General features: G+C 66.1%; 817 protein-coding genes, 5 tRNA genes, 3 rRNA genes, 3 pseudogenes and 1 riboswitch (2 of these 829 only partly in view). Of the genes and pseudogenes, 407 read left to right on the top strand and 421 right to left on the bottom strand.

Going from position 1 to position 908,988, the window contains the following annotated elements; genetic code table 11:
* On the top strand, nucleotides 1-822 hold the 3' portion of the coding sequence (locus ACOABP_RS26835; protein ID WP_474228758.1) for an MFS transporter. Its footprint begins 366 nt before the window's first position; the window shows 822 of its 1,188 coding nt (coding positions 367-1,188); its start codon lies off the left edge, out of view; the stop codon is at nucleotides 820-822.
* 99 nt (nucleotides 823-921) lie between these two features.
* On the top strand, nucleotides 922-1,425 hold the full coding sequence (locus tag ACOABP_RS26830) for a winged helix-turn-helix transcriptional regulator (RefSeq protein WP_474228756.1): 504 nt from the start codon (nucleotides 922-924) through the stop codon (nucleotides 1,423-1,425).
* A gap of 90 nt (nucleotides 1,426-1,515) precedes the next feature.
* Here ACOABP_RS26830 and ACOABP_RS26825 read toward each other — a convergent pair whose 3' ends face one another.
* Both ACOABP_RS26825 and ACOABP_RS26820 read right to left on the bottom strand, forming a co-directional pair.
* On the bottom strand, nucleotides 1,516-1,923 hold the full coding sequence (locus tag ACOABP_RS26825; protein WP_474228755.1) for a hypothetical protein: 408 nt from the start codon (nucleotides 1,921-1,923) through the stop codon (nucleotides 1,516-1,518).
* 311 nt (nucleotides 1,924-2,234) lie between these two features.
* Complete coding sequence (locus tag ACOABP_RS26820) at nucleotides 2,235-3,101, bottom strand: LysR substrate-binding domain-containing protein (RefSeq protein WP_066741463.1); 867 nt, start codon at nucleotides 3,099-3,101, stop codon at nucleotides 2,235-2,237.
* Nucleotides 3,102-3,226: 125 nt separating this feature from the next.
* Between ACOABP_RS26820 and ACOABP_RS26815 the strand changes: the two genes are divergently transcribed.
* The 8 genes from ACOABP_RS26815 to ACOABP_RS26780 all read left to right on the top strand — a co-directional run bounded on the left by ACOABP_RS26815 (nucleotide 3,227) and on the right by ACOABP_RS26780 (nucleotide 13,073).
* On the top strand, nucleotides 3,227-3,814 hold the full coding sequence (locus ACOABP_RS26815) for a cysteine dioxygenase family protein (protein WP_474228753.1): 588 nt from the start codon (nucleotides 3,227-3,229) through the stop codon (nucleotides 3,812-3,814).
* Between the two features lie 102 nt (nucleotides 3,815-3,916).
* Nucleotides 3,917-5,530, top strand: a complete 1,614-nt coding sequence (locus ACOABP_RS26810; protein ID WP_474228752.1) for a rhodanese-like domain-containing protein — start codon at nucleotides 3,917-3,919, stop codon at nucleotides 5,528-5,530.
* A 54-nt stretch (nucleotides 5,531-5,584) separates the two neighbouring features.
* Nucleotides 5,585-6,601, top strand: coding sequence for a Bug family tripartite tricarboxylate transporter substrate binding protein (locus ACOABP_RS26805; RefSeq protein ID WP_474228751.1), 1,017 nt, complete (start codon nucleotides 5,585-5,587; stop codon nucleotides 6,599-6,601).
* A 58-nt stretch (nucleotides 6,602-6,659) separates the two neighbouring features.
* Nucleotides 6,660-7,874, top strand: coding sequence for a cystathionine beta-lyase (gene metC, locus ACOABP_RS26800; protein WP_474228749.1), 1,215 nt, complete (start codon nucleotides 6,660-6,662; stop codon nucleotides 7,872-7,874).
* Complete coding sequence (locus ACOABP_RS26795) at nucleotides 7,858-8,871, top strand: M14 family metallopeptidase (protein ID WP_474228748.1); 1,014 nt, start codon at nucleotides 7,858-7,860, stop codon at nucleotides 8,869-8,871. The genes metC and ACOABP_RS26795 overlap by 17 nt, the downstream gene beginning before the upstream one ends.
* 505 nt (nucleotides 8,872-9,376) lie before the next feature.
* Nucleotides 9,377-10,336, top strand: a complete 960-nt coding sequence (locus ACOABP_RS26790) for a Bug family tripartite tricarboxylate transporter substrate binding protein (protein ID WP_474228747.1) — start codon at nucleotides 9,377-9,379, stop codon at nucleotides 10,334-10,336.
* A gap of 4 nt (nucleotides 10,337-10,340) precedes the next feature.
* Nucleotides 10,341-12,587, top strand: a complete 2,247-nt coding sequence (locus tag ACOABP_RS26785) for a molybdopterin-dependent oxidoreductase (RefSeq protein WP_474228745.1) — start codon at nucleotides 10,341-10,343, stop codon at nucleotides 12,585-12,587.
* Nucleotides 12,588-12,740: 153 nt separating this feature from the next.
* The gene (locus tag ACOABP_RS26780; protein ID WP_474228743.1) at nucleotides 12,741-13,073 is read left to right on the top strand and encodes a 2TM domain-containing protein; all 333 of its coding nucleotides are present in this window, start codon (nucleotides 12,741-12,743) and stop codon (nucleotides 13,071-13,073) included.
* Nucleotides 13,074-13,096: 23 nt separating this feature from the next.
* Here ACOABP_RS26780 and ACOABP_RS26775 read toward each other — a convergent pair.
* The 6 genes and pseudogenes from ACOABP_RS26775 to ACOABP_RS26750 all read right to left on the bottom strand — a co-directional run bounded on the left by ACOABP_RS26775 (nucleotide 13,097) and on the right by ACOABP_RS26750 (nucleotide 19,213).
* Nucleotides 13,097-13,857 (bottom strand): annotated as a pseudogene (locus tag ACOABP_RS26775) (LytR/AlgR family response regulator transcription factor).
* Complete coding sequence (locus ACOABP_RS26770) at nucleotides 13,854-14,714, bottom strand: sensor histidine kinase (protein WP_474230567.1); 861 nt, start codon at nucleotides 14,712-14,714, stop codon at nucleotides 13,854-13,856. Before ACOABP_RS26770 ends, ACOABP_RS26775 begins: the two are co-directional and overlap by 4 nt.
* Before the next feature lie 219 nt (nucleotides 14,715-14,933).
* A complete protein-coding gene (rhmD, locus tag ACOABP_RS26765) occupies nucleotides 14,934-16,121 on the bottom strand; it encodes an L-rhamnonate dehydratase (protein WP_474228742.1) in 1,188 nt (395 codons plus the stop codon).
* 24 nt (nucleotides 16,122-16,145) lie between these two features.
* Nucleotides 16,146-17,483 (bottom strand): MFS transporter, encoded by a 1,338-nt coding sequence (locus ACOABP_RS26760; protein WP_474228741.1) that lies wholly within the window; start codon nucleotides 17,481-17,483, stop codon nucleotides 16,146-16,148.
* A gap of 117 nt (nucleotides 17,484-17,600) precedes the next feature.
* Nucleotides 17,601-18,353: an SDR family NAD(P)-dependent oxidoreductase gene (locus ACOABP_RS26755; protein WP_474228740.1), complete on the bottom strand. Its 753-nt coding sequence runs from the start codon at nucleotides 18,351-18,353 to the stop codon at nucleotides 17,601-17,603.
* Nucleotides 18,350-19,213, bottom strand: a complete 864-nt coding sequence (locus ACOABP_RS26750; RefSeq protein ID WP_474228739.1) for a fumarylacetoacetate hydrolase family protein — start codon at nucleotides 19,211-19,213, stop codon at nucleotides 18,350-18,352. The genes ACOABP_RS26755 and ACOABP_RS26750 overlap by 4 nt, the downstream gene beginning before the upstream one ends.
* A 127-nt stretch (nucleotides 19,214-19,340) precedes the next feature.
* On the opposite strand from ACOABP_RS26750, the gene ACOABP_RS26745 reads away from it, so the two are divergent.
* Nucleotides 19,341-20,309, top strand: coding sequence for a LysR family transcriptional regulator (locus ACOABP_RS26745; protein ID WP_474228737.1), 969 nt, complete (start codon nucleotides 19,341-19,343; stop codon nucleotides 20,307-20,309).
* Here the strand turns inward: ACOABP_RS26745 and ACOABP_RS26740 are convergent.
* Nucleotides 20,306-21,583 carry an NAD(P)/FAD-dependent oxidoreductase gene (locus ACOABP_RS26740; protein WP_474228735.1) on the bottom strand — a complete coding sequence of 426 codons (1,278 nt, stop codon included), beginning with the start codon at nucleotides 21,581-21,583 and terminating at the stop codon, nucleotides 20,306-20,308. The genes ACOABP_RS26745 and ACOABP_RS26740 overlap by 4 nt on opposite strands.
* Nucleotides 21,580-22,638 carry a LysR substrate-binding domain-containing protein gene (locus tag ACOABP_RS26735; RefSeq protein ID WP_474228734.1) on the bottom strand — a complete coding sequence of 353 codons (1,059 nt, stop codon included), beginning with the start codon at nucleotides 22,636-22,638 and terminating at the stop codon, nucleotides 21,580-21,582. Before ACOABP_RS26735 ends, ACOABP_RS26740 begins: the two co-directional genes overlap by 4 nt.
* A 144-nt stretch (nucleotides 22,639-22,782) precedes the next feature.
* Here ACOABP_RS26735 and ACOABP_RS26730 point away from each other — a divergent pair, with 144 nt between their 5' ends.
* The 5 genes from ACOABP_RS26730 to ACOABP_RS26710 all read left to right on the top strand — a co-directional run bounded on the left by ACOABP_RS26730 (nucleotide 22,783) and on the right by ACOABP_RS26710 (nucleotide 29,326).
* The gene (locus ACOABP_RS26730) at nucleotides 22,783-23,808 is read left to right on the top strand and encodes a tripartite tricarboxylate transporter substrate binding protein (protein ID WP_066741499.1); all 1,026 of its coding nucleotides are present in this window, start codon (nucleotides 22,783-22,785) and stop codon (nucleotides 23,806-23,808) included.
* 22 nt (nucleotides 23,809-23,830) lie between these two features.
* A complete protein-coding gene (locus ACOABP_RS26725) occupies nucleotides 23,831-25,354 on the top strand; it encodes a UxaA family hydrolase (RefSeq protein WP_474228733.1) in 1,524 nt (507 codons plus the stop codon).
* A gap of 172 nt (nucleotides 25,355-25,526) precedes the next feature.
* Nucleotides 25,527-26,996 carry an NAD-dependent succinate-semialdehyde dehydrogenase gene (locus tag ACOABP_RS26720; RefSeq protein WP_474228732.1) on the top strand — a complete coding sequence of 490 codons (1,470 nt, stop codon included), beginning with the start codon at nucleotides 25,527-25,529 and terminating at the stop codon, nucleotides 26,994-26,996.
* Between the two features lie 50 nt (nucleotides 26,997-27,046).
* On the top strand, nucleotides 27,047-27,850 hold the full coding sequence (gene hpaI, locus ACOABP_RS26715; RefSeq protein ID WP_474228730.1) for a 4-hydroxy-2-oxoheptanedioate aldolase: 804 nt from the start codon (nucleotides 27,047-27,049) through the stop codon (nucleotides 27,848-27,850).
* A gap of 63 nt (nucleotides 27,851-27,913) precedes the next feature.
* Nucleotides 27,914-29,326, top strand: a complete 1,413-nt coding sequence (locus tag ACOABP_RS26710; RefSeq protein WP_474230565.1) for an FAD-binding oxidoreductase — start codon at nucleotides 27,914-27,916, stop codon at nucleotides 29,324-29,326.
* Between the two features lie 133 nt (nucleotides 29,327-29,459).
* Here ACOABP_RS26710 and ACOABP_RS26705 read toward each other — a convergent pair whose 3' ends face one another.
* Nucleotides 29,460-29,639 carry a CsbD family protein gene (locus ACOABP_RS26705; protein WP_238263277.1) on the bottom strand — a complete coding sequence of 60 codons (180 nt, stop codon included), beginning with the start codon at nucleotides 29,637-29,639 and terminating at the stop codon, nucleotides 29,460-29,462.
* 322 nt (nucleotides 29,640-29,961) lie between these two features.
* Between ACOABP_RS26705 and ACOABP_RS26700 the strand changes: the two genes are divergently transcribed.
* The 5 genes from ACOABP_RS26700 (at nucleotide 29,962) to ACOABP_RS26680 (ending at nucleotide 35,071) form a co-directional block, all read left to right on the top strand.
* Nucleotides 29,962-30,588, top strand: a complete 627-nt coding sequence (locus ACOABP_RS26700) for an ABC transporter ATP-binding protein (RefSeq protein ID WP_474228729.1) — start codon at nucleotides 29,962-29,964, stop codon at nucleotides 30,586-30,588.
* Entirely contained in the window at nucleotides 30,585-31,382 is a 798-nt protein-coding gene (locus ACOABP_RS26695; protein ID WP_474228727.1) for an ABC transporter permease, read from the top strand. Before ACOABP_RS26700 ends, ACOABP_RS26695 begins: the two co-directional genes overlap by 4 nt.
* Before the next feature lie 315 nt (nucleotides 31,383-31,697).
* Nucleotides 31,698-32,753 (top strand): porin, encoded by a 1,056-nt coding sequence (locus tag ACOABP_RS26690; protein ID WP_474228725.1) that lies wholly within the window; start codon nucleotides 31,698-31,700, stop codon nucleotides 32,751-32,753.
* A gap of 153 nt (nucleotides 32,754-32,906) precedes the next feature.
* Nucleotides 32,907-33,779 carry a crotonase/enoyl-CoA hydratase family protein gene (locus ACOABP_RS26685; protein WP_474228724.1) on the top strand — a complete coding sequence of 291 codons (873 nt, stop codon included), beginning with the start codon at nucleotides 32,907-32,909 and terminating at the stop codon, nucleotides 33,777-33,779.
* Between the two features lie 68 nt (nucleotides 33,780-33,847).
* Nucleotides 33,848-35,071, top strand: coding sequence for a M20/M25/M40 family metallo-hydrolase (locus tag ACOABP_RS26680; protein WP_474228722.1), 1,224 nt, complete (start codon nucleotides 33,848-33,850; stop codon nucleotides 35,069-35,071).
* 16 nt (nucleotides 35,072-35,087) lie between these two features.
* Here the strand turns inward: ACOABP_RS26680 and ACOABP_RS26675 are convergent, their stop codons facing one another.
* From ACOABP_RS26675 to ACOABP_RS26665, 3 genes are read right to left on the bottom strand one after another with little or no spacing between them, the layout of a single operon-like run.
* Nucleotides 35,088-36,347: an MFS transporter gene (locus ACOABP_RS26675; RefSeq protein ID WP_474228720.1), complete on the bottom strand. Its 1,260-nt coding sequence runs from the start codon at nucleotides 36,345-36,347 to the stop codon at nucleotides 35,088-35,090.
* Between the two features lies 1 nt (nucleotide 36,348).
* Complete coding sequence (locus tag ACOABP_RS26670) at nucleotides 36,349-36,852, bottom strand: flavin reductase (RefSeq protein ID WP_066741540.1); 504 nt, start codon at nucleotides 36,850-36,852, stop codon at nucleotides 36,349-36,351.
* 13 nt (nucleotides 36,853-36,865) lie between these two features.
* Nucleotides 36,866-38,236, bottom strand: a complete 1,371-nt coding sequence (locus tag ACOABP_RS26665) for an LLM class flavin-dependent oxidoreductase (protein WP_474228718.1) — start codon at nucleotides 38,234-38,236, stop codon at nucleotides 36,866-36,868.
* Between the two features lie 191 nt (nucleotides 38,237-38,427).
* Here ACOABP_RS26665 and ACOABP_RS26660 point away from each other — a divergent pair, with 191 nt between their 5' ends.
* Nucleotides 38,428-38,994, top strand: coding sequence for a helix-turn-helix domain-containing protein (locus ACOABP_RS26660; protein ID WP_066741548.1), 567 nt, complete (start codon nucleotides 38,428-38,430; stop codon nucleotides 38,992-38,994).
* Here the strand turns inward: ACOABP_RS26660 and ACOABP_RS26655 are convergent, their stop codons facing one another.
* The 5 genes from ACOABP_RS26655 to ACOABP_RS26635 all read right to left on the bottom strand — a co-directional run bounded on the left by ACOABP_RS26655 (nucleotide 38,995) and on the right by ACOABP_RS26635 (nucleotide 43,516).
* Nucleotides 38,995-39,780 carry a GntR family transcriptional regulator gene (locus tag ACOABP_RS26655; RefSeq protein WP_474228716.1) on the bottom strand — a complete coding sequence of 262 codons (786 nt, stop codon included), beginning with the start codon at nucleotides 39,778-39,780 and terminating at the stop codon, nucleotides 38,995-38,997.
* A 99-nt stretch (nucleotides 39,781-39,879) separates the two neighbouring features.
* Nucleotides 39,880-40,746, bottom strand: coding sequence for an isocitrate lyase/PEP mutase family protein (locus tag ACOABP_RS26650; RefSeq protein WP_474228714.1), 867 nt, complete (start codon nucleotides 40,744-40,746; stop codon nucleotides 39,880-39,882).
* A complete protein-coding gene (locus ACOABP_RS26645) occupies nucleotides 40,743-41,261 on the bottom strand; it encodes a LeuD/DmdB family oxidoreductase small subunit (RefSeq protein ID WP_474228713.1) in 519 nt (172 codons plus the stop codon). Before ACOABP_RS26645 ends, ACOABP_RS26650 begins: the two co-directional genes overlap by 4 nt.
* Nucleotides 41,258-42,532 carry a 3-isopropylmalate dehydratase large subunit gene (locus ACOABP_RS26640; protein ID WP_474228711.1) on the bottom strand — a complete coding sequence of 425 codons (1,275 nt, stop codon included), beginning with the start codon at nucleotides 42,530-42,532 and terminating at the stop codon, nucleotides 41,258-41,260. The genes ACOABP_RS26645 and ACOABP_RS26640 overlap by 4 nt, the downstream gene beginning before the upstream one ends.
* 9 nt (nucleotides 42,533-42,541) lie before the next feature.
* Nucleotides 42,542-43,516 carry a Bug family tripartite tricarboxylate transporter substrate binding protein gene (locus tag ACOABP_RS26635; protein WP_474228710.1) on the bottom strand — a complete coding sequence of 325 codons (975 nt, stop codon included), beginning with the start codon at nucleotides 43,514-43,516 and terminating at the stop codon, nucleotides 42,542-42,544.
* A gap of 401 nt (nucleotides 43,517-43,917) precedes the next feature.
* Between ACOABP_RS26635 and ACOABP_RS26630 the strand changes: the two genes are divergently transcribed.
* The 5 genes from ACOABP_RS26630 to ACOABP_RS26610 are packed head-to-tail and all read left to right on the top strand — an operon-like array spanning nucleotide 43,918 to nucleotide 50,738.
* Entirely contained in the window at nucleotides 43,918-45,372 is a 1,455-nt protein-coding gene (locus ACOABP_RS26630; RefSeq protein ID WP_474228709.1) for an MFS transporter, read from the top strand.
* Nucleotides 45,373-45,375: 3 nt separating this feature from the next.
* Nucleotides 45,376-46,896 carry an FGGY family carbohydrate kinase gene (locus ACOABP_RS26625; RefSeq protein WP_474228708.1) on the top strand — a complete coding sequence of 507 codons (1,521 nt, stop codon included), beginning with the start codon at nucleotides 45,376-45,378 and terminating at the stop codon, nucleotides 46,894-46,896.
* A gap of 22 nt (nucleotides 46,897-46,918) precedes the next feature.
* Nucleotides 46,919-48,598, top strand: a complete 1,680-nt coding sequence (locus tag ACOABP_RS26620; RefSeq protein WP_474228707.1) for a glycerol-3-phosphate dehydrogenase/oxidase — start codon at nucleotides 46,919-46,921, stop codon at nucleotides 48,596-48,598.
* A complete protein-coding gene (locus tag ACOABP_RS26615) occupies nucleotides 48,595-50,148 on the top strand; it encodes an FAD-binding oxidoreductase (protein WP_474228706.1) in 1,554 nt (517 codons plus the stop codon). The genes ACOABP_RS26620 and ACOABP_RS26615 overlap by 4 nt, the downstream gene beginning before the upstream one ends.
* Nucleotides 50,149-50,153: 5 nt before the next feature.
* Nucleotides 50,154-50,738: a glycerol-3-phosphate responsive antiterminator gene (locus tag ACOABP_RS26610; protein WP_474228704.1), complete on the top strand. Its 585-nt coding sequence runs from the start codon at nucleotides 50,154-50,156 to the stop codon at nucleotides 50,736-50,738.
* On the opposite strand, the gene ACOABP_RS26605 is transcribed toward ACOABP_RS26610, so the two are convergent.
* The gene (locus tag ACOABP_RS26605; protein ID WP_474228702.1) at nucleotides 50,728-52,038 is read right to left on the bottom strand and encodes an MFS transporter; all 1,311 of its coding nucleotides are present in this window, start codon (nucleotides 52,036-52,038) and stop codon (nucleotides 50,728-50,730) included. The two genes, ACOABP_RS26610 and ACOABP_RS26605, sit on opposite strands and share 11 nt — an antisense overlap.
* Before the next feature lie 96 nt (nucleotides 52,039-52,134).
* Here ACOABP_RS26605 and ACOABP_RS26600 point away from each other — a divergent pair, with 96 nt between their 5' ends.
* Nucleotides 52,135-53,034 (top strand): LysR substrate-binding domain-containing protein, encoded by a 900-nt coding sequence (locus ACOABP_RS26600; protein ID WP_474228701.1) that lies wholly within the window; start codon nucleotides 52,135-52,137, stop codon nucleotides 53,032-53,034.
* Nucleotides 53,035-53,112: 78 nt separating this feature from the next.
* Nucleotides 53,113-53,883, top strand: a complete 771-nt coding sequence (locus tag ACOABP_RS26595) for an SDR family oxidoreductase (RefSeq protein WP_474228700.1) — start codon at nucleotides 53,113-53,115, stop codon at nucleotides 53,881-53,883.
* 42 nt (nucleotides 53,884-53,925) lie between these two features.
* On the opposite strand, the gene ACOABP_RS26590 is transcribed toward ACOABP_RS26595, so the two are convergent.
* Nucleotides 53,926-55,677 (bottom strand): hypothetical protein, encoded by a 1,752-nt coding sequence (locus ACOABP_RS26590; RefSeq protein WP_474228699.1) that lies wholly within the window; start codon nucleotides 55,675-55,677, stop codon nucleotides 53,926-53,928.
* 179 nt (nucleotides 55,678-55,856) lie between these two features.
* On the opposite strand from ACOABP_RS26590, the gene ACOABP_RS26585 reads away from it, so the two are divergent.
* On the top strand, nucleotides 55,857-57,611 hold the full coding sequence (locus ACOABP_RS26585) for a tetratricopeptide repeat protein (protein WP_474228698.1): 1,755 nt from the start codon (nucleotides 55,857-55,859) through the stop codon (nucleotides 57,609-57,611).
* Between the two features lie 13 nt (nucleotides 57,612-57,624).
* Here the strand turns inward: ACOABP_RS26585 and ACOABP_RS26580 are convergent, their stop codons facing one another.
* The 3 genes from ACOABP_RS26580 to ACOABP_RS26570 form a co-directional block, all read right to left on the bottom strand.
* The gene (locus ACOABP_RS26580; RefSeq protein WP_474228697.1) at nucleotides 57,625-58,605 is read right to left on the bottom strand and encodes a tripartite tricarboxylate transporter substrate binding protein; all 981 of its coding nucleotides are present in this window, start codon (nucleotides 58,603-58,605) and stop codon (nucleotides 57,625-57,627) included.
* A 243-nt stretch (nucleotides 58,606-58,848) separates the two neighbouring features.
* Nucleotides 58,849-60,708, bottom strand: coding sequence for a dihydroxy-acid dehydratase (gene ilvD, locus ACOABP_RS26575; protein ID WP_066741580.1), 1,860 nt, complete (start codon nucleotides 60,706-60,708; stop codon nucleotides 58,849-58,851).
* A gap of 151 nt (nucleotides 60,709-60,859) precedes the next feature.
* Nucleotides 60,860-61,297, bottom strand: coding sequence for an Lrp/AsnC family transcriptional regulator (locus ACOABP_RS26570; RefSeq protein ID WP_066741582.1), 438 nt, complete (start codon nucleotides 61,295-61,297; stop codon nucleotides 60,860-60,862).
* Nucleotides 61,298-61,438: 141 nt separating this feature from the next.
* Between ACOABP_RS26570 and ACOABP_RS26565 the strand changes: the two genes are divergently transcribed.
* The 4 genes from ACOABP_RS26565 to ACOABP_RS26550 all read left to right on the top strand — a co-directional run bounded on the left by ACOABP_RS26565 (nucleotide 61,439) and on the right by ACOABP_RS26550 (nucleotide 64,274).
* Entirely contained in the window at nucleotides 61,439-62,344 is a 906-nt protein-coding gene (locus tag ACOABP_RS26565; RefSeq protein WP_474228695.1) for a DMT family transporter, read from the top strand.
* A gap of 62 nt (nucleotides 62,345-62,406) precedes the next feature.
* Complete coding sequence (locus ACOABP_RS26560) at nucleotides 62,407-63,639, top strand: serine hydrolase domain-containing protein (RefSeq protein WP_474228694.1); 1,233 nt, start codon at nucleotides 62,407-62,409, stop codon at nucleotides 63,637-63,639.
* Nucleotides 63,640-63,720: 81 nt separating this feature from the next.
* A complete protein-coding gene (locus ACOABP_RS26555) occupies nucleotides 63,721-64,023 on the top strand; it encodes a hypothetical protein (protein ID WP_474228693.1) in 303 nt (100 codons plus the stop codon).
* A 71-nt stretch (nucleotides 64,024-64,094) separates the two neighbouring features.
* Complete coding sequence (locus tag ACOABP_RS26550) at nucleotides 64,095-64,274, top strand: hypothetical protein (protein WP_474228692.1); 180 nt, start codon at nucleotides 64,095-64,097, stop codon at nucleotides 64,272-64,274.
* 38 nt (nucleotides 64,275-64,312) lie between these two features.
* Here the strand turns inward: ACOABP_RS26550 and ACOABP_RS26545 are convergent, their stop codons facing one another.
* The 3 genes from ACOABP_RS26545 to ACOABP_RS26535 form a co-directional block, all read right to left on the bottom strand.
* Entirely contained in the window at nucleotides 64,313-65,284 is a 972-nt protein-coding gene (locus ACOABP_RS26545; RefSeq protein ID WP_474228691.1) for a DMT family transporter, read from the bottom strand.
* Nucleotides 65,221-65,976, bottom strand: coding sequence for an HAD family hydrolase (locus ACOABP_RS26540; protein ID WP_474228690.1), 756 nt, complete (start codon nucleotides 65,974-65,976; stop codon nucleotides 65,221-65,223). The genes ACOABP_RS26545 and ACOABP_RS26540 overlap by 64 nt, the downstream gene beginning before the upstream one ends.
* Before the next feature lie 127 nt (nucleotides 65,977-66,103).
* Nucleotides 66,104-66,784, bottom strand: coding sequence for a Crp/Fnr family transcriptional regulator (locus ACOABP_RS26535; protein WP_474228689.1), 681 nt, complete (start codon nucleotides 66,782-66,784; stop codon nucleotides 66,104-66,106).
* A 187-nt stretch (nucleotides 66,785-66,971) separates the two neighbouring features.
* Between ACOABP_RS26535 and ACOABP_RS26530 the strand changes: the two genes are divergently transcribed.
* A complete protein-coding gene (locus tag ACOABP_RS26530; RefSeq protein ID WP_474228688.1) occupies nucleotides 66,972-68,609 on the top strand; it encodes an acyl-CoA synthetase in 1,638 nt (545 codons plus the stop codon).
* Between the two features lie 30 nt (nucleotides 68,610-68,639).
* Here the strand turns inward: ACOABP_RS26530 and ACOABP_RS26525 are convergent, their stop codons facing one another.
* On the bottom strand, nucleotides 68,640-69,521 hold the full coding sequence (locus ACOABP_RS26525) for a c-type cytochrome (protein WP_474228687.1): 882 nt from the start codon (nucleotides 69,519-69,521) through the stop codon (nucleotides 68,640-68,642).
* Between the two features lie 210 nt (nucleotides 69,522-69,731).
* Nucleotides 69,732-70,196: a hypothetical protein gene (locus tag ACOABP_RS26520; RefSeq protein ID WP_474228686.1), complete on the bottom strand. Its 465-nt coding sequence runs from the start codon at nucleotides 70,194-70,196 to the stop codon at nucleotides 69,732-69,734.
* A 486-nt stretch (nucleotides 70,197-70,682) separates the two neighbouring features.
* Here ACOABP_RS26520 and ACOABP_RS26515 point away from each other — a divergent pair, with 486 nt between their 5' ends.
* The 3 genes from ACOABP_RS26515 to ACOABP_RS26505 all read left to right on the top strand — a co-directional run bounded on the left by ACOABP_RS26515 (nucleotide 70,683) and on the right by ACOABP_RS26505 (nucleotide 74,550).
* Complete coding sequence (locus tag ACOABP_RS26515; RefSeq protein ID WP_474228685.1) at nucleotides 70,683-71,390, top strand: gluconate 2-dehydrogenase subunit 3 family protein; 708 nt, start codon at nucleotides 70,683-70,685, stop codon at nucleotides 71,388-71,390.
* A gap of 116 nt (nucleotides 71,391-71,506) precedes the next feature.
* On the top strand, nucleotides 71,507-73,276 hold the full coding sequence (locus ACOABP_RS26510; protein ID WP_474228683.1) for a GMC family oxidoreductase: 1,770 nt from the start codon (nucleotides 71,507-71,509) through the stop codon (nucleotides 73,274-73,276).
* 11 nt (nucleotides 73,277-73,287) lie between these two features.
* Nucleotides 73,288-74,550 carry a c-type cytochrome gene (locus ACOABP_RS26505; protein WP_474228682.1) on the top strand — a complete coding sequence of 421 codons (1,263 nt, stop codon included), beginning with the start codon at nucleotides 73,288-73,290 and terminating at the stop codon, nucleotides 74,548-74,550.
* 54 nt (nucleotides 74,551-74,604) lie between these two features.
* Here the strand turns inward: ACOABP_RS26505 and ACOABP_RS26500 are convergent, their stop codons facing one another.
* Complete coding sequence (locus ACOABP_RS26500; RefSeq protein WP_474228681.1) at nucleotides 74,605-76,170, bottom strand: methyl-accepting chemotaxis protein; 1,566 nt, start codon at nucleotides 76,168-76,170, stop codon at nucleotides 74,605-74,607.
* Between the two features lie 350 nt (nucleotides 76,171-76,520).
* Here ACOABP_RS26500 and ACOABP_RS26495 point away from each other — a divergent pair.
* From ACOABP_RS26495 to ACOABP_RS26485, 3 genes are all read left to right on the top strand, one after another.
* Nucleotides 76,521-76,597 (top strand) — tRNA-Val (locus ACOABP_RS26495).
* 74 nt (nucleotides 76,598-76,671) lie between these two features.
* Nucleotides 76,672-77,004, top strand: coding sequence for a DUF2322 family protein (locus tag ACOABP_RS26490; RefSeq protein ID WP_474228680.1), 333 nt, complete (start codon nucleotides 76,672-76,674; stop codon nucleotides 77,002-77,004).
* Between the two features lie 95 nt (nucleotides 77,005-77,099).
* On the top strand, nucleotides 77,100-77,315 hold the full coding sequence (locus ACOABP_RS26485; RefSeq protein WP_474228678.1) for a CDGSH iron-sulfur domain-containing protein: 216 nt from the start codon (nucleotides 77,100-77,102) through the stop codon (nucleotides 77,313-77,315).
* Between the two features lie 98 nt (nucleotides 77,316-77,413).
* Here the strand turns inward: ACOABP_RS26485 and ACOABP_RS26480 are convergent, their stop codons facing one another.
* Together ACOABP_RS26480 and ACOABP_RS26475 are read right to left on the bottom strand one after the other, a co-directional pair.
* Entirely contained in the window at nucleotides 77,414-79,078 is a 1,665-nt protein-coding gene (locus tag ACOABP_RS26480; protein ID WP_474228677.1) for a cation acetate symporter, read from the bottom strand.
* A complete protein-coding gene (locus ACOABP_RS26475) occupies nucleotides 79,075-79,380 on the bottom strand; it encodes a DUF485 domain-containing protein (protein WP_474228676.1) in 306 nt (101 codons plus the stop codon). The genes ACOABP_RS26480 and ACOABP_RS26475 overlap by 4 nt, the downstream gene beginning before the upstream one ends.
* 270 nt (nucleotides 79,381-79,650) lie before the next feature.
* Between ACOABP_RS26475 and ACOABP_RS26470 the strand changes: the two genes are divergently transcribed.
* Nucleotides 79,651-80,208: an RrF2 family transcriptional regulator gene (locus tag ACOABP_RS26470; protein WP_474228675.1), complete on the top strand. Its 558-nt coding sequence runs from the start codon at nucleotides 79,651-79,653 to the stop codon at nucleotides 80,206-80,208.
* Between the two features lie 135 nt (nucleotides 80,209-80,343).
* Here the strand turns inward: ACOABP_RS26470 and ACOABP_RS26465 are convergent, their stop codons facing one another.
* Nucleotides 80,344-81,555 carry an NAD(P)/FAD-dependent oxidoreductase gene (locus ACOABP_RS26465; RefSeq protein WP_474228674.1) on the bottom strand — a complete coding sequence of 404 codons (1,212 nt, stop codon included), beginning with the start codon at nucleotides 81,553-81,555 and terminating at the stop codon, nucleotides 80,344-80,346.
* Nucleotides 81,556-81,806: 251 nt separating this feature from the next.
* Between ACOABP_RS26465 and ACOABP_RS26460 the strand changes: the two genes are divergently transcribed.
* On the top strand, nucleotides 81,807-82,049 hold the full coding sequence (locus ACOABP_RS26460) for a hypothetical protein (RefSeq protein ID WP_474228673.1): 243 nt from the start codon (nucleotides 81,807-81,809) through the stop codon (nucleotides 82,047-82,049).
* A gap of 25 nt (nucleotides 82,050-82,074) precedes the next feature.
* Here the strand turns inward: ACOABP_RS26460 and ACOABP_RS26455 are convergent, their stop codons facing one another.
* From ACOABP_RS26455 to ACOABP_RS26420, 8 genes are all read right to left on the bottom strand, one after another.
* Nucleotides 82,075-82,368, bottom strand: coding sequence for a GYD domain-containing protein (locus tag ACOABP_RS26455; RefSeq protein WP_066741640.1), 294 nt, complete (start codon nucleotides 82,366-82,368; stop codon nucleotides 82,075-82,077).
* A gap of 268 nt (nucleotides 82,369-82,636) precedes the next feature.
* Nucleotides 82,637-82,975: a hypothetical protein gene (locus ACOABP_RS26450; protein WP_474230563.1), complete on the bottom strand. Its 339-nt coding sequence runs from the start codon at nucleotides 82,973-82,975 to the stop codon at nucleotides 82,637-82,639.
* Between the two features lie 190 nt (nucleotides 82,976-83,165).
* Nucleotides 83,166-84,056 (bottom strand): LysR family transcriptional regulator, encoded by an 891-nt coding sequence (locus tag ACOABP_RS26445; protein WP_474228672.1) that lies wholly within the window; start codon nucleotides 84,054-84,056, stop codon nucleotides 83,166-83,168.
* A 53-nt stretch (nucleotides 84,057-84,109) separates the two neighbouring features.
* Complete coding sequence (locus ACOABP_RS26440; protein WP_474228671.1) at nucleotides 84,110-84,814, bottom strand: cysteine hydrolase family protein; 705 nt, start codon at nucleotides 84,812-84,814, stop codon at nucleotides 84,110-84,112.
* Nucleotides 84,815-84,954: 140 nt separating this feature from the next.
* On the bottom strand, nucleotides 84,955-85,371 hold the full coding sequence (locus ACOABP_RS26435) for a hypothetical protein (RefSeq protein WP_474228670.1): 417 nt from the start codon (nucleotides 85,369-85,371) through the stop codon (nucleotides 84,955-84,957).
* Nucleotides 85,372-85,537: 166 nt separating this feature from the next.
* Nucleotides 85,538-86,356 carry a class I SAM-dependent methyltransferase gene (locus tag ACOABP_RS26430; RefSeq protein WP_474228669.1) on the bottom strand — a complete coding sequence of 273 codons (819 nt, stop codon included), beginning with the start codon at nucleotides 86,354-86,356 and terminating at the stop codon, nucleotides 85,538-85,540.
* Nucleotides 86,357-86,518: 162 nt separating this feature from the next.
* Entirely contained in the window at nucleotides 86,519-87,520 is a 1,002-nt protein-coding gene (locus ACOABP_RS26425; protein WP_474228667.1) for an NAD(P)/FAD-dependent oxidoreductase, read from the bottom strand.
* 6 nt (nucleotides 87,521-87,526) lie between these two features.
* On the bottom strand, nucleotides 87,527-89,872 hold the full coding sequence (locus tag ACOABP_RS26420) for a hypothetical protein (protein WP_474228666.1): 2,346 nt from the start codon (nucleotides 89,870-89,872) through the stop codon (nucleotides 87,527-87,529).
* A gap of 254 nt (nucleotides 89,873-90,126) precedes the next feature.
* Between ACOABP_RS26420 and ACOABP_RS26415 the strand changes: the two genes are divergently transcribed.
* Nucleotides 90,127-92,484, top strand: a complete 2,358-nt coding sequence (locus ACOABP_RS26415) for a xanthine dehydrogenase family protein molybdopterin-binding subunit (protein ID WP_474228665.1) — start codon at nucleotides 90,127-90,129, stop codon at nucleotides 92,482-92,484.
* Nucleotides 92,451-92,915: a (2Fe-2S)-binding protein gene (locus ACOABP_RS26410; RefSeq protein WP_474228664.1), complete on the top strand. Its 465-nt coding sequence runs from the start codon at nucleotides 92,451-92,453 to the stop codon at nucleotides 92,913-92,915. Before ACOABP_RS26415 ends, ACOABP_RS26410 begins: the two co-directional genes overlap by 34 nt.
* A gap of 22 nt (nucleotides 92,916-92,937) precedes the next feature.
* Here ACOABP_RS26410 and ACOABP_RS26405 read toward each other — a convergent pair whose 3' ends face one another.
* The gene (locus ACOABP_RS26405) at nucleotides 92,938-93,621 is read right to left on the bottom strand and encodes a GntR family transcriptional regulator (protein ID WP_474228663.1); all 684 of its coding nucleotides are present in this window, start codon (nucleotides 93,619-93,621) and stop codon (nucleotides 92,938-92,940) included.
* Between the two features lie 245 nt (nucleotides 93,622-93,866).
* Between ACOABP_RS26405 and ACOABP_RS26400 the strand changes: the two genes are divergently transcribed.
* From ACOABP_RS26400 to ACOABP_RS26385, 4 genes are all read left to right on the top strand, one after another.
* Nucleotides 93,867-95,165 carry an MFS transporter gene (locus tag ACOABP_RS26400; protein ID WP_474228661.1) on the top strand — a complete coding sequence of 433 codons (1,299 nt, stop codon included), beginning with the start codon at nucleotides 93,867-93,869 and terminating at the stop codon, nucleotides 95,163-95,165.
* A gap of 111 nt (nucleotides 95,166-95,276) precedes the next feature.
* The gene (locus tag ACOABP_RS26395; protein WP_474228659.1) at nucleotides 95,277-96,005 is read left to right on the top strand and encodes a maleate cis-trans isomerase family protein; all 729 of its coding nucleotides are present in this window, start codon (nucleotides 95,277-95,279) and stop codon (nucleotides 96,003-96,005) included.
* A 25-nt stretch (nucleotides 96,006-96,030) separates the two neighbouring features.
* Complete coding sequence (gene hydA / locus ACOABP_RS26390; RefSeq protein ID WP_474230562.1) at nucleotides 96,031-97,449, top strand: dihydropyrimidinase; 1,419 nt, start codon at nucleotides 96,031-96,033, stop codon at nucleotides 97,447-97,449.
* Between the two features lie 5 nt (nucleotides 97,450-97,454).
* Nucleotides 97,455-98,192, top strand: coding sequence for an aspartate/glutamate racemase family protein (locus tag ACOABP_RS26385; RefSeq protein WP_474228658.1), 738 nt, complete (start codon nucleotides 97,455-97,457; stop codon nucleotides 98,190-98,192).
* Nucleotides 98,193-98,284: 92 nt separating this feature from the next.
* Here the strand turns inward: ACOABP_RS26385 and ACOABP_RS26380 are convergent, their stop codons facing one another.
* Entirely contained in the window at nucleotides 98,285-99,988 is a 1,704-nt protein-coding gene (locus ACOABP_RS26380; protein ID WP_474228657.1) for an AMP-binding protein, read from the bottom strand.
* Nucleotides 99,989-100,096: 108 nt separating this feature from the next.
* Here ACOABP_RS26380 and ACOABP_RS26375 point away from each other — a divergent pair, with 108 nt between their 5' ends.
* A complete protein-coding gene (locus tag ACOABP_RS26375; protein ID WP_474228656.1) occupies nucleotides 100,097-100,438 on the top strand; it encodes a DHCW motif cupin fold protein in 342 nt (113 codons plus the stop codon).
* A gap of 38 nt (nucleotides 100,439-100,476) precedes the next feature.
* Here the strand turns inward: ACOABP_RS26375 and ACOABP_RS26370 are convergent, their stop codons facing one another.
* The 4 genes from ACOABP_RS26370 to ACOABP_RS26355 all read right to left on the bottom strand — a co-directional run bounded on the left by ACOABP_RS26370 (nucleotide 100,477) and on the right by ACOABP_RS26355 (nucleotide 106,535).
* Nucleotides 100,477-101,784 (bottom strand): TolC family protein, encoded by a 1,308-nt coding sequence (locus ACOABP_RS26370; protein WP_474228655.1) that lies wholly within the window; start codon nucleotides 101,782-101,784, stop codon nucleotides 100,477-100,479.
* The gene (locus tag ACOABP_RS26365; protein ID WP_474230560.1) at nucleotides 101,781-104,912 is read right to left on the bottom strand and encodes an efflux RND transporter permease subunit; all 3,132 of its coding nucleotides are present in this window, start codon (nucleotides 104,910-104,912) and stop codon (nucleotides 101,781-101,783) included. Before ACOABP_RS26365 ends, ACOABP_RS26370 begins: the two co-directional genes overlap by 4 nt.
* A complete protein-coding gene (locus tag ACOABP_RS26360; protein WP_474228654.1) occupies nucleotides 104,912-105,982 on the bottom strand; it encodes an efflux RND transporter periplasmic adaptor subunit in 1,071 nt (356 codons plus the stop codon). The genes ACOABP_RS26365 and ACOABP_RS26360 overlap by 1 nt, the downstream gene beginning before the upstream one ends.
* A gap of 91 nt (nucleotides 105,983-106,073) precedes the next feature.
* Nucleotides 106,074-106,535, bottom strand: coding sequence for a hypothetical protein (locus ACOABP_RS26355; protein WP_474228653.1), 462 nt, complete (start codon nucleotides 106,533-106,535; stop codon nucleotides 106,074-106,076).
* Nucleotides 106,536-106,597: 62 nt separating this feature from the next.
* Nucleotides 106,598-106,749, bottom strand: a riboswitch (yybP-ykoY riboswitch).
* 298 nt (nucleotides 106,750-107,047) lie between these two features.
* On the opposite strand from ACOABP_RS26355, the gene ACOABP_RS26350 reads away from it, so the two are divergent.
* Nucleotides 107,048-107,701, top strand: a complete 654-nt coding sequence (locus tag ACOABP_RS26350) for an alternative oxidase (RefSeq protein WP_474228652.1) — start codon at nucleotides 107,048-107,050, stop codon at nucleotides 107,699-107,701.
* A gap of 40 nt (nucleotides 107,702-107,741) precedes the next feature.
* On the opposite strand, the gene ACOABP_RS26345 is transcribed toward ACOABP_RS26350, so the two are convergent.
* A complete protein-coding gene (locus tag ACOABP_RS26345) occupies nucleotides 107,742-108,950 on the bottom strand; it encodes an MFS transporter (RefSeq protein WP_474230558.1) in 1,209 nt (402 codons plus the stop codon).
* Between the two features lie 156 nt (nucleotides 108,951-109,106).
* On the opposite strand from ACOABP_RS26345, the gene ACOABP_RS26340 reads away from it, so the two are divergent.
* Both ACOABP_RS26340 and ACOABP_RS26335 read left to right on the top strand, forming a co-directional pair.
* Entirely contained in the window at nucleotides 109,107-109,604 is a 498-nt protein-coding gene (locus tag ACOABP_RS26340; protein WP_474228650.1) for a winged helix-turn-helix transcriptional regulator, read from the top strand.
* Nucleotides 109,605-109,639: 35 nt separating this feature from the next.
* On the top strand, nucleotides 109,640-110,428 hold the full coding sequence (locus ACOABP_RS26335) for a helix-turn-helix domain-containing protein (RefSeq protein WP_474228648.1): 789 nt from the start codon (nucleotides 109,640-109,642) through the stop codon (nucleotides 110,426-110,428).
* A gap of 10 nt (nucleotides 110,429-110,438) precedes the next feature.
* On the opposite strand, the gene ACOABP_RS26330 is transcribed toward ACOABP_RS26335, so the two are convergent.
* The 4 genes from ACOABP_RS26330 to ACOABP_RS26315 all read right to left on the bottom strand — a co-directional run bounded on the left by ACOABP_RS26330 (nucleotide 110,439) and on the right by ACOABP_RS26315 (nucleotide 114,015).
* Nucleotides 110,439-110,921: a RidA family protein gene (locus tag ACOABP_RS26330; RefSeq protein WP_474228646.1), complete on the bottom strand. Its 483-nt coding sequence runs from the start codon at nucleotides 110,919-110,921 to the stop codon at nucleotides 110,439-110,441.
* Nucleotides 110,922-110,947: 26 nt separating this feature from the next.
* Complete coding sequence (locus ACOABP_RS26325) at nucleotides 110,948-111,808, bottom strand: PhzF family phenazine biosynthesis protein (RefSeq protein WP_474228645.1); 861 nt, start codon at nucleotides 111,806-111,808, stop codon at nucleotides 110,948-110,950.
* Nucleotides 111,801-112,787: a Bug family tripartite tricarboxylate transporter substrate binding protein gene (locus tag ACOABP_RS26320; RefSeq protein WP_474228643.1), complete on the bottom strand. Its 987-nt coding sequence runs from the start codon at nucleotides 112,785-112,787 to the stop codon at nucleotides 111,801-111,803. Before ACOABP_RS26320 ends, ACOABP_RS26325 begins: the two co-directional genes overlap by 8 nt.
* A 175-nt stretch (nucleotides 112,788-112,962) precedes the next feature.
* Nucleotides 112,963-114,015 carry a porin gene (locus ACOABP_RS26315; protein ID WP_474228641.1) on the bottom strand — a complete coding sequence of 351 codons (1,053 nt, stop codon included), beginning with the start codon at nucleotides 114,013-114,015 and terminating at the stop codon, nucleotides 112,963-112,965.
* Between the two features lie 303 nt (nucleotides 114,016-114,318).
* Between ACOABP_RS26315 and ACOABP_RS26310 the strand changes: the two genes are divergently transcribed.
* Together ACOABP_RS26310 and ACOABP_RS26305 are read left to right on the top strand one after the other, a co-directional pair.
* Nucleotides 114,319-115,881: a phospholipase D family protein gene (locus tag ACOABP_RS26310; protein ID WP_474228640.1), complete on the top strand. Its 1,563-nt coding sequence runs from the start codon at nucleotides 114,319-114,321 to the stop codon at nucleotides 115,879-115,881.
* 295 nt (nucleotides 115,882-116,176) lie between these two features.
* Nucleotides 116,177-117,454, top strand: a complete 1,278-nt coding sequence (locus tag ACOABP_RS26305) for a right-handed parallel beta-helix repeat-containing protein (RefSeq protein ID WP_474228638.1) — start codon at nucleotides 116,177-116,179, stop codon at nucleotides 117,452-117,454.
* 64 nt (nucleotides 117,455-117,518) lie between these two features.
* On the opposite strand, the gene rfbA is transcribed toward ACOABP_RS26305, so the two are convergent.
* The 11 genes from rfbA to ACOABP_RS26250 are packed head-to-tail and all read right to left on the bottom strand — an operon-like array spanning nucleotide 117,519 to nucleotide 131,194.
* A complete protein-coding gene (rfbA, locus tag ACOABP_RS26300; RefSeq protein WP_066741720.1) occupies nucleotides 117,519-118,406 on the bottom strand; it encodes a glucose-1-phosphate thymidylyltransferase RfbA in 888 nt (295 codons plus the stop codon).
* Nucleotides 118,403-119,707: an oligosaccharide flippase family protein gene (locus tag ACOABP_RS26295; RefSeq protein WP_474228636.1), complete on the bottom strand. Its 1,305-nt coding sequence runs from the start codon at nucleotides 119,705-119,707 to the stop codon at nucleotides 118,403-118,405. The genes rfbA and ACOABP_RS26295 overlap by 4 nt, the downstream gene beginning before the upstream one ends.
* Before the next feature lie 18 nt (nucleotides 119,708-119,725).
* The gene (locus tag ACOABP_RS26290) at nucleotides 119,726-121,027 is read right to left on the bottom strand and encodes an oligosaccharide repeat unit polymerase (RefSeq protein ID WP_474228635.1); all 1,302 of its coding nucleotides are present in this window, start codon (nucleotides 121,025-121,027) and stop codon (nucleotides 119,726-119,728) included.
* An 8-nt stretch (nucleotides 121,028-121,035) separates the two neighbouring features.
* A complete protein-coding gene (locus ACOABP_RS26285; protein ID WP_474228633.1) occupies nucleotides 121,036-122,298 on the bottom strand; it encodes a glycosyltransferase family 4 protein in 1,263 nt (420 codons plus the stop codon).
* Nucleotides 122,280-123,389: a glycosyltransferase family 4 protein gene (locus tag ACOABP_RS26280; RefSeq protein ID WP_474228631.1), complete on the bottom strand. Its 1,110-nt coding sequence runs from the start codon at nucleotides 123,387-123,389 to the stop codon at nucleotides 122,280-122,282. The genes ACOABP_RS26285 and ACOABP_RS26280 overlap by 19 nt, the downstream gene beginning before the upstream one ends.
* An 11-nt stretch (nucleotides 123,390-123,400) precedes the next feature.
* On the bottom strand, nucleotides 123,401-124,432 hold the full coding sequence (locus tag ACOABP_RS26275; RefSeq protein ID WP_474228629.1) for a glycosyltransferase family 2 protein: 1,032 nt from the start codon (nucleotides 124,430-124,432) through the stop codon (nucleotides 123,401-123,403).
* Nucleotides 124,433-124,458: 26 nt separating this feature from the next.
* On the bottom strand, nucleotides 124,459-125,472 hold the full coding sequence (locus tag ACOABP_RS26270) for a glycosyltransferase family protein (protein ID WP_474228628.1): 1,014 nt from the start codon (nucleotides 125,470-125,472) through the stop codon (nucleotides 124,459-124,461).
* 14 nt (nucleotides 125,473-125,486) lie between these two features.
* Nucleotides 125,487-127,688, bottom strand: a complete 2,202-nt coding sequence (locus ACOABP_RS26265) for a polysaccharide biosynthesis tyrosine autokinase (RefSeq protein WP_474228627.1) — start codon at nucleotides 127,686-127,688, stop codon at nucleotides 125,487-125,489.
* A 28-nt stretch (nucleotides 127,689-127,716) separates the two neighbouring features.
* On the bottom strand, nucleotides 127,717-128,910 hold the full coding sequence (locus ACOABP_RS26260; protein ID WP_474228625.1) for a polysaccharide biosynthesis/export family protein: 1,194 nt from the start codon (nucleotides 128,908-128,910) through the stop codon (nucleotides 127,717-127,719).
* Complete coding sequence (locus tag ACOABP_RS26255) at nucleotides 128,897-129,643, bottom strand: sugar transferase (RefSeq protein ID WP_474228624.1); 747 nt, start codon at nucleotides 129,641-129,643, stop codon at nucleotides 128,897-128,899. Before ACOABP_RS26255 ends, ACOABP_RS26260 begins: the two co-directional genes overlap by 14 nt.
* A 42-nt stretch (nucleotides 129,644-129,685) precedes the next feature.
* Nucleotides 129,686-131,194, bottom strand: a complete 1,509-nt coding sequence (locus ACOABP_RS26250) for a mannose-1-phosphate guanylyltransferase/mannose-6-phosphate isomerase (protein ID WP_474228622.1) — start codon at nucleotides 131,192-131,194, stop codon at nucleotides 129,686-129,688.
* Between the two features lie 535 nt (nucleotides 131,195-131,729).
* Between ACOABP_RS26250 and ACOABP_RS26245 the strand changes: the two genes are divergently transcribed.
* Genes ACOABP_RS26245 through rfbC (ACOABP_RS26230) form a run of 4 tightly spaced genes read left to right on the top strand, consistent with a single transcriptional unit; the run spans nucleotide 131,730 to nucleotide 135,246 of the window.
* The gene (locus ACOABP_RS26245; protein WP_474228620.1) at nucleotides 131,730-132,761 is read left to right on the top strand and encodes a GlxA family transcriptional regulator; all 1,032 of its coding nucleotides are present in this window, start codon (nucleotides 131,730-131,732) and stop codon (nucleotides 132,759-132,761) included.
* A 12-nt stretch (nucleotides 132,762-132,773) separates the two neighbouring features.
* Nucleotides 132,774-133,577 (top strand): 2OG-Fe(II) oxygenase, encoded by an 804-nt coding sequence (locus tag ACOABP_RS26240; RefSeq protein WP_474228618.1) that lies wholly within the window; start codon nucleotides 132,774-132,776, stop codon nucleotides 133,575-133,577.
* Between the two features lie 19 nt (nucleotides 133,578-133,596).
* Nucleotides 133,597-134,676, top strand: coding sequence for a dTDP-glucose 4,6-dehydratase (gene rfbB, locus ACOABP_RS26235; protein WP_474228617.1), 1,080 nt, complete (start codon nucleotides 133,597-133,599; stop codon nucleotides 134,674-134,676).
* 18 nt (nucleotides 134,677-134,694) lie between these two features.
* A complete protein-coding gene (rfbC, locus tag ACOABP_RS26230; RefSeq protein WP_474228616.1) occupies nucleotides 134,695-135,246 on the top strand; it encodes a dTDP-4-dehydrorhamnose 3,5-epimerase in 552 nt (183 codons plus the stop codon).
* A 52-nt stretch (nucleotides 135,247-135,298) separates the two neighbouring features.
* Here rfbC (ACOABP_RS26230) and ACOABP_RS26225 read toward each other — a convergent pair whose 3' ends face one another.
* The gene (locus ACOABP_RS26225) at nucleotides 135,299-135,613 is read right to left on the bottom strand and encodes a hypothetical protein (protein WP_474228614.1); all 315 of its coding nucleotides are present in this window, start codon (nucleotides 135,611-135,613) and stop codon (nucleotides 135,299-135,301) included.
* A 314-nt stretch (nucleotides 135,614-135,927) separates the two neighbouring features.
* On the opposite strand from ACOABP_RS26225, the gene ACOABP_RS26220 reads away from it, so the two are divergent.
* Nucleotides 135,928-136,917, top strand: coding sequence for a tripartite tricarboxylate transporter substrate binding protein (locus ACOABP_RS26220; protein WP_474228613.1), 990 nt, complete (start codon nucleotides 135,928-135,930; stop codon nucleotides 136,915-136,917).
* A gap of 63 nt (nucleotides 136,918-136,980) precedes the next feature.
* Here the strand turns inward: ACOABP_RS26220 and ACOABP_RS26215 are convergent, their stop codons facing one another.
* Together ACOABP_RS26215 and ACOABP_RS26210 are read right to left on the bottom strand one after the other, a co-directional pair.
* Nucleotides 136,981-137,583, bottom strand: a complete 603-nt coding sequence (locus ACOABP_RS26215) for an HD domain-containing protein (RefSeq protein ID WP_474228611.1) — start codon at nucleotides 137,581-137,583, stop codon at nucleotides 136,981-136,983.
* Nucleotides 137,580-137,942 (bottom strand): hypothetical protein, encoded by a 363-nt coding sequence (locus ACOABP_RS26210; RefSeq protein WP_474228610.1) that lies wholly within the window; start codon nucleotides 137,940-137,942, stop codon nucleotides 137,580-137,582. The genes ACOABP_RS26215 and ACOABP_RS26210 overlap by 4 nt, the downstream gene beginning before the upstream one ends.
* 182 nt (nucleotides 137,943-138,124) lie before the next feature.
* On the opposite strand from ACOABP_RS26210, the gene ACOABP_RS26205 reads away from it, so the two are divergent.
* From ACOABP_RS26205 to ACOABP_RS26165, 9 genes are all read left to right on the top strand, one after another.
* The gene (locus tag ACOABP_RS26205) at nucleotides 138,125-140,110 is read left to right on the top strand and encodes a TonB-dependent receptor plug domain-containing protein (protein ID WP_474228608.1); all 1,986 of its coding nucleotides are present in this window, start codon (nucleotides 138,125-138,127) and stop codon (nucleotides 140,108-140,110) included.
* Nucleotides 140,111-140,138: 28 nt separating this feature from the next.
* Nucleotides 140,139-141,467, top strand: coding sequence for an HmuY family protein (locus ACOABP_RS26200; RefSeq protein ID WP_474228607.1), 1,329 nt, complete (start codon nucleotides 140,139-140,141; stop codon nucleotides 141,465-141,467).
* A 53-nt stretch (nucleotides 141,468-141,520) separates the two neighbouring features.
* A complete protein-coding gene (locus ACOABP_RS26195) occupies nucleotides 141,521-142,555 on the top strand; it encodes a hemin-degrading factor (RefSeq protein WP_474228606.1) in 1,035 nt (344 codons plus the stop codon).
* A 19-nt stretch (nucleotides 142,556-142,574) separates the two neighbouring features.
* Entirely contained in the window at nucleotides 142,575-143,414 is an 840-nt protein-coding gene (locus ACOABP_RS26190) for a heme/hemin ABC transporter substrate-binding protein (RefSeq protein ID WP_474228604.1), read from the top strand.
* A 41-nt stretch (nucleotides 143,415-143,455) separates the two neighbouring features.
* Nucleotides 143,456-144,403: a FecCD family ABC transporter permease gene (locus ACOABP_RS26185; protein ID WP_474230556.1), complete on the top strand. Its 948-nt coding sequence runs from the start codon at nucleotides 143,456-143,458 to the stop codon at nucleotides 144,401-144,403.
* 1 nt (nucleotide 144,404) lies between these two features.
* Nucleotides 144,405-145,190 (top strand): heme ABC transporter ATP-binding protein, encoded by a 786-nt coding sequence (locus tag ACOABP_RS26180; RefSeq protein ID WP_474228602.1) that lies wholly within the window; start codon nucleotides 144,405-144,407, stop codon nucleotides 145,188-145,190.
* 64 nt (nucleotides 145,191-145,254) lie between these two features.
* The gene (locus tag ACOABP_RS26175) at nucleotides 145,255-145,833 is read left to right on the top strand and encodes an A24 family peptidase (RefSeq protein ID WP_474228600.1); all 579 of its coding nucleotides are present in this window, start codon (nucleotides 145,255-145,257) and stop codon (nucleotides 145,831-145,833) included.
* Between the two features lie 5 nt (nucleotides 145,834-145,838).
* Entirely contained in the window at nucleotides 145,839-146,390 is a 552-nt protein-coding gene (locus ACOABP_RS26170) for a hypothetical protein (RefSeq protein ID WP_474228598.1), read from the top strand.
* 105 nt (nucleotides 146,391-146,495) lie between these two features.
* The gene (locus ACOABP_RS26165) at nucleotides 146,496-147,083 is read left to right on the top strand and encodes a biliverdin-producing heme oxygenase (RefSeq protein ID WP_474228596.1); all 588 of its coding nucleotides are present in this window, start codon (nucleotides 146,496-146,498) and stop codon (nucleotides 147,081-147,083) included.
* Between the two features lie 49 nt (nucleotides 147,084-147,132).
* On the opposite strand, the gene ACOABP_RS26160 is transcribed toward ACOABP_RS26165, so the two are convergent.
* From ACOABP_RS26160 to ACOABP_RS26135, 6 genes are all read right to left on the bottom strand, one after another.
* Nucleotides 147,133-148,575: a sensor histidine kinase gene (locus ACOABP_RS26160; RefSeq protein ID WP_474228594.1), complete on the bottom strand. Its 1,443-nt coding sequence runs from the start codon at nucleotides 148,573-148,575 to the stop codon at nucleotides 147,133-147,135.
* Complete coding sequence (locus ACOABP_RS26155; protein WP_474228593.1) at nucleotides 148,562-149,230, bottom strand: response regulator transcription factor; 669 nt, start codon at nucleotides 149,228-149,230, stop codon at nucleotides 148,562-148,564. Before ACOABP_RS26155 ends, ACOABP_RS26160 begins: the two co-directional genes overlap by 14 nt.
* Nucleotides 149,231-149,540: 310 nt before the next feature.
* Nucleotides 149,541-150,062, bottom strand: coding sequence for a hypothetical protein (locus ACOABP_RS26150; protein ID WP_474228591.1), 522 nt, complete (start codon nucleotides 150,060-150,062; stop codon nucleotides 149,541-149,543).
* Nucleotides 150,063-150,074: 12 nt separating this feature from the next.
* Nucleotides 150,075-150,917, bottom strand: coding sequence for a DUF2092 domain-containing protein (locus ACOABP_RS26145; protein WP_474228590.1), 843 nt, complete (start codon nucleotides 150,915-150,917; stop codon nucleotides 150,075-150,077).
* Between the two features lie 62 nt (nucleotides 150,918-150,979).
* The gene (locus ACOABP_RS26140; RefSeq protein ID WP_474228589.1) at nucleotides 150,980-151,258 is read right to left on the bottom strand and encodes a hypothetical protein; all 279 of its coding nucleotides are present in this window, start codon (nucleotides 151,256-151,258) and stop codon (nucleotides 150,980-150,982) included.
* Nucleotides 151,259-151,550: 292 nt separating this feature from the next.
* The gene (locus ACOABP_RS26135; RefSeq protein WP_474228588.1) at nucleotides 151,551-151,865 is read right to left on the bottom strand and encodes a DUF3303 domain-containing protein; all 315 of its coding nucleotides are present in this window, start codon (nucleotides 151,863-151,865) and stop codon (nucleotides 151,551-151,553) included.
* Between the two features lie 325 nt (nucleotides 151,866-152,190).
* On the opposite strand from ACOABP_RS26135, the gene ACOABP_RS26130 reads away from it, so the two are divergent.
* A complete protein-coding gene (locus tag ACOABP_RS26130) occupies nucleotides 152,191-153,036 on the top strand; it encodes an arylamine N-acetyltransferase family protein (RefSeq protein WP_474228586.1) in 846 nt (281 codons plus the stop codon).
* A 677-nt stretch (nucleotides 153,037-153,713) separates the two neighbouring features.
* Here the strand turns inward: ACOABP_RS26130 and argC are convergent.
* Nucleotides 153,714-154,637, bottom strand: coding sequence for an N-acetyl-gamma-glutamyl-phosphate reductase (gene argC / locus ACOABP_RS26125; protein WP_474228585.1), 924 nt, complete (start codon nucleotides 154,635-154,637; stop codon nucleotides 153,714-153,716).
* Nucleotides 154,638-154,766: 129 nt separating this feature from the next.
* On the opposite strand from argC, the gene ACOABP_RS26120 reads away from it, so the two are divergent.
* Nucleotides 154,767-155,651, top strand: coding sequence for a LysR family transcriptional regulator (locus ACOABP_RS26120; protein ID WP_474228584.1), 885 nt, complete (start codon nucleotides 154,767-154,769; stop codon nucleotides 155,649-155,651).
* 106 nt (nucleotides 155,652-155,757) lie between these two features.
* On the opposite strand, the gene ACOABP_RS26115 is transcribed toward ACOABP_RS26120, so the two are convergent.
* On the bottom strand, nucleotides 155,758-157,461 hold the full coding sequence (locus ACOABP_RS26115) for an arylsulfatase (protein WP_474228583.1): 1,704 nt from the start codon (nucleotides 157,459-157,461) through the stop codon (nucleotides 155,758-155,760).
* 465 nt (nucleotides 157,462-157,926) lie between these two features.
* Between ACOABP_RS26115 and istA the strand changes: the two genes are divergently transcribed.
* The 6 genes from istA (at nucleotide 157,927) to ACOABP_RS26085 (ending at nucleotide 164,643) form a co-directional block, all read left to right on the top strand.
* A complete protein-coding gene (gene istA, locus ACOABP_RS26110) occupies nucleotides 157,927-159,447 on the top strand; it encodes an IS21 family transposase (protein ID WP_474224628.1) in 1,521 nt (506 codons plus the stop codon).
* Nucleotides 159,437-160,225, top strand: coding sequence for an IS21-like element helper ATPase IstB (istB, locus tag ACOABP_RS26105; protein WP_066736875.1), 789 nt, complete (start codon nucleotides 159,437-159,439; stop codon nucleotides 160,223-160,225). The genes istA and istB overlap by 11 nt, the downstream gene beginning before the upstream one ends.
* Nucleotides 160,226-160,548: 323 nt before the next feature.
* Nucleotides 160,549-161,199, top strand: coding sequence for a GbsR/MarR family transcriptional regulator (locus ACOABP_RS26100; protein ID WP_474228582.1), 651 nt, complete (start codon nucleotides 160,549-160,551; stop codon nucleotides 161,197-161,199).
* A 3-nt stretch (nucleotides 161,200-161,202) separates the two neighbouring features.
* Nucleotides 161,203-162,576 (top strand): cytochrome ubiquinol oxidase subunit I, encoded by a 1,374-nt coding sequence (locus ACOABP_RS26095; RefSeq protein ID WP_474228580.1) that lies wholly within the window; start codon nucleotides 161,203-161,205, stop codon nucleotides 162,574-162,576.
* A complete protein-coding gene (locus ACOABP_RS26090; RefSeq protein WP_474228579.1) occupies nucleotides 162,573-163,610 on the top strand; it encodes a cytochrome d ubiquinol oxidase subunit II in 1,038 nt (345 codons plus the stop codon). The genes ACOABP_RS26095 and ACOABP_RS26090 overlap by 4 nt, the downstream gene beginning before the upstream one ends.
* 154 nt (nucleotides 163,611-163,764) lie before the next feature.
* Nucleotides 163,765-164,643: an oxygenase MpaB family protein gene (locus tag ACOABP_RS26085; protein WP_474230554.1), complete on the top strand. Its 879-nt coding sequence runs from the start codon at nucleotides 163,765-163,767 to the stop codon at nucleotides 164,641-164,643.
* 9 nt (nucleotides 164,644-164,652) lie between these two features.
* Here ACOABP_RS26085 and ACOABP_RS26080 read toward each other — a convergent pair whose 3' ends face one another.
* Together ACOABP_RS26080 and ACOABP_RS26075 are read right to left on the bottom strand one after the other, a co-directional pair.
* Nucleotides 164,653-166,203, bottom strand: a complete 1,551-nt coding sequence (locus tag ACOABP_RS26080) for an MDR family MFS transporter (protein ID WP_474228578.1) — start codon at nucleotides 166,201-166,203, stop codon at nucleotides 164,653-164,655.
* Between the two features lie 178 nt (nucleotides 166,204-166,381).
* Nucleotides 166,382-167,038 carry a LysR substrate-binding domain-containing protein gene (locus tag ACOABP_RS26075; RefSeq protein WP_474228577.1) on the bottom strand — a complete coding sequence of 219 codons (657 nt, stop codon included), beginning with the start codon at nucleotides 167,036-167,038 and terminating at the stop codon, nucleotides 166,382-166,384.
* A 90-nt stretch (nucleotides 167,039-167,128) separates the two neighbouring features.
* Between ACOABP_RS26075 and ACOABP_RS26070 the strand changes: the two are divergent.
* Both ACOABP_RS26070 and ACOABP_RS26065 read left to right on the top strand, forming a co-directional pair.
* A pseudogene (locus ACOABP_RS26070) lies at nucleotides 167,129-167,269 on the top strand (helix-turn-helix domain-containing protein); the annotation flags it as partial.
* A gap of 131 nt (nucleotides 167,270-167,400) precedes the next feature.
* The gene (locus tag ACOABP_RS26065; protein WP_474228575.1) at nucleotides 167,401-167,904 is read left to right on the top strand and encodes a DMT family transporter; all 504 of its coding nucleotides are present in this window, start codon (nucleotides 167,401-167,403) and stop codon (nucleotides 167,902-167,904) included.
* Here ACOABP_RS26065 and ACOABP_RS26060 read toward each other — a convergent pair.
* Nucleotides 167,901-169,886, bottom strand: a complete 1,986-nt coding sequence (locus ACOABP_RS26060; RefSeq protein ID WP_474228574.1) for a methyl-accepting chemotaxis protein — start codon at nucleotides 169,884-169,886, stop codon at nucleotides 167,901-167,903. The two genes, ACOABP_RS26065 and ACOABP_RS26060, sit on opposite strands and share 4 nt — an antisense overlap.
* A gap of 952 nt (nucleotides 169,887-170,838) precedes the next feature.
* On the opposite strand from ACOABP_RS26060, the gene ACOABP_RS26055 reads away from it, so the two are divergent.
* From ACOABP_RS26055 to ACOABP_RS25980, 16 genes are all read left to right on the top strand, one after another.
* A complete protein-coding gene (locus ACOABP_RS26055) occupies nucleotides 170,839-171,159 on the top strand; it encodes an RNA chaperone Hfq (protein ID WP_474228572.1) in 321 nt (106 codons plus the stop codon).
* 276 nt (nucleotides 171,160-171,435) lie between these two features.
* Nucleotides 171,436-172,626: a FliC/FljB family flagellin gene (locus tag ACOABP_RS26050; RefSeq protein ID WP_474228570.1), complete on the top strand. Its 1,191-nt coding sequence runs from the start codon at nucleotides 171,436-171,438 to the stop codon at nucleotides 172,624-172,626.
* A gap of 126 nt (nucleotides 172,627-172,752) precedes the next feature.
* Nucleotides 172,753-173,133, top strand: a complete 381-nt coding sequence (locus ACOABP_RS26045; protein WP_066741997.1) for a flagellar protein FlaG — start codon at nucleotides 172,753-172,755, stop codon at nucleotides 173,131-173,133.
* 48 nt (nucleotides 173,134-173,181) lie between these two features.
* Nucleotides 173,182-174,597 (top strand): flagellar filament capping protein FliD, encoded by a 1,416-nt coding sequence (fliD, locus tag ACOABP_RS26040; protein WP_474228568.1) that lies wholly within the window; start codon nucleotides 173,182-173,184, stop codon nucleotides 174,595-174,597.
* Nucleotides 174,598-174,613: 16 nt separating this feature from the next.
* Nucleotides 174,614-175,063, top strand: a complete 450-nt coding sequence (fliS, locus tag ACOABP_RS26035; protein ID WP_474228567.1) for a flagellar export chaperone FliS — start codon at nucleotides 174,614-174,616, stop codon at nucleotides 175,061-175,063.
* Between the two features lie 2 nt (nucleotides 175,064-175,065).
* Nucleotides 175,066-175,395: a flagellar protein FliT gene (locus tag ACOABP_RS26030; protein WP_474230553.1), complete on the top strand. Its 330-nt coding sequence runs from the start codon at nucleotides 175,066-175,068 to the stop codon at nucleotides 175,393-175,395.
* A gap of 73 nt (nucleotides 175,396-175,468) precedes the next feature.
* Complete coding sequence (gene fliK, locus ACOABP_RS26025; protein ID WP_474228565.1) at nucleotides 175,469-176,815, top strand: flagellar hook-length control protein FliK; 1,347 nt, start codon at nucleotides 175,469-175,471, stop codon at nucleotides 176,813-176,815.
* Complete coding sequence (locus ACOABP_RS26020) at nucleotides 176,812-177,126, top strand: EscU/YscU/HrcU family type III secretion system export apparatus switch protein (protein WP_474228563.1); 315 nt, start codon at nucleotides 176,812-176,814, stop codon at nucleotides 177,124-177,126. The genes fliK and ACOABP_RS26020 overlap by 4 nt, the downstream gene beginning before the upstream one ends.
* A 150-nt stretch (nucleotides 177,127-177,276) precedes the next feature.
* Nucleotides 177,277-179,541, top strand: a complete 2,265-nt coding sequence (locus ACOABP_RS26015) for an O-linked N-acetylglucosamine transferase, SPINDLY family protein (protein WP_474228562.1) — start codon at nucleotides 177,277-177,279, stop codon at nucleotides 179,539-179,541.
* Nucleotides 179,538-180,311 (top strand): glucose-1-phosphate cytidylyltransferase, encoded by a 774-nt coding sequence (gene rfbF, locus ACOABP_RS26010; protein ID WP_474228560.1) that lies wholly within the window; start codon nucleotides 179,538-179,540, stop codon nucleotides 180,309-180,311. The genes ACOABP_RS26015 and rfbF overlap by 4 nt, the downstream gene beginning before the upstream one ends.
* Entirely contained in the window at nucleotides 180,311-181,375 is a 1,065-nt protein-coding gene (rfbG, locus tag ACOABP_RS26005) for a CDP-glucose 4,6-dehydratase (protein ID WP_474228558.1), read from the top strand. The genes rfbF and rfbG overlap by 1 nt, the downstream gene beginning before the upstream one ends.
* A 62-nt stretch (nucleotides 181,376-181,437) precedes the next feature.
* The gene (locus ACOABP_RS26000) at nucleotides 181,438-182,619 is read left to right on the top strand and encodes a methyltransferase domain-containing protein (RefSeq protein WP_474228557.1); all 1,182 of its coding nucleotides are present in this window, start codon (nucleotides 181,438-181,440) and stop codon (nucleotides 182,617-182,619) included.
* Nucleotides 182,616-183,167: a dTDP-4-dehydrorhamnose 3,5-epimerase gene (rfbC, locus tag ACOABP_RS25995; protein WP_474228556.1), complete on the top strand. Its 552-nt coding sequence runs from the start codon at nucleotides 182,616-182,618 to the stop codon at nucleotides 183,165-183,167. The genes ACOABP_RS26000 and rfbC (ACOABP_RS25995) overlap by 4 nt, the downstream gene beginning before the upstream one ends.
* Complete coding sequence (locus ACOABP_RS25990) at nucleotides 183,167-184,294, top strand: DegT/DnrJ/EryC1/StrS family aminotransferase (RefSeq protein WP_474228554.1); 1,128 nt, start codon at nucleotides 183,167-183,169, stop codon at nucleotides 184,292-184,294. Before rfbC (ACOABP_RS25995) ends, ACOABP_RS25990 begins: the two co-directional genes overlap by 1 nt.
* Nucleotide 184,295: 1 nt before the next feature.
* Nucleotides 184,296-184,943, top strand: a complete 648-nt coding sequence (locus ACOABP_RS25985) for a GNAT family N-acetyltransferase (RefSeq protein ID WP_474228553.1) — start codon at nucleotides 184,296-184,298, stop codon at nucleotides 184,941-184,943.
* Nucleotides 184,940-185,587 (top strand): LbetaH domain-containing protein, encoded by a 648-nt coding sequence (locus tag ACOABP_RS25980; protein WP_474228552.1) that lies wholly within the window; start codon nucleotides 184,940-184,942, stop codon nucleotides 185,585-185,587. The genes ACOABP_RS25985 and ACOABP_RS25980 overlap by 4 nt, the downstream gene beginning before the upstream one ends.
* Nucleotides 185,588-185,701: 114 nt before the next feature.
* Here ACOABP_RS25980 and fliE read toward each other — a convergent pair whose 3' ends face one another.
* A complete protein-coding gene (gene fliE, locus ACOABP_RS25975) occupies nucleotides 185,702-186,025 on the bottom strand; it encodes a flagellar hook-basal body complex protein FliE (RefSeq protein ID WP_066741906.1) in 324 nt (107 codons plus the stop codon).
* 358 nt (nucleotides 186,026-186,383) lie between these two features.
* Between fliE and fliF the strand changes: the two genes are divergently transcribed.
* The 9 genes from fliF to ACOABP_RS25930 all read left to right on the top strand — a co-directional run bounded on the left by fliF (nucleotide 186,384) and on the right by ACOABP_RS25930 (nucleotide 196,870).
* On the top strand, nucleotides 186,384-188,069 hold the full coding sequence (gene fliF / locus ACOABP_RS25970) for a flagellar basal-body MS-ring/collar protein FliF (RefSeq protein WP_474228550.1): 1,686 nt from the start codon (nucleotides 186,384-186,386) through the stop codon (nucleotides 188,067-188,069).
* Nucleotides 188,056-189,075, top strand: coding sequence for a flagellar motor switch protein FliG (fliG, locus tag ACOABP_RS25965; RefSeq protein ID WP_474228548.1), 1,020 nt, complete (start codon nucleotides 188,056-188,058; stop codon nucleotides 189,073-189,075). Before fliF ends, fliG begins: the two co-directional genes overlap by 14 nt.
* Entirely contained in the window at nucleotides 189,062-189,937 is an 876-nt protein-coding gene (fliH, locus tag ACOABP_RS25960) for a flagellar assembly protein FliH (RefSeq protein ID WP_474228546.1), read from the top strand. The genes fliG and fliH overlap by 14 nt, the downstream gene beginning before the upstream one ends.
* Nucleotides 189,930-191,381, top strand: a complete 1,452-nt coding sequence (gene fliI, locus ACOABP_RS25955) for a flagellar protein export ATPase FliI (protein WP_474228544.1) — start codon at nucleotides 189,930-189,932, stop codon at nucleotides 191,379-191,381. The genes fliH and fliI overlap by 8 nt, the downstream gene beginning before the upstream one ends.
* Complete coding sequence (gene fliJ, locus ACOABP_RS25950) at nucleotides 191,374-191,826, top strand: flagellar export protein FliJ (protein ID WP_474228543.1); 453 nt, start codon at nucleotides 191,374-191,376, stop codon at nucleotides 191,824-191,826. The genes fliI and fliJ overlap by 8 nt, the downstream gene beginning before the upstream one ends.
* Before the next feature lie 16 nt (nucleotides 191,827-191,842).
* Nucleotides 191,843-193,324: a flagellar hook-length control protein FliK gene (locus ACOABP_RS25945; RefSeq protein ID WP_474228541.1), complete on the top strand. Its 1,482-nt coding sequence runs from the start codon at nucleotides 191,843-191,845 to the stop codon at nucleotides 193,322-193,324.
* A 200-nt stretch (nucleotides 193,325-193,524) separates the two neighbouring features.
* Complete coding sequence (locus tag ACOABP_RS25940; RefSeq protein WP_474228540.1) at nucleotides 193,525-194,574, top strand: alpha/beta fold hydrolase; 1,050 nt, start codon at nucleotides 193,525-193,527, stop codon at nucleotides 194,572-194,574.
* A gap of 35 nt (nucleotides 194,575-194,609) precedes the next feature.
* Nucleotides 194,610-195,272, top strand: coding sequence for a DNA oxidative demethylase AlkB (gene alkB / locus ACOABP_RS25935; protein ID WP_474228539.1), 663 nt, complete (start codon nucleotides 194,610-194,612; stop codon nucleotides 195,270-195,272).
* Nucleotides 195,273-195,391: 119 nt separating this feature from the next.
* On the top strand, nucleotides 195,392-196,870 hold the full coding sequence (locus ACOABP_RS25930; protein ID WP_474228538.1) for an SLC13 family permease: 1,479 nt from the start codon (nucleotides 195,392-195,394) through the stop codon (nucleotides 196,868-196,870).
* Nucleotides 196,871-196,905: 35 nt separating this feature from the next.
* Here the strand turns inward: ACOABP_RS25930 and ACOABP_RS25925 are convergent, their stop codons facing one another.
* Both ACOABP_RS25925 and ACOABP_RS25920 read right to left on the bottom strand, forming a co-directional pair.
* The gene (locus ACOABP_RS25925; RefSeq protein ID WP_474228537.1) at nucleotides 196,906-197,163 is read right to left on the bottom strand and encodes a helix-turn-helix domain-containing protein; all 258 of its coding nucleotides are present in this window, start codon (nucleotides 197,161-197,163) and stop codon (nucleotides 196,906-196,908) included.
* 178 nt (nucleotides 197,164-197,341) lie between these two features.
* On the bottom strand, nucleotides 197,342-198,043 hold the full coding sequence (locus ACOABP_RS25920) for a GntR family transcriptional regulator (protein ID WP_474228536.1): 702 nt from the start codon (nucleotides 198,041-198,043) through the stop codon (nucleotides 197,342-197,344).
* Nucleotides 198,044-198,195: 152 nt separating this feature from the next.
* On the opposite strand from ACOABP_RS25920, the gene araD reads away from it, so the two are divergent.
* From araD to ACOABP_RS25895, 5 genes are all read left to right on the top strand, one after another.
* Nucleotides 198,196-199,935 carry an L-arabinonate dehydratase gene (gene araD, locus ACOABP_RS25915; RefSeq protein WP_474228535.1) on the top strand — a complete coding sequence of 580 codons (1,740 nt, stop codon included), beginning with the start codon at nucleotides 198,196-198,198 and terminating at the stop codon, nucleotides 199,933-199,935.
* A gap of 9 nt (nucleotides 199,936-199,944) precedes the next feature.
* A complete protein-coding gene (locus tag ACOABP_RS25910; RefSeq protein ID WP_474228534.1) occupies nucleotides 199,945-200,664 on the top strand; it encodes a ribonuclease activity regulator RraA in 720 nt (239 codons plus the stop codon).
* Nucleotides 200,665-200,713: 49 nt separating this feature from the next.
* The gene (locus ACOABP_RS25905) at nucleotides 200,714-201,682 is read left to right on the top strand and encodes a Bug family tripartite tricarboxylate transporter substrate binding protein (protein WP_474228533.1); all 969 of its coding nucleotides are present in this window, start codon (nucleotides 200,714-200,716) and stop codon (nucleotides 201,680-201,682) included.
* Nucleotides 201,683-201,724: 42 nt separating this feature from the next.
* On the top strand, nucleotides 201,725-202,663 hold the full coding sequence (locus ACOABP_RS25900) for a 2-hydroxyacid dehydrogenase (RefSeq protein ID WP_474228532.1): 939 nt from the start codon (nucleotides 201,725-201,727) through the stop codon (nucleotides 202,661-202,663).
* Nucleotides 202,664-202,782: 119 nt separating this feature from the next.
* The gene (locus ACOABP_RS25895) at nucleotides 202,783-203,685 is read left to right on the top strand and encodes an intradiol ring-cleavage dioxygenase (protein ID WP_474228531.1); all 903 of its coding nucleotides are present in this window, start codon (nucleotides 202,783-202,785) and stop codon (nucleotides 203,683-203,685) included.
* 13 nt (nucleotides 203,686-203,698) lie between these two features.
* Here the strand turns inward: ACOABP_RS25895 and ACOABP_RS25890 are convergent, their stop codons facing one another.
* A complete protein-coding gene (locus tag ACOABP_RS25890; protein ID WP_474228529.1) occupies nucleotides 203,699-204,115 on the bottom strand; it encodes a VOC family protein in 417 nt (138 codons plus the stop codon).
* A gap of 370 nt (nucleotides 204,116-204,485) precedes the next feature.
* Between ACOABP_RS25890 and ACOABP_RS25885 the strand changes: the two genes are divergently transcribed.
* Nucleotides 204,486-206,075 (top strand): EAL domain-containing protein, encoded by a 1,590-nt coding sequence (locus ACOABP_RS25885; RefSeq protein ID WP_474228528.1) that lies wholly within the window; start codon nucleotides 204,486-204,488, stop codon nucleotides 206,073-206,075.
* 45 nt (nucleotides 206,076-206,120) lie between these two features.
* Nucleotides 206,121-206,738, top strand: coding sequence for a LysE family translocator (locus ACOABP_RS25880; protein WP_474228527.1), 618 nt, complete (start codon nucleotides 206,121-206,123; stop codon nucleotides 206,736-206,738).
* A 37-nt stretch (nucleotides 206,739-206,775) separates the two neighbouring features.
* On the opposite strand, the gene ACOABP_RS25875 is transcribed toward ACOABP_RS25880, so the two are convergent.
* Entirely contained in the window at nucleotides 206,776-207,777 is a 1,002-nt protein-coding gene (locus tag ACOABP_RS25875; protein WP_474228525.1) for a Bug family tripartite tricarboxylate transporter substrate binding protein, read from the bottom strand.
* A 94-nt stretch (nucleotides 207,778-207,871) separates the two neighbouring features.
* Entirely contained in the window at nucleotides 207,872-208,798 is a 927-nt protein-coding gene (locus ACOABP_RS25870) for a LysR family transcriptional regulator (protein ID WP_474228524.1), read from the bottom strand.
* Nucleotides 208,799-209,215: 417 nt separating this feature from the next.
* On the opposite strand from ACOABP_RS25870, the gene ACOABP_RS25865 reads away from it, so the two are divergent.
* Both ACOABP_RS25865 and ACOABP_RS25860 read left to right on the top strand, forming a co-directional pair.
* Nucleotides 209,216-209,692, top strand: coding sequence for a phasin family protein (locus ACOABP_RS25865; RefSeq protein WP_474228523.1), 477 nt, complete (start codon nucleotides 209,216-209,218; stop codon nucleotides 209,690-209,692).
* 171 nt (nucleotides 209,693-209,863) lie between these two features.
* Nucleotides 209,864-210,229, top strand: coding sequence for a hypothetical protein (locus ACOABP_RS25860; protein WP_474228522.1), 366 nt, complete (start codon nucleotides 209,864-209,866; stop codon nucleotides 210,227-210,229).
* Between the two features lie 86 nt (nucleotides 210,230-210,315).
* Here ACOABP_RS25860 and ACOABP_RS25855 read toward each other — a convergent pair whose 3' ends face one another.
* Genes ACOABP_RS25855 through ACOABP_RS25830 form a run of 6 tightly spaced genes read right to left on the bottom strand, consistent with a single transcriptional unit; the run spans nucleotide 210,316 to nucleotide 216,464 of the window.
* Nucleotides 210,316-210,939 carry a hypothetical protein gene (locus tag ACOABP_RS25855; protein ID WP_474228521.1) on the bottom strand — a complete coding sequence of 208 codons (624 nt, stop codon included), beginning with the start codon at nucleotides 210,937-210,939 and terminating at the stop codon, nucleotides 210,316-210,318.
* Between the two features lies 1 nt (nucleotide 210,940).
* The gene (locus tag ACOABP_RS25850; RefSeq protein WP_474228520.1) at nucleotides 210,941-211,567 is read right to left on the bottom strand and encodes a hypothetical protein; all 627 of its coding nucleotides are present in this window, start codon (nucleotides 211,565-211,567) and stop codon (nucleotides 210,941-210,943) included.
* Nucleotides 211,564-212,343 (bottom strand): ABC transporter ATP-binding protein, encoded by a 780-nt coding sequence (locus ACOABP_RS25845; protein ID WP_474228519.1) that lies wholly within the window; start codon nucleotides 212,341-212,343, stop codon nucleotides 211,564-211,566. The genes ACOABP_RS25850 and ACOABP_RS25845 overlap by 4 nt, the downstream gene beginning before the upstream one ends.
* Entirely contained in the window at nucleotides 212,336-213,361 is a 1,026-nt protein-coding gene (locus ACOABP_RS25840) for a FecCD family ABC transporter permease (RefSeq protein ID WP_474228518.1), read from the bottom strand. The genes ACOABP_RS25845 and ACOABP_RS25840 overlap by 8 nt, the downstream gene beginning before the upstream one ends.
* Entirely contained in the window at nucleotides 213,358-214,452 is a 1,095-nt protein-coding gene (locus tag ACOABP_RS25835; RefSeq protein ID WP_474228517.1) for an ABC transporter substrate-binding protein, read from the bottom strand. The genes ACOABP_RS25840 and ACOABP_RS25835 overlap by 4 nt, the downstream gene beginning before the upstream one ends.
* Nucleotides 214,452-216,464 (bottom strand): TonB-dependent receptor, encoded by a 2,013-nt coding sequence (locus ACOABP_RS25830; protein WP_474228516.1) that lies wholly within the window; start codon nucleotides 216,462-216,464, stop codon nucleotides 214,452-214,454. The genes ACOABP_RS25835 and ACOABP_RS25830 overlap by 1 nt, the downstream gene beginning before the upstream one ends.
* A 228-nt stretch (nucleotides 216,465-216,692) precedes the next feature.
* Between ACOABP_RS25830 and ACOABP_RS25825 the strand changes: the two genes are divergently transcribed.
* Entirely contained in the window at nucleotides 216,693-217,400 is a 708-nt protein-coding gene (locus ACOABP_RS25825) for a Crp/Fnr family transcriptional regulator (RefSeq protein ID WP_474228515.1), read from the top strand.
* 122 nt (nucleotides 217,401-217,522) lie between these two features.
* Here the strand turns inward: ACOABP_RS25825 and ACOABP_RS25820 are convergent, their stop codons facing one another.
* Nucleotides 217,523-220,114: a bifunctional aconitate hydratase 2/2-methylisocitrate dehydratase gene (locus tag ACOABP_RS25820; protein WP_474228514.1), complete on the bottom strand. Its 2,592-nt coding sequence runs from the start codon at nucleotides 220,112-220,114 to the stop codon at nucleotides 217,523-217,525.
* A 486-nt stretch (nucleotides 220,115-220,600) separates the two neighbouring features.
* On the opposite strand from ACOABP_RS25820, the gene fliL reads away from it, so the two are divergent.
* The 7 genes from fliL (at nucleotide 220,601) to fliR (ending at nucleotide 225,143) form a co-directional block, all read left to right on the top strand.
* Nucleotides 220,601-221,089, top strand: a complete 489-nt coding sequence (gene fliL / locus ACOABP_RS25815) for a flagellar basal body-associated protein FliL (RefSeq protein WP_474228513.1) — start codon at nucleotides 220,601-220,603, stop codon at nucleotides 221,087-221,089.
* A gap of 149 nt (nucleotides 221,090-221,238) precedes the next feature.
* Nucleotides 221,239-222,249 carry a flagellar motor switch protein FliM gene (gene fliM, locus ACOABP_RS25810; RefSeq protein ID WP_066742074.1) on the top strand — a complete coding sequence of 337 codons (1,011 nt, stop codon included), beginning with the start codon at nucleotides 221,239-221,241 and terminating at the stop codon, nucleotides 222,247-222,249.
* Nucleotides 222,242-222,709, top strand: coding sequence for a flagellar motor switch protein FliN (fliN, locus tag ACOABP_RS25805; protein WP_066742077.1), 468 nt, complete (start codon nucleotides 222,242-222,244; stop codon nucleotides 222,707-222,709). The genes fliM and fliN overlap by 8 nt, the downstream gene beginning before the upstream one ends.
* Nucleotides 222,706-223,239 (top strand): flagellar biosynthetic protein FliO, encoded by a 534-nt coding sequence (gene fliO / locus ACOABP_RS25800; RefSeq protein WP_474228512.1) that lies wholly within the window; start codon nucleotides 222,706-222,708, stop codon nucleotides 223,237-223,239. Before fliN ends, fliO begins: the two co-directional genes overlap by 4 nt.
* Nucleotides 223,236-224,045, top strand: a complete 810-nt coding sequence (gene fliP / locus ACOABP_RS25795) for a flagellar type III secretion system pore protein FliP (RefSeq protein ID WP_474228510.1) — start codon at nucleotides 223,236-223,238, stop codon at nucleotides 224,043-224,045. Before fliO ends, fliP begins: the two co-directional genes overlap by 4 nt.
* 12 nt (nucleotides 224,046-224,057) lie before the next feature.
* On the top strand, nucleotides 224,058-224,327 hold the full coding sequence (fliQ, locus tag ACOABP_RS25790; protein ID WP_061958832.1) for a flagellar biosynthesis protein FliQ: 270 nt from the start codon (nucleotides 224,058-224,060) through the stop codon (nucleotides 224,325-224,327).
* 30 nt (nucleotides 224,328-224,357) lie between these two features.
* On the top strand, nucleotides 224,358-225,143 hold the full coding sequence (fliR, locus tag ACOABP_RS25785) for a flagellar biosynthetic protein FliR (protein WP_474228509.1): 786 nt from the start codon (nucleotides 224,358-224,360) through the stop codon (nucleotides 225,141-225,143).
* Between the two features lie 21 nt (nucleotides 225,144-225,164).
* On the opposite strand, the gene blaOXA is transcribed toward fliR, so the two are convergent.
* Nucleotides 225,165-225,989 carry an OXA-1206 family carbapenem-hydrolyzing class D beta-lactamase gene (gene blaOXA, locus ACOABP_RS25780; RefSeq protein WP_474228508.1) on the bottom strand — a complete coding sequence of 275 codons (825 nt, stop codon included), beginning with the start codon at nucleotides 225,987-225,989 and terminating at the stop codon, nucleotides 225,165-225,167.
* 135 nt (nucleotides 225,990-226,124) lie between these two features.
* Here blaOXA and ACOABP_RS25775 point away from each other — a divergent pair, with 135 nt between their 5' ends.
* Complete coding sequence (locus ACOABP_RS25775; protein WP_474228507.1) at nucleotides 226,125-227,804, top strand: hypothetical protein; 1,680 nt, start codon at nucleotides 226,125-226,127, stop codon at nucleotides 227,802-227,804.
* A 150-nt stretch (nucleotides 227,805-227,954) separates the two neighbouring features.
* Here ACOABP_RS25775 and ACOABP_RS25770 read toward each other — a convergent pair whose 3' ends face one another.
* Nucleotides 227,955-228,332 carry a type VI secretion IcmF C-terminal domain-containing protein gene (locus ACOABP_RS25770; RefSeq protein ID WP_474228506.1) on the bottom strand — a complete coding sequence of 126 codons (378 nt, stop codon included), beginning with the start codon at nucleotides 228,330-228,332 and terminating at the stop codon, nucleotides 227,955-227,957.
* Between the two features lie 201 nt (nucleotides 228,333-228,533).
* Complete coding sequence (locus ACOABP_RS25765) at nucleotides 228,534-230,165, bottom strand: methyl-accepting chemotaxis protein (protein WP_474228505.1); 1,632 nt, start codon at nucleotides 230,163-230,165, stop codon at nucleotides 228,534-228,536.
* A gap of 358 nt (nucleotides 230,166-230,523) precedes the next feature.
* Between ACOABP_RS25765 and ACOABP_RS25760 the strand changes: the two genes are divergently transcribed.
* The 4 genes from ACOABP_RS25760 to ACOABP_RS25745 all read left to right on the top strand — a co-directional run bounded on the left by ACOABP_RS25760 (nucleotide 230,524) and on the right by ACOABP_RS25745 (nucleotide 234,871).
* Nucleotides 230,524-231,726 carry an NnrS family protein gene (locus ACOABP_RS25760; RefSeq protein ID WP_474228504.1) on the top strand — a complete coding sequence of 401 codons (1,203 nt, stop codon included), beginning with the start codon at nucleotides 230,524-230,526 and terminating at the stop codon, nucleotides 231,724-231,726.
* Between the two features lie 138 nt (nucleotides 231,727-231,864).
* Nucleotides 231,865-232,308 carry a nuclear transport factor 2 family protein gene (locus tag ACOABP_RS25755; protein ID WP_474228503.1) on the top strand — a complete coding sequence of 148 codons (444 nt, stop codon included), beginning with the start codon at nucleotides 231,865-231,867 and terminating at the stop codon, nucleotides 232,306-232,308.
* Between the two features lie 319 nt (nucleotides 232,309-232,627).
* Nucleotides 232,628-233,200: a biliverdin-producing heme oxygenase gene (locus tag ACOABP_RS25750; protein ID WP_474230552.1), complete on the top strand. Its 573-nt coding sequence runs from the start codon at nucleotides 232,628-232,630 to the stop codon at nucleotides 233,198-233,200.
* 15 nt (nucleotides 233,201-233,215) lie between these two features.
* Nucleotides 233,216-234,871 carry a sensor histidine kinase gene (locus ACOABP_RS25745; RefSeq protein WP_474228502.1) on the top strand — a complete coding sequence of 552 codons (1,656 nt, stop codon included), beginning with the start codon at nucleotides 233,216-233,218 and terminating at the stop codon, nucleotides 234,869-234,871.
* On the opposite strand, the gene ACOABP_RS25740 is transcribed toward ACOABP_RS25745, so the two are convergent.
* On the bottom strand, nucleotides 234,868-235,305 hold the full coding sequence (locus ACOABP_RS25740; RefSeq protein ID WP_474228501.1) for a response regulator: 438 nt from the start codon (nucleotides 235,303-235,305) through the stop codon (nucleotides 234,868-234,870). The genes ACOABP_RS25745 and ACOABP_RS25740 overlap by 4 nt on opposite strands.
* Complete coding sequence (locus ACOABP_RS25735; protein WP_474228500.1) at nucleotides 235,268-237,727, bottom strand: ATP-binding protein; 2,460 nt, start codon at nucleotides 237,725-237,727, stop codon at nucleotides 235,268-235,270. The genes ACOABP_RS25740 and ACOABP_RS25735 overlap by 38 nt, the downstream gene beginning before the upstream one ends.
* 344 nt (nucleotides 237,728-238,071) lie before the next feature.
* Here ACOABP_RS25735 and ACOABP_RS25730 point away from each other — a divergent pair, with 344 nt between their 5' ends.
* The 4 genes from ACOABP_RS25730 to ACOABP_RS25715 all read left to right on the top strand — a co-directional run bounded on the left by ACOABP_RS25730 (nucleotide 238,072) and on the right by ACOABP_RS25715 (nucleotide 241,417).
* Nucleotides 238,072-238,224: a hypothetical protein gene (locus ACOABP_RS25730; RefSeq protein WP_474228499.1), complete on the top strand. Its 153-nt coding sequence runs from the start codon at nucleotides 238,072-238,074 to the stop codon at nucleotides 238,222-238,224.
* A gap of 31 nt (nucleotides 238,225-238,255) precedes the next feature.
* Nucleotides 238,256-239,191, top strand: a complete 936-nt coding sequence (locus ACOABP_RS25725; protein ID WP_474228497.1) for a LysR family transcriptional regulator — start codon at nucleotides 238,256-238,258, stop codon at nucleotides 239,189-239,191.
* A gap of 132 nt (nucleotides 239,192-239,323) precedes the next feature.
* Nucleotides 239,324-240,520, top strand: coding sequence for an MFS transporter (locus ACOABP_RS25720; protein ID WP_474228496.1), 1,197 nt, complete (start codon nucleotides 239,324-239,326; stop codon nucleotides 240,518-240,520).
* 183 nt (nucleotides 240,521-240,703) lie between these two features.
* A complete protein-coding gene (locus tag ACOABP_RS25715; RefSeq protein ID WP_474228495.1) occupies nucleotides 240,704-241,417 on the top strand; it encodes a hypothetical protein in 714 nt (237 codons plus the stop codon).
* Here ACOABP_RS25715 and ACOABP_RS25710 read toward each other — a convergent pair.
* On the bottom strand, nucleotides 241,414-242,346 hold the full coding sequence (locus tag ACOABP_RS25710) for a LysR family transcriptional regulator (protein WP_474228494.1): 933 nt from the start codon (nucleotides 242,344-242,346) through the stop codon (nucleotides 241,414-241,416). The two genes, ACOABP_RS25715 and ACOABP_RS25710, sit on opposite strands and share 4 nt — an antisense overlap.
* 133 nt (nucleotides 242,347-242,479) lie before the next feature.
* Between ACOABP_RS25710 and ACOABP_RS25705 the strand changes: the two genes are divergently transcribed.
* From ACOABP_RS25705 to ACOABP_RS25665, 9 genes are all read left to right on the top strand, one after another.
* Nucleotides 242,480-243,568: a tartrate dehydrogenase gene (locus ACOABP_RS25705; protein ID WP_474228493.1), complete on the top strand. Its 1,089-nt coding sequence runs from the start codon at nucleotides 242,480-242,482 to the stop codon at nucleotides 243,566-243,568.
* Between the two features lie 218 nt (nucleotides 243,569-243,786).
* On the top strand, nucleotides 243,787-245,160 hold the full coding sequence (locus tag ACOABP_RS25700) for a dicarboxylate/amino acid:cation symporter (protein WP_474228492.1): 1,374 nt from the start codon (nucleotides 243,787-243,789) through the stop codon (nucleotides 245,158-245,160).
* A gap of 15 nt (nucleotides 245,161-245,175) precedes the next feature.
* Nucleotides 245,176-246,450, top strand: a complete 1,275-nt coding sequence (locus ACOABP_RS25695; protein ID WP_474228491.1) for a glycerate kinase type-2 family protein — start codon at nucleotides 245,176-245,178, stop codon at nucleotides 246,448-246,450.
* Nucleotides 246,451-246,462: 12 nt separating this feature from the next.
* Nucleotides 246,463-247,881 (top strand): pyruvate kinase, encoded by a 1,419-nt coding sequence (gene pyk / locus ACOABP_RS25690; RefSeq protein ID WP_474228490.1) that lies wholly within the window; start codon nucleotides 246,463-246,465, stop codon nucleotides 247,879-247,881.
* Nucleotides 247,882-247,916: 35 nt separating this feature from the next.
* Nucleotides 247,917-249,203, top strand: a complete 1,287-nt coding sequence (gene eno, locus ACOABP_RS25685) for a phosphopyruvate hydratase (protein ID WP_474228489.1) — start codon at nucleotides 247,917-247,919, stop codon at nucleotides 249,201-249,203.
* An 87-nt stretch (nucleotides 249,204-249,290) separates the two neighbouring features.
* On the top strand, nucleotides 249,291-250,283 hold the full coding sequence (locus ACOABP_RS25680) for a Bug family tripartite tricarboxylate transporter substrate binding protein (protein ID WP_474228488.1): 993 nt from the start codon (nucleotides 249,291-249,293) through the stop codon (nucleotides 250,281-250,283).
* A 206-nt stretch (nucleotides 250,284-250,489) separates the two neighbouring features.
* Complete coding sequence (locus ACOABP_RS25675; RefSeq protein ID WP_474228487.1) at nucleotides 250,490-251,812, top strand: MFS transporter; 1,323 nt, start codon at nucleotides 250,490-250,492, stop codon at nucleotides 251,810-251,812.
* Nucleotides 251,813-251,844: 32 nt separating this feature from the next.
* The gene (locus ACOABP_RS25670) at nucleotides 251,845-252,435 is read left to right on the top strand and encodes an RBBP9/YdeN family alpha/beta hydrolase (protein ID WP_474228485.1); all 591 of its coding nucleotides are present in this window, start codon (nucleotides 251,845-251,847) and stop codon (nucleotides 252,433-252,435) included.
* A gap of 106 nt (nucleotides 252,436-252,541) precedes the next feature.
* The gene (locus ACOABP_RS25665; RefSeq protein ID WP_474228484.1) at nucleotides 252,542-253,732 is read left to right on the top strand and encodes a porin; all 1,191 of its coding nucleotides are present in this window, start codon (nucleotides 252,542-252,544) and stop codon (nucleotides 253,730-253,732) included.
* Between the two features lie 122 nt (nucleotides 253,733-253,854).
* On the opposite strand, the gene ACOABP_RS25660 is transcribed toward ACOABP_RS25665, so the two are convergent.
* Nucleotides 253,855-254,877, bottom strand: coding sequence for an AraC family transcriptional regulator (locus tag ACOABP_RS25660; protein ID WP_474228482.1), 1,023 nt, complete (start codon nucleotides 254,875-254,877; stop codon nucleotides 253,855-253,857).
* A gap of 116 nt (nucleotides 254,878-254,993) precedes the next feature.
* On the opposite strand from ACOABP_RS25660, the gene ACOABP_RS25655 reads away from it, so the two are divergent.
* The 5 genes from ACOABP_RS25655 to ACOABP_RS25635 all read left to right on the top strand — a co-directional run bounded on the left by ACOABP_RS25655 (nucleotide 254,994) and on the right by ACOABP_RS25635 (nucleotide 258,303).
* Nucleotides 254,994-256,052 (top strand): beta-keto acid cleavage family enzyme, encoded by a 1,059-nt coding sequence (locus ACOABP_RS25655; protein WP_066742223.1) that lies wholly within the window; start codon nucleotides 254,994-254,996, stop codon nucleotides 256,050-256,052.
* A 27-nt stretch (nucleotides 256,053-256,079) separates the two neighbouring features.
* Nucleotides 256,080-256,280 carry a DUF1289 domain-containing protein gene (locus ACOABP_RS25650; protein ID WP_474228481.1) on the top strand — a complete coding sequence of 67 codons (201 nt, stop codon included), beginning with the start codon at nucleotides 256,080-256,082 and terminating at the stop codon, nucleotides 256,278-256,280.
* 160 nt (nucleotides 256,281-256,440) lie between these two features.
* Entirely contained in the window at nucleotides 256,441-257,418 is a 978-nt protein-coding gene (locus ACOABP_RS25645) for a Bug family tripartite tricarboxylate transporter substrate binding protein (protein WP_474228480.1), read from the top strand.
* A 68-nt stretch (nucleotides 257,419-257,486) separates the two neighbouring features.
* On the top strand, nucleotides 257,487-257,846 hold the full coding sequence (locus ACOABP_RS25640; protein WP_066742228.1) for an ArsR/SmtB family transcription factor: 360 nt from the start codon (nucleotides 257,487-257,489) through the stop codon (nucleotides 257,844-257,846).
* Nucleotides 257,827-258,303 carry an SRPBCC family protein gene (locus ACOABP_RS25635; RefSeq protein ID WP_474228478.1) on the top strand — a complete coding sequence of 159 codons (477 nt, stop codon included), beginning with the start codon at nucleotides 257,827-257,829 and terminating at the stop codon, nucleotides 258,301-258,303. Before ACOABP_RS25640 ends, ACOABP_RS25635 begins: the two co-directional genes overlap by 20 nt.
* A gap of 24 nt (nucleotides 258,304-258,327) precedes the next feature.
* Here the strand turns inward: ACOABP_RS25635 and ACOABP_RS25630 are convergent, their stop codons facing one another.
* Nucleotides 258,328-259,224, bottom strand: coding sequence for a LysR family transcriptional regulator ArgP (locus ACOABP_RS25630; protein ID WP_066742234.1), 897 nt, complete (start codon nucleotides 259,222-259,224; stop codon nucleotides 258,328-258,330).
* A 73-nt stretch (nucleotides 259,225-259,297) separates the two neighbouring features.
* Here ACOABP_RS25630 and ACOABP_RS25625 point away from each other — a divergent pair, with 73 nt between their 5' ends.
* The gene (locus ACOABP_RS25625) at nucleotides 259,298-259,966 is read left to right on the top strand and encodes a LysE/ArgO family amino acid transporter (protein ID WP_474228476.1); all 669 of its coding nucleotides are present in this window, start codon (nucleotides 259,298-259,300) and stop codon (nucleotides 259,964-259,966) included.
* Between the two features lie 96 nt (nucleotides 259,967-260,062).
* On the opposite strand, the gene ACOABP_RS25620 is transcribed toward ACOABP_RS25625, so the two are convergent.
* From ACOABP_RS25620 to ACOABP_RS25610, 3 genes are read right to left on the bottom strand one after another with little or no spacing between them, the layout of a single operon-like run.
* On the bottom strand, nucleotides 260,063-261,712 hold the full coding sequence (locus tag ACOABP_RS25620) for a long-chain-fatty-acid--CoA ligase (protein ID WP_474228475.1): 1,650 nt from the start codon (nucleotides 261,710-261,712) through the stop codon (nucleotides 260,063-260,065).
* 55 nt (nucleotides 261,713-261,767) lie between these two features.
* Nucleotides 261,768-262,616, bottom strand: a complete 849-nt coding sequence (locus ACOABP_RS25615) for a TauD/TfdA dioxygenase family protein (protein ID WP_474228474.1) — start codon at nucleotides 262,614-262,616, stop codon at nucleotides 261,768-261,770.
* 19 nt (nucleotides 262,617-262,635) lie between these two features.
* Nucleotides 262,636-263,616 carry a quinone oxidoreductase family protein gene (locus tag ACOABP_RS25610; protein WP_066742251.1) on the bottom strand — a complete coding sequence of 327 codons (981 nt, stop codon included), beginning with the start codon at nucleotides 263,614-263,616 and terminating at the stop codon, nucleotides 262,636-262,638.
* Nucleotides 263,617-263,810: 194 nt separating this feature from the next.
* Here ACOABP_RS25610 and ACOABP_RS25605 point away from each other — a divergent pair, with 194 nt between their 5' ends.
* Nucleotides 263,811-264,812: an AraC family transcriptional regulator gene (locus ACOABP_RS25605; protein WP_474228472.1), complete on the top strand. Its 1,002-nt coding sequence runs from the start codon at nucleotides 263,811-263,813 to the stop codon at nucleotides 264,810-264,812.
* A 124-nt stretch (nucleotides 264,813-264,936) separates the two neighbouring features.
* Entirely contained in the window at nucleotides 264,937-265,302 is a 366-nt protein-coding gene (locus ACOABP_RS25600) for a hypothetical protein (protein ID WP_474228471.1), read from the top strand.
* Nucleotides 265,303-265,330: 28 nt separating this feature from the next.
* On the opposite strand, the gene ACOABP_RS25595 is transcribed toward ACOABP_RS25600, so the two are convergent.
* Genes ACOABP_RS25595 through ACOABP_RS25570 form a run of 6 tightly spaced genes read right to left on the bottom strand, consistent with a single transcriptional unit; the run spans nucleotide 265,331 to nucleotide 270,985 of the window.
* Complete coding sequence (locus ACOABP_RS25595) at nucleotides 265,331-265,780, bottom strand: ion channel (RefSeq protein WP_066742258.1); 450 nt, start codon at nucleotides 265,778-265,780, stop codon at nucleotides 265,331-265,333.
* A gap of 17 nt (nucleotides 265,781-265,797) precedes the next feature.
* Complete coding sequence (locus ACOABP_RS25590; RefSeq protein ID WP_474228470.1) at nucleotides 265,798-266,829, bottom strand: DUF2955 domain-containing protein; 1,032 nt, start codon at nucleotides 266,827-266,829, stop codon at nucleotides 265,798-265,800.
* Nucleotides 266,819-267,988, bottom strand: coding sequence for an HlyD family secretion protein (locus ACOABP_RS25585; RefSeq protein ID WP_474228469.1), 1,170 nt, complete (start codon nucleotides 267,986-267,988; stop codon nucleotides 266,819-266,821). The genes ACOABP_RS25590 and ACOABP_RS25585 overlap by 11 nt, the downstream gene beginning before the upstream one ends.
* Nucleotides 267,985-269,526, bottom strand: a complete 1,542-nt coding sequence (locus ACOABP_RS25580; protein WP_474228468.1) for an efflux transporter outer membrane subunit — start codon at nucleotides 269,524-269,526, stop codon at nucleotides 267,985-267,987. The genes ACOABP_RS25585 and ACOABP_RS25580 overlap by 4 nt, the downstream gene beginning before the upstream one ends.
* A 3-nt stretch (nucleotides 269,527-269,529) precedes the next feature.
* A complete protein-coding gene (locus ACOABP_RS25575) occupies nucleotides 269,530-270,672 on the bottom strand; it encodes an AI-2E family transporter (RefSeq protein WP_474228467.1) in 1,143 nt (380 codons plus the stop codon).
* Nucleotides 270,673-270,712: 40 nt separating this feature from the next.
* The gene (locus tag ACOABP_RS25570) at nucleotides 270,713-270,985 is read right to left on the bottom strand and encodes a hypothetical protein (RefSeq protein WP_474228466.1); all 273 of its coding nucleotides are present in this window, start codon (nucleotides 270,983-270,985) and stop codon (nucleotides 270,713-270,715) included.
* 166 nt (nucleotides 270,986-271,151) lie between these two features.
* On the opposite strand from ACOABP_RS25570, the gene ppk2 reads away from it, so the two are divergent.
* Nucleotides 271,152-271,970: a polyphosphate kinase 2 gene (gene ppk2, locus ACOABP_RS25565; RefSeq protein WP_474228465.1), complete on the top strand. Its 819-nt coding sequence runs from the start codon at nucleotides 271,152-271,154 to the stop codon at nucleotides 271,968-271,970.
* Nucleotides 271,971-272,018: 48 nt separating this feature from the next.
* Here the strand turns inward: ppk2 and ACOABP_RS25560 are convergent, their stop codons facing one another.
* The 13 genes from ACOABP_RS25560 to ACOABP_RS25500 form a co-directional block, all read right to left on the bottom strand.
* Nucleotides 272,019-272,417, bottom strand: a complete 399-nt coding sequence (locus tag ACOABP_RS25560) for a hypothetical protein (RefSeq protein WP_474228464.1) — start codon at nucleotides 272,415-272,417, stop codon at nucleotides 272,019-272,021.
* Between the two features lie 44 nt (nucleotides 272,418-272,461).
* A complete protein-coding gene (locus tag ACOABP_RS25555; protein WP_474228463.1) occupies nucleotides 272,462-273,049 on the bottom strand; it encodes a hypothetical protein in 588 nt (195 codons plus the stop codon).
* Nucleotides 273,050-273,062: 13 nt separating this feature from the next.
* Complete coding sequence (locus ACOABP_RS25550) at nucleotides 273,063-273,545, bottom strand: glycine zipper family protein (protein WP_092599191.1); 483 nt, start codon at nucleotides 273,543-273,545, stop codon at nucleotides 273,063-273,065.
* A gap of 3 nt (nucleotides 273,546-273,548) precedes the next feature.
* The gene (locus ACOABP_RS25545; protein WP_474228462.1) at nucleotides 273,549-275,015 is read right to left on the bottom strand and encodes an efflux transporter outer membrane subunit; all 1,467 of its coding nucleotides are present in this window, start codon (nucleotides 275,013-275,015) and stop codon (nucleotides 273,549-273,551) included.
* Nucleotides 275,012-278,185: an efflux RND transporter permease subunit gene (locus ACOABP_RS25540; protein WP_474228461.1), complete on the bottom strand. Its 3,174-nt coding sequence runs from the start codon at nucleotides 278,183-278,185 to the stop codon at nucleotides 275,012-275,014. Before ACOABP_RS25540 ends, ACOABP_RS25545 begins: the two co-directional genes overlap by 4 nt.
* The gene (locus ACOABP_RS25535; protein ID WP_474228460.1) at nucleotides 278,182-279,432 is read right to left on the bottom strand and encodes an efflux RND transporter periplasmic adaptor subunit; all 1,251 of its coding nucleotides are present in this window, start codon (nucleotides 279,430-279,432) and stop codon (nucleotides 278,182-278,184) included. The genes ACOABP_RS25540 and ACOABP_RS25535 overlap by 4 nt, the downstream gene beginning before the upstream one ends.
* A gap of 50 nt (nucleotides 279,433-279,482) precedes the next feature.
* A complete protein-coding gene (locus ACOABP_RS25530) occupies nucleotides 279,483-279,737 on the bottom strand; it encodes an RNA recognition motif domain-containing protein (RefSeq protein WP_474228459.1) in 255 nt (84 codons plus the stop codon).
* A gap of 122 nt (nucleotides 279,738-279,859) precedes the next feature.
* Nucleotides 279,860-280,231: a response regulator transcription factor gene (locus tag ACOABP_RS25525; protein ID WP_474228458.1), complete on the bottom strand. Its 372-nt coding sequence runs from the start codon at nucleotides 280,229-280,231 to the stop codon at nucleotides 279,860-279,862.
* A 201-nt stretch (nucleotides 280,232-280,432) separates the two neighbouring features.
* Entirely contained in the window at nucleotides 280,433-281,056 is a 624-nt protein-coding gene (locus ACOABP_RS25520) for a response regulator transcription factor (protein WP_474228457.1), read from the bottom strand.
* Between the two features lie 6 nt (nucleotides 281,057-281,062).
* Nucleotides 281,063-281,959, bottom strand: a complete 897-nt coding sequence (locus ACOABP_RS25515; protein WP_474228456.1) for a sensor histidine kinase — start codon at nucleotides 281,957-281,959, stop codon at nucleotides 281,063-281,065.
* 12 nt (nucleotides 281,960-281,971) lie between these two features.
* Nucleotides 281,972-282,538: a BPSL1445 family SYLF domain-containing lipoprotein gene (locus ACOABP_RS25510; protein ID WP_474230551.1), complete on the bottom strand. Its 567-nt coding sequence runs from the start codon at nucleotides 282,536-282,538 to the stop codon at nucleotides 281,972-281,974.
* A 520-nt stretch (nucleotides 282,539-283,058) separates the two neighbouring features.
* Nucleotides 283,059-284,003 carry a DUF2950 domain-containing protein gene (locus tag ACOABP_RS25505; RefSeq protein WP_474228455.1) on the bottom strand — a complete coding sequence of 315 codons (945 nt, stop codon included), beginning with the start codon at nucleotides 284,001-284,003 and terminating at the stop codon, nucleotides 283,059-283,061.
* Nucleotides 284,004-284,039: 36 nt separating this feature from the next.
* Nucleotides 284,040-285,542: a DUF3300 domain-containing protein gene (locus ACOABP_RS25500; RefSeq protein WP_474230550.1), complete on the bottom strand. Its 1,503-nt coding sequence runs from the start codon at nucleotides 285,540-285,542 to the stop codon at nucleotides 284,040-284,042.
* A gap of 246 nt (nucleotides 285,543-285,788) precedes the next feature.
* On the opposite strand from ACOABP_RS25500, the gene ACOABP_RS25495 reads away from it, so the two are divergent.
* Nucleotides 285,789-286,790 carry a hypothetical protein gene (locus tag ACOABP_RS25495; protein ID WP_474230549.1) on the top strand — a complete coding sequence of 334 codons (1,002 nt, stop codon included), beginning with the start codon at nucleotides 285,789-285,791 and terminating at the stop codon, nucleotides 286,788-286,790.
* 4 nt (nucleotides 286,791-286,794) lie between these two features.
* On the opposite strand, the gene ACOABP_RS25490 is transcribed toward ACOABP_RS25495, so the two are convergent.
* From ACOABP_RS25490 to ACOABP_RS25480, 3 genes are read right to left on the bottom strand one after another with little or no spacing between them, the layout of a single operon-like run.
* On the bottom strand, nucleotides 286,795-288,222 hold the full coding sequence (locus ACOABP_RS25490) for an efflux transporter outer membrane subunit (RefSeq protein WP_474230548.1): 1,428 nt from the start codon (nucleotides 288,220-288,222) through the stop codon (nucleotides 286,795-286,797).
* Entirely contained in the window at nucleotides 288,222-291,377 is a 3,156-nt protein-coding gene (locus ACOABP_RS25485; RefSeq protein WP_474228453.1) for an efflux RND transporter permease subunit, read from the bottom strand. Before ACOABP_RS25485 ends, ACOABP_RS25490 begins: the two co-directional genes overlap by 1 nt.
* Nucleotides 291,378-291,379: 2 nt before the next feature.
* The gene (locus tag ACOABP_RS25480) at nucleotides 291,380-292,582 is read right to left on the bottom strand and encodes an efflux RND transporter periplasmic adaptor subunit (RefSeq protein WP_474228452.1); all 1,203 of its coding nucleotides are present in this window, start codon (nucleotides 292,580-292,582) and stop codon (nucleotides 291,380-291,382) included.
* 255 nt (nucleotides 292,583-292,837) lie between these two features.
* Between ACOABP_RS25480 and ACOABP_RS25475 the strand changes: the two genes are divergently transcribed.
* The 6 genes from ACOABP_RS25475 (at nucleotide 292,838) to ACOABP_RS25450 (ending at nucleotide 300,078) form a co-directional block, all read left to right on the top strand.
* Entirely contained in the window at nucleotides 292,838-293,488 is a 651-nt protein-coding gene (locus ACOABP_RS25475) for a response regulator transcription factor (RefSeq protein ID WP_474230547.1), read from the top strand.
* 3 nt (nucleotides 293,489-293,491) lie between these two features.
* On the top strand, nucleotides 293,492-294,898 hold the full coding sequence (locus tag ACOABP_RS25470) for a HAMP domain-containing sensor histidine kinase (RefSeq protein WP_474228451.1): 1,407 nt from the start codon (nucleotides 293,492-293,494) through the stop codon (nucleotides 294,896-294,898).
* A 353-nt stretch (nucleotides 294,899-295,251) separates the two neighbouring features.
* Nucleotides 295,252-297,489 (top strand): TonB-dependent receptor, encoded by a 2,238-nt coding sequence (locus ACOABP_RS25465; RefSeq protein ID WP_474228450.1) that lies wholly within the window; start codon nucleotides 295,252-295,254, stop codon nucleotides 297,487-297,489.
* A 61-nt stretch (nucleotides 297,490-297,550) separates the two neighbouring features.
* Nucleotides 297,551-298,237 (top strand): Fe2+-dependent dioxygenase, encoded by a 687-nt coding sequence (locus ACOABP_RS25460; protein WP_474228448.1) that lies wholly within the window; start codon nucleotides 297,551-297,553, stop codon nucleotides 298,235-298,237.
* A 2-nt stretch (nucleotides 298,238-298,239) separates the two neighbouring features.
* Nucleotides 298,240-299,316 carry an alpha-hydroxy acid oxidase gene (locus ACOABP_RS25455; RefSeq protein WP_474228446.1) on the top strand — a complete coding sequence of 359 codons (1,077 nt, stop codon included), beginning with the start codon at nucleotides 298,240-298,242 and terminating at the stop codon, nucleotides 299,314-299,316.
* Between the two features lie 294 nt (nucleotides 299,317-299,610).
* Nucleotides 299,611-300,078, top strand: coding sequence for a CBS domain-containing protein (locus ACOABP_RS25450; protein ID WP_474228445.1), 468 nt, complete (start codon nucleotides 299,611-299,613; stop codon nucleotides 300,076-300,078).
* A 26-nt stretch (nucleotides 300,079-300,104) separates the two neighbouring features.
* On the opposite strand, the gene ACOABP_RS25445 is transcribed toward ACOABP_RS25450, so the two are convergent.
* Together ACOABP_RS25445 and ACOABP_RS25440 are read right to left on the bottom strand one after the other, a co-directional pair.
* Nucleotides 300,105-300,986, bottom strand: a complete 882-nt coding sequence (locus tag ACOABP_RS25445) for a sensor histidine kinase (RefSeq protein ID WP_474228443.1) — start codon at nucleotides 300,984-300,986, stop codon at nucleotides 300,105-300,107.
* 230 nt (nucleotides 300,987-301,216) lie between these two features.
* Nucleotides 301,217-302,131 carry a helix-turn-helix domain-containing protein gene (locus ACOABP_RS25440; RefSeq protein WP_474228441.1) on the bottom strand — a complete coding sequence of 305 codons (915 nt, stop codon included), beginning with the start codon at nucleotides 302,129-302,131 and terminating at the stop codon, nucleotides 301,217-301,219.
* 222 nt (nucleotides 302,132-302,353) lie between these two features.
* On the opposite strand from ACOABP_RS25440, the gene mnmH reads away from it, so the two are divergent.
* Nucleotides 302,354-303,415 (top strand): tRNA 2-selenouridine(34) synthase MnmH, encoded by a 1,062-nt coding sequence (gene mnmH / locus ACOABP_RS25435; protein ID WP_474228440.1) that lies wholly within the window; start codon nucleotides 302,354-302,356, stop codon nucleotides 303,413-303,415.
* Nucleotides 303,416-303,615: 200 nt separating this feature from the next.
* Here the strand turns inward: mnmH and ACOABP_RS25430 are convergent, their stop codons facing one another.
* The gene (locus tag ACOABP_RS25430; RefSeq protein ID WP_474228439.1) at nucleotides 303,616-304,194 is read right to left on the bottom strand and encodes a recombinase family protein; all 579 of its coding nucleotides are present in this window, start codon (nucleotides 304,192-304,194) and stop codon (nucleotides 303,616-303,618) included.
* 164 nt (nucleotides 304,195-304,358) lie between these two features.
* Between ACOABP_RS25430 and ACOABP_RS25425 the strand changes: the two genes are divergently transcribed.
* Nucleotides 304,359-304,616: a hypothetical protein gene (locus tag ACOABP_RS25425; RefSeq protein WP_474228438.1), complete on the top strand. Its 258-nt coding sequence runs from the start codon at nucleotides 304,359-304,361 to the stop codon at nucleotides 304,614-304,616.
* 72 nt (nucleotides 304,617-304,688) lie between these two features.
* Here the strand turns inward: ACOABP_RS25425 and ACOABP_RS25420 are convergent, their stop codons facing one another.
* From ACOABP_RS25420 to ACOABP_RS25405, 4 genes are all read right to left on the bottom strand, one after another.
* The gene (locus ACOABP_RS25420; RefSeq protein WP_474230546.1) at nucleotides 304,689-305,030 is read right to left on the bottom strand and encodes a hypothetical protein; all 342 of its coding nucleotides are present in this window, start codon (nucleotides 305,028-305,030) and stop codon (nucleotides 304,689-304,691) included.
* Between the two features lie 218 nt (nucleotides 305,031-305,248).
* Nucleotides 305,249-305,791 (bottom strand): cytochrome P460 family protein, encoded by a 543-nt coding sequence (locus tag ACOABP_RS25415; protein ID WP_474228436.1) that lies wholly within the window; start codon nucleotides 305,789-305,791, stop codon nucleotides 305,249-305,251.
* Between the two features lie 148 nt (nucleotides 305,792-305,939).
* Nucleotides 305,940-307,235: an MFS transporter gene (locus ACOABP_RS25410; protein WP_474228435.1), complete on the bottom strand. Its 1,296-nt coding sequence runs from the start codon at nucleotides 307,233-307,235 to the stop codon at nucleotides 305,940-305,942.
* 218 nt (nucleotides 307,236-307,453) lie between these two features.
* On the bottom strand, nucleotides 307,454-308,524 hold the full coding sequence (locus ACOABP_RS25405) for a sensor histidine kinase (RefSeq protein ID WP_474228433.1): 1,071 nt from the start codon (nucleotides 308,522-308,524) through the stop codon (nucleotides 307,454-307,456).
* 345 nt (nucleotides 308,525-308,869) lie between these two features.
* On the opposite strand from ACOABP_RS25405, the gene ACOABP_RS25400 reads away from it, so the two are divergent.
* Nucleotides 308,870-309,040, top strand: coding sequence for a hypothetical protein (locus ACOABP_RS25400; protein WP_474228431.1), 171 nt, complete (start codon nucleotides 308,870-308,872; stop codon nucleotides 309,038-309,040).
* Between the two features lie 65 nt (nucleotides 309,041-309,105).
* Here ACOABP_RS25400 and ACOABP_RS25395 read toward each other — a convergent pair whose 3' ends face one another.
* Nucleotides 309,106-309,489 carry an EF-hand domain-containing protein gene (locus tag ACOABP_RS25395; RefSeq protein WP_474228429.1) on the bottom strand — a complete coding sequence of 128 codons (384 nt, stop codon included), beginning with the start codon at nucleotides 309,487-309,489 and terminating at the stop codon, nucleotides 309,106-309,108.
* 432 nt (nucleotides 309,490-309,921) lie between these two features.
* Between ACOABP_RS25395 and ACOABP_RS25390 the strand changes: the two genes are divergently transcribed.
* A complete protein-coding gene (locus tag ACOABP_RS25390; RefSeq protein WP_474228427.1) occupies nucleotides 309,922-311,175 on the top strand; it encodes a cupin domain-containing protein in 1,254 nt (417 codons plus the stop codon).
* Between the two features lie 33 nt (nucleotides 311,176-311,208).
* Here the strand turns inward: ACOABP_RS25390 and ACOABP_RS25385 are convergent, their stop codons facing one another.
* Nucleotides 311,209-312,234 (bottom strand): NADPH:quinone reductase, encoded by a 1,026-nt coding sequence (locus ACOABP_RS25385; RefSeq protein ID WP_474228426.1) that lies wholly within the window; start codon nucleotides 312,232-312,234, stop codon nucleotides 311,209-311,211.
* Nucleotides 312,235-312,341: 107 nt separating this feature from the next.
* On the opposite strand from ACOABP_RS25385, the gene ACOABP_RS25380 reads away from it, so the two are divergent.
* Both ACOABP_RS25380 and ACOABP_RS25375 read left to right on the top strand, forming a co-directional pair.
* Nucleotides 312,342-312,683: a winged helix-turn-helix transcriptional regulator gene (locus ACOABP_RS25380; protein WP_066742370.1), complete on the top strand. Its 342-nt coding sequence runs from the start codon at nucleotides 312,342-312,344 to the stop codon at nucleotides 312,681-312,683.
* A 16-nt stretch (nucleotides 312,684-312,699) separates the two neighbouring features.
* Nucleotides 312,700-313,101 (top strand): GFA family protein, encoded by a 402-nt coding sequence (locus ACOABP_RS25375; RefSeq protein ID WP_474228423.1) that lies wholly within the window; start codon nucleotides 312,700-312,702, stop codon nucleotides 313,099-313,101.
* Between the two features lie 836 nt (nucleotides 313,102-313,937).
* On the opposite strand, the gene ACOABP_RS25370 is transcribed toward ACOABP_RS25375, so the two are convergent.
* The 3 genes from ACOABP_RS25370 to ACOABP_RS25360 form a co-directional block, all read right to left on the bottom strand.
* Nucleotides 313,938-314,690 carry a molybdopterin-dependent oxidoreductase gene (locus tag ACOABP_RS25370; RefSeq protein ID WP_474230545.1) on the bottom strand — a complete coding sequence of 251 codons (753 nt, stop codon included), beginning with the start codon at nucleotides 314,688-314,690 and terminating at the stop codon, nucleotides 313,938-313,940.
* A 44-nt stretch (nucleotides 314,691-314,734) separates the two neighbouring features.
* A complete protein-coding gene (locus tag ACOABP_RS25365) occupies nucleotides 314,735-315,361 on the bottom strand; it encodes a cytochrome b/b6 domain-containing protein (protein WP_474228421.1) in 627 nt (208 codons plus the stop codon).
* An 81-nt stretch (nucleotides 315,362-315,442) separates the two neighbouring features.
* Entirely contained in the window at nucleotides 315,443-315,715 is a 273-nt protein-coding gene (locus ACOABP_RS25360; protein ID WP_474228420.1) for a pentapeptide MXKDX repeat protein, read from the bottom strand.
* A gap of 270 nt (nucleotides 315,716-315,985) precedes the next feature.
* Here ACOABP_RS25360 and ACOABP_RS25355 point away from each other — a divergent pair, with 270 nt between their 5' ends.
* On the top strand, nucleotides 315,986-316,558 hold the full coding sequence (locus ACOABP_RS25355) for a sigma-70 family RNA polymerase sigma factor (RefSeq protein ID WP_474228418.1): 573 nt from the start codon (nucleotides 315,986-315,988) through the stop codon (nucleotides 316,556-316,558).
* Nucleotides 316,555-317,196 (top strand): DUF1109 domain-containing protein, encoded by a 642-nt coding sequence (locus ACOABP_RS25350; protein ID WP_474228416.1) that lies wholly within the window; start codon nucleotides 316,555-316,557, stop codon nucleotides 317,194-317,196. Before ACOABP_RS25355 ends, ACOABP_RS25350 begins: the two co-directional genes overlap by 4 nt.
* Nucleotides 317,197-317,364: 168 nt before the next feature.
* Here the strand turns inward: ACOABP_RS25350 and ACOABP_RS25345 are convergent, their stop codons facing one another.
* From ACOABP_RS25345 to ACOABP_RS25335, 3 genes are all read right to left on the bottom strand, one after another.
* Complete coding sequence (locus tag ACOABP_RS25345; protein WP_474228415.1) at nucleotides 317,365-317,577, bottom strand: hypothetical protein; 213 nt, start codon at nucleotides 317,575-317,577, stop codon at nucleotides 317,365-317,367.
* Nucleotides 317,578-317,805: 228 nt separating this feature from the next.
* Nucleotides 317,806-319,218 (bottom strand): sensor histidine kinase, encoded by a 1,413-nt coding sequence (locus ACOABP_RS25340; protein WP_474228413.1) that lies wholly within the window; start codon nucleotides 319,216-319,218, stop codon nucleotides 317,806-317,808.
* A 1-nt stretch (nucleotide 319,219) separates the two neighbouring features.
* Nucleotides 319,220-319,897, bottom strand: a complete 678-nt coding sequence (locus ACOABP_RS25335) for a response regulator transcription factor (RefSeq protein WP_474228411.1) — start codon at nucleotides 319,895-319,897, stop codon at nucleotides 319,220-319,222.
* A 176-nt stretch (nucleotides 319,898-320,073) separates the two neighbouring features.
* Here ACOABP_RS25335 and ACOABP_RS25330 point away from each other — a divergent pair, with 176 nt between their 5' ends.
* Genes ACOABP_RS25330 through ACOABP_RS25320 form a run of 3 tightly spaced genes read left to right on the top strand, consistent with a single transcriptional unit; the run spans nucleotide 320,074 to nucleotide 325,845 of the window.
* Entirely contained in the window at nucleotides 320,074-321,231 is a 1,158-nt protein-coding gene (locus ACOABP_RS25330) for an efflux RND transporter periplasmic adaptor subunit (protein WP_474228410.1), read from the top strand.
* Entirely contained in the window at nucleotides 321,224-324,343 is a 3,120-nt protein-coding gene (locus tag ACOABP_RS25325; protein WP_474228409.1) for an efflux RND transporter permease subunit, read from the top strand. The genes ACOABP_RS25330 and ACOABP_RS25325 overlap by 8 nt, the downstream gene beginning before the upstream one ends.
* Complete coding sequence (locus tag ACOABP_RS25320) at nucleotides 324,343-325,845, top strand: efflux transporter outer membrane subunit (protein WP_474228408.1); 1,503 nt, start codon at nucleotides 324,343-324,345, stop codon at nucleotides 325,843-325,845. Before ACOABP_RS25325 ends, ACOABP_RS25320 begins: the two co-directional genes overlap by 1 nt.
* Before the next feature lie 161 nt (nucleotides 325,846-326,006).
* Here ACOABP_RS25320 and ACOABP_RS25315 read toward each other — a convergent pair whose 3' ends face one another.
* The 12 genes from ACOABP_RS25315 to flgB all read right to left on the bottom strand — a co-directional run bounded on the left by ACOABP_RS25315 (nucleotide 326,007) and on the right by flgB (nucleotide 340,271).
* The gene (locus ACOABP_RS25315) at nucleotides 326,007-328,397 is read right to left on the bottom strand and encodes an autotransporter family protein (protein WP_474228407.1); all 2,391 of its coding nucleotides are present in this window, start codon (nucleotides 328,395-328,397) and stop codon (nucleotides 326,007-326,009) included.
* Between the two features lie 1,015 nt (nucleotides 328,398-329,412).
* On the bottom strand, nucleotides 329,413-330,645 hold the full coding sequence (gene flgL, locus ACOABP_RS25310; protein WP_474228405.1) for a flagellar hook-associated protein FlgL: 1,233 nt from the start codon (nucleotides 330,643-330,645) through the stop codon (nucleotides 329,413-329,415).
* Nucleotides 330,646-330,688: 43 nt separating this feature from the next.
* Complete coding sequence (flgK, locus tag ACOABP_RS25305) at nucleotides 330,689-332,605, bottom strand: flagellar hook-associated protein FlgK (protein WP_474228403.1); 1,917 nt, start codon at nucleotides 332,603-332,605, stop codon at nucleotides 330,689-330,691.
* A gap of 244 nt (nucleotides 332,606-332,849) precedes the next feature.
* Complete coding sequence (gene flgJ / locus ACOABP_RS25300; RefSeq protein ID WP_474228402.1) at nucleotides 332,850-333,872, bottom strand: flagellar assembly peptidoglycan hydrolase FlgJ; 1,023 nt, start codon at nucleotides 333,870-333,872, stop codon at nucleotides 332,850-332,852.
* Nucleotides 333,872-335,059 carry a flagellar basal body P-ring protein FlgI gene (locus ACOABP_RS25295; RefSeq protein WP_474228401.1) on the bottom strand — a complete coding sequence of 396 codons (1,188 nt, stop codon included), beginning with the start codon at nucleotides 335,057-335,059 and terminating at the stop codon, nucleotides 333,872-333,874. The genes flgJ and ACOABP_RS25295 overlap by 1 nt, the downstream gene beginning before the upstream one ends.
* Before the next feature lie 7 nt (nucleotides 335,060-335,066).
* On the bottom strand, nucleotides 335,067-335,771 hold the full coding sequence (gene flgH, locus ACOABP_RS25290; RefSeq protein WP_474228400.1) for a flagellar basal body L-ring protein FlgH: 705 nt from the start codon (nucleotides 335,769-335,771) through the stop codon (nucleotides 335,067-335,069).
* Between the two features lie 8 nt (nucleotides 335,772-335,779).
* Entirely contained in the window at nucleotides 335,780-336,565 is a 786-nt protein-coding gene (gene flgG, locus ACOABP_RS25285; RefSeq protein WP_066742408.1) for a flagellar basal-body rod protein FlgG, read from the bottom strand.
* A gap of 55 nt (nucleotides 336,566-336,620) precedes the next feature.
* Nucleotides 336,621-337,364 carry a flagellar basal-body rod protein FlgF gene (flgF, locus tag ACOABP_RS25280; protein ID WP_474228398.1) on the bottom strand — a complete coding sequence of 248 codons (744 nt, stop codon included), beginning with the start codon at nucleotides 337,362-337,364 and terminating at the stop codon, nucleotides 336,621-336,623.
* A 26-nt stretch (nucleotides 337,365-337,390) separates the two neighbouring features.
* Nucleotides 337,391-338,647 (bottom strand): flagellar hook protein FlgE, encoded by a 1,257-nt coding sequence (flgE, locus tag ACOABP_RS25275; RefSeq protein WP_066742415.1) that lies wholly within the window; start codon nucleotides 338,645-338,647, stop codon nucleotides 337,391-337,393.
* Nucleotides 338,648-338,716: 69 nt separating this feature from the next.
* Nucleotides 338,717-339,385 carry a flagellar hook assembly protein FlgD gene (locus tag ACOABP_RS25270; protein ID WP_474228396.1) on the bottom strand — a complete coding sequence of 223 codons (669 nt, stop codon included), beginning with the start codon at nucleotides 339,383-339,385 and terminating at the stop codon, nucleotides 338,717-338,719.
* A 48-nt stretch (nucleotides 339,386-339,433) separates the two neighbouring features.
* Nucleotides 339,434-339,841 (bottom strand): flagellar basal body rod protein FlgC, encoded by a 408-nt coding sequence (gene flgC / locus ACOABP_RS25265; RefSeq protein WP_066742421.1) that lies wholly within the window; start codon nucleotides 339,839-339,841, stop codon nucleotides 339,434-339,436.
* Between the two features lie 13 nt (nucleotides 339,842-339,854).
* The gene (gene flgB, locus ACOABP_RS25260; protein ID WP_474230544.1) at nucleotides 339,855-340,271 is read right to left on the bottom strand and encodes a flagellar basal body rod protein FlgB; all 417 of its coding nucleotides are present in this window, start codon (nucleotides 340,269-340,271) and stop codon (nucleotides 339,855-339,857) included.
* Between the two features lie 425 nt (nucleotides 340,272-340,696).
* Between flgB and flgA the strand changes: the two genes are divergently transcribed.
* From flgA to ACOABP_RS25235, 5 genes are all read left to right on the top strand, one after another.
* On the top strand, nucleotides 340,697-341,452 hold the full coding sequence (gene flgA, locus ACOABP_RS25255) for a flagellar basal body P-ring formation chaperone FlgA (RefSeq protein WP_474228395.1): 756 nt from the start codon (nucleotides 340,697-340,699) through the stop codon (nucleotides 341,450-341,452).
* A gap of 249 nt (nucleotides 341,453-341,701) precedes the next feature.
* Entirely contained in the window at nucleotides 341,702-342,019 is a 318-nt protein-coding gene (gene flgM, locus ACOABP_RS25250) for a flagellar biosynthesis anti-sigma factor FlgM (RefSeq protein WP_474228394.1), read from the top strand.
* A 7-nt stretch (nucleotides 342,020-342,026) separates the two neighbouring features.
* Entirely contained in the window at nucleotides 342,027-342,491 is a 465-nt protein-coding gene (locus ACOABP_RS25245; RefSeq protein ID WP_474228393.1) for a flagellar protein FlgN, read from the top strand.
* Between the two features lie 169 nt (nucleotides 342,492-342,660).
* Entirely contained in the window at nucleotides 342,661-342,831 is a 171-nt protein-coding gene (locus ACOABP_RS25240) for a hypothetical protein (protein WP_197497592.1), read from the top strand.
* Between the two features lie 150 nt (nucleotides 342,832-342,981).
* Entirely contained in the window at nucleotides 342,982-344,010 is a 1,029-nt protein-coding gene (locus ACOABP_RS25235) for an FUSC family protein (protein WP_474228392.1), read from the top strand.
* 40 nt (nucleotides 344,011-344,050) lie between these two features.
* On the opposite strand, the gene ACOABP_RS25230 is transcribed toward ACOABP_RS25235, so the two are convergent.
* Nucleotides 344,051-344,683 carry a LysE family translocator gene (locus tag ACOABP_RS25230; protein WP_474228390.1) on the bottom strand — a complete coding sequence of 211 codons (633 nt, stop codon included), beginning with the start codon at nucleotides 344,681-344,683 and terminating at the stop codon, nucleotides 344,051-344,053.
* Nucleotides 344,684-344,834: 151 nt separating this feature from the next.
* On the opposite strand from ACOABP_RS25230, the gene ACOABP_RS25225 reads away from it, so the two are divergent.
* Both ACOABP_RS25225 and ACOABP_RS25220 read left to right on the top strand, forming a co-directional pair.
* Entirely contained in the window at nucleotides 344,835-345,734 is a 900-nt protein-coding gene (locus ACOABP_RS25225; protein WP_474228388.1) for a YihY/virulence factor BrkB family protein, read from the top strand.
* Nucleotides 345,735-346,053: 319 nt separating this feature from the next.
* The gene (locus ACOABP_RS25220) at nucleotides 346,054-348,297 is read left to right on the top strand and encodes an NADP-dependent isocitrate dehydrogenase (protein ID WP_474228386.1); all 2,244 of its coding nucleotides are present in this window, start codon (nucleotides 346,054-346,056) and stop codon (nucleotides 348,295-348,297) included.
* Between the two features lie 119 nt (nucleotides 348,298-348,416).
* On the opposite strand, the gene ACOABP_RS25215 is transcribed toward ACOABP_RS25220, so the two are convergent.
* Nucleotides 348,417-349,763 (bottom strand): hypothetical protein, encoded by a 1,347-nt coding sequence (locus ACOABP_RS25215; RefSeq protein WP_474228384.1) that lies wholly within the window; start codon nucleotides 349,761-349,763, stop codon nucleotides 348,417-348,419.
* Between the two features lie 236 nt (nucleotides 349,764-349,999).
* On the opposite strand from ACOABP_RS25215, the gene ACOABP_RS25210 reads away from it, so the two are divergent.
* Together ACOABP_RS25210 and ACOABP_RS25205 are read left to right on the top strand one after the other, a co-directional pair.
* On the top strand, nucleotides 350,000-350,719 hold the full coding sequence (locus ACOABP_RS25210; RefSeq protein ID WP_474228382.1) for a LuxR C-terminal-related transcriptional regulator: 720 nt from the start codon (nucleotides 350,000-350,002) through the stop codon (nucleotides 350,717-350,719).
* Complete coding sequence (locus tag ACOABP_RS25205) at nucleotides 350,709-352,613, top strand: sensor histidine kinase (protein WP_474228381.1); 1,905 nt, start codon at nucleotides 350,709-350,711, stop codon at nucleotides 352,611-352,613. Before ACOABP_RS25210 ends, ACOABP_RS25205 begins: the two co-directional genes overlap by 11 nt.
* Nucleotides 352,614-352,640: 27 nt before the next feature.
* Here ACOABP_RS25205 and ACOABP_RS25200 read toward each other — a convergent pair whose 3' ends face one another.
* From ACOABP_RS25200 to ACOABP_RS25190, 3 genes are all read right to left on the bottom strand, one after another.
* On the bottom strand, nucleotides 352,641-353,165 hold the full coding sequence (locus ACOABP_RS25200) for a carboxymuconolactone decarboxylase family protein (protein ID WP_474228379.1): 525 nt from the start codon (nucleotides 353,163-353,165) through the stop codon (nucleotides 352,641-352,643).
* 55 nt (nucleotides 353,166-353,220) lie between these two features.
* Nucleotides 353,221-354,207, bottom strand: a complete 987-nt coding sequence (locus ACOABP_RS25195; RefSeq protein ID WP_474228377.1) for a Bug family tripartite tricarboxylate transporter substrate binding protein — start codon at nucleotides 354,205-354,207, stop codon at nucleotides 353,221-353,223.
* An 87-nt stretch (nucleotides 354,208-354,294) separates the two neighbouring features.
* On the bottom strand, nucleotides 354,295-355,089 hold the full coding sequence (locus ACOABP_RS25190) for an SDR family NAD(P)-dependent oxidoreductase (RefSeq protein ID WP_474228376.1): 795 nt from the start codon (nucleotides 355,087-355,089) through the stop codon (nucleotides 354,295-354,297).
* 106 nt (nucleotides 355,090-355,195) lie between these two features.
* Between ACOABP_RS25190 and ACOABP_RS25185 the strand changes: the two genes are divergently transcribed.
* On the top strand, nucleotides 355,196-356,131 hold the full coding sequence (locus ACOABP_RS25185) for a LysR family transcriptional regulator (RefSeq protein WP_474228374.1): 936 nt from the start codon (nucleotides 355,196-355,198) through the stop codon (nucleotides 356,129-356,131).
* A gap of 24 nt (nucleotides 356,132-356,155) precedes the next feature.
* Here ACOABP_RS25185 and pstS read toward each other — a convergent pair whose 3' ends face one another.
* The 3 genes from pstS to ACOABP_RS25170 form a co-directional block, all read right to left on the bottom strand.
* Nucleotides 356,156-357,148, bottom strand: a complete 993-nt coding sequence (gene pstS / locus ACOABP_RS25180; protein WP_474230543.1) for a phosphate ABC transporter substrate-binding protein PstS — start codon at nucleotides 357,146-357,148, stop codon at nucleotides 356,156-356,158.
* Nucleotides 357,149-357,377: 229 nt separating this feature from the next.
* Nucleotides 357,378-357,956: a GNAT family N-acetyltransferase gene (locus ACOABP_RS25175; RefSeq protein WP_474228372.1), complete on the bottom strand. Its 579-nt coding sequence runs from the start codon at nucleotides 357,954-357,956 to the stop codon at nucleotides 357,378-357,380.
* Nucleotides 357,953-359,011, bottom strand: a complete 1,059-nt coding sequence (locus ACOABP_RS25170; RefSeq protein WP_474228371.1) for a sensor domain-containing diguanylate cyclase — start codon at nucleotides 359,009-359,011, stop codon at nucleotides 357,953-357,955. Before ACOABP_RS25170 ends, ACOABP_RS25175 begins: the two co-directional genes overlap by 4 nt.
* Nucleotides 359,012-359,086: 75 nt before the next feature.
* Between ACOABP_RS25170 and ACOABP_RS25165 the strand changes: the two genes are divergently transcribed.
* Nucleotides 359,087-359,395, top strand: coding sequence for a DUF1272 domain-containing protein (locus tag ACOABP_RS25165; RefSeq protein ID WP_474228370.1), 309 nt, complete (start codon nucleotides 359,087-359,089; stop codon nucleotides 359,393-359,395).
* A 2-nt stretch (nucleotides 359,396-359,397) separates the two neighbouring features.
* Here ACOABP_RS25165 and ACOABP_RS25160 read toward each other — a convergent pair whose 3' ends face one another.
* Nucleotides 359,398-360,342, bottom strand: a complete 945-nt coding sequence (locus ACOABP_RS25160) for a LysR family transcriptional regulator (RefSeq protein ID WP_474228369.1) — start codon at nucleotides 360,340-360,342, stop codon at nucleotides 359,398-359,400.
* A 137-nt stretch (nucleotides 360,343-360,479) separates the two neighbouring features.
* Here ACOABP_RS25160 and gtdA point away from each other — a divergent pair, with 137 nt between their 5' ends.
* The 5 genes from gtdA (at nucleotide 360,480) to ACOABP_RS25135 (ending at nucleotide 365,665) form a co-directional block, all read left to right on the top strand.
* Nucleotides 360,480-361,526: a gentisate 1,2-dioxygenase gene (gene gtdA / locus ACOABP_RS25155; protein WP_474228368.1), complete on the top strand. Its 1,047-nt coding sequence runs from the start codon at nucleotides 360,480-360,482 to the stop codon at nucleotides 361,524-361,526.
* An 88-nt stretch (nucleotides 361,527-361,614) separates the two neighbouring features.
* Entirely contained in the window at nucleotides 361,615-362,313 is a 699-nt protein-coding gene (locus ACOABP_RS25150) for a fumarylacetoacetate hydrolase family protein (protein ID WP_474228367.1), read from the top strand.
* Nucleotides 362,314-362,330: 17 nt separating this feature from the next.
* On the top strand, nucleotides 362,331-362,972 hold the full coding sequence (maiA, locus tag ACOABP_RS25145) for a maleylacetoacetate isomerase (protein WP_474228365.1): 642 nt from the start codon (nucleotides 362,331-362,333) through the stop codon (nucleotides 362,970-362,972).
* A gap of 32 nt (nucleotides 362,973-363,004) precedes the next feature.
* Nucleotides 363,005-364,231 carry a 3-hydroxybenzoate 6-monooxygenase gene (locus ACOABP_RS25140; protein ID WP_474228364.1) on the top strand — a complete coding sequence of 409 codons (1,227 nt, stop codon included), beginning with the start codon at nucleotides 363,005-363,007 and terminating at the stop codon, nucleotides 364,229-364,231.
* Between the two features lie 87 nt (nucleotides 364,232-364,318).
* Nucleotides 364,319-365,665, top strand: a complete 1,347-nt coding sequence (locus tag ACOABP_RS25135; protein ID WP_474228362.1) for an aromatic acid/H+ symport family MFS transporter — start codon at nucleotides 364,319-364,321, stop codon at nucleotides 365,663-365,665.
* Here the strand turns inward: ACOABP_RS25135 and ACOABP_RS25130 are convergent.
* Complete coding sequence (locus tag ACOABP_RS25130; RefSeq protein ID WP_474228361.1) at nucleotides 365,662-366,612, bottom strand: LysR substrate-binding domain-containing protein; 951 nt, start codon at nucleotides 366,610-366,612, stop codon at nucleotides 365,662-365,664. The genes ACOABP_RS25135 and ACOABP_RS25130 overlap by 4 nt on opposite strands.
* Before the next feature lie 397 nt (nucleotides 366,613-367,009).
* Between ACOABP_RS25130 and ACOABP_RS25125 the strand changes: the two genes are divergently transcribed.
* From ACOABP_RS25125 to ACOABP_RS25105, 5 genes are all read left to right on the top strand, one after another.
* The gene (locus ACOABP_RS25125) at nucleotides 367,010-368,401 is read left to right on the top strand and encodes an amidase (protein WP_474230541.1); all 1,392 of its coding nucleotides are present in this window, start codon (nucleotides 367,010-367,012) and stop codon (nucleotides 368,399-368,401) included.
* Between the two features lie 78 nt (nucleotides 368,402-368,479).
* Nucleotides 368,480-369,460 carry a Bug family tripartite tricarboxylate transporter substrate binding protein gene (locus ACOABP_RS25120; RefSeq protein ID WP_474228360.1) on the top strand — a complete coding sequence of 327 codons (981 nt, stop codon included), beginning with the start codon at nucleotides 368,480-368,482 and terminating at the stop codon, nucleotides 369,458-369,460.
* A gap of 158 nt (nucleotides 369,461-369,618) precedes the next feature.
* Nucleotides 369,619-370,599 carry a Bug family tripartite tricarboxylate transporter substrate binding protein gene (locus ACOABP_RS25115; protein ID WP_474228359.1) on the top strand — a complete coding sequence of 327 codons (981 nt, stop codon included), beginning with the start codon at nucleotides 369,619-369,621 and terminating at the stop codon, nucleotides 370,597-370,599.
* A 7-nt stretch (nucleotides 370,600-370,606) separates the two neighbouring features.
* Nucleotides 370,607-371,536 (top strand): SMP-30/gluconolactonase/LRE family protein, encoded by a 930-nt coding sequence (locus ACOABP_RS25110; RefSeq protein WP_474228358.1) that lies wholly within the window; start codon nucleotides 370,607-370,609, stop codon nucleotides 371,534-371,536.
* 120 nt (nucleotides 371,537-371,656) lie between these two features.
* Complete coding sequence (locus ACOABP_RS25105) at nucleotides 371,657-372,010, top strand: DUF1428 domain-containing protein (protein WP_474228356.1); 354 nt, start codon at nucleotides 371,657-371,659, stop codon at nucleotides 372,008-372,010.
* Between the two features lie 22 nt (nucleotides 372,011-372,032).
* Here the strand turns inward: ACOABP_RS25105 and ACOABP_RS25100 are convergent, their stop codons facing one another.
* From ACOABP_RS25100 to ACOABP_RS25085, 4 genes are all read right to left on the bottom strand, one after another.
* Entirely contained in the window at nucleotides 372,033-372,455 is a 423-nt protein-coding gene (locus tag ACOABP_RS25100) for a rubredoxin (protein WP_474228355.1), read from the bottom strand.
* A gap of 99 nt (nucleotides 372,456-372,554) precedes the next feature.
* Nucleotides 372,555-373,853 (bottom strand): gallate dioxygenase, encoded by a 1,299-nt coding sequence (locus ACOABP_RS25095; protein WP_474228354.1) that lies wholly within the window; start codon nucleotides 373,851-373,853, stop codon nucleotides 372,555-372,557.
* Between the two features lie 11 nt (nucleotides 373,854-373,864).
* Nucleotides 373,865-375,193 (bottom strand): MFS transporter, encoded by a 1,329-nt coding sequence (locus ACOABP_RS25090; RefSeq protein ID WP_474228353.1) that lies wholly within the window; start codon nucleotides 375,191-375,193, stop codon nucleotides 373,865-373,867.
* A gap of 169 nt (nucleotides 375,194-375,362) precedes the next feature.
* On the bottom strand, nucleotides 375,363-376,583 hold the full coding sequence (locus tag ACOABP_RS25085; protein WP_474228351.1) for a LysR family transcriptional regulator: 1,221 nt from the start codon (nucleotides 376,581-376,583) through the stop codon (nucleotides 375,363-375,365).
* 149 nt (nucleotides 376,584-376,732) lie between these two features.
* Here ACOABP_RS25085 and ACOABP_RS25080 point away from each other — a divergent pair, with 149 nt between their 5' ends.
* From ACOABP_RS25080 to ACOABP_RS25070, 3 genes are read left to right on the top strand one after another with little or no spacing between them, the layout of a single operon-like run.
* Nucleotides 376,733-377,866, top strand: a complete 1,134-nt coding sequence (locus ACOABP_RS25080; RefSeq protein ID WP_474228350.1) for a 4-oxalomesaconate tautomerase — start codon at nucleotides 376,733-376,735, stop codon at nucleotides 377,864-377,866.
* A 9-nt stretch (nucleotides 377,867-377,875) separates the two neighbouring features.
* Nucleotides 377,876-378,901 (top strand): amidohydrolase family protein, encoded by a 1,026-nt coding sequence (locus tag ACOABP_RS25075; protein ID WP_474228349.1) that lies wholly within the window; start codon nucleotides 377,876-377,878, stop codon nucleotides 378,899-378,901.
* Nucleotides 378,902-378,955: 54 nt separating this feature from the next.
* On the top strand, nucleotides 378,956-380,047 hold the full coding sequence (locus ACOABP_RS25070) for a porin (RefSeq protein WP_474228348.1): 1,092 nt from the start codon (nucleotides 378,956-378,958) through the stop codon (nucleotides 380,045-380,047).
* A 42-nt stretch (nucleotides 380,048-380,089) separates the two neighbouring features.
* Here ACOABP_RS25070 and ACOABP_RS25065 read toward each other — a convergent pair whose 3' ends face one another.
* The 4 genes from ACOABP_RS25065 to ACOABP_RS25050 all read right to left on the bottom strand — a co-directional run bounded on the left by ACOABP_RS25065 (nucleotide 380,090) and on the right by ACOABP_RS25050 (nucleotide 383,311).
* Nucleotides 380,090-380,551 carry a VOC family protein gene (locus ACOABP_RS25065; protein ID WP_474228347.1) on the bottom strand — a complete coding sequence of 154 codons (462 nt, stop codon included), beginning with the start codon at nucleotides 380,549-380,551 and terminating at the stop codon, nucleotides 380,090-380,092.
* Nucleotides 380,548-381,510, bottom strand: coding sequence for an isopenicillin N synthase family dioxygenase (locus tag ACOABP_RS25060; protein ID WP_474228345.1), 963 nt, complete (start codon nucleotides 381,508-381,510; stop codon nucleotides 380,548-380,550). The genes ACOABP_RS25065 and ACOABP_RS25060 overlap by 4 nt, the downstream gene beginning before the upstream one ends.
* A gap of 10 nt (nucleotides 381,511-381,520) precedes the next feature.
* Complete coding sequence (locus tag ACOABP_RS25055) at nucleotides 381,521-382,558, bottom strand: ABC transporter substrate-binding protein (RefSeq protein WP_474228344.1); 1,038 nt, start codon at nucleotides 382,556-382,558, stop codon at nucleotides 381,521-381,523.
* A 72-nt stretch (nucleotides 382,559-382,630) separates the two neighbouring features.
* Nucleotides 382,631-383,311 carry a hypothetical protein gene (locus tag ACOABP_RS25050; protein ID WP_474228342.1) on the bottom strand — a complete coding sequence of 227 codons (681 nt, stop codon included), beginning with the start codon at nucleotides 383,309-383,311 and terminating at the stop codon, nucleotides 382,631-382,633.
* A gap of 344 nt (nucleotides 383,312-383,655) precedes the next feature.
* Here ACOABP_RS25050 and ACOABP_RS25045 point away from each other — a divergent pair, with 344 nt between their 5' ends.
* The 5 genes from ACOABP_RS25045 to ACOABP_RS25025 all read left to right on the top strand — a co-directional run bounded on the left by ACOABP_RS25045 (nucleotide 383,656) and on the right by ACOABP_RS25025 (nucleotide 388,400).
* Entirely contained in the window at nucleotides 383,656-384,879 is a 1,224-nt protein-coding gene (locus ACOABP_RS25045) for an NAD(P)/FAD-dependent oxidoreductase (RefSeq protein ID WP_474228340.1), read from the top strand.
* Nucleotides 384,880-384,962: 83 nt separating this feature from the next.
* Nucleotides 384,963-386,222, top strand: coding sequence for a flavin-dependent oxidoreductase (locus tag ACOABP_RS25040; protein ID WP_474228338.1), 1,260 nt, complete (start codon nucleotides 384,963-384,965; stop codon nucleotides 386,220-386,222).
* Between the two features lie 35 nt (nucleotides 386,223-386,257).
* A complete protein-coding gene (locus tag ACOABP_RS25035; RefSeq protein WP_474228336.1) occupies nucleotides 386,258-387,409 on the top strand; it encodes an ABC transporter substrate-binding protein in 1,152 nt (383 codons plus the stop codon).
* Nucleotides 387,406-387,900: a DUF3237 domain-containing protein gene (locus ACOABP_RS25030; RefSeq protein WP_474228334.1), complete on the top strand. Its 495-nt coding sequence runs from the start codon at nucleotides 387,406-387,408 to the stop codon at nucleotides 387,898-387,900. Before ACOABP_RS25035 ends, ACOABP_RS25030 begins: the two co-directional genes overlap by 4 nt.
* Before the next feature lie 2 nt (nucleotides 387,901-387,902).
* Complete coding sequence (locus ACOABP_RS25025; RefSeq protein WP_474228332.1) at nucleotides 387,903-388,400, top strand: MarR family winged helix-turn-helix transcriptional regulator; 498 nt, start codon at nucleotides 387,903-387,905, stop codon at nucleotides 388,398-388,400.
* Nucleotides 388,401-388,417: 17 nt separating this feature from the next.
* Here the strand turns inward: ACOABP_RS25025 and paoC are convergent, their stop codons facing one another.
* From paoC to ACOABP_RS24965, 12 genes are all read right to left on the bottom strand, one after another.
* Entirely contained in the window at nucleotides 388,418-390,610 is a 2,193-nt protein-coding gene (paoC, locus tag ACOABP_RS25020) for an aldehyde oxidoreductase molybdenum-binding subunit PaoC (protein WP_474228330.1), read from the bottom strand.
* Entirely contained in the window at nucleotides 390,607-391,566 is a 960-nt protein-coding gene (locus tag ACOABP_RS25015; RefSeq protein ID WP_474228328.1) for an FAD binding domain-containing protein, read from the bottom strand. Before ACOABP_RS25015 ends, paoC begins: the two co-directional genes overlap by 4 nt.
* Entirely contained in the window at nucleotides 391,563-392,219 is a 657-nt protein-coding gene (gene paoA / locus ACOABP_RS25010; protein ID WP_474228327.1) for an aldehyde dehydrogenase iron-sulfur subunit PaoA, read from the bottom strand. Before paoA ends, ACOABP_RS25015 begins: the two co-directional genes overlap by 4 nt.
* Nucleotides 392,220-392,507: 288 nt before the next feature.
* The gene (locus ACOABP_RS25005) at nucleotides 392,508-392,966 is read right to left on the bottom strand and encodes a flagellar protein FlhE (RefSeq protein ID WP_474228325.1); all 459 of its coding nucleotides are present in this window, start codon (nucleotides 392,964-392,966) and stop codon (nucleotides 392,508-392,510) included.
* The gene (locus ACOABP_RS25000) at nucleotides 392,966-393,682 is read right to left on the bottom strand and encodes an RNA polymerase sigma factor FliA (RefSeq protein WP_066742547.1); all 717 of its coding nucleotides are present in this window, start codon (nucleotides 393,680-393,682) and stop codon (nucleotides 392,966-392,968) included. Before ACOABP_RS25000 ends, ACOABP_RS25005 begins: the two co-directional genes overlap by 1 nt.
* A gap of 109 nt (nucleotides 393,683-393,791) precedes the next feature.
* On the bottom strand, nucleotides 393,792-394,601 hold the full coding sequence (locus tag ACOABP_RS24995) for a MinD/ParA family ATP-binding protein (protein ID WP_474230540.1): 810 nt from the start codon (nucleotides 394,599-394,601) through the stop codon (nucleotides 393,792-393,794).
* A 12-nt stretch (nucleotides 394,602-394,613) separates the two neighbouring features.
* A complete protein-coding gene (gene flhF / locus ACOABP_RS24990) occupies nucleotides 394,614-397,211 on the bottom strand; it encodes a flagellar biosynthesis protein FlhF (protein WP_474228323.1) in 2,598 nt (865 codons plus the stop codon).
* A gap of 10 nt (nucleotides 397,212-397,221) precedes the next feature.
* Nucleotides 397,222-399,309, bottom strand: coding sequence for a flagellar biosynthesis protein FlhA (gene flhA / locus ACOABP_RS24985; RefSeq protein ID WP_066742603.1), 2,088 nt, complete (start codon nucleotides 399,307-399,309; stop codon nucleotides 397,222-397,224).
* Nucleotides 399,306-400,451 carry a flagellar biosynthesis protein FlhB gene (flhB, locus tag ACOABP_RS24980; RefSeq protein WP_474228321.1) on the bottom strand — a complete coding sequence of 382 codons (1,146 nt, stop codon included), beginning with the start codon at nucleotides 400,449-400,451 and terminating at the stop codon, nucleotides 399,306-399,308. The genes flhA and flhB overlap by 4 nt, the downstream gene beginning before the upstream one ends.
* Nucleotides 400,452-400,769: 318 nt before the next feature.
* Nucleotides 400,770-401,642, bottom strand: a complete 873-nt coding sequence (locus tag ACOABP_RS24975) for an oxidoreductase (protein WP_474228320.1) — start codon at nucleotides 401,640-401,642, stop codon at nucleotides 400,770-400,772.
* Between the two features lie 160 nt (nucleotides 401,643-401,802).
* Nucleotides 401,803-403,008 (bottom strand): hypothetical protein, encoded by a 1,206-nt coding sequence (locus ACOABP_RS24970; RefSeq protein ID WP_474228319.1) that lies wholly within the window; start codon nucleotides 403,006-403,008, stop codon nucleotides 401,803-401,805.
* Nucleotides 403,009-403,105: 97 nt separating this feature from the next.
* Entirely contained in the window at nucleotides 403,106-403,816 is a 711-nt protein-coding gene (locus ACOABP_RS24965; protein WP_474228318.1) for a YceH family protein, read from the bottom strand.
* Between the two features lie 235 nt (nucleotides 403,817-404,051).
* Between ACOABP_RS24965 and maiA (ACOABP_RS24960) the strand changes: the two genes are divergently transcribed.
* Nucleotides 404,052-404,690, top strand: coding sequence for a maleylacetoacetate isomerase (gene maiA / locus ACOABP_RS24960; RefSeq protein WP_474228316.1), 639 nt, complete (start codon nucleotides 404,052-404,054; stop codon nucleotides 404,688-404,690).
* Nucleotides 404,691-404,814: 124 nt separating this feature from the next.
* Nucleotides 404,815-405,765 (top strand): ABC transporter substrate-binding protein, encoded by a 951-nt coding sequence (locus ACOABP_RS24955; RefSeq protein ID WP_474228314.1) that lies wholly within the window; start codon nucleotides 404,815-404,817, stop codon nucleotides 405,763-405,765.
* On the opposite strand, the gene ACOABP_RS24950 is transcribed toward ACOABP_RS24955, so the two are convergent.
* The 19 genes from ACOABP_RS24950 to ACOABP_RS24860 form a co-directional block, all read right to left on the bottom strand.
* Nucleotides 405,755-407,113: a M20/M25/M40 family metallo-hydrolase gene (locus ACOABP_RS24950; RefSeq protein WP_474228312.1), complete on the bottom strand. Its 1,359-nt coding sequence runs from the start codon at nucleotides 407,111-407,113 to the stop codon at nucleotides 405,755-405,757. The genes ACOABP_RS24955 and ACOABP_RS24950 overlap by 11 nt on opposite strands.
* Nucleotides 407,114-407,264: 151 nt before the next feature.
* Complete coding sequence (gene cheZ / locus ACOABP_RS24945) at nucleotides 407,265-407,900, bottom strand: protein phosphatase CheZ (RefSeq protein WP_474228311.1); 636 nt, start codon at nucleotides 407,898-407,900, stop codon at nucleotides 407,265-407,267.
* A gap of 15 nt (nucleotides 407,901-407,915) precedes the next feature.
* Entirely contained in the window at nucleotides 407,916-408,302 is a 387-nt protein-coding gene (gene cheY / locus ACOABP_RS24940) for a chemotaxis response regulator CheY (protein WP_197497596.1), read from the bottom strand.
* A gap of 82 nt (nucleotides 408,303-408,384) precedes the next feature.
* On the bottom strand, nucleotides 408,385-409,458 hold the full coding sequence (locus tag ACOABP_RS24935) for a protein-glutamate methylesterase/protein-glutamine glutaminase (protein WP_474228309.1): 1,074 nt from the start codon (nucleotides 409,456-409,458) through the stop codon (nucleotides 408,385-408,387).
* A 23-nt stretch (nucleotides 409,459-409,481) separates the two neighbouring features.
* A complete protein-coding gene (gene cheD, locus ACOABP_RS24930) occupies nucleotides 409,482-410,144 on the bottom strand; it encodes a chemoreceptor glutamine deamidase CheD (protein ID WP_474228308.1) in 663 nt (220 codons plus the stop codon).
* Nucleotides 410,141-411,052 (bottom strand): CheR family methyltransferase, encoded by a 912-nt coding sequence (locus tag ACOABP_RS24925; RefSeq protein ID WP_474228306.1) that lies wholly within the window; start codon nucleotides 411,050-411,052, stop codon nucleotides 410,141-410,143. Before ACOABP_RS24925 ends, cheD begins: the two co-directional genes overlap by 4 nt.
* A 64-nt stretch (nucleotides 411,053-411,116) precedes the next feature.
* Nucleotides 411,117-411,611, bottom strand: a complete 495-nt coding sequence (locus ACOABP_RS24920) for a chemotaxis protein CheW (RefSeq protein WP_474228304.1) — start codon at nucleotides 411,609-411,611, stop codon at nucleotides 411,117-411,119.
* Nucleotides 411,612-411,632: 21 nt separating this feature from the next.
* On the bottom strand, nucleotides 411,633-413,657 hold the full coding sequence (gene cheA / locus ACOABP_RS24915; protein WP_474228303.1) for a chemotaxis protein CheA: 2,025 nt from the start codon (nucleotides 413,655-413,657) through the stop codon (nucleotides 411,633-411,635).
* Between the two features lie 65 nt (nucleotides 413,658-413,722).
* Nucleotides 413,723-414,706 (bottom strand): flagellar motor protein MotB, encoded by a 984-nt coding sequence (motB, locus tag ACOABP_RS24910; RefSeq protein ID WP_474228302.1) that lies wholly within the window; start codon nucleotides 414,704-414,706, stop codon nucleotides 413,723-413,725.
* Between the two features lie 13 nt (nucleotides 414,707-414,719).
* Nucleotides 414,720-415,583, bottom strand: coding sequence for a flagellar motor stator protein MotA (motA, locus tag ACOABP_RS24905; RefSeq protein WP_049815961.1), 864 nt, complete (start codon nucleotides 415,581-415,583; stop codon nucleotides 414,720-414,722).
* A 121-nt stretch (nucleotides 415,584-415,704) separates the two neighbouring features.
* Nucleotides 415,705-416,310: a flagellar transcriptional regulator FlhC gene (gene flhC / locus ACOABP_RS24900; RefSeq protein WP_066742639.1), complete on the bottom strand. Its 606-nt coding sequence runs from the start codon at nucleotides 416,308-416,310 to the stop codon at nucleotides 415,705-415,707.
* On the bottom strand, nucleotides 416,307-416,624 hold the full coding sequence (flhD, locus tag ACOABP_RS24895; protein WP_008647543.1) for a flagellar transcriptional regulator FlhD: 318 nt from the start codon (nucleotides 416,622-416,624) through the stop codon (nucleotides 416,307-416,309). The genes flhC and flhD overlap by 4 nt, the downstream gene beginning before the upstream one ends.
* 400 nt (nucleotides 416,625-417,024) lie before the next feature.
* Complete coding sequence (locus ACOABP_RS24890) at nucleotides 417,025-417,777, bottom strand: DUF4088 family protein (RefSeq protein WP_474228301.1); 753 nt, start codon at nucleotides 417,775-417,777, stop codon at nucleotides 417,025-417,027.
* 113 nt (nucleotides 417,778-417,890) lie between these two features.
* Nucleotides 417,891-419,741 (bottom strand): methyl-accepting chemotaxis protein, encoded by a 1,851-nt coding sequence (locus tag ACOABP_RS24885; RefSeq protein ID WP_474228300.1) that lies wholly within the window; start codon nucleotides 419,739-419,741, stop codon nucleotides 417,891-417,893.
* Between the two features lie 172 nt (nucleotides 419,742-419,913).
* Nucleotides 419,914-421,551: a methyl-accepting chemotaxis protein gene (locus ACOABP_RS24880; protein ID WP_474228298.1), complete on the bottom strand. Its 1,638-nt coding sequence runs from the start codon at nucleotides 421,549-421,551 to the stop codon at nucleotides 419,914-419,916.
* An 82-nt stretch (nucleotides 421,552-421,633) separates the two neighbouring features.
* Nucleotides 421,634-422,122, bottom strand: coding sequence for a chemotaxis protein CheW (locus tag ACOABP_RS24875; RefSeq protein WP_066742647.1), 489 nt, complete (start codon nucleotides 422,120-422,122; stop codon nucleotides 421,634-421,636).
* Nucleotides 422,123-422,294: 172 nt separating this feature from the next.
* Nucleotides 422,295-422,678 carry a response regulator gene (locus tag ACOABP_RS24870; protein WP_474228296.1) on the bottom strand — a complete coding sequence of 128 codons (384 nt, stop codon included), beginning with the start codon at nucleotides 422,676-422,678 and terminating at the stop codon, nucleotides 422,295-422,297.
* A 176-nt stretch (nucleotides 422,679-422,854) separates the two neighbouring features.
* The gene (locus tag ACOABP_RS24865) at nucleotides 422,855-424,834 is read right to left on the bottom strand and encodes a putative bifunctional diguanylate cyclase/phosphodiesterase (RefSeq protein ID WP_474228294.1); all 1,980 of its coding nucleotides are present in this window, start codon (nucleotides 424,832-424,834) and stop codon (nucleotides 422,855-422,857) included.
* 138 nt (nucleotides 424,835-424,972) lie between these two features.
* Nucleotides 424,973-426,772 carry a methyl-accepting chemotaxis protein gene (locus ACOABP_RS24860; RefSeq protein ID WP_474228293.1) on the bottom strand — a complete coding sequence of 600 codons (1,800 nt, stop codon included), beginning with the start codon at nucleotides 426,770-426,772 and terminating at the stop codon, nucleotides 424,973-424,975.
* Between the two features lie 554 nt (nucleotides 426,773-427,326).
* Here ACOABP_RS24860 and ACOABP_RS24855 point away from each other — a divergent pair.
* On the top strand, nucleotides 427,327-427,638 hold the full coding sequence (locus ACOABP_RS24855) for an H-NS histone family protein (protein ID WP_474230539.1): 312 nt from the start codon (nucleotides 427,327-427,329) through the stop codon (nucleotides 427,636-427,638).
* Between the two features lie 70 nt (nucleotides 427,639-427,708).
* Here the strand turns inward: ACOABP_RS24855 and galE are convergent, their stop codons facing one another.
* Nucleotides 427,709-428,728 (bottom strand): UDP-glucose 4-epimerase GalE, encoded by a 1,020-nt coding sequence (gene galE / locus ACOABP_RS24850; protein WP_474228291.1) that lies wholly within the window; start codon nucleotides 428,726-428,728, stop codon nucleotides 427,709-427,711.
* A gap of 120 nt (nucleotides 428,729-428,848) precedes the next feature.
* Nucleotides 428,849-429,919 (bottom strand): tyrosine-type recombinase/integrase, encoded by a 1,071-nt coding sequence (locus tag ACOABP_RS24845; protein ID WP_474228289.1) that lies wholly within the window; start codon nucleotides 429,917-429,919, stop codon nucleotides 428,849-428,851.
* Between the two features lie 207 nt (nucleotides 429,920-430,126).
* Between ACOABP_RS24845 and ACOABP_RS24840 the strand changes: the two genes are divergently transcribed.
* Nucleotides 430,127-431,116, top strand: a complete 990-nt coding sequence (locus ACOABP_RS24840; RefSeq protein ID WP_066742661.1) for an NAD(P)H-dependent flavin oxidoreductase — start codon at nucleotides 430,127-430,129, stop codon at nucleotides 431,114-431,116.
* Between the two features lie 101 nt (nucleotides 431,117-431,217).
* Here the strand turns inward: ACOABP_RS24840 and ACOABP_RS24835 are convergent, their stop codons facing one another.
* Nucleotides 431,218-431,817 (bottom strand): PadR family transcriptional regulator, encoded by a 600-nt coding sequence (locus ACOABP_RS24835; protein ID WP_474228287.1) that lies wholly within the window; start codon nucleotides 431,815-431,817, stop codon nucleotides 431,218-431,220.
* 341 nt (nucleotides 431,818-432,158) lie between these two features.
* Between ACOABP_RS24835 and ACOABP_RS24830 the strand changes: the two genes are divergently transcribed.
* The gene (locus ACOABP_RS24830) at nucleotides 432,159-432,374 is read left to right on the top strand and encodes a hypothetical protein (RefSeq protein ID WP_474228285.1); all 216 of its coding nucleotides are present in this window, start codon (nucleotides 432,159-432,161) and stop codon (nucleotides 432,372-432,374) included.
* A gap of 214 nt (nucleotides 432,375-432,588) precedes the next feature.
* Here ACOABP_RS24830 and ACOABP_RS24825 read toward each other — a convergent pair whose 3' ends face one another.
* The 20 genes from ACOABP_RS24825 to ACOABP_RS24730 all read right to left on the bottom strand — a co-directional run bounded on the left by ACOABP_RS24825 (nucleotide 432,589) and on the right by ACOABP_RS24730 (nucleotide 455,967).
* Nucleotides 432,589-433,593 (bottom strand): Bug family tripartite tricarboxylate transporter substrate binding protein, encoded by a 1,005-nt coding sequence (locus ACOABP_RS24825; protein ID WP_474228284.1) that lies wholly within the window; start codon nucleotides 433,591-433,593, stop codon nucleotides 432,589-432,591.
* A 108-nt stretch (nucleotides 433,594-433,701) separates the two neighbouring features.
* Nucleotides 433,702-434,433 carry an SDR family NAD(P)-dependent oxidoreductase gene (locus ACOABP_RS24820; protein WP_066742670.1) on the bottom strand — a complete coding sequence of 244 codons (732 nt, stop codon included), beginning with the start codon at nucleotides 434,431-434,433 and terminating at the stop codon, nucleotides 433,702-433,704.
* A gap of 262 nt (nucleotides 434,434-434,695) precedes the next feature.
* A complete protein-coding gene (gene pcaF / locus ACOABP_RS24815; protein ID WP_066742673.1) occupies nucleotides 434,696-435,898 on the bottom strand; it encodes a 3-oxoadipyl-CoA thiolase in 1,203 nt (400 codons plus the stop codon).
* A gap of 28 nt (nucleotides 435,899-435,926) precedes the next feature.
* Nucleotides 435,927-436,574, bottom strand: coding sequence for a CoA transferase subunit B (locus ACOABP_RS24810; RefSeq protein ID WP_066742676.1), 648 nt, complete (start codon nucleotides 436,572-436,574; stop codon nucleotides 435,927-435,929).
* A 20-nt stretch (nucleotides 436,575-436,594) separates the two neighbouring features.
* Nucleotides 436,595-437,278: a 3-oxoacid CoA-transferase subunit A gene (locus tag ACOABP_RS24805; protein ID WP_066742680.1), complete on the bottom strand. Its 684-nt coding sequence runs from the start codon at nucleotides 437,276-437,278 to the stop codon at nucleotides 436,595-436,597.
* A 355-nt stretch (nucleotides 437,279-437,633) separates the two neighbouring features.
* Nucleotides 437,634-440,687 carry an AAA family ATPase gene (locus ACOABP_RS24800; RefSeq protein WP_474228283.1) on the bottom strand — a complete coding sequence of 1,018 codons (3,054 nt, stop codon included), beginning with the start codon at nucleotides 440,685-440,687 and terminating at the stop codon, nucleotides 437,634-437,636.
* Entirely contained in the window at nucleotides 440,684-441,829 is a 1,146-nt protein-coding gene (locus ACOABP_RS24795) for an exonuclease SbcCD subunit D (RefSeq protein ID WP_474228281.1), read from the bottom strand. Before ACOABP_RS24795 ends, ACOABP_RS24800 begins: the two co-directional genes overlap by 4 nt.
* Before the next feature lie 86 nt (nucleotides 441,830-441,915).
* A complete protein-coding gene (locus ACOABP_RS24790) occupies nucleotides 441,916-443,280 on the bottom strand; it encodes a sigma 54-interacting transcriptional regulator (RefSeq protein WP_474228279.1) in 1,365 nt (454 codons plus the stop codon).
* Between the two features lie 14 nt (nucleotides 443,281-443,294).
* The gene (locus ACOABP_RS24785) at nucleotides 443,295-445,013 is read right to left on the bottom strand and encodes a TadG family pilus assembly protein (RefSeq protein WP_474228277.1); all 1,719 of its coding nucleotides are present in this window, start codon (nucleotides 445,011-445,013) and stop codon (nucleotides 443,295-443,297) included.
* A gap of 9 nt (nucleotides 445,014-445,022) precedes the next feature.
* Complete coding sequence (locus tag ACOABP_RS24780; RefSeq protein WP_474228275.1) at nucleotides 445,023-445,373, bottom strand: DUF3613 domain-containing protein; 351 nt, start codon at nucleotides 445,371-445,373, stop codon at nucleotides 445,023-445,025.
* Nucleotides 445,370-446,254, bottom strand: a complete 885-nt coding sequence (locus ACOABP_RS24775; RefSeq protein ID WP_474228273.1) for a tetratricopeptide repeat protein — start codon at nucleotides 446,252-446,254, stop codon at nucleotides 445,370-445,372. Before ACOABP_RS24775 ends, ACOABP_RS24780 begins: the two co-directional genes overlap by 4 nt.
* Nucleotides 446,254-447,384: a type II secretion system F family protein gene (locus tag ACOABP_RS24770; RefSeq protein WP_474228272.1), complete on the bottom strand. Its 1,131-nt coding sequence runs from the start codon at nucleotides 447,382-447,384 to the stop codon at nucleotides 446,254-446,256. The genes ACOABP_RS24775 and ACOABP_RS24770 overlap by 1 nt, the downstream gene beginning before the upstream one ends.
* A gap of 18 nt (nucleotides 447,385-447,402) precedes the next feature.
* Nucleotides 447,403-448,329, bottom strand: a complete 927-nt coding sequence (locus ACOABP_RS24765; protein ID WP_474230538.1) for a type II secretion system F family protein — start codon at nucleotides 448,327-448,329, stop codon at nucleotides 447,403-447,405.
* The gene (locus ACOABP_RS24760; RefSeq protein ID WP_474228270.1) at nucleotides 448,322-449,638 is read right to left on the bottom strand and encodes a CpaF family protein; all 1,317 of its coding nucleotides are present in this window, start codon (nucleotides 449,636-449,638) and stop codon (nucleotides 448,322-448,324) included. Before ACOABP_RS24760 ends, ACOABP_RS24765 begins: the two co-directional genes overlap by 8 nt.
* A gap of 1 nt (nucleotide 449,639) precedes the next feature.
* On the bottom strand, nucleotides 449,640-450,872 hold the full coding sequence (locus ACOABP_RS24755) for a pilus assembly protein (protein WP_474228268.1): 1,233 nt from the start codon (nucleotides 450,870-450,872) through the stop codon (nucleotides 449,640-449,642).
* A 24-nt stretch (nucleotides 450,873-450,896) separates the two neighbouring features.
* Nucleotides 450,897-452,324 (bottom strand): type II and III secretion system protein family protein, encoded by a 1,428-nt coding sequence (locus tag ACOABP_RS24750; RefSeq protein ID WP_474228267.1) that lies wholly within the window; start codon nucleotides 452,322-452,324, stop codon nucleotides 450,897-450,899.
* 13 nt (nucleotides 452,325-452,337) lie between these two features.
* On the bottom strand, nucleotides 452,338-453,324 hold the full coding sequence (gene cpaB / locus ACOABP_RS24745; protein ID WP_474228266.1) for a Flp pilus assembly protein CpaB: 987 nt from the start codon (nucleotides 453,322-453,324) through the stop codon (nucleotides 452,338-452,340).
* A 6-nt stretch (nucleotides 453,325-453,330) separates the two neighbouring features.
* Nucleotides 453,331-453,792, bottom strand: a complete 462-nt coding sequence (locus ACOABP_RS24740; RefSeq protein WP_474228264.1) for a TadE/TadG family type IV pilus assembly protein — start codon at nucleotides 453,790-453,792, stop codon at nucleotides 453,331-453,333.
* Between the two features lie 372 nt (nucleotides 453,793-454,164).
* Nucleotides 454,165-454,362, bottom strand: a complete 198-nt coding sequence (locus tag ACOABP_RS24735) for a Flp family type IVb pilin (RefSeq protein ID WP_474228262.1) — start codon at nucleotides 454,360-454,362, stop codon at nucleotides 454,165-454,167.
* A gap of 432 nt (nucleotides 454,363-454,794) precedes the next feature.
* On the bottom strand, nucleotides 454,795-455,967 hold the full coding sequence (locus ACOABP_RS24730; RefSeq protein ID WP_474228260.1) for a collagen-like triple helix repeat-containing protein: 1,173 nt from the start codon (nucleotides 455,965-455,967) through the stop codon (nucleotides 454,795-454,797).
* Between the two features lie 637 nt (nucleotides 455,968-456,604).
* Here ACOABP_RS24730 and ACOABP_RS24725 point away from each other — a divergent pair.
* Nucleotides 456,605-458,029: a collagen-like triple helix repeat-containing protein gene (locus ACOABP_RS24725; RefSeq protein WP_474228258.1), complete on the top strand. Its 1,425-nt coding sequence runs from the start codon at nucleotides 456,605-456,607 to the stop codon at nucleotides 458,027-458,029.
* Nucleotides 458,030-458,166: 137 nt separating this feature from the next.
* On the top strand, nucleotides 458,167-459,843 hold the full coding sequence (locus tag ACOABP_RS24720; protein ID WP_474228256.1) for a ShlB/FhaC/HecB family hemolysin secretion/activation protein: 1,677 nt from the start codon (nucleotides 458,167-458,169) through the stop codon (nucleotides 459,841-459,843).
* A 55-nt stretch (nucleotides 459,844-459,898) separates the two neighbouring features.
* On the opposite strand, the gene ACOABP_RS24715 is transcribed toward ACOABP_RS24720, so the two are convergent.
* On the bottom strand, nucleotides 459,899-460,105 hold the full coding sequence (locus tag ACOABP_RS24715) for a dodecin (protein ID WP_066742827.1): 207 nt from the start codon (nucleotides 460,103-460,105) through the stop codon (nucleotides 459,899-459,901).
* Between the two features lie 206 nt (nucleotides 460,106-460,311).
* Between ACOABP_RS24715 and ACOABP_RS24710 the strand changes: the two genes are divergently transcribed.
* The 3 genes from ACOABP_RS24710 (at nucleotide 460,312) to ACOABP_RS24700 (ending at nucleotide 462,624) form a co-directional block, all read left to right on the top strand.
* A complete protein-coding gene (locus ACOABP_RS24710) occupies nucleotides 460,312-460,920 on the top strand; it encodes a phospholipase D family nuclease (RefSeq protein WP_474228254.1) in 609 nt (202 codons plus the stop codon).
* A 328-nt stretch (nucleotides 460,921-461,248) separates the two neighbouring features.
* Nucleotides 461,249-461,668 carry a hypothetical protein gene (locus ACOABP_RS24705; RefSeq protein WP_474228252.1) on the top strand — a complete coding sequence of 140 codons (420 nt, stop codon included), beginning with the start codon at nucleotides 461,249-461,251 and terminating at the stop codon, nucleotides 461,666-461,668.
* 239 nt (nucleotides 461,669-461,907) lie between these two features.
* The gene (locus ACOABP_RS24700) at nucleotides 461,908-462,624 is read left to right on the top strand and encodes a dienelactone hydrolase family protein (protein ID WP_474228250.1); all 717 of its coding nucleotides are present in this window, start codon (nucleotides 461,908-461,910) and stop codon (nucleotides 462,622-462,624) included.
* A 97-nt stretch (nucleotides 462,625-462,721) separates the two neighbouring features.
* Here ACOABP_RS24700 and ACOABP_RS24695 read toward each other — a convergent pair whose 3' ends face one another.
* Both ACOABP_RS24695 and ACOABP_RS24690 read right to left on the bottom strand, forming a co-directional pair.
* Nucleotides 462,722-463,492 (bottom strand): glycine zipper 2TM domain-containing protein, encoded by a 771-nt coding sequence (locus ACOABP_RS24695; protein WP_474228248.1) that lies wholly within the window; start codon nucleotides 463,490-463,492, stop codon nucleotides 462,722-462,724.
* A 148-nt stretch (nucleotides 463,493-463,640) separates the two neighbouring features.
* Entirely contained in the window at nucleotides 463,641-464,108 is a 468-nt protein-coding gene (locus ACOABP_RS24690; protein ID WP_474228247.1) for a MarR family winged helix-turn-helix transcriptional regulator, read from the bottom strand.
* 189 nt (nucleotides 464,109-464,297) lie between these two features.
* Between ACOABP_RS24690 and ACOABP_RS24685 the strand changes: the two genes are divergently transcribed.
* Entirely contained in the window at nucleotides 464,298-464,849 is a 552-nt protein-coding gene (locus ACOABP_RS24685; protein ID WP_066742746.1) for a YggT family protein, read from the top strand.
* Nucleotides 464,850-465,050: 201 nt separating this feature from the next.
* Nucleotides 465,051-465,323, top strand: coding sequence for a hypothetical protein (locus ACOABP_RS24680; RefSeq protein WP_153949830.1), 273 nt, complete (start codon nucleotides 465,051-465,053; stop codon nucleotides 465,321-465,323).
* A 105-nt stretch (nucleotides 465,324-465,428) separates the two neighbouring features.
* On the opposite strand, the gene ACOABP_RS24675 is transcribed toward ACOABP_RS24680, so the two are convergent.
* The gene (locus tag ACOABP_RS24675) at nucleotides 465,429-466,340 is read right to left on the bottom strand and encodes a LysR family transcriptional regulator (RefSeq protein WP_066742835.1); all 912 of its coding nucleotides are present in this window, start codon (nucleotides 466,338-466,340) and stop codon (nucleotides 465,429-465,431) included.
* A gap of 239 nt (nucleotides 466,341-466,579) precedes the next feature.
* Between ACOABP_RS24675 and ACOABP_RS24670 the strand changes: the two genes are divergently transcribed.
* The 3 genes from ACOABP_RS24670 to sorB all read left to right on the top strand — a co-directional run bounded on the left by ACOABP_RS24670 (nucleotide 466,580) and on the right by sorB (nucleotide 469,294).
* Entirely contained in the window at nucleotides 466,580-467,401 is an 822-nt protein-coding gene (locus ACOABP_RS24670) for an IclR family transcriptional regulator (RefSeq protein WP_474228246.1), read from the top strand.
* A gap of 275 nt (nucleotides 467,402-467,676) precedes the next feature.
* Nucleotides 467,677-468,924, top strand: a complete 1,248-nt coding sequence (gene sorA, locus ACOABP_RS24665; RefSeq protein WP_474228244.1) for a SorA family sulfite dehydrogenase catalytic subunit — start codon at nucleotides 467,677-467,679, stop codon at nucleotides 468,922-468,924.
* A gap of 13 nt (nucleotides 468,925-468,937) precedes the next feature.
* The gene (sorB, locus tag ACOABP_RS24660) at nucleotides 468,938-469,294 is read left to right on the top strand and encodes a SorB family sulfite dehydrogenase c-type cytochrome subunit (protein ID WP_474228242.1); all 357 of its coding nucleotides are present in this window, start codon (nucleotides 468,938-468,940) and stop codon (nucleotides 469,292-469,294) included.
* A 43-nt stretch (nucleotides 469,295-469,337) separates the two neighbouring features.
* Here sorB and ACOABP_RS24655 read toward each other — a convergent pair whose 3' ends face one another.
* From ACOABP_RS24655 to ACOABP_RS24640, 4 genes are read right to left on the bottom strand one after another with little or no spacing between them, the layout of a single operon-like run.
* Nucleotides 469,338-469,718: a 2Fe-2S iron-sulfur cluster-binding protein gene (locus ACOABP_RS24655; RefSeq protein ID WP_231907088.1), complete on the bottom strand. Its 381-nt coding sequence runs from the start codon at nucleotides 469,716-469,718 to the stop codon at nucleotides 469,338-469,340.
* Nucleotides 469,715-470,029 carry a ferredoxin gene (locus tag ACOABP_RS24650; protein WP_066742760.1) on the bottom strand — a complete coding sequence of 105 codons (315 nt, stop codon included), beginning with the start codon at nucleotides 470,027-470,029 and terminating at the stop codon, nucleotides 469,715-469,717. Before ACOABP_RS24650 ends, ACOABP_RS24655 begins: the two co-directional genes overlap by 4 nt.
* Entirely contained in the window at nucleotides 470,020-470,334 is a 315-nt protein-coding gene (locus tag ACOABP_RS24645; RefSeq protein WP_066742763.1) for a 2Fe-2S iron-sulfur cluster-binding protein, read from the bottom strand. The genes ACOABP_RS24650 and ACOABP_RS24645 overlap by 10 nt, the downstream gene beginning before the upstream one ends.
* Nucleotides 470,335-470,373: 39 nt before the next feature.
* Nucleotides 470,374-471,912: a hypothetical protein gene (locus ACOABP_RS24640; RefSeq protein WP_474228241.1), complete on the bottom strand. Its 1,539-nt coding sequence runs from the start codon at nucleotides 471,910-471,912 to the stop codon at nucleotides 470,374-470,376.
* A 275-nt stretch (nucleotides 471,913-472,187) separates the two neighbouring features.
* Between ACOABP_RS24640 and ACOABP_RS24635 the strand changes: the two genes are divergently transcribed.
* The 7 genes from ACOABP_RS24635 (at nucleotide 472,188) to ACOABP_RS24605 (ending at nucleotide 478,340) form a co-directional block, all read left to right on the top strand.
* Nucleotides 472,188-473,126, top strand: coding sequence for an ornithine cyclodeaminase family protein (locus ACOABP_RS24635; RefSeq protein ID WP_474228240.1), 939 nt, complete (start codon nucleotides 472,188-472,190; stop codon nucleotides 473,124-473,126).
* 114 nt (nucleotides 473,127-473,240) lie between these two features.
* On the top strand, nucleotides 473,241-473,960 hold the full coding sequence (locus ACOABP_RS24630; RefSeq protein WP_066742770.1) for a TenA family transcriptional regulator: 720 nt from the start codon (nucleotides 473,241-473,243) through the stop codon (nucleotides 473,958-473,960).
* An 88-nt stretch (nucleotides 473,961-474,048) separates the two neighbouring features.
* Complete coding sequence (locus ACOABP_RS24625) at nucleotides 474,049-475,497, top strand: aldehyde dehydrogenase family protein (protein ID WP_474228239.1); 1,449 nt, start codon at nucleotides 474,049-474,051, stop codon at nucleotides 475,495-475,497.
* 35 nt (nucleotides 475,498-475,532) lie between these two features.
* Nucleotides 475,533-476,012, top strand: coding sequence for a GlcG/HbpS family heme-binding protein (locus ACOABP_RS24620; protein ID WP_160474315.1), 480 nt, complete (start codon nucleotides 475,533-475,535; stop codon nucleotides 476,010-476,012).
* A 16-nt stretch (nucleotides 476,013-476,028) separates the two neighbouring features.
* Entirely contained in the window at nucleotides 476,029-477,033 is a 1,005-nt protein-coding gene (locus tag ACOABP_RS24615) for a 2Fe-2S iron-sulfur cluster-binding protein (RefSeq protein ID WP_474228237.1), read from the top strand.
* Nucleotides 477,034-477,196: 163 nt separating this feature from the next.
* Nucleotides 477,197-477,916: a GntR family transcriptional regulator gene (locus ACOABP_RS24610; protein WP_474228235.1), complete on the top strand. Its 720-nt coding sequence runs from the start codon at nucleotides 477,197-477,199 to the stop codon at nucleotides 477,914-477,916.
* Between the two features lie 256 nt (nucleotides 477,917-478,172).
* Nucleotides 478,173-478,340, top strand: coding sequence for a hypothetical protein (locus ACOABP_RS24605; RefSeq protein WP_474228234.1), 168 nt, complete (start codon nucleotides 478,173-478,175; stop codon nucleotides 478,338-478,340).
* Nucleotides 478,341-478,412: 72 nt separating this feature from the next.
* On the opposite strand, the gene ACOABP_RS24600 is transcribed toward ACOABP_RS24605, so the two are convergent.
* Nucleotides 478,413-479,258 (bottom strand): phytanoyl-CoA dioxygenase family protein, encoded by an 846-nt coding sequence (locus ACOABP_RS24600; RefSeq protein WP_474228232.1) that lies wholly within the window; start codon nucleotides 479,256-479,258, stop codon nucleotides 478,413-478,415.
* Nucleotides 479,259-479,516: 258 nt separating this feature from the next.
* Between ACOABP_RS24600 and ACOABP_RS24595 the strand changes: the two genes are divergently transcribed.
* From ACOABP_RS24595 to ACOABP_RS24575, 5 genes are all read left to right on the top strand, one after another.
* The gene (locus ACOABP_RS24595; RefSeq protein ID WP_474228230.1) at nucleotides 479,517-480,428 is read left to right on the top strand and encodes an AAA family ATPase; all 912 of its coding nucleotides are present in this window, start codon (nucleotides 479,517-479,519) and stop codon (nucleotides 480,426-480,428) included.
* A 36-nt stretch (nucleotides 480,429-480,464) separates the two neighbouring features.
* Complete coding sequence (locus tag ACOABP_RS24590; RefSeq protein ID WP_474228229.1) at nucleotides 480,465-481,550, top strand: DUF58 domain-containing protein; 1,086 nt, start codon at nucleotides 480,465-480,467, stop codon at nucleotides 481,548-481,550.
* Nucleotides 481,547-483,568 carry a transglutaminase TgpA family protein gene (locus ACOABP_RS24585; RefSeq protein WP_474228227.1) on the top strand — a complete coding sequence of 674 codons (2,022 nt, stop codon included), beginning with the start codon at nucleotides 481,547-481,549 and terminating at the stop codon, nucleotides 483,566-483,568. The genes ACOABP_RS24590 and ACOABP_RS24585 overlap by 4 nt, the downstream gene beginning before the upstream one ends.
* A 115-nt stretch (nucleotides 483,569-483,683) precedes the next feature.
* The gene (locus ACOABP_RS24580; RefSeq protein ID WP_474228225.1) at nucleotides 483,684-484,181 is read left to right on the top strand and encodes a MarR family winged helix-turn-helix transcriptional regulator; all 498 of its coding nucleotides are present in this window, start codon (nucleotides 483,684-483,686) and stop codon (nucleotides 484,179-484,181) included.
* A gap of 38 nt (nucleotides 484,182-484,219) precedes the next feature.
* Nucleotides 484,220-485,755, top strand: coding sequence for an MFS transporter (locus ACOABP_RS24575; RefSeq protein WP_474230536.1), 1,536 nt, complete (start codon nucleotides 484,220-484,222; stop codon nucleotides 485,753-485,755).
* A gap of 154 nt (nucleotides 485,756-485,909) precedes the next feature.
* Here ACOABP_RS24575 and ACOABP_RS24570 read toward each other — a convergent pair whose 3' ends face one another.
* Both ACOABP_RS24570 and ACOABP_RS24565 read right to left on the bottom strand, forming a co-directional pair.
* Entirely contained in the window at nucleotides 485,910-486,233 is a 324-nt protein-coding gene (locus tag ACOABP_RS24570; RefSeq protein ID WP_474228224.1) for a hypothetical protein, read from the bottom strand.
* Between the two features lie 245 nt (nucleotides 486,234-486,478).
* Nucleotides 486,479-487,936, bottom strand: a complete 1,458-nt coding sequence (locus ACOABP_RS24565; RefSeq protein WP_474228223.1) for a DegQ family serine endoprotease — start codon at nucleotides 487,934-487,936, stop codon at nucleotides 486,479-486,481.
* Nucleotides 487,937-488,148: 212 nt separating this feature from the next.
* Between ACOABP_RS24565 and ACOABP_RS24560 the strand changes: the two genes are divergently transcribed.
* Nucleotides 488,149-488,622 carry a MarR family winged helix-turn-helix transcriptional regulator gene (locus ACOABP_RS24560; RefSeq protein WP_474228221.1) on the top strand — a complete coding sequence of 158 codons (474 nt, stop codon included), beginning with the start codon at nucleotides 488,149-488,151 and terminating at the stop codon, nucleotides 488,620-488,622.
* Between the two features lie 63 nt (nucleotides 488,623-488,685).
* Nucleotides 488,686-489,108: an organic hydroperoxide resistance protein gene (locus ACOABP_RS24555; RefSeq protein WP_066742803.1), complete on the top strand. Its 423-nt coding sequence runs from the start codon at nucleotides 488,686-488,688 to the stop codon at nucleotides 489,106-489,108.
* A gap of 76 nt (nucleotides 489,109-489,184) precedes the next feature.
* Here the strand turns inward: ACOABP_RS24555 and ACOABP_RS24550 are convergent, their stop codons facing one another.
* From ACOABP_RS24550 to ACOABP_RS24525, 6 genes are all read right to left on the bottom strand, one after another.
* Entirely contained in the window at nucleotides 489,185-489,460 is a 276-nt protein-coding gene (locus ACOABP_RS24550; RefSeq protein ID WP_474230535.1) for a GIY-YIG nuclease family protein, read from the bottom strand.
* 285 nt (nucleotides 489,461-489,745) lie between these two features.
* Nucleotides 489,746-489,859: ribosomal RNA gene (gene rrf / locus ACOABP_RS24545) — 5S ribosomal RNA — on the bottom strand.
* A 122-nt stretch (nucleotides 489,860-489,981) separates the two neighbouring features.
* Nucleotides 489,982-492,860: ribosomal RNA gene (locus ACOABP_RS24540) — 23S ribosomal RNA — on the bottom strand.
* Nucleotides 492,861-493,170: 310 nt separating this feature from the next.
* Nucleotides 493,171-493,246: transfer RNA gene (locus ACOABP_RS24535), tRNA-Ala, on the bottom strand.
* A gap of 11 nt (nucleotides 493,247-493,257) precedes the next feature.
* Nucleotides 493,258-493,334: transfer RNA gene (locus ACOABP_RS24530), tRNA-Ile, on the bottom strand.
* A 62-nt stretch (nucleotides 493,335-493,396) separates the two neighbouring features.
* Nucleotides 493,397-494,928: ribosomal RNA gene (locus ACOABP_RS24525) — 16S ribosomal RNA — on the bottom strand.
* The 16S, 23S and 5S rRNA genes sit together here with 2 tRNA genes alongside, the layout of an rRNA operon.
* A 602-nt stretch (nucleotides 494,929-495,530) precedes the next feature.
* Between ACOABP_RS24525 and ACOABP_RS24520 the strand changes: the two genes are divergently transcribed.
* The 7 genes from ACOABP_RS24520 (at nucleotide 495,531) to ACOABP_RS24490 (ending at nucleotide 503,513) form a co-directional block, all read left to right on the top strand.
* Nucleotides 495,531-495,920, top strand: coding sequence for an OsmC family protein (locus tag ACOABP_RS24520; protein ID WP_474228219.1), 390 nt, complete (start codon nucleotides 495,531-495,533; stop codon nucleotides 495,918-495,920).
* 414 nt (nucleotides 495,921-496,334) lie between these two features.
* Nucleotides 496,335-497,156 carry a hypothetical protein gene (locus ACOABP_RS24515; RefSeq protein WP_474228217.1) on the top strand — a complete coding sequence of 274 codons (822 nt, stop codon included), beginning with the start codon at nucleotides 496,335-496,337 and terminating at the stop codon, nucleotides 497,154-497,156.
* Nucleotides 497,157-497,487: 331 nt separating this feature from the next.
* Nucleotides 497,488-498,132, top strand: coding sequence for a response regulator (locus ACOABP_RS24510; RefSeq protein WP_474228216.1), 645 nt, complete (start codon nucleotides 497,488-497,490; stop codon nucleotides 498,130-498,132).
* Complete coding sequence (locus ACOABP_RS24505) at nucleotides 498,129-498,563, top strand: Hpt domain-containing protein (RefSeq protein WP_474228215.1); 435 nt, start codon at nucleotides 498,129-498,131, stop codon at nucleotides 498,561-498,563. Before ACOABP_RS24510 ends, ACOABP_RS24505 begins: the two co-directional genes overlap by 4 nt.
* A gap of 114 nt (nucleotides 498,564-498,677) precedes the next feature.
* On the top strand, nucleotides 498,678-499,655 hold the full coding sequence (locus ACOABP_RS24500; protein WP_474228214.1) for a DedA family protein/thiosulfate sulfurtransferase GlpE: 978 nt from the start codon (nucleotides 498,678-498,680) through the stop codon (nucleotides 499,653-499,655).
* Nucleotides 499,656-499,757: 102 nt separating this feature from the next.
* The gene (locus ACOABP_RS24495; RefSeq protein WP_474228213.1) at nucleotides 499,758-502,388 is read left to right on the top strand and encodes a hypothetical protein; all 2,631 of its coding nucleotides are present in this window, start codon (nucleotides 499,758-499,760) and stop codon (nucleotides 502,386-502,388) included.
* A 114-nt stretch (nucleotides 502,389-502,502) separates the two neighbouring features.
* A complete protein-coding gene (locus ACOABP_RS24490) occupies nucleotides 502,503-503,513 on the top strand; it encodes an LLM class flavin-dependent oxidoreductase (protein ID WP_474228211.1) in 1,011 nt (336 codons plus the stop codon).
* 94 nt (nucleotides 503,514-503,607) lie between these two features.
* Here ACOABP_RS24490 and ACOABP_RS24485 read toward each other — a convergent pair whose 3' ends face one another.
* Nucleotides 503,608-505,170, bottom strand: a complete 1,563-nt coding sequence (locus ACOABP_RS24485; RefSeq protein WP_474228210.1) for a methyl-accepting chemotaxis protein — start codon at nucleotides 505,168-505,170, stop codon at nucleotides 503,608-503,610.
* A gap of 187 nt (nucleotides 505,171-505,357) precedes the next feature.
* On the opposite strand from ACOABP_RS24485, the gene ACOABP_RS24480 reads away from it, so the two are divergent.
* Nucleotides 505,358-506,107 carry a lipoate--protein ligase family protein gene (locus ACOABP_RS24480; protein WP_474230533.1) on the top strand — a complete coding sequence of 250 codons (750 nt, stop codon included), beginning with the start codon at nucleotides 505,358-505,360 and terminating at the stop codon, nucleotides 506,105-506,107.
* Between the two features lie 10 nt (nucleotides 506,108-506,117).
* On the opposite strand, the gene ACOABP_RS24475 is transcribed toward ACOABP_RS24480, so the two are convergent.
* Complete coding sequence (locus ACOABP_RS24475; RefSeq protein WP_474228208.1) at nucleotides 506,118-506,837, bottom strand: DUF3047 domain-containing protein; 720 nt, start codon at nucleotides 506,835-506,837, stop codon at nucleotides 506,118-506,120.
* Between the two features lie 165 nt (nucleotides 506,838-507,002).
* Between ACOABP_RS24475 and ACOABP_RS24470 the strand changes: the two genes are divergently transcribed.
* The 4 genes from ACOABP_RS24470 (at nucleotide 507,003) to ACOABP_RS24455 (ending at nucleotide 510,701) form a co-directional block, all read left to right on the top strand.
* Nucleotides 507,003-507,221: a hypothetical protein gene (locus ACOABP_RS24470; protein ID WP_474228207.1), complete on the top strand. Its 219-nt coding sequence runs from the start codon at nucleotides 507,003-507,005 to the stop codon at nucleotides 507,219-507,221.
* Nucleotides 507,222-507,256: 35 nt separating this feature from the next.
* Nucleotides 507,257-508,114, top strand: a complete 858-nt coding sequence (locus ACOABP_RS24465; protein ID WP_474228205.1) for a polysaccharide deacetylase family protein — start codon at nucleotides 507,257-507,259, stop codon at nucleotides 508,112-508,114.
* Between the two features lie 95 nt (nucleotides 508,115-508,209).
* The gene (gene fusA, locus ACOABP_RS24460; RefSeq protein WP_474228203.1) at nucleotides 508,210-510,315 is read left to right on the top strand and encodes an elongation factor G; all 2,106 of its coding nucleotides are present in this window, start codon (nucleotides 508,210-508,212) and stop codon (nucleotides 510,313-510,315) included.
* Nucleotides 510,316-510,449: 134 nt separating this feature from the next.
* Nucleotides 510,450-510,701 (top strand): GlsB/YeaQ/YmgE family stress response membrane protein, encoded by a 252-nt coding sequence (locus tag ACOABP_RS24455; RefSeq protein ID WP_474228201.1) that lies wholly within the window; start codon nucleotides 510,450-510,452, stop codon nucleotides 510,699-510,701.
* On the opposite strand, the gene ACOABP_RS24450 is transcribed toward ACOABP_RS24455, so the two are convergent.
* From ACOABP_RS24450 to ACOABP_RS24440, 3 genes are all read right to left on the bottom strand, one after another.
* Entirely contained in the window at nucleotides 510,666-513,791 is a 3,126-nt protein-coding gene (locus ACOABP_RS24450) for a transglycosylase domain-containing protein (RefSeq protein WP_474228200.1), read from the bottom strand. The genes ACOABP_RS24455 and ACOABP_RS24450 overlap by 36 nt on opposite strands.
* 294 nt (nucleotides 513,792-514,085) lie before the next feature.
* The gene (locus ACOABP_RS24445) at nucleotides 514,086-515,111 is read right to left on the bottom strand and encodes an aldo/keto reductase (protein WP_066732550.1); all 1,026 of its coding nucleotides are present in this window, start codon (nucleotides 515,109-515,111) and stop codon (nucleotides 514,086-514,088) included.
* A 124-nt stretch (nucleotides 515,112-515,235) separates the two neighbouring features.
* On the bottom strand, nucleotides 515,236-516,150 hold the full coding sequence (locus tag ACOABP_RS24440; RefSeq protein WP_474228199.1) for a LysR family transcriptional regulator: 915 nt from the start codon (nucleotides 516,148-516,150) through the stop codon (nucleotides 515,236-515,238).
* Between the two features lie 103 nt (nucleotides 516,151-516,253).
* Here ACOABP_RS24440 and ACOABP_RS24435 point away from each other — a divergent pair, with 103 nt between their 5' ends.
* Nucleotides 516,254-517,546, top strand: coding sequence for an SGNH/GDSL hydrolase family protein (locus ACOABP_RS24435; protein WP_474228197.1), 1,293 nt, complete (start codon nucleotides 516,254-516,256; stop codon nucleotides 517,544-517,546).
* 73 nt (nucleotides 517,547-517,619) lie between these two features.
* On the opposite strand, the gene argG is transcribed toward ACOABP_RS24435, so the two are convergent.
* The gene (gene argG / locus ACOABP_RS24430; protein ID WP_029051041.1) at nucleotides 517,620-518,945 is read right to left on the bottom strand and encodes an argininosuccinate synthase; all 1,326 of its coding nucleotides are present in this window, start codon (nucleotides 518,943-518,945) and stop codon (nucleotides 517,620-517,622) included.
* 255 nt (nucleotides 518,946-519,200) lie between these two features.
* On the opposite strand from argG, the gene ACOABP_RS24425 reads away from it, so the two are divergent.
* The 3 genes from ACOABP_RS24425 (at nucleotide 519,201) to ACOABP_RS24415 (ending at nucleotide 520,617) form a co-directional block, all read left to right on the top strand.
* Nucleotides 519,201-519,629, top strand: coding sequence for a VOC family protein (locus ACOABP_RS24425; protein WP_474228196.1), 429 nt, complete (start codon nucleotides 519,201-519,203; stop codon nucleotides 519,627-519,629).
* Nucleotides 519,630-519,714: 85 nt separating this feature from the next.
* Nucleotides 519,715-519,918 carry a SlyX family protein gene (locus ACOABP_RS24420; protein ID WP_066732556.1) on the top strand — a complete coding sequence of 68 codons (204 nt, stop codon included), beginning with the start codon at nucleotides 519,715-519,717 and terminating at the stop codon, nucleotides 519,916-519,918.
* Nucleotides 519,919-520,029: 111 nt separating this feature from the next.
* Nucleotides 520,030-520,617: a DUF1439 domain-containing protein gene (locus tag ACOABP_RS24415; RefSeq protein ID WP_474228195.1), complete on the top strand. Its 588-nt coding sequence runs from the start codon at nucleotides 520,030-520,032 to the stop codon at nucleotides 520,615-520,617.
* A 6-nt stretch (nucleotides 520,618-520,623) separates the two neighbouring features.
* On the opposite strand, the gene ACOABP_RS24410 is transcribed toward ACOABP_RS24415, so the two are convergent.
* The 3 genes from ACOABP_RS24410 to ACOABP_RS24400 all read right to left on the bottom strand — a co-directional run bounded on the left by ACOABP_RS24410 (nucleotide 520,624) and on the right by ACOABP_RS24400 (nucleotide 522,932).
* On the bottom strand, nucleotides 520,624-521,520 hold the full coding sequence (locus ACOABP_RS24410) for a DMT family transporter (RefSeq protein ID WP_474228193.1): 897 nt from the start codon (nucleotides 521,518-521,520) through the stop codon (nucleotides 520,624-520,626).
* Nucleotides 521,521-521,865: 345 nt separating this feature from the next.
* Entirely contained in the window at nucleotides 521,866-522,738 is an 873-nt protein-coding gene (locus ACOABP_RS24405) for an NAD-dependent protein deacetylase (RefSeq protein WP_474228191.1), read from the bottom strand.
* Nucleotides 522,735-522,932, bottom strand: coding sequence for an oxidoreductase-like domain-containing protein (locus ACOABP_RS24400; protein ID WP_474228190.1), 198 nt, complete (start codon nucleotides 522,930-522,932; stop codon nucleotides 522,735-522,737). Before ACOABP_RS24400 ends, ACOABP_RS24405 begins: the two co-directional genes overlap by 4 nt.
* Before the next feature lie 200 nt (nucleotides 522,933-523,132).
* Here ACOABP_RS24400 and ACOABP_RS24395 point away from each other — a divergent pair, with 200 nt between their 5' ends.
* Together ACOABP_RS24395 and ACOABP_RS24390 are read left to right on the top strand one after the other, a co-directional pair.
* Nucleotides 523,133-525,466 (top strand): patatin-like phospholipase family protein, encoded by a 2,334-nt coding sequence (locus tag ACOABP_RS24395; protein WP_474228188.1) that lies wholly within the window; start codon nucleotides 523,133-523,135, stop codon nucleotides 525,464-525,466.
* Nucleotides 525,467-525,691: 225 nt separating this feature from the next.
* Nucleotides 525,692-526,540, top strand: a complete 849-nt coding sequence (locus tag ACOABP_RS24390) for an IclR family transcriptional regulator domain-containing protein (RefSeq protein WP_029051034.1) — start codon at nucleotides 525,692-525,694, stop codon at nucleotides 526,538-526,540.
* Nucleotides 526,541-526,564: 24 nt separating this feature from the next.
* Here ACOABP_RS24390 and ACOABP_RS24385 read toward each other — a convergent pair whose 3' ends face one another.
* Nucleotides 526,565-527,359 carry a flagellar brake protein gene (locus ACOABP_RS24385; protein WP_474228187.1) on the bottom strand — a complete coding sequence of 265 codons (795 nt, stop codon included), beginning with the start codon at nucleotides 527,357-527,359 and terminating at the stop codon, nucleotides 526,565-526,567.
* Between the two features lie 209 nt (nucleotides 527,360-527,568).
* The gene (locus ACOABP_RS24380; protein WP_474230531.1) at nucleotides 527,569-528,495 is read right to left on the bottom strand and encodes a LysR substrate-binding domain-containing protein; all 927 of its coding nucleotides are present in this window, start codon (nucleotides 528,493-528,495) and stop codon (nucleotides 527,569-527,571) included.
* A gap of 137 nt (nucleotides 528,496-528,632) precedes the next feature.
* Between ACOABP_RS24380 and ACOABP_RS24375 the strand changes: the two genes are divergently transcribed.
* The gene (locus ACOABP_RS24375; RefSeq protein ID WP_474228186.1) at nucleotides 528,633-529,256 is read left to right on the top strand and encodes a LysE family translocator; all 624 of its coding nucleotides are present in this window, start codon (nucleotides 528,633-528,635) and stop codon (nucleotides 529,254-529,256) included.
* Here ACOABP_RS24375 and thpR read toward each other — a convergent pair.
* From thpR to ACOABP_RS24360, 3 genes are read right to left on the bottom strand one after another with little or no spacing between them, the layout of a single operon-like run.
* The gene (gene thpR / locus ACOABP_RS24370) at nucleotides 529,240-529,788 is read right to left on the bottom strand and encodes an RNA 2',3'-cyclic phosphodiesterase (protein ID WP_474228185.1); all 549 of its coding nucleotides are present in this window, start codon (nucleotides 529,786-529,788) and stop codon (nucleotides 529,240-529,242) included. The genes ACOABP_RS24375 and thpR overlap by 17 nt on opposite strands.
* 3 nt (nucleotides 529,789-529,791) lie before the next feature.
* A complete protein-coding gene (locus ACOABP_RS24365) occupies nucleotides 529,792-530,343 on the bottom strand; it encodes a methylated-DNA--[protein]-cysteine S-methyltransferase (protein ID WP_474228184.1) in 552 nt (183 codons plus the stop codon).
* A complete protein-coding gene (locus ACOABP_RS24360) occupies nucleotides 530,340-531,902 on the bottom strand; it encodes a DNA-3-methyladenine glycosylase 2 family protein (RefSeq protein WP_474228183.1) in 1,563 nt (520 codons plus the stop codon). The genes ACOABP_RS24365 and ACOABP_RS24360 overlap by 4 nt, the downstream gene beginning before the upstream one ends.
* 189 nt (nucleotides 531,903-532,091) lie before the next feature.
* Between ACOABP_RS24360 and ACOABP_RS24355 the strand changes: the two genes are divergently transcribed.
* Together ACOABP_RS24355 and ACOABP_RS24350 are read left to right on the top strand one after the other, a co-directional pair.
* Complete coding sequence (locus ACOABP_RS24355) at nucleotides 532,092-534,956, top strand: M16 family metallopeptidase (RefSeq protein WP_474228182.1); 2,865 nt, start codon at nucleotides 532,092-532,094, stop codon at nucleotides 534,954-534,956.
* A gap of 80 nt (nucleotides 534,957-535,036) precedes the next feature.
* Entirely contained in the window at nucleotides 535,037-535,408 is a 372-nt protein-coding gene (locus tag ACOABP_RS24350; protein WP_474228181.1) for a PHA-granule associated protein 4, read from the top strand.
* A 37-nt stretch (nucleotides 535,409-535,445) separates the two neighbouring features.
* Here the strand turns inward: ACOABP_RS24350 and ACOABP_RS24345 are convergent, their stop codons facing one another.
* From ACOABP_RS24345 to ACOABP_RS24335, 3 genes are all read right to left on the bottom strand, one after another.
* A complete protein-coding gene (locus ACOABP_RS24345) occupies nucleotides 535,446-535,991 on the bottom strand; it encodes a hypothetical protein (RefSeq protein WP_474228180.1) in 546 nt (181 codons plus the stop codon).
* 44 nt (nucleotides 535,992-536,035) lie between these two features.
* Nucleotides 536,036-537,193, bottom strand: coding sequence for an acyl-CoA dehydrogenase family protein (locus ACOABP_RS24340; protein WP_474228179.1), 1,158 nt, complete (start codon nucleotides 537,191-537,193; stop codon nucleotides 536,036-536,038).
* 124 nt (nucleotides 537,194-537,317) lie between these two features.
* On the bottom strand, nucleotides 537,318-537,650 hold the full coding sequence (locus ACOABP_RS24335) for a hypothetical protein (protein ID WP_474228178.1): 333 nt from the start codon (nucleotides 537,648-537,650) through the stop codon (nucleotides 537,318-537,320).
* 383 nt (nucleotides 537,651-538,033) lie between these two features.
* On the opposite strand from ACOABP_RS24335, the gene ACOABP_RS24330 reads away from it, so the two are divergent.
* The 3 genes from ACOABP_RS24330 (at nucleotide 538,034) to ACOABP_RS24320 (ending at nucleotide 540,887) form a co-directional block, all read left to right on the top strand.
* Nucleotides 538,034-539,347 (top strand): MFS family transporter, encoded by a 1,314-nt coding sequence (locus ACOABP_RS24330; RefSeq protein ID WP_474228177.1) that lies wholly within the window; start codon nucleotides 538,034-538,036, stop codon nucleotides 539,345-539,347.
* 85 nt (nucleotides 539,348-539,432) lie between these two features.
* Entirely contained in the window at nucleotides 539,433-540,377 is a 945-nt protein-coding gene (locus ACOABP_RS24325; protein ID WP_474228176.1) for a LysR family transcriptional regulator, read from the top strand.
* A gap of 33 nt (nucleotides 540,378-540,410) precedes the next feature.
* Nucleotides 540,411-540,887 carry an aminoacyl-tRNA deacylase gene (locus ACOABP_RS24320; RefSeq protein WP_474228175.1) on the top strand — a complete coding sequence of 159 codons (477 nt, stop codon included), beginning with the start codon at nucleotides 540,411-540,413 and terminating at the stop codon, nucleotides 540,885-540,887.
* A gap of 15 nt (nucleotides 540,888-540,902) precedes the next feature.
* On the opposite strand, the gene eutC is transcribed toward ACOABP_RS24320, so the two are convergent.
* Together eutC and ACOABP_RS24310 are read right to left on the bottom strand one after the other, a co-directional pair.
* The gene (eutC, locus tag ACOABP_RS24315) at nucleotides 540,903-541,712 is read right to left on the bottom strand and encodes an ethanolamine ammonia-lyase subunit EutC (RefSeq protein WP_474228174.1); all 810 of its coding nucleotides are present in this window, start codon (nucleotides 541,710-541,712) and stop codon (nucleotides 540,903-540,905) included.
* Nucleotides 541,713-541,733: 21 nt separating this feature from the next.
* The gene (locus ACOABP_RS24310) at nucleotides 541,734-543,116 is read right to left on the bottom strand and encodes an ethanolamine ammonia-lyase subunit EutB (protein WP_474228173.1); all 1,383 of its coding nucleotides are present in this window, start codon (nucleotides 543,114-543,116) and stop codon (nucleotides 541,734-541,736) included.
* Between the two features lie 181 nt (nucleotides 543,117-543,297).
* On the opposite strand from ACOABP_RS24310, the gene ACOABP_RS24305 reads away from it, so the two are divergent.
* Nucleotides 543,298-544,395, top strand: coding sequence for an AI-2E family transporter (locus ACOABP_RS24305; RefSeq protein WP_474228172.1), 1,098 nt, complete (start codon nucleotides 543,298-543,300; stop codon nucleotides 544,393-544,395).
* Nucleotides 544,396-544,518: 123 nt separating this feature from the next.
* Here the strand turns inward: ACOABP_RS24305 and ACOABP_RS24300 are convergent, their stop codons facing one another.
* Nucleotides 544,519-545,226, bottom strand: a complete 708-nt coding sequence (locus tag ACOABP_RS24300; RefSeq protein ID WP_474228171.1) for a FadR/GntR family transcriptional regulator — start codon at nucleotides 545,224-545,226, stop codon at nucleotides 544,519-544,521.
* Nucleotides 545,227-545,369: 143 nt separating this feature from the next.
* On the opposite strand from ACOABP_RS24300, the gene ACOABP_RS24295 reads away from it, so the two are divergent.
* The 4 genes from ACOABP_RS24295 (at nucleotide 545,370) to ACOABP_RS24280 (ending at nucleotide 550,063) form a co-directional block, all read left to right on the top strand.
* Nucleotides 545,370-546,143 (top strand): (Fe-S)-binding protein, encoded by a 774-nt coding sequence (locus ACOABP_RS24295; RefSeq protein ID WP_474228170.1) that lies wholly within the window; start codon nucleotides 545,370-545,372, stop codon nucleotides 546,141-546,143.
* On the top strand, nucleotides 546,140-546,856 hold the full coding sequence (locus ACOABP_RS24290) for a LutC/YkgG family protein (protein ID WP_474228169.1): 717 nt from the start codon (nucleotides 546,140-546,142) through the stop codon (nucleotides 546,854-546,856). Before ACOABP_RS24295 ends, ACOABP_RS24290 begins: the two co-directional genes overlap by 4 nt.
* Nucleotides 546,853-548,298 carry a LutB/LldF family L-lactate oxidation iron-sulfur protein gene (locus ACOABP_RS24285; RefSeq protein ID WP_474228168.1) on the top strand — a complete coding sequence of 482 codons (1,446 nt, stop codon included), beginning with the start codon at nucleotides 546,853-546,855 and terminating at the stop codon, nucleotides 548,296-548,298. The genes ACOABP_RS24290 and ACOABP_RS24285 overlap by 4 nt, the downstream gene beginning before the upstream one ends.
* A 67-nt stretch (nucleotides 548,299-548,365) precedes the next feature.
* Nucleotides 548,366-550,063 (top strand): lactate permease LctP family transporter, encoded by a 1,698-nt coding sequence (locus tag ACOABP_RS24280; RefSeq protein WP_474228167.1) that lies wholly within the window; start codon nucleotides 548,366-548,368, stop codon nucleotides 550,061-550,063.
* Between the two features lie 73 nt (nucleotides 550,064-550,136).
* Here ACOABP_RS24280 and ACOABP_RS24275 read toward each other — a convergent pair whose 3' ends face one another.
* The 3 genes from ACOABP_RS24275 to ACOABP_RS24265 all read right to left on the bottom strand — a co-directional run bounded on the left by ACOABP_RS24275 (nucleotide 550,137) and on the right by ACOABP_RS24265 (nucleotide 554,211).
* The gene (locus ACOABP_RS24275; RefSeq protein ID WP_474228166.1) at nucleotides 550,137-551,285 is read right to left on the bottom strand and encodes a CaiB/BaiF CoA transferase family protein; all 1,149 of its coding nucleotides are present in this window, start codon (nucleotides 551,283-551,285) and stop codon (nucleotides 550,137-550,139) included.
* A 32-nt stretch (nucleotides 551,286-551,317) separates the two neighbouring features.
* The gene (locus tag ACOABP_RS24270; RefSeq protein WP_474228165.1) at nucleotides 551,318-552,316 is read right to left on the bottom strand and encodes a Bug family tripartite tricarboxylate transporter substrate binding protein; all 999 of its coding nucleotides are present in this window, start codon (nucleotides 552,314-552,316) and stop codon (nucleotides 551,318-551,320) included.
* A gap of 89 nt (nucleotides 552,317-552,405) precedes the next feature.
* Complete coding sequence (locus tag ACOABP_RS24265; RefSeq protein ID WP_474228164.1) at nucleotides 552,406-554,211, bottom strand: acyl-CoA dehydrogenase family protein; 1,806 nt, start codon at nucleotides 554,209-554,211, stop codon at nucleotides 552,406-552,408.
* A 125-nt stretch (nucleotides 554,212-554,336) separates the two neighbouring features.
* On the opposite strand from ACOABP_RS24265, the gene ACOABP_RS24260 reads away from it, so the two are divergent.
* A complete protein-coding gene (locus ACOABP_RS24260) occupies nucleotides 554,337-555,230 on the top strand; it encodes a LysR family transcriptional regulator (protein ID WP_066732612.1) in 894 nt (297 codons plus the stop codon).
* Nucleotides 555,231-555,504: 274 nt separating this feature from the next.
* On the opposite strand, the gene ACOABP_RS24255 is transcribed toward ACOABP_RS24260, so the two are convergent.
* Nucleotides 555,505-556,272, bottom strand: coding sequence for an anti-sigma factor family protein (locus ACOABP_RS24255; RefSeq protein ID WP_066732614.1), 768 nt, complete (start codon nucleotides 556,270-556,272; stop codon nucleotides 555,505-555,507).
* Nucleotides 556,269-556,787, bottom strand: coding sequence for a sigma-70 family RNA polymerase sigma factor (locus tag ACOABP_RS24250; protein WP_474228163.1), 519 nt, complete (start codon nucleotides 556,785-556,787; stop codon nucleotides 556,269-556,271). Before ACOABP_RS24250 ends, ACOABP_RS24255 begins: the two co-directional genes overlap by 4 nt.
* A gap of 211 nt (nucleotides 556,788-556,998) precedes the next feature.
* On the opposite strand from ACOABP_RS24250, the gene ACOABP_RS24245 reads away from it, so the two are divergent.
* The 3 genes from ACOABP_RS24245 to ACOABP_RS24235 are packed head-to-tail and all read left to right on the top strand — an operon-like array spanning nucleotide 556,999 to nucleotide 559,580.
* Complete coding sequence (locus ACOABP_RS24245; RefSeq protein WP_474228162.1) at nucleotides 556,999-557,316, top strand: FeoA family protein; 318 nt, start codon at nucleotides 556,999-557,001, stop codon at nucleotides 557,314-557,316.
* Nucleotides 557,317-557,350: 34 nt separating this feature from the next.
* Nucleotides 557,351-559,210: a ferrous iron transport protein B gene (gene feoB, locus ACOABP_RS24240; protein ID WP_474228161.1), complete on the top strand. Its 1,860-nt coding sequence runs from the start codon at nucleotides 557,351-557,353 to the stop codon at nucleotides 559,208-559,210.
* 40 nt (nucleotides 559,211-559,250) lie between these two features.
* Nucleotides 559,251-559,580 carry a DUF6587 family protein gene (locus ACOABP_RS24235; protein WP_474228160.1) on the top strand — a complete coding sequence of 110 codons (330 nt, stop codon included), beginning with the start codon at nucleotides 559,251-559,253 and terminating at the stop codon, nucleotides 559,578-559,580.
* Nucleotides 559,581-559,939: 359 nt separating this feature from the next.
* On the opposite strand, the gene ACOABP_RS24230 is transcribed toward ACOABP_RS24235, so the two are convergent.
* Nucleotides 559,940-561,316 carry a hypothetical protein gene (locus ACOABP_RS24230; RefSeq protein WP_474228159.1) on the bottom strand — a complete coding sequence of 459 codons (1,377 nt, stop codon included), beginning with the start codon at nucleotides 561,314-561,316 and terminating at the stop codon, nucleotides 559,940-559,942.
* A 569-nt stretch (nucleotides 561,317-561,885) separates the two neighbouring features.
* Here ACOABP_RS24230 and leuA point away from each other — a divergent pair.
* Entirely contained in the window at nucleotides 561,886-563,574 is a 1,689-nt protein-coding gene (leuA, locus tag ACOABP_RS24225) for a 2-isopropylmalate synthase (RefSeq protein ID WP_474230529.1), read from the top strand.
* A gap of 399 nt (nucleotides 563,575-563,973) precedes the next feature.
* Nucleotides 563,974-564,579: an OmpW/AlkL family protein gene (locus ACOABP_RS24220; RefSeq protein WP_066732628.1), complete on the top strand. Its 606-nt coding sequence runs from the start codon at nucleotides 563,974-563,976 to the stop codon at nucleotides 564,577-564,579.
* A 182-nt stretch (nucleotides 564,580-564,761) separates the two neighbouring features.
* Here the strand turns inward: ACOABP_RS24220 and ACOABP_RS24215 are convergent, their stop codons facing one another.
* Nucleotides 564,762-566,249, bottom strand: coding sequence for an AMP nucleosidase (locus ACOABP_RS24215; protein WP_474230527.1), 1,488 nt, complete (start codon nucleotides 566,247-566,249; stop codon nucleotides 564,762-564,764).
* Between the two features lie 251 nt (nucleotides 566,250-566,500).
* Here ACOABP_RS24215 and ACOABP_RS24210 point away from each other — a divergent pair, with 251 nt between their 5' ends.
* Complete coding sequence (locus ACOABP_RS24210; RefSeq protein ID WP_101684913.1) at nucleotides 566,501-566,890, top strand: GNAT family N-acetyltransferase; 390 nt, start codon at nucleotides 566,501-566,503, stop codon at nucleotides 566,888-566,890.
* A 29-nt stretch (nucleotides 566,891-566,919) separates the two neighbouring features.
* Here ACOABP_RS24210 and ACOABP_RS24205 read toward each other — a convergent pair whose 3' ends face one another.
* Nucleotides 566,920-567,660 carry an NADPH-dependent F420 reductase gene (locus tag ACOABP_RS24205; protein WP_474228158.1) on the bottom strand — a complete coding sequence of 247 codons (741 nt, stop codon included), beginning with the start codon at nucleotides 567,658-567,660 and terminating at the stop codon, nucleotides 566,920-566,922.
* A gap of 223 nt (nucleotides 567,661-567,883) precedes the next feature.
* Here ACOABP_RS24205 and ACOABP_RS24200 point away from each other — a divergent pair, with 223 nt between their 5' ends.
* Nucleotides 567,884-569,938: a ParB/Srx family N-terminal domain-containing protein gene (locus ACOABP_RS24200; protein WP_474228157.1), complete on the top strand. Its 2,055-nt coding sequence runs from the start codon at nucleotides 567,884-567,886 to the stop codon at nucleotides 569,936-569,938.
* Nucleotides 569,939-570,127: 189 nt separating this feature from the next.
* Here the strand turns inward: ACOABP_RS24200 and ACOABP_RS24195 are convergent, their stop codons facing one another.
* From ACOABP_RS24195 to ACOABP_RS24145, 11 genes are all read right to left on the bottom strand, one after another.
* Nucleotides 570,128-570,943, bottom strand: a complete 816-nt coding sequence (locus tag ACOABP_RS24195; RefSeq protein WP_474228156.1) for a hypothetical protein — start codon at nucleotides 570,941-570,943, stop codon at nucleotides 570,128-570,130.
* 334 nt (nucleotides 570,944-571,277) lie between these two features.
* Nucleotides 571,278-573,050, bottom strand: a complete 1,773-nt coding sequence (locus tag ACOABP_RS24190; RefSeq protein WP_474228155.1) for a ShlB/FhaC/HecB family hemolysin secretion/activation protein — start codon at nucleotides 573,048-573,050, stop codon at nucleotides 571,278-571,280.
* Nucleotides 573,051-573,170: 120 nt separating this feature from the next.
* Nucleotides 573,171-573,365 carry a hypothetical protein gene (locus ACOABP_RS24185; RefSeq protein WP_474228154.1) on the bottom strand — a complete coding sequence of 65 codons (195 nt, stop codon included), beginning with the start codon at nucleotides 573,363-573,365 and terminating at the stop codon, nucleotides 573,171-573,173.
* A 255-nt stretch (nucleotides 573,366-573,620) separates the two neighbouring features.
* Nucleotides 573,621-573,794 carry a hypothetical protein gene (locus tag ACOABP_RS24180; protein ID WP_474228153.1) on the bottom strand — a complete coding sequence of 58 codons (174 nt, stop codon included), beginning with the start codon at nucleotides 573,792-573,794 and terminating at the stop codon, nucleotides 573,621-573,623.
* A 372-nt stretch (nucleotides 573,795-574,166) separates the two neighbouring features.
* Nucleotides 574,167-575,795 carry a TNT domain-containing protein gene (locus tag ACOABP_RS24175; protein WP_474228152.1) on the bottom strand — a complete coding sequence of 543 codons (1,629 nt, stop codon included), beginning with the start codon at nucleotides 575,793-575,795 and terminating at the stop codon, nucleotides 574,167-574,169.
* Between the two features lie 255 nt (nucleotides 575,796-576,050).
* The gene (locus tag ACOABP_RS24170) at nucleotides 576,051-576,935 is read right to left on the bottom strand and encodes a polymorphic toxin type 50 domain-containing protein (protein WP_474228151.1); all 885 of its coding nucleotides are present in this window, start codon (nucleotides 576,933-576,935) and stop codon (nucleotides 576,051-576,053) included.
* Nucleotides 576,874-577,155 carry a hypothetical protein gene (locus tag ACOABP_RS24165; protein ID WP_474228150.1) on the bottom strand — a complete coding sequence of 94 codons (282 nt, stop codon included), beginning with the start codon at nucleotides 577,153-577,155 and terminating at the stop codon, nucleotides 576,874-576,876. The genes ACOABP_RS24170 and ACOABP_RS24165 overlap by 62 nt, the downstream gene beginning before the upstream one ends.
* A complete protein-coding gene (locus tag ACOABP_RS24160) occupies nucleotides 577,152-585,803 on the bottom strand; it encodes a hemagglutinin repeat-containing protein (protein ID WP_474228149.1) in 8,652 nt (2,883 codons plus the stop codon). Before ACOABP_RS24160 ends, ACOABP_RS24165 begins: the two co-directional genes overlap by 4 nt.
* 545 nt (nucleotides 585,804-586,348) lie before the next feature.
* Entirely contained in the window at nucleotides 586,349-587,329 is a 981-nt protein-coding gene (locus tag ACOABP_RS24155) for a Bug family tripartite tricarboxylate transporter substrate binding protein (protein WP_066737754.1), read from the bottom strand.
* A 44-nt stretch (nucleotides 587,330-587,373) separates the two neighbouring features.
* A complete protein-coding gene (locus ACOABP_RS24150; protein WP_066737752.1) occupies nucleotides 587,374-587,724 on the bottom strand; it encodes an AtuA-related protein in 351 nt (116 codons plus the stop codon).
* Nucleotides 587,725-587,736: 12 nt separating this feature from the next.
* A complete protein-coding gene (locus ACOABP_RS24145; RefSeq protein ID WP_474228148.1) occupies nucleotides 587,737-589,101 on the bottom strand; it encodes an acyclic terpene utilization AtuA family protein in 1,365 nt (454 codons plus the stop codon).
* A gap of 122 nt (nucleotides 589,102-589,223) precedes the next feature.
* Here ACOABP_RS24145 and ACOABP_RS24140 point away from each other — a divergent pair, with 122 nt between their 5' ends.
* The gene (locus ACOABP_RS24140; RefSeq protein ID WP_066737761.1) at nucleotides 589,224-590,126 is read left to right on the top strand and encodes a LysR family transcriptional regulator; all 903 of its coding nucleotides are present in this window, start codon (nucleotides 589,224-589,226) and stop codon (nucleotides 590,124-590,126) included.
* Nucleotides 590,127-590,162: 36 nt separating this feature from the next.
* Here the strand turns inward: ACOABP_RS24140 and ACOABP_RS24135 are convergent, their stop codons facing one another.
* The 8 genes from ACOABP_RS24135 to ACOABP_RS24100 all read right to left on the bottom strand — a co-directional run bounded on the left by ACOABP_RS24135 (nucleotide 590,163) and on the right by ACOABP_RS24100 (nucleotide 598,734).
* The gene (locus ACOABP_RS24135) at nucleotides 590,163-590,942 is read right to left on the bottom strand and encodes an SDR family oxidoreductase (RefSeq protein ID WP_474228147.1); all 780 of its coding nucleotides are present in this window, start codon (nucleotides 590,940-590,942) and stop codon (nucleotides 590,163-590,165) included.
* 72 nt (nucleotides 590,943-591,014) lie between these two features.
* The gene (locus ACOABP_RS24130; RefSeq protein ID WP_082926477.1) at nucleotides 591,015-592,157 is read right to left on the bottom strand and encodes an ABC transporter substrate-binding protein; all 1,143 of its coding nucleotides are present in this window, start codon (nucleotides 592,155-592,157) and stop codon (nucleotides 591,015-591,017) included.
* A gap of 321 nt (nucleotides 592,158-592,478) precedes the next feature.
* Entirely contained in the window at nucleotides 592,479-592,991 is a 513-nt protein-coding gene (locus ACOABP_RS24125) for a DUF1269 domain-containing protein (RefSeq protein ID WP_066737745.1), read from the bottom strand.
* Nucleotides 592,992-593,156: 165 nt separating this feature from the next.
* Nucleotides 593,157-594,593, bottom strand: a complete 1,437-nt coding sequence (locus tag ACOABP_RS24120) for an acetate kinase (protein WP_474228146.1) — start codon at nucleotides 594,591-594,593, stop codon at nucleotides 593,157-593,159.
* Between the two features lie 72 nt (nucleotides 594,594-594,665).
* On the bottom strand, nucleotides 594,666-595,826 hold the full coding sequence (locus ACOABP_RS24115) for a hypothetical protein (protein WP_474228145.1): 1,161 nt from the start codon (nucleotides 595,824-595,826) through the stop codon (nucleotides 594,666-594,668).
* 13 nt (nucleotides 595,827-595,839) lie between these two features.
* Nucleotides 595,840-596,538 (bottom strand): C39 family peptidase, encoded by a 699-nt coding sequence (locus ACOABP_RS24110; protein WP_474228144.1) that lies wholly within the window; start codon nucleotides 596,536-596,538, stop codon nucleotides 595,840-595,842.
* Nucleotides 596,535-596,996 (bottom strand): hypothetical protein, encoded by a 462-nt coding sequence (locus ACOABP_RS24105; RefSeq protein ID WP_474228143.1) that lies wholly within the window; start codon nucleotides 596,994-596,996, stop codon nucleotides 596,535-596,537. Before ACOABP_RS24105 ends, ACOABP_RS24110 begins: the two co-directional genes overlap by 4 nt.
* 175 nt (nucleotides 596,997-597,171) lie before the next feature.
* Nucleotides 597,172-598,734: a hypothetical protein gene (locus tag ACOABP_RS24100; RefSeq protein ID WP_474228142.1), complete on the bottom strand. Its 1,563-nt coding sequence runs from the start codon at nucleotides 598,732-598,734 to the stop codon at nucleotides 597,172-597,174.
* Nucleotides 598,735-599,408: 674 nt separating this feature from the next.
* Between ACOABP_RS24100 and ACOABP_RS24095 the strand changes: the two genes are divergently transcribed.
* The 4 genes from ACOABP_RS24095 to ACOABP_RS24080 all read left to right on the top strand — a co-directional run bounded on the left by ACOABP_RS24095 (nucleotide 599,409) and on the right by ACOABP_RS24080 (nucleotide 603,144).
* Nucleotides 599,409-600,191: a GntR family transcriptional regulator gene (locus ACOABP_RS24095; protein ID WP_474228141.1), complete on the top strand. Its 783-nt coding sequence runs from the start codon at nucleotides 599,409-599,411 to the stop codon at nucleotides 600,189-600,191.
* A 99-nt stretch (nucleotides 600,192-600,290) separates the two neighbouring features.
* A complete protein-coding gene (locus ACOABP_RS24090) occupies nucleotides 600,291-601,307 on the top strand; it encodes a tripartite tricarboxylate transporter substrate binding protein (protein WP_474228140.1) in 1,017 nt (338 codons plus the stop codon).
* Nucleotides 601,304-602,623, top strand: coding sequence for a 3-isopropylmalate dehydratase large subunit (locus tag ACOABP_RS24085; RefSeq protein ID WP_474228139.1), 1,320 nt, complete (start codon nucleotides 601,304-601,306; stop codon nucleotides 602,621-602,623). The genes ACOABP_RS24090 and ACOABP_RS24085 overlap by 4 nt, the downstream gene beginning before the upstream one ends.
* Nucleotides 602,620-603,144, top strand: a complete 525-nt coding sequence (locus tag ACOABP_RS24080; RefSeq protein WP_474228138.1) for a LeuD/DmdB family oxidoreductase small subunit — start codon at nucleotides 602,620-602,622, stop codon at nucleotides 603,142-603,144. The genes ACOABP_RS24085 and ACOABP_RS24080 overlap by 4 nt, the downstream gene beginning before the upstream one ends.
* On the opposite strand, the gene ACOABP_RS24075 is transcribed toward ACOABP_RS24080, so the two are convergent.
* Entirely contained in the window at nucleotides 603,119-603,874 is a 756-nt protein-coding gene (locus tag ACOABP_RS24075) for a phosphoribosyltransferase (RefSeq protein ID WP_474228137.1), read from the bottom strand. The two genes, ACOABP_RS24080 and ACOABP_RS24075, sit on opposite strands and share 26 nt — an antisense overlap.
* A 388-nt stretch (nucleotides 603,875-604,262) precedes the next feature.
* Between ACOABP_RS24075 and ACOABP_RS24070 the strand changes: the two genes are divergently transcribed.
* The gene (locus ACOABP_RS24070) at nucleotides 604,263-604,427 is read left to right on the top strand and encodes a hypothetical protein (RefSeq protein ID WP_197497521.1); all 165 of its coding nucleotides are present in this window, start codon (nucleotides 604,263-604,265) and stop codon (nucleotides 604,425-604,427) included.
* Between the two features lie 100 nt (nucleotides 604,428-604,527).
* Here ACOABP_RS24070 and cynS read toward each other — a convergent pair whose 3' ends face one another.
* Both cynS and ACOABP_RS24060 read right to left on the bottom strand, forming a co-directional pair.
* Nucleotides 604,528-604,971, bottom strand: coding sequence for a cyanase (gene cynS / locus ACOABP_RS24065; RefSeq protein WP_474228136.1), 444 nt, complete (start codon nucleotides 604,969-604,971; stop codon nucleotides 604,528-604,530).
* A gap of 63 nt (nucleotides 604,972-605,034) precedes the next feature.
* Nucleotides 605,035-605,175: a hypothetical protein gene (locus ACOABP_RS24060; protein WP_474228135.1), complete on the bottom strand. Its 141-nt coding sequence runs from the start codon at nucleotides 605,173-605,175 to the stop codon at nucleotides 605,035-605,037.
* 575 nt (nucleotides 605,176-605,750) lie between these two features.
* Here ACOABP_RS24060 and ACOABP_RS24055 point away from each other — a divergent pair.
* The 8 genes from ACOABP_RS24055 (at nucleotide 605,751) to ACOABP_RS24020 (ending at nucleotide 613,584) form a co-directional block, all read left to right on the top strand.
* Complete coding sequence (locus ACOABP_RS24055; RefSeq protein WP_474228134.1) at nucleotides 605,751-605,876, top strand: hypothetical protein; 126 nt, start codon at nucleotides 605,751-605,753, stop codon at nucleotides 605,874-605,876.
* Nucleotides 605,877-605,943: 67 nt separating this feature from the next.
* Nucleotides 605,944-606,249, top strand: coding sequence for a hypothetical protein (locus ACOABP_RS24050; protein WP_474228133.1), 306 nt, complete (start codon nucleotides 605,944-605,946; stop codon nucleotides 606,247-606,249).
* An 857-nt stretch (nucleotides 606,250-607,106) separates the two neighbouring features.
* Nucleotides 607,107-608,051 (top strand): response regulator transcription factor, encoded by a 945-nt coding sequence (locus ACOABP_RS24045; protein WP_474228132.1) that lies wholly within the window; start codon nucleotides 607,107-607,109, stop codon nucleotides 608,049-608,051.
* Between the two features lie 171 nt (nucleotides 608,052-608,222).
* Nucleotides 608,223-609,428, top strand: coding sequence for a GDP-mannose 4,6-dehydratase (gene gmd, locus ACOABP_RS24040; protein ID WP_474228131.1), 1,206 nt, complete (start codon nucleotides 608,223-608,225; stop codon nucleotides 609,426-609,428).
* Nucleotides 609,421-610,386, top strand: coding sequence for a GDP-L-fucose synthase family protein (locus tag ACOABP_RS24035; protein ID WP_474228130.1), 966 nt, complete (start codon nucleotides 609,421-609,423; stop codon nucleotides 610,384-610,386). Before gmd ends, ACOABP_RS24035 begins: the two co-directional genes overlap by 8 nt.
* Before the next feature lie 36 nt (nucleotides 610,387-610,422).
* On the top strand, nucleotides 610,423-611,358 hold the full coding sequence (locus ACOABP_RS24030; RefSeq protein WP_474228129.1) for a hypothetical protein: 936 nt from the start codon (nucleotides 610,423-610,425) through the stop codon (nucleotides 611,356-611,358).
* Nucleotides 611,359-611,497: 139 nt separating this feature from the next.
* Nucleotides 611,498-612,817, top strand: a complete 1,320-nt coding sequence (locus tag ACOABP_RS24025) for a hypothetical protein (RefSeq protein WP_474228128.1) — start codon at nucleotides 611,498-611,500, stop codon at nucleotides 612,815-612,817.
* Nucleotides 612,814-613,584: a glycosyltransferase family 2 protein gene (locus ACOABP_RS24020; protein ID WP_474228127.1), complete on the top strand. Its 771-nt coding sequence runs from the start codon at nucleotides 612,814-612,816 to the stop codon at nucleotides 613,582-613,584. Before ACOABP_RS24025 ends, ACOABP_RS24020 begins: the two co-directional genes overlap by 4 nt.
* A 140-nt stretch (nucleotides 613,585-613,724) precedes the next feature.
* On the opposite strand, the gene ACOABP_RS24015 is transcribed toward ACOABP_RS24020, so the two are convergent.
* Nucleotides 613,725-615,029 (bottom strand): lipopolysaccharide biosynthesis protein, encoded by a 1,305-nt coding sequence (locus ACOABP_RS24015; RefSeq protein WP_474228126.1) that lies wholly within the window; start codon nucleotides 615,027-615,029, stop codon nucleotides 613,725-613,727.
* Nucleotides 615,030-615,312: 283 nt separating this feature from the next.
* Between ACOABP_RS24015 and ACOABP_RS24010 the strand changes: the two genes are divergently transcribed.
* The gene (locus tag ACOABP_RS24010; RefSeq protein ID WP_474228125.1) at nucleotides 615,313-616,575 is read left to right on the top strand and encodes a WcaI family glycosyltransferase; all 1,263 of its coding nucleotides are present in this window, start codon (nucleotides 615,313-615,315) and stop codon (nucleotides 616,573-616,575) included.
* 26 nt (nucleotides 616,576-616,601) lie between these two features.
* On the opposite strand, the gene ACOABP_RS24005 is transcribed toward ACOABP_RS24010, so the two are convergent.
* Nucleotides 616,602-617,423, bottom strand: coding sequence for a class I SAM-dependent methyltransferase (locus ACOABP_RS24005; RefSeq protein ID WP_474228124.1), 822 nt, complete (start codon nucleotides 617,421-617,423; stop codon nucleotides 616,602-616,604).
* Nucleotides 617,424-617,644: 221 nt separating this feature from the next.
* On the opposite strand from ACOABP_RS24005, the gene ACOABP_RS24000 reads away from it, so the two are divergent.
* Nucleotides 617,645-618,199, top strand: coding sequence for an LbetaH domain-containing protein (locus tag ACOABP_RS24000; protein WP_474228123.1), 555 nt, complete (start codon nucleotides 617,645-617,647; stop codon nucleotides 618,197-618,199).
* 63 nt (nucleotides 618,200-618,262) lie between these two features.
* Here the strand turns inward: ACOABP_RS24000 and ACOABP_RS23995 are convergent, their stop codons facing one another.
* Together ACOABP_RS23995 and ACOABP_RS23990 are read right to left on the bottom strand one after the other, a co-directional pair.
* Nucleotides 618,263-619,162 carry a glycosyltransferase family 2 protein gene (locus ACOABP_RS23995; protein ID WP_474228122.1) on the bottom strand — a complete coding sequence of 300 codons (900 nt, stop codon included), beginning with the start codon at nucleotides 619,160-619,162 and terminating at the stop codon, nucleotides 618,263-618,265.
* 9 nt (nucleotides 619,163-619,171) lie between these two features.
* A complete protein-coding gene (locus tag ACOABP_RS23990; protein WP_474228121.1) occupies nucleotides 619,172-620,368 on the bottom strand; it encodes a glycosyltransferase in 1,197 nt (398 codons plus the stop codon).
* A 305-nt stretch (nucleotides 620,369-620,673) separates the two neighbouring features.
* On the opposite strand from ACOABP_RS23990, the gene ACOABP_RS23985 reads away from it, so the two are divergent.
* Genes ACOABP_RS23985 through ACOABP_RS23975 form a run of 3 tightly spaced genes read left to right on the top strand, consistent with a single transcriptional unit; the run spans nucleotide 620,674 to nucleotide 624,570 of the window.
* On the top strand, nucleotides 620,674-621,831 hold the full coding sequence (locus tag ACOABP_RS23985) for a polysaccharide biosynthesis/export family protein (RefSeq protein WP_474228120.1): 1,158 nt from the start codon (nucleotides 620,674-620,676) through the stop codon (nucleotides 621,829-621,831).
* A gap of 19 nt (nucleotides 621,832-621,850) precedes the next feature.
* On the top strand, nucleotides 621,851-622,327 hold the full coding sequence (locus tag ACOABP_RS23980; RefSeq protein ID WP_474228119.1) for a low molecular weight protein-tyrosine-phosphatase: 477 nt from the start codon (nucleotides 621,851-621,853) through the stop codon (nucleotides 622,325-622,327).
* On the top strand, nucleotides 622,324-624,570 hold the full coding sequence (locus ACOABP_RS23975; protein ID WP_474228118.1) for a polysaccharide biosynthesis tyrosine autokinase: 2,247 nt from the start codon (nucleotides 622,324-622,326) through the stop codon (nucleotides 624,568-624,570). Before ACOABP_RS23980 ends, ACOABP_RS23975 begins: the two co-directional genes overlap by 4 nt.
* 169 nt (nucleotides 624,571-624,739) lie before the next feature.
* Here ACOABP_RS23975 and ACOABP_RS23970 read toward each other — a convergent pair whose 3' ends face one another.
* From ACOABP_RS23970 to ACOABP_RS23960, 3 genes are all read right to left on the bottom strand, one after another.
* Entirely contained in the window at nucleotides 624,740-626,599 is a 1,860-nt protein-coding gene (locus tag ACOABP_RS23970; protein ID WP_474228117.1) for an alpha/beta hydrolase, read from the bottom strand.
* Between the two features lie 79 nt (nucleotides 626,600-626,678).
* Nucleotides 626,679-629,063 carry a polysaccharide biosynthesis tyrosine autokinase gene (locus ACOABP_RS23965; protein WP_474230526.1) on the bottom strand — a complete coding sequence of 795 codons (2,385 nt, stop codon included), beginning with the start codon at nucleotides 629,061-629,063 and terminating at the stop codon, nucleotides 626,679-626,681.
* A gap of 59 nt (nucleotides 629,064-629,122) precedes the next feature.
* Complete coding sequence (locus ACOABP_RS23960) at nucleotides 629,123-630,634, bottom strand: mannose-1-phosphate guanylyltransferase/mannose-6-phosphate isomerase (RefSeq protein ID WP_474228116.1); 1,512 nt, start codon at nucleotides 630,632-630,634, stop codon at nucleotides 629,123-629,125.
* Nucleotides 630,635-630,993: 359 nt separating this feature from the next.
* Here ACOABP_RS23960 and ACOABP_RS23955 point away from each other — a divergent pair, with 359 nt between their 5' ends.
* The gene (locus ACOABP_RS23955) at nucleotides 630,994-632,064 is read left to right on the top strand and encodes a DUF1839 family protein (RefSeq protein ID WP_474228115.1); all 1,071 of its coding nucleotides are present in this window, start codon (nucleotides 630,994-630,996) and stop codon (nucleotides 632,062-632,064) included.
* 89 nt (nucleotides 632,065-632,153) lie between these two features.
* Here ACOABP_RS23955 and ACOABP_RS23950 read toward each other — a convergent pair whose 3' ends face one another.
* The 11 genes from ACOABP_RS23950 to ACOABP_RS23900 all read right to left on the bottom strand — a co-directional run bounded on the left by ACOABP_RS23950 (nucleotide 632,154) and on the right by ACOABP_RS23900 (nucleotide 643,974).
* A complete protein-coding gene (locus ACOABP_RS23950; protein WP_474228114.1) occupies nucleotides 632,154-632,882 on the bottom strand; it encodes a Crp/Fnr family transcriptional regulator in 729 nt (242 codons plus the stop codon).
* Between the two features lie 394 nt (nucleotides 632,883-633,276).
* Nucleotides 633,277-635,841 (bottom strand): glycoside hydrolase family 2 protein, encoded by a 2,565-nt coding sequence (locus tag ACOABP_RS23945; protein ID WP_474228113.1) that lies wholly within the window; start codon nucleotides 635,839-635,841, stop codon nucleotides 633,277-633,279.
* Entirely contained in the window at nucleotides 635,838-636,824 is a 987-nt protein-coding gene (locus ACOABP_RS23940) for a DUF1839 family protein (protein ID WP_474228112.1), read from the bottom strand. Before ACOABP_RS23940 ends, ACOABP_RS23945 begins: the two co-directional genes overlap by 4 nt.
* A complete protein-coding gene (locus ACOABP_RS23935; protein WP_474228111.1) occupies nucleotides 636,825-637,802 on the bottom strand; it encodes an amino acid--[acyl-carrier-protein] ligase in 978 nt (325 codons plus the stop codon). It abuts the gene before it with no gap.
* A gap of 10 nt (nucleotides 637,803-637,812) precedes the next feature.
* Nucleotides 637,813-639,012 carry an acyl-CoA dehydrogenase family protein gene (locus ACOABP_RS23930; RefSeq protein WP_474228110.1) on the bottom strand — a complete coding sequence of 400 codons (1,200 nt, stop codon included), beginning with the start codon at nucleotides 639,010-639,012 and terminating at the stop codon, nucleotides 637,813-637,815.
* Nucleotides 639,009-639,260: an acyl carrier protein gene (locus tag ACOABP_RS23925; RefSeq protein WP_066737679.1), complete on the bottom strand. Its 252-nt coding sequence runs from the start codon at nucleotides 639,258-639,260 to the stop codon at nucleotides 639,009-639,011. The genes ACOABP_RS23930 and ACOABP_RS23925 overlap by 4 nt, the downstream gene beginning before the upstream one ends.
* A gap of 107 nt (nucleotides 639,261-639,367) precedes the next feature.
* Nucleotides 639,368-640,771 (bottom strand): undecaprenyl-phosphate glucose phosphotransferase, encoded by a 1,404-nt coding sequence (locus ACOABP_RS23920; protein ID WP_474228109.1) that lies wholly within the window; start codon nucleotides 640,769-640,771, stop codon nucleotides 639,368-639,370.
* 106 nt (nucleotides 640,772-640,877) lie between these two features.
* Complete coding sequence (locus ACOABP_RS23915; protein ID WP_474228108.1) at nucleotides 640,878-641,537, bottom strand: phosphatase PAP2 family protein; 660 nt, start codon at nucleotides 641,535-641,537, stop codon at nucleotides 640,878-640,880.
* A gap of 446 nt (nucleotides 641,538-641,983) precedes the next feature.
* The gene (locus ACOABP_RS23910; RefSeq protein ID WP_474228107.1) at nucleotides 641,984-642,244 is read right to left on the bottom strand and encodes a hypothetical protein; all 261 of its coding nucleotides are present in this window, start codon (nucleotides 642,242-642,244) and stop codon (nucleotides 641,984-641,986) included.
* A gap of 95 nt (nucleotides 642,245-642,339) precedes the next feature.
* Complete coding sequence (locus ACOABP_RS23905) at nucleotides 642,340-642,888, bottom strand: DNA-binding response regulator (protein ID WP_474228106.1); 549 nt, start codon at nucleotides 642,886-642,888, stop codon at nucleotides 642,340-642,342.
* 270 nt (nucleotides 642,889-643,158) lie between these two features.
* Entirely contained in the window at nucleotides 643,159-643,974 is an 816-nt protein-coding gene (locus ACOABP_RS23900) for a helix-turn-helix transcriptional regulator (protein WP_474228105.1), read from the bottom strand.
* A 508-nt stretch (nucleotides 643,975-644,482) separates the two neighbouring features.
* Between ACOABP_RS23900 and ACOABP_RS23895 the strand changes: the two genes are divergently transcribed.
* The 3 genes from ACOABP_RS23895 to ACOABP_RS23885 all read left to right on the top strand — a co-directional run bounded on the left by ACOABP_RS23895 (nucleotide 644,483) and on the right by ACOABP_RS23885 (nucleotide 650,154).
* On the top strand, nucleotides 644,483-646,282 hold the full coding sequence (locus tag ACOABP_RS23895; protein ID WP_474228104.1) for a methyl-accepting chemotaxis protein: 1,800 nt from the start codon (nucleotides 644,483-644,485) through the stop codon (nucleotides 646,280-646,282).
* 394 nt (nucleotides 646,283-646,676) lie between these two features.
* On the top strand, nucleotides 646,677-647,375 hold the full coding sequence (locus ACOABP_RS23890) for a hydrolase (RefSeq protein ID WP_474228103.1): 699 nt from the start codon (nucleotides 646,677-646,679) through the stop codon (nucleotides 647,373-647,375).
* Between the two features lie 1,150 nt (nucleotides 647,376-648,525).
* Nucleotides 648,526-650,154 carry a phage integrase family protein gene (locus ACOABP_RS23885; protein WP_474228102.1) on the top strand — a complete coding sequence of 543 codons (1,629 nt, stop codon included), beginning with the start codon at nucleotides 648,526-648,528 and terminating at the stop codon, nucleotides 650,152-650,154.
* A 2-nt stretch (nucleotides 650,155-650,156) separates the two neighbouring features.
* Here ACOABP_RS23885 and ACOABP_RS23880 read toward each other — a convergent pair whose 3' ends face one another.
* Complete coding sequence (locus tag ACOABP_RS23880; RefSeq protein WP_474228101.1) at nucleotides 650,157-651,173, bottom strand: ParB/RepB/Spo0J family partition protein; 1,017 nt, start codon at nucleotides 651,171-651,173, stop codon at nucleotides 650,157-650,159.
* Nucleotides 651,174-651,178: 5 nt separating this feature from the next.
* Nucleotides 651,179-651,835 carry an AAA family ATPase gene (locus ACOABP_RS23875; RefSeq protein WP_066737651.1) on the bottom strand — a complete coding sequence of 219 codons (657 nt, stop codon included), beginning with the start codon at nucleotides 651,833-651,835 and terminating at the stop codon, nucleotides 651,179-651,181.
* Nucleotides 651,836-652,252: 417 nt separating this feature from the next.
* On the opposite strand from ACOABP_RS23875, the gene ACOABP_RS23870 reads away from it, so the two are divergent.
* Entirely contained in the window at nucleotides 652,253-652,456 is a 204-nt protein-coding gene (locus ACOABP_RS23870; protein ID WP_006159056.1) for a cold-shock protein, read from the top strand.
* Nucleotides 652,457-652,583: 127 nt separating this feature from the next.
* Here ACOABP_RS23870 and ACOABP_RS23865 read toward each other — a convergent pair whose 3' ends face one another.
* Together ACOABP_RS23865 and ACOABP_RS23860 are read right to left on the bottom strand one after the other, a co-directional pair.
* Complete coding sequence (locus tag ACOABP_RS23865; protein ID WP_066737649.1) at nucleotides 652,584-653,678, bottom strand: replication protein RepA; 1,095 nt, start codon at nucleotides 653,676-653,678, stop codon at nucleotides 652,584-652,586.
* Nucleotides 653,679-655,298: 1,620 nt separating this feature from the next.
* Nucleotides 655,299-655,502, bottom strand: a complete 204-nt coding sequence (locus tag ACOABP_RS23860) for a cold-shock protein (protein WP_066737667.1) — start codon at nucleotides 655,500-655,502, stop codon at nucleotides 655,299-655,301.
* Between the two features lie 311 nt (nucleotides 655,503-655,813).
* On the opposite strand from ACOABP_RS23860, the gene ACOABP_RS23855 reads away from it, so the two are divergent.
* The 3 genes from ACOABP_RS23855 to ACOABP_RS23845 all read left to right on the top strand — a co-directional run bounded on the left by ACOABP_RS23855 (nucleotide 655,814) and on the right by ACOABP_RS23845 (nucleotide 659,764).
* Nucleotides 655,814-657,175, top strand: a complete 1,362-nt coding sequence (locus ACOABP_RS23855) for an NCS2 family permease (protein WP_474228100.1) — start codon at nucleotides 655,814-655,816, stop codon at nucleotides 657,173-657,175.
* A gap of 613 nt (nucleotides 657,176-657,788) precedes the next feature.
* On the top strand, nucleotides 657,789-658,262 hold the full coding sequence (locus tag ACOABP_RS23850; RefSeq protein ID WP_474228099.1) for a hypothetical protein: 474 nt from the start codon (nucleotides 657,789-657,791) through the stop codon (nucleotides 658,260-658,262).
* Nucleotides 658,263-658,390: 128 nt separating this feature from the next.
* A complete protein-coding gene (locus ACOABP_RS23845) occupies nucleotides 658,391-659,764 on the top strand; it encodes a sigma 54-interacting transcriptional regulator (protein WP_474228098.1) in 1,374 nt (457 codons plus the stop codon).
* A 163-nt stretch (nucleotides 659,765-659,927) separates the two neighbouring features.
* Here ACOABP_RS23845 and ACOABP_RS23840 read toward each other — a convergent pair whose 3' ends face one another.
* Nucleotides 659,928-660,263 (bottom strand): hypothetical protein, encoded by a 336-nt coding sequence (locus ACOABP_RS23840; protein WP_474228097.1) that lies wholly within the window; start codon nucleotides 660,261-660,263, stop codon nucleotides 659,928-659,930.
* A 1,411-nt stretch (nucleotides 660,264-661,674) separates the two neighbouring features.
* Here ACOABP_RS23840 and ACOABP_RS23835 point away from each other — a divergent pair.
* From ACOABP_RS23835 to ACOABP_RS23815, 5 genes are all read left to right on the top strand, one after another.
* A complete protein-coding gene (locus ACOABP_RS23835) occupies nucleotides 661,675-662,670 on the top strand; it encodes a YihY/virulence factor BrkB family protein (protein WP_474228096.1) in 996 nt (331 codons plus the stop codon).
* Between the two features lie 138 nt (nucleotides 662,671-662,808).
* Nucleotides 662,809-664,401 (top strand): peptide chain release factor 3, encoded by a 1,593-nt coding sequence (locus ACOABP_RS23830; protein WP_066737635.1) that lies wholly within the window; start codon nucleotides 662,809-662,811, stop codon nucleotides 664,399-664,401.
* 191 nt (nucleotides 664,402-664,592) lie between these two features.
* Nucleotides 664,593-665,888: an MFS transporter gene (locus ACOABP_RS23825; RefSeq protein WP_474228095.1), complete on the top strand. Its 1,296-nt coding sequence runs from the start codon at nucleotides 664,593-664,595 to the stop codon at nucleotides 665,886-665,888.
* A 134-nt stretch (nucleotides 665,889-666,022) separates the two neighbouring features.
* A complete protein-coding gene (locus tag ACOABP_RS23820; RefSeq protein ID WP_474228094.1) occupies nucleotides 666,023-666,937 on the top strand; it encodes a helix-turn-helix domain-containing protein in 915 nt (304 codons plus the stop codon).
* A gap of 183 nt (nucleotides 666,938-667,120) precedes the next feature.
* Nucleotides 667,121-668,044 carry a mechanosensitive ion channel family protein gene (locus ACOABP_RS23815; RefSeq protein ID WP_474228093.1) on the top strand — a complete coding sequence of 308 codons (924 nt, stop codon included), beginning with the start codon at nucleotides 667,121-667,123 and terminating at the stop codon, nucleotides 668,042-668,044.
* A gap of 642 nt (nucleotides 668,045-668,686) precedes the next feature.
* On the opposite strand, the gene ACOABP_RS23810 is transcribed toward ACOABP_RS23815, so the two are convergent.
* A protein-coding gene (locus ACOABP_RS23810; RefSeq protein ID WP_474228092.1) for an IS3 family transposase occupies nucleotides 668,687-669,855 on the bottom strand; the annotation gives its coding sequence in 2 pieces (ribosomal slippage) (nucleotides 668,687-669,588 and nucleotides 669,588-669,855; 1,170 coding nt in all).
* Between the two features lie 392 nt (nucleotides 669,856-670,247).
* Nucleotides 670,248-672,074: a phosphogluconate dehydratase gene (edd, locus tag ACOABP_RS23805; RefSeq protein WP_474228091.1), complete on the bottom strand. Its 1,827-nt coding sequence runs from the start codon at nucleotides 672,072-672,074 to the stop codon at nucleotides 670,248-670,250.
* A gap of 329 nt (nucleotides 672,075-672,403) precedes the next feature.
* On the opposite strand from edd, the gene zwf reads away from it, so the two are divergent.
* The 5 genes from zwf to ACOABP_RS23780 are packed head-to-tail and all read left to right on the top strand — an operon-like array spanning nucleotide 672,404 to nucleotide 677,703.
* Nucleotides 672,404-673,852 (top strand): glucose-6-phosphate dehydrogenase, encoded by a 1,449-nt coding sequence (zwf, locus tag ACOABP_RS23800; protein ID WP_474230524.1) that lies wholly within the window; start codon nucleotides 672,404-672,406, stop codon nucleotides 673,850-673,852.
* Between the two features lie 56 nt (nucleotides 673,853-673,908).
* Nucleotides 673,909-674,598, top strand: coding sequence for a 6-phosphogluconolactonase (gene pgl, locus ACOABP_RS23795; RefSeq protein WP_474228090.1), 690 nt, complete (start codon nucleotides 673,909-673,911; stop codon nucleotides 674,596-674,598).
* 28 nt (nucleotides 674,599-674,626) lie between these two features.
* Complete coding sequence (locus tag ACOABP_RS23790; RefSeq protein ID WP_474228089.1) at nucleotides 674,627-675,616, top strand: glucokinase; 990 nt, start codon at nucleotides 674,627-674,629, stop codon at nucleotides 675,614-675,616.
* Nucleotides 675,617-675,628: 12 nt separating this feature from the next.
* Nucleotides 675,629-676,369 carry a response regulator transcription factor gene (locus ACOABP_RS23785; RefSeq protein WP_474228088.1) on the top strand — a complete coding sequence of 247 codons (741 nt, stop codon included), beginning with the start codon at nucleotides 675,629-675,631 and terminating at the stop codon, nucleotides 676,367-676,369.
* Nucleotides 676,369-677,703 (top strand): sensor histidine kinase, encoded by a 1,335-nt coding sequence (locus ACOABP_RS23780; RefSeq protein ID WP_474228087.1) that lies wholly within the window; start codon nucleotides 676,369-676,371, stop codon nucleotides 677,701-677,703. The genes ACOABP_RS23785 and ACOABP_RS23780 overlap by 1 nt, the downstream gene beginning before the upstream one ends.
* On the opposite strand, the gene ACOABP_RS23775 is transcribed toward ACOABP_RS23780, so the two are convergent.
* Nucleotides 677,700-678,635: a 2-hydroxyacid dehydrogenase gene (locus ACOABP_RS23775; RefSeq protein WP_474228086.1), complete on the bottom strand. Its 936-nt coding sequence runs from the start codon at nucleotides 678,633-678,635 to the stop codon at nucleotides 677,700-677,702. The two genes, ACOABP_RS23780 and ACOABP_RS23775, sit on opposite strands and share 4 nt — an antisense overlap.
* A gap of 384 nt (nucleotides 678,636-679,019) precedes the next feature.
* On the opposite strand from ACOABP_RS23775, the gene ACOABP_RS23770 reads away from it, so the two are divergent.
* Nucleotides 679,020-680,792, top strand: a complete 1,773-nt coding sequence (locus ACOABP_RS23770) for an OPT/YSL family transporter (protein WP_474228085.1) — start codon at nucleotides 679,020-679,022, stop codon at nucleotides 680,790-680,792.
* Between the two features lie 10 nt (nucleotides 680,793-680,802).
* Here ACOABP_RS23770 and ACOABP_RS23765 read toward each other — a convergent pair whose 3' ends face one another.
* Nucleotides 680,803-682,224, bottom strand: a complete 1,422-nt coding sequence (locus ACOABP_RS23765; RefSeq protein ID WP_474228084.1) for an aminotransferase-like domain-containing protein — start codon at nucleotides 682,222-682,224, stop codon at nucleotides 680,803-680,805.
* Nucleotides 682,225-682,336: 112 nt separating this feature from the next.
* Between ACOABP_RS23765 and cyoA (ACOABP_RS23760) the strand changes: the two genes are divergently transcribed.
* Genes cyoA (ACOABP_RS23760) through cyoD (ACOABP_RS23745) form a run of 4 tightly spaced genes read left to right on the top strand, consistent with a single transcriptional unit; the run spans nucleotide 682,337 to nucleotide 686,419 of the window.
* Nucleotides 682,337-683,326 carry a ubiquinol oxidase subunit II gene (gene cyoA, locus ACOABP_RS23760; protein WP_474228083.1) on the top strand — a complete coding sequence of 330 codons (990 nt, stop codon included), beginning with the start codon at nucleotides 682,337-682,339 and terminating at the stop codon, nucleotides 683,324-683,326.
* Between the two features lie 5 nt (nucleotides 683,327-683,331).
* A complete protein-coding gene (cyoB, locus tag ACOABP_RS23755) occupies nucleotides 683,332-685,332 on the top strand; it encodes a cytochrome o ubiquinol oxidase subunit I (RefSeq protein ID WP_474228082.1) in 2,001 nt (666 codons plus the stop codon).
* A 2-nt stretch (nucleotides 685,333-685,334) separates the two neighbouring features.
* On the top strand, nucleotides 685,335-686,021 hold the full coding sequence (gene cyoC, locus ACOABP_RS23750) for a cytochrome o ubiquinol oxidase subunit III (RefSeq protein WP_474228081.1): 687 nt from the start codon (nucleotides 685,335-685,337) through the stop codon (nucleotides 686,019-686,021).
* Nucleotides 686,021-686,419: a cytochrome o ubiquinol oxidase subunit IV gene (cyoD, locus tag ACOABP_RS23745; protein WP_474228080.1), complete on the top strand. Its 399-nt coding sequence runs from the start codon at nucleotides 686,021-686,023 to the stop codon at nucleotides 686,417-686,419. The genes cyoC (ACOABP_RS23750) and cyoD (ACOABP_RS23745) overlap by 1 nt, the downstream gene beginning before the upstream one ends.
* Before the next feature lie 106 nt (nucleotides 686,420-686,525).
* Here cyoD (ACOABP_RS23745) and ACOABP_RS23740 read toward each other — a convergent pair whose 3' ends face one another.
* Nucleotides 686,526-686,720 carry a DUF1059 domain-containing protein gene (locus ACOABP_RS23740; protein WP_066737603.1) on the bottom strand — a complete coding sequence of 65 codons (195 nt, stop codon included), beginning with the start codon at nucleotides 686,718-686,720 and terminating at the stop codon, nucleotides 686,526-686,528.
* A gap of 150 nt (nucleotides 686,721-686,870) precedes the next feature.
* Here ACOABP_RS23740 and ACOABP_RS23735 point away from each other — a divergent pair, with 150 nt between their 5' ends.
* Nucleotides 686,871-687,539 carry a DsbA family oxidoreductase gene (locus ACOABP_RS23735; protein WP_066737601.1) on the top strand — a complete coding sequence of 223 codons (669 nt, stop codon included), beginning with the start codon at nucleotides 686,871-686,873 and terminating at the stop codon, nucleotides 687,537-687,539.
* Nucleotides 687,540-687,541: 2 nt separating this feature from the next.
* Here ACOABP_RS23735 and ACOABP_RS23730 read toward each other — a convergent pair whose 3' ends face one another.
* Entirely contained in the window at nucleotides 687,542-688,618 is a 1,077-nt protein-coding gene (locus ACOABP_RS23730; protein ID WP_474228079.1) for a porin, read from the bottom strand.
* Nucleotides 688,619-689,253: 635 nt separating this feature from the next.
* The gene (locus tag ACOABP_RS23725) at nucleotides 689,254-689,901 is read right to left on the bottom strand and encodes a response regulator transcription factor (RefSeq protein ID WP_066737597.1); all 648 of its coding nucleotides are present in this window, start codon (nucleotides 689,899-689,901) and stop codon (nucleotides 689,254-689,256) included.
* An 833-nt stretch (nucleotides 689,902-690,734) separates the two neighbouring features.
* Between ACOABP_RS23725 and ACOABP_RS23720 the strand changes: the two genes are divergently transcribed.
* From ACOABP_RS23720 to ACOABP_RS23700, 5 genes are all read left to right on the top strand, one after another.
* The gene (locus tag ACOABP_RS23720) at nucleotides 690,735-692,993 is read left to right on the top strand and encodes a two-partner secretion domain-containing protein (RefSeq protein WP_474228078.1); all 2,259 of its coding nucleotides are present in this window, start codon (nucleotides 690,735-690,737) and stop codon (nucleotides 692,991-692,993) included.
* 282 nt (nucleotides 692,994-693,275) lie between these two features.
* Nucleotides 693,276-693,896 (top strand): hypothetical protein, encoded by a 621-nt coding sequence (locus ACOABP_RS23715; protein ID WP_474228077.1) that lies wholly within the window; start codon nucleotides 693,276-693,278, stop codon nucleotides 693,894-693,896.
* Nucleotides 693,821-694,684: a hypothetical protein gene (locus ACOABP_RS23710; RefSeq protein WP_474228076.1), complete on the top strand. Its 864-nt coding sequence runs from the start codon at nucleotides 693,821-693,823 to the stop codon at nucleotides 694,682-694,684. Before ACOABP_RS23715 ends, ACOABP_RS23710 begins: the two co-directional genes overlap by 76 nt.
* Complete coding sequence (locus tag ACOABP_RS23705; protein WP_474228075.1) at nucleotides 694,681-696,486, top strand: methyltransferase domain-containing protein; 1,806 nt, start codon at nucleotides 694,681-694,683, stop codon at nucleotides 696,484-696,486. Before ACOABP_RS23710 ends, ACOABP_RS23705 begins: the two co-directional genes overlap by 4 nt.
* 3 nt (nucleotides 696,487-696,489) lie before the next feature.
* Nucleotides 696,490-696,798, top strand: a complete 309-nt coding sequence (locus ACOABP_RS23700; protein WP_474228074.1) for a hypothetical protein — start codon at nucleotides 696,490-696,492, stop codon at nucleotides 696,796-696,798.
* A gap of 105 nt (nucleotides 696,799-696,903) precedes the next feature.
* Here the strand turns inward: ACOABP_RS23700 and ACOABP_RS23695 are convergent, their stop codons facing one another.
* From ACOABP_RS23695 to ACOABP_RS23675, 5 genes are all read right to left on the bottom strand, one after another.
* Complete coding sequence (locus ACOABP_RS23695; RefSeq protein WP_474228073.1) at nucleotides 696,904-697,401, bottom strand: SgcJ/EcaC family oxidoreductase; 498 nt, start codon at nucleotides 697,399-697,401, stop codon at nucleotides 696,904-696,906.
* A 198-nt stretch (nucleotides 697,402-697,599) separates the two neighbouring features.
* On the bottom strand, nucleotides 697,600-698,280 hold the full coding sequence (locus ACOABP_RS23690; RefSeq protein ID WP_066740591.1) for a response regulator transcription factor: 681 nt from the start codon (nucleotides 698,278-698,280) through the stop codon (nucleotides 697,600-697,602).
* On the bottom strand, nucleotides 698,261-699,913 hold the full coding sequence (locus ACOABP_RS23685; protein WP_474228072.1) for a sensor histidine kinase: 1,653 nt from the start codon (nucleotides 699,911-699,913) through the stop codon (nucleotides 698,261-698,263). Before ACOABP_RS23685 ends, ACOABP_RS23690 begins: the two co-directional genes overlap by 20 nt.
* 102 nt (nucleotides 699,914-700,015) lie before the next feature.
* Complete coding sequence (gene fumC, locus ACOABP_RS23680; protein WP_066740595.1) at nucleotides 700,016-701,419, bottom strand: class II fumarate hydratase; 1,404 nt, start codon at nucleotides 701,417-701,419, stop codon at nucleotides 700,016-700,018.
* Between the two features lie 180 nt (nucleotides 701,420-701,599).
* Complete coding sequence (locus ACOABP_RS23675) at nucleotides 701,600-701,950, bottom strand: four-helix bundle copper-binding protein (RefSeq protein ID WP_066740597.1); 351 nt, start codon at nucleotides 701,948-701,950, stop codon at nucleotides 701,600-701,602.
* 241 nt (nucleotides 701,951-702,191) lie between these two features.
* On the opposite strand from ACOABP_RS23675, the gene ACOABP_RS23670 reads away from it, so the two are divergent.
* Nucleotides 702,192-702,563 (top strand): hypothetical protein, encoded by a 372-nt coding sequence (locus ACOABP_RS23670; protein ID WP_066740600.1) that lies wholly within the window; start codon nucleotides 702,192-702,194, stop codon nucleotides 702,561-702,563.
* Between the two features lie 72 nt (nucleotides 702,564-702,635).
* Here ACOABP_RS23670 and ACOABP_RS23665 read toward each other — a convergent pair whose 3' ends face one another.
* Nucleotides 702,636-704,624: a sensor domain-containing diguanylate cyclase gene (locus tag ACOABP_RS23665; protein WP_474228071.1), complete on the bottom strand. Its 1,989-nt coding sequence runs from the start codon at nucleotides 704,622-704,624 to the stop codon at nucleotides 702,636-702,638.
* A gap of 362 nt (nucleotides 704,625-704,986) precedes the next feature.
* On the opposite strand from ACOABP_RS23665, the gene ACOABP_RS23660 reads away from it, so the two are divergent.
* On the top strand, nucleotides 704,987-707,830 hold the full coding sequence (locus tag ACOABP_RS23660) for a bifunctional diguanylate cyclase/phosphodiesterase (RefSeq protein WP_474228070.1): 2,844 nt from the start codon (nucleotides 704,987-704,989) through the stop codon (nucleotides 707,828-707,830).
* A 190-nt stretch (nucleotides 707,831-708,020) separates the two neighbouring features.
* A complete protein-coding gene (locus ACOABP_RS23655) occupies nucleotides 708,021-708,185 on the top strand; it encodes a hypothetical protein (RefSeq protein ID WP_474228069.1) in 165 nt (54 codons plus the stop codon).
* Nucleotides 708,186-708,341: 156 nt separating this feature from the next.
* Here ACOABP_RS23655 and ACOABP_RS23650 read toward each other — a convergent pair whose 3' ends face one another.
* Nucleotides 708,342-708,671: a PadR family transcriptional regulator gene (locus ACOABP_RS23650; protein ID WP_066740604.1), complete on the bottom strand. Its 330-nt coding sequence runs from the start codon at nucleotides 708,669-708,671 to the stop codon at nucleotides 708,342-708,344.
* Between the two features lie 537 nt (nucleotides 708,672-709,208).
* On the opposite strand from ACOABP_RS23650, the gene ACOABP_RS23645 reads away from it, so the two are divergent.
* Nucleotides 709,209-710,120, top strand: coding sequence for a DMT family transporter (locus ACOABP_RS23645; protein WP_474228068.1), 912 nt, complete (start codon nucleotides 709,209-709,211; stop codon nucleotides 710,118-710,120).
* 25 nt (nucleotides 710,121-710,145) lie between these two features.
* Here ACOABP_RS23645 and ACOABP_RS23640 read toward each other — a convergent pair whose 3' ends face one another.
* Together ACOABP_RS23640 and fur are read right to left on the bottom strand one after the other, a co-directional pair.
* Nucleotides 710,146-710,565, bottom strand: coding sequence for a hypothetical protein (locus tag ACOABP_RS23640; protein ID WP_474228067.1), 420 nt, complete (start codon nucleotides 710,563-710,565; stop codon nucleotides 710,146-710,148).
* Nucleotides 710,566-710,673: 108 nt separating this feature from the next.
* Nucleotides 710,674-711,141: a ferric iron uptake transcriptional regulator gene (fur, locus tag ACOABP_RS23635; RefSeq protein ID WP_474228066.1), complete on the bottom strand. Its 468-nt coding sequence runs from the start codon at nucleotides 711,139-711,141 to the stop codon at nucleotides 710,674-710,676.
* 492 nt (nucleotides 711,142-711,633) lie between these two features.
* Between fur and ACOABP_RS23630 the strand changes: the two genes are divergently transcribed.
* Complete coding sequence (locus ACOABP_RS23630; RefSeq protein WP_474228065.1) at nucleotides 711,634-712,362, top strand: 2OG-Fe(II) oxygenase; 729 nt, start codon at nucleotides 711,634-711,636, stop codon at nucleotides 712,360-712,362.
* 14 nt (nucleotides 712,363-712,376) lie between these two features.
* On the opposite strand, the gene selD is transcribed toward ACOABP_RS23630, so the two are convergent.
* From selD to ACOABP_RS23580, 10 genes are all read right to left on the bottom strand, one after another.
* Entirely contained in the window at nucleotides 712,377-713,444 is a 1,068-nt protein-coding gene (gene selD / locus ACOABP_RS23625) for a selenide, water dikinase SelD (protein ID WP_474228064.1), read from the bottom strand.
* Nucleotides 713,444-714,574: a transglutaminase-like domain-containing protein gene (locus ACOABP_RS23620; protein ID WP_474228063.1), complete on the bottom strand. Its 1,131-nt coding sequence runs from the start codon at nucleotides 714,572-714,574 to the stop codon at nucleotides 713,444-713,446. Before ACOABP_RS23620 ends, selD begins: the two co-directional genes overlap by 1 nt.
* A 100-nt stretch (nucleotides 714,575-714,674) precedes the next feature.
* Nucleotides 714,675-714,770 (bottom strand) — tRNA-Sec (locus ACOABP_RS23615).
* Nucleotides 714,771-714,780: 10 nt separating this feature from the next.
* The gene (gene selB / locus ACOABP_RS23610) at nucleotides 714,781-716,706 is read right to left on the bottom strand and encodes a selenocysteine-specific translation elongation factor (protein WP_474228062.1); all 1,926 of its coding nucleotides are present in this window, start codon (nucleotides 716,704-716,706) and stop codon (nucleotides 714,781-714,783) included.
* Nucleotides 716,703-718,142: an L-seryl-tRNA(Sec) selenium transferase gene (gene selA / locus ACOABP_RS23605; protein WP_474228061.1), complete on the bottom strand. Its 1,440-nt coding sequence runs from the start codon at nucleotides 718,140-718,142 to the stop codon at nucleotides 716,703-716,705. Before selA ends, selB begins: the two co-directional genes overlap by 4 nt.
* Nucleotides 718,139-719,098 (bottom strand): formate dehydrogenase accessory protein FdhE, encoded by a 960-nt coding sequence (gene fdhE, locus ACOABP_RS23600; protein WP_474228060.1) that lies wholly within the window; start codon nucleotides 719,096-719,098, stop codon nucleotides 718,139-718,141. The genes selA and fdhE overlap by 4 nt, the downstream gene beginning before the upstream one ends.
* A 59-nt stretch (nucleotides 719,099-719,157) precedes the next feature.
* Complete coding sequence (locus tag ACOABP_RS23595) at nucleotides 719,158-719,802, bottom strand: formate dehydrogenase subunit gamma (RefSeq protein WP_474228059.1); 645 nt, start codon at nucleotides 719,800-719,802, stop codon at nucleotides 719,158-719,160.
* Nucleotides 719,789-720,763 (bottom strand): formate dehydrogenase subunit beta, encoded by a 975-nt coding sequence (gene fdxH / locus ACOABP_RS23590; RefSeq protein WP_474228058.1) that lies wholly within the window; start codon nucleotides 720,761-720,763, stop codon nucleotides 719,789-719,791. Before fdxH ends, ACOABP_RS23595 begins: the two co-directional genes overlap by 14 nt.
* A 9-nt stretch (nucleotides 720,764-720,772) precedes the next feature.
* Nucleotides 720,773-723,841 (bottom strand): formate dehydrogenase-N subunit alpha, encoded by a 3,069-nt coding sequence (gene fdnG, locus ACOABP_RS23585; RefSeq protein ID WP_474228057.1) that lies wholly within the window; start codon nucleotides 723,839-723,841, stop codon nucleotides 720,773-720,775.
* Between the two features lie 362 nt (nucleotides 723,842-724,203).
* On the bottom strand, nucleotides 724,204-724,815 hold the full coding sequence (locus ACOABP_RS23580) for an HD domain-containing protein (protein ID WP_474228056.1): 612 nt from the start codon (nucleotides 724,813-724,815) through the stop codon (nucleotides 724,204-724,206).
* 452 nt (nucleotides 724,816-725,267) lie between these two features.
* On the opposite strand from ACOABP_RS23580, the gene ACOABP_RS23575 reads away from it, so the two are divergent.
* Entirely contained in the window at nucleotides 725,268-726,890 is a 1,623-nt protein-coding gene (locus ACOABP_RS23575; RefSeq protein WP_474228055.1) for a hypothetical protein, read from the top strand.
* Nucleotides 726,891-726,986: 96 nt separating this feature from the next.
* On the opposite strand, the gene ACOABP_RS23570 is transcribed toward ACOABP_RS23575, so the two are convergent.
* Both ACOABP_RS23570 and ACOABP_RS23565 read right to left on the bottom strand, forming a co-directional pair.
* A complete protein-coding gene (locus ACOABP_RS23570; protein ID WP_474230523.1) occupies nucleotides 726,987-727,673 on the bottom strand; it encodes an ABC transporter substrate-binding protein in 687 nt (228 codons plus the stop codon).
* 152 nt (nucleotides 727,674-727,825) lie between these two features.
* Nucleotides 727,826-728,743 carry a metal-dependent hydrolase gene (locus ACOABP_RS23565; RefSeq protein ID WP_474228054.1) on the bottom strand — a complete coding sequence of 306 codons (918 nt, stop codon included), beginning with the start codon at nucleotides 728,741-728,743 and terminating at the stop codon, nucleotides 727,826-727,828.
* Nucleotides 728,744-729,079: 336 nt separating this feature from the next.
* Here ACOABP_RS23565 and ACOABP_RS23560 point away from each other — a divergent pair, with 336 nt between their 5' ends.
* The 4 genes from ACOABP_RS23560 (at nucleotide 729,080) to ACOABP_RS23545 (ending at nucleotide 733,175) form a co-directional block, all read left to right on the top strand.
* Nucleotides 729,080-729,430 carry a mechanosensitive ion channel protein MscS gene (locus ACOABP_RS23560; protein WP_474228053.1) on the top strand — a complete coding sequence of 117 codons (351 nt, stop codon included), beginning with the start codon at nucleotides 729,080-729,082 and terminating at the stop codon, nucleotides 729,428-729,430.
* A gap of 155 nt (nucleotides 729,431-729,585) precedes the next feature.
* The gene (locus tag ACOABP_RS23555) at nucleotides 729,586-730,491 is read left to right on the top strand and encodes a LysR substrate-binding domain-containing protein (protein ID WP_474228052.1); all 906 of its coding nucleotides are present in this window, start codon (nucleotides 729,586-729,588) and stop codon (nucleotides 730,489-730,491) included.
* A gap of 153 nt (nucleotides 730,492-730,644) precedes the next feature.
* A complete protein-coding gene (locus ACOABP_RS23550; RefSeq protein WP_474228051.1) occupies nucleotides 730,645-731,970 on the top strand; it encodes an MFS transporter in 1,326 nt (441 codons plus the stop codon).
* A gap of 8 nt (nucleotides 731,971-731,978) precedes the next feature.
* Nucleotides 731,979-733,175, top strand: coding sequence for a M20 aminoacylase family protein (locus ACOABP_RS23545; protein ID WP_474228050.1), 1,197 nt, complete (start codon nucleotides 731,979-731,981; stop codon nucleotides 733,173-733,175).
* Between the two features lie 44 nt (nucleotides 733,176-733,219).
* On the opposite strand, the gene ACOABP_RS23540 is transcribed toward ACOABP_RS23545, so the two are convergent.
* Both ACOABP_RS23540 and ACOABP_RS23535 read right to left on the bottom strand, forming a co-directional pair.
* Nucleotides 733,220-733,441 (bottom strand): DUF3079 domain-containing protein, encoded by a 222-nt coding sequence (locus tag ACOABP_RS23540; RefSeq protein WP_474228049.1) that lies wholly within the window; start codon nucleotides 733,439-733,441, stop codon nucleotides 733,220-733,222.
* 145 nt (nucleotides 733,442-733,586) lie between these two features.
* Nucleotides 733,587-734,474, bottom strand: a pseudogene (locus tag ACOABP_RS23535) (LysR family transcriptional regulator).
* 121 nt (nucleotides 734,475-734,595) lie between these two features.
* Between ACOABP_RS23535 and ACOABP_RS23530 the strand changes: the two are divergent.
* The gene (locus ACOABP_RS23530; RefSeq protein WP_474228048.1) at nucleotides 734,596-735,660 is read left to right on the top strand and encodes a zinc-dependent alcohol dehydrogenase family protein; all 1,065 of its coding nucleotides are present in this window, start codon (nucleotides 734,596-734,598) and stop codon (nucleotides 735,658-735,660) included.
* Nucleotides 735,661-735,692: 32 nt separating this feature from the next.
* Here ACOABP_RS23530 and ACOABP_RS23525 read toward each other — a convergent pair whose 3' ends face one another.
* Nucleotides 735,693-736,427, bottom strand: coding sequence for a GntR family transcriptional regulator (locus ACOABP_RS23525; protein WP_474228047.1), 735 nt, complete (start codon nucleotides 736,425-736,427; stop codon nucleotides 735,693-735,695).
* 144 nt (nucleotides 736,428-736,571) lie between these two features.
* Between ACOABP_RS23525 and pcaB the strand changes: the two genes are divergently transcribed.
* The 3 genes from pcaB to ACOABP_RS23510 are packed head-to-tail and all read left to right on the top strand — an operon-like array spanning nucleotide 736,572 to nucleotide 740,786.
* On the top strand, nucleotides 736,572-737,945 hold the full coding sequence (gene pcaB / locus ACOABP_RS23520; RefSeq protein ID WP_474228046.1) for a 3-carboxy-cis,cis-muconate cycloisomerase: 1,374 nt from the start codon (nucleotides 736,572-736,574) through the stop codon (nucleotides 737,943-737,945).
* A 30-nt stretch (nucleotides 737,946-737,975) separates the two neighbouring features.
* On the top strand, nucleotides 737,976-739,355 hold the full coding sequence (locus ACOABP_RS23515; protein ID WP_474228045.1) for a cation:dicarboxylate symporter family transporter: 1,380 nt from the start codon (nucleotides 737,976-737,978) through the stop codon (nucleotides 739,353-739,355).
* A 33-nt stretch (nucleotides 739,356-739,388) separates the two neighbouring features.
* Entirely contained in the window at nucleotides 739,389-740,786 is a 1,398-nt protein-coding gene (locus tag ACOABP_RS23510; protein WP_474228044.1) for a class II fumarate hydratase, read from the top strand.
* On the opposite strand, the gene ACOABP_RS23505 is transcribed toward ACOABP_RS23510, so the two are convergent.
* Nucleotides 740,787-741,689, bottom strand: a complete 903-nt coding sequence (locus ACOABP_RS23505; protein WP_474228043.1) for a DMT family transporter — start codon at nucleotides 741,687-741,689, stop codon at nucleotides 740,787-740,789.
* An 83-nt stretch (nucleotides 741,690-741,772) separates the two neighbouring features.
* Complete coding sequence (locus ACOABP_RS23500) at nucleotides 741,773-742,549, bottom strand: DUF899 domain-containing protein (protein ID WP_474228042.1); 777 nt, start codon at nucleotides 742,547-742,549, stop codon at nucleotides 741,773-741,775.
* Between the two features lie 87 nt (nucleotides 742,550-742,636).
* Between ACOABP_RS23500 and ACOABP_RS23495 the strand changes: the two genes are divergently transcribed.
* The 3 genes from ACOABP_RS23495 to ACOABP_RS23485 all read left to right on the top strand — a co-directional run bounded on the left by ACOABP_RS23495 (nucleotide 742,637) and on the right by ACOABP_RS23485 (nucleotide 745,168).
* Nucleotides 742,637-743,857 (top strand): helix-turn-helix domain-containing protein, encoded by a 1,221-nt coding sequence (locus tag ACOABP_RS23495; protein WP_474228041.1) that lies wholly within the window; start codon nucleotides 742,637-742,639, stop codon nucleotides 743,855-743,857.
* Between the two features lie 62 nt (nucleotides 743,858-743,919).
* Nucleotides 743,920-744,552 carry a Vgb family protein gene (locus ACOABP_RS23490; protein WP_474228040.1) on the top strand — a complete coding sequence of 211 codons (633 nt, stop codon included), beginning with the start codon at nucleotides 743,920-743,922 and terminating at the stop codon, nucleotides 744,550-744,552.
* Nucleotides 744,553-744,658: 106 nt separating this feature from the next.
* Nucleotides 744,659-745,168, top strand: coding sequence for a GAF domain-containing protein (locus tag ACOABP_RS23485; RefSeq protein WP_474228039.1), 510 nt, complete (start codon nucleotides 744,659-744,661; stop codon nucleotides 745,166-745,168).
* Between the two features lie 12 nt (nucleotides 745,169-745,180).
* Here the strand turns inward: ACOABP_RS23485 and ACOABP_RS23480 are convergent, their stop codons facing one another.
* Together ACOABP_RS23480 and ACOABP_RS23475 are read right to left on the bottom strand one after the other, a co-directional pair.
* Complete coding sequence (locus ACOABP_RS23480) at nucleotides 745,181-746,092, bottom strand: bestrophin family protein (RefSeq protein WP_474230521.1); 912 nt, start codon at nucleotides 746,090-746,092, stop codon at nucleotides 745,181-745,183.
* Between the two features lie 92 nt (nucleotides 746,093-746,184).
* Nucleotides 746,185-747,132 carry an MBL fold metallo-hydrolase gene (locus ACOABP_RS23475; protein ID WP_474230519.1) on the bottom strand — a complete coding sequence of 316 codons (948 nt, stop codon included), beginning with the start codon at nucleotides 747,130-747,132 and terminating at the stop codon, nucleotides 746,185-746,187.
* A gap of 450 nt (nucleotides 747,133-747,582) precedes the next feature.
* Between ACOABP_RS23475 and ACOABP_RS23470 the strand changes: the two genes are divergently transcribed.
* Nucleotides 747,583-748,143: a ferritin-like domain-containing protein gene (locus ACOABP_RS23470; RefSeq protein ID WP_474228038.1), complete on the top strand. Its 561-nt coding sequence runs from the start codon at nucleotides 747,583-747,585 to the stop codon at nucleotides 748,141-748,143.
* A gap of 89 nt (nucleotides 748,144-748,232) precedes the next feature.
* Here the strand turns inward: ACOABP_RS23470 and ACOABP_RS23465 are convergent, their stop codons facing one another.
* Nucleotides 748,233-749,285, bottom strand: a complete 1,053-nt coding sequence (locus ACOABP_RS23465) for a DUF1254 domain-containing protein (RefSeq protein ID WP_474228037.1) — start codon at nucleotides 749,283-749,285, stop codon at nucleotides 748,233-748,235.
* A gap of 150 nt (nucleotides 749,286-749,435) precedes the next feature.
* The gene (locus tag ACOABP_RS23460; RefSeq protein WP_474228036.1) at nucleotides 749,436-750,311 is read right to left on the bottom strand and encodes a LysR family transcriptional regulator; all 876 of its coding nucleotides are present in this window, start codon (nucleotides 750,309-750,311) and stop codon (nucleotides 749,436-749,438) included.
* A gap of 122 nt (nucleotides 750,312-750,433) precedes the next feature.
* On the opposite strand from ACOABP_RS23460, the gene ACOABP_RS23455 reads away from it, so the two are divergent.
* From ACOABP_RS23455 to ACOABP_RS23435, 5 genes are read left to right on the top strand one after another with little or no spacing between them, the layout of a single operon-like run.
* On the top strand, nucleotides 750,434-751,420 hold the full coding sequence (locus tag ACOABP_RS23455) for a tripartite tricarboxylate transporter substrate binding protein (RefSeq protein ID WP_474228035.1): 987 nt from the start codon (nucleotides 750,434-750,436) through the stop codon (nucleotides 751,418-751,420).
* Nucleotides 751,421-751,436: 16 nt separating this feature from the next.
* The gene (locus ACOABP_RS23450; RefSeq protein WP_474228034.1) at nucleotides 751,437-752,669 is read left to right on the top strand and encodes a CaiB/BaiF CoA transferase family protein; all 1,233 of its coding nucleotides are present in this window, start codon (nucleotides 751,437-751,439) and stop codon (nucleotides 752,667-752,669) included.
* A complete protein-coding gene (locus tag ACOABP_RS23445; protein ID WP_474230517.1) occupies nucleotides 752,669-753,685 on the top strand; it encodes a cyclase family protein in 1,017 nt (338 codons plus the stop codon). The genes ACOABP_RS23450 and ACOABP_RS23445 overlap by 1 nt, the downstream gene beginning before the upstream one ends.
* Nucleotides 753,686-753,721: 36 nt before the next feature.
* Complete coding sequence (locus ACOABP_RS23440) at nucleotides 753,722-754,681, top strand: tripartite tricarboxylate transporter substrate binding protein (protein ID WP_474228033.1); 960 nt, start codon at nucleotides 753,722-753,724, stop codon at nucleotides 754,679-754,681.
* A gap of 14 nt (nucleotides 754,682-754,695) precedes the next feature.
* Complete coding sequence (locus tag ACOABP_RS23435; protein ID WP_474228032.1) at nucleotides 754,696-755,562, top strand: HpcH/HpaI aldolase/citrate lyase family protein; 867 nt, start codon at nucleotides 754,696-754,698, stop codon at nucleotides 755,560-755,562.
* Nucleotides 755,563-755,594: 32 nt separating this feature from the next.
* Here ACOABP_RS23435 and ACOABP_RS23430 read toward each other — a convergent pair whose 3' ends face one another.
* A complete protein-coding gene (locus ACOABP_RS23430) occupies nucleotides 755,595-755,984 on the bottom strand; it encodes a hypothetical protein (protein ID WP_474228031.1) in 390 nt (129 codons plus the stop codon).
* A gap of 222 nt (nucleotides 755,985-756,206) precedes the next feature.
* Between ACOABP_RS23430 and ACOABP_RS23425 the strand changes: the two genes are divergently transcribed.
* The gene (locus tag ACOABP_RS23425) at nucleotides 756,207-756,812 is read left to right on the top strand and encodes a DUF2239 family protein (RefSeq protein WP_474228030.1); all 606 of its coding nucleotides are present in this window, start codon (nucleotides 756,207-756,209) and stop codon (nucleotides 756,810-756,812) included.
* On the opposite strand, the gene ACOABP_RS23420 is transcribed toward ACOABP_RS23425, so the two are convergent.
* Nucleotides 756,791-758,623, bottom strand: a complete 1,833-nt coding sequence (locus ACOABP_RS23420) for a cytochrome c biogenesis protein DipZ (protein WP_474228029.1) — start codon at nucleotides 758,621-758,623, stop codon at nucleotides 756,791-756,793. The genes ACOABP_RS23425 and ACOABP_RS23420 overlap by 22 nt on opposite strands.
* Before the next feature lie 229 nt (nucleotides 758,624-758,852).
* Between ACOABP_RS23420 and ACOABP_RS23415 the strand changes: the two genes are divergently transcribed.
* The 5 genes from ACOABP_RS23415 (at nucleotide 758,853) to ACOABP_RS23395 (ending at nucleotide 763,014) form a co-directional block, all read left to right on the top strand.
* A complete protein-coding gene (locus ACOABP_RS23415) occupies nucleotides 758,853-759,596 on the top strand; it encodes a response regulator (protein ID WP_066740778.1) in 744 nt (247 codons plus the stop codon).
* A 29-nt stretch (nucleotides 759,597-759,625) separates the two neighbouring features.
* Nucleotides 759,626-760,897, top strand: a complete 1,272-nt coding sequence (locus tag ACOABP_RS23410) for a sensor histidine kinase (protein WP_474230515.1) — start codon at nucleotides 759,626-759,628, stop codon at nucleotides 760,895-760,897.
* A gap of 421 nt (nucleotides 760,898-761,318) precedes the next feature.
* Entirely contained in the window at nucleotides 761,319-761,888 is a 570-nt protein-coding gene (locus ACOABP_RS23405; RefSeq protein ID WP_474228028.1) for a copper resistance protein CopQ, read from the top strand.
* A 63-nt stretch (nucleotides 761,889-761,951) separates the two neighbouring features.
* A complete protein-coding gene (locus ACOABP_RS23400) occupies nucleotides 761,952-762,371 on the top strand; it encodes an organic hydroperoxide resistance protein (RefSeq protein WP_474228027.1) in 420 nt (139 codons plus the stop codon).
* An 88-nt stretch (nucleotides 762,372-762,459) separates the two neighbouring features.
* Complete coding sequence (locus tag ACOABP_RS23395) at nucleotides 762,460-763,014, top strand: thioredoxin family protein (RefSeq protein WP_474228026.1); 555 nt, start codon at nucleotides 762,460-762,462, stop codon at nucleotides 763,012-763,014.
* Nucleotides 763,015-763,113: 99 nt separating this feature from the next.
* Here the strand turns inward: ACOABP_RS23395 and ACOABP_RS23390 are convergent, their stop codons facing one another.
* Together ACOABP_RS23390 and ACOABP_RS23385 are read right to left on the bottom strand one after the other, a co-directional pair.
* A complete protein-coding gene (locus tag ACOABP_RS23390; RefSeq protein ID WP_474228025.1) occupies nucleotides 763,114-763,449 on the bottom strand; it encodes a cupin domain-containing protein in 336 nt (111 codons plus the stop codon).
* Nucleotides 763,450-763,673: 224 nt separating this feature from the next.
* Nucleotides 763,674-764,072 carry a hypothetical protein gene (locus tag ACOABP_RS23385; RefSeq protein WP_474228024.1) on the bottom strand — a complete coding sequence of 133 codons (399 nt, stop codon included), beginning with the start codon at nucleotides 764,070-764,072 and terminating at the stop codon, nucleotides 763,674-763,676.
* Nucleotides 764,073-764,379: 307 nt separating this feature from the next.
* Between ACOABP_RS23385 and ACOABP_RS23380 the strand changes: the two genes are divergently transcribed.
* The gene (locus ACOABP_RS23380; RefSeq protein WP_474228023.1) at nucleotides 764,380-765,942 is read left to right on the top strand and encodes a diguanylate cyclase domain-containing protein; all 1,563 of its coding nucleotides are present in this window, start codon (nucleotides 764,380-764,382) and stop codon (nucleotides 765,940-765,942) included.
* A 25-nt stretch (nucleotides 765,943-765,967) separates the two neighbouring features.
* On the opposite strand, the gene ACOABP_RS23375 is transcribed toward ACOABP_RS23380, so the two are convergent.
* Nucleotides 765,968-766,471 carry an Lrp/AsnC family transcriptional regulator gene (locus ACOABP_RS23375; RefSeq protein ID WP_474228022.1) on the bottom strand — a complete coding sequence of 168 codons (504 nt, stop codon included), beginning with the start codon at nucleotides 766,469-766,471 and terminating at the stop codon, nucleotides 765,968-765,970.
* A 153-nt stretch (nucleotides 766,472-766,624) separates the two neighbouring features.
* Between ACOABP_RS23375 and glmS the strand changes: the two genes are divergently transcribed.
* Nucleotides 766,625-768,454, top strand: a complete 1,830-nt coding sequence (gene glmS / locus ACOABP_RS23370) for a glutamine--fructose-6-phosphate transaminase (isomerizing) (protein WP_474228021.1) — start codon at nucleotides 766,625-766,627, stop codon at nucleotides 768,452-768,454.
* A gap of 580 nt (nucleotides 768,455-769,034) precedes the next feature.
* Nucleotides 769,035-769,352 carry an NUDIX domain-containing protein gene (locus ACOABP_RS23365; protein WP_474228020.1) on the top strand — a complete coding sequence of 106 codons (318 nt, stop codon included), beginning with the start codon at nucleotides 769,035-769,037 and terminating at the stop codon, nucleotides 769,350-769,352.
* Between the two features lie 101 nt (nucleotides 769,353-769,453).
* On the opposite strand, the gene ACOABP_RS23360 is transcribed toward ACOABP_RS23365, so the two are convergent.
* Nucleotides 769,454-770,524, bottom strand: coding sequence for a tetratricopeptide repeat-containing glycosyltransferase (locus ACOABP_RS23360; RefSeq protein WP_474228019.1), 1,071 nt, complete (start codon nucleotides 770,522-770,524; stop codon nucleotides 769,454-769,456).
* 246 nt (nucleotides 770,525-770,770) lie between these two features.
* Between ACOABP_RS23360 and ACOABP_RS23355 the strand changes: the two genes are divergently transcribed.
* A complete protein-coding gene (locus tag ACOABP_RS23355; protein WP_474228018.1) occupies nucleotides 770,771-772,066 on the top strand; it encodes a tail fiber protein in 1,296 nt (431 codons plus the stop codon).
* Between the two features lie 9 nt (nucleotides 772,067-772,075).
* Here the strand turns inward: ACOABP_RS23355 and ACOABP_RS23350 are convergent, their stop codons facing one another.
* Nucleotides 772,076-772,363 (bottom strand): hypothetical protein, encoded by a 288-nt coding sequence (locus ACOABP_RS23350; protein WP_474228017.1) that lies wholly within the window; start codon nucleotides 772,361-772,363, stop codon nucleotides 772,076-772,078.
* Nucleotides 772,364-772,493: 130 nt separating this feature from the next.
* On the opposite strand from ACOABP_RS23350, the gene ACOABP_RS23345 reads away from it, so the two are divergent.
* From ACOABP_RS23345 to ACOABP_RS23335, 3 genes are all read left to right on the top strand, one after another.
* Entirely contained in the window at nucleotides 772,494-773,900 is a 1,407-nt protein-coding gene (locus ACOABP_RS23345; RefSeq protein ID WP_474228016.1) for a selenium-binding protein SBP56-related protein, read from the top strand.
* 74 nt (nucleotides 773,901-773,974) lie between these two features.
* Nucleotides 773,975-774,559 carry a hypothetical protein gene (locus ACOABP_RS23340; protein WP_474230513.1) on the top strand — a complete coding sequence of 195 codons (585 nt, stop codon included), beginning with the start codon at nucleotides 773,975-773,977 and terminating at the stop codon, nucleotides 774,557-774,559.
* Nucleotides 774,560-774,746: 187 nt separating this feature from the next.
* On the top strand, nucleotides 774,747-775,217 hold the full coding sequence (locus tag ACOABP_RS23335) for a hypothetical protein (RefSeq protein ID WP_474228015.1): 471 nt from the start codon (nucleotides 774,747-774,749) through the stop codon (nucleotides 775,215-775,217).
* 43 nt (nucleotides 775,218-775,260) lie between these two features.
* Here the strand turns inward: ACOABP_RS23335 and ACOABP_RS23330 are convergent, their stop codons facing one another.
* A complete protein-coding gene (locus ACOABP_RS23330) occupies nucleotides 775,261-775,725 on the bottom strand; it encodes a type II 3-dehydroquinate dehydratase (RefSeq protein ID WP_474228014.1) in 465 nt (154 codons plus the stop codon).
* Nucleotides 775,726-775,728: 3 nt separating this feature from the next.
* On the bottom strand, nucleotides 775,729-777,012 hold the full coding sequence (locus tag ACOABP_RS23325; protein ID WP_474230511.1) for an MFS transporter: 1,284 nt from the start codon (nucleotides 777,010-777,012) through the stop codon (nucleotides 775,729-775,731).
* Between the two features lie 181 nt (nucleotides 777,013-777,193).
* Here ACOABP_RS23325 and ACOABP_RS23320 point away from each other — a divergent pair, with 181 nt between their 5' ends.
* Nucleotides 777,194-777,979: an IclR family transcriptional regulator gene (locus ACOABP_RS23320; RefSeq protein ID WP_474228013.1), complete on the top strand. Its 786-nt coding sequence runs from the start codon at nucleotides 777,194-777,196 to the stop codon at nucleotides 777,977-777,979.
* A 15-nt stretch (nucleotides 777,980-777,994) separates the two neighbouring features.
* Here ACOABP_RS23320 and ACOABP_RS23315 read toward each other — a convergent pair whose 3' ends face one another.
* The 6 genes from ACOABP_RS23315 to ACOABP_RS23290 all read right to left on the bottom strand — a co-directional run bounded on the left by ACOABP_RS23315 (nucleotide 777,995) and on the right by ACOABP_RS23290 (nucleotide 782,248).
* Nucleotides 777,995-778,582, bottom strand: coding sequence for a cysteine hydrolase family protein (locus ACOABP_RS23315; RefSeq protein ID WP_474228012.1), 588 nt, complete (start codon nucleotides 778,580-778,582; stop codon nucleotides 777,995-777,997).
* A 15-nt stretch (nucleotides 778,583-778,597) separates the two neighbouring features.
* Complete coding sequence (locus tag ACOABP_RS23310; RefSeq protein WP_474228011.1) at nucleotides 778,598-779,482, bottom strand: isocitrate lyase/PEP mutase family protein; 885 nt, start codon at nucleotides 779,480-779,482, stop codon at nucleotides 778,598-778,600.
* A gap of 103 nt (nucleotides 779,483-779,585) precedes the next feature.
* Entirely contained in the window at nucleotides 779,586-779,903 is a 318-nt protein-coding gene (locus ACOABP_RS23305; RefSeq protein ID WP_474228010.1) for a putative quinol monooxygenase, read from the bottom strand.
* A gap of 22 nt (nucleotides 779,904-779,925) precedes the next feature.
* Nucleotides 779,926-780,579, bottom strand: a complete 654-nt coding sequence (locus ACOABP_RS23300; protein WP_474228009.1) for a flavodoxin family protein — start codon at nucleotides 780,577-780,579, stop codon at nucleotides 779,926-779,928.
* Nucleotides 780,580-780,745: 166 nt separating this feature from the next.
* Nucleotides 780,746-781,303 (bottom strand): hypothetical protein, encoded by a 558-nt coding sequence (locus ACOABP_RS23295; protein WP_474228008.1) that lies wholly within the window; start codon nucleotides 781,301-781,303, stop codon nucleotides 780,746-780,748.
* 30 nt (nucleotides 781,304-781,333) lie between these two features.
* Nucleotides 781,334-782,248, bottom strand: coding sequence for a LysR substrate-binding domain-containing protein (locus ACOABP_RS23290; protein ID WP_474228007.1), 915 nt, complete (start codon nucleotides 782,246-782,248; stop codon nucleotides 781,334-781,336).
* A gap of 89 nt (nucleotides 782,249-782,337) precedes the next feature.
* Here ACOABP_RS23290 and ACOABP_RS23285 point away from each other — a divergent pair, with 89 nt between their 5' ends.
* Entirely contained in the window at nucleotides 782,338-783,105 is a 768-nt protein-coding gene (locus ACOABP_RS23285; RefSeq protein WP_474228006.1) for a sulfite exporter TauE/SafE family protein, read from the top strand.
* Between the two features lie 38 nt (nucleotides 783,106-783,143).
* On the opposite strand, the gene ACOABP_RS23280 is transcribed toward ACOABP_RS23285, so the two are convergent.
* The 4 genes from ACOABP_RS23280 to ACOABP_RS23265 form a co-directional block, all read right to left on the bottom strand.
* Nucleotides 783,144-783,563, bottom strand: a complete 420-nt coding sequence (locus ACOABP_RS23280; protein ID WP_474228005.1) for a hypothetical protein — start codon at nucleotides 783,561-783,563, stop codon at nucleotides 783,144-783,146.
* A 9-nt stretch (nucleotides 783,564-783,572) separates the two neighbouring features.
* Complete coding sequence (locus ACOABP_RS23275; RefSeq protein ID WP_474228004.1) at nucleotides 783,573-783,989, bottom strand: cupin domain-containing protein; 417 nt, start codon at nucleotides 783,987-783,989, stop codon at nucleotides 783,573-783,575.
* Between the two features lie 66 nt (nucleotides 783,990-784,055).
* Nucleotides 784,056-784,907 carry a class I SAM-dependent methyltransferase gene (locus ACOABP_RS23270; protein WP_474228003.1) on the bottom strand — a complete coding sequence of 284 codons (852 nt, stop codon included), beginning with the start codon at nucleotides 784,905-784,907 and terminating at the stop codon, nucleotides 784,056-784,058.
* Nucleotides 784,908-785,020: 113 nt separating this feature from the next.
* Nucleotides 785,021-785,521, bottom strand: a complete 501-nt coding sequence (locus ACOABP_RS23265; protein ID WP_474228002.1) for a DUF3016 domain-containing protein — start codon at nucleotides 785,519-785,521, stop codon at nucleotides 785,021-785,023.
* A gap of 135 nt (nucleotides 785,522-785,656) precedes the next feature.
* Between ACOABP_RS23265 and ACOABP_RS23260 the strand changes: the two genes are divergently transcribed.
* Complete coding sequence (locus ACOABP_RS23260) at nucleotides 785,657-786,121, top strand: nucleoside deaminase (protein WP_474228001.1); 465 nt, start codon at nucleotides 785,657-785,659, stop codon at nucleotides 786,119-786,121.
* A gap of 87 nt (nucleotides 786,122-786,208) precedes the next feature.
* Here ACOABP_RS23260 and ACOABP_RS23255 read toward each other — a convergent pair whose 3' ends face one another.
* From ACOABP_RS23255 to ACOABP_RS23240, 4 genes are all read right to left on the bottom strand, one after another.
* Nucleotides 786,209-787,156 (bottom strand): Bug family tripartite tricarboxylate transporter substrate binding protein, encoded by a 948-nt coding sequence (locus tag ACOABP_RS23255; RefSeq protein ID WP_474230509.1) that lies wholly within the window; start codon nucleotides 787,154-787,156, stop codon nucleotides 786,209-786,211.
* A 237-nt stretch (nucleotides 787,157-787,393) separates the two neighbouring features.
* Nucleotides 787,394-787,933 carry a cysteine hydrolase family protein gene (locus ACOABP_RS23250; RefSeq protein ID WP_474228000.1) on the bottom strand — a complete coding sequence of 180 codons (540 nt, stop codon included), beginning with the start codon at nucleotides 787,931-787,933 and terminating at the stop codon, nucleotides 787,394-787,396.
* A 65-nt stretch (nucleotides 787,934-787,998) separates the two neighbouring features.
* Entirely contained in the window at nucleotides 787,999-788,967 is a 969-nt protein-coding gene (locus ACOABP_RS23245; RefSeq protein ID WP_474227999.1) for a Bug family tripartite tricarboxylate transporter substrate binding protein, read from the bottom strand.
* A gap of 145 nt (nucleotides 788,968-789,112) precedes the next feature.
* Nucleotides 789,113-790,024: a LysR family transcriptional regulator gene (locus ACOABP_RS23240; RefSeq protein ID WP_066740790.1), complete on the bottom strand. Its 912-nt coding sequence runs from the start codon at nucleotides 790,022-790,024 to the stop codon at nucleotides 789,113-789,115.
* Between the two features lie 177 nt (nucleotides 790,025-790,201).
* Between ACOABP_RS23240 and ACOABP_RS23235 the strand changes: the two genes are divergently transcribed.
* Genes ACOABP_RS23235 through ACOABP_RS23225 form a run of 3 tightly spaced genes read left to right on the top strand, consistent with a single transcriptional unit; the run spans nucleotide 790,202 to nucleotide 794,940 of the window.
* Nucleotides 790,202-791,557 (top strand): MmgE/PrpD family protein, encoded by a 1,356-nt coding sequence (locus tag ACOABP_RS23235; protein WP_474227998.1) that lies wholly within the window; start codon nucleotides 790,202-790,204, stop codon nucleotides 791,555-791,557.
* 33 nt (nucleotides 791,558-791,590) lie between these two features.
* Nucleotides 791,591-793,744, top strand: coding sequence for an acetate--CoA ligase family protein (locus tag ACOABP_RS23230; RefSeq protein WP_474227997.1), 2,154 nt, complete (start codon nucleotides 791,591-791,593; stop codon nucleotides 793,742-793,744).
* A 50-nt stretch (nucleotides 793,745-793,794) separates the two neighbouring features.
* On the top strand, nucleotides 793,795-794,940 hold the full coding sequence (locus ACOABP_RS23225; protein ID WP_474227996.1) for an acyl-CoA dehydrogenase family protein: 1,146 nt from the start codon (nucleotides 793,795-793,797) through the stop codon (nucleotides 794,938-794,940).
* Nucleotides 794,941-794,963: 23 nt separating this feature from the next.
* Here ACOABP_RS23225 and ACOABP_RS23220 read toward each other — a convergent pair whose 3' ends face one another.
* The 5 genes from ACOABP_RS23220 to ACOABP_RS23200 form a co-directional block, all read right to left on the bottom strand.
* Nucleotides 794,964-795,704: a helix-turn-helix transcriptional regulator gene (locus tag ACOABP_RS23220; protein WP_474227995.1), complete on the bottom strand. Its 741-nt coding sequence runs from the start codon at nucleotides 795,702-795,704 to the stop codon at nucleotides 794,964-794,966.
* Nucleotides 795,705-796,029: 325 nt separating this feature from the next.
* A complete protein-coding gene (locus ACOABP_RS23215) occupies nucleotides 796,030-796,350 on the bottom strand; it encodes a hypothetical protein (RefSeq protein WP_474227994.1) in 321 nt (106 codons plus the stop codon).
* Nucleotides 796,351-796,479: 129 nt separating this feature from the next.
* On the bottom strand, nucleotides 796,480-796,701 hold the full coding sequence (locus ACOABP_RS23210; RefSeq protein WP_474227993.1) for a hypothetical protein: 222 nt from the start codon (nucleotides 796,699-796,701) through the stop codon (nucleotides 796,480-796,482).
* 128 nt (nucleotides 796,702-796,829) lie between these two features.
* Nucleotides 796,830-798,230, bottom strand: a complete 1,401-nt coding sequence (locus ACOABP_RS23205) for an amidohydrolase family protein (protein ID WP_474227992.1) — start codon at nucleotides 798,228-798,230, stop codon at nucleotides 796,830-796,832.
* Nucleotides 798,231-798,233: 3 nt separating this feature from the next.
* A complete protein-coding gene (locus ACOABP_RS23200) occupies nucleotides 798,234-799,604 on the bottom strand; it encodes a nucleobase:cation symporter-2 family protein (RefSeq protein WP_474227991.1) in 1,371 nt (456 codons plus the stop codon).
* 249 nt (nucleotides 799,605-799,853) lie between these two features.
* Between ACOABP_RS23200 and ACOABP_RS23195 the strand changes: the two genes are divergently transcribed.
* Nucleotides 799,854-800,768 (top strand): AraC family transcriptional regulator, encoded by a 915-nt coding sequence (locus tag ACOABP_RS23195; RefSeq protein WP_474227990.1) that lies wholly within the window; start codon nucleotides 799,854-799,856, stop codon nucleotides 800,766-800,768.
* Between the two features lie 306 nt (nucleotides 800,769-801,074).
* On the opposite strand, the gene ACOABP_RS23190 is transcribed toward ACOABP_RS23195, so the two are convergent.
* The 5 genes from ACOABP_RS23190 to ACOABP_RS23170 are packed head-to-tail and all read right to left on the bottom strand — an operon-like array spanning nucleotide 801,075 to nucleotide 806,452.
* Nucleotides 801,075-802,181 carry a CobW family GTP-binding protein gene (locus ACOABP_RS23190; RefSeq protein ID WP_474227989.1) on the bottom strand — a complete coding sequence of 369 codons (1,107 nt, stop codon included), beginning with the start codon at nucleotides 802,179-802,181 and terminating at the stop codon, nucleotides 801,075-801,077.
* Complete coding sequence (locus tag ACOABP_RS23185; RefSeq protein WP_066740752.1) at nucleotides 802,178-802,804, bottom strand: UbiX family flavin prenyltransferase; 627 nt, start codon at nucleotides 802,802-802,804, stop codon at nucleotides 802,178-802,180. Before ACOABP_RS23185 ends, ACOABP_RS23190 begins: the two co-directional genes overlap by 4 nt.
* Entirely contained in the window at nucleotides 802,801-805,086 is a 2,286-nt protein-coding gene (locus ACOABP_RS23180) for a xanthine dehydrogenase family protein molybdopterin-binding subunit (RefSeq protein WP_474227988.1), read from the bottom strand. The genes ACOABP_RS23185 and ACOABP_RS23180 overlap by 4 nt, the downstream gene beginning before the upstream one ends.
* Nucleotides 805,083-805,592, bottom strand: a complete 510-nt coding sequence (locus ACOABP_RS23175; protein WP_474227987.1) for a (2Fe-2S)-binding protein — start codon at nucleotides 805,590-805,592, stop codon at nucleotides 805,083-805,085. The genes ACOABP_RS23180 and ACOABP_RS23175 overlap by 4 nt, the downstream gene beginning before the upstream one ends.
* Nucleotides 805,592-806,452 (bottom strand): FAD binding domain-containing protein, encoded by an 861-nt coding sequence (locus ACOABP_RS23170; RefSeq protein ID WP_474227986.1) that lies wholly within the window; start codon nucleotides 806,450-806,452, stop codon nucleotides 805,592-805,594. Before ACOABP_RS23170 ends, ACOABP_RS23175 begins: the two co-directional genes overlap by 1 nt.
* Before the next feature lie 182 nt (nucleotides 806,453-806,634).
* Here ACOABP_RS23170 and ACOABP_RS23165 point away from each other — a divergent pair, with 182 nt between their 5' ends.
* On the top strand, nucleotides 806,635-807,546 hold the full coding sequence (locus tag ACOABP_RS23165) for a LysR family transcriptional regulator (protein WP_474227985.1): 912 nt from the start codon (nucleotides 806,635-806,637) through the stop codon (nucleotides 807,544-807,546).
* A gap of 59 nt (nucleotides 807,547-807,605) precedes the next feature.
* On the opposite strand, the gene ACOABP_RS23160 is transcribed toward ACOABP_RS23165, so the two are convergent.
* From ACOABP_RS23160 to ACOABP_RS23145, 4 genes are all read right to left on the bottom strand, one after another.
* Complete coding sequence (locus ACOABP_RS23160; RefSeq protein WP_474227984.1) at nucleotides 807,606-808,997, bottom strand: nucleobase:cation symporter-2 family protein; 1,392 nt, start codon at nucleotides 808,995-808,997, stop codon at nucleotides 807,606-807,608.
* 237 nt (nucleotides 808,998-809,234) lie between these two features.
* Nucleotides 809,235-810,641 (bottom strand): UbiD family decarboxylase, encoded by a 1,407-nt coding sequence (locus ACOABP_RS23155; protein WP_474227983.1) that lies wholly within the window; start codon nucleotides 810,639-810,641, stop codon nucleotides 809,235-809,237.
* A 119-nt stretch (nucleotides 810,642-810,760) separates the two neighbouring features.
* Nucleotides 810,761-811,675 (bottom strand): amidohydrolase family protein, encoded by a 915-nt coding sequence (locus ACOABP_RS23150; protein WP_066740761.1) that lies wholly within the window; start codon nucleotides 811,673-811,675, stop codon nucleotides 810,761-810,763.
* 40 nt (nucleotides 811,676-811,715) lie between these two features.
* Nucleotides 811,716-812,618 (bottom strand): amidohydrolase family protein, encoded by a 903-nt coding sequence (locus ACOABP_RS23145; protein WP_066740763.1) that lies wholly within the window; start codon nucleotides 812,616-812,618, stop codon nucleotides 811,716-811,718.
* 317 nt (nucleotides 812,619-812,935) lie between these two features.
* On the opposite strand from ACOABP_RS23145, the gene ACOABP_RS23140 reads away from it, so the two are divergent.
* From ACOABP_RS23140 to fliD (ACOABP_RS23120), 5 genes are all read left to right on the top strand, one after another.
* Nucleotides 812,936-814,909, top strand: coding sequence for an arylsulfatase (locus ACOABP_RS23140; RefSeq protein WP_474227982.1), 1,974 nt, complete (start codon nucleotides 812,936-812,938; stop codon nucleotides 814,907-814,909).
* 7 nt (nucleotides 814,910-814,916) lie between these two features.
* Entirely contained in the window at nucleotides 814,917-815,942 is a 1,026-nt protein-coding gene (locus tag ACOABP_RS23135; protein WP_474227981.1) for a formylglycine-generating enzyme family protein, read from the top strand.
* A gap of 109 nt (nucleotides 815,943-816,051) precedes the next feature.
* The gene (locus ACOABP_RS23130; RefSeq protein WP_474227980.1) at nucleotides 816,052-816,732 is read left to right on the top strand and encodes a MetQ/NlpA family ABC transporter substrate-binding protein; all 681 of its coding nucleotides are present in this window, start codon (nucleotides 816,052-816,054) and stop codon (nucleotides 816,730-816,732) included.
* 74 nt (nucleotides 816,733-816,806) lie between these two features.
* A complete protein-coding gene (locus tag ACOABP_RS23125; RefSeq protein WP_474227979.1) occupies nucleotides 816,807-817,631 on the top strand; it encodes a YkgJ family cysteine cluster protein in 825 nt (274 codons plus the stop codon).
* A gap of 182 nt (nucleotides 817,632-817,813) precedes the next feature.
* Nucleotides 817,814-819,271 (top strand): flagellar filament capping protein FliD, encoded by a 1,458-nt coding sequence (gene fliD / locus ACOABP_RS23120; protein WP_474227978.1) that lies wholly within the window; start codon nucleotides 817,814-817,816, stop codon nucleotides 819,269-819,271.
* Nucleotides 819,272-819,522: 251 nt separating this feature from the next.
* On the opposite strand, the gene ACOABP_RS23115 is transcribed toward fliD (ACOABP_RS23120), so the two are convergent.
* Nucleotides 819,523-821,082, bottom strand: a complete 1,560-nt coding sequence (locus ACOABP_RS23115; RefSeq protein ID WP_474227977.1) for a methyl-accepting chemotaxis protein — start codon at nucleotides 821,080-821,082, stop codon at nucleotides 819,523-819,525.
* A gap of 343 nt (nucleotides 821,083-821,425) precedes the next feature.
* Between ACOABP_RS23115 and ACOABP_RS23110 the strand changes: the two genes are divergently transcribed.
* Together ACOABP_RS23110 and ACOABP_RS23105 are read left to right on the top strand one after the other, a co-directional pair.
* Nucleotides 821,426-822,022, top strand: a complete 597-nt coding sequence (locus ACOABP_RS23110; protein ID WP_474227976.1) for a PAS domain S-box protein — start codon at nucleotides 821,426-821,428, stop codon at nucleotides 822,020-822,022.
* Nucleotides 822,023-822,135: 113 nt separating this feature from the next.
* The gene (locus ACOABP_RS23105) at nucleotides 822,136-822,672 is read left to right on the top strand and encodes a dihydrofolate reductase family protein (RefSeq protein WP_474230507.1); all 537 of its coding nucleotides are present in this window, start codon (nucleotides 822,136-822,138) and stop codon (nucleotides 822,670-822,672) included.
* An 82-nt stretch (nucleotides 822,673-822,754) separates the two neighbouring features.
* Here ACOABP_RS23105 and pdxR read toward each other — a convergent pair whose 3' ends face one another.
* Nucleotides 822,755-824,170: a MocR-like pyridoxine biosynthesis transcription factor PdxR gene (pdxR, locus tag ACOABP_RS23100; protein WP_474227975.1), complete on the bottom strand. Its 1,416-nt coding sequence runs from the start codon at nucleotides 824,168-824,170 to the stop codon at nucleotides 822,755-822,757.
* A 91-nt stretch (nucleotides 824,171-824,261) separates the two neighbouring features.
* Between pdxR and ACOABP_RS23095 the strand changes: the two genes are divergently transcribed.
* The 8 genes from ACOABP_RS23095 to ACOABP_RS23060 all read left to right on the top strand — a co-directional run bounded on the left by ACOABP_RS23095 (nucleotide 824,262) and on the right by ACOABP_RS23060 (nucleotide 832,850).
* Nucleotides 824,262-824,693: a cupin domain-containing protein gene (locus tag ACOABP_RS23095; RefSeq protein ID WP_474227974.1), complete on the top strand. Its 432-nt coding sequence runs from the start codon at nucleotides 824,262-824,264 to the stop codon at nucleotides 824,691-824,693.
* Between the two features lie 15 nt (nucleotides 824,694-824,708).
* Nucleotides 824,709-825,170 carry a carboxymuconolactone decarboxylase family protein gene (locus tag ACOABP_RS23090; RefSeq protein ID WP_474230505.1) on the top strand — a complete coding sequence of 154 codons (462 nt, stop codon included), beginning with the start codon at nucleotides 824,709-824,711 and terminating at the stop codon, nucleotides 825,168-825,170.
* A gap of 423 nt (nucleotides 825,171-825,593) precedes the next feature.
* Entirely contained in the window at nucleotides 825,594-826,247 is a 654-nt protein-coding gene (locus ACOABP_RS23085; RefSeq protein ID WP_474227973.1) for a PepSY-associated TM helix domain-containing protein, read from the top strand.
* Between the two features lie 43 nt (nucleotides 826,248-826,290).
* Nucleotides 826,291-826,812: a DUF2271 domain-containing protein gene (locus tag ACOABP_RS23080; RefSeq protein WP_474227972.1), complete on the top strand. Its 522-nt coding sequence runs from the start codon at nucleotides 826,291-826,293 to the stop codon at nucleotides 826,810-826,812.
* Between the two features lie 23 nt (nucleotides 826,813-826,835).
* The gene (locus ACOABP_RS23075; protein ID WP_474227971.1) at nucleotides 826,836-827,672 is read left to right on the top strand and encodes a DUF4198 domain-containing protein; all 837 of its coding nucleotides are present in this window, start codon (nucleotides 826,836-826,838) and stop codon (nucleotides 827,670-827,672) included.
* Between the two features lie 39 nt (nucleotides 827,673-827,711).
* Complete coding sequence (locus ACOABP_RS23070; RefSeq protein WP_474227970.1) at nucleotides 827,712-828,725, top strand: FAD:protein FMN transferase; 1,014 nt, start codon at nucleotides 827,712-827,714, stop codon at nucleotides 828,723-828,725.
* Nucleotides 828,722-830,311 (top strand): sulfite reductase subunit alpha, encoded by a 1,590-nt coding sequence (locus ACOABP_RS23065; RefSeq protein WP_474227969.1) that lies wholly within the window; start codon nucleotides 828,722-828,724, stop codon nucleotides 830,309-830,311. Before ACOABP_RS23070 ends, ACOABP_RS23065 begins: the two co-directional genes overlap by 4 nt.
* Nucleotides 830,312-830,411: 100 nt before the next feature.
* Nucleotides 830,412-832,850, top strand: a complete 2,439-nt coding sequence (locus tag ACOABP_RS23060) for a penicillin acylase family protein (protein ID WP_474227968.1) — start codon at nucleotides 830,412-830,414, stop codon at nucleotides 832,848-832,850.
* A gap of 311 nt (nucleotides 832,851-833,161) precedes the next feature.
* Here ACOABP_RS23060 and ACOABP_RS23055 read toward each other — a convergent pair.
* The 3 genes from ACOABP_RS23055 to ACOABP_RS23045 form a co-directional block, all read right to left on the bottom strand.
* Nucleotides 833,162-834,330, bottom strand: a protein-coding gene (locus ACOABP_RS23055; RefSeq protein ID WP_474224667.1) for an IS3 family transposase whose coding sequence is annotated in 2 segments (ribosomal slippage) — nucleotides 833,162-834,063 and nucleotides 834,063-834,330 — 1,170 coding nt in all. Because the reading frame shifts where the segments join, the coding sequence is not laid out codon by codon here.
* Nucleotides 834,331-834,644: 314 nt separating this feature from the next.
* The gene (locus tag ACOABP_RS23050) at nucleotides 834,645-837,665 is read right to left on the bottom strand and encodes an FAD-binding and (Fe-S)-binding domain-containing protein (RefSeq protein ID WP_474227967.1); all 3,021 of its coding nucleotides are present in this window, start codon (nucleotides 837,663-837,665) and stop codon (nucleotides 834,645-834,647) included.
* A gap of 74 nt (nucleotides 837,666-837,739) precedes the next feature.
* The gene (locus ACOABP_RS23045; RefSeq protein ID WP_066740829.1) at nucleotides 837,740-838,432 is read right to left on the bottom strand and encodes a GntR family transcriptional regulator; all 693 of its coding nucleotides are present in this window, start codon (nucleotides 838,430-838,432) and stop codon (nucleotides 837,740-837,742) included.
* Nucleotides 838,433-838,682: 250 nt separating this feature from the next.
* Here ACOABP_RS23045 and ACOABP_RS23040 point away from each other — a divergent pair, with 250 nt between their 5' ends.
* From ACOABP_RS23040 to ACOABP_RS23015, 6 genes are all read left to right on the top strand, one after another.
* Nucleotides 838,683-839,891, top strand: coding sequence for a pyridoxal-phosphate-dependent aminotransferase family protein (locus tag ACOABP_RS23040; RefSeq protein ID WP_474227966.1), 1,209 nt, complete (start codon nucleotides 838,683-838,685; stop codon nucleotides 839,889-839,891).
* 116 nt (nucleotides 839,892-840,007) lie between these two features.
* Complete coding sequence (locus ACOABP_RS23035) at nucleotides 840,008-841,012, top strand: Bug family tripartite tricarboxylate transporter substrate binding protein (RefSeq protein WP_474227965.1); 1,005 nt, start codon at nucleotides 840,008-840,010, stop codon at nucleotides 841,010-841,012.
* Nucleotides 841,013-841,191: 179 nt separating this feature from the next.
* A complete protein-coding gene (locus tag ACOABP_RS23030; RefSeq protein WP_474227964.1) occupies nucleotides 841,192-841,698 on the top strand; it encodes a tripartite tricarboxylate transporter TctB family protein in 507 nt (168 codons plus the stop codon).
* A gap of 11 nt (nucleotides 841,699-841,709) precedes the next feature.
* Complete coding sequence (locus ACOABP_RS23025; protein WP_474227963.1) at nucleotides 841,710-843,236, top strand: tripartite tricarboxylate transporter permease; 1,527 nt, start codon at nucleotides 841,710-841,712, stop codon at nucleotides 843,234-843,236.
* A complete protein-coding gene (locus tag ACOABP_RS23020; RefSeq protein WP_474227962.1) occupies nucleotides 843,233-844,030 on the top strand; it encodes an enoyl-CoA hydratase/isomerase family protein in 798 nt (265 codons plus the stop codon). The genes ACOABP_RS23025 and ACOABP_RS23020 overlap by 4 nt, the downstream gene beginning before the upstream one ends.
* Before the next feature lie 15 nt (nucleotides 844,031-844,045).
* Nucleotides 844,046-845,293, top strand: coding sequence for a CaiB/BaiF CoA transferase family protein (locus ACOABP_RS23015; RefSeq protein ID WP_474227961.1), 1,248 nt, complete (start codon nucleotides 844,046-844,048; stop codon nucleotides 845,291-845,293).
* A gap of 24 nt (nucleotides 845,294-845,317) precedes the next feature.
* On the opposite strand, the gene trhA is transcribed toward ACOABP_RS23015, so the two are convergent.
* The gene (trhA, locus tag ACOABP_RS23010) at nucleotides 845,318-845,935 is read right to left on the bottom strand and encodes a PAQR family membrane homeostasis protein TrhA (protein ID WP_474227960.1); all 618 of its coding nucleotides are present in this window, start codon (nucleotides 845,933-845,935) and stop codon (nucleotides 845,318-845,320) included.
* 86 nt (nucleotides 845,936-846,021) lie between these two features.
* The gene (locus ACOABP_RS23005; protein ID WP_474227959.1) at nucleotides 846,022-846,723 is read right to left on the bottom strand and encodes a dienelactone hydrolase family protein; all 702 of its coding nucleotides are present in this window, start codon (nucleotides 846,721-846,723) and stop codon (nucleotides 846,022-846,024) included.
* Nucleotides 846,724-847,065: 342 nt separating this feature from the next.
* On the opposite strand from ACOABP_RS23005, the gene ACOABP_RS23000 reads away from it, so the two are divergent.
* The 6 genes from ACOABP_RS23000 to ACOABP_RS22975 all read left to right on the top strand — a co-directional run bounded on the left by ACOABP_RS23000 (nucleotide 847,066) and on the right by ACOABP_RS22975 (nucleotide 851,735).
* On the top strand, nucleotides 847,066-847,269 hold the full coding sequence (locus tag ACOABP_RS23000) for a hypothetical protein (protein ID WP_474227958.1): 204 nt from the start codon (nucleotides 847,066-847,068) through the stop codon (nucleotides 847,267-847,269).
* Between the two features lie 64 nt (nucleotides 847,270-847,333).
* Nucleotides 847,334-849,517 (top strand): phosphocholine-specific phospholipase C, encoded by a 2,184-nt coding sequence (locus tag ACOABP_RS22995; RefSeq protein WP_474227957.1) that lies wholly within the window; start codon nucleotides 847,334-847,336, stop codon nucleotides 849,515-849,517.
* 149 nt (nucleotides 849,518-849,666) lie between these two features.
* On the top strand, nucleotides 849,667-850,065 hold the full coding sequence (locus tag ACOABP_RS22990) for an FKBP-type peptidyl-prolyl cis-trans isomerase (protein ID WP_066740848.1): 399 nt from the start codon (nucleotides 849,667-849,669) through the stop codon (nucleotides 850,063-850,065).
* A gap of 150 nt (nucleotides 850,066-850,215) precedes the next feature.
* Nucleotides 850,216-850,962, top strand: a complete 747-nt coding sequence (locus ACOABP_RS22985; protein WP_066740850.1) for a sulfite exporter TauE/SafE family protein — start codon at nucleotides 850,216-850,218, stop codon at nucleotides 850,960-850,962.
* 138 nt (nucleotides 850,963-851,100) lie between these two features.
* A complete protein-coding gene (locus ACOABP_RS22980; protein WP_092597025.1) occupies nucleotides 851,101-851,238 on the top strand; it encodes a hypothetical protein in 138 nt (45 codons plus the stop codon).
* Nucleotides 851,239-851,417: 179 nt separating this feature from the next.
* Nucleotides 851,418-851,735: a hypothetical protein gene (locus tag ACOABP_RS22975; RefSeq protein WP_474227956.1), complete on the top strand. Its 318-nt coding sequence runs from the start codon at nucleotides 851,418-851,420 to the stop codon at nucleotides 851,733-851,735.
* A 196-nt stretch (nucleotides 851,736-851,931) separates the two neighbouring features.
* Here the strand turns inward: ACOABP_RS22975 and ACOABP_RS22970 are convergent, their stop codons facing one another.
* The 4 genes from ACOABP_RS22970 to ACOABP_RS22955 form a co-directional block, all read right to left on the bottom strand.
* Nucleotides 851,932-853,611 carry an amidohydrolase gene (locus tag ACOABP_RS22970; RefSeq protein ID WP_474227955.1) on the bottom strand — a complete coding sequence of 560 codons (1,680 nt, stop codon included), beginning with the start codon at nucleotides 853,609-853,611 and terminating at the stop codon, nucleotides 851,932-851,934.
* 62 nt (nucleotides 853,612-853,673) lie between these two features.
* A complete protein-coding gene (locus ACOABP_RS22965) occupies nucleotides 853,674-855,203 on the bottom strand; it encodes an amino acid permease (RefSeq protein ID WP_474227954.1) in 1,530 nt (509 codons plus the stop codon).
* 143 nt (nucleotides 855,204-855,346) lie between these two features.
* Nucleotides 855,347-856,396, bottom strand: coding sequence for a phytoene/squalene synthase family protein (locus ACOABP_RS22960; protein WP_474227953.1), 1,050 nt, complete (start codon nucleotides 856,394-856,396; stop codon nucleotides 855,347-855,349).
* 131 nt (nucleotides 856,397-856,527) lie between these two features.
* Nucleotides 856,528-857,229, bottom strand: a complete 702-nt coding sequence (locus ACOABP_RS22955) for a DUF899 family protein (protein ID WP_474227952.1) — start codon at nucleotides 857,227-857,229, stop codon at nucleotides 856,528-856,530.
* Between the two features lie 207 nt (nucleotides 857,230-857,436).
* Here ACOABP_RS22955 and ACOABP_RS22950 point away from each other — a divergent pair, with 207 nt between their 5' ends.
* The 4 genes from ACOABP_RS22950 (at nucleotide 857,437) to ACOABP_RS22935 (ending at nucleotide 861,638) form a co-directional block, all read left to right on the top strand.
* Entirely contained in the window at nucleotides 857,437-857,670 is a 234-nt protein-coding gene (locus ACOABP_RS22950) for a CDP-diacylglycerol pyrophosphatase (protein WP_082926616.1), read from the top strand.
* A 22-nt stretch (nucleotides 857,671-857,692) separates the two neighbouring features.
* Nucleotides 857,693-858,460 carry a CDP-diacylglycerol diphosphatase gene (locus ACOABP_RS22945; RefSeq protein ID WP_474227951.1) on the top strand — a complete coding sequence of 256 codons (768 nt, stop codon included), beginning with the start codon at nucleotides 857,693-857,695 and terminating at the stop codon, nucleotides 858,458-858,460.
* A gap of 154 nt (nucleotides 858,461-858,614) precedes the next feature.
* On the top strand, nucleotides 858,615-859,886 hold the full coding sequence (locus ACOABP_RS22940) for an MFS transporter (protein WP_474227950.1): 1,272 nt from the start codon (nucleotides 858,615-858,617) through the stop codon (nucleotides 859,884-859,886).
* A gap of 210 nt (nucleotides 859,887-860,096) precedes the next feature.
* Nucleotides 860,097-861,638 carry a methyl-accepting chemotaxis protein gene (locus ACOABP_RS22935; RefSeq protein ID WP_474227949.1) on the top strand — a complete coding sequence of 514 codons (1,542 nt, stop codon included), beginning with the start codon at nucleotides 860,097-860,099 and terminating at the stop codon, nucleotides 861,636-861,638.
* Between the two features lie 44 nt (nucleotides 861,639-861,682).
* Here the strand turns inward: ACOABP_RS22935 and cyoD (ACOABP_RS22930) are convergent, their stop codons facing one another.
* From cyoD (ACOABP_RS22930) to cyoA (ACOABP_RS22915), 4 genes are all read right to left on the bottom strand, one after another.
* A complete protein-coding gene (cyoD, locus tag ACOABP_RS22930; RefSeq protein ID WP_474227948.1) occupies nucleotides 861,683-862,120 on the bottom strand; it encodes a cytochrome o ubiquinol oxidase subunit IV in 438 nt (145 codons plus the stop codon).
* On the bottom strand, nucleotides 862,117-862,773 hold the full coding sequence (gene cyoC / locus ACOABP_RS22925; RefSeq protein ID WP_474227947.1) for a cytochrome o ubiquinol oxidase subunit III: 657 nt from the start codon (nucleotides 862,771-862,773) through the stop codon (nucleotides 862,117-862,119). Before cyoC (ACOABP_RS22925) ends, cyoD (ACOABP_RS22930) begins: the two co-directional genes overlap by 4 nt.
* Nucleotides 862,766-864,769, bottom strand: coding sequence for a cytochrome o ubiquinol oxidase subunit I (cyoB, locus tag ACOABP_RS22920; RefSeq protein WP_474227946.1), 2,004 nt, complete (start codon nucleotides 864,767-864,769; stop codon nucleotides 862,766-862,768). The genes cyoC (ACOABP_RS22925) and cyoB (ACOABP_RS22920) overlap by 8 nt, the downstream gene beginning before the upstream one ends.
* A gap of 87 nt (nucleotides 864,770-864,856) precedes the next feature.
* Nucleotides 864,857-865,915, bottom strand: coding sequence for a ubiquinol oxidase subunit II (cyoA, locus tag ACOABP_RS22915; RefSeq protein ID WP_474227945.1), 1,059 nt, complete (start codon nucleotides 865,913-865,915; stop codon nucleotides 864,857-864,859).
* Nucleotides 865,916-866,062: 147 nt separating this feature from the next.
* On the opposite strand from cyoA (ACOABP_RS22915), the gene ACOABP_RS22910 reads away from it, so the two are divergent.
* Nucleotides 866,063-867,385 (top strand): MFS transporter, encoded by a 1,323-nt coding sequence (locus ACOABP_RS22910; protein ID WP_474227944.1) that lies wholly within the window; start codon nucleotides 866,063-866,065, stop codon nucleotides 867,383-867,385.
* On the opposite strand, the gene cynR is transcribed toward ACOABP_RS22910, so the two are convergent.
* Nucleotides 867,351-868,256, bottom strand: coding sequence for a transcriptional regulator CynR (gene cynR, locus ACOABP_RS22905; protein WP_474227943.1), 906 nt, complete (start codon nucleotides 868,254-868,256; stop codon nucleotides 867,351-867,353). The two genes, ACOABP_RS22910 and cynR, sit on opposite strands and share 35 nt — an antisense overlap.
* Before the next feature lie 104 nt (nucleotides 868,257-868,360).
* Here cynR and ACOABP_RS22900 point away from each other — a divergent pair, with 104 nt between their 5' ends.
* From ACOABP_RS22900 to ACOABP_RS22890, 3 genes are all read left to right on the top strand, one after another.
* Nucleotides 868,361-869,008 carry a carbonic anhydrase gene (locus ACOABP_RS22900; protein ID WP_474227942.1) on the top strand — a complete coding sequence of 216 codons (648 nt, stop codon included), beginning with the start codon at nucleotides 868,361-868,363 and terminating at the stop codon, nucleotides 869,006-869,008.
* Nucleotides 869,005-869,355, top strand: coding sequence for a VOC family protein (locus ACOABP_RS22895; RefSeq protein WP_474227941.1), 351 nt, complete (start codon nucleotides 869,005-869,007; stop codon nucleotides 869,353-869,355). Before ACOABP_RS22900 ends, ACOABP_RS22895 begins: the two co-directional genes overlap by 4 nt.
* A 108-nt stretch (nucleotides 869,356-869,463) precedes the next feature.
* Complete coding sequence (locus tag ACOABP_RS22890) at nucleotides 869,464-870,435, top strand: sensor domain-containing diguanylate cyclase (RefSeq protein ID WP_474227940.1); 972 nt, start codon at nucleotides 869,464-869,466, stop codon at nucleotides 870,433-870,435.
* A 25-nt stretch (nucleotides 870,436-870,460) separates the two neighbouring features.
* Here ACOABP_RS22890 and ACOABP_RS22885 read toward each other — a convergent pair whose 3' ends face one another.
* Both ACOABP_RS22885 and ACOABP_RS22880 read right to left on the bottom strand, forming a co-directional pair.
* Entirely contained in the window at nucleotides 870,461-871,909 is a 1,449-nt protein-coding gene (locus ACOABP_RS22885; protein ID WP_474227939.1) for an HDOD domain-containing protein, read from the bottom strand.
* Nucleotides 871,909-873,666, bottom strand: coding sequence for a putative bifunctional diguanylate cyclase/phosphodiesterase (locus ACOABP_RS22880; RefSeq protein WP_474227938.1), 1,758 nt, complete (start codon nucleotides 873,664-873,666; stop codon nucleotides 871,909-871,911). Before ACOABP_RS22880 ends, ACOABP_RS22885 begins: the two co-directional genes overlap by 1 nt.
* Before the next feature lie 469 nt (nucleotides 873,667-874,135).
* On the opposite strand from ACOABP_RS22880, the gene ilvA reads away from it, so the two are divergent.
* Nucleotides 874,136-875,245, top strand: a complete 1,110-nt coding sequence (ilvA, locus tag ACOABP_RS22875; RefSeq protein WP_474227937.1) for a threonine ammonia-lyase, biosynthetic — start codon at nucleotides 874,136-874,138, stop codon at nucleotides 875,243-875,245.
* A 55-nt stretch (nucleotides 875,246-875,300) separates the two neighbouring features.
* Here ilvA and ACOABP_RS22870 read toward each other — a convergent pair whose 3' ends face one another.
* Nucleotides 875,301-876,770 carry an MFS transporter gene (locus ACOABP_RS22870; protein ID WP_474227936.1) on the bottom strand — a complete coding sequence of 490 codons (1,470 nt, stop codon included), beginning with the start codon at nucleotides 876,768-876,770 and terminating at the stop codon, nucleotides 875,301-875,303.
* 241 nt (nucleotides 876,771-877,011) lie between these two features.
* On the opposite strand from ACOABP_RS22870, the gene ACOABP_RS22865 reads away from it, so the two are divergent.
* Entirely contained in the window at nucleotides 877,012-877,770 is a 759-nt protein-coding gene (locus ACOABP_RS22865) for an SDR family oxidoreductase (RefSeq protein ID WP_474227935.1), read from the top strand.
* 15 nt (nucleotides 877,771-877,785) lie between these two features.
* On the opposite strand, the gene ACOABP_RS22860 is transcribed toward ACOABP_RS22865, so the two are convergent.
* Together ACOABP_RS22860 and ACOABP_RS22855 are read right to left on the bottom strand one after the other, a co-directional pair.
* Entirely contained in the window at nucleotides 877,786-878,277 is a 492-nt protein-coding gene (locus tag ACOABP_RS22860) for an ankyrin repeat domain-containing protein (RefSeq protein ID WP_474230503.1), read from the bottom strand.
* A gap of 121 nt (nucleotides 878,278-878,398) precedes the next feature.
* On the bottom strand, nucleotides 878,399-879,844 hold the full coding sequence (locus ACOABP_RS22855) for a catalase (protein WP_474227934.1): 1,446 nt from the start codon (nucleotides 879,842-879,844) through the stop codon (nucleotides 878,399-878,401).
* Nucleotides 879,845-880,178: 334 nt separating this feature from the next.
* On the opposite strand from ACOABP_RS22855, the gene ACOABP_RS22850 reads away from it, so the two are divergent.
* Nucleotides 880,179-880,364 carry a hypothetical protein gene (locus ACOABP_RS22850; protein ID WP_474227933.1) on the top strand — a complete coding sequence of 62 codons (186 nt, stop codon included), beginning with the start codon at nucleotides 880,179-880,181 and terminating at the stop codon, nucleotides 880,362-880,364.
* On the opposite strand, the gene ACOABP_RS22845 is transcribed toward ACOABP_RS22850, so the two are convergent.
* Together ACOABP_RS22845 and ACOABP_RS22840 are read right to left on the bottom strand one after the other, a co-directional pair.
* Complete coding sequence (locus ACOABP_RS22845) at nucleotides 880,334-881,506, bottom strand: diguanylate cyclase domain-containing protein (protein WP_474227932.1); 1,173 nt, start codon at nucleotides 881,504-881,506, stop codon at nucleotides 880,334-880,336. The two genes, ACOABP_RS22850 and ACOABP_RS22845, sit on opposite strands and share 31 nt — an antisense overlap.
* A gap of 180 nt (nucleotides 881,507-881,686) precedes the next feature.
* Entirely contained in the window at nucleotides 881,687-881,962 is a 276-nt protein-coding gene (locus ACOABP_RS22840) for a hypothetical protein (RefSeq protein ID WP_474227931.1), read from the bottom strand.
* 190 nt (nucleotides 881,963-882,152) lie between these two features.
* On the opposite strand from ACOABP_RS22840, the gene ACOABP_RS22835 reads away from it, so the two are divergent.
* On the top strand, nucleotides 882,153-882,464 hold the full coding sequence (locus ACOABP_RS22835; RefSeq protein ID WP_474230502.1) for a hypothetical protein: 312 nt from the start codon (nucleotides 882,153-882,155) through the stop codon (nucleotides 882,462-882,464).
* Nucleotides 882,465-882,605: 141 nt separating this feature from the next.
* Nucleotides 882,606-883,271: an alpha/beta hydrolase gene (locus ACOABP_RS22830; protein ID WP_474227930.1), complete on the top strand. Its 666-nt coding sequence runs from the start codon at nucleotides 882,606-882,608 to the stop codon at nucleotides 883,269-883,271.
* A gap of 33 nt (nucleotides 883,272-883,304) precedes the next feature.
* On the opposite strand, the gene ACOABP_RS22825 is transcribed toward ACOABP_RS22830, so the two are convergent.
* Complete coding sequence (locus ACOABP_RS22825; protein WP_474227929.1) at nucleotides 883,305-884,165, bottom strand: MipA/OmpV family protein; 861 nt, start codon at nucleotides 884,163-884,165, stop codon at nucleotides 883,305-883,307.
* Between the two features lie 262 nt (nucleotides 884,166-884,427).
* Nucleotides 884,428-884,889: an ion channel gene (locus tag ACOABP_RS22820; protein ID WP_474227928.1), complete on the bottom strand. Its 462-nt coding sequence runs from the start codon at nucleotides 884,887-884,889 to the stop codon at nucleotides 884,428-884,430.
* Between the two features lie 128 nt (nucleotides 884,890-885,017).
* Here ACOABP_RS22820 and ACOABP_RS22815 point away from each other — a divergent pair, with 128 nt between their 5' ends.
* Entirely contained in the window at nucleotides 885,018-885,311 is a 294-nt protein-coding gene (locus ACOABP_RS22815; protein ID WP_474230592.1) for a hypothetical protein, read from the top strand.
* 190 nt (nucleotides 885,312-885,501) lie between these two features.
* Here the strand turns inward: ACOABP_RS22815 and ACOABP_RS22810 are convergent, their stop codons facing one another.
* Together ACOABP_RS22810 and ACOABP_RS22805 are read right to left on the bottom strand one after the other, a co-directional pair.
* Nucleotides 885,502-885,921 (bottom strand): copper resistance protein CopQ, encoded by a 420-nt coding sequence (locus ACOABP_RS22810; RefSeq protein ID WP_474227927.1) that lies wholly within the window; start codon nucleotides 885,919-885,921, stop codon nucleotides 885,502-885,504.
* Between the two features lie 392 nt (nucleotides 885,922-886,313).
* Entirely contained in the window at nucleotides 886,314-887,030 is a 717-nt protein-coding gene (locus ACOABP_RS22805) for a CerR family C-terminal domain-containing protein (RefSeq protein ID WP_474227926.1), read from the bottom strand.
* A gap of 107 nt (nucleotides 887,031-887,137) precedes the next feature.
* On the opposite strand from ACOABP_RS22805, the gene ACOABP_RS22800 reads away from it, so the two are divergent.
* Genes ACOABP_RS22800 through ACOABP_RS22790 form a run of 3 tightly spaced genes read left to right on the top strand, consistent with a single transcriptional unit; the run spans nucleotide 887,138 to nucleotide 891,454 of the window.
* Nucleotides 887,138-888,322, top strand: coding sequence for an HlyD family secretion protein (locus ACOABP_RS22800; protein WP_474227925.1), 1,185 nt, complete (start codon nucleotides 887,138-887,140; stop codon nucleotides 888,320-888,322).
* On the top strand, nucleotides 888,315-889,913 hold the full coding sequence (locus ACOABP_RS22795) for an MDR family MFS transporter (RefSeq protein WP_474227924.1): 1,599 nt from the start codon (nucleotides 888,315-888,317) through the stop codon (nucleotides 889,911-889,913). Before ACOABP_RS22800 ends, ACOABP_RS22795 begins: the two co-directional genes overlap by 8 nt.
* A 2-nt stretch (nucleotides 889,914-889,915) precedes the next feature.
* Nucleotides 889,916-891,454, top strand: coding sequence for an efflux transporter outer membrane subunit (locus tag ACOABP_RS22790; protein WP_474227923.1), 1,539 nt, complete (start codon nucleotides 889,916-889,918; stop codon nucleotides 891,452-891,454).
* A 27-nt stretch (nucleotides 891,455-891,481) separates the two neighbouring features.
* Here ACOABP_RS22790 and ACOABP_RS22785 read toward each other — a convergent pair whose 3' ends face one another.
* Nucleotides 891,482-892,018 (bottom strand): DUF1254 domain-containing protein, encoded by a 537-nt coding sequence (locus tag ACOABP_RS22785; RefSeq protein WP_474227922.1) that lies wholly within the window; start codon nucleotides 892,016-892,018, stop codon nucleotides 891,482-891,484.
* A gap of 305 nt (nucleotides 892,019-892,323) precedes the next feature.
* Here ACOABP_RS22785 and ACOABP_RS22780 point away from each other — a divergent pair, with 305 nt between their 5' ends.
* Nucleotides 892,324-893,226 carry a mechanosensitive ion channel domain-containing protein gene (locus ACOABP_RS22780; protein WP_474227921.1) on the top strand — a complete coding sequence of 301 codons (903 nt, stop codon included), beginning with the start codon at nucleotides 892,324-892,326 and terminating at the stop codon, nucleotides 893,224-893,226.
* Nucleotides 893,227-893,299: 73 nt separating this feature from the next.
* A complete protein-coding gene (locus ACOABP_RS22775) occupies nucleotides 893,300-894,946 on the top strand; it encodes a phospholipase D family protein (protein ID WP_474227920.1) in 1,647 nt (548 codons plus the stop codon).
* A 33-nt stretch (nucleotides 894,947-894,979) separates the two neighbouring features.
* Here the strand turns inward: ACOABP_RS22775 and ACOABP_RS22770 are convergent, their stop codons facing one another.
* Nucleotides 894,980-895,375, bottom strand: coding sequence for a hypothetical protein (locus ACOABP_RS22770; protein ID WP_474227919.1), 396 nt, complete (start codon nucleotides 895,373-895,375; stop codon nucleotides 894,980-894,982).
* Between the two features lie 222 nt (nucleotides 895,376-895,597).
* Between ACOABP_RS22770 and ACOABP_RS22765 the strand changes: the two genes are divergently transcribed.
* On the top strand, nucleotides 895,598-895,864 hold the full coding sequence (locus tag ACOABP_RS22765; RefSeq protein ID WP_474227918.1) for a DUF2917 domain-containing protein: 267 nt from the start codon (nucleotides 895,598-895,600) through the stop codon (nucleotides 895,862-895,864).
* Here the strand turns inward: ACOABP_RS22765 and ACOABP_RS22760 are convergent.
* Nucleotides 895,821-896,762 carry a LysR substrate-binding domain-containing protein gene (locus ACOABP_RS22760; RefSeq protein WP_474227917.1) on the bottom strand — a complete coding sequence of 314 codons (942 nt, stop codon included), beginning with the start codon at nucleotides 896,760-896,762 and terminating at the stop codon, nucleotides 895,821-895,823. The two genes, ACOABP_RS22765 and ACOABP_RS22760, sit on opposite strands and share 44 nt — an antisense overlap.
* A gap of 31 nt (nucleotides 896,763-896,793) precedes the next feature.
* Nucleotides 896,794-896,925: a hypothetical protein gene (locus ACOABP_RS22755; protein WP_474227916.1), complete on the bottom strand. Its 132-nt coding sequence runs from the start codon at nucleotides 896,923-896,925 to the stop codon at nucleotides 896,794-896,796.
* Here ACOABP_RS22755 and ACOABP_RS22750 point away from each other — a divergent pair.
* The 3 genes from ACOABP_RS22750 (at nucleotide 896,924) to ACOABP_RS22740 (ending at nucleotide 901,276) form a co-directional block, all read left to right on the top strand.
* Nucleotides 896,924-898,189 (top strand): MFS transporter, encoded by a 1,266-nt coding sequence (locus ACOABP_RS22750; RefSeq protein ID WP_474227915.1) that lies wholly within the window; start codon nucleotides 896,924-896,926, stop codon nucleotides 898,187-898,189. The genes ACOABP_RS22755 and ACOABP_RS22750 overlap by 2 nt on opposite strands.
* Nucleotides 898,190-898,313: 124 nt before the next feature.
* Complete coding sequence (locus ACOABP_RS22745; RefSeq protein ID WP_066740933.1) at nucleotides 898,314-898,829, top strand: hypothetical protein; 516 nt, start codon at nucleotides 898,314-898,316, stop codon at nucleotides 898,827-898,829.
* Between the two features lie 245 nt (nucleotides 898,830-899,074).
* Nucleotides 899,075-901,276, top strand: a complete 2,202-nt coding sequence (locus ACOABP_RS22740) for a TonB-dependent siderophore receptor (RefSeq protein ID WP_474227914.1) — start codon at nucleotides 899,075-899,077, stop codon at nucleotides 901,274-901,276.
* 71 nt (nucleotides 901,277-901,347) lie between these two features.
* Here ACOABP_RS22740 and ACOABP_RS22735 read toward each other — a convergent pair whose 3' ends face one another.
* Nucleotides 901,348-901,698, bottom strand: a complete 351-nt coding sequence (locus tag ACOABP_RS22735; protein ID WP_474227913.1) for a hypothetical protein — start codon at nucleotides 901,696-901,698, stop codon at nucleotides 901,348-901,350.
* Between the two features lie 57 nt (nucleotides 901,699-901,755).
* The gene (locus ACOABP_RS22730) at nucleotides 901,756-902,721 is read right to left on the bottom strand and encodes a LysR family transcriptional regulator (RefSeq protein ID WP_474227912.1); all 966 of its coding nucleotides are present in this window, start codon (nucleotides 902,719-902,721) and stop codon (nucleotides 901,756-901,758) included.
* 156 nt (nucleotides 902,722-902,877) lie between these two features.
* On the opposite strand from ACOABP_RS22730, the gene ACOABP_RS22725 reads away from it, so the two are divergent.
* Together ACOABP_RS22725 and ACOABP_RS22720 are read left to right on the top strand one after the other, a co-directional pair.
* Nucleotides 902,878-904,197: an MFS transporter gene (locus ACOABP_RS22725; RefSeq protein ID WP_474227911.1), complete on the top strand. Its 1,320-nt coding sequence runs from the start codon at nucleotides 902,878-902,880 to the stop codon at nucleotides 904,195-904,197.
* A 25-nt stretch (nucleotides 904,198-904,222) separates the two neighbouring features.
* The gene (locus ACOABP_RS22720) at nucleotides 904,223-905,719 is read left to right on the top strand and encodes a M81 family metallopeptidase (RefSeq protein ID WP_474227910.1); all 1,497 of its coding nucleotides are present in this window, start codon (nucleotides 904,223-904,225) and stop codon (nucleotides 905,717-905,719) included.
* 46 nt (nucleotides 905,720-905,765) lie between these two features.
* Here the strand turns inward: ACOABP_RS22720 and ACOABP_RS22715 are convergent, their stop codons facing one another.
* Complete coding sequence (locus ACOABP_RS22715; RefSeq protein ID WP_474227909.1) at nucleotides 905,766-906,233, bottom strand: hypothetical protein; 468 nt, start codon at nucleotides 906,231-906,233, stop codon at nucleotides 905,766-905,768.
* A 151-nt stretch (nucleotides 906,234-906,384) separates the two neighbouring features.
* On the opposite strand from ACOABP_RS22715, the gene ACOABP_RS22710 reads away from it, so the two are divergent.
* Both ACOABP_RS22710 and ACOABP_RS22705 read left to right on the top strand, forming a co-directional pair.
* The gene (locus ACOABP_RS22710; RefSeq protein WP_474227908.1) at nucleotides 906,385-907,962 is read left to right on the top strand and encodes a diguanylate cyclase domain-containing protein; all 1,578 of its coding nucleotides are present in this window, start codon (nucleotides 906,385-906,387) and stop codon (nucleotides 907,960-907,962) included.
* 91 nt (nucleotides 907,963-908,053) lie between these two features.
* A tRNA-Leu gene (locus tag ACOABP_RS22705) sits at nucleotides 908,054-908,140 on the top strand.
* A 294-nt stretch (nucleotides 908,141-908,434) separates the two neighbouring features.
* Here the strand turns inward: ACOABP_RS22705 and ACOABP_RS22700 are convergent.
* Nucleotides 908,435-908,988, bottom strand: partial view of a D-amino acid dehydrogenase gene (locus ACOABP_RS22700; RefSeq protein WP_474227907.1) — the 3' end only. It continues 715 nt past the right edge of the window; 554 of the gene's 1,269 nt are visible here — the last part of the coding sequence; its start codon lies beyond the right edge, outside the window; it ends in the stop codon at nucleotides 908,435-908,437.

Below are 908,988 nucleotides of genomic sequence, written 5' to 3'. Positions count from 1 at the left end.
GAGCGGCGCGGCTTTGCGCTGTCGATCATCGTCGCGGGCCTGACCACCGCCACCGCGCTGGGCACCCCGATTGGCGCGGTCATTGGCGGCCTGGTGGATTGGCGCTGGACGCTGGCCTTTGTGGCGGCCCTTGGCGCGGTGGCCTTTGCCGGCGTCTGGGCATTGATGCCGGAGGTGCCGCTGCCGCCGGCCGTATCGTTGCGCAAGCGCTTTGCGCCGCTGGGCGACTCGCGCGTTGGCCTGATCCTGGCCACCACGCTGCTGGCGCAGATCGGCACCTTCATCGTCTATACGTACTTCTCGGTCGTATTCGATCGCGCCATTGGCGGCAGTGCGGCCGTGCTGGGTGGATTGCTCGTGCTCTGGGGATTGGCCGGCACGCTGTCCAATCTGTTCACCGGACGCATCCTCGACAAGATGGGCGCCAACCGGGTGGTGGTCGGCATGCTGACCGCCGTGACGCTGAGCCTTGTGCTGATGCCTTGGACCGGCGCGCATCTCTGGACCGCCGCCATCGCCGTCACCATCTGGGGCGCATGCTGCTGGGGCGTGCTGGTGCCGCAACAGTTCCGGCTTGTGACGCTGTCGCCGTCGATGGCGCCGCTGCTGGTCGGCCTGAATACCTCCGCCACCTATGTTGGCGTGTCAATTGCCGGCCTGCTCGGCGCGGCGGCCATCCCCAGCATCGGCGCACACAGCCTTGGCTACGTGGGCAGCGGCCTGCTGGTGCTGGCGCTGATCGTCTCGTATCTGGCCACGCACCGCGTTGCGGCCATTGCCCGGGCGCAGACGGCCGGCGCCGGCGTACGCGTTTCCGCATGACCCCTCGCATGCGTGGATCGCCCTCATTAGTTGCGTGACAAAACTAATGTATGGTACAAGGAGCCTTCCGAACAGATCGGATTGCCAGGAGTTTTCGCCATGTATCGCAAGCGTTTCACTGACATGAACTGCTCCATCGCGCGCTCGCTTGAAGAAGTGGGCGAATGGTGGTCGCTGCTCATCGTGCGGGAGTGCATGCAGGGCTCGACGCGCTTCGACGAATTCCAGAGCGGGCTGGGCATTGCACGCAATGTGCTGACCGCGCGCCTGGAACGGCTGACCGAGCTTGGCATCCTTGAACGCTTTCCGCTGGAAGGCCGCGCCAACACCGAGGGCTATCGCCTGACCACGAAGGGCGAAGACCTGTACCCGGTGCTGGTCGCGCTGATGCAGTGGGGCGACCGGTGGGCAACGGCCACGGGCAAGCCGCCCGTGTCGCTGGTGGAGGATGCCACGGGCAAACCCATCGAAACCCTGGTCGTGCGATCCGCCGATGGCAAGCCCTTGTCATTCCGCGACGTCCGCTACACGGCGGGGCCCGGCGCGACGGCGACCACCATGGAAGTGATCGACAACCGCAACGGGCGCGTGCTGGGCGGCTAGCAGGCAGCGGCCCGAAACATCGGCCAAAGAAAAAAGCCCGCATCATCGGATGCGGGCTTTGTCATTGCATGGATTTCCTGCCAGTTCGCCTCAATGCAGGCGATGCGCGTCGCTGTCGAGCGCCCGCTCCGCCGCGTCGCCGGTCACGCCGCGATAGTAGAGGTGGACGCCGATCGCCAGCGAATCGTGACGGATTTCATGCAGCGCGCGCCATGCCTGCACGGGATCCTTGAAAACCAGGTAATGCGCCTCGCGTTCTATCAGCGTGGCTACCTCGTGCAGACCGTGGTTGCGCAGTGCGCCGACCAGGTGATCGAGACTGCGATGCGTGCGTGCATCGGTACGCGGATAGAGCATATGCAGCACGGCGACCGGCGAAGCAGCGGGCTGGGCCGTGAAGGCGGCAACGATGTCCTGATGGTGGATGGCCGTGACGGCGTCGTCGCTGGCCTGCGTGCGGAAGGACTGAAGTCCTGCGTCGAGGGTCGTGTTGTTCATCTCAGCACCTCCTGGTCAAAATCTGAACGACAGTGGTGCAAAGATAGGGGATATTTGACGCGCCGCAATACGCGTTTCACGCAACAGTGAATTCCACCTGTTCCGCCGAACGGAACGCGAGGCAGGATGTCCATGGATCGCATTTCTTTCCGGCAGCTTTCCGATGGCTTTCATTTTCCTTTCGCGATGCGGCGCGCTGTGCGCCCGCATATCCATACGCGATCTTCTTCGTTTGCGCCGTGCCGCGCGCGCCCTACGATTTCGTCTTTGCCCGATCGGGAAGATTGGGATGTTCGCGGCAGCCGCCGGCGTCAGGCGCTGGCCAGCCCGCGCTGCAACGCCGTTTTGAGCATCGAGAAGACATGTCGTGCCACAGGATTGACCGCATTGGGACGCGCCCACAGGTAGTACGTGACATCGGGCAGCCGTGGCAGGCCATCGCTTTCGCCCAGGATGCGCATGTCGGCCTGCAACAAATCGATGCTGCGAGCCGTGATGCCCAGCCCACCGCGCAACGCTGCCTTGATACCAATCAGGCTCGGGGCCAGATAGGCGATGCGCCATGGCACGCCGGCCTGCGTCAGCGCCTCCAGCGACAGCTTGCGGAACAGGCTCGGCTCGTCGGCCAGGATCAGCGGCACCGGCGTCCCACGTTCGTAGACGAAGTCGGCCGCACAGACCCAGATGGTTGGCGTGGTGCGCAGCACGATGCCTTCGAGCGCGCTGTCCTCGCGCGTGGAAACCGTCAGGTCGATCTCGCCGCGCCGCAGCGACTCCATCAGGAACGGGCTGCGGCCGACATGGATTTCGAGCCGCAAGGCCGGCGACGACCGCGCGATATGCGACAGCAGCACCGGCAGGATGGTATCGGCCACGTCATGCGGTGCACCAATGCGCAGCGAGCCGGTCAGGTCGCCTTCGCGCAGCACCCGCAGCGCCTCGTCGTTGGTGCTGAGCAGTTGCCGGGCGTATTCGAGCAGCTTCTTGCCATGCCGCGTGAACTGCTTGCTGCGCCCCTGGCGCTCGAACAGCGGCAGGTCCAGTTGCTCTTCCAGCCGCTGCATCTGCTGGGTGACGGCCGATTGCGTGCGCTGCACGGCCTCGGCCGCCGCCCCGAACGTGTCGTGATCGGCAATGGCGACCAGCGTGCGCAACAGGTCGAGGTCAAGGTTTCGCATTCATTAGCAGCGCTAATGGATTTTCGTCGCGCATTAAGTGGTTTTCAGGACAGGTGTTCATTACAGTGAAACACGAAGCACCGTTCTACCCCCGAAAAACAGAGATTGCAAGGATTGATCGCACCATGTCCCTCGCAGCACAGCGCCAGTCCGCCGTTGGCGACACTATCGAATCCATTAGAAACATTGTAGACAAGGGCGGCGTTACCCGCGCCAGCCTGGCCGAAGTGCTACCCCTCGTGGAAGAACTGGCGGCCCGGTCCGAACTGTGGAATGAAGCCGACTATCCGCCGCCCGAGGCCAACGAGCGCCAGGCGCGCTACCTGATCGCCGAAGATCCGAACCAGACCTACGCGCTGTACCTGAACGTGATGCGGCCCGGCAAGCGCATTCCGCCGCATAACCACACCACCTGGGCCTGCGTGGCCGGCGTCAGCGGCGTGGAATTCAACGACGTCTACGTGCGCACCGACGACGGCAGCCAGCCCGACGTGGGCACGCTCGAACATTCGCACACGGTGGAAGTGGGCCCGCGCAACGGCATCGCCCTGCTGCCCGACGACATCCATTCCGTGGAAATCCGTGGCGACGCCGTCATCCGCCACCTGCACATGTACGGCCGCGCGCTGGAAACACTGACGGAACGGCTGACGTTCGACCTCGAGACCGGACGCTGCCAGATCATGAACGTGGGCGTACAGACCCGCCGCTAGACCACAGCCTGACCGGGGCCGCTGCGCGCCCCATCGACTCCCGAGATCCAGACCGATTCCTCGCTGCTGCAGCGAGGACGGCCCCCTTTTTGCCCAAATTTCATGACCCAGCCCACCTACACCGCCGTCGACGCCGTCACCCTGAAGGGCTGGCTGCACGATGCCGACGAAATCGCGCTGTTCGACGTCCGCGAGCACGGCCAGTATGGCGAGGGCCATCCGTTCTATGCCGTGCCGATGCCCTACAGCCGGCTGGAGCTCGATGTCGGCCGCCTGGCCCCGCGCACCGATGCGCGCATCGTGCTGGCCGATGACGGCGACGGCGTGGCGCAGGCCGCAGCCACGGCGCTGGCATCGCTTGGCTATACCAGCGTGTTCGTGCTCGACGGCGGCATGCCGGCCTGGCGCGAGGCCGGCTACACGCTGTTTGCAGGCGTGAACGTCCCGTCGAAGACCTTTGGCGAACTGGCCGAGCACCACTACCACACGCCGCGCGTCACCGCGCAGGAACTGGCCGCAATGCAGGCCGGCCCGCAGGCGCCCGTGGTACTCGACGGACGCCCCGCCAGCGAATTCCGCAAGATGAATATTCCGGGCGCGATCTGCTGCCCCAACGGCGAACTCGCCTATCGCCTGCGCGACCTGGTGCCCGACAGCGCCACCCCGATCGTCATCAACTGCGCGGGCCGCACGCGCAGCATCATCGGGGCCCAGTCGCTGATCAACTTCGGCGTCACCAACCCGGTCTACGCGCTCGAAAACGGCACGCAGGGCTGGTACCTGAACGATTTCACGCTCGAACACGGCGGCACCGCGCGCTATCCGGACAACGGCCTGCCGCAGCAAATCGACACCGCCCGCAATGCCGCCCAGGCGCTGACGCAGCGCTTCGACGTGCCGCACATCGACGCCGCACAGGCCAGGGCCTGGCTGACCGACACGGCACGCACCACGTTCCTGTGCGACGTGCGTACCGCCGAGGAATTCGCCGTCCAGACGCTGCCCGGCGCGCAGCACACGCCCGGCGGCCAGCTGATGCAGGCCACCGACCAGTATGTCGGCATCCGCCGCGCGCGACTGGTGCTGTTCGATGCCGAAGGCGTGCGCGCCACCGTGGTAGCCAGCTGGCTGCGCCAGATGGGCCACGACGCCGTGGTGCTGGACGGCGGCCTGCAGGCCGGTCTGGCTGCCGGCGTGCGCGCGGCCCGGGGGCCGGCGCATGAAGTGACCGCACTGCCGGCCGTATCCGACGCGCAACTGGTGGCCGGCCTGGAAGCGAAGTCGATGCTGGCGCTGGACCTGCGCGGCAGCATGGCCTACCGGGCCGGGCACGTCGCCGGCGCGCGCTGGTCCACCCGGGCACGCCTGGCGCAGGACCTGCGCGGCGTGCCGCACGACACCACGCTCGTGCTGATCGGCGATGCCGATGGCGACGACCCCGCCGAACTGGCCGTCGCGGATCTGCGCGCGCTGGGCTACCGCGCCCTGCGCCGGTTGCAGGGCGGCTTCCCGGCCTGGCGCGATGCCGGCCATGCCGTGCGCCAGGGCGCCGACACGCTGCCCGACGCGCACTGCATCGACTATCTGTTTTTCGTGCATGACCGCCACGACGGCAACAAGGCCGCCGCGCGCCAGTACCTGGCCTGGGAAACCGGCCTGATCGCCCAGCTCGACGCGCAGGAACTGGCCACGTTCCGCTTCCCGCCCGCCGGCTGATTACCCCCCAGCCATCCCACTATCCACCTGCCAAAGAAGAACGAGGTCGCCCCCATGTCCCGTCCGATGTCATCACGCCTGTCGTCACGTCTTGCGCAGTACCTGGTTGCCGCATCCACCGTCACGCTGTCCGCCGCCGCGCCGGCGCAACAGCCCGTGGCGCCCGTCAACGGATTTCCGTCGCAGCCGCTGCGCATCGTGTCGCCGTTCCCGGCCGGCGGCGGCAACGATGCCGTGACCCGCGTAGTGGCCACGCGCCTGTCGCAGGTGCTGGGCCAGAGCGCCGTGACCGACAATCGCGGCGGCGCGGGCGGCAACATCGGCACGCGCTACGTGGCCGAGGCCAAGCCGGATGGCTATACGGTGCTGACCTCGCAGGTATCGATCATGGCGGTCAACCCGACCCTGTATCGCGCGCCCGGCTTCGATCCGGTCAGGCAGTTCATCCCGGTCACGCAGATCAACGCGGCGCCGCTGGCGATCGTGGTATCGGCCAACGCCCCGTGGAAGACGTTCGAGGAACTCGCCACGCAGGCCAGGGCGCAGCCGAACAAGATCACGTTTGCCACACCCGGCAACGGCACGCTGTCACACCTGGTGGGCGTGGTGCTCGACAAGGACAGCCATGTGGCGCTTCAGCATGTGCCCTACAAGGGCGCGGGCCCGGCCATCAACGACCTGCTCGGCGGGCAGGTCGACGTGCTGATCACGTCCACGTCGTCGGTGTCCGGTTTCATCCAGACCGGCCGCATGCGTGCGCTGGCCGTCACCAGCCCGCGCCGTCTCGGGGTATTCACCAAGGTGCCCACGCTTGAAGAACTGGGCTATCGCAATGCACGCTTCGAGGACTGGTACGGCTTCTTCGTACCGGCCGGCACGTCGCCGGAACGCGTTGCGCTGCTGAACCGCGCCATGGTGCAGGTGCTGCAGATGCCTGATGTGGTGAAAACCATCAACGAAGGCGGCAGCGACGTGGTCGCCAACAGCTCCGAGGCATTTGCCGCCCAGATGAAGCAGGACATCGCCCGCTGGTCGCAGATCGTCAAGCTGTCCGGCGCGCACGTGGACTGAAGCAGGCACGCGCCTTGCGACACCCTCATACAACATGCGCCAACCCACAGGCCAGCCAATGACGAAAGCGCTCCCCACACGCCTTGCCCATGCCGGACGCACCGCGTCCGTGCCCGGCGGACAGCCGGTCAACCCGCCCGTGGTGCGTGCCAGCACCGTGCTGTTCGACTCCGTCGCGCAGCAGCGCGAGATGCGCGCCCGGCGCGACACCGAGCGGCTGTTCACCTACGGCGCGCGTGGCAATCCCACCAACTTCGCGCTCGAAGACATGGTGACCACGCTCGAAGGCGGCTATCGCACGCGGCTGTTTCCGTCGGGCCTGGCCGCGGCCGCGATGACGATCCTGGCCTACGTGCGCCCCGGCCAGCACGTGCTGCTGCCCGATTGCGTCTACGAGCCGGTACGCAACCTCGCCAATGGGTTCCTGCGCCAGCACGGCATCGCGGCCGACTTCTATGCTGCCGATGGTTCCGACCTGGACGCGAAGCTGCGCCCCGAGACGCGCCTGGTCTATGTGGAGGCGCCCGGCTCGCTGGCCTATGAAATGTGCGACCTGCCCGCACTGGCCGCCCGCGCCCATGCGCACGGCGCGCTCGTGGCGGCGGACAACACATGGGGCTCGGGCATGCTGTACCGCCCGCTGACGCTTGGCGCCGATATCTCGCTGATGGCCGCCACCAAGTACCTGGGCGGCCATTCCGACGTCATGATGGGCACGGTCTGCACCACCGAGGCCGCATGGCAGCCGCTGGCGACCATGGCCGATGCCTTCGGCATGACCGTCAGCCCCGACGATGCCTATCTGGTGCAGCGCGGCATCCGCTCGCTCGGTGCGCGCCTGGCGCAGCACCAGGCCAGCGCGCTGGCCGTGGCGCAGTGGCTGCTCGACCGCCCCGAGGTGGCCGATGTCTTCTGCCCCGCCCTGCCGCACGATCCCAATCACGCGTTGTGGCAGCGCGACTGCCATGGCACCAACGGCCTGCTGTCGTTCACGCTGCGCTCGCAGGCACCGGTTGCGCCCGAACGCCTTGTCGACAGCCTGCAGCTGTTCGGCATCGGCGCCTCGTGGGGCGGCTTCGAAAGCCTGGCCGTACTGGCCGACATGCGGCGCGCGCGCAGCATCACGGACTGGTCGCGGCACGGCACCGTGATCCGCCTGCATATCGGCCTGGAAGCCGTGCCCGACCTGCTGGCGGACCTGGACCAGGCGTTCGCCGCCATTGCCCATCTCGACTCGACAGAAAAGGACACTTCCCATGCCCATCATCGGTGACTGGCTGCGCCAGCAATCCGGCCCCGCCCGCACCAGCGGCCAGTTGCCCGTTGGCTCGATGGCCTCGGGCATGTCCGTCACGCTGCCCTACGTGGCCGTGCGTGGTGCGCAGCCAGGCCGCACGCTCTGGCTGCACGGCCAGGTGCATGGCGACGAGATCAACGGCATGGTGGCGGCCCTGCGCTTTGCGCGCAGCCTGGACCCCGCCACCATGCGCGGCAACGTGGTGGTGACGCCCACGGGCAATCCACAGGCGCTCGACGCAAGGCGCAAGCGCAATCCGTATGACGAACTGGACCTGGACCAGACCTATCCGGGCAATGCCGGCGGCCTGGTATCCGAACGGCTGGCCCATGCATTGATGAGCGAGGTGCGCGGCGTGGCCGACGTGCTCATCAACCTGCATACGATGAATCCGCTGTTCGATGCGCGCCCCTACACGGTCTACAAGGTCCACCCAGGCAGCAGCGTGACCGAAGCCGATGTGCTGGCCGCCATGGCACCGTTTCACCCGCACGTGGCCTGCCAGCAGGACGTGGGCGGCAAGGGCGAGCTGCCCGGCAATATCGCCGGCGCGCTCGACTATCAGTGCCTGGCCGCCGGGGTCTGCGCATTCATGCTCGAACTGGGCAGCGGCAGCCGCTTCGAGGCCGACAATATCGCCGTGGCCGAGACCGGCTTCCACACGCTGGCCGTGCAGATGGGCATTCTCGACGGCCCACCGGCCAGGCCCGCCGCAACCACACTGCGCCGCGTGACCCGGCGCGGCTGGATTACCGCCGATGACGGCGGCCTGTTCATTCCCGCCGCACGCGCTGGCGACAAGGTCGGCGAAGGCGCATCGATTGGCGACACGCTCAAGCTCGACGCCTCGCTCACGCCCGTCAGGCCGCTCACGCGCGACGGCGTGCTGATCGGCCTGCGCAGCGACCCCGTGGTCCATACCGGCGAACGCCTGGCGTTCGTGGCGTGGGAATGGGACACGGTATCGATCTGAACCTGTCGATCCGGCATGACAACGGCCTGCCCTCTCCCCCGCCCCTCTCCCGTGAACGGGAGAGGGGAGAAAACCAGGGGCGCGAATGCTCCAGTTCGCGCCCCTCTCCCGCCCGCGGAACAGGAGAGCAAACCCACGGCGACTCGACCGCTTCCGGTTCGCTCCCCTCTCCCGCCTGCGGAACAGGAGAGCAAACCCACGGCGACTCGACCGCTTCCGGTTCGCTCCCCTTTCCCGCCCGCGGAACAGGAGAGCAAACCCACGGCGACTCGACCGCTTCCGGTTCGCTCCCATCTCCCGCCTGCGGGAGAGGAGAGCAAAGCCACGGCGACTCGACTGCTTCCAGTTCGCTCCCCTCTCCGCCCGCGGAACAGGAGAGCAAACCCACGGCGACTCGACCGCTTCCGGTTCGCTCCCCTCTCCCGCCTGCGGGAGAGGGGCCGGGAGAGAGGGCGAGCGCCAGAACGCCTTACCAAGCCTCAAGCAAGACCATCGGAGTCTCACCATGTTCGCCCGCCGCGCCCTCGTTCTCAGCCTCGCCCTACTCACACCCCTGGCCCACGCGGCCTGGCCCGATTCATCGAAACCGATCCGCGTGGTAGTCGGCTTCCCGCCCGGGGGCGGTGCCGACGCGCTGGCGCGCGCCATTGCCCCGGCGCTGTCGGACCAGCTCAAGGCCAACGTCATCATCGACAACCGGCCCGGCGCGGGCGGCCTGATCGCCACGGACCTGGTCGCCAAGTCCGCGCCCGATGGCTACACGCTCTACATCGCCACCCCGGGATCGTTCACGATCTGGCCGAACCTGCGCAAGCTCGCCTATGACCCGCAGAAGGACTTCGCGCCGGTCAGCGTGCTGGTAACCATGCCCAACGTGCTGGTCACGGGTGCCGACACACCGTACAAGGACGTGCAGGGCCTGCTGGCGGCCGTGCGCAGCGCGAACGGCAAGTTCTCGTACGCGTCGGGCGGCAACGGCACGATCGGCCAGATCGCGGCCGAGCAGTTCAAGATGCTGGCCGGCGTGCAGATGCAGCATGTGCCGTACAAGGGCACCACCCCGGCGCTCACCGACGTGATGGGCGGCGTGGTGCCGATCACGTTCTCCGATCCGTCTGCCAAGCCGCTGATTGCCTCGGGCAAGCTCCGCGTGCTGGCGGTGACCACCGCCAAACGCTCACCGCAGTTTCCCGGCGTGCCGACCGTGGCCGAGGCCGGCGTGCCGGGCTATGACGTCACCAACTGGTACGGCCTCGTCGCGCCGGCCGGCACCCCGACCGACGTCGTCACGCAGCTGAACAAGGCGCTGGTCAAGGTCATGGCCGACCCGGACATCCGCCATCGCCTGGCCGTATCGGGCATGGATGCCACCTCCGACACGCCGCAGCAGTTCGCCAAACTGCTCGATAGCGAACGCGCCAAGTGGGGCGACCTGATCCGCAAGGCCGGCATCCAGGGCGACTGATACCGTGACCGTCCGCCGCTACCCGCAACTGGCGCACTGGGGCGCCTTCACGGCCGTCGTCGACGATGGCAGGCTGATCCGCTGCGAACCGTTCGCGGCCGATCCAAACCCGTCGCCGCTGCTCGATTCGATCGTGCCGATGGTCTACTCGCCCACGCGCATCCGCACGCCGATGGTGCGGCGCGGCTGGCTGGCGCAGCGCGAGGCCAGCGACGGCCATGCGCGCGGCCGCGACGATTTCGTCGCGGTTTCGTGGGACGTGGCACTCGACCTGGTGGCCGGCGAGATCCAGCGCGCGCGTGCCGAACACGGCCCGTCGGGTGTGTTCGGCGGCTCCTACGGCTGGTCATCGGCCGGGCGGCTGCATCACGCACGCTCGCTGATCCGCCGCTTTCATTTCACCGGCGGCGGCTGCGTCGACCAGGTTGGCAACTACAGCTGGGGCACCGCGCAGTTCCTGCTGCCGCACGTGATCGGCACCGACCGGCCCCTGACGGGCCGTGTCACCGTCTGGCCCAGCCTGATCGCCAACACCGAAGTCTTTGTCGCGTTCGGCGGACTGGCGCTGAAGAACGGCCAGGTGTCGTCGGGCGGCGCGGCCGAGCATACGCAGGAACAGTGGCTGCGCAAGCTGGCGGCCAGCGGCGCCACGGTCATCAATATCAGCCCCACGCGCGACGATTGCCCCGAATTCCTCGGTGCCGAATGGATTCCGATCCGGCCGAACACCGATGTGGCACTGATGCTGGCGCTGGCCTACGAATTGCGCCGCACCGGCTCGCATGACGCCGCGTTCCTGCAGTCGCACTGCAGCGGCTGGGCCGAACTGGAAGCCTACCTGCTGGGCAGCGCCGACGGCGAGCCGAAGACGCCCGCCTGGGCGGCTGCCATCACCGGCATTCCGGCCGCGCGCATCGTGCAACTGGCCGCCCAGCTGGCGGGCAAGCGCAGCTACATCACCTGCAGCTTCGCGGTGCAGCGCCAGCATCGTGGCGAACAGCCGTACTGGATGGCCATAGCACTGGCTGCCATGCTGGGGCAGATCGGCCTGCCGGGCGGCGGCTTCGGCTTCGGGCACGGATCGATGAACGGCGTGGGCAACCCGCGCGTTGCCACGCCGGGGCCGGAAATGCCGGTTGGCCGCAATCCCGCCAACCTCGACATCCCCTGCGCGCGGCTGTCGGACATGCTGCTGAATCCGGGCACCGCCTACCGGTTCAAGGGCGAAACGCGGCACTATCCGGATATCAGGCTGGTCCACTGGGCAGGCGGCAATCCGTTCCATCACCATCAGCAGCTTGCGCGGCTGCGCCAGGCATGGGCGCGGCCGCAGACGGTGATCGTGCAGGACATCTGCTGGACGGCCACCGCGCGCCATGCCGATATCGTGCTGCCGGTGACCACCGCGCTCGAACGCAACGATATCGGTGGCTCGTCACGCGACCGCTACGTGCTGGCGATGCACCAGGCCATCGCGCCATTGCATCAGGCCCGCAGCGATCTCGATATCTTCGGCGACCTGTCCGACCGTCTGGGCTATCGCGAGGCCTTCACCGAAGGCCTCGACGAACGTGGCTGGATCGCGTCGATCTACGCGCGCTGCCGCGACGCCCAGGCACGCGCGGGTATCGAACTGCCGCCGTTCGACCAGTTCTGGCGCAGCGGCCATGTGGCCCTGCCCGCGCCGACCGAGGATTTCGTGCTGTTCGACGATTTCCGGCACGATCCGCAGGCCCACCCGCTGCGCACGCCGAGCGGACGCATCGAGCTTGCCAGCCCCACCCTCGGCGCGCTGTCCGACGACTGCGGCACCCATCCGAACTGGCAGCCGCCCGTCGAATGGCTGGGCGCGGCCGAGGCACAGCGCCACCCGCTGCACCTGGTATCGGTGCAGCCGGCCGACCGGCTCCACAGCCAGCTTGACGCAGCCCCGCTGGCCCAGTCGGGCAAGGTGGCCGGCGCGGAACGGATCACGCTGCATCCGGCCGATGCGGCCGCGCGCGGCCTGCATCCGGGCATGCGGGTGCGCGTGCACAATGCGCGTGGCGCGATTGCCGCAGGGCTGGCGGTGAGCGACGGCGTGGCACCCGGCGTGGCGATGATCGCCACCGGCGCCTGGTACGACCCCGATGCCGGCGGCGTGGACCGCGCCGGTGCCGCCAACACGCTGACGCTGGACATCGGCACATCGGACCTGACCCAGGGGCCGAACGCGATGAGCTGCCTGGTGGAGGTGTCGCGGGAGGCATAGGCTGCCGCAAGCCCCCCGTCACTCGCGCCGCCTCGCCGTCGTTGGCGACAGGTTGCCGTCGGTTCGGCACCTGCCCCTGGCAAGTGCGTCCGCCGTGGCTTATACCTGTCACATCGCAACGACATTCGAGACGAGGACAGAGCCATGCGACACATGCATCCCCCCTTCCCCAACGCCAGCGCCGACGACGCCCAGGCCTGGGCCTACTGGCGTGCCCGCCGCATGGTGCGGGCGCTGCGTGGCTGGTATATCCACCTGCTGATCTACGTGGTGGTGAACAGCTGGCTCTGGCTGCGCTTCTTCTATTTCCCCTCCCCGTCGTGGTCGCACTACGCCACCACGGGCTGGCCGTGGCCGCTGACCACCACGCTGGCATGGGGGCTGGGACTGGGTGTGCATGGCATCCTGGTCTGGACGCGCCTGTCGCGCTGGGGTCGCGACTGGGAGACGCGCAAGATCCAGGAATTCATGAACCGGCAGCAGTGACCGGCGGGCCCCAGGCCCGGGGCCTACATCTGCCTGAACTTGTGCACGTAGGCGCGCGATACCGGCAGCTCGGTGTCGCTGCCGCGCATCCGCACGAACAGGCGCCCCGAATCGTCGCGCCGCGTGCCGGCCACGTGTTCCATGTTGACGATGGTCGAGCGGTGCACCTGCCAGAAGACGTCGGGGTCCAGCCCGTCGATCAGTTCCTGCAGCGGCGTGCGGATCAGGTGTTCGCCGTCCTGTGTGTGGACCACCACGTACTTGTCGTCGCTCTGGAAATACAGCACGTCCTGGATCGGCACATGGCTGGTAGTGTTGCCCCGGCTCGCGCGCACCCAGCGTAGCGGCCCGGCGCCTTCCGCGCGCGGCTGGCCCCGTGTCAGCTGGCCCAGCAGCTGCGCCAGTTCGGGCAGCGGGGTCGACTCCCGAAAGGCCTTGCGCAGCCTTTCGATCGTGCGGCCCAGCCGCTCGTCGGTAACCGGCTTGACCAGATAGTCGACGGCGGCACGCTCGAATGCGTCCAGCGCGAACTCGTCGTAGGCGGTGACAAACACCAGGCGCGTGTCGGTCTCGATGCCCTGCGCCACTTCCAGCCCCGACAGGCCCGGCATCTTGATATCGAGAAAGGCCACGGCGGGGCCAGCCGGGCGATGGCCTCGGCCGCTTCCAGGCCGTTGGCGGCCTCTGCCACGATGTCCAGTTCGGGCCACAGCCGGGCCAGCTTGCCGCGCAGGTGCGCACGCAGGTGTTCCTCGTCGTCGGCAATCAACGCGGTGGGCTTCATGCGGGGTCTCCGTTCCGGAAGGCGCGTGGCAGCGGGATGTCGATCAGCACGGCGGTGCCGGGCGAGCGGTCTTCGATACGGACGTGGGCGTCGCCGTCATACAGCACCGTCAGCCGCTCGCGCAGGTTGGACAGCCCCACCCCGGCGTTGCCGCCCGGCCGGAAGCCCATGCCGTCGTCCTCGATCGTCGCCAGCATGCGCGGCCCGCGCCGCTCCAGCCGCACCAGCAGGCGGCCGCCCTCCACCTTCGGCTCCAGCCCGTGCTTGACGGCGTTCTCCACCACGGGCTGCAGCAGCATCGGCGACAGCGGCACGGTGTCCAGCGATGCATCGACGTCCACCGTGTACTGCAGGCGCTCGCCCATGCGGATCTTGATCAGCGCCAGGTAGTCGCGCAGCAGCATGGCCTCCTGCGCCACGGTGCCCTGAGTGGCGCGGCTGGCCGCCAGCGATGCCCGCAAATACGCGATGAAGTGTTCGAGCATCAGCGTGGCTTTCTGCGGCGCGGGCTCGATCAGGCTCACCACGTTGGCGAGCGTGTTGAACAGGAAGTGCGGCTCGATCTGGGCCTGCAGCAGCCGCATCTGGGCTTCCACCAGCTGCTTTTCGGTGGATAGCGTGCGCACCTGGTCGCGCGCCATGAACTCGGCAATCTTGCGCTCTTCCCAGCCCCGGCCCAGCAGGCCGACCCGGCTCCAGGTCATGATGCCGTGCACGGCCAGGCCCATGCCCCAGCCCATCAGCGGCGCGCGCACCCACGGCCGCTCGGGCGACGTCACCAGGTTGATGACGATCAGCAGCGCGTTGACCCCCACGTAGAGCATTGCGTGCATGTAGAAGAAGCGCAGCGCCCGCACGCGGCGGCGCGCGTCCTGATAGGCGCGCTGGTCGGCGGGGGTACGCCAGAGGTCTGGATCGACGGAACGCAAGGTGGAATCCGGGCGGGCGTGGAGTTGCCGCGAGATTACCACCGGCCCGGCAAGGCCGACACGGGAAAAGCGCGGATCGACAGGAATCCGGCGCCGCGCGTCGGCACGCGGCGCCAGTTGCAGGCGACGCCAGCGATCCGCCCCGGGCTACCGCGGAAACGGCCGGTGCAGGGGCAGCTCCGGATTCAGCCGCACGCCAAAGCCCGGCGCATCCAGCGCCGATGCCTTCATCCGCCCGTTCACGGGCACCGGCTCGTCCAGCAGTTGGGGATCGAACATCGGCACGATCTGGTCGGCGCCCGGCGACATGTTCAGGAATTCGGCAAACGGGCTGTTATGGCGCGTGATGACGAAGTGGTAGCTGTAGACCGACGACCCGTGCGGCACCACGAGCTTGCCGTGGGCGTCGGCCAGCGCCGAGATGCGGATCAGCTCGGTGATGCCGCCGCACCAGCCCACGTCGGGCTGGATGATGTCGCAGCAGCCCATTTCCAGCAGCATCCTGAAGCCCCAGCGCGTGGCCTCGTGCTCGCCGGTGGTCACCAGCATGCCGCGCGGCACGTTGCGGCGCAGTTCGGCATAGCCCCAGTAGTCGTCGGGCGGCAGCGCTTCCTCGATCCATTTCAGGCCGAAGTCGTGATACGCCGTTTGCGCCAGGCGCGTGGCGTATTCCACGTCGAGGCTCATCCAGCAGTCATACATGAGCCAGAAGTCCGGGCCGCACGCCTCGCGCATCTGGCCCAGCAGTTTTAGGTTCCGGCGCAGGCCCGCCTCGCCTTCGGCCGGGCCGTGGTGCAACGGCAGCTTGCCGCCGATAAAGCCCTGCTTCTTCGCAAGATCGGGGCGCGCGCCGGTCATGTAGAACTGCAGCTCGTCGCGCACCGGGCCGCCCAGCAACGCATGCACGGGCTCGCGGCGCACCTTTGCCAGCAGGTCCCACAGCGCCAGGTCGACACCCGAGATCGTATTCAGCACGATGCCCTTGCGGCCGTAGTACAGCGTGGCGTTGAACATCTGGTCCCAGATCTTCTCGATATCGGTGACCTTCTGGCCCTCGATAAACCGCGCCAGGTGCTTCTCGACGATCCAGCAGCCCAGCTCGCCACCGGTGGTCACGGCAAACCCCACCGTGCCGTCACTGGCCTCGATCTCCACCACCAGCGTACCCAGCACGTTGATACCGAAGCTCTGCCGGCTGCGGCGGTATTCGGGGTACTTCGCCATCGGCGTGGCAATGTGGTCGTCGATCCAGTGGCCGGCGCCCTGGTCGTGATAGTCGGCGCCGGCGCCGCGCAGCGTGAAGGCACGGACGTGCCGGATGGTAGGCATGCTCATCTTGCGGTGCTCCAGGAATCGGGATCAGGAAAATTGGCGATGGGTGGACGCCTGCGCCCCTGCCTGCGCCTGCGCCGGCTGCGCGCCGCGCAGCCCCAGGAACAGCAGCCCACCCACCACGGTAATCGCGGCCAGCAGGTTCATGCCCGCCGTGTGCGACGCAAACGCCTGCTCGGCCCACGTCTTGATATTCGGTGCGACAAAGCCGCCCAGCGCGCCCAGCGAGTTGATCAGCGCAATGCCGCCGGCCGCCGCCGCCCCACCGAGGTAGCCAGTGGGAAACGTCCAGAACAGTGGCTGCACGGCGATAAAGCCGGCCGCCGCGAAGCACAGCGCCACCAGCGCCACCAGCGCCAGCAGCGACGACGACGTATGCACGGACAGCGCGATACCCGCCGCCGACACCACCAGCGTGCCCAGCGCCAGCCGCGCATGGTTGCCGTGCCGCTCGGCCAGGCGCGGCAGCACGTAGGCCGCCGCCAGCGCGCACACCCACGGGATGGCCGTGACCAGCCCCACCTCGAAGCCCACCTTCCTGCCCAGCAGCGCCGCCACCTGGGTCGGCAGGTAGAACACCACGCCGTACACGCTGGCCTGGATCAGGAAGTAGATCAGCGCCAGGAACAACACCCGTCCGTTGCCCAGCGCATGCAGCACCGTGCTGGGGCCGTGGGCGGCCTTGAACTGCTCCTCGCTTTCGATGGCCTGGGCCAGCGTCTCGCGCTCGTCGGCGGTGAGCCAGCGCGCATCGCGCGGATCGTTGTCGAGATACCAGTAGGCCCACACGCCCACCGCGCTCGCCAGCAGCCCTTCCACCAGGAACAGCCACTGCCAGCCTCTCAGGCCCAGCGCACCGTCGAATTCGAGCAGCAGGCCCGACAGCGGGCTGCCGAAGATAAAGGCCAGCGGCGCGCCGAAGTAGAACAGCCCCATGACCCGCGTGCGCGAGCTGGCCGGGAACCACTTGGTCAGGTAGTAGATCACGCCCGGGAAGAAGCCTGCTTCGGCCACGCCCAGCAGGAAACGCAGCACGTAGAAGCCGGTCTCGCTGTGCACGAGCATCAGCGCAGCCGACACCACACCCCACGTCACCATGATGCGGCACATCCAGATCCGCGCGCCCACGCGATGCATGATCAGGTTGCTGGGCACCTCCAGCAGTGCGTAACCGATAAAGAACACCCCGGCGCCGAGCGCGAACATCGCGTCGGAAATGCCGGTATCGAGCTGGAACGCCTTCTTGGCAAAGCCGATGTTGGCGCGGTCCAGGAATGCCAGCACGTACATCAGCAGCAGGAACGGCACCAGGCGCGCGATGGCCTTGGCCGTGACGGACGCCAGGTCCGGACGGGTGGAATTCATGACGAGTGTCTCCTCTGCGCCGGGGCCGGGCCATCAGCAAGACGCCGGGCCGTGCGCATGGGTTGAGGTAGCCGCCCCGGGATGCTTGCCCCGGGGTCTGTGCCGCAGGAACTTCGCTTAGTACGTGGCGCGTCCGCCCGACAGGTCGAACACCGCGCCCGCGCTGAAGGCACAGTCCTCGGTCGTCAGCCAGGCGATCATCGAGGCGGCCTCTTCCACTTCCAGGAAGCGGCCCATCGGGATCTTCGACAGCATGAAGGCGATATGCTGCTCGCTCATCGAATCGAAGATCGGTGTGCGGGCAGCGGCCGGCGTCACGGCGTTCACCAGCACGCCGCTCTGGGCCAGTTCCTTGCCCAGCGACTTGGTCAGGCCGATCACGCCCGCCTTCGACGCGCTGTAGTGCGACGCATTAGGGTTGCCCTCCTTGCCGGCCACCGACGCGATATTGACGATGCGCCCGAACTTGCGCGCCATCATGTGCGGCACCACGGACCGGCACGTCAGGTAGCTGCCAATCAGGTTCACCTCGATCACGCGCCGCCAGACGGCAGGGTCCAGCTCCCACGTGGTGGCGTTGCCGCCGGTAATGCCGGCGCTGTTGACCAGGGCATCGATATGGCCGAGCTTCTGGATCGTCGTTTGCGCGGCCTTGTCGACGGCGGTCTCGTCGGTCAGTTCCACGACCTCGCCGGTGACCTGCCCCAGCTTGGACAGCGCCTCGCAGGCCTTGACCAGCTGCGCCTCGTTGACGTCCCACAGCGACACCACGGCGCCCGAACGCAGCATCCGTTCGGCCACGGCATGGCCGATGCCCTGCGCGCCACCGGTAATCACGGCCACGCGGCCCTTCAGGTCGAGCTGGTTCATTGCTGGTCTCCCACGTTGGCTGCCACGGTTCGCTGCTGCTGTTCGCCCAGCCCGGTAATGCCCAGGCGCATGGTCTGCCCCACCGTCAGGTACACCGGATGCGGCTTCTGCCCCAGGCCCACGCCGGGGGGCGTGCCCGTCGAAATCACGTCGCCGGGCTGCAGGCTCATGAACTGGCTGATATAGGACACCACGGTCGGCACGTCGAAGATCATCGTGCGCGTGTTGCCGTGCTGATAGCGCCTGCCATCCACTTCCAGCCACATCTCCAGGGCCTGGGCGTCGGGTACCTCGTCGCGCGTGACCAGCCACGGGCCCATCGGGCCGAACGTGTCGCAGCCCTTGCCCTTGTCCCACTGGCCGCCGCGCTCAAGCTGGTAGGCACGTTCCGAGACGTCGTTGACGATGCAGTAGCCGGCCACATAGTCCAGCGCATCGGCCTTCGACACATAGCGCGCGGTCTTGCCGATCACCACGCCGAGTTCCACTTCCCAATCCACCTTCTCGGCGCGCGGCGGAATCTCCACGTCGTCGTCCGGCCCCACGATTGCGCTGGTGGCCTTCATGAACAGCACCGGCTCGGTGGGAATCGGCATGCCCGATTCGGCGGCGTGGTCGGAGTAGTTCAGGCCCACGCAGATCATCTTGCCCACGCCGCCCACGCAGGCGCCGATGCGTGGGGCGCCTTCCACCAGCGGCAGCAATGCCGGGTCCAGGGCGGCCAGCCGGGCCAGGGTATCGGGGGAAAGGGTGGCGCCGGTGATGTCGGGCACGTGGGCCGAGAGGTCGCGCAAGCGTCCCTGGGCATCGATCAGGCCGGGCCGTTCCTGGCCGGCGGCGCCGTAGCGAATCAGCTTCATCTTGTCTCCTGTCTTTATGGTGATGGGGTGAGAAGCGTCCGTTGCACTGTAAGCCGGCAGGCTATATCGTTCCAATCAATTTATAAGAGCGAGCAATTCCATTCTGGAATCGCCAAGGAGACACCGCATGTCACTGACACGCCGCCTGGTGAACCGGCTGAAACTCAAGCACTGGGCACTGCTGAGTGCGCTGGCCGACACTCCCACGCTGAACCAGGCCGCCGCGCTGATCAACGTCACCCAGCCCTCGGCCACCAAGATGCTGGCCGATATCGAACAGGCATTCGGATTTGCGATCTTCGAGCGTCACGCACGCGGCATGCGGCCCACCGCGCTGGGCCTTGAAGTGGTGACATATGCCCGGCACACGCAGGCCAGCCTTGACCGCTTTCTGGAGGATATGGAGATGCGCCGCCGGGGCGGCCACGGGCACCTGGTCTTCGGCGCGATCATGGGTGCCGCGCCCGACCTGGTGGCGGCGGCCGTGGCCGACATCAAGCGCGAGCGGCCGCGCCTGGGCGTACGCATCCTGGGCGAGACCAGCGACCAGATCGGCGTGCTGCTGGAACGGCACGAGATCGAACTGGCGGTGGGCCGCTTTGCCGGCCCGCTCGACCACAACAAGTTCGACTTCAGCGCGCTGTCCGACGAACCGCTGCGTATCGTGGTACGCAGCGGGCATCCGCTATCCGGACGCGATCCGGCGAAGTTGGGCTGGGACGAACTGGTGCGCTGGCCCTGGGTGCTGCAGACCCTGACCAGCCCGGCGCGGCTGATGCTGGAAGACCAGTTCGCGCAGGCCCAGGTGTCCACGCCGCAGGACGTGATCGAGTGCTCGTCGATCTTTGCCACGCTGCAATTGCTGCAATCGGGCGACGCCATTGCGATGCTGCCCGAATCGGTGGTGCGCGATCACGTCCGGGCGTCGCTGCTCGCGACGCTGCCCGTGGATGTCGGGCAGGACATGAAGGCATTCGGCATCCTGACCCGCAAGAACGAGGCGCTGTCAGACGTGGCGACGGCGTTCGTCGGCCACCTGCAGGTGCGGGCCCGGTCGAAGTCCAGGGCTGCCCAGGAAGCCCAGGCTGCCGGCTAGCGGGCAGCCTGGCGGCCGAAGCGGCGCGGATCGTACGGCGCGGGGTCCACGTACGGCGTTTCGCGGTCGAACAGTTCACCCAGCAGCCGCGCCGTGGCCGGCCCCAGGGTCAGGCCCTGGTGGCCATGGCCGAAGTGGAACCACAGGTTGGCATGGCGCGGCGCACGCCCCACCACCGGGCGCATGTCCGCGATGCAGGGGCGTGCGCCCATCCACGGCTGCGCTTCCACCGGCTGGCCCAGACGCACCAGATCGCCAGCCAGCATTTCGGCGCGCACCGACTGCACCGGCGTGGGCGGCGATTCATGATGCGCGAACTCGGCACCCGTGGTCAGCCGCAGGCCCTGGCGCATCGGCGCCAGCAGGATGCCGTTTTCGGCGTCCAGCAGCGGCCTGTCCGGCATGGCGTCCACCTGATAGTGGCGGTGGTAGCCACGCTTGACGAACAACGGCAACCGGTATTCCAGCCGGCGCGTCAGCCCCGCCGCCCAGGGTCCCAGCGCGATCACCGCATGCTCGGCCTCCACGGCGCCGTCGCGCGTGCGCACGGTCCAGCCGCTGCCCGACTGGCGCAGCGTATCGGCATCGCCTTGCAGGAACACCCCGCCCTCGCGTTCGAACAGGGCCGCGTAGCGCGCCACCAGTTCGCCGGGGTCGCTGACCGTCCACGGGTCCTGCCAATGCACCGCACCCGCCATCGGACGTTGCAGCACCGGCTCGGCGGCGGCCAGCGCCGCGCTGTCCAGAATCGCGTGCCGCAGGTCGTGCGCGGCCGCCACGGTGTTGGCCTCCTTTGCCGCCGCGTCGAACGCGGCCGGGGTCCGGTACGCTTCGAGCCAGCCCGACTTGCGGACCAGGTCCTGCGCACCGGCGCGCTCGATCAGTGGCGCGTGCTCGTCGATGCAGTGGCGAATCAGCGCCGCGTACGCGCTGACCGTCGCCATGTAGCGTTCCGGCGCCGATGCGTGCCAGTAGCGCGCCAGCGAAGGCACCAGCGACGGCAGCGCGCGCAGGTGGTAATGCACGTCGTTGCCGCGCCGGGCCGCCACGCGCAGGATGGCCTGCCAGGCGCGCGGAAACGCGTACGGCTGCACCGCCTCGCGCTGGATGATGCCGGCGTTGCCGTACGAGGTCTCGCGACCCGGCGCCTTGCGGTCGATCAGGCATACGGCATGGCCGCGCTGTTGCAGCGCCAGCGCCGTGGCAACGCCGACGATGCCGGCACCCAGCACAACGACTTCGGTCTGGCGGGACGTTCTGGAAGCTTCTGTCATGAGGTCTTGCTTGCGGATTTGGCGGTCTTGCGCGTGCGGGCGCCCTTGCCGGCGCTGCGGGAGCTGCCAGTGCCGCCATTGGTGTCGTTGGTGTCGTTGGTGTCGGTATTGCGGTGTGCCATGTCGATCTCGCGGGCCGTCTCGCGCAGGCACTCGGACAGTTCGGCCACGCTCGGCGGCAACCGGCGGTCGCGCAGCGTGATGATGCCCACCGGCGGCAGATCCACTGCCACGGCCATGCCCAGCACATGGAATCGCCCTTCGGCCTGCAACTGACGGCCCACCGAGCCGGCGACAAAGCCCACCGCCTGCCGCTGCGCCACGAACGTGGTGACGGCCAGGTACGACGACGACTCGATCACATCGGCCGGGGGCTGCTGCCCATGGCGAAAGAACGCCTGCTCGATCTTGACCCGCAGCGACGCCCATGGCGGCGGCAGCACCAGCGGATGCCGGGCCAGGTCGGCCCAGTCCGGGCCGGCCTGGCGCGACAGCGGATGGCCGGCGGCCACGATGGCCACCATCGGGTCCTCGTAGAGCGCATCGGTAATCAGGTCGGGCGCCGCATAGGCGGGCTCCAGGCGGCCGACGATCACGTCCAGTTCCGACAACCGCAGGCGCGGCAGCAGGTGCGTGAGATCGCCCTCCTCGACCAGCACGGTCGCGCGCGGCGAGCGGTCCTTGAGGCGCGTTACCGCCTGGGCCAGCAGCACGGGCAGCGTCGCGCTCATCGACCCCACGCGCACGCGGCCCGCCGCGCCGCTGGCCACGGCCTCGATCTCGTCGCGCGTCACGTCGTACTGGGCCAGCACGGCGCGCGCAAAGCGCACCAGCGATTCGCCAGCCGGCGTGGGCTCCGTGCCGCGCGTGGAACGCGTGAACAGGGTCAGGCCCAGCATCTTCTCCACTTCGGCCAGCACCTTGGAAACCGCCGGCTGGCTGACCGACAGGAACTCGGCCGTGCGCCCCAGATGGCGAAACTCGTCCAGCGCCACCAGCAGTTGCAGGTGGCGAAGCTTGATATTGGAGCGGAAGGCCCGGTCGATATGCGCCATGGCAGCGAGTCTACCTAACCGGAAGGTTATGAAGCAATGCCAATTTTCTATTGGATGGTTATGTTCGGCGCGCCCACAATCGCTGCCAGAGCGGGTTGGCATCGAAGCCGGTCCGCGACCTAAAACAAGATCGGAGACATCCCCATGACGCAAGGTCTTCCCGCCAGCCTTTCGCGCCGCCGGCTTCTGCTGGGCAGCGCCGCCACCGCCGCCGTTGCCGCCACCGGCACGGCCAGCCTGCTTGTGCCGCGCATTGCACGTGCCGCTGGCGAATATCCCGACCGTCCCATCACGTTCATCTGCCCCTGGCCGGTGGGCGGCACGGCCGACCAGTCGATGCGGGCCCTGTGCCAGGTGGCGTCGGGGATTCTCAAGCAGTCGATCGTGGTGGAAAACCGCGCCGGGGCATCGGGCATGATCGGCACCAAGGCGCTGGCCCGCGCCAACCCCGATGGCTATACCATCGGCCAGATCCCGATTTCGGTCACGCGGTTCTCGCAGCTGGGCATGCTGCAGCTGGACCCGCGCACCGAACTGACCTATCTGGCGCGCACTTCGGGCCAGACCTTCGGCATCGCCGTGCCGGCCGGCTCGCGCTTCAAGACGCTGGCCGACGTGGTGGCCGAGGCCAAGGCCCATCCGGGAAAGATCACCTATGCGCATGCCGGCATCGGCGGCGCCACGCACGTGGGCATGGAGCAGTTCGCGCTGGCCGCCGGCGTGAAGTTCAACGCCATTGCCTACAAGGGCGGCTCGCAGGCGCTGCAGGACGTGCTTGCCAACCAGGTGGACCTGCTGGCCGATTCCAGCTCGTGGGCCCCGCACGTGGAAGCCGGCAAGCTGCGCCTGCTGGCTACGTGGGGCGAGCAGCGCACGCCGCGCTTCAAGGACACGCCCACGCTCAAGGAACTGGGCTACAACGTCGTGGTCGAGGCGCCCAACGGCATCGGCGCGCCCAAGGGCCTGCCGCCGGAGATCGAGAAGAAGCTGCGCGACGCATTCCGCGCCGCCGTGTCCAGCGCCGAATTCAAGACCGTGGCCGCGCGCATCGACGCGCCGATCATGTATCTGGACGGCCCCGACTACAAGAAGTACGTCGCCGAGGTCTACAGCCAGGAAACGCAGCTGATCCAGCGCCTGAAGCTCAAGGAAATGCTCGCGCAGAGCTAACCCGCCCCCGTATCTGTCAATCGTGACCCTGAACCCCGTCATTCGCCTGCACGCCAACGACAACGTCCTGATCGCCCGCGGCGACCTGGCGCTGGGCCAGCACCTGGAAGAACTGGGCGTGCGCGTGCGCGCCCAGGTGCCCGCCGGACACAAGATCGCCGCCCGTGCGATTGCGCGCGGCGAGCAGGTCAAGAAGTACGACACCGTGATCGGCGTGGCCGAGCGCGACATCGCCGCCGGCGAGCACGTGCACAGCCACAACCTCCGGCTCGTGGATTTCTATCGCGATCCGGCATTCGGGGCCGATGTCCGCCCCGTGGACTACGTACCCGAGGGCGAGCGGGCAAGGTTCATGGGCTACGTGCGGCCCGACGGCCGCGTGGGCACGCGCAACTTCGTCGGCATCCTGTCGTCGGTGAACTGCTCGGCCACGGTGATCAAGCACATCGCCGCGCACTTCACGAAGGAACGGCTGGCCGCCTATCCCAATGTCGATGGCGTGGTGGCGTTCGCGCAGAGCAGCGGCTGCGGCATGTCGTCGCCAAGCGAGCACTTCGACCTCCTGCGCCGCACCATCGCCGGCTATGCCCGGCATCCGAACCTGGCCGGCGTGCTGATCGTCGGCCTGGGCTGCGAGCGCAACCAGGTGACGTCGCTGGTGGAATCGCAGGGGCTGGTCCCCGGCGAGAACCTGCATACCCTGGTGATGCAGGACACGGGCGGCACGCGCGCCACGATCGAGGCCGGCATCCGCGCCGTCGAGGCCATGCTGCCGGCCGCCAATGCGTTCCAGCGCCAGCCCGTGAGCGCCAGCCATATCAAGATCGGCCTCGAATGCGGTGGCTCGGACGGCTTTTCCGGCATCACGGCCAACCCCGCGCTGGGCGCGGCCATGGATATCCTGGTGCGCCACGGCGGCACCGCGATCCTGTCGGAAACCCCGGAAATCCACGGCGTGGAATACATGCTCACGCGCCGCGCGGTAACGCCCGAGGTGGGCCAGAAGCTGCTGGACCGCCTGGCCTGGTGGGAGCGCTACACCGCCGGGCACAACGCGCAGTTCAACGGCGTGGTGGGCCACGGCAACCAGCAGGGCGGCCTGGCAAATATCTTCGAAAAGTCGCTCGGCTCGGCCATGAAGGGCGGCACCACGCCGCTGCAGGCCGTGTACGAATACGCGGAACCGATCGACCGCGCCGGCTTTGTCTTCATGGACTCGCCCGGCTACGACCCGGTGGCCGCCACGGGCCAGATCGCCAGCGGTGCCAACCTGATCTGCTTCACCACGGGGCGCGGCTCGATGTTTGGTTCCAAGCCGGCCCCGACGATCAAGCTGGCTTCGAATTCACCGATGTTCCGCCGGCTCGAAGAAGACATGGACATCAACTGCGGCCTGGTGCTCGATGGCGAACTGAGCGTGGCCCAGATGGGCGAACGGATCTTCGAACACATCCTGCGTGCCGCCTCCGGCGAGCCCACCAAGAGCGAACTGCTCGGGCTGGGCGATCATGAATTCGTGCCCTGGCATGTGGGGATCGTGAGCTAGGTCCTTCGCATACCAGACGCTTGCCCTCTCCCCCGGCCCCTCTCCCGTAATGCGGGAGAGGGAAGCATGCCGGCGGACTTCGAGCCATCCCGGTGCTGTCTCCCCCTCTCCGGTCCTGCGCGAGAGGGGCGGGAAAGAGAGCCAGCCTTTCAACATCCGACCACTCAAGCGCATGCTGACCACCCTCACCGACCCTACCCTGCTGCGTTCGCAGAACTTTATCGACCAGCAGTGGTGCGACAGCCGTGCCCGCCTGGAAGTGACCGACCCCGCCACCGGCCTGGTGATCGCCGACGTGCCGGACAGCGATGCCGCCGATGCCCGGCGCGCCGCCGATGCCGCCGCCGCGGCCTTTCCGGCCTGGAGCCGCCGCACCGCGCGCGACCGTGCCCAGATCATCAAGCGCTGGCATGCGCTGATCCTGGCCAACGAGCAGGACCTGGCCCGCATCATCTCCGCCGAGCAGGGCAAGCCGATGCACGAGAGCGTGGGCGAAGTGCGCTACGGGGCGTCGTATGTGGAATGGTTCGCCGAGGAAGCCACGCGCATCTGCGGCGATGTGGTGGCCGAAGCCGTGCCGGGCCGCAAGATGATCGTGCTGAAGGAGCCGGTGGGCGTGGTGGCCGCCATCACACCCTGGAATTTCCCGCTGGCGATGATCGCCCGCAAGATCGCCCCGGCGCTGGCCGCCGGCTGCACCGTGGTTGCCAAGCCCGCCGAGGACACCCCGCTGACCGCGCTGGCGCTGGTCCGCCTGGCGGAACGCGCAGGCCTGCCGCAAGGCGTGCTGAACATCGTCACGGCATCGCGCGCCAACACCCCGGCCGTGGTCGATGCATGGCTGGCCGATGCGCGCGTGCGCAAGATCACGTTCACCGGCTCCACGCCGGTAGGCAAGCACCTGGCCCGGGAATCGGCCGGCACGCTCAAGAAGCTGTCGCTGGAACTGGGCGGCAATGCCCCGTTCATCGTGTTCGACGATGCCGACCTCGACGCCGCCGTCGAAGGCCTGATGGCCGCCAAGTTCCGCAATGGCGGCCAGACCTGCGTGTGCCCGAACCGCGTCTACGTGCAGGCCGGCGTCCACGACGCCTTTGTCGAGAAGCTGGCCGCCCGCGTGGGCGCGCTGCATGTGGGCCCGGCCACCGAAGCCGCCGCCCAGATCGGCCCGATGATCAACGCCCGCGCCGTCGACAAGATCGACCGCCATGTGTGCGATGCCGTGGACCAGGGCGCCCGCGTGGTGGTGGGCGGGGAACGCGTGCGCACCGGCGACGGCCCGCACTACTACGCCCCGACCGTGCTGGTCGGCGCCACGCCCGTGATGGCGCTGGCGCACGAGGAAACGTTCGGCCCGGTGGCGCCGGTGTTCCGCTTCACCCACGAGGACGAGGTGATCCGCGACGCCAACGACACGCCGTTCGGGCTGGCCGCCTATTTCTATTCCAACGACGTGCGCCGCATCTGGCGCGTGGCGCAGGCACTGGAAACCGGCATCGTAGGCATCAACGAAGGCGCCCTGGCGTCCGAGGCGGCGCCGTTCGGCGGCGTCAAGGAATCGGGCTACGGCCGCGAGGGATCGCGCCATGGGCTTGACGATTACATGCATACCAAGTATCTGTGCCAGGGCCAGTTGAACTGACAACGCCCATCGAACCCCGTTCGACACCCCGGACCGACAGGAGACACCCCATGCCCGCCCACAACCCGTTCAAGGCCGCCCTGGCCGCCCGCCAGGCCCAGATCGGACTCTGGATGTCCGCCGCCACGCCCTACCTGGCCGAAGTCAGCGCCACGGCCGGCTTCGACTGGCTACTGGTCGACGGCGAACACGCGCCCAACGACGTGCGCTCGATCCTGCAGACGCTGCAGGTGCTGGCCCCGTACCGCTCGCAGCCCGTGGTGCGCGCCGTATCGGGCGAGACCGCGCTGATCAAGCAGTTGCTGGACATCGGCGCCCGCACCCTGCTGATTCCGATGGTGGATACCGCCGAGCAGGCCGCCGCGCTGGTGCGCGCCACGCGCTATCCGCCGTTCGGCGTGCGCGGCGTGGGCAGCGCCGTGGGGCGCGTGTCGCAATGGAGCGCCCGCAAGGACTATCTGGCCGTGGCCGACGACGAGGTCTGCCTGCTGGTGCAGGCCGAGACCGTGACCGCCATGCAGAACCTGGAAGCGATCTGCGCCGTCGACGGCGTGGATGGCGTGTTCATCGGCCCGGCCGACCTGGCCGCGTCGATGGGCCATCGCGGCAATCCGGGACACCCCGAAGTGCAGGCGCAGATCGAGGCCGCCATGCGCACGATCATCGCCAGCGGCAAGGCCGCCGGCACGCTGACTTCAGACAACACGCTCGCGCGTCGATATCTGGAACTGGGCTGCACCTTCGTGGCCACCGGCGTCGACGTGCTGGTCTATGCCAACGCGGCACGCAAGCTCGCCGCCGAATTCCTGCCGGAACGCGCCCAACAGGTGTCCGCGCCCGGTGCCGCCTACTGAGTATCGAAGATGTCCTCGTTGCCTTCCCAAGCCCTGCCCTCCCAAGCCGACCTGCTGCAGGCCATGCTGGTCATCGTCGGTCCCAACGGCTGCCTGACCGACGACGCCGACACCGAGCCGTTCGTCACCGACTATCGCCGCATCTATCGCGGCAAGTCGCCGCTGGTGGTCATGCCCGCCACCACGGAACAGGTCAGCCAGGTGATGGCCTGGTGCCATGAACACAACGTGCCCGTGGTGCCGCAGGGCGGCAATACGTCGCTGATGGGCGGCGCGGTGCCCGACGACAGCGGCACGGCCGTGGTGATCAGCCTGAAGAAGATGAACCGCGTGCTGGCGATCGACACGGTCAACGACACGATGACCGTGGAAGCCGGCGTGACGCTGTCCGGCGCGCGCGCGGCGGCCGACGACGCCCGGCGCCTGTTCCCGCTGCGCATCGGCTCGGAGGGCTCGTGCCAGATCGGCGGCAACCTGTCGACCAACGCGGGCGGCACGGCGGTGCTGCGCTACGGCAACATGCGCGACCTGGTGCTGGGCATCGAGGTGGTGCTGCCCGACGGGCGCATTTTTTCGTCGCTCAAGGGCCTGCGCAAGGACAACACCGGCTACGACCTCAAGCACCTGTTCATCGGTGCCGAAGGCACGCTCGGCATCATCACCGGCGCAGTGCTGAAGCTGATGCCCCAGCCGCGCTCGACCGCCGTGGCGTTCGTGGCCGTGGATGGCCCCGAGGCCGCCGTCAAGCTGCTGGGCGAGGCCCGTGCCGTGTCCGGCGGCGCGGTCACCGCGTTCGAACTGATTTCGGCCCCCGCGCTGGACCTGGTGCTCGAATACCTGGGCGATGTGCCGTCGCCGCTGCAGGGCCGGCACGACTGGATGGTGCTGATCGAGCTGACGTCGGGCACCGACGAGGAAACGCTCAACGGCACGCTGATGGAGATCCTCGAATCGGGCCTGGGTAACGGCTGGGTGGTGGATGCCGCCGTGGCGTCGAGCCTGGCCGACGTACAGCAGTTCTGGCGCATCCGTGAGGAAATCTCGGACGCCCAGACCCGCACCGGCGGCAGCATCAAGTGCGATATCTCGGTGCCGGTGTCGCGCATCGCGCAGTTCATCGGCAAGGCGTCGGCCGAGGTGCTGGCGCTGGAGCCGGCCACGCGCATGGTGATCTACGGCCACATGGGCGACGGCAACGTCCACTTCAACCCGCTGCGCCCGAAGGACCGCGACGCCAGGGAATTCCTGGCCCAGTGGTACAAGCCCGTGTCGGATCTGGTCGATGGGCTGGCCCATGCCGAAAACGGCTCGATCTCGGCCGAGCACGGTATCGGCATCGCCAAGCGCGACGACCTGGGCCGCTACAAGTCGCCCGTGGAGCTGGAACTGATGTGGCAGGTCAAGCGCGCGCTCGATCCGAAGAACCTGCTGAATCCGGGCCGGGTGCTGCCACCGATCGCCGGGCCGGCTGACTGAGCCGGTATGGAACCGACCATTCCCTGCCTGTGATGAATGGGCCGGACATGAGAAAAGCGGAGCCGCAGCCCCGCTTTTCGTGTCATCTGGCGCCGCCCGCGAGAGGCGGCCCCGTCCTGCGCCGGGTGCAGGCCTAGCGCGGGTTCTTCTTCATGTCTTCCTTGGCGTCGCCGTAGGCGGCCTGGGTGCGGCCTGCCACCTGCTGGGCCTTGCCCTTCATTTCCGTGGAAGTCTTGCCTGTCACCTTGCCGGCCAGTTCCTTGGCCTTGCCCTTGGCCTCGTTCATGCGGCCCTTCACCTGGTCCTTGTTCATGATCGCACTCTCCTGATGGGTCGGTTCGTAGGGCGTCCGCGGCTGCGCCCGGGCCCGGCTGGCGGGCGCTGGCACGCAGGCAACGGCGCTACTGGACAGTGTAGAAAGCGCGTGGGGCCCGTCGTGTAGGACATGGCCGCAACCGGCTGTCGGACGGTGCCAATGCGCCCTGCGGCGGCGCCCTCTGCTGGCCCTTGCACTCGCCGCGCGGCCAGCCACAATGGATGCGGGCGACTGCATGCGCCACTTAATCCGCCATTCATCGATTCGCGATACGCTTGCAGCACTTCGCCTTCAATCCGTCTCGCCCCCGCCCCGCCATATGGACGGCCACCTGCATATCCAAGACCTGACCGGCCACGGCCGCGGCCCTTATACCTTCGACGTGACAGGCGGCAAATGCACGGTACTGTCGGGGGCCTCGGGCAGCGGCAAGAGCCTGCTGCTGCGCATGATTGCCGACCTCGACCCCAGCGCCGGCACCGTACGCATCGGCAGCACGCAGCGCGAGGCGCTGAGCGGGCCGGCCTGGCGCCGCGAAGTGACCTATGTGGCGGCCGAATCGGGATGGTGGGCCGACGACGTGCTCAGCCATTTCGAAGAACCCGACTCCCCCGACCACCCCGATACCCGGCTCGCGCGGCTGGCGCGGCAAGTCGGCCTGCGCGACGACATCCTCGCCGCGCGCGTCAGCCATCTTTCCACCGGAGAACGGCAGCGGCTGGCGCTGCTGCGGGCCATTGTCCGCCGTCCGCGCTTCCTGCTGCTCGACGAGCCCACCTCCGCGCTCGATCACGACACCACGCTGGCCGTGGAAGCCGTGCTGCGCGAAGTCATGGCCGAAGGCGTGGGGTTGCTGGTCGTCTCCCATAACACCGACCAGGCCGCGCGCCTGCAGCACGCGCACTGGCGCCTGTGCCCGGGCGGACTGGAGCCCGTGCATCCATGAATCCGATCCTGCTGACAACGGGTGACCTGACGCTGGCCAGCCTGCTGATCGTGGCGGGCGCGGCGCTGTCCGTGGCCATGTCGCTGGGCATCCATCGCGCCCTGCTCTGGGCCGCGGCCCGCATGGTGGTGCAACTGATGCTGGTGGGCCTGGTGCTGCGTGCCGTCTTCGCGCTGTCGTCGCCTTGGCTCACGCTGCTGGTGGTGACGGCCATGGTCTTCGCAGCCGCGCGCGAGGCCGGCAGCCGGCTGGAGCGCCGCTTTGCCCCGCGCTGGCAGATGGCGATCGGGCTGGCATCCGTCAGCGCGCCAACGCTGGTTATCACGGTGCTGGCCCTGGTCACTGCGTTGCGTCCTTCGCCGTGGTACGACGCCCGCCACGCCATTCCGCTGGCCGGCATTATCCTGGGCAACGCCATGAACGCAGCCAGCCTGACGCTGCATGCCACGCTGAACGCGGCGTGGCATCAGCGACAGGCCATCGAGGCCAGGCTGGCACTGGGCGACGACCGCCATGCCGCGTTGCGTCCGATCCTGAGGCAAGCGGTGCGCGGTGGACTGCTGCCTACGATCAATACGATGGCAGCGGCCGGCATCATCACGCTGCCGGGCATCATGACCGGCCAGATCCTGGCCGGGATGGACGCGATGGACGCCGCCCGCTATCAAATCCTGCTGATGTTCCTGCTGGCCGGCGGCAGCATGCTGGCCGTGGTGATGGCCGGCTGGCTGGCCGTCTGGTGCCTGACCGACGAACGGCACCGTCTGCGCCTGGACCGGCTGCACGCACGCTGACCCCCCTTCGGCACCATCACCCAGGCATCGACTGAACCACGAAACCGCTCGCGCCAGTGCGAGCGGCATTGCCGAATTTCTCGCGACATCGGCGCCGAACGTCGCCATCCTCCCTGCCCGCTCAACTGCAACAGCAATAACACGATCGGCATGGCAATTCGTCGAACTGCCATGCCACGACACGTTCCCTTTCACTCGCCTCATCTCAAGTGAGAAAAATCCCACTCGGAGTGACGAAGAAGCGAGCTAAATCAAAGCTGAAAAATCCATGCCTTCCGATCATGGCGGACTCTTTCCCAACCTGGAGAACAAGGCATGAAAATCAAACTGGCAGTGGCGGCTGCAACCACGGTGTTTGCCGTGGGCGCGCAGGCGCAATCGAGCGTGACGCTGTACGGCGTTGTCGATGCTGGCGTGGAATACCTGAACCGGACCGCCGGCGACCACAGCAACGTTCGCATGCAGTCCGGCAACGGCATCACCACCGGATCCTGGTGGGGCCTGCGCGGCTCGGAAGACCTGGGTGGCAGCCTCAAGGGCGTCTTTGTGCTGGAGAGTGGCTTCAACCTGGACACCGGCAAATCGGCCGATAGCCGTCTCTTCAATCGGCAGGCATTCGTGGGGCTGCAGAGCCGGTTCGGCGCCCTGCTGCTGGGCCGCCAGCAGACGCCGATCTACGACTTCACACTGGCGTTCGACCCCATGGCCGCCACCTCGCAGTATTCGATCGTCAATCTCGATCCCTTCATGGCGAGCCGGGCCGACAACGCCATCCAGTACAAGGGCACGTTCGGCGGGCTGACGGCGGCGGCGCTGTACAGCTTCGGCTACGACAACAGCAACGCCTTCGGCATCGGCAGCGGCGAAGTGCCCGGCAACTACAAGAAGGGCCGCGAGTATGCCGCCAGCCTGCGCTACGCGACGGGCCCGTTCGACATTGGCGCGGTCTATGACCTGCGCCAGCCCGACACCCGCGTGAAGGACCAGCGTGCATCGGTGGCGGCCAGCTATGCATTCGGTCCGGCCAAGGTCTTTGCCGGCTATCGCTGGGAAAACACAAGCGGCGCTGGCGCAGCCATCAAGCACAACAATGTCTACTGGCTCGGTCTTGGCTACCAGGCCACGCCGGCCCTGATGCTCAAGGGCGCGGTGTACTACAACGACTGGGCCGGCACCAGTGCCGACCCGATGGTTTTCGTCGCCACGGCCGACTATGCCTTTTCCAAGCGCACCAGCACCTACCTGGACCTGGGCTACGCATGGAACCGCAGCAGCAAAGGCGTTTCGTCGCGCGCCAGCCTGAGCAGCGACAACATCCGGGCAGGCGACAGCCAGTTCGGCGCGATGGTGGGGGTACGCCACCGCTTCTGATCCCTCCGCAGCAAGACACTTTCCAAATTTGCCCGGCCATGTGCCGGGCTTTTTTTTGTCGATGGCCCCGGCGTGTTCCGCGTAGCGGAAGCCCCGCACTGCATCGGCGCCACGGATGCTACGCTGCGGCGACCTCCCACTACGTCCGCGACCATGACCGCCCCGACGCCCCCGACCTTCGAAACGCTCCAGTACGCCGTCCAGCACGGCATCGCCACCATTACGCTGCACCGGCCCGAGAAGATGAACGCCTTCACGCATCAGATGTGCGAAGAGCTGATCGCCGCCTTCGACGCGACCGACAGCGACGACGCGGTACGCGCCGTCGTCGTGACCGGCAGCGGTCGCGCATTTTGCGCAGGCGCCGACCTGTCCGGCGGGGGCGCCACCTTCGACTACGAGAAACGCTACGGCACAACCGGCGTGAAACGCGACGGCGGCGGCCGCGTCGCACTGCGCATCTTCCGCAGCCTCAAGCCGGTCATCGGCGCCGTGAACGGCGCGGCGGTTGGCGTAGGGGTCACCATGCAGTTGCCGATGGACATCCGCATCGCCTCGACCGACGCAAAGTTCGGCCTCGTGTTCGCGCGGCGCGGCATCACGCCGGAGGCAGCGTCGTCATGGTTCCTGTCTCGCGTGGTGGGCATTTCGACCGCCCTCGAATGGTGTTTCTCGGGCCGCGTGTTCAGCGCGCAGGAAGCGCATGAACGCGGACTGGTGCGCTCGCTCCATGCCCCCGGGGACCTGCTTCCCGCTGCCTACGCCATCGCCCGGGAGATTGCCGACAACGCTGCGCCCGTCTCGGTCGCCATGGCGCGGCAAATGATCTGGCGCATGTCCGGTGCGGCGCATCCCATGGACGCCCACAAGCTGGACAGCCGTGCCATCCAGTCGCGCGGCCAGTCGGACGACGCGCGCGAAGGCATCGCGAGCTTCCTCGAAAAGCGCCCCGCCCACTTCCCGAACCGCGTCTCCGACCAGTTGCCGGACTTCTTCGACTGGCAGGGAGAGCCCAACTTCGAGTAAGGCCCGAGGGGCATCAGGGCCGATCTCGTGTATAACGGCCGATGCCCCACTCCACTACCAAGGTACCCATGAAACCATCCCGCCTCGCCCTTGCCGCGCTGCTGTTGTGCGGCGCCCCGCTGTCCTTCGCCGCCGACGCCAACCCCAAGGTCCTGTCCGCCGCCGAGCACTACCGTGGCGACGCGCTGCAACTGCTGGAACGGCTGGTCAACATCGACTCGGGCACCGGAAACGAGGCAGGGCTGGGCCAGGTCGGCACCATCGTCGCCGATGAACTGCGCAAGGCGGGTGCCAGCGTGGAGCCGGTTCCGGCGACGCCGGCGGTGGGCAACAACATCCTCGCCACGTGGAAGGGCACCGGCAAGACCCGCATCCTGCTGATGGCCCACATGGACACCGTCTTCAAGGATGGCACCGCCCGCGCCAAGCCGTTCTACATCAAGGACAAGCGCGCCTACGGCCCCGGCGTGATGGATGACAAGGGTGGCATCGTCGCGGGGTTGTACGCGATGAAGATCCTCCAGCAGCTCGATTTCAAACAGTACGGCCAGGTCACGCTGCTGCTCAACACCAACGAGGAAACGGGTTCCAAGGGCACGCGCGCGCTGATCGAGCGCGAGGCGAAACAGCATGACGTCACCCTCAATCTCGAACCGGGCCGGCCCGCCGACGGACTGGTGGTCTGGCGCAAGGGCAGCGGCACGGCGGAGATCGACGTGAAGGGCAAGGCTGCCCATGCGGGCGTTGCGCCCGAGTCGGGCCGCAATGCTGCTACCGAACTGGCGCACCAGGTGCTGCAGCTCGGCAAGCTCGGGGACAGCGCCAAGCAGACGACCTTCAACATCACAGTGCTCAAGGCTGGCGGCGCCACCAACGTCATCCCCGATCAGGCCACCGCCTACGCGGACCTGCGTGTGGCAGTGCCGGAGGAATTCGACCGGGTGGAGCGCGACATGGCGCGCGTGTCGGCCAACAAGCTGGTGCCCGATACAGAGGTGAAGACGTCGCTGGTACGCGGCTTTCCCCCGATGCCACGCAATGCGGCGTCGGACCAGCTGGCGGCCAGGGCGCAAGCCATCTATGGGGAAATCGGACGCAAGCTTACGCTGGAGGGCAGCGGCGGCGCCGCCGACTCAAGCCTGTCGGCTGGCGTCGGCACGCCCACGCTCGACGGCTTCGGCATCGTGGGAGGCGGCATCCATACGCCAGAAGAGTACGCCGAAGTCGAAAGCGTGGTGCCCCGGCTCTATCTGCTGTCGCGGATGATCATGGAATTGGCCGCCAGCAAGTAACGGCGCCGCCCGCAACTCAGCGCCGGCCGCCGGCCAGCTTGCGTGCATCGGGATGCCCGCGCAGCCGCCACATTGCAATACAGCCAAGCGCCGGGCCGATGGCAAGCATGCCGAAGCCAGCGCGCCAGCCTAGCCAGTCGACCACGTCGGGCACCAGGTGAATGCTCGCCAGCGTCAGCAGGAAGCCCGCGCAGGTTTGCGCGGTCAGCAGCGTGCCGATCGATGACGGCTCGGCCAGTTCGGTGACGCTGGCCGAGAACTGCGCGGAATCGGCAATGACCGACACGCCCCAGACCAGGGCCACCGTCACCAGCACCGCCATCGGGGCGGTATCGAGCCAGCCCATCAGCGCCGCGCAGCTTGCGCTGATGGCCATGGCGCCGATGGTAACGGCCGTGCGGCCCACGCGATCGGCCAGCCATCCGCCCAGCCAGGCGCCCAGCGCGCCGATGGCAATCGCGGCAAACGTCAGCAGTTCTGCCCGGCCCCGCGCATCGGCCATGCCGCGTGCGGCAAACGTCTGCTGCAGAAACAGCGCCAGCCACGCCCACATCGCATAAAGCTCCCACATATGGCCCAGGTAGCCCAGGTTGGCCAGGCGCACCGCCGGCTGGCGCCACGCCTGCGCGATCTTGGCGGGATCGATGCGGGCAGCCTTTCTGAGATTGGGGCCAATCGCCGCCATGCCGATCAGCAGCGCAGCGCCGGCCGCACACGCCGCGGCCACCGCATAGATCGTGCGCCAGTCGGGGCCACCTGCGGCGGGTGCCAGCCAGGCCGCCACCAGATGCGGACTCGCCGATCCCAGCGTCAGCGCGCCCACCAGCAACCCGATCAGCAGGCCCAGGTCAGCCCGCGCCCACGTTGCCGCCAGACGCATGCCCACCGGGTAGACGCCGGCCATGCACATGCCCGTGATAAAGCGCAACGCCACCACCGCCCCGCCCGTGGGTGCGATAAATGCAAGCGTGCCCGTCGCCAGCGCGGCCACCAGTGCCGAGCCGGCGAACAGGCGACGCAGGTCGTAGCGATCGGGCAGCGACAGCAGGGCCGACATCAGCGTGCCGGCCACGAAGCCGAACTGCACGGCACTGGTCAGCAGCGCCTCGTCGAATGCGGAGATCGTCCCGGTGCGCTTGATCAGGGCCACGGCGGTGCTGGCGGAAAACCAGACGCCCATCGCGGCGACCTCGGCCAGCAGCAGGATGGCGATCGAGAACAGCTTGCCGCGCTGGCGCTGCTGCACCGGCGCGGCCGTGGAGGTGGGTGCCGGCATCTCAGGCGGCCGTCGGGTGTGCGACGGTGCCCACCGGATGGAAATCGCGCCCGAAGTAGATCAGCCCCGCCCGTCCGCTGGCGCTGTGCGCGGCCTTCACGGCGCAGAAGAACACCGTATGCGTGCCCACTTCGGTCACCGACGTGATCTCGCAATCGAGCGCGCTGATGGCGCCATGCAGCACCGGCGCGCCCGTGACCAGCTGCATCCACTCGGCGCAGGCAAAGCGCTCGTCGAGCGACAGGTCCTTGTCGGCAAAGCGCATGGCAACGTCGCGCTGCTCGGCGGCGAGTACGTTCACGCAGAGCCGACCGTTCTGGCGGATGGCAGCGTTGTTGCGGCTGGACCGGTTGATGCAGACCAGCAAGGTGGGCGGATCGTCGGTCACCGGGCAGACGGCCGACGCCGTACAGCCGGCCAGCCCGGCCTCGCCGTCCGTGGTGATGACGTTGACGGCGGCACCCAGGCCTGCCATCGCGTCGCGAAAGGTTGTCTTGTCTACCATGATGCTTCTGTCGTTACCGGTTGGCGCCGGTTCCGCGATATTGCGCCGCCGTGTGGGTAGCTGGCAAGCGTGCCGTGCCAAACAGCCTGTCGCGATACGTGCCCGGCTGGTACGCCGTCTTGTAGGCACCGCGCTCCTGCAGCAGCGGCACCACCAGGTCGATCACGTCCTCGAAGCACTCCGGCACCACCGTGCGCGACAGGTTGAAGCCGTCCACGCCGGTTTCCTCGCTCCACCCCATCAGCAGGTCGGCCACATGCTCTGCCGAGCCCACCCACGGCGGCTGGCGGCTGCCCAGCACCATCTGTTCGAGCAGCTTGCGGCGCGTCCACTGCGGGCCGGCGCTGCGCGTCATGGCCTCCACGTTCGACACGATGGCCTGGCTCTTGCCGGTATCGATCGGCTCGTCCAGGTCGTAGCGCGCGAAGTCGATGCCCAGTGACGCCGCCGCATGCACCAGCGCGGCCTCGGAACTGACGTAGCGCCGATACTCCTCGAATTTCTCGCGTGCCTCGGCATCGGTGCGGCCCACCACCAGCGTCGCGCCCAGGAACACCTTTACGTCACCGGCCTGCCGGCCCAGTTGCACGGCCTGCCCGCGGATATCGTCGACGATCTCCTTCACGCCCTCCTTCTTCTGGCCGTTGACGAACACGCACTCGGCGTGCGTGGCGGCAAAGCGGCGGCCGCGCGTCGACGAGCCGGCCTGGTACAGCACCGGCGTACGCTGCGGCGACGGCGCGCACAGGTGCATGGCGTCAACCTTGTACTGCGGGCCATGATGATGGATCACGCGCACTTTTCCGGGGTCGGCATAGACGCCGGCCGTGCGGTCGGCCACCACGGCATCATCGTCCCAGCTGCCTTCCCAGAGCTTGTAGACCAGCGCCATGTACTCGTCGGCCAGGTCATAGCGGTCGTCGTGCGCCACCTGGCCGTCGATGCCGATGGCCCGCGCCGCGCTGTCCAGGTAGCCGGTGACGATGTTCCAGCCGATCCGTCCGCCGGTCAGGTGGTCCAGCGTGGACATGCGGCGCGCAAACAGGAACGGCTGCTCGTAGGTGAGATTGGCGGTAACGCCAAAGCCCAGGTGCCGCGTCACGGCCGCCATGGCCGGTATCACCAGCGTCGGGTCGTTGACCGGCACTTGCACCGCGCCGCGCAACGCTGCGTCGGGGCTGGCGCCATGGACGTCGTAGACGCCCACCACATCGGCAAAAAAGATGCCGTCGAACAGGCCGCGCTCCAGCGTTCTGGCGTAGTCCATCCAGTACTGAAGCTCGGCATAGCGGTGCGACTGGTCGCGCGGGTGGGTCCACATGCCCTGCTGGATGTGGCCGACACAATGCATGTCGAAGGCGTTCAGGCGAATTTCACGCGGCATGGGGGCGGCTCCGGGGTGACATGGCGAGTCTGGTTTTCATCCACTATAGTGGACAAAAGAGCATCATCGTGAGGATTTCGAGATACGCGTTAACCCTCGACCCGTGATACCGATCCTATAATCCGCCGTTGGGTTGCCCCCTCTCCTGCAAGTGGGAGAAGGGCGAAAACAATCTTCATTGCCTCGCCACCATGAGCCGCCTGCCTGACGATCCCACCACCGCCATTTCCGCCCGTGTGCGCATCGAGCGCGAATCGCGCGGCTGGTCGCTGGCGGAACTGGCGGATCGATCCGGGGTATCCAAGGCGATGATCAGCAAGATCGAACGTGGCGAGGCCAGCCCCACGGCTACCGTGCTGGGACGCCTGTCAGGGGCCTTCGGGCTGCAATTGTCGATGCTGCTGGCGCTGGCCGAACAGGCCGGCGAGCGCCTGAGCCGGGCCGCCGAGCAGCCGGTGTGGCAGGACCCCGAAACGGGCTACACCCGCCGCGCGGTGTCGCCGCGCAATGGCGGCATGCTGGAACTGGTGGAAGTCACGCTGCCCGGACACGCGCGGGTGTCCTACCCGTCGTCGGCCTTCACGTTCCAGCACCAGCAGATCTGGGTGCTTGACGGCACGCTGGTCTTCGAGGAAGGCGAACTCGCACACACGCTGGCCGCTGGCGACTGTCTGCAGCTTGGGCCGCCCGCGCCCTGCACCTTTATCAACCCCGGCCCGGACGCCTGCGTCTACGTGGTGGCGCTGGTGCGCCGCTGATCAGGGCTGGTCGGCGTCGATCCACACGCGCGTGGACGCCCCGGCGCGCGTCAGCCGCATCTGGTAGGTATAGCGCTCCGGATGGTAGAGACCCACCAGGAACTGCACCGGGCGGCCGTTTGCGTCGGATGCCACGCGCGACACGCGCAGCAATGGCACGCCCGGCGCGATGCGGAAGATGCGCGCCACGTCCAGGTCGGCCACGGCAGCGCCCAGCGTCTGTTCGGCCGATACCACCTCGATGCCGTGCTGCTCCAGCGCCACGAGCATCGGTGTGTCCTGCAGCGTATGGCGGTCCAGCGCGCCGGCCAGGTCGTCGGGCACGAACACTTCGGTATAGGAAATTGGCTGCGCCTTGAACTTGCGCACTCGCACCACCTTGAGCACGGGCGCGGCGGGCGGCAGGGCCAGCGCGGCGCTGACGGCGGGCGGCGCCGCCATGCGCTTCCATTCCAGCACCTGCACGCGCGTACGCATGCTGACGCTGACGATGTTGTCGAGCAGGCCGCCTCGCACGGTCTGTACGGCGGCCTCGGGCTGCGCCGCGTTGCGCGCAATCGGCACCGTGCCCTTGCCGCGCAGCCGCATTACCAGCCCTTCTTCCTGCAGCCGCGCCAGTGCCGACCGCACCGTGACGCGCGCCACGCCGAATTCCTCGGCCAGCTGGCGTTCGCCGGGCAGCGGCAGGCCCGTTGCGTAGTGGCCGCCGCGAATGCGCTCGCGCAGGATCAGGCGAACCTGCTGGAAGCGCGGCAGCGAGGTCAGCGGGGCATGGGCATCAAGCATCGGAGAGGCGGCAAACAGGCAGCGTGGGCCGGGAAATGAGGGACGATGCCGCCACGGTACGCGTGCCGCCCCGGTCAGGCAAGCACGCGGTGCGCTGCGTTACTCGTACTGCTTGCCCAGCGCCAGCATCTCCGGCGTGCCGATCACGCCGTTGAGCGCCTGGAAGGACAGCATCTTGTCCAGGTACGGCGTGGTGGTGCCGTTGGCATGCAGGCTTGCCAGGTAGTCGCGCAGCGCAAAGCTCAGCGCCCGCACGGTGCCCCCCGGGAAGATCACGATGCGGAAGCCGATTTCCTCCAGCTCGCCCGCCGGCAGCACGGGCGTCTTGCCGCCTTCCACCATATTGGCAAGCAGCGGTGCGCGCTTGCCCAGGCGGGCGATGGCCGCGGTCATGTCCTCGCGGCTGCGCAGCGCTTCCACGAACAGCACATCGGCGCCGGCCTCGGCATACAGCTCGGCGCGCGCCAGCGCCGCTTCCATGCCCTCCACGGCCACGGCGTCGGTGCGCGCGATGATCAACGTGTTTTCGTCGCGGCGGGCATCGCAGGCCGCGCGGATCTTGCCCGCCATCTCGGCGGCGCTGATCACGGTCTTGCCGTCCAGGTGGCCGCAGCGCTTTGGCATCGACTGGTCTTCGAGCTGGATGGCCGTGGCGCCGGCCCGCTCCAGCACGCGCACGGTCTGCATCACGTTCAGCGCGTTGCCAAAGCCGGTATCGGCATCAACGATCAGCGGCAGCGCCGGGCAACGCTCACGGATATTGCGCGTGACCGAGGCCACGTCTTCCAGCGACAGGAAGCCGATATCGGGCCGCCCCAGCCGCGTGTAGGCGATGCTGGCGCCGGACAGGTAGGCGGCCTGGAAGCCGGCCTGTTCGACCAACAGGGCCGAAAACGCGTCGTAGACGCCCGGTGCGGTCACGATGCCGGTGCCTTGCAGGCGTTGCTTCAGCGTCATTGCAGTCATTGCACTTCCTCGTTCACGGAAAGTTGGCCCGACGCGATCCGGCGCGCCAGGTGCGGGACCAGTCCGCCATCGCGGATCATGGCCACCAGATGCGGGGGCACCGGCTCGCATTGCAGCGCCGGTGCGTTCTCGATATAGACCTGGGCCGAGTCGATCTCGCACCCCGCGCGCACGCCGGGCGTTACCGGCGGCAGCGCCGGACAGGTCAGCAGCGGCAGGCCAAGATTGAAGCCATTGCGATAGAACAGCCCGGCGAACGACGGCGCGACGACCGCCACCACGCCCAGGTGGCGCAAGACTTCCACCGCCTGCTCGCGCGACGACCCCGCACCGAAGTTGCGCCCGCCAAAAACGATGTCGCCCGGGCGCACCTGCGCCGCGAACGACGGGTCCACGGCTTCCATGCAATGGCGCGCGATCTCGTCGATACCGAACTTCATGTAGGCGCCTGGCGCCAGCAGGTCGGTGTTGATATCGTCACCGAACACCCAGGCCCGGCCGGAGAATTGACTCATGCCAGCACCTCCCGCGGATCGGCAATGCGGCCGGCGATGGCCGAAGCGGCCACCGTGTACGGCGAGCCGAGATAGACCTGCGACGATGCCGCGCCCATGCGTCCCTTGAAATTGCGCGCCGTGGCGCTGATCACCACGGTGTCTTCGCCAAACCGGTGCTCGCCGTAGCCCGCGCATGCGCCGCAGGCATTGGGCAGCAGTTCGGCGCCGGCGTCGGTCAGCGCTGCCAGCGTGCCCTCCTGCGCGGCGCGCTGCTGGTCGGCGGCACTGGCCGGCGCCACCAGCAGACGCGTGCCGCTTGCCACGCGCTTGCCGCGCAGTACCTGCGCCGCCATGCGCAGGTCATCCAGCTTGGCGCCGGTACATGCGCCGATATAGGCGATGTCGATACCCACGCTGCCGAACGCATCCACATCGTCGGCATTGGCCGGCGTGTGCGGGCGCGACACCTGCGGCGCCAGCGTTGCCGCGTCGAAGTCATGCACGGCCAGGCACGCCGCGTCGGCATCGGACTGCCAGCTGTCGATATCGATGGCATCTGCCGGCGCACCGGCAGCCAGCAGCCAATCGCGCGTGATGGCGTCGGGCGCGACGAGCCCCACCTGCCCGCCCAGTTCGGCGGTCATGTTCGACAGCGTCATGCGCTCCTGCATCGACAGGGCTGCCACGGCGTCGCCGGTATATTCCACGGCCTGGTACTGTCCGCCATCCATGCCGAAGCGCGTGCACATGCGCAGCATCATGTCCTTGGCCGAAACGCCGGCACCCAGGCGGCCATGCCAGCGCATGCGGATGGTCTGCGGCACGCGCACCCAGATCTCGCCTGTGACCAGCACGCCAAGCATCTCGGTGGCCCCGATGCCGAACATGTACGCACCGAACGCGCCGCCGGTGGACGAATGGCTGTCGCCACCCACCGCGAACATGCCCGGGCGCAGATAGCCCTTCTGCGGCACCACCACGTGGCAGATGCCTTCCATGTCGTGGAAACGCACCACGCCTTCGTCGCGCGCCCAGTCGCGTGCGATCTGCACGATCCTGCGGCTGTCGGCGTCATGCGCGGGCACGTAGTGGTCGGTCACCAGCACCACCTTGCCCGGGTCCCACACCTTCGCGCCGAGCTTCTCCAGCATCGGCTTCACACGACGCGGACCGCCGGAGTCGTGCATCATCGCCAGATCCACGCGACACGTGACAATCTCGCCGGGCGCCACGTCGGCCCGGCCTGCGGCCCTGGCCAACAGCTTCTGCGCCAATGTCTGGCCCATCATTGCTATTCCTTACTCCACTTTGGTACCGGACGCCTGGATCACCTTCGCCCAGTGCTGGATATCGCTGCGCACGAACGCGCCGAACGCCTGCGGCGTCATGCTGACGGCCGTGGCCGCCTCGGTTTCCATGCGCTTCTTGTAGGCCGGGTCCTCGACGGCCACCTTCACCGCGCGATAGAGCTGGTCGGTCACCGACGAGGGCAGCCTGGCCGGACCGAACAGGCCGAACCACGCCGACGACTCGAAGCCCTTCACGGTCTGCCCGATCGGGGGCACGCCCGGGAACTGCGGCAGCGCTTCCTTGCTGCTGACGCCCAGGAACTTCAGCGTGCCCGACTTCAGGTGCGGCAGCACGTTCACGGTGCTGGCGAACATCAGGTCCACGGTGTTGTTGCCCAGCACGTCGGTCAGCGCCGGGTTGGTGCCCTTGTACGGGACGTTCACGATGTCGGTGCCCGTGGCCAGCTTGAACTGCTCGCTTGCCAGATGCAGCGACGAGCCCTGCGCGCCAATCGCGAACGTGAGCTTGCCGGGGTTCTTCTTCGCGTACTCGATCAGGCCCGCGGTGTTGTCGAACGGCACGCCCTTGCGGGCCACCAGCACGCTGGGCACGCGCGCCACCATCGTGATCGGCGTGAAGTCCTTGACCGGATCGAACGGCAGGTTCTTGTAGAGCGACGCGTTGATGGTATGGCCCGTGAAACTCATCAGCAGCGTGCTGCCGTCCGGGGTGGCGCGTGCCACGTACTGCGCGGCGATATTGCCGCCGGCACCGGGGCGGTTGTCCACCACCACCGTGCGGTGCAGCGTGTCGCCCAGCGAGCGGGCAATCAGACGCGCCAACGCGTCGGTGGTGCCGCCGGCCGGGCTGCCCACCACGATGGTGATGGGCTTGTCCTGGGCCGCAGCGTGCTGCACCGGCGCCAATCCTGCAAACATGGCCAGCGTCGCGCCGGCCAGGAGCTTTCTTCGACTGATCAACATCTGTGTCTCCGCCTCTGTGTACTTCCTGTGGGGTTCAGGCGGACTCTATGCCCCCCGGCCGGGTCACTCAATGGAACCAGCTGGTCCTATCCACGGGACCAGTCGGCGCGCCAGTTGTACAGACATTGTCGGCCCCGCCTGGCTGGCAGCCAGGCGCATGCCGCGCCGGCGGCATCCGAAAGCGCGCCATGGTACACAGACATGGCACAAGGCAATGCAACGGATCGTAAAGGCACAACGAGAAGGCGCTGTCGCGGCATGCCGGGTTTTCCCGGTTGACACTGCCGGCCCGAAGCCATACATTGGCCGGGCAGATTCAGATACGAGACCATCTGTAGGATGGTCTCATAGCGTGTGCAGTTTGCTGCGGCCTCTTACAGAACTACAAAAAGGAGACCGCCGTGCAACCCACTGCCATCAAGATCCGTGGCATCGACGATGTCATCGCCTTCATAGATTCCTGTCCTGGCATTCGCGGCCGCGCCGGCGTCATCTGGTGGCTGGCCCTCGGCGGACTGTTTCTCGACGCCTTCTCCAATTCCGCACTCAGCGCCGGCCTCGGGCCGATGACGCGCAACCTGCAGCTGGAACCGGCGCAGGTGGCACTGCTTACGTCGTTCGCCTCGTGGGTCGCCATCGCCTTCAATCCCATCGGCGGCTGGATGGCCGACCGCTGGGGCCGGGTCAGGCCGCTGATCCTGGCGAAGGTGTTCGCCGTCACGGGCGCCCTGATCGTGGTATTCGCCCCCGATTTCAACGCAATCCTGGTGGGCCGGTTCTTTGTCGGCGCCGCGTATGGCATCGACTTCGCCATTGCCATGGCGGTGCTGGCCGAATTCACGCCGGTCAAGTTGAAGAGCCGCCTCAACACCTGGCAGGGCATGTGGTACACGGCCGTCTGCCTGAACCTGGTGCTGGCGCTGCTGTTCTACTCGTGGAACGTGGGCGATGCGATCTGGCGCTACTCGGTAGCGGCCACCGCCGTGTTCGGCGTCGGCATCCTGCTGCTGCAGGTGCTGTTCCTGGTGGAAAGCCCCACGTGGCTGGCCCGCAAGGAGCGCCTGGAAGCCGCCGCGCAGGCCATGACGCGCATCTACGGCCGCCCGTTCGTGGCCGCGTCGCCGTCCGAGCGCATTCCCGTCACCAACCTGGCGCGCCGCGGCCTGGCTAACGTATTGCTGATCTTCCGTGGCATCTACCTGCCGCGCACCATTCTGGCGGCCACCGTGCAGATCGGCCAGTCGATCCAGTATTTCGGCATCGGCTGGTACCTGCCCCTGATCAGCGCCGCGCTGTTCGGCAAGGATTTTGTCTACGCCACGATTGGCGCGCTGGTGTTCAATGTCTGCGGCATCTTCGGCGGCTTCCTGTCGCCGGCCATCGCACGCAAGCTCGGCCTGCGCCGCGCGTCGGCGTTTGGTTTCGCTGCCGTGTTCGTGATGCTGCTGATCCTGGGGCTGTTCAACGGCAAGATGCCCACGTGGGTGGCGGTCGTGGTGCCGTCGCTGTTCATCCTGTTCCACTCCGGCGGCCCCGGCGCCAATGGCAAGAGCCTGTCATCGCTGTCGTTCCGCAGCGAGTTGCGTGCCGGCGCCAATGGCGTGATCGGCGCGCTGGGCGCCATCGGCGCCGCGCTGGGCCTGCTCGTCTTCCCGCTGTTCCGCGCCCGCTACGGGCTCGAAACCACTTTCCTGATCCTTTCCGTCGTGCCGCTGGTAGCCAGCATCATCTGCTTCATGATTCGCTGGGACCCGACGCGCACGGCCATTCATCCCGATAACGAGGCCAACGCGCCGCAGTTCCGTGGCGATACGCGCGACGGCGCCGGCTTCATGCATCCCGCCACCGAGAAGTAATTCATGCAAAACAGGAACGTCATCCTCGCCATCGACGAGGGCACGTCCGGCACGCGGGCCGCGGTCGTGGCCGCCGATGGTCATGTGTCCTGCCTGGCCTACACGCCACTGCAGGTCGATTCGCCCCGCCCCGGCGTGGTGGAGCAGGACGCCAACGTGCTGCTGGAAAAGACGCTCGACGTCTGCCGCGACACGCTCGCCCAGGCCAGCCGTGAAGGCCTGCGCGTGGTGGCGCTGGCCGTAGCCACGCAGCGCGCCACGGGCGTGCTGTGGGACACACGGACCGGCCGCGCCCTGGTGCCGGCCATGGTCTGGCAGGACACCCGCTATGCCGCCGACCTGGACCAGCTTGCCGGCGAATGGGACCCGCGCCTGCGCACCCGCGTGGGCCGGCCATCCGGCGTGCGTTCACCCTACCTGTGGGCCGCCCGGCACCTGCGCGACACGCCGGCCGTGGCCGCAGCCTGGCGCGCCCGCCGGCTGGCCTTCGGCACGGTCGACAGCTGGCTGCTGTGGCATCTGTCCACGCAGCGCGCCTGCGTGACCACGCCCACCAACGCCACATCGCGCAGCGCCTATGTACTGGGCGAGCACCGCTACCTGACCGAATGGGTCGAGGCGCTCGATTTTCCGCCCGAACTGCTGCCCGAACTACGCCAGGACGCCGACGACTTCGGCCGCACGCGTGCCGACCTGCTTGGCATCGACGTGCCGATCCTGGCCTGCGCCGGCGACCAGCTGGCCGGCGCGGTCGGGCTGGGCTGCCTCGATGCCGGCCAGTCGATGTGCCTGCACGGCACCGGCAGCTTCGTCGACCTGGTGCTGGGCCCAACCCTGCCCACCCGCAGCGGCCAGTCCGACAGCACGCTGACCATGACCGCGCGGCGTTGCCAGGACGTGTCGCATTTTTCGGTCGAGACATTCGTCGCCACCACCGGCTCGGCACTGAACTGGGTCTGCGACAAGCTGCACTGGTTCGACAACGCAAAACAGATCAGCGCGCTGGCCGCCACCGTGCCGTCGTCGCGTGGCGTCACCTTCATTCCGGCGCTGACCGGGCTGCGCGTGCCGCAGATGCAGCCCGAGGCGCGCGCCGCGCTCAACGGCGTGTCGATGGCGACCACGCAGGCCGAGATCGCCCACGCCATCCTGGAAGGCATCGCGCATTCGGTGGCCTCGTGCATCGACGCCAACCGCGAGATCGCCGGCATTCCGGTGACCGAACTGGTCGTGGGCGGCGGGCTGTCGGGCAGCGACACGCTGCTGCAGATGCAGGCCGACCTGACCGGCCTGCCGATCCATCGCATGCAGGAAACCGAGCGCGCCAGCCTGCGCGGCATTGCCTGGCTGGCCGGTGCGTCCGGCCTGCTGTGGGATTCGCTCGACCAGGCACGCACCACGAACGAGCCCGACGCGGTGTTCACCCCGCGTGTGGGCGCCGACGAGCGCGCCGGGCGGCGTGCGCTGTGGCATGCCCGCGTGGCATCCGAACTCAACCATGTGCAGGCATTTGCCACGCACTGACCTGCCAGGAGAAGCAAGCAACATGATGGTCCTGCCATCCCGCGGTGCCAACCGCGAACGTGCCGCCATGACGCGCACCGAGCCGCTGCGGCTGGTGCGCGCCGAACAACTCGACCGCCTGGCGTCCGACACCTTCGACATCCTGATCGTCGGCGGTGGCGTCACCGGGGCCTACGCTGCGCTGGACGCCGCCTTGCGCGGGTATCGCGTGGCGCTGGTCGAAAAGAGCGATTTCGCCTCGGGCACGTCGTCGAAGTCGTCGAAGATGGTTCATGGCGGCCTGCGCTATATCGAGCAGGGCAACCTGGGCCTGGTGCGCCACTCGCTGCTGGAACGCCAGCGGCTGCGGCGCAACGCGCGGCACCTGGTGCAGCGGCTGCCGTTCCTGTTCCCGGTCATGGAGCGCGACGGCGTATTCGACCAGCGGCTGGCAAAGGCCTTCGAAGGGCTGCTGTGGACGTACGACCTGGCCGGCGGCTGGCGCGAGGGCATTCTGCACCAGAAGCTCACGAAGGCCGAGGTGCTGTCGCACTGCCCCACCTTCAACGAGGAACACCTGAAGGGTGGCTTCCTGTATTTCGACGCCCGGGTGGACGACGCACGGCTGACGCTGAATATCGCCCGTACGGCGGCATTCCACGGCGCGGCCGTCGCCAATCACGCGCGCGTGGCCGATATCACGCGCGATGCGCACGGCAAGGTGGACGGGGCCATCGTGCAGGCCGACGGCCGCGAGATCCGCGTGCGCGCCGGCGTGGTCGTCATGGCTACCGGCGTGTGGCTGCGCGACTGGACCGGGGGCAGGAAGGGCGAGGACAAGACGCTCCATATCCGCCCGGCCAAGGGCGTGCACGTGGCGATCCCCTGGCTCAAGATCCGCAACGACTGCACCGTCACGATCCCCGTGCCGGGCCGCAGCCGCCGCGCCACCATCACCCGCTGGGGCAACGTGTCGTACCTGGGCACCACCGACGAGGACTATGACGGCGACCTCGACAACGTGATGTGCACGCGGCAGGAGCTGGACTTCCTGCTGGAAGGCGCGCGGTCGGCGCTCAGGACCGACCTGCAGCCCGAAGACGTGGTGGGCAGCATTGCCGGCTGCCGGCCACTGGTGGCGCCGCCCGGTGGCAAGACGCTGGAAATCAAGCGCAACCACGAGATCCACGTGGCGGGCGACGGCCTGGTCACGATTGTGGGCGGCAAGCTGACCACATCGCGCCACATGGCCGAGCAGACCATCGACGCCGCCCAGCAGGTGATCGGCAGGCGCGCCCGATGCCGGACGAAGTCGGCCTATCTGCTGGGCGCGGCCGGCTACGACCCGCAGGCCATCGTGGCATCGGGCGGGATGTCGGCGCACCTGGGCGAGCGCTACGGCACCGAATCGCGCTTTGTCAGCGACATCCTGCAGGCCGACCCGGCCCTGGCGCGGCCCATCGTCGACGGGCTGCCGCATACCGAAGCCGAAATCGTCTACGCCGTGCGCCACGAACTGGCCGGCACGGTTGACGACGTCCTTTCGCGCCGCATCCGCGCCCGCCTGATGGCGCGCGATGCGTCCGCGCAGGCCGCGCCACGCGTGGCCCAGATCCTCCAGGCCGAGCTCGGGTTGTCCGCGCAGGCCGTCGCGCAGCAGGTCAGCGATTACCTGGCCGCTGTCGCCCTCGAAAAATCCGTCCTTATGGGAGAAGCAGCATGATCAGCAAGGAAGCCATCAAGCGCGGTTACAACCGCGGCAACTACCTCGTGGGCCAGCACACGCCGCCCCACTTCGCGGCAAGCATCACCGCAACGCCCGACGCCCCGGGCCTGCAGCGCGATGCGGTCGCCATCGACGGTGCCACCGTCGACGCGCTGCGCCGTGCCGCAGACGAAGTGCTGACGTCCACCGGCGACGTCGTGAAATGGACCCGCGACTGGTGGGCCGGATCGATGATGACCGAGACCGGCGGCAAGCCTGCCACGCCGCGCGGTGTGATCGTGCGCGTATCCACCGTGGAGCAGATCCAGGCCGTGATGCGCATCGCCCATGCCGGCGCGATTCCCGTGACCGTGTCCGCCGGCCGCAGCAACGTGACCGGTGCCGCCCTGCCGGTGCGTGGCGGCATCGTGCTCGACGTCTGCGAGCTGAACCGCTTCCTGGCTTTCGACAAGCAAAGCCAGATCGTAGAGGTGGAAGCGGGCATGTTCGGCGACGTGTTCGAGCAGATCATCCAGCACGAACACGGCATGACGATGGGCCACTGGCCGTCGTCGTACGCCATCAGCACCGTGGGCGGCTGGGTGGCCTGCCGCGGCGCGGGCCAGCTGTCCACGCGCTACGGCAAGATCGAGGACATGGTGGTGGGCATGGACGTGGTGCTGGCCGATGGCAGCCTGGTCACCGTGGGCGGCTATCCGCGTGCGGCACTGGGGCCGGACCTGATGCAGATGTTCATCGGCTCCGAAGGCACGCTGGGCGTGATCGTGCGGGTGCGCCTGAAACTGCACCGCCTGCCCGACTACGGCCGCGCCATCGCCTATGGCTTCAAGACCTTCGCCATCGGGCTCGAAGCCTGCCGCCAGATCATGCAGCGTGGCGCCAACCCGGCCGCGCTGCGCCTGTACGACGAACTGGAAAGCGGCGTGCAGTTCGGCCTGCCCGATACCAACGTGCTGCTGGTGGCCGACGAAGGCGCGCAGGAGATGGTCGATGCCGTGATGGCCATCAGCGAGCGTACCTGCGCCGAGCTGGGCGACAAGCTCGATGGCGATGCCATCTTCGAACGCTGGCTCGACACGCGCTACCTGACCGGCAAGAGTGCCGAGGGCTTCAAGCGCAGCCCCGGCTTCGTGGCCGACACGCTGGAAATGGCCGGCCCGTGGAGCGACCTGGCCGCGATCTACACCGATGTGGTGGCAGCCATCAACGCCGTGCCGGGCACGCTGGCCGGATCGGCGCACCAGTCGCATGCCTATGTCGACGGGGCCTGCCTGTACTTCTCGCTGCGCGGCGACGTGGCCGTGGAAGACCGCCAGAAGTGGTATCGCGCCGCGTGGGATGCCGCCAACGCGGTGCTGATCCAATACAATGCCGCGTTGAGCCATCATCATGGCATCGGCCTGTTGCGCGCGCCGTACATGGCACCGTCGCTCGATACGGCGTTTCCGGTGCTGGTGACGGTCAAGCGGGCGCTCGATCCGCAAAACATCCTCAATCCGGGCAAGCTCGGCCTTTCGGACGCGCTGACCCACGAAGCCACGAAGTAAGCCCCATGGACAGGTCTCTCGGCGCCCGCCTGACGCGACACCCGGTAATCGCCACGCTCTACGGCGTGGAACAGGTCGAAGCCTTCATCGACAGCGAGGCGGAAGTCTCGATCGTGGCCAATGTGGAGCTGCGCCGCCTGCAGCCCGTGATTGCCATGCTGACGAAGGCCGGCAAGTATGTGATCGTCAACATCGACAGTTGCGAAGGCCTGTCGCAGGACAAGGGCGGCGTCGAGTACCTGGCCGACATCGGCGTGACCAGCCTGGTCTCGACCCGCGTGGCTACCATCCAGCGCGCCAATCGCGCCGGCATGGTGACCATGCAGAAGGTCTTCGTGACCGACCGCTCCACCTGGCCGCGCAGCGTCAAGGCGCTAGAACAGAGCGATCCGAACCTGGTGCAGCTGATGCCCGCGCCGATGCTGTCGCACCTGCCCGCGGCCGACCGCAAGGCGCTGCCGCCCATCGTCACGTCGGGCTTCGTGTGCAACCAGGACGATATCCGCAGCGCCATCGCGCATGGCGCGGTGGCGATCTCCACCAGTGACCGCAAGCTCTGGAACCTGGAAGCGAAGGCGCTCAGGGGTTAGCAGGTGGCTGGGGCCGCGCGGCGCCGGCCAGCGCCATCCCGGCCACGGCCAGCGCCGCGGTCAGGGCGACGATGGCAACCCACCCGCCATGCTGCCAGACCCAGCCGCCTACCGATCCGATGACGCTCGATCCCATGTAGTAGAACAGCAGGTAGAGCGACGCGGCATGGCCTTTCGCCGTGCCCGCCGCCGGCCCCACCGATGCGCTGGTCACCGAGTGGCCCACGAAAAAGCCCGTTGTCACCAGCGCGATGCCGGCAAAGATCGCGGCCAGCGGGCCCGCCAGCGTCAGCAGCACGCCCAGCAGCATCAGCACGAACCCGGCCACATGCATGCGGCGGCGACCAAAGCGCGCCGTCAGCTGGCCCGCCACCGACGACGACACGATGCCGAAGCCGAACGCCAGGAACAGCAGGCTGATCTGCGTCTGGCTCAGCCCGTATGGCGCGGCGGACAGGCGGAACGTGGCGTAGTTGAACAGCGTCACGAAGATGCTGGTCAGCACGAACCCAACCGCGTACAGGCGCAGCAGCGCGCGATTGCGCAAATGACCACCCCAGGCGCGCAGGTGAAAGCCGATATCCAGCCCCGGACGCGGCACGAAATTGCGCGAGCGCGGCAGCAGTCGGACAAAGCAGACGGCCGATACCAGGCACAGCACGCCCAGGAAGCCCATCGCCACGCGCCATGACGTGAACTCGGTGACCAGCCCCATGCCCACGCGGCCCATCATGCCGCCGAAGGCCGTGCCGCCGATATAGAGGCCCATGGCGCGCCCAAGCTGCGACGGCTCGATTTCCTCGGCCAGCCAGGCCATCGCCACGGCGGGCACGCCACCGAGCACCAACCCTTCCAGCGCCCGCGCCACCAGCAGGCCATGCCAGCCTGGCACCGAGGCGGCCACGAGATTGCAGATGGCCGCCAGCCCCAGCGAGGCAAACATCACGCCACGGCGCCCCAGCGCCTGGGAAAACGCGCCGGCCAGCACGATGGCAATTGCCAGCAGCGCCGTGGTCAGCGACAGCGCCAGCGAGCTTTGCGCCGGACTGATGCCGAAGCTGGCCGCAAACGCGGGCAGCAGCGGCTGCACGCAGTAGATCAGCGAGAAGCTGGCAAACCCCAGCAGAAACAGCGCCAGGCACGCGCGGCGATAGGCAGGCGTGCCACTGCGTACCCACTCCGACGGATGCGCAGGCGACGCAGCCGCCTGACCGGCCTTTGCGGGTGGCGCGGCGCTTCGGGCAGCAGCGGTGGGAACAGTGGAAGGAACAGAAGGCGCGGCGGGGATGGAAACGGTCATGATCGACATCGGGTAAGTACGTATGGAATCTACCGCCGGCGCCGAAATTCGTCCAATATATGGCGGAGACGATCCCGATACCTTTTACAAATACCCATGGAACTTCGCCATGTCCGTTACTTCCTGGCAGTGGCCGAGGAACGCAACTTCACGCGCGCGGCCGCGCGCCTGGGCATCGGTCAGCCGCCGCTGAGCCTGCAGATCCGCGACCTGGAAAAGGAAATCGGCGCCCCGCTGTTTCATCGCGTGCCGCATGGCGCCGAACTGACCGAGGCCGGACAGGCCTTCCTGGAAGCCGTGGCGCCGCTGGTGGAAAGCGCCGACCAGGCCATCCGGGCGGCGCGGCGCGCCGGGGGCGGCGAAACCGGCCGGCTCAGCGTGGGCTTTACGGGCACCGCAGCCATCAATCCCATCGTGGCGGCCAGCATCCGGGCATTCCGGAATCGGTACCCCGATGCCGAACTGGCGCTGCAAGAGGCCAATTCGATCGCCCTGGTCGACGCCATCCTGCAGAAGCGGCTCGATATGGCGATCATCCGGCCATCGGAGCCGAAGCCCGATGAACTGGAAGTCATCACACTGGAAAGCGAGGCGCTGGTGGCCGCCCTGCCCTCGTCCCATCCGGCGGCCCGTGGGCGCGGCGGACTCGACCTGCTCGCGCTGCGCGACGAACCGTTTGTCCTGACGCCGCGCACGCTGGGCATCGGCCTGCACGATGCCGTGCTGCGCGCGTGCCGGGCCGCCGGTTTCGAGCCCCGGCTGGGCCAGCCGGCACCGCAGATCGCGTCGATCCTGGCGCTGGTATCGGGCGAACTGGGCGTATCGCTGGTGCCGGCCTGCACGCAGCAGTTCACCGCCAGGGGCGTCACCTACCGCACGCTGCGCGCCCCGGCGCCGCGCATCGACCTGGCGCTGGCGTGGCGCCGCGACCGGCCGTCGCGGCTCGTCACCAATTTCGTGGCGCTGGCGCGCGACGCGGCACGCCGGGCGGAATAGCGGCTACAGGCGTACGATGCTGCATCGTCGGTATCACGCAGGCGGCGCGTCCGCCAGCCCTCCAGGGAGCACGCATTCATGGACCTGCATCTGCAAGGCAAGTCGGTATTCATCACGGGCGGCACGCGCGGCATTGGCCTGGCATGCGCCCGGACCTTCGCGGCCGAGGGGGCCAGCGTCACCATTGCCGGCACCACGGCCGAATCGGCTGCACGCGCGCAACGCACGCTGAAGGACCAGCATGGCATCGACGTCGAGACCTTCGTGGGCGACCTCTCGCGGCCCGAGGTCCGCGAGCAGTTGACGCCCGCGTTCGACCTGATCGACATCCTCGTCAACAATGCCGGCGCGATTCCTGGCGGCGGCCTCGCTGCCATGAGCGAAGCGCAGTGGCGCGAGGCGTGGGACCTGAAGGTGTTCGGCTATATCGACCTGTCCCGGCAGGCCCTGCCGCGCATGATGGCGCGCGGCACAGGCGTGATCGTCAATGTGATCGGCATCGCCGCCGAGATGCCCCGCTACGACTACCTGTGCGGCGCAGCGGGCAATGCCGCGCTATCGACATTCACGCGCGCCGTGGGCGCCCATGCCACATCGCGCGGCGTGCGCGTGGTGGGTGTCAATCCCGGCCCCACCGAGACCGACCGCCTGGTCACGCTCTACAAGGCCCGCGCCAGGCAAAAGTTCAACGACGAATCGCGCTGGCAGGAAATGCTGGAGCACCTGCCCTTTGGCCGCGCCGCCCAAGCCGACGAGATCGCCGACCTGGTGGTGTACCTGGCGTCGGCGCGCGCATCGTACCTGAGCGGCGTGGTGGTGGATGCCGATGGAGGCGCGCGGTACATGTGAGGCCTCCAGCGGCACCGGTCATCGCTGCGGCAGGTCAGCGCATCAGGTCGGGAAGTTCACCGCCGTGGTCAGCACGCCCGGCAGTCCATTGCGGAACTGGTACGCGCGTTGCGTGTAGCCGGCAGGGAACAGCAGGCCGCTGTGCAGTTGCCCGTCGCGCAGCGCGAACACGAGCTTGGCACCCTGCCCCACCGCCCATGCGCTCCACCCCAGCCTGGCCACCGTCTTCGCGGCGTCAGCCGGCATGTCGAACACCATCACGTTCTGGTTGCGTCCGTAGATCGTCCACGAGCCGTTGACCACCGTGTAGTCTGCCGAGCGCAGCGGCTCGCCCGGGCTGATCTGCGAACCGTAGACCGAGTTCATCAGCGTGAACACGGCCGAGCCATCGGCGTTGATCTGGATCTTCACCTGGCTCAGCACCGGCTCGCGCATCGTCAGGCCCACGAGCTGGCGGATCGAGGTGAACGGGCTGGGCAGCGCCGTATCGTTGACCACCGCTGCCGGATCGAACAACGAGCCGCTCTGCGCCGGACACGCGCTACCCTGAACGTACGGGGCCTCGCAGCCGTTGCCCATCCCCACCGGCAACACCACGCGGTCCGTGTCATAGGACTGGATGCCGAGATAGCCCTGCGTGCCGGCCGGCAGCCTGGCGTCCCGCAGCGCCGGAGCCAGCGACACATCCGGGCCGAACCGGCCGCCGGTGACTGCGTCGTAGGCCGGCAGGTTGCTCATGTCCACGTCGCGGGATTCGTACTGGAACGCAATGCCGGTGAGCGGATCGGTGCCTGCGAGCCGGCGGCCGATGGACGTCAGCGGCAGCGGCTTGTGCAGATCGGCCGGGGACAGCATCGACGTCCAGCTGCCATCCGCCTTCATGTCGTACTCGAACCTTGGTTCGCCAACGCCGAGGTAATCGCCTGTGGCGGTCTCCCAGGCGCCGCCCGCCGTCATGCGCACCTGCAGGTCGGTGCGCAGCGAGTTGTTCTGGATCTGCACCACTGCCTGCGTGGGCGTGCCCAGGTTGGTCATCAGCGAATCGATGAAGCTGTACACCGGTTCGGCCAGCACCTTCGAGGCGTCGGCCAGTGCGAACAGCGGCTTGGCGGCCTGGGCGTCCACGTCGGCCTGGGTCACGGCCACGTCGCCCTTGGCAACCATCGCGTTCAGCACGTTGCGCACCGTGGCGGCATCGGCCTTGCCGCCCTGCGCCAGCGACGTGATCGTGTCGATGATGGCGATGGCCTTGGCAGCCGTTGCCGCGTCGCCGCCGGCCACGAAGTCGGCGCCCGGATCGATGCCCTGGTTGCCCAGCAGCGTGCGCACGGCGCGCACGGCCTCGTCGCGGCTCATGCCGGCTTCCATCTGTGCGGTCACCAGCGTCGTCAGCGGCGACACGTGCTGGCCGGTGGTACCGCCTTCGAGCACGGCCGACATCGTGTAGCTGGCCGGGAACGTGAAGCCGGCCGGACGCGAAAGATCCTTCGTGGCCGGCGTGACCTGCACGAGCAGGCGCTTGCCGCTGGTGTCGCCGGTGTAAGGCAGCGTGAAATTGCCGCTGGCATCCGTCGTGGCCGACGGTTCGCCGCTATCGCACAGGTTGTTCGCGTTCAGGTCCAGGCACACCGTTGCGCCGACCAGATAACCGTCGATGGCCTTGCCGGTGATGGACTGCACGGCGGCCGGAGGGGTGGTCGGGGTCGTGCTGTCGCTGCTGCCGCCGCCACAGGCGGTCAGCATGGTCGCGCACAACGCGGCGATGACGGTGGGATTGCGTGGAATTGTTTGCACTGCTGAAATTCTCCTGCGAGTGGGGTTCGGAGTGAAGACCTGACTGGTCTGCGTATATAGACGGCAGGAGACGGCCACTCCTGCACCCCTCGCTGGCAGGTGGTGACCGTTCGCATGCCGCACTCCCCTACACAATCGCCCCGCCACACCGATATCTGAACGATGTACGCCGCCAATCCATGACAGCCTTGCAGCACGCCCTGAACGCCCACCGGCGCGGCGACTTCGCCACGGCGCAGCGCCTGTATCGCGCCGTGCTGGCATCGAACCCCGACCACGTCGATGCGCTTCACCATCTCGGCCTGTTGTTCCACCAGGCAGGCCACCCGGCCGATGCCATCGCGTTGCTGCAGCGCGCGGCTGCAATGGCTCCCGGGAATGCCGCCCTGATCGTCAACCTGGGCATTGCATGCAAGGCCGCCGGAGACATCCACGCGGCCGTGGCTTGCCTGCGGCGTGCCACACAGCTCGCGCCGGCCATGGCGGCAGCGCACTTCAACCTGGGACAGGCCTGGCTTGCCGCAGGCAAGGCGGCCGAGGCAGCCGCCTGCTTCGAGAACGTGGTGAAATTGCAGCCCGACGACGCCGCCGCGCTGGCGAACCTGGCATCCGCCCGCCTGGCGCTGTCCGAGCACGACGCTGCATTGCAAGCTTCCAGCCGCGCCGCACAGCTCTGCCCAGGCCGCGCGGCATTCCATACCCTTCACGGACAAGCGTTGCAGGGTGCCGGACAATGCGCCATGGCGGCCGATGCGTTCCTGCGCGCCCTGGCATTGGATGCGACAGCCATCGAAGCCCGGCTGGGCGCGGGCACGGCGCTGTGCGCGATCGAGCGGTATGCGCAGGCCATCGGGCAACTGGATGCGACGGTCAGGCAGGACCCTGAATGCCTGCCGGGATGGATCAACCTCGGTATCGCACACCTCGCGCTTGGACATTACACCGATGCCGAACACGCCTTCGGGCATGCGCTGATGCTGCGGCCCGGCTGGCCCGATGCGCATTTCCATCGTGCGTTGACGTGGCTATCGGCGGGCGATTTCGCGCGCGGGCTGCCTGAATACGAATGGCGCCTGCAGATGGATGCCTACACGGGCGCGCCGCCGTGGCCGCGCTGGGATGGCGCCGCATTGCACCGCGGGAGCCTGGTGGTGGATGCCGAGCAGGGGCTTGGCGACACGCTGCATTTCCTGCGCTTCATACCGCTCGCACGCGAGCGCGCGGGGCGGGTCGTGCTACGTGTGCAGCCAGCCTTGCTGCGCCTTCTCAAGCCGCTCGAAGCACCCTGGAGCATCGCCGTGGCCGCGCTGGGCGACCCGCCACCCGATGCGCAGGCCTGGTGCCCGCTGATGAGCCTGCCCGGTGTGCTCGGGACGACGCCGGAATCCGTGCCAGCCATGCCCACGGTCTTGCAGGCGCCAGCCGTGGTCTGCGAGACGTGGCGCGGCCGAATATCCGCACTGAAACGGCGACGCATCGGCATCGCATGGTCGGGACGCGTGCGGCCCCATGAAAATCGCGCGGTTCCGCTGCGGCAGCTTGCTTCGCTGTTCGCGCTCGACGATATCGACTGGGTTGTCCTGCAACGGGACATACCGGCTGCCGATGCGCCGTGGCTGACCACCTATACAGGCACCGCGCAACTGCACGATTTCACGCACGAGATCACAGACATGGCCGACACGGCGGCCATCATCGCATCGCTCGATGCCGTGGTGTCGATCGATACCGCCATCGCGCACCTGGCAGGGGCGATGGGCAAGCCGACGTGGCTGATGCTTGGCAAGGCATCCGACTGGCGCTGGCGGATCGACACCGCGCCGGGGATCGGCCACAGCCGTTGGTATCCTTCCGCGCGGCTGGTTTCGCAGACCGACGCCGGCGACTGGCAGCCCGTGATCGCAACCGTGGCAGCGGAATTGGGCGCGTCATGACGCGCCGCGCCGCCTAGTCGATCGTCGCGCCCGACGCCTTCACCACCTTGCCCCATTTGTCGATTTCGTGGACAACGAACCTGCCCGTGTCCGGCGGCGAGGTCCATGTGGCGGCAAACCCCTGCGTGGCAAAGCGCGTCCGCACATCGTCCTGCGTCAGCACGGCCTTCAACGCCTCGCTGAGCTTGTCGACCACGGCTGCGGGCGTGCCGGCCGGCACCAGCAGCGCGTTCCACGCGGTGGCCTCGTAGCCGGGCAGGCCGGCCTGCGCCACGGTGGGGATATCGGGTGCCGCCGGAGAGCGCGCGGCGCCGGTCACGGCCAGTGCGCGCAGCTTGCCATCCCGCACGAACGGCATGGCAGACAGCATCGTGTCGAACATCACCGTGGCCTGCCCTGCCATGACGTCGGTCAGCGCGGGCGCGCTGCCCTTGTAAGGCACGTGGGTCATGCGGATACCGGCCATGCTGTCGAACAGCTCGGCCGACAAATGGGTGGACTGCCCGTTGCCAGAGCTGGCGAACGTGACCTTGCCCGGATTCGCCTTCGCCATCGCGATCAGTTCGGCCACGTTGCTGGCCGGGGTGGACGGTGCGGTCACCAGCACCAGCGGGCCGCTGGTCAGCATCGACACCGGCGCGAAGTCGGTACGCGTGTTGTAGCCAGGCTTGGCAAACAGCGTCATGTTGATGGCGTGCGCGGTGGTCGCCACCAGCATCGTGTAGCCGTCTGGCGCCGACTTGGCAACGGCATCGGCGCCGATATTGCCGCCGGCGCCGGGGCGGTTGTCGACGACGATGGGCTGGCCCAGCCGCTCCGACAGCTTCTGCCCCACCACGCGCGCCACGATATCGGTGGGCCCGCCGGGCGGATATGGCACCACCATGCGGATCGGCTTGTTCGGCCACGCCTGCGCCTGGGCAGCGGGCGCAGCGGCCAGCATGGGGACGGACAGCACCGACAGGGACAGCAACAGCTTGCGGACGGGGGTCATGCGCGCTCCTGGATCGCCGAGGTTTTGCAGAATGAAACTTGCGAAACAGCCATGTCATCAGGCTTATAGGCGCCGGCCCGGTGCCGTGTCACTTTGCAGCGCATCAAAGTTTTACGGGCTGAAACCCGGTCCCGCCCCATCCCCCTGCCAGCAAGCACGACCGCCCAAAGCAAAAACGCCGCGCGCCCCGTCGGGCGGGGCGCGCGGCGTTGCATGCGCAACCGGGCCGGCAGGCCCGGAAGATCAGTCGTCGAGCAGCGACAGGTCGCGCACGGCGCCCTTGTCGGCCGACATCACCAGCTTGGCGTAGGCCTTGAGCGCAGCCGACACCTTGCGCGGACGCGCCTTGGCCGGCTTCCAGCCACGGGCATCCTGCTCGGCGCGGCGGGTAGCCAGTTCCTCGTCCGACACCAGCACATCGATCGTGCGGTTGGGGATGTCGATGCGGATCTTGTCGCCATCGCGCACAAGGCCGATGGCGCCACCGGCTGCCGCCTCAGGCGAGCAGTGACCAATCGACAGGCCCGACGTACCACCCGAGAAGCGGCCGTCCGTCAGCAGCGCGCACGCCTTGCCCAGGCCCTTGGACTTGATGTAGCTGGTCGGGTACAGCATTTCCTGCATGCCCGGGCCGCCCTTCGGGCCTTCGTAGCGCACGATCACCACGTCGCCGGCCTTGACCTTGTCGTTGAGGATGTTCTCGACCGCCTCGTCCTGCGACTCTGTCACGTGGGCCGTGCCCTCGAACACCAGGATGCTCTCGTCCACGCCCGCGGTCTTCACCACGCAGCCGTCCAGCGCGATATTGCCGGTCAGCACGGCCAGGCCGCCTTCCTTCGAGAATGCGTGCTCATACGAGCGGATGCAGCCCTCGGCGCGGTCCAGGTCCAGGCTCGGCCAGCGCGTGTTCTGGCTGAACGCCACCTGCGAGGGGATGCCCGCCGGACCAGCCATGTAGAACGTGCGCACGGCCTCGTCCTGCGTGCGGACGATGTCCCACTGGTCCAGCGCATCCTTCAGCGTGGGCGTATGCACGGTCGGCACGTCGGTGTGCAGCTTGCCGGCGCGGTCCAGTTCGCCCAGGATCGCCATGATGCCGCCGGCGCGGTGCACATCCTCGATGTGGTACTTGTTGGTGTTCGGGGCCACCTTGCACAGCTGCGGCACCACGCGCGACATGCGGTCGATGTCGGTCATCGTGAAGTCGATCTCGGCTTCACGGGCAATCGCCAGCAGGTGCAGGATGGTGTTGGTGGAACCGCCCATGGCGATGTCCAGCGTCATGGCGTTCTCGAACGCCTTGAAGCCCACCGAACGCGGCAGCACGCGCTCGTCGTTCTGCTCGTAGTACATGCGGGCCAGGTCGACGATGCGCTGGCCGGCGCGCCTGAACAGCTGCTCGCGGTCGGCGTGCGTGGCGACCACGGTGCCGTTGCCGGGCAGCGACAGACCCAGCGCCTCGGTCAGGCAGTTCATCGAATTGGCCGTGAACATGCCCGAGCACGAACCGCACGTGGGGCATGCCGAACGCTCGACCTGCGCCACTTCCTCATCCGAATACGACTGGTCGGCGGCCATCACCATGGCATCCACCAGGTCGAGCTTCTTCAGTTCGATGGTCTTGGTCACCGGGTTGGCCAGGCGCGTCTTGCCGGCTTCCATCGGGCCGCCCGAGACGAAGATCACGGGGATGTTCAGGCGCATCGCGGCCATCAGCATGCCCGGGGTGATCTTGTCGCAGTTCGAGATGCACACCATGGCATCGGCGCAGTGCGCATTGACCATGTATTCCACGGAATCCGCGATGATGTCGCGGCTCGGCAGCGAATACAGCATGCCGTCGTGGCCCATGGCGATACCGTCGTCGACGGCGATGGTGTTGAATTCCTTCGCCACGCCGCCGGCGGCTTCAATCTCGCGTGCGACGAGCTGGCCCAGGTCCTTCAGGTGCACGTGGCCCGGCACGAACTGGGTGAACGAGTTGACCACCGCGATGATCGGCTTCTGGAAGTCTTCGTCTTTCATGCCGGTGGCGCGCCACAGCGAGCGCGCGCCCGCCATGTTGCGGCCGGCGGTGGAGGTCTTGGAACGGTATGTGGGCATTGTGGGTGCTTGGAAATTACGCAAACGCAGCGGCCCACGGGGGGATCGACAGGGCCTGGACAAACCCGTGCGGGCGGCCTTGTGAGCCGGGCGCCGGGCAAAGCTGGGGATTATCCCACAGCCCTTACCCGGTCTGGGTACCTGACCGCGGCTATAGCGGCGGCAGGCGCCGCTTCACCGGCTGCGACTTGACGATGGCCGAACTGGTCTCGGCCATCTCCGTGATCTGCTCCAGGATATGATCCAGGTGCTCGATGGATCGCAAATACAGCCGCCCGATAAAGCAGTCGTCGCCGGTGACCTTGTCGCATTCCGCGAATTCGGGGATGGCCTCGATCAGCTTCTGCACCGCCTGGAGCTTGCCGGGCAACGGCTTGATGCGGACGATGGCCTGCATCGAAAACCCCAGCGTGCGCGGCTCCACATCGACCGTGAAGCCGCGGATCACGCCACGGTCCTCAAGACGGCGCAGCCGTTCCGACGCCCCGGGGGACGACAAACCCACCTGCTCGGCCAGCGCCTTGACCGGCATGCGGGCGTCCTGCTGCAGCAGGGTCAGGATGCGGCGGTCGGTATCGTCGAGTGACATAAGGTATTTCCGGAAAACTGCCTTATAAAAAACAAAAGAAAGCGCATATCGCCTGCATTTTCGACTGTGGATTGTAGGCCAGAGCCCTTAAACTGCAACCCTCATTTGCCAAGGCGCAATCACAGGGAACAGGGGACAGCCGTGGACGACAGAACGCGGGGCATGCTGGAAATGGTGGCGGCGATGGTGATCTCGGGCACCATCGGCTGGCTGGTGGTGGTATCGGGCCGACCGGTCACGCAGGTGGTGTTCTGGCGCTGCGCCTTCGGCGCCATGGTGCTGGTGCCGGTCTGCCTGGCGCGCGGCTACCTGCGGCCGGGCGGCATCACGCTGCGCCAAGGGCTGCTGGCCGTGGCCGGCGGGGTCGCCATCGTCGCCAACTGGCTGTTGCTGTTCTCGGCCTATGAAGGCGCCTCGATCTCGATCGCCACGGCGGTGTACAACACGCAGCCGTTCATGCTGGTGGCCCTTGGTGCGCTGTTCCTGGGCGAGCGTCTGACCGTAGCAAAAGTCGCCTGGCTGCTGCTGGCGTTCGCGGGCATGCTGCTGATCGTGCAGGGCAAGCCCGGCGCGGGCGCGGCGCACGGCAACTACCTGCTGGGGATCGCGCTGGCACTGGGCGCGGCGTTCTTCTACGCGCTGGCCGCGCTGATCGCCAAGCGGCTCAAGGGCGTGCCGCCGCACCTGATCGCACTGATCCACGTGCTGGTCGGGGCCGTCATGCTGCTGCCGATGGCGTTGCGCGCCGACCTGCCGGCCGGCGCCCTGCCCTGGGCCACGCTGGCGACCATGGGCTTCGTCCATACCGGGCTGATGTACATCCTGCTGTACGGCGCGATCCAGAAGCTGCCCACGCACCTGACAGGCGCCCTGTCGTTCATTTATCCTATCGTGGCCATTCTGGTTGACCGGCTGGCTTTCGGGCATCACCTGCACCTGTCGCAAATCGGCGGGGCGGCGCTGATCCTGCTGGCTGCCGCGGGCATGACGCTGGGATGGCCCTGGCGCGGAACGCTGCCGTGGGGGGAACGCAAACCCTCCGCCTGACGGCGGCCCGCGCCCCGACTTCAATCCAACACGGAGGCGCGGTGATGCAGGAGACGCAAGGGATGTCCCGGGATCGGCTGGACCGGATCGGACGCTTTATCGACGAAACCTACATCGCCACCGGCAAGCTGCCGGGCGCGCTGGTGCAGGTCTGGCGGCGCGGCGAACTGGCGCTGAACACGGTATTGGGCCAGGCCGACCGCGAGCGGCAGGTGCCGCTGGCCGAGGATTCCATCTTCCGCATCTATTCGATGACCAAGCCGATCACGTCGGTCGCCATCATGATGCTGGTGGAGGAATGCAGGATCGCCCTCGACGACCCCGTCAGCAAGTACATTCCGGCCTGGGAAAACCTGGGCGTATTCGCGGGCGGCTTCATGGAGGGCTTCCAGACCCGCCCGCCCGCACGGCCGATGCTGGTGGTGGACCTGCTGCGTCATACCTCGGGCCTGACATACGGCTTCCAGCAGAACAGCAACGTCGACGCGGCCTACCGCAAGCTGAAGATCGGCGAACTGGCTACCGAAGGCACGCTCGACGACATGATCGGCAAGCTTGCCACGCTGCCGCTGGAATTCTCGCCCGGCGAGGCCTGGAATTATTCGGTGGCGACCGATGTGCTTGGCTATCTGGTCGGCAAGATCAGCGGCATGCCGTTCGACACCTTTCTGAAGCAGCGAATATTCGATCCGCTAGGCATGGTCGATACCGGCTTCCACGTGCCGGCGCAAAAGGCCGCGCGGTTCTGCGCCTGCTACGCGGTGGGTGCGCTCGGATCCAAGGTCATCACGCCACGCGGCCCGATGCTGCAGGACGATCCGCAGACCAGCCCCTACCTGCAACCGCCCGGATTCCTGTCGGGCGGCGGCGGCCTGGTGTCGACGGCTGCCGACTACATGCGCTTTGCCCGCATGCTGCTGAACGGCGGCGAACTCGATGGCGTGCGCCTGCTGGGGCCCAAGACGCTGGCACTGATGACCGCCAACCATCTGCCTGGCGGGGTCGACCTGCCGCGCCTGTCGCGTTCGATGTTCAGCGAGGCCACTTATGAGGGCGTGGGCTTCGGCCTGGGCTTTGCCACCACCATCGCGCCGGCCAGCACGTTGATTCCGGGCAGCGCCGGCGACATGTTCTGGGGCGGCGCGGCCAGCACGTTCTTCTGGGTCGACCCCAAGGAAGACCTGATCGGCCTGTTCCTGACGCAACTGCTGCCGTCGTCGGCCTACCCGGTGCGCCGCCAGTTGCGTACGCTGGTCTACAGCGCGATCACGGAACCGGGGCCGGCGCCACGCTAGCCCCGCGGCCCGCGTCGGGGCGGCCTGGCGCGGGCGCGAGTAAAATACAGGCACGTGAAACCGCTACGGACCAGACCGAACATGAAGCTCCGCACGACGATCCTCACGATGTCGCTGGCCGCCATGGCGGCCGTAAGCCCCCTGACGCATGCCAGTGTGTCGTCAGATGCACACGCCTTCAAGGAAGGCGTCAAGGAAGCAGGCAAGAAGACGGGCCACGCCGTGGCCGATGTGGCCCGCACGATTGGCCACGGCGCCAAGGAAGCCGGCATTACCATCGGTCATGGCGCACGGGATGCCGGCCACGCGGTGGCGGATACCACCAAGCGCGGCTACCAGGCGACCAAGCAGGCCATCAAGGGCGACGACAAGAGCGAAGATTGAGGCGGCCTGGACTCCCGCCCCCCTGCCGCACATGCGTACAATGCGCGGCTTAACCAATTGGAAAGCTGTCCGTGAAGAAAACCGACCTGGAAAAGAACAAGGGCCTCAAGATCAACAACAATCTGAAGCAGGCCGGTGCCAACCGGGCAGGCCTGGCGCCCAAGTCGCAACGCCAGCAGGGCACCGGCAAGAACGGCCTGCTCGGCAAACTGCTCGGCAAGGCCGTGCCGCAGGAAAAGTCCGAGGACTGACAACGTCCGGCCAGATGGGTCCGGCCGGCCAACCGGCTTCAGGCGCGGGCTGCTTTCGTACTGCGATGCAGTTCCAGCGCCACGCCACCCAGCGTGACGGCCAACGCCGTCACCACGCGCGCACCCAGCGGTTCGCCCAGCATGAAGGCGGCGGACACCGTGCCAATCACCGGTACCAGTAGCAACCCGGCCGACGCGGAACCGGGCGGCACCCGCCTGAGCGCGCCAAACCACGCCAGATAGCACAGCGCCATCGGCCCCAGCGCCATGTAGACCAGTGCCCCGGCGCCCGCTGCGGTCAGCCGCGACGGGTCGGGATGTTCGGTCGCCAGGCCGATCGCAATCATCATCAGCGAGCCCAGCCCGATCAGCCATGCACTCAGGGCAATCGGGGGCATGGCGATTGGCCGGCGCGATGTCACCGCACCCAGCGCGAACAGCAACGCCGCCGATAGCGCCAGGGCAATGCCCGGCAGCTTGTGCACCAGGCTGGCGATATCACCACCCACCAGCAGCATCAGTCCGGCCATGCCGACGCAGAGCGCCACCACGCTTTGCGGCGCGGGACGCTCACCCAGCACCGGCCATGCCAGCATGGTGGTCCAGATCGGCAGCGTATAGGTCAGCAGCGCGGCCTCCGACACATGGAGCCAGCGCAGCGACAAGGCGGTGAATCCCATCCACGCAAAGACATTGATGGCTGCGGTCAGCAAAAGGCGCCGGGCCAGCCCGCGCGGCGGCACCAGACTTTCACCACGCATGGCAGCCAGCACCGCCAGACCCACCGCCGCCAGCATGCCGGCGGAACCCCGGGCAAACAACGCGGGCCAGTCATGGATCAGGATCTTCATCGCGGGCCAGCCGAAACCCCATCCCACCGCCGTCACTATCACCAGCAGCCAGCCAATGCCCGAATCCCCTGATGTCCTCTGCTGCTGCGCCGCGCTCACCAGGCGGCCCCGGCCGGCATCGCCCGCGCCACCGGGCAGGTCGGGTCGATGGCCCGGCACAGTGCATGGAGGTCACGCACGATCACATGCGGCGCCTGGCTGCTGCGGGCCCAGCGCGCGGCCTCGGCATCGTCCGAGCGCACCACCCACGCGGCCTGGACGCCGGCCGCGATTGCACCCACCACATCCAGGTCCGCATCGTCGCCGACGTGCAGCATCCGTTCGGGCCTGCATCCGGCCAGTTCGGCCGCCGCATGGAAGATCGCGGCATCGGGCTTGGCGCAACCCGCGCTTTCGGGATTCAGTGCTGCATGAAAGAAGTGATGACCGCCCGTCACGTGAAGGCTGGCATTGCCGTTGGACACGGCCACCAGCGGAAAGCGGGCACTGAGCCATTCCAGCGCCGGAAACGCGTCTTCGAAGAAATCCACGCGCTGGCGCGCGGCAAAGAACACGTCGTAGGCGGCCTCGGCCAGTTGCGGGTCCTCGTCCGACAGTTCCAGAAGCATGCGGATCGACCCGAGCCGCAGTTCGCGCAGGCTGTGCGACAGGTCGGGCCGCTCGGCCTGGAAACGCGTGCGCAGTTCGCCCAGCACCTGCGGCGACGTCAACAGCCCCGATGTGCGTGGCGCCTGCGCCAGCAGCCAGTCGTGCAGGGTCTGCTCGGCCCGGATGACGGCGGGGGTGAAGGGCCACAGGGTATCGTCGAGATCGAGGGAAATGGCCGCGAGGTTGGCCAGAGGCTGTTGCATGAGGACGGAAGGCACGGAATTGGGGAATCGGTACGAATTTTGCCAGTGTTCCGCCCGCTCCGTGCAACGCGCGGCTGGCTTGCAACGCGTAGCGGGGCGAATCGGCCATGCGGCGTGGCTGCCGCCCCTACAGTTCCGACATCCCGAAGCGTCGCAGCGCTTCCAGGTCCGTCACGCGGATGGTCTGGTACGACAGCCCGACCATGCCTTCGGCTTCGAGCCGCCGCAGCGCCTGGTTCACGCGCTGGCGCGACAGCCCCGTGAGCAGGCCGATTTCCTCCTGCGACAACTCCAGCACCGCCGTGGTCTTGGGATAGAGCGCCGGGTGGAACAGCTGGGCAATGGCTTGCGCCACGCGCGCATCGGCGCCCAGCAGGCGGTCGTTCTGCACCATGGCGATGAACTGGCCCATGCGCTCGTTGAGCTGGCGCACCACGTAGCCCGCGAACGGCAGGCTGTCGGCCAGCAGCGTATTGAAGACCTTTTCCTCCACCAGCAGCACGCGCGATTCGCGGATGGCGATCACGTCATAGCGCCGGTCCTCGCGCTTGATGACGCTACCCTCGCCACACCAGCCGCCGGCCGGCACGCCGCAGAACGTGCAGCCGCGCCCGTCCGGCGTGTAGACCGCCAGCTTGATCAGGCCCGCATCCACGCCGATCCAGTGGCGCGAGTATTCGCCGCGCCGCGCGATATAACTGTCGGGCGCGAACGTGCGCACCACCGTACCGGAGGCGGCCAGCGCCTGGTGCGCCGGCGCCAGCGCGCGATACCAGTCGTGTTGTTCAAGCGCTTCGTGGACGTTCATGAGCCTGCGGTAACGGTTACCCAATCGAATCTGACGCGAAACTTACGCCAAATGGGCGCAAGATGCTGCAATGTCGCGGTTGGGGCAGCTCTGTCGCCTGGACGACAGAGTCAGCCCGCGCGCAATGATAGCGTGGCCCCGACAACACAACGCGAATCCACCAGGATCCAGACAGGAGACACGCATCATGCCGACCGACTACGACACCGGGCTGGCCCGCAACGCCGCCAATTTCGTGCCATTGACCCCGCTCGACTTTATCGCCCGCGCGGCCGAGGTCTACGGCCAGCGCCTGGCCATCGTGCATGGGCCGGTACGCCAGAACTGGCGCGACACTTATGCGCGCTGCCGCCGGCTGGCCAGTGCGCTGGCGCGTGCCGGCGTCGGCAAGGGCGATACCGTCGCCGCGCTGCTGCCCAATACGCCGGCCATGATCGAGGCCCATTTCGGTGTGCCGATGTCCGGCGCGGTACTCAATGCGCTGAACATCCGCCTGGACGCCGCAAACCTGGTCTTCATGCTGCGCCATGGCGAGGCGCGCGTGCTGCTGGCCGACACCGAGTTTGCCGACGTGGCCCGCCAGCTTGCGCGCGAGGTGCAGGGGCTCAAGGTGATCGCGGTCCATGACGTGCTGGGCCCCGAGCCCGACGCACCGTTTGGCGACACCGACTATGAGACGTTCCTGGCCGGCGGCGACCCCGCCTACGACTGGCAGATGCCCGCCGACGAATGGGACGCCATCGCGCTGAACTACACCTCGGGCACGACGGGTGACCCCAAGGGCGTGGTCTATCACCACCGTGGCGCGGCCATGAACGCGGTGTCCAACATCCTCGAATGGGACATGGCCAAGCATCCGGTCTACCTGTGGACGCTGCCGCTGTTCCATTGCAACGGCTGGTGCTTTGCGTGGACCGTGGCGGCCCGCGCCGGCGTGAACGTCTGCCTGCGCAAGTTCGATCCCAAGCTGGTATTCGACCTGATGCGCGACGAAGGCGTGACCCACTACTGCGCCGCACCCATCGTCCACACCGCGCTGGTCAGCGCCCCGGCCACGTGGCGCGAAGGCCTGCGCGGGCCGGTGCGCGGCATGGTGGCGGGCGCGCCGCCACCGGCCGCGGTGCTGGCGCAGATGGAGCAGATGGGCTTCGAGCTGTCACATGTCTACGGCCTGACCGAGGTCTACGGCCCGGCCGCCGCCTGCGCCGAGCAGGACGAATGGCGCGACGTGTCGATGGAAGAACGTGCCGTGCTGAAGGCCCGCCAGGGGGTGCGCTACCACCTGCAGGCGGGCGTGGCCGTGCTGGACCCCGACACGATGCAGCCGGTGCCGCGCGACGGCGAGACCATCGGCGAGATCATGTTCCGCGGCAACATCTGCATGAAGGGCTACCTGAAGAACGACCGCGCCACGCGCGAGGCGTTCGCCGGCGGCTGGTTCCATACCGGCGACCTCGGGGTATGCATGCCCGACGGCTATATCAAGATCAAGGACCGCAGCAAGGACATCATCATCTCGGGCGGCGAGAATATCTCCAGCGTCGAGGTCGAGGACGCGATCTATCGCCATCCGGCCGTGATGGCCGCCGCCGTGGTGGCGCAGCCCGACGCCAAGTGGGGCGAGACGCCCTGTGCCTTCGTCGAACTCAAGGACGGCGCCAGCGCCACGGCCGAGGAAATCATCGCCCACTGCCGTACGCTGCTGGCCGGCTTCAAGGTGCCCAAGGCCGTGTATTTCGGGCCACTGCCCAAGACATCGACCGGCAAGATCCAGAAGTTCGAACTGCGGCGCCAGCTGCAGTCGGCCGCCGCCATCGACGTCTGACGCGGCTGGCGAAGCAATGCCCCGCCGCGCTCAGTGCCCCGGCGGCGGGGTCTCTACCTTGCGCCCCGCCATGTGGTGCAGATAGGCCAGCAGATCCTTGAGTTCGGCGTCGGACAGCGTTCTTTCGTCGATCGAAGACATCTTCGAGCCCGGCCACCAGCGCAGCGCCTGCGGGTTGCGAATCAGCTTCGACAGCTTGTCGTCGCCCAGGTACTCCACCGGGTTATAGGGCACGTTCAGGTCGGGCCCCAGGTTGGCGTCGCCGGCGCGGTTCATCGAATGGCACGAGAAGCAGACGCGCTGGAAGGCGGCAAAGCCGCGCATGACGGGGCCGTCGGCGGGCTCGCCCTCGGCCGGGCGGATTGCCGCGAAGCGCTCGGCAGCCGTGCCGCCCAGATCGATGCGTGCGATGGACCAGGTCCACAGGCTTTCGGTGATACGTACCGGCGCGTCGGGCTGTTTCGCGGACTTCGGCACGGTCCAGATCAGCCGGAACGGGCCGATATCCTGCCCTTTCAGCTTCGGCCATGGCTTTGCCGGGTTCTCGACCGCCAGCCAGGCACGCGGGCCGTCGGTACGGTCGGCCAGCAGCAGGCCCAGCGGCAGATGCGAGACGTAGCCGTCGGTGGCGGCCGTGGTGGCGCTGCCATCCGGCGACGCCGGCAGGCCGGCCAGCAGCGCCGCCATCGGGATGGCCTTGAACGTCATGCGGCGCTTGTAGTTGTCGTCGTCAACCGTAACGCTGGTCAGCCGCCGGTCCTTCAGCAGCGCATCGCGGGTCAGGGTCTTCTGCTGGGTGCCAGCGGTGATGGTCAGCGTGACGGGGGCATCCGCGGCCTGCGCCGGTGCGGCGCCGATCAGGGCCAGGGTAAAGCCGATGGCCGCGGCGGCCCTTGTGAGCCAGGGGGTCATGTTCTTGTTTCCTCGTGCGGGAGTCGGGATTGTTATCGGGGCGGACGCCACAACCGTAACCCTAATCGATGCCGGTGACCGCCCGCAAATCCCCCCAGACCGTCCTTGCCACGGGATTTGCGATCAGGATTCCCGGCAAGGCGCCCTACCCGCACGTTTGGCCGCCTTTGTGTCCATCGCGACGCCTGCCAAAGGTTCGCCCGCTTGATGTCAGGCCTGGTCGGTGAGCTTGTTCGCGGCGATTGCCGCGCCACCGGATACGCCTGCACCAGCAACTGCTCCGGCTGCCGTCACTACCGCGGTACCTCCCGCCATCCCCATGCCGCCTGCCGCGAGGCTTCCACCGCCCAGCGCAGCAAGGCCCGCCGAACTGGCAGCTGCGCCCGAGAGCGTTCCGCCAGCGACGCCGAGACCCGCCGCGCTGGCTGCAGCGCCGATGGCGGGTGCGAACGCCAGCGCCGCGCCGCCGGTGGCCACCGCACCAAGCACGACTGCGGCGGTGGTCCCAGGATTCTCCGAAACGACGTCAGCAACGGCCCCCACGCCATCCGCAACCAGATCGACCGCTCCGCTGGCCACATCGGACGCGACTTCCACAACCGAACTGGCCGTGTCCACAACCGTGTCCACAACCGAGGAAGCCGCATCGATGATGGTGTCAAAAAGACCAAACATGTCCTTCTCCTTTGCGCGGCGCAGCCGCCGCGTGTTGTCAGTTACCCATTCCCTTGAAGCGGGAGCACCTCCGTTCAAGTGATGCAAGAGGCAGCAAAAACCATTCTGCCTATGTATTTTTTTACACAAAGTGCTTTATGCAATGCCCCTTGGTTTTGCTCGGAAATTGCCGAAATACAGGTTGGGATTGTCGTTGTGGGGTAATTCGCCCGTTGATTCGTGCCAGACGCCGCAGATCGCGCAGCCAGCCCATGGTGCTATCGGAAAGCCCACGAAACACGACAAGGAAGGCGCTGCGGCGGCGCGCACACACACAGTCATCCGCGCACTATCCACGCCGCCGGACAATCAATTAGCAATCTAATCATTGCGCTCCATAACAAACTAGATGTACGATGTCCGACTTATTTCCAGTCGTCAGACGAATCCGGGGTACAGAACAAAGATTCGCGTGGGGACAGCGCCTGGCTTGCCATAGGACCCCACATGTCAACGCCCCCGTTTTCACGTCGCGCCTTTCTGAAAGCGACGGCCGTCGCCGTCCCCGTTGCCGCCATTCCGCTGCATGAGCTCCGTGCCAAGGGGCTGGAAGACGTTCATCTGCAGCACTACAAGCCCGTTTTCTTCACTGCCGCCGAGTGGGCCTTCGTGCTGGCCGCCTGCGACCGGCTGATCCCGGCCGAGGGCAAGGGCCCGGGCGCGCTGGAAACCAACGTGCCGGTCTTCATCGACCAGCAGCTGCACGATGGCCTGGGCGCCGACATCTACCTGCAGGGCCCGCACGACCCCAAGGCGCCGGCCACGCTGGGCTTCCAGCTGCCGTACGCACCGCAGGACATCTACCGCCATGGCATCCGGCTGGCCCAGCAGGCCGCCCATGCGCAGCACGGCAAGCCGTTCGAACGCCTTGCCGCCCCGCAGCAGGACGCGTTCCTGACCGCGCTGCAGAAGAACGGCGTGGACTTTGCCGCACTTGGCGAGGCTTCGCTCAAGGCATCGCAATTCTTCTCGCAGCTGTTGGGCGATACCAAGAACGGCTACCTGGCCGACCCCAAATACGGCGGCAACAAGGACATGAAGGCCTGGGTCGCCATCGGCTTCCCCGGCGCGCGCGGCCAGTACGTCGAATGGGTGGACCAGCACAACGTGAAATACCCGTTGGGCCCGGTCAGCCTCAGCGGCAAGCGCGCCTGACCGGCCCGCCCTGCCCGCTGACTACCCGATTTCCGCTTCACTGCATCCGATTTTTCACGCCTGACCCCGCACGCGCTGCGCGTGGCGGCGTCGTGCGACCAGAACCAGAACAATTCATGCCCCACATCACCAACGACGACGTTGACGTCGTCATCGTCGGCCTTGGCTGGGCCGGATCGCTGATGGCGATCGAACTGGCCCAGGCCGGCCTGAAGGTCCGTGCGCTCGAACGCGGCCCCGACCGTCCGCCCGAGGACTTCGCCTACCCCAAGCCCGCCGACCAGTACGCGTACGCCACGCGCAACAAGGTGTTCGCCACGCCGCGCGACGCCGCACTGACCGTGCGCTACAACCGCGACCAGGCCGCGCTGCCCACGCGCAAGTGGGGCGCCTTCGCGCCCGGCACCGGCGTGGGCGGCTCGGGCCTGCACTGGACCGGCGTGCTGATCCGCCCCACCCCGACCGACATCAAGCTCAAGACGTACGCGGACCAGGCCTACAAGCGCGGCACGCTCGACCCCGAGATGCGCGTCAAGGACTTTCCGTTCACCTGGGACGAGATCGAGCCGTACTACGACTTCTTCGAAAAGGTCTGCGGCCTGTCCGGCACCACGGGCAACCTGCGCGGCCACGTGCAGCCCGGTGGCGACCCGTTCGAAGGCCCGCGTTCGAATCCGTATCCGCTTCCCGCGCTGCAGGACACGCTGAACTGCTCGATGTTCTCCGGCGCGGCCCGCAAGCTGGGCTACCACCCGTTCCCGAACCCGTCGGCCAACGTGTCGCAGGCATGGACCAATCCGTACGGCGCCCAGCTCGCCCCGTGCAACTACTGCGGCTACTGCAGCAAGTACCCCTGCCTGAACTACTCGAAGGCGTCGCCGCAGACCACCATCCTCGATGTGGTCAAGCGCATGCCGAACTTCTCGTATCGCGTGAACGCCAACGTGATCCGTGTAGACCTGCACGCCGACCGCAAGACCGCGCGCGGCGTGACCTATATCGACGAGCACGGCAAGGAAGTCTTCCAGCCGGCGAAGATCGTCGTGCTGTCGAGCTTCCAGTTCGCCAACGTGCGCCTGATGCTGTTGTCCGGCATCGGCAAACCCTATGACCCGGTGTCCGAAACAGGCACGGTCGGCCGCAACTACGCATTCCTGAGCAACGGCGGCGCCACGCTGTTCTTCAAGGACAAGCACTTCAATCCGTTTGCCACGGCCGGCGCCACTGGCGAGATGTTCAACGACATCTCCCCGGGCAATTTCGATGGTCCGTCGCTGGGCTTCATCGGCGGCGCCAAGATCCACAGCTCGCAGGCCACCGGCGCGCCCATCGGCACGTCGCTGCCGCCCGGCACGCCCGCATGGGGCAAGGGCTGGAAGGAAGCCATGGTGGACTGGTACGGCCGCTCGATGAAGATCAGCATCACGACCACCTGCATGTCGTACCGCGGCCACTACCTTGACCTCGATCCGAACTACCGCGATCCGTGGGGCCAGCCGCTGCTGCGCATGACGTTCGACTGGCGCCAGAACGAGCTGAAGCTGCAGCGCTACCTGCGCGACATCGTGCTCAACATCTCGAAGGAGCTGAAGCCCGACGCGATGTCGGAGAGTTTCCTGGCGCTGGATTCGCACTGGGACATCACCAAGTACGTGTCCACCCACAACGTGGGCGGCGCGATCATGGGCGCGTCGCCGCGCGATTCGGCGCTGAACCGCTACCTGCAGTCGTGGGATGTGCACAACGTGTTCGTGCCCGGCGGCAACGCGTTCCCGCAGAACTTCCAGGCCAACCCGACGGCCACCATCGGCGCCATCACGCTGATGGCCGCCGATGCCATCAAGAAGCAGTACCTCAAGAACCCGGGGCCCCTGGTACAAGCCTGAGTACGACGACAATGAACATCCTCAAGTCATTCCTCATTGCCGCCACCTTCGGCACGGCCGCGGCGTCTGCCGCGCAGGCGGCCACGGACCCGGCGCTGATCCAGCGCGGCGCCTACCTGGCCCGCGTGGGCGACTGCATGGCCTGCCACAGCGCGCCGGGCAAGCCCGAGTACAGCGGCGGCCTGCCGATCGACAGCGGCCACGGCATCATCTACTCGACCAACATCACGCCGGACAGGCAGCGCGGCATCGGCGGCTATACCGAGAAGCAGTTCGCCGACGCGGTGCGCCGTGGCGTACGTGCCGATGGCACGCACCTGTACCCGGCCATGCCGTATCCGAACTACGCCAGGGTCGCGGATGCGGACATCCACGCGCTCTACGCGTTCTTCATGAATGGCGTGAAGCCCAGCAACGTGCAGCCGCCGCAGACCAGCATGGACTTTCCATTCAACCTGCGATGGGGCATGGCGGCCTGGAACCTGGTGTTTACCTCGGACAAGCCGTTCCAGCCGCAGCCGAAGTGGAACGACCAGGTCCGGCTGGGGGCCTATCTGGTGGAAGGCCTGGGCCACTGCAGCAGCTGCCATACGCCGCGCGGCGTCGCCATGAACGAAAAGGCGGATTCCAGTGCCGACGCACAGTACCTGGCCGGCGGCGACCTGAATGGCTGGCCAGTGCCGTCGCTGCGCGGCATGCCGCACTGGACCAACCAGGACATCGTCGACTACCTGCTGACCGGCCGTAACCGCACGGCCGCCGTGGCGGGCGAGATGACGCAGGTGGTGGCGCACAGCACATCGCATATGCGCACGATCGACCTGGACGCGATTGCCGCCTACCTGAAGAGCCTGCCGCCCGTGCCGGGCAAGTCGCCGACCGTGAAGCCGCAAGGCGGCATGACCACCATCCGCAAGCTGACGGCCGCCAAGGACCTGACGCTGGGCGAACGGCTCTACCTGGACAACTGCGCGGCCTGCCACTTCGTCACGGGCAAGGGTGCCACGCGCGTGTTCCCGCAGCTTGACGGCGCCACCGTGATCAACGCCGACAGCCCCGCCGCGCTGGTCAACGTGATCCTGGCCGGCGCCGCCACGCCGTCCACGGCCAAAGCACCATCGGTGCTGGTCATGCCAGGCTTTGCGCATCGCATGAACGATGCCGAGGTCGCCGAACTGGCCACGTTCCTGCGCCAGGGCTGGAACAACCGCGCCGCGCCCGTCACCGAGCGCAATGTGAAGGCGGTGCGCGCAACGCTGACCACCGCGCATTGAGCGGTCCCTGCTCCCCTCCCCCGCGCGCGGGAGGGGGGAGCAACCACACTCCCCCTACGCCGCCTGCAGCCGGAACACCGCCACCGACGCCGCCAGCCGCTGGGCCTGCTCTTCCAGTGCACCGGCGGCGGCGGCGGCCTGCTCCACCAGCGCGGCGTTCTGCTGCGTCACCTCGTCCATCTGCGTCACGGCCACGTTCACCTGGTCGATACCGCTACTCTGCTCGGCCGCCGCCGCGGCGATCTCGTTCATGATGTCGCTGACACGTGCGATGGCCGTCACGATCTCGCCCATCGTCGCACCCGAGCGCTCCACCAGCCCCGCGCCCGATTCCACGCGGTTGGCCGACAGTTCGATCAGTCCCTTGATTTCCTTGGCGGCGCCCGCGCTGCGCTGTGCCAGCGACCGGACCTCCGACGCCACCACGGCAAAGCCACGTCCCTGCTCGCCCGCGCGTGCCGCTTCCACGGCCGCGTTGAGGGCCAGGATGTTGGTCTGGAACGCAATGCTCTCGATAACACCGACGATATCGCCAATCTTCTGCGAATCGGAAACGATATGCTGCATGGTGTCCACCACCTGCTGCGTCAGTTCGCCGCCCTGAGCGGCCAGGCCCGATGCACCGTGCGCCAGCTGACTGGCCTGCCTGGCGTTCTCGGCGGTCTGCTTCACGGTGGACGTCAGTTGCTCCATGCTGGCCGCCGTCTGCTCCAGCGACGCGGCCTGTTCCTCGGTGCGCTGCGACAGGTCGGTGTTGCCACTCGAAATCTCGCCGACCCCGGTACCGATGGCGTCGGTGCCGGCACGTACGGTACCAACGGTTTCGATCAGCGACGCCTGCATCTGCTGCAGCGCGCCGGTGAGCCGGGCCATCTCGCGGCTCTTCGCCACCTCCACGCGCCCCGTCAGGTCTCCGCCGGCAATGCGCTGGAACTGCGCCACGGCGGCATCCACCGGCGCGACGATGGCGCGGATCATCAGCCAGCGCACGAACAGCCCCAGCACCAGCGCACCGGCCAGGCCCACGATCACGGCCCCCACTACCAGCCTGAAGCGCGATTGCGCGGCGTTGTAGCGCTGCTCGCCATAGGTGACCTGGAGTTTTTCCAGTGCCAGCATGGCCTTTTCATAGCCGCTGTAGAGCGGTGGCAGCTTGTGCGCCTGTTGCTGCAGGAAGGTCTGGCGGTCGCCGGCCTTCAGCGCCGCCAGGGCCGGCTCCACGCCTTCGCTTAGGAATTTTGCGCGCTTGTCCTGCATGTCCTTGACCAGGCGCTGCTGCTCGGCGTCGCCCTGGCCGGTCACTGCCAGGTAATGATCGATACGCTCGTTGGCATTCTTCAGGTACTGGTCGAAGCGCTTGAGCACCGCGTTGGCGCCTTCCTGGTCGTTAAGCTCGGCCAGCGAGGCATAGGTGGCCAGCGCCAGCCGCAGCCGCAGCAACTGGCCGGCACTGGCTTCGAGGTCGGCCACGGCGGGCGTATCGACCGTATAGGTCTGCTTCAGTGCCTCGTTGCCGGCGTGGATCGAATACAGGCCCACGGCGGCGCCAATCAGCAGCGCCACGCCAAAGAACGCGACCAGCAGGCTCAACGAGCCCCGGATCGACGGATGCTTCTTCATTTCATGTCTCCGTTCGGAACGGCGCGGATCATTGCCCACTGCTCTTTCTGACGGTCTGTCGCCTGCCTGCGCCGCGGGTTATCGGACTGACCTATTCCGGATGACGGACGCGGCAACCGAAACTTGAGCCCAATGGGTCACCCCGGCCCGCAGATCCCGGGAGAACACGACATGAAACCCCGTCAACGCATTGAAAGTTGCGCCCTTCTGCCGGGATGCTGGCTGGCTGTGAGCATGTCGGGCACCGCCGCAGCGGCCCTGCCGGCACCGACGCTGGCGCGCCGAGCAATCCTGCGCAAAAGAAATGCTTGCACTTTGCGAAAGTCGTCTATAGAATTCGCGCCTTCGCTAGGCTCGTAGCTCAGCTGGTTAGAGCACCACCTTGACATGGTGGGGGTCGTTGGTTCGAGTCCAATCGAGCCTACCAACGCACAAACAGGAACGGACGGTCGCCATTACGGCACCGTCCGTTTTTGCATTCCAGACCCAACGGAGCACTTCATGATCCAGCCGAGCCCGGTATTCAAGGACAACCTCGCCCAACTGCCCGCCATCGACGGTATCGCCCGCATCGACCTGGTCGACACCAAGGGCGCCGTGGTCGCCAGCATCGAGAACGTGCAGGGCAAGCAAGGCTCGCTGGCCGTGTACCACTACCTGCGGCAGGCATTCGGCAAGCTCGACGCCCAGGCCGCCGAGCATGGCCTGGCCGTCTTTGCGGAACACACCGCCGATGCGCGCAACCGCCCGGGCGCCCATCCGAATGTCGACCGCCTGCTGGCTATCGCCAACGGCGGCGACACGCTGCAGATCCAGGTCGTCGCCAACGCCTGAGCGGCCTGCCGTCCGTCACCGAACGGAGTAGAGTGACCGGGGGAATCGGGCCCGCCCACGTCGACTGGGCCCCGCCTTTTCACCTGGAGGGCGACATGGACGACACCACCCTTGTCACCGTCACCGTGCAGGACAACGGCCCCCTGCGCATCAAGGGGCCAGTCCGGATCGTGACCCCGGCCGGCGCAGCCTTCGTTTTCGAAGGCGATCAGGTGTGGCTGTGCCGATGCGGCCACTCCGGCACCAAGCCCTTCTGCGACGGATCGCACAAGCGCATGGGCTTTTCGAGTACGCCGCAGCCGCAGTCCTGACGGCGCCCTCACGACACCCCGCCTCACCCCCGCAATACGCCACACAAAAGAAAACGGCCCCCTGGTTCACAGGGGGCCGTTTTCTCTTTGCGCGAAACTCAGTGCGCGGTCGCTTCGCCTGCGCCGATGCCCGTCTCCGAGCGCAGCTCCTGCGCCTCGAACCCGGCCTTGTCCAGCAGGGAACGGCGCGACTTGTCGGTCACCGAGAACAGCCAGATGCCAAAGAAGCCGATCGTCATCGAGAACAGCGCCGGCGACGTATAGGGGAACGGCGCGCTCTTGAAGTGGAACACGTCGACCCAGACCGCCTGCGACAGCACGGTCAGCACCACCGCCGACACCAGCCCCAGGAAGCCGCCCACCATCGCACCACGCGTGGTGCAGCCCTTCCACAACACCGACAGGAACAGCACCGGGAAGTTGGCCGACGCCGCCACGGCAAACGCCAGCGACACCATGAACGCGATGTTCTGCTTCTCGAACACGATGCCCAGCACCACGGCGATGATGCCCAGCACAATCGTCGTGAACTTCGACACGCGCAGTTCCTCGGCGCTGGTGGCCTTGCCGTGCTTGAAGACCGTCTGGTAGAGGTCATGCGACACGGCCGATGCACCGGCCAGCGTCAGGCCCGCCACCACCGCCAGGATGGTCGCGAATGCCACCGCCGAGATAAAGCCCAGGAATACGTTGCCACCCACGGCGCTGGCCAGGTGAACGGCCGCCATGTTCACGCCACCCAGCAGCTTGCCGCTGCCATCCTGGAAGCTGGCGTTGGTGCTCACCAGCACGATGGCGCCAAAGCCGATGATGAACGTGAGGATGTAGAAGTAGCCGATCCAGGTGGTGGCCCAGAACACCGACTTGCGGGCTTCCTTGGCGTTCGGCACGGTGAAGAAGCGCATCAGGATGTGCGGCAGCCCGGCGGTACCGAACATCAGCGCGATGCCGAACGAGATGGCCGAGATGGGGTCCTTGATGAAGTTGCCCGGGGCCATGATCGAGTCTTTCTTCGCATGCACTTCCACGGCCTTGGCGAACAGCTGCTCGGGGCTGAAGTGATACTGGGCCAGCACCATGAAGGCCATGAACGACGCGCCGCCCAGCAGCAGGCAGGCCTTGATGATCTGCACCCACGTGGTGGCGGTCATGCCGCCGAACAGCACGTAGATCATCATCAGCGCGCCCACGATGACCACGGCCACCCAGTATTCCAGCCCGAACAGCAGCTTGATGAGCTGGCCCGCGCCAACCATCTGGGCGATCAGGTAGAAGGCCACCACCACCAGCGTGCCCGACGCCGCGAAGGCACGGATCGGCGCCTGCTTGAAGCGGTACGCGGCCACATCGGCAAAGGTGAAGCGGCCCAGGTTGCGCAGCCGTTCGGCCAGCAGGAACGTGATGATCGGCCACCCGACCAGGAAGCCGATCGAATAGATCAGGCCGTCATAGCCATTGGTGTAGACCGCCGCCGAAATACCCAGGAACGACGCCGCCGACATGAAGTCGCCGGCAATCGCCAGACCGTTCTGGAAGCCCGTGATGCCGCCGCCGGTATAGAACGTGGCCGCCGACTTGGTCTTCTTGGCTGCCCATTTGGTGATGAACAGCGTGCCGATGACGAACACCACGAACATGCCGATGGCGGTCCAGTTGGTGGGCTGCTTCACTGCCTGGCCCAGGTCGCCACCGGCCGCGAACGCGTTGGCGGACAGCAGCATGGCCGCGCCAAGGGCGGCGCCGAATGCGTGACGGGTTTTCATGCCACCTCCTGCTTGATGCGGTCGGTCAGGTCGTCATAGACGCGGTTGGCATGGCGCACGTACAGCCCGGTAATCACGACGGTAAAGAGAATCACGAACAGCCCGATCGGCATGCCCCAGGTCATCACGCCCTGGCTCATGCGGGTCGCCAGCAGTTCCTTGTCGAAGGCGATCAGCAGCACGTAGCCGTAGTAGACCACCAGCATCACGGCCGTCAGCAGCCAGCCCAGCCGGCCGCGCCGTCGCACCAGCTCCTGATACTGCCGGCTGGCCTTCAGTTTCTCGATCAGATCCTCTTGCATCCTTGTCTCCTGCGCATCTGCTGCACGTCTTTGCTGCATTTATTTGCGTGTGCCACACGGGTGTCTCCCACATGGCATGGTGACAAGGTAATGCGCGCCCCTTACCCGGTTCTTACACGGTGCCGTTGGCGATGCGGGGGTAAACGCCTAGCCAGTGCATCACATGGCATCCGCACGCCACCGGCGAGCCTTGCGGACGGGCCCGGATTTGTATAGGCTCTCAACTGCGATACAACCTATCTGAGTTAAGATTCGTCTGGCGAAACCATCATGTCGTTTATCAGCACCGGGGTCGAGTACGGCCTGCACTGCCTGCTCTACCTGACCCGCTCCCATGCCGCCGTGCAGGAAGCCAGCGTCCGTGACCTGGCCGAACTGCAGGGCATTCCCGTGGACTACGTTGCCAAGCTGTTCACCAAGCTGGCAAGGGCCGAGCTTGTGGTGGCCACCGAGGGTATCCGGGGCGGCTTTCGGCTGGCACGGCCGGCCGAGCGGATCTCGGTGCACGACGTGGTCGTCGCCATCGACGGCGACAAGCCGCTGTTCGACTGCCGCGAGATCCGCAGCCGCTGCGCGGTGTTCGAGGATGCGCCGCCGGCCTGGGCCACGCGCGGCGTGTGTTCGATCCACGCCGTGATGCAGACGGCCGAGCGGGCCATGCGAAACGAACTCAAGCAGCAGACCCTGGCCGACCTGGCGCAGCGTACGGTCGACAAGGCACCTGCCGGTTTCGGGCCGCAAGTGGTGCATTGGCTCACCGACCGTGCGGCCAACCGGCGCGGCGACAAGGAAGATGCCGCACCGGCCAGGGGGCGCAAGCGCGGCTGAACACCGGCGGCAGTCCGCGGCAACAAGCGGCAACAAGCGGCAACAAACGGCGACAAAAGGCAAAGGGCGATCATGTTGATCGCCCTTCCTTCTTCCATGGCGTGGCACTCGCGGCGCCACGCATTACCCGAAGACCTACGCCACGACAATGCGAAGCGGGTCGGCCGACGCCAGCGCTTCGGCGCGGTTCGCGCTGGGCGGATAGATCCACTCGGTGTTGATCTTCGTCTTCAGCGCCTTGGCTTCCGCGCCTGTCAGCTTGACCTGACGATCCCAGCCCTCGGTATAGACCGCGCCCCACGGGCCCAGGTCCAGACAGGTCACGTATTTCGGCTGGCTATACGGAATCTGCGCCTGGCCCAGCAGGTCGGCCGCCACGTTGTGCCCTGCCGAACGGCCCAGGTTCATCGCGTGCTGGCACGACATCATGGCGAAGTTGCCCGCGTCGTCCACGGCGGCATAGGCGACATCGCCGGTGGCGTAGACCGTATCGACGCCCTTGACGCGCAAATGGCTGTCCACGTGGAGCCGGCCAAAGCTGTCGCGCTCGGCGGGAATCTGCGCGGTCAGCGCGCTGGCGCGTGCGCCGGCCGTCCAGATGACGGTGGCAGCGTCAATGCGCTCGCCGCTTTCCAGCGTGACGCCTTCCGCGTCCACCGCCGCCACGCCCGAACCGAGCTTCCACGTCACACCGAGTTCACCCAGCGCCTGTGTGATGACGGGGCGTGGGCCGGCGCCCAGATCCGGGCCAATGTCGCTATTGCGCTCCACCACGATGACGCGCACATCGGCATCTTCACCAAAGACTTCGCGCAGCCGCGCGGGCATCTCTGTAGCGGTCTCGATGCCGGTGAAGCCACCGCCCGCCACCACCACCGTATTGCGCGCCGCGCTGGCCGGGCGCTGCGCCAGCGCCGCGATATGCGCCTCCAGCTTCGCCGCATCGGCAATCTGGTCGACGTTGAATGCGTGGGTATCCAGCCCCGGGATCTGCGGGCGGAACAGCCGGCTGCCGGCCGCCAGCACCAGACGGTCGTAGCCAAGGATCTGGTCGGACGTCCCTGCGCCCACACCCTGTACGTGCACCTGCCGGCCCTCCACATCGATGCGTTCCACCACACCCTGCACAAAACGCACGCCAACCGCCTTGAAGATCTCCTGCAGCGGCGCCTTCATGCCAGCAGGGTTCTGCTCGTAGAGACGCGGCCGCACGTGCAGTTCCGGCGCGGGAGCCACCAGCGCGATCTCCACGTCGGTACGGCCCACCTGGTCAAGCAGGCGGGCGGCCGCCAGTGCACTCCACATGCCGGCAAAGCCGGCGCCAATCACAAGAATACGTTTCGACATCTTCAGACTCCTGGGCAACGCCCTTATTCCGTTCCACGGTGTTCGACGGCCAGTCCGGCGGCTACCAATGTGCTGACACCCGGCGCCTGGCTAACTACGATTCTATGAGTCGTAGTTTGAAATCTGCAAGATGTTTTTCAATGACCCGACCAGATGTCAGGGCATTCGCGCGCCCGCTTGCATCAGCCGCGCCTGACGACTAGCATTACTACGACTCACTTAGTCGTAGTTTTTGAACCATGGAGCGCATCATGAAGCAAGTCAACTGGGCAGGGATCCTGGGTGTGGCAGCCGTGCTGGCGGCCGGCATTGCCGCGTGGGCGGCGCAGGACGAAACCGCAAGTGCAGTGCAATCCGTCACGCCGTCACTGGTGGCGGGACGTGACCTGACGGGGGTGTCTGCGCCGCCGGGGCGGACGCTTGGCACCGGCGACGAAGGCGATGCCAGCCAGGCGTCGGGGCCGCCGCGCAAGTCGATCCGTTCGCAGGCATGACGCGCGGCGGCGTGGAAAGCGCCGTTCAGCGCATCTTGCCGAGGATCGCCTTCATCTCGTCTTCGGTAAAGGCGCGCAGCGTCTGCGTGTGAACATTACCCTGCGAGCCGATCGACAGTCCGAAGGCGGTCACGGAGGCGTCGTCCTGCGCTTCCAGCGTCAGGATCACGTCATATTTTCCGAGCGTCCAGAACACGTCATTCACCTTTACGCCGAATTGCGGCGCCATTTCGCGCACAGCTGCCGCGCGTTTGGTGGTGTCCTTGACAGTACGTACGCCCTGGTCTGTAAAGCTTGCGAGCACGATATATCGGGTCATGGCAACTCTCCGACAGGATGGGACAGCGTCGTCAGCGCACTGACGGCGGCTCATGGCTTCGGAGCGTGACCCGGCAGGTGCGCGCGGGCACACCGGCCTGAGAGACGGGAACAGGGACGCGTACACCTTGCAGGCGACACGCCGGGAAGAGTGAGCAACCTCGCGTCCATGCAAGGAGCGAGCCACTGGCCGATCCACGCAGCCTGGCGGGGCGCGGGGGCCATCCGCACGCGCGATTCCCGCCCGGGGCGTTGCAGGCTTGAAACAGTCAGTGAGATGGCGTGCGTACCGGGCCGGGACACGCCTTGAGTCCAAGCCACATCACGCCGATGACGATATTCACCGGGACGCTGAGCGCGCCCGGCACATAGAAGCAGGCCGATAGCGCGGGCGCGCGCATCAGTACTTCGACGGCTCCACCCAGCCCGTACAACAGCACGCCGCACCACAGCCAGCGCCGCATATAGGTCAGCAGCCAGTGCGCGCGCGACTGGTTGAAACGCCAGGCTGCAGTACGCGCGATCAGGTCGCCCCGGCTGGCGTCCTTGAACATCCAGTCGAAAAAGAAGTACCGATACAGCAGGGTGCGAAAGGCAAGCTCTTGCATGATGGTGGTGGGCCAGCTCTGGCCGTATCGCGCAAAGACCGTGCCCACGCCGCTTCCGGCGCCGGGACTTTCACTACTGTAGGCGTTCGATGCGCACGAGGCAGGTTTTTCACGCGCGCCACGGCATCGACGACAGGCATGCACCGGACCGATGCATCGCGCGTCGAAGTGCGCTGGAGCGTCTCGCGCATCACTGTGGCGCGTAGTGCGCCGCCATGAAATCGATGAAGGCCCGTGCCCGGGGTGCCAGGTGCCGGGTCTGGGGATAGAGCGCGTAGTAGTGGCTGGCGCCCGCGTGATACTGAGGCAGCACACGCACCAGGCCGCCGCGTGCCAGTTCGCTGCGCGCCGTGCGCTCGGTGAACGCCGCGATGCCCGCGCCGGCCAGCGCCGCCGCGTACAGCGCGGTAATCGCATTGGCAGCCAGCGCGCCGCGCACGGTCACGCGTTCGGTGCGGCCCGCCGTATCGGTCAGTTGCCAGATATCGGGCGCTGCCGCGAATGCCAGCAACTGGTGGTGGGCCAGATCGCTGGCGTTGACCGGCAGGCCATGCGTTGCCAGATAGGCGGGGGATGCCACCAGGACAGTATCGGACCCGGCCAGCCGCTTCGCCATCAGGCTGCTGTCGGCCAGCGGCGCGCTGCTGATGCGCAGCGCCACATCGAATCGCTCGGCTACCAGGTCGACGAACTGGTCGCTGCACGACAGTTCGAGCCGGATCTCGGGATAGCGCGCGCGGAACGCGGGTAGCCAGTCCTGCAGTTCGAGCGTGCCAATCGCCAGCGGCATCGTCACGCGCAGCGGTCCTGACAGCTGCGCGCCCTCCCCCGTCATCGCCGCGTTCATGGCATCGATGCGTGCCAGGATGTCGGTGCAGTGGCGGTGGTAGCGTTCGCCCGCTTCCGTCAGCGCAAAGCGACGCGTGTTGCGATTCAGCAGCTGCACACCCATGCTGGCTTCAAGCTGCTTGAGCTGGCGCGACACCGTGGAGTGCGACAGATCGAGCCGCTCCGCCGCTGCCGAAAATCCCTGGGCCTCGACGATGGCGCGAAAGACGCGCATGGCAATCAGCTGGTCCATGGAAATGCCGTCCCCAAAAGCGGAAAACGCCCCGGCGGGGCGTTTCGACAGTATCAGCGCAGCGGCAGATGCGTGATGGCCGCGGTGGTCATCACATCGCCGAAGGTGTCTTCGATCTCCGCAAGCGCGGCTTCGTGCAGCGCGTCCTTGCCGATCGTACGGCCATCGGCGCGCGTGATATCGCGCGTGGCCGAGGCGTCGGATGCTACCACAACGTGATAGCCAAGCGGCACCGCGTCGCGGGCGGCGCCAGCCACGCACGCATGGGTCATCAGCCCCGCCACCACGACGGTCTTCACGCCCATCGCCTTGAGCCGGTGGTCCAGGTCCGTGCTGGCAAACACGCTCACGGTTTCCTTGCGCAGCACCACGTCCTGCTGGCGTGGCACCATGCCTGGCTGAAATCCCACCGTCTCGCCATCCACGGCAAACACGGCCGCGCCGGCCGGTGCCACATGCTGGATCTGGAAGACCGGGATGTGATGGCGATCGGCAAACGCAAGCAGGCGCTGCGCGTTGTCCATGGCACGCTGGCCATCGGGAATCGGCATCCGGCCGGAAAAATACTCCTTCTGGAAATCGATGATGACCAGTGCCGTCGTGCGGGGATCGAGATGCTCTACGGGCTTGGCACCCAGCATCGCACGGATGCCCGGATGCGGATTGTCTTGCGCCGCGTGGACGGCGCCGCTGGCGGATGCCGCGAGCGACAGGCTCACGGTGGCCACACGGAAGCAACGCAACAGGTTCAGGGTCATGACAGGTTCCTCGACGAAATGAGGTGCCAGTCTAGGTTTGCGCGGGTGACCTGTTCAACGCCATGCGCCGCACAGCATTTGTGCGGCGCATGCACGGGCGCGCCGGACGCCGACTGCTACGGAATCAGCTGTTCGCCGGATCAGGCGCCATCAAGGTAGATGTTGCGCCGGCCCAGGCGACTGCCGAGGGCGTCGGGCGGAAGGCTCATGCTGGCGGGGTCGACGGCGGCAGGCGCAGGCGCCATGGTCGCGGTGCCCGGCGCGGGCGGCACGCCCATCTGCACGGTTTCCATCGAACCCTGTGCGTAGGGATTGGCGGCCGGCTGCTGCTGCGCGACGTCAACCGGCGCGGCAGGGGCGGAAGTTGCGGAGGATGGGGCGTAGCCTGCGGAAGCCGCGGGGGCGTAGCCGGCGGACGCGGCAGGGGCGACAGGAGCGGCCTGGGTGGCGGGCATCGGCTGGGCCTGCTGGGCGGGGGCCACCTGCTGCGCGAGCAGCGGGTACGACGCGATCAGTGCGCCTGCCATCAACAGGGATTTCGCCAGATGTTGCTTCATTCGTGTACCTCCAGAAAAGCCTACAGACTTGGGAAAGGTCACTGTAGCGTCGAGGTACCTGACAAAGTGTTCCGTTTTGCAACTGTCATTTACGAGGCTTGCGGCCGACATTCATGCGCGGTATTTACGCGCGCGTGCATCGGCCGCCACCTGCCACGCGTTCCCATCACGGCGGCGTGATCACCGTCACGCGCAGGAACGTTGCCGGAATCTCGGTGATATCGGGCTTGCCGCTCTGGTTCTGCGCATCGAACAGCGCCTCCAGCTCGCGCTGCAGGCCGTCGCGCTTGCCGTTCGCCTCGGCGGCGGCAAACGCGTTCATGGTCGGGCCGTAGTAGTCGCGAAAGGTCGCCAGGAAGTCAGACGGCTTTCCCGCATACCGGAAGACGTAGGTGTCCCTGTCAAAGCCAATGTTCTCCGGCGGCACGCCCGCCGCGCCAAAGCGCTCGGTCACGATGATTTCGTGGCCCCACAGCATGGGACTGATAAAGCCTTCCGGCGGTGGCGGGGAATAGCTCATGCTGATCTTCAGCACCTGCGCGACCAGCGTCGGATCGTTCGGAATCCAGTTGCCCATCACGATGCGCCCGCCCGGGCGGGTCACGCGCACCATCTCGCTGGCCACATCCGCCGGTCTGGGCGCGAACATGGCGCCGAACATGCTGACGACCAGGTCGAAGGTATGGTCGGGCAGGTCGGTCAACGCGCAGGCATCGCCCTCCTGAAAGCGCAGGTTCCCGAGGCCCGCCTCCTGCGCGCGCCGGTTGCCGGCGGCCACCAGGTTGCTGGCGATGTCGACGCCCAGGACATCGGCCCCACGCTTTGCCTCCGGCAGTGCGGTGGTGCCGTCACCGCAACCGAGATCCAGCACCTTCATCCCCGGCGTGACGCCCAGGCGTTCCACCAGTTCGTCGCCGCTCTCGCGCATGGTCGCCGCCAGTCGCGTGAAGTCGCCCTTTTCCCATAGCGCCTTGTTCGGATTCATCTGCTTCCCCCTTGTTGCCATGTCGTTGACTTGTTGTGCATGCCGACGATGCCGACACACGGCACCCGCGTTGCGGGTTATGGTTTTGTAGTGCATGGGCCCAGGGTGGGCAATGGGACCGAAGCCCCACGCGGCGCACGCGCCACCCCGGCGCCGGCCTGCCTATCGCACGGGCAGATTCGCGCGTGCGTAGACATCGGACAGCGCGGCACGGCCGGCCTTGTAGGTCTGCAACGCCCAGTCCGCGTATAGCGCCGCCGCCAGGCTGCTTCGCTGCGGCCAGCGCACCACGCCGGCCGCCAGCGCGCCGGCGCGGGCGCCGGACTCCAGCGCAAAGCGCAGCCCATCGCCCGAAGCCGGATCGAGGTAGCCGGCCGCATCGCCACAGACGAAGAAGCCCGCGCCCGCTGCCTGACGCAGATGCCGCCAGCGGCGGCACTCGCGCCAGACCCTGCCTACGGGCCGCATGCCAGTGGGCCATGCCACCGGGGCTTCGCGTGTGCCGCAGAGCGCCGTCCAGATGCAGCCTTGCGGGGTCGCGTGCCGCCATAGCCATCCATTGGCGCCAATGACGAACTGCGAACCGGAATGCCCCGCCTGCCCCGAATCCAGTGCGCCAAAGCCGCGCTGCAACCACCATGGCCGCGAGTCGATCCCTTCGGCCAGGCCCAGGCTGCGACGCAGCCACCCGTTGACGCCGGTGGCGTCGATCACGAGGTGAGCGCCACTGGCGCCAGAATCGGGGCCATGGCCCGGCGTGCCCAGCGAGCCCTCCACACCCCCCAAACCCTCCACGCCCACCAGGCGACCGTCATCGATACGCGGCTGCAGCCTGGCCGCCGGCAACGCTCGGTAGTCGACCCCGGCGCGCACCGCCGCGTCGCGCAGCCCGCTATCGAGCCGGGCGCGATCCACGGCGCGGCCTCGTTGTGCATGAAAGGCGGGGGCGGGCCCAGCGTGGTCAAGCCAGATGTCGGCCTGGGTCACCAACCCGGGCGCGACAGACGCCAGCAGCCGTAACGCCGCCGGCGACGCGCATTCGGGCACCGCGCGGGTACGGCCGCTGCCCACCATCGTTACCGGGCACCCTGCCCTGGCTGCCGCGATGGCCGCCGCACAACCTGCGGGGCCATCGCCGACCACCAGTACGCCACGGGCGCTCATGATCGGTCAGTACAACGCCAGCGCTTCCGGCCCGGGCGCGCGGCGCCGCACCGCGCCAATCAGCCCTGCCGGGGTGGCATCGCACTGCAGCGCCTCGGCATAGGGCACCCGCAACCGCCCGGGCGCATGCTGGCGCGGCACGGCGCTGGCATCGGCGGGCAGCACGAACACGAAACGATAGGCGACGTCGTGGACACTCCCCGGGGCCGCATCAAGCCGGCGCGCCGAAACCAGCCACAAGCGCGTGTGCGACGGCACCTCGCCGTTGTCGCACGCCGCCACCGCGTGACGCAGCGCGCCAATCCGGCGGATCAGTTCGGCGGAATCGACATGCTCGAACGCGCCAAACAGCATCTGCCCGCGCAATGCGTTGGCAACGTAGTCCGAACGCTGGATGTCGGCATAGTCGACCTCGCCTGCGGGCGTCAGGTAAGGGCCGTACTCGCCGTCCCAGCCGGGCCGGGCCGCCGCGCCAGCGGCCAGCGGGTGTGCCGGGTGGTAGCCCAGTTCATCGTCGAGCATCGGCAGCGCGGTGGGCGCGTCGGCGCGATTGAAAGTGCGCGACGCGTCCGGGCTCAACGCGGGCCAGAAGCTGTTCGATGCCGCGCACAGCTTGATGTCCTCCGCAAACGGGCTGCCCAGGCCGAATGTGGCAAGGTAGATGCCGCCCCATCCGCCGGCATAGGTCACGTCCCAGCCCGGCGCGAACACGCTCGACGACGCGTCGGACAGGAACGACACCATGCGCGGCACGTGCGCGCCGTCGGCCTCGGGCGCCTGGCCGCGCGGCGCCAGGCTGAACGACACCGGCATGGTGGTCTCGCCGGGCGGAAACGCGCGCGCCGCGCTGAACGGGTCAAGGTGCATCGGGTTGGCCGCCAGCCGCTCGGCACTGAGCGACAGCGGCGACCCGCTGCGAAACTGCGACTTCGGATCGATCTTCTGCTCGCTGAACCAGCGCTGCAGCTCCGCCTGGTCGGCATAGGGATAGAAGTCCGGCGCGGCCACCACGGAATAGGCCGGAAACACGTGCCGGCCGGGCCATTGCGCCACGCGCACGCTGACCACCCCTTCCGCGCAGTGATCCAGGAACAGCTGCGCGTGATAGCCACCCTGCTTGACGTCGGCCAGGAACCGGTCGCGATCCGCCGGCTCCGCGCACATGTCGCGATAGGCAGCGTCGGCGTCGTGCCAGCGATGACGGATATTGATGTACTCGGGCGCGTTGCGAGGCTCCGGATAGCGCAGGAAGGCCGGCGCGAAATGCGGGACATAGCGCTCGCGCAACGCGTTGATGCCTTCCAGGAACAGCTTGAACAGGTCCGAGAAAATGCGCTGGGTTGTGAACCGGCGGTTGACCACCGGCACCACGCGCCATTGCGCCGGCACCCGGAACCCCCGCACCTTGAAATGCTCGGGCGTCAGCGGCTCGATCAGCGGCAACGCACCCGGCATCAGCCACACCGAATCGCCCTTGCGCACCAGCGCAATTGGCGGCGCCGTAGACCCGGGCAACTGCGAAGGGCCCGGCGCGGCATCCGGAAAGCACCACGATTGCGAATACGGCGGATCGGCCAGCACGGCCCTGGGTTCGGGCTTCACGCCCCAGCGCGCCTGCACGGCGCGCCGCAGCTTGTCACCCACATGATGGTGACCAAATTCCAGCGCCAGGTCCGCCCCGGGCACGCAGCCGCTGGCAAACAGCTTGCGTACGGGCACCAGGAATTCGCGCTCCGCGTCGCCCTCGCGCTCGCCTTCGATCAGGCTCAGAGCGCCGGCGCCGCGCGCCCTGCGCACCAGGAACGCCGCGTAGTGCGCGGGCTGCACGCGTACATGCTCGGGGTGCCCCGCCACTGTAGGCACATGGCTGCGCGTGCGCGGGTCGTAGCTCGGCTCGGTGTCGCCATTGCGCGCAATGCCGAGCCGAGAGAACACCAGGTCGGCATGCTGCTGGTGTCCGGTGCGACGTGCCGGCCGGTACTGGCAGGCCAGCACCGCGATATCGAGCGATGCCCAGTCGTCGGGCAGCGGGGCGCGGGAATAGATGTAGTTCTCAAGCAGGTCCAGGTCGGCCAGCTCCACACCCGCATCCAGCGCCGGGCACTCGGCCAGCGCCAGCATGTGATAGAGCAGGCTGCGCGCCGGGTCGCCGGGTTCCACGGCGCGCTGCGTGGCACGGCTCAGTTCGGCCACGCGCGGGTCCGACCAGTCGATCGGCAAGGGACGTTCGAGGATGGCGGCGGTCTCGTCCGCCGACTGCACCGTGGCAAGGTCCAGGCCGTGCCGCAGCAGTGCCTGTTTCCATGGGGTCGACAATCGCAGCACCCAGGCATGCATGGCTTCGACAGGCATCGCGCACCTCCCCCGGACAACTGGCGGCGCGCCCGCATCCGTCAGGGCACGCGCTTCCATCGGATTTCAATCCGAATTCCATCGCTTTTATTTCTGCCGGGCGCGCCTTGGCCTTTAGGCCTAGACATGCCAGCGCCGCCTCGCGATGGCGGGCGACATTGACTAATATAGGTGATCGCGGCAGCAATCGAATCGGGCTTGCGCGCGTGCGATTGCGATTGCCATTGCGACCAGGGGCGACCGGGGGCCATGTCATGCTGACTCGCAGAACCTTTCTACTCGGCGGTGCGGCGGCGGGCGCCCTGGTGGTGGGATGGACATTGCTTCGGCCCGAGGACCGTCTCGACACAGCGCTGCCGCCCCCCGCCACGACTGGCGATGCACGGCTGAACGGCTGGGTCGTGATCGATGCCGACAACCGCGTGACCATCGTCATGAGCAAGGCCGAGATGGGCCAGGGCGTGCATACCGGTGCCGCGATGCTGCTGGCCGAGGAACTCGACGCCGACTGGTCGCAGGTGCGCGTGGCGCAGTCCGCCGTCGATCCGCTCTACATCAACCACGAGAACCTGCCGCGCAGCCTGCCGTTCCGGCCCGACGACGATGGCGCGCTGGCGCATATCAGCGAATACCTGGCCCGGCGCGGCGCACGTCTGCTTGGGTCGATGGTGACCGGCGGTTCGACCAGCATCGCCGACCTGTGGCAGCCAATGCGCGAAGCGGGCGCGTCCGCGCGGGCCATGCTGTGCGGCGCCGCCGCACGCCGATGGGACGTACCGGCTGAGCAGTGCCAGGCCCGGTCCGGACGCGTATTCCACGCGGCATCGGGGCGCTCGGCCAGTTTCGGCGAACTGGCGGCCGATGCCCGCGAGTTGCCCCACCCCGCCCATCCCGCGCTCAAGGACCCGAAGACGTTCACGCTGATCGGCAAGCGCCTGGGCCGCATCGAAGCGAAGTCCAAGCTCGATGGCACCGCGCGCTTCGGCATCGACGCGCTGCCCGATCACCTGCTCTACGCGAGCGTACTGATGTGCCCGACCCTGGGCGGCACCATGCGCAAGTTCGATACCAGCAAGGTGATGCACAAGATCGGTGTGAAGGGGTTCTATCCGGTCGATGCCTACCATGGCGGCACGGGCGGCGTGGCCGTCATCGCCGAGAATCCATTCATTGCCATGCGCGCGCTGTGCGAGCTGCCGGTCGAATGGGACCACGGACCCGCCGCCGGCCTGAACACCGACGACGTGCATGCAGCACTGACCCGTGCGCTGGAAGGCAGCGATGGCGGCCATGCGTTCTACCACGTCGGCGATGCCCCGGCAGCGCTGAAGCGCGGCAAGATGCTGGAGATGCGCTACGAGGTGCCGTACCTGGCCCACGGCGCGCTGGAGCCGGTCAACTGCACGGTGCAGGTGGAGGGCCGCAAGGCCCAGGTATGGGTGTCCACGCAGGTGCCGATGGCCGCGCGCAAGGCGGTAGCCAACGTGCTGGGCCTGAGCGCCGACGACGTCGAGATCCACCAGTTGCTGCTGGGCGGCGCGTTCGGGCGGCGGCTGGAGATCGACTTCATCGTGCAAGCGGCCGACATCGCGCGGCACGCATCGCCCAACCCGGTGCAGACCATCTGGTCGCGCCCGCAGGACATGACGCACGACTTCTACCGGCCGGCCTGCATGGCCGACTGCCGTGGCGCGCTGGACCCGGACGGCAAGCTGATCGCATGGGAAAGCACCTCGGCCAGCCAGTCGATTGCGGAACAGGCGCTGCCGCGCGCGTTCGGCAAGCCGCGCTTCCTGACGCGGCTGCTGCCCGACGCCACCATGGCCGAGGGAGCGTTCGACCAGCCCTACGAGTGCCCGAACCTGCTGGTGCGCCACCATCGGGTGGAACTTCCCGTGCCCGTTGGCTACTGGCGGTCGGTGGGCCATTCGCACCAGGCGTTCTTTGTCGAGTGCTTTCTCGACGAAATGGCGGCGGCGGCGGGCAAGGACCCGCTCGCGTTCCGGCTCGAACTGCTCAGGCAGCCTGCGCACCAGCGCCACGTGCGCGTGCTGGAAACCCTGCGCGAGCGCGCGGCGTGGCGCGGGCCTGCGCAATGGAAAGACCGCGACGACGTGGTGTTCGCGCGCGGCATGGCGATGCACGAATCGTTCGGCAGCGTGGTGGCGCAGGTGGCCGAGGTGACCGGTGATGGCGCCCCCGGCGGCGATGGCTTTCGCGTGACGCGGGTGGTCTGCGTGGTGGATTGCGGCCGTGCCATCAACCCGAACCTGGTGGAGCAGCAGATGGAAAGCGGCATCGTGTTCGGATTGTCGGCCGCGTTGCAGCAGGCCATCACGTTGCGCAACGGGCAGGTGCAGCAGCACTACTTCAGCGACTATCCGCTGGTGGACATGCAGACCTGCCCGGCCATCGAGACGTATGTGCTGGACAGCGACGCACCGCCGGAAGGCGTGGGAGAAACCGCCACCCCGCCTGTCGCGCCAGCCGTGGCAAACGCCTTGTTCGCGCTGACCGGCAAGCGCCATCGCAGGCTGCCGCTACAGGCCGCACCTGCCGTACCGGAGGGCAATGATCCATGGTGTCAGTCCGTCTCAACGGCAAGACCGTAGACCTGAAGTCCGCAACCGACACGCCGCTGCTCTGGGCCCTGCGCTGCGAGCAGCGCCTGACCGGCACCAAGTTCGGATGCGGCATCGGCGTGTGCGGCGCCTGCACGGTAATGCTCGACAACCGTGCCACCCCGTCCTGCCAGCTACTGCTGAAAGACCTGCGCGGTACGCGCATCACCACGATCGAAGGCCTGCAGGGCCCGGTGGCGCAGGCGCTGCGCGCGGCGTGGATCGAATTCGATGTGGTGCAGTGCGGCTACTGCCAGAGTGCGCAACTGATTGCCGCCGCGGCGCTGCTGGCCCGCTGCCCGGTGCCGACAGACTTGCAGATCGATATGGCGATGCGCGACATCGCCTGCCGTTGTGGCACCTTCCCGCGTATCCGCAAGGCCATCCACAAGGCCGCCGCGGCCGTGTGCCGGCGCGGCTGAGACCGCTGGCGCCGTCGAATCCTCAGCGGCCGCGCCGCGCGTTTGCCACGCGGGCCGCCGGCTCGGCCGACTCCGCCAGCGTGAGTTCCACCACGCGCAACACTTCCCTGGCCGTGTTCTCGGAATGCTCGCGCAGGATGCCTGCCAGGCGCGGACGCCCCGGTTCGTGCAGCGCGGCCATGATGGCCTCGTGCTCCTCGTGCGATTCCTGCCAGCGCATCAGGTCGGCGTTGGCCGCGCCCCGCGCGCGATGCACCTTGCTCATCAGCGTGGCATAGATGCCCGACAGCACGGCGTTGTCGGCGCTGTCGACAATGAGCTGGTGGATTTCCTGGTTGATGCGGAAATAGTCGGTGCGACGGCCCGAATCGTGCGCGGCAATCATGGCCTGGTGCTTGCGTTCGATCTTTGCCAGCGCCGCGTCGTCGATCCGTTGCGCGGCCAGGTCGCCAGCGTGGGCTTCCAGCCCATGCAGCGTTTCGAACGTGGCGCGCAGTTCGCCGAGGTCGAGCGGCGCCACGCGATAGCCGATGTACTGGCGATGCAGCACCAGCCCTTCGGCCACCAGCACCTTGAGCGCCTCGCGCAACGGCGTCTTCGACACGTCGAAAGCGTCGCAAAACGCCTTCTCGTCGATACGCACGCCCGGCGGAAGCTCGCCCTCCTGAATCATCGTGCGCAGCCGTGCCGCAATTTCGGCGGACATGCCCAGTGTGCGCAGGCGGGCTGTTTTGGGGAGAACTTGTGTCACGAACGTCACCAGGATAGGGAATCTGCACCAGTCCGAAGATTATCACACCCAGATTGGTGCTTACCCTACATCTATATAAATCAACAACTTGCATGCGTTGTAATTACAGATTACGTATCCTATACTCCGTCACAGTTGCGCGACACCCAAACACAAACGCCTCGAAATCGCAGCACCCAAGGAGCAAGGAGACCCCCGTCATGTCAACCACTAGCCAGGCCGCCACGATGACGGCCACGCGCAGCAGCGTCCGCTGGAAGATCTTCCTGATGATGCTGTTCCTCATCGCCATCAACTACATCGACCGCGCGTCGCTGTCGGTGGCGATGCCGCTGATTGCCAAGGAATTCGATCTCAGCCCCACCATGCAAGGCATGATCCTGAGCGCATTCTTCTGGACCTACGCGCTGATGCAGGTGCCGGGTGGCATGCTGGCCGACAAGTACAAGCCGCGCATCGTGATTGCCTGCGCCACCGTGTTCTGGGGCGCGTTCCAGGCCCTGGCCGCCGTCTGCACCAGCACCACTGCCCTGCTGCTGACCCGCCTGGGCCTGGGCGCCGCGGAAGCCCCGATCTACCCGGCCGGCGGCAAGCTCAACGCGATCTGGATGACCCAGAACGAACGCGGCCGCGGCGCCACGCTGCTCGACGGCGGTGCTCCGCTGGGCGCGGCGCTCGGCGCCATCATCATCACGTGGCTGATCTCGTCGCTCGGTTCGTGGCGCCTGGCCTTCGTGGTGGCCGGCGTCGGCACCGTCATCGCCGGTGCCGTGGCCTGGTGGTACATCCGGAATTCGCCGCGCGAACACGACGGCGTCAATGAACTCGAAGCCCGCTATCTCGAGGAGGCCCACGCCAGCGAGCACCGCGCCGAGCCGGCCAACCTGTCGGGCCGCTCGCTCGACTTCTTCAAGTACCGCTCGGTCTGGTGCATGGCGATTGGCTGGATGTGCTTCAACACCGTCTTCTACGGCCTGTTGACCTGGATGCCGAACTACCTGAACAAGGTGCACGGCTTCGACATCAAGGCCATGGGCGGCGCCAGCTTCATCATCTTTTTCTGCGGCTTTATCGGCGAACTGATCGGCGGCTGGATTGCCGACAAGTGGAAGGAAGCCGGCGGCCGGCCCAACGTGGTGATGCGCACGCTGTTCGGCATTGCCGCCGTGGTGGCAACGGTCTCGATCTTCTCGGTGGCCTACGTGAGCAACCCGGTAGTGGTGGTGGCCCTGCTGTCGTCCACGCTGTTCTTCCTGCGCTGGTGCGGCCTGTTCTGGTGCATCCCGTCGATCCTGGGCACCCGCAACAAGATCGGTTTCCTGGGCGGCGTGATGAACCTGGGCGGCAACGTCGGCGGCATCAGCGTGCCGATCATCGTCGGCATGATCGTGCAGTACACCGGCTCGTACTTCCTGGCACTGATGTTCTTCGCGGCTGCCGGCGTGGGCCTGCTGCTGGCGTCCACGGCCATCGACTACGAAACGAAGATCCCGGTCTGACAATGACCGCTGGAGGTATCCCGCCTCCAGCGGCAACCCAGAACAATAAAACCAATATCAAACCCGAGGCATCGCGCCCAGACGGTGCCCGACAACTCTTGAGAACCAACCATGAGCAAGCAGATTCGCCTTGGCATGCTGACGCCTTCCTCCAACACCGCACTGGAACCCATTACCAGCGCGATGGTCAGCGGCCTGCCCAACGTCAGCGCGCATTTTTCGCGCTTTACCGTGACGGAGATTTCGCTGCGTGACCAGGCGCTGGGCCAGTTCGACCTGGAGAAGATCCTGGGCGCGGCCCGGCTGCTGGCCGATGCCCGCGTGGACGTCATCGCGTGGAACGGCACGTCGTCGGGCTGGCTTGGCTTCGATCGCGACCAGGCGCTGTGCAAGCAGATCACCGAGGCCACCGGCATCCCCGCCACCACCTCGGTGCTGGCGCTGAACGAGATCCTGGAAAAGACCGGTGCCCGCCGCTTCGGCCTGGCCACGCCCTACCTGCACGACGTGCAGCAGCGCATCATCGCCAACTACCAGCGCAGCGGCTTCGACTGCTCCGCCGAACGCCATCTGGAACTGCATGTGAACTACAGCTTTGCGGAAGTCGAGGAAGACACCATCCGCAAGATGGTGCGCGATCTGGCGGGTGAAAACGTGCAGGCCATCACCACGTTCTGCACCAACCTGCGCGCCGCGCACCTGGCCGAAGAGCTTGAGGCCGAGACCGGCATCCCGCTGTACGACACGATCTCCACTGTGGTGTGGAAGTCGCTGCGGCTGGCCGGCGTGGACACCAGCGCCCTGAAGGGCTGGGGCCGTCTGTTCCGCGAAGTCGAGTAACGGAAAGCATCGGAGAGGGATGACCATGCCTGCAGACAACAATCTTGACCTGGTGATTCGCAATGCCGACGTGGTCACCGCTTCCGATCGCTTCCGTTGCGACATCGGTGTACGTGGCGGCAAGATCGTGGCACTGGGCCACGGCCTGCCCGCCGCCCAGCAGGACGTCGACGCCACGGGCCTGCTGGCCCTGCCCGGCGGCGTCGACGGCCACTGCCATCTGGACCAGCCCATGCCCGACGGCATGCGCATGGCCGACGACTTTTTCACCGGCACCCGCGCAGCGGTATGCGGCGGCACCACCACGGTGATCCCGTTCGCCGCGCAGGAAAAAGGCGCCTCGCTCAAGGCCGCCGTGGCCGACTATCACCGCCGCGCCGACGGCCGCGCCGTGATCGACTACGCGTTTCATCTGATCGTGGCCGACCCCACCCCTGCCGTATTGCAGGACGAACTGCCGTCGCTGATCCGCCAGGGCTACAGCTCGTTCAAGGTCTACATGACCTATGACGACCTGAAGCTGTCGGACCGCGAGATGCTCGAAGTGCTGGATGTCGCGCGCCAGAACCAGGCCCTGGTGATGGTGCATGCCGAGAATGCCGACTGCATCTCGTGGCTGACCGACAAGCTGACCGGCGAAGGCCGCATCGCGCCGCGCTTCCACGGGCTGGCCCGCCCGGCCGTGGTCGAACGCGAGGCCACGCACCGCGCCATCTCGTTCGCCGAACTGGTCGACGTGCCGATCCTGATCGTGCATGTCTCCGGCAAGGAAGCCATCGAGCAGATTCGCTGGGCCCAGGGCCGCGGCCTGAAGATCCTGGCCGAGACCTGCCCGCAGTACCTGTACCTGACCGCCGAAGACATGGGCCTGCCCGGCGATGACGGCTACGAAGGCGCCAAGTGCATCTGCAGCCCGCCGCCGCGCGACCCGGAGAACCAGGCCGCCGTCTGGCGCGCGCTGGAAAACGGCGTGTTCAGCGTGTTCTCGTCGGACCATGCGCCGTTCAACTACGACGACCCGGAAGGCAAGAAGCTCGGCGGCGTGGCCCAGCCGTTCGACCATATCCCCAACGGCGTGCCGGGCATCGAGACGCGCCTGCCGCTGCTGTTCGACGGCGTAATGCGCGGCAAGCTGTCGCTGCACCAGTTCGTCGAGTTGACCTCCTACCGCCCCGCCAAGATCTACGGCCTCTACCCGCGCAAGGGCACCATTGCCGTGGGCGCCGATGCCGACATCGTGCTCTGGGACCCATCGCGCCGTGTGCGCATCGCCAACAGCAACCTGCACCATGCGGTCGACTACACGCCGTATGAAGGTATCGAAGTCACCGGCTGGCCGATGACCACGTTCTCGCGCGGCGAGATGATCGTGCGCAACGGCGAGTACCTGGAGCCGGCCGCCGGCCGCGGCAGGTTCCTGGAAGCGGGACAACCCGAACTGTGATTCCCATGAACCTCCTGATCGTCAATCCCAACATCAGCGCGTCGGTCACCGACCTGATCCATGCAGAAGCGCGGCGCACCGCATCGCCGGACACGCGCATCACCATGGCAACGGCCAGCTTCGGCGTGGCCTATATCGAAACCCGCTTCGAGGCGCTGGTGGGCGGCTACGCCACCGCGTGCGCGGCCGCCGAGCATGCCGGCACGTTCGACGGCCTGATCGTCGCCGCGTTTGGCGACCCGGGCCTGGCCGGCCTCAAGGAACTGTTCGACGTGCCGGTGGTGGGCATGACCGAGGCCGCACTGGCCAGCGCCTGCCTGCTGGGGCAGCGCTTCTCGATCATCGCGATCTCGCACCGCATCGAGGCGTGGTATCGCGAATGCGTGGCCGCGAACGGCCTGACGTCGCGGCTCGCCAGCGTCCGCTCGCTGCAATCGCCGCTGCGCGACATCGGCAGCGTGCAAGAGGACCATGCTGCCCGGCTCGAAGAGATGAGCCTGCAGGCCGTACGCGAGGATGGCGCCGATGTAATCATCGTCGCAGGCGCCCCGCTGGCCGGCCTGGCGCGCTCGCTGCAGGGCCGGATTCCGGTGCCGGTGGTCGACGGCGTCAGCAGCGCCGTGCGGCATTGCGAATCGCTGGTGGCGCTGCGCCCCGGCAGCGCACGCGAAGGCAGCTTTGCGCGGCCGCCGCAAAAGACCAATGCCGGCCTGCCGCCGGCGGTGGCGCGCCTGCTGGCCTGAACCCATCGCCAGCCTGGCTGACGAATCAACGCCTGACCGGCGCCGTGCCGGTCAGGCGTTTGTCTTTTTTCCGGCGGGGTACACGCCATTCGTCAACGCAGGTCGGGGAAGTCTTCCTCCCAGTATTCGCCGGGCATGCGCGAGGACTGATCCTCGCGCTCCATCTCCCGACGACGAAGTTCCACCCGCCGGATCTTGCCGGAGATCGTCTTGGGCAGTTCGCTGAACTGCAGCCGGCGAATCCGCTTGTAGGGCGCCAGCTTATCCCTGGAGAAACGAAAGACCGCCTGCGCCAGCTCAGGCCCGGCGGTGTAGCCCTGCCGAACCGTGACATAGGCCTTGGGCACGCACAGCCTGACCGGATCCGGGCTGGGCACCACGGCGGCCTCGCCAATGGCCTCGTGTTCGATCAGGACGCTTTCCAGCTCGAACGGACTCAGCCGGTAGTCGGATGACTTGAAGACATCGTCTGTACGACCGACATAGACAAGATAGCCATCGTCCCGCCGCAAGGCGATATCGGACGTGTGATACCAGCCGTTGCGCATCGCTTCCGCCGTGGCCTTCTCGTTGTTGGCGTAGCCGGTCATCAGGCCCACCGGGCGGCTGGACAGCGACAGCACAATCTCCCCCTCCTCAGCGGGCCGGTCATCCGCATCGGCCAGGCCGACACGGTAGCCGGGCAGTGGCCGCCCCATGGAGCCCGGCACAACCGGCTGCCCCGGGGGATTCCCGATCTGGCAGGTGGTCTCGGTCTGCCCGTATCCATCGCGAATGGTGATCCCCCATGCGTTCTGCACGCGCTCGATGACCTCAGGGTTCAGCGGCTCTCCCGCACCTACGATTTCGCGCAGCTTCACGCCGTAGGACGACAACGGCTCCTGCACGAGCATCCGCCATACGGTTGGCGGCGCGCAGAGCGTCGTCACGCCGCAGCGCACCAGCACGTCCAGGGTGTCGCGCGGAACAAAGCGGGGGAAGTTGTAGATGAAGACACAGGCCTGGGCATTCCACGGCGCGAAGATGCAACTCCAGGCATGCTTGGCCCAGCCCGGCGAACTGATATTCCAGTGGACGTCCCCGGGCTGCAATCCGATCCAGTACATCGTCGACAGGTGCCCCACCGGATAACTCTGATGGGAATGCTCCACGAGCTTCGGTCTGGAAGTCGTTCCCGAGGTGAAATACAGCAGCAATGGATCGGTGGCGAGCGTCACCCCGTCCGGAACGAATGCCGGCGACGCCTGGCTCGCGTCGCCAATGTCGTGCCACCCGGCCGCGCGGGCACCGACCGAGATGCGCGTGACACCCGCATCCACCCCGTCGAACTTGCCCAGTTCCGCGCCATCCACCAGCACGCACCCCACCCCGCCTGCCAGTATGCGCTCGCGAACATCATCGGCGGACAGCTGCGTCGTTGCGGGCAGTACGATGGCGCCAAGCTTCATGGCCGCCAGCATGACGTCCCACAACTCGACCCGATTCGGCAACATCAGAAGCAGCCGGTCACCACGTGACACACCCAGCGCGCGCAGGTAATTGGCCGTGCGGGACGATCTTTCTGACATCTCCCTGAAGGACCACGATGCGCCGGCATCGTCGGGCCTGTCCACGATCCTGAGCGCGGGGCTGTCGTTGTCCCGGGCGACGACGTCGAAATAGTCGAGCGCCCAGTTGAACTGACCCAGCGCCGGCCAGGCAAAGTCCCGGTACGCAAGGTCGTAGTCCGTGCGGTGCTGCAAAAGAAAATCCCGTGCTGCGATAAACGCTCCGGCTCCTGACGCGACATCCTTCATCCTTGTCTCCTTGTTATGGCACTCCAGGTGCATTCCAGTATAGTCACCGGATTGCCTCCGGGAGCCGGCGCGTCATGGCCGGAACGGGGCGCTACAGGAGACAGCAGCATGAAGATGGAAGCCTTTGCATTCGGCATCACCAACTGGGCGGAGGTCGAGCGGACCGAGCATCCCGGGGAAACCGGCACGGCCTGGTGGCGCACGCGATATTTCGGTGAAAAGCCCGATCAGATCCGCGTGCGGATGGTGGAATACTCGCCCGGCTATCTGGCGGACCACTGGTGCCAGAAGGGACACATCCTTTTCTGCCTGGACGGCGAGCTGGAAACGACGCTGGAAGATGGGCGCAAGTTTGTGCTGACGCCCGGCACGAGCTATCAGGTCGGGGACAATGCCGAGCCCCACCAGTCCTATACCCGGATCGGTGCCAGGCTGTTTATCGTCGACTGATGACGAGGAGCCCGGCCTGACGCCGGGCTCCCCCGCACTCAAGGCGCCTCGAAGCGCGACTGCTCGTGCAGTTCCAGCCGCAGCTTCTGCTGCGCCTCCAGCGCATTGACCTGCGCGGCACGCGCCGCCAGCGTGGTTTCGGCCAGGCCGCGGCGCACCACCAGCAACTGTCCGATGCCGATCTCGCCCGCCGAATAGGCGCGCGCCGCGCGATCCGCGGCGCTCTGGTCCAGCGTCAACGCCGTCTGCTGCGCGCGCGCGGCCTGTTCCAGCCCGGTCACCGTCCTGGCGAGCACATCGAACTCGGCGCCTGCCGCCTGTTCCACGGCGGCACGGCGTCGCGCGGCGGCTTCGGCGTCAGCCGCCGTTGCCAGCGCGACGGATCGCCGATGCGCGGACCCCAGCGGCATCGAGATCGACAAGCCCGCAATGCGCTCCGCCCCGCCCCGCTCGACCGTCACGAACGCGCCGACGGTGGGATCGGGCTTGCGCTCCAGATCCGACCGCCGGGCGGCACGGCTGGCTACCGCTTCATCGGCAATTGCCAGCCGCACGGCATGGCTGACATCGAGATACCGGGCCCGCGCGCCTTCTCCCAGCAGATTACCGGCGGCTGCCGGCGGCAGCATGACGATTGGTGCGTCTGGCGGCATCACAGCGGGCAGGCCCAGCGCCGGAAAGCGCGCGCGCAGTTCCGCCTCCGCCGCGCCCTGGGTAGCCCTGGCAGCCGCCAGCGCCGCTTCGGCGCGCGCCTGTTCGGCCTGTACGATTTCCAGGTCCATCGGCGCGGCATCGCTGGCACGCACACGCTTGCCGGTGGACGCCACCAGGTCGCCGGCAAGCGCCGCGCTGCGCGCCATGGCGGCAGATGACTGCCGCGCGCGCAGCACGTTGAACCACAGTATCAGCATCTGCTTTGATGTCTCGTGCTGCGCATCGTCCAGCGCGATATCGCCCTGGTCGATGGTGGCATCGGCCAGCGCCGCGTCCGCGTCGGACTTGCCCCACAGGCGCAACGGCCGCTCGATGGCGACCTGGCCCTCGGCAAAGTTGTCGGATGGGTCGCGTACATGGCGGCGCTGCCCCGTGGCGCGCACCACGAACTCGGCCGTGCCGGCGCGAATGCCGCCGGCACGCGCACTGGCGCTGTCGCGGCGCGCCCTGGCCGCGGCCACATCTGGCGCGGTATCCAGTGCGGCACGAACGGACGCCACCGTCGGCAGGTAGCTGTCTTCCGTCATGGCAGGGATGTTCGATGTCCGGGCTTCCGCCGCGCAGAGGCCGGACATCCACAGGCTGGCTGCCAGTCCGGCGCACAGCGTCAATTTCAGGTCTTTTGTGTTCATTGTTCCTGCCCTCCCGCTGCCACCATCTGCGCTTGAATATTGCTGGCGCGCTTCGGCATGCCGAAGCGCTCGAACAGCAGTGGCAACAGCAGCAGCGTCAGCGCGGTGGAAGTAACCAGCCCGCCCGACACCACGATAGCCAGCGGACGCTGGATCTCCGAACCAGGCCCACTGGCAAGCAACAGCGGAATCATGCCCAGCGCGGTGATGCAGGCCGTCATCAGCACGGGGCGCAGGCGGTCCCTGACACCACGCTGCACCGCCGCCGCGATATCGAGCCCCTCCTCCAGCAGCGCATTGAAGTGCGACACCAGCACCACGCCATTGAGCACCGCAATGCCCAGCAGCGCGATAAAGCCGACCGACGCCGGCACCGACAGGTACTCGCCCGAAATCCGCAGCGCGGCAATGCCGCCCACCAGCGCAAACGGGATATTGCCGATCACCAGCAGTGCCTGCCGCACCGAGCGGAACGTCAGCATCAGCAGCAGGAAGATGGCCCCCAGCGCCAGCGGCACCACCAGCCCCAGCCGTGCGGCGGCGCGCTGCTGGTTCTCGAACTGACCGCCCCAGACAATGCGCAGGTCCCTAGGCATGTCGGGCAACGCGGCCACGGCCGCACGGGCGTCCTCGACAAAACCGGTCAGGTCACGCCCATCGACGTTGACCTGCACGATGCCGAAGCGCGCGCCGTTCTCGTGGTTGATACGTACCGGCCCGTCCACGCGGCGTACCTCGGCCAGCGACGTCAGCGGCCAGGTCTTGCCGTCGGGCGCCGTCACCATCAGGCTGGTGAAGCTCTCCGGCGTCTGCCGCAGCGCATCGCTGCCGCGCAGCAGCAGCGGTGTGCGCACCACCCCTTCGGGCACGATGCCGATGCGCTCGCCTTCCACCTGCGCACGCAGCAGCGCCTGCAGCGCGTCGCTGGTCAGGCCGGCCCGGCCCAGCGCGGCCCGGTCCACGGCCAGCGTCAGGTACTGCACGCCGTCATTGCTGGCGGCAATGACTTCGGCGGCGCCGGGCACCTTGCGCATCTGCTCGGCAATCGCGGTAGACGCATGGTTGATGGCCGCCAAGTCGTTGCCGAACACCTTGATCGCGACGTCGCCGCGCGTGCCGGTCATCATCTCCGAGATCCGCATCTCGATCGGCTGGGTAAAGCTGTACATCACGCCGGGAAACCGCTCCATGACCTTGCGGATATCGGTGGCGATATCTTCCTTTGTGCCCCGCCATTCGGACTTCGGCTTCAGCACCAGGAACGCATCGGTCTCGTTCAGGCCCATCGGATCGAGACCCAGGTCATCGGACCCCATGCGTGCGACGATCGAGCGGATCTCGGGCACTTCCTTGAGCAGTGCCGCCTGCACGCGGCGGTCGATGTCGAGCGATGTCTCCAGCGACACCGACGGCGCACGCTGCATCTGCACGATCAGGTCGCCCTCGTCCATCGACGGCATGAACGTCTTGCCCACCGACGCATAGAGCGCCACCGCCAGCAGCAGTGCCGCCCCGGCCAGGCCGAACACCACGCGGGCGCGCCGCTGGCTCCAGGCCTGCAGCCGGTCGAAGCGCGCCGATACCCAGCGCATCAGGAACGGCGCATGCTCGTCATGCGCGCGCAGCAGCAGCGACGCCAGCGCCGGCACCACGGTCAGCGCAATCACCACGGAAGCGCCCAGTGCCAGCACGATCGTCAGCGCCACGGGTCCGAACAGCTTGCCCTCCAGCCCCTCGAGCGACAGCAGCGGCAGGAACACGATGGCGATGATCGACACGCCCGCCAGCATCGGCACTGCCACGCTGGACACTGCGTGCCGGATGATGGCCGGACGCAGCGCCGGATCGGTGTGCCGCGCGCTGGCCCGTGCCAGCCCCGATTCGATATTCTCGACCACCACCACGGCGGCATCGACCAGCATGCCCAGCGCAATGGCAAGGCCGCCCAGGCTCATGAGGTTGGCCGTCAGGCCCACGTAGCGCATCATCAGGAACGTGGCGAGCAGCGACAGCGGCAGCGTGGCCGCCACCACCAGTGCCGCCCGCAGGCCGCCCAGGAACAGGTACAGCGTGACGATCACCAGCAGGCTGGCCTCCACCAGCGCGCGCACCACCGTATTCGCCGCGCGGGACACCAGTTCGCCCCGGTCGTAGAACACCTTCGTGGTCATGCCCTTGGGCAGACTCGGCGCCAGTTCGTCGAGCTTGTCCTGCACGGCCTTGACGACCTTTGACGCATCGGCGCCACGCAAGGCCAGCACCAGGCCCTGCACCGCCTCGCCCTTGCCGTCCATCGACACCGCACCGTTGCGCGTGGTGGCGCCCAGGCCCACGGTCGCCACGTCGGCCACGGTCACCTGGGCCAGTTGCGTCCTGTCGTCGCCGGCCGGCACGACGATGCGCCGCAGGTCTTCCAGGCCCCGCACGCCGCCTTCCACGCGCACCACCCAGGTTTCGTCGCCCTGCTCCACGCGCCCCGCGCCGTCGTTGCGGTTGTTGCTCTCCAGCGCGTGGCGCAACTGCTCCAGCGTCACGCCGCGCGCGCGCAGCCGGGCCGGATCGGGGATTACCTCGTAGCTGCGGACTTCGCCGCCCAGCGCATTGACATCGGCCACGCCGCTGACCGTGCGCAGCGCCGGGCGAATCACCCAGTCCAGCACCTGCCGACGCTCGGCCAGCGTATGGGTGTCGCTTTCGAGCGTGAACATGAACATCTCGCCCAGCGGCGTGGTGATCGGCGCCAGGCCACCCACCGCGTTGTCGGGCAGGTCACGCATCAGGCCGGACAGCCGCTCGGTGACCTGCTGCCGGGCCCAATACGGGTCCACGCCCTCCTCGAAGTCGACCGTCACGTCGCTAAGCCCGTACTTCGACACCGAACGCACGATGGTCTTCTGCGGAATGCCCAGCAGTTCTTGCTCGATTGGCGTGGATACGCGCTGCTCCACCTCCTCGGGCGTCATGCCGGGGATCTTGAGAATGACCTTGACCTGCGTCGGGGCGATATCGGGAAAGGCATCGATGGGCAGGTTGGCATAGGCCCACGCGCCCACGAACGCGAGCACGGCGGCCGCGATCAGCACCAGCACGCGCTGGCGCAAGGCAATATCAACGATTCTGGCCAGCATCATTGGCCTCCGACCAGCATGCCCTTGAGCGCGCCGATGCCCGCCACGGCCACCCGGGCGTTGGCCGGCAGCGCGCCACGCACGGTGGCAAAGGCATCGTCCGTGGCATCGACCGTCACCGGGTGGTAGACCACGCCGTCCTTGACCGCCACGAATACCCCGGCCTTGCCCTGCGTGTAGGTCAGCGCAGCCACCGGCACGCGCAGGCGCACGCCGGACTGGCTTGCCGTGCCCGATCCCAGATGGACGACCACGCCAACGCTCTCGCCCGCCTGCAGGCTGCCGCGCGTATCCAGCGTGGCGCGGATACGCACCGCACCGGTGCCGTCGCTGGACGGCACCACGCCGGCCACCTTGCCGGCGGCGCCGCGCTGGCGCACTTCCACGCGCGCGCCGCCACGGATCGTCGGCACGTCGCGGCCGACCAGCAGGTCGAGTTCCAGGGCATCGGGATCGACGATGCGGAACAGCGGTGCCGACGCATCGACGCGTGTACCCGGTACCGCATGGATCTCGGCAACCAGCCCGTCGCGGCCGGCCACCATGCGCGCTTCGCCACGCGGGCCCACGCCGATGCCGGCCGCCGCCATCTCGGCCTCGCGTGCCCGCACCGCCGCGCCGGCTTCGCGCGCACGCGCCTGGGTGGTCTCCCAGCGGCTGCCGGCGATGATGCCGTCGTCATGTAGCTGGCGGTCGCGCTTGAGCGCCAGCTGGGCCAGTTCGGCCTGCGACCGGGCCTCGGCCAGCGCACGGCTGGCTTCGAACATCTGCGGGCTGGCAAACAGCGCCAGCGGCTGGCCTTTTTTCACGGACTGGCCGATAGCGACCAGCACCTGCGACACCATGCCCGGATACGGCGCGGCCACCACGAACTGCGCGTCGGGACGCAGCACCACGCGCGCGGTAGTGCCGATCTCGATATGCGCGGCGTTCTCGGCGGCCGCGAAGCGGATACCCAGTGCCTGGGCCTGGGCGGCGCTGAGCGGCAGCGTACGTGCCTGGACTGGGGCGATACAGGTCAGCGCCGAAACCGCAAACGCGGTCAGCGCAAGACGACGACGGAAAGACATTCCTGACTCCGAAACAATGCGAGTGAAAGCCGCACGCCGCTTTCAAGTTCTCAGGCGTGCAAGGACACCGGTCAGCCCGGCGGGATCGCGGTCAGGAATAGAGAGGGGGGGCGTGCGCGGGCGGCGGGTTGCTGCTGCCGCCACGCCAGCGCAGCCGGTGTGGGGTGGCGGCGCGTACCAGTGGCCAGGCCACCCATGCGGCCAGCACCAGCAGCACGGCGCACAGGGCCAGCAGGGCCTCGATCATCGACGGATCGACATCGAGCCCCGGCCCGGCGTGGCTCAGGCCTTTTTCGACATCGATCGAGAACGGCTCGTCATCGGCGTGGGGCACGGCCTGGGCGGTGGAAGCGGCCGGTGCAGCTGCGTCGGCACCAGCCTGGGCCTTGCGCTCTTCGAGCACGATCCGGAACAGGCCCGGCATTGGAATATCCAGATGGAAGCCGGTCTGGTGCGGCGTGCCCATGTGGGCATGCAGCAGCGGACCCAGGCACTGGATCACGATCAGGATCGTCAGGAAGCCAAATCTGGCGAGAGGTGAAAGGCGCCCCATGGCGGTTCGAATCACAAGGTTGGGGCTGGCGGAGTTCGCGACCAATGACTCTATCGTCCAGTGCCAGCCCCGGCTGGTGGACGTAAAGTCAAAGGTCTCGCGAAACGGGCTTCGATTGCCGAAACCGGTTGCCGGCGCCATGGCTTGTCTGGCCAAGTATGTTGACGACGGCGCCCCCGTGGGTGGAGGCAGGCTACTCCCCTAAGACGGAGCGAATGCTAGCACGGCTTGCGCGGCGCTGCCACCGCGCCACATGCCTGCCCATCCGCCCCATCCGGCTGCTGGCGCGCGCCCTTTGGAGCCAGCTCAAGCACGGCAAAAGCCCGCGACCGGGTGCCTGACCCGCATTTCCCGACCAACCGGTAATCGCACATCCGCTGTTGCGAGGCAGCAAATCGGCTTGTAGCCGTTTCTTTAAAGATGTATCTTGAATGCATGTTTAAGAGAGGCGGACCGGCCACCCGGCTCTCCTGGATCGCAGCAATCGCAACGCTCAACATATCGGAGCCATCATGCAAGCCCCCACCCACACGCCGGCAGACCTGGACGTTCATCACAATGTCTCGGGCTTCTCGGACCGCGTCGCCCTGGCCATCACCATGACGCTGCGCTTCTTTGCCGACACCTTCTTTGCCAAGCGCTATGGCAACCGTGCCATCGTGCTGGAAACCGTGGCCGCCGTGCCGGGCATGGTCGGCGGCATGCTGGTGCACCTGCGCTGCCTGCGCTGGATGGTGGCCGACGAAGGCTGGATCCGGACGCTGCTGGACGAAGCCGAGAACGAGCGCATGCATCTGATGACGTTCATCCAGATCGCCAGGCCCAGCTGGTTCGAGCGCGTGGTGATTCTGCTGGTGCAGGCGGTCTTCTTCGTGGCCTACTTTGTCCTGTACCTGGTGTCGGCACGCACGGCGCACCGTCTGGTGGGGTACTTCGAGGAACAGGCGGTCATCAGCTACACGCTCTACCTGGCCGAAATCGATGCGGGCCGCGTGGAAAACGTTCCCGCCCCGGCCCTGGCCATCGAATACTGGAACCTGCCTGCCGATGCCCAGCTGCGTGACGTGGTCCTGGCCGTACGCGCCGATGAAGTGGGCCACCGCGACGTGAACCACGGCTTTGCCAACGCCCTGACCAGCGGCGAAACCATCAGCCAGGCCGTGTAAGCGATATCAAGCGCTTCGCCGCAAGACCGGAAAGCCCGCCTCAGGCGGGCTTTTTGCTGGTCATCGCGCAGGAGTGGTCGGGCCTGGCGCCTGCCGGGGCCTGGCGCGTGGCAGCCCAGAACACCAGTGCCGCGACGCTCACCGCCGCGCCCAGCGCGCAAACGGCAAGCCATCCGCCGGCCGCATATGCGGCAGTGGTGCCGATGGCGCCCACCCCGCTGCCCACGGCATAGAACAGCATATACATGCCGATAAGCCGGCCCGGCGCATCGGGGCGTGTCCGCGCGATCATGCTCTGGCTGGTAACGTGCAACGCCTGCCCGGCGGCATCCAGCAGCACGATTCCCACGGCCAGTATCCACAGCGACGTGTGCAGCTGCGCGAGCGGCCACCACGAAAGGATCAGCAGTGCCAGCGCCACCACGGTCGTGCGCTGTCCATGTCCGCCATCCACCCACTTGCCGGCCCGCGCAGCAGCCAGCGCACCCACCACGCCCACCAGCCCGAACGCGCCGATGGCCGTGTGAGGCAGCGAGTATGGCGGCGCGCTCAGCGGCAGCACCAGCGCGCTCCAGAAGATATTCAGCGCAGCGAACATCAGCAGCGCCAGCATGCCCCTGACCCGCAGCGTGCGCTCATGGCGCAGCAGCGCGAACATCGACAGGATCAGTTGCGGGTAGCCCACGCGCACGCGCGGCGGCGCAAGCCGTGGCAGGCGTGTCCACAGCAATATGCCCATGACAAGCATCACCAGCGCCGCCGCAAGGTAGACCCAGCGCCACCCCGCAACATCGCTGACCGCCCCGGCAAACACCCGCGCTGTCAGCAGGCCCACGAACACACCGCTCTGGGCCGCCCCGACCACCCGCCCCTGCTCGTGGGCCGACGCCGCGCTGGCGGCATAGGCCAACAGGCCCTGCGTCATCGCCGTACCCAGCAGGCCCACCGCCAGCATGCCCCCGAACAGCGCCGGTAGCGTCCGCGCCGTGGCAACCGCCACCAGTGCAACCAGCAAAGCCACCAGCTGGGTGCGCATCAGCCGGCGCCTGTCGACGAGATCGCCCAATGGCACGACAAACAGCAGCGCCAGCGCACTGCCCACCTGGGTCATCGCCACCACGCTGCCCACCACTGCCTGGTCAATCCGGAAATCGGCCGCCAATGCGTCGAGCAACGGCTGGCCGTAGTAGACATTCGCCACGCTGAACCCGGCCGATGCCGCAAACAGGGTGACCAGGCCCCTGGCCATGCCAGGCCCGCGCGGCAGCGCCCCCGCCTCGATGCGTGATCCTTCCGGCTGTCTATCCGATGTCATGGTGTCCTCATCTGGTTTCAAAATAAAACCAGTTGAATGCTAGGGCAACCAGTTTTAAAATGCAACCGGACCATCCCGTACCCCTGCCTCATGCCAACGTCCGCGACACCCACGACACGCACCACCCCGCAGCAGCCCGAATCCTGCCCGGTTGCCAGGTCTCTCGATGTGGTGGGCGACCGCTGGTCGCTGCTGATCGTGCGCGACGCCTTCGACGGCGTGCGTCGCTTCAGCGATTTCCAGCGCGGCCTGGGCATGGCGCGGAACATCCTGGCCGACCGCCTGCACAAGCTGGTGGAAGCCGGCGTGCTGGAATTGCAGGCCGCGTCGGACGGTTCGGCCTACCAGGAGTACGTGCTGACGGCAGCGGGAGAAAGGCTGTTTCCGGTGGTGGTGGCCCTGCGCCAGTGGGGCGAGCGGCACCGGTTTGGGGCCGGCGAGCGCCACTCCACGCTGATCGACAGGCGCACCGGCAAACCTGTGCCGCCCATGCAGCCGCTGGCGAAGGACGGCACCGCCATCCGGCCTGCCGATACCGAAGTCCGCAAGCTCAAACAGGACATCGGCCCGGACCGGACCGGCGTATGATCGAGGACATCGCCCTGATTGGCGGAATGCCCCCAATGACCGACCGCCCTCACTTGTCCCCCAAACTGCATCTGACCGCCACGCATGGCTTTGCGCTGCATAACAGCCGGCAGCCCGCGTTCCGGCGCGAGTGGCACGAGCATGACTGCGGCATGCTGCTGTGGCCACGCCAGGGCCGGCTCAAGACGGTATGGGATGCCCCTGGGAAGGCTTCGGAGCCAGCGGCCGCGGTGGCGGGTTCACGCCAGGCCGCCACGCTGGTGCGCGGGGCTGCGGTGCTGCTGCCGGCGTCAACCTCGCACCTGACGGCGTCCGAGCATCAACAGCAGCAGCACGGCGAACTCTATCTGCCGCCTGACCGCATGCCCGCCCTGCGCTATGGCGCGATCCACCTCGACGGGCCCACGGTTGCCATGCTTGAAGCGTTGCTGGCGCCCAACCTGTCCACCGCGAGCGCGTCGTGGCTGGTACGCGCCATCGTCGAGCAGATCGTCACGAGCCGGCCAATGGCGCTGCCGGACGAGCCCGCGTCGATGGCCCACCGCATGGTGCGGCGCTTCACGCAGGCGCTGGAATGCGACCAGCCGCTGCCATCGATCGATGCCGTTGCCAGCGAACTTGGTGTCGCGATACGTCAGTTGCAGCGCGCATGCCAGATCGAGTACGGCACCACGCCCGTGGCGATCCGGCGGCGCGTGCTGGCGGCCCACGCCAAGGCGCTGATCGCAGCCGGCCATTCGCCGGCCAGCGTCAGCGTGCAGCTTGGCTTTGCCTCAAGCGGCCATTTGCACCGGCTGTTGCGCGAGGTTAAGGAGCAGGCGTAGGCGTCCCTGCTCACGCGTTGCCGACGATCGCTTCAACCTCGATCTCGGTCCAGGCGCAGTCCGGCAGGCTCGACACGCCCAGCGCGCTGCGGGCAGGCAGCGGCTGATCGGGAAACGCCACGCGCAGCACGGCCGATGCCGCATCGAGCACCGCCGGATGGCGCGCGAAGGTGTCCGTGGCGCGGATAAATCCACGCAGGCGCACCACCTGGACAACGCGCGACAGTTCGCCGCCGCATGCTTGCCGCAGCGCCGCCAACGCGTTCAGCATCGACACCTCCGCTGCTTGCCGGGCCGGTGCCAGGTCGTCATCGGTGCGGCACTGTCCGGCCATCGCCACGCCATCGCGCCGGCAGACCTGGCCGGAAATCGACACCCATTGCGCATTGCCAGCCGGTACTGCGCAGAACGGCGCGTAGTGGCCCCGAGGCGCCGACACCGGCGGCAGCGCCAGGCCCGCGGCGGCCAGCCGTTCTTCCGGCGTATCCGGCATGGACGGCCTGCCCTCTGCCGTCACCGTCATTGCCCACCCCAGGCCGTCTCGCCACTGAGCCAGCAACCGCCCGCCGCGCCCTGGTCGTCGAAGCGCGGCGCAACCAGGATTTCAGACGGGCTGCCCATGGCATCGCCCTGCCAGACTGCGATGGACGCCTGGGAGCCGCCGCCCAGGTATCCGGCACCAGCCAGGTAGCCCCACAGTGCGGCGGCGGCGATGCCCGTGGCGGCATCCTCCGGATAGCCCGACGACTTGGGAAACTGCCGCGCATGCACGATGCGCCGGCCATCCGCTTTCGTGGCGCCCAGCGCATACGGGTACAGCCCAGTGGAACCGATCGACTCGCACAATCCCTGCATGGTGGAAAAATCGGGCTGCAGGTCATCGAGCATCGCCACCGATGGCAGCGCCACCAGCGTCTTTACGCGGCTGGTGGCGGCGTTGGTCATCGTCCACGCGCCCGCCGGCAAGCGCAGTTGCGCCGCCACACGGGCACTGGCCTGCGCGTCGAGCCGCTGCGTGCGCACCGCGGGCTGCGAGATCCACGCGCGTTGCAGGGTATCGTCCCAACGGGCATGCACCACACCGCTCAGCGTTTCGATGCTTGCGGTCGGGGTCGTCCATTGCCCCCATTGCCGCAGCGCCCACAGCGTGCCGACAGTGGCGTGGCCGCACATCTCCATCTCGTGCTGCGGGACGAAGAAGCGGATACGCCAGTCGCAGCCGATGGTGCTGGGCAGCACGAAGGCGGACTCATGGCCGTGCTTCGCGGCCACCGCCTGCATGTCGGCGGCATCCATGCCCTGCGCATCGGCAACCAGCGGCACCGGGTTTCCGCCCCGGCCATCACGCACGAACACGTGGATCAGATTTACTTCACTCACCCGTGGCTCCTACCGATCGTGCAATCGCTCCCCAATAGGGGATGTCCTTCTGCACCGCGGCCTGCAGCGCGGCGGGCGTGCCTGGCCGGGCCGTGACGCCCTTGGCGGCAAGATCCTCCGCCACGGCCTTGTCACCCAGCACCTTGTTCAGTGCGGCATTGAAGCGCTCCACCACGGGCGCCGGCGTGCCCTTGGGGAATGCAATGCCGTACCACAGCTGCTGCTCGAAGCCCGGCACGCCCTGGCTGGCGAAGGTCGGCACATCGGCCAGCAGCGGCGTGGGGGCCGTGGTGGCAATGGCGGTGATCTTGTGCGCCTTGATGTACGGCGCCAGGCCCACCGGGTTGTCGAACATGATCTGCACCTGGCCGCCAATCAGGTCAGTGTACGCCGGGGACGCGCCGCGATACGGCACGTGCACCAGCGGCACGCCGGCCAGTTTCTGGAACTGCTCGCCCATCAGGTGCGACACGGTGCCAACGCCCACCGAGCCGAAGCTGAGCTGCGTCTTGTCGGCCTTGAGCCGGGCCAGCAACGCCTTGACATTGGTCGACTGCAACTGGTTGTTGACGGCCAGTACGTACGGCGAAGTGCCGATGAATCCGGCATAGCTGAAATCCTTGGCCGGGTGGTAAGCCAGCTTGGGATAGATCGCCACGCTGACCGCGTGCGTGCTGGTGGTGACCACGCCGGCGGTATAGCCGTCGGCCGGGGCGCGTGCCACGAAAGCCGAGCCCAGCGTGCCACCCGCCCCGCTGCGGTTGTCGATCACCACCGGCTGGCCCAGTTCGCGCTGCAGCAGGGGCTGGATCGACCGCACCACCAGGTCGGTGCCGCCGCCTGCCGGGAACGGGACGACGATCACAACGGGCCTGGCCGGCCAGGTCTCGGCATGCGCGGCCCCGAAACAGAGTCCGGCGGCAATGGCCAGCAGGACGCGGCGGCGCGTGGCGCGCGGCGGGTGGGACAGGATTGACACGGGATTCCTCTTTGTGGACGTGCAAGGAGTCTAGGCACGCGGCGCGCGGGATTCGAACCGGAATGCGACGGGCGCCGATCCGAATTGCGTCCGCCAGCCATGCCCCCCGCCGGGTCTGGACGCAAAAAAGGGCACCCTCCCGGATGCCCTTCCTTTCAGCACATGCAGCGCGCGATCAGAACTTGTGGCGAATGCCCATCAGCACGCCGGTCTGGTTCTTGCCCGCCACCGTGGTGCCGAAGCCGCCGGTGCCCAGGTCCGAACCGTCCTTGTTGCGGGTGTAGGCCAGGTTCAGGTACACATCGGTCCGCTTCGAGAACGAATAGTCGGCCGAGACGATGAACAGCCACGGATCGGCGCCCGAATTGCGGAAGTCCTGGTAGTACGCCGCGCCGGTGAGCGACCATGCCGCGGTGATATCCCACTGCGCGCCGGCCCAGTACAGGTTGGTGGTCTGCGACGTCGGCGGCGTCATGAAGCGGGCATAGCGATAGCCCAGGTACGACTTGACCGAACCAAACTGGTACGTGCCCGACACCGCTGCCTTGCGCGTCTTGTCCTGGTCGGTAGCGACGGTATTGCCGTTCACCTCGTCGTAGACCACGGCGATCGCCAGCGGGCCGCTTTCATAGGCCAGGCTGCCGCCAAACTCGCGGCCGACCTTGTAGTTGCCCGGCACTTCGCCATTGACGCCGGACGTGCCGTCCGCACCCGCGCTGTACATCAGCTTGGCACTGACCGGACCGAACTTGCCGGCGTACTTGATCGAGTTGTCGGCGCGCGACTGGAAAGCGGCGTCCTGCGCGCCAATCGAGTAGCGCGTCGAAATGCCCATCGGGTCGAACTGCACGCCGAAGTCATACATCGCCGTCGTATGGCGGCCGAGCGTCAGCGTGCCATAGGCGTTGCTCAGGCCGATCCATGCCTGCCGGCCGAACAGCCGGTTGTTCTGGGTGCTCTTGCCATCGTCGACCGCGAAGCCGCTTTCCAGCGCGAACACCGCACGCAGGCCGCCGCCAAGGTCCTCGGCGCCGCGCAGGCCCCAACGCGATCCCGACAGGTTGCCCGACTGCATGCGGACCACGGAATTGTTGCCGGCGCCCAGATGGTTTGCGTATTCCACGCCAACGTCCACCACACCGTACACCGTCACCGACGACTGCGCGAACGCACCCCCGGCGGTCAGGCCTGCAACGGCGGCCGCCATCCATACTGCTTTCTTCTTCATGACTCTGAGGTCTCCCCTCTCGTTGGAAAATCTTCGTCGGCCTGGCGATGCCGGCCTGTGTTCTTCTTGCGCTGCCGCCACCCCGTGCCCGCGGCAATGCCAACCTCGTATGCAACACCATGCATATCGAAGCAGCTTCATATGTATTAATTTCGAAACAATACCTCATATAGTGACGTATGTGTCACCAATTCAGGGTTATCCCCGATAAATCGGTAGCAAGACGTCGGCCGTCTGCCGCCGAGCGAGGCCGCCACGGCCTCTGGCAGAATTGACGTTCGCGCAACTTCAGGGGCGGCACCGATGCAGGCCAGGCAGACTCCAGGGCGCAGCAGCCTGCGCGTCGTCGTGACGCTGGCGCTCGTCGGCGCGTTGGCCGGCTGCAGCCTGCCCCCGCGCGGCGAGCCACCGCAAACGGCCACGTTGCCCCTGGAAGCTGCGGCGGCCACGGCGCTGGGCCAGTCCATCGCCCGCGAAACCGTCGAACACCCTGACCACACCGGCATCGATCCGCTGGCGGACCCGCTCGAATCGTTTGCGGCACGCGTCGATCTGATTCGCGCTGCGCAGCGCACACTGGACGTGCAGTACTACATCTGGCGCAACGACCTCACGGGCAACCTGCTGCTCGGGGAGATCCGCGATGCGGCCCGGCGCGGTGTCCGCGTGCGGCTGCTGGTCGATGACAACGGCATACCGGCGTCGCTCGACGGTACGTTCCGCGCGCTGACTGCGCAGCCGAACATCGAGGTCCGGCTGTTCAACCCGTTTGCGGTGCGATGGCCCAAGCAAGTGGGCTTCCTGACCGATTTCCAGCGCCTGAACCGCCGGATGCACAACAAGTCGCTGACCGCCGATGGCGTGGCATCGATCGTTGGCGGCCGGAATATCGGCGACGAGTATTTCGGCGCCACCGACGGCGTGGTCTTTGCCGACCTGGACGTGCTGGCCATCGGCCCGGCAGCGCGCGATATCGCGGTCGATTTCGACCGGTATTGGGCCAGCCAGTCGGCGTATCCCGTGGAACTGCTGGTCACCACCGCCGCTCCGGAAGCGCTCGACGCGTCAGTGCGGAACATCCTGCGCGACCCCGCCAGCCTGAAGTACCAGCAGGCGCTGGAGCAGGTCACCGATGTGGACCGGCTGTTGCGCGGCGAGCTGCCGCTGCTATGGGCGCGCACCACGCTGGTCAGCGACGACCCGGCCAAGATCCTGGGCCAGGCCAGGCCGGCGCAGCTGATCCTTGCCCAATTGCACGCGATCCTGGGCAACCCCGAGCACGAACTCGACCTGGTCTCGCCGTACTTCGTGCCCGGCGCGGAAGGCACCGGTTTCTTCGCGCAACTCGCCGCCAGCGGCGTGAAGGTGCGCATCCTGACGAACTCGCTCGAAGCCACCGATGTGCTGCCCGTGCACGCAGGCTACGCCAGGCGGCGTGCCGAACTGGTCCAGGCCGGCGTCACGCTGTACGAATTGCGGCGTGCCGCCGGCCAGACCGCCCAGAAGTATTACAGCGTGGGCATGTTCGGCAGTTCCGGGTCCAGCCTGCATGCCAAGACGTTTTCGATCGATACCCGGCGCGTGTTCGTCGGATCACTGAACTTCGACCCACGTTCGGCCAACCTGAACACCGAACTGGGCCTCGTCATCGACAGCCCGGAGCTGGCCGCGCGTATCGAATCGGCGCTTTGGGACCTGGCGCCGAAGCTCGCGTACGAGGTACGCCTGGACAGCGACAAACGGCTGTACTGGCTCAGGCAGACCAGTGGCGAGCCGGTGCGTTACGACACCGAGCCCAATTCCACCTGGTATCAGCGTGCAGCCGTCTATCTGTTCTCGATCCTGCCGATCGAATGGCTGCTGTAGCCGGGCCGTGCCGCACCGGCAAGCACGCATCATCGCCGCATGAGCGGGTGCGATTCCGCGTACCCCGTTCCATCAACCCGATTCCGCCAACCTATCGCGCTTTTCGGACAACATGCCATCGGGCGGCCTGCGCACCACCTACGCGCCGCGACCGGCCGCTATCCTGCAAATAACCCCCGGGCGCACGGCGCCCCGGACACGCAATAGGTAGCACCAGGTAGCAATGGGTAGCAGCGATGAAACACTCTTGCGAAGCGGTCACCGGTCCAGTTGCATCCGTTCCGGGTGGCCCCGAATGAAGCCCGGCAGACACCCCACGCACCCCATGCTGCGCCGGCTGGGCATTGCCACCGCAGTGCTTGTCGCAATGGCGGGCGTGACCGTCCTGCTGGCGGACTGGCCGCATGTGCCGGCGCCGGTATCGCCGGCGACTGGTGCGCCCGCCGATGTGGTCGTGCAGCCCGGCGCCAGCGGCGTCGACCAGACCGATTTCCTGCAGGCCGCACTCGATAATCTGCAACCGGGACAACGGCTCGTGCTCGCCCCCGGCAACTATCTGGTCGGCCGTGTGCTGGCGGTGCGCCGCGAGCAGGTCGCGGTATCGGGCTACGACGCCACGCTGGTCGCGTCCAATCCGGATCAGCAGGCCATCCAGATCACCGGGGCGAATTCAACGCTGGTGGGCGTGACGCTCAAGGGCACAGGCACACAGCGGCTCGAATCAGCCACGTCGGCCAAGGTAATCGTCGACGGTACGGGCATCCAGGTGCTGGATGTGACCATAGAAGGCGGCGCCAGCGCCGGCATCTTCGTGTCGCGCGGCATTGGCATCGCCCTGGTTGGCGACAGGATCAGCGGCACGCTGGCCGATGGCATCCACATCACGGGCGGCTCGCAGGACGTGCTGGTCCAGAATTCGTCCGTGACCGCCACTGGCGACGACATGGTGGGCATCGTCAGCTACCAGCGTGACAATGCGCAGACCCGGAACATCTATGTCACAAGCAACTACCTGGCAGGCAATGCCTGGGGACGCGGCGTGGCCGTCGTGGGGGGTGCCGATGTCACCGTCGCCGGCAACTGGATCCAGGGCGTGCAGAAGGCGGCTGCCGTGATGGTCGCGCAGGAAGACGGCTATCGCACCGCCGATGCCACCAATGTGCTGATCGCCAGCAACACGATAGCCGATGACCAGAACGCCACGGAGCCCGGCAACAACCGCATGGCAACGGGGCATGCGGCCATCGACATCAATACCGGCAGCGGCAGCGTGACGCGCGTGCAGGTAACCGGCAACCAGCTCATGCGCACGCGCTTCGACGGCTATCGCGCGCAGGGCAATATCTGCCAGGCCGACATCAGCAACAACCGCTTCGCGGCCATCGGTGGCGCGGCCATCTCGCTGCAGTATCGCAATTGCACGGCGGACCAGTTCACCTGCGGCACCAATACGCTCGATGGCGCGCCCCTGCCGCCACCGTCAGGATGCTCCGGCGCGGGATCGATCCAGGTCGCCGGCGCGGACGCGAGCCGCCTCCCTCAAGTGCGGACTTACCTGCGGCGTGCGCAGTAACACCTGCCAGGCCCCGGCGGGCCTGGCAACGCACGCCGTTGCGGCACAGGCTGCCCATGCCGGCTCACCTGACCCGCGGCGATTCCGCCAGCAGCCGCTGCAGGTACTTGCCGTAATGGCTCTTGCCCAGCGGCGCAGCCAGCCGCGCCACCTGCTCCTCGTCGATCCAGCGACGCCGGTAGGCAATCTCCTCGGGGCACGCCACCATCAGGCCCTGACGCTTCTGCAGCGTTGCCACCATCTGCGCAGCATCGATCAGCGAATCGTGCGTGCCGGTATCGAACCACGCAAAACCGCGCCCCATGATGTCGACGGCCAGCTTGCCGGCATCCAGGTAGCGGGCGTTGACCTCGGTGATCTCCAGTTCGCCACGTGCCGACGGCCGGATATCGGCGGCAATATCGCAAACACGGTTGTCATAGAAGTAAAGCCCCGTCACCGCATAGTTCGATCGCGGCTGCGCCGGCTTTTCCTCGATCGACAGCGCCCGAAAGTCTTCATCGAATTCCACCACGCCGTAGCGCTCGGGATCGTGCACGTGATACGCGAACACTGTGGCGCCGTCCTCGCGACGGCTGGAGCGGGCCAGCATGCGGGCCAGGTCATGCCCGTAGTAGATGTTGTCGCCCAGGATCAGCGCCGAGGGATCGCGCCCCACAAAGTCGCGGCCGATGATGAACGCCTGCGCCAGGCCATCCGGCGACGGCTGCTCCGCATACTGCAGGTTCAGCCCCCACTGCCGGCCGTCGCCAAGCAAGGCGGCAAAGCGCGGGGTGTCCTGCGGCGTGGAGATGACCAGCACGTCGCGGATGCCGGCCACCATCAGCGTGGAGAGCGGATAGTAGATCATCGGCTTGTCATAGACCGGCAGCAGCTGCTTGGAGACGCAGTGCGTGACCGGATAGAGCCGCGTGCCGGAACCTCCGGCGAGAATGATGCCTTTGCGCGTCATGCCTGCATCTCCTTGGCAGTGGGGGATTCCTGGGCAACCGGTGTAGGGGTGGGCGCCGGGGCCGGGGCGCCGGCCGCGGTCTCGCGCCGGTAGCAAAGATAGAAGGCGATGGCGCCGGCGGCCTCGGTGATCAGCACCGATATCACCGTGCCCCTGGCGCCCATATGCATCACGAATGGCACCGCGTAGATCAGGTGCATGACCGTCACGGCAGCATAGATATTCCGCACAGCACGGTGCCGACCCGACGCCATCAGGCCGAGATTGCCGAAGATGAAGGCCACGCTGGTCAGTGGCAGCAGCACGCCTTCCAGCCGCAGCAGCAGGATGGTGTCGTGGAACGGCTCGCCCAGCCACATGCGGATGCCGACGCCGGCAAACAGCTCCACCGCCACGAACATCGTGCCCGAACAGGCAAAGACAACCACCATCGCGCGCCGCATCAGCGCACGGGCCGCTGGCGGGTCGGTGACGTTGTATTGGCTGATGCGCGGATAGAACGCCGTGCCGATGACCGTAAAGATCGTCTGCCCGGCAATGCGGATCTTGTCGGCCATCGAGAACTGCCCCACCGCTACCGGACCGTGGAAATGGTTCAGCAGGATCGCATTGAAGTTCAAGTAGAAGCTGACCAGCACCAGCGACAGGAACATCGGGAAGCCCTCGCGCAGCGACGCCATGGCCGCTGCCGCCGGCACCCTGACCAGCGTGGCCAGTCGCCAGCGCCACACGCCCCAAAGCGCCGCGACGGCCAGGATCAGCGTGCCGACGCTGATGCCCAGGGCAGCCAGCGCGGCGTCGCCGGGCGATCTCACCCATGCCACCACGCAGGCCAGACTGATGGCCTTGGACGCGAAGTTCGGCAATACCAGCACCTTCATCCGTTCCAGGCCCTGGTAAAGCCAGATCGGCGTCACGGCGTTCGCCACCACGCCCACGAACGCCGCGATCAGGATGGCCCTGTGTTCGCGCAGGTCCGGCGCCCACCACAACGCGCCAGCCAGCAATACCGCCGCCCCCAGCGTGAGCAGCAGCTTGGCCGCCATCGTCGCCGAAAACACCGCCGCGACTGCGGCCGGATCATCGCGCCTGAGCGATACCAGCCGTGTGGCCGACAGATTGTGGCCGTAGTCGGTCAGCAGGATCAGGTACTGCGCCAGCGCCTGGCAGTAGGCCAGCACCCCGAACTCGCGCACGCCGAGCTTGTGACCGAGGAAAGGCAACAGCACCAGGGGAAACAGATAGTTGCCGCCCTGGATCAGCAACAGATAGGTGGCGGTGGAGCGTATGGATGGCGGCATCGGGCGTGGGCCTTGGGTTCAGCGTGGACCGGCGGCCGGCAGGTTCGGGCGGCCGTACAGCGAGCGCGCGCCCGCAGGCGCCGTGCTGGCGGCCGGCCGCCCCAGGCACCGGAACACCAGCCACAGCAGCGCCAGCGGCACGAAATTGCGGCCGCTGAACAGGTTCGGCACACGCAGGATCTCCATCAGCGACACCAGCAGCACGGCATGGGCACAGCACCAGAATCCGTTGCCGGCGCGCCATCCCGCGTAGCTGCGGCCCAGCAGCCACCCCATCAGCGCAGCCTCCAGCAGCGCGAACCCGCCCCACTCGTAGAAATGCACGAAGATGCCCGACGGGTTGTTGAACTCCGGATCGCCGAAGGTGTTGAGGAACATGCTGTATCCATCGTCCGCGCCGACCAGCGGGCGGAAGCTCTCGCCGATGATCGGAAACCGGATCAGCCAGTCGAATGTGAACGTCGGCGCCCCGGTGCCCCATCCCATGATCGTCAGCAGGCCCGCACCGTTGTTGATGGCCGTCGAGTAGTACAGGCCCAGCCGTTCCAGCGCGAAGTCGAAGATGTTGTCGTAGATGTTGACGTAGTACGTTTCCCACGACCGGTTGTATTCGTTCGCGATAAAGAAGCCGATCAGCGGCGGGATGGCGGCAAACGGCCCGAGTGCCAGCAGCGCCGCGCGCAGCGACCCGCGCGGCGGCCGCAGGCGAAAGCGCGCCATCATCAGGGCCCAGGGCAGCACCACTTCCACCAGCGCCAGCCGCTCGGCAAAAATGAAGCTGCGCAACAACGTCAGCACGAACAGCACGCCCAGGTAGGCGTGGTAACGGTTCAGGCCGCCCGGCGGGGTGCGGAAGATGACGAAGTACAGGGGCACGTAGGCTACCGACGCCTGGGTCAGCGTGCTGATGCCCACCACGCGCCCTTTCAGTTCGAGCACGTCGTAGGTACTGGCGGACCCGTTCAAATAGGAAAGCAGCACCGCCGGCCGGGCGATCACGCCGCCCATCATCACCACGTAGCCGATGCAGGCCAGCCAGAACAGCGCATCGAGCACCAGCGGAGACAGCGCCACCGGTGCGTCGGCGTCGCGTGGGGCCAGCACGCGCTCTCCCAGCGCACCGGCTGCAATGGCAAGCAGGAACAGCGCACCGGCCATCGCATAGGTGCCGTTGAAGTAGATATGGTCGATGGCCTTCTGATCGCCCAGCAGTTCCAGCGACACAAGCCCGTACAGCGGCAGGATGAAGCACAGGAGCAAACGCGCGGGATCGTCCCACCAGTAGCCGTCGTACGCGTTACGGGCGCCAGGTATCGTCATCGGTGCGCTCAGCTCGATGCCACCACCAGCGGTTCGGCCACCGGCAGGCCCGGTACCAAAGATGCCGAAGGTGCCGAATCTACCGCAGGTGGCGCGGCAACCGCATCCCGCGTCATGGCCGCATGCACCAGTGCCCGGAACTCCCGCCGGAACCGCTCCGGCGAGAACTGGAGCGCATTGCGGCGGCACGCCCCCGGCTGGAATGGCCCGCTTTCCTCGAACCGGCAAACCGCACGAACGATATCCTCGACGGTCTGGCGCGGAAAGAACACACCGGTGCGCAAATCGCGGTCACGGCTGTCGATGACCGTCTCGCGGGCCCCGCCCTGCCCCAGCGCAATCACCGGCGTACCGCAGGCCTGGGCCTCCACGGCGACGATCCCGAAATCCTCCTCCGCCGCAAACACAAAGGCCCTGGCGCGCTGCATGTGCGCCACCAGCACGTCGGCAGGCTGGTATCCCAGGATCCGCACGTTAGGCGTCGCCATCTCGCGGATGCGGTCCAGGTCCGGGCCGTCGCCGATCACCACCAGCTGCTTGTCCGGCATCGCAGCGAATGCTTCGACGATCAGGCTCACCCGCTTGTAGGGCACCAGCCGCGATGCCGTCAGGAAGAAGTCCTCGCGCTGCTCGCAGAGGCTGAACTGGTCGATATCGACGGGCGGATAGACCACGGTCGAGTCGCGCCCGTACACCTTGCGGATGCGCCGCGCCACATAGGCGGAATTGGCGACGAACACGTCCACGCCATGCGCGGTGCGATGGTCCCACATCCGCATGTAGTGCAGGATTGCCCGCGCCAGCCAGCTTTTCAGGCCGCGCGTCAGCTTCGACTCGCTCAGGTATTGGTGCTGCAGGTCCCATGCATAGCGGATCGGGGAATGGACATAGCTGACATGCAACTGCCCGGGCCCGGTGATCACCCCCTTGGCAACCGCGTGGCTCGACGAGATCACGAGGTCGTAGGCGGACAGGTCCAGTTGCTCCACGGCCAGTGGCATCAGCGGCAGATACGACCGGAACGACTTGCGCGCGCGGGGCAGCTTCTGGATGAAGGTCGTCGTCGCATGCTTGCCCTGCAGCGCCCCACGCTGTGCGTCGGGAAAGAAATCGACCACGCTGAACAGGTCGGCCTGGGGCCATACCTTCAGGATCTGTTCAAGTACCCGTTCGGAACCGGCATATGTGGCGAGCCATTCGTGGACGACGGCGACCTTGCCGAAGGCGGCGTCATCGGTGTCGTGCCGGGGGTTCATCGTTGTGGAAGGCATGGGGATATCTCGCCAAGTAGCCGCGCGGCGGTGTCGCGCCAGGAATACCGTTGCACATGGGCGTAGCCGCGCTGCCGCATTGCGTCGCGCAACGTGCCGTCCTGCATCACATGCGTAAGCAGCTCGCCGAACTCGGCCGGGCTGGTAGGTCGGAAATAGAGCGCAGCGGTACCACACGCCTCGCGCACCGAGGGCAGGTTCGACGCCAGCACGGGGCAGCCCAGCGTCATGGCCTCCACGGGCGGCAGGCCATAGCCTTCATACAGCGAAGGAAAGACAAAGCAGGCGGCATCGCGGAACAGTGCCTTCAGGTCGGCATCGTCGACATAGCCAAGCCGCGTGACCGGCGCCGCATCCTCGTTGTTCAGCGGCCGGAATACGCTTGCCGATCCGCCAACGATCACCACGTCGTAGTCGGCCCCATGCAGCATGCCCACGGCCTCCACCACCAACCGGAAGTTCTTGTGATAGCTGGCGCTGCTGACCGCCAGCACGTAGGGCCGGTCCGACAGCCCGAATTTTCTCCGGATGCCGGTCACCTCCGGCAGGCGCAGCATATGGTCGCCACTAAGCGGCAGCACGCCGATCTTCCGGCCCGGGATGCGATAGGCGTCCGCAATTTCCCGGCGCGAGAACTCCGATACGGTCAGCACCCTGCGTGCCACACGCCCGACCCACGGCGCCATGACCCGATACCACGAGCGGAACGCGCGCGAGTACGCCTGCGGCACGCGCACCGGCGCCGCATCGTGCATCACTGTCACCTGGTTCCGATACAGCAACGGCGCCGCATTGCACAGGTTCAGCAACAGCGCCCCACGCGCCGCCAGCGGCAGGCAGATCTGTTCCCAAAGCTGGCCGCTACGGCGCCCGATGGCATGCCCCACCGTGCGCACGTGCAGGTGGGGGAACTCGCCCGGATCGACTTCCACGCCTGGCGGCACGAGCAGTTCGAACGACAGGCCGGCCGTGGTGCGATCGTTATCGGCCACCAGCCGGTCGATGGCGCGCACTACCTCGTGCGCGAAGCGGTCGACCCCGGTGGCGCGCCGACCCAGGAAGCGCCCATTGATCGCAATGGTCTCTGGCATCGCGTGCGCTCCTAGTGGCCGGCCCGCGCGAGCGGGTTGGCGATGTACCGCACCACACGGTTGCTGAACGACGCCACCGGCAACAGGCAAAGCGTGGTCAGGCATCCCACCGCCACCTTCTTGCGCAGGCTCCAGAATGGATTGGCGACGATGGTGTGGAAATACCGTCCCGATTCATGCTGGAACCAGTGCCATCGGCGCGCCAGCGTTGCGCCGTACACGTGCTGCGCGAACCGGGCCTTCTCCACGGAGAAATCAAGCACGCCCGGCGGCAGGTGGATGCCGAGCCGATCCCTGGCAAGCTCGCGCAGGATCTGCCAGCGCCGTGCCGATTGCCGGGCGCCGGCCATTGCATCCTCGGCATTGGCGAGCGACAGGCCGCTGTCCTGTGCGTCGCCGCGCGTATGCCGGTGCACCCGGTAGCCGCCCAGCGCCACCTCGACCGCGCCGACGTCGCCCAGCAGCGCCACGCCGTAGATGGCGTAGAAATCCGCGCCATGCATGTTGTCGGCACCCACCGGCACCGGAAAGATGCGGCGCAGCGCATCCACGCGATACGCATTGCCCGAGCCGGGTGGCGACGGATACAGCCATCCGGCACGCAGCATCCGCCCGCAACCGTCGGCGCGAATCGACTGCGGCACCTGGACGCCGGTGGGCGCACCATCGGCCGTCATGACATCGAGCCGGTACTGCACCTTGACCGGGTCGCCCTTGGCGAAAGCCGCCAGAACCGTGGCGGCGGCTTCGGGATACAGCGTGTCGTCGGCATCCAGAAAGAGCACATACGGCGTGCGGACACGTTCGAGCGCATGGTTATATGCGGCTACCTGCCCGCCGTTTTGCTGGAACACGGCTTCCACGCGGGCGCCATAGCCCTCGATGATCGCGCGGGAGCCATCGGTGGAGCCGTCGTCGATCACCATGACATGCACGGGCGTGAACTGTCCCAGCGCCGAATCGATGGCGCCCGCCACGTACTGCGCATAGTTGTAGTTGGCAATCACGACGGTGAGCGCGGGCGATGCGATGGGGTCCGGCATGGTGGCCTCCGTGACGAGTGGGCGAGCTACAGCGAGTAGTCGGCGTGGAAGCCCAGCCGGCTGGCCTCGCCGTCGGCAATCGCGCGCTCCAGCAGCCGCAGCCGCGCGCCGGCGTTGCGGCGCTTGCCATACAGGCGTAGCAGCCGCAGGAACACGAAGCGGTTGAGCCGGTACATCAGTCCGGACGTGGACCAGTGGTTGCGATCGAACCAGGCCTGGTTGCGGCTGCTGTAGTAGGCGCGGAAATCGGACCCGCTCAGCAGCATGCATTCGAAGTGGTTCTTCCAGTTGCGCTTGACGTTCCAGGAGCCTTCCAGGTCTTCGAGCCGCGCGGCCGTTACCAGTGCGATACATCCGCCACGCGCCGTCAGCCGCCACGTGTACTCGGTATCGTCGGCGTACAGCACGAGTTCGGGCTCGGGCAACCCCAGGTCCACGTACATCTCGCGGTGTCCCAGCAGGCCGCCGTACGGCGCGAACGGCAGATGCACCACATCGGGAATCGCGTCGGGCCGCGGCCTTCCCCACGGGGTACGCCGCCAGATCTTGTAGGGGATGCGCCCCACGTGAAAGCCGAAGTAGCTCGACCTCGGCGGCATCGCCAGGCCCACCGGCACGCCCGCCGCGATGTCACCCTGGTGATCGGGGCGGAACCCGAGCACCGCCGCGCGGCGGCGACCCTGCTTGCGCGTGAGCAGGTCCAGTTGATGGCAGAGGACGTCGAGCGCGCCCTCGCATGGCGCGTTGTCGTCATCCATCAGCCAGATGTAGTCGGTGGTATCGCGTTCCAGCGCCCGGGCAATGCCCACCGCATAGCCGTTGGCCGACCCCGTGTTGGCGGCAAGCCGCACGACGGTGACGCGCTTTCCCCAGACGGCTTCCAGCGGTGACAGATCGGCACTGGCATTGTTGCTGACGACGATGGCGTGCGACACGCCTTCGCGCTCGAAACTGCGCCGCAGCAGCTCGGCACAGTAGTGCAGGCGGTCGCCGTAGGTGACGGTCACCAGCGTGATGCGCTTGTGGTGCAGGTGCGCCATGTCGGTTCTCCGTGTCAGGCTGGCGTGCCAGGATGGCCTTCGGTGGCGCCGTAGGCGTAGCTGTAGCGATGTAGCGCGCCGGTGAAGTCGTTGAAGATCACGCCGCGCACCGCGACACTGGCCTGGGCCAGCCGCCGCGTGCTTTCATCGATCTGCTCGACCGTGGTCACCCGGTGGCGCGCCACCATGAACACCGTACCGGCAAGGCGTCCAAGGACCAGCGCGTCGGCAACCGGCAGCAGCGGCGGGCCGTCGAGCACCACCATGTCGTATTGCGCGGCCACCCGCTGGACCAGCGCCGACAGCTCGGGCTGCAGCAGCAGTTCGCTGGGGCCGGCCGTAAGCGCGCCAGTCGACAGGAAGTCCAGACCGTGCGCCACACCACGCCGGATCGCGTCACCGGCTTCGCAGGTGCCGGCCAGCACCTCCGCCAGGCCGGGCCCGCGATCGACCCGGAAGCGCTTGTGCAGCACGCCATTACGCAGGTCGGCATCGATCAGCAGCACGCGCCGGCTCGACGCACCGGCCAGTGTCGCCAGGTTCGCCGCCACGAACGACTTGCCCACGCCCGCAGTGGGCCCCGTGATCAGCACCACGCGATTGGGCGCATCGCTGAGCGCAAAATGCAGCGTCGTCCGCACCGCGCGCAGGCTTTCGATGGCCGCGTCGGGCAGTTGCGCGTGGCCGCCGCGCAGGTGGGTCCGCGCCGTGCCAAGCGGCCCGGTCAGGCGGCTGCGCGGCACCGTCGCATAGACGGGAATGCCCGTGGCAATCTCGATCTCCTCGCGATCCTGCACTGTGCCCACGATACGACGACGCGCCATCGCCAGCACGATTCCCGCCAGCAACCCCGTCAGCAGTGAGCCCGCCACGGCCACGCCGCGCCGGGGCTTGATCGGTGTCTCGGGCGGAGTGGCCGGATCGATAAGCCGCACGTTCGCCACCTTGCCGGCCCGCACCAGCGTCAGCTGCTGGCGCGCGTTCAGCCGGTTCGTGTACAGCTCCGTATCCACCTGCATGTCGCGCTGCAGTTGCAGCACCTTCTGCTCGATCAGCGGCAACTGGCGCGTCCGCCCCTGCACGACGGACAACGCCGCCTGCGCCTCGCGCAACTGGCCGTCGATGGCCAGCAATGCCGGGTGCTTCTCGGTGTACTGCGTCAGCAGTTCCTCGCGCTTCTGGCGCAGGTCCACGAGCCGCGTCTCGGCCTCCACGCTCTGCTGCAGCAGCGCCCGGGCCTCCTGGCTGGTATCGACGGTACCCTGCTGGGCGCGAAAGGCGTTGTAGCGGCTTTCGGATTCCCCCAGCTGCTTCTTCAGTTGCGGCAACTGCTCGTCCAGGAAACGGATCGACTTGTCCGCTTCCTCTGACCGGCGGCGCACGTTCTGGTCGACATACTCCCTGCCGATCTCGTTGAGGATGCGCGACGCCTGGACCGGATCGACACTGTCCAGCGATACGCCGATGATGTTCGACTGCTTGCCGCGTTCACCAATCGCCAGCGTTTTCTGCAGCCATTCGGTGGTGGCGGTCTCGGAGTAGCGCTTCAGCGTGAAGCTGGCGCCGGGCTGCCCGTCCGCCGTGCGTACCAGCAGCGCCAGCGGCCCGCGCGGCGTATCGGCGCGCAGCAGCATGCCGACGCGGCCCTGCAGCGACACCACCGGGGCGCCGAACGTCGACGACAGCTCCAGGGTGAAGGCGCCGTGCTCGCCCAGCGTGAGCGTGAAGGGCTGGCCCTGATAGGTCGCGGGCACGTCGAAGGTGGTGACCTCGATACGTTCCTTGCCGTAGACGTGGCCGCCAATCGGGCGCGAATAGCCTTCGGCGCGCTCGGCCAGCCACCAGCCGATCACGGGCAGGTAGCGCGGCGTGACGTCGAGATGGAGCCGGAGCGCTTCCACCGCACGCGATACCACCATGCGCGAACTGAGGACCTGGATCTCGGACGTAGTGTCGGGCTTGATCTCGGGCGTGAGCTTCGGGTCTCCTGACATGGAACGGTTTTCGATGGTGCTCGGCTCCACCTGGATCAGCATGTCCGAGCGGTAGACCGGGCGCGTGAACACGGCATAGGCAATGCCGGCCAGCAGACAGGCCGAAGTCGTGCACACGATCAGCCAGCGGCTAGCCGCCAGCGTCGTCAGCGGGTTCATGGCACGCACCGCCGGGCGGGACGCAGGCTCATATGCCGGATTTGCCAGGTACGAGGTGTTCATGACCGAGTGTCTCCAGGAATTCCGGGGCCTAAGGCGCCAGCGCCCGGCTTGCCGTGGCGGTCTGCGCGGTCGGCAGGAGCAGGTTGACCACCCGGCTCCAGCGCACGAGCGACGATGTGTCGACAAACACCACGTCGTTCGCCTGCAGTGCAAACCCGTCGGCCAGTGCCATCGCCGAAGGGGTGCTGGCATCCAGATGGAAAACCCTGGGCTGCGTGCCGCCGTTGCCGCGCACCACATACACCTGCTGCGCATCGCCCGAGTACTGGCTCACGCCGCCCGCATCGCCCAGCGCCTGGTTCAGGCTCAGCTTGCCGTTGTTCATCGTCAGCGCGGCGTTGCGTGCCACCTCGCCAATCACGTAGACCTTGCTGTCGTTCGCGGCATAGACACGCACCAGATCGCCGTCGCGCAGCAGGATGTCAGACGGGTTCGCGCCTTTGGCGATCAGGTCTGGCAGGCTCACGCGCGCCGTTTGCTCGCCGCGCGTGACGGCAATCCAGGATCGATCCGCCGCCGAGCTGAACCCGCCGGCGCGATTAATGGCCTCTGGCAGCGTCATCGGCACGTCGTTGATGATCTGCAGGCCGGCCTGCTGCACGGCGCCGTCCATGTACACGCGCTTGCTGCGATACGCCTGGATGCGCAGCGTCACCTGTGGATTGCGTACGTACTCCGCCAGCCGCTGCGTGAGCCGGTCGCGCGCTTCGGCCTCGGTAAGACCCGCAACCGGCACCATGCCGACGAAGGCATACTGGACATTGCCGCGCGCGTCGACGGTGTACCCCGTGACCACGGCATTCGACCCCGATGTATCGACGCCGCTAGTCACCTGCAGCGCAGGCAGGTTCAGTTCGGGATGCCCCCAGACCACGATGCTGAGCACATCGCCGGGGCCCAGCACATAGGGCCGTGGCTTGTCGAACAGCGCGCGCACCTCGGGGGCGACCCCGTCGGGTTGCGCTGCGCGCTGCGACGCCAGCAGCGCGCTGTCGATCTCCACCAGGCTGTCGCGCGACACCGACTGCACGCCCTGCATCGGCGGCAGGCTGGTTACCGGCGCGGCGGACTGCGACGACTCCTGGCCCGGCTGGGGCGCCGGCGTGGTGGCCTTGTACGTCATACCAGGCGCCATGGCGCAACCGCCCAGGAAGTGCAGTACCACGCCCCAGAGCAGGACGGCAGCCAGGCGCTTGCGCCAGGGCAGGTCAGTATGCGCCACGACCATGGATCACCACGCCGATTGTCTTGAACAGGATCACGATGTCGCCGGCAAAGGTCCAGTTGCGAACGTAGGCCACATCGAGCGTCACACGCTTGTCGTAGTCGGCATCGTTGCGCCCGCTGACCTGCCAGAGCCCGGTGATGCCGGGCAGCACGCGCAGGTAGTACGACACCGAATCCCCGTAGCGTTCCAGCTCCTTTTCCACCACCGGGCGCGGCCCCACCAGGCTCATGTCGCCGCGCACCACGTTCCATAGCTGTGGCAGCTCGTCGATACTGGTCTTGCGGATAAAACGCCCCAGCGCCGTGACGCGCACGTCGTTGCGCAACTTGAAATCCTTCTCCCATTCGGCGCGTGCCGCCGGATCACTGGCGAGCAGCTCCTTGAGCACCGCGTCGGCATTGCGCACCATCGACCGAAACTTGAGGCAGCGGAATTTGCGGCCATCCATTCCGACCCGGGTATGACCGAACACGCACGGGCCGCCGTCGCGCATCACGAGCAGCGCCACAGTCAGCATCAGCGGCGACAGCAGGAGCAGCAGCACCAGTGCCGCGCCGACATCGAACGCGCGCTTGGCGGCATGGCCGTAGGCACCGGCGTAACGCTGGCCGGCTTGTTGTGCCGGTGCGAAGCCATCGGCCAGGCCCGGCGACAACGCCGGCGATGCGGCGGTAAAGCGCGTGGGCAGGATGCCCGATCTGGCAAGCAGTGACTTGATGAAGCGCATGGCGCCTTCTCCCGTGAGCCCAAGTTGACGATGGCGCGGTACTCAGGCGCAGCGCCCGTAGGTATCGGCGATGCGGACGATGTCGTCCTCGCCCAGATAGGCGCCCGATTGCACCTCGATGACTTCGAGCGGCAGCTTCCCGGGGTTCTCCAGGCGGTGCGTGACACCAATCGGGATATAGGTCGACTCGTTCTCGCTCAGCAGGAACTGCTCTTCGCCACGCGTGACGCGCGCCGTGCCCCGCACCACGGTCCAGTGTTCGGCGCGGTGGTGGTGTAGCTGCAGCGACAGCGATGCCCCGGGGTGCACGACGATGTGCTTGACCTGAAAGCGCTCGCCCTGATCGAGCGAGTCGTAGCACCCCCACGGCCGCTGCACCTTGCGATGGTTCTCGGCCTCGCTGCCCTGCTGCCTGGCAAGCCGTTCCACCAGCCCCTTGACGCCCTGCACCTGGGAGCGATCCACCACCAGCACGGCATCGGGCGTTTCCACGACGATCAGGTTGGTGGTGCCCACGCACGCCACCAGCCGGCCGTCGGCGTGGACATAGCACGAGGTAGCGCCTTCGTACATCACGCGGCCGCGCGCGGCATTGCCGTCGTCGTCCTTGTCGATGGCATCCCACACCGCGTCCCATGAGCCCAGGTCCGACCAGCCTGCCACCAACGGCACCACCACGCCCTGCACGCCGTCGGTGCGCGCCAGGTGCTCCATGACGGCGTAGTCGATCGAGTCGGACGGGATGGCCGCGAACGCCGTGGCATCGGGGTGGAAGTACGGGCCGTCCTGACGGCCCTGCCCGAAGGCACCGGCGCATGCCGCGTGCATGTCTGGCTGCAGGCGCTGCAGCGTGGCCAGCCAGGTGCTGGCGCGTACGACGAAGATGCCGCTGTTCCACCAGTACTCGCCAGACGCCACGTACTGCTGGGCAATCTCGGCGGCAGGCTTTTCGACAAAGCTGTCGATGGTGCGCGCCACGTCGCCCAGCGCCGCGCCGATGCGGATGTAGCCGTAGCCGGTATCCGCGCGGGTGGGCGGTACGCCAAGCGTCACGATGGCGCCCTGCTCCGCGAACCGGGCGGCATGCGCAACGGCGTAGCCAAACGCTTCTGTATCGGCGATGACATGGTCGGCAGGCATGACCACGAGGATGCCGTCTTCTCCCTGCGCGATCGCCAGCAGCGCAGCCAGTGTCAGGGCCGGCGCCGTGTTGCGGCCGGCGGGCTCGACCACGATCTGTGCCTCGGTGCCGGACGCCGCAAGCTGCTGCGCCGTCATGAACCGGTGCGGCTCGCCACACACGATGATCGCGGCGGGGTCAGCGTGGCGACCATCGCGCAGCACCGCCATGCGCCGCACCGTGGACTGCAGCAACGAATCGCGTCCGATCACATCGATCAGCTGCTTCGGATAGTGCTTGCGGGACAGCGGCCAAAGCCGAGTGCCCGCGCCCCCCGCCAGTACCACGGGGCGGATCCGCAGCGTGCTCTGTACGCCGCCACACGTGACGGCGGCATGGGAAGGGAGATCGGCGGGGGCAGTGATAGGCATCCTGGGCTCCTGTTCGGGCAGCGCGAACGGCATAAAACCGTTTTGCTGCACCGAAGCATAGATGCGCAAAAATGCATCAATTACCCGATGTCCGATAATGCAGAATATTTGACCGATGCAACTTGAAAACCGGTTTGAAAACGTATTTCCGGTGATACAAGGCCATTATGTCATCACGCCGTCTTGCATTTATGCGTGCACGATTCCCGTCCACGGTGCGCGAGTGCCCCGCAATGCAGCGAGGTGCCATCCGCCTTGCACAATGGCAGTGAAACCGCTGATTTGCCTGATATTTTTATCATATCCACATGCAGAAGCGGACAAACGCGGCGTAACAGTTACCAGAACTGATTCATTTCTGATAATCGCATTGCGCCGTATGCCGCATTTTTCAGTTGATTTTCAATGCTACCCGCGTCGATCGGCCAACATCACGTAAAAATCAGACACACGGCATTGTGCGTCGCCGCAAATTGGATATGATGCAATGCAATAGATTCGCCTTTCAATCGCCTTCGCAAGGGATGGACACGCCATGGATCACCTTGTCGAGATGCCTGCGCCGACCCGCCCCCCGGGGCCCTTTATCTTCGCCGGACATGCCCACACGCAACGCATTGGCCTGCTGTTGTTCGATGGGTGCTCGCTCCTGACCGCAGGCATCATCGCCGAGGCGTTCCGCGTGGCCAACGAGCTTGAACTGCAACGCAACGGCCGGCCGTTCTACCAGCTGTCATTACTGTCCTACCGCGGCGGCAACATCGCGTGCTCGTCGTCGGTGCGCATCTGGACACAGGGTCTCGACGCGGCGGGCCAGCGAGGTTTCGGGGCCGTGTTCATCGCCTGCAGCGAGCGCGAACCCGCAAGCGAGCGCGATGCCCGCGTGTCCAGCGCCATCATGGAAGTCAGTGCTTCGGCGCTGGAACGCAGCACGCGGGGCCGCGAGCTGCTGGCGCCACGGGTATCGCGTGCCGGGGCGGCTAGCGGCCAGGAAGGGGGCGCCGGCGCGTCCGCGTCGGTCTTCTGGTGCCGGGGCGGCACGGACCATGCGCCCGAAGTCATGCCGTCGGCCGTCGACATGGCGCTCGCCCAGATCGAGGCAGACCTGGGCCCCGAGGTGGCAGGCGAGGTGGCCCGGCAACTCGATCCGCGCCGCGAGACGATACCCGAGATCGAGCCCTACGACATCGACGACACGCCAGACCTGTCGGCCGCCACGGCCAACAAGATCCTGGCCTCGGCGCGCTGGATCGCCGAGCACTACATGGAACCCATCTCGGTTGCCGATGCCGCGCGCTTTGCCGCGATGAGCGAGCGCAACTACCTGCGCCGCTTCAAGTTCACGATCGGCGTGACGCCGTCGGAGTACCTGTTGCAGACGCGGCTCGACATGATTTGCCAGTTGCTGGTCAAGACAACCCTGCCGGTGGACAAGATTGCCCGGCGCTGCGGCATGGGCAACGGCGACCGGCTCGGCAAGATCTTCCGCAAGCGGTTTGCATTGTCGCCCACCGAGTATCGGAACCAGGTGCCGGCGGGCCCGGGGCCGGATCCCACCTCAACCTGAGGAGTGCTGAGCATGCGTAACGAACTGCTTGACCTGGCCAAACTCGACTGGATGGCACGCGAACTCGCCGAGCCTTACAAGTCCGCCCCGCCCTTCCCGCATGCCTGTATCGACGACTTCCTTGACCCGGACATCTACCGCGAAGCCAGCGACGCTTTCCCGAGCCGGAAGGAAGGCAGCTGGTTCAAGTATCAGTCCGCTGCCGAAAACCTCAAGCTCCAGATCCAGGACTTCTACGCCATTCCGCCCGCCCTGCGCGCCTTGATCGTCGAACTGAACGGTCCTGGCTTCATCCGTTTCCTGGAGACGCTGACCGGCGTGCGCGGGCTGGTGCCCGATCCTCACCTGCATGGTGGCGGGCTGCACCAGACGCTGCCCGGCGGGCATCTGGGCCTGCATATCGACTACAACTGCCACCTTGAATGGAAGCTCGACCGGCGGGTAAACGTACTGTTCTACCTGAACGACACCTGGGAGGACAGCTGGGCCGGCCATCTGCAACTGTGGGACGAGAGCGTGCAGCATTGCGTGCAAAAGATCGCGCCCATCGGCAACCGGCTGGTTGTCTTCAGCACGAACGAATGTTCCTGGCACGGGCACCCCGTGCCGCTGGCCTGCCCCCAGGGCGTCACGCGGCGTTCGATCGCGCTCTACTACTATTCGAACGGCCGCCCCGAGGACGAGGTGGCCGACGTTCACACGACCCGCTTCCAGGCGGCACCCGGCGCCCGTTTTCCACTGACTGCACGTGACATCCTGACCGGCATTACCCCGCCTTACGCCAAGGCGCTGGCGCGACGCATCGTAGGCCGCTGACCGGCGCGAGGGAGCTCACATGTCATCCATACTTGTCACCGGTGGCGCCGGCTTCATCGGTGCCAACTTCGTGCTCGACTGGTTGCGACGTCCGGCCACCGATCCCGCCAAGGCCGACCGCGTCATCAACGTCGACAAGCTCACCTACGCCGGAAACCGCCACAGCCTAAGCGAACTCGACGGCGACGCGCGCCACATCTTCGTCCAGGCCGATATCGGCGATCGGGCGGCGATGGACAGCCTGCTGGCCCGGTACCACCCGCGCGCGGTCATCCACTTTGCGGCGGAAAGCCATGTCGACCGGTCCATCCGGGGGCCGGCGGCCTTCATCGATACCAACATCGGCGGGACCTATACGCTGCTGGAAGCCGTGCGCGGCTACTGGAGCGCCTTGCCCGACGCCGAACAGGCGCGCTTCCGCTTCCTGCACGTGTCCACCGACGAGGTGTTCGGTTCCCTGGGGCCCACCGACGCGCCGTTCTCCGAGACCACCAGCTACGCGCCAAACAGCCCCTACTCGGCGTCGAAGGCGGCCTCCGACCATCTCGTACGCGCCTGGCACCACACCTATGGGCTGCCCGTCCTGACGACAAACTGCTCGAACAACTACGGCCCGTACCAGTTTCCGGAAAAACTGGTGCCGCTGATGATCGCCAGCGCGCTTGCGGGACAGCCGCTGCCGGTGTACGGCGACGGCGCAAACGTGCGCGACTGGCTCTACGTAGGCGACCACTGCGCGGCGATCCGCGAAGTGCTGACGCGCGGGCGAGTCGGCGACACCTACAACGTGGGCGGCTGGAACGAGAAAACGAACCTCGAAGTCGTCCACGCGCTGTGCGACCAGCTCGACGCGCTGCAACCGCGCACCGCCGGCTCCTATCGCGAACAGATCCGCTTCGTCAAGGACCGCCCCGGCCACGACCGCCGCTACGCAATCGATGCCCGCAAGCTCGAACGCGAACTGGGCTGGCGCCCCACCGAAACCTTCGAAACCGGCCTGGCCAGGACAGTCGCCTGGTACCTCAGCAACCAGCCATGGGTACGTGCCGTCATGTCGGGCGAATACCGCAAATGGGTGGAGACGCAATATGCCGCGTGACAACCCTGGAGGCGCGCCATGACCATGAACCTGATCCGCACCGCGATTCCCGATGTCCTGATTTTCGAGCCCAAGGTATTTGGTGACGAGCGTGGCTTCTTTTTCGAGAGCTTCAACGGCATCGAGTTTGAAGCCGCCACCGGGTTGAAGCGTCATTTCGTCCAGGACAATCACTCGCGGTCGGCCCGCAACGTCCTGCGCGGGCTGCACTATCAGATCCGGCATCCGCAAGGCAAGCTCGTGCGCGTGGTGTCGGGCGAGGTATTCGACGTGGCCGTGGATCTGCGCAGCAGTTCGCCTACGTTCGGACAGTGGGTGGGCGAGGTGTTGTCCGCCGAGAGCAAGCGTCAGCTATGGATTCCGGAAGGCTTCGCGCACGGGTTTCTCGTGCTGTCCGACCATGCGGAGTTCGTCTACAAGACCACTGACACCTGGTATCCGGAACACGAGCGCTCGCTGCTCTGGAACGACGGGCGGATCGGAATCGACTGGCCGATTGCCGGCACGCCCGTGCTGGCCGCGAAGGACGCGGCAGGCCGCACGCTCGACGAAGCCGAGGTGTTTGCCTAGCTCACGTTTGCCGCCCACGTGTTGCCCGGGGCGGCCTGTTCAACCATGCGTACTACCCGTGATGCTCTTCATGGTGATCGTCGTGATGGTCGTCGTGATGATGATCATGGTCATGCGGATGATGGTGACGATTCCATTCATCGCGGCCCCACCAGCGGCGGCCGTCCCAATAGCGGTCGCCGTGCCAGCCAATCACCACGGCCGGTCCGGCAACGACTACCGGCGCGCGCTCGTAGACGGGTGCCGGGGCTGGCTCGACGTAGACGGGCGCCCCGCGTTCATCCACATACTCCCGGGCCATGGTGACGGTAGACGCCGCAGCGGCCAGCAGGCCCAGGGTGAGGCAAGTTGCGTAGTGTCGTGACATGATGCACCTCATCGGACAAGGAACTCGATACCTTCAATCTACGGCGGCCGGCGTGCATATCCCCTGCGACCGAGGCTGAAACGGGTGTCCATCCGTGTCCTACATCCCATTGGGTCGGCGCGGTGGATAGCGGGCATAACAGGCCAGGTACGCCATGGCATACCTGGCCCGACGCATGGTTGTCGTCACCTGGCATCGGTTGACGCAGGGCCGCCGTACGGGGCCTTCCCCATACCCATATGCCGAATCGTTCGTTTGGCCGCAGGCGCGACGCGGTTAGACTGACGCCCCCTCTTTGCATTCGAAGCATCTTCATGGCGTTCCCGATTCCCTCTCGCGTTGCACTGGCCCTCACATTTGGCGTGGCGGCCGCTGCGTCTGCCGGCTCCGCTTTCGCCGATACCTATCCGAGCCGTCCAATTCGCCTGGTGGCACCGTTTCCGGCGGGAGGCGCCACTGACGTGCTGGCGCGGTTGCTGGGCAAGCAGATGGGCGAGCGCCTGGGGCAGCCCGTCGTCGTGGAAAACAAGGCCGGTGCCGGCACGATCGTCGGGGCCAGCTATGTGGCAAAGGCGGCGCCGGACGGCTATACGTTGCTGCTCACCGCGGGCACCACGACATTCACGATCAACCCGGCGCTGCAGAACAACCTGCCGTACGACCCGGTGAAGAGCTTCGAGCCGATCGGCTTTGCCACGCGCCTGCCCCTTGTGCTGATTGCCAATCCAAAGGCACAGATCGGTGACCTGAAGCAGCTGATCGCCAAGGCCAGGGCCGAACCCGGCAAGTACAGCTATGGATCGTTCGGCGAAGGCAGCACCGCGCATTTCGCGGGCGAACTGATGTGGTACAACGCCGGCATCAAGCTGGTGCATGTGCCATACAAGGGCAGCGCGCCGGCCATGAACGACCTGATCGGCGGCCAGATCCCGCTGGCCATCGATACCGTGACGGCCGCCGCGCCGCAGATCAAGGCGGGCAAGGTGAAGGCACTTGCAGTGACCACGGCGCGACGCTCGGCGCAGTTGCCCGACGTGCCGACGGCGGCAGAAGCAGGCATCGCCGGCGTAGACGTCGATGCCTGGTCGGTACTGGCGGCGCCGCGCGGATTGCCGGCCGACGTGAAGCAGAAGCTGACGAAGGCCCTGGCCGATACGCTTGCCGATCCCACCGTGCGCCGACAACTGATCGAAGCCGGCTTCGAACCGCGTTATGGCACCCCGGCCCAGGCAGAGGCCCAGATCGAGACCGAACTGCCGAAAATGCGCGCCATCGCGCGACGTGCAGGCATCAGCAGCCAGTAACGCTGCATATTTCCCGGGGCCGCGCCGGATGGCGGCGCTGACCCAGCCTGCCTGGCCTGCCTGTCAGGAATTGCCGTCTTCGCCCGGTGGATCGCGAAAGTGCTGCTGCACGAGCCTGGCGGCGGCCTCCCAGAGCCCCGGGGCACCAAGCTCGATGGCCGGCCCGTAGCGGGCAACCACCTGCGCTTCGTCCAGCCCCGGCGCTATCCATGTCCCGCCGCCCGTGGCGACGTTGTGAAGCAGCGGCTGGAAGCGGTCCAGCGCCTTGGCGAACTTCGCGTCGCCGCTTTCCGCCGCCTCAAACTCCGTCCACAACTGGTGAAATTCCTCTGCCTGCGATGCCGGCAGCAACCAGAAGATGCGCTGGGCGGCCCGCTGCTCGCGCTCGGCCTGGTCGGCATGCAGCGACGGATCATGGAGCGGCGTGTCGCCGGCATCGATCTCCACGATATCGTGGAGCAGCAGCATCTTCACGACGCGCACCACGTCAACGGGCGCTGCGGCATGCTCCGACAGCACCAGCGCGTACATCGCCAGATGCCAGGAGTGCTCGGCACTGTTTTCGCGACGCGACCGGTCAATCAGCGGCGACATCCGCACAACGCCCTTGAGCCGGTCGATTTCCCGAAGAAACGCCAGCTGACGTTCCAGGCTGGAAAGGTTCACGGCGATGTCCCGTCCGGTTCGTCTTCAAGCAGGTGTCCGTAGGCGTCGATCTCCTTCTGGGTTCGCGCCTCGCTCGCGGCGATCTTTTCGGCCGTGATTTCACCGTCCACGAACTCGACCGACACTCTCCGTACACGCGAATCCTTGTCGACAATGCCCTGCAGCACCTTGTCGAACAGTTTCTCCCCTGCCCTGAGACCCAGTGCCTGCGGCACCAGCACCTTGACCAGCAGGATTTCGTTGTCGCCCGAATCCTTTGCCACCTCGGCGATGGCGGTCCTCAGATAGCCCTTGAGCTTGAGAACACTGAGGTTGCCGGGGATCGCCACGTGCGATACCCGAATCCGTTTCTTGTCCATTCGTCACTGCCTGACTGTCATTTCAACGCGCCGAATATAACTTACGGCGGCAGATGCGCGGGGCTCCGCCGGCTGGCGGCATCTTCATTAAGCATTCTTAACGGAAGATGCGGACGAGAATCATTATCATTCGGATCTCATTTGTCATGACCGGATTGGCAGATCGCCGGTTCCGCCCCCGAATGCGTCTGAAAACCCTTGCCGTCGTTGCCGGCACCCTCCTTTACGCAGCGCCGCAGGTACGAGCCCAGCAGGCCGGATCCGGCGATCCGCTTCCGACCGTCGTCGTCACCGGCACCCGAAGCGAGAAGACGCTGGACGAAACTCCAATCCGCACGGAAGTGGTGGATCGCCAGGAAATCGAGCGCACCCATGCGCGCACGCTCAAGGATGCACTTGAGAACGTGCCCGGCCTGCAGCTGCGCGAGATCCACGGCAAGTCCGGTTACGAAGTGACGCTCCAGGGCATGACCAGCGACCAGGTGCTGATCCTGATCGATGGCCTGCCGATCTCGGCCAGCACGGGCTCCACCGTCGATGTCTCGCAATACCTGCTGACCGAGGTCGACCACGTGGAGGTGGTCAAGGGTGCCAGTTCCGCGCAGTACGGCAGTTCGGCGATGGGCGGCGTCATCAATGTGATCACGCGCCCGATTGCCAAGGGATTCTCGGGTGCCGTCACGGCCGACGCCGGCAGCTACGGCGCGCAGAATGCCGACGGCTCGCCCGGCGCCCTGCACGGCAATGTCCGGCTGGAAGGCGGCACCGAGCAGATCCGGGCCCGCATCAGCGCCGACGCGCTCGACAACAAGGGCTTTGCCGTCGACCCGGACGGCTGGACGCGTCACGGCGACAAGATCAGGCGTGAGCAGTACGCGGGACGGCTCGAATGGCTGCCCAGCCAGGCTGGCAACTTCTGGTTCGACGCCAGCGCCTATCGCGAGACCGACGAACAACGCTACCAGTACTACGCGCCGCCCAACTACGTGCCGCAGCGCAAGACCGAGGACATCGACCGCAACCGGTACACCTACGGCGGCCAATGGCGTTTCGACAACGGCGTGCGGGCCCGGCTGGCCGGCGTGCATGAAACCTACGACAGCACGTCCCGCGAATACTCGAACGGTTTCGAGACCTCGGTCCGCAATTCGGCACAGCAGACCGATCACGTTTCGGCCCAGTTCGACCTGCCAGCCTGGTATCGGCAGCTCTGGCAGTTTGGCGGCGACTTCCATCGCGAAACCCTCGACCAGTCGGTCAACGGCACGTCGGAACTGGCCGGCACCGGCAGCGCCGAGCGCCAGGCGGGCGAGCTCTACCTGCAGAACGACATCATCTTCAACGAAACCTGGGAGATGATCGTTGGCCTGCGCGGCCAGCACGATTCCGACTTTGGCAGCCACTTCGCGCCCAAGGTGGGCGTGCGCGCCAACCTGCTGTCGAACGACACCTGGAAAGGCGTGCTGCGCGCCAACTACGGCCAGGGCTATCGCGTACCGAACCTCAAGGAACGCCACTACCTGTTCGACCACAGCTCGCTGGGCTACATCGTGCTGGGCAACCCGAACTTGAAGCCCGAATCGTCGAACAGCTTCCAGCTGGGCGGCCAGCTGAGCTGGCGCGACCGTGTGACGCTCGACGCCAATCTCTTCTACAACCGCGTGACGGACCTGATCCAGACCGACATGACCAACTTCACCATGGTCAACGGCATCGCGGTCTACACCTACCGCAACGTGGCGCGGGCCAGGACGCAGGGCATCGAGACGTCGCTGCGCTGGCGCGCCACCAACCAGCTGAACCTGACCACGGCCTACACGTTCACCGACACCGAGGATCTCGACACGGGCCTCGAGCTGACCCGCCGGCCGCGCCACATGGGCCGCGTGGGCGCCGACTGGCGCGTCTTCCCCTCGACGGAGCTTTCGGCCCGTGCGCGCTTCCAGAGCAGCGAACTGACCGATTCGGCCACCGGCGCCCGCTCGCCGGGCTGGGGCACGCTGGACCTGGTGCTGAACCAGAAGATCGGCCGCAACGTGACCGCTTTCGCCGGCGTGAACAACCTGTTCAACCGGCAACGCGATTTTGCCAATGCCAGTGACTTCGGGCCCGTGGCGGGGCGCTTTATCTACCTGGGCGCGCGGTTCAACGTCGACGTCGCCCGCTAACGAGAAATCAAACGGGGAAGCACTCATCATGATCCACGAGACTCTTGCACTGCACCGCCGCCCGCTGGGCGCCCTCGGCGCGGCCGCGCTGGCACTGATGCTGGCTGCATGCGGCGGCGGCGATGGCGGTGGCACGACCACGACCGGCAGCACCAGCGGCGGCAGCACGGGCGGCGGCACTAGCACCACGCCTGCCTCCACTTCGGCATTCACGCAGACGGCCGAATGGACCTTCGCGCTGCCGGCGGCCGGCAACTCGCTGTGCTATGACTTCAACACCAAGGCCGAGGCCGCCTGCACGGGCACCGCCTGGGACCTGAAGGTCAAGACCGATACCGGCGGCCGCACGGCCAAGCTGTGGACCAACAGCGGCACCAGCGGCACCGGCAACGGCGGCGCCTTCGGCAGCCCGTTCGACCATACCTGGACCGCGCTGTCGGCCTGGAAGAACGCAACCATCGATCCGGTCAACGGCGCCCTGCCGGCCACGGTATTCCTGAAGGACTCGGCCAGCGGCGTGTTCGCCAGCACCAATGACATCGGCTCGGCCGTGTTCGAATACGGCGTGACAGGCGCGGCCACCGATCACCTGCTGTATCCCACGTTCCGTACCTTCGTGATCACCACCAACAGCGCGCTGGCTGACACCACGGGCACGTCCGCGGCACCGGTCTTTGCGCTGCAGGTCACTGGCTACTATGGCGGCACGGGCGGTACCACGTCCGGTTATCCAAGCTTCCGCTTCGTCGACCGCAGTGCGCCAGGCAACGTCTACACCGCCCAGGTCAATGCATCGGCAGACTGGGTCTACTACGACCTGATCAACCGCACCGAAACCACGGCCTCGGGCACCTGGCATATCGCGTTCAACCGCTACAACGTCAAGCTGAACGGCGGCGAATCGGGCACCGGCACGGTGGCAGGCTTCCTCGGCAAGACGCCGGCCGGCTTCTACGATGCGTCGAACAAGCCGGTGGCGTCGGCGTTCACCAGCGCCACCAACGTCAGCACCACGCTGGCCGACCTGACCGCAGCCGACATGAGCCTCCCCACGGCTGCCACACAGTGGTTGAAGGATTCGACGGCCTCGGTGCTGAACCCCACCTACACCGGCGCCTATCCGAACCCGCTCAACTACGGCTGGTATTCGTACTTCCCGACCGCTGCGGCTGCCGCCGCCAACGGCCTGCCGGCGGTGGCGCACCTGATCAGCGCCAATCCCGACGCGGGCGGCCTGATTCGCGGCGGAGAAGGCGCCACGTATGCGCGCTTCCACCTGACGAAGATCGTCTACGCCGATCCAAACTCGAACAGCAGCCAGCAGACCTGGACGATCAACTTCGACGTCCAGCCCTGATCCGGCCCGACTGAACGAGCCACTACCCGCGACAACCAGCCACACGCATGGACATGGAACAACAACGCTCCGAGACGCTGCGCCAACGCCACCAGGCATTGGTGGAAGCCCACCCGAAACTACGCATCCGCGACCGCGCCCAGCGCCTTGGCGCAAGCGAGGCCGAACTGGTCGCGGCAGGATGCGGCGTGGCCGTGCGACAGCTCGGCGGCACGGCGCAGCAGTTGTTCCGTGATCTCGGCACGCTAGGCACGGTGATGGCGTTGTCGCGCAACGACCATGCCGTCCACGAGCGGCACGGGCAGTACCAGGGCATCGAGGCTGACGGCCCCGTCGGCATCGTACTCGGGCCCGATATCGACCTGCGCATGTTCTTCGGCAACTGGCGGTACTTCTACGCCGTGACCGAGAGCGGCCGCGACAGCCTGCAGTTCTTCGACAAGGCGGGCGAAGCGGTGCACAAGGTCTACCGCACCGATGCAACCGATTCCACGGCATGGCAGGCTTATGTCGACCGCCATGCCGTGGCAACGGATACACCGGTCACCGTCGAACCGGTCGTGGCAGCCGCCGATGCGGAAGCCCCTGCGGACGCCGACGCCTTGCGTGCCCACTGGCTTGGGCTCAAGGACACGCATGACTTCTTTGCGATGCTGCGCCAGTACAAGGTGTCGCGCCTGGGCGCCCTGCGCGCGGCCGGCAATGACCTGGCCCAGCAGGTCGGCAATACGGCGGTCGAGACCGTGCTCGGCCGCGCCGCCGAATCCGCGCTGCCAATCATGTGCTTTGTCGCCAACCGGGGCATCGTGCAGATCCACACTGGCCCGGTGCACAAGCTGGTACGCACCGGGCCATGGTTCAACGTGCTCGATGCATCGTTCAACCTGCATCTGAACACCGAGGCCGTGGCGTCGAGCTGGGTCGTCAACAAACCCACGGTCGATGGCTGGGTGACTTCGCTGGAGCTCTACAGCGCCAGCGGCGATCTGATCGTGCAGTTCTTTGGCGAGCGCAAGCCGGGCAAACCGGAACTGGGCGCCTGGCGCGCACTGCTGCAATCGCTCTGCCCGGTGGCGCTGGCCGCCTGAACGTTTTCCGGAGTTGTCGATGAAACTGCTGCGCTCTGCGCTGTTGTCCCTGCTGTGCGCGGCAGGCCTGACCCACGCCGCACCACCCGCCCGTGTAGTCGGCCTGGGCGGCGCGGTCACCGAAATCATTTACGCGCTGGACGCGGAAACGACACTTGTCGGCTCCGATTCATCGAGCATCTACCCCGCTGCCGCGCTGAAACTGCCCAAGGTGGGTTACTACCGCGCGGTTTCGGTCGAAGGGCTCGCCAGCCTCCGGCCAGACCTGGTGCTGGCTGCCGACCAGGCTGGCCCGCCCCAGGCGATGGAACAGATCCGCAAACTGGGCAGCAAGGTTGTGATGCTGCCTTCGGCCCCCACACTCGCGGCGCTGGAGCAGCGCATTCTCGGCACCGCCACGGCGCTGGAAATTCCGGAACGCGGACGCGCACTGGTCGACCGCCTGCACACCGAACTGCGCGCAATCCGGCCGGCCAGCCAGCCGGTGCGCGTGCTGATCGTCAGCAGTCATACCGGCAAGATGCAGGGAATGGGCACCGACACCGCCGGCGACGCCATGCTGACGCTGGCGGGCGGTACCAACGTGCTGGCCGGCCAGACCGGATTCAAGCCGTTTTCGGCCGAGGCGGCGGCGGCCCTGAAGCCGGACGTGATCGTGACCACGACGATGTCGGTGAGCGCCAGCGGCAGCCCCGATGCGTTCCTGGCCCAGCCCGGCCTCAACGCCACCCCCGCCGCCCGCAACCGGCGCATCGTCGTCATGGATGATCTCCTGCTGCTGGGCTTCGGCCCCCGGCTGCCGGAAGCGCTTCGGCTATTGCAGACGGGGCTCGCCACGCCGCAAACGGCGTCCCGCTGATGCGCGGTCATCGACTGGGCATCTTCACCACGCTCTGCGTGATGCTGGTGCTGGCCGCCCTATGGACCGCCTCCAGTGGCGCGCTGCCAATTCCGCGCGGCCGGCTGCTGCCGTTGCTGTGGTCGCATGCTGCGGACGGCGACGACGCGATGTGGCGCAACGTGCTGATCGAAGTGCGGTTACCGCGCATCGTGCTGGCGATCACGGTAGGCGCCGCGCTGGCGCTCTCCGGTGCGGTCATGCAGGCACTATTCCGCAATCCGCTGGCCGAACCGGGCCTGATCGGCATATCGCTGGGCGGCGCGGCAGGCGCTGTGGCAGCCATCGTGCTGGGCGCGGAGGGCCTGGCGGGCATCGCACCCGCCGCGTTCATCGGCAGCCTTGCGGCAACGTCGTTTGCCTACCGGCTTGGCGCGCGGCGCGGAGGCATGGCCAACCTGCTGCTGGCGGGAATCGCGATCAATGCCATTTGCGCCGCCATCGTCGGCTTCTTCACCTACCAGGCCAGTGACGTGCAGCTTCGCAACCTCACGTTCTGGAACATGGGCAGCCTCGCCGGCGCCACGTGGCCGATGCTGGCGTGGCTCGTGCCACTGGTGGCCGTGCTGTGCGCGCTGCTGCTGCGTGACTGGCGTGCCATGAATGCCCTGCTGCTGGGCGAGCGCGAAGCCCAGCACCTTGGCTTTGACCTCAAACGGCTGCGCCGCCGATTGATCGTGCTGACCGCCCTGCTGGTCGGCCCCATCGTCGCGGTCACTGGCACGATCGCGTTCGTCGGCCTCGTCGTGCCACACCTTGTGCGCATGCCGCTGGGCGCCGACCACCGCTGGCTGTTGCCGAATACGCTGGCCGGCGGCGCAATCGCGATGACACTGGCGGACTGGCTTTCCCGCATGGTGGTGATCCCGGCCGAGCTGCCGATCGGCATCGTGACGAGCCTGGTGGGCGGGCCCTTCCTGCTCTGGATGCTGACGCGAAAAGGAGCCTGACGTGCTGGTCGCAAGCCATCTCAACTGCAGCCGTGGCCGCAGGCAGGTGCTGTCCGGCATCGATGTCAGCCTGCTTGCCGGCGAGGTGCTCGGTATCCTTGGGGCGAACGGCGCGGGCAAGAGCACGCTGCTGGGCGCACTGGCCGGCGAGATCGCGGTCCCGGCCGCAGCGATCTCGCTGAACGGGCATGACCTGGCCGACTGGCCCGTCAACGCCCTGGCCAGGACACGTGCCGTGCTGCCTCAATCGCCGGGGCTGCACTTCGATCTCGACGTGACCGAGGTGGTCGCCATGGGCGGCTACCCGTTCCCGGAGCTGGATCGGCCTGCCCTGGATGCGCTGATGCGCCGCGCGCTCGGTCTGGCCGATGTGACACACCTGGCCCACCGCGACTACCAGAGCCTGTCAGGCGGCGAGCAACAGCGCGTGCAGTTTGCCCGCACGCTGGTGCAGACGCTGGCCTGCCGAGCGCCGGACAGCTACCGGGCCCTGCTGCTTGACGAGCCGATTTCAAGCCTGGACCCGCGCCATCAGCTGCTGCTGCTCGACAGCGTCAGGACATTGAGTCGAACCGACGGACTGGCCGTGCTCGTGGTGCTGCATGACGTCAACCTGGCCGCGCGCTGGTGCGACCGGCTGCTTCTGCTAGAAAACGGCCGCGCCGTGGCATGCGGCACACCCGCCGAAGTGCTGACAGAGGCCAACCTGGCAAGCGTCTATGGCATACCGGCCAGGGTCATGCCATCGCCCGTCCACGCGGACGTGCCTTTTGTCGTCTTCGGATGACGTTGGCCGCCAGACGCCGCTTGCCGTCATTACCCAAGCCGCTACCCAGACCCGGAGTTTCCGCATGACATCGTTCCTGCAGCAGATCCTGCAAGACACGCTCGCGCCCGTGCCGGGTTCAATGCGCCTTGCGGCGTTGGTGCTGACGCCCGCGCTGCTCTGGGTTGCGGTGTCCGACCTGCTGTATCGCCGCATCGGCAATCGTCCGGTCCTGGCGCTGCTCGTCTTGTGGCTGATTCAGCTTGCGTGGATATGCGTGCCTGGCGGGCAGGCGCCCGCGTGGCCGGAGATCGTCCGCAGCGGCGCCGCGGCGGCAATCGTGCTGGTGGCGGGGTATGCCCTGTTTGCCATGCGATGGGTCGGTGCGGGCGACGTCAAGCTGATGGCGGTACTTTGCCTCTGGCTGGGGCGCGAGGTTGCGATGTTCCTGCTGGTAACCTCTCTGGCCGGCGGCGCGCTGGCCCTGTGCATGCCAATCCTGCGCAGGATCGAGCTGATAGCGGCACGGTGCATCGAACGGCTCGGCACATGGCTGCCCGTGGCGGTACCCACACCGATGGCGCTGCAGGGGCATTCATCGCCTGGCATTCCCTATGGATTCGCTATCGCCGCCGGCGCGGTGTTCGTGATGTTCCGGCACTGACGGTCATGGATCCGACCCGCTTTCTTTCGCGGCCGCACGCGCGCCCAAACTCGCGCCTGCCCTCCCGCACTGCCGCCCGCGGCGCGCTCGCCGTCGAGGCCGCATTTGCGCTGCCGGTGATCATCGCCGGCGCGATGATGTTCATCGAACTGGGCAACATCGGACTGACTATCGCCCTGGGCGGCACGGCACTGGAACGTGCCATCCACCCGCTGCACGCCGGAGCCGTCAATGTGGCCACGCCCGGACAGATGGAACAGCGGGTGCGGCTTGGCATGGCTGCAGCCTCGCATCGCCTGCTCGACGACGCCGATATCGCCGCCGTTGCCGTCGAACGCTTTACATCCCTCGATGCAATGGGTGCGGGCAGCACGCGCTGCGGCCGGAGCACCGCCAGCCGTACCGTGCCGGCGTGGCGCATTACGGTGGAAATCCGCAAGGACTTCATCACCCCGCTGCCGCGCCTGCTGGGCACAGGTGGCACGGCCTTCCGCTATCAGTATCAGCAGTGGCTTGACAACCTGCCAACGCCGACAACCAACATGAAGCAAGATTAACGTGTCATTGGCAACGCGATGACGTAAAAAGAAAGTCAGCACGCAGGCGTGCCCGTCATACGGCAACGCCGCTGATTCCACATTCGATTTCCGGAAGCATCCACGATGACCACCACCGAAGCGCACCCTTCGCTTTCTTCCCGGCTCAAGCATGAAACCGCCGCCCAGCACGAACGCATGCACGGGCTCATGGACGCGGCCAAACCGTTTGCCAGCCGCGAAGGCTATGCGCGCTTTGTCGCCGCGCAGTACCTGTTCCAGCGCGATATCGAGCATCTTTTTGCGGACCCGGCGGTGCGCGCCGCCGTGCCGGACATCGACGGCCGGGGTCGTGCCTCTGCATCGCAAGCCGATCTCGCGGACCTGTCATGGTCCGTACCGGAGGGCGATATCGCCAGTCGTGGCGTAGCCATGCCCGAGGCGCTGGGCTGGCTCTATGTCTCCGAAGGCTCGACGCTGGGAGCGGCGTTCCTGTTCAAGGCCGCCAAGGAAGAACTGGGGCTATCGGCCGAATTCGGTGCCCGCAACCTGGCGGCCTACCCTGAAGGACGTGCCATCGCATGGCGCAATTTCGTCGCGGCACTGGATAGCGACGCCGTGTCCGCACACTCGCACGACGCCGTGATCGCCGGCGCAAACGCTGCGTATGACCGTTTCGGGCGGTTGCTTGCCGACATGTTCGAAACCGCTTGAACCCGCCACGTGGCGCCGCCGGGCGCGCGCTACGGATAAGCGGGGATCGCTAGGTCTTGAGCGCGTCCTTGAGGCCGGTCCTGTCGCTCCAATGGCGGCGGTCCAGCAACAGCACGGCCAGCAGTCCATCGGGAACGTTCTCTTCCAGCGATAGCTGGGCGCCATGCAGCCTGGCGATGGCATTGACCAGCGCCAGGCCGAGCCCGCTGCCCGATGGCGAGTTGCCGCCCGACCTCCGGGCCGACGTTGCGCCCAGGCGCCGGAACCGCTCCACCGCCTGCCCGCGCAGCCCTGCCGGAATCCCCGGGCCGTGATCTGCCACGCCCAGCGCCATGCCGTCGCCACGGCGGCGCGCCAGCAACTGCAGTGTCTTACCCTCCGGCGCGTACTTGATGGCGTTTTCGAGCAGGTTCGACAACGCCTGGAACAGCAGCGCACGGTCGCCATATAGTTCGCGCCCAGGCTCCGCCTGGATCTGCAGCGCCATGCCGGACATCGACACCAGCGGTGCATAGTATTCGGCCAGGTCGTCCAGCAGCGCGCGCGCGTCGAACCATTCGAACGCATGCTCGCAGCGACCGGCCTCCACCTCACCGATGCGCAGCACCGCACGGACCATGCGCTGGATGCGCTCGCCTTCCTCAAGCGCGCCAAGCACGTCTTCGCGCATGGGATCGTCAACCTTCTCTGCCAGAGTTACCAGGCGGTTGTGCATGCGCGTCAGCGGCGTGCGCAGTTCGTGGGCCAGATGGCTGCTCACGCTCTTGACCTCTTCCATGAGCCGGTTCACCCGATCGAGCACGTGGTTGATGTCCTGCCCCAGCAGGTCGAATTCATCGCCATCGCGCCGGCATGGCACGGTGGCATCGCGCTCGCCGGTCACGTAGCGGCGCAGTGCGCTGCGGATGCGGTCCACCCGGCGCATGCTTTGCACGCTGGTATAGAGCCCGATCGCCAGGCTCGTCAGGAGGACCGCGAACAGTCCCGCTCCGGCCACCAGCGGAATCACGCGCAACCGCTCGCGCATGGGCAGGATGTCGTAGCCACTGAAGAACACGCCGCCGTCGGCAAGCGGCACCTGCACGCCGAACAGCTGCGCGAGCTTGGCGCTCGTTTCGCCCACCGTGACATTGCGCCACTGCAGATCGCACGGCGGCGCGCATTGCAGCGCGGACCTGACCTTCGCGTCGCCAAACAGCAGCCCGCCCGACGGCGACAGGACAAGCGACTTGCTGCCCTCGCGCTCGCGGCTGTCTTCCTGGGCCAGTGCCATGGCAAGCTGTCCTGCATCGGCAAAGTGGTGCCGGTGTTCCTGCGTGCGCACGTCGGCCAGCACCATGTCGCGCACGTGGCTGTGAAGCAGCACGTCGATCTGATGTGCGCTCAGCAGCACCGATCCAATGGCAACCAGCAAGAAAAGGAACGCAACCAGCGAGGCATGGCGGAAGGTCCGGGTCTCCAGCAGGTGGGCAACGCGCTCAGCCCAGGACATAGCCGACCGCACGCACCGTACGCAGCAGCGACCGCGGGTAATTGCGGTCGATCTTGCTACGCAGCTTCGAAACATGAACGTCGATCAGGTTCGTCTGCGGATCGAACTGATAGCCCCAGACCTTCTCCAGCAGCATGGCGCGTGTGACCGTGCGGCCCGCATTGGTGGCCAGCACCTGCAGCAACGCGAATTCCTTTTCGGTGAGATCGATCGCGTGGCCACCCCGCGACACGCTGCGCTCGCGCCAGTCGATGCAGAGGTCCTCAAGCCGCGTGATCCAGTCTGCGTCGTTCGGCGGGGCACGCCATTTGGCCAGTCCCTCCAGCCGCAGCAGCAGTTCGGTGAAGTCGAAAGGCTTGCCAAGGTAATCGCCAGCGCCGGCGCGCAAGCCCTCCACGCGGTCGCTGGGCTGGTCCACGGCGGACAGCACCATGACGGGCGGATGCGGATGATCGGCCAACGCCCGCAGCACGCCGATGCCATCGATGCCCGGCAGCATCCTGTCCAGCAGTACCGCGTCGAATGCTTCGTCCCGGATGAGTTCGAGCGCGTGCTCGCCCGTGTCTGTCAGGCGGCAGTCATGTCCCTTCTGCTGCAGCTTGGTGCTTAGCCAATGCCGCACCCGCGGATCGTCTTCCACGATCAGAACTCGCATGACAGTCTTCTCCCCTTACCCAAGATCACCCGCCCGTCGACCCTTCTTCCACCCGGACTATTTGATATTTGTACCGGTTTGTTATTATTCTACATGAGACGCATTCTCATTTTAGAAGAATTTTTCAGGCCACTACATACGACAGGGTCAGTCGGACCGGCCCCAGGTCAACAGCCCCCGGCCAGGTGACCAACCGGGGGCGGTTTGCGACGAAATAAGCATTATTGGCGAATTTTGGGGCGACAAAGATTAACTTTGCTTAACGGCTGCGGCCGTCCCATGTGCAGATCGTTGCCGTCGTCTCCAATCGTCAGTACGGCGGGTTGACCACGACGTACTGCCCGCTCTGCGGCAGATACCAGGTTGTGCCGCACTGCTGGTAGACCATGCCGCCGTAGTTGACCGGCACGCAGTTCGGCGGGATGGTCCGGGTCATCGAGCCGATAACCGCCGAGGTCATTGCCACCGTCGCCGTGACGGCGGCGGCCGTGGCCACCGGATGGTAGTCGTTGTCCCAACCGCCGCCGCAACAGCCGTTGTTGTTGACGGTCACGTTTGTATTGCGGTTGACGTTGACGTTGCTACTGCTGTTCACGTTGTTGACGCTGGTGCTGCGTACGTTGTTGGTCCGGGCATCTGCGCGTGTATTGTTCACCTGCGTCGTCTGCCGCGCCGCGGGGGCGTTGGCACCCCCGCCCGCGCGCGCGCCGGCTTGCGCGCCGCCCCCTGCGCCCGCCCCTGCCCGTGCATACGCCGATGGCGTCCAGGCGGGCATCGAGAGGAGCAGCGAGGCCAGGATCGCTGCGAGTTGCTTGCCGTGTACTTGTCTCATGGCAGTGCTCCCCTATTGCGGCTGACTTTGCGGGTTCTGCTGCGACGGCTGGGTCTTCAGCGGAACGAATTCGGCCTTCTTCGCGCCAGCCGGCGGCGAGAACGCGAAAGCGGATTCCTTGAACTTCGGATGCAGATTCCACTTGTAGTGGGTTACCGATTGCGGGCGGGCCTCGTCGGCACGATTGGTAATCACCAGCTTGCGTGGCAGCGGCTTGTCGCCAGTGGCAATCCAGATCTGCCAGTCGATCTGGCCCTGGCGGAAGGCATAGTGGTCGCACAGGTCGCCGCCGATGATGTCCTGCCCGGCATACAGGGCTGACTCGATATTGTCGGTGGGCGCAGCGGAAGTGCCCCACATGAAGAGATCGGCCGACGGCAGCTCGACACCGTACCGCGCCCGCAGCCTGTCAACCAGAGCGCCCAGATTCTCGCTGAAGTCCGCCTGCGAATAGTACTTCTGGTCGGGGTAGTACATCGTCACCGTTTTTCCGTCGTACATCAGGTCACGCTGTGACCGCGCAGATCGCATCTGGGCGCGCAGCTTGTTGGGCCGAAGCACGTCCAGGTCCGAAGTCGCGGTGTGCTGGAGTTTTTCGCCGTCGGCCAGTACGCGTTCGCCGGACAATTCGATGAAGACTTCGAACTGTTTCAATGTCTGCAGATAGGCTCCCATGTCCTTGAGCGCCTGGATCGAAGCGGGATCGACCGCCTTGGCGTCGGCAGATGGGGGAGGCGCCGCGGCGGGCGAGGCGGCCGCGGGGGGGCTCGCCGGTGGGCTCGACGCCGTGGGTGGCGCGCTGCTGCAGGCGGCCAGCGAGGCAACGAGCAAGGTCAGGACCGGTGTGCGTGCCATGGTGAACTCCGATAGGACGTTAGGGAGTGCCAGCAAGGAAATATGCGTTCGTCGCCCGGCACTCAGCCGCGGCGCATCGGCATGCTCCCTGATTGTTGACGCTGCAGGGCGGCCCCTGGCAAAAGCCAGAGGTGGGGAGCCCGTTGCACGTAGCGGCTGGTGAGCCACACCTGGAGCGGGTAGAGCGCAATGACGAGAATTGGCGACCAGACGAACAGGTCGAGGAACGGAGGGAATAACTTGAAGCAGGCAATCGCCGACACCGCGATCCAGGCCGCCTGAATCAGCACGTCGAGAAACTCTCGGGACAGGATTTTCCCAGTAGCGGCCGCAGGCAACATGGTTTGTCTCCGTTCTTCTTAGTTGCCGAATTCTGCGCAACAGCGCCACTTCATTCTAGTTCGTGTTATCCCGATCAGTGCCATTGCATGCGCCGATTCTCTTGCGTCCTGATACTCACACATTTGACGGGCGTACCACGCCTGTTATCTCGGCGGTTTATTGAATTGAAGGGGCATGCCGGCACGGCCAGCGATAGGGCCGTAGGCGAAAAAATGACGATTTCTGCATGACGCCGGCGATGCCCCCGATTCGGACTATCTCTTCAACCCCGAGGATCGTGACGCAGTGGCGTCATTTACCCTTCAATCCGTCGCGCCAGGCGATTGCCTCCAGTTCCACCCTGATCGCATCCTCCACGGCAATCACCGGATGGGCATGGAATTCAAATGCAGGGAATGTCGAGCAGGCTTTGTGTACTGCCAAAGGATCGTCGCAGTCCACCAGCATATGCCCGCCCCATTCACCCACACGAACGACAAATAGCTCGATCTTGAGATTGTCCGGCGCTTTCCACTGACCAAAGACGTCGAGGATTCGCTGTTGGGCATCCTCATACTCTGCAACCGAACCCTTTGGACGGTCGAACCAACTGATCATGTATTTCATTGTTGCCCCCCACCACAGTGACGAAATCATCAGAGCGACAGCCGTCAGGAAGCGACAACGAATACGCCAGTTGCTTCCGCTTCGGTCGCACTTCAGCTTAGGTCATCCGCGCACTCACCCAGCTAGTGAACCACCAGGGGAATTCGCACGTGACTGGCGGCACAGAAAGGGACAAGACGTGCAGAAATCGATCCCATTGGCTTGATTGCGAGTACATTTCGGGAATCTGCCGCGCACAACTCTCATGTTTGTTGTTTGGACGTTCATACATTTTTCGGAAGGGATCGAAAAGCCACAACATCGTCAATCGACAGGGGAGCGAAAGATGACGAACGTGCCTTCAAATGCAAGCGAAATGACATTGACGGCGGCCCAGTTGGACGCCTATCTCGCCAGGATCAAGATTGCCCGGCCCGTCTCTGTCGACCTTCACGGCCTGTCGAGGCTGCATCGCGCCCATCTCATGACATTCACTTTCGAGGCGCTCGATGCATTCATGGGATGGCCGTCCTCGATGGCCCCGGCGTCCGCCTTCACGAAGATGGTGGGCAGCAGACGCGGCGGATGGTGTTACGAGATGAACGGCCTGTTCGGCGCAGCGCTCGATGCGCTCGGTTTCCGCGTCACGCGTTTATGCGGCGGGGTTAATCGTGAAATTCTGGGCGACATTGCCATCGGCAATCACTTGACCTTGCGTGTCGATCTCGACCGCCCCTTTCTTGCCGAGGTCGGCGTGGCCGACGCCATCGTCGAGCCGGTGCCTCTGGATATCGGCCCGATCAGCCAACGCGGCTTTGATTTTTCGATCATGCCGACGGAGGACGGATGGCTGCGATTCAATAACCACGCGTTCGGCATCGCGCGCAGCTTTGACTTCCGTACCGACCACAGCGACGAAGCTGCCATGGCCACCACGCATGCCTGGTTAATGCGGGACCCGGGATCGCCGTTCACAAACGCGCTGGCAGTCCTGCGTCATACGGCGAACGGCTATGTCTCACTGCAGAACGATCGCTTGCGCAATGTAATGCCCGACGGCATCAAGGAACACCGCATCACTGGCGCTGACCATCTGGCGGACACGTTTGAAACCGTCTTCGACCTCGATATCCCCCAGCCCGAGCACGTTTGGGAAAAGATTCAGGCGATCAGTCGCGATAAGGCGCCCTGAACAAACTTCAGATTCCCTATCGCTGGCTCCAGTCGAGCCGGAATCTCCATGACATTACACATGTCTTATAAAGCACAAAAATAATCGCGGGCACCCGACCCATCACCGGCCGCAAGATCGGAAATTCCGTTGGCACCTCAAGTTTCGGGCCCGCCTGCCGTAAGCGTCCGTACTACCATTGGCCTATCGAAAGCGACCGTCCCGACCTTTATAGTGGGCTGCCGGCTTGATTGCGCCAGAGGCACGACATACGCAACAAGAATATGTGGAGTCGATATGCTGAGATTTGCAACGATTATCTTGCTCTCGACGTTGGGCTCGGCTGCAGCGAATGCCGCTCAGGATGCAGGCAGTCGGCCGCAGATCCTGAGTACCGAACGCGGAATCAGCGATGGCCAGCGCGATGCGACTGTATTGCACACCCCGCCGCCCAGCCGGGCCGGTGTCATCGCGACACCGCCAAACTCGCCCACCTATGACCAGCAGGTCAATGGATCTGCACCGTACCCGTATATCGTCGCGCCATATATCCAGGTACCTGGCTATACGCCGCAACCGAATCCTCCGCGTCCCGTACCCCACGGCCGATAGATCGCGACAAACCGGGGGCGGGACAACCTCCGGGCCACCTCCCTTCCCGGGCCGGGAAGGGGCATTCGACGGCCACGACTACGCGACTACGCGAGCATCAGGTTCAGGTTTTGAATCGCGGCGCCGGACGCGCCCTTTCCAAGATTATCGAAAACCGCCGACAGCAGGACCTGCCCGTGCTCCTTGCTGGGAAATACGCTCAGGCGCAGGTTGTTCGTCCCGTTCAGCGCCTGCGGATCCAGATGCTTCAGGGCGCCAGACTCCTGCAGCGGCAAGACATGGACGTGCTCCGCCCCGGCATAGTGGCGCGCGAGGCAGTCTTGTAGCGTGGCGCCATTCACCCCGGGTGCCAGCAGCCGCAACGCCAGCGGCACCGTCAGCACGATGCCCTGGCGGAACGCACCGTACGCCGGGACAAAAATGGGCGGCTGCGAGAGCCCGGCGTGCTGCTGGATCTCCGGCGTGTGCTTGTGAGCAAGCTCCAGGCCGTAGACCTGATATGAAGGCGCGTTGACAGCGCCGGGGCCCTCATATTCCTCCACGCCCGCGCGCCCGCGTCCCGAGTAGCCGGATACCGCATGGATGCTGATGGGGTAGTCGCCCGGTATGAGCCCGACCTGCACCAACGGCCGCAGCAGGCCAATCGCACCGGTCGGATAGCAGCCGGGGTTGGTCACGCGACGCGCGTTTGCAATGCGCTCCGCCTGGCCCGGCGTCATCTCCGGCAATCCGTAAGTCCAGTCCGGGTGTGTACGGTGCGCAGAGCTTGCGTCGATAACGCGAACCGCGGGATTGACAATGGTGGACACGGCCTCGCGCGCGGCGGCGTCCGGCAAACAGAGGATGGCGATGTCGCAGGCATTGATGGCTTCTGCGCGGTGCCGCAGGTCTTTGCGCTCCGCCGCCGCAAGCGTCATCAGCCTGATATCGGTCCGGTTACGCAGCCGTTCGTGGATTAGCAGCCCGGTGGTGCCCTGGTCGCCGTCGATGAAAACAACAGGAGAGCTCATACGTGAAATACCCCGCTGACTTTGCGTTGCATGAAAGAGATCGAGCCCCTATGTTCCATGTACCGCTACAATAGAGAAAGTTGAATTTCATAACACTGACGTTCAGTTTTCCTGAATCTGGATGCCGACATGCGAGAGATCAGCCTGGACCGCTTGCGCACGCTGGTTGCCATTGCAGACCGCGGCTCGTTTGCCGACGCGGCGCGCGCATTGCATCTGGCGCCGCCAACGGTCAGCCTCCATATCGCTGAGCTCGAAGACCGCATCGGGGCGCAACTCCTGTCGCGCAAGCGCGGACACGTCAGGCCGTCGGCGATCGGAGAAGCGCTGGTGGAGCGCGCGCGTCGGCTGCTGGCAGACGCCGAGCAGGCGCTAGACGATATTCAACGCCAGGTGCAGGGACTCGAAGGGCGCGTGCGGCTTGGTGCGTCGACTGGCGCGCTGGCGCACCTGTTGCCGCAGGCGCTTGAGGGGTTGCGCCAGCACCATCCCGCCATCGACATCCAGGTTGCAGTGCTGACCTCACAGGAAACGCTGTCCCGACTGGCGGACGGGACGCTGGACGTAGGGCTGGTCGCCCTGCCTCAGCCCCCGGTGGCCGGACTCGTGATCAAGCCCTGGCGGCGCGACCCCGTGATGGCGTTCGTGCCGGCGCATTGGCAGTGCCCAGCGCGCGTCACGCCTGAATGGCTGGCTGCCCAACCGCTCATTCTCAATGACGCGACCACGCGTCTTTCACGCCTGACTGCGGAGTGGTTCGCGACTGCGGGGCATCATCCTGCGCCTCGCATCGAACTCAACTACAACGACGCGATCAAGAGCCTGGTCGCGGCAGGTTACGGTGCAGCGCTGTTGCCCCACGAGGAGACCGCGCCCTCGCCCGACAACCGCATTGTCATGCGACCGCTGAGCCCGGCGTTGTGGCGCCGGCTCGGCATTGCGCATCGCGCAGGCTACGTCGAGCGGGCCACTCAACACGTACTGGATATGTTGCGGGATCTGCGACTGGCGTAGACGTCGCCCCGGCACTTGCGCGGCAACCGCATCTCTCATGCGTCCAGTCGTGGCGATGCGCCTGGCCGGCGGACGATCCGGCCAGGCGCTATCGCGGGAGCGGGAATTACTGCTTGGCTCCTCCCTTGTTAATGGACTGCATCACCGCTTCGGTCATCTGGTCGATCGTGAAGCTGGCCGGCCTCTGGCTGGGCGGATAGTCCTTGAACGTCTGGAGGAACGGTCCGACGCGCGACGATGCATAGCTGATCAGGTACGCGTTCTTTGCCGTCCAGTCGTAGTATTGATCGGAAACGATATCAGCCCGCTCATAGGGATCCATGCGCAGGTTGAACGCCTTCGGCACACGCAAGCATGTGAAGGGGTTGGCCCACACTTCAAAGCCGCCGGGATGCCTCTGCTCGCAGAAGACGAACTTCCAGTTGTTGTGCCGCATCGCCACCAATACTCCATCGTCGTTGAAGTAGAAGAAATCCTGGCGAGGGCCGGTGTTGGTCTGTCCGGTCAGGTATGGAAGGAAGTTATAGCCGTCAAGGTGCACCTTGAATGACTTTCCGCCGATGCTGGCGCCCTTTAGCAACCGTTCCTTGATATCGGTATCGCCGGCTGCGGCAAGCAAGGTCGGGAACCAGTCGAGCCCGGAGATCATCGTCGTCGACACGGTACCGGGCTTGATTCGGCCGGGCCACCGGATCAGTGCCGGAACGCGGAACGCACCTTCCCAGTTGGTATCCTTCTCGCTTCTAAATGGCGTGGTCGCAGCGTCCGGCCATGACCACTGATTGGGGCCGTTGTCCGTCGTGTAGATGACGATCGTGTTGTCGGTAACCTTCAGATCGTCGAGCGATTTGAGCAGCTTGCCGACATCTCCGTCGTGCTCGAGCATGCCGTCGGCGTATTCATTGCCCGGCATGCCGCTCTGGCCTTGCATGGACTCGCGCACATGCGTGAAGGCATGCATGCGCGTCGTATTCATCCACACAAAGAACGGCTTGTCAGCCTTGACCTGTTTTTCCATGAAGCCGATCGCGGCCGCGGTGGTTTCGTCGTCGATCGTCTCCATCCGCTTACGGTTCAGAGGGCCGGTGTCGTCAATCTTGCCGTCTGCGAAGGAATGGAGAACGCCGCGCGGGCCGTTCGCCTTGACCCAGGCCGTGTCGTTCTTCGGGTAATAGGGGCGCTCAGGTTCCTCTTCCGCATTCAGGTGGTAGAGGTTGCCGAAGAACTCGTCGAAGCCGTGTGCGGTCGGCAGGTATTCGTTGCGGTCTCCGAGGTGGTTCTTGCCGAATTGCCCCGTTGCATAGCCCAGCGGCTTGAGCGCCTGGGCGATGGTCACGTTCTGCGCCTGCAAGCCAATTGCCGAGCCGGGGATGCCAACCTTCAGCAAGCCCGTGCGCAAGCCAACTTCACCGGTGATAAAAGTGGAGCGCCCCGCTGTACAACTGTTCTCGCCGTAGTAGTCGGTAAGCATCATCCCTTCGGTGGCAATGCGGTCGATATTGGGTGTGCGGTAGCCGACCACGCCGTGGCTGTAGGCGCTGATGTTGGTTTGCCCGATGTCATCCCCGAAAATGACCAGGATGTTCGGCTTCTTGCCAGACGACGAGGTAGCCGCCAACGCTGGCGCAGAAGCGGCATCCACCGGCGTATTGGCCGCGACCGGCGGATTGGCCGGGGCCGGCACTGGCGTGGCCGCGCTGGAATCCGGGGCCGTGGCGGGCGCCTGTGCCGCTGGCTGCTGCGCCTTTGGTGGCTCCTCCTTCTTGCCGCAGCCCGTGATCGTGAGCACCGCTGCCATGGTGGCCAGCATCAACAGGCTGCTGCCTCCTCTTTTCACCATACCTTCCTTGCCTCGATGCATTTCCCGCCTCCGTTCATTGCCCACCGTCGGTTTGTCGCTGCTCTCATCACCTGCTGCACAACAGCAATGTGGTCATTGCGCCGCGCGAGCGCGGCGCTGGGTAAAGCACTGTGACAGTGCCCTCCCCCGCCGCGGCGGGGACGGAAAGCCTGCGCGCCGAGCGCGTGACTCTCCCTCCGCCATGCACGAATCGCGCGCGGAATGCACCTTGAGGCTATCGTTGCAGAAGAAAACGAGAAGCGGAATTGAGAATTTTCTGGCCGAGATGTTAGTGATCTTTGAATTGCGAGACGTGACTCTGGCCACTGGGTGTTGATTTGCACTGAGAACTGACCCACCTGACCCGGTAATTTGCATCGAATGTTGACCCACGTGTAGAACACTGTCCTGCTCGGCAACGGGCGGGAGTTCGGAGTGATCGACGTGGCCATTTTGAGCATCATTCGACGCTGGCACCTGCGCGACCAGATCCCGCTTCGCGAGATCGCCAGGCGCCTTGGTATTTCCCGCAACACCGTTAGGCGTTACCTGCGTGCAGACGTCACGGTGCCTGCCTATCCGACGCGACACAGCCCCAGCAAGCTCGACGGCTACGCCGCCAAGCTGTCGGCCTGGCTTAAGACCGAAGCCAACAAGCCGCGCAAGCAACGGCGTACTCTCAAGCAAATCCACGCTGACTTGTGTGCACTCGGATTCACCGGATCCTATGACCGCGTGGCGGCTTTCGCACGCCGCTGGCGCCAGGAGCTACAGCAGCAATCGAAGGCCGCGAGCAAAGGCACGTTCATTCCTTTGCGTTTTGCCGAGGGCGAAGCCTTTCAGTTCGACTGGAGCGAGGACTGGGCAGTCATTGCCGGCGAGCGTACAAAGCTGCAAGTCGCGCAATTCAAGCTCAGCCATAGCCGGGCATTTTTCCTACGCGCATATCTCCTGCAGACTCACGAGATGCTGTTCGATGCCCATCAGCACGCCTTTACTGCCTGGGGTGGCATCCCGCGGCGCGGCATCTACGACAACATGAAGACGGCGGTGGATCGGGTTCGGCGCGGCAAGCTGCGCGACGTGAACCTGCGCTTCAGCACCATGGTCAGCCATTACCTGTTCGATGCCGAGTTTTGCAATCCGGCCTCTGGCTGGGAGAAGGGGCAGATAGAGAAGAACGTCCAGGACAGCCGCCATCGCATCTGGCAGCGGATCCCGTCATTTGGCTCGCTCGACGCGCTCAACGACTGGTTGGCCGATCAGTGCGTGCTGCTTTGGCAACAGACCCGTCACCCCGAGCTCGACATGACGATATGGGAAGCGTGGTCTCAGGAACGCCCCCATCTCATGCCCGTAGGTCAGGCGTTTGATGGCTTCGTGGAGCACACCAAGCGCGTCTCGCCGACCTGCCTCGTACACTTTGATCGCAACCGTTACAGCGTGCCAGCCTCATATGCCAATCGGCCCATCAGCTTGCGTGTTTATGCCTCGCGCCTGGTGTTCGTTGCCGAAGGGCATGTCATTGCCGAGCACGTACGCTGCATCAGTCGAAGCCACGGCCATGGCAGCACGATCTATGACTGGCGTCACTATCTGGCCGTTCTGCAGCGCAAGCCCGGTGCACTACGCAACGGCGCGCCATTCGCCGAGCTTCCCGATGGATTCAAGCGTCTGCAGCGCATCTTGCTGAAGCGAACCGGTGGCGATCGCGAGATGGTGGAGGTGTTGGCGCTGGTCCTGTTGCACGATGAGCAGGCAGTGCTGATGGCCGTTGAGCTTGCGCTGGAGACCGGCGCGCCTTCCAAGCAGACAGTCCTCAATATTCTTAGCCGTCTGCTGCAGGGCGAGCCCATTTCGCCCATTACCGCCCCGCAGGCGCTGGCATTACGCGTCGAGCCCGAGGCCAATGTTGGCCGCTACGACACGCTGCGGGAGGTCAATCATGCAGCATGAGGTCATGGTGGAGATGCTCAAGGCGCTGAAGCTTCATGGCATGGCGCAGGCGCTTGGCGATCTGGCGGAACAGGACTCACCCGCTTACCAGGCTGCGGTGTCCATTCTGTCGCGGCTGCTCAAGGCCGAACTCTCGGAGCGCGAGGTCAGGTCCCTGGCCTACCAGATGAAGGTGGCCAAGTTTCCGGCGTATCGGGATCTGGTCGGCTTCGATTTCAGTTGCAGTGAAGTGAACGAGGCTCTTGTGCGGCAACTCCATCGATGCGAGTTCCTCGAGTCGGCCCACAACGTCGTCTTGGTAGGTGGACCGGGTACGGGCAAAACGCACATTGGGACCGCCATCGGCGTGCAAGCTGTGGAGCATCACCATCGCCGGGTCAGGTTCTTCTCGACGGTCGAACTGGTCAACCTGCTGGAGCTAGAGAAGTCGACCGGCAAACCAGGCCACATGGCCACGCGACTTATGTACACGGATCTGGTGATCCTGGACGAATTGGGCTATCTACCATTCAGCCAGGCTGGAGGCGCCATGCTGTTTCACCTTATCAGCAAGCTATACGAGCGCACCAGTGTGATCATCACGACAAACCTGAGCTTTGGCGAGTGGTCGGCCGTGTTCGGTGACGCCAAGATGACCACCGCCTTACTGGACCGCCTCACACATCACTGCCACATCGTGGAGACAGGCAACGACAGCTACCGCTTCAAGCACAGCACCACTCAACCCAAGAAGGAGAAACGGACCGCCAAGCAAACACCGCCTCAAGACGAAGCATGAACCCAGGGTGGGTCAATTTTCGATGCAAATGCTGGGTCCGTTTTCCGTGCAAATCAACAGACCGACTTGAGACTCCGAATGACGGCCCCGACCGCGGAGGCCCTCCCCTCCTAAGAGTCACACTCCGCACGCCATTGCATAAACCCTTTTACCCGCTAACTTTGAGAATCTAACCCACTAACTGTGAGACAAAACTCAATAACTTTGAGACGTGACACCCCCTCTGCCCCACACCTGCGACAGCCCGTCACACCCGTCACCCCGCGCACGTTTCTAAGTTTTGTTCTAAACTTTCACAAATTTCTGAAAATTCAAAACAGACAATGCAGCTCTCGCCCCTGGTCCAGCGCTTTGTCCTCCACTTCGGTGAGATGGGCAGCCGCTGGGGGATCAACCGTACGGTTGGTCAGATCTATGCCCTGCTCTTCACCGCTGCGCGCCCCCTGAACGCCGACGAGATCGCCGAATCACTCGGGTTCTCGCGCTCCAATGTCAGCATTGGGCTCAAGGAACTGGAGTCCTGGAACCTGGTGAAGCTGTCGCACCAGCCCGGCGACCGCCGCGAGTATTTCTCCGCGCCCGACGATGTCTGGGCGATCTTCCGCACGCTGGCCGAGGAACGCCGCCGGCGCGAGATCGATCCCACACTGTCGATGCTGCGCGAAGTCCAGCTGGAAACGCCGCTGTCTGACGAAGACCGGCATGCGCAGGCCCGCATGAAAGAGATGTACGGGCTGATCCTGCTGGTCACCACGTGGTTTGGCGACACGCAGAAGCTGGACGTCGCCACCCTCGAAAAACTGATGCGCCTGGGCTCGCGCGTCACCAAGCTGCTGGACGTCAAGGACCGTCTTACCTCTGCCATCGGCATGGGCGGCGCCGCGAAGGACAAGACCGGCAAGGCCGACAAGGCCCCGGCGAAATCCGCCGGCAGCAAAACCCCCGCAAAGTCTGCCCGCCCCCGCAAGGAGTAACCCGTGTTTGCAAGTGTCGATCCGGTGATACTGGCGCGCATCCAGTTCGCCGCGAATATCACGTTCCACATCCTGTTTCCCACCATCAGCATTTCGCTGGCCTGGGTGCTGCTGTTCTTCAAGCTGCGCTACAACAAGACCGGCGATGAAAGCTGGATGGACGCCTACCGCGTCTGGGTGAAGATCTTCGCGCTGACGTTCGCGCTGGGCGTGGTCAGCGGCATCACCATGAGCTTCCAGTTCGGCACCAACTGGCCCGGCTACATGGAGACCGTGGGCAATATCGCCGGCCCGCTGCTGGCCTATGAAGTGCTGACTGCGTTCTTCCTCGAAGCCACCTTCCTGGGCATCATGCTGTTCGGCATGCGGCGTGTGGGCAACCGCATGCATACCATTGCCACGCTGCTCGTGGCCGGCGGCACCACGCTGTCGGCGTTCTGGATCCTGGCGCTGAACTCGTGGATGCAAACCCCGGCCGGCTTCGAGATGATCGATGGCCGCGCGCATGTCACCAGTTGGTTCGAAGTCATCTTCAATCCGTCGTTCCCCTACCGGCTCGTGCACATGCTGCTGGCGTCGGGGCTGACCGTGGCCTTCCTGCTGGCGGGCATCTCGGCGTATCGCTGGCTGCGCCAGGACCGCGGCCGCGAGGTCATGCATTCGCTGCGCACCGGCGTGACGCTGGCGGCGTTGCTGATTCCGCTGCAGATCGTGGCCGGCGACCTGCACGGCCTGAACACGCTGCATCACCAGCCGGCCAAGATCGCGGCCATGGAAGGCATCTGGAAGACCGAGAAAGGCGCACCGGCCGTGCTGTTCGGCCTGCCCAACGCCGCCACGCAGTCGAACGATTTCGAGATCGCGATCCCGAAGCTTGCATCGATCTACCTGACCCACAAGGCCGATGGCGAGATCAAGGGCATCGACGCCTTTGCCGACCGCCATCCGCCCGTGGCGCCGCTGTTCTTCGCCTTCCGCATCATGGTGGGCGTGGGCCTGCTGATGCTGGCCGTGTCGTGGCTGGGCACCTGGCAGATCCGCAGGCAGGGCGCGCCGTCGCCATGGCTGGCGCGCGTGCTGGTGGCCATGACGTTCTCCGGCTGGATCGCGCTGGTGGCGGGCTGGTATGTCACCGAGATCGGCCGGCAGCCCTACCTGGTCTACGGCGTGCTGACCACCGCGCAGGCCGCGTCCAAGGTGCCGGCCGCGATGATCGGCAGCACGCTGGCGATGTACCTGTCGCTCTATCTGCTGCTGATCGTGGCCTATATCTCCGTGGTGTTCCACCTGGCCCGCAAGGCGGGCAAAACCGGCGCGGCCGGGCCGGTCGCCGGCACGCCGCAACCCGTTATCGGCCAAACCAGGAGCGCGCAATGAACCCGGCCACGATTCACGACCTGACCCAGCCGGCCGGCTGGCTGCCGCTGGTGTTCCTGGCGCTGATGGGCCTGTCGATGCTGATCTACGTGATCCTCGACGGATACGACCTGGGCGTGGGCGTACTGCTGCGCCGCGCCGATGACGCCGACAAGGACACCATGATCGCGTCGATCGGGCCGTTCTGGGACGCCAACGAAACCTGGCTGGTGCTCGGTGTGGGGCTGCTGCTGACGGCGTTTCCGCTGGCGCACGGCGTCATCCTGACCAACCTGTACCTGCCCGTGGCGTTGATGCTGGCGGGCCTGATCATCCGCGGCGTGGCGTTCGACTTCCGCGTCAAGGCGCGCGATCCGCACAAGCCGTGGTGGAACTTCGCGTTCTATGCGGGTTCGCTGCTCGCCAGTTTCTCGCAGGGGCTGATGCTGGGACTCTATATCACCGGCTTCCGCTACGACCTGCCCAACCTGCTGTTTGCCGTGGCCGTGGGGCTGTGCCTGGTGGCCGGCTACTGCCTGCTGGGCGCCACGTGGCTGATCATGAAGACCACGGGCAGCCTGCAGCTGCGCGCCATCTACTGGGCCCGGCGCAGCCTGTGGCTTACGGCGGCCGGCGTGGCGGCGATCTCGGTGGTCACGCCGATGGTCAGCACGCGTATTTTCGACAAGTGGTTTGCGCTGCCGAACATCATCATGCTGGCACCGATCCCGTTGCTGACGATGGGCCTGTTCGTGGTCATCGAACGGTTCCTGCGGCGCATGCGCAATCTGCACGCCAGCGGCAACGACCGCTGGTGCTGGCTGCCGTTCGCGGGCACGGCCGTGATCTTCCTGCTGGCATTCAACGGCCTGGCCTACAGCCTTTTCCCGTACCTGGTGGTGGATCGCATCGACATCTGGCAGGCGGCCAGCGCGCCGGAATCGCTGATGGTGATCCTGCTGGGCGCCGCGGTGGTCCTGCCTACCATCCTGGGCTATACGGCCTATGCGTACCGCGTGTTCTGGGGCAAGGCCACCGACCTGCGCTACGACTGACGGGGCATCCGTCGCGATCAGTCGCGACGGCAAGCCGCCCCGGCGGGTGTATGCTGGCGACAGCCAGACAACACCCGCTTTTTCGTTTCGTACCTTGTCCGCCTCGCCCGACCCCACCCACCGTGCGCCTGCGGGCGCCACCACCGGCCCGCTGATGCGCCGCCTGCGCAGTCACGCCGGCGATCAGGTTCGCGCGCTCACGCGCAGCAATTCGGGGCTGACCCTCGACTACGACAATCCGCCCGGCGACCCCGGCCTGTTCGGCCCGGACGCCGTCTGCTGGCGCGTGCACGCCGATTTTCCGGCGATGCTGGCCGGCGGTGTCAGCGCCCTGCTGCTGCAGGCGCTGCATCCGCGCGCACTGGCCGGCGTATGGGACCACTCCACGTTTCGCACCGACATGCAGGGCCGCCTGGGCCGTACCGCGCAGTTCATCGCCGGCACCACCTATGGCAGCCGGGCCGACGCGATGCGGCTGATCGAACGGGTGCGGCGCATCCATGCGTCGATCCAGGGCACCGCACCCGATGGACAGCCGTATGCCGCCGATGACCCCGACCTGCTGACGTGGGTGCACGTGGCAGAGGTATCGAGCTTCATGGCCGGATACCTGCGCTACGTGGGCCCGCTTTCCGTGGCGGAACAAGACCGCTATTTCGAGGAAGAAGCCACGGTGGCGGCGTTGCTGGGCGCACCCAACGTGCCGCGCTCGCGCGCGCAGGTGGACGCCTATCTGGAGGCGCAGCGGCCCGGCCTGGTGAACAGCGACCGCACGAAAGAGGTGGTCCGGCTGATCATGGCGATGCCGGTGGCGAATCCGTTGCTGGTGCCGGCCGTGCGGACCATGGCCGATGCGGGCGTAGCGCTGCTGCCGCCCTGGGCGCGCCGGATGCTCGACCTGCACCGGCCGTCGCTGCGCCGCTCGCTGGCACTGGGCGGCATGCGCGGACTGGCGCCGACGCTACGCTGGGCGCTGGGGCCGGGGCTGGCTGCCCGCGCCCGACGGCGCGTACAGGCACAGCCCGCCGGCTGAATACTCTGATTACTCTGCCGTGGCCGCCGCCTTGGCTGCGGCGGCAGGGCTGCCGCGCAGCGTCGTTTCCTTCAGGCGTGCCACAAAGAACGGCGCGATCAGCGACACTGCCGCGCTCATCAGGAACAGCACGCGGAAGGCGCGTTCGGCGGCCAAGCGTACCGCAGCGGCGTCACCTTGGTCGCCGCCCGACATCGCCCGGCGGAACATGCTCATCAGCACATCCTCGCCGCCGCTCATGTCCGACACGGCCACGCCGCTATGACGCAGCAGCGCGATCAGCACCGTGGTGAGAACGGCCACGCCCACGGCGCCGCCCAGCAGCCGCGAGAACGCGGTCAACGCCGTGGCGATGCCCACCTGCTGCGGCGGCACGGAGTTCTGCGTTGCCACCAGCCCGCTGGGCAGTTGCAGGCCAATCGACAGGCCCAGCACGATCATCACCAGCGCCGCCAGCGTCACCGATTGCGGCGGTGTAAAGGCCAGCGCCACGATCGCCACGGGCGCCACCAGGCAGCCAGTCATCTGCAGCGGCTTGTAGCGGCCGCTCCACGACATCAGCCGGCCGGAGATATAGGCACCGAACGGAATCGCCAGCGTCAGCGGCACCAGCCGCAGCGCGGCGGTGTCGGCATGCGCGCCGCCCACCACCTGGAAACGCAGCGGCAGCAGCACCGACATCGCGATCAGCTGGAAGAAGCACAGGAACAGCGTCAGGCAGCAGATAGCCACGGTGGGCACGCCCAGCATTGCAAGCGGAATCACCGGATCGGAGGCGCGGCGCTCCTGCCATACGAACACCACCAGCCCGATCAGGCCCGCCGCCAGCAGGCCGATGGTCTGCGGCTCCAGCGGAGAATGCCCCTGCCCCAGACGGGTCAGGAACACCAGCACGCCAGACAGGCCACCGCCGAACAGCAGCGCGCCAAAGTAGTCGATCTTGTGCTTGCGGCCGCTGACCGGCAGGTGGCGCAGCGCGCGCCGCACTACAACCAGCGCAATCAGCGACAGCGGAATGTTGATCCAGAAAATCCAGCGCCACGACAGGAAGTGCGCCAGGTAGCCGCCAATCACCGGCCCCGCCATGCTGGCCACGGCCCATACGCCGCTGACATAGCCCTGGTACTTGCCACGTTCGCGCAGCGGCACCACGTCGGCGATAGTGGCCTGCGACACCGAGATCAGTCCGCCGCCGCCCAGGCCCTGCAGGATGCGGGCGATGATCAGCATCGGCATGGTCGTAGCCAGCGCGCAGGCGATCGATGCCAGCAGGAACAGGATGATCGAGAACGTCAGCACCGAGCGGCGCCCGAGCACGTCGGACAGCTTGCCGTAGATCGGCGTCACCACCGTCGACGCCACCAGGTAGGCGGAAATCACCCAGGCCATGTCCTCGAAGCCATTGAGCTGCAGCGCGATGTCCGGCAGCACCACGGCCACGATCGACTGTTCGAGCGCGCCTAGCAGGATGGCGAGCATCAGGCCGAAGATAACCTGCATGACAGGAACGTCAGCCGGAGGGGCGTCGGGGGAAAGCCGGGATGAGGGCGCTGCGGACATGGTGTGGCCTGGCTGGCAGATGAAGGCCCGGACGGGCTTCGCTGCTCTTTTGTCGGGTAAAGGAGAGCGGCTATTTTAGGCGACTGCTGAAGACCGCGCTTGTCGATTCCCTTTCAACGCTGCCTTCCTGGCCCGGTTTCGACGCCAAAAAGCGACACCATCATCACTTGATCGGCAGTTATCCACAGCAGGCACGTACTGCCTGGCGCAACCATCGGTGGGCGGGATCGGTTTCGCGCCGCGCATGCCAGGCCTGCTGGAACGGCACGGACGGCAGTTGCACCGGGGGTTCGAAGGCCCGCAGCGCCGGCTGCGCGGGTGCGGCAGACAGCGTCCGCGCGGCCACGGTCAGGATCAGGTCGGTGCCGGCCACCACGTCGAGCGCCGCGCTCCAGTGCGGCAGCACAACCGCCACATGGCGGTCCAGGCCCGCTGCCGCCAGGGCCACATCGATATCGCTTGGCGCATCGAGCCGCATCGCCACCAGCACGTGGGGGCGCGCCAGCCACGCCTCGCGCGCCAGGCCACCGTCTGCGGGCAGCGTGGCGCGGTCTCCCACGCTGGTGTAGTGGTCCTCGAAAAGCAGGTCGGCGCCGATATCGCGCGGCAGATGCGGAAACACACCCAGCGCGAGATCGATCTCGCCATCGGCCAGCTTTGCCAGCATGGCTTCGCGGCTGGCCTGCACGGCGGCCAGATCGATGCCGGGCGCCTCCTGGCGCAGCCGGCGCACCAGCGACGGCAGGATGATGCGCGCGCCGTAGTCCGACAACGCCACGCGGAAGGTGCGCCGGGCCCAGGTAGATGCCAGCGGCGTGGCCAGGGGTGCCGTCATGTAAAGTCTCCGGTTCAAGAACGAAGCCCCATGGTGCCCGCGCTGCGGCCGCCAGGGAAATTCGCAATCCTTACCTGAGACATTCGCCGCATGGATGACCTGCGCCGCCTCGACATGAACCTGCTGCTGACGCTGCACGCGCTGCTGACGGAGCAGCACGTCACGCGCGCGGCCGTGCGGCTGCACAAGAGCCAGCCGGCGGTCAGCCACGCGCTGGCGCAGTTGCGCGATCGAAGGCCGAGACCCGCAGCAGGCCGTTGAGCTGGCTCAGTGCGTCTTCCAGCGGCGGCAGCAGTTCGCACGCCCGTGTTGTCAGCACCAGGCCGGCATCACGCCGCACCAGCAGGGGGTCGTCGAAAAGGATGCCGATGGGCATCGCGCTGATTGCGGGCGCCATGATCCCGTTCCAGGCCGGCACCAATGCCACGCTGGGCCGGTCGCTGGGCCATCCGCTGTGGGCCACGGTGCTGTCGCTGCTGCTGAGCTTGCTGGTGGTGCTGCCGGTGCTGTGGTGGATGCGCACGCCACCGCCGGCACTGGCCGGTGCCCTGCACGGGCCATGGTGGCAGTGGATTGGCGGCGTGTTCGGCGTGATCTACATCACCGCCGCACTGGTGCTGGCGCCCCGGGTGGGCGCCGCGAACTTCATCGTTGGCGTGGTGGCCGGCCAGATGCTGGCCTCGCTGCTGATCGATCAACTGGGGCTGGTGGGCCTGCCCAGCCGGCCCGCCACGTGGATGCGCGTGGCCGGCGTGGGACTGGTGCTGGCCGGGATGGCAGTCATGCAATGGCAACCATCCGGTACGGCAGCACAGGCGGGCGGCTCCGCTCCCGACGCCGCCTCGCTACGCAATCACCAGGGTTAGAACGTCTCCCAGTCGCCGGTATCGGCCGTCGCCGGCGCCGGTGCGGCGGCAGGACGACGACGAGCCGGCGTGCCCAGCACGGGTTCCTTGCGCTGATGCGTGACCGGCGAGCGCGCCGCGGCCGGCTTGGCCGCCTGGCGCGACAGCACGGGCTCGGCCTTGGGATTGCGCTGCACGGGCGGGCGGGCTGCGGCGGGCACGGCGGCGACACGAGACGTGGCCGGGGTCCGGGTCGGGACCGGGGCCGATGCGGCCGGCGCCGGCTTGGCGGGCTTCCTGGCGGGACTGGCGGAATGGGCGGGATTGCCGGTCCTGGCACGCCTTGCCGGCTCGGCTGCAGGCGCGGGCAGTGCCCGGGCTGGCTTTGCGGCAATGGCGCGTGCGGGACTGACAACTTCCACCATCGTCACGCGCGGCGTCGACAGGCGCCCGGCGGCGCGTTCAGCGGCGGCACTGCCGCCCTGCCCCAGGTCGAAACGCGCCACTTCGGTCACCAGGCCACCGGCCTGCTGCATCAGGCTTTCGGCGGCGGCGCTGGCCTCTTCCACCAGCGCGGCGTTCTGCTGCGTCACCGTTTCCATTTGCGTGATGGCAAGGCTGACCTGTTCGATGCCGGCGGTCTGCTCTTCGCTGGCCGACGAGATCTCGCCCATGATGTCCGTCACGCGGCGCACTGCGGTCACGATATCGTCCATCGTCTTGCCGGCCACTTCCACCTGCCTGGCGCCGTCCTGCACCTGGCGCACCGATCCATTGATCAGTTCGCCAATTTCCTTGGCCGCCGACGACGACCGCTGCGCCAGGCTGCGGACTTCGGCCGCCACCACGCTGAAGCCACGGCCCTGCTCACCGGCGCGAGCCGCTTCCACGGCAGCATTCAGCGCCAGGATATTGGTCTGGAATGCAATGCCCTCGATCACGCCGATGATTTCCGATACACGGGCTGACGACTTCGAAATGCCGTCCATCGTATCCACCACGCTACGCACCACGCGACCGCCTTCGGTAGCCACGTCCGACGCATTGACGGCAAGCTGGTTTGCCTGCCGCGCATTCTCGGCGTTCTGGCGCACCGTCGACGTCAGTTGCTCCATCGATGCCGCCGTCTGCTCCAGCGAGGCCGCCTGCTCTTCGGTACGCTGCGACAGATCGGTATTGCCGCTGGCGATTTCGCGGGCGGCGGTATCGATCGAACCGGCCGCCTGCTGGATGCCACGTACCAGCGTGCCCAGCTGACCGAAGGCACGCTCAAGCGCGCCGAGCATGCGGCCCATTTCATCCTGGCTGCGCACCTGGATCGCATGGCCGAGCTGACCCTGCGCCAGCGCTTCGGCCGCATCCAGCGCCTGGTGGGCCGGGCGCGTCACCGAGCGCGCCAGCCCCATGCCCAACAGCGCGGCAATGACAGCCGCCGCCGCCGACATGCCGATCAGCAGGTTGCGCGTGAATACATACTGCGCCGACGCCTCTTCGACCGCCGCCGTTGCCATCTTGCGGCCCAGTTCGGCAGCGCCGTCGAGCCTTTCGAAGTACGCTGCCTGGGCCGCGGGCAGCGTCACCACCAGCCCGGCACGGGCGCCGTCGAAGGCGCCGCCGCGCAGTTGCTGCATGACGAGGTCGAGCTGGCCGTTGTAGTTGGCGCGCACCTGCATCAATTCCTCGAACCTTGCCCTGGAATCGGCACTTGGTGATGTACGCATCACCTTACCCAGGTCTTCCAGCGTGGCGCTGACCTGTTCGCGGATCTTGCCGATCTTCCCGGCATTCTGTTCAGCCAGTGCCGGGTCTTCGGTCAGGGCGGCGTCGCGCACCAGGATGCCGATCGTCAGCACCTGCTCCTTCGCCAGTTTCAGATCCATCACACGCAGCAACCGTTGTTCCACGGCCTGATGCATCGCATCGTTCATGCCGCCCAGCGCCCTGACGCCCACTGTGGCCACCATGGCCAGCAACAGCACCACCACGGCAAATGCCAGCGACATCCGCGCGCCGATACCCAATTTCCGCAAGCCCATCTGTTCGTACCTTTCGTCTGTCCGGTTGTATTTGTACGAGCTGCATTCGCCCGAAGAGGGGCGTCGCACGGCCGGGTAACGGCAGGGCGCACAACGCACTTGAGCGAATAAATGAAATGGGGGGGAAAGTCGCTGCTCTTCCACAAATTGGGGGGGCAGCGCATGGCGTCTAATCTGCTCCACGCACTTCGATCCCGCCGCAAATGGGCGGGCGCGGCAGTCGCCGGCAAAACGGCGGATGGCAGCGAAGGACGCGGGCTCAAAAAAAAGAAGCCCACGCGCGGGGTGCTCGTAGGCTTTCAGGACTGCATAGCAGGGACCGGCTGTACCCGGGCCCCGAACCGCGAATATAAACCTGCTTACATGAGGTGTAAATCGCGCTTCTATCAGGGATTTCCCTGATAGCAGGTGTAACGCGTAGCGCACTCGTATGCCAAAAGTGACGGAGAGAGTCACTTTTATACTTATCGATGAATTACGGACGCTTCCCGGAAACCTTTAGCTGGCGCGGGTTGTGGCGGAGTCGCCGGTCTTTTCGTTCCGCGATGTAACGGTAAGTGCTACACGAATCACAAAAAAGCATCAACGGATTAAATAGAGCAAATCCTCTAGGCCCAGCCCCGCAGGGGGTTCGTCAACGCTTGTAAAACTTTGTTACTCTCCCGCCTGAAGTATTCCCCTTCTCTCCTGGCAGAGACGACCAAACCGGGCAGCCGGGCAGCGTTCTTCACTTTTCTGAAACGCCTGTCCGCTGCAATCATGTCGTCATGTCCCTGCACCGGCTCCGAGAGCGAATGTTTCAATTCTCGCCGCGATCAGGCTGCACCGGACGTCACTTTTAGTGCGACGCCGCTCAACATGCCTGGTCATCGGACCGTTGTCAGCCGCCAGAACCCTCGCGGGCTCTTCCGGAGAAGTTGTGAAGAAGGAAATCAAGGCTCCCAGACCCAGCAGAAAGCTGCAGCAGTTGCAGTTCGCCGCGCACAGCGCCAGCCGTGCCGCGGTGGTCGTGCATCTGTCGAATGGCACACGCCTCAGCGGCATCGTGCTGGCGTCGGACAATTACATGATCCTGCTCGGGCGTACGGCCGAGGATCCCACCCCGACGCTGATCTACAAGCGCGCCATCACCGTGGTGACGCCCGCCCACGCGTCGACCGACACCGTGGCGATGCTGGACGCCGAGGCGTCGCCGGATTTCGTGCGCATCTTCATTCCGCGCACCCGCAAGCGCCGCTGAGCCCCCGGGCCGGCGGGCCGGGCCACCAGTTGGCCGCCTGCCATGCCGCGTCCATATCTATATATATAGAGGGCCACAACGGGCGGGATTGCCCAGCGTGCATCCGCCATACACCAGATCGGGCTACGCCCGCAACTCGCGCAAAAGTCACTCTAAAGTCTTCCCACCCACGGTCGATAACCTTTGCAACGGAGGCACTCTACGCCCTGCACTGCAGGCAGCCAACGTTACGGCACCCGCCGGAATGCCTAAAACATTGCAAATAGGAGTCGTACCATGGCGCAAGTCATCAACACCAACATTCTGTCGCTGCAAACGCAGAGCAACCTGAACACGTCGCAATCGTCGCTGAACAGCGCGATCCAACGTCTGTCGTCGGGCCTGCGCATCAACAGCGCCAAGGACGATGCTGCTGGTCAAGCCATCGCCAACCGTTTCACCGCCAACATCAAGGGCCTGACGCAAGCTTCGCGTAACGCCAACGACGGTATCTCGATCGCTCAAACGACCGAAGGCGCGCTGAGCGAAGTCAACAACAACCTGCAACGTGTCCGTGAACTGTCGGTGCAAGCCGCCAACGGCACGAACTCGTCGTCGGACCTGAAGTCGATCCAGGACGAAATCAAGCAACGTCTGTCGGAAATCGACCGCGTGTCGGCTCAGACCCAGTTCAACGGCGTGAAGGTCCTGGCCAAGGATCAAAACATGTCGATCCAGGTTGGTGCCAACGACAGCGAAACGATTTCGATCGCCCTGAAGCAAATCACGTCGAAGACCCTGGGCGTTGCCGGCTTCAGCGTTGCTGGCCCGCAAGGCGCCACGACTGCCATCGACAGCACGGCGGCTCAGGCTGCCCTGGGTTCCGCCACCCCGGTGACGGCCGCTTCGGCTGCTGGTGTTGCCAACGCCGACATCCAGCGCGCTCTGGGCCTGGGCACCGGCGCTTCGGTGAACTCGCAATCCGTCGTGTCCGACTCGAAGGGCAACTGGTTCGTGCAAGTGAGCATGAACGGCCTGACCGCTTCCGACGACGCCGCTCTGAGCTCGAAGGGCTTCGCTGGCAACGGCACGGCTACCTCGATGACGATGTACATCGCCGTCAAGCCGAGCGACGCTTCGGTCACCGGTTCGACCGCCGGCTTCACGCTGACCGGTTCGTCGCTGCAAGCTTCGGACTTCCAGCAAGCTGCCACGACCAACCCGCTGGCCACGCTGGACAAGGCCCTGGCAACGGTTGACAACCTGCGCTCGAGCCTGGGTGCTGTGCAAAACCGCTTCGAGTCGACGATCAACAACCTGAGCACGACGGTGAACAACCTGTCGGCCTCGCGTTCGCGCATCGAAGACGCTGACTACGCAACGGAAGTGTCGAACATGACCCGCGCGCAGATCCTGCAACAAGCTGGTACGTCGGTTCTGTCGCAAGCGAACCAGACCACGCAAAACGTGCTGTCGCTGCTGCGTTAATCGCCGCGCCGCAAGAAACCGGGCCGCAAGGCCCGGTTTTTTTGCCGGAGTGTTTTGCAGGCAGACCACTGCCTGCAAAGCATTTCAACCGTAGTGTTCTTCCTGCCCTACTGGACGGAGCTGACCATGGCATCCACTCAACCCGTTTCCATGCCGGCGGCACGCATTTCCGCCGAACCCGCGGCCGTTGGCCCGGCACCCTCCGTGCCGGCCCTGGCCGCTGCCGCCGTTCGTCCGGCGGCTGCCGCCCAGAACATGGATGCCCATGCCGGCTCGGGCGATACGCCGCCCAGCATGACGGCGGCGGTCGAGGAGCTGGTCGACGTGCTCAAGACCACGTCGATCGGCCTGCGGTTCGAGATCGACGACACCACCCACCGCGTGATTACCAAGGTTGTGGACAAGGAAACCGGCGAGCTGATCCGCCAGTTGCCGAGCGAGGAGGTGCTGCGCTTTGCGCGCGCCATCGACAAGCTCCAGGGGCTGTTCGTCAGCCACGCCGTCTGATTCACCGCAAGCCCAATCAGTTGAAGCGATAACAACAGGTAGAAAAACATGTCCGGAATCTCCTCCATCGGCATCGGCTCCAATCTCCAGCTGCAGGACCTGCTCGACAAGATCCAAACGAACGAGAACACCGCGCTCGACCAGATCAACACCGAGGCCACCAGCTACCAGTCGCAGCTGAGCGGCTACGGCACCATCAAGAGCGTGCTGGACGCCTACTCGGCCGCCGCCAAGACACTGGCCACCGCGTCGACGTTCGGCGCCGTGAAGGCAGCGGTGGGCAACAGCAGCGTGCTCTCCGCCGCCACCAGCACCACCGCCGTGGCGGGCAGCTACAGTATCAACGTGACCTCGCTGGCCCAGGCCCAGAGCCTGGTGTCGAAGCAGGTGGCAGACCAGACCGCCGCAGTCGGCGCGGGCACCATCACGATCGACTTCGGCGCCGACCTGGCCACCGGTGGCACGCCGACCAGCACCAAGACCGTGACGATCGGCTCGGACACGTCGCTGCAAGGCATCCGCGACTCGATCAACAAGGCCGGCATCGGCGTGACGGCCAGCATCATCAATGACGGCAGCGGCACGCCCTACCGCCTGGTGCTGACGTCGGACAAGACGGGCACGCAGTCGCAGATGCGCGTTTCGGCCGACAACAGCGCCGTGAACGACATCGTAGGCTACGATCCGGCCCTGGCCACGCAGCCGAGCGGCATGCAGGAGAAGGTCAAGGCCGCCGACGCCGCGCTGACCATCAACGGCATCGACATCACCAGCCAGAGCAACACGGTGTCCGAAGCCGCCCAGGGCGTGACCCTGACACTGACGGGCACCGGCACCACCAGCATGAGCGTGACGCGTGACGACGCGTCGATCAAGAACGCCGTGCAGGGCTTTGTCACCGCCTACAACAACGTGCTGACGGCCGCCAAGACGCTGACGGCCTTCGACACCACCTCCGGCACCAAGGGCGCCCTGAACGGCGACAGCACGCTGCGCAACATCCAGACGCAGATGCGCGCGATGCTGACCACCCCGATGTCCGACGGCAAGGGCGGCATGGTCACGCTGTCCGACATGGGCGTCGAATTCAGCCTCGACAGCTCGAACTCGGGTTCGCTGAAGGTCAACGACGACAAGCTGACGAAGGCCATCGCCAACAACCTGACCGGCATGACCGCCTTCTTCTCGGGCACCAACGGCGCGTCGGGCATGGGCAAGACCGTCACCGACTACATCGACGGCCTGAACGCCACCGGCGGCGCGCTCAGCGCGGCCACCGACAGCCTGACGACGACGCTGAAGGACCTGGAAACCAAGTACAGCGCAACGCAGGACCGCATCACCGCCACCATGGACCGCTACCGCGCCCAGTTCACGCAGCTGGACCTGGCAGTTTCGCAAATGAACCAGACCAGCAGCTACCTGACGCAGCAGTTCTCGGCCCTGACGTCCAGCAGCAAGTAAGAATCGGAGTATCGCCATGTTCGCGCGCCAAGGTATCAACGCCTATGCCCAGGTCGGTGTCCAGACCGGAGTGATGAGTGCCAGTCCGCACAAGCTGATCGTGATGCTGTACGACGGCGCGCGGTCGGCCATCGCCCGGGCGAAGTTCCATCTGGAAAACGGCGAGCTGGAAGCGCGCGGCAATGCGATCTCCAAGGCCATCAACATCATCGACAACGGCCTGCGCGCGGTGCTGGACCACGAGGCCGGCGGGGAAGTCTCCGCCAACCTCGAATCGCTGTATGAATACATGACGCGTCGCCTGATGCTGGCCAACCTGCGCAGCGACGCCGACATGCTGTCCGAAGTGGACGCCCTGCTCGAGAACCTTTCCTCGGCATGGGCTGCCATCGATCCGGCCGCACCCGCAGACGCCACGCCGGCAGACCCGGCGGCGGCATCGACACCCGTTTTGCAGGACAACTGATGATGTTCGCCATGTCCCCCATCGTTCGCAGCTACGAAGAGCTCCTGGTGCTCTCCGAGCAGATGCTCGACGCCGCACGCGCGTCGAACTGGGATGCGCTGACCGATCTGCAGAAGGTCTATATGGCCGAAGTGGATCGCCTCCGCCAGCTCGACCACAGCGCGCCGTTCACCGATAACGAGCGCCTGCGCCGCTTCCAGCTGCTGGAACGCATCCTGGCCTACGACGCCCGCATCCGCGACCTGACCATGCCGCGCCTGGCCGAACTGGGCGCCCTGCTCAACAATTCGCGCCGCAAGCTCGAACTCTCCGCAACCTACGGCGCCATCTGATCGCGCGCCCTCCGGCTGACGGAGAGAGCGGCGCGACGCGTATCGCATCCGCTCCTATCGCTGACACGCGTCCATGACCGGCATCCAGATTCCTTCCAGCCTGATTCCGCATCAGGCCCCGGACCCGCAGCTATCGCGTCCCGCGCTGGCCATCGACAAGCTCGCGGCGCTGATGCCGGTGCAGGACGTGTCGCAAGGCGACGTGCAGTCGTCCACCGGCGAAACCGTCCAGGCCCGCCAGCCCAACGCGCTGACGCCGGGCGGTGCCGATCCGCCCCTGGCCGGCCAGACCACTTCCACGCGCGAAACGCTGAGCTTTGCCGCCAAGGCGATCCTGGACCTGTTCGAGGCCGGCGACGCCGCGCCCGCGCGGCCGAACTCGCCGCTGCTGGCCGCATCGCCATCGGGCCAGCCTGGCGCGGCGCAGGATCTTGCCAGTGCGCTGGCACGCTTTGTCGACCAGAGCGGGCTGTTCTATGAATCGCATCTGACGCAATGGGTGATGGGCCAGCGCCCGTTGTCCACGCTGCTGCAGGAACCGCAGGCCGCGCTGCGCAATCCGGCCCAGACCCAGGCTTCGCCGCCGCAGGGCCAGCCGGGTTCGGCCTCGCCGGCCGCGCCGGCGCCTGCCGCCCTCCTGCCGTACGGCGGCCCCGCGGCACCCAGCGCACTGCCGCCGCCCAGCGCAACGATCCTGGCCGAACTGACGCGGCCGGTCATCTACCCGCTGTCCACCGGCGTGCCGGCCCAGGGTGCGCACCCCCAGCCGCATGCCGGCAACACCGCGCAGAGCCCCGCCAATGCCGCCACGGCACCGCAGACCCCGCAGAGCCCCGCCGCCGAGCAGCGCCTGGCCGCGCATGCGTCCGCCGCCGCGCATGCCTATCAGGTGACCGCCGAGATTTCGCACCAGGGCCATCACATCGCCCAGGCCCAGCATGCGGCTATCGTCGCCAGCTGGAACGCGCCGGACGGCACCGGACCGGCCCAGGCGCAGCCCGACGCGGGCCCGCCGATCCATCCGTCCAGCGAGGGTGTCGTGCGCCAGCAGCTCGAACTGCTGGCCTCGCAGCAATTCCGCGCCACGATCGACGCCTGGCCGGGCATGCCCGTGGATTGGGAAATCACGCGCGAGCATGGCCGCGAGGCCGGCGGCGGTTCGGCCGAACCGGCCACCTGGAGCACCCGCCTGCGCCTGAACCTGCCGGCGCTAGGCAGCGTGGATGCCGTGCTGACACTTGGCGCGCAGGGGCTCGAGGCCCGCTTCGTCGCGACCGATTCCGATGCCGCCGCGCGCCTGATCCAGGGCCGCGCGGATTTCCGCACCCAGCTGGAGGCGCGCGGCATCTCGCTGCTGAACATGAACGTGTCGACGCAGGACACCCCGTCGACGCCTACTGTCATCGCCCTGCCAGCATGAGCGACCACCCGTCCGATCGCGGCGCCGCCGTCGCCCTCTCCTACCAGACCAACGACAACGCGCCGCGCGTGGTCGCCAAGGGCTACGGCATGTCCGCCGAGGCCATCATCACGCGCGCCCGCGATGCCGGCGTCTACGTGCATGGGTCGCCGGCGCTGGTCAACCTGCTGATGCAGGTGGACCTGGACAGCCAGATCCCGCCGCAGCTGTACGTCGCCGTGGCCGAACTGCTGGCGTGGCTGCACCGGATGGACGACGGCGCCTCCCCTCTCGCGCTCCCCACCATAGGCCCTGCCGCCAGCCCCGCCTGACGCGCCTCCAGCGCCACCCGACGCCGGTCCTCGTTGAAATAGCGCCAAATCCGCCCGGTTTTCCGGCCGCTAGCGCTGGACGCCTCTTGTTAATGTGCTCGCATCCGTCAGCCCGTGGCTGGCACAGCCTCAATACCAGAGCACGACGTCATGAACAAGAAGGTAACGATGGACCCGACGAGCCGCGCGCTACAGGCGGCGTGGGGCTCGTACTATGAGGGCAAGTATGCGGACGCGCTCAAGCGCGCACGGGTAGCGAAGCGCGGTGCCGCTGGCACGCTTCCCGAACCCTACTATCTGGAAGCCCTCACGCTTTCCGCAATGAAACAGTACGCCGAGGCTCGCGAGCTTGCCAACGCCGGCCGGCGGCGCTTTCCCCAGCATCCCGGCTTCGGCGGACTGCTGGGCACCGTGGAAGTCAACCTGGGCAACTACCGGGCAGGCATCGAGATATTGCGTGAAGTACTGAAAGTGCAGCCCAACGCCGGGCACCTGTGGCAGGTCCTTGGCAATGCGCACTTCACCATCGCCGAGTACGAAGAATCGCGCATCGCATGCGAGCGCGCGGTCGAACTCCTGCCTAACGACGCCGCGGTCGTCGGCAACTATGCCGCCGCGGTACGGGAATCGGGCTCCACGCTCGAAGCCATCCCCATCAACCGTCGTGCCATTGCGCTGGATCCGCTGCAACGGGTCAACCGGGCTAATCTGCTGTTCTCCCTCCTTTATGACGATCGAATCGGCGCGGACGAACTGCGCCGCGAAGCCACCGACTGGGCGGAAACACTGGCGCGGACGCCGGTGAACGCACCGCCGCTGCAACCCAGCGAGGGCAACCGCATTCGCATTGGCGTGCTGTCCAACGACTTGCGCCGTCACGCCTGCGCGTACTACCTGATTCCGCTGATCGCCAACCTGGATCGCACGCGCTTCGAGGTGCATCTGTTCTCGCTTTCTGGCGTGACCGACAACGTCACCCTGAAGATCCGCCAGTACGCCGACAAGTTCCACGACGTCCACAACATGAGCGAGGGAGCGGTGGTCCGTGCCGCGCGTGCACAGCGTTGCGACGTGATGATCGACCTTGGCGGCTATACCGGCGCCTCGCCGCTGCAGTACATGGTGCACCGCCTGGCGCCGGTCCAGCTGGCCTGGCTGGGCTATCCGAGCACCACCGGCATGAAGGAAGTGCAGTACCGCGTCACCGACCTGATTGGCGACCCGCTCGGCTTCGAGCCCAACTACACCGAGACACTGCTGCGCGCGCCGCTGTTCTGCGCCTACCATCCCCACATCGGGGACCCGCTTGCCATCTACGAGCCCAAGTACCGTGTTCAGCCAACGCCGGCGCTGGAAAACGGCTACATCACGTTCGGTTCGTGCAACCACATCGCCAAGCTGGGACCCAAGACCATGCGCCTGTGGAGCGCCGTACTTGCGAAGTGCCCGACCAGCAAGCTGCTGGTTGAAGCCTCGGGCCTGGATCGCGAGACCGTGGCCACCATGCTGAAGAAGCGCATGACCGAGTACGGCATCGATACGGATCGCGTCATCCTGGTACCACGCGACAGCGCGAACCAGTATGTCATGTACAACCGCATCGACATCGCGCTGGACACCGCACCGGTGACCGGCGGCACCACCACCTGCGACACGCTGTGGATGGGCGTGCCACTCGTGACCCTGGCCGGCGACACGTTCCATCAGCGCGTTTCGGCGCCGTTCCTGCACGTCACCGGCCTGCAGGACCTGATCTGCGAGACCGAGGAACAGTACGTGGACATAGCCTGCGCGCTCGCGTCGGACATCGAAGGACTCAACGCCATCCGCATGTCGTTGCGCGACCGCGTTGAGAAGGGCGTCATGTGCGACGCCGCCGCGTTCGCCGCCTGGTTCGGCGAGCAGATTACCGAGATCACGAAGGACTTTAAGCCCACGCCGGCCGGCGCTGCAGAGCGCGAAGATGGTGTCTTCTTCGGCGGGACCTGGTTCCGCAGCGAGGACCTGATCCTGTCCGCGGCGGCGCACCTGCATGAAGGCGACTACATAAAGGCCCGCAACCTGCTGGAGAACTTGACGTCGACGTGGTATCGCCACTGGATGGTGGCGTTTGGGCTCGCGATGATCAAGTACCAGGAAGGCAAGTGCGACGACGCCATCGAACTGCTGATTGAGGCCATCGGCATGCGCCCCTACGGCCTGCCGCTGTACCGCCTGCTGGCCCAATGGCTGGATGAGACCGGCCTGGAAAAGTCCGGCCTGGCCGGGCTGTTGCGGGATCAGTTCGGCCTGACGCTCGACGTGCTCGAAGCATCGCCCCCGCCGTCGGTATTCGAAGTCCTGGGGATCGACCTGGGAGCCGTGATCGAGAAAAGCCGTAACGCGGCACAGCAAGAAAGCGAGGCAGTCGCATGAAAGCCGTCATCCTGGCCGGTGGCTTCGGCACCCGCATCTCCGAGGAATCGCACCTGCGCCCCAAGCCGATGATCGAGATCGGCGGCAAGCCGATTCTCTGGCACATCATGAAGATGTACTCGGCGCATGGCGTCAACGACTTCGTGATCTGCCTGGGCTACAAGGGCTACATCATCAAGGAGTACTTCGCCAACTACTTCCTGCATATGTCGGACGTGACGTTCGACATGTCCGAGAACCGCATGGAAGTTCTCTGCCGCAAGGCAGAGCCGTGGCGTGTCACGCTGGTTGACACCGGCGAAGACGCCCAGACCGGGGGGCGCCTGCGCCGGGTGCGCAACTACCTGGCCCCTGGCGAGACATTCTGCTTCACCTACGGCGATGGCGTGTCGGACATCGACATCACCGCGGAAATCGAATTCCACCGCCGCCATGGCCGCTGGGCCACCGTGGCCGCCGTACAGCCGCCCGGCCGCTATGGCGCGCTGGAGCGCACCGACGAAGGCATGGTGCACGGCTTCTCGGAGAAGCCTCGCGGCGACGGCGGCTGGATCAACGGCGGCTTCTTCGTGCTGCAACCCGAAGTGATCGATCTCATCGAGACCGATGTCACGCCGTGGGAGCAGGAGCCGATGAAGGAACTGGCGCGCCTGGGCCATCTGCTGGCCTACGAGCATGGCGGCTTCTGGCAGCCGATGGACACGCTGCGCGAAAAGACCCAGCTCGAGGAACTCTGGCAAAGCGGCAAGGCGCCCTGGAAGTGCTGGTAATGGATCAATCGTCGTCCTGCTTCGCGGGTCGCCGCGTGCTGGTCACCGGCCACACCGGCTTCAAGGGGTCCTGGCTGTCGTTGTGGCTCGCCCGCCTTGGCGCAAAGGTCACCGGCTACGCGCTGGCGCCCGATGGCAAGGCAAACCTGTTCACGCTGGCCGACGTCGCCGCCGTTCTGGATACGCATGTCGTGGCCGACGTGCGCGATGCACGAGCCATGCGGCAGACGGTTGCCGACGCGCAGCCCGAGATCGTGTTCCATCTGGCCGCACAGCCGCTGGTGCGCGCAAGCTATCACGACCCGGTGGACACTTGGTCCACCAACGTCATGGGCACCGTGCATCTGCTCGATGCCGTACGGCAGTGCCCGTCGGTGCGGGCAGTCGTCGTGATCACCACCGACAAGTGCTACGAAAACCGGGAATGGCTCTGGGGCTATCGCGAGACCGACGCGCTGGGCGGCCACGATCCGTATAGCGCCAGCAAGGCCGGCACCGAGATTGTGGCCGCCAGCTATCGCAGCGCGCTTCTGGCCGAGCGCAATGTGCTGCTGGCAACCGCCCGCGCCGGCAATGTGATCGGCGGCGGTGACTGGTCCGTGGACCGGCTGATTCCCGACGCGGCACGCGCCGTTGCCGCACGCGCCCCGCTGCACATCCGCAACCCGAACGCCACGCGCCCTTGGCAGCACGTGCTGGAAGCCCTGCACGGCTATTTGCTGCTGGGCTCTCGCCTGCTGGCCGGTGACGACACTTGCGCCACGGCGTTCAACTTCGGGCCCGCGCCGTCCGACAACCTGCCTGTGGAGCAGGTACTGCGCCGTCTGCAACCGCACTGGCCCGGCTTGCGCTGGGAAGTGGAAGCCCCGATCGGCCACGTGCCCCATGAGGCCAACCTGCTTTACCTGGACGCCGCCAAGGCCCGCCAGGTCCTGGGGTGGGAGCCGCGCTGGACGCTCGACGAGGCGTTGGCGCACACCGCTCAATGGTACGCAGGCGTACAGCTTGATCCGAGCAGGGCACGCGCCCTGGCCGAAGCCCAACTTGATTCTTTCTGCTCATGACGAACGCCTGCACTTCGCACGGTTCCTGCCGCAGCTGCGGCGCCCCGCTCAGCCATACTTTCGTGGATCTGGGCCTGTCGCCGATCTCGAACCACTTCATTCGTCCGGAAAACGCGGCGCGGGGTGAGTTCTTCTATCCGCTGCATGCTCTCGTATGCGACCAGTGCTGGCTCGTGCAATTGCGCGACGTGGCCAGCGCCGACACCCACTTCCACGACGACTACGCGTACTTCTCGTCGTACTCGTCGTCGTGGCTCGAGCATGCGCGCCGCTATGTCCAGGACATGACGGGCCGCTTCGAAATTGCGGGCAAAAGCAAGGTCATCGAGATCGCCAGCAACGACGGCTACCTCCTGCAGTACTTCGTGCAGGCCGGCGTCACATGCCTGGGCGTCGAGCCGACGGCGAACACGGCCGCCGCGGCCCGCGAGAAAGGCGTGCAGACCCGCGAGGTTTTTTTCGGCCGCGAGACCGCCACCGCCTTGCGCGAGGAAGGCTGGAAGGCCGACCTGCTGTTAGGCAACAACGTGCTGGCACACGTGCCCGACCTGAACGACTTCGTCGGCGGCATGCCGATCGTGCTGGCGCCCGAGGGCGTGGTGACGATGGAGTTTCCGCATCTGCTGCGCCTGATCGAGCAGACCCAGTTCGACACCCTGTATCACGAACACTTCTCGTACCTGTCGCTGCTGGCGCTGCTGCCCGTTTTCGCACGGGCCGGGCTGCGCGTGTTCGACATCGCGCACCTGGGCACCCACGGCGGCAGCCTGCGTGTGTTCCTGTGCCATGAAAAGGCCAGCCACGCCACGACGCCGGCTGTGGCCGCCTGCCTGGACGCCGAGCGCGCCGCGGGGCTCGACACGCTGGAACCGTATCAGGCCTTTGCTTCGGCCGTCGCGGCGACCAAGCGCGACTTGCTGGCGTTCCTGATCGAAGCCCGCCGCGCCGGCAAGCGCGTCGCCGCCTACGGTGCCCCGGCCAAGGGCAATACGCTGCTCAACTACTGTGGCGTGGGTACCGACCTGATCGACTTCACCGTGGATCGCAACCCGCACAAGCAGAACACCCTGCTGCCGGGCACGCGCATTCCCGTGCTCGCACCCGAGGCTATCGACACGCAGCGCCCCGACTACGTCGTGATCCTGCCCTGGAACCTGCGCGACGAGATCGTCGGGCAACTGGCGCATATCCGCGAATGGGGTGGTAAGTTCGTAGTGCCCATTCCACGCGTGGAGTGCGTGTGAAATTCATCGCCACCGAAATCGCTGGCGTCTGCCTGGTGCAGCCCGAGCCGCTGCGCGACGAGCGCGGCTATTTCGCGCGGATGTGGTGTGCCGACGAATTTGCAGCGCAGGGGCTCAACCCCGCACTGGTGCAGTGCAACGTATCGTTCACCGCGCAGCGCGGCACCCTGCGCGGCATGCATTACCAGACAGCTCCGCATGCCGAGGCCAAGCTGATCCGCGTGCTGCGCGGGCGCGTCTATGACGTCCTGCTCGACCTGCGCGAAGGCACGCCCGGCTTTGGCCGATGGCAGGCATTCGAGCTGGACAGCGACGACGCAACGATGCTCTACGCGCCGGAAGGCGTGGCGCACGGCTTTGTCACGCTGTCCGACAACACCGAGATGTTTTACCAGATGAGCGCCGGATACAGCGCCGGGCACGCCGCCGGCGTGCGGTGGAACGATCCGGCATTCCAGATCAAATGGCCGTGCGACGCTCCCATGCTGTCGCCGCGCGACCTGCAGCACCCCCTGTGGAACCACCCAACTGATTGTGGAGACCTGTAATGATTCCGATGTTCAAACCGCTGATCGAGGCCGAAGAAATTCAGGCCAGCCGCGAAGCCCTGGAACTGGGCTGGCTCGGCATGGGCAGCTATGTATCCGCCTTCGAGGAAGAAGTCAAGAAGATCATCGGCAACGAGAACAAGTACGTGGCCGCCCTGAGCACCGGTACCGCCGGCCTGCACGTCGGCCTGCTGGTGGCTGGCGTGGGCCCGGGCGACGAGGTGATCGTATCGTCATTCAACTGCTCGGCGGACTTCCAGGTCATCACGCAAGTAGGCGCTGACATCGTGTTCTGCGACTGCGAGGACGATACGCTGTGCATTGACTTGAAGGCTGCCGAAAAGCTGGTGACGCCGCGCACGAAAGCCATCATCGTGATGGACTACGACTGCCTGCTGTGCGACCACGACGAAGTGGCCGCATTTGCCAAGCGCCACAACCTGCGCGTGATCCACGACGCCGCGCACTCCTTCGGCTCGTACTACAAGGGCAAGCCGGTGGGAAGCTTCTCGGACATCACCGTGTTCAGCCACGACCCGGTCAAGACCGTGACGTGCCTGGACGGCGGCACGATTGTCGTGAGCTCGCCCGAAGACCTGAAGCTCGTGCATGAACTGCGCCTACTGGGCATGCAGCAGCCGGCCGCGGTCATGTACAAGAACCAGCGCGCCTGGACCTTCGATGTGGAGCGCGTGGGCTACCGCTACCACATGATCAACATGCACGGTGCGGTCGGCCTGGCCCAGATCCGCAAGCTGCCGGTCATCGCCGAATCGCGCCGCAACGCGTGCAAGGAATACAGCCGCCTGCTGGCAGGCGTGCCGAGGGTGCGCACGCCGAAGTCGAGCTTCGAGGAAGTGAACCCGTTCCTGTACTACATCCGCGTCCCCGAAGTCCACCGCGACAACCTGCGCGCATGGCTCAAGGAAAACGGCGTGGACACCGGCATCCACTGGCAACCGGGCCACTGGTTCACGCTGTGGAAGGACTGCAAGGCCGGCGATCTGTCCGTGACCGACCGCGTGGGCAAGGAGATCCTGTCTCTGCCGCTGTACTCGAAGATGGATCTGGCCATCGTGGCCGAGGTGGCCGCCAAGGTTCGCCAGTACTTCGAAACACAGGTGTGACATGACCCACCAGCCCGCCGGACAGGCGCTGATCGCCAGTATCAAGGCCAGCGCCGCGATGAATCGGATCTCGGTGTCGATTCCCGTGGGCCGCCCCGTGCGGGCGGTCCTGCGCCCCATTCCCACCCGCGAGGGTTGCATTTCGCAGACAGACCTGGAACTGCTCAGCGAATGGCGCAACCGCTACGTCAAGTCGTTCCTGACGGAGTTCGTCTCGCACGCCGCGCGTACCGAGCGATGGCTCGTCGATTTCGTCCACGCCAATCCGTCGAAGCTGCTGTTCATGGTCGAAGACCTGAATGGCAAGCCGCTGGGGCATATCGGCATCGACTTCATCGACTGGGAAACCGGCTACGGTGAAGCCGACGCCATCGTCAGCGGCGGCGAGTCGCCGCGCGGCCTGATGAAGGAAGCACTGCAGACCATGCTGCGCTGGGCCGACGACCAGCTTGGCCTGTCGCACCTGGCCGTTCGGGTCCGTTCGGACAACACGGCGCTGGAGTTCTACCGGAAGGTGGGATTCGTGGAACAGAAGCGCGTGCCGTTGAACGTCGAACGCACAGAACACATGGTGCGCTGGTACGAGGACCCTGTCATGAACAATGCCGCGGCCTCGCTGGTGTACATGGACTATCACGCCCCCGCATGAACCTCACTGGGACCCATCGTTCCGGACTGGTCAGCTACGTCAACGCGCAGCTGGCCAATTTCTTTCCGGATGGCGCCGATCATCGCGCCACGATCGACCGCTACCTCGACGATGCACTGGCTCGTACTGCGCGATGCGTGGATGCGGTTCGGATGTGGCGACCGGGCGAATTCAACTACCTGCATTCGAGTCAGTACTCCACATTCCTGTACTACCTGTCGAACTGCATCTGGCGCGACAACGGTGACCTGACTGTGGCGACCAAGCTGTTCGGCCTCAACAAGGCCCTCAACGCCATCGACCTCTTCTACGAGATCGAGATGCCCGAGGTGTTCCTTATCGGGCACTCGGTGGGCATCGTGCTGGCCAAGGCCACCTACGGCAACTACCTGGTGCTGTACCAGAACTCCACGGTCGGCAAGAACCATGGTGTCGCGCCGGTCATTGGCGACGGCGTGGTGATGTACCCGAATACGGCCATCATCGGCCGCAGCCACGTGCGCGACAACTCGGTGGTGGCGCAGGGCGTCAGCGTGCTCAATCGCGAAACGCCGGGCAACTGCCTGGTCTATGCCGGCCAGGCCGGCGACCTGGTCTGCAAGCCCGCCAGGGAACGCGCGGCGGAGGAGTACTTCCGCGTCTGAGCCCGGTCGTCGCAGCCGGAAACAGATAGCAGATAGCAAAAAGGCCATGCCGCTTGACGCGGGCATGGCCTTTTTGCCGTGGCGCGCCGCAGCGCGCCAGACGCGTACCGGGTGTCAGACCGGCATGTTCATCATTTCCTGATAGGCAGCCGCCAGGCGGTTGCGCACCTGCACGGTGGTCTGGAAGGAAATATTGGCCTTCTGCATGTCGATCATCACGTCGTTGAGCGACACGCCGGGCTTGCCCACTTCGAAAGCCTCGGCTTGCCCGTAGGCGCGTTCCTGGGTGGCGTTCAGGCGTTGCAGCGAGCGTTGCAGTTCGCCGGCAAAGCCAGCCGTGGCGGCCGAAGCCGCCTGGGACGAGGTGGTTCCGCCGCCAGCTACCTGCGCCAGGCCGCGCAGTTGCTGGAGCATGCCCTCGATGGAAGAAATGGTCATGGCACGTACAGGTTGGTCAGTCGGGACAGGATTAATGTGACGAAAACAATACACGCCATCCTGTTTCAGCCCTCGCACTGTACTGGCGGCCCGTCTTTGTCCAAAGGCTGAAATCGGCTGGAAAACATCGCCTATTCAGCCGATTGTTCAGCGCCCGTCTGCCCGATCATCGCTACCGTGCCGGATCTGGCGGATCGACGGGTTCTTGTCTCGCCGCCTGAGTCCATGGAATTCAACTATCGCGGGGAGTGCGCGTGTTTTTTCAGCAGCGTAAAGTGAGCCGTGCCGAGATGATTAACGGCAGCGAAGGCCAGAGTGGTAAGGGCAGGGAATGCCCGGCCAAGCCGGAGACGTGCGCATGAACGCGGCCGCCACCCTGCCGAACGGCGCGGCCCTGGTCGAGAAGCTCAAGGGCAATCCGCGCCTGCCCATGATGCTGGGCGGCGCGGCACTGGTTGCCGCCATTGCCGTGGGCGTCATGTGGTCGCGCCAGCCGGACTACAAGGTGCTGTACACCAACCTGTCCGAGCGCGACGGCGGTGCAGTGATCCAGTCACTGCAGCAGATGAACGTGCCGTACAAGTTCGCCGAAGGCGGCGGCGCCGTCATGGTGCCGTCCGACAAGGTTGCCGAGACGCGTCTGCGCCTGGCCAGCCAGGGCCTGCCCAAGAGCGGTACCACGGGCATGGAACTGATGGACAACCAGAAGTTCGGCATCAGCCAGTTTGCCGAACAGGTGAACTACCAGCGTGGCCTGGAAGGCGAGCTGGCACGGTCGATCGAGTCGATCGGCGCGGTGCAGTCGGCCCGTGTCCACCTGGCCATCCCCAAGCCCACGCTGTTCGTGCGCGAGCGCCAGAAGCCCACCGCTTCGGTGGTGCTGCAGCTCTACCCGGGCCGCGCGGTCGATGAAGGCCAGGTGGCCGCCATCACGCACCTGGTGTCGTCGAGCGTGCCCGAACTGACGCCGAAATCGATCTCCATCGTCGACCAGCAGGGCAACCTGCTGTCTGGCAGCAACGATCGCTCGATGGACGCCACCCAGCTCAAGTTCGTGCAGCAGGTGGAACAGAGCTACGTCAAGCGCGTGGAATCGATCCTGGCCCCGATCCTGGGCAAGGAAAACGTCCATGCCCAGGTGACGGCCGATGTCGACTTCTCGTCGGTGGAACATACCGACGAAAGCTTCAAGCCGAACCAGGACCCGACCAAGGCCGCGATCCGCAGCCAGCAGACCAGCGAATCGAACCAGCAGGGTGGTTCGGCCGTGGGTGGCGTGCCCGGCGCGCTGTCCAACCAGCCGCCCGCCGCCGCCGTGGCCCCGGTGACCACGCCGCAGCCGCCGCGCCAGCCCGGCCAGCCGAACCCGCCGGCCCAGGCCCAGCCCAACCAGGCCACGCAGACCGCCGAGAAGACCGGCCCGAGCAGCAACCGCCGCGACGCCACCACCAACTACGAGCTTGACCGCAGCGTGCGCCACGTGCAGCAGGCGCCGGGCGGCGTGAAGCGCCTGTCGGTGGCCGTGGTGGTGAACTACCGCAGCAAGGTCGACGCCAAGGGCAAGCCGGTCACCGAGGCGCTGTCCGCCAAGGAACTGGCCCAGATCGAGAACCTGACCAAGGAAGCGATGGGCTTCTCGGCCGAACGCGGCGATTCGCTCAACGTGGTCAACAGCCCGTTCACGTCCGACAGCAAGACGGAACCGGAACTGCCGCTGTGGAAGCAACCGCAGATGATCGACCTGGCGAAGACCGGCGTTGGCTACCTGCTGCTTGCCCTGCTGGCCGTGTTCCTGTGGTTCAAGGTGGCCCGTCCGGTGCTGCGCAAGTACACCGCACCGGCTCTGCCCGCCACCACCGACGCCATGGAAGCCAACGCAGCCGAAGCCGTGCTGCCGCCGCCGGAAGAGGAAACCAATCCGGAAGTGCTGCGCCTGGCCGCGAAATATGAAAGCGATCTCGCCCTGGTGCGTGACGCCGCGCAACGCGACCCGCGCCTGGTCGCCAGCGTAATCAAGACCTGGATGGCAAATGACGAAGGCTAACGCTAGCAAGGGAGCGCCCGAGAAGGGCCTGCAGAAGAGCGCCATCCTGATGATGGCGGTGGGCGAGGATTCGGCCGCCGAGGTGTTCAAGCACCTGTCGCCGCGCGAAGTGCAGCAGCTGGGCTCCGCCATGGCAAACCTGTCGGCCGTGACCCGCGAGGAAATGGCCGAGGTGCTGGCCGAGTTCCGCGGCGAGACCGAGCAGTACCTGGCGCTGAACGTCGATTCGAGCTCGTTCATCAAGAGCGTGCTGAACAAGGCGCTGGGCGAAGAGCGCGCGCTGTCGGTGATCGAGGACATCCTGGAATCGCGCGACCCGGGCGGTGGCATCGATTCGCTGAACTGGATGGAAGCCAATACGGTGGCCGAGCTGATCAAGGACGAGCATCCGCAGATCATCGCCACGATCCTGATCCACCTGGACCGCCAGAAGTCGTCCGAAGTGCTGGGCTTCTTCACCGAACGCCTGCGCAACGACGTGGTGCTGCGTATCGCCACGTTCGGCGGCGTACAGCCGGGCGCGCTGCAGGAACTGACCGACGTGCTGACCAAGCTGCTGGCAGGCCAGAGCCTGAAGCGCAGCCGCATGGGCGGTGTCCGCACGGCGGCCGAGATCATCAACCTGATGAGCACGGCCCACGAGGAAGCGGTCATCGACGGCGTGCGCACGCACGACGCCGACCTGGCACAGAAGATCATCGACGAGATGTTCCTGTTCGAGAACCTGCTGGAAGTGGACGATCGCGGCATCCAGCGCGTGCTCAAGGAAGTGGCTACCGAATCGCTCATCGTCGCGCTCAAGGGCGCGCAGCAGGAACTGCGCGACAAGTTCATCCGCAACATGTCGACGCGTGCCGGCGAAATGCTGCGCGAGGACCTGGAAGCCCTGGGTCCGGTGCGTGTGTCGCAGGTCGAGGCCGAACAGAAGGCCATCCTGCAGGTGGTGAGGCGCCTGGCCGAGGCCGGCGAAATCCAGATTGGCGGAGGCGACGATGCCTACGTTTGAACGCGGCTTTGCCGCAGGCCGCGGCCCGGGCCGCGGCGATCCCGGATTCTTCGGCGCGCCTGGCGCGGCGCAGGGCTCGGACAAGCTTTCCGGCGGCCTGTCGGGCGGCCTCTCCGGCGGGCTCACCAATGTCCACCGCAGCGACGAAGGCTTCCAGGGTTTCGAGCCGCCCGTGCGCTCCAGCATGGGCGGCGACGCCTGGAAGCGCTGGCAACCCGAATCGCTCGATCCTCGCGACGCCCTGAAGAAGGTGCTGGCCGCGCAGTTGCCGGTCGAACCTCCGCCCCCGCCCCCGATCGACTTTGCCGCGCTGGACGCGATGCGCGACGGCGCCCGCAAGGAAGGCTACGCTCAGGGCTACACCCAGGGCCAGACCCAGGGCTACGGCGACGGCCACCGCGAAGGCTATGCCCGCGGCCTGGAATCGGCCCGCAGCGAAGCCGCACGCCTGCAGGAACTGGCCGGCAACTTCCGCGACGCGCTGGGCCGTGTCGATACGGACATCTCCGATGCGCTGATTTCCCTGGCGCTCGACGTGGCACGCCAGCTGGTGCGCAAGACGATGGAAATCGATCCGGCCGCGCTGGTTCCGGCCGCACGCGAACTGATCAACGCCGAGCCGCCGCTGTCCGGCGCGCCCTGCCTGCTGCTCAACCCCGAAGACGTGACGCTGGTGGAAACCCACCTGAAGGGCGAACTCGAAGCCGCCGGGTGGACGCTGCGCGCCGATGCCGCCGTGGCACGCGGCGGCTGCATCGCCAGCGCCGCCAGCGGCGAACTGGACGGCTCGCTGGCAACGCGCTGGGAGCGCGTGATCAAGGCCCTGGGCCGCAACGATCCGTGGGAGCCCCCGCATGCATGAGCCCCAGGCCACGGCGCCCGACACCGCTTCAGCCGCAGCCCATACCGGCCGCTGGCGCGATGCGCTGGCTACCGCATCGTCGAACATCGCAGAGATCGACAGCAAGCGCGCGTGCGGCCGTCTGACGCGCGCCGCCGGCCTGGTGCTCGAAGCCGTGGGCCTGCGCATGCCCGTGGGCAGCGATTGCCTGATCGAACTGCCGGGCGGCCAGCATTCGCATGGCGGCCCGCGCACCGCCGAAGCCGAAGTGGTGGGCTTTGGCGCCGACCGCCTCTACCTGATGCCGCAATCGGACGTGGCCGGCCTGGTGCCGGGCGCCCGCGTCTATCCGCTGGAACCGTCGCCGCTGCCCAAGGGCGTGAGCGCACCGCGCGAGCCGGGTTCGAAGCGCCTGCCCGTGGGCGATGGCCTGCTCGGACGCGTGCTTGACGCGGCCGGACGCCCGCTTGACGGACTTGGTCCGATCACCGCCGCCAGCGAAGTGCCGCTCTCGGGCGCGCAGATCAACCCGCTGATGCGTGCCCCGATCGAAACGGTGCTCGATACTGGCGTGCGCGCCATCAACGGCATGCTGACCGTTGGCCGTGGGCAACGCATGGGCCTGTTCGCAGGCTCCGGCGTGGGCAAGTCCGTGCTGCTGGGCATGATGGCCCGCTACACCAACGCCGACGTGATCGTGGTGGGCCTGATCGGCGAACGCGGCCGCGAAGTAAAGGAATTCATCGAGAACATTCTCGGCGAGGAAGGCCGCAAGCGGTCGGTGGTGGTGGCCGCGCCGGCCGACTGCTCGCCGCTGCTGCGCATGCAGGGCGCCGCCTACGCGACGCGCCTGGCAGAGTATTTCCGCGACAAGGGCCAGCACGTGCTGCTGATCATGGACTCGCTGACCCGTTATGCGATGGCCCAGCGCGAGATTGCGCTGGCAATCGGCGAACCGCCCGCCACCAAGGGTTATCCGCCTTCGGTCTTCGCCAAGCTGCCCACGCTGGTGGAGCGCACCGGCAACGGCCCGGAGGGCGGTGGCTCGATTACCGCCTTCTACACCGTGCTGACCGAGGGCGACGACCAGCAGGACCCGATTGCCGATTCGGCGCGCGCCATTCTCGACGGCCACATCGTGCTGTCGCGCAGTCTTGCCGAAGCCGGCCACTATCCGGCCATCGACGTGGAAGCGTCGATCAGCCGTGCCATGACCGCCTTGATCGAACCGCCGCAGTTCGCCTCCGTACGGCGATTCAAGCAGTTGATGTCGCGCTACCAGCGCAATCGCGACCTGATCAGCGTGGGTGCCTACGTGCCCGGCAACGATCCGGAGCTGGACCTCGCGATCCGCCTGCATCCGCGCATGGAGGCATTCCTGCAGCAGGACATCCACGAGCGCGCCGACTACGAGGCGTCGATTGCCCAGCTGCATGCGACCATCGGAGCAAACTACCATGGCTAAGACTTCGCCGCTGAACACGCTGGCCGACATCGCCCAGGACAACACCGACAAGGCCGCCCGCGAACTGGGCCGCCTGCAGGGCCTGCGGACACAGGCCGAGCAGCAGCTCCATGCGCTGACCGAGTACCGCCACGAGTACCGGGCGCGCATGCAGGCCATTGCCGCCGAAGGCATGACGTCCAGCCGCTGGCAGGATTTCTCGCGCTTTCTCGACTCGCTGGACCATGCCATCCGCCAGCAGACCGCCGCGCTGGACAAGGCCGAGGCCGACCTGCTGGCCGGCCGTGCCAACTGGCAACAGCAGAAGCGCCGGCAGAACTCTTTCGACACGCTGATCACGCGCGCCGAAGTGCGCGAACAACAGATCGCCACGCGTCGCGAACAGCGCGCCAACGACGAATACGCGGCCCGCATTGCCCGCCAGCCGGCGAGCGGCCACAACTGACCTGCCAAAGACCACAATGATCGATATCAGCCAGATCGTCGGCAACGCCGCCGCAGCCCTCGGCAATCTCAAGACGCCGGACACGGGCAAGGGCGGCGACGCCAATCCGTTCCAGGACGCACTGTCGCGCGCACGCCAGGATGGCCAGCAATCCGCACCGGCTGCCGCGCAGGTAAAGGTACCGGCCAAGGACAGCAAGCAGGCCGACGCGGCGAAGGACAGCGCTGCGCAAAAGCCGCAGCAGCCCGCCGCCAACAACGCGCTGCCCCAGAAGGACACCAGCAAGGTTGCCGCCAAATCGGGCACGAAGTCCGATGACGCACAGGACGGCAAGACCGACGACACCGCATCGGACGATGCCGCCGCTGCTGCCGCCGCACTGGCCGCCGCTGCGCTGCTGACGCAGCCCCCGCCCCCGCAGGCGCCCGCCGCCGGCAGCACGGCCGGCATCGATGCCGGCGCGCTCAATGGCCTGCCGGCACTGCCGTCGGGCCAGGGCACGGCCGCCGCTGCCGCCGCTGCAACCGCTGCCGCCACGACCACCACGGCAGCCGATCCGGCCGCCGATGCCGCAGCCTTGCAGGCGCAGGCCGACGCGAAGCTGCCAGCCGCCACCGTCGACATCGCCGCAAAGGGCACCACCGCGAGCCCGACCGATACGCTGGCGCTGATCGCCCAGCAACGCGCCGCGCTGCAGAACAACGCCCCGACCACGGCGGACAAGATCGCCGCCACGGTCACGGCGCCGGCCCAGACCGCCGCGCAGGACGCACGCGGCCAGGGTGCCGGCCAGCAGCATGCCAACCTGGGCCATCAGAACCAGCCGGCCCTGGCGCCGGCCGACAACACTCAAGGCAACCAGCCGGCGCAGGCGCCGGTCACGCCGTTCGCCGCCGCACAGGCCAGCGCACGCACCGGTGAAGGCGTGGACACGGGCGCCACCAACGCCAGCAGCGCGGCCACCATGGCATCGGCACTCGCCGCGCAAACGCCGGCGCAGGCTGCACAGGCCAATGCCGCCGCAGCCGCCGCACGCCCGGTCATCGCCCCGAATGTCGGCGACAGCCAGTGGTCGCAGGCGCTGGGCCAGCAAATGGTGCGCCTGTCGACCCAGGGCAACCAGACCGCCGAACTCGACCTGAACCCGCCCAACCTGGGCCCGCTGAAGGTGGTGCTGAACGTGGTCAACGATCAGGCCCAGGCACAGTTCGTATCGCCGCACCAGGCCGTGCGCGCCGCCGTGGAAGCCGCGCTGCCGCACCTGCGCACGTCGATGGCCGAAGCAGGCATCCAGCTGGGCCAGACCTCGGTGGGCGCCGACAGCTTTGCGCAGGCCAACTCGGGCGGCCAGCAACAGCAGCAGCAACGCCAGGCCGGCAACGGCGGCAGCTTCGGCCAGTCCACCGGCTTCGGCAACGATACGGCGGCACCGGCCGCCCCTGCCACGCCGCGCGCACCGCGCACGCTGGCACGTGGCGAGGTGGATACGTTCGCCTGACATCACAGGCCTTTCCGCCTCCCGGAAAGCCCGCCTTCTCTCCCGCCTTGCGGGATGGACGGCGGGCTTTTTTCATGCTGGCGACCTGGAACTTAAGCGCGCACGGCGCGGTCATTTGAGCGACGATATGGTTACCTCGCGTCAACCTGACCCGTCCACTCCGCTGCCCACTCCACCGTTCACACCTCCGGCCAATGACCATGCCCAGCTCTCGCCCGTCCCGCGTTCGCCCCTTCCTGCTCGCTGCCCTCGCGCTGACCGCCACCCTGGCCCCGCTGGCCCACGCGGCCGAACCGACCGATATCGGGCCCGCCTACGGCCCGGAGCTGGAAGGGTTCGACTACCCCTATCCGGTCCAGCGCTACAAGTTCTCGTCCCAGGGACAGCCCATCGAGATGGCGTTCATGGACGTCAAACCCGAGAAGCCGAACGGCCGCGCCGTGGTGCTGCTGCATGGCAAGAACTTCTGCGGCGCCACCTGGCAGGAAACCATCCGCCAGCTCAGCAGCGCAGGGTACCGCGTGGTGGCGCCGGACCAGGTGGGCTTCTGCAAGTCGACCAAGCCCGCGCACTACCAGTACACGTTCCAGCAACTGGCACGCAACACGCATGACCTGCTGTCGTCGATCGGCATTCGCGACGTCACCGTGATGGGCCATTCCACGGGCGGCATGCTCGCCATGCGCTACGCGCTGATGTATCCGCAGGAGACCAGGCAGCTGGTGCTGGTGAACCCGATCGGGCTCGAGGACTGGAAGGCCAAGGGTGTGCCATCACTCTCGGTGGACCAGTGGTACGCGCGCGAGCTGAACACCACGGCCGACCGCATTCGCAACTACGAGAAGTCCACCTACTACGTGAACCAGTGGAAGCCGGAGTACGAGCCATGGGTGCAGATGCTGGCCGGCATGTACCGCGGCCCGGGCAAGCAGATCGTGGCATGGAATTCCGCCCTGCTCTACGACATGATCTACACCCAGCCCGTGGTCTACGAGATGGGCGCCATCCAGGCCCCTACGCTGCTGATGATCGGAGACAAGGACACCACGGCCATCGGCAAGGACGCCGCCCCGGCAGACGTACAGCCGAAGCTGGGCCGCTATCCGGAACTGGCAAAGGCCACGGCAAAGGCCATCCCGAACACGACACTGGTGGAATTCCCCGAAATGGGCCACGCGCCGCAGATGCAGGACCCGGCGGCATTTCACAAGGCGTTGCTGGAGGGAATGGGGAAGGTGCAAATACGCTAAATTGAGGGCGTTCTCCGCCCTGATGTGCGGCCGCCATGACTTTCGACCTCTTCGACGCCCTTCCTGCCGATCCCGATACGCCGCCTGCCGTCGAGCCGCTGGGGCCGGGTGCTGTCGTCCTGCGCGGTTTTGCGCGCGATATCGGGCCTGCGCTGCTGCAGGCGGTGGCCGAAGTCAGCGCCGGCTCACCGTTCCGGCACCTGATCACGCCGGGAGGGCTGCGGATGTCGGTGGCAATGACCAATTGCGGTGAGCGGGGGTGGGTGTCCGATCGCACCGGCTATCGCTATGACCCGCTCGATCCCGATACAGGGCGGCCCTGGCCGGGCATGCCCGGCGACTTCAGCACGCTGGCGCTGGACGCCGCCGACGCTGCCGGCTACCCCGGTTTCGCGCCCGACGCGTGCCTGATCAACCAGTACCAGCCCGGTACAAGGCTTTCCCTGCATCAGGATCGCGATGAACTGGATCTGCGCGCGCCGATCGTGTCGGTGTCGCTGGGCCTGCCTGCCATCTTTCTCTGGGGTGGCCTGCGCAGGGCGGATCGTCCGGCCAGGGTGCGGCTGGCGCATGGCGACGTGGTGGTCTGGGGCGGCCCGTCGCGGCTGGTATTCCACGGCATTGCGCCGCTGGCCGCAGGTGATCACGCACTTACCGGCGGCGAGCGCATCAACCTGACCTTCCGCAAGACGCGCTGACCAGCGCGCGGCAGTTGCCTGCTTCAGCAGACAACCATACGATAGCGGCTCAGCACATTTGCTCATAAAACAGGATCGGCGCCCCATGCGACCGGCCCCGCTCGCGAGACAGACCCAAGATGTCAGCCACACCCGGCCGCGCCGAAGCACGTCCCGAAACCACACCCCCGACGCCCCCGTCACCCCCTTCGCCCCCCAAACCCGCGCCACTGGCTGGCCGCCCTGCCGATTCGATCCGTGCCGCGCTGCTGATCGGCGCCTGCGTCAGCGCGGTCTGGATCGCGGGCAGCGCCCTGCATGCCCCGCCCGCGCTGATCTGGGCCGGCGCGCTGGTACTGTCCACGGTTTCCTGCTGGGCCGTCGGCGTGCTGCCGGAGCCCACGGCCACGCTGCTGTTCTTCCTGTCCGCCGTGGTCTTCCATATCGCGCCGCCAACGGTGGTGTTCTCCGGATTCACGTCGACGGCATGGTGGCTGATGTTCGGCGGCGCCGTCACTGGCGTGGCGCTGCGCAGCACCGGCCTGGCGCTGCGGCTGGCGGACATCATCTTCCACAAGCGGGTGGGCACTTACCCGCAGGTGATCACCACGGTGGCGCTGAGCGCGGTAGGTCTGGCGTTCCTGATGCCCTCTACCACTGGCCGCGTGCTGCTGCTGATGCCGATCGTGCTGGCGCTGGCCGACCGGCTGGGCTTTGCCGCCGGATCGAACGGCCGCATCGGCATGGTGATGACCGTCGCGGCGGCCAGCTACATGCCGCCCACCGCCATCCTGCCGGCCAATATCCCGAATAGCGTGCTGCTGGGTGCGGCCAGCTCGCTCTATCACATCAACCTCAGCTACGGCAGCTACCTGCTGCTGCATTTCCCGGTGCTGGGCGCGCTGAAGACCGTGGTGCTGATCTGGGTGATCTGCAAGCTGTTTCCGGAAAACGGCCCGATGCCGGCCCAGCCGCCCGCCACGCAGACCACGATGGGTGCGCAGGAGCGCGTGCTGGCCGTCATCCTGGCGCTGGCGGTGGCCGGATTCGCCACCGATGCGTGGCATGGCATCTCGCCGGCCTGGATTTCGCTGGCCGCGTGCATTGTCTGCCTGCTGCCCGGTATCGGCCTGGTGTCGCCCAAGGCGCTGACCGAGCAGGTGCACCTGGTGCCGCTGATCTACGTGGCCGGCTTCCTGGGGCTCGGGGCGGTGGTGGAATCCACCGGGCTGGGCAGTGCCATCAGTGCGGGGCTGCTGCATGTGCTGCCGCTGACGCCGGGCCATACGGCGGCCAACGTGGGCACCATCGGGGCCATGGGCGCGGTGCTGGGCATGATGTCGACGCTGCCCGCGCTGCCGGCCGTGCTCACGCCGCTGGCACGCGACCTGGCCAGTGCCACGGGGCTGCCGCTGGAATCGGTGCTGATGCTGCAGGTGCCGGTGTTCTCGACGGTGTTCTTCCCGTACCAGTCACCGCCGATCGTGATCGCGATGCAGCTTGGTGGCGTGGGCTTGCGCCACGGCACACGGCTTTGCCTGACCATGGCGGCCATCACGCTCGTGGTGCTGCTGCCGCTGGATTACTTCTGGTGGAAGCTGCTGGGCTACCTGCCCTGACCGGCCGGACGCGGCACAGGCTGCCGCGCGCCGGGCTACCAATCGAGCTTCTCCAGCAGCGCATCGCGCACGGCACGCGGCTCGACGAGCAGATCCATGTCGTAGGCCCCCAGCAGCGCCAGCAACTGCGCCACGCTGATGGTCTCCGGATTCAGCTCCATATGGGAAATGCGGCTCTGGCTGATGGCCAACCGCGCGGCGGCGTCGGCCTGGGTCAGGCCGGCGATCTTGCGCGCGCCCTGGAGCACCTGCCCCAGTTGATCGCTGCTGGTAATGGTGACTCTGGCGGACATCTCGGGTTACCCGGCAGTAAATACATCTGGAATCTATCAATTTCCACCAGCAATTGACAAATTCTTCGTCATTGGCGAATGCACGAACGGTGTCATTACCCATGGAGTGGGTAGATGGCGTGCCGGCCGTTGCCAAAAACAAACGCCTGGGCCAAATCCGGCCTGGCGGGCGGGGGCGTCAGCGCAGGTAATCGCGGAAGCGCGAGCGGATTTCCTCGACATTGGCGAGCGTGCCGGTCAAGTGGTCGCGCAGCGCGGTCTCGGCCGCGGCCACGTTGCCGCCGGCAATCGCGTCGACAATCGCCGTATGGTCGCGCAGCACCGCATTGGCCTTGCCCGGAATCGGCAGGTGCAGCCGGCGCAGGCGGTCCAGATGGCCGCTCTGGCGGCGCACCAGCCCGAACAGGTCGGGCACCGCGGCTGCCTCGTAGAGCTGGCGATGGAAATACTGGTCGTTGGCGGTGAACTCGGCCAGATCGTCGAGTTCGAGCATCCGCTGCTGGCGCGCAATCGTGGCGCGCAGGCGTTCCACCAGCGCCGGATCGGGCGCGGCCGCCAGGGTGCGGACGATTTCCACCTCCACCGACCGCCGCAGGAAATGCGCCTGCCGCGCCAACGCCACATCGATACGGCTGACGCGCGTGGCGTGCTGCGGAAACACGTCGACCAACCCCTCTTCAGCCAGCCTCATCAGCGCGTCGCGCACGGGTGTCTGGCTGATGCCGTACTGCAACGCCAGTTCGGGGCGCGACAGCACTGTGCCCGGCGGCAGCGCCATCGAGATGATCTGGTCGCGCATATGCTCGAACACCTGCGGCGCCGCCTGGCGGGTGCGGTCGAACTGGAACTGCGCGGAAGGGTTGGGTAGCGTGGCGGCCATGCGTAAATGACTGGAATGTTCGGCGCGATTCTAGCCGAAGCGTCGCGGAAATCTCCGCGTTGACGTACTAATACATTAGTGCTTTAATTCCAGAAACCCCAGTCATCGTACAACTAGGCGACTGGCAGGATTCATAGGTGGAAGAGACAACGATGACGGCACATAAAAAGACGCCGGACCAGCTGCGCAGCGCGCGCTGGTTCGCGCCCGACGACCTGCGCTCGTCCGGGCATCGCTCGCGGATCATGCAGATGGGCTACGCGCCCGATGAATGGATGGGCAAGCCGCTCATCGCCATCATCAACACGTGGTCAGACATCAACCCCTGCCACTCGCACTTCAAGCAGCGCGTGGAAGACGTGAAGCGCGGCATCCTGCAGGCCGGTGGTTTCCCCGTGGAGCTACCGGCCATTTCCTTGTCCGAGAGCTCGGTCAAGCCGACCACCATGCTCTATCGGAACCTGCTCGCCATCGAGACCGAGGAGCTGATCCGTTCGCACCCGATCGACGGCGCCGTGCTGATGGGCGGCTGCGACAAGACAACGCCTGGCCTGCTGATGGGCGCCACCAGCGCTGGCGTGCCGGCCATCTACGTGCCCGCCGGCCCGATGCTGCGCGGCAACTACAAGGGCCAGGTTCTTGGCTCCGGCTCCGACGCCTGGAAATTCTGGGACGAGCGCCGCGCCGGCAATATCAGCAAGACCGAATGGATCGGCATCGAGGGCGGCATCGCGCGCAGCCACGGCACCTGCATGACGATGGGCACGGCCAGCACCATGACCGCGATTGCCGAGACCATCGGCATGACGCTGCCCGGTGCGTCGTCGATTCCGGCGGCCGACGCCAACCACATCCGCATGTGCTCCGAAGCGGGCCGGCGCATCGTCGGCATGGTCTGGGAAGACCTGACGCCAAAGCGCATCCAGACGCGCGAGTCGTTCGAAAACGCGATTGCGGTAGCCATGGCGACGGGCTGCTCCACCAACGCCATCATCCATGTGGTTGCGATGGCGCGTCGCGCCGGCCATGACATCGGCCTGGACGACTTCGACCGCATGAGCCGCCATGTACCCGTGATCGCCAACATCCGGCCCAGCGGCGACAAATACCTGATGGAGGACTTCTTCTACGCCGGCGGCCTGCCGGCGCTGATGAACCGCATTGGCGACAAGCTCCATCTCGACGCGCCCACCGTCACGGGCCGCACGCTGGGCGAGAACATTGCCGGCGCCGAGGTCCACAACGACGACGTGATCCGCACCTGCGAGAACGCGCTGTACCAGGAAGGCGCGCTGGCCGTGCTGCGCGGCAATATCGCGCCAGACGGCTGCGTGATCAAGCCCAGCGCCTGCGAGAAACGCTTCTTCAAACATACCGGCCCGGCGCTGGTATTCGACGACTATCCGTCGATGAAGGCCGCCGTCGAGAACGAGAACCTCGATGTCACGGCCGATCACATCCTGATCCTGCGCAACGCCGGCCCGCAGGGCGGCCCCGGCATGCCCGAGTGGGGCATGCTGCCGATTCCGAAAAAGCTCGTGAAACAGGGCGTGCGCGACATGCTGCGCATGTCCGACGCGCGCATGAGCGGCACCAGCTATGGCGCCTGCATCCTGCACGTGGCGCCCGAGGCCTACATCGGCGGCCCGTTCGCGCTGGTGAAGACCGGCGACCTGATCTCGGTGGACATCGACCAGCGCAGCATCCACCTGGAGGTGTCCGACGAAGAACTGGCCGCGCGGCGCGCCGCATGGACACCGCTGCCCCCGCGCTATGCGCGCGGCTACGGCTACATGTTCTCGCGCCACGTTCGCCAGGCCAACGACGGCTGCGACTTCGACTTCCTGCAAACCGATTTCGGCGAGCCCGTGGGCGAACCGAGCATCTACTGAGGTACCCCCATGACCCCGCTCAGTTCCAGCCTGCGCGACGCGCTGAAGACCGTCAGCACCGCCACGCTCTGTACCGCGCTGTTCAAGCGCGGCCTGCGCAACCAGTTCATCCAGGACGTGCGCCCGCTTAACCCTGACGCCGGCACGATGGTCGGCGAGGCGTTCACGCTGCGCTATATCCCGGCCCGCGAAGACCTGAACCCCATCACCGTGTTCCAGGACCCGAACCATCCGCAGCGCCAGGCCATCGAGCAGTGCCCGCCCGGCGCCGTGCTGGTGATCGACAGCCGCAAGGACGCCCGTGCCGCATCGGCCGGATCGATCCTGGTCACGCGGCTGATGCAGCGCGGCGGCGCGGGCATCGTCACCGATGGCGGCTTCCGCGATTCGCCCGAGATCGCGCAGATGGCAATGCCTGCGTACCACCATCGTCCGTCGGCCCCCACCAACCTGACGCTGCATCAGGCGCTGGAGTTCAACGTGCCGATCGGCTGCGGCGACGTGGCGGTGTTTCCGGGCGATGTGATGGTGGGCGACGCCGAAGGCGTGGTCGTCATTCCGTGGCACATCGCCGAGGAGATTGCCGCCGAGGCCGTGGAAATGACCGCGTTCGAAGACTTCGTGACCGAGGAAGTGCGCAACGGCCGCTCGATCATCGGGCTCTATCCGCCAACCACCGAACAGGCGCGCGCGGATTTCGCCGCGTGGCGCAAGACCAAGGGACGCTGACGCGATCGGCCCAGACACACCTACCTATAACAATTCCGGAGACAAACCCATGTTGAAGATTGCCCGCATCGCCGCCGCGGCCCTGGCCATGACCGCTGCCTTTGGCGCCCACGCCCAGGGCGAATGGCCGACCAGGCCCGTTACCATCATCGTGCCGTTCACGCCCGGCGGCGGCACCGACATCGGCACGCGGCTGGTGGCGCAGCGGCTGTCGCAGATCTGGAGCCAGCCGGTGGTGGTGGACAACCGCCCCGGCGCCGCCGGCAATGTCGGCCTGGAACTGACCGCGCGCGCCAAGCCCGATGGCTACACGCTGGTGGCCGGCAATGTCGGCACGCAGTCGATCAACCCGTTCCTGTACAAGAAGCTCAACTACAAGCCGGACAGCTTCGTGCCCGTGACGATGATGGCCGAGCTGCCGTTCGCGCTGGTGGTCACGCCAGGCCTGCCCGCCAAAACACCGAAGGAACTGGTGGCGCTGGCCAAGGCCAAGCCCGGCAAGCTGACGTTCGCCAGCTCGGGCACGGGCGGCTCGCCGCACCTGTCGGGCGAGATCTTCAAGGCCGCCACCGGCACCGACATGCTGCACGTGCCTTACAAGGGCGGCGGCGCGGCCATGACCGACCTGATGGCCGGCAACGTCGACATGCTGTTCGCGTCGATCCTGGAAACCACCGGCCACGTGAAGGCCGGCAAGTTGCGTGCGCTGGCCGTGACCGGCAGTGTCCGCTCGCCGTCGATGCCGGACGTGCCCACGCTGGCCGAGGCCGGCATCCAGAATGCCGAGTCCGGCTCGTGGGTGGGCCTGCTGGCGCCCGCCGGCACGCCGAAAGACATCGTCGACAAGATCGCGGCCGATGTGAAGAAGGTGGTCGCCATGCCCGAGGTCAAGAAGCAGCTGATCGAACAGGGTGCGATTCCGGTAGGCAGCACGCCACAGCAGTTTGCCGAGACCATCGCCAACGACCGCAAGCGTTACGCAAGGATCATCGCCGATAATCACCTGAGCGCCGACTGATCGCGCGCCCGGACATTTCCATAACAAAAGGACTCTTCTCGCATGAAACCCCGCCTCCTGCAGCATGGCCGGCTCCCGGAACAGACCGAAGCCCGTCTGGCCGAGCATTTCGACGTGCATCCGCTCTGGGCCGAAGGCGATCCCGCCGCGTATCTGGCGCAGCACGGTGGCGAGTTCGTGGCGATGACCACGCGCGCCGCCACCGGCGTTGACGCCGCAATGCTTGCCACGCTGCCGAACCTGCGCGTGATCTCGAGCTTCGGCGTCGGCCTGGACAAGCTGGACCTGGACACTGCCCGCGCGCGCGGCATTGCCGTGGGCTACACGCCCGACGTGCTCAACGACTGCGTGGCCGATACCGCGTTTGCGCTGCTGATGGACGCGGCGCGCCAGGTCAGCGCCGCCGACCGCTACGTGCGCCGTGGCAACTGGCTCAAGGGCCCGTACCCGCTGACCACGCGTGTCAGCGGCAAGCGTCTGGGCATCGTCGGCATGGGCCGCATCGGCCGGGTCATCGCCAAACGATCCACCGGCTTCGACATGGAAGTGCGCTACTTTGGCCGCAAGGCGCAGGATGGCGTGCCCTACGGCTTCGAGCCGTCGCTGCAGGCACTGGCCGAATGGGCCGACTTCCTGGTGATCGCGGCATCGGGCGGCCCCGAGACGCGCCATCTGGTGTCTGCCGATGTGCTGACGGCGCTGGGTCCGCAGGGCTACCTGATCAATATCGCGCGCGGCACCGTGGTCGACGAAGCGGCGCTGGTCGATGCCCTGACGCACAAGCGTATTGCCGGTGCCGGCCTGGACGTGTTCGAGCATGAGCCCAAGGTGCCCGAAGCGCTGTTCGGCCTGGATAACGTCGTGCTGCTGCCGCACGTTGCCAGCGGCACGCACGAGACCCGCGCGGCAATGGCCGGACTGGTGTTTGACAACCTGCAGAGCTTCTTCGCTACCGGCACGGTCCTGAAGTCGGCCATCTGAACCTGCGCAGCCCAGCGGCTGCCGTCGAAAAAAGCGTAGCCGGGTCGACACAGAGCGGAAATACTGCCGCCAACGGCCCGGCGCTACACTGGACATCTCATTTCCTGATGGAAGATGCGATGTCCGCAAATTCTTCGCAGCCGCCATCCACCTCGCGCCGCCGGCATCTGCTGGCGGCCGCCCTCGGCGGCGCCGGCCTGGTCACGCTGTCGCGCCCGGCATCTGCCGGCGCGCAGGCCTTGCCCAGCGCCACCACGCTCCCGTTGACGGCGCAGACCACCGAGGGGCCGTTCTACTTCGATGCAGGCAAGGTCCGCCAGGACATTACCGAGGGGCAGTCGGGCGTGCCGCTCGATATCCGCTTCACGGTGGTCGATGTCCACGGCCGGCCCCTGGCCGGCAAGCGCGTGGATCTCTGGCACTGCAACGCCGCGGGCGTGTACTCGGGCTATGCCGGTCAGTTCGACGATCACGACCAGCGGGTGTCCACCAAAGGCCAGACCTTCCTGCGCGGCAGCCAGCCTGTGGGCGCCGATGGCGTGGCCGCGTTCCGCACGATCTATCCGGGGTGGTATGAAGGCCGCGCCACGCACCTGCACATGAAGGTGATCGACGGGCGCCGCACGCTGCTGACCACGCAGTGCTTTCTGCCCGATGCGCTCAACGAGTACCTGTACACGCAGCTGCCGGCCTACCGCCGCAAGCGACTGCGCGAGACGCTGAACAGCAACGACGGCATCGCGCTGCGGGCCGGCGACACGGTATTTGGCGCCGTGCGCGAGGCAAAGAACCGCTATATCGCCACGCTGATGCTGGTGGTGGACCCGACGGTGACGGCGCCACCCGAATCGTTCCCGCCCGGCCCGCCGGGATCGCCAGGATCACCCGAGGGCCCGCCGATGGGATCTCCCCCCGGATCTCCTCCAGGGCCGCCACCTGGCCCCCCGCCGGGCCACGGCCCGCACGCGGCGCTGGACGGCGACGCGCGCGTGGCCGCCTTGGTGCCAGGCATCAAGTCTTAGGGCCGTCGCCGCATCAGCGGCCTGCCTGCACCGTGCCGTCGTCGGGCATGTCCAGCTCGATCACCAGCCCGCCTGGCAGCGATACAAAGATCTGCAGCGTGTTGTCCGCCGGCACGCGGGCCACGCGGAACGGCCACGGGCCGTCACGCAATTGGGTGATGACCGGCGCCGCCGGCCCATCGCTGCGAAACGCGATATGGCCCACCTGCAGTGCGCCGGCCCCCGCATCGAGCCGGGTGTCGTCCACGGCGTGGATCACCGCCTGATCGCCGGCATACAGCCACGCGCCCGGAAACGGGAACGGCGGCCGGTAGCCCGGCTGCAGTCCCATGACGCCGCCAAAGAAGTCTTCCAGCACCTTGTGACTGCCGGCCGAGACGTTCAGGTGGTCGAAGCGCCAGGTCGGGCGCGCCGCGTCAGCATCTTTCATGGTGGCTCCTGTGAATCCGTCACATGTCGGGCTTGCGCCACTGCCATGACGCCCCTCACCCCGCCATCGGGATGAATTCGGGCGTAGGCGAATATCCCTTACCCTGTGGTCAGGGCCATTTCGCCTCTGGGGCAGCACCCCGGCATGTCATCGTTGGAAATTGCAAAAACAGTCTCAAAGTATCAGACATGAGCGGCCATTGTTAGCTATGCTCCCCAGAGCAGGCGCGTGATTTTGTGGTGCAGCAACGCAAGACCCCACTCCAGGTATCAGGCAACAACTGTCAACACTGTCAAATCCGGTTTGTGAATGGGACGGCGCGCGCAGCGCCGTGGGCGCCCTTCGCGGCGCACTCTCCTGAGGGCTCCCGATGCAGCGCAGCTGGTTCCTGGTTGTGACGATCGTGCTGGCGACGATGGCCACGCTGTTCCCGGTGGGGATCGGCGTGTTCATGGCCCAGTTCGAAGCCAGCCGGCGCGAATCCGAGCAGTTGAGCGTGTTCGCCGACGCGGCCGTCACGCGCGCCGAAACGGTCATGACCCAGGCGCTCAACGCGCTGCAGGACCTGGAATCGCTGCGCGAGGATCCCTGCTCGTCGTCGCATCTGGTGGAGATGCGGCGCATCACCTATACCTATCGCCATATCCAGGACGCAGGCGCCTATCGGGGCGGCAAGCGACTGTGCTCGGCCCTGCTGGGCGCCGTGCAGGCAGACCAGTTCATCCTGCCTCCGCCCGACTGGCGTACGCCGGACGGCCTGGACTACTGGTTCGACCAGCCCAACCCGTTTGCCGCGCCACGCCGCTCGATGCTGCTGGGCCGCAATGGCAGCTATGTCGGGCTCGACCCGCAGACCTTTGTCGACGTCGTGGACCGCGAATCGCGCATGCTGGCCGCCGTGCAGACCGATGCCGGACGCATTTTCGCGGCGTCGCAGGGCGCGAACCTGGCACGGCTGCAACGCGCCTACGCCGACCACGCCTACGGATCGGGCGGCGATGCCCCGAGCGACGACGACGCGTCGGTCGTCCTGCGCAAATCGCGCACGATGCCGCTGGCGGTGGTGGTGCTGGCGCCCCGTGCGGCGCTGCTGACCAACTGGAAGGCGCTGCTGGTCGGAGGCCTGGTGGTAGGCCTGGCGGCCGGCGTGCCGCTGGGCCTCCTGGTCTGGCGCCGCGCCACGCGCCGCTTCAGCCTGGAAGGCGAGTTGCGCGGGGCGGTGCGGCGCCACGAGATGGCCGTCCACTACCAGCCCATCGTCTCGCTGGCCGACAACCAGTGCGTGGGCGTCGAGGCGCTGGTCCGCTGGCGCCGGCACGGCCGGCTGGTGCGCCCCAACCTGTTCATCCCGATGGCGGAGAACGCCGGCCTGATCCAGCAGATCACCGACCAGGTGCTGGATATCGTGCTGGCCGAGCTTGGCACGCTGCTGCGCCGGCATCCGTCGTTCTACGTATCGATCAACGTCGGCGCCGAAGACCTGAAGAGCCGCCGCTTCCTGGGTGTGCTGACCGCGCGCCTGCGCGGCACCGGCATTTCGCCCGACCAGATCCGCATCGAGGCCACCGAGCGCGGCTTCCTGGAACCGGACGTGGCGCGCGACACGATCCAGGCATTCCGCGACGCGGGCCATCCGGTCTATATCGACGACTTCGGCACGGGCTACTCCAGCCTGTCGTACCTGCAGAGCTTCAAGGTCGACGCGCTGAAGATCGACAAGTCCTTCGTCGACACCATCGGCCAGGAGGCCGCATCGAGCACCGTGGCGCCGCACATCATCGCCATGGCGCAGTCGCTGGGGCTGCAGCTGGTGGCCGAAGGCATCGAGGACCGCGCCCAGGCCGATTTCCTGCGGGCGCAGGGCGTGGACTACGGCCAGGGCTGGCTGTTCGGCCGCCCGGTGCCGGCGGTGGAACTGGCGCAGGTGCTGGCGCGCGGCGTGGCCCCTGCGGCAGCCTAGACGCTAGAATCGGCAGACCATACCAATAACGATCGAGCCCCCTTCATGTCCCTGCCCGCCCTTTTCCTGATTGCCGCCGGCGTTGGCCTGGCCGTTGCCGCGCCGGTCGGCCCGATGGGGATGCTGTGCATCCGCCGCACCCTGACCGATGGCCCGCGCGCCGGGTTGTCGATCGGCTTTGGCATTGCCTGTGGCGATGCCGCGTATGGCCTGGTGGCCGCGCTGGGGCTGGTGGGGGTGTCGCAATTCATGCTGGCCTACGACAAGCCGCTGCATATCGCCGCCGGTTTGTTCCTGCTCTACCTGGGACTGCGCACGTTCTTCCAGAAACCGACCGAACAGGTAGCCACGTTGCGCGGCAACGGGTCGGGGCTGCGTGCATTCGCCAGCGCCTTCCTGCTGACGCTGACCAACCCGCAGACCATCATCATGTTTGCCGCGCTGTTCGCCACGCTGGCGCCGCGCGGGCCGTTCTCGACGACCATCGCCATGACCACGGTGCTGGGGGTGTTCTGTGGATCGATCGCCTGGTGGTGCGTGCTGGTGGCGATGGTCACGGGGGCGCGCCATGCGCTGGGCACGCGCCTGCGCCAGTGGATCGACCGGGTGGTCGGGCTGGCGCTGGCGGCGTTCGGGGTATCGGAAATCCGCCGCGCGATGTAAGGGCGCGGCGGCGGCCCCAGATTCGGCCGGATCCGGCTTATTCGGCCTTCGCGCCGGAATCCTTCGCCACCTTGGTCCACTTGGTGGTTTCGGTCTTGATGAAGCCGGCCAGCTGTTGCGGCGTCATGTCGCCGGCGGTCACGCCCTGTTCGTCGAATCGCTTCTGCACGTCGGGCTGCTTCAGCACCCTGGCGAGTTCGGCGCTCATGCGCTGGCGTACTGCCTCGGGCGTGCCATGCGGGGCCATCAGCGCATACCAGGTGGTCACTTCGTAGCCGGGTACGCCGCTTTCCGCCACGGTCGGCACGCCCGGATAGGCGGCCGAGCGCTTGGCCGACGTCACCGCCAGTGCCTTGACCTTGCCGCTCTTGATATGCGGATTGGCCGACGGGCTGGTCTCGATCGCCATCTGGATCTGGCCCGCGATCAGGTCGGTCATCATCGGCGCGCCGCCCTTGTAGGGCACGTGCGCGATATCGGTGCCGGTGGACGCGCGGAACAGCTCGCCCGACAGGTGCTCGGTGCTGCCGATACCGGCCGAACCGTAGTTGACCTTGCCCGGATTGGCCTTGATATAGGCCACCAGTTCCTGCACGTTCCTGGCCGGAATCGACTGGTTCACGATCAGCACGTTCGGCGTCAGCGCCACCATGCCGATCGGTTCAAGGTCTTTCTGGAAATCGTAGGGCAGCGTCTTGTAGATGCCGGGCGCCATCGTATGCGCCACCGTCGCCAGCAGGAACGTGTAGCCGTCAGGATTGGCGCGCGCCACCAGCGCCCCGCCGATCGTGCCACCGGCGCCGGGCCGGTTGTCGACCACCACCGGCTGGCCGAGCGCCTCGCCCAGCCGCTGGCCCACGGCACGCCCGATGATGTCGGTGGTGCCACCCGACGCGAACGGGACGACCAGCGTGATCGGCTTGGACGGCCATGCATCGGCGGCCAAGGCAGCAGTGGTAAAGGGGGCCGGGATGGCGGCAGCCAGGGCCATGGTGCCGAGCGCCTTCAGCGCGATGCGGCGCGGCATGCGTGGGGTCATGCGAGTCTCCTGCGGGAATCGTTGGAATCGTTCGAATCCCTCGACTCTACGGGTCGTGCGTCATGTGCGCCAGCCCCGACCCGGCAGACGGTGTTCAGGATTTGTGAAGGGTGGCCCCGGGCCAGCGCCCAGCCGTCACCAGTTCGCGCGCCACCTGCTCCAGCACGCTGCGCGCCGCAAGCCCTGCGGGAGACAGTTCGTCGTCCGACAGGCTCACCAGCATGTTGGGGCGGCTGACCCCGGTGTCGACAATCTCGATCAGCGTCAGCGGGTCGCCCAAATGGCGTGCCACGGCGGCGCCGGGCTGGATGGTGGCGCCGATACCGGCGCGCACGGCATCCATCAGCATCGCCAGCCCGTCGATTTCTGCAACCACATTCAGTGGCCGCTGGTTGCGTGCCGATGCCGCATTGAGTACCGCGCGCAGCCCGTGGGCACCGCTTGGCAGGATGAGCGGCAGGTCGCCGATGGCGTCCAGGTGCATCGTCCTGGCGTCCGGCAGGCCCGGCTGGTCCGGCCGGGCAATCACGAACAGGCGTTCCTCCAGCAGCGGCATGCTGCTCCAGCGCTGTCCCGGCTCCAGCTGGAACAGCACGGCCAGGTCGAGCTGCCGCGCCCCGATCATCGTCGCCAGGGCACCAGAGAGGCTTTCCACCAGATGCAGGCGGATATCGGGATAGCGGTCGCGCATCGCCAGCATGAACGCCGGCCCCAGCACGGCCAGCGTGCTGGGCGCCATGCCCACGCTGACATGACCGGACAGCCGTGCCGTACGCGCCGCATGCGCCGCATCGTCGGCGTGGCGCAGTGCCAGTTGCGCCTGGCGCCAGAACGCCAGTCCGGCATCGGTAGGCACCACGCCCGAGGACGTGCGCTGCAGCAGCCGGGTGGACAACTCGCTCTCCAGGCGACTGATCTGCTGGCTCAGCGCAGACGTGACCACGCCCAGCCGCTGGGCCGCCTGCCCCATGCTGCCAAGCTCCACCACGTGTACGAAGTAGCGCAGTTGCCGCAGTTCCATTTCCCCTCCCGGTCACGATCCGCCTGAATTTTCAGCCCGTATTGTGCCTGTGACGGCGGGACTTGCCGCTTTGCGGCCAATGGCGCGTGGTCTTTGCCGGTGTTTTCGATGAATGGGCTGTCTTTGTCATGACGCATGGCTCCTGCACGATAGGTGCCCAGACCCAGCGACTTCCGTGCCACCCGTGCATCGTGAATCGCGAAGGACAACGGGATAACTGCCGGTTGACCGGTGGTCCGTCATGGATGACGATGTGGTGGTCGCCCCCAAGGGATGCCGTGGTGCCTGCACGAGAAGCCGGCAGCACCCCGCCCGGTCACCCGGTCAATCGACTGGCACATCCCGCGCTTGCAGCACGCTTGCATCACCTATCGCACTGCACTTTTCCTACTGGTTTACAACCTGGAGCCTTCCAGCATGCAAAGCCAATCCACGACTCCCTGGGCCATGTGGCCATTCCAGCCGTTTGCGTTTCCGCCGGCGGCCTTCCAGCCGTTTGCCACGTTCGACACCAAGCTGCTGGAGAACTGGCAGAAGATGATGGGCCTGAATGCCGACTTCTCGCGATCGATCGTCGAGGAAACCCAGTTCGACTGGGCATCGTGCTTCATGCCCCAGGACCCCGAGGAGCTGTATGCGCGGCAGTGGACCAACCAGATGCCGATGATGTCGATTCCAATGCACTACATGAACGCCATGCTGGAGCTTGGCGCGGCCACCCAGCGTGCTTGGGCGGACGCCTGGGGTCACTGGCTCGGCATCCCCGTGCTGCTGCCGGCGATGCCCGTGATGCCCGACGTGACGGCAGTCGCCACGCCCGACGGCGATGTGGTCGACGTGCCAGCCGTTCATGTGCGCGAGACGCCGCACGAGCGCAAGAGCAAGTCCCGCTAGCGCCGCCGGGACAGGCGCCGGCACCGGCATACAGGTGCCGGCACGTTTCAGCGTCAGGGACTATCCTTGCAGAGACAGCAAACACAGGCTTGCGTCATGCCGCCTGCCCGATGGCTTGATGGGCGCACTCGGGCGGGCCCCTGAATCGCGCCCCAATCTGGCGAGGCTCCCATGAGCAAGACAGTAATTTCCAGCCTGATCGTCGCGGCGGCAGCCATTGCCATGGCACCGCTTGCGCACGCGCAGAACAAGCAGTTCGATCCCTATACGCAGGGAGCAAAGGCCGGCAAGGCCGATCCGTACACCGACGGCGCCAAGGCCGGCAAGTTCGATCCTTATACCGATGGCGCGAACAAGTCGACCCGCACTGACCTGGCACCATCTGCCAAGGCCGATCCGTACACCGACGGCGCCAAGTCGGACAAGTACAACCCCTATACCGATGGCGCACGCGTAGGAGGCAAACCCGATCCGTACACCGACGGCGCCAAGACCAGCAAGCCCGATCCTTATACCGACGGCGCGAAGTCGAAGTAACGACGAAGGTAACGTCGAGCCCGCGGGTTCGATCCGCCCGGCACGGCCGCAAGGCTGTACCGGGCGTTTTTTTGCCGTCAGTCCCGTCAGTCCGACGCCGCGCGTGCCGGTGCACCGTCCTTCAGCCAGGGCAGAAAGCCATGCAGGAAGCGCGACGCGGCGGGCATGAAATAGCTGCCGTGGTGATAGCAAGGGTCGAGCGTGGTAACGATCCGGCGGCCGGGACCGCTAGCTGCGTCGTCGTAGAGGACAGACTGGCCGTCGACGGTATTCACCACCGACACCGCGCCCGGCGGCGTCACCAGATCGCCATGCCGGTGCCAGGTGGCATCGGTCAGGCTGATCCGTTCGAACAGGCCGTGACCCGCGTCGCCCACGCGCAGGCCTGAGTCGGCACCCGGTTCGCGCCACCACCAGAAATTGACTTCACCCGGGCGCCACTGCACGTCGTCCAGCCAGAGATCGGCCCGGCTTTCGCCGAGAGCCACGACGAGCCTGCCCGCCGCGAGAAAGTCCGCGATGGCGTCGCGTGCAGCGATCAGGTCCACCGGGTTCTGCCGGCTGGCAACGTAAAGGCAATCGACCTGTGCCAGGTCTGCGCGCGCCAGCGCCGGCGCATGGATGTTGTCATCGAAATACCGGCGCAGCGCCGGATCGTTGAAGGTTGCGTGATGGTAATAAGTGCCACCGTCCACGAAAGCGATACGCATGCTACTCCCCTTGATTGCCAGGCAGCGCTGGCGCGCCGGCTTCGATCCAGTCCAACAGTTGCGGGCCGATGCGCGCCGCGCTGCTCGCATCGTCGAGATACATCCAGCAGGTGTTGCCGCCGTGCATCAGGATCTGGCCGCCCCCCGGCCGCTGCCACACCCAGTCCAGAGGCGAGCCGTCCTGTTGCAGGCGATGCAGTACCACGGCACCGGGCGGCGCCGGATTGGCACCCCGGCCATAGAAGCCGGCCACGCCGCGCCGGAAGCTGAGGTCGTCGCAAGACACCCCATCGAACACCGGATGCGCATGCACGCGCTCGACGATCAGGTCCCTGACCCCGCGCCCCGCCGCCACGCGATAGGACGCCAGTTCGTCAAAGATCGGATAGACCAGATGGCCGTTGAACACCAGCGTGCCGCCAGCGTCCAGATGCGTGCGCAGCACGGCGCGATGGTCCATCAGCGTGCGTTGATCGATATGCGCCTCGATCAGGATGGCGTGCCGGCCGAGGAAGTCGGCGTCGCAGAGGTTGCGCAGCGAGCGGGACACCATACCGCGCGCCTGCAGCAGCGCGGTGAACGCCGGCAGCTCATGAGAGATGGCACGGACGTGCAGGACATTGTTCATAGCGATGATTCCTGAATCTCCATCAACGATTTGGAAAACACCGGCACGGCCGTGCCGGCGTCGGGAAGTCCTTCCAGCCGCACGCGGCGTACCGGCACGCGGTACAGGCGCGACAAGGCGGCCTCGTCCATGATCTGGTCTGGCGGGCCAAAAGCGTGAGTGCCATCCGCGAACAGCAGCGACGCATGGCTGGCGAACTCCAGCGCATGCTGGGGCGCATGCGTGCTGAACACGACCGTGATGCCGTCGGCGGCGAGTTCGGCCAGCAGTTGCAGCGTCAGCGCCTGGTTGTGCCAGTCCATGGCCGCGCAGGGCTCGTCCAGCAGCAGCACATCCGCATTGGCCGCCAGCGCGCGTGCCAGCACGATCAACTGGCGCTCGCCGCCCGACAGCGAAAGAAAGGTGCGCCCCGCCAGGTGCGTGGCCTCTACCCGCGCAAGCGCGTCGCGGGCGGCGGCGTAGTCGGCACGGCCCGGTGCCCGCAGCAGCGAAACGCCACCGGCGCGGCCCAGCAGCACCATCTCCAGCACGCTCATGGGCAAGGCGGGATGCACTTCCTGCGGCACGAAACCCATGCGGCCCACCCGCCCGACCTGTCCGACGGACGGCGCCAGCTGGCCGGCAAGGATCTTCAGCAGCGTCGACTTGCCCGCCCCATTGGCACCCATCAACGCGCACAGCGCGCCACGGGGCAACTGCAGGCGCACGTCACGCAGCACGGTGTGCGCGCCATAGCAATGACCGATGCCATCGCCCTGCAACACGATGTCAGCCATTGGTGGCGCCTCCGAGCCTGCGGATCAGGAAGGCAAACACCGGTGCGCCCAGCAGGGCAGTCAATGCCCCCAGCGGAATTTCCATCTGCGTAAGCGTGCGCGCCAGCGTGTCGACCAGAATCAGGTAACCCGCACCGGCCAGCACGGTATGGAGCAGGAAGCGCCGGTGGTCGCCGCCGCAGCTCATGCGCACCAGATGCGGCACCACCAGCCCCACCCAGCCCACCACGCCACATACAGCCACGCTGGACGCCGTGATGACGCCAACCGCCAGCAACGCCAGTACCCGCACGCGCGCCACCGGCACGCCCAGGCTGCGCGCATCGGCCTCGCCAACCGCCAGCGCCATCAGATGAAAGCGCAGTCCGTACAGCAGCAACAGGCCCAGTCCGATACACGGCAACGTCAGCAGCAGCCGCGGATAATCGGCGGCCGCAAGGCTGCCCATCAGCCAGAAGATGATGGCCGGAAGCTGGTTCTGCGGATCGGCCATCAGCTTGATCAGCGACACGCCGGAAGCAAACACCGCGTTGACCACGATGCCGGCCAGCACCAGCAGCACCGTGCCACCGCCCTGCGCTGCCTGCCCATGCCGGGCGCCCGCGAGCCAGTACACCGCGAACAGCGACAACATGCCCCAGAGCAGCGCACTGGCAACCAGCGGCCAGCCGTCGCCGACGATCAGCAACGCCAGCACGCCGCCAAACGCCGCGCCCGACGACACGCCCAGCAGTTGCGGCTCGGCCAGCGGATTGCGGAACAGTGCCTGAAGCGCCGCACCGGCACCGGCCAGCCCGGCACCCACCAGCGCCGCCAGCAGCACGCGCGGCAGGCGCACGCCTTGCACCACGCTCTCCTGCATCGGGCTCCAGTCGCCCTGGCCCAGCAGCGGGGCCGAGAGAATGCGCAGCACCGTGCCGGGATCGATCGCGTAGCGGCCCGCAGCCAACGCAACCAAGACGATGAGCGGCAGTGCCACCAGCAGCGCCACGGTGGCAAGCGGACGGGTCGGCATCATGGCTTCCCTCCTGCCCCGAACAGCGCCCGGTAGTGCGCACTGGCGCCGTTGGCCTCAAGCTTCAGCAATTCGTCGGTATCGCGCTCGCTCAGGCGATAGTCGTACAGCATGCGGTAGGCCTCTGCGATGCGTGGCCGCACGCCCGGCTCGGCCCGTTGCGGATGGAACAGGCTGAACAGCCAGTCCAGCGTCAACGGGGTTTCCTGGCTAGGCGGGTCCCATCGAAACCCGCCGTGCGGATAGCTGTAGACGCGTCGCTCGCGAACTGCCGCCACGCCACGAAGCCGCGCGTCGCGGTACAAGTCGGCCGGTGCCAGCCCCGGTTCGAAGTTGTTGAGCAGCACGACCTGTGGGTCCCACGCCAGCAACTGCTCGACATCCACCTGGGCAAAGCCCGCCACACCGCCCGCAACATTGATGCCGCCGGCCAGGCGGATATCGCCGTCCATGCTGGTGCCCTTGCCGGCCGCGCGCAGGCCAGACCGCGCCCGTTGCAGGTAGAGCACGCGCGGGCGCTCCGCCGACGGCATCGCGGCAGCACGTTTGGCGATGGCCTCGCGGGTGGTCTCGAACCAGCGCGCCAGGGTTTCGCCACGCTCGGCCTTGCCCAGGCCCGCGCCAACCAGCCGCAGCCAGCCAGCGGCCAGACTGCTGTCGCCGTAGCGCAGCGTGATCACCGGCAGGCCGATGTCACGGATCGGGCGAACAATGTCGTCGCCACGATCGCCCCACTGGAACACCAGGTCTGCCTTTGCAGCCGCCAGCGCCTCGACGTTGGGCACGAAGCCTTCGCCTGCGATCTGGGCCGGCATGCGCGCCGCGTCGGGAAACATGCGTCCGAGCATGCCCAGTTCGAAGTCGGCCCGACTGGCCGCGTGCATACCCACCAGCCGGCTGGCACCGCCATCCACCGCCATGACCATCGAGGCGATCGGAATCGGGATCGCCGCCACGCGCTCCACGCGCAGCGGGATGGCAACGCGGCGTCCGGTCTGGTCCTCGACCTCGGTCGCACTGACGGCCAGCGCCGTCGACAACAGGAAAAGGGGTGCCAGCAGCAGGGCCGGCCATCTGGATGTCAGGCTGCGCATCAGTACACCGCCGTCAGCTTGAGCACCACGGCCCTGCCGGGTTCCACCAGCGGATTGCCCACCAGCGTGTTCGGATAGGAAAGGTTCTCCGTTACCGTGGGATGGCGCCCCACCTGATCGAACACGTTTTCCACGCCTGCCAGCAGCTTCCAGTCGCGCCATCCGTCGCCGAGCAGGCGGTTCACGTCGAGCCCGAAGAACAGGTCGACCATGGCGTAGCCGGCCGTCCGGCGCTCCTGCGACGCATCGATCTGACTCTTGGCCTTGAACGCGCGCACCACGCTCTCGCCATACCATCCAGCCCCCTCGTAACGCAGCGATGCGTTGGCTGTGAGCGGCGCGACGTACGGCAGCGGCTGGCCGTTCATGTCGTTGCGGGCATGGGTATAGGCTGCCGACGCGCCCACGCTCCAGCGCGGGGTGACCTGCGTGCGCCCCTCGACCTCGACACCCTTGATGGTGGCCTTGCCAAGGTTCTGGCGTTGGTACAGGTTGGCGCCGATCCGTTGCAGCGTGATCAGGTCCGTGTACTTGCTCTGATACGCGGTCAGGCGCGTCCATCCGCGTTCGCCGAACCAGCGCACGCCCAATTCGGCTGTCAGGTTGGTCTCGGGCTTCAGGTCCGGCGACGGCAGCGTGGGCTGGGTGCCGGCGATGCTGGAGATCGTCAGGTTCATGCCGGACGGCGCGCGGAAGCCCCGGCTCAGGTTGCCCACCAGTTGCCAGTTGGGCACGAACTCGTAGATCGCCCCGAGGCCGCCGGTCACGGCATAGTGGCGTGGGTGGGTCTTGTCGGCGTAGGCCTGGGTCAGCCTGGCGGCTTCGCCGGCATAGCTGTCGCCAATTCGGATATCTACGATGTCACCGCGCAACGAGCCGGAAAGCGTCCATTTTTCGCTGATATGCCAGTTGTCGTTGACGAACAGGCCCACGTTGGTCTGGTCGGCGCTGCGCTCCATCTGGCGCCAGCCGGTGTCCGCGACCAGCGCCCCGGTGCTGTTGCGATAGCGCTGCACGCTATTCACGCGGCCATCGAAGCTCTCGTTGAAGAAATCGCCACCAAAGCTGAGGGAATGCTCGCCCAACTGCTTCATGGCGGTCAGATGACCACCCCACACGGTAGGTGTGTAGACCTTGATGTGGTTGTAGGCGGTGACCAACGGCGAGGTGCTGTTGCGCTGGTAGATATCGGTATCGAAATCGCGCACGTAGAGACTGGCATCCACGCTGTCGGCCACGGCGCCGAAGTTGCGGCCCTGATAGGCCACGCGCACGTTGCGTTCGATGATCGGGTCCTCGCGCACGCTGAGCCACGGCTCGCCGGGGGCCGCACCCAGTCCGCCGGCCCGCTTGCTGACCACGCGTGCATAGCGCCCCGACAGCTCCCAGCGCGAATCGGCGTTGGGCCGGAAACCCACGGCGAGGTCCGCGCCCGTCGAGTTGAAGCCGCTATTGAGGGCATCGCCGATCGGCGTGGCATAGTCACCGGCGTCGCGATGGTTGATACCGAACATCACGTCGAAGCCGTTACCGCCGCCCAGCAGTTCGACGCGCCCACCCACCATGTTGTTCACGCTGTTCCACTCCAGCGCGCGCAGTTTCGGCTGCAACGTGAAGGGCTGGTCGGGGTCCACCCTGGCGCGCCGTGTCACGACGTTAACCACGCCGTTCAGGGCGTCGGAGCCATACAGCGCTGACGCCGGCCCGCGGATCACCTCGATACGCTCGATCGAATTGGGATCGATCATGTTGTATTCGAGCGTGGTGCGGCCGCGATAGCGGTCACCGTCGATAGCCATGATCGAGCGGCCGGAATTCGAGTTGAAGCCGCGCATCACGATCTGCCCGCCCAACCCGCCGGTACGCGCGAATGCGATGCCCGGCACGTCCGCCAGCAAGCCCTGGATGCCGCCGCTGCCCACGCGCTCGCGCACCTGTTCGCCGGTAATGACGGTGACCGCGCGCGGCGTTTCCTCGACGGTACTGGCCGTGCGCGTGGCGCTGACCGTCACGCTTTCCAGCTCATGGGGACCTGCCCAGCCATCGATGCCACCCCCAAGCACGGCCAGCCCAGCGCCAACACTCCACCCGTCGAGCCAATCAGCCAGATTCGCCGGCAGGCCGAAAATTTACGAACCACGATGTTTTCCCCGATCAAGGATCACCCGCTTGCGAGGGTGATCTATCTATTGCAAATGATTATCATTTGCGAATTATTCGTGAGTGGGGTCGAATCACCAATGAGAAATGTCAAGACAGCCAGCGCGGGGATGGCCGAAGCACGGGCGATGTTGTCCACCCATCCGGTGCTGCATCCGGACGCCGTGAGCAAGCACCTGCTGGCGCGGGCATCGATCCGCCATCTGCAAAAAGGGGAGTACGTGTTCCGGCAGGACCAGCCGGCCGACTACTGGTACGTGGTGGTGCAGGGACGCGTCGACACGCTGCGCATGGGCATCGACGGAGAAGACCGGATCATTCACCACGTGCAGGCGGGCCAGTTGCTGGCGGCCATCGTGATGTTCCTGCAACAGCCCCGGTATCCCGTGGAAGCCCGCGCGGCCGTAGACAGCACGCTATGCCGGATCACGCGGGCAGCCCTCCATCGGGCGTGCCTGGATTACCCGGCCCTCGCCATGGGTATGCTGCAACTGGCCGCCCAGACGGTGACGCTGCGCATCGACGATGTCGATACCCTGGCCAGCACCACCGCCCAGCAGCGCCTGGCCGCCTATCTGCTGCGGCTCAGCACGGTGGACGGGCAGCATGTGGAGCTTCCACTGAGCCAGCGGCAACTGGCAGCCAAGCTGGGCGTGCGCGCCGAGACGCTGAACCGGCTGCTGGCCGAGTGGCAGCGGCTTGGCTACCTTGCCGGGAAGGGCCGGCACTGGCATGTCGTGGCCCGCGCGGCGCTGGAAGCGCTGGCACGCGGCACGCACGACCGGTGACGGCGAGCCACGGTCGCGCGGCGCGCGAATGAAAAAACCCCGCGGGCGCTTGCACGCCTGCGGGGTTCATCGGCCTTCGGTCTGTTCCCCGTTGTTGTGTTGCCGACGGGGAACGCTGACGCTTACATCGACACCGTGTCGGCCACGTCCTTGAAGTCTTCGATCTGGTCGAAGTTCATGTACTTGTAGATCTTGTCGCCGTTGGCGGTGAGCACGCCCATGTCGGCCATGTACTCTTCCTTGTTCGGGATACGACCAAGGCGCGAGCAGATGGCGGCCAGTTCGGCCGAACCCAGGTACACGTTGGTGTTCTTGCCCAGACGGTTCGGGAAGTTACGCGTCGACGTGGACATCACCGTGGCGCCTTCGCGCACCTGTGCCTGGTTACCCATGCACAGCGAGCAGCCCGGCATTTCGGTACGTGCACCGGCAGTGCCGAACACGCCGTAGTGGCCTTCCTCGGTCAGCTGCTTCTGATCCATCTTGGTCGGCGGGGCGACCCACAGCTTCACGGGGATGTCGCGCTTGCCTTCCAGCAGCTTCGACGCGGCACGGAAGTGACCGATGTTGGTCATGCACGAACCGATGAACACTTCGTCGATCTTGGCGCCAGCCACGTCCGACAGCGTCTTCACGTCGTCCGGATCGTTCGGGCAGGCCACGATCGGCTCATGCACGTCGGCCAGGTCGATCTCGATCACGGCGGCATACTCGGCGTCGGCATCCGGTGCCAGCAGCTTCGGATCGGCCAGCCATGCTTCCATGGCCTTGATACGGCGCTGCAGGCTGCGCGGGTCCTGGTAGCCCTCGGCGATCATCCACTTCAGCAGCGTGATGTTGCTGTTGATGTATTCGATGATCGGTTCCTTGTTCAGGTGTACCGAGCAGCCGGCGGCCGAACGTTCTGCCGAGGCGTCAGACAGTTCGAATGCCTGTTCCACCTTCAGGTCGGGCAGGCCTTCGATTTCGAGGATACGGCCCGAGAAGATGTTCTGCTTGCCTTGCTTGGCCACGGTCAGCAGGCCTTGCTTGATCGCGTACAGCGGAATGGCGTTGACCAGGTCGCGCAGCGTCACGCCGGGCTGCATCTTGCCCTTGAAGCGGACCAGCACCGATTCCGGCATGTCCAGCGGCATCACGCCGGTGGCGGCGGCAAAGGCGACCAGGCCCGAACCGGCCGGGAAGCTGATGCCGATCGGGAAGCGGGTGTGCGAATCGCCGCCGGTGCCCACGGTGTCGGGCAGCAGCATGCGGTTCAGCCACGAGTGGATCACGCCATCGCCCGGACGCAGCGAGATACCGCCACGGGTGCTGATGAACTGCGGCAGCGTGTGGTGCGTCTTCACGTCAACCGGCTTCGGATAGGCGGCGGTGTGGCAGAACGATTGCATCACCAGGTCGGCCGAGAAGCCCAGGCAAGCCAGGTCCTTCAGCTCGTCGCGCGTCATCGGGCCGGTGGTGTCCTGCGAGCCCACCGAGGTCATCTTCGGTTCGCAGTACGTGCCCGGGCGGATGCCCTTGCCTTCGGCCAGGCCGCACGCGCGGCCAACCATCTTCTGGGCCAGCGTGAAACCCTTGCCGGTGTCGACCGGGTTCTGCGGCAGGCGGAACAGCGTCGACGGGGCCAGGCCCAGTGCTTCGCGGGCCTTGGCGGTCAGGCCACGGCCGATGATCAGCGGAATACGGCCGCCGGCGCGCACTTCGTCGAACAGCACGTCCGACTTGACCTTGAATTCGGCGATCACGGCGCCGTTCTTCAGGGCCTTGCCTTCATACGGGCGCAGTTCCACGACGTCGCCCATTTCCATCTGCGACACGTCGAGTTCGATCGGCAGCGCACCGGCGTCTTCCATCGTGTTGTAGAAGATCGGGGCGATCTTGCTGCCCAGGCACACGCCGCCAAAGCGCTTGTTCGGCACGAAGGGGATGTCTTCGCCCGTGAACCACAGCACCGAGTTGGTGGCCGACTTGCGGCTCGAACCCGTACCGACCACGTCACCGACGTAGGCCACCAGGTTGCCCTTCTCTTTCAGCGATTCGATGAATGCCACCGGGCCGCGCTTGCCGTCTTCTTCCGGCTGGAACGCAGCGCCTTCGCGCTTGTTCTTCAGCATGGCCAGCGCGTGCATCGGGATGTCCGGGCGCGTGGTGGCGTCGGGGGCCGGCGACAGGTCGTCGGTGTTGGTCTCGCCCGGCACCTTGAAAACGGTGATCGTCAGCGATTGCGGCAGTTCCGGGCGGCTCGTGAACCACTCGGCGTCGGCCCAGCTCTGCAGCACAGCCTTGGCGTTCGCGTTGCCCTTGTCGGCCTTTTCCTTCACATCGTGGAAGGCGTCGAACATCAGCAGCGTCTTCTTCAGCGCGTTGCCGGCCACGGTGCCCACTTCGGCATCGTCCAGCAGTTCGATCAGCGGCGAGATGTTGTAGCCGCCCAGCATCGTGCCGAGCAGTTCGGTGGCGCGGGCGCGCGAGATCAGTGCGGTCTTTTCCGAACCCAGGGCCACGGCGGCCAGGTACGAAGCCTTGACCTTGGCTGCGTCGTCCACGCCAGCCGGCACGCGGTACGTAATCAGGTCCACCAGGGTCTGCTCTTCACCCGCCGGCGGGTTCTTGATCAGTTCGATCAGCTCGGCCGTCTGCTTGGCGGTCAGCGGCAGAGGGGGAATGCCAAGCGCAGCGCGTTCGGCGACATGGGCGCGATAGGTATCAAGCATGGGAACCTGCTGTTAATAGGGTTGTAACGGGTACTGCCTTGTCTCTTGTGGGCCGGCGGCGCAATACCGTCAGCGGCCGCGTGATTGTAATCCGAAGTCCGCCAGAGATCAAATGTCTTATATCTTATATAAGAGTTAAGCCGATTGAAATACGACGTGGCAAGGGCTGGCGGGTGAAGGACTGTTGCAAAGCTGCAGATTAGGACTGTTCCCGCCACAAGCAAAGCCGCATCGCACCATCCCGAAAAAAGATGCGCATAGATTACATTTACGTCAGGAACCGCAGTAACCCGGGCATGTACGTCTTAAGTTCCGCGCCCCGTTATCGTTAACCAGCCTAGCAGGCGCAAATGGCGCGCCAATGCGCCCCTGCGCCCGATGCCCGCTGGCTCAAACGGCCAAGCTAAGCGGGTTTCCCCCTTTTTATCGGCCCTTTGCTTACCTGCGATTCAGGAAGAATGGCAGGCATTCCGACACAGGCATCTCATGGCGAACACGCTTTCCCCCTCCCAGACTGGCGGCACTTCGAGCAAGCGCGGCCGACTGCTGCTGATTGGCGGCGGCGTGCTGGTAGTGGTGCTGGCTGCTGGCGGCTTTTTCCTGGGCAGCATCCTTAGCAGCAATCATCAGCCGGCTGCACCGGCTGCCCCGGTGGTGCCGCCGCCGATCTTCGTGCCGCTGGATGCGTTCACCGTCAACCTCAAGAGCGAGGACGGCGACCGCTTCCTGCACACCGGCCTGTCGCTGAAGGTGGCGGATGCCGACACCCAGGGACGTCTGGCGCAGTACCAGCCGGAGGCACGCAGCCGCATCCTGCTGCTGCTCTCGGCACGCCAGCCGGCCGATCTGGCCACGGTGGAAGGCAAGCGCAAGCTGGCCCAGGACATTCAGGCGGCGATCAGCCAGCCGTTTGCCTCGGGTCTGCCGCCGCAGAAGATCCTGGATGTCTTGTTTACTTCGTTCGTGGTGCAGTAATACTGCTGTCCGCACCGCGAACCCTGAGCCAAACCGATAGATATGAAACTGCCCGCCGAACTTCTTTCCTGCCGTCGCGTGAAGCGCGACGTCTGAAGCCGGACATGGACCGTTTCATCCTCACAGCCGTTCACGGGGCAGGACACTAGATGGCCTACGACAAGTTCCTCTCGCAGGACGAGGTAGACGAACTACTGAAAGGCGTATCCGGCGAAGCCGATACGCCCACGGCCAACGTACCGGTCGTCGAAGAAGGCGGCGTGCGGCCGTACAACCTGGCTAACCAGGAGCGCGTCGTCCGCGGCCGCCTGCACACGCTCGAAATCATCAACGAGCGTTTCGCCCGGGCACTGCGTACCGCGCTGTTCAACTTCATCCGCCGCGGCGCCGACATCTCGGTAGGCACGGTCAGGATCGAGAAGTACGGCGATTTCGTGCGCAACCTGCCGGTGCCGACCAACCTGAACCTGGTTCACATGAAGCCGCTGCGGGGCACCGCGCTGTTCGTGTACGACCCGAACCTGATCTTCCTGGTGGTCGACAACCTGTTCGGCGGCGACGGACGCTTCCACACCCGAGTGGAAGGCCGGGACTTCACCCAGACCGAGCAGCGCATCATCCGCCGCATGCTCGACCTGACGCTGAACAGCTACAGCCAGGCCTGGCGCACCGTGCATCCGATCGAGTTCGACTATGTCCGCTCGGAGATGCACACCAAGTTCGCCAACGTGGCCGGGCCGAACGATGCCGTGGTCACCACCGCGTTCCATATCGAACTGGGCGCCGTGGGCGGGCAACTGCATATCTGTATCCCCTTCTCGATGATCGAGCCGCTGCGCGATCTGCTGATGAATCCGCTGCAGGACGAAGTCGAGGTGGACAAGCGCTGGCTCGGCCAGCTTTCCAACCAGCTGCGTGCCGCCGAAGTGGAACTGGTGGCCGAATTCACGCACCTGCGCAGCACCGTGGCCGAAGTACTGGCCATGCGCGAAGGTGACGTGCTGCCGATCGAACTGCCGGAGAAGATCTTCGGCAAGGTCGACGGCGTGCCCGTCATGCAGTGCGGTTTCGGCACGATGAACGGCCAGTACGCACTGCGCGTGGAACGAATGATCAATTACCAAGACAGCGATCCCAACAAGGAAACCGATCATGACTGACGGCACTCAGGACAAGCCGGTCGATCCGATGGACGATTGGGCCAGCGCCCTGGCGGAGCAGACCAGCGTCGAACAGGCTGCGCCCGCTGCGGAAGCGGCCGCCACCACGGCGCCGGCAGCCCCGGCCATGCCGACCGCCACGCCCGCGGCTTCCACCGTGTTCCCGCCCCTGGCACAGGACGCACCGAGCGGCTTCCACAACGATATCGGGATGATTCTCGATATCCCCGTGCAGCTGACCGTGGAACTGGGCCGCACCAAGGTACCCATCAAGAACCTGCTGCAACTGGCGCAGGGCTCTGTGGTGGAGCTCGACGGCCTGGCCGGCGAACCGATGGACGTGCTCGTGAACGGCTACCTGATCGCCCAGGGCGAAGTGGTGGTGGTGAACGACAAGTTCGGCATTCGCCTGACGGACATCATCACGCCGTCCGAACGTATCCGGAAGCTCAACAAATGACAGCCGCCTCGCGCCGGTCAGCAGCTGCCGTGCGCATTGCCTCGGGCCTGGTCCTCTCGGGCCTTGCCGTGACCGGTGCGCAGGCCGCTGATGTCGCGCCCGGCACTGCCCAGGCGGCCAACCCCGCCAGCAGTGCCACCGCCAGCCACTCGTTCGCCAGCAACGCGCCGGCGATCAGCAGCGGCGGCAGCCTGGCCCAGGCGGGCCTGGGCCTCTTCGCGGTCATCGCGCTGATCCTGGGCATGGCCTGGGTCGCGCGCCGCGTGGGCCTGGTTCGCCACGGCGCCGGCACCGCATCGATCAAGGTCGTGAACAGCCTGGCGCTGGGCACGCGCCAGAAGGTCGTGACAGTGGAAGTAGGCGATACCTGGCTCGTGCTCGGTGTCTCGCCCAACGAAATCCGCCCGCTCCATACGCTTCCGGCCCAGCCGGACAGCGGCGCACCCACCGGTTCGCCGCCGACCCCGCCGATGCAGGGCGGTTTTGGCGAACGCCTGATGCGCGCCATGCAGGAAAACCTCAAGAAATGAACACGCCGCGTGCCGCCGCTGCCCAGCGGCTACCCGTGAAGCCCTTCGTGCGTCCGTCGCGCGTGGCGGCCGCCCTGCTGGCCCTGCTGCCGCTGGCGCTGTGGCTCGCGCCCGACGCCGCGCTGGCGCAGTCGCTGCCGGGCGTGACCAGCCGCGCCGCCGCAGGTGGCGGCCAGGTCTGGTCGCTGTCGATCCAGACGCTGGTCCTGCTTACGTCGCTGTCGTTCCTGCCGGCGGCCATGCTGATGATGACCGGCTTCACGCGCATCATCATCGTGCTGGGCCTGATGCGCAACGCGCTGGGCACGGCGTCGTCGCCACCCAACCAGGTGCTGGTGGGCCTGTCGCTGTTCCTGACGTTCTTCGTGATGTCGCCGGTGCTCGACAAGGTCTATACCGACGCCTACAAGCCGCTGTCCGAAAACCGCATCAGCCTGGAAACCGCCGCGCAGCGCGCCGCGGTGCCGGTGCGTGGCTTCATGCTGCGCCAGACGCGCGAGAAGGACCTGGCGCTGTTCGCCCAGATGGCCAAGACGCCGGAAATGCAGGGCCCGGACGATGTGCCGTTCTCGGTGCTGGTGCCGGCCTTCGTCACCAGCGAGCTGAAGACCGCGTTCCAGATCGGCTTCACGATCTTCATTCCTTTCCTGATCATCGACCTCGTCGTAGCCAGCGTGCTGATGGCGATGGGCATGATGATGGTGCCACCCGCCACCATTTCGCTGCCGTTCAAGCTGATGCTGTTCGTGCTTGTCGATGGCTGGCAACTGCTGCTGGGGTCCCTGGCGCAGAGCTTCATGAATTGACGGGAGCCCGAGATGACACCCGAGATGGTCATGACGATCGCCACGCAGGCGATGAAGATGACGCTGATGCTGTCCGCCCCGCTGCTGCTGGTGGCGCTGGCGGCCGGTCTGGTGGTGAGCCTGTTCCAGGCCGCCACGCAGATAAATGAAATGACGCTGACGTTCATCCCCAAGCTGGTCGCACTGTTCGTGACGATGGTGCTGGTCGGTCCGTGGATGATCAACACGTTCGTCGACTACATGCGCGAAGTGTTCCAGGGCATCCCCGCCCTGGCGCACTGACCCTACCCTTCCCCGCAGGACCCAGGCACCGTGTTCGAGGTCACCACCGACCAGATGTACGGGTGGATCGCCGCCTTCCTCTGGCCGATGTTCCGGCTGATGGCGCTGATCGCGACCGCGCCCCTGTTCAGCGAGTCGACCATTCCGCGCCGCGCCAAGATCCTGCTGGCCGCCGCGCTGTCGACCATCGTGTCGCCCACGATCGGCAACATCCCCACCGCACCGATCTATTCGTACGAAGGCCTGCTGGTGGTCATGAACGAAGTGGGCATCGGCGTCGCCATGGGCTTCACGATGCGGCTGATCTTTGCCGCCGTGCAGATGGCCGGCGAAGTCATCGGCCTGCAGATGGGCCTGTCGTTCGCGGCCTTCTACGACCGCTCGTCGGGCGGGCAGACGATGGTGCTGTCGCGCTTCCTGAATATCGTTGCCACGCTGATGTTCCTGTCGCTGGACGGGCACCTGATGATGCTGGCCGCCCTGGTGGACAGCTTCCAGGGCGTGCCGATTGCCGGCGTGCCGCTGTCCGGCCACGGCTGGGGCGTGGTGGCCCGGGCCGGATCGATGGTCTTTTCCTCCAGCACGCTGCTGGCGCTGCCGATGATTGCCGCGCTGCTGACGCTGAACCTGGCCATGGGTATCCTGAACCGCGCGTCGCCGCAGTTGTCGATCTTCGCGGTCGGCTTCCCGGTGACCCTGCTTGGCGGCATGCTCGTGATGTCGCTGTGCATGCCGGAGATGGGCGTCTACATGCAGCACCTGGTCGACACCGGCCTGCAGACCGCTGCCCAGGTACTCGACCAGCTCGCGCCCTGATCCCCGGCCGCCGCTACCGCGTCAGGGCAGCGCGCCAACCTGCCTGAGCACCGCGCGGGCGATTTCCTGACGCTTCGCCCCCAATTCGGGGCGCGGCATGTCCAGGTTCATCGCGAATACGTAGGTATCGTCGCCGCGCGTGACCCAGCCCACCCACCAGCCCACATCGACCTTGCCCGACGTGGCCCAGCCCGTCTTGGCGCGCAGCGTATAGGACGGCGTGCTTTCGATGATCAGGATGTCGTCGAGCGCCGCGAAGCTGTGCTCTGAGATCAGCGGCACCTTGTGCGCGGCGGCGCTGCGCAGGAAATCGACCTGCTGGTAGGTGGTGATCTGCAGGCGGCCGTTGAGCCAGAAGCGGTCCACCGGGCCGTCCACATCGGCATTGCCGAAATGCGCGGCGGCCAGGTACTTGCGGTACTGCGCGGTCCCCACGCGACGCGCCAGCGCCTGGTAGGCCGGCACGCACGAGTTCTTCAGCGCCACGCGCAATGCCACGTCGCCGTTGCAGACTTCGGGCAGTATCGGCTTGCCATGATGCATCCACACCTTGCCGTCCCAGGGCAGCTTGTCGTTGTCGACGTCGGCCACGGCACCGGTCTCCATGCCGATCAGCGAATTGAAGATCTTGAAGGTCGACGCTGGCGAGTAAGCGGTGGCTGCGCGCTTCGGGTTGTAGGTCAGCATGCGCTGCTGGCGCACGTCGTAGACCACCATCGTGCCGTCGACGCCCGCGGCATCGAACAGCGGCCTGGCATCGATGGGGACTTCGGCGGCACGCAGGGTCGTGGCCGCACAGGCCAGCAACAGCGGGATCAGGAATAGGCGGGCAAGTCTGTTTCGCATATCAACACGCTATGAGTTTTTTGGTTATCGGGGTTGTCGTCATGCAGACGCTCGGCAATCCAGGCCCGGATCGTGGTGCGGAGCATAGGCGCAGTCCCGCAAGTCGCCAACCGGCGTAGCTGTAACACGCGTAACATGGCGACCATGCCCGCCCCCGCATCGTCCCGCACCATCGTCCACGTCGACCTGTCCGACCCATACCGGGTTGGCGAACACGCCGCACGCTACCAGTCCGTCTGGCTGCTGGCGCGGATCTGGCTGGCCGCCTCGCGCGATCACGAGGACCTGGGTGCGGCAGCGGTGCGCGCCCGCTTTGCCGATGCCGCCAACGTGCGCATGATCGTCTCGCGCGCGTTCGGCGATTTTGTGCGGTGGGGCGTACCCGTGGGCTGGGGCCATGACAAGGCCATCGGCATTTCCGCGCTGCGCCCCGACGGCCGCAGCCGCGGGCCTTTCTGGATGTCGGCCGCCACGGCGGGCAGGCTGCGCTTCACGGCGCATGGCAAGCCACTAGGCGCTTCGGGCGTGGCACGCTGGCTGGGCCAGGTGCCTGCCAGCGACGCGGCACCGGCTCCCGACGCCGGCAGCGAAGGCCTGCAATACGTGATGCGCGACATGGCCTTCTGGCGCCATCTGACGCAGGCCATGCGCGGCGCGCAGGATGGCTTCGCAGGCGTGCTCGACCACGGCGTGGCCGAGTCGTTCCGGGCGGCGCAGCGCACCGCTGCCGACGACTTCCAGCAGGCCTTGTCGCTACTGAAGGAAAGCCTGGCCTGGCGCCGCAGCGACCGGCTGGACAAGAGCCGCGCGGCACTGCGGCGCTTCGAACGGATCGTGGTGGCCGGCGGCGTCAATGCGGCACTGCCCACGTTCGCGGCCATGGCGCATGTGGTGCGCGCCTGGGAGCATTACGCACGGGGCGAACTCGATGCGGCGCAGCGCGAACTGACGCGCCTGTCGGGCGATGCCGAACTGCGCCCCGTCGTTCGCTATAACCCGCGCATCCGCTTCGAGACGCTGAACCTCGAAGCGCTGGTCCACAAGAGCATCGCGCTGCGGCCGGATGGGCCAGACCGGCCGGCGGGCGCACAGCCCAGCCCATCGCAACGTCAGGAGGCCGCGCGCCTGGCACTCGATGCGTTTGCCGGCGCGTTGCAAGCCGCCTACGAGGCCGATTCGGTCGACGCGGTGCAGCACGCGGCGGCCAATATCGGCTGGTCGCTTTGGCTGTTCTGGCTGTACCGGCTGGTCGATGTGGCGCGCGACATGGCGCCTGGCGACGTGCAGCGCCAGGCCATGCGCTGGCTGGGCCTGTCGGAATGGATCTGCGACCGATTCGGCGTGGGCGGTGGATCGGCGTGGAACACGATCTTCCTGCTGCGCGTGGCGCGCGGCAGCGTCAGCGCCGGGCCGCCCGCATCGCTGGCCGTGTTTCGCGCCCGCCAGCCGCTGACGGTGGCGGCAGCCATCGACGCGCTGCGCCCGTTTCACGCACCTTTCGCACCGGCCAAGGGCTTTGTGCGCTGGTCGTCCGTGGCCGCCTTTGCGCTGGAAGAGCACGACACGGGCCGCGTGGCCTACAACGCGCTGCAACTGGCAAACCTGCTGCTGGAATCAGCCTGGTACCTGACCCACGAACAGGGCGCGTCCGCGCAGGCCTACGAAGCCATGGAGCGGCTGGCAACGCAACTCGGCGCGCTGCGTGCCGCCGAACGCGGCTTCTTCCATTCGGAGATCCGCGCCTTCCCGCCCGAACTGCGGGCGGCCGCCGCCGAGGCCGCCGCGTGGCGACGCCGACCGCGAAGCCAGACATGACCACCACGATCTTCACGAATCGCCATCCTTGCCCGGGCATCGACTGTCGCTAAAACCAGGTGCGCCACACGCCAACCTGATCCAGCGGAGCGTGGTACCGAACAAAGTCACCTTGGGACGGCAGTTCGCCGAAGATCGACGGGCCCGTTGTCACCCCGACCTCCCAGGGCATTGAAAGCCCTGCAGCAACCCCGTTGTCCATGGATTGGCGAGGCTACCGGTATTGACGTCGAGCCTGGCCTTGCGTCCATCGAAATCGTACTCGGCTATGAAATGGCTGGCGGTGGCCGACCCGGCGAGCGTGCCCTTGGCTATCACGCGCATCAGTGCCCACGGGCCATTGGCGGTCAGCGTCGACGTATCCGGTCGGACGCGCGGGCTGGCGGTAATTCCTGCGCCCTGTCCACCGTGCGGGCCTGGCCAGGTCACCTTGAGCGGGATGACCGGGCCGTGTACGTAGCGCTGGTTCTGCCCGTCGAAATCCATGTTTAGCTCGACAATCCCGGGATCGAGCTCGATCACCTTCATCCAGGCCATTCCGGCCGACCTGGTGGAGCGGTGGTCACGGGAAGACCCGTGACCCGTCAGTCGCCAACCCTGCTTTCGCGCGTTCACCCAGGCGCACTGCCGTGACCAGTCAATGACAAGAGGCGATTGCCCACTTCACAGGCCAGCCGAAGGCGAGATCGACGACATCGTGGCGTTCCTGCGCACCCTGACCGATGCGGCTTACGTGAACGCGACGCCGCCCTTCGAAGCCAGGCGCTGACCTGCCTGGGCCCCCGGTGCGCGTTGGCCACCGCTGCCCGGCAGCTTGAAGAACGCCACCGCATCGGTCAGCAACCTGCCCTGGTCCTCGAGCGACTTCGATGCCACGGCGGCCTCGTGCACCAGCGACGCGTTCTGCTGTGTGACCTGGTCGATCTGCACGATGGCCTCGTTCACCTGCTCGATGCCACGGTTCTGCTCGGCCGACGCGGCAGCGATCTCGCCAACGATATGGGTCACGCGTGCCACGGCCTGGGTGACCTCAACCATGGTCTGCCCGGCTTCGCTGGCCAGCGTCGAGCCCGCCTGCACCTGCGCCACCGAGGCGTCGATCAGTTCCTTGATCTCCTTGGCCGCGTTCGACGAGCGCTGCGCCAGGCTGCGCACCTCGCTGGCCACCACTGCGAAGCCACGGCCCTGCTCGCCAGCGCGCGCGGCCTCGACCGCCGCGTTGAGCGCCAGGATGTTGGTCTGGAACGCGATGCTCTCGATGATGCCGGTGATCTCGGCGATCTTCGACGAACTGGCGCTGATGCCCGCCATCGTATCGACCACGCGGCCCACCGTGCCGCTGCCCTGCTGCGCCACATCGGCGGCATTGCGCGCCAGTTCGCTGGCCTGGCGGGCGTTCTCGGTGTTGTGGCGTACCGTGGCCGTCAGTTCTTCCATGCTGGCCGCCGTTTCCTCCAGAGACGCCGCCTGCTGCTCGGTGCGGCTGGACAGGTCCATATTGCCGCTGGCGATCTCGCCGGTTGCCAGGGCGATGCTGCCGCTGCTTTCGCGCACGCGCACGACGGTTTCGGCCAGGCGGTCGTTCATGTCGCGCAGCGCGGCCAGCAGGCGGCCTGGCTCGTCCTGCGAATCCACCTCGATACGCATGCCGACTTCGCCCCGGGCCACCGTGCGTGCCACATCCACCGCGCGCTGGATCGGGCCGGTGATGGCGCGCGTCAGCAGCAGCCCGCCGAAGATGCCGAACGCCACGGCGGCCATCGCCACCACGATCAGGAACACGCGTTGCCGCGCATAGTCGTCATCGAGGCTGCGGATCATCTCCTGCTGGCGCTCGCGCGTGAAATCGGCATAGTCGCGTGTCGCCTTGACCAGCGCAGCCAGTAGCGGGCGGCATTCGGCATTCATCTTGGCGATGGCGGCGTCTTTCTTGCCGTCGAGTGCCAGCCCGACGATATCGGTCGCCACGGGCCCGTAGCGCGCCTCGACACGATCGATCTCGGCTACCCGGCCACGTGCGCCCTGGCTCACGCCCTCGGCCATGATCATCTGCTTGAGCTTGCCCAGGCGCGCCGCCACGTCGCTGTGCGCCTTGAGCACCTCGGACTTTTCCAGGTCGAGATCGGCCTGGGTGGTCACCAGCACCAGGTTGCGCGCGGCAATGGCCCGCCGATCCACGGCGGTACGCACCTGCGAGGCCACTTCGGCCCGGGCGTTGAGCCCGTTGATATAGGCGGCAAAGCCTTCGGTGGACCGGCTCAGCGCGCGCAGCGACAGCCCGGAGACCACCAGCACCACCAGCGCCAGCGTGCCAAACCCCGCAAGGAGCTTGGTCTTGATCGAAAGGTTTTTGAATTTCACGGTCCTTCTCCCTCTTATTCCCGATTCAGTGGCCCAACGGCAGGCCTAAACACGATTGAAGCCATGGCGTGCGCCATGGCCGACATCGCTGAGAGAACCCGTTCTTTTAGTCCTGGCGGGCGTCGTGGCGCCGCGCTCTGTTCAATGTCTGGTTTTGTCTGGCTAACGGGTAGACATGACATCGATTGACCCCTACCCGAGGAGGGGTTGAGGGTAAATCGCATAGGTGTTTTCACTCAGGCAACGGATTGCATGCCGCGCTTCATCAATAAATTGCATTTCACATGCATCTTTCCTAGAATCGATTCCGTCACACCGCACGTCTTCGTACGCCTTCCACGCTTTCGCGCTCTTCACCATGTCCGTCCTGCTGCAGATCTCCCCCCCTTCGCGCACGCCGACCTATCGCGGCCTGCCCATCCTGGCCCTCGGTTTCCGTCCGTTCTACCTGCTGGCTGCCGCCTTTGGCGCGGCGGCCATGGCCGCCTGGGTGGCGATGTATCTGGGCTGGTGGATACCGGCCTCGCAACCGTGGCTGGGCAGCATGGCATGGCACGCGCACGAGATGGTCTTCGGCTTCTCGGCCGCAGTCGTGGTGGGTTTCCTGTTCACGGCGGGCAAGAACTGGACTGGCCTGCAAACCCCGCAAGGGGCCTGGCTGGGCGCTCTGGCAGGCGTGTGGGTGCTGGCCCGCGTGCTGATGTGGACCGGGCCGGCGTGGGCGGCCATTGCAGCCGATGTCGCCTTCCTGCCCCTGTGCAGCCTGAGCTTCTACAGCATCCTGCGCCGCGCCAGGAGCCAGCGAAACTATGGCCTGGCGATCGCGCTCGGCATCATGGGGGCGCTCAATATCGGCTTTCATGCCGCCATGCAGGCTGGCCGCATCGACTGGGCGCTGCATGCGGCCGAAGCCGCCACCGGGCTCGTCGCCATTTTCGTGACGGTGATTGGCGGCCGGGTGATCCCGATGTTCACCGCCAACGCCATTCCGGGTGTGCGCATCCGTCGCTGGCAGACGGTGGAACGTTGCGTGATCGCGCTGACGCTGCTGGCAACGGTTGCCGCCGCGCTGCAGGCCCCCGCGTGGCTGACCGGCGTGCTGGCGCTGGGTGCGGCCGTCGCCCATGGCGTGCGCCTGTACGGCTGGGATTCGCATCGCACGCTGCGCAAGCCCATCGTCAGCATCCTGCACGCGGCGTATGCCTTCCTGCCGGTCGGCTTCGTACTGATTGCCGCGGCAGCGGCCGGCTGGCTCGACCGTTCCACGGCGCTCCACGCGCTGACCGTGGGCGTGATCGGCTGCGCCATTATTGCGATGGTCACCCGTACCGCGCTCGGCCATACGGGCCGCCGGCTGGAGACCGGCCGCATGGAGCACATGGCCTATCTGTTCATGGTGCTGGCCGCCGTGGTGCGCGTGGCCGGCCCGCTCGTGCTGCCGGACCTCAAGCCGCAGGCCATCGCGTTGGCTGGCGCCCTGTGGGTGCTGTCGCTGGTGCTGTATCTGATCAAGTACACCCCGTTCCTGGCCCGTCCGCGCCTGGACGGCAAGGAGGGCTGACCCCTAGTCTCCCGGCCGCAACCCCGACGTTGCGGTTTCAATGTGCTGTGATACGATGACCTACAACTGATCGCGACAATGGCTCGCGGCGGTTGCCTCATCGACCACCCAGGCAATACAGAACAAACGGGAGACATCATGCGTAAATTCACTGCGGCGCTGGGCGCCGCCATTCTGCTGGGCATCGCCGCCACGCCGGTACTGGCGCAGCCGGCCGACACCCAGGCCGTCACGTCCGCCGCCGAAAAACTGCGCGTTGCCATGGTCGATCCGGACCAGGCAACGCTGTCGGGCCTGGTGGGCGAATCACTGAGCTATGGGCACTCCGGCGGGCGGATCGACACCAAGACCAGCTTTATCGGCGACCTGCTCGACAAGAAATCGGACTTCGTCAGCATCAGCATTACCGACCAGACGGTGCATGTGTCGGGCGATGTTGCTGTGATCCGCCACACGCTGTCCGGCGAAACGCTCGACAATGGCAAGCAGGGCACCGTGCTGCTCAAGGTGCTGCAGGTGTGGCAGAAGCAGGGTGGTCACTGGAAGCTGATTGCCCGCCAGGCGGTGAAAGCAGCTGCCTGAGCCGGCACATGCCTGTCTGGAAGTGCGGACATTGATAGGATGTCTGATATCTTTCGATAGAACCAGACGCATATAAAGAGGGCGCACCCGCGCGGGGTAGCGCCCTTTTTTATTGGGCGCCGAGCATGGAAATGTGCAAAACACCGCAGAAACCGTGTGTCAGGGGACTTCCTGTACCATGTGGACTCGCATCACCCAGCATCGCCCCTGTATCGGGCCGATGCGCATGTCGTGACTTCGGGACCATCGGATCATCACCTGCGTGACTGAACACTCGACCCCAACCAGCCCTTCCCCCCAATCGCCCCCTTTGCGTGACGTGCTGGCTTCGCTGCGCGCCGCCACTTCAGTGCAGCATGCCAGGCTGGACCAGGCAATGCCGCTCTCCGGCGCCAGCCCCACGCTGGAAGATTACCGAGACCATCTGCTGATCCTTCAGGCCTGGCTGGCGCCGCTGGAGCGCTGGCTGGCGCGCTTCGACGACGGCCCGCAAGGCATCGCCAAGCTGCCGCCGGTGGCTCGTGCTTCCATACTGGAGCAGGATCTGGCCCATCCGGCCACGCCGGCCGGCGGCCTGGCGGTGGACGATATCGACGTTGACACGCTGCGCGGCGATGCCGCCTACCGATGGGGCATCTGCTACGTGATCGAAGGGTCCCAGCTGGGCGGCGCGGTGCTGTACCGGCAGTTGTCGGGGCAACTGGCCCCGCATCCGCTGGATTACCTTGGCGCCGGCAAGACGCCCGGGCCGCGCTGGCAGCAGTTTCTGCACGCGCTGCGCGCCAGCGTGAGCGAATCAGCCGATATCGCGCTGGCCTGCGCCGGCGCGCAGCGGGCATTCAACGACCTGCTGGCCCGCGTTCCCGCATACGCCGAAGCCGGCACGCGATAAGTGCGCGAGACCACGATGCCAGACGCCGCCGAACAACAGCGCCCGCAGGACAGCCTGCTTGATACAGCCGCGCTGTTCGACGCCCTGCCCGAGTCCTATCTGGTGCTCAATACGGCGCTCGAAGTCGTGGCCGCCAACGCGCGATACCTGGCCATGGCGGGCCGCTCGCGTGGCGACGTCCTGGGCAAATCGGTCTTCGACATCAATCCCTCGCTGTCCGAGGCCCAGATGGCGGCGCGCCGCGAGTGGCTGCTCGCCACGCTCGACAACCTGATGGAAGGCGAGTCGCGGCTGTCGCCGCTGATCCGCTACGACGTCCACCCTGCCGGCAACGGCAATACCGAGCGCTACTGGCAGGCCAAGGCCACGCGCCTGGACGGCGCATCGGACGCGGCATTCGTACTGCAGGTCATGGATGTGACCGACCAGATCGTCAAGACCGAACAGACCCGCCGCGAGCACGCCAAGCTGCGTTCGCAGGCACGGCTGCGCCAGGTGCTGGTGGAAGAAGCCAACGCGGCGCTGCAAACACACCGCAAGCAGCTCGAGGAACTGCTCTCGTTTGCCAAGGTTGGCGCATGGGAACTCGATGTCGCCACCGGCTTCATGGCCTGTACCGACCAGTGCAAGGCCAACATGGGGCTGCAGCCGAACGACGCCATCGACGAAGCGCGGGTCTTTGGCGAACTGATGCATGTCGACGACCGCGACGTGGTGCGCGCCGCCATGGCCGAGGCCATCGCCAGCCGCGCGCATTTCGAGGTGGAGTACCGCGTGGTCTGGCAGGACGGCACCATGCGCTGGCTGATGTCGCGCGGCGCCGCGCGCCACCTTGAGGACGGCTCGGCGCAGTCGCTGATCGGCTTCACGATCGACATTACCGCGCGCAAGGCGTCGGAGTTGCACTACCAGGCGGTGGCCGAGGAAGAACAGCGCGCCCGAGAAATCAGCGAGCGCGGCGCTCGCGCCATGGACCATTTCGTGGCGGCAGTCAGCCACGAACTGCGCTCGCCACTACACGCCATCCTGTGGTGGACCACGCTGCTGGAGCGCGGCACCGACCCGGCCCACGTACGGCGCGCAGCCGAGGTCATCGAACGCAATACCCGCCAGCTGGCCCGCATGGTCGACGACCTGCTCGACAGCGGCGCCATCGCCACCGGCAAGCTGTCGGTGGACTTGCGCATGCTGGACATGGCGGCACTGGCCACTACCGTGGCAGAGGATCTGCGGCTCGATGCGGAGTCACGCAACGTGACGCTGATCGTCGCGCCGGCACTGCCCTGCCTGGTGATGGCCGATGAACACCGGCTCAAGCAGGTGGTGCTGAACCTGCTGACCAATGCGCTGAAGTTTGCGGAGCGTGGCACGGTGGAACTGGCCGTCGCCACTGACGGTGCGGACGTCGTGCTGTCAGTACGGGATTCCGGCGTGGGCATCGCGCCCGAAGCGCTGGAGCGCATCTTCGAGCGGTTCGAGCAGGCGCACCGCGAACACGCCAATCGCGCGCCGGGTCTGGGCCTGGGGCTGTGGATGGTCAGGAACCTGGTGCTGATGCACAACGGCAGCGTCACCGCCCACAGCGACGGACTGGGCAAGGGATCGATGTTCCGCGTGCAACTGCCGCTGGCCCGTCTGGCCAGCGGTGCGGCGCCTCCACCGCGCAGCTAGCGCGCATACGGGGGCGGTTCGTTCAGCACCGCCCAGAACACGCCCAGGTCGTTGATGGCGGCCATGAAATCGTCGAACTCGACCGGCTTCACCACATAGGCATTCACGCCCAGGTCGTAGCTCCTGAACAGGTCGCGTTCCTCGCGCGACGATGTCAGCATTACCACCGGCACGCGGCGCAGCCGTTCATCGGCACGCACCTCGCGCAACACTTCGTGCCCATCCACCTTCGGCAGCTTCTTGTCCAGCAGGATCACGGCCGGATTCTCTTCCGGCCGGCTGGCATAGGCGCCTTCGCGGCGCAGGAAATCAAGCGCCTCGGCCCCGTCGCGCACCGACACCACCGGGTTGGCAAGACGGGACTTCTGCAGCGCGATCAGTGTCAGCTCGATGTCGTCAGGATTGTCTTCCACCAGCAGGATCGGCCTCAGCACGCTCGTTCTCCAGGTTTCTTGCATCTTTCAACACTGGCCGGTAAGGCTGGCCCGACGACACGGCCGCCAGCCGGGCTGCCGCCTCCGCGGCCGTTTCATTGACGCCGGCCGTGCCTTCGGGCACGAAATCGCGCGGCAGCGAAAACCAGATCGTGGCCCCGCGATCGATCTCGCCTTCAGCCCAGGCCTTGCCGCCATGACGCTCGACAATGCGCCGCACGCTGGCCAGCCCGATGCCGGTGCCGGGGAACTCCTCCACGCGATGCAGGCGCTGGAACACGCCGAACAGCTTGTCGGCGTAGCGCATGTCGAAGCCTACGCCATTGTCGCGCACGAAGAACAGATCCTGGCCTTCGAATTCCTTGTCGCCGGCCATTGTCCCCACCTCGACCGTTCCGGCCGGCCCTTGCGCATCGGCGCCACGCGTACCGGTGAATTTTATGGCGTTGGCAACCAGGTTTCGCAGCACCACATCCATCAGCACCGGGTCAGCCGTGACCTCGCCCAGCGCGCCCACCTTGTATTCCAGGCGCCGCGTGCCAAGATCCTTCGATTCCTCGGCCAGCAGGCGCTCGGCCAGCGCCCGCAGATCCACCCGTTGCGGACGCAGCGCGGCACGGCCCATCTGCGAGAACGCCAGCAGGTCGTCCACGAGCTTGCCGCCGAAACGGGCCTGCGCGATGATGCGCTCGACAAAATGGCGGCCACGGTCCGACAGCCGGCTCTGCTCCATCTCGCGCAGCAGATCCGCAAACCCGACGATATGGCGCAGCGGCGCGCGCAGGTCGTGCGACACCGAATACGAGAAGCCTTCGAGTTCGCGGTTGACGCGTCCCAGCTCCAGCGCCAGGTGCGCCAGTTCCTCGGCACGCCGCAACACGATGCCCAGCAACGCGCCGCGAAACTCCGTGGCAATCTCCAGTTCGGCTGCCCGCCATGGATCGCACCGGCCGCGCACTGTCTGCGTCCAGACCTCGAAGCTTTCGCGCGGCGACAGCGACGCCGACAGCCCCGCCAGCTTGGCGCGCGGGTCGCCGGCCCAGCGGATGGTGCGCACCACCTCGGCCCGGAACCAGATCACATAGTTGCGAAACAGGCGCGACAGCGGCACCACCAGCATGCCGGCCGCCTCCGGCCCCACGCCCTGCGCGGCGGCATCGGTCCATTCCGCGGCCAGGTTGTCGGTGGCATGGACGTCATCGCCACGCGTGTCAAGCCACGCCAGCAGACGTTCGATGACGTCGTCGGCCGGGGCGTCGCCGATCCGGACGATGCGTCCTTCGAACACTGCCGCCGCCCCCGTAGCCCCCACCAGCGCCAGCAGGTCGTCGGCATCGCCCGCGAGGGCCTCGATGAAATCGTCGGTATTGGCCATCGACGCCAGCAGGCCGGTCTGCCGGCGGCGCAGCGCCAGCCGGTAGCTGGCCTCGGCGTGGTCCTCCTTGGCCTCCACCTGCAGCGACAATACCTGCGCGATGTGCTCGCACGCCGTGCGCACCTCGAACGACGGCACGCGCGCCGTGGCGTGATGGCAGGAAATCAGGCCCCACAGCCGGCCGCGCACGACGATCGACATCGACATCGATGCCCACGTGCCCATGTTCTTCATGTACTGCACATGCACCGGCGAAATGCTGCGCAGCGATGCATAGGTCAGATCGGTGGGCCGGCCCGTGGCGGGATGCAGCGCCGGCACCAGCTGCGCCGCTGCGTAGTCGGCATCGGCGATCAGCCGGATGCGGTTGCGCACGTACAGCGCGCGCGCCTGCGGGGGAATGTCTGACGCCGGGAACCGCTGCCCAAGGTAGCTGGCGTAGCCGGCATCCATCGACTCGGCCAGCACGTGGCCGTGCCCCTCGTCATCGAACGCGTACACCATGGTGCGGCCGAAACCGGTGATGCGATGCACTTCCTCGGCCGCCAGGCGCGCCAGCCCCTGGACGTTGTCCACGTCCTGCAGGCTGTTGATAAAGGTCCGGACCAGCGGATAGATCGAGGCGAACACGTCTGCGGTGCCGCGCGCGGGCTCGAATTCGACGATGCGCACGCCCTGCCAGATATGGACGACGATCGCCAGCGGCGAATACAGCCCGGCCGCCACGCCGCCGCGCAGGCTGCGCGGGTCGGGCACCGACCCGGCATAAAGCGGAATGCCGTCGCCCTTCAGTGTCGCCAGCGCATCGAGCGCCAGCGCGGCACCGTCACCGACCAGCGCCGCCAATGGCTGGCCCAGCAACTGCTCGGCTTCGCCCAACGCCTTGCCGGCCAGCAGCGCCGTGTTTGCGCTGGCCTGCACGACACGGCCCGCGTCGTCGACGCTGACCAGGAAGCCGTGCGGCTGGATGCCGCCGGGAATATGAATCGGTTCCTTGGCGCAATCCCCGGCCGCTGTCGCAGCCGTGGTTGTGGGGTGGTGAACCATGCTTGCTCCGCCATGAGGCATGGCGCCGATTGTGGCACAGCAACGGGGCCGTCGCCCGCCTTGTGCGAAATTGACAGCACATTGGCGCATCATCGGTAAAAACTGCAAGCGCCGCCGGTGGCGCGTGGCGCTGGCCTCGGTCCGCCTGCCTACCCGCAAGCGGGGGACTGGGCGTATCCGTTGCCCAAGGCCTGCACCGGGATGCTGTCGCGTTACTCACTGACCGAGTAGCCCCCAGGGGCCCCGGTCTGGTGCCAGTGGCGCGGTGCGTTGTCATTTTTGTGTACGATACGGGTGACTTTTGTCTTCACTCGCTGCCCCTGCAGCGGGATATCGTCCCCGAAATGGCAACCCGACGCAAAAAATCCGCGGATCCCGACCCGTCCGCCGCAGCGCTGCATGGCGGCGATCCCGCGGCATCCGACGCCGCCGAGTCTTCCGCCGACAAAGGCATCTACCAGGATCTGCCGAACGCGATCATGGAGCATCGGGGCTGACCGGCCGCCCGCCCCTTCCTCCCGCCCCCAAATGGACAAGCTGCTCGCCCTGAAAATGTACGTCGAGACCGTCGATGCGAAGGGCTTCTCGGCCGCCGCGCGACGCATGAACCTGGCCACTTCGTCGGTCACGCGCACGCTGGACGGCCTGGAGGCATCGCTGGGCACGGTGCTGCTCAACCGGTCCACGCGGCAGGTCACGGTGACCGAGGCCGGCGCCAGCTACTACCAGCAGGCGCGCCAGATCCTCGAAGCCGTGGCCGAGGCCGATGCCTCGATTGCCGACCATGGCGACCAGCCGGTGGGGCAACTGCGGGTATCGCTGCCGGTGGCGTTCGGCCGCTGCTGCATTTCGCCCCATCTGGGCGCCTGGCTGGCACGTTTTCCGCAACTCGAACTCGATGTCGAGCTGACCGACAGCATCGTCGACCTGCTTGGCGCCCGCGTGGACGTCTCCGTGCGGCTTGGCAGCGCGGCAGCCTACGACAACGTGATCGCGCGCGAGATTGGCCGCTTCCGCCGGCTGGTCGTCGCCAGCTCCGCCTATCTCGACCGGCACGGCACACCCGCCGAGCCGGCCGACCTGGTGAACCATCGCTGCCTGCGCTTCAGCTTCGGCTCCCGCGACCAGGCCTGGCGGTTCCGCCCGGACGCCGGTGACGGCAGTGAGGGCGGCGAGCCGATCAGCGTGCCGGTCAGCGGCCCCTACCGCAGCAACAACATCGAGGTGTTGCGTGACATGGCGCTGGCTGGCGGCGGCGTGGCCCTGCTGCCGGACTGGCTGGTCGATGCCGATATCGCGGCCGCCCGGCTGACAGTGCTGTTCGACGACTGGTCCGTCACGCCGAACCAGTCGAATTCGGTGGTCACCGCGCTTTACCTGCCGAACCAGCGCGGCTCGCGCCGCATTGCGGCCTTCCTGGATTTCCTGGCCTCGCTGCCGGGCCCGACTGGCCGGCGCGACTGATTTCGCCGACGGATTTCAATTTGGCACGCTTTGCACGTGGCGCAACGCTGAGTTGCGCCACTTTGTGATTCCCGCAACGCCTTCGCGCGCCTACGCTCTGGACATCGCAACCCGATCTCCATTTCCAGAGCCATGCAAGTCCAAACCTCTCCCAACGCCGGCGCCTCCAGCGCCGCACCCATGTCCGGCACGCTGGTCGCGCTGTTTTCGCTATGCGCAGGCGTGCTCGTCGCCAACCTGTACTACGCCCAGCCGATCATCGAACTGATCGCCCCTGCGGTGGGCCTGTCCGCGCAAAGCGCCAGCGTGATCGTATCGCTGACCCAGATCGGCTATGCCATCGGCCTGTTCTTCCTGGTGCCGCTGGCCGACCTGCTCGAAAACCGCCGGCTCCTGATGGTCAGCGGCGTCGCCGCGGCAGCAAGCCTGGTAGGCGCCGCGCTGTCGTCGCAGCCAGGCGTGTTCCTGCTGGTGTCGCTGCTGCTGGGCCTGAGCTCGGTCAGCGTGCAGATCCTGATTCCGCTCGCGGCACACCTGGCGCCCGAGGCGCTGCGCGGCCGTACCGTCGGCACGATCATGGGCGGCCTGCTGTCGGGCATCCTGCTGTCGCGTCCGCTGTCGAGCATGGCCGCGCAGTGGTTCGGCTGGCGCGCGGTGTTCTTCATCGCCGCCGCCATGACGCTGGCTACCGTGGTCATCATCGCCATGACGCTGCCGCGCCGCGTGCCGCAGCACCGCGCCAGCTACGCCAGCCTGCTGGCCTCGCTGTGGCACCTGCTCGCGCGTTTCGCGGTGCTGCGCCAGCGCGCGCTGCTGCAGGGCCTGCTGTTTGCCGCGTTCAGCCTGTTCTGGACCGCCGCGCCGCTGGAACTGGCCGCGCGCTACGGGCTGTCGCAATCGCAGATCGGCCTGTTTGCGCTGGTGGGCGCGCTCGGCGCCGTGGCCGCACCCATCGCCGGGCGCCTGGCCGATGCCGGGCACACCCGGGTGGCATCGTTCGCCGCCATGATCGTTGCCGCGCTGGCGTTCCTGCCGGGCCTGATCCACGGCCATGCCGGCCTGTACGGCCTGGCACTGACCGGCATCGTGCTCGACTTCGCGGTGCAGATGAACATGGTGCTGGGCCAGCGCGCGGTCTATGCGCTCGACGCCCATAGCCGGGCCCGCCTGAACGCGCTGTACATGACTGCGATCTTCGCCGGCGGTGCGGCGGGTTCGGCCATCGCCAGCGCGCTGTACACCCATGCGGGTTGGCAGGGCGTGGTGGCGGCGGGCAGCGGGCTGGCGCTCGTGGCACTGGGCGCACTGGCGATGACCTCGCGTCGCTGATCGCAACAGCCACCCGCGCCCCTCGCCCACGCAAGCGGGTGAGGGGCGCAGAGCCGTCAGCACCTGCACAGACAGTGGCTTTGCAGTGCATCAGGCCTCAATTGAACTTTGGACGGCCGTTTCATAGAATCCAGCGCGATGCCGTTCCGGCCTGTTACGCGTTGACCGCGTGGAGGGGTGCCGATGAAAGCCGTGCTTGCCCACATCATGCGCAGAAAGCTGGCGTACGCAGACTTGCCGCTGTTCGTGCATATGCGCGACGAAGCCCTGCCGCCGCAGATCCGGCTCAGCTTCATGCGCGGCTTTGCGTTCTTCGTCATGGCCTTTGGCGACCTCAACCGCCACGTGCTGCGCAGCGTGCCGCCGCGCGACGCCTGGCAGGAACAGGTCAACCTGCACACCTTCGAGGACGACCATCACTGGCCATGGTATCTGGAGGATTTCGAGACGCTGGGCTGGGATCGCGTCACCACCACTACCGATGCCCTGCGCGAGATCTGGAGTGACGACACCTGCCGCAGCCGCGTCCTGATGTACGACCTGTGCGCCATCGTGGCCGATGCCCACGGCCCCGAGCGCCTGGCCGTGATCGAAGCCATCGAGGAAACCGGTAATGTCCTGTTCTCGCTCACGACGCCGCTGGCCGACGCGCTACAGGCCCGCCTGGGCGCCGAGCTGCGCTACCTGGGGGCCTATCACTTCGCGCTCGAATCAGGCCATATGCAGCACGCCGATCATTGGTCGCTGGCTGCCATCGCGCTGTCAGACGCGCAGCGCCGGCACTGCGTGGCGCTGGTGGACCGGGTGTTCGACGCCTTCACCATGTGGACGCACGAGGCCGACGGGCAGATCCACCGCGCGTCCGTCCTGGCTGTCGCGGCCGCCGCGCCCGGTTAACCGGCGTCGCGGCCGAAGGCGCTGAACTTCTTCGCCAGGAAATCCACGAACAGCCGGATTCGCGACGACAACTGGTGGCGCTGCTGGTACACGGCGTAGATATTGGCCTCGGGCGTCGCAAACTGGGGCAGCACCTGTACCAGCCGGCCGCTGCGCAGGTATCGGTCGACATCCCATTCGGCGCGCAGCACGATGCCGTGCCCTTCCAGCGCCCAGTTCACGGCGATCTCGCCGTCGTTGGTCGTCAGGTTGCCCCGTACGTGGACCGATTCGGTGCGCACCTTCGCCCCCTTGACCGGCGCCAGCCGCCATACCCCGTAGGCGTCGCTGCCCTGCCGGATGCCGATGCAGTTGTGGCGCGGCAGATCGCCCGGTGTCTGCGGCGTGCCGTGCTCGCGCAGATAGCGTGGCGACGCACACAGCAGCCGGCGGTTCGGCGCCAGCAGCCGTGCCACGATGCGCGCATCGGGCGGCTCGCCGAAACGCACGCAGACATCGAAGGCATCCTCGGTCAGCGGCGGCGGATCGGCCGACAGCTGCAGCTGGACATCCACGTCCGGGTACATGCGGCTGTACTCGGAGATCACCGGCGCCACGTGCATGCGGCCGAAGCCCAGCGTCGCATTGACGCGCAGCAGGCCGCTGGGCCGGCCCCGGGCGCTGGTCAGCAGCTGTTCCAGATCATCCAGTTCGCCCAGGATGCGGCGCGCGTGTTCCAGCAGGACCTCGCCTTCGGGGGTCAGGCTCATGCGCCGTGTGGTGCGCGTGACCAGCGGCGTGCCGATGCGGGTTTCCATCTGCCCCAGCCGCTTGCTGACCGCCGCCGTGGTGATGCCCAGATCCCGCGCCGCCGCGCTAAGACTGCCCGCCGTGGCCAGGGCCGTAAAGAAACCCAGCTCCGCCGGCTGGATCGCGCTATTGGAGGCCATCCCTCACCTTTAACCTGAAAGTTAAGAATGGTTTAACTTTAGTGCCGATCCAAAACTTCGTCCACCGTCCAGAATCCGTCCAACGCTCAACGCAGCGGCGAAGCAGATTCCCAGACCAGACAGGAGACGCAAGATGAAGACCTACAAGATCGCAACCATCCCGGGCGACGGCATTGGCAAGGAAGTGGTACCGGCAGGCCGCGAAGTCATGGAAGCCCTGGCAGCCACCGGCGCCGGCTTCCGCTTCGAGTTCGAGAACTTCGACTGGGGCGGCGACTACTACCGCCAGCACGGCGTGATGATGCCCGCCAACGGCCTCGACGCGCTGCGCGACAAGGACGCGATCCTGTTCGGCTCGGCCGGCGACAACCAGATTCCCGACCACATCACGCTCTGGGGCCTGCGCCTGAAGATCTGCCAGGGCTTTGACCAATACGCCAACGTGCGCCCGACGCGCATCCTGCCCGGCATCGATGGCCCGCTCAAGCGCTGCGCGCCCGAAGACCTGAACTGGGTGATCGTTCGCGAGAACTCCGAAGGCGAATACTCGGGCGTGGGCGGCCGCGTGCACCAGGGACATCCGATCGAGGCCGCCACCGATGTGTCGATGATGACCCGCGTGGGCGTGGAGCGCATCCTGCGCTTTGCCTTCAAGCTTGCACAGTCGCGGCCGCGCAAGCTCCTGACCGTCATTACCAAGTCCAACGCCCAGCGCCATGCCATGGTGATGTGGGACGAGGTGGCCGTGCAGGTGGCGAAGGACTTCCCCGATGTCACGTGGGACAAGGAACTGGTCGATGCCGCCACCGCGCGCATGGTGAACCGCCCGAAGACGCTGGACACCATCGTCGCCACCAACCTGCACGCCGACATCCTGAGCGACCTGGCCGCCGCACTGGCCGGCAGCCTGGGCATCGCCCCGACCGGCAACATCGACCCGGAACGCCGCTACCCGTCGATGTTCGAGCCGATCCACGGCTCCGCCTTCGACATCATGGGCAAGGGCCTGGCCAACCCGGTGGGCACCTTCTGGTCGGTCGTCATGCTGCTGGAGCACCTCGGCGAAAACGAAGCTGCCCAGCGCGTGATGGCCGCCATCGAAGCCGTGACGGCCAACCCGGCCCTGCACACGGGCGACCTGGGCGGCAAGGCAAAGACCGTCGACGTCACCAAGGCCGTGTGCGACTTCCTGGCCGACAACAAGCAGGCCAAGGCCGCCTGATTGTCCGACTCCCCTCTCCCGTTTGCGGGAGAGGGGCCGGGGGAACGGGTGTGGCCCCTCGATAGCCACCGTAGCGTCCCGAGAGGCTTGCCCTCTCCCCAACCTCTCTCCCGCGGGCGGGAGAGGGGACCCGACGCCCCCCAAACCTTGCAGTCCCAGACAACGGCCACCAGAGCCCCGACTGCAGGCGAATCACCTCGAATCAGCAGGAGACAGCCATGATTCAAAGGCTATTGGGCAAGCTGTATGTGCAGGTATTGCTCGGCGTATCGGCCGGCATTGCGCTCGGCGTGTTCTACCCGGACTTCGGCAGCAGCCTCAAGCCATTCGGCGACGTGTTCATCAAGCTCATCAAGATGGTCTTCGCGCCGATCATCTTCGCCACCGTGGTGCTGGGCATCGCGCGCATGGAGAACATGAAGGAACTGGGCCGCGTCGGCGTGCGCGCCCTGCTCTATTTCGAAGTACTGTCCACGTTCGCCCTGGCCCTTGGCCTGATCGTCGTGAACGTGGTGCAGCCCGGTGCGGGCATGAACGTCGACCCCGCGCACCTCGACGCCAAGGCCATCGCCACCTACACCCACGCTGCGGAGAAACCCCACTCCTTCATCGATTTCCTGATGAACATGGTACCCACCAGCGTGATCGATGCGCTGGCCCGCAACGACATCCTCCAGATCCTGGTCTTCGCCACGCTGTTCGGCATCGCGCTGTCGCATATCGGGCCACGTGCCCGGCCCGTGGTCGACTTCCTCGACTCGTTCACACACGGCATCTTCTCGGTGGTCGGCATGATCATGCGCCTGGCCCCTCTGGCGGCCTTCGGGGCCATGGCCTTCACGGTTGGCAAGTACGGCCTGGGCTCGGTGGCGTCGCTGGGCAAGCTGATGGGCACCATGTATCTCACGTGCCTGTTGTTCGTGGTCATCGTGCTTGGCGGCGTGGCGCGCATGGCGGGCTTCAGCCTCTGGAAATTCCTGCGCTATATCCGCGACGAACTGTTCACGGTGCTTGGCACCAGCTCTTCGGAATCGGTGGTGCCGCAGCTGATGCGCAAGCTCGAGAACGCGGGCGTGTCAAAGCCGGTGGTGGGCCTGGTGGTGCCGGCCGGCCTCACGTTCAACCCCGACGGCCAGTGCATCTACTACACGATGGCGGCCATCTTTATCGCCCAGGCCACCAACACCCCGCTGACGCTGACCGACCAGATCGTGGTACTGGGCGTGCTGTTGCTGACCTCGAAGGGGTCGGCTGGCGTGACCGGCTCCGGCTTCATCACGCTGGCCGCCACGCTGGCGTCGATGGGCAAGATTCCTGTGGCCGGCATGGTGCTGCTGCTGGGTGTCGACCGCTTCATGTCCGAGGCCCGCGCCATCACCAACACGATCGGCAACGCCGTGGGCACGCTGGCAATTGCGCGCTGGGTCGGCGCCATCGACCAGCAGCGGCTCGAAGACGCGCTCGACGGCAAGCTGCAGGACGACCCCGAAGTGCTGGCCGATCCGGCGCCGGCTTCCGCACCGGCGTCCGCACCATCGATCGGCACGCACCTGACCCGCGCCGCCGATGCCCACGCCGGCCTGATGCACTGACAGGACGACATCGCCATGGAAACCTCACAGGCCCGTGCGCTGCTGCGCCGCATGTTCGATGCCGCGATCGCTGCCGCACAACCGTCGCTCACGCTGGCCCGCTATCTGCCGGAGCCGCCGCAATCACCCAGGGGCCGCACCATCGTGATCGGTGCCGGCAAGGCATCCGCCGCGATGGCCCAGGCCTTCGAGGCCGCCTGGCCGGGGCCGCTCGAAGGGCTGGTGGTCACGCGCTACGGCTACGCGGTGCCGTGCCAGCGCATCGAGATCGTCGAAGCCGCGCATCCGGTACCCGACACCGCCGGGCACGAGGCTGCACGCCGCATGCTGGAACTGGTCTCGGGGCTGACCGAAGATGACCTCGTGGTCAGCCTGATCTCGGGCGGCGGATCATCGCTGCTGCCACTGCCGCTGGCCGGCGTGTCGCTCGAAGACAAGCAGGCCGTCAATCGCGCACTGCTGAAGTCCGGCGCCACCATTACCGAGATGAACTGCGTGCGCCGGCATCTGTCGGCCATCAAGGGCGGGCGCCTGGCGGCGGCATGCTATCCGGCGCGGGTCTGCAACCTGCTGCTGTCCGATGTGCCGGGCGACGACCCGATCGATATTGCATCGGGGCCGACGGTGGCCGATCCCACCACGCGGCACGACGCGCTGGACATCATCCGCCGCTATGGCCTGGATGTGCCGGCACATGTCCTGCGCGTACTGGATTCCGAGGCGGCCGAAGCCATCAAACCCGGCGACCCCCGCCTGCCGCGCATCGACACCACGCTGATCGCCACGCCGCGCATGGCGCTGGAAGCCGCCGCGGCGGTGGCGCGCGAGGCGGGGATTTCCGTGCATCTGCTTGGCGACGCCATCGAAGGCGAGGCGCGCGACGTGGGCCTGGTGCTCGGCGGCATCGCCCTCGAAGCAGCCGACCACCGGCTGTTTTCCACGCCCTGCGTGCTGCTGTCCGGCGGCGAAACCACGGTCACCGTACGCGGCAACGGGCGCGGCGGCCGCAATGTCGAATTCCTGCTGGCCCTTGCCATGACGCTGCGCGGCCACGCCGGTATCCATGCGCTGGCCGGCGATACCGATGGCGTCGACGGCCAGGAAGAGATTGCCGGCGCCGTCATCACCCCTGACACGCTGCGGCGCGCATGGGCCCTTGGCATCCGGCCACAGGACGCGCTCGCCAATAACGACGGGCACGGTTTCTTCGCAGCACTGGGCGACGCCGTCATCACCGGCCCCACCCTCACCAACGTCAATGATTTCCGCGCGATCCTGATCGCGCCCTGATGGAGCAACCTCATGAGACGCCTTCGCAACGCGAAGATCGTGGCCACGCTGGGTCCCGCCAGCACGTCGCCCGAGATCATCGACGCCCTGTTCGAAGCCGGCGCCGATGTCTTCCGCCTGAACTTCAGCCACGGCAGCCACGACGACCACCAGCAGCGGCTGGACACGATCCGCGCCATCGAACAGCAGCGCGGCCGCCCCATTGGCGTGCTGCTTGACCTTCAGGGCCCCAAGCTGCGCATCGGCACGTTTGCCGATGGCCCCGTCCAGCTGGCGGCACAGGCATCGTTCCGGCTTGACCTGGACCGCGACACGCCGGGATCGGCCACCCGCGTCAGCCTGCCGCACCCCGAGATTTTCGCGGCCCTGCGCGAAGGTGCGGAACTGCTGCTCGACGATGGCAAGATCCGCCTGCGCGTGGATCGGTGCGGCGCCGAGTTTGCGGAGACCACGGTCATCAACGGCGGCCCGCTGTCCGACCGCAAGGGGGTCAATGTGCCCGGCGTGGTGCTGCCGCTATCGGCGATGACCGAGAAAGATCGCCGCGATCTCGATTTTGGGCTGACGCTCGGGGTGGACTGGATTGCGCTGTCGTTCGTGCAGCGCGCCGAGGACATCCAGGAGATCAAGGCTATCGTGCAGGGCCGCGCCGGCATCGTCGCCAAGCTTGAGAAACCCGCCGCCATCCAGAGCCTGGACGCCATCGTTGCCGAGGCCGACGCCGTGATGGTGGCGCGCGGCGACCTGGGCGTGGAGATGCCCGCCGAACAGGTGCCGTCGCTGCAGAAACAGATCGTGCGCGCCTGCCGCAAGGCCGGCAAGCCGGTGATCGTCGCCACCCAGATGCTGGAATCGATGATCGCCGCGCCGGTGCCGACGCGCGCCGAAGCCTCTGACGTTGCCACGGCCGTCTACGACGGCGCCGACGCCGTGATGCTTTCCGCCGAATCGGCATCGGGCCGCTATCCGGTGGAGGCCGTGAAGATGATGGACAGCATCATCACGCGCACCGAGTCCGACCCGCTCTATCACGATGCCATCCAGGCATCGCACACGCCACCGCGTGCAGAAGCGGCCGACGCCATCGGTTACGCGGTGCGCCATGTAGCCGGGCTGCTCAAGGTGCCGGCCACGGTGGCCTACACAAGTTCGGGCTACTCCGCGCTGCGCATGGCGCGCGAACGGCCCGAGGTGCCGATCCTCGGCATGACTCCACGCGTGGCGACCGCGCGCCGGCTGGCGCTGGCCTGGGGTGTCCATGCCGTGCTGTGCCATGAGGTGGTCGACGTGCTGGAAATGACCGAGCTGGCCAGCCGCACCGTGCTCAAGGAACGCTTTGGCGAGCGAGGCCAGTCCATCGTGATCTCCGCCGGCCTGCCGTTCACGGTCGCCGGCACCACCAATCTGCTGCGCATCGCGCAGGTGCAGTAACGGCAACCAGGCAACCGGGCAACGAGGCCAATCCCATGTCAGTGATCCAGGAAGTGCGCGGCTACGAGGTGCTAGATTCGCGCGGCAATCCCACCGTGGCGGCACAGGTGCTGCTGGCCGATGGCAGCGAAGGGTTCGCGGCTGCGCCATCGGGCGCCTCCACCGGCTCGCGCGAGGCCATCGAGCTGCGCGATGGCGACCCTCATCGCTACGCCGGCAAGGGTGTGCGCCGGGCAGTGGGCCATATCAATGTCGATATCGCCCGCACGCTGGCCGGCATGCCAGCCGCCGACCAGGCCGAGATCGACCAGTGCCTGATCCGGCTCGATGGCACCGCCGACAAGTCGCGCCTGGGCGCCAACGCGCTGCTGGCCGTTTCGCTCGCCACGGCGCGCGCGGCCGCCGCATCGGCAGGCGTGCCGCTGTACCGGGCCATCGGCACGGGCAACCATGACCTGCGCCTGCCCATGCCGATGATGAACATCATCAATGGCGGCGCGCATGCCGACAACAGCGTGGACATGCAGGAATTCATGATCCTGCCCGTGGGCGCGCCGTCTTTCTCGGAGGCCGTGCGCTGGGGCGCCGAGGTGTTCCACACGCTCAAGTCGCTGCTCAGGCAGCGCGGGTATTCCACGGCCGTAGGCGACGAAGGCGGCTTTGCGCCGGACCTGAAGTCGAACGAGCAGGCGCTCGAAGTCATCATGCAGGCCATCGACACTGCCGGCTTCTACGCCGGCCGCGATATCGCGCTGGGCCTGGACGTGGCAAGTTCGGAGTTCTACCGCGACGGCAGCTACGTGCTGCAGTCGGAAAACCGCCGGTATGACGCGGCCGGCTTTGTCGACCTGCTGGCCGGCTGGGTCTCGCAGTATCCGATCGTCACCATCGAGGACGGCATGGCCGAAGGCGACTGGGCAGGATGGAAGCTGCTGACCGGGCGCCTGGGCAAGCAGGTGCAACTGGTGGGCAACGACCTCTTCGTCACGAACACGGCGATCCTCAAGGAAGGCATCGACTGCGGCGTCGCCAACGCGATCCTGATCAAGCCGAACCAGATCGGCACGCTGACCGAAACGCTGGCCGCCATCGACATGGCCCATCGCGCCGGCTATGCGTCGGTGGTCTCGCATCGCTCGGGCGAGACCGAAGACACCACCATTGCCGATCTCAGCGTCTGTACCGCCGCCACGCAGATCAAGACCGGCTCGCTGTCACGCTCGGACCGCGTGGCGAAGTACAACCGGTTGCTCTACATCGAGGCCGAACTCGGCTGCGCGGCCACCTTCGCAGGCCGCCAGGCGCTCTCCGTATCGATCTGATCCCTGCATTGCCAGCATCACCCGCATTACCCGCACGACGAGCTTTACCCGCATTTTTCCCGACCACTACAAGAAAAGGAGACAACCATGCGTAACTTCACCCCCCGGACAATGCGCCGGGTTCTGGGCCTGTCGCTGTGCGCCATCGGCCTTGGCGGCGCGTCGCTTGCCGTGGCGCAGGAATGGCCCGCCAAGCCGATCAGCCTGGTGGTGCCGTTCCCGTCCGGCGGCACCACCGACATCCTGGCCCGCGCGCTGGGCGACCAGTTGTCGAAGAATCTCGGCCAGCCCGTGATCGTCGAGAACCGGCCCGGTGCGGGTGCGACCGTGGGTGCCGACTACGTGGCGAAGGCCAGGCCGGACGGTTATACGTTGCTGATGGGTGCCGTGCATCACACGATTGCCACCTCGGTCTATCGCAAGCTGCCGTACAGCTTCCAGAAGGATCTGGCGCCGGTGTCGACGCTTGCCATGGTGCCGAACGTGCTGGTCATCAACAGCGCGAAGACGCCGGCGAAGAACGTGGCCGAGCTGGTGTCGCTGGCGAAAAAGGCATCGCCCGAACTGTCGTACGGCTCGAACGGCAACGGCACCGCGCAGCACCTGATCGGCACGCAGTTCCAGGCAGCCACCGGCACGCAATTGCTGCATGTGCCGTACAAGGGCAGTGGCCCACTGACCACCGACCTGCTGGGCGGGCAGGTCACGATGTCGTTCGATACCCTGACCACCGTGCTGCCGCATATCAAGGCCGGCAAGCTCAAGGCGCTGGCAGTGACCACCGCCAAGCGGTCCAGCGTGTTGCCCGACGTGCCCACGCTGGAAGAAGCCGGTCTCAAGGGTTTCGATATCGGCACCTGGTTCGGCGTGCTGGCGCCGGCGGCCACGCCCAAACCCATCGTCACGCGGCTCAACGCCGAGATCGTGAAGATCGTGAACTCGCCGGACTTCCAGCAACGCATGGCCGCGGCCGGGGCGGAGCCGATGCCGAGCGCGCCTGACGCCTTTGCGAAGCGCATCAACGACGAGACATCGAAGTTCGCCGTGCTGGTCAAGGAAGGCAAGGTGACGATCGAGTAACCGGGAACGCGCCGGGCAGGCGGCGCGTACGCAGCAACCCGAAGCGGGTTTTCCCGCACTGTCCCGTCAAGCAAAACGGATGTCCCGATAAGTCAAACCGTGAGCTGTCATTCCCCGATACTTCGCTGGGTCGCGGCCATTCCGCGGCAAGCCAGCCGACCCCCGGCATTGTGCGGGGCGCGGTTGAGAATATCAGGAGACGGTTCATGTCGGGACTTCGTATTTCACGTCCTCAAATTTTTGCCGGCGCCCCGAGCGCCCGGGCTTCACGCTACTACCCGTGGCTGGTCTTTGCGCTGAGCTTTGGCCTGCTGCTGTCCGACTATATGTCGCGGCAGGTGCTCAACGCGTTGTTTCCGCTGCTCAAGGCGGAATGGGCGCTCAGCGACGCCAATCTTGGCGCGCTGGGCGGTGTGGTGGCACTGATGGTGGGCGTGCTCACCCTGCCGCTTTCGATCCTGGCTGATCGCTGGGGCCGCGTGCGCAGCCTGACCCTGATGGCCGCGCTCTGGAGCCTGGCCACGCTGGGCTGCGCCATCGCCAATTCGTTCGGCGAGATGTTCGTCGCACGACTCTTCGTGGGCATCGGCGAGGCCGCCTACGGCAGCGTCGGCATCGCGCTGGTGCTGTCGGTCTTTCCGCGCCATCTGCGCGCCAGCCTCAGTGCAGCTTTCATCGCCGGCGGTGCGTTCGGCTCGGTGCTTGGCATGGCGCTGGGCGGCGTGATCTCCGCCCACTTCGGCTGGCGTTTCGCGTTTGTCAGCATGGCCCTGTTTGGCCTGGTGATGGTTGGCTTCTACCGCCTGCTGGTCACCGAAGAGCGCCTGAAGGTCCAGCGCGAGGCGCTCAATGAACAGGCTGCCGAGGAACCGCGCCTGGGACCGATGCCGCTGCGTGCACTGTGCAGCGCGCTGGTCGCCTCGCGATCGATCATCTGCGCCTACGTCGGCAGCGCCCTGCAGCTGTTCGTGATGGGTTCGCTGCTGGCGTGGATGCCCAGCTTCCTGGGCCGCTACTACGGCCTGGCCACCGCGCAAGCCGGCCTTGGCGCCGCGTGCTTCGTACTGGTGGGCGGTGCCGGCATGATCGTGTGCGGCGCGCTGACCGATCGCGTGGCCCGCCACGCCCCGGCACGCAAATGGCTGATGGCCGTCACGTACAGCGTGCTCTGCTTCGCGCTGCTTGGCACCGCGTTCCACCTGCAGGCAGGCACCGCTCAACTGGCCCTGATCGCCGGCGGCATGATGCTGGCGGGCGGCAGCGCCGGCCCGGCCAGCGCGGCCGTCGCCAACCTGACCGACCCCCGCATCCACGCCAGCGCGTTCGCCACGCTGACGCTGGTGAACAACCTGCTTGGCCTGGCGCCGGGTCCGTTCTTCACCGGCCTGATGGCCGACCACATCGGCCTGGCGGGCGCCCTGCAGTGGATGCCCGTCGCCGGCCTGATTGCCGCGATCTGCTTCCTGATCGGCCGCCGCACCTATACCGCCGATCTGCAACGCCTGGCGCAAAGCCGCTCGGCGGCATGAGCGCGCACGTCAAACACACAAGCGATACAACGATGTTTTTGTCCCCCGATATCACCGTACTGCTGGTGCCCGGCCTGCGCGACCACGTGGCCGACCACTGGCAGACCCTGCTGCAGGCCGAACTGGAGGCCCAGGGCCAGAAAGTGGCGTCTGTGCAGCCGCTGGAACACGACAAGCTCAGCTGCGCCGCACGCATGGTTGCCCTCGACGAGGCCATCGCCGCCATCGACGGACCCGTCGTGCTGGGCGCGCACAGCGCCGGCGTGATGATCACCGTGCACTGGGCCCGGCACATGCACCGCCGCGTGCAGGCCGGCAAGATCCTCGGTGCGCTGCTGGCAACGCCAGCCGACCTGGAAACGCCGATGCCGCAGGGCTATCCGGATGTTGCCACGCTCGACCAGCACGGCTGGTTGCCGATGCCGCGCCAGGCGCTGCCATTCCCGACGTTGCTGGCGGCCAGCCGCAACGATCCGCTGGCCTCGTTCGAACGTGCCGCCGCGATGGCGCAGGACTGGGGCAGCGAACTGGTCGATCTCGGCCAGGTCGGCCACCTGAATCCGGCCGCCGGATTCGGCCCGTGGCCCGCAGCCATGACGCTGCTGGCACGACTGGCGCACTGACCGGCTGACCGGCGGCCCTGGCCGCCAAAAACAATATTTCGCAGCACCGTAGCACCCATTCCGACGGGAACCCCCACAACACAAGACGTAATAAGGAGACTGTTTCATGAAGCTCAAGGGCATGGCCGCGGCCGCATTGTTCGCCTGTACCGGCAGCGCATTCGCGCAATCCACCGTCACGCTGTATGGCGTGATCGACGCCAGCGTGGAATACGCGAACCACGTCGCACCGTACTCCGCGGCAGGCTTTACCCCGAATCCGGGCGCCGGCGACAACGTGTATCGCTTGAACTCGGGCGGCCTGTCCGGTTCGCGCTGGGGTCTGCGCGGTACGGAAGACCTGGGAAATGGCCTGAAGAGCCTGTTCGTGCTGGAAAGCGGTTTCAGCGTCGACAACGGCACGATGCAGCAGACCAACCGCCTGTTCGGTCGCCAGGCATTCATCGGCCTGCAGCACCAGACGTTCGGCCAGATCACGCTGGGCCGGCAGTACACATCGCTGTTCGCGGCGATGGCCAACTTCATGCCGACCGCCTACGCCACCCAGTACGAGCCGGCGGCATTCATGGCCGGCAACAATTTCCGCGAGGACAACGTGCTGGCCTATAACGGCTCGTTCGGCCCGCTGACGGCCATGGCGCACTTCTCGTTCGGCGCCGGCGTACCCAACCTGCCGGCCGGCACGATCGCCTTTGGCGGCAACGGCGAGGTGCCGGGTGCCTTCCGCCGCGACAACGCCTTCGGCGCGGCCGCGGTGTACTCGGCCGGCCCGTTCGGCGCGGCCATCGCCTATGACCAGTGGAATCCGTCGATCAACAACGTCGCCGGCGTCTACCAGGGCAACACCGCCACGCTGAAAAAGGCATCGGTGGCGGCCAGCTACACGATCGGCGCCGTCGCCAAGATCATGGGCGGCTACCGCTGGGGCAAGGCCGAGAACAACGGCACCAACGCCCAGATCCAGCGTGACGACTACTACTGGATCGGTGTGAACTACCAGGTCACGCCGTCCGTTGGCCTGACGCTGGAGTACGACTACGACGATCTCAAGCGCGACTACTTCAACCGCACCAATGCGCCGAATCCGTGGCAGGTTGCCTTCGTGGCGAACTATGCGTTCTCGAAGCGCACGGACCTGTACCTGAGCACGGCCTACGCCAAGCATGCCGGCCTGACGCTCGATGGCGCCAACACGAACCAGCTGGCGTCGACCGGCGCCACGGGCAACAGCTACATCCTGGGCAACGGCCAGAGCAGCATGGTGGGCGTCAGCCTCGGCATCCGCCACAAGTTCTGATCATGTAGGAATCGGCGCGTCCGGGCGGTCAACTGTGAACCCCGTCGTCCGGCCGCGTCGAGCTTCGTTTGACCACCCCGGCGTTGGCGCCGGGGTGGTCTTTTTTTTGGCTCTTCGGAGCGTTACGAAGCCGGCGCACCGTCCGCCTGTTCCTGGCGCGCACGCCACTTCGACACGCTGCAGCCGTACTGCGCGCCGAACCAGCGCGAAAACGCGCTCAGCGACGAAAAGCCCAGCAACGTAGCCACCTCGGACAATGGCCGCGCACGGTTCTCGATGTAACGCGTCGCCAGGCTGGCCCGTGCCTCGTTGAGCACGTCCGAATAGGTGACGCCGTCCTGTGCAAGCCATCGATGCACGGTGCGCCGGTCCACCCCCAGTTGCTGGGCCACTCGATCGACCGAGCACATGCCGCTGGGCAGCAGTGCATGTACGAGCTTGCGCACCTTGTCGGTCATGCTGGTGTTCGATTGCGCCAGCAGCGTGCCCAGGTAGCGCTTGACCTGCTGCGCCATGACGGGGTCGTAGGACGGCAGGGGCGCTTCCAGGTCCTTCGCCACGCAGACAATACCGTCGAAGTCCTGCCCGTAAAGCGCCGGCATGCCGAACACACGCATGCAGGCGGCCTGGCTCTCGGGCGCCGCGTGCGTGAAGCAGATGCTGCGCGGGCGCCACGCCGGGCCCAGGAACAGCGTCAGCATGCGGAACATCACGCCTGCGGCGAGTTCGGTGGCCTGGCGCAGGGTGCCCGGAGCATCGCTGAGGATGTGCAGGCGGATCAGCACCACGTCGTCCGCGTCTTCCACGCGCATGACCAGCGCTTCGTTCTGCAGGCCCATGTAGCGGACCATCGACTCCAGCGCGCGGCGCAGCGTGGGCTCCTCGCGCACCACGAAGGCCAGCGGCCCCAGGTTGGCGAACTGGCGCAGTTCGGCCATGCGCAGGCCGAAATCGTCCACCTGCGCGGCACTTGCCGAGGCCTCCAGCAGCTTGCCCACCAGGGCGGCCGGGATGCGGATGTCGGGATCCAGCAACGCATTGCGGCTGATGCGTGCGGCACGCAGCATCTGGTGTGGATCGAGCCCGACGGCTCGCGCCACATCCACGTAGTTGGTAAGGCTGGCACTGCGCAGAAAGTAGGACATCGCGTTTTCCCTGACTGTCCCCAAATGTAAATCGAGCGTCCCCGATCGTCAAATTGCAACGCGCCATTCGCCGATACTTCGATCACCGCAGCACGCACCCTACATAGGAGACAAAGATGCAATTCCTCGACGATTCCCTGCACCCCGAGAACATGGACAAGGTGGTCATCACCGTGGCCCCGTACGGCCCCGAATGGATGCCCGAAGATTTCCCGGAAGACATTCCGGTCACCATGGAAGAACAGATCCAGAAGGCCGTTGACTGCTACAACGCCGGCGCCACCGTGCTGCACCTGCACGTGCGCGAACTGGACGGCAAGGGCTCGAAGCGCCTGTCCAAGTTCAACGAACTGATCGCCGGCGTGCGCGCCGCAGTGCCCGACATGATCATCCAGGTGGGCGGCTCGATCTCGTTCGCACCGGAAGACGAAGGCCAGGCCGCCGTGTGGCTGTCCGACGACACGCGCCACATGCTGGCCGATCTGACCCCGGCTCCCGACCAGGTCACCGTGGCGATCAACACCACGCAGATGAACATCATGGAACTGCTGTACCCCGAGTACCTGGCCGGCACGTCGCTGTCGAACCCGGCGTACATCGAGGCGTACCGCGAGATGACCGTTCCGGCCGGCCCGGGCTGGGTGGAAGAACACCTGCGCCGCCTGTCGAACGCCGGCATCCAGCCGCACTTCCAGCTGACTGGCATCCACGCGCTGGAAACGCTCGAACGCATGGTGCGCGCCGGCGCCTACAAAGGTCCGCTGAACCTGACCTGGATCGGCATCGGCGGCGGCTTCGACGGCCCGAACCCGTTCAACTTCTTCAACTTCATCCACCGCGCGCCGGACGGCTGCACGCTGACCGCCGAATCGCTGCTCAAGAACGTGCTGCCGTTCAACATGATGGCGATGGCGATGGGCCTGCATCCGCGCTGCGGCATCGAGGACACCATCATCGACCAGCACGGCAACCGCATGACGTCGGTGCAGCAGATCGAGCAGTGCGTGCGCGTGGCGCACGAGCTGGGCCGCGAGATTGCCACGGGCAAGGAAGCGCGCGAGATCTATCGCATCGGCACCTGGTACGACAGCGTGGACGAAACGCTGGCCGCCCACGGCATGCTGCCGAACCGCCAGTCGGGCCAGAAGAACCTGCCGCTGCGCCGCGCGGCCTGATCCATTACCTCACCCAGCGACCCCGTCATGTCACAGCCCACGGATACCCGGCCCGCCAACCCCTGCATCAACATCTGCCGCATGGACAGTGCGCGCCGGTACTGCCAGGGATGCGGCCGGACCTCGACCGAAATCGGCCTGTGGGACGGCATGACCGACGCGCAGCGCGCCTTCATCATCGAGGCGCTGCCTGCGCGGCGCGGTCGGCCGGCGGCAGGCCGGTCCTGACCGCCCCAAGCATTCCCGGCGACGCGCCGCACAGAGTATGCGGCGCGCGCCATCCGTTTCACCGGGTCTGCCAATTTCAACGCGACGACACTTTCCTCTTCAGCCCATAGTGCGGGCAGGTCCGGCTTTCTATACCCACAAGACCTATCATGGAGACAACATGCCGAACCAACCCGCCCCCCTTCGCATGCGCCGCGCCATCCTCGCGGCCATCATGACGCTGGCGATGCCGGCCGCCATGGCCTGGACCAGCAAGCCCGTGCGCGTGCTGGTGCCCGCGCCAGCCGGCGGCACCATGGATGTCATGGCGCGCGTGCTGGCCGAACAGCTGGCCGCCGACCTGGGCCAGTCCGTCGTGGTCGACAACAAGCCGGGCGGCGGCGGTGCCATCGCCATCAACACGATGCTGGCCGCACCGGCCGATGGCCAGACCATCATGGTGACGGCCACCAACGTGCTGACCGAAGTGCCGCAGGTGCAAAAAACGTCGTACGACACCATGAAGGATGTCCGCCCGCTGGCGGCGGTGGGCCGTTCGCGCATGGTGCTGGTGGGCGCGCCGAACCTTCCGGCCAAGGATCTCAAGAGCCTGATCGCGTATGCCAGGGCCAACCCGGGCAAGCTCAGCTTTGCGTCGTACAGCGCCGGCACGGCATCGCACTATGCCGGCGCCATCATGAACCAGGAAGCCGGCATGGATCTGCAGCACGTGCCGTTCGCGGGCTCTGGGCCCGCGCTGGCCCAGGTGATGGGCGGCCAGATCCCGCTGATGTATGACGGCATGGTGACCTCGCTGCCGATGATCCGCGCCGGCAAGCTCCAGCCCTACGCCGTGGCGTCCCGGACCCGCTCGCCGCTGCTGCCGCAGGTGCCGACGTTTGCCGAGCAGGGCTACCCCGATATCGACTTCAGCAACTGGGTGGGTGTCATCGCATCGGCGCAGATGCCGGCCGACATGGCCCAGAAGATCCAGAGCGCGGTGTACAAGGCCGCCGCCAACCCCAAGGTGCGCGAGCGCCTGGAGGCGCTTGGCTACGAGCCGATGCCGGCCCAGTCGCTGCAGGACCTGAACCAGTCGCTGCATGCGGAATACGACCGCAACGCAGGCATCGTCAAGACGTTCAACATCAAGCCCTGATTCCGTAGCGCATCCCCGACCGCAGGCCGTTATTGCAACGGCCTTTCCCTTGCCCTATAGTTAGCTTCATGGCTAACTATCAAGTCTCGGTGAGCGACGTGTTCCATGCGCTCGCCGATCCCACCCGCTGCGCAATCGTCTGCGCGCTGGTCAGCGGCGCGCAGACGGTGTCGTCGCTGGCGGCGCCGTTCGACATGGCACTGCCGTCGTTCATGAAACACGTGACGGTGCTGGAACGCAGCGGCCTGATCCGCACCAGCAAGGCCGGGCGCACGCGCACGTGCGAACTGGTGCCGGAAACGCTCTCGCAAGCCGAGCAGTGGCTGGCCGAACAGCGCGCCGTGTGGGAAGCCAGATCCGACCGCATGGTCGATTTCGTCGAGCGACTTCATCAAGAGGAGCAAGCCCATGCAGGAAAACGCCGCTGAATCCCGCGATCTCGTGATTTCCCGCGTGCTGCGTGCGCCGCGTTCGGCGCTCTGGCGCGCCTGGTCTGACCCTGCCCTGCTCAAGGAGTGGTGGTGTCCCAGGCCGTGGACCACCGAAGTCCGCGCCTTCGACCTGCGGCCGGGCGGCAACTTCCACACCTTCATGCAGGGGCCCGATGGCGGCACCAGCGACAATCCCGGCTGCTTTCTCGAAGTCGTGCCGCAGTCGCGGCTGGTGTTCACGTCGATGCTGACCGGTGGCTGGCGACCGCACAAGCCCTGGCTCGGCTTCACCGCCATCATCACGATGGAGGACGAGGCCGCCGGCAGCCGCTACATCGCCCGCGTCATGCATCCCGACGAAGCCACGCGCGACCAGCACGAGAAGATGGGCTTTTTCGAAGGCTGGGATACCGTCATCACCCAGCTCGACGACTTCGCCACGACGCTGCGCTGAGGCCTCGCCGGCCAGACGGCACGTTCAGGGCGGCAGCAGTGCCGTCCGCGCAGCGGCCAGCACTTCGCTGGTCAGTCCTTCCAGCAGACCCGATGCCGCGCGTGCGTGCTGCCAGTGCAGCGGCACGTCCAGCGGCGTGTCGGGCACCAGCGCCACCAGCGTACCGGCCTGCAGATAGCCATCGATCATCGCCTGCGGGTGCATGCCCCAACCCATGCCGGCCAGTGCCGCCGTGACAAAGGCGTACGACGACGGCAGCGTGTGCCGGGGCAGTTGCACCTGCCGGTGGCATAGCCGGCTTACCCAGCGTGCCTGCAGTTCGTCCTTGGCGTTGAACACCAGGCTCGGCGCCTGGGCCAGGCTGCCGGCACCCACGCCGGCCGAAAAATGGCGCGCCACGAATGCCGGGCTGGCCGCCGCCACGTAGCGCATGGCCCCCAGCGGGCGGCTGTTGCATCCCGCGGCCGGGCGCGCAGTGGCCGTGACTGCTGCCAGCACGGCGCCGCTGCGCAGCCATTCGGTCGTGTGGTCCTGGTCGTCGACCGCCACTTCCATCAGCACCGGATGCCGTGCCGCAAAGGCGGCAATTGGCTGCGCGAGCCACGTCGCCAGGCTGTCGGCATTTACGGCCACCGGCAGCGGCACGCGGGCCTCGCCCTGCGGCGCCAGTGCGGGCAGGGCTCCCTGCAATTCCTGTTCAAGCAAGCGCACGTGATCGACATGCTGGCACAGCCGGCGGCCGGTCTCGGTGGCGCGGCACGGGGTTTCGCGCACCACCAGCGCACAGCCCACGCGTTCTTCGAGCATCCGGACACGCTGCGAAATGGCCGATGGGGTGACATGCAGCGCGCGGGCGGCCCGCTCGAAACTGCCTTCGCGTACAACGGCGGCCAGGGCGGAAAGCGCGGCGTAGTCGAGCATGATTAAGTCTGGCTAATGTGGGTGAAGATTGTTTAGTTTGGCTTCACCTCCAGCCAATGGCAAGCTTGCGGCCATGAATTCGATCGACTTGCTGACACCCGCCGCGCCCGGTTTCGCTGTGCTGCTGCAGGGCCTGGCCCTGAGCCTTGGCCTGATCGTCGCCATTGGCGCCCAGAACGCGTTTGTGCTGCGCCAGGGCCTGCGCCGCGAACACGTGGGCAGTGTGGTGTTGCTATGCGCGCTAGCCGATGCGCTGCTGATCGCGGCCGGGGTCATGGGCATGGCCCGCGCGCTGGGCGAACGCCCGGCGCTGGCCGCCGCGCTGGCGCTGGCTGGCGCGGTATTCCTGGCCTGCTACGGATGGCGGGCGTGGCGCCGCGCCCACGGTCAGCATGCGTTGCAGGCGGCCGAAGGGCGGGCCAGCGCAACCCGTGGCGCCGTGCTGGCCCAGGCCCTGGCCTTCACATTGCTCAATCCTCATGTCTACCTGGACACCGTGCTGCTGGTGGGCAGTATCGGCGCGCAACAGCCTGCGGCAATGCGCGGCTGGTTCGTGGCCGGTGCCAGCGTCGGCAGCCTGGCCTGGTTCGGCGCGCTGGGATTCGGCGCACGATGGCTCGCACCGTGGTTTGCCAATCCGCGCGCCTGGCAGGTGCTGGACCGGCTGGTCGGCGTGACCATGCTGGTGCTTTCGGTGCTGCTGGTACGGCACGCCATTGACGGATTCCGGGGTCTGGCCTGACTGCAGGCGCGCCACCGCCCGCTCGACTGCCCACGTAAACGCAAAAAGGCCGCCCTCCGAGCCGGGGAGGGGCGGCCATCAATTTTCCCTTTCGCCTCAGGCTGCCTTCTTCTCTCGCAGCAGCTTCTTGTCAATCTTGCCCACGCTCGTCTTCGGAATCGCCGCGACGAACGCGATGCGGTCACTCTCCGGCACCGCGAACTTGCTCAGGCGCTGGGCCTCGACATGGCCGAGCAGCACCGCACGGATGCGCTGGGCATCGACATCGATGCCGGCCTTGCGCACCACATAGGCCATGGGGCGCTCGCCCCAGCGTGCATCGGGCACGCCCACCACCGCGCATTCCTGCACGCCGTGCACCTGGGTGACCAGGTTCTCGATCTCGATCGACGACACCCATTCGCCGCCGGTCTTGATCACGTCCTTGAGCCGGTCCACGATCTGCACGAAACCGTCCTCGCCCATCACCGCCACGTCCTGCGTATGCAGGTAACCGTCGGCCCACAGGTCCTCCGAAGCGGACGGCTTGCGGAAATACGACTTGGTCAGGTACGGCGCGCGCAGCACGATCTCGCCCTGCGCCTTGCCGTCGTGCGGCACTTCGCGCATATCGGGGCCGACGATGCGGAAGTCGGCCAGCGGCACGGGACGGCCCGTGGCACAGCGCATGCGCACTTCCTCCTCGCGGGTCAGCGGTACATGACCCGGCGGCAACTGGGCCAGCGCCACGATGGGGCCTGTTTCCGACATGCCGTAGCCGGCAAAGATGTCGATACCGCGCGCCAGTGCCGCCTCGCACAGCACCGGGGGCAACGCCGAGCCGCCGATGATCATCTTCCAGCCCCACAGGTTGCACTCGCCTTCGTCCGCCGCCTGCAGCAGCATCTGCAGGATGGTCGGCACGCAGTGCGAGAACGTGACCTTCTCGGACTTGCGCAGCTGCAGCAACGCAGCCGGCACGTAACGGCCCGGCAGCACGGTGCGCAGCCCCAGCATGATCGCCACGAACGGCATGCCCCAGGCCATCACGTGGAACATCGGCGTGATCGGCATGTACACGTCTTCGCGGTGCATGCGTTGGCCCTCGCGCGGCGAGCACAGGCTGGTGGCCGTGGTCAGCGTGTGCAGCACGATATCGCGATGGCTGTAGCACACGCCCTTGGGGTCGCCGGTGGTGCCCGTGGTGTAGAACGTGGTGGCCTTGGTCCGCTCGTCGAAGTCCGGAAAATCGAATTCCGCCGATGCGGCGCCCAGCAGGGCCTCGTATTCGCCGTCGAACGGCACGGAACCGGCAGGCACATCCTGGCCATCGGCCATCAGCACGAAGCGCGGCTGACGCACCAGGCTGTCACGGATCTGCTCCAGCACCGGCAGGAAGTCCGGATGCACCAGTACCACGTCGGCGCCCGCGTCGTTGAGCGTATAGAGGATCTGCTGCGGCGACAGGCGCACGTTCACCGTGAACAGCGTGGCCCCCATCATCGGCACGCCGAAGTAGCACTCCAGGTAGCGATGGCTGTCCCAGTCCATCACGGCCACCGTGCTGCCGTGGCGCACGCCCAGCGCCCCCAGCGCGTTGGCAAGCTGGCCCAGGCGCTGGTGGAAATCGCGATACGTGTAGCGCATTTCACCGCGATAGCTGATCTCCTGATCGCCATGCAGGGTCATTGCATTGGTCAGCAGCTGCTTGACCAGCAGCGGGTAGGCGTATGCCGAGGGGGTGGTGACGACGAGGTTGTCCTTCATGCCTGCTCTGTCCTTTCCTTCATGTCCTGCGGGTTCAGCTTGATCCGCACGCGGATCAGTACGGCACGCTGCCGATGATGCCGGCGCGTTCCATCTTGCGGTGGCACGGCGCGTAGTCCATCACCGCGTAGTGCTGGGTGGCCGTGTTGTCCCAGATCGCCACGCTATTCGGTTCCCAGCGCCAGCGCACCTGGAACTCGGGGATATAGGCCTGCGACACCAGGTAGCGCAGCAGGTCGGCCGCGCCCGGGTTGGCGTCCTGGCCGTAGCGCACCCGCGCCGGGGTGTGGAAGTTGGTGAAGTGCGTGGTGAAGCCGTTCACGTACAGCACCTTCTCGCCGGTATCGGGGTGCGTGCGCACTACCGGATGCTCCGCATCGGGAAACTGGGCCTTGAGCGCCAGCCGCTTCTCGATCGGCATGGCGGCCCCGAAACTGGCCTCGATGCTGTGGCGCGCACGCAGGTCGGCAATCTGCTCCTTGACCGTGTCCGGCAGCCGTTCGTAGGCCAGCGCCATGTTGGCCCACATGGTGTCGCCGCCCACCGGCGGGCATTCCACGCAGCGCAGCACGGCGCCGAACTGCGGCGCCTCGCGCCAGGTGGTGTCCGAGTGCCAGCAGTTCTCGTAGCGGTCGTTCGGCTGGTCCGGACGCTTGTAGATGCGCACCAGGCCCGGATGCTCGGGATCGCTGCCGGCCACGGGGTGGTCTTCCAGTTCGCCGAAGCGGCGCGCAAACGCCACGTGCTCGGCGCGGCTGAACTGCTGGTTGCGCAGGAACAGCACGCGGTGCTTCAGCAATTGCGCACGAATCTCGCCAAACAGGTCGTCGTTGCGCACCGCCTCCCCCAGATCCACGCCCACCAGTTCGGCGCCCAGCGCACAGCTCAGTTGTTGTACTTTCATGTCTGTCTCCTCGGATGCTTCAGATGACGAAGATCGACGAACCGGTGGTCTTGCGCGACTCCAGGTCGCGATGGGCCTGCACCGCGTCTTCCAGCGCGTAGCGCTGGTTGATCTCGATGCGGATACGGCCCGACCCCACGTGGTCGAACAGCTCACCTGCAAGCTCGGCCTTCTCGGCCGGATCGGCGATATAGTCGGCCAGCGCCGGACGCGTCACGTAGACCGAGCCCTTCATCGCCAGCAGCACCGGATCGAACGGCGGGATCGGACCCGACGCCGTGCCCACGCACACCAGCAACCCACGACGCTTGAGCGAATCGAGCGATGCCATGAAGGTGTTCTTTCCCACGCTGTCGAACACCACGTTGGCGCCCACGCCATCGGTCAGTTCGCGCACCCGCGCCGCCACGTCTTCATGGCTGTAGTTGATGATGTGCTGGCAGCCATGGGCCCGTGCAATCTCGCCCTTCTCTTCGGTCGACACCGTGCCGATCACGTTCAGGCCCAGCAGGCGCGCCCACTGCGAGACAATCAGCCCGACACCGCCAGCCGCCGCGTGCAGCAGGATCGTGTCGCCCTTGCGGAACGTGTGGATGCGCCGCATCAGGTAGGCCGACGTCAGGCCGCGCATGGTCATGGCGGCTGCCGTCTCGAAGCCGATGCTTTCCGGCAGGCGGATCAGCGGCGCAGCCGGCACCAGGCGCTCGGTGCTGTAGGCACCCAGCGTGTTCACAAAGCCGGTGTACGTCACGCGGTCGCCTACGGACACATTGGTCACGCCAGCACCCACGGCCTGCACCACGCCCGACGCTTCCACGCCCATGCCAGCCGGCAGCGGCACCGGATAGGTGCCATTGCGGAAGTACGTGTCGGCGTAGTTGAGACCCACCGCCACGTGGCGGATGCGGACCTGACCCGGACCCGGGTCGCCTACCTCGGCGTCTTCGTAGCGAAGCACTTCAGGTCCGCCGGTTTCATACATACGCACTGCCTTGGCCATGGAATCGTCTCCAGAGTTTGGGGGCGGCACGACTTGCGCCGCCATGACGTCAATGTAGGAGTCGCCAGCCCCGGCTGCTTTGCAGCGCAATCCGGACACTTTGCATTTCATGCCACCGCCGCCTATCATCGCGCCAACGACGCGTCATGGCCCCCTGCATGTGAAGCGCGCAAGACGAAAAACGGGAGACACGCTTGAAAACCCTGGTACGCGCCGCCGTGATGACCAACTTCTTCGATGTCGCGCGCGGCCTTGGCGCCAATCCGCTGCCGCTGCTGCGCACGGCACGGCTGAGCCAGGCGCTGCTGGCCGACCCCGAACAGCGCATTCCGGTCCAGGCCTGCGCCACGCTGCTCGAAGCCGCCGCCGAGGCTACCGGCTGCCCCACGTTCGGCCTGCGCATGGCGGAGTCGCGGCAACTGTCGGACTTTGGCCTGATGAGCCTGCTGATCAGCCAGCAGGCCACCTTGCGCGACGCCCTGGAAACCATCATCCGCTACCGGCATCTGGTCAACGAATCGGTAGCCATCCTGCTGGAGGCCTCGGAAAAGGTGGTGGTGATCCGGCAGGAAGTGGTGCTCGAAGCGCCGTCGCGCCAGGCCACGGAACTGGCGCTGGGCGTGGTGTTCCGGCTGTGCCGCGTACTGCTGGGGCCGCAGTGGCACCCGCAGAGCGTCAATTTCACGCATGCGGCGCCGCCTGACCTGCAGGTGCATCGCCGCCTGTTCGGCTGCCCGCTGGAGTTCGGCAGCGAGTTCAACGGCATCGTCTGCCTGGCCGCGGACCTGGACGCGCCGAACCCGACCGGCAACCCGGCCATGGCGCGCCATGCCGAGCGGGTGGTCGAGACGATGGCGCGCGCGAACGACATGTCGATCGGACGCGAGGTGCGCAATGCCGTCTACCTGATGCTGCCGATGGGACGCGCCACCAGCGAAGCCGTGGCACAGGGGCTGGGCATCAGCCTGCGCACGATGCAGCGCCAGCTCGATGCCTCGGGCGAGACCTTCACGGACATCGTCAACGGCGTGCGGCGCGACCTGGCGCAGCGCTACGTGGCCAATCCCGACTATTCGCTGCTGCGGGTCTCGGAATTACTGGGCTACGGCTCGGCGGCAGCATTCACGCGCTGGTTTTCCGCACAGTTTGGCGAGGCGCCGATTGCCTGGCGGCGGCGGCACGCGTGCACGCGCTGACAGCCCCGCAACGTTACTCATGCGGCCCTTGCGACACGGCACCGCGGCGTCTAGGCTAAGAGAAGGTCACTGCGCGTCACTAAGCATCATCGCGCACCCACTCAACCTGAAAACCGGAGCCCGCATGCCGAATGTCCTGAAGCCGTTGCAGCGCCTGATCGTCGCCACCGGCGCGCTGGTCGTCAGCCTGGGCCTGTTGCCCGCGCACGCGCAGCAGGCGCCAAGTTCCGGCGCCGCGGCCATCTCCGATGCGGTACGCGAGGGCAGCAACCCCTATCGGCCGCCTTCGGCACCCACCGCGAGTCCGGCCGACGCCAAACGCGAACGTTGCGACGCCCTGTTGCAGGAGCTGAACGGCACCTCGAAGCAACGCGCCTACACTTCGCCCGGCACCGCCACGCAAAGCGCGCAGGGCCGTGCCGTTCCCAAGCTGGAGCGTGACGACTCCCGCAAGCAGCTTGAGGAAACCTACCGCGCCAACTGCACCTGAACAACACGGCCGGCAGGCGGCGCGTGCCTCATGACGTCCCGGTCTCCCGCAGCCGGGCCATCTGGCTCTTGACCACGTCAAGCACCGCCGCCGTCATCAGCGCCGTGGACAGGCCGAACATCAGGATGCCCAGCGCCGATTCGATCGGCCCGAGCATGCGCCAGCGGGGCGACATCACGATATCGCCGTAGCCCAGCGTGGCGAAGTTCACCGCCGAGTGATACAGCGCCGCCCCAAGTGTGTCGAACTCGCCCAGCGCCATGAACAGCCCCGCCCACACCACCATCTGCGCGAAGTTGCAGAACAGCGTCAGCAGCATCACCGACGTCAGCAATACCGCGTCCATCCACAGCGGCTCGCGACCCTGCCACTTGTTCTGGAACCGCGCATAGCGCCGCAGGCACAGCGCCACGGCTCCGCATTGCAGCAGCAGACACAGCAGCATCACGGGCGCGGCAACCAGCAGGTGCAGTTGCATTGACGGTCTCCTTCGGGTCACGCCGGCACCGGCGCGCCACGCCGGTCCAGAAGTGCAATCATCAGCCATGCGTACAGCGATACACCGACAAACAGCCCCATGCGCACCATGAACGCCTGGTAGACGTCCTTTCCCGCTGCGCTGTCCGCCACGGACTGCCCCAGCAGGATGATCATCGTGACAAGGCTGTTCAGCCAGAAGCCAGGCGACATGCGCCCCGGCCGCAGCCGGAACAGCCGGCGCGCCACCCATAGCCCGAACAGCAGCATCCACAGGAAGAACATCCAGATGTGAACGAACAACCCCAGCGCCAGCCAGCACAGGATGGCGAGCACCCCGCCCATCAGCGTGGAGCCCACCAGTTCCAGCGCCGCGCCGCGCGCCGTGGTGCTGCAGCTCTGCCGTCCCAGGCTGACCGCCTTCATGATGATGGGCAGGTAGGCTGCGGGGTCGGCCATCGCCAGCAGGAACGGCGGCATCACCACCAGCGTGGCGCGCAGGGCCATGCCATCGGCATCTTCGGGTGTGGCGCCCGGTTTCTGCGGCATGCGCATGTCGCCCGGTTCGGGAATCAGCTGATAGCAGATGCCGAGCATCAGCACCGCGCACAGCAGCCCGCGCACCAGCGCACCGATCACGGTCAGGGCCAGCGCGCTGTTGGCGGTACCCGCCGCCGAAATCAGCGTCACGCCGGCCACCAGGAACGTCGATACCAGGTTATTGCCGCCGCGCAGCCCGTGGCGGAACGCCAGGAACAGGCACAGGCCCGCCATCAGCACGCCGGTCAGGGGCGCATGACGCAGGAAAGGCACCAGCAGCATGCCGCTGCCGGTCGTCAGCAAGACCACCAGCGCCAGGCCCACGCCGGCCTTGAACGGCAGCGGGCGGTCCATCGCCGCAAACAGGAAGACCGCCAGCACCGGCGCCATCACGGGCACCGCCCACTGCATGCCGAAGCTCACGGCCAGGCAGGCGGCGGTGCCCAGCGCCAGCCGCAATGCGCGGCGCGCCAGCATCGCGCGCATGACCAAGGCGGCGTCAGTAGACATACGATACCCAGCTCATGACACGCAGGAATGCGCGGCCCAGCAGGTTCAGCGGGTTCCCTTCGGTGGGGAAGGCCATCACCTCGGCCTGCCCGCCCACGCGCACGCCGTGCAGCGTGGGCAGCTGCCCCGGATCAATGTCGACGATCACCGGAAAGCGCTGCGCGGGCCGCAGCCAGTCGCGGCTGTTCTGGATGGTCGGCAGCGTACCCGGCGGCGTACTCTGGCCGGCGCTGATGCCGTAGCCGATACTGCGCACCTTGCCTGTCAGCACCGTGCCGGGCAGCGCATCGAGCACGATCCGCACCGGCGATCCGGGCGCCAGGTGACCGAGGTTGTTCTCGGTCATGTCGGCGCTGATCCAGACATCGTGGATGGCAATCAGCGTCATCAACGGCGCGCCCGCTGCCGCGTACTGGCCGGTTTCGGTGCGCAGGTCCGTTATCAGCCCGGCCGTACGCGCCTTCACCTGCGCATTGGCAAGGTCCAGCTCGGCCTTGTCCACGGCGGCGCCCGCGCTGCGCAGCTTGGCATTGTCCTCGTCGCTGCCACCCTGTTGCTCGCGTGCGCGCTCCACCTCGGCGCGCGCCGCCGCCACCTGGCTGATGGCCTGCGTGTGCGTGGCGCGTGCCACCTCCAGACGGCGTACCGAGACCGTTCCCGGATCCTCGCGATACAGACGCTCCAGCCGCTCGCTGTCCTGCTGCGCCTTCAGTTCGTTGGCCTGCGCGGCGCGCAGCGATGCCTGGGCCGAGTCGATGCCGGCGGTACTGGCGCCAATCCCGCGCCGGGTGGTCTCCAGGTCGGCGCGTGCGCGGTCCAGTGCGATCTTGTAGTGCTGTGGATCGACATCGAACAGCACGGTGCCGGCCGCCACGTTCTGGTTGTTCTGCACGTAGACGCGCGTCACGCGGCCCGGCACCTCGGAGGCCACCGGTATCACGAACGCCTGCACGCGCGCCTGCTGGGTGTAAGGCGTGAAACGGTCGGCCAGCAGGTACCACGCCAGGCTCAGCACGATCAGCACCACTACCCAACGCAGCGCCTTGTGCGACGGATCGGCCGCCGCCTGCGTTGCGGGCGGCGCGGTGGCGGTGCTGCTGCCGGCGCCCTCGGCCCGCTTTTCGCCGGCCGGCGCGTTGTCGGTACGCGTATCGTTCATGGCCGCGCGCTCCCCGTCTGTGCCGGACGGCTGGCCGCCGGCAGCGGCGATACTTCGTCGATCAATCCGCCCCAGTTGGTGCGTTGCTGCATCTGGGTCCGTGTGCCTGCATCGAGCAGCGGCGCCGTGGTGTCCCAGCCGCCGCCCAGTGCCTTGTAGAGCCCGATCAGGTAGTTCACGGCATTGCCGCGATTGACCAGATAGGCGTCCTGCTGGGCAAACAGCGCACGCTGGGCGTCAAGCACGCGCTGGAAATCGGAATACCCTTCGCGGAACACCGTGTTCGCCAGCGACAGCGACCGCTCGGCCGAATGCGCCGCCTCTCCCAGGATGCGCTCGCGCTGCAGCGCCTTGGCAAGCCCGCTGGCCGCGTCGTCGGCTTCGCGTGCGGCCTGGCGCACCGCGCCCTGGTAGTCGACGATCAGTTGCTGCAGCCGCGCATCCTGCACCCGCACGTTGTTGACGATGCGGCCGTAGTCGAAGATGTTCCAGCGCACGCTGGGGCCGCCCACCAGCAACAGCCCGTTCTGGGTGCCCGGCAGCGAGGCCGCGGTCCAGCCGATGCTGCCCATCAGCGTGACGGCCGGGTAAAGGTCGGCCTTGGCGACGCCGATCAATGCGGACTGCGCCGCGATGCGGAACTCGGCCGCGCGGATGTCCGCGCGGCGCAGCAGCAGGTTGGCAGGCACGTCCTGCAACACGGCCCGGTCGATCAATGGCAGCACCCCCTCGCGGTCAGCGGCGTTGGCCAGCTCGGGCAGCGGGCCCGGCGGGCGTCCCAGCAGCACCACCAGGGCATTGCGCGCCTGCCCGATCTGGTTCTCCAGTTCCGGAATACTGCTCAACGTGCCCAGGTACTGCGTGCGCGCCTGCTGAAAATCGAGTTCGTCGCTTTCGCCGCCCTTGAACAGCCGCTCCGTGATCTCGAAGCTGCGCTTCTGCAGCCGCGCGTTCTCGCGGGCGATGCGCAGCCGCGCTTCGGCCGTGCGCACTGCAAAGTACGTGGTCGCCAGCTGGGCATGCAGCAGCACCAGCACTGCCTCGCGATTGGCCTGGGCGCCAAAGTACGCGGCATCGGCCGATTCGATGGCCCGCGCAAAGCGGCCCCAGAAATCAAGCTCCCAGCCGATATCCACGCCCGCGCTGTATTCCCACATCCGCGCGGTCTGCGCGGTGGGTCCGGACTGGCGGCTGTGGACATACATGGCCGACCCACTGGCCTGCTGCATCTGCGGATAGCGGCCCGCCAGCGCGATGCCCAGCTGGGCGCGCGCCTCCATCACGCGCAGGCCGGCTATCCGCACGTCGGCATTGCCGGCGTCGGCTTCGGCCATCAGCGTTTCGAGAACCGGGTCGCCGAACACCTGCCACCATTGGCGCAGGTCCGGCTCGGCCTGCTGGACGCTGGCCTGCTCGATGGCATCGCTGCGCCAGGTGGCGGTCCACGGCTCGGGCTGGGGCTGGAAATCCGGCCCTACCCGTGCGCATCCGCCAAGCACGGCGGCCACGGCCAGCCAGGCACGGGCGGATGCGGCCACGGCTTATCCCCTGGTGACGTCGGCACCGGTAATGTCGGGCACGCTGCGCGGCGGTTCGGCTTCTACCTCGACGCGCGGCGGCGGGTCTTCCACCCATTGCCAGAACAACTGATAACCGACCGCCAGCACGATCGGGCCGATGAACAGGCCGATCACCCCGCCGGTGACCATGCCGCCCAGCGCGCCGATCAGGATGACCGGCATCGGCACGTCAACGCCGCGCCCCAGCAGCAGCGGCTTGAGCACGTTGTCCGACAGCCCCGCGATGAACACGTAGATGGCAAATATGATGTTGGTGCCGGAAGCGCCCTCTGCCGCGAACACCAGCACGATCACGGGCACCGTGATCAGCGTGGCCGGCAGCTGCATGATGCCCAGCAGCAGCACCGCCAGCGCCAGCAGCCCAGCGCCCGGCACGCCCTTGATGATGAAGGCGACGCCAATCAGCAGCATCTGGATAAAGGCAATGCCCACCACGCCCTGGGCCACGGCGCGCACGGTCGCCGTGCACAGCGCGGTGATGCGCGGCCCGCGTTCCGGGCTGGTGAGGCGCGAGGCAATCTGCTCCGCGCTACGCGTGCCCAGTTCGCCATAGGCCATGATGATCCCGGCGATGATCAGCGCGCCGACGAAGACCAGCAGCCCCACGCCCACGCCGCCCACGGCCCCAAGCAGGCCGATGCTGGCCGTCTTGATCTGCGGCCCCAGCTTCTGGATCAGGCCGCCGGCATCGCTGGACGCCATCGCCCAGGCGTCGTGCACCCGCTGCCCGATCACGGGCCAACCGGCCACAGACTCCGGCGGCGGCGGAATCGTGAACTCTCCGGTCTTGGCAATCGCCATGGCGTGCTCGACCGAATCGATGAGCGCAATGCCCAGCAGGTAGGTCGGGACCATCACCACGGCAATCACCAGCACGATGATCAGCGTGGCGGTGCGCCCTTCGCCATCAAAAACCTTGCCGCGTAGCCGCACCTGCAGCGGATACATGGTGATGGCCAGTATCACCGACCACAACAGCAGGTTCATGAACGGCTTGAAGATCTGGAAACAGAAGACCGACAGCAGCGCGATCAGGCCGAAGCGGATCAGCGAGTCGATCAGCGTGCGCGACGCGGTCGCGCTGGAATACGGGGCTTGCAGCATGGGATGGCCTCCCTTGTGCGGCGGGATTGCGGGCGCGCCATCAGGCATCCTGGCGCCTGCGTGCGATCAGGACCACGATGGCGCCGACGGCGAACAGCACCACGCAACCCAGCAACCAGTCGCGGGCGAGCACATTCACCAGGTAGCGTGGCGGGTCGCTGCCGGTCCGGAACATCTGCACCTCCAGGCCACGCATCGCCAGCCTGAACAGGTTCAGCTTGTCCGGCATCTGTCCGCTGGGATCGCTGAAGAAGATGCCCACCACGGCCAGCCACAGCGCCCCCGCCATCAACACGACACCGCATTTATGCATGATGGCAAACACGAACAGGTTCTGTCACTAGAGTCAGCCAAGCATCGGCGCAATGCAATTGGTCCTTGGGCCAAGCATTGGCCCAAGGTCCATTGCCAAAGCACGATGTAGTGTCCAGATTGATACTCGGGGAAAGTGTCCCCCCACAAAGACTCTGGGAGCAGACATGGCAAAACAGGCACGGCGCGCCGAAAGCGAGGCGGAGGCCGGCACCGCTTTGGGCCGCAAGGACTATGACGAGATACTGGCCGGACTGCATGTGGAGCTGGTACACATGCAGAACTGGATAAAAGCCACCGGTACCAAGGTCTGCGTCGTCTTCGAGGGACGGGACGGCGCAGGCAAGGGCGGCACCATCAAGGCCATCACGGAGCGGGTCAGCCCGCGCGTGTTCCGCGTGGTGGCGCTGCCCGCACCCACCGAGCGCGAAAAGACCCAGATGTACATGCAACGGTACATCCCGCATCTGCCCGCAGCGGGCGAGGTGGTGATCTTCGACCGCAGCTGGTACAACCGCGCCGGCGTGGAGCGCGTGATGGGCTTTGCCAGCGACGAGCAGGTGGACGGCTTCCTGCGTGCCGTGCCGCTGATGGAGCGCGCCATTGTCGGGTCGAACGTGCTGCTGCTCAAGTACTGGCTCGAAGTCACGCCTGAAGAGCAGACGCGCCGGCTGCAATCGCGCATCGAGGACGGGCGCAAGACCTGGAAGCTGACGGACATGGACCTGAAGTCGTACAGCCGCTGGTACGACTACTCGCGTGCCCGCGACGCGATGTTCGATGCATCCGATACCGATTTCGCCCCGTGGCACGTGGTGCGCTCCGACAACAAGCGGCGCGCCCGGCTGAACATCATCAGCCATCTGCTCGCTTCCGTGCCCTACGAACGCATCAAGAGCAAGAAGGTCACGCTGCCGGCGCGGCAGAAGCCGGGCAACTACAAGGCGCCCGACTATCCGTACCGCTACATCCCCGAGAAGTTCTGAAAGCCCTGCAGCGGGCGACGGGGCTTGCGCCCCGCCGTCCCGTGCCGGTCACTCCTTGATCATCGTTTTCTTCCAGTCGCCGTCCGACTGCTGGCAGTACCAGCCTGTCCAGCGCTCGGGTTGCCGGCCCGGCTGACGCAGTTCGCTACGCACCTTGCGGCAGCGCTGGCCGCTCTCGGTACGCGTCTTGAGCGGCGTGAACGTTCCGTCGGTAGCCTTACTCTTGGGATTGCTGGTGCTGGCATCCAGGTGGAACGGCACACTGGCGCCGTCGTCGGAATCCGTCAGCGTCTTGCCGAAGGCGGTGCGCAGAGCCGCCACCTGGTCCTTGTCCAGCGTGCCGATGATGGTGCCGTTCAGGAAGTGATCGAAATACGCATGCGCTGGCCAGGCCAGGCCCAGCAGCGCGGCCGCGCACAGGCCGTGCCATTTCGCAGTGTGTTTCAAGGCTGCCTCCTTGGCTCCTTTGCCGGACTGGTTGGAAAAGCCGGCTACTTCGCGGTACCCGGGGTGACCGATACCGCAACTGCCTCAGTATAGACAGCCTGCACGCGGTCACCCTTCTTGACGGCCTTCATCTGGTCGGGGTCTTCCACCAGCAGGTCCACCGTGCGCCCACGCGGCCCCTTCACCGTGACGATGTTCTTCTCCTTGTCGACCTTGACGACCTGCGCCACCACGGTCACTTCGCGTCCAACCCGGCCACCCGGCTTGGCGCCCGGCTGCGAGCGTTCGGCGATCTCGCGTTCCTGCATGGTCGCCGCCCCGCTGCCCTTCTTCAGGCTTACGGTCAGGGCTTCGGTGTACTCGACGGCCACCTTGTCGCCCACGTGCAGCTGGTCGAAGTTGCGCGCCTCTTCACCCACGGTCATGTCCACGACCTTGCCGGCCTGGGTCTTGAGCGTGACCTTGCGCGACGCCGCGTCGATGGCGGTGATGGTGGCGTTGACCTTGGCCGTGGCGGTGGCCGTGGCCTGCCCGTCGGATCGCGTCACGTCCGTCTTCACATCCGGCTGGGCATGGGACACCGCCGACAGGCTCAACAGCACTGCCGCTGTAATCGCAACTCGCTTGAACATATGACCTCCCTGGTTATTGGATCGTGTAGCCGCGCCCCTGCATGCAGGCTGAATACGCGCGGTAATAGGTGTTCATGGCACCCGACTGCTGCGATTGCGCGTTGGCCTGCGCATTGCGCTGGTTCTGGCGTGCCCGGTGGCCGCCAGCCATCGTGCCCACGGCCGCGCCGGCTGCCGCTCCCTTGCCGGCATCGCCCGCGATGGCGCCAACGACCGCGCCGCCCGCCGCACCGCGCGCCGCACCGCCCACCCGTTCGCCACCGCCCACGGCCGGCCCGCTGGGCGCCGGAGGCGGCGCGGCGGCCACCTGCGCCGGATCGATGCCGGTGTTCGACTTGGCCCACGAATAGCAGTAGCCGTCATCCTCCTGCTGCTTGGCCTGGCTTTGCCCCTTGGCCGGATAGGCGATGGGTTTCGATTGCGCGAGTGCGCCAGCGCTCAGGCCAACCAGGACGGTGGCGGCAAGCAACGCGGCAGGAATGCTGGATCTGGACATGATTCACTCCTTGGCGGGGCTGGCCGGCTGACTGACGCTGGCCTGGGGTGCGCTGTCGACGGGCCAGCCGCCGCCCAGCGCCTTGTAGAGCTGGACCAGCTGGCCAAACTCCGTGCCGCGCAGCGTCGATTGCTCCAGCTGCGCGGAAAACAGCGAGCGCTCCGAATCGAGCACCTCCAGATAGCTGGTGTAACCGCCTTCGTAGCGGTCGCGCGCCAGCAGTGCATAGCGCGACAGCGCGTCCACCTGGTCGTTCTTTGCCACCAGCTGGCTGCGCGTGTACTGCACGCCGGCCAGCGCATCGGCAACCTCGCGGAACGCCGTCTGCACCGCCTGCTGATAGCCATACAGCGCCTGCTTCTGGCGCGCCTCGGCCTGCTTCACGTCACCGGCAATCGCGCCGGCGGTGAAAATCGGCAGGCTGATCAGCCCGCCATACGACCAGGCTTTAGACGACCCCACCCATAGCCCGGACAGCGCCGTGCTGGCCGCGCCGAACATGCCGGTCAGCGAGATCGTCGGGAAATACTGCGCGCGTGCGGCGCCAATCTGCGCATTGGCCGACACCAGCGACTGCTCGGCCTGCAGCAGGTCCGGGCGCTGCTCCAGCAGCGAGGACGGCAGCCCCACCGGCACCACGGGCAGGATCAGCTCGTCAATCGACTTGCCACGCGGCATGGCGCGCGGGTTATCGCCGACCAGCAACGCCAGCAGGTCTTCCTGCTGCGCCACCAGCTGCCTGAACTGCTCGACCGATGCCTGGGCCGACGCGTACTCGGAACGCGACTGCGCATACTCGACCTCGGACACCACGCCGCCCTGGAACCGTTCCCGGAACACCTGCAGCGCGCCCTCGCGGCTGGTCAGCGTGTCCTGCGCGATACGCAGGCGGTTGTCGAGGTCGCGCAACGTGATGTAGCCGCTGGCCACCGCCGCCACCACGCTGATCTCGGTGCTGCGGCGCGCCTGTTCGGAAGCGGCCCAGTCGGCCCGCGCCGATTCGGTCATGCGCCGGATCCGGCCGAACAGGTCGATCTCCCACGATGCGTAGACGTCGGCCTTGACCGAGTTGAACGGGTTGTTGATGGGCAGTACCGTGCCGCCGCTATTGCTGATGCGCTGCCGGCTGCCGCCTGCCTCTGCGCCCACCTGCGGAAACAGCCCCGCACGCGTGGTCATCACGCGCCCGTAGTATTCCTCCACGCGCGCCGTGGCAATCAGCACGTCGTAGTTGTGCGCGCGCGCCGTGGCGATCAGGTCGTCGAGCACCGGGTCACCGATCTGCGACCACCAGTATTGCGTGGTCACCACGTCGGCCGACTGCTGCGTCTCGGGCGCGAAACGATAGGTCTCCGGCACCGGCACGTCGGGCCGTACGTAGTCCGGACCCACGGTACAGCCGCCAGCCACCAGCGTCAGCGCCGCCAGCCCCGGCACCAGGGCGCACCCTGGCCATCCACGATGGCTCATAGCGTGCCTCCGGTAGGCGCGGAGGGCTTGGCGCCGGACCCTGCATCGTTCTCGCCCTGCTCGGCGAGCTTCTTCTTGCTCTCGCGCTCCAGGCCCCAGAAGAACATCGGGATAAAGAAGATGGCGATCACCGTGGCGCCGAGCATGCCGCCGATCACGCCGGTACCCAGCGACTGGCGGCTGGCCGCCGACGCGCCGCTGGCAATGGCCAGCGGGATACAGCCGAGGATGAACGCCAGCGACGTCATGATGATCGGACGCAGCCGCATCTTGGACGCCTTGACCGCCGCGTCATACGGGCTCAGCCCCTCCTTGACGCGCATCTCCACCGCGAACTCGAAGATCAGGATGGCGTTCTTGGCGGCCAGCGCGATCAGCACTGTCAGCCCGATCTGGAAGTACACGTCGTTCTCCATCCCCCGCACCAGGATGCCGACCAGCGCACCGAACAGCGCGAACGGCACGGCCAGCAGCACCCCGATCGGCAGCGACCATTTCTCGTACTGCGCCGCCAGGATCAGGAACACCATCAGCAGGGCGAAGGCAAACACCAGCGCCGCCGTGGAGCCGGCCTTCTTTTCCTCGTAGGCCTGGCCGCTCCATGCATAGCTGTAGCCCTCGCCCAGCACCTCGGCCGCCACTTCCTCCATGGCCTGCAGCGCCTGGCCCGAGCTGTAGCCCGGCGCGGCATCGCCGGTAATCTTGGCCGCCGGGAAATTGTTGAAGCGCGTCACCAGGTCTGCGCCGGCTATCCAGCGCGTGGTGGTCACCGCCTTGATCGGCACCATCTCGTTGTGCGAATTGCGCACGTACACCTTGTCGATGTCTTCGGGCTTCGACCGGTACTCGGGCTCGGCCTGCAGGATCACCTGGAACAGGCGGCTGTTCTTGGGGAACTGGCTCACGTACAACGATCCGAACATGGTCTGCAACGCGGAGTACACCTGCTCCACAGGCACGCCCTGCGTCTCGGCCCGCTCGCGATCCAGGTCAACCAGCAGCTGTCGCGAACGCGTGTTGATTGTCGTGCTCACGCCGCGCAGCTCCGGACGCTGCCGCGCCTTGGCGATAAACGCGCGCGTGCGTTCCTCCAGTTGCTGGTAGGTACCGTCACCTGTGCTCTGCAGCCAGAACTCGAAGCCGCCCGTGGTGCCCAGCCCTGGAATCGACGGCGGATTCACGGGAATCACCAGCCCGTCGCGATACGTCGAAAACTCCTTGTTGGCCTTCGCGATCAGGTCGGCCGCGCTCTCGCCCTTGCCGCGCTCGTGAAAGCCCTTCAGCGTGATGAACAAGGTGCCGGCATTCGACTTGTTCTGCGAATCGATCAGGCTGAAGCCATCGGGCACGGCCACCGACTTCACACCCGGCTGCTTCTCGAACCACTCGGCGGCCCGCTTCGATACCGCGCCGGTACGATCCAGGCTGGCCGCGTCCGGCATGATCACCGCGCCCAGCAGATAGCCCTGATCCTCCACCGGCAGGAACGACGACGGAATGCGGATGAACATCAGCACCGCGGCCACGATCAGCGCGACGACGATCCCCAACGAGATCGCCGTGCGCCGGATCACGACCTGCACGGTCGATCCATAGCCTTCCACCAGCCGGTCGAAACTGCGGTTGAACCATTGGAAGAAACGGTTCTTCTTGTGGCTGCCGGGCTTGAGCAGGATGGCCGCCAGTGCCGGCGACAATGTCAGCGCCACCACGCCGGACAGCAGCACCGACACCGCCAGCGTAATGGCGAACTGCTTGTAGAGCTGGCCCGTGATGCCCGACAGGAACGCCACCGGGATAAACACCGCCAGCAGCACCAGCACGATGGCGATCACCGGGCCGCCCACTTCGTCCATGGCGGCCTTGGCGGCCTCCTTGGGCGGCATGTGGAACTCCATCATGTTGCGTTCGACGTTCTCGATCACCACGATGGCATCGTCCACCACGATGCCGATGGCCAGCACCATGCCGAATAACGTGAGCATGTTCACCGAGAAGCCGAAGGCAGCCATGGCGGTGAACGTGCCGATGATCGACACCGGCACCGCCAGGATAGGAACCAGCGTGGCGCGGAAGCTCTGCAGGAACACGTACACCACCAGGATCACCAGGATCACCGCATCGCGCAGCGTATGCACCACCTCGTTGATCGACTCATGCACGAACTCGGTGGTGTCGAGCGCCACCTCGTATTCCAGGCCCGGCGGGAACGACTTCTTGGCTTCCTCCAGCGCCTTGCGGACCTGTCCTGCCACGGCCAGCGCGTTCGCACCCGGTTGCTGGTACACGGCCAGCAGCGTTGCCGTCTTGCCCTTGTAGCGGCTGCGCAGCGAATAGTCCTTCGATCCCAGTTCGGCGCGGCCGATATCCTTGAGCCGCACCAGCGCGGCGTCGCCGGATGCCGCGCGCAGGATGATGTTCTCGAACTCGGCCGGCTCGGTCATGCGGCCCTTGGTGGTCACCGGGAACGTCTGCTTGACCGGTTCCGACGTGGGCGAACTGCCGATGCGGCCAGCCGAAAACTGCTCGTTCTGGTTGGCCACCGCGTTCTTGACGTCCTCGGCCGTGATGCCAAGCTGGGCCATGCGGTCGGGCTTGAGCCAGATGCGCATGGCGTAATCGGGCGTGCCGAAGATGGCCGACTGGTTGGCGCCCGGGATGCGCTTGAGCGAATCGAGGATGTAGATGCTCGTGTAGTTGTCGACGAAGGTCTGCGGATAGCTGTTGTCAGGCGAATAGACGGCAATCACCATCATGAACGCCTGCGAGCGCTTTTCCACGGTCACGCCCTGCTTGGTCACGGCGTCGGGCAGTGTCGGCAAGGCCAGGTTGACGCGGTTCTGCACGTCCACCTGCGCCAGCGCCGGATCGGTGCCGATCTCGAAATACGTGGTCAGCGTGATGTTGCCCGTGGACGAGCTGGTGGACGACATGTACAGCATGTTGTCCGCGCCGTTCACCTGCTGCTCGATCGGGGCGGCCACGTTCTGCGCCACCACTTCCGAACTGGCTCCCGGATACGTCGTGGACACGGTGATGCTGGGCGGCGTGATGTCCGGAAACTGTGCAATCGGCAGGTTGAACAGCGCCACCATCCCGCCCACCACGATGATGATCGACAGCACCGACGCGAAGATCGGGCGGTCGATAAAGAAGTGGGAGAGTTTCATGACGCCGCACCCTTGCCGGCTTCCGACGCGCCGGTGGAGCCCGGTGCCGCGGGATGTGCCGGGGGCGCCGACGGTGGCACCGGCGACGGCCCGTCGCTGGCCTGGCGCGGCGGCGCGGCCACCGGCTTGACCGGCGCGCCGGGCGCGAGCCGGATCGAGCCGTCGACAATCACCGTATCGCCTTCATGCAGGCCCGAACGCACCACCCAGTTGCCCTGCGACCATTCGCCCACATCGATCACGCGCGGTTCGGCCTTGTTCTCCTTGCCCACCAGCCACACCGACTGACCGCGCTGGCCCTGCACCACCGCTTCCTGCGGCACGGTGATGGCCTTGGTACGCACCGCGCCAATCAGCCGCACACGCACGAACTGGCCCGGGCGCAGCATGCCCTTGGTATTCGGCATTTCGGCGCGAATCAGGTAGGTGCCGGTTTCGGAATTGAACGACGCATCGGCAAAGGCAATATGCCCGCGCTGCGGATACGTGGTGCCGTCGGCCAGCACGATCTCCACTTCCATCGCGCCCCGCTCGGGCATGCGGATGCTGCCGGCCGCGGTCTGCGACTGGTATTGCAGCACCTCGTTCTCGGACAGGCTGAAGTTGACCCAGATCGGATCGAGCTTGGCTACATACGTGAGCAGGCTGTTGGTGGCGTCGATGTACGAGCCCACCTGCTTCTTGGCATAGCTGGACAGGCCATCCACGGGCGACGCGATCGTCGTATAGCCGAGATTCAGCTTGGCGTTGGTGACGTTGGCCTTGGCGGCTTCGACGGCGGCAGCGGCGGACTGCTCCTGGCCGGTCGCTTCGTCCAGGTCCTTCTGGCTCAAGGCGTTCTTGGCGGCCAGCGGCTTGACCCGCGCCAGGTTCGAGCGTGCGGTGGTCAGCCGGGCCTGTTGCTGGGCCAGTTCGGCCTGCGCCGCGTCGAGCGCGGCCTGGAACGGCTTCTGGTCCATGCGGAACATGACCTGGCCGGCCTTGACCATCGAGCCTTCGGTATAGAGGCGCTGCTCCAGGAAGCCGCTCACGCGGGCCCGGATCTCCACCTGCTGGGAGCTTTGCGTCTCGCCCACGAACTCGTAGGTCAGTGGCACGTCGTGCAAGGTGACCTTGACCACGCCCACTTCGGCGGCCGGGGGCGCGGCCGGCCCCTTGGCCTCCTGCTTGTGGCAACCGGACACCGCCAGTGCGGCCAGGACCAGCAATGCCCACCGACCGCGCTTGGATTCCAGACCGCTTGCCATCGTCGTATCTCCTGCTCGCGTCGGCCGCGGGCCACGCGAGACTTGTGCGATTACCTGAAGTGTTCGCGCAGGATCAGCGCATTGATCTTGTGGCCGTTCCAGAACACGCCATGGATGCGCGGCACCAGCTGCTGCAGCGCGCCCGTATCCACCGTCCGGAACGTCAGCGTCATCGAGGGACGGGTACCGTCGCCGTCCTGCCGCTCGATCTCGTCGGCAGGCGGAAAGCCATAGCGGCCAAGGAATTCCTTGACCTGCTCCTCGGTGGTGTCCGGGTGGAGGTTGGAAAGCATCAGTAGCGACATTTGCCGGTCCTCCTGTTTGGCTGGCGAGCCATGCGTGCGGCAGGGCGCCTGCTGCACGCCTTGGTAAGAGTGTGCCTGCTACGGCCTGAATGACAATTGGACCAAGGACCAAAGGCATGGGACTAAGGCATCACGCTTCGTACCAGATCAACCAGCTGGGCGGCGTCGAAAGGCTTGCGCAGATAGCCGACGGCGCCCGCCGCCAATGCCTTGTCGCGTGCCTCCGGCACCTCGTGCGCGGTAATGAAGATCAGGGGAAGCGCCAGGCCGGCCAGTTGTTGCTGCACCTCCAGCCCGTCCATCCCCGGCATGCAGACGTCGAGGATCACGCAGAACGGCCGGTAGGCCGCCTTGCCCTGGATGCGGGCAAGAAAATCGGTGCCGCTGGTGAAGGTGTCGACCGTGATGCCCGCGGCACGCAACAGCCGCGACGTGGATCGCGCCACTGACGCGTCGTCGTCCACAACCACCACGAAGTTTCCGGTAGCACCCATTTGCACGTTGCGCAGCCGATTGTAAGCACGTAATGGTTAGGCTACGAGACAGGCGAGGCGGGCGATATTGGCCCATGGTCCAGCGCTGGAGCCAAGTCGGGCCCGGGAATGGGGGGGGCAGGATGGGGCCGGCCCCGGCGCCGGAGAGGCGTGGAACGGGGGCGGCATCGTACCGCGCCCCGGTGGGACGGACGGACGGTGTCAGGTGGCCGGATCGGCCACCATGCCCATGCGGTCGGCGATGCGGACCAGCGCTGGCAGGGAATCCACTTCCAGCTTCTGCATCACGTGGGCGCGATGCACCTTGATGGTCTTCTCGACCGTGCCAAGCCGGTTGGCCACCTGCTTGTTGCGGAAGCCCGTGACAATCCAGGCCAGCACTTCGCGCTCGCGCGGCGTCAGGCGGTCGATCTTCTTCTGCAGGTCGCGCAGTTCACTGGCCTGCGCAAACTGGCGCGTGGCACATTCGCAGCCCTTGTTCACCGCCGCCAGCAACTGTACGTCCGATACCGGCTTCTGCAGGAAGTCGATGGCGCCGGCCTGCATCGTCACCACCGCGCTGGCTACGTCGGCATGGCCGGTCAGGATGATGACCGGAAGCCGGCTGCACAGCGCCTGCTGCAGGTCGATGCCGCTGATGTCGGGCAACTGCAGGTCCAGCAACACGCAGCCCGGCGTGTCGTCGATGTCGGCTTCCTCCAGGAACTGGCTGGCGGACGCGAATCCCGCGGTGAGATAGCCGTGCGCGCCCAGCACGCGACCCAGCGCCCGTCGCACGCTGTCGTCATCGTCAACAATATAGATGGTGGTCCTGGTCACGAGCATGGAGTCTTATCTCCTGGAAAATGCAGTCCTGAACCGGGCCGCCACGACCGCCGGCGCGCGATGATGCGCCGTGACCGAGGCGGAGTCTTCGGTGCGCAACAGGCATTCGAACGTCATGCCCTTGTCGCTGTTGCGGATGGCGCGCAGCCGGCCGCCGTTGCGCTCCATGAGTGCGCGGCTGAACGACAGGCCCAGGCCCATGCCTTTGGGCTTCGATGAAAAGAACGGGCGAAAGATCTTGTCGAGGTCGCCCTCGGCCACGCCGCAGCCGTTGTCGCGCACGGTCAGCTTCAGCACACCGTCCTGCGCGGACGCGGCAACCGATACCTTGCGCGCCCCGCGCGCGTGCGCGGCCTCCACGGCATCCAGCGCATTGACCAGCAGGTTCAGCAGCACGAGCTGGATCTCCATCGGATCGCCCACGGCGCGGGGCAGCTGTCCGTCAGCCTCGCCATCGACGGTCACCTCGCGCGCCCTGGCTTCGTCGCGCACCAGTTCCAGCGCACGCACGATCACGTCGCCGATCTGGAATGGCACCAGGTGGGGAGCCTCGCCCCGGATCAGCGCGCGCACGCCCTTGACGATGTCGCTGGCGCGCGAGGCGTCGCTGACAATGTCGTCGAGGATTTCGCGGATCTCCGCCTGGTCTGGCGTGCCCGACAACAGGTACTCGCGCGCGGCCTGGGCGTTGCTTGTGATGGCGGTCAGCGGCTGGTTCAGTTCATGCGCCAGCGACCCTGCCAGTTCGACCATGCCGGGGCGGCTGGCGATGTCCGAGAACGGGCTGGTGTCGACCACCCGCAAGGTATCGTCACGACGGCGCGGTGTGGTGCGCGGACGTGGCAGCACGCCCATCGCCAACGCGACGGAGGCCCCCATCAGCAACATCGTGACCCATCTCATGGCCTGGCGTGCTCAGATTTCGAGCTTGCTGATCTTGGTGCCTTCCAGCGACAGGTTGGCCATCAGCCCGGCGTTCGTCAGCACGAATCCAATGATCGGTGCACGGGCCGTGTTGGTGTCGACCTGCCCGTTCGCGCCGATGGTCGCCAGCGCCACCGATCCGTCCACGCCAGCCGTCCAGCCCTTGCTGGCCTCGAATGCCTTCAGCGCGTCGTCGGTCATGAACATCATGATGAGCGCCTTGGACTGTGCGCCAGCCAGAAAGCCGAACGACGCAGTCGTGGTGCGGTAATAGCCCACCGGTGAATTGGCCACCCGGAGCGATCCTTCGCCATACTCGGCGCCGACAATAAACCCGGCAGCCAGGATCTTGGGAAACACGAGTATGCCCTTGGCCTTCTCCGCTAGGGCTTGTGACGAGCTGGCGGACGCAAACAGCTTGCTCATGGTGCCATCCACGCCGGCGTCGATCTCGCGGCGCTTGGCCGCCGCATCGCTGCCTGACATATTGGTGGTACAACCAAACAATGCCGGCGCCAATGCCAGTGAAGGCAGGCTCATGAACAGCCGTCGATTCATCATGGTCTCCCAGACAGAACGGGGAGCAAGCCAGGGCGGCCGGCCCTACAACGGGCTGCGGCCAGCTACGAGCCGCGGCGCCAGATCCATGAAGCGTCCCTGGGCGTGCCTACCCCACGCCAAATACGATTGATGCTTATTGCTTTTTCTGGATATCCCGTAAGTGCCATATCAAAGTAGGTCGATGACCTGCCGATTGCAATCTTTACTTCCACACACATGTAAAGATGAAACACGGGCGCAAAAAATATCAGGACGCCACGCGCATGCCGTTAATTGGCGATTAATAATCAGGCGAAGCGCACGGTACCCGATACCGCCCGGCAGGACGCCGGGACGGGATTATTTGAATTAACCAGCCTGCTTAGTATTCGTCCGCACAGAAATGAGAATTGGCGCGTGTCAGGGCGTGCCGAATCTCATCAAGCGGGACCGGGAAGGAAAATGCCCTGGCGCGGCAAGCATACCGGCCAGGGCATTTGCATGGAAGGGAAAGGTCGGCCAATGGCGGCCGGCCGGGTCAATCGGCGCTGGCAGCCGTCATCGGTTGCAGCAGTTCCGGCGCCACCTTGCTCCACCCCGTGCCGGGGTCGAACGTATCGATACCCGCGGCCCGGTTGGCGGTATCGCGGCCAAGGTCGCGCTCGTAGACCTGGCCGTCATGGCTGACCATGAAGCTCTTGATGCCGGTATCGCCATAGCGTGCGGGCCATGCCAGCACCGCAAACCCGCCGAACAGCTTGCCGTTGACCAGATACGTGTACTTGCCACCGGTTGCAGTCGGACCCTGTCCGTTGAGCAGCTTGTAGCGGTAGCCGTTATAGCCGTCCGATGCACTGCGATGGCTCGCGACGGCATCGATGAACGCTGGCCCGAGCGGGCTTTCCGGCTCGCCCGGGCGCGTCGGCCAGTAGAGCCCGTCCTTCTTGCCCGGCGAACTGACCAGCTTGCGCGCGTAGACCAGGAGGCCATTGCCCTCGTGGTTGCCCAGCGCGTAGTCGTGCTGGGCGTCGTAGATTGCCAGCATGGTCTGGATGGTCGACAGTTCATTCCGGCCAATGCGGCGCAAGCGGATCTCCCCGATGCCCTGCTTGGCATCGAAGTGCCAGCGTCCGTTGGTCTTGACCAGCGGAATCGGCAGCGTCCAGCCGTTGTCGCCGACCGCCACGCGCGCAGTGCCGTCGTCGCCACCCACAATGCGGTGCGACTGGCTCCATGCCGACAGGAAGCGGTATCGCTGGTCCGCGCCCACCGGCGGGATCATGCGGCGCGCCTCGGCGCCCAGCAGCGCGGTCACGGCCGCGTCGTTGCTGGTGGCTACGGCGTCGCCAAACGCGTTCATGGCGGCCTCGGGGGTATCGAACGCCTTCTGGGCCTGCGCGGCCGACATCAGCGCCGCGCCCAGCACCAGCGGCAGAACGGTACGCGCGATGCGCGACGGCAGGATTGCTTTCATTGCACGCATGCCTGACACCTCGTGGTTGTCATCGCCCATCTCCGGCTACCGGCGACCGCCGCCGCCACGGCCACCGCCGCCGCCACCAAATCCGCCACCACCGCCGCCCCGGCCGCCGCCGCCACCCTGGAAGCCACCGCCGCCACCGCCCCGGCTTGCGCCGCCGCCACCCTGGAAGCCGCCACCACCGGCGCTGCGCTGGGCCGCGCCCTGCCCGCCGCCATAGCCACCGCCGCCCGAACTGGCACGTCCGCGGTCGAAGTCGCGTTGCGACGATGCGCCGCTGCCGCCCACGCCCTGGAACGCGCTGTCCCGGCCGCCGCCACCGTAGCTGGTGCGATTCGCGCCGCCACCGCCGCGATCTCCGGCGCCCCCGCGATCCGTGGACATCCTGTCGCCGGTGCTGGCACGATCGCCGCCCACGCCCTGGCCACGATCGCCGGCACGATTGCCGCCCCGGTCTCCGGCACGATCCCCTGCACGGTCCCCTGCGCGATCCGCGCTGCGGTCGCCGGCCCGGTTACCCGAGCGATCTCCCGCGCGGTCGCCTGCACGATCCCCGCCACGGTCGCCCTCGCGCCCGCGGAAGTCATTGCGCCGGTCCGCGCCGCCCACGTTGTTGCCGAACTTCTCGCGCGTGGCGTTATCGCGATAGGCCACGCCCTTGCGATGGCTGGAGTCGTGTTTCCACTTGCCGCCCTCGACGCTGCTGCGGTTGAAGCTGCGGTCGATGTTGGTGGCACGGTTCACGTTGACATTCACGTCACCGCCGCCCCAGTTGCAATTGCCGAAGATCGCGCCGGCAGCCGCCAGGCCCACGCCCCAGGCAAACCCGGTTGCCAGCGCGGCGCCCGGGTAGTAGGCCGGATACGGCGGCCAGTAGTACGGCGGGTAGCTCGGATAGCCCCAGCTGCCGTAGACGGTGGCCGGGTTGTAGGCCGGCACGTAGATCACCTGCGGATTGGCCGGCTCGATGATGATGGTCTGCTGCGTGCCGCTGCTTTGCGTGGCCGGCTGGACCGTCACGTTCTGCTGCTCGTTCGACTTCAGGTTGCCGGACTGCTGGGCCTTGTTGCGCAACCGCTGCACGGCGGCCAGCACGTCCTTTTCCTGGGCCAGGAAGGCGTCGCCAAGCTTCTGTGTCCAGTCGAGCTTGTCGTTCATTGGCTCCAGCACCTGCGGAAACGCCACCAGCGACTTCACGCTGACATCCCATGGCTGATCCTGCACGGCCTTCACGGCCGCATCGCCCTTCAGGCTCGAATTGGCCTTCTGCCAGCGCGCGGCCTGCACGATTTCCAGCGGATAGGTTGACGCCATCAGCACCTGCGACAGCACCGAATCCGGATACAGCGCGATAGGCGCCACCAGCGCCTCGATTTCCTCGGGCTTGAAGGTCTGCTGCCCCGCTGTCTCCTGCTGGCCCTGCGCCGGCGGCGGCGCTGCCGCAGGCTGCTGGCCCGGGGCCGGCTGCTGTGCCCAGGCGCTGCCCGTGGAGACCAACAGGCCGGCAAGCATCCAGTGGCCGATGCATCGCATGCGCCGCATATGTCGCCCGCTGCCACCCCTCATGGCGTCCCTCCGCAAAATGGTGCCGACTTCCCCTTCTCCGGCTATCAGCACAACATATAGATGGCGGCCAGACGCGCCGCAATGGAACCTTGGGCCAATACGCCGCTTGACGGGCCCGGTGGCGCCTTGTCCATACGGCTTTGGTCCAATTCGCAAGCCGCCCCGCGCTGGCGTACGCTTGGCACCATTGCCGTTCGCCGCCGGGCCTATCCGGCCGACCCCATGGGCCGCATGACGCTTCCAGGATCCGGTTTCGTCCGTCGGCGCTGCCTGGCCGCGCTGCTGCCCGCCGCGCTGCTGTGGGGCGGCGCGGTGCCGGCGCTCGCGCAGCAGCAGCCTCCCGATTTCCAGGTGGTGTTTGGCCCGGCCGTCCAGCGGCAGGCCAATGCAGTGCTGACGCTGATGAGCTTTTCGGTGGTACCCGACCTGGCGTCGAGTTCACTGTCGATCTCGAACGGGCAGACCGCCAACCCCGGCATCGTCATGTCGCAGCTGGGCGGCGGCTTCACGCTCAGCAAGTCCACCCCGATCTATATGGAAGGGTCGATCGCCTACAGCCGATACGACCCCACCTTCGTGGCATCGAACGGCACGGAGTCGCGCGAACTGCCCACACGCTGGAATACCGTGGCCGGCACCGTCGGCATCGGCTGGGACTTCCCGCTGACGGAGAGCAAGGAACTGGTGTTCCGCCCGATCTTCAATGCGTCGCTGGGCAATGTGTCCAGCGACCTGCGGCTGGCACAAGGCTTCGTGAACCACAAGACCGACCGCAACATCAATTTCCTCGACGGCGGATCGCTCAACGCCTACGGGCTGGGTGGATCGGTCATGATCGACTGGGAACACTATCGGCCCGAGCACGACATCGACGTGGAACTGCGCTACACCAATATCCACCTGAAGAGCTTTGGCGGCTCGTCGGATGCGGTACAGGGATCGGCCATTGCCCAGACCGCCAACCTGTACGCGCGCTGGCGCGCCCCGACCGGCTACTTCGCGATGGACCGGCCCGTGCGCTACGTGCTCGAACTGTCGCACTCGCACTACCTCGGGGCACAGGCCGGCGCGCTGGGCTTCAACTACCTGACCACGCTGGGGATGGGCCTGGAACTGGACACCACGGCACATGAAGTCTTCGTCACGCGCGTGCGCGCGGTGGTGCGCTACGTCTTCGGCAACAACGTGTCCGGCGTGTCGCTGGGCCTGGCCGCCAGCTTCTGACACCTCACACCCCGTCCGCCCCGCCGCCCAGCACCTTGTACAGCGTCACCAGGTTGTCCTGCCACGTCAGCCGCAGCGTGACGAGGTCCTGCTGCGCGGCGTACAGCGAACGCTGTGCCACCAGCACGCTCAGATAGCTGTCCACGCCCTTGCGGTAGCGCGCCAGCGACAGGTCGTAGGCGGCCTGGCTGGCATCGGTCAGCGATTGCTGCGCCGCCAGCCGTTCGTCGATCGTGCCGCGCGTGGCCAGCGCATCGGCTACCTCGCGAAAGGCGGTCTGGATGGCCTTCTGGTAGTTCGCCACCTCGATGCGCCCGCTGACCTTTGCCGCATCGAGATTGGCGCGATTGGCTCCGCCATCGAACAGCGGCAGGCTCACCGACGGCGCGAACGCCCAGGCGCCCGTCCCCGCCTTGAACAGTCCGGACAGCTCGCCGCTAGCCGTTCCGGCACTGGCCGTCAGGCTGATACGCGGGAACAGCGCCGCGCGGGCCGCACCGATGTTGGCATTGGCCGCCTGCAGCGTATGTTCGGCCTCGCGCACATCGGGCCGATCCAGCAGCACGTCGGACGAAACGCCCGCCGACACCTCGCGGACCACACCCGCCGTCAGGTCTTCCAGCGGAGCGACATCGTCCGGGATTTCCGCACCAAGCAGCAGCGCCAGCGCATTGCGGTCCAGCGACATCTGCGCGGTATAGCGCGCCACGTCCACGCGCGCACTGTCCACGCTGGTCTGCGCCTGCTTCAGGTCCAGCGCCGACGCCGTGCCCAGCTCGAAGCTGCGTTGCGTGATGTCGTACGTGCCGCGCTGTGCGGCCAGCGTCTGCTGGGCCAGCTTGTACAGGGCGGCATCGCTGCTCCATGTCAGATAGGCCGTGGCAACCTCGGACACCAGCGTCACCTGTGCCGCGCGGCGTGCCGCCTCGGTACCCAGATAGGTCTGCAGCGCCTGGTCGCGCAGGCTGCGCACGCGGCCAAACAGGTCCAGCTCGTAGCTCGCGGCGCCGACGCCCACGCTGTATTGATGCGTCGTGGTAGCCGACGTGGTGCCGGCGTACGATGCCGGCGTGCGCGATGCAGAGCCGTCCGCGGTGGCATTGATCGTCGGAAACAGCGCTGCCCGCTCGACCTGGTACTGCGCGCGCGCCTTCTCGACATTGAGCAGGCTGACGCGCAGGTCGCGATTGTTGTCCAGCGCCAGCACGATCAGGCGCCTCAGCGTGGCGTCGGTGATGGCCTCGCGCCACGGCAGGTCACTGGCCGCCACCTCGCCAGCGCCATCGGCGGTGGTCTTTCCCTGCGATTCGCCGCCGGGCAAGGCGGCAGGCGTGGCGCTGTCCGGCCGCTGATAGGCAGGCGCCATCGTGCTGCACCCGGCCAGCGCCAGCAGGCAGGCCAGCGCCACGGCCGCGATCGTCGGTCTTTGCATCATGCTTGCTCCTGTGTGTCTGCATCCAGTGCAAGACGCTTGCGCTCCGTGGCGCGCCGCGCCATCACGTCGGTAATCATGTGGAAGAACAGGGGCGCGTAGAAGATGCCGAGCAGCGTGGCCGCCAGCATGCCCCCGGCCACGCCGGTACCCAGTGCGTTCTGGCTGCCCGCGCCTGCCCCGGTGCTGGTCGCCAGCGGCAGCACGCCAAGGATGAACGCGAACGACGTCATCAGGATCGGCCGCAGGCGCATGCGCACGGCCTGCAGCGTGGCGCGGGTCAGATCGATGCCCTCCGCATAGAGCTGCCGGGCAAACTCGACGATCAGGATCGCGTTCTTGGCCGACAGCCCGATCGTCGTCAGCAGCCCCACCTGGAAGTAGATGTCGTTGTCGAGCCCCCGCAGCGTGGCCGCCACCAGCGCGCCCAGGATGCCGAGCGGCACCACCAGCATCACCGAGAACGGAATCGACCAGCTCTCGTAGAGCGCAGCCAGGCACAGGAACACGAACAGCACCGAGATGGCGTACAGTGCCGGCGCCTGGGACCCGGACATGCGTTCCTGGTCCGACAATCCGGTCCACTCGTGGCCGATACCGTCGGGCAGCGTCTGCAGGATCCGCTCGATGGCCGCCATGGCCTCGCCCGAGCTGTGGCCCGGCGCGGCTTCACCCACGATCTCGACGGCGGAAACGCCGTTGTACCGCTCCAGCCGGGGCGGCCCCTGCGTCCATGACGCACTGGCGAACGACGAGAACGGCACCATGTCGCCATCGCTGTTGCGCACGTACCAGTGGTCGATGTCTTCGGGCATCATGCGGCTCGACGCCATGCCCTGCACATAGACCTTCTTGACACGCCCCTGGTGCAGGAAGTCGTTCACATATGCGCCGCCCCATGCCGTCGACAGCACGTCGTTGATGTCCGCCACGCTTACGCCCAGCGCACCGGCCCTGGCGTGGTCGATATGCAGGCTGACCTGCGGCGTATCGTCCTGCCCGTTCGGGCGCACGGCCACCAGTGCCGGGTCCTTTGCCGCGGCCGCCAGCAACGCATCGCGCGCAGCCATCAGCTTGTCGTGGCCGAGCCCACCGGTATCCTTGAGCTGCAGGTCGAATCCGGTGGAGTTGCCCATGCCCATCACGGCCGGCGGCACCATCGGGAATACGTTGGCCTCGCGGATTTTCGCGAACGCACCCCGGGCACGCGCGGCGATGGCGGCAGCCCGCAGCGACGCCTTGTCGCGCACGCTCCAATCCTTGAGCTGCGCGAACACCATGGCGTTGTTCTGGCCATTGCCGCCGAAGCTGAACCCCACCACCGCGAACACCGATGCGACGGCATCCTTTTCCTGCCCCAGATAGTATTGCTCCACCTGCTTGATGACCTCCAGCGTCCGGGCCTGTGTGGCGCCGGCCGGCAGCTGCACCTGCGTCATCAGGATGCCCTGGTCCTCCTCGGGCAGGAACGATCCCGGCAGGCGCGCCAGCAGCAGCGCCATGACGATACCCAGCGCCGCATACAGCGCCAGGTAGCGGCGGCGGCGCCCCAGCATGCCGCGCACGGCACCTTCATAACGGGACGCGCCGCGGTCGAATGTACGGTTGAACCAGCCCGCCAGCCCGCGCGTCGCCAGCGCATGGCCGCCCTTGCCGTGCGGCTTCAGCAGTGCCGCGCACAGCGCGGGCGTCAGCACCATCGCCACCACCACCGACAGCGCCATGGCCGAGACGATCGTCACCGAGAACTGCCGGTAGATCACGCCGGTAGAGCCGCCAAAGAAGGCCATCGGCACGAACACGGCCGACAGCACCAGCGCGATGCCGATCAGCGCGCCCGTGATCTGCGACATCGACCGGCGCGTGGCTTCCCTGGGCGGCAGCCCTTCCTCGGCCATCACGCGCTCGACGTTCTCCACCACCACGATGGCATCGTCGACCAGCAGCCCGATCGCCAGCACCACGCCAAACATCGTCAGCGTATTGATCGAGAAACCCAGCGCCGCCAGCACGCCGAACGTGCCAAGCAGCACCACGGGCACGGCAATGGTCTGAATCAGCGTGGCCCGGAAGTTCTGCAGGAACACGTACATGACCAGGAAGACCAGCGCGATGGCTTCCACCAGTGTCTTCACCACTTCCTGGATCGACAGCGTCACGAACGGCGTGGTGTCATACGGATAGACGGCCTTGACGCCGGCCGGCAGCGACGCCGACAGCTCCGCCACCTTGGCCTTGACCGCCTGCGCGGTGCTGAGCGCATTGGCGCCGGTAGCCAGCTTGATACCCAGCCCGGTAGCCGGCTTGCCGTTGTAACGCGACGTGGAGTCGTAGCTCTCGCTGCCGATTTCCGCGCGGGCCACATCGCGCAGCCGCACCGTGGCGCCGTCGGTCGTGGTCTTGAGCAGGATGGCCTCGAATTCCTCGGGCGTCTGCAGGCGGCTTTGCGCCGTCACGGTGGCGTTGAGCTGCTGCCCCGCCACCGACGGTGCGCCGCCGATCTGCCCGGCCGATACCTGCGTGTTCTGCGCCTCGATGGCCGTCTTGACATCGGCCGGCACCAGCTGGAAGCTGCGCAGCTTGTCGGGGTCCAGCCAGATGCGCATCGCGTACTGCGATCCGAAGACCTGCACATCGCCCACGCCATCCACGCGGCTGATCGGGTCCTGGATGCTGGACACCGCATAGTTCGACAGGTCGGCCTGGCTCATCTTGCCGTCCTCCGACACGAAGCCGACGATCAGCAGAAAGCTGGTGGACGACTTGGTCACCGACACGCCCAGCTGCTGCACCGTGGCGGGCAGCAGCGATGTTGCCAGTTGCAGCTTGTTCTGCACCTGCACCTGTGCGATATCGGGATCGGTGCCGGCATTGAACGTCAGCCGGATCGAGGCATTGCCCGCGGAGTCGCTCGACGACGACATGTAGCGCAGGTTGTCGATGCCCTTCATCTTCTGCTCGATCACCTGCGTGACGCTGTCCTCGATGGTCTTGGCCGAAGCGCCCGGGTAGGTCGCGGCGATGCTGACCGACGGCAGCGCGATCTCGGGATACTGCGCCACCGGCAGGGTGCGGATCGCCAGCCCGCCGGCCAGCATGATGACGATGGCAATGACCCAGGCAAAGATGGGCCGGTCGATAAAGAAGCGCGACATCGTTATTCGGCCCTCCCGGCCTGCGTGGCACCGGCCTGCGCATTGTTGGCAACCACGGGCGCCGCGGCGTGCCCGCCGCCGGCCGCCACCGGCGTGACAGCCATGCCGTCACGCACCTTCTGCAGGCCGTCCACCACCACGCGATCCCCGGCACTGATGCCCGAGGCGATCACCCAGCTGGTGCCCGCGCTGCGCGACGTGCTGACCTGCCGCACATGGATGCGGTTTTCGCCGTCTAGCACCATCACGGTCGGATTGCCCTTGCTGTCGCGGCTCACGCCCTTCTGCGGCACCAGCAGCGCCTTGTCGTCCGTGCCCTCCTGCAGCACGGCGCGCACATACATGCCCGGCAGCAACTGGTGCGCCGGATTCGGGAACGTGGCCCGCAGCGTCACGGCACCGGTGCCCTGGTCCACCGAGACGTCGGTGAACTGCAGCTTGCCGCCCAGCCCGTAGGCGCTGCCGTCCTCGAGCACCAGGCCGACATCGGCACCGCCCCGCCGCATCGAGCCATCGGCCAGCCGGGCGCGCAGCCGCAGCAGTTCGGCGCTGGACTGCACCACGTCGACATAGACGGTGTCGAGTTGCTGCACCGTCGCCAGGGCCGTGGTCTGGCTGGCCGTCACCAGCGCCCCGGGCGTGACACCCGACTTGCCGATCTGGCCCGCGATGGGCGACGTCACCCGCGTGCGCTGCAGGTCGATGCGGGCGCTCTGGAGCGACGCCTCGTTGGCGATGACATCGGCCTCGCAGGCATCCAGCGACGCCTTGGCGTCGTCGTAGTCCTGCTGGCTTACGCCCTTGATGTCGAGCAGTTCCTTGTAACGCTGCGCCTTGAGCCGGGCTGCCGCCAGCGATGCCCGCGACTTGGCCACCGCGCCGCGCGCGTTGTCATAGGCCGCCTGATAGGACGCGGGGTCGATCTGGTAGAGCACGTCGCCGGCCTTGACCTGGCCGCCTTCGGTGAACAGCCGCTTCTGCACGATGCCGCCGACCTGCGGGCGCACCTCCGCCACCAGCGCGGCCGACACCCGGCCCGGCAGTTCGGTGGTCAGCGTGGTACTGGCCGGCGCGATCGTGACCACGCCGACTTCCGGCAGCGCGGCGGCCGGCGCGGCGCCTTCGTTCCCGTGGCAGCCGGCCATCAGCGTGGCGGCGACCAGCACCGTGCCCAGCGGCAGCACGCGGTGGATTCCTGTTGTCATGCATTCCCTTCCTGAAACCGGCGGCATGACGAAGTGATGCAAAATCAACGTCGAGCCCCGGACGATTGGCTTGCAGTCATTGTCGCGAGGGGCCTTTCCGGCAGGGGTAAGCAACTGCAAAGGAATACGTAAAGAACCTGTAAAGCCGGCCGGCCACCGGCTCGGTGGCGGCGCAGATGGCCGATAATGCGGCATCGGAATACGGACCAAGACGTGGAAATCCTGCTGATCGACGACGATGCGGAGCTGTGCGACATGCTGGGCGAATACCTGGCGGGCGAAGGCTTTGCCGTGACCGCCTGCGCCAATGGCGAAGCCGGCGCGGAGCTTGCCACGTCGGGCCGGTTCGTGGCGGTGCTGCTCGATATCATGCTGCCGCGCGTGAGCGGCATCGAAGTGCTGCGCGAGATCCGCACCCGCAGTACGGTGCCCGTCATCATGCTGACGGCCAAGGGCAGCGACATCGACCGCGTCATCGGCCTGGAACTGGGCGCGGACGACTATGTGCCCAAACCCTGCTATCCGCGCGAACTGGTGGCCCGGCTGCGCGCGGTGCTGCGCCGGACCCAGGGCGGTGCCAGCACCGAACCCGCCGACGAACTGACGGCCGGGCCGGTCACGATCGTCTCGTCCCAGCGCAGCGCCCGCGTGGACGCACAACCGCTGGAACTGACCGTCACCGAATTCAACCTGCTCGAATTCCTGGTGCGCCACGCCGACCGCGCGGTGTCGAAGGACGACCTGTCGCTGCAGGTACTGGGCCGCCCCCGCATGCAGTACGACCGCAGTCTCGACGTCCATGTCGGCAACCTGCGCCAGAAGCTGACAGCCGCGGGGGCGCCCGAATCGATGCTTGCCACGGTCTGGGGCTTCGGCTACCGGCTCGATGGCCAACAGGGTGACTGAACGATGCAGCGCCACGCGGAGACTTCCATCCACAACCGTCCCGACACCCCCAACACCCCGGACGCGCCCGACGCGCCCAGGCCGCCACGCCGCTCCTGGCTGGGCCGCCTGCCCGTGGGCGGGCTGTTCTGGAAGATCATGGCCGGCTTCTGCCTGACCGTGACGGCCGTATCGATCGGCATCTGGCTATGGTTCACCGTACTGCGCAACGATGCGCCGCACGTGCAGCTCATCCATGAAATACAGCAGGCTTCCGCGCGCAACACGCTGGCTGCCGCGCGGACGCTGATGGAGACGGGCGGACAGCCCGCGCTTGAACGCTTCCAGCGCGAACTGGTCGGCCAGGGCACGCTCACATGGTCGCGTGTTTCCACCACGTCCGATCCGCTGGCCGAGGATCTCGTCTGGAGTCCGGACGGCCAGCCGTGGCAGATCCACTATGCGCCGCCCGACGTACTGTCGCGGCTGCCGCCCGATACCGGGCCGCCTGCGCCGATCATCGTGCTCTACGTGCTCTGCGGCCTGCTCTACAGCATCGCGCTGGCCTGGTACCTGACCGCGCCGCTGCAACGGCTGCAGCGCGCGTTCGACCGCTTTGGCGCCGGCGACCTGGCGGTGCGCACGGCTGCCGGCGTGCAGGGCCGCCACGACGAGATTGCCGAACTGTCGCGCGACTTCGACGCCATGGCCGCACGCATCGCCCAGCTCGTGGAAGGCCGCGAGCGGCTGTTGCACGATGTCTCGCACGAACTGCGCTCGCCGCTGGCACGGCTGCACGTGGCGGCCGGGCTGGCGCGCCAGGACCCCGCGCGGATCGGCCAGTCGCTGAACCGCATCGAACGCGAGGCAGCGCGCCTGAACGAACTGGTTGCCGGCTTGCTGACGCTGTCGCGGATCGAAAGCGGGAACCAGCCTGCGGCCGACCATTTCGACCTGCGAGAACTCTGCGAAGCCGTGGCCGCCGATGCCGATTTCGAAGGCTCGCACCGTGGCGTGCGCATCCGTTTCGACGCGGCATCGCCAGGCGAGGCGCCGATGCGTGGCAACCTGGAACTGATCCGCCGGGCCGTCGAGAACGTCGTGCGCAACGCACTGCATGTGTCGGCAGCGGGCCAGACCGTGACAGTCAGTTTCGTCCATGACACCGACCGCCGCCAGTACCGCATCTGCGTGTCCGACCAGGGACCGGGCGTGCCGCCGCAGTTGCTGCAGACCATGTTCGAACCGTTCGTCCAGGCCCAGGCCAATCAGGGCGGCTTCGGCCTGGGCCTGTCGATTGCCCGGCGCGCCATCGCCGCTCACGGCGGCACCGCCTCCGCCGCCAATCGCGCGCAAGGCGGCCTGGACGCCAGCATCGTGCTACCCGCGACTTCGGCCACCGCCGGCACCGAACCGCAGCGGCTGGTCTGACGGCTGTCGCGCGCCCTCTGACGGCTCGGAGAATTCCGAGTCAGTCATTCTTTGCGAGATTTTCGAAGTTTTCCGAAATATCTCGTCCCGCCCGTACTTTGATTGACCCGCCGTAGCCGCATCGCTTACGTTGGCGCCCGTTGTTGAAGAAACACAGGCGCCGGGCCGGGTCATGTCGATGCCCCTGAACGCATCCGCCCGCCCCATAGCCAGCCATCGCCCCCAGCGACCAGCAAGCCTCCGCGTCACACCTACTCCGCCCCCCTTCGACCACGCCCGCGCACCCGTCGCCTGACCGGTGCAACGGATGCCTGCATCCGTCCCGATTGTTGTCGTCAAGCTGGAGCTCAGTTGTGCAGCAGAAAATCCTCTCGTCATCGATCCGCGTGCTGGTGTCCGGCGCGGCAAGCACCGGTACCGCCCTCACGATCACGGCGCTTCCACAGATCGCCCACGCCCAGGCCGCCACGGTGCTGCCGGCGGTCACCGTGACCGGCAAGGGCATCGAGAACACCAATGAAGCGTCCACCGGCATCGCGCGGCTGCCCGATACCGTGAAGGAAACGCCCAAGACCATCTTCGTCATTCCGCGCGACGTGCTGGAGCAGCAGCAGGTGACCTCGCTGGAACAGGCGCTGAAGAACGTGCCCGGCATCACGATTTCCACCGGCGAGGGCAATGGCGGCCAGAACGGTGACCAGTTCCGCATTCGCGGCCTGTCGGCCAAGGGCGATGTCTACATCGATGGCCTGCGCGACTTCGGCGCCTACCGGCGCGACAGCTTCAACACGGACAGCGTCGAAGTCATCAAGGGGCCATCCGGCGAGAGCTTCGGCGTGGGCAACCTGGGCGGCCTGATCAACCAGACTTCGAAGAAGGCCGGCAAGGGCACCCGTACCAGCATCGACCAGAGCTTCGGGGCCGGCCCGACCTACCGCACCATGCTCGACGGCAACTACCAGCTCGGCGAGACCACCGCCTTGCGCATCAACGGCATGTTCCAGGACGGCCGCGTGCCCGACCGCGATCATGTGGACGATGACCGGCGCGGCCTGGCCATCGACTTCGGCACGGGTCTGGGCACGCCCACCGAATGGCACCTGAACTACGCGTACCTGCATCGCAGCGGCGCGCCCGACTACGGGGTGCCGATGGCACAGGACACCGACGGCGTGTACCGCCCGATCACCGAGTACGATGTGCCGGGCCTGTCGCGGTCCACTTCCTATGTGCGCAATACCGACCGCGACACCAGCGACGCGCATGTGGTGACTTCGCTCCTCCAGACGACGACAGGCAACGGCATCACGCTGAACAACGACACGCGCTTCAGCTACTACGACCGCGACTTCTCGGGCACCAACCCCGCCGGGGTGAACCAGGCCACGCTGCAGAAGCTGCTGGCGGGCGGCAACGCGCCGCTGCGGTACGGCGCACGCGGCGGCATGACATACATGCAGCGGGGCTGGGGTCTGCAGAACGTGCTGAGCGCCAGGGGCGAGTTCCATGCCGGCAGCTTCCGCCACCGCGCCATGGCCGGGCTGGACATGAACTACCAGCGCGATCATCGCGACATCGGCAGCTGGACCGGCCGCCTGAACAACCAGACCATCGTCGACCCGGTGTTCGACGCCAGCAAGAATGTGAGCGTCAACTACGTGGCCACGCGCGACGCCAACTCCACCAATGTCGGCGTATTCCTGAACGACCGTTTCTGGCTGACAGACCAGGTCTCGCTGCTCGGCAGCCTGCGCTGGGACTACTTCCGCAGCGAATATGAGACCAGCGCCTCGACGGCGGGCGGCACGGCGGATTCGAAGAAGCTGAGTCCGGCCATCAGCGCGATCTGGGAGCCGACCCAGGACACCATGTTCTACGCGTCGTTCTCGCGCTCTTACCGGCCCGTGGGCACCGATATCGCACTGGCCGTGGGCGGCGTGCAGACCGAGGTGCCGAAGGCCGGAGCGGCCAACGAGCCGGAGCGGTCGGATACCGTGGAAGTCGGCACCAAGCTGGACTTCCTCGACAAGCGCCTGGGCGTGACCGGGGCGTTGTTCCAGATCCGGAAATCCAACGCCTACACGGTCGACCCCGTGACAGGCGCGGTTGCCAACGGCTTCTCCGACAGCGGCGAGGGCCGGCGCATACGCGGTGCCGAGCTGGGACTGACGGGCCGGATCACCACGAACTGGTCGGCCAATCTGGCCTATGCGTACCTGGATGGCGAGGTGACAGCGGCCGCCAGGCCGGCGCTGGTGGGCAAGGTGGCGCCCGGCGTACCGCACCACAACCTGACGCTGTGGACAGCGTATGACATCCCGCACGCGCTCGTGCCATTGCCCGGCAAGCTGACGCTGGGCGGCGGCGTGCGGTACGCGTCCGGCTATTGGGCGAATTCCGAAAACACGGGCCGCGTGCCCGACACCTTCTCGCTCGATGCCATGCTGGCCTACCAGCAGGGCAGGTTCCGGGCGTCGCTCAACGGCTACAACCTCACCAACAGCCTGAACTATGCATCGGCGTTCAACGCAACACGGGCGGTGCCGGCCTCTGGCCGCACCGTGCTGTTCAACGTCGGCGTGACGTTCTGATCCTGCCGCAACCGGGCCAGCCCCCTCGCGGGGCTGGCCGTCCTCCCCGAGAATCCCCACCATGCTGATCCGGATCCCCGATGTCCTGACTCCCGACGAAGTCCGCACGCTCAGGCAGCGCCTGGAGGCGTCGTCCTGGGTGGATGGCCGCGTCACGGCCGGCGACCTGGCCGCGCAGTCCAAGGCCAACCTGCAACTGCCAACGCATACCGCCGACGCACTGGAACTGGCCGACTTCATCCTGCAGGCGCTGGGCCGTTGCGCGGCCTACCATTCGGCCGCGCTACCGCTGCGGGTACTGCCGCCGATGTTCAACCGCTACGAAGCCGGCATGACGTTCGGCACGCACGTCGACAACGCCATCCGCACCATGCCCGGCACGGGCGGCCTGCGCATGCGCGCCGACGTCTCCAGCACATTGTTCCTGTCGGACCCCGACGAATACGACGGCGGCGAACTGGTCATCGAGGACCTGTTCGGCACGCACACCGTCAAGCTGCCGGCCGGGCATATGGTGGTGTATCCTGCCTCGTCGCTGCATCGTGTCACGCCCGTCACGCGTGGCTGCCGCTGGGCCTCGTTCTTCTGGGCCCAGTCGATGGTCAAGGACAACGGCATGCGCACCACGCTGCACGACCTCGACATGACGATCATCGGCATCCGCACGCGCCTTGGCGACGGCGACGACGCGGTGCTGTCTCTGGTCAACCACTATCACAACCTGCTGCGGCGCTGGGCCGAGCTTTGACGATGATTCCTGCCGATACCGTTTCCGTGCGCGACTACGAGCGCCGCTTCCACGAGTGCGTGCATCCGGCTGTTGCCGGGTATATCGCCGGATATGGGGCCGACGGCATCACCCAGCGCGACAACCAGTCGGCCTTCGAGCGCATCCGCCTCATGCCGCGCGCCATGGTCGACATGTCGCAGGCGTCGGCACGCTCGGAACTGTTCGGCCAGGAACTCGACTATCCGCTGCTGATCGCCCCCACCGCCTATCACAAGCTCGTGCATCCCGATGGCGAACTGGCTACGGTACATGCGGCATCGCTGACGCGTACATGGATGACGGTCAGCACGCAGGCCAGCGTATCGCTGGAGGACATCGCCCGCACCTCCACCACGACGCTGTGGTTCCAGCTCTACCTGCAGCCGCGCCGCGAAGACACCCTGACCCTGTTGCGCCGCGCCGAGCAGGCCGGCTACCGGGCCATCGTGCTGACGATCGATGCCGTGGTCAATGGCATCCGCAATGTCGAGCAGCGCGCCGGATTCCGGCTGCCCGATGGCGTCAGGGCCGTCAACCTGGCGGACTTGCCACCCCAGGAGGCCCACGATGCCAGCCACGGCAGCCCCGTGTTCCGGAGCATGCTGCGCCACGCGCCGACCTGGCAGGATGTGGCATGGCTGTGCGGTCAGACGCCGCTGCCGGTGCTGGTCAAGGGGATGCTCAATCCGGCCGACGTACGGCCGGCGCTCGATGCCGGGGTGGCAGGCATCATCGTCTCGAACCATGGCGGGCGCACGCTGGACACCGTGCCGGCCACCATCGACGCACTGCCGGCCGTGGCGCAGGCTGTCAACGGTGCGGTGCCGATCCTGCTCGATGGCGGCATCCGGCGCGGCACCGATATTGTCAAGGCCATCGCGCTGGGCGCCAGGGCGGTACTGATCGGCCAGCCGATCCTGCACGCGCTGGCGGTGGGCGGCATGCCCGGCGTGGCGCATATGCTGACGATGTTGCAGACGGAACTGGAAGTGTCGATGGCACTGCTGGGCTGTCCGCGTCTCGACGCGCTCGACAGCGCTGCCATCCAGCTACGATAGGCGAGGCCGTGGCCGAGCGTGCCGGTGCCGGCATCGGCTCGCTCCGGCAGTACTTCATCGGCAGGGCTGCGGCGAGATGGTCTCCGATGCGCTGCAAGCCCTGTTCACCGCCATCGTGCGCCGCATGGTGTCCGATCCCACGCAGGCCGACCTGGTGCTTCTTCGGCCGCACGCCGGCCGTGCTTCAGTTTCCGGCCGGTGCTGCCGTTATACCTATCGGGCACATGTCACCCGCGCATCCGCTGCCCATCGCATGCGGCGATGCGCGCCTGATCTAGCTGAACGGAGCCAGTAGTGAGTATTGACAGCATCATGTCGAAACAGGTAGCCACCGTGGTCTTCGATGACACGTTGGCAACGGTAAAAGACATTTTTGACGCCGCGAGTTTCCACCATCTGCTGGTGGTGGAAGACGGCAGGTTGCACGGAGTGGTGTCGGATCGCGACCTGCTGCGGGCCATGAGTCCCTTTATCGGCAGCAACGTGGAATCCGCCAGGGATCTCAATACGCTGAACCGGCGCGTGCACCAGATCATGTCCCGCCAGCCGATCACGCTGCGCCCGGAAGCCGCCATCGCCGATGCGATCGACCTGTTTCTGACCCACCAGGTGTCGTGCATTCCCATCGTGGACGAGTGTTTCCGGCCGGTCGGCATCGTGAGCTGGCGCGATATCCTGCGCGCACTGCGCCCCGAGACCCCGCAGGCCGCTGACGGTACTGAGGGTGCTGACGCAGCAGAGGCTGCGGCCGGCGCGGCCTGACCCTTGCGCCTGCGCGCCGGCCGCGCCTAAGCGGCGGTCGCGTACAACGGCAGGGCCACGGTCACCGTGGTCTGTCCATCGCCCGACGCGGCGGCAATGGTGCCGCCATGCAGTTCGACGATCGACCGGCAGATGGCAAGCCCGATCCCCATGCCATCGTCCTTGGTACTGAAGAACGGCTCGAAGATCCGGGCCAGTTGGTCGGGTTCGATACCACGGCCATTGTCGATGACCTCGATCACGGCCATGCCGTCGCCGCGGTGTCGCGTACGCAACGTCACGCGGGCGCCGCCCGCCGGGCCGTCGCGCCTGGCCTCCACCGCATTGAGCAACAGGTTGAGCATGACCTGCTGGATCTGCACGCGGTCGCCATGCACCGGCGGCAACGACGCGTCGAGATCGAGCCGGAGGTCCACGCAGGCGACACTGATCCGGCAATCGGCCAGCGGCAGCACCTCGTGCAACGCATCGTCCAGGCGGAAGGGCTGGGGCGGCAGCGGCTCGCGCCGCATCAGCGCGCGCAGGCTGCGGATCACGCGCTCGGCGCGCTCGGATTGTTCCTGGATGCGGCGGATGCCTTCGCTGACTTCGCCGGCCATCGGCGCATCGCGCTTCATCCAGCGCTCGATGGTGCCGGCCTCGATGCGAATGGCGGTCAGCGGCTGGCGGATTTCATGCGCGATCGACGCGGCCAGCGTGCCCAGCGTAGCCACGCGCGACAGATGCACCATCTGCTCCTGCAGGCACTGGACGATTGCCGTCTCGGTGCGGCACGCGCCGGCGTCGGGGCCGGCACCGCTGAGATTTTCCTGAATACGCCGTTCGATGGCCTGCGCGACGTCGCGCACCATGCGGATGGCGTCCAGCTGGAATGCCGCCCCCGCGGGCGGGTCGCTTTGTGGTGCCACGGCGGCGTCTCCAGTTGGCAACAATGAAACACCGCAAGCGGCCAGAGGACCGGAAGCTTGTGGCTTCCGGCGGCGCGCCATGCGGCAGTCAGACGCAATCTACGGCATGCCCGGGGAATTGACTTGTCGATTTGTGCCGCGCCTGGAACGTCTGTGCGCTGAATTGCCGCGTTATCAGTGACCGTCATGCCGCTTTTCCGGCTTCGATCCCGCCATGCGGGTGGGCAACCCTAGCCGAGATGGCGGCGACGCCAGACGCCGGGCGCCATACCCATGTGCCGGGCGAATACGCGCGTGAAGTGGCTCTGGTCGGAAAAGCCGCAAACCACGGCCACCTGCGCCAGTGGCACACCGGCATCCTGCAGCAACGCGCAGGCGCGCACCAGCCGCTGGGCCATCAGCCATTGATAGGGGGTCTGCCCGGTGGTATCGCGAAAGGCGCGCGTGAAATGGCTGCGCGACAGCTGGCAGGCGTCGGCCACCTCGGCAATCGACAGGTCGCCGTCGATCCTGGCGGCCAGCAGTTCCTTGGCCCGCGCCACGCTGCGCGGCGACAGCAGGCGGTTGACCTTGCGCGATGCCACCGGCTCCTCGCCATACTGGCCTACCAGGTGCACGCCGATGGTCAGGCTCAACTGGTCGACAAACAGCCGACAGGCATGCTCGGGATGACTCAGCGCGGGCACCATCGCCTGGGCCAGGTGCGCCAGCACGGGGTCGGGCTGGCCGGCCGTATCGCGCAGCGCGCGTTGGCGGGTGCGACCCAGTTCGCTGCTGGTGCGCTCGATAAAGCTGCGCGGCAGCTCCATCAGGATGAAATCGAAACGGGTCTGGTAGTCGGCCTTGTAGTCTTCGGACAGGCTGCGGACGTAGATATCGCCGGCCGCGAAATCGTGCGTGCGCGCGTGCTGCCCGGCGATGATGCGGCGGCGGTGGCCGGCCTGCAGGGCGATGCCCGCGACAAACCCGCGTTCGGCCGCCGGCATGGCGATCTGGCCCGACTGCAGGCGCGAGCTTTTGCGATAGAACTGGATGTCGCTGCCGGCCAGGGCCTGGTCGGCGCCGAGCTTGTCCGCGGAGCAGCCGAACGTATCGACCAGTCCTGACGGTCCCTTCGGGGCGGAGGTGGTTTGGGTAGTCGGCATGGCGAAAGTCCGCGAAGAATTACGATGATGCTGCCTGATTCTTACCAGATCCTTGCAGAAACAGGCCGGCGCAGCATAGCACGCAGACCCCGCCCGCCGCATGGCGCTACCGCAGGCTATCGCACGCTTCCGGGGCGCCGTGCCACCGCCCACAAAATATCTGACGCTTCGCGCCGCCTCCAGTAAAGTAGATCTTTCCCCGGCCGGTGTGATCCCTCCCTCATGAAACCCTACGTGCGCGTGGAGGACCGCCACGCCTTCGACACCATCATCGACGCGCGCTCGCCGGCCGAGTTCGAGATTGACCATATTCCGGGAGCGATCAACTGCCCCGTGCTCGACAACGAGGAGCGGCGCATCGTCGGCACGCTGTACAAGCAGTCCGGCGCCTTCGAGGCCCGGCGGGTTGGCGGCGCCATGGTGGCCGCCAACCTGGCCCGCCATCTGGGCGAGCAGTTTTCCGACCGGCCGCAGGGCTGGCGGCCGCTGGTCTACTGCTGGCGCGGCGGGCTGCGCAGCGGTTCGATGACCACCTGGATGCGCATGGTGGGCTGGGACGCCCAGCAGCTGGCCGGCGGCTACAAGTCATGGCGGCGTCATGTCATCGCCACACTCGAAGCCCTGGCACCCCAACTGCCGCTGGTGGTGATCTGCGGCGCCACCGGCAGCGGCAAGACGCGCGTGCTGCAGGCGCTGGCGGCGCACGGCGAGCAGGTGGTCGATATCGAAGGCCTGGCCCGGCACAAGGGATCGCTGCTGGGCGCGCTGCCGGACGTGCGGCAGCCCTCGCAGACCGCCTTCGAGACGGCGCTGGCCGATGCCATCGAACAAATCGACCTGTCCCGTCCGCTGTTTGTCGAAGGCGAAGGGGCGCGCATCGGCCAGCTCAACCTGCCGGTGCCGCTGGTGGCCCGCATGCGCGACAGCCTTTGCCTGGAAATCGAGGTGCCGATGCCGGCGCGGCTGGCCTTCCTGTTGCGGGACTATGCCTATCTGGGCGACCGGCCCGAATGGCTGGCCGAACAGCTCGGGCGGCTCAAGGCGCTGCACGGCAAGACCACCATCGACGCCTGGCAAGCCATGGCGCGTGCCCGCGACCTGCCCGACCTGTTCGCCGAACTGGCTGCCCGGCACTACGACCCGTCCTATGCGCGGTCGCAACGCAAGCACTTCCATCGATGGGATGACCGCATGACCGTCACGGCTGACAGCCTGTCGGCCGAAGGTATCGAGGCACTGGCCGCGGTCATTGCCGAGCGGGTCAAGGCGCGCTGGCCGGGGTAGGCCCCGTCAGATATTGTGTTTGCATCACACCGCGCCACCACTGGTGACCCGGAACGAATGATGCGAGTCCTCGCCCACAACGGCCTCGCCGCCTCCGCGAAACACGCCATCGCGTGGTCGCGAATGGTGCGGCGCACCGGGCAAGGGAATGCGTCGGCCGCCACCGGTCCCACATGGCACGTGAAAAGCGGCCTCAGGCGCTACTCCGGGTGGACGTCCCGGATCCGCATGATGGTCTGGCGTGACACCTTGAAGTTGCGCGCCAGTTCGCTGACCGACGTGCCCCGGCGCAATGCCGCGCGGATTTCATCGTGCACGTTGGACGCCAGCGCGGGGCGCCGGCCCAGCCGGCTGCCGCGCTCCACGGCCTGCTCGGCGCTGGCCTTCATCCGGGCGCTGCGCGTGTCGCGCTCCATGCCTTCGACGGCCTGCAGTGTCCGGAATGCCGTGGAAGTGTCGTCGGTCAGCAGCGCGTCGCCGGTTTCGATGCAGTGCAGTTTCACGCCCAGTGCCCGGAACCGCTCCACCGTGGCGACCACATCGCGCACGGAGCTGCCAAGGCTGCAGAGCCGCAGCGTCGCCACCACATCGCCTGCACGCAGCCGCCGCAGCAGTTGCTGCATGCGCGGACGATCCAGCGCGGCAATCGAGGCCGGGCTGCACTCCCACCATGCCTGACCGAAATCCACCACATATCCCGCGGCGTCGAAGCTGACGCATTCGCCTTCGAACTCGCGAAGGGTGGAGGCCTGGTTGGTGTAGACGTGGGTCGAGGGCATGGGGGCGGCTCGTTACCGATGACGTGATCGATAGTGAGTGCAAGCATAGCAGGGATGTCCTGAAACCCGGACATTCCGGACAACGCTGCAATGTACCGTCGGGGGGCGACCTACCTGCCATTTTCTGGACAGGCAGTCGATTGCCGCACTGCGCGAGACCGTCGATGCACTACGCCGGCATCGTCGTTTCGTACTTGAAGCCATGCCGGCCGAACTGCTGGACGCAGCGGCGCACCCCGGTGGTGCGCCGGCCGTCAGGCAAGCCGAACGCTCAGGAGCGTGGACAGCAGGTCGTCCACCATGACGGGCTTGGGCAGATGTGCGTCGAATCCGGCCTGCAGCGCCGCGCTCACGTTGCTTTCGGCGGGGTGGAGAATACGGTGGCGCTGCCGGGGATATGGCGGGAGATCGGCGGCGCCTGATCAGTCCTGGCAACGCCGGCATTACGTCTTGCTCTCGGGCGGATGGCGTCCGGCAGACGCCCATCCGGGTTCTTACTGCTTTGCGCCGTCGGTGTACGGGTCGGGCTTGCCGGTCCGGGCACCATCCAGATACGGGTCGGGCTTGCCGGCCTTGGCGCCATCGGTGTACGGGTCCGGCTTTCGGGGGGCCAGGTCCGTGCGGGTCGACGTCTTGGCGCCGCCCGCGTACGGGTCGAACTTGTCGGCCTTTGCACCGTCCAGGTACGGGTCGGGCTTGCCGACCTTGGCACCATCGGTATAGGGGTCGACTTTCCGGAGCGTGCGCCCGGAATTCGCTTGCGCGTGGGCCAGTTGCACAGCACCCAGCGCCGTCAGCGCGGCAACGACCAGCATCGGTACGGTCTTCTTCAGCATCATCATCCTCCTCTCTCTCTCTCTCTAACAAGGGCCGGACAGGGGCGTCCGGCCGGAAACGGAAAATCCGGAAACACAAACAGGGAAAGGCCGCATGGCGGCGCCGCTGAAGCTTGAACGGTGTTGGCGCGGCACGTTGCCGAAATCGCCCGTATTTTTTGCATTGGCACGATGAATCGGTGCCACGGTGCGATGCCGGGCTGGCGGGACACGCGCAACTACGGCGCGAGTCGCGTGAACACGTAGTCGCGATTCTTGACGAGCGAGGCGTGGCAGGCAAAACAGGTCTGGTGCTGCGCCAGATCGGCGGGCTTGCCGTCGATAAAGCGCCCGTAGCCCCAGCCGCCCGATGCGGCGTACTTCTTCGAATCCTTGACCATGACCTGCACGGTGGTGGCGTGCCCAGGCACCAGTGCGGACTTGAACTCGGGCGATTGCGTGTATTTCCACGCCAGCTTGACCAGCACCGCGCCATCGGGGAACGGCAGCTCGCCGCGCTTGTACGCATCGATGGCGACCTTGTTGCCCACCACGGTGCGCAGTTCGTTCAGTGGCTCGCCTTCAAGGGCGGGGGCAACCAGTTGCCAGTTGCGGTAACCCTCCGGCAGCGTCACGCCGTAGATGGGCGACGCATCGGGATTGGCAGGGCTCGGCGTGGCAGCGGGCCCGGGGCTGGCCACGGACTGCCCGGCGGCAACGGCGGCCCCCGCCAGCAGGACGGTTGCGGCCGCAGTCAGGGCTACGACGGACATCGACTTCATGGTGGCTCCGCGAGTTCGGTGATCGGGAGTCCATTAGGCGACGAGGACGTATCGCGGGTGTGTCACCGCATGGCGTCCCCGTATCACCGTGCTTCAGTCGTCCGGCCTGATACGTAGTGATACAAAATCCTGCTGCTTCGGTGCGACGTTACTCGCTGGCGGGTTGCCCTTCCAGAGAGGCGCCCCTGGTCTCCGGCAGCAACAGCACCGTCAGCAGCACCACGCCGTAGGCCGCGCCCGAGAAGATGGTGATGGCCGTGGCAAGGCTGACGGAGTGGCTCAGTATCCCGACCAGTCCCGGAAACAGCGCGCCGATGCCGCGGCCGAAGTTGTAGGTAAAGCTCTGGCCGTTCGCGCGCGATTCCGACGGATACAGTTCCGTCAGGTAGGCGCCTACGCCGCTGAAGATGCCGCATGACGAGAAGCCCAGCGGAAAGCCCAGCCACAGCATCTGCTGGTTCGACAGCGGAAGCGTCAGGTACAGGTACACCGACACCATCGACAGCACCGAGAACATCATGAAGTTGCGCCGCCGGCCCCAATAGTCGGCCAGGTACGCACCCACGACATAGCCGCAGAACGAGCCCGCGATGATCACGAACAGATAGGCGCCTGTATCGAATACCGACAGATGCCGCTCGATCCGCAGATACGCGGGCAACCAGGTGGACATCGCATAGAAGCCGCCCTGGATGCCGGTACACAGCAGCGCGCCCAGCACCGTGCGGCGCAACAGCGACGGGGCGAAGATCGCCCATACCGAGACCCGTCCGCCCTTCTCCCGCCTGGCAGAATCAGCAACGAAGACCTGCGGTTCCGGCACATGCCTGCGCACGTAGAGAACCAGCAGCGCCGGCAGGATGCCCACCCAGAACAGGCTGCGCCACGCAATGGACTCGGGCAGCAATGTGAATGCGATGCTGTAGAGAATGGCCGCGATACCCCAGCCTATCGCCCAGCCGCTCTGTACCAGCCCAACCGCTTTCCCGCGGTGTTGCGGTGCGATGATTTCACCGATCAGCACCGCGCCAACCGCCCATTCGCCGCCGAAGCCCAGCCCCTGCAGCGCGCGCAACACGAAAATCTGCTCGAAGTTCTGCGCAAAACCGATCGCCAGCGTGCAGAACGAGAACCAGAGAATGGTCCACTGCAGCACCCTGACGCGCCCGTAGCGGTCGGCCAGCATGCCGGCAATCCAGCCGCCGATCGACGAGAAGATCAGGGTAACGGTGCCCAGCAGCCCGGCCTTGCCGCGATCCAGCCCCCATAGATCGATCAGGGATGCCAGCACGAAGCTGAACACCATGAAGTCGAATGCATCGGTCGCCCAGCCGGCAAAAGACGCCTTGAAAGCGCGCTTGCCGTCGGGGCCGAGTTCCGCATACCAGCCGGGAAGCCATGCACCCGGTAACGAGGTTTGACTTATTTTATTGGTTGTTGTCATCGTTAAATGCCGTTCTGAAGTACTGCCTGGGGCGACCGGTGATGATACAGCCCGGCAATCAATTCGACACGGCAATCACCGATGGGCCCGCTCCACCTGCGAAGGCGGACCAGGAAGGCGTTCGGCAAAAGCAAATGCCGGGCGAGGCGCCCGGCATTTATCTGGAAGAAGCGAGGGTGCGGGCGCGTTCGGGCACGGCAAGCCCGAACGCGTTGCCGTCACAGGGGCAACGACAGGCGCGCTTCGAGCCCGCCCTCGTGCCGGTTCCGCAGTGCCAGGTCGCCGCGAATGGCCTGGGCCAGCCGGCGGGCGATGGCCAGGCCCAGCCCGCTGCCCGGCCCGCGTGCAGCGGTTTCAGGCGATCGATACCAGGGCATGAACACGGCGTCCAGCTCAGCGGGGGCAATGCCCGGTCCCGAATCGAGCACGGCCAGGTGCAGGCGCCCGCCTTCGGCGCGCACCCGCACGCGGACGTTGTCGCCATAGCGGAAGGCGTTGTCGACCAGATTGACCAGGATGCGGCGCAGCGCGTGCGGACACGTGACCAATGGCCGCCCCACCAGCCCGTCCAGCGACAGCGTGCAACCCGCATCGCGATAGTTCTGCACCAGCACCGCCAGCATGCCGTCGGCGTCGACCTTCCGCAGCTTCTGCGCCAATCCGCTCTGCATGCGGGCGCAAGCCAGCCCGGCCTCGGCAAGTTCGCGCATCTCGTCCAGATCGCGCTCCATCGCGGCGCGCAGCGACGCATCCTCGATCAGGTCGCAACGCAGCACCATGCGCGTCAGCGGCGTGCGCAGGTCGTGAACGCACGATGCCTGCATCGTCAGCCATTCCGACTCGCGCTCGGCACACCGGCGCCGGGCGTCGTTGATCGCGCGAATCAGCTGGTTTATCGGGGAAGCGCCCATCTCGGGCAATGGCTCGTTTCGTCCGGGCTCCGCGCCGGACAACTGCTCCAGTTGCACGGCCAGCGCCGCCACGGCGGCACCCAGCCTGAGCATGCGTTGGACGCAGACCGCCACGATCAGCCCCGCGCCGGCGCCAAAGAACAGCAAGGCAGTCAGCGGGATACCGGTGCGAGGCATCGCGGCGGCAGCGGAACCACTGGCACCCGGCCACTCCGCCGCAAGCAGCAGGAGCAGCATGGCCAGCGCCACCGCGTACCACATTCGCCCGATGCGCGACCAGTGACCGCTCCACAGGGCAATTGCTGCCCGGTTGGTCCGGCCCGCATACACGGAAGACTGGGAAGAAACGTTTGGTGGCGCAGCCGTGTCCATGGTCATGGTCATTCTCCGATTGCCGCTTCTCCGAACGGCGCGGCCGAATGACACCATGGTTTGCGTGCAACGCACCATCAGCCCGGCAGGTGAGTGCCCCTATACCGGCATTTGCGCCGGCATTTACAAAATGAAGATTGGCTAAATGGTGTCGTAGGCGGACTGACGATCTGGAACGATGACGCATACCACCATAGGCAGGCAGTCATACGAAGGTATGGTCATGCCGGCCATCGCTGGCCAATGCAGTTCCTATGGCACGGGATCGATGCGAAGTGCCGGCGCAGCATTTCGTTGCGATGCATCACAACGTGCGCCTTTGCCGCCTGCATTTCATACAGGGAACACTACATGAGCGAACGGATCATACCCGGCACTTTCCCGATCCGCAATATGCAGATGTTTCCCGCTTTGTTTTCAATGGTTTGCGGCGCGCCGATGGCACGGCATCCGCCACGCAACATGCCCTCGCCAGGCGTTTCGCATCTGTCGTCCGAACGCTGGAAGCGCTTCCATCATTAATGGAACCCTCACTACACGAGTTCCCGGCAAGCACCGGGCTGCCGTCAGCCTGGTGCTTGCTCGGCTTAATTGATGATCGGGTTCTTCTTCTGCATATCGTCCTGAATCATCTTTGACCAGGCGGCGCCCACCTGGCGCTCGGTCACGTAGCCGCGCTTGCGGGTGTCGATCTTGTCGAAACGCTTGTAGACCTCCGGCATCCCGACGCGGGCCTCTTCGCGGGTCAGTTTGCCGTCGTGATCGGTGTCCGCGGCCTTGAACCGTTCCATGAACCACTTCTTGCGATCGCCCGGCGTCATCCCCTGGGGCGGCTGCGGTACCTCATTGACATCGGTAGTGACGGGCGGCGCCACCGGCGCCATGGGTTGCGAAGCCTGTGCGTTGGCCAAACCGCTGGCAAGGCTGATCGACAAGGCGAAGGCAGCAACAAGGCAGTTCATTCGGTCCATTTTTTCTCCTCGACTTTTCGTTTTTGCGATGATGGTCCGGCGGCTGTAACGGAGCAATTCCGGGACAGCGAAACCCGCGCGGCTATCCTTCCAAGTATTGGCGAAAAATCGGCCGGCCATTTGACATTTTGGGACCGTCGTTTGATGCCTCGGGACATCGCAAGGGAAAACCCCTCCCCGCCATGTGATTTGGCAACGGCCTGCGGATTGCGGCAACGGCCCTGCCCCGCCGGTCCCACGATTTTTCTCGACCCTTCGGCAACGCCTGATTGTCGTCGCGGCCCATGCCGGCAAACCATCGTATAGCGCCACCATGGTGATGGTCTGATAGGCGAGGCCCACGTCGCTGCCTAACCTTGATTCACGGTCCACGTGCTTCAGTCTCCTGACCCGCGCACCGGACTGCCCAATCAAGGAAAAAGGGAATTCATCATGACTGACCTGACCAGGCGAAAGGTAATGATCGGCGCGGCAACCACCGCGTTTGCAGCGGCAGCAGCATCGGCGCACGCCGCATCGTTCGGCAATCCCGACCGTCCGCCCGAAGGCGCGATCAACGCGCGCAACCGGCAGGGGTTGACCGATCCTGGCCCGCGCAACGATGCCCTGGCACAGCAGTTTCCGTCGTTCCAGGATGCGCCCGCCACCGACGTCAACGGCATGCCGCAATTCTGGTCATCGTTCAACAATGCCCACAAGCGGATCCAGGACGGTGGATGGGCGCGCGAGGTCACGCAGGAGGACTTTGCCATCTCCAAAGACATCTCGGGCGTGAACATGCGGCTGTCGGCCGGGGGCATTCGCGAGATGCACTGGCACCAGCAGGCCGAATGGGCCATCATGCTCGACGGCAAGTGCCGCATCACGACGCTCGACGAGGAAGGCCGCGCCTCGGTGCAGGACGTCAAGGCCGGCGACCTCTGGTACTTCCCGCCGGGCCTGCCTCATTCGCTGCAGGGTGCGGGCGCCACCGGTGCGGAATTCCTGATCGCGTTCGATAACGGCATGGCATCGGAATTCAACACGCTGCTGGTGACCGACTGGATCGCGCACACGCCGCCGGACGTGCTGGCCACCAACTTTGGTGTGCCTGCCGAGTCGTTCAGGAATATTCCCGTCGATAACCTCTGGATCTTCCAGGGCAAGGAACCCGGCCCGCTCGCTGCCGCGCAGCGCGCCTCGGCTTCGAAGAAAGGCCCGCCCGCCGTGCCAGTGACATTCTCGCTGTCGGACTCCACGCCGGCGCGCAAGACGCGCAGCGGACGTGTGCAGATTGCCGACAGCCGGAATTTCCAGATCTCGCAGAACATTGCAGCGGCGCTGGTCACCGTCCACCCGGGCGGCCTGCGTGAACTGCACTGGCACCCGAACGCCGATGAATGGCAGTACTACATCCGGGGCAAGGGCCGCATGACGGTGTTCGACACGGGCCCCAAGGCGATGACTGCCGACTTCAATGCCGGCGATATCGGCTACGTGAAGAAGGGGCTGGGCCACTACGTGCAGAACGTTGGCAACACGGACCTGATCATGGTCGAGGTCTTCAAGGCCGACCACTTCGCAGAGGTCTCGCTGTCAGACTGGCTCGCGCACACGCCACCCGAGATGGTCATGCAGACGCTGAACATCAGCGCCGAGACTCTGGCGCAGTTCCCGCGTGACCGCCCCGACATCGTGCCGACATGAACGCGGGGGCGGGCCCAGCGTCGCCCAGAACAGCTAGGGCGTGGGCTTGACGATGATCTTGCCAATGACGCGGCCGGACTCCTGAGCCTCGTGCGCTTCGACGATGGCATCCAGCGACACCTGCATGCCTATCGTCGGCGCATAGGCGCCATCCGCGAGACATTGGCTGATCGCCGAAACGGCTGCGGACTTTGCCGCCTCGGGCACGGTGTAGATATAGACGAACCGGAATGTGCAGCCGCCAATCATGGCCTTCAGCAAAGGCAGCGGCAAGTGATCGCTGGCAGCCGCCACGGCATAGGCGCTGATGATGCCGCCGTTGGCCAGGCAGCCCATATCGACGTCGAGATTGTCTTGCAGGCTGACGTCCACGATCCTGTCGACGCCCTTCTGCCTGGTTTCGGACATCACGATCGCCGGCACATCCTGCGACCATCGATCGATAACGATGTCCGCTCCCGCGCGTCGCGCGGCATCCGCCTGGGCGGGCGTTGAGACGGTGGCCGCCACCCAGGCGCCGGCCCATTTCGCCAGCAGGATGGCTGCAGTCCCGACCGCCCCCGCCCCCCCGTGGACCAGAATGGCCTGCCCCTTGATGTCGCCGTCCGCGAACAGGCAGCGATGCGCGGTCAGCGCAGGCACGCCCAGACAGGCGCCGACTTCGAACGATACGTTGTCGGGCAGCGGAACGGCTTGCCTGGCCGGAACGACGGCGTGGTCCGCCGCGGTGCCAAAGGCGCGACGATACTGTGTTTCGAACAGCCATACCCGTTCGCCGATGCGTGCCGGTGCCACGTCGGCACCCACCGCGTCGATCACGCCAGCACCGTCCTGATGCGGAATGACCAGAGGAAATGCGGCCGGGCCAGAAAAGCCGGTACGCGCCTTGATATCGCTAGGGTTCAGGCCAGACGCATGGATCCGCACCCGAACTTCGCCAGGCCCGGGCAATGGAATTGGAAACTCGCCGAGCTTCAGCACGTCGGATGCCTTGCCCTGCCGTTCGTAATAGGCCGCCTTCATCAATCTCGCTCCTTGAACAAGCGCCGTCGGCTCCAATCGACGACCAGCGCAACAAAGCCCGGACTATCGGCGGTTGACCGCTTTTCCACAAGAAGGCACAACTTTGATATATAGGGATAAAAAGTATCCTATTGGGAGCAGGCATGACCTCTTCGGCTACCGCGTATCAGTGCTCGGTCGCGGCAACGGTCGACGTCGCGGGCGGCAAATGGAAGCCCTTGATCGTCCACTATCTGATGAATGGCACCAAGCGGTTCGGCGAATTGCAGCGCCTGATCGGAAATGTCACGCAGCGCTCGCTGACGCTGCAGCTTCGCGAGCTTGAATCGGACGGCATCGTGACCCGCGAGGTTTTCGCGGAAGTGCCTCCGCGTGTCGAATACTCGTTGACCGAGTTCGGCACCACGCTGGCGCCCGTGCTGGCGGAGATGAAGAAATGGGGCGACGCCTATATTGAACGGCTGGAGCAAACGGCGCGTCGCTAGACACAGGGGAACACCCATGAAACCTTTGCTGGCCGGCGGATGCCTTTGCGGTGCTGTCCGTTACGCGGTGGACGATGAATTTGTCTATGCGTTGAACTGCCACTGTTCGAATTGCCGCCGCGCGACGGGGTCGGCATTCAAACCCTTCGCCGGGATCGAACGCGGCAAACTGCGTATCACCCAAGGCGAAGGCAACATATCGATCTTCGGCGACGCGCAGGCATCGCACGACGTGCACTGCAAGACTTGCGGAAGCCTTATGTTCTCGGTGGTTCGCGATGGCAAATACGTGCACGTCACCCTGGGAACGCTGGCAGACACACCCGCGATTCGCCCCACCGCCCATATCTTCGTGGGCTCAAAGGCGCCGTGGTACGCCATCACCGACCAGTTGCCACAGTACGACGAACTCGATTAGGCGGCAGGTTCCAGGCCAACAGCGGGGCCAACAGCGGGGTCCACGCCAGGACCGAAAGCAGCTCCAACCGCGGCGTGACGGAAAAGATACGTTTCGAACCCGACGTCCGTACGGCAGATGGCGGGAATAAATCCTACCCTTCAATGGTTAACGGTATAAACGGCGCGCACTTCGCCAGCCAGGCAAGGCGACGCGAAGTGCAAGCGCCGGGGATCGAGAAAGCCAAGCAGGGGACACATCATGAACGGGTGCAGGTTTCGCAGGATCGCCCTGGCATTGCTGGCGGGAGCCGCCATGGCAGCCAGCACGCCGACACTGGCCGCCGGCCGTGGCGGGGCCCCGAGCGGTGGCTTCAGCGGAGGCTTCGGCGGGGGCATGCCTGGCGGGAGCCTGCAGGGTCGCAGTTTTCATGGCAACGGCGCCTTTCGTCACGACGGCTTCCGCCATGGCCGTGGGCGCGTCGTGTTTCTTGCGGTAGGCTCGGTGTGGCCTGCCGCGTGGGAGTACCCGTACGACGCCTGGGCATACTACCCAGTCGACTCCGGCTACTCCGGCTACGCCGCTCCCCCGGCGCAGTACGCCGGGAAAAACAGCAAGACCGCCGGCTCTGAAGGGGCGTCGGCAAGCGCCTGGCGATATCGCTGCGACCACCCCGACGGCTATTACCCGAATGTCAGGCACTGCCCCGGCGGCTGGCAAATGGAGCCGGCCCGACCACCTTCCTAGCGGCAGGTCATTCGGGTGGTCGTGGAATTGGTCCCGTGCGTCAGCGCAAGGCACGTCCGGATAGATCACTGTCCATGGCGGGCACACCGCCGTATTGGCAAGCCAGAGAGTCAGGAGCCTCCAAACCAGTTGTAACCCTGGTCCACCCAATAGCCGCCCGGGAATGTGTTGGTCACGAACAGTTCCATGATGTGCTTGGGATTCTTGTAGCCGAGCTTGGTCGGCATCCGCAGCTTCATCGGAAAACCGTACTTTGGCGGCAGGCGCTCGCCGTCGTACGTGAAGGTCAGCAAGGTCTGGGGATGAAGCGCCGTGGCCATGTCGATGCTTTCGTAGTAGTCATCGGCACAACGGAATCCCACGTACTTTGCGGTGGTATCGGCGCCGATGCGCTGCAGGAAGCCGGCAAACGGCGTACCGCCCCATCGCCCGATCGCGCTCCAGCCTTCCACGCAGATATGGCGCGTGATCTGTTCGGCCTTGGGCAGCGCGTAAAGCTCCTCCAGGGTCCAGCTTCTTTTTTCCCGCACCAGCCCGCCAACCTTGAGCCGGAAGTCATCACCGTTTACCACGGTGACTTCATCGATTCCGTAGAACGCATTGAACGGGAAAGGTCGCGTGATGTCCGCCTCGGTATATGTCGGGGCAAGCCGGTTCGGATCGAATAGCCACGCCTGCACGCGGTCGTTCATGCGCGATACCCGCGACAGGAACGTTTCCACCGAGGCATCGTCGGTCAGGCTGCACCCGCCAAGCATGGCCAGCCCGCCAAGTGTGAGGATGCGCTTGCCGAACAGGCGCCGCGACGGTGCGTCGAGTTCGCGCCGCACGTCGATGGCCAGCGACTCGCGGTCGATGGCCATGGGTCTGGAAGATTTGGGGTTCACGACTCATGCTCCAGGTTGGGTCATCGTCCGCGGATCATCGTCAGCAGGCTGCGCGGCACCAGCGCCACCATGACCACGTGCAGCACAACAAAGGCGGCAAGCAGGGACATGGCGCAAAAATGGACCACGCGCGCGAATTCGTAGCCGCCCATCATCTCGCGCAGCAGCGGAAACTGCACGGGCTTCCAGATCGCAATGCCGGACAGCACCAGCACGAGCAGCACCACCATCACCAGCAGATAGGCGAGCTTCTGCACCGCGTTGTAGTGGCTGAGGTCGGCGTGGGACAGGCGCCCGCGCAACGCGGCGCCCAGGTCGTCCAGCACGGCACGCGGCCGCAGTGGAAAGAACTTGCGGGCAAAGCGACCCGTGGCGAGGTTCATCCCCAGATAGAAGATGCCATTGAAGAACAGCAGCCACATGGCCGCGAAATGCCATTGCAGCGCGCCGCCCAGCCATCCGCCCAGCGTGATGTCGCCTGGAAAGCGGAACGGCGGGAATACCGGCGAAGCGTTGTAGATGCGCCAGCCGGACAGCATCATGACCAGGGCCGCCAGCGCATTGAGCCAGTGCGTGATGCGCACCCAGCCCGGCTGGATCTTGCGTGGGGCGACGCGAACGTTGATTGCGTCATGCGAGAGTGCCATTTCGCCCTCCTCCAGAACCTGAAGCCGGGCACCGTGGGCGATTGCATGCCGCCACCGGCGCCTGGCCGAGTTTGCCCAGCGTTACTTGCCCATTCCGCCTGACATGGCATCGCCTTCCTTGCCCATCTTGTCGTGCGACTTCGGCTTGGCCATCTTGTCCTTGGACATCGCGTCCTTCGACATGGTGTCCTTCGCCATGCCGTCCTTGGACATTGCATCCTTCGACATGCTGTCCTTGGCCATCGAATCCTTGGACATCGCGTCCTTGGACATGGCCCCTCCGGTTTGGGCGAATGCTGCCGTGCCACCCATCATGAGCATTGCGGAAACCACGGCGATTGCGATCTTCTTCATGTTCGACTCCTCGTTACCTTGCGTTTGAACCGGGAGCGCCCCGGCCGACGAAACATCGCGCCGCGCCATGACCGGCGGGCACCCGATTCACACGGGATGTGTGCGTCTGGTGAGAAATTCGACGCGGCGGCGCATCCGGTTACAGCGCACGGGAAATTTTTTCTGCGCTGGTTGGAAGTGACAGCGCCGAAGCGCCTTGCAACACACACGATGGCCGCCGCAGCGTAGAATTCGCGCAAATCAACGTAGCCCGTGTAACCAACGCGATCGATGGAGCGAACTGTCGAACAGGATCTGCTGAAACGGCGGGAGTCTCGCCTGCTCGACCTGTTTACAGGTGGGCTGGCCGGCAACCAGGGGGCGTACGCGCAATTCCTGACCGAACTGTCCGCGATGCTGCGCGGCTATTTCCGCAATCGGCTGCCGCAGCAGGCGGGGGAAGTCGAGGACCTGACCCAGGAAGTGCTGCTGGCTGTCCACAACGCGCGGCACACGTACCTGCCGGGACAGCCCCTGACGGCCTGGGTGCATGCCATTGCCCGGTACAAGCTTGCCGATCATTTTCGTGCGCATGGGCGGCAAGATGCGCTGAACGACCCGCTGGACGCAGCGCAGGATGTCGCGGCGGCACCCGACCTGGAGCCGGCGCAGGCAAAGCGCGATCTGAACCTGCTGCTGGACCAGCTACCGGATCGTCAGCGCCTGCCGATCGTGCACGTCAAGCTGGAAGGGTTATCGGTCAGCGAAACCGCGCAGTTGACCGGCATGTCGGAATCGGCGGTAAAGGTGGGCGTGCATCGCGGGCTGAAGGCGCTCGCGGCAAAGATTCGAGGAACACGATGAACACGGACGACCTGATTTCCATGCTAGCCACCGGCGTCGCGCCAGTCGACCGGCACGTGGTCGGCCGCCGTTTCGGCATCGCCATAATGGCAGGGGCAGCCATGGCGCTGCTGCTGCTGTCCATCACGCTGCATTTCCGTGCCGACCTGGCCGAAGTCGCCGTCACGCCACTGTTCTGGGCCAAGGTGGCGTTGCCGTTGTCCCTGCTGCTGGGTGCCTTGTGGATGGTGACGCGGCTGGCGCGTCCCGGCATGGCCACCGGCGCGGGCTGGCCCTGCATTTCAGTGCCGTTCGCCGCCGTCTGGCTCGGTGCGGCCTATGTGCTGGCCGGCACGCCGGCTGGCGAACGCACTGCGGCAATACTCGGACAAACCTGGCGCGTCTGCCCGTTCGCAATTGCCATGCTGTCCGTGCCCGTGTTTATCGCCATCTTCTGGGCCTTGCGCGGGCTGGCGCCAACGCGGCTGCGGCTGGCAGGCGCCATGGGCGGCCTGCTGTCTGGCGCGCTCGCCACGCTGGTCTACTGCCTGCACTGCCCGGAGATGGGCGTGGCGTTCTGGGGCGTGTGGTACGTCCTCGGCATGCTGGTGCCCACCGCCATCGGCGCGTTGATCGGGCCGCGACTGCTTCGGTGGTAATTGTCCCGCCGACCGCATCTCGTCATTCCTGTCTCGACGCGGACGATCGCACGCGGTCAAAGGTGGGGACGCAATCTGCCATGCACGATGCGCACCGCGACATTGAATCCAGCCCATGAATCCAGCATTACTCCCCATCGCCGGGCCACGGCATGCGACGAATGGCAATTACCACAGCGTGCGGCTATATCGGATGGCCGCGTCGGCAAAATCGCGGTTTGTCATGGCACCGCCTTCCGCACGGCCAGCACTTTCGTGGCTGGTGCGGCTGAACGTGGTGCTCTGGCGGTTGTCCGGCTGGACCGGGCTGCGCAGGAATGGCGATGACAACCGCGCGGTGAGCGGCGATACGCTCGATTTTTGAGTGAGGAACTTGCGCATGACAGACTCCTTGGCTTTCCGCGCGTTCGGGGCGGATAGCGAGAAGCGGCGCGGGCGATGCCGCTACCGTGGCTTGCAGGGGTTCAGGCAAGCCGGCGGCATCGAATGCAGTGGCTTGCTCAGACAGCTAGTGAATATCGACTGGGATCACTGTCCATTTGAGGCATTCCGAAGTAGAGATGGCTGAAGCCTACCCGCCGGATTGCGGGCCGTACACTGAATTGTTCTTCAGGAAGCACCGCCCGACGCAGCCAGGGGGATTCTGACGCGAAACACGGCACCGCCCTCCGGCGCGTTCCCGGCATCGATATGGCCGCCACAAGCATGGATGATCGACTGCGAAAGGGCCAGTCCAAGCCCAACTCCGTCGCTGGCCGAGGCACGCGCATCGGCCCCCCGGAAGAACCGGTCGAACAGGTAGGGCAGCTCTTCCTCGGGGATGCCTGGCCCCTCGTCGCGGACGGACAGCCACGCATCGTCCGCCTCGACATTGCAGTCGACGGTGATCGTGCCGCCCGGGGGCGAGAACTTCAGTGCGTTATCCACGAGATTGGCCAGCACCAGCCCCAGCGCGCCATGCGCCACGCGCACACCGCTCACGGCGCTGGCATGGGCGACGAGTTCGACCTGCCGCTCGTGGGCGGCGCCCTTGGCCCTCAGCAGCGTCTCCGCGACCAGCGCATCCAGCGGCTGTGCATCGGCGGCGAGCCGGCCCTGCACGGCGTCGAAACGCGCCAGCATCAGTAGCTCCTCGATCAGCCGGGTCAGACGACCAACCTCGTCAAGGCATGAACGCAACGTGTCCACGTATTCCTGCCCGTCGCGCGGCCGGCGCAAGGCCACCTCGATCTCGGTGCGCAGCCGCGACAGCGGCGAGCGCAACTCGTGCGATGCATCGGCGGTAAAGCGCCGTTGCCGGTCGAATGCGTGCTCCAGCCGGTCGAGCATTTCGTTCAGCGTATCGACCAGCTGGCCGATCTCGTCCGACGTGCCGGGATGCGGCAGCCGTTCACCAAGGTTGGCATCGCCGATGCGACGTGCCTGGCTGACCACATCCCGGATGGCGGTGAACGCACGCCGCGTCAGCACCATCCCCGCGCCACCCACCGCCGCCAGCAGGGCGACGGCCATCGCGCCGAACAGCAACGTCGCCGATTCCAGTACACGATGCACGTCGTCGAGCGACCCCGCCACCTGGACGATGACGGGCCTGCCGTCGGCGACGGCGCGAAACGACACCATGCGCAATGGTTCCTCGCCAAAGTGGGGCAAGGTCTGGAACACTTCCTGTCCGGCGGCCAGTTCGGCCAGTAGTTGGGGGGGCGCGGGCAGGCTGGATTCGCCAAGGTTCGCGCTGCGCGCCAATACACGCCCCTGTCCGTCGATAATCTGCACGAGCCGGTCCAGGCGGACCAGCGAAGGCGGCGCGGTGTCGCCCGGCCGCTCGTGCACCCGGATCGGCTGGTTTCCGCCATCGGCCAGCATGCTGGCCTCGGTTTCCGCCAAGGCCAGCAACGCGGCATCGAGCTGGCCGTGAACCAGCCGCGAGAGCTGCCACCAGGCGGCAAACGCGGTGCAGGCCACGATCACCACGATCACTGCCCAGTGCGTCAGCACCAACCGCTGCCGGAAACTCAACACGTTACTGGACTCCCGCCGCATCGATGCGGAAACCCTGGCCACGCACGGTCTGGATCAGCGCCGGCATTCCGGGCGGGTCCAGTTTGCGGCGCAGGTTCTTCATATGCACGTCGATAAGGTTGTCGATGGCGATCAGGTCCTCATGCCAGATGTGCTCGGCAAGCTGGGCGCGGCTTACCACCGCCCCCGCCCGCTCTACCAGCAGAACCAGAATCGCATATTCCTTCGGAGTCAGCACCAGCCGACCTCCTGCGCGCGTGACAATCCGCCGCTGGGGATCGATGACCAGGTCGCCCAGCGCCAGCGGCACTGGCTGCGCCAACTCGACCCGACGCAGCAACGCGCGGATATGCGCGAGCAGTTCCTCGAAGACGAATGGCTTGGTCAGATAGTCGTCGGCGCCGGTGTCCAGTCCGGCAATACGGTCGACGATGCCATCGCGCGCCGTGAGCATCAGAATCGGTGTACGCACGCCTTGCGCGCGAAGCTCCTGGCAGTAGGCCACGCCGCTCTTGCCCGGCAGCATCCAGTCGAGAACAAGCAGTTGAAAGGCGGTGCCGCTGTAGGCAGCGGCGGCCTCGGCCGAATGGGCGACTTCCACCTCATAGCCCTCTTCCTGCAGACCACGCGCCAGTAACCTGGCCGCCTTCTGGTCATCGTCAACCAACAGGATCCTCATGGGTCCACCTTTCCAGATCGCCGCAGATTCTAGCAGCACACTTGGCGCCGGAACCGTTGAGCTGCCGTCCCTGAAGAAGAATTCAGGGTGTCTCGCGATAGGGCTCGGTACCATTTCCGGCAAGAACCGCATGTGCCGGCTCCATATCTTCCTACGCAACCGCCTCGGAGTAAATCATGATCAACAGGCCGGCCCTTCGCGGGCGTCCTGCCTTCTGGCTCGTCGGACTTGTCGTGCTTGTCCTGATCGGCGCCATCCTGTGGTCGGCGCATGCCAAGGACGCGCAGCCGAAGGACGACGTCACCCCCGCCATCCTGCGCGAAGGCGGTCGGCTGATCGTGCCGGAAAAATCGCCATTGCGTCGCACGCTGGCCGTCGCCACCGCTTCCCGCGAAAGCGTGGCCGCGCCCTTCATGCTGCCCGCCGTGGTCGAGGCCGACCCGGCCAGGATGGTCAAGGTGCTGACACCCCTTGCCGGACGCATCGTCACGCTGAACAAGCAGCTTGGCGACGAAGTGAAGCCGGGCGATGTGCTCTTCACAATTGACTCCGCGGATCTTGCGCAGGCCAACAGCGATGCGGCGAAGGCCAACGCAGCGCTGGCGATGGCCCGGCGCAACCTCGATCGCCAGCGCGAACTGGACAAATCGGATATCGCCGTCCGGCGCGATCTCGAACAGGCCCAGAGCGACTACGACCAGGCCGCCAGCGAAGCCGAACGCGCGCGCGCCCGGCTGGTGCAACTCGGCGCGCGCGGCGCGAGTGCCGCGCCATCGGCAGGCAATCGCCTGCTTACCGTGCGCGCGCCGATCGCGGGTCGCGTGGTAGACCTGGTAGCGGCCCTCGGCGGATATTGGAACGACACGACGGCGCCGCTGATGACCGTTGCCGATCTGTCGCACGTATTCGTAACAGCCAACGCCCAGGAAAAAGACCTCGCCCAGCTTTACGTGGGCCAGTCCGTAACGGTCCGGTTCGACGCCTATCCCGACCCGACGGCTGCCAAGGTCCGGTTCGTCAGCGAGATCCTCGATCCGGATACCCGCACGACCAAGGTTCGCATGCTGTTGGACAACCCCGCCGGCCGGCTCAAGCCTGGCATGTTTGCCCAGGCGACGTTCCTGTCGGAGCCGCATGCGGGCATCGTGGTGCCCATGTCGGCCGTCGTGCAGAGCGGCTTCTACACGCGCGCCTTCGTGGAGATCGCTCCCTGGCAGTTCGAACCCCGCGTCGTCAAGCTCGGCGCGCAACTTGGTGACCGCACGGAAGTGACGTCGGGCCTGGCGGCCGGCGACCGCGTAGTGGTCAAGGAAGGGGTGCTGCTGAATGATTGAGCGCCTGGTCACCCTTTGCTTCAACCGGCGCGGCATCGTCGCGCTGGTTTTCCTGATGGTAGCGTTGTACGGCTGGTATGCATGGAAGCAGCTGCCGCTCGAAGCCTATCCCGACATTGCCGATACCACATCGCAGGTCGTCACCCAGGTCAACGGCCTGGCAGCCGAAGAGGTGGAGCAGCAGATCACGATCCCGCTGGAGCGCGAGATCATGGGTGTGCCGGGCATGCACGTGATGCGGTCAAAGAGCACGTTCGGGCTGTCCCTCATCACGGTAGTCTTCCAGGACGGCGCAGAAGACTACTGGTCGCGCCAGCGCCTGCAGGAGCGCATCGCCGGCGTATCGTTGCCTTACGGCGCGCAGCCGACGCTCGATCCGCTGACGTCCCCGATCGGCGAAATCTATCGCTACACGCTGGTTTCGAAAACGCGCACCCTGCGCGAGCTGTCGGAACTGCAGTTCTGGAAGGTCATCCCGCGCCTCAAGCAAGTGTCCGGCGTCGTGGACGTGGCCAACTTTGGCGGCCTGACGACGCAGTTCATGCTCGACTTCGACCCCGTCATGCTGAACAAGTACGGCCTGTCGCTGAACCAGATCACGCAGGCCATCACGGCGAACAACGCCAACGCCGGCGGCAGCATCCTGGACCGTGGCGAGCAAGGCCTGGTGGTGCGCGGCGTCGGCCTGATCCACAACCTCGACGACCTCGGCAATATCGTCGTCACGCAGAAGAACGGCGTGCCGGTGCTGGTCAAGGACCTGGGCCGCGTGGTACTGGGCAACCCGCAGCGCCACGGCATCCTGGGCATGGACAATAATCCGGACACGATCCAGGGCATCACGCTGCTGCTCAAGAACGAGAACCCGTCGCGCGTGATGGCCGGCGTGCACGACGCCGTACGCGACCTGAACGACAACATCCTGCCCAAGGATGTCAAGGTCGTGGCCTACATCGACCGCAGCAACCTCGTTGATGCCACCGTGCATACCGTCGGCAAGACGCTGCTCGAAGGCATGGTGCTCGTGTCGCTCGTGCTGCTGCTTTTCCTTGGCAGCCCGCGGGCCGCAGTGATCGTCGCGATCACGATCCCGCTGTCGCTGCTGATGGCATTCATCCTGATGCACCACTTCCGGATTCCGGCCAACCTGCTTTCGCTTGGCGCGATCGACTTCGGCATCATCGTGGATGGCGCTATCGTCGTGATGGAGAACATCCTGCGGCGCCGAGAGGAAGAGGCCGGCCGCGTGCTGACCGGCCGCGACATCATGCAGGCCGTGCTCCAGGTGGCGCGCCCCATCTTCTTCGGCATGGTGGTGATCATCACGGCCTACCTGCCGCTGTTCGCTTTCCAGCGCATCGAATACAAGCTGTTCTCGCCGATGGCTTTCGCGGTCGGCTTCGCCCTGTTCGGCGCACTGCTGGTGGCATTGCTTCTGATCCCCGGCCTGGCCTACTGGGCATATCGCAACCCGCGCAAGGTCTTCCACAATCCAGTGCTGGTGTGGCTCGCGCCGCGCTACGAATCCGTACTGGACGGGCTGGTAGGCCGCACGCGGCTGGCGCTTGGCGTCGCCGGCGCCACGCTGGTGGGGGTGATGATCCTGGGCGCCACCATCGGCCGCGACTTCCTGCCCTATCTGGACGAAGGCTCCATCTGGCTCCAGGTCACGCTGCCGCCCGGCATTTCGCTCGACAAGGCCGGTCAGATGGCCGACAACCTTCGTGCCGCGACGCTGGAGTTTCCTGAAGTCGAGCACGTGGTGACACAGGTGGGCCGCAACGACGAAGGCACGGACCCATTCACGCCGTCGCATATCGAGACGGCCGTGACCCTGCATCCGTACGACACGTGGAAGACCGGGCGCGACAAGCAGCAGTTGATCGCGGCCATGGCGGCGCGGTTCCGCGAGCTGCCCGGCACGCACGTCGGGTTCTCGCAACCAATGATCGACGGCGTGCTGGACAAGCTTGCCGGCGCGCATAGCGATCTCGTGGTCAAGGTCTACGGCAACGACTTTGTCGAAACCCGCCGCATCGCCGACGCGATCACGCGCGTGCTGCGCAATGTGCCCGGTGCAGAGGATGTGATCATCGACCAGGAGCCGCCGTTGCCCCAGGTGCGCATCGACGTGGACCGTGCCGCCGCCGCCCGGCTGGGGATCAACGTGGCCGATGTGATGGCCCTGATCCAGACTGGTATCGGCGGCAGCCCGGTGACGCAGGTATTCGTCGAGGACCGCAGCTACGACGTGGTGGCGCGCTTTCTCAGCACCTCGCGCAATTCGCCCGAGGCCATCGGCAATCTCATGCTGACCGCCGCCAACGGCGCCCACGTGGCCTTGGCGCAAGTGGCACACATCCACCTGGCCCAAGGGGAGACCACGATCACACGCGAGATGAACAAGCGCCATCTGACCGTGCGGCTGAACCTGCGTGGGCGCGACCTGGCTTCGTTCCTCGAAGAAGCGCACGAGCGGATCGACCAGCACGTACCCTATGACCACACCCGCTTCCAGGTAGCCTGGGGCGGGCAGTTCGAGAACCAGCAGCGTGCGCAGGCGCGCCTGGCCGTCATCCTGCCGATGGTGCTGGCGCTGATGTTCGTCCTGCTCTTCGGCGAGTTCAAGAACCTGCGGCAGCCCGCACTGATCCTGATGGCCGTGCCGTTGGCCACGCTCGGCGGGCTCGTGGCGTTGCATCTGCGCGGCATGACGCTCAACGTCTCGTCGGCCGTTGGTTTCATTGCGCTGTTCGGCGTGGCCGTGCTCAACGCAATCATCATGATTGCCAACCTGAACCGCTGGCGCGACACACCGGGCGTGGACCTGAAGCGCGCGGTGATACAGGCAGCGGGCGAGCGCATGCGGCCCGTGCTCATGACGGCAACCGTGGCGGCGCTGGGCCTCATTCCCGCCGCCTTGGCCCATGGCCTGGGCAGCGACGTACAACGTCCGCTGGCCACGGTGGTGGTGGGCGGGCTCGTCACGGCGACGGCGCTGACGCTGGTGCTGCTGCCGGCGCTCTACTACCTGATCGAAGTTCGTGCGGCCAGGCAAGTGCGCACGGAGCGGCCCGTCAATCTGGACCCGGCCAGCGAAGGAGAACTGTGATGGGACGCATCGCATCGACAGGCGTGGTGGCATTGCTGGCGTTGTCCGCCGCCGGCTGCGCGGTGGGCCCGGATTTCAAGCGCCCCGCAGCGCCCGACATCGCGCGCTATGGCACCAGCGACCTGCCTGCGGAAACCGTTGCGGCAACCACTACCGACGGCACCGCGCAGCGGTTCGTTCCGGGACAGGACGTGCCGGCACAATGGTGGACGATGTTCGGATCCAGCGAACTGAATGCGCTTGTCGAGACGGCGCTGCGCGTCAATCCCGACCTTGAGGCCATGGAAGCGGCGTTGCGCGCGGCCCGCGAAAATGTGGCCGCGCAGCGTGGCGCCTTCTTCCCCAGCGTGGACGCGGAGTACTCTCCTTCTCGGCAGAAGATCGCGCAGATCGTTGCCAGTCCGCTTTCCGACAACAGCGATCTCTTCACGCTGCATACGGCACAACTGAGCGTGTCATACGTACCCGACGTCTTTGGCGGTACGCGCCGGCAGGTGGAGGCCGGCGTGGCGCAGGCGGAAGTGGCGCGCTTCCAGTGGCAGGCGGCATACCTGACGCTGACGACAAACGTGGTCAACGCGGCGATCCAGGAGGCTTCGCTGCGGGCACAGATCGCTGCCACGCACGACATCATCGGGTTGGCCACGCGGCAACTGGACGCCGTGCGCAAGCAACGGCAAGCCGGACTGGTTGGCGCGGCGGAAGTCGCTGCACAAGAGGCCACGGTGGCGCAAGCCGAAGCCACCTTGCCGCCGCTGGAAAAACAGCTGGCCCAGCAGCGCAACGTGCTGGCCGCGCTGGTCGGCAGGCTGCCCAGCGATCCGGTGTCGCAGCAGTTCGAGTTCGGCACGCTGACCCTGCCGACCGATCTGCCGGTGAGCCTGCCGTCGGCACTGGTTGGCCGGCGTCCCGACATTCGCGCGGCGGAAGCCCAGATGCATGTGGCCAGTGCCCAGATCGGCGTGGCCACCGCGGCGCGGCTGCCCAACATCACGTTGACGGCCAGCCTGGGCAGCTCGTCGCAGGCGCTTGGCAACCTCTTCGCCGCAGGCACCGGTTTCTGGGGCATCTCGGCAGGCTTGATGCAACCCATCTTCAAGGGCGGCACGCTCCTGCACCAGCAGCGCGCCGCCGAGCAGGCCTACAAGCAGGCGTCCGCCCAGTACCGCAGCATCGTGATCGGTGCCTACCAGAACGTTGCCGACACACTGACCGCGATCCAGGTCGACGCACGCGCATTGCGCACCTCGTCCGACGCCGAACGCGCCGCCTTCCGCAGCTTCGATATTGCACAGCACCAATGGAAGGCCGGGTCGATCAACTATCCCGCGGTGATGCTGGCCGAGCAGAGCTACCGTCAAGCGGCGATCACGCTGGTGCAGGCACGTGCCAGCCGCTACGCCGACACGGTCGCACTGATGCAGGCGCTGGGCGGCGGCTGGGCAGCCGAGCCGGACACAACCGGCGCCGCGACGCCTGCGCCCCCACCCGCTCCACAGTAAGGACGGATTTTCCACCGCGCCGCACCGCCGCGTTGTTCGTTCGTCTCCCTGATAGCAGACGAAAAAAAGCCACGTCACGAAGGACGTGGCTCGACGCTCCGGTATCGCAAGAACATCCCGCGCACAGCGGCGCGGAACATCTGCACATGACCAGTGCGGGCTTACCAGCGATAACGCACGCCCAGCTTGGCGCCAATCGCATTGCTGTCGCCGAAGTTCTGCACGCTGGTGCGCGCCAGCAGTTCGCCATAGACCGTGTAGCGGTCGTCGTTCCAGTTCATCGATGCACCGATGCCCAGGCCGGCCCACAGCGCCTGTTCCTTGCTGACCACGCTGATATCGGCCACGCGCGCCGACGTGCCGTGCAGGAAGTCGTAGTACAGGTTGGTGATGCCGTAGACGTGCGAGCGGCTGGTCTTGCCGTTGGCCGCCGTCCACTTGGTCTCGTGGTCCAGCGACACGCCCAGGCGCGAGACCAGGCTGTTGCCGTTGTCACGCGACACGTTGGCGCCGTACTGGTCGGTGAACGCGTCGAAGCGCACCTGCGACCAGGCAAGCTGCACCTGCGGTGTGATCGACCAGTTGCCGCCCAGCGCGAGCTGGTGGCCGGCTTCCACGCTGGTCGCCACGCCGCTGCCGCGATTGCCGTTGGCCAGCTTGGTGCCAAGCGTCGACGAGCGGATATCGGTGTCGTACCAGGTCACCGTGGCGCGGGCATCGACGTACGCGCCATTGTTGCCATACCACGTCGCCGTGCCGCCAAAGCCGTAGCCCGTGGAATCCACGGCACCGTTGCCGAACATCGACGAGACGCTGGAGTTGGCAATGCCGTAATGGAAGGTCGGACCCACCACCAGCGTGCCGGCCTGGTTCTGGACGACCGGTGCGTCCACACCGCCTTCGAACTTCCACATGCGGACGTTGTAGCTGGCGCTGGTGGTGCTGGTGATCGGATCGATATGGGTGTTCGAGCCTTCCACACGTGCCCAGGCACCCCGGCCGATGATCGGCTTGCCGGCTTCCTGTTCGGCCTGCACCGAGGCGTTGGGCGACCACGAACGATTGCCTACGCGCTGCTGGAGCGTGCCCAGTTCGTTGAGGCGTTGCAGCACGCTGGAATAGGCTTCGTACAGCGGCACGGTCGGAGCCAGCAGCGGGCCGGAGGCGGCCGCTGCCGTAGTGCCGACAACGGCCGGGTCCAGCAGCGTCGAGCGCAGGTACCAGTCACCATCCGTCGGCGTGGACGCGCCATTCTTGAACAGCCGATACCCGTATGCGCCAGCCACGATGGCTTGCTGGCCCTGGAACGTATAGTCGCCAGCCAGGGTGAAAGTACCGTTCGATGCGCCCTGCACGTCGATGATCTTGATACCCTCCGAAGTCAGCGCGCCAGTGCCGCCGACATTGGCCACACGGACCAGGCTGGTGCCCGACGTATCGCCCGTTACCACCAGACGGCCGGTGGCCGACGAATCGCCGCCAAGCACAGTGTTCACGCGCACGGTGCCGCCGTTACCGATGTAGTTACCGGCGACGGTCAGCACGCCCGAGCCACCGCCGAGTGTAACCGTACCGGTGTTGGTGACATTGCCGAAGATCGTGCCGATGCCCGACAGCGTACCGGCGGCGTTCACCGTCACCGGGCTGGTGATCGAGCCATCAATGGCCAGCGTGCCGAGGTTGACGGTGGTAGGGCCAGTGTAGGTCTGGGCAGTATTGAATACCGTGGTACCCGTGCCATTCTGCGCCACACCGCCAGTACCCGAGATGAGGTTGCCGAAGGTGTAGGTGTCCGAGCGGTTGAACGCCAGCGTGGCACCGCTGTTGACCACGACATTGCTAGCCAGGCTGCCGCTGGTGCCACCATTGCCGATCTGCAGCGTGCCCTCGTTGATCGTCCACGGGGTGGTAACCGTGCCGGTGCCGATCAGCGACCAGGTGCTCGCACCGGCCTTCTCGAACTTGTCGAAGTAGCGGTACTGCGCCGTGTCGCCGATGGTCGAGACGTCGAACACGTCATTGGTGGCACCGCCCAGGCGGAAGGTGTCGTTGGTGCCCGTTGCGCTGGCCACGACGTTGCCCACGATGTTGGACCCGGCTTGCAGTTCCAGCGTGGCGCTGCTGGTGGCCGTGGATCCGAACACGATTGCGTTGGCAGCACCATCGCCGGCCTGGACCGTGCCTGAGTTGACCATCGTGATGGCGGCGGTACCGGTCGTGTTGATCGCCACGGCACCGCGGCCGCCCGCGATCAGTCCGCTGTTTTCGATCGATATGGTGCCGCTCGTGAAGCGTATGGCGGCAGCCCCCGCGCCTCCGTTCAGGTCGTTCCCGCCACGAATCGTGCCCTGGTTCACGACGCTAGCCCCCGCAGAGAACGTGATGCCCACGCCAGCCCCGCCAACGCCGTCGCCGCCGTCGATCGTGCCCGATGCAGCGTTGACGAGATTGCCGGCGCCGAGGTAGCTAACACCCACGCCGCCAGCACCAGAGGTCGTCCCGCCCCCCTTGATGGCGCCGTTGTTGATCAGGGTCATCCCGGCAAGGGACATGAGAACACCGATGCCGCCGGCGCCGCTAGTCGTCCGGGTCCCTCCGGTGACCGAGCCGTTATTGATGGAGGTGCCCCCAGCCACGAACAGACCTGTGCCAGGCGCGGTGCCTGTCCCCCCCACATACGTCCCATTGAAAATCATGGTGTCACTGATTCGAAAGGAGGCGTTCGCGTTTCGTGTCAGTACAAAGCCATTCGTATCAAGGGTGATCGGCTTGTTGGCAACGGCAAATGTCGATGCGGCGGACAGCACGAGCGTCACGTCCCCGGTCAGGCGGATCGTGGCCGTCGCATCGGGGTCCGCAGCGGCGGCCGTGAGTGCTGTGTGCAACTCGGCCTCATTGCTGACCAGATACTCGGCGGCCGAAGCGCACACCGGAAACAACAGCGCGACGGCGAGAGTGATGGAGGACGCTTGCGGCGCGCGAGCGCCGCCCTGCCGGATTCCACGACAAAATTTGTACTGCACTGAACTACCCCTATTTGATTTGTTTTAGTTTGAATACAAAGTATTGCGGGGCGAATGGTAGATCACTATTTGATTCATTGCCTCATCAACAGATAACGTCCTGTCGCAAGGCTGCGACGGCGCGCCGCGACGTATCGCCAACGTATTGCCAACGTCACGCAAACGTATTAGAGGAGACGCTCTAAACGTGAATTCCGCCAGGCGGTTTTTTGCAGGATGCGGCTGAAGTCCGGGTCCGGTGGAGCGTCAAAGCTCCTGCGCGCTATGGCGACTGGCGTCCGATTTCAGGCGGGCGTCGAACATCCTGTTCAATGGGAGCGAAAGGCGGGGACGGGGCGGACAGGGGCAACCGTGGGTTGCGATGGATAGCCGGCCGAGGTTTGCACGATGCCGGCCATCAAGCGTCTGGGTACGCTTGCCGGCATCGCAGGGAAGCAGGTCGGTACGGCCGTCTCCGGCGAGACGTTGCGGGCGATTCGAAGCCCTCCGTACCAACTTTGATGGCACGACAACAGGTGGCGCGCAGCGCCACCTCACCCCAGCATCACAGGAACCTGAACAGGTTCATTTGCTGGATCTGCATGAACGATTGCTGCGCACCCTGCAGTGCCGTCTGACGCTGGTAGTACTCGGTGATGGCGGACGCGTAGTCCAGTTCCGTCAGATCCGAGAGCGTCTTGGAGTTGCTCAGGTCGCGGTTCGAGCCGATGGTATCCAGCGCATCGAGTTCGTTCATGCGGGAACCCACCGATGCACGCACCGTCAGCACGTTGTCCAGCGAGTTGTTGTTCTGGCGCAGGCCCGTGGCAATCACGTTCTGCAGGTTGGCCGCGGCTACGTCCTGGGCAGTGCCCGAGTCGATCGGCGTACGCAGCGCGTTGATCACGTCCTTCAGGTTGGCGAACATGTCGGCGCCTGCCTGCTGGGCCGGCTGCAACTTGAACGTGTCGCCGTTGGCGGGTGCGCCCTTGATCGAGAACGACACGCCAGCCACGCTGATGGCGCCGCCGTCCACGTAGTTCGTGGCCGCGCCGACGGCCGTGCCCGTCGTGTCGTCGGTGACCTGGTATTGCGTGACACCGGCACCATTGATCGAGAACTTCACGCTCAGCGAATGGCCGTACAGTGCATTGCTGGGATCGGTCACCGAGATCGAGCTGAAGGTGCCCGTACCGTTGTTCGCGCTGCTGCCCTTGATGACGTAGCCAGCGTTGGCCGTGACGGACTGGAAGATCTCGGCGCCGTTGTTGCCGGATTCCATCTGGCGGGACACGTCCACCTGCAGCAGCTGGTGGCCGGTGTCGCCCTGGTACGTGAGGTTGCCGGCGGCATCGGTCACGAACGGTGCGGCACCGGTCTTCAGGCCAGCGAACAGGTAGTTGCCGTTGCCGTCGTCGGCGTTGGCAAGGCCCACCAGCTGGTCGTACTGGCCCTGCAGGGCCGTTGCCAGCGATGCGCGATCGTTGTCGCTCAGCGTGCCGTTACCGGCGTTCACCAGCAGCGTCTTGATGTTCTGCAGCGCGGTGGTCACCGTCGACAGCGAGTTTTCTTCCAGGCCCAGCGATGCGTTGGCCTGCTTGCGCGATGCGGTGTACTGGCCGTTCACGGCGACCGACTGCGACACGCCCAGCGCGCGCGTGGCGGCGACGGGGTCGTCCGACGGCGTCAGCACGCGGCGGCCGGTAGCCAGTTGCTGCTGTACGTGCAGCAGGTTGGACTGCTGGCTGTTCATCGAGGACAGGCCCTGGTGATACAGGGTGGAGGTTGCGACGCGCATGGCGTGATTCCTTCTTTTCCAGTGTTGTCAGGGATGTCCGCGATCAGGCGATGCTGACCAGCGTGTCGAAGATCGTGCTGGCCGCCTGGATGACCTTGGCGTTGGCCTGGTACAGCTGCTGGAACTTCAGCAGGTTCACGGTTTCCTCGTCCATGTTCACGCCCGACACCGACTGCTGTGCCGTGTAGATCTGGTCCGTGATGCTGTCCTGCGAGGTCGAGGCGATATCGATCGACTTGGCCTTGCTGCCGACGTCGTTGACCAGCTGGGCATACGCGTCATTGAAGCTCGACGTGCCGTTGATGGTCTTGGCGGTCTGCAGCTTCGCCAGCTTGAGCATGTTGCCGTTGTCGGCCACCGCGCCCGTGTTGTTCGACAGCGTGAACGTGTCGCCATTCTGCGGCGTGCCGTTGAAGCTGAACGTCATGCCGTTGATCGTGTAGTCGACACCCGTGGCCGTGGCCGTGGCCGTCGGCTGCGTGGCAAGCACACCGCTTGCGTCGGAAAACACATACTTCGACGTCGCGGAATCGTACTTCGCCGTCAGGCTGCCCGCGAGCAGCGAAAGGGGCTGCGCCACGTTCGTCAGCGACGCCTTCACCGTGCCGGTGTTCTGCGTGCTGGCATCCACGCGCGCCGGCGACGCCGCGGCGATCTTGGCCGGATCGGTGATCAGCGAGCCAAAGCCGGCTGCGGCGTTGCGGGTGGGTTGCACCTCGAACGAGTCACCGCCCCCCATGGCCTTGTTGATGCTGACCGAAAAGCCGTCGGCAGCGATTGCCATCGGATACGTGGCGGTGGCGGCAGGCTTGCTTGCCACAACCTGGTTGTCGGACTTGCGCAGCAGCGTGTAGTTGGTGCCGTCAAACTTCAGCGTGTAGTCGCTGGTCGTCAGGTTGCCGGTGTTGGTGATCGTAGCCGTGGCCACGGCGTTCGACGTGTTCTTGCTGTTCGCGAAGACCGTTGGCGAGCCCAGCGAGAAGACGTCGGTACCGATCGCGCCGTTCAGGTCGATGCCCAGCTTGTGCTGGTCGTTGAACGTCTGGCCGATGGCCAGCGACAGGCGGCCGATGGCGTTCTGCGCGGCGTCCAGCGATTCCGAGCGGAAGCGCAGCAGGCCACCGATCGAACCTCCCGTGACGGCGCCCGGCTCGGCTTCCACGGTGTTGCCGTTGGGCAGCGTGTAGGCGATGGTGGTGCGGCTCGGATCGCTCGACGAAGGCACCGCCTTGATGTCGTAGGAATCGCTGCCCATCACCAGCGGCTGGCCATTGCCGACGAACACGTTGTACGTGCCGCCGTCCTGCACCACCACCTTGGCGCCCACCAGTTCGGTCAGCTTGGCCACGGCCTGGTCGCGCTGGTCGAGCAGGTCGTTGGGAGGCTGGCCGCCGGCTGAGGCGGTCATGCGCGAGATTTCCTTGTTCAGGCTGGCGATCTGCTTCGTGTAGTCGTTCACCTGCGTGACCGACGACTGCAGCTGGGTGTTGATGCCGTTCTGCAGCTGCTTGAAGTAATCGCTCGACGACTTGATCTGGCCCGCCAGCGCCTGCGCCGACGAGATCATGCCCTGGCGCGTGGCCGGGTCCGAAGGCGTGTCCGACACGGCCTGCACGGCCGCGAAGAACTTCTGCATCAGCGGTGCCAGGCCGCCCTTTTCGTCGGCCAGCAGGTTGTCGATCTGGCGAATCTGGTCCGAGTAGGTCGACAGGTCATAGCTGGCGGAGGTAGCGCCACGCAGCTGGCCGGTCAGGAAGCCGTCATACACGCGCTGCACGGTGATCGTGTTCGAACCCTGGCCGTAGAAGCCCGAACCCGTGGCCTGGCCGCCTGCCGACGCAATGATCGTGTTCTGGCGCGTATAGCCCGCCGTGGCCGCGTTGCTGAAGTTGTGGCCGACCGTGGTAAGCCCGTTCTGGGCGACGTTCAGGCCCGACAGACCGATATTAAACAGAGACATGTTTGTCTGACTCCGGATCGAATGGCTAGCCAGCGGCAAACGGCCGACGGCGGTGGATGTGTTGGTTATCGGCGGAAATACGGCGCGACTTTAGCGTCGCAATGCGCTGAAATACGCGCCAGCCGTGAGCAGTCACTCTCATTACAGCCCAACGCAGAAGCGCAAACAGCGCGACCGCTAAACGGTCACGCTGAATGGGGAACGAGAAGGCGGCGTGTGCTGCCGGCATCACCGCCCGGGGTCGTCAGGTCGAGACTTTCTTCATGATCCGCACGAGCTTTTCGCCGTAGGCCGGATCGGTCGCATACCCCGCGCGCTGCAGGCCATGCGCGGCTTCCTCGGCGTTCGAGGCGGTCACCACACCGGCATAGCGCGGGTTGTTGCTGATCAGCTTTGCGTAGTCGTTGCAGGCTTCTTCGTACGAGCCGTAGGCGCGGAATTTCGCGCGCACCTTCTGCGGCTGGCCGTCCACGTATTCGGTGGTCAGGATCTCGGTGGTCGGCCCCTTCCAGTTGGCGCCGGCCTTGATGCCGAACACATTGAAAGTGGTCGAGCCATCGGGATTGCGGATCTCGCGGCGGCCCCAGCCCGACTCCAGCGCGGCCTGGCCCACGATCAGCTTGGCCGGCACGCCCGAGGCGCGCGACGCCGCCATCGCCGGTTCGGCCATGCGGTTGACGAAGCTGCTGATGTGCTCCGGCGAATCGTCCGGCAACTGGCCAAGCTGCGTCTGGCCATTGCCTTGCCAGTCGGCCTGGCCCTGGTACTGGCGCAGGCCGGCCGTGGGGTTCCAGGCCGTACCCGGCAGCGTGGTGCCGACCGGCGTCGGACCATCGGCGTCGGTGGCGCCGCGGCTGTCCAGCAGTTGCGCCATCTGCGAGTCGCGCACGCTCGCGCCGGTGATTCCCCCGGCGGCGTTCATGCCGGCCGGCAGTTGCGTGCCGGTGGCGCGCGCCAACTGGCGGATCATCACATCGGCCAGGCCGATGCCGCGCGACGACAGCTGCTGCGACATCTGCTGGTCCATCATCGACATGTAGAGCTTGGTCTGCTCGTTGTCGAAGAGGCCGTCGGACGGCGTGGCGTCGCGCATGCTCTTGAGCACCATCTGCGTGAACACCGCCTCGAACTGCTTGGCGGCGGCCTGCAGCGTGTTCGAGTTGTTGCCGGCGCGGGCCTGGTTCTTGAGCGCCTCGAACCCCTGGGTATCCAGGGCGAAACGCTGCGAGACATCGGCCTGGCCGCCCAGCGTGTTACCCGCCGACATCAGATGATCTCCAGTTCGGCACGCAGCGCGCCAGCGGAGCGCATGGCCTCCAGGATGGTCTGCAGGTCGGCCGGCGTGGCGCCGAGCGCGTTCAAGCCCTTGACCACGGCTGCCAGCGATGCACCGGCCTTGACGATCTGCAGCGAACCACCGTCACGCTTGAGGTCGATCTGCGACACCGGCGCCACCACGGTCTGGCCCTGGCTGAACGGCGCGGGCTGGCTGATCACCGGCTGCGTATTGATGACCACCGACAGGTTGCCGTGGGCAATCGCGCAGTCTTCCACGGTCACGGCCTGGTTCATCACGATCGAACCGGTGCGGGCGTTCAGGATGACCTTGGCGGCGGCCTTGGCCGGCGTCACGTCGATGCTCTCGATGCGCGCCATGAAGCCCACGCGGGCGGTCGGCGTCTGCGGCGTGCGAACCTGCACCACACGGCCGTCCATTGCCGCGGCAGTGCCCGGGCCCATGTTGCGGTTGATGGCCTCGACCACGCGTTCGGCGGTGCCGAAGTCGGTATCTTTCAGCTCCAGGTTCATGAAGCCGTTCTCGGGCTGGAACGACGCCACGGCACGTTCGACGATGGCGCCATTGGCGATACGGCCCACGGCCAGCTGGTTGATCTGCACCTTGCTGCCGTTGGCGGACGCACCCGCGCCGCCCACCAGCATGTTGCCCTGGGCGATGGCGTACACCTGTCCGTCGGCGCCCTTGAGCGGCGTCATCAGCAGCGTGCCGCCCCGCAGGCTCTTGGCATTGCCCATCGACGACACCACCACGTCCATCTGGCTGCCCGGCTGGGCATACGCCGGCAGCGTGGCGGTGACCATCACGGCGGCCACGTTCTTGAGCTGCATGTTCTTGCCGGCGGGCAGCGTAATGCCCAGCTGCGACAGCATGTTGCTCAAGCTCTGCGTGGTGAACGGCGTCTGCATGGTCTGGTCGCCGGTGTTGTCCAGACCCACGACCAGGCCGTAACCGACCAGCGGGTTGTCGCGCACGCCCTGGAACGTCGCCAGGTTCTTCAGGCGTTCAGCGTGCGCGGCGCCCGCGCCCAGACCCAGCGCGAGCAGGAGCAGCAGCAGGCAGGCAAAAGAGACCGCGCGACCTGAGCGGGAAAGACGGCCGGGCGGGGTGCCAAAAAACGAGCCTGGCTTTTGGAAAGGCATCGGAGGCAGAAACATGGCGGGATCAGTACGGTAAGACATTGAGGAAGAAGCGCTGCAGCCAGCCCATGTTCTGCGCCTCGTCGATGTACCCCTTCGCGGTGTATTCGATGCGCGCATCCGCCACCTGGGTGGACGGCACTGCGTTGTCGCCGGTGATCGTGCGCGGATTGACCACGCCCGAGAAACGAATGAACTCCGCGCCCTGGTTGATCGCCATCTGCTTTTCGCCGGACACCACCAGGTTGCTGTTGGGCAGCACCTCGATCACCGTGACGGTAATCGTGCCGTTGAAGGTGTTGGCGGCGCTGGCGCCGCCTCCGGCCTTCAGCGAGTTGGCGCCGTTGATGTCGGCGTTCTGGCTGGTGCTGAACAGGCCGCTCAGCGCACGCGGCACCGCGTTGAAGGCCAGCGCGGTGCTGCCGGTGCGGTTGGCGTTGGTGGCGGAGTTCTTGCTCGCGTTGACGTTCTCGCTGATCACGATCGTGAGAATGTCGCCAACGTTACGCGGCCGCCGATCCTCGAACAGCGGATTTCCCGCGTACGAGGATGCGTAGATCGAGCCCGTGGCAGGGGCCATCGCGCGCGGCTCGGCGCGTGCGGTGGTGGGCATCTGCACAAGCGGCTCCTTTGGCATCATTGCGCAGCCGCCGCTTGCCAGCGCGGCCAGGCCGACGATGACATAGACGACGATTGCACCGATGCGATACTGCGTGGCGGCCATGGTCATTCCCGTTCTTAACCCATCTGGGTCAGGCGTTGCAGCATCTGGTCGGACGTCTGCACCGCCTTGCTGTTGATTTCGTATGCGCGCTGGGTCTGGATCATGCTGACCAGCTCTTCCACCACGTTCACGTTCGAAGCTTCGACGTAGTTGTTCTGCAGCGTGCCGGCGCCGTTCAGGCCAGGCACCGAGGTGTTCGGCGCGCCCGAGGCATCGGTCTGCACGTACAGGTTTTCACCCAGGCTTTCCAGGCCGGCCGGGTTCGGGAACGTGGCGACCTGGATCTGGCCTACCGTAGCGGCGTTGGTCGAGCCCGGCTGCATCACGGTCACCGTGCCGTCGCGGGCGATGTTGACCGACGTGTAGTTGGCCGGCAGCGTGATGGCCGGATTCAGCACGAAGCCGCTGGACGTCACCAGCTGGCCGTTCGGGTCCACCTGGAACGAGCCGTCACGCGTGTACGAGGTGGTGCCGTCCGGCATCGTCACCTGGAAGAAGCCCTGGCCGATGATGGCCACGTCGCGCGAGTTGCCCGTTTGCGTCGGGTTGCCTTGCGTGTGGATGCGTTCCGTGGCCACGGGGCGCACGCCGGTACCCAGCTGCATGCCCGACGGCAGCACGGTCTGGTCCGACGACAGCGCGCCAGGCTGGCGGATCGTCTGGTACATCAGTTCCTCGAACACCGCGCGGCTGCGCTTGAAGCCCGTGGTCGACACGTTGGCCAGGTTGTTCGAGATCACGTCCATCTGCGTCTGCTGCGCATCAAGGCCGGTCTTGGCGATCCAGAGAGAGCGAATCATGGAGTTGTCCTGGTTCGAAAATTCATTGAGCGTGCGATCGGTGCCGCGCGCTTCATCAGTTGTTCGTCAGCAGCGAATTGGCCCGCTGGTCGTTGGTATCGGCGCCCGTGATCATCTTCATCTGCATCTCGAAGCGGCGCGCATTGGCAATCATGTCCACCATGGCCTCGACCGGGTTGACGTTGCTGCCTTCGATCGCACCCGCAATCACGCGCACGTTGGGGTCCTGCTGCAGCGGGTCCACGCCGGGACGCAGGCGGAAGTAGCCGTCGTCGCCGCGCGCCAGCCCCTCGGGCGGCGGCGTGACCACGCGCAGCTTGCCCACCTGGGCCAGGCCGTTGGCGGCCTCGCCCGGGCCGCGCGCCACGACGCTGCCGTCGGTGCCGATCGACACGGTCGAACCGGGCGGCACGGCGATCGGGCCGCCGTCGCCCATCACGGGGCGGCCGGCGGACGTCTGGAGCTGGCCGTCGGCCGACACCTGCAGCGAACCCGCGCGGGTATAGGCCTCGGAACCGTCGGGCATCTGCACCGCCAGCCAGCCGTTGCCCTGCAGCGCCACGTCGAGATCGCGGCCGGTGTAGGTCAGCGGGCCGGCCTTCATGTCGGCGCCGGGCGTGGACGCAAGCGTGAACGCCCGCGTCTGCATTTCCTGGCCCTGCACCGGGACGGCCCGGTACAGGTTCACCTGCGCCTTGAAAGCCGGCGTCGATGCATTGGCCAGGTTGTTCGATACCGCGGCCTGCTGGTCGAGTATCTGCTTGGCGCCCGACAGGGCGGTGTAGAGCATGCGGTCCATGACGAGTGCTTCAGCCTATGCGTCGATCAGATGTTCACCAGGGTCTGCAGGACGGTGTCCTGCGCCTTGATGGTCTGCGCGTTGGCCTGGTAGTTGCGCTGCGCCACGATCAGGTTCACCAGCTGGCCGGACAGGTCGACGTTCGACTCTTCCACGGCATTCGACTTCAGCGTACCCATCGCGCCACCTGCCGTACCCAGCAGTTCCTGGCCCGATGCACCGGTGGCCGACCACACGTTGTCGCCTTCCGGCTTCAGGCCTTCGACGTTGCCGAACGAAGCCATGGCGATCTGGCCCAGCGACATCGTCTGCTCGTTCGAATACGAACCCAGGATCTGGCCGTCTTCCTGCACCGAGAAGCCCACCAGTGCGCCCGACGTGTAGCCGTTCTGCACGATGCTCTTCGGATCGTTGTCGGCGCCGAACTGCGTGGTGCCGGTCAGGTTGAGCTGGGCGGTCATGGCGGCGGCGCCATTGTTGGCCGGCAGCGTGACGGTCGGCATCGCGGCGGCGGTCGGAGCGCGCAGCGCGCCGTTTGCATCGAACGACAGCGTGACCGTCTGCAGGATGTTGCCGGCGGAATCGGTGACATTCATCGACCAGTCATTGCCACCGAACGCGTTGGTCGGTGCCGCGGCCACGGGCGGGCCTGCCACGACCGACTTGCCGAAGTAGGCGGTCAGCTGCTGCTTGTTGCCCAGCGAGTCGAACACGGTCATGGCCGTGCTGTAGCTGAACATCGACGAGTCCGGCGACACCGGCGGGGTGGCCGCCGGGTTGCTGGCGAACAGGTTGGTCGGCACGGTGCTGCGCGAGTCGAGCTGGAACTGGGCCGCGATGTTCGTGGTGGCCTTCGGCGGCATCTGCGCGTTGCTGATCACGATCGGTTGCGGTGCCACACCGCCGGCGGTCGAGCCAGCCGGGTAGCCGGTGACCTGCAGGCCGGTGGCGTTCACCAGGCGGCCGTCGTCCAGGCGGTTCATCTGGCCGTTACGCGAATAGAACACCTGGCCATCGGAGTTGGTCAGGCGGAAGAAGCCGTTGCCGTTGCTGATGGCCACGTCGAGGTTACGGCCCGACGTCGAGATATTGCCGTTGGTGAACGATTGCACCACGGCGTTCACGCGCGTGCCGAGGCCGATCTTCGAACCTGCGTACACGTCCGCGAACTGCGCGGTCGATTGCTTGAAGCCAACGGTGTTGGCGTTGGCGATGTTGTTACCGATCACGTCCAGGTTGGACGCCGCGGCGTTGAGGCCGCTTACCCCTTGACCAAAACCCATGATGTTTCCCCTAAGTAGGCTGTCGTTCGTGAAATGCCCGCGCGTATGCCCGGACCGGGTGATTCGTTATCAGGAGATGCGGCGCACGTCGTCGACGTTGGCGGTCTTGCCGTCGCCCAGGTCGACCAGCACGCCCGAGCTGTCGCCGCTGATGGCCTGCACCTTGCCGTAGACCAGCGCGATCGGCGTGACGTCCTTGCCGGCGGCGGTAGCCGTCACCTTGAAGGTGTAGTCGCCGTCTGCCACGGCGTTGCCCTGGTCGTTCTTGCCGTCCCAGGCGATGTCATGCACGCCTGCGGTCTGGCCCTTCATGTCGATGTTGCGGACCACGTTGCCGTTCTTGTCCAGCACCTGCACGGTCACGCTGTCGGCCGTCGACGGGACGTCGACGCCGATCTTGCCGGCGACGCCATCGGCCACGCTCACGGCCGAGCCCGGCACCATCACGGTCTTGCCGATCAGGCTGGCGGAATCCATCGCGCGGCTGGCAGCGGTCTGCGTCAGCAGCTGCGTCAGGGTGCCGTTCATGGTCTGCAGGCCGCTCACGGTGCTGATCTGCGCCAGTTGCGACGTCAGCTGGGCGTTGTCCATCGGATTGAGCGGATCCTGGTTGTTCATCTGCGTGACCAGCATCGTCAGGAAGTTGTTCTGCAGGTCGGCCGCGCTGGCGCTGCCGCTTTGCAGGGCCTGGTTCACGGCAGAGTTGGAGGTGCTGCTGCCTACGGTGGAAGTTGCCATGGTTGTTCAGTTGATTCCGGAAGAGATTTCGTTCGGGTCCTGCTGCCGTTACTGACCGATGGTCAGCGTCTTGAGCATCATGTTCTTGGCGGTGTTGAGCACCTCCACGTTGGCCTGGTACGAACGCGACGCCGAGATCATGTTGACCATCTCTTCCACCGGGTTCACGTTGGGCATCGTCACGTAGCCGTTGGCGTCGGCCAGCGGATGCGTGGGGTTGTGGATCATGCGCGGCGCTGCGGAATCTTCCAGCACGCCGGCCACCTGCACGCCGCCCACGTCGGTCTGGCCGGGCGTGGGTGCCATCTCGAAGATGACCTGCTTGGCGCGATACGGCTGGCCGTTCGGCGCCACGGCGCTGTCGGCGTTGGCCAGGTTCGACGCCGTCACGTTCATGCGCTGCGACTGCGCGGCCATGGCCGAGCCGGCCACGTCGAAAATGTTCATGGAAGCCATGGTGTCTCCTTCGTTACTGCTGGATGGCCGACAACATCGTCTTGATCTTCGAGCTCATCACGGTCAGGCCCGCTTCGTAGTGCACCGTGTTGTCGGCAAACGCCACACGCTCGGTGTCCATTTCCACGGTGTTGCCGTCGATGCTCGACTGCAGCGGAATGCGGTACTGCAGGTCGCGGTCGCTCGTGCTCATGGCCGACGCCTGCGCGGGCAGATGGCGTGCGGACGTGGTCGACAGCGACACGCCGTCGCGCTGCTGGTTGCCGCGTTCCACCGACTGGGCCAGCGTGCTGGCGAAATCGAAGTCGCGTGCCTTGTAGCCCGGCGTATCCGCGTGGGCGATGTTGGAGGCGATTACGCCTTGCCGCTGGGTCCGCAAGCTCAGTGCTTCCTGCTGGAAGCGAAACGCCGCATCGAGTCTGTCCATGATGTCTGCCTTTCCTGCAATGGCTTCATTTCGGGGAGAGAGCTGCCGTAGACCTGGGTATACCTGTCGCATACGTCCGGCCGGGCTTCTTCAGGGTTGCCATCTTAGGGGCCGGGTTGTCACGCCAATCGTCTGAATAGGGACGAGAAACCTGCGCATTTCCGGTTCGGCTTCTCGCGCGAGGCTGCCTACAATGGCTCCCACTGACTGGCATGGCCGGACGCCGTTTTTCGGCCCCGGGCCGCGCCGTACAAGGCGCTCCGGTCAACGCGCGACACGGCCCCATTCACGGTGGGCCGGCGCCGCGCGGCGTTTACAGATGTTCAACTGTTGTGCGACGGCATCGCACGCCGGACGGGTATACACGGCGCACCGCCAGCCTCCTGCCCGGCAACCGCTGCCGTCCCCATCCTTGCTGGGATGACCTTATGACTTTCCATCGACAGGCCACTGCGCTGATGGCACTGGCCGGCCTTGCGCTGGCCGGCCCGGTGTCGGCCACCGCCCAGGTCACGCCGGTCGCGCCCCAGGGCGCCCCCCAGGCGCAGACCGCCCGCAATCCTTTTGCCAACGACGATCCCGCGCGGGTCGCCGTCGAACAATTCCTGCAGCGTCAGTCCATCGGGCTGCCGGGCAAGGTCAGCGTGCAGGTGGTGCCGCCGTCGGGCGGCCGCGCACCCGAATGCGTGGACCCCGAGCCGTTCCTGCCCGCCGGCGCCGCGCCGTATGGCCGCGTGAACGTGGGGCTGCGCTGCGGTGGCGAACGCCCCTGGACACGCTATATGCAGGCCCGTGTGTCAGTGCTGACTGACTACTACGTGGCCGCCCGGTCCATGGGCCCCGGCGAGACCATCACGGCGGCCGATCTGGAGTTGCGCCAGGGCGACCTGGGCGCGCTGCCGCGTGCCGTGGTGACCGATCTGTCGCAGGTGGATGGTTCGGTCGTTGCCAATCGCGTCGCGGCCGGATCGCCGATGCGCACCGACCTGATCAAGAAGCCGATTGCCGTGAAATCGGGCCAGACCGTCAACGTGACCGTCATGGGCGATTCGTTCCAGCTGAGCAGCGAAGGCAAGGTACTGACCGACGCGGCCACCGGCAGCGCCGTGCAGGTACGCCTGCGCAACGGCCAGGTGGTGAGCGGCGTGGTCCGCAGCGGCGACACGGTCGTGCTCCAGCAGTAGTCAAAAAAGAAATTGATACATCACTTTTTTGCAGTTTTTGCAGTATCGGGAAGTTAGTCATCACACGGGCTGGGATCCCCGAAGCAGCAGCAAGCAGACAGCCGTACCAACCGGCGCAGACGGACCGTGCGAGAATGCCCGGCCATCTGCTCCGGGATCGGCCCGAAAACCCGGGAATTTGCCGGCGAACAGCCTAAAGTTTCCGGTCTTCAGGTCGATAACTCAGAGGAACCCAGCAAGGATTTCACCGTGAAGATCAACAACTCCACTCCGTCCCGGCCCGCCGACACTGCGGCTACCGAAGGCAACGCCCGTGCGGGCGCCAACGGTGCCACGTCTACGGACCCCTCCGCCCTGACCGGCGTGCGCGTCAGCCCGCTGGCCGCACAGGTGCGCGACATCGGTGCGCGCCTGACGCAGGAAAGCGACAGCGACATCGACGCTGCCAAGGTTGCGGAAGTCCGTCAGGCCATTGCGGAAGGCCGGATCAAGATCGATCCCAGCAAGATCGCCGATGGCCTGCTCGCCTCTTTGCATGAGCTGAGCCAGGGCGGTAGCCAATCCTGAACCTGACATGAGCCAAGCAGCGCTGATCCAGTCCCTTTCGGTAGAAGCCAACGCAATCGCCGCTTTCGGGCGCGCCCTCTCGGAAGAGCGCGACGCCATCAAGCGGCAGGATTTCCAGGCACTGAGCGAACTGCTCAACAAGAAGATGGAACTGGCTCAGGCGCTGACCCGCGCCTCCGCCACGCGCGAGGCGCAGATGATCGCCCTTGGCCTGCGCGTGGGCGACGGCGGCCTGCTGGTTGGCCGCGAGGTGGAACCGGCCGTGGCCGAGGCCTGGCGCAAGGTGGTGTTCTTCGCCCACAAGGCCAAGGACGCCAACGACCTGAATGGCGCCATCGTCAACGCCCATCTGGAATTCACGCAGGAAGCCATCCAGGTGCTGCGCCAGGGCGGCATGACACCGAACGAGATGTACGGCCGCGATGGCAAGGCCCAGGCGGCCGCCAGCGGCGTGAGCCTGGCGGCAGGCTGAAGTATCACGCCGGGCGCGGGTGCGTCAGCGCCTGCCTACGCAAGGCTCGGCCATTGCCTGATCGCGAACGACGGGCATCCTCCCTACATTGACATTGAGCCACCCGCTGCAGCCTGCCGGCGCAGCGGAGTGACGTCCGGTAACCAAAACAATGTCCGGAGGTACAGCCATGTCATTCCTGCTCTATGTGATCGGTCTCGTGGTGCTGGTGGGCGGTATCGCCTGGGGGCTATCCGTGGCCGGCGTGGCGCATGTCTATATCGGCATCGCCTGCGTGATCGTGCTCGGCATCGGCATCATGTCGGCGGTCTCGCGTACCCGCACCAAGGATCCTTCCTGATTGCCACGACTGGCTGACACCGCCGTGGAACTCGACCGCACGACGCCGGGCCTGGCCCGGCCGATGCCTCCGCAGAATGTAAACATTGCGGAACATGGGCCCCGCTCTATACACTCGAAGCGTTCAGATCTCCGCACGGTGATCGCCGCCATGTTCGAGGCCCTGCGAAAAACAACCAGCGCGCTGTTAGACCCCGACCGACGATTCCGGCAAGCCCGCATCTTCCATGCCACGCGCGTGGCGCTGGCCTTGCTGGTGTCGATTGCGCTCACTACCGGCATCAATATTCCGCACGGCGAATGGGCCACCATCACCGTGCTGGTGGTCATCGGCGGGCTGCAGCACCACGGCAATATCCGCCGGCGGGCCGCCGAACGCGGCGCCGGCACGGTGATCGGCGCCCTGATCGGCCTGTTCCTGATCATCCAGGAAAACTACTTCGGCATCCCCACGCTGACCTGGGGCCTGATGGCCGTCATCTGCGGCTATTGCGCCTACCACGCCGTAGGCAAGGGCGGATATATCGCCTTGCTGGCGGCCGTGACCGTGGTCATTACGGCCGGGCACGGCAACCAGGACGTCTATGACGCGCTGTGGCGCACCGTCGATGTCCTGATCGGCACCGCCATCGCGCTGGTGTTCTCATTCGCATTCCCGGCGTATGCGTCATATTCCTGGCGGTTCAAGCTGGCCAGCCTGCTACGCGCGTGTGCGGCGGTGCATGCCAAGATCGAGCGGGGCCAGCGCGACGAGAAAGAACGGCAGCAGGACATGATGAAGCTGTCGGGGCTGCTGGTGCAGATGCGCAGCCTGATTCCGTCGGTGTCCAAGGAAACCCGGGTGCCCACGGCCGACCTGGAAGAAGTCCAGCACAGCGCCCGCGTCTGCATCAGCGCCCTGGAGATGCTGGCCGCCATCGACCCCGATGCCGTGGAAGACACCAGCGACGAGCACAACATCCGCGACCTGCTGCTGGAGATGGCGTCCGCGCTGGAAGCCGCCGACGAGACGATGGTGCATCTGCACCCTTCGCTGCCATCGCCGCACCCCGACGACCCGTCGATCGGGCAAAGCTCCCATGCCTTCCTGACCTTGCAGTTGTCGGCCGAACTGGCCCACCTGCGCGATCACCTGTCGCAGATGGCGGCGCAAACCCGCTTTCCGTACGGCGCCCACTGACCGGCCGGCGGCGCCCCTGCCCGAGCCCGTTCGGGTTCGCTTACCTGCGATCCGCCATCGCGATCCGCAACGCCAGCGCACCCAGCACCGTACCCATGACATAGCGCTGGGCGCGCAGCCATCGCTCGCTGCGCGACAGGAATGCCGTGATGCCCGACGCGCCAAGCACCAGCAGGCAGTTCACCGCGCCACTGACGCCGATCTGCACGGCACCAAGCTGCAGGCTCTGCATCAGCACCGAGCCGTTTTCGGGATGCAGGAATTGCGGGAAGAACGACAGGTAGAACATGGCGACCTTGGGATTCAGCAGGTTCGTGACGAACCCCATGCTGAACAGCTTGCGCGGCGGATCGGCCGGCAACGTGCGCGCCTGGAACGGCGCGGTGCCGCCCGGACGCACCGCCTGCCAGGCCAGCCAGAGCAGGTAGGCCGCGCCCATCAGCCGGATCGCATCGAACGCGAATGGCACGGCCATCAGCAAGGCGGTCAGGCCCAGAGACGCCGCCATCAGGTGGACGACAAAACCAAGCAGCACGCCCGCCAGCGAAACCAGTCCGGCGCCTCGTCCCTGGCAGAGCGCGCGCGACACGCAGTAGATCATGTTCGGGCCCGGTGTCAGCACCAGGATCAGACAGGCCAGGGAGAAGAACGCGAGTTCGTGCCAGGTGAGCATGATGGGGGCTTCCCGATGAGATGTTCTTGTTGGTCTTGTCGAAAGGGACGGGCCATTATAGGGCGGCCTCCCGCGCCGTGTCAGACAACATCCCCTTGCCTAATGCGCCGCACTCGGCCACATTGAGGACACCCCGTCCCGGTGTGCCGCCATGCAACTCCTCGACGCCCGTATCCGCCTGGTGCTCCGGCACCCCGGCCGGTTCCTGCTCGATGCGCTGGTCCACTTTCGCGCCAACCAGGGCCTGCTGCTGGCCGGCGCCGTGGCCTACTACGCGCTGCTCTCGATCGTGCCGCTGCTGATCCTGATGCTGATCGGCCTGTCGCAGGTGCTGGATCCCGTCGAACTGCTCGAAACGTTGGAGCGCTACCTGGAATGGCTGCTGCCAGGACAATCTCATGCGCTGGTCACCGAACTGGCCCGCTTTCTCAACAATCGCGGCGTCATCGGCTGGGTGCTGGCCATTACGATGGTTTTCTTCAGCTCGCTGGCGTTCACGGTACTGGAAAACGCGATGTCGGTGATCTTCATCCATCGCGTGGCCATCCGGCGGCGCCATTTCCTGGTGTCCGCGATCCTGCCCTATTGCTACATCCTCGTGCTCAGCATCGGGCTGCTGATCGTGACCGTGGTGGCGGGCGGCCTGCAGACCATCGGCGAACGGCACCTGGAGGTACTGGGCCACGACTGGTCGCTGGGCCGACTGTCCGGCTGGCTGCTCTACGGGCTCGGTTTCCTGGGCGAGATCCTGCTGCTGACGTCGATCTACCTGGTGATGCCGGTGGGCCGGCTGTCCGTGCGGCACGCGCTGGCCGGCGCGGTCTTTGCCGCCGTCCTGTGGGAAATCTCGCGCCATGTGCTGGTTTGGTACTTTTCGACACTTTCCCAGGTCGGCAAGGTCTATGGATCGTTGACCACGGCCATCGTCGTGCTGCTCAGCCTGGAGATTGCCGCCACGCTGCTGCTGTTCGGCGCACAGATCATTGCGGATTTCGAGCGGGGCGGCGAGCCCCGCCAGATGACCGGCGATACCGGGAGCTTCCGCACGTGACCGTCATCGCCAAAAGTTGATAATTCATCACACGCAGCGGGCAAATACCCGAGCGCCGTACTCGAACTCTTCTATAAGACATAAGAATCGAGAATTTTGCAGGTTCCCGATTCCGATCTAAATTGATGAACTTGCACGCCATTGCGTGCTGAAGCCTGACAGATGCGCAAAGCAGCGTTGAATGCCGCTGCATACAGCACACAAATTTCACATGAAGGAGCGTACCTCCGCCATGCAAAATCAGGCAAAATTCGAATCTTGCCCCGCACCGCGACCCGGGCGTGGCATTTCCCAACCCGAATTTGATGCGAGATAAGCGATGAGCAACCAGCAGCCCACCATCATCTACACCCTAACCGACGAAGCTCCGCTGCTGGCCACCAGTGCCTTCCTGCCTATCATCCGCACGTTCACCGGCCCGGCCGGCGTGAACGTGGAGACCAGCGACATCTCGGTGGCTGGCCGTATCCTGGGCGAATTCCCGGAATTCCTGACCGAAGAACAGCGCGTGCCGGACAACCTGGCCGAACTGGGCCGCCTGACGCAGGACCCGGACACCAACATCATCAAGCTGCCGAACATCAGCGCCTCGGTGTTCCAGCTGGTCAGCGCGATCAAGGAACTGCAGTCGAAGGGCTACAAGATCCCCGACTTCCCCGAAGATCCGAAGACCGACGAAGAGAAGGCCATCCAGAAGCGCTACTCGAAGTGCCTGGGCAGCGCCGTGAACCCGGTGCTGCGCGAAGGCAACTCCGACCGCCGCGCGCCGGCCGCCGTCAAGAACTACGCCCGCAAGCACCCGCACAGCATGGGTGACTGGAGCATGGCCTCGCGCACGCACGTGGCCCACATGAAGCACGGCGACTTCTACCACGGCGAAAAGTCGATCACGCTGGACAAGGCACGTGAAGTCCGCATGGAACTGGCGACCAAGAGCGGCAAGACCGTGGTGCTGAAGCCGAAGGTCGCGCTGCAGGACGGCGAGGTCATCGACAGCATGTTCATGAGCAAGAAGGCCCTGCTGGCCTTCTATGAAGACCAGATGGAAGACGCGCGCAAGACCGGCGTCATGCTGAGCCTGCACGTCAAGGCCACCATGATGAAGGTGTCGCACCCGATCGTGTTCGGCCACGCAGTCAAGGTCTTCTACAAGGACGCCTTCGCCAAGCACCAGAAGCTGTTCGACGAACTGGGCGTGAACGTCAACAACGGCCTGGTGGACCTGTACACCAAGATCGACGCGCTGCCGGAGTCGAAGAAGGAAGAAGTCATCCGCGACATGCACGCCTGCCACGAGCATCGTCCGGAACTGGCGATGGTGGATTCGGCCAAGGGCATCTCGAACCTGCACGCACCGAACGACGTGATCGTCGACGCATCGATGCCGGCCATGATCCGTATCGGCGGCAAGATGTGGGGTGCCGACGGCCGTACCAAGGACACCAAGTGCCTGATCCCGGAATCGACGTTCGCCCGCATCTATCAGGAAATCATCAACTTCTGCAAGACCAACGGCGCCTTCGACCCGGTGACGATGGGCACGGTGCCGAACGTCGGCCTGATGGCGCAGAAGGCTGAAGAATACGGTTCGCACGACAAGACCTTCGAGATCCCCGAAGACGGCGAAGCCCGCATCGTCGACAACGCCACCGGCGAAGTGCTGACGGCGCTGACGCAGCAGGTCGAGCAGGGCGACATCTGGCGCATGTGCCAGGTCAAGGACGCACCGATCCGCGACTGGGTGAAGCTGGCCGTCACGCGCGCCCGCAACTCGGGCATGCCGGCCGTGTTCTGGCTGGACCCGTACCGTCCGCACGAGGCCGAACTGATCAAGAAGGTGGAAACCTACCTGAAGGATTACGACACCAAGGGCCTGGACATCCAGATCATGTCGCAAGTGCGCGCCATGCGTTACACGCTGGAGCGCGTGATCCGCGGCCTGGACACCATCTCGGTGACCGGCAATATCCTGCGCGACTACCTGACCGACCTGTTCCCGATCATGGAACTGGGCACCAGCGCCAAGATGCTGTCGATCGTGCCGCTGATGGCCGGTGGCGGCATGTACGAAACGGGCGCGGGCGGTTCGGCTCCGAAGCACGTGCAGCAGCTGGTGGAAGAAAACCACCTGCGCTGGGATTCGCTGGGTGAATTCCTGGCCCTGGCCGTGTCGCTGGAAGAGCTGGGCATCAAGTCGGGCAACAACCGCGCAAAGGTACTGGCCAAGACGCTGGACGCCGCAACCGGCAAGCTGCTGGACAACGCCAAGAGCCCGTCGCCGAAGACCGGCCAGCTCGACAACCGCGGCAGCCAGTTCTACCTGGCCATGTACTGGGCCCAGGAACTGGCCGCGCAAACGGAAGACGCCGACCTGGCAAAGACGTTCGCGCCGCTGGCAAAGACGCTGACGGAAAACGAGAAGACCATCATCGGCGAACTGGGCGACGTCCAGGGCAAGCCGGTGGAAATCGGCGGTTACTACAAGCCGGACGACGCCAAGCTCGAAGCCATCATGCGCCCGAGCAAGACGCTGAACGCAGCGCTGGAAACCGTGAAGGCCTAAGCGCTTGATCCTGGCATCATGTGGGCCGCCCGCGCAGACCCCATGATGCATCGGACAAAAAAACGCCCCGTGGCAGAGATGCCACGGGGCGTTTTTTGTTGCTTCCAGCTTGCGGCCGGCTATCCTGCCTTGCTGCATTTCCCCTGGACCAGCGCGGAGCCGGTAAAGGCCACATCCAGATATGGCACTTGCACTTCCGCGAAATAGGCCATCGTTGCGGCGTCCAGCGGCAGGAATACCTGCGCGCGCGTGCCCATGGCGCCCTCTGGCACGGTCCATTCGGTCGACATGATGCCGTTGATGGCTACCATCTGCGCGGTCCCGCCCGTCGAGTTCCTGGAGAAATTCGTGTAGAGCGTAGTGGCGGTTCCAGAGGCAACGTCGGTGATCTCGCCATCGGCGGAAATCGTGAACGCGCCCGATTGCATCGTTCCATCCATCACGACAGGTATGCCCAGCTTCGGAGACCGCAGAAACGACACGGCAGGCTGCGCGCACGTCCAGCGACCGGCCACCTGAGCGGCACTCAGCGTCTGTACGGGACGGAAGATCGCGACGCCGGTGACCGGATCACCCATGTTGTTGGGATAGTTCAGGTCAAGGTAGAGCGTTTGCACGCCGTTGGCTGGCAGGGCGAACACGCGCCCCTGGAGCTGCCCGCCCAGCGTCAGTTCGTACGCGCCCGGATAGCGGGTCTGGTCGGCCAGCGTCAGGCTGCCGAGCGCCGCGTTGCTGCAGGTGTCGCTGTACCCTGCCTGGCACATGCGCACCGACCCATCGGCACCGAGCCGCATCTGGCTGGCAAATCCGAACTGCACCTGCAGGTTGCCACTTGACGCGTAGTACGTGGACTGCGTGCTGATCAGGCTGTAGGTGCCGGCCAGGCTGGCGGGCGTTTGGACCGTCGACACGCTGCTGGCACTGATATGCCCCGACAGCTTGCCACCGCCAAGCTGTTTCGGCAGCCCCGCGATTTCGCCGGTCAACGTCGTGCCCGATACCGTGAACGCCGCCGTGATCGACCCGATCAGCGCCGACACAAAGGCAGGCGGCGGATCTGCGGCGTCCACGGCAAGGTTGGCGACGGTGTAGACGCCACCGTTCTTCGTATAGTCGCCGACCAGCGTGCCGCTGAGACCGAATGCGGAATCCGCAAACCGGATCTTGAGCTTGCCGGCTGCCGGCGCATCGAGCGTGACGGCGATGGTGTCCCCGAAACTGATGACGCCCATATAGGTGACGGCGGCGGGCGTGACCGATCCGCCGCCACCATTGTCTCCGGTGCCCCCCGAGCCCCCGGTACCACCAGTGCCCCCGCTACCGCCGGCGCCTGCCGAGCCATTGCCGGCACTGCTTCCTGCCCCGCTGCTTCCCCCGTCACCCCCGCCACACCCGGCCAATGCCAGGCTGACGATCCATGCACCCGCCAGTGCACCCAATGCCCGTTGCGTCGTCGCAATCTTCATGCTGCCCCTCTTCCCCGTCTGTTGTTTTGCTGCATGCACGTGTTGCGCCGTGGTTTCGCATCAGGGCAACGCGTGCAACAATTCGGGCGGATCGTAGCCTTATCCTCGCGGTGTGTATGTCCCCCGAACAAGCGACACGAGGCCACCTCCCCTCTTGAGTAGGGACGTTCGCGGTTGCACGAGCCGCTGCCAGAGTCGTCGTGCGCAGCCTTGACGACTTCGCAACCCAACGCCTCGTGACGAACACCCGCCCCAATCCGCCTGTCCAGCCTGCCCCGCCTGTCCGTGTCGCCCTGATCGAGGACGATCCACGCTTCAGCACCGCATTCATGCAGGCGCTGTCCAGCGCTCCGGACATGCAATCGGCCGGCACCGCCGCCACGCTGTCCGCGGGGCTGTCGATGCTGCGCGATTGCAGCCCGGCCGACATCCTGGTCATCGACCTTGGGCTGCCCGACGGCTCCGGCATCGATGCCATCCACGCCGCCCGCGCTGCCTGGCCACGCTGCGAAATCATGGTGGCCACCGTGTTCGGCGACGAGTCCCACGTCATGCGTTCGATTGCCGCTGGCGCCACGGGCTATCTCCTCAAGGACAGCAGTGCGGTGGACATCGTGCGCGAACTCCGTTCGCTGCATCAGGGCGGCAGTCCGATGAGCCCGCTGATTGCCCGGCAGGTGCTGCTGCGCATGCGCGCGCCAGCGGCGGACACCCCCGCCGAACCTCCCCCCCTGACGCCTGCCGCCACCCCACCGACCACGCTGTCGCCCCGTGAATACCAGGTGCTGACCGATATCACGCGCGGCTTTTCTCACGACGAGATCGCCCAGCGCCTCGGGGTGTCGCGCCACACGCTGCTGACCTACGTGCGCCGCATCTACGTCAAGCTGGACGTGCATTCGAAGGTCGAAGCCATCAACGTGGCGCGCATGCAGGGCCTGCTCGATGACCGCTAGGCTCAACTGGCACCGGTGGCTGGCGTTGGCACTGTGCGTGACGGCGATCCTCGCCAGCGCATGCGCCCATGCGGCCAGCCTGCCCCTGCATCTCACTGGCGCGCAGCTACGCATCACGCCCGACGGGTCGCTCGAATCGCCGCCGATGCAACTGGTCATGCCTGCGGACGCCGAGCCCTGGCGTCAAACGCCCCTGCCCGTCGTGGTGCCGCGCCAGATCGCGCCCGATTCGCTCGACAACGGCGCGGTCAGCACGGTGTGGGTGCGCGTACAGGTGCCCGATGCCACCGGCCCAGCCAACGCGGGCGATCCGCTTTATCTCTACGCGGCCCGATGGCAGACCGTGGGCCGCCTGGCCGTCTATGTCGACGGCCAGCTGCGCTGGCACTCGCGCGCCGGTCCCGTCTGGAACAGCTACAACTATCCGCTCTGGATTCCGCTGGGGCCTCATCCGCATGAGATCGTCGTGCGCATGGATATGACCGGACAGGTCGGCGGCGCGCTGTCGACAATGCGCATCGGCACCAACGGCCAGTTGCTATGGCGCTATGCCGTGCGCAGCTTCCTGCAGACGCAGTTCCCCTATCTGTCCAGCGGCGCATTGCTGGCGATCGGCATCTTCTCGCTGATGGTCTGGTGCCGGCGCCGCGCGGAATCGCGCTACCTGCTCTGCTTCCTGGCCGCCGGCAGCTACTTCCTGCATACGCTGCAGTACCTTGTGGGGCAGGACCCGCTGCCGATCCCCGAAGCGTGGTTCACCTGGCTGGCTTTCAACAGCATTGCCTGGCTGATCCTCACGTGCTACGTCTTCATCTTCCGCTACCTCGACGTGCGCTACAGGCGGCTCGAAGCGGGGCTGACGTGCATCGTGGTTTTCCTGGCGACCAGCACGTTGCCGCTGTCCTGGTTCACACATGCGGTGTTCCTGTTTCCGCTCGCGCAGCTGTTGCTGGTCTGCCTGAACCTGACGGCGTCGATTGCCGCGCTGCAGGCGTCGTGGCGCGCCCGCTCGCGCGAGGCGCTGCTGTTCTCGATCTGGAACGCGATGAGCACGCCCATCGCCGTGCACGACGTGCTGCTGCAGAACTACCGCATCAGTATCGAAGGCATCTACCTGTTGTCGTATCTGGGCTGCGTACAGCTGCTGCTGTTCATGTACCTGATGTACCGCCGCTACATCGGCGCGCTGGACCAGGTAGCGCAGGTCAATGCAAGCCTGGCGATGCGTCTGGCGCAGCGCGAAGCCGAACTCAACGAGAGCCATCGGCAGCTACGCGAGATCGAGCGTCGCGAGACACTTGCACAGGAGCGCCAGCGCCTGCTGGAAGACATGCACGACGGGCTGGGATCATCGCTGATGAGCGCGCTGCGGGTGGTCGAGCAGCGCAACGCGGAAATCGATGTCGCGCAGTTGCTGCGCGAGTGCATTGACGACCTCAAGCTCACCATCGACTCGCTGGAACCGGATTCCGCAGACCTGCTCCTGCTGCTGGCGACGCTGCGTTACCGGCTGGGCCCGCGCCTGGAGGCGGCGGGCATCGGGCTGGTGTGGGAAGTGGAAGACGTGCCGCCGCTTCAGTGGCTGGATCCGCAGGGCGCGTTGCACGTGCTGCGCATCGTGCAGGAAGTGTTCACCAATATCCTGAAGCACGGCAATGCCACCGTGATCCGCGTTCAGACCCACGCGGTGGACGACACCGTGACGGTCCGCATCCACGACAATGGCGCGCCGTTCGATCCCAGCGCCGTCTCGCCCACGCGCGGCGGACGCGGACTCACCAACCTGCACCGCCGCGCCCAGGCCATCGGCGCCACCATCGGCTGGCAGGCCGACGCGCACGGCACATGGTTCGACCTGCTGCTCGCCGTGGCCCGGCCAACGGCCGACGCCTGAGCGCCGGCCTTTTCCATCGCAACCCGGCTAGCGCGCGTCGTGCGAATGCACCTGCAGCGCCTCCAGAAAGCGCGACACCATGTTGTAGGCGGCGACGGTGGCCGTCAGCTCCACCACCTGCCGATGCGGGAAGCGCTGGCGGATGGCCTCGGACACCGAGGCTTCCACCTGGATGTTGCGGGTCATGGCATCGGTATAGGCCAGCACCGCACGTTCCGTGTCATCGAACAGGCTGCTGTCCTGCCAGTCCGGCAGGTCGTCCAGTTGCGCCTGCGTCATGCCTTCCTTCAGCGCAATGGGTGCGTGCTGGTCGGCCTCATACGGCGCGCCATTGAGAATGGCGACACGCATGATGACCAGTTCACGCAAGGCGCCAGGCAAGCTGGATTTCTGACGGATCGCCGTCAGGTACGCCAGCCAGCCTTCGGCCACGGGCGGGGCGTGCAGCAGCATCTGGTACAGATGCAGCACGCCGCCGCGCTCGGCCGTGATGCGGTCCACCAGCGGACGCACCGCTGGATCGGACAGATCGGCATAGGGAATGTTTGCCATGGTGCTGTGATCTCCTTCCTGTATTCCTGTATTCCGCAATTCCTGCGTTGCCGGCCTATTCCGCGACGATGATCCTGCGCTTGACCAGGTCTGCCATCACGTCCGAATCCTTCTTCACCCGCGCCGAGAGTGCTTCGGGGCTGTTGTTGACGATATCGAACGCGTTCTCCGCGAAGCGCTTCGACACCTCCGGATCATGCATGACTTCGCGGGTGGCGGTCAGGATCTTCTCGCGCACGTCGGACGGCAGCCCCTTGGGCGCCACCAGGCCGATCCACGTCGGATACTCGAAGCCCGGGATCGATTCGCTCATGGTCGGCACATCGGGCAGCATCGCCGAGCGCCTGGGCGAGCTGACCGCCAGCGCGCGGATCTTGCCGGCCTGGATATGCGGCAGCATCACCGACAGACCCGCGAACGCGTACTGGATATGCCCGCCAAGCAGATCGGTCAGCAACGGCGCAGCCCCCTTGTACGGGATATGCGTGGTCGACAGCTGCTTCGCGATGTTCAACTGGGCGCTGTTCACATGGCCCGCCGATGCGGTGCCCGCCGATCCGTACGACGTCTCCGGGTGTGTCTTCAGGTAGGCCACCAGCTGGTCGACGTTCTTCACCTGCATGTCGCTGCGCACCACCAGCACCTGCGGCGTGGTCACCAGCAGGCTCAGGTAGTCGAACGAGGTGAACGTATCGAAGCGCAGGTTCTTTACCGTGTAGTGGTTCACCGCCTGGGAATCGAGGGCCAGCATCAGCGTATAGCCGTCGGGGCGGGCCCGCGCCAGATCCCCGGCACCCAGCGATCCGCTGGCACCGGGCTTGTTCTCGATCACCACGGTTTGCCCGAGTTGCTTGCCAAGCGCGTTGGAGATGGTGCGCGCGGTCTGGTCGACAGCGCCGCCCGGCGCGAACGGCACGATCAGGCGGATGGGCTGGTTCGGATACGGTTGCTGCGCCCTGGCGGGCGCCGTGCCCAGCATCGCCGCCATGGCGGTCGCCACCAGCGCGGCGGCACCAAACAGCCGTCGGGAAATGCGTGTCATCGTTGTCTCCTGTTTTGATTGGGTGATGACTCGATGCCGGCGGACTCTGCGGTCCGTCCGGGCAAATGCGCTACGGAATAAAGCTGGTCAGCGCGTCGCGGCCACCAGCCCGCCGTCGACCACGATCTCCGTGCCGGTGACGTAGCGGCTTTCGTCCGCCGCCAGGAACAGTACCGCGTGCGCGGTATCCCAGCCGTCGCCCATGCGCTTCATCGGCACCTGGTTGTTGCGATGCGCGATAAAGCCTGCTGTGTCCCCCTTCGCATACTTGGCGGCCAGCCCCTCGATCAACGGCGTATGCATCAGCCCTGGCACCACGCAATTGAGCCGGATATTGTCGGGCGCGTGAATCACGGCCGTGGTGCGCGTGAAATGCATGAGTCCCGCCTTGGCGGCGGCATAGGCAACCTGCGGCTTGCCCACGTAGCGCAGGCCGGCCACCGATGCCACGTTGATCACGGAGCCCCCGCCCTGGCGCTGCATGATCGGCAGGACATGCTTGCAGCCCAGGAACGCGCCCTTGAGGTTGACCTGCATCTGCGCGTCCCAGACCGCTTCGTCCATGTCGACGGGCCCGCCGGGCTGCGACAGGCCGACGTTGTTGACCAGGATGTCGATCCGGCCAAACCGGGCCATGCAGGCCTGCACGGCCTGTTCCACCTGGTCTGCCCGGGTGCTGTCGCAGGCCATGACTTCGGCTTCGAAACCTTCGGCCACGATCAGGTCGCGCGTCTCGTTGGCGTGCTCGACATGCAGGTCGGTGCCGAACACGCTGGCGCCCTGGCGCGCCATCAGTACCGCCGTGGCGCGGCCATTGCCCCAGCCCCTGGCCACCGCGCCGCAGCCCATCACCAGAGCCACCTTGCCATTCAGATCCAGCATGCCGCGTCTCCGTGTCGAACGTTGTCGAAAAATTTGCCGGCCCATTCTAGGCACGCTACATTTATTGCGGAAATTCCATTTATCGATAAATTGATAGGTACCGGGAATGAATGTCACGCCGCGTCAGCTGCGCATCTTTCTTGCGCTGGCCCAGTCGCTGAACTTCAGCCGCACGGCCGAACAGTTTTTTGTCACCCAGCCATCGCTGAGCAAGACGGTGAAGGATCTGGAGGATGAACTGGGTGTCGCGCTGTTCGAGCGCTCCACGCGCAGCGTGCGGCTGACACCAGCCGGCGAACAGCTGGTGCCGATGGCGCGCCGCATCGTCGGCGAATTCGACACCGGCCTGCAGCAGATGCAGAACCGGGCCGAACAGGAGGCGCACCGCCTGGCCGTTGCAGCGCTGCCGTCACTGGCCAATGTGCTGCTGCCCGGCGTTTGCGCAGCGCTGGAGCGGCGCTACCCCCAGCCGCATATCACCGTTCATGACTGCGCCGACCAGGCGGCCGTGCGCCGCGTGGTCAACTACCAGGTCGACTTTGCGCTGGCGTCAGCCTCGCCATCGAACCCCGATCTGCACTACGAGGAAATCCTGCGCGACCGTTTCGTGCTACTGGCGCCGGTGGCCTGGCGGCAACGGCTGGGGGCGCGCACGCGGATGGAAGACCTGAACGACCTGCCGCTGATCAGCATGACCGACGCCAGCACCGCCATGAAATACATGAGCGCGGCCTTCCTGCAGCGCGGCGTGGTGTTCCGCCCCAAGCTGCAGCTGGACCAGATCGGCACCATCGCGGGCTTCGTCAAGCAGGGGCTGGGCATCGCGGTGCTGCCCTACCTGGGCATCATGCCGTTGCTGTCGCTCAAGGGCATGTCGGTGGCGGAGATCGTGGATGGCCCGGTACGGTCGGTGGGTATCGTCAGCCGCAAGGCGTCCACGGCATCCGGCATCGCGACGCAGGCCATGACCGAAGTGCGCGCCATCGCGGATCGCCTGATCGAGCAGGCGCCGGAATGGATCTGGCCGCCGGGCGGCGCGTAGCGGCTGCGCTTGCCGCGCGGCCCGTTACCGGAAGGTCGTCATCCAGTACGCGCGGATTTGCCTCACCACCGGCTCAGGCAGCGCCACGTAGTTCTCGGCCGACACATCTGCCTGTCCTTCCATCAGCGCCCATTGGAAAAACGCCAGCGCATCGCGCGTGGCGGCCGGCGTACCCGGGCCGCGTGGCATCAGCACGAACACAGTGCCGGTGATGGGCCAGACGGTCGGGCCCGGCGGATTCGTCAGCACCTGGTAGAAGTCCTGCTGGGGATTCCATTCCGCCGCCGCAGCCGCGGCGCTGAACGACTCGCGCGACGGCTGCACGTAGTGGCCGTCACGGTTCTGCACCGAGGCATATGGCAGCTTGCGCTGCACCGCATAGGTCAGTTCGACGTAGCCCAGCGCCCCCTTCACGTTGCGGATATAGACCGCGACACCGTCATTGCCGCTGGCGCCCATGCCCAGCGGCCATTTCACCGTGGTGCCGGCGCCAACGGCGTCCTGCCATTCGGGGCTGACCTTGGAGAGGAAATCGGTCCAGTTGAACGTGGTGCCAGAACTGTCGTTCCGATGGACGACCGTGATGCCCATGTCGGGCAATGACACACCGGGATTGATCGCCACGATGGCCGGGTCATTCCACTTGACGATACGGCCCTGGAAGATCGCCGCCAGCAGCGCGCCGGTCAGGCGCAACTGCCCGGGTGCCACGCCGGGCAGGTTCAGTACCGGCACCACGCCACCCACCACGATCGGAAACTGCGCCAGGCCGGCACGCTGCAGCTCGTCAGGCTTGAGCGGCATGTCGGTGGCACCGAACGTGACATTGGCCGCCTTGATCTGCCGGATGCCATTGCCCGATCCCACAGGCTGGTAGTTGACCTGCTGCCCCGTCTTTGCGTAATACGTGGCCGCCCATTTGGACATCAGCGGATAGACGAACGTGGAACCGGCGCCGGTCACATCGCCGGCGAGCGCCGGCCCGGCCCATGCACCACAGATCAGCATCGTCGCCATGAACGCGCGCACCGCGCACTGGAAAGCCCTGGGCACACGCGACGAGTCCATGATCGTTCTTCCTTGTTATCAGCGTACACAGGCGCGCCGCTTAAGGACTCAGGCTAGCAGATGGTGTGCGAAGCGAAAGGACTTTCCAACCGCCGCGCGTCGGCGCACGGGCGGCATGGGCGCGGTGTGCTTCATCCGCGCAAAACTGTCAAAAAAACTTCATCTATCACGCTGGGGATCAGGGGCAATCACGGCTGGCCCATGCCTGGCGCGTCAGCCGGTAGAGCACATGCCGTTCGAGCCGATGCCCCGGCGGCAGCGCGGGATGGTCGAAGTCGTTCGCTGCGTCGTGGTGCATGCCCAGCCGCTGCATGACGCGTTCGGATCGATGATTGAGCGCCGCCGTAAACGACACGATCTCGCCAAGCTGAAGGACATCGAATCCGTAGGCCAGCGCCGACCGGGCGGCCTCTGTGGCATAGCCGTGCCCCCAGTGGTCATGGGCCAGCCGCCAGCCAATCTCCACGCACGGACCAAAGGGCGCCTGCCATGCCGGAATGTTCAGTCCGGTAAAGCCGATGAACCCGGCACCCCCGGCCGGCGCCTTCAGCGCCACCGCCCACAGGCCAAAGCCGTGCTGCGCGTGATTCGCCACGATGCGGTCGAACAGGGCATCGCTCTGCACATCGGTCAACGTGGACGGGAAGCATGCCATCACGCGCGGATCGGCGTTCATGGCGCGGAACGGCGCGCGGTCAGCCTCGCTCCAGGCCCGCAGCAGCAGCCGCGCCGTGGGCGCGGGCCACTGCACGGTCATCGCGAATGCACCTTGAACGCGTCGCCCTGCATGCCGGCGCGGTCCACGGCCGCGATGCGATTGCGGCCGTTGTCCTTGGCGTGATAGAGCTGCGCGTCGATCAGGTTCAGGAAGGCCGTGGCATCGGCGCGGCCGTTCGGCACCATCGTCCCCACGCCGAAGCTGGCCGTCACGCGCTGGTCGTACGGCGAGCGCAGGTGCGGAATGGCCGCCGCCGCAATCAGCTCGCGGCAGCGCTCGGCCACCCTCACGGCGGCATCGGCATCGGTATTGCCGAGCACCATCGCGAATTCCTCGCCGCCAAAGCGGCCCAGGAAATGGTGCTCGCCCAGCGCGTCACGCAGCACCGATGCAATCTGCTTCAGGCAGACGTCGCCCTGCACGTGGCCGTAGTAGTCGTTGAAGGACTTGAAGAAGTCGATGTCCATGATGATCAGCGACAACGGCGTGCCCGCCGCCGCCGCGGCATCCCATTCGCCCTGCAGCACGGCGTCGAACTTGCGGCGATTGCCCACGCCGGTCAGGCCGTCGGTGAACGACAGGCGCTCCAGCTCCTGCTGCAGCTGGGCCAGCATCTCCTCGGTACGCTTGCGCTCGCTGATATCGAACATGAAGCCGATCAGCGAATCGACCTCGCCCTTCTCGTTGCGCACCACGTGGACCACGTCGCGCAGCCACACATAGCCGCCGTCGCGCGTCAGCGCACGGTAGTCGGCTTCGTGGTCGGTGCCGGCCTGCGACTGCGCCACGCAGAAGTTGACCACCTGCTCGCGGTCGTCCGGATGCATGCGGTCGGCCCAGTCGTTCACGGTCTTCCAGGTCGACGGCGGCCACCCCAGCAGCGTTTCGATCTGCGGGCCGATATAGGCAAACTCCATCGTCGCCCAGTCGATCTTCCACGGAATCGCCTTGGTCGATTCGAGCAGCGTCCGGTAGACGGCGTGGTCGTCTTCGCCAGGCGCATGTCCGGGCGGAGCCAGCGATTGTTCATGGCGCAGGAACGCGGCCTGGAGCGGGCTGTTGGCGGGGTCGTGACGGTCGTCAGGGGCGGTCATAGGCTTGATCGGGTGACAGAACGGAACTGGAAGGCGGCTATGATGGCACGAACCCGAACAGGACAGGAGACAACCATGCTGGAACTGCGCCCCACGTGCGAACACTGCAACACCGCCCTGCCGCCGGCCTCGACGCAGGCCCGCATCTGCAGTTTCGAATGCACGTTCTGCGCGGACTGCGTGGACAAGGTGCTCGGCAACGTCTGCCCGAACTGCGGCGGCGGCTTCGCGGCGCGGCCCATCCGCCCGTCGCGCGACTGGAAGAACGGCAATACCGTTGACAAGTACCCGCCGTCCGCCACGGTCAGGCACCGCCCGGTGGACCCCGCCACGCACGAGGCGTTCGCGGCGGCCATTCGCGGCGTGGCGCCGCAGGATCGCTAGCGCTACCTGGCCACATCGCCCACCGGATCGGGCACCGCGCGGTCCGCCGCGCGCCGCAGGCAATCGAGCATGGCCACCACGGCCGAGCGCTTGATGCCATCGTCGCGCCAGTACATCGATACCGATCCAAATCCGGCCAGCCGCAACGGCACGATCCGCAGGGCGCCCAGCTCTTCAAGCCGGCGCGCCGTGCGGTGCGACGCCAGACCGATCATGTCGCTGTTGTTGAGCAGCGTGAGATTGAGCACGGTGGAGTTGCTCTCCACGGCGTCAGGCGGCAGCGGATAGCCGGCACTCGCCAGCGCGGCCTCCAGTGCGTTGCGGATCGGCGTGCCGCGCGGCCACACGACCCAGCGGTGCGCCTGGAGGTCGCTCCATGCCACCTGGTCGCGCATCACCAGCGGGTGGCGCGGCCGGGCCACGAAGTGGATGGGCTCCATGTACAGCGATTCGGTGCGCACCTGCGCATCCTGCAGTTCCGGCGCCGAACGGCCCACCACGATATCGAGTTCGCTGCGCGCCAACTGGCTCATCAGCCGGTCCATCGTGGTCTCCACCAGCCGCACCTGGGCGCGCGGCAGCCGCTGCAGCAGGCCCAGCACCGCCAGCGGCACAGTGTCCGCAGCCGACGCCCCCGACGTGCCCACCACCACCAGGCCACTGCCACCGTCGCGCATGGCCTGCAGGTCGTCGCGCGCCACATCGAGTTGCGCCTCGATCCGGCGCGCATGCTCGATCAGCGAATCGCCGTAGGGCGTCGGCCGCAGGCCGCGTGCCTGCCGTTCGAACAGCGGCAGGCCGATGTCGTCTTCGAGATCCTTGAGCCACTTGGAAAGCCCCGGCTGTGTCGTATTGAGCATGGCCGCCGACTGGCTCATGTTGCCGGTCTCCGCCAGGCTCAGCAGCATCTGCAGATTGCGCAGCCGAAGGCGCTGGGTCCAGTCCATTTCCGTCCACCTATATCTTTGTTGGTATAGATCCAAGCAAAACTTCATTTCAAATCTTATAGGGCGCGGCGTATAACTCCAAGCAACAAGGCAATGCCACAGCAGCCGGCACCGACAACAAGCCAACGGAGACACGCATGTCCGAGCACACCCTGGACCCCGCCCGCGCCGCCTATTACGAGCGCATCGGCCGCAGCCACATGACCCCGCTCTGGGAGTCGCTGCATGCGCTGGTGCCTCGCGAGCCCCGCCCGCAGATCGTTCCCGCCCTCTGGAAGTACGAACAGGTGCGCCCGCTGGTCATGCAGGCCGGCAGTGTGATCAGCGCCGAGGAGGCGGTGCGCCGTGTGCTGGTGCTGGAAAATCCGGGCCTGCCGGGCAAGTCGAGCATCACCTCCACGCTATACGCGGGCCTGCAGCTGATCCTGCCTGGCGAAGTGGCTCCCAGCCATCGCCATACCCAGTCGGCGCTGCGCTTTATCGTCGAAGGCAAGGGTGCGTGGACTGCCGTGAACGGCGAGCGCACCACGATGCATCCCGGCGATTTCATCATCACGCCGTCGTGGACATGGCATGACCATGGCAATCCGTCGGTCGACGAAGGCGGCGAGCCCGTGGTCTGGCTCGATGGCCTCGATATTCCGCTGGTGCAGCAGTTCGACGCCGGCTTTGCCGAGAACTATCCCGAGTCGCAGCAGCCGGTGCTGCGCCCCGAAGGCGACAGCCTTGCGCGCTTCGGCCACAACATGGTGCCGGTGCGCCACCGCGTGACGGACCCGACTTCACCGATCTTCAGCTACCCCTTCGCGCGTTCGCGCGAAGCGCTGGACCAGCTCTACCGCAATGGCGAACTAGACGCCTGGGACGGCGTGAAGCTGCGCTACGTGAACCCCGCCACGGGCGGCTGGCCGATGCCGACCATCGCCACGTTCATGCAGTACCTGCCGGCGGGTTTCCAGGGCAAGACCTACCGCAGTACCGATGCCACGGTCTACAGCGTGGTGGAAGGCAGCGGCACCGTGCGCATCGGCGACGCGCAGTTCCAGTTCGAGCCGCGCGACGTGTTCGTGGCCCCGTCCTGGGCGCCCGTACAGCTCGCCGCCATCGAGGACGCCGTGCTGTTCAGCTATTCCGATCGCCCGGTGCTGTCCGCCCTGAACCTGCTGCGCGAATCGCGCACCTGATCCGCGTTTTTCCATCCGTAATCCCACGGCCTGCACCGGATTCAGGCCGAGGCCCCCGCTCACCCTGAAATTCTCTGGAAGCCAAGTCATGCAATACGTCTTCACACCCCCCGCCACCGTCGCCGTGCCCGTCGCCGGCACCGACGATGTGTTCGCCGTGCGCCGCGTCTACTGCGTGGGCCGCAACTACGCCGCCCATGCCCGCGAAATGGGCTTCGATCCCGACCGCGAGCCGCCGTTCTTCTTCTGCAAGCCCGCCGACGCCGTGATCCCCGTGCAGGACGGCCAGACGCTTGACCTGCCCTACCCGTCGCAGACGCAGAACTACCACTACGAGGCCGAGCTGGTGGCCGTGATCGGCAAGGCCGGTTCGGACATCCCCGTGGAAAGCGCGCTGGAACACGTGTACGGCTACGCCGTGGGCCTGGACATGACGCGCCGCGACCTGCAGATGAAGATGCGCGAAATGGGCCGCCCGTGGGAGATCGGCAAGGCCTTCGATGCGTCGGCGCCGATCGGCCCAATCCATCGCGCCAGCGAGATCGGCCATCCGCAGCAGGCCGCGGTCACGCTGACCGTCAACGGCACGACCAGGCAGAGCAGCAACGTCACGCACCTGATCTGGTCGGTGGCCGAGACGGTGGCCTACCTGTCGCAATTCTTCCGCCTGGAACCGGGCGATGTGATCTACACGGGCACGCCCGAAGGCGTGGGTGCGGTCAAGGCCGGCGACTTGATGGTCACCGCCGTGGAAGGCCTCGGTGAACTGAAGGCGCGCGTGATCTGACGCTTGGGACACCCACCATGCAGCTCTATAGTTTCTTCAACAGTTCCACGTCGTACCGGGTGCGGATCGCGCTGGCCCTGAAGGGCCTGCCGTACGACTACCTGCCGGTGAACATCCGCACCGGCCAGCATCGCGAAGCAGAGTACGTGGACGGCATCAACCCGTCGGCCAGCGTGCCCGCCCTGGTTGACGGCGATTTCCAACTGAGCCAGTCGCTGGCCATCATGGACTACCTGGACGCCCGTCATCCGGAACCGCGCCTGATCCCGCAAGACCCCGTGCAGCGTGCACGCGTGCTGGAGCTTGCCAACCTGATCGGCTGCGACATCCATCCGGTCAACAACATGCGCGTGCTGCGCTATCTGGACGGCGTGCTCAAGGTCACGCCCGCACAAAAGGACGCCTGGTACCGGCACTGGATCGACGACGGCATGGCCGGCGTGGAACGGCTGCTCGCGCGCTACGGCCACGGCCGCTACTGCCTTGGCGATGCCCCGACGCTGGCGGACGTGACGCTGGTGCCACAGATCGCCAATGCGCTGCGCATGGGCTGCGACCTGTCCGCGTATCCACTTGCCATGGCGGTCTACGACCACGCGTCGGCACATCCCGCCTTCCAGGCCGCCGCCCCGGCGCGCCAGCCAGACTACACCGCCTGACGCAGCACGCCAGCAGGCCAGGAGACAACATCATGACAACCATCACGAAGACAACCGCACGCGACGACCGCAAGGTGCTGATCATCGGTGGCGGCATTGGCGGCCTGGCCGCGGCGCTGGCGCTGGCGCGCAAGGGCGTTCGCATCGAGTTGCTGGAACAGGCCGAGAAGATCGGCGAGATCGGCGCAGGCATCCAGCTGGCGGCCAACGCGTTTGCTGCGCTGGACGCGCTGGGCGTCGGCGAAGCCGCGCGCAGCCGCGCCGTGTTCACCGACTACATCGAACTGCGCGATGCCATCGACTGCAGCAGCATCGCACGTGTCGACGTGGGCCAGGCGTACCGCGAACGCTTCGGCAATCCGTATGCGGTGATCCACCGCGCCGACATCCACCTGTCGATCCTCGAAGCCGTGCAGGACCACCCGCTGATCGAGTTCCGCACCGCCACGCGCGTGGAGCGGCTGGAACAGGACGAACGCGGCGTGACCGTGATCGACCAGCATGGCGAACGCCACCGTGCCGATGCAGTGGTGGGATGCGACGGCGTGAAATCCGCCGTCCGCCAGGCGCTGATCGGCGACGAGCCGCGCGTCACGGGCCACGTGGTCTACCGTGCCGTGGTCGACGTGGACAACATGCCGAAGGACCTGCAGGTCAACGCACCCGTGGTCTGGGCCGGCCCGCACTGCCATCTGGTGCACTATCCGCTGCGTGGCGGCCAGCAGTACAACCTCGTGGTGACCTTCCACAGCCGCGAGCAGGAAACCTGGGGGGTGCGCGACGGCAGCAAGGAAGAAGTGCTGTCGTACTTCGAAGGCATCCACCCCTTGCCGCACCAGATGCTGGACCGGCCCGATTCCTGGAAACGCTGGGCCACCGCCGATCGCGACCCGGTGGATCGCTGGAGCTTCGGACGTGCCACGCTGCTGGGCGACGCCGCGCACCCGATGACGCAGTACATCGCACAGGGCGCCTGCCAGGCGCTGGAAGACGCCGTGGCACTGGGCGCCGCCGTGGATGCCGCCGATGGCGATTTCGAGGCGGCGTTCAAGCTGTACGAGCAGGCCCGCATTCCGCGCACGGCTCGCGTGCTGTATGGCGCGCGCGACATGGGCCGCGTCTATCACGCCAAGGGTGTGGACCGCTTCGTGCGCAACACGCTCTGGGTGGGCCGTTCGCAGACGCAGTTCTATGACGCGCTGCAATGGCTGCACGGCTGGCGCGCCGAACACGCACTGAGCCCCACGCCCTGGCTGTAAGCCGGTCAGCTTCCTGCACCACGAGTAGCGGCCACCAGAGCCGCCTCGCACATCCCATCCCACCCCCGGCTTTCCGGAGGAGACAACATGTCCGCCAAATCCACGTTGAACGTGACCACGTTCATCGATCGCCAGCCGCTGTCCGCATTCCAGGTGACGATCGTCGTGCTGTGCTTCCTGATCGTTGCCATCGACGGCTTCGACACCGCCGCCATCGGCTTTATCGCCCCGGCCATCCGCGCCGAGTGGCAGCTCACCCCGGCGCACCTGGCGCCACTGTTCGGCGCGGGCCTGGGCGGCCTGATGGCCGGCGCATTCCTGTTCGGCCCGCTGGCAGACCGCTTCGGCCGCAAGACTGTCCTGGTGGTGTCGGTGCTGTGTTTCGGCGCCGCCAGCCTGGCATCGGCCTGGTCGCCGGGATTGTGGGAACTGATTGCGCTGCGCTTCCTGACCGGCCTGGGCCTGGGCGGTGCCATGCCCAACGCAATCACGCTGACGTCGGAGTTTTGCCCCGACAAGCGCCGCTCGTTCCTGGTGACGACGATGTTCTGCGGCTTTACGGTCGGCTCGGCACTGGGCGGGCTGGCGTCTGCCGCACTGATCGAGGCCTTTGGCTGGCGATCGGTGCTGCTGATCGGCGGCGTGCTGCCACTGGTGCTGAGCGTGCTGCTGATCCGCATGCTGCCCGAATCGGTGCGCTACCTGGTGGTCAAGGGCCGGGACAACAACCGCGTGCGCGCCACGCTGCGCCGCATCGCGCCCGACGCGGACCTCCAGTACACGACCTTCGTGGTCGCCGAAAAGCCCGGCACGCACGTCTCGCCGGTGCGGCACCTGTTCAAGCCGGAACTGCTGCGCGGCACGCTGCTGCTGTGGCTGACGTTCTTCATGAGCCTGCTGGTGATCTACCTGCTGTCCAGCTGGCTGCCGACACTGCTGCGCGGCACGGGCATGTCGCTGACCACCGCCGCGCTGGTCACCACGATGTTCCAGGTGGGCGGCACCGTGGGTGCCATCGTGCTCGGCTGGCTGATGGACCGTGTCAATCCGCACTATGTGCTGGCCGTCAGCTACGCGCTGGCCGGCGTGTTCGTGGCCGCCATCGGCAGCCTGGCAGGCGCGCCGGTGGCGGCGGGCTGCGCGGTGTTCCTGGCCGGCTTCTGCATCTCCGGATCGCAGGTGGGCGCCAATGCGCTGTCGGCCGGCTACTACCCCACCGATTGCCGCGCCACCGGCGTCAGCTGGGCCAACGGCGTGGGACGCTTCGGCTCGGTAGTGGGATCGGTAGGCGGTGCGACGATGCTGTCGATGGGGCTGACGATGCCGGCACTGTTCGTGCTGGTTGGCATCCCCGCCGTGGTAGCCGGCGCGACGATGCTGTCGCTGGGCATCGTGCGGCGCGCAGGCGTCGCCCGCGAACTGGCGGCGGGCTAGCCGCCCGTCCTCGCACGCCGTTCGGCGGGCACGGCGCGCCGCCGCTTGCCGGCATCCAGCCGCAACGCATCGGCAAACGCCCGCACTGCCGGCGGCAGGTGGCGCCCCGCCATGGTCTGGATCTGCAGTGCACGCTGCTGCATCGCCCGGCCGACGATGGGGACCAGCACGCGGCGGTCTGCCCGCAGCGTATTGCGCACCGCCAGCGAACCGGTCAGGTACACCACATCCACGTGGTTCTGGTAGGCCACGAGCGCGCCCAGCGAATTGCTGGTCAGCAGCACATTGGGCCGCAGCCCTTCCAGGCTGCAGGCCAGGTCGAACAGCTGCCGCAACGTATGCACGGGGCTGGGCAGCACCAGCGGGTGCGTCACCAGTTCGCGCAGCGGCACGCGCGCCATGCCCGCGATGGGATGGTTCCGGCTGACGCAAGCAAACACCGGTGCCACCTCGGAGTATTCCACCGCGATACCGTCCTGGTCCGCAATCGCGAAGGTCAGGGCGATGTCGACCTCGCCTTCGCGCACCAGCCGCGTTGCCTCTGCCGCCGTCACCACTTCCAGCGCGAACGCCACGCCCGGGTAGCGCCGCTGGAATGACGCGATCAGCGTCGGCACGTACTCCCTGGCAAACCCTTCGGTACACGCCACGCGCACGGTGCTGTGCGTCAGGCTCAACAGGCCCTGCAGGTCGGCCTGCAGCGTCTCCGCATCCAGGAACGCGCGCCGTCCGTACTGCTGCACCACGCGACCGGCCTCGGTCAGCCGCATGCCGCGCGGCTCGCGGTCGAACAGCACCACGCCAAGTTCCTCTTCAAGCCGCGCGATCTGCCGGCTGATCGCCGACACCGCAACGTGCAGTGTCTTCGAGGCGGCAGAGAGCGAACCGGTCTGCGCCACTTCAAGAAAATAGGCCAGCGGCACGGCGTGGATCGACGTCAGTTTCATGGCGGCTTTCGGGGGCGATGCTTCGGGGAGAAGCTCGGGGGAAGTCTTGGGGGCGGGTTTTTACCGAGATGCTGCTTTCCACATCATACGTTCCGGACGGCAACTCCGTTGCCAATTTTAGAAAGGTCCCTTGCAGCGCCAGCGCCCGTTTCTGGTGCCGGCATCGTGCGGATTCCGGCGTGCGGCTGGCAACATGTGCCGTCTTTGCACCGGCCGCGAGCGATTGATGGCGCAGCGCGCGCCAATCGTGTGCCGCGATCTGCGCGCTGGCATGCCCATCGCTGTCATGTTCCGGACACCCTGTGGCCACGCAGCTGTGCCACGCCACGCCTGGCGGCGGTATCGTTGCCATCGCCGACAAGAAAAGGAGACCCGTGCAGTGAGCGAAATCTGTTTCATGGACGCCGTATCGATGGCCCGCGCCATCCGTACCCGCGAAGTGTCCGTCAGCGAAGTCATCGAAGCCCATATCGCCCAGATCGAACGGGTCAACCCGGCGGTGAACGCGATCATCACGCAGACGTTCGATGTGGCGCGCATCGAGGCCGCCGCCGCCGACGTGGCGCTTGCCGCCGGACATCAGCCGGGCCCGCTGTTCGGCCTGCCCGTGGCGCACAAGGATTCGTACCTGACGGCCGGGGTACGGACGACGCTGGGGTCCGAGGCCTATCGCGATTTCGTGCCGGCGCACGACAGCGCAGTGGTGGCGCGCCAGAAGGCCGCCGGGGCCATCACGCTGGGCAAGACCAACCTGCCGGAATTCGGCGCCGGCTCGCACACGTTCAACACGCTGTTTGGCGCGACGCACAATCCGTATCGCCATGGCGTATCGGCCGGCGGCAGCAGCGGCGGCAGTGCGGCCGCGCTGGCTGCAGGCATGGTGGCGCTGGCGGACGGCTCCGACATGGGCGGTTCGCTGCGCAATCCGGCCAGCTTCTGCAATATCGTCGGCTTGCGCCCGTCGATGGGCCGCGTGCCGATGACGCCATCGGCCTTCGCATTCAATACGCAGACGGTGGGCGGCCCCATGGGTCGCACCGTGTCGGACGTGGCGCTGCTGATGAGCGTCATTGCCGGCGAAACCGCCGCCGATCCGCTTTCGGTCGGCGGGAGCGGCGCCCGGTTTGCCGATCTGCCAGAGATGTCGTGCAAGGGCCTGCGCGTGGCCGTGAGCCCCACGCTGGGCGGGCTGCCGTTTGCCCCCGCCGTGCGCCGCGCGCTGGACGAAGGCGTGCGCATGTGCGAATCGCTCGGTTGCGTGGTCGATGAAGCCGAGCCCGACTTCACCGGCGCCGACCATGCCTTCGAAGTCTTCCGCGCGCTGGCCTTTGCCACAAGCTACGGCCCGGTGCGTGCCGAACATGGCGAACGGATCAAGGAAACAGTACGCTGGAACGTGGACCTGGGCCTGTCCCTGGACGGCGCTGCCGTGGCCGAAGCCGAGCGCGCCCGCACGCGGCTGTTCGCGCGCATGCAGGCGCTGCTGGAGCAATACGATTTCCTGATCGCGCCGGTGTCGCAGGTGCTACCGTTTCCGGTAGAGACCGAATACCCGGCCGAGATTGCCGGCGTACCCATGGAAAGCTACATCGCCTGGATGCGCTCGTGCTACCGGATCACGATCACCGGCCACCCGGCCCTGTCGCTGCCTTGTGCATTCACTGACAGCGGCCTGCCGGTCGGGCTGCAGATCGTGGGCAAGTATCGCGGCGAGCACAACCTGCTGGCTTTCGCGCGCATGCTGGAGCGCGCCAATCCGGCCGGCCGGCGGCGCCCGCCTGGCATGTAGCGTGTCCGGCGCCCTGGGGCGCCTGCCCGCCGCCTGCTGCATTGCATCCTGTCTTGTTACGTCACCGAAAGGAGAAGCATGGTTGGAAGATCGATGAACCGCTGGGGCCGGGCCTGTCTGCTCGCCAGCGCATGTGTTGCCGCCGCGCCGGCCATTGCCGAGACCTATCCGGACAAGCCGATCAAGCTGGTGGTGCCATTCACGCCGGGCGGGTCCACCGATGTATTGGGCCGGCTGCTCGCCAAGAAACTGACCGAAACGCTCAATGCCTCGGTCGTGGTGGAAAACCGCGCAGGCGCCGGCACCATCGTCGGGGCCGACTACGTCGCCAAGTCGGCGCCGGATGGCTACACCCTGCTGCTGAGTGCGGCCACTACCTTCACGATCAACCCGGTCACCTACTCGAAGCTGCCGTACGACTCGCTCAAGAGCTTCGATGCCATCGGCCTGGTTGGCTCGACCGGGCTGGTGTTGCTGGCCAACCCGGCGGTAAAGGCGAACTCGCTCAAGGAGCTGGTGGCCAATTCGAAAAATGCCTCGGCCCTGACCTATGGTTCGTTCGGCGCGGGCACCACCGCGCACTTTGCCGGCGAGATGATCAACGCCGCCACCGGCCTGCGCATGCTGCACGTGCCGTACAAAGGCAGCTCGCCAGCCATGACCGACCTGATCGGCAACCAGATTCCGCTCACCGTCGATACCGTGGTGGCAGCCGCGCCGATGGTCAAGGCCGGCAAGGTAAAGGCGCTGGCGCTGACTTCGGCCACGCGCTCGGCCCTGCTGCCTGACGTGCCGACCGCGATCGAAAGCGGGTATCCGGACGTCAATCTGTCGACGTGGTTTGCGGTGGTCGGTCCCAAGGGGCTGCCGGCGCCGGTCAGGCAAAAGCTCGAAGGCGCGCTGGCGGCTGTCATGAAAGACCCCGAGATGCGCAAAAGCATGACGGCCAACGGATTCGAGCCCGAGTACGGCACCGCCGCCGACTACGCGAAACGCGTCAGCACCGAAATTCCGCGACTGAAGAAGATTGCCGAGGCCGCCAATATCAAGGCGGATTGATGCAGGCCCGGCGGCATCGCCGCCGGGCTCTCTTCCTATGCGCCGCGAAAAGCGGCATCCCCCCGCGGCTTGACAAGTCTCGACCTTTCGGCGCAGCATTAACGGAACAACGTTCTAACTAATAGAACGTAAAAATTCCAGATGCTGCAGGAGACTCCATGACACGCCGCGCCTTCCTGGGTGCCGTTGCGCTGGCCGCCGCCAGTGCAATGGTGGCCCCCATCCAAGCCATTGCCGCCGATTCCTTCCCCTCCAGGCCGATCACGGTGATCGTGCCGTACGCCGTGGGCGGCTCGGCCGACCTGATCACGCGCCTGGTTACCACGGGCATGAGCGCCAATGGCACCAGCACGGTGGTGGACAACCGTACCGGCGGGGGCGGCGTGATCGGATGGAGCACGGCAGCGCGCGCCAATCCGGACGGCTACACGCTGCTGACCATGGAGATGTCCTACGCCATCGCGGCAACATTGCAGCCCAAGCTGCTGCCGTTCGATCCGAAGACCGCGTTCCGCCATATCTCTGTGGTGGCGTCGGTGCCGCACGTGCTGGTGGTCAATCCCGGCGTGCCCGCGAAGACGGTGCAGGAGTTTATCGCACTGGCCAAGGCCAACCCGGGCAAGTACTACTATGGTTCGGGCGGCAACGGCACCAATACCCACCTGGGTGGGGCGCTGTTCAACAGCGTGGCCGGCATCAACCTGGTACACGTGCCCTATCGTGGCGCCGGTGCTGCGCTGCAGGACGTGATGGGCGGCCAGATCCAGGCGCTGATCACGTCGCTGCCGACGGCGCTGCAGTACATCAAGAGCGGCAAGCTGCGCGCGCTGATGCTGGCCAACGATGTGCGCTCGCCCGTGCTGCCTGACGTGCCGGCCGCACCGGAAGTGGGTATGCCCAGGATGGTGATGAAGTACTGGGTGGCGTTCTCGGCCCCGGCCGGCACGCCGCAGCCAGTGATCGACCGTCTGAACAAGGACATCGTGGCGGCCGTCAACACGCCCGAGGTCAGGAAGCAGTTGCAATCGCAAGGCCTCGACCCCGAAGGCACCACGCCCGCGCAGGCGACCAAATTGGTCGACGACGAGATCAAGCGCTGGGCCGCGGTGATCAAGGCCGCCAACATCAAGGCAGACTGACATCGCCATGTGGAACGTCAACTTCACGCCCCCACAGATCATTGAAGCGCGCGTGCTGACGCGCATGCCCGACCCGCTGCGGCTGCCCCAGCGCAGCGCCTGGGCCGACGCGAACAAGCCCGGACAGATCGCCGACAGCTTCCTTGAAGGTCCGACCTTCGACCGGCAGGGCAACCTGTACCTGACCGACATTCCGCACGGCCGGCTGTTCCGCATCACGCCCGACCTGCAGTGGCATTTCGTCGGCGATACCGCAGGCTGGCCCAACGGCATCGCGCTGCACAGCGACGGCAGCCTGTGGATTGCCGACTATCGCCGCGGCATCCTGCGGATGACCCCGGGCCGTGGCGATGTCGAAGTGGCGCTCGGCCATCGCAATTCGGAGAGCTTCAAGGGCGTCAACGACCTGACATTCGACGCGCAGGGCAACCTGTATTTCACCGATCAGGGCCAGACCGGCCTGCACGATCCGTCCGGCCGCGTCTACCGGCTGCGCCCGTCCGGCCAGCTCGACCTGCTGCTGTCCAACGTGCCCAGCCCCAACGGCATCGTCCTCGACCCATCGGGCCGCTTCCTGTTCGTGGCTGCCACGCGCGGCAACGCGGTCTGGCGCATGCCGCTGCTGCCCGATGGATCGGTATCGAAAGCGGGCGCCTTCCAGACCTTCTTCGGCACCAGCGGCCCCGACGGCCTGGCGATGGACGCCGACGGCCGGCTGGTAGTGGCCCACGCCAGCCTGGGCGGCGCATTCGTCATCGACGCGCACGGCTGGTGTACCCATTTCGTGCGCAGCCCGCTGGGCGGCACGGTGACCAACGTGGCATTCCGGCCCGGCACGAATCGCCTGGTGATGACCGAATCGGCCAGCGGCACCGTGCTGGAAGCGGAGTTGCCGGGGGTGGGGGCAGTGTTGTTCGGGAATGGCGCGAAGGATTGAACCCTGCCGCCAGGCGGGCTGCCGGCCGCTGTCATCCAGCGGCCCCGCCAATGCACTATCTTTGGAAGGCCCTGCCCAACCCATCGGACGCCACAAAAGCGGACGAAAGGAGTCTTCCAGATGGCATATATCGACGGATTCTTGCTGGCCGTGCCCAACGCCAACCGTGACACCTACCGTCAGGTGGCGCAAAAGGCATCGGCGGTATTCAAGGAGCACGGCGCGCTGAAGGTGGTGGAGTGCTGGGGCGACGACGTGCCCGAAGGCAAGGTCACATCGTTCACGATGGCCGTGCAGCGCAAGGACGACGAGAGCGTGGTGTTCTCGTGGATCTGGTGGCCGTCAAAGGAAAAGCGCGACACCGGCATGGCTGCGGCGATGCAGGACCCACGCCTCAAGGAAGGCATGGATCCGATGCCGTTCGATGGCCAGCGGATGATCTACGGCGGCTTCGAGGTGATCGTGGACGCCTAGCCGAGGAAGGAGCCGGGACGGCTCAGAACTCCACCATCGCGAAATCTTCCTTGCCCACATCGCATTCCGGGCAACGCCAGTCGTCCGGAATGTCTTCCCAGCGCGTGCCGGGCGCGATGCCGTCTTCGGGCAACCCGGCCGCCTCGTCGTAGACCCAGCCGCAGATAATGCAGACCCATTGCTTGAACTCGGCCTCGGCCGCAGCCGGCGCCGGCTGCCCGCCCGGCACCGGGGCGGCCTCGGGTGCCGGCGCGCCCGGCCCTTCGAGGCCGAACACCAGCGGCGCGGCCGTGCCTTCGGTGGCCTGGGCCAGATGCGTCTGCAGGCGTTCAAGCAGCGCCTGCGCCTCGTCGATCGACAGGTCCACCCAATACGGGTCGCCGGCGGCGTCGTTCAGGCGTTGCGGGGGAAACTGGATTTCGACGGAAGTGCCTTTCGTGTACATGCGGGGGCTGTTAAAAACGTAGTGACTTGAGGAAAGCAAACAGGCCCCAGATGGGGCCCGTTCGCAGAACTTCAAGTCTTCCGGATGCCGCGGAGAGCCTTACGGCTTGCCGCCCGCCCACTGCGCGCCGCTTCCCGCGCTGCCGGCCACCGAATACAGCGCGCCAGGGGCATTGCGCGTCTTCTGGAAGTCTTCCAGCGACTGCCCGCGCATGGCCGCATAGATGTGCAGGTTCGACACCCCGCTGACCGCGCCCAGCTTTTCCAGCAGGAAGAAAATCACGCCGTAGTGAATCATGCCGCGCCAGTCGCGCCGCGTGATCAGGTCGCGCTCTTCGTCAGTCAGGCCGGCCGCGTCGTAGGTGGACACCGGATCGCTGCGGAACCGCTCGCGGAATGCCGGGTCGATCAGCTGGTGCAGGTAGCTGTTGATGCGATATGCGCGCACGCTGCGTTCAAGCGTGAACGGGTACGTTCCTTCGAGGTCATCGATGCCCTTGAGCTGATGGCCGATAAGCTCGCGCTGCTGTGCCGACCGCGCGGCCACGACGCCGGCATCCTCGGTGGCCGCGTTCTCGTACACCGCCACGGCAATGCCGGTCATCGACGGCAGGTAGTAGTCGCGATGCAGGCAGCGCACGTCGCCCATCGCGCCACGCATCACCATCCACATCACCACCTCGGCGCTCTCGAAACCACCGCGCCTTGCGAATTCGGCGTGCGTGATGTCCAGCAGCTTCTGGGGCTCGCGCTCGAACAGGTCAAGAAACTCGTGGTCCCATTCGGTGTTGTTGAAGCCGGCACGCTCGCCATGCACCTGGTGCGACAGTCCGCCCGTGGCGACGATCGCCACCTTGAGATCCTCGGGATAGCTTTCCACGGCGCGGCGAATCGCCTGGCCAAGCTTGAAGCAGCGGCGCGCGGACGGTGCCGGGAACTGCAGCACGCCCACCTGCAGCGGCAGGATCTTCACCGGCCATGCACCGTCGTGCGGCAGCATCACCGACATCGGCGAAAAGCAGCCGTGATCGAGCGGCTTGTCCTGGAAGAACGACATGTCGAATTCGTCGGCCACCAGCGATGCGCCCACGTGCCGGGCCAGTTCGACGTGCCCGTATGCCGGCGGCAGGTTGCGCGGGCCACCGCCCTCGTCGGCGGCGTGGTACTTCTCGCCGATGCCCAGCGCAAAGGCCGAGTAGTGATCGAAGAAGAACGACGTGACGTGATCGTTGTAGATCACCAGCAGCACGTCGGGCTTCTTTTGCTGCAGCCACTCGCTCACCGGCGCATACGCCGCGAAAATCGGGGCCCATGCGGGGTCCTGCTGCTTGCCCGCGTCCAGCGCAAAGCCGATGGTGGGCGTATGGGATGAGGCGATTGCGCCGATGATGGTGGCCATGAGTCAGTACGTCAGGCTGTGACCGCGCGAGGCTGTGCCCGCTTGGTCGAAACAATGGAAATCGCGGCGATGGTGGCTGGAATGGCCAGGATGGCAATCACCGCGCTGAAGCTCCAGCCCATCGACAGCAGCACACCACCGGCCATCGAGCCCGTGATACTGCCGAAGCGGCCGATGCCGAGCATCCAGCTGACACCGGTGGCACGCACGAGCGTGGGGTAGCACTGCGGTGCGAACGCGTTGAGGCCGGTCTGCGCGCCGCTCATGCAGAATCCCGCCAGCAGCACATAAGCCGCGAACATCGACGACATCACGCTGCCCGAAGCCAGCAGCAGGATGAATACCGCGCCCGTCACATACGCCACGCCAATCACGCGATGCGGCGCAAAGCGGTCCATGCAGTATCCCACCACCAGCGCCCCGACGGTGCCGCCCAGCTGGAACAGCGCGGTCAGGTTGGCGGCACGTTCGATCGGCAGGCCCGCGTCCTTGATCAGCGTGGGTAGCCAGCCGCTGAGCAGGTAGATCACCAGCAGGCCCATGAAATAGGTCACCCACAGCGCCAGCGTCATGCCACGGTAGCCCGTCGACAGCAGCGTGCGTACCGGCTGCTTGCCCGGCACGGCGGGTTCGCTGATCGTGAAGGTCGTGCCTTCGGCGATATCGCCGCCCACCACACGCCGCAGCGTACGTGCAATGCGTTCAGGCGATGCATTGCGTGCCACCAGGAAGCGCGCCGACTCTGGAACCAGCAGGATGTACAGCGGCAGGCAAACCAGCGGAATCGCGCCACCAACGACCAGCACCGCGCGCCAGCCATGCTCAGGCAGGATCGCGGCAGCACCGAAGCCGACCAGCGCAGAGCCCAGGTTGAAGCCCGTGAACATCGTGGCAAGCAGCATGCTGCGCGAACGCTCGGGCACGTACTCGGACAGCAGCGTGGTGGTACTCGGCATCGCCGCACCGAGCCCCAGGCCGGTCAGGAAGCGCAGCAGCGACAGTTGCGTGGTGTTCTCCGCGAACGCGCACAGCAGGTTGAACACGCCGAACAGGAAGACCGATCCGATCAGCAGCTTCTTGCGGCCGAAGCGGTCGGACATCGGGCCCACCAGCAGCGCACCGATAGCCAGGCCGATCGGCGCCGCGCTCATCACCACGCCGAACGCGGCCTTCGAAATGCCCCATTCCTTGGTGATGCCCGGGGCCAGGAAGCCCATGATCGCGACGTCGATGCCGTCCGTAGCCACGATCATGAAACACAGCGCCAGCAACAGCCACTGGTAGCCGGACATCTTTCGTTCGTTGATATGAGCCCGGATATCGAGCCGTTGGGTGGTCATGTGCCGTCTCCTGGCATGGTTCCGCCGTGCAGGCCGCAGCGGAATCTTGTTATCAATAAGCTAATCGCCGCATTGGCGGCTCGCCGCGCACCTCCTTGTGCACGGCAACGGCAGTCTACGTTTGGGCAACGCCCGCAGTATTGCTTTGTGGGGCGGCCCGCGTTGCCTTTTACTTATCGACTGGGGTTTCCATGGATTGGCTGGCGTGCCGCAGCGCGGCGATCAGGGCGTCCGCGCCCGGGGACAGGCGCGCGCCGGCGCGCGTGGTGATGCCGATGCTGCGCGTGGTGTCGGGCAGCGGCAGGTCCAGTTCGACCAGCCACCCGGCCTCGATCTCGTGGTGCAACTGGTGCGCCGACAGCGCGGTAACCAGGTCGCCCTGCAGAAGCAGTCCGCGCACCAGCGCCAGGTCGCCCGTTTCCACCAGCGGCTGGGGCAGCGGCAGGCCGCGCGATGCAAATACGTCATCCAGCGCCTGCCGCGATGGTGAGGCAGCACGCGACAGCACCCACGGATAGGGTTCCAGATCGGCCAGCGTGACGCGCTTGCGACTGGCCAACGGATGCGACGCCCGCGCAATCAGCGCGATACGGTCGGCAAACAGGACTTCCGTCGCCAGGCCCTGCGACGGATGCGGCCGCAATGCGCCGAGGATGAAGTCGATCCGCCCGCTGAGCAGGCCAGCGGTCAGTTCCTCGTAGGGGCTCTCCAGCGAACGGAAGCGCAGCCGTGGATGGCGTCGGTGGACGTCGGCGATGGCCACCGGCATCAGCAGCGTGCGGCCCAGCGGCAAGGCGCCGATGGTCACCGCACCTTCCAGCACACCTTGCAGTGCAGCAATGTCGGCCCGGATATGGCGCAGTTCGGCCAGTGCCCGCTCGAAGCGCACCACCCACCGGCTGCCCGCATCGGTTGGCACCATGCCTCGCGCGGTCCGCGTGAATATGGGCTGGCCCAGCGCATCCTCCAGCCTGGCAATGGCCTGGCTTACCGCCGATTGCGAGACGCCTACCGACGCCGCCACGCTCGGCATATGGTGTACCTCCGCCAGCATCACGGCCACCTCCAGGCGGCGCTCGTTGTGCAGCGCTTCCAGGCTGGCGACGGTTACCCCGGGCCGGATGCGCAGCCGCACGGCTTCCTCGCGCACCTCGCGCAACGCCGCCTCGATATGGCGGGCACGCTCCAGCACGATCTCGCCGGCGCGCGTCAGCAGCATGCCCCGGCCCTTGCGCTCGAACAGTGCCACACCCAGCGTCTGCTCCAGCGCCGCCACCGAGCGCGCAATGGCCGACGAAGCGCGATGCAGCGATTCGGACGAGCGGCGCACGCCCCCGGCTGCGGCCACGCCGGCAAATACATGCAGGTGATGCAGGCTGACTGTCTCCATATCGCTATTGTCGTATCGGTGTGGCATGGCGCCTACGGGCGATAAGCAGATTAGAACAATTGTCCCGCGACATCGCAACCAAGGACTTGTACCGGGCGCTGATACTGCGGGCACCTGACAAACGCCCGAGCCTGCCTGCGCCACCTGCCATGACGCCCTGCCTTGATTCCGACCTGCGCGCCATCCCCTGCACCCTGATGCGGGGTGGCACGTCGCGCGGGCCGTTCTTCCTGGCCAGCGATCTTCCGGCCGACACAGCCACGCGCGATCGCGTGCTGCTGGCGGCCATGGGCAGCCCCGATCCGCGCCAGATCGATGGACTCGGTGGCGCGCATCCGCTGACCAGCAAGGCCGGCATCGTGGCGCGCGGCCTGCCGGGGCAGGCCGATCTCGACTTCACGTTCGCGCAGCTGCAGCCCAATGCCGACACCGTGGACACCACGCCCAACTGCGGCAACATGCTGGCCGCCGTACTGCCTTACGCCATCGAGCGCGGCCTGGTGGCACCACAGGACGGCATCACGCGTGCCCGCGTGCTGACGCGCAATACCGGCATGCTGTGCGACGTCACGATGCAAACGCCACGGGGCGTACCCCGCTTTGGGGGCGATGCCCGCATCGACGGCGCGCCCGGCACGGCGGCGCCCATCGTGATCGATTTTCTCGACACGGCCGGCTCGGTATGCCACGCGCTGCTGCCCACGGGCAATGCCGTGGACAAGCTGACCATCATCGATCCGGAAAACGGGAAGCCGCTCACCATCGAGGCCACGCTGATCGACAACGGCATGCCGATGGTGCTGATGCGCGCGGTGGACCTTGGCCGCACCGCCCGGGAAAGCGTGGCCGAACTGAACGCAGACAACACGCTGAAGCAGCGCATCGAGGCATTGCGCCTGGTTGCCGGCGAATCGATGGGCCTGGGCAACGTGGCGCAGAAGAGCTACCCGAAGATGTGCCTGATCGCCGCGCCGCGCGCCGGCGGCAGCATTGGCACGCGCTGCTTTATCCCGCGCGTCTGCCATGACGCCATCGGCGTACTGGCGGCCATCACGGTTGGCACTGCCTGCGTGCTGCCTGGCAGCGTCGCCGCCGGCGTGGCAGTCGTCGCCTGCGGCCCGGTCCATGCAATCAGCGTCGAACACCCCACCGGCGAATTCGCCGTCGAACTCGAAACCGATCCCGCCGACCCCGGCACGATCCTTCGCAGCGCGCTGATCCGTACGGCGCGTCCCATCATGCGCGGCGAGGTGCTGGTTCCGGCCAGCGCCTGGCCCCTTTGAGCCTTGTTCATGATCATTGATTGCCACGGGCACTTCACCACCGCCCCGAAGACACTGGAAGCCTGGCGCCAGCGCCAGATTGCGTCCCTTGCCGCGCCCGATCAGGCGCCGTCCGTCAGCGACCTGCACATCGGCGACGACGAGTTGCGCGAGGCCATCGAAGGCAACCAGCTGCGCCTGATGCGCGAGCGCGGCGCCGACCTGACCATCTTCTCGCCGCGCGCGTCGTTCATGGCGCACCACATCGGCAACTTCGAAACCAGCGCCACCTGGGCCGCCATCTGCAACACGCTGTGCCATCGCGTCAGCGAACTGTTTCCCGACCACTTCGTGGGCGCCGCCATGCTGCCCCAGTCGCCGGGCGTGGATACGCGGACCTGCGTGGCCGAGCTGGAACGCTGCGTGCTGGAGTACGGCTTTGTCGGCGTGAACCTGAATCCCGACCCGTCTGGCGGCCACTGGACATCGCCGCCGCTGTCCGATCCGTACTGGTTCCCGATCTACGAAAAGATGGTGGAGCTGGACGTGCCGGCCATGATCCACGTCAGCACCAGTTGCAATGCGTGCTTCCACACCACCGGTGCGCACTATCTGAACGCCGACACCACGGCCTTCATGCAGGTGCTGACCAGCGACCTGTTCCAGCGATTTCCCACGCTGAAGTTCGTGATCCCGCATGGCGGCGGCGCGGTGCCTTATCACTGGGGCCGCTTCCGCGGGCTGGCGCAGGAACTGAAGCTGCCCCCGTTGCAGGAACATCTGCTGAACAACGTGTTCTTCGACACCTGCGTCTATCACCAGCCCGGGATCGACCTGCTGACCCGCGTGATCCCCGTGGAAAACGTGCTGTTCGCGTCGGAAATGATCGGCGCGGTGCGCGGCATCGACCCCGAAACCGGTCACTACTACGACGACACGCGCCGCTATATCGACCAGGCCGCGTTGTCCGCCGAAGAGCGGCACCTGATCTACGAAGGTAACGCGCGCCGCATCTATAGCCGTCTGGACGCACGGCTGAAGGCGCGCGGGATGTAAGTACTGGAAATACGCGGCACAGACCGAACAAGAATATCAACGGAGGAGAGAACGATGAAACTGCGCCACCTGGCGTTTTCGATCGCGCTTGGGCTGCCCGCCCTGGCGCAGGCCCAGTCCGTGACGCTGTATGGCGTTATCGATACGGGCATCGAGTACCTGAACCACGTCGGCACCGCCGGCAATTCCGTGGTGAAGATGGCCAACCTGAGCGGCACCGTGCCGTCGCGCTGGGGCCTGCGCGGAACCGAGGACCTTGGCGGCGGCATGAAGGCCAACTTCGTGCTGGAATCGGGCTTTGCGCCGGACAGCGGCGTCACCAACCAGGGCGGCCGCCTGTTTGGCCGTCAGGCGTGGGTGGGCCTGAGCGGCAACTGGGGCCAGATCAGCCTGGGCCGCCAATACACGATGCTGTTCTGGGCCATGCTCGACAGCGATATCCTGGGCCCCAACGCCTATGGCTCCAGCTCGCTCGACAACTACCTGCCCAATGCCCGTGCCGACAATGCCATCGGCTACAAGGGCAAGTTCGGCGGATTCACGGTGGGCGCGACCTACAGCTTCGGCCGCGATTCGGTCAATGCCGGTCCCAGCCCGTCTGGCACCAACTGCGCGGGCGAGACCCCGGGCAACATGACCACCTGCCGCGAATGGTCGGCCATGCTCGGCTACGAAACCAATTGGTGGGGCGTGCTGGGCGCCTACGATTCGCTGCGTGGCGGCCCGGGCGCATTCGCCGGCCTGACATCGAGCGAACTCAAGGACGACCGCGCCACGATCGGCGGCTACATGCTGGTGGGCCACGCCAAGATCGGCGCCGGCTGGCTGGCGCGCCGCAACGGCGCACTGGCCACGCCGCGCAGCAACATGTACTACGCGGGCGTTGCCTACGACATCACCCCGCAGATCACGCTGTCGGGCGAGGCGTATTACCTCGACTACCTCCACAGCTCCGACCGCGCCTGGCTTGGCGCCGTGCGTGCCAGCTACGCGTTCTCGAAACGCACCTCGGTGTACTCCACGTTCGGCTACATCGACAACGGCGGCAAGCTCGCCCTGTCGGTGGACAGCGCATCGACCGGCGCCAGCCCCGTGGCCGGCGGCACCCAGCTTGGCGCCATGCTCGGCATCAAACACGTCTTCTGACCTCGTCGCGACACACGAGGAGCTCCAGCTGCCCACACTCCGTCAGTGCTGACGGGTGTGGGTTTTTTTGTCTGGCATTGATTCAAGTGCCGTGGCCTCGACGCCCTCGGGCAGCACCTCGCACGCCACGCGGAATACGTTGCGCTCCGGATCTTCCAGAACCGTTTGCCATTGGCCGTAATACGTGGCGAAGGGCGACTTGACGATCTTGCCGCCCGACGCTTCGGTGAGGCTGGAAGCCTTGTCGACAGCTGCAGGCGTCGCCACCATGAAAGTCGGGTACGCGATCGCCGGGGCAACCCTGTCGTCCACCGGCTTCCTGCCCCCAATCCCCAGCAACTCGTACGCCGCCGCCGCATTGAACCCGAACTGGAATGCTGGCATTTCCAGCGCACGATAGATTGGCGAGCAGCTATGCGTCGCCTCGGGCAGGTCGAGCAATTGCTGGTAGAACGCGAACTGCGCATCGATATCGCGACACAGCAGGTTGAACCAGAGCTTCATGCCGACACCTCGGGCACGTAGGTTTTCCGGTACATCTCCGTCAGGTGTTCGCCCGCGGTGCAGGGCGCGAAGCGCGGAGTCTCTCCGTCCTGCAGCGTGCCCGGCACCGGTTCGATACGGGCAAGATAGTCGGGCTCGTAGAAGAACGGGATCGAATAGCGCGGGGCGCCGCCCGAGTGGACGTTGCGCACGCGGTGCGGGTTCGAGTGGTAGCGGCCGTTGGTCCAGCGCGGCACCATGTCGCCCAGATTCACGACAAAGCAGCCCGGCATTGGCGTGGCCGGTACCCAATCGCCATCTGGCATCTGGACTTCCAGTCCGCCATGCGCGTCCTGCGCCAGAATCGTCACCGCACCCCAGTCCGTATGGGCGCCGGCGCCGAATGTCCGCGCATCGGCATCGGCCGGATGGGCGGGGTAGCGGATCATGCGCAGCGTCACCATCGGGCTTCCGCTCGTATGGTCGAAGTAGGGCTCCGGCAGATCGAGCGATAGCGCCATCAGCTGCATGAGCCGGCGCGACAGCACGAGCATGGCATCGATATACGCCTGGCACTGCGCTGGCGCGTGCGGCAGTTCGGCAGGCCACTGGTTGTGACCGTAGGTCTGGTAGCCCGCCAGCACGTAGGGATGATCGTCCGGATAGGCCATGCCGCAGTAGAAGCTCTCCTTCAGGTCGGGCCTGGCGGCGGCATCGAGCCGTTGGTCGCCCAGATTCTCGAAGCCGCGCATGGTGGGCGAATTGGCCATCGCCAGCGCCTGCCGCGTGGCAACCGGAAGGTCGAGCAGTGCCTCGGCCAGTGCGAATTGGCCTGCGATCATCTCTGGCGTCACACCATGGTTGCGGACATAGAAGAAGCCCGACGACATGGCGGCCGCACGGAACATCTGCGCCACCTCGGCACTACGCGGGCCACCGGGCGCCAGCGCATCGGCAAGATCGATAGCGGGGATCGACATGTGCACCCCCTCAGGCCTTGAGCTTGCGGTCTGCCGCCGACGGCAGGAACTGGTCGGTCCAGATATCGGACACGGTCATGCCCGGCTTGATGCCGAAGGCGCCCACGGTTTCATCCACCGTCGCCTGCAGCCGCGTCTGCGTGGCGGCGCCCCATCCGTCGCGCAACGTATCGGGCGTGCGCATCGCGCCATCGACAATCAGCTTCAGCCGTTCGAACTCCAGCGTTTGATCGGCCAGCGGCTCGCGAGCCTTGACAGCGGCAGCACCGGCTTTCGGGTCTGCCATGGCCTCGATCCAGCCGCGCGTGGACGCCTTGACGAATGCCTTCATGGCTTCCGGCTGTTCAGCCATGCTCTTGCGATTGGCCACCAGGCCGTTGCCGTATGACTTCATGCCGTAGTCGGAGAAGCGGAACACGGTCAGCTTCTCCGGGCCCATGCCACGCGCCTTCAGGTTCAGCAGACCCGTGAAATAGAAGTAGGCGGCGGCATCGAAGTCTCCCTTCACGAAGCGCGTATCGCCGATGTCCGGGGTCACGCTTTCCCACTTGATCGTCGAGGGATCAAAGCCCTGCGCCTTGGCGAACACCGGGAAGAGCTTGCGCGACGCGTTGAACGGCTGGCCAAGAATCGCCTTCCCCGCCAGATCGCCAGGTTTGACGATGCCGCCGCCCTTGCGCACGATCACCGCATTCGGGTTCAGGTCGTACTGGATCGCTACCGCCTTCAGTGCAGAGGCCGGATTGGCAGCGTTGAATTCGATCATCGCCGCCAGGTCCGCCGATGCACAGTCATAGGCTCCGCCCGCAACCAGGCTGATGGCCGACGCCGACCCGTTGCCGGTATCGATCACGACATCGAGTCCGGCGTCCTTGTAGTAGCCGCGCTGCAGCGCCAGCAGGAAACCGGCGCCGGAGGCTTCCACCTTCCAGCCAAGATTGAACTTGAACTTCTGCAGCGACCCGGTGGCGCGCACGATGGCCGGCGCGGCGAACAGCGATGAAAGGGCAGTGGCGCCAGTGGCGCACAGGAAGGAACGGCGGCGCATAGAGAGCTCCGGAAACAGATGTGTGGGCACATTGGCGAGCAATTTCCGGGCGGCGCGGGCCGCTGAACGCTTCTACTCTCCGGTTTCCTGTGCAGCAGGTTCCGTGCCACCCACATTCACGGAAATGGCGCGAGGATTGCACCGCGATGCGGCAGCACGGCGGACAGCATGCGCCGGGACGGCGCACAGCACTGCCTCCATAACCTTCCATTGCCACAAGACGAGAGGAACCCGGTTGAACTTCGCCACCCAGGCGCCAATGCCACCGTGCATCCATTGAAGGAGTTCTATTCCATCCCTGTGAATCGCCTCGAGATCGCCATCGATCCACAACAAGGGCTCGTGGTGAAACGTGCGGTTGCGCAGATGTCGTACCCGATTGACGACTGCCGAGATGGTGGCGCGCTTGCGCCGCGCCTTGGGACAATGCGGAAAGGCTTTGCGAATCCGCGGCCAAAGGCTGACGTGAAATTCAGCATTGAACATCGTCGACCAGAAGCCGAACGTCAGCTCCGCGACGATCTTGTCGGGGGTCGGCACTTCCTTTCTGACAGCCAGTTTTCCACTTGCCTGAGAGATGTATTTGAGCTGGTGTTGAAACTGCGAGTCATCGCGCCAGCATTCCCACCAGTCGTCGCGAAGATGATGCAGACAAAGCTGCCTGTGAACAGCATTGCGTAGCGCGATCTCGAATGTGCTCAAGAATGGCGTCAGTGCCTCAGACAGCAACAAATTGAGATGATAGGCCGCCATGGCCAGGTCCTCGTTGCCGTGGCACCTTGCCTTGTACCGTCCCAGCCTCGCGGCAGAGAAGATTCTCTCCAGTTCAGACCACTCCACTATCAACCTCGTCGTTAGGCAGTTGCTGGCAAGCCATTGAATCATCGACAACGATTGAAATCCATGAGACAGCGGCGCATAATTTGCCCGCTGCCCTAATCTGTCCACTCCCGGATGTACATGCCGGTGATGACTCTAGGTCTGATCGGCCCGCCTCGCGCGGGCCAACTTATTTGCGCGGATGTGCTGTGGCTTGGACGTTGCCTTCAACGGCTCGGCGCATCTGCTCTCCGCAATCCTTGCGCACCTTGTCCGCCATGACTGCCCCCACTCCCTCCTCCACCTCATCTGCCCCGCGCATCACGGTGATTGGCGCCGGCATTGTCGGCAGTTGCATCGCGTTGATGCTGCGCAAGCGCGGCGCGACGGTGACGCTGATCGATCGGGAGGGGCCGGCCAGTGGCTGCAGCTACGGCAACTCCGGGGCGATCAGCGTCAGTTCCATTGCGCCGCTGGCCATGCCAGGGGTGTTGGCGTCGGTGCCGAAGATGCTGGCCGATCCCGACAGTCCGCTGCGCCTGCCGCTGAGCTATCTGCCGGCCGCCGCGCCGTGGCTCGCGCGTTTCGTACTGTCGGCCACGCCGGAGCGCGTAGAGCGCGCAGCCGCCGCGCTGGCGGCGCTGCATGCGGGGGCCGTCGACAAGCACGAGGCCCTGGCGAGCGAAATCGGCGTGCCCGAACTCTTCATGCGGCGTGGCCATCTGCATCTCTATCCCAGCGCGGCGGCGCTGCAGGCCGATGGCGCGGCGTGGCAACTCCGTCAACGGTTTGGCTTCCGGTTCGAGACGCTCGATCGTTCCGGCATCGACGCACTGGAGCCCGGCGTCGCCGCGCGCTATCAGGCCGCGATCTATCTGGCCGATCACGGCACGATCCTGAATCCCGCGCGCTATACGCGCGCGGTTGCCGATGCGTTCGTGTCGCGCGGCGGCGAGCTTGTGCTTGACGATATCCAGCGGATCACCTCCGGCACTGCCGGCTGGACGCTGCATGGGGCGAACGGCACACATGCCGCCGACCACGTGGTCGTGGCGGCCGGCGCCTGGTCACGACATCTGCTAGACCCGCTGGGCGTACGGCTGCAACTGGAGAGCCAGCGCGGCTACCACGTGCAGTTCACGGGCATGCGCGATGTAGTGTCGCGCACCGTGGTGCTGACCGACCACAAGATCTTCGTCACGCCAATGGAAGAAGGGCTGCGCGTCGGCGGCACCGTCGAGATCGCGGGACTGAAGCGCCCGCCCGATCCGCGCCGCGCCGCCATCCTGGAAGGGATCGCGCGACAGACCTTCAAGGGCCTGGAGCACAGCGCGGTCACCACCTGGATGGGCCACCGTCCCTGCATGCCGGATTCGGTGCCCGTGGTCGGTCAGGCCGACGGCCATCGCGGCTTGTGGCTTGCCGTTGGTCATGGTCATCTGGGACTGACCGACTCCATCCCCACCGCCGAACGGATCGCCGACGCATTGCTTGCCACGTGACGCTCAGGGAAATCGCTAGATCCCCTCGCCGGCAATTAGTTATACAGTAGAACAATTCGGCGGCGGCGCCGGGGAGGAGACACATGAAGATCGCGATCGCCGGCGGCGGTATCGGCGGGCTCACGCTTGCCCTGCTCTGTCATCAGCAAGGGTTCGATGTCGAAGTCTGGGAAGCCAGCGAACAGCTGCGGCCGCTGGGCGTCGGCATCAATCTGCTGCCGCATGCGGTACGCGAGCTGTCCATACTGGGCTTGCAGGACGACCTGGCACGCATCGCCATCGAGACCTCGTCACTGTCCTACTACAACAAGCTCGGCCAGCAGATCTGGCATGAGCCGCGCGGTCGCGCGGCCGGCTATGACTGGCCGCAGTTCTCCGTGCATCGCGGCGAATTCCAGATGTTGCTGTACCAGACCGCGCTGGCCCGGCTGGGAACCGACCGCGTGCATGCCGGCCATGCGCTGGAGTCGATCATCAGCACCGGCGGCAACGGCGAGCCGGCGCGTTTCACGCTCAGGCGCCGCGGCGACGATGCGCTGGTCGAAGCCACCGCCGATGTGCTGGTTGGCGCTGACGGTATTCATTCGGCGGTACGCCGCCATTTCTACCCGACTGGCGATGCGCCCCGGTTCTCGCGCCGCTTGCTGTGGCGCGCCACCACCGACGCCGCCTCCTGTCTCGACGGCCGCTCGATGTTCATGGCGGGCCATCAGGACCAGAAGTTCGTGGCCTATCCGATTTCGGAACCCCTGCGCGCGCAGGGCCGGTCGCGTATCAACTGGATTGCCGAACTGCGCGTACCCGACGACTACCCCGACACCCCACCGCGCAGCGACTGGAACCGGCAGGTCGACAAGTCGGTCTTTCGGAACGCATTCGAGCGCTGGCGCTGGGACTGGATCGACATTCCGGCGCTGATCGATGGCGCCGAGGCTATCTTTGAGTTCCCGATGGTCGACAAGGACCCGTTGCCGCGCTGGACGTTCGGCCGCATCACGCTGCTGGGCGACGCCGCGCATCCGATGTATCCGATCGGCTCGAATGGCAGCGCTCAGGCCATTGTCGACGCCCGCTACCTGACCGACTGCCTGCTTGCCGAGCGCGACATCGACTACGCACTGCGCGAATACGAGGCCGAACGGCTGCCGCGCACGGCGGGCATCGTGCTGCGCAACCGCATGAACGGCCCCGAGCAGGTCATGCAGCTGGCCGAAGTGCGCGCGCCGCAGGGCTTCGCCCGTATCGACGATGTCATCCCGCGCAGCGAGCTCGAGGCCATTTCCCAGCGCTACAAGACGCTCGCCGGCTTCGGACAGCAGCAGTTGCAGATCCGAAAACCATAGGCCATCCACAGAACAAGATCGGAGGAGACAAAAACATGCCCCACTTCCGTACCCCTCGCGGCAGCCTTGCGCTGGCCGCACTCGCCCTGGTCCTGGGCAGCGGCACCGCGCAGGCAGACGTGACCGTCGGCGTCAGCATCGCGTCCACGGGGCCGTCGGCATCGCTCGGCATTCCGCAGAAGAACACCATGCCGTTCCTGCCCGAGACGATTGCCGGCGAGAAGATTCACTACATCGTCATGGACGATGGCTCTGACCCGACACAGGGCACCAAGATCGCCCGGCGCTTCGTCACGGAAGACAAGGTCGACATCATTCTTGGCTCTTCCGCCGTGGCGCCCTCGATTGCGATTTCCGAAGTCGCGGACGAAAGCCAGACCGTACAACTGGCGTTCTCGCCAATCGAACTGAAGCCGGGTCGCGGTGCGTGGACGTACCGGCTGGCGCAGCCGGTGCGGCTGATGGCCGATGCCGTGGCCGGCGCCGCCAAGGCGAACGGCGTGAAGACCGTGGCGTTTATCGGCTTTGCCGATGCCTATGGCGAGACCTGGCTCAAGGAGTTCACCTCGGCGGCGCAGGCCAACGGCATCCGCGTGATCGCCACCGAGCGCTATGCCCGCTCGGACACCAGCGTCACGGCCCAGGCGCTGAAGCTGATTGCAGCCCGCGCAGATGCCGTGCTGATCGCCGGTGCCGGTACCGGTGCGGCCCTGCCGCACACCACGTTGCGCGAGCGCGGCTATACCGGGCCGATCTACCAGACCCATGGCGCCGCCACGCGCGACCTGATCCGGATCGGCGGCAAGGCGGTCAATGGCGCCATCCTGCCGGCTGGACCGGTTATCGTGGCCGAGCAGTTGCCGGCGTCCAGCCCGGTCAAGCAGCCCGGCATGGACTACGTGACGCGCTACGAGAAACAGTATGGCCCCGAGAGCCGCACGCAGTTCGGCGCGCATCCGTATGATGCCGGCCTGGTGCTGCAACGCATCGTGCCGGTGGCGCTGAAGAAGGCCAGGCCGGGAACGCCGGAGTTTCGCAAGGCCCTCAAGGATGCACTGGAAAGCGAGCGCGATATCGTGGTGTCGCACGGCGTGCTGAACTACACCGCGCAGGACCATTTCGGCTTCGACCAGCGTGGCCGCGTGCTGCTGACCATCGACAACGGCAACTGGAAGCTCGTCAAATGACCTCCGCGAACGCCGGCATTGCGCTGCCGACACTGGAACCCGTTGCCGACTTCAGCCTGCAGGTGGCCGCCCCTACCGAGGTTGGCGTCACGCCGCTCGGACAGCGTCGCGTGATCCCCATCCTGTCGGGCACGGTGCGTGGCCCGCGCCTGAACGGGCGCATCCTGTCCGGCGGGGCCGACTTCCAGCTGATCCGCCATGACGATGGCAGCAACGTCACCACTGCCGATATCGAAGCACGATACGTGCTGGAGACCGACGACGGCGCCCGGATCTATATCGTCAATGCCGGGGTGCGCAGCGGCAGCGCCGCCGTCATCGCGCGTCTCAACCGTGGCGAGCAGGTGGACCCCTCGGAGATCTATTTCCGTACCGCACCGCGCTTCGAGACCGCCGCGCCGCAGTATCGCTGGCTGATGCAGCACCTGTTCGTGGCAGCAGGCGCGCGCTACCCGGATCGGGTCGAGCTGCGTTACTTCCTGGTCAGATAGGCATGGCACCTCCCCGCAAGCCGCGCGACGCGCTCGCGCCCGACCCCAACGGCACTCACTTCGAGCCACACCTGCCGAACGTGGACTATGGCGTGCTCGATTCACTGGTCGGATATGCAATCCGGCGGGCGCAGATTCGCGTCTACGAGGATTTCGTCGCATCGCTGGCCGCGTGGAACATCACGCCGCCGCGCTTTTCGGCCCTGCAGATCATTGCGCGCAATCCCGACCTCAAGCTGACCGATCTGGCGCAGATCCTGGGCATCGCGCGCTCCGGTGCCGTGTTGCTGGTGGACGCGCTGGAGTCCATGGATCTGGTGAGGCGGTTGCCATCGCCCACCGACCGGCGGGCGTTTGGCCTGGCGCTGACCGATGCCGGCCGCAAGACGCTGAAGGAAGTGACAGCCGCCGTGTGCGCGCATGATGCGCGCATCGCGGCGGGGTTATCGGATGAAGAACAGACGGTGCTGAAGGGCTTGCTGGAAAAGCTGGGGCGCTAGCTTTCCGGCGCCAGCCGTCAGGCCACCACCGGCATGCCCGCCAGCAGCTTGTCCAGCGTCACCGGATAGTCGCGCACGCGCACGCCGGTGGCGTGATACACGGCATTCACCACTGCTGCCGCCACGCCGCAGATACCCAGTTCGCCCACCCCCTTGGCTTTCATCGGCGACGAGATCGGGTCGGTCTCGTCAAGGAAGATGACCTCCTGGTGCGGGATGTCGGCGTGTACCGGCACCTCGTAGCTTGCCAGGTCGTGGTTGGCGAAGAAGCCCACGCGCTTGTCGACGTGCAGCGCCTCCATCAGCGCCGCGCCCACGCCCATCGTCATGGCACCGATTACCTGGCTGCGCGCCGACTTCGGATTCAGGATCCGCCCAGACGCGCACACGGCCAGCATCCGCTGCACGCGCACTTCCGCCGTGGCGAGGTCGACCGCCACCTCCACGAAATGCCCGCCGAATGTGGATTGCTGGTACTTCTTGTCGAGATCGCCGAACTCGATGGCATCCTCGGCGGACACCCCCGCGAACTGCGCCAGCGGCACGCTGCGTCCGCCAGCGCGCACCTGCCCACCCTCGAATACCGCGTCTTCGGCCTTCAGGCCCGCGCGCCCGGCCACGGTCTGGCGCAGCTTCGCGCAGGCCGCATAGACGCCCGACGAGGAACTGTTGCCGCCCCACTGGCCGCCCGACCCCGACGATACCGGGAAGGCCGAATCGCCAAGCCGCACGACCACGCGGTCTAGCGGCACGCCCATCATCTCGGCAGCGGTCTGCGCGATGATCGTGTAGCTGCCGGTGCCGATATCGGTCATGTCGGTTTCCACCACGACCATCCCGCTGGAATCGATGCTGGCCCGCGCGCCCGACCTGGTCACCAGGTTGTTCCGGAACGCCGACGCCATGCCCATGCCAACCAGCCACTGCCCTTCGCGCATCGACCCCGGCTGCGGATTGCGGCGGCTCCAGCCAAAGCGCTCGGCACCCAGGCGCAGGCATTCGACGAAGTGGCGTTGCGAGAATGGCCGCTCGGGCTTCTCGGGGTCGACCTGCGTGTCGTTGAGGATGCGGAACTGCACCGGGTCCATGCCGAGCTTCACCGCCATCTCGTCCATGGCGATTTCCAGCGCCATCAGCCCTGGCGCCTCGCCCGGCGCGCGCATCGCGTTGCCTTCGGGCATGTCCAGCGTGGCAAGCCGCATCGACGTCATGCGATTGGCGCCGGCATAGAGCAGGCGCGTCTGCATCACGGCTGTCTCGGGCTGGCCGCCTTCGAGATCGCCAGACCAGCTCTCGTGGCCGATGGCCGTGATCTTGCCGTCGCGATTGGCGCCAATGCGAATGCGCTGGATGGTGGCGGGCCGGTGCGTGGTGTTGTTGGGCATCAGCGGGCGCGTCAGGGCCACCTTGACCGGCCGGTGCACGGCGCGTGCGCCCAGCACGGCCAGCAGAGATTCGGCGCGCAGGAACAGCTTGCCGCCAAAACCCCCGCCGATGAAGGGCGAAACGATGCGCACCCTTTCCTTCGGAATGCCCAGCGTCGTCGCCATATCCTCGTGCGCCCACGCCACCATCTGGTTCGATGTCCAGACCGTGACCTTGTCACCCGACCAGGCCGCCATCGACGCATGCGGCTCCATCATGCAGTGCGACTGATCGGGCGTGGTGTAGCGGGCGTCCAGCTGCACCGGAGCCGCCGCAAACGCGCCCGCGAAGTCGCCCACCGCCGTATCCGGATTCGCGTCCTTCCTGGGCTTGCTGGCCCAGCAGCACGCATCTTCCAGGTCGAAGCGGCCCTTCTCCGGCGCATAGTCCACGCGAATCAGCTGCGCGGCTGCGCGGGCCTGCTCGAACGTGTCGGCCACCACCAGCGCGATAGCCTGGTGATAGTGCTGGATCTCGGGGCCGCCCAGCAGCCTGGCGGTATTGCGCTTGCCCTTGCCCAGCTTGCCGGCGTTCTGCGCGGTGACGATGGCCAGCACGCCGGGTGCGCGGCGCGCATCGTCCAGATGCATGGCGCGGATGCGACCCTTGCCGATGCCTGCACCCACCACGTAGCCATAGGCGGGGTTCGGGGCTACCTCGTGCCATTCATAGGCATAGGTGGCCGTGCCGGTGGTCTTGCGCGCGCCGTCGATGCGGTCCACCGCCTGCCCGACCACGCGGCCAGCGTCGATGGGATTGGTAGTGGCCGGTGTGTCGAATTTCATGGCTTGGCCCCGTTTGCCTGCGTGATCACGGCGGCCAGCGTGCGCCGCACCAGTTGCACCTTGAACGCGTTGTCGGGCTGCGGTGTGGCGCCGTCCAGCAACCGCTGCGTGACGGCCGTGGGTCCGTGCGGCAGTTCGGCATCGGCGGCATCCAACCGCCACGGCTTGTGGGCCACGCCGCCCAGGGCGACCCGCCCCGTGCCATCGCGCTGCAGGATCGCCGCGACCGAGACCAGCGCAAACGCATACGACGCACGGTCGCGCACCTTGCGATAGAGCTGCGTGCCACCAACCGGAGGCGGCAGCGTCACCGCCGTGATCAGTTCGCCGCGTTCGAGCACTGTTTCGATATGCGGCGTATCGCCGGGCAGACGATGGAAATCGGCAATCGGGATGACGCGGTGCGCGCCATTGGCACGCACCGTCTCCACGCTGGCATCCAGCACGCGCATTGCCACGGCCATGTCGCTGGGATGCGTGGCAATGCACGCGTTGCTGCCGCCGATCACGGCCAGCTGCCGGCTGAAGCCGCCAATCGCCGCGCAGCCGCTGCCCGGCTGGCGCTTGTTGCACGGCTGGGCCGTGTCGTAGAAATACGGACAGCGCGTGCGCTGCAGCAGGTTGCCGGCTGTGGTGGCGCGGTTGCGCAGCTGGCCGGACGCGCCCGCCAGCAACGCACGCGACAGCACGCCGTAATCGCGCCGCACGCGCGGGTCGGCGGCCAGGTCGGTATTGCGCACCAGCGCGCCGATGCGCAGTCCGCCTTGCTGCAATGGCTCGATCTTGTCCAGCGCCAGGCCGTTCACGTCGATCAGATGCATCGGCGATTCGATGCCAAGCTTCATCAGGTCGAGCAGGTTGGTGCCGCCGGCGATAAAGCGGGCACCCGGCGTCTTCATCGCGGCTGCCGCCGCATCGGCGGGCGTCGCCACGCGCTCATAGGTAAAGGGGTTCATGTCTGGCTCCCCGCGACCTCGGTAATGGCATCGAGGATGTTCGAATACGCGCCGCAGCGGCAGATATTGCCGCTCATCCGCTCGCGGATTTCTCCTGGCGACAGGTGCGGCCGCGCGTTCAGGTCTGGCGTGACGTGGCTCGGGATACCGGCGCGTACCTCGTCGAGCACGGCGACCGCCGAGCAGATCTGGCCCGGCGTGCAATAGCCGCACTGGTAGCCGTCATGCTTGACGAAGGCCACCTGCATCGGATGCATGTTGTTCGGCGTGCCGAGCCCTTCCACCGTGGTGATCCGGGCCCCCTCGTGCATGACCGCCAGGGTCAGGCATGAATTGAGACGCCGGCCATCGACAATCACCGTACAGGCGCCGCACTGGCCGTGGTCGCAGCCCTTCTTGGTGCCGGACAGGTGCAGGTGTTCGCGCAGCGCATCCAGCAGGGTGGTGCGCGTGTCTAGCGTCAGCGAGCGCGGTTGCCCGTTGACGATGAACGATACGTTGGAAGCCACCGGCTTCAGGGCGGCGGGCGTTACCGCCGATGCGGGCGCAGTGACGGAGGCGGCCCCTGCGGGCAAGGCGGCGGCACTCACCGAAGCCGCGCCTGCCATCACGAATTCCCGCCGCGAAAGCTTGATGTCGCTGAAATCTTCCATGTCGCTGGATCCTTTCTGGCTGACAGATGACGGACAGACGATGGCAACGTGGCGGGACTTGCACGTAGGAATTACATGGCGCCAGCGGGCATTGCAGACACAATGCCGCCGTAAATATGCACACCGATTGCACAGGGAACAGATGTCACGCTTGCCGCACGTTGCCAGGGCGGAAAGGCGCATGAAGCGTGCCACCGGCGGCACGGGCGCCAGCGGCAAGGCGGGAGACCTGCGGGAAGATCGGCGTGGATCGGGTCGGCCAGGGATGGCCGGTGAAAACTCGGGATCTCAGCGGTAGCTGACGGTCACCTCGTTGCTGCGGCCCTGGAGCATCGGCGTGAGTCCGCCCTGGCCCGGTACGCGATACGCAAAGACAAAGCCCTTGGTGGCATCGTCGCCGACAAAGGCATCGGTCTTGCCCTCGGCGCCCGTCAGCAGCACGCAGCGGTCGGCATTGCACAGATATGCCTGCAGGTCCACGGGCGGCGTGCGCGTGAAGCTGTAGCGCCAGCGCACGGACGTAATGCGGCCCATGGCCTGCGGCATCGTTGCCAGCGGCACCACGGGCGAAGACAGGGCACGCTGGCCCTTGTTCGTGATCTGCGGCCCTACCGACGATGCCGTCCACGCAAAGCGCGAGCCGGTCAGTTCATAGGTGGCTTTCGTGAAGACCGGAGCGTAGGTCTGCGCGTGGGCTGCCACTGGACCCATCGCGCACAGCACGGCCAGGACCAGGGCGCGTCGCATCACAGCATCCCGCGCAGCTGGGTGCGCAGGCGGCCGATGGCCTGGCTGCGGATCTGGCACACGCGCGATTCGGTCACTTCCAGCACCGCGCCGATCTCGCGCAGGTTCAGTTCCTGGTCGTAGCACAGCGACAGCACCAGCTTCTCGCGCTCGGGCAGCTTGTCGATGGCGCGGATCAGCGCCTCGCGCATGCCCGATTCCATCAGCACGGTCAGCGGGTTGGCATCGTCGGTGACACCCAGATGGCGATCGAGGAAGTCCTCCTCGCCCGAGCGCTCGAAATCCTCGTAGTGCAGCAGCTGGCAGCCATAGACCTCGTTGAGCAGCTCCTGGTATTCCTCGAGCGGCATCTCCAGTTCCTTGGCCACCTCGGAATCGATCGGCGTGCGGCCAAGCTTCTGCTCCAGCTGGCGCTGCGTGCGCTCGATCTTGCGCGTGAACTGGCGCAGGCTGCGCGATTGCCAGTCGTTGGCGCGCACCTCGTCGAGCATGGCGCCGCGAATGCGCTGGCTTGCGTAGGTCTCGAACCGGGCGCCATGGTTGTCTTCATAGCGCTTGGCGGCGTCGAGCAGGCCGATCATGCCGGCCTGTATCAGGTCGTCGATCTGCACGCTGGCGGGCAGCTTGGCCGCCAGCTGCAGCGCAATGCGCCGCACCAGTGGCGCGTGTGACTTGACCACATCCGCCTGCTCGAGCTTTCCCTGAATCGTATACATGGTGGAACTCTCGTTAAATGCTTACTGTTTGTGCCAGCGCCGGAGAGGCTGAGAATCGGCGGCTGGCAGGCTGAGTTTCCGGTCTTGTCGAGACTTCTTGTTCTTGCGTTTATGCGGCAACGGCCGAGGCCATTCCCAGGGACGATGCTTCGTGACGCAGCGGCCATGCGCCGATACTGCTGGCGATGTGCCGCAACGCACCGGTGGCCGCGGCGGCGGGGTACGCCTCCACCACGCACCGTCCCAGCTGGAGCGCACGCGCCACCAGCGGATCCATCGGCAGGTACCCTGCCAGGCTGGCCTCCACGCCCAGATACTGGCTCGCGGTGCGGGCCAGGTTGCGCGCGAGCGCCGTGACCGTTCCTTCCGCTGCCGCCAGGTTGACGACCAGCTGGAAATGACGGCATGCGTATTCGTGATGCAGCCGCTTGATGCATGCATAGGCGGCGGTGATCGACGTGGCCTCGGGGCGCATGACGATCACAAAGTTGTGGGCCATGCCTGCCAGCGGCGACAGCGCGCCGGTGATATCGCGGCGGGCATCGACCAGCATCGAGCGCACGTCAGGCAGTCGCGCCGCCAGCGCCCGTTCGTCGGGGCGGGCGGCAATCGCTCCTGCCTGCAATACGGCAATGCCGCTGGCACCGCGCGTGCCGGCCGCAACGGCCAGCGGCGCACGGCCGTCCAGTACATCGGCCAGCGTGGCGACCGGCGCGGCACCGGCCGGGCGCATTGCCCGAGCGCCGTACATGTCTTCGTCCACCAGCAGCACGCGCTCGCCCTGCATCGACAGCGCATTGGCCAGGCCCAGCGCCACCGTGGTGGTGCCGACACCCTGCTCCGCGCCCACCACGGCGATGCGCCGCGTGACGCGCGGTGCCAGCAGGCGGCGCAGGCTTTCGGCCTGATCGGAGGCCATCGTGTTCAACGCTTACTCCCCGGCGGCCGCAAGCTGCGGCGTGTCTTCGATGGCGACCAGCGCGTCCATGGTGTCCATGGCTTGCATCGCATGCATTGCGGATGCCGCCGGCTCCGGTGCATCTTCGATCATCGGCATGGCCGCTGCCATGCCGCGGCCCGGGTAGTTTTCGAGCACGTCGAGCAGTGCCAGCAGACGGCCCATGCCCTCGTTGAGGACGGCGCCCGGCACCGGCGCATTGACGCGTGCCGAAGCCCGGCCGGCCAGGCGCGACAGGAATGCCGGCGCGGTGGGCGTGGGCGTGTGTTGCAGGCGCAGCGCGGTCAGGCCCAGCTGTACGGCCACCATGCCGGCGCACAGCGATGCATCGGCATCGCCTTCCTGCGCGAAGTGCTCCACGGCGTGGCGCAGCGTGCGGAACTGTTCCTCGGCGGCGACCGTCCAGTGCAGCCAGCGCGCCACTTGCGACGCGTCGTCAGCCAGCGCCGGATCGCACAGCGCGTATTCCACGGACAGCGTGTCGGCGGTTTCGTGATCGACCATGCGCGACACCACCAGGCAGGCCTCGATGCCGGCCTCGGCGCCATTGCCGCGGCCACGCGCGGCAGTACGCACCTGGCCTTCGGGAATGCGGACCAGGCAGTGCGCCAGCCAGTGCGCGGCGGCGCGATCGCGGCAGGTCACGTCGCCCACCGCGTGGAACGTCAGCGAATCGGCAACGGTATCGAGCTTGTTGGCCAGGCCATCGGCAATCACGCGCGTGGTCTTGCGCGTGCCGGCCACCCAGCGCTCGCCCAGTTGTTGCCAGCGTGCCAGCGTGGCGGTGCCGGGCAACGAGGTATTCAGGTTGACCACGGTACGGGCGGCGGCCAGCGTGGCACGCACGGTGGCGGCTTCGGCATCGGCCTCGGCTTCGGTCAGCGACTGGCGCGCACGGCCCACCGGCACCACGGTGCTGGCGAGCGGCATGCCGTCGCGGTCGGCCAGCCACAGCGTGTGCTGCATCATCTGCGGCGCGCGGCGCCCCTGCACGGTCTGGGCCACGCTCTGCGTGACGGCCAGCACGTAGCGCTCGCACGCACGGCTGGCATCGCGGCACATGGCCAGGCGAACCTGCTGCACCATCGGGCGCAGCGCCGACACGCCGGCCGTGCGATGCTGCCAGAGCTGGCGGGCCACGTCGAAGCCGTACTGGGCCGCGTTGAGTTCGTCGACGCAAACCCCGACGGCATTGGCGCTGTCGGTCAGCGAACGCAGCATGTCGTCCGCGCCGCTACGTTCGGTCTTGTTCGGCGCGGCCGTCTCGACGGCGCCCGCCTGGCGGCGCGCCACGTCGGCGTCATTGAACAGCGAGCCACGGCGCGGCGTCAGGAACGCGCGCTCGACCAGGGCGCTCCCCTGTGCCAGTTCCAGGTGTTCCGGCACGCGCTGGCCGGTGGATGCATAGAACACGGGCAGGCGGTGGCGGATCACCACGTCCAGCACCGAGCCCAGGTGCGTGGCTTCGTCGAGCTTGCTGATGATGCAGCCGTCGATGCCACCGGCGGCGCCGGCAGCGTCGTTACGATAGGCATGCACCACTTCGTTGAGTGTATCGCCGTGCGCCGCGCCGTTGAGCAGCAGCACGCGCTGCATCGGCGCCTGCACACCGGCCAGCATGCCGATCTGGTCGGACAGGCTGCGGTCGCGCTGGCTCATGCCCACCGTATCGATGATGACCAGGTGCTTGTCCTTCATGGCCGACAGCGCGAAGCGCAGGTCGGCGGCGTCCTTCACGGCGTGCACCGGCACGCCAAGGATGTCACCGTAGATGCGCAGCTGCTCGTGGGCGCCGATCCGGAAGCGGTCGGTCGTCAGCAGCGCCAGGCTCTGCGGGCCGTGGCGCAGCACGAAGCGCGCGGCCAGCTTGGCGGTGGTGGTGGTCTTGCCCACGCCGGTCGGGCCGATCAGCGCCAGCACGCCACCCTGGGCGAACAGCGAATCCTCGTCGGCCAGCACCGGCACCTTGCTTGCCAGCTCCTGGCGGATCCAGGCCATGGCGGCCGGACGGTCGGTGCCCACCGGCAGGCGCGACAGCAGCGTGCGCGACAGCTGGCCCGAGAAGCCCGCGTTGACCATCCATTCGAACAACGATTCGCGCAGCGGATCGCCTGCGGCCACGCCGTTCGCACCTTGCGAAAGCCCCGCGAACTGGCGTTCCAGCATCGACCGCATCGACGCCAGCTCACCCCGCAGGTCGCCCAGCATCGCGTCTTCCTGCCCAACGGCGCCGGACAAGGCGGCCGGTGCCGACATGGCACCCAGCGGCATGAACGGCTGGGGGCTGGCCGGATGCAGGTCATGCAGCGACTGCAGCATCGGCAGCGGGGACGGCGACGAGATTGGCGACGAGAGGGAAGTCGACAGCGAAGGCGGCAACGCCAGGGCGGACGGCTGGTACAGCTGCGCGCCGGCGCTCACGGCACCCAGGTCCGTGTCGCGCATCGCCACGATTTCCACGCCGCCCTCGATGGAACGGTTGGAGAGCACCACGGCGTCGGGGCCCATGGCCTCGCGCACCTTGCGCATCGCTTCGCGGCCGTTGGCCGCCACAAACTTTGCCACGCTCATTGTTCAGTCCTCACGCTGCGCCGCCGATCATGGCGGTGATGCGAATATTGCGGTTGTCCGGTACTTCGGCGTGCGACAGCACTTTCAGTTGCGGCAGCGTGCGGCGCAGGAAGCGCGCCATCAGCGGGCGCATCGGCGGCGGCACCAGCAGCACCGGATCCAGGCCCAGTTGTTCCTGACGCACTACGGCGCCCTGTGCCTGCTGCAGCAGCGCATCTGCCAGGCCCGGCTCGATGCCGCCGCCGTTGGCCAGCGCCTGCGTCAGCACGCGCTCCAGCCCGGCGTCGAGCCCGATCACCTGCATGTCGGCGTTGTTCGGGAACAGCTGCTGCGTGATCGCACGGCCTAGCGACACACGCACCAGCGTGGTCAGCTCGGCCGGATCGTTGATCTTCGGGGCGTTGTCGGCCACCACGTCCAGGATGGTGCGCATGTCGCGGATCGCCACGCCTTCGTCCAGCAGGTTCTGCAGCACCTTCTGCAGGCCGGTCAGCGAGATCGTCTTCGGCACCAGGTCTTCGGTCAGCTTCGGGGCTTCCTTGGTGATGCGGTCCAGCAGCGCCTGCACTTCCTGGCGGCCCAGCAGTTCGGACGCGTGCATCTGGATCACGTGATTCAGGTGCGTGGCGACCACGGTGCTGGCGTCCACCACCGTGTAGCCGTAGGCCTGCGCCTGTTCCTTGAGCGCGGCGTCGATCCACACGGCCGGCAGGCCAAAGGCGGGGTCGCGCGTGGTGGCGCCGGGCAGCGTGCCGCTGACCTGGCCCGGGTTGATGGCCATCCACTGACCCGGGTTGGCTTCGCCGCTGCCAATTTCCACGCCCTTGAGCGTGATGCGGTACGCGTTCGGTTTCAGTTCGAGGTTGTCGCGGATATGCACCACCGGCACCAGGAACCCAATGTCCTGCGCCATCTTCTTGCGGATGCTCTTGATACGGCCCAGCAGTTCGCCGTTCTGTGCACGATCCACCAGCGTGATCAGGCGGTAACCCACTTCCATGCCCAGCGGGTCGACCATCGTGACGTCTTCCCACGTGGCTTCGGCCACCTCGGCCTGCACGGCGGGGCTGCGCTCTTCCTTGGCCTTGGTCTCGGTGGCCGTGACCTCGCGGCGCATCTGATAGCGGCCGAACCAGATCAGTCCGCCGGCCAGCAGCAGGAAGGCAAAGTGCGGCATGCCCGGGATCAGGCCCATGGTGCCGATGATGGCGGCGGTGATGAACATCACGCGCGGGTTCGAGAACAGCTGGCCGGTCAGCTGCTGACCAACGTCCTGCTCGTTCGACACGCGCGACACGATCACACCGGCTGCGGTGGAGATCACCAGCGCCGGAATCTGCGCCACCAGGCCATCACCGATCGTCAGCAGCGTGTAGTTGTGGACGGCGGTGCCAAAGTCCAGATCGTGCTGCACCATGCCCACCACCATGCCGGCGGCCACGTTGATGAACATGATCAGCAGGCCGGCGATGGCGTCGCCGCGCACGAACTTCGACGCACCGTCCATGGCACCGTAGAAGTCCGATTCCTGGGCCACTTCGGAGCGGCGCTTGCGGGCGCCTTCCTCGTTGATCAGGCCGGCGTTCAGGTCGGCGTCGATCGCCATCTGCTTGCCGGGCATCGCATCGAGCATGAAGCGCGCGCCAACTTCGGCGATACGGCCCGCACCCTTGGTAATCACCATGAAGTTGATCACGACCAGGATGGCGAACACCACGATACCGACGGCGAAGTTGCCGCCCACCAGGAAGTGGCCGAACGCCTCGATCACCTTGCCGGCGGCGTCGGGGCCGGTATGGCCTTCGAGCAGCACCACGCGCGTGGACGCCACGTTCAGCGACAGGCGCAGCAGCGTGGAGAACAGCAGCACGGCCGGGAAGGCGGCAAAGTCCAGCGGGCGCTGGGTGTACATGCCCACCAGCAGCACCATGATCGACAGCGCGATGTTGAAGGTGAACAGCAGGTCCAGGATGAACGCCGGCAGCGGCAGGATCATCATGCCGAGGATCATGACGATCAGCAGCGGGCCAGCCAGCGCCTTCATCTGGGCGCCACCCCGCAGTGCGGGCATGTTGAAAAGGTTGGTCAGTGCGTTCATGCGCGGCTTTCCGGTACGGCAAGTTCATCCGGCACCAGCAGTTCGGTCGGCGAATCGGGCTGCGGACCGTAGCTGTAGTGCCAGTTCTTCAATTGATAGACCCAGGCCAGGACCTCGGCCACGGCGGTATACAGGCCCGCAGGGATTTCGTGGCCCAGTTCCACGTGCCGGTGCAGCGCCCGCGCCAGCGGCGGAGCGGACAGTACCGGCACGCGATGCTCCCTGGCCAGCTCGCGAATGCGAGCGGCCACTTCATCTGCGCCCTTTGCCACGACGCGCGGCGCGTTCCAGCGTGCGCCTTCGTCGTATTTCAGTGCCACGGCAAAGTGGGTGGGGTTGGTCACCACCACGTCGGCCTTGGGCACTTCGGACATCATCCGGCGCCGCGCAATGGCCCGCTGTTGCTGACGGATACGGGCCTTGATGTGCGGATCGCCATCGGTTTCCTTCATCTCCTGCTTGACCTCTTCCTTGGTCATGCGGAGCTTCTTGTAGAACGTCCAGAGCTGCCACGGCGCGTCGATGACCGCGACCAGCAGCAGCGACCCCGCCACCACGCCGCACACGTAGAGCACCATCTCCATCATGTGCAGCAGCGCTTCGTGGACCGGCGCATTCATCAGCGCGATGGCCTCGGGCAGCTTGTGCCAGACCATCCAGGCACCCACGCAGCCCACCAGCAGCGACTTGGCGATGGCCTTGATCAGTTCCACGACCGTGTGCGCCGAGAACATGCGGCCAAGGCCCTGAAGCGGCGACAGACGCGAGAAATCGGGCGAGAACGACTTGGTCGAGAAACTCCAGCCGCCCAGCGCCAGCGGTGCCACCAGGGCCGCCACGCCAAACATCAGCAGCAGCGGGAAAAACACCAGCAGGCTGTCCCAGATCGCCATGCCGAACTGCGACAGCATGCGGTTGGTGTCGAAAGCCGTGGCCGGCTCGAAGGCCAGCGTTGCCTGCATGACCGAATTCAGCTTGCGGCCCAGCGTGCCGCCCATGACGTACAGGCCCAGCACGCCCGTCATCAGCATCACGAACGTGCCAAGCTCGCGCGAACGCACCACCTGCCCCTCCTCGCGCGCCTTTTCAAGGCGCCGGGGTGAGGCGGGTTCGGTTTTCTCGAGATCGCTTTCCTCGGACATGAATGCTCCAGTGCGAAGCACGCGGGCGGCACTTCGTCACCGAGGATTATCAAATCCCGAGGGGCAAGGCATTGGGGGGAAAAGGCGGGGAAACAGGTGCCTGTTTCAGGAATGAGGGGGGCAGCGGAAATAACGGCCCGGGGGCAGGCGATCTTTAGGGCCAGAACGCCAGATTGTGCCGATCTCGCCCGGTTCGGACGGGATCGGCACCGATGATGTCACAGATTGCGCGTGACATCCAGAACCGGCGGCGGGATCGCCGGCCCTGTCTCTGTATACATGCAGGTTGCTTGCGGCTCTTGCCGGACGGCGGCCGCCTTAGCGAACCACATCCTCGTGGTCGGTCGACATCGACAGCGCGCGCCATGCCGCCAGCTCGGTCTCTACCGCCTGGTGCTTGGCTTCGATACGCGCCACGGCATCGGAACCCAGCGGCAGACGCAGCGGCGGACGCTCGCTGTCGGCCAGGCGCAGGATGGCTGCGGTCAGCTTGTTGGGGTCGCCCGGCTGCGCATGGTTGGCACCCTTGGCAAACACACGCATCTGGCCCACCGTCCCGGCATAGTCATCGATGATGGCCTTGGTCGACACCAGCGAGTTGTCGTTGAGGAAGTCCGTGCGGAAGAAGCCCGGCTCGACAACTGTCACGTGGATGCCCAGCGGCGCCAGTTCCTGCGACATGGCTTCCGTCAGCCCTTCCACCGCGAACTTCGACGCACCGTAGACGCCCCAGCCGTAGTAGGCCGAGTAGCCACCCAGCGACGAGATATTGATCACATGGCCGCCACGCTGCTTGCGCATCTGCGGCAGCACTGCCCTCGACACGGCCAGCAAGCCGAATACATTGGTGTCGAAGTTAGCCTTCGCTTCGGCTACTGACGTTTCCTCGACGGCACCGAGAAGGCCGAACCCGGCATTATTGACCAGCACATCGATACGGCCGAAACGTTCGACACCCTGACGCACCGCCTCGACGGCATCTTCCTCGCGGGTGACGTCGACCTTTACCGCCAGCAGGTTCGGCTGGTCGCCGAAGGCTTCGACCACCTGCAGGGGGTTGCGTGCAGTAGCAATCACACGATCACCGCGCTGCAACGCGGCACGCACGATCAACGTGCCGAAACCACGCGACGCGCCGGTGACAAACCAAACCTTGCTGCCATTGTTCTGGGACTGGATCGATTGGGACATGACTGACTCCTGGAATTTTCGGATCGGGTTAGCGTTCCGGAGCCGTCTTGCCTTGTCTGGTGCGGCAGCGGCGCCGTTGAGACCCATGGTAGGCAGGCAGTCGTTCTCAAACAATGGTGATGTGGATTGCGCCAATAGCAACTAATAGTTTCTATTGGCGCTACGTGTTCAAGGCGGCCCAGAAGGCTTCCGGCAGATATTCGGCATAGCGGTGGCGCAGCCAAGCCAGCCCCTCGTCGCGCGTAACGGTATGGTTCAGTTTGGCCCGGAATGCCTCCAGCCGAACACGGGAGGAGTTCAGAATGCCCGCCCAGGTGGCCAGCCCGATGCGCAACGTCGGATCTTCGTGAAAGCACCCGAACGCACCAGTGGGATGTCGCAAAGTTCGCAAGGCAGCGGGCGTAAGTTCATTCGACACGGCCAGGAACGTCCAGTGGGTATGACGGGTATCGAACCGCTCGTCGGATGCCACGGCCATGGCGTAGCTTTCAATCTGCGCTTTTGCCGCAAGATCGATCTTCTTCATTGGGCGCTTGAGTTCAACCACCAGAAACTCTCGGCGCGCGCTTGCATAGGCCGGGACTTCGCGGCCAAGTACGAAGTCGATGAAACCCTGCCTGCCATCGTCCCGGAGCACGGACTGCTGATACCAGCCCTTGCCCATGTCCAGCTTTTTGACGTGCTTGCGCAGTACCGTGCTCAGGCTTTCGCCGTCGCTCGTGAGCCGGAACTCTTCCCCGAATACCCAAGTTTCATTGGCCAGCATGCGATGAAGCTCTCCGCGCTCCTTGAATCCGCGCTTGCTTCCAATATCGAATAGCAGTTCCTCCAAGCCAGTAAGAAAGCGAAGGCGCTCCGTTACCATCGTGCTGCATTCGATCATCGACGTCAGCGACGTCAGTTCAAGCAACCCCTGCAGTTCCTCCGCCTTGTCCGCCGGCAGCCTCAGCACTTCGGCCAGCAGATACCGCAGGGTCGAGGGGCTGTCTTCCAGCGTGGCCTTGAGCATGCCCAGGGTGAAACGGCGGTCTTGCTGACGGCCCGAGCGAAAGACTTCCAGATGTTCGTGTATGCCCAGCGCGCAGATGTCGAACCGCTCGCGGCGCGCCACCTCGATGGCGTCCTCGGCAATGCCTTCGAACGGATAGACGCCTTCGGTCTTCCAGCGCTGGATCAGTGCGCTGGCATCCTCGGCACGCTGGCGGCGGTGCCGGGCCTGCAGCGATTCCCGCGCCGACCTGACCATGCGCTGAAGTGCAGGGTCGATACGCTCATCCAGCGGCCGGTCCGACCCGCCGGATTGCGCGGGATCGATACCAGCGATCGGCATCCGGACTGTCGTGGAACCGAGATTCCGCATTTCCATCGTGACCTCCTTCGCTTGAACACGCGAAGGAGGCTAACACCGCATCACGCACCGTGGCCCCGTTGGACACATGTTGTGACAGCCTTTCAGATTCGTCTCAATCGAGACGGCCGGGCTCGATCTCGATGCCGAGTTGCCCGGCCATTTCCACCACCAGGGCTTGCAGCCGTGTCACCTTGTCTTCCAGTGCGCGATGGCTGATGCGCAGGGCTTCGAATTCCGATGGCGACGCGGCCGATTCCGCGCCGCCGCGTGGCGTTGCCGCAGCGGGCTCCGGCATGGCGACTTCACCGCAGAGCAGGTGCATCCAGCGGTTTTCGCGCTCGCCGGGTGCGCGGGGCAGCTTGACCACCAGCGCCGGCGAGCGCTCGGCCAGTTCGTCCAGAAATGCCTCCACCGAAGAGATATCCGCGAAGGCATGCAGCCGTGCCGAATTCAGCCGCAGTTCGGCCGCCGTCTGCGGACCGCGCAACATCAGCGTGGACAGCAACGCGGCCGACTGGCTCGGCACGCCCAGCACCTTGCCCAGGTTCTGTTCGAAGCGCGGTACGCGACTGCTGCTGCCCTCGAACACCAGGCTCAACGACTTCAGGCCGTCGATGGCGGTCAGGATTTCGTCCTCGGTCACGCTCATCACCGGCGAGCGCGCGGTTTTCTGGTTGCAGCCGGACGCCAGCGCGTTCAGCGACAGCGGGTAGGTGTCGGGCACGGTGTACTGCTTTTCCAGCAATACGGCCACCACGCGCGCCTCCAGCGGCGTGAGCGTGCGCAAGGCGGGGCGCGAAGGGGTGTCGGGGGTCTGGTCCATGAATGACATCGGCAGGTTGGCGGGCCCGAAGGCCAAGGCGCCCATTGAAGCGCAAGGGCGGCGGCGATGCAACCGCCCTGCGCGTCGCGGCGGGCTTTGTGTCGCAATGTATCAGCCGGGCGCGCCGAGACAGACGCATACCCGGCGCCGATCCGATGACACACGGCCGATACGCCGGCCGCTCACGCTACAGCCATTGCCCTGTTTCGCAAACCGGTACCCCTGGAGGATCATCATGAAGCTCTATGCCAACGAGGTTTCATCGGCCACATCGCGCGTGCGCATTGCGCTGGCCATCAAAGGACTGGCGGTGGACGTCCAGCCCGTCACCATCTTCGGCGATGCAGCAGAGTCGCGTCAGTCGGCGTACCGCGCAATCAACCCGCAGGGGCTCGTACCGGCACTGGAGACCGACACTGGCGAGCTGATCACGCAATCGCTGGCAATCATCGAATACCTGGATGAACGGTTCCGCGCGCCGCCATTGCTGCCCGCCGACCCGGAAGACCGCGCGTTCGCCCGTGCCATTGCACTGGCGATTGCCAGCGAGATCCATGCCCTGCTGCCGCCTCGGGTGGCCGCCCGGCTGTCGCAGATTCCGGGCATGGATGCCGATGGCGTCGCCGCATGGGTCCGCCATTGGGTCGATGTCGGCCTGACCGCCGTCGAAGACCGCCTGGCCGCACGCCGCACAGGGCCCTATGTGGTGGGAAATTTGCCGACGATTGCCGACATCTACCTGTTCCCGCAGGTCATCAGCGCGGCGCGCATGGGCTTCGATGCGCCGCAGCGCTGGCCGAACATCGCGGAAATCGTCACGCGCCTGCACGACATCCCCGCCTTCGCGCAGAACGCGCCGGCGCCGCGCACGTAGTCGCCGGGGGGCGGATGGGGGCCGGAGAGCCGGCGACAGCATAAGAAACCACGAAATCATTCGTTGGCCTGTGCCGGGGCCAAGCGTACGGTCTGGTTTTCCGCCATCCGCTTCTTACGCTCGCATGTCCAGCTCCCGCCGTCAGTTTCTGCACGCCGCCAGCGCCGGCGCCTTGTCCACCGTGCTGCCCGCCGCCGCGCACGCCCAACCCCGCCAGACCTTGAAGGCCGGCGACCAGAAAGGCGGCCTGCGCGCATTGCTCGAATCGGCCGACGCGCTCAAGGGGCTGGCCTATGACATCCAGTGGACCGAATTCCCGGCTGCGGCACCGCTGGCCGAGGCGCTCAATGCCGGCGCCGTCGACAGCGGCCCCATCGGCGATGCACCAGCCATCTTTGCGCTGGCCGCCGGTACGCGCATCCGGCTGATCGGCGCCAACCGCTCCGATCCCTACGGCACGGCCGTGCTGGTGCGCCCAGACTCGCCGCTGAAGAGCGCGGCCGACCTCAAAGGCAAGCGCATCGGCACGAATCGTGGATCGATCGGCCATTTCGTCGCGCTCAAGGCGTTGGCATCGGCCGGCCTGAAACCGGAGGATGCCGATTTCCGCTTCCTGCCGCCTGCAGACGCCAAGCTGGCCCTGACCAACGGCTCGGTCGACGCGTGGTCGACGTGGGAACCGTACACGGCCATGGCCGAGACCAGCGGCCATGCACGGGTGCTGGTAAGCGGACGAGGGTTGTGGTCGGGATTGAGCTATCTGGCGGCAACCGACGCCGCGCTGGCAAGCAAGCGGGCGGTGCTGGCCGATTTCCTGCAGCGCGTGGTGCGCGCGCAGGAGTGGTCCTATCAGCACGTGCCCGAGTTCTCGGCCACGCTGGCGCGGATCATCGGCATTCCGCCCGAGGCAGCGCGGCTGCAGTTCGAACGCCGCCGCACCCGGTGGCAGCCCATCGATGCCGAACTGGTGGCCATCCAGCAGCAGACCGCCGACTTCTACCTGAAGGCCGGGCTGCTCAGGCAGCGGCTGGACGTGGCCACCACGTTCGATCGCGGCTTCGCGCCTAGCGCGTAACCGCCGGCCTGGCGGGCCGCCTTGCCAGCAGCGGGTCGCCGACGCCGTCCACGCCGACCAGGCCCAGCACGGTGGTCAGCCCCCACTGTGCGCCTTCGTAGGCGTTGGTAGGGTCGAACCACTCGTCGCGCGAATGCGACCCGCCCGACTTGCCGCCGCTGCCGATGATGATGGCCGGAATGCCCAGCGCCATCGGCACGTTGGCGTCGGTGCTGCCACCGCGCAGCGAAGGCGCTTCCTTGCTGTGAGCCTTGATGACGCGCACGGCCGACTGCACGATCACCGAATCGGTGGGCGTGATGCCGGCGGGCCGGTCGCCGATCATGCGCGCCTGGTATGTGATTTCCTGCCCCTTGGCCGGCTTCCAGCGCGCATTTTCATCGGCCACGCCGGCGGCGATGGCATCCATGATGTGCTTCTCGGTCTCCAGCAGCGACGGCGTGCCATTGGAGCGGATGTCGATCGCCATGCGGGCATCGCCGGCGATGGCATTCACCGAGGTGCCGCCGCCAACCGTGCCCACCGTGAACGTGGTCTTGGGGTCGGTGGGCGTCTTCACGTCACCGATCTTGCCGATCGCCCGGCCCATCGCGTGAATGGCACTGGGCAGACCGAAGGCCCCGAAGCTGTGTCCGCCCGGGCCCTTGAACGTGACTTCATAGCGATGGCTGCCGGTGCCCTGCGTCAGCACGCGCTCGCCGGTGCCAGGCTCGATGCCGACCATGCCGTCGATATCGGGATGGTCGCGGAACACCGCCTTCATGCCGCGCAGGTTGCCCAGTTCCTCTTCGCCCACGTTGCCGACGAAGACCAGGTCGCCCACCGTGCGCACCTTGTTCTCGTTGAGCACCTTGAGCCACGACAGCAGCACGGCCAGGCCGCGCGTATCGTCGCCAATGCCGGGCGCGTAGAGCTTGCCGTCGCGCGACTTCACCGTGACATCGGTGCCTTCCGGGAAGACCGTATCGAGGTGGGCGGAGATCAGCAGCCGGGGGCCGTTGCCGGTGCCCTTGCGGATACCGATGGCATTGCCTTCGGCATCGATATGGGCGTCGGTCAGGCCCAGCGCCTTGAGCCGCGACACGAAATACTCCGCGCGCGCCTTTTCCTTGAACGGCGGCGCGGGGATCTCGGTCATGGTCTTGAGTTCCGCCAGCGCACGCGCGTCGTCGGCATGCACGTCGGCCATCAGCTTCTGGTAAAGCGGCGCGGCTTCGAGCCGTGCATAGGCACTGTCAACGTTGGGGGAAACCTGCGGGACGGTCAGCGTCTGACCCTGGGCGATGCCGGCGAATGCGGAAACTGCGGCGGCAACGGAAACTGCAACAACGGTACGGCGAGCATGCATGGGGGCGATCCTCTGGCAGTAGGAAACCGTGGTTGCCCACGATTGTGCCAGCGAATGCGCCGCCATGTGACGGAAAACGCGCGTACGGCGCGTCCCCGCAACAGGCCCGGGACGCACCGGCAGCCTTGCCGGCGCGTCCCGTTTGCCGGGCTCAGAAGCCCAGGCTGGCCAGCAGGTCGTCCACCTGCGACTGGTCCGACACCACGTCGGTCTTGCCTTCGGGGTTGATCTGCGGACCGTTCATGAGCGTGGGGGGCGCTTCCACGCGCCGGTCGGCCGGCACGTTGTCGATCAGCACCTGCAGCAGTTCCTGCTCCAGGGTGCGGATCATGTCCATCATCTTCTTGATCACCTGGCCGGTCAGGTCCTGGAAGTCCTGGGCCATCATGATCTCGAGCAGGTGGCTGCCGGTAGCCTTGGCCTTCTGCGGGACTTCGGTCAGGAACTCGCGGGTGTCCAGCACCAGTGCGCGGGCATCGCCCAGCTCCACCGGTTGTGCGAACCACTCGTCCCAACGCTTGTCCAGCGCGGTGGCCTTGCTTTCCAGATCTTCCTGCAGCGGCTGCGCCAGCTCGACGGCGGTGAGCGTACGCTCGGCCGCCTGCTCGGTCATGGCGGCGATGTAGCTCAGGCGGTCGCGCGCATCGGGAATTGCCAGGGCGGCCTTCTCGATTTCCTTGTCGAGCCCCAGCTCCCGCATGTTGTCGCGCAGCATTCGCGTCAGGTTGCCGATGCGATGGATGATCTGCTCGGCCGATTCTTGGCTGAAAGTCGGAGTCGTCGACATGTCGCGTACCTCTTCTTATTGACCCAGCTTCTCGAAGATCTTGGTGATCTTTTCGTCCAGCGTCGCGGCCGTGAAGGGCTTGACCACATAGCCGTTGGCGCCAGCCTGCGCAGCGGCAATGATGTTCTCCTTCTTGGCCTCGGCCGTCACCATCAGCACCGGCGTCTTGGCAATTTCGGGAATCGCGCGGATCGACTGCAGCATGGTCAGGCCATCCATGTTCGGCATGTTCCAGTCCGACACCACGAACTGGAAGCTGCCGTCCTTGACTTTTTCCAGGCCGGCGGCGCCGTCTTCGGCTTCCTCGACGTTGGTGAACCCCAGCTCCTTGAGCAGGTTGCGAATGATCCGACGCATGGTCGGGAAGTCATCGACCACGAGGATCTTGATGTTCTTGTCCACTATACGGCTCCAAAACGGTTGCGGATGACGGGGCCATCCGGTTGATGTTGCTGATCTGACCTCTCGCGCGCGAGATCCAGGACTACACGCGCTGCGCCCGTGCACCAAACGTGGCCAGGTGCGCCATGACGCGCTGGCTCATCTGGTTCAGGGGCACCACTTCATGCACGCCGCCGGTGGCGATAGCCTCCTTCGGCATGCCAAACACGATGCAGGACTGTTCGTCCTGCGCCAGGTTGTACGATCCGGCCTCGCGCATGCGCAGCATGCCGCGGGCACCATCCTTGCCCATGCCGGTCAGGATCACGCCGGTCACGTTCTTGCCGCCATGGATCGCGGCGGAATCGAACAACACGTCTACCGACGGGCGATGCCGGTTCACCGGCGCTTCCTGCGACAGGTGCGCCACGTAGTTGGCACCGCTGCGCGCCAGCAGCAGGTGGGAGTCGCCCGGCGCGATATACGCGTAGCCCGGCAACACGCGCTCGCCGTGCTCCGCTTCCTTGACGGTGATGCGGCACAGGCCGTTCAGGCGCTGCGCGAACGACTTCGTGAAGCCGGCCGGCATGTGCTGCACGATCATGACCGCCGGCGAATCCGGCGGCAGCGGCATCAGGAATTCCTTGATGGCCTCGGTGCCGCCCGTCGATGCCCCGACGATGATCAGCTTTTCGGTCGACAGCAGTGGCGCGCGCAGGATCGGCGCGGCCGGGGCGCTGCCCGCGGCAGCCTCGGTCCGGGCGCGCACGCGCGCCCGCGATGCAGCGCGCAGCTTGTCGGCGATGGTGTCGGTGTATTCGATCAGCCCTTCGCGAATGCCCAGCTTGGGCTTGGTCACGAAGTCGACGGCGCCCAGTTCCAGCGCGCGCATCGTGATTTCGGAGCCGCGCTCGGTCAGCGACGACACCATCAGCACCGGCATCGGCCGCAGGCGCATCAGGCGTTCGAGAAAGTCGAGCCCGTCCATCCGTGGCATTTCCACGTCCAGCGTCAGCACGTCCGGGTTCAGGCGCTTGATCATGTCGCGCGCCACCAGCGGGTCGGGGGCGGTACCCACCACCTCCATGTCCGGCTGGCTGTTGATGATCTCCGTCATCAGGCTGCGGATCAGCGCGGAATCATCCACGCACAGCACCTTGATCTTCGCGGCGGTCATATTCGTCTCTACGTCTTCAGTTTTCAGGTCGGCGACTTGGCCGATGCCTGCCGCGTAAACAAAGCCACGGCACCACGGTCGGGCGCCTTTGTGGATGTGGACAGCGCGCGTGCCAGGGCACGCTCGTCGCGCTCCACGCCAACCGTATCGTCCTGGCGGGTCAGCCGGCGCACCAGCGCCAGACCCGTGCCCGGGAAATAGCTGACACGTCGCGCGTGCGGCCCGCGCAGGTCCTGCGCGGCCACCCGTATCTCTTCGGTGCGCAGGTACTTCAGTACGAAATCGGCATTCCGGTCCCCAATATTGAGGGTCGTCATGTTCGCCAGTACCGCGCCGCCGCCAAATACCTTGGCTTCCAGGCGCTCGCGCCGGGCGCCCATCTTCAGCAGTTCATTGATCAGCACTTCCAGCGCGTAGCAGCCGTAGCGCATCGACGCCGACAGCATGCGGTCGGGGCCGGCGTTCTCGTCGTCGGGCAGCATGAAATGGTTCATGCCGCCCACGCCGGCCACTTCGTCGCGGATGCACGCTGCCACGCACGATCCCAGCACCGTGGTCAGCACCACGTCGTCACCGGTCACGTAGTACTCGTTGGGCAGCAGCTTGATGGCCTGCTTGCCGAATTCGCGATCGAAGTACTTTCGCGTGGCAATGGCCTCGGGCATCTGGGGGGTGCCGCGCATCATGCACCTCCGCCCTTGCCCGCCAGTTCATACACGGTCTGCCCGCGCAGCTGGAACGCACGCGTGACATACGAGAAGTTCTCCGAATGACCGGCAAACAGCAGGCCATTCGGCTTGAGCAGCGGTGCAAACCGTTCCAGGATGCGGCCCTGGGTCGGCTTGTCGAAATAGATCATCACGTTGCGGCAGAAAATCGCGTCGAACTTCTCGCGAATGCCCCAGTCGGGCGCCAGCAGGTTCAGCGGCTCGAACGTGATGGTCGATGCCAGGTCCGGCTTGACCTTGACCGACCCGGCACGTGCCCCGGTGCCCTTCAGGAAGAAGCGCTTGAGCTGTTCCTGCTGCATCCGGGCCACCTGCTCGGTCGTGTAGACCCCGGCGCGGGCCTTGGCCAGCACCTGGGTGTCGATATCGGTGGCAAGCACGGTGCCGGCCCGGTCGCCCAGCGCCTCGGCCAGCGTGATGGCGATCGAATACGGCTCTTCGCCGGTAGACGCCGCCGCGCACCAGACGCTGTAGGGGCGGCCAACCTTCCTGGCATGCTCGGCCAGCAGCGGGAAGTGATGCGCCTCACGGAAGAACGACGTGAGGTTGGTGGTCAGCGCGTTGGTGAAGTATTCCCACTCGTCGGACCGGTCGTCCGCTTCGAGCAGTTCCAGGTACGAGCCGAAGTCGCTGAGCTGCAACGAGCGCAGCCGCCGCGCCAGACGGCTGTACACCATCTCGCGCTTGTGGCTGCCCAGCGAGATGCCGGCGCGCTTGTGAATCAGCGCGCGCACCTTCTCGAAGTCGCGCTCGGTCAGCAGGAAGTCACGCATGTCGTCGCGCAGGGGCGCCAGCACCGGTGCGGCCGTGCTGGCGGCCGCGCCTGGCTTCCCGGTGGCGCTGGAGGAAGAACGGAGCGGCGTCATGAGTGTATTTCGTCAGGGTTGCCGATAACCGGCGGTACAGGCAGTTGGGGGCGATCCGGCGCGCTCAGGCGAGCTCGGCTTCGATCAACTCCATTTCGGAGCTGGTCATCATGCGTTCGATGTCGATCAGGATCAGCATCCGGCCTTCCACCGAACCGAGGCCGGTCAGGTGCTCGTTGGATACCGACACGCCGAACTCCGGCGCGGCCTTGATGTCATCGCCCGTCAGCGTGAGCACGTCCGACACGCCGTCGACCACGATGCCGACCACGCGCCCCGCCACGTTCAGGATGATCACCACGGTCTGGTGGTCATAGCGCACGTTGGCGAGGTTGAACTTCAGGCGCAGGTCCACGATCGGCACGATCACGCCGCGCAGGTTCGTCACGCCCTTGATGAAGTCGGGCGCGTTGGCGATGCGGGTTACCGTCTCGTAGCTGCGGATTTCCTGCACCTTGAGGATGTCGATGCCATATTCCTCGGTGCCCAGCGTGAAGACCAGGTATTCCTGGCCAGAGGCTTCGCTGCCCTGGGTATCGATGTGTCCGATGCCGGCCATGTCTGTTCTCCTTGCTGTCGATTACAGTGCCACCGCCAGGTCCTGGCGGCGCACGCCGGTGCGCTGCAGCGCGGCCACGTCCACGATCAGCGCGACGCTGCCGTCGCCCAGGATCGTCGCGGCCGAAATGCACGGCACCTTGCGGTAGTTGGTTTCCAGGTTCTTCAGTACCACCTGGTGCTGCCCGATCAGCTGGTCCACCAGCAGCGCGAAGCGCTTGCCTTCGGCGGACAGGATCACGGCGATGCCCTGCGTGGGCTCCTGCACCGCGTTGGCGACGTTGAACACCTTGTGCAGTTCCAGCAGCGGCAGGTACTCGCCACGCACGTTCATCACGCGCTCGCCGTTGGCGGCGGTGTGGACGTCGTCGGCCTTCGGCTGGAGCGATTCCATCACGCAGTTCAGCGGCAGGATGAACGTCTCTTCGCCGGTACGCACGGACATGCCATCCAGGATCGCCAGCGTCAGCGGCAGCACGATGCGGGTGGTGGTACCCAGGCCCTGGCGCGAGCTGATCTCGACATGCCCGCCCATTTCCTGGATGTTCCGCTTGACCACGTCCATGCCGACACCGCGGCCCGACACGTCGGTCACCACTTCGGCGGTAGAGAAGCCCGGCGCGAAGATCAGCTGCCAGACTTCGTCATCGGGCATGCTCTCGGACACGCCCGGCAGGTTGTTCTGCAGCGCCTTGGACAGGATGCGGTCGCGGTTCAGGCCACCGCCGTCGTCGCTCACTTCGATGACGATGTTGCCGCCAGCGTGTTGTGCGGACAGGATCAGCTGGCCCGTTGCTTCCTTGCCGGCCGCCACGCGCTTCTCGGGCGTTTCGATGCCGTGGTCGAGGCTGTTGCGCACCAGGTGCGTCAGCGGATCGATAATGCGTTCGATCAGGCTCTTGTCGAGTTCGGTCGCCTTGCCGAACGTGACCAGGTCGATCTGCTTGCCGAGCTTGCTGGCCAGGTCGCGCACCAGGCGCGGGAAGCGCGAGAACACGTAGTCCATCGGCATCATGCGGATCGACATCACCGCTTCCTGCAGGTCACGCGCGTTGCGTTCGAGCTGCCCCATGCCGGAGAACAGGCGGTCGAACAGCACGGGGTCGAGCGACGATGCGGTCTGTGCCAGCATCGATTGCGTGATGACCAGTTCGCCCACCAGGTTGATGATCTGGTCGACCTTCTCGGTCGGCACGCGGATCGAACCCGAATCGGGGCCGTGCGCGGCGGCGGCGGCCGCAGGCTTGGCCTTTTCCTTTTCCTTCGCAGCCGGGGCGGCGGCCGGCGCGGCAGCGACCGGAGCCGGTGCGGCAACGGGCGCCGGTGCGGGCGCGGCGGCGGCCGGCGCCTCGCCAGCGGCCACCGCTTCCACGACGATCTGCTTCTCGTCGATCACGAAGCAGCAGACCGCGATGATGTCGTCGGTGCCGCACTGGCTGTTCAGCCAGATGGTGAGGTCGCCGTCGGCCTCTTCCTGGCCGGTGATCTCGCCCAGGTTCGCCAGTTCCTCGCGCAGCAGCGCCTGGTCACCCGCCGATACCTTGATCAGGCGAACCTTGAGGTTGCCGCCAGCCGGCGCGGCGGCCGCTGCGGGTGCGGGGGCCGCTACCGGCGCGGGTGCAGGGGCCGGAGCGTGGGCCGCTTCGCCGCCGGCTTCCTGGGCCAGCTGCTGCAGGACGGCGCAAATGCGCTTGAACGTTTCCGGATCGGGTTCGGTGCCGTTGCGATAGGCATTGAGCTGGTCTTGCAACACGTCCTTGGTTTCCAGAAAGGTGTCGATGATGACCCGCGTGAGGGCCAGTTCCCGCCGACGCGTGCGGTCGAGCAGGTTCTCAAAGATGTGCGTGGTTTCGGTCAGCGCCGTGAAGCCGAACGTGGCCGCTCCGCCCTTGATCGAATGGGCGGCGCGAAAGATCGCGTTGAGTGCTTCGGCATCGGGGGACTCGATGTCCACCTCGAGCAGCAGCTGCTCCATTTCTACGAGCAGTTCCTCTGCCTCTTCGAAGAAGGTCTGGTAAAACTGCGTGATATCGATATCGACAGACATGATCGTCCTGGCTCGCTAGATTTCTGGGAAGCCGCGCCGCCCACCGCGGTGGCGCGTCCTCGTTCCTACTTGCCCGTGGGCGCGTTGGCCGGTTTTGCCGCGGGCGCCGATGCGGCTTCCGCCTGCGCCGGCACCTGCGACTGAAGCTCTTCGGCCATGCGTCCCTTCTGCGCCTGCACCGAGACATCCGCCGCGCTGGCGTTCTCCGACTCGAACTGGGCTTGCGCACGCTTGTTGAGCACCACGATGCTGATGCGGCGGTTGGTCGGCGCCAGCGGGTCGTTCTTCTCAAGCGGCATGGTGTCCGCCAGGCCCAGCACGCGCAGCACCTTTCCGTCCTGCATGCCACCGGCGATCAGTTCCTGACGCGACGCGTTGGCGCGGTCTGCCGACAGTTCCCAGTTGCTGTATGCGCGCTCGCCCATCATGTACGTGGCCGAGTCGGTATGGCCCGACAGGCTGACCTTGTTCGGCATCTCGTTGAGCACCGGGCCGATTTCGCGCAGGATCGCCCGCATGTACGGTTCCACGGCCGCGCTGCCGGTACGGAACATCGGGCGGTTCTTGGTATCCAGGATCTGGATGCGCAGGCCCTCGCTGGTGATATCCAGCAGCAGTTGCGGGCGGAACTGACGCAGCGTCGGGTTGTTGTCGATGATCTGTTCGAGACGGCCCTTGAGCGCGCGCAGGCGTTCGCTGTCCATCTGGTCGCGGCGGCGCTGGGCGTCGGATGGATCGTTGGTCAGGGCCTTCATGACCTCGCCGTCCTTGGCCATCGGGTCCTTGCCGCCGCCGGGGATGACGCTCTTCGACATGCTGCTCTTGTCGCCACCGGCCACGGCCACCTTCAGCGGCGTCTTGAAATACTCGGCCACACCGACAAGGGTCTTCGGCGACGACGTGCTCAGCAGCCACAGCACCAGGAACAGCGCCATCATGGCCGTCATGAAGTCGGCGTAGGCGATCTTCCAGCTGTGGTTGCCGTGCGGCTTGGCGTGCGACTTCGCCTTCTTGATGATGATCGGACGCAGGTCCTGGGCGCTGCTCATGGCTGCTCTCCCGTCAGGTCAGGCTCTTGACTTCACGGACGTGGTCGTCGAGCTCGAGGAACGACGGACGTACCGTGGAGTAGAGCACCTTGCGGCCGAACTCCACCGCCACCAGCGGGGCATAACCATTGAGCGATGCCAGCAGCGTGACCTTGATGCACTCGTACATCTTGATGCTCTCGGACACCTGGTGCTCGACGCGCGACGCCAGTGGCGACACGAAGCCGTAGGCCAGCAGAATGCCCAGGAACGTACCCACCATGGCGTGTGCGATCAGGGCGCCCAGTTCGGCCGGCGGCAGGTCGGCCGAGGCCAGTGCATGCACCACGCCCATCACCGCGGCCACGATGCCGAAGGCAGGCAGGCCGTCGCCGACGCGCGACAGCGCATGGGCGGGAATCTCGGCTTCGTGGCGGAACGTTTCGATTTCGTGGTCCATGAGCGCCTCGATCTCGAAGGCGTTCATGTTGCCGTTGACCATCATGCGCAGGTAGTCGGTCAGGAACTCCATCATCTTGGCGTCGGCCAGGATGCGCGGGTACTGACTGAAGACACTGCTCGATGCGGGATCGGCAATTTCCTTTTCGAGGAACAGGATGCCCTCGCGGCGTGCCTTGGACAGCAGCACGTACAGCAGCGCCATCACGTCCAGGTACAGTTCCTTCTTGTACTTGGAGCCCTGCAGCAGCGAAGGCATGGCCTTCATCGTGGCCTTGATGGCCTTGCCGCTGTTGGAGCTGATGAATGCGCCGACGGCGGCACCGCCGATGATGATGAGCTCCGCCGGTTGATAAAGCGCGCCCATATGTCCGCCGGTGAGGGCGTAACCGCCCAACACCGCCACGACTACGACGACATAGCCAATAACTACTAGCACGATCGGATCCCCGTCTGAAAAACACGCGTCAGGCACGCACTGGGCATCCGGCGCGGACGAGCGGGGTCACCGCCCGCCGGTACCGGGGCCCACCTGCCACGCGGACGTCAGGCCCGGTGAATCAGGCTTGCGTCTGCGCGGATGCGGCGTCCTTCGAGAGCTTCTTCACCTTTCCGGCGCGCGACGGCGGACGGCACAGGCTGCAGACGAAGTTCGCGTGCGGCTCATAGGCATGCGTCACGAACTGACCGCCGCAACAGGTGCACTTGGAAAGCTGCAGCATGTTGCTCTCGAAAAACCGTACTAACGTCCAGGCACGGGTGAAACTTAAGACGATTTCGCCACCGAGCAGCGAAACGTGCTCGAGGTACAGACGGTAAGCGGCCACTACGGCACGAATGCCCGACGTCTCGCCTTCCTGCACCATGAACTGGTGAGCAGAGAAGAACAGCGACGAATGGATATTCGGCAGCCAGGTGGTGAACCAGTCCGTGGAGAACGGGAGCATGCCCTTGGGCGGCGATGCGCCCCGCAGCTCCTTGTAGAGGCGGATCAACCGGTCGCGCGAGAGCGTGGTCTCGGCTTCAAGCACCTGCAGACGCGCACCCAGGCCGATCAGCTCGATGGCGAGCTGGGTCTGGTTGGCATCCTGCAGGACGCTCTTGCGGTTGGGAACGGGAGTAGCCGTGAAGCTGCGGGCCGGCTGGGCCTGGAGGAGCGCGGTCAATTGAGCGACTCCACAGGTTGCCGGGCCAGCAGGATAGCAGCGTGGATCTGCTGCATATCATGGCTCTTGGCCGTGTGTGTAAGGGTGGACAGCAACGCGTGATCGTCGAAGCGGAAACGGCACAGCACCATGTTCGATGCGGCCAGCTTGACGAGTTGCGCCGAGGTCAGCTTGGCGAGGATCTCAGCAATTTCCTTGCTGACACCAAGCCTGAACATGGCTTCCACCTGGTTTTCGCGCACCAGTCGTTGCGCAAGCAGGAGATAGGCGAGATTGACCTCCCTGATCTCCTGGAGAACTTCACTGCTTTCCAATTTTTCCCCGCTACCAAATAACCCCTCGACCGCTTGTCCGGCGCTTACCAGACAGGGAAACCCTGCCGGCGACCAGATCGTTTGGTTGCGTGTTCGAGTGGGTACGACGTACTACGAAAGGAACTTCGCCCGGTTACACCTTAACCCTGAAACGTTACAGATGTTACAGAGTGTAAGTGAAACTGTTACGTTTATATCGGCATTCCGCCCACAATGCCAATCCCTACTTACGTTGGGGATTAGGGAATGTCGTAAGGAAAAGACATGGGCCCCGAAGTTTGTAACAGCCAATGTGACTGTCTTCTGATTTTCATCAAAGGTGTAACGATTTGTGTACTGAACGGAAACGGGTTTCCGACGGTGGACACGCCCCTCACGAAGAGGGGGTTGCCGATTTCCACTATTGACGAACGAGCGCACCTTGGCTAAACACGCGACGCAACCACGCGGCCAGCCGTGCAAACACGTCGTCGGGTGCTTCGCGGAACAGATGCGGACGCGCACGCTCTACCTGCTCCAGTACGCGAGCCGCTTCCTCCGCGCTCACTGACCGGTACTCCAGGGCCAGCCCAAGCAGCGCGCGCAACTCCCCCACCTTGCTGCGGCCCAGCGCCTCGCTCTCTTCGGTCTGCAACGCGTACATGACGTCGTAGGCGCGCTGGCGCAGGCTGTCGGCAATGCGCCATGCCGGGGTGCGCATGCGCTCCTCGATCGTGCGTACGTCGACAGCCGATGCCGATATCTGCGCCGCCAGCGCTTCGGTGAACGCGGCGTCGGCACCGGCTTCGGACAGGATGTTTGCGGCCCACTCACGCGCGTGTTCCACGCGCTGCTGGGGCGTCCAGTCCGGCTGCACGGCCAGGGCAAACCCGAAGCGCTGCGCATCGCGCATCAGCGCGGCCAGCGCGTTCGGAAGCTGCTTGTCGAAGACCTTCCTGGCCCAGCCGTACTCGCCGCTGGCCAGCAGGCGCATGACGGCGCGCTCGGTCAGCGGGCCATCCTGCTGTATCAGCCGGGCGCGCAGGAAATCGTCGAACGCAGGCGGAATGAACTGCGGATCGAGACCGGTGGAAACTTTTACAAACGCATCGAAGTCCGCGCGCAGCCGCGCTGCGGCTTCGGCCGACAGGGACAGACTGATGTCGGTATTCATGATGTTCTGCAGACGAGTGAACGCCCCGGCGCAACATTTACAACGCTGTGCCGGGGCGCCGCCATCTTTTCAGACGACGATGATGAGTCCGTCGGATGTATTGCCGATGACGGTCAGAAGGCGCTCCAGTCGCCGTTGTCGGATGCCGGGCTCGCCGTCGCACCCGCCGTCAAGGCCGGACGCTTCTTCTGGGTATCGGCATCCTCGCCGGCAACTTCAGCCACGGCCGGCGCGGCAGCCACCAGCGCGGTGCCGGCCTTGGCCGGCTTGCCACGCTTGCCACCCTTGGCCACACGGTTCACCGGGGCCTTGGCGGCGGGCTTGACCACCGAACGCACGGCAGGGGCCGCCGGGGCCGCCAGCATCGGCGCCGAAGCCAACGGTGCATGATCGTCCGACAGGCGGAAGCCCGACACCGAATCCATCAGGCGCGATGCCTGGTCCTGCAGCGAACCGGCTGCCGCCGCTGCCTGCTCCACCAGTGCCGCATTCTGCTGCGTCACTTCGTCCATCTGGGCCACGGCCTGGTTGACCTGCTCGATGCCCGAGCTCTGCTCGGCCGACGCCGCGCTGATCTCGCCCATGATGTCGGTCACACGCTTCACGGCCTGCACGATCTCGTCCATCGTCGTGCCGGCCTGGCTGACCAGTGCCGCGCCGGTATCCACCTGGGCCACCGAGTTGTCGATCAGCGTCTTGATTTCCTTGGCCGCGTTGGCGCTGCGTTGCGCCAGGCTGCGCACCTCGCCGGCCACCACGGCAAAGCCGCGGCCCTGTTCACCGGCGCGGGCGGCCTCCACGGCAGCGTTCAGCGCCAGGATGTTGGTCTGGAAGGCAATGCCTTCGATCACGCCGATGATGTCGACGATCTTGCGCGACGCATCGTTGATCTCGCCCATGGTGTCCACCACGCGGCCCACCACCTCGCCACCGCGCACGGCGGTATCCGACGCATTGGCAGCCAGGCCGCTGGCCTGACGGGCGTTGTCGGCGTTCTGGCGCACGGTGCTGGTCAGCTCTTCCATGCTCGAAGCCGTTTCCTCCAGCGAGGCGGCCTGCTGCTCGGTGCGTTGCGACAGGTCGTTGTTGCCGGCCGCGATCTCGCGCGAAGCCGTGCCGATCGATTCGGCCGATTCCTTGAAGTCGCGGACCATCGACGACAGCTGCTGCTGCATCTGGCTGATCGCGTGCAGCAGGCTGTGGTCGTCGCCACGGCGCAGATCCACCTTGGCCGAGAAGTCGCCATCGGCGATGCTTGCAGCGATCGACGCCGCATAGCCGGGTTCGCCACCCAGCTGGCGCGAGAGCTGGCGTGCCAGGAACCAGCCCAGCAGCACCGAAACCACGACGCCACCCACCACCAGCAGCAACATCAGCACGCGCGAGCTGTTGTAGACGCTGGTCGACTCTTCCATGTTGGACTTGGCGCGGTCATCGCGGCGCTTGACCATCTTGAACAGCACGTCTTCCAGCGCGCGGCTTTCCTTGAGCAGGTCGGCGCTTTCGGTGAAGACCGTGCTTTCGAACTGCGACGTGTCCAGCGGCTGCTTGCTCACCAGTTCCACATACTTGGTCATGCGGTCGCGGAACGGCGGCACCAGCGTTTCATACTGCTTGAACAGCGCCTGGCCTTCCGGCTGGCTGAACGAGTCCTTTGCAGTTTTTACACGCGCCTCCATCGCCGTCAGCGATTTCTGGATCTCTTCCTTCTCGGTCGCGCGCTCGCCCATGGTCGATGCCGACAGCAGCGCAATCTGCGCGCGGCTGGCGTAGACCAGGTTGATGTTGCCGTCCTGCACGGCCTTCAGCGCCTGCAGGTCGGTGTTGTAGATCTTGCCGGTCCAGTCCGCCATGCGCCCCATGTTGACCACGCCCAGCAGGCCGATGACGGCGCCGATCACCGATACCACCAGGAAGCCCGCAATCAGCCTGGTCGTAACGCGTAGTTGATTGAACCACTGCATAGAACTACCCCCTTCTTCTGTCAGAAATGACCGGGATGGACGATGCCACCCGGGTTGTTGTCGCGGCCGCCTGCGTGGGCGGCTGCTCTACCCCGTTCCTGATGCCGCGCTTGATGGCACGGCGCTTTATGAAATGCCCTTGCCCCAGGCGGGCGCGGGCCTGCTCCCCACTTCAGCCAACTGCCTCCGCCAGCGTCTCCATCTGGCACGGACGTGCGGGCCGCACTTCGGCCTGCGTGCTCACGCGGAATGTGGAGATCGACTCGCGCAGGCGGTCGGCCTGTTCTTCCAGTGCGCCGGCCGCGGCAGCGGCCTGCTCCACCAATGCTGCGTTCTGTTGCGTGCCTTCATCCATCTGCGCCACGGCCTCGTTGACCTGCTCGATGCCGGCGCTCTGCTCGGCCGATGCCGAACTGATGTCGCCCATGATGTCGGTCACGCGCTTCACGGCCTGGACGATCTCGTCCATCGTGGCACCGGCCTCGCCCACCTGCGCGGCGCCGTTTTCCACGCGCGACACGGTGTTGCCGATCAGGCCCTTGATTTCCTTGGCCGCGTTGGCGCTGCGCTGCGCGAGGCTGCGCACCTCGCCGGCCACCACGGCAAAGCCGCGGCCCTGTTCACCGGCGCGGGCGGCTTCCACGGCAGCGTTCAGCGCCAGGATGTTGGTCTGGAAGGCAATGCCCTCGATCACGCCGATGATGTCGACGATCTTGTGCGATGCCTCGTTGATTTCCTGCATGGTCTGCACCACGCGCCCCACGGCCTCGCCGCCCCGCACGGCAGTCTCCGACGCATTGGCGGCCAGCCCGCTGGCCTGGCGCGCGTTGTCGGCGTTCTGGCGTACCGTGCCGGTCAGCTGCTCCATGCTCGATGCGGTTTCCTCCAGCGACGCCGCCTGCTGCTCGGTGCGCTGCGACAGGTCGTTGTTGCCGGCGGCCACCTGGTGCGTGGCTGTCGAGATGCTGGCCATGCCTTCCTGGATGTCATGCACCACCGACAGCAGGCTGCGCTGCATCGTGCGCATGGCGCGCGCCAGTGCCCCTACCTCGTCGCCAGCCTTGTGCTCGAACGTGGTGGTCAGGTCGCCGGCACCCATGCGCAGCGCGAAATCGAGCATCTCGCCGACGGGCTTTTCCACGCGCGATACCAGCATCGCGCCCGAAGCCATCGACGAGATCACGGCCAGTGCGAAGGCGCCCCACAGCCACGGCCACAGCTGGGCGGCAGCATCTGCCGACATCCAGTGAACGCCGGCCAGCGCCACCAGGAACCATACGAGCCCGGCCATCTGGGCCCAGAGAATGCGACGCCGGAGACTGAGGCGGGTCAGGCGGCCGACAAAGCCGGCCACGCCGGTCCGGACCACCGCCCCGTCGCGGATCGCGAGCCCGGCGGCGCGCTTTTCGCGGAAGCGCTTGTACGCGGCCTCGGCGACTTCGATCTGCTCGCGCGACGCCATCGACCGCACCGACGTATAGCCAATGATGCGGCCGGCCACGCGCGTCGGCGTGACCGTGGCCTGCACCCAGTAGTGGTCGCCGTCCTTGCGCCGGTTCTTGACGATACCCACCCACGACTTGCCGGCCTGGATCGACGTCCACAGGTCCGCAAACGCTTCGGGCGGCATGTCCGGATGGCGCACCAGGTTGTGCGGCGCGCCCATCAGCTCTGCCGACGAGAAGCCGCTGGTCTCCACGAACGCCCGGTTTGCGAACGTGATACGCCCCTTGAGGTCGGTTCGGGAAATCAGGTAATCGTCCGGCGAGAGCGGATGCTCGCGCTGCGTGACAGGCTGGTTGTTGCGCATGGGTGTTCGAACTGCGTTGAAGGCTCCGGCGCCGGGGCCCCGCATTCGCGCGGGCGCCACGGGCCGCTTGTTACGGTGTAGATCAGGCGGTGGCGGCCGCGGCGTCAAGCGCCGCAAGATCGTCGACATCCATCAGCTTCTCGATGTCGGTCAGGATCAGCATGCGGCCCTCGAGCGAGCCAAGCCCGCGGATGTAGTCGGTAGCCATGCCACCGGACAGCGCCGGCGCCGGCTTGATCTGCGACGGGGTCAGCGTGAGCACGTCGGATACGCCGTCAACCACGATGCCCGTGGTGCGTTCATGGATATCGACGATGATCACCACGGTATACTGGTCGTAGCTGATCTCGGCCTGGTTGAACTTGATGCGCAGGTCGATGATCGGCACGATGGTGCCGCGCAGGTTGACCACGCCCTTCAGGTAGTCAGGCGCGTTGGCGATCTGCGTGACCTGTTCGTAGCCACGGATTTCCTGGACCTTGAGGATGTCGATGCCGTATTCCTCGCGGCCAAGCCGGAAGGCCAGGAATTCTTCTCCCGCGCCGTCCGCGCGGTTGTTGCTGGTATTCATGTTGCCCCCGCTGGCAAGGTTGGTCGTGGCCGGGGTAGCGTGCCCCTGGCTGCTGGCGACCCGAGGCGGTCAGCCGGCTCGCGGCCCAATGGGCCCGGCCGGACCACCTGCTATGGCCCTCCAGTATTTACGGCACGTTGCGGGGTGAATTAAGGACGACTTGGCGCCCGGCTTACCCCTCCGTGGGAGGGTCCAGAAGCGCGTGGACGGAGGCCAGCAGATCCTCGGGGTCGAATGGCTTTGCCAGGAAACCCGAGGCACCGGCCTCGCGGGCCTGGTCCAGGATGCGGTCGTCGTGCTCGGTCGAGAGCATCAGGATCGGAATCGACGTATAGGCCGTCGTGGCGCGCAGCGCACGGATCAGCGACAGGCCGTCCATCACGGGCATGACCTGGTCGGTGACCAGCATGCCGAACTGACCCTCCATGGCCACCTCGTGCGCCTCCTTGCCATCGGCCGCCTCGGTCACCGTGAATCCGCCCGCGCGCAGGCAGGCGCCCGTCATGCGGCGCAAGGATGGTGAATCGTCGACGACGAGGATGTGCGGAAGGGACATCGGGGACTCCGTATGGGTTGGTCCGCCAGAGGCAAGGCAGCGCGGCCGGCGACGGACAGGCCAGCTGGCTCGGGCGTGCGAAATCCGGCATGCGCCACTGCCCTGTCACCTTCATAACGACACGCGAGGCGCGCGCTTTAGCGTTATTGACGATTATTCACGTTTCGCCCGACCGCTCAGGCGCGCAGGCGCTGGGCGCCATGGAGCTGTTCGGCAAAGACCGGGGCATCGAGCGGCACGGCCATCAGGTAGCCCTGCACCTCGTCGCAGCCCATGCCGTGCAGGATATCGAGCTGCGATGCCGATTCCACGCCCTCGGCCACCACCTTCATGCGCAGTTCGTGCGCCAGCGCCACCATCGACCCGACGATCGCCCGGCCCTGCGGGTCGGCGTCGAGCCCGCCGATCAGCGTGCGGTCGATCTTGAGCGTGCCCACGCGCAGCCGCTTCAGGTAGCCCAGGCTGGAGTAGCCGCTGCCGAAGTCGTCCAGCGCCACGTGGATGCCCAGCGACTGCAGTTCGGCCAGCGTCTCCATCGACTTGCCGATGTCCTTCATGGCCGCCGTCTCGGTAATTTCCAGCGTGATGGCCGATGGCGGGATGTCGTGCTGGTGGATCTGTTCGAGCAGGTACTGCGGGAAGTTGCGGCTGGCAAAGCGCAGCCCCGACACGTTGATGGCTACCGGCACCGTCGGCAGCCCCGCGTCCTGCCAGGCGCGCACCTGGGCGCAGACCGTGGAGATGACCCAGTCGTCGAGCTTGTCGATCTGGCCCGACTGCTCGGCCACCATGATGAATTCGGCCGGATTGACCGGGCCCAGCGTCGGATGCCGCCAGCGGCACAGTGCCTCGGCCCCCACCACGCCGCGCGACTTCACGTCGTACTTCGGCTGGTACATCAGCGATAGCGCATCGTCCTGGATGGCCGGCCAGAGATCGCGACGGATGACGCGCATGCGGCGCGCCCGTTCGCCCGCGGCCGAATTGAACACGCGCATCTGGTTCGACCCGCTTTCACGCGCCTCCGACAGACTGACACGCGCCGCCTGCATCAGCGATTCCGACGTGGCCGCATCGCGCGGATAGATGGCAATGCCGATATTCACGCCGATCTGCATCTGCAGCCCGCGCGCCGCCACGAACTCGGACAGCGATCCAAGCACGCGCGCCCCCAGGTCGTGGGTGCGGCTGTGCTGGACCAGTTCCGGCACGCCCACCGCGAATTCGTCGCGCGCCAGCCGGGCCAGGAAGTGATGCGGTTCCAGCGCGGCCTGGGCCAGCGCACCGGCATCCTGCGCCAGGATGTCGTCGGCGCGGACTTCAAAGACTTCGTCTACCTCGCGGAAATCCGCGATATGGATCAGCAGCACCGCGCAGGCAGTCTCCGACAACCTGGCATGCGCGATGGTCTGGTCGAGCCAGCGCGCAAAGGCGGTGCGATCGGGCAGGTCTTCGTTGCTGACGCTGTATTCGCCAACGGGCGGCTGGTCGCGGCCCGACGACCGCACGGTCAGGCCGGCCATGCGGCCGTTGCCACGCCGCATGATGCGCGGCTCGCCGGCACGCGCGGCGGCCGGGAATTCGTCAGACGCGTCGTCGGCCAGCGCGCCCTCGGCAAACGCTCCCGCCCACTTGCGCGACTGGATGCGATGCATCGCATAGAGCGCGGAGCACAGCAGCGCCAGTCCACCCGCCAGCCACACCGACCCGTGCAGGCCCGCCACGTCCAGGCAATCGCGCGGCGACATCGACAGGCCACCGCAGGCCCGCCCGAGCCGCGCGCCGGCCACTGCAACCAGGCCAGCGCCGGCCAGCATGGCCGTGACGATGGCAACCTGCCAGCCACGGCCGCCCTGGCGAACCCAGTGCCAGGCAGGGGCCAGCAGGTGCGATGCCGCAATGCTGGCCGCCAGCGTCGCGGCGAAGGTTGCCGCCAGGTCGGCGCCGTGATTGGCTGCCGTCAGCGTGCCCGAGGCCACGGTGACCCAGAGCGGCATGCCCGTGGTGACCTGCGACAGCAGCGCCGCCGACCACGTCAGGGATCGGACAGTCTTGCGCCCCGGCTCGCCTTCCGGCTTGGCCGCACGCAGGCCGCGCGCGGCAACGACGCCGAGCGCGGCTGCAAGCAGCAACAGGAGGGTATTCGTGGCAATCATTGAGGCTGCGCGAAGGGAAACGGCAAGGGCGCGGGAAACACCGGGGTGCGGGGCAGACAAAACCCCGCATCATGGCATCTTGCGCGCTCCGTGTGAACCTTGTGGCACTCAGTCCGGTTTATGTCGACCTCGAAATAATCAGAAGGCGGCCCAGTTGTCGTCGGCGTTCGACGCACCGGCCGGCTGATTCAGCGCAGGGCGCAGCAGCTTGGGCTCGCGCGTCTTGCGGACCACGGGCGGACGCTTGGCGGCGGGGCGCACCGGCGCACGTTCCGGGGCGCGGGCGACGGCAGCGGACTTCGCCGGGGCAGCCACGGGCTGGACCGGTGCGAGCGCATGCACTGGCCGGGCCGGCGCCGCGAGCTGGCGCGACTCACCGCCGTCAGACGCCAGCGAGAACACCGACACCACGCTCTTGAGCTTCTGCGCCTGTTCCTCCAGCGCGCCAGCGGCGGCGGCGGCTTCTTCCACCAGTGCCGCGTTCTGCTGCGTAACCTGGTCCATCTGGGCCACGGCCTGGTTGACCTGCTCGATGCCGGTGGTCTGTTCCTGCGATGCGGCGCTGATCTCGTTCATGATGTCCGTCACGCGACGCACGGCCTGCACGATCTCGCCCATGGTGTTGCCGGCTTCGGCCACCAGCTTGGTGCCACTTTCCACACGCTGACCAGATTCGCTGATCAGTGATTCGATTTCCTTGGCGGCGTTGGCGCTGCGCTGCGCCAGGCTGCGCACCTCGCCGGCCACCACGGCAAAGCCGCGGCCCTGTTCGCCGGCACGGGCGGCCTCCACCGCCGCGTTCAGTGCCAGGATGTTGGTCTGGAAGGCAATGCCCTCGATGACACCGATGATCTCGACCACCTTGCGCGACGCGCCGTTGATCTCGTTCATGGTGTCCACCACGCGGCCCACCACATCGCCGCCCTTCATGGCGATCTGCGATGCCTCGCCGGCCAGCACGCCAGCCTGGCGGGCGTTGTCGGCATTCTGGCGCACCACGGTGGTCAGCTCCTCCATGCTGGCCGCGGTCTGCTCCAGCGAGGCGGCCTGCTCTTCGGTACGTTGCGACAGATCGGTATTGCCGGCCGAGATCTGCTGGGTGGCCGAGGCAATCGAATCGGTGCCGGTACGCACTTCGGACACGATGCCCGACAGGCTGTCCTGCATCTTCGCCAGCGCCTGCATCATGCGGCCAACCTCGTTCTTCGACATGCTGCTGATGCGCGACGTCAGATCGCCGGCAGCCATGCGTTCGAACACGGACAGCGCTTCTTCCACCGGACGCACGATGGCGCGATGAAGCATCATCGCCGCCACCACGGCAATGACCAGGCCGAAGGCGATCAGCAGGATCGACATCGTGCGGATCATTTCAAAGCGCGACTGGGCGGCCTCGAAGTTCGTCTTGCCCGCTTCCATCTGGAATTTCTCAAGCTTCTCGTGCGCGGAGGCCATGCTGCGCTGCAGGTCCGGCATCACGTCGCGCGCCATGCGCAGCGATTCCTCCCGGTTGCCCGACGTCAGCGCCTGCTGCCACTTGGTCACGCCCGCATCGAAGAACTCCTGGCGCTTGGCGGCCAGCGCACTGGCCAGCGCCTTTTCCTCGTCGTTCTGCGGCAGCGCCATATAGCGCTTCCAGCCTTTCTCCGACGACTCGACGAAAATCTTCGAGCGCTCGACGTGCTTGTTCATGTCCTCGCCCTCGCTGCCCGGCATGACGGTACGGTCCAGCGCCAGACGCAGGCGCGTGGTGCCGATCATCGCCTCTGCCAGGGCCTGCGAGGAAGCCAGCTGGTTGGCATACGTCTCCTTCAGCGCATCATTGGACTGGGAAATGCCCTGCAATCCCGCTCCGCCCACAACCAGCAGGATGCCCGCCAGCGCGGCCATGGCGCCCCGCAGGAGGGTCTTGATCTGAATATTCTGATGAAAGGACATGATGTGCTGATCATTAGGAGATAACCCGAAGCCACTCCCTTGCCTCGGTCCGGCAGGCCGACACCCCGTGCGGTCTGCTCAGGACTCGATAACGGCCAGCGCCGAACCTTCCTTGAATTGCACGCCAAATGGTTTTCAGGTATGGCGGCTGATGCACTTCCAATCACCGGGGAAAATGGCGCCGCAGGCACTGTGGCCGGCGCGTTAGCGCATGCGCGCAAATAAATATGCCCGCCAGAACAGAATTCAGCGTTCGCTGAAACCCTCTTGCGTCTGACCGCGTATCCGATTAGTCCTGATTAAGTTTCGATTCATGTTTCAGGATTCGACGTGGGTCAGCATCGTCGGTCGACCGCCAGTCCACACCGGCCATTCTGGCAACGCCGCGGAAGCGAGCCGCGGACTATGGCCTGCACCATAAGTTCAGTAATTCTTCCTAATTGAGATTTTTCGTATTTTTCGGCTTGTGGCCGCAAAGGATTTGCAGCATGGCCGACAGTGGTTATAATGCTTTTCGTCAATTCACGGACCCACCAGTAAATCGAGGGATAAAAATGGCGACATATCAGGAAATCGTTCAGAAAATCAGCGAACTGCAGCGGGAGGCCGAAGAGATCAAGGCGCGCGAGCAAGCGACCGTAATCGCCGAGATTCGCGAGAAAATCGAACAATTTGGCCTGACCGCCGAAGACCTCGGATTTGGTGGCAAGGGCGTGGCAGGCAAGAAGGCCACTACCGCCCGCAAGGTTCCGGTTCGTTATCGCGATAGCGCCGGAAATACCTGGACCGGCCGCGGCAAGCGCCCGGGCTGGCTGACCCAGGCATTGGCGAATGGCAAGGCGATGGAAGACTTCCTGATTCGCTAAGCGGCGACGCCACGCACGCAAGCAAAGAAAAACCGGGCCAGGGCCCGGTTTTTTTATTGGCGATTGCCGATCAGGCGGCAAATCCCTTGGGATTCATCGACTGCCAGCGCCAGGAATCCTCGCACATGCGGTCCAGGTCGTGGCGGGCGCGCCAGCCCAGCAGTTGCTGGGCCAGGGCCGGATCGGCATAGCACGACGCAATATCACCCGGACGCCGCTCGACGATCTGATAGGGCACGGCGCGCCCGCTGGCACGTTCGTAGGCCTTCACTACCTCCAGGACGCTGTAGCCACGGCCAGTGCCGAGGTTCACCGTCATCCCGCGCGGATGGTTGCGCAGGTAATTCAGCGCCGCCACATGCCCATCGGCCAGGTCGTTGACGTGGATGTAGTCACGCACCCCGGTACCGTCGACGGTCGGGTAATCGCCACCGTAGACGCTCAGTTTTTCGCGCCGTCCGCCGGCCACCTGGGCCACATATGGCATCAGGTTGTTGGGAATGCCACCCGGATCTTCGCCAATCAGGCCGCTGTCATGTGCGCCAACCGGATTGAAATATCGTAGAAAAGCGATACGCCATTCAGGATCGGATTTTTCCAGATCGCGCAGGATCTGTTCACCCATCAATTTGGTCTGGCCGTACGGATTGGTGGCCGACAGCGGGAAATCCTCGAGAATCGGCACCGTATGCGGATTGCCATAGACCGTGGCCGACGAACTGAACACCAGTTGCCTGACGCCGGCCGACTGCATCGCGCTGCATAGCGTGATCATGCCTTCGAGGTTGTTTCCGTAATATTCGAGCGGCTTGCTGACCGATTCGCCCACTGCCTTGAGCGCCGCAAAATGAATCGCCCCGGCAATCTTGTGCTCGGCGAACAGGCGGTCCAGCAGCGCGCGATCCCGCACATCGCCTTCGACGAAATGCGGCGTCGTGCCGGTAATGCGGGCCAGACGGCTCACCACCTCACGGTTGCTGTTGCACAGATTATCGAGTCCGATCACTTGATAGCCCGCCTCATGCAACGCCACCCAGGTGTGCGAAGCGATATATCCGGTTGCGCCGGTCAGCAGTAAGGTTTCAGCCATGGAAATAGTCAGGTCGGTAAGTGTTTCACGACGCTGGCCGAATCTCCGGTCGGGATTCGCAGGTCGAGCCGACATCTTAACCGCCTGATATTACGGCCGCTTCGCGCATTCAAACGAATGTCAGGTTTCCCGTCCAAGGCGCACGGGCTGTGGCGTCATCAACGGCAATCCGGCACGTGTCTGCCACGCCTCGTAGGCCGCATGCAGGCGCCAGCCCGATTCCAGGTCGCGCATGCCCAGCAGCTGGGCCACGGCGGCCGGCGTGGTGCCGGCATCGAAATGCATCGCACCGCAGGTATTGCGCAGCGTCTGCGGCGACGCCCGTTCACTACGGCCCGCCAGGACACCGGCCTCTTCCAGCAGGATCTCGATGCGGCGGTAAATCGAGGCCGCGTGCATCGGCCGCCCATTGGCCATCGCCGGGAAGACCAGATCGCCCAGCGATTCCGCCGCCTGGCGCACGGCCAGCCATCGGCACAACGGCGCATGGGCAAAGCCGAACAGCGGCACCATATAGGTACGCCCGTTGTCGGGCCGCACCATCCTGATCGCCATCGCGCCGCCGTCGATGCTGTCGATGCCATCCAGCGCATCCAGGCGCAACGCCCGCACCTCCGCTACTTTCAGGCCGCCGCCCAGCAGCACGGCCAGCAGCGCCACATCGCGGGCGCGCTTCCAGGCCGTCGGCGACATATCGGCCTTCGCGTCCTTGCCTGCCGGCATTTCGGGCTGCGGTGCCAGGATGCGCGCCACCAGCAGATCGCGCTCGCCGGGCAGCAGGAAGGCGGTGGGATCGTTCTCGCCGTCGGCAAGATGGGCCTTCACGGCCTGGCTGGCCGGATTGTGCAGATTCTGTTGCAGTGTCGCCAGATGGTGAAATATCCGCTCTATCAATCGCGCATATCGATAGCGGTGTCGCTTGTGAAGATTCTGCGCGTCGAGAAAGGCGCCGATCTGGGCGGCCGACCACTTCAGCGGCGGCAGGCCCTGTTCACCCGACCAGCGCAGGAGCTTGCCCCACATCGCGCGGTACACGATGGCCGTGCCGGGGCGAAAGCCATGGCGCGCCAGCCAGCCGTCGAAGGCGCGTTCCGGTTGCCGGTACCAGGCGGCCAGGTCGGCGTCGAACAGTTCGTCGGACACCGGCTGCGCCCCATCGGCCGTGGCGGCGTCGATCGCGGGGTGAGTCACCACTTCATCTCCTGCATGGGGGCAATGCGCCCATTGTAGACAATGCGCCACTGGCCGCTGCGGCGGTGCCGCAAATAGTATTTGCAACCGGTTGCAGCGTGCCCGGCGAACGTGGTACCTTGCCATCCATCATGCAACTGGTTGCATAGATTGCCGCGTTCGCATGTGCTCCACCGATTTTGCTGCCCACATCCGAAGGAAACCGTCATGGCTATTCCCGCCCTGCTCCAAAACCTGTCGCTGCCGGCCGTCTGCTCGCCGCTCTTCATCATTTCCAATCCCGATCTGGTCATCGCGCAGTGCAAGGCCGGCGTGGTGGGATCGTTCCCGGCGTTGAACGCGCGCCCGGCAGAGAAGCTGGAGGAATGGCTGGACCGCATCACGACCGAACTGGCGGAGCACGATGCCAGGCACCCCGACCGCCCCGCCGCGCCGTTCGCGGTCAACCAGATCGTGCACAAGTCCAATGACCGGCTCGAACACGACCTGGAAATGTGCGTGCGCTACAAGGTGCCCATCGTCATCACGTCGTTGGGCGCCCGCGTGGAGGTCAACGAGGCCGTGCATTCGTACGGCGGCATCGTGCTGCATGACGTGATCAACAACACCTTTGCCCGCAAGGCGATCGACAAGGGCGCCGACGGCCTGATCGCCGTGGCAGCCGGTGCGGGCGGCCATGCCGGCACGCTGTCGCCGTTCGCGCTGCTGCACGAGATCCGCGAATGGTTCGACGGCCCGCTGCTGCTGTCCGGCGCCATTGCCAGCGGCGACGCGGTGCTGGCCGCCCAGGCGGCGGGCGCCGACCTGGCCTATATCGGCTCGGCCTTCATTGCCACGCTGGAAGCCAACGCCCAGGACGCCTACAAGCAGATGATCGTAGACAGCAGCGCCGACGATATCGTCTATTCCAACCTGTTCACGGGCGTACACGGCAACTATCTGCGTGAAAGCATCGTGCGCTCGGGCCTGGACCCGGAAGCACTGCCGACATCGGATGCCACGGCCATGAACTTCGGCTCGACCCGGGTCAAGCCGTGGAAGGATATCTGGGGCGCCGGCCAGGGCGTGGGCGCCATCAAGCGCGTGGTGCCGGCTGCCGAACTGGTGCGCCGTTTCGTGGAAGAGTACGCGCTGGCACGCCGCCGCCTGGGCCTGGCACCGGCCGAAGCCGCCGCGCACGCGGCCAGCGTCGCCTGATTGGCGTTTTTGTGATGTATTTCTGATGGTTGCCTGATGGCCCCTCTTTCCCGCCGGTTCATGCACTGGCGGGAAAGGGTCGCGGCAGCAGGTGACGTACGTTATCCCCCGCTGGGTTTTTCCAGCAGCGGCATCAGGTCACGCCCCCATTTCACCCAGTCCTCCTGGAACCGGATCCCGCGCCGCAGCAGCGCATACTGGATCTGCTGGCGCCGGTCGAGCGTGCCGCCAAAGTCCTTGCGTTCGATATCGCGGTAGAGCGCCAGACGATCCTCGTGCAAATCAATCAGGCGCTGCATTTCCTGATCCAGCCCGAGCGGCCCAATTGCAGCATCTGCACGCAGCTTGACCAGAATTTCCTCGCGCTGGTCCAGTCCCGCGCCGGGCGACAGCACCCACCGCACCAGTTCGTCGCGGCCGGCGGGCAGCACGTAATAGACCTTCTTGCGGTTCTTCCTTTCCACCGCCACCCCGTCGGGCCCACTCGCTGGACTCGCCGGACTCGCCAGGCTCGGCTGCTCCTTGCCGCCTTCCTCGGCGGCAATCCAGCCCATTTCGGCCATCCGCCCCAGTTCGCGGTAGATCTGCTGGTGCGTGGCGTGCCAGAAATAGCCGATGGACTTGTCGAAACGGCGCGCCAGGTCGTAGCCCGACGATGGCTTTTCGATCAGGGAAATCAGTAGCGCGTGCTGGGTTGACATTCGCCGTGGAAGTGGTGGCCCGGGTTGGCACGAACGTTGCTGCCTTGAGCCGGGAATGTTCAGGGTGGCGCTATGGTAGCGCGCAAGTCGGGGCGCGTCATGCCGTTAACCCTTGCAACGTCTGTTGGACAGGCCGCTACGGGGGACACCCTCCGGATATCGACCGGGCCTTCGGAATCCTAAATATGACAATTCAGGCAATTATCCTGAAACTGATGTAAAAAAATCGAAATGGCTTTTCGCGACCGCCTGCAATACATTCCAGACATTGCCACACGCATGCGCGCGCCTTTTCTTTGCCGGCCCAACGTTCAGCGCCATGCGTCTCCTGGGAGTCGTCGATGAACGCAAGACCGGAAATTACCGAAGGCACGGCTGCGGGCGAAAGCTCGGCGTCGATCAACGCTGCCCGCGCACGTGCCGGATCGGCCCCGATCTATTACCGGCTGCCCGACACCCCGGACGGACACCATATCAAGGAATACGCCAGCGGCCTGAGGCAGCTGGTGCGCTTCGTCGGTGTCGAGGAGCAGGTCGTCAAATACAGCCTGACCTGATTGCTGGCGGGCTGCCGGGCTCACCCGGCGGCGCGCCGAAGCTGCTGCTTGTCTCCTCCTGTCCCTTGTGGACCTGGGACTTCTGCCCGCGATACCCTCGCGGGCTTTTTCTTTCCTGCCGGCAATAAAAAACCGGCCGCCGGGCAGGCGCCCGTGGCCGGTTCGAGTACTGCGTACTACGTACTGCGGTACTGCTTTTCTACAGCGCTGGCGATCAGTCCACCGTTGCGCCCGAAGCCTTCACCACCTTGGCCCACTTGGCGGTCTCGGACTTCATGAAGGCAGCCAGCTGGGCCGGCTTTTCCGGGTTCGGCTCGGCGCCTTGCTCGGCCATCTGCTTCTTCACTTCCGGCATGGCCAGGATCTTGACCACTTCGGCGTTCAGGCGGTCGACGATCGGCTGCGGCGTGCCGCCGGTAGCGTACAGGGCGAACCACGACGTGGCTTCGTAGCCCGGCACACCGGCTTCGGCCACGGTCGGCACGTCCGGCAGGGCCGGCGAGCGCTTGGCCGAGGTCACGGCGATGGCGCGCAGCTTGCCGGCCTTCACGTGCGGGTACGACGACGGCATGTTGTCGAACATCAGGCCGATCTGGTTGCCCAGCAGGTCGTTCACGGCCGGGGCGCTGCCCTTGTACGGAATGTGCTGGATATGCAGGCCGGTCATCGAGTTGAACAGTTCGCCCGACAGGTGCATCGACGAACCGCTACCCGACGAACCGTACGACAGCTTGTCCGGGTTGGCCTTCACGTAGGCGATCAGTTCCTTGATGTTGTGCACCGGCACCTTCGGGTTCACCACGACGATGTTCGGCACCATGGCAACGCGCGTGATCGGCGCGAAATCCTTGACCGGATCGTACGGCAGCTTCGAGTACAGCGACTGGTTGATCGCGTGCGTGCCGATCGTGCCCATGAACAGCGTGTAGCCGTCGCCCTGGGCCTTGGCGGCCAGCGACGCGCCAATGTTGCCGCCTGCGCCCGGACGGTTGTCCACCACCACCGGCTGACCCAGCGCCTTGCCCAGTTGCAGGCTGACGATACGGGCCAGGATGTCGGTGGTGCCACCGGCCGAGAACGGCACGATCATCGTGATCGGCTTGGTCGGGTAGTTGCCCTGCGCCTGAGCGCCGGTCATGACGGCAAAGCCGGCAGCCATTGCCACGCCAGCGGCCAGCAGGCGTCTGCGCGCCTTCGAGGTTTGATTGGTGATGCTCATCTTGTGCTCCAGGAATTGATGCACACCCGCAGACGAACCTTGTGAGCGCCGCGGGCGCAATGCTTGTGTATCGCTATTCCACCCCGTGCCTCGGGGCGGGCAACTTTCTTATACGGGTGCCACCCCCAGCGTGGTTCCGCCGCAGACGTACAGCACTTGTCCCGTCACGAAACCATTCTCGGGGGCGAGGAAGAACAGCGAGGCACGCGCCACATCTTCCGGCGTTCCCATTCTCTTCACGGCGATGCTTGCCAGGATGCGCCGTGTCTGTTCGCTGCCCTCCGGATTGCTCTTTCGGAACAGCTCGGTGGCGATGGGACCCGGTGCCACGGCGTTGACGGTGATGCCGTCGCCGCCCAGCTCCATCGCCAGCGTTCGGGTCATGCCAACCAGCCCCGCCTTGGCCGCGGAATACACCACGCGCTCGGGCTTGCCCAGCGCCGCGCGAGAGGCCATGTTGACGATGCGGCCAAAGCCGGCCGCGCGCATGGCGGGCAGGCAGGCCTGGGTCAGCAGCATCGTGGCCTGCAGCGTCAGGCCCACGACGTAATCGAGATCAGCGGCGGTGGCCGTATCGGCCGTGCCGGGACGCGTGGCGCCAGCGTTGTTGACGAGCCGGGTCACCGCGAACTGCGAGGTCACCTGCGCCGCCACCGCGCGCGTGGCGTCGGCATTGGTCAGGTCGGCCTGGAAAAAGGTCAGGTTCGGATGCGACCACGTCGGTTCTGCATAGTCGACGTTGATCACACGGGTCACGCCATCGGCGAGCAGCATTTCGGCAATCGCACGGCCAATGCCGGAACTGGCGCCGGTAACAAGCGTGGCAACGGGAAGGGACATCTCAAAACTCCGCACCGGCGCAACATAGCCGGGTCAGTCAGAAAAAAGATGCGGCAAGACCGGCGAGCCCGTCGGCCTGGCCGCAATGCTCTACCTCGTTGGGGAAGAGACACCACTGAAACTTCCCACCTGGATTAACGGCAGGAAGCAAGGGAAATTAAGCGTTCGATGAATTGATGGCCTCGCAGCGCCGCACTGCGCCCCTCTCCCATTGCATGGAAGAGGGGCGCGCATAGTTCAGCCACGTGGCAAGCTCGAACCCTTAGACCCGTTCGATCACCATGGCGATGCCCTGGCCCACGCCGATGCACATCGTGCACAGCGCGAAGCGGCCGCCGGTGCGCTCCAGCTGGTACAGCGCCGTCGTCACCAGACGCGCGCCGCTCATGCCCAGCGGGTGGCCCAGCGCAATTGCGCCGCCATTCGGGTTCACGCGCTTGTCGTCGTCGGCGATGCCGAGCTGGCGCAGCACGGCCAGGCCTTGCGCGGCAAACGCTTCGTTCAGTTCGATCACGTCGATCTGGTCCAGCGACATGCCCAGCTGCTTCATCAGCTTCTGGGTGGCCGGTGCCGGGCCGATGCCCATCACGCGCGGTGCCACGCCGGCCGTTGCCATGCCGACGATGCGGGCACGCGGCTTCAGGTTGTGCTGCTTCAGGCCGGCTTCGCTGGCCAGCAGGATCGCGCAGGCGCCGTCGTTCACGCCCGATGCGTTACCGGCGGTCACGGTGCCGTCCGGACGCACCACGCCGCGCAGCTTCGCCAGCGCTTCCATGCTGGTGGCACGCGGGTGCTCGTCGCGGTCGACCACGATCGGGTCGCCCTTCTTTTGCGGAATCGTGACAGCGGTGATTTCCTGCGCCAGCGTGCCGTCGGCCTGTGCGCGCGATGCCTTTTCCTGGCTGCGCAGCGCCATCAGATCCTGGTCTTCGCGGCTGATCTTGTAGTCCGTCGCCACGTTCTCGGCGGTCTCGGGCATCGAGTCCACGCCGTAGGCGGCACGCATCGCCGGGTTGATGAAGCGCCAGCCGATGGTGGTGTCGAAGATTTCAGCCTGGCGCGAGAACGCCGAGGTGGCCTTGCCCATCACGAACGGGGCGCGGCTCATGCTTTCCACGCCGCCCGAGATCATCAGGTTGGTTTCGCCCGACTTGATCGCGCGCGCGGCGGTACCCGTGGCGTCCATGCCCGAGCCGCACAGGCGGTTGATCGTGGAACCCGGCACGGCTTCCGGCAGACCGGCCAGCAGCGACGACATGCGCGCCACGTTGCGGTTGTCTTCGCCAGCCTGGTTGGCGTTGCCGTAGATCACGTCATCGATGGCCGACCAGTCCAGGCCGGCGTTGCGTGCCATCAGCGCCTTCAGGGGCACTGCGCCCAGGTCGTCGGCGCGCACGCCGGACAGGCTGCCGCCGTAACGGCCGATGGGGGTACGGATGGCGTCAACGATAAATGCGTCGCTCATGTTCTGTCTCGCTCGTTTTGGTGGTGGATCAGGCGGCTTGCGTCTGCTTCAGGGGCACGCCGGTCAGGCGTTGCAGTTCTTCGAAGGACAGGCCTTCCGCGAGATCGCGGGCTACCAGGCCGTCCGGCGTCACGTCGAGGGTCGCCAGGTCCGTGTAGATGCGCGTGACGCAGCCGATGCCGGTCAGCGGATAGGTGCATTCGGGCACGATCTTGCTCTCGCCCTGCTTGGTCAGGTGTTCCATCATCACGAACACCTGCTTGGCGCCGATCGCCAGGTCCATCGCGCCGCCCACGGCGGGAATGGCGCCCGGGGCACCGGTGTGCCAGTTTGCCAGGTCGCCCTTCTCGGACACCTGGAAGCCGCCCAGCACGCAGTAGTCGAGGTGGCCGCCGCGCATCATCGCGAACGAATCGGCGTGGTGGAAATACGAGCCACCGGCCTTGATCGTCACCGGCTGCTTGCCGGCATTGATCAGGTCGCCATCCTCTTCACCGGCCGCCGGGGCGGGGCCCATGCCGAGCAGGCCGTTTTCGCTGTGCAGCAGGATTTCCTTGTCGGCCGGCAGGTGATTGCCAACCAGGGTGGGCAGGCCGATGCCGAGGTTCACCACGGCACCGTCCGGAATGTCTTTGGCCACGCGGGCGGCCATCTGGTCGCGGGTCAGGCGTTGCATGTTCTTTCTCCTTCTGCGACTCAGGCGGCCTTGGCAGCGGAGCCGCCAACCTTGACCACACGCTTGACGAACAGGCCCGGCGTGACGATGTGCTCGGGGTTCATGTCGCCCAGCTCGACGACGTTGCTGACCTGCACGATCGCGCACTTGGCAGCCATGGCCATGATCGGGCCAAAGTTGCGTGCGGTCTTGCGGTAGGTGAGGTTGCCCCAGCGGTCGGCGGTGTCGGCCTTGATCAGCGCGAAGTCCGCGTGGATCGGCTTTTCGAACACATAGCCCTGGCCGTCGATGATGCGCGTTTCCTTGCCTTCGGCCAGCGGCGTGCCGTAGGCCGTGCGCGTGAAGAAACCGCCGATGCCGGCACCGGCGGCGCGGATGCGCTCGGCCAGGTTGCCCTGCGGCACCAGTTCCAGTTCGATCTCGCCAGCGTGGAACAGCGAATCGAACACATACGAATCCACCTGCCGCGGGAACGAACAAATGATCTTGCGCACGCGCTTGGTCTTCAGCAGTGCCGCCAGGCCCGTGTCGCCATTGCCGGCGTTGTTGTTCACGATGGTCAGGTCACGCGCACCCTGGGCGATCACTGCATCGATCAGTTCCGCCGGCATGCCAGCCAGGCCAAAGCCGCCGATCAGGATCGTGGCGCCGTCGTGGATGCCGGCCACTGCCGCTTCCACCGAGTCATATAGCTTGTTGATCACTTGCGTTCCAGTACGGAAGGGTCCGGCATCGCACCGGGACCGGCCGCAAGAGGGGCGGCACGCAAAGATGTCTCCGGCAGACTGCTCGGACGGGCGTCCTGCGGTGCCGGCCCGTGCTGGGCACGGTGACGACATCGGGACAGGGTCCACAATCTTGCAGTTGTCTTGATGAGCCGTCTTGCGGCGGCTTCTGTGATGGTCGGCGGATCGGGTCGGTCAGCGATGTTCGCTATACGAACCTCAATTCGCAGAATGAACAAAGGTTACACCCGGCGTCAAAACAGGGTCAATAAGGGGCAGCGCGTGGCGGGCGATAATCGGTCATCGCCCGCGCACCGAGCCGCCGGCGCCGCTGCTACGGCAGGCGCAGCACCGCCTGGCTGCCGCTCACGCCAGGGCGTACTTCCAGCCGCACATCGATCCGCTCGCGCAGCTCCGCCACATGCGAAATGATGCCGACCAGCCGGCCGGCCTGCTGCAGGTCCAGCAGCGTGCGGATCGCGAAGTCGAGGCTCTCGGGATCGAGCGTGCCGAACCCTTCGTCCACGAACAGCGTGTCGAGCTGGATGCCGCCCGCGCGCGACTGCACCACGTCGGCCAGCCCCAGCGCCAAGGATAGCGATGCCAGGAAGCCTTCGCCACCCGAAAGCGTGTTGGCTGGCCGTGTGGCGCCGGTATCGTGGTCGAACACTTCCAGGTCCAGCCCGCCGGCCATGCGCTGGTCGCCCTGCTCGCGCACGCGCTGCAACGCGTAGCGGCCCCGGCTCATGCGCAGCAGCCGCAGCGACGCCGCCTCCAGCACCTCGTCGAGCAGTGTCGCCAGCACAAAGCGCTGGAACGTCATGCGGCGCGGATTGTTGCCGTTCGCCACTTCCGACAGACGGCCCAGCACCGCGTAGCGCGTTTCCACCTCGCGCCCCTCGGCCGCCAGCGATTCCACCTGGCCCTTGCATTGCAGCAGCGTGTCGCGCGACGCCGCCAGCTCGCTGCGCTCGCGAATGGCGGCTTCGAGCCGCACCGCAGCCTGGTCGCGCGTAGCCAGCAGCGCGGGCATGTCGGGCAATTGCAGTGCCTGGGCGATGGCGGCGGTGCGCGCATGCCATTCGGCCGCGCGCGCCAGTTCCACATCGAAGGCCCGGATCGCGTCGTCGAGCGCAGCGGTGTCGTCGGCCGGCAGGCACGCGGCAAGATACGCGTCGTCATGTTCGAAAGCGGCGGCGCGCATGGCGTCGGCCAGCGCGGCCTCGCGTTCGGTGACGCGGCTATCGGCCTGGGTGACGTTGTCGCGCGCGGACGCCAGCGCCGCCGCCGTTGCGGCCTGCAGGGCCACGGCGTCGCGCTCGGCACCCTGCGCGGCCTGCAACGCGGCTTCGAGCGCGCCGGCCTCTCGCCGGGCAGCCTCCAGCGCGGCCGTGATCGCGTCGGGGTCGCGCGAATCCTCGGGCACCTGTTCGCAGGCGGCCTGCCATTCGCCGTCCAGCCGCGCATGTTCCTGCACGGCGGCGCGCGCGGCCGTATCGGCGGTCTGGGCCGACGCTTCGGCGGCCTCCACTGTCGTACGGGTCTTTGCGATTTGCGCCGCCAACGTATCGGCACGCTTGCCTGCCAGTTCTGCCTGGCGCGCGGACTCGGTCAGCGCGGCGATTTCGGCGTCGAGCGCCGCGGCACCTGCCACCGAGACATCATCGGCGGCCTCGACCAGATCCGCCAGCCGCGCCAGCCATTGCGCCGCGTTGGCGCCGGCCTGCTGATGCACGGTGCTGGCCTCGGCCAGCGCATCCTCGGCCCGCTGCAACGCAAGCCGCGCGGCATCGAGATCGTCATCGGTGACCAGCGCCAGCGTCTGCTGCGCCAGCGCCGGATGATCCTTGCCGCCGCAGACCGGGCACGGCTCGCCACGCTTCATGCTGCCGGCCAGCCGGGCCGCCTGCCCGTGGCGCCAGTCCACCTCGGCCTGGCGCATCGCCACGCGCGCGGCATCGCGGGCCTCGGTAGCCACGCGCTTCTGCGTTTCGCTCGATGCCAGCGCGCTGCGCAACGGCCCGAGTTCGGTCTCGATCTGCCGGCATCTCGCCAGGCGCGCGGCGCGCTCGTGGGCCTGTTCCAGCCGCAGCTGCAACGCCTGCAGCCCGGCGGCACCCACGCGCGCCTGTTCGAGATCGGCCTCCAGCGCCTTGAGCGCCGTATTGGCGGCCTGGAAGGCATCGATCCTTGCCACGCACGCCGACTGGGCCATCGCCAGCGTGGTGCCGGCCTGCGCCACGGCATTGCGCAGCACGCCCAGCTTGCGGGCCTGCGGCAACAGATGTTCGAGCCTGTTCACCGAGCGTTGCGCAGCGGCCCGGGCCTCCAGGCGCGACTGCTCGGTGCGCAGCGCGCGGGCGGCAGTCTCCGCCGCTTGTGCAGCGCGCGTGGCCGACATTTCGGCCTGCGCCTGCGCCGCACGCACCCTGGCCTGATCCTGCCGGACCATCTGCAGTTGCTGCACCGCCGGGGTGACCAGCGCCGCGCGCCGCGCCGCCTGCAGGCGAACGCGATCGGCATCCACGGCGGCCACCTTCGCGGCCAGCATCGCGTGCGCGCCTTCGGCTTCGCGCCAGGCCTTGATCTGGGTATGTTCGAGTTCGCCCTTGCGCAGCGACGCCTGCGCGGCCTCGCTGTCGGCACGCGCCACTTCCTCGCGGCGCAGCAGTTCGGCCAGCGTGGCCTGCAGCGCGTCGATGCGCCCGGTCATCGCCTCGATCGACGCAAGCTGGTGCTGTTCGAGCAGCGTCTTGCGGCGTACGGCGATCTCCTCGGCCTCGCGCCGGATACCGGCGGCCTGCTCCTTGAGCTGCTCTTCCACGCGGCGATACAGCTCGGTATGGAACAACCGCTCCAGGATGCCCTGGCGCGCCCGCGAATCGGCGGTCAGCAGTTCGCGAAAGCGGCCCTGCGGCAGCACGATGACCTGGCGGAACTGCGCGCTGTCAAAGCCCAGCAGATCGCGCACGGCATCGCTGACGCGGCCCGGCTGGCTCGCGTGGCTCTTCCACGCGCCGTCTAGCATCACGTCAAGCTGCGCCTTGGCGGCCTCCTTGACGAAGCCGCCCGCCGCGCGCTGGCTGGGGCGATCCTGCGTGGGCGAACGCGTCACGCGGTAATGCATCGACCCAAGGCCGAACTCCAGCGTGACTTCGGTGCGCAGCGCGGGGTCGGCATTGGCGCTGCGCATGTCCTGCGCGCTGCGCTCGCCGCCCGACGTATCGCCGTAGAGCGCAAAGCAGATGGCATCCAGCAACGTGGTCTTGCCCGCGCCAGTGGGTCCGTGGATCAGAAAGAATGCCTGCTCGCCGAGCCGTGTGAAATCGATGGTCTCGGTGGCAGCGAACGGACCGAAAGCCTGCAACTTCAGGTACAGCGGTTTCATGCTGATTCCCTTTCCGAAGCCTCCATACCGGCCAGAAGATGGTCCAGTGCGCGACGTTGGTCGCCGTCCAGGTCCGCGTCGGCCACTTCGCGGAAGAAATTTGCAAACAGACTGCCCGTGTCCAGCTCGCGCATGCGCCGGCCTGCCTCGCCGGCCTGCCCGCTGCGCGCCAGAATGGCCCGCTCGATCGCCAGCGCGTTGGGGTACGCCTCGCGCAGCCGCGCCATCGGGTCAAGCAACGCGCCGGTATCGGTCAGCACCGCGTAGACGTAGTCGTCGCGGCGCGCGTCGGCCAGGCCTGCCTCTACCAGCCGGGCCAGCTCGCCGGTCAGGATGCGCAGGTCGCGGCGCGGTTGCAGGGCAATCGGCTCGATGCGCACGGCGCCCTTTTCGTCCAGTTCGACCAGCGACACGGTCTTGTGGTGATCGGCTTCCGACAGCGAATACTTGAGCAGCGACCCGGCATAGTGAATCCGCTCGCCAATGGTCTGCGGCCGATGCAGGTGGCCCAGCGCCACGAAATCGAAGCCATGGAACAGGTCCGCCCCCACCGCGCCGCTGCCGCCCACCGACAGCGGCCGCTCCGATTCGCTGACCGCGCCACCCACCACGAACGCATGCCCCACCGCCACGGCCCGCACGCCCGCCGGATGGCTGGCCCGGATCGCGTCGAGCTGGGCGCCCAGCGCCGCCTCGTGCGATGACAGGTCAACACCGAGTGCGTCGCGCACCACCGCCGGCTCCGCATAGGGCAACGCGTAGATCCGCACCTCGCCATGGGCGTCGTGCAGCGACACGCTGGCGGTCTGCGGTCCCGTGCGGCCCGCCACATGCAGCCCACGGGCTGCCAGCAGCCGCGCGCCGAAATCAAGGCGCTGCGCGCTGTCGTGGTTGCCGGCGATCATCACCACCGGCACGTCCGCTTCCACCACGATGCGCGCCAGCACATCGTCAAGCAACGCCACGGCCTCGGGCGGCGGCACCGCGCGATCGTACACGTCACCGGCAATCAGCACGGCATCGGGCCGCACGTCGCGCACCAGCGCCACGAACTGGTCGAGCACGTGCGCCTGATCTTCAATCAGGCTGCGGGCATGGAAAAGCCGGCCAAGATGCCAGTCGGCGGTGTGGAGAAAACGCAATTCGGGTCCTTCGGCGCGGTGGCGCGTAAAGCACGGCCTTGCCGTGCGGTCCCGCATCATAACGTCCGGGCGCCCGCCGGCGGCCCTCAGACCGGCTCCGCCTCGCTGTCGGCGATCTGGAACTTGCGCATCTTTTCCCACAGCACCTTGCGGCTGATGCCCAGGCAGGCGGCCGTATCCTGGCGCCGCCAGCCGTTCGCATCGAGCGCGGCGATGATGCGCCGGCGTTCCTCCGCATCGCCACGCGGATCGCTGCGTTCGGAGCCGTCGAAGGCACCCGGGCGCAACCCCCGGAACAGCGGCCGGATGCGGTCCTCGTCCCAGCCGCCATACTGCCGCGCCGTAATGCCCACGCGCTCGGCCAGGTTGCGCAGTTCGCGCACATTGCCGATGAAGAACGCCGTGCCCACGGCGCCCTTGAGCCAGTCGGGCATGGGCGGCAGTGCATCGTAGGCCGCCGGGCCCATCATGTGGCGCAGGAACGATTGCAGCAGGCCCACCTTGTCGGCAGGGCCACGGTCCTCCAGGCTCGGGATGCGCAGTTCGATCACCGCCAGCCGAAAGTACAGGTCGGCGCGAAAGCGGCCCTCGCGCACCGCCTCGCGCAAGTCCTTGTTGGTGGCCGCCACCAGGCGGAAGTCGAGCTTCACGGCCATGGTCGATCCCAGCCGCGTCAGCGCGTTTTCCTCCAGCACCCGCAGCAGCTTGACCTGCTGGAACAGCGGCAGGTCGCCGATCTCGTCCAGGAACAGCGTGCCGCCGGTGGCCTGCTCGAAGAAGCCCCGGTGCGCGAACATGGCGCCGGTAAAGGCGCCCTTGGCATGCCCGAAGAACTGCGATTCGAACAGCCCGTCGGGAATCGCCCCGCAATTCACGGCCACGAACGGGCCCTTGCCATACTGGCTGTTGCGCTCGTGGAACAGCCGCGCGATACGCTCCTTGCCCGCGCCGGTCTCGCCGTACAGCATCACGTTGCTGTCGAAGTTGGCGAAGGTCTCCACCTGCTCCAGCAGCTCCTGCATGGCAGGCGATCCGGCCACCAGGTCGGCCACGTCAGGACGCGCCTCGCCGGCGGCCAGCAACTGCGGCATCAACTTGGCAATCTGGTTGCGCAAGTCGCCGCCATTGAAGTCGTGCGGCAGGATGTACGCATATTCGGGCGGGAAGCGGCCCGGGTCGGTCTCGCGGTCCGGCGCGCCCACCCAGATCACCGGCATGCCGTGGGCGGCCTCCCAGTCCAGCGTGAACTTGGCCGATCCGATTGCCGACGCGCTGATCACGGCAATGCACGGCTTTACGCGCGTCTCGTTCGGCAGCGCATCGAGCGCACCGGCACGGATCACATCGGCACCCAGTGGCGTCAGGAACCGCGCCACGCGGTCGGCAATCTCGTACTGGCCTTCCCACACATAGACTTCAAGGCTTTCGTAGGCCCAGCGCTCTGCTTTCATGATGGTTCAGGGATTCAATACACAAGTTCGGCGTTGTTGCAGTCAACGCCGTTGAGCCAGACGTCCGCATTCGCGATGCTGATGCCGAGGGTATTCAAGAGGCGGATGACCACTTCGTCCAGCAGGTCGGCAACGGGCTTGAGAAACAGGCCGAGCACGTCGCCGGCATTCACGGACGCCAGGTCCAGCGCGGCCAGCTTGATGCTGAACGTCGGATTCAGCGCCGCCAGCAGGTTGCTCACCGCACTCTTCAATGGATTGCTGCCCGACGTCCGGGCATACCCGCCCGGCGACAGCACGATATCGTTGCCACCCCCCGCGTCGGACGTCTGCACGGGCACAGGCAGGCTGGCAATGCTGGTCGACACCAGCGCGCCTCCGAGCAGCGTCACGCTGACCAGGTTCACGGGGACACCGTTCGGCGCGCAGCTAGTCCCCGTGCCGGCCAGGCAGGCTTGCGCGATGTGGGTCGACACGTTGATGGTGGCGGTGCGCTGCGCCGGCGTGGCGGCACACTGCAGTTGCGTCAGGTCGCCCTTGGCCGTTCCCACTTGCAGCCACAGCGGCACGTTCAGCGCCGCATTGGCGAGAGCGCCCACACCCACCGATGCCGCCAACGACAGCTTCAGGCCGATCTGGCCGGTACTGGCCGTGGTCTTCCAGGAGCCATCCGGCAGCTGGCGCGCAGGCCCCACCGCCACCTTGGGCGGCTCGATGATATAGAGAGACCCCGTGGCCGACGCGATGCCAAGGTTCAGGTTCAGTCCATCGAGACTGACCGCGCTGGTACCCCGCGCGACGTAGGCCGCGGTCGTCAACAGCGATGCAACGTTCAGGCCCACCTCCGCGGCGGAAGAGGCAGCCGGCGTCAGCACGCCAAGATCGAGCATCTGCCTCAGCGTGAGCGTGGTGCCGATGCCATTGAGGCCAAGTTGCGTGGCCGGGCTGCCAAGGGCCACACCAAGCAGGGACCGCTTGTCCGCCGCCGTCAGCACCAGCGCATAGAAGTCCTGGATCGACAGCGTCGTGTCGAGCAACTGGTTGACCGTGCCGGCGTTGGCTTGCAGGCGCAATTGGTCCAGCGTGACGTTGGCGCCCACCAGTCCGCTCCAGTCGACGGCCGACAGGTTCACGGTGTTGCCAAGCAGCAGGCTCAGGATGCCGTTGGCCGTGCTGACATTCAGCACCCCGCTGCCCAGCGAAAACGACGCCACCGGCGGGCTGGCCGCCGCAATGGCTTCGGCGTGCAGTTGCCGCGACGTGCCGCCGGGCAGCACGAACAGCAGCGGCACGGTCAGCGTGCCTTGCACGCGCACCGCGTTGGGCGACAGCGTCGCCACGTCGTAGCCTGGGTTGAAGTGCCGCACGCCGTCGCCATTCACGGCATCGGCGGGGTCCCACACGCCCAGGCACGTGCGCATGCCATCGGCGGCACCGGCCGCCGCGTCGGCGCAGCCCGGGCTGACCGCATCGGGATAGCCGTTCTGGCTGGCTGCGGCCGCCACGCTCGCCATCACGTTGGCCGTGGTGGTGGGCAGGTCATCGGCGCGCTTGAGCTGCTGGGCACCAGACAGCGCCGCCAGGTCCACCGATTTCTGCAGTTGCCGCTGGCTGTAGAACACGAAGCCGACGTCGATCGACACCAGGGCCCCGATGGCCACGGTGGCGATCAGTACGGCGGCCATCAGGCTGACGGCGCCCCGCTGGCAATGGAGATCGGCCCGACGCTGCATGGTGTGTTGCTATTGCCCGTTCATCGGCTGGCTGCCCGCACCGCCGCGCAGCGGGCTGCCGGTGGAAATCGTCGAGAAGAACTCTGGCAGCGGATAGGTGAAACTGCGCATGTAGCGTGCGTAGCCCAGCGTGGCCTGGTCGCCGGTAAGCGGCTGCATCGGCGCGGCCTGCGAGCCATCGCGCTGGATATCGAGCAGGCTGCGCGTGGTGTCGCCCACCGCCACATCGTTGGGCCGCACTTCGTTGGGCCGCACTTCGGCCGGTGTCGGCTGTTGCTGGGCCACGGCCGGGGCTGCGGCAGCCAGCGCGAACAACGCGGGCAGCAGCGCGAGGCCTGGCGCAAACAGGGAACGGATCATGGTCTGGCTCCTGCGTTGAGCGCCACGGATTGCGTGGCGGCCGGGTTCGCGGTGGGGTTCGCCGAGGGGCTCGCCGAGGGGCTCGCAGCAGGGTTAGCCACCGGGCTCGCGGTGGCATTCTGATGAGCATTGCCGCGCGGCGCCGCCTTGTCACGCAGCTGGGCGGCGCGGGACACGCGCTCGGCTTCCTTGCGGATCGCGGTACGCGTGGGCTCCGGCATCGCGGCGCGCTGCATCATCGCGGTAGCCTCGCTGCGCTTGCCGGTAGCCAGCATCCACACCACCGCATTGCTAATGACGCGCGGGTTGCTGGCGTCCAGCTCCAGCGCCTGCATCACCGGCACGCGGGCATCCTGCAGTGCGCCGCCCCGCATCAGGGCGTAGCCCAGATCGTTAGCCACCTGGGCGTTGACCGGTTCCAGCGCGGCGGCCTGGCGCAGTTCCACGGCCGCGCGCATGAAATCGCCCTGCCGGCCCAGCACCAGGCCGATGCCATGCCGTGCGCGGGCTGCGCGGTCGGTGCCCAGCAGGTCGCGATAGGCCTGCAGCGCCGCATCGTCCTGGCCGGTCTCGCGCAGCGCGTCGGCACGCAGCACCTGCAGCGCCGTGCTGCTGCCGTACTTCTGCTGGTACGCGTCGATATGGGCCAGCGACGCGAAGTACATGCCTTCCTGCTGCATCTTGCCGATCAGGCCCAGGTACATGTTCTGGTCGTTGTACTCGGCCCGTGCCGCCTTGTCCTGCAGCCTGGCAAGCTCGATCTGCGCGTCGGCCTGCCGCGCCATGGCCTCGGCGCTGTTGGGCGTGCTGGCGCAGCCGCCCAGCAACGCCATGGCAACCGCGAGCGAGCCCGCCAGCAGCGGGGTGGATAGCCTTGTCATCAATGTCCTCCGTTCATGCGGGCCAGCATCCGGATCACGCCCAGGAAGCCGGGCCCCGCCGTCAGGATCAGCAGCACCGGCAGCAGGCTGACCACCATCACGCCGGTCATCTTCACGGTCAGCCTGCCGATCTTGTCCTTCATGCGCGCCTTGCGCGCCACCTGCAGCCGTTCGCCAAACTGGCGCAGCGGTTCCTGCACGGCGCCACCGTGCTTGTCCACCTGGGTCAGCAGCGTGATCAGGCCCTTCAGGTCTTCGTCGTCGAACAGCTTGCCGATGCGCTGCAGCGTCTGCTCGCGCGAACGTCCCGACGCGAACTGCTGGTTGGCACGCTGCAGTTCAGGCCCCAGCACGCGCAGCATCGTGCCGAATTCGGTGACGATGACCTGCAGGCTCTGGTCGATCGACAGGCCCACGCCCTGCAGCAGCCGCAGCATGTCGATCAGCACCGGCAGTTCCTCGGCCACCTCGCGCAGGCGGTTGCCAGCCCAGCGGCGCAAGACGATCTTCGGCAGCAGGTATCCGAACGCGAACGTGGCAAAACCCCAGGCCAGCGCCTGCATGGTCGAGCCATCGATCCGCCACAGCAGCATGGCGCCCGCCAGCACGGCCGGCACCAGCAGGCGCAGGCCGCCAAACACCGCGCGCGGCTGCAGGCCGTAGAAGCCGCACTGTTCCAGCAGCAGTTGTTCCTCGGCGGTGACCACGGCCCGGCCGAGGCGCGATTCGAGCCAGCGTTGGTTGAAGCGGTCGCCGAACGCCGCGCCGAGCCTGGCGCGCAGCGTGGCGGGTACCGGCCTGGCCGTTGCAGCCGGCTGCACGGCCCCCTGCGTCTGCACCTGCGCCAGCGCGGCGGCACGCACCGACATCTGCGGTGCGCCGGCCGCTGCAGGGGCCGGCGAAGACGCGGCTGGCGCCGCTGCCGTAGCGTGGGTGGCCTGGGCGATGGGGGCCGTCGGTGTCTGCCTCGGCACGGGCTCGCCGTGCGTGGCCTGCCGCTGCAGCGCGGCGTCGATGGTCCGCGCGGCCTGGCGCCGCTGCCGCCACTGCCGCAGCAGCGGCCAGGCCAGCACCAGCAGCGCCATCGCGGCGGCAGCCAGGCTTGCAGAGATCAGGGTGGTGGGATCCATCTGCATGGCCATTGGCACCTAGATGGACTTTGCGAGCCGGTACAGCATCAGGATGCCTGCCACTTCCAGCGCCGCGGCGCTCAGCATCATCACGCGGCCAGTCGGGTCCTTCCACATCATCATGATGTAGCCGGCGTTCATCATGAACAGCCCGCCGGCCACCACCAGCGGCAGCAGGCCCAGCACCCAGGCCGACAGGCGCGTCTCCGCCGACAGCGCCATCAGCTCGCGCTGCGCTTCCTCGCGGTCGCGCATGAATGCGGCGGTGCGCTCCATCACCACGTCGGCACGGCCGCCATAGCGCTGCGACAGCCGCAGCACCGACGACACGATGACCAGTTCGTCCAGGTCGTAGGCGCGGCCCATCTGCAACACGGCCTGGTCCAGTTCCTTGCCGGCGCGCTGCAGGTGGATGGCCTGCACCAGGCACTGGCGCAGCGGCGGCTCGGTATTGGCCACCGAGTTCTGGAACGCGGCCGGCACACTGCTGCCGATCGTCATCAGGCGCACCACGCCATCGAGAAATCCCGGCAGCTGATGCAGCATCTTGCCCTTGAGCCGGCTGATACGCAGCCAGAGCAGGAATGCCGCCGTCGCCACGGCCACCACCAGCATCGCCACCGCGCCGATCGCCCCGCCGGCTGCAGCGCCGGTCAGGATCAGGCCCGACATGGGCACGCCCCAGCGCAGGTAGGTGCCGCGCGTGGGCGTCATGTCGGCGCGGCGCAGCAGGTCGGCCCAGCGCCGGCGCAGGTCGCGCACCGCGCCTTGGGGCTCGGGCTCGGCGGCCTGCGCGTAGCGCGCGCGCACCTGCTCGGTCTGCACCGCCAGGTGGGCCCGGGCACGCTCGGCATTGGCGCGGCCGCGGGCCGTGGCCAGCATCAGCAGCCCCAGGCCCAGCAGGATCAGGGCAAACGTGGCGATGAACAGGCTGGCGCTAGAGATCAAAGCGGTCGTCCAGGGCAAAGTTGGCCGGACGCATGCGCGCCAGCTTGGGCGAATGCGGCAGGATGCCAAGCGACTGCCAGCGGTCGGTCTCGGTGCCGTCGGCGTTGGACACCGGCTCGTAGCGGTACAGCTCCTGCGTGGAAATGATGTTGTCGCCCAGGCCCGTGACTTCGGTAATCGACAGGATGCGCCGGCGTCCGCTGGACAACCGCCCGATCTGCACGACGAAGTCGACGGCATTGGCAATCTGGCGGCGCAGGCTCACCTCGCTGCCCTGGAAGCCGGCAAAGCCCGCCAGCATTTCCAGCCGGTACAGGCATTCGCGCGGGCTGCTGGCATGGATGGTGCCCATCGACCCATCGTGGCCCGTGCTCATGGCCTGCAGCATTTCCAGCACCTCGCCGCCGCGCACTTCCCCCACGATGATGCGGTCGGGGCGCATCCGCAGGCTGTTGCGCAGCAGGTCGCGGATGGTGACCGTGCCCGTGCCCTCGAAGCCGCCCGGCCGGCTCTCCAGGCGCACCACGTGCGGGTGATTCAGCGCCAGTTCGGCGGTGTCCTCGATCGTGATCACGCGCTCGCTGGGCGGGATGAAGGTAGCCAGCGCATTGAGCAGCGACGTCTTGCCCGAACTCGTGCCGCCACTCACCAGGATGTTGCAGCGCGCCCGCACCGCCGCTTCCAGCAGTTCCGTGATCTCGGGGCTCATGGTGCCCAGCGCCTGCAGGTCGGCCGGCGTCAGCGGGTCCTTGCGGAACTTGCGGATGGACACCACGGGGCCGGCCAGCGCCAGCGGCGGGATGATCACGTTGATGCGGCCGCCGTCGGGCAGGCGCGCATCGACCATCGGGTTCGATTCGTCCAGGCGCCGGCCAATCGGCGCCAGGATCCGGCGCACGATGCGCAGCAGGTGGCCGTTGTCGGCAAAGCGCACGGGTATCCGCTCCAGCACGCCATGCCGCGACACGTAGACGTCGAGATGCCCGTTGACGAGGATGTCTTCGACGGCCACGTCGTGCAGCAGGTCCTCGATCGGCCCGAAGCCGGCCAGCTCCTTGGTCAGCGCCTCGGATATCTGGTGCAGTTCGGCCTCGTTAATGGGGATGCGGCGCAGGCGCGTGAAGCTCTCCAGTTCGAGATCGACAAAGCGCTGGATGGCGGCGCGCGTCCAGCGGCCGAACTCGGCCCCAAGTTCCTCGATGCGCGTCAGCAGGTGTTCATGCGCGGCTTCCTTGATCTTGTGGAATTCCTGAGAGACAGGAAACGGGGCGGCGGCGTTATCCGAGAATTCGATTGCTTCGGTCATGTCAGTTCCCCGCCCGTTCGGCGCGCGCAACACGCAATGCCTCGGGCAGCTTCTCCTTGATCCGGGCCAGGATGCCGCGCTCGGGAGCCTGTCCCGCGCGGAAGCCCAGCCGTTCCATCAGCGCGCCCACGGCACGCACGTAGGGGTCGGCAGGCGCGGCTTCGGCCAGTACCGCGCCGCGATTGGCCGCTTGCACCAGTGCCGCCCGCCGGTCGGGCAGCGTATCGACCGATGTCACGCCGATGCGCTCGGCGATCTGTGCCGCGTCCACCCCGAGCCCGGGATCGAAGCGCGACACCATCAGGTGCAGGTCGGGCCGTTCGATCTCGCGCTTTTTCAGCTCATGCAGCAATTCCGCCGCGGAGACGATGGCGCCTACGCTCTGTTCGGCCACCATCACCACCGCATCGGCTGCCTTGACGATCTGCGACATGAACTCGGCATTCGAAAACCCGCCAAGATCGATCACCTGCAGGTCGAAGAACGCGCGCAGGCGGTCCAGCAGCGCCAGCGCTTCGGAAAACGACACATCGCGCAGTTCGGCCAGCGTGGCCGGCAGCGGCAGCACCGACACGCCACTGGCATGGCGCGCCAGCGCGGTATCGACAAACACCTGGTCAAAGCGGCGCAGGTTGCGCACGGCCTCGACGAAATGGAATTCGGGTGCGATGTTCATGTAGAGCGCGCCGTCGCGCACTGGCAGGCCCAGGTCCAGCAGCAGGACTTCGGCGGCGGCTCCGGCACCTTCGCGCAGCCGCACGCTGGCGGCCAGGTTCACGGCCAGCGTGCTGACGCCGACACCGGGCCGTGCACCCAGCAGCGCCACGATCTTGCCGTGGCGGTGCGCGGGCGCCACGGGGCGCACCTGCGCGCGCGGCACCATCAGACGCCGCACGGCGTCGGTGGCCTGTGCCGGTGCACCGCGCAGGTCGATGAAATCGCGCACGCCGGCGCGCAGCGCGGCCAGCATCGCATCCGGTTCTCCTGCATTGCCGACGGCCACCAGCGGCAACTGCGGGAACAGCCGCGCCACCTGTTCGGCCAGGCGTGCCGATGCCTCGGCATGCGGTGCCGCGAAATCCAGGAAGACCAGCCCGGGACGAACGGCCCCGACCTGCTCGATAAAGGCTTCCTGCGCCCCGTCTTCGGCCACCAGCGTGCCCACGCCGCCCAGCGCCTGGTCCAGCCAGTGGCGCACGGTCTCGCGCCGGGTGTTCAGCAGGAAGGCATCCATCCTCGTCACTCGCTCCATCTGCCGCTACCGCGAGAAACCGGGCAGGGTCGGGTCTGCGTACTCGCCCAGCACGAAGCGCCCCCAGACATTGGGACTGGCGCTCGTGCGGCCGTCGTTCGCCACGTTCGCCGCGGCCTGGGAATCCCGCGCCAGCGGCTTGACCAGGCGCGGCGTGACCACGATCATCAGTTCGCGGTCCTCCTGGTGGAAATTCAGGTTCTTGAAGAAGCTGCCGATGATCGGCAGGTCGCCCAGGAACGGCACCTTGCTCACATTGCTGACCGTGTTGCGGCTCACCAGCCCGCCGATCACGAAGCTCTCGCCATCGCCAAGCTCCACCGTGGTATCGGCGCGGCGCGTGACGATGGCCGGCACGGATGCGCCGTTGATGCTGATGCCGCGCGACGGGTCGAGATCGCTGGCCTCGGGCGCCACCTTCAGCGCGATGCGCGACTTCGACATCACCGTCGGCGAGACCGTCAGGCCGATGCCGAACGGCTTGAACTGGATCGTCGTGGTGCCCAGCGCCTGCGGCACCGGAATCGGGATTTCGCCGCCCGCCAGGAAACTCGCGCTCTGGCCCGACAGCGCCACCAGGCTCGGCTCGGCCAGCACCCTGACCAGGCCATTGCTTTCCAGCAGGCTCAGGTTGGCGAAGATGCCTTCCTTGGCCCACGCGGCCACCAGGTTGAACGCGCTGCTCATCGGCAAGGTGCCTTCGAACGACGGCGACGGCCCGATCGTCGTCTTGGTCAGCGATGTCGGGCTGAACTGCCCGAACGTGAAGCCGCCGCTGCTCTTGATGAAGTTGAGGCCCACCTCCTTCAGCACCGTCTTGCTGATTTCCACCACCTTCACGTCGACCTGCACCGTGTTCGACACCGGCACCACCGAGCGGTCGATCACCACGCCGCCCTTGCCGTCCGGCCCGGCTACCGCTGCCCGTGCCGCCTGCTGCGTGCGCGCGGCCGCGCCGGCATCGGCCGATTCGCCCCGGATGGTGGCGCCGGTGGCGGACATGTCCACCTGCGCGCCGTCGGCATCCTGTGCCACGGCATCGACCTGCACGCTGTAGGTGACCGGCGCGGCGTTGCGGCGCCAGACCATCATGTCGGTGACGCCCGGCTTCTTCGCCACCACCAGCACGGTGGGCGAGCCACCGCGCTGCTTGAGCAGCAGTGCATCGGCCACGGCAGGATTGCCCACGGCCACGCGTTCCAGCGCCGGGCCGGGCTGGATCTCCTGTTGCGCACCGGCCATCAGGCGCAGCGTGCGCGTGGCGGCTGGTGGTGCGGCGTCCTGCGCCATGGCCGGATGCATCGCCCCAACCATCACGGCCGTCACGGAGGCGGCAAAGGCCATCATCACCATGGCAGCCAGGCGCCGGCCGAAGGGGTCGTTGCCGATATGGCGCGTTCGCGCCCACACACGGTCTGTCGTCGATTTGGGCATGCCGTGTCGTCCGCTATTCGATCGCTCGCTTGCCGGCGCGGATCACTTCCACGCCGTTGTTGTTGTCCGCGGTTTCCCGCCGTTGTGCCGAAGCCGTCAATGACGCCGCCGCGGGGGCGGTGGCGCGCAGGACGGGCACCGGGGCGGGGGCACGCGGCGCGGTGTTGCCGGCGTGACCAGGCTGACCGGGCTGACCGACGAGGCCGGCCAGGCTCATGCCGGCGGCAGCCTTGTCCACGGGTGCGCGTTCGGCTTCGGGCGGCACGCCTGCGCGAGCCTGCAGCACGGCCGGCGGATCGCCGAACATGCCTTCGCTGGGCACCGACGCATCCGACGGATTGCGCAGCGCCAGCACCAGCCGGCCGGCCTGCTGCGCCATGGCCAGCTTGCCCACCTGGTCCACCGGCACCGACAGCACCGCCGTCCTGGCGCCGTCGCGGCGGGCCATCATCTGTTCGCCCTGCACCTTGCGTGAATCGTTGACGCTGCCGTTGCCGTACGCGAGCACGCGCAGGCGCGACAGCAACAGGCGCGTCTGGCTTTCGGCAATCTCCTGGTTGTCGCGGCGCAGGATCACGAACACATCGACAAAATCTCCAGGCTGCACCTGATGGCCGACGCCAACGGCCTCGTCCACTGACACGGCCAGCGCACGGTCGCCCTCGGGAATCTGCCGCGCCAGCCCGGACAGCAACTGCCCTTCCAGCACCGGCACGTTGCTGCCCAAGTTCACCACGGGCACCTGGCCGACCACGCGGGCCGCGTCCTGATACGCGCCGGAGGGCTCGATCGGCAGTTGCATGACGGCGAGCGCATCGGCCGTCAGTGGCTTGCCGGCCTCCACGGCACGCGTGGTGACCACCACGGCATGGGTGGGCGGGGTGCGCGCGGTGCTGACAGGCATCGCCTGCTGGCGCCCAACCTGCCAGGCCAGCAGTGCGAGCAGTCCGGCCAGTATCAGCAGGATGGTGGCGAGGATCCGTATCTGTTTGCTGCTCATGTGTCCTCAGGTATCGGGAGAGAGCTGGACCACGGCGATGCCGGTCAGCGAGGCAGGCACCGGCACGAACGGCACCACCGGCAGGATCGTCTGGGTGGAGAGATTCAGCGTGACCTGTACGCACTGCGTACCGGCCGGCGCAGTGCAGGCCACGGCCTGTGCCAGCGAGCCGCCTGTGAAGCGTTCCGCAATATTGGGGGGTAGCGTGTTGCGCGCGGCCAGGTCGGCGGCGACGACGCGCTGGTCGAGCGTGGTTGCCAGCGTGCCGCCGTTCGAGGCGAGCGGATAACGCAAGGCAGCCCGCGCGCCTTCCTCGGCGGCGAGCGTCAGGACTTGCTGCAGGGCCAGCACCATGCCGTAGTAGACGATGCCAAGCACCACCGCAAACAGCAGCGGAAACACTATCGCGAACTCGATCGCGGCCACTCCGCTTGCGCGGCGCCAGTTCGCGTTCCCCCGTAATGCCATGCTTCACCCGGTTATTTCAACTTGCATGCATTGGCGACACACGACACCGCGCGGCGGGCACCGGCATGGCTGCACGGTGCCCGCTGCGGCGTGCCCGCAGGGCTGTGTCGTACTACCGTTTCGCGACTTGGAACCACTCTTACCGTTCTTGCCCGGCCGTCCATATCCCTGCCTGCGGCCAGTGCCTACCACTACCACTTCTGCCACTGCTTTCCGGCAGGCGTGCAGATGCACGCCGCGGCTGGCATCGCTGCCAGCACGGTTCCGGTATAGGGTCTGGAGACCTCAGGTCAGCACGAAAGACGCCGTGCCCGTTGCACGAACGCCTCTTCTGCTTTCCGGATGGTCAGTGAAATGATCTGCCGGCTGGTATCAGGTGCCGCCGCCGCTGTTGCTGGCGAACAGGCTCGTGACCCGATTGGCAAGATTGGTGAAGCCCGCTCCGAGGCCGTTGCCAAGGGCTTGCGCCCCCACGACGATGGCCAGGGCAATCAGGCCTGCGATCAGGCCATACTCGATGGCCGTGGCGCCACGTTGGGTTTTGCGATGGCGCGCCAGATGCTTTTGCATGATGTTCACTCCCGAAAGTGCGTGACCCCTGCATGGATCCCCAGCGATACGTCCCTGACCCCTGATCCGACTGCCATCTGTTTGAACTTCACCTGTGGCGTTTTTATGGTTTTGCGCTGGTGAATACATTTATAAGACAGGGCTTGTATCAACCATACCCCCCGTTCGGGCTAATGGTTGTCCCAGCTTAAAGTAGGACAGACGTTTGAAACAATGCGGCCCGGTTTCGGGTATCGGCATGCGTTCATCCGAATTGTTAATGAGCACGCAATAAACGAAGCGTGCCGTGCGGCGCCCTGCACGTGGTCATGCAAGGTGCCGCACGGCACGAAATAAAAGGATGCGCCGCGCGGGGTAAGGACGACAGCGCACCGTAAATTAGCCGGGGCGGTTGACAGGGAAAGTCCCGACGTCTTCCGCGTGGTATTCAGATCAATGGTGCGTCAGGCCACCCAGCAGGCCCGTGACCGGAGCCAGCGGATTGCTGCCGCTGCTGCCGGACGACGTAGCGCCGGCGGCGGCGGTGGTCAGTCCGCCGGTGACCGTGCCGACCAGGCCTGTGACAGGGGCCAGCGGGTTGCTGCCCGCGCTGCCACCCGCCGCGCCGCCGACCGAACCGAGCAGGCCCGTCACGGGCGCCAGCGGATTGCTGCCCGATGCGCCACCGATGGCACCCGTAGCCCCGTTCAGCGGCAGGCTGTTCAGCAGGCCGCCAAGCGGATTGCCGGCGGCGGTGCCATTGCCGTTGAGCAGTACGCCTGCCACGGCCACGGTCTTGCCCGTTTCGTTGACCACGCCACCAAGCGGCGACACGATCGGCGTGTTGGTGTTGGCGATCATGCTGCCGGCCGTTGCCACCGTATTGCCGACCTGCGTCAGCAGGTTGTTCACAGGCGCGCCCAGGCCCGTGGCCGCGCCCACGGTCTGCGTGGCATTGGTCAGCTGCGTAGTCAGCGGCACGATGGCCTTGCTGGTGCTGTCCGTCAGCTGCGCGACGGGGCCGGTGGACAGTGCATCGCCAAGCTTGCCGCCAAGGTTCATCACGCCCGCGCCCACTGTCTGCACCACGCTGCCAGCGGGATTGGTCACCGGCGCCAGCGGCGACAGCTGGTCGCTGCCAAGCGCCTTGACGAGGCTGCCCGTGCTGACCACCGTGGCGCCCGCCTGCGTCACCACATTGCCGGTGTTGGCAACGGTCACGCCCAGCGGGTTGTCGACCGAGCCAATCTTGCCCAGCCCGTCGCGCACGCCGGCGCCGAGCGTGGCAACGGTATCGCCGGTCTGGATCACCACGTCGCCGGTCGCATTCCTGGCCGTGGCCGGCACCAGCGGCAGGCTGGTGTCCTTGATGTCCTGGCCGATCTGGCTCACCGCGTTGCCGGTAGCCACCACGGTATTGCCGGCGCCTTCCACCACCTTGGCGGTGGGCGTCGTCTCGGCGGTGGGCTGCGGATTCGTGGTACCCGGATTGGTGGGCGTGGACGGCGACGTCGGGTTGGCACCGCCGCTGGAACCACCCGAGGCACAGCCGGCCAGCAACGCCACTACCGCGGCACAGGCCATCGCCATCATGTTGAGGGGGCGCGTCTGCTTGGTTGCATGCATGTCCTGATCTCCTGAATGTTTTCTGTATGAGTCCGCAGTCTTCACGCGCTTCGCCGCGACCCAGTCGGCGACATGGCTAATCCGGCGTGGCTGCGGACCGATAGCGCAAACGGTGTGCCAGCCTCAATCGCACGTTCGATACAGGCGCCGGATGCCGGCATGAACAGGATCGGAATGCGTTGCGGCACAAGGCTTTCAGGCATGCGGGCCGGCTTCGGAGAACCGCCCCCCGAACGTCGTGTCCGATGGCGTTGTCGTGTTACGTGCTACGTAACGTGTTCCCGCGCCGGCGTTACGGACGACGGCCCGCTTGCGGCGTTACGGCAGGCGCCGCCGTGCGGCCCATGTCACCGGGCATGTCACCCCGCGTTACGTAACGCGTAACGCAAAGCACGGGGCGCGCCGGCGCCGCGCGCTTCATGCGTGCGTTTGATCCATCCGCCGGAAAGCCTTGCCACGCGCGCGTTTGCGCACATCACCCCCTGCTTTGGAATGGCTTGGCCGCCAGCGGCCGGCACCACTGGCACACCGCTTGCGCAATACAGCGCAGCCACGGCACGTCACGCGGCCCATCGCCAGAGACAGAGCACGCGAACACGTGAATCCGGGTCGGGAAAAACCACAAAGGTAAAAGGTCATGCGCACACAACAACATTCCGCGAAGCAACTGATCGTGACGGCATTGCTGGGGTCGCTGCTGGTACTGGCAGGATGTGCCAGCGGCGGTGGTTCGACGTCGATGGGGACCAGCGGCACCGGCAGTTCGGGCGGCGCCAGCAATACGGCCAACACGGGCAGTACCGGCAGCACGGGCAGCACTGGGGGCACCGACTCCGCCAGCAACGGCGGCACGAACAACGGCGGCGGTGGCAGCAACAACAACGGAGGCGGCAACACCGGGGGCGGTACCGCTGCGCTGACGCCCACCAGCGCCATCGTCAGCAACGCGGGCGGCATTGTCACCGGAGTGGGCGGCACGGTCAGCGGCGTGGGCGATGCGATCAAGGACGCGAACGTGCCCGTGGTGTCATCGCAGACCAGGGATGGCCTGGCCGGCGTGGTCGGCTCGGTCGGCGACGCGGTCAGCGTGCTCGGCACCGGCGTGCAGTCGGGCCTGGGCAACATGCCCAATGCCACGAATCCGGTGGGCACCACGGTGGCAAGCACCGGCGGTGTGGTCAGCGAACTTGGCAATGCGGTCAGCAGCGCCGGCAGCGCGGTCAGTGGCCTGGGCAGCGGCCCGCTGGCGCCCCTTGCCGCCGTGACGACGCCGCTGGGCGGCGTGGTGTCGCAAGTGGGCGGCGCGGTAAACGACGTCGGCGGCAAGCTGGGCACCGCGCTGTCGACCGGGCCCGTGGAACAGCTGACCAGCGGTGTCAGCAAGGCCATCGTGCCGCTGACGTCCACGCTGACCAGCGGCACGCAGACGCTGGGCGCGGCCACCGGCCTCGGCCAGCCGGTCAACAACCTGCTGGCGACTGTCGGCGGCACGCTGGCAACGACCGGCACGCAGCTGACCAGTACCCATACGCCGGTTGTGTCCGGCGTCGGCGGCATTGTCACGGGCACCGGCAACACGGTGGCATCGATCGGCGGCGTGGTGAACAACCCGGCCGGCGGCGCCGTGGGCAGCCCGCTCGCGCCCGTGACCGGGCTGGTCAGCGGCCTCACCGGCGGCCTGACCAGCGCCACGGGGGGCACCGCCAGCCCGCTGGCGCCGGTCACCGGCCTGGTCAACACCCTCACCAGCGGCCTGAGCAGCGCCACCGGCGGCGGCACAAGCCCGTTGGCTCCGGTTACCGGGCTGGTCAGCGGCATCACCAACGGCGTGACCGGTGGCCTGGCCAGCGCCACAGGCGGCACCGCCAGCCCGCTGGCTCCGGTGACGGGCCTGGTTGCCGGCCTGACTGGCGGCAATGCGCCGGCCAGCGGCACCGGCACGGGCGGCACGACGGCAGGCAGCAAGCCCGCCAACCCGCTGGCTCCGGTTACGGGGCTGGTTGGTGGGCTGGTGGGTGGGCTGGTGGGTGGGCTGACCGGCGCGCCCGGCGGCAAGCACTAGTTCTCCACGGGCGCAAAGGCGCCCGACCCGATCAAAGCGTCACGGCCACCCATGGGCGGCGGGGGAGCGGCATCCCCTCCGTCTCGTGGCACGCGACCTCATAGCCGCAAAGCAGTTTTCCATCGAGGGGTAACACCATGCGACCACGCAATCGCGTTGCCGCGCTGATGATCAGCGTCGGCGTCATCCATAGCGGTCTGTCCCACGCCGAACGGGGCCCCGTGCAGGGCGATCCCACCCAGACCCTGCCCAGCATCGCACCAGGCAAGCCGGCCCAGGCCAATGTCACCGTGCAGGTGGAACGGCCCGACTCGGCGCTGCAGAACCTGTTGGCCTCGCGCCTGACGCCCCGGCACTTCCAGATCGAGGGCGCGAAAACGCTGCCGTTCGACCAGATCGCGGCAAAGTTCAGCCCGCTGGCCAATCGCGAGATCACCGTCGCCGAACTGCTGCAGGCCGCGGAGTCGGTCACGCAGATGTACAAGGACGCCGGCTATCCGCTGTCGTTCGCCTTCGTGCCGGCGCAATCGTTCGAAAATGGCAACGTGCTTGTCACTGTGGTGGAAGGCTACGTGGCGAACATCACCGTGAAGGGCAAGCCAGGCCCGGCCGAGGCGCGGCTGCGCAAGATTGCCGAACAGCTGAAGAAGGACCGCCCGCTGCGCCAGGAGAGCTTCGAGCACTACGTCAACGTGCTGGCACAGCAGCCCGGCATGCAGGTCAACGCCACGGTGCAGCCGCCCACCACGACCGATGGCGCATGCGACATGGTGCTGGAGGTCAGGCGCAAGCCGTTCACGTTCGGCACCGGTGTCGAATGGATGTCGCCCGGCGTACGCGCCATCGCCACGGCCACCACCAACAGCCTGACACCGCTGGGCGAGCAGCTGTCGTTCTCCACGCTGTTTCCCAAGGGGCGCGACAACGAGGAGTACTACGCCGCCACCTACGCCCAGCCACTGGGCACCGAAGGCATGCTGGCGAAGATCACGGCCTCGCACTATCGCGGCGTGCCGCAGAACAGCACGCTGGCCCCGATCGGATTCGAGTCGCGCTACGTGAACGATTCGAAGCGGCTGGGCGGCACGCTGAGCTACCCGGTCATCCTGAATAACCGCCACGTGCTGACGCTGACCGGCGGCTTCTATGCCAACAACCAGTTCGAACGCTATACGCAGGCGGTGCAGCCCGGCGCCGGGCGCCAGGTGGAACTGGCGACCAGCGTGCGCGTGGCAAGCGCCGAGGCGGCATACCTGCAGCGCGGCACGGGCGTGACCCGCAGCGCCACGCTGGGCGTGTACAAGGGTTTCGATGCCCTGGGCGCCGATCGCCAGAACAATCTCAACGACCTGAGCTTCTGGCGCACGCGGCTGCTGGTGTCGCAGGCCAGCGACCTGCCGATGGGCTTCGGCGTGGCGCTGTCGGCGGCGGGGCAATACAGCGGCAACCGGCTGGCGTCGAGCGAGCAGATCAGCTTTGGCGGCCGCTTCTTCGGGCTTGGCTACCCGGCCGGCGAGATCGCCGGCGACAAGGGCTGGGGAGCGTCGGCCGAACTCAACCGCCTGTTCGCGGTGGACTTCACGTACCTGAAGACGCTGCAGCCGTTCCTGGCCGCCGACATGGCACGCGTGTACTCGAACAGCATCTCGCTGTCGCATCGCACGCTGCAGTCGCTCGCCATCGGTCTGCGGTTCTCGGATCGCCGCTACTACACCATGGACGTCTCGCTGGCCCAGCCCGTGGGTGACAAGCCGACCAATGCCAGCCACCGCTCGCCGCGCATCAACCTGCTGTGGTCGTACCAGTTCGATTGATCCGCCGGGCGGGGGCGGCGGCCTTGATATGTCAATCCAGCGTCAATCCCGCGTGTCAGTTCACGCGGAAGCCGATCTTCAGCGTCACCTGGAAGTGGCCGACCTTGCCGTCCGTGACGTGGCCGCGCGTCTCGACCACTTCGAACCAGTCGATGTGCTTGATGGTCTCGCCGGCCTTGGCCAGTGCGTTGCGGATGGCCTGGTCGCTGCCATCGGGTGACGATCCGACGATCTCGACGAGCTTGTAGGTGTGGTCGGACATGCGTGCCTCCTTGTGTTCGCGGTTGATGCGGCGGCACAGCATGTCCCGCCGCGGCAGGATGCCTTCATCATAGGCACCAGTCAGGTCGAGTCCCAAGACGGCAGGGCAGTTCCCCGGCCCGCCCCCGATGCGTTTCCTGTTGCGAAATCAGCGCACGGCCTGTTACGCTGCCTGCCCTCGATTTCCTGTCACCACCCTGTAACCTGATGTTTCCTTCCTTGCTCCAATGCAGGCGGCTCGCCACGGCGGGCATCGTCGGCCTGCTGGCAGTCGTGGGCACTGCCCAGGCCCGCACCACGTCGATGTTCGATCGCGCAGTCGATGCCCTGACCACGCCGCGCGCGCAAACCAGCCAGTTCGCCAGCGGCAGCACGTACACGCTGTGCTTCGTGCCGGACGGCCCGAGTTGCCAGGACATGATCGTCGACGCCATCAACCGCACCCGCCACAAGCTGCTGATCCAGGCTTACTCGTTTACGAGCGCCCCCATTGCCAAGGCCGTGGCCGAGGCGCACCAGCGCGGCGTGGACGTGCGCGTGATCGTCGACAAGAGCCAGGCGTCCGAGCGCTATACCAGCGCCACCTTCCTCAAGAACGCGGGTATTCCCGTGGTGGTCGATACCAAACCGGCCATCGCGCACAACAAGGTGATGGTGTTCGACGATCAGGCCGTGTTCACGGGATCGTTCAACTTCACCAAGTCGGCCCAGGAACGTAACGCCGAGAACGGCATGCTGATCCGCGGCGACAGCGCCGTGGTCAAGGCATACAGCGACAACTGGCGCACACGTTTCGAGAAGTCGTCGGCCTACTGATCCACGCCCCGCGCCGTGCCGCTCCGGCACGGTTACAAAATTAAAGGGGCGCCATGTGAGCGGCGCCTCTCTTTGCTTCGCTCTCCGCACGAATAGGGGCAGAACTGCCCGCTGTTCGTGCAAGCCCCCGGTCTCTTCCCGCAGGAAGATCAGTCAAACGCTGACAGACGCCCCGTGTGCAGTGGTGTGTACTTCAGGTACGTATCCCGAGGATGCGCGACCGGCCATCGTCCAGGCCTGCGTACCCGCCCTGAACCTGCCTCTCGGCTTGCAATTCCTGCATCTGGTACCCCGTCGCGCCATCCCGTCAACCTGGCAGGAGGAAGCGATGCAAACACAAACCACTACGATCAGTCGACAGGTACGCGTCTGGTGCGCAATCGGTGCCGCTGCGGCGGCGTTGGGCATGTCGGTGTCCGCTCATGCCGACATGAAGACGTCCACCGCCGGCCCGTTCACCTATGTGTGCGGCGGCGTGGCCGCCGACGAGCAGGCCGAGATGCGCAGCGAGGCGTCTCAGTACGACATGGGCCTGCTGTTCACGCAGGGTGGCCGCGGCGAATATCTGTCGGACGTCAACGTGAAGCTCATGCGCCATGGCCAGCAGGTGGCCGAATTCACATCCACGGGCCCACGATGCCTGATCAAGGGGCCGCGCGCCTCGTATCAGGTCGTGGCCACGTATGAGGGCACATCCAAGCGCACGACGCTGAGCCCTGGAGAAAAGAATGTGCAGATGCGCTGGTAAGCAGCGCGGCTGAACAGTCAGTCAAGCAGTCCTGTGCCGCGCGCCACAAGCGCGGCCGCCATGCCGGCTACCCCTCCCGCGGGTGCCGGCATATTTTTTTGCCGGTCGGCTACCGGCCAGCGGCGCTGCACGATCGGCGCGGCGGTGGCACACTTGGCGGTCTCCTGCGGATCCCCCGGATTCCGCAGATCCGGCGCCCCTCCGGCGTCCGCCCCGACAAACCCTGGAGTCTTCCCAACATGAGCACCACGCCCAACAGCCGCTGGATTCGTATCGACACCGCCAACGGCAGCTTCGACGCCTACCTGAGCCTGCCGCCCGGCGGCAAGACCGCCGGCAACCCCGGCATCGTGCTGGTACAGGAAATCTTCGGCGTCAACGAACATATCCGCAGCGTGGCCGACCAGTACGCCGCCGACGGCTACGTGGTGCTGTCCCCGGATGTCTTCTGGCGTTCGGCGCCGCGCGTGGAGCTGGGCTACAGCGGCCAGGACTGGGAGCGCGCCATGGAACTGCGCAAGGCCGTGAACCTGGAAGATACCGTGTCGGACGTTGCCGCCACGGTGGAAGCGCTGCGCAAGGAAATTGGCGAAGGCGGCAAGGTTGCCGCGGTGGGCTACTGCTTTGGCGGCCTGGTGTCGTACATGGCCGCGGCGCGCGGCCTGGTGGATGCCGCAGTGCCCTACTACGGCGGCGGTATCCAGAACAACCTGCACGAGGCAGCGGCCATCAACGTGCCGGTGCAGTTCCACTACGGCGCGCTGGATGCCCACATCAAGCCCGAAGACGTGGAAAAGGTGCGCCAGGCCGTGGCCGGCAAGCGCGGCACCGAGGTCTTTGTCTACGACCAGGCCGACCACGGCTTCAACTGCTGGGCGCGCGAGTCGTATCACCAGCGCTCGGCGGCGCTGGCGCATGGCCGCGCACTGACGTTCCTGGCTAACGCGCTGTCGTAAGACGGCAAGACGGCCGAAAAAAAGCCCGGTCTGGTGAACTGACCCCAACTTTTGGGGTGCAGTTCACCAGACCGGGCTTTCTTGTTTGGCAAGGGGCTCAGTAGGGAACGGCCGTGCCGTTCTGCACCTTGACGCGGTCGCCAATGCGCAGGCTGTACGGGCTGGCCTGCGTCAGCGTCATATAGGCGTTGTCGTTGGTACGCACCCGCACGCGGAACGCCGGCGGCGTGGTGTTCGTGCGCTTTTCCACCTCGTTGCCGGCCAGTGCACCGGCCACTGCGCCACCGATGGTAGCCACGGTATTGCCGCGTCCACCGCCGATCTGGTGGCCCAGCAGGCCGCCCGCCACCCCGCCAAGCACGGCACCTACGCCGCTGGCGTTGGCCGGCTGCCCGCCCACCTGTTCGATCGATTCCACCCAGCCATAGCGCACCGCGTACGGGTCGTTATTGCCGGCGTTGTTGCCATAGGTGCCGTCGTAGCTGCCCTGGGCCTGTTGCGGATAACCGTACTGGTCATAGCCGGGCTGCTGCGGATAGGCCGGCTGCTGGGATTGCTGCGGGTACGATTGCTGGGGATACGACTGCTGGGGATAGGGCTGTTGCTGATAGGACTGCTGCGGATAGGTTGGCGTGCCGCTGATCTGCGTGCCCGATGTGCCGTAGCCCAACCCGTACCCTGCCCCGTATCCGGCATTGCCGTAGGCGCCCTGGTAGCCAGCGGTCTGGTAGCCGGTCTGGTACCCCGTACCATAGCCATCGCCATAGCCGGCGCCGTAAGGGGCGGCACAGCCCGCCAGCGCCAGCGTACCGGCAGCCAGGACGGCCAGTGCTAGCGTGCGAGCGGCCGGGCGAATCGTGATGGACATGATGGGTGCTCCTGCGACAGTGCGCGTATTGATATTGCGCGGGAGTCTAGTGCCCCGCCATGTCGGCAGGTGTCACCGGAGATTGTGATGGGTAACCGCCTGTAACGCGGCCTGTCATGCGGCTGGCGAACCGTGCAAACGGCGGGGCTCAGCCGCGCTCCGACTCGTCGTCGTTGAAGGCCGTGATGCGGGCCACGCGGAACGCCCCGCGCAGCGATTCCAGCTCGGCCCGGTGCAGTGCTGCCAGGCGGTTCAGGCAGCGCTCGCCCTTTGCCAGCAGATGGATCTGCACCACGCGGCGGTCATCGGGATTGGTCCGGCGCGTGACCAGCCCGGCCGCCTCGCAGCGGTTGACCAGCGCCACCACGCCATGCTGCTTGGCTTGCAGCCGCTCGGCCAGCTCACCTACCGAGGCCCAGTTTTTCTCCCGGCTGCCCCGGATGTGGAGCATCAGCAGGTATTGCTGTACGGTCACGCCTTCGGACTGCGCGGCATCCTCCGAAAACCGCAGGAACCGGCGCAGCTGGTACCGGAAATCGGACAGCGCCTCGAAGTCATGCTTGCTCAGTGCGGTGGCATCGTTCGAAGACTTCGCGGAAGCGGTCGGGCGTGGCATGGGCGGGGATGGGCTGCGCGGGCGGTATCGGACAAGGCGCCCATTATATGGGGTGCCAAGGCTCTACCCGGTGCGCTGACACGCATTCCGCCCCCATTTTCCACGGGGGCGAGGCAGCGGGGTATGGCAGAATCTGTGCGGTCGTCGACACCCTGTCGCCCTCTAACGTATTCAAGGGAAATCCGCCCGATGTTCACGGAAATCATCCTCTTCCTGCTAGATACCGTCTTTACGCTCTTCGGCATGGCCCTGTTGCTGCGCCTGTGGATGCAACTGACCCGGCTGCCGTCGCGCAACCCGGTGTCGCAGGGGGTGTTCCAGGTCACCGACTGGCTGGTGCGCCCGTTGCGCCGCATCATTCCAGGCATCGGCGGCATCGACTGGGCCACCGTGCTGGCCGCCTACCTGACCGCCGTCGCCTTCCTGGTCTGCCGTGCGCTGGTGCTCGATGCCGATCCGCTGGCCTTCCTGCCCGTGATCCTGGCCCTGGCCGTGCTGAACCTGCTGAAATGGGGCATCAGCATGATCATGTGGGTCACGCTGCTCATGGCGGTGCTGTCGTGGGTCAACCCGCAGTCGCCGCTGGCTGGCCCGATCTGGCACCTTACCGCACCGCTGCTGCGCCCCATCCAGCGCGTGATGCCGCGCCTGGGCGGGTTCGACATGTCGCCGCTGGTGCTGTTCGTGATCGCGCAGATTTTGCTGATGCTGATTGCCGGCGTAAGCCGCGGCGTAGTGTAAGCAACCACTTACCTTGCATCGTCAGCCGGTGGCGGCGGCGCCACCGTATCACAAAATGTATCACTAGGGTTAACCCCTAATGTCCAGACAGCTGGACAGTCTGTCGAGGATTCACCCTTTTTCCGGTGCGTGCCGGAGCCTACATTACAGCCACCGCGGGCCCACCCGCGATCTCTGCCAATAAGTAGGAACCGCACAACCATGAAGACCCTCGCCCTCTCCCTGCTCTGCGCCATCGGCCTGTCGGCTGGCGCCACCGCCGCCCAGGCTGCGCAACCCCTGTCGGACCTGGCACGCCTGGACGGCAGCATCGGCCGCAAGATCGACCCGTACCTGGACGGCGCCCGTGGCGTGACCGAAAAGCGTGACGTGTATTCGGAAGGCGCCCGCTCGGTGACCGACAAGCGCGATGTGTACTCGGAAGGCGCCCGTGGCGTGACCGAAAAGCGCGACGTGTACAGCGAAGGCGCTTAAGTCTTTCCAGCCGTACCGGCTTCGCCTTTCCCCTGGGCGAAGCAGGCCCGGGGAGCGCTCCCCCCGAGTTCCGCCGGGCCACCTCCATTCCCCCATCCGCGCAAGTTACTGCCCCAGCGCGTCAAGCTCCTCCCCCATCATCGACTCGATGGCTTCCATGAAGGCCCGCACCTTGCGCGGCTGGAGCCGCCGGTCAGGCAGCAAGGCAAATACCCTCAGCGGTGGCAACGGGTAATCCGGCATCACCCGCACCAGCCTGCCCTGCGCGATTTCCGTTTCCGCAGCCGTCATCGGCACCCGGGCAATGCCCAGCCCCGCCAGCGCGGCCTGCATGCGCAGTTCGGCGTTATACGTCTGCATGCGCGGACGGATCGGCACCGGAATCCGCCGGCCATCGCGCGAAAATTCCCAGACCGACGCACCGGGCGTAGCCAGCGTGGGCATATTGGACAGGTCTTCGGGCTGCATCTGCGCCGGCAGGCTGGCCGCCAGACTGGGCGCCGCCACCAGGCCGCGCTCCACATTCCAGATGCGTCGTGCGATGGTGCCGGAGTCGGGCAGATCGGTATCCACCGTCACGAAGGCAATGTCATAGCCTTCCCGGATCGGATCGACCAGCCCCTGCGCGATTTCCACGGTGATATCTAGCGCCGGATGGGCCGCCAGCGTACGGCAGATCACACCGCCCAGCTGCTGGGCCCCGAATTCGTAAGGCGTGGCAATGCGCAGCATGCCCTGCACGCGCTCCTCGCGCGCCAGCGTTTCCTGGCGGATTTCACGCAGCCTGGCGAACAGCGGCGCCACGTCGCGATAGACGGCGCCCCCGGCATCGGTCAGCCGCATGCGGCGCGTGGTGCGTTCCAGCAGCTTGGCGCCAATCGCGGTTTCCAGCCGGATCACCGCCGCCGAGACGCGCGATTTCGGGCAGTCCAGGGCCGCGGCTGCCGCCGTGAACGTGCCTTGCTCCACCACACTGCAAAATGCCTCCCAATCATTCCACTGGATTGTCTCGCTCACCGAACCCATTCCCTTGTATGACACTGTTGTCGTGGCCGCCCGTCACGGTCACCTTGTCGACGGCGTCTGTCGCGCCGGGCGGACGCACATTATGCGATAGACAGATTCGTCTCGTTCGTGCCGCCGATAGTTCCATCGGGCGTGCGGCGCTGCGGTAAAGGTTGCTCCGGACTGGCAAAGCAGGCACATTTCCTCTACCCTTTCGGCCTTTCCGAGCCTTTCCGAATTCTCTCTGACCCATGGCGCATCCTGCCGATTCCGCTACGTCCCGTGCGCCGGTTGCCGGTACGACCGAAAAGCCGAGCGACAGCTATGTGCAGTCATTTGCGCGCGGCCTGTCGGTCATCCGCGCATTCGACGCCAGCCATCCAGCCCAGACGCTGACCGAAATTGCCCAGGCCAGCGGCCTGACCCGCGCCGGTGCCCGGCGCATCCTGCTGACGCTGGTGGGGCTGGGCTATGTGCAGAACGACGGCCGGCTGTTCCGCCTGACGCCGAAAATCCTCGACCTCGGGTTCGCCTACCTGACCTCGATGCCGTTCTGGAACCTGGCCGAGCCGGTCATGGAGGCGTTGTCGCAATCCGTCCACGAAAGCTGCTCGATCTCGGTGCTCGACGGCACTGAAATCGTCTATGTGCTACGCGTGCCGGCCCGCAAGATCATGACGATCAACCTGTCGATCGGCAGCCGGTTGCCGGCCTACTGCTCGTCGATGGGCCGCGTGCTGCTGTCCGGGCTCGACGATGCCGAACTCGAGCGCGTGCTGCGCGCGTCGGACCTGCAACCGCGCACCCGCCGCACCGTCACCGATATCGCCGCGCTGAAATCGCTGATCGCCGATATCCGCAGCCGCGGCTGGGCCCAGAACGACCAGGAACTGGAAGAAGGCCTGGTATCTCTGGCCGCCCCGATCCGCAACCGCACCGGGCAGGTCATCGCCGCGTTGAATATCAGCGGACAGGCCAATCGGACCAGCGCCCAGGAAATGTCCGACCAGTTCCTGCCCCCGCTGCTTGAAGCGGCCGAGAAGATTTCGGCGATGGTCAGCCTGCGGACCTGACCCGCCGCTTCCCCGATCCGGGTTCGCTTCATTTCCAGCGCACCGGGTATTCCCGGTGCCGCCGCGGCCTTTTCCACGTCTTGTTGTTTTTCCCGCCCCGATTGGCTTTTCGCCATTCGGGCCGGGCGCGTTCGCCTTGCCATGCACGCATCGGATTTTCCGGTCAGCCATAGCGAAATAACTTGTTTCGGCGATAAGGCGCACTACGATTACGCTCAACGGCTACGACACCTATAAAAAGGCGGCCGATTCCCGGCTGCCCGCGAGGAGACAAAATGGCCAGGAAACCCACAAGAGGCGAAATCGATCAACGGCGTCGCGGCGTGCTGAAGGGCGGCGCTGCCCTGACGCTGCAGGCGTCGCTCGGATTCACTGCCACGCGCGCGTTTGGCGCGCCCACTACCACGGAGATGCCGTTCGAAAACGGCCATCGGGAACTGGTGGCATTTCCGCAAAAGCGGCCACTGATCCTGCTGACCAATCGACCGCCGCAACTCGAAACCCCATTCGAGGTATTTGGCGAGAATGTGATCACGCCAAATGACGCGTTTTTCGTCCGTTATCACTGGAGCGGTATTCCCACGTCGATCGACGCGTCGACGTTTCGCCTGAAGATCGACGGCCATGTGTCGCGCCCCGTGTCATTGAGCCTGCAGGAACTGCGCAGGCTTGGCGACCCCGTGGATATCGTCGCGGTCAACCAGTGTTCCGGAAACGGCCGCGGCTATTTCTCGCCGCGCGTCAATGGCGGCCAGCTGGGAAATGGCGCGATGGGCAATGCACGCTGGACCGGCATTCCCCTGAAAACCGTGCTGGAAAAGGCCGGCATCAAGACCGGCGCCGTGCAGGTCAGCTTCGACGGGCTGGACCGGCCGCCGCTTGAAAACAGCCCCGACTTCGTCAAGGCGCTGTCAATGGACCATGCCATGGATGGCGAGGTCATGCTGGCCTGGGCCATGAACGGCAAGGACCTGCCGATGCTCAACGGTTATCCGCTGCGCCTGGTGGTACCGGGTCACTACGGTACGTACTGGGTCAAGCACCTGTCGCATATCGAAGTCCTGGACAAGCCATTCGAGGGCTTCTGGATGAACCCGGCATATCGTATTCCGGCCAACGACTGCGCCTGCGTGGCACCGGGCACCGCGCCGACCAGCACCGTGCCCATTGGCCGGTTCAATGTGCGGTCGTTTATCACCAGCCATATGCCGGGCAGCTTTGTCAGATCCGGGCAGCCGGCCGTGGTCAAGGGCATTGCATTCGACGGCGGCCATGGCATCGCCGATGTCGCATTTTCAGAAGATGGTGGCGCCACCTGGCGCTCCGCCGAACTGGGCAAGGACCTGGGCCGCTATTCGTTCCGCGAGTGGAGCATCGCGTTCCGGCCGCAAAGAAAAGGGGAATTCGATTTGCGGGTGCGCGCCCGAACCCGGTCGGGAGAAATCCAGCCACTGACGGCAAGCTGGAACCCTGCGGGATATATGCGGAACGTCGTGGAATCCACGCGCGTCCTGGTGGTTTGAAAAGGGGCCAATCATGAAACAGCACCACACCTTCATGCTGGCTGTTGCCTGCGCACTGGGCGCCATGTCTGGCGCATCGAATGCGCGCCCCCTGGAAATCAAGCTGCCGCAGGAAACGGCCAGCTACAAGCCCAGCACACTGCCCGGCTATAACCTCGCACAGCAGAATTGCATGATCTGCCATTCGGCACAGTACGTGTCGACGCAGCCATCGACCTCGACCCGCGCGTACTGGGACGCCACCGTCAAGAAAATGAAAAAGCCATTCGGCGCACCGCTCAAGGACGAGGATATTCCCGCCATCGTCGATTATCTGGTGAAGACGTACGGCGCGGAGCAGCCGCAGACGAATGCAGCGGTGAGCAAGTAATGGATGCAAGGGCGGGTATCTTTCCGCCCTTTTCCCATCATTTTCAGCGCGGGCCCGTCCTCGGTTCCCACGACACCGCCACGTCGCCCTTGATGAACGTCTGGCATGCCATGCGATAGCCCGCACGCAGGTCGTCGTCGTTCAGGTGCTTGCGCTCCTTGGGCTTGACGGCGTCGGTGTGTTCCAGGCCCTGCTCGATCCGGCATTTGCAGGTGCCGCAGATGCCGCCGCCGCACTTGAACGGAATGCCGCCCTGCTCGCGCAGCGATACGCGTAGCAGGTTGCTGTTTTCCGGGGCGGTCACGGTCTTGCCGCTGTTGGTCACGAACGTGATTTCGACGGTGCGCGTCTGCGGCGCGGCGCCGCTGTCGGTTTCGGTGTCTTCGGTCACGGTGGCATCGGCTTCGGTGTCGGCCCGCATCATTGTTTCCTTATCGAGAGATCCATGCTGCCGAAGTGCGCCAGCTTCTGCAGCGCGTCGTGGGCAGCGTCGAGCGTGTCAAAGCGCTCCAGGAATTTGGTCGGCACGTGGTTGATCACGGGGTCGGTGTCGGGCGCGGTCGATTCCTCGATCACGCGCACCTTCACCGGCTGTTGCGTTTCCATCAGTTCGGCAATCACGAAAATCGCCTTGGGCCGCCCGTAGAACAGGTATTCCCATGTCTCGCGCGGCTCCACGCCGGGCACGGCCTCGGTGCGGAACTGGCCCGGCTTGCTGGTCAGGATCACGAACATGTCGCGGGCGCCATCTCGGGCTGTTCGAGTTCGATGTCGTGCGTCAGCCAGATCTGGCAGGCGAGCCGGAAACCCTGGTCCAGCCGCTCGCCAAGCTGCTTTTTCTCTTTCCAGTTGGGCGGCGGGAGGTGCTCGGCGCCGGCCAGCACCTTGCACGCGCACTTCGAGCACTTGCCCATGCCGCATTCGTAGCGCAGGTTCGGATACGGAAACTGCTTGATGCCGGCCCGCACGACGAGATTGGTTTCAGGCTTGACCTCGTCGACGAATACCTGGCCGTTCTTATGGAAGGTGACTTTCGGCATAACAATTTCTTTAATCTTGGAAGCGTTCGGGAGAGTCGCTCAACGCCACAGGAACATGGCGCAGATCGTGGAGACGAACAGTCCGGCCAGCACAGGCAGCAGCAACGCCCGCACCGCATCGAGCACCGGCACACGGGCAAACCCGGCCACGGCAATCAGCGACGACCAGGCGATCAGCGTGCCGCCACCGGTCCACACCGCACCCATCTGGCCCACGGCCGCGAGCGTGGCGGAATCGAAACCCACCACCGGGCCCAGCGCACCGGCCAGCGTGCCGGTCAGCGGCAGGCCGGCAAAGCCCGATCCGTCGATGCCGGTAATCATCCCCACCAGCAGCACGCCGAACGCCACCAGCACGTGGTTGTCCGGAATCATGTGCTGATAGGCCTGGATCAGTTCGAACAGCAGGCTCGGCGCCTTGCCGGCATCCACGCCCAGAATCTGCGCGGCCGTTTCGCCCGCACCCACGAAGAAGAAGCCGGCGATCGGCAGCACCGACCCCATGGCCTTGAACGCGAACACGAAGCCATCGGTAATGTGATCGGGGCACACGTCGAGCATGCGGCGCGGGCCTTCGGCGGCCAGTGTCGCCAGCATCATCAGCAGCGCGGCCACACCGCCCACCAGTGCGGCGGCAGCCCCGCCCTTCAGGTCGGGCATGCCCGACGAGATCTTCGGCAGCACCATCAACGTCACCACGCAGATGAACGCCAGCGGCGTCAGCACGGCGAAGAACTTGGACCACTTCACGCGGCGGCGCGCCACCATGGCAAGGCTTTGCTCGATGTTTGCGTCGGTGACCAGCGGCTCTTCATGCGACGTGCCGCGTGCAATCTCGGCCTTGTCGAACGTGCCGGTGGCCTCGACGGCGGTGTCCGCGCCGGTGGCGCGTGCCTGCCAGCGATCCAGCAGCGCACCGCTGGCCGGCACGATATGGCGGCGCATCGACAGATAGGCCAGCGACAGCGCAATGCCGCCGGTGATGATCGACAGGATCAGCGCCCGGTCCGCCACCACGGCGGCACTGACCGCCGCGCCGGCAGCCTTGGCGCTGATGCCCGGCGCCACGCCGATCACGTAGTCCGACGACAGCGCCATGCCCTGGCCGGCGATGGCAATCGCCATGGCCCCGGCCAGCGGCGGCAGGCCGGCGGCAATGGCAGCCGGCAGCAGGATGGCCGACACCAGCGGCACGGCCGGCGTGGGCCAGAAGAACAGCGAGATCACATAGGTAATGCCGGCCAGGATGAAGTAGGCGCTGTGGCCGTTCTTCATGACCACCCGGAACGGCTCGACCATGCGGATATCGGATCGCAGTGTCTTCAGCGCGTTGAGCAGCGCCGTCATGAACGCGATCACCAGGAAGATGTTGAACAGTTCCTTGGCCGCCACCAGGCTGGCCGAGAAGATGCCGCCCAGCGCGCTGATCGGGCTGCCCGTGATGGCAAGGATCACGAGGAAGGTGCCGAGAATGGATGGCACCACGACATTGGCCCGCAGGATCATGGTCAACACGATCACTGCCACGCCTAGCAGATACACCCAATGTGCCAGGCCAATCTGAACAGCTTGTTGCATGAGGCTCCCCTTTTCCTGGAGGCCCTTGTGGGGGCGGTATAAGAATTCTGTGGTACGACTGTTTTTGTATACTATATCCCGCAGCCAATCGGAAACAAGTGAAAACTGCGAGACTTAGGGAAATCACCCGATCGGTGCCGGAATCGGCCACAGCGCACGGTTTTCGCGCATCCCGCACCACGCCGGACAGTCCACTTTCCGGGGGAAAACCCTCTGGATTTTTTCGAAACACTGTGTAGACTGTATACCAAAATAGCCCACGAGACGTTTTCACCATGCTCCATGTCACTGATGCGATGATCGACCGCCACGTCACGGCCGCCGATGCCCAGGCCGCGATGCTCGAAGCCTTCCAGAGTTTCGGGCGCGGCGAGGCCGCCATGCAGGAACGGATCCGCACGGAAGCCGGCGGCGTGAAGCTTTCGACGCTGGGCGCGGTCATTCCCGCCCAGCAGGTGGCCGGCGCCAAGGTGTATACAACCATCGCCGGTCAGTTCTCTTTTGTCATCCTGCTGTTTTCGACGGTTGACGGACGGCCGCTGGCCTCGTTCGATGCGGGCGCCATCACGCGGCTGCGCACCGCAGCGTGCACGGTGCTGGCTGCACGCCGGCTGGCACGCCCGGATGCCGAAACGCTGGCCCTGTTCGGCGCGGGCACTCAAGGTGTGCAGCATGCGTTGCAGCTGACCGCCGCGTTGCCGCTCAAGCGCATCCTGGTGTGCGATCCCTATGCCGATGCGGCGACGGCCGAGCGCCTGGCCGCGCAGTGCGGTATCCCGGTCACCTTCGCCCAGCCCGAGGAAGCCGCGGCTGCGGCGGACATCATCGTGACGGCCTCGCGCTCCACCACACCGCTGTTCCCGGGCGCCATCGTCAAGCCCGGCACCTTCGTGGCCGCCATCGGTTCCAGCCTGCCGCATACCCGCGAACTCGACGACACGCTGCTGTCGCGCGCCGCCACGGTGGTGGTGGAGTGGCGGCCGCAGTCGCTGCGCGAAGCCGGCGACCTGGTTCTGGCCGACAAGGCAGTGTTGCCCGACGACAAGATCGTCGAACTGGCCGATGTACTACTGGGCGGAACCGACACCCGCGCCGCTCGCCGGCAACCCGACGACATCGTGATCTACAAATCGGTCGGTGTCGGCCTGGAAGACGTGGCGCTGGCAGGCGTGGCCTGGCAACGCATTGCCGCGGCGGAGGCTGCCGCCGCCTGATTTCGCACCACAGGAAGTCGCCGCGTGCGCGCGGTTTTTTTATCGCCTGAACGACGTTGTAGAAAGTATACAAATTCATTCCACCCCGAACGCAGACAAACAGGAGTCCCCAAAATGGCCGAACTGATGAACCGTGAAGAATTCCGCGCCGCCCTGGAAAACGCCATCAAAGGCAAGAGCGCCAACCAGGCGCCGTTCAGCAAGGCCTGGGCCAGCGGCACGCTGAGCCGCGAGCATCTGGCGCGCTGGGCCGAGAACCACTATCACTACGTGGGCCCGTTCGCCGACTACCTTGGCTATATCTACGCCCGCACGCCGGACCACATGACCGAGGCCAAGGACTTCCTGCTGGCCAACATGTACGAGGAAGAAATTGGCGGCGACCGCCACACCGACCTGCTGATCCGCTTTGCCGAAGCCTGCGGCACCACGCGCGAGCGGGTGGTGAGCCCGGACAACATGTCGCCTACCACGCGCGGCCTGCAAAGCTGGTGCTATGCCGTCGCCATGCGTGAAGACCCGGTGGTGGCCGTGGCCGGCCTGGTGGTGGGCCTGGAATCGCAGGTGCCGTCGATCTACCGCAAGCAAACCCCGACGCTGCGCGAGAAGTACGGCTTCACCGACGAAGAGGTGGAATTCTTCGACCTGCACATCGTGTCCGACGAAATCCACGGCGAACGCGGCTACCAGATCGTGCTGGAGCACGCCAACACGCCCGAGCTGCAGCAGCGCTGCCTGAAGATCTGCGAGATCGGCGCGCAGATGCGCCTGCTGTACACCACGGCGCTGTTCTACGACTACGTCGAGGCCAAGCCGGAAGCCGTCGCCGCCTGAGCGCCACGCCCAAGGCTTGCCGGACTTGGCGCGCGTGGCCGCGCCGGTCCGGCGTCTCTCCCCGAATCCAGAACAAGGCCCCCGCAAGATGACCGAGACGTACCGCAACTACATCGACGGCGAATGGTGCGATAGCGCCAGCGGCCGCACGCTCGACAACATCAACCCCGCCGACACGCGCGACATCGTCAGCCGCCACGCCGCCTCCGACGCGCGCGACGCGGCCGCCGCCGTGGCCGCCGCCGCCGCCGCGTTCGACAGCTGGAAGAAAACGCCGATCGGCAAGCGCGCGAAGATCCTCAACGATGCCGCCGCCCACCTGGAAGCCAATGCCGACGCCATCGCCGCCGAACTGACGCGCGAGGAAGGCAAGGCGCTGAACCTGGCACGCGACGAGATCATGCGTTCGGCGCAGACGCTGCGCTTCTACGCGGTGGAAGGCCAGACCTTCAGCGGCGAAAGCTATCCGAACGACGACCCGGACATGCTCGTGTACAGCCTGCGCGAGCCGCTGGGCGTGGTCACGGTGATCTCGCCGTGGAATTTCCCGGTATCGATCCCGGCGCGCAAGATCGCGCCGGCACTGATCACCGGCAACACCGTGGTATTCAAGCCGTCGTCCGACGCGCCGCTGTCCGGCTATCGCCTGGCCGAGGCATTCGTCAAGGCCGGCATTCCCAAGGGCGTGCTCAACTTCCTGACCGGCAGCGCCGCCGAAGTGGGCCCGACCATCGTCGAATCGCGCGAAGTGCGCGCGGTGTCGTTCACCGGATCGACGCAGGCCGGCGAGCAGATCCACAAGTCCGTGCCGATGACCACGCGCACGCAGATGGAACTGGGCGGCAAGAACCCGCTGATCGTGATGGAAGACGCCGATCTCGACCGCGCGGTGGACCTGGCTGTCAAGGGCGGGCTGTCGCTGTCGGGCCAGGCCTGCACCGGCACCAGCCGCATCCTGGTCATGCGCGAAGTCAGGCAGGCCTTCACCGACAAGCTCGTGGCCAAGGTGAAGACGCTGAAGATCGGCAGCGGCATGACGCCGGGCATGGATCTGGGCCCGCTTGCCACGCGCAAGCAGTTGCAGACCGTGCTGGGCTACATCGAGGCCGGCAAGCAGGAAGCGACCCTGCTGTGCGGCGGCGAGCCGCTGACCGATGGCGATTTCGCCAATGGCTACTACGTGGCACCGGCCGTGTTCACCGATGTCACGCAGTCCATGCGCATCGCCCGCGAAGAAATCTTCGGCCCGGTCCTGGCGATTATCGAAGTGAACAGCTACGCCGACGCCATTGCCAAGGCCAACGACACCGAGTACGGCCTGTCCGCCGCCATCGCCACGCGCAATCCGCGCTACATGCACGACTTTGCCCGCGACATCGAGTCGGGCACCGTGAAGATCAACCGCACCACCACCGGCAATCTGGTCAACGCACCGTTTGGCGGCCTGAAGCGGTCCAGCACATCGACGTTCCGTGAATCGGGCCGCGCCGGACTGGAGTTCTACACGCAGATCAAGACCGTCTACCAGGGCGTCTGAGCCCGGTTGTCTGACACAAGATTAAGGAAACAGCCATGAAGAAAGCCATCAAGCTTGAACTGAGGGAAGCGCGCCACATGGTGGCCGCCGCCGTGCGCAAGGCCGAGGAAATCGGCGTGCTGGAATCGATCTGCATCGTCGACGACGGCGGCTACCCGCTGCTGCTCGAACGCATGGACGGCGCCCGCATCACCGGACCGCAGATCGCCTGGAACAAGGCGTTCACCGCCGCCGGCCACAAGCGGTCCACCCACCTGTTCAACACCGCGCCGAACGGCCCGGCGCTGCCCGGCAATGAAGCGTTCGGCATCCAGTGGAGCTTCGACGGCAAGTTCGCCGTGTTCGTGGGCGGCTACCCGATCGTGGTCAATGGCGAAGTGATCGGCGGCGTCGGGCTGTCGGGGGGCAATGGCGAGCAGGACACCGCATGCGGCGTGGCCGCGCTGGAAGCGCTGCGCGACCTGCTGGCTGCCGAAGACCTGACCGTGCTGGCGCAGGCCGACATCAAGAAGTAAGCAAGGGGGAATCGTCATGTCCCATCGGGTCGAGATTGCGGAAACGCAGCAGGTATTCATGGTGGCGCCCGGTGAATCGGTGCTGGATGCCGCGCTGCGCTGCGGCGTGGAACTGGCGCATGAATGCACGTTCGGCGGCTGCGGCACCTGCCGCATGCGCGTGGTGCAGGGGTCGGTCTCGTACGAGGATTTTCCGATGGGGCTGACCGAGGAAGAGCACGCCGAGGGCTTTGCGCTGGCATGCCAGGCGCGGCCCGACGGCGACCTCGTCATCAGCACCGCGCGTGCCGCGGGCCCGCAGGTGCCGGCCCGCCGCGCCACGGCCACCGTGCTGTCGGTGGCCCCGCTCGGCCCCGACGTGCTGCATCTGCGCCTGGCGCTGCCCGGCGACGACCCCTTCGCCTACGCGCCGGGCCAGTATCTGAAGGTGCTGCTGGAAGATGGCACGCATCGTAGTTTCTCCATGGCGTCGGCACCCTCGGGCAACACCGTGGACTTCCACGTACGGAAGATCGCCCGCGGCCGCTTCACGTCCTCGCAGCTGCCGCAGTTGCGCGCGGGCGACCAGCTTGAAGTGGAGCTGCCGCATGGCAATTTCAGCCTGCGCAAGGAAGACTATCGGCCGCTGCTGATGGTGGCCACGGGCACCGGCCTGGCGCCGATCAAGAGCATGCTCGAATCGCTGATGGATGACCCCGACTGCCCGCCCGTCTGGCTTTACTGGGGCATGCGCTCGGCGGCGGACCTGTACCTGCACGACGAGATCGCCACCTGGGGCGAACGGCTCTACGACTTCCAGTATGTGCCGGTGCTGTCGCGCGCCGACGACAGCTGGCAAGGCCGCCGTGGCTACGTGCACGAGGCCGTGGCAGCCGACCTGGGCGACCTGTCGGAGCACGCCATCTACCTGTGCGGATCGCCGAACATGATCCACGACGCCAAGCAGACGTTCATGGTGCTGGGGGCACAGACGCCGTTCATGTATTCGGACGGCTTCACGTTCCAGCACGCGGGGGGCTGAGCGGCCGGACAAGCCGAAAAAGGGCCGAACGTCACGCCGGTGGAAGACCGGTAGATGTCTACCCTATGTCTTCATTCAGGAGGTGACGGTATACAATAGCGGCATTCACGCCGCGGCCCTTCGACCGCGGCCTATCACCGATATCCGACGGCCGATCCCGATCATGAACGACGCCACCGCTGCCCTGAAGCCGAGTCCGGACACCCCGGCCGCAAGCCTGGGCGCCCAGCATTCCCCCCTGTTCGCGCTGGTCACGGACACCCTGCGGCAACGCATCCTGGGCGGCCAGTACGAACAGGGCGAACGTCTGGTGGAAAACACGCTGTCCCTGGAACTGGGCGTATCGCGCATTCCGGTGCGCGAAGCGCTGCGTGCACTGGCGGCCGAAGGGCTGGTGCGCATCGAGCCACGCCGTGGCGCGTCGGTGGCGCGGCTGTCGCCCAATATCGCACGCGAAATGGTGGAAGTGCGGGCCACGCTGGAAGGGCTCAATGCCAAGCTGGCGGCCCAGCGCCGCGACCCGGCGCTGATCGAAGAACTTGAAAAAGTGCTCAAGGAAGGCAACGACGCCGTGAACAGCGGCCAGACCGAGCGCTTTGTCGAGCTGAATTCGCGGTTTCACGAAGTACTGGGCAACATCGCCGCCAACAGCGTGTTGCAGGACATGATGCGGTCGTTGCGCGAACGCACCGCCCTGCTGTTCGCGCCGGCCAACCTGAGCCGCGCACGCCTGAACTGGGACGAGCACGCGCAAATCCTGCAGGCCGTGATTGCTGGCGACGCCGACCTGGCATCGCTGCTGGCGACGCGACACGTCTACAGTGCAGCCAAGGCCGTGGAGTCGATAAACATGACCGAGGCGGACGCCCAACCTTCCGCCTGACAGGCCACGCGCCGGACGATCTCCGCGGTCCGGCGCCATCGACGCTTGAGTCGAAACACGCCGATCGACACACTTGCCGGCACGCCCGTTGGCACGCCGGCAGCCATTCCCGCTGGCGTACGTCCGACGCACAAACCCAGGCACCCCGGACGCACCACTTCGAATCCGGCAATCCCTCGTTGCGCACCAGGAAATGGCGCAGTGCACCATCAGAGTGTATACTGTAGGCGTTTCTTAACCGCAATAGGGATCGACCATGAACTACCCGGATGCTTCGTACTTCGACCGTCCGGTGGGCGAGCAGCTTCTGAGCCACTTCGCACGCCGTGATGCCGTTCGTCATGCCACGCCGCTGCTGCCCTTCCGCTTCGCCGACCTGCTGGCACTGTTCCGCGGCAACGCCACACGCCACAAGGCCGTGTGAGTTGCCCCCCGGCACTCGGCCCAAGAAAAAGCCGCCCAATCGGGCGGCCTTTTTTTTGCCTGCCGGCGTGCCTCAAAGCGCGGACGGCGGCATTTCGACGCTGCCGAACTCGGCCGACCGCGTGCCGCTGACCGGGCGGTTGCTGGCGCCAAAATAGGCAAACGCCACCGACAGCTTGACGGCCTCGGAATCGTTGCGTCCCGCCGCGTGGAACAGCCGGCTGTCGAACATCAGCACATCGCCGCGATGCAGGGCCAGCGGCATCACGCCTTTCAGCAGCACCTGACTGGCCGGATGTGCCTCGATCAGGAATTCTGCCGGGTCCAGCTGTGCGGGATCGAGCCTGGCGCGATGCGATCCCGGAATCACGCGCAGCACGCCGTTGCGCTCGTCCTCGTCGCCCAGCGCCAGCCACACCGTGACCAGATCCGGCTTCACGAACGACCAGTAGCGCGTGTCGCGATGCCAGCCGGTCTGGCTCCCGAAGTGGGGGTGCTTGGTCATCACGCAGTTGTGGTGGGCCAGCGTCAGGCGGGTGGGCTCGCCAAGCAGGGCCTCGACCGTCGCCACCAGTTGCGGATGGCTGGCCCAGCGCCGGAACGCCTCGTCGCGGCCATACGCCTGGCGCAACCGGCGCACCGTATTGCCACCGGTGTCCTGGCGCGTGGCCGGTGCGCCCGGGTAGCCAAGATCGGCCTCGAATTCCACCGGCGGCACGGCTGCCGCCAGATGCTGACGAGTTACGGCCTCCAGCGCCGCGCACGTGGCCTCGGTGGCAAAGTTGCGCAGCACGATATAGCCGCCCGCATGGAACTCGCGGGCCAGGCTGGCCAGCGCCGCCTGGTCGGCCAGCGGCGCGGAACAATCGAAATCAAGTGGGGCAGGCGCGCCAGACACGCGCGGTTGCGAGGCAGTCATTGCAGCGGCTAGGACGATTCTGAAAAGTGGCAGGGTACCAACAGGTCGATGATGCCAGAACGCGCGAACTCCGGCGCGGCCGGCGCCCGATTCCGGTGCATTCGCGGACTGTCAGCCGCGTACAACCGTGCGGAAACCCACTGTCCGATGCGACCTCCACGCCGCTACAATGGCCGGACCCAGCCCGACCAAGCCGGACCAAGCCGCACCCCGTCATATCGCATCGTCATCGCCAACCCGCCATCGAGGCCGCCGAACGTGACAGCCAGACCCCGGATTACCGCCTCGCTGGCCGAGGCCCAGAACCAGCTTGGCCGCATCGTGCTCGGCAAGCCGCGCCAGATACGGCTGGCTCTGGCGTGCATGCTGGCCGGCGGCCACCTGCTGCTGGAAGATGTGCCGGGCGTGGGCAAAACCACGCTCGCGCATGCGCTGGCGCAAACCCTGGGTCTGCAGTACCAGCGCGTGCAGTTCACCAGCGACCTGCTGCCAGCCGATCTGGTGGGCGTGTCGGTCTATATGCGCGACACCGGAAATTTCCGCTTCCATCGCGGCCCCGTGTTCGCCCAGCTGGTACTGGCCGACGAGATCAACCGCGCCCCGCCCAAGACGCAGAGTGCGCTGCTCGAAGCCATGGCCGAAGGCCAGGTCACGCACGACGGCGTGACCCATGCGCTGCCGGCGCCGTTCTTCGTGATCGCCACCCAGAATCCGCTCGAACAGATCGGCACGCACGCGTTGCCCGAATCGCAGCTCGACCGCTTCACCATGCGCATCTCGCTGGGTTATCCGGACCCGGCCTTCGAACGCGTGCTCTATCTGGGCGGCACCGCCGCGCAGGAAGCGTCGGCCGTCATGGATGCCGAACAGGTGCTGGCGCTCCAGGCTGCGGCCAGCCACGTGTATGCCAGCCCGGCGCTGGTGGATTACGTGCTGGCGCTGGTACAGGCCACACGTGTGGAAGCCGGCTTCGTGGCCGGGTTGTCGCCGCGCGCCGGCCTGGCCCTGCTGGCCTGCGCACGCGCGTGGGCGTTGCTCGACCAGCGCGACATGGTGGTGCCGGAGGACGTGCAGGCGGTGTTCGCCGCCGTGGCCGCGCACCGGCTGCTGCCGGCAGGGCAGGCCGCCACCTCGCTGGATCGCCTGGTGGCAGGCGTGGCGATTCCCTGACGCAGGTCGCCCCTTCCCGCGTCGCGCCTATCCACCATGCCACGTGCCCAGACGGCGTCGAGCCAGGCGCCCAATTCGCAGCTCCATCCGCAGCCCAACCCGGCGCCCAACGCGGCTGTCCACAGGGCTTCCGACCCCGGCCGCGCGCCGCAGGCCGGTGTGGCCACGCCGCGCCCACGCCGTCCCCGCAGACCCGTCAACGGCGTGGTCACGCTGGACCGGCGCCATCTCTATATCCTGCCCACCCGCAGCGGACTCGGCTTTGCCGTACTGCTGCTGGCGATGCTGACCACATCGCTGAACTACAACATCAGCCTGGGATTCGCGCTGACGTTCCTGCTGGTCGGCATCGGCATGTCCTGCATGTGGATGGCCTATCGCAACCTGCTCGACCTGGAAATCTCGGCGGGCCCGGTATCGTCGCCGTTTGCCGGCGATGTGGCTGAATTCGCGCTGCACGTAGCCAATCATGATGGCGGGGCGCGCATCGGCGTCGAAGCCGTGGTGTCGCGCGGTGGCACGGCCGATGCCGCACCAGCGCTCACGCTCGATGGCCTGGGCCAGGGCGTGCTGGCCGTGCGCATGGACGCCCCCCGGCGCGGCCGGCTGGCGCTGCCGCGCGTCACAGTTTCCAGCCGCTTCCCGTTCGGGCTGTTCCGGGTCTGGAGTTATGCAGACTTCCCGGTCGCCACATGCGTCTACCCGGCACCGGATCGTCATGCGCCGCCGCTGCCGGTGGTGGCCCAGCCCGACGCCGACAGCGACGATGGCGATTTCGGCGTGGCGTCGGACGACGGCATCGACCAGCTGCGCAAGTATCGGCCCGGCGATCCGCTCCATCGCATCGCCTGGAAGCACAGCGCGCGCACCGGCCGCTGGCTGAGCCGGACGGGCCAGGTGCCACGGCAACCGGGATGCTGGATCGACTGGGATACGTTGCCCCTGACGATGGACACCGAGGCCCGCCTGTCGCGGCTGTGCGCATGGGTGCTGGCGGCCGGTGACCAGTTCGACATCGGCCTGCGGCTGCCCGGTGTGGAAATTCCGCCGGGTCGTGGCGCGGCCCATCGCCGCGCCTGCCTGGAGGCACTGGCCGTCTGGCCGGAGCGGCGCGCAGCATGAAGCTATCGATGCAGCCCCGTCCGCTGGGCCACCAGGAGCACGGCATGCTGATCGGCCAGCTGGCGCTGGTGCTGGCGCCGCAGGCCCGCACGCTGCCCGTGTCAGTCAGCGTGTTGCTGGTGTTGCTGCTGGCATGGCGCTGGCTGCTGTGGCGCCAGCGGGCACCACTGCCGTCCAAGGTGATCGTCGGCGCCACGGCGATGCTGGTGCTGCTGATTGCTGCAGCGCTGGTCTGGCGTGGCGGCGGCAGCTTCGGGCGCGAACTGTGCGTCGCGCTGCTGGCCGCATTCGTGATCCTCAAGCTGATGGAAACGCGCGCACTGGCCGATGCCACGCTGGTCACCCAGCTGTCGTTCTATCTGCTGCTGACGCTGTACCTGGAGGACCAGCCGTTCTGGCTGGCGCTCTACAGCATGGCAATCGGCGCCTGGATCCTGCGCAACTGGCTGCTGTTCCATCATCCCGAGGCCCGTGGGCGGCTGGCGATCTGGCCACTGCTGGGCCGCATGGCGCTGTTCGGCCTGCCGTGGGCGCTGTTCCTGTTCGTGCTGTTTCCGCGACTCGATCATCCGCTCTGGCGCCTGCCGCAATCGGAGCCGGTCGGGCGCACAGGCATCAGCGACACGATGCGCCCCGGCAGCATCGGCGAACTGATCCGCTCGCCCGAGGTGGCTTTCCGCGCCGATATCGTTGGCGATCCGCTGCCCGCCAGCGCCTTGTACTGGCGCGCACGGGTGCTGTGGGACTATGACGGCCAGGCCTGGCGTCCCGATGACGCACCGCCCACGCGGCAGGCCGCAGGGCTGCGCGACGAGGGTGACGACAGCGACGAGGCCGCTGATCCGGCCGCTGCCGGTGCGCGCGAGTACAACGTCACGCTTGAAGCCACGCAAAAGAACTGGCTCTATCTGCTCGACCGCGGCGTGGCGGTATCAGACGGCGTGGCCGCCCGGCACTCGGCAGACGGCGAGTTCTTTGCACGAAACCCGGTGGATCGGCCGCTGCGCTATCGCGCCCGGTCATGGCTGCAGGGCGTGCCGCAGCCACTGACTCGGCGCACCTTGCAGCTGGCGCTAAGGCTGCCGGACGGCAACCCCCGCAGTCGCGAGCTGGCCGCCGGCTGGCGGCAACGCTATGCCGACCCGTGGCAGCGCGTGCAGGCGGCCATGCGTCTGTTCGCCGAAGTGCCATTCGCGTACACGCTGTCGCCACCGCCACTGGGCAAGGCGCAGGTCGACTCTTTCTTGTTCGACACACGGCGCGGCTTCTGCGAGCACTACGCCAGCAGTTTCGTCTTCCTGATGCGTGCCGCCGGCGTGCCCGCACGCGTGGTGATCGGCTACCAGGGCGGCGAGTACAACCCGCTGGGCAAGCACTATGTCATCCGGCAGTCCGATGCCCACGCCTGGGCCGAGGTCTGGCTGCCCGAACGCGGCTGGGTACGGGTGGATCCAACCAGCGCCGTGGCACCGAGCCGCGTGGAAAACGGCGTCGACGCGGCACTGGCGGGCGAGGATCTGGCTGCGCTGCGCCAACTCCGCGCGCCTGGCTGGTTGCGGAACCTGCGCTGGGGCTTCGACGGCCTGACCTACAAATGGCAGCGCTGGGTACTCGAATACGATCGCGGGCAACAGAATCGCCTGCTGGAACAGGCCGGTATGGGCAACCGCTTGCCACAACTGCTGGCGGCCGGAATGGCCCTCCTGAGCCTGGCGGCACTGGTGCCGATGTGGCTACGCCGTCGTCGCGTGGACCCCGTCCAGGCGCTCTACGATCAATTCTGCGCCACGCTGGCACGCCACGGCATCGCACGCGGCATGGCGGAAGGGCCGCAGGCCTTCGCGACACGTGCCGAAAGCGCCCTGCCCCGTGCCGCCTTGGCAGTGCGAGCGTTCACTGACCATTACGTGGCTTGGCGCTATGGCGCCCCGGATACCACCACGCAGGCCAGCGCCGTCGCACGGCTTCGCAAGGCGTTGCAGGATCTGGGCCGCAGCCTGCGCCAGAAGCCCTTCTGACCTCGGCTGCGGCTGATCGTCCGGCTGGCCGTCCACACCGTCCAGCCCGGCGACCTTGCGAGATCGGCCGCCGGCACATATAGTTTCATTCGTAACTATTTCCAATGTAACTAATATGTCGTTCGAACGCCGCATCGACCGTTTCTGCGCCGAGCACCCCGACGCCCCGCGCGACCTGATCCTGGCGTCGCGCCTGCTGCTGCGCTCGGCGCGGTTGCTGCGGCATCACATCGAGCGTGCGCTGGCGCCATTCGAACTGGACCTTAGCCAGTACCTGGTGATCAGCATGCTGGCCATCGACGCTGGCGAGCCGACCATGCCTTCGGAACTGGGCATGTCCATCGACGCGACACGCACGCAGATGACGCGGCTGATCGATGGCCTGGCGACACGCGGTCTGGTACAGCGCAAGACTTCCGAACACGACCGGCGCAGCCTGGAACTGACGCTCACGCCGGCGGCCCATGCGCTGCTGGAACGCGCCGCCCCCGCCGTGCATGCCGCCTACGGGCAGGCGTGGGCACCGCTGGGCCAGGCCGGGCTGGCTACGGCCACGCGCGACCTGGCCGCGCTGCATGAACATCTGGCCGCGCTAGAGGCAGGCAAGCCGTGAGCACGCAGGTCAGCTCCTGGCACCGTTTGCGCGCCGGCATGCGCTGGCTGCGGTTGCTCAGCCATCGGCAGCGGCAGACGCTTGTGATGCTGCTGCTGGGGCTGACCACGGGCGTCGAGTTTCTGGAAAACATCATGTTCGTGTTTGCGTCGAGCCATATCGTCGGCGGCATCGACGCGGACCCGCGCAGCTTCGCGCTGGTGCAGGCCGCCTACGCAGTCGGCAGCATGATGATGATCCTCAAGCAGCAATGGCTGGCACAGCGCTTTGGCTACCGCTATTACCTGACGGGATCGCTGCTGCTGTTCATGTCAGGGACGGTGGTGGCAGCGACCAGCACCGGTTTGCCGCAGATGGTTGTCGCCCGCTTCATGCAGGGCGTGGGCGGCGGTGCGCTGTTCACGAGCTGCCGCATCCTGGTGAACGTGATGTTCACGCCGGCCGACCGGCCTCGTGCGTCGCGCCTGTTCATGCTCGGGATTTTTGGCGCATCGGCCATGGCACCGGCGTTTGCCGCCGAACTGGTGGAGCACGGCGTCTGGCAGGACGTGTTCTATGGCGTGCTGCCGTTTGGCGCCCTGGCCGCCCTGGGCACATGGCTGCTGTTGCCCGACGCCGAACCTCGGCCCGACCAGGAAGGGCCGGCGCTTGGGCCGCTGTTGCTGTTCGGCGTGGCGGTTGTCGCGCTGCAGGCCTCGATGACCGAGGCCCGCTTCGACATCTTTTCGCATCCGCTGCGCGTGGTCGTGGCGGCGGCGGTAGCGCTGGCCTTGCTTGGCGTATTCCTCTGGCAGCAGTGGCACCACGCCACGCCGGTACTGCACCTGCGCGCGCTGCGACAGCCCGTGTACATGACGGGGCTGGGCATGTACTTCGTCTACTACATGATCAGCAACCTGAGCAGCTACGTGTTTCCGATCTACGCCGAGCAGGCGCTGCGCTTTCCGCTGGCCACCACCGGATGGCTCAACACGCTGGCCGCGCTGATCAGCCTGGCAGGCATCTGGATCTACCTGCGCGTGGCACGCCGGCTCACCCACAAGAAGCCGGTGATGGTGACCGGCCTGCTGCTGATGGCCGCCGCCATGACGTTCTTCTCGTTCATGCCTCCGGACATCGCGCCGGCCGCGCTGGTGCCGGGGCTCGTCGCCAAGGGCCTGTTCGGCGTGATGGTCATCATCCCGATTGCCGGGCTGACTTTCCGCACGCTGAGCGGCGACGACTTTGCGCACGGCTACCGCAGCAAGAACCTGGTGCGGCAGATTGCCAGTTCGTTTGCGTCGTCCCTGGGCGCGGTGCTGTTGCAGAACCGGCAGTTCGCGGTGCATACGAGCCTGGTGCATGCCATTGGTCAACGTCCCGCCGAGGCCGAAAGCTGGATGCACACGGCGCAGTCGCTGCTGGCCGCACGCGGATTCGATGCCGGGCAGGCACATGCCGGCGCATTGGCGCAAATGGCAGCGATCGTCGATCAACAGGCGCGGCTGATTGCCTGCGAGGATCTCTATCGGTTGATTGCCGCGATCGCGCTGGTGGCTGCGGTCTTCATGCTTGTGCAACGCCGGCTGGACTAGCCTGGCCTTGCAATGCGGGAGGGGGGTACTACCGGAACGCTGGCGACAGCGCGGCAATGGCGGCGGTGTTGCCATTGCGGAGAGCATGCATGCCTGTGTCAGGCACGCGGTTCAGTCACGGACTGTTCGGGACTGCTGACTCGGAATAACTGCTTCAGAACAACGTCAGCTGGCGCATGCCGAAGCCAACCGTCTCTTCCACGCGAGCGCGTGCATGCACAAGCGAACCCTCGGCACCGGAATAGTTGCCGGCCGCCCAGTGGTAGACCACGGGCAGGTCGCCGCGATCGGACAAGCGGACTTCGCCAAGCTTGTCGCCACGTTCGTTACGGTAGTAGTGGGAGCGGTAGCCGCGCTCCCAGTGGGGCGGGACTTCCTTCTTGCGCCGACGCGCCGTCGCCTTTCTGGCAACTGGCGTCAAGCGCCTCGCCAGATCGGAGCCCGGCGAGATGGGGGCGCGGGTGAAATCCAACTGCATAGACTTCCTTCTTCTGTCGATTCAGCAAGAACCAGAGATGGCGACGTGAGTCACCACACGCTTCATGCATCGCAGTCGAGATGATACCCGTTCAAACGTGTCTTTGGGGCGTTTTGTCGCCCGGAATTCCGCTCCTGGCAAGGGTTTGCGGGCGTATACGCGTATACGTATACGCCCCTCGCGTGCCGCTCGTATACCTGTCGTATACGCGTTTTGCGCAGCGTAAACCGCTTGGCCGCCGGTGGTCAGCCAAGGTCGAGCGGAATGAAGATCCGCGCGTCGTCGCGCTGCACCAGCAAGGCCACCTGCTTGCCCGATTTCGACACCAGCGAACGCAGTTGCTCGGCCGACGAAATCGGCGTGCCGTTGAGCGACAGGATGACATCGCCGGGCTGGATGCCGACACGCGCTGCCGGGCCCGCCACGTCTTCGACGACCAGGCCGCCTTCGATGCCGCTGTCGCGCTTTTCAGCAGGCGTCAGCGGGCGCACGGCAAGACCCAGACGGCCGCCCGCTTCGCCACCGCTCTTGCCCTGGGCCACCGCGCTTTCCTTCACGGCACCGATCTTCACGCTCAGCGTCAGCGGCTCGCCCTTGCGAATCACCTTGACGTCGGTCTTGGTGCCGGGCTGCATGTCGGCCACGTGCTCGGGCAGATCGCCGGAATGGTCGATCACGTCATTGCCAAGTTGCACGATCACATCGCCAGGCTTCAGGCCGGCCTGCGCGGCAGGGCTGTCCGGTTCCACGGAATTCACGAGCGCGCCAGCCGGCTTCGGCAGCTTGAACGACTGCGCCAGGGCCTGGTTGACTTCCTGCACCGAGATGCCCATCCGGCCGCGCGTGACCTTGCCGTGCGCCACGAGTTGCTGCTCGACCTTCTTCGCCACGTCGATCGGAATCGCGAACGACAGCCCCTGGTAGCCGCCGGTCTGACTGTAGATCTGCGAATTGATCCCGATGACCTCGCCGCGCTGGTTGAACAGCGGGCCGCCCGAGTTGCCCGGGTTCACGGCCACATCGGTCTGGATAAACGGCACGTAGGTGTCATCCGGCAGCGAACGCGACTTGGCGCTGACAATGCCGGCCGTGACCGTATTCTCGAAACCATAGGGCGAACCGATTGCCAGCACGGGCTCACCGACACGAATCTTCGACGGATCGCCCAGTCGTACCGTCGGCAGGTCCTTGGCATCGATGCGGATCACGGCGATGTCGCTCTGCGGATCGCTGCCCAGCACCTTGGCCTTGAATTCGCGACGGTCGGTCAGCTTGACGGTGACCTCCGTAGCGTTGTCTACGACGTGGGCATTGGTCAGGATCAGGCCGTCGGGGCTGACGATAAAGCCCGAGCCCAACCCTTTCACCAATTGCGGCTGCTGGCTCTGCGGCCCCTGGAACTGCGGACCGAAGCGCTTGAAGAACTGGAACAGCGGATCATCAGGGTCCATGCCCGACGGCATTTGCGCCGAGGTGCGCTGCGCGCGGGCCGTCACGCTGATGTTGACGACTGCAGGGCCATATTGATCGACGATGCCCGAGAAATCAGTCGGCGTTGCCACGGCAGTGGCGGAGGCAACAGCCGGCGTCGGCGCCGCATAGCCGGGTGTGATCGCGTCCTTCTGGAGATAGGCGTATCCGCCGGCCAGGGCAGCAAGCGCAGCAACACCGACAGCGGAACGAGCGAGAGTCTGGCGAATCATGGTGCTTTCCTTTCTGGATGATGGACAGCGCCGGGGGTTGGCGCGACAGGATCATCCTAAGCAGCCACACTTAAACCAGACTTAAGGTTGTACGAAGGTCGTACGGCGTCAGCCTTTGATCCCCTTTGATCCGTCACGGCCTCCCCCTATCCTCTATAGGGTCGATGCAAAATTTATATTGCGCACAATTTAATTGTGTATAAGATATAGCCATGACGACGCAAACGACACCCCCTTCGAGGACAGACAACTGGCTTCAGCTGGATCAACAGCTCTGTTTTGCGCTGTATTCGACGTCACTGGCGATGACCAAGGTCTATAAGCCGATCCTGGGTGAGCTTGGACTTACTTATCCGCAGTATCTGGTCATGCTTGTGCTGTGGGAGCACGACGAGGTGAGCGTTTCGGAACTGGGCGGGCGGCTGACGCTCGATTCGGGAACGTTGACCCCGTTGCTGAAGCGCCTGGAGTCCGCCGGGCTGGTGCGCCGCGGACGCGACGCCGAGGACGAGCGTCGTGTTCTGGTCAGTTTGACGGATGCCGGACGCAGCTTGCGTAGTGAAGCCGCGAGCATTCCGGAAAGGTTGTTGTGCGCGATGCAGTGTTCGGTGGAAGAGATCCAGGCACTGACGTCGCGACTGCATGACTTACGGTCGACGCTGGAAGCAGCGCGATCGGAAGATTGAAGGCCGGCTTGGTCGGCATCTTGGAACTGCTGCCCGCCCCCGGGCAACCATAGGAGAGTGCAAATGAAACTGGAAAAAGTCCTGTACACCGCCCACGCATCCGCAACCGGTGGCCGCGATGGCCGCGCCACGACGTCCGATGGTCAACTGGACGCCAAGCTGGCTGTACCCAAGGAAATGGGCGGTGCCGGCAACGGCCTGAATCCGGAGCAGCTGTTTGCCGCGGGTTACTCGGCATGTTTCCTCGGCGCGATTCGCTTCGTCGCCGGCCAGCAGAAAATTACGGTTTCGCCCGACGCCAAGATTGAAGGTGCGGTCGGCATCGGCCAGATCCCGCAGGGTTTTGGTATCCAGGTGGAACTGAAGATTTCGCTGCCGGGCATGGAGAAGGAAGCCGCCCAGAAACTGGTAGAAGCGGCTCACCAGGTCTGCCCGTACTCGAACGCCACGCGCGGCAATATCGACGTGAACCTGATCGTGGTCTGATAAGGCCTGATCGACAGGAGAAAAAGCCGGCCCCATGGGCCGGCTTTTTTATGGCAAATCAGCTATAACGACGCCTTCAGACTGGCTTTGGCATCGTGAGCGCTGCCAGTTCGTCGTCAGTTTGCTGCAGCGTCTCGCACATCGCCCGTTTCTGGGCTGCAGTCATCCGCTTGGTGCGGATTTCCGCCTTGAGTGCTTCGGATTTATTGGGATATGCCAGCCAGCCAAGCAGTCGTAACGGCTTGCGGGCACGCGTGTATTTGGCACCAATACCGGCCGCATGCTGGGCGTATCGACGCTGAACGTCGGTCGTCACACCGGTATAGATTGAATTACCCTCGCATTCGAGCAGATAAAGAAACCAGGCAGTATCCGTGCTGACCTCGACATCCGTGTTGGTGTCGGCAGCAAGGCTGGCTTCGTCAGAGGGAAGTGTGGCGGCAGTCATGTCAGCGCCGATGATACGCGCGCAGCCGGGCATTTGCACCGGGGCGGGAGGGCAACGGGGACAGAAACGGGGACAGAAACGGGGACAGAAACGGGGACGGGCATTTTGCCGTCAATGGGCGCCTTCGCGTTTGTTTCACGCAAAAGCAAAACCCCCAAGCTTTTGGGCTTGGGGGTTCTGGGTATAAGAGCCTGGCGATGACCTACTTTCACACGGGTAGTCCGCACTATCATCGGCGCAAAGTCGTTTCACGGTCCTGTTCGGGATGGGAAGGGGTGGTTCCAACTCGCTATGGTCACCAGGCATGACTGGTTGCCGCACTGACCGAGGTCAGCGCAGCGAATCTGGGTGTAGTAAAGAGGTTGTGTTTGTATGCCTTCGGCACACGCGGACTCTCGTCCAACCAGGTCAAACACACTGGTTATAGGATCAAGCCTTACGGGCAATTAGTACTGGTTAGCTTAACGCATTACTGCGCTTCCACACCCAGCCTATCAACGTCCTGGTCTCGAACGACCCTTCAAGGAGGTCAAGCCTCCAGGGAATCCTCATCTTCAGGCAAGTTTCCCGCTTAGATGCTTTCAGCGGTTATCTCTTCCGTACATAGCTACCCTGCGATGCCTCTGGCGAGACAACAGGTACACCAGCGGTACGTCCACTCCGGTCCTCTCGTACTAGGAGCAGCCCCCGTCAAGATTCCAACGCCCACGGCAGATAGGGACCAAACTGTCTCACGACGTTTTAAACCCAGCTCACGTACCTCTTTAAATGGCGAACAGCCATACCCTTGGGACCGGCTACAGCCCCAGGATGAGATGAGCCGACATCGAGGTGCCAAACACCGCCGTCGATATGAACTCTTGGGCGGTATCAGCCTGTTATCCCCAGAGTACCTTTTATCCGTTGAGCGATGGCCCTTCCATTCAGAACCACCGGATCACTATGTCCTGCTTTCGCACCTGCTCGACTTGTCGGTCTCGCAGTTAAGCACGCTTTTGCCATTGCACTTTAGGTACGATGTCCGACCGTACCAAGCGTACCTTCGAACTCCTCCGTTACACTTTGGGAGGAGACCGCCCCAGTCAAACTGCCTACCATGCACTGTCCCCGACCCGGATTCACGGGCCAAGGTTAGAACCTCAAACAAACCAGGGTGGTATTTCAAGGACGGCTCCACGTGAACTAGCGTCCACGCTTCAAAGCCTCCCACCTATCCTACACAGATCGGTTCAAAGTCCAATGCAAAGCTACAGTAAAGGTTCATGGGGTCTTTCCGTCTAGCCGCGGGGAGATTGCATCATCACAAACACTTCAACTTCGCTGAGTCTCGGGAGGAGACAGTGTGGCCATCGTTACGCCATTCGTGCAGGTCGGAACTTACCCGACAAGGAATTTCGCTACCTTAGGACCGTTATAGTTACGGCCGCCGTTTACCGGGACTTCAATCAAGAGCTTGCACCCCATCATTTAATCTTCCGGCACCGGGCAGGCGTCACACCCTATACGTCCACTTTCGTGTTTGCAGAGTGCTGTGTTTTTATTAAACAGTCGCAGCCACCATTTTATTGCAACCCCTTCACCCTTCTGGCGCAGGCCAGTCAAGCTACCAGGGCGTACCTTATCCCGAAGTTACGGTACCAATTTGCCGAGTTCCTTCTCCCGAGTTCTCTCAAGCGCCTTAGAATACTCATCTCGCCCACCTGTGTCGGTTTGCGGTACGGTCTCGTATGACTGAAGCTTAGAGGCTTTTCTTGGAACCACTTCCGATTGCTTCGCAGCATAAAGCCGCTCGCCCCACATCCTTGAATTCCGCGCCCGGATTTGCCTAAGCGCCTTCTCCAATGCAGGGACCGGGACTTCCAACACCCGGACAACCTTCCGCGATCCGTCCCCCCATCGCATCATACGACGGTGCAGGAATATTAACCTGCTTCCCATCAGCTACGCATCTCTGCCTCGCCTTAGGGGCCGACTCACCCTACGCCGATGAACGTTGCGTAGGAAACCTTGGGCTTACGGCGAGGGGGCCTTTCACCCCCTTTATCGCTACTCATGTCAGCATTCGCACTTCTGATACCTCCAGCATCCTTTACAAGACACCTTCACAGGCTTACAGAACGCTCTCCTACCACGCGCTTACGCGCGTCCGCAGCTTCGGTATATAGCTTAGCCCCGTTACATCTTCCGCGCAGGACGACTCGATCAGTGAGCTATTACGCTTTCTTTAAAGGGTGGCTGCTTCTAAGCCAACCTCCTGACTGTTTTAGCCTTCCCACTTCGTTTCCCACTTAGCTATATTTGGGGACCTTAGCTGGCGGTCTGGGTTGTTTCCCTCTTGACACCGGACGTTAGCACCCGATGTCTGTCTCCCGTGATTGCACTCTTCGGTATTCGGAGTTTGCTATGGCGGGGTAATCAGCAATAGACCCCCCAACCATGACAGTGCTCTACCCCCGAAGGTGAGACACGAGGCACTACCTAAATAGTTTTCGGAGAGAACCAGCTATTTCCAGATTTGTTTAGCCTTTCACCCCTATCCACAGCTCATCCCCTAACTTTTCAACGTTAGTGGGTTCGGTCCTCCAGTACGTGTTACCGCACCTTCAACCTGGCCATGGATAGATCATCTGGTTTCGGGTCTACACCCAGCGACTCAACGCCCTGTTCGGACTCGCTTTCGCTACGCCTTCCCTAATCGGTTAAGCTTGCCACTGAATGTAAGTCGCTGACCCATTATACAAAAGGTACGCCGTCACCCGTTTCCAGGCTCCGACTGTTTGTATGCATGCGGTTTCAGGATCTATTTCACTCCCCTCCCGGGGTTCTTTTCGCCTTTCCCTCACGGTACTGGTTCACTATCGGTCGATCACGAGTATTTAGCCTTGGAGGATGGTCCCCCCATCTTCAGACAGGATTTCACGTGTCCCGCCCTACTTGTCGCACACCTAGTTCCACAAATCTGTTTTCGCATACAGGGCTATCACCTGCTATGGCCGGGCTTTCCATCCCGTTTTGCTAACAGTTCTGCTAAAGAGTGCAAGGCTCTTCCCATTTCGTTCGCCACTACTCTGGGAATCTCGGTTGATTTCTGTTCCTGCAGCTACTTAGATGTTTCAGTTCGCCGCGTTCGCTTCCCTGACCTATGTATTCAGTCAGGGATGACCCATTCGGGCCGGGTTTCCCCATTCGGACATCTCCGGATCAAAGCTTGTTTGCCAGCTCCCCGAAGCTTTTCGCAGGCTACCGCGTCCTTCATCGCCTGTGATCGCCAAGGCATCCACCACATGCACTTGTTCGCTTGACCCTATAACGAGTGTGTCTAACGCTTCCGTTATCCACGCTGGCTACAGGTCTGAGTTCTCGCGTTTGTGCCGTATTCCAAGTCATCTTTCGATCACTTAAATACATTTTGGTTGATACAATCACAACCCGGTATCGCGTTTGTACTGCAGCGTCTCATCAACGCTTCGCGACACCTTTACTACATCCCATATTGTTAAAGAACAGCCGACTTGCGTCGCTTGGCAATGCCAAATGAAAGCACTCAGCATTGAATGCTTTCATTTGGCTACCAACCAAGTAATCTCGTTACCCCGATCCTTGATCCAGGTAAGTGGTGGAGGATGACGGGATCGAACCGACGACCCCCTGCTTGCAAAGCAGGTGCTCTCCCAGCTGAGCTAATCCCCCGCGTGATAACTTGGTGGGTCTGGTAGGACTTGAACCTACGACCCCCGCCTTATCAAGACGGTGCTCTAACCACCTGAGCTACAGACCCTTGGCTGTAACAGCAAACAACCGATAAGTGTGAACGCTTGACTTGTGAACACAAGCCTCTGGAAAGGAGGTGATCCAGCCGCACCTTCCGATACGGCTACCTTGTTACGACTTCACCCCAGTCATGAACCCTGCCGTGGTAATCGCCCTCCTTGCGGTTAGGCTAACTACTTCTGGCAAAACCCACTCCCATGGTGTGACGGGCGGTGTGTACAAGACCCGGGAACGTATTCACCGCGGCATGCTGATCCGCGATTACTAGCGATTCCAGCTTCACGTAGTCGAGTTGCAGACTACGATCCGGACTACGATGCGTTTTCTGGGATTAGCTCCCCCTCGCGGGTTGGCAACCCTCTGTACGCACCATTGTATGACGTGTGAAGCCCTACCCATAAGGGCCATGAGGACTTGACGTCATCCCCACCTTCCTCCGGTTTGTCACCGGCAGTCTCTCTAGAGTGCCCTTGCGTAGCAACTAAAGATAAGGGTTGCGCTCGTTGCGGGACTTAACCCAACATCTCACGACACGAGCTGACGACAGCCATGCAGCACCTGTGTCCACTTTCTCTTTCGAGCACCTAATGCATCTCTGCTTCGTTAGTGGCATGTCAAGGGTAGGTAAGGTTTTTCGCGTTGCATCGAATTAATCCACATCATCCACCGCTTGTGCGGGTCCCCGTCAATTCCTTTGAGTTTTAATCTTGCGACCGTACTCCCCAGGCGGTCAACTTCACGCGTTAGCTACGTTACTGAAGAAATGAATCCCCAACAACTAGTTGACATCGTTTAGGGCGTGGACTACCAGGGTATCTAATCCTGTTTGCTCCCCACGCTTTCGTGCATGAGCGTCAGTGACGTCCCAGGGGGCTGCCTTCGCCATCGGTATTCCTCCACATCTCTACGCATTTCACTGCTACACGTGGAATTCTACCCCCCTCTGACATACTCTAGCCTTGCAGTCACAAGCGCAATTCCCAAGTTGAGCTCGGGGATTTCACGCCTGTCTTACAAAACCGCCTGCGCACGCTTTACGCCCAGTAATTCCGATTAACGCTCGCACCCTACGTATTACCGCGGCTGCTGGCACGTAGTTAGCCGGTGCTTATTCTTCCGGTACCGTCATCCGCCCCAGGTATTAACCAGAGCGTTTTCTTTCCGGACAAAAGTGCTTTACAACCCGAAGGCCTTCTTCACACACGCGGCATTGCTGGATCAGGGTTGCCCCCATTGTCCAAAATTCCCCACTGCTGCCTCCCGTAGGAGTCTGGGCCGTGTCTCAGTCCCAGTGTGGCTGATCGTCCTCTCAGACCAGCTACTGATCGTCGCCTTGGTGGGCCTTTACCCCACCAACTAGCTAATCAGACATCGGCCGCTCCTGCTGCGCGAGGCCTTTCGGTCCCCCGCTTTCACCCTCAGGTCGTATGCGGTATTAGCTAATCTTTCGACTAGTTATCCCCCACAACAGGGTACGTTCCGATGTATTACTCACCCGTTCGCCACTCGCCGCCAGACCGAAGTCCGCGCTGCCGTTCGACTTGCATGTGTAAGGCATGCCGCCAGCGTTCAATCTGAGCCAGGATCAAACTCTTCAGTTCAATCTCTGTGTGGTGCCGAAGCACCTCGCTCTTTCGAGCGGTCGCTCACTCTCAGAAAACTGACTGGCTCACGTCTCGCGACGCAAACCAACATGTTTTACTGTGCGAGCACTGATAACTTTTGAAGCATCACGCAGACCGAGGTCTCCGTGGCGTTCGCCATCAAGCGCCCACACTTATCGGTTGTTTGGTTGTTAAAGAACTTCAGCGCCGGCTTTGCCGTTCGCTGTCGCTGCGTCGCTGACGTTTCGTCATTTCGTTGCAGCGGAGAAACGAGATTATGCAGAGCATTCAACGTTTCGTCAACAGTTTTTGCAGAACTTTTTTCTGCCGGTCTGCGCTGCAAACCCTCGCAACCCCAACCCCCTGCCAACCCCGCAAACCCTTGTCGCTGCTGCGTTTGCAGTGCGCTTCGTGTTGCGAGGGGGCGAATATTAGATGGCTTTCGGCAGGTGCGCAAGCCCTTTGTCATAAAACCGTTAAATAACCTGAGAAGTTTCGATTAAGGCACTCCGCGCGCAGCCATCGCTGCGCGTGTATAGAATCAGGACTCCCCCGGGCCGCATGGCCTTCTCTTTCACAGGAACCCAGGAACACTAGCGATGACAATCCAAGCCAAATGGCTGGCCAACTCCGGCTCAAGCGTCTGCGACCTCGGCAACGGCACGGCGCAATGGCAGGCTGACCTCGATGCGCCGATGGGCAACGCCTCGATTCCAAACCCGCACGACCTGCTGGACTCCGCCCTGGCTGCCTGTACTACGCTGACGCTCCAGATCTACGCGAAGCGCAAGGGCTACGACCTTCAGGAGATCCAGGTCAGCGTGGCGCACGAAGAGACGCCTGGATCCTACAAGCTGATCCGCCATATCGAATTGCGTGGCGACCTGGCTCCGAACGTACGCGAGGATTTGCTGCGCGTGGCCAACAAGTGCCCGGTACACAAGTCACTGAGCGCCCAGATCACCATCGACACGACACTGGCCGCCTGACCGGCAAACGGAAAGTTTGACGACACAAATGATAATGGTTATCATTTGTGCTCTCGGGTTTTGACACGACCTGAGTCAGCAAATGGGTTACCGGACACGTTCGTGTCCGGCCTTTTTTCTCCCCGCTTCAATCCGTTCCCCCGATTCGACACGCCGTTATCGGCGGGCCGTCATCTTCCTGCCGCGCAGCGCGCGCAAGTTGTCCCGCAGCGCAGGAGACAAAACACTTCTCAAGTTGCATCCCGCAAACGTGGGGGGCGTTTTCAAACTTTGTTCGATGGCCCACGAAGTCTGTGTCGCAATGAGATTCAACGCGCACTTATGCGCTTTGTGGGCTATTCATCGGGGCTTAACATGAACCCAAAAAAGAACATCGGTTGCTCAAGTCAGGGAAGCATCGGGAGCGGGGACATCTTGGCGAATTACCTAGAAGAGTATTGCGCGCGCATCCGCCGTGGCGGCGTTCGCGGGATCGCAGAAAAGCCAGTCGTTGTGGATCAGGACGGGACCTATGTAATGAAGTACGTTCCGTTCGAGCATCGAAACGAGAATGCCAGGCTGGTGCTGGTCAGTACCACACCAGGGCATGCCCACGTGCAGTTGGCCGCTACGGTGACCGACGAACTGCTGCGTGCGCATTCGCCCGGACGCGTGATCCAGCGCGAGCACAAACGGCGGGTGGAACTGGGCGGGCGCATGGTCCGCCCCAACCTGATCAGGATGCTCGATCATTTCCGGATTCCCGAGCTGATCGGGCAGCCGCACGCCGCGGCGCTCTGGAACGATGGATTCGAGGCGATCCAGCCACTTGCCTTGTTGCCCCATGCCACCACGCGCCGAGGTCTGGTCTTCGACGGCACGCTGGATGACCTGCTGGATGCCCCCATGCTGCGCATGGTGTTCGACAACCTGTTCCTGGCGACCCTGCGGCAATACCGGCCCGATGCGGTGTACATAGCGCTGGGCCGCACAGCCTGGGCCGCGTTGCAGCACGCGGCCGGCCAGGGGATGCTCAGGCACGACCAGTTGCTTGGCATGATGCCGGTGCCGGCGCGCGCCGGAAGCATGGTGCGCTACTTCCTGCGCGAAATCGGCGAACACGACCTGTCGCCCAATGATCCGGTGCGGCATCGCATTGACTGGCTCGATGCCGCGCACGCCGACGTGGAAGCCAGCGTCCGGCGTCTGCGCGCCTCTGCCGCCCCGGCCAGCCAGCCCGCCCAGCTGATCGCGTAGATCCACCCGATTTGTGCCGCATGCCCCACCTCGGTGGGGATCAGCACACCTGCGAAGTGTCGATATCCCTCCTTGAGGAATCTGACCTCCTCGCATTCCCGATTTGCGACCCCCCGTAAAACACGGCGGGTCGCTATTTTTTTGGCCGGAACACCGCCTTGCCGCCCGACGCTGCCTGACTCGGCGCAGACTTTCCGCAACTTTCAGACGGGTTGCGGAAATTTCCCACAGCAATTGCGGAAGCGTCGCATTTTCGGCAGCCGGGGCGCTCCTTATACTGACTTGCCATGTGAAACAGCAGGCCCACCGCCATCGGCCATGCGAGCAAGGCATGACAACCATTCTGATCGTCGACGATCACCCGGCTCTGCGACTCGCCCTTCGGGCCCAGGTGTCGCAACTACCAGGCATCCGCCACATATGGGAAGCCGACAACGGCCAGAGCGCCGTCGATATCGTCAGGCAGTTCAGGACCGACCTGGTGATCCTGGATCTGGATATTCCGCGCATGAGCGGCCTGGACGCCGTGCCACGCATGCGCGCAGCGCATCGGGGCGTGCGCGTGCTGGTATTGACTGCCCAGGATGCCGTGCCGTTTGCGGCCCGCGCCATGCAAGCCGGCGCGCAAGGCTTTGTCAGCAAGACACAGGATCTGGAGGCCATCGTGCGGTGCGTGCAGACCGTGCTGGGCGGATTTACGGTGTTCCCTTCATGCACACCCCGGGACATGCCACGCGACATGCCCCGCAACGGACAGTCGCCCACTGACACGGAAGGCCTGGGCAAGCTCACCGACAAGGAGATGGAGATTCTCCGCATGCTGACGCGCGGCATGACAAACAAGGCCATCGGAAAGGCCTTGTTCATCAGCAACAAGACCGTGAGCAGCTACAAGACACGCATCATGAACAAACTCGGTGCCGAATCGCTGGTCGATCTGGTCGACTTCGCGCGCCGCTGCCGGCTGGTGCCATGACCCCTAGCGGTGCCTGGATCCATCTTGCCGCCGACGAACGCCATGCCATCGGGATCGCGGTGCGGGGTGCCGCGTGCCACGACGCCACCGTACAGGCCATGCTGGTGGCCCGCCTGCTGGACGGGAATACCACCGACCTGAACGCCTTGCGCAAGGCCGTCGCCCTGCGCGACTGGCCCGCAGCACAGCGCAGCCTGCACCGCCTCAAGGGCAGCGCGGCGCTGGCGCGCTGCAACACGCTGGTCACCGCCGGCAAGTCGCTGGAATCCGCGGCGAGCCAGGGCAATGCCGCGGTGATCAACACACTGTTGCCGCGCTACACCGCTATCCTGAAGGAATTCAATGACACACTACTGGCACTGCGCCCGGGCCGCTGCCAGCATGCTGGCGAGCACGATTCGGACGCATTACCTTCAACGAATTTGAAGTGAGCGAGCGCTTCGGCCGCGTGCAAGCGGAGCGGCGCGCTGGCACACTGTAGGCCGGTCCGGCGGTGCCCCCTTGCTTCAACGCCGCCGGCAATGACCAAACGCGGGAGACATGTCGTGGGTGATCTGCAGGCCTTGCTCGATGGCCATGGATTGAGTCTGGTATTCCTGAATGTGCTGGCCGAGCAGGCAGGTCTGCCGGTGCCGGCCTATCCGATGCTATTCGTGGCCGGGGCGTTATCGATGCAGGAAACCGGCCCGTCGATCGGGGCCGTGCTGTTCGCGGTGATCGCCGCGTGCCTGATCGCCGACACCGCCTGGTACTTCGCCGGCAAGCGGCTGGGCCAGCCGATGCTGCGCACGATCTGCCGGGTTTCGCTGTCGCCCGATACCTGCATCCGCCAGACCCAGTCGCTGTACCTGCGCGTGGGCCCGCGCTCGCTGGTATTTGCCAAGCTGCTGCCTGGCGCGGGAGCGCTGTCCACCGCCATGGCGGGCATGACGGCCACCCCCTTCCTGACCTTCCTGTTCTACGACGCGCTCGGCGCGCTGGTCTGGGCCGGCGGCGCGCTGTTGGCCGGCGTGGTCTTCAGCGACTTCGTCGACACGATCCTGGCGGCGTTCAGCGCCTATGGCCACATCGCGGTCATGGTGGCGCTGGGCGGATTCGCGCTGTTCGTCGTCTGGCGGTTCTGGCAGCGCTGGCGCCTGCTGCGCCGCACGGGACGCATTCCGCGCATGACCGTGATGGAAATGGAACAGCGCCGCGGCGTGGCCGAACGCCCCATGGTGGTGGTCGATGTCCGGGCGCACGGCGCGGCGCCGATCGAGCGCATTCCGGGCGCGCTGGTCATGGAGATGCATGCCCCGTTCAGTGCACTGTCCGATCACGACAAGGGCACTGATATCGTCGTGTACTGTGCCTGCCCCCATGAAATGTCGGCCGCCGTGCTCGCCGAGCGACTGCGCTCGGCCGGATACCCGAACACCTGGGCGCTGGCCGGCGGCTTTGACGAATGGAAGCGTCTGCAAGGCGCGCTGAGTCCGCAGGCAGCCGCCGCCACCGACGCCCCGACACAGGCTGCCGCGCACTAGGCGCGGCGTCCGCCACCCGGCCCCCGCCGCCGCGTTCCGTTTTACCGCTGGCGTCCAGTTTCTATACTGGCCCCAGGCGGTCTGTGCGCGAAAGGGGCGGGCATGCCGGACGATGACAAACTCTGGGCCGAGGACGGCTGGGGCGATGAAGCCGCGCGCGTGACGTATCGACGTCGCGTGCTGAACCTGCCTGAATCGCAATCCGCACGCAATCGCGTGGCCCTGGCCCTGTCCGGTGGTGGCTTGCGCAGCGCCGCCTTTTGCCTGGGTGTCGTGCAGGCGCTGGCCGACGCCCCCTGCCCCGTAGCGGACCCCGCCACCCAACCCGGAACGCAATCCGCGTCGCCAGCCAGCCAATCGCTGCTGGCTCGGGTCGACTATCTGTCCACCGTGGGCGCTGGCAGCTACATTGGCGCGTTCTTCACCAGCCTGTTCGTACCGGGCCGGCTGGAGCCTGGAAGCAGCCCCCGTGAAGCGGCCGAATCGGCCTATCGCATCTTGCAGGGCAGTTCGCCCACCCCATCCGGGCGCCGGGCCGCGGCGTGGCTGTGCATGCGTGGCCGCACACGACATTCGACGGACGCCTCCGACGGGCTGCTGGCCGCCGGCGTCGTGGTACGCAACTGGCTGGCGATGCAATGCATCCTCGGTAGCGTGCTGCTGGCGATACTGGCCGTGCCGGCGCTCGGTCTGCATCTGATCATCGGCGCGTGGCCTGGCGTGGGTCGCGACGAGATGGCGCTGCTGTACGCCGCCCGGCGCGCCTTCAACGACAGCCTGCCCGCGATCTGGTGGAGCGAATACCTGTGGCTGCCGATCATATCGGCGCTACTACTGGCCGTACCGCCAGCCATGGCCTGCTGGATTGTGTATCCGCGTCCGGACGATGCCTGGCAGCCCGTCCGTGTCCTGACTCGCGCCGTCCTGCTGACCGGCATCGCCGTGGCCCTGGTGCTGCTGGAAACCTTCAAGACCGCCATCTTGATATGGCTGGCCGCAGCCACCTGCCTGGTCATCCTGCTGCCCGCGCCGCGTACCGTGGCCATGTACCGTGCGCGCGCCACGCGCGCGTTGCGCGTGGCGGTCACGCTCACCATCGCGCTGGCGGCGCTGGGTGTGGCCGACACCATCGCCCGCAGCTGGTATCTGTATGGATCGATGGCGGCCCAGCCGTGGAGCGTGGCAGGGCCGGCCCTGGCGGCGGCCGTGCTTGCCTGGTTCGTTCATCACGGGGCCAGCCGCCGCGACGCCGTCCCGCAAGCCGCCTCGGCCACTGTGACGGCTCAGGCAAGGCGCCGGCTTCCCGCTCCGTCCCTTGCATCACTGCTGACGGGCGCCGCCGCGGCCACGCTGGTGCTTCTGCTCGTCGCGCTGTGGTCATGGATTGTGCTCTGGGTGCGCTGGGATGGTGGCGAACCGGTTGACTGGCTGGTCTTCGGCAAGGCATGGACCACGCCGTCACTGATGGCCTTGGTGCTTGCCGCGCTCGCCATCGCCATCGCCGTGGGGCGCGGCTCCGGCCTGCTGAACCTGTCGACCCTGCAGCCATTGCACGCCGCGCGGGTCACCCGCGCTTACCTGGGCGCATCGAATGGGCGACGCCTTGCTGCCATCGATCCAGCGGATTGGACCGACCCGGCGTCCGACGACACACTGTCGCTCGACGCCTACTACGATCCACGCGCAGTAGCCCCGCTACATCTGATCAACGTGACGCTGAACGAGACGATCGACCCTGCCGGGGAACGGATTGCGCGCGGTCACCGGGGCAAGCCGTTTTGCGTCGGGCCCGGCTCCGTCCGGACACCGGCGCACGCCGATGAGCCCGTGCCAGTCGACCACCATGTCCGGTTCATGGTCGATGGCAACCCCTGCCGCGCGGCGCCGCAGCCGCCAGACGGCATGGCAGGCCAGGCGAGGCTGCACACCATTGGCGGCTGGATCGCCATCTCTGGCGGGGCGACGCCCATCGGGCCCGGCAATGCCGCTACGCCTGGCGCCTCGCTGCGGGTGGGACTAGCCAATCTGCGGCCTGGCATCTGGTGGAAGGGACGCATGGTCGCCGGTGCCGCCAGTGATCCGCTCCATCCCGGCTGGTTCGGCAAACTCTTCCGCACGCAATACCAGCTGCTCTGCGAGTTGACGGCGCGCTTCCACGGCATGCGGGGCGACTGGCAATATCTTTCGGACGGTGGTCACTTCGACAACACAGCCGTCTACGAACTGCTGCGCCCCGAACGGCTGGTCGGCCTGATCCTGCTATGCGATTGCGGCGACGATCCCGGCTGCCGCTTTGCCGATCTCGCCAACCTCATCGGGCGCGCACGCGAGGATCTTGGGCTGGAGATCGAGGTAGACCACGCTGCCGCACGCGACCCCGTGCTGGGCCGCGTCTTTGGCACGCCAGACGACTTTGCCGACAACGCCACCGGCAATACCGCTGCCGGCCAGAAGTTTGCAGTGTTGCTGAACGTCCATGCAGCGGCATCCTCCGGCTCGGCCACGCGCGTGCCCCTGGCCCGCATGATCGTCATCAAGCCACGCCTGACCGCGTGCGCGCCCGACGCCGTGCGCCAGTATGGCGAGCGGCATCCGGCGTTTGCGCAGGCAGACACCATCGAGGCGTTTTTCGGGGAAGCGAGATGGGAAGCCTGTCGTGCGCTGGGCCGTGCACTGGGCCACCACATCGCCACGGGGCCGGTAGGCGCGCGGCTGTTCACCCGGGCGCAATGAGGCCCCACGGCCAGCATGGCCTCTTGCGCGGCGCCAGCACGATCGTTCAGGTGTGACTACCATAGCCCGTCCCTGAATGAACTGACGTGCGGCATGCGCCGCGCGTGGCACGCCATGATCCCCTATTCCCTGCTAGATCTTTCGCCAATCGCGGAAGGCAGCACCGCAGCCCAGGCCATGCACAACACGCTGGACCTGGCCCAGCATGCGGAACGCCTGGGCTTTCGCCGCTTCTGGCTCGCGGAGCACCACAACATGCCCGGTATCGCCAGCGCGGCCACGGCCGTATTGATCGGCTACGTGGCGCAAGGTACTTCCACCATTCGCGTCGGCTCGGGCGGCATCATGCTGCCGAACCACTCGCCGCTGGTGGTTGCCGAGCAGTTCGGCACGCTGGCGTCGCTCTATCCGGGCCGTATCGACCTGGGCCTGGGCCGCGCGCCAGGATCGGACCAGGCCACGGCGCGTGCGCTGCGCCGCCATCTCGATCACGATACCGCCGACAGCTTTCCGCAGGATGTGGAGGAACTGCAGGCGTACTTCGAAGACGTTCGCCCGGGCCAGCGCGTGCGCGCCGTGCCGGGCGCCGGCCTGAAGCTGCCGCTGTGGCTGCTGGGCTCCAGCCTGTTCAGCGCCCAGCTGTCTGCCGCGATGGGCTTGCCCTTCGCATTCGCGTCGCACTTCGCCCCGGGCTTCATGCGCCAGGCCGTCGACCTGTACCGCCGCACGTTCCGGCCATCCGAACAGCTCGACCGGCCGCATGTGATGCTGGGGCTGAACGTGTTCGCCGCCGACACCGACGACGAGGCGCGCCGCCTGTTCAGTTCGCTCCAGCAGCAGTTTCTGTCGCTGGTGCGCGGCACGCCCGGCCAGCTCAAGCCGCCCGTGGACGACATCAGCCGCCTGTGGGACGCCAGCGAAGCCGACCACATCCGCCGCTCGCTGGCTTGCTCGGTAGTGGGCGGTCCGGCGGCAGTGCGCGAAGGCATCCAGCGCTTTGTCGACGACCTGCGCCCCGACGAACTGATGCTGACCGGCCAGATCTACGATCACCAGGCACGACTGCATTCGTTCAGGATCGCGGCGGATGCGATGCAGGCGGTGCAGAGGACGGCGATGATCTGAGGCTGGCGCGCCGGCAACGGTTCGCCCAAGCAAAAAAACCGCGGCCGAAGCCGCGGTTTTTTTTTGGCCGGACGACGGCGTCTGCCGTGCGTGTTCAGACCCGTGCGAGGCGGAACGTGGACACCGCGCGCATCATCGAGTCGGCTTGCTCCGCCAGCGACTGCGCGGCGGCGGCGGCTTCTTCCACCAGCGCGGCATTCTGCTGCGTCACCGAGTCCATCTGTGTCACGGCCTGGCCCACCTGTTCGATGCCGGTGCTCTGTTCAGCCGACGCGGCACTGATTTCGCCCATGATGTCGGTCACGCGGCGGACGGCGCTGACCACTTCGTGCATGGTCTCGCCAGCCTTGGTCACCAGCGTCGAGCCGTTGTCGACCTGGGCCACCGAGTTGTCGATCAGCGTCTTGATTTCCTTGGCCGCGTTGGCGCTGCGCTGCGCCAGGCTGCGCACCTCGCCCGCCACCACGGCAAAGCCGCGGCCCTGCTCGCCGGCACGCGCCGCTTCCACTGCGGCATTCAACGCCAGGATGTTGGTCTGGAAGGCAATGCCCTCGATCACGCCGATGATGTCGACGATCTGGCGCGATGCCTGGTTGATCTCGCCCATCGTGGCAACCACCTCGCTAACCACCTCGCCACCACGGTTGGCGATCTCCGACGCATTGACCGCCAGCGCGCTGGCCTGGCGGGCGTTGTCGGCGTTCTGGCGCACGATGCCCGTCAGTTCTTCCATGCTCGACGCGGTCTGCTCCAGGGCCGAAGCCTGTTCCTCGGTGCGTTGCGACAGGTCGTGGTTGCCTGCCGAGATCTGGTTGGTCGCCGTGGCGATCGAACCGGCGGCGCCACGGATATCGCCCAGCGTGGTCGACAGGCGCTGCTGCATCTGCTGCATCGCGGCCAGCACACTGTGGTGGTCGTCGGCACGCACCTGCACCGGCACCGTCAGGTCGCCACCGGCAATGCGCGCCACGGCCTCCACGGCGTAGGCCGGTTCACCGCCCAGGCTGCGCTTGACGGTACGCATGATCATGCCCATCACCGCGGCGATCAGCGCGCCGATCAGCAGCGTGCTCAGGAACGCGTTGATCAGGTTGGCGCGGAAGGCGTCCTCGATGTCGATCAGGAACACGCCGGTACAGACGAACCAGTCCCAGTCGGCCACGTAGCGGCCGTAGGTCAGCTTGCGCTGCGGGTTCTCGGTGCCGGGCAGGCGGCCGCGATAGGTGGAAAAGCCGGCGTCCTCGCCGGTGGTGCGGCGCGCGCCCTCGATGATGGCGCGGTACACGAACACGCCATCCGGGTCCTTGAATTCGCCAACCATATTGCCTTCGGTCTGCGGCAGGCCCGGGTTCAGGATCACCTGCGGCTTGGAGTCGACGATGAACAGGTAGCCGTTCTGGCCGAAGCGCATGGCGCGCAGGGCGTCCTTGGCAGCTTTCTGGGCGTCTTCCTTCGACATCGTGCCCTTGGCGGCGCGCTCGGCATACAGCTTGACGATGCCTTCGCCGGTGGCCACCAGCGACTGCAGGCCGTCGCGGCGCTCGGCCATCATCACGGACTTGGTGTGGAACGCGTTCCAGGCGCCGAGCGCAAGCAGCAGGACCCACATGACGGCGAGTGCCGCCCAGAGTTTGGCATTGAGGGTAAGTCGGTTCATGATGCGACAGGCTGGGGTGTATGGGAGAACTTCGCGGGACAGACTTCGCGGGAGGTCTTCGTTTGCCTCAGAGATAACGGCATTTGCGGCGCGGCTTTTTAGCACCAGACTGGCGCATGACGTAAGCTGCACGTGAAGTCCGCAATCAGACCTTGCCTGGCCAACCTTTCGAGCCGCCATGACCTTGATGCACGCCACGACGTTTTCGTTTGTCGACCCGGATCCCGCCGAAACCGATCCGCTGCAGGGCGAACTGGCGCTGCTGGACCACGCCGCCCGCTCGGGCCCGGTGGCGCAGTTGTGGGAAGCGCCGCTGTCGCTGGTGATACCGCGCAGCTACCTGCGCCAGCCCGGCATCGACGCGGCCCGCGCGGACTTTGCCGCCCAGGGGTGTCCGGTCTGGCTGCGCATGTCGGGCGGCGGCCTGGTGCCGCAGGGGCCGGGCATCCTCAATATCAGCCTGGCCTATGCCGTGCCAAAGGGCGCCGCCACGTGGATGGAACCGGTGTACCTGCACCTGTGCGAGGTCATCGCCGCCGGCCTGCGTCAGGTTGGCGTGGAAACGCACTGGCAGGCGGTGGAGGGATCGTTCTGCGACGGGCGGTACAACCTGGCCTGGGGCCCCTGCGACCGGGCACGCAAGATTGCCGGTACCGCGCAGTACTGGCGGCGGGCCCCGGCCGATGTGCAGACACCCGACGGGCAACGCCACCTGGTACTGGCGCACGCCATCCTGCTCGTGGATGCCGATCCGGAGGAGATCAACGCGCGCGCCAATGCGTTCGAAGCCGCAATCGGCAGCGGGCGGCACTATGATCCGGCCAAGGTGGTCAGTGTCAGCGAAGCCGCCGGGCTGGACGACGCCAGCGGCCTCACCGCACGCGTGTCGTCGGCGATACAGGCGGCCATTGCGGCCGCCACGCCGCCCGGCAGCTAGCGCGCCCGTGCTACTTGTCCGGCTGGAAGCCGATGTCCCCGTACCAGGCCCGCGCCGTGGTGCCGGTATTGTCGGTATCGGTCAGGATGCCGTAGCCGGTGAGCTTGCCGGGCGCCTCGTGGAACACCTTCTGGAAATCGCTGACCACGTTGCGGCGCAGGCTCTGCCATTTGCCGGCCTCGCTGCCCACCACGATCATCTGCACGCGGCTGGTATGCGGATTGGCGATGATGGTGCCCACCGGTGCGCTATTGGTCCAGATATACATCAGCGTGGCATAGGGCAGCTTCTCGCCTGCCGCGCTGGCGGCCAGCGCCTCGGCGCGGTCGCCGACCGACAGGTTGCTGCTGCGGCCGTCGAAGAAGAACACCAGGCGGGCCGGCGCATCCTCCTTGGCGCCCACGCTGTTGTCGGCCCCCGGAATGGGCGCCGCCACCTTCCAGCGCCATTCCACCACCGGCGTCCGCGACAGATCGACATCGCCTTCATGCACCAGGCCCGACGCGGCGCCATCGGCATCGGCCTGCAGCACCGTGGTACCGTTCGAGGCCACCAGCGTATAACGGGTGAGCTTCTTGCCGGACACCACGGGGCGGTTTTGCCAGCCGTCGGGCAGCGGGCCGCCGGGCTTGCCGGCCGAGAACAACCCGCCGGGACCGTCCGCCAGGGCCGGCAGGGCGGCGCAGCACAGCAGAACGGACAGCAGGACAGCAATGGGGGGGCGCACCATGGGGACTGCCTTCGTGATCGGGGTGAAAGGGGCTCGCGGGAGCTTCGCGGATTCCAGATTATTTTAGGTAGCGGCCCGGGAACGTGCCGTGAGCCGGCGGCTGATTGCGCGATCGGACGCGCGCTGACACACCCTGGCGACGGGAAACCAAAGGGAAATGCGGGAATGGGACTGCTGATCGAAGCCATCGGCTGGCTGTTCATGGAACTGATCTTCTACGGCGTGTTCTATGCCATCGGCTGGGTCGTGCTGATGACCGTGACCGTCGGACGCTATCCGGGCAGCTGGCGTGGCCCCGACAGCTATCACGATGCCGAGTGGACGGCCCTTGCTGGATTTATCGCCACGGTCATCGTCGTGGTCATTGTTGTGAAATCGCTTTGAAGATCACTTTTACCTTGCGCCCTCCTGCCCTGCCCATGTTCCGCCCCCTCGTCGCAGCAGCCATGGCCGCCGCCGCGCTGGCCCTGTCGGGCTGCGCGCTGGGGTCGGTGACCCCGCTACCACCCGACACCGCCGCCGGCCTGGCGCCGGTGCGCTTCCTGCTGACGTTCGACGATGGTCCGGACACCGGCCCCTATGGCGGCACGCCGCTGATCCTGAGCCAGCTGGCCGACAATCCGGTGACGCCGGGCGTCAAGGCGATCTTCTTTGTCCAGACCGAGCATCCGCGTCGCGGCGGCGGGCCCGAGGGCCGCGCACAGATGCACGAAACCTGTGCGCAGGGTCAGTTGATGGCCGTCCACAGCGGCATGGCCGGCGGCCACATTCCCCACACGAAGCTGGCGCCCGATGTCCTGGCAGCATCGCTGCGGCGCGGCCAGGCCGACATTGCAGCCCAGTGCGGCCAGGCGCTTGCCGTGGTGCGGCCGCCCGACTGGGCGTACAGCGCCGGCACACAGGCCGTGTACGCCCAGGCGGGGCTGGGCATGCTGATGGCCGACGCCAATGCGCGTGACGGCAAGATCTATGGCTGGACCATCAGCCTGCGCCGACGCCCGCACATGCGCCACGAACTGGAGCACGTCGGACAGGCGATGGTGGCGCACCGGCTGCCGGCCGTGGACGGCGTGACGCCAGTGATCGTGGCGTTCCACGATCCCAACGGCTTCACCGCATCGCACATGACGGAATACCTGCGCATCCTGGTGGAGACCGCCCGCGACAACGGCTTGCCACTGGCCGACCCACCGTTCTATACCGATACTCAGGCAGCCGCGCGCGCGGCACTGGCACGCGCGGCCGCAGGCGTCTACGCACGCGAAAGCTGGCCCTGATTTCCCGCTATGCCTTATGCGGCATGGGGAAATACGCGCGTGTCGCGGAAGTGCTACGCTTATCGGCCCGTGGTGCCCATACCAGGAGAAACACCGTGCCCCGCAAGACCCCCATCGAACGCTACCGCAACATTGGCATCAGCGCCCACATCGACGCCGGCAAGACGACGACGACGGAGCGCATCCTCTTCTACACCGGCGTGAATCACAAGCTGGGCGAGGTACATGACGGCGCGGCCACCATGGACTGGATGGAGCAGGAGCAGGAGCGCGGCATCACCATCACGTCGGCCGCCACCACGGCGTTCTGGAAAGGGATGGCGGGCAATTATCCCGAGCATCGCATCAATATCATCGACACGCCGGGCCACGTCGACTTCACCATCGAGGTGGAACGCTCGATGCGCGTGCTCGACGGCGCCTGCATGGTCTACGACGCCGTGGGCGGCGTGCAGCCGCAGTCGGAAACCGTCTGGCGCCAGGCCAACAAGTACAACGTGCCGCGCATCGCGTTCGTCAACAAGATGGACCGCGTGGGCGCCGACTTCCTGCGCGTGCGCGAACAGATCCTGAGCCGTCTCAAAGGCAATCCCGTGCCGATCCAGATTCCGATCGGCGCCGAGGACAACTTCCGCGGCGTGGTCGACCTGGTCAAGATGCAGGCCATCGTCTGGGACGATGCCAGCCAGGGCGTGCGCTTCGAATACACCGACATTCCGGCCGACCTGAAGGACATGGCCCAGGAATGGCACGACAAGATGATCGAGGCCGCCGCCGAGGCCAGCGAGGAACTGCTGGAGAAATATCTGAGTGGCGAGGTGCTGAGCGAGGACGAGATCAAGGCCGCGCTGCGCAAGCGCACCGTGGCCGGCGAGATCCAGCCGATGCTGTGCGGCAGCGCATTCAAGAACAAGGGCGTACAGGCCATGCTCGACGCCGTGATCGACTACCTGCCGTCGCCGGTGGACGTGCCCGCCATCCTGGGCCACACCGAGGACGACAAGGAAGCGGAACGCCATCCGAGCGACGACGAGCCGTTCTCCGCGCTGGCGTTCAAGATCATGACCGACCCGTTCGTCGGCCAGCTGATCTTCTTCCGCGTGTATTCGGGCGTGGTCAATTCGGGCGACACGGTCTACAACCCGGTGAAGGGCAAGCGCGAACGCCTGGGCCGCATCCTGCAGATGCACGCCAACGTCCGCAACGAGATCAAGGAAGTGCGTGCCGGCGATATCGCCGCGGCCGTGGGCCTGAAGGAAGCCACCACGGGCGACACGCTGTGCGACCCCGACAAGGTCATCATCCTGGAGAGGATGTCGTTCCCGGAACCCGTGATCTCGCAGGCCGTGGAGCCGAAGACCAAGGCCGACCAGGAAAAGATGGGCATCGCGCTGAACCGCCTGGCGCAGGAAGATCCGTCGTTCCGCGTGGCTACCGACGAGGAATCGGGCCAGACCATCATCTCGGGCATGGGCGAACTGCACCTGGAAATCCTGGTGGACCGCATGAAGCGCGAGTTCGGCGTGGAGGCATCGGTCGGCAAGCCGCAGGTGGCCTACCGCGAGACGATCAAGAGCGCGGCCAAGGATGTGGAAGGCAAGTTCGTCAAGCAGTCGGGCGGGCGCGGCCAGTACGGCCACGTGGTGCTGAACGTGGAACCGCTGCCGCAGGGCGGCGGCTACGAGTTCGTCGATGCGATCAAGGGCGGCGTGGTGCCGCGCGAGTTCATCCCGGCGGTGGACAAGGGCATCCGCGAAACGCTGGAGACCGGCGTGCTGGCGGGCTACCCGGTGGTGGACGTCAAGGCGACGCTGGTGTTCGGTTCGTACCACGACGTGGACTCGAACGAAAACGCGTTCCGCATGGCTGGGTCGATGGCCTTCAAGGAAGGCATGCGCCGCGCCAAGCCGGTGCTGCTGGAACCGATGATGGCCGTCGAGGTGGAGACACCCGAGGAATTCACCGGTAACGTGATGGGCGACCTGTCGTCACGGCGCGGCATCGTGCATGGCATGGAGGACATCGCGGGCGGCGGCGGCAAGATCGTGCGCGCCGAAGTGCCGCTGGCGACGATGTTCGGCTATTCCACGTCGCTGCGTTCGTTGACGCAAGGCCGTGCCACGTTCACGATGGAATTCAAGCACTATGCGGAAGCCCCGGCCAATGTGGCCGAGGCCGTGATCAGTTCACGCAAGACCTGAGCTGCCCCGGGCCTCCGGGCCTGACGGCAGCGCGGCGCGCCGGCCCGCTGGCGCGCCGCCGATGTACCCCGGTTCGTCACATGACGGTGGCACGATGGTCCACCGGTCCCTCTTCGCAATGGAAGGAGCGCTTCATGATGGCTTTTCTCGGTACGGTATTCGTTGGCCTGATCGTCGGACTGATTGCGCGGGCCATCAAGCCCGGCGACGACAAGATGGGCTGGATCATGACCATCGTCCTCGGCGTGCTGGGCGCCCTGCTGGCCGGCTATGTGGGACGTGCGATGGGTTTCTACCGCGCGGGCGAGCCGGTAGGCTGGATCGCCTCGATCATCGGCGCCATTGCCCTGCTATTTATTTACGACGCGGTCCGCCGCAAGCACTAGGTTCGCCGGCGCCGGGTCATCGGCCGGCGGCTCCACGAGGGCCGTCGATGGCTGGATCGTCATCGTGCTGGTGTCCTGGCAGCGCAGCAGCGTGGCATCGCTGCCCGGCGCGGCCATGGCCGTGATCTGCGGGGCCAGCGCCCGCAGCACCCGCACCGCCAGCGCGCTGGTGAACGAGTAACGCGCCGCGTACGGCTCGCGCACGTGCAGCGTGACCGTACCAAAATAACGGTTGCCCACCAGGAAGACGAACGTCGCCGAGCGGTTCACCGTGCGCGACGAGATCACGCGTCCGCCCGGCCCGTAGGTCTGGAAGACCTGCTCGCCCGTGCCGGTCTTGCCGGCAATCTGCAGCGGCGCCCCCTGCGGCTGGCCCTTGCGGTTCAGCGGCACGAATGCGCCGTTGATCGACTTGGCCGTACCCCGCTCCACCACATCCACCATCGACTGCCGCACCAGCACCGCGATTTCAGGCGCGATAAGCGGCTTGCCGGGGCTGGGCTGCAGGCTGTACGTGGTGGCATACGGCGTGGCCGTTGCGAACGCAAACATGCGCACCGTGGACGGCTGTGCATCCACGCCATTGTTCAGGATGATGCCGGCCAGTTCGGCCAGTGCCGACGGCCGGTCGCCCGACGCACCGATCGAGGTGGCGTACGACGGCGTCAGCGAATCGAACGGATACCCCAGCCGCTGCCAGCGCCTGGCAATCTTCTCGAAGGCCTCGCGTTCCAGCAGCGTGCGGATGCGGCCGTCCTGACCCAGCTTGCTGCGCGTCTTGAACAGCCACACATACACCGCCTGCCGTTCGGACGTGCTCTGCTGCAGCACATCCTTCAGCGGGGCGTCGGGATGGGTGCCCAGGTATTCCACCATCCAGAGCTCAAGCGGATGGATCCGCGACAGGTAGCCACGGTCGTTGAGGTTGAACTTGTCGTGGCCGTACTTGGCGTAGAGCTTCTCCAGGTCATCGTCATCGAGCTTCTGCTTGGGCATCCACTGCCGCAGCGTGCGGGCAAAGGTCTCGTAGTCGGTATTGGGTCGTGCGCTCAGCAACGCCACCGACAGCCGCACCGCGCCCAGATGCGGCGTGGGCTGCTTCACGCGGCCAAGCAGCACTTGCAGCCGCTCGTCGTTGGTCTTGCCACGATAGCGCTGCCAGAAATTCACCATGAAGGCGCTGCCTTCCTCGTCGGCGAAGCGCTCCAGGTACGGGCGGCGGCCCGGGTCGTTGCGATCCTCGATCAGCGAGCCGGCCTCCGGATGCGCCAGGAAGACCTCGTAGCGCACGATATCGCGCATCATGCGGATGAACACGAGGTTGACCGAATGCTGGAACCCGACGCGCACGGTCATCTGCCGCTCGCCTTCCCACTTCTCGAAATTCGTGAAGCTCTGCATGCCGCCGCCGGTGTAGAACGCTTCGCCGGGATTGCCCGAGTACTTGCGCTCCATCGCGGCGTCCAGCATGGCGGCCCGTTCGCGATCCGCCGGCTTGGCCTTGATCAGGTAGTCGACGGCCCAGCGCGTCAGCGTATCCTGGCGCGGTACCTGCACCGCCTTCAGCTCGGCCACGCTCATGTCCGCATAGCGGTCATGCAGTTCGTTGATGATTTCCAGATACGTCACCAGCGTACGCAGCTTGGCGGTGGACCCCAGGTTCAGCCGCGCACCGGCATTGATATCGAACGGCTGGTCGACATTGTCGGTCTGCACCCGCACGACGGCTGCGTTGCCCACCCGCTCGAACAGCGTGAAGCTGGCCACGAGCCGCGACGGGTCGTCGCGTTCCTGAAGCAGGTTCTTGCCGTACAGCCCCATTTCGTGGGCGCCGTCCTTGGTGCCCACGCGCAGCAGGGTTTCGGTGACCTTGCGCTGGGCCTCGCGGTTGATGGTGCTGTCGACGGTCAGGTCGAGCCGGTCGAGGTCGTAGCGGCTATCCACATGCAGCATGTGCTGCACGTCGTTGCGCACCTGGTTGATGGCCTTGCGCGTGACCCAGGGATCGGGCACGGGCCGCTGCGGCGGCGCCGACTTGTCCAGCGACTGCGCCAGCGCTGCGTCGCGCAGCTCCGGCGTGATGGCGTTGGCCGATGCCAGCAGGCGCAGGTAGCTGCCCGTCAGCGCGTCCAGGTTGGTATCGTCCCGCCGCAGGTGGTAGGACGGCCGCCGCTGCGAAATGATCAGCGACAGCACCCGCTTGTACACCTGCGCCGCGCGTGGCGACGGGCTGCGCGGATCCATCTCGCGCAGCAACTGGTTGGCTTCGGAGAAGTCCTCGCCATACCAGACGAACAGCGCGTCGCCGACGCCCTCGATTTCGCCGTGGCCCGAACGCGCCGACAGCGGCACCGTGTTGACGTAGTCAACCACGATGTTCTCGCGCGCCCGCTGCGTGTCCGGCCCGTCGTGGTAGGCGCGCAGTGAAGCGGAGGTCATCTGCCGCAGCTTGTCGGCGATCGACTGCGTCTTGCCTTCGGGCGAATGCCGGTATTTCTCGATCTGGGTAGCCAGCGTGCTGCCGCCGGGCTGGCGGTGGTTGCGGTCCACCAGGCGGATGCCCTGGTCCATCACCGCACGCGAGAACCGGCGCCAGTCCAGCGCCGGGTTCATCATCGGGTATTCGGGATTGAGCAGGTTCTGGTTTTCGACAAACAGCAGCGACGTGACCAGCATCTTCGGAATCGAATCGAAATTCTCGTATTGCCGCTGCGGATAGCGGTCATACGACATCGTCAGCGCGTTGCAGTCGCGAATCAGCAACCCCGCCTGGGTCTTTTCCCGGTAGGGCGGGAAAATGCCCTGGTCCATCAGCCGGACCATGTCATATGACATACGCGATTGCGATGTCGTGACATAGCCCTCTCGAAGTAGTCGTTCGCCGAATTCGCCAAGGCGTTCGTAGCCAAGGCGCAGATCGTAGGGTCCGGAGTGCGGATAGCGGATGCTGTCGCTCGGCCCGGGCAGAATTTCGTAGGTCAATGACTTGCCCAGCCGGCTCATGTAGCGAGCTTGCCATTGAGAGGTCTGAGCCTCGTTGGTGACGAGGCTCACGACAATGTACGCGCCGCCGCATACGGCGACTGCCATCCCTGCAAGGATCCAGCCACGACGTGACACGTTTCGCATCCGGTTGCGCCGGGCCCGCCGTTTCGGCAGGCGTCGCCGGCTCAAAGCCTGCGCCAAATGGCCTTCATTTGAAGGCCATCGCGTGTATTTATATTACGCGTATCGGCTGCGGAATGTGCGACGGAAGTTCGCGCCCGCACGTATTCAAACGCATCGGCGTGCGTGTCGCGCAACAGGCAGCTTGGGCATCACACCCGCGTGCATTTCAGGGGGCGATGCCGGCTGCCTTTGTCGTTTTTGCGCGAAGGGGTGCGCTCAGGCCGCGGTGACGGGGCGTCCGCCGAACGGATAGTTCGGATCGTTGTAGCCATGGGTGGACGCATGGCCGCGCGGCACGAGGTCGTCGATCATCGACTCTTCCTGCGCCGAGATGGCCGCACCCACTGCACCAAAATAGTCCTCGAACTGCGCCAGCGTACGCGGGCCGGCGATCACCGAGCTGATGATCGGATTCGCCAGCACCCAGGCGGTGGCAAACTGGCCCGGGGTCAGGCCGCGGCCTTCGGCATGCGCCTTCAGCGTCTGCGCGATGACCAGCGACTCTTCGCGGAATTCGGTTTCCATCATGCGGCGGTCGGCACGGCCGGCGCGCGAGTCTGCCTGCGGTGCCTGGCCCGGCAGGTACTTGCCGGTCAGCACGCCCCGCGCGATCGGGCTGTAGGGCACCACGCCCAGGCCGAAATGCTGGCATGCCGGCAGGATTTCCACCTCGGGCATGCGGTTCAGCAGGTTGTAATACGGCTGGCATGCCACCGGACGTGGCACGCCCAGCTTGTCGCACAGCGCGGCAATCTCGGCGATACGCCATCCGCGGAAGTTCGACACGGCCCAGTAGCGGATCTTGCCGGCGCGGATCAGGTCGCCCATCACGCGTACCGGCTCTTCCAGGTTCGCGCCGGCAAAGTCGCGATGCAGGTAGAGGATATCGATAAAGTCGGTGTCCAGGCGGCGCAGGCTTTCTTCCACCTCGCGGACGATCCAGGTGCGCGAGTAGTTCTGCTGGTTCGGGCCGCTGCCCATCGGGTTGCCAAGCTTGGTTGCCAGCACCCAGTCGTGGCGCTGCGACTGCAGCAGGCGGCCCACCATCGATTCGGACGCGCCCTTGGTGTACACGTCGGCCGTATCGATGAAGTTGACGCCATGCGCACGGGCGCTGGCGACGATGCGTCCCGCTTCGGCTTCATCGGTCTGGTCGCCGAACATCATCGTGCCAAGGCACAGGGTGGAGACGTTCAGGTTGCTGGCGCCCAGGCGGCGGTATTGCATGGTGAAATCTGGCATGACGAGGTTCCCCGATTAGCGAAGCCGAAGCAGAAAAGGCAAGCGGCCCTGATGACCATCAGGGCCGGCATCGCGCATTGTGCCGTGTTGCGGCGTGGCTTGCAGCGCCTCTCTCGTTTGTCTGCTATGTATCAGCCGGGACAAAGCCGGGCAGCGCCGGCAGGCGGTCGGCCAGGAACGCCAGCAGTGCGCGCGTGCGGGTCGGCTGGTAGCGACGCGACGGGTAGACCACGAATGCCTCCTGCGACGGCCCGTGCCAGCCCGGCAGCACAGGCACCAGATCGCCACGGTCGAGCAGGTCCCGCACCAGCCAGGCCGGTGTCAAACCCAGCCCCGCACCAGCCAAAAAGCTTTCGCGCATTGCCAGCGAGTTGTTGACGCGATACCGGCACGGCGCGTCGACGCTGGCGCTACGGCCGCGTGCGTCGGTCAGCACGATCTCGTCGCCGGCCGCCAGCCACGTGAAGCGCAGCAACTGGTGGTCGGCCAGGTCGGCCGGCTGCCGCACCGGTGGGTGACCGGCGAGATAGCCGGGTGCGGCCACCAGCATGCGTGGCGAAACGGCGAGGCGCCGCGCCACCACATTAGGCGGCAGCGACGCGCCGAGGCGCAGCGCCACGTCGACGCCGGCTTCCACCAGATCGACAAAGCGGTCATCGAAACGCAGGTCGACATCGACATCGGGAAAGGCCTGCAGAAATTCCAGCATCAGCGCGTTGAGCCGCAGCACGCCAAGGCTGACCGGCGCACTGACGATGACCCGGCCGGATGGATGATCCGCCAGACCGCGTGCCTCGCCCACGGCTTCGCCATAGGCATCGAGCACGGTCAGCGCGCGCGCGTAGAAACGGCGGCCGGCTTCGGTGGGCGTCAGCCGCGTGGTCGTGCGCTCCATCAGGCGGGCACCGAGTTCAGTTTCCAGTGCGGCCACGGTCTTGCTGACAGTGGGCTGCGACGTGCCGAGTTCACGCGCCACCGCCGACAGGCTACCCAGTTCCATCGCCCGTACGAACACGCGCATTGCCTTAAGGGTATCCATGGTCACTCATTCGAAAATGGCATAAGCGATATGCCATTCTGCCAGCTACCCGTGCATTTCGGAATGAACGACATTGAGGCCACCATCATTTCAGGAGTTACCGATGTTCCCGATGTCATGGATGCGCACACTGGCGCTGTCCGGCAGCCTGCTTTCCGGTGCGGGGCTGGCCGGGCAGGCCACCATCCCGGCCACCCACGCCGCCACCGACGCCACCTTCTGGACCACAACCTGGACAGCCAGCCAGCAACCGGTCTGGGCCTCCGGCGCCCTGCCGCTGCCCACCGGATTGCCCGAAGTCATCAGCGACGCCACGGTGTTGCAGCGCGTGCGCATCAGCGTGGGCGGCCGGCGCGTTCGGCTGGTGCTGTCAAACCAGTATGGCAAGCAGGCCATCCATATTGGCGCAGCCGGCATCCACGGCCTGGCGGGCAGTACCGGGCGCCCAGTCACGTTTGCGGGTCACGCGACGGTGACCGTGGCGGCCGGCGCCACGGTGACGAGCGATCCGGTGGACCTCGACACGCCGGCGCTGGATACACTGGCCGTCAGTCTCTATTTGCCCGTCCCCACGATGCTGACGTCGTTCCACTGGGATGGCCGGCAGACGGCGTATATCGCGCCGGGGGATCAGGTCGATCACGTCGATCAGCTCGCCCGGGTCGACCAGGAAAGCCGGCCGACGTTGCAACGGGCCCGGGCGTTCCAGGCCCGCGTCCTGCTGGCGGCCATCGACGTCGAGACGCCTGCGCCCTGTCCCACCGTCGTAGCCATCGGGGATTCGATCACCGAAGGCAATGGCGCGACACTCGATGCCGACCGCCGATGGCCCGATCAACTGGCGAATCGGCTAGCTCACCAACATATCGCCGTGCTCAATGCCGGCATTTCGGGCGGCCAGCTGCTGCGCGACGGCATGGGCGAATCGGGCCTTGCCCGCTTTGGACATGACGTTCTTGCCGTGCCGCAGGTGCGCAGCGTGGTGCTGGCCCTGGGCATCAACGATATCGGCTGGCCCGGATCGACATTTGCACCCGGCCGCGAACTGCCAACCGTGGACGAACTGGCACACGGCTACCGGAAACTGGTCGCGCAGGCCCACGCCCGCGGCGTGCGCGTCATCGGCGCCACCATCACGCCCTTCGCGGGTGCGCTCGACGGCAGCCCGATCCATGGCTATGCGTCGCCAGAGAAAGAGGCGCTGCGGCAGCGCATGAATCATTGGATCCGAACCAGCGGCGCGTTCGATGCGGTAGCCGATTTCGACGCCGCCGTGCGCGACCCGGCCCACCCCGACCGCCTGCTGCCGGCGTTCGACAGCGGCGACCATCTGCACCCTGGCGACCGGGGCTACGCCGCCATGGCGGCAGCCATCGATGCCGCACAGTTGTTCTGAGCCATAAAAAAACCGGCACGATCGCTCGTGCCGGTTTCTTGTTTCAGCGTGCCTTGCAGGCGGCTGCGAATGCTCAGTCTTCGAGCTTGGGCAGCGCCGCGCTGGTCTGCGACGACAGCAGGCCGGTCTTGGCATACGTCTGCAGCTTCTCGCGCGTGTCGACGATGTCGAGCGTACGCATCGTCAGCTGGCCGATACGGTCCAGCGGCGTGAACATCGACTCACCCTTTTCCATCGTCAGGCGCTCGGGCTTGTACGTCAGGTTCGGCGAGGTGGTGTTCAGGATCGAGTAGTCGTTGCCGCGACGCAGTTCGATGGTCACTTCGCCGGTGATGGCGCCCGCCACCCAGCGCTGGGCGGTTTCGCGCAGCATGATGGCCTGCGGGTCGAACCAGCGGCCCTGGTACAGCAGGCGGCCCAGGCGGCGGCCGTTGTCGCGGTACTGCTCGATGGTGTCTTCGTTGTGAATGCCGGTGATCAGGCGCTCGTAGGCGATGAACAGCAGCGCCAGGCCCGGGGCTTCGTAGATGCCACGGCTCTTGGCCTCGATGATGCGGTTCTCGATCTGGTCGCTCATGCCCAGGCCGTGACGGCCACCAATGACATTGGCTTCCATGAACAGGTCCACGGCGTTGGCGAACGTCTTGCCGTTCAGCGCCACCGGCTGGCCTTCCTCGAAGCGCACGGTCACTTCCTCGCGCTTCACTTCGACTTCATCGCGCCAGAACTGCACGCCCATGATCGGCTGGACGATGCGGATGCCCGAGTCCAGGTGCTCGAGGTCCTTGGCCTCGTGCGTGGCGCCGAGCATGTTCGAATCGGTCGAGTAGGCCTTTTCGGCCGACATCTTGTAGGCATGGCCGTGCTGGCGCATGAACTCCGACATTTCGGCACGGCCGCCCAGTTCGTCGATGAACTGCTGGTCCAGCCACGGCTTGTAGATCTGCAGACCCGGGTTGGTCAGCAGGCCGTAGCGGTAGAAGCGCTCGATGTCGTTGCCCTTGAACGTGCTGCCGTCGCCCCAGATGTTGACGCCGTCTTCCTTCATCGCGGCCACCAGCATCGTGCCGGTCACGGCACGGCCGATCGGCGTGGTGTTGAAGTACGTCACGCCGGCGGTGGAGATATGGAACGCACCGCATTGCAGCGCGGCGATGCCTTCGGCCACCAGCTGGGCGCGGCAGTCCACCAGGCGGGCGGCTTCGGCGCCGTAGGCCATGGCACGGCGCGGGATGTCGTCGTAGTCCGGCTCGTCCGGCTGGCCCAGGTTGGCGGTGTAGGCGTAGGGAATGGCGCCCTTCTGACGCATCCAGAGGAGCGCGGCGCTGGTGTCCAGGCCGCCCGAGAATGCGATACCGACGCGCTGGCCGGAAGGAATGTGCTGCAGGATGGTAGTCATCGCCAGAAAACCAGGTGAATTTGTCGGCTCTTGGGGCGCCCCCGCACGATCAGGCCGTGCGGCGAGCCGGTCCGGCGCCCGAAACTCGTAACCGTGAATTGTGACATGGCACGGCGTCAGCGCCAAACGCGGGGCCGCCGAAAATAAATGTGGACATCGTACAGACCGTCGACTAGTCTATTGTGGACGGCGTACACAAACGCCGCTTCCGCACAACGCCCGGGGCTGCCGGGCCCAACCCAGCAGGAGATGTCGATGTCTTCGAAAGTCCAGTCGTATCTGTTTTTCGATGGTCGCGCAGAGGAAGCGGCCGAGTTCTACAAGACCGCCGTTGGCGCCAAGGTGGAAGGGTTGATGCGTTTCAAGGATGCCCCGCCCGATGCGGGCCCCGGCTGTGGGCCGGCCCCCGGCAGCGGCGACAAGGTCATGCACATGGCCCTGCAGATTGGCGACACCACGATCATGGGGTCTGACGGCGAGAACAAGGGCCAGGCCGAATTCAAGGGTTTTGCGCTGTCGATCACGGTGGCGAGCGCGGCTGAAGTCGACAAGACCATCGGCGCGCTGTCGCAGGGCGGCCATGTGGTAATGCCGGCCGCGCCCACGTTCTTCAGCGAACGCTTCGGCATGGTGGCCGACAAGTTCGGCATCACCTGGATGGTGCTGGTGGCGCCCAAGGAATAACGGCCTGGCGTAGCGGATCCATCCGCCTCCGGCTGGGCACGGCGTAGCATCCCCTACAATGCCGCACCCAACCGGAGAATCGCTGATGGAATCCCGCCTGACCGATCTCGAAATCAAGGTCGCCTTCCAGGAGGACCTGATCGAGACGCTCAACCTGACCGTTGCCCGCCAGCAGCAACAGCTCGACCTGCTGCAGGCCCAGTTCCGCGCGCTTTACCAGCAGGTGCGCGCCGCTGCACCTACGGGTGCCGAAGGCAACCCGCAGCACGAGATCCCTCCGCATTACTGACGCCGGCACGGCAAGCCAATGCGGCGCGGAACACATATTTAGGAACGATCGCCGGGATGGCCGGGTCACACTGGCTATCCACCGACAGATCCCCCGCGACCGTCCCGACACATGCCCCTGACCGTCCAGTCCCGCCAATCCCGGCGCCGCCATCTCCGATGGCTGCCGGCCGTGGCTATCGCCGCCTCGACACTTGGCACGGCCCACGCCGGCTACAACGTCTGGACCGGCGAGTACACGTTCACCAAGGCCGAACTGCAAAGCGCCGTGGACAAGAAGTTTCCGACTACGCTGCGTTATGGCGAACTGGTCAGCGTGCAGTTGTCCAATCCGCGGCTGGTGCTCGACGGGGCCACCAACCGCGTGACCACCCAGATGGACGCCGCCATGTCCAACACGATCCTGCCGGCGCCGCCGGTCAACGGCACGATGTCGCTCAACAGCGGCGTGAAGTACGACCCCACACGCCGCGCCGTGCTGCTGGACAACCCCACCGTCCAGGAAGTGCAGGTGCAGGGCATGAGCCAGTACACGCAACAGCTCAACGCCATCGGCGCCGTGGTGGCCGAACAGCTCCTCAAGGACTATCCGCTCTATACGTTCAAGCCCGAGGAACTGCGCTTCAATGGCAAGGACGTGCAGCCGGGCGCCATCACCGTGACGCCCAGCGGCATCAGCGTGAAGGTGGACCTGCGCTAACCCGCCCTAGCGCGCGGGCCGGAACACCAGCGCCAGGCCGGCCGGTATCGCCACCATGCCGACAAGCGCCAGCGGCGCCGGACGGTTGCCGAGGAACAGGTAATCCAGCAGCACGGTAGCCGGCGGCACCAGATAGAACAGGCTGGTAACGTTGACCAGGTTGCCGCGCTGGATCAGCCGGTAGAACAGCAGCGTTGCCAGCACCGAGATCACGATCCCCATCCAGAGCAGCGGCACGAAAAAGCCTGCCACCGGTTCGAAGTGGAACGGCTGGAACGGCAGGCAGGCCAGGCACATCAGCAGCGCCACCGTGTATTGCAGCGGCAGCACCTCCATCGGCGCCTGCTTCACACCCTTTTGCCAGACAGCCCCGGTGGTCATGCACGCCAGTGCGCCCAGCGCGCAAACCCAGCCGCCGGCCGACAGGCGCGCCGCCAGCAGGCTGTCGGCCACGATGGTGACCAGCCCGCCCAGCGCCAGCGCCAGTCCAGCCATCCGCACCAGCGAGACGCGCCGCTCCGACCACAACAGCGTCAGGATCGGCTGCACGCCAAGGACCGTCGCCAGAACGCCCGGCGTCATGCCGTGATCGAGCGCCAGCAGGTAGCAGATCGAATAGCCGCCGATCATCAGCGCGCCCGCCAGGGCCACGTGCCCGCGCGTACCGGCAGCTGGCAGCAGGCGGCGGCGCAGCAGCCCGATCGACGCCAGCACGCCGAGCGCGATGACAAAGCGCAATGTCAGGAAGGCAAAGGGCGAGGCATGCGCCAGGCCCCAGCGGCTGAAGATGGCGCCGCCGCTCCACAGCAGCACGAACAACGGGGTGGCACCATGTGCGGCCAGCAGGCGCGCACGCGTTTGCGTGGCAGCACCTGCCGCCACGGCATTTTTCTGGGAAGTCATTGGTTGGTCCTGTCGAAACCACGCAGGCCCCGGCGCGTGCTTACGCGGCAAGCGTCAGCACGTCATCCGTCAGGAAAGCCGGGGATAAAAAGCGGCGGAAATCAGCCGCGTGGGGGCGCCGTCGGAGGCGCCATGGGCGGCGCGAACGGGGGAGGCGCGACAGGACCGGCACCGAGCAGACCGCGCTCGCGCGCTGGCAGGCCGCAAGGTTCGGCGGCAATGGCAGCAACAGCGATGGGGGCAATGGCTCGGGGCGTCATGGTGTGATCGGTAGATCGGGGGGCCCGCAAGGCAAACGCAAATGCGCGGGCAACCGTCGGATCCTAGCCGTGCCGGCCGGCGGGGTCAACCGGCATCGAGCCCGAGCGACGCGGCCAGCACTGCCAGAGCGGGCCCGATCGGGGCGGAAATCTTGCAGGTCAGCAGCGGATCGGCACGCGTGGTGCCCAGGTTCAGCGCCGCGATCGGCAGGCCACGCTCGGCGGCCCACAGGCAGAAGCGGTAGCCCGAGAACACAGTCAGGGACGAACCGATCACCAGCATGCCATCGGCCCCATCGAGCGCAAGGCGGCCCGCGTCCACGCGCTCACGCGGTACCGATTCGCCAAAGAACACCACATCGGGCTTGAGCACGCCGCCGCAACGCTCGCAGTCGGGCACGGCAAAGTTGTCGAACAGCGGCGACTCCAGGTGCGCATCGCCATCGGCCGCCGGCAGCGCCGAGACATCGCGGAAGTCGGGATTGTGCAGCCAGAGCCAGCGCTGGATATAGGTGCGCGGATACTGCGTGGCGCACGACAGGCACACCACCTGCCCGATGCTGCCGTGCAGCTCGATCACATCGCGGCTGCCGGCGCGCTGGTGCAGGCCATCCACATTCTGGGTCACCAGGCCCGCCACGCGCCCGGCGTCGCCGAGCCGCGCCACCACGCGGTGGCTGATGTTCGGCTGCGCGGCGTCCGCCACGGGCCAGCCCACCATGCTGCGCGCCCAGTAGCGCTGGCGCGCCGGATGCCCGCTCAGGAACGCCGTGATCGTCATCGGCGCAGCGCGCTGCCAGCGCCCCTGTTCATCCCGATAGCCGGGAATGCCGGAATCGGTGCTGATACCGGCGCCGGTCAGCACGAACAGCCGCGGATGTCGTTCGACATGGTCGAGCAGTGCCGCGCCGGGGCTGTTGCGATCGTCGGGACCGTCGCGGTCTGCGGCGTGGCTCACGGATCCACCTTGACGCGCCCGACCTGGCGCGCTTCCCAGGCCTTCAGCTCCTGGCGATAGCGGTCCATCTCGTCGTTGTAGAAGTCGAACACGCACGGATCGCAGCCGCTCTGGCAGCACTCGTTGTCGCCGGGGCGCTCGGGCGGATGCGGCTTGGGATCATCGGGCGGCGGGAAGGACTCGGCAGCGGACACGGCTGTGCAGTGGAAGATCAAAACGGCGCCAGTATATGACGCCTGCCCGATCAGGGTCTTTGGTCCAATGCATGCGAAGGCAATCCCTGATATGCAGGAAACCGGGGCGATATTGAATTGTTTCGACAAGGCTGTGCCGGGCTGGACGCTGCTGATAGTGTTGTGGCGCCGAACCGGTACACGGCGGACTGCCTATTGCCATGGTCACTGCCACGCGCGTCACTTCCGCATTGCATCGGTCCGCCGCAGGCCTGGCGGCAATGCTGGCCTGCGCCGCCGCCATCGCGGCCGAAGCGGGCCGCCAGGTATTGCCGCCGCCCAACCCTGCCCCTACCGCCCCGCCGGTACTTGCACCCGCCACGCCCGGCAAGCCCGTTGCCGGCCCGGCGCTGCGGCCACATCCGGACGGCCGCCCGCGCATCTGCCTGGTGCTCTCGGGCGGCGGTGCGCGCGGCGCGGCGCATATCGGCGTACTGAAGGTGCTGGAATCGCTACGCGTGCCGGTGGACTGCATCGCCGGCACCAGCATGGGATCGCTGGTCGGCGGCGCGTACGCCACGGGCATGAGCACGGCCGATATGGAAAAGCTGGTTGGCGGCCTGTCGACCGACGCGCTGTTCAAGGAACGGCCACCGCGCCAGGACCTGGCCATCCGCCGCAAGATCGAGGATCACACCAACCTGGTGACGCCCGAGATCGGGGTGCGGTCAGACGGGCTGCTGCTGCCGAAGGGCGCGGTATCTGGCGTGCAACTCGAAACCGTGCTGCGCCAGCTGGCGAATGCGCCCGGCTATCGCAATTTCGACTCGCTGCCGATTCCCTACCGCGCCGTGGCCACCGACCTGGTAGCTGGTACGCCCGTGGTCTTCAGCGAGGGCGAACTCGCCAATGTCATGCGCGCCAGCATGTCGGTGCCCGGCGCGGTGGCGCCCACCGAGTACGAAGGCAAGCTGCTGGTCGATGGCGGGCTGACCGACAACCTGCCCGTGGATGTGGCGCGGGCCATGGGCGCCGACATCATCATCGCCGTGAACCTGGGCACGCCGCTGATGAAGCGCGAGGAATTGACCTCGCTGATCGGCGTGACCGGGCAGATGCTCAATATCCTGACCGAACAGAACGTGCGCACGTCGCTGGCGTCGCTGAAGCCGACCGACATCCTGATCGAACCCGCCCTGGGCGATTTCTCGGCCGGCGACTTCAATCACCTGCCCAAGACCATTCCGATTGGCGAAGCCGCCGCGCAGCGCGTTGCCGACCGCCTGTCCGCGCTGTCGCTGCCGGAAGACCAGTACGCCGCCCTGCGCGTCGCGCAGCGGGCGCTGCCCCCGCCCGATCTGCGGCCGGTCGACGAAATCCGCTTCGCGCCGCTGGAGCGTGTCAACCCGGCCTTTGCGTCCGCCACGATGGAAACCCGCCCGGGCGAGCCGATCTCGCAGGCCACGCTGGACCGCGACATGCGGCGCCTGTTCGGCACGGGCGATTTCGAGCATGTGAACTACCGCTTCCTGGAAGAACCGGGCAAGCGGGTGCTGAACGTGGAGGCCATCGAAAAGAGCTACGGGCCCGACTACCTTCGCTTCGGGCTGGGCCTGAGCTCGGACTTCCGTGGCAATGCCTACTTCAACCTGCTCGCCAGCTACCGCCGCACCTGGCTGAATTCGCTGGGCGCGGAATGGCGCAATGACGTGCAGGTGGGCCAGACGTCGAGCCTGGTCAGCGAGTTCTACCAGCCGCTCGATACGCGCCAGCAGTTCTTCGTGGCGCCGCGCATCGAGCTTGAACGCCGGCCCGTGAACGTCTACAGCGGCGACAGCAAGGTGGCCGAATACGACCTGCGCCGCACCGATATCGCGTTCGACGTGGGCAGCCAGTTCACCAAGTACGGCGAGGCACGGCTCGGCGTGCTGATCGGGCACCAGAACGTGTCGCTGTCCACCGGCCCCGAATCGCTCGCGCCAACCTCCGGCAGCGACGTGCAGCGGCGGGCCATCACCGGCCGGCTGCTGTTCGACCAGCTCGACAGCATCAACTTTCCGCGTTTTGGCTATGGCGGTTCGGTCAACGTGTTTTCGTCGCAGGCCGGCATGGGGGCGACCGATACCTATACGAAGGGCGAACTGACGGCAACGGGCGCGTATTCGTTCGGCAACAGCACGGTGAACCTGGGCATCCGCGCCGGCAGCAACATCGGCGGACCGGGACTGCCCCGCTACGACCTGTTCCAGTGGGGCGGATTCCTGCAGCAGTCCGGCTACAGCACCGGGCAACTGATCGGCGGCAATATCCAGTTCGCCCGGCTGGTCTACTACAACAAGCTCGTCAAGCAGACGCTGCTGGAAGGTGTCTACGCGGGGGCGTCGCTGGAAGCCGGCCGGGTGGGCGCGCCGCTGGTGGCGGGCAGCCCCACCGGGTTGCTGAAGTCCGGGTCGCTGTTCCTGGGCGTGGACAGCCCGATCGGTCCGCTCTACCTGGCCTACGGTCGGGCATCCGGCGGACACTATGCCTTCTACCTGTTCCTGGGCAAACCGTAGGCGAATGCGCCACAAAGTGCGGCACGCCAGACCCCCACGTTAGTTGTATGTAATGTCTCTGTGCGGCTCTCTATACTCGACGATGTCGGTTGGACCCCCGTCCTCCTGACACCCCCTTCCCCGGTCGCCGCCCCAATCGGCGACATTTTTTTGTCCGGAATTCGGCAATCTACGTGCCGGAGCGTTAAGATGCGCGATTATCGAACAGCGCATCGCCCCCCTGCCATGGACGCCCCCAATCCCATCCACCTCAAGCCAGCCCAGGCCGATACTGTCCGCGCCGCTCATCCGCCGGCCGACATTCTCAACAGCTTTGCCGGGGATCCGAATTTCATGCTGTCGCTGGCGCGCGGCCTGACCGTGCTGGAGGCGTTCTCGGAACGCAAGCGACCGCTCACTATCTCGCAGGTGGCCCAGCGCACGCAGTTGTCGCGTGCATCGGTGCGCCGCTGTCTCTATACGCTGGAGCAGCTGGGCTACGTGAGCCAGCAGGACGGGCACTTTGCCCTGCGGCCGCGCGTGCTGCATCTGGGGCATGCCTATTTCTCGTCGACGTCGCTGGTGTCGTCGGCGCAGCCCATCCTGGACACGCTGAGCGCGCGGGTTCACGAGACGTCGGCGCTGGCCATCCTCGATGGCATCGACATCCTGTACCTGGTGCGTTCCGAGGTGCATCGCGTGCTGACCCACGCGCTGGGCATGGGCAGCCGGTTGCCGGCGTATTGCACTTCCACGGGCCGGCTGCTGCTGGCCCACCAGCCGGACGCCGTGCTCGAAGCGTTCTTCGAACATGCCGAACTGCGCCCGCGCACGCTGCTGACCAAGGTCTCGCGTCCGGAACTGGAAGCGGCGTTCCAGCGCGCACGCGAACTGGACTATGTGCTGATCGACGAGGAACTGGAGCCGGGCCTTCGGGCGATTGCCGTGCCGGTGCGCGCCCAGACGGGCATGGTGGTGGCGGCCATCAGCGTGAGCGTGAAGGCCAACAAGGTTTCGGAATCCGAAATGATCGCGCGGCTGCTCGGCCCCATGCGCGAGGCGGCAGCCGCGATCGGCAAGCTGGTGGGAAGCTGACCCGCTGGAGGGCGGAGCCGGGGCTCAGCCCCGGTGCGCCAGTTCCAGCTGGAACACCAGGCGCTGCAGGAAGTTTTCCATGCGCCCATCCGGATTCAGGAACGCGCAGCCGTAGTGGTGGACGGTGTTGTCGTCAAACCCGACCAGCCAGTGGCCCACTACCTGCATGTCCAGCTCCAGGCGGCCCAGCTCGCCGAAATCGAGGCGGCACTTCTTGATGACCGTGCCCACCGGCAACTGGTCGGCGCCCACCTGGCGCGAGCGCAGACCCACGCCCGACAGCGAAAGGTCGGCAATATCGAGCTGCAGCGTGGACTTGTCGACCGAATCCGGCAGCACGATCTCGCAGCGATAGCCCTTGGTCAGCAGCGTACGGGCGCGGAAGTGGCGGCGGCGCTGGAAGTGGTAGAGCTTTTCGGGGAAGTCGGCGATAAAGGCCGGGCCACCTTCGAAACGCGTGGCACCGGGCGTGCCCACCATGAAGTTCACCGGCACACCACGCAGCAGGCCCGAAAAGGCGTTCTTCTCCGAACCCATCAGCGCCTGGCGCTCGGCATCGGCACGGCACCAGTCGAAAATGAACGTCTTGTTGGCCGGGTCGACGTGCAGGATCGACGTCACGATCTCCGAGCCATTGCGCGAGCGCACGTTCAGCAGGCACTTCTGCCAGGCCATGTCGCGCAGCACCGTACCGATCTGCGAGCTGTGCGTCAGCCGGTAGCGTTCATCCGACTGCGCAGAGTCCCGCTCGTCGGACTCGCCCTCGAACTGGGACAAGGATTGGCCTGCCTGCGGCCCGCGGGGATCTTGAAGACTCATGGAATACGCTACTTCTAATAGTGGTTGCGCCGCGGGTCGCCAGGGCGGGCGGGCAATGGATCTGTCAGCGCGCGGCGCGACAGCCGCCGCATGGTAAGCGCGCCACCTTAGCGACGCAAGCATATGCCATGGCCTTCGGCAAAATACGACGTAACTTTAGAAACCGACTTCGGTGGGGTAGCTTCCGCTGCGCTTTCCGCGGCGCTCCGTTACCCGATGGACGTGTCCGCCATGGCAGGTGCCGACCCAGGTATCGGCCGCCCCAGTTCGGCGCGCAACCACTGCAATAGCGCCTCTCGGCGCGGATCCCTGGCAAACGGCACCGGCGATATGAGGTGATACGCCGAGCCATCGGGCACAAACCCGCATGGCGCGGTCAGCCGGCCATCGGCCAGTTCGTCGGCAGCCATCCATTCGGACGCGACGGCCCAGCCCAGGCCGGCGCCCGCAGCCTGCAGACTCAGGTAGAAGTGTTCGTACCAGGCGTCGCGCTGTCCGGCCTGGCCACCTTTCGCGCCTTCCTCGCTGCCGGGCTGCGCCACCCCGGCGCTGCGGGCCCAGCGCTGCCAGGCGTCGGGGCGCGTGCGGGTATGCAGCCGCACTGCGTCGGCCAGCGCGACCGATGCCTGATCGGGCCGACAGACCGGCCCCACGCGCTCGGGCGCCAGTTCGCTGGCATGCCAGCGCGGGTCGAACGCGAAATCGTTTCGCCGCAGCGCAACATCGATGCCCTGGGCGGCAAAGTCCACCGGACCGCCGGCCGCCATCAGATGCAGCGGGATGTCCGGATGGACGGCCGAAAACCGGCTGAGCCGTGGAATCAGCCAGCGCATGGCAATGGTGGGTTCGCACGACAGCACCAGCGCCGCATTCGGGGCCGGCGCGCGGATCCGCTCGGCCGCCGCCGCCAGCAGATCCATCGATTGCGTGGCCGCAGCATGCAGGGTCTGGCCGGCTTCGGTCAGAAAGACCGCCCGGTTGCGCCGCTCGAACAGCGGCACGCCCAGCGCATCTTCCAGCTGCCGGATCTGGCGGCTGATCGCGCCGTGCGTCAGGTGCAGTTCGTCAGCGGCGCGGGCGAAATTCTGGTGCCTTGCCGCCGCCTCGAAAAAGCGGATCCAGCCCAGCCAGTGCATCGAAGCCATGCAATCAGTCAGTTTTTCTCACGGAATTACGCCAGTATAAATCGCTTTCCGTACCCATTTCTGCGAGACAAAATGGCGCCTGCCAGGCATCGCCGGCCGCCGCCTTCCACAATGAAAACTGACCATAAATGACTCCGCTTGCCGAACTTGCCGCCGTTGCCACGATCACCATCCTTGCCGTTATCAGCCCGGGGCCCGATTTCGCCATGGTCACCCGCAACAGCTACCTGTTCGGGCGGCGCACCGGGCTGCTGTGCGCGCTGGGCATCGCCATGGGGGTGCAGGTGCATGTGGCCTATACGATGTTCGGGGTGTCGCTGCTGATTGCCCATGCCCATGGGGTGCTGTCGGTCATCAAGCTGCTGGGCGCGGGATATCTGGTATGGATCGGCATCCAGACCCTGCGCAACCGCAAGGCCGTGACCGTTGACACCACGGCCGCACCAGCCATTTCCGGCGCGGCGGCCTGCCGCATGGGCTTTCTGACCAACGCGCTGAACCCGAAGACCACCCTGTTCGTGGTCAGCACCTACACGCAGGTGGTCAGCCCCCATACGCCGCTGGCGGCGCAGTTCGGCTACGGGTTGTTCATGTCGCTGGCGCACCTGGTGTGGTTCGGCATCGTCGCGTGGTGCTTCGGCTCGCCGGCGTTGCGCACGGCCATGCTGCGGCGCCAGCGGCTGCTGGACCGGGTCATCGGCACCACGCTGTGCGGGCTTGGCGTGGCGCTCGGTGTCAGCAACCTGGGGTAGCTGGCCGATAGGTGTCGCGCACGACGTGCCGCGCGCCTTCCTTGCTCAGGAAACTCTCGTAGAGCAGGAACCGGTCGACGTTCCATGGCGGCGGCGCCAGGTTGCTCAATGCACCAAGCCAGTCGCGCAGCAGCGGCTCGGGTACGCCCGGACGGCTGCGCGCGAGGGTCAGGTGCGGCCGGAAGCGGCGGGGATCGGGCGCGATGCCCTGGGTGTCGAGCACCGCGCTCACGGCATCGAACAGATCCTGCAATGGCGCCGACTCGGCCAGCCCGGCCCACAGGATCGAACCCTGCCGGCCCCGAAAGCGGCCGACGCCACTGACCTGCAGCATCAGGGGTTTGACGTCCACGGCATGCAGCGCCTGTGCGATGCCGGTGGTGGCCGCCACATCGCAATCGCCCAGGAAGCGCAACGTCAAGTGCAGTTGCGCGGCTGGCGTGGGCCGGATATCACGATGGGCGGGCAGGGTTTGCAGCAGCCTGTCCGCCAGCGTGGCCGGCGTGTCGATCGCGATAAATAACCGTGGCACCGTTCAATACAGCGCCAACGCGGCCTGGCCCGCCTGCGCGTGGCCCGGCCCACCGCCGTCGCCGGCCTGCAACACGCCCTCCAGGCCCAGCAGCGCACGCTTGCGGTCGACGCCGCCCGCATAGCCGGTCAGCGCTCCCGATGCGCCCAGGACACGATGGCACGGCACGATGACCGACAGAGGATTGCGCCCCACGGCCCCGCCCACCGCGCGCGAATGGCTCGGCGGCAGGCCCAGGCCGGCGCCCAATTGCCCGTACGTCGACGTTTCGCCAAATTCGATGTCGCACAGGGCCTGCCAGATCCGTTGCTGGAAGGCGCTGCCGGCAAACCGGATCGGCACCGTGAACGTATGCAGCCGGCCGTCGAAATAGGCGTCGAGTTCGTCCGCCGCCTGCGCCAGCACGCGCGCATCGGCGTCTGACGCCGGCACCGTGGCACCGGCCTGGCTGGGGTAGTACTTCTGCCCCGCGAAGAACACGCCCGTCAGCAGGCCGTCTTGCGCGCGCAGCAGGATATTGCCCAGCGGGCTGTCGATGATCTGATAGCTGTTCATGCTGCTTCTTCCTCGCTGTCCTTGATGTTGCTGTCCCTGGTGTCATTGCCGTCGACGCCACCAGCCGGCGCCTGCGCGCCATCCTTGATTTCCTCGTAGCGATGCCACAGGTGGATCGCGGCATAGGCGCGCCACGGGGCCCATTGCGCGGTCTTTGCCTGCATCGCCCGCACGGTGCTGACGTCCAGCACCTTGCGCAGCGCGTAATCCGTGCCCGGGAAGGCATCGGGCCAGCCCAGCGCGCGCATGGCTACGTACTGCGCCGTCCAGTCGCCAATGCCCTCGATCGCGCAAAGCCGTGCGACAGTGTCGTCCGGCGCCGCGTGCGGATCGAGCCGGATCTCCCCGGCCGCCACCTGCCGTGCCAGCGCCCTGATGGCGCGGACCTTCGCGACCGGCACGCCGGCCGCCTGGTAATCGGCATCGGGCAATGCAGCCAGCGCGTGCGCGGTCGGGAAGGCATGGGTCAGCGGCGCCACGGCATCGGGGGCCGTCGGCTGCACCAGGCCCGCCAGCGCTTGCGCCGGCAACGGTTCGCCGGCGATGCGCACCAGCCGCGCCAGGATGCGGCGCGCCTGCACCACCGAAATCACCTGTCCGACGATGGCCCGCACCGCAATTTCCAGCCCATCGAACGTGCCCGGCAGGCGCATGCCCGGCGTGTCCGCCGCCAGTTCGCCCAGATGGGCGTCCACGATATCGGGCCGGCAACCCAGGTCGCACAGGCGGCGCACCTTGCCCAGCGCCTGCGGAATCACGTGCGCCAGCGAGCCGGACAACGTCACGCGCACCACCGTGCGCTTCGGCAGATGTTCCAGCCGCACCCAGCCCAGATGGCGATGGCCGCCGGCCTCGATCGCAATCGTGCGCGTGTAGACCCCGGCAAGGCATTGGTCGATGCCGTCGACGGCCCGCACTGCCAGGAAGCCCAGCCATTCGGCCCAGGCCAGCGGCGGACGATAGCCGAGTTCGAAAACCAGGCGATCGGCCAGGCCGTCGGCAGCCCGCTTGCGCATCGCAAGTGGCGTCAGGCCATAGCGCTCCTTGAGCACGTCGTTGAAGCGGCGCACGCTGCCAAACCCGGCCGCCAGCGCCACCTGGGTCACGGGCAGCACGGTATCGGTCAGCAGGCGCTTGGCCAGCAGCAGCTTCTGCGTCTGCGCATATTCATGCACCGACACGCCGAACTCGGCATCGAACAACCGGCGCAGGTGACGCTCGGTCACGCCGATCCGCGCGGCCAGTTGCGCCACCCCGGCGCCCGTCATGAAGCCTTCGTCGATCAGTGTGGCGGCGGCCTGCGCCAGCCGTCCGGAGATGTCCGCCAGGCCATGGCCCGGGGCCAGTTCCGGACGGCAGCGCAGGCACGGCCGGAAGCCATGCTTTTCCGCTGCCGCAGCGGATTCGTAGAACGTGCAGTTTTCGCGCTTCGGCGTGCGCACCGCGCAGATCGGCCGGCAGTACACCCCCGTTGACGACACGCCTACGAAGAAGCGTCCGTCGAAGCGGCGGTCGTGTGATGCAACGGCCTTGTAGCAGGTGTCGGGATCGAGTTCCATGGCATGCATCCTACGCCAGCGCGGCGCATCGAATGCGCTGGAATCGGACATTCTCCTGAGGCCGTTCTGAAGGAATGGCGAAGTCGCTTTGCGCCCGATTCTGAAAGTGCGGTCGACCGCGTTGCACGGCACGCCGCTGAGGCTAGAATCTGCTCACCTGCGGCGTTGAGCGCCGCTTCTGGAGTTTGCATGAATCGTCGCCCCGCTGCCGGCATGACCCGCATGGCCGCCATTGCCGTGGTCCTCGCATGTGGCCTGAGCATCCCCGCCGCCCAGGCGGCGCGCACCGGTACGCTGGCGGCACCGCCGTCGGCCGCGCCAGTGGCACGCGCCACGCCCGTCACCACAGTGGAAGGCATCACCGAATACCGCCTGCCCAACGGACTGCGCGTCCTGCTGGCGCCCGACGACGCGCAACCCACCACCACGGTCAACATGACCTACCTGGTGGGCAGCCGCCACGAGAACTACGGCGAAACGGGCATGGCGCACCTGCTCGAACACCTGCTGTTCAAGGGCACGCCGTCGCTGCCGGGCAAGACCATTCCCACCGAGTTCGCGCGGCGCGGCATGCAGTACAACGGCACCACGAACCAGGACCGTACCAATTTCTTCGAGACCTTCGCGGCCAGCGAGGACAACCTGGACTGGGCATTGCGCATGGAGGCCGACCGCATGGTCAACAGCTTCGTCGCGCGCAAGGACCTGGACAGCGAAATGACCGTGGTGCGCAACGAAATGGAGATTGGCGAGAACAACCCCATGCGCATGCTGCAGCAGCAGATGTACGCGGCGGCCTACCGCTGGCACAACTACAGCAAGGCCGTGATCGGCGCGCGCAGCGACATGGAACGCGTGGGCATCGACAACCTGCAGGCGTTCTATCGCCGCTACTGCCAGCCCGACAACGCGGTGCTGGTGGTCACCGGGCAGTTCGACGCGGCGCGCACGCTGGCCCGGATCGAACAGGCCTTCGGACCGATTCCGCGTCCGGCGCGTGTGCTGCCGACCGAATACACGGTCGAGCCCGCCCAGGAAGGCGCGCGCGAACTGACGCTGGTGCGGCCTGGCGACAGCAGCATCGTGTCCGCGATGTATCACGTGGCGCCCGGCGCCCACCCCGACATCACCGCGCTGGACATGCTGGCGGTCATCCTGGCGGACACGCCGGGCGGCCGGCTCGAGCGCAGCCTCGTGGACACCCGCAAGGCGGCATGGCAGGGGTCGTTCTTCACGTCGATGAAGGATCCGGGGGTGATCCAGTTTGCGGCGGGCACCAGCAAGGATCGTCCGATCGAACCGGTGCGCGATGCGCTGATCGCCACGGTGGAAGGTGTCGCGACGCATCCGGTCACCGACGAGGAAATCGAGCGCGCCCGTGTGCGGCTGCGCAACGCCTATGAGAAAACGCTGAACGATCCGGCCGCCTACGGCGTGGCGCTGTCGGGGGCGATTGCCAAGGGTGACTGGCGGCTGTTCTTCATCAACCGCGACCGCGTGGAGACCACGACCCGGGCCGACGTGCAACGTGTGGCGGAAAACTACTTCCGCCCGGCCAATCGCACGGTGGGCGAGTTCGTGCCGGGCGACAAGCCGCAGCTGGCGGCCATCCCGGCCGCGCCCGACCTGGCCGCGCTGACGCAGCACTACACGGGCAAGCCGGCCGCGCAGGCGGTGGCCGCCTTCGATCCGAGCCCGGCGAATATCGACGCGCATACGGTGCGCCAGACGCTGCCCAATGGCATGCAGCTGGCGTTGCTGTCCAAGCCCACGCGCGGTGGCGCGGTCAATGGCACGCTGATCCTGCGCATCGGCAACCTCCAGGCGCTGCAGGGCAAGAATTCGGTCGGATCGCTGACCGGCGCGATGCTCGACCGCGGCGCGGGCGCGTTCACGCGGCAACAGATCGCCGACCGCTTCGAGGCCCTGAAGGCCAACGTATCGATTTCCGGCAGCGACGAACGCGTGACTGTCCGCTTCGACACGCGGCGCGAGTACCTGCCCGACCTGCTGGCATTGCTGCGCACCGTGCTGCGCATGCCGACCTTCCCGGGCAACGAACTGGAGACGTTACGGGCCAGCAGCATCGCCGGCATCGAGAGCCAGCGCAAGCAGCCCAACGCGCTGGCGCCGAATGCCCTGGGACGCCACGGCAATCCGTACCCGCCCGGCGACCCGCGCTACACGCCAACGTTTGACGAAAGCGTGGCGCAGTTGCGTACCGTATCGGTTGCCGACCTGCGGGACTTCCACGCGCGCTTTTATGGCGCGGAGCATGCCCAGCTGGCGATTGTTGGCGATTTCGATGCCAATGACGCAGTCCGGCAGGCGGAATTCCTGTTTGGCGACTGGCGAGCCGAGGTGCCATTCGAGCGGGTGGACCGGCCTTTCGTGGCCATTCCGGCTACCGATTTCACGCTCGACACACCCGGCAAGGCCAATGCGGTCTACTTGGCCGCGCAGCCCGTGGATCTGGTCAGCGACTCGCCCGACTACCCGCTGATGCTGATCGCGAGCCGCGTGTTCGGCGGCACCGGCATGCGCAGCCGGCTGGCCGACCGTCTGCGCCAGGTGGACGGCCTCAGCTATGGGGTGTCCAGTTCGCTGACGATTGGCGCGCTCGATCGCGCGGGACGGTTCGGGCTCTGGGCGGCCTATGCTCCGCAGAACCTGCCGCGTCTGCGCAAGGCCGTCGACGAAGAGATGGCACGCTTTGTCCGCGACGGCATCACGGCCAGCGAACTGTCGGAAGCCACCAGCGGCCTGCTGCAGCAAGGCATGGTCAGCCGCACGCGCGATGGCGCGCTGGCTGGCGCGCTGGCCAACCAGGCGTACTTGGGCCGGACCATGGCCCATACGGCGGCCATCGAGGAAGCCATCCGGACGGCCACGCCCGCAGCCGTCAATGCCGCGATCCGGCGCTATCTGGGCCCGGCCATGCTGACGCAGGCATTTGCCGGCGATTTCGGCGTGGGCAACGGGGTGCCGGCGGCGGTTCCAGCCGAAGCCGGGACACCCGCGGCCGCCGCACCGCCCGACGCCAGCAAGCCTTGAGACGCCCAGTAACGTGGCCCTTGAGACAACCGCCCGATCACTGTATATTTATACAGTCCATTTTGTGACTTGAGGTGTGGATGTCAATTGTGCGAGCTGGCAGCAAGGCGGAAGCGCTCAGGCTTCTGGCCTCGGAGCAGGCGCTTGGGCTTGAGCTGGACTATGAGACCGGATGGCAGGACGCCATCGAACTCGGCCGGCTTGGCGAGAAGCGCGGCATCAAGGTGCAATACCGCGGACAGGAAAGTATCGCCGTCCGCTCACGTGAAGCCCTGCAGGAAGGGCTGAGCAGGCCCAAGACCACGTTCCGGCAGCGCAACCTGTACTGCCAGTTCGACCTCGGCCTGCTGGCCGATCGGGAATTGCTGGACCTTGAAGCCAAGGCATCGCGCCTTGGCGATTACATCCTGGCGGGCCATCTGCTGCGGGAAGTCGACACGATCTGGGCCTGAGCCCAGATCGTCGGCGCAGCGTCACCGCGTCGCGGGCTTATTGCCAGACGCGCGTGGCGCCGGCCCAGCGTGCGGCCGCCGACACGTGCATCAGCGCGCAGTCGGCCTCGGTGGCAGGCAGGGAGGGTTCGGCAGCGGTCGTCACGTTGGAGCACAACACGGCCGTGACCAGCGTCTTGATATGGCCGCGCCCGGTATCGGCAAGCTCGGCCAGCCGGTCGTATCCGTCGAGCACGATCAGGCTGTCGCCGGCACGCGGATCAAGATCCAGCGAGTAGAGATGGTCGCATTCGCAGCGCATGGTGCCGCCCGCCACCGCCACGACAATGGCGCTGGGCAGCGCCAGTCCGCAATCGCGGACGGCCTGGCGCAGGCGGTCGAGATGCGCCTGGGCACGATAGTCGCGGGCCGAATGCGTCGGCTCAGGGCCGTTCGACAGTGCCATCAACGTGTCGGCCGACACCACCAGCGTGTAGGCCTGCAGCATGGTGCGATACGTCGCCACCACGGCGCGCAGGCGATGCACCGCGCCGTGATCTGCAGCGGCCATCCCCTGTGGGGCCGCAACCTGGATCTTGCTCATCCTGTCTCCTATCCCCTCGGGTCAGTCCGCTGCGTTCAGCCGGATCAGTCGCGCAGCAGCTGCTTGGCGATGATCAGTTGCTGGATCTGCGTGGTGCCTTCGTACAGGCGCAGCAGGCGCACATCGCGGTAGAACCGCTCGGCCGTGTATTCGGCAATGTAGCCGGCACCGCCGTGGATCTGCACGGCGCGATCGGCCACGCGGCCCACCATTTCGGTACAGAACATCTTGGTGCAGGACGCCAGCATGCTCACTTCGGGGTCGCTCTGGCCGGCCGGCTTGGCGTCGTAGCGCTGCGCGCAGTCGCGCACCATCGACAGGCCGGCGTACAGTTCGGCCTGGCTGTCGGCCAGCATGGCCTGGATCAGCTGGAAGTCGCCAATCGGCTTGCCGAACTGCTTGCGCTCCTTCGCATAGGCCACGGCATCGGTAATCAGGCGATGTGCCATGCCGCAAGCCAGCGCGGAGATATGCAGGCGGCCACGGTCCAGCACCTTCATGGCCGTCTTGAAGCCCACGCCCGGCACGCCGCCGATGATGTTCGCGGCCGGCACGCGCACGTTTTCGAGCACCACGTCGCACGTCTTGGTGCCGCGCTGGCCCATCTTCTTGTCGGGCTTACCCAACGAGATGCCCGGGGTGTCGGCCGGCACGATGAACGACGAAATGCCCGAGGCACCGGGGCCGCCCGTGCGGGCCATCAGCGTGAAGGCGCCGGCACGCGGTGCGTTGGTAATGAACCGCTTGGTGCCGTTGATGACGTAGTGGTCGCCATCCAGCTCGGCACGCGTCTGCAGCGATGCGGCGTCCGAACCGGCGTTCGGCTCGGTCAGCGCGAAGGAGATGACCAGTTCGCCGCTGGCGATCTTGGGCAGGTAGGTCTGCTTCTGCTCTTCGGTGCCATCCATCAGGATGCCCTGCGAGCCAATGCCCACGTTGGTGCCGAAAACCGAGCGGAACGCGAAGGCCGTGTGGCCGAGGTCGTAGACCACATCGCATTCCTGCGACATCGACAGGCCGATGCCACCGTAGTTTTCCGGGATGGAGATGCCGAACAGGCCCATCTCCTTCATGTCGGCCACGATGTCGGCCGGCACGTCATCGATTTCCTCGAGAGTATCTTCGGCCGGCTTCAGGCGCTCATCGATGAAACGCTGCACGGAGGCGCGCAGCAGGGAAAAGGATTCGGCGTCGAGGGCCATGACAGTCTCCGGGTGAGTCGGTACAACAACAATGGCCGCCAATGGTACGCCGACCATCGATTTTGACAATCCACGCCAACTTGGACAGAACCGTCAAGATAATTTGACAATAGACAGAAAGGCTCTATTGATCACATTTCTTGCGGGCCAGCGCTTCACGCGTATAGCCATGACTCACCCGTAGCTGGTGTTCGATCTCGTCGGCCTGGTCCAGGCAGGCGAACACCAGGTCGTCCCGGAATTTCTGCGTGACACCACGCAGACGCGGGGCTTCATAGGAAATCTGCCGCGCGCGGCAGCGCAGGAACAGCAGCGTTTCCTCGGAGGCCGTCCGCAGTTGCGCCTTGTTGATGCGCTGGCACTGCACGAGGTTGGGATCGCCCTCGGCAAGCGCGGCCACGGCGGGCAGCCACAGCAACGGTGCCAGCAGGAACGGCAGGAAGCGCGGATTGGACATTGACAAGGGAGTTGAAAGGCACGGCGTTCGGAATCGAACTGCATGATTGCCCAGCCGTGCGGCCCACGCAAGCCACGCCGGTGACCGACGTCATCTGTCAGGATTTTCGTGCCGCTACGGTGCGCTTTGTAAAAACTCTATTCAGCCAGTCGGACAATGCGGCGCAAAACCGCTAGTGGCAAGGCATTTGCAATACGCAGGCGGCACAATGAAAGCCAACCCCCTTGGGTGGCCGGCCGTTCCGCGCTACGCTAGGCGGGCACACGGGCCCGACTTGCGACGCCCCAGGGCCGGCATGGTGGTCTTGCCGGTTCACGTCGCACCTCGCTCTCCTCGTCCGTACCCAGCGGGCCCCCGCCGCCAAGCCAAGAACAGAAGGTCCTATGACAGACATCGCCTCCTCCGCCGTCAACGGCACGGCACCGTCCCCCGAAGAAACCAGAAAGCGCGTCTTTGCCATCGTGGCCGCGTCGTCGGGCAATCTCGTGGAATGGTTCGACTTCTATATCTACGCATTCAGCGCGATCTATTTCGCGCCGGCCTTCTTCCCGAAGGGCGATCCTACGGCGCAACTGCTGAACACCGCCGGCGTGTTTGCGGCGGGCTTCCTGATGCGACCGATCGGCGGCTGGCTGTTTGGCCGCATCGCCGACCGCAACGGCCGCAAGAACTCGCTGCTGATCTCGGTGGTCATGATGTGCTTCGGCTCGCTGCTGATTGCCTGCCTGCCCACCTACGCGTCCATCGGCAACTGGGCGCCGGCGCTGCTGCTGGTGGCGCGGCTGCTGCAGGGCCTGTCGGTCGGCGGCGAATACGGCACCACCGCCACGTACATGAGCGAAGTGGCGCTCAAGGGCCGGCGCGGGTTCTTCTCGTCGTTCCAGTACGTGACCCTGATCGGCGGCCAGTTGCTGGCCGTGCTGGTCATCGTGCTTCTGGAACAGTTGCTGACCGAAGCCGAACTGAAATCCTACGGCTGGCGCATCCCGTTCGTGGTGGGTGCCGTCACGGCCGTCGTGGCGTTGTTGCTGCGCCGCACGCTGCATGAGACCACCACCGCGCAGCAGCGCAACAGCAAGGAAGCGGGCACCGTGAGCGAGATCTTCCGCCATCACAAGGCGGCGTTCTTCACCGTGCTCGGCTATACGGCCGGCGGGTCGCTGATCTTCTACACGTTCACCACGTACATGCAGAAGTTCCTGGTCAACACGGCCCACCTGCCGATCAAGACCACCAGCTACGTGATGACGGTCTGCCTGTTCCTCTACATGTGCATGCAGCCGTTCTTCGGTGCGCTGTCCGACCGCATCGGCCGCCGCCACAACATGATGCTGTTTGGCGCGCTGGGCACCATCGCCACGGTGCCGATCCTGACCGCGCTGAAGACGGTGTCCAGCCCGGAACTTGCCGGTCTGCTGATCTGCGTGGCACTGGCCATCGTCAGCTTCTATACGTCGATCAGCGGCATCGTGAAGGCCGAGATGTTCCCGCCCGAAGTGCGCGCGCTGGGCGTGGGCCTGGCCTACGCCATCGCCAACGCGCTGTTCGGCGGCACGGCCGAATACGTGGCGCTGGGCCTGAAGTCGATGGGCCACGAGACGTCGTTCTACTGGTATGTCACCGTCATGATGGCCATCGCCTTCCTGGTCAGCCTGCGGCTGCCGCGCCAGGCGAAGTACCTGCATCACGAGCACTGAGACACCCGCCGAGACGCGCACACCTGGCGTCATGGCAAACTGAGGGGCCTTCGGGCCCCTTTTTCATTTCCGCGCCAGCTTCGTCATGGACCTCAACGCCCTGCGCCTGTTCGTCGATATCGTCGACGCCGGCAACCTCAGCGCCGCCGCGCGCAAGCTCAAGATGACGCGCGCCAATGTCAGCTACCACCTCAAGGCGCTGGAAGAAGAACTGGGCGTGCAGCTGCTGCGCCGGACCACGCGCCACGTGGAACCCACGCCGGTAGGTGCCGGGCTCTACGAGCATGGCCGGAACATCCTGGGCGAGGTGGCGGCCGCCAATGCGCTGATCAGCAGCATGGGCAAGAGCCTGCAGGGCCATGTGCGGCTGTCGGTACCTACCGGCCTGGGGCACGCCATGCTGTCGCCGCTGCTGGTGCAGTTCAAGCAGCGCTATCCCGACATCACGCTCGACGTGGTGTTCGACAACCGCATCCACAACCTGGTCTCGGAAGATGTCGAGGTGGCGCTGCGCATCATCTCGACGCCACCCGATTCGGTTGTTGCGACCGAGATCGGCTCGGTCGACTGGATTGTCTGCGGCGCACCGGCCTATCTGGCCGGCAGGCCGAAGCCGTCGGTGCTGGCCGACCTTGGCACCCATGCCATCGTTTGCGCATCGCCAATCGGCCAGAAACTCAAGGCTTCGGGTATCCGTCACGCCACCGGCGAGCGCGAACAGGTGGTGCTGGCGCCCACGCTGAGCTCCGAAAACTTCGCGTTCCTGAAGGATGCGGTGGTCAGCGGCCTGGGCATCGGCATCTTCCCGCTCTACGCGGTGGGCAAGGATCTGGAAGACGGCACGCTGGTGCCGCTGCTGGCCGACTACCGCATCAGCGTGTTCGGCAGCAAGCTCTACATGCTGACGATGCCCAATCGCTACCAGACCATGGCCACGCGCTACCTGCTGACGTTCCTGAAGACCGAGCTGCAGGCAATCTGGCCTCGCATGCGCGGCGACAGTGCCTATAGTGAGAACACTCAGGACTAAACCGCGCCCAAGCGCGCGGGAAGGAAGACGATCATGGCAATGGCAGGCACCCTGGCTGGCCGGCTCAGCCGCATGAACAGCCGGTTCGACATCATTCGTCACCCCTACAGTCTCAGCAGCATGGCCACGGCCCACGCGGCACATGTACCGGGGCATCGTCTCGCCAAGACGTTGCTGCTCGAGGATGAAGGCGGCTACGTGGCCGCCGTGATCCCGTCGAACCACCATCTGCAGCTGTCGACGCTCTGCGACATGACGGGCCGCAAGCTGGTACTGGCGCACGAGGACGAGATCCGCGAGGTCTTCAAGGATTGCGATCTCGGCGCCATCCCGCCGTGCGCGATGTCGTACGGCATGCAGACCTACGTCGACGAAAGCCTGTTCGAGGAACCCGAAGTCTGGTTCGAGGCGGGCGACCACCTGGAACTGGTCCACATGGACCGCGACCAGTTCATGATGCTGATGGAAGACGCGCAGCGCGGCAGGTTCTCGCGCGTGATGATGTCGTAGCCCCCTCCTGGCGTTTCACGCCCCTGGCAGCGTCGCCGCAATGGCGACGCTGTCGTCTTTCAGGTCCACGCCGGACCGTCCCAGCGCCAACGCGCCCCGTAGCAAGAACGCCAATCTGTCAGCCGCCTGCGCATACGGCAGCCCTTCCGGCCGCACGTTCGAAATACAGTTGCGCTGCGCATCGGTACGCCCCACGCGCGGATCGTAGGTCAGGTAGATCCCGAGGCTGTCGGGCGAACTGAGCCCCGGCCGCTCGCCGATCAGCATCACCACCTGGCGCGCCTGCAGCCGTTCGCCAATCTCGTCGCCCAGGGCCACGCGCGCCTGGCGGGCCACCACCACCGGGCCAATGCGCCATGGCGGCAGCTGCGCCAGCACGGCCTGCAGCAGCGGCACCGCGTGGCGTTGCACGGCCAGTGCGGACAGGCCATCGGCAATCACGAAGACCACATCGTATGGCTGGGGATCGGGGGCCAGCGCCGCGCGGCTGTCGTCGTCCAGCCGACGGCCCAGGTCGGGGCGGCGCAGGTATTCCTGGCGGTCGTGCGCGGCGCTGTGGGCATGCATCACGCCCAGCCCGGCGGCATGCAGCGCGGCGTCGATGGCCTGGGCGTCCAGCGGCAGGTGTACCGCATCGCGCGCCTGCGCATGAGCCAGCCCGAATGCCAGCACCGTCTCGGTAGTCTGGGCATGACCGGTGCGGCCAATAGCCACGCGGGCACGCGTGAACTGGCGCAGGCGGCGCCAGGGGTCTGCCGGATGCTCGGGGGGCTCGGGGGGCTCGGGGGGCTCGGGGGGCTCGGGGGGTGCCGGGTGGTTCGGCATCGGCGTCTCCTGGATCGGGGGTCAGAGCGACTCGGCCATCGTCAGCAACGGCTGACGCGCGGAGGGCGCCAACAGCCGGCCGGCGCTGTCCAGCATGCCCATGCGCTGCAGCCACGCCTCGAACTCGGGAGCAGGCCGCAGGCCCAGCACCTCGCGCAGGTACAGCGCATCGTGGAACGACGTGCTCTGGTAGTTCAGCATGATGTCGTCGGCGCCGGGCACGCCCATGATGAAGTTGATGCCGGCCACGCCAAACAGCGTCAGCAGCGTGTCCATGTCGTCCTGGTCGGCTTCGGCGTGGTTCGTGTAGCAGACGTCGCAGCCCATCGGCACGCCCAGCAGCTTGCCGCAGAAATGGTCTTCCAGGCCAGCCCGGATGATCTGCTTGCCATCGTAGAGATACTCGGGGCCGATAAAGCCCACCACCGTGTTGACCAGCAACGGCTCGAAGCGCCGTGCCACGGCATAGGCGCGGGCCTCCATGGTCTGCTGGTCCACGCCATGGTGGGCGTTGGCCGACAGCGCGCTGCCCTGGCCGGTCTCGAAGTACATGACATTGTTGCCCACCGTGCCGCGCGCCAGCGACAACGCCGCCTGCCGCGCCTCGTCGAGCAGCGCCAGCGAGATGCCGAACGCCGCGTTGGCGGCCTGGCTGCCGGCCACGGACTGGAACACCAGGTCGACCGGCGCGCCCTGCTCCATGGCGCGCAGTGTATTCGTGACATGAGTCAGCACGCACGATTGGGTGGGCACGTCGTAGCGGGCCCGGATATCGTCGATCAGCTTCAGCAGCGTGACGATGGCGCCAAGGTTGTCGCTGGCCGGATTGACGCCAATCGTGGCGTCGCCGCAACCATAAAGCAGCCCGTCGACGATAGACGCCGCAATGCCGCGCGGGTCGTCGGTCGGATGATTGGGCTGCAGCCGCACGGCCAGCCGTCCGGGCAGCCCGATGGTGCCGCGAAAGCGGGTCACCACCCGGCACTTGCGGGCCACGGCCACCAGGTCCTGGTTGCGCATCAGCTTGCTGACGGCGGCCGCCATCTCGGGCGTGATGCCGGGCGCCACCCGGGCCAGCGTGGCGGAATCGGTCTCGTGGCGCAGCAGCCAGTTGCGGAAATCGCCCACGGTCAGGCTGGCGATTTCCGCAAAGGCCGCCGCATCGTGGCTGTCGACGATCAGCCGCGTGACCTCGTCGGCCTCGTAAGGCACCAGCGCTTCGGTCAGGCAGCGGGCCAGCGGCATGTCGGCCAGGGCCATGCGGGCCGCCATGCGCGCTTCCTCGCTGTCGGCGGCAATGCCGGCAAGCGCGTCGCCCGAGCGCGCCGGACTGGCACGGGCCAGCAGCGTGCGCAGGTCGGCAAACACGTGCCGGCGGACGCCGACGGTATGGGTAAAGGCCATGGCAGGCGGTCTCCTGGCGCGGCTGCGCCGTCTTCTGCTCCCCAATATAGGCCACCGCGGGGACGCAAGTTCCGCGCCCGGCGCGGCAAGATCGCTTATCTGCTCAAGCTGTCTTGCCATTGTTACGCGTCACGTCGACAATCCGCCTACTCATTCCAATTCAATCGTCCTCAGCCGTAACATGCCGCAGCTGGAAAACCCGGAAGACCGCGCCGACAACGGCGCCATGAACGACGCCCCGCCCTCATCGTCCCGCCCCCCGTCATCCGGCTGCGCGCGCCTGTCGCCCGGCAACTGGTTCAGCGTCACGGCGGTGTCATACGGACTGACCGCCGGGGCGCTGCTGCTGGTCATGCATGCCAACCTGGTGGCGGCGCTGCTGGCCGGGCTGCTGCTGTATTCGCTGGTCGACGTGCTGGCGCCCCGCCTGACCCATTCCCGGCGCGACGCGCTGGCCGTGGCGATCCTGTCCGCCATCATCCTGCTGGTCCTGACCGGCGGCATCTGGGCGCTGGTGCATTTCCTCAATGTGGATAGCGCCACCCTCGACCGCCTGCTCGACCACGCCGCCGACATCATCGACCAGTCCCGTGCCCAGCTGCCGTCCTGGCTAAGCGACTATCTGCCAAGCGGTACCGAGGAACTGGTTACCACGCTGCTCGGGGCCATGAAGGAACACGCCCAGATGGCGCAACGGCTGGGCACCGATATTCTCCGCACCCTGCTGCATATCGTGCTGGGCCTGATCATCGGCGCCATGGTGGCGCTGTACCGCGCCATTTCGCGGCCCAACCGCCGGCCGCTGGCCAACGCGCTGGTCAAGCGCGCCCGTACGCTGCAGCAGTCGTTCGCCCAGTTCATCTTCGCCCAGATCCAGATCTCGTCGATCAACACGATCCTGACGTCGATCTACCTGCTGGTGGCGCTGCCGCTGTTCGGCCAGCACCTGCCGCTGTCCAAGACGCTGGTCGCCATCACCTTTATCGCCGGGCTGCTGCCGGTGCTGGGCAACCTGATCTCGAACACGGCCATCGTGATCGCGTCGTTGTCGGTTTCCCTGCCGATCGCCATCGTGTCGCTGTTCTTCCTGGTGGTGATCCACAAGCTCGAATACTTCCTGAATGCGCGCATCATCGGCGCACGTATACAGGCCGCCGCGTGGGAGCTGCTGACGGTGATGCTGGTGATGGAAACGCTGTACGGCATCCCCGGCGTGATCGCCGGGCCGATCTTCTACGCCTACGTCAAGCGCGAGTTGACCACCGCCGAACTGGTGTAGCCCGCCACGCCAAGTCACTGATTCCATTGGGAACGGGTACGCAGCAACTGGTACGACCAATTACGGCCAGTGCTGTCGGTTGCGGCCGGTTGCGGCACGTGGCCCCTTCCCCGGCGGCGCCGCTCAGGCGCTTTCGCCTTCCACCTTGCTGCGCACGAAGTCGATATGGGTCTGCATGGCCGTGCGTGCTTCTTCGGGCCGGCGCGCCAGGATGGCCTCGCATAGCGTGCGATGCTGGCGCAGCAGCAGGTCCGACGATTCATCGTCCGCCTCGCGCAGGCCGGTACCGTTGATCGTGATGTGTTCGCGCAACATGCCGATCACGCTCGTATGCAGGTGCAGGAACATGGTGTTGTGCGACGCCTGCGCAATCGCGTCGTGCAGCTTCGCGTCGGCCTCGGCCTCGGCGGCCTTGTCGTCGGTCTCGCGCGACCGCTCCAGCGTCTTCAGCAGGGCACGTATACGTTTCAGGTCGGCGGCATCGGCACGCAGCGCGGCAAAGTACGCGGTGGCGCCCTCCAGCACGCGGCGGAACTCCAGGATGTCGTCGCGCAACGCAGGGTGGTCGGCCACCAGTTGGCCCCACGGCGATGCAATGCCGGTGCGTAGCTGATCGGTGACGTATACGCCGGCACCGCGCCGGCTCTGCAGCAGCCCGCGGGCCGCCAGCCGCTGGATCGCCTCGCGGATCGTGTTGCGCGCCACGGCGTACTGCTCGGCCAGCACGCGTTCGGCCGGCAACCGGGTGCCGACGGGCCATGTGCCGTCCAGCAGCGCGGTTTCCATCCTGCGCATGATGTCTTCCACGCGATTGCGTGCGCTGCCCCCCATCGATCCCTTTCCAGTCCCCTGTCTTCGGCCCCGCGCGCCTGATTGGTCCAACCAATTTGTACTCCGGCGCGGGAGCGGGAATTATGCGCCCAAAAATGCCGCGACGCGTGTCACCCGCAGCGGCGCCATACCGGAGGCAGACAATGCAATCCAGGCAATACCCCACGACCGTCCCGCAACAGGTCTACCTGTTCGGCACCTGTCTCGTCGACCTGTTCGTCCCGCAAGCCGGCCTCGACGCCGTGCGCCTGCTGGAGCGCGAAGGCCTGACCGTCCACTTTCCACGCGGCCAGAGCTGCTGCGGGCAGCCCGCCTACAGCAGCGGCAACCCCGAGCAGGCCCGCAAGGTGGCCCGCGCCCAACTGGAGCTGTTCCGCGAGCCCTGGCCGATCATCGTGCCGTCGGGCTCGTGCGGCGGCATGATGCGCCACCACTGGCCCACGCTGTTCGCCGACGACCCGGAGGCCGCGCAGCTGGCCAGCGACATCGCCGGCCGCGTCTACGAGCTGGCCGAATTCCTGCTCAATGTGCTGCATGTGCGCTTTGACGAGGTGCCGGCCGGCGACCACGAACGCGTGGTGCTGCACACCTCGTGCGCCGCCCGCCGGGAAATGGGTACGCGCGCCCATGGCGTGGCGCTGGTCGATGCGCTGCCGGGCGTGACTCGCGTCGAGCACGTGCGGGAATCGGAGTGTTGCGGTTTTGGCGGCACGTTCTCGCTCAAGCACGCCGACATCTCGGGCGCCATGGTGCGCGACAAGGTGGCCTCCGCCTGTGCCACCGGTTGCGACCGGCTGGTGTCCGCCGACTGCGGCTGCCTGCTCAATATCGGCCACGCGGCCGCCCATGCGGGCGCGCCGCTGCCGGTGGAGCACCTGGCATCGTTCCTCTGGCGCCGTACCGGGGGTGCCGCATGACCGCCATGACCGCCCGCGAGCGCATGCTGGGCCGCCTGCGCGCCGCCGTTCCCACCTCCGGATCGACCCTTGCCGCGGACACCGCCGCCCTGGACCGCCGCATCGACGAACATTTCGACACCCGGCGCGGCGAGCGCCCGGCGGTGGCCGCCATGGTCGCGTTGATGCAGGCCGCGCTGAGCGCGTCGCATGCCGAGGTGGTCTGCACCGACACCGCAGGCTGGCCCGTCTGGGTCGCCACGCGGCTGGCCGCCGAAGGCGTGCGCCGGCTGCTGCTGGACACCGCCCGTCCCGAAGGTGCCGCGCTGGCACAGGCCCTGCCGGCCGGCATCGCCACCCAGGATTTCGACCGCCCGATCGAGGCGTGGAAGGCAGAGCTGTTCGATGCCGTCGATGCCGGTTTCACGGTCGCCCGTTCCGGCTTGGCCGCCACCGGCACGCTGGTGCTGGCGCCCGATGCCGGGTCGCCGCGCACGATGTCGCTGGTGCCGCCGATCCATATCGCGCTGGTGTACGCCTCGACACTGCATCCCGACCTGCACAGCGCCGTTCGCGCCGAACGCTGGACCGATGGCATGCCCACCAACCTGGTGATGGTGTCGGGCCCGTCCAAGACCTCGGACATCCAGCAGACACTGGCCTACGGCGCGCATGGTCCGCGCCAGCTGTGGGTCGTCATCGTCAATGACCACGCGGGAGGCGCCGCGCAATGAGCCAGCAGACCCTTCACTTCGTCCCCACCGCCGACTTCCGCGCCCGGGCGCGCGAGGCGCTTGACGATCCCAAGCTGCGCCAGAGCTTTCGCGGCGCGATGGATTTCCTGCAGCAGAAACGCGCCGTGCAGTTTCCCGACGGCGACGAGCTGGAACACCTGCGCGATCTGGGCGAAGCGGTGCGCCAGCATGCGCTGGCCAACCTGCCCGACCTGCTCACGCAGCTCGAAGCCAACCTGACGCAGGCCGACGTGCAGGTCCATTGGGCCGAGACGGCCGAAGAGGCCAACGCGATCATCCATCGCATCGCCCAGACCCATGCCGCAAAGCGCGTGATCAAGGGCAAGTCGATGGCCAGCGAGGAAATGGAGCTGAACCATTACCTGGCCGAGCGCGGCATCGACTGCATCGAATCGGACATGGGCGAGTACATCGTGCAGATGGCCGGCGAGAAGCCGTCGCACATCGTGATGCCGGCGATCCACAAGACCAAGGCCGACATCGCCACGCTATTCGAGCAGAACATCCCCGACACGCCCTACACCGAAGATGTCGACGCACTGATCCAGACTGGCCGGCGCGCGCTGCGCCAGGCGTTCGTGGAAGCCGATATCGGCCTGTCGGGCGTCAACTTCGCGGCCGCCGATACCGGCACGCTGTGGCTGGTCGAGAACGAGGGCAATGGGCGGCTTTCCACAACCGTGCCCAACGTGCACGTGGCCGTCATGGGCATGGAAAAGGTGGTGGCAAGCCTGGCGCATATCGTGCCGCTGTCGAGCCTGCTGACGCGCTCGGCCACGGGCCAGGCCATCACCACCTATTTCAACCTGATTTCGGGCCCGCGCCAGCCCGGCCAGCAGGACGGCCCGCGCGAAGTGCACCTGGTGCTGCTCGACAACGGCCGCAGCCAGGCCTATGCCGACGCGCAACTGCGCGCCACGCTGCAGTGCATCCGCTGCGGCGCCTGCATGAACCACTGCCCGGTCTACACGCGTATCGGCGGCCACGCCTACGGCACGACCTATCCGGGCCCCATCGGCAAGATCATCTCGCCCCACCTGCTCGGCCTCGATGCCACGGCTGACCTGCCTACCGCGTCGAGCCTGTGCGGCGCCTGCGGCGAGGTGTGCCCGGTGCGCATACCGATTCCGCAACTGCTGGTGCGTCTGCGTACCGAGGCCAACCGCGATCCCGACGAGGCCGTGCCGCATCCGCTCAAGGGCCAGGGCGCGAAGTACAGCAAGCGCGAACACCTGGTGTGGCGCTTCTGGAGCGGTGCGTTCGCGCATCCGGCCGCCTATCGCGTGTTCCGCTGGGCCGCCACACGGCTGCGCGCCTTCACGCCGGCTTCGCAGATGGGCTGGACCCAGCATCGCCAGCCACTGACGCCGGCGCCAAAGAGCCTGTCGGACCTGCTGGCCGAGCGAAACCAGCCCGAGTAGCCGCGCCGGCCGCTGCGCTGCTGCTCACAAGAATTCAAGAATCCAAACACCACCGAGGAGACATTCCATGCAACCCTGGACCCAGCTATACACGCCGCTGGGCAGCCTCTGGCTGTCCGCGCTCGCAGCGGCGGTACCCATTTTGTTCTTCTTCGTCGCGCTGGCCGTGCTGCGCATGAAGGGCCATGTGGCGGCCGCCGTCACCCTGGCACTGGCGCTGGCCGTGGCGATCTTCGCCTATGGCATGCCCGCGCAGCAGGCGTTCGCCGCCGCCGGCTTCGGCTTTGCCTACGGGCTCTGGCCGATTGCCTGGATCATCGTCACGGCGGTGTTCCTGTACAAGATCGTCGTGAAAACGGGCCAGTTCGACGTGATCCGCGCATCGGTGCTGTCGATCACCGACGACCAGCGCCTGCAGATGCTGCTGATCGGCTTTGCGTTCGGCGCGTTCCTGGAAGGCGCGGCCGGCTTCGGTGCGCCGGTGGCCATCACCGCTGCGCTGCTGGTGGGCCTGGGCTTCAATCCGCTCTACGCGGCCGGGCTGTGCCTGATCGCCAACACGGCCCCGGTGGCCTTCGGTGCGATGGGCATTCCGATCATCGTGGCCGGTCAGGTCACGGGCATCGACCCGATGCACATCGGCGCAATGGCCGGACGCCAGCTGCCGCTGCTGTCGCTGGCCGTGCCGTTCTGGCTGGTGTTCATGATGGACGGCTGGAAGGGCGTGCGCGAGACATGGCCCGCCGCGTTCGTGGTGGGCGGCAGTTTCGCGGTGACGCAGTACTTCACGTCGAACCACATCGGGCCCGAGCTGCCGGACATCACGTCGGCACTGGTCAGCCTGATCGCGCTGGCGTCGTTCCTGCGCGTGTGGCAGCCGCGTTCGGCATCGCAGACGGCGGGTGGTTCGGTATCGGGCGGCGCGGTGACCATGGCCGGCTTTGGTGGCGGCATGGGCGCGCCTTCGCGCCGCAAGGCATCGCCGTACACGTTTGGGCAGACCGTGCGCGCCTGGGCGCCGTTCGGCATCCTGACGGCCATCGTCACGGTGTGGAGCCTGCCGTCGTTCAAGGCGCTGTTTGCCGCCAACGGGGCGCTGGCCGGCTCGGTGCTCAAGTTCAAGGTGCCGATGCTTGACCAGCTCGTCATCAAGGCCGCGCCAATCGTGGCGTCGCCCAAGCCCTATGAAGCGGTGCTGAAGCTCGACCTGCTGTCGGCCGTGGGCACGGCGATCCTGCTGACGGCCATCATCTCGGTGGTGCTGCTGCGCATGAAACCGCGCGACGCCATCGCGACCTTCGTCGAGACGATGCTGGAACTGCGCCGACCGGTGCTGTCGATCGGCCTGGTGCTGGCTTTCGCTTTCGTGGCGAACTACTCGGGCATGTCGTCCACGCTGGCGCTGCTGCTGGCGGGTACCGGCGCCGCGTTCCCGTTCTTCTCGCCGCTGCTGGGCTGGCTGGGCGTGTTCCTGACCGGTTCGGATACGTCGTCGAACGCACTGTTCTGCTCGCTGCAGCACACCACGGCACACCAGATCGGCGTGTCGGACACGCTGCTGGTAGCCGCCAACACCACGGGCGGCGTGACGGGCAAGATGATCTCGCCGCAATCGATTGCCGTAGCCTGCGCGGCCACGGGTCTGGTTGGCAAGGAATCGGAGTTGTTCCGCTTCACGGTCAAGCACAGCCTGCTGTTCGCGTTCATCGTGGGCGTGATCACGATGGTGCAGGCGTACTGGCTGACGGGGATGATTCCGGGCTGATGCAGTGCCTTCGGTGCGCTCCCCTCTCCGGCCGTGCGGGAGAGGGGAGCGCATAACCGCGGTTAGCCTTCCTTCAATCGTTCGCCGCTGCCCTCGGCAGGAACGCATTACCCTCCGTCAGCGGCGCATACCGGTAAGTCGCCGGCGTGCGGCTCAGCTTGACCGGGGCGCCCAGGCCCTTGTAGCCACCGGGCATCTCCACCACCATCTCGCGGTGCGCGGTATGCGGATGCGTCAGCGCGTCGGGCACCGACAGCACGGGCGCGCACGGCACGCCGGCCGCCGACAGTTCGTCGGCCAGCGCCTTGCCGTCCCACGCCGCCAGCTTTGATTCCAGCGTGCCTTTCAGTTGCGCCCGGTTGACCGAGCGCGCGCCAGCCGTGGCAAAGCGCTCGTCGTCGGCCAGTTCGGCCACGCCGATGTGCTCGCAGAAGATGCGGAACTGCCGGTCGTTGCCCACCGCCAGGAAGATCGGATCGGTGGCCGTGGCCACCGTGTCGTATGGATAGATGTTCGGGTGCGCGTTGCCCGTGCGGCCCGGCGTCTTGCCGCTCATGAACCAGTTGGCCGCGTGAGGATGCAGCAGCGACAGGCCCGAGTCATACAGCGCCGCCTCGACAAACTGCCCACGTCCGCTGCGCTCGCGCTCCTGCAGCGCCAGCAGCACGCCCAGCGCGGCGTTCAGACCCGTCACCATGTCCACCACCGGCAAACCCACACGCAGCGGGTCGCGGTCGGGTTCGCCGTTGATGCTCATGATGCCGGCCATCGCCTGGATGGCGGCGTCATAGCCGGGCAGGCCGCCCAGCGGGCCATCGGCGCCGAAGCCCGACACGCGGCAATGCACCAGGCGCGGAAAGCGCTGCGACAGCGCGTCGTAGCCCAGGCCCCATTTCTCCATCGTGCCGGTCTTGAAGTTCTCCACGAGCACATCGGCGTCGGCCAGCAGGGCCAGCAGCACCGCGCGGTCGGCGTCGGCGGTCAGGTCCAGCTTCATCACGCGCTTGTTGCGGTTCAGGCCGAAGTAGTACGACGCCACGCCGTCACGGAACGGCGGGCCCCAGGTGCGCGTGTCGTCGCCCTGCGGCGGTTCGATCTTGAGCACGTCGGCCCCGTGGTCGCCCAGGATCTGCCCGCAGAACGGGCCGCCCAGGATGCGTGACAAATCCACTACGCGGATGCCGGCCAGCGCGCCGCTCTTGCCGGTTTGGGATGGCGTCATGTCTCTTCCTTGTGATGCTGCTTGTCGTTATGTCAGTCCAGCTGTGCGCCGGATTTCTGCACGACGGTACGCCACTTGCCGACCTCGGCCTTCACGAAATTGCCCAGCTGTTCCGGCGACGTGGACGGCGCCAGTTCCAGCCCCTGCGCCAGCAGCGTCTTGCGGACTTCGGGCTGCTGCAGCGCGTCGGCGAACGCATGGTTCAGCTTGCCGATGACGGCGGGCGGCGTTCCCGCCGGTGCCACCACGCCAAAGAATACCGAAACATCGAACCCGGCAACACCCTGCTCGGCCACGGTGGGCACATCGGGCAGCGCCTGCGAGCGGCCCTTGGTGGTCACGCCCAGCGCGCGCACCTTGCCGCTCTTGATGAATGGCAGCGCGGTCAGCACGTCGGTAAAGGTCATGCTGACCTGGCCGCCAAGCAGGTCGTTCAGCGCCGGGCCGGTGCCCTTGTAGGGCACGTGCTGGAAGTCGGTACCGGCCAGGTTGTTGAACAGCACCCCGGCCAGGTGCGACGATGCGCCATTGCCCGACGACGCGTAGCTGAGCTTGCCCGGATGCGCCTTGCCATAGGCGATCAGCTCCTGCACGTTCTTTGCGGGCACGGCCGGATTCACCACCAGCACATTGGGCAACTGGCCGATCTGGATCACCGGCGCGAAGCTCTTGACCGGGTCGTAGTTGATCTTGCGATACAGGCTCACGTTGATCGCCAGCGGCGCCGACGTGCCGAACATCAGCGTGTAGCCGTCGGGCTCGGCCCGCGCCACCACCTCGGCGCCAATATTGCCGCCCGCGCCGGCGCGGTTTTCAACCACCACGGGCTGGCCCAGGCTGTTCTTCAACGCGGCGGCCAGCGTGCGGGCCATGGCATCGGTGGGGCCGCCCGGCGGGTAGGTCACCACCAGCATGATCGGCTTGCTCGGGAAATCCTTCTGCGCGAAGGCGGGGGTGGCCGTTGCAAACAGCGTGCAGGCGGCCATCGAGGCAAAGGCGGCCAGGGCCGCGCGGCGGTGCCATTGGGGCATGATGCGTTGTCTCCGGTGAAGCTTTTTTATATGGGGCGCGCGATTCGGGTGGGGGCGCGCGCCCGTTCGGAACCGCGCGAGGCGGATCTTCAGAACACGTTGACCTGGTCGACCGGCCCCGCGGCGCGCACCACGCCATCGGCGGGCGGTGCCACGGTATCGGCCAGCCAGTCGGGCTCGGCGCCGCCGCCCAGCGGGTCTTGCGGCAGCACGCGATGCGCGAGCACCATCTGCGCCAGGCGCATGCGGCGCACCGAGCCGATCCGGCCCGCTTCCCAGGCCATGGCGACGGCACTGGTCACGTGGTACAGCGCCGAAGCCGCCTGGCGGGCCAGCACGTCGCCATCGGCACCGGCGTCGGCCGCACGCGCGGCCAGTGCGGCGGCATTGGCGATGGCCGTGGCAAAGACTTCGCGCGCCTGCGCCTGCATCGGCGTGTCCTGCAGCAGTTGGGCCAGATGCGCCCGCAGCACCGGCAACGAGCCTTCGCGACGAATCGCGCGCAGCACGTCGAGCGCGACGATATTGCTGGTGCCTTCCCAGATCGATCCCAGATGGGCGTCGCGCACCAGGCGCGGATCGCTCCATTCCTCGATATAGCCGCAGCCACCACGAATCTCCATCGCATCGCCGGTCACCTTGCGGGCGTCGCGGCAGGCGCGGAACTTGATCAGCGGCGTCAGGATGCGCATCAGCGGATAGGCGTCGGCCTCGCCCGCGTCGGCACGGCGCAGCGCTTCGGCGGTCTGGAACACCATCGTGCGGGCCTGCTCGGTGGGCAGCGTCAGCTTCAGCAGCTGGCGGCGCATCAGCGGCATGTCGGCCAGCCGCTTGCCGAAGGCACGGCGCTCGCGGGCGATGAACTGACCCTCGGTCAGCGCGCGGCGCATCAGGCCGGCGGCCCGCACGCCGTTGGACAGCCGCGAGTTGTTGATCATGTCGGCCATCTGCACGAAGCCACGGCCCAGTTCGCCCACCAGATGCGCATGCGCGCCCTCCAGGCGGATTTCGCCGCTGGCCATCGAGCGCGTGCCAAGCTTGTCCTTGAGACGGATGATCCGGTAGTGGTTGGCGCTGCCATCGGCCAGCGTACGCGGCAGCAGGAACAGCGATACGCCCTTGATGCCGTCGACGGCCGTGCCATCGGCCTCTTCCACGCGGGCCAGCACCATGGCCAGCGCGGCGTCGGGATTCGAGCAGAACCACTTGTCGCCCACCAGGCGCCAGCCGCCTTCGGCGCTGTCGTCGCGAATCGCCCGCGTGGCCGTGGCGGCAACGTCCGAGCCGGCACCCTGTTCGGTCATGAACATCGCGCCCTGGTACAGGTCGTCGAACACCTGCGTGGTCAGGTTGGGCAGGAAGCGCTCGACCAGCGCCGGATCGCCGAACTTGCGCAGCGTGCGCGTCAGCGAATCGGTCATCGACAGCGGGCAGCACAGGCCGAATTCCGCCTGCACGAAAAGATAGGTCAGCGCGTACTTGGCCGCCGGCGGCATCGGCTTGTCCCAGCCCAGCACCCCGCCGCGATGCGACGCCGCGGCGAGGCCGAACTCCGAAAACGCCACACGCTCCAGTTCCACATAGGCCGGATGCTTGTGGATACGCTGGTCGTCCAGCCCCGTGCGCGTCCGGTGCGACAGCGTCGGCGGCTCGTGGTCGGCCACATTCGCCAGTTCGTCGAGCACGCCGCCCGCCAGCGCGCCCATGCGCTCCAGGTGCGGCAGCAGATGGTTGAACAGGTCGGCAGGCAGGTACAGCGGCAACAGCGCGCGCAGGTCGGGGTCCGCCGCGAACAGGCTCGAACCGTGGCGGTCGGGCACCGGATGGGCGTCTGGCTGGGCGTGGATATGTGGCGCGGGCTGCGATGCGGCGGGCCGGGTGGCGCTGGTCGGCATGCGGTGTCTCCGTTGGCTCCCTGCCCTGCAGAACGGGGCGGGATGGTTTGGGATCCATTATTTGATCGCCAACGATTCGCGTCCAATTCTAAAATTGGCTTGATCAATACAAAATTTGTATCGCCATGGAATTCCGTCACCTGCGTTACTTCCTTGTGCTGGCCGAGGAACTGCACTTCGGCCGTGCCGCCCGGCGCCTGTCGATCTCCCAGCCGCCGCTATCGCTCAACATCCAGCAGCTCGAAGCCTCGGTGGGGGCCCGCCTGTTCGAACGCGATAGCCGCGGCGTGCGCCTGACCGCCGCCGGCCGTGCATTTCAGGAGTCGGCTATCGCCCTGCTGGCGCAGGCCGAATCGGCGCGGCTGCTGGCGCGCGAGATCGAGGCCGGCGCCGTGGGCCGCCTGCGCGTGGGCTTTGTCGGATCGATGCTGTATCGCGGCCTGCCGCAGCGCCTGCAGGAGTTCCAGGGACGGTATCCGGGCATCCATGTGGCGCTGACCGAACTCAATTCGCAGGAACAGATCGACGCGCTGCTGCACGGCGAACTGGATGCCGGCTTTGTCCACACCAGCCGCGTGCCCGATGAACTGGCGGCCACGCTTGCGCATTCCGAACCGTTCGTTTGCTGCATGCCGGCCGACCATCCGCTGACCGCCAGCGATACCGTGGCCCTGGCCGATCTGCGCGGCGAACCATTTGTGCTGTTTTCGCGCAAGGCGTCGCCCGACTACTACAGCCGCATCTTCGACATGTGTGCCGCGCAGGGCTTCTATCCGCGCATCCGGCACGAGGTGCGCCACTGGCTGTCGGTGGTATCGCTGGTCTCGCAGGGCATGGGCGTGGCCGTGGTGCCTGCCGCCATGGCGCGCTCCGGCATGGCGGGTGCGGCGTTCCGGCCACTGGCCGATGCCACGGTGCCGTCGGAGGTCTATTGCGTGTGGAAACAGGCACCCGACCACCCGGCGCGCGACCATTTCGTCGCCACGGTCAGGACAGCGGCAGCACAGGCGGGCATCTAGCGCCGGGCATGGCGGAAGCGCCAAAAGAAAAAGCCACCGGCCCAGGGGGCCAGTGGCTCTGAAGTACGCGTGGAACGGGGTGTTCAGCGTGCGTGCAGCTTATGCCCCCGGGGCACGCCGTACCAATACCGCAAACGTGTTATTCGGAGCCGCAAGGCGGTCAGTCCGCCCCACAATCCTGCGATTCGTGCCCAGGCGGGGGTAATCCCCTAGGGTCAAACGCCGCCACGACACACATTGCGGCACGCAAGGTCGCGGCACCTCATGGCGCGGTTCAGGTATCGCCCGGCGCAACGGCCCGCTGCACGGGCAGCGCGGCCGGATTGTCGGTGGGACTGACCACGGCATACAGATAGCGGCCGTTGCGCCAGTACTGCGCCATCAGGTTGCCCTCGGTGCGCGACCCATTGCGCAGCCGCAGATCGCCCTGCGGCCGCACGTAATAAACAATCGCCTGCATCTGCGGGTTCTGGTACAGGATCATCGCGGCCGGGCCTTGCTCGGTGGACATCAGCCGGCCGCCCACGGGACGGAATCCGTAGGCCGAGAAATCGGGCAACGGCGCCGGCTGCACAAAATGGCGATTCAGCCATGCCTGCAACTCGCGTGCATCGGTGGCCTTCGCATCGATCTTCACGTCGACCATCTGCGGCGTGGCGCTGACGGCGAACAGCCGATAGGCCGACATCGCATCGGCCATCGGCGGATAGCTCTGGCGCAACGCGATCTCGCGCGACTGCCAGCCGCCCATTCCGCCCACGGCCAATGCCACGACCAGCGACGCGGCGATGGCAGCGCGGTGCCGCATGCGGTCGCGCAGGCCGCGGCGGATGCGGAACGGGTCGAGCCGGGCCGGCGTGTCGGCCGGGGGCGGTTCCATGCTGGCGCGCAGGCGCTGCATGTCCTGCCGGATCTGCTCCACCTCGCGCGCCAGCTCCGGATGGCTGGCGATCAATGCGTCGATCTGCAGGCGCCGCGTTTCGTCCAGTTCGCCATCGACATAGGCGTGCAGTTCCGGTTCGGTAGGCATCAGGGTATTCATTTGAGCACCTGCAGGGGAGGATGGACGACCTTGCCGTCGGTGAGTTCGCGCAGTGCCTTGCGCGCCCGGGAGATGCGCGACATCACGGTGCCGATCGGCACGTCGAGCGCATCGGCAGCCTCCTGGTAGCTGAGCCCTTCCACGGTCACCAGCATCAGCAGCGCGCGCTGTTCGGCCGACAGCCGGTTGAAACCGTCCAGCGCCGAGCGGGCCAGCACCACGTCTTCGGTGGACGGGGCGCTGTCCTCGTCACTGCCGGCCCCGAACAGCGTCAGCAGGCCCGCATACCGTTTGGCACGGCGCTGACCGTCGATGAACTGCCGGTACAGGATCGAGAACAGCCAGGCTCGCAGGTCGCTGCCTTCCTGCCGCGTCACACGGCGCGACAGCGCGCGCTCCAGGCACGCCTGCACCAGGTCGTCCGCGCTGGCCTCGTTCCGCGTCAGCGACACCGCAAAGCGGCGCAGCCTCGGAATCACTTCGCGCAGCGCATCGTCTGAGAAATCGTTGTCCATCGGTCCGGGGGTGGCAGGGGCGGGAATGTCGTTACACGGTAAACGTCTGGCAGCGAGAGTTATTCCGCCCACATTACAAACAGCTAACAACGGTGTGGCTTCAGCGCGCAAATGGCGCGAATGCTATACAATCGAGAACGATTTCTATTTACGTACCCCGACAGGATTTTTCTGTCGCGCGGCGGCGATCCCGCCCTTGGACTGGAAGCATATGCGGTTGTCTGAACTGCCCCGGCGCACGGTCGCCATCGTGAAATCGGTGGACGATGCCACCCCTAACGACCCCGTCGCGCGACGCCTGCGCGATCTCGGCTTCGTGCCCGGCGAATCCGTGCAGATCGTCACCTTCGGCCCGTTTGGCAAGGATCCACTGGTTGCCCAGGTGGGCTACACGCGCTTTGCGCTGCGCCGCTCGGAGGCCGGACGCATTGCCGTGGAAGTGGCCACCGCCACCGTGTCGAGCATCGCGCCGGCAGGCCAGGCTGGCACCGCCGACGCTTCCGATGCCGACGCACAGCGCATCGCCTGAGGGCCTGCCCGCCTTCGCCTGACCCTATTCCATCATGTCAGTTGCCCAGAATGCCTCCGCCTTGCGCATCGCGCTGGTAGGCAACCCCAATTGCGGCAAGACCGCACTGTTCAACCGCCTGACCGGCAGCCGCCAGAAGGTAGCCAACTACGCCGGCGTGACCGTCGAGCGCAAGGAAGGCCAGTTTGTCTCGCCGGCCGGCCGCACCGTGCGCATCCTCGACCTGCCCGGCGCGTACAGCCTGCATTCGGCCAGCCTGGACGAAGCCATCACGCGCGAGGTCTGCATGGGCCAGCGCCCCGGCGAGGCCCGCCCCGACCTGCTGGTGTCGGTGGTCGATGCCACCAACCTGCGCCTGCACCTGCGCTTCGTGCTGGAACTGCGCCGCCTGGGCCTGCCCATGGTGGTGGTGCTCAACATGAGCGATGCGGCGGCCCGCCGCGGCATCGTGATCGATCGCGACGCGCTGTCGCAGGCGCTGGGTGTGCCCGTGGTGCAGACCGTGGCCGTCAAGCGCGACGGCGCCGCCGCGCTGGTCAAGCTGTTCGACGAGACGCTGCCGCCCGCGCCCCCGGCGCAGCCGCTGGACAGCGTGTCCGAGCTGGACACCCACGCCGAGGTCAAGCGCTTGCTGGACGCCGCCGTGACGATGCCCACGCGCACCGCGCGCTTCGACGACGCCGTGGACCGCGTGGTGCTGCACCCGGTGTTTGGCCTGGTGATCCTGGCCGTGCTGCTGTTCTTCATGTTCCAGGCCGTGTTCTCGTGGGCCGCGCCGATGATGGACGGCATCGAGGGCGGCGTGCATTTCTTTGGCGAGTGGGTCGGCGGCATGATGCCCGACGGCATGCTGAAGAGCCTGCTGGTGGATGGCCTGATTGCCGGCCTGGGCAGCGTGATCGTCTTCCTGCCGCAGATCCTGATCCTGTTCCTGTTCATCCTGACACTCGAGGAGTCGGGCTACCTGCCACGCGCCGCGTTCCTGCTTGACCGGCTGATGATGAGCGCGGGCCTGTCGGGCCGGTCGTTCATCCCGCTGCTGTCGAGCTTTGCCTGCGCGATCCCCGGCATCATGGCCACCCGCACGATCCAGGACCCGCGTGACCGGCTGACCACCATCCTGGTGGCGCCGCTGATGACCTGCTCGGCGCGCCTGCCCGTGTATGCGCTGCTGATCGGCGCGTTCATTCCGGAACGCACCGTGGCCGGCCTGTTCAACCTGCAGGGCCTGGTGCTGTTCGTGCTGTACGTGGCCGGCATCGTCAGCGCGCTGCTGGTGGCCTATGTGCTGAAGTGGTTCCGCCGCGACCGCACCGACCATCCGCTGCTGATGGAGCTGCCGTCGTACCGCGTGCCCAATCCGCGCGATATTGGCATCGGCCTGTGGGAACGCGCACGCATCTTCCTGGCGCGCGTGGGCAAGGTGATCCTGACGCTGACCGTGCTGCTGTGGTTCCTGGCAACGTTCCCGTCGCCGCCCGAAGGCGCTACCATGCCGCCGATCGACTACAGCTTCGCGGGCATGATCGGCCGCGCGCTGGAGCATGTGTTTGCCCCGATCGGCTTCAACTGGCAGATCTGCATCGCGCTGGTGCCGGGCCTGGCCGCGCGTGAAGTGGCGGTGGGTGCGCTGGCAACCGTGTACGCGCTGTCGGGCAGCGACGATGCCGTGGCGGTGCAGCTGGCCCCGATGATCGCGGCGCAATGGTCGCTGGCCACGGCGCTGTCATTGCTGGCCTGGTATGTCTTCGCGCCACAGTGCATTTCCACGCTGGCGGTGATCCGCCGCGAGACCAACTCCTGGAAGGTCATGGCCGCCTCGGCCGCCTACCTGGCGGGGCTGGCCTATCTCGCGTCGTTCATCACGTACCGCGTGGCGCTGGCGCTCACCTGATATCGAGGAAACTGGCTGCCTGCCAGCCAGTCAAACGGCCATGACGCTCTATCACGCCTTCGAAACCCTGATCGTCCCGCTGATCGTGCTGGGCTGCGCCATCCACGTGGCGGGCCGCTACATGCCCCGCACCCGCGAGCGGGTGAAGGCGCGCCTGGCGACCATGCTGGGCGGCACAGCGGCCAATGGCTGGCGCGGATGGCTGGCGCGGCGCCTGGCCCCGAGCCAGGCTGCAGGGTGCGCCAGCGGCTGCGACACGAACAGCGGCTGCGGCACATGCGACTCGAATACGTCAGGGTCTGGCGACATCGGCAACACCGGGTCCGGCGGCAGCAACGAGCAGATCATCCGCTTCGTGCGCAAATCCTGAACACGGCATCGGCCCCGGGAGGGCTGGGGTGGAAATGGCAACGGCGATCCCTTGGGGTCGCCGTTTTGCGTTCCGGAGCCCGATTCGACAGCACGCAGAAATGGGTACGCTTTGCAGCAGACCCCGCCTGTTTGCTCCCTTCTGCCGCAGCGCGGGAGAGGGGCCGGGGGAGAGGGTCTGGAGGTTCAAATCCCGCCAATCCTTGTTGAGACGCCTGCCCTCTCCCCCACACCTCTTCCAATATGGGAGAGGGGAGCGCATAACCAGACGTCGTGGAACGCTACGCAGAAACGGGTACGCTCCGCCATGGAAAAAGCCCGCCGTATCCACCCGGCGGGCTCTCTCCAGCCTGCGCCAACCTACTGTGCGATGCCCGGAATCGTCAGCGACACCGGCATGGCCTCGGGCCCGGCGGTACAGGACACGATCACGGTGAACGGTCCCGACCCGGTGGATACCACCTGCGCCAGATTGGCTCCGATCGGAATGATCGAGACCGGGCCGCTGCCCACCTGCCAGTTCCACGTGTTATTGCAGCCCATGATGCCCTCGTCGACGCCACGATGCAGCAGGTGCGCGGACACCGGTGCCCCGGCACCCGGCACGATGAACGGGTCCGGGCCACTGTAGATCAGGCCCCACGTCGGCTGCTCGGTCACCAGCAGCTGGGCGCGCGGCTTGGCGGTCAGCGTCAGGCTGCCGGCCACCTCGTCGAGCACGCTTTGCAGCGGTGCAATGCCGGTTGGGCGGCTGGTGCTGACCGTGGTCACGCGCGTGGCCGAGTTCGGCAGCACCGCCAGCGACGGCGAAGTGGTCATGTACGTCCACAGCCCCGTGAAGTCGGCCGTAGCGTCGCTCTCGTCATTGCGCAGCACGCGCGAGTCATAGGTCTGCGGATAGCCGTTCAGCACGTTCAGCGCGTTGATCTGCTGGCCGAATTGCGACAGCACCAGGCGATAGGTCGACACGCTGCTCTTGAACACCGACACCAGGAACGCGCCGGTCAGGGTATTGCCGTCGGGCGCGGTGACCTGCACGGTGACCACCGACTGTGCGGCCGTGTCGCTGGCGTTCACGCCGCGCAGCGTGCCCACGTTGCTGGCGCCTGTCACCTGAACGGCAGACGTACTGCTGCGCCAGGCCCAGCCAGTGGCTGCCGCGGAGCGGTTGGCGCCGTCGCTGTCGATCAGCGATGCCGTTACCGGCAACACCTGGCCGTCGGTCATCGACAGCACCGGGTACGGCAGCGCCAGGCTGTAGGTACGCACGCCCGGTGCCACCACGGTGATCGTGGCGGCCACCTGCGGCAGCGCGGTGGTGCCGTTGGCGCCGGCAACCGTTGCCAGCACGTTCACGGCCGTCGTGCCCACGCCCACGCCGGTCACCACGGCGCTGCCAGGGATGGTGCCGTTGGCCACAGCCGCCATGGAGCCATTGTTGCTGGTCCAGACGAAGGTCGTGGCGCCCGTGACATCGTTGCCGAGATCGTCGACGACCGATGCCGTCAGCGAGATCGTGCTGCCCACGCCCACCTGGCCCGACGTGCGGTTCATGACCAGCGTGTACGACTTGGCAACTGCCGTGGTGCCGCCGCCCGCGCCGCCGCCGGCATCGCCGCCGGTTCCGGCCGGTGCGGTCGTTCCGGCGCCCGAACTGCCGCCTCCGCCGCCGCACGCTGCCATCAGCATGGCCGTCGCCATGCACACGATCCACCCCGTCCACGCACGTGTACGCATGATTGCCCCCTTTGTCGTTATCAATCCCGTTCCTGCTGCTGTCAGCCTAGGCGGGATGTGGATGGCGATGTACTGGCCAGAGGACTGAGCGCTTCCCCACATATCGGGTGGAACTCATCCGTTCGGGGTAAGGCTCTGACGTGCGGAATCCCACGTTCGCGGCCGAATCGGACAGGTCAGACGAAATACCGGCGGTTGACGCTGCAGCGCCTTTTGCACTACGCTCTGTGTGTTCGACCCCGCCAGATGGCGGAGCGATATCCTTCTCGCACGATGCCAGCCAACTCCCTCGACCTCCGCCACGCCGCAGATGCCTCGCGCATCGGTGCCGCCGTGCGCGCGCGCGTTGATGGTTCGCTGGTCGCCCTGACCTCGTGCCGCGCCCTGCTGGGCGCTTCCTCGCTACTGCTAGGCCTACCGATCGGTTGCCGGGCCTAGTGCCCTGTGGCAGTTCGGCAGCCGTTCGCCACCCTTTTTCCGTTTTCCCGTTTTTCCCATTCACGCGAAGCCCTCGTACGCCGAGCCGCTTCCTGATGCTTCCTTAGCGAGGAAGGAGATACCCCATGCCCATGTTGCGCAACCCCGCCACCAAATACCGTCCCGCCACCGTAGTCGACTTGCCCGACCGCGCCTGGCCATCGCGTCAGATCACGCGCGCCCCGCGCTGGATGAGCACCGACCTGCGCGACGGCAACCAGGCGCTGATCGAGCCGATGAACAGCGCCCGCAAGCTGCGCTTCTTCGAACAGCTGGTGAAGGTTGGCCTCAAGGAGATTGAAGTCGCGTTCCCGTCGGCATCGCAGACCGATTTCGATTTCGTCCGCATGCTGATCGAGGAAGACCGCATTCCGGACGACGTCACCATCGTGGTGCTGACCCAGGCGCGCGAAGACCTGATCCGCCGTACCGTGGAATCGGTGCGTGGCGCCAGGCGCGCCACCGTGCACCTGTACAACCCGATCGCCCCGGCGTGGCGCCGCATCGTGTTCAACGCATCGCGCGAGGAGATCAAGGAAGTGGCCGTGTCGGGCACGCGCCTGATCCGCGAACTGACCGATGCCATGCCGGAAACGGCCTGGTCCTACGAGTATTCGCCCGAGACCTTCAGCCTGGCCGAGCTCGACTTCTCGCTGGAAGTGTCCGATGCCGTATCGGCCGTCTGGCAGCCGGATGCGAAGCGTCCGATGATCCTGAACCTGCCGACCACGGTGGAATGCAGCACGCCCAACATCTTTGCCGACCAGATCGAATGGATGCACCGGCATCTGGCGCGCCGCGAACACATCGTGCTGTCGGTCCATCCGCATAACGACCGCGGCACGGCGGTGGCGGCTGCGGAGCTGGCCGTGATGGCTGGCGCCGACCGCGTGGAAGGCTGCCTGTTCGGCAACGGCGAGCGCACCGGCAACGTCGACCTGGTCACGCTGGCCCTGAATCTCTACACGCAGGGCGTGGACCCCGAACTCGATTTTTCCGATATCGATGAGGTGCGCCAGTGCGTGGAACATTGCAACCAGCTGCCCGTGCATCCGCGCCATCCGTATGTCGGCGATCTCGTGTTCACCGCCTTTTCCGGCTCGCACCAGGACGCCATCCGCAAGGGCTTTGCGCAGCAGAAGCCGGACGCGATCTGGGAAGTGCCCTACCTGCCGATCGACCCCGCCGACCTGGGCCGCAGCTATGACGCGGTGATCCGTGTGAACAGCCAGTCGGGCAAGGGCGGCATGGCGTACCTGCTGGAGCAGGCGCACGGCATCTACATGCCGCGCCGGCTGCAAATCGAGTTCAGCCGCGCGGTGCAGGTGATGACCGACGAGACCGGGCTCGAAGCCAGTGCCGAAGACCTCTACGCGCTGTTCCGCCGCGAGTACCTCGACGTTGACGCGCCGCTGCGCTACGTGTCGCACCGCATGGTGTCGACCAGCGACAACGCCGTGGAAATCGAGATGGAAGTGACACGCGACGGCCAGCCGGTGCGGGTGCGCGGCGCGGGCAACGGCCCCATCGATGCAACGGTCGACGCATTTTCGCGCGGCCTGGGCGTTGCCGTGCGCGTGATGGACTACCACGAGCACGCCATGACCACCGGTGCCGACGCCAATGCGGCCTGTTATGTGGAAGTGCGCGTTGGCGATTCGGCCACGGGCTTTGGGGCCGGCGTGGACGCCAGCATCGTCACGGCATCGCTGAAGGCCATGGTGTCGGGTGTCAACCGGCACATGCAGGCACGGGACCAGGACCAGGCTGAAGCCGCCTGACTGGCCGGACTTATCGGATCTGGCTGAAAAACGGTGTGCCCTGCCCCCACAGGGCACACCTGAAAAGACGTCCTGGCGGACGCCCACGACATGCGCGGTGCACAACCACGAGCCCACAGCGTAAGGTCCGCGACGCGCGTGCGCCACGAATAAATCCGCATGTCCATAGAAGCATCAGGCGGGTGCCGCAAGCCCTTGCGCGGGTGCGACGCACTGTCGTGTCGCGCATTGACGACGTAGTTGCACGCAATTGGTGTCGGCTGCACTTCACTTGTTCTGCATCAAGGTTTGAGTACCTTGCACAAGACAAACTGGTCGCACTTTTTCGATGTTTAGTGCCTGACCAACATGACCACTGCAACTTCTCCCCGCCGCAAGACCCTCGTTTCCTCCATCTGCATGGCGCTCGCCGCCGCCACCATCGGTACGCTTTCCGCGCCTGCAGCCGCCGCTGACGAGACGCAGGGCAACTGGATGGTCCGCCTGCGCGGCACCTATCTGGACATGGCAAACAAGTCCGACCCTGTCGGTGGCGCCGGAGCATCGGATCGCATCCATGTCAACAACAAGTGGATTCCCGAAGTCGATATCACCTATTTCATCGTGCCGAATATCGCGGCCGAACTGGTGCTGACCATCCCGCAGAAGCAGGACGTAAGCCTTGATGGCTCGAAGATCGGCACGTTCAAGCATCTGCCGCCGAGCCTGCTGCTGCAGTACCACTTCCTGCCGAACGGCACGTTCCGCCCGTATATCGGTGCCGGTGTGAACGCCACGCGCATCTATGGCGCGGACCTGGCCGGTGGCACGCTGGGCCTGGACAAGTGGAGCGTGGGTCCGGCACTGCAGATCGGCATGGACTACAAGCTCAACAAGAACTGGTTCCTGAATGTCGACGCCAAGAAGGTCTGGATTTCCAGCAACGTCTACGCGAACGGTGTCAAGGTGTCGACCGTCAGCCTCGACCCGTGGCTGTTCAGCGCCGGCGTGGGCTATCGCTTCTGATCACCTAGGGATTTAAGGTTTTTCCGAGACTTTCCATTTTGTCTCCTCGAAGGAAGGCCGCCTAACCGACGTCCTTCCCGCCTCACTGCGCGCGGCAATCCCGCGCGCTTTTTTATTTCTGATTCCCCTGGGGGTGTGAGGCGGGCATGGGGCCCGCCGGATGCACCGGCGCGCCCCCGAGGTCAGCGGAACGCCGGCTCGTCGAAACTGCGCAACTTGCGCGAGTGCAGTTGCTCGACGCCGTTCTCGCGCAGGATGCGGATGGCTTCCAGGCCAATCGTCATATGCTGGCTGACACGCTGGCGATAAAACGCATTCGCCATGCCGCGCAGCTTCAGCTCGCCGTGCAGCGGCTTGTCGGAAACGCACAGCAACGTGCCATATGGCACACGCAGGCGGAATCCATTGGCCGCCACTGCCGCGCTTTCCATGTCGATTGCAATCGCCCGCGACTGGTTGAAGCGCGCGTACAGCGCCTTCGACTTCAATTCCCAGTTGCGGTCATCGGTGGACACAACCGTACCGGTGCGCATGCGCGTCTTCATCTCGGTGCCGGACAAACCCGTGACGCGGGCCACTGCCTCTTGCAGTGCCACCTGGATTTCGGCAATCGGAGGCACCGGCACCCATGGCGGCAGGTCGTGGTCCAGCACGTGGTCATCACGCACGTAGGCGTGCGCCAGCACGTAATCGCCCAGTTGTTGCGAGCGGCGCAGTCCGCCGCAGTGGCCCACCATCAGCCAGCAATGCGGACGCAGCACGGCCAGGTGGTCGGTCATGGTCTTGGCGTTCGACGGCCCCACGCCGATGTTCACCAGCGTCACGCCGAGCCCGTCCTCGCGCACCAGGTGATAGGCAGGCATCTGCGGCAGCGCCTTCGGACGCGCGGCGTCGTCGGGCTCGGTGCCGCCCAGGTCCTGCACCACATCGCCGGGCTCGACAAAGCGCACGTAGCCGTCGCCACCGTCGCCAGACATCAGGCTGCGCCCCAACGTCACGAACTCGTCGACATATCGCTGATAGTTCGTGAACAGCACAAAGCGCTGGAAGTGATGGGGCGCCGTGCCCGTGTAGTGGTAAAGCCGCTGCAGGGCCAGGTCCACGCGTTCGGCCGGGAACAGCGACAACGGCCAGGCCTCGCCAGGCGTGGGCTCGTAGGTGCCGTTGGCGATCGAATCGTCGATGCGGCTCAGTTCGGGCAGCACGAACGAGGCTTCCAGTTCGCGGGCCTGCGTGTAGCTGATGTCGGTGGTCGATGCCTCGATCACGAACGGCAGCGGTATCGGCCGGCGCGACAGGCCCACCACCACCGGCACGCGGTGATAGCGCATCAGCCGTTCGATCTGGTCGCGGTAGTAGTCGCACAGCAGATCGGGCCGCGTGACCGTGGTGCCGTACACGCCGGGGTAGGCCACCGTGCCCCAGGACGGGCGGCTGTCGGTGACCATGGTTTCCAGGTTGACGGAAATGCCGAGATACGGATAGCACGCGTGGGCCGCCGACGGCAGCGGCTTGCCCTTGGCAAACGCGTCGAAGCGCGCGCGCACGGCCGCCACGGAGCTGTCGTAGATCTCACGGATACGCGCCATCGCGCTATCGGCATCGCTGAACTCGGCCAGTTGGTCGGCCGGGTGTGCGGAGGAGAAGATCGGGGCGTTCATGACAGCCATCATACCGCCAGCTTCCGGCGCGCAACAGGCCATCGCGCGCCCGGTATCGAGATCGCACATGCGTGCGGGTGGTCGCATTTTCCGGACAAAGTTGTTTGACGTCGCCGCATCGGCTTCGCTACACTCTGTCGCCGAAATGCGCGACAAATAGCGCGACATATCGCGCGAAAACGCGGCGCAGCCGCTCTGCGCCCCCCACTTCTGGAGGGTCTGCATGCATGCGCTCCGGAATCACGCAGGAGGAATTGTCGATGGAAATCCGTAATCCGTTGCCCGCAGAGGTAGAGGCAGCCCGGCTGCTGCTGGCTGCCAACGGCTGGGAACAACGGGTCGGCAATCCCGAGCGCTTCGCGCAACTGATCGCCAACTCGCAACGCGTGGCGGTGGCAGTGGAAAACGGCGAGGTCATCGGCTTCGCGCGCGCACTCTGCGACGATATCTCCAACGGCTACATCTCGATGGTCGCCGTGGCGCCCCAGCATCGCCGCCGCGGCATTGGCCGCGCTTTGCTGCGCCATGTGATGGGCAACGACCCGGACATTACCTGGGTACTGCGCGCCGCCCGCTCTTCCGAGGCGGCATTCTTCGGCCAGTTGGGCTTCACGCCATCGATGGTGGCAATGGAGTGGCGCCGGCGCTAAGGCGCAGCGTCCGCCGCCTGCCGGCCCGGCTACTGGTCCATCGCACGGCGAAATTCTTCGGCAGTCCCCATCTGGCGGAACAGCTTGCCACCGGGCGCGAACCGGTCGGCACTCGATAGCCCGCCCACCACCACCGGATCGAAACCCGCGTCGCGCACCAGCCCGGCCGCCACGGACAGCGCCTCGGCATCGTTGCCGGCCATCGGCACCGCCATCAACGGCGGCTTGCGGTGACTTTCGCGCGTGAACTCCGCCGCGCCCGTGAAATTGAATACCCGCACGATGCGCGCACCCGCCAGGTATCTGGCCGTGGTGGCGCCGATGCCGTTGGCCTTGACCTCGTCCACGATGGCGCCGTCGCGCGCGGCCACGGCGTTGGTGGCGTCCAGCACGATCTTGCCCTGCCAGCGGTTCTGCTGGCCCACATCGGGCACCGCACCATAGGGCACGGCCAGCAGAATCACGTCGGCAAACGCCACGGCCTGCGCAACCGTACCGGCCTGGGCCAGCGGCCCGAGGGAATCGGTCAGCGTCTTCAGTTCCCCGGGATGGCGCGAAGCAAACATCACCGGATGCCCCGCCTTCACCAGCAGGCTGCCCACGGCGCCGCCCAGCCGGCCCGAACCGACCACGCCAATCTTCGATTTCCCCTTGCCCTGCGCGGCCTGCGCCACGGCGTGCCCGACCGGCACCGCCAGCAGCACGGACCATCCGCCGGCAATCAAGAGCCTGCGTCGCCCGTACGACATTTCCCGAAATCCGTGCGCCATCGCCTGTCCTCCGCGTTGCCCCGCTCCGATCACTCTAGGCGAATCCCGATGAAAAATCCGGGGATGCCCATTCGCCAGGCTGTCACAGGTACGTCATCCCTTGTTCATAGACTGTCGCGCGGCCACGTGCCGCAGACGCCGCATGCGGCGTACACAACGATCGGAACAACAACGACAACGGGGAAGAAACATGGAAAGCAGGACGAGGAAACCTGGGCAGTGGATGCAACGCGGCGCCAGCACGGCAGCCATGCTGCTGCTGGCCACAGCGGCAATGACCGCCTGCGGTGGTGGCGACGACAGCAACACCGCCAGCGGCGGCACCAATACCGGCGCGACGCCGGCCGAGGTCAAGCCGCTGGCTGGCGGTTCGCTCTACGTGGGTGCGGTGAGCTTTGGCGATACGGTGTCGGTCCAGCTCGACCAGCCCGCCGCCGGCCAGATCACCCTGCGCTTCCTCGATTCCCGTTTCGGCCTGGCCGGTGCACTGGTGGGCCAGTACACGCAGAGCGGCGATACCTATCGCGTGTCGAACCTGACGGCCTCCGGCGCCGACGTACCGGCCGCGCTGGCCGCCGCCGCGGCATCGATCACGTTCAGCTTCACGCTGGACGACGGACTGCTGTCCGGTGCGCTGGGCCAGGTGCCCAACGTCAAGGCCGGCAACGGCAGCCTGCTGCAAGGCTATGTCTCCGCCGCCAACAAGGGCGCCCAGCTCAAGGACATCGCCGGCACCTACAGCTACCTGCGCCAGGCAGGCGACACGGCCACGGCCGGCCAGCTGGCGATCCAGGCAGACGGCTCGGTGCGCGTGTGTGCGGGCCAGGGCTACAGCGCCAGCTGCGCGGGCGGCCAGACCGGCATGCTCAGCGCCGACGCCGACCAGGCCCGCTATCCGGGCGCCTTCGCACTGACCATCGCCGGCAGCAAGGTGGGCCGCGTCTTCGTCGGCAAGCAGCAGGGCGGCACGGCTCTGTTCGTCGACGAAACGGGCGCCAGCGCCACGGCCGCCACCGGCAACTGGGTGGTGCGCGCCGCGACGTCGCTGGCCGCCAACGCGGTGGATGGCGACTGGATCTGCGCCGAGCCCGAACTCGACGATGCCAACGCCACCACCGGCCGTACGCGCCGCAACATCATTTCGGTAGGCAGCAACGTGCTGGCAGCGGACAACATCCCATCAGACGTCCCGCTGATCTACAACGGCTTTGCCAGCGGCGCCGCCTTCGGCCTGATCTCGGGCACGTGGCAGGAGCCGGTGGCCAGCCAGATGCAAACCGCATCGCTGGCCTGGCTGCCCGTCAGCACCAGGCTGGCCTACCAGCTGCGCCAGGTGCCGGGCACCAAGCGCGTGCTACCGGCCGTTTGCACGCCGCTGCCGGCACCGACCCCGATTTCCACGTACCTGCAAGCCACCGCCCAGCAGAACATCCTGGTGACGATGGCCGACCTGCGCCCAACGCAGCCCGCCATCGGCCGCGACCAGATCTATTACAAGCTGGGCCGCTACGCGGTGGATTCGGCGAAGAATTTCGACGATGCCTGCGAGAACAACGGTCAGAACAAGACTGCCAAGGATGGCATCAAGTCGGATTCGCGCATCGACAACCTGAGCTCGTTCACCTGCACGAAGACGGTCGGCGAGAAGCCCGAGGACATGAAGACACTGGTGGTGGGCCCGTACGGCGAACCGTACCTGACCGATGGCCATCACGCCTTCACCACCGTCTGGGAAGCGCCGACCGGCGGCCCGCAGGCCAAGATGTGGATCCGCGTGCAGGACAACCTGTCGAACCTGAACCGCGCCCAGTTCTTCCGCACCATGCGCGCACGCAAGCTGGTCTGGCTCAAGGACGGCGACAACCGCCCGATCTACCCGGCCGACCTGCCGCGCCAGCTGGGCCTCTCGAACGGCCTGGGCAATGACCAGTACCGCTCGCTGGTCTACTTCACGCGCGACATTGGCTACAGCCAGCCCACCGGCGCCACGGAATTCACCGAGTTCTACTGGGGCGACTGGCTGCGCAAGGTCGTAGACCTGAAGCAGGTGAACCTGAACGACACCACGGCCTACCTGGCCGCCGTGCGCAAGGCAGCCGAAGCGATGGTGGCCCTGACGCCCGACACCATCGTCAGCGCCGACAAGACCGCCGCCACGCTGGGCCGTCTGGACGCTTTCAACGAGACCGAGTTCACGGCACTGTCGCAGCCGGTAGGATCGTCCAAGCCCGGCAAGCTGCCGTATGCAGTGGACTATCGGACCAAGCTGAAGCCGTAATGCCGGAACGGGTGGATCGGGTGGAACAGATGGAATAGCTGGCTAGCCAGCTTGCCTTGGTGATGCCGCCGGGAAACCGGAGGCGAACACCCCAGCGCCTGGAAACAGGGCTGGGGTGTTTTGCTTGGGGCATGGCCGGGAGGCAATGCGCGGTCGATCGGTCGATCTATCAACCGATCGTTGAGCCGATCAGTTGGCGACGATGCCCGACGTCTCGGCCGACACGGTGTCCACGCGCAGCAGCGGCAGTCCGCTCAGCTTGACGGGCCCCAGGCCGGGCGCCAACCAGACGGTTGCCTCAAGCTTCGGGAAGGAATATGCCGGATCGCGCTCATACTGGATCTTGACCTTGCACGTATTGGCGTAGGACTTGCCCATCGCGGTCACATCTTCGCGGCCGATGTACTGCACCGTCCAATGCACCTTGCGCGCTACGCCATGGGTAAATGCCGGCTGCGGATCCGCGGCCGCGGCGGATTCCTGTTCCTCTACCACCGTCACGCTGCGCGTCTCGTTGGGTTGCATGCCCAGCAGCGACAGCTTGGCCGGTTTGCCGGCGGCATCCTCGTACGTAAAGCGCCGATATTTGACCCACGGCCCACTGGGGAAGCCACGATGCCCGAACTCAGTCACACCCAGAGGAAACAGGACGGTTTCCGGATCCAGATAGATCCGGAAGTTGGACGAAACCGCGTGAAGCAGCGTGCCGGTGGCCTGAACATCGATGGTGTCCAGGCTCCTGCCATCGAATGTGGTCGGGCCAATGCCCTTGCCCTCGAATGTCACGGCTTCGAGGACCGGACCGGCATTGGCCGACACCGTCATCGACTTTCCGGTTGTCATCGGCGTCAGGCATTGCGCATCGAACGGCGCCATCGCGTTAGCCGTCGCACCAGTGGCGGCGCCGCTGGTGCCGACGCTGTTCTTACTATCGCCGTCCGAACCGCCACAGGCGGCGATAACGGCGGCAGATGCCACCAGCGTAAATGCGAGCTTCTTCTTCATAGGCATTGACCCCTTACGGGCGTTGAAATAGCGGGCAGTCTGTGCTGCCCTGGGTTGGGAAAAAACGAAAATCGAAAGTTGTGTCTCGGCGATTTACTGAAGTACCCGCTTTCCGTAAATCCACTCGATGCTGCCGTATGGCGCAAGCTGATTCATGGCGCCCAGAATCTGCCGCGATTTGACGTCGTCGCCTTTTACGAACTTCGAGTAGGCAGCGCTGTAGAACGAAGCCTCGGCTTTGTCCTTCTTGGGCAAATGAATAAATACGCACGGCACGAAATTTTTTCCATGCCATCGGATTTCCGGAAATGAATGGGGGGAACAGGAGAATTACTCAATACTGATAAACCACCTGCATCCCCGCCGTCACCCCGGCGGTATTGAACTGCTCCGGCTTGTACACAGGCGTTCCGAGAAACACGTCATACGAGACGCCGCCGAACTTTTGCGAGCCCACGCCGCCGCGCATGCCGAGTACCGCGCCCGCCAGTTGCGTGCCCACCAGCGCCTGGGTCGATGGTCCATACACGCGGCCATAATCGAGGCCGACGTAAAGCGCCTGGCCGCTCGTTCCCAGCGGCGCCTGCAGTTCGTTGCGCCAATAGAATCCACGCTCGCCGGCAAGCTGGCTCTCGCCATCGAAGCCCCTTACCGTATATCGGCTGCCAATCGTCAAATCATCGACGTAGTACAGCCGGTCGTTGGTGAATTGGCCCCGGATCGTCGTGACGTAGCGGAATGGTTGTTCCGCGAGTTTGAACGGCACCGAAAGGTTGGCGTCGAGCACCATCATCCGGTAACGCCAGGTCGGGCCATCCAGCGACGCCAGCGTGTCGTCTTGCGCACCGAAGGCGCCGATGCCCTGGCGGAATGACAGCGTGGCATCGAGCTGCGATTGGCCGAAGTAGTGGCGGTCCGTCACCCCGAATTCGAGGATGGTGTTATTGCGGCGCTGCTGCGGGATTTCGGTGTCCTCGATATAACTCTTGCCGAATCGGCGCGTCAGCCGCACCTGCATGCCGAACACGTCGTTCTGGCTGCGGCGCAGCACCCGATGCAGCTTCAGATCGACGTTTTCCGATTTTCCGCTCGACACGAACGTCGTATTCACGCCAGCAATCTGCTGGAAGTAATTGCTGCTGTAAGCCGAGAGCGTCGCTGTCCAGTAGCCCCACGGAATCGAATAAAAGCCATTCCAGCCGCGCGTGCCGTGCTCCTTGTTGCTGAACATCAAATCCTGGTTGTAGCCGATGTTGAACATGTCGCTCAGGCCCAGCGGGTTGTCGATCCCGACGCTCACGTTGCCTTGCCACTTACCGGTGGAACGCGAGCCCGAGTTGTCGACGGAGGCTACCAGCGTCCACGGCTTACCGCGTTTGACAGCGATCACGACATCGCTACGTCCTGGCGTGGAAGTCGGCACGATCTGCATGTCGACGTCCTGGCTGGCGACACGCTTCATCTGCTCCAGGCCTTGTTCCAGATCACGCAGGTTCAGCAACTCGCCGGGGGCAGTGGGGAACGCTGACTTCCACGTGCCCCACAGATCGGGATCGCTGAAGCGGATGTCGCCGATCACGCCGGGGATCAGCGCGAGCTTCAGCGTTCCCGACGACAAATCCTGTTCGGGTACCAGCACGCGCGTGGTGACGTAACCCTTCGACAGGATCGTTTGCGATAGCCCCTTGACCAGCGTCTCGACACCCTGTTTGCCGACGCACTCGCCTTGATAGTGGTCAAGCCATAGTTGTGCGAAGGCGAACGGGTCCATCGGCTGCGCCGACGCGCCGCTGACTTGCAGATCTGCGGGCAAGTCTTTGGGGACTTCGAGCCTGAACCGCTCAATGCGGAAGCAGGGATCTTCTTTCGGCAATGCCGGATACTCGGCACGCGCGACACGCTCGGCGCGCACGGCGGGTGCCTGTACAGTGGCAGCGCGCTCGCGGGCTTCCGACTGCTGACGAGTACGCTGCTCCTGCTCGGCGTTGCTTAGGGCGGCGGCCTGGCCGGGGGTCGGCGGGACCTGCGCCATCACGAACGACGGCAGGCCCGAAAGGCCAACCGCGAGTGACGCGGCAGTGACAATGTGCGGCAGTTTAAAAGACATCGGCATAACAAGGGCCGGACGGGGCTTTGGCACCCGTCGAAGCACGGCGAATAATCAGGATTGGTAGTTGCTCGGCGGTTGCCGCTACTGGCTCGGCTGTGGACTTACCTGTTGGCACTGCTACGGGCTCGAAAACCCCTGCTTCCTTTGGCGGCCCTCATACGCCGCGTCGGCCAGCCGTTGCTGCTCGTCCTTGCTTTTGCCACGCTGCAAGTCCGCCAGTTTCTGCTGCTCATCCGGGTCCAGATGCCGGTTGACGCGATCATCCCCAGCTTCTTTACGCCGATCTGCGATCGCCAGTGCATTGAAATACACTAGCGAGCCTCGTGAATCCGTATTAGGTCTCCTGTGAAAGCTGAGTACACCAAGTTGAAGTCCAAGCTTTCATACGGGCAAAACACGATCGTCACCTCCTCATCACTCATGCCATTCAACCAAAGAAAATTCCCCTTAGCTAATGATTCAATATTTCGAGATCTGCGATGGAGCGACTTCCATTTTTCGACTGTCGGCGCAACGTTTGTCCATCTCACATTGCTCTCAGCATCCAAATAACAAATTGACTTGCCATCAGGTGAAATTTCTAAATTTCCCACTTTTTTGAACCCCTGTATAACTTAGGATTCTGTCTGCCAAATCGTTAATTCGATCTGCTGTTACGTAGCCGACAAACGCTGCCGCCTTTTTCAGCTGAGCCTGCTCGGCTGTATAGGCCGGGCCGTCATTCTGCATCTTTTGCAGCATGGCCTTGTTCGCATCGCCATCCAGCACGCCGTCCGCACAGCGGGTCAGCGTGCATTCGGCGGCTGCAAAGCGGCATTGCTCTTCGGGGCTCTTTCCTTTTTACAATTCCTGTAGCCTCTGTTCGTCACTCGGGTGCAACTGGCGGTTAAAGCTATCAGATTTCATACTTCAATTCTTCAAGAATGAATCTGCATGCTTCGTCCTCAGAATGGAAATCTTGCAGAGCACGCTCCGCACCCCTTTCTACAAAAAATACGTGCCACCTCTCTCCACGGAGTTCTAGACACAGTCGCTCTTCTTTCCGACCTGACAACGAATAGACTCGCTGTGGCACATGCAATCGGTCCAATTCTGCTTTCAGCTCCGTCGTATTCATTGAGTTCTCCTTAATGCTCCCCGCTGTATCAAATTGCGGACCGATTCATCAAATTTGTACTGCGTTCCCATACCTTCGTAACCAAACCATGGTCGCGCTGGACCTGCGGTGACCTCAATAGGGCGAGTGACTTCAAATGTGTTGTAAGGCGCGCTGTCTGATCCTGGGCGGAGCGCACGAGCTCGATATGCAGTGCCCGCTTCTGCGACAAAAGTACCCTGAACGGACCCGTAACGATCCACTAGCTGACCAGGGAACAATGTGTAGCGTTCAGCGGTGCCGGGAACGAATCCATTGTACGGCGGCCACTCATTGAGAGTGCCGAAATTAGAACTTGCACGGGCAGCGGCACTCTCTGCAAGATTTGCCTCAACCTTTGCTCGAATCGCGGCTGAGTTGCTTGCCCCGACTTCTTCCGCAGCGATGCCGCCATCGCCACGTACAACACCAGATCTACCAACTAGCCCTGTTATTGCGGCACCGACAACCGCATCCGCAGCTGCGGATGCGCTCGGCTTGCTCGCCTCAATCAGCTCAGCCTTGAAGGCACCACCCGCGTTCCACAAATCGTTGCGCAGGTTGCTATCGAGTTGCGTTCGCTGCGTGCCATCAAGGCGCGCCGTTGCCACCTCCGGATCTTCCAACCATTTCCCGGTGGTCGGATCGTAGGATGCCGGCACTCCGGCTGCCTTGGCCGCCGTCTCGGAATCAAAGCTTTTCAGATCACCCGTGCCGACCTGATCGTTGCGATACACGGTGCGGATCGCATAGTAGATCTCGTCCTGCGTCATGCCCGCGTATTTTGGGTCCTTCGCCAGTTCCCCGGCCTTGCGCCGCAGATCTGCATCGGTCACGTTATGCAACTGCCGGTTGAAGCGATCCGCATTAGCCGCAGTCACCGCGCCCGATCCACCACCAACGACGGCACCAATCCCGCCCGCCGCAAGATTGGCCGCCAGGTTCCCGATGGCCTCGTCCAGGTTCTTGTTGCCACTGTCAACGCCATTAGCCACAGACTTACCAAGAGTGGCGAGCTTCTCGGCCGCGAGCGACGACAAGCCCGCGCCAACTGCACCGGCGATGGCGTTACCGCCGCCCAGTCCAGCGATCATCGCCCCACCAGCCGCATGCAAGGCCGCGCGATACTCGCCGCCTTCCTTCCAGCCTTCGACATCGGCCTGCGCCTCGGCAACCGCCGCGCGGTTGGCATCGCTCGGGTCTTTGCCGTAAGCGTCGTTGGCAACCTTCAAGGCATCTTTCGCAGCCTTCTCCCTACTCCCCGCAATATCCCCTACCGTCTTCGCCACCGCCTCCCCAGCCGCCTGCGCCGCCGCCATCATGTCGGCCTGCTTGCCCAGCACGTTGCTGAGGTCCGGGCCCTTGCCCACCGTCGTGTTGGTGTTCGACGTGTCCCGGTTCAGCGTCGCCACGTCTTGCGCCTGGTTGGCCTGGTCGGTGATCGTGATCGTGCCGCCTGCGATGCCAGACTGCGCCACGCCGCGCTGGCTGCCGCTTTCGTGCTGCGGGATCATAGGGCTCACGCCGCCGGTGTTCTTGCCTGAGGTCTGGCCAGAATTCTTGTCCTCGACCTTCGGGCCGAACGTGAAGCCGCCGCTCAGCCCCATCGACGTCGCGCTGTAGTCCGACTTGTTCTCGATATCGCTCCAGCTCAGCGTGCCCGTGCTCAGCTTGTTCTTGTCCTCGGGGGCCGCGCTGGCGATGATGGCGCCCTTCAGGTCCGTGTTGCCCTTGACCCGCCGCTGACCAAATTAGCCTGCCCGCAAGTTCGCATCAAATTTCAACGCAAGATCTCACACCGCGGACAGGAACTCCTCCCGATCCAAGATCATTGACGTGACGCCATCGAGAAAATTGAGACATTATTCTTTACGTAAATAACCCGGTTGACCGGCGGGCACGCTATTGTCGGGCTGCCCTTTCCCCGCATATTGATTTACAAGCTCCTGTGGGTCTGGAACCGTCAACTCACTTCTCCCGGGAAGAAAATTATTATGCTCCGGCAAGTGTTTTCCCTGCTTACCAACGTCCAAGGAAGGCGGTTTTTTCTGCCCGCTATCAGACGCTCCGTTACTCGCCTGAGTATCGCTTCCAGCATTATCATCATTTGATGCGATTGCATTGCCCGGCAGCCCAGATCCCGGTGTAATCACCGGCGTTACCGTCATCCCGCATGCTCCCGGACCAACCGGACATGGCATTAGCGTTACCACTGCGCCAGCACCGGGCGGAGTCCCGTTGTTGCCTCCTGTGACGTCGGTTTGCGGGCCCGCATCGGAAGGTGGAGTCTGCCCGTTCGTTGACTTGAGCAGATCCATAAATTGATCTGCAAAATTCTTGGCCCCTCGTCCAGCGCTTTTTGCCTCATTGACGGCGGAGTTCCATGAACGGGTCTGTAGATCCCGTACGGTGTCAATGAGGGAATCGTATTGGTACAGCCCCGTCGATTTCAGCTGTGTCTGCTCCGAAGTGTACTGTTGCCCACGCTCCTGAGAAGCCATCTTTTCTGCATAACTCGGATCGTTGGACGGGACATCCAATGCGCAACGCACAAGTGCACACGCCGCATCAGCCAACCGCTGCTGTTCTTCCGGACTCTTCCCCTTTTGAAGTTGCCTGAGTCGATCCTGCTCATCCGGATGCAACTGCCGATTAAACCGACCCGGCCCTTGGTCTGGTTCGCTTTTACTGACCTTTTCGCGCAGGCTTTTCAATTTCGCGTTCAAGTTCAGGCGAGATAGGCTCATCCATCGATAGCTCTACGAGGTCCTTACAGCCGACTTTTGGAAGCAGGGAGCTAAGTCGATCAAACACGGCTACTTCAATTAGTCCCCACTCAAAAATTCCTGCAAGATAGCCGTGCCATAGCAATGCAACGCTCTCCGTTGCTCCACGTCTTGCAAGTTGCCGTTCTATTCTTTCACGCAGCTCGCTTTCTGTTGGGTATCCAGTATTCATTGCTGTCATTGTGGCAACCTCGGAACGTACACTGTTCCCTGGGAAGTAATAATCGTAATACTCTGAATTTTTGCGCCAGATTTAGAATCTGCCGAGTATGCGCGGTTCACTCCACGCTGAGCAATATCAGAAGTCATGCCCGGCTGGTTGCGAGCATCGATAATGATATCCGGAGACTGTCCACGCGCGTCCATTGCTGTGCTGGATATTGCCTTGGACAAGCCATCTGCATCCTGCTTGGCCACGTCCGTCATCGTCTTCAGTTCATACTTCGTCCCATTTATGAGGAAGTCCGCCGACCGCCCAGCATTAGACGAAGGAATCACCTGAACCGTCCTACCACCAGCTACCATTTCAGCAACAAAGCGCTGCTCGGAGGACGTCAGTCCATCCGTCGAACCAATCAGCTTGCCCGCGGCCGCTGTCGCCGCTGCCCCTGTGCCAGCCGGCATTGCCCCGCCAGCAGCCACCTCACCAGCAACAATACCCGCTTGGTTGGCACATAGCACTGGATTTGCCGCGCACGCCTTCGCTGCAGCGGTCGCGACCGCTGCAATTTCCGGCGCGAGGCCGACAGTTACTAGCCCTCCTACAATTGCCAGCCCCGCTGCCGGATTCGCCACCGCACCCGGCAGCGCCCGCTGCTCCGGCGTCAGCGACCCATCCTTGTTTCCATAGAGGAAAGGATTACTGTACTCGGCGGCAGTTGACGTGAACAAATTGCCCGCGTTCTGACTGATGTAAGCCACCGCATATTTGTCGCCACCCGGGCCTTTGCTCGCCGCGTCATCGACCAGCCTGTAGCCGTTGCCCAACAGCATGCTTTCCGCTTGTTCTGCTGTGAGTGCCTTGCCAGTCGACTTCTCATAGAAGTCAGCAAAGTTTTTCGCGTTGTCTTTCGCCCACTTGCGTTCATCCGGGTGCAACTGCCGATTGAAGCGATCCACATTCGCCGCAGTCGCCGCCCCTGATCCACCACCCACCGCAGCACCCATACCTCCAGCCACAAGATTCGCTGCCAGATTGCCGATAGCCTCGTCCAGATTCTTGTTGCCACTATCGACCCCGTCGGCGACCGATTTGCCCAGGGATGCAAGCTTGTCCGCGGCAAGAGACGACATTCCCGCCCCCACCGCGCCCGCAATCGCATTGCCGCCGCCCAGTCCAGCGATCATCGCCCCACCAGCCGCATGCAAGGCCGCGCGATACTCGCCGCCTTCCTTCCAGCCTTCGACATCGGCCTGCGCCTCGGCAACCGCCGCGCGGTTGGCATCGCTCGGGTCTTTGCCGTAAGCGTCGTTGGCAACCTTCAAGGCATCTTTCGCAGCCTTCTCCCTACTCCCCGCAATATCCCCTACCGTCTTCGCCACCGCCTCCCCAGCCGCCTGCGCCGCCGCCATCATGTCGGCCTGCTTGCCCAGCACGTTGCTGAGGTCCGGGCCCTTGCCCACCGTCGTGTTGGTGTTCGACGTGTCACGGTTCAGCGTCGCCACGTCCTGCGCCTGGTTGGCCTGGTCGGTGATCGTGATCGTGCCGCCTGCGATGCCAGACTGCGCCACGCCGCGCTGGCTGCCGCTTTCGTGCTGCGGGATCATCGGGCTCATGCCGCCGGTGTTCTTGCCTGACGTCTGGCCGGAATTCTTGTCCTCGACCTTCGGGCCGAACGTGAAGCCGCCGCTCACGCCTATGGATGTCGCGCTGTAGTCCGACTTGTTCTCGATATCGCTCCAGCTCAGCGTGCCCGTGCTCAGCTTGTTCTTGTCCTCGGGGGCCGCGCTGGCGATGAAGGCGCCCTTCAGGTCCGTGTTGCCCTTGACCTTGATGTCGAAGCCGCCGTCGCCCGCCAGAATGCCCGATTGCTCGGCTACGTTGGCGTAGCTGCCGTCGCCCTTGCCCTTCGTCGCCGAGAACGATCCGCTTACGCCGCCGCCCTGGCTCCAGCTCAGGCCGCCGCCCACGCTCTGCTGGCGCGCGTGGCTTTCTTCGGTGTCCTGGCGGCTGGCCAGGTTCAGGTTGCCGCCTACGTCCGCCGACACCTTGCCGCCGCTGACCACCCCACCCAGGATGTTCGTGTCGTTGCCGGACACGATCGACACCGATTCGCTGCCCGTCACGTGGCTGTTGACCTGCGCGGTGCCGGTGGTGTCGCCGTTGCCCTTGCTGGTGGAGCCCGACACCGACACGCCGAAGCCTTGCGCGCCATACGACACACCGATACTGCCGCTGCTGGACTTGTTCGTGCTGTGGTTCTCGTAGGTATCGGTGGCCGAGACGATATTGACGTCACCCTTGGCGCCCAGCCCTACCTTGGTCGCGGAGATATCGGAGCCGATGATGTCCAGGTTGCCGGCCGTCTTGTTGCCGTCGGCATCCACGCCCGTGGCGACGAACGTTGCCGTCCCGCCGGCCTGCACATTCGATCCGGTGTGCGTGGTGCTGTCCTGCGTGAAGGTGCTCTTGCTCTTGCTGGTGCCGAAGGACAGCGTCACCGCCGTGCCTGCCGGCCCCTTGCCATCGGCCAGGCTCTTCATGGCGTCGCCCGCGCCCATCGCCGCGTCGTACGCATCGCGACCCGCCGCGATGCCCCAGAGCGCCGACGCGCGCCCGTCCTGGCTCTTGCTTGCCGAACTGATCTTCTGGCCCGCGTTGATCGCCGAGCCAATGGCACCGCCGCTCACGCCCAGCGTGAAGCCGGTCTGCTTGATCTCGTGGGTTTCGTCGTGATGCTCGCTGCCTTTTGCGGCGTCGATGATCACATCGGCGCCGATGCCCGTCAGGTCCTTGGCTGCGATTACCTGGCTGCCGGTCACGTGCAGCGTGCTGCCGGCCTTCAGGCTGACATTGCCGTCCGTGCTGCCCACCAGGCTGCCGGTCTGCGTGACCGAACTGTCGTTGATGGTGTCCTTCTGGTCGCGCATGCCGTACGAGATGCCGCCGCCCGTGGCGCCGAAGCCCGTGGATTTCGTGTGCGAATAGCTTTGACTCTCGCTGGTGTTCTCGGCCGTGGTGATGATCAGGTTGCGGCCGGCCTCCAGTGACACGTCCTGCGTGGCTGCCACGGTCGAGCCGCTGATCGTCATGTCGCGGCCAGCACTGCCGACGACGGTGTCGCCCGACACCACCGAGCCCACCGCCACGGTTTCCCGTGAACTGGAGGTCGTCGTCGTTTCGGTCTTGGACAGGAAGCCCGAGCTTTCCGAGTGCGACCAGCTCCGGGCGTTGTGCTGCTCGGTGACCGCCCCAACGGTGACGTCGCCGGTCGCCACCAGCTTGACCGTGCCACCGTCGGTCGTCGCGCTGCCCGTGCTGACGGCAGAGCCGAGCACGGCCACGTTGCCGGTGGCGTTGCCGTCGAGCGCGGCCGGGGCGATGCCGTTGGCCTGCAGGATCTGGCCCACGGCCGCCGCCTGCCCCGCGCCCAGCGTGACATGGTTGCCAGCCTGGACCGTGGCGCCCCGCGCGCCCTCATCATACGAAGACTGCGTGAACTGCGACGCCTTGTTGCTGAATGCGCCTGCCTCTTGCGTGCGCGAGTCCATTGCCGCCGTCACCGTGGTGTTGCGGCCCGCAACCAGTGCGGCATCGGCGCCCGCGTCTATCGTCGAAGCCGTGAGCGTAGCGTCTCGCCCGGCGACGGCCGTCACGCTGCCGCCGGCTTGCACGGTGCTGCCCTGGTTGATGATCGTCCGGTCCCGCAGATAGTCCTGGCCGCCGTGTGCCGTGGCATCCTGCGTGGTGCCCAGCGTTGTGGTGCCGATGTTCAGGTCACGGCCTGCGGCCAGCAGGGCGTTGCTGCCGGCATTGACGGTGGCCCCTGCCATGTTGATGTCGCGCCCGGCCAGCAAGGCTACGTTGTTCGTCCCAGCGATCGATGCCGCCGCGCCAATGCCGGTGGCGCTGGCGCTGTTGCCGTTCGCGAGGGTGGTGGTATTCGTGATGGTCTGCGATTCGTTCACGATATCGCGGCCCGCCGCCACCAATACGTCCTGCCCGCCGATGCGGCCGCCCAGGTTGCGTACGTCCTGCGTGGCCTGCACGACGGTCGTGCCGGCGCCACCGATGCTGCCCCGGTTGACGATATTGCCGCCCACCACCTGCGTGGCGATATCGCCAACGATCGAGCCGCTGTTCTCGACGGAGCCGGCAGCATGGATCGCCACGGTATTGCCGGCGACCAGCGCGCCCGTGGCGTTCAGGTCCACGCCATTGCCCTGCGCCAGATAGACCTTCGGCACCAGCACCGATTGCGTGGTGCCATCGGGCAGCGTCACGTCCTGCGACACCATCCACACCATGTCGGTGGTGAGCTGGCGCATCTGGTCGTCGGTCAGGCCCACGCCGGGGGTCAGGTCGAAGGTCTTGGCATAGGCGACGCCGTTGTTCATCAGCGCCTTGTATTCCTCCAGCTGGTCGGTGTAGCCGGTCAGGAACGTCTTGCCCGTCAGTTGCGTGATCTGGTCGCGAACGAGCTTTTCTTCGTAGAAGCCATCGCCCAGGCGCTTTTGCGTCTTCTGTGGGTCAAGATCCAGCGCCTTGAGCATGTAATCGCTGGAGATGAAATTCGTGTACTGCGTGAAGCGCGGATCTGTGGCGACGAGGTAGGTGTCGCCCGGTGCAGTGCGGAAGCGATACAGGCCGTTGGTTGGCAGCTTCAGGTTGGGGATGCCGGCATTGCCCGCTGCGCGGGCCAGCTGCGTGCCGCTTGCACCGCCACCTGAAACGCTGCTGCCCGTCACGGCCGCACCGACGGTATTCACCGAGGCGACCGTCACGTTCTGCGCCGTGGTCTGCACCGCCTGGTTGGCGGTGGCAACGGCCGGCAGGGCGGCCACCGTGGTCGGGGCCTGCGGCGCGCCCGGATAGGCCACGACCTCCGTTCTCTGGCTGTTGCCGGTCCGCTGGTGCCAGTAGAAGGTGGAAGTGTCCTCGGTGGTCACGGTCTGCTGCAGCACCGTGCCCACATCCTGGATCGTGCCATTGGCCGCCACCCGCACGAGGTTGCCCCCCGCAGCCATGGTCGAGGACTGGTTCAGGATATTTCCGCCGTTGCTGTTGATGCGGATGTTGCCGCTCGCCTGGATCCTGGCCGCGTCGGACGCACTCACGAGTTGGTCGGTCGCCGTATAGGTGACGGTCGTGCGCGAGATTTCATTGAAGTCAGTGCCGAAGTTGGCCTGGCGTACCTCATCGGGCCGGATATGGATGTTCGGATCCCAATCCGGCCAGAAGGTGATGCTATAGGTGGACCCGTTGTCCGTGATGGACTGGTAGTACTGTGTTGGCCGGGTTGCAATCGGGCGCGTGCAGATCGACGTATCGATGTCGCAGTTTGGACCCTGGAATATCGAGCCGTACACCTCCACCGGAGACTGCGTGAACGACAGCGTTTGCTTGCTGGCGTCCAAGTTCGTGACCGTTGCTTTGTCCACCGTCACGGTGACCGGCGCCCGCAGGGCGTTGGTTTGCGGCGTGCTGATCGGCGCGCTGCCAGTCGCCCAGTTCCACCCAGGGAAGGTGATGCTGCCGTGATAGTTCAGTTCGGTCCCGGGAAGTCCACCTTGCCACAGCGTGAGCGTCTTGACAGCCGTCTGCACCGGCGTACCGGCCGTCGTCACAATGCTCGTGCGCGTGTTGCTGACCTGGCTGGCCGCGATGTCGATGTCGCCTTCCGCCTCGATGGTGGCCGAACGATTGATCAGCGCGTTGGTCTGGTTGGCGAGCAGGCCGGTGTCGGGGTCCCGCGCGCCATCGCGGGCGATCTGCAGGTTGCCCGCGCTGTAGAGCGTGGCGCCATCCAGGTTCTGCACCGAGTTGCCAGCGTACAGGTTCAGATTCTGGACGGCCGCCATCAGGGCCGATGGCCCGTTATTGACGATATCGGCCCCTTGCACCTGCACGTTGTTGCCGATCACGGTCCCCGTGTTGACTACCGACGGGCCGTTGACCTGCACCGTGTCGCCCTCGATGCGTCCGGCGTTCGATACCTGGTTACCCGCCTTGACCGTGGTATTGGACGAATTGATGTCCGCCCCACCCCCGTTCACCACGTTGGCACCGGAGACCGTCAGCGCGCCGGCCGTTGCGAGCGTTCCCGTATTGGTGAGCGTGCCGGTGGCCGTCACCTGCATGTTCCCGTTCGCCTTGATCTGGTTGGACGCGTCGTTGGTGTAGTCCCCCACCGCATTCAGCGTCAGATCGCGCCCCGCAACCATCGTCCCGCTACCGGACATGGCGCCCGACACGGCAACGTCCTGGTTGGCCTTGACCGCACCGGCCAGATTGGAGAGGGATGCAACGCCAAGCTTGACGTCCACGCCACCCAGCACCTGGCCGGCGGCATTGTTGAGCGTCGCGCCGGCCTGGTCGAGGGTCAGGCTCCGGCCGCCGTACAACATGCCGCCGCGATTATCGAGCTGGGACCTGACCTTCAGGTCGAGCGCGCCACCGGCCACCACCTGGCCGCCCGACATGCCATTCGTATCGTTGGCAAGCGACTGCGCGGCCACGGTGACATCGCCATTGCCGCCCACCTTGCCGGCCGTATTGGTCAGCGCATCGGCTGCCGTGACCGTCGTCGCGCCGTCGCCCGCATTGACCAGCACGCCCCGCGTGTTGTCGATGCTCGCTGCGGACACCGTTGCGGTGCCGTGCTCGCCATTCGCGGCAAGCGTGCCATCCTGGTTCAGCACGGCGCCGGTGGCCGACACCGCCAGATCGCCGGCCGTCTGCGCGGAGCCCGCAGCATTGTCTATCGTGGCGCCACTGGCAAGCATCAGGCCCGTATTCCCGTAGACGCTGCCTTGCCGGTTCGACAGATTGCCGCTCGCGATGGCCGTGACCTTGCCCTGTGCGGACATCGTGCCACGGCTGTTGTCCAGCGTTGTGGCCTGCGCCTGGAGGTCACCGTTGGTCTGGATGACACCGCCCGCGTTGCCAGTTCGACCCTGGCTCGTGACCGACAGCGTGCCGGTGCCCGCATGGGACATCCGGCCGCCATCGTTGATCAGGCTTGCTGCATCGATGGTCAGGTTCTGTCCATTGGCGGCTACCGCGCCGCCAGTGTTGTCCAGCTTGCCGCCTGCGGTGATCGTGCTATCGCCCTGGCCCAGCTGTTTCAGGCTGCCGCCCTGATTGAGCAGATCGCCCGACGTGCGGATGGCAAGCTCGGCACCTTCGATCTGTCCGCCCTGGTTGGACACGCTGCCCGCCGTCAACGTGGTGGCCGCCCCGCTGGACATCTGGCCCCGGTCGTTGTTGAGCGCCCCCCGGACATTGACGACCAGCGCCGCGCCCGCCGTGGTGGTTGCGCCCGTCAGGTCCAGGCCGCCTGCACTTGCCGAGACACTCAGGTTGCCGTTCGTCGCGGTCTGGCTGCCCGCCAGGCTGACGCTTTCGCCATGGATCACCGCATTGCCGCTGGCCAGATTCCGGCCGGTAGCCGACACCGCCCCGCTGGCGTTCATCGTCAGGTCTGCGCCGCCGACGGGAACACCGTCCGGATTCAAGCCCGCCGCCAGCGTGCCGGTCGACGCCACGCTCTGCGCGGCCAGACCAAGCGACTGCTGCGCCGCCAATGTGCCGCTGTTGCTCAGCGTGGCATCGGTCTGGATGCCGATCGCACCCATGGCGTAGGTCGAGCCACTGTTATCGACCCCATCGCGGGCCGTCACCTTGATGTTGCCGGCGGCGCTCGTGCTGCCTGCCAGCACAAGCTTGCCGGCGGCGTTCAGCGTCATGTCGCCCGCCTGGGCGGCCATCACGCCGCGCAGCGACACACCCACGCCCTGCTCGGTCGATGCCAGCAGGATCTTGTTGGCGTACATGCCGCCAAGCAGGCTGACGTCGATACCGGCCGATGGTGCCGGCCCGGTGCCCGCAATGGCCGTGGCGTTGAGCGAGTTGTAGTCAACCTGGTTGGCCCCGGCCACCACGTTGAGCTTGTTCGCGTAGACGGCGGCGTTGGCCTGTACCGCGCGGGCAATCAGATCCACCTGGTCGACGCCAGCCGCGTTCAGCCCCGCGCCCTCGATCTGGATCTGGCCCCCGGTCACGCGGAACGCGTCCAGGCTGCCGCTGCCGCCGTAGACCGGCAACCCCGTGGTCAGCGTGGCGCGGCTGGTGTTGATGAAGCCGGCGCCATCCACCAGGATGCCGTTCGGGTTGGCAACGATCACCTCCGCACGCGGCCCCGCCACCTCCAGGTAGCCGCGCAGCTGGCTGGGCGACATGCTGTTGACCTGGTTGACGATGATCCGCGCCGATCCGCCGGGCAGCAGGTTCGGGTTGCCGTTGATGTAGCCCGCCTGCTGGGTGTTGGTGATGCCCGGCGAGTTGTTCAGGATGGCGCCGGCCTTGTTGACGTCGAACTGGGTGTAGTGGTTGGTGGACACCCCGGCGCCGGACGGCCGCGTGATGTTGACCTGCGGCAGGCCGTTCGGCGTGCCGATCACGGTGGGCCGGTTGGCGCCGGAATTCGGGTCGGCCACGATCTGCGCGCCGGCCAGCATCGGCAGGCCCATGCACGCCCAGACGGCCAGCTGGATCGCCGGCACGCCGAGCCATGCCACGTCGGGCGGCGCACGGCGCGTGCTGCCGCCCTGACCGGCGGGCTTGCCGCCCGCATGACCCGAAGCCGTCTCCGCCACGGCCATCAGCATGGAACGTGTGCGGTTGAAAACAATGCGAAAACAAAGCCGATTCATCGTGACCCGTGACTCCGGTACGGACACGGCTTCTTGCGTCTTTGCCCCGGCAACACCGGATCATTCGGACCCGAGAATCTGCCTGTCGCACGCTTTGCCGCTTGTAACCGGATGTAAGAAACCCGAAACGGCGCGAAGGGTAAACCACGACGGGAAGTGCTGAATACCCCCCTATGTGCCTAGTGAATATCGATTTCCGATCACAAATTTGTTACGCCTGCAACGGCATCTGCCCGAATGCCGCACCAGTAAAGGGAGAGGAGAAGCGGACCTCGCTGAATCGCCAATCCCTGATATCAGAAGTGGCTGATATTAGACTTTTTTAAATCTGACTTCAGTGGCGCGTCGCAACAACGGAGTGCAACAGCCTGGCGACAGGCGTACCCGTTTCTGCGAAGGTCGGAACAGGGGTTCCGGTGGCTGGCCGGATGGAAAAAGTCCCCTCTGCCGCTTGCGGAAAAGGGGACCTTGCAGGGCCAGGCGGGCCTGCGGCGTCCGGATTACTCGGGCTGGATGTTGGCCGCCTTGATGATGCGGCCCCACTTGTCCGATTCCTGGGTCTGGAACTTGGCCAGTTCGGCCGGCGTGCTGGTGAACACGTCCGTGCCGGTCGACTTGTAGAAGTTCGACGCCGTGTCGCTCTTCGCGGCCTTGACCAGCATCTGGTTCAGCTTGGTCACCACGGCCGGCGGCGTGCCTGCCGGCGCGTAGGCAGCAAACCAGTAGCTCATCTCGTAGCCCTTCACGCCGGCCTCGTCGATGGTCGGCACATCCGGCGCCAGCGGCGAGCGCGCCTTGCCCGACACGCCCAGCGCGCGCAGCTTGCCCGTCTTCACCTGCGGCAGGCCGGTCGCGGTGTCGGTAATCATCATCTGGATCTGGTTGCCCAGCAGGTCGGTAATGGCGAGCGGATTGCTCTTGTACGGCACGTGCAGCAGTTGCACATGCGCCATCTGCTGGAACAGCTCGCCGGCGATGCGCGACGACGAGCTGCCGCTGCCGAAGCTGAGCTTGCCTGGTTCCTTCTTCGCCAGTGCAATGAACTCGCCGACGGTCTTGGCCGGCACCTGGGGGTTGACCACCATGATCTGGCCGCCGCGGCCCAGCGCCGACAGCGGCGCGTAGTCCTTCACCGGGTCATAGGGCAGCTTCTTGAACAGATGCTCGTTGGCGGCGTGGGTGGTGTTGGTGGTGATCAGCACCGTGTAGCCGTCCGGTGTGGCCTTGGCAACGTCGGTGGCGGCGATAAAGCCGTTGGCGCCCGGCTTGTTGTCCACCACCACGGTGGCCTTGCTGTCCACCGTCATGGCCTGTCCGATAGCCCGCGCAAGCTGGTCCGTGGCGCTGCCGGCCGCGAACGGCACGACAAAGCGGATCGGCTTGTCCGGGAACTCCGCCCATGCGCTGCCCGCGGGCAAGGCCAGGCACGCGAACGTGGCAATAGCGGCGGCAACGGCCAGCGGCCTGCGAATTCCGTACATCTGTGTCTCCTCGAATCGTTTTGACATATGGGACGGCTCGGCAATCATGCGGCGCCGCCGGCGAGCCGCGGCGGCAAGGGGATCGGCAAACCCAGCAGCAGGAACGCCAGCGCCTTGCCGTGGGTATCGAGATTCAATGCATCGTTGACGCCGCCATCGAGCACGCCGTCGATCACGAAGTTCATGGCCTGGATCGACGGCACGACATAGCGCTTCACGGCCCGGGGCTGGCGCGCGGCAAACAGCGCGCGCACGGCGTCTTCGGTGACGTGCGCGACCAGGTGATCGAAATCGCGTGCGTCGTAGGCAATCACACTGATGTTGGAGCGGTCGCCCTTGTCGCCGGTGCGGCCGTGGGCAAACTGGTAGAGCGGCGCTTGCTGTGTTGCGGTCATGGCGGGCTCCGGTCAGGCGGTGACAAACGAATGGGACGCGGCCACCGCCTGGCGCGGCACCAGGCACGACGTGGCGTTCAGGCGCGTACGCAGCGCGGTGCGGACGCCGCCACCGCCGGCCGGCCCGCAGGTATAGAGCGCGTTCACCTCGCGCAACAGCGCCTGTGCCACGGCCTTGTCCTCGTGCGCCAGCGCGGCCCGCATGCGCACGTCGCGGGCTTCGGCCTCACCGGGCTGCGGCGCGGCCAGCATGGTGCCGGCGTCGTCGCCAAACACGCTCAGCACGCCGATCAGGTCGAAGCGGATCGGTACATCGAACCCCAGCCCCTGCATGCGCTTGCGCACGATGTCTGCGGCCAGGCGCGCCCGGGCGGCGGCATTTGGGCCGGCGTAGGAAATCTCGCCCTCGGCAAACCAGCCGCCCAGGTGAAACAGGTTGGCCTTGAGTTCCGCCGGCCGTGCATGGCCGCGGATATTGCGCACGGCCACGCGGTCGGGGCCGATCTGCTCTACCGTGACCTGGCCGATATCGGCCACCACGTCGGGCGTCAGGTAGGCGCACGGATCGTGCACCTCGTACAGCAGTTGTTCCTTTACCGTTCGCAGGTCCACGCAGCCGCCTGTGTTGGCGGCCTTGAAGACCTCGATGCCACCGTCGGCGTCAAGCCGGGCGATGGGGAAGCCCACGTCGTGTACGTCAGGCACGTCCTTCATGCCGGGATCGGCGAAGTAGCCACCGCTGACCTGCGCGCCGCACTCCAGCAGGTGGCCGGCCATCGTGGCCGCTGCCAGGCGGGTCCAGTCGTCCCAGGCCCAGCCAAAATGCGCCATCGCCGGGCCCACGGCCAGCGCGGGGTCGGCCACGCGGCCGCATACCACCACCTGGGCGCCGTCGCGCAGCGCATCGGCAATGCCCTGGGCGCCGATATAGGCGTTGGCGCAGACAAAGCGCGCCTCGGGAAATGCGTCGCCAACGATGCCGCGCAGTACCGCGCGACCGGCGTCATGCGACAGGTCGTCGCCCTCAACCACCGCCACGCGCGGCGCGGGCAGGCCAAGCTCGGCCGCCAGCGCCAGGATGCGGCGCGCGGCGGCACGCGGATTGGCGGCGCCAAAATTGCCGATGATCGGGATGCGGTTCGCCAGGCAAAGACCCAGCACAGGGGTCAGCAAGTGGTCCAACAGCGGTTCGTACCCGTGCTCGGGGTTGTCGCGGCGCGCCAGCTGGGCCAGTGCCAGCGTGCGCTCGGCCAGCGTTTCGAATATCAGCGCAGCCGGGCCGCCGGCGGCGATCAGCGTGCGCACCACCGGCAGGGCGGCGTCGGTGCGGTCGCCGGAGAATCCGGCCCCGGACCCGATCAGCAGGGGAGCAGTCATGGGCGTTGGCAACGTCTGGAGTAAGCAGCGATCTCATTCTAGGGCCGGCTTCTGCCACGCGAAAACGGATTATTTGGATTAATCTATCGACTTCCTGGATGAATCTGCCGCACTATCCCGCCATGCTGTCGAATCTCTCGGTAAAGCACCTGCGCGCCTTCGTGGCGCTGGCCACGCACCGCAATTTCACGCGGGCGGCACAGGCCTGCCATCTGTCGCAATCGGCGTTCAGCACGCTGATCCAGACCCTGGAAGACCAGGCCGGCAGCCGCCTGTTCGAGCGCACCACGCGCCACGTGGACCTGAGTGCCGATGGCAAGCGCTTCGAAGAGGTGGCGCGCCGCCTGCTGGCCGATTTCGAGAGCGCATTCGAAGACCTGCGCGACCATGCCGAACGCCGCAAGGGGCGCGTAGCCATTGCCGCCCTGCCGTCGCTGGCGGGCGGCGACCTGCCGCCGCTGCTGGCTGACTTTCATCGGCGCTATCCGGGTATCTCGCTGGAACTGTACGACCAGCTTGCCGATGGCTGCATCGACATGGTGCGGCGCGGCCAGGCCGATTTTGCGCTGGCGCCGGCGCCGGCGCAGGACGCCGACCTGCGCGTGGAATCGCTGGTCCACGACACGTTCCACCTGGTGTGTCCCGCCGATCATCCGCTGGCCGCCAAACGGCGTATCGCCCCGCAGGCGCTGGCCGGGCTGCCGTTTATCCAGTTGTCGCGGACCAGCAGCGTGCGCCAGCACCTGGACGCCGCGATGCATCCGCTGAAGCTGCATGGGGTAATGGAAGTGGAGCACCTTGCCACGGTGGCCGCGCTGGTGGAAGCCGGCCTGGGCGTATCGGTGGTGCCGGCACTGGCGCTGTTCCAGTTCCGGCGCGAGGGGCTGGCCATACGGCCGATGCAGATGCCCGCGCTGGTGCGCGAGATCTGCCTGGTGCGGCTCAGGGAGCGGAGCGATTCGGCCGCCTCGGCAGCCATGATTGACTGCCTGCGCGCGCACTATGGCGCCGGCAAGCGGCTGTGAACCAGCTGGCGGGATTGGCAGGTTGCCGAAGTCAGGTCAGAAGTGCCCGAGGTAGCCGCCGTCGACGGCCAGCACCTGGCCCGTGACGTAGGACGCCGCAGGCGAAGCCAGGAAAACCACGGCGCCAGCCACCTCGGCAGGCTGGCCCCAGCGGCCCAGCGACGTGCGATTGCGCAGCCATTCGGACACGGTTTCATCGGCCACCATGGCCTGGTTCGGCTCGGTGGCGAAATAGCCCGGCGCCACGGCATTGACGGTGATACCGTGCCGGCCCAGGTCTGCCGACATGGCGCGCGTCAGCGCGTCGAGGCCGCCCTTGGTGGCGGGATACAGCACGTCGTTGGCTCGCGCCACCTGCCCTGCAATCGACGTCACGTTGACGATGCGGCCGTACTGGCCCTGCTCCATCAGCCGCGCGGCGTGACGGCACAGCGCGTACGGCGCCACGAGGTTGGTGTCGAGCATCGCCCGCAGGTCATGGGCATCCAGATGCGCCATGCTGTTGCGATTGCGCGTGCCGGCATTGTTGACAAGGATGTCGAGCCGGCCAAGCCGTGCCGCGATGTCTTCGAACGCCTGCGCAACCGCCGCATCGTCGGTGATGTCCAGCACCAGCGCTTCGGCCGTGGCGCCCTGCGCCTGCAGTTGCGACACGGCATCGGCCACGCGCTGCGCGTTGCGCGCGCACACCAGCACGTGCGCGCCGGCATCGGCCAGTGCGCTCGCCATCGCCAGGCCAAGGCCCTGCGCGCCGCCCGTGACCAGGGCCACGCGTCCGGCCAGCGAGAAAGGATGAGCTGCGGTAGAAGTCGCCATGGCGGCAACTATACCGCAGCCGCCGGGCCGCGATTGGCGGCCGGGATGGCGGCCGCCGCTCAGGGCATCGCTTCAGCGAATCAGCTTGCCCGTCGACGAGACGATGGACATCTCGACAAACGACGAACCCGTGTGACGCGCGGGGCTGTAGCTGATCAGGATGCCGCCCAGGTCGTAGTCGCGCAGGCCTTCCAGCGCGGCAATGAGCTTCTCGCGCGTGGGCTCGGGGCCGGCGCGGCGCAGGCCTTCCACCAGCACCTTGGCCGACATGAAGCCCTCCATGCCCGCGTTGCTGGGCTCCTGCTTCTGTGCCTTCGCCAGGCCGCGGTATTCGCTGGCAATGCTCATCTGGCTCGAATTCATGCCCGGCACCACCTGGGTGATGATCAGGCCCTTGCCATCGTCGCCAAGCTCCTTGATGAACGAGTCGGCCGCGTTGTTGGACAGCGTGACAAACTGCGCCTGGCTGCCGGCCTTCTTCATCTCGCGGATGATCTTTGCCGCCTCTGAGCCCGAGCCGATCACCATCACGGCCTGCGGATTGGCCTTGTTGACGCTGGCTACGCCCTGGCTGATATCGCCCATCGGCCGGTTGAACGATGCCGCGCCCGAAGGCTGCACGCCACGCGCCTGCAGCGCCGTATTGAAGCCTTCGAACACGTCCTGCCCGAAGCCGTCGTTGGCGTAGAAGATGGCGATGCGGCTCATGCCGGACGTTGCCAGGTGGTTGATGGCGCGGGCCACTTCGTCCTGGTATTTGGCGCGGACGTTGAACACGTAGCGGTTCACCGGGCGGTGCAGCGTAATGGCACCGGTCAGCGGCGCGATCAGCGGCACCTTCTCGGCCCCGATGATCGGCAGGATGCTTTCGTTCTGGGGCGTGCCGCGCACCATGAACAGCGCAAACACCTTGTCTTCGCCGATCAGCTTGCGCACGTTGTCGGGCGTGCGCTTTGCGTCGAATCCATCGTCGTAGGTCAGCAGTTCGATGCGCCGGCCCGCCACGCCGCCATTGGCGTTGACGTGGTTCAGGTACACCTGGGCACCTGCGATCTGTTCCTTGACCGACCCGGCCACGGGTCCGCTGACACCGGCCGACTGGCCGATACGGATGGCTGACTTGGTGATGCCGGGTTCCGCGTGCGCCGCCATGGGCGTGACAAACCCGAGCGTGGCGGCAAGCATGCCGCACGCGAAGTATCGTGCGTTCCTCATTGTTGACCCCTCCTGAAGCGCTGGCTTGAATAGTTTTTTGCCGCTGCCCGCCGCGCGGCAGTACGCATCGTCACGATGCGCCACACGGCGGCATTGCGCAAAGTACCTCATCAGAGGTAATTGTTCAAACGCTGGAACAATCCGGGGAAGGGAACTGTTGCTGCGGCATCACACCAGGGCCTGTTTGGTCCGGTGGCGGTCCGGTGTGGCCGCAGCGTGGCGCATGGGGGAACATGCGCCGGAGCGCGCCATGTGCGGCGCGCGAAAGCAGAGGCGTTCTGGCAGTCCCCGGACGCGCTCCGGAGGCTGCGCCGTACAGTTTCAGGGGAAGGCCGGCACTGCGGGATCGAGCCCCGCGAAACGGGCCTCCGGATGGGCCTTCTGCAGCAGGGTCTCGACTTCTTCCACGCGGCCGCGCGGCACGTCCACCATCAGCAGCAGCTTGCCGGCCTCGATCTCCTTCTCGAAACCACGCAGCCTGCTGTTGGGGGCCGAACTGCCGATCATGCTGGCGGCCCAGGCACCGAACACCGCGCCCAGCACGGCCAGCACGCCGACCAGGCCCCACTGCGGTGTATCGCTGACGATCGGGAACATCGCTACCACCACTCCGGCCACGATGCCGACGCCACCGCCCACCATCAGACCCATTTCCGCCGCGTGCACGATGTCCGAAGTCTGGAACAGGTTCGCTTCGTGCAGGCCGGTCATGTCCGCGCCATCGCGTCCGACGAAGTGAATGTGACTGTTCTCGATACGGGCCAGCAGCAGGTCGTCCATGGTACGGCGGGCGCTTGCCAGGTCGGGCAACAACCAGAAGATCCGTTTGCGCATGACTTGCCTCCTCTGTCAGGCCGCCCCGGTATTCGGGTCCTCCGTCTGGGACGGTTTTGTTCGTTCTACTCTCTCCGCATGGACTGCGCAAGGTACCGAACGGCTGACTTCCGGACGAGGTGCGCCGGAAGAATTCCGGGCATCACCTCGCACTGCATCATGCGGTCAGAATGTGATCGGCAGGCGCACCGTCACAGTGAGATCGGGGGTGTCGCGCGTAAGGCCGGCGCCCACCGAAAGGTTCAGCGTGTAGCGGTTGTTGAAGCGGTACGAGTAGCCCACCAGCAGCGTGCCCTGCGTAATGCGCACCGATCCCGGAACGGTCTGTCCGTTCTGCTTGGTCGGCCAGATGATGCTCTGGTCGTAACCGATCGAGAACGATGCGTGCTCGTTCAGCGACAGGCCCATGCCGAAGTTGAACTGGAAGATGTCCCCCGGCGCGATCTTGCCGAGGCTCTCGGTCTGGCCATTGAGCACCGTGCGGCTGACATTGTCGCGCGCAAAGTTGTGCAGGTAGCTGAAGGTGCCGAAGAACACCGCGGGGTCGGTCGGCAGCAGCCAGGTCACGCCCGGCTGGAGCGCCTGGAAGCCCGTGCCGGTTGGCATGCCCAGCGGCAGCCCGGTGCCCGTGGTATTGCTCACGCATCGGGTCACGCAGTCGGTCACCACCTCGAACGGATCGCGGCCAGTGTTCGACTTGTAGCGCAGCCAGCCGATGAAGAACGGCATCTTCTCGTTGCCGTAGTTGAGCTGGTAGCGCAGCGTCGCTTCCACGTCGCCGAGCCCGCTGCCGCTGGAATTGAACACGTTGTCCACGGCGGTGCCGGTGAACACCTCGCGGCTGACGGTGTCGCTGCTCGAATGCACGTACGGAATCTTCGCTTCGATTTCCAGCCGCTTGGTAATGCCGTAGCGGAAGGCCAGCGCGCCGATGTAGGTGGTCGTCTTGACCTGCCGCACATCGATCAGGCCGATCAGGACGGCGGGGATCACGGTATAGCCGACCAGCGCCACGCGGTCGCTGGACGAATAGCCATACTGGAAGCTGGGTTCGACGATGATCTTGCCGGCCGGTGTCAGCACGCCAGGCTGGTCGAAGATCGGCGCGATCTCCGGCGGACGCGTATCGCGCTCGGGCGGCTTGCCCACCGGTTCCTCGACCCCGGCCGCCGATTCGCCGGGCTGCGCGGCCTGGCCCTGCGGTGGCGCGTCGGGCGGCGCGGCTTCCGGGGCCTGCTGTGCCTGCACGCCCTGCTGGGCGGTGTTGTTGATCTGCGTGGCGCTGGCGCCCGCACCTGCGGCGGCGGCGTTGGTCGCCATGTTGCCGCCTGTCACGCCGGCAGCCTGCCCGCCGCGCTTGCGCGACAGCGCCTCGCTATCGACGGTGCTGCGCAGTTCGCGGATCGTGGCCTGCTGCTCGGCCAGCGCCCGCTTCATTTCCTCCAGCTGCCTGGCCTGGTCGGCCAGTTCCTTTTGCAGCGACTCGAGCCTGCTGGCGGCCGGCGGCCCCGCATCAGGCGGTGTCTGGGCCTGGGCCATGCCGCCCAGCAGCAGCATGGAGCAACCGGCATAGCCGATGCCCTGCAGTGAACGCTTCTTCATGACGTCTTCCTCCCCCGGGGACGGCGGGCATACTGCAGGGCCCGCGCCTGTTCGTTCATGACTACACGCTTGTTACCTCATTGCGGCTGACCTTTGGAGAACGCTGTTCAACGCGGTGTTGGCCATTTGTTCGCGGAATGCGGCCAGGGTATTCACGCTCGCGTTGAGCGTCATCAGGCTCTGGATATTCTGGTTGTTGAGATTATTCTGGATCACAGTACCGGGCATGTTCGATACCGCACCGAGGTTGGCCGAGTTGCCGGCGCCGTTCTGGATCACCGTCAGCAGACCGTTGGTGACGACCGTGCCTGTTGCGTTGGCCACGGCCTGCTGCGCCACGCCTGCCGCGCCCGTCGCCATGCCCGATGCACCGGCGGCCGCTGCGCTGGCCGTGCTGCTGGCCGCGCCCGCCGCGCCCTGGGCATTGGCGGCCGCCCCCTGGGCTGCCGCGACGGCAGGTTGTCCGGCTTGCGCCGCGGCGGCAGCGGCTGCCTGGGCGGCTGCCACTGCGGCGCTGGCCGCACTGTTGGCCGCCGTTACGGCCACGGTGACCGGCCCCAGCGCCTGCGCCAGCAGGTTGGCCTGCGCGGCGGTGATGCTGCTGACATTGGGAATGGTGATGCTGGTGGACACCGCCAGGGCACCATTGACGAACACGGCACGATCGATGCCGAAGCCCACCTGCAGGCCCCCAGCGTCGAACCCGCCGCGCGACTCTTCAAGCCGCGCCTGCGCGACCGGCTTCCACTTGGCCATTTGCTTGCGCGCATCGGCCACCGGCGCACCGGGATCCCGCGCAGCCAGTGTCATGGCCACCGCCAGCGGGTCCTCAGGGGGGTGATGCCGGGCCACGCTGGCCTTGTCCACCGGAACCACTCGCGCAGGCGCTTCGGCGACGGCTGCGACCACAACGGGTTCGGAAACGGATACTGCCTTGGCGGCGATGTCTTTCTGGTCAGTCGCTTCGCCTGGTAATTCGGGCACAACGGACGGCGGATCGGCCACGCGTTCCACAAGTGCCGCCAGTTCGGTGGCTGCCGGAAGCGCGGTCATGTCGATCGCGGTCGGGATCGCCACGGCGGCGCTCCCGGCGGCTTCGGTGTTCTCCGTGGCCAGTGCTTCGGCGCCGGCGTGCGCATTGCCAGCGCAGGCCAGGCCCGCGCCCAGCAGCACGGCAGCGGTGGCATGACCGGCCGCGCGTCTGGGCGCGTTGGAATTGTTTGTCTGGGCCATGATGTTCCTCAACTCAGAAATCAGAGGCGCCATGCTTGGGCATGACGGTGAAGAACAGACTGTCTCTTGGTACTCCCATCCAGTAAGGGCCGCTCGGCGCCACTCGCCAGTCAGCGGCCAGGTTGAATCGCGCTTGTTCTGTGCGGTTGTGGATCACGAACAGCAGGCTGCTGTCCCAGATCCGTTCGAAATGCTCGCGCTCGAGTGCGCGTGTGCCGCGTGCCGGGTCGCCAATCAGGACACGGTTGCCCTTGACGCCCTTCACGACGACGAAATGGTGATAGCCGTTCTCGACGATCAGCACGATCGCCGGGATCTGCGCTTCTTCCAGCTTTGACAGTGGCAGCTCATAGCCATCGGCCTGGAAGCCGCGCGACTCCAGGAACCGCTTCATGTCGAGCAGCGAAAAGCCCTCGGCACGAATCTTGGCCTGGTCGCCGTTGACGTACATGTTGGCAAAGACCGTCTGCTCCGACGTCGGCAAGTTGTACTGGAACGTCAGCAGCGTGGCCACCGCCGCCGACCCGCAGCTGAAGTCGTATTGCTGGCGAATGGTGGTCCGGAAGCGTGCCTCGCGCAGGCTGGTGACCGGTACGGTGTACGAATTGCCCTGGTCTCCGGGCACGCGGACCGTATCGGCGTGGGCGGCAGCAACGCCGCCCAGCACCGCGACCGCGCAAGCGGCCTTACACAGCAAGCTGCGCATGATCATTTGAACTGGACGTTGAGAATGGTCGCGTTCTGGATCAGTACGTTGTTGCCCGTGTTCTGGATCACGGTCGGCAAGCCCGCAGCGTTCGAGAACGATCCTTCCGACACGATGTTGCTGCCGGAGATGGTGTTGATGGCTGCGTTGTCGCCAACCGTGCCATGCAGCCGCATGTCGTTGACCACCACTTCGGCGCCACCGCGCACATCATCGAGTTTCTCGGTCGCCACGGCCGCCGCGGCCGTGCCGAATATGTTCAGTTTCGGACCGGCGCCGGGCGCTGCCGCCGACACGCTGGTCACCGCGCCGGCCACTACCGTGGCTGCGCCCGTGTCACTGCTTGCGACCGCTACGGCCGTGGCGGAAGCCTCGGCGCTGGGCGGCCCTGCATTGGCCTGCATGAACGGCCAGACCAGAAGGGCTGTCGCGAGTGTCACGACAGCTGGGCGATGCGATCGCATGGTGCGTCTCCCCTCGTGCTCCGAAACATGGTCCCCATCCGGGCCATGTTTTCAGACCTGCAGGCTTTCGACCTGGCAGCGCGGGCGGCATGACCGCGCCGCGCTACCCTGTCATTCAATCCTGGCGGTGCAGTGCCGCTCCGTGCGGAGCGGCACATACGACGCGTCAGGACGCTTACTTGCCGACAGCCAGGTTGGCCTGCACGTTCACGCTTTGCTGCACCAGCGATGCCATGCCGCTGTTCTGGTTGGCGATCATGATGCCCGCGGCCGACTGACCGACACTGGTCATGGCGTTGGACATGTTGAAGGTACCGGCATCGACGTAGTTGGTACCGCCGTTGCCGCCAGCGCCACCGACTGCACCGTTGCCGGCGCCGCCCGTGCCGCCCTGGCCAACACCACCGGCACCGCCTGCACCGCCGGCACCCGAGGTTGCGCCCACGGCACCGTTACCCGCCGTTGCGCTGCCATTCGAGGCCGAGGTCGACGAACCACCGTTGGTTGCGCTGCCGCCCGCGCCGCCGGCGCCGGCTACGCTGGTTTGCGCACCGCCAGCACCACCGGTACCCGAGCCAGCGCCGCCTGTGGAAGCGCCTGCCGTGGCCGTGCCAGCACCGCCAGCACCGCCCGTGCCCGAACCAGCACCGCCGCTGGCCGTTGCCGCGGCTGCGCCACCTGCTGCGCCCGCGCCGCCAGTTGCCGTACCCGCTGCACCCGAGCCGGTGCCGGTGCCCGAGCCCGTACCGGTACCGGAGCCGGTGCCCGCGCCGCCAGCTGCGGCCGTTGCCGTGCCGGTGCCCGCATTGCCTGCACCCTTGTCATTCGACTGGTTCGATGCGCCGCTGCTGCCGCCAGCACCCAGGCCGCCGCCCAGGCCTGCGCCCAGACCACCACCCAGGCCGGAGCCGCCGCTGGCACGGCCGGAGCCGCCATCGCCGCCCGAGCCGCCACGCGAACCGGCACCTGCGCTGCCGCCAGCACCCAGGGCCGAGCCGCCACGGCCGCCAGCACCGAGGCTTGCCGACAGTGCATCGCCGCCATAGCCGCGGGCGCTGCCGCCATCGCCGCCATAGCCGGAAGCCGTGCCGCCGCTGCCGCCATTGCCAGCCACCGAGCCGCCATTGCTCGCTGCGCCTGCGGTAGCGCTGCCGTTGTTGGCCGCACCACCGCTGCCGCCAGCGCCGCCGTTGCCGCTGTTGCCGCCATTGCCGCCGTTGCCGCCCGAGCCGCCTTGGCCCGTGCCGCCAACGCCACGGCCACCAGCACCGCCGGTCGCGCCATTGGCGTTGCCGTTATTGGTGGCGTAGTTGCCGATATGGTTGATGGCGTTGCCCGACACCGTGCCGCTCAGCTTGCTGACCGCAATGGCGCGGCTGCTGTTGAACGAATTGGAGAAATTGGCGGTGGCGGTGCTGCCGTTGGCAGCTGCCGCGTTACCGTAGCCGTCCATGTCCTGGTCGGTGCGGTTACGCGAGTTGGTCGCGGTCGACGTACGGGTGGAAGTCCGGTTGGACGTCAGCGTTGCAGTCCGGGTGGAAGTGCTGGTGCTACGGTCCGAGTTGTCCTGAGTCGCAGTGGAATTCTCGTTGGCGTTGGCCCCGCCGCCGCTCTGCGTGGAGTTTGCGGTGGCCGTCTGGTCGTTCCCGCCCCCGGTCGTGTTGTTGTTCGTCGGGTTAGCCCATGCTGCGCCTGCAAAAACCAGGGTAATCGCCGACGCGAGTAAAGTCTTTTTCATACGAAGCTCCCAGGAAGTTTGTACTGCGGCTCAGCCTCCGGCCGGCGCTCTCGAGAACATCGGCTGGAGGTTCAGGTCCGGCACGGTTACCAGACCAGCCTCCCCTTGCGCATATTCAGTGCCAGCCCGCAAGCACACGGCGGAATTCCGTTGAAATACAACGGCTGACGGGTTCTTCGACGGGAACTTTCCAGGTGGATTTGCGGCCAACCGCACGCCGAGGCCTGTGCTTGGCAGTCGACATGTCACAGGGCTGTGACACGGGTTCCGGCCGGTTGTCGGCCACCGGCCAACACTTCGGCAAAAAGCCGCCTGCATTCAATGAGTTAGCGCGCACCTCCCCGCAAACCCGCATGGCCACGCGGCGTAACGGCCATGAAACAAAGCCGCGGGGATGATTCGTATGCCGCTCTCGGGGTGGCAGTCGACCAGCAGTCATTCACGCGGACACCTGCAGGAAGCCAGGCCAGTGCATGTGCGCCAGGGCACGGCGGGAATCGCATGGATCAGGCAGCGTTTCTTGCGGAACCTGGATGCCGCGCAAGCCCCTGCCGTTAAATGTGCCGTAACACAGTGGCCCGGGCGCCGCAGTGGTGTTTCATGCTAGGCTCTATGTCTGATTTACAGTACATTAGTCGCGTCAACACTTGTTAGCGCATTCGCCAGGGCAAACCATGAGTGAAGCCGTCGTCCCCCTGTATCACCAGATTTACGTGGTGCTCCGCCAGCAGATCGTGGAAGGCCGTTTCGGCCAGGGCCCGCTGCCTGGCGAGATCGACCTTGCCAAGCAGTTCCATGCGTCGCGCGTGACGATGCGTCGCGTATTCGACCGCCTGGTGCAGGAAGGCCTGGTCCGCCGGCATCGCGGTCTGGGCACGTTCGTGAACCCGCACCCGGTCAAGCCGCAGGCCTCCGAGGAACGCGTCACCAGCCTGCTCGGCACCATCATCGACATGGGCGAGAAGACGGCGGTCAAGGTCGTCTCGATCGACGAAGTGCATGCCACGCCTGAAGTGGCCGAGGCACTGCAGATCCAGGTGGGCGACCCCGTCATCAAGATCGTGCGCGTACGCCACTACAAGAGCCGTCCGCTGTCGCACATCACCACCTACCTGCCTGCCGATCTGGGCCGTCCGCTGGCCCGCAAGGATCTGGAGTCCACGCCGATGCTGCGCCTGCTCGAAGCCGCCGGTGTCGAGCTGGGCCGTGCGTCGCAGGTGCTGACCGCGCGTCTGGCCGATGTGGTGGTGGCACCGCTGCTCGACGTGCCCGTAGGTGGCGCGCTGCTGGCCGTGCGCCGCGTGGTGCTGGACAAGGCCGGCCGCCCGGTGCAGCTGCTGATGGGCCAGTACCGTCCGGACCGCTACGAATACCGCATGGAGCTGTCCCCGATGGGCGGTGGCGACAGCGCGAACGTGTGGGTGGAAAACGAAACCCGCACCGGCCTGCGCGACTGATCGCGGCGCAGGGATTTCCCTGCGCCTCCAAGCCTTTTCCGGGCCAGGCATTTCGGGCCATACTGCGCACTCCAGATCACACTGCGAGGAGCCTTAGTCATGCCAGTCGTTCGCCCGGGCGCGCATCATCCGGCCCGCACCTCCATCCAACCAGGCCGCCGCCGCGCGCTCGCGCTGCTGGCCCTGGCATCGCTGCTGGCTGCGCCGGCCGCCCAGGCTGCCATTGCCGGCGGCAAGCCGATCCGCATTCTGGTAGGCGCCCCCGCCGGGGGCACCACTGACACGCTGGCCCGCACCATCGCCCAGGAAATCTCGCAGACGCTTGACCAGCCCGTGGTGGTCGAGAACCGGCCCGGCGCCGGTGGCAACATCGCCGCCGACATGGTGGCGAAGGCCCCGGCCGACGGCACCACGTTGCTGATGAGTTTTACCAGCCATACGATCAACGCCACGCTGTACAAGAAGCTGCCGTTCGATCCGATTGCGGATTTCACGCCGATCACGCTGGTGGCAAACGTGCCCAGCGTGCTGGTAGCCACGCCGAAGCTGCCGGCCAACAACATCCCCGAACTGATCAAGCTGGCGCGCGCCGAACCGGGCAAGCTCAATTTCGGCATCGGCTCGGTGGGCTCGTCGGTGCATCTGGCCGGCGACATGTTCAAGATGATGACCGGCACGTACATCGTCAACATCCCGTACAAGGGCACCACCCCTGCCATCACCGACCTGCTGGCCGGCCAGGTGGACCTGATGTTCGCCAGCACCATCAACGTGGCGCAGCATGTGAAGGCCGGCAAGCTCAAGGTGCTGGGCGTGACCAGCCCCACGCCGCTGCCGCAGTTCCCCGGTGCGCTGCCGATTGGCGCGACCGTGAAGGGCTTTGAATCGAGCGCATGGTTCGGCCTGTTCGGCCCGGCCAACCTGCCGCCCGAGATCACGCAGACGCTCTATCAGGCGGCACGCCACGGACTGGAGCAGCCGGCCGTGCGCAAGCGGCTGGAGAACGATGGCGCCCAGCCCAGCGGCATGCCACCCGCCGAGTTCGCCAATTTCGTGAAGCAGGACGTCAAGCGCTGGGCCACCGTGGTGAAGTATTCGGGAGCCCAGCCGGAATGACGCTGTCCAGCGACAACGCCGTCGACCCCGTTCAGTTGCCCGCCACGCTCGCGCAAAAGCTCGTGGCGCGCGCGGCTGGCTCGGCGCATGTCACACCGGGCAGCATCGTGATGTGCAAGGTCGACCTGGCGATGTCGCACGACTCCAGCGGACCGCGCCGCGTGGCACCGCTGCTGCGGGATCTTGGCGCAAGCGTGTGGGACCCTTCGCGCTACGTCGTGGTCACCGATCACTACGTGCCGGCATCGGACCCCGACGCCGAAGCCATCGTGCGCTTCACGCGCGACTGGGTGCGCGAAGCCGGCATTCCCAACTTCATCGACAACCAGGGCATCTGTCACCTGGTGCTGCCCGAGCGCGGCTTCGTGCTGCCGGGCCGCTTTATCGTCGGCGGCGACAGCCATAGCCCCACCGGCGGCGCCTTCGGTGCCTACATGTTCGGCGTGGGCGCCACCGAAATGGCCGGCGTGCTGGCCACGGGCGAGATCTGGCTGCGTGTGCCGCAGACCATTCGCCTGGACTGGCACGGCAAGCTGGCCGATGGCGTCTGCGCCAAGGACATCATGCTGTTCCTGTGCGCCACGCTGGGCCTGGCGGGCGGCCGTTACGAAGCCATCGAATTCACCGGTGCCGCGATCACGGCGCTGCCGATGCAGGAACGCATGACGCTCACGAACATGTGTACCGAGCTGGGCGCGCAGACGGGACTGATCGCGCCCGATGCCACGACCATGGCGTGGCTGGCAGCGGCGGGTGTCGACGCGGCAACGCTGGCTGCCATCGATCCGCGCCAGTGGCGCAGCGATGCCGATGCGCCGGTGCTGCAGACACATCGTTTCGACGCCACGATGCTCGCGCCGTACGTGGCCGCACCACACAGTCCGGCCAACGGCGCGCCCGTGACGCAGGCAGCGGGCGAACGCATCGACATCGCCTATATCGGCGCATGTACCGGTGCCAAGCTCGAAGACCTGCGCATGGCGGCGCGCGTACTGCGCGGACGCAAGGTGGCCGCCGGCATGTCCCTGCGCGTGGCGCCGGCTTCGGCGCGCGACCAGGCGCTGGCGATGCAGGAAGGCACGCTGGGCGTACTGATCGATGCCGGCGCCGAATTGCTGCCGAACGCATGCAATGCCTGCGCGGGCTATGGTGCCAGCCGCTTTCCTGCCGGCAGCCGGGCGATTGCCTCGACCGCGCGCAATTTCGCCGGACGCATGGGCGATGCCGGCAGCGCGGTCTGGCTGGCGTCGCCCATGACCGTGGCAGCCACCGCCGTTACCGGCCAGATTACCGACCCCCGAACGCTGCTCGCATGACCCCTGCCCCCGATTTTGCCCCGCCGCCCGCCGGCCGCATCTGGCGTTTCGGTGATGACGTGGATACCGACGCCATGGCGCCGGGCTTGTACATGAAGTCCGGCCTCGACGAACTGGCGCGTCACTGCCTGGAGAACCTGCGTCCGGAGTTTCCGACGCATGTGCGGCCGGGCGACATCGTCGTGGCAGGCACCAACTTCGGCATGGGATCATCGCGCGAGCAGGCCGCGCAGGCACTCAGGCATCTGGGCGTCGCCGCAGTCCTGGCCCAATCGTTCGCGGGTCTGTTCTATCGGAATGCCATCAATATCGGCCTGCCCGTACTTGTATGCCGACAGGCCGATTCGCTGGCCGATGGCACACGCGCCACATTCGATCTCGATGGCGCGCTGCTACGGCTGGAGGATGGTGCTTGCGTGGCATGCGAACCGGTGCCCGATTTCCTGCGCGCCCTGCTGCATGCGGGCGGCCTGGTGCCACACCTGAAATCGCGTCTCAACGGGCAAACGGGCCGTCCCTGAGCGGCTGCTCACCGCGCGGCCATGCCGCGGGGTGCGGCAGCGTGGAAGCGCATTGGGCCGCGCGCAGCAGCGCCATGGCTTCGTCGTCCGAAGTCTGTGTGAAATCGAGATAGAACGCCCCGACCGCGCCAAAGCTGACCGGCGTGTTGAGGCACACGACCTCGTCGGCCACTTCGCGCAGCGTGTCCAGACCCTGTGACGAACCCACCGGCACGGCCGCCACGATACGGGCTGCCCGCGCCATGCGCGCGGCATCGAGCGCTGCGCGCATCGTGGCGCCCGTTGCCACGCCATCGTCCACCACGATCACGCAGCGGCCTGCCATGGCCACCACCGGCCGCCCCTGGCGATAACGCTGCTGGCGGCGGCAGATCTCGCCAAGCTGCCGCCCGCGTTCGGCATCGAATGCCCCCGATTCCACCGCCCGCTGCACCCAGGGATCGTCGTTGATGACCGTGTGCGGGCCGTGTCCGCTGTCATCGCCCTCCACCACGGCACCGAGCGCCAGCTCGGGATAGCCGGGCGCACCGATCTTGCGTACCAGCAGGATGTCCAGCTTGCCGTCGACGGCCCGGGCCACTTCGTGAGCCACGGGCACCCCGCCGCGCGGCAATGCCAGCACCAGCGGAGGATCGCCATCGGCCTGGCGCGAGTAGCCAAGTTCGACCAGCCGGCGGCCAAGATACTGGCCTGCCTCGTGGCGATCGGCAAAGCAGGGCGGCAGGCTCATGGCGGGCTCCTGCATCAGGTAACGTGAAAGTGAATAACCGCTTACGTATGGCTTTTGACGCGCTTGCGAAGCGCTTGTGAACCGGTGGCGAACCGGTTGCGGCGCGCGTTCCACAGCCACTATAGACCCGGGCCGTGCCCACGGCGGGGGATTTTCTTCGCCGGGTGTTGTGGCGGGACCACCCCGTGCCTTGTTGCGCCGGCGCCGCAATGAACCCGATCGGCAGCCGCGATTGATCCCCGAACTGAAACAGTCTTTTCAGCGTTTACCCGATGATCCGGCGACCATCGTTCCGTAGGATTGCTGCGTGGCGGCAATTTCCGCCCGACGACCAGATCCCTTGCAACGAGGCGGCCGGCAGGCCGCCGTAGATTGAGTGAGCGTTATCGTGAATCCGCAACACATCTCCCGCCCTGACGACGTGGCCGATCACACCGAGGCCGATCTCGATATCCCGTTTGGCTCGCTGGAAGCGGCCGCCATGGCGGAACTGCCCTACACGTTCCGCCAGACGGGCACATGCACGCGCTACTACCAGGAATACTTCGGCTGAAGTCTGGCGGCTCCCGCTGCCGGGAGCCCGCCGGCAACGTGCCTGGGACGGTGGCGCAGCCGCGGCCGTCCGCACGGACTCAGCGGCTCTTGATGAAGCTTCAGTAGGTCTTGTAGGGCAGGAACTTGCCCGACATCTCGATGCGCACCCGGTCGCCGTTGGGATCGGCCTCGCGCTGCAAGTCCATGCGGAAGTCGATGGCGCTCATGATGCCGTCGCCGAATTCCTCGTGAATCAACGCCTTGAACGTGGTGCCATACACGCTGATCAGTTCGTAGAACCGGTAGATCAGCGGGTCAGTGGGTACTTGCGTCGGCAGAGAGCCTTTGTAGGGGACGGTGCGCAGCCACGGCTCGGCCTCGGCAGGCAGGTCGAAGATATCCATCACCGCGCGGGCGCCGGCCTCGTCGAAGGTCATTTGGCCCAGGCAGGCGGCGGTCGTCCATTCCTTGCTCTTGCCCACGCGGTCGGCCACCTGGGCCCACGAGATGCCGCGCGTTACCTTGGCTTCAATGATGAGGTCGGTCACGTCCTGGCGATTCATGTCAGTCTCTCCGGTCTGGTTGGATGGTCCTTGCCCGGAGAGAGCCGTCGCGCCGGCGCGTGGCTAGGGTGACTGCGTGCGCTCGATGACGGCAACGGCATCGGTGGCGCCGTCGTCGAACCTCACGCGTGCGAACTGCGGCACTGTGAGGGGGCTCAGGCCTTCAAGTGCCTGCAGGACCAGCACGATGAACATGACCGGCATGACGTCCTCCCTCCGGGAATACGGCGAACTGATTGGCGCAAGCTTCGTGCCATCGTGCCGGCACGTGCATTGGGACATTTGGCGGGCGCGATGACGCATCGTGGGGCGTTCAGCTGCCCGCCGCCTCCCCGATGGCCTGGTTCGCGCACCGCCACGGGGAAACCGGCAACTCGCCCGGCACGCCTGAAGCGTACCCGTTTCTGCGAACAACGTGGCAGACCCCCATTGCGATGACCGGCGCAGCCGCGTCGTGCAACGCACCCGAAAACGGGCTCGGACATCGGCCGGAATCGCCGCCCGAATCGCCGCAGGCACCGCCAAATCTTTGCATGACTCATTTCCGATGTAACGCCACATTACCAGCCACTGACCCGTCAGACATCTTTTCAACGTACACGTCACATTCCCGCAAACCCTTGCCAGACAAGGGCTAGCGGGTGGCGCCAAGGGACATCGAAAACGTCAAATGGACAAACGGCCATGTGAGACAGCCTTACAAGTGCAACCGCGCCGGCCCGGGGCGCGCCGCTAGAGTGAAGCCGTGTTCAACGCGAACCCGATACGGAGCCTCTCTCATGAAACGCGCAATCGCCCTGGCCATCCTGCTCACCACCACCAGCGCCCTGCTGTCGGCCTGCATCGTGGTGCCGCCACGTGGCCCGCACTATCACAACGACTACTACCGCGGTGGTCGCTACTAAGCGAATCGCGTCTGACGATCGACCGCCTTTTTCTTAATTCCGGCGCCCTCGCCTCAAGGAGATCCATATGAAACGCCAGATCCTGCTTGCTGCCACCGTCCTTGCCACGGGTGGCGTCTTTGGTCTGCTGTCGCCTGCCGCGCAGGCACACGGGTACTACAAGAGCCCACCCCCGCCGCCGCACCACGAGGTGCGCCCCGGCCCGCGCCCGGGCCAGGTGTGGGTGCCGGGCCACTATGACCGCGCCAGCAGTGGCTATGCGTGGCGTGGCGGCTACTGGCAGTCCGCCCGCCCCGGACAGCGCTATGTCCCCGACAACTGGGTACGCGGGCCGCACGGCTGGTACAAGCGTCCTGGCTACTGGACCCGCTGATGCGCGGCGAGCCATGGTAAGTCAGCGCACGCTCGCACCCGGCCGCCGACGCAGCATGCGACTACGGTAGCCGGCACGCCCAACCAGGCAGTGCAGCGGGCAGCGCAACAAATAGCAAAGCGGGCCGGACCCACGGGCATGGGGTCCGGCCCGCTTTGCTTTCCGGGGTGGTCGCAGCATCCATCCCAAGCAGGTTGCAGACGGGGCGGCGGCAACGGTACAACACGATTTTCTTTCCTGCCAAGGCACGATCCGGGCTTCATCCTTTTGCACTAGTCCGCCAGACTCCCCACGAAAGTCGTGATTGAAAATGATGACGTCCGGAACATTTTCGCGCGGTTTCAGCAATGCGTCACCAAACACCAATTCCGTTAATGCCACACCCCCCAAGCGGGTGAGTTTTTGATATTCGCTGCGCCATTTTCATTCAAATCGGTTGCATGCGTGAAACAACTGCGGGAGGTGCTGTATCAATCGTGAAACCCCTGTGACAGAGCCCGTTGGATGGCTTTTGGAATACTTCTCCAGCCGAATGCACGATCCCCGCAATGGATTATGTGGTGGAACGCATTACAACCCGGCATCAACCACTACCCGTGCGCTTGCATTCGTTCCAACCAGCCCATAAGATGAATTTAAGTTTCGATTTAGGAGCGAGATTTTCTTTCGGGTTCGGGTACGGGTCATACTTCTGGTCGCGCGGACAAGCCCTTCTAACAAACGGGCATCGACTGACACGGAAGCACGGGGTTACAGCTGAAGTACACGGTGCCATCCATGATGGCGCACAGTCCAGCGGTGTAGTTCCCACACGCAAAGCGTCCCGCATCTCACCCACAAACGGGGAGTCAAGAAGAATGAACGCCTTGCTGATCGAGGAGCATCCGCTGCTCCGGCTCGGGCTGCTGCAGATGCTCGAAACCATCCAGGAATCCGGACATGTACTGGCGCTGGCGCCAGCCGACGTCAACCGCCTGGAGATTCCACACCGAAACGCCGACCTGCTGGTCTTCGGCATGCCTGCCGACCAGGCCCTCGGCTGGGAACAACTGGAACAGGCCCGCGACCGGCTGACGCCGCAGCGCATCCTGGTGTTGGCCGATACATTGCCGCTGCATGTGCCGTCGCCCGATGCCGCACGCGGCATCTGCGGTTGCCTGCCCAAGTCTGCGTCGCTGGCCGTGATCGAAGCCGCCATCCGGCTGGCCATTTCCAGCGTCCAGGGGCTGATGTTCGCGGGTGAGGCCGTGGCCACGCCCGTAGCGTCGCGCTCGGCCATGCCGGCCACCACGTCGCTGGCATCCGCTGCTCCGCTGCCGCTGGCACCGGCCACGCCCCCGGATGCGGCATCGCCGTCCACGTGCGCCAGCGCCATGCGTGCCGCCGTGGCGGTGCGTGACCTGACCAGCCTGCGTCCGGGCCAGCCTATCGCCTCTGCCCCTGCAGCGCCCGCAAACGGCATGCCGATGGCCGAGGAAGAGCCCAGCTACGACGAAGCGGAAATGCTCAAGATCACGCCGCGCCAGTACGAAGTGCTGGTATTGCTGGCGCGCGGCTATCCCATCAAGACGGTCAGCCGCATGCTCAATATCTCCGTGGCGACGGTGAAAAGCCATGCATGCACGCTGTACCAGCGACTCAAGGTGCGCAACAAGGGCGAGGCGGTTTACGCCGCCCTGCAGCGCGGCGCCACGCTGGAGTGGGTCAACGGTGACGAGCACGCGGCACGCGACGGTGGAACGCGGCGGGTGTTTGCACGCAACGGCGAGGCGCCATTCGACGCCAACGGCCTGTCGGTCTGATACATCCCTGCACATATTGGTGGATACAACAGGCGCCTTCTCCGGAAGGCGCCTTTTTCATTCTGGCACCCCGGCTTTCATCGCCCGCCGCCGCTGTGTGGGCTAGCAGACAGTTGGTCCGGTGCAGCACCCCATACAGTCCGCATTACCGCAAACCAACATGTGACTGTCATGGGCGCAAACGAACTGGACAACCTCCTCCACACGGAAGACAGGGCCGGCGATTCGCAGGTCCCGCAAGGCCGCAACGGCAAGCGCCGGGCATTGATTACCGGCATCACCGGGCAGGACGGTTCGTACCTGAGCGAATTTCTGCTCGCCAAAGGCTACGAGGTCCATGGCATCAAGCGCCGCAGTTCGCTGTTCAATACCGAGCGCATCGATCACCTCTACGAAGACCCGCAGGCAGTGCAGCGCAACCTGATCCTGCACCATGGCGACATGACCGACACGGCCAGCCTGGTACGCGTGGTGCAGCAGGCGGCACCGGACGAGATCTACAACCTCGCGGCGCAGAGCCATGTACAGGTGTCGTTCGAGGAACCCGAGTACACGGCCAACACAGACGCCGTCGGTTCGCTGCGCCTGCTCGAAGCGATCCGCATCCTTGGCATGGAAAAGGACACGCGCTTCTACCAGGCGTCCACGTCGGAACTGTACGGCCTGGTGCAGGAAATCCCGCAGCGCGAGACCACGCCCTTCTATCCGCGCAGCCCCTATGCGGTGGCCAAGCTCTACGCCTACTGGATCACGGTGAACTATCGCGAAGCGTACGGCATGTACGCGTGCAACGGCATCCTGTTCAACCACGAAAGCCCGGTGCGCGGCGAGACCTTCGTCACGCGCAAGATTACACGCGCCATCGCGCGGATCGCGCTGGGCCTGCAGGACACGCTGTACCTGGGCAACATGTCGGCACTGCGCGACTGGGGCCATGCGCGCGACTATGTCGAGATGCAATGGCTGATGCTGCAGCAGGCCAAGCCGCAGGATTTCGTCATCGCCACCGGCGAACAGCACAGCGTGCGCGACTTTGTCACGCTGGCGGCGCGCAAGCTCGGCATCACGGTGAGTTTCGAAGGCGATGGCGTCGACGAGGTGGGCATCATTACCCAGATCGACGATGTGCGGCGCCAGCTGTCGTCGCGCTGCAAGGTGGGCGATGTGATCGTGCGCGTCGACCCGCGCTACTTCCGCCCGACCGAGGTGGAAACGCTGCTGGGCGACCCCACCCGCGCACGCGAGCAGCTGGGCTGGTCGCCGCGCATCACGTTCGACGAGCTCGTGCACGAGATGATCGAAGCCGATTTCGCCTCGGCGCGACGCGACGCACTGGTCAAGATGGCAGGCTTCCGGACCTACAACTACCATGAGTGATTCGCGACCCAACGTCTTCGTGGCCGGCCACCGCGGCATGGTGGGGTCGGCCATCGCCCGCGCGCTTGCCGCGCGTGGCGACGTCAACGTGGTGTGCCGCACGCATGCCGAGCTGGACCTCACTGACCAGCAGCAGGTGCGTGCCTTCTTTGCGTCCGAACCGGTGGACATGGTCTACATGGCTGCCGGCCGGGTCGGCGGCATCCATGCCAACAACACGTACCGCGCCGAGTTCATCCAGCAGAACCTGGCGATGGCGACAAACGTGATCCATGAGTCGTACCAGGCCGGCGTGCGCAAGATGCTGTACCTTGGATCGAGCTGCGTCTACCCAAAGCTCGCGCCGCAGCCGATTGTCGAGGCAGCGCTGCTGACTGGCGAGCTGGAGTCCACCAACTCGCCCTACGCGCTGGCCAAGATCGCCGGCATCATGCTGTGCCAGAGCTACAACCTCCAGTACGGCACCGACTACCGGTGCCTGATGCCGTCGAACCTGTATGGGCCCGGCGACAACTACCATCCCGAAAACAGCCATGTGATTCCGGCCCTGCTGCGCCGCTTCCACGAAGCGCGTGAAAGCGGAACACCGGAAATCGCCATCTGGGGCACCGGCATGCCACGGCGCGAGTTCCTGCACGTGGACGATCTGGCGCAGGCCTGCCTGCAGGTCATGGCCGTCGACCGCGAAGTCTACGATGCCTGCGCGGGGTCCGGCGGCACGCACCTGAACGCAGGCAGTGGCTTCGACGTGACCATCGGCGAACTGGCGCACATGGTGGCCAGCGCGGTGGGCTACCGGGGCGAGATCACGTTCGATCCATCGAAACCCGACGGCACGCCGCGCAAGCTGCTGGACAACAGCGCCATCACCAGTCTGGGATGGCGGCCTCATATCGGGCTGGCAGAGGGCCTGCAGTCCACTTATCGCGACATCGTGCGCGACGGCATCATCGGCTGACCACCGCCGTTGGCTGCCAGAATGGAGACGCGCACCATGGCAAACGCATCGCGCATGCTCAGGAAGCCCGCGGCGGAGTCGCACGTGCTGGTGGCCGGGCCGGTACGGAACTGCAGCGGCACCATCGAAAAGGAAACCGAACGGCTGGCCCGGGCATTGTCGCCGTTCGCGTCGGTCAGTTTCCTGCTGGTCGAAAGCGATTCGTCGGACGACTCGATCGGGACGCTGCAACGGCTCGCCAGCACGCGGCCCGGCTTTGCCTTCGTATCGATGGGGCATCTGCGCGCCGAGCACCCCGTTCGCTGCGACCGCATTTCGATCTGCCGCAACCAGTATGTGAACCTGATCCGCTCGGCGCCCGAGTATGCGCATATCGACTACATCGTCGAGGCAGACATGGACGGCCTCAACACGGCGCTCGACGCCGCCGGGGTGCTGTCCTGCTGGGACACCGATGTCGACTGGAGCGGCATTACCGCCAACCAGCGCCTGTGCTACTACGACATCTGGGCCCTGCGGCATCCGTACTGGGCGCCGGGGGACTGCTGGAAGGCCTACAACGCCGTGGTGGGCACGGTGGGTCCGCGCCAGGCGTTCGACATGTGCGTGGGTTCCAAGCAGATCCACATCCCTGCCGATACCGCGCCGATCGAGGTGGAATCCGCCGGCGGGGGTTTCGCCATCTACAAGCGCGAGGCCTTCGTGAAAGGCCACTATGTTGGCATCGACGCGAACGGCGAGGAAGTCAACGAGCACATCTCGTTCCACGACGACCTGCGCGCGGCCGGCCATCGCATCTATATCAACCCGGCGATGATCAACGCCGAGTACACCGAGCACACGTTCTACAAGACCCGCATGGGCCATCTGCGCACGCAGCTGATGTGGACGCTGCGCGACACCGCAGACCGGCTGCGCTGCCGGCATGGGCTGGAATCGGTCGTCCAGTCACTCAAGCGGGTGGTTGGCTAGGCCCCTGCCGGATTCGTGTGCGGCGACGCACAGATACCGCAGCAGCCCGATGGGAACCTGCTGACACGGCATCTGACGGCTGGGTCGGCCTGGCCGTCCGGATGCACTCGTAGACGTTGCAACCACAACAGGATTGCAGATGCGGCAGCTTTCTCTGACACGCCGGCGGCCCTGGGCCGAAGGAGACCACGCGACCTTCTACTTCGCGCTGGGCGTGGTTTCGGGCATCCGCGTGGTGCTGCTGGGCGAAATCTACATCGGCGAACTGCTGGCGCTGTGCATGACAGCCTACGGCCTGTCGTCGTTCAAGGTGGACCGCAAGCTGGCCCCGTTGTTCGCGCTCACGCTCATGTGGTGTGTCGCGCAGTCCTTGTCCGACATCCAGAACCACACCGACCTTACTACGTCGCTCAAGGGCGTGCTGGCGCCGCTGGTCTTCTTTGGCACCGTGTACGCCATTGCCACGCACTTCAACCACGGGCAGGAGCGGCGCATCTGGTACTTCCTGGCGGGCACGACCATGTTCCAGATGTGGGAAACGGTCATGAACCCGATGGAGGCGGCGCTGATGAATCCCTGGAAGTGGGGTTTCGCCACGCCGTTGCTGGCGCTGCTGCTGGCGTACCTGTCCGCGCGGCGTGCGGGCAAGCTGTCCACCGTGGGCTGGCTGCTGGTGTTTTCCGCCACGTCGATCGTGTTCGACTTCCGCAGCCTTGCCGCCATGTCGGTGCTGGGCGCGATCGTGTTCGTGGCCCGCAATTCCCCATTCATGCGCAAGCTGGGGCAGTTGGTGCGCAAGCCAGGCGGTGTGCTGCTGATCTTCGCCGTACTGGCGACCGTCATCTACATCCTCAACGTGGTATTCACGCTGATCTTCGCGCACTCGGCGGAATTCGGCTTCCTGTCGCCCGAATCGGTACACAAGTACACCGTGCAGGCCACCAGCGAGTACGGCATCCTGTTTGGCGGCCGCTCGGAAATCGTCATTTCGGTCAAGGCGTTCCTCGATGCGCCGCTGCTGGGCCACGGTTCATGGGCGCTCGACCGCAACGGCTACGTCGACGAGTACAACCGCCTGACCCACCAGATGGGCATGGCCCTGACCGACAAGTTCGACGAACTGGAATCCACGATGATTCCGACGCACTCGTACCTGATGGGCGCGATGGTCTGGTGCGGCATCGCCGGCGGCATCTTCTGGCTGAGCGTGGTGGGCGGCTGCCTGCGCATGTTCCTGCTGCAAGCCAGGTACATGCCGATCTACTTCTGCGTGGCGCTGCCACAGTTCATCTGGGACGCCTTCTTCTCGCCGTTCGGAGCCGCCAACCGCTGGCAGGCAGCCGTGTTCGTCGGGATCATATTCGCGTTCAGCGCCCTTCAGCAGCACCGCGTCCGCTTCCGCGCGCCCGCAGAAACGGGTACGCGTCCGTCCAGGTTCAAATTCGCGAGGTCCGTGTGATCAAGATCAGCATCGTCACGATTTCATTTAACCAGGCACAGTATCTGCGCACCTGCATCGATTCCGTCCTCGGCCAGAACTACAGCAACCTGCAATACATCGTGGTGGACCCGGGCAGCACCGATGGCAGCCGCGACATCATCGACAGCTACGGCGACCGCCTCCAGCGTGTCTACGAGCGCGACCGCGGGCCCGCCGACGGCCTGAACAACGGCTTCCGGCAGGCCACAGGCGAGATCTTCTACTTCCTCAATGCCGACGATGCGCTGTTGCCTGGGGCGCTGGACTATGCCGCGTCGATCTTCGAGGCCCAACCCGAGATCGACGTACTGTGCGGCAGCGGCTACAAGATCGACGGCGACGGCAAGCTGCTGCGCGAGATCCGCGCCTCGACCATGTCGCGCCTGCGCATTGTCTACGGCGCCGCCAACCTGTTCCAGCAGGGCGTTTTCTTCCGCGCGCCGACCTTCCACGCCGTGCAGGGCTTCAACATCGAGAACTGCAGCAGCTGGGATGGCGAGCTGCTGCTGGACATGGCCGTGCGCGGCGCACGGTTTCGCGTGTCGCGGCGTCACCTTGGCCTGTTCCGGATCCACCCCACATCGATCACCGGCAGCAACCGTCTGATCGAACAGTTCTACCGCGACGGCGCCCGCATGTTCCGCAAGGTCATGAACCGCGAGCGTCGCCCGTACGACGTGATCCCGCACTGCGTGCTTTGGGCTGAAAAGCACCTGGTTACCCGTCTGCCCACGCGCTGGCGGTAGTTTCCAGCCGGCGCGCGGCAGGCGCCCCGCCGGAATCCTCCGGGATTGATGCAAGAAAATGCGGCCCGCCACTTTCGTGGCGGGCCGCATTTGCGTTTGCGCGGAATGTTCGGGAAAGCCTGCCGCTTCGAAGCTCCCGCTCAGGGCGTCGGGTTCGGCGCCACCATGCCGCTGCGTACAAACACGCGGATGCGCGGCAGCAGTGCCAGGAACAGCACCACCTCGGTAGCCAGCACGCCCAGCGCCACGGCCGAGCTGCCAAGCGTCCTGCCCGCCAGCCAGGCCACCAGCAGCCCGGCCGCGTTGGCGCTCAGGTACACCAGCGAATAGCGCGTGTGGTTGTTGGTCGACGTGAACATCAGCGAGCCGGTGTACCACAGCGAATTCACCACGGCGGCCAGCAGCAGCCATTCGTAGTCCGGATGCTCGGGCAGCAGCTTGCCGTGCGTCCAGTAGCGGCAGATCCAGTCGCCCAGCACGTACAGCGCCCCGCTCGACAGCACGGCCAGCGCAATGCAGCCGGCGGTGGAACGGCGATAGAGCGATCGCAGCGCCAGAGTCTTGCCTTCGCCATACAGCCGGCCGATCTCCGGCGCCAGCGCCAGATTGACCAGTTGCGACAGCTGGTACGGTATGCGCGCCAGCGTGCGCATGGCCGAGAAATGGGCCACCACCACGGGCCCGAACACCGTGCCCGCGAGCAGCACGATTCCCTGCAGGTTCAGCGCATTGCCGAACGGAAATGCCAGCATGGCGATCGCCGGCAGCAGCATCTGGCGCAGGTCCTGCAGCGAGGCGTGCTTCAGGCCAAGCCGCGCCCACGGCGCGAACCGGCAGGCGTGCACGTACATCCCCAATACCAACCCCACGCGCGTCAGCGCGATCACGCCCAGCAATTCCGCGAAGCCGGCCTTGAGCCAGACCGCGCCAGCCGACACCAGCGTAAACTCGATCAGCCGTGCGGTATTGGTCCAGATGGTCGACTGGGCATAGCGCTGCTCGGCCTGGTACACGCCGCACAGCAGCATCACATGCATCTGCGCGATCACCTGCACCACGATCATCAGCGCGGCAGGCAGCACGTCGCCGGGATCCATGCCCAGCCATCTGGCCACGGGCGCGGCCACGGCGATGCCTACCGGCACCGCGGCGGCCGACATCACCACGCCGACACAAAGAATCAGCGCAATGGCAGACTGGTAGCTCACCATGGCCATGTCGGCCTTGCCCGCCGCAATGCCCATGATCATGCGGTTCATCGCCACGCCGGTGAAACCGAATTCGAACAGGCCCAGATAGGCGGCAACGGTCAGCAGCATCAGCCAGGTGCCGTAGCGCTCCGGCCCCCAGGCGGCCAGCAGCAAGGGCACGCTCAGCAATTGTGTGGCGACGGTGGACGCCTGGGCATATACATTGGCGCCAATACCGCGTGCAATCCGGTTCATGATGGTTCCTGACACAGGCCGACTCCGGCAGCATCGCGCCTGTCGCGCCCAGCCTCTGTGCGCTGGCACACACCCTGAAAGCAAGGCCTGGCGGCCAGCGTGCGTGTGTTGCCACACAGTTGTCGCGGGACAAACCGTGGACACTGGCACCGTGCCTGGCCCGTATTGCCTGGCGCATACACCCGCAGCTTACCCGCAGCCTGCAGCTCGCAGCCAGTCATCTTCGTGGCGCGCCCAGGCGCCGGAATCCGTCCGCACGAGCCTTTCCGACCTGAATCGCGACATGAAGCTTCTGCTCTATTGCCTGAACTACGCGCCAGAGATCACCGGCATCGGCAAGTACACCACCGAACAGGCGGAGTGGCTTGCCGCACGCGGCCATGATGTGCGCGTGATCACCGGGCCGCCGTACTATCCCGCCTGGCGCGTCGCGAGCGGGTACTCCGGCTGGCAGTACCGCCGCGAAACGCTGAACGGCGTGCGCATCTATCGCACGCCACTGTGGGTGCCGCAGCGCCCATCGGGACTCAAGCGCCTGATCCATCTGGCCAGCTTTGCCGCCAGCAGCCTGCCGGTGTTGTGGTCGCAGTGGACCTGGCGGCCCGATGTACTGATGCTGGTGGAGCCGCCACTGGCCTGTGCCCCCGCCGCGCTGCTGTTCGGCCGCTGGCGCCAGGCCGCCACATGGCTTCACATCCAGGACTACGAAGTCGATGCGGCGTTCGCGCTGGGGCTGCTCAAGCATCCCGCGCTGAAATGGCTCGCCACGCGGCTCGAACAGGGGGCACTGGCGCGCTTCGACCGCATCTCCACGATTTCCCAGGCCATGCTGGCCCGCGCCCGGCAGAAGGGCGTTCCGCCGTCGCGGCTGGTCATGCTGCCCAACGCCGTCGACCTGCGTGCGATCCGGCCACTGGCCGACCACAAGTATCGCGAGATGCTGGGCATCGCGCCCGACGCCGTGGTGGCGCTGTATTCGGGCAACATGGGTGCCAAGCAGGGGCTGGAACTGCTGGCCGAATCCGCGCGCCTGCTGGCGGGCCATCGCCACATTCATTTCATCTATTGCGGCGACGGTGCCGGCCGGGCCGATCTGGCGGATCGATGCGAAGGCCTGCAACGCGTACATTTCCTGCCGCTGCAATCGACCCGGCGCTTTCCGGCACTGCTGGCCTGCGCCGACATCCACCTGATGCCGCAGCGCGCCGATGCCGCCGACCTGGTACTGCCGTCCAAGCTCACCGGCATGCTGGCCAGCGGGCGCCCTGTCATCGCCACCGCGCACGCCGGCACCGAACTGGCCGCGCTGGTGGCGCAATGCGGCGTGGTGGTCCCGCCTGGCGATGCGCCGGCGCTGGCCCACGCCATTGCCACGCTGGCCGAACAGCCGGTGCGGCGCGGCATGCTGGGCGCCGCCGGCCGCGCGTGGGCCGAGCGGCATCTCGACCGGGAGGCCGTATTCCTGGACATGGAATGCACGCTGCTGCAGCTGGTGCTTGAGCGCTCGCGCGACGAAGCGGCCGCCGCAGGCATCGGCAACGACTGAGGAGGCCCGTGACAGCCTCTACGCCCCTATGGCTTGCGTGCCACGAAGTGAAACCACATGACGTCGTGCAGGGGCTGGCCCGGTGCCAGTGGCTGGTTATCGAGATTGCCGTACACCGCCTCGGTCTCGAACCCGAGTTCGGCCAGTTCGCGGCGCTGGTGTTCCAGTTCCGTATAGACGATGACGATGCCGAACTTGTGCGCGGCGCATACGCGCACCGCGTAGCCGTCGAACTCGCGGTTGAGCCGCGAATTGCGACGGTAGTTGATGGCCGCCAGCGGCAGGTTCACCACGATACGAGCCACGTTGAACCCGAACCGCAACGGGTTGTTCGACCACCGTGGCAATTGCAGGAAACGGGTCAGCGTTTCGCGATAGGACGGACCTTCCATGTTGTGCGTGGAAAAGATCAGCCGGCCACCGGGCCGCAGCACGCGTGCGAACTCGCGCAGGATCGCCTGCCTGCCCGGGTAGTCGACCGCGTCGATGCCATTGAAGCTGAACACGATCAGCCCGAAGCTGTTGTCGGCATACGCCGACAGATCGCGCGCATCCATCCGCCGCACGCGCACATCCGGATGGTTTCGGCTGCAGAGGTCCACCATCTCCTGCATGTAGTCGATGGCCTGGTAGTCGTCGCTCACGCGGCGCAACAGTGGCACGGTGCGGCCTCCGCCCACGCCCACGTCGAGGATCGGCTCGTCACGCACGATGTCCGCCACGGAAGCCACCGCCGCGGCTTCGCCAGGGTCGGTCCAGTCGCTGAGAATCCGGAACCAGCGCCGCGCGCCCCAGCTTCTCCATGCCTTGCGATTGATGGCATCCTGCTGCATCACTGGCGAAATCATGGCTCCTCCCGCTCCAATCATTCCATTGCCAACCGGACATACGACCGGCACCTGCAACTGACCGGACAATGCACCCTCCGCACACGTGCAACGGTACGATACCGCGCGCGCCGTGCATCCGCTATGTGGGTTGCCGAACCGAGTCTGCAAACCGCATGCCGCACCCTGCAACCGGGTGCATCGTGCAGGCCCGGACCATGTATTTCAAGGCAGGACATCCGATGATCATTCAGCGTACAGACCGCTATTCCGGCCCGTCCTTCTCCCTGGAGAACCGCATACGCCGGCAGATCTGGAACTGGATCTGGCTGGTGCTGTTCCGACCGAGTCCGCGCACCTTCCACCGCTGGCGTGCCACGCTGCTGCGCCTGTTCGGCGCGCGCATCGGCCAGCACGTGCACATCTATCCGTCGGTCAAGGTCTGGGCCCCGTGGAACCTGTCGGTCGATGATCACTGCGCCGTGGCCGACGGATGCACGCTCTACAACATCAGTGCGATCCGGCTGGCCGACCACGTCATCGTGTCGCAGGGTTCCCACCTGTGTACCGGCTCGCACGACTACAACGATCCGACCTTCCAGCTGATTTCGGCCCCGATCACGCTGGAGCGGCATGTATGGATCTGCGCCGAGGCATTCCTGTCGCCTGGCGTGACGATTGCCCAAGGCTCGGTGGTGGCGCCACGCGCCGTGGTGACACGCTCGCTGGGCCAGCCGTGGACGGTCTACGGCGGCATGCCGGCGAAGCCCATTGCCCAGCGCACGCCACAGGCCTGAGACGCATTCCCTGCAAAGGCCACCCCAGCGGGACGGCCTCGCATAAGACGCCCCGGGGCGGGGCTAACGGGTTTCGACCGGCTGCGATTTCACCGGGCGGGCGTCGCCGTCCGTGGCCGCATCGCGCGATTCGGCGGCTGCGGCATCGGCCACCATGCGCATCTCGCGTGTCTTCAGCACGATCATGTACTCGTAGATCGACTGCAGCAGCGCGTAATGCAGGCCGATCGGGCCGTCCAGGAAACCTCCGCGGAACAGCAGCACATAAAGGAACTTGATCAACGGCCGGCCCGGCATGCGGTAGAACAGGCGCTTCTGATGCATACGCCGTTCATGCGGATCGCGGGCGAAGAACGCCTTGGTCAGCGATGGCTGCCCAACCCGCCGCGCGGCGATCAGCTCGGCCTCCATCGTCGAGTACAGGTTGTGCTTGTCGAACCAGTGCGACATGCCCTTCGAGAACGAGAAATGGTCGAAGTGGTGGCGCATGTCGGCGATATCGCCGTCCACGACCAGCACCTCGTTGATATCCCGTTCGTAGTGAACACGCGACCGCCGCACCAGGCGGATGCTCAGCGGCGAAATGATCGAATGCTTCAGGTGCCTGCCCATCCAGTAGTCGCGCCGCCGGATGCGGCCGGCCGCCACGTTGTCGGGCGCGTGCTCGACCATCGCCAGCGATTCCTCGATCAGCTCGGGGCTGGCGCGTTCGTCGGCATCGAGTATCAGTACCCAGTCGTTGCGCAGCGGCAACTCGTGCAGCCCGAAGTTGCGCTGCGCCGCGAAGTTGTCGAACGGACGCACCGTCACCGTGGCGCCGTGCGCCGCGGCAATCTCGCGCGTGGCATCGGTGCTGGCCGAATCGAGCACATGCACGTCCTGCAGCCGCGACACCGCGCGCAGGCACCCGCCAATGTCGAGGGCTTCGTTCTTCGTCAGGATCAGTACAGAGAGCTTGTCCATCGGTTCAGGCTAGTAGGGTTCGCCATGCAGCGATGCATCGGGAGCAGGCATCGCATCCTGCCGGTTGCTCAGCAGATGCACGAGCCTCGCGGCCACGCGCTCCACCTGGAAGCGCTTCTGGAAACTGGACAGCGCGGCGGCGCCCATGCGCGCCCGCGCGTCGGGTGGCACGTCCAGCCACTCACGCAACACGGCCACCGTGCCGGCCACGCTGTCGTCGCCGGCCAAGCCGGCGTTGTCCTGCACGATCTCGCGCCAGATGTTCACCTTGTCGGAAATCAGCACCGGCACGCCGCACGCCATGGCTTCGGCCACGGCCACGCCGAAGTTCTCCTGGTGGGAAGGCAGGCAAAACGCCTCGGCCGCGCGGAACGCGCCCCACTTGAGGTCGCCCGCGAGCATCCCGGTCCAGATTACCCGGCCGTGGATGCCGGCATCTTCGGCAGTCGCCACCAGTGCGCGGCGCGTTTCATGATCGCAGGGGCCAGCCATGACAAGCTGCAGTGCGGGATCGTGGTGCGCCACCTCGGCAAATGCCTGCAGCAGCAGGTCGCAGCCCTTCTTTTCGTGGAGCCGGCCCAGGAACAGCAGGTTTCGCTTGCCGGCCGCCGCCGGATAGGCCGCAAGGAATGCATCGCGCTGCAACGCTGCCTCGTCGGGCGGCGCCGACGTGCCGTACGACACGATTTCCTCCTTGCACCGGTAGAGACCAAACGACTCGCGCGCGCGCAACCGCTCTTCCTCGCAGGTGAACAGCACGGCACGGGCATGGCGCAGCACCCAGTAATCGCCGAAGGGCCAGTACAGGCACTTTTTCAGGTGCTTGAGCGGGTAGCGGTACCGGAACCATGGGTCCAGCATGCCGTGCGTAAAGACGAAGTACGGCACCCGCTTGCCGCGCGTGGCCAGCCACAGGGCCACGCTATGAAATTGCCAGATACCTTCGACGATGATGGCGTCGTAGTCTTCGCAATGGTCGCGCAGCCACCGCAGCATGGGCAGGTTGAGACCATAGCGCCCCTTGCCGGGGCCCAGCGCGATCAGTGGATATTCGTTGTCGCGCACATGCGGTGCGTCGGGTGCATCGCCACAGCAGACATGGACGTCCACGCCATGTGCCTGCAGCGGCTTGCGAAGCTGACGCACGCCCTCGATCGGACCGCCGCCCGCGGGATGCATCGATGGAATGACGTGCAGCAGCTTCATTGTCGGCCTTCGGCGAATACTGCAAATGCCGGCCCGCCCCCCGGGCCCTGCTTGGCCGCAGGATAAGGGGCAACCCGCGCCCCGCTATGTTCGTTCGGCCACCTACGCGAAGCGCCTTGTCTGCCACAGTCGGCCCCGTGTGTCTGCCCGCACATTGGTCGTGCCGGGGCAGTGTGCACAGGGCGGGTCAGTGTGCGAAAACGCACCGAATCAGCACCCCGCGCATTTCAAGATGCTGACATCCAGGGGCGCCGCGCGCCGGTTTGTGGCTCGCCCGCACAATGCAGGAGGAGGATGCCGTGAGCATGAATCAACATCTCAGCCGTAGCTGTCTGTCCGCAGTCGATCGCTGCCGCCGCGCAGGCCTGTTTGCCGCGTTGGGCGCCGCCCTGCTGCTGGGCGGCTGCGCAGCGTCGCCGGGCATGTACTTCAGTCCCCAGACCACCGTGACGGCCGTCGGGCCGGACGCCAAGGCCGACGTGACGCCAATCACGATGGATCTGGTGCAGGAAATGCGCAGCAAGGTGAAACCCGCCAACCTGAATGTGGAACAGCTGTACGGCACACCTTCGCCATACCTGATCGGTGCCGGCGACATCATCTCCGTGGTGGTGTGGGACCACCCCGAACTGGTGTTCCCGACCCAGACCTACAGCATCGGCGCCGCGTTCGAGATTCCTACCTCGTCGGGTGGCTCGAACATGCCTGGCTATGTAGTGAGCCCCAGCGGCGATATCCAGTTTCCGTATGCCGGCGTGATGCATGTCAGCGGCAAGACCGCCAACCAGGTGCGTGACGAAATGGCACGTATCCTGTCGCGCGTAGTGCGCGATCCGCAGATGACCGTACGCGTGCTTGGCTTCCGCAGCCAGCGGGTATATGTCGACGGCGAGGTGAAGACGCCTGGCATGCTGGCGATCGACGACGCACCGATGACGCTGGTGGAAGCGTTGAACCGGGCCGGCGGGGTGGTGAACCTGACCGGTGACAACAGCCGCATCCGCGTGGTACGTGGCGAGCAGAGCTGGTACGTCAACATCCCCGCACTGCTGCAGAAGGGCGTGGACCCGGCGCGCATCATGCTGCGCTCGGGCGACATCGTGCGCGTGGAGCAGCGCGAGGACAGCAAGATCTTCGTCACCGGCGAAGTGGTCAAGCCCACGTCGCTGCTGATGCGCAACGGCAAGATGACGCTGAACGAAGCACTGGGCGACGCCGGTGGCGTGAACCCCGGCACGGCCAACGCCGAGCAGATCTTCGTGATCCGCCGCACCGCCAACGATCAGCCCAAGGTCTACCACCTGGACGGCACATCGCCCGCGGCGCTGGCCGTGGCCGAGAGCTTCGAGCTCGAACCCAAGGACGTGGTCTTCGTCGATGCACGCAACCTGGTGCGCTGGAATCGTGTCATGAGCCTGCTCGTCAGCCCGATCGTCGGCCTCAACAGCCTGACGCTGCACTAGGCCAAACGCGCGAGGATCCATGGTTCGCACCATTCTTGTTGTCTGTCTTGGCAATCGCTGCCGCAGCCCCATGGCTGCGGTCCTGCTGCAGCGGGCACTGCCTGACTGTCGCGTGATTTCCGCCGGCCTGGCGCCGCCGGTCGGGGCCAGCGCGGATCCCCACGTGATCCGCCTGCTGAAACCCGAAGGCATGGACCTGGGCAGCCATCGTGCCCGGGCCGTGGACGCCGACCTGATAACGCAGGCAGACCTGGTGCTTGTGATGGATGACGAGCAGTGCGTCGAGCTGGCCGAGCAGTATCCCGAGGCACGTTCCAGGATCTTCCGGCTTTGCGAGCACGAGCACACCGACATCCCCGACCCGTTCGGCGGGTCGCACACAATGTTCGTGATCGTGCTGGGACTTATCAGGCAAGGCGTCGACTCCTGGTCGGCGCAGATACAGGCAGATATTCAGCGTAGTACGTTGGCTATTGGTTACGGGGAGGCATCATGAGCAACGTCAAGAACATACGGGACTACGAGCAGGCAGACCAGGCGGACCCATATGACAATCCGGTGGACCTGACCGCCTACCTGGACATCCTGGTCCGCTACCGCTGGACGTTCCTGAGCCTCGTGCTGACCGGACTGGTCATCGGGGTGCTCTACGCCATGGTGGCCAAGCCCGTCTATCGCGCCGACATCCTGGTGCAGGTGGAGGAGCCGAATCCCGCCAGCGGTGCCACCAAGATGGCGGCGTCGGTGTCGCCGATATTTGATGTCAAGCCGGCGGCGGCTGCCGAAATCGAACTGCTGCGTTCGCGCATGGTGGTGGGCAAGGCGGTGGATTCGCTGCAGCTGAACGTGGTGGCATCGCCGCGCTACTTCCCGGTGCTCGGCTCCGCCGTGGCAAGGTTCAACCGCGAGCTTTCCAATCCGGGCCTGTTCGGCATGGGCGGCTTCGCGTGGGGCAGCGAATCGATCACGGTTTCCCGACTCGAAGTACCGGCGGCCATGGACCGCCGCAAGATGCTGGTGACCGCGCTGGGAGACCACAAGTACAGACTGACGTTTGCCAGCGACGATGCCAGGGGAGAAGGCGTGGTGGGCGCACCGCTGACCGTGGCCACCACCAGCGGCACCGTCACCATCCAGATCGACCAGCTCGAAGGGCGGCCGGGTGCGGCGTTCAACGTCATCCACCTGCCACGCGCGGAGGCCATCGCCGAACTGCAGGACCGCCTGCAGATCACCGAGCGGGGCAAGCAGAGCGGCGTGATCGGCGTAGCGCTGGAGGGCGCGGAGCCGGCCATGACGGCCGCCATCCTCAATGAGCTTGGCACCGAGTATGTCGACCAGAACGTGCGCCGGAAGGCCGCCGAAGCCGAGAAATCGCTGGCCTTCCTCGAATCGCAGTTGCCTGAGTTGAAGCAGCAGGTGGAAACGGCCGAGTCGCGCTACAACGCCATGCGCAACCAGCGCGGCACGATCGATCTGAGCGAGGAATCGAAGCTGATCCTGTCGCAGTCGGTGGCTATCCAGACCAAGCTGCAGGAACTGCGCCAGAAGCGTACCGAGCTGATAGCCCGCTTTACCGGCAATCACCCGACCATCGAGATCCTGGACAACCAGATCGGCAGCCTGCAGGCCCAGCTCAACGGCGTGACCGGCCGTATCCAGAAGCTGCCCGACGTGGAGCAGAACGTGCTGCGTCTGATGCGTGACGTGAAGGTCGGCACCGAGATGTACCAGTCGCTGCTCAACGACGTGCAACAACTGAAGCTGGTGCGGGCCAGCAAGGTGGGCACGGCCCGCCTGGTTGACTCGGCCGACGTGCCGCTCAAGCCGGTTCGTCCGAACCGGATGCTGATTGGCGTGGGCGCGCTGGTATTCGGTATCGTGGCCGGCCTGGCCGCAGTGATCCTGCGCCGCGTGCTGGACGGTGGCGTATCCGACGCCGACGAGATCGAACAGCACACCGGCATGACCGTGTACGCCACCATTCCGTTCAGCGTGCAGCAGGCGCGCCTGCATAGCGACGGCACGTCGGGCAGCGACCTGCTGGCACAGCGGATACCCGACGATCCCGCCATCGAGAGCCTGCGCAGCTTCCGCACCGCCTTGCAGTTCGCGCTGGTCAACACCGGCAGCAACGTGGTGATGATCACGGGGCCGGCGCCCGACGTGGGCAAGTCCTTCATCTGCGCGAACTTCGCCGCGGTGGCGGCCAGCGCCGGCCGCCGGGTGGTGCTGATCGATGCCGACCTGCGGCGCGGCAGCCTGAACCACCGGTTCGGCACCAAGCGCAACCCGGGCCTGACCGAGTACCTGACAGGCACTCCGCTGGACCAGGTGCTGCAACGCGATGTGGTGCCCGGCGTCGACTTCATCGCCACGGGTTCCCAACCGCCGCTGGCGGCGGACCTGCTGCAGACCCCCGCCATGGACGATCTGCTGGAACTGCTCAAGCGTCGCTACGACATGGTGCTGCTCGATACGCCGCCGGTACTGGCCGCGTCCGATGCCGCGATTCTGGCCAACAAGTCAGGGGCGGTGTTCATGGTGGCCCGCGCCGACCGCAGCACGACCGGCGAACTCAAGGCCGCCCAGCGCACCATCCTCCAGGCCGGCAACCAGATCAAGGGCGTGCTGTTCAACGGCCTGCAGGTGGAAGGCCGCTGGTACCGCGCCCACTATCGGTTCGGCAAGTACCGCTACATCAATCAGTACGGCGCGGACCAGGCCAAGCGGGCCTGACCGCCGCACGGCAACCTTCGCAAACCCGGCCACTGGCCGGGTTTTTTATTGGGATGGGCTGGAGGAACTGGCGGGACTGGCGGGACGCGGCGAGAACGGAAAGGAGGCAGGAAGGGGCAGGAAAGGACCAAAAAGGGCCGGCAACGAGGCGAGAAGGCGTGGCGGGACCCTACACCGCCACGGGCGCCTGAGGCGGCTGCCCGGGCCCGCCAAGGCCGTTGGCGGTGCCTTGGCCAGTCCCGCCGGCCATGGCCTCCAGATGCCGCTGCAACTGACGGGTCAGGCGGTCGCAGAACTGCTCGCGGCCGTAGGCCAGGAACAGGCTGTGGTCGATACCGTCGCGCAGCGACACCGCAACCTGATCCAGGCCAGCCAGCGCCTCCAGGTCGCGGCCGAAGCGGAATTTTGCTTCGTCCAGGCCCACGTCGTTTGCGCCGAACAGGAACTCGGTGCGCACGCCGCGACGGTTGAGCGTCTGCATGGCGGCGTTCGCGAATGCGGTGACGGATTCGCCGCGCCCGCCTGGGCCGTTCCCTGCGCCGCTACCGCCCTCGCGCAGGCGCGCGAGGCCGATCATGGCCCGATCGCGCAGACGGCGCCCTACCTGCTGCGCCATGCCCTCCACGATTGGCCAGACATGCTTCTCGCCGTGCAACAGCCGGCGCCAGTTATTGGACTTGCGCGCGGCGTCCAGCAGGCCGCGCCAGGTACGCACGCCATGCTTGAGCTCGGCCTCGTCGGCCCGGCCCCAGCGGAACTTGACGATGTTTGCCAGCAGAAGGCCGTCGACGCCGGGGTTGGCCAGCGCCGCCTGCAGCGACAGAAACGCGCCCGAACAGACGCCAGCCAGCACCACGCGCTCGAAGCCCTGTGCGCGGACCCAGTCCACCGCCACGGAGACATCGCGGCGTGGGCCCTCCGAATAGATCGCGGGAATGCTCATGGTGCGGCTTGCGCCCGGGCTGTCTCCGAGCGCCGACACATCGAGGCGCAGCGCCGCAATGCCTTGCGCGGCCAGTTGCCGGGCCAGTGTGACGAACATGCGGCCATCGCCGACGTGATGGTTGCCGCCGGTATTCGGAAAGATCACTACCAGTCGCGGCGCGGCCTGGGCGGTCGGCGTACTTAGCACGCCGAACTGCCGGTCGCCATCGAACCAGACAGGCTCTTCCACCACGCCATCGACCACCGTGGGCGGCGGATGCGCAGGCAGCATGGCAGTGGGTGCCCCCTGCTGCGCCTGCGCCAATGGCGACAGCCATGCCACGATCTGCCGGTTGGCCTGGTTGGCCACGGCGGCATATTCGGAGGACTGCATCAGGGCCGGATACTCGGGAAACGGCGCCATTTCCACCGTGGCGCCGGCGGCCTGCCATGCCTGTCCCAGCGCCGCCACGGCAGACGTGCTGCCGGGCCACGCATTGAGCATCCATACCCTGGGCGCCGGGCTCTCCGGCATGCGGTCCAGCCGCAGCGCCATGATTTCGCCGACGGCCTCGGCGGGCATGCGGAACGCCAGCACGTCCTGCGCGCCGTCCGGCGCCGCCGTCGGCTGTGGCATGGGGCCGGTGCTGTCGAGCCAGTTCAGATGCAGTGCCTTGAGTTCGCGCAGGTAGACGCGGCCGTTGACCACCGGCGCCAGCATCGCCAGCCCGGCCACGGCGCGGTTGGGATCCGAGCGCATCGCGTCCGCCGCCAGGGCCGCCAGGCTGGCCCCCAGGCGCAGGCCACACAGCACGACGTTGCGCACGCCGGTCCAGGCCCGCAGCTTGTCGGCTGCGGCAACGATGCTGCAGATGGCGCGCGCGACCTGATCGGGGTCGTCACAACCGCCCGTCGAGTCGCCGGTGCAAGGGTAGTCGAAACGCAGTGCAGGCATGCCGGCTGCGGCAAGATCATCGGCCAGGTGGCGCAATGCGCGGTGCGACCACATCATCTCGTGGCCCTGTGGTGCGCAGAGCACCACTCCAGTGTCGCCTGGGGCTTCATGCAGCCAGCCGGCGCAGCCTTCGAACATGACCCGTTTCATGCATCCTCCCCGATGCGTGGAAAGGGGACGTCCCCACGGCCTGCGTGGGCCACGGGGACGGGTGCGGGCGTCGGCCCGTCTATGCTGTCTTGCCCTGCTCCGCGCGCACGTGCGCGATCTGCTTGACGGAAGGCGCGATGATGGGCATGCCCAGGTACGGGTTCATCGTGCCCAGCTCGGCCTGGTTGCTGCGCTTCGGCGTCACGCCGTTCAGGATGCCGCCCGACAGGTTGGCGTGTGCGCGCGCCAGCCGCTTCAGCGATTCGTCCACCTGGTCGGGCAGCGTCGAGCCGGCACGCAGCACCATCAGGGTGGTACCCACGATGTTGGCAACCAGCGTGGCATCGGCCACGGCAAGCACCGGCGGCGTGTCGATCAGCACCAGGTCGAACCGCTCCGCGCAGGCCCGCACGCATTCCGCGAACGCCGGATGCATGAGCAGCTCGGACGGATTGGCCGGCGGAATGCCGGCCGGCAGTACGGACAGGCCGCTGACCACGGTGCGCTGCACCGCTTCGGGCAGCGCCACGTGGCCGGAGAGCAGGTCGGCCAGGCCCACGTCGGTGGGCAGATCGAACCAGCTGGCCACCTTGCCGCGCCGCAGGTCGGCATCGATCAGCAACACGCGCTGGCCAGCCTCGGCAAACAGTACGGCCAGGTTGACCGACGCGAACGTCTTGCCGGCGCCAGCCGTGGGGCTGGTTATCGCCAGCACGCGCTGTGGCGAATCGCGCAGCATGAAGTGCAGCGCCGCGCGCACGCTGCGCAGGCCCTCCACGGCCATCGAGTGCGGCGCGTTGCGGGCCAGCAGGAACTGGTCGTGCAGGCCCAGCCGCAGCAGGCGTTCGGCGCCATCCACGTCGTCCTCGCGATGCTCCGCCAGCTCGTCCTGCGGCACCAGAGCCTGTCCCGGCTGCTGTGCCAGCAACCCGGCGACCTGCACGTGCGCATAGGCCGCGTGGGCGCGTGCGTCGACCAGCCGCTCCAGTTCCATCTGTTCCTGGCTGAAGACGACGTCACCAAGCATCGGCAGGCCAAGGCGCAGTTCGGCATCGTTGGCGGAATCGAGCGTGGGCCGGATGCGCTGGCGCACCGTGACGCAGGCCATCGCCAGGCACAGCCCCATCAGCGCGCCGGCCGTGGTGGCCGGCCACGGGCCCAGCCCCACCGGGCGCATCGGCACCAGCGCGCTGTCGAGCACGCGCACCAGGCCACTGCGATCCAGCTGCACCAGCGAAAGCTGTTCGGCCTTCTGGCGCAGCGTCATGTACATGTCCTCCGCCACCTTCACGTCGCGCGTCAGCCCAACGGATTCTCGCTCGGTCGACGACAGGTTCTGGTAGCGCGACTCCATGTCCTTGCGTTCGCGCGTCAGTTGCTGGATCTGGTTGTCGATCGTCTTGACCTCATTGGCCTCTTCGGTAAAGCGCTGCAGCGTCTTGGTGCGCTCCAGCTTGAGCTGGGCGATCTGCCGCTGGTAGTCGATGCTGCCCGTCAGGTACGACTGGGCGTCCTGCGTCGGCGCCATGGTGCCGGACTTCGAGCGATAGCGCGTCAGGGCGGCCTCGGCTCGTTCCAGCTCGGCCTTCACGCGCGGAATCTCGTTGGTCAGGAAGGCCAGCGTCATGGCCGTATCGTCGCGCCGCTGCGACGCCTGGCTGCCGATGAACGATTCGGTGATGCCGTTGACCAGCGCCGCCGCCGCAGTGCGGTCGGTGGTACGCCACGAGATGCTGACGGTGCTGGCATCGCCGGGCTGCATATCGATGCGCAGGGTATTGGACACGTCGTCGATGGTCTGCACCAGGTCGCGGCGCGTCAGCACGAACCGCGTGCCCGGACGTGCTTCCAGGCCCGCCACCCGCACCGTCACGCCGTTGGCATCGGCCAGCTGTCCCACCGTGCCGGTCAGCAATTCGGTGTCGCGGTCATACAGGCGGTAGCCGTTGTCGGGCAGCACTTCGAGCGTCAGCGGCACGTTGAGCAGGCGATCGGGCACGGCCAGCTTGTCCACCGTGATCTGCTCGCCGCTCCACGCGTAGCCCAGGCTGGCGGGCCACGGCGCCACCACCCGGCCCGGCGTGGCGAAGAACGCCACGATGCCGCCGATCAGCGGTGCGCGCAGCGGCTGGGCCGTGATATCGAGATGCAGGCGTTCGACGACGGGGGCTACCACGGTGCGGCTGCGGAGCATGCCGGCGTCAAGCGGCACCGCCGGTGCCGACATGCCCGGCACCGCGTTGCGCGCGGCGCCGGCCGGTTCACGTGGCTGCAGAACCTGTACCAGTGCACTGGCGCTGTACACCGGCGGCTGCGACACCGCGCACAGCCATGCCACGACCGCGCCCGCCAGGCCAGCAGTCAGTATCCAGCCCGCGTGATCGAGCATGGCCCGCCGCGCACTACCGTTGCCCACCGCGGGCATGGCCGCATCGGCCGTTCCCACTCCACCCGCAAATGACATCTTGCTCACGACGTCCCCCTTGCCTTCGATTGCTGCTTTACCCGTGCGGGCGCGCCTGACTACTTGCGCCCGTAGTTGTCATCGAACCTGACGATATCGTCCTCGCCCAGATAGGAGCCAGACTGAACCTCGATGATCTCCAGCGGCGTCTTGCCCGGATTTTCCAGCCGGTGCAGCGTGCCGATGGGGATATACGTGGACTGGTTTTCAGAAAGAATGCTGACCGTTTCGCCGCAGGTCACGCGTGCCGTGCCACGCACCACGACCCAGTGTTCCGCGCGGTGGTAGTGCATCTGCAGCGACAGGCTGGCGCCGGGCTCGACCACGATGCGCTTGACCTGGAAGCGGTCGCCGTGGTCGATCGAGTCGTAGCAGCCCCAGGGACGCTGCACCTTGCGGTGGTTCACCACTTCGCTGCCGTGTTCGGCACGCAGGCGCTGCACCACGTTCTTCACGTCCTGCACATGGGCCTTGTCGACCACCAGCACCGCATCGGCCGTTTCCACCACCACCACGTCCTGCACGCCCACGCAGGCGATCAGGCGACCCTCGGAATGCGCCAGGCACGACGTCGCGCCATCGAACAGCACGCGGCCGCGTGCCACGTTGCCGGCCGCGTCCTTGTCCGCGATTTCCCAGATGGCCGCCCATGAGCCGACATCGGACCAGCCCGGATCCATCGGCACCAGCATTGCCGGCACGTCGGAGAGCGTCTCGATCTTCTCCATGACCGCGTAGTCGATGGAATCCGACGGGCAGGCCTCGAATGCCTCCTTGCACAGGCACAGCGCGTTGCCCTTGGCGGCGCGTTCCGCGGCTTCGTAGGCGGCCCGGCACTGCCGCGCCATGTCAGGCTGCAGCTGGCCCAGTGCGCGCAGCCAGACCGACGCACGCACGACATAGACGCCGCTGTTCCACCAGTAGTCGCCCGACTCCACGTAGGCTTGCGCCAGTTCCAGATGGGGCTTCTCGACGAAGCGTTCGAGCGGCAGCGCGCCTTCCTGCGACATGCTGCCCGTCCGGATATAGCCAAACCCCGTTTCGGGGGCGCTGGGCCGCACGCCCAGCGTGACGATGGCGCCGCGGTCGGCCTGCCGCACGGCAATGGCCAGCGCTGCGCGGAACGCCTCGGGATCCATCACGGCGTGATCGGCCGGCGTGGCCACCAGGATCGCGTCACCGGATTCGCCCGCATTGGCCATCGCATGCAGCGCGGCCATCGTCAGCGCGGGCGCCGTATTGCGGCCGCACGGCTCGGCCAGGATCTGCGCCGGCTTGCCGCAGCGTTTCATCATCGCGTCGATCATGAAGCGATGTTCCTCGCCGCACACCACGATTTGCGGAGCCTCGATGCCGACGTTGCGGCCAGCCAGTACGGCCAGGCCCTCCAGCCGGCGCGACGTGGCCTCCAGCAGCGTGTTTTCGGCCACCAGGTTCAGCAGTTGCTTGGGATGCTGTTCGCGCGACAGCGGCCACAGCCGCGTGCCCGATCCGCCCGCGAGAATCACGGGCTGGATCAGCGCCTGCCGCGTCTGCGCGGCTGCGGCACCATGGCCCGTATGCTCGATCATGTCCGGGACTGCGGCAGAGGGAAGGTGCTTCCCTCGGGTCGGAATTCTCATCATGCCCCCTGTTGGTTGCTGCGTATCGACGTGGCTCCGGTACCCGGGCGGTGCATGGCAGGCGTGGCAGACGCACGTGCACGTACCCTGGCCAGAGAGGATGGAGCCAGTGTAGGAATCTGCGCAGACAGGACTCTGTTCGATTCCGCACACGCTGATGGCCGCTCTGCGCGTGCCAGCGCGCCGCGCCGGCTTTGTTGGAAAACGTACCGAAACGCCGCGCCGGAACGGCTCCAATGGCGTTGCCCACGCACGCGCCAGGCCAGCCGGCGCCACGCTGGCGGCCATCCGAAGACGGAGGACAGGAGATGGAGCAAAGTACTGCGAATGCCCTGGCATACACGGCCAATCCCCCGGCCGGGGACACCCCAGCGCCGGCCGCCAGCGCGCAGCCGCCGGCACGCCCCGTGGTGGCCCCGCCGCGCCTGCTGCATGGCGATGCTTCGATCTGGCAGGAGACCAACTGCTATATGGATCTGTGGATCGAACTGCTGTATGGGTGGCATCTCGACCCGCGTGCGGCACTGCCGTTCACCGTGGCGCAGGACTACGAGGGCGATCACTTCACGTTCTTCAAGTATCCGCAAGCCGACCTCGAACTGCTGTACGGAACGGTGGTGCAGGAAAGCGCCATCTACGACACGCTGGAGACGCACGTCGCCGAACAGGTGCGGCGCGGGCACGCCATGCTGGTGGAGATGGACAGCTTCTACCTGCCCGATACGCGCGCCACGGCCTATCGCATGAACCATGTGAAGACCACCATCGCGATCGACGGGATCGATCCCGTCGCGCAGACGCTGTCCTACTATCACAGCCTGGGCCGGTACACGGCGGAGGGCGACGACTACCGTGGCCTGATGCGGCTCACGCCGGAACTGAGCGACAACGGCAACATCCTGTTCCCGTATGCCGAATGCGCCAAGCGCGTGCGCGACCCGCTGCGCGGCCGCGAACTGGCCAATGCCGTGGCGCAGTTGCTGCGGCGGCATCTGGGCCGGCGCCCGGGGCAAAGCCCCATCGCGCGCTGGCGCGCCGAATTTCCGGCGCAGGTGGATACCATCCTGGCGCGCGGCGACGCCTACTTCCATCAGTACGGTTTCAACCTGCCGCGCCAGCTGGGCGCGAATTTCGAGATGCTCCATCACTGCCTGAACTGGCTGGGCGAGCATGGTCATACGGTGTCGCCAGACATCCGCGATGCGGCCGGCGCCATCGCGGCCGAGTGCAAGGTGCTGCAGTTCCGCCTGGCCCGCGCGATGGCACGCAACCGGCCCGACGCCTGCACCGAGTGCATGGACAACCTGGAGTCGGCCTACGACACCACCATCACCGGCCTGCTGGCGTCGTTCGGGAGCATCGATCCGGCACATGGCTGATGGGTGTCCGCGCATGCAGACAAACGCCCCGGAGGCCACCGCCTGGCGGCGAGTGGCGTCCGGGGCGTTCGGCATTGGTGCGGGTACGCTCAGGCGTGCGCCAGTGTCAGGGCCGGCAACAGCCGGTCGTACTCGCGTTTGACAAGCTTGTAGCACTCGCACGAATGATGCTCCAGGCCGCAGCGGTCCAGCACGGTGATGTGACCCCGGCTGTGGTGGATCAGCCCCAGGTCCTCCAGCTTGCCGGCGGCTTCCGTCACGCCTTCGCGCCGTACGCCAAGCATGTTGGCGATGACCTGTTGCGTGATCACCAGTTCGTTGGTGTTCATCCGGTCGATAGCCAGCAGCAGCCAGCGGCACAGCTGCTTGTTCAGCGAGTGGTGGCGGTTGCATGCCGCCGTCTGCGCGATCTGCGTCAGCACGGCCTGCACATAGAGCAGCGTCACGCGCTGCAGCGCCGGCAGCTGGGCCAGCTCCGCACGCAGCACGCGTGCCGGAATGCGGTAGGCAAAGCCGGGGCTGCGCACTTCCACGCGGCTCGGCATCGTGTCGCCGCCGGTCACCACGGGAATGCCCACCAGCCCTTCGTTGCCGACGGCGGCAAACTCGACCGTGGCGCCATCTTCCAGCAGCGACAGCAGCGAAACCACCGACGTGGTGGGGAAATACACGTGGACGATGCGCTGGCCCGAGTCGGTCAGCAGCTCCCCTGCACGCAGGCGGACGAGTTCGAAGTGGCGCGACAGCGCGTCCCATTCATGACGCGGCAGTGCATTGAGCAGATGATTGACATGCAGGTCCGACCGATGCGTGATCATTTTCCTTCTCCGTGTGACCCAGGAGCAATGACATCGGAACGCCGCAGTACCTGCGAGACGCGTGACCCGACATCGCCGCTCCGCTTTTCTATCAGCTAGCTTGCTGGCGAATGCCCGGCAGCCCTGAGGCCGCCACCCGTGAACCCAGGCCGGAGCGTGTTGCCGTTGTTGCTCCGGTTTCCTCTTCGTTGTTGACTGTATTAAGTGCCATGCAGCACAGAACGGACAGTAGGCAGACGGATAGGTCAGGGCGTCATGCTTTGGTAGGTTGGATGTAGGAAAAGGGGTGAGTCGCGGTGGCCGCAAGGCGGGCCCACACACTGGCCGGTGGGAGGAGGGAAATGTGTCCTGCCGCGCCAGACATGGTCTGGCGGGCAGGTGGACAAGGATGAGTTTAGCCGTCGTAGCTGACGGATCGCGGCGCGTTCAGCGCCCACACTTCACCCGAAGGGATGGCTCTTGCGTGCATGGCATCCGCTGCATCGTGCATCAGTCGGATGCGGCGCGACTCGCCCGGGCCCAGATGGAACCAGTCGGCCTCGGGCAGCCAGGCGTGATCCTCGATATGGACCCATCGCGCAAAGCGCCGGGTGCCCACGGTCAGCCACCAGACGCCATCCTCGCACGCCACGCTGGCGCTAAGGCCCGGATCCTGCAGCGCGTCGGCGCGCCGGTCGGGCAGGTACACGGCCTGGCTGAGCAACGGGTTGCCTGCGTCTTCCCCGTTGCCCCCTGGAGAGGTGTCGTGCAGCGTCGCCAGCACCACGTCGTGCGCGGGCGGCCCGAAGCGGTAGGCGTAGGTGAAGTCGAAGAAGTGATCCAGCAGTTCCGCCGCCACCAGCCGCCGTGTCTCGCGCGGCGCCAGCGTCAGCGTCTGGTCGGCCTGCGCGGCCACGGCCTCGCCGTCGCGCAGGCAACGCAGCGTCAGCCGCACCGTGCGCGGCGCGGCGGTCTCGTTGACCAGATGGATGTGGAGCCCGTTGAGCCCCTCATCCGTCAGGATGACCTGCAACGGCTGCCAGACCTGCCGCAATGCATGCCACGCCGATTTGGGCCGGGCGTACGCATCGATGATGCCCCAGCCCGCCCCGGGCAGCAGATCCTGCAACTGCCAGACCAGGCCGCCCCGGCAGGTGGAACCGGCGCGGCGCCATTCGCCGAATACCTCGGTCATGACCTCGGCCACCACGGCGCGCGACAGCGTCAGGTAGCGCGCCGGGCGCTCATAGCGCAGGCGCAGCGGATCGACGTCGAACATCGCGCGCAGGTAGAAATCGCGGATATCCTCGAAATCCCAGGCGGCGCCGGCATCGCGCGGCACGCGAGCCTTCCAGCGCGGATCATGGTACGGCTGCGACAGGCCGGCATCGGCCAGCGTACGCGCGCACGGCACATTGGCAAAGGCCAGGCATTCCGAGGTGAAGCGGACATTTGCCAGCCGCGCATCGCTAAGCGGCCGCTGGTAGGCACCCACGCCGTAGTAGTGCGACACGCCGGTATCGGCCTGGAACGGCCACGCGCCTTCGCTGGGCGAATTGCGCAGGTAGACCACATCGGGCCGATGCTCGGCCACCAGTGCCGGGATCAGCGTGTCGAACAGCGGCTGGCGCCAGGCGCTGCGCGGCACGCCCATCATCGCGGCCTGCTGCTCGGCCTCGCTGCCACCGCACAGCACGGCCATACTGGCGTGGGCCCGGGACGATGCAAGCCACTGCGAGACTTCGCGCCGCGCGTCATCCATCCACGCGGCACCGGTATCGGTGCCATAGTCGAAATTGGCGAACATGAAGTCCTGCCACACCAGCAGGCCCAGCGCATCGCATTGCCGATAGAACGCTTCGCCCGGATAACAGGTGACGCCGCTCACGCGCACCATGTTGGCCCCGGCGTCGCGGGCCAGGCGCAGCCACCGCGCCACGGCTTCGTCGGTATCGGCCAGGCCGGGCAGGTCGTGGCTGGACACGCAAGCACCGCGGCAGAACACGCGCTCGCCGTTGATGCGCAGCCCGAACGCACCGGGCTCGCCATCGCGATCCTCGGTAATCGTGCGGAAGCCGACGTTGCCGCAGGCCAGCACCTGGCCGCCCATGCTGGCGTCCACGCGATACAGCGCCGGCTCGCCATGCGTATGCGGCCACCAGCGCCGGGCGTCGGGAATGCGCAACGTGCCCGCCAGCGTGTGCGGGCCGGTGCAGCGCAGATCGCCGTGCCAGATGGCGTGGTCGGGGCCGATTACCGAGAACGCGCCTTGCGCGGGCGCCGTGCCCGGAAAGTGCAATTGCAGGTTCACCACGCCATCGGTGCCATCGATGCTTCCCGACAGTTCGGCGCGTACGCCATGCGTGGGATCGGTGCCGATCGGGTCCAGCAGCTCGATGTCGCGCCACGGCCCCACGGCATGCACGGGCGGGCACCAGCCGGGCATATGCCCGAGCAGCGTGGTGCGCACGGTGCGCAGCGCTGGCGGCTGGATCATGCGCGGCCGCCAGCGTACGGGCCCGCGCTGCGTGCGCAGCCACGGATACAGCGCACGAAAGCAGATATGCAGCACGTTGTCCGCGCCGGCCAGTTCCACCTCCACCTGGTGCGCGGCGAACATATGCCGCGTGGTCAGCAGGTGCTGGCCGTTGAGCCAGACCTCGGCAATCGTTGCCAGGCCGTTGAAGCGCAGCAGGCGGCGTCCGCTGCCCGAGAACGGCAGCCGGTACCAGTAGTCGCGCTGGTGCAGCGGCGGCGGCGCGGTATCGTCCCAGCGGCCGGCCAGGCTCAGTGCGCTCGCCACCGTGCCCGGCACGGGCGCGGGCAGCCAGTGCCCGGACTCGGACAGCTCGCCCGGATGCGCGGCCGCGTTGGCAAAGGTTTCAAGGAAGGTCCAGTCGCCTTCGAGTCGCGCCCGCCCCACGGCCACACCGGGCCGCAGGATGGGCAGGAGTGTCGGTTCCGGGTCGCGTGCGGTCATGTGACGGTCTCTCCGAAATGGGCCGCCAGCGCCGGAACCGTGCCCTGGTAGGCCAGTTCAAGCTGCTCCAGGCAGTCTTCGCAGCTATCGGCCTTGTGGCTGATCACCGCGCGCATCAGGCGGAACTGCATCACCATGGCCTCTGACGCCATCGTGTAGCACGCCTCGGCCACGGTGTCGGGCAACGTCAGCCCCTGCTTGACCAGCCAGCGCACATAGCGCCCGAGCAGTTCGAAGTTGGCGCCAAGCTGGCGCAGCACGCTGGCCGCATAGATCTGGAAGTTGGGCTCGCCGCGCGCCATCAGCTGTTCCAGATGGGCCGGAAACGCGGTGCGGAACGCCTGGATCGGATTCTCGCGGGGGCGCCGCGCCAGATGGCCGCGCAGGAGGTCCAGCGATGCGCACAGCAGCGCATCCTCGGTCAGTCCCTGAAAGCGCCGGCGCACGACCTCGGCCTGCGGAAACGTAGCCACGCCCCACATCGTCTCGTGCGCGGGCATGCGAAAGATGGCAAGGTAGTCGTCCCCGCTCGCCGTGTGATAGCCGTCGTGGTGGTAGTAGCCGACGGCCGTGGCCTCCGGGACGAGCACGTCGATGGCGATGCAGGCCCGCGCGTGCTGCCGGCGGTAGGTGCCAGGGGCCTGTGGCAACTGGAAGCTGTCCACCTCCAGCAGCACGGCGTTGCCCCGGTTGGTCTGCGCCGCGACATGCGATTCCAGCCGGCCATAGGTCGACAGTTCATCCTTGACGATGCCGTACAGGCGTTCCAGGTCGACGGACGGGATGTTCGAGGACGTGAACTGGTCGCCCTCGAAATCGAGCGTGACAGTGAACGGCAAGGCGGCAATGGGTTCGAAATCCCATCCGTGCAACAGTTCGACCCACAGGTCGATATGGCGATTCGCATGCGACCACACCGGGTTGCCACCGTGCAGCGCATGCGCGCCCCCGCGCGTACGTACAGCCTTGCCGTCTCCGTACATTTACACGCCTCCCAGCGTCTCGCGCACCGCCTGCGGCCAACTCGCCGGGTCCAGCCCGTGATGCTTGAGCAGCGCCAGCGTCAGCCGTTCGATGCCGAAGCCCACGCAGCCCGTGTGCGCCACGCCGCCATCGGCCAGGCCGATATGCCAAAGCGCCCCGAAATGGTCCATGTGATAGTTGAAGCTCATGCACGCGGTGGGCGGCGCGCCGTCGTTGACCGGAATCAGCAGCTCGAACTTGAGTTTCAGCTCGCGCTGGCTGTCGGCCACGATCTTGCCGCCGCGCCCGAAGAACGGGTCGTTGGCCACGTCCACTTCCACGGGCAACTGCAACGCCCGGCCCAGTGCCTGCCCACGATCCATCCACAGCTGGCGAAACGCGACGATGCGCTCGGGCGATCCCAGGCACACGTACTCGCGCTGCCGGAACAGCTGCATGCGCGTGGGCTCCAGCGACGGCTCGTGCCGGTAGCAGTACGACAGCACGTCCACCACCTTGCCGTCCTGCGGCAGCGGGCCACGTTTGGCGATGACCGGGTAGATCGGATAGCAGGCTGCCGGCGTCAGCACCACGCCCGTGAATTCCTGCTGGTCGGTCCAGTCCTGCTTGTCCTCCACGCGCGCCAGCAGCTGGCGGTGCGCGCGGTCGTCGCCGCAAAAGCTGTGGATCGTGCCGGCCAGTTGCGGAAAGCTCTTCAGGTATTCGCTGGTCTCGAAATCCTGCTGCCCCAGCGCCGGCGGAAAGCGCAGCACTTCCGCCTGCTGGTCCGCGCCGATCCGCGTGATCGCCAGGTTCAGGCCATCGGCGATGGCTTCGAACTGCGCGCTGCGGCCATATAGCCCCTTGACGCCGGTTTCGATCAGCAGGCCGGCGGCCAGCAGTTGTTCGAGATAGGTGGGCGCAAGCGCGGCTGGCGCGGAGGTCAGTTCACCGGCGCCGCCTCCCGGCGCGGCGTCGGTCAGTGCATGAGCATCCATCGATGGCTCCTTACGAACGGTCGGCCAGCAGCAGGTTGGCTGTGTTGGTCTGGATACGATCGTTGTTGATCATCAGCGGCGCGGACCACAGATCGCGCAGGTGGCGGCCCAGGCTGAACGGCGTGCCCTGCTTGTAGCCGGCCATGCCGCATACCAGCAGCGCCTGCTGCACGACATCCAGCGCCATCGTCGACATGGCGGTCTTCAGGCCGTTCATCTCTGCGGCCAGCGCGAAGGCGGCCGATACCGATGCACCGGCATGGCGCGCGCGCTGGCGTTCCAGCGCCATGTCCACGCGGGCTTCCATCATCTGCAGCAGGCTGACGGCCTCGGCCACGCGCGGCGCCGACGGCGGCAACTGCCCCGGGCGCGCTCGCGCCTGGCCCAGGAAGAAGGTCTTGGCGCGCGACACCGCGTCGCCGGAGATGCCCAGCCACAGCGCGCTCCAGAGGATGTGCGAGACCGGCGTCATGGTGGTGTCCGCGATCTCGCCAAACGGCACCGGCAGCACCTGGTCGATCTGGCCGGTGGCCTCCAGCCGGAAACCGTTGCTGCACGTGCCGCGCATGCCCAGCGTGTCCCACGCGTTCAGGCTCTGCAGCGTGTAGTCGTCCTTCAGCGCGCAGACCAGCACCTGGTCCGACGGCGATGCGTCGGCATGGCGCCGGGCCGTGATCAGGATGCCATCGGCATGCGCGCCATACGAGATCGTCGGCGCCATCTTCAGCAGATGGAAGCGGTCGCCCTCCACGTTGACCGCGCAGCCGCTGCTGCGCAGCGCACCGCCAATGGCTTCCTCGGACGTGGCCGACGCCAGCAGCAGTTGCTCGCCCGCCACGCGCGCCAGCATCTGCTGATGCCACGGGCTGCCCGTGCCGTGTTCGAGCAGGCAGGCCACCTGGATCTGGTGCATCGCGTAGATCATGCCGGTGGATGCGCACGTTTCGCCCAGCACCCGGCAGATGGCCGCAATGGTCGCCAGCGGCGCCCCGCTGCCGCCCAGCACGGCCGGCACCATCGCGCCGAGCAGGCCCTTCTGGCGCAGCACCTCGAAAGCCTCGTGCGGGAAGCGCGCTTCGTGGTCCACGTCGTCGGCAAAGCGCTGCGCCACGGCAGCCGCTTCGCGCGCGGCCGCGATCAGTTCGTCGCCGGCCATGGCGCTGCCGCCGGCGGGGCTGGCATGCGCCAGCGCTACCTTGGCGGTGCTCATGCTGCCTCCTGTTGCCGGCGAATGGTTTCAACGGCCGCCGCAAGCGAGTCCACGCTGCGGAAGAGCTGGCGCGTCAGCATCTGGTCGGGAATCTCGATATCGAACGCATTTTCCAGCGCCAGCATCACATGCACGGTGGCCAGCGACGACAGGCCTGCCGCGTAGAGGTCGTCGTTATCGGCGAGCGTGTCCAGCGGCACGTCAAGGCGGGCCACTTCTCCCAGGATGTTGCGGATGGTTGTTTTCATTCGATGTCTCCGATTCGGAAGCCTTGACGGGCTCCATTCCAGTCGTTTTGGGCGCCCGGCTCGGTGCGATGTCGCACCAAACCGGGCGCCGTTGCGCGGGGTCACGCTCAATAGGCAGCCGCGCCTGTCCAGCCGTGCAGGGCCGTACGCAGGATGATTCGAAGGTCGAGCTGGAACGACCAGTGCTGGATGTAATAGATGTCGAACTCGATGCGCTTGCGCATCTTCTCGATGGTGTCGGTCTGTCCGCGCAGACCGTTGATCTGCGCCCAGCCCGTGATGCCGGGCTTCACGCGATGCCGCAGCATGTAGCGGTCGATCAGTTCCTTGTAGATCTCGTTGTGTTCCATTGCGTGCGGGCGCGGGCCCACCACCGACATCTCGCCGCGTAGCACGTTGAAGAACTGCGGCAGTTCGTCCAGGCTGGTGCGGCGCAAAAAGGCGCCTACCCGGGTCACGCGCGGATCGTCGCGACTGGCCTGCGTCACGCCGTGGTCCTGGTGCATGCGCATGGTGCGGAACTTGTAGACGCTGAACGGGCGCCCGTCGATGCCCAGCCGCTGCTGCCGGAACAGCACCGGCCCCGCCGACGACAGCTTGACCATCAGCGCGATCAGCAGCAACACCGGGCTCAAACCCACGATCACCGCCAGCGCGAACACGCGGTCGAAGCTGGCCTTGACGATGCCGGTCACGCCCGACTCCGGCGGGCTGTTCAGGTCGATCACGGGCAGGCCCATGAAGTCGCTGAACCGGTGCCCCAGCAGTTCCACCGACGCCACGTCGGGCACCCAGCGGATATCGATCAGTTCGTTGCGGAACTGCCGCACCACATCGGACAGATCGCGGCAGGCCGCCATCGGCAGCGTGAGCCAGATCTCGCGCACGCCCTGGCTGCGCACCATCGCGCAGACCTCTTCCATGGTGTGCAGCGGCTCGACGCCGGCCGGGATGTTCTGGCTGGTTTCGTCGTAGATGCCGACCACGCGGTAGCCGGCGGCGCGAATCTGCTGCACGCGCAGGTACATCTCGCGCCCCAGCGGGCCGTAGCCGCAGATCACCACGCGCTTGGCGTTGATGCCCTGCTCGCGCACGTTGGCAAGCATGCGGAACATGATGGCGCGCGACAGCAGCAGCAGCACCAAAGTGGTGATGAACCAGCCCATCGACCAGACGCGGGAGACCGCGGCGATCTGGTGGATCAGGAACGCGCCCATCAGGCCTGTCAGGAACACCGTCGCCCACGCCGCACAGGCGCGCAGCGCCAGCACGGCCTGGCTGCGGCCGCGCCACGATTCGTAGAGGCCGAACGCCGGAAACACGACCAGGGCCCCCAGCGCGCACAGCATCGTCAGGAAGCCGTTGACGGGTGCCGCCTCGCGGATGCCGCCCGGAAAATAGACCGCGCCCATGCCGATGCCGGCCGCTGCAATCAGCAGCGCATCGCAGAGTCTGTAGAGATAGTGAAGCGCCGAATTACGCTCGGCAGCGACATTCCAGTTCGACGCCATGACCACCCCATGCCCCTTGCGGGAAGCTGTTTCGGGTCATGTTTGCGCAGTGGAGTTGACAGCGTCTGTTAGGCGGCGCACACAGGTCAGGGGCGCCTCCGGCAGCCTAGCGGGGAGCGTTCCGGAACACACCGGCCGCGCGCATGTGCGGACCCGGCAGCGCGGCCCACTCGCCCCGGTGGTAAGGGCGGTCGCGCCCCGAAAGGAACATGGCAAAGTCCTGCACCATCACGTGGGTAGCACCGGCCAGGCCGCCGGTGGGCAGCACCATCAGCGCGGCCAGCATGGCGCACATCGCCAGCATCGTGCGGGGGCTGCGCGGCACGCCGTGCCTGACCACGATCGGCAGGCTGACCAGGAAGCCAAGCGCCAGGCCGCTGGCGACCTCGGAAACCGAATGCGCATGCAACGCCAGCCGCGAGACGCCCACCGCCAGCGCCAGCAGCACGCCGCCCAGCGCGGCCAGCAGGCCCAGTCCGGGGCGCGTGTCGGGCATGGCGATGTAGAAGATCACCGGCAGGATCGACGCGGCCATCATCGCGTGCCCCGAGAAGCCCGTGAAGTTCAGCGACGCACTGCCGATGCCCCATCCCATGAAGGCGAGCTTGGACGCCAGCACCACCAGCGCGGTGACGGAGAACGCCAGCATCCAGTGCCGCGCCACGCCGGTGGCACCATGCCAGCGCATCCACGCGTAGAGAAAGCATGCGCAAGGCAGCAGGAAGGCGGATTCGCCAAAGTGGGTGATCAGTTCCCAGCGGTTCATCGGTATCTGCGGCGGGGCCGCGCAATTGCGGGTGACCAGGTGCGGTGGCACTGTACGTGGCGGCAGCGTAGCACCACTGCGGCCGCTGCGTGCGCCAAATCATTCGACGGATCATCCCGGGTGTCCATCCCGAAGCATGAGGGCCGCACGTGGCTGCAGGGTACCCGGCGCCGGGTGCCGCGGGCCGCACTGGCGCGCCAGCACTGGGCGCGCCAGTGCGAACGGCCTGCGAAACGGGGGATGAGATGCCGGGGTGGCATGCTTCTTCTGGTTGATACTGTCCCGCACTACGATTCGATATGTTCAATGTAATGGTCGCTCACCACGTGGGCGGCCATTTCAAAGCCCGCATGGTCCCCCGGTCGGCGGGCTTCTTTTTTGGCACCGGCGGATCTGCGGATGCTGGCCAACGGATGGGATGCGTGAAGCCCAGGGCGGGGCGGGTGTCAGGGCGGCGGGGCCCGCGTCAGTGCAACGAACAGCGCGCGGGCGGTGTCCAGGTGACGGCTGGCCTCACGCTCGCCGATTTCACGGGCGGCGATGATCGCCGCGTCCTCGGTGGCAAAGCTGCGGCCATGCAATTCGCCCCGATACAACAACGGCCCGCCAATAATGGCGAGCCGTATCTCGTAGCAGCATGCCCACTTGCCCCGGCCTTCGCGCACGGCGAATCCGTGGACAACCAGGATATCCAGACTGTGTTCCATACGACCCCCTGCTCCCCGCGACGGCCGGCCTCTCCAAGGCGCCGGCTTCTGACCGCGGGCAAATCCAGCATAGTCGTATCAACGCGCGGACGCCTTCATCCGATGGCAGTAGACCCATCGGGACTAACCCGCGCCGCATGGATGAAGTGCGGCGCTGGCGCGGAGGCTGCCTGCGCGCTGTGCGGATGCAGCGCCCTCAGCAACGACAGCGCACTGCGCGGGAAACACTGCCCGCCGGCCCACACCAGCGTGGCGGCCGCGCACACCAGTTCCACCGGCGCGGGCACCGCCAGGCAGCCATTGGCACCGAGCAACGCGGCATGCGCCATCAGCGTGGCATCCAGCGCGTCGGACAGCACCAGCCATCGCCGGGGCGCCAGGCGCGAGCGCACGCGGTCGAGCAACGTGCGCGGGTCGCCCGGTACGCCGCTGCAATCCACCAGCGCCATCTCGACCGGCTGTTCCGGTACGGGTTCGGATTCATCGGGGTTGTCGATCGAAGGCATGCGTACCGGGACGGGATCGCCGTCGAGCAGCCATTCGGGTCCGTGCCAGCGCACCGGCGTCGGGATATCCTGCCCTTCCATCCGGCGCGCAAGAATCCGGCACATCATTTCGTTGCTGGCGATGAGGTAGGTCGTCATCTGAATGCCATCCGCGCAGCTTGCGCGTGTGTCCGCGGGGTGTGGTGCCCCCGTGGGACGCCCTGGTTGGGCGCATCGTATTCTTGTGGAAATGATGGCGATGAGGAGTGCGTGCCGGAGATTTCGCTGATCTCCGCGGCTGCCCCCCGGCGCCGCGCCTGAAACTACAAGCTAGCAACCACAGCCGGCTACCGCCTCATGCTTTTGGATGAGGGCGGGCCGGCGAATGGCGGAAGCGTGCCGATGGCCGGCAGCATCCGATGACTGTGGTCATGCGGCCTCACAGGCCTCCGGTGCGCTCAGGGACGACATCGGGATGTGCGTGGGCCGGGCTGGCGTGGGGCCAGGCCAGTTGAGCGTGGCGCCGCGCTGCAGCGCTACATACACCGCTTCGCCCTTGTTGCGCACATGCAGGCGCTGATAGAGCGTGCAAGCATGGGTCTTGGCGGTGGCCACCGAAATGTTCAGCAGGCGGCTGACCGTCTTGATCGGATAGCCACGTGCCAGCAGGGCCAGCACTTCGTACTGACGCTCGGTGATATTGAGCAGATGCGCGCCCGCAGCGGGGGTCTCCGGCGCGGCTGCCTGTCCGTGCGCGGCGTCGTGCCGGTGCCCCGGCACGCTATGCAGCGGCACCACGATCGGCGCGGCGTCGTGGCGCGCTTCGGCGGCGCCCGGCTCAGTGTGTCGCGTCGCGGGCAGCTGGGACGGAAAGCATTCGCCGCCAGCCAGCACCAGGCGGATAGCCGCTTCCAGCGCATCGGCCGAACAGGTCTTTGCCAGCAGGCCACGCACCGCATCGGGCATGCCGGATTCGGGCAGCGGCACCGGCAACTGGTCGGCCAGCACCAGCACGCGCAGCGGCGTCAGCCGGCGGCACAGATCCGCCAGCGTGTGCCAGCCTTGCTCCGCATCGGCCGGCAGGCCGAAGACGAGCAGATCGGCGTGGTGTGTCCACGGATCGGGGTCGTGCAGCGCGGTGGAATCGAGATCGACGAGATCGCCCGGTACATGCGCCTGAGCCAACAGATGGCGCAAGCCGAGACGCAACAATGGATGTGGCTCAAGCAACAGAATGGTGGCCATGGCCGCTCACTTCTTCTTGGCGCACCGTAGCGATATCTGGCTGCTCGCATGGCGCGCTGATTGGAGGCGCTCCGCTTATGGCGCGGTTGCACTTCCATACGATCTGCATCACCTCCTGAACCGTTCGCAGTGTTTCCCGTCCTGGCTACCGACTGCTTTCGGCCCTCCCTCGGAGGATGTCAGACCGCCCCGTGTGCGTATGTAACGCGTTAGATGCCTCTGAACTCAGATTCAAATTAAATCTAATTCTGGTGTTCAGCATAGGCAGCACGAGTTGCGATTGCAAGTCGATGTTGCAGCGCAACGGGTTTTCCCTCGGTTGTATGGCAAGTGCGCCCGAGCGATATGGCAAGTGGTGCCGCAAACCTCGAACGATCGTTCGGAGCCATGGAAAGTGACTTCAGAATCTCTATGTTGCGCCGCACTAAAGTCGGGCCGGCGCGCGCCGTCAATGCGATGGCAATTCAATCGCCCAGACCCGGGCCAACCTGAGAGAAGAGTTCAACACATGCTTTCCTCGCTTCGCGCACGAATCGTGGCCCTATCGGTGGCCATCGTCATCGTGGCGCTGGCAGCCAATGCCATCGTCAACCAGCTTGTCGCCCGCGCCTATAACAACGAGGCCATCGACAATAACCTTGCCGCCGTGCAAACCGGCCACGTGGACGCCATTGCGGAATGGGTGTCCAGTCATACGCAAATGATCGCGTCACTGCAGGACGCCGCGCTGCAGGAAGACCCCATTCCTGCGCTACGCCTGGTGTCCAGCGCGGGCGGCTTTATCAAGACCTACGTCGGCTATCCGGACAAGAGCCACCGGTTTTCCGACGCCGCCGGCCTGAAGCCCGACTACGATCCCACCGCGCGGCCCTGGTACAAGCAGGCCGTGGCGGCAGGCAAGCCGATCGTCACGCCACCCTATATCGCGGCCAGCAGCGGCAAGCTGGTGGTGACGTTTGCCGTACCGGTGATCCGCGATGGCGGCGTCAAGGCGGTAATCGGCGGCGACGTGGCCATGGACGCCGTGGTCGCCAATGTCCGGTCGATCCGTCCCACACCGGCCAGTTTCGGCATCCTGGTGGCGCGCGACGGCAAGATCGTCGCGCACCAGGACGACAAGCTGACGCTCAAGCCGATATCGGACCTGGTGCCCGCGCTGGACGGCGACAAGCTTGGTGCGCTGGTATCGGCCACTACGCCGCTGGACGTCAGCGTCGGCGGCGCCAGCAAGCTGCTGCGCGGCCGCGATATCGCCGGCACCGACTGGGTTGCCGTGATCGCGCTGGACAAGACCGAGGCCACGGCCGGCATGCGGTCGGTACTGATTGCATCGATGATCTCGCTGGTGATCGTGGCCTGCGCGGCCGCGCTGATCGTGGCCGGCGTCACGGCGGTCTCGTTCCGGCGGCTGTCGGGCATTCGCGACGCCATGGTGGCGATCGGCTCCGGCGATGGCGACCTCACGCGGCGCCTGCCCGCGCAGGGCACTGACGAGGTGGCGCAGATCGCCCGTGCCTTCAATGCCTTTGCCGACAAGCTCGTACACGTCATGCGCCAGATTCGCGACGCGAGCGAATCGGTGCATGTGGCCGCCAACGAGATTGCTGACGGCAATGCGGATCTGTCTCGCCGCACCGAATCGGCCGCCGCCAGCCTGGAGCAGACTGCGGCGTCGATGGAGGAGATTACCGCCACCGTGGGGCAGTCGGAGAGCGCGGCACGCCAGGCCGACGACACGGCCACGCAGGCGCAACAGGTTGCCACCCGGGGCGGCAGCGCCATCTCCGGGGCCATCGACACGATGGGCGACATCGAGCGCGCCGCCGTCAAGGTTTCGGACATCATCGGCGTGATCGAGGGCATTGCCTTCCAGACCAACATCCTGGCGTTGAACGCTGCGGTGGAAGCGGCCCGTGCCGGCGAGCAGGGCCGTGGGTTCGCGGTGGTGGCGGGAGAGGTGCGCGCGCTGGCCCAGCGCAGTTCGCAGGCCGCCAAGGAGATCAAGACGCTGATCGAATCGACGGTAGGCAGCGTCAGTGCCGGGTCCGGCCAGGTGCGGCTGAGCGGCGAGACGATGCACGAAATCGTTGGCAACGTGGGCCGCGTCACGCAGATCATCTCCGAGATCACCAGCGCCGCGCGCGAACAGACGCGCGGCATCCAGGAGGTGAACGTGGCGGTCAGCCAGCTCGACCAGATGGTGCAGCAGAACGCCGCGCTGGTGGAACAATCCACCGCCGCCGCTGCCGCACTCCAGGGCCAGGCGTCCACGCTGGCGGAAGTCGTGCGCACGTTCCGGCTGGACTGACACCGGAGCCCGGTCTTCGGCCGGGCTCATCCTTGCACTACGCCCCGCGCGCCCTGTTCGTGGGCGCGGTCCCCGGGCCTTGCGCCCTCCCCGGAGCTCCATCGGACCCCGGGGCCTCTTCTTCCTTCCCTCTATATATATGTGTCCGGCTCCCCGCCATCGATGGCGTCGCGGGGCGGCGGCTCGACGCTTTTCTCGAAGCCGATTTCGCCGGGATCCCTCGATTCAATTATTTTGAATAACTATGACGACGATAGCCTACTTTCTCTGGGATGGCGGTCGCTATAGTTCTGCACATGGACAGCGCAGCAACGCAGCGAAACAAACGAAGCGAAGCCAGCGCCGCCCGATAAACCTCAAACTTATTGAATCATCCTTTATTCCGGAGCACACCATGTCGAACGCCAAGCTGCAAGTCCTGACCCCGCGCAACAGCCAGCTGATCATCATCGACCACCAGCCCCAGATGGCCTTCGGCGTGCAGTCGATGGACCGCCAGACCATGAAGAACAACGTGGTGGGCCTGGCCAAGGCAGCCAGGATCTTCGACGTGCCGACCACCATCACCACCGTGGAAAGCGAATCGTTCTCCGGCTACACCTATCCCGAACTGCTCGACGTCTTCCCGGGCAAGGAAACGCTTGAACGCACCTCGATGAATTCGTGGGACGACCAGAAGGTGCGCGACTCCCTGGCGGCCAACGGCCGCAAGAAGATCGTGGTGGCGGGCCTGTGGACCGAAGTCTGCAACACCACGTTCGCCCTGAGCGCGATGCTCGAAGGCGACTACGAGATCTACATGGTGGCCGATGCGTCGGGCGGCACCAGCAAGGAAGCGCACGACTACGCCATGCAGCGGATGATCCAGGCCGGCGTGGTGCCGGTGACGTGGCAGCAGGTGCTGCTGGAATGGCAGCGTGACTGGAAGAACAAGGAAACGTACGACGCCGTGACGGGCCTGGCGAAGGAACACTCGGGCGCCTACGGCATGGGCATCGACTACGCCTACACGATGGTCCACAAGGCCGCGCAGCGCACGCAGACCGCGCATCCGTCGATTGCCCCGGTGCATGCACCGGTGACGGAATACTGATCGGCGACGACGCCGGCCCCCCATCAGGATCACGGGCACGCGAGCGCCATCACCCATCTGGTGGCGCTCGCGTGCCCGTGTTCGTTCCGCGCAATTTATTCGGTGGATTAGTAGTTAGACCGATGTCGAGCCAGTGAAAAATCATTCGAACGAATGATGTGTCTATTGTGGATTTTTTGGCTGTGAGCCTCGTGGCGGATGTGGCAACGCGGAAGGGGCGGGAATGCGTATACGCGTATACGTATACGCATATTGCGTTTCGAAGGCCTCCCGTACCAGGCACTTCAGCACGCCGGCTTTGGCGCCGCCACACAACAAAGCGTACTCACTGCTGCGTATGAAATTCCTTTTAAATCAACGCTGCAGATTGATGGATGGAACGGCGATTTTTTCTCGCTGGAGAGCCTGAAAGGCACGTGTCACACGCTGCCTCGATGTGGCTGCTTCGGCCTTGCAGAGTGCCATCCAATCCCCCGTTGCCGCGTATGCCCACCACGTGGAAATGGCGGGTTCCGGATTCATGCGTCCTCGAGGTCGCATGCGAGACGAATGACGTCCATCCTCAAAAGCCGCTCTACATTCGTTGGCTGGATTTTTGGCCACGACGTCGTCGTCCAAGGATGCAGCGAATTTGGGGAGCCCCGCAGCACCATATTCCGGACCTGACAACCGGCACTCTGGCTGCCCCCCCGCTACTGGAAGACGTCGATGCCCTTTCAGGGTCCTGAGCATCTTGCGGGCGCCACAAGGGGCGTTAGCGACGCTGCACCGCGTTCTGGTACCGCGTTCTGGTATCTTCCTGACGCTCCCGACGCATATACTGCACACGACCTCCAGATCCAGAGCCCGCCAGGGCGGTCTTTTCGTGCCTCGAAGATTCGTAGCGCGCTCATGCACCCGAATTTCCCCAAGTGCCTCCACTTCCATTAAAATAATTTGCATTGCACTTTGATGTGCAGAATGGGCCGGTTGGGATTTTGAATGACAACTTATGGTTGCAAATCAGTCACTTACGCGCGTTTGGCTCCGTGCGCCTGGAACGGCGCACGCCTGAGCCCAGCGGCTGCCGTACATGCTTTTGGCATCCCATTGCGGCGGCGGCTGGAATGCCAAAATATGCGCCATACGGCACAAACTCGGAGATGCGGCCGTGGCCGATGATCGCGATACGCTGGCGGCAACCAAACTGACCCGTACCGAGTTTGCCGTGGTGCGCGCCTATGCCCAGGGCATGCGGCCGGTCGATATCGCCAACCGCTATCTGCTGGATCCGGACGACGACGACGACCTGACCGAGCATCAGGCCATCCAGCGCATTCTTTCGCTGCGTGACCGTCTGGTGCAGTTTGCGCTCCAGCATGACCGGCCGGATATCGCCGAGATGTTCGAAGCGCTGCGCGGCCGGTCGGATACCGGCATGTCGCGGCGGGTAGAGGCGCTTTCATCGATCGAGCAACTCGGCCAGGGCCGCCCGCTGCCGTCGCATCGCGTATCGCTCTGGTTTGGGCCAAGCCTCGCCCGGCGATTGATGGCAGCCGACATTCAGACCATTGCCGACCTCGTGACGCTCGCTAACCGTCGTGGCAGCAGCTGGTGGCGGCATGTGCCCCGCATCGGCCGGAAATCCTGCGAAACGATCATTCGCTGGCTGGCCGGTCAGCAGGTTGCCTCCGATATCAAGCTGCGCGAGTTTGTGCAGGCGCCCTCTGATTTTGTGCTTCGAAGACCACTTAATTACGCGCAACTTGGGCCATATATGCGTGTTCCGGTGCCACTGGAGTCGATGCATATGCACGCTGGCGGCAGCATCCAGGAACGGGAACTGGCCGAAGATCTGCGTTCGGTGAAGGATTGGGTCAAGACAAAAGAGTCGTCGCCAAACACGTGGACGAGCTACCGGCGCGAGGCCGAACGGGTGCTGTTGTGGGCCGCGCGACAAGGCCGTTCGCTGCGTTCGCTGGCGGCCGCGGACCTGGTGGCCTACCAGTCGTTTCTCGCCGATCCCCAACCTGCCAATTTCTGGTGCGGGCCGGCAAGCGCGCGCGACAAGGCCTATTGGCGGCCTTTCGAGGGGCCGCTGCGTACCAGTTCCTGCGAGGCGGCGCTGCGGGTAGTGCGGGCACTGCTCGGCGCCCTCCACAAGGAAGTGCCGCGCCGACGTGCCCGGCCATCGCACGACTCAACCGGTCGGTTGAATGATGGCACCGTCGCGACGGCTCCACGTTCGTCGGCCGATATCGCCGTAGCGGATGTGACGCAGTTTGCTGCGGAAGAAGTAGGTACGGAGTCGGCCGTTCCGGTTGACCGGTTCCTTCGATGGTTGTCCGACGATTCGTCGTCGCCTCAGCAGCGCGCCGCGCTTGCCGCGGCCTTGCTGATTGCCCGGCACGGCTTGCGCGTGGTCGAGCTACCGGGCCTCCGCTTCTCTCACCTGGCGCCTGGTATCGACACTGTCAACCTGATGCTCGCAGCAAAGAGCGCGGCGCGGGCCGGCGAGATCCCGCTGGATGCCGACGCATGGGATGCGCTGGTGGCACACTGGGGCGACCGTGGACTCGAATGGAAGGATGACTTGCCAGGCAATCGCCCCGAGGCAGCGCTGCTCGCGCCGATTGATTTCCCAGACACCGATAGGGGCCGTGCGAAACGATTGCTGGCATCGGCCGGCTACTCGCCTAGCGGGCTGGAGCGGCTGTTGCGATCCAGCTGGCGGCGTTTTGCCGCCACGCATGATGATGTGCCGGCGGCGTTCACACCCCGCCAGCTCAGGGCGCCCTGAGATCAGAGCAGCGTCTTGTCCAGCCCGAATCGGGCCTTGAGCACTTCCAGCAGATCTTCCCGGGCATTGCGATCGGTCAGCTGGACATCGAGCATGATCCGTCCGGAATCCCATTCCTTGATCGTGCCAAGCAGTTGGCCTGCCTCGGTGCGAATCTTGTACTGACGGCTGATTTCCTTTACTTTGCGCGACTTGCCTTCCTGCGCCTGCTTGCGGATGGACTCCACCTCGCGGCTCGACAGGCCATCGTTCATGATGCGCGTGGCAAGATCCCGAGTGCGGTCCTCGCCGGCGATCTTGCAATAAAGCGTCAGCTCGTACCCGGCCGCAATGCCAATGGCACTGGGCCGCTCACGCATGACTGCAATCACCGATTCCGGCAGTTTCAGCAGTGCCAGCGTCTTGTTCACCGTACCGGCGGACATCCCGGTCAGTTCACAGATCTCCTCTTCCTTCTGGACCTTGCCTTCGTCCAGCAGCTGACGCCATGCAATCGCGTTGTCCAATGCGGACTGATCCGAGCGCTGCTCGTTCAGCAGGAAAGACAGCCGGTAGAAATCGAGGTCGCTGAGGTCGTCCTCGATAAAGCATTCCATCTCCAGCTTGCCGGCCGAGGCCAGGGCGCGCTTTCGATAGTGCCCGTCGATCAGGATGTAGTGGCCCGGACGAGCGGGATCTGGTGCGGCCAGGCCAGGCGTCTTTTGCCCATGCGTGGCGATTGACGCAGCCCGTTCCTGAACGACCGCCGGATCATAAATGCGCCGGGCGTTGAACGGGTTGTCATGCAGGTTTGCGATCGGGACCCGAATCAGCACGCGCCCTTCCGCATTCACCACCGGACTTTCAGCGCTGAAAGTGGACAGCGGCGCGCCGGGACGTTGGTTCTGGAGCAGCCCATTTGGGTGTTCGGAAAGCGCGGCCTCCGCACGTGCGAACCGGTCGATCGCATCGCTACGGGTTTTCTCCGCGGCCATGCCGGCAAGCATGCCGGCCTTCAGGCTTTTCAATTTCGTTGCCATTCGTATTACTCAATCAGGGACAGTATCTCGTCCACCATCATGTCGACTTCCTGGATCGCCTCGCGTGCGCCCGGCACACCATGGACGGTACACCCTATCGCCTGACATTCCCGGAACGCCGAGCGCGACCCGATCATCGAGTTCAGCAGCGGCACATCGCCGTCATCGCCAAGGATCTCGATTGCCTGGCGCGCGATGGAAACACGGCGCTGCACCATGTTTGCCATGACGCGGATCTGCAGTGTCTCGTTTTGCACCTGGGCGTGCTGCGCCAGCGTCTTGGCGGCCACCGCGGCCCAGAGGTCAGGGGGAGACGGAACCACCGGAATAATGGCCAGGTCGGAAATCAGCAATGCGCTGGACGGCGCAGCCGAATGCACGGCCGGCGGGCAATCGACAAGGATGTAGTCGTAGTCGTGCACGAACTTGCGCACTTCGCGGTGCATCGCCCCGCCCGATGGAGCCAGCCCGATAACGGAGGCGGGAAACGGCCGTTCGTCGCTCGCCTGGGCTGCCCAGCGAGTTGCCGTGCCCTGCTCATCCATGTCGACGAGCATCGAGCGAGCGCCGCGGAGCCCCAATGTGCCAGCAAGGTGCATGCTAACGGTAGTCTTGCCGCAGCCGCCCTTCTGGTTGAAAACGGTGATGATTTTTGCTGCCACTTGGGGCCTCACTTTCAGCGCTGAAAGCGCGCGGATGATGGTGTTCAATCAAGGCGAAACTTTAGCCAATCCCACAGTGCGCTACAACCCATTTTCGAAAATTTAAATAATTGGAATTGACGCGAGAAGCGTGACGTGGGACCAGCATGCGCAGCGAAATTGGGGTGGGTGGGACAAACCCGCCTATATCAACTATGGGGATTCTTCTTCTTGAAAAGCGGTAGAGAATCCGCCTAAAGTAAGGGTAGTGCGCATTACGCCGCACATGACACCGCAACACAATGTGGTTATGATGCCCGTTACAGTCGAGTCAAGTCGTCTCAACTCGTTGACTTCCGTTCGGTATCTACGAGACCCCAGCGTGCTTGAACGGTTGTTTGCGTTGTGTAAACGAACTTGCTTCGAAAGGACTTTCTTATGGCAACCGGTACGGTCAAGTGGTTCAACGAGACCAAGGGTTTCGGCTTCATTACTCCTGACGATGGTGGCGCAGACCTGTTTGCCCACTTCTCGGAGATCCAGGGCTCGGGTTTCAAGACCCTGAAGGACGGCCAGCGCGTGACGTTTGAAGTCAAGCAAGGCCCGAAGGGCCTGCAGGCTTCGGCGATCAAGCCGGCCTGAAGCGAACCACTGCAGTTCCCCGGCGGTCGTCGAGATGGCTGACCGGTAAGCAAGAAGGGCAAGCACAAGCTTGCCCTTCTTGCTTTTCAGCCCGCGCGATTCACGCGCCGGCTGGCTCTACCGACGTTTATCCGAGTTTGCGTACGCTGGTGCGCGACGGCTGCAGGATCAGCGCCTTCGAAGAGTCCGCATCGACCTTTGCCCCGGGATATACCACAAGCACATCCTTGAGCGCCTTGCGGAACAGCGCCCGGAACTTCCGTTCGCTCTCCGTCTCCGTGCCGAACTGCATCTGCAGGGCTTCCCACGGAATTTCCGTCCGACGCTGGATCGTAAAGAAGCGATAGGTAAGCCACGAATACACATCCAGCGCAAACGGCGACTGCTTGAGCGCCTTGAGGGCCCGCATATCGACCGGCACCGGCCGATTGACCAGCTCGTTGAAAAAGGGCTCGGACAGCACGACAAAGCTCTCGAACATCGAGCCCTGGCCTGGCTGCATGGGGTCCCACCACGTCGAAAGCTGATCGGCGAGCAAATAACCCACACGATCGATCGACAGCGGCTCATGATTGGGCGCCTGGTTCGGCACCGGCATCGACTTGTTCTGCACAATGGCGATGGTGGCCGAAAACAACCGGATCATCTGCTGACGAACCAGCGTCATCGTGCCGCGCTTGCCACCCGTTGCCATCGGGATGCCAAGGTTGTACATGAACTCCGACAACGAGTTGCCAAGCGAAATGCGGCGGTCTTCCACGGTGCCCGTGAACTCCCCGCGCTTCTTCTTGGCCATGATTTCCTTGCCGATCCAGGCAAGCATCAGACGTGGATAGGAGCCGTACGGGTATCCCAGCGACACGGTCTCGGAGACGAGCTTCTGCCGCCCGTTCGATGCGCGTTCAGAGCGTTGCTGCGTGAAGTAGCCCGGCTGGATCATCAGCGAGATATTCCCGCTGGTGCGCGTCCAGACGGGAGGCGCGCCTTTCGGAGCCCGATACGGCAGCGTTACCTGCACACTGGCACGGCTCAGGAACCCGACTTCGCCACTTTGCCAGGCGTCTTCACGCTCCATGGCCTGGGCTTCGTCGAAAAGACGCTGGAATTTCTCGGACGGCGCAAGGGCGTTCTCGTTCCCGGGAATGATGATGCGGGACGGTTCCGCGTCCGCTTCCAGGACAGTACGTTCCCCCTCGGAGGCCATAGAGCGTTTGATCGACATATTGATGGGCTTCGGATTACCCGCCTTTTTACGCGATCACGTATACGTTGTCACGCAGAAACGGGTACGTATACGTGTTTATCTGGCAGCGGTAGGGTTTCCCATCTGTCACGCGGCATCTGGTACGGCGCTTACGCAACTACCAGCCTGTCCTGCAAGCTGGTTGTGTTGCCTGGCCGGGTATCCGGCGATTGGTGGGATGGCGGCCGGACGGTGGGCAACCCGCCAGGGTTGTCCACGGTTGGCAGCTCATCCACTACAAGTAAACGATACCGATACGGGTTAACTACTCGTAAACCGTATACGGAGCGCCAAGCCCATTGATTGCAAAGCCCTTTTCCCCCCTCTCCGTACCCGTTTCTGCGGCATTCCGTACCCGTTTCTGCGCCAGCCCGAACCCGAATCTGCGACAAACCGAACCCGTTTCAGCGCAAACACCGTACCGGAATCTGCGGGGATAAGTCACTGATCCCACAGGCTTTTCCACAGGAAAACGAGCGCCGGCCGTACCCGTTTCTGCGCACCGGCGCGCGAACGACCTCTCGCAGGGACAGAACCCAGTGCCTGGCGCGGCTTATCCCCGCAGAATTGGGTACGCAATCCTGCCTGGAACTGTTGAAACGCGCGCAGCGCGTACCCGTTTCTGCGGCCAATAGGCCCAAAAGCGAACCTGATTCTGCGTATACAGGGTTGCAGGCCCCGGCAAGCCTCTGTCGAACCCGTTTCTGCGGCGTACCCAAATCTGCGTGCTTGGCAGTTCAAGGCCGGAATGCGTCAAAGCGTACCTATTTCTGCGTGCCGAAATCCGGCACTTCCCATGCAGGGCGTACCTGATTCTGCGAGGCTATATCGGCGGAACGCACCCTCGCCACGTATACATCCGCGATCCCGCAAGACGTATACGTGGAGCAAGCCCCCACTTGGCGGGCTGGATGCCAGGCAGGCGTTGACCACAAGCGTACCCATTTCTGCGCGGCCGGCCGATATGGCCCAAGTGCTCCAAGACATCGGAAAGCCGTATGTCATCCACCTGCGTACCCAATTCTGCGGCCGCCCGGCCGCGAAAACCGTACCCGTTTCTGCGTCGCATCGCGAGCACTTCGACGTATACGTACGCCAACGGGCGAGCGAACCCAAATCTGCGGGGAAAACTGCGGTGCTGAAACAATAGGCGGGATAACTGCCCTAGCCGAATGCTTCATTCGTCTCATGGAGTCAAAAAGCGTACCTATTTCTGCGTTGCACGAGCCTTGTTGTAATCAGGTGACAGTCGCAGCCGCGATAGCGGCAGGCCGTACCCATTTCTGCGGGCGCGATACGTCAACCGTACCCGTTTCTGCGTGGTTGAAAATCGAGGCGCCGGGGCAATGCGTACCCGTTTCTGCGAACTTGCGCGAGTAGCGTTCGGGGGGGGGCGGATGGAAATAGTGAGAGGCGTGCAGCCTGAGGCCCGATGCGAGCGGCCAGGCACATACGGCAGGAAAGACGAGGGAAGGGATGGCTGGCAGATCCGCCACATCCACAGCCCGCGGAACGTCACGCGCTACGTACGGACGAAAAAAAACCCGCCGAGGCGGGTTTTCTGGCTCGACGCGCGCCGGAGCGCGCGTGCTTCGGGCCTTACACGGGCGTGATGTTCGCCGCTTGCAGACCCTTCGGGCCGTTCTTCACTTCGAACGACACGCGTTGGTTTTCTTGCAGCGACTTGAAGCCCTCGACGCGAACTTCCGAGAAGTGCGCGAACAGGTCGTCACCGCCGGCGTCCGGCTTGATGAAGCCAAAGCCCTTGGCGTCGTTGAACCACTTGACGATACCGGTTTGCATGGTATTGCTTTCCAAAAAAATAAAAAAGAAACCGATGGTGCGCACACCACCGTATTGCCAACTCAAGGAAAGGACACCATGGACAACCGAAGTACCAAGACGGTGGCTAACGAATGAACTGTTGCCTCGTCGCTTGAATCTGGCGGAGATTTATACGGGGGAATGCCAATCTCGTCAAGGCAGGGAATTCCCCGGACTGGGCTGGCTGCACATGGCGCCTTGTGGGATGATCCGGCCTTTTCCGCATTGTCGAGTCAACACGGCACATGGCCACATGTGTCGCACGCGTCGCCCGAGCACCTGGAGACACTATGTCCACCCCTGAACAGGCCCCACGGCCAAGCACCCATCCCTCATCGGCCACGGCGCCATCGAGCCTCGTCGAACGCATCTTCCGCCTGCGCGAGCACAACACGAATGTGCGAACCGAAGTGCTGGCCGGCGTGACCACGTTCCTGACGATGGCCTACATCATCTTCGTGAACCCCAGCATCCTCGGCGATGCCGGCGTGCCAAAGGATGCTGTCTTCGTGGCCACGTGCCTGGCCGCCGCCATCGGCACGCTGATCATGGGCTTCTACGCCAATTACCCGATTGCCATGGCGCCGGGCATGGGGCTGAACGCCTACTTTGCCTACACCGTGGTGAAGGGCATGGGCCTGCCGTGGCAGGCCGCGCTGGGCGCAGTGTTCATTTCAGGTTGCCTGTTTTTGGTGGTGACGCTGTTTCGCGTGCGCGAGGCCATTGTCAAAGGCATCCCGCCGGCGATTCGCGGAGCGATCACCGCGGGCATCGGCCTGTTCCTTGCGATCATCGCGCTGCACAGCGCGGGCATCATCGCCGGGAATCCCGCAACGCTGGTGACCATCGGCGACCTGCACCAGCCGCAGGCGGTGCTGGCGATCATCGGTTTCTTTGCCATCGTCGCGCTGGATCGCCTCAAGGTGAAGGGCGCCATCCTGATCGGTATCCTGCTGACCACGGTGCTCAGTTTCATCTTCGCGGGCAACCAGTTCCACGGCGTGGTGTCGGCCCCGCCGTCGATCTCGCCGACGCTGTTCAAGCTCGACATCTCGGGCGCGCTGTCGATTGGCATCGTCAACGTGGTGCTGGTGTTCTTCCTGGTTGAGCTGTTCGACGCCACGGGCACGCTGATGGGCGTGGCAAACCGCGCGGGACTGCTCAAGGCCGGCAAGATGGACCGCCTGAACAAGGCGTTGATGGCCGACAGCACCGCGATCATGGCGGGCTCGCTGCTGGGTACGTCCTCCACCACTGCCTATATCGAAAGCGCATCGGGCGTGCAGGCCGGCGGCCGAACCGGCCTGACGGCGGTCACCGTGGCCGTGCTGTTCCTGGCATGCCTGTTCATCGCGCCGCTCGCCGGGACGGTCCCGGCCTATGCCACCGCACCGGCACTGCTGTATGTGTCATGCCTGATGTTGCGCGAGCTGGTCGATATCGACTGGAGCGATGTCACCGAAGTGGTTCCGGCTGTCCTGACCGCGCTGGGCATGCCTTTCACATACTCGGTTGCCAACGGTGTGGCGTTCGGGTTCATCTCGTATGCCGTGCTGAAACTGCTGACCGGCCGCGCCAGGGACGTGCCGCTGATGGCGTGGATCATTGCCGCGGTGTTCCTGTTCAAGTTCTACTATCTACCCGGACACTGATTGGACACTGACAGCGCGCAGGTTTCATGAAACAAGGGGGATGGCCGAAACGCCATCCCTTTTTTCTTTGGTGGAGGCGGTTCTTCATATTCAAAATGGAAACGATGACATCCGGCGATGCCGATGAATGTCCGCGTACCCGTTTCTGCGTATCAAACGGTCGTCGGGTAACGTGACGGCGTACCCGTTTCTGCGGCGAATGTAAGGACTCATTAACCTAATAACCGAGACCAAAAGCCGCTCTCAAGTCTCATACAAAAGTATGAGACTTGGCCGAAAGCCAACATTCCGGGCTGGACAAAAGGGGTGAAATGCACTGAACTAGAGGCGTGGCAAAAATTTGAGGGCGCGCAAGAGCGCCCTTTGTTGACTCCGGGATCCGGGACTGTCGACCTGTATCGACCGTACCCATGAGCAAGCGGCCAGGCCCGCCGGTAGCACCAGAAAGAGGCCGACCGCCATGAGACCGTCCACCGCAGGACGGCTTCGCCACCACGAAAGAAAGAGTGCGCGGTACACATGCGCACCAGACAAAGACAGCTCAAATCCAGAACAGAAAGTGGTAAACGCGAACGTGTAGTGCCGGGGGATGTTGTTCAACGGGGAACAGATCATGACCGCAGGAGAAATCCGGCGTCCCGCCATCGGGCCCATCAGCCAGCCTGGCAGCCAGCCGGCGCATGGCAAATGGAGCGCCCTGGGAGAAGCCTCCGCAGACATCGCGCTGCAAGAAGGAAGCGAAAGAGGGCTCGAGGACTACGCCATCACCGACGTTGCCACCGTGCTCGCAGAAGACCGCGAGGTCTCGCCGCGCACCCGCGCCGCAGTCGAGGGCCTGCTGCAGCGCCATCGCCTGCTGGCCGACGAACTGTGCCGCCAGCGCCTGCTGTTGCAGGAATGGATCCTGAGCCAGCTCACGTACAAGGCGCTGTACTACCAGTATTCGGGCCAGAAACCGGAGTCGCCCAGCATCGAGCTGATGCGCGAAAAGGACATGGTGCGCCGACGAATCCGCGACGAATTGTGCGCGGGCGGTGACCGTGCCAGCGTGCTCGAAGACCCTTCACGCAGTCTGTCCGCACCGTGATCCCCCAGACGTTGCGCGCGGGCCAGCCCGCGCAGCCAGCGGAACCGGACCGGGCCGAATGGCCCGTGGCCGCGCGTTCCGCTGGTGCTGTTGCTACCAACAAGAAGCCCAACGTCAGGGAGAACGTCATGGACCGACTGTGCAAGGCGCCGGCACGCACCGCACAGATCGTGCTCGTGTCACGCTATGAAGATTTTGGTTTCAGCGCGAACCAGTTTGGATCAGGCTGGGAAATCCGGCGCGTGCAACAGGTGCGAGACCTGGAGCGCGCGGTGCGCGGCAGCGCGCCGATGGCCGGCATCATCGACCTGCAGACGCCGTACAGCGACGCCGAACTGACGCAGCTCGAGCAGGGGCTGCAGCATCTGCATGTCATGTGGGTGGCCATCACGTCGACGGCCATGCTCGAGGACGAACGCGTACGGCGGATGATCCGCGACTATTGCGTGGACTACGTGCGCACGCCGTTTTCGTTCGATGAACTGCTCTACACGCTCAAGCATGCCCACGGCATGGCCTGCCTGCACGGCGCGCGAATGCCCGAACAGACCACGCGTGGCCCGATGATCGGCGAATGCCAGCCGATGCGCTCCATGTTCCGGTCGCTGGCAAAGGTGGCGCACAACGATGCCCCGGTGTTCATCTCCGGCGAATCGGGCACCGGCAAGGAACTGGCCGCGCAGGCCATTCACGAGGCATCGAGCCGGCGCAAGGGGCCGTTCGTGGCGATCAACTGCGGCGCCATTCCATCGCACCTGGTGCAGTCCGAACTGTTCGGTTACGAGAAGGGCGCCTTCACCGGCGCCAACCAGCGCAAGATCGGCTGGATCGAGCAGGCGCAGGGCGGCACGCTGTTCCTTGACGAAATCGGCGACCTGCCGCTGGAAAGCCAGGTGGCGCTGCTGCGCTTCCTGCAGCAGGGCACGATCACGCGCCTGGGCGGCCATCAGTCGATTCCGCTGGACCTGCGCATCATCTCGGCCACGCACGTGGACCTGGTGGCGGCGCAGGGCGATGGCCGCTTCCGCTCCGACCTGTTCCACCGGCTTTGCGTGCTGACGCTCACCATCCCGCCCCTGCGCGAGCGTGGCGAGGACATCCTGCTGCTGGCCAATGCAGTGCTGGCCGAGCATGGGCACGAGGCCGATCGCCGCATCCGCGGATTCTCCACGTGTGCGACGCAGGGAATGATGCAATACACGTGGCCCGGCAATGTGCGCGAGCTGATCAACCGCGTGCGGCGTGCGATCGTGATGACCGACAACCGCAAGATCACCGCCGAGGACCTGCAATTGCATGGAGGGGTGGACGTCCCGCGCAAGACGCTCGATGCGATTCGCGAGGAGGCCGAGCGCGAAGCCATCCGCACGGTGATGGCCAGCCATGGCTTCCACGTGGTGCCGGCTGCGCGCGAACTCAACGTGTCGCGTGTGACGCTGTATCGGCTGATGCACAAGCACAATATCCGCGTGGACCTGCAGCCTGGCGCATCGGGAGACTAGCGGGAACGTCGGGGCAGACCGCGAAGACAAACCGCCACGGCAGGTGCGTGGCGCCAAGGGGGATCCGGCGACGTCCGCTCGCCGGATCCCCTTCGTCCTTCCGCCCGGACAGCGGCGGAAGGCTGGCGCGGCTTGGCCCGCGCAGAATCGGCCGGTCAGAGGCCTAGCTCATGCTGACCTTGCCACGGCGCCCGCGTGGGGGCGCGCTGTCATCGTGCTGCAGACGCCCCGGCGACACGTCGTGCGGATCGGTGATGTAGTCGCGCGCCTGCCGTTCGGCGGGTTGCGCGGGTTGTGCTGGCGTCTGGTCGGGCTTGAAGCGGACATCGCCCCAGGCCCAGCCGAATGCCCGCACATAGATATCGTTGCTGACTGCCGCATGACTGTTCAGGTTCGCGTCCTCCGGCCTGTCGAAATAGGCATAGTTGCCCGCCAGTGCCGATGTGGCTGCGGTCGAGAGCAATGCCACTGCGATGGTGGCGAAAACTCTGGCGTACATGGGTGGCTCCCTCCCTTGCTGGAAAAAGGTGCCCGCCGGGGGACGGAGCACGTAAAGCGGTTTAGGTGCGCGCGCGCCAAAAAGCAACGGGCGCTTTCCCGAAAGCCTGTTTCCCGTCATTTGCCAGGCCAGATTGGTCAGCAGCCGGCATGCCCGTTGCGCTGCCGGCTGGCAGGCGCGGCCGTGCTGCGCTGGGCCGTGGCGCAAAACGACGTGACGGGCCGCGTGGTCTGGCGCGGAGACGGAAGCAGGGGCGGCGAGAGCAGTTCCCTGACGGACGGGGGCGGGCCTGCGAGCCGATAGGCGCGGCGGCGCGCCGTCATTCGGGCTGGTGGATGACGCATGGCAGTGTCTTCTCCTGCGTTCTATGACCATCTTTGTTATTGGACTCGTACTTCTCCCAGCCGGAACAGAGCGACAAGTGTGCCAATCAAGTGCAAACGCTTGTTTTACAAGGGTTGCCGGCCGATTGAGCGTCGTATGTCGCGCGCCATGACGCGCTGGCGGCCGCAATCGGTTACGCCGCTGTTACGACATGCGGACGCCAGACCGCGTAGGCCTGTCACGGATGAAACTTCGCCTGCCTGCCCTGGGCGCCGATCGCGCTCATGGCAGACAGGCCGATGGGGTGTCGGGCGATGCCAGGGAAGGTGCCAAGGTGGGAGCGGGGTAGCCGGCAAGGCGCGAAAGAGACAGGTGTGTCTGCTTTTCGGGGCAGAACCGCCGGGCGCCGGCCGGCTTGTCGGCTATCCGGCCACGCCGGATCTTGCCCGCCGACGGGGCGTGCATCCGGTTGCATCACTGAAACCGCAGCCGGCCCGCAGAAATGGGTACGCTTCGGCGGTGCGCAGGAAGCGCGCCGGGAGTGTGTCGAGACTGCGCCCGGTTGCTAGCGCGGTGCGGCCGGTGCGCCCGAGGCGGCGGTTGTCGCGTTGGTGCCAGGGGAGGTGGCTGGAGTCACCGCGGCGCTGCCCGACATCGGTTTGGGCCCTGGCCCTGGCTGCTGGTTGCGTTCGCAGCCCGACAGCATTGCCAGGCACAGCATCAGGCACGGCATCAGTCGGGCAGGAACGCGCACCCGGACGCGGGCCGCGCGAGCAGTGGAGAGCTGGCCGTTCAAGGTTAGGATCACGTAAGGCTCCTGTTCGGGGCCGGAACAGCGCGTGCCGGCAAGCGTACCTGGCGCGACCGGTCCGGCATGTGTGCCTTGATCAACTGTAGCAGGCAGACGTGTTCGCCGCCGGCCAAGCGAACTATGATGAACGCACGCATCAGACGCCGGCTGACAGACAGGATGCGCCACATGGGCGAAGCTCCGGGCCAGGGCCCAAGGTGCCAGGCCAGCCTGGTCTTTCGTCCCGGCCAGTCAGAATTCAGCCCGACACCAGCCCACTCAAGGACGCCACCCGGCATGCCTCCAGAAAACGTGCCCGAGAAGCCCGATCGATCGCCCCCCAGCCCCCAGCGCGGCGGCTGGCTGCCCGACCGCCATACCGGCAGCCGCACCGTACGCGTGGTATCGGCCGCCATCATGTCGTGGCTTGACCATCGCGCCGCCAGCAAGGGCGCGGCGCTGTCCTTCTACATGCTGTTTTCGCTGGCGCCGATCCTGGTGATGGTCATTTCCATCGCCGGGCTGTTTTTCGGCGCCGAAGCCGCGCGCGGCGAGATCTTCGCGCAGCTTAACGGGCTGGTGGGCGAGCAGGGTGCCGCCGCCATCCAGGGCATCCTGGCCGCCACGCATCGGGCCGGCGGCAGCGGCATTGCGGCGATGATCGCGTTCGGCATCCTGATTGTCGGCGCCACGAGCGCGTTTGCCGAGCTGAAGAGCAGCCTTGACGATATCTGGCAGGCACCGCCGCCCATCGGGGCCGGATGGAAGAAGCTGCTGCGGGCGCGCATGCTGTCGTTCAGCATCGTGCTGGCCCTGGCGTTCATGCTGCTGGTGTCGCTGGTGGTCAACGCGGCGCTGGCCGTGGTCAACCGCTTCTGGGGGCAACTGTGGACGGCTTCGTGGTTCGCGCCCGTGGCCGACGCCATTTCCACGGCCTTCTCGTTCGCCGTGGTCACCGCCCTGTTCGCCACGATCTTCAAGATGCTGCCGAACGTGCGGATCGCATGGAGAGACGTGCTGATGGGGGCCATCATCACGGCACTGCTGTTCTCGGTGGGCAAGCGGCTGATTGGCCTGTATCTGGGTAACAGCGCGGTGGCATCGTCATATGGCGCCGCCGGGTCGGTCGTGGCACTGATGCTCTGGGTGTATTACTCGGCACAGATTTTCTTCTTTGGCGCCGAACTGACGCGCCAGTATGCGTTGCAGTTCGGCAGCCTGCGAGGGCACGATCCGGCGCGCGAAAACCGTGGTCCGGCAGCCCACGCCCCGGCCGGCACCGCGAACCGGTAAAATAGCGCCCCAATCCGATCCCCGGGACGCGTCCCGGGTTGCTCCCAGGCCCCTGGTGCCCGCCCGAACGTACTCCGGCGGCGCCAGCGCCCCGCCCGGGCGCCTTTCGCCCATCGCCCTTACCCGATTCCTGAAGCCGTGAGTTCGCTCGTTTCCGAAATTGCGCGTCGTCGCACGTTTGCCATCATTTCCCACCCGGATGCGGGTAAGACCACGTTGACCGAGAAGCTGCTGTGGTTCGGCGGCGCCATCCAGGTGGCCGGCGAAGTGCGCGCGCGCAAGGCCGATCGCCATGCCACATCCGACTGGATGGAACTGGAAAAGCAGCGCGGCATCTCGGTGACGTCGTCGGTGATGCAGTTCCCGTACCAGTCGCGCCCGAACGAGCCCGAGAACATCGTGAACCTGCTCGACACGCCGGGCCACGAGGACTTTTCCGAAGACACGTACCGTACGCTGACGGCCGTGGACTCGGCCGTGATGGTGATCGACTCGGTCAACGGCGTGGAAGCCCAGACCATCAAGCTGCTGAACGTCTGCCGCCTGCGCGACACCCCGATCCTCACGTTCATCAACAAGCTTGACCGCGAGGGCCGCTCGCCAATCGAACTGCTCGACGAAATCGAGGACGTGCTCAAGATCCAGTGCGCGCCGATGACCTGGCCGATCGGCATGGGCAAGGCGTTCCGCGGCGTCTATCACATGATCGACGACAAGGTGCAGCTGTTCGACCCGAAGGGCGAGAAGGGTACCGCCGCCATACTCGACGGGCTGGACAATCCCGAACTGGACCGCATCCTGGGGTCGCAGGCCGACGAACTGCGCATGGAGATCGAACTCGTGCGCGGCGCGTCGCACACGTTCGACCGCGAAGCGTTCCTGGCGGGCAAGCAAACCCCGGTGTACTTCGGCTCGGCGATCAACAACTTCGGCGTGCAGTCGCTGCTGGACGCCCTGTGCGAACTGTCGCCCCCGCCGCTGGCCCGCGCGACCGAATCGCGTACCGTGGAGCCGCAGGAAGGCAAGTTCAGCGGCTTCGTGTTCAAGATCCAGGCCAATATGGACCCGCGCCACCGCGACCGCATCGCGTTCGTGCGTGTGTGCTCGGGGCGCTTCGACCGCGGCATGAAGCTGCTGCATGTGTCGCAGGGCAAGACCGTGGCGATCAACAACGCCATCACGTTCATGGCGCAGGACCGCAACACCACCGAGGAAGCCTACGCCGGCGACATCATCGGCGTACCCAACCACGGCACGATCCGCCTGGGCGACGTATTCACCGAAGGCGAGCCGCTGCGCTTTACGGGCATCCCGTCGTTCGCGCCGGAATTCTTCCGCCGCGCCCGCCTGAACAACCCGCTGAAGGTCAAGCAGCTGCAGAAGGGTCTGCAGCAGTTGGCCGAAGAGGGCGCCACGCAGATGTTCCGTCCGCTGATGTCGAACGAACTGGTGCTGGGTGCCGTCGGCATGCTGCAGTTCGACGTGGTGGCGCACCGCCTGGAGCACGAGTACGGCGTCGATGCGATCTTCGAGTCGCATGAATGCGCCACGGCCCGCTGGCTCAAGGGCGATCCGGCCGAAATCGAGAAGCTGATCGACAAGAACGGCCACAACGTCGCCATCGACGGTGCCGGCGATCACGTCTACCTGGCGCCCAGCATGGTCAACCTGCGCCTGACGCAGGAGCGCTTCCCGAACATCCGCTTCCTGGAAACGCGCGAGATCGCCTGATCCGGCTGGCCCTGTCCCGATCCCGCAATGGGGTCGGGATGGCCTTGATGCGGTGTGTTGATAACTTCATTGTGTCGGCAACGATACAACACCAGCGCGGCGCAATGCCGCCGACTGGGCTAGAATCCTGAGCTTTGTACGCGACTGCGTACATTGCCTGCCTGCCGCGCCCTCAGGGCGCTTCCTGCCTCATGTCCAACGCCCCCGCGCTACCGGCCGACGAGCCGGATTCCGTCTTCCGTGACCCCGCTTTCCGGCATTTCTGGTTTGCCCGGCTCTGCACCACCATTGGCTACCAGATCTTCACGGTGGCCGTGGGCTGGCAGATGTATGACCTGACGCGCGATCCGTTCATGCTGGGCATGGTGGGGCTGGTGCAGTTCCTGCCATCCATCGTGCTGATGCTGATGTCCGGCCACGTGGCCGACCGCTTCGACCGCCGCATCATCGTCCGCACCTGCCAGATGCTGGAAGCAGTCATTGCCGCGTCGATGGCCGTCGCCAGCTTCTCGGGCTGGGTGACCAGCGAGCACATCTTCTTCTTCGTGGCGGCCATTGGCGGCTGCCGGGCCTTCGAGACCCCCACGCTGCAGGCGCTGCTGCCCAGCGTGGTCACGCCCCGGCAGTTGCCGCGCGCGGTGGCGCTGGCAAGCTCGGCTGCCCAGACCGCCATCATCATCGGCCCGGCGCTGGGCGGGTTTGCCTATGTGGCCGGCGCGGGCGTGGTCTACACGATCAGCGCGGTGCTGTTTGCCATCGCCGCGGTGCTGGTGTTCACGCTCAAGCTGCGCCAGGCCGCGCAGCGCCTGACCGCGCCGGTCAGCATCAAGACGCTGTTCGCCGGCTTTGCCTATATCCGCAGCCACCAGGTGCTGCTGGGCGCGGTGTCGCTGGACCTGTTCGCGGTGCTGCTCGGCGGCGCCACGGCCCTGCTGCCGATCTATGCGCGCGACATCCTGCATACCGGCCCCTGGGGCCTGGGGCTGCTGCGGTCATCGCCGGCCATCGGTGCGCTGGTGACGGCGCTGTGGCTGGCCCGCCATCCGCTGAACCGCCGTGTGGGCCGTGTGATGTTTGGCGCGGTCGCCATTTTTGGCGTAGCGACGATGATATTCGGCGTGTCGACGTGGTTGCCGTTGTCGATGGCAGCGCTGGTGGTGCTGGGCGCGTCGGACATGATCAGCGTGGTGGTGCGCCAGACGCTGGTGCAGCTCGATACCCCCGACGACATGCGCGGTCGCGTTGGCGCGGTCAATTCGGTCTTCATCGGGGCATCCAACCAGCTTGGCGAGTTCGAATCGGGCGTCACGGCAGCGCTGCTCGGCCCGGTGGGCGCGGTGCTGCTGGGCGGCGCCGGCACGATCCTGGTGGTGGCGGCATGGATGAAGCTGTTCCCGATGCTGACCAACCGGGACCGCCTGCACGACCACCCGACCGGCCCCCAGGGGGCAGAAGGGTCCGGCAGCAAGGCCGCCCCGGCACGCTGATGCGGCACGGCGCAAACCTTGGAGAGGGCGGCCTGGCCGCCCTTTTTCCATGTCGGAGCGTACCCATTTCTGCGACGCCGCAAATCCCCCGTACGGCCGTCCGCAGGCGGGCCGGATTGGATTAGAGTCACACCATGCCAGCCTTGCCCCAGTTGCTCCAGCACCCCCAGCCGCTCGCCGGAAACGCCGTGTTCTCCGCGCTCACGCAATCGCGGGCGTCGCTGGAACGCGCCTGCGTGCTCGGTGATGGCCTGGGATTGGCGCTCTGGCGCAACCGCCACGACGACACGGCCTACGCCCGGCCCGGGCACCACACGATGTCGGTGTACCTCGAAGGCGGATATTCCACCTATCGCCGCGACGTGCCCGATCGCAAGGGCGGCCCCGACCGGCTTTGCCTGCTACCGGCCGGGCATGAGTCGGCCTGGCATGTGGGCGGCACGCAGCGCTTCCTGCACCTCTATTTCCAGCCCGAGCATCTGGCCTGGCACTGCGTGCGCGTGCTGGATACCGAACCCCGCGCCTTGCAGCTGCAGGACCGGCTGTTCGCCGACGATGCCGTGCTGGTGGCGTTGTCGCGCCAGCTGGTTGCGCTGGACTGGCAGGACCCGGACAGCCGCATGATCGGCAACGCGCTGGCGCACCGGGCCGTGACGCAACTGCTGCTGTCGCATGGCGCGCGCAAGCCGTTGCCGGACTGGCGTGGCGGGCTGTCGGCGCAGGCCCGACGCAGCGTGGCCGACTGGATCCACGCCCATCCCGCCGAAAATCCGACCCTGGGCGAACTGGCCGCAGTGGCGGGTCTGTCGGAATTTCACTTCGCGCGGATGTTCCGGGTGTCGTTCGGCATGGCACCGCATGCCTGGGTCATGCGCACGCGGCTGGACAGGGCGCAGTCGCTGCTGGCCGATGGCCGGCTGTCGCTTCAGCAGGTAGCCAGCCACGCGGGCTTTGCCTCGGCCAGTCACTTCAGCAACCGCTTTCGCGCGGCCTTCGGCCTGACACCGGGCCAATGGCGCACTGCGGCAGAAATTTCAGCCACGTTGTAAATCTTGCACACGGTATGCCCCGCCGAGGACGATTGTGATGTCCGGGGCGCGTCTTTGGGCATGCCCCGCGAGCCATTGCGCTGCCATGCATCACGCAGAAACGGGTACGCTTTTGCCGCGCCGGCACCACGGGCTGGCACGTCCTTCGCGTGTCTCGCGGGGTTTGACACCCGGAGCCGACGCATGGAGCTGAATTTCATCGATCACGCCAAGCTGGAAGCCACCTGGGCTTACCTGACCCAGTTCGCCATCAGCCAGGGCCTCAACTGCCTGGCCGCCCTGACCATCCTGATCATCGGATGGTGGTTGTCCGCACGGGCCGCGCGGGCGCTGCGGCAGACACTGCAGCACACCCACGTCGACGACACGCTGCGGCCCATGCTGGCAAGCATCGTCCAATGGGTGATCCGCGTGTTGACCGTTGTGCTGGTGCTGTCGCAGTTCGGCGTGCAGACGGCCAGCATCATCGCCATGCTTGGCGCGGCCGGGCTGGCCATCGGCCTGGCGCTGCAGGGCACGCTGCAGAACATCGCGGCGGGCATCATGCTGGTGCTGCTGCGGCCGTTTCGCGTGGGCCAGTACATCGATGCGCAGGGCGTGGCGGGCACGGTGCGCGAGACCGGCCTGTTCATGACCGAGTTGCAGACCTTCGACGGCGTCTGCCTGCGCGTGCCCAACGGCAAGATCTGGGGCAGTTCGATCATGAACTACAGCGAGAACCCCACGCGCCGCATGGACATGGAGGTCACGGTGACCTTCGACAGTCCGATCCAGGCTGGCCTGGATGCGCTGGCGGCCATGCTCGACAGCGAGAAACGGCTGCTGCCCAAGCCTGGACGCGAGGTCATGGTGGTGCGCTACACCGAGCGCGGCGTCACGCTGAATGCGCGCTACTGGACGTCGAACGACGATTTCTGGAGCGTGCAGTTCGCGCTGTACGCGAAGCTGAAGGCCACGGTGGAGGCGGCCGGCTGCCGCATTGCCGTGCCGGTGCAGGAAGTGCGCGTGCCAGACATCGACGAGGCGGAGACGGCCGAAGCGGGCCACGGCGACGGACGCGGCAAGGCGTTCCGGGGGCGGCTGCCGGGGTCGGGAAAGCCGAATTGAGGAACACGAGGGGTACGCGAGCGGTACGCAGAAACGGGTACGCTTTTTGTATGTTGCGGTAGTTTGTCGCTGCAACAAGAAGACTCTCGCGCTCATCCGGCTTGTTTCGCACCTCTCGTACGGAGAGGGCCCGGCGGTTCAAATTGAGACAGATCGGCAAGCAGCAGCGCTATGCCCTCTCCCCCAGCCCCTCTCCCGCCGTGCGGGAGAGGGGAGAAACCACCCTCGCGGCAACGAGAAGACTCTTGCGCTCATCCGGCTTGTTTCTCCCCTTTCGCACTTGTGGAAGAGGGGTAAGGGAGACGGCCCGGCGGTTCAAATTGCGACAGATCGGCAAGCAGAAGCTCGACGCCCTCTCCCCCAGCCCCTCTCCCGCCGTGCGGGAGAGGGGAGAAATCATCCCCGTGGCAACAGGAAGACTCTCGCGCTCATCCGGCTTGTTTCTCCCCTCTCCCACTTGTGGGAGAGGGGCCGGGGGAGAGGGCCCGGCGGTTCAAATTGAGACAGATCGGCAAGCAGAAGCTCGACGCCCTCTCCCCCAGCCCCTCTCCCGCCGTGCGGGAGAGGGGAGAAATCATCCCCGTGGCAACAGGAAGACTCTCGCGCTCATCCGGCTTGTTTCTCTGTAGTGGTCAAGTTTTTTCAGACAGGTATTAGGGTGGTCTGTTGGAACTTGTCCTCGTAGTCTGTTGGCGACGTGTAGCCCAGTGTCGAATGCAAGCGCACCGGGTTGTAGAAACCCACGATGTACTGCGTGATGTCGCGCCGGGCTTCGGCCCGGTCGACGTACCGCCTCTGCCAGACGCGCTCCATCTTCAGGTTCAGGAAGAAGCGTTCTGCTACAGCGTTATCCCAGCAATCGCCGGCCCGGCTCATGCTGCAAACCAGGCCGTGGCGCGCCAGCAATCCCTGGTACTCCTCGCTTGCATACTGGCTGCCCCGGTCCGAATGCACTATCAGTCCGGGCGCCGGATTGCGCTGCAGGATGGCCATCTTCAAGGCCGACGCCACCAGCGCGGCGGGCATGGCCGCTGCGCTGGCCCAGCCCACTACCTTGCGCGAATACAGGTCCAACACCACCGCCAGATACAACCAGCCTTCCCCCGTGCGTACATACGTGATGTCCGACACCCAGGCCCGGTTGGGCTGTGCGGGCCTGAACTGTCTGCTCAGCACGTTCGGCGCCACCGGCCTGCCATGCCGGCTGTCAGTCGTCGCCACGAACTTGCGCTTCCACACCGGGTGCAGATTCTCCTGGCGCATCAGCGTGCGGGCCCGATAGCGCCCGATCTTCACCCCCTGCCTGTCCAAATCCTGCGCCACGCGCCGGCTGCCGTAGGTACGTCCGCTGGCCTCGAACGCCGCCCGCACATACACCGCCTGCCGCAAGGCCTTCTCCTTGGTGGCAGGCTCTCGCCCGGCCGCGTAATACCCCGCCCGGCTCACGCCCAACACCCGGCATGCCCGACTGATGGAGATCGCCTCCTTCTGCAATCCGCTAACCACTCGATAGATCACTTGAGTTCGCGGGCGAAGAAGGCCGATGCCTTTTTTAGGATCAGGTTGTCCTCCTTCAGGCGGCGGTTTTCCTCTTCGAGCTGGCGAATGCGCTGCTGCTCAGGCGTCAGCGGCTTGCCCACTCCCTTGCCGCCAGCCACTTCAAGGTCGTACTGGACCAGCCAGCGCCGTAAGGCGGTCTCGCCAATCGCCATCGTGTGGCAAACCTCGGCGACCGATAGGCCCTGATCCCGGATCATCCGGACTACCTCCAGCTTGAAGGCAGCGTCAAACTTGCGGCGTTGCTTTGTCATGTCGTCTTTCCTCGTCGATCGTGATTTTCCACCTATCGACCTGTCTGAGGAAATTGGACCACTACACTCCCCTCTCCCACTTGTGGGAGAGGGGTAAGGGAGAGGGCCCGGCGGTTCAAATTGAGACAGATCGGCAAGCAGCAGCGCTATGCCCTCTCCCCCAGCCCCTCTCCCGCTGTGCGGGAGAGGGGAGAAATCATCCCCGCGACAACAGGAAGACTCTCGCGCTCATCCGGCTTGTTTCTCCCCTCTCCCACTTGTGGGAGAGGGGCCGGGGGAGAGGGCCCGGCGGTTCAAATTGAGACAGATCGGCAAGCAGAAGCTCGACGCCCTCTCCCCCAACCCCTCCCCGCCGTGCGGGAGAGGGGAGAAATCATCCCCGTGGCAACAGCTCACCCCTCGTCAGCAAACAACGAGCACGCGCCCGTCTCGGCCGTTCCCACATGCTTTCGGAAGCCGGCGAACAGGTCGCGGCCCACGCCGTGGCGGTTGGCCGTCAGGTCGGGTGCGTCGTGGGTGCGGGCTGCCCATTCGGCATCGCTGACCTTCACGGTCAGTATGCCGGCAGGCGCATCCACCAGAACGAGGTCGCCGGTGCGAACCTTGCCGATGGCGCCGCCTGACAATGCCTCGGGGCACACGTGGATGGCGGCGGGCACCTTGCCCGATGCGCCGGACATGCGTCCGTCGGTGACCAGCGCCACGTGGAAGCCGCGATCCTGCAGCAGCGTCAGCGTGGGCGTCAGCTTGTGCAGCTCGGGCATGCCGCAGGCGGCCGGGCCCTGCCACGGCAGCACCGCCACGAAGTCGCGCTCCAGTTCGCCGCGCTTGAAGGCGTCCAGCACGTCGTCCTGATGATGGAACACGATGGCCGGGGCCTCCACTACCTGGTGCTCGGGCTTGACCGCCGACGTCTTGATCACGCAGCGGCCCAGCTTGCCGTCGAGCAGCTTGATGCCGCCATCGGGCGCGAACGGCGCGTCAGCCGTGCGCACGATGGTGTCGTCGAGCGATGCCTGCGGGCCATCGACCCATGTCAGCTTGCCGTCGCGCAGCGCGGGCTCGCGCGTGTAGTCGCCAAGGCTCCGGCCGACGACCGTCTTCACGTCGTCGTGCAGCAGGCCCAGCGATAGCAGGCCGCGGATCACCAGCGACAGCCCGCCGGCCGCCTGGAACTGGTTCACGTCGGCCTTGCCGTTCGGGTACACGCGCGCCAGCAGCGGCACGGTGGCCGACAGCTCGTGGAAGTCGTCCCACGTCAGCTGGATGCCGGCCACGCGGGCCATGGCGATCAGGTGCAGCGTGTGGTTGGTGGAACCGCCCGTGGCGACCAGTCCGACGATGCCGTTCACGAACGCGCGTTCGTCCAGCACGTCGGCAATCGGCGTGTAGTGCTCGCCGCCGTGCACCAGGCGCAGCGCCTGGCGGGCCGATTCGCGTGTCAGTGCCTCGCGCAGCGGCGTGTTCGGATTGATAAAGGCCGTGCCCGGCAGGTGCAGGCCCATGATCTCCATCAGCATCTGGTTCGAGTTGGCCGTGCCGTAGAACGTGCAGGTGCCGGGGCCGTGGTAGGACCGGGTCTCGGCTTCCAGCAGGCCGGCGCGGTCGATCTTGCCTTCGGCAAAGCGCTGGCGGATATGGGCCTTCTCGTCGTTGCTCATGCCCGTGGTCATCGGGCCGCCGGGCACGAACACCGCGGGCAGGTGCCCGAACGACAGCGCGCCCATCACCAGCCCCGGCACGATCTTGTCGCATACGCCCAGGCACAGCACGCCGTCGAACATCTGATGCGACAGCGCCACGGCGGTGGCCATGGCGATCACGTCGCGCGAGAACAGCGACAGGTCCATGCCGTCCTGGCCTTGCGTCACGCCATCGCACATGGCGGGCGTGCCGCCCGCGAACTGCGCCGTGCCGCCTGCCTCGAGCGCGGCTTCCTTGAGCCATTGCGGATAGGCCTGCAGCGGCTGGTGGGCCGACAGCATGTCGTTGTAGGCCGAGACGATGGCCAGGTTGGGCCGCTCCTGCGCCTTGAGCCGGATCTTGGCCTCGTCGGGCATGGCGGCCACACCGTGCGCCAGGTTGGTACACGAGATATTGGCGCGTTCGACCTTTTGCCCGGCCATGGCACGGGTGCGGTCCAGGTAGGCCTGGCGGGTTTGGGCGCTGCGGGCCACGATGCGGGCCGTGACCTTCTCCAGAACGGGGTGGCGGGGCATGGGGAGATCTCCTGAAAGGGCGCTTTTCAGCGTAGCCGAAAAATCCGGACGCCACCGTCATCGCGGCGTCATCGCCATTGGCTATCAGCAGATGGGATCGATGTGCGGGCAGGATGTTCCGCATCGACCTTCGGTCACACCGATGGTACGCAGAAACGGGTACGCATGTTCCGCCTGGCGGCGCGCGTGCCTGTCCAAGCGGCCACGAGTGACGTAACATCACTGGAACCAATGCGCCGCCCGGCGGCACTTAGTAGATGCCGGGGCGCGTATTCCCCCACGCATTCCGCTCGCATTCCGCGATACCCCGCAAGGAGCCCAGGGTGAGCATGCCCGATTTCGACATGGTGCTGTTTGGAGGCACCGGAGACCTGGCGCGGCGCAAGCTGCTGCCGGCCCTTTTTGACGCCCACCGCTGTGGCGTGCTGCATCCGTCGGCGCGTATCCTCGCCACCGGCAGCCATCCGCAGACCACCGAGCAGTACAAGGCCACGCTGGAAGATACCGTGCGCCCCGGCCTGGAACATGCGCCGCCCGAGGCCTGGGCATCGTTCCTGGACCGCATCTGCTACGTGCAGGCCGATGCGCGCCAGCCGGCCCACTTCGATGCGCTGGCCGAGAAAGTGCTGGCCCGCAAGCCCGAGGTGGTGGTTTGCTACCTTGCCACCGCGCCGCATATTTTCGTCCCCATCTGCGAACAGCTGGCCCGCACCGGCCTGAACACGCCCAACGTGCGCGTGGTGCTGGAGAAGCCGCTTGGTCACGACCTTGAGTCGTCCGAGGCCATCAACGCGGCCGTGGCGCAGTACTTTGCCGAGGACCAGATCTACCGGATCGATCACTACCTGGGCAAGGAATCGGTCCAGAACCTGATGGCGATCCGCTTTGGCAATGCGCTGTTCGAGCCGCTGTGGCGCCGCGAGTGGGTGCAGGACGTGCAGATCACCATTGCCGAGGAACTGGGCGTGGAAACGCGCGGCGACTTCTACGACCGCACCGGCGCGCTGCGCGACATGGTGCAGAACCACTTGCTGCAGCTGCTGTGCATGGTCGCGATGGAGCCGCCGGCCAGCCTCAGCGAGGACGCGATCCGCGACGAGAAGATCAAGATCCTGAAGGCGCTCAAGCCGATCCAGCCGGCCGACGTGGCCGAGAAAACCGTGCGCGGCCAGTACCGCTCGGGCGCCATCGCCGGCAAGCCGGTGGTGGGCTATCTGGAAGAGCAGGGCATTGCCGCCGACAGCCGCACCGAGACCTTCGTTGCGATCAAGGCCGAAATCGCCAACTGGCGCTGGGAAGGGGTGCCGTTCTACCTGCGCACGGGCAAGCGCATGCAGTCGCGCGTGGCCGAGATCGTGGTGCATTTCCGCGACGTGCCGCACGCCATCTTCCCCAAGCCGCTGGGTTTGTCGCCGCAGAACCGGCTGGTGATCCGGCTGCAGCCCGAGGAAAGCATCCGTCTGTACTTCCTGGTCAAGCAGGCGGGCGACACGCTGGAGCTGACGCCCACCTCGCTCGATCTGGACTTCGCCAATTCGTTCAAGACGCGCCGTGCGGGCGCCTACGAACGCCTGCTGCTGGACGTGATCCGCGGCCGGCTGGGCCTGTTCGTGCGCCGCGACGAGCAGGTGCAGGCGTGGCGCTGGGTCGAACCGATCATCGATACCTGGGACGCCAGCACCGTGCCGCCCAAGCAGTACACGGCCGGCACCTGGGGGCCGGCGGCGTCCACCGCGCTGATGTCGCGCGATGGCGCGCTCTGGCACGAGGAAGTCTGACCCCCGCCAGGCCCCGTGCCGAACCGATCCACCACTGACTGACAAGGAGCCCGGCCATGCGCCAGTTCGAACATGCCACGCTGATGGACCAGGCCGAGTCGCTGGCGATTTCCGTCAGCCATGCGCTGGAGCTCGTCATCAAGGCCAAGGGCTGGGCCGTGCTGGCAGTGTCGGGCGGAAAGTCGCCGGTGCCGATGTTCGACCGGCTGCGCTATCGCCCGATCCGCTGGGAGGCCGTGACCGTCACGCTGGTGGACGAGCGTGCGGTGCCGCCCGACCACCCCGACAGCAACGGCGCGCTGGTGCGCAACCACCTGTTGCGCGAAGGGGCTGGCGTGGCCGGCTGGGTGCCGCTGATCCGCGACGAGGCCGAGGCCGCCGCGCCGCTGCAGGCGGTGCAGCGGCTCAACGCGTCGTTCCAGCAGCCCGATGTGGTGGTGCTGGGCATGGGCGAGGATGGTCATACGGCTTCGCTGTTTCCCGATGCGCCCGAGTTGCAGACCGGGTTGTCGGACCCGGAACCGCGTTACCTGGTCACGCATCCGTCGATGGCGCCGCACGCGCGTGTGACGCTGAACCTGGCCGCGCTGCTGGCGGCCGAGCGCACGTTCCTGGCGATCACCGGCGAAAAGAAGAACGCCGTGCTGGAGCGCGCGCTGCAGGCCCCAACGCCGGCGCTGCCGGTGAGCGTGGTGCTGGCGCGCCATCGGCGCGGGGTCGATATCTTCCGGACCGAGGCGCAATGACGCCCCCTCCCGCAACCCTTTTCCTGCCATGACCTATCCGCGCCTGCTTGCCGATGTCGGTGGCACCAATGTCCGTTTTGCCCTGGAAACCGCGCCGATGCGTATCGGCGAGGTCACGGCCTACAAGGTGGCCGACCATGCATCGCTGGAGGCGGCGATGCGGCTGTACATGTCGACGCTGGCCGACGGCGAGCGGCCCGGCCACGCGGCCATCGGCCTGGCTAACCCGGTGACCGGCGACCACGTGAAGCTGACCAACCACAATTGGGCGTTCTCGATCGAGGCCATGCGCCAGGCGCTGGCACTGGACACGCTGGTTGCCATCAACGACTTCACGTCGCTGGCGCTGGCGCTGCCCTACCTGCCCGCCGGCGATCTGGCGCCGGTGCGCCCGGGCAGCCCGGTGGCCACCGCGCCGCGTGCGCTGATCGGGCCGGGTACCGGGCTGGGCGTGTCCGGGCTGGTACCGGCGCCCGGCGGCGGTGCCGTGGCGCTGGCCGGCGAGGGCGGCCATATCGAGGTCATGCCCGCGACCGACGACGAATGGATTGCGTGGCACGCCGCGCACGACCAGCTTGGCCGGGTGTCGGCCGAGCGCCTGCTGTCGGGCATGGGCCTCTCGCATATCCACGCCGCGCTGTCCGCAGAAATGGGTACGCTTCTGGCCGAACCGCTGACGCCGGCGCAGGTTACGGAAGGCGCCCTGAAGCAGAACGACCCGCTGTGCCGCCGTGCATTCAATGCGTTCTGCGGCCTGCTGGGCTCGGTGGCCGGCGATATCGCGCTGGTGCTGGGCGCGCGTGGCGGCGTGTATATCGGCGGTGGCATTGTGCCGCGTTTTGTCGAGGCGTTTCGCACGTCGCCGTTCAACGCGCGCTTTGTCGACAAGGGCCGCATGGGCCAGTATCTGGCCGATATCCCGGTCTATGTGATCGTGGCCGAGTTCCCGGCGCTGCCGGGGCTGGCGCGCGCGCTGGCAGACCGGCTAGAAGGCGACATGCGCCACGCCCATTCCTGAATCCCGACGAACATGCGTGTATTGCTGGTGGAAGACGACGCCATGATTGGCGAAAGCGTGAAGGTGGCGCTGCGCCAGGAAGGCTTTACGGTGGACTGGGTTACCGATGGCGATGCGGGGCTTGACGCCGCGTCAGACCAGCACGGCCCGCGCGCCGATGGCGGCTATGACCTGGTGCTGCTGGACCTGGGCCTGCCGCGCCGCTCGGGGCTGGATGTGCTGAAGGCCCTGCGGGCGCGCAACGTCCGCACCCCGGTCCTGATCGTCACGGCCCGCGATGCCGTGGCCGACCGCGTGGCCGGACTCAATGCGGGGGCCGACGACTACGTGATCAAGCCGTTCGACCTGCAGGAACTGGTGGCGCGCATGCACGCGATGGCGCGCCGCGCCGAAGGGCGGGCCGAGCCGGTGCTGCGCTATGGCGATATCGTGCTCAACCCGGCCACGCGCGAAGCCACGCAGGCGGGCACGCCGGTGCGGCTGTCGGCACGCGAGTACGCGCTGCTGTCGGCGCTGATGGCCCGGCCCGGCAAGGTCTGGTCGGTCCCGCAACTGCAGGAGCGGCTCTACGGTTGGGACGACGAAGTGGGCAGTAATACGGTGGAAGTCTATATCCACGCGCTGCGGCGCAAGTTCGGCACGGCACTGATCCGCAACATCCGGGGCGTGGGCTACCTGATGCCACAGCTGGACGGCCGGGAAGGCGCCGATGGCTCCGATGGCGCCGCCCGCGCGGAAGGAACGCCTGACTGATGCGATCGATCCAACGTACGCTGCTGTGGTGGCTGGCGGCGGGCCTGGCGGCCGGCATTGCCGTGGCGACGGCGCTGATCTACGGCCAGGCGCGGCAGGAAGCCAACGCGCTGTTCGACTACCAGATGAAGCAGGTGGCCGCCGCGCTGCCGAGCCAGTTCAGCGCCCCCGTGGCGCAGCCGTTCGAGCCCGACAGCGCCACCGGGGCCGACCTGCTGCATGCCGACGAGGACGTGGTGATCCATATCTGGGATGGCTCTGGCCGCAGCCTCTATCTGTCTCATGCGCACCCGGCCTTGCCGCAGCGCGCGGAACTGGGCTTCACCGATGCCCGCACCGAATCGGGCGAATGGCGGATCTACAGCGTGCAGCTTGGGCCGGCGGTGGTGCAGATCGCGCAGCCGCTCAGCGCGCGGCGCACACTGGCCGCCCATATGGCGCTGCGTACCGTGGCGCCACTGCTGTTGCTGCTGCCGCTGCTGGCATGGCTGGTGTGGATGGCCGTGGGGCGGGGTTTGCGGCCGCTACGCGAGATTGCCAACGAAGTGCGGGCGCGCGATGCCAACACGCTGGCGCCGCTGGCCGTACGCGCCATGCCCGACGAAATCGCGCCGCTTTCCGATGCGCTGAATCAGCTGCTGGCGCGGCTGTCCCATGCCATCGACACGCAGCGCGCCTTTGTGGCCGACGCCGCGCATGCGCTGCGCACGCCGCTGACCGCCCTGCAACTGCAGGCCCAGCTGGTGGAGCGCGCGCCCAGCGCCGAGGCCAGGCAGGAGGCAATGGGGCAACTGCGCCAGGGGCTGGAGCGGCTGACGCACCTGGTGGCCCAGTTGCTGACGCTGGCCCGGCAGGAACCGGGTGCCGCGCCGCCGCCGCACGAGCCGGTGAACCTGCGCACGCTGGCGAGCGATGTGGTGGTCGAGATGTCGCAGGCGGCCGTCGACCGCGATATCGACCTGGGGCTTGAGGACAGTAGCGCCAACGGGCCGGTCACGATCCGGGGCGACGCCGACGCACTGCGCATCCTGCTGACCAACCTGGTGGACAACGCGCTGCACTATATCCCGCGGGGCGGCCGCATCGACGTGGCCGTGGCACACACCGCGCAGGGCATCGAACTGGTGGTCGCCGACAACGGCCCCGGCATTCCTGCCGACGAACGTGCCCGCGTGTTCGACCGCTTCTATCGCGTGCCCGATGCGCCAACGGGTGGCAGCGGGCTGGGACTGGCCATCGTCGACGAAGTGGCGCAGTCCCACGGCGCCCGCGTGGCGCTGGAAGACGCGGCGCCGGGCTTGCGCGTGCGCGTGGTCTTCCCGGCCGTCGGTTAGTTCACCGGGGCCACCAGCGGCTCGCCGGCAAAGTGCCGGCGGGCGTTCTCGATGAACTGGGTCACCGACGCCAGCACGGCTTCGGGCGACCAGCCGGCCACGTGCGGCGTCAGCACGACGTTGGGGCAATCGAACAGTTCCACCGGCGGCTTCGGCTCGCTTTCATAGACATCCAGGCCCGCGCCGCCGACTTCGCCGGCACGCAGGGCGTCGGCCAGTGCCGCGGTGTTCACCACGCTGCCGCGCGCGATATTGACCAGGTAGCCGGACGGACCCAGCGCGCGCAGCACCGGGGTATCGACCATATGGCGCGTCTCGGCGCCGCCGGGCGTGGCGATGACCAGATAGTCGGCCCATTCGGCCAGTGCCATCACATTGGCAAAGTACTGGAACGGTGCGTCGGCGCGCGGGCTGCGGTTGTGATATCCGATCTCCAGGTCGAAGCCCTGGCCGCGCTGCGCGATGCGGCGGCCGATGGTGCCCAGCCCCACGATGCCCAGGCGCTTGCCCGACAGGTTGGGCGGCAGCGGAAGCGCATTGCGCCAGACGCCGTCGCGCGTGGCACGGTCAAGCGCCGGCACGCGGCGTACGGTGGCCAGCAGCAGCGCCATGGCGTGATCGGCCACGCAGCTGTCGTTGGTACCCGCGCCATTGCCCACGGCGATGCCGCGCGCCTTGCATGCGGCGATGTCGATGTTCTCGTAGCCGGCGCCAAGCGCGCAGACCAGTTCGAGCTTCGGCATGGCATCGATTTCGGCGGCGGTGATGCCGGTGGTGCCATTGCTCAGCACGGCGCGGAACGAGCCGCCGGCACTGGCGACGGCCTCGGCGCGCTGGGCGGCGCTGGGCGCGTAGACAACGTCGTATTGCTGGGAAACAAGGGCGAGGTGGCCCGGTTCGAGCTGGACCAGGACGAGCAGGGCGGGCTTCATGCGTGACAGCGAGACGAGGAGTTTTGTTGTGGAGGTCGGCCAGGCCGACGCCACATTCTATGCCCGCATGCCGTGGCCTGCTTGCGGCCGCCTGGCGGTTCTGGGCGATTATCAGACGGCGCGCACCGTGTGCCGACGTACGCAGAAATGGGTACGCCCCCCGATTTTTCGCTGGGGGATTCACGCAGAAATGGGTACGCTTTGGGCGTTTTGGTGATGGACAGGGCCTCCCTCTCCCCCAACCCCTCTCCCGCACGCGGGTGAGGGGAGCCATCCGAAGGCGATGCAGTTGCCCGAGGTGTTTGCCCCTCTTCCGCTTGCTGGAGAGGGAAGGGGAAAAGGGCAGGCGCATCCACCACCCTCCAACGCCAACCTTCGACCCGCATGCACCTGCCCAAGCCCAACACCTGGCAATACCACGCGCTGCTCGGCGCCGCCGGCATGCTCGTGCTCGGGCCGCTGGGCGGCATCGCGGCGGCCTACATGAACCTGTCGCTGGGGTTCTTCGTGGGCGGGCAGGTGCTGGCAGGCATCCTCGGCTCGGCGGTCACCGCCGGCTACGGCGCCGCCGGCCGCCACGGTGCCAACTACATCCAGACGGCAGCCGCTTCGGTGGCGGGCATGGGTGGCATGGTGGTGGTCATTCAGGCCATGGGCTGGATGGGCATGGCGCAGCCGCCGTTGTGGCAACTGATCGGCTACATGCTTTGCATCGGCATGTACGGCGTGGGTGTTGGCATGCTCTACACGCCGTTGCTGGTCGATCGCATGCAGCTGACGTTCCCGTCCGGGCTGGCGGTGGCGAATATCCTGCGCGCGCTGACAGACCCCGTACTGCTGCGGCGGTCGATTGCGCGGCTGGCGGGAGGCATGGGGCTGGGGGTGCTGGCAAGCGTGGGCACCACGCGCGTTGCGTGGCTGGGAGCTATCGACCTGTCCGCTTCGACATTTGGCGCGGGCATGATCGTCGGCGCGCGCATTGGCATTGCCGCGCTGGTTGGCGGGCTGGCGGGCTGGGCGCTGACGCCGTATTTCGTTTCGATTGGCTGGCTCGCGCCTGGCGATCCATACCGCAAGATCACGTTCCTGTTTGCGCTGGGCATGATCCTGGGGGCGGCGGCCGTCGATGTGCTGCTGTTGCTGGGGCGTGCGTGGCAACGGGCGCGCGTGCAGCCAAGCGGGGCGCCGGGTACGACGGGCACAGCCGGCAGGCAGGGGAATGCGGCCGCGATGCCGCAACGATGGATCGTGGCATGGGTCGTCGTCTGGGGGCTGGCGGTGGTGGCTGCAGGCGTGGCGTGGTTCGGCCAGCCGGCAGGCTATCAGCTGATGGCCGTGGTGCTGGTGCTGATCTTTGCGCTGGTCAATGGCATTTCGGTGGGCATGGTCGACCAGAACCCGATCTCTTCGGCATTTGTGCTGACCGTGATCCTGATGGCGGCGGTGGGCCTGCGCGAGCCGCATATTGGCCTGATCGCGGCCACGGTGCTGCTGGTCTCCACGGCGGAGGCGTGCGACATGCAGCAGGACCGCTCCACGGGCTGGCGGCTCGGCACCGACCGCATGGTGCAGTTCGGCTACCAGGTGGCGGGCATCGTGGCCGGGGCGATCCTGGCGGTGCTGCTGGCGCGGCTGTTCATGGACGCCTATCCGGTGCTGCGCCTGGACCAGACCGTATTGCCGGCAGACCAGCAGCCTGCGCGCTGGACTTCGGCGATGACCTACAAGATCGTCGGCGCACTGCGCAGCATGACCGAGGACCGGCCCTACCAGCGGCTGGCGGTGTGGATCGGCCTGGCAATCGGGCTGGCGACCGAGATCCTGCGCAAGGCCATCTTCGCGTCGGCGCGCTACCGGCGGTTTGCAGAACGGAGCCGCGCTGGCCGCGCGTGCGACTTCATGCTCGACGCCGTCATCCTGCCTTCGCCCTACGCATCGTCGTTCGGTGGCTTCGTCAACCTGCCTGCTGCTGCCTGGATGGCGGCGGGCGGCGTGACCGCGAGCCTGCTGGAAAGCCGCCAGCGCCCGGCATCGCGCGACGCTGCCTTGCCCGAGGACATGAGCACCACATCGCTGATCGGCGGCGGACTGATCGCCGGCGACGCCCTGGCCGCGCTTGGCTTCGGGATTGCGGGATTGATGGCAGTGGTGGCGTAGGCGATGTGATTCAGATCACCGCCATCGACGCATTGGGCGGCTTGCGGGCCAGCAGGCCCGATAGTTTTTTCAGGGCCATCGACAACTGCGCGCGTTCGGCTACGCCGCCGAGCGAGATGCGGATGGCGTTGGGCGGGGCGGCGCCGTCGTAGAACACGTCAGATGCGGTGACGCGCAGCGATTCGTCCTGCGCGGCACGGCTGAAACCGACCGATGACCAGTAGCTGGGCAATGGATGCCAGACGTGGATGCCCGACGGCGTATAGGGGCCGCTGGCCGCCAGCCATTGCCGGGCAATCTGCTGCCGTGCGGCGGCTTCGGTGCGGATGCCTGCCAGCAGTTCCGCCGCCGAGCCGTCACGAATCCACTGCGTTGCCAATGCCGTGGCAATCGGCGATGCCATCAGCGTGATCGCCCGCAGCGCGGCCAGGATCGACTCCTGCAGTTCGCGGTCGGGCGCCACCACATAGGCGGTGCGCAGGCCGGGGCTCAGGCATTTGGCGAGCGTGGCGATGTAGACGGTCTGCGCCGGGGCGATGGCTGCCACCGGCAGCGGGGCGTCGGGCGTCAGCAGCCAGTAGGGGTCGTCCTCGACGATCAGCACGCCGTGCTGCCGGGCCACGCGCGCAATCTCGCGGCGGCGCGCCTCGGGCATCGTATGTGTGGTGGGGTTCTGCAGCGTCGGGTTCAGGTAGATCAGCTGGACATTGCCGGTGCTGCACGCCGCGTCCAGCGCATCGGGCCGCATGCCGTCGTCGTCGGTGGCGATGGTGACCACGTGGCGGCCCAGTTCGGCGGCCGCGCCACGCACACCCGGATAGATCAGCGGCTCGGCGGCAATGGCCGCGCCGGGCGTGGTCCGGCACAGCATCAGCGCCGCCAGCGCCGACTGCGCACCCGGACTGGCGATCACGCGGTCGTGCGGGACATCGCCCAGCATCGGCGCCAGCCACTGCGCGCCGGCCACGCGGTCGGGCAGCGTGCCGCCGCCAAGCTGGTAGGTCATCAGCAGGTTGGCATCGGCCCGCAGCGTGACCTGGGCCAGGCCGCGCCGCAGCATGTCGGCGAAGTCGATGCCTTCCGGGGGCGGCGGCACGTTCATGCTCAGGTCCACCGCCTGCGCCAGTTCGAACGTGGGTGCCGCAATAAAAGTGCCCAGGGATCCACGCGGCTCCACCAGCCCCCGCCGCCGCGCCTCGGCCAGCGCGCGCGTGACGGTGGTCAGGTCAACCCCGAGCAGCGCCGCCAGCTCGCGCTGCGGGGGCAGGCGGTCGCCCGGCGCCAGCACGCCATCGGCCATCGCGCGTTCCAGGAAGCCGGCGATCTGCACGTAGCGCGGCCCGCCAGCGGCGGCGAATGCGCCGATCCAGCCGGGTTTGTCTTCCAGATCGGGATGCAGCGGCGAATTCGTTGTACGCAAGACAAGCCTCATCTTGTATGGGTGTTGTCTTACCTTAGCATGCCGCACAACCCAGGCAAATCCATACAAATACCGGGATGTTGTCTGGGCCACCCCGCCTGTGCCCCTGTAAGAAGGTGTTGAAATGCGTGAGCAACCGGCCGACCCCAGACGCGTGCGTCGGCGCCCCCCATCGATTCGTTCCCCCCGTGCGTGGCTGTACGCCATCACTCCCCTGATCCTGACCGGCTGTTCGTGGGACCTGCTGAACCCAAGCGGGTCCATCGGCGTGCAGACGCGCAACCTGATCGTGCTGGCTACCGCGCTGATGCTGCTGGTGGTGATCCCCGTGATCATCCTCACGCTGGTCTTCGCGTGGCGCTATCGCGAGACCAACACCAAGGCCGAGTACGCGCCGCGCTGGTCGCATTCCACCAGGATCGAAGTGGTCGTGTGGGGCATCCCGTGCGTGATCGTGGCCCTGCTTGGCGTCATCATCTGGGACACCACGCACAAGCTCGATCCGTTCCGCCCGCTCGAATCGAAAGTGGCGCCGCTGGAAGTGGATGTGGTCGCGCTCGACTGGAAATGGCTGTTTATCTATCCGCAGTACGGCGTGGCGTCGTTGAACGAACTGCCCATCCCCGTGGGCACGCCGATCAATTTCCGCATCACGGCGGAATCGACGATGAACGCGCTGTTCATCCCGCGGCTGGGCAGCATGGTCTATGCGATGGCCGGCATGCAGACCAAGCTGCATCTGATTGCCGACGAGACCGGCGTGTTCGACGGCCGCTCGGCTGCCTACAGCGGGTCGGGCTTCTCCGACATGCACTTCCGCACCATCGCCACGTCGCGCGCGGCGTTCGATGCGTGGATCGAACGCGCCCGCGCCTCGGGCAACACGCTCGACGAAGCCGCCTACCGCAAGCTGGAACAGCCCAGCAGCAAGGACCCCGTCACCGTGTACGCCAAGGTTGAGCCGCGCCTGTTCCAGGGCGTGGTGGACCAGTACATGGCAAGCAACGGCGCTTACGGTGAGATTTGCCGATCCGACAGCCCTGTGACAATCAGCGCCATTGCCGGCGCCAACATGCCGCCGCTCCCGGCGCAGCAGACGACGCTGGAGCGCTAATCATCATGTTCGGAAAACTCTCTCTCGACGCCATCCCCCTGCACGAGCCCATCATCATGGGCACGCTGGTGGTGGTGCTGCTCGGCGGCGCAGCGCTGCTGGGCGCCGTTACGTACTACAAGAAGTGGGACTATCTCTGGAAGGAGTGGATCTGCTCGGTCGACCACAAGCGCATTGGCGTGATGTACATCATCCTGGCGCTGGTCATGCTGCTGCGCGGCTTTGCCGATGCCATCATGATGCGCACCCAGCAGGCCATTGCCGTGGGCGAGGCGGTGGGCTACCTGCCGCCGCACCACTACGACCAGATCTTCACCGCGCACGGCGTCATCATGATCTTCTTCGTGGCCACGCCGTTCATCCTGGGCCTGATGAACGTGATCGTGCCGCTGCAGATCGGCGCGCGCGACGTGGCCTACCCGTTCGTCAATTCGCTGAGCTTCTGGATGTCGGCGATGGGCGCGGTGCTGGTCATGATGTCGATGTTCGTCGGCGACTTCGCCGCCACGGGCTGGGTTGCGTATCCGCCGCTGAGCGGGCTCGGGTATAGCCCGACCGTCGGGGTGGACTACTACATATGGTCATTGCAGATATCGGGGCTGGGCACCACGCTGACCGGCATCAACTTCATCGTGACGATCCTGCGCATGCGCGCGCCGGGCCTGAACCTGATGAAGATGCCCGTGTTCACGTGGACCGCGCTGATCACCAACATCCTGATCGTCGCCATCTTCCCGGTGCTGACCGCCACGCTGGCGCTGCTGGCCGCCGACCGCTACCTGGACATGCATTTCTTCACCAGCGAGCTGGGCGGCAACGCCATGATGTACGTGAACCTGATCTGGATCTGGGGTCACCCCGAGGTCTACGTGCTGATCCTGCCGTGCTTTGGCGCGTTCTCGGAGATCATCTCCACGTTCTCGCGCAAGCCGCTGTTCGGGTACACGTCGATGGTCTATGCCACGTCGTCGATCGGCGTGCTGTCGTTCTTCGTCTGGCTGCATCACTTCTTCACCATGGGCTCGGGCGCCAGCGTCAATGCGTTCTTCGGCATCATGACGTCGATCATCTCGATCCCCACCGGCGTGAAGCTGTTCAACTGGCTGTTCACGATGTACCGGGGGCGCATCCGCTTCCACTCGTCCACGCTGTGGACCATCGGCTTCATGGTGACGTTTGCCGTGGGCGGCATGACCGGCGTGCTGCTGGCGGTACCGGGGGCGGACTTCGTGCTGCATAACAGCCTGTTTCTGATCGCCCACTTCCACAACGTGATCATCGGGGGCGTGGTGTTCGGCTGCCTGGCCGCCATGACGTTCTGGTTCCCGAAGGTGTTCGGCTTCACGCTGAACGAGTTCTGGGGCAAGGTCGCGTTCTGGTGCTGGCTGATCGGCTTCTACCTGGCCTTCATGCCGCTCTACGCGCTGGGCCTGCAAGGCATGACGCGCCGCATGAACCACTACAACAATCCGGACTGGCAGCCGTACCTGGTCGTGGCGCTGGTGGGCGCCGTGGTCATCGGCTGCGGCATCCTGGCGATCCTGTGGCAGCTGTTTGTCAGCGTGCGCGACCGCAAGCAGAACATGGACGTGACCGGCGACCCGTGGGACGGCCGCAGCCTGGAATGGGCCACGGCATCGCCGGCGCCGTTCTACAACTTCGCGCACGTGCCGAAGATCACGTCGCTGGAGCAGCACTGGGACAACAAGGAAGCGGGCACCGCCTACGCGCCGCCCGCGCAGTACGAGGACATCCATATGCCGCGCAACACGTCCACCGGTTTCCTGGTGTCGGTGTTCGGGCTGGTGCTGTGCTTTGCGCTGGTCTGGCATATCTGGTGGATGGCCGGCTTTGGCCTGGCCGCGATGATCTTCACGTTCATCGCCCGCGCCTACGATCGTGACGTGGACTACTACGTGCCGGCCGCCGAAGTCGAGCGCATCGAGCGCGCCCGCTTTGCGCTGCTGGGTACGCAACCTGCCGCGCAACTGAAGGGGGCCAACTGATCATGACGACAACCCTGAAGCTGCGTGGCGATGCCGCGGCGCTGCCACCCGGCGCCGCGCCGGACGCCCATGCGCACGAAGCCGCCCACGATCACGACCACGCGCATCACGCCCATCAGACGGAATCCACCCTCAAGCTGGGGTTCTGGATCTACCTGATGAGCGATTGCCTGATCTTCGCGTCGCTGTTCGCCACGTTCGGCGTGCTGCTCAACGGTACGGCCGGCGGCCCCACGGGCCGCGAGCTGTTCGACCTGCGCTTCGTGCTGGGCGAGACCGTGCTGCTGCTGACCAGCAGCCTGACGTTCGGCGTGGCGATGCTGAAGCTGCACGAGGGCAAGGGCGGCCAGGGCAACCCGCAGGCGGTGATCCGCTGGCTGGTGCTGACCTTCGCACTGGGCGCGGCCTTCGTCTGCATGGAAGTCTACGAATTCCGCGAACTGCTGCACGAGGGCGCCGGCCCGAACCGCAGCGCCTACCTGTCGGCGTTCTTCATGCTGGTGGGCACGCACGGCCTGCACGTCAGCGCCGGCCTGCTGTGGATCATCGTGATGGTCAACCAGGTGCAGGTGTTCGGGCTCGACGCCGTGGTGCGCCGCCGGCTGGCCTGCCTGAGCCTGTTCTGGCATTTCCTGGACCTGGTGTGGATCTTCGTGTTCACGGTCGTCTATCTGCGGGAGTTCCTCTGATGTCCCATCCACAACACGCCCATACACATGCCCACGCGGACGCCCACGCGGATGCCCATGGCGCCGCCCACGGCAGCCTGCGCAGCCATCTGATCGGCTATGCACTGTCACTGGTGCTGACCTTCCTGTCGTTCGGTGCCGTGATGGGCCGGGTGCTCACGCCGCGTGCGGGCCTGGCGTTGATCGTGGCGCTGTGCGTCACGCAGTTGCTGGTGCAGCTGGTGTTCTTCCTGCACCTGGGGCCGCGCAAGGGTCAGCGCGGCAATACGGCGATCTTCGCGTGCACGGTGTTCCTGATTGCCATCGTCGTGTCGGGATCGCTCTGGGTCATGCACAACGCCAACCTGAACATGATGCCGATGCAGTCCGTGCCAGCTGGGGCGGGCACGGGCCGCTGAGGCATCTGTACCGGACTCGGGCTGGGGCCGGTTTTTGACAGGACAGACGTGCCCCGCACGATCTGTCCTTTTTTGCGTTCTGCGCAGGTCCGTCAGCGAAGGGTCATCACGCGGGCGGGGCGCCTTCCTTGAACAGCGTCTTGAGCTGCGACCGCAGCTCGGGGGTGTCCTGGTGCTGATGCACCTGGACGGCGTGCTGCACCGCTGCTTCCAGCAGTTCGTCCTCGGTGTCGGCGCTCAGTGCGACCGTGCAGTGCATTTCACTGGGATAGTCGCGGCAATCGATGTATTTGCGTCCCATGGCAGGCCCTCCTGGCGCGCGTGGAGGGCGCGCCTGATCCAGTATAGGGCGCGGGGTGATTGCGCGGACGCCTGCAGGCATCGGCAAATCGGGCTACCCTGTCGGCCTTCAACCTGTTTGACCCCCTTACCAGCCCACTGGAAGAAAGCCATGACTCAATCACTCCGGATCGACTTTGTCTCGGATATCGCCTGCCCCTGGTGCGCCATCGGGCTGTCATCGCTGATGCAGGCCGTGGAGCGCACGCGCGACGTGGTGGATGCCGAGGTGGTGATGCACCCGTTCGAGCTCAACCCCCAGATGGGGCCCGAGGGCGAGCCGGTGCTCGACTACATCGCCCGGAAGTACGGCCGTACGCCGGAACAGATCGCCGAGACCCAGAAGATGATCCGCGAGCGCGGCGCCAGCGTGGGGTTCACGTTCGGGCCGCGCAATTTCATCTACAACACGTTCGATGCCCACCGCCTGCTGCAATGGGCCGCCGCGCAGGGCAAGCAGCTGCCGCTGAAGCAGGCGCTGCTGCAGGCCTATCACGGCGACAGCAAGGACCCGAGCAACCACGACGTGCTGCTTGAGGCCGTGCAGTCGGTGGGGCTGGACGCCGCCGAGGCCCGCAAGGTGCTGGACAGCGACGCCTATGCCGATGAAGTCCGCGACGAGGAGCGCCAGTACCAGGGCATGGGCATCCAGTCCGTGCCGTCGGTGATCTTCAATAACCGCTACCTGGTCACGGGCGGCCAGCCGGTCGAGGCATTCGAGCAGGCCATCCGCGAAATCGCCAAAGAAGCGAGCGAGGCGAAGGGCGCCCAGGGCGCCTGACCTCAGAAGTGGTGGCGCACGCCGACCATCGCGCCGACGCGCGTGGTGCGGCTGACATCGGTGACGGGGGTGCCGGCCCAGTACTCGGTCTCGCGTCCCACGGTGCCGCCGCGTGCGTGAACCACATCGGTCTCCAGGTACACGCTGGTGCGCTTGGAGAACGCATAGTCGGCCACGAATGCCACGCTGTCGGCATTGCCGCCGCCCAGGTGTACCGGCGTGTCCTGGAATTGCGTGGTGACGTCGCCTGACTGCTGGTAGCGGTAGTACGCGCCAGACAGATGCAGCACCGGCGTAAGCTGGTAGCCCAGGCCGACGAACGAGATGTTGTAGCGCGCCTGGCCGGCCGATTCGCGCCGGCCCATATGGCCGACGTAGCCCGTCGCCTTGCCGATCGTGTACGAGCCCCCCACCGAATAATTGCGCACCGTGTTGCTGCCGTCGTCGCTGCGGCGCTGGTCATACGCCACGCCCAGCGCCAGCGGCCCCTGGCTGTACTTCACACCGCCACCCAGCGTGGTGCCATGGTTCATGCTGCCCGGCTGCTCGCCGGCGCCGTAGTCCAGCTGTACCGAAAACGGCCCCACCGTGCGCTGGTAGACCACGCTGTTGTTGATGCGGTAATCCTGGAAGAAGATGTCGCCGCCGATGTAGAGCGGATCGGACCAGAAGTTGCCCCAGCCCTGGTCCAGCGGATCGAACGCCCAGCCGATGTTGTTCAGCGCGTTGTACTGCCGCCCGAACGTGAGGCTGCCCCAGTCGCCGCTCAGGCCCACCCAGGCCTGTCGCCCGAAGAAGCTGTTGTAGGCCGCCTGTCCGGTATCGCTGCCGAAGCCCGATTCCAGCTGGAAGATCGCGTGATTGCCGCCGCCCAGGTCTTCGGAGCCCTTCAGGCCGAAACGGCTGCCCACCATGCCGCCCGATACCAGCGCCAGCTGGTCGTGATGGCGGGCATCGATATTCGATGTGTAGCGCATCGCCGAGCTGACGATGCCATACAGGGTCACGCCAGGGTCGGCGTATGCAGCGCAAGGCAACAGCCCGGCCGCGAGCAGCCAAAGGCTGGCTGGTTTCTTCACGAATTTTCCTCCGGAATACGGATCCGCCCGGCGCGCGCAGGCGTCGGGGAAGGGTCGGTTCAGGCAAGTACCTGAGGGGGTTCCAGTCCCGTGCGGAAGTCCTTCTGGCGAAGGCGCGCGGGGCGTTATCCGGGATACGGCCGCCAGATGCAGCCAGGGGCGCAGGGCCCGGATCGAGGGTCGAAGTCACGGAGGCGAATGCTGCGAGCAAGGCGCAGGCAAGCCAGGGACGGGCGCAAGGCCCTGATGGATATCCGCCGCACCACTTCGACGTTGGCGATGGCCGGAGTGCCTGAAAGGCATCAAATGGCCGCGCCCGTTGCGACGGAAGGGCCGTAGTTTACCGCATGGCGGGTTGATGACTCAAATGCAGCGTACGCCGCACTTCGTCACGCTTCTTGCCACGGCATCGAATTGCCGTCCTGCCCGTCACGCAATCCGGCGCGGATTTTCGAGTTCCTTCCATGTCGGAACGGCGCCTGCGCCGGTAGCCTGTTTCATCGAGGGCCCTGACCGGCCCTTGGCTAACGCGGCCCGGCTGACCCCCCGGGCCGCGCATTCCCCTTCCAACCCCCAGGCCGGTCCGTCGCGGCTCGGGGGCCTTTTTTCCAGACGCTGGTTTCCTGGGCTATCGGCTATGCCTTGAGCCCATGCTCGATGGCGTAGTCATACAACTCCGCATCGTTCTTCACGCCAATCTTGCGCATGGCGCTGTGTTTCTGGGTGCTGACCGTATTGATGCTCCGGTTCAGGTACCGGGCAATGTCCGATGTGGTCATCCCCCCGACGTAGAGCCGCAGCACCTCGATCTCACGCGGACTGAGCCGGCTGCTGGCGACGGCTTCAGGGTTTCCCGCGCCGAGCCTGGCGAGTGCCTGCCTGACCGACGCACTCAGATGCTCGCGCCCCTGGAACGCGGCAATGACGGCGTTGGACAACTCCTGCAGGCCGTCGCGCTTGTTCAGCAATGCCAGCGCCCCGGCCTTGCGGATGCAGCCAAGCAGCCCGGGATTATCGAGCATGGTCAGCACCACGATCCGGACATTCGGGAATCTCGTACGGATGCAATGCAGCAGCGCGAGCCCGTCCGGGGCATCTGCACAAGGCATCGAGAAATCGGTTATCAGGACATCGCATTCGATACGTGCCAGTTTTTCCAGCAGCAGTCGCGGGCCGGTGGCTTCGGCTACCACATTGAAGCCAAGCCGTTTGCCCAGCATCTCGCGCAGGCCGAACACGATGAACGGATGATCGTCAGCCAGCATGACCCGTATGGTTGTCATAGTGCGATTCCCGGAATAACCCGATGTGTGATGGGCCGGGCGACCGGTGTACGCGTCTACCAGTCGGCAAGCCAGTTGTGGAAGGCGCGGAAAGGCGCAGGCATGTTCGTGGCGATGCGGACTGCGCAAAATGCGGCGCGCGCCGTTCAAAGCCCCGATTCAATTTTGAAGTGGTGCCATATCTCTTACAAGCCGGCCTTGTATTGCCAGTTGCCCATTGCAGGGACAGGACAGGAAAATATTTCGTTGCAGCATCCGATCCGGTGCGAATGTCCCCTGAATCAACCCCCCTTTGCAAGCGCTGATATTTCGCTTCGAGTATTCGATCATTCAGATCGCGACTTTTCAAATCTCGACACACGAGACCACTGCCCAGTCAGCGCAAATTAAAGCGTAAATTCCCCACATCCCCGGCTGGATGGAAATATTTCCATTTCCCTTGAGTGGATTAGCTTGACCAGCGCGCCATTTCGACAAGTGGCTGACTGCGCAAAGTCAATCTGACGAGTCTGCTGAATAGACAGATATCCGCCTATGGAACTAACTCGAATTTGCGTGCCGTGCTGTGGCATTGGGCAAATTTCGTCAAATTACTATTCACCTCCCGCGGCTTCTCATTTGAGACAGGTCTGTAATGTCGCGTGGTTTCTTCTGACGCCTCCCACTTTAGTAATTCTACGATTACGCGGCCAAGGCTTCTTCCATACGATCCGAAGCGAACAGTCGCCAAAGGCGTTCTGGCGAATTCGCCATGACGCGACGAACGCGACAGCCATTCAACCATCGCCGTGCAATCGGGACGGCGCTGAGCAATAAATCTTTAGGATCAGTCCATGAACAAGAATCGGTATCGTCGCGTATTCAGCAAGCGCCTTGGCATGCTCGTGGCCGTAGCGGAGAACGTGAAGAGCCAGGGCAAGCGCCCGGGAGAGGGCGGCAGCGGTGATGGCGCACAGTTTGGCGTGGTGTCCGCGATGACCGCCATCGCGCTGGCCATGCTGGTTCTGGAGTCGACACCAGTCTTTGCACAGGCGCTGCCGACCAACGGCAACGTGGTGGGCGGCCAGGCCACGATCTCGCAGCCCAACGGCAACACGATGCATATCGATCAGGGCAGCCAGCGCACCGTGATCGACTGGAACACGTTCAGCATCGGCAAGGGCAATACCGTCCAGTTCAACCAGCCCAACGCGCAGGCGCAGGCGCTGAACCGCGTAACGGGCGGCGTACCGACGAACATCCAGGGCTCGCTGCTGGCCAACGGCCAGGTGCTGATTCAGAACGCCAACGGCGTGCTGTTCGGCAGGGGCGCGGTGGTAAACGTGGGCTCGCTGCTGGCTACCACCAAGGCCATCGATGCCGGCGCCTTCATGGCCGGCAATCCGCTGGCACTGACCGCAACCGGCAAGCAGGCGGGTGTCATCAACGAAGGCGATATCAACGCCGCGGGCTTTGTCACGCTGATCGGCGACCAGGTACGCAATAGCGGTTCCATCAATACCGCTGCCGGCGGACAGGTAGTGCTGGCAGCCGGCGACAGCGCCACGGTGGCCCTGCACAACGGCCAGGGCATCTCGGTGACGCTGACCAACGCCACGGCCAATGCGCTGGTGGAAAACAGCGGCAATATTCGCGCCCAGGACGGCACGGTGCTGCTGACCGCGCGCGGCAAGGACACGCTGCTCAACACGGTGGTGAACCTGAGCGGCGTGGTGCGCGCCGGTACCGTGGTAGCAGACGCCGGCAAGACTGGCGACGTGACGATGACGGGCGCCATCGATGCGTCCAGCACGACGGCTGGCGGCAAGGGCGGTACGGTGGTGCTGTCCGGCGACCGCGTAGGCATGTTCGGCAACGCGTCGATCAACGTGAGCGGCGACGCAGCGGGCGGCAAGGTGGTGCTGGGCGGCGACAGCCTGGGCAAGCTGGCCGGCACGGAAGCCGGAAAGCTGCTGCAGGACGGCGTGGCATTCGCCAACTACACGCAGGTGGACGAAGGTGCTCGCATTGATGCAGGGGCGCGCAATGGCGATGGCGGCTTTGTTGAAACGTCGGGCCACAACCTGGACGTAAAGGGCCGGGTCAGCGCGTCTGCACCGAACGGCAAGGGTGGCGAGTGGCTGATCGACCCCACCAATGTCTATATCGATAATGACACCGGCCCGAGCGGCTACACCGGCAACATCACCGGTGGATTCAACGGCGGCACCAACACCTCGGCCACTGTTCGCAATACGGCCATCAACGACGCACTGAACAACGGCACGAGCGTGACGCTGACGACTGTCAGCGCGGGGAACGGCACTGGCAACATCTTCCAGTACAGCGATGCAGCGATCAGCAAGACCAGCGGCGGCGCCGCCAACCTTACGCTGGCCGCAAACGGCACCATCACGCTGAACGCGAATGTCACTTCGACGTCGGGCCGGCTGAATCTGAATATGACCGCGGGCATGGGCACCAACAATGGTGCCGTGATCGTGGGTAGTACCAGCAATATCAATCTGAATGATGGTGATATTCGGGTAACCGCCGACACAACAGCAGATACCAGCAACCGGAGTGCCGTCCAGATTATCGGCAACCTGGCTGCCGGGAGCGGCTCCATCAGTGGCACATCGACCAATGGCGTGGGTGTGCTTTTCGATCAGAACGCCAGTTTTGTTAAGACCGGTAGTGGAGTTTTGAATATTACCGGCGTTTCGACGACGGACATCGGCGTTTCGATTGGCAGAAGTGGTGGATTCGCTTCGAGCGGAACCTTCGATGCGACCGGCGGTGTTCTGAACATTGACGGCCGTTCCGTGATCGGCGCTGGCGTTCTGCTTTGGCAAATACGGACTGAATCGCAGTGGCGATCTGTTTCTGACCGGCCAGGTGCATGGACAACTCGCCAGCAAGAACCTGGACCCGAGCGAAAAGCTTGGCGTGGGCGGCCCCAATGCGGTGCGTGCCTATCGTGCCGACGAAGGGTCGTTCGACGATGGCGTCGTGCTGAACGCCGGCGCCTACAAGCGTATTCCCGTGGCGGCCGGTCATCAGGTCCAGTTTGGCATTTTCTCGGACTTCGCCATCGGCCGCGTCAACCATAACCCGTGGCCCTTTTGGGAATCGACCTACATCAACGTTCCCGGCGTCAGCAATCGCCGGATTCTCTCGGGTTATGGCCTGGGTATCGACTGGCTGACGCCCATTGGTGCCACCGTTTCCGCGTCCATTTCAAAAGCCTATGGATTTTCGTCCACGTCCTGGGTAGATCCCGGCAAGAAACCAACGCAGTACTGGCTATCGGTGACATGGAGCAAATAAAACCGTAAGGCGGCTGGCGCGCGCCAGCAAGACCGGAACGATCATCTCTCTACAGGAAAATCATCATGACCAAGCCCTCCATCTTCAGCATTAACAAGTTCGAATATCTCTGCTATCGCCGCGAACATGAAAAAGCAGGCCGCGAACTGGTGGCCTTGCTGAATCGCATCGACAACCACTACGGCATCCTGATGGATATCGATGAATGGGCGCAGTCGGGCGAGGCCCGCGACATCATGGACGATCACTTGCTGACGCGGCTGACGTCGGCCATCAGCAGCCTGGCGACCGATCCGGAATTCCGCATTACCGATCACGGTGGCGCGTTGCTGCTGCAATACCAGCGATGGCTGGCGGCGATGTTCGCGGCCAGCCCGTTCCGCAATGCCGATCATGTCTTGCGGACATTGGGGCTCGACGAAGAAGCACGTTATTCGCTGCAGTTGCGGACGTCCGATTTGCGCAAGTTCCAGTTGTTCTATCTGCCGGAATCCGAAGTCCGACTTGATTGGGACGCGCTCTGGGCGCACAACAAGGTGGTGACCGCCGGGCTGGCAATGGCCATGCCCGCCACATCCGCGATACGAGCGAGAAATACCAGGCGCAGGCGATGTATATGCCCAGCGTGGGCATGTTCCCGATCACGATGGTGCTGGGCTGCCTGCGCGTGGCGCCCCTGCAGATGATGGCACTGCGGCATCCGGCCACCACGCACGGGCATGCCATGGACTACGTTGTGGTGGAAGAGGACTACGTCGGCGACGAATCGTGTTTCAGCGAAAAGCTGCTGAAACTGCCGTCCGACGGCATGCCGTACCGCCCGCCCGCAGCCATGTTGGAGCTTGATCTGCCGAAAAAGACACCGTCGAAATCCGATGTGGTCAAGATTGCCATTGCCGGCACCACGATCAAGCTCAATCCCGGCTTCCTGGAAACGTGTGCGGCGATTGCGCGCAAGTCCAAGGTGCCAGTGCAGTTCCACTTCCTGGTGGGCCAGGCCAGCGGGCTGGTGTTCCCGCAGGTTCGCAATCTGGTTCGGCGCATCGTCGGCGAAGACGCCGTGGTGTACAAGCACCAGAATTATCACAGCTACATGAAGGTGATTGCAGGCTGCGATATGTTCCTTAACCCGTTCCCGTTCGGCAACACCAATGGCATTGTCGATACCGTCTGGGCAGGCCTGGTGGGCGTATGCAAGACCGGCAGGGAAGTCCACGAGCATATCGACGAAGGGATGTTCCACCGGCTTGGCTTCCCGGAATGGACTATCGCCAAGACGAAGGAGGCGTATGTCGATGCCGCGCTGCGCCTGATCGAGAACCGGGCCGAGCGCGATGCCTTGACCGCGAAGCTGGCAGGTCCGCGTGCGATCGAGAAACTGATCTTCAAGGGGCGGCCGGAGATCCTTGGCGAGCGGATCGAGGAAATCTGGCGCCAGAAGCTGCCGACCCGCAGCAAGGCGCTGCAATCATGAATTCGTCGATCAAGGCGGCACTGCGCCGCGCGCATGATCCGTGTTTCGTCCAGCACTACTTCGCGGGTGTCGGCCTGGATATCGGTGTTCGGGAATCTGACCTGGCCGCAAGCCGCAGCCTGTTCCCGCGCGTCGTGCGCGTGGTGCCATGGCATGGCGACGTCGCAGCGGTACCGGGCGTCGAAGAGCGCGCGTTCGATTTCGTCCACGCGGGTCAATGCCTGCAGAACGTGGTCAATCCGACCAGGACGCTGGCGCGCTGGCTGGACCTGTTGAAGCCAGGTGGCTATCTGGTGCTGACCGTCCCGGACGAGGATCTGGAAGAAGAGGGCAAGTGGCCGAGCCAGGTCGATCCGTCACGCCGTGCAAGCTTTACGGTCTGCAAGCCGGCCAGCACGCTGCCGGCATCGGTCAATGTGCTGGATATGGTGCGGTCGGTTGCGGCGATTGCTGCCTGCGAGCGGATTTCCGTGGTTCGCGATCACCATGTGGACAACGGCGGCGCGCGCGGCGCGTCGGGTTCGCTGGCCGAGCGGGCGATCGAAGTCGTGCTGCGCAAGCGGCAGGTGCCCACGCCCGACGAATTCTTCCTGGTGGCCGGCCGCGCCCAGAACGCGCAAGCCTGCCTGCGCGAATGTCTGGGCGCTGTGCGCACTTATCCGTACCGTTTTGATGTCACGCGGCGGGCGGCGCTGTTGCTGCAGCGCTGGAACCTCAGCACCGAGATCGAGGCGCTGTGGGGCCAGGCCGTCGAGCGCCTGCCCGACGAATGGGAGCCCAAGCTGTACCAGTTCCTGCACCTGATTTCGGACGGGAAGATCCACGAGGGATTCCAGCTGCGGGCGGAGCGTGTCAGGCCGTGGCCCTGGCAGCGCCGCACCACCGCCGAACCGCCAGGCGATATCCCGGAATGGACCGGCCAGCCGCTGCAAGGCAAGTCCATTGTGATCTGGAGCGAGTTTGGTCTTGGCGACGAGATTTTCTTCCTGCGCTTTGCGCAGATGCTGCGCGACCAGGCCGGCGCAGCAGCGGTGACGGTGGTGTGCCAGAAGCCGCTGGTGGCGCTTTTCGAGGCATCGGGCGAGGCGGACGCCGTGGTGGCGGTCGACCAGACGGCCACGTTGCCGGCCCATGACTTCTGGGTCTACCCGCACGACATTCCGGCCTTCCTGCCGGTAGAGCTCGACTCCCTGCCGGATTCGGTGCCTTACCTGCGGATCCCACCGGGCATGCCTGATTTCGAACTAATGGGCAGGGCCGGCGCGCTGAAGGTGGGTATCGCGTTCAAGGGGGCGCCGACGCACGAGAACGACCGGTACCGTTCGCTTCCGTCTCTTTCGGTCCTGGACCCCCTGTTCGCCCATCAGGACGTGGAGTTCTACAGCCTGCAGAAGGGCGCCGGTGCCAACGAGGCCGCTGCATACGCCAAACGGCTGGATAACTTCCATGACGTGGGCGTCACGACGCACACCATGATGGATACGGCGCGGGCCATCGCGGCGATGGATCTCGTGCTGACGGTGGATACCTCGGTTGCCCACGTGGCGGGGGCGATGGGCAAGCCGACGTGGCTGCTGCTGCCCGGCTATGGGGACTGGCGCTGGCACCTCGTGCGCGAGGACAGCCCGTGGTATCCGACGATGAGACTGTTCCGCAATCAGGCAGCTGGTGGCTGGAGCGAGGTGGTGACGCGTGTCAACGGCCATCTGCTCGGGCTGGTTGCCGCGCGCGCCGAATCATCGGATGAATCGTCGACGGAAACACTGGGCGAGCCATCGCGCATGCTTTCGGATCAGGAGTGAATCATGAAACATCCCGTGGATCGTCTGTTCGGCGGCATCTTCCTGGCTGTGATCGTGACGGTATTGGTGATGGTGCTGCTGGCACTGCTGCCGCTCGACGCCCTGGGCGAAGGGCGCTTGGCGTATGTGCTGGCTGGCGTGGGGGTGTCCGCCTGTATTGTGTTCCCGCGCCCGCTGCTCAAGCGCACCCTGTGGCGCGGCCGCGATCCGTTCGTGCTGGACGATGAACTCGACAACATGCTGATTGGCCGCGGCATTGGCCTGGTATGTGGTGCGGCGGCAGGGGTGTTCGTGCTCGGGCAGTTCATCTGATCCGGACTGCTTCCCCGGATCCAGGCCATTGAACATCGTCAATGCGCCAAAAAAGAAAGGCGCCGGATTGCTCCGGCGCCTTTTTCTTGTGCACCCGCCAGGCGATCAGTGCTTGGCGGCGGGCTCGGGCATGGCCGAGGAGTGGTGATGTGCAATCAGCCACTTGCCGTTCTGCCACTCATACACATAGGTGTACCGCGCATGGACGGCACTGCCGTCGGCGAAGCGGAAGGTGTAGTTGCCCACGTCCTGCGCCACGTTGCAGCCGATCCGGATGAAGCGGTCGTCGATGGTGCCCTGCGGCTTGTTCTTGAGGAACTTGACGAAGTAGTCCTTGATGGCCGCCGGGGTGTTACGGGCCTGGTTCGACACGGTCGGCAGCAGCACGCCATCGGGCGCGTAGTTGGCCACGACCTTGTCCGGATCGCCAGTGCGCAGCGAATCGTTCCAGCGATCGAACAGGCCGGCAATCTGCTGCTCGGTCGCGGGCGCACATGCCTGCGGCGCCGGCGCCTTGGCGGCGGTCTGCGCGGTGGCGGGCATCGAAGCAAACAGAACGCCTGCGGCGACGGTGATAAGAGAAGCGGCACCCACGTATTTCATCGAAGTTTCCTGTGATCAGACTCGTCATCGCACCCTGGCGGGTGCGGCGCCGGTGAATCGGCACAGGTTGATTCTCGGGCGCCAAGGTTAACCGCAGGCCGCGCGTTCGATGAAGCGATGCTGACGAAAAGATGAACGGAAGATGAACAGATTGCCGCAGCAGCGTTGCAATGCTCCGGCCCCGTGCCGATCGTACGCTCAGGGCGCGTCGTCGATCCGGTAGCCAAGCCCACGCACGGTCTTCAGCAGCGGCAACGTGTGGCCGTCGTCGATCTTGCCGCGCAGGCGTCGCACGTAGACATCGACGATATTGGTCAGCGGGTCTTCGTTGGCGCCCCAGACGTTCGACAGAATGCGCTCGCGGCTGAACACGCGTCCCGGGGCGTTCATCAGCAGTTCCAGGAACGCCAGCTCCTTTGCGGTCAGTGTGATGGGGTTGCCACCTCGCGTGACCTGCATGCGCTCGCGGTCGAGCACCAGGTCGGCTACCTGCAGTTGCTGGGCCTTGGGCTGTTGCTCGCGTCCGCGTCGCAGCAGCGCTTCGATCCGCGCCAGCAGTTCCTCGAACGCAAACGGTTTGGTGAGGTAGTCGTCGGCGCCCAGCCGCAGGCCGGCCACGCGATCGCCCACATCGCTGAGCGATGTCAGGATCAGGATCGGCACGTGATTGCGCTCGGCCCGCAGTGTCTGGCACAGCTCCAGGCCGTTGATGCCGGGCAGCATCAGGTCCAGCAGCAACAGTGCGGCGTCGCCACGGCGGGCCATGTCCAGGCCTTCGGGGCCGGTGCGCGCAAGCTGGACGAGATAACCCTCGGCACGCAGGCCGCGCACCAGGAAATCGGCGACGCGCGCGTCGTCTTCAATGACCAGGATGTTCATGGTGTGGGGTGGCGTTGGCGGTAACGACAGCATGGGGGCCGCCGGGGAGTTCGATACATGCACGCGTACCGTGAGGTTCGACCTGCGTCAGCGTGATGCTGCCGTGATGGGCCTGGACGATGGCCTGCGCAATCGACAGGCCAATGCCGGTGCCGTCGGCCCGATGCGCCCGGGCGCGGCGACCCCGCACGAAACGTTCGAACACCAGTGCAAGTTCGTCGGCATCGATACCAATGCCACGGTCTTCCACTTCGATGCGCACGCCGGTCGGCGCCGCGTGGCAGCGCAGGGACACGGTGCTGCCACGCGGCGAATAGCGGATGGCATTGTCGAGCAGGATCACGATGGCCTGGCGCAGCCGGTCGGCGTCGGCCATGACCGTGATATCGCCGGCCGTGTCAGGGCACTGCAGCTGGATGCGCACGTCATGCTCGGCGCCCAGCGCATCGGCAAAGTCGGCGGCGTCCTGCAGCAGCGGCAACAGTGCCGTGCTCTGCGGCTGCATGACGAGCTGGTCAGCCTCGGCGCGGGCAATCAGTAGCAGGTCATTGATATGCCCGGTCAGCTGTTCGGCGGCGCCGACGATGTGCTGCAACGCCTGGCGGTATTCCTGCGCAGGCTTCTCGCCGCCGCGCAGCGCGATTTCGGCCTCGCCCCGGATGGCGGTGGTAGGCGTGCGCAGTTCATGGCCCAGGTCGGCAAACAGTTGCCGGCGGCGCTGGTCGATGCGCTGCAGCGTTTCATGCGCGGAACTCAGTTCGGCAGTGCGCGCCTGTACGGCATCCTCCAGGCGGCGCCGGGCCGCATCGGCATCGCTACGGTGTTGTTGCAGTTCGGCGGCCATGGCGTTGAATCCCTCGGCCACGTGTTCGAACTCGTCGCCCGAGCGTATCGGCAGGCGGTAGTCCAGTGCGCCGGCGCGCAGCGCGCCCACGCCTTCCAGCAACTGGTCCAGCGGACGTTTGAGGCGCCGCCCCAGTTGCCAGGCCAGCACGATGGCGGCCAGCAACGTCACGGCCGCCATGCCGAAGGCCTGGGCGCGCACCCGGTCCAGCCCGCGCTCGGTGGCGGCCCGCGCCAGGGGAACGGCAGCCCGCTGACGATCGATCGCGCCATATAGCAGTTCCCTCAAATCGCGGCCGCGTGCCTTGTCGAAGACGTCATTCAGTTCCTGCCATACCCCGGCGAAGTCGGCGTCGCGCGGCAACGGCTGCAGAGCTACCAGCCGCTTTTCCACGGCGACGATATTGTCGCCAAGCAGGTCCGTCATGCTGGCCAGCGCGTTGACTTCGGGCGGGATGGGCACCCCGTCCAGCGCCGATATTTCATTCCAGAGCACGATGTCGCGCTGCGCGAGTTCCCGCAGTCTGGCCGCGCCGGTCTTCATGCTGTCCAGCACGCGGTCGCGCACCTCGGGCGCGGCGTCGGCATTCATCAGCCGCTGCGATGCCCACACGCGCAGCCGCTGCTTGTTGGCGGACAGGTCCAGCAGTTCAGACAGGATGTCGCTGGCTAGCCGGCTGTGCTGCGCGTAGTCGTTGACGCGGTTGGCACCCCAGTAGACAAAGCCGGCCTGGATGCAGACCAGCGCCACGAGCAGGGCAAAGGCAAGAGAAAGGCGAAAGCGGAACATGGCAGGATCTTGAGTTGCGCGCGGTGTTGCGCCGTGCGGCCGGTGTTACGCATAGACCGCGCAACACCGCCGGCCGTTCCGCCTTGCCTGATGGGATCGGCGTCAGACTTCTCTGGTCAGCGCCTTGAAGTCAATCCACTGGTCGAACTGCTCGTTGGTGACGTGGCCCGAATCGATGGCCGCTTCGCGCAGCGACAGGTTCTTCTTGACCGCCAGCTTGGCGATCTCGGCAGCCTTGTCATAGCCGATATGCGGATTCAGCGCGGTCACCGACATCAGCGAGCGCTCCAGCAGTTCCTGGATGCGGGCACGGTCGGGCTCCACGCCTTCCACCATGTGCTCGGCAAAGCTGGCGGCCGCGTCGGCCAGCAGTGTCACAGACTGCAACAGGCTGTAGATGATGACCGGCTTGTACGCGTTCAGCTCCAGCGTGCCCAGGCTGTTTGCCAGCGTGACCGTGGTGTGGTTGCCGATCACGCGGCAACAGACCATGGCCAGTGCCTCGGCCTGGGTCGGATTGACCTTGCCGGGCATGATCGATGATCCCGGCTCGTTGGCCGGCAACTGCAGTTCGGCAAAGCCTGCGCGTGGGCCCGAGCCCAGCAGCATGAAATCGCGGGCGATCTTCAGGAACGACGACGCCGTGGTATTGAGCGCGCCCGACAGGTCGGCCAGCGCATCGTGCGCGGCCTGCAACGCGTAGCGGTTCGGCGCCGGTTCGAACGGCAGGCCGGTATAGCCGGCCAGTGCCCGCGCGAAGGCGGCGGCAAAGCCTTGCGGTGCGTTCAGGCCCGTCCCCACGGCCGTACCGCCCTGGGGCACCGGCATCGCGCGCAGCATGGCCTGCTGCAGGCGCGACTGGGCATCGCCCACCTGCGTCATGTAGCCGGAAAATTCCTGGCCCAGCGTCAGCGGCACCGCATCCTGCAGATGGGTGCGGCCAACCTTGACGATATCCGAGAAGGCTTCCACCTTCTTTGCGAAGGTCTGTTGCAGTTTCTCCAGCGACGGCAACAGTGTCTGCTGAATGGCGCGAGTGGCGGCGATATGCATCGCCGTCGGAAAACTGTCGTTCGACGACTGGCTGGCGTTGACGTGATCGTTGGGGTGTACCGGCTTCTTGCTGCCCACCTCGCCGCCCAGCATCTGGATGGCGCGATTCGAGATGACCTCGTTGAGGTTCATGTTGGTCTGCGTGCCGGAACCGGTCTGCCAGACAGACAGCGGGAATTCGGCCGGCCACTTGCCGGCGATCACTTCCTCGGCGGCCTTTTCGATGGCGTCGGCCACGTCCGGCTTGAGCACGCCCAGTTCGCGGTTGGCGCGCGCGGCGCACAGTTTCAGGACCGCGAATGCCTCGATCAGCGCCGGCGGCATCTTTTCACTGCCAATACGAAAATTCTGACGTGACCTTTCGGTCTGGGCACCCCAGAGATGATCGGCGGGGACGGCGACGTCTCCCAGGCTGTCTTTCTCGATGCGGGTGGCGGTGGACTTCTCGGACATGGACTGACTCCTTCAGGAAAGAGATCACAGCTGAATCTGAGCAGACCTAGAGGATAGCCGTCCGGTGGCATATGCGTCGCATAGCCCTGCCGCCGGCGTGTGCTTGCAAGCGCGGCCGGCGGCGGTTGCCTGGCGAAATGCCCGTGTCGATCTATGGTGCGATCAGCGCGGGCGAGGGGGTCAGGCGGTCATCTTCAGGCACATTTCCATACAGGTGGTGCACGCCTTGGCACATTCCTGGCAGTGCCAATGGTCGTGCCGCTCGCATTCCTCGGCGCACCACTTGCACACTTCGGCACAGTCTTCGCAGACCAGCGGTGCAAACTCGCTGTTGCGCAGCATGTACGACGCGGCCAGGTTGGCAATGCCGGCGCAGTCCATGTCCAGCGCGATACAGCGGGTCATCTTCTTCGTGTCGGGCTCTTCCAGGCACGCCGCGGCACACTTCAGGCAAGCCGCAGCGGCGGCATTGCATGCGGCGATGCAGTCGGCGTAACGGTTGAAGTTTTCCTGCACGGTGGGTCGAATCATCGGTGTCCTCCTAAGGGGATAAGGGGTAGGCAACCGTTATCCACAATAGCAGGCGGGCCGCGACCATGCCGGCTCGCGGGCTGCTGCACCGCGTTCATGGCCTCGTCGTCCGACTGTTCTACAATGGCCGCCACTGCAGCGATTCTGTGACGTTCATGGTTGTCCAGAAAAATGAAGGATGACCGACGAAGCGCGCAGAAGGCAGTGATTGACACAATCCGCCAGTGGAAAGGACAGCATCATGGGTGAGGCAAAACGGCGGGGTACGCCCGAGGAACGGGCGCAGCAGGCACAGGCGCGCATCGATGCGCTGCGGCCCGCACAGCTGGTCTGCGGGTCTTGCAAGACCGCATTTACCAATTTCGACGCCATCCCCGCTCCGGGGCTGCGTGGCATCGACGCCGTGTTCGGCGGCCAGTGTCCGAACTGCGGCAACGACGTGGTGGTGTTCAAGGGCGAATCGAAGGCCGTGGCCGAAGCCATGCTGGCCTACGAGCGCATGATGGGCGAGAACGCCAAGCTCGGTTACCAGTCGGCGGATGGCCGCCATGTACCGTTCGACGCCGACGCGCCGCTGGCGTCGGATGCGTCCGACGAATCGACCAAGCACTGACCGGGCACTGCCGCCTGCCGGCGTGGCGGCTTTCAGCGCCGAAAGTCGTCACTCACCTGCGCTGGCAGCCGGTCAGGCCGCCACTTCCAGCAATTCCGCCGGGCCGATCTCGTAGCGGCCCCGGCCCAGCGCCTTTGCGCGATACAGCAGCACGTCGGCCATGCGCATCAGCGCTTCCTCGCTGAGCGGCGTGCCGCGATACAGCGCCACACCGATGCTGACATCCACATCGGTCACCACCCCATCGAAATAGAACTGCCGGCCCACCGATTCCAGGATGGCTTCGGCCACGCGCCGCGCCCCCGCCGGGGTTTGGATGTCGGGCAGGATTACCGCGAATTCGTCGCCGCCAAGGCGGGCCACGTGGTCCTGGTTGCGTACGCAGCGGCGCAGCCGCAGTGCAAAGGACTGCAGCAGCAGATCGCCGGTGGCGTGACCGTGGATGTCGTTTACGGCCTTGAAACGGTCCATGTCCAGGTAGAGCAGCGCCATCAGCTGATCCTCGCTCCGGCTCAGGGCCATGGCGTCGCGCAGATGCGCCTCGAACGCGCCGCGATTCTGCAACTGGGTCAGGTGATCGGTGCGCGACAGATGGGACAGCCGCTGGTTTTCCAGCTTGCGCTGGGTGATGTCCAGCACGTGGATATGCACGCCCACCACCTGCTTGCCGTCCTCGCTCCATTCGGGGCGATAACTGGTTTCCATCCAGTGGTGATGCGGAAACACGTACTCGCCCTCGAAGCTGACCACGCTGCCCGCCAGCGCCTGCTGCAGGTGCGGGCGGGCGCGCAGGTACCGCTCCTCGCCCAGCAGTTCGCGTACGGTCATGCCGCGGATCTGCTCGACCGGCAGCCCGAACGCACTTTCATAGGCCGCGTTGTTGAAGACGTAGCGCTCGTCGTTGTCGATAAAGGCCAGCAGCGCGGGCAGGGTATCGGTCACGGCGCGCAGCCGGCGCTCGCTGCGTGCCAGCTGCTGTCCGCGCTGGCGCACGTCGCGCATCAGGCGGATGAACGCCCGCGTGACATCGCCGATCTCGTCGCGCTGCGGCCGCTGTGGCAGCCGTTCGAAGGCGTCCACGTCGCTGGCGCTGTCGCGTACCACCTGGTGCAGCCGCGACAACGGTGTCAGCAGCCTGCGTACCGCCAGCCAGATCAGCAGGGCCACCACGGCCAGGACGATGCCGGACATCATCAGGAAGCGCCGCTGCAACTGCCGCAGCGGTGTGTAGGCTTCGCGCGCCGGCAGCACGGCCACCAGTTCCCAGCCCGTGGTGGCCATCAGCCGCCGGGCGATCACGGGACGCGTGGGGGCCAGGAATTCCAGCGGTGCCGCATTGTCGTCGACACCGCAGGTATTGCCGACGGCGCTGGCTGGCTGGTGGGCCTGCGCGGGGTCGGGATGCTGGATATACACCGGCGCCGCGCCGGCCGACACCAGGCAGTAGAACCCGGTGATCCCCAGCCGGCTATGGCCGATTTCCACCAGGAAGTTTGGATGCCCGAGGTTGAGCCAGCCGGCGACCAGGCCCAGGAACGTGCCCGATGGCGACAGGATCGGCACCGCCAGCAGCGCACCCATCGAGCCGTCGATACGTGCCCGCAACGGGGCCGCCACCACCACGTTGCGGGTGCGGGCGGCTTCGCGAAAATAGACGCGGTCGCTGACATCGGCCGGGGCGGCGCCCTCCATGTTGAGCAGGGTGCCGTTGGCGTCGGCCACCAGGACCGAATCGAATGCCTCGGGCACCGGTACCGTGCGTGTCACGATCTCCTTGAGCCGGTTGCGCAGCGCCTCGGGCGGCATGCCGTGCGTGGCGGCCATCGGCCCGCTCAGTTGCGGCGCCAGGTGGGTCAGCATCACGATGCGGTCTTCCATGGCCGTATCGAGCTGGTCTACCGACAGCTTGACGATCGAGTCCTGCTGGTTCTGCAGCACATCCTGAAGGTCGCGGTGCGCGTAGTAGAGCGAACCGAGCACGATGCCGCTGCCCAGCACGGCGGCAAGCACCGTGGTGATCAGCGCAATGCGCGCCTTGAGCGATGGCAGGAATCGGGGCATGGGTCCAGTTGCGATGCCGGCATGGAAAGGCGGTGAGCCTGAAGGCAGGGCGGCTGAAGCCTGGCGTCCGAAAGGTCTTCCGGCGCGCCTGCACTTTCCAATGCAAGGGTATGACAAGGCAGCCGAAGGTATCACGGCTCACCCGTTTGAGGCAGCCCGGGCAACCCGGGGTTTGACAGGCCTGGAGCCCGGCGCCAGGCGCCCTTCAGGCACGGCGGCTCGCATGTGTGTGTGCCGCCACTGTGCGGGCGTAAGTGGGCGGGTTATAGTGCGGCGGTCAATGTTGCGTAATGTATGCCCGAGCCCGGCATGCCGGGCACCATGCGAATCTACGCCCGACCCAATTCCGCCCCATTCCATTCATGAAATCGCGCCTGCTGTCTCCCGTCGTGCTCTCGCTGCTGGTCACCGCAGGGGGGGCGCTGCTGACGGCGGGGGCATGGCACGTCGCCACCGGCCTGGAGCGCCGGGTGGCCGAGCAGGACGTGGGTACGATGCTGGGGCGCACCGCCGATGCGCTGACCGACCGCCTGCAGGAAAACGAACGCCTGCTGCGTGGTGCCGCTGCCCTGATAGCCGCCAATGACCACACTACACGGGCGCAGTGGCGCAATTACCTCTATTCGGCCCAACTCGACGAATTGCCGACCGGCACGCAGTCCATCGGCTATGCCCCGCTCGTGCCGCAGGCGCGTCTGCCGGGCGTCGTGGCGGGTGTCCATGCCGATGGTGTGAGCGACTTCGAGGTCTATCCGCCGGGCGAGCGGGCCCAATACGCCCCGATTCTCTACAACGAGCCGCCGAGCGGCCGCAACTCGCGCGCGCTGGGCTTCGACCTGCTTAGCGATCCGGCGCGCCGTGCGGCGCTGGAGGCGGCGCGCGACAGCGGCCAGCCCCGGCTGACCCAGGGCCTGGACCTGATCCGCGAAGTGGAAGCCCAGGCACCGCAGCGCGGCGCGTTGCTCTATGCGCCGGTGTTTCCGGCGGGTGTGCCGTCCGCCACCACCGCCGAACGCCGCGAGGCGCTGTCCGGCGTGGTGTACGTCTCGTTGCGGCTGGGCGACCTGATGCGCGGCGTAAGCGGTGGCGTATCGGGCGATCTGGTGCTGACGCTGTTCGAAGGGTCTACCAGCGCCGCCGGTAGCCTGTTGTCGGGCGGTGCACCGGAGGCCGAACGCCGCGACGACCACCGCAAGCCGATGATCGAGGCCGAGCGGCAAATCGAATTCGGCGGCCGTACCTGGACGCTTCGCGCCGCTACGCGGCCCGGCTTCGAAGCCACGCACGCCGGCCGCTACGGCCTGCGCGTGCTGGCACTGGGCGCGTTGGCTACGTGGCTGATGGCATGGCTGGCGTTCCGCCTGGCGCGGGAACGGCACGATGCCCGCCGGCAGGCCTCGCTTGCCGGGCAGGCGGGCAGCGCGGTGGCGGCCGGGCTGCGCGAAAGCCTGGCGCGCGCCGAGCAAAGCGCCGCCACGGCCAGCCTGCGCTATGCACGCCTGCTGGACCACGCGCCGTTCTGTGTCATCACGTTCGATGCCTACGGCATGATCACGGGCATCAATCGCGCTGGACAGCGCATGCTGTGGTATGCCGAAGCCGAACTCGTCGGCCGCATGCCCTACGCCAGCCTGCACGATGCCGACGAGGTGGCCGCGCATGCGCGTGAACTGTCGGGCGAGATCGGCGAGACCGTCGAGCCGGGGCTGCCGGCGCTGGTCGCCAAGGCGCGCCTGGGCGTGACCGATGGCCGCGACTGGACCTACCTGCGCAAGGGCGGCTCGCGGCTGCCCGTGCACCTGACGGTAACGGCCCTGGCCGATGGCAGCACCGAAGGCGGCTTCCTGGTGATTGCGCACGACCTGACCGAACGCCGGCGCGTGGACGAGTACATCCGGCACCTGGCCCAGCACGATGCGCTGACCGGCCTGCCCAACCGCACCGAACTGAACGCGCGCACGGAGACTGTACTGGCCGACGCGCGCCGCCATGGTCATCGCGTGGCGCTGCTGCTGCTGGACCTGGACCACTTCAAACACATCAACGAAACGCTGGGGCATCCGGTGGGCGACGACGTGCTGCGCACCATTGCCGACCGCATTCGCGGCGCGGTGCGCCCGCGCGATGTGGTGGCCCGCATGGGCGGCGATGAATTCGCCGTGGTGCTGGGCGGCTTGCGCCACGACAGCGAAGCCGAGCTGGCCGCGGCCAAGATCCTGGCGCGGGTATCGGAAGACCTGCAGATCGCGGGCCAGTCGCTGCGCGTGACGCCGTCGCTGGGCATGGCTGTCTATCCCGATGACGGCGATACGCTGACCAACCTGATGAAGTCGGCCGATTCGGCGATGTACGCTGCCAAGCAGGACGGCCGCGCGCAGTTGCGCCGCTTTGCCACCGAGATGGCGCAGGCATCGCTGGCCCGCTTCACCATCGAGGCGCTGCTGCGCCGCGCGCTGGCCGAGCAGGAATTCCGGCTGCGCTACCAGCCCATCGTCGATGTCGCCACGCTGGCCGTGGTGGGCGTGGAGGCCCTGATCGCGTGGGAAACGCCCGAACGTGGCCCGATGCGTCCCGCCGAGTTCATTCCCGTGGCCGAGCAGTGCGGCCTGATCGGCGCGCTGGGCGCTTGGACGCTGGCTACGGCCTGCCGCGAGATCCAGTCGCTGCGCCGCGAACTGGGCCTCGACATCGACGTGGCCGTCAATATCTCGCCACTGCAGCTGCGGCAGGCGAATTTTCCGGAAACCGTGGCGCAGTGCCTGCAGGCCGCCGACCTGCCGGCGGGCAGCCTGACGATCGAAGTCACCGAGGGCATCCTGGTGGATGGCGGCGAGAAGACGGTCGAGACGTTCCGCCGGGTGCGGCAGCTTGGCGTGGGGGTGTCGATCGACGACTTCGGTACCGGCTATTCGGGCCTGGGCTATCTGACGCGCCTGCCGATCAGCAAGCTGAAAATCGACAAATCGTTTGTCGATGATCTTGCCATGCCGGGGCACGACCGCGCCGTGGCCGCCGCGATCATCGCGCTGGGCCACCAGCTGCACCTGCAGGTGGTGGCGGAGGGTGTCGAATCGAAGGCGCAGTTCGATTTCCTGCGCGGCGAAGGCTGCGATGCGGTGCAGGGCTTCCTGTTCTGCCAGCCCGTGGGGCTCGATGCGCTGCGCCAGATTCTGCTGGGCGGCAAAGGGTTTGCCGACGCCGCGTGAACTTTCCGTGTCAGCGTCATCGCGGCCGCCGCGCCGCGCGTTCAATCGGCTCGCTTGCGGCCAAAAGCCCGGTCACCTCGGGGCATTGCGCGCCGCGAATTCGCCAATAATGCGCCAACAAGGTTTTCCATGGGCAAGGGGCGGGCACGGCAGGACCATCACAGCTCGCCAGCCATGAGGAGGGGTCGCCATGATGAGAAAGACGCTGGGCAGGATCGTTGCCATGGGTCGCGCACTGACACGCCGCATGCCGCGCCGCGCACGGCTTGAGCGCTTCGAGATGCAACGCATGGCACCGGCGGAGCGCCGGCATCTGTGGTTGTCGTTCGTGTGGTGCGTGGCGCTGCTGGGCTGACACGCCGGCAAACTGCGCAGCAGACCGCGGCCTGATTTCCGGCTTCCGGGCAGTACGGCACGCAGGAATGCTCACGCAGAAACGGGTACGCTTTGGCAAAAAAGAAACCCGGCGGGCGCCTGGGCGCGCGGCCGGGTTTCGTACGAGCGGGGGCGCTCAGGAATTCGTGGTGACAATGGCCGGCTCGCCGACCCCGGTGGGATTGTGCAGGCGGCGGTACAGGTCGTCGATGCGCGACCGGCTGCTCGCCAGTTCTTCGCGGCCCTGTTCGGTCAGCAGGTAGACACGCCCGATGCCGTCGCGCAGGACACTTTCGAGATAGCCTTCCATCTGCAGCGCGCGCAGCAGAGGTCGGACGGTGCCGATGTCCACCTGGAATCCGTATTCCATGAGCATTTCTGCAAGCATGGCCACGGTGGCGGGCACCTCCATGGCGAATTGCATGACGTAGACGCGGGCTAGCAAGCCGAGGAACTGTCGTTTCATGTGGCAGGCAACGCAAAACCAGGGGTGGCGGTTGACGCGAGAATGCAACGTGAACGAAGCTGCCCATCCCCTCGCACGCCTCGTAGCCTTACGATACGTGATTCTCGACAGCAGAAAAAAAAGAAGCCGCCAGGATTGCCTGGCGGCTTGTCGGGAATGCGTCGGAGGGGTCAATTAACTCTGGCGCAGGGCAGATTTTAATGGAACTGAATACGCGATGTCACGCGCTGTGGTAATGCCCCCTACGTCGGGGGGGTGACTTCGTAAGGCTTTCGAAAGCGATATTGCAGCAGAGATGCAACATACGCCGGTTTTGCCCCGTTTTTGGGCGTCAATTGACCGGTTTTTCGCCACCTCGTCGTACACGCACTCCGTGGCGCATGTCCGCTTCCAGCCAGCCATGGGCGTGGATTTGCGCTGAAATGACGGTCATGAACCCATGCCGAAATCGCGCCAGAACGATGCAAAGTGCCGCATTTGTCGCATTACCGCAACGGTTTGTCGCCTCTGAACCCAATCATTGCCTGAACTGAACTGATGAAGCCCGCCGACCTGTTTCGTCTCCTGCTGCTTTCCGCCATCTGGGGAGCCAGTTTCCTGTTTATCCGGATTGCAGCGCCTGTGCTCGGGCCGCTGCCGACCGCGTTCTTCCGTGTGCTGATTGGTGCCGTGACGCTGGCGGCGTGCCTGCCCATGCTTGGCCTGAAATGGGACATGCAAGGCAAGGGGCCTGCCGTGGTCATGCTGGGCATCATCAACTCCGGTATCCCGTTTGTGATGTATTCGATTGCTGCGCTGTGGTTGCCGGCCGGTTACTCGGCCATCTTCAACGCCATGACGCCGCTGATGGGCGTGGTCATCGGCTCGCTGTTCTTTGCCGAACGGCTAACGCGCGCCAAGGCGGCCGGGGTGCTGCTGGGCCTGGGTGGGGTGGCGGTGCTGACCCGCACCGGGCCGGTGGTCTTCTCGCACGATGTATTGCTGGGGGCGCTGGCGTGTCTGGTCGCCACATCGTGTTATGGCCTGGCGGGGTTTCTGACACGCCGCTGGATCACGGCGCGCGGCGGGCTCGACAGCCGGCTGGTGGCGGGCGGCAGCCTGGTCGGTGCCACGCTGTTCCTGTTGCCGTTCAGCGCGGCGGCGCTGATCCACGAAAACACGCTGCCTGCCGCCGGGGTTGGCGTCTGGGCGGGCATGCTGGGCCTGGGCATGTTCTGCACCGCCATTGCCTACGTGCTGTATTTCAGGCTGATCGCCGACCTTGGCCCCGTGCGGTCGCTGACCGTCACGTTCCTGATTCCGCCATTCGGCATCGTCTGGGGCTGGATGTTCCTGGGCGAGACGCTGTCGTGGGCGCACGCGGCCGGCATGTTGCTGATCGGTGCGGCGGTCTGGCTGGTGCTGCGACCTGCCACGCCGGCGCCTGCGCCGGCCGTGGCCCGGTCATGATGGGCAGAGAGCAGACAGGCCGCGATCAGCGGCGGTAGTAGCCGCGGTCGTCGCCGCGGTAATGGTCGTCACCGCGGTAATGGTCATCGCCACGATAGTGGTCGGGCCCGCGGCCATGGTCGTGCCACGCCTGATATTGGCGTCGGTCGTACCAGCGGCGGCCATCCCAGTAACGGTCGTTATGCCAGCCGATCACCACGGCGGGCGCCGGAGCTACGACTACGGGCGGGGCCGGACGATATACCACCGGCGGCGGGGGCGGCGGCGCCACGTAGACGGGCTGGGGCTGGACATAGACCGGGGCCGGGGCAACCACAACCGGGGCCGGCGCAATGGGCACGCCAAGGTTCACGTCGACATCGACGCGCGCCATGGCAGCGGTGGAAGTGGTCAGCGCGGCGGCGCCGGCAACGAGAAGGGAGAGGTACAGGGGGCGCTTTTTCATCGTAATCACCAGTGGGTGAGGTGCTATGGCTCCACTCTACCCATCTGGCGTATTACCGATTGCACGCCTTTGTAACGACACTTGGTGTTTGTGTAAGAAACGTCCGCGCTACTTCCGGATGATGCCGGTGGCGTTTTCGACATCCGACTCCTGGCAGGCCGGGCACAGTCCATAGAGCACCAGCATGTGCTCGCGCAGGACAAAGTCGTTCTGCGCGGCTACCTGCTTCTGCCGCTGTTCGATGCCTTCGTCGCTGAACTCCTCCACCAGGCCGCAACTGATGCAGATCAGGTGGTCGTGATGGCCGCCCTCGTTGAGTTCGAATACGGCATGGTCCGATTCGAAGCTGTGGCGCAGCAGGATATTGGCCTGCACCAGCTGGTTCAGCACGCGATAGACGGTGGACAGTCCCGCATCGACATCGAGGTCGAGCAGGATCCTGTAGACGTCTTCCGCGCTCAGATGGCGACGATCGCTGTTGCGGAACGCTTCCAGCACGTGCATGCGCGGCGACGTGGCTTTCAGGCCTGCGCGCTTGAGAGGTACGGCTTCGGAGTTGACGGTGGAAGTAGTCATGCGGCGGCTCGCGCCCAAAAGGGGCGCACGGTTAGGACTCCAGGTGGTGAACCGGCGGCGGAAAGCGGTACCGGCGCCATTGGCCGGCCAACCTTCCGCCGGATCGTAGCGGAAGCAGGCGGGAAGCGTCGGATCGATCACGTTGTGTCGCTCCGGACGGCGCGCTGTGCCTGCGTGGCGCGCGGAATAAAAAGGTGGCCTGGCTTGCTTCAGGATGACGCGATCGGGAAAACGGGGTCTGGATGTTTTCCCGATCTTCCTGGAGCTGGCTACTACCAAACGCTCCGTGTGTCGGAGCGGTCCCCACAAAAGACGGTATCGGGCGCCGTATCGATCAGCATCGCTACCACGCCCAGCAATCTGTTCCTGCTGTTCCTGCTGTGCCTGTCCGGTTTCGGCAGTGCCGTGCGTCAGACAGTGGTTGGATAGTAAATGGGAATCGATCTCATTTCAAGGAATATTTTTGTCCCTGCCCGCGAAAGAGGTTTCGACATGAAGACCGAACAGGCATTGGCGGCCATCCGCCAGCAGATCGACGCACGCGACTGGCCCGGCATTGGCCGCGATCTTGACGCCTACGGCTGCGCGGCGATCCGCGCGCTGATTTCGCCCGCGATGTGCGACGCATTGGCCGCGCTCTATCCGCAGGACGCGCTGTACCGCTCGCGCATCGATATGCGCCGGCATGGCTTTGGCCGTGGCGAGTACAAGTATTTCGCCTATCCCTTGCCCGATGTCGTTGCAGCGCTGCGCACCGCGCTCTATCCGCACCTGGCGCCGATTGCCAACCGCTGGAACGCGACGATGGGCATCGACGCCGATTACCCGGCCGCGCACGCCGACTATCTGGCCCGTTGCCATCGCGCCGGCCAGTCGCGTCCGACGCCGCTGCTGCTGCAGTACGAGGCCGGCGACTACAACTGCCTGCACCAGGACCTGTATGGCGAACACGTGTTTCCGCTGCAGGTGGCGATTCTGCTATCTGAACCCGGCAAGGACTTTACCGGCGGCGAATTCGTGATGACCGAGCAGCGGCCGCGCATGCAGTCGCGGGCCGAAGTGGTGTCGCTGGGCAAGGGCGATGCCGTGGTGTTTGCCGTGAGCCAGCGGCCGGTGCAGGGCACGCGAGGCAGTTACCGGGTGAACCTGCGCCATGGCGTGAGCCGCCTGCACGGCGGCCATCGGCAGACCCTGGGGATCATCTTCCACGACGCCGCCTGACCGCGGCGTACCTGCTACGCGGTCACCCGCACACCTGGCGCGCCCGCGTGCATCGCGCCCACCACCGCAGCGTGTCCGAATCCCTCCTTGCGGAAGATGCCCATCACCGCGTCGACTGCATCGGGCGCGCACGCCACCAGCAAGCCGCCACTGGTCTGCGGGTCGGTCAGCAGCGCCTGCTGGACGTGCGTGACGCCGGTATCCAGCGTGACGTCATGGCCGTAGCTGGCCCAGTTGCGCCGCGACGCCCCTGTGACCGCGCCCCCTTCCGCCAGCGCGGCCACGCCAGGCAGCAGCGGCACGCGCGCCATGTCGATGGTGGCGCCCAGCCCGCTGCCACGGCACACCTCCAGCAGATGGCCGAGCAGGCCGAAGCCGGTCACGTCGGTGATGGCGTGGACGCCGTCCAGTTCGCCCAGCGCCTTGCCGGGGGTGTTGAGCTGCGTGGTGCTGGCGATCATCTGCCGATAGCCGTAGTCGTCGAGCAGTTCCTTCTTGATCGCGGCCGAGTACACGCCGACGCCCAGCGGCTTGCCCAGCACCAGCACGTCACCGGCCAGCGCGTCGCGATTGCGGCGGATGCGGTCGGGATGCACCAGGCCCATCACCACCAGTCCGTAGATCGGTTCCACGGAATCGATCGAATGGCCGCCGGCAATCGGGATACCCGCTTCGGCGCAGATCGATTCGCCGCCTTCCAGGATCTTGCCGATGGTCTCCGGCGACAGCTTGTCGACAGGCATGCCCACCAGCGCCAGCGCCATGATCGGCGTGCCGCCCATGGCGTAGACGTCCGAAATGGCATTGGTGGCCGCGATGCGCCCGAAGTCGTATGGGTCGTCGACCACGGGCATGAAGAAGTCCGTGGTGGCAACCAGCGCCTGCGTGTCGTTGAGCCGGTACACCGCTGCGTCGTCGCTGGTCTCGATGCCGACCAGCAGCCCCGGTGGCGCCGGAAAATGCCGGGTGTTGCGCAGGATGTCGCCGAGCACGCCCGGGGCGATCTTGCACCCGCACCCGCCGCCGTGCGCCAGCGACGTCAGGCGGACTTCGCCACCGTTGTGTTCGATCGATGCCGTCATCACGCCACCCTCCGCGACGCGATGCGATAGCCGAATGCCGCCGGGTCCAGGCTGTCCAGCGTACCCGTCGCGGTCTTCGCCTGCGGGTACATCAGGAACGGCACGGGCGCCAGGCCGCTGCCGGGCAGGCGCACGTCGTGACCATGGTTGTAGGCCACCCAGTTGCCTTCCCAGGCGCCGAACAGCATGGCGCGGGCGGCCCGGACCTTGCCGTCCGTCATCGGCAGGCCACCCGGCACTTCTTCGAGCGCGACCTTGCGGACATCGCCCGGATCGGCAGGAATCCATCCATAGCCGGCGGCGTAGAATTCGGCGCGGCAATGCTGGGCCCTGGAGATATCGCCCGCCTTGCCCAGCGCGCGGAAACCGCGTTGCGAATCGTCGACGCGGATGCCATACGCATCGCGCGCCGGGATTCCGGCCGCGCGGGACAGTGCCACGAACAGGCCGTTGATGTCCGCGCACTTGCCGTTCATGACGCCGCCGGTCTTCAGCATCGTCACCACGTCGCCAGTGCCGCAGCCGCGCACGCTGGCATCGCGGCATGTATGGTCGACCACCCACTGGTAGATGGCCTGCGCACGGCTCACGTCATCGGTCAGCCCCGCGGTAATGGCCAGCGCGGTCTCGCGCACGATGCCATCGGTGGGCATCAGCTGCGTGGGCCGCCGGTATTCGGCCAGCGTGGCGGCCGATTCCGCCGATCGTGCCGCGCCGCGCGACGGCGCCGCGCCAAGATCGATATCGCGGTCGCGCAGCGCCACGGTGCTGGTGACCCGTGCCGACAGCGGCGCGCCGTGCGTGGCGGTGGGCCAGTCGATGACCAGCATGTCCACACCGTAGCGCCCTGCGCGTGCTGCACGGGCCCGCGCACCGGGTGCGATCCATTCGCTCGTTACGGTGCGCTGGTAGTCGCCCAGCTGCGTGGCCGTGACGGGCAGCCAGACCGTGGCGGGGGCCGATGCCGCGGGCAAGTGCACTTCGGTGGTCAGTTCGTAGACGCGCCAGCCGGCGCTGGATGGATAGGGATCGGAGGGGGCGGCGGGGGTGGCGGAGTGCGCCGGGCCGAACCCTGCGCCAATCGAAACCGGTACTGCGGCACCCAGCCGCAGGAATGCGCGTCTGTCCATGATGATTCCTCTGGATGAGAAGTTCGAGACTCGAAACATGCCCAACCGCTGCTTATGCATGGTAGGTCATGCGCATGGCAACAGGGAAATCGAAGGGAGATGGCGGAAAGCAGCAGGAGTCGAACCTACCTGGGAACGTCTGGCGCCCCCAACCGGGTTTGAAGCCCGGCCGCATCACCGGATACGGATGCCTTCCCTTGCGCGGTCTATGACGGCGCTGGCCGGGCAGGCGTGGCCAGTGGTCGCCATTCACTATCGGGGCGTAGCATGCGCGCATTGCCCACGCGGCGAGTGTATCCCGCGCGGTCGAAGAACTCCAGAATCTGGATCGTGCGTTTGCGCCCCAGCCCCACGGCATCGCGAAACGCGATGACTTCCACATGCCCCTGCGCGGCGGCCATGGTGCCGAACAGCTGCGCCAGTGTTTCGATGTTGGCTTCGGCATAGAACAGGTCGCGTACCACTTGGTGCAACGTGCCCTGGCGTGCCAGCTTGCGCAGCACCTGGCGAACCTGTTCCTCGGGGGCGTGCAGTGCCACTGCGTGCTCGCGCACCCAGGGGGGATCGAAGCCGCCGGCCGCCACGCGCGGCAGCAGTTGCGCGGTCAACGCCTGTTCTGCATCGGTGAAGTTGATGGCATGGCCCGGTAGCCGCAGCCAGCCACCGTGGCGTTCCACGACCTGCTGCTGCAGGAGCGTGTCGAGCAGGGCGGACCACAGCGCATCGGGGATAGGCGCGCCGGCAAATGCCACGCGGCGCAGCGATCCGGCGCCCAGGCCGGGCTCGTCGGGCATGCGCGCATGAAAGGCCGTCAGCGTATCGAGAACGCCGGTACGCAACGCGTCGAGATAGCGCGACAGGATCAGCGTCTCGCCGATGCGCAGCACATCGGCCGGCAGCGCCAACGTGCCGGCCGGCAGGCCGGTCAGGCGCACCAGCCGGTCCTCGGCCACGCCGTGCGGCGCGCTGTCCAGCAGCGGCTGGATGCCGCCGCCATCCAGCATCCGTTCCACGGCCTGCAGCCAGCCAAGACGTCCGGGCACGCGCCGGTGCCGTTCGGGGGCCACGTTGTCCAGCACCACGCCCCCGCCCACCGTCTGCGTGGCCTGCGGGTTGCGCAGGATAAAGCGGTCGCCGGCCACCGCGCAGACTGGTACGCCGAACACGAGCTGGGCCAGCGCGGTGCCGCCCGGCTCCAGCGTCTCGCAATCGAGCAACACGGCATTCGCCATGCGATGCGCGGCACCCAGGTGCACGTGCAGCGGCGACCAATGGCCGATCCGCAGGCCGGCGCCCGGATGCAGCGTCAGCCGGACATCGATGCGCGTGACCGGCGCCATCAGCGCGGGATCGACAATCCAGTCGCCGCGATGGATATCGGCCTTGTCGACGCCGGCCAGGTTCAGCGCGCAGCGCTGGCCCGCCACGCCGGCTTCGGCCGGCCGGTTCTGCGCGTGGATGCTGCGCACGCGTGCGGGCAGGCCCGAGGGCGCCACCTGCATCACGTCGCCCACGGCCACGCGGCCTCCGAACACGGTGCCGGTGACGACGGTGCCATGGCCACCCAGCGTGAACACGCGGTCCACCGCCAGCCGGAACAGGCCGCCGGCGCCGTGTGCGGGCGTATGCCGGGCGGTGTCCTGCAGCCACGTACGAAGCGCCGCCACGCCCGGATCGGCATCGTCGGTGGCGTTGAGCGCGAACACGTCTGCCCCTTCGTAGGGGGTGCCGGACAGCAGCGCCTCGATCTCGCCGCGCACGCTGGCAAGTTGCGTGGCGTCGGCGCGGTCGGCCTTGGTCAGCGCCACCACGGCGCGCGGCACGCCCAGGCGCTCGACGATGGTCAGGTGCTCGCGCGTCTGCGGCATGACACCGTCGTCGGCGGCCACCACCAGCAATGCCAGGTCGATGCCGCTGGCCCCGGCAGCCATCGTATGAATCAGCCGTTCGTGACCGGGCACGTCGATATAGCCCAGCACATCGCCATCGGGCAGCGGCGTGTAGGCATACCCCAGCTCGATGGAGATGCCGCGCGCCTTCTCTTCCTTGAGCCGGTCGGTGTCCACGCCGGTCAGCGCGCGCACCAGCGTGGTCTTGCCGTGGTCGATATGTCCGGCTGTGCCGACGATCATGAGCGCATCGCCTCCGCCAGCAAGGGCCACTGGGCCGCGAATGCGGCTTCGTCGCCGGCTTCCAGGCAACGCAGGTCCAGCCACAATGCGTCCTCGCTGACGCGGCCGATCACGGGGCACGGCAGCGCGCGCAGGGCGGCTTCCAGTTGCTGCAGGCGCCGGCCGGTACGCTTGCCGGCGTCGCGCGGGCCGATCACCAGTCCGAAGCTGTTCAGTTGCCCGCCGGGCATCGCGCCACTGCCGATCTGGCTGACCATCGGCACGGCGGCCACCTGCCAGCTATCGCCAAGCGGTGCCTGAAGCACGGGCAGCAGCCGTTCGGCCAGCGCGGCCATGTCGCCGGCAGGCCGCGTCAGCAGGCGCAGCGTGGGCAGGGACTGCGCCAGCGTGTCCGGATCGCGATACAGCCGCAACACCGGCTCCAGCGCGGCCAGCGTCAGCTTGCCCACGCGCAGCGCACGCTTGAGCGGGTTCTTCTTGATCCTGGCGATCAGGTCGGCGCGTCCCACGATCAGGCCGGCCTGCGGGCCGCCCAGCAGCTTGTCGCCGCTGAACGTGACCAGGTCCGCGCCCGCGGCGATGGTCTCGCGCACCGTGGTCTCGCGCGGCAGGCCCCATTGCGTGAGGTCGCTCAGCGTGCCGCTGCCCAGGTCCACCACCACCGGCAGGCCCAGCGGCTGCGCGATCCGCGCCACTTCGGCCACCTCCACGCTGCGCGTGAAGCCGGTGATCTCGTAGTTGCTGCAATGCACCTTCATCAGCAGCGCCGTGCGTGCGCCGATGGCGTTGACGTAGTCGTGAGGATGCGTGCGATTGGTCGTCCCGATCTCCACCAGCTTGGCGCCGGCACGCTGCATGACATCGGGGATACGGAACGCGCCGCCGATTTCCACGAGTTCGCCGCGCGAGACCACCACTTCGCGCCGCTGCGCCAGCGTGTTGAGCATCAGCAGTACTGCCGCCGCGTTGTTGTTGACCACCGTGGCGGCCTGCGCGCCGGTCAGTTCGCACAGCAGGTCGTCGACCAGGTCGTCGCGGTCGCCACGGCCGCCGGTATCCAGATCGAATTCGAGATTGGCCGGCGTGGTCATGGCCCGCACCACGGCCTGCACTGCGCTGTCGGGCAGCAGCGCGCGGCCCAGGTTGGTATGCAAGACCGTGCCGGTCAGGTTGAAGACGGCGCGCAGGCGTGGCTGGGCGTCGCGCGCCAGTTGCGTTGCCAGCGCCGTGCATAGGGCGTCGTCGCCAATGGCCTGGCGCGTAAGCTGGCCGGCCACGGCCTCGGTGCGCAGCGTGTCGAGCAGGCGGCGCAGGGCGCTGGTGGCTGGCACGCGGCCGTAGCGGTCCAGCAAGGGCTGCAGGCCAGGCAGCCGGAGCACGCGGTCGACCGAAGGAATATCTGCGGGGCGGGCGGGCATCGACACGCTGTCGTTCATCCGCGGACCTCCGCCACCTCCACGCCGCCGTCGCCGTCGCCGTCGTCGTCGTCGGCCAGCCAAAGCAGCGGGTTGCCGTTGGCACGGCCGTAGCCGGCCTCGCCCATCATCACGTCGAGCGCCAGCGAGCCCAGGTCGTCGGCCAGTGGCTCGACCATCGGGTCTTTTTCCATGTAGGCGATCTTGCGATAGTGGTGGCACTGGTCGCAGGTCTCGGCCTTGAGGGCGTCACCCTGGCCTTCCACGGTGTAGTAGCTGATGCCCTCGGTGGTTTCGCAATGACTGCACTTGACGCGCACCATGTGCCATTCGGTGGCACACAGGCCGCAATGCAGGTAGCGCAGCCCCTGGTAGCGCCCACCAATGCGCACGATGCTCGCCACCGGCGGCGTGCCGCAGACCGGGCAGACCGTGTGGACGTCCAGCATTGGCAAGTCCTTCTCGTGCAGCTGGCTCGCCAGTACGGTGCGATCCAGCTGCAGCGCGGCCATCAGCAGCGGCGCGGTGGCGGTGTCGATGGGGGTGTCACTGGCATGGCCCAGTCCCAGCAGCGCCTGCATGGCATTGGCCAGCGCGCCGGAAGGCATCGCTCGCAAGGCGGCCAGCGGGGTCGCAAGTTCGGGCGTGGTGGCGGCCAGCCGGGCGAACAGTGCGGTGGCGGCCCGTGGAGCGCCGGCATCCTGTGCGGGCAGCAGCGGCATGCAGTGCTCGCCCGCGCGGGCGATGGCTTCGGGCGAAAGTGGTGCGATGTCGAGAGACTGGGCCACCACATGCTGCGCTTCGGCCACGGCGGCCATCAGCAGCAGGTAGGGTCCGATCGGGTTGCCGGGCGCCAGCTGGCGCAGCCGTTGCGCCCGCGCGGCGAATACTTCCGCGCGGTCGGGCAGACGCACACGCGCGATGGCGATGTGGTCGATCGATTCGATTTCCGCCGGCTCCAGAATGCGCTGCACCATCAGTCGTCATCCCCTGGCAGTCCGGCTTGTCTGGCGTATCGGCTTACGCCACCGGCCCGCTATTTGTCGCCCGGCCGGAAATTCTCCCGGAACCAGGCGCGATGATGTTTCCACGCCCAGCCAGGCGTGACCGTTCCGCGCGTCATGGCCTGCACGGAACCCTTGACCCATACGGCTGCATAGATGTGGACAATGATGCCGCAAATCAGCGCGAAGGCGCAAACGGCATGCACCACCGACGCCACCCGCAGGGCCCAGATCGGGAAGAAGGCCGAGAAATAGGTACGCCAGATGACGATGCCGCTCAGCAGCAGCAGCACCAGGCAGGCCACCATCAGGAAGAACAGCAGCTTCTGGCCCGCGTTGTAGCGGCCCACGTCGGGCAGGTTTTCCTCGTGGTTGGTCAGCACCTCGCGCCCGTGGCGCAGCCATTCGCGGTCGCTCCGGGTCATCAGGTTGTGATGCCAGAACTTCACCGCCAGGATCAGGAAGGCCACGAACATCACCACGCCCAGGAACGGGTGCAGGATGCGTGTCCAGGTGCCGCCGCCGAACAGCGCGCTCATCCAGAACATCGACGGATGAAACAGTGCCAGGCCGGACAGCGCCAGCAGCACGAACGTCAGGGCAACGATCCAGTGGTTGGTGCGTTCGCCCGCGCTGTAGCGGCGGATGGTTGCCTCGCGGCGCTTATCGATTCTCATCGCGGACCTCCTCGGGTGGCACCACTTCGTCCGGCGTGCCGCGCGGCCTGGGATTGTCGTGGTCCCAGCGCACGATCTCGTCCTCGGCGGCCGCCTCGTCCTCGGGGCCGGTCTCGTTCGGGCCCACGCGGATGTAGTGGAAGAATCCGGCCAGCGCGGCGATGGCCATCCCGGCTACCGCCAGCGGCTTGGCAAGGCCCTTCCACAGGCTGACCAGCGGGCTGATATGCGGATCGTCCGGCAGCCCGTGGTACAGGCTCGGATGGTCGGCATGGTGCAGCACATACATCACGTGGGTGCCCGACACGCCGGCCGGGTTGTACAGGCCAGCCTTCTCGAAGCCGCGCGACTTCAGGTCGACGATGCGTTCCTCGGCATGATTGATCATGTCGGTCTTGGTGCCGAACACGATGGCGCCAGTGGGGCAGGTCTTCACACAGGCCGGCTCCTGGCCCACGGCCACGCGATCCGAGCACAAGGTGCATTTGTAGGCCTTGTGGTCCTGCTTGGAGATACGGGGGATGTTGAACGGGCAACCGGTGATGCAATAGCCGCAGCCGATGCAGTTTTCCTCGTGGAAGTCGACGATGCCGTTCGCGTACTGCACGATGGCGCCCGGCGACGGGCAGGCCTTCAGGCAGCCGGGGTCCTCGCAGTGCATGCAGCCGTCCTTGCGGATCAGCCATTCGAGGTTGCCGTTGGGGTTCTCGTATTCGGAAAACCGCATCAGCGTCCACGTATGCTCGTCCAGGTCGGCCGGATTGTCGTAGACGCCCACGTTGGTACCCACATCGCCGCGCAGGTCGTTCCACTCCATGCAGGCGGCCTGGCACGCCTTGCAGCCGATGCACTTGGTGGTATCGATCAGCTTTGCCACGCTGCCGGTCACCGGCTCGCGCACGCTGGGCGAGGGCGTGGTGGTGGCCGACCGGCGCACGATATCCAGAGACTGTAGTGCCATGTCGGTCTCCTATGCCCGTTCGACCTTGACCATGAACGACTTGAACTCGGGCGTCTGGGTGTTGCCGTCGCCCACGAATGGCGTCAGCGTATTGACCAGGAAACCCGGCTTGGTCAGCCCGGTGAAGCCCCAGTGCAGCGGTATGCCCACCATGTGCACGGTCTTGCCGTCGATCCTGAACGGCTTGATCCGCTTGGTCACCAGCGCCACGGCGCGGATGTAGCCGCGCGTGGACGTCACCTTGACGCGGTCGCCGGCCTTGACGCCCACCTCCTTCGCCAGTTCCTCGCCGATCTCGACGAACTGTTCCGGCTGCAGGATGGCGTTGATGCGCGCGTGCTTGGTCCAGTAGTGGAAGTGCTCGGTCAGGCGGTACGTGGTGGCGATGACCGGATAGGCGTCGGGCTTGCCGAACTGCGACCAGTCGTCCTTGAAGACACGCGCCGCCGGGTTGCTGATGACCTTCGAGTCCTTGCCGTTGAGCGGGTTGTAGCCCAGCGGGTTCTCGAACGGCTCGTAGTGCTCTGGGAACGGCCCCTCCACCATGTTCTGCCGCGCAAAAAACCGCGCCACGCCTTCGGCTTGCATGATGAACGGGCCCATGCCGTTGGCCGGGTCTTCGTCGAGCTTGAAGTCGGGCGTGTCGAAGCCGGTCCAGCTCTTGCCGTTCCAGGCAACCAGCTTGCGGGCCGGATTGAACGGCTTGCCGCTCACGTCGCACGACGCGCGGTTGTACAGCACGCGGCGGTTGGCCGGCCAGGCCCACGACCAGTTCAGGTGCTGGCCGATACCGGTGGGGTCGCTGTTGTCGCGCTTTGCCATCTGGTTGCCGGCCTGCGTCCACGACCCGCAATAGATCCAGCAGCCGCTCATGGTGCTGCCGTCGGCCTGCAGTTCGCCAAAGCTGTTCAGCTGCTCGCCGGCCTTGCGCACCACCTTGGTCGGGTCCTTCGGGTCCATCAGGTCGGTCAGCGCCTTGCCCGAGTACTCCTTGGCAAGCTCTTCGGGCGATGGCGAATGCGGCACGGCATAGGGCCACCACAGGTTGACGATCGGATCGGGATACTTGCCGCCGTCTTTCTGGTACATGGCGCGGATGCGCAGCCACAGGGCCGACATGATCTCGATGTCGCTGCGCGCCTCGCCCGGCGGATCGGCGCCCTGCCAGTGCCATTGCAGCCAGCGCGACGAATTGACCAGCGCGCCGTTTTCCTCGGCAAAGCAGGTGGTGGGCAGGCGGAACACCTCGGTCTGGATCGACTTCGAATCGACGTTGTTCGACTCGCCCACGTTGCGCCAGAACTCCGAGGTCTCGGTAGCCAGCGGGTCCATCACCACCATGAACTTGAGCTGGCTCAGGCCCTTGAGCAGCTTGGCCTTGTTGGGCGCCGCCGCCAGCGGGTTGAAGCCCTGCAGGATGTAGCCGTTGATACGCCCGGCGTTCATCATCTCGAACACCTGCAGCATGTCGTACGGCTTGTCGAGCTTGGGCAGGTAGTCGAATGCCCAGTTGTTGTCCTTGGTGGCGGCTGGTCCCCACCAGGCCTTCATCAGGCTCACGTGGAACTTGCCGTAGTTCTGCCAGTAGCTCAGCTGGTTGGGCCGCAGCGGCTTGAACGAGCGGGCCTCGATGTACTTGTCGTAGTCCACCTCGGGGTCGGATGGCAGCGTCAGGTAGCCCGGCAGCAGGTTCGTCATCAGGCCCAGGTCGGTCAGGCCCTGGATGTTCGAGTGCCCGCGCAGCGCGTTCATGCCGCCGCCGGCGATGCCGATATTGCCCAGCAGCAGCTGCACCATGGCCCCGGTGCGGATCATCTGCGAGCCGATCGAGTGCTGCGTCCAGCCCAGTGCGTACATGATCGTCATGGCGCGGTCGGGCGTGGCCGTCGAGGCCATCATCTCGCAGACCTTCAGGAACCTGTCCTGGGGCGTGCCGCAGACGCGCTCCACCATCTCGGGCGTATAGCGCGCGTAGTGGGCCTTCAGCAGGTTGTAGACGCAGCGCGGGTGGGCCAGCGTGGGGTCGGTCTTCACGAAGCCGTCGGCGCCCATCTCCCAGTCCCAGGTCTCCTTGAGGTAGTGGCGCTTCTCGGCGTCATAGCCCGAGAAGATGCCGTCCTTGAACTGGTAGTCCTCGCGGACGATGAACGACATGTCCGTGTAGTTCTTCACGTACTCGTGCTGGATCTTGTCGTTCTCCAGCAGCCAGCGGATCACGCCGCCCAGGAACACGATATCCGTGCCCGTGCGGATCTGCACGTAGTAGTCCGCCACCGATGCCGAGCGCGTGAAGCGCGGGTCCACCACGATCAGCCGCGCCTTGTTGTGCGCCTTGGCCTCGGTGACCCACTTGAATCCGCACGGGTGTGCCTCGGCGGCATTGCCGCCCATGATCAGGACAACGTCCGCGTTCTTGATGTCGACCCAATGGTTCGTCATCGCTCCACGGCCAAACGTCGGGGCAAGACCTGCCACCGTCGGGCCGTGTCAGACACGCGCCTGGTTGTCGAATCCCAGCATGCCAAGACTGCGGACAGTCTTGTGCGTGATATAGCCCACCTCGTTGCTGCTCGCTGACGCGGCCAGCATCGCGGTACTGAGCCAGCGGTTGACCGTGGCGCCCTGCTCGTTCTTCTCGATGAAGTTGGCGTCGCGATCCTGCTTCATCAGCCTGGCGATGCGGTCCAGCGCGTCGTCCCACGTCATGCGCTGCCACTTGTCCGAGCCCGGCGCGCGGTACTCGGGGTACTGCAGGCGGTTGGGGCTGTGGATGAAGTCGATCAGGCTGGCGCCCTTGGGGCACAGCGTGCCGCGATTCACCGGGTGATCGGGGTCGCCTTCGATATGGATGATGCTGGCCTTTGCGTTCTTGGCGTTGTCGCCAAGGCTGTACATCAGCAGGCCACACGCCACCGAGCAGTAGGGACATGTATTGCGGGTCTCGGTGGTGCGCGCCAGCTTGTAGGCCCGCACCTCCGCCAGCGCCACGTCGGGCGTGAACCCGATCAGCGCCAGGCTCGATCCCGCCAGCGACGCTCCCGTGAACTTCAGGAACTGTCGGCGGTTCATCGTAACCATGGGTACACCTCCTGAGACCGGACCGCCGTCCGGTCATGCATGGACTTTCTGCGAGGACAAGGACGAGTATAGGCAGTAGTGGCGTTTTCGCTATGTGCGGTGCGGCTTTGTGGTGGGGGAGGCTGCCAGTTTCCCCAGATGGGGCGCGGGAAGCCGGATTCACGACGGCATCGGCTGCCAACGGGCGTTTGAAGCGGGGAAGGGGGAGGTTCGCCGGCCGGAGGACCGGTATACGGCATGAAGGGGATGGTCAAGTACTGGTGCGCTGCACAACTTCCGGTCGGCCGCGCCCGGGGGCGGATCGCGCCCGTTGCCGCAGCTGGCGGTTTCAGGACTGGCTGCAGGACTCAGGCCTTCAGGCCTCAGGAAGTCAGGGCTGCCAGTCCCCGAGCCAGGTTGTCCCGGGCTGCGGCTTCCCACCGGGCGCCAACGTCCGAGTGGTAGAGCCGGGGCCGCGTCAGAAACGACGCGTAGACGGCCGCCCGGCCCTTGCGCCATGCCGCTTCGGGGTCTTCGGACTTCGCCAGCAACGGCGCGTATTCGGATCGCACTGCCGCCGCGTGACGGTCGAATGCGGCCGTATCGACCGACAGCCGATACAGGTCCAGGTCCAGCACGATCGTTGCCGCTTGCGTCGATGGCGCGTGATCGACGGTGTCGAGAATGATCGACGCCGCGTCGTCGGCCAACTGTCGGCCCCTATTGTCGTCCAGCCAGCCCGCCCGGAACATGTGGTCGCGCATCAGCAGGGCCGACGCCTTTTCATTCATGCCCTTGTCCAGTCCTGGCACGTAGACGGCATCGTGCCAAAACACGGCCAGCTGCTGGGACGGGGACAATACGACCCCTTGCGCATCGGCTACCGCGAGCATTTCCTCGATATGCGCCCAGTCGTGATAGTGCCGATGCGGCTGCGCGTAGTGCGGGCGGGCGGCATCCCGGGCGTGGTCCAGCAGGGTAGGGCGGCTCGTCATGCGGGCTTTCCTTCGGTATTCAACGTGAGGGTCCGACGATACAGGTTTCGGCCAAGGCCGGTGCAGGCACCGCAGGTTCGGCCCAGGCCAGTCCGGCCGGGTCATCGACGGGGGCGTTGCGCATCTGCAACCGGGCCCATTGCCGCCTTGCCCACCCCGTATCCGGCAAGCAGCAGCGATTCTGACATTTCAGCCGGTACTGCCGCATAGGCGCGCCCGTTGCGGGTCGATGTATTTGTTGTGTATCCACTCTGTATGACAGATATTACAAATTTGTCATGTGTCAATGCCCCCGTGGGGGGTTATCCGGCATTGGGCGCGTCATACACACTCCACGCCGCCTGGCAATGAGTCAAAAGCCGTGCCAGTTCTGCGCGTGTCGGTAGCGGGGCCAGGGGTCGGATTCCCGGGCACGCGCAATGCAAAAACCAACCATAGAAGAGACAACAGGGATGAAATCGAGGCTTCTTTTGACGGGTCTGGCCGCTGTCGCGCTGACGGCATGCGGTGGTGGTGGTGGTGGTGGCGACAATGCGGCTACGCCGAGTGCAACACCCCAGGCGATCAACGCAAACATCAGCGGCACCGCTGCGGTAGGTGCCGCGCTGCCGCTGGTCAAGGTGACGGCTACCTGTGCCCAGGGCTCCGGCAGCGCCACCACGGCCGCGGACGGCACCTTCAAGATTGCCATCCCCAACGCCATCCGGCCGTGCGTGCTGTCGACCGTGGCACCGGACGGCGTGACGCTGCACTCGCTGGTGACGGCCGGCAATGCGCCCGATATCGTGGCCAATATCACGCCGCTGACCGAGCTGATTGCGGCCGCGCTGGCCCAGGGCAGCACCGCCCAGTTCGCCACGTTCGACGCGGCTTCCCAGGCGCGCCTGACCGAGGCCAACCTGGCGACGGCGCTGGCCCTCGTCAAGCAGCTGCTTGGCGGCAGCATCGATCTGGGCAGCTTCAATCCGATCAGGGATCCGCTGGTTGCCGCAACCAGCGGCCAGGCCGGCAACGCACTTGACCAGCTGCTGGACCAGCTGGCGGCCCGTCTGGCTGCGGCCCGCACCTCGGTTGGCGACCTGTCCGGCGCCGTGGGGAAAAACGAAGGCGTGGCAGCCAGGCTGCAGCCGGGCACCGAAGCCTGCAACGTCATGAAGACCGCCAGCGAGTTTTTCGTGGCCGGCCAGGGTGGCTTCAGCCGCGTGCGCTATGACACGGCCACGGCGCAGCTGAGCACGCTGGACAGCCAGGGCAATGTCACGGCCAGGTCGCCGTTCATGCCCTACCAGGGCGAGGCTTGCCGCTACATTGCCACCGGCAACGGTGTGGTCAATGACGTGATGGTGTCGCGTTCGGGCCTGGCGCTGGTGCGCAACCTGTCCACGTGGAAGCTGCCGGCGTTGATGGTGCCGGCGCAGCAGCTGCCGATGTCGGATCTGGCCGGTGACTGGAACGCCGTGGGCTACGAGCGCGCCGCGCCGGGCCAGGCCTTCTACCCGAGCCGCAGCACGTTCACGATCAACGCGTCCGGGCAATTCACCGCAGGTGCCGACTGCGCGGGCACGAACACGATCTGCTCGACCTGGCCGCAAGGCAAGGTGCCGACGCTGACCCAGAACCCGCATGGCGACTACACGCTGACGAACGCGAATGGCTCGTCCGCCGTGGCTGCCTTCAAGGACATCGATGGTGTCGTGGTGGCCGTCGTATCCAACGAAAACAGCCTGACCATCGCCACCAAGCAGGTGCAGCGTGATCTGCCGACGGTGGGTAGCGTCAATTCGTACTGGGACGTGGTGGTTTTCCAGAACCTGAGCGCCACGATGTCCGAGGAAACGACGCAGATCCAGAGCGTGGATACTACGGCGAGCACCTATACGCGCCGGCGACTCAGCGATAGCCGCGTTGACACCTGGGCGCAAAATTCGCCGAGCAATGGCCTGCGCTATCGTGCGGGCGACGCTTCGTCCCGCAAGGGCATCGCGCTGACGCTCGGTACGACCGGCGTGGGTGCGATGATCAGCCTCGACAGCAATTCGCTGTTCTACGACATCTCCGTGAACCGCCCGCAGTAACGACGGCCGGGCGGCATCCAGCCGCCCCGTCTCATCGACATGAAAAAAACCCGCCTCGGCGGGTTTTTTCCTTTCGGGGGGCGCTGTTCGGCGTTGTCAGGCCTTCCCGGCCGGCGCCACGCTGGCGCCCTCGATGCCGTGCCGTTGCAGCGCCTGGGCCACGAAGCCCGATGCCTTCATCTCTTCGATGAACCCGCTCAGCCAGGCCTGCGCCGCCGTGCGGCCCTTGGGCACGCCCATGGCCTGTTCGATCACCATGAAGCGGCCCGGCAGCAGCCGCACGCCGCGCACACGCTTCGCATCGGCTTCGAGCTGCTGGCGCACGCCCGCCGCCACGTCCAGGCGCTGTGCCAGGAACATGTCGGTCACGGCTGGCGATGTGGGTGCACGCACCGGAGTGGCCTGCTTCAGCGCGCGGGTCAGGTACAGGTCATAGGCACTGCCCTTGCCCACCACCACGCGGGTGCCGGGGCGGTCCACTTCGTCGTTGCGCTGCAGGGTGGAATCGTTGCGGACCAGGTATGCGCCTTCGATGATCACGTACGGCGGTGTGGAATCGATATCGGCGCCGCGCACGGGGTCGATTGCCACGAAAGCCAGGTCGACTTGCCGCGACTTCACGGCCTCCACCACGCTGCCGGCGGACTGGAACGCGATCAGGTCCGGTGTCAGGCCCAGCCGGCGTGCAGCTTCGCGCGCCAGGTCGACCGACACGCCCTGCAGGTCGCCGCTGGCGGCCCGGCTGGCAAGGATCGGATTGCCGAGGTTGATGGCAACGCGCATCCTGCCCGTGCCGGCCAGTTGTGCGCGGGCATCGGCGTCCGTATTGGCCGGGGACGACGCCCGTCCGGCGCAGCCGGCCAGTGCCAGCATGGCTGTGGCAGGCAGGCCGATGCAGAGTGCACGCCGCCCGGGATTCAATGGCGCGCGCCCCATCAGAAGTCCACCTTCTGGCCCGGCTCCGGCACGATCACCGCCGTGGTGGCCGATGTACCGAGCGCCGTCTTCAGTTCCGCTGGCGTGCCGCGCAGCATCGGGCTGGTGCCGTAGTGCATCGGGATGGCGTATTTCGGCCGGATGAAGTCGCGCAGCGCAATGGCGGCGTCCTGGGGGCCCATCGTGAAGTGGCCGCCGATCGGGATCAGCACCAGGTCGGGCTTGTAGCGGTCTGCCACCATCATCATGTCGCCGTACAGCCCGGTATCGCCCATGTGCCAGATCTTGAAGCCGTTCTCCATCTCGATGATGTAGCCCACGGGCTCGCCGCCGTAGTGCGTTTCATCCTTGCCGGTGGCGGGGTTCTTCCAGACCAGTTCCGACGAATGCTCGGCGTGCACGGCCGTGATCTTCGGGCCGTTGTCACCCAGCGGCGCAATGGTGCCGCTCTTGCCGAAGCGCAGGGCCTGGGTGGCCGGCAACTGCCCCAGCGTGATCAGCTGCTGGCTCAGGCCGCCGGCGTTCCACAGCGGTGCCTTGTTGAGTTTCGCCAGTTCGACGGCATCGCCCAGGTGGTCGCCATGCGCGTGCGTGACCAGGATCAGGTCCACCTTGCCCAGTGCGGACAGCTGCTTGTAGGCGGGCGGGGTCTTGGGGTTGCCGGTCAGCCATGGGTCGACGACGATGACCTTGCCGCCGGGCGTGGTGATGCGCATGGCGGCCTGGCCAAGCCAGAGCACTTCGGTCTTGCCCGCGGCCACCGGCGCGGTGGCGGCAGCCGGGGCAGCCGGCTGGGCTGGTACGGGCGGGTTCGAAACGCTGCTGGCGCAGGCGGTGAGCAGCCCGATGGCGCTGGTCAGCAACAGGTGCCGCGCGCAGGTTTGCAGGCGCGGAAGCCCCGGAAGGCGTGTGATCATGGTCGTCTCTGGTTGAAGTTGTCTCGACATTGCCAAAACCGCACCGCATCAGGGGGTATTCGCGCAGGCACTGAGGCGTTGCGAGGTGGAGTATTTGCAAGCGCCGATACGCTGTCAACCGGCGTTTCCCGCAGAGGCCGGTGGGGAAGCCGCAGGAAGTTGTAACGCCAAATTCAAGAAACGGCGATCTGTGCGCGCAGGCAGGCCGTCCGGCGGGTAGCGATGTCTCCCCGCGCTTACATCTGCTCACGACGGCGTAACCCACTGTAATGATCGGGCGTTCATCATGCATTCCGTAGAGAGGGCCATTGGTTGGCCTGACTGAAGGAGTCAAAGATGCGCAAGTCGATTCGTTACACCGGTATCGCTGTCCTGAGTGCCGCCATGCTGGTCGCCGGGACCGCCTCGGCCCACGACCGCTACTACCGTGGCGGTGGCGGATCCTCGGCAGGTGCCGCCATTGCGGTGGCTGCCGTGGCAGGGTTGGCCCTGGGCGCGCTGGTGGCCAGCAGCCAGCCGGCCTACGTTGCACCGGCGCCGGTCTACGCGCCGCCGCAGCCGGTGGCTTACGCCGCGCCGGCCGTGCCGCCGGGCTACTGCTATAGCAACTACCAGGGCGGCTATGTGCCGTGCGGCCGCCCGGCCCCGGTGCAGTACGCCCCGCCGCAGCAGTACTACGGCTATTGATGCAGGCAGTACAGGCAGTGCGGGCCGGTGCCATGCCGGCCCGGGCCTGACCACGGGGGACGCCGGGCGTCCCCGTATTGAGGGATATCCGCGGCGCGGCCTAGAATGGCCGCTTCCGCCGCCACCGGTGCGGCGTGTCCCCCGGAAACCCCGTCATGAAGCTCCATCAGCTGCGCGCGCTGGCCGCCGTCTCGGAAACCGGCAGCATCCAGGAGGCCTCGCGCCAGCTGCATGTCACCCAGCCGGCGTTGAGCAAGGCCATCAAGGAACTGGAAACCAGCGTCGGCGCCACGCTGTTCGTGCGCACCAGCAAGGGTGTGCAATTGACCCCCCATGGCCAGCGGCTGGTCACCCACGCGCGGTTGATCAGCGAAAACGTGCGCCGCGCGCGCCAGGACCTGGAAGACATGAAGGGTACGGTGGTCAGCGACATCGTGGTGGGCGTCACGCCCGTCAGCGCGCTGCTGAGATCCGTGGGCACCTGCCTGACCGCCTTTCGTGCCGATTTTCCGCATGCCCGGCTGCGCATCCTCGAAATGCGGCCCGCCCAGCTTCTGGAGCAGGTGCGCGAAGGCACGCTGGACTTTGCGCTGACGTCGCAATCGCTGCCCGGGGACGGTGCGCTCGATTGCACGCAGGCGTGCCGCGTGCCCACCCTGATCGCCGGCCGCAAGGGCCATCCGCTGCGCGGTGCTGCCTCGCTTGCCGAACTGGTCCAGGCCGACTGGATGGTGCTGGACCCGCTTTCCGACCCCCACACGCCGTTCCACCAGCTGTTCGCCGCCAACGGGCTGGCGCTTCCCGCACGCGTGGTGGAGTGCAACTCGATGACGCTGGCGCTGGAAATGAGCCGCCTTGGCGATGCGTTGCTGCTGCTTTCCGAAGAATCGCGCCGCAGCCGCTTCCTGGTGCAGACCATGGATTTCATCGGGATCGCCGAGCCGGTGCCGGATCGCACCATCTCGCTGGTCACGCGCGACCGCCATACGCTGACCCTGGCCGCGTCGCGCCTGCACGATGCGCTGCTGGCGGCGCTGCGGGAGGACTTCCCCGGCACCTGAGCGCCGGGCCTGGTGATTACCAACGTTCATACCCATGAAAAAAAGCGGCGTGCTTTGCGGGTAGGCCCCTCCTAAGATCGTCCGGACAGCACAACCCGAACAAAAGGGCGGCATATCGATGACCGCTCCGGACGTATCACCACGAGGAGCCTCATGAACGAAGCCAGTATGCCGCTGCGCAGCGATGCCGCAGTGGACGTTGTCATGCCTGCAGGCGCGCAGGGGGCCTCTGCTGGCCCTGCCGCCCGGCACCGGGCCGTGATTGCCGCCGCCATCGGCAATGGCCTGGAAATCTACGATTTCACGGTCTACAGCTTTTTTGCCGCCACCATCGGGCGGCTGTTCTTTCCGGCCAGCAGTCCGCTGGCGTCGCTGCTGCTGTCGTTCGCCACGTTTGGCGCGGGCTTTGTAATGCGTCCGCTGGGCGCCGTGCTGATCGGCAGCATGGCCGACCGGCGCGGGCGCAAGGCTGCCCTGACGCTGACCATCGTACTGATGACGGCAGGCACGGCGCTGATCGCCTTTACGCCGTCGTACGCCACCATCGGCGTGGCTGCCACGGTGCTGGTGGTGCTGGGCCGCCTGCTGCAGGGGCTGTCCGCAGGCGGCGAAGTGGGCGCCGCATCGGCACTGCTGATGGAATCGGCCACCCAGGGGCGCCGCTGCTTCCTGGTGAGCTGGCAGGCCGCCACGCAAGGCGCCGCCGCGCTGCTGGGCGCGCTCACAGGCGCGGCGGTATCCGCCATGCTGAGCCCCGAGGCGCTGCAGTCGTGGGGCTGGCGCGTGCCGTTCATGATCGGGCTGCTGATCGCCCCGGTGGGCATCTATATCCGCCGCCATCTGGAAGAAACGCACACCGAGAGCCGTGCCCACGCCAGCCTGCGCGCCGTGGTGCGCGAGCATGGCCGCACGCTGCTGCTGGGCGTGTTCCTGATGACCAGCAGTACGTCGTCGATGTACATCATGGTGTTCTACATGCCGACGTACCTGGTCAACACGGTGCATATGCCGCAGGTGACGGCGTTCCTGGCCGCCTGCGTGGCCGGGCTGACGATGCTGGTGATGGCGCCGACATTCGGCCGCCTGGCCGACCGGCTGCCGCGCCGCAAGCCGCTGCTGATTGCCAACAGCATCGTGTCGCTCTGCGTGATGCTGCCCAACTTCGCGCTGCTGTCGTCGGGGCCGGGGCTGCCGCTGACGCTGTGCTGCATCGCGCTGTCGGTCACCATCGGTTCGGTAGGCAGCGGCGCCGGCGCCGCGATGATGATGGAGGCGTTGCCGCGCCATCACCGAGCCACCGGCATGTCGATCATGTACAGCGTTGGCGTGACGGTGTTCGGCGGGTTTGCGCCGCTGATCGTCACCTGGCTGATCGCCACCACCGGCAGCCGCATGGCGCCGGCCGGCTACCTGTTCTGTGCATCGGCCATCAGCTTCATTGCACTGCTGCTGTTTCCCAGCCATCCCGGCCGCGACTGACCTTCATCATGACGACCAATCTCCCGAACGCCGCCCGCGCGGCACTGGCCGCATCGGCCGAACGCTTTGCCGAACTGCGGCACGGCATCCATGCCCATCCGGAACTCGGTGCCGAGGTGCCACGCACCGCCGGCATCGTGGCCGGGCTGCTGCGCGAGTGGGGCTATGACGTGCATGCCGGTGTGGGCGGTCATGGCATCGTCGCGCAGCTCAAGGTGGGCGACGGCCCGCGCCGCATCGGCATCCGCGCCGATATGGACGCGCTGCCGCTGCACGAGCGCACCGGCCTGCCTTACCAGAGCCAGGTGCCGGGCCGCATGCATGCCTGCGGCCACGACGGCCACACGGCCACGCTGCTGGCCGCCGCCGAATACCTGGCCGCAACGCGGCATTTCGACGGTACGCTGAACCTGATCTTCCAGCCCGACGAGGAAGGCATGACCGGCGCGCTGGCGATGATGGAAGACGGCCTGTTCGAGCGCTTTCCGTGCGATGCCATCTATGCGTACCACAACGCGCCCGGCCTGCCGGTGGGCATGGCCGTGGTGCAGCCCGGCCCGCAGGGCGGGTCGTCCGACCGCGTGACCGTGACGTTCCGCGGCAAGGGCGGCCACGGCGCGATTCCGCACCGTGCGGCCGATCCCACGCTGGCGCTGGCACAGACCGTGGTGGCGCTGCAGGGCATCGTGTCGCGCAACGTGGCACCGGTGGACGCCGCCGTGATCAGCGTCGGGCAGATCGAGGCCGGCACCACGTACAACATCATCCCGGAAACCGCCACGCTCAAGCTCAGCGTTCGCGCCACCAGGCCCGAGGTGCGCAAGCTGCTGGAGGACCGTATCCGCGAAGTGGTGACGCACCAGGCCGCGTCATGTGGCGTGGCGGCCGAGATCGACTACCGGCACCTGGTGCCGGCCATCTGCAACACGGCGGCGGAGAGTGCCATCGCGCGTGCGGCGGTGGTGAGCGTGCTGGGCGACGACAAGGTGATACAGGTGCCGCCGTCCACGCAGATGGGCAGCGAGGACTTCGCGTGGATGCTGGAAAAGGTGCCCGGCTGCTACTTCGTGCTGGGCAATGGCACGGGCCAGTGGGTGGGCTGCTCGGTCCACAACGATGGCTACGACTTCAACGACGCACTGATTCCGCTGGGCGCGGCATGCTGGGTGGCGTTGGCGGAGGGGTATCTGAAGCGGGAGGACTGAGTCGCGCCGCTGACGCCTGCCGCCCGCTGCCTTGTGGCGATGCGTCAGGCGGTGGCTGCGGCTGTGGCGGCGGACGGCGCTGGAGTGTCATCGACTTCGATGCCCCAGTCGCCATGTTCGTACCAGTCGTCGCCAAGCAACTCGATCGGATGCTGCGTGCGGCTGGAACCATTGCCGCAGCCCATGGCATCGACCGGACAGTACTTGTCGCAGCCCCAGCAGATGCGCTCGGGATGCTTTGGATGAATCGGAAATTTCTTAGCCATATCGAATGCGCCGGCGTGCGGGGGTGAAGGGGCACGCCAACGCAATCGATAGTAGTCCGTTCGTCACGCGATTTTGGCGATATTGCTATGCGCTTTGCGCTGAATCAAACGTGAATCCACCACGTGGAATCAGGTATGCGCTGCGTCACTTCATCATCCCGGGCAGGGCGTCGGCCAGCGCATCGATGGCGAGCCTGACCTTGCGCGGCAGGTGCGGCGTCTGCAGCCACATTGCGTAGGCGTCGTACGGGTAGTCAGGCAGGTCCGGCAGCACCTTCACCAGCGTGCCGGCGCGGATGCGCTCGCGTACCAGCCACGACGGCAGCCACGCCAGCCCCAGCCCCATGGTTGCCACGTCGGCAATGGCATCGAGATCGTCGAGCCGGATGCGGTTGGAGGGCAGCACCTCGATGGGCGGCTGGCCTTCGCGCGGGAACAGTCACGGCCGGACACGTCCCGAGCGCCGATAGACGATGGCCTGATGGGTGGCCGCGTCGGCCAGGTCTTCCAGCGTCCCGGGCGTGCCGTGCTGCCGCAGGTAGCCGGGTGCCGCGCACACGATCATGGCCTGCCGGGCCACGCGCCGCGCCACCATGCCGGCGCGATCCTCGGGCGCTCCGGTGCGGATTGCCAGGTCGTAATCGTCATCGGAAAGGTCCGAGAATCGATCGTTAAACGACAGGTCCAGTTCCAGCGCGGGGTGGCGCGCGGCCAGTTTCAGCAGCACCGGCGCCACGCAGTGCCGCCCGAAATGCACGGGCATGGTCACGCGCAACCGGCCGCGCGGCTCGGTCAGATCGGCGGCCAGTGCGTCGGCGGCGTCGGCCTCGGCCAGCACCACGCGGCAGCGGTCGTAGTAGGCGCGGCCAAATTCGGTAAGCGTCTGACGTCGCGTGGTCCGCGTAATCAGCCGCACGCCTAGCCGATCCTCCAGAAAGCGTACGTGCTTGCCGACCATCGGCCCGGACATGTCCAGCGCATCGGCCGCGGCAGCAAACGACCCCAAGTCCACGGCTTTGACAAACACGGCCATGCTCGCAAGGCGATCCATTGATTGAAAACTCCGGGTTTTGACTGTCGACTGGAATCGGCCATTTATTGCCAGATTCGGTACCGGCATAGTGTATTCGTTCTCAATCATTTGGAGTGAAGCCATGTCGCGCGTTGTCCGGTTCCATCAGCACGGCGGACCTGAAGTTCTGCGGATCGAGGCAGTTGAAGTGGCGCTACCGGGCCCCGGCGAGGTGCGTATCGCGGTGAAGGCGCTGGGCCTGAACCGGGCCGAGGCATTGTTGCGCGCCGGCACCTATATCGAATCGCCCGAGACGTTCCCGGCGGGGCTGGGACTGGAAGCGGCGGGCGTGGTCGATGCGGTGGGCGAAGGCGTGGCAGGCATCGCGCCTGGCGACGCGGTCAGCGTCCTGCCGCCGACGTCGATGCTGCGCTGGCCGGCCTATGGCGAACAGGTGACGTTTCCGGCGGCGCTGGTGGTCAGGCATCCGTCGGCACTGTCCTGGGAGGAGGCCGCTGCCATATGGATGCCGTACCTGACCGCCTATGGCGCGCTGGTCGATATCGCCAGGCTGTCGAAGGGCGACCACGTGGTCATCACGGCCGCGTCGAGCAGCGTGGGGCTGGCTGCGATCCAGATTGCGCGGCGGGTGGGCGCCGTCCCCATTGCCGTGACCCGCACGGGGACCAAGCGCGATGCGTTGCAGGCCCACGGAGCCGCCCATGTGGTGGCCACTGCCGAGGAAGACCTGGCCGCGCGGCTGCACGCCATCACCAGGGGGCAGGGTGTACGCGTGGTGCTGGACCCCATCGGCGGCCCGATCTTTGCGCCGCTGACCGACTCGATGTCGCACGGCGGCATCCTGATCGAGTATGGCGGCCTGAGCCCAGAGCCCACGCCGTTTCCGCTGTTCGCGGTGCTGGCCCGATCGCTGACGCTGCGTGGCTACCTGGTGCATGAACTGTTGAACGATCCGGTGCGGCTCGACGCGGCCCGCCGCTTTATCGTCGATGGACTGACGGCCGGCGCGCTGCGGCCGGTGATCGCCAGGACGTTCGATTTCGACCAGATCGTCGACGCGCATCGCTACATGGAATCGGGCGAGCAGTTCGGCAAGATCGTGGTGCGGGTGCCGGGTACCGGCGCCGCTGAAGTCGGCCACTCAGGCACGGGGCGCTGCGCGAGCAATGCTCACAACCGTAAGTAGCCACTGCCCACCGGCCGTGCCTTGCCCCCCGGTCAGGCAGTCGAGCGCTTCAGCCGCATGGACACGGCAAAACTGTCGGCCGGATGCACGGTCACCGACACCTCGAAGGTCTGGCCTGCATCGTCGATATAGCGCCGCACGATCTTGAGCACCGATGCACCGGGTGCGATATCCAGCGCGGTGCTGATGCGCGTGTCGGTCAGCGTGGAGGCGCGCACTTCCTGTTCGATCTCCGCGATCTGTTTGCCGTGCCGGGTCTCCAGCAGCGAGCTGACCAGTTCGCCGGGGAACTGGTACACGGCTTCGGCGATGTCGGTGTAGACGGGGTCGATATAGATATCGGTCCAGGCGATGGGCGTGGTGCTGGCGGCGTCGCGCATGCGCACGCTGGACACGCGCAGGCGCCGGGTGCCTTCCTCGCAGCCGATGTCCCTGGCGGCATCGCCGCTCACGGCCACGGTTTCCACTGACTGCACCACGCGCCGGTGTTCCTCGCTGAACTGCATCAGGTCGTCCACCGACGCCAGCGTGGGCCGGAACGCGGCGCGTGGCCGCGACGCCTCCACGCGCGTGCCCACATTCTTGCGGCGCGACACCAGTCCCAGATCCTGTAGTTCCTGCAGCACCGCGCGAATGGTGTAGCGGCTGGCCTGGAACTGCTCGCACAGCTCGAATTCGGTCGGCAGCAGCCCACCCACCGGGTAGTGGCCCGACGTGATGCCATCCAGCAACTGGCGGGTGATTTCAGCGGAATTGGTTCTGCTCATACATGCCTGATGCATCGCGATTTGCGGCGGCGCATAAATGCGGACGCGGGTTAACCCTCATTTTCTTAATATGTTCGAACATATTTAATGCTAGATATGTTCGAACATATTAAGACTCTTGTCTGATCGCCACAAGGTAGCACCATGACCCCGATTTCCATCCCCGCCGCCAGTACCGTTGTCGATTCCGCGCTGTTCCGCGATGCCTTCGGCACGAAGAAAATGCGGCAGATCTTCTCTGACGGTGCGCTGGTCCAGCGCTATATCGACGTCGAAGTGGCGCTGGCCCGCGCCGAGGCCCGCGTGGGCGTGATCCCGGCCGACGCCGCCGAGGTCATCGCCCGCGAGTCCAGCATCGACCGCATCGACTTCGACCACATGCGCGAGGAGACCGACATTGTCGGCTATCCGATCCTGCCGCTGGTACACCAGCTCGTGAAAATGTGCGGCGAAGCCGGCCGCTATGTGCACTGGGGCGCCACCACGCAGGACATCATGGACACGGCCGTGGCGCTGCAGGTGCGCGATGCGCTGGACAGCATCGACGCCGATATCCGCGAACTGCGCGCCATCCTGGCCGACCTCAGCATCAAACACCGCGACACCCCGATGGCCGGCCGCACCCATCTGCAGCAGGCGCTGCCGGTGACGTTCGGCTACAAGACTGCAATCTGGCTGGCGATGTTCGACCGCCACCAGCAGCGCATTGCCGAACTGCGCCCGCGCGTGGCCGTGGTGGAGTTTGCCGGTGCCGCCGGCACGCTGGCTTCGCTGGGCGACAAGGGCTTCGAAGTGCAGCAGGCGCTGGCGCAGGAGCTGGGCCTGGGCGTGCCGGCCACCACCTGGCATGTGGCTCGCGACGGCTTTGCCGAGGCGGTCAACCTGCTGGCCCTGGTCACCGGTTCGCTGGGCAAGATCGCGCTCGACATCATGATCATGGCGTCGACCGAGTTTGCCGAGGTCTACGAGCCGTTCGTGAAAGGCCGCGGTGCCAGCAGCACCATGCCGCAGAAGCGCAACCCGATTTCGAGCGAACTGATGCTGGCCGCGTCGAAGGCCGTGCGCCAGCACGCCGGGTTGATGGTGGACGCCATGGTGCAGGATTTCGAGCGTGCCACTGGCCCGTGGCATGCGGAATGGATCGCCATTCCCGAGAGCTTCATCCTGACGTCGGGCGCGCTGCACCAGGCCAGGTTCGCACTGGGCGGCCTGATCGTCGACACCGGCCGCATGCAGCACAACCTGGGCATCTCGAAGGGCCTGATCGTGGCCGAAGCCGTAATGATGCGCATGGCGCCGCATATCGGCCGGCAGCAGGCGCACGATGTGGTCTACGACGCCTGCCGCACCGTCAACGAAGCCGGCGGCACGCTGGCCGAAGCGCTGCTGGCGCTGCCCGAAGTCACCCGCCATTTCGACCGCGCCGCCGTCGAGCAGATGGTGGACCCGGCCAACTACCTGGGCCTGGCGCCGCAGATGGTTGACCGCGCGATTGCCCTGTCCAAAGAGGTTGCCTGAGGCCGAACGGCCCGGGTGGAGGAAGACACCATGCAGCACACATCGACACAAACTCCCGCCGCACCGCCGGCTCCCCGGCACCTGCCGTGGTATCGCAGACTAGGCATGCAGGTCCTGCTGGCGCTGATCCTGGGCATCGTGGTGGGATTCGCGCTGCCGCAGTTCGCGGCCAAGCTGAAACTGCTGGGCGACATGTTCCTGTCGCTGATCAAGGCCGGCGTGGCGCCGCTGGTCTTCCTGACCATCGTCCATGGCATTGCGTCGGCGGGCGATGTGAAGAGCGCCGGCCGCGTGGGCTGGCGGTCGATTGTCTACTTCGAGGTGATCTCGACCATCGCGCTGATGGTGGGCATGCTGGCGGGCAACCTGCTGGAAATCGGCAAGGGCATGAGCCAAGTTGCCGGCAGCGCCGCCGCGCCCGTCGCCAAGGCCGCCGCGCCCCAGGGCTTCCTGGAGTTCATGATGCATATCGTGCCCGACAACTTCGTCGGCGCATTTGCCAAGGGGGAACTGCTGCAGGTGGTGGTGCTGGCCGTGATGGTGGGCATCGGCATCCTGGCGATTCCCGAGGCGCGCCGCGAGAAGGTCAACGCCGGGCTGGACATGATTTCCGAGGTGCTGTTCTCGTTCATCAATCTTGTGATGAAGCTGGCCCCGATCGGCACGTTCGGCGCGGTGGCGTACTCGGTGGGCAGCAACGGGTCGGCCGTGCTGATCGCGCTGGCCCAGCTGGTGCTGAGCTTCTATGCCGTGGTGATCCTGTTCATCGCGGTGGTGCTGGGCATCGTGGCCCGGCTGGCCGGCTTCAGCCTGTGGCGCTTCCTGCGCTACATCAAGGATGAAATCCTCATCGTGCTGGGCACCGCATCGTCGGAAAGCGCGCTGCCGCGCCTGCTGATCAAGCTGCAGCGCCTGGGTTGCGCCAAGCAGACGGTGGGCTTGGTGCTGCCCACCGGCTATGCGTTCAACCTGGACGGCACGTCGCTCTTCATGGCGATGGGCGTGATGTTCATCTCCCATGCGTACGGCGTGCCGCTTACGCTGGACCACCAGATCGGCATCCTGGTGCTGATGCTGCTGACGTCCAAGGGCGCGGCCACGGTGTCGGGCGGCTCGTTCGTGGTGTTCGCCGCCACGGTGACGTCCACCGGCCTGCTGCCGGTGGAAGGCCTGGCCGTGATCTTCGGCGTGTACCGCTTCCTGTCGATGGCGATCTCCACTTGCAACACCATCGGCAACAGCGTGGCCACGGTGGTGGTAGCCAAGTGGTCCGGCACGTTCGATGCGGAGACCGCGAAGCGGCATCTGTATCCCGAGCAATACCCGGCCGTGGCGTTCGACGACGAACTGGCGGACAACCCCGCCGTGCAGGCCGACGAGGGCATGAAGCTGCGTGCCTCGGCAAGCTGACAGGCAGGCGCAATATCTCGCTGGATGGATTCGATGCAAGACGTACGGATGGAACATGACGCGTTCGGCCCGGTGGAAATTCCGGCCGACCGCTACTGGGGTGCGCAGACGCAACGCGCGCTGGCGGTGTTCGGGATTGGCGACGAGCGCTTTCCGGCAGCGCTGGTCCACGCCTTCGGCCTGCACAAGATGGCCGCGGCCCAGGCCAACCTGCGCTGCGGCGTGCTGGCGCCGGCCATTGCCGAGGCCATCGCCGCCGCGGCCGCCGAAGTGCGGGAAGGCCGGTTCGACACGCACTTTCCGCTGACGGTCTGGCAGACCGGCTCCGGGACCCAGACCAACATGAACGCCAACGAGGTGATCGCCAATCGGGCCAACGAGCGGCTGGGCCAGCCGCTGGGCGGCCGGCAGCCCGTGCATCCGAACGATCATGTCAACGCCTCGCAATCGTCGAACGACAGCTTCCCGTCGGTGATGCATATCACTGCGGTACTGGAACTGGAGTCACGGCTGGTGCCCGCGCTGGCCGCGTTGCGCGACAGCCTGCAGGAGCGTGCCGTGGCCTTCGCCGATATCCTGAAGCTGGCCCGCACCCATCTGATGGATGCGGTGCCGATGCGGCTGGGGCAGGCGTTCGAAGGCTTTACGCTGCAGATAGACAACGCCCTGGCGCGCGTGCAGGCGGTGATGCCGCGCCTGCTGGTGCTGCCGCAGGGGGGCACGGCGGCCGGCACGGGTCTCAACGCGCCGGCCGGGTTTGCCGAAGCCTACTGTGAAGCCGTGAGCGCACTCGGCGGGCACGCGTTTCGACCCAGCCCGTGCAAGGTCGAGGGCATGGCTGCCCACGATGCCCTGCTGGAACTGTCGGGCGTGCTCAACGTGATTGCCGCGTCGTTCATCAAGATCGCCAACGACCTGCGCTGGATGAGTTCGGGGCCCAGCAGCGGGATCGGCGAGCTGCAGATGCCCGAGGATGGCCTGACCTCGTCGATCATGCCCGGCAAGCGCAATCCGACCATTGCCGAAGTCATGGTGCAGGCCGGCATGCAGGTGGCGGGCAATCACGTGACCGTGACGATGGCCGGTGCTTCCGGCAACTTCGAGCTGAACGTGGCCAAGCCGGTGCTGATCCACAACGTGCTGCAGTCGATCCGCCTGCTGGCGGACAGTGCGCGTGTGGTGGCGCAACGGGTGATCCCCGGGCTGGAACCCCGGCGCGAACAGCTGGCCCGCAACCTCGAAAGCCCGCTGCTGGCCGCCACCGCGCTGAATCCGGCGCTGGGGTACGACAAGGCCGCCGCCATCACGCGCCATGCGCGCGAGCACCAGACTTCGCCACGCGCCGCCGCCATCGCACTGGGCCTGCTGAGCGGGGACGAATACGACCGGCTGGTTGACCTGGCGCGGATGGCGCGCGGCGGCCTGGCCTAGCTACCTGGCCTGACGGCGGCGCATCACCAGATACAGGCCTGCTGCCGCAATGGCCATGCCGGGCCATGCCATGGCCGGCAGCGATTCGCCAAGCACAATGAAGGCGATGACCGCCGTGGCTGGCGGCACCAGGAAGAACAGCGCCGACACGCGCGATGCCTCGCCATGCCGGATCATCGCCAGCAGCAGCGAGATTGCCACCAGCGAGTTGCCGATGACCAGGTACGCCAGCGACCCGAACAGGCCCGGCGTCCATTGCACGTGCATCGGCTCCAGCCACCAGGCCAGCGGGGCCGTGACCAGCAGCGCCACGCCATACTGCACCGTGTTGGCCAGGACCGGATGTACCGGCGCGCCGAAGCGCTTTTCCCACAGCGTGCCGCTGGTCATTGCCAGCAGCGCAAGCACCGCGAAGGCCAGCCCGAGCGGCGAGGTCATCTGTACGGAAGACCTGGCCGTGATGACCATCACGGCACCGGCCACGCCCAGCGCCAATCCGGCCCATCGCACGCGGTCGACACGCTCGCCGGCAATGGCCGGCGCCAGCAGCCCGATCAGGATCGGCTGTTGCGATGTGACCAGCGCCACCGCGCCGGCCGACATGCCCAGCTTGAGGCTCAGGTAGGTAAATGCGAAGTAGCCAGCCTGGATCAGCAGGCCGATCATCGCCAGATGCAGCCAGGGCGCCAGTCCGCGCGGCATCGGCGGACGCAGCCACAGGCAGGGCCCGATCAGCAGCGCCACCACGCAGGCGTAGCGCAGTGCCAGGAACGTCAGCGGATCGGCGTATTGCAGGCCAAGCTTCAGGAAGACAAAGCCGCAGGACCAAAGCAGCAGGAACAGGGCGGGAGCCAGGCGCAGCCACAGCGGGGTGGCTGGTGCCTGCAACGTGCGTTCTGACATGGACGAGGGGCCCGGACGGCGGCCATGGCGGGAATCAGGCGCAACGATAACACCGCTTCACCTGCTGCATTGCCGCATCGCCCTCACGGCGCCATCGCCTCATCCTCGTATTCATCATGTCGCCGCCACCAGTTCACGGTTTCGTTGCGCCCCAGCGGCGCGCGATCCAGCCACTGGTACATGCCCCACAGCGCGTCCAGGCCGCGCGCATAGGCCGAGTAGGTGTGATAGACCACGTCGTCCTCGCGCACGAAGGCGCTCATGCCGGGGCGGTCGCGGGTGAAGGTGGGCACATCGGTGCCGCAGGTGGCGGCGGTGCGTACGGTCGACTCGGACGGCGGCGGGGCGTTGTCGTTGCGCGAGGCCCGCGCGAAGTTGTACGCGAAATCGCCGTCGCGCTGCTGTTGCTCGGTGATCGACACGTCGAAATCGAAGTTGAACGTGCTGTCGCTCGACGACGCCCACGGGAAGCGCCAGCCCATGCGCTTGCGGTATGCCAGCAGCTTGTCGATGGGGGCGCGCGACACGGCCCAGAGCATGACGTCGTGGTGGGCCAGGTGGATGGCGAAGCCATTGAAGCCATCGGCGATGGACGAGCACGAGGGGCAGCCCGCCTTGTAGTCGGGGCCGAACATGAAGTGGTAGACCAGCAGCTGCGAGCGGCCCCGGAACAGGTCGTGCAGCGTCACGTTGCCGTGTTCGGTGTCGAAGCGGTAGGTCTTGTCCAGTCGCACCCAGGGCAGCGCCTGGCGCTGCTGCGCCACGGCGTCGTTGCGGCGGGTCAGCTCCTTTTCGGCCTTGAGCAGGTCCAGGCGCGCGGCCAGCCATTCCGCGCGGGTGCCGGTGCGATGAGATGCCATGGTGATACCTCCGTGATTGGCAAGGGTCATGTGCTAGATTAGGCGCCGGCTCCCGGCATGGGGAGTAACAGGTGTGGCGGGATTCCCATGGACTCACTGATCACGGCGGCGGCGCGCGCGCTGGCGGCCGGCGACCCGCTCGGCGCGCTGAACCGCATCGCCCTGCGCGACGACGCCCCCGCGCTGGCCCTGCGCGGCATTGCGATGTCCCAGCTTGGCGATTTCGTACGCGCCCGCGCGCTGCTGCGCGGCGCCGCCCGGGCCTTTGGCCCCCGGGAAAGCATCGCGCGTGCCCGCTGTACCGTGGCCGAGGCAGAGATCGCCCTGGTGTCGCGCGACCTTGGCTGGCCCGCCAGGGCGCTGGACACCGCGTGGCATGTGCTTGACACGCATGGCGACGTCATCAACGCGGCGCACGCGCGCTACCTGATTGCACGGCATCACCTGATCACCGGCCAGCTCGACGATGCCGAGCGCACCATCGCCACCATCGATCCCGCACCATTGCCCCCCGCGTTGCGCGCCGCGCACGATCTGGTGTCGGCCAGCATTGCCATTCGCCGCGTGTCGTTCTCGCCCGCCCGCGACGCATTGACGCGTGCCGGCATCGCGGCACGGCAGGCCGGCATTCCGGCCCTGATCGCGGAAGTCGACAATGCACTGGACACGCTGCGCGCACCGGTGGCCCGGCTGCTGGCGCAGGGCACGGAGCAGCCGCTGCGGCTGGACGCGGTGGAGGCCTGGTTTGCATCCGATGCCCTGATCGTCGATGCGTGCCGCATGGCCGTGCGGCAGCGCGCCGTCATCGTGGCGCTGGCCCGGCGGCCGGTGCTGTTTGCGCTGGCCCGTGCGCTGGCGCAGGCCTGGCCCGGCGATGTCCCGCGCGACGCGCTGATTGCCACGGCCTTCCGCATGCGCCATCCCGACGACACGCACCGGGCACGTTTGCGCGTGGAAATCGGGCGGCTGCGCAAGGCGCTGGGCAAGCTTGCGGGCATCCAGGCCACGGCGCAGGGTTTTGCGCTGGCACCTGCTGCCGCAGGCGAGGTGGTGGTCATGACGCATCCCGTGGAGCAGGCGCACGCGGCGGTGCTGGCTTGCCTGGCAGATGGAGAGTCATGGTCCAGCTCGGCATTGGCGCTGGCGCTGGGCACCAGCCAGCGCACGGTGCAGCGGGCGCTCGATGCGCTGGCCGAAGCGGGCAAGGTCCAGCCGGTGGGCGCCGGCCGGGCGCGCCGCTGGATGACGCCACCGGTTGCCGGATTCGCGACGGCCTTGTTACTCCCGGCGCCGCTGCCTGGCGCGTAGCATGGTTTCCAGATCCACCACGCGGGCACTTCGGCTCGCCAGCACGTCGAAAGGAAATCATCATGAAGCGTATCGCCGCAGAGATTGTCCAGGAGTACGGTCCCTTCCCGGGTGTCGATCATGTCCACGGCCTGACCTACGATGGCAAGCAGGTCTGGTTCGCCGTGGGCGACAAGCTGCTGGCGCTGGACCCTGCCAGCGGCAAGACCGCAAACGCGATCGGCGTGCCCGCCCATGCCGGTACGGCGTTCGATGGACGCTACCTGTTCCAGATCGCCGAGCGTCGTATCCAGAAGATCGACCCGCAGACAGGTTCGGTGGTCGCCACGATCCCGGCGCCGGGCAATGGCAATGACTCGGGCCTGGCATGGGCCGAAGGGTCGCTCTGGGTGGGCCAGTATCGCGACCGCAAGATCCACGAGATCGATCCCGATACTGGCGCGATTCGCCGCACCATCGAGTCGAGCCGCTTTGTCACGGGCGTGACCTGGGTGGACGGGCAGCTCTGGCACGGCACCTGGGAAAATGACCAGAGCGAACTGCGCCATATCGATCCGCAATCGGGCAAGGTGATTGAAGCGCTGGAGATGCCGCCCGGCGTGGGCGTGTCGGGCCTGGAGTCGGACGGTGCCGACCGCTTTTACTGCGGTGGTGGCGACAGCGGCAAGGTGCGGGCGGTAAAGCGGCCAAGGTAAGGGCTGGGTTTTTTCCCCTCGCCCATCAATGGGCGAGGGGCGGGAGAGGGGAGCAGGTCGAGATCGGCGGTATCATCGGCCGTTCCCTCTCGCAAGGCACTTCCCGATGTTCCAGCTCTCCGACGACCTCTCCGAATCCTCCAAGCCCGACCAGTACGCCGCCCTGGTGGACATGGCGCGCGGGCTGCTGGCCGACGAGCGCGACCTGATCGCCAACGCGGCCAACTTTTCCGCGCTGGTCTATCACTCGTTGCCCGACCTGAACTGGGCCGGCTTCTATCTGTTCGATGGCACCGAGCTGGTGGTGGGGCCGTTCCAGGGCAAGCCGGCCTGCGTGCGGATCGCCCTGGGGCGCGGCGTATGCGGCACGGCGGCCCAGACGCGTGCCACGCAACTGGTGCGCGACGTCCATGCGTTTCCCGGGCATATCGCCTGCGATGCCGCGTCGCGTTCGGAGATCGTCGTGCCGCTGGTGGCGCCGGATGGCACGCTGATCGGCGTGTGGGACGTCGACAGCCCGCGCGAGGCACGCTTCGACGAGGCCGACCAGGCCGGCATGGAAGCGCTCTGCGCGGTGTTTGTCGAACTGGCCTGGGGTCGCCGGGCAGCCGGCTGACGCCGCCGCGCGTCAGACCTGGATAAAGTCGTGCGGCGACGGCGCGGCGCTCCTGGGCGCCTCGCCAATCATCTCCAGCACCGTCGACTCGATCATGTAGGACATGGCCGTCAGGGCCAGGTCGTTGGGTTCCTCGCCGAACGGCTCCTCGATCTCGGCGCTCAGCGCTTCGAGTGCGAAGAACGTATAGGCGATAAAGCAGACGATGACCGGCGTCATCAGCCCGATCGAGTCGAGCAGGCCGAACGGCAGCAGCACGCAATACAGGTAGATGCAGCGGTGGATGATGACCGAGTATGTGAACGGGATCGGCGTGCTGGCCAGCCGTTCGCAGCCGCCCAGCGCGGTGCTGAGCTGGTTCAGCGACATCTCCATCGGCTGGGCCAGCGCCGGCGCCAGCTGGCCTGCCCTGAGCCGCTCGCCAACCCATTCGCCGGCCATCAGCAGCACGATGGCCGGCTTGAACCTTGCCGCCTTCAGCCGCGCGGCATCGGCCTCATCGAGAAACGGCGCCACGTCGGGCCATGCGTCGGTGCCGCGTAGCTGGTGGCGCAAGGCGTGCACGAATGCGCAGAGCCGGTAGGCCAGCCGCCGTGCGTCGTGCTGGTCGGCCACCAGCGTCAGCGCCTGGCGCGTCAGCGAGCGCGATTCGTTGAGCACGCTGCCCCACAGCGTGCGGCCTTCCCAGAATCGCGCGTAGCTGGTGCTGTTGCGAAAGCCGAGGAAGATGGCCAGGGTCAGGCCGATCAGCGAGAACGGCACGAAATTCAGCGACACCTTCCATTCGCCGATCCGTCCATGGAAAAGCGTGATGACCGCCGCGAACAGCGTGATCGTGACGAGCTGCGGGGCAATCCTGGGCAGGACCGACCCCCGCAGCACAAACAGCATCTTGAACCAGTGAAGCGGCGGACGGGTAATCATCGGCGTGCGGACATCGGGGCAAAGATGCCATGTTCGCACGCCGGCGCGCCGGCGTCAGCGGGGTAGCCGCCGCCAGTCGCGGCCAGTCGCCGTCAGCGGTCGCTGCGGATCGGGCCGAATTCCACCGGCACCCAGGTGTAGCCCACCTGGTCGCGCCGCACGTGCCCCAGCCCAGGGAACGGCAGGTGCGCGCCGCCTACCCACAGCTTGCCCTTGGCGGCATCGGCCAGCACGCGCTGGCGCGTCAGCACGGCCTGGTGGCTGTCCACGTCGAATTCGATGGCGATGTTCGGGCGGCGGAACTGCGTGGCGTGGCTGTGGACGATATCGCCCCACAGCAGCAGGTTTTCCTTGCCCGCGGCGAACAGGTAGCCGGTATGGCCCGGCGTGTGGCCGCGCGTGGGTACCGCGCGTACGCCCGGGATCGGCTCTTCGCCGGCCGTGGCGTTGAAGGTGCGGAACTGGTTGGCAGCCTGGTACGGCGCCACCGCATTGCGCGCCATGCCGAACAGCGGCCGGGCGCCTTCGGGGGCGCTGGCGGCCGCCGATTCGCTGAGCCAGTAGTCGGCATCGGCCTTGTCGGCGTACACCGTGGCGTTTGGGAACACGGGCTTTCCGTCGGCGGTCAGGCCACAGGCGTGGTCGCCGTGCAGGTGGGTCAGCAGCACCGTATCCACCTGTTCCGGGGTGTAGCCCGATGCACGCAGGTTCTGCAGGATGCCGCCCAGGGTCGGGCCAAAGCACGCGGCCGCGCCCGTGTCGACCAGCACCAGGTGCGTGCCGGTGTTGACCAGGTAGGCGTTGACGGCCGTCTGCATGCCCGGCGTCGAGGCCACGAACATGCGTGCCAGCAGGCTCTGGACCTCACGCGCGCTGGTGTACTTCAGCATCCTGGGGTCCAGATCGATATAGCCGTCGTAGAGCGCGGTGACTTCGAGCTGGCCCACCATCATGCGGTAGTAGCCGGGTACCTGGGTCTTCTGCTGGGCGGGCGGGGCGGCATGGGCCTCGCTGGCCGTCAGCGGCAGCGCGGTGGCCATGACGGCGGCAACTGCCGCGGCGGTGGCCGTGGCCGACAGGCGGGACAACAGTGGGGACAACCGCGGGGACAGCGCAACTGAGGCAATGCGGGCGCGGGGCAGGCGCGATTCCATCGTGGATCTCCATGTAAGCGAGGTTCGGCATCTGCAATCTGCGGCAGATGTACGCAAATCGTCACACTACGCGGAACTCCGGGCAGCGGCAAGTCGGCCTTGCGGTAGCGGGGATAGGCCCTTCGTGTGATGGGGGCACGCCGCAGGGCCAGCCATGCCAGCCATGCCTATTGCAAGCTTCGATGCCCCGCATTTGTAAAAAGCACATGGACATGGGGCCCCGGCGACGGTTTTGCCGGGCCTGCGCCAATGGCACCGTTTTTGCCTGCAGCGATAAAGGCCGCCCCCGCATGCAGCGGGGCGCGGGACCATTCGAACGATGACGAAGGAGTCCCCATGTCTAACAAGCAACCGTTCCTGACGGACATCAAGACCATTCGCGAGCGTGCCCGCCAACACATCGACGACGGCGCGGTGACCGCTGGGTACGATGCCGAGCGCGACACCGTGATCAAGCTGCTCAACGAGGCGCTGGCTACCGAGATTGTCTGCACGCTGCGCTATCGACGCCACTACTTCATGGCCAAGGGGCCCAACTCGAAGAGCGTGGCCGATGAATTCCTGGCCCACTCCAACGAGGAACAGGGCCATGCCGACCAGATCGCCGAGCGGATCGTGCAGCTTGGCGGCGAGCCGGACCTGTCGCCCGACAGCCTCGCCTCGCGCAGCCATGCCGAATACGTGGAGGGCACGTCGCTGACCGACATGATCAAGGAGAACCTTGTGGCCGAGCGTATCGCCATCGATACCTACCGCGAGATCGTGCAGTTCATCGGCGAGAAGGACCCGACGTCGCGCCGGCTGATGGAGAGCATCCTGGCCGTCGAGGAAGAACATGCGGACGAGATGCTGGACCTGCTGTCGTCGCACCCCGATGACAAGGGCAAGAAGCACTAGGCATGGTGCCTGACTTCGCAGCCCGGGCATGAAAAAAGGCGAGGCCGTGGCCTCGCCTTCTTCGATACCGCGTTGTCGCGGCGCGGGACTCAGTTCACCGGCTGGGGTGCCGGGAACTGATACTTGCCGCTGAGCACCGGCTGACGCGGACGGTACATCCGCACCGTGTAGTTCCAGCCGTCGACGATCGGCAGGCAGTTGGCGGTATTGGCCTCGCAGCCGCCGAACTGGATCGTGATGCCGCCGTCCGCATCCTTCTTCGCCGTGAGGTTGTTCAGCGTATAGGCGCCGGCGGGGTTCTTCTCGAAGTAGCCCTTGGCGTTGTAGACGCTCACCGACCAGAAACCATCCACGGGCACGTCCTTCACATTGAGCCGGTAGACGGTCTTGCCGTCGTTCTTCGGAGGCGTCACGTTCAGGTACGTCGCGTCCTTTTCGGGATTGCCGCCCCAGCCCGCGGCAGTGCCGAGCAGGTGCCGGACAGGATCGACCTCTCCCTTCTTGCCGAAGGCCCCCTTGTAGTCGGGCAGTGTGGATTGCAGCACCAGCAGCGCGTCGCGCACCTTCTTCTGGCTGGCTTGGTCCCAGTCCGGCAGTTGCAGTGTGCCCGGCGCCTTCTGGCTGACCTGGATGGCGTCCTGCAGCGTGTGCACCTGCTTGATGTCCTCGGGGCTGGCCGGGTCCACCAGCGTCCGCACCCCCACCACTGCGTAGCGCGTGCCTACGTTCTCGCGGGTCAGTACGTGCTTGCCGGCACCGTAGTACACCGCCGGCACGTAGTGGTCCTCGCTGATGACCTGCATCGACATGAACCGCTTGCCCGGGTTGGGCATGGTGATCGTCACCGGGCCGGCGTCCAGGTCGAACACCCCGGACGAATAGATCGTGTCGCGGTTCAGGCGGATCACGGTCTGGTGCTCGATCGACGCGGGCTCGCGGCGGTGCAGCAGCTTGCCCACGCCGCCCTGCTTGGCCAGGCCGGTCATGTACATGTCCGATTCGGCGCGCACGAAGTTGTCGGGCGTGACCGGCACCGGGGCGCCTTCCGCGGCGGGTTTTTCCTGTGCATGGGCCATGCCCGCACCGGCAAGGGCTGCAACCGCGATGGCATTGGCGATTTTGACAATCTGCGTCTTTTTCACTGGCTCACCTTTCCCAAGGAAGCGTGGCCCAGGGCCACTCGCGGGCCAGTATGCCGCAAGCTACCGCGCGGCGGCGCGCTGTGCGAAAGGACTCAGATCACCCGGCGAAACCGTTTAACTGACCGCGCCGCGACCCGGCGCCCCGGACGCTCAGACCTTTCCGGCTGCGGCGCTGCGCAGGGTGTCGAGCAGCGCGGCGATGACGCGGTCTTCGGCCGGCGCCACGCGTGACACGAACGATATCTGCCGGGACGGCGGCGTGTCGCCCAGCGTCATCACGCGCACCGGAAACGCCTCAAGCAGGTAGGGGTCGGGCTGGGGCAGCACGGACACGCCCAGCCCGCGCGAGGCCATCGCGACGATGGCCGGAATCGACAGCAGTTCGATGCGCGAGCGTACGTCGGGCGCCGTACGGCGTACGAAGTCGGCGGCCACCGAGCCGGCAATGGTCGACGTATCGAAGCGGATCCATTCGTACGCCTTGAGCAGCGCCTTGACCGTGCGACCGGCCGAATCGCGCGGGGCCACCAGCACGCAGGGCTCGCGGAACAGCGGGGCCCAGCGCACGCGGGCCGAGGCGCCCGCTTCCGGCTGGGCCACCACGGCGGCGTCGATGGCGCCCGAGCGCAGCGCATCCACCAGCGCGGTGGAGCGGCCGCGTTCCAGCCGCACGTCCAGGTTGGGATAGCGCTCCCGCACCAGCGCCGTGAACGGCGGCAGCAGCGTCACCTGCATCGGCTCGATGATGCCCAGCGTGACCTTGCCTTCCACCTTGGGCGCGGAGCGGCGGCGCAGCGACTCCATCGCGTGCATGGCGCCGTCGAGCGTGGCGCTCACCTCCAGCGCAAACGGGGTGGGGCGCACCTGCAATGCCGATCGGTCGAACAGCGGCTGGCCGAAGTACGCCTCCAGCTGCTTCATCTGCAGGCTGACCGCGCTGGGCGACAGGCTCATCTCGGCTGCCGCCCCGGCAAAGCTGCCGCAGCGCAGGACGGCGGCCAGCGTCTGGAAGCACTCGACCTTCATGAGTTTTTCTCACCGATAGATTTAAAAACGTCACTTTATCTCAACCAGCGGCATGGCTAGGATGTGGTCGGACGGCGCCGAAAAACAGGTGCCGCACTGCACAATAAACCGGAGACAACGTCGTGACGCCGCATCGCCATCGCCTGCGTACCCTCGCAATTTTCATCGCCGCCCTTGCTGGCGTCGCCTGCATGCCGGCCGCTCATGCGGCGGAACCCGTGATCCCGAAGACCATCCGCGTGGTGGTGCCGTTCCCGCCCAGCGGCAGCAACGACGTGTTCGCACGGCTGGTCAGCGAGAAGCTGTCGAAGAAGCTTGGCGTCACGGCCATCGTCGACAACAAGCCGGGCGCCGGCGGTGCCATCGGCGCCGAATTCGTGGCGCGCTCGGCGCCCGATGGCGCCACGCTGATGATCACGTCGTCCACGTTCACAGGCAATGCCGCCGTCCAGCCCAAGACCAGCTACGACGTGAACAAGAGCTTCGCGCCGGTGGCCATGCTGGCCAGCGGCCCGATGGTGCTGGCCGTGTCCGAGAAGTCGCCCTACAAGACCGTGGCCGACCTGATCGCCGCGGCGAAGAAGGACAAGGGCGGCATCAACTATGGCTCTTCCGGTATCGGATCGATCAACCAGATGTCCAGCGAACTGCTGGCCGGTGACGCCGGTATCGAATTCACGCACGTGCCGTACAAGGGCATCTCGAACGCGCTGACCGACCTGATCGCCGGGCAGGTGCAGTTCGTGATTGCCAGCTTTCCGTCCGTGGCCTCGCAGGTGAAGGGTGGCAAGCTGCGCGCGCTGGGCGTGACGTCGCCGTCGCGCTCGCGCTTTGCGCCGCAGTGGCCGTCGGTGGCCGAGACCGTGCCCAACTATTCCGCCGAACTCTGGTGGGGCGTGTTTGCGCCGGCCGGCACGCCGCAGCCGCTGGTGGACAAGCTCAACGCCGAGATCCGCGACATCATTGCCACGCCCGAAATGCGCGAGATCTTCTCGCGCGAAGGCGCCGAGCCGTCCGCGATGACCGCGGCCCAGTTCGCCGAGCATATCCGCCGCGACAGCGCGCGCTGGAAGCAGGTAGCCAAGGCCCGCAACATCACCGCCGAATAATTCACAGAGTCTTTCCATGTTCAGGCAGCAAGCGCTGGCGCCCGACGCCACCGGACCGCTCGACGGCATCCGTATCCTCGACCTCTCCCGCCTGGTGGCGGGCAACACGCTGACGATGGCGCTGGCCGACCTGGGCGCCGATGTGCTCAAGGTGGAGCCGGCCAGCGGCGACACCCTGCGCGACTGGAAGGTCAGGGACGTGTCTACCGCCTGGAAGGCGTACTGCCGCAACAAGCGCAGCCTGTGCCTGAACTTCCGGGGCGAAGGCGCCATCGACGTGATCCTCGACCTCGTGGCGCATGCCGATGTGTTCGTCGAAAGCTTCAAGCCCGGCACGCTCGAAACCATGGGCCTGGGCCCCGACGTGCTGATGGCGCGCAACCCCAGGCTCGTGATCGTGCGCGTTTCCGGCTGGGGCCAGGACGGCCCCTACTCGCATCGACCCGGCTTCGGCACGCTGGTCGAGGGCATGTCGGGGTTTGCGTCGATGAACGGCTTTGCCGACCGCGAACCGGTGCTGCCGCCGATCTACCTGGGCGACATGACCGCCGGCCTCTACGGCGCCATCGGCGTGCTCAGCGCCGTGCGCAACGTGGAAGTGCGCGGCGGCGTGGGCCAGGTCATCGACCTGCCGCTGCTTGATCCGATCTTCGCCATCCTGGGTGCCCAGGCCGCCAATTACCGGCTGACCGGCAAGGTCAAGCCGCGCACGGGCAGCCGGTCCACCAACAGCGCACCGCGCAATGCCTATCAGACGGCCGATGGCAAATGGGTATGCCTGTCGGCATCCACGCAGGCCATGACGGAGCGGCTGTTCCGCGCCATCGGCCGGCCCGAGCTGATTACCGATCCGCGCTTCGCCACCAATGCCGAGCGCGTGAAGCACGCCGCGCTGTTGGACGGCATCATCGGCGAATTCCTTGGCACGATGACCCAGCCCGACTGCGTGGCGTTCTTCGACAAGGCCGGCGTGACGATCGGGCCGATCTACGACATCTCGGATATCGAGCACGACCCGCATTTCCACGCACGCGACATCGTGGTGGAAATTCCCGATGCCGAGATGGGCCAGATTCCCGTGCACAACATCTCGCCGCGACTGGGCGGCACGCCGGGCACGTTCCGGCGCGCGGCACCGGCACTGGGCGAGCATTCGGTCGAGGCGCTGCGCGCGGCCGGGCTCGACGACGCACGCATCGCCGCGCTGCAGGCCGCCGGCGTGGTGATTGACGCCAGCAAGGACCAATGATGGCCGCGAACCCGCGCTGGGCGCACCGCCCGCAAGGATCCAACTGGGGCGACTTCGGTCCCGACGACCAGCTTGGCCGCCTCAACCTGATCGGCCCGGCCCAGGTGCTGGCCGCCGTGCGCGAGGTGCGCGAGGGCCTGACGTTCTCGCTGAGCCTGCCGCTCGATGTGCCGCGTGCCGGCGTGCTGAACCCGCGCCGCCGTCCGCCCGTGCTGCATCCGTCGGAAAAGGACGGACAGCGCGTATTCAATCGGCCCATGGCTGGCGATGTGCCGGGCGCCACCGACGTGATCAGCGACGACCACGTCACGCTGTCGCCGCAGTACTCCACGCAGTGGGACGCCCTGGGCCATGTGAACTGCCTGTTCGATGCCGATGGCGATGGTCAGGCCGAAACGGTCGGCTACAACGGTTTTTCGGTCGGTTCCGGCAGCGCCGCCGATGGCACGTTTATTGGCGCCCAGGCCCTGTCGATTGCGCCGATGGCGGCGCGCGGCATCCAGGGGCGCGGCACGCTGGTGGACCTGCACCGGCACTTCGGCCCGGCGCGGCGCGCGGTCGGCTATGACGACCTGATGCGCGTGATCGAGGCCGATGGCGTGGATGTGCAGCGCGGCGACATCCTCTGCGTGCATACCGGCCTGGCCGACATGGCGCTGCAGCTGTCTGCCGCCGATGATCATTCGGGGCTGCGCAACGCCTGCGCGGTGCTCGACGGCACCGACGCCCGGCTGCTGCGCTGGATCGACGAAGCCGGCATCGCCGCCATCGCCGCGGACAACCACGCGGTGGAAGAGCGCCGCCACGCACTGCCGCCAGGCACGACCGGCCCGCTGCTGCCGCTGCACGAACTCTGCCTGGTCAAGCTTGGCATTCCGCTGGGCGAGATGTGGCACCTGACGCCGCTTGCAGCCTGGCTGCACCAGGCTGGACGCGCGTCGTTCCTGCTGACGGCGCCGCCGATGCACCTGCCGCGCGCGGTGGGATCGCCGGCCAATCCCATCGCCACGGTCTGACAGCCAGCGAAACGTAAAGAAACGAGGAGACTCCCCATGCATCCGACCTGCCGCAAGCTGCTGGTCGCAGTGGCCGCCTGCGCGCCGCTGCTGGCCGCCGCAGCCTTTCCCGACCGCCCGCTCCGCATGATCGTGCCGTATTCCGCGGGTGGTGGTGCCGACAATACGGCGCGCGTGATCGCGCAGCGCATGAGCGCGTCGATGGGCCAGCAGGTGGTCATCGACAATCGCCCCGGCGCGGCCGGCGTGATTGGCGAGGAAGCGGTGGCAAAGGCCACGCCCGATGGCTACACGGTGCTGTACGACGCTTCGGCGTTCGCGGTGAATCCGAGCCTGCGCAAGATGTCGTTCGACCCGCTCAAGGAACTGGTGCCGATTTCGCTGGTGGCTACCGCCGCCAACATCCTGGTGGTGCCGCCCAATGCGCCATACAAGACAGTCAAGGAGTTCATCGCCTATGCCAAGGCCAACCCGGGCAAGCTGACGTTCGCGTCGGCCGGCGCGGGCAGCGGGTCGCATCTGGCGGGCGAACTGCTCAACGCCAAGGCCGGCATCGACCTGCTGCATGTGCCCTACAAGGGCGGTGCGCCGGCGCTGACCGATGTCATGGGCAACCAGGTGTCGGCCTATTTCGGCAACGTGGCCTCCACGCTCAACTACGCCCGGAGCGGCAAGCTCAAGGCGCTGGCGGTGACGTCGCTCAAGCGCAACCCGGGCCTGCCCGACACGCCGACGCTGGCCGAGAGCGGCCTGCCCGACTTCGAGGTGCTGGAGTGGAACGGCGTGTGGGTGCCCAAGGGCACGCCGCCCGAGGTGGTGGCACGGCTGGCGAAGGAAGTGCAGGACGCCGTGGCGGACCCGCACGTGCAGGAAAAGCTGCGCCAGATGGGCCTGGAGCCGGTGGGCAATTCGCCGCAGCAGTTCGGCAAGTTCGTGCAGGGCGAGGCGGCCCGCTGGGGTGCGCTGGTGAAGCAGCGCAATATTCGCGCGGAATAAGGGTGAGGGCGATCATGCGCAGCAAACTGTTTGTACCGGGATCGCGCCCGGAACTGTTCGACAAGGCGCTGGCCAGCGCGGCCGATGCCCTGTCGTTCGACCTCGAAGATGCCGTGGCCGAGCCGCGCAAGGCCGAAGCCCGCGCCGCGCTGCAGGACCTGCTGGCCTCGGGCCGTACCGTGGCATCGGGCAAGACGATCATCGTGCGCGTGAACGCGCCGGACACCGCCCACTTCGCGCCCGACATCGTGGCCGTGGTGCGCAACGGGCTGCATCTGGTCAATGTGCCGAAGGTGGAAGAGGTGGAGCAGGTGCACCTGGCCGCCAGGGCCGTGGCACTGGCCGAAGCCGCCAACGGCGTGACCACGCCGGTCAGGCTGCTGCTCAATATCGAGTCGCCGCGCGGGCTGCGCCGCGCGCATGAACTGGCCGCCGCCGATGCGCGCGTGGCGGGCCTGCAACTGGGCTACGCCGACCTGTTCGAGCCGGCCGGCATCCACCGGCGCGAAACGCTGGCCGTGGCGCAGACCATGTACCAGATGCGCATGGCCGCCGCCGAGGCCGGGGTGTTCGCCTATGACGCAGCCTTCGCGGACGTGAAGGATGCCGATGGCTACCGTGCCGAAGCCGAGCTGGCGCGCCGGCTGGGGTATCTGGGCAAGAGCTGCATCCACCCGAGCCAGATCGCGCTCGCCAACGAGGTGTTCCAGCCGACCGAAGCGGAGATCGCCGCTGCGCAGCGGATCGTGGCAGCCGCCGACGAAGCCGACGCCAAAGGCGTGGGCGCCTATCTGGTCGACGGCAAGATGGTGGACCGCCCGTTCGTGGAGCGCGCCCGCGCCGTGCTGGCACAGGCGCGGACGATGGGCCGGGCCGGATGAAGCGTGCCTGGCGTGTCGCGTGCTGACTGCGCTTACCGCGCCGCGGTGCCCGGCTTGCAGTCCTTGACGTAGCCGGTGACACGGCCCTTGCTCAGCATGGGCCGCCAGTCGCCCGCGCTGCGGATCTGTACGTCCGTACCCTGCCGCGCGGCGCGCAGGTTGATCAGGTACGAGTAACCTGCATCGGCGCGATGGCCATAGCCCACGCGCACATCCACCTTGCCTGGTTCGGGGTAGGCCTCCACCGTGGCGTCATCCCCGAGCTTCTGCTTCAGGCACAGCACCAGGTCGCCCACGCTGGCGTCCGAATGGAGCGTGTTGCCATCCTGGGATTCGAGGTACTCCATGCTGCTGCCGCTGGCGCAGGCGGCCAGCAGCGGCGTAACGATGGCCGCGATCAGTAGTGGCCGGATTCCGATCATTGAAAGTCCCGTAAGAAGTCGTCTGGAAAATCTGCCCCGCGATGCTGCCATGCGCGGCGCTTCGGGTCAAAGCTTGCCGGGAACACCGGCAAGCGCCCGCAGCGGGCCGACAGGCCGCGAACTTGGCGCGCCTGCGGAAAAATATTACCCGGGTGTAATTGACTGAATCTATATTACCCGGGTAATATAGTCTCCCATCAAAACCGGAGTCGGGAGACCCACATGGAAGACAACGAATCGTGTACCGCCTTTGCGGGCGAACGGCGGCTGGCGTCCGGCACGCCGGTGGAAGTGGCGCTGGCCGTGGCGGCCGCGCTGCGTGCCGATCCCAATCAATCGATCCTGGCGTTTGGCGATGTCACCGGCCGGCAGGTGGATTTCGACCTGCGCGGCAGCGATGCCGACATCGCCGCGCGGCTGGCACCGCCGGCTGCCGATGAGGGCCCGGCCAGGAAGGGCGCCGGGCGTCCGAAGCTGGGTGTCGTGGCGCGCGAAGTCACGCTGCTGCCGCGCCACTGGGAATGGCTGGGCGAGCAGTCCGGCGGGGCGTCGGTAACGTTGCGCAAGCTCGTAGACGCTGCGCGCAAGGGGCAGGGCGTGGAGGGCGCGGGTTTGGCCGCCAGCCGTGCCAAGGCGGCGGCGGATCGCTTCATGTCGACGATGCTCGGCAACCAGCCCGGGTACGAGGAGGCGTCGCGCGCGCTGTATGGCGGCGACCGCGAGCGCTTCCTGGCGCTGTCGCAGGCGTGGCCCGCCGACCTGCGCGAGCACGCCCGCAAGCTGGCCGCGCCGGCCTTCGATACCGATCAGCCGAACGTGAACGCGTAAGCCTGGGCGCCCGGGTCGAGGAAGCGGATCTCGAACGTGTGTTCGCCCACCTCGCCTGCCTGGCGCACCAGCTGGTAAAGCCGCGTGGCCGTGATTGCGCCGTTGCCGTTGGCGTCGATGTCGGCGCCATGGCTCTCGCCCGGCGCCTTGCCGTCGATCGTCACCACGAAGCGCACCGCGCGGCCGTTGGCGGCGGGGCCCAGCACCAGGTGCAGGTCGCGGGCCTGGAAGCGGTAGCGGATGCTGCCGTCGGCGCGCTCTGCGGTGGCGAACTCCGGCCCCACCGTCCATTGGCCCGCCAGCCCCCACTGGTTCAGGTGCAGCTTGCCGTCCAGGGCGTAGTTGCGCGGAGCGTCGGGGCGGATGCCGCCCGCCGAGGCGAAGTTCGACGCCTGGTTGTAGCCCACATAGGTCTCGCCCGAGCGGACGTTGCGCAGGTCGGGGGCGGCCTGCGCGCCCCTGGCGTCGGGCACCACCACGTCGCGCGACGCCGACGGCTGGCCGGCTTCGGCCAGCAGGGTCTGGATCACGCGCTCGGAATTCGCATAGTCGCCTTCGCCAAACTGGTGATGGCGGATATTGCCGCGCGCATCGACGAAGTAGGCCGCCGGCCAGTAGTTGTTGTTGAAGGCGCGCCAGATGTTGTAGTCGCTGTCCACGGCCACCGGGAAGCCGATCTTGAAGTCGCCGATGGCGCGGCGCACGTTGTCGGGCTTCTTTTCGAACGCGAACTCGGGCGTGTGCACGCCGATGACCTGCAGGCCCGGATACTTGTCGGCCCAGGCGCGCAGGTAGGGCAGCGTGCGGATGCAATTGATGCACGAGTACGTCCAGAAATAGACCAGCGTGACCTTGCCCTGCAGCTGCTGGCGCGTGATCGGTGCGCCGTTGGGCGTGTTAAACCACTGGACCGCGCCGTCGAGCGACGGCAACAGGCCTTCCACCGGCAGGCGGTTGCCGACGCCGTAGCCGTCGAATCCCGTCCCGTTGGCCGCCAGCAGCATGCCGGCATTGGCCCCGGGGCCGGCTTCACCGGATGCGGTGGCGGCCGTGGCCGGCACCACGTTCCCAGCCTGCGGCGCCGGCGCCGATGCGTTGTGCAGCCGGTCGACCAGCGCCTGTTCCAGCCGGGCCGGGCCGCTCACGGACAGGCGCGCCAGGAAGCCGGTATCGGCCCCGATGGCGATGGCGGCCACGCCGCCCAGCACGCCAACCCCCAGGCCGCGACGCAGCCATTCGCCAGCCCCCATCGACCGCTTCATCGCCGCGAACAGGCGGCCGCCCACGCCCAGCGCGGCGGCCAGCGACGTGGCCGCGCCGGCCGCATAGGCCACCAGCAGCAGCGAGCTTTGCACGCTGGCGCCCTGCAGCGCGGCCGTGGTCAGCACGATGCCCAGGATCGGGCCGGCACACGGGGCCCACAACATGCCCGTTGCCACGCCCAGCAGCAGCGAGGCCCACGGCGATGCCGCGCCGGCCGTGCCATCGCCGGCCAGCCGGTTGCCCAGCGCCACCACGGGCCGGGTCAGCGCGTCGGCCAGCCTGGGTACGAGCAGCGACACCCCGAACATCGCCAGCAGGGCCAGCGCCGCATAGCGGCCGTATTCGTTGGCGCGTACCGCCCAGGCGCCACCCACCGATGCCAGCGTGGCTACCGCTGCAAAGGTCAGCGCCATGCCGGCCAGCATCGGCAGCCGTCCGCGCAGGAATGGCTGGCCGCTGCCGCTCAGTACGAATGGCAGCACGGGCAGGATGCACGGGCTCAGGATGGTCAGGGCACCACCCAGGTAGGCAAGGATCAGCAGCGTCATGGTCGGGTTCCTTTCGGCAAGGATGAGGGGCCAGCAATCTGGCATGCCCCAATGAGACGCCCGTGATCTACCGTAAATGTGTCGCCAACCGGCGAAGTTGTATGGCTTTGTGGGGCCGCAGCCGCCAGATACATTGCGATACACGCGAAGGCCCGGCCGCCCATACAATCTCGCCAACAGACTGATTGTTCACATTTTTCCTAAAAATAGATCGCCAGGGGTGAAGCTGATGGAATCGCATGTCGACCATGTCCTGATCGTCGATGACGACCGGGAGATCCGGGAGTTGGTATCCACTTACCTGACCAAGAACGGGCTGCGGGTGACCATGGCGCCGGATGGCCGGCATATGCGGCAGTTCCTGGACGCCAACACGGTCGACCTGATCGTGCTGGACGTGATGCTGCCCGGCGACGATGGCCTGGTGCTGTGCCGCGAACTGCGCGCCGGCAAGCACAAGTCCACGCCGGTGCTGATGCTGACCGCCCGCGACGACGAGACCGACCGCATCATCGGCCTGGAGATGGGGGCCGACGACTACCTGACCAAGCCGTTCGCGGCGCGCGAGCTGCTGGCGCGCATCAAGGCCGTGCTGCGCCGTACCCGGATGCTGCCGCCGAACCTGCAGATCACCGAGGCCGGGCAGATGCTGGCATTCGGCGACTGGCAGCTGGACACCACGGCACGCCACCTGATCGACAACGAAGGCACCATCGTCGCGCTGAGCGGCGCCGAATACCGGCTGCTGCGCGTCTTCGTGGACCACCCGCAGCGCGTGCTGAACCGCGACCAGCTGCTGAACCTGACCCAGGGCCGCGAAGCCGACATGTTCGAGCGGTCGGTGGACCTGCTGGTGAGCCGCCTGCGCCAGCGCCTGAAGGACGATGCGCGCGAGCCGGCCTATATCAAGACGGTGCGCAGCGAGGGCTATGTGTTCTCGATGCCCGTGGAGATCACGGAGGCCCGTCAGTGAGCACGCGCCGCTGGCGCTGGCCCCATACCATGGGGTCGCGCCTGTTCCTGATCCTGCTGGCGGGCATGATCGTCGCGCATCTGATGTCGTTTGCCGTGCTGTTTTCGGAGCGGTACATGTCGGCGCGGCAGGTCATGCTGGGCACGCTGGAGACCGACGTGGCGACATCGGTGGCGATCCTGGACCGGATTCCGGCCGCCGAACGCCCGCAGTGGCTGCCCCGCGTGAACCGTGGCAACTACCAGTACATCCTTGGGCCGGGATCGCCGGGGGTGCCGGAAATGACGCAGCGCGGGCGCGATATCGCCGAGCGCATCATGGAAGCCACCGGCACGCACTACCCGGTCACGGTGCAGTCGATTCCGGGCGACGGCAAGCAGCTTCAGGCGCACCTGACGCTGAGCGACGGCAGTCCGCTGACCATCGACGTGCATCCGCGCATGACGCCCATCGCCGAGTGGCTGCCCTATGTGCTGGTGCTGCAGTTGCTGCTGCTGATCCTGTGCTGCTGGTTTGCCGTGCGCCTGTCGATCCGCCCGCTGGTGGCGCTGGCCGACGCCGCCGACGCGCTCAATCCGAATACCCGCTCGCAACCGCTGGACGAGCACGGTCCCACGGAACTGGCGCAGGCGGCGCGGGCCTTCAACGCCATGCGCGACCGCATCGCGCATTTTGTCGAGGAACGCGTGCAGATCCTGGCCGCCATCTCTCACGACCTGCAGACGCCCATCACGCGGATGAAGCTGCGCGCGGAGATGGCCGAGGATTCCGAGGAAAAGCGCAAGCTGGTGAACGACCTGGCGGAAATCCAGACGCTGGTGCGCGAAGGGCTGGCCTACGCGCGCAGTACCGGCGGCGATTCCGAGGAGGCGTCCCGCATCGATCTGGGATCGTTTGTCGAAAGCCTGGTCTACGACTACCAGGACACCGGCAAGGACGTGACGATTGGCGAGAACGCCGGTGGCGCCATCGTCACGCGACGCAATGCCCTGCGACGGGTGCTGACCAACCTGATCGACAACGCCATCAAATATGGCGGAGGGGCCGCAGAAGTGGGCGTCCACCGCGAACGCGACACCGTGGTCATATCGATCATGGACCGGGGCCCCGGTATCCCCGAAGACAAGCTCGAGGCCGTATTGCAGCCGTTTGTACGCCTGGAAGGCTCGCGCAACCGCGAAACCGGCGGCACCGGCCTGGGCCTGGCCATCGCCCATCAGCTTGCAGCGGCCATCGGTGGCTCGCTGACCCTGCGCAACCGCGAAGGCGGCGGCCTGGCTGCCGATATCCGGCTGGGCTGATCCCTTTTAGCCGGCCACGGGTCTGCTCCCCTTTCCCGCTTGCGGGAGAGGGGCCGGGGGAGAGGGCCAGCGCTTCAAATCGCAGCCGGCAGGCCACCAGCGCCTCACCCCCCTCTCCCTTACCCCGCTTTCCAACCCTCTCCCGTTCATGGAAGAGGTAGTGCCGCAAGGTGCACATCTCTGGTTCTCCCCGCTCTCCGGACTTCTCGCCTGCCTGCAGGCTTTCTTCCTTTTTGTACGCCTTTGTATCAGGCCGACGCGACGATACGTGCCCTGACACAACAGCCGCCAAGTCGCTACGGGCGCGATACGTGGGCCGCCTTAAATACGGTCCATGGCAGCGCGACGCACAAACGACAGAGCGAAAACGCTGCCAGGCAATCGACCGAATCGACCGCATACCACTGAAAAGGAAATCATCATGTCCAAGAACCTCACCAAGCGCCTTGTTCTCGCCGTTGCCCTGGTTGCCGCCGCCGCTGGCGCTCAGGCTTCCGTTGTCGGTGCCCGCGACGTGTACACCGACGGCGCTCGTGCCGTGCAGGGTGCACGCGATGTGTTCAGCGAAGGTGCCCGCTCGGCTACCGACGCCCGCGACCCGTACACCGAAGGTGCCCGCTCGGTACAGGAGCCGCGCAGCCCCTACTACGACGGCGCCCACACGGTAGCCAGCCTGTCGGTGCGCTCGGCCGATCCGTTCCTCGACGGCGCCCGTTCGGTGCAAGAGCCGCGCAGCCCGTACTACGACGGCGCCCGCTCGGTACAGGAACCGCGCAGCCCCTACTACGACGGTGCACATACGGTAGCCGGCCTGGATCGCACGGGCGTCTCGGCCCCGCCGGCCCGCTCGGCCGACCCGTACCTGGACGGCGCCCGCACGCTGGACCCGTACTACGAAGGCGCACACACGGTGGCCGGCATGGACCGCACCGGCGTCTCGGCCGACCCGGCACGCAGCGTCGATCCGTACCTGGACGGCGCCTACGCCTGAGTCCCCGAAATCCCGAATCCGCATCCCTACAACCAGACCACTGAAAGAGACAAGGAAACCATCATGGCCCGTATCGAAAAAGTCCTGTACACCGGCAAGGTCCACATCACGTCCGGCGGCCGCGACGGCTCGGCCCGCAGCGACGACGGCAAGCTCGACATCGACCTGTCGTCGCCGGGCAGCAAGGGCAGCGGCACCAACCCCGAGCAGCTGCTGGCTGCCGGCTGGTCTGCCTGCTTTATCGGCGCCATCGGCCTGGCAGCGGGCAAGCAGAAGATCAAGCTGCCGGAAGACCTTTCCGTAGATGCCGAAGTGGACCTGGGCACGGCCGGCGTGGAGTACCTGCTGCAGGCACGGCTACGGGTGCATATCCCCGGCATCGAGCGCCAGGTGGCGCAGGCGCTGGTGGACACCGCGCACCGCACCTGCCCGTACTCGAAGGCGCTGCACGGCAACATCCATATCGAAACCGAACTGGTCTGACCAGTGCCGCATCGCCCTGTCGACCCGCCGATCCGCCGATCCGCCAGCCGGGTCACGGGGCGAGCATCTCCTGAAAGGCCCCTGAATCATGCGTAACGTATTCCGCGCCATGCTTGCCGCCATCGGCATCGCGGCCATCTACACCTTCGGCACCGGCGCCATCGCCGAAAGTCCCAAGGTTGGCGACCAGGGCGCCGCGCCCGAATTCGTGGGGATCAACCACTGGCTGAATTCCGAGCCGCTCACGATGCAGCAATTGCGCGGCAAGGTAGTGCTGGTCGACTTCTGGACGTACGCCTGCGGCAACTGCGTGAACACGCTGCCGTATGTGAAACAGTGGTACGACAAGTACAAGGACCAGGGCCTGGTGGTGGTGGGCGTCCACACGCCGGAATTCCCGTTCGAGAAATCGACGGAGAACGTGCAGGCCGCGCTCAAGCGCCATGACATCCGCTATCCGGTGGCGCAAGACAACATGTACGGCACGTGGTCCGCTTATCGCAACCAGTACTGGCCCGCGCTCTACCTGATCGATGCCAATGGCCGCATCGTGTACCAGCACTACGGCGAGGGCCGCTACAAGGAAACCGAGGCGGCCATCCAGAAACTGCTGGCGGAGCGCAAGCCGGCACAACTGCAGTGAGTGCGCTGCCGGTGCGCAGTGATCGAAGTCCGAGCTGGCTTCGGAACCTGGTAAGGGCCTTGTTCGCAAGGCCCTTTTTATTGCTCTGCCGCCGCCGTGCTACTGGCCATCCAGCAACACCATCGTCAACAGCACCGACGCATCGGTCAGCGCCTTCACGTCATGCCGGACATTGCCGGCCAGGTAGATCAGGTCGCCGGGTTTCAGGCGCTGCGAGCCGTGATCGAGTGCGACGTCGACTTCGCCTTCGATGCACTGGATGGTCAGGGGGCCGGCTACGGCGTGCGGGGGCAGTTGTTTGCCTGCCAGCATCACCAGGCGGGCTACTTCCATGTGGGGGGCCTTGAACAGCGCGGTGGTGGGGGTGTTCTTGAGGTTGGCGCCAAGCGGTAGCACGCTGGCGGTCTGGCCGGAAGACAGGTGGGGAATCGACATGGCTTCGCTCGCTGACTGGGGATTGGCTGGTTCTACAGCCGCGCCTTCCTGCGCGCGGCAGGTTTCAGTCTATTGCCAAATCACGTGCAAGGCACAGCGTGACGGAGGCCGAGTGTGGCGCAGGCAGCGTATGTCGACCCGGGGTGGCCTGGCGCGCGGGCGATTCCGTGGGCGATTGGGGTAGCGGGTCACGTCGCGACAGGCGTGACCCGCAGGCTGGCTGTTCAGGCCAGCGCGCCGTCCGTGTAGACGTCGATCGTGCGCGAGGGCGCCGCCGATACGCCGCGGAGGTCCATGCCGGCCAGTGCGCCGTCGGTGTAGACGTCGATCACGCGCGAGGGCGCGGCTGACACGCCACGAAGGTCCATCCCTGACAGGGAACGGTCGTTGTCGATTTCGCGCGTGGTCGGGGCCACGACACGTGCGCCTTCGCTGAACGTATCAAATCGGCCGGTACGGGCGCCATCGGTGTAGACATCGCGCGCGTCGATACGGAAGTTGTAGCCGTACCTGTTGCCAGCGTGCGTGCTGTCGCGCGGGCCCGAGGCATGGGCGCCGCCTGCCGCCAGGCCGAGGGCCAGGGCAGTGGTGGAGAGAAGGGAAATGGTGAATCTGCGTGACATGGCAAAGCTCCAAAGGCAGGTGAAACACAACGGAACGTCGCGAGACGTTCCTCTGCTATTACGCAGTTCCCGTACCAGCGGATGCAGGTGGCCGAATGTGGCGGCGCTGGCGCGCCAGCACTGAATAACGCCCTTGGGCGTTGGTCGCCCGCCAACACCGCACCCGCCCGGTGGCGGGGAATGGCCGACACCTCGTCGCCGGGTCAGGTCGGCGTCAGGCCTGTCTGATAGCGTCGCGCAGCCGTATAGAGATCGCCCGAACTGCCGTTATCTCCGGTACCCCCGCATCCGATGGCCCTGACAATTGATGAAGACATATCTCCGCTCGGTGAGGGTCGGCCTGATACGTACGATGGCGCTTGGCGCACTGGTCACAGCCCTGCTGGTGGGCGGTGGGCTGTTTGTCATGAAGCGGTTCGATTCGTACGTGACCGCCATCTATGTGGGCAACACGCTGCCGGTGGGACAGCTGGGCGAACTGCGGGCCAGTTGCCTGGAAGCGCGGCGCCGGCTGTGGAAGGCGTTGGCGATGCGAGCGCACGGTGACGATCACGCCATCGTGGCCGGCGTGCGCGATGACCTGGCGCGCATGGACAAGGCCTGGGCCGCGTACTATCCGGCCAACGTCAGCGGCCTCCGGGAGCAGCAGACGGCCGACGCGTTGCGCCATGAGCTGGCCGCGTTCCGCAACCTGGCGCTGGCGACGGCCGAGATGATCGTGGCGGGGCACCACGACGCGGCCCAGGCGTACCTGAGCGCCCAAATCGGCCTGATGCAGCACATGGACGACCTGATGGCGCGCGCCATCGACGCCAATGTCGTACAGGCTGCAGCGCTGGCGCAGGGCAGCACACAGATGCTGGAGCGCACCGCCAAAGCCGCGGCGGCCGTGCTGGCCGTGGCCATGGCCGTTTCGCTGGCCTTTGGCTTCCGGCTGCTGCGCGAGCGCGACGATGCACGGCGATCTTCGCGCTACAGCCTGTGGCTGGTGGACCAGGCGTTCGAGCTGACGCAGGACGGCATGATGATTACCGACGCGCACGGCGTCATCGAGAAAGTGAACCCGGCCTTTGTGCGGCTCACGGGCTATGCCGAGGCCGAACTGATCGGCAATACGCCGCGCATGCTCGGTTCCGGCCGCCAGCCGCCCGAGTTCTATCGCGATATGTGGCAGGCGTTGCGCGAGACCGGCCACTGGCGCGGCGAGCTATGGAACCGTCGCAAGGACGGTGCGATCTATCGCGAATCGCTGTCGATCCACGGCATTCGCGGCCCCAAGGGCGAGGTGTCCAACTTCGTGGCGGTCTGCGCCGATATCACCCAGCGCCAGCTGGCCCAGGATCGCCTGGGCTACCTGGCCACACACGATGCGCTGACCGGGCTCCCCAATCGCGCGCTGCTGGGAGAGCGGCTGGAGCAGGCTGTTGGCCGGGCGCGCCGGGGGGGCACGCATGTGGCCGTCATGTTTATCGATCTCGATGGGTTCAAGGCCGTCAACGACACGCTGGGGCACGGCATTGGCGACGAGACGCTGATCACGGTGGCGCAGCGCCTGAAGGCCCAGTTGCGCGACGGCGATACCGTGGCGCGCCTGGGCGGCGACGAGTTTGCCATCGTGCTTGAGGACGTCGCCGACATCGGACACGTGGCGCCGCTGGCCGAACGGCTGGTGCAGGCAGTGGGCGGGATCGACATGATCAACGGCTGTCCGGTCAGCATTACCCCGAGCATCGGCATTGCCCTGTATCCGGACGATGCCGAAGAACCCGACTACCTGCTGAACCTGGCCGATGAAAGCATGTACGTGGCAAAGCGGTCGGGCAAGAACGGCTACTGCTTCAGCGGGGCGTTGCCGTGCAAGGCCGCCTGAAGTGGCAACACGGGCAACGGGGGGATCAGGGCAGGCCGGCCGGGTTTGCGTTGCCGTCGGGATTGACCGGCGCGTTGGCCGCGAACTTGGCGCGATGCGTCGAGAAGAACGTCCGCACGTTGCGCACGTTGCTGGCGCCGCGGAACAGGCGCCGCGCGAAGGCGTCGTAGGCGGCCATGTCGCGCAGTTCCACCATCACCACGAAATCCGGCCCCGGCGAGACGCGGTAGCACTGTGTCACCGCCGGCTCCGCGCAGACCTGGCTTTCGAATGCCGCACAGTCCTCGGCGGTCTGCCGGTCCAGCGTGACCTCGATGATGGCCGCCAGCGTATTGCCAACTTTTTCGGCATCTAGCACGGCTATCTCGCGTGCAATCACCCCGGTCTCCCGCAAGCGGCGTACGCGTCGCATGGTGGTTGGCGCCGAAGTAAAGACGCGTGCCGCCAGTTCGACATTGGTCAGCGATGCATCGCCCTGCATGACCTGAAGGATGCGCAGGTCGAGTTCGTCCAGGGCAATGGTGGTCATGGCTGGTTCTCGTGAAAGAAAATTTCAGAATGATCGTACATCAATAGAAAACATCATGGACGATAATTTTTCGAAAGAAAATTTCATGTCGGGCGGCCTACCATCCGATCCATCGCATCGAACGGATGCGCAATATTGGAAACCGGAGGGGCTATGTGCGGAATTGTGGGCGCCGTTGCGCAGCGCGACATCGTTGGGGAACTGGTCGACGGCCTGAAGCGGCTGGAGTATCGCGGCTATGACTCGTGCGGCGTGGCCGCCCTGCAGGGTGGGCGGCTGGTGCGGTCGCGCAGCGTCGATCGGGTGGCGGCCCTGCAGCGCGACGTGGCCGAGCAGGCCATCGACGGATACACGGGCATTGCCCACACGCGCTGGGCCACGCACGGCAAGCCCATCACGGCCAATGCCCACCCGCATTTCTCGCCGAGCGATCTCGCGCCGCGCATCGCGCTGTCCCACAACGGCATCATCGAAAACCACGAGGCCCTGCGCGGCGAGCTGGAAGCCCACGGCTATGTGTTCGCCAGCCAGACTGACAGCGAGGTCATCGCGCACCTGGTGGACCACCTCTACAACGGCGACCTGTTCGACGCGGTGCGCGAGGCCGTCAGGCGGCTGCGCGGCAGCTATGCGATTGCCGTGCTGTGCCGCGACGAGCCGCATCGGCTGGTCGGCGCCCGGCACGGCATGCCGCTCGTCGTGGGCATTGGCGCGGGCGAGAACTACCTGGCGTCGGACGCTATCGCGGTGGCTGCCGTCACGAACCAGATCGTCTATCTGGAGGATGGCGACGTGGCCGATGTGCAGATGCATCGCCACTGGATCGTCGACGCCGATGGCCGGCGCGTGACACGTGCCGTGCATACGGTGGCCGCGCACAGTGCGGCGGCGGACCTGGGCCTGTACCAGCACTACATGCAGAAGGAAATCTTCGAGCAGCCGCGCGCCGTGGTCGACACGCTGCAGGACATCACGTCGATCATGCCCGAGCTGTTTGGCGACGGCGCCTATCGCCAGCTGGAGACGGTCGACGCGGTGCTGCTGCTGGCGTGCGGCGGCAGCTATCACGCGGCGCTGACGGCCAGCTACTGGATCGAACGGCTCGCCAACCTGCCCGTGCGGGTGGAAATCGCCAGCGAGTATCGCTATCGCGACGGCTTCAGCAATCCGAACATGCTGGTGGTGGCGGTGTCGCAAAGCGGAGAAACGGCGGACGTGCTCGGTGCCGTGCAGGCGGCCCGCGAGCGCGGCATGCATCGCACGCTTGCCATCTGCAACGTGGCCACCAGCGCGCTGGTGCGGGCTTGTGCAATGCACTTCATCACACGGGCGGGCGTGGAGATCGGCGTGGCGTCCACCAAGGCGTTCACCACGCAGCTGGTGGCGCTGTTCCTGCTGGCGCTGACGCTGGCGCAGATGCGCGGCCGGCTGCCAGACGCCGAAGAGCAGGAACACCTGCGCGCACTGCGACACCTGCCCGACGCGCTGAGCCGCGTGCTGGCACTGGAACCGCACATCATCGGCTGGGCCGATCAGCTGACCCGCAAGGAGAACATCCTGTTCCTGGGGCGTGGCATGCACTATCCGATCGCGCTCGAAGGCGCGCTGAAGATGAAGGAGATCTCCTACATCCATGCGGAAGGCTACGCGGCCGGCGAACTCAAGCACGGGCCGCTGGCCCTGATCAGCGACCAGATGCCGGTGGTGGCCGTGGCGCCCAACGACAGCCTGCTGGAAAAGCTGAAGTCGAACATGCACGAGGTGCACGCGCGCAACGGCAAGCTCTATGTGTTCGCCGATATCGACTGCGCATTGCAGCCGGGCGACGGGCTGGAGATTATCCGGTTGACCGAGCACTACGGCCTGCTGTCGCCAATCGTCCACACCATTCCGATGCAATTGCTGGCGTATCACACGGCGCTGGCGCGTGGCACCGATATCGACAAGCCACGCAACCTGGCAAAGTCGGTAACGGTGGAATGAGAAAAAAGAAGCGCCCCTCCGGGAGGAGAGCGGGCGCGATGGATCAAGGGAGGCCCGACGGGTCTGGACCGCCGGGCGCATCAACAATCCAGGTCAGGAATGCATGCGCCAGCCGGTACGGAAAGCGGACGTTCCGGACATCGGGTGTGGACCCCGACGTTGGCCTACGCACTTGTCAGACACTCACCGACTACCGCGCGAACTGCTTTGGGTGAATAAACAGGACAGGAGACAGACCCCCATGGAGACGCATGCTCGCCAGTGCATGAGGCGGATAGCCACAGGGGAATGCCGAGGAATGCAGTGGCTGCGCAACAGCTTCAGTCCCGATCCATTGCCAGTGAGGGCGACAGGGGCGACACTACGCACCTGTATGGTTTGTTTGCGTTCCGCACAGGCCGCCCCCAAAAACAGCCGGTTCGGAACAAACCGGCGCGCCTATTTAGTGGGACCCATCGCGCGAAAAGCGGGTCCGGATGAAATGAAACAACGTGCAGTGGTTGGAACGGCCGATATGCCTTTCATCAAGCCAAAAATCAGAGCTACGGTTATTTGTGTCCGCCAGGAACAAGTCCTGCTCGTGTCGAAGGACGGCGTGCGCTGGGCCCTGCCCGGCGGGCGCCCCGACGACCAGGAATCGCTGGTGGAAGCCGCGTGGCGAGAACTGCGCGAGGAAACCGCGATCGAGGCCAAGTCGCTGACCACCGCCTTCCAGTTCATTGGCGCCACCACGGTGCATCACGTGTTTTCGGCGGCGGTCGGCAAATCGGCAGCGCCCAAGCCGCGCAACGAGATCAAGTATCTGAAATGGGCGCCGCGCGACGTGCTGGACGAACTGAGCACCAGTCCCACCACGCGGGCCATCGTGTTGCAGTACTTCCTCGCCACGGCCGGCTGAAGCCGGCCGCCCGGTCGCGCGGATATTGCACCGCACACCGGCGATACCGGGTGGATCGGAATGCCGGCGACAAGCCGGCTTTGCCTTCGGCGCGCCCGAACCTACAGTCCGAAATACTGGCAATTCCCGACGATGCGCGCGCGTTCGCTGTCGGGAAAGCGCTGTGCCGCGATCAGCCGCCGCAAGGCATCGCGACCCTGTTCCAGCGCGCCCAGGTAGTACGCGCTGACCACCAGTTCGTCGAGCGCACGCCAGGCGTAGACCGACTCGTCGACGAACAGTGCGTCGGCAGGCTTCGGCATGCTGGCGGCCTGCTGCGCGAACAGGTGTGCCAGCGCGAATTCGCTGCGTAGCCGGTGAAAGCGCGCCAGCTCGCACAGGGGCTCCGCACGGGTTGGCCGCTGCTGATAGGCGTCGAGATAGGCGGCCTGCACGGCTGCGGGGGCGTCGCCTCGACGCTCGCGCAGGACGGCAACCTGAAAGCGCGCGAACCAGACCTCCTCGTCCCAGCCTCCCATCGCGGCGCGTTCGTCGTAAAGGCGCACGGCATCATCGAGCTTGCCGGCGTCGCGGTAGCTTTGCGCCAGGTAGAAGCGGTAGCGGGTGTTGGCCGGCTCGTCGCGAACGGCCTGTTCCAGTACGGCGATATCGCGCAGGTAGGTCTGCGGATTGCGCGCGCGTGCACCGTCGCGTGCCACCACGATGGTGGCCTGGGGCAGGGCCTCCCAGCTGTGCGGCACGTCCTGTGTCAGGAATTCGTGCAGCACGCCTTCCCAGCGCCAGGGCTGGCGGGCGCGCACCAGCGCATTGCGCAGGTAGTGCCAGCCGTCGAGCTCGCAGCGGAACTGATAGCCGTCGGCCTGCAGTTCGGGCCAGTGGAAGCCCGGCGCCATGCGCAGCGTTTCGTCGGCGTCGATGCACAGCAGGTAGTCGTCTTCGCTACCGGAGTCGCCCATGGCCGTGCGTGCCAGCGCCATGGCCTCGTTGCGGTTGTGGGCGAAGTTGCGCCACGGGCGTTCGTGAAGCGTGCCGGGCACGTCCGCCATGAAGCGGCGAATCACGTCCTCCGTGCCGTCGCCCGATCCCGTGTCGACGATGACCCAATGGTCGATCCAGGGCTTCACGCTGGCCAGGCAGCGTTCGATCACCGGGGCCTCGTCCTTGACGATCATATTCAGGCAAATGCGTGTCACCGCGGTCCTCGCAGGCTCAAAATCCGGGCGAAGAATACCTGTTTTTGGCTGCCCGGTGCAGACGGGGCCGGCCGCACTGTCTGCCCCACCAAGGTAGGGGTGCTTGAGTTTCCCGGGCTGGTCCATCCATCGCTAAGATGCTGCCCCGCTACGAGCGGCCGGCCTTCGCATGCCGGCCCCGGAGGCGCGTCGGAACAAACCACTACTCCAAACTGGAACGGGAAAATGAAACAACAACAATGGGCTGCCGCCCTGTCAGTCGCCACGTCTGTACTTCTTGCAAGCTGCGGTGGCGGAGACGACACAGGAAGCACGGCGAGCACTCCGGCAACCCTGCCTGCAGCGACGATTTCGGGTACTGCCGCTACCGGCGCGCCCATCACCAACGCCGCGCTGACGGTCAAGTGCGTGAGCGGCCAGACCACCGTGACGACCGGATCGGACGGTAGCTGGAGCGCTTCCACGGCCAATCTGGCCCTGCCGTGCGTGCTGCGCGTGACCACGGCCACCGGCGAAGTGTTGCATTCGTACATCGAATCGGCCGGCACGACCAACGTCACGCCGATCACCGAACTGGTTGTGGCGGGTGTGTATGGCAGCGCCGACACCGAAGCGTTCTTCACCAATTTCTCGACAGTATCGGCTGCCGCAGCCAGCGAAAAGCTGGCGCTGGCCATTACCCAGGTCAAGCAGCGTTTGTCGACGCTGGGCGTCAATGCGGATTCGCTGAACCTGCTCAACCAGAAGTTCAATCCGCGCAACGGCGACAACTACGACGACCGCCTGGAAGAGATCGCGGCCAAGCTCAAACTGACCAATTCCACGCTGGCCGCTTTGTCGAGCGACGTGGCACAGGGCAAGGTGGGGCCGGTGGGGCCGACCGGCGCCACGGGAGCCACCGGAGCCACCGGAGCCACCGGAGCGACTGGCGCCAATGGGGCCAATGGCGCCGACGGCTCCACGGGTGCGACGGGTCCGCAGGGCCCGGTGGGCGCCACGGGTTCGCAGGGCAATGCGGGAGCCACGGGTGCGACGGGCGCTACCGGCCCGGCAGGTGCTACGGGCGCGACCGGCGCAACGGGAGTGACTGGCGCTACCGGTGCCGTGGGCGCGACCGGTGCCTCGGGTCCCACCGGCGCCACGGGTGCCACGGGTGCTACGGGTGCTACGGGTGCTACGGGTGCGACCGGCGCCACGGGTGCGACCGGCGCTACCGGCGCCACGGGCCCCGCCGGCACGATTCCCGGCCTGGGCAACACCGGCGCAATCGGTGATGGCAACGAAAGCGATTGCACGATGGCCACCGTCTGGCTGTCCGCCGCAAGCTTTGCGGCAGGTGGCGTACACGCTGACGGCCGCCTGATGTCCATCATGAGCAACCAGGCGCTGTTCGCGTTGCTCGGCACCAAGTTCGGTGGCGATGGTGTCAGCAACTTCAGGCTGCCCGATCTGCGGCCGCTGGAGCCCACCGGGCTCTACTACGTGATCTGCACGCAGGGCATTTTCCCGTCGCGCCAGTAAGGCGCAGGGTCAGCACGGGTGGCCCTGTCGGGCCACCCGGCGCAACGATGCCACGCGCTCGTCCAGTTTTCCCTGGGTACGCCTGGACGGTCGCGCCAGCCCCAGGTGTTCACGCAACGCGGTGCCCATGTACCGCGGTTCTGGCAGTGCCAGCTCGATGAAGCCGTCGAGCCCATCGGGCAGGCACGGTGGCATCACGTTAAAGCCATCGGCGGCTTCGCCCTCGAACCAGGCCTGCATCGGGTAATCGGACGACCCGAGACAAACGCCGATGCCGCCAGCGCCGAAGGTATGCACTTGTCGCTCCATATCGGATGTGACGGCATATGGGTATGCGGATTTCGTCGTTACCCCGCCGCGAGGCGCGCGCCTATGCTTGTAGATTGCATCGACGCACTTTGACCCCGACGTCAAGGGAGGTTTCATCATGAACCTGCGGCCCGACCCGACCTTCCACGCATCGCCACGGCTTGCGATGCAGGCGCCGGCGGAAGCCCACGCGTACACGCTGCTGCTGCGCCCCGACGGGTTGCAGCCGGACGCGCTGGCCGTCATCGACGTCAATCCCGATTCGTCGCGCTACGGCACGGTGGTCCATACGGTGCCGATGACGGGGCGGGGCGACGAACTGCACCACTTCGGCTGGAACGCCTGTTCGTCCGCGCTCTCGCCGTTGACCGGGCACGCGTTCCTGGAGCGGCGCTTCCTGATCATTCCCGGCATGCGCAGTTCGCGCATCTATGTGGTGGATACGAAGCCGGATCCCACGCAGGCGAAGCTCCACAAGGTCATCGAGCCCGAGGATATTTTCCGCAAGACCGGCTATTCGCGACCCCATACCGTCCATTGCGGGCCGGAAGGCATCTATGTGAGTACGCTGGGTGGTGCGGGCCCCGACGGCACCGAAGGCGCACCCGGCATCTTCATCATGGATTGCCAGACCTTCGAGGTGCTGGGCCGGTGGGAGATCGACCGTGGCCCGCAGGACAAGCACTATGACTTCTGGTGGAACCTGCCGCGCGACTACATGGTGTCGAGCGAATGGGCGCTGCCGCCGCAGTTCGAGAACGGGCTGGTGCCGGAGGACCTGCTCGGCAACCGCTACGGGCACCGGCTTCACTTCTGGGACCTGCGTGCGCGACGCAATGTGCAGACGCTGGACCTGGGCGCGCAGCACCAGATGGCGCTGGAGGTACGGCCCGCGCACGATCCGGTGCGCGAGTATGGCTTTGTCGGCGTGGTGGTCGACACCACGAACCTGGAGGGATCGATCTGGACATGGTGGCGCGAAGACGGTCGGTTCCATATCGAGAAGACAGCCACGATCCCGCCCGAGCCTGCGTCGCCCGACGATCTGCCCCCGTTGCTGAAGGGCTTCGGCGCGGTGCCGCCGCTGGTGACCGATATCGATCTGTCGCTCGACGACCGCTTTCTTTATGTGTCGTGCTGGGGCACTGGCGAAATGCGTCAGTACGATGTCAGCGATCCGCGCAAGCCCAGGCTGGCAGGGTCGGTACACCTGGGCGGCATCGTCCGGCGCAGCCCGCATCCCGATGGCGCGGCGTTTGCGGGTGGCCCGCAGATGGTGGAGATCAGCCGCGACGGTCGGCGTGTCTACTGGACCAATTCGCTGTATTCCACCTGGGACGACCAGTTCTATCCGGACGGCGTGCCCGGCATGCAGGTCATGGCGCATGCTGGTGCCGATGGCGGGCTGACGCTGGACGAACGTTTTCGGGTCACCTTTCCCGATGGCTATCGCGCGCACCAGATCCGGCTGGCGGGCGGCGACTGCTCGACCGATTCGTTCTGCTATCCATCGGTGGGTGCTTGACCGCTACCTGGGAACAGGCGGGGTTGTGGGCCGCCGTGCTGGCCAGCGGCCTGTACCACGGTCTCAATCCGGCGATGGGATGGCCGCTGGCGGTGTCCGGCGCGCTACTGGCGCGCAGCGCGCGCACGTTGCCGATGTCGCTCGGCTATCTCGGCGCCGGGCACGCGCTCGCCATCCTGGCGCTGACCTTGCCATTCGGGCTGCTGGTCTCGCTGCTCGCCTGGGAAGTGCGTATCCGCCTTGTTGCCAGCCTGCTGGTAGTGGCCTATGGCATCGTGCTGCTGGTCTGGCGCCGGCATCCGCGCGCGCTGGCCCGCATCCCGCCCGCACGGCTCGCGTTCTGGTCATTCGCCATCGCCATCGCGCACGGTGCGGGACTGATGCTGGTGCCGATCTACCTGGGCCTCTGCCTTGCACAGGGCGATGCCGGCCACCAGGCCGCCGGGGCGCTGGCGCTCGGCAACGCCGGTACCGCCGTGCTGGTCACGGCCGTGCATACCACGGCCATGCTGGCTACGGGCGGCGCCCTGGCATGGCTCACGTTCCGCTACCTCGGGCCGCAGTTCGTGGCACGCAGCTGGTTCAATCTCGACGTGGTGTGGGCGCTCAGCCTGGTGCTGGTGGGCGGTGCATCGCTGGCGCTGCTGGCACTGGATTGATTTGTTGCCCGAGTGCGTTGTCGTTTGATCTCACCCCATCACGTATGCCGGTTGTTCCGTGATGCAATAGCCGCGCGGCTGGGGGTTGAAGTTCAGCAGGCCGCGGGGGCCCTGCATCGATGACGAGCAGGACGACAAGAAGCGACAGCGCACAGATCCGTGCCTATACGAATATTCTCAAGACAACATGAATTCGCTGATTTCCGCAGCCGCGGGTTTTCCGCTCCAGGCGCAGGACGCCGGCTTGACCGTCTATCAACTTACTGTCGCTGGCATCCTGGCCGCAGCGATCGTGGGCATCGTGCTAGGCATCATGACCTACATGGCCAATCACAATCGCGATATCGTGCAGTCGGAGGTCAAGCCGTTGGTGGCAAGGCTGGACGGCATCGACAAGCATCTGGAGCAGATGGATATCCGTCTGGAAAACATGGATACCCGTTTCGAAAGGATCGATATCCGCCTGGACAAGATGGATACCCGTTTCGACCGGATCGATATGCGTATGGACAAGATGGACGAGCGCTTCGACAAGATGGATGACCGCTTCGACAAGATGGATGAGCGGATGGACAGGATGGAAGTCAAACTCGACAAGGTGGCTGACGACGTTGGCGTGCTGGTGCAGGTAGTCAAGCGTCTGGTAGAGAGCCGGTAACGCCGGCGACAGGTGTTGCCGTCCGGCGCACCGGTGTCAGCCGCTACTGTGGCTGGCCGGCCGTCTCCGAATGCCCCCACAAATCATCCACCGCCCGCATCGCCAGCTGATACCCATTGGCTCCCGCCCCGCAGATCACCGCCGTGGCCGCCACCGAGATCGTGGAGTGGCGGTACTCCTGGGAGCGGCGGTGAATATTGCTGATGTGCACTTCCACCACGGGGCGGCAGATCAGCTTGACGGCATCGAGCACCGGAATCCGGCCGAACGAGAAGCCGGCGGGGTTGATGATCAGTGCGGCGTCCTGGAAGTACGCTTCCTGAATCCAGTCGATCAGTTCGCTTTCGCTGTTGGTCTGGCGGAATACGCTGTCGAAGCGCAGGGTCTCGGCCATCGCCTGGCATTGCAGTTCGATGTCCTTCAGCGTGGTGCTGCCGTAGATGGGGGGCTCGCGAACGCCCAGCATGTTCAGGTTCGAGCCGTTGAGTATGTAGAGTTTGCGATGCATGGTTCAGTGCGCGTGGCTTTGGTCCAGAGCCGTGCCGCGGGTCTCGCGGGAAATGGCGATCATGATGAAAGAGAGCAGGTTCAGCGAACCGCAGACGACAACGATGGCCCATGGCGATCCGTGGAACGCTTGGAGCAATGCAACGGCGACGATTGGCATCGGACCGCCGGTCAGCAGGTTGGCGCCCGAGTACGAGAGGGCGGAGCCGGTGTAGCGTGCCTCGGTCGGGAACGACTCGGCAAACCAGACCGGCTGGATGCCGCTCTGGAACTGGGTGAACCCCAGGAACGCGCCCATGATCGCCATCGTCATCGCATGCGAGCCCTGGTTGAGGATCGGAAAGTAGACCAGGCAGCAGACCAGCGTGCAGAACGATCCCAGCAACAGGGCGCGCTTGCGGCCGATGCGGTCGCTGAGCCAGCCACCGGCCAGTGCGCCGACGATGGCGCAGGCATTGGCAACCATCAGGAACATGAAGCCGGTCTGCTTGGGCACGCCAAGGTTGCGCGTCAGGTAGCTGAGCGAGAAGACCACGATCAGGTAGAACAGCGCCGCCGGGCCGCAGAAAAACAGCGTCAGGCGCAGCGCGGTCTTCCAGTGGTGTCGCACCACAGTGCCCAGCGGGTTGGCGGTGCGCACGCGCGCGCCGTTCTTGCGCAGCGCTTCGAAGGCGGGTGTCTCGCTGACCTTCATGCGGATGTAGATACCCAGGATGACCAGCAGGAAGCTGGCAAGGAACGGAATGCGCCAGCCATACGACTCGAAATCCTCGGGCGACAGTACGGCGGCCAGCGCGAATAGCGTCAGGTTGGCAAGAATCTGGCTGAGCGGCGAGCAGATGCCAAGAAAGCCGGAGTACAGGCCACGGCGGTCCGCTGACGCGTGCTCCACGGCCATCAACTGGGCACCGGTGGACTCGCCGCCGAGCGCAAAGCCCTGGATGATCCGCAGCGTCACCAGCAGGGCCGGTGCGGCGATGCCCACCTGCTGGTAGGTCGGCAGCAGCCCCATCAGGAACGAGGACAGCCCCATGACCGACACCGTGACCAGCATCAGGTTGCGGCGGCCCCAGCGGTCTCCGAGGATGCCGCAGACGATGGCGCCCAGCGGGCGTGCCGCCAGCCCGGCCCAGAAGCTCGCCAGCGATGCCAGCAGCGATGCCGTGGGATCCAGCGACGGAAAGAACAGCTTTGGGAAGATGGTGGCTGCGACCACGCCGTACAGCGCGAAGTCGAACCATTCCAGGGCCGTGCCGACGGTGGCGCCGGCCACGGCGCGTCGGGCCATTTCAGGCTGGCCGGCCTGTGCCTGTGCAGGCGCAATGTTCGAGTCAGTGATCACTGACATGGTTGTCTCCCCTCTTTTATATGAGTATCGGTGTCGATTGCCGCAGCTTGTGCGCACTGCTATTGTTTGCGCGGCATGACTGGGGTGTTCCGCACCGGAACTTAATTCCGTAATACGAAAAATGTCATTGAAGGCAGGTCTCCGGATTCTCGATTTCCTGGCGTCGCAGGGCGAAGGCGCCGGGCTGGTTGCCATTGCCGAGGCGCTTGGCCTGCCTCGCAGCACCTGTCATCGCGTGCTGCATGAACTGGTCGAGGGGGGTTATGTCCGCCAGCTGGTGGACCACAGCCGCTACATCCTGACGATGCGCATGACATCGAACGGGCTCGAATTCCTGAGCCTGACGGGCATTGCCGATATCGCCCAGCCCATCATCGAACGCATGGCGGCGCGCACCGGCGAACTGGCCCGGTTGTCGCTGGTGGACGGCGAGGCCATCATCTGGGTGGCCAAGGCCGACGGTCAGCGCACGGGCTTTCGTTACGATCCGGACATGGGGCTGGCGGCGCGGCTCTCGTGTACGTCTACCGGCCATGCCTGGCTGATGACGATGTCCGACGAGGCGGCCGTGGCGCTGGTCATGAAACAGGGTTTTGGTCAGCCCAACGAGTACGGGCCGAACGCGCCCACCACGCTGAAGACGCTGCTGGGGTTCCTGCATGCCGCGCGGGTGCGTGGCTACGCGATGATCGACGAGGTGTTTGCCGCGCGCATGGCGGCCGTGGCGGTGCCGGTCGTGCGCGGGTCGCGGTGCATTGGCGTTATCAGCCTGGCGGGGCCGCGTACGCGCCTGACCGCGCCAAAGATCCACGAATACGCGGCACTGCTGCGCGAAGCCGCCAACGAACTGGCCCAGCTCAGCAACATGGCGGGCTTCCTGTCCCGGCCGCCGCTTGGCAAGGGCTGAGCTGGCGCCCGTGCCTTAGGTTTCGGGCAGGCCGGCCAGTGCGGCGACGGTTGTGACGGTGCCAATCGCTCCAAGGTTCTTCAGCGCGTGCCGGTGATCATCCTCGCTGCGCGCGGCGCAGGCATCCTCTACCACGATCACCTGGTAGTCCCGGTCGTGTGCCTCGCGCGCCGTCGCTTCCACGGCCCAGTTGGTGCTGATACCCGTCAGCACCAGGCGGTCCACATGGCGCGCGCGCAGGATGGTTTCCAGCCCGGTGCCATAGAACGCACTGACGCGGTGCTTGGTCACCACGCTATCCGCCGGCTGCACATCGAGGCCGTCGACGAACGCCGTCCCCCATCCTCCCAGCGTCAGTGCGCCGGCGGCCCTGGCCTTGCCGAAGACCGGTGAATCCTTGGGGTGCTCGGCATAGTTTTCGGAAAATCCCACCTTCACGAAGATGACCGGCCACTGGTGCGCCCGCGCGTGGGCGATGACCGCGTTGCTGGCGGCCACCAGGTTGCGCGCGGCGGCCTGCGCCGCCGTGCCGCTGCCGGCCAGCTTGCCTTGCGCATGGACGATGTCATTGATCAGGTCCAGCACGATCAGCGCAGTCTGCATGGCTGCCTCCGGTGGTCAGTCGTCGCTCTTGTAGCGGCCGTCGAGTTCGTCGTACAGCGGCTTGCGCACAAGCCGCTGCCGCTCGCCGAACGGCGCCACGATGGTCGGGTCCTCGTTCATCTGGCCGTTGGTCTGCAGCATGTCCAGCGCCTGCTGCATCCCGCGCACGGCACCTTGTAGCGCGGCGTTGGCGTACAGCACCAGGCCGTAGCCCAGCCGCTCCAGCGCGTCGCGGCCCTGCACCGGCGTCTTGCCGCCGATCACGATATTGATCAGCAGCGGGACGTTGAACAAGCCAGGCAGCCGTTCGATGTCCTTGAGATCCTCGATGGCCTCCAGGAACAGGATGTCGGCGCCGGCTTCCGCAAAGCGGTGGCCGCGCTCGATGGCATCGTCGATGCCATGTACGGCTGCGGCGTCGGTGCGGGCGACGATCAGGAAGTTGGGGTCGTCGCGTGCATCGGTGGCGGCCCGGATCTTTCCGACCATCTCGCCGGTGCTCACGACGTGCTTGCCGGCGAAGTGGCCGCATTTCTTCGGCATGACCTGGTCTTCGAGCTGGATCGCATCGGCGCCGGCACGCTCCAGCGTGCGCACGGCGTGGTGAACGTTCAGCGCGTTGCCGAAGCCGGTATCGGAATCCACCAGCAGCGGCAGGTCTACTGCATCGCGCACGCGGGCCGTGTGTTCGGCCATGTCACTGAGGCCGACGAACCCCAGGTCGGGCAGGCCGAACGACATATTGGTGACCCCGGCCCCGGTCAGGTACACGGCCTGGAAACCGAGGTCTTCGATCACGCGCGCGCTCATGGCATTGAATGCGCCCGGCATCAGCAATGCCTTGCGCGTTGCCACCTGCTGCCGGAAGGCCTGTCTGCGGGAAGCTGCTTTGGAGGTCATGGGTGGGGGCTCCAGTCTGAACAGTCTGAGCGGGATGCCGGCGGGCATCCCGGGTGCGCGAAAACGGGGCGCGCAATGCAGGCTGAAGATTACACCCTGGCGCTCAACGCTTCAGGTATTCCTTGAGCGGGTCGAGCCATTCGATGGTGCGCGGCGCCTTGAGCAGCGTCGGCAGCGCGGCTTCGTATTCCTGCCGGTATGGCTTTGCCAGATGCCGGGTACGGAAGTCCTCTGCCGAGCAGGCCCAGGTCTCGTAGAGCACCAGCGTGTCCGGGTCGTCGCTGGACCGGTGCAGGAACGTGTTGATGAAGTCGGGCTCGGCGGCCATGGTCTCCAGCACATGGTGGAGCCTGGCCTGCAGCGCTTCGCGGTGCTCCGGCTTGCCGGGCAGGCGGACGATGAACGAGATGACGTGGCCCATGAGCGTTCTCCTGTCTGGCAAATCAGGCCGCGGCCTTCAGTTCGATCGGCTGAACTGCGGCTTGCTCCGCGTCCAGCGCGGCCAGTGCGGCGCGCCCGGCCTTCAGTTCGCGTGCCACCTGCGCCACGCGCGCGCCCAAATGCTCGGCGGTACGCAGGTCGGCTGGCGGCGGGCCCATGTCGGCGCTCACATCGGCATCCGACTGCGCGGCGGCCCCGATAAAGAAGCCGTGGCGGTTCAGCGTGTCCTCGGTGGTGGTCGAGCTGTTGTGCCCGGTCGCCAGGCCCAGGTTGACCCAGTGCATCTGATGCTGCGCCGCGAAGATCGCCATCTGCTGCAGCGTGACAAGCTTGTCGCCGGAGCGCGACGCGGCGTTGGTGAAGCCGGCGGCCACCTTGTTGGCCCAGCGGAAGCCCTTGGCGAACACGTTGCGCGACGTGGCATCCATGAACATCTTGAACTGCCCGGACGCGCTGCCCATGTAGGTCGGGGCGCCAAAGATGATGGCGTCCGCCTGCTCGAGCCTGTCCCAGTACTGGTCGATCTCGTCGACGCTGATCAGCAGCGCGGTGGTGCCTGCGGTGCGCGCCGCGCCGCGTGCCACGGCCTCTGCCTGCTTGGCGGTATGGCCGTAGCCGCTGTGGTAGACGATCGCAACTTCGATGGGGGTGGTCATTTCTGGCTCCGGGTGAGAGGAAGGTGAAGCCAGTATGGTTGGCGCGACCTGTTCCCGGTAGGCACAGGTCTGGAGAAGGATTTTCAACCAGAAGTTGAAGTGAAGGATGGGCCGCCAACCGTGGCCGGCTGGCGGCATGCCGATTATGGTGGAGGTAGGAGCGGCGTCAGAGCGGCGCCGGCACCTTCGCGGGAGCAGGCGCCGCAGTCGGGGCCGTCTGGGCCTTGTCCGAATTGCCGTTGTAGGCGAAGTAGCGCGCCTTGGCGCCCTTGCCCCAGTACGCCACGGTGAACTGCTTGCCGTCCCGGGCGTACAGCAGTTCCAGGCTGCCGTTGGACGCCGCCCATTCCGCATAGCCGTTCTGGGCGTTGGGTTCGGTCTTGCGCTTCGATTCGTAGCGGGCGTCGAGCTTGTGGGTCACGTCGTCGAGCGCGGTGCGGTCGAAGGTCAGCGTCACCAGCGTCACGACGTCCTGCCCGTCGCAGTTCACTACCGCACGGGTCAGGCCCGGCAGGTTGAAACGTTCCAGGCGCTTCAGCTCGAAAGCGTCGCCGCCGGCCCACGGCGCTGTGCCGGTCCTTTCGCGATTCGGGCCCGGCGTCAGCCGCGCGCACGAGGTCTTGCCAAGCTCCAGGCCCAGCGGTGCCGCCACGCCGCCAGCGGTCGGCTGGGCCTGGGCGACGGATGCCAGCCCGACGGCGGCCAGCAGGATTAGCTTCTTCATGGGAATGCTTCCGAACGATGTCGCAGGATTTTACGGCTTTCCGGCCGGCGGACTTGAGGCGCCGGGCTCGCCGCTTTCGATCAGCTGCCGTGCCAGCAGGCCCGCATGCGGCGTCAGTGCGCCGAAATCGCGCGTGCACAGGAACAGCCTGCGCGTGGCCCAGGGTTCCGACAGCGGCAGGATCGCCAGGCCGCGTGGCATCGACCTTGCCAGGGCACCGGACACGATCGAGATGCCGATACCCGCATCGACCAGCATCGCCACGTGCTCCACGTTGCGCAGCTGGACGCGATAGTGCAGCTGGTGTCCCAGGCGCGACGCGCGTTCTGCTAGGTGCGTCTCCAGCGCCGTATCCGCCATGCCCACGATTGGCTCGCCGACGATGTCTGCGAAGGCCACGGCCGGCTGCGCCGCGATCCGGTGCTGGCGGCTGGCTACCACCACGAGCTGGTCTTCGGCGATGCGGTGGGTCTGCAGGTTCGCGAAATCGGTGAAGTCGGCCACGATGCCCAGTTCCGCGCGGCCCTCGACCAGCGCCTGGACAATCTCCGGGCTCGGGCGTTCGCCAAGGTCGATGGACAGGTCGGGATGCGCCGCCAGGAAGCGGCGCAGATGCGGTGGCAGGAACGACGCCAGCGCGGCGGTGTTCGACAGCAGGCGGATGCGGCCCTTGAGGCCCGTTGCATAGCTGCGCAATTCGCCGCGCATCTGTTCGACCTGGCCCAGGATCGACCGCGCATGCCGTACCAGCGCTTCGCCGGCGGCCGTGGGCCGCACGCCGCGCCGGTTGCGCTCCAGCAACGGTGCGCCCAGCGTGGCTTCCATGCCGGCAATGCGTTCGCTGACCGACGCCAGGGCCAGATGCATCGACCGGGCACCCTGGGTCAGGCTGCCGCATTCCACCACGCTCAGGAACAGCCGCATATCGGTCAGGTCGAAACGCACGCCATCCTCCCCTGCTTTCGGTTTTGCCGAAGTCTAGCACCGGAAAAGCCAGATTGCGGGCATCCGGACCGATGGCTAGCATTCGCTCCATGGACCCAATTCTTCTGGTTTTCGGCGCAGGATTTGTTGCTGGCGCGATGAATGCGCTGGCGGGCGGCGGCTCGTTTGTCAGCCTGCCCGCCATGATTGCCGCCGGTGTGCCACCGGTTCAGGCGAACACATCGAGTACGGTCGCGCTGTTCCCGGGCGGCCTGGCAAGTGCGTGGGCCTATCGCGACGGTCTGGGGCCGGTGGGCGCGGTATCGCTGCGCACCCTGCTGGCGGCTACGCTGTGCGGCGGGTTTGTCGGGGCGATGCTGCTGTTGCGCACATCGTCGGCGGCGTTCACGTTCGTGCTGCCGTGGCTGCTGCTGATCGCCTGCGTCGCGCTGGCGTTTGGCCGGCAACTGGGCGAGGCGCTACGTGCCCGCTGCCGCATCCATGCGCACGCCGTGCTGGCGGTGCAATTCGGGCTGGGCGTCTACGGGGGCTATTTCGGCGGGGCGGTCGGCATCATGATGATCGCCATGTGGGGCCTGCTGGACAGCCGCGACCTCAAGAACCTGAACGCGCCACGCACACTGATGGTCAGCGCGGCCAATGCCGTGGCCGTGATTGCGTTTATCCTGGCAAACGCAGTGCGCTGGCCGGAAACCGTCGCCATGCTGATCGGCGCCATCCTGGGTGGATACGGGGGCGCGTTGCTGGGCCGCATGACGCCGCCGCGCGTGGTGCGGGCCGGCACGCTGCTGGCAACGTCGTGCATCACGCTGGCATTCTTCGTGAAGACCTATGCGCCGGCGCTGATGCACCGGTAGGCGCTGCAGCACAAAGGCAGCGGTGGCCGCAGTGTCCCTCAGTCCACCTGCTCCATCAGTGCGGCGTCCATCATCGCAAGGGTCAGGCCGGCCAGCAGGGCAATGGCCGAGGCAATGAACCAGCGCACGGTCTTGCGGTATTCGGGGATGCTGTCGTCTTCCACGCGCAGCGCGCGGAATAACGCAAGGATCTGCAGCGCCACGGCCAGGATCAGGCAGGCTGCCGCCGCCAGCGAGGCGCGGCTCCAGTACCCCGGGCTTTCGAATCCCCAGAACCGCCAGAATGCCAGCGAAAACCCCAGCAGCACCGTAATGGCCGTGATGATGCCCTGCCGGAAGCCCGACGGCACGGTGGGTGGCGGTGGAGCGGGTGGCGGTAACGGCGGCTGTGGCTGCGGGGGCGATGCCAGCGGCGCGGCGCTGCCTGGCCGGGGGGCGGGGCCGGTGTCGGACGGCATCCGGTGCGCCTAGCAGCCGAGTACCGGCATTTCCACCATGGCGAGCGTGGCGATATTGCCGCCAATCACCCGGCTGCGATGCCCCTTGCCGCGCGTATCGTCGAGCAGCAGCGTACCGCCCGGCACCAGCGCGCGGCGTTCGCCGTCGGACACCTCGAACTCCATTTCGCCGTCGAGCAGGAAGATCCACATGCGCACCGGCGCTGGGTGCAGGTCGCCCACCCAGCCGGTGGGCACTACCAGGAAGCCCTGCCTTACGGCCTCGTCCATGCGCGACACCCAGAAGGGTGGCGCCGGCGGGGCGAAGTTACGCTCGGACATGTTGAAATCCAGCGCGCCAAAGTGTGATTCACCCGTTTCATCGGCATAGATGCGTCCAAATGCCAGCGTCGAATGACTGACCGGGTGTTCCGTCGATGCGGCCATGGCTTGTTCCCCCGTCGTGCGCGCAATGATGTACCCAGTCTAGTCGCGTCGGCGGGCGCCGCAACATCAGTCTCCGGCGCGCGCGTCGATCTGCCAGCACGCGGCTGTGTAGCGCACCGTGTCGCCGTGGACGAACGGCGCGAAGGCGGCGCGCACGGTCTGGACGACCCTGGCGCGCGTGGCCTCGTCAGCCGTCAGCAGGCGCTGGCCCACCGAACCGAGCCAGCCGATGTAGTCGAGCAGGTCGGCTTCGGACAGCTGGCACGGCACGTCGATGGGGCGAATGTCGATGCCTGACCATCCGGCCTGCGCCAGTATCGTCTCCACGCGCTGCCGGTCGGCAAAGGCGAATTGCCCCGGTGCGCCGGGCTGGCGCACGGGCAGGTCGGGCAGCAGCGGAGCAGCCGCGCGTTCGCCGGTGGTCATGAACGCATTCTCGGCCTGGCTGCGCCAGGCGATGACGCGCATCGTGGCACCCGGCCGTGCGGCGTGGCGCAGATTGGCGAAGCCCGCCACGGGATCGTCGAAGAACATCACGCCGAAGCGCGATGTGAAGTGGTCGAAACAGGCAGGGGCGAACGCGTGGGTTTGCACATCGGCCTGGACAAAGCGAGCCGCCACGCCAAGCCGGGCGGCGCGTTCGCGGGCCATGTCCAGCATCGGGGCCGAAATGTCGACGCCGACACATTCCCCCCGGCTGCCCAGGCGCTGCGCCATCGCCAGCGTGGTGGCGCCGGTGCCGCAACCCACATCGAGCACGCGGGGATGCCCGGCGCCGGTCTGCAGCGCATCCAGCAGGATCGGTTCGAATGGCTGGAACATGCGGTCCAGCAGGGTCTGGTTCACGACCCAGGCCCGGCCGCCCGTGCCGTTCCAGAGGGTGCTCTGATCGCTGTTGCTCTGCGGATTGGCGTTCATCGTGCTCTCGCGGGTTGTCCAGGAAGGCAATGTACACGGTGCCAGCCCAACTCGACCCGAGATCGGCGGTGAACGCGGCCGTGTTGCGCGAGGCTGCCCCGCCAGGTTTGTAATCAGCCGTGCAGATGCCGCGTGATGGCGCGTTCGAACCAGTCGTCCAGCATCGCCTTCTCGTAGCGCAGCGGATCGCTGTAGCCGTACAGGTTGACGCCCCAGTTGAAGTTCATGTTGTTGATGCGCTCCTGGTTGCTGGCGATGATCTCGCCGTCATGCATGAGCGCGTAGCGCAGCGTCATGCGGGGCCAGGTGGCATCGCGGATCACGCGTACATTGCCCTGGTAGCGCCAGTCCACGTACCCGGCCAGGTCGATGTCCAGGATCTCGATCGACAGCGAGTACCCGGCAGGCAGTTCGCGGGCGGCCAGCTTCTGCAGGTGCTGGCGGATCGCATCGAGCACCTGCGGATCGCTGCCGTACCCGTAGGACTTCGACGCGTCCTGGTAGGTCTCCGGATGGATGAAGGTGATGGTCAGCGCGCCCGGCTGGGGTTCGGCCGCCAGGGCCGAGCCCAGCGTGGCAAGCATGACCACCGCATAGGCAGAAAAGCGAGACATGGCACCCCCGCTCCCGACGACCACGGCTGGGACAGGTGTCGGGCGCCGCTTCCAGCCGGTGAAGTGCGCCCCCTATGAGCTTAGTACAGCCGGCTAGCGGTTATCATCGGCCGCTGCGTTTTCCGGAGATCTGACATGTCGAATGCACAACAGTACCTGCGCGAAGCCATCCGGCTGGCGCAAGCCAACATGCAGGCGGGCGGCCGCCCGTTCGGGGCGGTGATCGTCCGTGACGGCGAAGTCCTGATGACTGCCGTCAACGAGATCCACAAGACCAACGATCCCACGTCGCACGCCGAGTTGAATGCGATCCGGGCCGCCAGCCACAAGCTGGGTACGCCAAGCCTGGCCGGTTGCGCCGTGTATGCCAGCGGCCACCCGTGCCCGATGTGCATGGCGGCGATGCGACTGGCGGGTGTGACCGAAGTCGCGTACGCCTATTCGAACGACGATGGCGAGCCGTTCGGCCTGTCGACGGCGGCCATCTACGCGGATCTGGCCAAGCCGTTCGCCGAACAGTCGATGAAGATCCAGTACCTGCCTGTGCGGCTGGAGGGCGAGGCGGATCTGTATGAGGAATGGAGGCGGCAGCAGGGCTAGGCGCCCTGTCGCCTGAAGATCCTCTCCCGCGTTGCGGGAGAGGTATCGCCACGGGAGACCGCAGCGATCAGCAGCGATCAGCAGCGATCAGTCCAGCGTGATCTTGCCCGCCTTCACGATCTGCGCGTAGCGCGTGGTATCGCGCTCGATCAGCTTGCGGAACTCGTCCGGCTTGCCACCCACGGGGATGAACCCGAGTTCCGTGAGCTTTTTGGCCACATCGGCGCTGCGCGTGGCGGCGGCGATTTCCTTCGCCATGCGATCGACCACCGGCTGCGGCGTGCCGGCCGGAGCCAGCAGGCCCGTCCACGAACTCATCACGAAGCCCGGAAAGCCGGACTCCTCCATCGTCGGGATATTCGGCTCGCCAGGCCAGCGCTTGGCCGATGCCACGGCCAGCGCGTTGATCTTGCCCGACTTCACGTGGGGCATCGGCACCAGCAGCGGGTCGAAGGCCACCGATACTTCGCCGGACACCAGCGCCGGCAGGATCGGCGCGCTGCCGTTGTACGGCACGTGCGTCATCTTGACCTTCGATTCCATCGCCAGCCGTTCGCCGGTCAGGTGCGCCGAACTGCCGACGCCGCTGGAGCCAAACGTCAGCGTGTCGGGGTGCTTCTTGCCATAGTCCACCAGTTCGGCCACGGTCTTGACCGGCACCTTCTTGCTGGCGAACAGGAACAGCGGCAGTTCGGCCATTTCCGCCACCGGGGTCAGGTCCGACGGCTTGTAGCTGAGCCTGGAATACAGCGACATGTTGGCACTGTACGCGGCCAGTACCGACACGAATGTGTAGCCGTCGGGCGCCGAGCGCGCGGCCACGCCCACGCCCAGCGTGCTGTTGGCGCCGGGCTTGTTCTCGATGATGATGGGCTGGCCCAGGCTCTGCGAGACCTTTTCGAAGACCACGCGCGACACGGTGTCGGTGGACCCGCCCGGCGTGTAGGGCACGATGACCTTGATCGGCTTGGTCGGCCAGGCATCGGCGGCCAGGGCGCCGTGCGCGGTGAAAATGGTGGCGATGGCAACGGCCATCCCGCACGCCACGCGTGCGGCTTGACGCTTGATACGCACTACATCTCCTTCACTGATGTTCTTCCGCACCCGGTGGCAGCGCGCCCCGGGGCTCTATGGCCGGGCAGAGCCCGGCTTCGCGGATTATCGGTGAGGAAGTCGCCAGCCGAAGTCAGGGTCAGCCCCGGGTTTGCGATGCAATGTGCGATAGCCGCACCGATGCCGGATCTGGCGTGCTGCAGGGCAGTCCGGGGTGCGTTACGCCGCGAAGGAAACCTCGGCGGCGGCCACGGGCGTGACGCGCGGTCCGAAGCTTTCGATATTGGCAAGCGTCAGGTTGTGATGCCGGACGATCTGCGCGGCCGACAGGGCGCCGTTGTCGACGGTGGTGTGGCCGTCGGCCACCAGCGTCACCGGATAGCCCAGCGCCAGCGCACGGCGGGTGGTCGTATCCACGCAGAAGTCGGTCTGCATGCCGCAGATCACCAGTGCCGACACGCCGCGCGCCTGCAGCACGTCGGCCAGGTCGGTGCGGTGGAACGAATCGGGCGTGGTCTTGCGCACGCGCGGGTCGGCATCGCGCGCATCCAGGCCACTGGCAAGCTGCCAGCGGTCGGAGCCGAACCGCAGATAGTCGGATTTCGATTCGTGCTGCACGAAGATCACCGGCGCGCCGGCCGCACGCGCGGCGGCGGATACGCGGTTGATCCGTTCGATCGTGGCCTGCGCGTCGACGCAGGCTTCGTCACCTTCGCAAAGTCCCTGCTGGACATCGATGACGATCAGGGCGGTGGTCATGATGGAGGCATCGGAGTAGAGATGGCCGCCATCATGACACAGCACTGGAATGGCCGATCGATGCATCAGTCGATGCGGGCTCCGGAACTGACCACCACGGGCTTCCAGGCCTGGTACTCGGCCACCACGAACTTGCCGAACGCGTCCGGCGCCAGGTTCATCGCCTCTGCCCCTTGCTGCGCGAGCTTGTTGCGCATGTCGGGCTGGGCCAGTGCATCGGTCACCACCTTGTTCAGCTTGGCGACGATCTCGGGCGGCGTGTTCTTCGGCGCAAACAGGCCGAACCAGGCCCCGGTGACCAGGTTCTGCACGCCGGCCTCGGCCATGGTCGGCACATCGGGCAACGCCGCCGACCGCTTGCGCGACGTCACCGCCAGCGCACGCAGCTGGCCGCCCCGGATATGCGAGATGACCGAAGGCACCGTGGCAAACATGAACTGCACGCGGCCGGCCAGCAGGTCGTTCAGCGCATCGGCGCCCTTGTACGGTACGTGGGTGGTCTTGGCGCCGGTACGCTCGTTGAACAGCACGCCCGACAGGTGGGCGGCCGTGCCGACGCCCGTGGAACTGAAGTTGAGCTGGTTCGGATGCGCGCGCGCATAGGCGATGAATTCCTGCACTGTCCTGGCCGGCACGTTCGGGCTGACCACCATGACGTTGGGCACATCGGCAATCGGTGCCACGGGCTGCAGGTCGGTTTGCGGATTCACCTTGAGCCGGCTGTACAGCGTGGGATTGATGGCGACGGGGCCCACCGAGGTTGCCAGCAGCGTGTAGCCATCGGCATCGCTGCGGCCCACGTAGTCGGTGCCGATATTGCCGCCCGCGCCGGGACGATTCTCCACCACCACGCTCTGGCCCAGGGCCTTGCTCATCTGCTGGGCCACTTCGCGGGCCAGGATGTCGGTGGTGCCGCCGGCGGTGAACGCCACGACCACGCGGATCGCCTTGGACGGATAGGGTTGCTGGGCGTGGGCTGTTGCGGCGCAAAAAAGCAGCACGCCGGCGGCCGAGCGCCGCAGGAAGTCTTTCATTGCTGTCTCCGTGTGATTCTTGTCGTGGGGCGCCCCGGTGAAAGGGCTGCCCTGTAGAGCATCTTAGAAAGATGCCCGCACGGAGCTTTGACGAAACAGAAACGCTGCGTTCTCGGTGAGGCGGCACCGGGGCGGCAGCAGGGCGTCAGCGCGGCTTGAGGAAATGCTGCTCCATCGCGGCGCAGCGACTCAGGTATTCGAGCAGCCGGCCCACGCCGGACGGCAGGCTGTCGCGGTCGCGCACGCAGACGTAGAACTCCCGCTCGGCCCAGGCGTCCTTGAGCGTCAGCATCGACAGGCCCATCATCTGCAGGTAGTTGCGCGCGATGCCCTCGGGCACCACGGCCAGCCCCAGACCCTCGCGCACCATGCGGCAGCGGGCCTCGAAGTTGGACACCTGGGTCTTGACGGTCAGCGGCCGCGACAGCGTGCCCGACGCCAGCGTCAGGAACGCATCGAACGTATGGCGCGGAAAGTAGCCCAGGAAGTCGTAGTCGAGCGCCTCTTCCAGATGCAGCGCGCCCTTGGCTTCCAGCGGATGCCCGCGCGGTACCACCAGCCCCACGCGGTCCTTGCGGTATGGCAGCGAATGCACGCCGGGGCTGGGGCTGCGCGCGTGATAGATGCCGATATCGGCGTCGCCGTTGGACACCATGCGCGGAATGTCGAAGCTGAATGCTTCCACCAGGTCGATACGCGCTTCGGGGTCATGCTTCTGGAAGCCGCTGATATCGGCCGGCAGGAACTGCAGGATTGTCGAACGGTTCGACGCCAGGCGGATCTTGGCAATGCCGTCCAGCGAATAGGCCGCCAGCGCGTCCTGCGCCAGTTGCACGCTGCGCACGATGGCCTTGGCGCGCTGGTAGAGCATGGCGCCGGCCGGTGTCGGCTCCACGCCACGTCCGTGGCGACGCAGCAGGGCCGTGCCCGCGCGCCGTTCCAGCTCGGCAATCCGCTTGCTGGCCGCCGATGTCACCAGGTTTTCGCGCTCGGCCGCACGTGACAGGCTCTTCTCTTCCACGGCGGCGATCAGGATGGCAAGCGAAGGAATGTCCATGTCCATGGGTTGAGCGTGCTCCAAATGGAAAGGCTGGGCCGACGATGGCGTGCGCAGAGTATGCACCAGCCCGCAAACGCCGGGATACGCGTGCCGGCTTGGGAGCTTTCACCAAATGTCAAAGCTGGACAGCCGCCGGTTCTTACCATGGGAGTCATTCCAGAGGAGACAACCGGCATGCTGATCGACCAATTTGCCGCCTATGTCGGCAACCAGGCCCATGCGCCCCTGCCCGACGACGTACAGCACCACGCCCGGCGCGTGGTGATCGACTGGTTTGCCGCGCTGCTGGCCGGCGTGCCCATGGCGCCGGGCCGCCAGCTGGTGGCCGCCCATCGCGAGGAGCTTGGCGTTGGCCACAGCACCGTGCTGGGCCACGGCACCACCGCATTCCCGGCGCTGGCCGCGTGGATCAACGGCAGCGCGTCGCACGCGGCCGAGTTTGACGATATCTTCCGCGATGCCGTCTACCATCCGGGCTGCCCGACCATTGCCGCCGCGCTGGCGCTGGCCGAAGACCGCAATGCCAGCGGTACCGACCTGCTGCGCGCCGTGGTGGCCGGCTACGAGGTATCCACGCGCATCGGCGCCGCGATCCAGCCCGCGCACTACCGCTTCTTCCATACCACCGGCACCGTCGGCTGCATTGGAGCAGCCGCGGCCGGCGCAGTGCTGCTGGCGCCGGGCAATGCCAACGTGGCGGCCCACGCCATGGCAACCGCCACCACGTTCGCGTCGGGGCTGCAGCAGGCGTTCCGTTCGGACGCGATGACCAAGGCGCTGCATGCGGGGCACGCGGCGCAGACCGGCGTGCTGGCTGCACAGGGTGCCGCGCACGGCGTGACCGGTGTGCGCGACATCCTTGAAGGCGACGCCGGCTTCGGCGCGGCATTGTGCGGCAGCCCGAACTGGGCCATTGCCACCGCCGGCCTGGGCACCGACTACAACGTCACGCGCATTACGCAGAAAAATCATGGCTGCTGCGGCCACACGTTCGCCGCCATCGACGCCGCCATGCGGCTGGTGCGCGAGCATGCGCTCGACCCTTCGCGCATTGCCGCAGTGCGCGTGAACGCCTACCAGGTGGCGCTGGACGTTACCGGCAACTTCAACCCGACCACACCGTTCGAGGCGCGCTTCAGCCTGCCTTACGTGGTGGCACACGGCATCCTGCACGGCGCGGTGCGGCTCGACGCCTTCGAGCCCGAGCGCCTTGGCGATACCGCGATTCGCGCGCTGATGACACGCATCACGCTGACTGCCGACGCCGAACTGACCGCCGCGTTCCCGCGCCAGCGCGCCGCGCGGGTCGAGATCGAGATGACGGACGGCACGCGCCACGCGCACTTCCAGCCGTACCGGGTGGGCGATCCCGAGGCGCCGCTCGACGACGCGATGCTGGCCGACAAGTTCATGGAACTGGGTGGCCCGGTGCTGGGCCAGGACAAGGCGGCCAGCCTGCTCGACGCGCTCTGGCAACTCGATGCGCGTCCGGTGCGCCAGCTTGGCCTTGGCGCGCTGCATGCGCGCTGAGCCCTTCCGATCATTCACAGGAACACTGCATTCATGACGAGAGTCGACAAGGAAATCGCCGCAGGCGTGGGCGCCACCGGCAAGGCGCTGGCCCGAGCGCTGTTCACGCCCGGCGCAGTGGCGCTGGTGGGCGCATCGGCTGACGAGAAGAAGAACACCGCCCGCCCGCTGCGCTTCATGCGCAAGCACGGATACCAGGGCCGCATCCTGCCGGTCAACGCGGGGCGCAGCGAAGTCATGGGCCTGCCCGCGTATCCGAGCGTCGAGGCCTTGCCCGAGGCGATCGACCACGCGTTCGTGATGGTGCCCGGCGCCCATGTGGCCGAGGCGCTGGCGCAGAGCGCCGCGCGCGGCGCGCGCGTGGTGACGGTCTTTTCCGACGGATTCGCCGAACTGGGCGAAGCCGGCATGGCGGCCCAGCAGGCGCTGGCCGACCAGGCCAGGCAGCTTGGCGTGCGGCTGCTGGGGCCGAACAGCATCGGCGTGGTCGATGTGCATAGCGGCGCCATCCTGTCGGTCAATGCGGTGCTGGAGATGGATGAACTGCGGCCCGGCTCGGTAAGCGTGGTATCGCAGAGCGGCTCGATGCTCGGCGCCCTGCTGTCGCGCGGCGCGGCGCGGGGCATGGGCTTTGCCAAGCTGGTGTCGGTCGGCAACGAGGCGGATGTTGGCGTGGGCGAACTGGTGGACCTGCTGGTGGACGATGACGCCACCGAAGTGATCCTGCTGTTCCTGGAAACCATCCGCGATGCCGCCGTGCTGGGCCCAGCGCTGCGGCGTGCGCGTGCCGCGGGCAAACCGGTACTGGTTTACAAGCTCGGCCGTTCGGCCCAGGGCGAGGCACTGGCCCAGTCGCACACGGGCGCGCTGGCCGGCAACGACGCGGCCGTCGATGCCTTCCTGCGCAAGCACGGCGCCATGCGCGTGGAGATGCTGGAAACGCTGTTCGAAGCCGCGCCGCTGGCCAGCCGCCATGCGCGCACGGTGCCGGCGCTGGATCGGGCGCCGCGCGTGGCCGTGGTGACCACCACCGGCGGTGGCGCCGCCACCGTGGTGGACCGGCTCGGCCTGGCCGGCGTCGATGCGGTGCCGCCTCCCGACGCATTCGTCGCGCATATGGCGGCGCGCGGGGTCAAGATCCGCCAGACGCCGATCATCGACCTGACGCTTGCAGCCACCAGCGCGCAGTATCGCGACCTCGTGGAGCAGATGCTGCAGAGCGACTGGTGCGACGCCGTGCTGTGCGTGGCGGGGTCGTCGGCGCAATTCCATCCGCAACTGGCCGTGAAGCCCATCGTCGAGGCGTCGGCCATTGGCGGCAAGCCGCTGCTGGCATTCCTGGCGCCCGAAGCCACGCAGTCGCTGCAGGTGCTGCAGTCGGCGGGCGTGCCGGCTTTCCGTACGCCTGAGAGCTGTGCCGATGCGTTGTCCGGCCTGTTCCGCGCTGCGAGGGGCGCCCAGGCGGCCGATGACGGCCAGGGTGATGGCGGCGCTGGCGTGCCGCCACTGTCGTGGCCCGAAGACCTGCCCGCGCAGGGCGACCTGACCGAGCGCGAAGCCGGCACCGTGTTCGAGGCACTGGGCGTGCCGATTGCCCCGGCTGCGCTGGTCAGCCCCGCATCGTTGGGCCACGCGGTGCCTTACCCCGTGGTCGCCAAGATCTGCTCGCGCGACATCCTGCACAAGACCGAAATCGGCGGCGTGCAGGTGGGCGTGCGCGATAACGCCGAACTGGCGGCGGCCGCTGAACGGTTGCTGGCGAACGCACGACAGGCGGTGCCCGATGCGCGCATCGACGGCATCCTGGTGCAGCGCATGGAGGATCGCCTGCTGGAGCTGATGCTGGGCTATCGCCAGGACCCGCTGGTGGGCCCGATTGTCATGCTCAGCGCAGGTGGCATCACCGCCGAACTGCATCGCGACGTGAGCCTGCGCCCGGCGCCGGTCAGTCTGGACGAAGCCCGGCAGATGATCGACGAGGTGCGCTCAACCCGGCTGGTACGCGGATTCCGTGGCCTGCCGCGTGGCGATGTCGATGCGCTGGCCGATGCCATCGTGCGTTTCTCGCAGCTGGCCGCCGTGCAGGGCCCGACCGTGGCCGAGGCCGAGATCAATCCGTTGTTCGTGCGCGCCAACGGCGTGGTCGGTGTCGACTGCGTGCTGCGGCTGGCCGACGCGCAGCACTGACCTCCATACCGAACCAGATACCCGATACCCGAAAAGATTCCGGAGACATCATGCATTTCAAGCTCACCCCCGAACAGCAGGAATTCCAGGACGCCGTCAGCCGCTTCGCGGAAAAGGAACTGCGCCCGGGCGCCCGCGAGCGCGCCCACACCGACGCCTATCCGTGGGATGTGGCAAGGAAGATGGCCGGGCAGGGCCTGCTCGGTATCACGATTGCCGAGGCCGACGGTGGCCAGGGCGGCTCGCTGATGGACGCCGTGATCGCCATCCAGGCCGTGGCCGCCCACTGCCCGCGCAGCGCGGACGTGGTGCAGGCCGGCAACTTCGGCGCGATCCGCGTGCTGGCCGAGTACGGTTCGGCGGAGCAGAAGGCGCGCTGGCTGGCTCCGCTGCTGCGCGGCGAGACGCTGATCTCGGTGGGCATGACCGAGCCCGAAGCCGGCTCGGCCGTGACCGAACTGAAGACCAGCGCCACGCCCGATGGCGAAGGTTTCCGTATCAACGGCACCAAGATCTTCACCACGCATGGCCCTCATGCCGACGTGATCCTGGCCTATGTGCGCTTCGGCCCCGGCGTGGGCGGCATTGGGTCTGTGCTGATCGATACCAAGGCGCCGGGCGTGCGTATCGGCCAGAAATCGCGCTTCATGTCTGGCGAGGAATGGGCGCAGATCTACTTCGAGGACGTCTATGTGGCACCCGGGGACGTGCTGCTGGGCGAAGGCGGATTCAAGAAACAGATCGCCGGCTTCAACGTGGAACGCATGGGCAATACGGCGCGCTCGCTGGCGCTGGGCCGCTACGCGTACGAAGTGGCGCGCCAATGGGCGCTGCAGCGCAAGCAGTTCGGCCGTCTGCTGTGCGAGTTCCAGGGGCTGCAGTGGAAGTTCGCCGAAATGAAGATGAAGCTCGATGCCGGCCAGTTGCTGCTGTACCGTGCCGCCAGCAACGCCGACAGCGGCCTGCCATCGGCGGAGGAAACGGCCATCGCCAAGGCATTCTGCAACCAGGCCGGCTTCGATATCGCCAACGAGGCGCTGCAGGTGATGGGCGGCATGGGCTACAGCCAGGAAGAACTGGTCGAATACTGCCAGCGGCGCTGCCGTGGCTGGATGATCGCCGGCGGCTCGATCGAGATCCTCAAGAACCGCATTGCCGAATCGGTATTCGAACGCACCTTCTCCCAGCGGCCCTGATCCGGACCGAGGGGCAGACGCACTCAGGCGGCTTCGGCCGCCGCCGAGATCGACGCCAGCAACGCGCCGCGCTCGCGCGCCACGAAGACCGCCTCGGTCTTGTTGCTGGCCGCGAGCCGGCGGTAGATCTGCAGTGTGTGGCTCTTTACGGTCGGCACGGAGATATGCAGGCGGCGGCTGATCAGCTTGATCGACATGCCCTTGGACAGCAGCACCAGCACGTCGTACTGCCGCTGCGTCAGGCTCAGCAGCTGCGCCTCTGACACGGATTCCAGCTGGCTTGCGCCGAACAGACGCGGCGGGATCGGCATGGGCAGCACGATGGCGGCGCCGGAAGCTGCCGCACGCGCGGCCTGCCGATCGCCCGGCCGCGTATCCTCGTAAGGCGCGCCAGTGCAGCAGCCGCGGCGCATCGCGCCGATCATCTTGCGCAGCGTGCCTTCGATGGCTTCGAGTGTGGCGTTTTCGGGCAGCCACGACAGCAGCGGCGCGATCTCGCGTGGCGGCATCCATTGCACGGTGCCGCCGGCGCTCAGGTACAGCACGCCGCGTACATTCGCAGCAGTCCCAAGCAGTTGCAGCATGGCATCGTCATAACCCTGCAATAGGTCTCCGACGATCAGCAGATCGATGCCATCGAGCGTGAGGCCTCGCGCGGGCCCGGGCGACACCAGACAGGAATCGTCAATGTCCTGAATGCGGTACAGCACCTGTTGAATGCCAAAGCCGATCAGCGGCCGGGATTCCACAACGGCAGCCCTCATGGTGTCGCTCCCCTTTTGTTCTAGGTTTGGAAGCAACTACGGCGCAAGTTCCGTTCCAGCCATACGAACGCGCTGGAGGCCGCGTTATGTTGTGAATTTCCGGTACGGCACCGTTACGCGTTACGTAACATGGGGGGCCGCGTTGCAGCCGCGCTTTTACCTTTTTGCCGATCCAACCTTTACGGAATGTGAATTCTGCACAGCCGCGAGTGCAATGACTGGAATGACTGGAATGGCCGATGGCGTGCCGATCGTGGTCTGGCTGGAAGAGGGGAGGCGCCCGTGCTCCGCGAAAACGAAGCCGGGCACCTGGGTGGCGGCGAGGTCAGTCGTCCTCGCGCCAGCGATGCTCGCGGCGCCATTCGTGTTCGCGCCAGCGTTGCTCGCGGTGCCATTCATGCTCGCGCCACCGCTGGTCGCGATAGCCCTCGTAATAGCCCGGGGCTACCACAACCGGACGCGGCTCGACGACCACCGGGCGCGGCGCCATGTAGACGGGGGCGGGCTGGTAATAGACCGGCGCTGGCGGCGGGGCCACGTAGGCCGGCACACCGATGCCGATGTCGAAGTTGACATGCGCCTCGGCGGCGGCAGAGGCCGTGAGGGCGGAAAGACCGATCAGACTAGCGATGAGGAACCTGGACATGGAGAGCACCTTTTGCTCGGGTTGCTGCGTGGATGCCGATACTAACGGCGCGCAGTACGGTCCGTTGACCCTGTCGCAGGTGTCTTTGTAAGCTGTTGTATCGAATGTCTGCCGGCCTGGCCCTGGCGTTTACTGGCTGGTCGCGTCTTCGTCGCCTTCGCCGGCCCTGCGCTCGTTGGCAGTCTTGCCCGGCGAGGGGTGGTCCGGCTGCAGGGCGTGACCGGAGATCTCGTCGTCCACCAGGCCGTTGCCCTCGCCCGAAACCTTGACTTCCATGGTCTCGACGTAATGATCGGGCTCGTCCTGTTCGATCTCGCTGTTACGTGTTGATGCATCTTCCCGGGCTGCCATGGTGCGCTCCTTTATCGAGTCTTAATGAGAAATTAAGAGGGGGGATAAAGAAGAGCGGCGCAAGGTCCGGGCCACGCCTGCGGCGCCGATGGCGCGCGCCGCAGGCGAGGGTTCGCAAATCTACAACGTCAGGGCAGCAGCGTCGTCAGCGCTGCCTGCGCATCCCTGCGCAGCTGGGCGATATCGAGCCCGACAATCGCCCCGCCTTCGACCACATGCCGCCCGCGCACGAACACGTCGCGCACGGGCGTCGGCTCGCCGGCCGCCACGGGGGCGGTGGCGATGTCATGGAAGCCCGCAAAGCGCAGGCCGCCGACATCGTAGATCGCCAGGTCTGCGGACTGGCCTGGCGCCAGCGTCCCGACACCGGGCAGACCCAGCACCTGTGCGCCGCCCGCCGTGCCCCAGTGGATCACTTCCTCGACCCGGGTCTGCGCCGCACCGCCCAGCGCCCGGTGGACCAGCCACGCGAAGTTGGCTTCGTGGACCATGCTGCCCGATTCGTTCGATGCCACGCCATCCACGCCGATCGACACCGGCACGCCCGCGTCGGCCATCGCGCGAACGGGCGCGATGCCGCTGCCCAGCCGCGCGTTGCTGACCGGGCAATGGGCCATGCCGGTGCGGGTCTGGCCGAGCATGCGGATCTCGTCGGGCGTGACGGTGACCAGATGGGCAAACCAGACATCGGGGCCAAGCCAGTCGTGGTCCGCCACGAACTGCACCGGCGTGCAGCGGTACTTCTCGGCGCAGAAGCGCACGTAGTTGTCGGTCTCGGACAGGTGGCTATGCAGCCGCAGCTGCATGCCGCGCGCAAAGCCGGCCACCTCGCGCAGCAGTGGGGGCGGCAGCGAGAACGTGGGCGTGGTCGGTGCCACCACCACGCGCCGCAGGGCGTCGGGGCCGCTGTCGTGATAGCGCGACTTGAGCCGCTCGATGTCGGCCAGCATCTCGTCGAGCGTTTCGGGTACCAGCGCCGTGGCGCGCATGCCGGGATGATCGGCCTTCGACTGCACGGCGCCACCCCGGCACAGCACCAGCCGCATGCCGAATTCCTGCGCTACATCGAACAGCACGTCGCCGGTCTCCGCGCCGTGGCCGTGGTGATACAGGTAATGGTGATCGGCGCAGGTGGTGGTGCCCGACAGCAGCAGTTCGGCCATGCCCAGGCGCACCGCCGTGCGGAAGATTTCCGGCGTGAAGCGGTCCAGCCGCGGGTAAGGCACGCTGGCGAGCCAGTCCTGCAGGTCGGCGTTCATGCCGGCCGGCACCGCCTTGAGCAGGTTCTGGAACAGGTGATGATGGGTGTTCACCCAACCGGGATAGACCACGCAGCCGGTGGCGTCGATCACGGTCTCGCCAGGCTGCGGCACCAGGCTGGCTGCCAGTTCGGCCACGCGGCCGTCGCGGATGCGGATATCGACGGCACCGGCACGGGCCGCCGCACCGGCACGGCCGGTCATGATGGCGGCGGCGCCCCGGATCAGGGTGGGTTGGTTGGGCTGGGCGGATTGGCTTGGATGGGTCATGGCTCAGGCCTCCGAGACAGGGGCGGCAGAGGTTGCCGGAGCGGCAGCGATGGCGTGCGCCTCTTCTTCGTCGCGCGCCGGGATGCCGTTCAGGATCAAATTCAGGAAGACGGAGACCACGCAGGAGATGATCACGCTGCTGTGGACGAACGGTTGCAGTGCCGCCGGCAGCTTTTCAAGCAGGTTCGGCATGATCACCGGCATCAGCGCGCAGGCCAGCGTGATGGCTACCACGCTGAGATTGGCCGGCTTGCGCTCATAGTCGACCTGGCCCAGCGTGCGGATGCCGGCGGCCACCACCACGCCGAACATGACGATGGTGGCGCCACCCAGCGCGGCGGCGGGAATCGACGAGAACAGTGCGCCGATCTTCGGCACCAGCGCCACGACGCAGAGCATGATGCCGCAGACGGCCACCACCCAGCGACTACGCACGCCGGTAACGATCACCAGCCCCACGTTTTCCATGAAGGCGATGAACGGGAAGGCCGCGAAGCAGCCGCCAATGGCGCTGGCAAGTCCGTTGGCACGCAGGCCGCAGGTGGCTTCGCGCTCGGTGACCGGACGCTTGACGATATCGCCGATGGCGACAAACAGGCCCATCGATTCCACCATCTGCACCACCATCACGATCACCATGGTGACAATGGCGCCCGCATTGAACGTGGGCATGCCGAACGCGAACGGCGTCACCATCGTGAACCACGGGGCGCGTGCCACTTCGTCGAAGTTGCCCATGCCAAGCAGCCATGCCGCCACGCCGCCGAGCAACAGGCCGATCATCACGGCCAGGCTGCGTACCAGGCGACCGCCATGGCTGTTGATGAACAGGATCAGCGCCACGGTGCCGAAGGCGACGATGAAGAACAACGGCGAGCCGAAGTCCCTGGCGCCGTGTCCGCCACCGGTCCACTGGTATGCCACCGGGAACAGCGACAGGCCCACCGAGGTGATGATGCAGCCACTGACCACGGGCGGAAAGAAGCGCTTGAGCCGGCCGATCACCGGGGCCAGGAACATCGTCACCACGCCGGCCCCGATCACGGCGCCGCAGACGCCGGTAAAGCCGAGCGTGGGGTCGGTGCCGATGGCGATCACCGGGCCCACCGAACCGAACGCCACACCCTGCATCAGCGGCAGGCGCACGCCGAACTTCCAGAAGCCGACGGTCTGCAACAATGTGGCGATGCCCGAGGTGAACAGCGCCGTGCTGATCAGCAGCGTGGTCTGCGCGGGGGGCATCTTCAGCGCGCCGGCCACGATCATCGGCACGGCAATCGCGCCAAGGTAGCTGACCAGCATGTGCTGGAAACCAAGCGAGACCATGGCCCGCGCGGGCAGCACCTGGTCGACGGGGTGGACGGGGGTGGTCATGGCGGCTCTCCTGCCTTTTCGTGTGGGTTCGCAGCCAAGGTAGCGGGTACGAAGCGCCGCGCGTAGCAACATTGCGAACGGGCGCGCACGGAAGCGAAAGCGCAGGGGTTTTCCACAGCTTGCACGGAAACTGCAAGGCTCCCTACGATGACGACGATAACCCCCGCTCCCCCCAGGTTTTTCTGCACCATGGTTCAACATGCTGCACCAAGAGTGAACAATGCGAGCCATGCGCGTGCAATCGACCACGTGCAGGCACTGTCTGCGCGCATTTTCGGGCCCACGCGCCTGCGCACCGACGACGCGGCACCGCAGGTGCAGCTGCAGAGCTGCCAGATCGGCCACCTGACGCTGGCGACCACGCGCTACGCCCAGGCGATGGAAGTGGAGCCGCAGCCGGGCAAGGACCAGTACGTGGTCCAGACCGTGATATCGGGAGGCTGCCGCGTGGTATGGGAGGGGATGACGCGCGAGATGGCGCCGGGCGAGACCTGGGTGTTCTCGCCGTCGCTGCCGGTGCGGCTGCTGCTGGATGCCGATTGCGAGCGCTTCAGCGTGATCGTGCGGCGCCAGGCCCTGGAAGAGGCGTTTCGCGATTGCTTCAACTTCGACGCGCCCGCGCCGCTGATGTTCGCCATGCAGCCATTGTCCAACGCGCAGTTGTCAGGCCGCTGGCGGGCCATGATGAGCTGGCTGCGCACCGAGGCGGCGATGCGGGCGGACGGCCCCGGCTTGCCGGCCGCCGATGGCGCCATCGAGCAACTGTTCCTGACCACGCTGCTGGCCGACCATTTCGGCGCGGACGGCCGCCTGCTGCCACGCGGCTACCTGCCTTCGTTGCCGCCTTACGTGCGCTGCGCAATCCGCTATCTGCGCGCGAATCTGGACAAGCCGGTGACGATGCACGCGCTGGCCGAGCACTGTGGCGTCTGCGAGCGCACGTTGCAACTTGGCTTTCGCAAGAGCAAGAACATCACGCCGATGGAATACCTGCGGCTGCTGCGCCTGCACGGCGCCCGCGAGGCGCTTCAGCACGCCACCCCGGGACCGGGCGTGGTCTCGGAGATTGCGCTGCGCAACGGCTTTACCCACCTGAGCCTGTTTGCGCGCGAGTATCGCAAGGAGTTCGGCGAACCGCCGTCGGCAACGCTGCGGGCGCGGTAGCCGCTGGCCGGCTCGCCCTCTCCCCCGGCCCCTCTCCCGCAAGGCGGGAGAGGGGAGCAAACCACGAGCGTTCAGTATGCGTTCTTCGGTCTCTCCTCACTCTCGCTTGGTGTGAGAAGGGAGCAAACCACGAGCGTTCAGTATGCGTTCTGTGGTCTCCCCTCTCCCGCCTGCGGGAGAGGGGCGGGGGAGAGGGCAGGCGCATCCAGTACCCGCCACAGAAAAAAAGGCGCGGCCCGCGTGAGACAGGCCGCGCCGTCAATCACCCGTCATGCCTGACGGGGTCCCAGAGCTATTGCCGCCGATTCAGGCCGCTACCTGCGCGGGCTGGCACACACGCAGCAGTGTCTGCAGCCGTGCGCGGTCGAGATTGCGGCCGATAAAGACGAACTTGCTTTCCCGTGGTGTCTCGCCCCAGGCGTCGGCCGGATGGAAGTCCATCAGCCGGTGCACGGCCTGCAGCACATGGCGGCGGTCGTCGTCCTGCACGGCCACGATGCCCTTCATGCGGAACACGTCATCGCCCTGGGCCGCCAGCAACGCACGCAGTGCGTGCTCCAGCCGCTGACGATCGAACGGCGCATCAAAGAGCAGGGACACCGACGTCACCGACGGATCGTGCCGGTGGGCGTGCTCATCGTCGTCATGGGCGTGGTCGCAAAGTTCGTCGCAGACGTGGTCCGGGTCATGCCCCGCGTCGTGATGCGCGCCGTGGTGATGATCGTGCGTGTCCTCGGGCAGCTGGGCCATTCCCGGCGTAAAGCCGCCGATGCCGAGAATGCGTGACAGGTCCACCTGCGCGTAGTTCGACCGCAAGATCTGCGCGCCCTCGTTCAGGTGCTGCAGCCGGTGCGTGAGGGCATCGAGCCGCGCGGCGGAGACCAGATCCGACTTGTTCAGGATGATGCGGTCGGCCGCCACGATCTGGTCCACCGCCTGGTTGTCGAAGCCCGAGAGCTTCGGGTCGTCGAGATGGTCCTCGATATGCACGGCATCGACCAGCGTCAGGATGCCGTCCAGCGTGACCTGCCTGGCCACCTCGTTGTCCATGAAGAACGTGGCGGCTACCGGCGTGGGATCGGCCAGGCCGCTGGTTTCCACCAGGATATGGTCGAACCGCTCAGGCCGTTCCAGCAGTTTCTGCAGGATGCGCACCAGGTCTGTCCGCACGTCGACCACGCAGCAGATGCAGCCGTTGGTCATCTGGTAGATCTCTTCGTCGGACGTCAGCACGAGGTCGGAATCGACATCGACCTCGCCGAACTCGTTTTCGATCACCGCGATGCGGTGCCCGTGCTTCTGCGTCAGGATGTGATTCAGCAGCGTGGTCTTGCCGGCCCCGAGGAAGCCGGTCAGGATCGTGACGGGCACGGGCGGCAGTTGCGGCGGCAGGTTGCGTTGGGCTTCGGTCATGGTGTCTCCCTGGGTGTGATATCGGAATGCACTGCGGCAAGCGCCGGCCGCATGCCGGACCAGCGCGCCACCAGTCCGGCATGCTCGACGCCGAACAGGTCCAGCACGCGGCCGACGGTGTGGCCCACGATGTCGTCGACGCTCTGTGGATGGGTGTAGAAGGCCGGCACCGGCGGCATCACGATGGCGCCCATCTCCGTCACCGTGGTCATGTTGCGCAGATGCACCAGATGCAGCGGGGTCTCGCGCGCCAGCAGCACCAAGCGGCGGCGTTCCTTCAGCATGACGTCGGCGGCGCGGGTCACCAGGTTGTCGGCCATGCCGGTGGCGACGGCGGCCAGCGTGCGCATCGAGCACGGCGCGATGACCATGCCGTCGCAGCGGAACGAACCGCTTGCCACGCTGGCGCCGATGTCGCGCACGTTGTGCACCACGTCGGCCAGCGCTTCCACGTCACGCCGCTGCAGGCCCATTTCGTGATGCGCCGTCAGCAGGCCCGATGGCGAGCAGACCAGATGGGTCTCCCAGCCATCCGCCGTGCCCATGGCCTGCAGCAATCGCACTCCGTATGCCGCGCCACTGGCACCGGTGATCGCCACCACCAGCCGGCGGGGCGCGCTCATGGCCGGGCCTCCGCCTCGCGTCTGGCGGCCAGCGCCTGCAGCACCTGTTCGGGCTTGATCGGGTAATGCCGGAAGCGCACGCCAATGGCGTCGAAGACCGCGTTGGCGATGGCCGGCCCGATGGCAACGATGGGGTCCTCGCCCACGCCTTTGGCGCCGAACGGCCCGCCGGGGTCGGGCGCGGCTTCGAGCAGGATCGTGTGGATCTCGGGCATGTCCATCGCCAGCGGCATCTTGTAGTCGACGAAGTTGGCATTGAGCGACCGGCCCGTGCCCATTTCGATCTGGTAATCCTCGTAGAGCGTATGGCCGATGCCCTGCTGGATGCCGCCCTCGATCTGGCCGGCCGCCGCCACCGGATGGATGACCTTGCCGATATCGTGCACGGGCACCACCTGCCTGACGGTGATGAAGCCGGTCTCGGTATCGACCTCGACCTCCACGAAATGCGCGGCGAACGAGTACGACTTGGTCGGGTGATAGGTGGCGGTGCCGACGAATTGCGCGGCAGGAAGGCCCTTGCGCGGCATGACGGCCTCGCGCACGGTCATCGTCGGGCCCTGCCGGTCGCGTACCGAGATCACGCCATCGGCAATATCGAGAGCGTCGGGCTCTGCTTCCATCTGCCTGGCCGCCCGCGCCAGCAACAGCGTCTTGATCTCGCCGGCGGCCATCTGCGCAGCGCGGCCCACCATGTAGGTGGTGTGGCTGGCAAAGGCGCCGATGTCCCACGGCACCACGTCGGTGTCGCCATGGACGACCGAAACCGATTCGAACGGGATCGCCAGCTCTTCGGCCACGATCTGCGCCAGGGCGGTGTGGGCGCCCGTGCCCAGGCCGGCGGCACCGGTCAGCAGCACCACGGTGCCGTCTTCGTTCATCTTGACGATGGCGTTGCCCTGTTCCTTGATGCCGGGATAGGCGCTGCTGCCATGCATTTCACAGCCTACGCCCCAGCCGCGCCGGATGGCGCCGTGTTGCTGGCGCGTGGCCGCGCGGCGGGCTTTCCAGTTCACGGCCTCCATGCCCCGGGCGATGCAGGCCTCAAGCCCGCGACCGATCAGCGGGTGGTTTGACGGCGCGATATCGCCTTCGCGCACGGCATTCCTGAGCTTGAGTTCGGCGGGGTCCATGCCCAGGCGTTCCGCGGCTTCGTCCATCTGGATATCCAGGGCGTAGTAGGTCTGCACCACGCCGTAGCCGCGAAATGCCCCGGCAATCGGGCTATTGGTGTAGACGCAGCGGCCTTCGAGCCTGACGTTCTCGCAGCGGTAGAGCGAGACCATGGCTGCCGTGCCAACATTGGTCACGCCGGGGCCGTGCGAGCCATAGGCGCCCGAGTTGAAGACGACCTTTGCCTCGCGTGCGGTGATCGTGCCGTCGTTGCGAAAGCCCTGGCGCAACCAGATGCGGGCGGGATGGCGGGTGCGCCCGCCCAGGAACGTTTCCTCGCGCGTGTACTCCATGCGCACCGGCCGGTGCGTCTCGCGTGCCAGCAGCGCGCACAGGAATTCGCTCTGGAACAGGTCCTGCTTGGCGCCGAAGCCGCCGCCCATGTGGTCCACCAGCACCCGCACCTTGTGCAGCGGCAGGCCCAGCACCTCGGCCATGATGCCGCGCACCATGAAGGCGGTCTGGGTGGAGATCCACACGGTCAGGTTGCCGTTGCCGTCCCATTTGCAGGTCAGCACGTTCGGCTCCATATAGGCCGGGGTGGGGCGGCCGCCCTCGTAGACGCCCTCGAGGATGAAGTCGGCGTCGGCGAAGCCCTTGTCGACATCGCCGCGTTCTATACGTACGGGCGGCAGCACCAGGTTGCCACCTGGCTCGCGGTCATGGATCAGCGGGGCGCCCGGCGCGGCGGCGTCGTCCACGGTGAACAGCGCCGGCAGCGGCTCGTATTCCACCTCGATCAGCTCCACGGCCCGCGCAGCGATCTCCTCGCTGGTGGCGGCAACGGCCGCGACGCCTTCACCCCAGTAGCGCACCTTGTCATCGAGGATGTACTGGTCGCAGGTGACCGATGCCGAGCGCGGATGCGGCGACCCGGCGTGCAGCACGCGCGGCACGTTCTCGTGGGTCAGGATGGCCTTGACGCCCGGCAGCGCCAGCGCGGCCGAGGTGTCGATGCGACGGATGCGCGCGTGCGCCACGTTGCATCGCTTCATCTTCGCGTGCAGCAGCCCGGCCATCGGCATGTCGGCAACGTACTTCGCGTTGCCGGTGACCTTGTCGAGCAGGTCCGTGCGCTTGACGCTGTGTCCGATCACGGCGTGGGTCATCGTACGGTCTCCGGTGCGCAGTGGCATTGGGGATGGCGGCGCAGGTCTTCGGCGGTCTGCTCGATGGCCTCGACGATCTTGGTGTAGCCGGTGCAGCGGCAGATGTTGCCGGCGATGGCAAAGCGGATCTCGTCGCGCGTGGGGTTCGGGTTGGCGTCTAGCAGGGCCTTGGCGGCCACCACGAAGCCGGGCGTGCAGAAACCGCACTGCGCGGCACCGCAACGCATGAACTGTTCCTGGATCGGGTGCACGGCATCGGCATGGGGCTGGATGCCCTCGATCGTGACGATCTTCCGTCCGTGCGCCTCGGGTGCCAGCATCAGGCAGCTGTTCATCGGCTTGCCGTCGACCAGGATCGTGCACGAGCCGCATTCGCCCACATCGCAACCTTTCTTGGTGCCGGTCAGGCCGGCGTCGTAACGCAACGCGTCCAGCAGCGTGCTGTGCGGCTCCACGGCAAGCTCGCGCGGCTCGCCGTTGATTTCCACTTCGATCAGTTTGCGCATCACAGGGTCTCCAGGGCTTGGGCAATGGCGCGGCGCGTCAGTACGCTGACCATCTCGCGGCGGTAGTCGGCGCTGGCGCGCACGTCGCTGATCGGACGTGCGTCCTGCATGGCGGCGTGCGCGGCCTGCAGCACCAATGCGTCGCTGAGCAAGTGACCGCGCAGCACCGCTTCGGCATGGCGGGCGCGGATTGGCGTGGGGCCGACGGCAGCCAGCACGATGCCGACGTCGGTGCACTGTCCGCGCTCGACCGTGATCGATACCGCCACGCCCACCGTGGCCAGTTCCATCTGCACGCGACGCCCGTGCTTGAGGTAGGCCTTGCCCGTGTGCGGTGCGGGGGCGGGAATCGTGATGCGCGACACCAGCTCGTCCGGCTCCAGCGCGGTCTTGCCGGGGCCCGTCACGAAATCCTCCACCAGCATCGAGCGAGATCCGTGCAGGCCGTACAGGTGTACCGATGCGCGGTCGGCAATCAGCGGTGCCAGCGAATCGGCGGAGGGCGAGGCGCGGCAGACATTGCCAACCACGGTGGCGCGGTTGCGCACCTGGATCGACGCAAAGTCGGTCACGGCACGGGCCAGGCTGGCGTAGTGGCGGCGCACCGCATACGACGTCTCGGCTTCGCGCGTGGTGACCAGCGCACCGATGCGCAGCCCTTCGGCCGGATCGAAGACCAGCACGTCCATGCCGGGGATCTTCTTGATGTTGATGACCTGCGCGGGCTGCCGGTGCGACTCCTTGATCTGCACGAGCAGATCGGTGCCGCCGGCCAGCACGCTGGCGCGTCCGCCGCTGCGATGCAGCAGCGCCGAGGCCTCGGCCAGCGTGGCGGGTTCGAGGTATTCGAACGCTCTCATCTTGACTCCTTTTGGGGGAATGCCTGTGGCCCGTGCGCGCGGTGTGGCGGGGCGCCGTTGTCGCTGACCGTGAATCCATGATGGTGGGTGCACCGTCATCGGTAAATGCCCGCAACCGGATTTATTGATCGTGTTACCCTCTGAATCGACTGCCGTGACCCACACAACAGAGCAGGGGAGACATGCCAACCAACATGAACGTATCGCTGCGCCAGCTGCGCGCATTTGTCGCCGTGGCCGAGGAGCGGCACTTCACGCGAGCGGCCGAGAAGCTCAATCTTTCACAGTCGTCGGTCAGCGCCCTGATCCACGAACTGGAGGTCAACCTTGGCCTGAAGCTGTTCGACCGCCATACGCGGCTGATGCAGATCACCCAGGCGGGCGCCGAACTGCTGCCGATGGTCAAGAAGGCCGTCGCCGATATCGACAGCGTGCTGAACAGCTCCGCCGATCTGCGCACGCTGGGCCGGGGGCGCGTATCGATTGCCGCCTCGTCCATCCAGGCCGCGCTGATGCTGCCGCGCTTTATCCGCGAATTCTGCGTGGGACATCCGGGCGTGAAGGTGGAACTGCATGACGTGGCCGAAGACGAGGTGCCGCGCATGGTCAGCGCGGGCGAGGTCGACTTTGGTATCGGCACCATTCCGGAAGGTCAACCCGACCTGGCAGCGCACCGGCTGTCGACCGACGCGTTCGTGATCGTGATGCCGCCCAGCCATCCGCTGGCACGCCGCCGCGAACTGACATGGGAGGAGGTGGCGAAGCTGCCGGTGATCGGCCCGCATCGCGGCAACCCTATCCGGGACTGCCTGGACACGGCGCTTGCCGCGCGCGGCATCTCGCTGGCGCGCGTACACGAGGTGTACCTGCCGCTGACGATGGTCGGCATGGTCGACGCGGGACTGGGCATCGCGGTGATGAGCACGGCGGTCACGCGGCTCACGTCGTCGCTGGGGCTGGTGGCGGTGATGCCGCAGGACCCGGTGATCTCGCGCGAGATCTCGCTGCTTACGCACGCAGACCGGTCACTGTCGCCACCGGCGCAGTCGTTCCGCGACCTGCTGATGCGGCATCGGAGCGATCTGGGGAAGTAGTGCCTTTCTCCCCTCTCCCGCAGCCGGGGAGAGGGGAGGAAATTACCGCGCAGCGTTGGTCACGCCGCCTTCTTCGCCAGCATCTGCGGTGCCGTTTCCGTGCCGCGCACGTTGAACAGCAGGTTCAACAGCACCGCGCACAATGTGCCCAGCAGGATGCCGTTCTGGCAGAACCTGGCAACCAGGTCGGGCAATTGCGCAAAGAACCTGTCGGCCACCAGCGGAATCATGCCCAGCGCCAGACTGACCGCCACGATGTACGCGTTCTTCTTGTTCTCGACGAAATCGACATGGCCGAGGATGCGCACGCCGGTGGCGGCCACCATGCCGAACATCACCAGTGCCGCGCCGCCAAGCACGTACTGCGGAATCGACGCGGCAAAGAACGCCAGCTTGGGCAGGCAGCCCAGCACGATCAGGATCCCGCCGGCCGTGGCGCAGACCCAGCGGCTGCGTACGCCGGTGACCTGTACCAGCCCGACATTCTGCGCGTACGACGTATAGGTGAACGTGTTGAACACGGCGCCCACCAGCGCACCCACGCCGTCGGCCCGCAGGCCGCGCGCCAGGTCGTCGGGCGTGACAGGACGGTCGACGATCTCGCCCAGCGCCAGGAACTGGCCCACGCCCTCGATCATGATGACCACCATCACCACGCATAGCGTGACCGACGTCATCAGGTCGAAGGTCGGCCATCCGAAGTGGAACGGCGTGATCAGCGCCACCCAGTTGGCCGCATGAACCCCCGTGAAGCTGACCTTGCCGATGGCAACGGCGATCACGAAGCCCGTGGCAATGCCGATCAGCACCGCGATATTGCACAGAAAGCCCCTGAAGAACGCGATCATGCCCAGCACCGTGAGCAGCACCACGGTGGCGATGCCAAGGTGTACCGGCAAGCCGTAGGCGGGGTTGGGCACCGGCCCGGTAGGCGTGCTGAGCGTGGGATTGCCGCCTGCCGCCCAGTTCACGCCCACGCGCATCAGCGATATGCCGATCACCAGCACCACCGTGCCGGTCACCACGGGCGGGAACCAGCGAATCAGCCGGCTCACGTACGGTGCGGCCACGAACGTGAACACGCCCGCCACCATCACCGCGCCAAACACGGCCGGCAGGCCTAGCGACGGATTCGATCCGGTGGCGATGATCGGTGCGATGGCGGTGAACGTGACGCCCATCATCACGGGCAGCCGGATGCCGATCTTCCAGATGCCGATGCTCTGGATCATCGTGACCAGGCCGCAGCAGAACAGGTCGGCGGCGATCAGAAAGGCGATCTGTTCCTTGGGCAGGTGCAGTGCGCCACCGATGATCAGCGGCACCGCGATGGCGCCCGCATACATCACGAGCACATGCTGCAGGCCGAGCGCGGCCAGGCGAAGCGGGGGCAAGACTTCATCGACCGGATGCACCGCGTCGATCCCATGCGAAGTGGGTTGGGGGATCATGCTGTCTCCTTCGTCTTCCAGGCCGGAACTGCCCGCATGGTTGGTCGAAGGGGGTTGCAGTGCCGCCCCCCGTGGTCTGCCGCCACGTTTTCGCCACCTGCGTGTGTCTTGTCAGGGCAGCATGCCAGCCACCGGACATTGGGTAAATGGGCCGTGCGGATTAATCGATCGGGTCAGCCGATCAATGCCGTCGCGCGCCGGAATTTGCGTCGTGTTTGCGCGGGGTGTGTTCCCGCGTCAGTGTTTTCCCGTATCGAGGCGGGCCAGCAGGGCGGCAGCGCGCGCCATGGCGTCGGGATCGATGCGTGCGCGGATGCCGTCGAAGTTCGGCCCGCGCGTAGCGTCCAGCCCCATGCGCGACGTGGTGCCCACACCCGATGCGGACGGGTCGAGCGCGCTGCCGGGCAGGCCGTCGACGATCACAACATCGAGATGCGGCTGCAGATGCGTGGCGATGGCCCACAGCACCTGCTCGTCGCGCGCGATGTCGACATCGGCGTCCACGGCCACCACGGTCTTCAGGTACGGGTCCCAGCCGAGCAGCCCCAGCATGACCTGCCGTGCCTCGCCGGGGCGCGACTGGCGCAGCGCCACGTAGGCATGAAAGTGCGTGCCGGAACTGGGGTAGTGCACGGCGGTAACCGACGGAAAGCGTTCCATCAGCTTTTCCACCATCTCGGACTCGCGCGGAATACGGCCCAGGTTCAGGTGTTCGGCCGAATTGCCGCCGACTACATCGACCAGCCACGCGTCGCTGCGCCGCATCACCGTTTCCACGCGCAGCAGGTTGTTGGTGGAGCGGTCTGACGAGTACCCGGTGAACTCGCCGAACGGCCCTTCCTCGACGCGGGCCGATGGGTCCAGCACGCCTTCGAGCACGATCTCCGCGTGCGCCGGCACCGCGATGCCGTAGCGCGGCGTGCGCACCACCTCAAGCGGTGCGCCGAACAGCCCGCTGGCCACGTGCCGCTCGTCCACGCCGTAGGGCAGCCGTGCTGCGCCGGCGAGCATGAACAGCGGATGGGCGCCGATCACCATGGCCACCGGCAGCGGCTTGCCGAGTTCGGCCGCGCGCTGGTACATGCGCCACAGGTGCCCGCGCGAATGCAGGCTGGTGGCGATTTCGGTGGGCGAGTGCAGCATCGACCGGTGATAGCTGGCATTGCCGAATCCGGCCTCGCGATCTTCGGCAATCAGGATGGCATTGGTGATGTATGGCCCCCGGTCGGTGGCGAAATGCCGGATCGCGGGCAGCGTGGTCAGGTCCACCTGTTCCTGCACGATGCCGGTGACGGCGCCCGACTCCAGCACGCGGGGGGCCATCAACCGCCGGCTGCGCGCCTGGTATTCGGCATGGATGCCGGCCGGCGTTACGCCCAGCATGCGGCCGACGCGTTCGCGCGACGCAAACAGGTTGGTGACGAGCGGGGCGCCAAGGCCTGCCACATCGTCGAACTGGATGATCGGGTGGCGGTCCTGGGCGGCGAGCGCCCAGACCAGCGCGGTGGGTTCCTGGTTGGCGGTGACCGGCTCGCGCACGTGCAGGACATCGTCGGGGAATGCCGCGCGATAGGCGGCCAGGAAGGTGTGAAAGTCCTGCGAGGTATCGTCGAACCCCGGCAAGGACAGGCTTGCTGCAGTCATGGCATGGCTCCGCTTGGGAACTTCCAACGGGAAACCGTTGCCGCGCGCGGACGCCACCATGGTGGCGCCCGCACGTGACCAGACGGGAAGGATGGAGCAGGTATGCGCTGGTGAACGCGTCAGCGCGTGCTGGCGTACGTATCCTTCAGACGTGCCTGGGCTTCTTCCTGGGTCTTAGGCGGTGCGGTGGGCTCGATCCCGACCAGCCGCGCGATGTTGTTGCCCATGTAGTCTTCCAGGCCGTCCTCGTCCAGATCCATGCCCTGCGGCGCGGGGCCGCACAGCATTTCCAGCTCGCGCAGCCACATGCCCGGCTCGTTCGGCGGGGTATCGGTGCCGAACACGATCTTGTCGCGTGGCAGCTGCCGCGCGAACTCGACGATGCGCGACTGGAAGCACCAGCCCGATTCGCAATACACGTTCGGCGTATCCATTGCCATCCAGAAGGCCTCGAACGAATAGTTGCCGCCGGTCTGGATGCCGAAGTGGCCGATGATGAAATTGACCATCGGAAACTCGCGGATGACCGGATAGAACATTGTCGGGATCGTGTACGGGCCGTCGCCGGTGTGGATCAGCACCACGATGTTGTACTTGGCGCAGACCTTCATGGCGGGCCGCAGCCAGTCCAGTGCGCGATCCGGCCGGTAGCCGTGCATGTTGGCGTGGAGCTTGAGCATCTTGAAGCCGTATTCCCTGATATGGAATTCCAGCTCCAGCGCGCCTTCTTCCGGGCCCCAGCGCGGGTTGAACGTGAAGTTGCCGATAAAGCGGTCAGGGTACTTCTGGCACAGGCTTGCCACATAGGCCATATAGTCGCGGATGCCCTCGCGGCCACGCCGGTTGCCGTCGCGATAGCCGGTATTGCCGGGCGGCGGCTGGATAAAGCCCATGTCGATGCGGCGCGGCTTGCCGTTGATCATGTACGGGCCGTCCATCATCTTGAGCATGCGCTCGCCGTTGAACGGCTCGCCGGTGTGGCGCCAGGCCTCGTCGACGAGGTTGGTCGGGTGCAGGTGGGTATCGATAATCATGTGCGTGTGCTCCGTCTGAATCTCGTTTGGTTCGTCCGCGTCATGCGGCCAGCCGCGCCTTCGCTTCTTCGAGCGTGCGCGGAACGGGCGTCGGCTCCAGGCCGATCATGCGGGCGACGTTGTTGCCGAGGTAATCCTCCAGCGTGTCTTCGTCGAGATTGAGGCCTTGCGGCGGTTCGAAGCAGAGCACCTCCAGCAGGCGCAGCCACATGCCGGGTTCATTGGGCGGCGTGTCGGAGCCGAACAGGATCTTGTGCTTCGGCAGCACCTTGGCGAACTCGACGATGCGCGACTGCAGGCACCAGCCCGACTCGCAATAGACGTTGGGCATGTCCATGGCCATCTGGAACGGCTCGAAGCAGTAGACGCCGCCGGTCTGCACGCCGAAGTGGGCCATGATGAAGTTCACGGTCGGGAATTCCTTGATCATCGGCACCCATTCGGTAGGGATGCTGTAGGGCCCGTCGCCGGTATGCAGCTTGACCAGCACGCCAAGCTCCGCGCATTTCTGCAGCGCCGGGCGCAGCCAGTCCAGCGCGCGGTCGGGCCGGTAGGCGTGCATGTTGGCCTGGAACTGGACCATCTTGAAGCCAAGCCGCTTCACGTAATGTTCCATCGCGTTGACGCCGTTTTCCACGCCGCAGCGCGGGTTGTAGACGAAGCAGCCGATAAAGCGGTCCGGATACTTCGCCACCATCTCGCGCGTGTACGCCATGTACGAATCGATGGACTCGGCGCCCGATTGCACACCATCGGTGTACGTGTAGATGGTGTTGCCTTGCGGGGGCTGGATGAATGCGCGATCGATGCGGCGTGGCTTGCCGTTGATGGTGAACGGGCCGTCCATCATCTGGATCAGGCGCTCGCCGGTGAACGGATCGCCGTCGTGCCGCCAGGCCAGGTCGACCAGGTTGGTCGGGTAACAGCTGGTGTCGATGATCATTGAGATCCCCTAACGATGACTCTGGTGAAAGACTTGGAGTCCTGTCAGGGAGGTGGGACCGGTCGGGTCATGGCGCCACTGACAGAAACTCCGTCAGTGAGCAATCTCCAGATGAACGTCGCGGCGTTGCGCCGCTGCTGTTCGATCGACCGCTTCTACCCACGCGTTCGTTATATAGCCTGCCGTTTGCGCGCGTCAAGCGCGTCTTGTGGTGCGCTGCACGAATATCGATAGGCAAAAACATTCGTTCGGCGCCACCGGCCGCGTTCTTAGCATGACCGCTTTCCAAAAAGAAATCCGGTTCAGGAGAGAGGCGTATGACAAGAACGACAGCAGCGTCCCATAGTCACCGAAACACCCCGGCACGCCGCGTGCTGGCAGGCCTGTGCGCCACGGCCGTCGCGCTGATGAGCGGTTGCGGCAGCGACGACGCGCCGACAACGTCGTCCAACAATCCGACGCCGACAACGGTGGCGACGAAGAAGCCCAACATCATCTTCATCATGGCCGACGACCTCGGCTATTCGGACCTGGGGGCCTTTGGCAGCGAAATCCGCACGCCCAACCTGGATGCATTGGTCAGGCAGGGCCGCATCCTGGCGAACCATCACACGGCGGCGGTGTGTGCGGTGACGCGCTCGATGATCATCTCGGGCACCGACCACCACCTGGTAGGCCAGGGCACCATGGCTGCCACCGATGTGAACTACGTCGACGAGAACAATGTGCCGAAGCCTGGCTACGAGGGCTATCTGAACGATCGCGCGCTGTCTATCGCGCAACTGCTCAAGGACGGCGGCTATCACACGTACATGGCCGGCAAATGGCATCTGGGCAGTGGGCTGCCCAACGCCACCAACCAGGGCGCAAACGTCGGCACGACGTCGCCGGGCCAGACGCCGGTGTCGTGGGGTTTCGAGAGGAGCTATGCGCTGCTGGCCGGCGGTGGCGATCACTTTGGCCGCAACGGCAGCACCGCCTATGTGGAAGACGACCACTACGTGACGCCGAACACGACCAACTTCTTCTCGTCCGACTTCTATACGTCGACAATCATCAAGTACATCGATTCGGGCACCGGCAGGAATGCCGACGGCAAGCCGTTCTTCGCCTCCCTGACCTACCAGGCGCCGCATTCGCCGCTACAGGCGCCGGCGGCCTACATCGACCGCTACAAGGGCGTCTACGATGCTGGCTACGAGCCCATCCGGGCGGCGCGGCTGGCGCGGCAGAAGGCACTGGGGCTGATTCCGGCCGACTTCGCGCCGAACGCCGGGCGCGACGAAACGCTTGCCGTGACGCCGAAGAGCGCGAACTGGGGCACGGCATCGGCCAACTACATCACGTCGACCAACAGCGCCGCGCAAGGCGGCGTGGATACGCGCGTGGCGAATGCCAACAAGAAGTGGGACAGCCTGACCGCCGACGAGAAGCGCGCCCAGGCCCGCTACATGGAAATCTTCGCGGCCATGGTCGAGAACCTCGACGACAACGTCGGCCGCCTGGTGCAGCACCTGAAGGATATCGGCGAGTACGACAACACGCTGATCGTGTTCCAGAGCGATAACGGGCCGGAAGCCAGCTACTACGAGTTCAGCGGCAACTACGACCAGAGCTACGACGCGAAGAATGCGGACCCGGCCGTCTATCCGACGCTGGGCACCACGGCGTACAAGGGGTCCGCCAACCTCGACTACGGCCAGCGCTGGGCGGAGGTCAGTGCCACGCCGTTCCGCCTCTGGAAGTCGTTCCCGGCCGAGGGCGGTCACTCGGTGCCGACCATCGTGAAGCTGCCCGGCAGCGCACCCGCCCAGCAGTCGGCGCAGCTCAATGCCTTCACGCATGTGGTGGACCTGGCGCCCACGTTCCTGGACATCGCCGGCGTTGCCGCGCCCAGCACGCCGGCTGCGCCGCTCTATGACAGCAAGGGGGTCAACCGCAATGCGGGCAAGGTGGTGTACGACGGCCGCAACGTGTATCCGATCACCGGGCTGTCGCTGCTGCCGACGCTTCAAGGCAAGGCCACCGGCCCCGCACGCACCACGTTTGCGGAAGAGCTGTATGGCCGCACCTATGTCTATGCCGACAACTGGAAGGCCACGTGGATCGAGCCGCCGTTCGGACCGGCCAACGGCGAATGGCAGCTGTTCGATATCCGCGCGGATCGCGGCGAGACCAACGACGTCGCCGTGCAGCGGCCCGACGTGGTGGCGGATCTCAAGGCGAAGTGGAACGACTATGCCAAGGCGGTCGGCGCGGTGCTGCCGAAAGTCCCGGGCATGATCTACTGAGGCGGCCGTGGCACTGCTCCGATTTCATCGACTGTGGAAAATCGCCGGCGCCGCGTTTGTGGCGGGGCTGGCGGCAACGCTGGCGGTACGGGCCGTGCCGCTGCACGGCGCGGTGGCGCTTGGTTCGCCGCGCCAGTGCGCCGCGTACACGGGTCTGCCCGACGACTGGCGCAGGCAGGGCACGGCGGGCATGGCGCACGTGCGCGGCGGCGAGTTCGTGCCGGGAACCATGCTTGGCTATCCTGACGAGCGGCCCGCGGGCAAGACGCGCGTGGGCAGCTTCTGGATCGACCGCACCGAGGTGACCAACGCGCAGTTCGCCGCCTTTGTGCAGGCCACTGGCTATCGGACCGACGCGGAGCGCGCCGGCGAGGCCGTGGTGTTCCACAAGCCGACGGGCGACGAACTGCAGCAGCGGCCCTATGCGTGGTGGTCGATGGTGCGTGGGGCCGACTGGCGGCATCCGTCGGGCCCGGCGTCCACGATCGATGGCAAGGACAACCAGCCGGTGACGCTGGTGACGCAGGCCGATGCGCGCGCCTACGCGCAGTGGCTGGGCCGCGAGTTGCCGACCGAGGACGAATGGGAGTACGCGGCCAAGGCCGGGCAGACCGGTGCGGCCCTGGAGACCGCGCCGAACAGTGCGGACGGCACGCCAACGGCCAACTACTGGCAAGGCGTGTTTCCCGTGCTGAACAGTGCCCGCGACGGCTTCGAAGGTCTGGCGCCGGTCGGGTGCTATGCGGCAAACGCCTTCGGCCTCTACGACATGATTGCCAACGCGTGGGAATGGACCGCCGATCCCTACACGGGGCCGCGCCAGTCGCACGCCAATGGCGATACCGCATTCGTGGCGGCGTTGTCTGGCCGATCGGGCCAGCCGCGCGATCCACGCGTGGCCGTCATCAAGGGCGGCTCGTTCCTGTGCGCGCCAGACTTCTGCGTGCGCTACCGGGCATCGGCGCGCGAGCCCGCCGAGCGCGACCTGCCGACATCGCATATCGGCTTCCGGACGGTGCTGCGCGATGGTTAAGGCGCTGCTGCTGGGGATAGGCTGCGTCTGTGCGCTGCAGCTGCCGGTGTGGGCCGGGGCAGCGGCCGGAACTCAGGCCAAAACGCGGCCGGTCGTGCGCATCGGGGTTGTGACCCAAAGTGACCGCGAACTTGTGGGCGCCGCGTCGGCATCGAACGAAGGCGGTGCCGTGCAGCTGCAGGCCATATCGTTGCCCAGCCTCGCCGAGGTACGCAAGGCGCTGCACGCACGACGCATCGATGCGTCGATTGCGGACGACGGCCAGTCACTGGCGGGCGATGCATCGGCCTGCACGGTGGCGTACACGGTGACCTATCCGATGGGACTGTACGCGGACAAGATCGCGGCGCTGCGCCAGGTGCCCGTCAACGCGGTCATCGCCATCCCGGCGAACCGTGCCGATCAGGGGCGCGCGCTGCTGCTGCTGCAAAACCATGGGCTGATCCGCATCGATGGCGAGGCTGGCCTGCAGCCGCAGGTCAGTGACATCGTCGACAATCCGCGCAAGCTGCGGTTCGAACGCCTGCCGGTTCAGCGGCTGCCCGCCGCATTGCGCCGCAGCGCGCTGGTGGCGCTGCCCTATGCGGCGGCGGATGCCGCGGGCCTGGCGCCTGCGCGCGACGCGCTGGGCATCGAGGATGCCCGTGTCCCGTGGGCCAACGTGCTGGCAGTCCGCGCGGCCGATTGCCGGGCGGACTGGGTGGCGCCGACGGTGAAGGCGCTGCATTCCCCGGCGGTGAAGTCGTTCATCCTGACACGCTTCAATGATTCGGTACGCCGGCCATGGTAGACCGGGCGCCCGTGGCGGCCGGCTTTCATTGCACCGCGTGCGGCAAGTGCTGCAATTCCCCGCCGCTGATGAGCATGGACGAGCTGTTCCGCCATGCCGGCCGCTTTATCGGCGCGCTGTCGCTGCGGCGTGTGCGGCCGCCCCGCGCGGGCACGCGGCATGTGGTGGGCGGGCATATCGTGGAAGTCACTGCCGACGACGTGGCGGCGTTTGCCGCGCTGGCACGCCGTCAGGGTCATCCGCTGCCCGATGGCAACACGCTGATGATCGCCACGCAGGCCATCGACTATCCGTCGCGCGGCCGCTGTCCGGCGCTGGCCGATGATGGCCGTTGCACGATCCACGCCACGCGGCCGTCCATCTGCGCCATGGTACCGCTCGATGCGTGGGTGCCCGACCGGCTCCAGGTCGTGTCACTGGCCGCCAAGCGACGGGGCGGCGAGCACGATATCGGCGCCGACTGCGTGTCCATCATGCCGCCGGTCCCCTTGCCACCTGACGCGATCCCGCTGGTTGCGGCAGGTGCGGTTGCCAACCCCGAATACGCGACGGCCCTGTCGCGGCGCCGCGATGACGAGGCCCAGGACAAGCGCCACTGGGGCGATGCCGTGTACCGCCTGCTGATGCCCGAGCTGCTGGGCCAGTCGCGCGGCATCGAATCGATCCCGTTTGCCGGATACCGGACGCTGCCACTGGTGCCGGTGCTGGCCGTGCTGGCCGATGGCGGTCCCGAGGCGCGCGCCCGTTGCCTGGGCTACATCACGGCCCAGCGCCAGCTGATTGCCGTATCGGTCAACGCCGCCCTGGCCCGGCGCCGCGCCGATGACAAACCGATGACAGCGCAACTCCGGCAATTCGACGCCGCCTTGTCCGCGCTGGGCCAACGTCTGGCGCACTGACAGTTTTGTGCCGCATAAGGCTCATGTATCGGATGTAGCCCCTCTTCGTATCGTCTTTGTATCGTTTCTGTATCAAAAAGCCTAAAGAACCACATTCGGCCGACGTAAACGTGGATGTCAGGACATTCAGGCGACGCAGCGCCTGGGTGACAAAGAAACGAACAAGAAGAAGGGCACAAAACATGGCATCGATTTCCTCCCTCGGGGTTGGGGCCAACCTCGAGTTGTCCACATTGCTGGACAAGCTGTCCGAAGCCGAGCGCGCGCCGTTGAAGTCGCTGGACAACCAGCACTCGGCCTTCCAGACGCGCTTGACCGCCTATGGCACCGTCAAGAGCATGCTCACCAGCTTCCAGGCCACGGCCAAGGCGCTGATGAACCGGGACACGTTCGGCGCGGTCAAGTCCGCCGTGGGCAACACCGACATCATGACGGTGACCACCGGCGCCAATGCCGTACCCAGCGACCTCAGCGTCAACGTGACGCGCCTGGCGCAGGCCCAGTCGCTGGCCGGCAACGGATATGCCAAGCAGGACGTGCAGATCGGCTCCGGCACGCTGACGTTCGAGTTCGGCACGACCACCGGCTGGGATGAAGCCAGCGGCACCTATGTGAGCCCCGGGTTCAACCCCAATGCGGCCACCACGGACGTGCCCAACCCCCGGACGGTCACCATCGAGCCGGGCAAGGGGTCGCTGCAGGACATCCGCGACGCCATCAACAAGGCCGGCATCGGCGTCAAGGCAAGCATCATCAACGATGGCAGCGCCTCGCCGTACCGCCTGATCCTCACGTCGGACAAGACCGGCGAGACGATGAGCATGCGCATCACGGGCTCGTCGCCCGAGTTGCAGGGCGTGGCGGGCTACGACCCGGCTACGCCGGGTTCGAACGCGATGAAGGAAACGCTGCGCGCCACCAATGCAGCGCTGACCGTCAATGGCATCGCCATCACCAGCACGAGCAACACCGTGGTCGATGCCGCGCAGGGCGTGACCATGACGCTCAAGAAGACCGGCACCACGTCGCTGTCGATGACGCAGGACACCGACAGCATCAAGAACTCCATCCAGGCGATGGTGACCGCCTACAACAACATCCAGTCGACGATCAAGTCGCTGACGGCGTTCGACACCAAGGCGCTGACCAAGGGCGCGCTCAACGGCGACACCTCGATCCGCGGCATCCAGACGACCATCCGCGCCGTGCTGAACACGCCTGAAGCGGGTATGCCGGACAAGGCACCGACCATGCTGGCCGCAATCGGCGTGTCGATGCAGAAAGACGGCACGATGGCTATCGACAGCAAGAAGCTGGACGCCGCGCTGAAGGACAACCTGCCCACCGTGACGCAGCTGTTCGCGGGCGACGGCACCACCGGTGGCTTCGGCCGCCGGCTGTCCGAGGCGGTGGACCGCATGACGGGCGAGAGCGGCCCGATCGGCTCGGTCACCAGCGGCATCGAGCGCAGCATGAAGGACATCGAGAAGCGCTACGAGGACATGAGCGTCCGCATCGATGCAAAGATCGAACGCTATCGCAAGCAGTTCACCCAGCTCGACCTGGCGGTGGCGCAGATGAACAACACGAAGAACTACCTGACGCAGCAGTTCCAGGCACTGACGAACTCGAAGAAGTAAGACACTTCAGGCTCGCGCCTGGGGGCGGGGAAGGGCGATGGCTTCGGCTATCGCCCTTTTTTGTTTTGGGTAGGCCAATCGGAGAGGGTGGCTTTGTGCCACGCGTCGATCCGCCCCGACCGACTTCCCGATGAAATCGAAATAGCCCACCCTCCGCACATCAAACAAAACGGCCCGCATCGCTGCGGGCCGGAAGGTCTGGCTAGATTGCTATAACGCTGTTACGCGTTTCTCTTCGGACTTCCTCCTTCCTACAACGCACCCGCCAACCGGAACTGTCCTACCGCGCGGTGCAGGGCATCGGCCTGGTCTTCCAGCGATGCCGCGGCCGCTGTGGCTTCTTCCACCAGTGCGGCGTTCTGCTGCGCCATCTGGTCCATCTGGGATACGGCCTGGTTGACCTGCTCGATGCCGCCGGTCTGTTCTTCGGTGGCCGCGCGCATTTCGCCCATCAGGTCGGTCACGCGCTTCACGGCGCCGACGATTTCTTCCATGGCCTTGCCGGCGCCTTCCACCAGCGTGGCGCCGTCTTCCACGCGCTGCGCGGAATTGTCGATCAGTGCCTTGATCTCCTTGGCGGCGGTGGCGGAGCGTTGCGCCAGGCTGCGCACCTCGCCGGCCACCACGGCAAAGCCGCGGCCCTGTTCGCCGGCGCGGGCGGCCTCCACGGCAGCGTTCAGCGCCAGGATGTTGGTCTGAAACGCGATGCCTTCGATCACGCCGATGATGTCCACCACCTTGCCCGATGCGGCCTTGATCTCGCCCATGGTTTCCACCACCTTGTGCACGATCTCGCCGCCGCGCACGGCGATGTCCGATGCGCCTTCGGCCAGGTGGGCGGCCTGGCGTGCGTTATCGGCGCTCTGGCGCACGGTGCTGGTCAGTTCCTCCATGCTGGCGGCGGTTTCTTCCAGCGAGGCAGCCTGTTCCTCGCTGCGGCGCGACAGGTCGACGTTGCCAGCCGCGATCTGGCGCGCGGCGCCGGCAATGGAGTCGGCCGATCCGCGAATCTGACCGATGGCGCCGGTCAGGCGCGCCTGCATCTGCTGCATGTTGTAGAGCACGCTGTCGCGGTCGTGGGGTGCGGTCTCCACATGGGTGCCCAGGTCGCCGTCGGCGATACGCGCGGCGATCCTGGAGGTCAGTGCCGGCTCGCCGCCAAGCTGCCGCTGCAGGCTGATCGAGATGCGCACCATGACCACGCTCATCAGCGCGCCCACGGCAACCAGCCAGGCCAGCGCCTTCCAGAGGGCGGTGCGGAATTCGGCCTGGATGTCGTCCAGGTACAGGCCGGCAATGAAGTTCCAGTCCCACGGCCTGAAGTTCAGCGTATAGCTGAGCTTGGGCTGCGGGGCATCGGCGCCCGGCTTGGGCCACAGGTATTCGATGAATCCCTTGCCGGTGGTCTTGCCGATCTGTGCGATGTCGCGGAACAGGTAGACGCCGTTGGCATCCTTCATGTCGGACATGTTCTTGCCGTTGAGTTCGGCCTTGATGGCATGCATCAGCACCACGGTGTCGGAGCGCATGATGGTGAAGTAGCCGTCGGCGCCAAAGCGCATGGCGCGCACGCGGTCGATGGCCTGCTTCTGTGCGTCTTCGGCGCTGATCTTGCCGGCACGGGCCATGGCCTCGTATTCGGCAACCACTGAATTGGCGGTGTCGGTAACCTGCTCCAGGGCGACCTTGCGATCCTGCAGCCGCTGTTCGCGCATCTGCCAGACGTTCCACAACGTGATGGCCAGCAGGCAGACCCAGCTCAGCACCAGCGGCAGCATGAGCTTCTTTCTCAGACTCAATTCTTGCAACATCCCATCTCCTCCATTTCGCTTCGTTGATCGTCGGGGCGCTTTTCGAGACGTCCTCTCTATGAGCGGCGCTAACGGCCGTCCACGGCGGAAACTTGATTGAGGATTGCTACCAATATGGGAATAGTGAAGAGGGCGCCGCTTTATGGCGGTGACACGAACCACGTGGCAGTATCTGCACCGCCAATGACCTCCCGGGCGGTGTCTGGCTATGGCAGTATCTCCAGATTCGTCGAATCTGACGCAGCGACAGCGGATCGGCACAATGCCGCGAAAGCACACGGCGCGGATTGCGAGCGGGGCACGAGTGGGCAGAGCGGATAGAGCGGACTGAGTGGATAGAGGCATGGAGCGATTGACCGAAGACGCTATCCTCACCCTGGCGGACGAAGCGCCGGAAACCGTATTCCTGGTGGACCGGGGCGGCATCGTTCGCTACGTCAACGTGCATTGCGCGGAGACGCTGGGCTTTGCGCCGTCCGACGTCATCGGACAACCTATCATCGAACTCGTGCTGCCTGGCGACCGGGACCGCACGCTGAAGGAAGCGGCGCAGGTGCTGGCCGGGCGGGACCGGATTGGGTTCGAAAACCGCTATCAGCATCGCGATGGCCGGGCGATCTATCTGGCATGGCAGGCCAACTGGCTCGATACGCATCAGTTGCGCATGGGCTTTGCGCGTGATGTGACGGCGTTGCGGCAGCCGGCCTGCGCGCATCTGCTGGCGCCAGAGCTGCTCGGCGTGCTTGAACCCGTGGAGCGCGACGTGCTGGTGCTGCTGCTGACCACTGCATCGGAAAGCCAGATCGGCAGCCGGCTGGGCCTTGGTACCGCCAGGACCCAGACGCTGGTGCTCAGCGTGTTTCGCAAGCTGGGCGTGCCGGGCCGTCTGGGCCTGATGAGCCTGTGCCTGCGCGGACTGGAAGCGCCGGTCGAAGCCTGACTGCCATCCCGCGGCGTGCGGTACCCGCGGCATCCACACCTTCCGCGCCACAGCACGACAGCACCACGGCGCAAAGCGACCTCACCCCACACCACACTGGACCAACGCCCTTGATGATTAGCGGACACGTCTTCATTGCCACCAGCCTGGATGGCTATATCGCGCGGCCCGATGGCGACATCGGCTGGTTGCTGGAGCGGGACGATCCCGCCGAAGACCACGGCTATGCCGACTTTATCGCCGACAAGGACATGATCGTCATGGGCCGGGGCTGCTACGAGAAAGTGCTGACCATGGGCGACTGGTTCTACGACCGCCCCGTGCTCGTCCTGTCCCGGCAACTGGCGGGCCAGCCGGTGCCCGCGCCTCTGCAGGGCAAGGTCCGGTTTTCCGGGCACAGCCCATCCGAGGCCATGGCCGAACTGGCGGCGCAGGGCGTGCGCCGCGTCTACGTTGATGGCGGCCAGCTGATCCAGTCGTTTCTGCGCGATGGGTTGATCGCCGACATGGTGGTTACCACGGTGCCGGTGCTGATTGGCGCGGGCAAGCCGCTGTTTGGCGCCCTGCCGCGCGACGTGAGCCTGGCGCTTGAATCAAGCCGGCACTTTCCGTCGGGGCTGGTGCAGTCGACCTGGCGCGTGCTGCGCTAGGCAACGACCCAGGACACCGCCGCCATCGATCGCCAGGCCGGAAGCCATTGCCAGCCGAATGGCGCGACCCGGCATGCGGGCATCAGGCGAACTTGCAGATCAGCTGCTGCAGCCGATCGCAGGCATTCGGCACCTGGTGCTCGATCGCGGTGGCTACACCAAGCAGCAGCCCCGCACGCTGCGTATCGGGCGAACAGTAGAACGCCGACAGCGGCGCAGGCGCCAGGCCGTAGGCATAGGCTTCGCGGGCGATGCGCCGGTCGTCCGCGCCATCGGGAAGCTGCACCACCATGGCCAGGCCGGCCGGGTAGGCGTGCAGCTGCCGCGCCGCCAGCGCGGCCTGCAGGGTCTGGCTCCGGGCGGCATAAATGCGCTTCATGCGCCGCAGATGCCGCAGGTAGTGCCCGTCGCGCATAAAGGCGGCGGTCGCCATCTGCACGGCGGGGCCGGGTGCGGACCCCAGGCACGCCACGGCTTCCTCGAACCGCGCCACCAGGGCGGGCGGTACCACGGCAAAGCCAAGCCGCAGCGTCGGGCTGATGGTCTTGCTGAATGACCCGATATGGATCACGCGGCCGTCGCGATCCAGCGATGCCAGTGCCGGCGCGGCACGGCGCCTGACCTGGAGTTCGCCCAGGTAGTCGTCCTCGATGATCCAGGCGTCGGTGCGGCTGGCCCAGTCGAGCAGTTGCATCCGGCGCGCCAACGACAGCGTGGGGCCCAGCGGCGCCTGCTGGCCGGGCGTGACCATGGCCAGCGCGGCGTCGGGGGCCAGGCGTTCGCCCTGGGCGATGTCCATGCCATCCTCGTCCACGGGTACGGGCACCGGCGTCAGTTGGGCGATGGCCAGCGCGTTGCGGCTGAGCAGGAATCCCGGGTTCTCGACCCACGCCCGGCATCCCGGCGCCTGGATCACGCGCAAGGCCACCCCCAGTGCACCGGTAAAGCCGGCCGCGATAAAGATCTGCGACGGCTGGCAGGCGATGCCGCGCGCCAGCGCCAGGTGGGCGGCAATCTCGCGCCGCAGCACATGTTCGCCGCGCGGGTCGGGATACGACGCGGGCGCCTCGATTTCGTCGCGTGCCGCCCGCGCACGCAGGCGTGCAAACAACGTGGCCGGAAAGCAGTCCGACGCCGGCACCCCCATCTGGAACACCGCCGGGCCGGGCAGAAAGTGCTGGTACAGCGCCGATTGCAGATCGGATTCCACCGAGCGTCCGGGCTCCGCCACGCTGCGCGATGTCGGCGCCAGATCGGCAACGCGCGTGCCGCCGGCGCGTGATGAAACCAGCCATTGGGCATCCACCAGCCGCTCGTAGGCGGCCTTCACCGTGCCGCGCGCGACGCCGAGCTGTGTCGCAAGATCCACCCATGACGGCAACCTGGCGCCGGGCATTAGCACCCGGTTTTCGATGGCGCTGGCGATGCCCTGCCGGATCTGGTCGGCGAGCGAGGTCGGCGACTGGCGGTCGAGCTTCAGGTCGAGCAAGGGCGTCATGGGGTCTGGTACAGCGAGATTTTCGGTTTTTGGTTCTTTTGAATGCACCACGGAGCGTCCATGATTCTATCCATCAACAAGGAGATGCATCATGAAATCCAGAAGCATTTTGGTATCCGTCCTGGCCGCAGCCGGGCTGGCCGTCAGTGGCGCCGCCATCGCGCACGGTAGCTCGGACCATGGCGCGGCCGAAAGCGTCAAGCCGAACTTCTCGCACGCCATTCCCAACATTCCCGGCAAGTCGGTGGTTGCCGTGGAGGTGGACTATGCGCCAGGCGGCGCGTCGAAGCCGCATGTGCATGCCAAATCGGCGTTCATCTACGCTTACGTGGTGTCGGGTAGCATCGCCAGCAAGGTGAACGACGGGCCCGAGCGCATTTACAAGGCTGGCGAATCGTTCCACGAGGAGCCCGGCTCGCGGCACCCCGTCAGCCGCAACGCGAGCAAGACCCGGCCGGCAAAGCTGCTGGCCGTGTTTGTCGTCGACACCGACGATACGAACCTGACGACCTACGAGCAGTAACCCCGCACAAAGGAGCTGGAAATGAGACTGGACTACACCAAGGCAGCGCCGAATGGCGTGAAGGCATTCGGCGGCGTGTATGGCTACATCATGCAGTCCGGGCTGGAGGATGTGCTCGTCGACCTGGTCTATCTGCGCGTCAGCCAGATCAACAACTGCGCCTATTGCCTGGACATGCATACGCGTGACCTGATCAAGAAGGGCGTGTCGCCGCAGAAGCTGGCGCTGGTGCAGGCCTGGCACGAGGCCGGCGCGCTGTTCAGCGACCGCGAGAAGGCTGCGCTGCGCTGGGCCGAGTCGGTGACGCGCGTGGCGGACACCCATGTGCCCGACGCCGATTTCGAGGTGGCCGCAGCCGCATTCGGCGAGAAGGAACTGGCCGACCTGACGATGGCGATCGGCCTGATGAACGCCTTCAACCGGCTCGCCATCAGCTTCCGCCGCGGACCGGATTCGGCCCAGGCTGCCGAAGCCTGAGGCCTGAGGCCCGCTGCACAGGGCGCGCCCGCAGGAGTGCGCCTCATGTGCGAGCGGATGGTCTTCCGGCAGGTTCCGGGCGTTCATGCCGGACATGCCGGACATGCCGGACATGCCGGACATGCCGGACATGCCGGACATGCCGGACATGCCGGGCGAGGGCGATGCAGATTGCAGGTTCGACCGGCAGCGGCGCAGGAATTGCCGATATGGGGGGCCGGCGTGACAACGGCCCTTCACGGCAACAGCCAGCGTAATCAACCGTAACCAAAACAGCTGGCCGCGAAGCTGCCCACGGGTTGCTGCACCAAATGAGAACAATTATCATCCTTCGGTTCGCGGCGATATTGTGATGTCATCGCCAGCTCCGCAGCGGATGACGCGCCGTCCGGCGCACCCCGCGCATCGTCTCAAGCACCCTGAATGACCGACACCGCGCCAGTTTCCGGCCAGCAGCGCCGCGCGTTCTGGCTCAAGCATCTTCACCAGTGGCACTGGATCAGTTCCGCGATCTGCCTGATCGGGATGCTGATGTTCGCCATTACCGGATTCACGCTCAACCATGCCGGCCAGATCGAGGCCAGGCCGAAGGTCGTCACGCGCAGCGAGACCGCGCCGCGCGATGTGGTCGGTGCGCTGCGCGGCGCCATGCCGGCCGGCGCGGACACGAAGAACCAGAAGGGGCCCGTGCCGCCGGTGCTGGCGAACTGGCTGGCCCGCACGCTCGATGTCGATGCGTCCGGGCGCGACGCCGAATGGTCGGCCGACGAAATCTACGTGGGCCTGCCGCGTCCCGGCGGCGATGCCTGGGTCAGCGTGGCGCTCGATTCGGGCGAGGTGCAGTTCGAATCCACCTCGCGTGGCGCCATCTCGTACCTGAACGACCTGCACAAGGGCCGCAACACGGGTCGGGCGTGGAGCCTGTTTATCGACGTGTTCGCCATTGCCTGCCTGGTGTTCAGCGTGACGGGCCTGTTCCTGCTGAAGCTGCATGCGGCGGGCCGCGTCGCCACCTGGCCGCTGGTGGGCGCCGGGCTGGTGATTCCGCTGCTGCTCGCCATCCTGTATATCCACTGATCCGCTTTCACTTCCCATTCCATCGAGAAAGGTAGTTTTGACAATGCGCCGACTCCTGACCGTCACCTTGACCGGCCTTGCCGCCGCGCCGCTGGCGCCCGCCATGGCCGCCGACCTGAACGTCAAGGTGGAGATTCCCCGCCTGAACGTGGCCGAGTACCACCGCCCGTACGTGGCGATGTGGATCGAGCGCGCCGACCAGAGCCCAGTGCAGACGCTGGCGGTCTGGTACGACGCCAGGAACAAGGAAGGCGAAGGCACGAAGTGGCTCAAGGACATGCGCCAGTGGTGGCGCAAGGCTGGCCGCGACATGCAGATGCCGGCCGACGGTGTGTCCGGCGCCACGCGCGCACCGGGCGAGCACACCCTGAGCTTCAAGGACGGCAAGGCCCCGCTGGGCAAGCTGCCGGCCGGTGACTACCAGCTTGTGGTGGAAGCCGCCCGCGAAGTGGGTGGACGCGAACTGGTGCGCGTGCCGTTCTCGTGGCCGGCCAAGGCCGCCCAGACCGCCAGCGCCAAAGGCGAACACGAACTCGGCGGCGTGACCGTCGAAGTCAAACCTTGATGCGAACCGAACGGAGTCCGACGATGACCAAGCCTGCCCGCCTCTCCCCCCGTTTTTCTGCCCGCCTCGCCGTCCTGGCGCTGGCCGCCCTGGCCCCGCTGGCCGCTCACGCGCACCGTCAATGGCTGCTGCCCTCGGCCACCGTGCTGTCCGAGAAGGACGCCTGGGTGACCGTGGACGCCGCGGTGTCCAACGACCTGTTCTACTTTGAACATGTGCCGATGCGGCTGGACAACCTGGCCGTGACCGCGCCCGACGGCAAGACCGTCGTGCCGGCGGAGAACGCCTCGACCGGCAAGTACCGCAGCACGTTCGACCTGCACCTGACCCAGCCCGGCACCTATCGCGTGGCCGTCGTCAATCAGGGCGTGTTCGCGAGCTGGAAGGAAAATGGCCAGACCAAACGCTGGCGCGGTGCTGCCGATACGTTTGCCAGCAACGTGCCGGCCGGCGCGCAGGACCTGCAGGTGAACGAAATTGCCGGGCGCGTCGAGACCTACGTCACCAATGGCCGTCCGACCAAGCAGGTGCTGACCACCACGGGCAAGGGCCTGGAACTGGCGCCCATCACCCATCCGAACGACCTGATCGCCGGTGAAACGGCCAGCTTCCGCCTGCTGCTCGACGGCAAGCCGGCGGCCAACCAGAAGGTGTCGGTGGTGCCGGGTGGCATCCGCTACCGCGATCGCCTGAACGAGATCGCGGCCACGACCGACGCCGACGGCAAGTTCAGCGTCAAGTATCCGGCCCCGGGCATGTACTGGATGGAAGCCGAGACGCGCGACGACAAGACGTCGATCAAGGAAGCCAAGGCCCGCCGCGCCACGTACGCAGTGACCGTCGAAGTGCTGCCGCAATAAGGCAACCGCCGGAAGAACGCCCCAGGCCCCCAGGACTCCATGAACCGCGTGCTGATCCCCGTCGCGCTGTCCGCGCCCCCGCCGTCGCCCATGGCGCATGGGCAGGTGCGGCAATGGGCCGGCGAGACGATGGGCACCACATGGTCGGTCCGCGCAGTGCTGGCGCCGGGGCAGGCTGCCAACCAGGCCGACGATATCGAATCCGGCATCCGTGCCGTGCTGGACGGCGTGATCGCGCAGATGAGCAACTGGTCTGACACGTCGGACCTGTCGCGCTTCAACCGTGCGGCCGCCGATAGCTGGGTGACGCTGCCCGACGACTGCTTCACGGTGCTGCAGGCCGCGTTGCAGGCGGCGCGCGACAGCGGGGGCGCGTACGACCCCACCGCAGGCCCGCTGGTGGACCTGTGGGGTTTCGGGCCGGCCGGGCGCCGCATCGAGGCGCCCTCCGTGGACGATGTGCTGCGCGTTCGCGAGCGTTGCGGCTGGCAGCGGCTGGATGTCGACGCCGGGCAGCGCCGCGTGCGCCAGCCGGGCGGTGTCTCGCTGGATTTCTGCGCCATCGCCAAGGGGTTTGCCGTCGACGCCGTGTCGCGCCATCTCGATGCGCAGGGCCTGGCGCACCATCTGGTGGAAATCGGCGGTGAACTGCGCGGCCAGGGGCTCAGGCCCGACGGCATGCCGTGGTGGGTCGAACTGGAATCGCCCACGCCCGATGGCACGGCGCCCGCACGAACGATGATCGCGCTGCTGGGTTTGTCGGTGGCGACCTCGGGCGACTATCGCCGCTACTTCGAACAGGACGGGCAGCGCTTTGCCCATACGATCGATCCGCGCACCGGGTATCCGGCCGCGCATGCGCTGGCATCGGTCACCGTGATTCACCGCGATTGCATGCTGGCCGATGCGCTGTCCACGGCGCTCACCGTGCTCGGCCCGCAAGCCGGCATGGCCTTCGCGCAGCGCCACGCGCTGGCGGCGCGATTCCTGGTGCGCACGCCGGACGGCTTCGACGAACTCGCCACGCCGGCCTTTGCGGCGATGCTGTCATGACGCGCTGGCTGTGGGGCATCGTCTTCGCGGCCGGCGTGGCGCTTGCCATGCTGGCGCAGAGTCGTACGTTCATGGCGACGGGCGTGGTCATCGCCTATCTTGCGTTCTGCGCCGGCGTAATCGGCGCACACCGGCGTCGCCGCGCGGCACGCGATGCGCTGTCCGCGCCTGGCGACGGCCAAGACAAGCCGACACTGGTGGCCTATGCCAGCCAGACCGGGTTTGCCGAACAACTGGCGACGCAGACCGCGCGGGCGCTGCAGGGCGCGGGCATGCCGGTGCAGCTGCTGTCGTTTGCCGATCTCGATGGCAAGCATCTGGCCGCGTGCGGGCAAGCCCTGTTCCTGGTCAGCACGACGGGCGAGGGCGATGCGCCGGACACGGCATCGGGCTTCGCGCGCAAGCTGATGTCGGGCACCTCGCCCGATGCGCTGAAGCAACTGCGCTTCGGCATCCTGGCGCTGGGCGACAGCAGCTACGCGCGCTTCTGTGCGTTCGGCCATGCGCTGTCTGGCTGGCTGCAGCGCCATCAGGCCGAGCCGCTGTTCGACATGGTTGAAGTCGACAATGGCGACCCCGGCGCGCTGCGGCACTGGCAGAACCATCTGTCCGCGCTGAGCGGCGGCGCCGAGATCGCGGACTGGGAACGCCCGCGCTACGGACGTTGGCAGCTTGTGGAGCGCCGGCTGCTGAACCCGGACAGCCTGGGCCAGCCAGCCTGGCATCTGGCGCTGCAGCCGGAAGCCGCCGACGATCTGGCATGGCAGGCCGGTGATATCGCCGAAGTCGGTCCCTGCCAGCCGCCCGACGCCGTGGCGCGGCTGCTGGAAAAGCTGTCAATGGATGGATCGATGATGGTCCGCTGCGACAGCCGTCCGATGACGCTGGCCGACGCACTGTCCACGCGGCTGCCGTTGCCCGATGCTCATATGGCGACAATGGCGGGCCTGGCCCCTCAGGCGCTGGTCGATGCGCTGCCGGCCTTGCCCCATCGCGAATACTCGATTGCATCACTGCCCGCCGATGGCCGGCTGGAATTGCTGGTACGACAGACGGTGCATGCCGACGGCAAGCTCGGGCTGGCGTCGGGCTGGCTGACCCGGCATGCCGCCGAGGGTGCGCATATCTCGCTGCGCGTGCGCAGCAACCGCAGTTTCCATGCACCCGACGACGACTGGCCGCTGATCCTGATCGGAAACGGCACCGGGCTGGCCGGGCTGCGGGCGCTGATCAAGACCCGCGCCGCCCAGGGCCGGCATCGCAACTGGCTGCTGTTTGGCGAGCGCTCTGCCGCGCATGACGACTTCCACGGGGCAGAACTGGCGGTGTGGCGCGAGCAGGGCGTGCTCCAGCGCATCGACCGTGCATGGTCGCGCGATGGCGGGGCGCCGCACTATGTGCAGGACGCCGTGCGGGAGGCCGGGGCCGACATCGCCGACTGGGTGGCGCAAGGCGCGGCCATCTACGTCTGCGGCAGCCTGCAGGGCATGGCCGGCGGCGTGCACGCGGCGCTGGCCGATATCCTGGGCGAGGCCCGCCTGCAGCAGATGATCGACACGGGCCACTACCGGCGCGACGTCTACTAGCCACGCCGCCGGGCGCCAACGAGCGTTTTGCGGCAGCGCAGGATCGCCTCCGCGATCACATTCCGCTATCCTCGCTGTCAGTTTCCGTCGAGGAGTCCCGATGCCCCGTTCCATCCGCCCCTGGCGCCGCGCAGCCGTCGCCGCCTTCTGGCTGGCCGCCGCCAGCTTGCCCGTCCAGGCCGCCGGCCCGGACAAGTTCGCGGTACCAGGCCTGGAAAAGCCAGCCACGGTGCTGGTGGACCGCTGGGGCGTGCCGCACATCTACGCCAATACGCTCTACGACGCGTTCTATGTGCAGGGGTTCATGGCCGCACGCGACCGGCTCTGGCAGATCGACCTGTGGCGCAAGCGCGGGCTGGGCGAGATGGCGAAGGACTTCGGCCCGGCCTATGTCGAAGGCGACCGCATGGCGCGTGCCGTGCTGTTCCGGGGCGACATGTATCGCGAATGGCTGGCCTATGGGTCGGATGCCAAGCGCGTGGCCGAGGCGTTCGTGGCTGGCGTGAATGCCTATGTGGCGCAGGTGGAGGCGCATCCGGAACTGCTGCCGCCCGAGTTCAAGATCCTCAACTACAAGCCGTCGCGCTGGCGCGCCGAAGACATCGTGCGCATCCGCCATCATGGCCTGACGCTGAATTTCACGGGCGAGATCGACCGCGCGCAGATCTTCTGCTACGTGAAGCCCAACGCCGTACGCGCCGACTGGGTGCGCCGCGAGCTTGATCCGGCGGTCGAGCCCAAGGTGCCCGAGGGTCTCGACACCTGCGCCGTGCCGGCTGCCGAACTGCGCCGCGCCTACGACCTTGCCACGGCTGCACCGCGCTTTCCGAAGGAATGGTGGTCGCAGGGCGTCAGCAAGGCCGACAATATCCCGGTGGACCAGCTCTACGCCACCGTTGACGCGAACAGCGACACCGGCCGCAGCCTGGGCTCGAACAACTGGGTGATCGCCGGCAGCCGCACCACCACGGGCCGCCCGATCCTGGCCAACGATCCGCACCGTGCCCATGGCGCGCCCAGCCTGCGCTACATCAGCCATCTCAATGCGCCGGGGCTGTCGGTAATCGGCGCGGGCGAACCGTTCCTGCCCGGCATCTCGATTGGTCACAACGGCACGATTGCCTTCGGCCTGACCCGGTTCTACATGGACCAGGAAGACCTTTACGTCTACGAGACCAACCCCGCCCAGGCGCACGAATACCGCTACAAGGGCCGCTGGGAGCCGATGGAAACCGTCACCGAGCAGATCGCGGTGCGCGGCGAAGCCACGCCACGCAAGGTGTCGATCGACTACACCCGGCATGGCCCGGTGCTGTTCGCCGATGCCAAGACCGGCCGCGCCTACGCGCTGCGTGCGGCCTGGCTGGACTACGGCATGGCACCGTACTTCGGCTCGATGGACTATATGCGCGCCCAGAACTGGGACCAGTTCCGCGCCGCCATGAACCGCTGGGGCGCGCCGGGCGAAAACCAGGTCTATGCCGACCGTAGCGGCAATATCGGCTGGATTCCGGGCGGGCTGACTGTCAACCGGCCCAACTGGGACGGCCTGATGCCGGTGCCCGGTGATGGCCGCTACGAATGGGCGGGCTATCGCAACATGGACGAGCTGCCGTGGGCATTCAACCCGGCGCCCGGCTACGTGGTAACGGCCAACGAGAACAACATCCCGCCCAATCATCCGGCCGCAAAGATCGGCGTGGGCTACGAGTGGAGCGACAGCTCGCGGGCGCGCCGCCTGAAGGCACTGGTGGCCGCCAATCCGCGCAGTTCGCTGGAAGACTCGATGGCATGGCAGAGCGACACGGTATCGCTGCCCGCACAGCGCGTGGTGGCGCTCGTCAAGCCGCTGAACAGCAGCGATGCCCAGGTGCAGCGCGGCCTGGACCTGCTGCGCAACTGGGACGGCAACGAGCGCGCCGACAGCGCCGCCGCCGCGCTGTTCGAGGTCTGGTTCACCAAGTACCTGCGGACGGCCGTGGTGCGTGCCGCGTTGTCGCCGGAGGGCGCGCGGCTGGTCGGGCCCGGCGATGCCAGCCGCGTGATCGCCGTGCTGGAGCGGCCCGATACGTGGATGACGGTGGACAAGCGCAACGAGATCATGACCGGTACGCTGAAGTCGGCAATGGTCGAGATCGAGAAGAAGCTCGGCAGCGATCCCAGGACCTGGCAATGGGGCAAGCTGCACACGGCCGTGTTCAGCCATCCGCTGGACCCGATCCTGGACCCGGCGCAGCGCCAGCAGTTCGACGTCAATGCGGGCCCGATTGGCGGATCGTCGTTCACGCCAATGAACACCAGCTACCGCAACAGCGACTACCAGCTGACGGCCGGGGCGTCGTTCCGGATGGTGCTCGACGTGGGCAACTGGGACGCGTCGCGCGTGGTCAATACGCCTGGGCAGTCGGGCAACCCGGCCAGCCCGCACTATCGCGACCTGGCGCCGCTGTGGGCCAAGGGCGAGTATTTCCCGCTGGTGTATTCGCGCAAGGCGGTGGAAAAGGAAAGCAAGGAACGCGTGGAGCTGGTGCCGCAGTGATGCGGAGCGCCTTGGGCCATTGAGGAGCCTGCCCTCTCCCCCGGCCCCTCTCCCGCGTGGCGGGAGAGGGGAGAAAACAGGCGGTGCCCGAAATGCCGTTGGTGTTCTCCCTTTTTCGTTTGGCGGGAGAGGGGAGCAAACAGCCGGCGTTCGAAATGCCGATGGTGTTCTCCCTTCTTCGTTTGGCGGGAGAGCGGAGAAAGCAGACGGTGCCCGAAATGCCGTTGGTGTTCTCCCTTTTTCGTTTGGCGGGAGAGCGGAGAAAACAGCCGGCGTTCGAAATGCCGTTGGTGTGTAGTGGTCAAGTTTTTTCAGACAGGTATTAGGGTGGTCTGTTGGAACTTGTCCTCGTAGTCTGTTGGCGACGTGTAGCCCAGTGTCGAATGCAAGCGCACCGGGTTGTAGAAACCCACGATGTACTGCGTGATGTCGCGCCGGGCTTCGGCCCGGTCGACGTACCGCCTCTGCCAGACGCGCTCCATCTTCAGGTTCAGGAAGAAGCGTTCTGCTACAGCGTTATCCCAGCAATCGCCGGCCCGGCTCATGCTGCAAACCAGGCCGTGGCGCGCCAGCAATCCCTGGTACTCCTCGCTTGCATACTGGCTGCCCCGGTCCGAATGCACTATCAGTCCGGGCGCCGGATTGCGCTGCAGGATGGCCATCTTCAAGGCCGACGCCACCAGCGCGGCGGGCATGGCCGCTGCGCTGGCCCAGCCCACTACCTTGCGCGAATACAGGTCCAACACCACCGCCAGATACAACCAGCCTTCCCCCGTGCGCACATACGTGATGTCCGACACCCAGGCCCGGTTGGGCTGTGCGGGCCTGAACTGCCTGCTCAGCACGTTCGGCGCCACCGGCCTGCCATGCCGGCTGTCAGTCGTCGCCACGAACTTGCGCTTCCACACCGGGTGCAGATTCTCCTGGCGCATCAGCGTGCGGGCCCGATAGCGCCCGATCTTCACCCCCTGCCTGTCCAAATCCTGCGCCACGCGCCGGCTGCCGTAGGTACGTCCGCTGGCCTCGAACGCCGCCCGCACATACACCGCCTGCCGCAAGGCCTTCTCCTTGGTGGCAGGCTCTCGCCCGGCCGCGTAATACCCCGCCCGGCTCACGCCCAGCACCCGGCATGCCCGACTGATGGCGATCGCCTCCTTCTGCAATCCGCTAACCACTCGATAGATCACTTGAGTTCGCGGGCGAAGAAGGCCGATGCCTTTTTTAGGATCAGGTTGTCCTCCTTCAGGCGGCGGTTTTCCTCTTCGAGCTGGCGAATGCGCTGCTGCTCAGGCGTCAGCGGCTTGCCCACTCCCTTGCCGCCAGCCACTTCAAGGTCGTACTGGACCAGCCAGCGCCGTAAGGCGGTCTCGCCAATCGCCATCGTGTGGCAAACCTCGGCGACCGATAGGCCCTGATCCCGGATCATCCGGACTACCTCCAGCTTGAAGGCAGCGTCAAACTTGCGGCGTTGCTTTGTCATGTCGTCTTTCCTCGTCGATCGTGATTTTCCACCTATCGACCTGTCTGAGGAAATTGGACCACTACAGTGTTCTCCCTTTTTCATTTGGCGGGAGAGGGGAGAAAGCAGGCGGTGCCCGAAATGCCGTTGGTGTTCTCCCTTTTCGTTTGGCGGGAGAGGGGAGAAAACAGGCGGTGCCCGAAATGCCGTTGGTGTTCTCCCTTTTTCGTTTGGCGGGAGAGGGGAGCAAACAGCCGGCGTTCGAAATGCCGTTGGTGTTCTCCCCTCTCCCGCGTGCGGGAGAGGGGCGGGGGAGAGGGCAGGCCTTTACTTCACTACAGCGCCATCTCCAGCACTCGCGCCACATGCAATGCCTCGCGGCCGGCGCCGTCGTGGATCTGATGCCGGCAGCTCGTGCCATCGGCCACGACCAGGGTGTCGGCATCGGCCTTGCGCACCGCTGGCAGCAGCGACAGTTCCCCCATCCGCATCGACACCTCATGGTGCTCGGCTTCGTAGCCGAAGCTGCCGGCCATGCCGCAGCATGACGATTCGATCAGCGCGGTCTTGAGTTCCGGAATCCATCCCAGCACCTGTTCCACCGGCCGTACGGCATCGAATGCCTTCTGATGGCAATGCCCGTGCAGCAGCGCCTGCTTGTGGTCAATGGGCTTCAGCGCCGGAGCGAAGCGGCCGGCAGCATGTTCGCGCACCAGGAACTCCTCGAACAGGAAGGCGTTGTCCGCCAGCGCCCGTGCGGCGTCGCCATAGCCGTACTGCAGGAATTCATCGCGCATCGACAGCAGGCACGACGGCTCAAGCCCCACCACCGCCACGCCGCGCGATACAAATGGCAGCAGCGTGTCGAGCGCGCGCTTCGCTTCGGCCTTGGCTTCATCGACCAGACCGGCTGCCAGGAACGTGCGGCCGCAGCACAGCGGACGCTCGCCAGGCACACCCGACAGATGCACGGTGTAGCCGGCCGCCTCCAGCACTCGCTGGGCAGCCCGTGCGTTGCCGGGTTCCATATGGTTGTTGAAGGTGTCGACGAACAGCACTACGTCCTTGCTGCCCGCGGCCTGCGCCTGGTAGTCGTCGCGCAGGAAAGCCGGCTGCCAGCGCGGCAGCGAGCGTTTGGCTGACAGCCCGAGCAGCCGTTCGCCCAGTTGCGGCAGCCCCGGCACGCGGTCGCGCAGGTTGAACAGCCAGGGCAGCTTGCTGGCGGTGCCCGCATAGCGCGGCAGGAAGGCCACGAGCCTGTCGCGCAGGCGCAGCCGGCCGGCGCGGGCGTTGGCGGCGCGCACCTCGATCTTCATCTTCGCCATGTCGATGCCGGTCGGGCAGTCGCGCTTGCAGCCCTTGCAGGACACGCACAGGTCCATGGTGTCCTTGACGGCGGGATCGAGCAGGCCCTCGCTGCCGAGCTGGCCGGACAGCGCCAGCCGCAGCGTGTTGGCCCGCCCGCGAGTCAGATGCTGCTCGTCACGCGTGACGCGATAGCTCGGGCACATGGTGCCGGCGTCGAACTTGCGGCAGTGGCCGTTGTTGTTGCACATCTCCACGGCGGCAGCCAGGCCGTTGGCGGGATCGAGCCCGGTGCCCGGCGCGCTTTCCGCCTCGGTCACGGGGTTGCGCGTGACGTTCCAGGCCGACCAGTCCAGCGCCGGTTGCAGCGGCTTGACCGTGTAGCCGGGCGGGAAGCGGAACAGCGCCGTGTCGTCCATCTTCGGCGTGCGCACGACCTTGCCGGGGTTGCAGCGGTTGTCGGGGTCGAACAGCGCCTTGATCTCGGCAAACGCGTGCGCCAGCGACGGGCCGAACTGCCACGCCACCCATTCGCCCCGGCACAGGCCGTCGCCATGCTCGCCAGAGTAAGCGCCCTTGTATTCGCGCACCATGGCGGCGGCTTCCTCGGCAATGGCGCGCATCTTGCCCGCGCCGTCGCGGCGCATGTCGAGGATGGGGCGTACATGCAACGTGCCGACGCTGGCGTGTGCATACCAGGTGCCGCGCGTGCCGTGCTTGTGGAATACCTCGGTCAGGCGCGACGTGTATTCGGCCAGGTGTTCAAGCGGTACCGCGCAGTCCTCGATGAACGACACCGGCTTGCCGTCGCCCTTCATGCTCATCATGATGTTCAGGCCGGCCTTGCGCACTTCCCAAAGCGCCTTCTGCGGGCCGGCGTCGGGCATCTCCACCACCGAGCCAGGCAGGCCCAGGTCGGCCATCAGTTCCACCAGCTGGCGCAGGCCACGCAACGTGGCGTCGCGGTCTTCGCCGGCGAACTCCACCAGCAGGATGGCCTCGGGCTCGCCGATCAGGGCCTTGTCGATGACGGGGCGGAAGGCCGGATTGCTGCGCGCCAGGTCGATCATCGTGCGGTCGACCAGTTCCACGGCAGCAGGCTTGAGCCCGACGATATGGCGCGTCAGGTCCATCGACTGATAGAACGTGGGGAAATTGACCACGCCCAGCGTCTTGTGCGTGGGCAGTGGTGCCAGTTGCAGCGTGATCTGGCGGAAGTACGCCAGCGTGCCTTCCGAGCCCACCAGCAGATGCGCCAGGTTGACGCTGCCGTCGGCGGTATAGGGCCGCTCGTTCTGGGGCTGGAAGATGTCGAGGTTGTAGCCGCCCACGCGGCGCAGCACCTTCGGGTACATCTGTGCGATGGCCTCGCGTTCGCGCTCGGCAATGCGGCGTACACCATCGGCAATGACGCGGTGGGGGGCGTTGTCGTCCGGCCACCGCGCGTCGAAGCGCACGTCGTCGCCATTTGCCAGGATGGCCTGCACGCCCAGCACGTTGTGCACCATGTTGCCGTACTGGATCGAGCGTGAGCCGCACGAGTTGTTGCCGGTCATGCCGCCGATCGTGCATTGCGCGGCAGTGGAAACGTCCACCGGAAACCACAGGCCGTGGGGCTTGAGCCACGCGTTCAGATGATCGAGCACGATGCCGGGCTGCACGGTGACGGTGCGCGCCTGCGGATCGAAGTCGATCACCTGGTTCAGGTACTTGCTGTTGTCGATGACCAGCGCCTCGCCCACGGTCTGGCCGCACTGGCTGGTGCCGCCGCCGCGCGGCAGCAGCGGTGCCTTCAGGTCGCGGGCGATATCGAGCGCGAGCCGGGCGTCGGCTTCGTCGCGCGGCACCACCACGCCCAGCGGCATGATCTGGTAGATCGACGCGTCGGTGGCATAGCGGCCGCGGCTGGCGGTGTCGAACAGCACGTCGCCGCGCAGCTCGGCGGCCAGTCGCCGGTACAGCGGCGATTGCAGGGCGGACGGCGACGCGGCGCCGGGCATGAAGCGCAGCGGTTGCACGCCGGGCGGCGTAGGGGTGACAGGCAAGGCCATGAGCGGGGATGTCTCCGGTTGCGGACACTCGAAGTTGCCGCCATGGACGGAGCGCCCGCTGCGGGCGCTTCGGTTCAGGCGGCGACGTTCTGTGCGCGTTCTAGTTCGGCGATCAGTGCGGCGTGCTTGTGCTCCAAGTGCGCGCGCAGGATGTCACGCAGGGCCGCACCGTCGCGCTTCGCCAGGGCATCGAGCATCTCGCCGTGCTCTCGCACGGCCATGTCCCATTTGTCGTGGTCGAAGTTCGAGCGGAAACGCAGCGCCTGGATACGCAGGTTGATGCGTCGATAGGTCTCCTCAAGAATCGGATTGCGCGCCGCCGCGTTGATGGCGTCGTGGATGCGCCGGTTCAGCGCGTAGTAGTTGGGCAGGTCGCGCCGGGCGTGGCACGCCAGCATCTCGAAGTGCAGTGCGCGGATCTCGTTGAGCTCGGCCTCGGTGATGCGCTGGCAGGCCAGTTCGCCCGACATGGCTTCGAGCGCGCCCATCATCTCGAACAGGTGATTGACGGTGTCGGTCGACAGCACCACCACTTCGGCGCCCCGGTTCGGCAGCAGCGTCACCAGCCCGTCGGCGGCCAGCACCTTGAAGGCCTCGCGCAACGGCGTGCGGGATACCTGCAGCAGGTCGCACAGCACGCGCTCGTTCAACCGGGTGCCTGGCGCCAGATCGCCCTCCATGATCATCGTGCGCAGGCGCTGGGCCACCGCCACGTGCAGGATCTGGCGGTCGACGGCTTGCGGGGATAGGGTCGGAGAAGTGCTCATCAGGGATCGTGTGGCTTGACAGTATTGTATTCAAAACCTACTCTGGGGCAAGCACGAATCACGTTCCGGTGCGATTTTTGCCACCCGGAACCATGCAACGACTGGCATCAAGGCCTTGTAGTTGTTGATTTATAAGGCTTTTTAGCGGAATGGCAGGCGTACTTGCCTGCCAACATTATCCCGCATGCTGGCGCTGCAGTGCATCCCTGTTTTTTGAATACAAAATTCAAACGTGAGGACACGAGGCGACATGATCCGACTGAATTCCCATCCCGCCGGCCGGCACTTCCTGCAGATTCCGGGACCCACCAACGTGCCCGACCGCGTGCTGCGCGCGATGGACTACCCGACCATCGACCACCGTGGCCCCGAGTTCCAGCAGCTTGGCAAGAAGGTTCTGGCCGATATCCGCAAGGTCTTCCAGACCGAACAGCCCGTGGTGATCTATCCGGCGTCGGGCACCGGCGCTTGGGAGGCGGCGCTGGTCAACACGCTGTCGCCGGGCGACAAGGTGCTGATGTACGAAACCGGCCATTTCGCGTCGCTGTGGAAGAAGATGGCCGACAAGCTTGGCCTGAACCCCGAATTCATCGTGGGCGACTGGCGCCATGGCGTGGACGCGGCAGCCATCGGCGAGCGCCTGGCCGACGACCGCAACCACGAGATCAAGGCGGTCTGCGTGGTCCACAACGAGACGTCGACTGGCGTCACGTCCGACGTGGCGGCGGTGCGCCGTGCCATCGACGCCGCCAATCACCCGGCGCTGCTGCTCGTGGATACGATTTCGTCACTGGGATCGGTCGACTATCGCCATGACGAGTGGGGTGTCGACGTCACGGTATCGGGCTCGCAGAAAGGCCTGATGCTGCCGCCGGGCATCTCGTTCAACGCGGTCAGCCAGAAGGCGATTGCTGCCTCGGCCAAGGCGAAGCTGCCGAAGGCGTTCTGGGGCTGGGAAGAGATCCTCGAATCGAACAAGAACGGCTTCTGGCCGTACACGCCGGCCACGAACCTGCTCTACGGCCTGTCCGAGGCGTGCGACATGCTGCTGGAAGAAGGCCTGCCGAACGTGTTCGCGCGCCACCAGCGCCATGCTGCGGCCACGCGCGCCTGCGTGACGGCCTGGGGGCTGGAGATCCTGTGCCAGAACCCGGCCGAATACAGCCCGGCGCTGACCGCCGTGGTCATGCCCGATGGTCATAGCGCCGATACGTTCCGCAAGACCGTGCTCGAGAACTTCAACATGTCGCTGGGGCAGGGCCTGTCGAAGCTGTCCGGCAAGGTCTTCCGCATCGGCCACCTGGGCGACTTCAACGACCTGACGCTGATGGGCACGCTGGCCGGGGTGGAGATGGGGCTGGCGCTGGCCGGCGTGCCGCATCGCGCCGGTGGCGTGCTGGCGGCGATGGAAAGCCTGCGCAACGCGGCCACCACGCAGCCGGCCTTGCGCGCGGCCTGACCCGGGCCCTGACAACCCGACCGATGTAGCAGAAAGAGGCGGCCCCTCAGAGGCCGCTCCGACAACAGGCCGATGCGCCGCCAGAGCGCACGGCCGCCACCCAAAGGAGACAGACCATGACGTTTCGTTATGCTGCGCGCGCGCTCGCGTGCGCCCCGCTGTTTGGTGTCGCGCTGGCCGCCGCGCCGGCTTTTGCATGGGAGCCCACCAAACCGGTGGAAGTGGTTGTGCCGTTCAGCGCCGGCGGCGCATCGGACCAGATGGCTCGTTCGATCCAGGGCATCATCGCCAAGCACAAGCTGATGAACCAGCCGATGATCGTCGTGAACAAGGCCGGTGCCAGCGGCGCGGAAGGGCTGATGGATACCAAGGCGTCCAAGGGCGATGCGCACAAGCTGCTGGTGACGTCGTCGGCGCTCTACACGGTGCCGATGATCAGCCAGCTGCCGTTCAACTGGCGCGACCTGACGCCGGTGGCGATGGTAGCCATGGACGAGTTTGTGCTCTGGACCAACGCCGAGGCCCCGTACAAGACGCCGTCCGACTACCTGGCCGAAGTGAAGAAGACCCCGGGCAAGTTCAAGATGGGCGGTACGAGCTCGAAGCGCGAAGACCAGATCATCACCGCGCAGACCGAGCGCAAGGCCGGCGTGCGCTTTATCTACATCCCGTACAAGGGCGGCGGCGAGGCCGCGACGCAACTGTCGGGCAAGCATATCGACTCCAACGTCAACAACCCGTCCGAATCGATCGGCCAGTGGCGGGCCGGCGAGCATCGCGCGCTGTGCGTCTATGCGCCCGAACGCATGCAATACACCACCAAGATCACGGGCACGCAGAGCTGGCACGACATCCCCACCTGCAAGGAACAGGGCCTGGACGTGCAATACCAGATGCTGCGCGTGTTCATGCTGCCCGGCGGCGTCACGCCTGATCAGCAGAAGTACTACGTGGACCTGATGCAGAAGGTGGTGGCTACGCCCGAGTGGAAGGAATACCTCGAGAAGAACGCGCTCAAGAACGACTTCATTGCCGGCCCGAAGCTGGTGGAATTCCTGACGGCCGACGAAACGCGCCACAAGGACATCATCAAGGAAGCGGGTTTCGTGGCGGCGAAGTAAGTGCGCTAGCTTTGGCTGATGGTTTGCTCCCCTCTCCCGCGTGGCGGGAGAGGGGCCGGGGGAGAGGGCATCTCGGTTCGAACTGCATATCCGGCAGGCAGAACCCCGACACCCTTTTCCCCAACCCCTCTCCCACAAGTGCGAGAGGGGAGCCGAAAACAGAACGGGGGAGACACCCAATGAGCAATCCAACACATGACGCCGCCGCGCCGGCGGCGATCACGGTGCGCGCTGCCGAAATCGGCGTCGCCATCCTGATCGCCCTTGGCGCGGTGGTGGTGATGGTCAGCAATTACCAGATCGGCGCCGGCTGGGCGCCCGACGGCCCGGAGGCCGGCTATTTTCCGTTGCGCATCGGTGCGCTGATCTTCCTGGCGTGCCTGGTCGTACTGTGGCAGGCATTGCGCACACCGAACGATGCCGTGTTCGTGACCTGGCCCCAGCTCAAGCAGGTGGCCGTGATCCTGGTGCCGCTGACCGTGTACGTGGCGCTGATCGCCTTCCTGGGCATCTACGTGGCATCGGCCATCTTCATTGCAGGGTTCATGCTGGCGATCGGCAAGTTTGCATGGTGGCGCGCGGTGCTGACCGGCGTGGTCATCAACGTGGTGCTGTTCTGGATCTTCGAAATGCAGTTCCGCGTGCCGCTCCCCAAGGGGCCGCTCGAAGCGGCTTTTGGATTCTGAGGGGGGCGGGCATGGAAGAACTCAATGCTTTGATGGGCGGCTTTGCCGTGGCGATGTCGTGGCACAACGTCGGGCTGATGCTGGTGGGCATCCTGCTCGGCATCGTGGTGGGTGTGCTGCCGGGCCTGGGCGGCCCGAATGGCGTGGCGATCCTGCTGCCGCTGACGTTCTCGATGGAGCCCACGTCGGCCATCATCATGCTGTCGTGCATCTACTGGGGCGCGCTGTTTGGCGGGGCCATCACGTCGATCCTGTTCAACATCCCCGGCGAGGCCTGGTCGGTGGCGACCACGTTCGATGGCTATCCGCTGGCGCAGCAGGGCGAGGCCGGCCGTGCGCTGACGTCGGCGTTCACGGGGTCGTTCCTGGGCGCGCTGGCCGGTGTGCTGCTGATCACGTTCCTGGCGCCGATGGTGGCAAAGTTCGCGCTGCGTTTCGGGCCGCCGGAATTCTTCGCGGTCTACTTCCTGACGTTCTGCAGCTTTATCGGCATGGGCAAGGAAGCCAAGGCCAAGATCGTGATCGCGATGTGCATTGGCTTTGCGCTGGCTGCGGTGGGCATGGACACGGTGTCGGGCACGCTGCGCATGACCTTCGGCTCTACCGAACTGCTGCGCGGCTTCGACTTCCTGGTGGTGGTGATCGGCCTGTTCGGTATCAGCGAGATCCTGATGACCATGGAGGAAGGTGTTGCGTTCCGTGGCAAACGGGCCAATATCGACCTCAAGGTGGTGCTGAAGACCTGGGCCGAGCTGCCGCGGTACTGGATGACGCTGATCCGCTCGTCGATCATCGGCTGCTGGCTGGGCGTGACGCCGGGCGGTGCCACGGCGGCATCGTTCATGGGCTACGGCGTCGCCAAGCGCTTCTCGCGCAAGAGCGATACGTTCGGCAAGGGCAATGTCGAGGGCGTGATCGCGCCCGAGTGCGCCGCGCACGCCGCCGGCACCAGTGCGCTGCTGCCGATGCTGGCGCTGGGCATTCCGGGTTCGGCCACGGCGGCGGTGTTGCTGGGCGGGCTGATGATCTGGGGCCTGCAGCCGGGGCCGCTGCTGTTCACCGAGCAGAAGACCTTTGTGTGGGGCCTGATCGCCAGCATGTACCTGGGCAACCTGGCCGGGCTGATCGTGGTGCTGTCGACGGTGCCGCTGTTCGCCGCCATCCTGCGCATTCCGTTCGCGATCATCGCACCGCTGATCCTGGTGGTCTGCGCGATTGGCGCGTTCACGGTGCACAACGCCATGTTCGATGTCTGGCTGATGCTGATCTTCGGCGTGGTCGGCTACGTGCTCAAGAAGCTCGACTACCCGCTGGCGCCGCTGGTGCTGGCCCTGGTGCTGGGCGACCGGGCCGAAGACGCGTTCCGGCAGACCATGCTGATGTCGCAGGGCGAGATGAACGTGTTCTGGTCCAACGGGCTGGTCGGCACGATCATGGCGCTGGCCGTCGTGATCCTGGTCTGGCCGGTGTTTGGCGGCCTGCTGGAAAAGACAAGGCGCCGCAAGATGGTGTCGGCGCACGAGGGGGCAGCGGAATGAGCGAAGGACTGATCGAACAGGGCACCCTGCTGGTCACGCGCGACGACGCCGTGGCCACCATCGTGCTGAACCGGCCCGCCAAGCTGAATGCCTTCACACTGGACATGTGGCGCCAGCTTGGCGATGCGTTCCGTGCGCTGTCGGCCGACGACTCGGTGCGTTGCGTGATCGTGCGTGGCGCCGGCGAAAAGGCGTTCTCGCCCGGCAACGACATCGGCGAGTTCGAGACCACGCGGTCCAACAAGCAGCAGGCCGTGGCCTACGGCGCGGTGATGCACGCCACGGCGCAGGCCATGCAGGACTGCCCGCATCCGGTGGTGGCGCAGATCCACGGCATTTGCGTGGGCGGTGGGCTGGAGGTGGTGGCGATGGCCGATATCCGCATCTGCGGGCAAGGCAGCCGCTTTGGCGCGCCGATCAAGAACCTGGGGCTGGTGATGGCGCACGCCGAGATGGCGCCGCTGATCCGGCTGATCGGCACGTCGCGCACGCTGGAACTGCTGTTCGAGGGCCGTATCGTTGACGCCGGCGAGGCGCATGCGATGGGGCTGGTGTCCCGCGTGGTACCCGACGACCAGGTAGCCGACGAAACGCGCGCCACGGCGGCACGCATTGCGTCGGGCGCGCCGCTGGTGGCGCGCTGGCACAAGCGCTTCGCGCGGCAGCTGGCGGCGGGCATGCCCCTGTCGGCGGCCGACCTCGATGCCGCATTCGACTGTTTCGATACCGAGGATTTCCGCACCGGCTATCGCGCGTTCCTGTCCAAGCAGACGCCGAAGTTCGCCGGACGCTAGTTTCGGAGGAGACCGATGTCCGATTTCACATCCATGCAGCCCGGCGCGCTGGCCGGCCTGCGTGTGCTGGAACTCGCCCAGATCATGGCCGGCCCCACCTGCGGCATGATGCTGGCCGACCTGGGCGCCGACGTGATCAAGATCGAGAAGATCGACGGCGGCGACGATGCACGAGGCTACAAGGAGCCGGCGATCAATGGCGTGTCGGCGCCGTTCCTGATGCTGAACCGTAACAAGCGGGGCATCGCTCTTGACCTCAAGAAGCCCGAGGGCCGCGAGGTGTTCCTGCGCATGGTGCGCAACGCCGATGTGGTGATCGAGAACTTCCGCAAGGGCACCCTGGAAAAGCTGGGCCTGGGCTACGACACGCTGTCGCAGGAGAATCCGGGCCTGATCTATTGCGCGATTTCGGGCTACGGGCGCAGCGGCCCCTATGCCGACAAGGGCGGCTTCGACCTGATTGCGCAGGGCTTTACCGGGCTGATGAGCATCACGGGCGAGGAGGGCGGCCCACCGCTGCGCACCGGCAATTCGATTGCCGATATCAACGCCGGGCTGCTTGCGGCGTTCGGCATCCTGGCCGCGTACCAGCACCGCCAGAAGACCGGGCGCGGGCAGGTGGTGGAGACCTCGCTGATCGAGGCCGGGCTGCAGCAGCTGTACTGGCACGCGGCCATCCACTTCGCTACCGGGGAATCGCCGGGGCCCAGCGGATCCGCACACGTGCTGGCTACGCCGTATCAGGCGTTTCCAACCCAGGACGGTCACATCATCGTGGGCGGCGCCAACGAAAAGAACTGGGCGCGCATCGCGCACGTGCTGGGGCATCCCGAGTGGATCGACGATCCGCGCTACCGGCTCAATGCCGACCGCATGCGGCATCGCGAGACGCTGTTGCCGCAGATGGCGGAAATCCTGATGACGCGTCCGTCGGCGCACTGGCTCGATGCCTTCGATGCAGCCGGCGTGCCGGCCGGGCCGGTGCATTCGATCGGCGAGGCATTGAACCATCCGCAAACGTTGGCGCGTGGCATGGTGGTGCGCCAGCAGCATGCCGAGGCGGGACCGATCCGTACGCTGGGCCTGCCGATCCAGCTCTCCGAAACGCCCGCGCAATATCACCGTCCATCGCCCCGGCTGGGCGAGCATACGTGTGCGCTGCTGGCGGAATGTGGCTATGGCGAGGCGGAGATTGCGGCCCTGCTGCAAGCGGGCGTGGTGTCGGAATCGACCGCGCCGGTGGCGGCCGTGTCCGAAGTGTAGCCGGGCCGGGCAAGGCCCGGCGCGTCAGTCGACGTAGAACAGGATGCTGATGAACTGGCAGATGCTGCCACCCAGCACGAACAGGTGCCAGACGCCGTGGAAGTGGCGCACGCGCTCGTCGAACAGGAAGAAGCCGATGCCGGCGGTGTAGACCGCGCCGCCGGCCACCAGCCAGTACAGGCCTGCAGTGGGTAGCGCCGCCGCCAGCGGCTGGAAGGCAATCAGCACCAGCCAGCCCATGATGACGTAGATCGACAGCGATATCACGCGGGTGCGATGGCCGATCCAGAGTTCCTGGATGATGCCGATGGCCGCCAGGCCCCAGTTGATGCCGAATAGTGTCCAGCCCCATGGCCCGCGCAGCGTGACCAGCGCGAACGGCGTATAGCTGCCGGCGATCAGCAGGTAGATCGCGCAATAGTCGAGCCGGCGGAAGATGTCCTTGGCCGGGCCGCGCACGCTGTGATAGACGGTGGATATCGTGTAGAGCAGCACCAGCGTGGTGCCGTAGACGACAGAACTGACCACCTTCCAGGCGTCGTGATAAAGCGCCGACGAGGTGACCAGTACCGCCATGCCGGCCGCGGAAAGCACCGCGCCGGCCAGGTGACTGTAGCCGTTGAACCGTTCCCCGCGATACATCCCGAATGCTCCGTCTGCGTAGTTGGCCAGCGGGCATTGTGGCATGGATCGCGGCGGAACGCGGGTCAATGCCTGCAGAAGCAGGGTTATTTCATCGACAGGAAATGCTTGAGCGTGCGGGCATTGGCGGCCTTGGCTGCCGCATCCACGTAATGCACACCCTGGTTGCGCGCGAACGCATGCTGGCAGCCCGGATAGGTGTGAATCTCGACTTGGCGGTTGTCTTTTAACGTTTCTACGATCTTCGCGCGCGCTTCCGGCGGTACGAATTCGTCTTGCTCGGCGATATGCATCAGCAGCGGCTTGGCGATCTTCGACGCTTCGCCCAGGTACTTGTCGATACCGACGCCGTAGTACGACACGCTGGCGTCGGCATCGGTGCGTGTGGCGCTCAGGAATGCCAGCAGTCCGCCCAGGCAATAGCCCACCGTGCCCACGGCCTTGACGCCTGGCTGCTGGCGCACGGCCTGGATGGTGGCGCCGACATCGGCCATGCCCTTGTCGACGTCGAAGCCGTTGTAGAGCGCAAACGCCTTCTTCCATTCCGCCTCGGACTTGTCGGTCAACTCGACATTGGGTTCCTGTCGCCAGAACAGGTCTGGACAGATTGCCACGAAGCCGTCGCGCGCAAAGTTGTCGCACGTTTCGCGCAGGTCCGCATTGATGCCGAAGATTTCCTGGATCACGACGATGGCCGCGCCGTTCGCGTTGCCGGCGTCTGGGGTGGCGAGGTAGGCGGCAAAACTGCCGTCCGGCACGGTGATGGTGATGCGCTGCTGCTGGGCCATGGGGTGCTCCTGGGGATCGTGAATGACGGGGTGGGGCCAACCCGACAAGCTTAGTCGACGGGCGCGACAGCAAGGCCGGTCGCCGCGCGAAGCCTTGTATCGCCTGGCGTCTGCCATGTTCATTCGCAACACGCATTCGCTCAAACGCGCGACTGGTATCGTCTTGGTCACATCGTTGACATAACAAGCGTCCAGACTTCAGTTCTCGCCCGCAGATACCCTCCTTCGGTGGGGTAAGCCTTGTACATCAAGACATTGGGAGACAAGGGCGGCGGGGAACGCGCACGGGCATCCGGACATTTGACGCCCGAACCGTCACCTGAAATTCTCTGACCTCGAACCATGACAACCACAAAAGCTGTTCATTCGCGCATGCGCAGGCCGGTGCTCGGAGCCGGTGTGCTGTGCCTGGCCTTGCTGCTCGGCGCCTGCGGCGGCGACGACAACAACAATTCGACACCCCCTGCCACGGGTGGTGGCAACGGCGGCAATGGCGGCACCACGCCGGCTGCCTGCACCACGGCGCACTGCGCGCCGGCTCCCTGATCCACCGCGATCCGCCTCAGGGCAGAACCGCGCGCCCACCCCACACAACAGACACCGACCCCGCATGACATTCAACCCATCCAAGCGCAAGTTCCTGCGCAACACGCTCGGCACCGCCGCTGCCGCCGCCACGCTGGCATCGTTCCCGCCCAGCATCCGACGTGCGCTCGCCATCGAGGCCAACAACGTCACCGGCACGATCCAGGACGTGAAGCACGTGGTGCTGCTGATGCTCGAGAACCGGTCGTTCGACAGCTACTTCGGCACCTTCAAGGGCGTGCGCGGCTATGGCGACCGCTTCGCGATTCCGCTGGCGAACGGGCAGAACGCGTTTTTCCAGACCGACGCCACCAACGCCACGATCACGCCGTACCGGCTGGATGGATCGCTGGGCAACGCACAACGCGCCGGCAGCACGCCGCACACCTGGCCCGATGCGCAGAACGCCTGGGACCAAGGCCGCATGAACCGCTGGCCGGTCGCCAAGAACCGCCTGTCGATGTCGTACTACGACACGCCCGAGGTGCCGTTCCAGCGCGCACTGGCCGATGCCTTCACGCTGTGCGATGCCTATCACTGCTCGATGCACACGGGCACGATTCCGAACCGCCTGTTCTACTGGACCGGCACGAATGGCCCGAGCGGTGCCAACGTGGCGGCCATGGTCAACGAGTTCAACGGTGGCAATGACGTGGGGCCGTCGACCCAGGGCTGGACGTGGAAGACCTATGCCGACCGCCTGGTGGATGCCGGCGTGAGCTGGAAGGTCTACCAGAGCCTGGCCGACAACTACGGCTGCAACGAGATGATGAGCTTCCAGCATTGGCGCGTGGCGATGGAGTCGATGCCCGTGGCGCGCCGTCCGGTGGCGCTGCCGGCCGTCTCGCCGGCCTACGATCCGTCGATCGACGATGCGCTGAGCCCGCTGGCAAAGGGCTTTGGCAACACCATGCCCGACGGCCTGCTGCAGTCGTTCCGCGACGACGTGCAGAACGGCACGCTGCCGGAAATCTCGTGGATCATCCCGCCGTCGCTCTACAGCGAACACCCGGGGCCGTCGAGCCCGGCGCAGGGCGGCTGGTACGTGCAGCAGGTGCTGGACGCGCTGACGGCCAATCCCGATGTCTTCAGCAAGACCGTGCTGCTGATCAACTACGACGAGAACGACGGTTTCTTCGACCACCTGCCGCCGCCGTCGGCCCCGTCGCGCAACGCCGATGCGTCGCTGGCCGGTGGCAGCACGCTCAGCGACGCCGACATGGCCTTCGAGTATCACAACTACACGCCGGCAACGGCCAACCAGTCGGCCATCGACGGCAAGCCCTACGGCCCGGGCCCGCGCGTGCCGATGTGGATCGTGTCGCCGTGGAGCCGCGGCGGCTGGGTCAACTCGCAGGTGTTCGACCATACGTCGACGCTGCTCTTCCTGGAAAAGCGTTTCGGCGTGAAGGAGCCGCAGGTCGGCGCCTATCGTCGTGCAGTGTGTGGCGACCTGACGTCGGCGTTCAATTTCGTCAATCCGAACACCGACGCGCTGCCGACGCTGGCCGGCCGCAGCACCAAGGTGACGGTCGACAACCTGGCCCTGACGCAGAAGGCATCGGCCGCCATTCCGGTGCCGACCACCGCCGTGCTGCCGCCGCAGGCAACCGGCACGCGGCCGTCGCGTGCGCTGCCCTACGAACTGCACACCACGTCGCGCATCGATGCGGGCGCGAAGACCGTGACGCTGAGCTTTGTCAGTGGCGGTACGGCCGGTGCGGTCTTCCACGTCTACGACAAGCTGCACCTCGATGCCATTCCGCGTCGCTACGTGGTGGAAGCCGGCAAGAATCTGGATGGCGTGTGGAGCGTGGCGGCCGACAACGGCAAGTACGACCTGTGGGTGCTGGGCCCGAACGGCTATCACCGCGAGTTCGTTGGCGATGTGTCCGAGCAGTCGGCGGAAATCCAGGTCTGCTACGAGCTGTGCGATCCGGCAAAGCTGCAGGTCAAGCTGCACAACCGCGGCGACAAGGCGTGCACGTTCACGGCATCGGCCAGGGCATACCGCACCGACGGGCCCTGGACGCAGACCGTGGCGCCTGGCCAGGTGGGCGAACTGAGCTGGACGCTGGGCGACAGCGGCAACTGGTACGACTTCGAGATCGGCTGCGACCTGGCGCCGTCGCTGCGTCGCCGTATCGCGGGCCGTATCGAGACCGGCAAGGATTCGGTCAGCGATCCTGCCATGGGCCAGGCGTCGTGATCGCGGGCGTCCCCGTGCATCGGGCATGACACAGGTGCCGGCCGGCATGGCGTGTACACTTGCCGGCTGGCACCTGGCCCGATTTGCCGGGACCGGTGTCGCTCCTGAAAAACCGGACCCACGTCACACGTTACACGACACAGAATCCCATGAAGAAAATCTCCCTGCTCCTCGCAGCCGTTGCGCTGACCGCTTCGGGCCTGGCCGCCGCTGCCGAAACGCTGCCTTCGGGCGTGGTCGTCGATACCGTGACCAAGGGCACGGGCCCGTCGCCCAAGGCGTCGGACACGGTCAAGGTCCACTATCGCGGCACGCTGACCGATGGCACGGAATTCGACAGCTCGTACAAGCGCGGCCAGCCGATCTCGTTCCCGCTGAACCGCGTGATCCCGTGCTGGACCGAAGGCGTGCAGAAGATGCAGGTGGGCGGCAAGGTCAAGCTGACCTGCCCGGCATCGACGGCCTACGGCGCGCGCGGCGTACCGGGCACGATCCCGCCGAATGCGACGCTGAACTTTGAAGTGGAACTGCTGGGCATCGGCGGCTGATGGCTTTCTCCCCTCTCCCGCCTGCCGGGAGAGGGGCTGGGGAAACGGGCGAGAGCGTCCGGCGCGGTAAACGGCGGCTGATGCATCTCGTCCTCCCCATCCGTCCCTTCATAAGGACGGGGCACCCTCCATAACGAGAAGAGGATCCGCGTGGATTCCGTGTTTATCGTCGTTGCGCTCGGCGCCATCGTCGCCGGGTTTGTCCAGGGGCTCTCCGGATTTGCCTTCGGCATGGTCGCCATGTCGTTCTGGGCCTGGGGCGTGGAGCCGCGCATGGCCGCGGCGATGTCCGTCTTCGGCGCACTGACCGGCCAGCTGCTGGCGGCTTTCACGGTGCGGCGCAAGTTTCATCTTTCCACGGTGCTGCCGTTCCTGCTGGGCGGCATCGTCGGCATTCCCATCGGCGTGAGCCTGTTGCCACGGCTCGACGTCAACCTGTTCAAGCTTTGCCTGGGCATGATCCTGGTGATCTGGTGCCCGATCATGCTGTTCTCGGCCCGCATTCCACCGATCCGCCATGGCGGCCGCGTGGCCGATGGCATCGTCGGCGTTGTCGGCGGCATCATGGGCGGCATTGGCGGGTTCACGGGCATCGCGCCCACGCTCTGGTGCACGTTGCGCGCCTTCGACAAGGACAAGCAGCGCGTGGTGATCCAGAACTTCAACCTGGGCGCGCTGATCGTGACGATGGGCGTCTACGTGGGCACCGGCATCATCACGCGCGACATGCTGCCGATGTTCGCCATCGTGGCGCCGGCCATGCTGATTCCGACGCTGATCGGCACGCGCGTCTATATCGGCATCAGCGACCTGGCATTCCGGCGCATCGTGCTGACGCTGCTGACCTGCTCGGGTCTGGCGATGCTGGCGGCGTCGGTACCCAAGGTACTGGCCTGATCGCCCTGGGTTGAAGTGCTGTGTTGCCGACTTGGCGCGGGACGGCTGCAAAGCAGCCGGCAATGGTCGTTATCAGGGTTTATACTGACGCTCATTCCTGCCGACCGCTGCCGGTCATCCAGCATTTTCCCCCGCATCATGAACAAGCGTTTCTACCTTTTCTGCGCCGCCACGTGGGCTGCCGCCGCCATCCTGATCATTGGTGACGGTGCCATGTCGACCGACGTGCTGAGTGGTGTGGTGGCGCTGGCGGGCTTCGACCTGCTGCGTCCCTGACCTCCGCGGGCCGGCTGCATTTGGTGCCAGGGCGGCGCTTTGCCGATTCGCACGGTGACGTGCGCGCCATACGCTGCCTGTGATGGCGCTTTCGATGTCTGACGTCTACCCTTGACTGTGGCCCGTGCGGAATCTGCCGCACGATCATCTATTCAACAGTCTGCGCAGGGGAAATTCCGATGAAAGCATTCACGATGGCATTGGCGGTGGCGGTTTGCATTCCCGGTCTGGCAATGGCGGCTGGTCCTGCCAATCCTGCCGATCGCTACGACTACAACATGCGCACCACGAACAAGGACGGCTACGTGCCCGATCCGGCTCGCGCCACGAACAAGGACGGCTACGTGCCGGACACGGCCCGCTCGGGCGACAAGTTCGATCCGTACACCCAGGGCGCGAACCAGAACACGGCTTCGGCGCTGACCGACAGCAAGACCACAAAGAAGTCGTCTGGCAAGTCGACGTCGCACAAGAAGGCGCCGACGGCGCAGCAGTAATCGCCTCCATCCGGCCCTCAGGTCGCAACACGCGACACTATTCAGTTCTGTCAATTTGTGAAATCACAGAACTCTTGAATTTGCAGCGCTTCGATTCCGCGCTTTGCGAAAAGAAAAAGCCCCGCTGAACTTGCGTTCAGTGGGGCTTTCGCCTGGTAGGGCTAGCGCGATAACGCGCTATCGGCTTTCGTGGAACTCAACGCTGCGCCGACTGATCTCCCTTCGCATACACGCGCTCGCCGGCTACCCAGGTCTCCAGCACCTGGATCTTCCAGATGTCGGCGGCGGGCACCTTGAACAGGTCGCGGTCCACCACGATGAAATCGGCCCACTTGCCGGCTTCGAGCGAGCCGAGCGTCTTTTCCTGGTGCTCGGCGTAGGCGGCGTCCAGCGTGAAGGCGCGGAATGCCTGCGGCAGCGTCATGGCTTCCTCCGGATGCCAGCCCTTGATCGGGCGGCCTTCGTGGTCGGTACGCGTCACGGCGGCGTGCAGCCCGTAGAACGGGTTGGCCGATTCCACCGGGAAGTCCGAGCCACCGGCGATGACCGTGCCCTGCTTCAGGAAGGTCTGCCAGGCATAGGCGCCCTTGATACGGTCATGGCCGATACGGTCTTCGGCCATGTTCATGTCGCTGGTGGCGTGCGTGGGCTGCATCGACGCGATCAGGTCCAGCTTCTTGAAGCGCGGGATGTCCGGCATCGACACCACCTGTGCATGCTCGATGCGGTTGCGCAGTTCACGGCCGCCCACTTCCTTGTAGGCCACTTCCATGGCGTCCAGCACCTGGCGGTTGGTCTTGTCGCCGATGGCGTGCACGTTGACCTGGTAGCCGGCCTTGATGGCGGTCTTCACGGCGGCCTGCATCGCGGCGTCGCTCATGAACAGCAGGCCGCTGTGCGCGTGGTCGTCGGTGTACGGCTCCATCAGCGCGGCGCCGCGGCTGCCCAGGGCGCCGTCACCGTACAGCTTGACGGCGCGCAGGTAGTAGCGGTCGTTGCCGTAGCCGATCACGGGGCCCTTGGCGGACAGCGCCTTGAAGTCGTCGCCGGTGTCGCGAATCATTGCGTAGATGCGCGTGGTCAGCTTGCCCTGGTCGGCGAACTCGCGATAGATGCGGTCGTCGGTCACCGTGACGCCGGCATCGCCGACGGCGGTCAGGCCCAGCGCGTTCATATGGGCGATGGCGGCGGCCAGCGAGGCACGGCGGTCGTCGTCGGTGTACGGCGGGATGATGTCGTTGACCAGCGCCATGGCCTTGTCGACCAGCACGCCGGTCGGGTTGCCGTTGGCGTCGCGTTCGATACGGCCGCCGGCCGGGTCCTTGGTGTCGCGCGTGATGCCAGCCGCCTGCAGCGCCTTGGTGTTCAGCCACGCGGCATGACCATCCACGCGCACCAGGCGCGCCGGGCGATCCGAAACGGCGGCGTCGAGTTCGGCGGCGGTCGGGAATCGGCCCAGCTTCCAGTTCACCTGGTTCCAGCCATAGCCGAGCAGCCACTTGCGCTGCGGGTTCTTCTGGCCGTAGGCGCGGATGATGCCCTGGGCCTCCTGCAGGTCCTTCGTGCCCGACAGCGAGATCTCGGTCGTCTTGAAGCCCAGGCGGAACACGTGGCCGTGGGCGTCGATCAGGCCCGGCAGCAGCGTCTTGCCCTGGCCGTCGATGCGCTTTGCATCGGGATACTTGGCGCGCAGCGCGGCGGCGTCGCCGGTGGCCAGCACCTTGCCCTGGTCGAACACCAGGCCGCTGAACTGCGTGACCTTGTCGTTCTGCAGCGTGTAGCCCTGGACGGATTCCACCAGCGTGGGTGCGGCGTGTGCGTGCAGGGCCGCCATGGCGGCCAGTGCCAGCAGGCTCGTGCGAATGGACTTCTTCAAGATGACTCCTTGGTCGTTGTGCCTGTTTTTAGTGTTGTAGAAGGCGCCCGGGAATGGCGCCCTTATTCGCCGGATGCCGCTGCCATTCCGCGCCCGGGGGCGTCGGCTTCGGCCGCTGGCAGCGCGGGGAATTGCATGTCCGCATAGCGCACGAAATGCGACTTGCGCGCGATGCGATAGCCGATCCAGATCAGCAGGAAGATCGGAATGCCGACGTAGGTGGCGGTCACGGCCACCCAGTCGATCTTGCCTTCGGTGAACGCCTGGTAGTTCTGGCCCAGCGTCACGATCATGCACAGCGCGAACGCGAAGATCGGGCCGTACGGGAAGAATGGCGAGCGATAGGGCAGCCGGTTCAGGTCCAGCCCCTGCGCGACGAAACCCTTGCGGAATCGGTAGTGGCTGACCGCGATGCCCAGCCAGGCGATGAAGCCGGTCATGCCCGACAGGTTCAGCAGCCACAGGTACACCGACTTGCTCTCGAACATCGATGTCAGGAAGCACAGCGCCCCGACTGCCGTGGTGGCCAGCAGCGCCATCAGCGGCACGCCATTGCGCGTCAGCTGCGCGAACACGCGCGGTGCGCGGCCTTCGGTGGCAAGGTTGTAGAGCATGCGCGTGGACGCATACATGCCCGAATTGCCGGCCGACAGCACGGCGGTCAGGATCACCGCGTTCATCACGCCGGCGGCGAACGCCAGCCCGGCATGGCGGAATACCAGCGTGAACGGGCTGACGCCCACGGTTTCCACATCGGTCTTGAGCAGGCTCGGATCGGTGTACGGAATCAGCACACCGATGATGAAGATCGCCAGCACGTAGAACAGCAGGATGCGCCAGAACACCTGGCGCACGGCGCGCGGGATATTCTTGGCAGGATCTGCCGATTCACCTGCCGCCACGCCGATCAGCTCGGTACCCTGGAACGAGAACCCGGCAATCATCGCCACGCCGATCAGTGCCGGGAGTCCGCCCACGAACGGGGCATCGCCGGTGGTCAGGTTGGCCAGGCCGTTCACATGCTCGAAATCGCCGCGCATGACGCCGAAGATCATCAGCGTGCCGATCACGATGAACGCGATCACGGTGACCACCTTGATCAGCGCGCACCAGTACTCGGCCTCGCCGAAGCCACGCACCGAGATCGCGTTGAGCGCGAACATCAGCCCCAGGAACAACGCGCTCCACAGCACGCCCGGCGTATCGGGGAACCAGTACTGCATGACGAGCTGCGCGGCTGCCAGCTCTACGGCAATGGTCACGGCCCAGTTGTACCAGTAGTTCCAGCCCAGCGCGAAGCCGAAGCCTTCGTCCACGTACTTCGCGCCGTAGGTGGCGAACGAGCCCGAGACCGGCATGTAGGCGGCAAGCTCGCCCAGGCTGGTCATCAGGAAGTAGACCATCGCACCGATCAGGATGTAGGCCGCCAGGGCCCCGCCGGGACCGGCCTGCGCGATGGTGGCGCCCGATGCCACGAACAGGCCGGTACCGATCGATCCGCCAATGGCGATCATGGTGAGATGGCGTGCGCGCAGGGTGCGGCGCAGCCCGGGCGCGTGTGCGCCTTCTTTTGTATTCGATTGATTGGACATATAAGACATGCGTCCGGGCCCTTGTGAGGCCTCGGGCGGAGTTCGCCGGCCAGCAGTCTCCTCTCCACGGGCCGGCATGGTGGGCGGCATCATAAGAGAAAACAGGGGCCGGGAAAAGGCGGGAAATGCCGGAGCAGGCGGCTTCAGCGCAAGCTTTTGTCGATGCGGGCGACGAGGCCGTTCATCCAGTTGCGCAGCGCGGTGTCAGACATGACCAGCGCCGTGCTGCGCCACAGCACGCGATACACACTGTTGCGATTGACCTTGCTCACACGGTCGGGATCGAGCCACGCATCGTTTTCCACCAGCAGTGCCAGTGTCTCCAGGCCGATCAGGATCGGCCACAGGCACGCCAGCCGCAGCCGGATGGCCGTGCGCGGCAGCGCGAACGTATAGGCCATGGCCTCGCGGAAGTGGTCGAGCGCGATGCGCACCAGTTCATGCAGCATGGGCCGGGCACGGCGCGAATTCGTCGGATCGAGCAGCATCGGCACGGTCAGGCCATGGCGGTCGAGCACTTCGGCGGGCAGGTAGCAGCGGCCGATGCGCAGGTCCTTGCCGACGTCACGCAGCACGTTCACCATCTGCAGCGCCTTGCCGAATCGCACCCCGCGACGCAGCATCGTGTCGAGCGGGTCCTTGAGCGTGCCGGGCAGATGGGCGTCGGTCATCGTGGTCCAGAACTCGCCGACACAGCCCGCCACCAGGTAGGTATAGCGGTCCAGGTCGGCCAGCCCGGGCAGGGCGGCAACCTGGCCCGAGCGTTCGTCGGGGAAGGTCTGCAGGTCGAACTCCATGCCTTCGGTCAGCGTGGTGACGATGCCCTGCACGGCGACGCGGTCGGATAGGGAAAGTTGCGCCAGCACGTCCAGTGCGGGGGCGATCGATTCGAGCAGCACCTTCTCGTCGGACACCGTCTGCTGCCCGGCCACTTCGACGGCCAGCCGGCGCGCGAGCGCGCCACCATCGTCAGCGCCATTGATGCGCTGGCGCAGTGCCAGCAGCAGGTCGAGACGCTGCGCGGGCGGGATCAGCGATGTATCGGCGATGGTGTCCGCGGCCCGTGCCAGCAGATAGGCCAGCCCGACAGGGTCGCGCATGCCCGCGGGCAGGACGCGCAGCGTCAGGTAGAACGAACGGGAAACACCCTTGAGCAACGGGCCGAGCAGGAAGGCCCGGTTGGGGTTTGGCATGGCGCGGTCATGACATCGATGAACCGCGCATTGTAGCCGTTGATGGCGCTTGCCAATGTCGCCAGGAAGCTCCCCTGTTTCACCAGTGGGAGAGGGACGGGGGAGAAAGCCGGAATACCAACGCGGCGGTTTCAATCGTACTGAAGCTTCGGATGCCAGTTTCCGCCGCGTCCTTCGGGCGTGGTGTCCAGCAGCGTCCAGAGCGGATCGGGGTCGGGCGCGCCGCGTGGGTCCTGACCGGGGTCGGCCATGGCGCCGCTCATCTCGCCGCTGTAGAAATGGCGGATCTTGCCGTCACGCTTCGTGAAGACGGTATAACCGGGCATGTCGGCGTCGTCTGCGCTGACATAGTCGCGCGTGAAGGCACCATCGGTATCGGCGTAGACCTTCAGCTGCGTCCAGCCGCGCGCGGTCTTGGCGGTCCTGAGGCGGTCGATGGGCGAGCGCGCCACCATGGCCAGCGCCACGCGCTGCTCGATGTCGGGGACCTTGCCTTCCCACGACCCCATCAGCGACGTACACATCGGGCAGGGCTTTTCGCGCTGCGGGCCGAACATGTAGCTGTAGACCACCAGCGTGTCCTTGTCGCCGAACAGGTCGGCCAGCGTGACCGGGCCCTTCTCACCGGTGAAGTGATAGGTTTGCTTCACTTCGCCGCCCGGGGGCAGTTGGCGTCGCATCTCGGCCACACGCTCGATGTGGCGGCGCAGTTCGATTTCCTCGACCAGCAGCGCATTGCGGGCCTTGCGGTACGCGGCGTCTTCATTCGGAAAATGCGCGCGATTGCGTTCGGCCAATGCCTTGGCCGGGGTCAATGTGGACGATTGCGTCATCGTCTTGCCTCCTGAAATTGGAATCCGTGGCGTGCGCGCCACGCTGGGGAAGACCCGCACCTGCCCGGAAAGCCCGGGCTGGCGCGGCCGTTTGACCAGCATAGGAAAAGAACTGTCCACATACGCACCCCGGTCAATGCGCAGTCATTCCCATGTCATGTCGGGTTATGCATAATCTGTGGCATCTGGGCTTCAAGATTTGATCTGATGCGCGTGACGATTCGAACCACGACGATTCCTGGATCCCACAGCCAGGGCCCACTGCATCGGGCGGCGGTCTACCTCAATACCGAGGAAGATGCTTCGCCGCTGATGGTCAGTGCATGGAGTCAGCGTGAACCCGATGCTTTTCTTGCCGCTCAACGCTGGGCGCGCAATCATCACTACATGGTTTCGAATCCCCGCAACGGCACATACTACGGCGGTCGCACCGCGCGCTGAACCGCAGCGTCGGCGCACCGTAATGAAGCATTGGCTGTTGTGTGGTCTGGCACTTGTTGTGGCGGGGCCCGCCTGTGCCGACGCCGGCCTGCTCGAACGCATCGTCGGTGGCTTTTCGCGCGACTCGCTCTGGAAGAATGTGCAGGAACGCTGCCTGGTGCCGGCCACGCCGACGCATGCAGACTGCGCGATCGTCGATCGCGCGCAGGGCTTCGTGCTCTACAAGGACATGATCGGCGCGTCGCACTACCTGGTCATTCCCGACCAGGCCGTGGCCGGTGTCGATGACCCGCGTGTCTGGCACGACGGCCAGCACAATGCCTGGGCGTTCGGATGGCAGGCGCGCGAGATCGTCGGCAAGGCCGTGGGCCGCCCGCTGCCCGACACGCTGCTGGGCCTGGCGATCAACGCCCGGGCTTCGCGCAGCCAGGACCAGCTCCACATCCATCTCGATTGCATCAGCGAACGCGCACGCGATTTCCTGGCTGGCAGCAATATCGGCACGCAATGGCGTGACCTGAAGTTCGATGGCAAGCCGGTGCGCGCGATGCTGGTGCCGGCGGAGCAGCCCGCGCTGTCCGTCAATCCGTTCGCGCTGGTGCGGCAGGACGTGGGCGGCGACATGGGTGACCGTGGCGTGTTCGTGGCCTATGTGAAGCCGGCCGGCGGTGCTGCCGGGTTTGTCGTGATCGACGCGCCGGCGGACAAGGCCAATGGCGGCAACGGCCATGCCAGCGATTTCCTCGACCGGGGCTGCAAGCTGGGACGCGCGCTGCCGGCCGGGCAGTAGCCGCGCAGATTTCACCAGGCGGAACCTTCCGTGCCGCTGCGCGGTGATCGACCGCTTTTATGCGTTTTCCGTGCCGACAGGCGGGTGCTACGGGCCTGGCCGCGTAGAATGATCGCGAAAAACGGGCCCCGAGCCACATCCACGACGCGTATCAATGAATACCCCGGCAACAGAACCGGCAGCAGACCGGCGTCCCCAGACTACCTCCGAGATTGACGACAGCACCGCCGCACGCGGCATTGCGTTGCTCACGTTCGCGTTCATCCTGAGCCAGTTCTATCGCAGTTGCCTGGCGGTGATCGCCCCCGAGCTGCAGCACGATTTCGGGCTGTCGCCGGCAGGCTTCGGTGCATTGTCGTCGTGCTTCTTCCTGTCGTTCGCGGTGGCGCAGATTCCGGTTGGCATTGCCTTCGACCGCTATGGCGTGGGGCGCCCCACCGCGTGGCTGCTTGGCGTGGGCGCGGCATCCGCCGTGGGTTTCGTGCTGGCGCCCAGCGGCGCGCTCGCCATGCTGGCGCAGGCCGGGCTGGGGCTGGCCTGCGCGCCCGTGTTCATGGGGCTGCTGCACTATGCGTCGGAACAGCTTTCCGAACGGCAGTACATGCGCGTGGTCAGCCGCTCGAACGCGATGGGCATGATCGGCGCGCTCTGCGCCACGGCCCCGTTGGGCTGGTTTTCGCAGCATTTCGGCTGGCGCCCCGCGCTGGCCATTTCGGCGCTGTGCATGGTGGGTGCCTGCTATGGCGTATCGCGCCATGTGCGCGATAGCGGCCATGCGCAGGCGCGCCAGGCGCCGATGGGCGCGATGCTGGCCGAAAGCGTCAGGCTGCTCGGCATGTGGCCGCTCTGGACGCTGATTCCGCTGTGTGTCGCCATGGCGGCCGGCACGGGTTTCCGCAATGCCTGGAGCGGGCCGTACCTGGCCGATGTGTTCGGCCTGCAGGCCGGCACGCGCGGCGTGGCGCTGACGCTGCTGAGCCTGGCGGGCTTTGCCACCGCGTTCCTGTTGCCGGTGCTGGTGCGGCGCAGCACGCTCAAGCACACCATCGGCGGCTGGGCTTGCCTGTCGATGGTGGGCGGCATCGTGCTGACGATCTGGCCCGATACGGGCGTGGTGCCTGGCGTTGGCCTGATGGCGCTGCTGTCGACCATCGGCATGCTTCATCCGCTGGTAATGGCGCAGGGCCGCGCATTGATCCCGCCCGCCAAGCGCGGGCGCGGGCTGGGGCTGCTCAATACCTTTGTGTTCCTGGGTTCTGCCTTGACGTCGTGGGGCTTTGGGCTGATAGCCAATGTGGGCCATCTGCGCGACTGGCCCGTTGCCAACACCTACTCGGCCATTTTCTTCTCGGCCGTGGCCGTGGTGGCGCTGTCGCTGCTGCCCTACTGGTTCAGCCCGACATCGGCGCCCGCGCACCACAAATAGACGCCAACATTACAGTTGGCTTTCAACGCGAATCTGCGCCCGCAATTCGCGTTTTCCCTTATTTTTCACTCAAGTTTCTACTACGACTGACCGTTAGGACTCCCAATGTCTGTCCGTGCGTACATTTAGATGTACGGCTGACGCAGGAGGAGCGGCCGGGGGGCAACACGCGACTCGGTCTGCCACTAACCAATGGATCAGGTAGAAGCAATGAAAAATCTTGGTATTGGTGTACGCCTTGGCATCGGCTTTGGCGTGGTGTTGGTGTTGTCTACGCTCATGACCGTGCTCGGCGTGGTGCGTCTGCAGGAAGTTGCGGGCCGTACGCACGCGATGATGCAGGAGCCGTTGGCGAAGGAACGCCTGGTCAGCGACTGGTATCGACTGATGTACGCGAGCGTGCGCCGTACCACGGCCGTGGCACGCAGCGGCGATCCGTCGCTGGGCGCATTCTTTGCGGCCGAGACCGCCTATTCGGTCAAGGCGATTGCCGAACTGCGCGACAAGATCGAACCGCGCCTGTCCACGGACGAGGAAAAGGCCGCGTTCAAGAAGATCCAGGTGGTGCGCAACCCGTACAACGATTCGCGCGACAAGATCACCAAGCTCAAGGCCGAGGGCCTGACCGAGGACGCGAACAAGGTGCTGGAGACCGAATTCGTGCCGGCTGGGGACGCCTACCTGTCCGAGATCCAGAAGCTGCTCGATATCCAGCGTGCGTCGATCGATGCCACGGCGGTGCAGATCAACAATATCTATGAAAGCGCCCGCAACGGCCTGATCACGCTGGGCGTGATCGCACTGGCAATCGGCGTGGCCTTTGCCTGGTGGCTGACGATTGGCATTACGCGTCCGCTGCATCGCGCCGTGGGCTTTGCACGCACCGTGGCGTCGGGCGACCTGACCAGCCGCATCGAGGTGGACAGCACCGACGAGACCGGTCAGCTGCTGGAAGCGCTGCGCGAGATGAACGACAACATCCTCGGCATCGTCAAGGAAGTGCGCAACGGCACCGAGGCCATCGCCACGGGCACCAGCCAGATTGCCGCCGGCAACACCGACCTGTCGCAGCGTACCGAGGAACAGGCGTCGTCGCTGCAGGAAACGGCGTCGAGCATGGAAGAGCTGACCAGCATCGTGCGCCAGAACGCCGACAGCGCCAAGCAGGCCAGCGCGCTGGCCGTGAATGCGTCCGAGGTGGCCACGCAGGGCGGCGATGTGGTGGGCCAGGTAGTGCATACGATGGACGAGATCAATTCGTCGTCGCGCAAGGTCGTGGACATCATCTCGGTGATCGAAGGCATTGCGTTCCAGACCAACATCCTGGCGCTGAACGCGGCGGTGGAAGCCGCGCGTGCCGGCGAGCAAGGCCGTGGCTTTGCCGTGGTGGCTGGCGAGGTGCGCAGCCTGGCGCAGCGCAGCGCCACGGCCGCCAAGGAAATCAAGTCGCTGATCGGGGATTCGGCGGATCGCGTCGAGCGCGGTTCGGAACTGGTGGCGCAGGCTGGCCAGACCATGGAAGAGATCGTCAGCGCCGTGAAGCGCGTGACCGACATCATGGGCGAGATCAGCGCGGCATCGGCCGAGCAGAGCTCGGGCATCGAGCAGGTGAACCAGGCTGTCACGCAGATGGACACCGTGACGCAGCAGAACGCTGCGCTGGTGGAACAGGCCGCGGCAGCCGCGGGCTCGCTCGAAGAGCAGGCCCAGCGGCTCAAGGAGGCCGTGGCGACCTTCCGCCTGGCCGCCTGATTCCGGGGCCTTCCGGCCCTTGCTTCAGTCCTTGCCCCGGCCCGTTACTTCGTCCTGGGCGGCACGATCGTGCCGCCCGACTGCGCGGCCTCGCGGGCGTGTTCCATCTGCGGCATCATGTTGCTGTTCAGATGGAACATGACCCACAGCGACCCTGACAGCGTGATCACCACCAGTGTCAGCGTGAACATCAGCGACAGCATGTTCCAGCCGCCCTCCGACTTCGCGTTCATGTGCAGGAAGTAGATCATGTGGACGACGATCTGCACCGCGCCGATCATCAGGATCACGACGGCCGTGGTCGACGACTTGTCGAACACCTTGCCCATCACCAGCCAGAACGGCACCGCCGTCAGGAACACCGACAGCACGAAGCCCGTCAGGTAGCCGCCCAGCGTGGCGTGGGGTCCGATTTCTTCTTCGTGATGGCCATGGTCGTGATCGTGGCCATGGCCGTTCATCGCATGGTCTTGCGCGCTCATGGCAGCGTTCCCATCAGGTAGACAAAGGTAAAGACGCCGATCCAGACGACGTCCAGAAAGTGCCAGAACATCGACAGGCACATCAGCCGGCGCTTGTTGGCGGTAACCAGCCCGTGGCGGCCCACCTGCAGCATCAGCACGATCAGCCAGACCATGCCGAACGTCACGTGCAGCCCGTGCGTGCCGACCAGCGAGAAGAACGACGTCAGGAACGCGCTGCGCGTGGGACCCGCGCCCTCGTGGATCAGGTGCGCGAACTCGTACAGTTCCACGAACAGGAACGCCGCGCCGAACACACCCGTGATGGCAAGCCAGATCTGCGTGCCGGCCACCCGGTTCTGCTGCATCTGCAGCATGGCAAAGCCGTACGTGATCGACGACAGCAGCAGGAAGGACGTGTTCAGCGCCACCAGCGGCAACTCGAACAGTTCGGCGCCGGTAGGCCCGCCCGCGTATTCGCGGCCCAGTACGCCATAGGCGGCGAACAGGCAGGCGAAGATCAGGCAGTCGCTCATCAGGTAGAGCCAGAACCCGAGCAGCGTGCCGTTCTGCGGGTGGTGTTCCTCGGTCAGGTAGAACTGGTAGCCGCCCGGCGGCATGTCGTCGGCGGCCGCGGTGCTGTGTGCTTGGAGAGGAATGGTCGTATCAGCCATGGCCTGTCATCAGTTGGGTGCGTGCCGCTTCGGTCCGGACCACTTCGTCGGTCGGGATGTAGTAGTCGCGCTTGTAGTTGAAGGTATGGATGATTGCCGAGATGATCGTGGCCGCGAACGATGCTGCCGCGAGCCACCAGATGTGCCAGATCAGCGCGAAGCCCATCAGCGTGCACAGGCCCGCCAGCACGATGCCCGCCGCCGTGTTCTTCGGCATGTGGATCGGGATGAAGCCCTCCATCGGCCGCTTGTAGCCGTACTGCTTCATCTGCCACCAGGCATCGGTGTCATGCACCATTGGCGTGAAGGCGAAGTTGTACTGCGGCGGCGGCGACGATGTGGACCACTCCAGCGTGCGGCCGTCCCAGGGGTCGCCGGTGGTGTCGCGCAGTTCCTCGCGGCGTTTGAAGCTGACCACGAGCTGGATGATGAAGCAGGCAATGCCGCACGCAATCAGGAACGCGCCGAATGCGGCGATCAGGAACCAGATCTGCAGTGACGGATCGTCGAAATGGTTCACCCGCCGGGTCACGCCGAGCAGGCCCAGCCAGTACAGCGGCATGAACGCGAAGTAGAAGCCGGTGAGCCAGAACCAGAACGAAGCCTTGCCCCACGACGCCACCAGCCGGTAGCCGAACGCCTTCGGAAACCAGTAGTAGATGCCCGCCATCAGTCCGAACAGCACCCCGCCGATGATCACGTTGTGGAAGTGGGCGATCAGGAACAGGCTGTTGTGCAGCACGAAGTCGGCCGGCGGCACCGCCAGCAGCACGCCCGTCATGCCGCCGATCACGAATGTCACCATGAAGCCCACCGTCCACAGCATGGGCGCCTCGAACTTGATCTTGCCGTGGTACATCGTGAACAGCCAGTTGAAGATCTTTGCCCCGGTAGGTATCGAGATGATCATCGTGGTGATCCCGAAGAACGAGTTCACGCTGGCGCCGGAGCCCATGGTGAAGAAGTGGTGCAGCCACACCAGGTACGACAGCACGGTAATCACCACGGTGGCATACACCATCGACGCGTAGCCGAACAGGCGCTTGCGGCAAAAGGTGGCGGTGACCTCCGAATAGATGCCGAACACCGGCAGCACCAGGATGTAGACCTCGGGGTGGCCCCAGATCCAGATCAGGTTCACGTAGAGCATGGCGCTGCCGCCCTGGTCCGCCGTGAAGAAGTTGGTGCCGACGTAGCGATCCATCGACAGCAGGGCCAGGGCAGCGGTCAGCACCGGGAACGCGGCGATGATCAGCACGTTGGTGCACAGCGACGTCCAGGTGAAGATCGGCATGCGCATCAGCGTCATGCCTGGCGCGCGCATCTTGACGATGGTGACGAGCAGGTTGATCCCGGATAACAATGTCCCCACCCCGGCCACCTGCAACGCCCATATGTAGTAGTCGACACCTACGTCCGGACTGTGCAGGATGCCCGACAGCGGCGGATACGCGAGCCAGCCCGTGCGTGCGAATTCGCCCACGAACAGCGACATCATCACCAGGATGGCGCCGCCGGTCGTCATCCAGAAGCTGAAGTTGTTCAGGAACGGAAAGGCCACGTCGCGTGCGCCGATCTGCAGCGGCACCACGAAGTTCATCAGCCCCGTGACCAGCGGCATGGCCACGAAGAAGATCATGATCACGCCGTGTGCCGTGAAGATCTGGTCATAGTGGTGCGGGGGCAGGTAGCCGAGGTTGTCGCCGAACGCGACGGCCTGCTGCAATCGCATCATCACCGCATCGGCAAAGCCGCGCAGCAGCATCACGATGCCCAGCACGATATACATGATGCCGATCTTCTTGTGGTCGATGCTGGTGAACCACTCGTGCCACAGATAGCCCCAGACGCGGAAGTAGGTCAGCAATGCCACCAGGGCGATGCCGCCCAGGATGACGACGGCGAAGGTGCCGATGAGGATGGGCTCGTGCAGTGGGATGGACTCCCACGACAGCCGGCCAAAGATCATGTTGGCGAGTTCTGAGCGCTCGGGCATGTTGTCACCTGGGCCTGTATTGACCAATGCTGGCCAATGATGATTGGCGAAATCGGATTCGTGAAGGGGGTGGACCCGTGTTGCGCGTCAGCGCAACACCTGCCTGGCGTCGTTGGGCGCGGCATCCGGCGCGAACACCGGCGCCACGTCCGGTGTGTTGCTCGCGGTGCAGATTTCCGCGGACGGGTCGAACCTGGCACGGTTGCGATTCTGGTTCTGTGCCATGGTGTCCGCCATGCATGTCCCGCCCTCCACGCAGCGGTTCAGGATCAGCTTGTAGAGGTTGGGCTCGACGCTGGCATAGCGCTGCACCGGGTCGCTCTCGCTGGGCTTGGCCAGCTTCAGGTATGCGTCTTTCGACAGCGGCGTGCCCGAGGATTTCGCCTGCTGCACCCAGCGGTCGAAGTCCTCGTTCGACATGCCGTGGAACTTGAAGCGCATGTGCGAGAAGCCCGCGCCGCTGTAGTTGGCCGACATGCCCTCGTAGACGCCGGGCTTGTTGATCACCGCGTGCAACTGGGTCTGCATGCCCGGCATCGCGTAGACCATGCCGGCCAGCGATGGCACGAAGAACGTGTTCATGACCGACGTGGCGGTGATCCGGAACGCGATGGGCCGGTCAACCGGCGCAGCCAGTTCGTTGACCGTGGCAATGCCTTGTTCGGGATACAGGAACAGCCACTTCCAGTCCATCGCCACCACTTCCACGGTCAGCGGTTTCACCTCGGCCGGTACCGGGCGGCGTTCGTCGATGCGGGTCAGCGGACGGTAGGGGTCAAGCTGGTGGGTGCTGACCCAGGTCACCGCACCCAGCGCGATGATGATCAGCAGCGGCGCGGCCCAGATCGCCAGTTCCAGCACCGTGGAATGGTCCCACTCCGGGTTGTAGGGCGCGTCCTTGGCGCTTTCGCGATAGCGCCACGCAAACAGCAGTGTCAGGCATATCACCGGCACGATGATCAGCAGCATCAGGCAGGTGGCGATGATGATCAGGTCACGCTGCCGCACGGCCATGTCGCCGGAGGGCGACAGCAGCACCGCGTTGCTACATCCCGCAAGGCCCAGAAGCATGGCGATTGCGGCACTTCGCAAAAGAATCTTTCCCGTCACATGAAACGTCGGCACTGCAGCTTCGAAGCGTGGCATGGTGTTGGAAGTGGCGTTTGATTAACGTCGACGGCTGACTGACGCCGCAATCTTTCGATTTCCAATGGCAGTTTAGGCGCTATTCTTGTTACTGCGGGACTTTAAGTGCAGTACGACATTCCTTCCGCACTCGATGGAGACTCCACGATGGCCAGTCTGTCCCACCAGCATCGCGCGTCGCCGACTGCACCTCCGGCGCCCGGCCACCATGAGGTGGCACCAGCCGAAATTGCCACTGGCGTGGTGATCGGCAGGGCTTCCGAGTACTTCGATTTCTTCACGTACGGCATCGCCTCGGTCCTGGTCTTTCCCACGGTCTACTTCCCGTTTGCCAGCGAACTGGCCGGGCTGCTCTACAGCTTCACGATCTTCTCGTTCGCGTTTATCGGACGCCCGTTTGGAACGGCGCTGTTCATGCGCGTGCAGCGTCGCTGGGGGCGTGGCATCAAGCTGACGGCATCGCTGTTCCTGCTGGGCACGGCCACGGTGGGCATCGCGTTCCTGCCTGCGTACGCCTCGATTGGCAGTACGGCGATCTATCTGTTGGCGCTGTTCCGCTTCCTGCAGGGCATTGCGTTCGGCGGATCGTGGGACGGGCTGCCGTCGCTGCTGGCGCTTAACGCCCCCGAGCAGAAACGCGGCTGGTACGCGATGGTGGGGCAGCTTGGCGCGCCGACCGGCTTTCTGGTGGCGGGTGCGCTGTTCCTGTTCCTGTATGTCAGCCTGACCCCGGCGGAATTCATCGACTGGGGCTGGCGCTATCCGTTCTACGTGGCCTTTGCCATCAACGTGGTGGCGCTGTTCGCGCGGCTGCGGCTGGTGGTTACTCACGAGTACACGCGGCTGCTGGAGGAGGATGAACTGGAGCCGATCAGCACGCTGCAGATGGTGAATGCGCAGGGCTTCAACATCTTCCTTGGCGCTTTTGCATCGCTGGCAAGCTATGCGCTGTTCCACCTGGTCACGGTGTTTCCGCTGTCCTGGGTCAGCCTGCACAAGACGCAGGAGATCAGTGACGTGCTGGCGATCCAGATCGTCGGCGCGGCCATTGCGTTCATTGGCACGCTGATCTCGGGCTGGCTGGCCGACCGTATCGGCCGGCGCACCACGCTGGCGACGATGGCGGTGCTGATCGGCCTGTTCAGCCTGGCTGCGCCGTGGCTGCTGGACGGCGGCGCGTCGGGCCAGGACACGTTCATCCTGGTGGGATTCGGCCTGCTGGGCCTGTCGTACGGGCAGGCGGCCGGCGTGGTCACGTCCAATTTCGACACCAAGTTCCGCTACACCGGTGCAGCGCTGACCACGGACTTCGGCTGGCTGTTCGGCGCGGCATTCGCGCCGCTGGTAGCGCTGGGGCTGTCGTCGCTGTTCGGCCTGGTGGCCGTTACGCTGTACCTGCTGTCGGGGGTCGTGGGCACACTGATTGCGCTGCGGATCAATCGCGCGCTGGGGACGCCCGACGACGTTTGAATTCGCTCAGCGCGAAGTCGACAAAGGCGCGTGCCGCGGCTGTGCGGTACGCGCCTTTTCTTTGCAGCAGCGCCGCATGGCGTGGCGGCAGCGGGCGCTCCAGCTTCAGGACGCGCAGGTCGGTCTGGCCGGCGGCGATGGCCGCGGGCAACACCGTGGCGTGGCGGCCGCTGCGTACGGCATCCAGCACCGCGCTCACCGAGTTGGCTTCGAACGTGATGCGCGGCTCGATGCCCAGGCCGCCGAAATAGCGCGCGATGTAGCCGCGCGTGGCAAATTCCCGCGTCAGCATTGCCATCGACTCACCGGCCAGTGCCGCCGCGCCCAATGCGGTGCGGCGCCGCGCCAGCGTGTGCGATGCGCCCACCATGTAGGCCAGCGGTTCCTCGATCAGCGGCGTGGCTTCCAGGTCCGGCAGGTGGATGTCGTCGAAGGCGATGCCGATGTCGATGTCGTCGTCGGCCAGCAGCGGCTCCACGCGCTCCTGCGGCATTTCGCGCAGGCTGAGCGTGATGTTCGGATACTTCGCGTTGAACGCCACGATCAGCGGTGCCACCAGGTAGGGCGTGAACGTCGGCGTCATGGCGAGCCGCAGGTTGCCGCGCGTGAGTTCGCCTACGTCATGGATGGCCCGCTGTCCGGCCTCCAGGTCCTGCAGCGCGCGACGCGCATGCACGTAGTAGGCGTGGCCCGCGTCGGTCAGCCGCACCGAGCGGCCGCTGCGGTCGAACAGCGGTGCGCCAAGCGTGTCTTCGAGCTGCCGGATCTGTTGCGACAGCGTGGGTTGCGAGACGTGCAGCGTCTCGGCGGCGCGCGTGAAGTTGCCGGCGTCGGCAACGGCCAGGAAGTAGCGAACGTGGCGCAGCAGCATGGAGTGGGTCAGCTATTGGTGTTGCCAATGGTTGGCATAATAATCCCGTCTTTGACCAATGGCGCGAGGTTCGACATGCTATCGGTTCAAATGGGGGGATTACCGTGAAAGACCTGATTCAAGGCATTCTCAAATTCCAGCGCGAGGAATTTCCGAAGCTTTCCGCGCTGTTCCAGGAACTGGCTACGCAGCAGAGTCCGAGCACGCTGTTCATTGCCTGTTCCGACAGCCGTGTGGAGCCCGCGCTGTTGACCCAGAGCGAGCCGGGCAAGCTGTTCGTGATCCGCAACGCCGGCAATATCGTGCCGGCCTATGCCGTGCAGCCAGGTGGCGTATCGGCCAGTGTCGAGTATGCGGTGGCCGGTCTCAAGGTGCGCGATATCGTGATCTGCGGCCATTCGAATTGCGGGGCGATGACGGCGGTAGCCATGTGCCAGTGCCTGGACCACATGCCATCGGTGGCGGAATGGCTCGAACATGCCAGCGGCGCCCGCAAGATCAGCCTGGCACGGCCCCATGCGTCGGATCGCGAGCGCGTGGACGACATGGTGCGCCAGAACGTGATCGAGCAGCTGGCCCATCTGCGCACCCATCCGTGCGTGGCCCAGGCGCTGGCGGAGCGGCGCATCGCGCTGCACGGCTGGTACTACGACATCGGCACCGGTGCAATCGACGCGCTGGACGGCAAGTCTGGCCGCTTCGTGCCGCTGGCCGAGCATCCCGAAGTCAACGCCACGGAGATGGCCGCATGAAGGTCCGGCGTATCGTTGCCAACATCGCGGCTGCCGATCCGGCCGCCGCGTGCCGCTTCTACCAGGACATCTTCGGGCTGGATCTGCTGATGGATCATGGCTGGATTGCCACCTATGGGTCCGGTGCCACGCAGACCGTGCAGGTCAGTTTCCTGTCCGAAGGCGGGTCGGGTGCGCCGGTGCCGGACCTGTCGATCGAGGTGGACGACCTCGACACGGCGCTGGCGCGCGTGCAGGCCGCCGGCCTGCCGATTGCCTATGGCCCGGCGGACGAGCCATGGGGCGTGCGGCGCTTCTTCGTGCGCGACCCGTTTGGCAGGCTCGTCAACGTGCTGGTCCACGCGTGACAGGTCTTGTGCGTCGCATAAAAGTGAAACAAACAGTACATGGTGCACCATTGCGCGGATTTGCCGTTAATGTGGTCATCAACGAAGACAGAAACGGTCGACAAGCTTATGCAGCTGCCCCCGATTCCCGCCAATGAAGCGATCCGCCTGGCGACGCTGCGGTCGCTCAACGTTCTCGACACCCCACCCGAGGAGCGTTTCGATCGCCTGACGCGCCTTGCCAAACGCCTGTTTGGCGTGCCCATCGCCGTGGTCAGCCTAGTCGATGCCAATCGCCAGTGGTTCAAGTCCTGCGAAGGGCTCGATGATTCGGAAGCGTCGCGCGACACATCGTTCTGCGGCCACGCCATTTGTGGCGACGACATCCTGCTGATCCCCGATGCCACGCAGGATCTGCGCTTCCACGACAACCCGCTGGTCACCGGCGAGCCCCATATCCGCTTCTATGCCGGCCGGCCGTTGTCGGCGCCCAATGGCGCCAAGATCGGCACGCTTTGCCTGATCGACCGCAAGCCGCGCGGTTTCGACGACGAAGACCGTGCGTTGCTGCACGATCTGGCGCTGATGGCCGAGCAGGAACTGGCGGCCGTGCACATGGCTACCATGGACGAGCTGACGCTGCTGTCGAACCGGCGCGGCTTCACGGTGCTGGGCCAGCACGCGATCGAGCTGTGCCGGCGCCTGGCGCGGCCCGCCACGCTGGTGTTCTTCGATATGGATGGCTTCAAGCCGATCAACGACCGCTTTGGTCACGCCGAGGGCGACCGCGCGCTGTGCGCGTTTGGCGCGGAGCTGCGTGCCGCGTTTCGGGAATCGGATGTCGTGGGGCGTATCGGCGGCGACGAATTCGCCGTGCTGCTGGCCAATGCCGATGCGAACGGCTGCCAGGATGCCCTGGCACGGCTTCAACAGCAGCTCGATGCCTGGAACGCGCGCAACCCCCTGGGGTACGCACTGCGGTTCAGCGCTGGGGCGATTGCCTTCGACCATCTGCGCCACGGCAATATCCACGACCTGCTGACCGAGGCGGACGCGGCCATGTACGCCAACAAGGCCGCGCGCAAGGCGCAGCGCCACTGACAGCGGGCAGGGTGGGCGTGCAGGATTAGCGCGGGCGCGGCGGGGTGCGGTCGGGCGCCGCGCGCATGACGCCGGCGGCGATCTCGCTGGTCAGCGCATCGATGGCTTCGAGTTCGGCCTCGCCGATGACCACCGGCATGCGTGCGGCGCCCCAGTCGCCATAGATCATGGCGATGCAGCGGTTGCGGATCTTCACGGGAGCCAGCAGCACCGTGCGGGCGTCGGGCAGCGCATCGCGATACCAGCGCGGCATGCGGTGCGCCATCTCCGCGTCGAATGTATCCTCGATCAGCAGCGGCTTTGCCGACAGTCCGGCAAAGTGGAACACGTCGGGCACGAAGCCTTCCTCGAACGACAGTGCGGGCAGCGCCTCGCGCATGCCGTCGCCAAAGCCCAGGCGCGCATGAAAGCGCCGCGTGGCGGGGTTCAGCATCATCAGGAAGCAGCGCGAAAAATCGAGCGCGCGCATGCTGGTTTCGAGCACCATCGGCGCCAGCTGCGAAACGGTCAGGCCGGCGCCTTCGCGCCGCACTTCGGACAGGCCCGCCTGCAACCGCTCCAGCACGTTTACCGGCTGCGGGCCGTGCGGGGCTCCGCCGTCCGCCGGCGCGGCGGCTTCCGATTCGGTGATCGACGTGTTGAGGACTTCGGCCTGGCGCACGGCCACGCTGACATCGCCGGGATTCAGGCCCAGCATCTTGGCATGCGTGTTGAGCAGCGTCTCCACGGACGCCTCGTTGCCCTCGCGCACCATCGTGACGGCGGCTTCCGCCGACACATGGGCGATGGCCGACAGCCAGTCCGAATGCGTTTCAAGCACGGTGTCGGCGGACAGCGTGCGCGGCTTCATTGCGTGCGCGATCAGGCCCGGCAGCCGCCATTTGCGCGCCGCGGCTTCGGCGATGTCTTCCAGCGACACCCCCAGAACCTCCAGCGCGGCTTCGTTCTCGGTCATCGGATGCGCGGCGCACATGGCCTCCACGCGCTCCCATTCGTCGGGAAAGTAGAACACCAGCAGCAGGCGGCTCATGTGGTGCATCAGCGTGCAGACCACCGCTTCCTCGCCCTCGTTGATGCCACGCGCCTGGGTCAGCGCCCGCGTGATCTCGCCGGCCACCAGCGCGCGCTGCAAGGCCTTCAGCGCCTGCGGGCGCTTGGGCGCCACGCCGTGGAAGTAGTCGAGCAGCTGGATGCCGAGCGTCAGGTGGCTGATGGCTTCCACGCCCAGCACCAGGATGGCGCGGGAGACCGTGGTGACCTCGCCACCGAAAGACCGGTACATCGCCGAGTTCGCCAGCCGGATCACCTTCTGCGACAGGCTGAAGTCGGACAGCACGCTCGTTGCCATCTCGCCAACGGTCAGGTCGGCATTGAGCGTCTTGAAGATATTGTCGACGCAGTACTGCAGCGTGGGGAAATCCCCCTGCTGCGCCATCCGGGCCCACAGGGTCTCGAAGAACTCCGTCTTGGACATCAGGAGGCCACCCGCTGCGTGAACACTTCGCCGTGGCCCATCAGGAGCTTGCCGTCCAGCACCGCATTTTCGAAGTCGGACGGGCTCAGGGCGCGCGCGTAGCGCCATCCCTGTACCAGGTCGCAGCCCTGTGCGGCCAGCAACGCACCCTGTGCATCGGTCTCGACGCCCTCGGCAATCGCCACCAGGCCAAGCTCGCGGGCCAGCGACAGCACTGCCGACACGATGGTGCGCGCGTGCGGGGAGTCGATCATGTCGGCCACGAAGCTGCGGTCCACCTTGAGCGCGGACAGCGGGAAGCGCCGCAGGTAGGACAGGCTCGAATATCCGGTGCCGAAATCGTCCACGGCAAAGCGGATGCCCAGCGCGCGCAGCGACAGCAGCAGCCGCTCGGCGGCCTGCGGGTCGGTCATCAACGCGCTTTCGGTGATTTCCAGCACCAGGCGGTCGGCACTGATCCCGGCGTCCTGGATCGCGCCGCGCACGCTGTCGTAGAAGTTCGGATGCAGGAACTGCACGGCCGATACGTTGACCGACATATGGCCCACGCGGATGCCCTGCGCATCCCAGGCGGCCAGCTGCGCGCAGGCGCAGCGCAGTGCCCACGCGCCCAGATGCTTGATCAGGCCGTTCTTCTCGGCCACGGGGATGAACACGTCGGGACGGATGTCCTCGCCGGCATGCTCCCAGCGCATCAGCGCCTCCACCGCGCAGATCTCGCCGGAGCCCGGCCACACGATCGGCTGGTAATGCAGCAGGAATTCGCCGTTCTGCACCGCCTCGAACATGCTCTGTTCGATCCGGAACTGCTCGTCGAGCCGGCGATCCAGCTCGGGCGAGTAGACGCAGTAGCGGTTCTTGCCCAGCGCCTTGGCCTCGTACATCGCCAGGTCGGCGCGACGCAGCCATTGCGATTCGCTCTGCGGAGCCTCGGTCGAAAACGTCAGGCCGATGCTGGTGGTGATGCGCACATGGCAGCCGCCCAGCAGGAACGGCTGGCGGCATACGTGGATTACGCGCTCCAGGATACGCACGGCGTCGGCCTCGGACTCCAGTCCGTCCATCATCAGCACGAACTCGTCGCCACCAAGGCGGGCCACGCTATGGTGCGTGCGCACGGTGTCCTGCAGCCGCCCGCCCACTTCCTTGAGCAGCGCGTCGCCAAATTCATGGCCCAGCGAGTCGTTGATGTTCTTGAAGCCGTCCAGGTCCATCAGTGCCAGCGCGAACGACTGGCCGGACGTGTATTCCTCGATCCGCTTGCGGATGAAGGCGCGGTTGCCCACGCCCGTCAACGGATCGAGGAAGGCCCGCTCGGTCAGTTGCCGCTCGGATTCCACCCAGTCGGTGACGTCGTGGCCGAACAGCAGCAGGCTGGCCGCGCCGCCGGCGGCACGATGATGGCTCACGCGCAGGTCGATCCAGCACGGGCCGCCGCCGCCTACCACCCGCACACGCTCGCGCCGGGCGGCGTGATCCTGCGAACAGCCCTGCAGCATGCGCGCCACGCGTTCGCGCGATTCCAGCGCGATCAGGTCAAGTACGGAGGTGTGCAGCAGGTAGTCCAGCGGATAGACCAGCAGGTCGGCCGTGGTTTCGGTTGCTTCGAGGATGCGGCCCTGGATGTCGACCCGCATGGCCAGCGCACCGGAAGCTTCCAGCAACGCCCAGGCCTCGTCCCCGGCAGGGGTGGCACCAGCCAGCCGGCGATCGGCAGGCTCGGGTGCCAGGGCGACATCGTATGCAAGCGCGGTCATGTATCTGTTATGCCCGAAGTCCCGTGGACGCAGGACAGATATCGGATGGATTCTTGTAAAACTGAAGCGCCGGTTGCCCGTGGGAGAAAACCAGTCCGGGGCGGATATCCAACCCGGAACATGACCTCTGGCTTCTGCGGGGCCCGACGTGACGACAACGGCGATTCTAATACGAGCTTGCGTCCGCCTGAACACCGCACGGAGAAACGGATTGCGGGAATCGGCGCGGCTGCAACAGGCGGCCGGCGCCGCCGTGCGGCCGAACATCGTCAGGATTGACACAATATGCATAAATCCGTGACACTCGCTGCCATGACCTGTTTCGGCCTGACCATCATCGCGATTATTCGCACCATTCCTCGAATGGTGGGTTAGCGCGCGTCCGGAACAGACAACAACAACCCGCCCAACGAGGCGGGTTTTTTGTGGCCGCCTCCTGGGGACCCCCGACTTCAGACAGGAGCGTTCCATGCCGCAATCCACGGTTTCCGCCGTCCCCGCCCACACCCGGTACACCGCTGCCGGCGCAGCTTCCTCCGCTGCTACTCCATTTCTGCGCGCAGATGCCGATGCGATCGATGCAGATGACTACCTGAGGCGGATCCTGACGGCCCGTGTCTACGACGTGGCGCGCGAAACGCCGCTCGATCTGGCGCCCGCGCTGTCCGCACGGCTGGGCCACCAGGTCTGGCTCAAGCGCGAGGATCACCAACCCGTTTTCTCGTTCAAGGTGCGCGGCGCCTACAACAAGATGGCCAACCTGCCGGCCGATGCACTGGCGCGCGGCGTGATCACGGCATCGGCCGGCAACCACGCCCAGGGCGTGGCGCTGTCGGCGGCGCGTCTCGGCGTGCGGGCCGTGATCGTGGTGCCGCAGACCGCGCCCGAGGTCAAGGTGGATGCCGTGCGGGCCCACGGCGGCGACATGGTGGAGGTGGTGCAGGCCGGCGAGTCGTATTCCGACGCCTACGACCACGCGATGGCGATGCAGCGCGAGCAGGCGCTGACTTTCATCCCGGCCTTTGACGATCCTGAAGTGATCGCCGGCCAGGGTACGGTGGGCATGGAAATCCTGCGCCAGCATCGTGGCGCGCTCGATGCCGTATTCGTGCCGATTGGCGGTGGCAGCCTGGCGGCCGGCGTGGCGGCCTATATCAAGGCGGTGCGGCCTGAGGTGCAGGTCATCGGCGTGCAGACCGAGGATTCGTGCGCGATGGCGCGCTCGCTGGCCGCCGGAGAACGCGTGACGCTGGATTCGGTGGGGCTGTTTTCCGATGGCACGGCGGTCAAGCGCGTGGGCGAGGAGACATTCCGGCTCTGCCGGCATCTGCTCGATGGGGTGCTGACCGTGGATACCGATGCGCTATGCGCGGCCATCAAGGACATCTTCCAGGACACCCGGAGCCTGGTGGAACCGGCTGGCGCGCTGGCCGTGGCGGGGCTGAAGCAGTATGCGGGCCGCCAGCCGCAAGGCGCGCGGCAGGCGCTGGTGGCGATCACGTCGGGGGCGAACATGAATTTCGACCGCCTGCGCATCGTGGCGGAGCGGGCCGAGGCCGTGGAGGCCGCCGCCCGCTAGGGCATCCACGCCAGCCGGCGGCCCGGGTTGCACGGGCGCTGGCTGGCGGTCGATATCAGGACTGGAAGTCCTCGGCGTCCACGTCGTAGTTGGCGGGTTCCCAGCGGATCGCCAGCAGTGCCACCAGGCCCGCCAGCGGTGCCAGGGCGATGACCCAGAACACCTTGGTGGACAGCGCGGCGGCCAGCACCGGGAACAGGAACAGCGACGCGGTGGAACTGCCACGCATCAGCGTCTGGTTGAAGCCCACGCCCACGCCGCGCAGCGACGTCGGGTAGCTCAGCGACGCATAGGTCATGGTATGCGCGCCCGGGCCAAAGCCCTGGCCCAGCAGGAACAGCGCCAGGAACGAGATGGCAATGACCACTTGCACGCCACCGGCGGGCTTGCCCACCAGCGCCAGGCCCAGCAGCGCGGCCAACTGGAACGCGTAGCCGGTGACGGTCAACTTCCAGGCGCCGGTCTTGGGCACCAGGTGCACACCAATCAGGCCGCCGACGAAGGCGAACAGCAGGTTCAGCGCCAGCGACACCAGGATGGTGGTCAGCATGGTCTGCGCCAGGAAGCTGGCGATGATCACCGGCAGGCCGAAGGCCACCGCGTTATAGGCAAACGACGATGCGATCGACATGACCGTGGCCAGCACGGTACGACGCGCGTACACGCCCTTGAGCAGCAGGCCGTAGTTGCGCCACGACGCCGGGCGCTTGGGCGGTTCCACCACGGCATCGGGGGCTACCTCGGCATCAATGCCGTACGATTTCCGCAGAATCCTGGCGGCACCCTGGAGGTCGCCCTGGTTGGCGGCCCACACCGGCGATTCGCTCATGTAGCGGCTGCGCACGGCAATGATGATCAACGCCGGCACGGCGCCGAAGCCAAGGATGATGCGCCACAGCAGGCCGCTGTGCGATTCCGGCAGGATCGAGTAGCAGCCCAGCACCAGCAGGTACGAGACGCAGATCGCCGCATACCAGGTGGGGCACCACATCGCCACCCGCGCGGCCTTGTTGCCGTGTCCCTTGAGCTTGGAGAATTCGGCCAGGAAGGCCATGGCCACGGGCAGGTCGATACCGACGCCAAGGCCCATCACGAAGCGGGCGCCGGCCAGCACATACTCGTTCGGTGCCAGTGCGCAGGCGATGGCGGCGATCACGAAGCAGAGCATGTCGGCCATGAACACGCGGTAGCGGCCGATACGGTCGGTGAGATAGCCGCCCAGGAACGCGCCGACAATCGCACCAAACGTGATGGCCGAGGCCACCATGCCGGTGCCGGCCGGTGTCAGGCCGAATTCCTTGGTGACGTCCTTCAGGCCGAAGGCCAGGGCGCCCAGGTCATAGGCGTCCAGGAAAATGCCGCCCAGCGCGATGGCTACCACGATGCGGGCGTTGCTGACGGCGGCGCCGCCATCGTTGACGAGCCGCGCCACATCGGCGGCGGAGCGAATAACGGCCTTGGACGGCGTGGCCGTCTGGGCGGAAGCCTGTGCACCGGTGGGCGACAGGGCAAGATCGACTGACATTTGTATTTGTTCGAGGGCGCTGGAAAATGGAAGGCGAGCGCCTCCCAGCACTCGCCCAGTCAGCGTCGAATCGTACGACAACCGCCTCGCCAGCCCAAATGCATTGTTGTTATATCTTTAAAACTGCACCCGCCGTGCCCATGAGAAACCTTGGCTGAATGTCCCAGTGCCTCGCCGTGTGTTGTACGATGACCATCATGTCAGCACTTGCTTAACCCCATCGAGAACGGAGACACCGAGCATGACAAAGCAGGCAAAGGTCGCATTGGTCACAGGCGCAGCGCGCGGCATCGGCAAGGCGGTGGCCCAGGCCATGCTGGCCGACGGCTATCAGGTAGTGCTGGCGGGCCGCACCGCCGAAACGCTGGAAGCGCTGGCCGAACAGGCCGGGGCGGCGGGGCAGACGGCACTGGCCGTGCAATGCGATGTCAGCAATCCGGCGTCGGTGGATGCGTTGTACGAAAAAGTGCGCCAACGCTTTGGCCGCCTGGATGTGCTGTTCAACAACGCCGGCATCAATGCGCCGGCCATCGGCATCGACGAGCTGTCGTTCGAACAGTGGAAGGCCGTGCTGGATACCAACCTGACCGGCGCATTCCTGTGCGCCCGCGGCGCGTTCGCGCTGATGAAGGCGCAGGACCCGCGCGGCGGCCGGATCATCAACAACGGGTCGATCTCGGCCCATGCGCCGCGCCCGAACACGGTGCCCTACACCGCGACCAAGCATGCCATTACGGGCCTGACCAAGAGCCTGTCGCTCGATGGCCGCGCCTATGACATTGCCTGCGGCCAGATCGATATCGGCAACGCGGGTACCGACATGGCAAACCGCATGGCGCGCGGCGTGCCGCAGGCCAACGGCGAAATCAGGCCGGAACCGCTGATGGACGTGGCGCATATCGCCAGTTCGGTGCTGCACATGGCTAACCTGCCGCTCGACGCCAACGTGCAGTTCATGACCGTGATGGCGACGAAGATGCCGTTCGTCGGGCGCGGCTGACCGGCTATCTGCGAATCACTGTGCCGGCCGTCCCGTGCGGCCGGCCATGAATGCGGCGGCGTCGGCCGCCGTCATGCCGCGCTCGTCGCGTGCCTCCGGATCGGCGCCGTGGCGCTTCAGCAGTTCGACGATCTCCGCACGCTGGAACATCGCCGCCACCATCAGCGCCGTGCGGCCGTCGGGCGATGCACCTTCGACGTCCGCGCCATGCTCCAGCAGGATTTCGATGATTTCCTGATAGCCCTTGTAGGCGGCCCCGGCAATCGGTGTCTGTCCCATCGCATTGCGCGTGTCGGGTGACGCGCCGGCGGTCAGCAACATGCGCAGCGCATCGGCATGGCCATGATAGGCGGCCAGCATCACCAGGCTGTCGCCTTTCTCGTTACGCAGGTTCGGCGGCATGCCGCGTTCGATCAGCGCCGCCAGCGCGGCCACGTCGCCATTGCGCGCCAGGTCGAACACCTGGCCCAGCGCGGCGATCATGCGGGCTTCTTCATCGGCGGTCATGGTGGGGGCTTGGGTTTGATCCATCTGATGCTCTCGTCTTGCAGTGGTAGAGAGGGCGGGACGCGCCCGCCCTCTGCCCCGGGCCTCTCCCGTGGGCGGGAGAGGCAAACGCCCAGGGGGCTTACTTCGCTTCGATCTTCTCGATTGCTGCCGCGACACCGGCGCCGTAGGCCGCGTCGGCCTGCGTGCAGTGCAGGATGTGGCGCTGCTGCACGGGCTTCGATACGCCCTTGATGGCGCGGGCGGTGTTGTCGAACAGCGCCTGCTGCTGGGCCGGCGACATCAGGCGGAACAGGTCGCCTGCCTGCGAGAAGTAGTCGTCGTCGACACGGTGGTTCCAGTGGTCGGCGGCGCCTTCGACCGACAGCGGCGGCTCACGGAAATCCGGTTGCTCAGCCCACTCGCCGCGCGTATTGGGCTCGTAGCCGATGGTGCCGCCCGCGTTGCCGTCGGTGCGGCCACGGCCATCGCGGTGATAGCTGTTGACGTACTTCGCGGCCTTCGGCGAGTTCACCGGAATCAGGTGATGGTTCACGCCCAGGCGATAGCGCTCGGCGTCGCCATACGAGAACAGGCGGCCTTGCAGCATCTTGTCCGGCGAGAAGCCGATACCCGGCACGATCGTCGACGGTGCAAACGCGGCCTGCTCCACCTCGGCGAAATGATTCTCCGGATTGCGGTTCAGTTCCAGCACGCCCACTTCGATCAGCGGGTAGTCCTTCTTCGACCAGACCTTGGTCAGGTCGAACGGGTTGTAGCGATACTTGCCGGCGTCGGCCTCGGGCATGACCTGTACGAACAGCTTCCAGCGCGGGAATTCGCCGCGCTCGATGGCTTCATACAGGTCGCGCTGATGATATTCGCGGTCGCGGCCGGTGACTTCGGCGGCCTCGGCATCGGTCAGATTCTGGATGCCCTGCTGGGTTACGAAGTGGAACTTCACCCAGTGGCGCTGCATGTCCTTGCTGATGAAGCTGTACGTATGGCTGCCGAAGCCGTGCATATGACGCCAGCTGCGCGGAATGCCGCGGTCGCTCATGACGATGGTGACCTGGTGGAAGGCCTCGGGCAGGCTGGTCCAGAAGTCCCAGTTGGTCTCGGCGCTGCGCATGCCGGTGCGCGGGTCGCGCTTCACGGCGTGGTTCAGGTCGGGGAATTTGAGCGGGTCGCGCAGGAAGAAGACCGGCGTGTTGTTGCCCACCAGGTCCCAGTTGCCTTCCTCGGTATAGAACTTCATGGCGAAGCCGCGAATGTCGCGCTCGGCATCGGCAGCGCCGCGTTCGCCGGCCACCGACGAGAAGCGCAGGAAGAGATCGGTCTTCTTGCCGATCTCCGAGAACAGGTTGGCGCGCGTGTACCTGGTGATGTCGTGCGTGACGGTGAACGTGCCATAGGCACCCGAGCCCTTGGCATGCATGCGGCGCTCGGGGATGACTTCGCGGTCGAAGTGGGCGAGCTTTTCCAGGAACCAGACATCCTGGAGCAGGGCCGGGCCGCGCGGGCCGGCAGTCTGGATGTTGTTGTTGTCGACGACGGGCGCGCCGAAAGCGGTCGTGAGCTTTTTCATTGGATTCCTTGATGCAGACGGCAAGGCCTGATGGGCCCCGCCTGGACGATTGTGGGTCTGACTAGGCTGACACCGATGGCGCGATGCACCGGCGGAAGTCGATTGAACTATCGCAGATGGACTGCGACAAGTCATATCGTATTGATCAATGACTGCGATAGGCCATCAGACTTTTAGGTTACTGAATTAAGAGTTTTGCTATGCACTGCATGCTGTCGTCCAAAAGCCGGTCACCCTTTTGACACGAATTTGATATTGCCGAGTCGGATCTTTTCAGTAACTGGACGGCGGAATCCATAGGCTGGAGACATGACCAGACAGCCTGGAGCCTGCCATGACGATGTGGATGGCGTTTCGGATCGGGATTGCGTTGATTGCCCTGTTGGCACTGATCGTGCTGTTCGTGTGCCAGTACCGGCTGTCGTCCCGCGTGTCGTCCCGTGAGTTGCGGCGAGGGCCCGTGCGCAGCGGCCTGCAGGGCGATGGGCGTCAGTCGTCGGACGTGGCGAACTGGAACTGACCCTTGCCCTGGGCCTTGGCCCGGTAAAGGGCGCGGTCGGCCAGGTGCAGGATATCGTCAGCGGTCAGGCCTTCGGGGCGCACGTGTGCAATACCGATGCTGACGCCGAGCCGGGCCTCGTGGCCGGTGGACAGCAGATAGGGTGCGCTCACTTCGCGCAGCAGGTCATGCGCCAGCGCCTGCACGCTCTGCGTGCTTTCATTGCGTAGCACGATCACGAATTCGTCGCCGCCGATGCGATAGACCAGGCCGCGGCCCGGCACCGCGCCGCGCAGGCGCTCGCCCACGCGGATCAGCAGTTCGTCGCCGCTGCCGTGGCCGAACGAGTCGTTGACCGGCTTGAAGCCGTCCAGGTCCATATAGAGCAGCGTCAGGTAGCGGCCGGCGGCCATGCGATGGACGCTGGCCTCGCGGATTTCGGCAAGCAGGCTGGACCGGTTCAGCAGCCCGGTCAGGGAATCGTGGCGGGCCCGATGGGCGTTTTCGCGCTCGGAGCGCATGGTCGCCACCACCATGGCATTCATGCGAAACGACGCGCTGGTCATGCTGATGACATAAACCGGCAGCTGCAGCAGCGTCAGCAGGAAGAGCGGTTCGTGGGCCACCAGTGCGCCCGCGCAGATCTGGCCCAGGCTCAGCAGGATCATCAGCGCCGTCATGCGCGGCGCGCCATAGTTGCGGAAGCACATGCCGCCACACATGGCCGCGGCCGACAGGCACGCCATGGCGCCGCTGAGCCAGTCGCCGCTGACCACGCTCAGGTACGCGCCCAGGCCGACACTGGTGGCCCAGGCCAGCGTCAGGCACATGTGCCAGTCGGTGGGGGTTGAGCGTCCGGCGCGCGAGGCGCGGCGCGCGTGGAACAGCACGATCACGCGCGACAGGCAGATGAGGATCTCAAGCCCAAGCCAGGCCACGAATTCCGGGCGGCGCAGATGGAGCGTGATGACCGTGGCCACCATCAGCGTATTGATAATGCCGCCGAAGAAAATCGAGAGCGTGCCGAACAGGCTGCCTACCAGCGCCTCGCGGATTTCGGCAGGCACGTCCCGGCCGGGCTCCGCGAGCCAGCGCGTGAAACGCCAGCGCGGCGCACTGTAGACCTGGCCCGACAGGAACATTGGGGAATAGCGTTGCGTCATTGCCCATGCATTTTGCCAGAGCCACGTAACGCCGCAGGCACCGGGAAGGGGGGTATTTCCACGGGGGGTGGCGTCAGCGGAACCCGGGATGCACGTTGCGATTGCCAAAGCGGGCCAGGCAATGCCACACCTTCTTGAGGTCCTGCGGGTCATGGCGGCCGCTGCGTACGGCGCCGCCGATCATGGCCGGGTCAGCTGGCCGGGCCCGGCCAGGGCGGCCGCCAGCGTCGCAATGGTGGGGCCGCGATAGTCGATGTGGCGGTGCAGCATGCCGGCATCGGCCGAGAACCCGGCGTGCCATTCCACGGCCCAGGGCAGGGTCCGGGCGGCCCGGTCGTCCAGAACGTCCGCGGCCAACCGTGCGACCACGTTCATGCGGTCGGCCCCGCCGAAATGCCGGGGCAAGTAGACGCTGTCCGGGTAGCAGAAGAGAAGGTCCTGCGCTGAGTCGGACATCGGCAAACGGCCAGTCGGCCAGGCGGTGGAGGGTTGTGCGGGGCGGCGTCCGGCATGTCATCTTCGCACCAGACGGGGACAGGAAAAAGCGGCGCCGGCGCGGCCCACGGGGCCTGGCGCGGCAGGTTTACCGTGCCTTTTCGGACTGCGCTTATATCCTTACAGGGAAAACAACGTGCAGGAGACAATGATGCAAGCGAGGTTTGCGCGGGGCATTGCGCAGACGCCACTGACCGTGGCGGCCCGGGAATATCTGCTGGCGGAGGAGGCCGCCATGCCCGAGGTCGGCGATCTGGTGACCGTCTACAGCCAGGACCTGGAGACCGAGTTCAACATCCGCCTGAACGCCGTGGCGGGACCCGATCTCTGGTATGGCGTGATCTATGCCATCAATCGCGGCGCCGAAATGCTGGTGGTGGCCGAAGGGCTGGAACTGGACGACGTGGTCAGCGTGCGGCGCCAGGAAATTGCTTCGGTCATCCGGGCCGATCATCCGCATTGATTCTCGCGGCGGGTCCGGCGCCAACCCAGGCAGCCGGATCCCGACGTTGCCGGCCGGGTCTGGCCGGGGGTATGCTGCGCATGCACAAGTGCCCGCACGCGTTGCCGGGCATGCCCACTTCCAGCCTGTCACCGCCTTTCAATGTCTTCGTCTTTCACGACTGCAGCATCCTCCCGCCAGTTCATCGCAGGCCCCGCCGGACAACTTGAAGTCCTGATCGATACCCCGGATGCCGCGCCGCGCGGCATTGCCGTGGTGGCTCATCCGCACCCCAGCCAGGGCGGCACCGCCGAGCACAAGATTCCCCAGTTGCTGGCCCGCGTGCTGCAGGCGCATGGCTTCCTGACGCTGCGGCCGAACTACCGGGGGGTGGGGCAAAGCGAGGGCCAGTACGACGATGGCAATGGCGAAACCGACGATGTGCTGGCCGTGATCCGCCAGTTGCGGGCCGAACATCCGGGCCTGCCGCTGGCGCTGGCCGGCTTTTCGTTCGGCGGCTTTATCCAGGCCCGCGCCGCCGCGCAACTGGCGGCGGACGGCGAGTCGGTTGCCCACCTGATCCTGACCGGCATGCCGGCCGGCGCGCTGTCTGAAACGCTGTCCTACGACACGCCCGCCGTGCCGGCCCACTCGCTGGTCGTGCATGGCGAGCGCGACGAGCGCGTGCCGCTGGCCAATATCTTCAACTGGGCGCGGCCGCAGGAACTGCCGGTGGTGGTGCTGCCGGGCGCGGGCCACTTCTTTACCGGCAAGCTGCCGGGGCTGCGCCAGGTCGTCGACGAATACCTGAGCCGGCCGGAAGCCTGACGGCCACGGCCGGCGCTGCCCGGGCGGGCAGGGTCAGAACTGGTAATTGATCGAAATATCGCCAGTCCAGCTGGTGGAACGCGAGGTCACCGGGCTGTTGCGGGCATCGCCAACCAGCGCGGACACGCCCACGTCGGCCGTCGTGAACCAGTGCTTGCTGAAGAACCACATGGCCGAGACACCTCCACCGTAGGACTTGATGCCCGCCCCGGCATGGTGTTGCGGCAGGCCCGACCGCGCCGACTGCTCGGCCGTGACGCCGTACCAGCGGCTCATGTAGGCCGAATCGGCAAAGGTCATGGTGGGGCCCGCGAACCAGAAGAAGTTGTCGTTGCTGCCCGGCAGCGGCATGTAGGCGCCGATGTCACCGATCACGCCGTTGGCGCCGCCGAACTGACGGCGCACGTTGGCGCGGATCACCAGCGGAAATTCCTTGGAAATCACGTACTCGGCGAACAGCTTCGTCTCCGCCGCCATGCCGATATTGCCGAGCCCGCCCAGATGGTCGTGGTCGTGCTTCTCGCGGCGGCCGAAATCGTAGGTCAGCGCGATGCCGGCACGCAGGTCACTGGTATGGATGATGTTCCAGCCCAGGCCTTCGCCCGTGGACAGGAAGGCCAGGTCGCGGTAGCGGATGTCGATGACCGGGCCGGCCAGCACGTAATAGTTGGTGGTGCCCTCGTAGTACGGCCGGATGCTGGCTGCGGCGCCCACGCGCACTTCCCATTTCTCGGGCTCGCCCTCGAACATTTTCTCCAGCGGAACCCCTACCGAGTACTGCCATTCGGCCAGCGGCGCCGGGGTCTGGGCGTGGGCTCGCGGCATGCAAAGCAGGGCCAGGACGGCCAGCAGTGCCAACGCCAGCCAGCGGCTCAGGGGGGCGCGGGCTGCCATCGAGGGGATTTGGGGGAAAGGGACGCGCCACGACGGCTCGCTATCCGGGATGGTCGACACTTGATTCTCCGGTCTTCTTGTTACCCCGTTGCCGGGGCGGAATCGACATCTAACGGGACAACAGGCCATCTGGATGACGGCAACTTATCTTTTCACCGGAGACTGCCGCCGGTAACTTCCCGCTATCCCACAACCGTGTAGGAAGGACGCCGATTTCGGCGTCAGCCGATGGTGCCTGCCATGCAGCAGGGGGAACGCGCGCCTAGTCCTTGGCATCGAGTTCGTCGCCGCGCCAGTCGCGCCGCATGATCAGGAACGTAAACGAGGTCGACCATCCGATCAGGATCAGGCCCACCAGCGGCTGCACCGAAGCCAGCAGCCGCAGGGGCCCAATCGGGACGATATCGCCAATGCTCTGCGTGGTGAACGTTTCCAGCGAGAAATAGATATAGGCGATAGCACCATGTTCGCGCATGCCGGTCAATTTGCCGATGTTCAGCACGTCGGTGCCGAGCCAGTAGCCGGCGCTGAACACCATGGCCTCGATGCAATGCGTGATGATGATCAGGACGATCACCGCGCCGATATTGAGCTTGCCGCTGAGCCGTTTCGGATGGAATTCCGAGATCAGGCGCAGCGCCTCGTAGTGAATGCCGACGCTTAGCACGGTCAGGGTGCCGGTAAGCGTGACGGCAAGCAGGAATCGGAGTGGCGTGTCATCCATCGCAGGCATCGGGCGCTAGGAGAAGGCCAGACTATACGGCGGCTCGCCCGGTGTAAATGTATCGGGGGCGGACGCGGGGCCGAGGCGCTGGTGCGGGGCTGTGGAATGCGCGTATCGACCCATCCCACGTGGAAAACGCGCTGCTGAACCTGGCGATCAATGCGCGCGACGCCATGAACGGCCATGGCCGGCTGACGGTAGTAGCCGGCAATGCATCGATCGTGACATGTGGGGGGCTGCGTGTCAGGCGTGGATCTGGCGATCGACGCCTGCCCGCGCTGCGGGTGATCTTCGTGAGCGGCTGCGAAGTGTCGCTGACGCCTGCGCAGCGTGCCGCGTTGCCGAACGCGGTCATGCTGCGCAAGCCTTATGCGTTGATGGACGACATCAACGTGCTGCAGGTCCGCCCGGCGGGCGGGTAATACAACCTGTGGCGGCTCAGAGGGCCGAGGCGACGAGTGCCGCCGCGGCTCCGCTGGCGGCACTCAGTGCCAGCCATCCGCCCAGGATCAGGGCGCTGTTGCGGAAAGACATGATGGGCTCCGTGGAGAGAGTGCCGGAGCCCATCGGGGCTCCGGTTACTGCTGGTGGACCGCCTGCATCGGGCGGGGATCAGGCGTTGGCGCCGTCGGTGTAGATGTCGCGGGCGCGGGCACCGTCATAGAACGGGTTGCGCGGCTGGTTCACGCTGCGGGCGCCGTCGTAGTACGGGTCGACCTTGCGGGCCGGGCTGGCCGACACGCCGACATGGTCCAGACCTGCCACGATGCGGGCGCCGTCGGTGTACGGATCGGCCTTGCCAACCTTGGCGCCGTCGGTGAACGGGTCAGCCTTGCCAACGCGGGCGCCTTCGGTGAACGGGTCGAACTTGCCCTGGCGCGCACCGTCGGTGAACGCGCTGCGCTGATCCTGCACGCGGAAGGTGTAACCGTAGACTTCGCCGGCCTTCTGCACGGCGGGGGCGGCTTGAACGGCGCCGGTCACAAAAGCGGCTGCGAGGGCGGCGGCGGTAACGATGGTCTTGGCATTCATGGTGGCTCTCCTTGCTGGGGCCGGGCGATCACATTGTTGGTTCGCGGGGCCAGAAAACTGTTGCGATGTCGGCGATTTCTTTTTGCTACTATCTACTGGTAGGTAGATTCGGACTGCTAAAAAAAGAACCGTCTCCGGTACTGGTTCACTGCCTTGTGTTGCCTGGAAGGTGCCTTGCTGTCTGCTTCTTGCTGCTTGGCGTCGTCCATGGCTTGAATATTATCTACTACTAGATAGACAAGCAAGGGGTTTTTGCAAAGCACAATCGTAAAAGTTCCAAATGTGCAGCGTCAGGCGATGCGAGGAGTGCCGGGGGGATGCTGCAAGTCGTTGAATCACAAGCGAAAAGAGCGATGGCTATCGCTCTTCTTCGATCGATTAGAGGATTTCCTCTATTTTTGCCGCGATGCTCCATCGCGCAGCGCAACGAGCCCCAGAAGCAGGATGCGCGTGTGTTCCTGCAACACATCCTGCACCCGGCGGGTCTCCCCTTCGCCGTAGCCGTCCCATTCCAGGGCCCGGAGCACGTGGCGCCGCATGACCTTGAAGGCCGCAATCTGGCTGTCGATGGCTACCGTGCGGATACGCGTGGTTTCGTCGGACGCGGGTTTGCCGGTCAGGCGGCCGATCAGCGCCGAGGTCAGCGCGAACAGGCGCCGGTTGATCCCCGCGTCGATGCGCTCGAAGGCCGTGGGCGGGCCCAGGCCGGCTCGCTCGCGCGCCATGAACTGGCGCCAGTGGTCGGTTTCGGGGCACTCATACAGGAAGTTGGCAAACCGTGACTGCAACGCCAGGTAGGCGTCGATCAGTTCCGTATCCGCCGCATCGGTCCGGGCCAGCAGGTCTTCTGCCCCGGCCACCACGTCCTGCACCATGGCCCAGGCGCGCTCGACGAAGTAGTCGATGCAGGCCAGGTACACGCCTTCCTTGTTGTCGAAGTAGTACTGCAGCGCCGGGGCGTTCACGCTGGCTTCGCGGGCAATGTCCCGCGTGGATGCGCCGTCGAAGCCATGTGTGGCAAACAGGCGCATCGCTGCTTCAATAATCCGTGCCCGGGTTTCTTCCCCGCGCTGGTAGCCGCCTTCGGCCGCTGGCCTGTGTCGCGCCATGTCGACGTGCCTCCCCGAAATGAACAAGCTGAAATATATCAGTTGACAGATTTATTCCAAGTGGAATAATTGCGCAGCATTCCCGACTCTCGCCGCCCCGCCTCCTCATGTCAGCCCCTCATTCCAATGCGCCGGCCATGCCGGCCGATGTTGCATCGCAGCATATCCCTTCCTCGCGCGCCAGCCGTCGCCGCACCGTGCTGATCGGCATTGGCGCCGCGCTGGTGCTGATCGCCCTGGTCATCGGCGTGCGCTGGTGGGTCTATGGCCGATTCATTGAAACTACCGACGACGCCTACATCCAGGCCGATAGCGTGACCGTGGCGCCCAAGGTCAGCGGCTACGTGGCCGAGGTCTACGTGCGCGACAACCAGCAGGTGGCGGCGGGGCAGGAACTGGTGCGACTGGACAACCGCCAGTACCAGGCGGCCTTCGACGAGGCGCAGGCCAACGTGGCGTCGCGCCAGGCCGACGTGGCGCGCGCCGATGCCGACCTGCAGCAGCAGAAGGCCCGCATTGCCCAGGCCGCCGCCGAGGTGGATGGCGCCCGCGCCAACGCGCGCTACGCGGCGTCGCAGGTGGAGCGCTATGCGCCGCTGGTCAGGACCGGCGCCGAGACCGAGGAGCGCACTGCCGAACTACGTAACGCGCAGACCCGTGCGTCGACCACGCTTGCCGCCAATGAGGCGGCCCTCAAGGTGGAACAGAGCCAGACCGTGACGCTGCAGACGCGCCTGCAACAGGCGCGCGCCCAACTGGACGTGGCCGAGGCCAGCGCGCGCAAGTCCAAGCTGGATCTGGAAGACACCATCGTGCGTGCTACCACCGCCGGACGCGTGGCCGACAAGGGCGTGCGCGTCGGTCAGTTTGCCCAGCCCGGCACGCGGCTGCTGACCGTGGTGCCGGTGCAGGACCTGTACCTGACCGCCAACTTCAAGGAAACGCAGGTCGGCCGCATGCGGACAGGCCAGCCCGTGACGCTGCATGTCGATGCGTTGTCTGGCGACGCGCTGCATGGCGTGATCGACAGCCTGTCGCCGGGCACCGGCTCGCAGTTCGCGCTGCTGCCGGCGCAGAACGCCACCGGCAACTTCACCAAGATCGTCCAGCGCGTGCCGGTGCGGATTCACGTGGATGTGCCGAACGCGGCGCGGCCCGTGCTGGTGCCGGGCCTGTCGGTGGTGGTCGATGTCGATACGCGCGAGCTGAATCCGGCCCACAACTCTGCCAATGCGCCGGCCAAAACCCCGGCCAACGTCCAGGCGCCCGCCCGCGGAGCCAGCCATGGCTGAGGCCGCGGCCGCGAGCCAGGTGCCCCAGTCTCCCGCCGCGCAGCAACCGAACGCCTCGGCAGCCGACTGGATCGCCGTGGCCGCCGGTTCGCTCGGCGCGCTGCTGGCCACGCTGGACATCTCGATTACCAACTCGGCGTTGCCGCAGATCCAGGGACAGATCGGCGCAGCCGGCACCGAGGGCACCTGGGTGTCCACCGGCTACCTGATGGCCGAGATCGTGATCATCCCGCTCACGGCATGGCTGACGCGCGTCTTTGGCCTGCGCCGCTTCCTGATGTGGAACGCGTTGCTGTTCACGGCGTTCTCGATGGTCTGCGGCATGTCGCATAGCCTGCCGCAGATGGTCATCGGCCGTATCGGGCAGGGCCTGGCCGGGGGCGCGATGATCCCGACCGCGCAGACCATCGTGCGCACCCGGCTGCCGCGCCACCAGATGCCCATCGGCATGTCGATGTTCGGGCTGATCGTGCTGCTCGGGCCGTTGCTGGGCCCGGTGGTGGGCGGCTGGCTGGCCGAGAACATCAACTGGCGCTGGTGCTTCTTCCTGAACGTGCCGATCACGGCCGTGCTGGTGCCGCTGTTGTACTTTGGCCTGAAGGCCGAGCGCGCCGACGTGGAGGCATTCTTCAAGGCCGACTGGCTGGGCATCGTCGGCCTGACCATCGGGCTGAGTTCGCTGACCGTGGTGCTTGAGGAAGGCCAGCGCGAGCAGTGGTTCGAGTCGCAGTCCATCGTCTACCTGTCGGTGCTGTCGGCTATCGGGCTATCGATGATGCTGATCAGCCAGTTCACGGCAAGGCAGCCCATCGTGCGGCTGCGGCTGCTGCTGAACAAGAACTACGCCAGCGTGATCCTGATCGTGACCACGGTGGGTGCCGGCCTGTACGGCGTGTCGTACCTGCTGCCCCAGTTCCTGTCGCTGATTGCCGGCTACAACGCCGAGCAGGCGGGCGGCATCATGCTGCTGTCGGGGCTGCCGGCGTTCCTGCTGATGCCGGTGCTGCCGCGCATACTGGGCAAGTTCGACAGCCGCTGGCTCGTGATCAGCGGCCTGGTGTGCTTCTTTGCGAGCTGCATGCTCGATATCGGCCTGACGGTAGACAGCGTGGGCCATGATTTCACCTTCTCGCAAATCCTGCGCGGGTTTGGGCAGATCCTGGCAATGATGCCGCTGAACCAGGCGTCGATGGCGGCCGTGGCTACGCACGAAGCCGGTGACGCCGCCGGGCTCTACAACATGGCGCGCAACCTGGGTGGCTCGATCGGCCTGGCGCTGCTTGGCACGCTGATCGATCGCCGCAACGCCTATCACGACTCGGTGATCCGCGAATCGGTCACGGCCAACAGCAGTATCGGCCAGGACCATATGACGTCCAGCATCGCCGGGTTCGTGGCCCAGGGCGGCGACTTCGCCCACGCGCAACTGCAGGCCGTGGCCCAGCTCAGCGGCGAGATCGCGCGCCAGGCCGCCGTAATGACGTTCTCCGAAACCTTCTTTGCCCTTGGCATTGCGCTGCTGTGCTGCGTGCCGCTGGCCCTGCTGCTCAAGCCGCCCCGTCCGGGCGCGCCTGTTTCCACCGGTCATTGATCATGTCTGTCTTTTCACATGCCAGGCGGCCACGCCTGCTGGCCCTGACGGCCGCCTCGCTTGCCGCCGGATGGCTCGCTGCCGGATGCACGGTGGGCCCCGACTACCGCAGTGCGCCCGCAGTGGCTGCCAACGCAATCGATGCCGGCCGCTTTCCGCACGCGCCGGCCGAGGCCGAGCCCGTTGCGCCGCGTGCCGCGGACTGGTGGCACGCGCTGGGCGATGCCCAGCTCGACACGCTGATCGAGACCGCGCTCAAGGACAGCCCCGATATCGACGTGGCGCGCGCCCGCGTGCGCCAGGCCCGTGCCGGGCTGGATAGCAACAAGGCCAACCTGTTGCCGAAGGTGGGCTTCGATGCGGCGATGCTGCGCACCCGCTCGCCGGACCTGTCGGCGCTGTCCGGCGGTGGATCGTCGGGTGGCGGGCGCGGGCCGCTGTCGCTGTATATCGCCAGCTTCGATGCAAGTTGGGAAATCGACCTGTTCGGCGGTACGCGCCGGTCGATCGAGGCGGCCTCGGCCGAAGCCGATGCGGCATCGGCACAACTGGCGGACGCGCATGTGCAGCTGGCCGCCGAGGTGGCGCAGGCCTATATCACGCTGCGCGAGCAGCAGGCGAGCCTGGCGCACCTGCAGGATTCCGAGAAGCTCGAAGCCGACATGCTCGACCTGACGCAGCAACGGCGCGCACGCGGCGTGGCGTCGCAGCTCGAAGTGGAGCGCCTGCTGACGCAGCTCGACAACACGCGCGCGCAGATGTCGCCGGTGCAGGCCAGCATCGCCGAACAGTTCGACCAGCTGGCGGTGTTGACTGGCCGTGCCCCCGGCACGCTCGACGCCGAACTGTCGGCGGCGCGTCCGCTGCCCAATGTGCCCGAGACCGTGGCAGTGGGCGATCCGGCTGCGCTGCTGAAGGCACGCCCCGATATCCGCGCGGCAGAACGCCGGCTGGCATCGAGCACGGCCCAGATCGGCGTGCGCAAGGCCGACTGGTTCCCGAAGCTGTCGCTGCTGGGGTCGCTGGGATTCAGTGCCATGGACCCCGGCCACCTGGCGCGCAAGGACAACGGCACCTGGCTGACGTTGCCGCGCCTGCAATGGAACATCCTCGATTTCGGCCGCGTGGCCGCCGGGGTGGACAGTACCGAGGGCGGGCGCGACGAGGCCGATGCCAACTATCGCAGCACGGTGCTGAAGGCGCTGCGCGATGCGGACGTGGCCCTGTCGCGTTATGGCCATCAGCGTGAACACGTGGTGGTGCTGCGCCGCGTGGAGGCATCGTCCGAACGGGCGTCGACGCTGCAGCAACAGCGCTATCGCGCCGGCACGGCCAGCATGCTCGAATGGCTCGACGTGGAGCGCACGCGCGTGGTGGCGCAGCAGAATCGCATCTCTGGCGATGCGGATCTGCTCAAGGACTATGTGTCGCTGCAGAAGTCGCTGGGACTGGGATGGCAGACGGCGGCGGCCGCGCAGGGTGCTCCGGACACCGCTGCTGCGCCCGCCGCGCCGGTAGCCCCTGCCACCCCGGCTTCCTGACCGGCGTTCCTGCCTGGCGCTACTGCCCTATTGGGCCACCTTCACCAGCGGCGGCTGCCTCCAGCTGCCGTTGGCCGCTTCCGGCCCGGTCACCAGGAAGTGGCCGCCGCCATTGCCGGTCTCGCGCGTACCCAGGTAGCCGAAAATCTGCGTGTAAAGGTCCAGCAGTTGCACCGAGTAGTACCGGTCCGGCTCCAAGGCAGGCAGGGTCAGCACCACCGGCTCGGCGCGCAGGTCCAGCCAGGCGAACGAGTAGGGCGTGTCGGCGTTGGGCGTGATGATCGCCGTGTCCTTCGGCGAGAACGTGCCGGCGCTGTGGCCCATCTGGTTGAACGGCGCCTTGAAGTTCGGATCGTTACGGTCTACCGCCTGGGCGTACAGGGTCTTGTACGACTCGACCACCGGATAGCCGTAGATCCAGGCTTCGCGCGCCAGGGCCCGTGCCTGCTCGGGCGCGGCCGTCACGGCTCCGCCTGTTGCCGCATTTGCTGCGCCGCACGGCAGCGTCATGACGGCGGCGCCTGCGCCTGCCATCAGCCAGCGGCGGCTGGTCTTCCACATCATTGTCGTTCCTCCTTGCTCTTGTTCCGTCGGTCTGGGCCGTGCTGCCGGGCTGTACCGGCGCGGCGGGCCGATTCTGCCCCGGCTGCGCCATTCGGTTTTTGCTTTCGCACACAAGGTGCGGATGCAGCAATTGCAAGAGAAACGCCGACAGCGGAACCGGACGAATCCGACTTTTGGACAAAGAGCCAGCACCGCACACTGTCAAGTGGATAGAATCGCCGTGGGCATTCCTACCTGCGGCGCCGATTGCAACAATGTGTTACGGCGGTGGAGGTCGGGGATGCAGAACAACAGACAAATCGCCCATGCACTTCAACGCCAACGACAGCATCCTGGTCAACATCATTACCAGCGTGGTGGTGATCCTGGCCGGCACGCTGGTGGTCAAGCTGATCAACCGCTTCTTCTCGGCGCGGCTGCAGGCCGACAACCGGGGCAGCTATCGCGCCTGGACGGTGGCGTCGCGCAACCTGGTGGCAGCGGTGGTGTTCCTGCTGCTGCTGGGCATCTGGGTGTCCGAACTGAAGAGCGTGGCGATTTCGCTGGCGGCGTTCGCGGCGGCCCTGCTGCTGGTCGGCAAGGAACTGGTGATGTGCTTCCTGGGTGCGTTCATGCGCATGATCACGCGCCCGTTCCAGCTGGGCGACCTGGTGGAGATCGGCCCCTTCGGCGGCGAAGTCATCGACATGGACGTGATGTCCACTACGCTGGTGGAAGTGGCCGCCGCGCGCCAGTACACGGGCTTTACGGTGCAGGTGCCCAACAGCATGCTGCTGACCACGGCAGTGCGCAACCATTCGCAGGCCGGTGCCTATACGTTGGACATGGTGCGTATTCCACTGGCCGTGGGCGACGACCCCGAAACCGTGGAGGCGCTGCTGGTGCAGGTGGCGCGACGTGCTTGCGAAGGATTCATGGAGGAAGCGGGGCGCACGCTGCGGCGCTATGGCGACATGCGCTTCGTGGACCTGTCGCAGTTCGAGCCACGCGTGATATTCGAACCGTTCGACGTGACACGCTTCGATGCCGTGGTGCGCTTTCCGGTGCCGGTCAGCGCTCGGCTGGCGGTGGCGCAGCAGATCGTGCGCGGCTATTACCGCGAGCGGGCGCAGGGCCGGCCGGTGGCATCCGGGGCCGCATCCGGGGTGGAATCCGCGACGGAGCCCGGAACGCCCGGCACACCGGGCATGCCTTCGGTGCAGCCGTAGCACCGGGCGGGGCAGGCACGGCATCCGCAGCGTCCGGCACCCCGGTATCGGCAGGACCATCGAGGAGAGGACCATGGCGCAGGCGCTGATTCGATGGCAAGGCCCCGGCACGGTGCCCGCCGGAGCGCCGGAGCGCGGATGGCGGCACGCGCGGTCGCTGGCGTGGCTGGTCGCCCTGTCGGTCTGGATGGCCCTGGTTGGCGGATGCGCGAGCCTGCCTGCCAATGCCGGACGCACTCCCAGCTACGCCGCCACCGATACCGGCAGTACGCTGCTGGCGCGGTCGTTGGCGCCCCGGCTGGCGCAGAATCCCGGGCAGTCGATCTTCTACCCGCTGGGCGCGGGGCCCGATGCGCTGACGGCACGCATGGCGCTGGCGCGGGCCGCGCAGAAGACGCTGGACCTGCAGTACTACATCTATGACGTCGATACCACCGGCAGCGCGCTGCTGGGCGAGGTGATCGACGCCGCCGATCGCGGCGTGCGCGTGCGCATCCTGCTGGACGACATCCATACCGGCAAGCAGGACAAGGTCTGGGCGGCGATCGACTCGCATCCGAACATCGAGGTGCGCATCTTCAACCCGTTTGCCAACCGCAACGCCCGCTGGGTGGAACTGCTGTTCGATTTCGGCCGCCTTAACCGCCGCATGCACAACAAGCAGATGACGGTGGACAACCTGGTGTCGATCATGGGCGGTCGAAATATCGGCGACGCGTATTTCGCGGCCAAGCCCGACATGGCGTTCAGCGACCTGGACGTGATGGTGGCCGGGCCCGCGGTGCCGGCCGCCAGCAAGGTGTTCGACGAGTACTGGAACAGCCAGAGCGCCTACCCCGTTGCCACCCTGACCCCGGAAGGCAAGGAGGCTCCTGACGAGTTGCGCGCGTTCCGCAAGCAGATCGAGGCCAAGGGGGACATGGCGCGCGCCAGCCCGTTCGTGCAGGAACTGCTGGATTCCGGCCTGGCGCGCGGCATCGAGTCGGGCCACCTGCCCGGCTACATGGGCGCGGCGCGGGTCATTGCCGACAAGGCCGACAAGATCGAGGAATCGTCGGATGACCCGTCGACCCACGCCATCCCGCAACTGCGCGCGCTGCTGGAAAAGGCCCGGACGGAACTGGTGCTGGTGTCGCCGTACTTCGTGCCCAACAAGAAGGGCGAGGCCTGGCTGGCCGCGATGGTCAAGCGCGGCGTCAAGGTGCGCGTGCTGACCAATTCGTTCGCCGCCACCGACGTTGCAGCGGTGCATGCCGGCTACGCACCCACGCGCAAGCGGCTGCTGGAGGCCGGGGTGGAACTCTACGAGCTGAAACCCACGGCCGATGCCGAACTGGTGCGCAGCCGCGCGCCCAGGTCGCGCATGTTCGCGTCGAGCCGCGCAAGCCTGCATGCCAAGGCCTATGTGGTGGACCGCCAGGCGCTGTTCATCGGATCGATGAACCTGGACCCGCGTTCGATCAAGCTCAATACCGAGATGGGCGTGGTGCTGGACATCCCGGCGCTGGCCAGGCTGCTGGTGGAGGACATGGACCGCCGGCTGCTCGATATCGCCTACCGGGTGGGCCTGAAGACCAGCGACAGCGGTGCGGAATCGCTGACATGGACCACGCGCGACAACGGCAAGGAAACGACCTACGAGCACGAGCCCGGCATGAGCGCGTGGCAGCACATGGGGATCGACATCCTGCAGGTCCTGCCCGTGGAGGACCAGCTCTAGGTCGGCCAGGCCCTGTGCGCGGTCCTGGCCTGGCTAGGGTTGCGCGATGCCGGCGCCGCCCGGCTGCAGCAATTGCAGCAGGTATTCCTGCAGGCGCGACAGCTCCACCGCGATGCCGCCCGGAAACCCCTGGCGGTTGCCGCGCTTGTCGATCAGTAGTTCGGCGACGAAGGCGGACACGGAGGCGGCATTGCCCAGCGCGGCCAGATGGTTGCCGATGCGCGGATAGGCGTAGAACAGTTCCAGCGGCCGGGCTTCGCGCGGCAACTGGGCCAGCCACCTGAGCGATGCCGGCGTGAGCGACAGGTTGACAGGGTCCGGCGCCTGGCGCAGTTCGCTCCAGTCGACCTGCGCCGATGCGGGCGGGTCGCCGTCCAGTACCTTCTTGGCTTCTTCGACCGTGACGAATTCGAACGACAGGGGATCCATGGTGGTGACTCGATGTAGGCAGGGCGCGCGGCCGTCTGCCCGTTGGGGTCAGAATTCGCGCTGCCGCCCATGTTAACGGATCGGTGAGGCGATTCCTTAGCGGCAATGTATCGGCGCGAGCAGGCGCACAGGGTGGGGCGCGAAACTCATGGCTGGCCGCGCGAACGATCATGGCAGGAAAACGCCCGTTTGCCACACTGCAGGCATGAACTGGAGCCTGCCATGACCTGGGATCTGCTGATCGAATCGGACTGCGTGCCCGTGAAGCTGCGAGCGGGCGCACATGTGACCTGCCGCGCCGGCCAGTTGTGGATCACCGTCGAGCACCGGCGTGCGCGGCCATCGGCGGATATCGTCCTGTCGGCCGGCCAGCAGTGCCGCGTGGAAGAAGACGGCGTCTATTTCCTGAGCGCGCTGCGCGCGCTGGGCGCGGTGCAATGCCACATCACGCCGGCCGCCCGGCAACATCTGGTGCTGCGCCCGGCCTGACGCGCGCCGCTTCGTCGGCAATCCAGGCGGCCACGTGGCGCACATCCTCGCGCGGGCTTTCGGTGGCGTGGATCAGCCAGAACGCGTTGGGGCTGGGCATGAGCGCACCGGCCGTGGTGACCACGTTCAACTGGCCGCCTTCGATCAGCGACTGGATCAGTTCCAGGCGCCCGAGCGCCACGCCTTGCCCCGCCAGTGCCGCGTGAATCACCTGGTCATACTGGTTGAAGCGCAGGATGCCGCGCCGGCTGGCCTGCCGGTAGCCCTGCGCACCGAGCCAGTTGCGCCAGTGCAGCCAGGGGCGCGGATCGTCGAATTCGAGCAATGGCAGCTCGGCCAGCGCTTCGGCAGAGGTGACGCGGGTGGCGCCCAGCGCCGGGTTGGCAACGGGCGCGATGGTTTCGTCGAACAAGCGCATGGCATGCGGCGGCGCGGCCGATGCCGGGCAATAGCGGATGGCGAGGTCGATGCCATCGGCACGCAGGTCGCTGATCTGGTTGCTGGCGGACAGCCGCACGTCGAGTTCTGGATACCGGCGCTGCAGGCTGCCCAGCCGGGGCAGCAGCCAGAGGCCGGCCACGCCGATGCTGGCCGTGACCGTGACGGGCTGGCGCCCATCGCGCTTGCGCAGTTCGGCAGCCACATCCTGCAGTTGCTGCACTGCGCCGTCCGCGCTGCGGAACAGCCGTTCGCCCTCGGGCGTGAAGGCCACGCCGCGATGCTGACGCACGAACAGGCGTACCTGGAGCTGGTCTTCCAGTGCGCGGATCTGCCGGCTGACGGCCGACTGGGTCAGGCACAGGTCGTCGGCCGCCTGGGTGATGCTCATGCGCCGGCCCACGGCCACGAAGCCCTTGAGCAGATCGAGCGGAAACAGGCGGACGAGCGGGACGGACATGGCAAAGCCTCAGGATGGCTGGCGTGCCCCATTACAGCACGGATTCCCGGTCCACTGCCATGCATGAACGGAATGGCAAAGCGCCTGAAATCTCGTTTGAGCCGATGCCGGGATTGGCTTGAAATAAAGCCATTTCGAAACCGTCATCACTGGAGTTCGCCATGTCACCTCGTCAGCCTTCGCATGATGCCAGCGCATTGCAGCGTACCGGGTCGCTGCCCTGGTGGCGCGATGGCGTCTTCCTGCTGCTGGCGGCCGGGCTCGTGATGGGCCTGGCGCTGGGCGTGCGCCACGTGCAGGGCCTGTTCATGCTGCCGGTGATCGCCGAACGGGGCTGGACGCGCGAGACGTTCGGGTTCGCGATGGCCGTGCAGAACCTGGTATGGGGCATCTCCCAGCCCGTGACCGGCATGGTGGCCGATCGTTTCGGCTCCTGGAAGGTGATGCTGGGTGGGCTGGCGCTGTATGCGGCCGGGCTCTGGGGCATGGCGCTGGCGCCCTCGTCGATGGCGTTCGTGCTGGCGGCCGGCATCTGTATCGGCATTGCGCAGTCCGGCACGACATTCGGCGTGGTCTATGGCGCGCTGAGCCGCATGGTGCCGCCTGAACAGCGCAGCCGCACGCTGGGCATTGCCGGGGCGCTCGGTGGCATCGGGCAGTTCCTGATGGTGCCATCGGCGCAGGCGCTGCTGTCGGTGGCGGGCTGGCAACTGGCGTTGATCGTCTTTGCCGTGGCGGCACTGGTGCTGTTGCCGTTCGCGCTGCCGTTCCAGGATCGACCCGCGGGTGGCGATGCCGCGGGCAACCAGCCGTCGATGCAGGCCGCCATCCGCGAGGCCTTCGGCCATTCGGGGTTCTGGCTGCTCAATCTCGGCTTCCTGGCCTGCGGCTTCCAGCTTGCGTTCATCGCCAACCATCTGCCCGCCTACCTGCGCGACCAGGGCATGCAGCCGGCCAGCGCAATGATCGCGCTGGCCATCATCGCGCTGGCCAATATCGCGGGAACCTATGCGTTTGGCTGGCTGGGCGGCCGGCATGTGAAGAAGTACCTGCTGGCCGGCATCTACCTGACGCGGACTTCGGCCATGGCGCTGTTCCTGCTGTTGCCGCTCAGCCCGGTCACGCTGTACGGGTTTGCGGCCGTGATGGGCTTTCTGTGGCTGGGCACGGTGCCGCTGACCAGCGGCATCGTCTCGCAGGTGTTTGGCGTACGCTACATCACCACGCTGTTCGGCTTCGTGTTCTTTGGTCACCAGCTGGGATCGTTCCTGGGCGTCTGGCTGGGCGGCCTGGTGTTCGAACTGACCCATTCCTATGATCTGGTGTGGATGGGTGCGATGGCGCTGGGCGTGATCGCCGCGGCATTGCACTGGCCCATCGACGATCGCGAGATCGTGCGTACGCCATGGCAGGGGATGCGGCCTTGAGTGCCCGCATGGAATAAAGGGCCGGCCTGGCGTGTTTACGCATCAGGCAGGCTGCGTGCCTGGCGCGGGAGGTGGAGTATGCTTGGCACGCAAGTCCTGTCATTCCAGATATCCGGAGGCCGCCATGCCGTTTCGATTTTCCGTTTGGACAGGCGCCGTCGCGGCGGCCCTTGTGTTGAGTGCATGCGCATCGTTGCAGCCGGTGGAAACCGGGCAAAAGCTGATCGGCAGCCCGCAGGCGGCCGTGCAGCAGGCGTTTGGCGCGCCCACCGATACGTTCCAGATGACCAATGGCGCGCAGCGCTGGATTTATTCGAAGCAACCCTACGGCTACGAAATCTATGCGGCCGACTTCGACGCCGGCGGCAAGCTGACCGATTTCCGCCAGATGCTGACCGAGAACGAGATCTACACCGCGCGGCCCGGCCAATGGACCAAGCAGGACGTACTGGAACGCTGGGGCCGGCCCAAGGAGCCGATCCAGTACTACGCGCTGATGAAGCGCGAGGCCTGGTCGTACCGGATGTACCTGCCCGGCTACGTGCCGGCGCACTTCAGCGCGTACTTCGACGATAACGGCGTACTCGACCGGACGATGATCATCCAGGATTCGCGCGGCGGCGAGCGCAGCCGCAAGTAGGCAGGCGCCTGCACCCCTGCGATCCCCGGCGGGGCCGTCCCGGCCCCGGCTGCCGGGCTGCGCCCCTTGAGTGGCGCCATTGCAACAATCCCATTTCGCGGACTCAACAAATCCCCGGACGAACGGCTCGCGCATAGTATAAACACGAATTATTCGTATTACGGTTTGCGTTTCTCGTGCATTGTGTGCGACGCAGGCCGCATATTCGAGCCAGCACACCTCCAATAACAATCCCGGGAATTTCGATGTCCTTGCACCGTCCGTCCAACGGCCGCGCCAGCCTGCGCTCGCGCGTTTATGTCCGTTCGCCGCTTCCAGCCACTGTCCTGTCACCCGTCGCCGTTGCCGTGCTGGGCCTGACGCTGTCGATGACGATGCCCGCGCGGGCACAGGTCCCGCCCACGCAGGCCGATACCGGCTCCACTGCCACGCTGCCGACGGCCACCGTGGTGGCAGACCGGTCGGGCGAGGCGGTCAAGGTCGAGCGCGTGAGCAGCGGTGCGCTGGGCGACCGCAAGGCCGTGGATACGCCGTTCTCGGTCAACGCCGTGTCCAGCGACGAAATCCAGCAGCGCATGGCGCAGACGGCCAACGACGTGTTCAGGTACGACCCGGCCGTACAGGTGCTGGGCGACAACGCGCGCACCGAGAACTCGTACTTCTCCGTGCGTGGCATTCGGGTGGACATGCTCAACGGCACCAAGGTGGACGGCCAGAACTTCGTCACCTGGGATGCCGACATCCCGCTGGAGCCGTTCGAACAGGTAGAACTGCTCAAGGGCCTGTCGGGTTTCATGTACGGCTTCGGGTCGCCTGGCGGCATCATCAACTATGTGACCAAGCGGCCCACCGACACGCCGCTGCGCGAGGTGACCATCGGTTACCAGGCCAACAACGTCTGGAGCGAGAAGGTCGATGTCGGCGGCCGCTTCGGCACCGACGACCGCTTCGGCTACCGCATCAACGCCGTGAACGAGGACGGCAACACCAGCGAGCAGGGCGTGCACGTGCGGCGCCAGACGTTCTCGCTGGCAACCGACTTCCGCATCACGCCGGACCTGACGTGGAACGCCGACATCATGTACTGGAAGCGCAAGTCGCAGGGCACGATCTTCGGGCTGTCGTTCGGCACGGACACCATTCCGGCCGCCAGTAGCGTGGCGCGCAACCTGGCGCAGCCGTGGTCATCGCACGAAACCGACACGCTGACCGTGGGCACCGGCGTGGACTACCGCATCAACAGCGACTGGAAGACCAGCTTCAAGTACCGCTTCGCGCGCCAGAACCGCCTGAATGCCGACAGCTTCCTGTTTGTCACGGACGATGCTGGCAACTACTCGGATACCAACTACCGCTGGAAGACGGCCTACTACTACCAGGCGTACGACGCGATGGTGCAGGGCAAGTTCGATACCGGCGGCCTCAAGCACGAGATCGTCGCGGGCCTGGGCTACCTGTCGCAGGTGCGCGAGCTGGACAACGGCCTGGGCGGCAACGGCATCTTCATGGGGATGAACAACCTGTACAACCCCGTCGCCCTCGACGAGCAGGCCGGCGTGGGCAAGGACTACATCCCGTATCGCGACTACAAGATCCAGCAGAAGTCCGTCTACCTGAGCGACACCGTGCAGATCACGCCGCGCCTGTCGGTGCTGGCCGGCCTGCGCTACAACATGTTCTCGCAGGACAACTACAGCCCCGAAGCGGTCCGCACGTCGCGCTACAGCGCCAACCCGATCACGCCGACGGCGGCGGTGATGTTCAAGACGGACGATTTCTCGACCGTCTACGTGAGCTATGTGGAATCGCTGGAGCCGGGCGGCTCGGCCGGCCCCACCACGGTGAATTCCGGCGAGACCTTCGGCCCGCTCAAGAGCCGCCAGTACGAGGTGGGCTTCAAGACAGACCGCGACAAGTGGGGGGCCAACGTGGCGCTGTTCCGCGTGGACAAGGGCTACGAATACACCAACACGTCGAACTATTTCGTGCAGAACGGCAAGCAGCAGTTCACCGGCCTGGATACCAGCGGCTGGTGGCGCGTGGCGCGCGATGTGCGCCTGATGGGTGGCGTGCTGTGGCTGCACACCAAGACCACGGACGTCGATGATCCGCTGGTCAACGGCAACCGGGTGTTCGCCACGCCGAACTACATCGTGACGGGCCGTGTCGAGTACGACACCCCGTTCGTGCCCGGCCTGACGCTGTGGACCGGCGCCAAGGTGACCGGCTCGATGTACGTGAACTCGGCCAACACGCAGCAGATTCCGTCGTACACCACGGCCGATATCGGCGCGCGCTACACGACGCGCATGGCCGGCAAGCAGGTGACCGTGCGCGCGGTGCTGAACAACGTGTTCGACCGCCGCTACTGGACCACCACCTACGACGGCTTCGTGCTGCCGGCGGCCACGCGTACGTTCCTGATGAACGCATCGCTGCAGTTCTGAAGGCCTGAAGCGCCGGCAGTGCAGGCCCTCTCCCGCACGGGAGAGGGCTGGCCGGCCGGAGGCCTGTCTTTCTAGCCCCGCCGCACCGCCGTGACCTTGCCGCCCATTACGTCGATGGTGCGCCGCTGCGGGTTGTAGTCCATCGTGCCCGGCATGTGCTGGCCTTCGCGATTGCCGAAGCGCCACGCGCAGCCGTCGAGCAATTTCGCTGCTTCGGCCTCGGTCTTGCCGATCAGCGCGTTGTCGCCGAGCTTGTCGGCCTGGCAGCCTTCGGGCGTGCCGCGCCCGCCCTGCGGGCCGGGGTTGGGCACGCCTGTGGCCGGTGGCTGCGGCGCCTGCGGCTGCGCGGCGCAGCCCGCCATCATCGTGGCCATCGCCACGGCGCCCGCGAGGGCCATCCCTTTCCAGTTCGATGCAGTCATGCAGAGGCTCCTTGGCACGTGTCAGCGAGCCCCGATTCTAGCGGACGCTCGCCACGTTCACGGCGACTTGCGCGCCGGTCGCGCGGTGGGTCGCGCGCGCCCGCGCGGTGCCGGGGCCGCGAACATCGACATGTCGCGCTGGATGCAGCCCAGCAGCGTGTCGGCAGCCATGCCCAGCGGGCGTCCCGCCTTGACCAGCAGCCGCGCCTTGGCCGCCTCGAACAGCGGATGGGCAATCGGCAGCGTCACCAGGTCGCCCGAAGCCAGTTCGCGATAGGCGGCAAATGCGCCGATCAGCGTGATGCCGTGATGGCGCTTGACGAAGTGCCGCAGCACGGCCAGCGAGTTGGTGGTGAGCGTGGGCCGGATCTGGATGTTCTCGGCATAGGCCAGCATCTGCACGATCTGCCCGAGGCCGAACGCCGGCGGCATCATCGCCAGCGGATAGTCGGCCAGTTCGCGTACGTCCACCCGCGTGCCGCGCACGGCCAGCGGATGCCCGGCATGCACCAGCAGCACCACGGGCTGGGACGACGTTGCCACCCAGCGCACATCGGCATGTGACGGCGGGTTATAGGCCAGGCCGATATGCGCGCGGCTTTCGGCCACCTCCTGCAGCACGTTGTTCACGGGCAGGGTGTCCACCGTGACGTCGAGCCGCGGGTACTGGGCGCAGAAGTCGGTCAGCACCTCGTCCATCAGGCCGTCGACATAGCCCTCGCTGGTGGCAATGCGGATCTGGCCGTGCTGCAACCCACGCAGGGCCTGCAGGCGGTCTTCGAACAGCTCCTGTTGCGCACGGCAGCCCTGCCAGTACTCCAGCAGATGTAGCGCCACCTCGGTGGGCTGCACGCCGCGCGCGTGGCGGTCGAACAGCGGCGCGCCCACCTCGTCCTCCAGCAGGCGGATCTGGCGCGTGATGACAGATGGCGACGTATTGATGCTGTCGGCTGCGCCCCGGATCGATCCGTGCGTCAGCACCTCGTGGAAATAGCGCAGCCTGCGCTGGTTCAGTTCTCGCATGTCGAAAGCCAAGCTGTTGCCGATTGGGCAACGATAGCCGACTAAAGTTGCTCTTGCTCTGTTTTTTCATCTGACCGACGATCCTCCGACAACAAGAAAACAGCGACAGCACAACGTTCATCGCATCCACGAGGACGCCCACAGGAGAGAGATCGAATGTCCACCACACTGCCCCCACGCACCATGCCGGCGCACGACAGCGCCGCGCAACAGGCGCTGTACCGCAAGCTGAACTGGCGCCTGCTGCCGTTCCTGCTGCTCTGCTATACGTTTGCCTACCTGGACCGCGTCAACATCGGCTTTGCCAAGCTGCAGATGCAGAGCGACCTGGGCTTTTCCGACGCTGTCTACGGCCTGGGTGCCGGCATCTTCTTCTTCGGCTATGTGCTGTTCGAGATCCCGAGCAACCTGCTGCTGCCCCGTATCGGCGCACGCAAGACCATCAGCCGCATCCTGGTGCTGTGGGGCCTGACGTCGGCCGGCATGATGTTCGTGCGCGACGAAACCACGTTCTACGTGATGCGATTCCTGCTCGGCGTGTTCGAGGCGGGCTTCGCGCCGGGCATGATCTTCTACCTGACGTACTGGTACGGCCAGCAGCGCATGGCACGCGTGATGGCCGTGGTGATGCTGGCCGGGCCCATCGGCGGCATCTTTGGCTCGCCGCTGTCGACGTGGCTGATGACCGGCCTGTCGGGCACGCACGGCCTGGAAGGCTGGCAGTGGATGTTCCTGGTGGAAGGCCTGCCGTGCGTGTTGCTGGGCGTGCTGGCGCTGCGCGTGCTGGCCGACCGCCCGGCCGATGCCAGGTGGCTGACCGATGCCGAAAAGCGCATGATTGCCGCAGAACTGCACACGCCCGGCGCAGGCCACCATTCGTTCGGCCAGGTGGCGCGCGATCCGCGCGTGTACCTGCTGGCCTTCGCCTACTTCACGATGATCTGCGGCATCTATGCCGTCAGCTTCTGGCTGCCGTCTATCCTCAAGGCGGATGGCGTGACCGACACCATGCAGATCGGCCTGTACTCGATGATCCCGTATATCGCCGCCGCGATCGCCATGGTCGTGATCGGCCGGCGCTCCGACCGTCGCGGCGAGCGGCGCCTGCACAGCGCGGTGCCAGCCTTCATCGGCGCGGTGGCGCTGGCGGTGGCCACGCTGTCCAGCGGCAACCTGCCGGTGTCGCTGTTGTGCATGACGATTGCCACGGCAATGATGTGGACGGCCTACACGGTGTTCTGGGCCATTCCGTCGCAATACCTGAAGGGCGACGCCGCAGCGGGCGGCATCGCGCTGATCAACACGATCGGCCTGATCGGCGGCTTCCTGAGCCCGACCATCATCGGCTGGGTGCGCACGGCCACGGGCAGCATGCAGGCAGGCCTGCTGGTGATGGTGGCGCTGCTGGTGGCAGGCGCGGTGACGCTGGTGGTCAATCGCATGCCCGCGCCGCATGGCGGCCCGGCCACGGTCTGAAGACAACATGAACATGGAGAGCCCCTTGGCACCCCGAATCCTGATCGCCGGTTTCCAGCACGAAACCAATACGTTTGCGCCGTCCAGGGCCACCTATGCCAGCTTCGAGCGCGGCGAGGGCTTTCCGGCCATGGCGCGCGGCAACGACGTGCTGGCGCTGCGCGATGTGAATATCCCCGTAGGCGGGTTTATCCAGGCCGCGCAGCGCAACGGCTGGGCCCTGAGCCCGGTGATCTGGGCTGGCGCCAGCCCTTCGGCGCACGTGACCGAGGATGCGTTCGAACGCATCGCCGGCGAAATCGTCGCGGCGGCACGCGCGGGCGGCTTCGATGCCATCTACCTGGACCTGCATGGCGCCATGGTGGCCGAGCATGCCGACGATGGCGAAGGCGAACTGCTGGCACGCCTGCGCGAGGTGATCGGCCCCGACGTGCCGCTGGTGGCGTCGCTGGACCTGCACGCCAATGTCACGCAGCGCATGCTCGATGCCGCCGATGCGCTGGTGGCCTATCGCACCTATCCGCACGTCGACATGGCCGAAACCGGCGTGCGCGCGGCGGAACTGCTGCAGCCGCTGCTGGCCGGCCCGCGCCGCTGGCGTGCGGCCGCGCGCCGTCTGCCGTTCCTGATTCCGATCAACGGCATGTGCACGATGCTGGAGCCCGCACGTGGCCTGTACGCGGCGCTGGCAGAACTGGAGTCCGGCGGAGTGGTGTCGCTGTCGTTCGCGCCGGGTTTTCCGGCCGCCGACTTTCCCGAATGCGGGCCGGTCATCTGGGGCTATGGCGACGATGAGACCGCTGCCGAAGCCGCCGTACAGGCGCTCTACGACCGGATGCTGGCCGAGGAATCCGCCTGGGAGGTGCCGTTCCTGTCGCCTGACGACGCGGTGCGCGAAGCCATGCGGATGGCCGCGGACGCCACGCGCCCGGTGGTCATCGCCGATACCCAGGACAACCCCGGCGCTGGCGGCGACTCGAACACGATGGGCATGCTGCGCGCGTTGCTGCGCAACGGCGCGCAGGGCGCGGCCATCGGCCTGATCTGGGATCCGGCCGTGGCGGCTGCCGCGCATCGTGCCGGCGTGGGCGCGGTGATCGACGTGGCGTTGGGCGGCGTGTCGGGCGTTCCCGGCGACGAGCCGTTGCAGGAGCGCTTCGAGGTGCTCGGGCTGTCTGACGGCGTGTGCCGCTTTGGCGGGCCGATGATGCACGGCATGCTGGCCGATGTCGGGCCGGTGGCGCTGTTGGGTATTGGCGGCGTGCAGGTGGTGGTGAGCGGCGGCAAGGCGCAGATGCTCGATCGCAACCTCTACCGCGTGGGCGGGGTCGAGCCCGAGGCGATGAAGATCCTGGTGAACAAGAGCTCGGTACATTTCCGCGCGGATTTCCAGGGCATCGCGCATGCGGTGCTGGTCGCCAAGGCGCCGGGGCCGATGACGGCCGACCCTGCCGATCTGCCCTGGACCCGCCTGGCGCCCGGCATCCGCCTGAAGCCGATGGGCCAGCCATTCCGACCCTGATCCGACCCTGGTCCGCGCCCGGGGCCTGGCGATCCAGGCCCGGCGCTCAGAGCTTCTGCAGCGCGGCCAGCCGGAAGATCTTCGTCCACAGGTTGGCGGCGTCCCGGTTGGTCACCGGGATCACCCACTCGCCCTGGCGGCTGTGGCGCAGGGCAACAACGACATACCAGCGGCCCTGGCGCGCCTCGGGCCGGGCGCCGTCGATGTCGGCAAAGATCAGCACCTGGCGCTGGCCGTTCATCTCCAGCACGCCGTTCTTGCGCTCGGCATCGACCTTGAGCGATCCCCATTCGCCGTGCAGGGCCAGGATGCGCTCGCCCTTGATGCGCCGGCCATGGATGGCCCGGTAGCGGCGCAGCCACGCCACGCCCAGCGCCGTCAGCACCGCCAGTACAAGGATGACGGCGGCGGCGCCGGCCAGCATGCCGGACGCGGCGGTCACCACCTGGTAGAGCCGGACCAGGCCGTAGACAAAGGCGGCGATGAGTGCAATGCCGAGAAGGATGAAAGGCACGTCCTTGTTCCTGAAAGGTGGCGATCGGGGGTGGACCAGGGCGGGGGTGTTGCGGCGGCACGCCGGTACGCCAGTGTCGGACCCCGGGGGCCTATAATGGTTCGCCCCGCACCGCCGGACGGGGCTCGCCATCCGGTTCGGCCCACCTTCCATGCCATCGTATCCTCTCGTCCTCTGCCTGACCATTGCCGTGGTGTGCAGTGTGGGCATGGCCGTCGCGGCATGGCCGCGCCGCGATGATCCCACCGTCCGCGCCTTCCTGGTACTGGCGGCGGGCGTGACGATCTGGAGCGGCGGCCGGTTGCTGGAAATCAGCGAGACGGAGCTGTCAGGCCGCATCTTCTGGGCCAAGCTCCAGTATGCGGGCATCGTGGCCGTGCCGATCGGCTGGCTGGTGGCGATGGTTCACCTGAGCCGGCCGCGCTTTGTCGTGCCGTGGTCGATGCTCTGGGTGCCGGTGTTCTTTGCCTTGCTGACGCTGGCGCTGGTGTTCACCAACGAGCGCCATCACCTGATCTGGACCTCCATCGAACTGATGCCGCCGGGTGTCTCGCCGGGCGCGGTGTTTCGTCATGGCGTTGGCTATACCGCCGTGGCGGCCTGGACCTACGCGATGCTGGGGCTCAGCATGTATTTCCTGGCGACCGCCGAGGTGCCGAACGCGGCGCTGTCGGTGCGCGGCCGCAACGTGCTGATGGCCGGACTGTTGCTGCCGCTGGTCACGCACATCGCCTACCTGTACCGCTGGACCGGCCCGCTGGGCGGCGACCTGACGCCGGCCACGTTTTCCCTGATGACCCTGCTGGTGTGGTTCTGCGCGCTGCGCACGCACCTGGACGATACCGGCCACTACGCGCGGCTGCGCGTGTTCGACGCGATCCGCGAAGGCTGCGTGATCCTGGGCGCCGACGGACGCATCGTCGAGTTCAATCCCGCTGCCGCGCGGCTGGTGTCCGACCTGCGCCGCGGCCAGATACCGCCCCCCGCGTGGCACCACGCGCTGAGCGATCCCGACGAGGCGGCGCCTTTCATTCCAGACGGGCTGGGATACGAACTGACGGTGGAGCCCGTGTGCCGGATGGACGGCAAGCAGATCGGCCTGCTGGTGTTCATGCGCGACATCAGCCGCTACCAGTCGCGCGAGCAGGCGCTGGCGACGCAGCTTGGCGAAACGGCAGAGCAACTCTCGCGCGTGCAGGCCGACCTCGATATCGACGCGCTGACCGGCATCCCGAACCGGCGCTACTTCCAGCGCGAATCGCTGGCCGCCGTGGCGCGGGCCCACGAGCGCGGCAAGGAAATCGGCCTGCTGATCCTGGACGTCGACCTGTTCAAGCAATACAACGACCTGTACGGCCACCCGTGCGGCGACGATTGCCTGCGGCAGGTGGCCGCGGCGCTGACCGGCGTGCTGCACGGCGCGCAGTTCTGTGCCCGACTGGGCGGCGAGGAATTCGCGGTGGTGCTGCCCGATTCGTCGACCGACGAAACGCGTGCCACCGCCCGCAGCATGGTGGCGGCGGTGCGGGAACTGGGCATCCCGCACAACGGCACCCCCGTGCAGCCATACGTGACGATCAGCGTGGGCGCGGTGTGCGCGGTCCCCGAGGCGGCACGGCTGGAGCCGCTGCTGCATCGCGCCGACAGCGCCATGTATCGCGCCAAGCGGGCAGGGCGCAACCGCTATGTGCTGGACGGCAGCCTGTACCTTGGGGTGCAGAACAGCTGATTTTTACGATGACGTGAAAAAGGGCTTGCAAATTGCCAGAGCTTATGTAGAATTCGCGTCTCGCTTCAACGCAGCAATGCAGCGAAACGAAGCCCAGATGGCGGAATTGGTAGACGCACTAGGTTCAGGTCCTAGCGGTGGCAACACTGTGGAGGTTCGAGTCCTCTTCTGGGCACCAATTCAAAGACCCCGCTCAATGAGCGGGGTCTTTTCATTTGTGCGCCCAGAAAGGGAAGTCCGTGGGGACTCCCGTGGGGACTCGAAAAGACTGCGCCTGCAAGCGCAATCCGGGGTCGCGCATGGGTGACCGAGTCGCTTCTGGGCACAAATTCGAAAGCCCCGCTCGAACGAGCGGGGCTTTTTCATTTCCGGAATCAGAACGTCCCCCAGACCGACGCCGCCCGGGATCCTGCCCCTGGTGGTCTCCCCTCTCCCGCATGGCGGGAGAGGGGCGGGGGAGAGGGCGGGCGTATCAGGCTGCTACGCCGCCCACGCCCTGGCCCACCGCAACGCGCCCGTCTTGTGTCGCCGCGTGCCGCACCACATCCCCCACCATCTCCGCCGTCACGGCCGACAGCGTCCAGCCCAGGTGCCCGTGCCCGGTGTTGTAGAACACGTTGGCGGCATGGCCCCGGCCGACGCGCGGCATCATGTTCGGCATCATCGGGCGCAGGCCTGCCCAGGGCACCACGCTGCGCGTGCTGACGCCGGGGAAGCACGCATGCACCCAGTCGACCAGCGGACGGATGCGGTCGGCGCGGATGTCGCGGTTGATGCCGTTGAACTCGGCCGTGCCGGCTACGCGGAAGCGGTCGGCGCCCAGCCGGCTGGTCACGAGTTTGGTCTCGTCGTCGAGCAGGCTCACCGTCGGCGCGCTGGCCTGGCTTTCGGCGTCGTTCAGGTTCACCGTGATCGAGTAGCCCTTGACCGGATAGATGTTGACGCGATCGCCAAGCTGCTGCGCGAACGCCCGGCTTGCCACGCCCGCGCACACCACCACGCCGTCGAACTCGCGCGATGCGGGCA

Source organism: Cupriavidus sp. HE11, from assembly GCF_056097175.1.
Note: the sequence above shows the minus strand (reverse complement) of the source record. Positions and strands in the feature narration are given on the sequence as shown.

Coding starts and splice junctions, on each gene's coding strand:
- ACOABP_RS26830 (WP_474228756.1), top strand. CDS start 922: ATGTATCGCAAGCGTTTCACTGACATGAACTGCTCCATCGCGCGCTCG.
- ACOABP_RS26825 (WP_474228755.1), bottom strand. CDS start 1,923: ATGAACAACACGACCCTCGACGCAGGACTTCAGTCCTTCCGCACGCAG.
- ACOABP_RS26820 (WP_066741463.1), bottom strand. CDS start 3,101: ATGCGAAACCTTGACCTCGACCTGTTGCGCACGCTGGTCGCCATTGCC.
- ACOABP_RS26815 (WP_474228753.1), top strand. CDS start 3,227: ATGTCCCTCGCAGCACAGCGCCAGTCCGCCGTTGGCGACACTATCGAA.
- ACOABP_RS26810 (WP_474228752.1), top strand. CDS start 3,917: ATGACCCAGCCCACCTACACCGCCGTCGACGCCGTCACCCTGAAGGGC.
- ACOABP_RS26805 (WP_474228751.1), top strand. CDS start 5,585: ATGTCCCGTCCGATGTCATCACGCCTGTCGTCACGTCTTGCGCAGTAC.
- metC (WP_474228749.1), top strand. CDS start 6,660: ATGACGAAAGCGCTCCCCACACGCCTTGCCCATGCCGGACGCACCGCG.
- ACOABP_RS26795 (WP_474228748.1), top strand. CDS start 7,858: ATGCCCATCATCGGTGACTGGCTGCGCCAGCAATCCGGCCCCGCCCGC.
- ACOABP_RS26790 (WP_474228747.1), top strand. CDS start 9,377: ATGTTCGCCCGCCGCGCCCTCGTTCTCAGCCTCGCCCTACTCACACCC.
- ACOABP_RS26780 (WP_474228743.1), top strand. CDS start 12,741: ATGCATCCCCCCTTCCCCAACGCCAGCGCCGACGACGCCCAGGCCTGG.
- rhmD (WP_474228742.1), bottom strand. CDS start 16,121: ATGAGCATGCCTACCATCCGGCACGTCCGTGCCTTCACGCTGCGCGGC.
- ACOABP_RS26760 (WP_474228741.1), bottom strand. CDS start 17,483: ATGAATTCCACCCGTCCGGACCTGGCGTCCGTCACGGCCAAGGCCATC.
- ACOABP_RS26755 (WP_474228740.1), bottom strand. CDS start 18,353: ATGAACCAGCTCGACCTGAAGGGCCGCGTGGCCGTGATTACCGGTGGC.
- ACOABP_RS26750 (WP_474228739.1), bottom strand. CDS start 19,213: ATGAAGCTGATTCGCTACGGCGCCGCCGGCCAGGAACGGCCCGGCCTG.
- ACOABP_RS26745 (WP_474228737.1), top strand. CDS start 19,341: ATGTCACTGACACGCCGCCTGGTGAACCGGCTGAAACTCAAGCACTGG.
- ACOABP_RS26740 (WP_474228735.1), bottom strand. CDS start 21,583: ATGACAGAAGCTTCCAGAACGTCCCGCCAGACCGAAGTCGTTGTGCTG.
- ACOABP_RS26735 (WP_474228734.1), bottom strand. CDS start 22,638: ATGGCGCATATCGACCGGGCCTTCCGCTCCAATATCAAGCTTCGCCAC.
- ACOABP_RS26730 (WP_066741499.1), top strand. CDS start 22,783: ATGACGCAAGGTCTTCCCGCCAGCCTTTCGCGCCGCCGGCTTCTGCTG.
- ACOABP_RS26720 (WP_474228732.1), top strand. CDS start 25,527: ATGCTGACCACCCTCACCGACCCTACCCTGCTGCGTTCGCAGAACTTT.
- hpaI (WP_474228730.1), top strand. CDS start 27,047: ATGCCCGCCCACAACCCGTTCAAGGCCGCCCTGGCCGCCCGCCAGGCC.
- ACOABP_RS26710 (WP_474230565.1), top strand. CDS start 27,914: ATGCTGGTCATCGTCGGTCCCAACGGCTGCCTGACCGACGACGCCGAC.
- ACOABP_RS26705 (WP_238263277.1), bottom strand. CDS start 29,639: ATGAACAAGGACCAGGTGAAGGGCCGCATGAACGAGGCCAAGGGCAAG.
- ACOABP_RS26700 (WP_474228729.1), top strand. CDS start 29,962: ATGGACGGCCACCTGCATATCCAAGACCTGACCGGCCACGGCCGCGGC.
- ACOABP_RS26695 (WP_474228727.1), top strand. CDS start 30,585: ATGAATCCGATCCTGCTGACAACGGGTGACCTGACGCTGGCCAGCCTG.
- ACOABP_RS26690 (WP_474228725.1), top strand. CDS start 31,698: ATGAAAATCAAACTGGCAGTGGCGGCTGCAACCACGGTGTTTGCCGTG.
- ACOABP_RS26685 (WP_474228724.1), top strand. CDS start 32,907: ATGACCGCCCCGACGCCCCCGACCTTCGAAACGCTCCAGTACGCCGTC.
- ACOABP_RS26680 (WP_474228722.1), top strand. CDS start 33,848: ATGAAACCATCCCGCCTCGCCCTTGCCGCGCTGCTGTTGTGCGGCGCC.
- ACOABP_RS26675 (WP_474228720.1), bottom strand. CDS start 36,347: ATGCCGGCACCCACCTCCACGGCCGCGCCGGTGCAGCAGCGCCAGCGC.
- ACOABP_RS26670 (WP_066741540.1), bottom strand. CDS start 36,852: ATGGTAGACAAGACAACCTTTCGCGACGCGATGGCAGGCCTGGGTGCC.
- ACOABP_RS26665 (WP_474228718.1), bottom strand. CDS start 38,236: ATGCCGCGTGAAATTCGCCTGAACGCCTTCGACATGCATTGTGTCGGC.
- ACOABP_RS26660 (WP_066741548.1), top strand. CDS start 38,428: ATGAGCCGCCTGCCTGACGATCCCACCACCGCCATTTCCGCCCGTGTG.
- ACOABP_RS26655 (WP_474228716.1), bottom strand. CDS start 39,780: ATGCTTGATGCCCATGCCCCGCTGACCTCGCTGCCGCGCTTCCAGCAG.
- ACOABP_RS26650 (WP_474228714.1), bottom strand. CDS start 40,746: ATGACTGCAATGACGCTGAAGCAACGCCTGCAAGGCACCGGCATCGTG.
- ACOABP_RS26645 (WP_474228713.1), bottom strand. CDS start 41,261: ATGAGTCAATTCTCCGGCCGGGCCTGGGTGTTCGGTGACGATATCAAC.
- ACOABP_RS26640 (WP_474228711.1), bottom strand. CDS start 42,532: ATGATGGGCCAGACATTGGCGCAGAAGCTGTTGGCCAGGGCCGCAGGC.
- ACOABP_RS26635 (WP_474228710.1), bottom strand. CDS start 43,516: ATGTTGATCAGTCGAAGAAAGCTCCTGGCCGGCGCGACGCTGGCCATG.
- ACOABP_RS26625 (WP_474228708.1), top strand. CDS start 45,376: ATGCAAAACAGGAACGTCATCCTCGCCATCGACGAGGGCACGTCCGGC.
- ACOABP_RS26620 (WP_474228707.1), top strand. CDS start 46,919: ATGATGGTCCTGCCATCCCGCGGTGCCAACCGCGAACGTGCCGCCATG.
- ACOABP_RS26615 (WP_474228706.1), top strand. CDS start 48,595: ATGATCAGCAAGGAAGCCATCAAGCGCGGTTACAACCGCGGCAACTAC.
- ACOABP_RS26610 (WP_474228704.1), top strand. CDS start 50,154: ATGGACAGGTCTCTCGGCGCCCGCCTGACGCGACACCCGGTAATCGCC.
- ACOABP_RS26605 (WP_474228702.1), bottom strand. CDS start 52,038: ATGACCGTTTCCATCCCCGCCGCGCCTTCTGTTCCTTCCACTGTTCCC.
- ACOABP_RS26600 (WP_474228701.1), top strand. CDS start 52,135: ATGGAACTTCGCCATGTCCGTTACTTCCTGGCAGTGGCCGAGGAACGC.
- ACOABP_RS26595 (WP_474228700.1), top strand. CDS start 53,113: ATGGACCTGCATCTGCAAGGCAAGTCGGTATTCATCACGGGCGGCACG.
- ACOABP_RS26585 (WP_474228698.1), top strand. CDS start 55,857: ATGACAGCCTTGCAGCACGCCCTGAACGCCCACCGGCGCGGCGACTTC.
- ACOABP_RS26580 (WP_474228697.1), bottom strand. CDS start 58,605: ATGACCCCCGTCCGCAAGCTGTTGCTGTCCCTGTCGGTGCTGTCCGTC.
- ilvD (WP_066741580.1), bottom strand. CDS start 60,708: ATGCCCACATACCGTTCCAAGACCTCCACCGCCGGCCGCAACATGGCG.
- ACOABP_RS26570 (WP_066741582.1), bottom strand. CDS start 61,297: ATGTCACTCGACGATACCGACCGCCGCATCCTGACCCTGCTGCAGCAG.
- ACOABP_RS26560 (WP_474228694.1), top strand. CDS start 62,407: ATGTCCCGGGATCGGCTGGACCGGATCGGACGCTTTATCGACGAAACC.
- ACOABP_RS26555 (WP_474228693.1), top strand. CDS start 63,721: ATGAAGCTCCGCACGACGATCCTCACGATGTCGCTGGCCGCCATGGCG.
- ACOABP_RS26540 (WP_474228690.1), bottom strand. CDS start 65,976: ATGCAACAGCCTCTGGCCAACCTCGCGGCCATTTCCCTCGATCTCGAC.
- ACOABP_RS26535 (WP_474228689.1), bottom strand. CDS start 66,784: ATGAACGTCCACGAAGCGCTTGAACAACACGACTGGTATCGCGCGCTG.
- ACOABP_RS26530 (WP_474228688.1), top strand. CDS start 66,972: ATGCCGACCGACTACGACACCGGGCTGGCCCGCAACGCCGCCAATTTC.
- ACOABP_RS26525 (WP_474228687.1), bottom strand. CDS start 69,521: ATGACCCCCTGGCTCACAAGGGCCGCCGCGGCCATCGGCTTTACCCTG.
- ACOABP_RS26520 (WP_474228686.1), bottom strand. CDS start 70,196: ATGTTTGGTCTTTTTGACACCATCATCGATGCGGCTTCCTCGGTTGTG.
- ACOABP_RS26515 (WP_474228685.1), top strand. CDS start 70,683: ATGTCAACGCCCCCGTTTTCACGTCGCGCCTTTCTGAAAGCGACGGCC.
- ACOABP_RS26510 (WP_474228683.1), top strand. CDS start 71,507: ATGCCCCACATCACCAACGACGACGTTGACGTCGTCATCGTCGGCCTT.
- ACOABP_RS26505 (WP_474228682.1), top strand. CDS start 73,288: ATGAACATCCTCAAGTCATTCCTCATTGCCGCCACCTTCGGCACGGCC.
- ACOABP_RS26500 (WP_474228681.1), bottom strand. CDS start 76,170: ATGAAGAAGCATCCGTCGATCCGGGGCTCGTTGAGCCTGCTGGTCGCG.
- ACOABP_RS26490 (WP_474228680.1), top strand. CDS start 76,672: ATGATCCAGCCGAGCCCGGTATTCAAGGACAACCTCGCCCAACTGCCC.
- ACOABP_RS26485 (WP_474228678.1), top strand. CDS start 77,100: ATGGACGACACCACCCTTGTCACCGTCACCGTGCAGGACAACGGCCCC.
- ACOABP_RS26480 (WP_474228677.1), bottom strand. CDS start 79,078: ATGAAAACCCGTCACGCATTCGGCGCCGCCCTTGGCGCGGCCATGCTG.
- ACOABP_RS26475 (WP_474228676.1), bottom strand. CDS start 79,380: ATGCAAGAGGATCTGATCGAGAAACTGAAGGCCAGCCGGCAGTATCAG.
- ACOABP_RS26470 (WP_474228675.1), top strand. CDS start 79,651: ATGTCGTTTATCAGCACCGGGGTCGAGTACGGCCTGCACTGCCTGCTC.
- ACOABP_RS26465 (WP_474228674.1), bottom strand. CDS start 81,555: ATGTCGAAACGTATTCTTGTGATTGGCGCCGGCTTTGCCGGCATGTGG.
- ACOABP_RS26460 (WP_474228673.1), top strand. CDS start 81,807: ATGAAGCAAGTCAACTGGGCAGGGATCCTGGGTGTGGCAGCCGTGCTG.
- ACOABP_RS26455 (WP_066741640.1), bottom strand. CDS start 82,368: ATGACCCGATATATCGTGCTCGCAAGCTTTACAGACCAGGGCGTACGT.
- ACOABP_RS26450 (WP_474230563.1), bottom strand. CDS start 82,975: ATGCAAGAGCTTGCCTTTCGCACCCTGCTGTATCGGTACTTCTTTTTC.
- ACOABP_RS26445 (WP_474228672.1), bottom strand. CDS start 84,056: ATGGACCAGCTGATTGCCATGCGCGTCTTTCGCGCCATCGTCGAGGCC.
- ACOABP_RS26440 (WP_474228671.1), bottom strand. CDS start 84,814: ATGACCCTGAACCTGTTGCGTTGCTTCCGTGTGGCCACCGTGAGCCTG.
- ACOABP_RS26435 (WP_474228670.1), bottom strand. CDS start 85,371: ATGAAGCAACATCTGGCGAAATCCCTGTTGATGGCAGGCGCACTGATC.
- ACOABP_RS26430 (WP_474228669.1), bottom strand. CDS start 86,356: ATGAATCCGAACAAGGCGCTATGGGAAAAGGGCGACTTCACGCGACTG.
- ACOABP_RS26425 (WP_474228667.1), bottom strand. CDS start 87,520: ATGAGCGCCCGTGGCGTACTGGTGGTCGGCGATGGCCCCGCAGGTTGT.
- ACOABP_RS26420 (WP_474228666.1), bottom strand. CDS start 89,872: ATGCCTGTCGAAGCCATGCATGCCTGGGTGCTGCGATTGTCGACCCCA.
- ACOABP_RS26415 (WP_474228665.1), top strand. CDS start 90,127: ATGCTGACTCGCAGAACCTTTCTACTCGGCGGTGCGGCGGCGGGCGCC.
- ACOABP_RS26410 (WP_474228664.1), top strand. CDS start 92,451: ATGGTGTCAGTCCGTCTCAACGGCAAGACCGTAGACCTGAAGTCCGCA.
- ACOABP_RS26405 (WP_474228663.1), bottom strand. CDS start 93,621: ATGTCCGCCGAAATTGCGGCACGGCTGCGCACGATGATTCAGGAGGGC.
- ACOABP_RS26400 (WP_474228661.1), top strand. CDS start 93,867: ATGTCAACCACTAGCCAGGCCGCCACGATGACGGCCACGCGCAGCAGC.
- ACOABP_RS26395 (WP_474228659.1), top strand. CDS start 95,277: ATGAGCAAGCAGATTCGCCTTGGCATGCTGACGCCTTCCTCCAACACC.
- hydA (WP_474230562.1), top strand. CDS start 96,031: ATGCCTGCAGACAACAATCTTGACCTGGTGATTCGCAATGCCGACGTG.
- ACOABP_RS26385 (WP_474228658.1), top strand. CDS start 97,455: ATGAACCTCCTGATCGTCAATCCCAACATCAGCGCGTCGGTCACCGAC.
- ACOABP_RS26380 (WP_474228657.1), bottom strand. CDS start 99,988: ATGAAGGATGTCGCGTCAGGAGCCGGAGCGTTTATCGCAGCACGGGAT.
- ACOABP_RS26375 (WP_474228656.1), top strand. CDS start 100,097: ATGAAGATGGAAGCCTTTGCATTCGGCATCACCAACTGGGCGGAGGTC.
- ACOABP_RS26370 (WP_474228655.1), bottom strand. CDS start 101,784: ATGAACACAAAAGACCTGAAATTGACGCTGTGCGCCGGACTGGCAGCC.
- ACOABP_RS26365 (WP_474230560.1), bottom strand. CDS start 104,912: ATGCTGGCCAGAATCGTTGATATTGCCTTGCGCCAGCGCGTGCTGGTG.
- ACOABP_RS26360 (WP_474228654.1), bottom strand. CDS start 105,982: ATGTCTTTCCGTCGTCGTCTTGCGCTGACCGCGTTTGCGGTTTCGGCG.
- ACOABP_RS26355 (WP_474228653.1), bottom strand. CDS start 106,535: ATGGGGCGCCTTTCACCTCTCGCCAGATTTGGCTTCCTGACGATCCTG.
- ACOABP_RS26350 (WP_474228652.1), top strand. CDS start 107,048: ATGCAAGCCCCCACCCACACGCCGGCAGACCTGGACGTTCATCACAAT.
- ACOABP_RS26345 (WP_474230558.1), bottom strand. CDS start 108,950: ATGGCCAGGGGCCTGGTCACCCTGTTTGCGGCATCGGCCGGGTTCAGC.
- ACOABP_RS26340 (WP_474228650.1), top strand. CDS start 109,107: ATGCCAACGTCCGCGACACCCACGACACGCACCACCCCGCAGCAGCCC.
- ACOABP_RS26335 (WP_474228648.1), top strand. CDS start 109,640: ATGACCGACCGCCCTCACTTGTCCCCCAAACTGCATCTGACCGCCACG.
- ACOABP_RS26330 (WP_474228646.1), bottom strand. CDS start 110,921: ATGCCGGATACGCCGGAAGAACGGCTGGCCGCCGCGGGCCTGGCGCTG.
- ACOABP_RS26315 (WP_474228641.1), bottom strand. CDS start 114,015: ATGAAGAAGAAAGCAGTATGGATGGCGGCCGCCGTTGCAGGCCTGACC.
- ACOABP_RS26310 (WP_474228640.1), top strand. CDS start 114,319: ATGCAGGCCAGGCAGACTCCAGGGCGCAGCAGCCTGCGCGTCGTCGTG.
- ACOABP_RS26305 (WP_474228638.1), top strand. CDS start 116,177: ATGAAGCCCGGCAGACACCCCACGCACCCCATGCTGCGCCGGCTGGGC.
- rfbA (WP_066741720.1), bottom strand. CDS start 118,406: ATGACGCGCAAAGGCATCATTCTCGCCGGAGGTTCCGGCACGCGGCTC.
- ACOABP_RS26295 (WP_474228636.1), bottom strand. CDS start 119,707: ATGCCGCCATCCATACGCTCCACCGCCACCTATCTGTTGCTGATCCAG.
- ACOABP_RS26290 (WP_474228635.1), bottom strand. CDS start 121,027: ATGACGATACCTGGCGCCCGTAACGCGTACGACGGCTACTGGTGGGAC.
- ACOABP_RS26285 (WP_474228633.1), bottom strand. CDS start 122,298: ATGCCTTCCACAACGATGAACCCCCGGCACGACACCGATGACGCCGCC.
- ACOABP_RS26280 (WP_474228631.1), bottom strand. CDS start 123,389: ATGCCAGAGACCATTGCGATCAATGGGCGCTTCCTGGGTCGGCGCGCC.
- ACOABP_RS26275 (WP_474228629.1), bottom strand. CDS start 124,432: ATGCCGGACCCCATCGCATCGCCCGCGCTCACCGTCGTGATTGCCAAC.
- ACOABP_RS26270 (WP_474228628.1), bottom strand. CDS start 125,472: ATGGCGCACCTGCACCACAAGCGCATCACGCTGGTGACCGTCACCTAC.
- ACOABP_RS26265 (WP_474228627.1), bottom strand. CDS start 127,688: ATGAACACCTCGTACCTGGCAAATCCGGCATATGAGCCTGCGTCCCGC.
- ACOABP_RS26255 (WP_474228624.1), bottom strand. CDS start 129,643: ATGCGCTTCATCAAGTCACTGCTTGCCAGATCGGGCATCCTGCCCACG.
- ACOABP_RS26250 (WP_474228622.1), bottom strand. CDS start 131,194: ATGCCTATCACTGCCCCCGCCGATCTCCCTTCCCATGCCGCCGTCACG.
- ACOABP_RS26245 (WP_474228620.1), top strand. CDS start 131,730: ATGGATCACCTTGTCGAGATGCCTGCGCCGACCCGCCCCCCGGGGCCC.
- ACOABP_RS26240 (WP_474228618.1), top strand. CDS start 132,774: ATGCGTAACGAACTGCTTGACCTGGCCAAACTCGACTGGATGGCACGC.
- rfbB (WP_474228617.1), top strand. CDS start 133,597: ATGTCATCCATACTTGTCACCGGTGGCGCCGGCTTCATCGGTGCCAAC.
- rfbC (WP_474228616.1), top strand. CDS start 134,695: ATGACCATGAACCTGATCCGCACCGCGATTCCCGATGTCCTGATTTTC.
- ACOABP_RS26225 (WP_474228614.1), bottom strand. CDS start 135,613: ATGTCACGACACTACGCAACTTGCCTCACCCTGGGCCTGCTGGCCGCT.
- ACOABP_RS26220 (WP_474228613.1), top strand. CDS start 135,928: ATGGCGTTCCCGATTCCCTCTCGCGTTGCACTGGCCCTCACATTTGGC.
- ACOABP_RS26210 (WP_474228610.1), bottom strand. CDS start 137,942: ATGGACAAGAAACGGATTCGGGTATCGCACGTGGCGATCCCCGGCAAC.
- ACOABP_RS26205 (WP_474228608.1), top strand. CDS start 138,125: ATGCGTCTGAAAACCCTTGCCGTCGTTGCCGGCACCCTCCTTTACGCA.
- ACOABP_RS26200 (WP_474228607.1), top strand. CDS start 140,139: ATGATCCACGAGACTCTTGCACTGCACCGCCGCCCGCTGGGCGCCCTC.
- ACOABP_RS26195 (WP_474228606.1), top strand. CDS start 141,521: ATGGAACAACAACGCTCCGAGACGCTGCGCCAACGCCACCAGGCATTG.
- ACOABP_RS26190 (WP_474228604.1), top strand. CDS start 142,575: ATGAAACTGCTGCGCTCTGCGCTGTTGTCCCTGCTGTGCGCGGCAGGC.
- ACOABP_RS26185 (WP_474230556.1), top strand. CDS start 143,456: ATGCTGGTGCTGGCCGCCCTATGGACCGCCTCCAGTGGCGCGCTGCCA.
- ACOABP_RS26175 (WP_474228600.1), top strand. CDS start 145,255: ATGACATCGTTCCTGCAGCAGATCCTGCAAGACACGCTCGCGCCCGTG.
- ACOABP_RS26170 (WP_474228598.1), top strand. CDS start 145,839: ATGGATCCGACCCGCTTTCTTTCGCGGCCGCACGCGCGCCCAAACTCG.
- ACOABP_RS26165 (WP_474228596.1), top strand. CDS start 146,496: ATGACCACCACCGAAGCGCACCCTTCGCTTTCTTCCCGGCTCAAGCAT.
- ACOABP_RS26160 (WP_474228594.1), bottom strand. CDS start 148,575: ATGTCCTGGGCTGAGCGCGTTGCCCACCTGCTGGAGACCCGGACCTTC.
- ACOABP_RS26155 (WP_474228593.1), bottom strand. CDS start 149,230: ATGCGAGTTCTGATCGTGGAAGACGATCCGCGGGTGCGGCATTGGCTA.
- ACOABP_RS26150 (WP_474228591.1), bottom strand. CDS start 150,062: ATGAGACAAGTACACGGCAAGCAACTCGCAGCGATCCTGGCCTCGCTG.
- ACOABP_RS26145 (WP_474228590.1), bottom strand. CDS start 150,917: ATGGCACGCACACCGGTCCTGACCTTGCTCGTTGCCTCGCTGGCCGCC.
- ACOABP_RS26140 (WP_474228589.1), bottom strand. CDS start 151,258: ATGTTGCCTGCGGCCGCTACTGGGAAAATCCTGTCCCGAGAGTTTCTC.
- ACOABP_RS26135 (WP_474228588.1), bottom strand. CDS start 151,865: ATGAAATACATGATCAGTTGGTTCGACCGTCCAAAGGGTTCGGTTGCA.
- ACOABP_RS26130 (WP_474228586.1), top strand. CDS start 152,191: ATGACGAACGTGCCTTCAAATGCAAGCGAAATGACATTGACGGCGGCC.
- argC (WP_474228585.1), bottom strand. CDS start 154,637: ATGAGCTCTCCTGTTGTTTTCATCGACGGCGACCAGGGCACCACCGGG.
- ACOABP_RS26120 (WP_474228584.1), top strand. CDS start 154,767: ATGCGAGAGATCAGCCTGGACCGCTTGCGCACGCTGGTTGCCATTGCA.
- ACOABP_RS26115 (WP_474228583.1), bottom strand. CDS start 157,461: ATGCTGGCCACCATGGCAGCGGTGCTCACGATCACGGGCTGCGGCAAG.
- istB (WP_066736875.1), top strand. CDS start 159,437: ATGCAGCATGAGGTCATGGTGGAGATGCTCAAGGCGCTGAAGCTTCAT.
- ACOABP_RS26100 (WP_474228582.1), top strand. CDS start 160,549: ATGCAGCTCTCGCCCCTGGTCCAGCGCTTTGTCCTCCACTTCGGTGAG.
- ACOABP_RS26090 (WP_474228579.1), top strand. CDS start 162,573: ATGAACCCGGCCACGATTCACGACCTGACCCAGCCGGCCGGCTGGCTG.
- ACOABP_RS26085 (WP_474230554.1), top strand. CDS start 163,765: ATGCGCCGCCTGCGCAGTCACGCCGGCGATCAGGTTCGCGCGCTCACG.
- ACOABP_RS26080 (WP_474228578.1), bottom strand. CDS start 166,203: ATGTCCGCAGCGCCCTCATCCCGGCTTTCCCCCGACGCCCCTCCGGCT.
- ACOABP_RS26075 (WP_474228577.1), bottom strand. CDS start 167,038: ATGACGGCACCCCTGGCCACGCCGCTGGCATCTACCTGGGCCCGGCGC.
- ACOABP_RS26065 (WP_474228575.1), top strand. CDS start 167,401: ATGCCGATGGGCATCGCGCTGATTGCGGGCGCCATGATCCCGTTCCAG.
- ACOABP_RS26060 (WP_474228574.1), bottom strand. CDS start 169,886: ATGTCGCTGGCATTTGCCGTGGTGGTGCTGTTGCTGGCCATGGTGGCC.
- ACOABP_RS26050 (WP_474228570.1), top strand. CDS start 171,436: ATGGCGCAAGTCATCAACACCAACATTCTGTCGCTGCAAACGCAGAGC.
- ACOABP_RS26045 (WP_066741997.1), top strand. CDS start 172,753: ATGGCATCCACTCAACCCGTTTCCATGCCGGCGGCACGCATTTCCGCC.
- fliD (WP_474228568.1), top strand. CDS start 173,182: ATGTCCGGAATCTCCTCCATCGGCATCGGCTCCAATCTCCAGCTGCAG.
- fliS (WP_474228567.1), top strand. CDS start 174,614: ATGTTCGCGCGCCAAGGTATCAACGCCTATGCCCAGGTCGGTGTCCAG.
- ACOABP_RS26030 (WP_474230553.1), top strand. CDS start 175,066: ATGTTCGCCATGTCCCCCATCGTTCGCAGCTACGAAGAGCTCCTGGTG.
- fliK (WP_474228565.1), top strand. CDS start 175,469: ATGACCGGCATCCAGATTCCTTCCAGCCTGATTCCGCATCAGGCCCCG.
- ACOABP_RS26020 (WP_474228563.1), top strand. CDS start 176,812: ATGAGCGACCACCCGTCCGATCGCGGCGCCGCCGTCGCCCTCTCCTAC.
- ACOABP_RS26015 (WP_474228562.1), top strand. CDS start 177,277: ATGAACAAGAAGGTAACGATGGACCCGACGAGCCGCGCGCTACAGGCG.
- rfbF (WP_474228560.1), top strand. CDS start 179,538: ATGAAAGCCGTCATCCTGGCCGGTGGCTTCGGCACCCGCATCTCCGAG.
- rfbG (WP_474228558.1), top strand. CDS start 180,311: ATGGATCAATCGTCGTCCTGCTTCGCGGGTCGCCGCGTGCTGGTCACC.
- ACOABP_RS25990 (WP_474228554.1), top strand. CDS start 183,167: ATGATTCCGATGTTCAAACCGCTGATCGAGGCCGAAGAAATTCAGGCC.
- ACOABP_RS25985 (WP_474228553.1), top strand. CDS start 184,296: ATGACCCACCAGCCCGCCGGACAGGCGCTGATCGCCAGTATCAAGGCC.
- ACOABP_RS25980 (WP_474228552.1), top strand. CDS start 184,940: ATGAACCTCACTGGGACCCATCGTTCCGGACTGGTCAGCTACGTCAAC.
- fliE (WP_066741906.1), bottom strand. CDS start 186,025: ATGACCATTTCTTCCATCGAGGGCATGCTCCAGCAACTGCGCGGCCTG.
- fliF (WP_474228550.1), top strand. CDS start 186,384: ATGAACGCGGCCGCCACCCTGCCGAACGGCGCGGCCCTGGTCGAGAAG.
- fliG (WP_474228548.1), top strand. CDS start 188,056: ATGACGAAGGCTAACGCTAGCAAGGGAGCGCCCGAGAAGGGCCTGCAG.
- fliH (WP_474228546.1), top strand. CDS start 189,062: ATGCCTACGTTTGAACGCGGCTTTGCCGCAGGCCGCGGCCCGGGCCGC.
- fliI (WP_474228544.1), top strand. CDS start 189,930: ATGCATGAGCCCCAGGCCACGGCGCCCGACACCGCTTCAGCCGCAGCC.
- fliJ (WP_474228543.1), top strand. CDS start 191,374: ATGGCTAAGACTTCGCCGCTGAACACGCTGGCCGACATCGCCCAGGAC.
- ACOABP_RS25945 (WP_474228541.1), top strand. CDS start 191,843: ATGATCGATATCAGCCAGATCGTCGGCAACGCCGCCGCAGCCCTCGGC.
- ACOABP_RS25940 (WP_474228540.1), top strand. CDS start 193,525: ATGCCCAGCTCTCGCCCGTCCCGCGTTCGCCCCTTCCTGCTCGCTGCC.
- alkB (WP_474228539.1), top strand. CDS start 194,610: ATGACTTTCGACCTCTTCGACGCCCTTCCTGCCGATCCCGATACGCCG.
- ACOABP_RS25930 (WP_474228538.1), top strand. CDS start 195,392: ATGTCAGCCACACCCGGCCGCGCCGAAGCACGTCCCGAAACCACACCC.
- ACOABP_RS25925 (WP_474228537.1), bottom strand. CDS start 197,163: ATGTCCGCCAGAGTCACCATTACCAGCAGCGATCAACTGGGGCAGGTG.
- ACOABP_RS25920 (WP_474228536.1), bottom strand. CDS start 198,043: ATGGCCGCCACGCTACCCAACCCTTCCGCGCAGTTCCAGTTCGACCGC.
- araD (WP_474228535.1), top strand. CDS start 198,196: ATGACGGCACATAAAAAGACGCCGGACCAGCTGCGCAGCGCGCGCTGG.
- ACOABP_RS25910 (WP_474228534.1), top strand. CDS start 199,945: ATGACCCCGCTCAGTTCCAGCCTGCGCGACGCGCTGAAGACCGTCAGC.
- ACOABP_RS25905 (WP_474228533.1), top strand. CDS start 200,714: ATGTTGAAGATTGCCCGCATCGCCGCCGCGGCCCTGGCCATGACCGCT.
- ACOABP_RS25900 (WP_474228532.1), top strand. CDS start 201,725: ATGAAACCCCGCCTCCTGCAGCATGGCCGGCTCCCGGAACAGACCGAA.
- ACOABP_RS25895 (WP_474228531.1), top strand. CDS start 202,783: ATGTCCGCAAATTCTTCGCAGCCGCCATCCACCTCGCGCCGCCGGCAT.
- ACOABP_RS25890 (WP_474228529.1), bottom strand. CDS start 204,115: ATGAAAGATGCTGACGCGGCGCGCCCGACCTGGCGCTTCGACCACCTG.
- ACOABP_RS25885 (WP_474228528.1), top strand. CDS start 204,486: ATGCAGCGCAGCTGGTTCCTGGTTGTGACGATCGTGCTGGCGACGATG.
- ACOABP_RS25880 (WP_474228527.1), top strand. CDS start 206,121: ATGTCCCTGCCCGCCCTTTTCCTGATTGCCGCCGGCGTTGGCCTGGCC.
- ACOABP_RS25875 (WP_474228525.1), bottom strand. CDS start 207,777: ATGACCCCACGCATGCCGCGCCGCATCGCGCTGAAGGCGCTCGGCACC.
- ACOABP_RS25870 (WP_474228524.1), bottom strand. CDS start 208,798: ATGGAACTGCGGCAACTGCGCTACTTCGTACACGTGGTGGAGCTTGGC.
- ACOABP_RS25865 (WP_474228523.1), top strand. CDS start 209,216: ATGCAAAGCCAATCCACGACTCCCTGGGCCATGTGGCCATTCCAGCCG.
- ACOABP_RS25860 (WP_474228522.1), top strand. CDS start 209,864: ATGAGCAAGACAGTAATTTCCAGCCTGATCGTCGCGGCGGCAGCCATT.
- ACOABP_RS25855 (WP_474228521.1), bottom strand. CDS start 210,939: ATGCGTATCGCTTTCGTGGACGGTGGCACTTATTACCATCACGCAACC.
- ACOABP_RS25850 (WP_474228520.1), bottom strand. CDS start 211,567: ATGAACAATGTCCTGCACGTCCGTGCCATCTCTCATGAGCTGCCGGCG.
- ACOABP_RS25845 (WP_474228519.1), bottom strand. CDS start 212,343: ATGGCTGACATCGTGTTGCAGGGCGATGGCATCGGTCATTGCTATGGC.
- ACOABP_RS25840 (WP_474228518.1), bottom strand. CDS start 213,361: ATGATGCCGACCCGTCCGCTTGCCACCGTGGCGCTGCTGGTGGCACTG.
- ACOABP_RS25835 (WP_474228517.1), bottom strand. CDS start 214,452: ATGCGCAGCCTGACATCCAGATGGCCGGCCCTGCTGCTGGCACCCCTT.
- ACOABP_RS25825 (WP_474228515.1), top strand. CDS start 216,693: ATGAGAAATGTCAAGACAGCCAGCGCGGGGATGGCCGAAGCACGGGCG.
- ACOABP_RS25820 (WP_474228514.1), bottom strand. CDS start 220,114: ATGCTTGATACCTATCGCGCCCATGTCGCCGAACGCGCTGCGCTTGGC.
- fliL (WP_474228513.1), top strand. CDS start 220,601: ATGGCGAACACGCTTTCCCCCTCCCAGACTGGCGGCACTTCGAGCAAG.
- fliM (WP_066742074.1), top strand. CDS start 221,239: ATGGCCTACGACAAGTTCCTCTCGCAGGACGAGGTAGACGAACTACTG.
- fliN (WP_066742077.1), top strand. CDS start 222,242: ATGACTGACGGCACTCAGGACAAGCCGGTCGATCCGATGGACGATTGG.
- fliO (WP_474228512.1), top strand. CDS start 222,706: ATGACAGCCGCCTCGCGCCGGTCAGCAGCTGCCGTGCGCATTGCCTCG.
- fliP (WP_474228510.1), top strand. CDS start 223,236: ATGAACACGCCGCGTGCCGCCGCTGCCCAGCGGCTACCCGTGAAGCCC.
- fliQ (WP_061958832.1), top strand. CDS start 224,058: ATGACACCCGAGATGGTCATGACGATCGCCACGCAGGCGATGAAGATG.
- blaOXA (WP_474228508.1), bottom strand. CDS start 225,989: ATGCGAAACAGACTTGCCCGCCTATTCCTGATCCCGCTGTTGCTGGCC.
- ACOABP_RS25775 (WP_474228507.1), top strand. CDS start 226,125: ATGGCGACCATGCCCGCCCCCGCATCGTCCCGCACCATCGTCCACGTC.
- ACOABP_RS25770 (WP_474228506.1), bottom strand. CDS start 228,332: ATGAAGGTGATCGAGCTCGATCCCGGGATTGTCGAGCTAAACATGGAT.
- ACOABP_RS25760 (WP_474228504.1), top strand. CDS start 230,524: ATGTCCGTCCTGCTGCAGATCTCCCCCCCTTCGCGCACGCCGACCTAT.
- ACOABP_RS25755 (WP_474228503.1), top strand. CDS start 231,865: ATGCGTAAATTCACTGCGGCGCTGGGCGCCGCCATTCTGCTGGGCATC.
- ACOABP_RS25745 (WP_474228502.1), top strand. CDS start 233,216: ATGCCAGACGCCGCCGAACAACAGCGCCCGCAGGACAGCCTGCTTGAT.
- ACOABP_RS25735 (WP_474228500.1), bottom strand. CDS start 237,727: ATGGTTCACCACCCCACAACCACGGCTGCGACAGCGGCCGGGGATTGC.
- ACOABP_RS25730 (WP_474228499.1), top strand. CDS start 238,072: ATGGCAACCCGACGCAAAAAATCCGCGGATCCCGACCCGTCCGCCGCA.
- ACOABP_RS25725 (WP_474228497.1), top strand. CDS start 238,256: ATGGACAAGCTGCTCGCCCTGAAAATGTACGTCGAGACCGTCGATGCG.
- ACOABP_RS25720 (WP_474228496.1), top strand. CDS start 239,324: ATGCAAGTCCAAACCTCTCCCAACGCCGGCGCCTCCAGCGCCGCACCC.
- ACOABP_RS25715 (WP_474228495.1), top strand. CDS start 240,704: ATGAAAGCCGTGCTTGCCCACATCATGCGCAGAAAGCTGGCGTACGCA.
- ACOABP_RS25710 (WP_474228494.1), bottom strand. CDS start 242,346: ATGGCCTCCAATAGCGCGATCCAGCCGGCGGAGCTGGGTTTCTTTACG.
- ACOABP_RS25705 (WP_474228493.1), top strand. CDS start 242,480: ATGAAGACCTACAAGATCGCAACCATCCCGGGCGACGGCATTGGCAAG.
- ACOABP_RS25700 (WP_474228492.1), top strand. CDS start 243,787: ATGATTCAAAGGCTATTGGGCAAGCTGTATGTGCAGGTATTGCTCGGC.
- ACOABP_RS25695 (WP_474228491.1), top strand. CDS start 245,176: ATGGAAACCTCACAGGCCCGTGCGCTGCTGCGCCGCATGTTCGATGCC.
- pyk (WP_474228490.1), top strand. CDS start 246,463: ATGAGACGCCTTCGCAACGCGAAGATCGTGGCCACGCTGGGTCCCGCC.
- eno (WP_474228489.1), top strand. CDS start 247,917: ATGTCAGTGATCCAGGAAGTGCGCGGCTACGAGGTGCTAGATTCGCGC.
- ACOABP_RS25680 (WP_474228488.1), top strand. CDS start 249,291: ATGCGTAACTTCACCCCCCGGACAATGCGCCGGGTTCTGGGCCTGTCG.
- ACOABP_RS25675 (WP_474228487.1), top strand. CDS start 250,490: ATGTCGGGACTTCGTATTTCACGTCCTCAAATTTTTGCCGGCGCCCCG.
- ACOABP_RS25670 (WP_474228485.1), top strand. CDS start 251,845: ATGTTTTTGTCCCCCGATATCACCGTACTGCTGGTGCCCGGCCTGCGC.
- ACOABP_RS25665 (WP_474228484.1), top strand. CDS start 252,542: ATGAAGCTCAAGGGCATGGCCGCGGCCGCATTGTTCGCCTGTACCGGC.
- ACOABP_RS25660 (WP_474228482.1), bottom strand. CDS start 254,877: ATGTCCTACTTTCTGCGCAGTGCCAGCCTTACCAACTACGTGGATGTG.
- ACOABP_RS25655 (WP_066742223.1), top strand. CDS start 254,994: ATGCAATTCCTCGACGATTCCCTGCACCCCGAGAACATGGACAAGGTG.
- ACOABP_RS25650 (WP_474228481.1), top strand. CDS start 256,080: ATGTCACAGCCCACGGATACCCGGCCCGCCAACCCCTGCATCAACATC.
- ACOABP_RS25645 (WP_474228480.1), top strand. CDS start 256,441: ATGCCGAACCAACCCGCCCCCCTTCGCATGCGCCGCGCCATCCTCGCG.
- ACOABP_RS25640 (WP_066742228.1), top strand. CDS start 257,487: ATGGCTAACTATCAAGTCTCGGTGAGCGACGTGTTCCATGCGCTCGCC.
- ACOABP_RS25635 (WP_474228478.1), top strand. CDS start 257,827: ATGCAGGAAAACGCCGCTGAATCCCGCGATCTCGTGATTTCCCGCGTG.
- ACOABP_RS25630 (WP_066742234.1), bottom strand. CDS start 259,224: ATGCTCGACTACGCCGCGCTTTCCGCCCTGGCCGCCGTTGTACGCGAA.
- ACOABP_RS25625 (WP_474228476.1), top strand. CDS start 259,298: ATGAATTCGATCGACTTGCTGACACCCGCCGCGCCCGGTTTCGCTGTG.
- ACOABP_RS25620 (WP_474228475.1), bottom strand. CDS start 261,712: ATGAAGGACAACCTCGTCGTCACCACCCCCTCGGCATACGCCTACCCG.
- ACOABP_RS25615 (WP_474228474.1), bottom strand. CDS start 262,616: ATGAAAGTACAACAACTGAGCTGTGCGCTGGGCGCCGAACTGGTGGGC.
- ACOABP_RS25610 (WP_066742251.1), bottom strand. CDS start 263,616: ATGGCCAAGGCAGTGCGTATGTATGAAACCGGCGGACCTGAAGTGCTT.
- ACOABP_RS25600 (WP_474228471.1), top strand. CDS start 264,937: ATGCCGAATGTCCTGAAGCCGTTGCAGCGCCTGATCGTCGCCACCGGC.
- ACOABP_RS25595 (WP_066742258.1), bottom strand. CDS start 265,780: ATGCAACTGCACCTGCTGGTTGCCGCGCCCGTGATGCTGCTGTGTCTG.
- ACOABP_RS25590 (WP_474228470.1), bottom strand. CDS start 266,829: ATGTCTACTGACGCCGCCTTGGTCATGCGCGCGATGCTGGCGCGCCGC.
- ACOABP_RS25585 (WP_474228469.1), bottom strand. CDS start 267,988: ATGAACGATACGCGTACCGACAACGCGCCGGCCGGCGAAAAGCGGGCC.
- ACOABP_RS25575 (WP_474228467.1), bottom strand. CDS start 270,672: ATGCTGCAAGCCCCGTATTCCAGCGCGACCGCGTCGCGCACGCTGATC.
- ACOABP_RS25570 (WP_474228466.1), bottom strand. CDS start 270,985: ATGCATAAATGCGGTGTCGTGTTGATGGCGGGGGCGCTGTGGCTGGCC.
- ppk2 (WP_474228465.1), top strand. CDS start 271,152: ATGGCAAAACAGGCACGGCGCGCCGAAAGCGAGGCGGAGGCCGGCACC.
- ACOABP_RS25555 (WP_474228463.1), bottom strand. CDS start 273,049: ATGTTCAAGCGAGTTGCGATTACAGCGGCAGTGCTGTTGAGCCTGTCG.
- ACOABP_RS25550 (WP_092599191.1), bottom strand. CDS start 273,545: ATGTCCAGATCCAGCATTCCTGCCGCGTTGCTTGCCGCCACCGTCCTG.
- ACOABP_RS25545 (WP_474228462.1), bottom strand. CDS start 275,015: ATGAGCCATCGTGGATGGCCAGGGTGCGCCCTGGTGCCGGGGCTGGCG.
- ACOABP_RS25540 (WP_474228461.1), bottom strand. CDS start 278,185: ATGAAACTCTCCCACTTCTTTATCGACCGCCCGATCTTCGCGTCGGTG.
- ACOABP_RS25535 (WP_474228460.1), bottom strand. CDS start 279,432: ATGGCAAGCGGTCTGGAATCCAAGCGCGGTCGGTGGGCATTGCTGGTC.
- ACOABP_RS25530 (WP_474228459.1), bottom strand. CDS start 279,737: ATGTCGCTACTGATGCTTTCCAACCTCCACCCGGACACCACCGAGGAG.
- ACOABP_RS25525 (WP_474228458.1), bottom strand. CDS start 280,231: ATGGGTGCTACCGGAAACTTCGTGGTGGTTGTGGACGACGACGCGTCA.
- ACOABP_RS25520 (WP_474228457.1), bottom strand. CDS start 281,056: ATGCTCGTGACCAGGACCACCATCTATATTGTTGACGATGACGACAGC.
- ACOABP_RS25515 (WP_474228456.1), bottom strand. CDS start 281,959: ATGAGATGGGTCACGATGTTGCTGATGGGGGCCTCCGTCGCGTTGGCG.
- ACOABP_RS25510 (WP_474230551.1), bottom strand. CDS start 282,538: ATGAATCGACGGCTGTTCATGAGCCTGCCTTCACTGGCATTGGCGCCG.
- ACOABP_RS25505 (WP_474228455.1), bottom strand. CDS start 284,003: ATGCGTGCAATGAAAGCAATCCTGCCGTCGCGCATCGCGCGTACCGTT.
- ACOABP_RS25500 (WP_474230550.1), bottom strand. CDS start 285,542: ATGCGGCGCATGCGATGCATCGGCCACTGGATGCTTGCCGGCCTGTTG.
- ACOABP_RS25495 (WP_474230549.1), top strand. CDS start 285,789: ATGGGCCGCATGACGCTTCCAGGATCCGGTTTCGTCCGTCGGCGCTGC.
- ACOABP_RS25490 (WP_474230548.1), bottom strand. CDS start 288,222: ATGCAAAGACCGACGATCGCGGCCGTGGCGCTGGCCTGCCTGCTGGCG.
- ACOABP_RS25485 (WP_474228453.1), bottom strand. CDS start 291,377: ATGTCGCGCTTCTTTATCGACCGGCCCATCTTTGCCTGGGTCATTGCC.
- ACOABP_RS25480 (WP_474228452.1), bottom strand. CDS start 292,582: ATGACAACAGGAATCCACCGCGTGCTGCCGCTGGGCACGGTGCTGGTC.
- ACOABP_RS25475 (WP_474230547.1), top strand. CDS start 292,838: ATGCTGGGCGAATACCTGGCGGGCGAAGGCTTTGCCGTGACCGCCTGC.
- ACOABP_RS25470 (WP_474228451.1), top strand. CDS start 293,492: ATGCAGCGCCACGCGGAGACTTCCATCCACAACCGTCCCGACACCCCC.
- ACOABP_RS25460 (WP_474228448.1), top strand. CDS start 297,551: ATGCTGATCCGGATCCCCGATGTCCTGACTCCCGACGAAGTCCGCACG.
- ACOABP_RS25455 (WP_474228446.1), top strand. CDS start 298,240: ATGATTCCTGCCGATACCGTTTCCGTGCGCGACTACGAGCGCCGCTTC.
- ACOABP_RS25440 (WP_474228441.1), bottom strand. CDS start 302,131: ATGCCGACTACCCAAACCACCTCCGCCCCGAAGGGACCGTCAGGACTG.
- mnmH (WP_474228440.1), top strand. CDS start 302,354: ATGAAACCCTACGTGCGCGTGGAGGACCGCCACGCCTTCGACACCATC.
- ACOABP_RS25430 (WP_474228439.1), bottom strand. CDS start 304,194: ATGCCCTCGACCCACGTCTACACCAACCAGGCCTCCACCCTTCGCGAG.
- ACOABP_RS25425 (WP_474228438.1), top strand. CDS start 304,359: ATGCACTACGCCGGCATCGTCGTTTCGTACTTGAAGCCATGCCGGCCG.
- ACOABP_RS25420 (WP_474230546.1), bottom strand. CDS start 305,030: ATGCTGAAGAAGACCGTACCGATGCTGGTCGTTGCCGCGCTGACGGCG.
- ACOABP_RS25415 (WP_474228436.1), bottom strand. CDS start 305,791: ATGAAGTCGATGTCCGTCGTAGCCCTGACTGCGGCCGCAACCGTCCTG.
- ACOABP_RS25410 (WP_474228435.1), bottom strand. CDS start 307,235: ATGACAACAACCAATAAAATAAGTCAAACCTCGTTACCGGGTGCATGG.
- ACOABP_RS25405 (WP_474228433.1), bottom strand. CDS start 308,524: ATGACCATGGACACGGCTGCGCCACCAAACGTTTCTTCCCAGTCTTCC.
- ACOABP_RS25400 (WP_474228431.1), top strand. CDS start 308,870: ATGAGCGAACGGATCATACCCGGCACTTTCCCGATCCGCAATATGCAG.
- ACOABP_RS25395 (WP_474228429.1), bottom strand. CDS start 309,489: ATGGACCGAATGAACTGCCTTGTTGCTGCCTTCGCCTTGTCGATCAGC.
- ACOABP_RS25390 (WP_474228427.1), top strand. CDS start 309,922: ATGACTGACCTGACCAGGCGAAAGGTAATGATCGGCGCGGCAACCACC.
- ACOABP_RS25380 (WP_066742370.1), top strand. CDS start 312,342: ATGACCTCTTCGGCTACCGCGTATCAGTGCTCGGTCGCGGCAACGGTC.
- ACOABP_RS25375 (WP_474228423.1), top strand. CDS start 312,700: ATGAAACCTTTGCTGGCCGGCGGATGCCTTTGCGGTGCTGTCCGTTAC.
- ACOABP_RS25370 (WP_474230545.1), bottom strand. CDS start 314,690: ATGGCCATCGACCGCGAGTCGCTGGCCATCGACGTGCGGCGCGAACTC.
- ACOABP_RS25365 (WP_474228421.1), bottom strand. CDS start 315,361: ATGGCACTCTCGCATGACGCAATCAACGTTCGCGTCGCCCCACGCAAG.
- ACOABP_RS25360 (WP_474228420.1), bottom strand. CDS start 315,715: ATGAAGAAGATCGCAATCGCCGTGGTTTCCGCAATGCTCATGATGGGT.
- ACOABP_RS25355 (WP_474228418.1), top strand. CDS start 315,986: ATGGAGCGAACTGTCGAACAGGATCTGCTGAAACGGCGGGAGTCTCGC.
- ACOABP_RS25350 (WP_474228416.1), top strand. CDS start 316,555: ATGAACACGGACGACCTGATTTCCATGCTAGCCACCGGCGTCGCGCCA.
- ACOABP_RS25345 (WP_474228415.1), bottom strand. CDS start 317,577: ATGCGCAAGTTCCTCACTCAAAAATCGAGCGTATCGCCGCTCACCGCG.
- ACOABP_RS25335 (WP_474228411.1), bottom strand. CDS start 319,897: ATGAGGATCCTGTTGGTTGACGATGACCAGAAGGCGGCCAGGTTACTG.
- ACOABP_RS25330 (WP_474228410.1), top strand. CDS start 320,074: ATGATCAACAGGCCGGCCCTTCGCGGGCGTCCTGCCTTCTGGCTCGTC.
- ACOABP_RS25325 (WP_474228409.1), top strand. CDS start 321,224: ATGATTGAGCGCCTGGTCACCCTTTGCTTCAACCGGCGCGGCATCGTC.
- ACOABP_RS25320 (WP_474228408.1), top strand. CDS start 324,343: ATGGGACGCATCGCATCGACAGGCGTGGTGGCATTGCTGGCGTTGTCC.
- ACOABP_RS25315 (WP_474228407.1), bottom strand. CDS start 328,397: ATGTCCCTTGCCGGGATGACCCTGATCAACAACGGCGCCATCAAGGGG.
- flgL (WP_474228405.1), bottom strand. CDS start 330,645: ATGCGCGTCGCAACCTCCACCCTGTATCACCAGGGCCTGTCCTCGATG.
- flgK (WP_474228403.1), bottom strand. CDS start 332,605: ATGTCTCTGTTTAATATCGGTCTGTCGGGCCTGAACGTCGCCCAGAAC.
- flgJ (WP_474228402.1), bottom strand. CDS start 333,872: ATGTCGGCGGGTAACACGCTGGGCGGCCAGGCCGATGTCTCGCAGCGT.
- ACOABP_RS25295 (WP_474228401.1), bottom strand. CDS start 335,059: ATGTTTCTGCCTCCGATGCCTTTCCAAAAGCCAGGCTCGTTTTTTGGC.
- flgH (WP_474228400.1), bottom strand. CDS start 335,771: ATGACCATGGCCGCCACGCAGTATCGCATCGGTGCAATCGTCGTCTAT.
- flgG (WP_066742408.1), bottom strand. CDS start 336,565: ATGATTCGCTCTCTCTGGATCGCCAAGACCGGCCTTGATGCGCAGCAG.
- flgF (WP_474228398.1), bottom strand. CDS start 337,364: ATGGACCGCATGCTCTACACCGCCCTGTCGGGCGCCAAGCAGATACTC.
- flgE (WP_066742415.1), bottom strand. CDS start 338,647: ATGGGTTTTGGTCAAGGGGTAAGCGGCCTCAACGCCGCGGCGTCCAAC.
- ACOABP_RS25270 (WP_474228396.1), bottom strand. CDS start 339,385: ATGGCAACTTCCACCGTAGGCAGCAGCACCTCCAACTCTGCCGTGAAC.
- flgC (WP_066742421.1), bottom strand. CDS start 339,841: ATGGCTTCCATGAACATTTTCGACGTGGCCGGCTCGGCCATGGCCGCG.
- flgA (WP_474228395.1), top strand. CDS start 340,697: ATGACTTTCCATCGACAGGCCACTGCGCTGATGGCACTGGCCGGCCTT.
- ACOABP_RS25245 (WP_474228393.1), top strand. CDS start 342,027: ATGAGCCAAGCAGCGCTGATCCAGTCCCTTTCGGTAGAAGCCAACGCA.
- ACOABP_RS25240 (WP_197497592.1), top strand. CDS start 342,661: ATGTCATTCCTGCTCTATGTGATCGGTCTCGTGGTGCTGGTGGGCGGT.
- ACOABP_RS25235 (WP_474228392.1), top strand. CDS start 342,982: ATGTTCGAGGCCCTGCGAAAAACAACCAGCGCGCTGTTAGACCCCGAC.
- ACOABP_RS25230 (WP_474228390.1), bottom strand. CDS start 344,683: ATGCTCACCTGGCACGAACTCGCGTTCTTCTCCCTGGCCTGTCTGATC.
- ACOABP_RS25225 (WP_474228388.1), top strand. CDS start 344,835: ATGCAACTCCTCGACGCCCGTATCCGCCTGGTGCTCCGGCACCCCGGC.
- ACOABP_RS25220 (WP_474228386.1), top strand. CDS start 346,054: ATGAGCAACCAGCAGCCCACCATCATCTACACCCTAACCGACGAAGCT.
- ACOABP_RS25215 (WP_474228384.1), bottom strand. CDS start 349,763: ATGAAGATTGCGACGACGCAACGGGCATTGGGTGCACTGGCGGGTGCA.
- ACOABP_RS25205 (WP_474228381.1), top strand. CDS start 350,709: ATGACCGCTAGGCTCAACTGGCACCGGTGGCTGGCGTTGGCACTGTGC.
- ACOABP_RS25200 (WP_474228379.1), bottom strand. CDS start 353,165: ATGGCAAACATTCCCTATGCCGATCTGTCCGATCCAGCGGTGCGTCCG.
- ACOABP_RS25195 (WP_474228377.1), bottom strand. CDS start 354,207: ATGACACGCATTTCCCGACGGCTGTTTGGTGCCGCCGCGCTGGTGGCG.
- ACOABP_RS25190 (WP_474228376.1), bottom strand. CDS start 355,089: ATGCTGGATCTGAATGGCAAGGTGGCTCTGGTGATGGGCTGCGGCGCG.
- ACOABP_RS25185 (WP_474228374.1), top strand. CDS start 355,196: ATGAATGTCACGCCGCGTCAGCTGCGCATCTTTCTTGCGCTGGCCCAG.
- pstS (WP_474230543.1), bottom strand. CDS start 357,148: ATGGCGACGATGCTGATCTGTGGTGCATGGGCCGGGCCGGCGCTCGCC.
- ACOABP_RS25175 (WP_474228372.1), bottom strand. CDS start 357,956: ATGACCGTGCAGTGGCCCGCGCCCACGGCGCGGCTGCTGCTGCGGGCC.
- ACOABP_RS25170 (WP_474228371.1), bottom strand. CDS start 359,011: ATGACCGCCCCTGACGACCGTCACGACCCCGCCAACAGCCCGCTCCAG.
- ACOABP_RS25165 (WP_474228370.1), top strand. CDS start 359,087: ATGCTGGAACTGCGCCCCACGTGCGAACACTGCAACACCGCCCTGCCG.
- ACOABP_RS25160 (WP_474228369.1), bottom strand. CDS start 360,342: ATGGACTGGACCCAGCGCCTTCGGCTGCGCAATCTGCAGATGCTGCTG.
- gtdA (WP_474228368.1), top strand. CDS start 360,480: ATGTCCGAGCACACCCTGGACCCCGCCCGCGCCGCCTATTACGAGCGC.
- ACOABP_RS25150 (WP_474228367.1), top strand. CDS start 361,615: ATGCAATACGTCTTCACACCCCCCGCCACCGTCGCCGTGCCCGTCGCC.
- maiA (WP_474228365.1), top strand. CDS start 362,331: ATGCAGCTCTATAGTTTCTTCAACAGTTCCACGTCGTACCGGGTGCGG.
- ACOABP_RS25140 (WP_474228364.1), top strand. CDS start 363,005: ATGACAACCATCACGAAGACAACCGCACGCGACGACCGCAAGGTGCTG.
- ACOABP_RS25135 (WP_474228362.1), top strand. CDS start 364,319: ATGTCCGCCAAATCCACGTTGAACGTGACCACGTTCATCGATCGCCAG.
- ACOABP_RS25130 (WP_474228361.1), bottom strand. CDS start 366,612: ATGAAACTGACGTCGATCCACGCCGTGCCGCTGGCCTATTTTCTTGAA.
- ACOABP_RS25125 (WP_474230541.1), top strand. CDS start 367,010: ATGGACGCCGTATCGATGGCCCGCGCCATCCGTACCCGCGAAGTGTCC.
- ACOABP_RS25120 (WP_474228360.1), top strand. CDS start 368,480: ATGGTTGGAAGATCGATGAACCGCTGGGGCCGGGCCTGTCTGCTCGCC.
- ACOABP_RS25115 (WP_474228359.1), top strand. CDS start 369,619: ATGACACGCCGCGCCTTCCTGGGTGCCGTTGCGCTGGCCGCCGCCAGT.
- ACOABP_RS25110 (WP_474228358.1), top strand. CDS start 370,607: ATGTGGAACGTCAACTTCACGCCCCCACAGATCATTGAAGCGCGCGTG.
- ACOABP_RS25105 (WP_474228356.1), top strand. CDS start 371,657: ATGGCATATATCGACGGATTCTTGCTGGCCGTGCCCAACGCCAACCGT.
- ACOABP_RS25100 (WP_474228355.1), bottom strand. CDS start 372,455: ATGTACACGAAAGGCACTTCCGTCGAAATCCAGTTTCCCCCGCAACGC.
- ACOABP_RS25095 (WP_474228354.1), bottom strand. CDS start 373,853: ATGGCCACCATCATCGGCGCAATCGCCTCATCCCATACGCCCACCATC.
- ACOABP_RS25090 (WP_474228353.1), bottom strand. CDS start 375,193: ATGACCACCCAACGGCTCGATATCCGGGCTCATATCAACGAACGAAAG.
- ACOABP_RS25085 (WP_474228351.1), bottom strand. CDS start 376,583: ATGGAGACAGTCAGCCTGCATCACCTGCATGTATTTGCCGGCGTGGCC.
- ACOABP_RS25080 (WP_474228350.1), top strand. CDS start 376,733: ATGACGCCCTGCCTTGATTCCGACCTGCGCGCCATCCCCTGCACCCTG.
- ACOABP_RS25075 (WP_474228349.1), top strand. CDS start 377,876: ATGATCATTGATTGCCACGGGCACTTCACCACCGCCCCGAAGACACTG.
- ACOABP_RS25070 (WP_474228348.1), top strand. CDS start 378,956: ATGAAACTGCGCCACCTGGCGTTTTCGATCGCGCTTGGGCTGCCCGCC.
- ACOABP_RS25065 (WP_474228347.1), bottom strand. CDS start 380,551: ATGAAGCTCTGGTTCAACCTGCTGTGTCGCGATATCGATGCGCAGTTC.
- ACOABP_RS25060 (WP_474228345.1), bottom strand. CDS start 381,510: ATGTCGATCCCCGCTATCGATCTTGCCGATGCGCTGGCGCCCGGTGGC.
- ACOABP_RS25055 (WP_474228344.1), bottom strand. CDS start 382,558: ATGCGCCGCCGTTCCTTCCTGTGCGCCACTGGCGCCACTGCCCTTTCA.
- ACOABP_RS25050 (WP_474228342.1), bottom strand. CDS start 383,311: ATGGCGGCCTATCATCTCAATTTGTTGCTGTCTGAGGCACTGACGCCA.
- ACOABP_RS25045 (WP_474228340.1), top strand. CDS start 383,656: ATGACTGCCCCCACTCCCTCCTCCACCTCATCTGCCCCGCGCATCACG.
- ACOABP_RS25040 (WP_474228338.1), top strand. CDS start 384,963: ATGAAGATCGCGATCGCCGGCGGCGGTATCGGCGGGCTCACGCTTGCC.
- ACOABP_RS25035 (WP_474228336.1), top strand. CDS start 386,258: ATGCCCCACTTCCGTACCCCTCGCGGCAGCCTTGCGCTGGCCGCACTC.
- ACOABP_RS25030 (WP_474228334.1), top strand. CDS start 387,406: ATGACCTCCGCGAACGCCGGCATTGCGCTGCCGACACTGGAACCCGTT.
- ACOABP_RS25025 (WP_474228332.1), top strand. CDS start 387,903: ATGGCACCTCCCCGCAAGCCGCGCGACGCGCTCGCGCCCGACCCCAAC.
- paoC (WP_474228330.1), bottom strand. CDS start 390,610: ATGAAATTCGACACACCGGCCACTACCAATCCCATCGACGCTGGCCGC.
- ACOABP_RS25015 (WP_474228328.1), bottom strand. CDS start 391,566: ATGAACCCCTTTACCTATGAGCGCGTGGCGACGCCCGCCGATGCGGCG.
- paoA (WP_474228327.1), bottom strand. CDS start 392,219: ATGGAAGATTTCAGCGACATCAAGCTTTCGCGGCGGGAATTCGTGATG.
- ACOABP_RS25005 (WP_474228325.1), bottom strand. CDS start 392,966: ATGCGACGCGCCCTGGTCCTGGCCGTGCTGTGCGCGATGGGTCCAGTG.
- ACOABP_RS25000 (WP_066742547.1), bottom strand. CDS start 393,682: ATGTATACGATTCAGGGAAAGCTCGAGCAGGCGGATGTGGTCAAGTCA.
- ACOABP_RS24995 (WP_474230540.1), bottom strand. CDS start 394,601: ATGGCCTCCGATCAGGCCGAAAGCCTGCGCCGCCTGCTGGCACCGCGC.
- flhF (WP_474228323.1), bottom strand. CDS start 397,211: ATGAGCGTGGCAAAGTTTGTGGCGGCCAACGGCCGCGAAGCGATGCGC.
- flhA (WP_066742603.1), bottom strand. CDS start 399,309: ATGAACGCACTGACCAACCTTTTCAACATGCCCGCACTGCGGGGTGGC.
- flhB (WP_474228321.1), bottom strand. CDS start 400,451: ATGTCCGAGGAAAGCGATCTCGAGAAAACCGAACCCGCCTCACCCCGG.
- ACOABP_RS24975 (WP_474228320.1), bottom strand. CDS start 401,642: ATGTCCCAATCGATCCAGTCCCAGAACAATGGCAGCAAGGTTTGGTTT.
- ACOABP_RS24970 (WP_474228319.1), bottom strand. CDS start 403,008: ATGGAAATGCGGAATCTCGGTTCCACGACAGTCCGGATGCCGATCGCT.
- ACOABP_RS24965 (WP_474228318.1), bottom strand. CDS start 403,816: ATGGACCAGACCCCCGACACCCCTTCGCGCCCCGCCTTGCGCACGCTC.
- maiA (WP_474228316.1), top strand. CDS start 404,052: ATGAAGCTCTATGCCAACGAGGTTTCATCGGCCACATCGCGCGTGCGC.
- ACOABP_RS24955 (WP_474228314.1), top strand. CDS start 404,815: ATGTCCAGCTCCCGCCGTCAGTTTCTGCACGCCGCCAGCGCCGGCGCC.
- ACOABP_RS24950 (WP_474228312.1), bottom strand. CDS start 407,113: ATGCATGCTCGCCGTACCGTTGTTGCAGTTTCCGTTGCCGCCGCAGTT.
- cheZ (WP_474228311.1), bottom strand. CDS start 407,900: ATGTCGACGACTCCGACTTTCAGCCAAGAATCGGCCGAGCAGATCATC.
- ACOABP_RS24935 (WP_474228309.1), bottom strand. CDS start 409,458: ATGACCGCCGCGAAGATCAAGGTGCTGTGCGTGGATGATTCCGCGCTG.
- cheD (WP_474228308.1), bottom strand. CDS start 410,144: ATGATGCGCGGCACCCCCCAGATGCCCGAGGCCATTGCCACGCGAAAG.
- ACOABP_RS24925 (WP_474228306.1), bottom strand. CDS start 411,052: ATGACGCCGCTCCGTTCTTCCTCCAGCGCCACCGGGAAGCCAGGCGCG.
- ACOABP_RS24920 (WP_474228304.1), bottom strand. CDS start 411,611: ATGGCCGGCATCGGACACATCGATACCCAGGGCAGCGAAGCCTCTGGC.
- cheA (WP_474228303.1), bottom strand. CDS start 413,657: ATGTCTGTCGATATCGATATCACGCAGTTTTACCAGACCTTCTTCGAA.
- motB (WP_474228302.1), bottom strand. CDS start 414,706: ATGAGCAGCGCCCAGGACCTGCGTCCGATCATCATCAAGAAGGCGAAG.
- ACOABP_RS24890 (WP_474228301.1), bottom strand. CDS start 417,777: ATGAATACCGACATCAGTCTGTCCCTGTCGGCCGAAGCCGCAGCGCGG.
- ACOABP_RS24885 (WP_474228300.1), bottom strand. CDS start 419,741: ATGCAGTGGTTCAATCAACTACGCGTTACGACCAGGCTGATTGCGGGC.
- ACOABP_RS24880 (WP_474228298.1), bottom strand. CDS start 421,551: ATGCGCAACAACCAGCCTGTCACGCAGCGCGAGCATCCGCTCTCGCCG.
- ACOABP_RS24875 (WP_066742647.1), bottom strand. CDS start 422,122: ATGAATACCAGCAACAACCGCGCGGACGGCGCGGGAGAAGAATTCCTG.
- ACOABP_RS24870 (WP_474228296.1), bottom strand. CDS start 422,678: ATGTCCCTTCCGCACATCCTCGTCGTCGACGATTCACCATCCTTGCGC.
- ACOABP_RS24865 (WP_474228294.1), bottom strand. CDS start 424,834: ATGATTGCCACGAATACCCTCCTGTTGCTGCTTGCAGCCGCGCTCGGC.
- ACOABP_RS24860 (WP_474228293.1), bottom strand. CDS start 426,772: ATGTCCTTTCATCAGAATATTCAGATCAAGACCCTCCTGCGGGGCGCC.
- ACOABP_RS24855 (WP_474230539.1), top strand. CDS start 427,327: ATGGCGACATATCAGGAAATCGTTCAGAAAATCAGCGAACTGCAGCGG.
- galE (WP_474228291.1), bottom strand. CDS start 428,728: ATGGCTGAAACCTTACTGCTGACCGGCGCAACCGGATATATCGCTTCG.
- ACOABP_RS24840 (WP_066742661.1), top strand. CDS start 430,127: ATGGCTATTCCCGCCCTGCTCCAAAACCTGTCGCTGCCGGCCGTCTGC.
- ACOABP_RS24835 (WP_474228287.1), bottom strand. CDS start 431,817: ATGTCAACCCAGCACGCGCTACTGATTTCCCTGATCGAAAAGCCATCG.
- ACOABP_RS24830 (WP_474228285.1), top strand. CDS start 432,159: ATGAACGCAAGACCGGAAATTACCGAAGGCACGGCTGCGGGCGAAAGC.
- ACOABP_RS24825 (WP_474228284.1), bottom strand. CDS start 433,593: ATGAGCATCACCAATCAAACCTCGAAGGCGCGCAGACGCCTGCTGGCC.
- ACOABP_RS24820 (WP_066742670.1), bottom strand. CDS start 434,433: ATGTCCCTTCCCGTTGCCACGCTTGTTACCGGCGCCAGTTCCGGCATT.
- pcaF (WP_066742673.1), bottom strand. CDS start 435,898: ATGAGCGACGCATTTATCGTTGACGCCATCCGTACCCCCATCGGCCGT.
- ACOABP_RS24810 (WP_066742676.1), bottom strand. CDS start 436,574: ATGCAACGCCTGACCCGCGACCAGATGGCCGCCCGCGTGGCCAAAGAC.
- ACOABP_RS24800 (WP_474228283.1), bottom strand. CDS start 440,687: ATGAAACCGCTGTACCTGAAGTTGCAGGCTTTCGGTCCGTTCGCTGCC.
- ACOABP_RS24790 (WP_474228279.1), bottom strand. CDS start 443,280: ATGAAAGCAGAGCGCTGGGCCTACGAAAGCCTTGAAGTCTATGTGTGG.
- ACOABP_RS24785 (WP_474228277.1), bottom strand. CDS start 445,013: ATGCAGCGTCGGGCCGATCTCCATTGCCAGCGGGGCGCCGTCAGCCTG.
- ACOABP_RS24780 (WP_474228275.1), bottom strand. CDS start 445,373: ATGATCCGTTCCCTGTTTGCGCCAGGCCTCGCGCTGCTGCCCGCGTTG.
- ACOABP_RS24775 (WP_474228273.1), bottom strand. CDS start 446,254: ATGACAAGGCTATCCACCCCGCTGCTGGCGGGCTCGCTCGCGGTTGCC.
- ACOABP_RS24770 (WP_474228272.1), bottom strand. CDS start 447,384: ATGGATCCCACCACCCTGATCTCTGCAAGCCTGGCTGCCGCCGCGATG.
- ACOABP_RS24760 (WP_474228270.1), bottom strand. CDS start 449,638: ATGACCGAAGCAATCGAATTCTCGGATAACGCCGCCGCCCCGTTTCCT.
- ACOABP_RS24755 (WP_474228268.1), bottom strand. CDS start 450,872: ATGGATGCCTTCCTGCTGAACACCCGGCGCGAGACCGTGCGCCACTGG.
- ACOABP_RS24750 (WP_474228267.1), bottom strand. CDS start 452,324: ATGCCCAAATCGACGACAGACCGTGTGTGGGCGCGAACGCGCCATATC.
- cpaB (WP_474228266.1), bottom strand. CDS start 453,324: ATGAGCAGCAAACAGATACGGATCCTCGCCACCATCCTGCTGATACTG.
- ACOABP_RS24740 (WP_474228264.1), bottom strand. CDS start 453,792: ATGGCATTACGGGGGAACGCGAACTGGCGCCGCGCAAGCGGAGTGGCC.
- ACOABP_RS24735 (WP_474228262.1), bottom strand. CDS start 454,362: ATGCAAAAGCATCTGGCGCGCCATCGCAAAACCCAACGTGGCGCCACG.
- ACOABP_RS24730 (WP_474228260.1), bottom strand. CDS start 455,967: ATGCATGCAACCAAGCAGACGCGCCCCCTCAACATGATGGCGATGGCC.
- ACOABP_RS24725 (WP_474228258.1), top strand. CDS start 456,605: ATGCGCACACAACAACATTCCGCGAAGCAACTGATCGTGACGGCATTG.
- ACOABP_RS24720 (WP_474228256.1), top strand. CDS start 458,167: ATGCGACCACGCAATCGCGTTGCCGCGCTGATGATCAGCGTCGGCGTC.
- ACOABP_RS24715 (WP_066742827.1), bottom strand. CDS start 460,105: ATGTCCGACCACACCTACAAGCTCGTCGAGATCGTCGGATCGTCACCC.
- ACOABP_RS24710 (WP_474228254.1), top strand. CDS start 460,312: ATGTTTCCTTCCTTGCTCCAATGCAGGCGGCTCGCCACGGCGGGCATC.
- ACOABP_RS24705 (WP_474228252.1), top strand. CDS start 461,249: ATGCAAACACAAACCACTACGATCAGTCGACAGGTACGCGTCTGGTGC.
- ACOABP_RS24700 (WP_474228250.1), top strand. CDS start 461,908: ATGAGCACCACGCCCAACAGCCGCTGGATTCGTATCGACACCGCCAAC.
- ACOABP_RS24695 (WP_474228248.1), bottom strand. CDS start 463,492: ATGTCCATCACGATTCGCCCGGCCGCTCGCACGCTAGCACTGGCCGTC.
- ACOABP_RS24690 (WP_474228247.1), bottom strand. CDS start 464,108: ATGCCACGCCCGACCGCTTCCGCGAAGTCTTCGAACGATGCCACCGCA.
- ACOABP_RS24685 (WP_066742746.1), top strand. CDS start 464,298: ATGTTCACGGAAATCATCCTCTTCCTGCTAGATACCGTCTTTACGCTC.
- ACOABP_RS24680 (WP_153949830.1), top strand. CDS start 465,051: ATGAAGACCCTCGCCCTCTCCCTGCTCTGCGCCATCGGCCTGTCGGCT.
- ACOABP_RS24670 (WP_474228246.1), top strand. CDS start 466,580: ATGGCGCATCCTGCCGATTCCGCTACGTCCCGTGCGCCGGTTGCCGGT.
- sorA (WP_474228244.1), top strand. CDS start 467,677: ATGGCCAGGAAACCCACAAGAGGCGAAATCGATCAACGGCGTCGCGGC.
- sorB (WP_474228242.1), top strand. CDS start 468,938: ATGAAACAGCACCACACCTTCATGCTGGCTGTTGCCTGCGCACTGGGC.
- ACOABP_RS24655 (WP_231907088.1), bottom strand. CDS start 469,718: ATGATGCGGGCCGACACCGAAGCCGATGCCACCGTGACCGAAGACACC.
- ACOABP_RS24650 (WP_066742760.1), bottom strand. CDS start 470,029: ATGTTCGTGATCCTGACCAGCAAGCCGGGCCAGTTCCGCACCGAGGCC.
- ACOABP_RS24645 (WP_066742763.1), bottom strand. CDS start 470,334: ATGCCGAAAGTCACCTTCCATAAGAACGGCCAGGTATTCGTCGACGAG.
- ACOABP_RS24640 (WP_474228241.1), bottom strand. CDS start 471,912: ATGCAACAAGCTGTTCAGATTGGCCTGGCACATTGGGTGTATCTGCTA.
- ACOABP_RS24635 (WP_474228240.1), top strand. CDS start 472,188: ATGCTCCATGTCACTGATGCGATGATCGACCGCCACGTCACGGCCGCC.
- ACOABP_RS24630 (WP_066742770.1), top strand. CDS start 473,241: ATGGCCGAACTGATGAACCGTGAAGAATTCCGCGCCGCCCTGGAAAAC.
- ACOABP_RS24625 (WP_474228239.1), top strand. CDS start 474,049: ATGACCGAGACGTACCGCAACTACATCGACGGCGAATGGTGCGATAGC.
- ACOABP_RS24620 (WP_160474315.1), top strand. CDS start 475,533: ATGAAGAAAGCCATCAAGCTTGAACTGAGGGAAGCGCGCCACATGGTG.
- ACOABP_RS24615 (WP_474228237.1), top strand. CDS start 476,029: ATGTCCCATCGGGTCGAGATTGCGGAAACGCAGCAGGTATTCATGGTG.
- ACOABP_RS24610 (WP_474228235.1), top strand. CDS start 477,197: ATGAACGACGCCACCGCTGCCCTGAAGCCGAGTCCGGACACCCCGGCC.
- ACOABP_RS24605 (WP_474228234.1), top strand. CDS start 478,173: ATGAACTACCCGGATGCTTCGTACTTCGACCGTCCGGTGGGCGAGCAG.
- ACOABP_RS24600 (WP_474228232.1), bottom strand. CDS start 479,258: ATGACTGCCTCGCAACCGCGCGTGTCTGGCGCGCCTGCCCCACTTGAT.
- ACOABP_RS24590 (WP_474228229.1), top strand. CDS start 480,465: ATGCCACGTGCCCAGACGGCGTCGAGCCAGGCGCCCAATTCGCAGCTC.
- ACOABP_RS24585 (WP_474228227.1), top strand. CDS start 481,547: ATGAAGCTATCGATGCAGCCCCGTCCGCTGGGCCACCAGGAGCACGGC.
- ACOABP_RS24580 (WP_474228225.1), top strand. CDS start 483,684: ATGTCGTTCGAACGCCGCATCGACCGTTTCTGCGCCGAGCACCCCGAC.
- ACOABP_RS24575 (WP_474230536.1), top strand. CDS start 484,220: ATGCGCTGGCTGCGGTTGCTCAGCCATCGGCAGCGGCAGACGCTTGTG.
- ACOABP_RS24570 (WP_474228224.1), bottom strand. CDS start 486,233: ATGCAGTTGGATTTCACCCGCGCCCCCATCTCGCCGGGCTCCGATCTG.
- ACOABP_RS24565 (WP_474228223.1), bottom strand. CDS start 487,936: ATGATTCGCCAGACTCTCGCTCGTTCCGCTGTCGGTGTTGCTGCGCTT.
- ACOABP_RS24560 (WP_474228221.1), top strand. CDS start 488,149: ATGACGACGCAAACGACACCCCCTTCGAGGACAGACAACTGGCTTCAG.
- ACOABP_RS24555 (WP_066742803.1), top strand. CDS start 488,686: ATGAAACTGGAAAAAGTCCTGTACACCGCCCACGCATCCGCAACCGGT.
- ACOABP_RS24520 (WP_474228219.1), top strand. CDS start 495,531: ATGACAATCCAAGCCAAATGGCTGGCCAACTCCGGCTCAAGCGTCTGC.
- ACOABP_RS24510 (WP_474228216.1), top strand. CDS start 497,488: ATGACAACCATTCTGATCGTCGACGATCACCCGGCTCTGCGACTCGCC.
- ACOABP_RS24505 (WP_474228215.1), top strand. CDS start 498,129: ATGACCCCTAGCGGTGCCTGGATCCATCTTGCCGCCGACGAACGCCAT.
- ACOABP_RS24495 (WP_474228213.1), top strand. CDS start 499,758: ATGCCGGACGATGACAAACTCTGGGCCGAGGACGGCTGGGGCGATGAA.
- ACOABP_RS24490 (WP_474228211.1), top strand. CDS start 502,503: ATGATCCCCTATTCCCTGCTAGATCTTTCGCCAATCGCGGAAGGCAGC.
- ACOABP_RS24485 (WP_474228210.1), bottom strand. CDS start 505,170: ATGAACCGACTTACCCTCAATGCCAAACTCTGGGCGGCACTCGCCGTC.
- ACOABP_RS24480 (WP_474230533.1), top strand. CDS start 505,358: ATGCACGCCACGACGTTTTCGTTTGTCGACCCGGATCCCGCCGAAACC.
- ACOABP_RS24475 (WP_474228208.1), bottom strand. CDS start 506,837: ATGGTGCGCCCCCCCATTGCTGTCCTGCTGTCCGTTCTGCTGTGCTGC.
- ACOABP_RS24470 (WP_474228207.1), top strand. CDS start 507,003: ATGGGACTGCTGATCGAAGCCATCGGCTGGCTGTTCATGGAACTGATC.
- ACOABP_RS24465 (WP_474228205.1), top strand. CDS start 507,257: ATGTTCCGCCCCCTCGTCGCAGCAGCCATGGCCGCCGCCGCGCTGGCC.
- ACOABP_RS24455 (WP_474228201.1), top strand. CDS start 510,450: ATGATGGCTTTTCTCGGTACGGTATTCGTTGGCCTGATCGTCGGACTG.
- ACOABP_RS24450 (WP_474228200.1), bottom strand. CDS start 513,791: ATGGCAGTCGCCGTATGCGGCGGCGCGTACATTGTCGTGAGCCTCGTC.
- ACOABP_RS24445 (WP_066732550.1), bottom strand. CDS start 515,111: ATGCCAGATTTCACCATGCAATACCGCCGCCTGGGCGCCAGCAACCTG.
- ACOABP_RS24440 (WP_474228199.1), bottom strand. CDS start 516,150: ATGGATACCCTTAAGGCAATGCGCGTGTTCGTACGGGCGATGGAACTG.
- ACOABP_RS24435 (WP_474228197.1), top strand. CDS start 516,254: ATGTTCCCGATGTCATGGATGCGCACACTGGCGCTGTCCGGCAGCCTG.
- argG (WP_029051041.1), bottom strand. CDS start 518,945: ATGACTACCATCCTGCAGCACATTCCTTCCGGCCAGCGCGTCGGTATC.
- ACOABP_RS24425 (WP_474228196.1), top strand. CDS start 519,201: ATGTCTTCGAAAGTCCAGTCGTATCTGTTTTTCGATGGTCGCGCAGAG.
- ACOABP_RS24420 (WP_066732556.1), top strand. CDS start 519,715: ATGGAATCCCGCCTGACCGATCTCGAAATCAAGGTCGCCTTCCAGGAG.
- ACOABP_RS24415 (WP_474228195.1), top strand. CDS start 520,030: ATGCCCCTGACCGTCCAGTCCCGCCAATCCCGGCGCCGCCATCTCCGA.
- ACOABP_RS24410 (WP_474228193.1), bottom strand. CDS start 521,520: ATGACTTCCCAGAAAAATGCCGTGGCGGCAGGTGCTGCCACGCAAACG.
- ACOABP_RS24395 (WP_474228188.1), top strand. CDS start 523,133: ATGGTCACTGCCACGCGCGTCACTTCCGCATTGCATCGGTCCGCCGCA.
- ACOABP_RS24390 (WP_029051034.1), top strand. CDS start 525,692: ATGGACGCCCCCAATCCCATCCACCTCAAGCCAGCCCAGGCCGATACT.
- ACOABP_RS24385 (WP_474228187.1), bottom strand. CDS start 527,359: ATGAGTCTTCAAGATCCCCGCGGGCCGCAGGCAGGCCAATCCTTGTCC.
- ACOABP_RS24380 (WP_474230531.1), bottom strand. CDS start 528,495: ATGCACTGGCTGGGCTGGATCCGCTTTTTCGAGGCGGCGGCAAGGCAC.
- ACOABP_RS24375 (WP_474228186.1), top strand. CDS start 528,633: ATGACTCCGCTTGCCGAACTTGCCGCCGTTGCCACGATCACCATCCTT.
- ACOABP_RS24365 (WP_474228184.1), bottom strand. CDS start 530,343: ATGAACAGCTATCAGATCATCGACAGCCCGCTGGGCAATATCCTGCTG.
- ACOABP_RS24360 (WP_474228183.1), bottom strand. CDS start 531,902: ATGGAACTCGATCCCGACACCTGCTACAAGGCCGTTGCATCACACGAC.
- ACOABP_RS24355 (WP_474228182.1), top strand. CDS start 532,092: ATGAATCGTCGCCCCGCTGCCGGCATGACCCGCATGGCCGCCATTGCC.
- ACOABP_RS24350 (WP_474228181.1), top strand. CDS start 535,037: ATGTCAATTGTGCGAGCTGGCAGCAAGGCGGAAGCGCTCAGGCTTCTG.
- ACOABP_RS24345 (WP_474228180.1), bottom strand. CDS start 535,991: ATGAGCAAGATCCAGGTTGCGGCCCCACAGGGGATGGCCGCTGCAGAT.
- ACOABP_RS24340 (WP_474228179.1), bottom strand. CDS start 537,193: ATGGCCCTCGACGCCGAATCCTTTTCCCTGCTGCGCGCCTCCGTGCAG.
- ACOABP_RS24335 (WP_474228178.1), bottom strand. CDS start 537,650: ATGTCCAATCCGCGCTTCCTGCCGTTCCTGCTGGCACCGTTGCTGTGG.
- ACOABP_RS24330 (WP_474228177.1), top strand. CDS start 538,034: ATGACAGACATCGCCTCCTCCGCCGTCAACGGCACGGCACCGTCCCCC.
- ACOABP_RS24325 (WP_474228176.1), top strand. CDS start 539,433: ATGGACCTCAACGCCCTGCGCCTGTTCGTCGATATCGTCGACGCCGGC.
- ACOABP_RS24320 (WP_474228175.1), top strand. CDS start 540,411: ATGGCAATGGCAGGCACCCTGGCTGGCCGGCTCAGCCGCATGAACAGC.
- eutC (WP_474228174.1), bottom strand. CDS start 541,712: ATGCCGAACCACCCGGCACCCCCCGAGCCCCCCGAGCCCCCCGAGCCC.
- ACOABP_RS24310 (WP_474228173.1), bottom strand. CDS start 543,116: ATGGCCTTTACCCATACCGTCGGCGTCCGCCGGCACGTGTTTGCCGAC.
- ACOABP_RS24305 (WP_474228172.1), top strand. CDS start 543,298: ATGCCGCAGCTGGAAAACCCGGAAGACCGCGCCGACAACGGCGCCATG.
- ACOABP_RS24300 (WP_474228171.1), bottom strand. CDS start 545,226: ATGGGGGGCAGCGCACGCAATCGCGTGGAAGACATCATGCGCAGGATG.
- ACOABP_RS24295 (WP_474228170.1), top strand. CDS start 545,370: ATGCAATCCAGGCAATACCCCACGACCGTCCCGCAACAGGTCTACCTG.
- ACOABP_RS24290 (WP_474228169.1), top strand. CDS start 546,140: ATGACCGCCATGACCGCCCGCGAGCGCATGCTGGGCCGCCTGCGCGCC.
- ACOABP_RS24285 (WP_474228168.1), top strand. CDS start 546,853: ATGAGCCAGCAGACCCTTCACTTCGTCCCCACCGCCGACTTCCGCGCC.
- ACOABP_RS24280 (WP_474228167.1), top strand. CDS start 548,366: ATGCAACCCTGGACCCAGCTATACACGCCGCTGGGCAGCCTCTGGCTG.
- ACOABP_RS24275 (WP_474228166.1), bottom strand. CDS start 551,285: ATGACGCCATCCCAAACCGGCAAGAGCGGCGCGCTGGCCGGCATCCGC.
- ACOABP_RS24270 (WP_474228165.1), bottom strand. CDS start 552,316: ATGCCCCAATGGCACCGCCGCGCGGCCCTGGCCGCCTTTGCCTCGATG.
- ACOABP_RS24265 (WP_474228164.1), bottom strand. CDS start 554,211: ATGCCGACCAGCGCCACCCGGCCCGCCGCATCGCAGCCCGCGCCACAT.
- ACOABP_RS24260 (WP_066732612.1), top strand. CDS start 554,337: ATGGAATTCCGTCACCTGCGTTACTTCCTTGTGCTGGCCGAGGAACTG.
- ACOABP_RS24255 (WP_066732614.1), bottom strand. CDS start 556,272: ATGAATACCCTGATGCCTACCGAACCGGAACTGCACGCCTATGTCGAT.
- ACOABP_RS24250 (WP_474228163.1), bottom strand. CDS start 556,787: ATGGACAACGATTTCTCAGACGATGCGCTGCGCGAAGTGATTCCGAGG.
- ACOABP_RS24245 (WP_474228162.1), top strand. CDS start 556,999: ATGCGGTTGTCTGAACTGCCCCGGCGCACGGTCGCCATCGTGAAATCG.
- feoB (WP_474228161.1), top strand. CDS start 557,351: ATGTCAGTTGCCCAGAATGCCTCCGCCTTGCGCATCGCGCTGGTAGGC.
- ACOABP_RS24235 (WP_474228160.1), top strand. CDS start 559,251: ATGACGCTCTATCACGCCTTCGAAACCCTGATCGTCCCGCTGATCGTG.
- ACOABP_RS24230 (WP_474228159.1), bottom strand. CDS start 561,316: ATGCGTACACGTGCGTGGACGGGGTGGATCGTGTGCATGGCGACGGCC.
- leuA (WP_474230529.1), top strand. CDS start 561,886: ATGTTGCGCAACCCCGCCACCAAATACCGTCCCGCCACCGTAGTCGAC.
- ACOABP_RS24220 (WP_066732628.1), top strand. CDS start 563,974: ATGGCGCTCGCCGCCGCCACCATCGGTACGCTTTCCGCGCCTGCAGCC.
- ACOABP_RS24215 (WP_474230527.1), bottom strand. CDS start 566,249: ATGGCTGTCATGAACGCCCCGATCTTCTCCTCCGCACACCCGGCCGAC.
- ACOABP_RS24210 (WP_101684913.1), top strand. CDS start 566,501: ATGGAAATCCGTAATCCGTTGCCCGCAGAGGTAGAGGCAGCCCGGCTG.
- ACOABP_RS24205 (WP_474228158.1), bottom strand. CDS start 567,660: ATGGCGCACGGATTTCGGGAAATGTCGTACGGGCGACGCAGGCTCTTG.
- ACOABP_RS24200 (WP_474228157.1), top strand. CDS start 567,884: ATGCAACGCGGCGCCAGCACGGCAGCCATGCTGCTGCTGGCCACAGCG.
- ACOABP_RS24195 (WP_474228156.1), bottom strand. CDS start 570,943: ATGAAGAAGAAGCTCGCATTTACGCTGGTGGCATCTGCCGCCGTTATC.
- ACOABP_RS24190 (WP_474228155.1), bottom strand. CDS start 573,050: ATGTCTTTTAAACTGCCGCACATTGTCACTGCCGCGTCACTCGCGGTT.
- ACOABP_RS24180 (WP_474228153.1), bottom strand. CDS start 573,794: ATGCTGCAAAAGATGCAGAATGACGGCCCGGCCTATACAGCCGAGCAG.
- ACOABP_RS24175 (WP_474228152.1), bottom strand. CDS start 575,795: ATGGGGCTGAGCGGCGGCTTCACGTTCGGCCCGAAGGTCGAGGACAAG.
- ACOABP_RS24170 (WP_474228151.1), bottom strand. CDS start 576,935: ATGAGCCTATCTCGCCTGAACTTGAACGCGAAATTGAAAAGCCTGCGC.
- ACOABP_RS24165 (WP_474228150.1), bottom strand. CDS start 577,155: ATGACAGCAATGAATACTGGATACCCAACAGAAAGCGAGCTGCGTGAA.
- ACOABP_RS24160 (WP_474228149.1), bottom strand. CDS start 585,803: ATGCTGATGGCCGTGGCGGAGACGGCTTCGGGTCATGCGGGCGGCAAG.
- ACOABP_RS24155 (WP_066737754.1), bottom strand. CDS start 587,329: ATGTACGGAATTCGCAGGCCGCTGGCCGTTGCCGCCGCTATTGCCACG.
- ACOABP_RS24150 (WP_066737752.1), bottom strand. CDS start 587,724: ATGACCGCAACACAGCAAGCGCCGCTCTACCAGTTTGCCCACGGCCGC.
- ACOABP_RS24145 (WP_474228148.1), bottom strand. CDS start 589,101: ATGACTGCTCCCCTGCTGATCGGGTCCGGGGCCGGATTCTCCGGCGAC.
- ACOABP_RS24140 (WP_066737761.1), top strand. CDS start 589,224: ATGCTGTCGAATCTCTCGGTAAAGCACCTGCGCGCCTTCGTGGCGCTG.
- ACOABP_RS24135 (WP_474228147.1), bottom strand. CDS start 590,942: ATGGCGACTTCTACCGCAGCTCATCCTTTCTCGCTGGCCGGACGCGTG.
- ACOABP_RS24130 (WP_082926477.1), bottom strand. CDS start 592,157: ATGAGGAACGCACGATACTTCGCGTGCGGCATGCTTGCCGCCACGCTC.
- ACOABP_RS24125 (WP_066737745.1), bottom strand. CDS start 592,991: ATGCGCAAACGGATCTTCTGGTTGTTGCCCGACCTGGCAAGCGCCCGC.
- ACOABP_RS24120 (WP_474228146.1), bottom strand. CDS start 594,593: ATGAAGAAGCGTTCACTGCAGGGCATCGGCTATGCCGGTTGCTCCATG.
- ACOABP_RS24115 (WP_474228145.1), bottom strand. CDS start 595,826: ATGGCCCAGACAAACAATTCCAACGCGCCCAGACGCGCGGCCGGTCAT.
- ACOABP_RS24110 (WP_474228144.1), bottom strand. CDS start 596,538: ATGATCATGCGCAGCTTGCTGTGTAAGGCCGCTTGCGCGGTCGCGGTG.
- ACOABP_RS24105 (WP_474228143.1), bottom strand. CDS start 596,996: ATGCGATCGCATCGCCCAGCTGTCGTGACACTCGCGACAGCCCTTCTG.
- ACOABP_RS24100 (WP_474228142.1), bottom strand. CDS start 598,734: ATGAAAAAGACTTTACTCGCGTCGGCGATTACCCTGGTTTTTGCAGGC.
- ACOABP_RS24095 (WP_474228141.1), top strand. CDS start 599,409: ATGAGTGAAGCCGTCGTCCCCCTGTATCACCAGATTTACGTGGTGCTC.
- ACOABP_RS24090 (WP_474228140.1), top strand. CDS start 600,291: ATGCCAGTCGTTCGCCCGGGCGCGCATCATCCGGCCCGCACCTCCATC.
- ACOABP_RS24085 (WP_474228139.1), top strand. CDS start 601,304: ATGACGCTGTCCAGCGACAACGCCGTCGACCCCGTTCAGTTGCCCGCC.
- ACOABP_RS24080 (WP_474228138.1), top strand. CDS start 602,620: ATGACCCCTGCCCCCGATTTTGCCCCGCCGCCCGCCGGCCGCATCTGG.
- ACOABP_RS24075 (WP_474228137.1), bottom strand. CDS start 603,874: ATGAGCCTGCCGCCCTGCTTTGCCGATCGCCACGAGGCAGGCCAGTAT.
- cynS (WP_474228136.1), bottom strand. CDS start 604,971: ATGAATCGCCAGGACGTGACCGACCTCATCATTGAAGCCAAGGTAACG.
- ACOABP_RS24060 (WP_474228135.1), bottom strand. CDS start 605,175: ATGCCGGTCATGTTCATCGTGCTGGTCCTGCAGGCACTTGAAGGCCTG.
- ACOABP_RS24055 (WP_474228134.1), top strand. CDS start 605,751: ATGAAACGCGCAATCGCCCTGGCCATCCTGCTCACCACCACCAGCGCC.
- ACOABP_RS24050 (WP_474228133.1), top strand. CDS start 605,944: ATGAAACGCCAGATCCTGCTTGCTGCCACCGTCCTTGCCACGGGTGGC.
- ACOABP_RS24045 (WP_474228132.1), top strand. CDS start 607,107: ATGAACGCCTTGCTGATCGAGGAGCATCCGCTGCTCCGGCTCGGGCTG.
- gmd (WP_474228131.1), top strand. CDS start 608,223: ATGGGCGCAAACGAACTGGACAACCTCCTCCACACGGAAGACAGGGCC.
- ACOABP_RS24035 (WP_474228130.1), top strand. CDS start 609,421: ATGAGTGATTCGCGACCCAACGTCTTCGTGGCCGGCCACCGCGGCATG.
- ACOABP_RS24030 (WP_474228129.1), top strand. CDS start 610,423: ATGGCAAACGCATCGCGCATGCTCAGGAAGCCCGCGGCGGAGTCGCAC.
- ACOABP_RS24025 (WP_474228128.1), top strand. CDS start 611,498: ATGCGGCAGCTTTCTCTGACACGCCGGCGGCCCTGGGCCGAAGGAGAC.
- ACOABP_RS24015 (WP_474228126.1), bottom strand. CDS start 615,029: ATGAACCGGATTGCACGCGGTATTGGCGCCAATGTATATGCCCAGGCG.
- ACOABP_RS24010 (WP_474228125.1), top strand. CDS start 615,313: ATGAAGCTTCTGCTCTATTGCCTGAACTACGCGCCAGAGATCACCGGC.
- ACOABP_RS24005 (WP_474228124.1), bottom strand. CDS start 617,423: ATGATTTCGCCAGTGATGCAGCAGGATGCCATCAATCGCAAGGCATGG.
- ACOABP_RS24000 (WP_474228123.1), top strand. CDS start 617,645: ATGATCATTCAGCGTACAGACCGCTATTCCGGCCCGTCCTTCTCCCTG.
- ACOABP_RS23995 (WP_474228122.1), bottom strand. CDS start 619,162: ATGGACAAGCTCTCTGTACTGATCCTGACGAAGAACGAAGCCCTCGAC.
- ACOABP_RS23990 (WP_474228121.1), bottom strand. CDS start 620,368: ATGAAGCTGCTGCACGTCATTCCATCGATGCATCCCGCGGGCGGCGGT.
- ACOABP_RS23985 (WP_474228120.1), top strand. CDS start 620,674: ATGAATCAACATCTCAGCCGTAGCTGTCTGTCCGCAGTCGATCGCTGC.
- ACOABP_RS23980 (WP_474228119.1), top strand. CDS start 621,851: ATGGTTCGCACCATTCTTGTTGTCTGTCTTGGCAATCGCTGCCGCAGC.
- ACOABP_RS23975 (WP_474228118.1), top strand. CDS start 622,324: ATGAGCAACGTCAAGAACATACGGGACTACGAGCAGGCAGACCAGGCG.
- ACOABP_RS23970 (WP_474228117.1), bottom strand. CDS start 626,599: ATGAAACGGGTCATGTTCGAAGGCTGCGCCGGCTGGCTGCATGAAGCC.
- ACOABP_RS23965 (WP_474230526.1), bottom strand. CDS start 629,063: ATGTCATTTGCGGGTGGAGTGGGAACGGCCGATGCGGCCATGCCCGCG.
- ACOABP_RS23960 (WP_474228116.1), bottom strand. CDS start 630,634: ATGATCGAGCATACGGGCCATGGTGCCGCAGCCGCGCAGACGCGGCAG.
- ACOABP_RS23955 (WP_474228115.1), top strand. CDS start 630,994: ATGGAGCAAAGTACTGCGAATGCCCTGGCATACACGGCCAATCCCCCG.
- ACOABP_RS23950 (WP_474228114.1), bottom strand. CDS start 632,882: ATGATCACGCATCGGTCGGACCTGCATGTCAATCATCTGCTCAATGCA.
- ACOABP_RS23945 (WP_474228113.1), bottom strand. CDS start 635,841: ATGACCGCACGCGACCCGGAACCGACACTCCTGCCCATCCTGCGGCCC.
- ACOABP_RS23940 (WP_474228112.1), bottom strand. CDS start 636,824: ATGTACGGAGACGGCAAGGCTGTACGTACGCGCGGGGGCGCGCATGCG.
- ACOABP_RS23935 (WP_474228111.1), bottom strand. CDS start 637,802: ATGGATGCTCATGCACTGACCGACGCCGCGCCGGGAGGCGGCGCCGGT.
- ACOABP_RS23930 (WP_474228110.1), bottom strand. CDS start 639,012: ATGAGCACCGCCAAGGTAGCGCTGGCGCATGCCAGCCCCGCCGGCGGC.
- ACOABP_RS23925 (WP_066737679.1), bottom strand. CDS start 639,260: ATGAAAACAACCATCCGCAACATCCTGGGAGAAGTGGCCCGCCTTGAC.
- ACOABP_RS23920 (WP_474228109.1), bottom strand. CDS start 640,771: ATGGCGTCGAACTGGAATGTCGCTGCCGAGCGTAATTCGGCGCTTCAC.
- ACOABP_RS23915 (WP_474228108.1), bottom strand. CDS start 641,537: ATGAACCGCTGGGAACTGATCACCCACTTTGGCGAATCCGCCTTCCTG.
- ACOABP_RS23910 (WP_474228107.1), bottom strand. CDS start 642,244: ATGGAACACAGTCTGGATATCCTGGTTGTCCACGGATTCGCCGTGCGC.
- ACOABP_RS23905 (WP_474228106.1), bottom strand. CDS start 642,888: ATGACGACCTACCTCATCGCCAGCAACGAAATGATGTGCCGGATTCTT.
- ACOABP_RS23900 (WP_474228105.1), bottom strand. CDS start 643,974: ATGGCCACCATTCTGTTGCTTGAGCCACATCCATTGTTGCGTCTCGGC.
- ACOABP_RS23895 (WP_474228104.1), top strand. CDS start 644,483: ATGCTTTCCTCGCTTCGCGCACGAATCGTGGCCCTATCGGTGGCCATC.
- ACOABP_RS23890 (WP_474228103.1), top strand. CDS start 646,677: ATGTCGAACGCCAAGCTGCAAGTCCTGACCCCGCGCAACAGCCAGCTG.
- ACOABP_RS23880 (WP_474228101.1), bottom strand. CDS start 651,173: ATGGCAACGAAATTGAAAAGCCTGAAGGCCGGCATGCTTGCCGGCATG.
- ACOABP_RS23870 (WP_006159056.1), top strand. CDS start 652,253: ATGGCAACCGGTACGGTCAAGTGGTTCAACGAGACCAAGGGTTTCGGC.
- ACOABP_RS23865 (WP_066737649.1), bottom strand. CDS start 653,678: ATGTCGATCAAACGCTCTATGGCCTCCGAGGGGGAACGTACTGTCCTG.
- ACOABP_RS23860 (WP_066737667.1), bottom strand. CDS start 655,502: ATGCAAACCGGTATCGTCAAGTGGTTCAACGACGCCAAGGGCTTTGGC.
- ACOABP_RS23855 (WP_474228100.1), top strand. CDS start 655,814: ATGTCCACCCCTGAACAGGCCCCACGGCCAAGCACCCATCCCTCATCG.
- ACOABP_RS23850 (WP_474228099.1), top strand. CDS start 657,789: ATGACCGCAGGAGAAATCCGGCGTCCCGCCATCGGGCCCATCAGCCAG.
- ACOABP_RS23845 (WP_474228098.1), top strand. CDS start 658,391: ATGGACCGACTGTGCAAGGCGCCGGCACGCACCGCACAGATCGTGCTC.
- ACOABP_RS23840 (WP_474228097.1), bottom strand. CDS start 660,263: ATGTACGCCAGAGTTTTCGCCACCATCGCAGTGGCATTGCTCTCGACC.
- ACOABP_RS23835 (WP_474228096.1), top strand. CDS start 661,675: ATGCCTCCAGAAAACGTGCCCGAGAAGCCCGATCGATCGCCCCCCAGC.
- ACOABP_RS23825 (WP_474228095.1), top strand. CDS start 664,593: ATGTCCAACGCCCCCGCGCTACCGGCCGACGAGCCGGATTCCGTCTTC.
- ACOABP_RS23820 (WP_474228094.1), top strand. CDS start 666,023: ATGCCAGCCTTGCCCCAGTTGCTCCAGCACCCCCAGCCGCTCGCCGGA.
- ACOABP_RS23815 (WP_474228093.1), top strand. CDS start 667,121: ATGGAGCTGAATTTCATCGATCACGCCAAGCTGGAAGCCACCTGGGCT.
- edd (WP_474228091.1), bottom strand. CDS start 672,074: ATGCCCCGCCACCCCGTTCTGGAGAAGGTCACGGCCCGCATCGTGGCC.
- zwf (WP_474230524.1), top strand. CDS start 672,404: ATGCCCGATTTCGACATGGTGCTGTTTGGAGGCACCGGAGACCTGGCG.
- pgl (WP_474228090.1), top strand. CDS start 673,909: ATGCGCCAGTTCGAACATGCCACGCTGATGGACCAGGCCGAGTCGCTG.
- ACOABP_RS23790 (WP_474228089.1), top strand. CDS start 674,627: ATGACCTATCCGCGCCTGCTTGCCGATGTCGGTGGCACCAATGTCCGT.
- ACOABP_RS23785 (WP_474228088.1), top strand. CDS start 675,629: ATGCGTGTATTGCTGGTGGAAGACGACGCCATGATTGGCGAAAGCGTG.
- ACOABP_RS23780 (WP_474228087.1), top strand. CDS start 676,369: ATGCGATCGATCCAACGTACGCTGCTGTGGTGGCTGGCGGCGGGCCTG.
- ACOABP_RS23775 (WP_474228086.1), bottom strand. CDS start 678,635: ATGAAGCCCGCCCTGCTCGTCCTGGTCCAGCTCGAACCGGGCCACCTC.
- ACOABP_RS23770 (WP_474228085.1), top strand. CDS start 679,020: ATGCACCTGCCCAAGCCCAACACCTGGCAATACCACGCGCTGCTCGGC.
- ACOABP_RS23765 (WP_474228084.1), bottom strand. CDS start 682,224: ATGAGGCTTGTCTTGCGTACAACGAATTCGCCGCTGCATCCCGATCTG.
- cyoA (WP_474228083.1), top strand. CDS start 682,337: ATGCGTGAGCAACCGGCCGACCCCAGACGCGTGCGTCGGCGCCCCCCA.
- cyoB (WP_474228082.1), top strand. CDS start 683,332: ATGTTCGGAAAACTCTCTCTCGACGCCATCCCCCTGCACGAGCCCATC.
- cyoC (WP_474228081.1), top strand. CDS start 685,335: ATGACGACAACCCTGAAGCTGCGTGGCGATGCCGCGGCGCTGCCACCC.
- cyoD (WP_474228080.1), top strand. CDS start 686,021: ATGTCCCATCCACAACACGCCCATACACATGCCCACGCGGACGCCCAC.
- ACOABP_RS23740 (WP_066737603.1), bottom strand. CDS start 686,720: ATGGGACGCAAATACATCGATTGCCGCGACTATCCCAGTGAAATGCAC.
- ACOABP_RS23735 (WP_066737601.1), top strand. CDS start 686,871: ATGACTCAATCACTCCGGATCGACTTTGTCTCGGATATCGCCTGCCCC.
- ACOABP_RS23725 (WP_066737597.1), bottom strand. CDS start 689,901: ATGACAACCATACGGGTCATGCTGGCTGACGATCATCCGTTCATCGTG.
- ACOABP_RS23720 (WP_474228078.1), top strand. CDS start 690,735: ATGAACAAGAATCGGTATCGTCGCGTATTCAGCAAGCGCCTTGGCATG.
- ACOABP_RS23715 (WP_474228077.1), top strand. CDS start 693,276: ATGACCAAGCCCTCCATCTTCAGCATTAACAAGTTCGAATATCTCTGC.
- ACOABP_RS23710 (WP_474228076.1), top strand. CDS start 693,821: ATGTATATGCCCAGCGTGGGCATGTTCCCGATCACGATGGTGCTGGGC.
- ACOABP_RS23705 (WP_474228075.1), top strand. CDS start 694,681: ATGAATTCGTCGATCAAGGCGGCACTGCGCCGCGCGCATGATCCGTGT.
- ACOABP_RS23700 (WP_474228074.1), top strand. CDS start 696,490: ATGAAACATCCCGTGGATCGTCTGTTCGGCGGCATCTTCCTGGCTGTG.
- ACOABP_RS23695 (WP_474228073.1), bottom strand. CDS start 697,401: ATGAAATACGTGGGTGCCGCTTCTCTTATCACCGTCGCCGCAGGCGTT.
- ACOABP_RS23690 (WP_066740591.1), bottom strand. CDS start 698,280: ATGAACATCCTGGTCATTGAAGACGACGCGCGCGTCGCCGATTTCCTG.
- ACOABP_RS23685 (WP_474228072.1), bottom strand. CDS start 699,913: ATGTTCCGCTTTCGCCTTTCTCTTGCCTTTGCCCTGCTCGTGGCGCTG.
- fumC (WP_066740595.1), bottom strand. CDS start 701,419: ATGTCCGAGAAGTCCACCGCCACCCGCATCGAGAAAGACAGCCTGGGA.
- ACOABP_RS23675 (WP_066740597.1), bottom strand. CDS start 701,950: ATGATTCGACCCACCGTGCAGGAAAACTTCAACCGTTACGCCGACTGC.
- ACOABP_RS23670 (WP_066740600.1), top strand. CDS start 702,192: ATGGGTGAGGCAAAACGGCGGGGTACGCCCGAGGAACGGGCGCAGCAG.
- ACOABP_RS23665 (WP_474228071.1), bottom strand. CDS start 704,624: ATGCCCCGATTCCTGCCATCGCTCAAGGCGCGCATTGCGCTGATCACC.
- ACOABP_RS23660 (WP_474228070.1), top strand. CDS start 704,987: ATGAAATCGCGCCTGCTGTCTCCCGTCGTGCTCTCGCTGCTGGTCACC.
- ACOABP_RS23655 (WP_474228069.1), top strand. CDS start 708,021: ATGATGAGAAAGACGCTGGGCAGGATCGTTGCCATGGGTCGCGCACTG.
- ACOABP_RS23650 (WP_066740604.1), bottom strand. CDS start 708,671: ATGAAACGACAGTTCCTCGGCTTGCTAGCCCGCGTCTACGTCATGCAA.
- ACOABP_RS23645 (WP_474228068.1), top strand. CDS start 709,209: ATGAAGCCCGCCGACCTGTTTCGTCTCCTGCTGCTTTCCGCCATCTGG.
- ACOABP_RS23640 (WP_474228067.1), bottom strand. CDS start 710,565: ATGAAAAAGCGCCCCCTGTACCTCTCCCTTCTCGTTGCCGGCGCCGCC.
- fur (WP_474228066.1), bottom strand. CDS start 711,141: ATGACTACTTCCACCGTCAACTCCGAAGCCGTACCTCTCAAGCGCGCA.
- ACOABP_RS23630 (WP_474228065.1), top strand. CDS start 711,634: ATGAAGACCGAACAGGCATTGGCGGCCATCCGCCAGCAGATCGACGCA.
- selD (WP_474228064.1), bottom strand. CDS start 713,444: ATGACGGCATCGATCGAACACAACGGTGGCGAAGTCCGCCTGACGTCG.
- ACOABP_RS23620 (WP_474228063.1), bottom strand. CDS start 714,574: ATGGACAGACGCGCATTCCTGCGGCTGGGTGCCGCAGTACCGGTTTCG.
- selB (WP_474228062.1), bottom strand. CDS start 716,706: ATGATCGTCGGCACAGCCGGACATATCGACCACGGCAAGACCACGCTG.
- selA (WP_474228061.1), bottom strand. CDS start 718,142: ATGAACGACAGCGTGTCGATGCCCGCCCGCCCCGCAGATATTCCTTCG.
- fdhE (WP_474228060.1), bottom strand. CDS start 719,098: ATGGTGCAGCGCATTCTGGAGCCGGCGGAAATCGAATCGATCGACCAC.
- ACOABP_RS23595 (WP_474228059.1), bottom strand. CDS start 719,802: ATGAGAATCGATAAGCGCCGCGAGGCAACCATCCGCCGCTACAGCGCG.
- fdxH (WP_474228058.1), bottom strand. CDS start 720,763: ATGGCACTACAGTCTCTGGATATCGTGCGCCGGTCGGCCACCACCACG.
- ACOABP_RS23580 (WP_474228056.1), bottom strand. CDS start 724,815: ATGACGAGCCGCCCTACCCTGCTGGACCACGCCCGGGATGCCGCCCGC.
- ACOABP_RS23575 (WP_474228055.1), top strand. CDS start 725,268: ATGAAATCGAGGCTTCTTTTGACGGGTCTGGCCGCTGTCGCGCTGACG.
- ACOABP_RS23570 (WP_474230523.1), bottom strand. CDS start 727,673: ATGCGCGTTGCCATCAACCTCGGCAATCCGATCCTTGCCAGCCGGGCC.
- ACOABP_RS23565 (WP_474228054.1), bottom strand. CDS start 728,743: ATGATCACACGCCTTCCGGGGCTTCCGCGCCTGCAAACCTGCGCGCGG.
- ACOABP_RS23560 (WP_474228053.1), top strand. CDS start 729,080: ATGCGCAAGTCGATTCGTTACACCGGTATCGCTGTCCTGAGTGCCGCC.
- ACOABP_RS23555 (WP_474228052.1), top strand. CDS start 729,586: ATGAAGCTCCATCAGCTGCGCGCGCTGGCCGCCGTCTCGGAAACCGGC.
- ACOABP_RS23550 (WP_474228051.1), top strand. CDS start 730,645: ATGAACGAAGCCAGTATGCCGCTGCGCAGCGATGCCGCAGTGGACGTT.
- ACOABP_RS23545 (WP_474228050.1), top strand. CDS start 731,979: ATGACGACCAATCTCCCGAACGCCGCCCGCGCGGCACTGGCCGCATCG.
- ACOABP_RS23540 (WP_474228049.1), bottom strand. CDS start 733,441: ATGGCTAAGAAATTTCCGATTCATCCAAAGCATCCCGAGCGCATCTGC.
- ACOABP_RS23530 (WP_474228048.1), top strand. CDS start 734,596: ATGTCGCGCGTTGTCCGGTTCCATCAGCACGGCGGACCTGAAGTTCTG.
- ACOABP_RS23525 (WP_474228047.1), bottom strand. CDS start 736,427: ATGAGCAGAACCAATTCCGCTGAAATCACCCGCCAGTTGCTGGATGGC.
- pcaB (WP_474228046.1), top strand. CDS start 736,572: ATGACCCCGATTTCCATCCCCGCCGCCAGTACCGTTGTCGATTCCGCG.
- ACOABP_RS23515 (WP_474228045.1), top strand. CDS start 737,976: ATGCAGCACACATCGACACAAACTCCCGCCGCACCGCCGGCTCCCCGG.
- ACOABP_RS23510 (WP_474228044.1), top strand. CDS start 739,389: ATGCAAGACGTACGGATGGAACATGACGCGTTCGGCCCGGTGGAAATT.
- ACOABP_RS23505 (WP_474228043.1), bottom strand. CDS start 741,689: ATGTCAGAACGCACGTTGCAGGCACCAGCCACCCCGCTGTGGCTGCGC.
- ACOABP_RS23500 (WP_474228042.1), bottom strand. CDS start 742,549: ATGGCATCTCATCGCACCGGCACCCGCGCGGAATGGCTGGCCGCGCGC.
- ACOABP_RS23495 (WP_474228041.1), top strand. CDS start 742,637: ATGGACTCACTGATCACGGCGGCGGCGCGCGCGCTGGCGGCCGGCGAC.
- ACOABP_RS23490 (WP_474228040.1), top strand. CDS start 743,920: ATGAAGCGTATCGCCGCAGAGATTGTCCAGGAGTACGGTCCCTTCCCG.
- ACOABP_RS23485 (WP_474228039.1), top strand. CDS start 744,659: ATGTTCCAGCTCTCCGACGACCTCTCCGAATCCTCCAAGCCCGACCAG.
- ACOABP_RS23480 (WP_474230521.1), bottom strand. CDS start 746,092: ATGATTACCCGTCCGCCGCTTCACTGGTTCAAGATGCTGTTTGTGCTG.
- ACOABP_RS23475 (WP_474230519.1), bottom strand. CDS start 747,132: ATGGCCACCGCGCTGCCGCTGACGGCCAGCGAGGCCCATGCCGCCCCG.
- ACOABP_RS23470 (WP_474228038.1), top strand. CDS start 747,583: ATGTCTAACAAGCAACCGTTCCTGACGGACATCAAGACCATTCGCGAG.
- ACOABP_RS23460 (WP_474228036.1), bottom strand. CDS start 750,311: ATGAAGGTCGAGTGCTTCCAGACGCTGGCCGCCGTCCTGCGCTGCGGC.
- ACOABP_RS23450 (WP_474228034.1), top strand. CDS start 751,437: ATGTTCAGGCAGCAAGCGCTGGCGCCCGACGCCACCGGACCGCTCGAC.
- ACOABP_RS23445 (WP_474230517.1), top strand. CDS start 752,669: ATGGCCGCGAACCCGCGCTGGGCGCACCGCCCGCAAGGATCCAACTGG.
- ACOABP_RS23440 (WP_474228033.1), top strand. CDS start 753,722: ATGCATCCGACCTGCCGCAAGCTGCTGGTCGCAGTGGCCGCCTGCGCG.
- ACOABP_RS23435 (WP_474228032.1), top strand. CDS start 754,696: ATGCGCAGCAAACTGTTTGTACCGGGATCGCGCCCGGAACTGTTCGAC.
- ACOABP_RS23430 (WP_474228031.1), bottom strand. CDS start 755,984: ATGATCGGAATCCGGCCACTACTGATCGCGGCCATCGTTACGCCGCTG.
- ACOABP_RS23425 (WP_474228030.1), top strand. CDS start 756,207: ATGGAAGACAACGAATCGTGTACCGCCTTTGCGGGCGAACGGCGGCTG.
- ACOABP_RS23420 (WP_474228029.1), bottom strand. CDS start 758,623: ATGACGCTGCTGATCCTTGCCTACCTGGGTGGTGCCCTGACCATCCTG.
- ACOABP_RS23415 (WP_066740778.1), top strand. CDS start 758,853: ATGGAATCGCATGTCGACCATGTCCTGATCGTCGATGACGACCGGGAG.
- ACOABP_RS23410 (WP_474230515.1), top strand. CDS start 759,626: ATGGGGTCGCGCCTGTTCCTGATCCTGCTGGCGGGCATGATCGTCGCG.
- ACOABP_RS23405 (WP_474228028.1), top strand. CDS start 761,319: ATGTCCAAGAACCTCACCAAGCGCCTTGTTCTCGCCGTTGCCCTGGTT.
- ACOABP_RS23400 (WP_474228027.1), top strand. CDS start 761,952: ATGGCCCGTATCGAAAAAGTCCTGTACACCGGCAAGGTCCACATCACG.
- ACOABP_RS23395 (WP_474228026.1), top strand. CDS start 762,460: ATGCGTAACGTATTCCGCGCCATGCTTGCCGCCATCGGCATCGCGGCC.
- ACOABP_RS23390 (WP_474228025.1), bottom strand. CDS start 763,449: ATGTCGATTCCCCACCTGTCTTCCGGCCAGACCGCCAGCGTGCTACCG.
- ACOABP_RS23385 (WP_474228024.1), bottom strand. CDS start 764,072: ATGTCACGCAGATTCACCATTTCCCTTCTCTCCACCACTGCCCTGGCC.
- ACOABP_RS23380 (WP_474228023.1), top strand. CDS start 764,380: ATGAAGACATATCTCCGCTCGGTGAGGGTCGGCCTGATACGTACGATG.
- ACOABP_RS23375 (WP_474228022.1), bottom strand. CDS start 766,471: ATGACCACCATTGCCCTGGACGAACTCGACCTGCGCATCCTTCAGGTC.
- glmS (WP_474228021.1), top strand. CDS start 766,625: ATGTGCGGAATTGTGGGCGCCGTTGCGCAGCGCGACATCGTTGGGGAA.
- ACOABP_RS23360 (WP_474228019.1), bottom strand. CDS start 770,524: ATGATCGTCAAGGACGAGGCCCCGGTGATCGAACGCTGCCTGGCCAGC.
- ACOABP_RS23355 (WP_474228018.1), top strand. CDS start 770,771: ATGAAACAACAACAATGGGCTGCCGCCCTGTCAGTCGCCACGTCTGTA.
- ACOABP_RS23345 (WP_474228016.1), top strand. CDS start 772,494: ATGAACCTGCGGCCCGACCCGACCTTCCACGCATCGCCACGGCTTGCG.
- ACOABP_RS23340 (WP_474230513.1), top strand. CDS start 773,975: ATGGGATGGCCGCTGGCGGTGTCCGGCGCGCTACTGGCGCGCAGCGCG.
- ACOABP_RS23335 (WP_474228015.1), top strand. CDS start 774,747: ATGAATTCGCTGATTTCCGCAGCCGCGGGTTTTCCGCTCCAGGCGCAG.
- ACOABP_RS23330 (WP_474228014.1), bottom strand. CDS start 775,725: ATGCATCGCAAACTCTACATACTCAACGGCTCGAACCTGAACATGCTG.
- ACOABP_RS23325 (WP_474230511.1), bottom strand. CDS start 777,012: ATGGCCCGACGCGCCGTGGCCGGCGCCACCGTCGGCACGGCCCTGGAA.
- ACOABP_RS23320 (WP_474228013.1), top strand. CDS start 777,194: ATGTCATTGAAGGCAGGTCTCCGGATTCTCGATTTCCTGGCGTCGCAG.
- ACOABP_RS23315 (WP_474228012.1), bottom strand. CDS start 778,582: ATGCAGACTGCGCTGATCGTGCTGGACCTGATCAATGACATCGTCCAT.
- ACOABP_RS23310 (WP_474228011.1), bottom strand. CDS start 779,482: ATGACCTCCAAAGCAGCTTCCCGCAGACAGGCCTTCCGGCAGCAGGTG.
- ACOABP_RS23305 (WP_474228010.1), bottom strand. CDS start 779,903: ATGGGCCACGTCATCTCGTTCATCGTCCGCCTGCCCGGCAAGCCGGAG.
- ACOABP_RS23300 (WP_474228009.1), bottom strand. CDS start 780,579: ATGACCACCCCCATCGAAGTTGCGATCGTCTACCACAGCGGCTACGGC.
- ACOABP_RS23295 (WP_474228008.1), bottom strand. CDS start 781,303: ATGAAGAAGCTAATCCTGCTGGCCGCCGTCGGGCTGGCATCCGTCGCC.
- ACOABP_RS23285 (WP_474228006.1), top strand. CDS start 782,338: ATGGACCCAATTCTTCTGGTTTTCGGCGCAGGATTTGTTGCTGGCGCG.
- ACOABP_RS23280 (WP_474228005.1), bottom strand. CDS start 783,563: ATGCCGTCCGACACCGGCCCCGCCCCCCGGCCAGGCAGCGCCGCGCCG.
- ACOABP_RS23275 (WP_474228004.1), bottom strand. CDS start 783,989: ATGGCCGCATCGACGGAACACCCGGTCAGTCATTCGACGCTGGCATTT.
- ACOABP_RS23270 (WP_474228003.1), bottom strand. CDS start 784,907: ATGAACGCCAATCCGCAGAGCAACAGCGATCAGAGCACCCTCTGGAAC.
- ACOABP_RS23265 (WP_474228002.1), bottom strand. CDS start 785,521: ATGTCTCGCTTTTCTGCCTATGCGGTGGTCATGCTTGCCACGCTGGGC.
- ACOABP_RS23260 (WP_474228001.1), top strand. CDS start 785,657: ATGTCGAATGCACAACAGTACCTGCGCGAAGCCATCCGGCTGGCGCAA.
- ACOABP_RS23255 (WP_474230509.1), bottom strand. CDS start 787,156: ATGGCCGTTGCCATCGCCACCATTTTCACCGCGCACGGCGCCCTGGCC.
- ACOABP_RS23250 (WP_474228000.1), bottom strand. CDS start 787,933: ATGACCACCGCCCTGATCGTCATCGATGTCCAGCAGGGACTTTGCGAA.
- ACOABP_RS23245 (WP_474227999.1), bottom strand. CDS start 788,967: ATGAAAGACTTCCTGCGGCGCTCGGCCGCCGGCGTGCTGCTTTTTTGC.
- ACOABP_RS23240 (WP_066740790.1), bottom strand. CDS start 790,024: ATGGACATTCCTTCGCTTGCCATCCTGATCGCCGCCGTGGAAGAGAAG.
- ACOABP_RS23235 (WP_474227998.1), top strand. CDS start 790,202: ATGCTGATCGACCAATTTGCCGCCTATGTCGGCAACCAGGCCCATGCG.
- ACOABP_RS23230 (WP_474227997.1), top strand. CDS start 791,591: ATGACGAGAGTCGACAAGGAAATCGCCGCAGGCGTGGGCGCCACCGGC.
- ACOABP_RS23225 (WP_474227996.1), top strand. CDS start 793,795: ATGCATTTCAAGCTCACCCCCGAACAGCAGGAATTCCAGGACGCCGTC.
- ACOABP_RS23220 (WP_474227995.1), bottom strand. CDS start 795,704: ATGAGGGCTGCCGTTGTGGAATCCCGGCCGCTGATCGGCTTTGGCATT.
- ACOABP_RS23215 (WP_474227994.1), bottom strand. CDS start 796,350: ATGTCCAGGTTCCTCATCGCTAGTCTGATCGGTCTTTCCGCCCTCACG.
- ACOABP_RS23210 (WP_474227993.1), bottom strand. CDS start 796,701: ATGGCAGCCCGGGAAGATGCATCAACACGTAACAGCGAGATCGAACAG.
- ACOABP_RS23205 (WP_474227992.1), bottom strand. CDS start 798,230: ATGACCCATCCAAGCCAATCCGCCCAGCCCAACCAACCCACCCTGATC.
- ACOABP_RS23200 (WP_474227991.1), bottom strand. CDS start 799,604: ATGACCACCCCCGTCCACCCCGTCGACCAGGTGCTGCCCGCGCGGGCC.
- ACOABP_RS23190 (WP_474227989.1), bottom strand. CDS start 802,181: ATGACCGAAGCCCAACGCAACCTGCCGCCGCAACTGCCGCCCGTGCCC.
- ACOABP_RS23185 (WP_066740752.1), bottom strand. CDS start 802,804: ATGAGCGCGCCCCGCCGGCTGGTGGTGGCGATCACCGGTGCCAGTGGC.
- ACOABP_RS23180 (WP_474227988.1), bottom strand. CDS start 805,086: ATGACCCACGCCGTGATCGGACACAGCGTCAAGCGCACGGACCTGCTC.
- ACOABP_RS23175 (WP_474227987.1), bottom strand. CDS start 805,592: ATGCGCAAACTGATCGAAGTGGAAATCAACGGCGAGCCGCGCGAGCTT.
- ACOABP_RS23170 (WP_474227986.1), bottom strand. CDS start 806,452: ATGAGAGCGTTCGAATACCTCGAACCCGCCACGCTGGCCGAGGCCTCG.
- ACOABP_RS23165 (WP_474227985.1), top strand. CDS start 806,635: ATGCCAACCAACATGAACGTATCGCTGCGCCAGCTGCGCGCATTTGTC.
- ACOABP_RS23160 (WP_474227984.1), bottom strand. CDS start 808,997: ATGATCCCCCAACCCACTTCGCATGGGATCGACGCGGTGCATCCGGTC.
- ACOABP_RS23155 (WP_474227983.1), bottom strand. CDS start 810,641: ATGACTGCAGCAAGCCTGTCCTTGCCGGGGTTCGACGATACCTCGCAG.
- ACOABP_RS23150 (WP_066740761.1), bottom strand. CDS start 811,675: ATGATTATCGATACCCACCTGCACCCGACCAACCTCGTCGACGAGGCC.
- ACOABP_RS23145 (WP_066740763.1), bottom strand. CDS start 812,618: ATGATCATCGACACCAGCTGTTACCCGACCAACCTGGTCGACCTGGCC.
- ACOABP_RS23140 (WP_474227982.1), top strand. CDS start 812,936: ATGACAAGAACGACAGCAGCGTCCCATAGTCACCGAAACACCCCGGCA.
- ACOABP_RS23125 (WP_474227979.1), top strand. CDS start 816,807: ATGGACGAGCTGTTCCGCCATGCCGGCCGCTTTATCGGCGCGCTGTCG.
- fliD (WP_474227978.1), top strand. CDS start 817,814: ATGGCATCGATTTCCTCCCTCGGGGTTGGGGCCAACCTCGAGTTGTCC.
- ACOABP_RS23115 (WP_474227977.1), bottom strand. CDS start 821,082: ATGTTGCAAGAATTGAGTCTGAGAAAGAAGCTCATGCTGCCGCTGGTG.
- ACOABP_RS23110 (WP_474227976.1), top strand. CDS start 821,426: ATGGAGCGATTGACCGAAGACGCTATCCTCACCCTGGCGGACGAAGCG.
- ACOABP_RS23105 (WP_474230507.1), top strand. CDS start 822,136: ATGATTAGCGGACACGTCTTCATTGCCACCAGCCTGGATGGCTATATC.
- pdxR (WP_474227975.1), bottom strand. CDS start 824,170: ATGACGCCCTTGCTCGACCTGAAGCTCGACCGCCAGTCGCCGACCTCG.
- ACOABP_RS23095 (WP_474227974.1), top strand. CDS start 824,262: ATGAAATCCAGAAGCATTTTGGTATCCGTCCTGGCCGCAGCCGGGCTG.
- ACOABP_RS23085 (WP_474227973.1), top strand. CDS start 825,594: ATGACCGACACCGCGCCAGTTTCCGGCCAGCAGCGCCGCGCGTTCTGG.
- ACOABP_RS23080 (WP_474227972.1), top strand. CDS start 826,291: ATGCGCCGACTCCTGACCGTCACCTTGACCGGCCTTGCCGCCGCGCCG.
- ACOABP_RS23075 (WP_474227971.1), top strand. CDS start 826,836: ATGACCAAGCCTGCCCGCCTCTCCCCCCGTTTTTCTGCCCGCCTCGCC.
- ACOABP_RS23070 (WP_474227970.1), top strand. CDS start 827,712: ATGAACCGCGTGCTGATCCCCGTCGCGCTGTCCGCGCCCCCGCCGTCG.
- ACOABP_RS23065 (WP_474227969.1), top strand. CDS start 828,722: ATGACGCGCTGGCTGTGGGGCATCGTCTTCGCGGCCGGCGTGGCGCTT.
- ACOABP_RS23060 (WP_474227968.1), top strand. CDS start 830,412: ATGCCCCGTTCCATCCGCCCCTGGCGCCGCGCAGCCGTCGCCGCCTTC.
- ACOABP_RS23050 (WP_474227967.1), bottom strand. CDS start 837,665: ATGGCCTTGCCTGTCACCCCTACGCCGCCCGGCGTGCAACCGCTGCGC.
- ACOABP_RS23045 (WP_066740829.1), bottom strand. CDS start 838,432: ATGAGCACTTCTCCGACCCTATCCCCGCAAGCCGTCGACCGCCAGATC.
- ACOABP_RS23040 (WP_474227966.1), top strand. CDS start 838,683: ATGATCCGACTGAATTCCCATCCCGCCGGCCGGCACTTCCTGCAGATT.
- ACOABP_RS23035 (WP_474227965.1), top strand. CDS start 840,008: ATGACGTTTCGTTATGCTGCGCGCGCGCTCGCGTGCGCCCCGCTGTTT.
- ACOABP_RS23030 (WP_474227964.1), top strand. CDS start 841,192: ATGAGCAATCCAACACATGACGCCGCCGCGCCGGCGGCGATCACGGTG.
- ACOABP_RS23025 (WP_474227963.1), top strand. CDS start 841,710: ATGGAAGAACTCAATGCTTTGATGGGCGGCTTTGCCGTGGCGATGTCG.
- ACOABP_RS23020 (WP_474227962.1), top strand. CDS start 843,233: ATGAGCGAAGGACTGATCGAACAGGGCACCCTGCTGGTCACGCGCGAC.
- ACOABP_RS23015 (WP_474227961.1), top strand. CDS start 844,046: ATGTCCGATTTCACATCCATGCAGCCCGGCGCGCTGGCCGGCCTGCGT.
- trhA (WP_474227960.1), bottom strand. CDS start 845,935: ATGTATCGCGGGGAACGGTTCAACGGCTACAGTCACCTGGCCGGCGCG.
- ACOABP_RS23005 (WP_474227959.1), bottom strand. CDS start 846,723: ATGGCCCAGCAGCAGCGCATCACCATCACCGTGCCGGACGGCAGTTTT.
- ACOABP_RS23000 (WP_474227958.1), top strand. CDS start 847,066: ATGACAACCACAAAAGCTGTTCATTCGCGCATGCGCAGGCCGGTGCTC.
- ACOABP_RS22995 (WP_474227957.1), top strand. CDS start 847,334: ATGACATTCAACCCATCCAAGCGCAAGTTCCTGCGCAACACGCTCGGC.
- ACOABP_RS22990 (WP_066740848.1), top strand. CDS start 849,667: ATGAAGAAAATCTCCCTGCTCCTCGCAGCCGTTGCGCTGACCGCTTCG.
- ACOABP_RS22980 (WP_092597025.1), top strand. CDS start 851,101: ATGAACAAGCGTTTCTACCTTTTCTGCGCCGCCACGTGGGCTGCCGCC.
- ACOABP_RS22975 (WP_474227956.1), top strand. CDS start 851,418: ATGAAAGCATTCACGATGGCATTGGCGGTGGCGGTTTGCATTCCCGGT.
- ACOABP_RS22965 (WP_474227954.1), bottom strand. CDS start 855,203: ATGTCCAATCAATCGAATACAAAAGAAGGCGCACACGCGCCCGGGCTG.
- ACOABP_RS22960 (WP_474227953.1), bottom strand. CDS start 856,396: ATGCCAAACCCCAACCGGGCCTTCCTGCTCGGCCCGTTGCTCAAGGGT.
- ACOABP_RS22955 (WP_474227952.1), bottom strand. CDS start 857,229: ATGACGCAATCGTCCACATTGACCCCGGCCAAGGCATTGGCCGAACGC.
- ACOABP_RS22950 (WP_082926616.1), top strand. CDS start 857,437: ATGCGCGTGACGATTCGAACCACGACGATTCCTGGATCCCACAGCCAG.
- ACOABP_RS22945 (WP_474227951.1), top strand. CDS start 857,693: ATGAAGCATTGGCTGTTGTGTGGTCTGGCACTTGTTGTGGCGGGGCCC.
- ACOABP_RS22940 (WP_474227950.1), top strand. CDS start 858,615: ATGAATACCCCGGCAACAGAACCGGCAGCAGACCGGCGTCCCCAGACT.
- ACOABP_RS22935 (WP_474227949.1), top strand. CDS start 860,097: ATGAAAAATCTTGGTATTGGTGTACGCCTTGGCATCGGCTTTGGCGTG.
- cyoD (WP_474227948.1), bottom strand. CDS start 862,120: ATGAGCGCGCAAGACCATGCGATGAACGGCCATGGCCACGATCACGAC.
- cyoC (WP_474227947.1), bottom strand. CDS start 862,773: ATGGCTGATACGACCATTCCTCTCCAAGCACACAGCACCGCGGCCGCC.
- cyoB (WP_474227946.1), bottom strand. CDS start 864,769: ATGCCCGAGCGCTCAGAACTCGCCAACATGATCTTTGGCCGGCTGTCG.
- cyoA (WP_474227945.1), bottom strand. CDS start 865,915: ATGCCACGCTTCGAAGCTGCAGTGCCGACGTTTCATGTGACGGGAAAG.
- ACOABP_RS22910 (WP_474227944.1), top strand. CDS start 866,063: ATGGCCAGTCTGTCCCACCAGCATCGCGCGTCGCCGACTGCACCTCCG.
- cynR (WP_474227943.1), bottom strand. CDS start 868,256: ATGCTGCTGCGCCACGTTCGCTACTTCCTGGCCGTTGCCGACGCCGGC.
- ACOABP_RS22895 (WP_474227941.1), top strand. CDS start 869,005: ATGAAGGTCCGGCGTATCGTTGCCAACATCGCGGCTGCCGATCCGGCC.
- ACOABP_RS22890 (WP_474227940.1), top strand. CDS start 869,464: ATGCAGCTGCCCCCGATTCCCGCCAATGAAGCGATCCGCCTGGCGACG.
- ACOABP_RS22885 (WP_474227939.1), bottom strand. CDS start 871,909: ATGTCCAAGACGGAGTTCTTCGAGACCCTGTGGGCCCGGATGGCGCAG.
- ACOABP_RS22880 (WP_474227938.1), bottom strand. CDS start 873,666: ATGACCGCGCTTGCATACGATGTCGCCCTGGCACCCGAGCCTGCCGAT.
- ilvA (WP_474227937.1), top strand. CDS start 874,136: ATGCCGCAATCCACGGTTTCCGCCGTCCCCGCCCACACCCGGTACACC.
- ACOABP_RS22870 (WP_474227936.1), bottom strand. CDS start 876,770: ATGTCAGTCGATCTTGCCCTGTCGCCCACCGGTGCACAGGCTTCCGCC.
- ACOABP_RS22865 (WP_474227935.1), top strand. CDS start 877,012: ATGACAAAGCAGGCAAAGGTCGCATTGGTCACAGGCGCAGCGCGCGGC.
- ACOABP_RS22860 (WP_474230503.1), bottom strand. CDS start 878,277: ATGACCGCCGATGAAGAAGCCCGCATGATCGCCGCGCTGGGCCAGGTG.
- ACOABP_RS22855 (WP_474227934.1), bottom strand. CDS start 879,844: ATGAAAAAGCTCACGACCGCTTTCGGCGCGCCCGTCGTCGACAACAAC.
- ACOABP_RS22850 (WP_474227933.1), top strand. CDS start 880,179: ATGACGATGTGGATGGCGTTTCGGATCGGGATTGCGTTGATTGCCCTG.
- ACOABP_RS22845 (WP_474227932.1), bottom strand. CDS start 881,506: ATGACGCAACGCTATTCCCCAATGTTCCTGTCGGGCCAGGTCTACAGT.
- ACOABP_RS22840 (WP_474227931.1), bottom strand. CDS start 881,962: ATGTCCGACTCAGCGCAGGACCTTCTCTTCTGCTACCCGGACAGCGTC.
- ACOABP_RS22835 (WP_474230502.1), top strand. CDS start 882,153: ATGCAAGCGAGGTTTGCGCGGGGCATTGCGCAGACGCCACTGACCGTG.
- ACOABP_RS22830 (WP_474227930.1), top strand. CDS start 882,606: ATGTCTTCGTCTTTCACGACTGCAGCATCCTCCCGCCAGTTCATCGCA.
- ACOABP_RS22825 (WP_474227929.1), bottom strand. CDS start 884,165: ATGGCAGCCCGCGCCCCCCTGAGCCGCTGGCTGGCGTTGGCACTGCTG.
- ACOABP_RS22820 (WP_474227928.1), bottom strand. CDS start 884,889: ATGGATGACACGCCACTCCGATTCCTGCTTGCCGTCACGCTTACCGGC.
- ACOABP_RS22810 (WP_474227927.1), bottom strand. CDS start 885,921: ATGAATGCCAAGACCATCGTTACCGCCGCCGCCCTCGCAGCCGCTTTT.
- ACOABP_RS22805 (WP_474227926.1), bottom strand. CDS start 887,030: ATGGCGCGACACAGGCCAGCGGCCGAAGGCGGCTACCAGCGCGGGGAA.
- ACOABP_RS22800 (WP_474227925.1), top strand. CDS start 887,138: ATGTCAGCCCCTCATTCCAATGCGCCGGCCATGCCGGCCGATGTTGCA.
- ACOABP_RS22795 (WP_474227924.1), top strand. CDS start 888,315: ATGGCTGAGGCCGCGGCCGCGAGCCAGGTGCCCCAGTCTCCCGCCGCG.
- ACOABP_RS22790 (WP_474227923.1), top strand. CDS start 889,916: ATGTCTGTCTTTTCACATGCCAGGCGGCCACGCCTGCTGGCCCTGACG.
- ACOABP_RS22785 (WP_474227922.1), bottom strand. CDS start 892,018: ATGATGTGGAAGACCAGCCGCCGCTGGCTGATGGCAGGCGCAGGCGCC.
- ACOABP_RS22780 (WP_474227921.1), top strand. CDS start 892,324: ATGCACTTCAACGCCAACGACAGCATCCTGGTCAACATCATTACCAGC.
- ACOABP_RS22775 (WP_474227920.1), top strand. CDS start 893,300: ATGGCGCAGGCGCTGATTCGATGGCAAGGCCCCGGCACGGTGCCCGCC.
- ACOABP_RS22770 (WP_474227919.1), bottom strand. CDS start 895,375: ATGGATCCCCTGTCGTTCGAATTCGTCACGGTCGAAGAAGCCAAGAAG.
- ACOABP_RS22765 (WP_474227918.1), top strand. CDS start 895,598: ATGACCTGGGATCTGCTGATCGAATCGGACTGCGTGCCCGTGAAGCTG.
- ACOABP_RS22760 (WP_474227917.1), bottom strand. CDS start 896,762: ATGTCCGTCCCGCTCGTCCGCCTGTTTCCGCTCGATCTGCTCAAGGGC.
- ACOABP_RS22750 (WP_474227915.1), top strand. CDS start 896,924: ATGTCACCTCGTCAGCCTTCGCATGATGCCAGCGCATTGCAGCGTACC.
- ACOABP_RS22755 (WP_474227916.1), bottom strand. CDS start 896,925: ATGGCGAACTCCAGTGATGACGGTTTCGAAATGGCTTTATTTCAAGCC.
- ACOABP_RS22745 (WP_066740933.1), top strand. CDS start 898,314: ATGCCGTTTCGATTTTCCGTTTGGACAGGCGCCGTCGCGGCGGCCCTT.
- ACOABP_RS22740 (WP_474227914.1), top strand. CDS start 899,075: ATGTCCTTGCACCGTCCGTCCAACGGCCGCGCCAGCCTGCGCTCGCGC.
- ACOABP_RS22735 (WP_474227913.1), bottom strand. CDS start 901,698: ATGACTGCATCGAACTGGAAAGGGATGGCCCTCGCGGGCGCCGTGGCG.
- ACOABP_RS22730 (WP_474227912.1), bottom strand. CDS start 902,721: ATGCGAGAACTGAACCAGCGCAGGCTGCGCTATTTCCACGAGGTGCTG.
- ACOABP_RS22725 (WP_474227911.1), top strand. CDS start 902,878: ATGTCCACCACACTGCCCCCACGCACCATGCCGGCGCACGACAGCGCC.
- ACOABP_RS22710 (WP_474227908.1), top strand. CDS start 906,385: ATGCCATCGTATCCTCTCGTCCTCTGCCTGACCATTGCCGTGGTGTGC.